The sequence below is a fragment of the Thermococcus litoralis DSM 5473 genome (genome assembly GCF_000246985.2).
In the GTDB taxonomy this organism is placed as follows: Archaea; Methanobacteriota_B; Thermococci; order Thermococcales; family Thermococcaceae; genus Thermococcus_A; species Thermococcus_A litoralis.
This window is the reverse complement of record NC_022084.1, coordinates 339139-1242420: the sequence shown is the minus strand read 5'-3', so window position 1 is coordinate 1242420 and position 903282 is coordinate 339139. Positions and strand designations below refer to the sequence as shown.

At 42.9% G+C, this 903282-nt stretch carries 966 protein-coding genes, 23 tRNA genes, 2 rRNA genes, 23 pseudogenes, 4 CRISPR repeat arrays and 1 riboswitch (2 of these 1019 cut by a window edge); of the genes and pseudogenes, 533 read left to right on the top strand and 481 right to left on the bottom strand.

The annotated features are described in order from the left end of the window. Window positions 1-822, bottom strand: partial view of a B12-binding domain-containing radical SAM protein gene (locus tag OCC_RS06675; protein WP_004066165.1) — the 5' portion only. The gene continues 786 nt to the left of window position 1, outside the view; 822 of the gene's 1608 nt are visible here — the first part of the coding sequence; the start codon lies at window positions 820-822; its stop codon lies beyond the left edge, outside the window. 151 nt (window positions 823-973) lie between these two features. Between OCC_RS06675 and OCC_RS06670 the strand changes: the two genes are divergently transcribed. Genes OCC_RS06670 through OCC_RS06640 form a run of 7 tightly spaced genes read left to right on the top strand, consistent with a single transcriptional unit; the run spans window position 974 to window position 10424 of the window. Continuing rightward, on the top strand, window positions 974-3220 hold the full coding sequence (locus OCC_RS06670; protein ID WP_004066166.1) for a hydrophobe/amphiphile efflux-3 (HAE3) family transporter: 2247 nt from the start codon (window positions 974-976) through the stop codon (window positions 3218-3220). Continuing rightward, a complete protein-coding gene (locus OCC_RS06665) occupies window positions 3217-5922 on the top strand; it encodes a COG1361 S-layer family protein (RefSeq protein WP_004066167.1) in 2706 nt (901 codons plus the stop codon). The genes OCC_RS06670 and OCC_RS06665 overlap by 4 nt, the downstream gene beginning before the upstream one ends. 42 nt (window positions 5923-5964) lie before the next feature. Next, a complete protein-coding gene (locus OCC_RS06660; RefSeq protein WP_004066168.1) occupies window positions 5965-6852 on the top strand; it encodes an LEA type 2 family protein in 888 nt (295 codons plus the stop codon). Between the two features lie 48 nt (window positions 6853-6900). Next, window positions 6901-7413, top strand: coding sequence for a DUF3201 domain-containing protein (locus OCC_RS06655; RefSeq protein WP_004066169.1), 513 nt, complete (start codon window positions 6901-6903; stop codon window positions 7411-7413). Between the two features lie 8 nt (window positions 7414-7421). Further along, window positions 7422-8573: an RsmB/NOP family class I SAM-dependent RNA methyltransferase gene (locus tag OCC_RS06650; RefSeq protein ID WP_004066170.1), complete on the top strand. Its 1152-nt coding sequence runs from the start codon at window positions 7422-7424 to the stop codon at window positions 8571-8573. Beyond that, entirely contained in the window at window positions 8573-9586 is a 1014-nt protein-coding gene (locus tag OCC_RS06645) for a flippase-like domain-containing protein (protein WP_004066171.1), read from the top strand. The genes OCC_RS06650 and OCC_RS06645 overlap by 1 nt, the downstream gene beginning before the upstream one ends. A gap of 4 nt (window positions 9587-9590) precedes the next feature. Then, the gene (locus tag OCC_RS06640; RefSeq protein ID WP_004066172.1) at window positions 9591-10424 is read left to right on the top strand and encodes an NAD(+) kinase; all 834 of its coding nucleotides are present in this window, start codon (window positions 9591-9593) and stop codon (window positions 10422-10424) included. A gap of 1 nt (window position 10425) precedes the next feature. Here the strand turns inward: OCC_RS06640 and OCC_RS06635 are convergent, their stop codons facing one another. The 3 genes and pseudogenes from OCC_RS06635 to OCC_RS06625 all read right to left on the bottom strand — a co-directional run bounded on the left by OCC_RS06635 (window position 10426) and on the right by OCC_RS06625 (window position 18551). Next, complete coding sequence (locus tag OCC_RS06635; RefSeq protein ID WP_004066173.1) at window positions 10426-11400, bottom strand: bifunctional N(6)-L-threonylcarbamoyladenine synthase/serine/threonine protein kinase; 975 nt, start codon at window positions 11398-11400, stop codon at window positions 10426-10428. Between the two features lie 126 nt (window positions 11401-11526). After that, window positions 11527-16190: a CRISPR direct-repeat array (repeat unit 30 nt; unit sequence CTTTCAATTCTTTTAAAGTCTTATTGGAAC). Window positions 16191-16675: 485 nt separating this feature from the next. Then, window positions 16676-17191 (bottom strand): flavin reductase family protein, encoded by a 516-nt coding sequence (locus OCC_RS06630; RefSeq protein ID WP_004067909.1) that lies wholly within the window; start codon window positions 17189-17191, stop codon window positions 16676-16678. Between the two features lie 25 nt (window positions 17192-17216). Then, window positions 17217-18551: pseudogene (locus tag OCC_RS06625) on the bottom strand (acetate--CoA ligase family protein). Between the two features lie 71 nt (window positions 18552-18622). On the opposite strand from OCC_RS06625, the gene coaD reads away from it, so the two are divergent. The 9 genes and pseudogenes from coaD (at window position 18623) to arcS (ending at window position 30267) form a co-directional block, all read left to right on the top strand. Then, a complete protein-coding gene (gene coaD / locus OCC_RS06620; protein WP_004067906.1) occupies window positions 18623-19090 on the top strand; it encodes a phosphopantetheine adenylyltransferase in 468 nt (155 codons plus the stop codon). 4 nt (window positions 19091-19094) lie between these two features. Beyond that, window positions 19095-20354: pseudogene (locus OCC_RS06615) on the top strand (phytoene desaturase family protein). Between the two features lie 154 nt (window positions 20355-20508). Beyond that, window positions 20509-21456, top strand: coding sequence for a carbamate kinase (arcC, locus tag OCC_RS06610; RefSeq protein WP_004067905.1), 948 nt, complete (start codon window positions 20509-20511; stop codon window positions 21454-21456). Window positions 21457-21574: 118 nt separating this feature from the next. Beyond that, a complete protein-coding gene (locus OCC_RS06605) occupies window positions 21575-22417 on the top strand; it encodes an SDH family Clp fold serine proteinase (RefSeq protein WP_004067904.1) in 843 nt (280 codons plus the stop codon). Between the two features lie 342 nt (window positions 22418-22759). Then, window positions 22760-24151: an acetate--CoA ligase family protein gene (locus OCC_RS06600; protein WP_004067903.1), complete on the top strand. Its 1392-nt coding sequence runs from the start codon at window positions 22760-22762 to the stop codon at window positions 24149-24151. A 321-nt stretch (window positions 24152-24472) separates the two neighbouring features. Beyond that, window positions 24473-26323 (top strand): anaerobic ribonucleoside triphosphate reductase, encoded by a 1851-nt coding sequence (locus OCC_RS06595; RefSeq protein ID WP_004067902.1) that lies wholly within the window; start codon window positions 24473-24475, stop codon window positions 26321-26323. Window positions 26324-26345: 22 nt separating this feature from the next. Further along, a complete protein-coding gene (locus OCC_RS06590; protein WP_004067901.1) occupies window positions 26346-27131 on the top strand; it encodes an anaerobic ribonucleoside-triphosphate reductase activating protein in 786 nt (261 codons plus the stop codon). Between the two features lie 514 nt (window positions 27132-27645). Next, the gene (locus OCC_RS06585; RefSeq protein ID WP_004066587.1) at window positions 27646-28548 is read left to right on the top strand and encodes a coiled-coil protein; all 903 of its coding nucleotides are present in this window, start codon (window positions 27646-27648) and stop codon (window positions 28546-28548) included. A gap of 3 nt (window positions 28549-28551) precedes the next feature. Further along, window positions 28552-30267, top strand: a complete 1716-nt coding sequence (arcS, locus tag OCC_RS06580; protein WP_004066590.1) for an archaeosine synthase subunit alpha — start codon at window positions 28552-28554, stop codon at window positions 30265-30267. A gap of 45 nt (window positions 30268-30312) precedes the next feature. Here the strand turns inward: arcS and OCC_RS06575 are convergent, their stop codons facing one another. Genes OCC_RS06575 through OCC_RS06545 form a run of 7 tightly spaced genes read right to left on the bottom strand, consistent with a single transcriptional unit; the run spans window position 30313 to window position 36266 of the window. After that, window positions 30313-32049: a PEGA domain-containing protein gene (locus OCC_RS06575; RefSeq protein WP_004066592.1), complete on the bottom strand. Its 1737-nt coding sequence runs from the start codon at window positions 32047-32049 to the stop codon at window positions 30313-30315. Window positions 32050-32060: 11 nt separating this feature from the next. Further along, window positions 32061-32723 (bottom strand): ABC transporter ATP-binding protein, encoded by a 663-nt coding sequence (locus OCC_RS06570; protein ID WP_048874694.1) that lies wholly within the window; start codon window positions 32721-32723, stop codon window positions 32061-32063. Next, window positions 32723-33154 (bottom strand): hypothetical protein, encoded by a 432-nt coding sequence (locus OCC_RS06565; RefSeq protein WP_004066596.1) that lies wholly within the window; start codon window positions 33152-33154, stop codon window positions 32723-32725. Before OCC_RS06565 ends, OCC_RS06570 begins: the two co-directional genes overlap by 1 nt. Then, window positions 33151-33924, bottom strand: coding sequence for an ABC-2 transporter permease (locus tag OCC_RS06560; protein WP_004066599.1), 774 nt, complete (start codon window positions 33922-33924; stop codon window positions 33151-33153). Before OCC_RS06560 ends, OCC_RS06565 begins: the two co-directional genes overlap by 4 nt. Before the next feature lie 4 nt (window positions 33925-33928). Further along, window positions 33929-34849, bottom strand: a complete 921-nt coding sequence (locus OCC_RS06555) for a hypothetical protein (protein WP_004066601.1) — start codon at window positions 34847-34849, stop codon at window positions 33929-33931. Then, window positions 34846-35883: a hypothetical protein gene (locus tag OCC_RS06550; RefSeq protein WP_004066603.1), complete on the bottom strand. Its 1038-nt coding sequence runs from the start codon at window positions 35881-35883 to the stop codon at window positions 34846-34848. The genes OCC_RS06555 and OCC_RS06550 overlap by 4 nt, the downstream gene beginning before the upstream one ends. An 11-nt stretch (window positions 35884-35894) precedes the next feature. After that, the gene (locus OCC_RS06545; protein ID WP_004066605.1) at window positions 35895-36266 is read right to left on the bottom strand and encodes a hypothetical protein; all 372 of its coding nucleotides are present in this window, start codon (window positions 36264-36266) and stop codon (window positions 35895-35897) included. A 96-nt stretch (window positions 36267-36362) separates the two neighbouring features. Here OCC_RS06545 and OCC_RS06540 point away from each other — a divergent pair, with 96 nt between their 5' ends. Further along, entirely contained in the window at window positions 36363-37460 is a 1098-nt protein-coding gene (locus OCC_RS06540; protein ID WP_148290418.1) for an ABC transporter permease, read from the top strand. 44 nt (window positions 37461-37504) lie between these two features. Beyond that, window positions 37505-37789 (top strand): DUF2103 domain-containing protein, encoded by a 285-nt coding sequence (locus OCC_RS06535; protein ID WP_004066609.1) that lies wholly within the window; start codon window positions 37505-37507, stop codon window positions 37787-37789. Here the strand turns inward: OCC_RS06535 and OCC_RS06530 are convergent. The 3 genes from OCC_RS06530 to OCC_RS06520 form a co-directional block, all read right to left on the bottom strand. Then, a complete protein-coding gene (locus OCC_RS06530; protein ID WP_004066611.1) occupies window positions 37779-38744 on the bottom strand; it encodes a hypothetical protein in 966 nt (321 codons plus the stop codon). The genes OCC_RS06535 and OCC_RS06530 overlap by 11 nt on opposite strands. Before the next feature lie 365 nt (window positions 38745-39109). After that, a complete protein-coding gene (locus OCC_RS06525) occupies window positions 39110-39736 on the bottom strand; it encodes a hypothetical protein (RefSeq protein WP_004066613.1) in 627 nt (208 codons plus the stop codon). 21 nt (window positions 39737-39757) lie between these two features. After that, a tRNA-Pro gene (locus OCC_RS06520) sits at window positions 39758-39835 on the bottom strand. A 94-nt stretch (window positions 39836-39929) separates the two neighbouring features. Here OCC_RS06520 and OCC_RS06515 point away from each other — a divergent pair. From OCC_RS06515 to OCC_RS06500, 4 genes and pseudogenes are all read left to right on the top strand, one after another. Continuing rightward, window positions 39930-40985: a glycosyltransferase gene (locus OCC_RS06515; protein ID WP_004066614.1), complete on the top strand. Its 1056-nt coding sequence runs from the start codon at window positions 39930-39932 to the stop codon at window positions 40983-40985. Then, window positions 40976-41711, top strand: a pseudogene (locus tag OCC_RS06510) (RAD55 family ATPase). Before OCC_RS06515 ends, OCC_RS06510 begins: the two are co-directional and overlap by 10 nt. A 7-nt stretch (window positions 41712-41718) precedes the next feature. Further along, window positions 41719-42141 (top strand): hypothetical protein, encoded by a 423-nt coding sequence (locus tag OCC_RS06505; RefSeq protein WP_004066617.1) that lies wholly within the window; start codon window positions 41719-41721, stop codon window positions 42139-42141. 46 nt (window positions 42142-42187) lie between these two features. Then, window positions 42188-43873 carry a DUF4910 domain-containing protein gene (locus tag OCC_RS06500; RefSeq protein ID WP_004066619.1) on the top strand — a complete coding sequence of 562 codons (1686 nt, stop codon included), beginning with the start codon at window positions 42188-42190 and terminating at the stop codon, window positions 43871-43873. On the opposite strand, the gene OCC_RS06495 is transcribed toward OCC_RS06500, so the two are convergent. Both OCC_RS06495 and OCC_RS06490 read right to left on the bottom strand, forming a co-directional pair. After that, a complete protein-coding gene (locus OCC_RS06495; protein ID WP_004066622.1) occupies window positions 43853-44185 on the bottom strand; it encodes a transcriptional regulator in 333 nt (110 codons plus the stop codon). The genes OCC_RS06500 and OCC_RS06495 overlap by 21 nt on opposite strands. 38 nt (window positions 44186-44223) lie before the next feature. Continuing rightward, entirely contained in the window at window positions 44224-44880 is a 657-nt protein-coding gene (locus OCC_RS06490) for a metallophosphoesterase (protein WP_004066623.1), read from the bottom strand. Window positions 44881-45431: 551 nt separating this feature from the next. Here OCC_RS06490 and OCC_RS06480 point away from each other — a divergent pair. The 4 genes from OCC_RS06480 to OCC_RS06465 all read left to right on the top strand — a co-directional run bounded on the left by OCC_RS06480 (window position 45432) and on the right by OCC_RS06465 (window position 49834). Continuing rightward, complete coding sequence (locus tag OCC_RS06480) at window positions 45432-46226, top strand: nitrilase (protein ID WP_004066625.1); 795 nt, start codon at window positions 45432-45434, stop codon at window positions 46224-46226. A 121-nt stretch (window positions 46227-46347) separates the two neighbouring features. Continuing rightward, complete coding sequence (locus OCC_RS06475) at window positions 46348-46626, top strand: initiation control protein YabA (RefSeq protein ID WP_004066626.1); 279 nt, start codon at window positions 46348-46350, stop codon at window positions 46624-46626. 82 nt (window positions 46627-46708) lie between these two features. Continuing rightward, window positions 46709-49438, top strand: a complete 2730-nt coding sequence (alaS, locus tag OCC_RS06470; RefSeq protein ID WP_048874693.1) for an alanine--tRNA ligase — start codon at window positions 46709-46711, stop codon at window positions 49436-49438. Window positions 49439-49513: 75 nt separating this feature from the next. Beyond that, the gene (locus OCC_RS06465; RefSeq protein WP_004066628.1) at window positions 49514-49834 is read left to right on the top strand and encodes a hypothetical protein; all 321 of its coding nucleotides are present in this window, start codon (window positions 49514-49516) and stop codon (window positions 49832-49834) included. Between the two features lie 12 nt (window positions 49835-49846). On the opposite strand, the gene OCC_RS06460 is transcribed toward OCC_RS06465, so the two are convergent. Continuing rightward, complete coding sequence (locus OCC_RS06460; RefSeq protein ID WP_004066629.1) at window positions 49847-51232, bottom strand: hypothetical protein; 1386 nt, start codon at window positions 51230-51232, stop codon at window positions 49847-49849. A 772-nt stretch (window positions 51233-52004) separates the two neighbouring features. Here OCC_RS06460 and OCC_RS12430 point away from each other — a divergent pair. Then, window positions 52005-52285: pseudogene (locus tag OCC_RS12430) on the top strand (IS6 family transposase); the annotation flags it as partial. A 72-nt stretch (window positions 52286-52357) separates the two neighbouring features. Continuing rightward, window positions 52358-53971 (top strand): DUF4932 domain-containing protein, encoded by a 1614-nt coding sequence (locus OCC_RS06455; RefSeq protein WP_004066630.1) that lies wholly within the window; start codon window positions 52358-52360, stop codon window positions 53969-53971. 208 nt (window positions 53972-54179) lie between these two features. Here OCC_RS06455 and OCC_RS06450 read toward each other — a convergent pair whose 3' ends face one another. Continuing rightward, window positions 54180-54938: a Nif3-like dinuclear metal center hexameric protein gene (locus tag OCC_RS06450; protein WP_004066632.1), complete on the bottom strand. Its 759-nt coding sequence runs from the start codon at window positions 54936-54938 to the stop codon at window positions 54180-54182. A gap of 141 nt (window positions 54939-55079) precedes the next feature. Here OCC_RS06450 and OCC_RS06445 point away from each other — a divergent pair, with 141 nt between their 5' ends. From OCC_RS06445 to OCC_RS06420, 6 genes are all read left to right on the top strand, one after another. Beyond that, window positions 55080-55334: a hypothetical protein gene (locus tag OCC_RS06445; RefSeq protein ID WP_004066634.1), complete on the top strand. Its 255-nt coding sequence runs from the start codon at window positions 55080-55082 to the stop codon at window positions 55332-55334. A gap of 1 nt (window position 55335) precedes the next feature. After that, the gene (locus OCC_RS06440) at window positions 55336-56694 is read left to right on the top strand and encodes a tripartite tricarboxylate transporter permease (protein WP_004066637.1); all 1359 of its coding nucleotides are present in this window, start codon (window positions 55336-55338) and stop codon (window positions 56692-56694) included. Between the two features lie 79 nt (window positions 56695-56773). Further along, window positions 56774-58537 carry a tRNA uridine(34) 5-carboxymethylaminomethyl modification radical SAM/GNAT enzyme Elp3 gene (locus OCC_RS06435; RefSeq protein ID WP_004066639.1) on the top strand — a complete coding sequence of 588 codons (1764 nt, stop codon included), beginning with the start codon at window positions 56774-56776 and terminating at the stop codon, window positions 58535-58537. A gap of 136 nt (window positions 58538-58673) precedes the next feature. Further along, window positions 58674-59393, top strand: coding sequence for a hypothetical protein (locus OCC_RS06430; protein ID WP_004066641.1), 720 nt, complete (start codon window positions 58674-58676; stop codon window positions 59391-59393). 10 nt (window positions 59394-59403) lie between these two features. Then, on the top strand, window positions 59404-59739 hold the full coding sequence (locus tag OCC_RS06425) for a hypothetical protein (protein ID WP_004066643.1): 336 nt from the start codon (window positions 59404-59406) through the stop codon (window positions 59737-59739). Window positions 59740-59760: 21 nt separating this feature from the next. Next, the gene (locus OCC_RS06420) at window positions 59761-60063 is read left to right on the top strand and encodes a hypothetical protein (protein WP_004066645.1); all 303 of its coding nucleotides are present in this window, start codon (window positions 59761-59763) and stop codon (window positions 60061-60063) included. A 91-nt stretch (window positions 60064-60154) separates the two neighbouring features. On the opposite strand, the gene OCC_RS06415 is transcribed toward OCC_RS06420, so the two are convergent. Beyond that, window positions 60155-61822 (bottom strand): M1 family aminopeptidase, encoded by a 1668-nt coding sequence (locus OCC_RS06415; RefSeq protein ID WP_048874626.1) that lies wholly within the window; start codon window positions 61820-61822, stop codon window positions 60155-60157. Window positions 61823-61887: 65 nt separating this feature from the next. On the opposite strand from OCC_RS06415, the gene OCC_RS06410 reads away from it, so the two are divergent. From OCC_RS06410 to OCC_RS06395, 4 genes are all read left to right on the top strand, one after another. After that, window positions 61888-62403, top strand: a complete 516-nt coding sequence (locus tag OCC_RS06410) for a YkgJ family cysteine cluster protein (protein ID WP_004066648.1) — start codon at window positions 61888-61890, stop codon at window positions 62401-62403. Then, window positions 62393-62893: a PUA domain-containing protein gene (locus tag OCC_RS06405; RefSeq protein WP_004066650.1), complete on the top strand. Its 501-nt coding sequence runs from the start codon at window positions 62393-62395 to the stop codon at window positions 62891-62893. The genes OCC_RS06410 and OCC_RS06405 overlap by 11 nt, the downstream gene beginning before the upstream one ends. Window positions 62894-63017: 124 nt before the next feature. Further along, complete coding sequence (locus tag OCC_RS06400) at window positions 63018-63761, top strand: KaiC domain-containing protein (protein WP_004066651.1); 744 nt, start codon at window positions 63018-63020, stop codon at window positions 63759-63761. 13 nt (window positions 63762-63774) lie between these two features. Further along, the gene (locus tag OCC_RS06395) at window positions 63775-64725 is read left to right on the top strand and encodes a transcriptional regulator (protein ID WP_004066654.1); all 951 of its coding nucleotides are present in this window, start codon (window positions 63775-63777) and stop codon (window positions 64723-64725) included. Here OCC_RS06395 and speD read toward each other — a convergent pair whose 3' ends face one another. Next, a complete protein-coding gene (speD, locus tag OCC_RS06390; protein WP_004066656.1) occupies window positions 64726-65142 on the bottom strand; it encodes an adenosylmethionine decarboxylase in 417 nt (138 codons plus the stop codon). Between the two features lie 140 nt (window positions 65143-65282). Here speD and OCC_RS06385 point away from each other — a divergent pair, with 140 nt between their 5' ends. From OCC_RS06385 to OCC_RS06325, 13 genes are all read left to right on the top strand, one after another. Beyond that, entirely contained in the window at window positions 65283-66134 is an 852-nt protein-coding gene (locus tag OCC_RS06385; RefSeq protein WP_004066659.1) for a protein translocase subunit SecF, read from the top strand. Further along, a complete protein-coding gene (locus OCC_RS06380) occupies window positions 66131-67651 on the top strand; it encodes a preprotein translocase subunit SecD (RefSeq protein ID WP_004066661.1) in 1521 nt (506 codons plus the stop codon). Before OCC_RS06385 ends, OCC_RS06380 begins: the two co-directional genes overlap by 4 nt. Window positions 67652-67657: 6 nt before the next feature. Next, window positions 67658-68353 carry a potassium channel family protein gene (locus OCC_RS06375; protein WP_004066662.1) on the top strand — a complete coding sequence of 232 codons (696 nt, stop codon included), beginning with the start codon at window positions 67658-67660 and terminating at the stop codon, window positions 68351-68353. Between the two features lie 168 nt (window positions 68354-68521). Further along, entirely contained in the window at window positions 68522-68833 is a 312-nt protein-coding gene (locus OCC_RS06370; protein WP_004066664.1) for a V-type ATP synthase subunit H, read from the top strand. 3 nt (window positions 68834-68836) lie between these two features. Continuing rightward, a complete protein-coding gene (locus tag OCC_RS06365) occupies window positions 68837-70822 on the top strand; it encodes a V-type ATP synthase subunit I (RefSeq protein WP_004066666.1) in 1986 nt (661 codons plus the stop codon). A gap of 14 nt (window positions 70823-70836) precedes the next feature. Then, the gene (locus tag OCC_RS06360; protein ID WP_004066669.1) at window positions 70837-71322 is read left to right on the top strand and encodes a V-type ATP synthase subunit K; all 486 of its coding nucleotides are present in this window, start codon (window positions 70837-70839) and stop codon (window positions 71320-71322) included. A 34-nt stretch (window positions 71323-71356) separates the two neighbouring features. Next, complete coding sequence (locus OCC_RS06355; RefSeq protein ID WP_004066672.1) at window positions 71357-71968, top strand: V-type ATP synthase subunit E; 612 nt, start codon at window positions 71357-71359, stop codon at window positions 71966-71968. Between the two features lie 5 nt (window positions 71969-71973). Further along, window positions 71974-73083, top strand: a complete 1110-nt coding sequence (locus tag OCC_RS06350) for a V-type ATP synthase subunit C (protein ID WP_004066674.1) — start codon at window positions 71974-71976, stop codon at window positions 73081-73083. After that, entirely contained in the window at window positions 73080-73388 is a 309-nt protein-coding gene (locus tag OCC_RS06345) for a V-type ATP synthase subunit F (RefSeq protein WP_004066677.1), read from the top strand. Before OCC_RS06350 ends, OCC_RS06345 begins: the two co-directional genes overlap by 4 nt. Next, the gene (locus tag OCC_RS06340; RefSeq protein WP_048874625.1) at window positions 73385-76438 is read left to right on the top strand and encodes a V-type ATP synthase subunit A; all 3054 of its coding nucleotides are present in this window, start codon (window positions 73385-73387) and stop codon (window positions 76436-76438) included. The genes OCC_RS06345 and OCC_RS06340 overlap by 4 nt, the downstream gene beginning before the upstream one ends. A gap of 5 nt (window positions 76439-76443) precedes the next feature. Beyond that, window positions 76444-77832, top strand: a complete 1389-nt coding sequence (locus tag OCC_RS06335; protein ID WP_004066681.1) for an ATP synthase subunit B — start codon at window positions 76444-76446, stop codon at window positions 77830-77832. 25 nt (window positions 77833-77857) lie between these two features. Further along, window positions 77858-78502: a V-type ATP synthase subunit D gene (locus tag OCC_RS06330; RefSeq protein WP_004066683.1), complete on the top strand. Its 645-nt coding sequence runs from the start codon at window positions 77858-77860 to the stop codon at window positions 78500-78502. Window positions 78503-78546: 44 nt separating this feature from the next. Further along, complete coding sequence (locus OCC_RS06325) at window positions 78547-79773, top strand: alanyl-tRNA editing protein (RefSeq protein ID WP_004066685.1); 1227 nt, start codon at window positions 78547-78549, stop codon at window positions 79771-79773. Here OCC_RS06325 and OCC_RS06320 read toward each other — a convergent pair. Beyond that, window positions 79770-80921: an inositol-3-phosphate synthase gene (locus tag OCC_RS06320; RefSeq protein WP_004066687.1), complete on the bottom strand. Its 1152-nt coding sequence runs from the start codon at window positions 80919-80921 to the stop codon at window positions 79770-79772. The genes OCC_RS06325 and OCC_RS06320 overlap by 4 nt on opposite strands. A 238-nt stretch (window positions 80922-81159) precedes the next feature. On the opposite strand from OCC_RS06320, the gene OCC_RS06315 reads away from it, so the two are divergent. The 7 genes from OCC_RS06315 to iorA (OCC_RS06285) all read left to right on the top strand — a co-directional run bounded on the left by OCC_RS06315 (window position 81160) and on the right by iorA (OCC_RS06285) (window position 89084). Further along, window positions 81160-82791 carry an ABC transporter substrate-binding protein gene (locus OCC_RS06315; RefSeq protein ID WP_004066689.1) on the top strand — a complete coding sequence of 544 codons (1632 nt, stop codon included), beginning with the start codon at window positions 81160-81162 and terminating at the stop codon, window positions 82789-82791. A gap of 10 nt (window positions 82792-82801) precedes the next feature. Further along, on the top strand, window positions 82802-83743 hold the full coding sequence (locus OCC_RS06310) for a carbohydrate ABC transporter permease (RefSeq protein ID WP_004066691.1): 942 nt from the start codon (window positions 82802-82804) through the stop codon (window positions 83741-83743). Next, a complete protein-coding gene (locus OCC_RS06305) occupies window positions 83740-84609 on the top strand; it encodes a carbohydrate ABC transporter permease (protein WP_004066693.1) in 870 nt (289 codons plus the stop codon). Before OCC_RS06310 ends, OCC_RS06305 begins: the two co-directional genes overlap by 4 nt. A 6-nt stretch (window positions 84610-84615) precedes the next feature. Then, window positions 84616-85698 carry an ABC transporter ATP-binding protein gene (locus tag OCC_RS06300; protein WP_004066696.1) on the top strand — a complete coding sequence of 361 codons (1083 nt, stop codon included), beginning with the start codon at window positions 84616-84618 and terminating at the stop codon, window positions 85696-85698. Between the two features lie 59 nt (window positions 85699-85757). Beyond that, complete coding sequence (locus OCC_RS06295) at window positions 85758-86438, top strand: diphthine--ammonia ligase (RefSeq protein ID WP_004066698.1); 681 nt, start codon at window positions 85758-85760, stop codon at window positions 86436-86438. Window positions 86439-86443: 5 nt separating this feature from the next. Continuing rightward, window positions 86444-87124 carry a DUF4152 family protein gene (locus OCC_RS06290; protein WP_004066700.1) on the top strand — a complete coding sequence of 227 codons (681 nt, stop codon included), beginning with the start codon at window positions 86444-86446 and terminating at the stop codon, window positions 87122-87124. A gap of 76 nt (window positions 87125-87200) precedes the next feature. Beyond that, window positions 87201-89084, top strand: a complete 1884-nt coding sequence (gene iorA, locus OCC_RS06285) for an indolepyruvate ferredoxin oxidoreductase subunit alpha (RefSeq protein ID WP_004066702.1) — start codon at window positions 87201-87203, stop codon at window positions 89082-89084. Between the two features lie 2 nt (window positions 89085-89086). Here iorA (OCC_RS06285) and OCC_RS06280 read toward each other — a convergent pair whose 3' ends face one another. Then, window positions 89087-89344, bottom strand: coding sequence for a hypothetical protein (locus OCC_RS06280; protein WP_004066704.1), 258 nt, complete (start codon window positions 89342-89344; stop codon window positions 89087-89089). Between the two features lie 5 nt (window positions 89345-89349). Continuing rightward, complete coding sequence (locus OCC_RS06275; RefSeq protein WP_004066706.1) at window positions 89350-89607, bottom strand: hypothetical protein; 258 nt, start codon at window positions 89605-89607, stop codon at window positions 89350-89352. Between the two features lie 73 nt (window positions 89608-89680). On the opposite strand from OCC_RS06275, the gene OCC_RS06270 reads away from it, so the two are divergent. Continuing rightward, window positions 89681-89968: a hypothetical protein gene (locus tag OCC_RS06270; RefSeq protein WP_004066708.1), complete on the top strand. Its 288-nt coding sequence runs from the start codon at window positions 89681-89683 to the stop codon at window positions 89966-89968. Then, complete coding sequence (locus OCC_RS06265) at window positions 89958-90710, top strand: YbaK/EbsC family protein (protein WP_004066717.1); 753 nt, start codon at window positions 89958-89960, stop codon at window positions 90708-90710. Before OCC_RS06270 ends, OCC_RS06265 begins: the two co-directional genes overlap by 11 nt. On the opposite strand, the gene OCC_RS06260 is transcribed toward OCC_RS06265, so the two are convergent. The 3 genes from OCC_RS06260 to trmBL1 form a co-directional block, all read right to left on the bottom strand. After that, window positions 90693-91145, bottom strand: a complete 453-nt coding sequence (locus OCC_RS06260) for an HIT family protein (RefSeq protein ID WP_004066719.1) — start codon at window positions 91143-91145, stop codon at window positions 90693-90695. The two genes, OCC_RS06265 and OCC_RS06260, sit on opposite strands and share 18 nt — an antisense overlap. A gap of 102 nt (window positions 91146-91247) precedes the next feature. Continuing rightward, window positions 91248-92615, bottom strand: coding sequence for a glycogen synthase (locus OCC_RS06255; RefSeq protein ID WP_004066720.1), 1368 nt, complete (start codon window positions 92613-92615; stop codon window positions 91248-91250). Between the two features lie 19 nt (window positions 92616-92634). Continuing rightward, complete coding sequence (gene trmBL1 / locus OCC_RS06250; protein ID WP_004066722.1) at window positions 92635-93660, bottom strand: HTH-type sugar sensing transcriptional regulator TrmBL1; 1026 nt, start codon at window positions 93658-93660, stop codon at window positions 92635-92637. Between the two features lie 84 nt (window positions 93661-93744). Here trmBL1 and OCC_RS06245 point away from each other — a divergent pair, with 84 nt between their 5' ends. The 8 genes from OCC_RS06245 (at window position 93745) to glmM (OCC_RS06210) (ending at window position 105766) form a co-directional block, all read left to right on the top strand. Continuing rightward, a complete protein-coding gene (locus tag OCC_RS06245) occupies window positions 93745-95712 on the top strand; it encodes an alpha amylase N-terminal ig-like domain-containing protein (RefSeq protein WP_004066723.1) in 1968 nt (655 codons plus the stop codon). Between the two features lie 126 nt (window positions 95713-95838). Next, the gene (locus OCC_RS06240) at window positions 95839-97149 is read left to right on the top strand and encodes an extracellular solute-binding protein (protein WP_004066725.1); all 1311 of its coding nucleotides are present in this window, start codon (window positions 95839-95841) and stop codon (window positions 97147-97149) included. 47 nt (window positions 97150-97196) lie between these two features. Then, a complete protein-coding gene (locus OCC_RS06235) occupies window positions 97197-98099 on the top strand; it encodes a carbohydrate ABC transporter permease (RefSeq protein ID WP_004066726.1) in 903 nt (300 codons plus the stop codon). Continuing rightward, window positions 98096-99439, top strand: a complete 1344-nt coding sequence (locus OCC_RS06230) for an ABC transporter permease subunit (protein ID WP_004066727.1) — start codon at window positions 98096-98098, stop codon at window positions 99437-99439. Before OCC_RS06235 ends, OCC_RS06230 begins: the two co-directional genes overlap by 4 nt. A gap of 9 nt (window positions 99440-99448) precedes the next feature. After that, window positions 99449-102718: a glucodextranase DOMON-like domain-containing protein gene (locus OCC_RS06225; protein WP_004066728.1), complete on the top strand. Its 3270-nt coding sequence runs from the start codon at window positions 99449-99451 to the stop codon at window positions 102716-102718. 76 nt (window positions 102719-102794) lie between these two features. Then, window positions 102795-103913, top strand: coding sequence for an ABC transporter ATP-binding protein (locus OCC_RS06220; RefSeq protein ID WP_020953704.1), 1119 nt, complete (start codon window positions 102795-102797; stop codon window positions 103911-103913). 35 nt (window positions 103914-103948) lie between these two features. Further along, the gene (locus OCC_RS06215; RefSeq protein WP_048874692.1) at window positions 103949-104365 is read left to right on the top strand and encodes a UPF0146 family protein; all 417 of its coding nucleotides are present in this window, start codon (window positions 103949-103951) and stop codon (window positions 104363-104365) included. 30 nt (window positions 104366-104395) lie between these two features. Next, the gene (gene glmM, locus OCC_RS06210) at window positions 104396-105766 is read left to right on the top strand and encodes a phosphoglucosamine mutase (RefSeq protein WP_004067479.1); all 1371 of its coding nucleotides are present in this window, start codon (window positions 104396-104398) and stop codon (window positions 105764-105766) included. Here glmM (OCC_RS06210) and OCC_RS06205 read toward each other — a convergent pair. Continuing rightward, window positions 105734-106549, bottom strand: a complete 816-nt coding sequence (locus OCC_RS06205; protein ID WP_004067477.1) for an MBL fold metallo-hydrolase — start codon at window positions 106547-106549, stop codon at window positions 105734-105736. The two genes, glmM (OCC_RS06210) and OCC_RS06205, sit on opposite strands and share 33 nt — an antisense overlap. A 317-nt stretch (window positions 106550-106866) precedes the next feature. On the opposite strand from OCC_RS06205, the gene OCC_RS06200 reads away from it, so the two are divergent. The 5 genes and pseudogenes from OCC_RS06200 to OCC_RS06180 all read left to right on the top strand — a co-directional run bounded on the left by OCC_RS06200 (window position 106867) and on the right by OCC_RS06180 (window position 113295). Further along, entirely contained in the window at window positions 106867-108753 is a 1887-nt protein-coding gene (locus OCC_RS06200; RefSeq protein ID WP_004067474.1) for an OPT family oligopeptide transporter, read from the top strand. A gap of 79 nt (window positions 108754-108832) precedes the next feature. Further along, window positions 108833-110096: pseudogene (locus OCC_RS06195) on the top strand (M20 family metallo-hydrolase). Window positions 110097-110180: 84 nt separating this feature from the next. Further along, window positions 110181-111488, top strand: coding sequence for a serpin family protein (locus OCC_RS06190; RefSeq protein WP_004067473.1), 1308 nt, complete (start codon window positions 110181-110183; stop codon window positions 111486-111488). A gap of 34 nt (window positions 111489-111522) precedes the next feature. Beyond that, a complete protein-coding gene (locus OCC_RS06185; RefSeq protein ID WP_171814837.1) occupies window positions 111523-112134 on the top strand; it encodes an IS607 family transposase in 612 nt (203 codons plus the stop codon). Next, window positions 112115-113295: pseudogene (locus tag OCC_RS06180) on the top strand (RNA-guided endonuclease InsQ/TnpB family protein). The gene OCC_RS06185 and the pseudogene OCC_RS06180 overlap by 20 nt, the downstream one beginning before the upstream one ends. A 15-nt stretch (window positions 113296-113310) precedes the next feature. On the opposite strand, the gene OCC_RS12990 reads toward OCC_RS06180, so the two are convergent. Together OCC_RS12990 and OCC_RS06175 are read right to left on the bottom strand one after the other, a co-directional pair. Further along, complete coding sequence (locus tag OCC_RS12990; protein ID WP_274517767.1) at window positions 113311-113529, bottom strand: aldehyde dehydrogenase family protein; 219 nt, start codon at window positions 113527-113529, stop codon at window positions 113311-113313. Next, window positions 113445-114833 (bottom strand): aldehyde dehydrogenase family protein, encoded by a 1389-nt coding sequence (locus OCC_RS06175; protein WP_020953703.1) that lies wholly within the window; start codon window positions 114831-114833, stop codon window positions 113445-113447. Before OCC_RS06175 ends, OCC_RS12990 begins: the two co-directional genes overlap by 85 nt. 153 nt (window positions 114834-114986) lie before the next feature. Here OCC_RS06175 and OCC_RS06170 point away from each other — a divergent pair, with 153 nt between their 5' ends. The 3 genes from OCC_RS06170 (at window position 114987) to OCC_RS06160 (ending at window position 116531) form a co-directional block, all read left to right on the top strand. Continuing rightward, window positions 114987-115511, top strand: coding sequence for a ferritin-like domain-containing protein (locus tag OCC_RS06170; protein ID WP_004068496.1), 525 nt, complete (start codon window positions 114987-114989; stop codon window positions 115509-115511). 28 nt (window positions 115512-115539) lie between these two features. After that, window positions 115540-116172, top strand: a complete 633-nt coding sequence (locus OCC_RS06165; RefSeq protein WP_004068494.1) for a DOMON domain-containing protein — start codon at window positions 115540-115542, stop codon at window positions 116170-116172. A gap of 113 nt (window positions 116173-116285) precedes the next feature. Further along, on the top strand, window positions 116286-116531 hold the full coding sequence (locus OCC_RS06160) for a hypothetical protein (RefSeq protein WP_238565043.1): 246 nt from the start codon (window positions 116286-116288) through the stop codon (window positions 116529-116531). Here OCC_RS06160 and OCC_RS06155 read toward each other — a convergent pair. Further along, window positions 116528-117058 carry a GNAT family N-acetyltransferase gene (locus OCC_RS06155; RefSeq protein WP_004068489.1) on the bottom strand — a complete coding sequence of 177 codons (531 nt, stop codon included), beginning with the start codon at window positions 117056-117058 and terminating at the stop codon, window positions 116528-116530. The two genes, OCC_RS06160 and OCC_RS06155, sit on opposite strands and share 4 nt — an antisense overlap. Before the next feature lie 91 nt (window positions 117059-117149). On the opposite strand from OCC_RS06155, the gene OCC_RS06150 reads away from it, so the two are divergent. After that, a complete protein-coding gene (locus OCC_RS06150) occupies window positions 117150-117614 on the top strand; it encodes a peroxiredoxin (RefSeq protein ID WP_004068487.1) in 465 nt (154 codons plus the stop codon). An 18-nt stretch (window positions 117615-117632) separates the two neighbouring features. Beyond that, window positions 117633-118109 (top strand): ferritin family protein, encoded by a 477-nt coding sequence (locus tag OCC_RS06145; RefSeq protein WP_004068486.1) that lies wholly within the window; start codon window positions 117633-117635, stop codon window positions 118107-118109. A 12-nt stretch (window positions 118110-118121) separates the two neighbouring features. Here OCC_RS06145 and OCC_RS06140 read toward each other — a convergent pair whose 3' ends face one another. Continuing rightward, window positions 118122-118505 (bottom strand): Fur family transcriptional regulator, encoded by a 384-nt coding sequence (locus OCC_RS06140; protein ID WP_023843724.1) that lies wholly within the window; start codon window positions 118503-118505, stop codon window positions 118122-118124. Between the two features lie 103 nt (window positions 118506-118608). On the opposite strand from OCC_RS06140, the pseudogene dps reads away from it, so the two are divergent. The 5 genes and pseudogenes from dps to OCC_RS06115 all read left to right on the top strand — a co-directional run bounded on the left by dps (window position 118609) and on the right by OCC_RS06115 (window position 122206). Further along, a pseudogene (dps, locus tag OCC_RS06135) lies at window positions 118609-119165 on the top strand (DNA protection during starvation protein). Between the two features lie 78 nt (window positions 119166-119243). Then, a complete protein-coding gene (locus tag OCC_RS06130) occupies window positions 119244-120284 on the top strand; it encodes an encapsulin (protein ID WP_004068481.1) in 1041 nt (346 codons plus the stop codon). A 29-nt stretch (window positions 120285-120313) separates the two neighbouring features. Continuing rightward, on the top strand, window positions 120314-120823 hold the full coding sequence (locus OCC_RS06125) for a hypothetical protein (protein WP_004068479.1): 510 nt from the start codon (window positions 120314-120316) through the stop codon (window positions 120821-120823). Window positions 120824-120881: 58 nt separating this feature from the next. Continuing rightward, window positions 120882-121331, top strand: a complete 450-nt coding sequence (locus OCC_RS06120) for a ferritin family protein (protein ID WP_004068477.1) — start codon at window positions 120882-120884, stop codon at window positions 121329-121331. 62 nt (window positions 121332-121393) lie between these two features. Further along, on the top strand, window positions 121394-122206 hold the full coding sequence (locus OCC_RS06115) for a mechanosensitive ion channel family protein (RefSeq protein WP_004068475.1): 813 nt from the start codon (window positions 121394-121396) through the stop codon (window positions 122204-122206). An 80-nt stretch (window positions 122207-122286) separates the two neighbouring features. On the opposite strand, the gene OCC_RS06110 is transcribed toward OCC_RS06115, so the two are convergent. From OCC_RS06110 to OCC_RS05935, 36 genes are all read right to left on the bottom strand, one after another. Next, the gene (locus OCC_RS06110) at window positions 122287-123066 is read right to left on the bottom strand and encodes a glycine betaine ABC transporter substrate-binding protein (RefSeq protein ID WP_004068473.1); all 780 of its coding nucleotides are present in this window, start codon (window positions 123064-123066) and stop codon (window positions 122287-122289) included. Between the two features lies 1 nt (window position 123067). Continuing rightward, on the bottom strand, window positions 123068-123685 hold the full coding sequence (locus OCC_RS06105; protein ID WP_004068471.1) for an ABC transporter permease: 618 nt from the start codon (window positions 123683-123685) through the stop codon (window positions 123068-123070). Beyond that, window positions 123679-124302, bottom strand: coding sequence for an ABC transporter permease (locus OCC_RS06100; RefSeq protein ID WP_020953701.1), 624 nt, complete (start codon window positions 124300-124302; stop codon window positions 123679-123681). The genes OCC_RS06105 and OCC_RS06100 overlap by 7 nt, the downstream gene beginning before the upstream one ends. 9 nt (window positions 124303-124311) lie before the next feature. Further along, entirely contained in the window at window positions 124312-125406 is a 1095-nt protein-coding gene (locus OCC_RS06095; protein ID WP_004068469.1) for an ABC transporter ATP-binding protein, read from the bottom strand. A gap of 25 nt (window positions 125407-125431) precedes the next feature. Further along, window positions 125432-126334 (bottom strand): glycine betaine ABC transporter substrate-binding protein, encoded by a 903-nt coding sequence (locus tag OCC_RS06090; RefSeq protein WP_004068467.1) that lies wholly within the window; start codon window positions 126332-126334, stop codon window positions 125432-125434. Between the two features lie 79 nt (window positions 126335-126413). Continuing rightward, a complete protein-coding gene (locus OCC_RS06085; protein WP_004068465.1) occupies window positions 126414-127223 on the bottom strand; it encodes a ZIP family metal transporter in 810 nt (269 codons plus the stop codon). 57 nt (window positions 127224-127280) lie between these two features. Further along, entirely contained in the window at window positions 127281-128615 is a 1335-nt protein-coding gene (rbcL, locus tag OCC_RS06080; RefSeq protein WP_004068463.1) for a type III ribulose-bisphosphate carboxylase, read from the bottom strand. A gap of 134 nt (window positions 128616-128749) precedes the next feature. Next, a complete protein-coding gene (locus tag OCC_RS06075; protein WP_004068461.1) occupies window positions 128750-129268 on the bottom strand; it encodes a ferritin-like domain-containing protein in 519 nt (172 codons plus the stop codon). Window positions 129269-129361: 93 nt separating this feature from the next. Then, window positions 129362-129985, bottom strand: a complete 624-nt coding sequence (locus OCC_RS06070) for a hypothetical protein (protein ID WP_148290417.1) — start codon at window positions 129983-129985, stop codon at window positions 129362-129364. A 155-nt stretch (window positions 129986-130140) separates the two neighbouring features. Further along, window positions 130141-130515, bottom strand: coding sequence for a superoxide reductase SorA (gene sorA / locus OCC_RS06065; protein ID WP_004068456.1), 375 nt, complete (start codon window positions 130513-130515; stop codon window positions 130141-130143). Between the two features lie 10 nt (window positions 130516-130525). Further along, the gene (gene rd / locus OCC_RS06060; RefSeq protein WP_004068454.1) at window positions 130526-130687 is read right to left on the bottom strand and encodes a rubredoxin; all 162 of its coding nucleotides are present in this window, start codon (window positions 130685-130687) and stop codon (window positions 130526-130528) included. A 78-nt stretch (window positions 130688-130765) separates the two neighbouring features. Beyond that, a complete protein-coding gene (locus OCC_RS06055; RefSeq protein ID WP_004068452.1) occupies window positions 130766-131281 on the bottom strand; it encodes a rubrerythrin family protein in 516 nt (171 codons plus the stop codon). An 87-nt stretch (window positions 131282-131368) separates the two neighbouring features. Then, complete coding sequence (locus OCC_RS06050) at window positions 131369-132457, bottom strand: NAD(P)/FAD-dependent oxidoreductase (RefSeq protein ID WP_004068447.1); 1089 nt, start codon at window positions 132455-132457, stop codon at window positions 131369-131371. Window positions 132458-132467: 10 nt separating this feature from the next. Then, window positions 132468-133007, bottom strand: coding sequence for a ferritin-like domain-containing protein (locus OCC_RS06045; protein WP_004068445.1), 540 nt, complete (start codon window positions 133005-133007; stop codon window positions 132468-132470). A 227-nt stretch (window positions 133008-133234) separates the two neighbouring features. After that, a complete protein-coding gene (locus OCC_RS12985; protein WP_274517766.1) occupies window positions 133235-133369 on the bottom strand; it encodes a hypothetical protein in 135 nt (44 codons plus the stop codon). Between the two features lie 49 nt (window positions 133370-133418). After that, window positions 133419-134048, bottom strand: coding sequence for a DUF1122 family protein (locus OCC_RS06035; protein WP_004068441.1), 630 nt, complete (start codon window positions 134046-134048; stop codon window positions 133419-133421). Between the two features lie 34 nt (window positions 134049-134082). Next, entirely contained in the window at window positions 134083-135309 is a 1227-nt protein-coding gene (locus OCC_RS06030; RefSeq protein ID WP_004068440.1) for an FprA family A-type flavoprotein, read from the bottom strand. Window positions 135310-135357: 48 nt separating this feature from the next. Then, entirely contained in the window at window positions 135358-135804 is a 447-nt protein-coding gene (locus OCC_RS06025; RefSeq protein WP_004068438.1) for a peroxiredoxin, read from the bottom strand. Between the two features lie 28 nt (window positions 135805-135832). Further along, on the bottom strand, window positions 135833-136705 hold the full coding sequence (locus OCC_RS06020) for a thiamine pyrophosphate-dependent enzyme (protein WP_004068436.1): 873 nt from the start codon (window positions 136703-136705) through the stop codon (window positions 135833-135835). After that, complete coding sequence (locus OCC_RS06015) at window positions 136702-138414, bottom strand: 2-oxoacid:acceptor oxidoreductase subunit alpha (RefSeq protein WP_004068434.1); 1713 nt, start codon at window positions 138412-138414, stop codon at window positions 136702-136704. Before OCC_RS06015 ends, OCC_RS06020 begins: the two co-directional genes overlap by 4 nt. Before the next feature lie 138 nt (window positions 138415-138552). After that, the gene (locus OCC_RS06010; protein ID WP_152880447.1) at window positions 138553-139209 is read right to left on the bottom strand and encodes a peroxiredoxin; all 657 of its coding nucleotides are present in this window, start codon (window positions 139207-139209) and stop codon (window positions 138553-138555) included. Between the two features lie 126 nt (window positions 139210-139335). Next, window positions 139336-140088 carry an N-glycosylase/DNA lyase gene (locus OCC_RS06005; protein WP_171814836.1) on the bottom strand — a complete coding sequence of 251 codons (753 nt, stop codon included), beginning with the start codon at window positions 140086-140088 and terminating at the stop codon, window positions 139336-139338. A gap of 463 nt (window positions 140089-140551) precedes the next feature. Beyond that, window positions 140552-141169: an NADH-quinone oxidoreductase subunit NuoI gene (nuoI, locus tag OCC_RS06000; RefSeq protein WP_004068088.1), complete on the bottom strand. Its 618-nt coding sequence runs from the start codon at window positions 141167-141169 to the stop codon at window positions 140552-140554. 5 nt (window positions 141170-141174) lie between these two features. Next, entirely contained in the window at window positions 141175-142350 is a 1176-nt protein-coding gene (locus OCC_RS05995; protein ID WP_004068087.1) for an NADH-quinone oxidoreductase subunit D, read from the bottom strand. Between the two features lie 10 nt (window positions 142351-142360). Then, window positions 142361-142888, bottom strand: a complete 528-nt coding sequence (locus OCC_RS05990) for an NADH-quinone oxidoreductase subunit C (protein ID WP_004068086.1) — start codon at window positions 142886-142888, stop codon at window positions 142361-142363. Next, window positions 142885-143472 (bottom strand): NuoB/complex I 20 kDa subunit family protein, encoded by a 588-nt coding sequence (locus OCC_RS05985; RefSeq protein ID WP_004068085.1) that lies wholly within the window; start codon window positions 143470-143472, stop codon window positions 142885-142887. The genes OCC_RS05990 and OCC_RS05985 overlap by 4 nt, the downstream gene beginning before the upstream one ends. A gap of 10 nt (window positions 143473-143482) precedes the next feature. Then, window positions 143483-144412, bottom strand: a complete 930-nt coding sequence (locus OCC_RS05980) for a respiratory chain complex I subunit 1 family protein (RefSeq protein ID WP_004068084.1) — start codon at window positions 144410-144412, stop codon at window positions 143483-143485. Window positions 144413-144415: 3 nt separating this feature from the next. Then, on the bottom strand, window positions 144416-146269 hold the full coding sequence (locus OCC_RS05975) for a proton-conducting transporter transmembrane domain-containing protein (RefSeq protein ID WP_004068083.1): 1854 nt from the start codon (window positions 146267-146269) through the stop codon (window positions 144416-144418). Further along, a complete protein-coding gene (locus OCC_RS05970) occupies window positions 146266-147750 on the bottom strand; it encodes a proton-conducting transporter transmembrane domain-containing protein (protein WP_004068082.1) in 1485 nt (494 codons plus the stop codon). Before OCC_RS05970 ends, OCC_RS05975 begins: the two co-directional genes overlap by 4 nt. After that, entirely contained in the window at window positions 147747-148088 is a 342-nt protein-coding gene (locus OCC_RS05965; RefSeq protein WP_004068081.1) for an NADH-quinone oxidoreductase subunit K, read from the bottom strand. Before OCC_RS05965 ends, OCC_RS05970 begins: the two co-directional genes overlap by 4 nt. Then, window positions 148085-148798, bottom strand: a complete 714-nt coding sequence (locus OCC_RS05960) for a Na(+)/H(+) antiporter subunit B (RefSeq protein ID WP_004068080.1) — start codon at window positions 148796-148798, stop codon at window positions 148085-148087. Before OCC_RS05960 ends, OCC_RS05965 begins: the two co-directional genes overlap by 4 nt. Continuing rightward, window positions 148792-149067 carry a DUF4040 domain-containing protein gene (locus OCC_RS05955; RefSeq protein ID WP_004068079.1) on the bottom strand — a complete coding sequence of 92 codons (276 nt, stop codon included), beginning with the start codon at window positions 149065-149067 and terminating at the stop codon, window positions 148792-148794. The genes OCC_RS05960 and OCC_RS05955 overlap by 7 nt, the downstream gene beginning before the upstream one ends. Further along, a complete protein-coding gene (gene mnhG, locus OCC_RS05950; RefSeq protein ID WP_004068078.1) occupies window positions 149060-149473 on the bottom strand; it encodes a monovalent cation/H(+) antiporter subunit G in 414 nt (137 codons plus the stop codon). Before mnhG (OCC_RS05950) ends, OCC_RS05955 begins: the two co-directional genes overlap by 8 nt. Next, window positions 149470-149718 (bottom strand): monovalent cation/H+ antiporter complex subunit F, encoded by a 249-nt coding sequence (locus OCC_RS05945; RefSeq protein WP_004068077.1) that lies wholly within the window; start codon window positions 149716-149718, stop codon window positions 149470-149472. Before OCC_RS05945 ends, mnhG (OCC_RS05950) begins: the two co-directional genes overlap by 4 nt. Next, entirely contained in the window at window positions 149715-150221 is a 507-nt protein-coding gene (locus tag OCC_RS05940) for a Na+/H+ antiporter subunit E (RefSeq protein WP_004068076.1), read from the bottom strand. Before OCC_RS05940 ends, OCC_RS05945 begins: the two co-directional genes overlap by 4 nt. 262 nt (window positions 150222-150483) lie before the next feature. Beyond that, window positions 150484-150984 (bottom strand): ACT domain-containing protein, encoded by a 501-nt coding sequence (locus OCC_RS05935; protein WP_004068075.1) that lies wholly within the window; start codon window positions 150982-150984, stop codon window positions 150484-150486. Window positions 150985-151127: 143 nt separating this feature from the next. Between OCC_RS05935 and OCC_RS05930 the strand changes: the two genes are divergently transcribed. The 5 genes and pseudogenes from OCC_RS05930 (at window position 151128) to OCC_RS12980 (ending at window position 153798) form a co-directional block, all read left to right on the top strand. After that, complete coding sequence (locus OCC_RS05930) at window positions 151128-152381, top strand: radical SAM protein (RefSeq protein ID WP_023843723.1); 1254 nt, start codon at window positions 151128-151130, stop codon at window positions 152379-152381. 47 nt (window positions 152382-152428) lie between these two features. Beyond that, a complete protein-coding gene (locus tag OCC_RS05925) occupies window positions 152429-153019 on the top strand; it encodes a hypothetical protein (protein ID WP_004068073.1) in 591 nt (196 codons plus the stop codon). Window positions 153020-153080: 61 nt separating this feature from the next. Beyond that, window positions 153081-153386: a hypothetical protein gene (locus OCC_RS05920; RefSeq protein ID WP_004068072.1), complete on the top strand. Its 306-nt coding sequence runs from the start codon at window positions 153081-153083 to the stop codon at window positions 153384-153386. Between the two features lie 48 nt (window positions 153387-153434). Further along, window positions 153435-153566: pseudogene (locus tag OCC_RS12265) on the top strand (alpha amylase C-terminal domain-containing protein); the annotation flags it as partial. A 109-nt stretch (window positions 153567-153675) separates the two neighbouring features. Next, on the top strand, window positions 153676-153798 hold the full coding sequence (locus OCC_RS12980) for a hypothetical protein (RefSeq protein ID WP_256957766.1): 123 nt from the start codon (window positions 153676-153678) through the stop codon (window positions 153796-153798). A gap of 97 nt (window positions 153799-153895) precedes the next feature. Here OCC_RS12980 and wecB read toward each other — a convergent pair whose 3' ends face one another. Then, window positions 153896-155029: a non-hydrolyzing UDP-N-acetylglucosamine 2-epimerase gene (gene wecB / locus OCC_RS05915; protein WP_004067532.1), complete on the bottom strand. Its 1134-nt coding sequence runs from the start codon at window positions 155027-155029 to the stop codon at window positions 153896-153898. Continuing rightward, entirely contained in the window at window positions 155026-156297 is a 1272-nt protein-coding gene (locus OCC_RS05910) for a UDP-N-acetyl-D-mannosamine dehydrogenase (RefSeq protein WP_148290488.1), read from the bottom strand. Before OCC_RS05910 ends, wecB begins: the two co-directional genes overlap by 4 nt. Before the next feature lie 311 nt (window positions 156298-156608). Here OCC_RS05910 and OCC_RS05905 point away from each other — a divergent pair, with 311 nt between their 5' ends. After that, window positions 156609-157697, top strand: coding sequence for a DUF354 domain-containing protein (locus tag OCC_RS05905; protein WP_004067527.1), 1089 nt, complete (start codon window positions 156609-156611; stop codon window positions 157695-157697). Then, the gene (locus tag OCC_RS05900; protein ID WP_004067526.1) at window positions 157694-159562 is read left to right on the top strand and encodes a hypothetical protein; all 1869 of its coding nucleotides are present in this window, start codon (window positions 157694-157696) and stop codon (window positions 159560-159562) included. The genes OCC_RS05905 and OCC_RS05900 overlap by 4 nt, the downstream gene beginning before the upstream one ends. On the opposite strand, the gene OCC_RS05895 is transcribed toward OCC_RS05900, so the two are convergent. Both OCC_RS05895 and OCC_RS05890 read right to left on the bottom strand, forming a co-directional pair. Next, complete coding sequence (locus OCC_RS05895) at window positions 159543-160100, bottom strand: stage II sporulation protein M (protein ID WP_004067518.1); 558 nt, start codon at window positions 160098-160100, stop codon at window positions 159543-159545. The genes OCC_RS05900 and OCC_RS05895 overlap by 20 nt on opposite strands. Further along, the gene (locus OCC_RS05890; RefSeq protein ID WP_004067516.1) at window positions 160090-160377 is read right to left on the bottom strand and encodes a lipoate protein ligase C-terminal domain-containing protein; all 288 of its coding nucleotides are present in this window, start codon (window positions 160375-160377) and stop codon (window positions 160090-160092) included. The genes OCC_RS05895 and OCC_RS05890 overlap by 11 nt, the downstream gene beginning before the upstream one ends. A gap of 70 nt (window positions 160378-160447) precedes the next feature. On the opposite strand from OCC_RS05890, the gene OCC_RS05885 reads away from it, so the two are divergent. Both OCC_RS05885 and OCC_RS05880 read left to right on the top strand, forming a co-directional pair. Next, complete coding sequence (locus tag OCC_RS05885) at window positions 160448-162382, top strand: arginine--tRNA ligase (RefSeq protein WP_004067514.1); 1935 nt, start codon at window positions 160448-160450, stop codon at window positions 162380-162382. 60 nt (window positions 162383-162442) lie between these two features. Next, window positions 162443-163330 (top strand): dihydrodipicolinate synthase family protein, encoded by an 888-nt coding sequence (locus tag OCC_RS05880; protein ID WP_004067512.1) that lies wholly within the window; start codon window positions 162443-162445, stop codon window positions 163328-163330. Here the strand turns inward: OCC_RS05880 and prf1 are convergent. The 7 genes and pseudogenes from prf1 to OCC_RS05850 all read right to left on the bottom strand — a co-directional run bounded on the left by prf1 (window position 163310) and on the right by OCC_RS05850 (window position 166747). Continuing rightward, window positions 163310-164557 (bottom strand): peptide chain release factor aRF-1, encoded by a 1248-nt coding sequence (gene prf1, locus OCC_RS05875; protein WP_004067510.1) that lies wholly within the window; start codon window positions 164555-164557, stop codon window positions 163310-163312. The genes OCC_RS05880 and prf1 overlap by 21 nt on opposite strands. 43 nt (window positions 164558-164600) lie before the next feature. Next, window positions 164601-164870 carry a hypothetical protein gene (locus OCC_RS05870; protein ID WP_004067508.1) on the bottom strand — a complete coding sequence of 90 codons (270 nt, stop codon included), beginning with the start codon at window positions 164868-164870 and terminating at the stop codon, window positions 164601-164603. Next, window positions 164863-165441: a HEAT repeat domain-containing protein gene (locus tag OCC_RS05865; RefSeq protein WP_004067506.1), complete on the bottom strand. Its 579-nt coding sequence runs from the start codon at window positions 165439-165441 to the stop codon at window positions 164863-164865. The genes OCC_RS05870 and OCC_RS05865 overlap by 8 nt, the downstream gene beginning before the upstream one ends. Before the next feature lie 14 nt (window positions 165442-165455). After that, complete coding sequence (locus OCC_RS13195; RefSeq protein WP_020953698.1) at window positions 165456-165716, bottom strand: transposase; 261 nt, start codon at window positions 165714-165716, stop codon at window positions 165456-165458. After that, a pseudogene (locus tag OCC_RS13190) lies at window positions 165717-165899 on the bottom strand (zinc ribbon domain-containing protein); the annotation flags it as partial. Continuing rightward, window positions 165874-166164, bottom strand: a complete 291-nt coding sequence (locus tag OCC_RS12815) for a hypothetical protein (protein WP_020953697.1) — start codon at window positions 166162-166164, stop codon at window positions 165874-165876. The gene OCC_RS12815 and the pseudogene OCC_RS13190, both read right to left, overlap by 26 nt. Further along, window positions 166139-166747: an IS607 family transposase gene (locus tag OCC_RS05850; RefSeq protein WP_004067504.1), complete on the bottom strand. Its 609-nt coding sequence runs from the start codon at window positions 166745-166747 to the stop codon at window positions 166139-166141. The genes OCC_RS12815 and OCC_RS05850 overlap by 26 nt, the downstream gene beginning before the upstream one ends. Before the next feature lie 199 nt (window positions 166748-166946). Here OCC_RS05850 and OCC_RS05845 point away from each other — a divergent pair, with 199 nt between their 5' ends. Further along, window positions 166947-167237 carry a MazG nucleotide pyrophosphohydrolase domain-containing protein gene (locus OCC_RS05845; protein WP_004067502.1) on the top strand — a complete coding sequence of 97 codons (291 nt, stop codon included), beginning with the start codon at window positions 166947-166949 and terminating at the stop codon, window positions 167235-167237. Window positions 167238-167243: 6 nt separating this feature from the next. Here the strand turns inward: OCC_RS05845 and OCC_RS05840 are convergent, their stop codons facing one another. From OCC_RS05840 to OCC_RS05810, 7 genes are all read right to left on the bottom strand, one after another. Then, a complete protein-coding gene (locus OCC_RS05840; protein WP_004067500.1) occupies window positions 167244-167531 on the bottom strand; it encodes a type II toxin-antitoxin system VapC family toxin in 288 nt (95 codons plus the stop codon). A 99-nt stretch (window positions 167532-167630) separates the two neighbouring features. Beyond that, window positions 167631-167900: an AbrB/MazE/SpoVT family DNA-binding domain-containing protein gene (locus OCC_RS05835; RefSeq protein ID WP_238565086.1), complete on the bottom strand. Its 270-nt coding sequence runs from the start codon at window positions 167898-167900 to the stop codon at window positions 167631-167633. Between the two features lie 252 nt (window positions 167901-168152). Next, window positions 168153-168587: a type II toxin-antitoxin system VapC family toxin gene (locus OCC_RS05830; RefSeq protein WP_004067497.1), complete on the bottom strand. Its 435-nt coding sequence runs from the start codon at window positions 168585-168587 to the stop codon at window positions 168153-168155. Further along, entirely contained in the window at window positions 168572-168823 is a 252-nt protein-coding gene (locus tag OCC_RS05825) for a hypothetical protein (RefSeq protein WP_004067495.1), read from the bottom strand. Before OCC_RS05825 ends, OCC_RS05830 begins: the two co-directional genes overlap by 16 nt. A 166-nt stretch (window positions 168824-168989) precedes the next feature. After that, window positions 168990-169208, bottom strand: a complete 219-nt coding sequence (locus tag OCC_RS05820; RefSeq protein ID WP_004067493.1) for a DUF2283 domain-containing protein — start codon at window positions 169206-169208, stop codon at window positions 168990-168992. 72 nt (window positions 169209-169280) lie between these two features. Next, a complete protein-coding gene (locus OCC_RS05815; protein ID WP_238565085.1) occupies window positions 169281-169847 on the bottom strand; it encodes a nucleotidyltransferase domain-containing protein in 567 nt (188 codons plus the stop codon). Between the two features lie 65 nt (window positions 169848-169912). After that, the gene (locus tag OCC_RS05810) at window positions 169913-170188 is read right to left on the bottom strand and encodes a hypothetical protein (RefSeq protein WP_004067488.1); all 276 of its coding nucleotides are present in this window, start codon (window positions 170186-170188) and stop codon (window positions 169913-169915) included. Between the two features lie 304 nt (window positions 170189-170492). On the opposite strand from OCC_RS05810, the gene OCC_RS05805 reads away from it, so the two are divergent. Both OCC_RS05805 and OCC_RS05800 read left to right on the top strand, forming a co-directional pair. Beyond that, window positions 170493-170720, top strand: a complete 228-nt coding sequence (locus OCC_RS05805) for a hypothetical protein (RefSeq protein WP_004067487.1) — start codon at window positions 170493-170495, stop codon at window positions 170718-170720. Continuing rightward, window positions 170701-171117, top strand: a complete 417-nt coding sequence (locus OCC_RS05800) for a PIN domain-containing protein (RefSeq protein WP_004067485.1) — start codon at window positions 170701-170703, stop codon at window positions 171115-171117. Before OCC_RS05805 ends, OCC_RS05800 begins: the two co-directional genes overlap by 20 nt. Before the next feature lie 87 nt (window positions 171118-171204). Here the strand turns inward: OCC_RS05800 and OCC_RS05795 are convergent, their stop codons facing one another. After that, window positions 171205-172458 (bottom strand): RNA-guided endonuclease InsQ/TnpB family protein, encoded by a 1254-nt coding sequence (locus OCC_RS05795; RefSeq protein ID WP_020953695.1) that lies wholly within the window; start codon window positions 172456-172458, stop codon window positions 171205-171207. Then, a complete protein-coding gene (locus tag OCC_RS05790; RefSeq protein ID WP_020953694.1) occupies window positions 172451-173080 on the bottom strand; it encodes an IS607 family transposase in 630 nt (209 codons plus the stop codon). Before OCC_RS05790 ends, OCC_RS05795 begins: the two co-directional genes overlap by 8 nt. Window positions 173081-173132: 52 nt before the next feature. Here OCC_RS05790 and OCC_RS12975 point away from each other — a divergent pair, with 52 nt between their 5' ends. Continuing rightward, complete coding sequence (locus OCC_RS12975; protein WP_274517772.1) at window positions 173133-173261, top strand: hypothetical protein; 129 nt, start codon at window positions 173133-173135, stop codon at window positions 173259-173261. Between the two features lie 231 nt (window positions 173262-173492). Here the strand turns inward: OCC_RS12975 and OCC_RS13105 are convergent, their stop codons facing one another. Together OCC_RS13105 and OCC_RS05775 are read right to left on the bottom strand one after the other, a co-directional pair. Further along, window positions 173493-173951, bottom strand: coding sequence for a class III signal peptide-containing protein (locus OCC_RS13105; protein ID WP_004069962.1), 459 nt, complete (start codon window positions 173949-173951; stop codon window positions 173493-173495). A gap of 120 nt (window positions 173952-174071) precedes the next feature. Beyond that, a complete protein-coding gene (locus tag OCC_RS05775; RefSeq protein WP_004069963.1) occupies window positions 174072-174557 on the bottom strand; it encodes a class III signal peptide-containing protein in 486 nt (161 codons plus the stop codon). A gap of 79 nt (window positions 174558-174636) precedes the next feature. Here OCC_RS05775 and OCC_RS05770 point away from each other — a divergent pair, with 79 nt between their 5' ends. The 3 genes from OCC_RS05770 (at window position 174637) to OCC_RS05760 (ending at window position 175974) form a co-directional block, all read left to right on the top strand. Beyond that, window positions 174637-175173, top strand: coding sequence for an HTH domain-containing protein (locus tag OCC_RS05770; RefSeq protein ID WP_004069964.1), 537 nt, complete (start codon window positions 174637-174639; stop codon window positions 175171-175173). A gap of 163 nt (window positions 175174-175336) precedes the next feature. After that, complete coding sequence (locus OCC_RS05765; protein ID WP_004069965.1) at window positions 175337-175567, top strand: AbrB/MazE/SpoVT family DNA-binding domain-containing protein; 231 nt, start codon at window positions 175337-175339, stop codon at window positions 175565-175567. Continuing rightward, window positions 175564-175974: a type II toxin-antitoxin system VapC family toxin gene (locus tag OCC_RS05760; protein ID WP_004069966.1), complete on the top strand. Its 411-nt coding sequence runs from the start codon at window positions 175564-175566 to the stop codon at window positions 175972-175974. Before OCC_RS05765 ends, OCC_RS05760 begins: the two co-directional genes overlap by 4 nt. A gap of 149 nt (window positions 175975-176123) precedes the next feature. Here OCC_RS05760 and OCC_RS05755 read toward each other — a convergent pair whose 3' ends face one another. The 15 genes and pseudogenes from OCC_RS05755 to OCC_RS05680 form a co-directional block, all read right to left on the bottom strand. Further along, window positions 176124-177344 carry a site-2 protease family protein gene (locus OCC_RS05755; RefSeq protein ID WP_004069967.1) on the bottom strand — a complete coding sequence of 407 codons (1221 nt, stop codon included), beginning with the start codon at window positions 177342-177344 and terminating at the stop codon, window positions 176124-176126. Window positions 177345-177386: 42 nt separating this feature from the next. After that, window positions 177387-177779 carry a DUF126 domain-containing protein gene (locus tag OCC_RS05750; RefSeq protein WP_004069968.1) on the bottom strand — a complete coding sequence of 131 codons (393 nt, stop codon included), beginning with the start codon at window positions 177777-177779 and terminating at the stop codon, window positions 177387-177389. Window positions 177780-177788: 9 nt separating this feature from the next. Further along, window positions 177789-178949 (bottom strand): aconitase X catalytic domain-containing protein, encoded by a 1161-nt coding sequence (locus OCC_RS05745; protein ID WP_004069969.1) that lies wholly within the window; start codon window positions 178947-178949, stop codon window positions 177789-177791. A gap of 111 nt (window positions 178950-179060) precedes the next feature. After that, window positions 179061-180983, bottom strand: a complete 1923-nt coding sequence (locus OCC_RS05740) for a COG1361 family protein (protein ID WP_004069970.1) — start codon at window positions 180981-180983, stop codon at window positions 179061-179063. Further along, complete coding sequence (gene flaJ, locus OCC_RS05735) at window positions 180980-182689, bottom strand: archaellar assembly protein FlaJ (protein WP_004069971.1); 1710 nt, start codon at window positions 182687-182689, stop codon at window positions 180980-180982. The genes OCC_RS05740 and flaJ overlap by 4 nt, the downstream gene beginning before the upstream one ends. Before the next feature lie 10 nt (window positions 182690-182699). After that, window positions 182700-184334 carry a type II/IV secretion system ATPase subunit gene (locus OCC_RS05730; protein ID WP_004069972.1) on the bottom strand — a complete coding sequence of 545 codons (1635 nt, stop codon included), beginning with the start codon at window positions 184332-184334 and terminating at the stop codon, window positions 182700-182702. A 1-nt stretch (window position 184335) separates the two neighbouring features. Continuing rightward, entirely contained in the window at window positions 184336-185034 is a 699-nt protein-coding gene (locus tag OCC_RS05725) for an ATPase domain-containing protein (protein ID WP_004069973.1), read from the bottom strand. Between the two features lie 30 nt (window positions 185035-185064). Beyond that, on the bottom strand, window positions 185065-185535 hold the full coding sequence (locus OCC_RS05720) for a flagellar protein G (RefSeq protein WP_004069974.1): 471 nt from the start codon (window positions 185533-185535) through the stop codon (window positions 185065-185067). Further along, window positions 185536-186048, bottom strand: a complete 513-nt coding sequence (locus OCC_RS05715; protein WP_004069975.1) for a hypothetical protein — start codon at window positions 186046-186048, stop codon at window positions 185536-185538. Window positions 186049-186066: 18 nt separating this feature from the next. Then, window positions 186067-187141 (bottom strand): annotated as a pseudogene (locus OCC_RS05710) (FlaD/FlaE family flagellar protein). Window positions 187142-187143: 2 nt separating this feature from the next. Beyond that, window positions 187144-187623 (bottom strand): flagella accessory protein C, encoded by a 480-nt coding sequence (locus OCC_RS05705; RefSeq protein ID WP_004069976.1) that lies wholly within the window; start codon window positions 187621-187623, stop codon window positions 187144-187146. An 11-nt stretch (window positions 187624-187634) separates the two neighbouring features. Beyond that, entirely contained in the window at window positions 187635-188393 is a 759-nt protein-coding gene (locus OCC_RS05700) for a flagellin (protein WP_004069977.1), read from the bottom strand. A 66-nt stretch (window positions 188394-188459) separates the two neighbouring features. Continuing rightward, window positions 188460-189407 (bottom strand): flagellin, encoded by a 948-nt coding sequence (locus OCC_RS12970; protein WP_004069978.1) that lies wholly within the window; start codon window positions 189405-189407, stop codon window positions 188460-188462. Window positions 189408-189575: 168 nt separating this feature from the next. Further along, entirely contained in the window at window positions 189576-190535 is a 960-nt protein-coding gene (locus OCC_RS05685; RefSeq protein WP_004069979.1) for a class I SAM-dependent methyltransferase, read from the bottom strand. A 10-nt stretch (window positions 190536-190545) separates the two neighbouring features. Beyond that, window positions 190546-190872 carry a helix-turn-helix domain-containing protein gene (locus OCC_RS05680; RefSeq protein ID WP_004069980.1) on the bottom strand — a complete coding sequence of 109 codons (327 nt, stop codon included), beginning with the start codon at window positions 190870-190872 and terminating at the stop codon, window positions 190546-190548. A gap of 462 nt (window positions 190873-191334) precedes the next feature. Here OCC_RS05680 and OCC_RS05675 point away from each other — a divergent pair, with 462 nt between their 5' ends. After that, on the top strand, window positions 191335-192084 hold the full coding sequence (locus OCC_RS05675; RefSeq protein WP_020953690.1) for a hypothetical protein: 750 nt from the start codon (window positions 191335-191337) through the stop codon (window positions 192082-192084). A 118-nt stretch (window positions 192085-192202) separates the two neighbouring features. Beyond that, window positions 192203-192433 (top strand): hypothetical protein, encoded by a 231-nt coding sequence (locus tag OCC_RS05670; RefSeq protein WP_148290413.1) that lies wholly within the window; start codon window positions 192203-192205, stop codon window positions 192431-192433. Here OCC_RS05670 and OCC_RS05665 read toward each other — a convergent pair whose 3' ends face one another. After that, a complete protein-coding gene (locus OCC_RS05665; RefSeq protein ID WP_004069981.1) occupies window positions 192434-192871 on the bottom strand; it encodes a chemotaxis protein CheW in 438 nt (145 codons plus the stop codon). A 203-nt stretch (window positions 192872-193074) separates the two neighbouring features. Between OCC_RS05665 and OCC_RS05660 the strand changes: the two genes are divergently transcribed. From OCC_RS05660 to OCC_RS12795, 12 genes are read left to right on the top strand one after another with little or no spacing between them, the layout of a single operon-like run. Continuing rightward, window positions 193075-193929 carry a CheR family methyltransferase gene (locus tag OCC_RS05660; RefSeq protein ID WP_004069982.1) on the top strand — a complete coding sequence of 285 codons (855 nt, stop codon included), beginning with the start codon at window positions 193075-193077 and terminating at the stop codon, window positions 193927-193929. Beyond that, window positions 193907-194269, top strand: coding sequence for a response regulator (locus tag OCC_RS05655; RefSeq protein ID WP_004069983.1), 363 nt, complete (start codon window positions 193907-193909; stop codon window positions 194267-194269). Before OCC_RS05660 ends, OCC_RS05655 begins: the two co-directional genes overlap by 23 nt. 13 nt (window positions 194270-194282) lie before the next feature. Then, window positions 194283-195344, top strand: a complete 1062-nt coding sequence (locus tag OCC_RS05650) for a protein-glutamate methylesterase/protein-glutamine glutaminase (protein ID WP_004069984.1) — start codon at window positions 194283-194285, stop codon at window positions 195342-195344. A 4-nt stretch (window positions 195345-195348) separates the two neighbouring features. Then, window positions 195349-197637 carry a chemotaxis protein CheA gene (locus OCC_RS05645; protein ID WP_004069985.1) on the top strand — a complete coding sequence of 763 codons (2289 nt, stop codon included), beginning with the start codon at window positions 195349-195351 and terminating at the stop codon, window positions 197635-197637. Next, window positions 197627-198247 (top strand): chemotaxis protein CheC, encoded by a 621-nt coding sequence (locus OCC_RS05640; RefSeq protein WP_004069986.1) that lies wholly within the window; start codon window positions 197627-197629, stop codon window positions 198245-198247. The genes OCC_RS05645 and OCC_RS05640 overlap by 11 nt, the downstream gene beginning before the upstream one ends. After that, on the top strand, window positions 198247-198861 hold the full coding sequence (locus tag OCC_RS05635; RefSeq protein ID WP_004069987.1) for a chemotaxis protein CheC: 615 nt from the start codon (window positions 198247-198249) through the stop codon (window positions 198859-198861). The genes OCC_RS05640 and OCC_RS05635 overlap by 1 nt, the downstream gene beginning before the upstream one ends. Further along, a complete protein-coding gene (locus tag OCC_RS05630; RefSeq protein WP_004069988.1) occupies window positions 198858-199352 on the top strand; it encodes a chemotaxis protein CheD in 495 nt (164 codons plus the stop codon). The genes OCC_RS05635 and OCC_RS05630 overlap by 4 nt, the downstream gene beginning before the upstream one ends. Before the next feature lie 11 nt (window positions 199353-199363). Beyond that, window positions 199364-199573 carry a hypothetical protein gene (locus tag OCC_RS12800; protein WP_004069989.1) on the top strand — a complete coding sequence of 70 codons (210 nt, stop codon included), beginning with the start codon at window positions 199364-199366 and terminating at the stop codon, window positions 199571-199573. Beyond that, window positions 199536-201611 carry a methyl-accepting chemotaxis protein gene (locus OCC_RS05625; RefSeq protein ID WP_004069990.1) on the top strand — a complete coding sequence of 692 codons (2076 nt, stop codon included), beginning with the start codon at window positions 199536-199538 and terminating at the stop codon, window positions 201609-201611. Before OCC_RS12800 ends, OCC_RS05625 begins: the two co-directional genes overlap by 38 nt. Window positions 201612-201647: 36 nt before the next feature. Beyond that, the gene (locus OCC_RS05620) at window positions 201648-202370 is read left to right on the top strand and encodes a hypothetical protein (RefSeq protein ID WP_004069991.1); all 723 of its coding nucleotides are present in this window, start codon (window positions 201648-201650) and stop codon (window positions 202368-202370) included. Window positions 202371-202380: 10 nt separating this feature from the next. Beyond that, the gene (locus tag OCC_RS05615) at window positions 202381-203055 is read left to right on the top strand and encodes a CheF family chemotaxis protein (protein ID WP_020953688.1); all 675 of its coding nucleotides are present in this window, start codon (window positions 202381-202383) and stop codon (window positions 203053-203055) included. Further along, entirely contained in the window at window positions 203052-203408 is a 357-nt protein-coding gene (locus OCC_RS12795; protein ID WP_020953687.1) for a hypothetical protein, read from the top strand. The genes OCC_RS05615 and OCC_RS12795 overlap by 4 nt, the downstream gene beginning before the upstream one ends. On the opposite strand, the gene OCC_RS05610 is transcribed toward OCC_RS12795, so the two are convergent. After that, window positions 203405-204688, bottom strand: coding sequence for a PQQ-binding-like beta-propeller repeat protein (locus OCC_RS05610; RefSeq protein WP_004069992.1), 1284 nt, complete (start codon window positions 204686-204688; stop codon window positions 203405-203407). The two genes, OCC_RS12795 and OCC_RS05610, sit on opposite strands and share 4 nt — an antisense overlap. A gap of 79 nt (window positions 204689-204767) precedes the next feature. Here OCC_RS05610 and OCC_RS05605 point away from each other — a divergent pair, with 79 nt between their 5' ends. Continuing rightward, window positions 204768-205517 carry a PH0542 domain-containing protein gene (locus OCC_RS05605; protein WP_004069993.1) on the top strand — a complete coding sequence of 250 codons (750 nt, stop codon included), beginning with the start codon at window positions 204768-204770 and terminating at the stop codon, window positions 205515-205517. Window positions 205518-205524: 7 nt separating this feature from the next. On the opposite strand, the gene OCC_RS05600 is transcribed toward OCC_RS05605, so the two are convergent. Further along, the gene (locus OCC_RS05600; RefSeq protein WP_004069994.1) at window positions 205525-206514 is read right to left on the bottom strand and encodes a hypothetical protein; all 990 of its coding nucleotides are present in this window, start codon (window positions 206512-206514) and stop codon (window positions 205525-205527) included. A 213-nt stretch (window positions 206515-206727) separates the two neighbouring features. Here OCC_RS05600 and OCC_RS05595 point away from each other — a divergent pair. Then, window positions 206728-206805: transfer RNA gene (locus tag OCC_RS05595), tRNA-Met, on the top strand. Between the two features lie 23 nt (window positions 206806-206828). On the opposite strand, the gene OCC_RS12790 is transcribed toward OCC_RS05595, so the two are convergent. Both OCC_RS12790 and OCC_RS12785 read right to left on the bottom strand, forming a co-directional pair. Further along, window positions 206829-207206 carry an LAGLIDADG family homing endonuclease gene (locus OCC_RS12790; RefSeq protein WP_020953686.1) on the bottom strand — a complete coding sequence of 126 codons (378 nt, stop codon included), beginning with the start codon at window positions 207204-207206 and terminating at the stop codon, window positions 206829-206831. A gap of 12 nt (window positions 207207-207218) precedes the next feature. Beyond that, window positions 207219-207668, bottom strand: coding sequence for a hypothetical protein (locus OCC_RS12785; protein ID WP_020953685.1), 450 nt, complete (start codon window positions 207666-207668; stop codon window positions 207219-207221). A 117-nt stretch (window positions 207669-207785) separates the two neighbouring features. Between OCC_RS12785 and OCC_RS05585 the strand changes: the two genes are divergently transcribed. Then, window positions 207786-208610, top strand: coding sequence for a carbohydrate kinase family protein (locus tag OCC_RS05585; protein ID WP_004069995.1), 825 nt, complete (start codon window positions 207786-207788; stop codon window positions 208608-208610). On the opposite strand, the gene OCC_RS05580 is transcribed toward OCC_RS05585, so the two are convergent. The 5 genes from OCC_RS05580 to OCC_RS05560 are packed head-to-tail and all read right to left on the bottom strand — an operon-like array spanning window position 208607 to window position 212437. Continuing rightward, entirely contained in the window at window positions 208607-209020 is a 414-nt protein-coding gene (locus tag OCC_RS05580) for a hypothetical protein (RefSeq protein ID WP_004069996.1), read from the bottom strand. The two genes, OCC_RS05585 and OCC_RS05580, sit on opposite strands and share 4 nt — an antisense overlap. Continuing rightward, complete coding sequence (locus OCC_RS05575) at window positions 209017-210252, bottom strand: DUF58 domain-containing protein (protein WP_004069997.1); 1236 nt, start codon at window positions 210250-210252, stop codon at window positions 209017-209019. Before OCC_RS05575 ends, OCC_RS05580 begins: the two co-directional genes overlap by 4 nt. Window positions 210253-210257: 5 nt before the next feature. Continuing rightward, window positions 210258-211211 carry an AAA family ATPase gene (locus OCC_RS05570; protein WP_004069998.1) on the bottom strand — a complete coding sequence of 318 codons (954 nt, stop codon included), beginning with the start codon at window positions 211209-211211 and terminating at the stop codon, window positions 210258-210260. Further along, window positions 211189-211614, bottom strand: a complete 426-nt coding sequence (locus tag OCC_RS05565; RefSeq protein ID WP_004069999.1) for a hypothetical protein — start codon at window positions 211612-211614, stop codon at window positions 211189-211191. The genes OCC_RS05570 and OCC_RS05565 overlap by 23 nt, the downstream gene beginning before the upstream one ends. Continuing rightward, window positions 211598-212437 carry a DUF4129 domain-containing protein gene (locus OCC_RS05560; protein ID WP_004070000.1) on the bottom strand — a complete coding sequence of 280 codons (840 nt, stop codon included), beginning with the start codon at window positions 212435-212437 and terminating at the stop codon, window positions 211598-211600. Before OCC_RS05560 ends, OCC_RS05565 begins: the two co-directional genes overlap by 17 nt. A 74-nt stretch (window positions 212438-212511) precedes the next feature. Here OCC_RS05560 and OCC_RS05555 point away from each other — a divergent pair, with 74 nt between their 5' ends. Further along, window positions 212512-213006 (top strand): DUF2118 domain-containing protein, encoded by a 495-nt coding sequence (locus OCC_RS05555; protein WP_004070001.1) that lies wholly within the window; start codon window positions 212512-212514, stop codon window positions 213004-213006. On the opposite strand, the gene OCC_RS05550 is transcribed toward OCC_RS05555, so the two are convergent. Then, window positions 213007-213294, bottom strand: a complete 288-nt coding sequence (locus OCC_RS05550) for a hypothetical protein (RefSeq protein WP_004070002.1) — start codon at window positions 213292-213294, stop codon at window positions 213007-213009. Window positions 213295-213423: 129 nt separating this feature from the next. Between OCC_RS05550 and OCC_RS05545 the strand changes: the two genes are divergently transcribed. Then, window positions 213424-213906: an FKBP-type peptidyl-prolyl cis-trans isomerase gene (locus OCC_RS05545; RefSeq protein WP_004070003.1), complete on the top strand. Its 483-nt coding sequence runs from the start codon at window positions 213424-213426 to the stop codon at window positions 213904-213906. Here the strand turns inward: OCC_RS05545 and OCC_RS05540 are convergent. Genes OCC_RS05540 through OCC_RS12780 form a run of 6 tightly spaced genes read right to left on the bottom strand, consistent with a single transcriptional unit; the run spans window position 213892 to window position 221476 of the window. Further along, window positions 213892-214812, bottom strand: a complete 921-nt coding sequence (locus OCC_RS05540) for a type II secretion system F family protein (RefSeq protein ID WP_004070004.1) — start codon at window positions 214810-214812, stop codon at window positions 213892-213894. The two genes, OCC_RS05545 and OCC_RS05540, sit on opposite strands and share 15 nt — an antisense overlap. Before the next feature lie 6 nt (window positions 214813-214818). Beyond that, on the bottom strand, window positions 214819-215880 hold the full coding sequence (locus tag OCC_RS05535; RefSeq protein WP_004070005.1) for a type II secretion system F family protein: 1062 nt from the start codon (window positions 215878-215880) through the stop codon (window positions 214819-214821). Window positions 215881-215891: 11 nt separating this feature from the next. Further along, on the bottom strand, window positions 215892-219227 hold the full coding sequence (locus OCC_RS05530; protein ID WP_004070006.1) for an ATPase, T2SS/T4P/T4SS family: 3336 nt from the start codon (window positions 219225-219227) through the stop codon (window positions 215892-215894). Beyond that, the gene (locus OCC_RS05525; protein WP_004070007.1) at window positions 219169-220065 is read right to left on the bottom strand and encodes a hypothetical protein; all 897 of its coding nucleotides are present in this window, start codon (window positions 220063-220065) and stop codon (window positions 219169-219171) included. The genes OCC_RS05530 and OCC_RS05525 overlap by 59 nt, the downstream gene beginning before the upstream one ends. A gap of 6 nt (window positions 220066-220071) precedes the next feature. After that, a complete protein-coding gene (locus tag OCC_RS05520) occupies window positions 220072-221343 on the bottom strand; it encodes a DUF515 domain-containing protein (RefSeq protein WP_004070008.1) in 1272 nt (423 codons plus the stop codon). Beyond that, the gene (locus tag OCC_RS12780; protein ID WP_004070009.1) at window positions 221312-221476 is read right to left on the bottom strand and encodes a hypothetical protein; all 165 of its coding nucleotides are present in this window, start codon (window positions 221474-221476) and stop codon (window positions 221312-221314) included. Before OCC_RS12780 ends, OCC_RS05520 begins: the two co-directional genes overlap by 32 nt. Before the next feature lie 96 nt (window positions 221477-221572). Here OCC_RS12780 and OCC_RS05515 point away from each other — a divergent pair, with 96 nt between their 5' ends. Then, the gene (locus tag OCC_RS05515; RefSeq protein WP_048874688.1) at window positions 221573-221905 is read left to right on the top strand and encodes a TIGR04076 family protein; all 333 of its coding nucleotides are present in this window, start codon (window positions 221573-221575) and stop codon (window positions 221903-221905) included. Then, on the top strand, window positions 221862-222935 hold the full coding sequence (locus tag OCC_RS05510; protein WP_004070011.1) for a GTPase: 1074 nt from the start codon (window positions 221862-221864) through the stop codon (window positions 222933-222935). The genes OCC_RS05515 and OCC_RS05510 overlap by 44 nt, the downstream gene beginning before the upstream one ends. On the opposite strand, the gene OCC_RS05505 is transcribed toward OCC_RS05510, so the two are convergent. The 3 genes from OCC_RS05505 to OCC_RS05495 are packed head-to-tail and all read right to left on the bottom strand — an operon-like array spanning window position 222936 to window position 225421. Continuing rightward, on the bottom strand, window positions 222936-224189 hold the full coding sequence (locus OCC_RS05505; RefSeq protein WP_004070012.1) for an ABC transporter permease: 1254 nt from the start codon (window positions 224187-224189) through the stop codon (window positions 222936-222938). A 1-nt stretch (window position 224190) separates the two neighbouring features. After that, on the bottom strand, window positions 224191-225222 hold the full coding sequence (locus OCC_RS05500) for an ABC transporter permease (protein ID WP_004070013.1): 1032 nt from the start codon (window positions 225220-225222) through the stop codon (window positions 224191-224193). Next, window positions 225206-225421, bottom strand: coding sequence for a hypothetical protein (locus tag OCC_RS05495; protein WP_004070015.1), 216 nt, complete (start codon window positions 225419-225421; stop codon window positions 225206-225208). Before OCC_RS05495 ends, OCC_RS05500 begins: the two co-directional genes overlap by 17 nt. Before the next feature lie 189 nt (window positions 225422-225610). On the opposite strand from OCC_RS05495, the gene trm14 reads away from it, so the two are divergent. From trm14 to OCC_RS05445, 10 genes are all read left to right on the top strand, one after another. Next, window positions 225611-226708: a tRNA (guanine(6)-N2)-methyltransferase gene (gene trm14 / locus OCC_RS05490; protein WP_004070017.1), complete on the top strand. Its 1098-nt coding sequence runs from the start codon at window positions 225611-225613 to the stop codon at window positions 226706-226708. Between the two features lie 93 nt (window positions 226709-226801). Further along, window positions 226802-227983: a phosphate ABC transporter substrate-binding protein PstS gene (gene pstS / locus OCC_RS05485; protein WP_004070019.1), complete on the top strand. Its 1182-nt coding sequence runs from the start codon at window positions 226802-226804 to the stop codon at window positions 227981-227983. A gap of 12 nt (window positions 227984-227995) precedes the next feature. After that, window positions 227996-229477, top strand: coding sequence for an alkaline phosphatase (locus OCC_RS05480; RefSeq protein ID WP_004070020.1), 1482 nt, complete (start codon window positions 227996-227998; stop codon window positions 229475-229477). 30 nt (window positions 229478-229507) lie between these two features. Continuing rightward, complete coding sequence (locus OCC_RS05475) at window positions 229508-230323, top strand: sugar phosphate isomerase/epimerase family protein (RefSeq protein WP_004070023.1); 816 nt, start codon at window positions 229508-229510, stop codon at window positions 230321-230323. Next, window positions 230320-231240 carry a phosphate ABC transporter permease subunit PstC gene (gene pstC, locus OCC_RS05470; protein ID WP_004070025.1) on the top strand — a complete coding sequence of 307 codons (921 nt, stop codon included), beginning with the start codon at window positions 230320-230322 and terminating at the stop codon, window positions 231238-231240. Before OCC_RS05475 ends, pstC begins: the two co-directional genes overlap by 4 nt. Beyond that, the gene (gene pstA, locus OCC_RS05465) at window positions 231227-232057 is read left to right on the top strand and encodes a phosphate ABC transporter permease PstA (RefSeq protein WP_004070027.1); all 831 of its coding nucleotides are present in this window, start codon (window positions 231227-231229) and stop codon (window positions 232055-232057) included. The genes pstC and pstA overlap by 14 nt, the downstream gene beginning before the upstream one ends. After that, window positions 232054-232815, top strand: a complete 762-nt coding sequence (locus tag OCC_RS05460; RefSeq protein WP_004070029.1) for a phosphate ABC transporter ATP-binding protein — start codon at window positions 232054-232056, stop codon at window positions 232813-232815. The genes pstA and OCC_RS05460 overlap by 4 nt, the downstream gene beginning before the upstream one ends. A 4-nt stretch (window positions 232816-232819) precedes the next feature. Further along, window positions 232820-233413 carry a phosphate signaling complex PhoU family protein gene (locus OCC_RS05455; protein ID WP_004070030.1) on the top strand — a complete coding sequence of 198 codons (594 nt, stop codon included), beginning with the start codon at window positions 232820-232822 and terminating at the stop codon, window positions 233411-233413. Between the two features lie 107 nt (window positions 233414-233520). After that, on the top strand, window positions 233521-234402 hold the full coding sequence (locus OCC_RS05450; protein WP_004070037.1) for an ABC transporter ATP-binding protein: 882 nt from the start codon (window positions 233521-233523) through the stop codon (window positions 234400-234402). Then, on the top strand, window positions 234399-235613 hold the full coding sequence (locus tag OCC_RS05445) for an ABC transporter permease (RefSeq protein WP_004070039.1): 1215 nt from the start codon (window positions 234399-234401) through the stop codon (window positions 235611-235613). The genes OCC_RS05450 and OCC_RS05445 overlap by 4 nt, the downstream gene beginning before the upstream one ends. 123 nt (window positions 235614-235736) lie before the next feature. Here the strand turns inward: OCC_RS05445 and OCC_RS05440 are convergent, their stop codons facing one another. The 4 genes from OCC_RS05440 to OCC_RS05425 all read right to left on the bottom strand — a co-directional run bounded on the left by OCC_RS05440 (window position 235737) and on the right by OCC_RS05425 (window position 240365). After that, window positions 235737-236414: a fumarylacetoacetate hydrolase family protein gene (locus tag OCC_RS05440; protein ID WP_004070041.1), complete on the bottom strand. Its 678-nt coding sequence runs from the start codon at window positions 236412-236414 to the stop codon at window positions 235737-235739. Window positions 236415-236498: 84 nt separating this feature from the next. Then, a complete protein-coding gene (locus tag OCC_RS05435) occupies window positions 236499-237650 on the bottom strand; it encodes a tryptophan--tRNA ligase (protein WP_004070043.1) in 1152 nt (383 codons plus the stop codon). A gap of 217 nt (window positions 237651-237867) precedes the next feature. Next, a complete protein-coding gene (locus tag OCC_RS05430) occupies window positions 237868-238935 on the bottom strand; it encodes a hypothetical protein (RefSeq protein WP_004070044.1) in 1068 nt (355 codons plus the stop codon). Between the two features lie 44 nt (window positions 238936-238979). Beyond that, a complete protein-coding gene (locus OCC_RS05425; protein ID WP_020953684.1) occupies window positions 238980-240365 on the bottom strand; it encodes an acetate--CoA ligase family protein in 1386 nt (461 codons plus the stop codon). A 139-nt stretch (window positions 240366-240504) separates the two neighbouring features. On the opposite strand from OCC_RS05425, the gene OCC_RS05420 reads away from it, so the two are divergent. From OCC_RS05420 to OCC_RS05410, 3 genes are read left to right on the top strand one after another with little or no spacing between them, the layout of a single operon-like run. Then, window positions 240505-241086 (top strand): winged helix-turn-helix domain-containing protein, encoded by a 582-nt coding sequence (locus OCC_RS05420; RefSeq protein WP_004070048.1) that lies wholly within the window; start codon window positions 240505-240507, stop codon window positions 241084-241086. 24 nt (window positions 241087-241110) lie between these two features. Then, entirely contained in the window at window positions 241111-241416 is a 306-nt protein-coding gene (locus tag OCC_RS05415) for a DUF211 domain-containing protein (protein ID WP_004070050.1), read from the top strand. Window positions 241417-241429: 13 nt separating this feature from the next. After that, window positions 241430-241990, top strand: a complete 561-nt coding sequence (locus OCC_RS05410) for a winged helix-turn-helix domain-containing protein (protein WP_004070052.1) — start codon at window positions 241430-241432, stop codon at window positions 241988-241990. Here OCC_RS05410 and OCC_RS05405 read toward each other — a convergent pair. Then, a complete protein-coding gene (locus OCC_RS05405; RefSeq protein WP_004070054.1) occupies window positions 241987-243429 on the bottom strand; it encodes a bifunctional ADP-dependent NAD(P)H-hydrate dehydratase/NAD(P)H-hydrate epimerase in 1443 nt (480 codons plus the stop codon). The two genes, OCC_RS05410 and OCC_RS05405, sit on opposite strands and share 4 nt — an antisense overlap. A 277-nt stretch (window positions 243430-243706) precedes the next feature. Between OCC_RS05405 and OCC_RS12695 the strand changes: the two genes are divergently transcribed. From OCC_RS12695 to OCC_RS05370, 8 genes are all read left to right on the top strand, one after another. After that, window positions 243707-244006 carry a type IV toxin-antitoxin system AbiEi family antitoxin domain-containing protein gene (locus tag OCC_RS12695; RefSeq protein WP_004070056.1) on the top strand — a complete coding sequence of 100 codons (300 nt, stop codon included), beginning with the start codon at window positions 243707-243709 and terminating at the stop codon, window positions 244004-244006. A gap of 372 nt (window positions 244007-244378) precedes the next feature. Beyond that, window positions 244379-244849 (top strand): hypothetical protein, encoded by a 471-nt coding sequence (locus OCC_RS05395; RefSeq protein ID WP_143592337.1) that lies wholly within the window; start codon window positions 244379-244381, stop codon window positions 244847-244849. Beyond that, a complete protein-coding gene (locus tag OCC_RS05390) occupies window positions 244828-245049 on the top strand; it encodes a hypothetical protein (protein WP_004070060.1) in 222 nt (73 codons plus the stop codon). The genes OCC_RS05395 and OCC_RS05390 overlap by 22 nt, the downstream gene beginning before the upstream one ends. A 179-nt stretch (window positions 245050-245228) precedes the next feature. Continuing rightward, window positions 245229-245501, top strand: coding sequence for a hypothetical protein (locus OCC_RS05385; RefSeq protein ID WP_004070062.1), 273 nt, complete (start codon window positions 245229-245231; stop codon window positions 245499-245501). Next, a complete protein-coding gene (locus tag OCC_RS05380) occupies window positions 245485-245946 on the top strand; it encodes a DUF3368 domain-containing protein (protein WP_004070064.1) in 462 nt (153 codons plus the stop codon). The genes OCC_RS05385 and OCC_RS05380 overlap by 17 nt, the downstream gene beginning before the upstream one ends. Before the next feature lie 392 nt (window positions 245947-246338). After that, on the top strand, window positions 246339-247742 hold the full coding sequence (locus OCC_RS05375) for a hypothetical protein (RefSeq protein WP_004070066.1): 1404 nt from the start codon (window positions 246339-246341) through the stop codon (window positions 247740-247742). A 273-nt stretch (window positions 247743-248015) separates the two neighbouring features. Beyond that, the gene (locus OCC_RS13150) at window positions 248016-248177 is read left to right on the top strand and encodes a PIN domain-containing protein (protein ID WP_394296089.1); all 162 of its coding nucleotides are present in this window, start codon (window positions 248016-248018) and stop codon (window positions 248175-248177) included. Window positions 248178-248182: 5 nt separating this feature from the next. Next, a complete protein-coding gene (locus OCC_RS05370; protein WP_004070068.1) occupies window positions 248183-249550 on the top strand; it encodes an ArnT family glycosyltransferase in 1368 nt (455 codons plus the stop codon). On the opposite strand, the gene OCC_RS05365 is transcribed toward OCC_RS05370, so the two are convergent. Continuing rightward, window positions 249540-250601: a glycosyltransferase family 4 protein gene (locus tag OCC_RS05365; RefSeq protein ID WP_004070070.1), complete on the bottom strand. Its 1062-nt coding sequence runs from the start codon at window positions 250599-250601 to the stop codon at window positions 249540-249542. The two genes, OCC_RS05370 and OCC_RS05365, sit on opposite strands and share 11 nt — an antisense overlap. Beyond that, window positions 250602-251720, bottom strand: coding sequence for a glycosyltransferase family 2 protein (locus OCC_RS05360; protein ID WP_004070072.1), 1119 nt, complete (start codon window positions 251718-251720; stop codon window positions 250602-250604). Between the two features lie 366 nt (window positions 251721-252086). Here OCC_RS05360 and OCC_RS05355 point away from each other — a divergent pair, with 366 nt between their 5' ends. The 5 genes from OCC_RS05355 to OCC_RS05335 all read left to right on the top strand — a co-directional run bounded on the left by OCC_RS05355 (window position 252087) and on the right by OCC_RS05335 (window position 255773). Next, window positions 252087-252683: a TasA family protein gene (locus OCC_RS05355; protein WP_004070074.1), complete on the top strand. Its 597-nt coding sequence runs from the start codon at window positions 252087-252089 to the stop codon at window positions 252681-252683. A gap of 40 nt (window positions 252684-252723) precedes the next feature. Next, on the top strand, window positions 252724-253572 hold the full coding sequence (locus OCC_RS05350; RefSeq protein ID WP_004070076.1) for an HAD-IIA family hydrolase: 849 nt from the start codon (window positions 252724-252726) through the stop codon (window positions 253570-253572). Window positions 253573-253598: 26 nt separating this feature from the next. Then, window positions 253599-253676: transfer RNA gene (locus OCC_RS05345), tRNA-Glu, on the top strand. A 6-nt stretch (window positions 253677-253682) separates the two neighbouring features. Continuing rightward, a tRNA-Ile gene (locus OCC_RS05340) sits at window positions 253683-253760 on the top strand. Window positions 253761-253802: 42 nt separating this feature from the next. Continuing rightward, window positions 253803-255773, top strand: coding sequence for an IGHMBP2 family helicase (locus OCC_RS05335; RefSeq protein WP_004070078.1), 1971 nt, complete (start codon window positions 253803-253805; stop codon window positions 255771-255773). Here the strand turns inward: OCC_RS05335 and OCC_RS05330 are convergent. The 3 genes from OCC_RS05330 to OCC_RS05320 form a co-directional block, all read right to left on the bottom strand. After that, a complete protein-coding gene (locus OCC_RS05330; protein ID WP_171814835.1) occupies window positions 255770-256315 on the bottom strand; it encodes an MFS transporter in 546 nt (181 codons plus the stop codon). The genes OCC_RS05335 and OCC_RS05330 overlap by 4 nt on opposite strands. Window positions 256316-256785: 470 nt before the next feature. Further along, window positions 256786-257484, bottom strand: coding sequence for an MFS transporter (locus OCC_RS05325; protein WP_004069960.1), 699 nt, complete (start codon window positions 257482-257484; stop codon window positions 256786-256788). Between the two features lie 108 nt (window positions 257485-257592). Further along, window positions 257593-258924 carry a leucine/methionine racemase gene (locus OCC_RS05320; RefSeq protein ID WP_004069959.1) on the bottom strand — a complete coding sequence of 444 codons (1332 nt, stop codon included), beginning with the start codon at window positions 258922-258924 and terminating at the stop codon, window positions 257593-257595. A gap of 137 nt (window positions 258925-259061) precedes the next feature. Here OCC_RS05320 and OCC_RS05315 point away from each other — a divergent pair, with 137 nt between their 5' ends. Then, window positions 259062-259511, top strand: coding sequence for an Lrp/AsnC family transcriptional regulator (locus tag OCC_RS05315; protein WP_004069958.1), 450 nt, complete (start codon window positions 259062-259064; stop codon window positions 259509-259511). On the opposite strand, the gene OCC_RS05310 is transcribed toward OCC_RS05315, so the two are convergent. Continuing rightward, window positions 259508-260776 carry a cation:proton antiporter gene (locus OCC_RS05310; protein WP_004069957.1) on the bottom strand — a complete coding sequence of 423 codons (1269 nt, stop codon included), beginning with the start codon at window positions 260774-260776 and terminating at the stop codon, window positions 259508-259510. The genes OCC_RS05315 and OCC_RS05310 overlap by 4 nt on opposite strands. After that, window positions 260740-261264, bottom strand: a complete 525-nt coding sequence (locus OCC_RS05305) for a CBS domain-containing protein (RefSeq protein WP_004069956.1) — start codon at window positions 261262-261264, stop codon at window positions 260740-260742. The genes OCC_RS05310 and OCC_RS05305 overlap by 37 nt, the downstream gene beginning before the upstream one ends. Window positions 261265-261377: 113 nt before the next feature. Here OCC_RS05305 and OCC_RS05300 point away from each other — a divergent pair, with 113 nt between their 5' ends. From OCC_RS05300 to OCC_RS05265, 8 genes are all read left to right on the top strand, one after another. Then, complete coding sequence (locus OCC_RS05300) at window positions 261378-261890, top strand: hypothetical protein (protein ID WP_004069955.1); 513 nt, start codon at window positions 261378-261380, stop codon at window positions 261888-261890. Then, window positions 261880-262605, top strand: a complete 726-nt coding sequence (locus OCC_RS05295) for a cytochrome c biogenesis CcdA family protein (RefSeq protein ID WP_004069954.1) — start codon at window positions 261880-261882, stop codon at window positions 262603-262605. Before OCC_RS05300 ends, OCC_RS05295 begins: the two co-directional genes overlap by 11 nt. Before the next feature lie 43 nt (window positions 262606-262648). Beyond that, entirely contained in the window at window positions 262649-263119 is a 471-nt protein-coding gene (locus OCC_RS05290) for a hypothetical protein (protein ID WP_004069953.1), read from the top strand. A 111-nt stretch (window positions 263120-263230) separates the two neighbouring features. Further along, complete coding sequence (locus OCC_RS05285; protein ID WP_004069952.1) at window positions 263231-263476, top strand: PQ-loop domain-containing transporter; 246 nt, start codon at window positions 263231-263233, stop codon at window positions 263474-263476. A 251-nt stretch (window positions 263477-263727) separates the two neighbouring features. After that, on the top strand, window positions 263728-264450 hold the full coding sequence (locus tag OCC_RS05280; protein WP_004069951.1) for an SDR family NAD(P)-dependent oxidoreductase: 723 nt from the start codon (window positions 263728-263730) through the stop codon (window positions 264448-264450). Window positions 264451-264481: 31 nt separating this feature from the next. Beyond that, window positions 264482-264943 carry a DUF2284 domain-containing protein gene (locus tag OCC_RS05275; RefSeq protein WP_004069950.1) on the top strand — a complete coding sequence of 154 codons (462 nt, stop codon included), beginning with the start codon at window positions 264482-264484 and terminating at the stop codon, window positions 264941-264943. 10 nt (window positions 264944-264953) lie between these two features. Continuing rightward, window positions 264954-265433, top strand: coding sequence for a hypothetical protein (locus OCC_RS05270; protein ID WP_004069949.1), 480 nt, complete (start codon window positions 264954-264956; stop codon window positions 265431-265433). Further along, complete coding sequence (locus OCC_RS05265; protein ID WP_004069948.1) at window positions 265418-266416, top strand: PIN domain-containing protein; 999 nt, start codon at window positions 265418-265420, stop codon at window positions 266414-266416. The genes OCC_RS05270 and OCC_RS05265 overlap by 16 nt, the downstream gene beginning before the upstream one ends. Here the strand turns inward: OCC_RS05265 and OCC_RS05260 are convergent, their stop codons facing one another. After that, window positions 266417-267013 (bottom strand): hypothetical protein, encoded by a 597-nt coding sequence (locus OCC_RS05260; protein ID WP_020953680.1) that lies wholly within the window; start codon window positions 267011-267013, stop codon window positions 266417-266419. It abuts the gene before it with no gap. 728 nt (window positions 267014-267741) lie between these two features. Between OCC_RS05260 and OCC_RS12585 the strand changes: the two genes are divergently transcribed. The 4 genes from OCC_RS12585 (at window position 267742) to nucS (ending at window position 271613) form a co-directional block, all read left to right on the top strand. Next, the gene (locus OCC_RS12585; RefSeq protein ID WP_020953679.1) at window positions 267742-267918 is read left to right on the top strand and encodes a hypothetical protein; all 177 of its coding nucleotides are present in this window, start codon (window positions 267742-267744) and stop codon (window positions 267916-267918) included. 61 nt (window positions 267919-267979) lie between these two features. Next, window positions 267980-268126 (top strand): hypothetical protein, encoded by a 147-nt coding sequence (locus OCC_RS12240; protein ID WP_004069945.1) that lies wholly within the window; start codon window positions 267980-267982, stop codon window positions 268124-268126. A gap of 172 nt (window positions 268127-268298) precedes the next feature. Beyond that, the gene (gene radA, locus OCC_RS05255; protein WP_004069944.1) at window positions 268299-270815 is read left to right on the top strand and encodes a DNA repair and recombination protein RadA; all 2517 of its coding nucleotides are present in this window, start codon (window positions 268299-268301) and stop codon (window positions 270813-270815) included. Window positions 270816-270860: 45 nt separating this feature from the next. Continuing rightward, window positions 270861-271613, top strand: a complete 753-nt coding sequence (nucS, locus tag OCC_RS05250) for an endonuclease NucS (RefSeq protein WP_004069943.1) — start codon at window positions 270861-270863, stop codon at window positions 271611-271613. Here nucS and OCC_RS05245 read toward each other — a convergent pair. Beyond that, window positions 271610-271990 (bottom strand): DUF473 domain-containing protein, encoded by a 381-nt coding sequence (locus OCC_RS05245; protein ID WP_004069942.1) that lies wholly within the window; start codon window positions 271988-271990, stop codon window positions 271610-271612. The two genes, nucS and OCC_RS05245, sit on opposite strands and share 4 nt — an antisense overlap. Before the next feature lie 9 nt (window positions 271991-271999). Further along, window positions 272000-272722, bottom strand: a complete 723-nt coding sequence (locus OCC_RS05240; protein WP_004069941.1) for a proteasome assembly chaperone family protein — start codon at window positions 272720-272722, stop codon at window positions 272000-272002. 152 nt (window positions 272723-272874) lie between these two features. On the opposite strand from OCC_RS05240, the gene OCC_RS05235 reads away from it, so the two are divergent. Continuing rightward, window positions 272875-273819, top strand: coding sequence for an SPASM domain-containing protein (locus OCC_RS05235; RefSeq protein ID WP_004069940.1), 945 nt, complete (start codon window positions 272875-272877; stop codon window positions 273817-273819). On the opposite strand, the gene OCC_RS05230 is transcribed toward OCC_RS05235, so the two are convergent. Beyond that, window positions 273800-274714, bottom strand: coding sequence for an Lrp/AsnC family transcriptional regulator (locus OCC_RS05230; RefSeq protein WP_148290411.1), 915 nt, complete (start codon window positions 274712-274714; stop codon window positions 273800-273802). The genes OCC_RS05235 and OCC_RS05230 overlap by 20 nt on opposite strands. 106 nt (window positions 274715-274820) lie before the next feature. On the opposite strand from OCC_RS05230, the pseudogene OCC_RS05225 reads away from it, so the two are divergent. The 15 genes and pseudogenes from OCC_RS05225 (at window position 274821) to OCC_RS05145 (ending at window position 288760) form a co-directional block, all read left to right on the top strand. Then, window positions 274821-275595, top strand: a pseudogene (locus OCC_RS05225) (S-methyl-5'-thioadenosine phosphorylase). Between the two features lie 48 nt (window positions 275596-275643). After that, window positions 275644-276918 (top strand): amidohydrolase family protein, encoded by a 1275-nt coding sequence (locus OCC_RS05220; RefSeq protein ID WP_004069937.1) that lies wholly within the window; start codon window positions 275644-275646, stop codon window positions 276916-276918. 41 nt (window positions 276919-276959) lie between these two features. Continuing rightward, window positions 276960-277526: a [protein ADP-ribosylglutamate] hydrolase gene (locus tag OCC_RS05215; RefSeq protein ID WP_004069936.1), complete on the top strand. Its 567-nt coding sequence runs from the start codon at window positions 276960-276962 to the stop codon at window positions 277524-277526. A gap of 164 nt (window positions 277527-277690) precedes the next feature. Then, entirely contained in the window at window positions 277691-278683 is a 993-nt protein-coding gene (locus tag OCC_RS05210) for a DUF4855 domain-containing protein (protein ID WP_004069935.1), read from the top strand. Further along, window positions 278646-279653: a hypothetical protein gene (locus tag OCC_RS05205; protein WP_225807189.1), complete on the top strand. Its 1008-nt coding sequence runs from the start codon at window positions 278646-278648 to the stop codon at window positions 279651-279653. The genes OCC_RS05210 and OCC_RS05205 overlap by 38 nt, the downstream gene beginning before the upstream one ends. Before the next feature lie 13 nt (window positions 279654-279666). Continuing rightward, window positions 279667-280224: a hypothetical protein gene (locus OCC_RS05200; protein ID WP_004069933.1), complete on the top strand. Its 558-nt coding sequence runs from the start codon at window positions 279667-279669 to the stop codon at window positions 280222-280224. A 151-nt stretch (window positions 280225-280375) separates the two neighbouring features. Beyond that, a complete protein-coding gene (locus OCC_RS05195; RefSeq protein WP_148290410.1) occupies window positions 280376-280750 on the top strand; it encodes a hypothetical protein in 375 nt (124 codons plus the stop codon). Then, window positions 280747-281334 carry a hypothetical protein gene (locus OCC_RS05190; protein ID WP_143592328.1) on the top strand — a complete coding sequence of 196 codons (588 nt, stop codon included), beginning with the start codon at window positions 280747-280749 and terminating at the stop codon, window positions 281332-281334. The genes OCC_RS05195 and OCC_RS05190 overlap by 4 nt, the downstream gene beginning before the upstream one ends. A gap of 744 nt (window positions 281335-282078) precedes the next feature. After that, window positions 282079-282315, top strand: coding sequence for a hypothetical protein (locus OCC_RS05175; protein WP_004069928.1), 237 nt, complete (start codon window positions 282079-282081; stop codon window positions 282313-282315). A 244-nt stretch (window positions 282316-282559) separates the two neighbouring features. Next, on the top strand, window positions 282560-282820 hold the full coding sequence (locus tag OCC_RS05170; protein ID WP_004069927.1) for a hypothetical protein: 261 nt from the start codon (window positions 282560-282562) through the stop codon (window positions 282818-282820). Window positions 282821-282986: 166 nt separating this feature from the next. After that, window positions 282987-283889: a hypothetical protein gene (locus tag OCC_RS05165; RefSeq protein WP_004069926.1), complete on the top strand. Its 903-nt coding sequence runs from the start codon at window positions 282987-282989 to the stop codon at window positions 283887-283889. A 5-nt stretch (window positions 283890-283894) separates the two neighbouring features. Next, window positions 283895-284752, top strand: a complete 858-nt coding sequence (locus OCC_RS05160) for a helix-turn-helix transcriptional regulator (protein ID WP_004069925.1) — start codon at window positions 283895-283897, stop codon at window positions 284750-284752. A gap of 84 nt (window positions 284753-284836) precedes the next feature. After that, window positions 284837-285751, top strand: coding sequence for an ABC transporter ATP-binding protein (locus OCC_RS05155; protein ID WP_004069924.1), 915 nt, complete (start codon window positions 284837-284839; stop codon window positions 285749-285751). After that, a complete protein-coding gene (locus OCC_RS05150; RefSeq protein WP_004069923.1) occupies window positions 285752-286777 on the top strand; it encodes an ABC transporter permease subunit in 1026 nt (341 codons plus the stop codon). Window positions 286778-286783: 6 nt separating this feature from the next. Then, entirely contained in the window at window positions 286784-288760 is a 1977-nt protein-coding gene (locus OCC_RS05145; RefSeq protein WP_004069922.1) for a COG1470 family protein, read from the top strand. Between the two features lie 274 nt (window positions 288761-289034). Here the strand turns inward: OCC_RS05145 and OCC_RS05135 are convergent, their stop codons facing one another. After that, complete coding sequence (locus OCC_RS05135) at window positions 289035-290288, bottom strand: RNA-guided endonuclease TnpB family protein (RefSeq protein WP_020953676.1); 1254 nt, start codon at window positions 290286-290288, stop codon at window positions 289035-289037. Beyond that, window positions 290281-290910 (bottom strand): IS607 family transposase, encoded by a 630-nt coding sequence (locus tag OCC_RS05130; RefSeq protein ID WP_020953675.1) that lies wholly within the window; start codon window positions 290908-290910, stop codon window positions 290281-290283. Before OCC_RS05130 ends, OCC_RS05135 begins: the two co-directional genes overlap by 8 nt. Before the next feature lie 137 nt (window positions 290911-291047). Between OCC_RS05130 and OCC_RS05125 the strand changes: the two genes are divergently transcribed. The 3 genes from OCC_RS05125 to OCC_RS12965 are packed head-to-tail and all read left to right on the top strand — an operon-like array spanning window position 291048 to window position 291573. Continuing rightward, window positions 291048-291296, top strand: coding sequence for a hypothetical protein (locus OCC_RS05125; RefSeq protein WP_004068151.1), 249 nt, complete (start codon window positions 291048-291050; stop codon window positions 291294-291296). A gap of 14 nt (window positions 291297-291310) precedes the next feature. Further along, window positions 291311-291451 carry a hypothetical protein gene (locus tag OCC_RS12415; RefSeq protein WP_004068150.1) on the top strand — a complete coding sequence of 47 codons (141 nt, stop codon included), beginning with the start codon at window positions 291311-291313 and terminating at the stop codon, window positions 291449-291451. Beyond that, window positions 291442-291573 (top strand): hypothetical protein, encoded by a 132-nt coding sequence (locus tag OCC_RS12965; RefSeq protein WP_004068149.1) that lies wholly within the window; start codon window positions 291442-291444, stop codon window positions 291571-291573. The genes OCC_RS12415 and OCC_RS12965 overlap by 10 nt, the downstream gene beginning before the upstream one ends. 169 nt (window positions 291574-291742) lie before the next feature. On the opposite strand, the gene OCC_RS05120 is transcribed toward OCC_RS12965, so the two are convergent. Together OCC_RS05120 and OCC_RS05115 are read right to left on the bottom strand one after the other, a co-directional pair. Then, on the bottom strand, window positions 291743-292123 hold the full coding sequence (locus tag OCC_RS05120; protein ID WP_004068148.1) for a DUF2283 domain-containing protein: 381 nt from the start codon (window positions 292121-292123) through the stop codon (window positions 291743-291745). Beyond that, window positions 292107-292385, bottom strand: coding sequence for a DUF4258 domain-containing protein (locus tag OCC_RS05115; protein WP_143592323.1), 279 nt, complete (start codon window positions 292383-292385; stop codon window positions 292107-292109). The genes OCC_RS05120 and OCC_RS05115 overlap by 17 nt, the downstream gene beginning before the upstream one ends. Before the next feature lie 436 nt (window positions 292386-292821). Between OCC_RS05115 and OCC_RS05110 the strand changes: the two genes are divergently transcribed. Both OCC_RS05110 and OCC_RS05105 read left to right on the top strand, forming a co-directional pair. After that, window positions 292822-293094, top strand: coding sequence for a UPF0175 family protein (locus tag OCC_RS05110; RefSeq protein WP_004068146.1), 273 nt, complete (start codon window positions 292822-292824; stop codon window positions 293092-293094). Then, the gene (locus OCC_RS05105; protein ID WP_004068145.1) at window positions 293085-293558 is read left to right on the top strand and encodes a hypothetical protein; all 474 of its coding nucleotides are present in this window, start codon (window positions 293085-293087) and stop codon (window positions 293556-293558) included. The genes OCC_RS05110 and OCC_RS05105 overlap by 10 nt, the downstream gene beginning before the upstream one ends. Before the next feature lie 34 nt (window positions 293559-293592). On the opposite strand, the gene OCC_RS05100 is transcribed toward OCC_RS05105, so the two are convergent. From OCC_RS05100 to OCC_RS05060, 8 genes and pseudogenes are all read right to left on the bottom strand, one after another. Next, the gene (locus tag OCC_RS05100) at window positions 293593-297342 is read right to left on the bottom strand and encodes a hypothetical protein (RefSeq protein WP_004068144.1); all 3750 of its coding nucleotides are present in this window, start codon (window positions 297340-297342) and stop codon (window positions 293593-293595) included. Then, the gene (locus tag OCC_RS05095) at window positions 297308-298363 is read right to left on the bottom strand and encodes a P-loop NTPase family protein (protein ID WP_004068143.1); all 1056 of its coding nucleotides are present in this window, start codon (window positions 298361-298363) and stop codon (window positions 297308-297310) included. The genes OCC_RS05100 and OCC_RS05095 overlap by 35 nt, the downstream gene beginning before the upstream one ends. Beyond that, entirely contained in the window at window positions 298324-298962 is a 639-nt protein-coding gene (locus tag OCC_RS05090; RefSeq protein ID WP_020953672.1) for a glycosyltransferase, read from the bottom strand. The genes OCC_RS05095 and OCC_RS05090 overlap by 40 nt, the downstream gene beginning before the upstream one ends. Window positions 298963-299158: 196 nt before the next feature. Further along, window positions 299159-299497, bottom strand: coding sequence for a glycosyltransferase (locus tag OCC_RS05085; RefSeq protein ID WP_020953671.1), 339 nt, complete (start codon window positions 299495-299497; stop codon window positions 299159-299161). Continuing rightward, window positions 299494-300424 (bottom strand): annotated as a pseudogene (locus OCC_RS05080) (glycosyltransferase family 2 protein). Before OCC_RS05080 ends, OCC_RS05085 begins: the two are co-directional and overlap by 4 nt. Before the next feature lie 16 nt (window positions 300425-300440). Beyond that, complete coding sequence (locus tag OCC_RS05070) at window positions 300441-301520, bottom strand: glycosyltransferase family 4 protein (protein ID WP_004068140.1); 1080 nt, start codon at window positions 301518-301520, stop codon at window positions 300441-300443. Next, entirely contained in the window at window positions 301517-302242 is a 726-nt protein-coding gene (locus OCC_RS05065) for a glycosyltransferase family 2 protein (protein ID WP_004068139.1), read from the bottom strand. The genes OCC_RS05070 and OCC_RS05065 overlap by 4 nt, the downstream gene beginning before the upstream one ends. Then, a complete protein-coding gene (locus tag OCC_RS05060) occupies window positions 302242-303516 on the bottom strand; it encodes an oligosaccharide flippase family protein (RefSeq protein WP_004068138.1) in 1275 nt (424 codons plus the stop codon). Before OCC_RS05060 ends, OCC_RS05065 begins: the two co-directional genes overlap by 1 nt. A 222-nt stretch (window positions 303517-303738) precedes the next feature. Between OCC_RS05060 and OCC_RS05055 the strand changes: the two genes are divergently transcribed. Further along, the gene (locus tag OCC_RS05055; protein WP_020953670.1) at window positions 303739-306036 is read left to right on the top strand and encodes an STT3 domain-containing protein; all 2298 of its coding nucleotides are present in this window, start codon (window positions 303739-303741) and stop codon (window positions 306034-306036) included. Between the two features lie 67 nt (window positions 306037-306103). Here OCC_RS05055 and OCC_RS05050 read toward each other — a convergent pair whose 3' ends face one another. From OCC_RS05050 to OCC_RS05035, 4 genes are all read right to left on the bottom strand, one after another. Beyond that, the gene (locus OCC_RS05050) at window positions 306104-307090 is read right to left on the bottom strand and encodes a DUF1616 domain-containing protein (protein ID WP_004067362.1); all 987 of its coding nucleotides are present in this window, start codon (window positions 307088-307090) and stop codon (window positions 306104-306106) included. A gap of 31 nt (window positions 307091-307121) precedes the next feature. Further along, on the bottom strand, window positions 307122-308465 hold the full coding sequence (locus OCC_RS05045) for an ATP-binding protein (RefSeq protein WP_004067363.1): 1344 nt from the start codon (window positions 308463-308465) through the stop codon (window positions 307122-307124). 354 nt (window positions 308466-308819) lie between these two features. Continuing rightward, on the bottom strand, window positions 308820-310202 hold the full coding sequence (locus tag OCC_RS05040) for an ATP-binding protein (protein WP_004067364.1): 1383 nt from the start codon (window positions 310200-310202) through the stop codon (window positions 308820-308822). Window positions 310203-310527: 325 nt separating this feature from the next. Next, entirely contained in the window at window positions 310528-312021 is a 1494-nt protein-coding gene (locus OCC_RS05035) for an AAA family ATPase (protein ID WP_004067365.1), read from the bottom strand. A gap of 288 nt (window positions 312022-312309) precedes the next feature. On the opposite strand from OCC_RS05035, the gene OCC_RS05030 reads away from it, so the two are divergent. Beyond that, window positions 312310-313719, top strand: a complete 1410-nt coding sequence (locus OCC_RS05030) for an SWIM zinc finger family protein (RefSeq protein ID WP_004067366.1) — start codon at window positions 312310-312312, stop codon at window positions 313717-313719. A gap of 183 nt (window positions 313720-313902) precedes the next feature. Here OCC_RS05030 and OCC_RS05025 read toward each other — a convergent pair whose 3' ends face one another. After that, the gene (locus OCC_RS05025; protein ID WP_004067367.1) at window positions 313903-314145 is read right to left on the bottom strand and encodes a hypothetical protein; all 243 of its coding nucleotides are present in this window, start codon (window positions 314143-314145) and stop codon (window positions 313903-313905) included. Further along, window positions 314136-314888: a hypothetical protein gene (locus OCC_RS05020; RefSeq protein WP_238565084.1), complete on the bottom strand. Its 753-nt coding sequence runs from the start codon at window positions 314886-314888 to the stop codon at window positions 314136-314138. Before OCC_RS05020 ends, OCC_RS05025 begins: the two co-directional genes overlap by 10 nt. Window positions 314889-314965: 77 nt before the next feature. On the opposite strand from OCC_RS05020, the gene OCC_RS05015 reads away from it, so the two are divergent. The 16 genes from OCC_RS05015 (at window position 314966) to OCC_RS04940 (ending at window position 331367) form a co-directional block, all read left to right on the top strand. Further along, window positions 314966-316870, top strand: a complete 1905-nt coding sequence (locus tag OCC_RS05015) for a DUF4129 domain-containing protein (RefSeq protein WP_004067369.1) — start codon at window positions 314966-314968, stop codon at window positions 316868-316870. Beyond that, on the top strand, window positions 316867-317877 hold the full coding sequence (locus tag OCC_RS05010; RefSeq protein ID WP_004067370.1) for a DUF4350 domain-containing protein: 1011 nt from the start codon (window positions 316867-316869) through the stop codon (window positions 317875-317877). The genes OCC_RS05015 and OCC_RS05010 overlap by 4 nt, the downstream gene beginning before the upstream one ends. 1 nt (window position 317878) lies before the next feature. After that, window positions 317879-318808, top strand: coding sequence for an AAA family ATPase (locus tag OCC_RS05005; RefSeq protein ID WP_004067371.1), 930 nt, complete (start codon window positions 317879-317881; stop codon window positions 318806-318808). After that, window positions 318805-320088, top strand: a complete 1284-nt coding sequence (locus OCC_RS05000) for a DUF58 domain-containing protein (protein ID WP_004067372.1) — start codon at window positions 318805-318807, stop codon at window positions 320086-320088. The genes OCC_RS05005 and OCC_RS05000 overlap by 4 nt, the downstream gene beginning before the upstream one ends. After that, window positions 320085-320591, top strand: a complete 507-nt coding sequence (locus OCC_RS04995; RefSeq protein WP_004067373.1) for a hypothetical protein — start codon at window positions 320085-320087, stop codon at window positions 320589-320591. Before OCC_RS05000 ends, OCC_RS04995 begins: the two co-directional genes overlap by 4 nt. Window positions 320592-320664: 73 nt before the next feature. Further along, window positions 320665-322962, top strand: coding sequence for an STT3 domain-containing protein (locus OCC_RS04990; RefSeq protein ID WP_020953668.1), 2298 nt, complete (start codon window positions 320665-320667; stop codon window positions 322960-322962). A 247-nt stretch (window positions 322963-323209) separates the two neighbouring features. Beyond that, on the top strand, window positions 323210-323434 hold the full coding sequence (locus OCC_RS04985; RefSeq protein WP_148290408.1) for a hypothetical protein: 225 nt from the start codon (window positions 323210-323212) through the stop codon (window positions 323432-323434). A 153-nt stretch (window positions 323435-323587) separates the two neighbouring features. After that, entirely contained in the window at window positions 323588-323956 is a 369-nt protein-coding gene (locus OCC_RS04980) for a nucleotidyltransferase family protein (RefSeq protein ID WP_004067301.1), read from the top strand. A gap of 53 nt (window positions 323957-324009) precedes the next feature. Beyond that, window positions 324010-324312, top strand: coding sequence for a hypothetical protein (locus OCC_RS04975; RefSeq protein ID WP_004067302.1), 303 nt, complete (start codon window positions 324010-324012; stop codon window positions 324310-324312). Further along, window positions 324294-324737 (top strand): putative toxin-antitoxin system toxin component, PIN family, encoded by a 444-nt coding sequence (locus tag OCC_RS04970; RefSeq protein WP_004067303.1) that lies wholly within the window; start codon window positions 324294-324296, stop codon window positions 324735-324737. Before OCC_RS04975 ends, OCC_RS04970 begins: the two co-directional genes overlap by 19 nt. Before the next feature lies 1 nt (window position 324738). Next, window positions 324739-325113: a glycosyltransferase family 2 protein gene (locus OCC_RS04965; RefSeq protein WP_004067304.1), complete on the top strand. Its 375-nt coding sequence runs from the start codon at window positions 324739-324741 to the stop codon at window positions 325111-325113. Beyond that, window positions 325113-326039 carry an S-layer glycoprotein N-glycosyltransferase AglJ gene (aglJ, locus tag OCC_RS04960; RefSeq protein WP_004067305.1) on the top strand — a complete coding sequence of 309 codons (927 nt, stop codon included), beginning with the start codon at window positions 325113-325115 and terminating at the stop codon, window positions 326037-326039. The genes OCC_RS04965 and aglJ overlap by 1 nt, the downstream gene beginning before the upstream one ends. Before the next feature lie 6 nt (window positions 326040-326045). After that, window positions 326046-327248, top strand: a complete 1203-nt coding sequence (locus OCC_RS04955) for a glycosyltransferase (protein ID WP_004067306.1) — start codon at window positions 326046-326048, stop codon at window positions 327246-327248. Further along, the gene (locus OCC_RS04950; protein WP_004067307.1) at window positions 327245-328486 is read left to right on the top strand and encodes a polysaccharide pyruvyl transferase family protein; all 1242 of its coding nucleotides are present in this window, start codon (window positions 327245-327247) and stop codon (window positions 328484-328486) included. Before OCC_RS04955 ends, OCC_RS04950 begins: the two co-directional genes overlap by 4 nt. Further along, entirely contained in the window at window positions 328483-329682 is a 1200-nt protein-coding gene (locus OCC_RS04945) for a Coenzyme F420 hydrogenase/dehydrogenase, beta subunit C-terminal domain (protein ID WP_004067308.1), read from the top strand. The genes OCC_RS04950 and OCC_RS04945 overlap by 4 nt, the downstream gene beginning before the upstream one ends. Before the next feature lie 14 nt (window positions 329683-329696). Then, entirely contained in the window at window positions 329697-331367 is a 1671-nt protein-coding gene (locus tag OCC_RS04940) for a hypothetical protein (RefSeq protein ID WP_004067309.1), read from the top strand. Between the two features lie 11 nt (window positions 331368-331378). On the opposite strand, the gene OCC_RS04935 is transcribed toward OCC_RS04940, so the two are convergent. The 5 genes from OCC_RS04935 to OCC_RS04915 all read right to left on the bottom strand — a co-directional run bounded on the left by OCC_RS04935 (window position 331379) and on the right by OCC_RS04915 (window position 334332). Continuing rightward, window positions 331379-332587, bottom strand: a complete 1209-nt coding sequence (locus OCC_RS04935) for a lipopolysaccharide biosynthesis protein (protein ID WP_004067310.1) — start codon at window positions 332585-332587, stop codon at window positions 331379-331381. 58 nt (window positions 332588-332645) lie between these two features. Continuing rightward, on the bottom strand, window positions 332646-332867 hold the full coding sequence (locus tag OCC_RS04930; protein ID WP_004067311.1) for an oligosaccharide flippase family protein: 222 nt from the start codon (window positions 332865-332867) through the stop codon (window positions 332646-332648). 350 nt (window positions 332868-333217) lie between these two features. After that, window positions 333218-333406, bottom strand: a complete 189-nt coding sequence (locus OCC_RS04925) for a DUF5615 family PIN-like protein (RefSeq protein ID WP_004067312.1) — start codon at window positions 333404-333406, stop codon at window positions 333218-333220. Beyond that, the gene (locus tag OCC_RS04920) at window positions 333390-333623 is read right to left on the bottom strand and encodes a DUF433 domain-containing protein (protein WP_238565083.1); all 234 of its coding nucleotides are present in this window, start codon (window positions 333621-333623) and stop codon (window positions 333390-333392) included. The genes OCC_RS04925 and OCC_RS04920 overlap by 17 nt, the downstream gene beginning before the upstream one ends. A 208-nt stretch (window positions 333624-333831) precedes the next feature. Then, window positions 333832-334332: a hypothetical protein gene (locus OCC_RS04915; RefSeq protein WP_004067314.1), complete on the bottom strand. Its 501-nt coding sequence runs from the start codon at window positions 334330-334332 to the stop codon at window positions 333832-333834. Between the two features lie 202 nt (window positions 334333-334534). Here OCC_RS04915 and OCC_RS04910 point away from each other — a divergent pair, with 202 nt between their 5' ends. Further along, window positions 334535-335947 carry an ATP-binding protein gene (locus OCC_RS04910; protein WP_004067315.1) on the top strand — a complete coding sequence of 471 codons (1413 nt, stop codon included), beginning with the start codon at window positions 334535-334537 and terminating at the stop codon, window positions 335945-335947. A 113-nt stretch (window positions 335948-336060) separates the two neighbouring features. Here OCC_RS04910 and OCC_RS04905 read toward each other — a convergent pair whose 3' ends face one another. The 6 genes from OCC_RS04905 to OCC_RS04880 all read right to left on the bottom strand — a co-directional run bounded on the left by OCC_RS04905 (window position 336061) and on the right by OCC_RS04880 (window position 339926). Further along, complete coding sequence (locus OCC_RS04905) at window positions 336061-336945, bottom strand: UDP-N-acetylglucosamine 3-dehydrogenase (RefSeq protein ID WP_004067316.1); 885 nt, start codon at window positions 336943-336945, stop codon at window positions 336061-336063. Between the two features lie 267 nt (window positions 336946-337212). Further along, a complete protein-coding gene (locus OCC_RS04900; protein ID WP_004067317.1) occupies window positions 337213-337614 on the bottom strand; it encodes a nucleotidyltransferase domain-containing protein in 402 nt (133 codons plus the stop codon). Further along, window positions 337595-338008, bottom strand: coding sequence for a HEPN domain-containing protein (locus OCC_RS04895; protein WP_004067318.1), 414 nt, complete (start codon window positions 338006-338008; stop codon window positions 337595-337597). The genes OCC_RS04900 and OCC_RS04895 overlap by 20 nt, the downstream gene beginning before the upstream one ends. 18 nt (window positions 338009-338026) lie before the next feature. Next, window positions 338027-339127, bottom strand: coding sequence for a DegT/DnrJ/EryC1/StrS family aminotransferase (locus OCC_RS04890; RefSeq protein ID WP_004067319.1), 1101 nt, complete (start codon window positions 339125-339127; stop codon window positions 338027-338029). After that, entirely contained in the window at window positions 339124-339309 is a 186-nt protein-coding gene (locus OCC_RS04885; protein ID WP_004067320.1) for a hypothetical protein, read from the bottom strand. The genes OCC_RS04890 and OCC_RS04885 overlap by 4 nt, the downstream gene beginning before the upstream one ends. An 11-nt stretch (window positions 339310-339320) precedes the next feature. Further along, window positions 339321-339926: an acyltransferase gene (locus OCC_RS04880; RefSeq protein WP_004067321.1), complete on the bottom strand. Its 606-nt coding sequence runs from the start codon at window positions 339924-339926 to the stop codon at window positions 339321-339323. 63 nt (window positions 339927-339989) lie between these two features. Between OCC_RS04880 and OCC_RS04875 the strand changes: the two genes are divergently transcribed. The 4 genes from OCC_RS04875 to OCC_RS04860 are packed head-to-tail and all read left to right on the top strand — an operon-like array spanning window position 339990 to window position 344446. Next, entirely contained in the window at window positions 339990-341099 is a 1110-nt protein-coding gene (locus OCC_RS04875) for a glycosyltransferase family 4 protein (protein WP_004067322.1), read from the top strand. Further along, window positions 341096-342070, top strand: a complete 975-nt coding sequence (locus OCC_RS04870; protein WP_004067323.1) for a glycosyltransferase — start codon at window positions 341096-341098, stop codon at window positions 342068-342070. Before OCC_RS04875 ends, OCC_RS04870 begins: the two co-directional genes overlap by 4 nt. Further along, window positions 342048-343289: a glycosyltransferase gene (locus tag OCC_RS04865; RefSeq protein ID WP_004067324.1), complete on the top strand. Its 1242-nt coding sequence runs from the start codon at window positions 342048-342050 to the stop codon at window positions 343287-343289. The genes OCC_RS04870 and OCC_RS04865 overlap by 23 nt, the downstream gene beginning before the upstream one ends. A gap of 8 nt (window positions 343290-343297) precedes the next feature. Beyond that, window positions 343298-344446: a glycosyltransferase family 4 protein gene (locus OCC_RS04860; protein ID WP_004067325.1), complete on the top strand. Its 1149-nt coding sequence runs from the start codon at window positions 343298-343300 to the stop codon at window positions 344444-344446. Here the strand turns inward: OCC_RS04860 and OCC_RS04855 are convergent. From OCC_RS04855 to OCC_RS04820, 8 genes are read right to left on the bottom strand one after another with little or no spacing between them, the layout of a single operon-like run. Then, window positions 344436-345533, bottom strand: coding sequence for a glycosyltransferase (locus tag OCC_RS04855; protein ID WP_004067326.1), 1098 nt, complete (start codon window positions 345531-345533; stop codon window positions 344436-344438). The genes OCC_RS04860 and OCC_RS04855 overlap by 11 nt on opposite strands. Further along, the gene (locus OCC_RS04850; RefSeq protein ID WP_004067327.1) at window positions 345530-346435 is read right to left on the bottom strand and encodes a glycosyltransferase; all 906 of its coding nucleotides are present in this window, start codon (window positions 346433-346435) and stop codon (window positions 345530-345532) included. The genes OCC_RS04855 and OCC_RS04850 overlap by 4 nt, the downstream gene beginning before the upstream one ends. 23 nt (window positions 346436-346458) lie before the next feature. Further along, window positions 346459-347610 carry a glycosyltransferase family 4 protein gene (locus OCC_RS04845; RefSeq protein ID WP_004067328.1) on the bottom strand — a complete coding sequence of 384 codons (1152 nt, stop codon included), beginning with the start codon at window positions 347608-347610 and terminating at the stop codon, window positions 346459-346461. Beyond that, window positions 347611-348621 (bottom strand): UDP-glucuronic acid decarboxylase family protein, encoded by a 1011-nt coding sequence (locus OCC_RS04840; protein ID WP_004067329.1) that lies wholly within the window; start codon window positions 348619-348621, stop codon window positions 347611-347613. Continuing rightward, window positions 348618-349463 carry a UTP--glucose-1-phosphate uridylyltransferase gene (locus OCC_RS04835; protein ID WP_004067330.1) on the bottom strand — a complete coding sequence of 282 codons (846 nt, stop codon included), beginning with the start codon at window positions 349461-349463 and terminating at the stop codon, window positions 348618-348620. Before OCC_RS04835 ends, OCC_RS04840 begins: the two co-directional genes overlap by 4 nt. Then, window positions 349460-350743 (bottom strand): UDP-glucose dehydrogenase family protein, encoded by a 1284-nt coding sequence (locus OCC_RS04830; RefSeq protein WP_004067331.1) that lies wholly within the window; start codon window positions 350741-350743, stop codon window positions 349460-349462. The genes OCC_RS04835 and OCC_RS04830 overlap by 4 nt, the downstream gene beginning before the upstream one ends. A 15-nt stretch (window positions 350744-350758) precedes the next feature. Then, complete coding sequence (locus OCC_RS04825; protein WP_004067332.1) at window positions 350759-352009, bottom strand: flippase; 1251 nt, start codon at window positions 352007-352009, stop codon at window positions 350759-350761. Window positions 352010-352043: 34 nt separating this feature from the next. After that, complete coding sequence (locus OCC_RS04820) at window positions 352044-353039, bottom strand: sugar phosphate nucleotidyltransferase (protein ID WP_004067333.1); 996 nt, start codon at window positions 353037-353039, stop codon at window positions 352044-352046. Between the two features lie 121 nt (window positions 353040-353160). Between OCC_RS04820 and OCC_RS04815 the strand changes: the two genes are divergently transcribed. After that, entirely contained in the window at window positions 353161-354114 is a 954-nt protein-coding gene (locus OCC_RS04815) for an NAD-dependent epimerase/dehydratase family protein (RefSeq protein WP_004067334.1), read from the top strand. Between the two features lie 108 nt (window positions 354115-354222). Here OCC_RS04815 and OCC_RS04810 read toward each other — a convergent pair whose 3' ends face one another. The 3 genes from OCC_RS04810 to OCC_RS13100 all read right to left on the bottom strand — a co-directional run bounded on the left by OCC_RS04810 (window position 354223) and on the right by OCC_RS13100 (window position 355971). Next, window positions 354223-355512 carry an ATP-binding protein gene (locus OCC_RS04810; protein ID WP_004067335.1) on the bottom strand — a complete coding sequence of 430 codons (1290 nt, stop codon included), beginning with the start codon at window positions 355510-355512 and terminating at the stop codon, window positions 354223-354225. A 73-nt stretch (window positions 355513-355585) separates the two neighbouring features. Continuing rightward, window positions 355586-355852 carry a stage II sporulation protein M gene (locus OCC_RS04805; protein ID WP_004067336.1) on the bottom strand — a complete coding sequence of 89 codons (267 nt, stop codon included), beginning with the start codon at window positions 355850-355852 and terminating at the stop codon, window positions 355586-355588. Next, window positions 355849-355971, bottom strand: coding sequence for a hypothetical protein (locus OCC_RS13100; RefSeq protein ID WP_306298116.1), 123 nt, complete (start codon window positions 355969-355971; stop codon window positions 355849-355851). The genes OCC_RS04805 and OCC_RS13100 overlap by 4 nt, the downstream gene beginning before the upstream one ends. Before the next feature lie 449 nt (window positions 355972-356420). On the opposite strand from OCC_RS13100, the gene OCC_RS04795 reads away from it, so the two are divergent. Genes OCC_RS04795 through OCC_RS04765 form a run of 7 tightly spaced genes read left to right on the top strand, consistent with a single transcriptional unit; the run spans window position 356421 to window position 359338 of the window. Beyond that, window positions 356421-356951 carry an inorganic diphosphatase gene (locus tag OCC_RS04795; RefSeq protein WP_004067338.1) on the top strand — a complete coding sequence of 177 codons (531 nt, stop codon included), beginning with the start codon at window positions 356421-356423 and terminating at the stop codon, window positions 356949-356951. Between the two features lie 32 nt (window positions 356952-356983). Then, window positions 356984-357547 (top strand): DNA-directed RNA polymerase, encoded by a 564-nt coding sequence (locus tag OCC_RS04790; protein ID WP_004067339.1) that lies wholly within the window; start codon window positions 356984-356986, stop codon window positions 357545-357547. A 2-nt stretch (window positions 357548-357549) separates the two neighbouring features. Beyond that, a complete protein-coding gene (spt4, locus tag OCC_RS04785; protein ID WP_004067340.1) occupies window positions 357550-357735 on the top strand; it encodes a transcription elongation factor subunit Spt4 in 186 nt (61 codons plus the stop codon). Window position 357736: 1 nt separating this feature from the next. Then, window positions 357737-358279: a GTP-dependent dephospho-CoA kinase gene (locus OCC_RS04780; RefSeq protein WP_004067341.1), complete on the top strand. Its 543-nt coding sequence runs from the start codon at window positions 357737-357739 to the stop codon at window positions 358277-358279. Continuing rightward, window positions 358269-358568, top strand: a complete 300-nt coding sequence (locus tag OCC_RS04775; RefSeq protein ID WP_004067342.1) for a 30S ribosomal protein S24e — start codon at window positions 358269-358271, stop codon at window positions 358566-358568. Before OCC_RS04780 ends, OCC_RS04775 begins: the two co-directional genes overlap by 11 nt. A gap of 5 nt (window positions 358569-358573) precedes the next feature. After that, a complete protein-coding gene (locus OCC_RS04770) occupies window positions 358574-358738 on the top strand; it encodes a 30S ribosomal protein S27ae (RefSeq protein WP_004067343.1) in 165 nt (54 codons plus the stop codon). Window positions 358739-358762: 24 nt separating this feature from the next. Then, window positions 358763-359338, top strand: coding sequence for a HemK2/MTQ2 family protein methyltransferase (locus OCC_RS04765; RefSeq protein WP_004067344.1), 576 nt, complete (start codon window positions 358763-358765; stop codon window positions 359336-359338). Here OCC_RS04765 and OCC_RS12580 read toward each other — a convergent pair. Further along, a complete protein-coding gene (locus OCC_RS12580) occupies window positions 359325-359465 on the bottom strand; it encodes a hypothetical protein (RefSeq protein ID WP_004067345.1) in 141 nt (46 codons plus the stop codon). The two genes, OCC_RS04765 and OCC_RS12580, sit on opposite strands and share 14 nt — an antisense overlap. A 113-nt stretch (window positions 359466-359578) precedes the next feature. Here OCC_RS12580 and twy1 point away from each other — a divergent pair, with 113 nt between their 5' ends. The 12 genes from twy1 (at window position 359579) to OCC_RS04710 (ending at window position 373065) form a co-directional block, all read left to right on the top strand. Further along, window positions 359579-360556, top strand: coding sequence for a 4-demethylwyosine synthase TYW1 (gene twy1 / locus OCC_RS04760; RefSeq protein WP_004067346.1), 978 nt, complete (start codon window positions 359579-359581; stop codon window positions 360554-360556). Window positions 360557-360639: 83 nt separating this feature from the next. Next, window positions 360640-362862 (top strand): prenyltransferase/squalene oxidase repeat-containing protein, encoded by a 2223-nt coding sequence (locus OCC_RS04755; RefSeq protein ID WP_004067347.1) that lies wholly within the window; start codon window positions 360640-360642, stop codon window positions 362860-362862. Window positions 362863-362869: 7 nt separating this feature from the next. Next, window positions 362870-363973 (top strand): tubulin/FtsZ family protein, encoded by a 1104-nt coding sequence (locus tag OCC_RS04750; RefSeq protein WP_004067348.1) that lies wholly within the window; start codon window positions 362870-362872, stop codon window positions 363971-363973. Beyond that, window positions 363957-364574 (top strand): hypothetical protein, encoded by a 618-nt coding sequence (locus OCC_RS04745; protein WP_004067349.1) that lies wholly within the window; start codon window positions 363957-363959, stop codon window positions 364572-364574. Before OCC_RS04750 ends, OCC_RS04745 begins: the two co-directional genes overlap by 17 nt. A gap of 36 nt (window positions 364575-364610) precedes the next feature. Then, window positions 364611-365312, top strand: a complete 702-nt coding sequence (locus tag OCC_RS04740; RefSeq protein ID WP_004067350.1) for a class III signal peptide-containing protein — start codon at window positions 364611-364613, stop codon at window positions 365310-365312. 1 nt (window position 365313) lies between these two features. After that, entirely contained in the window at window positions 365314-365748 is a 435-nt protein-coding gene (locus OCC_RS04735) for a hypothetical protein (RefSeq protein WP_004067351.1), read from the top strand. Then, window positions 365717-366193 (top strand): hypothetical protein, encoded by a 477-nt coding sequence (locus OCC_RS04730; RefSeq protein ID WP_004067352.1) that lies wholly within the window; start codon window positions 365717-365719, stop codon window positions 366191-366193. Before OCC_RS04735 ends, OCC_RS04730 begins: the two co-directional genes overlap by 32 nt. Continuing rightward, window positions 366190-367668 carry a hypothetical protein gene (locus OCC_RS04725; protein ID WP_004067353.1) on the top strand — a complete coding sequence of 493 codons (1479 nt, stop codon included), beginning with the start codon at window positions 366190-366192 and terminating at the stop codon, window positions 367666-367668. The genes OCC_RS04730 and OCC_RS04725 overlap by 4 nt, the downstream gene beginning before the upstream one ends. Continuing rightward, the gene (locus OCC_RS04720) at window positions 367665-369758 is read left to right on the top strand and encodes a hypothetical protein (protein WP_004067354.1); all 2094 of its coding nucleotides are present in this window, start codon (window positions 367665-367667) and stop codon (window positions 369756-369758) included. Before OCC_RS04725 ends, OCC_RS04720 begins: the two co-directional genes overlap by 4 nt. Further along, window positions 369758-372268 (top strand): DUF2341 domain-containing protein, encoded by a 2511-nt coding sequence (locus tag OCC_RS04715; protein WP_004067355.1) that lies wholly within the window; start codon window positions 369758-369760, stop codon window positions 372266-372268. The genes OCC_RS04720 and OCC_RS04715 overlap by 1 nt, the downstream gene beginning before the upstream one ends. A 10-nt stretch (window positions 372269-372278) precedes the next feature. Next, window positions 372279-372533 (top strand): DUF2101 family protein, encoded by a 255-nt coding sequence (locus OCC_RS13095; protein ID WP_020953665.1) that lies wholly within the window; start codon window positions 372279-372281, stop codon window positions 372531-372533. Beyond that, the gene (locus tag OCC_RS04710) at window positions 372502-373065 is read left to right on the top strand and encodes a DUF2101 family protein (RefSeq protein ID WP_020953664.1); all 564 of its coding nucleotides are present in this window, start codon (window positions 372502-372504) and stop codon (window positions 373063-373065) included. Before OCC_RS13095 ends, OCC_RS04710 begins: the two co-directional genes overlap by 32 nt. Here the strand turns inward: OCC_RS04710 and OCC_RS04705 are convergent. From OCC_RS04705 to OCC_RS04660, 11 genes are all read right to left on the bottom strand, one after another. After that, window positions 372990-373277: a hypothetical protein gene (locus tag OCC_RS04705; RefSeq protein ID WP_048874621.1), complete on the bottom strand. Its 288-nt coding sequence runs from the start codon at window positions 373275-373277 to the stop codon at window positions 372990-372992. The genes OCC_RS04710 and OCC_RS04705 overlap by 76 nt on opposite strands. A 335-nt stretch (window positions 373278-373612) precedes the next feature. Then, on the bottom strand, window positions 373613-374179 hold the full coding sequence (locus OCC_RS04700) for a GMP synthase subunit A (RefSeq protein ID WP_004067357.1): 567 nt from the start codon (window positions 374177-374179) through the stop codon (window positions 373613-373615). A gap of 6 nt (window positions 374180-374185) precedes the next feature. Then, window positions 374186-375109, bottom strand: coding sequence for a glutamine-hydrolyzing GMP synthase (gene guaA, locus OCC_RS04695; RefSeq protein ID WP_004067358.1), 924 nt, complete (start codon window positions 375107-375109; stop codon window positions 374186-374188). 74 nt (window positions 375110-375183) lie between these two features. Continuing rightward, window positions 375184-376635, bottom strand: coding sequence for an IMP dehydrogenase (gene guaB, locus OCC_RS04690; protein WP_004067359.1), 1452 nt, complete (start codon window positions 376633-376635; stop codon window positions 375184-375186). Continuing rightward, on the bottom strand, window positions 376622-376816 hold the full coding sequence (locus OCC_RS04685) for a hypothetical protein (protein ID WP_004067360.1): 195 nt from the start codon (window positions 376814-376816) through the stop codon (window positions 376622-376624). The genes guaB and OCC_RS04685 overlap by 14 nt, the downstream gene beginning before the upstream one ends. A 431-nt stretch (window positions 376817-377247) precedes the next feature. Then, a CRISPR array of direct repeats spans window positions 377248-380428; the repeat unit is 30 nt; unit sequence GTTCCAATAAGACTTTAAAAGAATTGAAAG. Window positions 380429-380497: 69 nt separating this feature from the next. Next, on the bottom strand, window positions 380498-380866 hold the full coding sequence (locus tag OCC_RS04680) for a hypothetical protein (protein ID WP_020953663.1): 369 nt from the start codon (window positions 380864-380866) through the stop codon (window positions 380498-380500). A 50-nt stretch (window positions 380867-380916) separates the two neighbouring features. Beyond that, window positions 380917-381294: a hypothetical protein gene (locus tag OCC_RS12230; protein WP_148290407.1), complete on the bottom strand. Its 378-nt coding sequence runs from the start codon at window positions 381292-381294 to the stop codon at window positions 380917-380919. A gap of 51 nt (window positions 381295-381345) precedes the next feature. Continuing rightward, window positions 381346-381988: a CRISPR direct-repeat array (repeat unit 30 nt; unit sequence GTTCCAATAAGACTTTAAAAGAATTGAAAG). 22 nt (window positions 381989-382010) lie between these two features. Beyond that, window positions 382011-383012, bottom strand: a complete 1002-nt coding sequence (locus tag OCC_RS04675; protein ID WP_004066071.1) for a formate--phosphoribosylaminoimidazolecarboxamide ligase — start codon at window positions 383010-383012, stop codon at window positions 382011-382013. Between the two features lie 67 nt (window positions 383013-383079). Then, window positions 383080-383673, bottom strand: a complete 594-nt coding sequence (gene pdxT, locus OCC_RS04670; protein ID WP_004066069.1) for a pyridoxal 5'-phosphate synthase glutaminase subunit PdxT — start codon at window positions 383671-383673, stop codon at window positions 383080-383082. Window positions 383674-383694: 21 nt separating this feature from the next. Continuing rightward, window positions 383695-384702 (bottom strand): pyridoxal 5'-phosphate synthase lyase subunit PdxS, encoded by a 1008-nt coding sequence (pdxS, locus tag OCC_RS04665; protein WP_004066067.1) that lies wholly within the window; start codon window positions 384700-384702, stop codon window positions 383695-383697. Between the two features lie 524 nt (window positions 384703-385226). Beyond that, window positions 385227-385985, bottom strand: a complete 759-nt coding sequence (locus OCC_RS04660) for a sulfide-dependent adenosine diphosphate thiazole synthase (RefSeq protein ID WP_004067592.1) — start codon at window positions 385983-385985, stop codon at window positions 385227-385229. 91 nt (window positions 385986-386076) lie between these two features. On the opposite strand from OCC_RS04660, the gene thiC reads away from it, so the two are divergent. Genes thiC through OCC_RS04640 form a run of 4 tightly spaced genes read left to right on the top strand, consistent with a single transcriptional unit; the run spans window position 386077 to window position 389538 of the window. Continuing rightward, the gene (thiC, locus tag OCC_RS04655; protein WP_004067594.1) at window positions 386077-387366 is read left to right on the top strand and encodes a phosphomethylpyrimidine synthase ThiC; all 1290 of its coding nucleotides are present in this window, start codon (window positions 386077-386079) and stop codon (window positions 387364-387366) included. Next, on the top strand, window positions 387366-388025 hold the full coding sequence (locus OCC_RS04650) for a phosphoribosylaminoimidazolesuccinocarboxamide synthase (protein ID WP_004067595.1): 660 nt from the start codon (window positions 387366-387368) through the stop codon (window positions 388023-388025). The genes thiC and OCC_RS04650 overlap by 1 nt, the downstream gene beginning before the upstream one ends. Continuing rightward, window positions 388022-388954 (top strand): formate--phosphoribosylaminoimidazolecarboxamide ligase, encoded by a 933-nt coding sequence (locus OCC_RS04645; protein WP_004067596.1) that lies wholly within the window; start codon window positions 388022-388024, stop codon window positions 388952-388954. The genes OCC_RS04650 and OCC_RS04645 overlap by 4 nt, the downstream gene beginning before the upstream one ends. Continuing rightward, window positions 388951-389538 (top strand): IMP cyclohydrolase, encoded by a 588-nt coding sequence (locus tag OCC_RS04640; RefSeq protein WP_004067598.1) that lies wholly within the window; start codon window positions 388951-388953, stop codon window positions 389536-389538. Before OCC_RS04645 ends, OCC_RS04640 begins: the two co-directional genes overlap by 4 nt. Window positions 389539-389540: 2 nt before the next feature. Here OCC_RS04640 and ribH read toward each other — a convergent pair whose 3' ends face one another. The 19 genes and pseudogenes from ribH to purD all read right to left on the bottom strand — a co-directional run bounded on the left by ribH (window position 389541) and on the right by purD (window position 407910). Then, window positions 389541-390002 carry a 6,7-dimethyl-8-ribityllumazine synthase gene (gene ribH / locus OCC_RS04635; protein ID WP_004067599.1) on the bottom strand — a complete coding sequence of 154 codons (462 nt, stop codon included), beginning with the start codon at window positions 390000-390002 and terminating at the stop codon, window positions 389541-389543. Beyond that, complete coding sequence (locus OCC_RS04630; RefSeq protein WP_004067601.1) at window positions 389999-391171, bottom strand: bifunctional 3,4-dihydroxy-2-butanone-4-phosphate synthase/GTP cyclohydrolase II; 1173 nt, start codon at window positions 391169-391171, stop codon at window positions 389999-390001. The genes ribH and OCC_RS04630 overlap by 4 nt, the downstream gene beginning before the upstream one ends. Then, a complete protein-coding gene (locus tag OCC_RS04625; protein ID WP_004067603.1) occupies window positions 391152-391721 on the bottom strand; it encodes a riboflavin synthase in 570 nt (189 codons plus the stop codon). The genes OCC_RS04630 and OCC_RS04625 overlap by 20 nt, the downstream gene beginning before the upstream one ends. Further along, window positions 391706-392749 carry a bifunctional diaminohydroxyphosphoribosylaminopyrimidine deaminase/5-amino-6-(5-phosphoribosylamino)uracil reductase RibD gene (gene ribD / locus OCC_RS04620; RefSeq protein ID WP_004067604.1) on the bottom strand — a complete coding sequence of 348 codons (1044 nt, stop codon included), beginning with the start codon at window positions 392747-392749 and terminating at the stop codon, window positions 391706-391708. The genes OCC_RS04625 and ribD overlap by 16 nt, the downstream gene beginning before the upstream one ends. Window positions 392750-392855: 106 nt before the next feature. Beyond that, window positions 392856-393686 (bottom strand): carboxylating nicotinate-nucleotide diphosphorylase, encoded by an 831-nt coding sequence (nadC, locus tag OCC_RS04615; RefSeq protein ID WP_004067606.1) that lies wholly within the window; start codon window positions 393684-393686, stop codon window positions 392856-392858. Between the two features lie 12 nt (window positions 393687-393698). Beyond that, window positions 393699-394601: a quinolinate synthase NadA gene (gene nadA / locus OCC_RS04610; RefSeq protein ID WP_004067607.1), complete on the bottom strand. Its 903-nt coding sequence runs from the start codon at window positions 394599-394601 to the stop codon at window positions 393699-393701. Beyond that, window positions 394598-395995, bottom strand: coding sequence for an L-aspartate oxidase (locus tag OCC_RS04605; protein WP_004067610.1), 1398 nt, complete (start codon window positions 395993-395995; stop codon window positions 394598-394600). Before OCC_RS04605 ends, nadA begins: the two co-directional genes overlap by 4 nt. A 76-nt stretch (window positions 395996-396071) precedes the next feature. After that, on the bottom strand, window positions 396072-398210 hold the full coding sequence (gene purL, locus OCC_RS04600) for a phosphoribosylformylglycinamidine synthase subunit PurL (protein ID WP_004067612.1): 2139 nt from the start codon (window positions 398208-398210) through the stop codon (window positions 396072-396074). Window positions 398211-398323: 113 nt separating this feature from the next. Next, entirely contained in the window at window positions 398324-398902 is a 579-nt protein-coding gene (locus tag OCC_RS04595; RefSeq protein ID WP_004067613.1) for a hypothetical protein, read from the bottom strand. A gap of 14 nt (window positions 398903-398916) precedes the next feature. After that, window positions 398917-400191, bottom strand: coding sequence for a hypothetical protein (locus tag OCC_RS04590; RefSeq protein WP_004067615.1), 1275 nt, complete (start codon window positions 400189-400191; stop codon window positions 398917-398919). Between the two features lie 224 nt (window positions 400192-400415). Further along, window positions 400416-401087: pseudogene (gene purQ, locus OCC_RS04585) on the bottom strand (phosphoribosylformylglycinamidine synthase I). 1 nt (window position 401088) lies between these two features. Then, window positions 401089-401334: a phosphoribosylformylglycinamidine synthase subunit PurS gene (gene purS, locus OCC_RS04580; RefSeq protein WP_004067617.1), complete on the bottom strand. Its 246-nt coding sequence runs from the start codon at window positions 401332-401334 to the stop codon at window positions 401089-401091. 276 nt (window positions 401335-401610) lie between these two features. Further along, a complete protein-coding gene (locus OCC_RS04575; RefSeq protein ID WP_004067619.1) occupies window positions 401611-403284 on the bottom strand; it encodes an ABC transporter ATP-binding protein in 1674 nt (557 codons plus the stop codon). Window positions 403285-403305: 21 nt separating this feature from the next. Then, window positions 403306-404778 carry a radical SAM protein gene (locus OCC_RS04570; RefSeq protein WP_004067621.1) on the bottom strand — a complete coding sequence of 491 codons (1473 nt, stop codon included), beginning with the start codon at window positions 404776-404778 and terminating at the stop codon, window positions 403306-403308. Window positions 404779-404811: 33 nt separating this feature from the next. Then, entirely contained in the window at window positions 404812-404946 is a 135-nt protein-coding gene (locus OCC_RS12955) for a hypothetical protein (protein ID WP_255346974.1), read from the bottom strand. A gap of 24 nt (window positions 404947-404970) precedes the next feature. Continuing rightward, a complete protein-coding gene (locus OCC_RS12950) occupies window positions 404971-405105 on the bottom strand; it encodes a hypothetical protein (RefSeq protein WP_020953659.1) in 135 nt (44 codons plus the stop codon). Between the two features lie 33 nt (window positions 405106-405138). Next, window positions 405139-405261 (bottom strand): hypothetical protein, encoded by a 123-nt coding sequence (locus tag OCC_RS12945; RefSeq protein ID WP_020953658.1) that lies wholly within the window; start codon window positions 405259-405261, stop codon window positions 405139-405141. A 209-nt stretch (window positions 405262-405470) separates the two neighbouring features. Then, entirely contained in the window at window positions 405471-406613 is a 1143-nt protein-coding gene (locus tag OCC_RS04565) for a formate--phosphoribosylaminoimidazolecarboxamide ligase family protein (RefSeq protein WP_004067623.1), read from the bottom strand. Between the two features lies 1 nt (window position 406614). Further along, window positions 406615-407910 (bottom strand): phosphoribosylamine--glycine ligase, encoded by a 1296-nt coding sequence (purD, locus tag OCC_RS04560; protein WP_004067625.1) that lies wholly within the window; start codon window positions 407908-407910, stop codon window positions 406615-406617. A gap of 107 nt (window positions 407911-408017) precedes the next feature. On the opposite strand from purD, the gene purE reads away from it, so the two are divergent. Further along, on the top strand, window positions 408018-408449 hold the full coding sequence (gene purE / locus OCC_RS04555) for a 5-(carboxyamino)imidazole ribonucleotide mutase (protein ID WP_004067628.1): 432 nt from the start codon (window positions 408018-408020) through the stop codon (window positions 408447-408449). A gap of 24 nt (window positions 408450-408473) precedes the next feature. Here the strand turns inward: purE and purT are convergent, their stop codons facing one another. Next, the gene (gene purT, locus OCC_RS04550) at window positions 408474-409763 is read right to left on the bottom strand and encodes a phosphoribosylglycinamide formyltransferase 2 (protein WP_004067629.1); all 1290 of its coding nucleotides are present in this window, start codon (window positions 409761-409763) and stop codon (window positions 408474-408476) included. Window positions 409764-409883: 120 nt separating this feature from the next. Here purT and purM point away from each other — a divergent pair, with 120 nt between their 5' ends. Then, window positions 409884-410888: a phosphoribosylformylglycinamidine cyclo-ligase gene (purM, locus tag OCC_RS04545; RefSeq protein ID WP_004067631.1), complete on the top strand. Its 1005-nt coding sequence runs from the start codon at window positions 409884-409886 to the stop codon at window positions 410886-410888. Between the two features lie 63 nt (window positions 410889-410951). Then, a complete protein-coding gene (locus OCC_RS04540) occupies window positions 410952-412820 on the top strand; it encodes a hypothetical protein (protein ID WP_148290406.1) in 1869 nt (622 codons plus the stop codon). 20 nt (window positions 412821-412840) lie between these two features. On the opposite strand, the gene purC is transcribed toward OCC_RS04540, so the two are convergent. Then, complete coding sequence (purC, locus tag OCC_RS04535) at window positions 412841-413536, bottom strand: phosphoribosylaminoimidazolesuccinocarboxamide synthase (RefSeq protein WP_004067635.1); 696 nt, start codon at window positions 413534-413536, stop codon at window positions 412841-412843. A 160-nt stretch (window positions 413537-413696) separates the two neighbouring features. On the opposite strand from purC, the gene purF reads away from it, so the two are divergent. Further along, the gene (purF, locus tag OCC_RS04530) at window positions 413697-415028 is read left to right on the top strand and encodes an amidophosphoribosyltransferase (protein WP_004067637.1); all 1332 of its coding nucleotides are present in this window, start codon (window positions 413697-413699) and stop codon (window positions 415026-415028) included. On the opposite strand, the gene fdhF is transcribed toward purF, so the two are convergent. After that, complete coding sequence (gene fdhF, locus OCC_RS04525) at window positions 414991-417018, bottom strand: formate dehydrogenase subunit alpha (protein ID WP_048874620.1); 2028 nt, start codon at window positions 417016-417018, stop codon at window positions 414991-414993. The two genes, purF and fdhF, sit on opposite strands and share 38 nt — an antisense overlap. A gap of 123 nt (window positions 417019-417141) precedes the next feature. Between fdhF and OCC_RS04520 the strand changes: the two genes are divergently transcribed. From OCC_RS04520 to OCC_RS04500, 5 genes are all read left to right on the top strand, one after another. After that, a tRNA-OTHER gene (locus OCC_RS04520) sits at window positions 417142-417217 on the top strand. 77 nt (window positions 417218-417294) lie between these two features. Next, window positions 417295-418065: an HD domain-containing protein gene (locus OCC_RS04515; protein WP_004067641.1), complete on the top strand. Its 771-nt coding sequence runs from the start codon at window positions 417295-417297 to the stop codon at window positions 418063-418065. After that, window positions 418065-418733 carry a DUF434 domain-containing protein gene (locus OCC_RS04510; RefSeq protein ID WP_004067644.1) on the top strand — a complete coding sequence of 223 codons (669 nt, stop codon included), beginning with the start codon at window positions 418065-418067 and terminating at the stop codon, window positions 418731-418733. The genes OCC_RS04515 and OCC_RS04510 overlap by 1 nt, the downstream gene beginning before the upstream one ends. Before the next feature lie 80 nt (window positions 418734-418813). Then, entirely contained in the window at window positions 418814-419455 is a 642-nt protein-coding gene (locus OCC_RS04505) for a DUF432 domain-containing protein (protein ID WP_004067645.1), read from the top strand. Window positions 419456-419457: 2 nt separating this feature from the next. Further along, the gene (locus OCC_RS04500; protein WP_004067646.1) at window positions 419458-420552 is read left to right on the top strand and encodes a mechanosensitive ion channel family protein; all 1095 of its coding nucleotides are present in this window, start codon (window positions 419458-419460) and stop codon (window positions 420550-420552) included. Here the strand turns inward: OCC_RS04500 and OCC_RS04495 are convergent. From OCC_RS04495 to dph2, 4 genes are read right to left on the bottom strand one after another with little or no spacing between them, the layout of a single operon-like run. After that, a complete protein-coding gene (locus tag OCC_RS04495) occupies window positions 420549-421877 on the bottom strand; it encodes an RsmB/NOP family class I SAM-dependent RNA methyltransferase (RefSeq protein WP_004067647.1) in 1329 nt (442 codons plus the stop codon). The two genes, OCC_RS04500 and OCC_RS04495, sit on opposite strands and share 4 nt — an antisense overlap. Window position 421878: 1 nt before the next feature. Continuing rightward, entirely contained in the window at window positions 421879-422487 is a 609-nt protein-coding gene (locus tag OCC_RS04490; protein WP_004067648.1) for an METTL5 family protein, read from the bottom strand. A gap of 8 nt (window positions 422488-422495) precedes the next feature. Then, entirely contained in the window at window positions 422496-422870 is a 375-nt protein-coding gene (locus tag OCC_RS04485) for a hypothetical protein (RefSeq protein ID WP_004067649.1), read from the bottom strand. 22 nt (window positions 422871-422892) lie between these two features. Continuing rightward, entirely contained in the window at window positions 422893-423930 is a 1038-nt protein-coding gene (gene dph2, locus OCC_RS04480; protein WP_004067650.1) for a diphthamide biosynthesis enzyme Dph2, read from the bottom strand. Between the two features lie 84 nt (window positions 423931-424014). Between dph2 and OCC_RS04475 the strand changes: the two genes are divergently transcribed. Further along, window positions 424015-425115, top strand: a complete 1101-nt coding sequence (locus OCC_RS04475; protein ID WP_004067651.1) for a DUF3887 domain-containing protein — start codon at window positions 424015-424017, stop codon at window positions 425113-425115. Then, the gene (locus OCC_RS04470; protein ID WP_004067652.1) at window positions 425105-425452 is read left to right on the top strand and encodes a PadR family transcriptional regulator; all 348 of its coding nucleotides are present in this window, start codon (window positions 425105-425107) and stop codon (window positions 425450-425452) included. The genes OCC_RS04475 and OCC_RS04470 overlap by 11 nt, the downstream gene beginning before the upstream one ends. Before the next feature lie 213 nt (window positions 425453-425665). On the opposite strand, the gene hisS is transcribed toward OCC_RS04470, so the two are convergent. Beyond that, window positions 425666-426970: a histidine--tRNA ligase gene (gene hisS / locus OCC_RS04465; protein ID WP_004067657.1), complete on the bottom strand. Its 1305-nt coding sequence runs from the start codon at window positions 426968-426970 to the stop codon at window positions 425666-425668. A 33-nt stretch (window positions 426971-427003) separates the two neighbouring features. Then, on the bottom strand, window positions 427004-427618 hold the full coding sequence (locus OCC_RS04460) for a MarC family protein (RefSeq protein WP_048874619.1): 615 nt from the start codon (window positions 427616-427618) through the stop codon (window positions 427004-427006). Between the two features lie 157 nt (window positions 427619-427775). On the opposite strand from OCC_RS04460, the gene OCC_RS04455 reads away from it, so the two are divergent. Continuing rightward, window positions 427776-427853: transfer RNA gene (locus OCC_RS04455), tRNA-Tyr, on the top strand. Window positions 427854-427861: 8 nt separating this feature from the next. Here OCC_RS04455 and OCC_RS04450 read toward each other — a convergent pair. Further along, complete coding sequence (locus OCC_RS04450) at window positions 427862-428047, bottom strand: hypothetical protein (RefSeq protein ID WP_004067661.1); 186 nt, start codon at window positions 428045-428047, stop codon at window positions 427862-427864. Between the two features lie 89 nt (window positions 428048-428136). Between OCC_RS04450 and OCC_RS04445 the strand changes: the two genes are divergently transcribed. Continuing rightward, window positions 428137-429168: a transglutaminase-like domain-containing protein gene (locus OCC_RS04445; RefSeq protein ID WP_020953656.1), complete on the top strand. Its 1032-nt coding sequence runs from the start codon at window positions 428137-428139 to the stop codon at window positions 429166-429168. 48 nt (window positions 429169-429216) lie between these two features. Further along, window positions 429217-429651, top strand: a complete 435-nt coding sequence (locus OCC_RS04440) for a Tfx family DNA-binding protein (RefSeq protein WP_004067664.1) — start codon at window positions 429217-429219, stop codon at window positions 429649-429651. Here the strand turns inward: OCC_RS04440 and OCC_RS04435 are convergent. The 4 genes from OCC_RS04435 to OCC_RS04420 form a co-directional block, all read right to left on the bottom strand. Beyond that, window positions 429616-430299: a CidB/LrgB family autolysis modulator gene (locus OCC_RS04435; protein WP_004067666.1), complete on the bottom strand. Its 684-nt coding sequence runs from the start codon at window positions 430297-430299 to the stop codon at window positions 429616-429618. The two genes, OCC_RS04440 and OCC_RS04435, sit on opposite strands and share 36 nt — an antisense overlap. Then, window positions 430286-430627, bottom strand: coding sequence for a CidA/LrgA family protein (locus tag OCC_RS04430; protein WP_004067668.1), 342 nt, complete (start codon window positions 430625-430627; stop codon window positions 430286-430288). The genes OCC_RS04435 and OCC_RS04430 overlap by 14 nt, the downstream gene beginning before the upstream one ends. 45 nt (window positions 430628-430672) lie before the next feature. Then, the gene (locus OCC_RS04425) at window positions 430673-431068 is read right to left on the bottom strand and encodes a RidA family protein (protein WP_004067670.1); all 396 of its coding nucleotides are present in this window, start codon (window positions 431066-431068) and stop codon (window positions 430673-430675) included. 130 nt (window positions 431069-431198) lie between these two features. Beyond that, a complete protein-coding gene (locus OCC_RS04420; RefSeq protein ID WP_004067673.1) occupies window positions 431199-431990 on the bottom strand; it encodes a DUF2666 family protein in 792 nt (263 codons plus the stop codon). 184 nt (window positions 431991-432174) lie between these two features. Here OCC_RS04420 and lonB point away from each other — a divergent pair, with 184 nt between their 5' ends. Beyond that, window positions 432175-435429 carry an ATP-dependent protease LonB gene (gene lonB / locus OCC_RS04415; RefSeq protein ID WP_048874680.1) on the top strand — a complete coding sequence of 1085 codons (3255 nt, stop codon included), beginning with the start codon at window positions 432175-432177 and terminating at the stop codon, window positions 435427-435429. Here lonB and OCC_RS04410 read toward each other — a convergent pair. Next, window positions 435426-435722 (bottom strand): hypothetical protein, encoded by a 297-nt coding sequence (locus tag OCC_RS04410; protein ID WP_004067677.1) that lies wholly within the window; start codon window positions 435720-435722, stop codon window positions 435426-435428. The genes lonB and OCC_RS04410 overlap by 4 nt on opposite strands. A gap of 98 nt (window positions 435723-435820) precedes the next feature. On the opposite strand from OCC_RS04410, the gene OCC_RS04405 reads away from it, so the two are divergent. Then, a complete protein-coding gene (locus OCC_RS04405) occupies window positions 435821-436879 on the top strand; it encodes a glycosyltransferase (RefSeq protein WP_004067679.1) in 1059 nt (352 codons plus the stop codon). 56 nt (window positions 436880-436935) lie between these two features. After that, window positions 436936-438672, top strand: coding sequence for a tRNA guanosine(15) transglycosylase TgtA (gene tgtA / locus OCC_RS04400; protein WP_004067682.1), 1737 nt, complete (start codon window positions 436936-436938; stop codon window positions 438670-438672). On the opposite strand, the gene nurA is transcribed toward tgtA, so the two are convergent. Genes nurA through herA form a run of 4 tightly spaced genes read right to left on the bottom strand, consistent with a single transcriptional unit; the run spans window position 438673 to window position 445699 of the window. After that, window positions 438673-439995: a DNA double-strand break repair nuclease NurA gene (gene nurA, locus OCC_RS04395; RefSeq protein WP_004067684.1), complete on the bottom strand. Its 1323-nt coding sequence runs from the start codon at window positions 439993-439995 to the stop codon at window positions 438673-438675. Next, window positions 439996-442650 (bottom strand): DNA double-strand break repair ATPase Rad50, encoded by a 2655-nt coding sequence (gene rad50 / locus OCC_RS04390; RefSeq protein ID WP_004067686.1) that lies wholly within the window; start codon window positions 442648-442650, stop codon window positions 439996-439998. Window positions 442651-442656: 6 nt separating this feature from the next. Beyond that, the gene (mre11, locus tag OCC_RS04385; protein WP_004067688.1) at window positions 442657-443976 is read right to left on the bottom strand and encodes a DNA double-strand break repair protein Mre11; all 1320 of its coding nucleotides are present in this window, start codon (window positions 443974-443976) and stop codon (window positions 442657-442659) included. Then, a complete protein-coding gene (gene herA, locus OCC_RS04380; protein WP_004067690.1) occupies window positions 443966-445699 on the bottom strand; it encodes a DNA double-strand break repair helicase HerA in 1734 nt (577 codons plus the stop codon). Before herA ends, mre11 begins: the two co-directional genes overlap by 11 nt. A 228-nt stretch (window positions 445700-445927) precedes the next feature. On the opposite strand from herA, the gene OCC_RS04375 reads away from it, so the two are divergent. Genes OCC_RS04375 through endA form a run of 3 tightly spaced genes read left to right on the top strand, consistent with a single transcriptional unit; the run spans window position 445928 to window position 448242 of the window. Further along, window positions 445928-447172, top strand: coding sequence for an alpha-amylase family glycosyl hydrolase (locus tag OCC_RS04375; RefSeq protein WP_004067692.1), 1245 nt, complete (start codon window positions 445928-445930; stop codon window positions 447170-447172). A gap of 51 nt (window positions 447173-447223) precedes the next feature. Beyond that, window positions 447224-447733 (top strand): ribosomal protein S18-alanine N-acetyltransferase, encoded by a 510-nt coding sequence (gene rimI, locus OCC_RS04370; protein WP_004067695.1) that lies wholly within the window; start codon window positions 447224-447226, stop codon window positions 447731-447733. After that, window positions 447715-448242 (top strand): tRNA-intron lyase, encoded by a 528-nt coding sequence (endA, locus tag OCC_RS04365; RefSeq protein WP_048874617.1) that lies wholly within the window; start codon window positions 447715-447717, stop codon window positions 448240-448242. Before rimI ends, endA begins: the two co-directional genes overlap by 19 nt. Here the strand turns inward: endA and OCC_RS04360 are convergent. Both OCC_RS04360 and OCC_RS04355 read right to left on the bottom strand, forming a co-directional pair. Continuing rightward, a complete protein-coding gene (locus OCC_RS04360; protein ID WP_004067699.1) occupies window positions 448239-449051 on the bottom strand; it encodes a DUF835 domain-containing protein in 813 nt (270 codons plus the stop codon). The genes endA and OCC_RS04360 overlap by 4 nt on opposite strands. Before the next feature lie 91 nt (window positions 449052-449142). Beyond that, window positions 449143-450330, bottom strand: coding sequence for a glycine C-acetyltransferase (locus OCC_RS04355; RefSeq protein ID WP_004067701.1), 1188 nt, complete (start codon window positions 450328-450330; stop codon window positions 449143-449145). A gap of 175 nt (window positions 450331-450505) precedes the next feature. On the opposite strand from OCC_RS04355, the gene OCC_RS13185 reads away from it, so the two are divergent. After that, entirely contained in the window at window positions 450506-456250 is a 5745-nt protein-coding gene (locus OCC_RS13185; protein WP_004067704.1) for an LAGLIDADG family homing endonuclease, read from the top strand. A 10-nt stretch (window positions 456251-456260) separates the two neighbouring features. Beyond that, window positions 456261-457721 carry a replication factor C large subunit gene (locus OCC_RS04345; protein ID WP_004067706.1) on the top strand — a complete coding sequence of 487 codons (1461 nt, stop codon included), beginning with the start codon at window positions 456261-456263 and terminating at the stop codon, window positions 457719-457721. Here the strand turns inward: OCC_RS04345 and taw22 are convergent, their stop codons facing one another. The 3 genes from taw22 to moaA are packed head-to-tail and all read right to left on the bottom strand — an operon-like array spanning window position 457722 to window position 460537. Next, entirely contained in the window at window positions 457722-458732 is a 1011-nt protein-coding gene (gene taw22 / locus OCC_RS04340) for a tRNA (guanine(37)-N1)/4-demethylwyosine(37)-methyltransferase Taw22 (RefSeq protein WP_004067708.1), read from the bottom strand. It lies immediately after the preceding gene. After that, window positions 458704-459564, bottom strand: coding sequence for a DUF835 domain-containing protein (locus tag OCC_RS04335; RefSeq protein ID WP_004067710.1), 861 nt, complete (start codon window positions 459562-459564; stop codon window positions 458704-458706). The genes taw22 and OCC_RS04335 overlap by 29 nt, the downstream gene beginning before the upstream one ends. A 49-nt stretch (window positions 459565-459613) precedes the next feature. After that, window positions 459614-460537 (bottom strand): GTP 3',8-cyclase MoaA, encoded by a 924-nt coding sequence (gene moaA / locus OCC_RS04330; protein ID WP_004067712.1) that lies wholly within the window; start codon window positions 460535-460537, stop codon window positions 459614-459616. Window positions 460538-460662: 125 nt separating this feature from the next. Here moaA and OCC_RS04325 point away from each other — a divergent pair, with 125 nt between their 5' ends. Continuing rightward, window positions 460663-461421: a hypothetical protein gene (locus OCC_RS04325; protein ID WP_004067714.1), complete on the top strand. Its 759-nt coding sequence runs from the start codon at window positions 460663-460665 to the stop codon at window positions 461419-461421. Next, a complete protein-coding gene (locus OCC_RS04320; RefSeq protein WP_004067716.1) occupies window positions 461387-462802 on the top strand; it encodes an Rne/Rng family ribonuclease in 1416 nt (471 codons plus the stop codon). Before OCC_RS04325 ends, OCC_RS04320 begins: the two co-directional genes overlap by 35 nt. On the opposite strand, the gene radB is transcribed toward OCC_RS04320, so the two are convergent. Together radB and OCC_RS04310 are read right to left on the bottom strand one after the other, a co-directional pair. After that, on the bottom strand, window positions 462762-463463 hold the full coding sequence (gene radB, locus OCC_RS04315) for a DNA repair and recombination protein RadB (protein ID WP_004067717.1): 702 nt from the start codon (window positions 463461-463463) through the stop codon (window positions 462762-462764). The genes OCC_RS04320 and radB overlap by 41 nt on opposite strands. Before the next feature lie 11 nt (window positions 463464-463474). Beyond that, the gene (locus OCC_RS04310) at window positions 463475-464113 is read right to left on the bottom strand and encodes an MBL fold metallo-hydrolase (protein WP_004067718.1); all 639 of its coding nucleotides are present in this window, start codon (window positions 464111-464113) and stop codon (window positions 463475-463477) included. 101 nt (window positions 464114-464214) lie between these two features. Between OCC_RS04310 and OCC_RS04305 the strand changes: the two genes are divergently transcribed. From OCC_RS04305 to OCC_RS04270, 8 genes are all read left to right on the top strand, one after another. Further along, window positions 464215-464568, top strand: a complete 354-nt coding sequence (locus OCC_RS04305) for an ASCH domain-containing protein (RefSeq protein WP_004067719.1) — start codon at window positions 464215-464217, stop codon at window positions 464566-464568. Then, window positions 464565-465263, top strand: coding sequence for a DUF1614 domain-containing protein (locus OCC_RS04300; RefSeq protein ID WP_004067720.1), 699 nt, complete (start codon window positions 464565-464567; stop codon window positions 465261-465263). The genes OCC_RS04305 and OCC_RS04300 overlap by 4 nt, the downstream gene beginning before the upstream one ends. A 44-nt stretch (window positions 465264-465307) precedes the next feature. Further along, on the top strand, window positions 465308-466162 hold the full coding sequence (locus tag OCC_RS04295) for a ribose-phosphate diphosphokinase (protein WP_004067721.1): 855 nt from the start codon (window positions 465308-465310) through the stop codon (window positions 466160-466162). Window positions 466163-466668: 506 nt separating this feature from the next. Beyond that, window positions 466669-468153 (top strand): 16S ribosomal RNA (locus tag OCC_RS04290). A gap of 53 nt (window positions 468154-468206) precedes the next feature. Beyond that, window positions 468207-468283: transfer RNA gene (locus tag OCC_RS04285), tRNA-Ala, on the top strand. A gap of 120 nt (window positions 468284-468403) precedes the next feature. Next, window positions 468404-471433 (top strand): 23S ribosomal RNA (locus tag OCC_RS04280). The 16S and 23S rRNA genes sit together here with 1 tRNA gene alongside, the layout of an rRNA operon. Before the next feature lie 127 nt (window positions 471434-471560). Next, window positions 471561-472037: a magnesium-dependent phosphatase-1 gene (locus OCC_RS04275; protein WP_004067722.1), complete on the top strand. Its 477-nt coding sequence runs from the start codon at window positions 471561-471563 to the stop codon at window positions 472035-472037. A gap of 1 nt (window position 472038) precedes the next feature. Next, window positions 472039-472605 carry a DUF366 family protein gene (locus OCC_RS04270; protein ID WP_004067723.1) on the top strand — a complete coding sequence of 189 codons (567 nt, stop codon included), beginning with the start codon at window positions 472039-472041 and terminating at the stop codon, window positions 472603-472605. On the opposite strand, the gene OCC_RS04265 is transcribed toward OCC_RS04270, so the two are convergent. Beyond that, entirely contained in the window at window positions 472606-473220 is a 615-nt protein-coding gene (locus OCC_RS04265; RefSeq protein WP_004067725.1) for a diacylglycerol/polyprenol kinase family protein, read from the bottom strand. Window positions 473221-473349: 129 nt separating this feature from the next. Between OCC_RS04265 and lysS the strand changes: the two genes are divergently transcribed. Beyond that, a complete protein-coding gene (gene lysS / locus OCC_RS04260; protein WP_004067727.1) occupies window positions 473350-474930 on the top strand; it encodes a lysine--tRNA ligase in 1581 nt (526 codons plus the stop codon). Window positions 474931-474933: 3 nt separating this feature from the next. On the opposite strand, the gene OCC_RS04255 is transcribed toward lysS, so the two are convergent. After that, on the bottom strand, window positions 474934-475617 hold the full coding sequence (locus tag OCC_RS04255) for a class I SAM-dependent methyltransferase (protein WP_004067729.1): 684 nt from the start codon (window positions 475615-475617) through the stop codon (window positions 474934-474936). Between the two features lie 81 nt (window positions 475618-475698). On the opposite strand from OCC_RS04255, the gene OCC_RS04250 reads away from it, so the two are divergent. Both OCC_RS04250 and OCC_RS04245 read left to right on the top strand, forming a co-directional pair. After that, a complete protein-coding gene (locus OCC_RS04250) occupies window positions 475699-476280 on the top strand; it encodes an indolepyruvate oxidoreductase subunit beta (RefSeq protein WP_004067731.1) in 582 nt (193 codons plus the stop codon). Window positions 476281-476353: 73 nt separating this feature from the next. Next, window positions 476354-476809: a metal-dependent transcriptional regulator gene (locus tag OCC_RS04245; RefSeq protein ID WP_004067733.1), complete on the top strand. Its 456-nt coding sequence runs from the start codon at window positions 476354-476356 to the stop codon at window positions 476807-476809. On the opposite strand, the gene OCC_RS04240 is transcribed toward OCC_RS04245, so the two are convergent. Next, window positions 476788-478125, bottom strand: a complete 1338-nt coding sequence (locus OCC_RS04240) for an NCS2 family permease (RefSeq protein ID WP_004067734.1) — start codon at window positions 478123-478125, stop codon at window positions 476788-476790. The two genes, OCC_RS04245 and OCC_RS04240, sit on opposite strands and share 22 nt — an antisense overlap. Before the next feature lie 132 nt (window positions 478126-478257). On the opposite strand from OCC_RS04240, the gene OCC_RS04235 reads away from it, so the two are divergent. Beyond that, a complete protein-coding gene (locus OCC_RS04235; protein WP_004067736.1) occupies window positions 478258-479562 on the top strand; it encodes an NAD(P)-dependent malic enzyme in 1305 nt (434 codons plus the stop codon). Here OCC_RS04235 and dph5 read toward each other — a convergent pair. Next, window positions 479548-480342: a diphthine synthase gene (dph5, locus tag OCC_RS04230; RefSeq protein WP_004067738.1), complete on the bottom strand. Its 795-nt coding sequence runs from the start codon at window positions 480340-480342 to the stop codon at window positions 479548-479550. The two genes, OCC_RS04235 and dph5, sit on opposite strands and share 15 nt — an antisense overlap. 118 nt (window positions 480343-480460) lie before the next feature. Between dph5 and bpsA the strand changes: the two genes are divergently transcribed. From bpsA to OCC_RS04210, 4 genes and pseudogenes are all read left to right on the top strand, one after another. Next, entirely contained in the window at window positions 480461-481513 is a 1053-nt protein-coding gene (gene bpsA / locus OCC_RS04225; RefSeq protein WP_004067740.1) for a N(4)-bis(aminopropyl)spermidine synthase, read from the top strand. Between the two features lie 78 nt (window positions 481514-481591). Beyond that, window positions 481592-481900 (top strand): annotated as a pseudogene (locus OCC_RS04220) (metal-sulfur cluster assembly factor); the annotation flags it as partial. A gap of 74 nt (window positions 481901-481974) precedes the next feature. Further along, entirely contained in the window at window positions 481975-482178 is a 204-nt protein-coding gene (locus tag OCC_RS04215) for a ferredoxin (RefSeq protein ID WP_004067743.1), read from the top strand. Window positions 482179-482336: 158 nt separating this feature from the next. Next, complete coding sequence (locus tag OCC_RS04210; RefSeq protein WP_004067745.1) at window positions 482337-482516, top strand: ferredoxin; 180 nt, start codon at window positions 482337-482339, stop codon at window positions 482514-482516. A 163-nt stretch (window positions 482517-482679) separates the two neighbouring features. Here OCC_RS04210 and OCC_RS04205 read toward each other — a convergent pair whose 3' ends face one another. Both OCC_RS04205 and OCC_RS04200 read right to left on the bottom strand, forming a co-directional pair. Beyond that, the gene (locus OCC_RS04205; protein ID WP_004067753.1) at window positions 482680-483852 is read right to left on the bottom strand and encodes a nicotinate phosphoribosyltransferase; all 1173 of its coding nucleotides are present in this window, start codon (window positions 483850-483852) and stop codon (window positions 482680-482682) included. A gap of 54 nt (window positions 483853-483906) precedes the next feature. After that, entirely contained in the window at window positions 483907-484254 is a 348-nt protein-coding gene (locus OCC_RS04200; protein ID WP_004067755.1) for a 6-pyruvoyl trahydropterin synthase family protein, read from the bottom strand. A 26-nt stretch (window positions 484255-484280) separates the two neighbouring features. Between OCC_RS04200 and OCC_RS04195 the strand changes: the two genes are divergently transcribed. Both OCC_RS04195 and metG read left to right on the top strand, forming a co-directional pair. Beyond that, window positions 484281-484511 carry a hypothetical protein gene (locus OCC_RS04195; RefSeq protein WP_004067759.1) on the top strand — a complete coding sequence of 77 codons (231 nt, stop codon included), beginning with the start codon at window positions 484281-484283 and terminating at the stop codon, window positions 484509-484511. A gap of 163 nt (window positions 484512-484674) precedes the next feature. Further along, window positions 484675-486858: a methionine--tRNA ligase gene (gene metG, locus OCC_RS04190; protein WP_004067761.1), complete on the top strand. Its 2184-nt coding sequence runs from the start codon at window positions 484675-484677 to the stop codon at window positions 486856-486858. Here metG and OCC_RS04185 read toward each other — a convergent pair. The 5 genes from OCC_RS04185 to OCC_RS04165 form a co-directional block, all read right to left on the bottom strand. Continuing rightward, the gene (locus OCC_RS04185) at window positions 486855-487691 is read right to left on the bottom strand and encodes a helix-turn-helix transcriptional regulator (protein ID WP_004067763.1); all 837 of its coding nucleotides are present in this window, start codon (window positions 487689-487691) and stop codon (window positions 486855-486857) included. The two genes, metG and OCC_RS04185, sit on opposite strands and share 4 nt — an antisense overlap. Window positions 487692-487702: 11 nt before the next feature. Beyond that, the gene (locus tag OCC_RS04180; RefSeq protein ID WP_004067766.1) at window positions 487703-488848 is read right to left on the bottom strand and encodes a coiled-coil domain-containing protein; all 1146 of its coding nucleotides are present in this window, start codon (window positions 488846-488848) and stop codon (window positions 487703-487705) included. A 117-nt stretch (window positions 488849-488965) separates the two neighbouring features. Then, entirely contained in the window at window positions 488966-489700 is a 735-nt protein-coding gene (locus OCC_RS04175) for a sulfite exporter TauE/SafE family protein (protein ID WP_004067767.1), read from the bottom strand. Window positions 489701-489762: 62 nt separating this feature from the next. Continuing rightward, on the bottom strand, window positions 489763-490527 hold the full coding sequence (locus tag OCC_RS04170; RefSeq protein ID WP_004067769.1) for a sulfite exporter TauE/SafE family protein: 765 nt from the start codon (window positions 490525-490527) through the stop codon (window positions 489763-489765). Between the two features lie 13 nt (window positions 490528-490540). Then, entirely contained in the window at window positions 490541-491539 is a 999-nt protein-coding gene (locus OCC_RS04165; RefSeq protein WP_004067771.1) for a M42 family metallopeptidase, read from the bottom strand. Window positions 491540-491873: 334 nt separating this feature from the next. Here OCC_RS04165 and OCC_RS04160 point away from each other — a divergent pair, with 334 nt between their 5' ends. The 5 genes and pseudogenes from OCC_RS04160 to OCC_RS13140 all read left to right on the top strand — a co-directional run. Further along, window positions 491874-493034, top strand: coding sequence for a DUF4932 domain-containing protein (locus tag OCC_RS04160; protein WP_171814834.1), 1161 nt, complete (start codon window positions 491874-491876; stop codon window positions 493032-493034). Between the two features lie 35 nt (window positions 493035-493069). Continuing rightward, window positions 493070-493528: a hypothetical protein gene (locus OCC_RS04155; RefSeq protein WP_171814833.1), complete on the top strand. Its 459-nt coding sequence runs from the start codon at window positions 493070-493072 to the stop codon at window positions 493526-493528. Between the two features lie 406 nt (window positions 493529-493934). Continuing rightward, window positions 493935-494501 carry a TATA-box-binding protein gene (locus OCC_RS04145; RefSeq protein ID WP_004068222.1) on the top strand — a complete coding sequence of 189 codons (567 nt, stop codon included), beginning with the start codon at window positions 493935-493937 and terminating at the stop codon, window positions 494499-494501. Between the two features lie 30 nt (window positions 494502-494531). Continuing rightward, window positions 494532-494684: pseudogene (locus OCC_RS13090) on the top strand (histone deacetylase family protein); the annotation flags it as partial. Window positions 494685-494812: 128 nt separating this feature from the next. Then, a pseudogene (locus OCC_RS13140) lies at window positions 494813-495534 on the top strand (histone deacetylase family protein); the annotation flags it as partial. A gap of 9 nt (window positions 495535-495543) precedes the next feature. On the opposite strand, the gene OCC_RS04135 reads toward OCC_RS13140, so the two are convergent. The 6 genes from OCC_RS04135 to OCC_RS04110 all read right to left on the bottom strand — a co-directional run bounded on the left by OCC_RS04135 (window position 495544) and on the right by OCC_RS04110 (window position 502291). Continuing rightward, window positions 495544-496152 carry an indolepyruvate oxidoreductase subunit beta gene (locus OCC_RS04135; RefSeq protein WP_004068221.1) on the bottom strand — a complete coding sequence of 203 codons (609 nt, stop codon included), beginning with the start codon at window positions 496150-496152 and terminating at the stop codon, window positions 495544-495546. Then, complete coding sequence (gene iorA, locus OCC_RS04130; RefSeq protein WP_004068220.1) at window positions 496149-498089, bottom strand: indolepyruvate ferredoxin oxidoreductase subunit alpha; 1941 nt, start codon at window positions 498087-498089, stop codon at window positions 496149-496151. The genes OCC_RS04135 and iorA (OCC_RS04130) overlap by 4 nt, the downstream gene beginning before the upstream one ends. Before the next feature lie 10 nt (window positions 498090-498099). Beyond that, entirely contained in the window at window positions 498100-499467 is a 1368-nt protein-coding gene (gene acs / locus OCC_RS04125) for an acetate--CoA ligase alpha subunit (RefSeq protein WP_004068219.1), read from the bottom strand. Between the two features lie 308 nt (window positions 499468-499775). Next, window positions 499776-500405: a dTMP kinase gene (gene tmk / locus OCC_RS04120; RefSeq protein ID WP_004068218.1), complete on the bottom strand. Its 630-nt coding sequence runs from the start codon at window positions 500403-500405 to the stop codon at window positions 499776-499778. An 82-nt stretch (window positions 500406-500487) separates the two neighbouring features. Next, window positions 500488-501195: a phosphohexomutase domain-containing protein gene (locus OCC_RS04115; RefSeq protein ID WP_004068217.1), complete on the bottom strand. Its 708-nt coding sequence runs from the start codon at window positions 501193-501195 to the stop codon at window positions 500488-500490. A 10-nt stretch (window positions 501196-501205) separates the two neighbouring features. Continuing rightward, on the bottom strand, window positions 501206-502291 hold the full coding sequence (locus OCC_RS04110; RefSeq protein ID WP_004068216.1) for a nucleotidyltransferase family protein: 1086 nt from the start codon (window positions 502289-502291) through the stop codon (window positions 501206-501208). A 107-nt stretch (window positions 502292-502398) separates the two neighbouring features. Between OCC_RS04110 and OCC_RS04105 the strand changes: the two genes are divergently transcribed. The 5 genes from OCC_RS04105 (at window position 502399) to OCC_RS04085 (ending at window position 507375) form a co-directional block, all read left to right on the top strand. After that, window positions 502399-504273 (top strand): phosphoenolpyruvate carboxykinase (GTP), encoded by a 1875-nt coding sequence (locus OCC_RS04105; RefSeq protein ID WP_004068215.1) that lies wholly within the window; start codon window positions 502399-502401, stop codon window positions 504271-504273. Window positions 504274-504410: 137 nt separating this feature from the next. Further along, on the top strand, window positions 504411-505595 hold the full coding sequence (locus OCC_RS04100) for a magnesium transporter (protein ID WP_004068214.1): 1185 nt from the start codon (window positions 504411-504413) through the stop codon (window positions 505593-505595). A 57-nt stretch (window positions 505596-505652) separates the two neighbouring features. Further along, window positions 505653-506270, top strand: coding sequence for a potassium channel family protein (locus OCC_RS04095; protein WP_004068213.1), 618 nt, complete (start codon window positions 505653-505655; stop codon window positions 506268-506270). Further along, entirely contained in the window at window positions 506257-506853 is a 597-nt protein-coding gene (locus tag OCC_RS04090; RefSeq protein WP_004068212.1) for a potassium channel family protein, read from the top strand. Before OCC_RS04095 ends, OCC_RS04090 begins: the two co-directional genes overlap by 14 nt. A gap of 51 nt (window positions 506854-506904) precedes the next feature. Then, a complete protein-coding gene (locus tag OCC_RS04085) occupies window positions 506905-507375 on the top strand; it encodes a hypothetical protein (RefSeq protein ID WP_004068211.1) in 471 nt (156 codons plus the stop codon). Here OCC_RS04085 and OCC_RS04080 read toward each other — a convergent pair. From OCC_RS04080 to OCC_RS04065, 4 genes are all read right to left on the bottom strand, one after another. Continuing rightward, on the bottom strand, window positions 507372-508883 hold the full coding sequence (locus OCC_RS04080) for a metallophosphoesterase family protein (RefSeq protein WP_004068210.1): 1512 nt from the start codon (window positions 508881-508883) through the stop codon (window positions 507372-507374). The genes OCC_RS04085 and OCC_RS04080 overlap by 4 nt on opposite strands. Before the next feature lie 5 nt (window positions 508884-508888). Beyond that, a complete protein-coding gene (locus OCC_RS04075) occupies window positions 508889-509299 on the bottom strand; it encodes a CBS domain-containing protein (protein WP_004068209.1) in 411 nt (136 codons plus the stop codon). Between the two features lie 62 nt (window positions 509300-509361). After that, on the bottom strand, window positions 509362-510261 hold the full coding sequence (locus OCC_RS04070; protein WP_004068208.1) for a 2-phosphoglycerate kinase: 900 nt from the start codon (window positions 510259-510261) through the stop codon (window positions 509362-509364). Next, window positions 510258-511562 carry a 2,3-phosphoglycerate synthetase gene (locus tag OCC_RS04065; RefSeq protein ID WP_020953648.1) on the bottom strand — a complete coding sequence of 435 codons (1305 nt, stop codon included), beginning with the start codon at window positions 511560-511562 and terminating at the stop codon, window positions 510258-510260. Before OCC_RS04065 ends, OCC_RS04070 begins: the two co-directional genes overlap by 4 nt. A gap of 133 nt (window positions 511563-511695) precedes the next feature. On the opposite strand from OCC_RS04065, the gene wtpA reads away from it, so the two are divergent. From wtpA to OCC_RS04030, 8 genes and pseudogenes are all read left to right on the top strand, one after another. After that, a complete protein-coding gene (gene wtpA / locus OCC_RS04060) occupies window positions 511696-512769 on the top strand; it encodes a tungstate ABC transporter substrate-binding protein WtpA (protein ID WP_004068206.1) in 1074 nt (357 codons plus the stop codon). Between the two features lie 31 nt (window positions 512770-512800). Further along, window positions 512801-513544: a tungstate ABC transporter permease WtpB gene (gene wtpB, locus OCC_RS04055; protein WP_004068205.1), complete on the top strand. Its 744-nt coding sequence runs from the start codon at window positions 512801-512803 to the stop codon at window positions 513542-513544. A 41-nt stretch (window positions 513545-513585) separates the two neighbouring features. Beyond that, the gene (locus OCC_RS04050) at window positions 513586-514677 is read left to right on the top strand and encodes an AAA family ATPase (RefSeq protein ID WP_338010723.1); all 1092 of its coding nucleotides are present in this window, start codon (window positions 513586-513588) and stop codon (window positions 514675-514677) included. A gap of 3 nt (window positions 514678-514680) precedes the next feature. After that, window positions 514681-515406 carry a DUF3226 domain-containing protein gene (locus tag OCC_RS04045; protein WP_004068203.1) on the top strand — a complete coding sequence of 242 codons (726 nt, stop codon included), beginning with the start codon at window positions 514681-514683 and terminating at the stop codon, window positions 515404-515406. 7 nt (window positions 515407-515413) lie between these two features. Next, window positions 515414-516448, top strand: a complete 1035-nt coding sequence (wtpC, locus tag OCC_RS04040) for a tungstate ABC transporter ATP-binding protein WtpC (RefSeq protein WP_004068202.1) — start codon at window positions 515414-515416, stop codon at window positions 516446-516448. A gap of 94 nt (window positions 516449-516542) precedes the next feature. Next, a pseudogene (tnpA, locus tag OCC_RS12225) lies at window positions 516543-516953 on the top strand (IS200/IS605 family transposase). Further along, window positions 516953-518161 carry an RNA-guided endonuclease InsQ/TnpB family protein gene (locus OCC_RS04035; RefSeq protein ID WP_004068201.1) on the top strand — a complete coding sequence of 403 codons (1209 nt, stop codon included), beginning with the start codon at window positions 516953-516955 and terminating at the stop codon, window positions 518159-518161. Before tnpA ends, OCC_RS04035 begins: the two are co-directional and overlap by 1 nt. A 111-nt stretch (window positions 518162-518272) precedes the next feature. After that, window positions 518273-519382 carry an aromatic amino acid transport family protein gene (locus tag OCC_RS04030; RefSeq protein ID WP_004068200.1) on the top strand — a complete coding sequence of 370 codons (1110 nt, stop codon included), beginning with the start codon at window positions 518273-518275 and terminating at the stop codon, window positions 519380-519382. Here OCC_RS04030 and OCC_RS04025 read toward each other — a convergent pair. Then, complete coding sequence (locus tag OCC_RS04025; RefSeq protein ID WP_004068199.1) at window positions 519358-519639, bottom strand: hypothetical protein; 282 nt, start codon at window positions 519637-519639, stop codon at window positions 519358-519360. The two genes, OCC_RS04030 and OCC_RS04025, sit on opposite strands and share 25 nt — an antisense overlap. 100 nt (window positions 519640-519739) lie before the next feature. Here OCC_RS04025 and OCC_RS04020 point away from each other — a divergent pair, with 100 nt between their 5' ends. Together OCC_RS04020 and OCC_RS04015 are read left to right on the top strand one after the other, a co-directional pair. After that, window positions 519740-522331 (top strand): ATP-dependent helicase, encoded by a 2592-nt coding sequence (locus tag OCC_RS04020; RefSeq protein WP_004068198.1) that lies wholly within the window; start codon window positions 519740-519742, stop codon window positions 522329-522331. Between the two features lie 31 nt (window positions 522332-522362). Further along, a complete protein-coding gene (locus OCC_RS04015; RefSeq protein WP_004068197.1) occupies window positions 522363-523520 on the top strand; it encodes an outer membrane protein assembly factor BamB family protein in 1158 nt (385 codons plus the stop codon). 3 nt (window positions 523521-523523) lie between these two features. Here the strand turns inward: OCC_RS04015 and OCC_RS04010 are convergent, their stop codons facing one another. Beyond that, entirely contained in the window at window positions 523524-525383 is a 1860-nt protein-coding gene (locus OCC_RS04010; RefSeq protein WP_004068196.1) for a prolyl oligopeptidase family serine peptidase, read from the bottom strand. Window positions 525384-525479: 96 nt separating this feature from the next. On the opposite strand from OCC_RS04010, the gene OCC_RS04005 reads away from it, so the two are divergent. Continuing rightward, window positions 525480-527363, top strand: a complete 1884-nt coding sequence (locus OCC_RS04005; RefSeq protein ID WP_004068195.1) for an ATP-binding cassette domain-containing protein — start codon at window positions 525480-525482, stop codon at window positions 527361-527363. Between the two features lie 52 nt (window positions 527364-527415). Continuing rightward, entirely contained in the window at window positions 527416-528087 is a 672-nt protein-coding gene (locus OCC_RS04000; protein ID WP_004068194.1) for a DUF4097 family beta strand repeat-containing protein, read from the top strand. Here the strand turns inward: OCC_RS04000 and mrtA are convergent. The 3 genes from mrtA to OCC_RS03985 all read right to left on the bottom strand — a co-directional run bounded on the left by mrtA (window position 528074) and on the right by OCC_RS03985 (window position 530598). After that, on the bottom strand, window positions 528074-528667 hold the full coding sequence (gene mrtA, locus OCC_RS03995; RefSeq protein ID WP_004068193.1) for a CPBP family archaeomyxosortase MrtA: 594 nt from the start codon (window positions 528665-528667) through the stop codon (window positions 528074-528076). The two genes, OCC_RS04000 and mrtA, sit on opposite strands and share 14 nt — an antisense overlap. A gap of 9 nt (window positions 528668-528676) precedes the next feature. After that, window positions 528677-529594 carry a hypothetical protein gene (locus OCC_RS03990; RefSeq protein WP_148290402.1) on the bottom strand — a complete coding sequence of 306 codons (918 nt, stop codon included), beginning with the start codon at window positions 529592-529594 and terminating at the stop codon, window positions 528677-528679. 89 nt (window positions 529595-529683) lie between these two features. Beyond that, window positions 529684-530598, bottom strand: coding sequence for a peptidylprolyl isomerase (locus OCC_RS03985; RefSeq protein WP_004068191.1), 915 nt, complete (start codon window positions 530596-530598; stop codon window positions 529684-529686). 122 nt (window positions 530599-530720) lie between these two features. Between OCC_RS03985 and cysS the strand changes: the two genes are divergently transcribed. Then, window positions 530721-532151, top strand: coding sequence for a cysteine--tRNA ligase (gene cysS, locus OCC_RS03980; RefSeq protein WP_171814850.1), 1431 nt, complete (start codon window positions 530721-530723; stop codon window positions 532149-532151). On the opposite strand, the gene OCC_RS03975 is transcribed toward cysS, so the two are convergent. Genes OCC_RS03975 through vapB form a run of 3 tightly spaced genes read right to left on the bottom strand, consistent with a single transcriptional unit; the run spans window position 532152 to window position 533049 of the window. Further along, window positions 532152-532406, bottom strand: coding sequence for a hypothetical protein (locus OCC_RS03975; protein WP_004068189.1), 255 nt, complete (start codon window positions 532404-532406; stop codon window positions 532152-532154). It abuts the gene before it with no gap. Window positions 532407-532448: 42 nt separating this feature from the next. Beyond that, complete coding sequence (locus tag OCC_RS03970) at window positions 532449-532841, bottom strand: type II toxin-antitoxin system VapC family toxin (protein WP_004068188.1); 393 nt, start codon at window positions 532839-532841, stop codon at window positions 532449-532451. Continuing rightward, window positions 532828-533049, bottom strand: a complete 222-nt coding sequence (gene vapB, locus OCC_RS03965; RefSeq protein WP_004068187.1) for a type II toxin-antitoxin system VapB family antitoxin — start codon at window positions 533047-533049, stop codon at window positions 532828-532830. The genes OCC_RS03970 and vapB overlap by 14 nt, the downstream gene beginning before the upstream one ends. A gap of 156 nt (window positions 533050-533205) precedes the next feature. Here vapB and OCC_RS03960 point away from each other — a divergent pair, with 156 nt between their 5' ends. After that, entirely contained in the window at window positions 533206-534549 is a 1344-nt protein-coding gene (locus OCC_RS03960; RefSeq protein ID WP_084684304.1) for a M20/M25/M40 family metallo-hydrolase, read from the top strand. Here the strand turns inward: OCC_RS03960 and OCC_RS03955 are convergent, their stop codons facing one another. Together OCC_RS03955 and OCC_RS03950 are read right to left on the bottom strand one after the other, a co-directional pair. Then, the gene (locus OCC_RS03955; protein ID WP_004068185.1) at window positions 534550-535917 is read right to left on the bottom strand and encodes an ATP-binding protein; all 1368 of its coding nucleotides are present in this window, start codon (window positions 535915-535917) and stop codon (window positions 534550-534552) included. A gap of 24 nt (window positions 535918-535941) precedes the next feature. Then, window positions 535942-536763 carry a class I SAM-dependent methyltransferase gene (locus OCC_RS03950; RefSeq protein WP_004068184.1) on the bottom strand — a complete coding sequence of 274 codons (822 nt, stop codon included), beginning with the start codon at window positions 536761-536763 and terminating at the stop codon, window positions 535942-535944. 320 nt (window positions 536764-537083) lie between these two features. Here OCC_RS03950 and OCC_RS03945 point away from each other — a divergent pair, with 320 nt between their 5' ends. From OCC_RS03945 to OCC_RS03930, 4 genes are all read left to right on the top strand, one after another. Further along, on the top strand, window positions 537084-537302 hold the full coding sequence (locus OCC_RS03945; RefSeq protein ID WP_004068183.1) for a hypothetical protein: 219 nt from the start codon (window positions 537084-537086) through the stop codon (window positions 537300-537302). A 142-nt stretch (window positions 537303-537444) separates the two neighbouring features. Next, window positions 537445-537675, top strand: a complete 231-nt coding sequence (locus tag OCC_RS12400) for a hypothetical protein (protein WP_148290401.1) — start codon at window positions 537445-537447, stop codon at window positions 537673-537675. Between the two features lie 17 nt (window positions 537676-537692). Beyond that, on the top strand, window positions 537693-537884 hold the full coding sequence (locus OCC_RS03935) for a hypothetical protein (protein WP_004068181.1): 192 nt from the start codon (window positions 537693-537695) through the stop codon (window positions 537882-537884). Between the two features lie 203 nt (window positions 537885-538087). Beyond that, window positions 538088-538600: a hypothetical protein gene (locus OCC_RS03930; RefSeq protein ID WP_004068180.1), complete on the top strand. Its 513-nt coding sequence runs from the start codon at window positions 538088-538090 to the stop codon at window positions 538598-538600. A 16-nt stretch (window positions 538601-538616) separates the two neighbouring features. Here OCC_RS03930 and leuS (OCC_RS03925) read toward each other — a convergent pair. Beyond that, window positions 538617-538945: pseudogene (leuS, locus tag OCC_RS03925) on the bottom strand (leucine--tRNA ligase); the annotation flags it as partial. A 46-nt stretch (window positions 538946-538991) separates the two neighbouring features. Here leuS (OCC_RS03925) and OCC_RS03920 point away from each other — a divergent pair. Beyond that, a complete protein-coding gene (locus OCC_RS03920) occupies window positions 538992-539639 on the top strand; it encodes a phosphoribosyltransferase (protein WP_004068177.1) in 648 nt (215 codons plus the stop codon). Window positions 539640-539666: 27 nt separating this feature from the next. After that, window positions 539667-539945: a hypothetical protein gene (locus tag OCC_RS03915; protein ID WP_394296088.1), complete on the top strand. Its 279-nt coding sequence runs from the start codon at window positions 539667-539669 to the stop codon at window positions 539943-539945. Here the strand turns inward: OCC_RS03915 and OCC_RS03910 are convergent. Further along, complete coding sequence (locus OCC_RS03910) at window positions 539936-541714, bottom strand: DUF4932 domain-containing protein (protein ID WP_238565081.1); 1779 nt, start codon at window positions 541712-541714, stop codon at window positions 539936-539938. The two genes, OCC_RS03915 and OCC_RS03910, sit on opposite strands and share 10 nt — an antisense overlap. 83 nt (window positions 541715-541797) lie before the next feature. On the opposite strand from OCC_RS03910, the gene OCC_RS03905 reads away from it, so the two are divergent. Then, on the top strand, window positions 541798-542790 hold the full coding sequence (locus tag OCC_RS03905) for a metal ABC transporter solute-binding protein, Zn/Mn family (protein ID WP_004068174.1): 993 nt from the start codon (window positions 541798-541800) through the stop codon (window positions 542788-542790). Here OCC_RS03905 and OCC_RS03900 read toward each other — a convergent pair. From OCC_RS03900 to OCC_RS03885, 4 genes are read right to left on the bottom strand one after another with little or no spacing between them, the layout of a single operon-like run. Then, entirely contained in the window at window positions 542775-543680 is a 906-nt protein-coding gene (locus OCC_RS03900; protein ID WP_004068173.1) for an ABC transporter permease, read from the bottom strand. The genes OCC_RS03905 and OCC_RS03900 overlap by 16 nt on opposite strands. Continuing rightward, complete coding sequence (locus OCC_RS03895) at window positions 543677-544708, bottom strand: ABC transporter permease (protein WP_004068172.1); 1032 nt, start codon at window positions 544706-544708, stop codon at window positions 543677-543679. The genes OCC_RS03900 and OCC_RS03895 overlap by 4 nt, the downstream gene beginning before the upstream one ends. Continuing rightward, on the bottom strand, window positions 544698-546227 hold the full coding sequence (locus OCC_RS03890; RefSeq protein ID WP_004068171.1) for an ABC transporter ATP-binding protein: 1530 nt from the start codon (window positions 546225-546227) through the stop codon (window positions 544698-544700). The genes OCC_RS03895 and OCC_RS03890 overlap by 11 nt, the downstream gene beginning before the upstream one ends. Before the next feature lie 46 nt (window positions 546228-546273). Continuing rightward, window positions 546274-547539, bottom strand: coding sequence for a BMP family lipoprotein (locus OCC_RS03885; protein ID WP_004068170.1), 1266 nt, complete (start codon window positions 547537-547539; stop codon window positions 546274-546276). 125 nt (window positions 547540-547664) lie between these two features. Between OCC_RS03885 and OCC_RS03880 the strand changes: the two genes are divergently transcribed. From OCC_RS03880 to OCC_RS03870, 3 genes are all read left to right on the top strand, one after another. Further along, on the top strand, window positions 547665-548120 hold the full coding sequence (locus tag OCC_RS03880; RefSeq protein ID WP_004068169.1) for a hypothetical protein: 456 nt from the start codon (window positions 547665-547667) through the stop codon (window positions 548118-548120). A 72-nt stretch (window positions 548121-548192) separates the two neighbouring features. Further along, a complete protein-coding gene (gene glmM, locus OCC_RS03875) occupies window positions 548193-549542 on the top strand; it encodes a phosphoglucosamine mutase (RefSeq protein WP_004068168.1) in 1350 nt (449 codons plus the stop codon). 2 nt (window positions 549543-549544) lie between these two features. Next, window positions 549545-549967, top strand: coding sequence for an EamA family transporter (locus tag OCC_RS03870; protein WP_004068167.1), 423 nt, complete (start codon window positions 549545-549547; stop codon window positions 549965-549967). Here the strand turns inward: OCC_RS03870 and OCC_RS03865 are convergent. The 11 genes from OCC_RS03865 to OCC_RS03815 all read right to left on the bottom strand — a co-directional run bounded on the left by OCC_RS03865 (window position 549929) and on the right by OCC_RS03815 (window position 558600). Beyond that, entirely contained in the window at window positions 549929-550411 is a 483-nt protein-coding gene (locus OCC_RS03865) for a flavodoxin family protein (RefSeq protein WP_004068166.1), read from the bottom strand. The two genes, OCC_RS03870 and OCC_RS03865, sit on opposite strands and share 39 nt — an antisense overlap. Continuing rightward, window positions 550411-550989 (bottom strand): DUF523 domain-containing protein, encoded by a 579-nt coding sequence (locus tag OCC_RS03860; RefSeq protein WP_004068165.1) that lies wholly within the window; start codon window positions 550987-550989, stop codon window positions 550411-550413. Before OCC_RS03860 ends, OCC_RS03865 begins: the two co-directional genes overlap by 1 nt. Window positions 550990-551048: 59 nt before the next feature. After that, window positions 551049-551780, bottom strand: a complete 732-nt coding sequence (locus tag OCC_RS03855) for a hypothetical protein (protein WP_148290400.1) — start codon at window positions 551778-551780, stop codon at window positions 551049-551051. Between the two features lie 59 nt (window positions 551781-551839). Continuing rightward, a complete protein-coding gene (locus OCC_RS03850; RefSeq protein WP_148290399.1) occupies window positions 551840-552040 on the bottom strand; it encodes a LysM peptidoglycan-binding domain-containing protein in 201 nt (66 codons plus the stop codon). 3 nt (window positions 552041-552043) lie between these two features. Further along, window positions 552044-553438, bottom strand: coding sequence for an ATP-binding protein (locus OCC_RS03845; protein ID WP_004068162.1), 1395 nt, complete (start codon window positions 553436-553438; stop codon window positions 552044-552046). A 108-nt stretch (window positions 553439-553546) separates the two neighbouring features. After that, window positions 553547-554122, bottom strand: a complete 576-nt coding sequence (locus tag OCC_RS03840; protein ID WP_004068161.1) for an AAA family ATPase — start codon at window positions 554120-554122, stop codon at window positions 553547-553549. A 12-nt stretch (window positions 554123-554134) separates the two neighbouring features. Then, entirely contained in the window at window positions 554135-554935 is an 801-nt protein-coding gene (locus tag OCC_RS03835; protein ID WP_004068160.1) for a hypothetical protein, read from the bottom strand. Further along, a complete protein-coding gene (locus tag OCC_RS03830; RefSeq protein ID WP_004068159.1) occupies window positions 554935-555210 on the bottom strand; it encodes a hypothetical protein in 276 nt (91 codons plus the stop codon). The genes OCC_RS03835 and OCC_RS03830 overlap by 1 nt, the downstream gene beginning before the upstream one ends. 64 nt (window positions 555211-555274) lie before the next feature. Beyond that, window positions 555275-555847, bottom strand: a complete 573-nt coding sequence (locus OCC_RS03825) for a hypothetical protein (RefSeq protein WP_004068158.1) — start codon at window positions 555845-555847, stop codon at window positions 555275-555277. A 28-nt stretch (window positions 555848-555875) separates the two neighbouring features. Beyond that, window positions 555876-557078, bottom strand: coding sequence for a hypothetical protein (locus OCC_RS03820; RefSeq protein ID WP_004068157.1), 1203 nt, complete (start codon window positions 557076-557078; stop codon window positions 555876-555878). Window positions 557079-557403: 325 nt separating this feature from the next. Continuing rightward, entirely contained in the window at window positions 557404-558600 is a 1197-nt protein-coding gene (locus OCC_RS03815) for a cysteine desulfurase (protein ID WP_004068156.1), read from the bottom strand. A gap of 130 nt (window positions 558601-558730) precedes the next feature. Here OCC_RS03815 and OCC_RS03810 point away from each other — a divergent pair, with 130 nt between their 5' ends. Next, window positions 558731-559318, top strand: coding sequence for a hypothetical protein (locus OCC_RS03810; RefSeq protein ID WP_004068154.1), 588 nt, complete (start codon window positions 558731-558733; stop codon window positions 559316-559318). Here the strand turns inward: OCC_RS03810 and OCC_RS13180 are convergent. The 3 genes from OCC_RS13180 to OCC_RS12165 all read right to left on the bottom strand — a co-directional run bounded on the left by OCC_RS13180 (window position 559298) and on the right by OCC_RS12165 (window position 561953). Further along, window positions 559298-559864 (bottom strand): D-glucuronyl C5-epimerase family protein, encoded by a 567-nt coding sequence (locus OCC_RS13180; RefSeq protein ID WP_449449430.1) that lies wholly within the window; start codon window positions 559862-559864, stop codon window positions 559298-559300. The genes OCC_RS03810 and OCC_RS13180 overlap by 21 nt on opposite strands. 554 nt (window positions 559865-560418) lie before the next feature. Beyond that, window positions 560419-561417, bottom strand: a complete 999-nt coding sequence (locus tag OCC_RS03800; protein ID WP_020953644.1) for a D-glucuronyl C5-epimerase family protein — start codon at window positions 561415-561417, stop codon at window positions 560419-560421. After that, window positions 561414-561953: a hypothetical protein gene (locus tag OCC_RS12165; RefSeq protein ID WP_020953643.1), complete on the bottom strand. Its 540-nt coding sequence runs from the start codon at window positions 561951-561953 to the stop codon at window positions 561414-561416. The genes OCC_RS03800 and OCC_RS12165 overlap by 4 nt, the downstream gene beginning before the upstream one ends. Window positions 561954-562048: 95 nt before the next feature. On the opposite strand from OCC_RS12165, the gene OCC_RS03795 reads away from it, so the two are divergent. From OCC_RS03795 to OCC_RS03785, 3 genes are read left to right on the top strand one after another with little or no spacing between them, the layout of a single operon-like run. Next, window positions 562049-562945 (top strand): thiamine-phosphate synthase family protein, encoded by an 897-nt coding sequence (locus OCC_RS03795; RefSeq protein WP_004069742.1) that lies wholly within the window; start codon window positions 562049-562051, stop codon window positions 562943-562945. Beyond that, complete coding sequence (locus OCC_RS03790; protein WP_004069744.1) at window positions 562942-563241, top strand: VanZ family protein; 300 nt, start codon at window positions 562942-562944, stop codon at window positions 563239-563241. The genes OCC_RS03795 and OCC_RS03790 overlap by 4 nt, the downstream gene beginning before the upstream one ends. Next, complete coding sequence (locus OCC_RS03785; protein ID WP_004069745.1) at window positions 563216-563629, top strand: secondary thiamine-phosphate synthase enzyme YjbQ; 414 nt, start codon at window positions 563216-563218, stop codon at window positions 563627-563629. The genes OCC_RS03790 and OCC_RS03785 overlap by 26 nt, the downstream gene beginning before the upstream one ends. 83 nt (window positions 563630-563712) lie before the next feature. Here the strand turns inward: OCC_RS03785 and OCC_RS03780 are convergent, their stop codons facing one another. Next, entirely contained in the window at window positions 563713-564468 is a 756-nt protein-coding gene (locus tag OCC_RS03780) for an MBL fold metallo-hydrolase (protein ID WP_004069747.1), read from the bottom strand. Beyond that, a complete protein-coding gene (locus tag OCC_RS03775) occupies window positions 564465-565124 on the bottom strand; it encodes a M48 family metallopeptidase (protein WP_004069750.1) in 660 nt (219 codons plus the stop codon). The genes OCC_RS03780 and OCC_RS03775 overlap by 4 nt, the downstream gene beginning before the upstream one ends. An 84-nt stretch (window positions 565125-565208) precedes the next feature. On the opposite strand from OCC_RS03775, the gene OCC_RS03770 reads away from it, so the two are divergent. Continuing rightward, on the top strand, window positions 565209-565892 hold the full coding sequence (locus OCC_RS03770) for an MFS transporter (RefSeq protein WP_004069752.1): 684 nt from the start codon (window positions 565209-565211) through the stop codon (window positions 565890-565892). Between the two features lie 39 nt (window positions 565893-565931). Here OCC_RS03770 and OCC_RS03765 read toward each other — a convergent pair whose 3' ends face one another. The 7 genes from OCC_RS03765 to OCC_RS12575 are packed head-to-tail and all read right to left on the bottom strand — an operon-like array spanning window position 565932 to window position 570128. Then, entirely contained in the window at window positions 565932-566834 is a 903-nt protein-coding gene (locus OCC_RS03765) for an ABC transporter ATP-binding protein (protein ID WP_004069754.1), read from the bottom strand. 11 nt (window positions 566835-566845) lie between these two features. Then, window positions 566846-567649 carry an ABC transporter permease gene (locus OCC_RS03760; RefSeq protein ID WP_004069756.1) on the bottom strand — a complete coding sequence of 268 codons (804 nt, stop codon included), beginning with the start codon at window positions 567647-567649 and terminating at the stop codon, window positions 566846-566848. Continuing rightward, window positions 567649-568095, bottom strand: coding sequence for a hypothetical protein (locus OCC_RS03755; protein ID WP_143592314.1), 447 nt, complete (start codon window positions 568093-568095; stop codon window positions 567649-567651). The genes OCC_RS03760 and OCC_RS03755 overlap by 1 nt, the downstream gene beginning before the upstream one ends. Then, window positions 568076-568507, bottom strand: a complete 432-nt coding sequence (locus OCC_RS03750) for a hypothetical protein (protein ID WP_004069760.1) — start codon at window positions 568505-568507, stop codon at window positions 568076-568078. Before OCC_RS03750 ends, OCC_RS03755 begins: the two co-directional genes overlap by 20 nt. Beyond that, the gene (locus tag OCC_RS03745; RefSeq protein WP_004069763.1) at window positions 568504-569688 is read right to left on the bottom strand and encodes a radical SAM protein; all 1185 of its coding nucleotides are present in this window, start codon (window positions 569686-569688) and stop codon (window positions 568504-568506) included. Before OCC_RS03745 ends, OCC_RS03750 begins: the two co-directional genes overlap by 4 nt. A gap of 12 nt (window positions 569689-569700) precedes the next feature. Next, window positions 569701-569961: a hypothetical protein gene (locus tag OCC_RS03740; RefSeq protein WP_004069765.1), complete on the bottom strand. Its 261-nt coding sequence runs from the start codon at window positions 569959-569961 to the stop codon at window positions 569701-569703. Beyond that, window positions 569958-570128, bottom strand: coding sequence for a hypothetical protein (locus OCC_RS12575; protein ID WP_020953642.1), 171 nt, complete (start codon window positions 570126-570128; stop codon window positions 569958-569960). Before OCC_RS12575 ends, OCC_RS03740 begins: the two co-directional genes overlap by 4 nt. A gap of 266 nt (window positions 570129-570394) precedes the next feature. Between OCC_RS12575 and OCC_RS12220 the strand changes: the two genes are divergently transcribed. Together OCC_RS12220 and OCC_RS03735 are read left to right on the top strand one after the other, a co-directional pair. Next, window positions 570395-570676: an MBL fold metallo-hydrolase gene (locus OCC_RS12220; protein ID WP_082662999.1), complete on the top strand. Its 282-nt coding sequence runs from the start codon at window positions 570395-570397 to the stop codon at window positions 570674-570676. Between the two features lie 92 nt (window positions 570677-570768). Continuing rightward, complete coding sequence (locus tag OCC_RS03735; protein WP_020953640.1) at window positions 570769-571524, top strand: MBL fold metallo-hydrolase; 756 nt, start codon at window positions 570769-570771, stop codon at window positions 571522-571524. Here the strand turns inward: OCC_RS03735 and OCC_RS03730 are convergent. The 7 genes from OCC_RS03730 to OCC_RS03700 all read right to left on the bottom strand — a co-directional run bounded on the left by OCC_RS03730 (window position 571489) and on the right by OCC_RS03700 (window position 577155). Beyond that, window positions 571489-571908: an ester cyclase gene (locus OCC_RS03730; RefSeq protein WP_004069767.1), complete on the bottom strand. Its 420-nt coding sequence runs from the start codon at window positions 571906-571908 to the stop codon at window positions 571489-571491. The two genes, OCC_RS03735 and OCC_RS03730, sit on opposite strands and share 36 nt — an antisense overlap. Window positions 571909-572219: 311 nt before the next feature. Beyond that, complete coding sequence (locus tag OCC_RS03725; RefSeq protein WP_004069769.1) at window positions 572220-572927, bottom strand: acetate--CoA ligase family protein; 708 nt, start codon at window positions 572925-572927, stop codon at window positions 572220-572222. A 35-nt stretch (window positions 572928-572962) separates the two neighbouring features. Then, window positions 572963-574384: an acetate--CoA ligase family protein gene (locus OCC_RS03720; protein ID WP_004069771.1), complete on the bottom strand. Its 1422-nt coding sequence runs from the start codon at window positions 574382-574384 to the stop codon at window positions 572963-572965. Between the two features lie 133 nt (window positions 574385-574517). Beyond that, complete coding sequence (locus OCC_RS03715) at window positions 574518-575285, bottom strand: sugar phosphate isomerase/epimerase family protein (protein ID WP_004069773.1); 768 nt, start codon at window positions 575283-575285, stop codon at window positions 574518-574520. A 42-nt stretch (window positions 575286-575327) separates the two neighbouring features. Continuing rightward, a complete protein-coding gene (locus tag OCC_RS03710) occupies window positions 575328-575996 on the bottom strand; it encodes a TIGR00266 family protein (protein WP_004069775.1) in 669 nt (222 codons plus the stop codon). 45 nt (window positions 575997-576041) lie between these two features. Then, the gene (locus OCC_RS03705) at window positions 576042-576755 is read right to left on the bottom strand and encodes an endonuclease III domain-containing protein (protein WP_004069777.1); all 714 of its coding nucleotides are present in this window, start codon (window positions 576753-576755) and stop codon (window positions 576042-576044) included. Then, window positions 576724-577155, bottom strand: coding sequence for a DUF6849 domain-containing protein (locus OCC_RS03700; protein WP_004069779.1), 432 nt, complete (start codon window positions 577153-577155; stop codon window positions 576724-576726). The genes OCC_RS03705 and OCC_RS03700 overlap by 32 nt, the downstream gene beginning before the upstream one ends. A gap of 94 nt (window positions 577156-577249) precedes the next feature. Here OCC_RS03700 and OCC_RS03695 point away from each other — a divergent pair, with 94 nt between their 5' ends. Genes OCC_RS03695 through OCC_RS03685 form a run of 3 tightly spaced genes read left to right on the top strand, consistent with a single transcriptional unit; the run spans window position 577250 to window position 579475 of the window. Further along, the gene (locus tag OCC_RS03695) at window positions 577250-577720 is read left to right on the top strand and encodes a helix-turn-helix transcriptional regulator (RefSeq protein WP_004069789.1); all 471 of its coding nucleotides are present in this window, start codon (window positions 577250-577252) and stop codon (window positions 577718-577720) included. Continuing rightward, window positions 577717-578700, top strand: a complete 984-nt coding sequence (locus OCC_RS03690) for an ATP-binding cassette domain-containing protein (RefSeq protein WP_004069791.1) — start codon at window positions 577717-577719, stop codon at window positions 578698-578700. Before OCC_RS03695 ends, OCC_RS03690 begins: the two co-directional genes overlap by 4 nt. A 4-nt stretch (window positions 578701-578704) precedes the next feature. Then, window positions 578705-579475, top strand: a complete 771-nt coding sequence (locus OCC_RS03685) for an ABC transporter permease (RefSeq protein WP_004069793.1) — start codon at window positions 578705-578707, stop codon at window positions 579473-579475. Window positions 579476-579477: 2 nt separating this feature from the next. On the opposite strand, the gene OCC_RS03680 is transcribed toward OCC_RS03685, so the two are convergent. Further along, window positions 579478-580713: a phosphoglycerate kinase gene (locus OCC_RS03680; protein WP_004069795.1), complete on the bottom strand. Its 1236-nt coding sequence runs from the start codon at window positions 580711-580713 to the stop codon at window positions 579478-579480. Window positions 580714-580839: 126 nt separating this feature from the next. Here OCC_RS03680 and OCC_RS03675 point away from each other — a divergent pair, with 126 nt between their 5' ends. Beyond that, window positions 580840-582993, top strand: coding sequence for a restriction endonuclease (locus tag OCC_RS03675; protein ID WP_004069796.1), 2154 nt, complete (start codon window positions 580840-580842; stop codon window positions 582991-582993). Here OCC_RS03675 and OCC_RS03670 read toward each other — a convergent pair whose 3' ends face one another. The 7 genes from OCC_RS03670 to OCC_RS03640 form a co-directional block, all read right to left on the bottom strand. Further along, a complete protein-coding gene (locus OCC_RS03670; protein ID WP_004069798.1) occupies window positions 582994-583605 on the bottom strand; it encodes a hypothetical protein in 612 nt (203 codons plus the stop codon). It lies immediately after the preceding gene. An 84-nt stretch (window positions 583606-583689) separates the two neighbouring features. Beyond that, entirely contained in the window at window positions 583690-585654 is a 1965-nt protein-coding gene (locus tag OCC_RS03665) for a metallophosphoesterase (RefSeq protein ID WP_004069800.1), read from the bottom strand. Between the two features lie 52 nt (window positions 585655-585706). Continuing rightward, window positions 585707-586309: a DUF447 domain-containing protein gene (locus OCC_RS03660; protein WP_004069804.1), complete on the bottom strand. Its 603-nt coding sequence runs from the start codon at window positions 586307-586309 to the stop codon at window positions 585707-585709. A 29-nt stretch (window positions 586310-586338) separates the two neighbouring features. Then, window positions 586339-587403 carry an ABC transporter ATP-binding protein gene (locus OCC_RS03655; protein ID WP_004069806.1) on the bottom strand — a complete coding sequence of 355 codons (1065 nt, stop codon included), beginning with the start codon at window positions 587401-587403 and terminating at the stop codon, window positions 586339-586341. A gap of 9 nt (window positions 587404-587412) precedes the next feature. Continuing rightward, window positions 587413-589257 carry an ABC transporter permease gene (locus tag OCC_RS03650; RefSeq protein ID WP_004069808.1) on the bottom strand — a complete coding sequence of 615 codons (1845 nt, stop codon included), beginning with the start codon at window positions 589255-589257 and terminating at the stop codon, window positions 587413-587415. Further along, a complete protein-coding gene (locus tag OCC_RS03645; RefSeq protein WP_004069810.1) occupies window positions 589254-590648 on the bottom strand; it encodes an ABC transporter substrate-binding protein in 1395 nt (464 codons plus the stop codon). The genes OCC_RS03650 and OCC_RS03645 overlap by 4 nt, the downstream gene beginning before the upstream one ends. Before the next feature lie 89 nt (window positions 590649-590737). Further along, window positions 590738-591805: a CGP-CTERM sorting domain-containing protein gene (locus OCC_RS03640; protein ID WP_004069812.1), complete on the bottom strand. Its 1068-nt coding sequence runs from the start codon at window positions 591803-591805 to the stop codon at window positions 590738-590740. 113 nt (window positions 591806-591918) lie between these two features. On the opposite strand from OCC_RS03640, the gene OCC_RS03635 reads away from it, so the two are divergent. Further along, window positions 591919-593046, top strand: a complete 1128-nt coding sequence (locus OCC_RS03635) for a tyrosine--tRNA ligase (protein WP_004069814.1) — start codon at window positions 591919-591921, stop codon at window positions 593044-593046. A 73-nt stretch (window positions 593047-593119) separates the two neighbouring features. Here the strand turns inward: OCC_RS03635 and OCC_RS12215 are convergent, their stop codons facing one another. The 6 genes and pseudogenes from OCC_RS12215 to OCC_RS03610 all read right to left on the bottom strand — a co-directional run bounded on the left by OCC_RS12215 (window position 593120) and on the right by OCC_RS03610 (window position 598376). Continuing rightward, complete coding sequence (locus OCC_RS12215) at window positions 593120-593836, bottom strand: DUF4352 domain-containing protein (RefSeq protein WP_004069816.1); 717 nt, start codon at window positions 593834-593836, stop codon at window positions 593120-593122. A 58-nt stretch (window positions 593837-593894) separates the two neighbouring features. After that, a tRNA-Leu gene (locus tag OCC_RS03630) sits at window positions 593895-593982 on the bottom strand. Window positions 593983-594035: 53 nt separating this feature from the next. Next, window positions 594036-594680 carry an alanyl-tRNA editing protein gene (locus OCC_RS03625; RefSeq protein WP_004069818.1) on the bottom strand — a complete coding sequence of 215 codons (645 nt, stop codon included), beginning with the start codon at window positions 594678-594680 and terminating at the stop codon, window positions 594036-594038. Between the two features lie 48 nt (window positions 594681-594728). After that, a complete protein-coding gene (locus OCC_RS03620) occupies window positions 594729-596162 on the bottom strand; it encodes a hypothetical protein (protein ID WP_004069820.1) in 1434 nt (477 codons plus the stop codon). An 89-nt stretch (window positions 596163-596251) separates the two neighbouring features. Beyond that, window positions 596252-597528 (bottom strand): annotated as a pseudogene (locus OCC_RS03615) (dicarboxylate/amino acid:cation symporter). Between the two features lie 101 nt (window positions 597529-597629). Then, window positions 597630-598376, bottom strand: coding sequence for a biotin--[acetyl-CoA-carboxylase] ligase (locus OCC_RS03610; RefSeq protein ID WP_004069822.1), 747 nt, complete (start codon window positions 598374-598376; stop codon window positions 597630-597632). A 94-nt stretch (window positions 598377-598470) separates the two neighbouring features. Here OCC_RS03610 and fba point away from each other — a divergent pair, with 94 nt between their 5' ends. From fba to OCC_RS03565, 9 genes and pseudogenes are all read left to right on the top strand, one after another. After that, a complete protein-coding gene (gene fba / locus OCC_RS03605) occupies window positions 598471-599319 on the top strand; it encodes a class I fructose-bisphosphate aldolase (protein WP_004069824.1) in 849 nt (282 codons plus the stop codon). Between the two features lie 101 nt (window positions 599320-599420). Further along, on the top strand, window positions 599421-601184 hold the full coding sequence (locus tag OCC_RS03600) for a pyruvate/oxaloacetate carboxyltransferase (RefSeq protein ID WP_020953637.1): 1764 nt from the start codon (window positions 599421-599423) through the stop codon (window positions 601182-601184). 171 nt (window positions 601185-601355) lie between these two features. After that, window positions 601356-603092: a carbon starvation CstA family protein gene (locus OCC_RS03595; RefSeq protein WP_004069827.1), complete on the top strand. Its 1737-nt coding sequence runs from the start codon at window positions 601356-601358 to the stop codon at window positions 603090-603092. Between the two features lie 48 nt (window positions 603093-603140). Beyond that, complete coding sequence (locus OCC_RS03590; RefSeq protein WP_004069829.1) at window positions 603141-603428, top strand: hypothetical protein; 288 nt, start codon at window positions 603141-603143, stop codon at window positions 603426-603428. Next, a complete protein-coding gene (locus OCC_RS03585; protein WP_004069831.1) occupies window positions 603421-603690 on the top strand; it encodes a hypothetical protein in 270 nt (89 codons plus the stop codon). Before OCC_RS03590 ends, OCC_RS03585 begins: the two co-directional genes overlap by 8 nt. Window positions 603691-603700: 10 nt before the next feature. After that, window positions 603701-604693, top strand: a pseudogene (locus OCC_RS03580) (ArsA family ATPase). Then, a complete protein-coding gene (locus tag OCC_RS03575) occupies window positions 604683-604973 on the top strand; it encodes an iron-sulfur cluster assembly protein (RefSeq protein WP_004069832.1) in 291 nt (96 codons plus the stop codon). Before OCC_RS03580 ends, OCC_RS03575 begins: the two are co-directional and overlap by 11 nt. 2 nt (window positions 604974-604975) lie before the next feature. Continuing rightward, window positions 604976-605632, top strand: coding sequence for a hypothetical protein (locus tag OCC_RS03570; protein ID WP_004069833.1), 657 nt, complete (start codon window positions 604976-604978; stop codon window positions 605630-605632). A gap of 38 nt (window positions 605633-605670) precedes the next feature. Further along, window positions 605671-606603: an NOL1/NOP2/sun family putative RNA methylase gene (locus tag OCC_RS03565; protein ID WP_004069835.1), complete on the top strand. Its 933-nt coding sequence runs from the start codon at window positions 605671-605673 to the stop codon at window positions 606601-606603. 2 nt (window positions 606604-606605) lie between these two features. Here OCC_RS03565 and OCC_RS03560 read toward each other — a convergent pair whose 3' ends face one another. After that, window positions 606606-607598, bottom strand: a complete 993-nt coding sequence (locus tag OCC_RS03560) for a hypothetical protein (protein ID WP_004069837.1) — start codon at window positions 607596-607598, stop codon at window positions 606606-606608. Beyond that, window positions 607598-608188, bottom strand: a complete 591-nt coding sequence (locus OCC_RS03555; RefSeq protein WP_004069839.1) for a metallophosphoesterase family protein — start codon at window positions 608186-608188, stop codon at window positions 607598-607600. The genes OCC_RS03560 and OCC_RS03555 overlap by 1 nt, the downstream gene beginning before the upstream one ends. Window positions 608189-608208: 20 nt before the next feature. Between OCC_RS03555 and OCC_RS03550 the strand changes: the two genes are divergently transcribed. The 4 genes from OCC_RS03550 to speB all read left to right on the top strand — a co-directional run bounded on the left by OCC_RS03550 (window position 608209) and on the right by speB (window position 611407). Continuing rightward, complete coding sequence (locus OCC_RS03550; RefSeq protein ID WP_274517773.1) at window positions 608209-609342, top strand: saccharopine dehydrogenase family protein; 1134 nt, start codon at window positions 608209-608211, stop codon at window positions 609340-609342. Beyond that, entirely contained in the window at window positions 609317-609979 is a 663-nt protein-coding gene (locus tag OCC_RS03545) for a 16S rRNA methyltransferase (protein WP_004069842.1), read from the top strand. The genes OCC_RS03550 and OCC_RS03545 overlap by 26 nt, the downstream gene beginning before the upstream one ends. A 70-nt stretch (window positions 609980-610049) precedes the next feature. Continuing rightward, window positions 610050-610466: a translation initiation factor IF-5A gene (locus tag OCC_RS03540; RefSeq protein WP_004069845.1), complete on the top strand. Its 417-nt coding sequence runs from the start codon at window positions 610050-610052 to the stop codon at window positions 610464-610466. An 83-nt stretch (window positions 610467-610549) separates the two neighbouring features. Continuing rightward, complete coding sequence (gene speB / locus OCC_RS03535; RefSeq protein WP_004069847.1) at window positions 610550-611407, top strand: agmatinase; 858 nt, start codon at window positions 610550-610552, stop codon at window positions 611405-611407. A 1-nt stretch (window position 611408) separates the two neighbouring features. Here the strand turns inward: speB and OCC_RS03530 are convergent, their stop codons facing one another. The 7 genes from OCC_RS03530 to OCC_RS03500 form a co-directional block, all read right to left on the bottom strand. Further along, on the bottom strand, window positions 611409-613127 hold the full coding sequence (locus OCC_RS03530; protein ID WP_004069849.1) for a chloride channel protein: 1719 nt from the start codon (window positions 613125-613127) through the stop codon (window positions 611409-611411). A gap of 72 nt (window positions 613128-613199) precedes the next feature. Next, a complete protein-coding gene (gene glmM / locus OCC_RS03525; protein WP_004069850.1) occupies window positions 613200-614573 on the bottom strand; it encodes a phosphoglucosamine mutase in 1374 nt (457 codons plus the stop codon). A 10-nt stretch (window positions 614574-614583) separates the two neighbouring features. Next, window positions 614584-614976 carry a hypothetical protein gene (locus OCC_RS03520; protein ID WP_004069852.1) on the bottom strand — a complete coding sequence of 131 codons (393 nt, stop codon included), beginning with the start codon at window positions 614974-614976 and terminating at the stop codon, window positions 614584-614586. A gap of 2 nt (window positions 614977-614978) precedes the next feature. After that, entirely contained in the window at window positions 614979-616361 is a 1383-nt protein-coding gene (locus OCC_RS03515) for a mannose-1-phosphate guanylyltransferase/mannose-6-phosphate isomerase (RefSeq protein WP_004069854.1), read from the bottom strand. Further along, entirely contained in the window at window positions 616358-617089 is a 732-nt protein-coding gene (gene mpgP / locus OCC_RS03510) for a mannosyl-3-phosphoglycerate phosphatase (protein ID WP_004069857.1), read from the bottom strand. The genes OCC_RS03515 and mpgP overlap by 4 nt, the downstream gene beginning before the upstream one ends. Continuing rightward, window positions 617086-618270, bottom strand: a complete 1185-nt coding sequence (mpgS, locus tag OCC_RS03505; protein ID WP_004069858.1) for a mannosyl-3-phosphoglycerate synthase — start codon at window positions 618268-618270, stop codon at window positions 617086-617088. The genes mpgP and mpgS overlap by 4 nt, the downstream gene beginning before the upstream one ends. 113 nt (window positions 618271-618383) lie before the next feature. Next, window positions 618384-619763, bottom strand: a complete 1380-nt coding sequence (locus OCC_RS03500; RefSeq protein WP_171814849.1) for an ADP-specific glucokinase — start codon at window positions 619761-619763, stop codon at window positions 618384-618386. A gap of 114 nt (window positions 619764-619877) precedes the next feature. On the opposite strand from OCC_RS03500, the gene OCC_RS03495 reads away from it, so the two are divergent. Beyond that, window positions 619878-620741, top strand: a complete 864-nt coding sequence (locus OCC_RS03495; protein WP_004069860.1) for an MBL fold metallo-hydrolase — start codon at window positions 619878-619880, stop codon at window positions 620739-620741. Window positions 620742-620753: 12 nt separating this feature from the next. Here the strand turns inward: OCC_RS03495 and gcvH are convergent, their stop codons facing one another. Continuing rightward, window positions 620754-621158 carry a glycine cleavage system protein GcvH gene (gcvH, locus tag OCC_RS03490; protein WP_004069861.1) on the bottom strand — a complete coding sequence of 135 codons (405 nt, stop codon included), beginning with the start codon at window positions 621156-621158 and terminating at the stop codon, window positions 620754-620756. A 119-nt stretch (window positions 621159-621277) separates the two neighbouring features. On the opposite strand from gcvH, the gene OCC_RS03485 reads away from it, so the two are divergent. From OCC_RS03485 to leuS (OCC_RS03475), 3 genes are all read left to right on the top strand, one after another. Then, window positions 621278-621928, top strand: a complete 651-nt coding sequence (locus OCC_RS03485) for an MFS transporter (protein WP_004069862.1) — start codon at window positions 621278-621280, stop codon at window positions 621926-621928. A gap of 208 nt (window positions 621929-622136) precedes the next feature. Beyond that, complete coding sequence (locus OCC_RS12395; RefSeq protein ID WP_020953634.1) at window positions 622137-622556, top strand: MFS transporter; 420 nt, start codon at window positions 622137-622139, stop codon at window positions 622554-622556. Between the two features lie 202 nt (window positions 622557-622758). Then, window positions 622759-625635, top strand: a complete 2877-nt coding sequence (gene leuS / locus OCC_RS03475) for a leucine--tRNA ligase (protein ID WP_004069869.1) — start codon at window positions 622759-622761, stop codon at window positions 625633-625635. Window positions 625636-625721: 86 nt separating this feature from the next. Here leuS (OCC_RS03475) and OCC_RS03470 read toward each other — a convergent pair whose 3' ends face one another. Genes OCC_RS03470 through OCC_RS03460 form a run of 3 tightly spaced genes read right to left on the bottom strand, consistent with a single transcriptional unit; the run spans window position 625722 to window position 628777 of the window. After that, window positions 625722-626273, bottom strand: a complete 552-nt coding sequence (locus OCC_RS03470) for a DUF998 domain-containing protein (protein WP_004069871.1) — start codon at window positions 626271-626273, stop codon at window positions 625722-625724. A gap of 57 nt (window positions 626274-626330) precedes the next feature. Further along, a complete protein-coding gene (gene cdr, locus OCC_RS03465; protein ID WP_004069874.1) occupies window positions 626331-627656 on the bottom strand; it encodes a CoA-disulfide reductase in 1326 nt (441 codons plus the stop codon). A 53-nt stretch (window positions 627657-627709) separates the two neighbouring features. Further along, complete coding sequence (locus tag OCC_RS03460) at window positions 627710-628777, bottom strand: DUF1464 family protein (RefSeq protein ID WP_004069875.1); 1068 nt, start codon at window positions 628775-628777, stop codon at window positions 627710-627712. A gap of 189 nt (window positions 628778-628966) precedes the next feature. Between OCC_RS03460 and OCC_RS03455 the strand changes: the two genes are divergently transcribed. Both OCC_RS03455 and OCC_RS03450 read left to right on the top strand, forming a co-directional pair. After that, complete coding sequence (locus tag OCC_RS03455) at window positions 628967-629293, top strand: hypothetical protein (RefSeq protein ID WP_004069877.1); 327 nt, start codon at window positions 628967-628969, stop codon at window positions 629291-629293. Between the two features lie 95 nt (window positions 629294-629388). Then, complete coding sequence (locus tag OCC_RS03450; RefSeq protein WP_004069879.1) at window positions 629389-630207, top strand: methyl-accepting chemotaxis protein; 819 nt, start codon at window positions 629389-629391, stop codon at window positions 630205-630207. Between the two features lie 51 nt (window positions 630208-630258). Here OCC_RS03450 and OCC_RS03445 read toward each other — a convergent pair whose 3' ends face one another. Beyond that, window positions 630259-631416 carry a 60S ribosomal export protein NMD3 gene (locus OCC_RS03445; protein WP_004069881.1) on the bottom strand — a complete coding sequence of 386 codons (1158 nt, stop codon included), beginning with the start codon at window positions 631414-631416 and terminating at the stop codon, window positions 630259-630261. Window positions 631417-631517: 101 nt separating this feature from the next. On the opposite strand from OCC_RS03445, the gene OCC_RS03440 reads away from it, so the two are divergent. Next, complete coding sequence (locus OCC_RS03440) at window positions 631518-632183, top strand: hypothetical protein (RefSeq protein ID WP_004069883.1); 666 nt, start codon at window positions 631518-631520, stop codon at window positions 632181-632183. On the opposite strand, the gene OCC_RS03435 is transcribed toward OCC_RS03440, so the two are convergent. The 8 genes from OCC_RS03435 to OCC_RS03400 form a co-directional block, all read right to left on the bottom strand. After that, entirely contained in the window at window positions 632178-632477 is a 300-nt protein-coding gene (locus tag OCC_RS03435; RefSeq protein WP_004069885.1) for a DUF424 domain-containing protein, read from the bottom strand. The two genes, OCC_RS03440 and OCC_RS03435, sit on opposite strands and share 6 nt — an antisense overlap. Before the next feature lie 78 nt (window positions 632478-632555). Further along, window positions 632556-632933: a hypothetical protein gene (locus OCC_RS03430; protein ID WP_004069887.1), complete on the bottom strand. Its 378-nt coding sequence runs from the start codon at window positions 632931-632933 to the stop codon at window positions 632556-632558. A gap of 215 nt (window positions 632934-633148) precedes the next feature. Continuing rightward, window positions 633149-634291 carry a M20 metallopeptidase family protein gene (locus OCC_RS03425; protein ID WP_004069888.1) on the bottom strand — a complete coding sequence of 381 codons (1143 nt, stop codon included), beginning with the start codon at window positions 634289-634291 and terminating at the stop codon, window positions 633149-633151. A gap of 37 nt (window positions 634292-634328) precedes the next feature. Further along, the gene (locus OCC_RS03420) at window positions 634329-634673 is read right to left on the bottom strand and encodes a hypothetical protein (protein ID WP_238565080.1); all 345 of its coding nucleotides are present in this window, start codon (window positions 634671-634673) and stop codon (window positions 634329-634331) included. 98 nt (window positions 634674-634771) lie between these two features. Then, entirely contained in the window at window positions 634772-636244 is a 1473-nt protein-coding gene (locus tag OCC_RS03415; protein WP_004069892.1) for an ArnT family glycosyltransferase, read from the bottom strand. Continuing rightward, window positions 636234-637328 (bottom strand): hypothetical protein, encoded by a 1095-nt coding sequence (locus OCC_RS03410; protein WP_004069900.1) that lies wholly within the window; start codon window positions 637326-637328, stop codon window positions 636234-636236. The genes OCC_RS03415 and OCC_RS03410 overlap by 11 nt, the downstream gene beginning before the upstream one ends. Next, window positions 637318-638310 carry a hypothetical protein gene (locus tag OCC_RS03405; RefSeq protein ID WP_004069901.1) on the bottom strand — a complete coding sequence of 331 codons (993 nt, stop codon included), beginning with the start codon at window positions 638308-638310 and terminating at the stop codon, window positions 637318-637320. Before OCC_RS03405 ends, OCC_RS03410 begins: the two co-directional genes overlap by 11 nt. Further along, window positions 638307-638978, bottom strand: a complete 672-nt coding sequence (locus OCC_RS03400) for a phospholipase D-like domain-containing protein (RefSeq protein WP_042700164.1) — start codon at window positions 638976-638978, stop codon at window positions 638307-638309. Before OCC_RS03400 ends, OCC_RS03405 begins: the two co-directional genes overlap by 4 nt. A gap of 529 nt (window positions 638979-639507) precedes the next feature. Here OCC_RS03400 and ppsA point away from each other — a divergent pair. The 8 genes and pseudogenes from ppsA to OCC_RS03360 all read left to right on the top strand — a co-directional run bounded on the left by ppsA (window position 639508) and on the right by OCC_RS03360 (window position 649335). After that, window positions 639508-641889 (top strand): phosphoenolpyruvate synthase, encoded by a 2382-nt coding sequence (gene ppsA, locus OCC_RS03395; protein ID WP_004069903.1) that lies wholly within the window; start codon window positions 639508-639510, stop codon window positions 641887-641889. Window positions 641890-642071: 182 nt separating this feature from the next. Next, the gene (locus OCC_RS03390) at window positions 642072-643442 is read left to right on the top strand and encodes an MATE family efflux transporter (protein ID WP_004069904.1); all 1371 of its coding nucleotides are present in this window, start codon (window positions 642072-642074) and stop codon (window positions 643440-643442) included. A 34-nt stretch (window positions 643443-643476) separates the two neighbouring features. Further along, window positions 643477-643917 carry an MATE family efflux transporter gene (locus tag OCC_RS03385; RefSeq protein WP_004069905.1) on the top strand — a complete coding sequence of 147 codons (441 nt, stop codon included), beginning with the start codon at window positions 643477-643479 and terminating at the stop codon, window positions 643915-643917. Between the two features lie 378 nt (window positions 643918-644295). After that, window positions 644296-645255 (top strand): annotated as a pseudogene (locus tag OCC_RS03380) (MATE family efflux transporter); the annotation flags it as partial. Window positions 645256-645306: 51 nt separating this feature from the next. Next, window positions 645307-646221: a phosphate signaling complex PhoU family protein gene (locus tag OCC_RS03375; protein WP_004068424.1), complete on the top strand. Its 915-nt coding sequence runs from the start codon at window positions 645307-645309 to the stop codon at window positions 646219-646221. A gap of 69 nt (window positions 646222-646290) precedes the next feature. Next, window positions 646291-647208, top strand: a complete 918-nt coding sequence (locus OCC_RS03370) for an isoaspartyl peptidase/L-asparaginase family protein (protein ID WP_004068422.1) — start codon at window positions 646291-646293, stop codon at window positions 647206-647208. Between the two features lie 10 nt (window positions 647209-647218). Beyond that, window positions 647219-648388, top strand: a complete 1170-nt coding sequence (locus OCC_RS03365) for an MFS transporter (RefSeq protein ID WP_004068416.1) — start codon at window positions 647219-647221, stop codon at window positions 648386-648388. Beyond that, window positions 648385-649335, top strand: coding sequence for a radical SAM protein (locus OCC_RS03360; RefSeq protein ID WP_004068415.1), 951 nt, complete (start codon window positions 648385-648387; stop codon window positions 649333-649335). The genes OCC_RS03365 and OCC_RS03360 overlap by 4 nt, the downstream gene beginning before the upstream one ends. Here OCC_RS03360 and OCC_RS03355 read toward each other — a convergent pair. Both OCC_RS03355 and OCC_RS03350 read right to left on the bottom strand, forming a co-directional pair. Next, window positions 649321-649809, bottom strand: coding sequence for a hypothetical protein (locus OCC_RS03355; RefSeq protein ID WP_004068413.1), 489 nt, complete (start codon window positions 649807-649809; stop codon window positions 649321-649323). The genes OCC_RS03360 and OCC_RS03355 overlap by 15 nt on opposite strands. A 3-nt stretch (window positions 649810-649812) precedes the next feature. Further along, entirely contained in the window at window positions 649813-650736 is a 924-nt protein-coding gene (locus tag OCC_RS03350; protein ID WP_004068401.1) for a serine/threonine-protein kinase RIO2, read from the bottom strand. An 84-nt stretch (window positions 650737-650820) separates the two neighbouring features. On the opposite strand from OCC_RS03350, the gene OCC_RS03345 reads away from it, so the two are divergent. Next, window positions 650821-651951: an MFS transporter gene (locus OCC_RS03345; protein ID WP_048874613.1), complete on the top strand. Its 1131-nt coding sequence runs from the start codon at window positions 650821-650823 to the stop codon at window positions 651949-651951. Window positions 651952-651953: 2 nt separating this feature from the next. On the opposite strand, the gene OCC_RS03340 is transcribed toward OCC_RS03345, so the two are convergent. From OCC_RS03340 to OCC_RS03250, 20 genes are all read right to left on the bottom strand, one after another. After that, a complete protein-coding gene (locus OCC_RS03340; RefSeq protein ID WP_004068397.1) occupies window positions 651954-652457 on the bottom strand; it encodes a 4Fe-4S dicluster domain-containing protein in 504 nt (167 codons plus the stop codon). Next, window positions 652454-653509 (bottom strand): FAD-dependent oxidoreductase, encoded by a 1056-nt coding sequence (locus OCC_RS03335; RefSeq protein WP_004068395.1) that lies wholly within the window; start codon window positions 653507-653509, stop codon window positions 652454-652456. The genes OCC_RS03340 and OCC_RS03335 overlap by 4 nt, the downstream gene beginning before the upstream one ends. Next, window positions 653506-653694 (bottom strand): hypothetical protein, encoded by a 189-nt coding sequence (locus tag OCC_RS03330; RefSeq protein ID WP_004068392.1) that lies wholly within the window; start codon window positions 653692-653694, stop codon window positions 653506-653508. The genes OCC_RS03335 and OCC_RS03330 overlap by 4 nt, the downstream gene beginning before the upstream one ends. Next, window positions 653694-653858, bottom strand: coding sequence for a hypothetical protein (locus tag OCC_RS12570; RefSeq protein ID WP_020953631.1), 165 nt, complete (start codon window positions 653856-653858; stop codon window positions 653694-653696). The genes OCC_RS03330 and OCC_RS12570 overlap by 1 nt, the downstream gene beginning before the upstream one ends. Before the next feature lies 1 nt (window position 653859). Then, window positions 653860-655401 carry a proton-conducting transporter transmembrane domain-containing protein gene (locus tag OCC_RS03325; RefSeq protein WP_004068390.1) on the bottom strand — a complete coding sequence of 514 codons (1542 nt, stop codon included), beginning with the start codon at window positions 655399-655401 and terminating at the stop codon, window positions 653860-653862. A 5-nt stretch (window positions 655402-655406) separates the two neighbouring features. After that, window positions 655407-655892 (bottom strand): Na+/H+ antiporter subunit E, encoded by a 486-nt coding sequence (locus tag OCC_RS03320; RefSeq protein ID WP_004068387.1) that lies wholly within the window; start codon window positions 655890-655892, stop codon window positions 655407-655409. Beyond that, entirely contained in the window at window positions 655889-656266 is a 378-nt protein-coding gene (locus tag OCC_RS03315; RefSeq protein WP_004068385.1) for a Na+/H+ antiporter subunit C, read from the bottom strand. Before OCC_RS03315 ends, OCC_RS03320 begins: the two co-directional genes overlap by 4 nt. After that, complete coding sequence (locus OCC_RS03310) at window positions 656263-656985, bottom strand: MnhB domain-containing protein (protein ID WP_004068384.1); 723 nt, start codon at window positions 656983-656985, stop codon at window positions 656263-656265. The genes OCC_RS03315 and OCC_RS03310 overlap by 4 nt, the downstream gene beginning before the upstream one ends. A gap of 1 nt (window position 656986) precedes the next feature. After that, complete coding sequence (locus OCC_RS03305) at window positions 656987-657229, bottom strand: Na(+)/H(+) antiporter subunit B (protein ID WP_004068381.1); 243 nt, start codon at window positions 657227-657229, stop codon at window positions 656987-656989. Continuing rightward, window positions 657222-657554 (bottom strand): monovalent cation/H(+) antiporter subunit G, encoded by a 333-nt coding sequence (gene mnhG / locus OCC_RS03300; protein WP_004068379.1) that lies wholly within the window; start codon window positions 657552-657554, stop codon window positions 657222-657224. Before mnhG (OCC_RS03300) ends, OCC_RS03305 begins: the two co-directional genes overlap by 8 nt. Further along, window positions 657551-657820: a monovalent cation/H+ antiporter complex subunit F gene (locus OCC_RS03295; RefSeq protein WP_004068377.1), complete on the bottom strand. Its 270-nt coding sequence runs from the start codon at window positions 657818-657820 to the stop codon at window positions 657551-657553. The genes mnhG (OCC_RS03300) and OCC_RS03295 overlap by 4 nt, the downstream gene beginning before the upstream one ends. After that, window positions 657817-658068 carry a hypothetical protein gene (locus OCC_RS03290; RefSeq protein ID WP_004068376.1) on the bottom strand — a complete coding sequence of 84 codons (252 nt, stop codon included), beginning with the start codon at window positions 658066-658068 and terminating at the stop codon, window positions 657817-657819. Before OCC_RS03290 ends, OCC_RS03295 begins: the two co-directional genes overlap by 4 nt. After that, window positions 658019-658789, bottom strand: a complete 771-nt coding sequence (locus tag OCC_RS03285; protein WP_004068375.1) for an NADH-quinone oxidoreductase subunit B family protein — start codon at window positions 658787-658789, stop codon at window positions 658019-658021. Before OCC_RS03285 ends, OCC_RS03290 begins: the two co-directional genes overlap by 50 nt. Then, window positions 658786-659283 (bottom strand): 4Fe-4S dicluster domain-containing protein, encoded by a 498-nt coding sequence (locus tag OCC_RS03280; RefSeq protein WP_004068374.1) that lies wholly within the window; start codon window positions 659281-659283, stop codon window positions 658786-658788. The genes OCC_RS03285 and OCC_RS03280 overlap by 4 nt, the downstream gene beginning before the upstream one ends. Beyond that, window positions 659274-660914 carry a hydrogenase large subunit gene (locus OCC_RS03275; protein ID WP_004068373.1) on the bottom strand — a complete coding sequence of 547 codons (1641 nt, stop codon included), beginning with the start codon at window positions 660912-660914 and terminating at the stop codon, window positions 659274-659276. Before OCC_RS03275 ends, OCC_RS03280 begins: the two co-directional genes overlap by 10 nt. Window positions 660915-660918: 4 nt before the next feature. Beyond that, a complete protein-coding gene (locus OCC_RS03270; RefSeq protein ID WP_004068372.1) occupies window positions 660919-661791 on the bottom strand; it encodes a respiratory chain complex I subunit 1 family protein in 873 nt (290 codons plus the stop codon). Window position 661792: 1 nt separating this feature from the next. Then, complete coding sequence (locus OCC_RS03265) at window positions 661793-663604, bottom strand: proton-conducting transporter transmembrane domain-containing protein (protein ID WP_004068371.1); 1812 nt, start codon at window positions 663602-663604, stop codon at window positions 661793-661795. Continuing rightward, entirely contained in the window at window positions 663605-665029 is a 1425-nt protein-coding gene (locus OCC_RS03260) for a hydrogenase 4 subunit D (RefSeq protein ID WP_004068370.1), read from the bottom strand. After that, the gene (locus tag OCC_RS03255; protein WP_274517771.1) at window positions 665026-665397 is read right to left on the bottom strand and encodes a 4Fe-4S dicluster domain-containing protein; all 372 of its coding nucleotides are present in this window, start codon (window positions 665395-665397) and stop codon (window positions 665026-665028) included. Before OCC_RS03255 ends, OCC_RS03260 begins: the two co-directional genes overlap by 4 nt. 127 nt (window positions 665398-665524) lie before the next feature. Next, window positions 665525-667438, bottom strand: a complete 1914-nt coding sequence (locus tag OCC_RS03250) for a molybdopterin-dependent oxidoreductase (RefSeq protein WP_004068363.1) — start codon at window positions 667436-667438, stop codon at window positions 665525-665527. Window positions 667439-667658: 220 nt separating this feature from the next. Here OCC_RS03250 and hydB point away from each other — a divergent pair, with 220 nt between their 5' ends. The 60 genes from hydB (at window position 667659) to OCC_RS02955 (ending at window position 702300) form a co-directional block, all read left to right on the top strand. Beyond that, on the top strand, window positions 667659-668762 hold the full coding sequence (gene hydB / locus OCC_RS03245; RefSeq protein ID WP_004068361.1) for an NADPH-dependent hydrogenase/sulfhydrogenase 1 subunit beta: 1104 nt from the start codon (window positions 667659-667661) through the stop codon (window positions 668760-668762). Next, complete coding sequence (gene hydG, locus OCC_RS03240) at window positions 668759-669649, top strand: NADPH-dependent hydrogenase/sulfhydrogenase 1 subunit gamma (RefSeq protein ID WP_004068359.1); 891 nt, start codon at window positions 668759-668761, stop codon at window positions 669647-669649. Before hydB ends, hydG begins: the two co-directional genes overlap by 4 nt. A 10-nt stretch (window positions 669650-669659) precedes the next feature. Next, window positions 669660-670451: an NADPH-dependent hydrogenase/sulfhydrogenase 1 subunit delta gene (gene hydD, locus OCC_RS03235; RefSeq protein ID WP_004068357.1), complete on the top strand. Its 792-nt coding sequence runs from the start codon at window positions 669660-669662 to the stop codon at window positions 670449-670451. After that, on the top strand, window positions 670451-671731 hold the full coding sequence (gene hydA / locus OCC_RS03230) for an NADPH-dependent hydrogenase/sulfhydrogenase 1 subunit alpha (RefSeq protein WP_004068355.1): 1281 nt from the start codon (window positions 670451-670453) through the stop codon (window positions 671729-671731). The genes hydD and hydA overlap by 1 nt, the downstream gene beginning before the upstream one ends. A gap of 38 nt (window positions 671732-671769) precedes the next feature. After that, the gene (locus OCC_RS03225; protein ID WP_004068353.1) at window positions 671770-672216 is read left to right on the top strand and encodes a hydrogenase maturation protease; all 447 of its coding nucleotides are present in this window, start codon (window positions 671770-671772) and stop codon (window positions 672214-672216) included. Between the two features lie 123 nt (window positions 672217-672339). Continuing rightward, window positions 672340-673116: a putative RNA uridine N3 methyltransferase gene (locus tag OCC_RS03220; RefSeq protein WP_004068351.1), complete on the top strand. Its 777-nt coding sequence runs from the start codon at window positions 672340-672342 to the stop codon at window positions 673114-673116. Between the two features lies 1 nt (window position 673117). Then, a complete protein-coding gene (locus tag OCC_RS03215) occupies window positions 673118-674203 on the top strand; it encodes a 50S ribosomal protein L3 (protein ID WP_004068349.1) in 1086 nt (361 codons plus the stop codon). A gap of 11 nt (window positions 674204-674214) precedes the next feature. Further along, window positions 674215-674982 carry a 50S ribosomal protein L4 gene (gene rpl4p, locus OCC_RS03210; RefSeq protein ID WP_004068347.1) on the top strand — a complete coding sequence of 256 codons (768 nt, stop codon included), beginning with the start codon at window positions 674215-674217 and terminating at the stop codon, window positions 674980-674982. A 6-nt stretch (window positions 674983-674988) separates the two neighbouring features. Then, window positions 674989-675249, top strand: a complete 261-nt coding sequence (locus OCC_RS03205) for a 50S ribosomal protein L23 (RefSeq protein ID WP_004068345.1) — start codon at window positions 674989-674991, stop codon at window positions 675247-675249. An 11-nt stretch (window positions 675250-675260) separates the two neighbouring features. Further along, window positions 675261-675980, top strand: coding sequence for a 50S ribosomal protein L2 (locus OCC_RS03200; RefSeq protein WP_004068343.1), 720 nt, complete (start codon window positions 675261-675263; stop codon window positions 675978-675980). Between the two features lie 10 nt (window positions 675981-675990). Further along, complete coding sequence (gene rpsS / locus OCC_RS03195) at window positions 675991-676389, top strand: 30S ribosomal protein S19 (RefSeq protein ID WP_004068340.1); 399 nt, start codon at window positions 675991-675993, stop codon at window positions 676387-676389. Window positions 676390-676400: 11 nt separating this feature from the next. Further along, window positions 676401-676865, top strand: coding sequence for a 50S ribosomal protein L22 (gene rplV / locus OCC_RS03190; RefSeq protein ID WP_004068339.1), 465 nt, complete (start codon window positions 676401-676403; stop codon window positions 676863-676865). A 4-nt stretch (window positions 676866-676869) separates the two neighbouring features. After that, window positions 676870-677493: a 30S ribosomal protein S3 gene (locus OCC_RS03185; RefSeq protein WP_004068337.1), complete on the top strand. Its 624-nt coding sequence runs from the start codon at window positions 676870-676872 to the stop codon at window positions 677491-677493. Further along, the gene (gene rpmC, locus OCC_RS03180) at window positions 677490-677690 is read left to right on the top strand and encodes a 50S ribosomal protein L29 (protein WP_004068335.1); all 201 of its coding nucleotides are present in this window, start codon (window positions 677490-677492) and stop codon (window positions 677688-677690) included. Before OCC_RS03185 ends, rpmC begins: the two co-directional genes overlap by 4 nt. Before the next feature lie 36 nt (window positions 677691-677726). Further along, a complete protein-coding gene (gene yciH / locus OCC_RS03175) occupies window positions 677727-677993 on the top strand; it encodes a stress response translation initiation inhibitor YciH (RefSeq protein WP_238565091.1) in 267 nt (88 codons plus the stop codon). Further along, entirely contained in the window at window positions 677879-678247 is a 369-nt protein-coding gene (locus OCC_RS03170) for a ribonuclease P protein component 1 (RefSeq protein ID WP_004068331.1), read from the top strand. Before yciH ends, OCC_RS03170 begins: the two co-directional genes overlap by 115 nt. Window positions 678248-678252: 5 nt before the next feature. After that, window positions 678253-678588: a 30S ribosomal protein S17 gene (locus OCC_RS03165; protein ID WP_004068329.1), complete on the top strand. Its 336-nt coding sequence runs from the start codon at window positions 678253-678255 to the stop codon at window positions 678586-678588. A 5-nt stretch (window positions 678589-678593) separates the two neighbouring features. After that, entirely contained in the window at window positions 678594-679019 is a 426-nt protein-coding gene (locus tag OCC_RS03160) for a 50S ribosomal protein L14 (protein ID WP_004068327.1), read from the top strand. 10 nt (window positions 679020-679029) lie between these two features. Next, window positions 679030-679392, top strand: a complete 363-nt coding sequence (gene rplX / locus OCC_RS03155) for a 50S ribosomal protein L24 (RefSeq protein ID WP_004068324.1) — start codon at window positions 679030-679032, stop codon at window positions 679390-679392. Window positions 679393-679394: 2 nt separating this feature from the next. Continuing rightward, window positions 679395-680141 carry a 30S ribosomal protein S4e gene (locus OCC_RS03150; RefSeq protein WP_004068322.1) on the top strand — a complete coding sequence of 249 codons (747 nt, stop codon included), beginning with the start codon at window positions 679395-679397 and terminating at the stop codon, window positions 680139-680141. Between the two features lie 11 nt (window positions 680142-680152). Continuing rightward, on the top strand, window positions 680153-680704 hold the full coding sequence (locus OCC_RS03145; protein ID WP_004068320.1) for a 50S ribosomal protein L5: 552 nt from the start codon (window positions 680153-680155) through the stop codon (window positions 680702-680704). Between the two features lie 2 nt (window positions 680705-680706). Beyond that, the gene (locus tag OCC_RS03140; protein ID WP_004068318.1) at window positions 680707-680877 is read left to right on the top strand and encodes a 30S ribosomal protein S14; all 171 of its coding nucleotides are present in this window, start codon (window positions 680707-680709) and stop codon (window positions 680875-680877) included. 11 nt (window positions 680878-680888) lie between these two features. Then, on the top strand, window positions 680889-681281 hold the full coding sequence (locus OCC_RS03135) for a 30S ribosomal protein S8 (protein WP_004068317.1): 393 nt from the start codon (window positions 680889-680891) through the stop codon (window positions 681279-681281). 10 nt (window positions 681282-681291) lie between these two features. After that, window positions 681292-681846 (top strand): 50S ribosomal protein L6, encoded by a 555-nt coding sequence (locus OCC_RS03130; RefSeq protein WP_004068314.1) that lies wholly within the window; start codon window positions 681292-681294, stop codon window positions 681844-681846. A gap of 10 nt (window positions 681847-681856) precedes the next feature. Further along, the gene (locus tag OCC_RS03125) at window positions 681857-682237 is read left to right on the top strand and encodes a 50S ribosomal protein L32e (protein ID WP_004068311.1); all 381 of its coding nucleotides are present in this window, start codon (window positions 681857-681859) and stop codon (window positions 682235-682237) included. A 5-nt stretch (window positions 682238-682242) separates the two neighbouring features. Beyond that, window positions 682243-682689, top strand: a complete 447-nt coding sequence (locus OCC_RS03120; RefSeq protein WP_004068309.1) for a 50S ribosomal protein L19e — start codon at window positions 682243-682245, stop codon at window positions 682687-682689. Between the two features lie 5 nt (window positions 682690-682694). Further along, on the top strand, window positions 682695-683300 hold the full coding sequence (locus OCC_RS03115) for a 50S ribosomal protein L18 (protein WP_004068308.1): 606 nt from the start codon (window positions 682695-682697) through the stop codon (window positions 683298-683300). Then, window positions 683297-684004 carry a 30S ribosomal protein S5 gene (gene rpsE / locus OCC_RS03110; protein WP_004068301.1) on the top strand — a complete coding sequence of 236 codons (708 nt, stop codon included), beginning with the start codon at window positions 683297-683299 and terminating at the stop codon, window positions 684002-684004. Before OCC_RS03115 ends, rpsE begins: the two co-directional genes overlap by 4 nt. Before the next feature lie 11 nt (window positions 684005-684015). Further along, entirely contained in the window at window positions 684016-684480 is a 465-nt protein-coding gene (locus tag OCC_RS03105) for a 50S ribosomal protein L30 (protein WP_004068299.1), read from the top strand. A 10-nt stretch (window positions 684481-684490) separates the two neighbouring features. Continuing rightward, entirely contained in the window at window positions 684491-684934 is a 444-nt protein-coding gene (locus OCC_RS03100) for an uL15m family ribosomal protein (RefSeq protein ID WP_004068297.1), read from the top strand. Between the two features lie 39 nt (window positions 684935-684973). Continuing rightward, window positions 684974-686359 (top strand): preprotein translocase subunit SecY, encoded by a 1386-nt coding sequence (gene secY / locus OCC_RS03095; RefSeq protein ID WP_004068295.1) that lies wholly within the window; start codon window positions 684974-684976, stop codon window positions 686357-686359. 93 nt (window positions 686360-686452) lie between these two features. Continuing rightward, a complete protein-coding gene (locus OCC_RS03090; RefSeq protein ID WP_004068293.1) occupies window positions 686453-687043 on the top strand; it encodes an adenylate kinase in 591 nt (196 codons plus the stop codon). After that, entirely contained in the window at window positions 687036-687563 is a 528-nt protein-coding gene (locus OCC_RS03085) for a DUF106 domain-containing protein (RefSeq protein ID WP_004068291.1), read from the top strand. The genes OCC_RS03090 and OCC_RS03085 overlap by 8 nt, the downstream gene beginning before the upstream one ends. A 46-nt stretch (window positions 687564-687609) precedes the next feature. Further along, entirely contained in the window at window positions 687610-687876 is a 267-nt protein-coding gene (locus OCC_RS03080; RefSeq protein WP_004068290.1) for a 50S ribosomal protein L34e, read from the top strand. Between the two features lie 22 nt (window positions 687877-687898). Next, window positions 687899-688456 carry a (d)CMP kinase gene (gene cmk, locus OCC_RS03075; protein ID WP_004068287.1) on the top strand — a complete coding sequence of 186 codons (558 nt, stop codon included), beginning with the start codon at window positions 687899-687901 and terminating at the stop codon, window positions 688454-688456. 20 nt (window positions 688457-688476) lie between these two features. Continuing rightward, on the top strand, window positions 688477-688728 hold the full coding sequence (locus tag OCC_RS03070) for a 50S ribosomal protein L14e (RefSeq protein WP_004068285.1): 252 nt from the start codon (window positions 688477-688479) through the stop codon (window positions 688726-688728). Window positions 688729-688839: 111 nt separating this feature from the next. Then, complete coding sequence (locus tag OCC_RS03065; protein ID WP_004068283.1) at window positions 688840-689151, top strand: DUF427 domain-containing protein; 312 nt, start codon at window positions 688840-688842, stop codon at window positions 689149-689151. Then, window positions 689138-689767 carry an FAD-dependent oxidoreductase gene (locus OCC_RS03060; RefSeq protein ID WP_004068281.1) on the top strand — a complete coding sequence of 210 codons (630 nt, stop codon included), beginning with the start codon at window positions 689138-689140 and terminating at the stop codon, window positions 689765-689767. The genes OCC_RS03065 and OCC_RS03060 overlap by 14 nt, the downstream gene beginning before the upstream one ends. Before the next feature lie 474 nt (window positions 689768-690241). After that, on the top strand, window positions 690242-691249 hold the full coding sequence (locus OCC_RS03055) for an RNA-guided pseudouridylation complex pseudouridine synthase subunit Cbf5 (RefSeq protein ID WP_004068761.1): 1008 nt from the start codon (window positions 690242-690244) through the stop codon (window positions 691247-691249). A 326-nt stretch (window positions 691250-691575) separates the two neighbouring features. Further along, entirely contained in the window at window positions 691576-692163 is a 588-nt protein-coding gene (locus OCC_RS12210; RefSeq protein ID WP_004068759.1) for a class I SAM-dependent methyltransferase, read from the top strand. Next, a tRNA-Ser gene (locus OCC_RS03050) sits at window positions 692149-692235 on the top strand. The genes OCC_RS12210 and OCC_RS03050 overlap by 15 nt, the downstream gene beginning before the upstream one ends. Before the next feature lie 41 nt (window positions 692236-692276). Continuing rightward, complete coding sequence (locus tag OCC_RS03045) at window positions 692277-692723, top strand: 30S ribosomal protein S13 (RefSeq protein ID WP_004068757.1); 447 nt, start codon at window positions 692277-692279, stop codon at window positions 692721-692723. Window positions 692724-692733: 10 nt separating this feature from the next. After that, window positions 692734-693276, top strand: a complete 543-nt coding sequence (locus OCC_RS03040) for a 30S ribosomal protein S4 (protein WP_004068755.1) — start codon at window positions 692734-692736, stop codon at window positions 693274-693276. Next, window positions 693273-693683, top strand: coding sequence for a 30S ribosomal protein S11 (locus tag OCC_RS03035; protein WP_004068754.1), 411 nt, complete (start codon window positions 693273-693275; stop codon window positions 693681-693683). Before OCC_RS03040 ends, OCC_RS03035 begins: the two co-directional genes overlap by 4 nt. 25 nt (window positions 693684-693708) lie before the next feature. Further along, the gene (locus OCC_RS03030; RefSeq protein ID WP_171814832.1) at window positions 693709-694494 is read left to right on the top strand and encodes a DNA-directed RNA polymerase subunit D; all 786 of its coding nucleotides are present in this window, start codon (window positions 693709-693711) and stop codon (window positions 694492-694494) included. Window position 694495: 1 nt separating this feature from the next. Continuing rightward, window positions 694496-694583: transfer RNA gene (locus tag OCC_RS03025), tRNA-Leu, on the top strand. Between the two features lie 48 nt (window positions 694584-694631). After that, window positions 694632-694994 (top strand): 50S ribosomal protein L18e, encoded by a 363-nt coding sequence (locus OCC_RS03020; protein ID WP_004068751.1) that lies wholly within the window; start codon window positions 694632-694634, stop codon window positions 694992-694994. A gap of 6 nt (window positions 694995-695000) precedes the next feature. After that, window positions 695001-695429 (top strand): 50S ribosomal protein L13, encoded by a 429-nt coding sequence (gene rplM / locus OCC_RS03015; RefSeq protein ID WP_004068749.1) that lies wholly within the window; start codon window positions 695001-695003, stop codon window positions 695427-695429. Window positions 695430-695439: 10 nt separating this feature from the next. Continuing rightward, window positions 695440-695847, top strand: coding sequence for a 30S ribosomal protein S9 (locus tag OCC_RS03010; protein WP_004068747.1), 408 nt, complete (start codon window positions 695440-695442; stop codon window positions 695845-695847). 48 nt (window positions 695848-695895) lie between these two features. Beyond that, window positions 695896-696093 carry a DNA-directed RNA polymerase subunit N gene (locus OCC_RS03005; protein ID WP_004068745.1) on the top strand — a complete coding sequence of 66 codons (198 nt, stop codon included), beginning with the start codon at window positions 695896-695898 and terminating at the stop codon, window positions 696091-696093. A gap of 20 nt (window positions 696094-696113) precedes the next feature. Next, window positions 696114-696191, top strand: a tRNA-Pro gene (locus OCC_RS03000). Window positions 696192-696212: 21 nt separating this feature from the next. Beyond that, window positions 696213-696386, top strand: coding sequence for a DNA-directed RNA polymerase subunit K (locus tag OCC_RS02995; RefSeq protein WP_004068743.1), 174 nt, complete (start codon window positions 696213-696215; stop codon window positions 696384-696386). 6 nt (window positions 696387-696392) lie between these two features. Beyond that, window positions 696393-697418, top strand: coding sequence for a hypothetical protein (locus OCC_RS02990; RefSeq protein ID WP_004068741.1), 1026 nt, complete (start codon window positions 696393-696395; stop codon window positions 697416-697418). A 5-nt stretch (window positions 697419-697423) separates the two neighbouring features. Further along, on the top strand, window positions 697424-698029 hold the full coding sequence (gene rpsB, locus OCC_RS02985; RefSeq protein ID WP_004068740.1) for a 30S ribosomal protein S2: 606 nt from the start codon (window positions 697424-697426) through the stop codon (window positions 698027-698029). Between the two features lie 80 nt (window positions 698030-698109). Further along, the gene (locus tag OCC_RS02980; RefSeq protein WP_004068738.1) at window positions 698110-698718 is read left to right on the top strand and encodes a nitroreductase family protein; all 609 of its coding nucleotides are present in this window, start codon (window positions 698110-698112) and stop codon (window positions 698716-698718) included. 15 nt (window positions 698719-698733) lie between these two features. Continuing rightward, window positions 698734-699882 (top strand): tRNA uracil 4-sulfurtransferase ThiI, encoded by a 1149-nt coding sequence (gene thiI / locus OCC_RS02975; RefSeq protein ID WP_004068736.1) that lies wholly within the window; start codon window positions 698734-698736, stop codon window positions 699880-699882. Further along, on the top strand, window positions 699879-700409 hold the full coding sequence (locus OCC_RS02970) for a DUF998 domain-containing protein (protein ID WP_004068735.1): 531 nt from the start codon (window positions 699879-699881) through the stop codon (window positions 700407-700409). The genes thiI and OCC_RS02970 overlap by 4 nt, the downstream gene beginning before the upstream one ends. Beyond that, complete coding sequence (locus OCC_RS02965) at window positions 700406-700999, top strand: adenine nucleotide alpha hydrolase family protein (protein ID WP_004068733.1); 594 nt, start codon at window positions 700406-700408, stop codon at window positions 700997-700999. Before OCC_RS02970 ends, OCC_RS02965 begins: the two co-directional genes overlap by 4 nt. Before the next feature lie 165 nt (window positions 701000-701164). After that, complete coding sequence (locus OCC_RS02960) at window positions 701165-701986, top strand: cysteine synthase family protein (RefSeq protein WP_004068729.1); 822 nt, start codon at window positions 701165-701167, stop codon at window positions 701984-701986. Then, the gene (locus OCC_RS02955) at window positions 701983-702300 is read left to right on the top strand and encodes a hypothetical protein (protein WP_004068727.1); all 318 of its coding nucleotides are present in this window, start codon (window positions 701983-701985) and stop codon (window positions 702298-702300) included. Before OCC_RS02960 ends, OCC_RS02955 begins: the two co-directional genes overlap by 4 nt. Here OCC_RS02955 and OCC_RS02950 read toward each other — a convergent pair. Beyond that, window positions 702284-703222, bottom strand: a complete 939-nt coding sequence (locus OCC_RS02950; protein ID WP_004068726.1) for a carbohydrate kinase family protein — start codon at window positions 703220-703222, stop codon at window positions 702284-702286. The genes OCC_RS02955 and OCC_RS02950 overlap by 17 nt on opposite strands. 233 nt (window positions 703223-703455) lie before the next feature. Here OCC_RS02950 and malE point away from each other — a divergent pair, with 233 nt between their 5' ends. The 11 genes from malE to OCC_RS02895 all read left to right on the top strand — a co-directional run bounded on the left by malE (window position 703456) and on the right by OCC_RS02895 (window position 717080). Further along, window positions 703456-704808, top strand: a complete 1353-nt coding sequence (malE, locus tag OCC_RS02945) for a trehalose/maltose ABC transporter substrate-binding protein MalE (protein WP_004068724.1) — start codon at window positions 703456-703458, stop codon at window positions 704806-704808. Between the two features lie 41 nt (window positions 704809-704849). Next, window positions 704850-705737, top strand: a complete 888-nt coding sequence (gene malF, locus OCC_RS02940; RefSeq protein ID WP_004068722.1) for a trehalose/maltose ABC transporter permease MalF — start codon at window positions 704850-704852, stop codon at window positions 705735-705737. Window position 705738: 1 nt separating this feature from the next. Beyond that, window positions 705739-706575 carry a trehalose/maltose ABC transporter permease MalG gene (gene malG / locus OCC_RS02935; RefSeq protein WP_004068721.1) on the top strand — a complete coding sequence of 279 codons (837 nt, stop codon included), beginning with the start codon at window positions 705739-705741 and terminating at the stop codon, window positions 706573-706575. A 4-nt stretch (window positions 706576-706579) separates the two neighbouring features. Next, window positions 706580-707818: a trehalose synthase gene (treT, locus tag OCC_RS02930; protein ID WP_004068720.1), complete on the top strand. Its 1239-nt coding sequence runs from the start codon at window positions 706580-706582 to the stop codon at window positions 707816-707818. Between the two features lie 32 nt (window positions 707819-707850). Then, on the top strand, window positions 707851-708867 hold the full coding sequence (trmB, locus tag OCC_RS02925) for an HTH-type sugar-sensing transcriptional regulator TrmB (RefSeq protein ID WP_004068718.1): 1017 nt from the start codon (window positions 707851-707853) through the stop codon (window positions 708865-708867). A 5-nt stretch (window positions 708868-708872) separates the two neighbouring features. Continuing rightward, entirely contained in the window at window positions 708873-709991 is a 1119-nt protein-coding gene (locus tag OCC_RS02920; protein ID WP_020953628.1) for an ABC transporter ATP-binding protein, read from the top strand. Window positions 709992-710055: 64 nt separating this feature from the next. Then, window positions 710056-711540 (top strand): L-fucose/L-arabinose isomerase family protein, encoded by a 1485-nt coding sequence (locus OCC_RS02915; RefSeq protein ID WP_004068230.1) that lies wholly within the window; start codon window positions 710056-710058, stop codon window positions 711538-711540. 24 nt (window positions 711541-711564) lie between these two features. Then, entirely contained in the window at window positions 711565-713478 is a 1914-nt protein-coding gene (locus OCC_RS02910; protein WP_004068229.1) for an amylo-alpha-1,6-glucosidase, read from the top strand. Then, complete coding sequence (locus tag OCC_RS02905; protein WP_004068228.1) at window positions 713459-714418, top strand: glycoside hydrolase family 130 protein; 960 nt, start codon at window positions 713459-713461, stop codon at window positions 714416-714418. The genes OCC_RS02910 and OCC_RS02905 overlap by 20 nt, the downstream gene beginning before the upstream one ends. Window positions 714419-714447: 29 nt before the next feature. Next, on the top strand, window positions 714448-716073 hold the full coding sequence (locus tag OCC_RS02900) for an ABC transporter permease (RefSeq protein ID WP_004068227.1): 1626 nt from the start codon (window positions 714448-714450) through the stop codon (window positions 716071-716073). After that, window positions 716067-717080, top strand: coding sequence for an ABC transporter ATP-binding protein (locus OCC_RS02895; RefSeq protein ID WP_004068226.1), 1014 nt, complete (start codon window positions 716067-716069; stop codon window positions 717078-717080). Before OCC_RS02900 ends, OCC_RS02895 begins: the two co-directional genes overlap by 7 nt. On the opposite strand, the gene OCC_RS02890 is transcribed toward OCC_RS02895, so the two are convergent. From OCC_RS02890 to OCC_RS02880, 3 genes are all read right to left on the bottom strand, one after another. Continuing rightward, window positions 717069-718142, bottom strand: coding sequence for a thiamine ABC transporter substrate-binding protein (locus OCC_RS02890; RefSeq protein ID WP_004068225.1), 1074 nt, complete (start codon window positions 718140-718142; stop codon window positions 717069-717071). The two genes, OCC_RS02895 and OCC_RS02890, sit on opposite strands and share 12 nt — an antisense overlap. An 89-nt stretch (window positions 718143-718231) precedes the next feature. Continuing rightward, a complete protein-coding gene (locus tag OCC_RS02885) occupies window positions 718232-718609 on the bottom strand; it encodes a hypothetical protein (RefSeq protein WP_020953627.1) in 378 nt (125 codons plus the stop codon). Between the two features lie 50 nt (window positions 718610-718659). Then, window positions 718660-719037 (bottom strand): hypothetical protein, encoded by a 378-nt coding sequence (locus OCC_RS02880; protein WP_148290393.1) that lies wholly within the window; start codon window positions 719035-719037, stop codon window positions 718660-718662. A 103-nt stretch (window positions 719038-719140) separates the two neighbouring features. Between OCC_RS02880 and OCC_RS02875 the strand changes: the two genes are divergently transcribed. Beyond that, window positions 719141-719218: transfer RNA gene (locus OCC_RS02875), tRNA-Gly, on the top strand. Window positions 719219-719304: 86 nt separating this feature from the next. Here the strand turns inward: OCC_RS02875 and OCC_RS12565 are convergent. From OCC_RS12565 to OCC_RS02775, 21 genes are all read right to left on the bottom strand, one after another. Continuing rightward, on the bottom strand, window positions 719305-719478 hold the full coding sequence (locus OCC_RS12565) for a hypothetical protein (protein ID WP_020953625.1): 174 nt from the start codon (window positions 719476-719478) through the stop codon (window positions 719305-719307). Window positions 719479-719484: 6 nt separating this feature from the next. Then, a complete protein-coding gene (locus OCC_RS12560; protein ID WP_171814831.1) occupies window positions 719485-719661 on the bottom strand; it encodes a hypothetical protein in 177 nt (58 codons plus the stop codon). A 47-nt stretch (window positions 719662-719708) separates the two neighbouring features. Then, entirely contained in the window at window positions 719709-720317 is a 609-nt protein-coding gene (locus OCC_RS02865; RefSeq protein WP_004069369.1) for a tyrosine-type recombinase/integrase, read from the bottom strand. Next, a complete protein-coding gene (locus OCC_RS02860) occupies window positions 720310-720627 on the bottom strand; it encodes a hypothetical protein (RefSeq protein ID WP_004069367.1) in 318 nt (105 codons plus the stop codon). The genes OCC_RS02865 and OCC_RS02860 overlap by 8 nt, the downstream gene beginning before the upstream one ends. Then, window positions 720624-720863, bottom strand: coding sequence for a hypothetical protein (locus OCC_RS02855; protein WP_148290392.1), 240 nt, complete (start codon window positions 720861-720863; stop codon window positions 720624-720626). Before OCC_RS02855 ends, OCC_RS02860 begins: the two co-directional genes overlap by 4 nt. Next, window positions 720847-721158 carry a hypothetical protein gene (locus OCC_RS02850; protein WP_148290391.1) on the bottom strand — a complete coding sequence of 104 codons (312 nt, stop codon included), beginning with the start codon at window positions 721156-721158 and terminating at the stop codon, window positions 720847-720849. The genes OCC_RS02855 and OCC_RS02850 overlap by 17 nt, the downstream gene beginning before the upstream one ends. Continuing rightward, entirely contained in the window at window positions 721142-721462 is a 321-nt protein-coding gene (locus OCC_RS02845; protein ID WP_148290390.1) for a hypothetical protein, read from the bottom strand. The genes OCC_RS02850 and OCC_RS02845 overlap by 17 nt, the downstream gene beginning before the upstream one ends. Further along, window positions 721443-721745: a hypothetical protein gene (locus tag OCC_RS02840; protein WP_148290389.1), complete on the bottom strand. Its 303-nt coding sequence runs from the start codon at window positions 721743-721745 to the stop codon at window positions 721443-721445. The genes OCC_RS02845 and OCC_RS02840 overlap by 20 nt, the downstream gene beginning before the upstream one ends. Further along, entirely contained in the window at window positions 721726-722013 is a 288-nt protein-coding gene (locus OCC_RS02835) for a hypothetical protein (protein WP_004069357.1), read from the bottom strand. Before OCC_RS02835 ends, OCC_RS02840 begins: the two co-directional genes overlap by 20 nt. 24 nt (window positions 722014-722037) lie before the next feature. Beyond that, window positions 722038-722580 carry a hypothetical protein gene (locus OCC_RS02830; protein WP_004069355.1) on the bottom strand — a complete coding sequence of 181 codons (543 nt, stop codon included), beginning with the start codon at window positions 722578-722580 and terminating at the stop codon, window positions 722038-722040. Between the two features lie 81 nt (window positions 722581-722661). Next, complete coding sequence (locus tag OCC_RS02825; RefSeq protein ID WP_004069353.1) at window positions 722662-722985, bottom strand: winged helix-turn-helix domain-containing protein; 324 nt, start codon at window positions 722983-722985, stop codon at window positions 722662-722664. A gap of 262 nt (window positions 722986-723247) precedes the next feature. After that, window positions 723248-723592: a hypothetical protein gene (locus OCC_RS02815; protein WP_004069347.1), complete on the bottom strand. Its 345-nt coding sequence runs from the start codon at window positions 723590-723592 to the stop codon at window positions 723248-723250. Continuing rightward, complete coding sequence (locus tag OCC_RS02810; RefSeq protein WP_004069345.1) at window positions 723589-723780, bottom strand: hypothetical protein; 192 nt, start codon at window positions 723778-723780, stop codon at window positions 723589-723591. The genes OCC_RS02815 and OCC_RS02810 overlap by 4 nt, the downstream gene beginning before the upstream one ends. Continuing rightward, the gene (locus tag OCC_RS02805) at window positions 723777-724163 is read right to left on the bottom strand and encodes a hypothetical protein (RefSeq protein WP_004069344.1); all 387 of its coding nucleotides are present in this window, start codon (window positions 724161-724163) and stop codon (window positions 723777-723779) included. The genes OCC_RS02810 and OCC_RS02805 overlap by 4 nt, the downstream gene beginning before the upstream one ends. Next, window positions 724156-725076 carry a hypothetical protein gene (locus OCC_RS02800; protein WP_004069342.1) on the bottom strand — a complete coding sequence of 307 codons (921 nt, stop codon included), beginning with the start codon at window positions 725074-725076 and terminating at the stop codon, window positions 724156-724158. Before OCC_RS02800 ends, OCC_RS02805 begins: the two co-directional genes overlap by 8 nt. A gap of 9 nt (window positions 725077-725085) precedes the next feature. Next, the gene (locus tag OCC_RS12555; protein ID WP_020953622.1) at window positions 725086-725253 is read right to left on the bottom strand and encodes a hypothetical protein; all 168 of its coding nucleotides are present in this window, start codon (window positions 725251-725253) and stop codon (window positions 725086-725088) included. A 312-nt stretch (window positions 725254-725565) separates the two neighbouring features. After that, entirely contained in the window at window positions 725566-726003 is a 438-nt protein-coding gene (locus OCC_RS02795; RefSeq protein WP_148290388.1) for an AbrB/MazE/SpoVT family DNA-binding domain-containing protein, read from the bottom strand. A gap of 14 nt (window positions 726004-726017) precedes the next feature. Next, the gene (locus tag OCC_RS02790; RefSeq protein WP_004069339.1) at window positions 726018-726305 is read right to left on the bottom strand and encodes a type II toxin-antitoxin system HicA family toxin; all 288 of its coding nucleotides are present in this window, start codon (window positions 726303-726305) and stop codon (window positions 726018-726020) included. Further along, on the bottom strand, window positions 726302-727330 hold the full coding sequence (locus tag OCC_RS12385) for a hypothetical protein (RefSeq protein ID WP_004069337.1): 1029 nt from the start codon (window positions 727328-727330) through the stop codon (window positions 726302-726304). Before OCC_RS12385 ends, OCC_RS02790 begins: the two co-directional genes overlap by 4 nt. 292 nt (window positions 727331-727622) lie before the next feature. Continuing rightward, window positions 727623-727820 (bottom strand): hypothetical protein, encoded by a 198-nt coding sequence (locus OCC_RS02780; RefSeq protein ID WP_004069335.1) that lies wholly within the window; start codon window positions 727818-727820, stop codon window positions 727623-727625. Between the two features lie 77 nt (window positions 727821-727897). After that, a complete protein-coding gene (locus OCC_RS02775; protein WP_148290387.1) occupies window positions 727898-728134 on the bottom strand; it encodes a hypothetical protein in 237 nt (78 codons plus the stop codon). A gap of 53 nt (window positions 728135-728187) precedes the next feature. Here OCC_RS02775 and OCC_RS02770 point away from each other — a divergent pair, with 53 nt between their 5' ends. Continuing rightward, window positions 728188-729072, top strand: a complete 885-nt coding sequence (locus OCC_RS02770) for a hypothetical protein (RefSeq protein WP_238565078.1) — start codon at window positions 728188-728190, stop codon at window positions 729070-729072. Window positions 729073-729083: 11 nt separating this feature from the next. Then, complete coding sequence (locus OCC_RS02765; RefSeq protein WP_004069329.1) at window positions 729084-729689, top strand: hypothetical protein; 606 nt, start codon at window positions 729084-729086, stop codon at window positions 729687-729689. Between the two features lie 181 nt (window positions 729690-729870). Here OCC_RS02765 and OCC_RS02760 read toward each other — a convergent pair whose 3' ends face one another. From OCC_RS02760 to OCC_RS02685, 17 genes are all read right to left on the bottom strand, one after another. Next, window positions 729871-730167: a hypothetical protein gene (locus OCC_RS02760; RefSeq protein ID WP_004069327.1), complete on the bottom strand. Its 297-nt coding sequence runs from the start codon at window positions 730165-730167 to the stop codon at window positions 729871-729873. Further along, window positions 730168-730878, bottom strand: a complete 711-nt coding sequence (locus tag OCC_RS02755; RefSeq protein ID WP_004069325.1) for a hypothetical protein — start codon at window positions 730876-730878, stop codon at window positions 730168-730170. It lies immediately after the preceding gene. Window positions 730879-730888: 10 nt separating this feature from the next. Beyond that, window positions 730889-732199 carry an ATP-binding protein gene (locus OCC_RS02750; protein WP_238565077.1) on the bottom strand — a complete coding sequence of 437 codons (1311 nt, stop codon included), beginning with the start codon at window positions 732197-732199 and terminating at the stop codon, window positions 730889-730891. Window positions 732200-732365: 166 nt separating this feature from the next. After that, complete coding sequence (locus tag OCC_RS02745; protein ID WP_004069321.1) at window positions 732366-733166, bottom strand: hypothetical protein; 801 nt, start codon at window positions 733164-733166, stop codon at window positions 732366-732368. Window positions 733167-733177: 11 nt separating this feature from the next. Continuing rightward, window positions 733178-733402 (bottom strand): hypothetical protein, encoded by a 225-nt coding sequence (locus OCC_RS02740; RefSeq protein ID WP_020953620.1) that lies wholly within the window; start codon window positions 733400-733402, stop codon window positions 733178-733180. Window positions 733403-733407: 5 nt separating this feature from the next. After that, window positions 733408-733890, bottom strand: coding sequence for a hypothetical protein (locus tag OCC_RS02735; RefSeq protein ID WP_004069320.1), 483 nt, complete (start codon window positions 733888-733890; stop codon window positions 733408-733410). An 11-nt stretch (window positions 733891-733901) separates the two neighbouring features. After that, window positions 733902-734702 carry a hypothetical protein gene (locus tag OCC_RS02730; RefSeq protein WP_004069318.1) on the bottom strand — a complete coding sequence of 267 codons (801 nt, stop codon included), beginning with the start codon at window positions 734700-734702 and terminating at the stop codon, window positions 733902-733904. Window positions 734703-734705: 3 nt separating this feature from the next. Then, the gene (locus tag OCC_RS02725; protein WP_004069316.1) at window positions 734706-734948 is read right to left on the bottom strand and encodes a hypothetical protein; all 243 of its coding nucleotides are present in this window, start codon (window positions 734946-734948) and stop codon (window positions 734706-734708) included. Beyond that, a complete protein-coding gene (locus OCC_RS02720; protein WP_004069314.1) occupies window positions 734948-735283 on the bottom strand; it encodes a hypothetical protein in 336 nt (111 codons plus the stop codon). The genes OCC_RS02725 and OCC_RS02720 overlap by 1 nt, the downstream gene beginning before the upstream one ends. 13 nt (window positions 735284-735296) lie before the next feature. Then, window positions 735297-735728 carry a hypothetical protein gene (locus OCC_RS02715; RefSeq protein WP_238565076.1) on the bottom strand — a complete coding sequence of 144 codons (432 nt, stop codon included), beginning with the start codon at window positions 735726-735728 and terminating at the stop codon, window positions 735297-735299. A 119-nt stretch (window positions 735729-735847) separates the two neighbouring features. Continuing rightward, window positions 735848-737938, bottom strand: a complete 2091-nt coding sequence (locus OCC_RS02710; protein WP_004069311.1) for a FliH/SctL family protein — start codon at window positions 737936-737938, stop codon at window positions 735848-735850. A 4-nt stretch (window positions 737939-737942) separates the two neighbouring features. Beyond that, window positions 737943-739826: a peptidase associated/transthyretin-like domain-containing protein gene (locus OCC_RS02705; protein ID WP_004069309.1), complete on the bottom strand. Its 1884-nt coding sequence runs from the start codon at window positions 739824-739826 to the stop codon at window positions 737943-737945. Window positions 739827-739828: 2 nt separating this feature from the next. Beyond that, on the bottom strand, window positions 739829-740182 hold the full coding sequence (locus tag OCC_RS02700) for a hypothetical protein (protein ID WP_238565090.1): 354 nt from the start codon (window positions 740180-740182) through the stop codon (window positions 739829-739831). 40 nt (window positions 740183-740222) lie between these two features. Beyond that, entirely contained in the window at window positions 740223-740393 is a 171-nt protein-coding gene (locus tag OCC_RS12205; RefSeq protein ID WP_004069304.1) for a class III signal peptide-containing protein, read from the bottom strand. A gap of 148 nt (window positions 740394-740541) precedes the next feature. Further along, window positions 740542-740721: a hypothetical protein gene (locus OCC_RS02695; RefSeq protein ID WP_004069302.1), complete on the bottom strand. Its 180-nt coding sequence runs from the start codon at window positions 740719-740721 to the stop codon at window positions 740542-740544. 120 nt (window positions 740722-740841) lie between these two features. Continuing rightward, window positions 740842-741681, bottom strand: coding sequence for an integrase (locus OCC_RS02690; RefSeq protein WP_020953619.1), 840 nt, complete (start codon window positions 741679-741681; stop codon window positions 740842-740844). A gap of 181 nt (window positions 741682-741862) precedes the next feature. Further along, window positions 741863-742645 carry a BtpA/SgcQ family protein gene (locus OCC_RS02685; protein WP_004066306.1) on the bottom strand — a complete coding sequence of 261 codons (783 nt, stop codon included), beginning with the start codon at window positions 742643-742645 and terminating at the stop codon, window positions 741863-741865. 302 nt (window positions 742646-742947) lie between these two features. Here OCC_RS02685 and OCC_RS02680 point away from each other — a divergent pair, with 302 nt between their 5' ends. The 3 genes from OCC_RS02680 to OCC_RS13070 all read left to right on the top strand — a co-directional run bounded on the left by OCC_RS02680 (window position 742948) and on the right by OCC_RS13070 (window position 746715). After that, the gene (locus tag OCC_RS02680; RefSeq protein WP_004066305.1) at window positions 742948-746067 is read left to right on the top strand and encodes a PKD domain-containing protein; all 3120 of its coding nucleotides are present in this window, start codon (window positions 742948-742950) and stop codon (window positions 746065-746067) included. A 120-nt stretch (window positions 746068-746187) separates the two neighbouring features. After that, window positions 746188-746532 carry a PH domain-containing protein gene (locus OCC_RS13075; RefSeq protein WP_338010721.1) on the top strand — a complete coding sequence of 115 codons (345 nt, stop codon included), beginning with the start codon at window positions 746188-746190 and terminating at the stop codon, window positions 746530-746532. Window positions 746533-746574: 42 nt separating this feature from the next. Beyond that, window positions 746575-746715, top strand: coding sequence for an SHOCT domain-containing protein (locus OCC_RS13070; protein ID WP_004066302.1), 141 nt, complete (start codon window positions 746575-746577; stop codon window positions 746713-746715). An 11-nt stretch (window positions 746716-746726) separates the two neighbouring features. On the opposite strand, the gene OCC_RS02670 is transcribed toward OCC_RS13070, so the two are convergent. Then, on the bottom strand, window positions 746727-747179 hold the full coding sequence (locus tag OCC_RS02670) for a GNAT family N-acetyltransferase (protein ID WP_171814830.1): 453 nt from the start codon (window positions 747177-747179) through the stop codon (window positions 746727-746729). Window positions 747180-747249: 70 nt separating this feature from the next. Here OCC_RS02670 and OCC_RS12550 point away from each other — a divergent pair, with 70 nt between their 5' ends. Next, window positions 747250-747423: a hypothetical protein gene (locus OCC_RS12550; RefSeq protein WP_171814829.1), complete on the top strand. Its 174-nt coding sequence runs from the start codon at window positions 747250-747252 to the stop codon at window positions 747421-747423. A gap of 23 nt (window positions 747424-747446) precedes the next feature. Here OCC_RS12550 and OCC_RS02665 read toward each other — a convergent pair whose 3' ends face one another. Further along, the gene (locus OCC_RS02665) at window positions 747447-748034 is read right to left on the bottom strand and encodes an RNA ligase partner protein (RefSeq protein WP_004066298.1); all 588 of its coding nucleotides are present in this window, start codon (window positions 748032-748034) and stop codon (window positions 747447-747449) included. 85 nt (window positions 748035-748119) lie between these two features. On the opposite strand from OCC_RS02665, the gene OCC_RS02660 reads away from it, so the two are divergent. The 3 genes from OCC_RS02660 to OCC_RS02655 all read left to right on the top strand — a co-directional run bounded on the left by OCC_RS02660 (window position 748120) and on the right by OCC_RS02655 (window position 749725). Further along, on the top strand, window positions 748120-749316 hold the full coding sequence (locus OCC_RS02660) for an L-arabinose isomerase family protein (RefSeq protein WP_004066296.1): 1197 nt from the start codon (window positions 748120-748122) through the stop codon (window positions 749314-749316). A gap of 72 nt (window positions 749317-749388) precedes the next feature. Next, window positions 749389-749538, top strand: coding sequence for a hypothetical protein (locus OCC_RS12545; RefSeq protein ID WP_004066293.1), 150 nt, complete (start codon window positions 749389-749391; stop codon window positions 749536-749538). A 4-nt stretch (window positions 749539-749542) separates the two neighbouring features. Continuing rightward, complete coding sequence (locus OCC_RS02655) at window positions 749543-749725, top strand: class III signal peptide-containing protein (protein WP_004066292.1); 183 nt, start codon at window positions 749543-749545, stop codon at window positions 749723-749725. Here OCC_RS02655 and OCC_RS02650 read toward each other — a convergent pair. Genes OCC_RS02650 through OCC_RS02640 form a run of 3 tightly spaced genes read right to left on the bottom strand, consistent with a single transcriptional unit; the run spans window position 749715 to window position 753455 of the window. Continuing rightward, on the bottom strand, window positions 749715-752015 hold the full coding sequence (locus OCC_RS02650; RefSeq protein ID WP_004066291.1) for a TRAP transporter permease: 2301 nt from the start codon (window positions 752013-752015) through the stop codon (window positions 749715-749717). The genes OCC_RS02655 and OCC_RS02650 overlap by 11 nt on opposite strands. 1 nt (window position 752016) lies before the next feature. Further along, window positions 752017-752466 carry a DUF1850 domain-containing protein gene (locus tag OCC_RS02645; RefSeq protein WP_238565075.1) on the bottom strand — a complete coding sequence of 150 codons (450 nt, stop codon included), beginning with the start codon at window positions 752464-752466 and terminating at the stop codon, window positions 752017-752019. Further along, window positions 752463-753455, bottom strand: a complete 993-nt coding sequence (locus OCC_RS02640; RefSeq protein WP_004066289.1) for a TAXI family TRAP transporter solute-binding subunit — start codon at window positions 753453-753455, stop codon at window positions 752463-752465. Before OCC_RS02640 ends, OCC_RS02645 begins: the two co-directional genes overlap by 4 nt. 313 nt (window positions 753456-753768) lie before the next feature. On the opposite strand from OCC_RS02640, the gene OCC_RS02635 reads away from it, so the two are divergent. The 8 genes from OCC_RS02635 to rpl12p all read left to right on the top strand — a co-directional run bounded on the left by OCC_RS02635 (window position 753769) and on the right by rpl12p (window position 759257). Beyond that, window positions 753769-754587 (top strand): D-aminoacyl-tRNA deacylase, encoded by an 819-nt coding sequence (locus tag OCC_RS02635; protein ID WP_004066288.1) that lies wholly within the window; start codon window positions 753769-753771, stop codon window positions 754585-754587. A gap of 133 nt (window positions 754588-754720) precedes the next feature. After that, window positions 754721-755842, top strand: coding sequence for a cell division protein FtsZ (gene ftsZ, locus OCC_RS02630; protein ID WP_004066287.1), 1122 nt, complete (start codon window positions 754721-754723; stop codon window positions 755840-755842). A gap of 125 nt (window positions 755843-755967) precedes the next feature. Continuing rightward, complete coding sequence (locus OCC_RS02625) at window positions 755968-756159, top strand: protein translocase SEC61 complex subunit gamma (protein WP_004066286.1); 192 nt, start codon at window positions 755968-755970, stop codon at window positions 756157-756159. Between the two features lie 17 nt (window positions 756160-756176). Continuing rightward, window positions 756177-756632: a transcription elongation factor Spt5 gene (locus tag OCC_RS02620; protein ID WP_004066285.1), complete on the top strand. Its 456-nt coding sequence runs from the start codon at window positions 756177-756179 to the stop codon at window positions 756630-756632. A gap of 13 nt (window positions 756633-756645) precedes the next feature. Beyond that, window positions 756646-757137: a 50S ribosomal protein L11 gene (locus OCC_RS02615; RefSeq protein WP_004066283.1), complete on the top strand. Its 492-nt coding sequence runs from the start codon at window positions 756646-756648 to the stop codon at window positions 757135-757137. An 82-nt stretch (window positions 757138-757219) separates the two neighbouring features. After that, on the top strand, window positions 757220-757870 hold the full coding sequence (locus tag OCC_RS02610) for a 50S ribosomal protein L1 (RefSeq protein ID WP_004066281.1): 651 nt from the start codon (window positions 757220-757222) through the stop codon (window positions 757868-757870). Window positions 757871-757875: 5 nt separating this feature from the next. Then, window positions 757876-758895, top strand: coding sequence for a 50S ribosomal protein L10 (locus OCC_RS02605; RefSeq protein WP_004066280.1), 1020 nt, complete (start codon window positions 757876-757878; stop codon window positions 758893-758895). A gap of 47 nt (window positions 758896-758942) precedes the next feature. Then, complete coding sequence (rpl12p, locus tag OCC_RS02600) at window positions 758943-759257, top strand: 50S ribosomal protein P1 (protein WP_004066279.1); 315 nt, start codon at window positions 758943-758945, stop codon at window positions 759255-759257. Between the two features lie 66 nt (window positions 759258-759323). Here rpl12p and dcd read toward each other — a convergent pair whose 3' ends face one another. Next, complete coding sequence (gene dcd / locus OCC_RS02595) at window positions 759324-759797, bottom strand: dCTP deaminase (protein WP_004066278.1); 474 nt, start codon at window positions 759795-759797, stop codon at window positions 759324-759326. A 46-nt stretch (window positions 759798-759843) separates the two neighbouring features. On the opposite strand from dcd, the gene OCC_RS02590 reads away from it, so the two are divergent. After that, a tRNA-Arg gene (locus tag OCC_RS02590) sits at window positions 759844-759919 on the top strand. A gap of 429 nt (window positions 759920-760348) precedes the next feature. On the opposite strand, the gene OCC_RS02585 is transcribed toward OCC_RS02590, so the two are convergent. The 4 genes from OCC_RS02585 to OCC_RS02570 form a co-directional block, all read right to left on the bottom strand. Further along, a tRNA-Ile gene (locus OCC_RS02585) sits at window positions 760349-760426 on the bottom strand. 8 nt (window positions 760427-760434) lie between these two features. Continuing rightward, a tRNA-Asn gene (locus OCC_RS02580) sits at window positions 760435-760510 on the bottom strand. Window positions 760511-760582: 72 nt separating this feature from the next. After that, the gene (locus OCC_RS02575) at window positions 760583-760960 is read right to left on the bottom strand and encodes a hypothetical protein (protein WP_020953616.1); all 378 of its coding nucleotides are present in this window, start codon (window positions 760958-760960) and stop codon (window positions 760583-760585) included. Beyond that, window positions 760941-761387, bottom strand: a complete 447-nt coding sequence (locus OCC_RS02570) for a hypothetical protein (RefSeq protein WP_148290385.1) — start codon at window positions 761385-761387, stop codon at window positions 760941-760943. Before OCC_RS02570 ends, OCC_RS02575 begins: the two co-directional genes overlap by 20 nt. 98 nt (window positions 761388-761485) lie before the next feature. On the opposite strand from OCC_RS02570, the gene OCC_RS02565 reads away from it, so the two are divergent. The 10 genes from OCC_RS02565 (at window position 761486) to OCC_RS02520 (ending at window position 771229) form a co-directional block, all read left to right on the top strand. After that, window positions 761486-761562, top strand: a tRNA-Thr gene (locus OCC_RS02565). Window positions 761563-761569: 7 nt separating this feature from the next. Further along, a tRNA-Pro gene (locus tag OCC_RS02560) sits at window positions 761570-761647 on the top strand. A gap of 182 nt (window positions 761648-761829) precedes the next feature. Continuing rightward, window positions 761830-762078: a DNA-directed RNA polymerase subunit H gene (locus tag OCC_RS02555; protein ID WP_004068069.1), complete on the top strand. Its 249-nt coding sequence runs from the start codon at window positions 761830-761832 to the stop codon at window positions 762076-762078. 18 nt (window positions 762079-762096) lie between these two features. Beyond that, window positions 762097-765453 (top strand): DNA-directed RNA polymerase subunit B, encoded by a 3357-nt coding sequence (locus OCC_RS02550; protein ID WP_004068068.1) that lies wholly within the window; start codon window positions 762097-762099, stop codon window positions 765451-765453. A gap of 4 nt (window positions 765454-765457) precedes the next feature. After that, the gene (locus OCC_RS02545; protein ID WP_004068067.1) at window positions 765458-768175 is read left to right on the top strand and encodes a DNA-directed RNA polymerase subunit A'; all 2718 of its coding nucleotides are present in this window, start codon (window positions 765458-765460) and stop codon (window positions 768173-768175) included. A 6-nt stretch (window positions 768176-768181) separates the two neighbouring features. After that, window positions 768182-769366, top strand: coding sequence for a DNA-directed RNA polymerase subunit A'' (rpoA2, locus tag OCC_RS02540; protein WP_004068066.1), 1185 nt, complete (start codon window positions 768182-768184; stop codon window positions 769364-769366). A gap of 13 nt (window positions 769367-769379) precedes the next feature. Next, window positions 769380-769682, top strand: a complete 303-nt coding sequence (locus tag OCC_RS02535) for a 50S ribosomal protein L30e (RefSeq protein WP_004068065.1) — start codon at window positions 769380-769382, stop codon at window positions 769680-769682. A 2-nt stretch (window positions 769683-769684) separates the two neighbouring features. After that, a complete protein-coding gene (locus tag OCC_RS02530; RefSeq protein WP_004068064.1) occupies window positions 769685-770122 on the top strand; it encodes a NusA-like transcription termination signal-binding factor in 438 nt (145 codons plus the stop codon). Between the two features lie 10 nt (window positions 770123-770132). Then, the gene (locus OCC_RS02525; protein ID WP_004068063.1) at window positions 770133-770576 is read left to right on the top strand and encodes a 30S ribosomal protein S12; all 444 of its coding nucleotides are present in this window, start codon (window positions 770133-770135) and stop codon (window positions 770574-770576) included. A 5-nt stretch (window positions 770577-770581) separates the two neighbouring features. Next, window positions 770582-771229, top strand: a complete 648-nt coding sequence (locus OCC_RS02520; protein WP_004068062.1) for a 30S ribosomal protein S7 — start codon at window positions 770582-770584, stop codon at window positions 771227-771229. A gap of 6 nt (window positions 771230-771235) precedes the next feature. Here the strand turns inward: OCC_RS02520 and OCC_RS02515 are convergent, their stop codons facing one another. From OCC_RS02515 to OCC_RS02505, 3 genes are all read right to left on the bottom strand, one after another. Next, the gene (locus OCC_RS02515) at window positions 771236-771787 is read right to left on the bottom strand and encodes a hypothetical protein (protein ID WP_004068061.1); all 552 of its coding nucleotides are present in this window, start codon (window positions 771785-771787) and stop codon (window positions 771236-771238) included. A gap of 224 nt (window positions 771788-772011) precedes the next feature. Beyond that, the gene (locus OCC_RS02510) at window positions 772012-773130 is read right to left on the bottom strand and encodes an alkaline phosphatase family protein (RefSeq protein WP_004068060.1); all 1119 of its coding nucleotides are present in this window, start codon (window positions 773128-773130) and stop codon (window positions 772012-772014) included. 31 nt (window positions 773131-773161) lie between these two features. Continuing rightward, on the bottom strand, window positions 773162-774394 hold the full coding sequence (locus OCC_RS02505; RefSeq protein ID WP_048874666.1) for an Nre family DNA repair protein: 1233 nt from the start codon (window positions 774392-774394) through the stop codon (window positions 773162-773164). A gap of 94 nt (window positions 774395-774488) precedes the next feature. On the opposite strand from OCC_RS02505, the gene OCC_RS02500 reads away from it, so the two are divergent. Then, window positions 774489-774575, top strand: a tRNA-Ser gene (locus tag OCC_RS02500). Window positions 774576-774597: 22 nt separating this feature from the next. Next, window positions 774598-774672, top strand: a tRNA-Cys gene (locus tag OCC_RS02495). Here OCC_RS02495 and OCC_RS02490 read toward each other — a convergent pair. Further along, window positions 774673-775719: a pyridoxal-phosphate dependent enzyme gene (locus tag OCC_RS02490; RefSeq protein ID WP_004068058.1), complete on the bottom strand. Its 1047-nt coding sequence runs from the start codon at window positions 775717-775719 to the stop codon at window positions 774673-774675. It lies immediately after the preceding tRNA gene. 70 nt (window positions 775720-775789) lie between these two features. Here OCC_RS02490 and udp point away from each other — a divergent pair, with 70 nt between their 5' ends. Further along, window positions 775790-776623: a uridine phosphorylase gene (udp, locus tag OCC_RS02485; RefSeq protein WP_004068057.1), complete on the top strand. Its 834-nt coding sequence runs from the start codon at window positions 775790-775792 to the stop codon at window positions 776621-776623. Window positions 776624-776699: 76 nt separating this feature from the next. Here the strand turns inward: udp and OCC_RS02480 are convergent. Beyond that, window positions 776700-776787 (bottom strand) — tRNA-Leu (locus OCC_RS02480). 112 nt (window positions 776788-776899) lie between these two features. Here OCC_RS02480 and OCC_RS02475 point away from each other — a divergent pair. Beyond that, a complete protein-coding gene (locus OCC_RS02475) occupies window positions 776900-777058 on the top strand; it encodes a 50S ribosomal protein L40e (RefSeq protein ID WP_004068056.1) in 159 nt (52 codons plus the stop codon). A gap of 2 nt (window positions 777059-777060) precedes the next feature. On the opposite strand, the gene OCC_RS02470 is transcribed toward OCC_RS02475, so the two are convergent. Further along, window positions 777061-777384, bottom strand: coding sequence for a PadR family transcriptional regulator (locus OCC_RS02470; RefSeq protein WP_004068055.1), 324 nt, complete (start codon window positions 777382-777384; stop codon window positions 777061-777063). A 152-nt stretch (window positions 777385-777536) separates the two neighbouring features. On the opposite strand from OCC_RS02470, the gene OCC_RS02465 reads away from it, so the two are divergent. Next, the gene (locus OCC_RS02465; RefSeq protein WP_004068054.1) at window positions 777537-777836 is read left to right on the top strand and encodes an FUN14 domain-containing protein; all 300 of its coding nucleotides are present in this window, start codon (window positions 777537-777539) and stop codon (window positions 777834-777836) included. 24 nt (window positions 777837-777860) lie between these two features. After that, window positions 777861-779159 carry a lipopolysaccharide biosynthesis protein gene (locus OCC_RS02460; protein ID WP_238565074.1) on the top strand — a complete coding sequence of 433 codons (1299 nt, stop codon included), beginning with the start codon at window positions 777861-777863 and terminating at the stop codon, window positions 779157-779159. Here OCC_RS02460 and OCC_RS02455 read toward each other — a convergent pair. Next, window positions 779156-779911 carry a metallophosphatase family protein gene (locus OCC_RS02455; protein WP_004068052.1) on the bottom strand — a complete coding sequence of 252 codons (756 nt, stop codon included), beginning with the start codon at window positions 779909-779911 and terminating at the stop codon, window positions 779156-779158. The genes OCC_RS02460 and OCC_RS02455 overlap by 4 nt on opposite strands. Before the next feature lie 302 nt (window positions 779912-780213). Next, window positions 780214-780291, bottom strand: a tRNA-Arg gene (locus OCC_RS02450). Between the two features lie 53 nt (window positions 780292-780344). Here OCC_RS02450 and OCC_RS02445 point away from each other — a divergent pair. From OCC_RS02445 to OCC_RS02430, 4 genes and pseudogenes are all read left to right on the top strand, one after another. Next, window positions 780345-781037, top strand: coding sequence for a M24 family metallopeptidase (locus tag OCC_RS02445; RefSeq protein WP_238565073.1), 693 nt, complete (start codon window positions 780345-780347; stop codon window positions 781035-781037). A gap of 85 nt (window positions 781038-781122) precedes the next feature. Beyond that, window positions 781123-781638 carry a helix-turn-helix domain-containing protein gene (locus OCC_RS12200; protein WP_004068050.1) on the top strand — a complete coding sequence of 172 codons (516 nt, stop codon included), beginning with the start codon at window positions 781123-781125 and terminating at the stop codon, window positions 781636-781638. A gap of 22 nt (window positions 781639-781660) precedes the next feature. Continuing rightward, window positions 781661-781843, top strand: coding sequence for a hypothetical protein (locus tag OCC_RS13135; protein WP_004068049.1), 183 nt, complete (start codon window positions 781661-781663; stop codon window positions 781841-781843). Window positions 781844-781892: 49 nt separating this feature from the next. Further along, window positions 781893-782015, top strand: a pseudogene (locus OCC_RS02430) (M24 family metallopeptidase); the annotation flags it as partial. On the opposite strand, the gene OCC_RS02425 reads toward OCC_RS02430, so the two are convergent. Continuing rightward, window positions 782001-783362 (bottom strand): amidohydrolase, encoded by a 1362-nt coding sequence (locus tag OCC_RS02425; protein ID WP_004068047.1) that lies wholly within the window; start codon window positions 783360-783362, stop codon window positions 782001-782003. The pseudogene OCC_RS02430 and the gene OCC_RS02425 sit on opposite strands and share 15 nt — an antisense overlap. A 5-nt stretch (window positions 783363-783367) precedes the next feature. Then, on the bottom strand, window positions 783368-783517 hold the full coding sequence (locus tag OCC_RS12760) for a hypothetical protein (RefSeq protein ID WP_004068046.1): 150 nt from the start codon (window positions 783515-783517) through the stop codon (window positions 783368-783370). Window positions 783518-783631: 114 nt separating this feature from the next. On the opposite strand from OCC_RS12760, the gene OCC_RS02420 reads away from it, so the two are divergent. From OCC_RS02420 to rnhB, 7 genes are all read left to right on the top strand, one after another. Beyond that, a complete protein-coding gene (locus OCC_RS02420; RefSeq protein WP_020953612.1) occupies window positions 783632-784261 on the top strand; it encodes an IS607 family transposase in 630 nt (209 codons plus the stop codon). Then, window positions 784254-785429 (top strand): RNA-guided endonuclease TnpB family protein, encoded by a 1176-nt coding sequence (locus OCC_RS02415; protein WP_020953611.1) that lies wholly within the window; start codon window positions 784254-784256, stop codon window positions 785427-785429. The genes OCC_RS02420 and OCC_RS02415 overlap by 8 nt, the downstream gene beginning before the upstream one ends. Window positions 785430-785630: 201 nt before the next feature. Continuing rightward, window positions 785631-786533, top strand: a complete 903-nt coding sequence (gene ftsY / locus OCC_RS02410) for a signal recognition particle-docking protein FtsY (protein ID WP_004067218.1) — start codon at window positions 785631-785633, stop codon at window positions 786531-786533. Window positions 786534-786535: 2 nt separating this feature from the next. Then, the gene (snatA, locus tag OCC_RS02405; protein ID WP_004067220.1) at window positions 786536-787168 is read left to right on the top strand and encodes a neutral amino acid NAAT transporter SnatA; all 633 of its coding nucleotides are present in this window, start codon (window positions 786536-786538) and stop codon (window positions 787166-787168) included. Between the two features lie 48 nt (window positions 787169-787216). After that, on the top strand, window positions 787217-787999 hold the full coding sequence (locus OCC_RS02400) for a metal ABC transporter ATP-binding protein (RefSeq protein ID WP_004067222.1): 783 nt from the start codon (window positions 787217-787219) through the stop codon (window positions 787997-787999). Beyond that, on the top strand, window positions 787996-788817 hold the full coding sequence (locus tag OCC_RS02395; protein ID WP_004067224.1) for a metal ABC transporter permease: 822 nt from the start codon (window positions 787996-787998) through the stop codon (window positions 788815-788817). Before OCC_RS02400 ends, OCC_RS02395 begins: the two co-directional genes overlap by 4 nt. A gap of 4 nt (window positions 788818-788821) precedes the next feature. After that, the gene (rnhB, locus tag OCC_RS02390) at window positions 788822-789496 is read left to right on the top strand and encodes a ribonuclease HII (protein WP_004067226.1); all 675 of its coding nucleotides are present in this window, start codon (window positions 788822-788824) and stop codon (window positions 789494-789496) included. Here the strand turns inward: rnhB and OCC_RS02385 are convergent. Then, window positions 789468-791015: a phospholipid carrier-dependent glycosyltransferase gene (locus tag OCC_RS02385; RefSeq protein WP_004067228.1), complete on the bottom strand. Its 1548-nt coding sequence runs from the start codon at window positions 791013-791015 to the stop codon at window positions 789468-789470. The genes rnhB and OCC_RS02385 overlap by 29 nt on opposite strands. A gap of 89 nt (window positions 791016-791104) precedes the next feature. Between OCC_RS02385 and OCC_RS02380 the strand changes: the two genes are divergently transcribed. Then, window positions 791105-792250: a methyltransferase domain-containing protein gene (locus OCC_RS02380; RefSeq protein ID WP_004067230.1), complete on the top strand. Its 1146-nt coding sequence runs from the start codon at window positions 791105-791107 to the stop codon at window positions 792248-792250. Here the strand turns inward: OCC_RS02380 and OCC_RS02375 are convergent. Next, on the bottom strand, window positions 792247-792450 hold the full coding sequence (locus OCC_RS02375; RefSeq protein ID WP_004067233.1) for a PCNA-inhibitor: 204 nt from the start codon (window positions 792448-792450) through the stop codon (window positions 792247-792249). The two genes, OCC_RS02380 and OCC_RS02375, sit on opposite strands and share 4 nt — an antisense overlap. A gap of 254 nt (window positions 792451-792704) precedes the next feature. On the opposite strand from OCC_RS02375, the gene glmS reads away from it, so the two are divergent. The 5 genes from glmS to OCC_RS02350 all read left to right on the top strand — a co-directional run bounded on the left by glmS (window position 792705) and on the right by OCC_RS02350 (window position 798347). Further along, window positions 792705-794510, top strand: coding sequence for a glutamine--fructose-6-phosphate transaminase (isomerizing) (gene glmS / locus OCC_RS02370; RefSeq protein WP_004067235.1), 1806 nt, complete (start codon window positions 792705-792707; stop codon window positions 794508-794510). Window positions 794511-794520: 10 nt separating this feature from the next. Continuing rightward, on the top strand, window positions 794521-797379 hold the full coding sequence (locus OCC_RS02365) for a glycosyltransferase family 39 protein (RefSeq protein ID WP_004067236.1): 2859 nt from the start codon (window positions 794521-794523) through the stop codon (window positions 797377-797379). A gap of 109 nt (window positions 797380-797488) precedes the next feature. After that, window positions 797489-797860 carry a 50S ribosomal protein L7Ae gene (gene rpl7ae / locus OCC_RS02360; protein WP_004067237.1) on the top strand — a complete coding sequence of 124 codons (372 nt, stop codon included), beginning with the start codon at window positions 797489-797491 and terminating at the stop codon, window positions 797858-797860. A 68-nt stretch (window positions 797861-797928) separates the two neighbouring features. Then, window positions 797929-798141, top strand: coding sequence for a 30S ribosomal protein S28e (locus tag OCC_RS02355; protein ID WP_004067238.1), 213 nt, complete (start codon window positions 797929-797931; stop codon window positions 798139-798141). A gap of 5 nt (window positions 798142-798146) precedes the next feature. After that, window positions 798147-798347, top strand: coding sequence for a 50S ribosomal protein L24e (locus OCC_RS02350; RefSeq protein WP_004067239.1), 201 nt, complete (start codon window positions 798147-798149; stop codon window positions 798345-798347). Window positions 798348-798399: 52 nt separating this feature from the next. On the opposite strand, the gene dnaG is transcribed toward OCC_RS02350, so the two are convergent. Both dnaG and OCC_RS02340 read right to left on the bottom strand, forming a co-directional pair. Then, window positions 798400-799794 (bottom strand): DNA primase DnaG, encoded by a 1395-nt coding sequence (gene dnaG, locus OCC_RS02345; protein ID WP_004067240.1) that lies wholly within the window; start codon window positions 799792-799794, stop codon window positions 798400-798402. A gap of 23 nt (window positions 799795-799817) precedes the next feature. Next, the gene (locus OCC_RS02340) at window positions 799818-800198 is read right to left on the bottom strand and encodes a toprim domain-containing protein (protein ID WP_004067241.1); all 381 of its coding nucleotides are present in this window, start codon (window positions 800196-800198) and stop codon (window positions 799818-799820) included. A gap of 298 nt (window positions 800199-800496) precedes the next feature. On the opposite strand from OCC_RS02340, the gene trmBL2 reads away from it, so the two are divergent. Then, window positions 800497-801294, top strand: coding sequence for an HTH-type transcriptional regulator TrmBL2 (gene trmBL2 / locus OCC_RS02335; protein ID WP_004067243.1), 798 nt, complete (start codon window positions 800497-800499; stop codon window positions 801292-801294). On the opposite strand, the gene OCC_RS02330 is transcribed toward trmBL2, so the two are convergent. Genes OCC_RS02330 through OCC_RS02320 form a run of 3 tightly spaced genes read right to left on the bottom strand, consistent with a single transcriptional unit; the run spans window position 801291 to window position 802547 of the window. Beyond that, window positions 801291-801500, bottom strand: a complete 210-nt coding sequence (locus OCC_RS02330) for a helix-turn-helix domain-containing protein (protein ID WP_004067247.1) — start codon at window positions 801498-801500, stop codon at window positions 801291-801293. The two genes, trmBL2 and OCC_RS02330, sit on opposite strands and share 4 nt — an antisense overlap. After that, window positions 801497-801817, bottom strand: a complete 321-nt coding sequence (locus OCC_RS02325; protein ID WP_004067249.1) for an Sjogren's syndrome/scleroderma autoantigen 1 family protein — start codon at window positions 801815-801817, stop codon at window positions 801497-801499. The genes OCC_RS02330 and OCC_RS02325 overlap by 4 nt, the downstream gene beginning before the upstream one ends. A 1-nt stretch (window position 801818) precedes the next feature. Further along, window positions 801819-802547 carry an arginase family protein gene (locus tag OCC_RS02320; RefSeq protein WP_004067251.1) on the bottom strand — a complete coding sequence of 243 codons (729 nt, stop codon included), beginning with the start codon at window positions 802545-802547 and terminating at the stop codon, window positions 801819-801821. Window positions 802548-802678: 131 nt separating this feature from the next. Between OCC_RS02320 and hxlAB the strand changes: the two genes are divergently transcribed. The 12 genes from hxlAB to OCC_RS02260 all read left to right on the top strand — a co-directional run bounded on the left by hxlAB (window position 802679) and on the right by OCC_RS02260 (window position 813449). After that, complete coding sequence (gene hxlAB / locus OCC_RS02315; protein WP_004067252.1) at window positions 802679-803899, top strand: bifunctional 3-hexulose-6-phosphate synthase/6-phospho-3-hexuloisomerase; 1221 nt, start codon at window positions 802679-802681, stop codon at window positions 803897-803899. Window positions 803900-803904: 5 nt separating this feature from the next. Next, window positions 803905-804660 carry a hypothetical protein gene (locus OCC_RS02310; RefSeq protein WP_004067254.1) on the top strand — a complete coding sequence of 252 codons (756 nt, stop codon included), beginning with the start codon at window positions 803905-803907 and terminating at the stop codon, window positions 804658-804660. 1 nt (window position 804661) lies between these two features. Further along, window positions 804662-805306 carry a TIGR02253 family HAD-type hydrolase gene (locus OCC_RS02305; protein ID WP_004067255.1) on the top strand — a complete coding sequence of 215 codons (645 nt, stop codon included), beginning with the start codon at window positions 804662-804664 and terminating at the stop codon, window positions 805304-805306. Then, complete coding sequence (locus OCC_RS02300) at window positions 805303-805482, top strand: hypothetical protein (RefSeq protein ID WP_004067257.1); 180 nt, start codon at window positions 805303-805305, stop codon at window positions 805480-805482. Before OCC_RS02305 ends, OCC_RS02300 begins: the two co-directional genes overlap by 4 nt. Window positions 805483-805485: 3 nt before the next feature. After that, complete coding sequence (locus OCC_RS02295) at window positions 805486-806301, top strand: DUF4392 domain-containing protein (RefSeq protein WP_004067259.1); 816 nt, start codon at window positions 805486-805488, stop codon at window positions 806299-806301. Between the two features lie 5 nt (window positions 806302-806306). Continuing rightward, window positions 806307-806921: an HD domain-containing protein gene (locus OCC_RS02290; protein WP_004067261.1), complete on the top strand. Its 615-nt coding sequence runs from the start codon at window positions 806307-806309 to the stop codon at window positions 806919-806921. 126 nt (window positions 806922-807047) lie between these two features. Next, entirely contained in the window at window positions 807048-807557 is a 510-nt protein-coding gene (locus tag OCC_RS02285) for a KH domain-containing protein (RefSeq protein WP_004067263.1), read from the top strand. 24 nt (window positions 807558-807581) lie between these two features. Further along, the gene (aspS, locus tag OCC_RS02280) at window positions 807582-808898 is read left to right on the top strand and encodes an aspartate--tRNA(Asn) ligase (protein ID WP_004067264.1); all 1317 of its coding nucleotides are present in this window, start codon (window positions 807582-807584) and stop codon (window positions 808896-808898) included. Between the two features lie 25 nt (window positions 808899-808923). Then, complete coding sequence (locus OCC_RS02275) at window positions 808924-811047, top strand: COG1361 family protein (RefSeq protein ID WP_148290384.1); 2124 nt, start codon at window positions 808924-808926, stop codon at window positions 811045-811047. Between the two features lie 58 nt (window positions 811048-811105). Continuing rightward, window positions 811106-811462 (top strand): peptidyl-tRNA hydrolase Pth2, encoded by a 357-nt coding sequence (gene pth2 / locus OCC_RS02270; RefSeq protein ID WP_004067269.1) that lies wholly within the window; start codon window positions 811106-811108, stop codon window positions 811460-811462. A gap of 9 nt (window positions 811463-811471) precedes the next feature. Beyond that, window positions 811472-812737: a tRNA pseudouridine(13) synthase TruD gene (truD, locus tag OCC_RS02265; protein WP_004067270.1), complete on the top strand. Its 1266-nt coding sequence runs from the start codon at window positions 811472-811474 to the stop codon at window positions 812735-812737. 10 nt (window positions 812738-812747) lie between these two features. Continuing rightward, the gene (locus tag OCC_RS02260; RefSeq protein WP_004067272.1) at window positions 812748-813449 is read left to right on the top strand and encodes a phosphoglycolate phosphatase; all 702 of its coding nucleotides are present in this window, start codon (window positions 812748-812750) and stop codon (window positions 813447-813449) included. Here OCC_RS02260 and pyrF read toward each other — a convergent pair. Genes pyrF through pyrB form a run of 6 tightly spaced genes read right to left on the bottom strand, consistent with a single transcriptional unit; the run spans window position 813446 to window position 818437 of the window. Further along, a complete protein-coding gene (gene pyrF, locus OCC_RS02255) occupies window positions 813446-814195 on the bottom strand; it encodes an orotidine-5'-phosphate decarboxylase (RefSeq protein ID WP_004067274.1) in 750 nt (249 codons plus the stop codon). The two genes, OCC_RS02260 and pyrF, sit on opposite strands and share 4 nt — an antisense overlap. Next, window positions 814195-815115, bottom strand: coding sequence for a dihydroorotate dehydrogenase (locus OCC_RS02250; protein WP_004067276.1), 921 nt, complete (start codon window positions 815113-815115; stop codon window positions 814195-814197). The genes pyrF and OCC_RS02250 overlap by 1 nt, the downstream gene beginning before the upstream one ends. Continuing rightward, the gene (locus tag OCC_RS02245) at window positions 815100-815807 is read right to left on the bottom strand and encodes an iron-sulfur cluster-binding protein (RefSeq protein ID WP_004067278.1); all 708 of its coding nucleotides are present in this window, start codon (window positions 815805-815807) and stop codon (window positions 815100-815102) included. Before OCC_RS02245 ends, OCC_RS02250 begins: the two co-directional genes overlap by 16 nt. Next, window positions 815800-817059 (bottom strand): dihydroorotase, encoded by a 1260-nt coding sequence (locus OCC_RS02240; RefSeq protein ID WP_004067279.1) that lies wholly within the window; start codon window positions 817057-817059, stop codon window positions 815800-815802. The genes OCC_RS02245 and OCC_RS02240 overlap by 8 nt, the downstream gene beginning before the upstream one ends. An 8-nt stretch (window positions 817060-817067) precedes the next feature. Then, entirely contained in the window at window positions 817068-817520 is a 453-nt protein-coding gene (gene pyrI, locus OCC_RS02235; protein ID WP_004067280.1) for an aspartate carbamoyltransferase regulatory subunit, read from the bottom strand. Next, window positions 817517-818437 (bottom strand): aspartate carbamoyltransferase, encoded by a 921-nt coding sequence (pyrB, locus tag OCC_RS02230; RefSeq protein ID WP_004067281.1) that lies wholly within the window; start codon window positions 818435-818437, stop codon window positions 817517-817519. The genes pyrI and pyrB overlap by 4 nt, the downstream gene beginning before the upstream one ends. A 79-nt stretch (window positions 818438-818516) precedes the next feature. Here pyrB and pyrE point away from each other — a divergent pair, with 79 nt between their 5' ends. Next, a complete protein-coding gene (pyrE, locus tag OCC_RS02225; protein WP_004067282.1) occupies window positions 818517-819089 on the top strand; it encodes an orotate phosphoribosyltransferase in 573 nt (190 codons plus the stop codon). Here the strand turns inward: pyrE and OCC_RS02220 are convergent. Next, entirely contained in the window at window positions 819080-819292 is a 213-nt protein-coding gene (locus tag OCC_RS02220) for a hypothetical protein (protein WP_004067283.1), read from the bottom strand. The genes pyrE and OCC_RS02220 overlap by 10 nt on opposite strands. Window positions 819293-819431: 139 nt before the next feature. On the opposite strand from OCC_RS02220, the gene rlmD reads away from it, so the two are divergent. The 3 genes from rlmD to OCC_RS02205 all read left to right on the top strand — a co-directional run bounded on the left by rlmD (window position 819432) and on the right by OCC_RS02205 (window position 821282). After that, entirely contained in the window at window positions 819432-820691 is a 1260-nt protein-coding gene (rlmD, locus tag OCC_RS02215; protein WP_004067284.1) for a 23S rRNA (uracil(1939)-C(5))-methyltransferase RlmD, read from the top strand. A gap of 53 nt (window positions 820692-820744) precedes the next feature. Further along, window positions 820745-821170, top strand: a complete 426-nt coding sequence (gene lrpA / locus OCC_RS02210) for an HTH-type transcriptional regulator LrpA (RefSeq protein WP_004067285.1) — start codon at window positions 820745-820747, stop codon at window positions 821168-821170. Window positions 821171-821204: 34 nt separating this feature from the next. Then, a tRNA-Gly gene (locus OCC_RS02205) sits at window positions 821205-821282 on the top strand. A gap of 4 nt (window positions 821283-821286) precedes the next feature. On the opposite strand, the gene OCC_RS02200 is transcribed toward OCC_RS02205, so the two are convergent. From OCC_RS02200 to OCC_RS02185, 4 genes and pseudogenes are all read right to left on the bottom strand, one after another. Further along, a complete protein-coding gene (locus OCC_RS02200) occupies window positions 821287-821556 on the bottom strand; it encodes a hypothetical protein (protein WP_004067286.1) in 270 nt (89 codons plus the stop codon). Window positions 821557-821673: 117 nt separating this feature from the next. Next, window positions 821674-822798 carry a cation:proton antiporter gene (locus OCC_RS02195; RefSeq protein WP_004067287.1) on the bottom strand — a complete coding sequence of 375 codons (1125 nt, stop codon included), beginning with the start codon at window positions 822796-822798 and terminating at the stop codon, window positions 821674-821676. A 1-nt stretch (window position 822799) separates the two neighbouring features. After that, a pseudogene (locus tag OCC_RS02190) lies at window positions 822800-823941 on the bottom strand (cation:proton antiporter). Window positions 823942-823959: 18 nt separating this feature from the next. Further along, entirely contained in the window at window positions 823960-824433 is a 474-nt protein-coding gene (locus OCC_RS02185; protein WP_171814847.1) for a CBS domain-containing protein, read from the bottom strand. Window positions 824434-824699: 266 nt separating this feature from the next. Between OCC_RS02185 and OCC_RS02180 the strand changes: the two genes are divergently transcribed. Further along, the gene (locus tag OCC_RS02180; RefSeq protein ID WP_004067289.1) at window positions 824700-826154 is read left to right on the top strand and encodes an NAD(P)/FAD-dependent oxidoreductase; all 1455 of its coding nucleotides are present in this window, start codon (window positions 824700-824702) and stop codon (window positions 826152-826154) included. A gap of 47 nt (window positions 826155-826201) precedes the next feature. After that, complete coding sequence (ttuA, locus tag OCC_RS02175; protein WP_004067290.1) at window positions 826202-827137, top strand: tRNA-5-methyluridine(54) 2-sulfurtransferase; 936 nt, start codon at window positions 826202-826204, stop codon at window positions 827135-827137. Between the two features lie 46 nt (window positions 827138-827183). Here the strand turns inward: ttuA and jtg are convergent, their stop codons facing one another. From jtg to OCC_RS02160, 3 genes are all read right to left on the bottom strand, one after another. Then, window positions 827184-829163 carry a 4-alpha-glucanotransferase gene (jtg, locus tag OCC_RS02170; RefSeq protein WP_004067291.1) on the bottom strand — a complete coding sequence of 660 codons (1980 nt, stop codon included), beginning with the start codon at window positions 829161-829163 and terminating at the stop codon, window positions 827184-827186. A 107-nt stretch (window positions 829164-829270) separates the two neighbouring features. After that, window positions 829271-829891, bottom strand: a complete 621-nt coding sequence (locus OCC_RS02165) for a diacylglycerol/polyprenol kinase family protein (RefSeq protein WP_004067292.1) — start codon at window positions 829889-829891, stop codon at window positions 829271-829273. Next, window positions 829869-830561: an HAD family hydrolase gene (locus tag OCC_RS02160; RefSeq protein WP_004067293.1), complete on the bottom strand. Its 693-nt coding sequence runs from the start codon at window positions 830559-830561 to the stop codon at window positions 829869-829871. The genes OCC_RS02165 and OCC_RS02160 overlap by 23 nt, the downstream gene beginning before the upstream one ends. A 77-nt stretch (window positions 830562-830638) precedes the next feature. On the opposite strand from OCC_RS02160, the gene OCC_RS02155 reads away from it, so the two are divergent. From OCC_RS02155 to mfnA, 3 genes are read left to right on the top strand one after another with little or no spacing between them, the layout of a single operon-like run. Continuing rightward, window positions 830639-830884, top strand: coding sequence for a TIGR00304 family membrane protein (locus tag OCC_RS02155; protein ID WP_004067294.1), 246 nt, complete (start codon window positions 830639-830641; stop codon window positions 830882-830884). A gap of 1 nt (window position 830885) precedes the next feature. Continuing rightward, the gene (locus OCC_RS02150) at window positions 830886-832064 is read left to right on the top strand and encodes a cation:proton antiporter (RefSeq protein WP_004067295.1); all 1179 of its coding nucleotides are present in this window, start codon (window positions 830886-830888) and stop codon (window positions 832062-832064) included. A 44-nt stretch (window positions 832065-832108) separates the two neighbouring features. Continuing rightward, complete coding sequence (mfnA, locus tag OCC_RS02145) at window positions 832109-833266, top strand: tyrosine decarboxylase MfnA (protein ID WP_004067296.1); 1158 nt, start codon at window positions 832109-832111, stop codon at window positions 833264-833266. 39 nt (window positions 833267-833305) lie between these two features. On the opposite strand, the gene OCC_RS12540 is transcribed toward mfnA, so the two are convergent. The 9 genes from OCC_RS12540 to OCC_RS02105 form a co-directional block, all read right to left on the bottom strand. Next, on the bottom strand, window positions 833306-833470 hold the full coding sequence (locus tag OCC_RS12540) for a hypothetical protein (protein ID WP_004067297.1): 165 nt from the start codon (window positions 833468-833470) through the stop codon (window positions 833306-833308). 204 nt (window positions 833471-833674) lie between these two features. Next, window positions 833675-835971: direct repeats of the CRISPR family, unit length 30 nt; unit sequence CTTTCAATTCTTTTAAAGTCTTATTGGAAC. A gap of 474 nt (window positions 835972-836445) precedes the next feature. After that, the gene (locus OCC_RS02140) at window positions 836446-837786 is read right to left on the bottom strand and encodes a bifunctional hydroxymethylpyrimidine kinase/phosphomethylpyrimidine kinase (RefSeq protein ID WP_004066080.1); all 1341 of its coding nucleotides are present in this window, start codon (window positions 837784-837786) and stop codon (window positions 836446-836448) included. Beyond that, entirely contained in the window at window positions 837783-838268 is a 486-nt protein-coding gene (gene thiW / locus OCC_RS02135) for an energy coupling factor transporter S component ThiW (RefSeq protein ID WP_004066082.1), read from the bottom strand. Before thiW ends, OCC_RS02140 begins: the two co-directional genes overlap by 4 nt. After that, window positions 838265-838888 (bottom strand): thiamine phosphate synthase, encoded by a 624-nt coding sequence (gene thiE / locus OCC_RS02130; RefSeq protein ID WP_004066084.1) that lies wholly within the window; start codon window positions 838886-838888, stop codon window positions 838265-838267. Before thiE ends, thiW begins: the two co-directional genes overlap by 4 nt. Continuing rightward, window positions 838878-839678, bottom strand: coding sequence for a hydroxyethylthiazole kinase (gene thiM / locus OCC_RS02125; RefSeq protein WP_004066086.1), 801 nt, complete (start codon window positions 839676-839678; stop codon window positions 838878-838880). Before thiM ends, thiE begins: the two co-directional genes overlap by 11 nt. Before the next feature lie 5 nt (window positions 839679-839683). Further along, window positions 839684-840961, bottom strand: coding sequence for a putative hydroxymethylpyrimidine transporter CytX (gene cytX, locus OCC_RS02120; RefSeq protein WP_004066088.1), 1278 nt, complete (start codon window positions 840959-840961; stop codon window positions 839684-839686). A gap of 115 nt (window positions 840962-841076) precedes the next feature. Further along, entirely contained in the window at window positions 841077-842078 is a 1002-nt protein-coding gene (locus OCC_RS02115; protein ID WP_004066090.1) for a TIGR01177 family methyltransferase, read from the bottom strand. A gap of 24 nt (window positions 842079-842102) precedes the next feature. Further along, window positions 842103-843344: an MFS transporter gene (locus tag OCC_RS02110; protein WP_004066092.1), complete on the bottom strand. Its 1242-nt coding sequence runs from the start codon at window positions 843342-843344 to the stop codon at window positions 842103-842105. 12 nt (window positions 843345-843356) lie between these two features. Continuing rightward, window positions 843357-844097, bottom strand: a complete 741-nt coding sequence (locus tag OCC_RS02105) for an ATPase (protein WP_048874661.1) — start codon at window positions 844095-844097, stop codon at window positions 843357-843359. Between the two features lie 115 nt (window positions 844098-844212). Between OCC_RS02105 and OCC_RS02100 the strand changes: the two genes are divergently transcribed. Beyond that, on the top strand, window positions 844213-844968 hold the full coding sequence (locus OCC_RS02100; protein ID WP_004066096.1) for a molybdopterin-binding protein: 756 nt from the start codon (window positions 844213-844215) through the stop codon (window positions 844966-844968). Here OCC_RS02100 and pyk read toward each other — a convergent pair. Continuing rightward, the gene (gene pyk / locus OCC_RS02095; protein WP_004066098.1) at window positions 844965-846392 is read right to left on the bottom strand and encodes a pyruvate kinase; all 1428 of its coding nucleotides are present in this window, start codon (window positions 846390-846392) and stop codon (window positions 844965-844967) included. The two genes, OCC_RS02100 and pyk, sit on opposite strands and share 4 nt — an antisense overlap. 89 nt (window positions 846393-846481) lie before the next feature. On the opposite strand from pyk, the gene OCC_RS02090 reads away from it, so the two are divergent. Beyond that, complete coding sequence (locus tag OCC_RS02090; protein WP_048874660.1) at window positions 846482-846682, top strand: TIGR04140 family protein; 201 nt, start codon at window positions 846482-846484, stop codon at window positions 846680-846682. Here the strand turns inward: OCC_RS02090 and OCC_RS12535 are convergent. Further along, window positions 846679-846846 (bottom strand): hypothetical protein, encoded by a 168-nt coding sequence (locus OCC_RS12535; RefSeq protein ID WP_004066101.1) that lies wholly within the window; start codon window positions 846844-846846, stop codon window positions 846679-846681. The genes OCC_RS02090 and OCC_RS12535 overlap by 4 nt on opposite strands. 120 nt (window positions 846847-846966) lie before the next feature. Then, complete coding sequence (locus tag OCC_RS02085) at window positions 846967-847995, bottom strand: radical SAM protein (protein WP_004066103.1); 1029 nt, start codon at window positions 847993-847995, stop codon at window positions 846967-846969. Between the two features lie 248 nt (window positions 847996-848243). On the opposite strand from OCC_RS02085, the gene for reads away from it, so the two are divergent. Beyond that, a complete protein-coding gene (gene for, locus OCC_RS02080; protein WP_004066104.1) occupies window positions 848244-850109 on the top strand; it encodes a tungsten-containing formaldehyde ferredoxin oxidoreductase in 1866 nt (621 codons plus the stop codon). A 104-nt stretch (window positions 850110-850213) separates the two neighbouring features. Here the strand turns inward: for and OCC_RS02075 are convergent, their stop codons facing one another. Further along, window positions 850214-850933 carry a hypothetical protein gene (locus OCC_RS02075; RefSeq protein WP_148290383.1) on the bottom strand — a complete coding sequence of 240 codons (720 nt, stop codon included), beginning with the start codon at window positions 850931-850933 and terminating at the stop codon, window positions 850214-850216. 171 nt (window positions 850934-851104) lie between these two features. On the opposite strand from OCC_RS02075, the gene OCC_RS02070 reads away from it, so the two are divergent. Then, window positions 851105-851335, top strand: a complete 231-nt coding sequence (locus OCC_RS02070) for a MoaD/ThiS family protein (RefSeq protein WP_004068273.1) — start codon at window positions 851105-851107, stop codon at window positions 851333-851335. Here OCC_RS02070 and OCC_RS02065 read toward each other — a convergent pair. Genes OCC_RS02065 through OCC_RS02050 form a run of 4 tightly spaced genes read right to left on the bottom strand, consistent with a single transcriptional unit; the run spans window position 851322 to window position 853955 of the window. After that, window positions 851322-851840 carry a FumA C-terminus/TtdB family hydratase beta subunit gene (locus OCC_RS02065; RefSeq protein ID WP_004068271.1) on the bottom strand — a complete coding sequence of 173 codons (519 nt, stop codon included), beginning with the start codon at window positions 851838-851840 and terminating at the stop codon, window positions 851322-851324. The genes OCC_RS02070 and OCC_RS02065 overlap by 14 nt on opposite strands. Further along, window positions 851831-852667, bottom strand: a complete 837-nt coding sequence (locus tag OCC_RS02060) for a fumarate hydratase (RefSeq protein WP_004068269.1) — start codon at window positions 852665-852667, stop codon at window positions 851831-851833. The genes OCC_RS02065 and OCC_RS02060 overlap by 10 nt, the downstream gene beginning before the upstream one ends. 9 nt (window positions 852668-852676) lie before the next feature. Beyond that, the gene (locus tag OCC_RS02055) at window positions 852677-853327 is read right to left on the bottom strand and encodes a glycosyltransferase family 2 protein (protein ID WP_004068267.1); all 651 of its coding nucleotides are present in this window, start codon (window positions 853325-853327) and stop codon (window positions 852677-852679) included. Continuing rightward, window positions 853305-853955 carry a zinc metalloprotease gene (locus OCC_RS02050; protein ID WP_004068265.1) on the bottom strand — a complete coding sequence of 217 codons (651 nt, stop codon included), beginning with the start codon at window positions 853953-853955 and terminating at the stop codon, window positions 853305-853307. Before OCC_RS02050 ends, OCC_RS02055 begins: the two co-directional genes overlap by 23 nt. Before the next feature lie 67 nt (window positions 853956-854022). Then, window positions 854023-854099, top strand: a riboswitch (Fluoride riboswitch). A 23-nt stretch (window positions 854100-854122) separates the two neighbouring features. Between OCC_RS02050 and OCC_RS02045 the strand changes: the two genes are divergently transcribed. The 5 genes from OCC_RS02045 (at window position 854123) to coaBC (ending at window position 857681) form a co-directional block, all read left to right on the top strand. Beyond that, window positions 854123-854968 (top strand): prenyltransferase/squalene oxidase repeat-containing protein, encoded by an 846-nt coding sequence (locus OCC_RS02045; RefSeq protein WP_004068263.1) that lies wholly within the window; start codon window positions 854123-854125, stop codon window positions 854966-854968. 22 nt (window positions 854969-854990) lie between these two features. After that, the gene (gene crcB / locus OCC_RS02040; RefSeq protein ID WP_004068261.1) at window positions 854991-855362 is read left to right on the top strand and encodes a fluoride efflux transporter CrcB; all 372 of its coding nucleotides are present in this window, start codon (window positions 854991-854993) and stop codon (window positions 855360-855362) included. A 4-nt stretch (window positions 855363-855366) separates the two neighbouring features. After that, window positions 855367-855747, top strand: coding sequence for a DUF190 domain-containing protein (locus OCC_RS02035; protein ID WP_004068259.1), 381 nt, complete (start codon window positions 855367-855369; stop codon window positions 855745-855747). Window positions 855748-855842: 95 nt separating this feature from the next. After that, on the top strand, window positions 855843-856415 hold the full coding sequence (locus tag OCC_RS02030; RefSeq protein ID WP_004068258.1) for a DUF835 domain-containing protein: 573 nt from the start codon (window positions 855843-855845) through the stop codon (window positions 856413-856415). A gap of 48 nt (window positions 856416-856463) precedes the next feature. Continuing rightward, window positions 856464-857681: a bifunctional phosphopantothenoylcysteine decarboxylase/phosphopantothenate--cysteine ligase CoaBC gene (gene coaBC / locus OCC_RS02025; RefSeq protein WP_004068256.1), complete on the top strand. Its 1218-nt coding sequence runs from the start codon at window positions 856464-856466 to the stop codon at window positions 857679-857681. 3 nt (window positions 857682-857684) lie between these two features. Here the strand turns inward: coaBC and OCC_RS02020 are convergent, their stop codons facing one another. From OCC_RS02020 to OCC_RS02010, 3 genes are read right to left on the bottom strand one after another with little or no spacing between them, the layout of a single operon-like run. After that, window positions 857685-858365, bottom strand: coding sequence for a hypothetical protein (locus tag OCC_RS02020; protein ID WP_004068254.1), 681 nt, complete (start codon window positions 858363-858365; stop codon window positions 857685-857687). Between the two features lies 1 nt (window position 858366). Further along, a complete protein-coding gene (locus OCC_RS02015; protein WP_004068252.1) occupies window positions 858367-858666 on the bottom strand; it encodes a NitrOD5 domain-containing protein in 300 nt (99 codons plus the stop codon). Beyond that, the gene (locus OCC_RS02010; protein WP_004068250.1) at window positions 858659-860020 is read right to left on the bottom strand and encodes an ATPase domain-containing protein; all 1362 of its coding nucleotides are present in this window, start codon (window positions 860018-860020) and stop codon (window positions 858659-858661) included. The genes OCC_RS02015 and OCC_RS02010 overlap by 8 nt, the downstream gene beginning before the upstream one ends. A 146-nt stretch (window positions 860021-860166) precedes the next feature. Between OCC_RS02010 and OCC_RS02005 the strand changes: the two genes are divergently transcribed. The 3 genes from OCC_RS02005 (at window position 860167) to OCC_RS02000 (ending at window position 862241) form a co-directional block, all read left to right on the top strand. Beyond that, window positions 860167-860970 (top strand): RNA-guided endonuclease InsQ/TnpB family protein, encoded by an 804-nt coding sequence (locus OCC_RS02005; RefSeq protein ID WP_020953606.1) that lies wholly within the window; start codon window positions 860167-860169, stop codon window positions 860968-860970. Continuing rightward, complete coding sequence (locus tag OCC_RS12755; protein ID WP_023843720.1) at window positions 860930-861415, top strand: IS200/IS605 family accessory protein TnpB-related protein; 486 nt, start codon at window positions 860930-860932, stop codon at window positions 861413-861415. Before OCC_RS02005 ends, OCC_RS12755 begins: the two co-directional genes overlap by 41 nt. 148 nt (window positions 861416-861563) lie before the next feature. Next, window positions 861564-862241 carry an aspartate/glutamate racemase family protein gene (locus OCC_RS02000; protein ID WP_004068247.1) on the top strand — a complete coding sequence of 226 codons (678 nt, stop codon included), beginning with the start codon at window positions 861564-861566 and terminating at the stop codon, window positions 862239-862241. Between the two features lies 1 nt (window position 862242). Here OCC_RS02000 and OCC_RS01995 read toward each other — a convergent pair whose 3' ends face one another. Then, entirely contained in the window at window positions 862243-863070 is an 828-nt protein-coding gene (locus tag OCC_RS01995) for a translation initiation factor eIF-2B alpha/beta/delta subunit family protein (protein ID WP_004068246.1), read from the bottom strand. A gap of 122 nt (window positions 863071-863192) precedes the next feature. On the opposite strand from OCC_RS01995, the gene OCC_RS01990 reads away from it, so the two are divergent. Next, a complete protein-coding gene (locus OCC_RS01990; protein WP_004068245.1) occupies window positions 863193-863876 on the top strand; it encodes a TBP-interacting protein in 684 nt (227 codons plus the stop codon). Between the two features lie 52 nt (window positions 863877-863928). Here the strand turns inward: OCC_RS01990 and OCC_RS01985 are convergent, their stop codons facing one another. Next, window positions 863929-865803, bottom strand: coding sequence for a threonine--tRNA ligase (locus OCC_RS01985; RefSeq protein WP_004068244.1), 1875 nt, complete (start codon window positions 865801-865803; stop codon window positions 863929-863931). A 126-nt stretch (window positions 865804-865929) separates the two neighbouring features. On the opposite strand from OCC_RS01985, the gene OCC_RS01980 reads away from it, so the two are divergent. From OCC_RS01980 to OCC_RS01955, 6 genes are all read left to right on the top strand, one after another. Continuing rightward, the gene (locus tag OCC_RS01980; protein ID WP_148290382.1) at window positions 865930-866307 is read left to right on the top strand and encodes a hypothetical protein; all 378 of its coding nucleotides are present in this window, start codon (window positions 865930-865932) and stop codon (window positions 866305-866307) included. Window positions 866308-866357: 50 nt separating this feature from the next. After that, window positions 866358-866735 carry a hypothetical protein gene (locus OCC_RS01975; RefSeq protein WP_020953604.1) on the top strand — a complete coding sequence of 126 codons (378 nt, stop codon included), beginning with the start codon at window positions 866358-866360 and terminating at the stop codon, window positions 866733-866735. A 69-nt stretch (window positions 866736-866804) separates the two neighbouring features. Further along, complete coding sequence (locus tag OCC_RS01970) at window positions 866805-867404, top strand: exosome complex RNA-binding protein Csl4 (protein WP_004066829.1); 600 nt, start codon at window positions 866805-866807, stop codon at window positions 867402-867404. 10 nt (window positions 867405-867414) lie between these two features. Next, on the top strand, window positions 867415-868044 hold the full coding sequence (locus OCC_RS01965; RefSeq protein WP_004066830.1) for a DUF2067 family protein: 630 nt from the start codon (window positions 867415-867417) through the stop codon (window positions 868042-868044). Beyond that, window positions 868034-868321, top strand: a complete 288-nt coding sequence (locus OCC_RS01960; protein ID WP_004066831.1) for a DNA-directed RNA polymerase subunit L — start codon at window positions 868034-868036, stop codon at window positions 868319-868321. Before OCC_RS01965 ends, OCC_RS01960 begins: the two co-directional genes overlap by 11 nt. A gap of 29 nt (window positions 868322-868350) precedes the next feature. Next, window positions 868351-868737 (top strand): ribonuclease III family protein, encoded by a 387-nt coding sequence (locus OCC_RS01955; RefSeq protein WP_004066832.1) that lies wholly within the window; start codon window positions 868351-868353, stop codon window positions 868735-868737. Here OCC_RS01955 and OCC_RS01950 read toward each other — a convergent pair. Continuing rightward, window positions 868734-869540 carry a sugar phosphate isomerase/epimerase family protein gene (locus tag OCC_RS01950; RefSeq protein WP_004066833.1) on the bottom strand — a complete coding sequence of 269 codons (807 nt, stop codon included), beginning with the start codon at window positions 869538-869540 and terminating at the stop codon, window positions 868734-868736. The two genes, OCC_RS01955 and OCC_RS01950, sit on opposite strands and share 4 nt — an antisense overlap. A gap of 87 nt (window positions 869541-869627) precedes the next feature. Here OCC_RS01950 and sppA point away from each other — a divergent pair, with 87 nt between their 5' ends. From sppA to OCC_RS01935, 4 genes are read left to right on the top strand one after another with little or no spacing between them, the layout of a single operon-like run. Beyond that, the gene (gene sppA, locus OCC_RS01945) at window positions 869628-870632 is read left to right on the top strand and encodes a signal peptide peptidase SppA (protein WP_004066834.1); all 1005 of its coding nucleotides are present in this window, start codon (window positions 869628-869630) and stop codon (window positions 870630-870632) included. Window positions 870633-870637: 5 nt separating this feature from the next. Then, window positions 870638-870922, top strand: coding sequence for a PH1570 family protein (locus tag OCC_RS13065; RefSeq protein WP_020953603.1), 285 nt, complete (start codon window positions 870638-870640; stop codon window positions 870920-870922). Between the two features lie 23 nt (window positions 870923-870945). Continuing rightward, a complete protein-coding gene (locus tag OCC_RS13060) occupies window positions 870946-871107 on the top strand; it encodes a PH1570 family protein (protein WP_020953602.1) in 162 nt (53 codons plus the stop codon). 4 nt (window positions 871108-871111) lie between these two features. Next, window positions 871112-872101, top strand: coding sequence for an AI-2E family transporter (locus tag OCC_RS01935; RefSeq protein ID WP_004066836.1), 990 nt, complete (start codon window positions 871112-871114; stop codon window positions 872099-872101). On the opposite strand, the gene OCC_RS01930 is transcribed toward OCC_RS01935, so the two are convergent. Then, a complete protein-coding gene (locus tag OCC_RS01930) occupies window positions 872098-872445 on the bottom strand; it encodes a DUF4870 domain-containing protein (RefSeq protein ID WP_004066837.1) in 348 nt (115 codons plus the stop codon). The genes OCC_RS01935 and OCC_RS01930 overlap by 4 nt on opposite strands. A 216-nt stretch (window positions 872446-872661) precedes the next feature. Between OCC_RS01930 and OCC_RS01925 the strand changes: the two genes are divergently transcribed. The 4 genes from OCC_RS01925 (at window position 872662) to OCC_RS01910 (ending at window position 876525) form a co-directional block, all read left to right on the top strand. Next, window positions 872662-872892, top strand: a complete 231-nt coding sequence (locus OCC_RS01925) for a FeoA family protein (protein WP_004066839.1) — start codon at window positions 872662-872664, stop codon at window positions 872890-872892. Beyond that, window positions 872892-874937: a ferrous iron transport protein B gene (feoB, locus tag OCC_RS01920; protein WP_004066841.1), complete on the top strand. Its 2046-nt coding sequence runs from the start codon at window positions 872892-872894 to the stop codon at window positions 874935-874937. The genes OCC_RS01925 and feoB overlap by 1 nt, the downstream gene beginning before the upstream one ends. A gap of 12 nt (window positions 874938-874949) precedes the next feature. Next, window positions 874950-875156, top strand: coding sequence for a FeoC-like transcriptional regulator (locus OCC_RS01915; protein WP_004066842.1), 207 nt, complete (start codon window positions 874950-874952; stop codon window positions 875154-875156). Between the two features lie 127 nt (window positions 875157-875283). Then, window positions 875284-876525, top strand: coding sequence for a sugar phosphate nucleotidyltransferase (locus OCC_RS01910; protein WP_004066844.1), 1242 nt, complete (start codon window positions 875284-875286; stop codon window positions 876523-876525). A 15-nt stretch (window positions 876526-876540) separates the two neighbouring features. Here OCC_RS01910 and OCC_RS01905 read toward each other — a convergent pair whose 3' ends face one another. After that, window positions 876541-877338, bottom strand: coding sequence for a DNA integrity scanning protein DisA nucleotide-binding domain protein (locus tag OCC_RS01905; protein ID WP_004066846.1), 798 nt, complete (start codon window positions 877336-877338; stop codon window positions 876541-876543). Between the two features lie 131 nt (window positions 877339-877469). Here OCC_RS01905 and OCC_RS01900 point away from each other — a divergent pair, with 131 nt between their 5' ends. From OCC_RS01900 to cyaB, 3 genes are read left to right on the top strand one after another with little or no spacing between them, the layout of a single operon-like run. Continuing rightward, complete coding sequence (locus tag OCC_RS01900) at window positions 877470-878003, top strand: UbiX family flavin prenyltransferase (RefSeq protein WP_004066847.1); 534 nt, start codon at window positions 877470-877472, stop codon at window positions 878001-878003. After that, complete coding sequence (locus OCC_RS01895; protein ID WP_084684297.1) at window positions 877957-878487, top strand: Lrp/AsnC family transcriptional regulator; 531 nt, start codon at window positions 877957-877959, stop codon at window positions 878485-878487. Before OCC_RS01900 ends, OCC_RS01895 begins: the two co-directional genes overlap by 47 nt. A gap of 1 nt (window position 878488) precedes the next feature. Further along, window positions 878489-878998: a class IV adenylate cyclase gene (cyaB, locus tag OCC_RS01890; protein ID WP_004066851.1), complete on the top strand. Its 510-nt coding sequence runs from the start codon at window positions 878489-878491 to the stop codon at window positions 878996-878998. Here cyaB and OCC_RS01885 read toward each other — a convergent pair. Next, window positions 878991-880184, bottom strand: coding sequence for a redox-regulated ATPase YchF (locus tag OCC_RS01885; RefSeq protein WP_004066853.1), 1194 nt, complete (start codon window positions 880182-880184; stop codon window positions 878991-878993). The two genes, cyaB and OCC_RS01885, sit on opposite strands and share 8 nt — an antisense overlap. A gap of 215 nt (window positions 880185-880399) precedes the next feature. On the opposite strand from OCC_RS01885, the gene OCC_RS01880 reads away from it, so the two are divergent. Genes OCC_RS01880 through OCC_RS01865 form a run of 4 tightly spaced genes read left to right on the top strand, consistent with a single transcriptional unit; the run spans window position 880400 to window position 883320 of the window. Continuing rightward, window positions 880400-880630 (top strand): LSm family protein, encoded by a 231-nt coding sequence (locus OCC_RS01880; protein ID WP_004066855.1) that lies wholly within the window; start codon window positions 880400-880402, stop codon window positions 880628-880630. 17 nt (window positions 880631-880647) lie between these two features. Further along, window positions 880648-880836: a 50S ribosomal protein L37e gene (locus OCC_RS01875; protein ID WP_004066857.1), complete on the top strand. Its 189-nt coding sequence runs from the start codon at window positions 880648-880650 to the stop codon at window positions 880834-880836. A 54-nt stretch (window positions 880837-880890) separates the two neighbouring features. After that, a complete protein-coding gene (locus tag OCC_RS01870; RefSeq protein ID WP_020953601.1) occupies window positions 880891-881895 on the top strand; it encodes an ABC transporter substrate-binding protein in 1005 nt (334 codons plus the stop codon). Window positions 881896-881955: 60 nt separating this feature from the next. After that, a complete protein-coding gene (locus OCC_RS01865; RefSeq protein WP_004066861.1) occupies window positions 881956-883320 on the top strand; it encodes an MATE family efflux transporter in 1365 nt (454 codons plus the stop codon). Here OCC_RS01865 and OCC_RS01860 read toward each other — a convergent pair whose 3' ends face one another. From OCC_RS01860 to OCC_RS01850, 3 genes are all read right to left on the bottom strand, one after another. Beyond that, the gene (locus tag OCC_RS01860; RefSeq protein WP_004066863.1) at window positions 883321-884457 is read right to left on the bottom strand and encodes a tRNA (guanine(10)-N(2))-dimethyltransferase; all 1137 of its coding nucleotides are present in this window, start codon (window positions 884455-884457) and stop codon (window positions 883321-883323) included. 31 nt (window positions 884458-884488) lie between these two features. Further along, on the bottom strand, window positions 884489-884752 hold the full coding sequence (locus OCC_RS01855) for a 50S ribosomal protein L35ae (RefSeq protein ID WP_004066865.1): 264 nt from the start codon (window positions 884750-884752) through the stop codon (window positions 884489-884491). Window positions 884753-884815: 63 nt separating this feature from the next. Further along, window positions 884816-884892, bottom strand: a tRNA-Phe gene (locus OCC_RS01850). A gap of 144 nt (window positions 884893-885036) precedes the next feature. Here OCC_RS01850 and OCC_RS01845 point away from each other — a divergent pair. Both OCC_RS01845 and OCC_RS01840 read left to right on the top strand, forming a co-directional pair. Next, a complete protein-coding gene (locus OCC_RS01845) occupies window positions 885037-885546 on the top strand; it encodes an Hsp20/alpha crystallin family protein (protein WP_004066867.1) in 510 nt (169 codons plus the stop codon). Window positions 885547-885624: 78 nt separating this feature from the next. Next, window positions 885625-888057, top strand: coding sequence for a CDC48 family AAA ATPase (locus tag OCC_RS01840; RefSeq protein WP_020953600.1), 2433 nt, complete (start codon window positions 885625-885627; stop codon window positions 888055-888057). 34 nt (window positions 888058-888091) lie between these two features. On the opposite strand, the gene OCC_RS01835 is transcribed toward OCC_RS01840, so the two are convergent. Further along, window positions 888092-888787: a DUF257 family protein gene (locus OCC_RS01835; RefSeq protein WP_004068135.1), complete on the bottom strand. Its 696-nt coding sequence runs from the start codon at window positions 888785-888787 to the stop codon at window positions 888092-888094. Between the two features lie 392 nt (window positions 888788-889179). Further along, on the bottom strand, window positions 889180-889680 hold the full coding sequence (gene pfpI / locus OCC_RS01830; RefSeq protein ID WP_004068134.1) for a deglycase PfpI: 501 nt from the start codon (window positions 889678-889680) through the stop codon (window positions 889180-889182). Window positions 889681-889826: 146 nt separating this feature from the next. Between pfpI and OCC_RS01825 the strand changes: the two genes are divergently transcribed. Both OCC_RS01825 and OCC_RS01820 read left to right on the top strand, forming a co-directional pair. After that, the gene (locus OCC_RS01825) at window positions 889827-890243 is read left to right on the top strand and encodes a YhbY family RNA-binding protein (protein WP_004068133.1); all 417 of its coding nucleotides are present in this window, start codon (window positions 889827-889829) and stop codon (window positions 890241-890243) included. 3 nt (window positions 890244-890246) lie between these two features. Then, the gene (locus tag OCC_RS01820; RefSeq protein ID WP_004068132.1) at window positions 890247-890699 is read left to right on the top strand and encodes a 30S ribosomal protein S19e; all 453 of its coding nucleotides are present in this window, start codon (window positions 890247-890249) and stop codon (window positions 890697-890699) included. A gap of 10 nt (window positions 890700-890709) precedes the next feature. Here OCC_RS01820 and OCC_RS01815 read toward each other — a convergent pair whose 3' ends face one another. Next, entirely contained in the window at window positions 890710-892362 is a 1653-nt protein-coding gene (locus tag OCC_RS01815) for a hypothetical protein (RefSeq protein WP_004068131.1), read from the bottom strand. A 107-nt stretch (window positions 892363-892469) separates the two neighbouring features. On the opposite strand from OCC_RS01815, the gene OCC_RS01810 reads away from it, so the two are divergent. From OCC_RS01810 to OCC_RS01800, 3 genes are read left to right on the top strand one after another with little or no spacing between them, the layout of a single operon-like run. Then, complete coding sequence (locus OCC_RS01810; RefSeq protein WP_004068130.1) at window positions 892470-892808, top strand: DNA-binding protein; 339 nt, start codon at window positions 892470-892472, stop codon at window positions 892806-892808. Next, complete coding sequence (locus tag OCC_RS01805; protein WP_048874612.1) at window positions 892771-893085, top strand: hypothetical protein; 315 nt, start codon at window positions 892771-892773, stop codon at window positions 893083-893085. The genes OCC_RS01810 and OCC_RS01805 overlap by 38 nt, the downstream gene beginning before the upstream one ends. Window positions 893086-893133: 48 nt before the next feature. Then, window positions 893134-894033, top strand: a complete 900-nt coding sequence (locus OCC_RS01800) for a transcription initiation factor IIB (protein ID WP_004068128.1) — start codon at window positions 893134-893136, stop codon at window positions 894031-894033. A 24-nt stretch (window positions 894034-894057) separates the two neighbouring features. On the opposite strand, the gene fen is transcribed toward OCC_RS01800, so the two are convergent. After that, complete coding sequence (gene fen / locus OCC_RS01795) at window positions 894058-895080, bottom strand: flap endonuclease-1 (RefSeq protein WP_004068127.1); 1023 nt, start codon at window positions 895078-895080, stop codon at window positions 894058-894060. Beyond that, window positions 895080-895499, bottom strand: a complete 420-nt coding sequence (locus tag OCC_RS01790) for a phosphate-starvation-inducible PsiE family protein (protein WP_004068126.1) — start codon at window positions 895497-895499, stop codon at window positions 895080-895082. The genes fen and OCC_RS01790 overlap by 1 nt, the downstream gene beginning before the upstream one ends. A gap of 270 nt (window positions 895500-895769) precedes the next feature. On the opposite strand from OCC_RS01790, the gene acs (OCC_RS01785) reads away from it, so the two are divergent. Beyond that, a complete protein-coding gene (acs, locus tag OCC_RS01785; RefSeq protein WP_004068125.1) occupies window positions 895770-897158 on the top strand; it encodes an acetate--CoA ligase alpha subunit in 1389 nt (462 codons plus the stop codon). Window positions 897159-897197: 39 nt separating this feature from the next. On the opposite strand, the gene rgy is transcribed toward acs (OCC_RS01785), so the two are convergent. After that, a complete protein-coding gene (gene rgy, locus OCC_RS01780) occupies window positions 897198-900842 on the bottom strand; it encodes a reverse gyrase (RefSeq protein ID WP_004068124.1) in 3645 nt (1214 codons plus the stop codon). Window positions 900843-900919: 77 nt separating this feature from the next. On the opposite strand from rgy, the gene OCC_RS01775 reads away from it, so the two are divergent. After that, entirely contained in the window at window positions 900920-901291 is a 372-nt protein-coding gene (locus OCC_RS01775; RefSeq protein WP_004068123.1) for a hypothetical protein, read from the top strand. Here OCC_RS01775 and OCC_RS01770 read toward each other — a convergent pair. After that, a complete protein-coding gene (locus OCC_RS01770) occupies window positions 901260-901799 on the bottom strand; it encodes an SWIM zinc finger family protein (RefSeq protein WP_004068122.1) in 540 nt (179 codons plus the stop codon). The two genes, OCC_RS01775 and OCC_RS01770, sit on opposite strands and share 32 nt — an antisense overlap. 117 nt (window positions 901800-901916) lie before the next feature. Here OCC_RS01770 and infB point away from each other — a divergent pair, with 117 nt between their 5' ends. Then, a protein-coding gene (gene infB, locus OCC_RS01765) for a translation initiation factor IF-2 (RefSeq protein ID WP_004068121.1) crosses the window boundary here: on the top strand, window positions 901917-903282 show its 5' portion. The gene runs 428 nt beyond the window's last position; the window shows 1366 of its 1794 coding nt (coding positions 1-1366); it begins with the start codon at window positions 901917-901919; its stop codon lies off the right edge, out of view.

The following is a 903282-nucleotide window of genomic DNA, read 5'->3' as shown; positions in this document are numbered from 1 at the left end:
GACGCGGTAGAGGAACACGTCCTCGCTGTGGAACCAGGCGTGATCGATTCCAGAGTTTACGTTGAGCCTTATCTCCTCTTCTATCCTCTCCAGCGGTATGTGGCGAGCGACCCTCAGGTTCGGCTCGCAGAAGCGGCAGCCCCTTCCACAGCCCCTCATCACCTCGACGAGGCCCTTATACGAGGGCGCCACTATCGTCGGGATCTCCTCCACCCGCGGCCAGCCCTTGATAAAGATAGTCTCGTCGGCGCTCCCGCTCTCGATGTCCTTGAAGAGCTCCCCCGCAACGTGGTCGACTTCTCCGATTACAACGTGGTCTATCCTCAGCCTCTCCCTCTCCTCCTTTCTGAAGTCAACCTGCCAAGCCCCCGGCCCGCCGACGACGATTTTGAAGTCCAGCTTTTTGGTCTCCCTTATGCGGTTTATCTTCTCCACCAGCTCAAGGAACTTGACCTTGGTGTAGTTCGTCCACTTGCCACCGTTCGTGAACATCATGCTGACAGGCCCCAGACCGAGCGGATCCATCTCGTAGAGGGCAACGATCCTTGTATCCTTCCCTATGAACCGCTCCAGCCTGCGCGGGTGGGCGACTACCACTTCGTCCCTCCTGAAGCCGTCCCTGAGAAGGGCCGCCTCAACCTTCCTGAGGCCATAGGGCGCTTGAGCCAGAACGCCGTTCTCATCGGGCAGCTGGGTGTCAAAAAATCTGAAAACCCACTTCGGGAGCTTGTCGTAGGGCGCACAGCCGAGAAAGTCTAGCAGAGGCACGTCGTGGTACGTGCTCGTCAGCGTTTCGTCGGTAGTCAAGACTATTTTGGCCATAATATTCACCCTCATACATATGTAAAAAAATTTGCATATTTAAGCTTATCGGATTGCCTTATAATGGGACTTTTTTTCAGTAAAGTTTTTAAGCAATATCCTCAAAATCTTTCGGAAAATTCCGAAAGTTCAAAAGTCTAGAGGTGAGAGAATGCTCAAGAAGCTTGCGAGGATAATAGTGAAATACAGGGTGGCATTTTCATTGATAGCTCTATTCTTGCTAATTCTCTCTCTATACGGAGTTCAGTTGCTTGAATTCGAAAGCGACCTCACTAAACAGCTTCCCCAAGATTTGCCGGCAGTGAGAGATTATTTGACACTCCAAAATGAATTTCAAAGCGGCGATTCTGCTCTTATAATTGTCAAGGTGGCCTCTATTGAAGAGGGAGGAGTTTACGATATTCGAGACCCTGAGGTGATAAAGTCAATCTACGAACTCGAGGAGCGTTTAAGGGAGCATGAATACGTAACGAACACAATGAGCATTGCTGATATTTTTATTCAAATTCTTGGCAGATTGCCTGAAAACGAAGAAGAGGTTAAATTCGTTTTAAATACCCTGCCTCCAGAAGCCCTGCAGGGGTTAATAAGCTCCGATTACAGAACAACAATGGTGATAGCAACTCTTACGGCAGGCTCTGGTTCTCAAGCGGTGCAGAGAATTTATGAGGACATTGAGAGGGATATAAAGGAGGTACGCTTCCCAAAAAATGTGGAGGTTATTCAAACTGGAACAATTGGAATCACATATAGGATTCTGACAATGCTTCAAGGCGATCTAAATAGAACAATGACAATCGCTCTCATCTTTGTGGCGTTTCTGCTGATCTACTTTTACAAATCCGTTTTTAGGGCAATGCTCCCTCTTATCCCCCTGGTATTTGGTGTAATAATGACGCTTGGTTTTATGGGGCTGCTTGGAATCCCAATAGACATGGTAACTACCGTGGTTGGGGCAATGATAGTTGGAATGGGTATTGACTACGGCGTTCACGTAACCAACCGTTATTTTGAGGAAAGGAAAAAGGGCAGGAGTATTGAAGAGGCTGCAGAAGAAGCTGTGGCAGAGACGGGAAAGGCCTTGTTGGGGGCAGCTCTGACAACCATAGCTGGATTTTCTGCATTGAGTCTTTCCCTTCTGCCTTCTCTCCGCAGATTGAGTTTTGCCTTGATAATGGGACTCAGCTTAGCAGCGATAAATGCTGTTGTGATAACTCCTTCGCTTATAATGCTCTATGAGGATATTATGAAGAAAATCAAAGGAAAACATGAGGTTCCTGAGATAAGGGCACATTCTGGTTTTATTGCTAAGTCCTTTAACACCCTTGGCATGATAATTAAGGGACATCCAAAAACAACTCTGCTTGCTGTTTCCCTAATGACTCTCGTGTTTCTTTATGGTTTAACTCAGGTAACAACGGAGGTTAGACTTGAGAAAATGATTCCCGAAGGCATACCAGAAATTGAGGCTATGAAGGATGTTAGATATGAGTTTGGTGGTCAAGATGAGGTGGATTTTATAGTGAAGGCAGAGGACGTAAGAAACCCAGCGGTAGTCAGAGCTATTTATCGCTTTGAGCAGGAGATACTTGCCGACTCTCATTACAACAACGTCTTTGAGACCAACAGCATAGCGGATGTAGTTGTCAGAAAATACGGCTACATTCCCGAAGACAAGGAAAAAATAAAGGAGGCAATAAAAGAGGGGGGAGCCCCTGTAAATGACGACTACTCAATGACTCTAATACAGCTGAAGGGGAACTTTGGTGGGGCCAATCCAGAGAATTTTAGGGCTATCATGCACTATTTTGAAGAGCAGGCAAAAAGTGCAGACTTTCCTCCGGGAGTTGAGATAAGACCCGCTGGTGATTTGTATTTGAACTACGTTTTAGATGGTCTTACAAGTCAGGAGCTCAGCAAGATATCTACATACGGTAGCGTTCTTGTTGTGCTGGTAGTTGTACTGCTTTTCAGAAGGCCGCTAGTTTCGATTGCAATGGTACTGCCCATGTTCCTTGGTGCCCTTTGGACCGTTGGCTACATGGGGCTCGCGGGCATACCTTTCACTCAAACTTTAGCTGGTGTTATCTCGATGATAGTTGGTCTTGGAGTTGACTACGGAATGCACCTTACCCACAGGTTTTTGGAAGAACTTAGGGAGGGCAATCCGTATCCCATAATCTCCGCCCTTGAAGGAGTTGGTCCAGGAATCTTAGTTGGGGCCTTAACCACGGCTGGAGGATTTTTAGCTTTGCTCAGTGGAGAGCTCACCGCAATACACGACTTTGGAAAAACTCTAGCGGTTGGAATCTTCGCTTCAATGTTTGCCGCTTTCACGGTAACACCTGCTTTGCTCCAGATATTTTATGGAAAAAAGATAAGGGGTGAGGAAAAATGAGAAAACATCTTGGACTTATACTGGGACTGCTGATTGTCATGAGCAGTTTTAATTTTGTTTTAGCTGGAGAAGAGCTTCTCTTTGAGGGTTACCTCAACAAAGGAGATTCAATACTTGTTGGGCCACTTGTAGTTGTCCTCCAGGATGTCAAGAGAGACTATGCAGTGAATGAATCGGAAAGTACGTACAAAGCAATGATACTTATCCTGAAAGACAACAAAGTACTTAACATGGATTATGCGTCAATAAAAGTTCCCAACCCGGAAAAAATACAAGAGCTTCTTACAAACACAACATTCCTCTACGCAATGGCAGAAACTCTCGGCTACGATACAACAAATCCCGTAGAGCTCGCCCAATTCTACCTGTGGCTTGAGAGTGCTTCCCAAGAAGAAATTGTAGATGCAGTGTTTAAAACCGTTGAAGAGCATCCTGAACTCGGTATATCAAAAGAGGATCTTCTTATGAGGATCACTTATCCCAATATAAACCTCATAGGGGAAAACGAGACCATAGAAGTTGAGGTTGATGGGGAAAAGGTATCTATTACAGCCCTTCAGATTTATCCAAATGGTGCGAGAATAAGCATAAGCGGCCCTTCTGAGTGGAAAGCCTCGATGATATCGGCATACCTTACTACATGGGCTGAAACCCCAAAGAAAGTTAGGCCGGGCGATGAAATTACTGTCAAAGTCCACATAAAGAACGAAGGAGCTTTAAAAGCAAAATTCATTACGGTGGTTGTGTCTCCAACACCTGTTTCTTTTGCTCCTTCCGGCGGAGGAACGGGTGAGGTAATAGCCCAAGTTGCATCCCAGAGCGGAGTTGTGCAGAGTGTTCTTTTGCCGGTAGATAGCGCAGTGAAGTACATAGAATATCTAGACGGAAAAGAGGAGAAAGTCGTTGAATTCAAATTCAAGGTAAATGAGAACATTGATCCTGGTATTTATCCCCTCTACATTTCACTTGCATACCACGTGCAGATGGGGGAGAATTTGCAAATGCTGCAAGGCTTTGATTATTTCTCCATAACCGTAATTCGAGAGGGAGAAGCAACTTTTGAGATAGAGAACATTGAAAAACCGGAAATAGTTCACCCGGGAGAGGATTTTGAGGTCACTATTGGTCTTAGAAACCTTGGTTTCGAGCCGGCAAAGGAGGTGCTGGTTGATCTCTCTCCTTCATTAGAATTCCAGAATGGAGCGATATTAATCGATAACACAACAAAACAGCACTTTACCTACGTAATAAATACCAACAAGATCATGAAGTATAAGTTCAGACTGCACGTAAGTGAAGACGCCTCTACTGGAAGCTATCCGATGAGGCTGAAGGTTTCATACTACAGCGGTGATTCAAAAGATCAAAGAGAGCAGACCTTTGACTTTTCAATCCAGGTTGTGAGAAGAAATCAGGCCTTTATTGAGATTGAGAGTGTTGAAATGGATCCAAAGGCAATAGAGCCTGGAGATGAGTTTGTGCTTAAGGTAAAGGTGAAAAACGTAGGCGAAGAGAGAGCAAGGGCCTTTTCCTTCAGAATAGAACCGAGTGAAGTAAATGCGCCTGGAGAAGTTACGAAAGTCGATCTATCCTCCCTTCAGAACCTCCCAATACAGGGAAGCCAGAGCATGAGCGAAAACCTTCAAGTTGCCATAAACCAAATAATGGAACAGCTCGCTAGGGAGAACATAAATGCTTTCCTGCCTATCGGAGAGGATAATATAAAGTACTTGCCTGAGCTAGCTCCGGGAGAAGAGAAGATTCTGGAGTTTCACTTAAAAGCAAATGAAAGGCTCGAAAACAGTATTTATCCCCTAAAGGTTTCACTGGAATATCTTAGCACACCAAATGATGAAAAACTAACGGATGACAGGTTAATTGGCATACCAATTCTCGGCAGGGAGCACTTAATAATTTCAAAGGTCTCAACGTCTCCTAGCAGGGTTTTGGCTGGAACGAACAACGTAGAGATAAACTTTGAAGTGGAAAACATAGGCAGTGGAAGTGCTCGTTATATAATCCTAAAACCAATGCCTGAGGATCCATTTGAGTTAAGTGAGACGAGCGAGCAGATAATAAATATAGGTACCCTAAGACAAGGAGACTCAGCAAAAGCCAGCTTCAAAGTAAACATTAAAGAAGGAGCAAAAGGAGGAACGTACGAGATTCCAGTAAAGATAGAATACAAGGACTCATCAGGTAATGCAAGGGAGGATATGATCAAGATACCAGTAATAGTGAATGAAAAACCGAAAATAACTGTTGAGAAAGTTAGCTTTGACAAAACACCAATGCAGGGTGAAGAAGTACTTGTGTACATAAGGGTCAAGAACATCGGCGGAGAACAGGCTGAAAATGTGATAATAGAAGGCGTTGTAAAAGCTGACCAGCCCTTTACGCTATCAAAGAGATCCGATTACATTGGAACTCTTGATCCAGGTAAAGAAGGAGAAGGCGTTTTGGAGTTAAGCATAGCAAACAATGCCATTCCCAAAGATTATACGATTCAGGTAAGGATCAGGGCAGTTGGTGATAAGGAAAGCGGAGATGACAACGTGTACGTCTTTGAGGAATCAATTACGATTCCCGTTAAAGAAAATACTGAAACAAGAAGAAACCTAAGAACTGCTGGGGTGTTTATTGGAGTTCTAGCTTTGGTAGTAATTTTATGGACATACTGGAGAGGAAAAAAAGGTAGCTAACTCTTTTAAGCTTTCAATTCTTTCAATTTTTAGGTGAGAGCTATGGGCATAGGCAAGATACTTGGAGTGATAGGACTCATCGTGTTTCTTTGGGTAGCTTATTTAGGCTATACGCTAATTACTCTAACCCCCCAAATAAGAGCCGAATGGGGATACGTTGATGAGAACACTATCGAACTTGACGTAACAGTATATTTTGGGAAACCTCTCCCAATTTCGGCAAATATTAAGGAAGCAGATTTGTACTGGGCAGGAATAAAGGTGGGCACGCTGAAAGACCTAAAAATTGGATTCTTAAAGGACAGTGCAAGAGGGGTGCTTGTGCTCAAAAACAGAGAGATCGTTGAAGCCCTAAAGGAGCACATAAGAAATGGGGAGCAGAGTGATATCGAGATAAGGGTGAGTGGCTCAATATTTGGTATCCCAATTATAAGGGGAAGTTTTTCACATCCACTCAAGACTGACTTGTTGGATTATATCGGCAACATAACGATAGAGAGCTCTGGGGATTTAATCAAAACTCCTGCGGTAGAGGGAATGCCTTCTAAATGGGGAAAAATTGATGAAAATGAAATTGAGATTTTAAGCGATGTAAAGCTTTACAACCCAAATTCCTTCCCTCTGCCACTTTTTGGGGTCAAATACTACATAGATGCCAATGGGTACCAAGTAGCACAGGGAGAGCTTCTTGAGAAAGTCATAATCCCAGCAAACGGCAGAGGCACTGCAAAAATAAGAACGGTGGTTGATACAAACATTCTTCCAAAGGTAATTGCAGAGCACATAAAGAGAGGAGAGAGGAGCGAAGTAACCTTAAAGCTCACTCTAACTGTGAAGGTGCTCAACAAAGAAGTAGAGATGCCTCTCCCAGAAATCAAAAAGAGAGTTGAGACAAGCATAATTGAACAGTTGAATCTAGCCCTTAGCTGACCTAAACCTTTAAATTTTCCCTTCTATTTTTCATTGGAGGTGAGAATTATGAAAATGATTGAAATTCACAATCATCTAAACAAAATCTGGGGTGAGATTTTTGAGTTAAACGAGGTGCTGAGAGAAAAGCTTAAGCCCCTTGGCTTTAAAGTCGAACCTGTGGAAGAAGTTTTCAATGCGTATATTTTCCTTGAGGGTGAATGGAGAGAGATGCTCTATCCTCACCCTGCTTTTGAGATAAAGCCTCAGGGGGAGGTAGGAGCAACAATTCAAAGCTTTTACTTCGTGTTTGGGATTCCTAAGGAAAAAATAACCAAAGAATTTGTCGTCGAGTTTCTCAAAAGATTCCCAAAAAGCTATATTTACGGAACGGAGAACTTTTTGGAGGATATCTACAATCACCACTCCCCCAGAAACCCTGATGAAGTTTACATGGATATAAAAAGAGGTCAAGAACAGGTTTTTCAGTTTGAAGTTGAGGCTGAAGATAGCCAAGATATTGAAAACAAGCTCTTCGAATTTATAGAACTGGCAAAGAAGTATAAAGTCCTTGAGATTTAGGTGATCTCATGTACAAGGAAGCTTTTCCAGAAGAGTTACAAAGGTACTATTACAACCTTTTTGGAAGTGAAGCGGAGGAGATAATGAAAAAGCTGAGGGAGCCGGTAGAGAAGTACTACATAAGGGTCAACACACTTAAGATAAGCAGGCAGAAGCTCATGGAAGAGCTTAGAAAAGAAGGGTTAAAACCAAAAAGAAGTCCATACCTTGAAGAGGGCATCTATTTTGAAAGGGAAGGGCCGAATTTTCCCGACGATTATGAACCTAAGTTGCCGAAGGTCGTTGCAAATAAATTTGCAGCGGAGAGTGTTTACCAAGGTGCTCAGCTCTATGCTCCAGGCGTATTAAAGGCCGATAAAGGGATAAAGGAGGGAGATGAAGTTCAGATAAGGGATCCTAAAGGACTTCTCGTGGGCATAGGCATTGCAAGGATGAGCGCCAAGGAAATGGTTGTTGCCACGAGGGGAATAGCCGTTGAAGTAACTCTCCCCAAATTCAAACTCCCAAGTCTGAATGAATTAAAAGCCTATGAAAAAGGCTACTTCTATGCCCAAAGCCTTCCTTCCATGGTTGTTGCCCATATTCTGGAACCACAGGAAGAAGACCTTATAATTGATATGGCAGCTGCTCCTGGTGGAAAAACTTCCCACATAGCACAGCTCCTTGAAAACAGGGGAGAGATAATAGCAATAGACAAATCTAGAAACAGACTCGCCAAAATGGAGAAAGAGCTTAAGAGACTTGGGGTGAAAAACGTTAAGCTCGTTCAAATGGACTCAAGAAATCTGCCGGGTCTTGGGATTAAGGCCGATAAAATCCTCTTGGATGCTCCGTGCACGGCTTTAGGGGTAAGACCAAAGCTCTGGGAGACGAGAACGCCGAAGGACATTGAAGCGACGGTAAGATACCAGAGACATTTCATAAACGCTGCAATAAAAAGCCTTAGAAAAGGGGGGATACTTGTTTATTCTACATGCACCTTAAGCTACGAGGAAAATGAGGGGAATGTGCAGTATATGCTAAAGAAGGGGCTAAAGCTTGAGGAGCAGAAAATTTTTATAGGCTCACCCGGATTGGGGATAAAGGAAGTACAACGCTTTTACCCTCATAAGCACCTCACTCAAGGCTTCTTCATTGCAAAGCTAAGGAAGGTGAGCTGATGAAAAAAAGGAACTCCCTCATGATCTTTGTTGGAATTGGAGTTATAATAGCACTTATATGGTGGGCAGGGGTAGAGGAGACGTTGAAGCTTGTGATGGAGGCTAAGCTTGAATATTTTCTCTTGGCATTGCTTATGCAAATTCTTGCAACCCTTGCATGGGCTTTTAGGTGGAGAATATTTCTAAAAAGAGCCGAAGTGAGGGTTCGGGTGAGGGATATTATAATTGCCACTATGGTTGGGATATTTGCGAACAACCTAACCCCAGGTGCTAGGGCGGGAGGAGAGCCAGCTAGAATGTATGTGATAACCAAAAAGTCCAATAGCGGCTATGGTCAAGTTTTTGCAACTATAATGGCCGATAGGATTTTGGATGTTATTCCAGTCCTCATTTTTACCCTTCTTGCGTTTAAGTACGCTCTCTCATTAAAGGTAAAGCTCCTATTGTCTGTCCTTTCCATATCAACGGTAGTGCTTCTTTTGATAGTGGTTGTAAGCCTCTTGATTTCTTTGAATGAGAGCTTGGCCTTTAAGGTGCTTAATAAGATAGCGGGGCTTATAAAGCGTGTATTTCCAGAAAAGTTTGCAGGAATAGAAGAGACACTCGAAGAAAAGCTCAAAAAATCCATAATGGATTTTAGAAAGACTTTTCTGGAGCTTTCCAAAGACCCGGTTGTGTTGGGTAAGACCTTATTCTATTCTCTAGCCCTCTGGGTGTTCATGCTCCTTAGGACTTACTTTGTCTTTGAAAGCATTGGGTACCATCTTGAGATTCAAAAGATTCTAATGGTTCAAATGGCCGGCATTGCTCTGGGAATGATAAGCATCCTTCCCGGTGGGGTTGGAATAACGGAGGCAGTTAACTCTGCCCTCTATCTTAGCTTGAGAATTGATAAGAGTTTAGCCGTTACCGCGACGGTCTTAGATAGGTTTATATCCTTCTGGCTCCCAACAATTATTGGGGGAGGATTGAGCGTTTATCTTGGTGCAAAGCTAAGCAAGGGTAGAGCGTGAGATCATGAAGTTTGGAATCGCCGCTCGAAGAGACCGTGAGGAGGCTTTAAAGCTTGCATATAGGGTATACGACTTTCTCAAGGTAAGTGGTTACGAGGTTTACGTTGATGAAGAAGCCCATGAGAATTTTCCACATTTTTCTCCTGACGATGTAATCCCCCTTGAGAGAATGGATGTTGACATGATGATAGTCATTGGAGGAGATGGGACTGTTCTGAGAGTTGAGCATAAAACCACTAGAGATATTCCCATTCTGGCAATAAATATGGGTACTTTGGGCTTTTTGGCAGAGGTTGAACCTGCAGAAACTTTTTTCGCTATTTCCAGAGTTCTTGAGGGAGACTATTTCATTGATGAGAGGATGAAAATCAGGACTTTTGTTGAAGGCTTTAACAACATACCCGACGCACTTAACGACGTTGTAGTTTTAACCGGAATTCCGGGTAAGATAACCCATCTCAAATACTACATTGATGGGGAGCTTGCCGAGGAGATAAGGGCTGATGGTCTAATAATATCAACTCCTACAGGCTCAACGGCTTACGCCCTTTCGGCTGGAGGCCCTTTAGTTGACCCCCGCTTGCATGCTATTCTTCTAGTCCCCTTAGCCCCAGTTGCCCTTACTGCAAGACCCCTTGTTGTCCCGGACTCTTCCTCAATTGAGATAGAGGTATTGACGGAAAGGGAAATTATTCTCACCGTTGATGGACAGTTCTATACCCAACTTCCACCCCATTTGAGAATAAGAATTGAGAAATCTCCCAGAAAAACAAAGTTCGTAAGGTTCTCGAAGAGGATCTATCCAAAATACACGCTAAAGATAAAAAAGAAGTTTTAAGCTACCAGGTTACCTCTACTTCGTCGGTTCTAAACTTTTGCTTGACTACTGTTTCTTCAAGGTTAAACTTTATGCCGGCTTTAAACATCCTCAGGCCGGTATAGGCTATCATCGCTCCGTTGTCCCTGCATAGGTCATAAGGCGGCACGAAGAATTTCACACCTCTATCTTCGCACATTATCCTAAGCATTTCCCTCAAGCGGTTGTTGGCAGCTACCCCCCCTACAAGAACTACTTCCTCTTTTCCTGTATGTGCTACAGCTCTTTCGGTAACCTCAACCAAAGCTGCAAAGGCAGTTTCTTGGAAAGAATACGCCAAATCTTCAACCCTATACTTCCCAGTCTTGTATTTTCTAACTGCCTCCGTTAAAATTCCGGAGAAGCTTAGATCCATGCCCTTAACCGCATAGGGGAGCTCGATATATTTTTCCCCTTTCTGAGCGAGCTTTTCTATCTTTGGCCCGCCCGGGAATCCTAAACCGAGCTCTCTGGCAAACGTATCTATGGCGTTGCCTATGCCTATATCGAGGGTTTCTCCAAAAACCCTGTACCTACCACCCTCCAAAGCCAGCACTTGAGTGTTGCCTCCGCTTACGTAAAGACCAACCGGATCTTTTACTCCGAACATCTTTGTAATTTCCACGTGGGCGATGCAGTGATTAACTCCAACAATGGGTTTGTTGTATCTTATAGCTAAAGCCCTTGCGGCAGTTGCCACAACTCTCAAAGCCGGCCCCAATCCAGGCCCTTGGGAGAAAGCAATTACATCCAGATCTTCTATGCTAATTTTGGCCTCTTTAAGGGCTTTTTTCAAAAGGGGTTTTAAGAGCCTCGCGTGGTGTTCAGCGGCTTCCTTTGGGTGTATGCCACCTTTTTCGGTTGTGAGAGTGTCAAATACGTTGGCGAGAACTTTATCTTCCGTCACAATCCCTATGCCGAGTGTATGTGCTGTTCCCTCAATCCCTAACGCTATCATCAAAAGGAGTACTTGATGAGCATTTAAAAGTGTTGTTCATTAAAGAGAGATAAGGATTTATTGGAGCCAAGTAGGTTGTTCAGGCTTATGAGTTGCCTCAAGAAGCTCAAGCTCGAAAAGAAAGAACTTTCAATTCTTTTAAAGTCTTATTGGAACCGATGAGCCTGTCGTCGAGCCCAAGCAAATCCATCAGCTTTCAATTCTTTTAAAGTCTTATTGGAACACATCGAATATACGTTTTCATTAATTGAAGGCTACATACTTTCAATTCTTTTAAAGTCTTATTGGAACATACAGATTTTGCTTCAGAGTTCGAGTTAAGAGCCTTTCAATTCTTTTAAAGTCTTATTGGAACGCGAGGTATTTTAGAGTTCTGAGAAAAATGGTTTCTCTCTTTCAATTCTTTTAAAGTCTTATTGGAACAAGTAGTGTCTCCAGATTCCTCTGGTAAGTATTACCTCTTTCAATTCTTTTAAAGTCTTATTGGAACGTGGGAGCACGTCAAGATTTCAGCAAGGGCTATGGAGAAGTTCTCTTTCAATTCTTTTAAAGTCTTATTGGAACCTACATATGCTAATGCAGCTATAGAGGCTTATAATGCTTTCAATTCTTTTAAAGTCTTATTGGAACTGCAAATGGGACGGCAATTGAGTATGTTGTAAAAAGCTTTCAATTCTTTTAAAGTCTTATTGGAACGGAGACTTGGGACGCAGTGAATAAGACGGCTAAGGTACTTTCAATTCTTTTAAAGTCTTATTGGAACTCGAGGAGAACTCATAGTAGAGATGAAAGATTAACTTACTTTCAATTCTTTTAAAGTCTTATTGGAACCAAGGTCGGAGCACCACCGAAAGTGTGTAAAGCCTGCTTTCAATTCTTTTAAAGTCTTATTGGAACTCTCATCCCCGAGGTACCTCAGCGGGATAACACTAAATATGCTTTCAATTCTTTTAAAGTCTTATTGGAACGACCTCCGCTTCTTTTTCAGAGAAGACAATCTTGAGAATCTTTCAATTCTTTTAAAGTCTTATTGGAACTGTAATAGTCAACTGCCTTGATGCCCAATTTGGCTAACTTTCAATTCTTTTAAAGTCTTATTGGAACTTAAATGATGAAGAAAGGAAGTTTTTGATAAGGCATCTTTCAATTCTTTTAAAGTCTTATTGGAACTAATAAACGGCATTGTTAAGGAAGCAAACATAAAGTTCTTTCAATTCTTTTAAAGTCTTATTGGAACTTGACTATATGAGCAGTGAGGACTTTAGCAAGGCATCAACTTTCAATTCTTTTAAAGTCTTATTGGAACACTAAGGACTTGATGAACGAGAATATGATTTATTCATTCTCTTTCAATTCTTTTAAAGTCTTATTGGAACGATTATGAAGCCGTGGTCTACGACAGGAAGACAATGCGTCTTTCAATTCTTTTAAAGTCTTATTGGAACAGGGCATACCTAAAAGGCTCAGTGCACTTAAAACGGCCTTTCAATTCTTTTAAAGTCTTATTGGAACCTCATCATATGCGTATGTCTCTATAACTGCGAAGTGCTTTCAATTCTTTTAAAGTCTTATTGGAACGGTTATGCAGGGTTCACGGGTGCAGTAGTTACTGCAGCACTAAGCTTTCAATTCTTTTAAAGTCTTATTGGAACTTTGTTCCAGAATTGGAACAAAAATGTTCCTATCACTTTCAATTCTTTTAAAGTCTTATTGGAACTCTTCTAAAGTCTTATTGGAACCTTGGACCTTTGTGAGCTGGCTACTGAGCATAATCTTCTTTCAATTCTTTTAAAGTCTTATTGGAACCACACGCAATAGGCTTGAACAATAAGAAATATCTAAGCTTTCAATTCTTTTAAAGTCTTATTGGAACCCATACTTGGCCTTAGCAGTTATATTATTCCTTATCGGCGGCTTTCAATTCTTTTAAAGTCTTATTGGAACCGTCAAGATAGTCATCATAGAGATATTTCTTCCCGTTCTTTCAATTCTTTTAAAGTCTTATTGGAACAGCATTGTTGCAAACCTTGAGAACATGGACGAGGATACTTTCAATTCTTTTAAAGTCTTATTGGAACCTTACTATATACAATCCGCTCAACAGGGACGTTACGGCTTTCAATTCTTTTAAAGTCTTATTGGAACAAAATGCCCGCGAAGGTGCTTAATGCCTTCGAAGTGCTTTCAATTCTTTTAAAGTCTTATTGGAACTTAAAAATCAATTTCGAGAAAGTCCCGCTTTTATTTTTCTTTCAATTCTTTTAAAGTCTTATTGGAACGTGTTCCAAGACCCATTAGGAGCTAACCCTGTATTCGACTTTCAATTCTTTTAAAGTCTTATTGGAACCGCAATCACTTCCTTGACAGGTTTATCCATGTCTACTCTTTCAATTCTTTTAAAGTCTTATTGGAACACTGTTGGCAAAGATGGAATAGCGCTCAAAAATGCAGCTTTCAATTCTTTTAAAGTCTTATTGGAACTCTAAAAAGCTTGAAAAAACTCTCGCAAAAAACTTTTTGCCTTTCAATTCTTTTAAAGTCTTATTGGAACGGGTGTTTACCTACCGAACTACAACATAAGCGTAGTTACTTTCAATTCTTTTAAAGTCTTATTGGAACTGGAGAGCCGGGTTGGTGGATTGATGGGGGTGGTGTGAACTTTCAATTCTTTTAAAGTCTTATTGGAACGAACAAAGGGCTGGTGGACCTGAATGGTGGTAAGGTTCTTTCAATTCTTTTAAAGTCTTATTGGAACCGAGCCCTAGCACGATTAAGTCTATATCTACCATCCTGCTTTCAATTCTTTTAAAGTCTTATTGGAACCAGCTGGGCAATATTTCAGTGACTTTCATGGACAGCACCTTTCAATTCTTTTAAAGTCTTATTGGAACGGTACTCAGACGAATATCCTGAAAAACGGAGATACACCTTTCAATTCTTTTAAAGTCTTATTGGAACGACTTGAACCAGTTCCAGGTGTGGATTTACGACACGGGCTTTCAATTCTTTTAAAGTCTTATTGGAACGTCGGTTCTCCTGTGCAGGACATCTAACTCCCACCAGGCTTTCAATTCTTTTAAAGTCTTATTGGAACAGCATCCTTGTTTCTTTAGGAATCGCCACTCTCCCTTCTTTCAATTCTTTTAAAGTCTTATTGGAACTTCTTATTATCATTCTCTCCCTTCTCTTACTCATGGTGGCTTTCAATTCTTTTAAAGTCTTATTGGAACTTGGCTACTGCTATGACGCTCTCCATTGTCCTCACTTTCAATTCTTTTAAAGTCTTATTGGAACGTCGTGTAGTAGTAGAAGCCCTTCTCGCGCTGTAGAGTCTTTCAATTCTTTTAAAGTCTTATTGGAACTGTTTCGGGGAAACTTTCAGTTCGTCGAGTTCGGTCTTAACTTTCAATTCTTTTAAAGTCTTATTGGAACATGACCGTATTCATCGAAAAACTGTTTTACTGCAAAGCTTTCAATTCTTTTAAAGTCTTATTGGAACACGCCACCATGATAAAAATAAAACATAAATCATATTTACTTTCAATTCTTTTAAAGTCTTATTGGAACTAATCCAAGTGCTGGAGATGTTGTTTATCTTGAATACCTTTCAATTCTTTTAAAGTCTTATTGGAACTAATGTGCTAAGGGAGTTATTAGAAGACAGCTCAGAGCCTTTCAATTCTTTTAAAGTCTTATTGGAACTGCATTAGATCGGGGACGAGTAACGAAGAGAGTAGAGCCTTTCAATTCTTTTAAAGTCTTATTGGAACGTGTCAAGAGTGCTGTTTGCTAGTGCGTCCTTGACTACCTTTCAATTCTTTTAAAGTCTTATTGGAACTGGACTATGAGAGAGTGTTAAGGATTGATCTTGATGATACTTTCAATTCTTTTAAAGTCTTATTGGAACGGCAGAAAACGGAGAAAGGAGATACAAAAGAGGAATACTTTCAATTCTTTTAAAGTCTTATTGGAACCAAACACGCAAGTAACCTTTACCGTTACCCTCACAAATAACTTTCAATTCTTTTAAAGTCTTATTGGAACATATGTAAGGTCATGTAAGGAATGTAAGAACCATTGAGCTTTCAATTCTTTTAAAGTCTTATTGGAACACTTACAATAGACTTTGGCATCCAGCCAGACCCTGATCTTTCAATTCTTTTAAAGTCTTATTGGAACCCGTACTTACGTGAACGGGCAGTTGGTCGATACTCACACTTTCAATTCTTTTAAAGTCTTATTGGAACGGATTTCAATGTAGTAAAAGTTGTTGTCTCTTTTGGTAACTTTCAATTCTTTTAAAGTCTTATTGGAACTTACATAGTCAACATCAAAGAACCTCCACTCTCCTTCATCACTTTCAATTCTTTTAAAGTCTTATTGGAACCCGATAGGGTGAAAGGTGAAAGGGTGAAAAGTGATTCCTTTCAATTCTTTTAAAGTCTTATTGGAACCTTAAAATTGCCAAAAGAAGAACAAGAGAGGATTTTCTTTCAATTCTTTTAAAGTCTTATTGGAACTTTCTCTGGGGATTGGACTTGTAGCAGTTGCAGTAATCTTTCAATTCTTTTAAAGTCTTATTGGAACCCCTAACCCTACCTTAAATCTCTCCTGCTGCTCTCGTCTTTCAATTCTTTTAAAGTCTTATTGGAACGTCGGCCGTGTGCTCGGTAATGGTCTCGCTTTAATAAACTTTCAATTCTTTTAAAGTCTTATTGGAACATCAAAATCATCGAAGAACTCAAAGACTGCGTCGCCGTCTTTCAATTCTTTTAAAGTCTTATTGGAACAGGGGCGATTTTTCCTCTAAACTCCTCAAAGAGTAATTAGAAGGCCCGAATCTTATAAACTTTTCTTCAAAGGGTCAATAAAACTCCCCTCAGAAAGCTCGAATTCGAGCCCTTGAGAGAAACCTTGAAACTCAACCACACTTGAAACTCCTCCTTTTTGTCAATGCTCAAGAATGTTCATGAGACTTCCAGAGGCGAAATAGGAGCTTAAATCAAAAATAAGCTCACAAAAACGCCTTAAACTAAAAATGGTTAAATTTCCATGAGGAGAGGATACCAAAGAAGTCCTAAAAAGTCTTTGTTTAGAATTTCGAAAAAATTTCGTTATAAACTTTTAAAATTTTTGTAACCTTTTGTTTAATAGTAACCTTCAGTTACTAAAGACTTCCAGAGCATTCTTAGAGCCTTGAACTCAAAATTAATCCTTCAGAGGGCAGAAAATCCAAAAAGAGAAAATTTAAACATGATAACGTGCTATTTTGCAATTATTCTGACTTGTAAATCTTCTTCTCGAAGGTAACGAAGTCAGTCCATGCTGCATGTGCGAGGAAGTTTGCGCTCATAACATCTGGCTTTCCGTTCTTGAATGCTTCCTCTTTGTAGGTATAACCAACAACTTCGCCAACGAACCATGTGTGGTCTCCATAATCCCTGGCATCAACCACTTTGCATTCTATGTTTGCTAATGCCTCTTTTATGCTCGGCGTAGCTATTTTTGTGGAGTCGACGAGGGTTATGTTCATCTCCTTAAGCTTTGAGGGTCCTCTCTTTGTTCCCGCAATCCAGACGTCTCTGAGCATTTCCAAGCCCGGAACGCTGATAACAAACTCCTTGTATTTTGAGATCAGCCGGTGAGTGTATCTTTTTGGAGAAACTGCCACTCCCACCAGAGGCGGCTTGTGAGAAAGGACTGTTACCCAGTCAGCTGCCATAACGTTTGTTTCCTCTCCCTGTCCTGAGACTATCAGGTATGTTCTCATTGGATAAATCAAGTGATGCATCGTTCTCACCCCTATGTGTCTTTTTCTACTTCGTTTTAAAAGCCTTTCTCAAACTAAGCCAGTAGAGGGCTTTGGCTGCTCTCTCCGGTGTCGGGAAGTTTTTGATACCGCAGGTATTTAAAAGCTTCACACCCTCTTTTACAAGTTCTCCGGCCATAAAATTGACCACAACTGGCTTGTCGCACTTGGCATCTATGACTGCCTTTGCTATCTCTTCACTCGGTATGAATATCGGCGGAACGCAAATAACTAGCAGTGCATCAATGTTTTTATCCCTGGAAACAACTTCTATAGCTCTTTTGTACCTCTCGTAGTCTGCATCTGCTATCAGGTCAATTGGATTTTTTGTTGAGCACTGTGGAGGCAGGAATTTTTTGAGCTCCTCTACGGTTTTTTCTTCAAGCTTTGCAATCTCTAGTCCCAGCTTTTCGGCTTTGTCGGTAGCTAAAACTCCAGGGCCACCGGAATTTGTTATTATGGCTATTCTCTCCCCTCAGCTCTCGTACATCTCAAAGATTTTTGCCGCATCAAAGAGCTCCTCCATCTCTTCAACTTCTATTGCCCCAAACTGCATAAAAACACCTTTGTAAATTTCATAACTTCCTGCTAAGCTTCCGGTATGGCTTTGGGCTGCTTTGCTGCCGCTTTTACTTTTTCCGGCCTTGAGAATTATCACGGGCTTTTTGGAAGTGGCGTATTTTAAAGCTTCAACAAACTTCTTCCCATCTTTTACCCCTTCAATGTAGAGGGCTATCACTTTGGTGTTCTCATCGTCGGCAAAGTACCTCAAGAAGTCGCTTTCCGTTAAATCGGCCGCATTGCCGTAAGAAACGAAGGCGGAAAATCCTATGCCTTCCTCATTCCCCATAGCCAAGGCTGCACCGCCGAAGGCTCCGCTTTGGGAGATTAAGGCTAAGCCCCCCTTCTTGACCCTGACTTCAAACGAGCCAAAGAACTCTGCATGAACTCCAAAAATTCCGGCACAGTTGGGCCCAATGATTCTTACTCCCTTCTCTCGAGCCTTTTCAACGAGTTCTCTCTCAAGCTCAACGTTGCCTATCTCACTAAATCCAGCACTTATAACCACTGCTCCCTTAACCTTTTCCTCAATTTCCTCAATTAGAGAAGGGACGAGCTTTGCGGGAATCGCTATTATAGCAACGTCAACACCTTTTTCAAGCTTTTCTGCAATTCTAAGTTTTCTCCCAGCTACTTCGACTTCTCCTCCTTTGGGATTCACTGGAATAATCTCGCCCTTAAAGCCCCCTTCAACTATATTCTTCAGTATCTCGTAAGCTATTGCACCCTTCTTGAAGGAGCCAAATACCGCTACCGATGAAGGATAAAAGAAAAAGTCCATTGGATCACCTCCAAAACTTTTTCAAATAGCAATACAAAAATTTATTGGTTCATTGATAAAGAGGGATAACGATGAGGAAGTACAGAAAGGTTGTGGTTGGTGGAACCTTTGATAGGCTTCATTTAGGTCACAAAGCCTTGCTTAGAAAGGCTTTTGAGGTGGGCAAGTACGTCTACATTGGTCTGACTTCCGATGAAATGATAAAAACTAAACCCTACGCTGAGAGAATCCTTCCGTATGAAATTAGGCTGAGGGATTTGCTAAAGTTTTTTGAGATAAACGGGTACAAAAACTATCGAATAATAAAAATACACACTGCAATAGGCTTTGCAGACAGAATAAAGAGTTTAGATGCAATAGTTGTTAGTGAGGAAACATATAAAGGTGCCCTCTTGGTGAACAGAGCGAGAAAGGAAAAAGGTCTAAAACCTCTTGACATTGTTACCATAAAGCTAATTAAAAGCAAGCTTGGGGATAAAATAAGCTCTTCCTTAATAAGGGCTGGCCTGATAGATCCTTTCGGGAACCCAAAGAGGTGATAAAATGAGAGTGGTCACAATTGGGGCCGGGCTTGGAGGACTTTTGACAAGCGCTTTTTTAGCCAAGGCAGGTCATGAAGTAACAATTCTGGAAAAAGCTCCTTTTGTTGGGGGTAGGTTCACAAACTTAAACTACAAGGGCTTTCAATTGTCCACTGGTGCCCTTCACATGGTTCCTCATGGAGAAAATGGTCCCTTAGCCCGTCTATTAAAGCTTTTGAATGCCAACGTGGAAATAGTAAACTCAAACCCAAGGGGCAAGTTCTTTCTGGAGGGAAACATTTACCACTACAGAGAGGGATGGAAGTATCTTTCCCTCAAAGAGAAGGCCAAAGCGATGAAGCTCCTTGCAGAGATAAAAGCCAATAGACTTCCAAGTGGCGAAGATGCAAAAATGAGCTCGTGGGAGTAGCTTCAGGAGAAGATTGGAGATAACGAGTTCGTTTATCTTTTCATAAAGAGCTTTCTTGGCTGGGCGGTCAGCTTGTCTCCAGAAGAAGTTCCGGCAATAGAGCTGGCTAAGGAAATAAAGGCAACTTTGAAGTGGGGAGGTCCGGGGCTAATAAAGGGCGGATGCAAAGCCGTAACAGAAGAGCTTGCGAGAATTGTAAGAGAGAATGGAGGAAATATAATAACCAGAAAGAGAGCTGTTGAAATCGATGAAAACAAGGTAATAACGGCAGACGGTGAAGAATACCCCTACGATGTGCTCATCTCAAATATCGGAATAAAGGAAACAGTGGAGCTTTTTGGACGGGACAAATTTGACAGGGAGTACTTGAAAAAAGTTGATGCCCTAAAGCCTGCTGAAGGAATTAAAATTAACATAGCCTTAAAGGGAGAGCCTAGAATAGGCAACACCGTTGTCTTTACCCTAGATACTCAAAGGATAAACGGCTACAACGAGCCTTCCGCATTAACGCCGGAGCTTGCAAGAGAAGGTTACAACCTCATCATGACGCACCAGGCTTTAAGGAGCAAAGATGTAAAGAAAGAGCAAAAACTTGGCCTTGAGGATCTTTATTATCTCTTCCCGGAGCTTGACAAAGAGGGAGAGGTTCTAATGGTTCAAACTTACCTAGACGGAAATCCCGTTAACAGAGTAGCCTCTGGAACCCATCTTGACTTCCCACTCGAAAACGTCTACATAGCTGGGGATGCAAACAAGGGAGAGGGAGGCATAGAGGTAGAAGGAATAGCCCTCGGCGTTATGAAAACCCTTGAAAGCCTCGGCATTGGAAGGTTTAGCGAGTGGTACCTCTAATCAAAACAGCAAAGATAGCTCTTGGAAATCTTTAAATTTGCAAGCTCTTTCACTTATTTTTCGAAGTTTTTTCTAAAAGAACTATTTTATGACTAAGAAACCCTTTTAATTCGCTGAGGTCTAAGTTTATACACCAGTTGCTGGAGGGAGTAACATGAGGAAGAGGGTTGTTATAGCTTTGGGCGGGAATGCTATTCTGCAGAGAGGACAAAAGGGGACTTATGAAGAGCAAATGGAGAATGTGAAAAAAACTGCAAAGCAAATCGTTGATATAATCCTTGACAACGATTATGAGGTTGTAATAACCCACGGCAATGGTCCTCAAGTTGGAGCTATTCTCCTCCAACAGGATGCTGGAGAGCATATGTATGGCATCCCCGCTCAGCCTATGGACGTTTGCGGTGCAATGAGTCAGGGGCAGATTGGTTACATGATACAGCAGGCGGTAATTAACGAGCTTAGGAAGCGGGGCATAAACAAGCCGGTGGCAACGATAGTTACCCAAACGATTGTTGACAAGAACGACCCGGCATTTCAGAATCCCTCAAAGCCTGTGGGACCATTTTATGACGAAGAGACTGCCAAAAAGCTTGCCAGAGAGAAGGGCTGGGTTGTCATAGAGGACTCTGGGAGAGGATGGAGGAGAGTCGTTCCTTCACCGGATCCGATTGGGCATGTTGAAGCTCCAATAATCCAAGACCTCGTTGAGAAGGGCTTCATAGTAATAGCCTCTGGTGGGGGAGGAATTCCTGTTATTGAGGAAAACGGGGAATTTAAGGGCGTTGAGGCGGTTATTGACAAAGATTTGGCTGGAGAGAAACTTGCCGAAGAGGTTAATGCTGACATCTTTATGATACTCACCGATGTCAACGGCGCTGCCATTAACTACGGCAAGCCGAACGAGCAGTGGCTTGGAAAAGTTACTGTTGATGAGCTCAGGAAATATTATGAGGAAGGGCACTTCAAGAAGGGCAGCATGGGGCCAAAGGTTCTTGCCGCCATAAGGTTCATCGAATGGGGTGGAGAGAGAGCGGTAATTGCCGCTTTAGACAAGGCCGTTGAAGCCTTAGAAGGAAAAACTGGCACTCAAGTTGTTAAGTGACTTTTCTTCTATTCTTTCACAATACATTTGCAATTTATGGGATCTCAATTTTATTTACCAAAAGTTTTAAAAATATTAAGTTACAATAATTCTGTAGGAATATTCAGGGGGTGAACTCATGGATCCGCTGAGTGGATTCATAGGCTCATTGATATGGTGGATACTGTTCTTCTACCTACTCATGGGGCCTCAGATTCAATATCGCCAATTGCAGATTGCTAGGGCAAAATTGCTGGAAAGATTGGCAAGAAAGAGAAACTCCACAGTAATAACAATGATCCACAGGCAGGAGAGCATAGGTTTCTTTGGGATTCCCGTGTACAAGTTTATAAGCATTGAGGACAGCGAAGAGATATTAAGAGCTATAAGGATGGCTCCAAAGGATAAGCCAATTGACCTGATCATTCACACGCCGGGAGGATTGGTTTTGGCGGCAACGCAAATAGCAAAGGCTTTGAAGGATCATCCCGCAGAAACAAGGGTGATAGTGCCGCACTACGCAATGAGTGGTGGGACCTTAATAGCATTAGCTGCTGACAAGATCATAATGGATCCTCATGCGGTTTTGGGACCGGTTGATCCTCAGCTCGGCCAGTATCCGGCTCCGAGCATAATAAGGGCAGTTGAACAAAAAGGTGCAGAGAAAGTTGATGACCAAACCCTCATACTTGCTGATGTGGCAAAGAAGGCAATAAATCAAGTTCAGGAGTTCGTGTACAATCTCTTGAAGGACAAATACGGTGAAGAGAAAGCCAGAGAACTGGCTCAAATACTAACCGAGGGAAGATGGACTCACGACTACCCAATAACTGTTGAGCACGCAAAGGAACTCGGTCTTCACGTTGAAACAGACGTTCCGGAGGAAGTCTATGCCTTAATGGAGCTCTACAAACAACCTGTAAAGCAAAGGGGAACTGTAGAATTCATGCCTTATCCGGTAAAGCAACAAGGGAAGGACTAGCTAAGCAAATTTTTTTGTTATTTACATCCTTTTTGAAAAGTTAAACAATGGTTCCCAGTTCTGGTGAATAATTTCGCATCTCAACTGAAGTGGTAAAAATCACTAAAAAGGTTTCTTTAAGCTCAAACAAGAACAGAAAGGCTTAAAACAGGTTCTTCAAACTTTTCAAGAGAGGAGAAATCACCAAAGTTGTGACACTCTACTGAGAGAGACCCATCTGTTTTCGCTTCAACTACTTTGAAGGGTACTTTAATTCTTATGGCGTTGATAAGATCGAAAGGACATAATCTTTATAAATGTAAAACTGATAGTGTTGGATAAAATATCCAAGAGGTGATAAAGTTGAAAACAAAAATCGATCTTGATGAACTGTTTTATCCAAAGAGTGTGGCAATTATTGGCGCCTCAAACACCCTTGGGAAAGTCGGAAATGCTATAATGCACTCTATGACGCTTCGTTTTAAGGGTAAGATTTATCCAGTTAATGTTAAAGAAACCGAAGTCATGGGGCTCAAAGCGTATAAGAGCATAAAGGAAATTCCAGATGAAGTCGATGTGGCTGTAATAGCCGTTCCAGCAAAGTTCGTTCCTGATGTAATTGACGAGTGTGGAGAAAAAGGGGTTAAAGGGGTTGTTGTTATCTCAGCTGGATTTAAGGAGGCAGGAAGGGCAGATCTTGAGGAAGAGCTAGTAAAGAGGGCTAGAAAATGGGGGATACGTGTTGTTGGTCCTAATTGTCTTGGCGTTACTAACTTAGAGAATGGGTTTGATTGTAATTTTAATCCTCCAGAAAGACAGGCAAGGCCAAAATTTGGCCCAATAGCGTTCATGAGCCAAAGTGGTGCTTTTGGGGCGGCCATACTTGACTGGGCTGCAAGGCATGAAGTCGGAATGAGCAAGTTCATAAGCCTGGGAAACATGGCAGATTTAGACGAGAGTGATTTCATGCTGTATTTAAAGGATGATCCAAAAACCAAGGTAATAACGGCCTATATAGAGGGAGTAAAAGATGGAAGAAAGTTCTTCAATGCGGCTAAAGAGACTACAAAAGTTAAGCCCGTAATTATTCTTAAGGCCGGAAGGACTGAGGCTGGAGCCAAGGCTGCTGCTTCTCACACGGGCTCTCTCGCGGGAAGTTACAAAATATATCAAGCAGCTTTCGAGCAAACTGGTGTTCTTGCAGCTAAAAGCATGAGACAGCTCTTTAACTATGCGAAAGCCTTAGCGATGCAAAGTCCAGCTAAGGGAGATAGAGTTGCAATAGTGACCAATGGTGGTGGGGCTGGGGTTATGATGAGCGATGGCCTTCTAGAGGCAGGTCTAAAGTTGGCAGAATTCACAGAGGAAACTAAAGAAAAGTTCAGAAAGGCCATCGAAGAGGGATTATTGCCTGAACACATGAGCTACAAGAATCCAGTTGATGTAATTGGGGATGCACCCTCAAGTAGATATGAGACTGCGATTAGGTATGTTCTAGAGGATCCAAATGTTGACATAGTGGTTGTGATAGCGCTCTTCCAGAGTCCAGCTTTGGACGAGAGAATAGTGGAAGTTATGGAGAGAGTTAAGGAGTACGGAAAGCCAATAGTCTTTGTGGCCCCAGGTGGTGAGTATCCAGAAAGAATGGCAAGAAAAATAGAGCAAAAGGGGATTCCAGTGTTTGAAACAGTTGAGGATGGAGTTGATGCAGTCTACGCATTAATAAAATACGGAAGACATATCTACGGGTTCTGATCCTCTTTTCCTTTGTAGACTGACCTCCTCCCTGTCCTGAAGGGCGAAGCTTTCGAAAGAAAAAACGTAAAGTTTAATATAGTTCAAGAATATCGGATCGAATGATTTTGACAAAGTGTCAATAATGGATGTTTTTATTGATGTATTCAACTAACCACAACAGACTTGGTCTTGATGATATGCTTTTTCAGTCTAAATCTCCCTGTCACTTTATACTATCATCTTTTGGATCGTTGTCACTTATCTGGGATAGTAAGGGAAAATTATTTTAACTCCTTCCCTATATCACTAGTTGGATAAAATATCCAAATGGTGAAAGGCATGATCGAAGAGTTAAAAGCAGAGCAGGACGTTATTGAGAAGTATGCAAAATGGAGCACTCTCGATGTTTTGGAGAATGCAAACAGATATCCAGGTCCTACAGGCTTCTTTGCCTATGTAATGGAAAATGCCTTGAGAGATTACCTCACTCTGATTCCGAGAGAATATCTGCTAAGCCACCGCAGAGGTGATATTTACATCCATAAGCTACCATATAGCTTGTACATCCCATACTGTACGGGGCATAGCATTGCAAGGCTTCTTGAATGGGGATTAAAAACTCCCACAATAGGCTCTCGACCTGCTAGACATTTTGACACCTTTGTGGATCATGTGGCTAATTACCTTATAACCATGCAGCACTACTTTTCAGGAGCTCAGGCACTTTCGAGCGTGGAATGGTATGCTGGACCTTTCATAAGGAAAGATACACTGAGTGAGAGGCAAATAGAGCAGCAGATACAACGACTTGTTTTCAATTTGAACTATCCTTCAAGGGTGGGCATGCAGACACCCTTCACAAACTTTACTATAACGCTAGATGCTCCGAAAAAAATGCTGGATGGAGATTATGCCCTATACGGAGGTAAGAAAGTTGCTCCCCTCGGGCAATACGAAGAGGAAGCGAGAAAATTTGTGATCGCACTGGCAAACGTTTTGAATAAAGGTGACGAGAAAGGGCAACCCTTCACATTTCCAATTCCAACACTCATGACAACGGCAAAGATGATATGGAACGATCCAGAGGTATTTGAGGCAATATTCACGACGGCTGCCAAAAGGGGAAGCTTTTACTGGCTCAACACAAATGTCGTTGACCCCGATGCGAGCTACGCCATGTGCTGCAGATTAACGATTGATAAAAATGAACTTTCCCTCGCCTTTAGGATAGGGGAAAAAAGTATGGAGGAGGCAACAATTGAGAAGCTTGAGAGGCAGCGTTTTGGTGGCCTATGGGCAATGCCAGATGTTACAGGGTCAATAAATGTTACTACCGTCAACCTCCCTAGGATAGCCTTGAAATCCAGAGACGATGATACATTTTGGGAGGAATATGAAAAAATGCTCGAACTCATTAAAAACACGACAGAGTGGTTCCGCGATCGCTACATCAAGCTGATAACTAACTATAGACATATGTATCAGATGATTAGGATGTATCTTGAAGAGTTCCCTCTAAGCCATTTTAATACTGTAGGAATCTTGGGCTTGCCAGAAGCGGCTGCCATTTATCTCAATAACTCCTCCCTGTGGTTTGAAGGGACAAGAAGAGAGTGGAAAGAAGCGGCTGAACTAATGAGAGAAATGGTAGAATTCGCAACTCTCAAAGCCCATGAATGGATGGAGGAAACGGGAATACCATGGAATGTGGAGGAAGTCCCTGGAGAGAGTGCAGCAGCAAAGCTTGCGATAAAAGATTTACATGAGTTTCCAGAGCTTGGAGAATATCTAAGTGACAGGGAGAATCCGATCTACTCAACAAGCATAGCCCCCTATTATGGAGCCCTCGAGCTGGTGGATAGGATAAACGTGGAGAGCAGGGTTCAAAAGACCTTCACAGGAGGAGTGATGATGCACATATTCCTTGGAGAGGAGCCGGATCCCGAAGCCCTTGCAAAGCTCACCAAGAGGCTCATGAAGACGGAGCTTGTCTATTGGAGCTATACTCCAGCAATAACTGTCTGCAACGCCTGCGATTATTCAATGACCGGCCTCCACACCCAGTGCCCGCGCTGTGGGAGCGAGGACGTCGAGATATGGAGTAGAATAATCGGATATTATCGCCCCTTGAAAAACTGGAATCCCTTTAGAAAGAGAGAGTTTTGGACGAGAAAGCACTATTCTTACTGATCCTTTATTTTGGGGTGATAGTATGCTTGTAGCTGGATGGAAGACCATTAGCATGATAGATGTTCACGGGAAGGTAACGTTCACTCTCTGGCTCTGTGGGTGCAATTTAAAGTGTCCCTTTTGTCACAATTGGAAAATCGCGGAGAGGAAGGGGTGTGTGAGCTTAAATGAAGTAGAATTCCTTCAAGATTTAGAGGAGAGCAGACTTCTGATTGACTATTTGCATATAACAGGAGGAGAACCCCTTCTTCAATGGAAGGAGCTAATGTTTCTGTTAAAAAAGGTCAAAGAACTTGGAATACGCGTCAGCCTTAATACAAATGGAACCCTTGTTGAGCCCCTAAAAAAGCTAATACGGCAAGAGCTACTTGATCACATAGCAGTCGACTTAAAACTTCCTCCCCGTGTCCTTTACGGACTTCCCGAAGGAGCCAGCGAAAAACTTTGGGTGCTTTTTCTTAAAAGTCTCGACCTGATATCAGAGCACCAAATTCCGCTGGAGCTAAGAATTCCTGTACCTAGGGGATTTGCAATGGATGAAGTCTTAAAGTATCTTGATGATGCCCTTTTTCATCTTAAAGATCATCAGGATTTTTACGTGATTTTGAATCCTCTACTAGGGCCTCCCTTAGTTTCTCCGAGAAATAGAGAGTGGTGCCTTGTGCATTGTTGGCCTCGGGACGAAATTGAAGTTATAAGCAAACATTTGGAAGACATGGGAGTACATCCAGTGCTCAATTCAAATTTCGAATTTCGATATTGGGTTCAAAATAATAATTCCAAAGAAAGTGGGGAAAGAAAAGGGTGAAATTTCAACTGACCTCCTTCTCGCCTTTAGCGAGAGGTTATGTCAAACCCTCGCCAATGACGGGAAGGTTTACGGGCCCATCACTTACTCCCGTTGCCGGTTTCGGTTCGGCCCGAGGGTACGGTCTTGCCCCCGTTACCCCTACCGCAAAGCGGTTCGGGGTTATGGTTTGGAAGGCTAAATCCTTCGTTTTTAACTGCTCAAGGTGGTTTTTGAAGGACGCTTAACAGCGTCCACTCCCCTTCAAGCTGAAGGGGACACTTAAACCCCTCATCTCATCGGGTTATTAAATTTGGCCTTTCTGAAGCCTTTTTATGCTGAAAAGTTTAAAAGGGTTTCGGTTAAACAGGTCGAATCATAGAATACTGCATCCCCACCCTAAAAGGCGAGGCTTTCGAAAGAAAAAAAGTAATAGCCAAAAAGTTTTTATTTGGTTTTTACATCCCTTTAGTTAGGCTTAAATCAGGGTGAGATCATGATCAACTATTCTAAAATGGAGGAAGGGGAAGAGACCATGCAAGTGAAAGTAGACCCAGAGGAAATTAAGAGGATAAAAGCCGAAATAGAGGCTTTAGAAAGAGAGAAAAAAGAGATACAGGAGAGATTGGAGCAGCTCCAAAAGGAGCTGAATATTTGGATACAAAAAAGAGATGAGAAGAATAAAGAAGTAAGGCAGTTAAGGGAGAAGGCAAGAGAATATAAAATAAAAAGGGATGAAATCAACCAGCAGATTAAAGAGCTCAAAAAGAACAGAGAAGAAATAAACGCCAAGCTTGATCTTCTTTATCAGGAAGCCATGGAGTACAGGGCAAAGAGGGATGAATACAGACAGCTGAGAAGATTAAAGATGCCAAAGGAAAAGATAGAGGAGAGAATTGAAAAGCTTGAATGGGAACTGCAGACCAATCCGAACATAACCCCCGAAAGAGAAAAACAAATAGTTGATCAAATACAGGTTTTGGCTACAGAGCTTGAGATTCTCCAGCAAGCTGAGAGATTCCATAAGAAACTCCAAGAAACGAGGAAGAAGATTGAAAGTTTGAAGAAAGCAAGAAGGGCAATAGGGATGGAGATACAGAAGCTCGCAAATCAGAGTCAGCAGTTCCATGAACAGATGCTAAAAGCTTACCAGCAGGCAGATGAGATTAAAAAAGAAGCCGATGAGTATCACCAGAAGGTAGTTGAGCTCAGGGAAAAGATTAGGGAAGTTAGGAGGGATCTCAGAGAGGTAGAGAAGAAGATATTCGAGTTTGATCAGAAGCACAAGGAGCTTATAGCGTATAAGATGGTTGCAAGAATGAGGGCGAAGAAAGATGCTACATTCGAAAAGGCAGTTGAAGCTCTTGAAAAGTTCAAGCGCGGTGAAAAGCTTACTTTGGATGAGCTCTTGCTGCTCCAGAGATACAATCTGGTGTGAAGCATGGAAATTATAAAACACGAGGGTCCAGGGAGGCTTGGGTTAGTCAAAATTAAGGAAAAGACCTTTAAGACGCCCGCTTTGTCTGGAGTAGATTTTACCCTTTCGCCGTTCAATTCTTACTTCTACCCCAAAGATTTTAGGGGATATGATTTCAACCTTGCCCCTTCAATCCCCCTCAGCTTTTATACCCCAAGGGAGATAGTAGAAAAAGCCTTGAGCAGGCTGTATGACGTCGATTACTCAAGATTCAACGCCCTTTATGTCCCGGTCGTGAGGAACATCGAATACATCGACGAGTTTTTAGAAAATATCCTTTCTCAGCACTCATTTGATGCCCTTTACATAGGAAACGCGAAAATCTTTGTAAAGGACTACCGGAGGTTTGTTCAAGCCATTAGGCTTATCCGGGAAAAAGATCCAAATTTACTCCTCATTACTGACCTTGAGCCTTTCTTCTATCCCTTGGCTGTTTATCTCGGTATTGACGCCTTTGATACCCGTTCCTTGAAGCTCTACGATTTCCACAAGAAGGGCTTTACCCAATTTTCTCCGTTACTATGGGATGAGAAAGAGAATTCTCTTGAATTTGCTAAGGAGGTTATAAAACTTGTTAAAAAGGCTCTTGAGGAAGGGAAGCTTCGCTATCTGGTTGAGAACTTTTTCTACACTCAAGCTCACGCTGGAATATTGAGGATAGCTGATAAAGAAAATTGGGACTATCTTGAAAAATACACTCCAATACAAAGAGACACTGTTTACTTCATAAGCGATGCCTCCCAGAACAGGCCGGAAGTATTGAGGTGGAGGCAAAGGGTAGTTGAGAGATTTAATCCCCCTGAAAACGCTGAAGTGCTCTTCCTTTTCCCATGCTCAGCTAAAAAGCCCTATTCCCACTCGCGCTCTCACACCCTTTACAGAAAAGCCCTCAAGGAAGCCTTTGGAAGTGGAATATACAGAATACATGAGCTTATTTTAACTTCTCCTTTTGGAGTCGTGCCGAGAGAGTGGGAGTGGCTGGCCAAATACGACATTGTAGTTACCGGCCACTGGAGTGAAGAAGAGGTAAACTCTGCGGCTGAGCTTTTAGCTAATGCTCTGGAGAAGTACCCCAAGAGGATCCCGATAATAGCTCATTTGGATGAAGCTTATGTAGATGTTGCTAAAAGAGCCGGCGAGATTAGTGGGAGAGAGATAATCTTTACTCCAGTTAAAAACGGCACAACAAGTAAGGAAAGTTTGGAGGGCTTAAAGAAGACGATAAAAGAACTTGGCTTGGATTTAACTGCTGGAAAAGAAGATAGGACTTACCGCTTCTACGAGAACATTAGGAAGGTGTTTGACTTCTACTTTGGCTTGGGTGCTGGAGAGGCGGTTCTCCCCGAGGATGCGAGAATCATAGGTTCCAAAATGCTCCGCATTCTCATAGGCAATAATCAGACAGGAACTTACCAAGACGGCGTGATAAGCGTGACGCCATTCGGCATGCAGCGCATCTACGATGCAACGAAGAGCTATTACGTGAAGATTGACTTCGATCTCAGGGGAGACGTTTTTGCCGTGGGAGTTAATGAAGCAGATTACAAAATACGCCCGGATGACATTGTTGGCGTTGTAAGGGATGAAAAAGTAGTTGGCGTTGGAAAGGCTATTCTAAGTGGGGAGGAAATGGTGAAGGCAAAGAGGGGCATTGCGGTGAAGGTGAGGAAGAAAGTCTGACTATTTACTTTTCCGGGGGATAAAATTAGGAGCCTTGGCAATCTTTCACCTCCTGATGCCAATTGCTATTAATAGTGCTAGTATCCCCACTATGAACAAAAGCTTCCCATAGCTTGAGGTTTCTAGATTTGTGGGTTGGGTTTTTGTTATATCTTTTTGAGTAGTAGTTAAATTGGTATTCTGTTTTCCTTTAAAGTTATTGAATGTGTCTTGCTCTGGGTGTAACTTAATGTTTATCGATACAATATCACCTTTATTTAGGTGAAGAACGACTGTCTCACTTTTATATTCATCAAGGTTAAGCTTTAATATGTGCTTTCCGGGATTAAGGGTTATGTTGCATGGAGTGGTGCATGCTTTAGTTCCATCTGCAGTTACAACTGCCCCAGGAGGTGTTGTCTTTATTATAACTCTTGGCTTGGGGGTTAGATTGAAAGTTAAGTTGATCTCTTCCCCTGGATTTAAAATGACTCTTCTACTCTCGTCAATAAACCCTTCCTTTCCAATTGTGATATTGTAATCGCCTGCAGGGACTGTTAGATTGCATGGAGTGGTGCATTTTCTATCCCCCACCAATACTACCGCGCCACTTGGAGAGCTTTCTATAGAAAGCTCAGCGGGAATGGGGTTAAGCTCTAAATATATCTTAGTAGTTTTGTTGGAAAACACTGTTGCGTTTTTTACGGCATTTCCATAACCTTCCATGAAAGCCGAGATAACATAAAATCCCGGAGGTAGTGCAATATTTAAAGGAGAAGTCCACTTTCCCAAAACTCTCCCCTGAAAATCTTTCACCATTATGTTTGCGTTCTCTGGTTGAGTGAGCACTTCTAATATACCGTTTTCTTTTTTAATGGTCACGGCTTCCTTAAGAAGTTCGAGATCAATGTTAAGGATTAATGTTTCATTAGGTTTCAAATCCAGCCATCCTTCAAAGAAAGGATAACCATTGCGACCTATGGAAATCTTGTAGGCATGAAGTTCGGGGATATATGGGATTGTAAGGTTGGAATCTTTCCAGAACGCTCTAACGTTCATTTGAGGTTCTATTATCACTGGAACCCTCAGCTTCATCGGTGTAAACCATTCACCAAAGCGGTGGAAATCGAAGATGTAAACCGTAGCATTTTGGGGCGTTGAGTTTATGATCAGCAACGCTGTTGGGGCGATGTATGTTGCGCTGTTCCATTCTCCGCCTCCAGTCATTGTGACTCCTCCATTACTGTTGTAGAAAATTCTCTCAATCACTATGCACCCCACTATGTTCTTATACTGCAGTCTTACCGGTGTGTTGTTGAGAACGAGCTGATAGTAGGGATCTTTTGAGTCAAACTGATAAATTACCATTGGTGGATCCTTTGGTCCTGCCATTGTTATCCCTCCACAGCCCTCCCAAGTTGGAGTAGCCATTGGGGGTTCGTATTCTTCCTCCTTTGTTGGCACCGTTATGTTAAAGCCGTATTTTATTGTTGCATTTGTGAAAGCCTTTCCAACGGCTTTTTCTATCTTTCTAAAGTCCACCGAGAGCGTTAGAATTTCCTCTTCGCTAATAGAGAGACTGTAAAGAATCGTATATGAGCCTTTGGAAATTCTTATTACCTTCTTTCCCTCTGACATGCTTAAAATAATTGGAGCGCGAAAAGTGTTATTTATACCTTCAATGCTGACCTCGGCCCCTACCGGAACTGAATCAATTTTAAGTATTGCATCGTTCCCAGATAATCCAAGGGGAACACGTGTAAAGAACATGACTAGAATCACAACAGCTTTCAACCATCTCACACTATCACCTCCTAAATTTCTCCAATTTTTGGCAGAATATCCTCAGGTTCGCCATCAAAAACCACTTTTCCTGCAGCAATTACAACGATCCTGTTGGCTACGTCTATGAGAGGTCGCCATATGTGTGAAACTACAACCATGTTTGTCTCATCTTCAACAACTCCCTTCAGAATCTCCGTTATCTCCTTAATTCCTTTGAGGTCGAGGTTTGCCAACGGCTCATCAAGTAAGACAAGGTCCGGACTGCCAAGAAAAGCTTGAGAAAGGCTTAGTCTTTTAAGCATTCCTGCAGAGTATTCTCCAATTTTCCTGTTTAAGAAAGGCTCTACTGAAAACAGCTTGGCAACACTTATTATCTCGCTCTTCTCAATCCCCTTGAACTCTGCAATATATGAAATCCATTCCAAGCCCGTGCGGTGCCTCGGTAAAGCGGGAGGATCAAAAGAAACACCAATCCGTTTCTTGACTTTTTCATTGCTCCACGGTTCTTCTCCAAACACTTCAATTCTTCCCTCTGTAGGTTTATAAATGCCGGCACATAAGTTGAGGAACGTTGATTTTCCACCTCCGTTTGGACCAAGTATAAGAGTGAAGCCTTCCCCTATCTCAAGATTTATGGAATTCAAAGCAGTGAGCTTTCCAAATCTTTTAGTTAAATTTTCAGCTTTTATCATCATTTCCTACCCTCCTGAAACATTAAAAAAGCTAGCAAAAATGCAGAAACCCCTCCCATGCTGTATTCAATGTTCAAAATCTCTTTTGATGGATAGCTTGTCATGCCTTTAAGAGCGCAGACGACAGGGAGTTCGGAATCCACAAGAACGTAGTAAGGTCCAGAATGTGAAAGCAGTATCTCTTCGTTAATTGGCTTCCCAGTCCGTTTTGAGAATATCGTCTTATTTGTTTCCGGGTCAAAGATTGAAACCATATATTCGCCATCCGTGGGATTCGTGTTTAGGAGAATAACTCTTGCAGACGGAACAACGAACCCCCTTCCCGTTAGTATGACCTGTGAATATGGCTTCTGAAGAATTCTCTCTTGGGCAGCAAGTGAAAAGACTGTGATGATAAGAACCGAAATCAGGATAGCCTTTAACAGTCTCACACTACATCCCTCCATTCACTTATTAAGAGTGTCATCCCCAGCAACGTCAAAGGTATTAGAATGCACGAAACGAAGGCTTTATCCACCAGCATGAGAATCTTTTGAGTCACACCATCAAAAGCAGTTTGCGAAGTTAGAAATGCCGAATTGAGCACCGCTGGAGGCAGATAAGCTATATCAAGTATTTTTGGGAGATACAGCAGAGTTACACCTCCCAGGAGCGATGCAAACAGGTTGGGCGAGAGCTCCGCTATCAGGCTTGAGAGAGATATTACGTATAAGCAAGCTAGCAACCAAAATATGAAGTAACTAATGAAAAATCCCTCCCCAAACAATGCTCCTTTAAGCAGATCCGGAGCGTCCCCATAGGTATAGACTAACGTCAAGAAGAAAGGAATAATCACGGACAAAAATAATAAAACAAAAGACGCAATGAACTTAGCCAGCACCACCTTGTAGTTCCTTATGGGAAGGCTGTAGATACTCATAGCCAACCGGCTGTCCTTATCGTAGCGAAGAGTAAGTGAAGAAAGTAGAGCTCCTGTGATTACCAAAATCATGTAGGTATCCTCTGCCAGTCGTGGGAAGCTTAATCCAAGTGCTCTCATAGATTCAAGGAGTATCCATGAAGTCGTGGGTGGATCAACCGAAAAGTTTGTTCCACCTTCGAGGAGGTGTATTCGAAAGGTTACCCCCATAAGTACGGAACCAAACATGAACACAAGCAGGTTTAGATGATCATTTAGCTCCCACTTTAATTGAACCCTCATTTCATCACCTCCGGATTTTTACGAGCACAATAAGGATTGTCAATATTCCTATCACCCCAATAAGTATCCTCCTCCAGTTCTTCTCGTCCTCGACCCACACGTACTCTTCAAAGGGTATGGGAATGTTTGTTTTGTAAAGGTTCATCCCCCTACCGCAGTAAGCATGGTTCTTCTCGACCACCTCACGACGTTTCAGCTGCACAAGGAAACGGTGCATTGCAAGCTGATCATAAAAGTGGGTATATCTAAGGCCCATCTTTTTCATTTCGTAGGTAGTGGGAGGGAAATTACAGAGAAGCAGACCCGTCGAATTATCATATGTGCTCTTCCCTACACCATCCATCATGTTGTAGAATGTTCCTTCAACATCAAAGCCAAGGATTCTCGAAACTTCTGAAGTTGCGTTATACCCCCTAAGTTCCAGTTCAACACCGCTTTTCACTTTGCCAGCATAGACTATTGGAGCAAGGAATGAAGGAGTAACATTTTCAACTCTCATACTGGTTCCAAAAATTGTCTCGTTCAATTGGAAAGGATGTTTTGGATCAATAAAAAAGACGGGCTTTCCAACAGGAGTTCCATTTTCTATGTACATTAAGTTTTTCAGATCAAGGGTTAAAACTTCGAAGAATGCCATCTTCTCAAAGTGTTTTCCTCCGGGTTTTATCTCAACATCAAGAAGCTTGAGAGTTACGTTTATGTAGGCGATGCTCCCAGATATCCGGGTTATATTGAAGGTCAAAGTAACGTTTCCATAGGCTTCCAGAAGAGTATCATTTTCCGTTAGTATTATTGCAGTGGGAAATGGTCTATCCTTATAAGGGAATGCTACATAAATTACGTAAGTCCCCTCCTTAAACCATGGAGGAAGGGCGTAAACAGGAGAGAGGAGCATCATGAGCAGGATTATGCATGTTTTTTTCATTCTCTCTCACCTGTTAGTCTTTTTACAAGTATTATGACTAACAGTAAAAGCCCAATAATGAAGAAGTACTTCATGTTGCTTTCTGGAGCTTCAACCCTTTTGGGCTCCCAGAACTCGATGTTAGTACCATAAAGGTTAAACCCCTGAAGCCACCATTTAACCTTATCTTCCCCACTCTTATGAAGCTTACGAAGGTTCTTTGTAGCAGTGTAATCTAAAAAACTGGACTCAATAATCCCAAGGGCAAGAAACTCCGAGGGCTGGGAACTAGGCATGAGCCCGATCATTAAACCAGAATCAAAATCATAGATCGCCTCGAAAGAGCATGAGCTGAATAAGCTTCCATTCCCTACAGCCCAGATAAGAGGCTCTTTATTTGACATCACCGTTATGTATGGGGGAGTAAAATTCCTCGCATAGGTTAAAAGCGTCTGATTTATATGCATAGTGTAAGAAACATTTCTGACGATCAAATCTCCACCAATATAGACTCCATAATTCTTTAGAAGGCTCATTTTCACGATCAAATCCCGTTTCTTTGGTGGGTTTTGTGGATCAATGAAGAAGGAAGGTCTCCCTATTATATTCCCTTTCTCATCCCGATATGTTAAATCCGTCAGATTAAGAGTTAAAAGCGTAGAAATATTCAAAGCATCTAGCGGACGCCAGAAGTTCACGCTGATGTTGTAAAGTTCAAGAGTCACGTTAATCAGTGCACTCTCGCCGGTAACATTAACAACTCTAAAAATCAGAAAAACATCACCATAAACAAAAAGACCAATGAGTTTATCTTCCCGCACCTTGCTAGCCTCTGGAGCGTCCTTCCACCTTTCATTAACCTGTAAAAGCTTTTTATAAATGTCGGGCCTGAGTAAAGCCGGATGAAGGGTGAACATGTGAAAATCTTTCGGACCTCTATCCTCAGGCATCAGGAGAGCATATTTCACGTAAACCCCTTCCTTAAACCATGAAGGAAGAGCTAATACAGATGAAGAAAAAAGAAGTAAAAGGGGAAAGACAAAAAGCTTTTTCATACATCTACCTCCTAACGGTAGAGGTTTGGTATGTATGCCGTTGCATACCCTTCGTCGCCATTTGTTCTTCTGTAATGGATTTGTGTCACGGCATATTCAGGATATGCACGTCTAATCACATCTTTACTGGGATCAACATTTACTCCCTTCCAGTAGGCAGTATGTTTCACTGTATCAGTGAGAACCCTTTGAAATTGCCCATCACAGATCTCAACCTGTCCGCGAACTCCTGCCCAGACCCACTCATTATCACTCCACTGGCGAACATCAGTGTCGTAGTCCCATGGGTACCAACAACTCAGTGGAGTTATTCCATTTGCAGCCGCTACTAAGCTCAAAAAGAAGCTGTTGAGGAGGAGCACTCCTACGAGCAACCCTCTCATCCCATCACCTCCAAGAGATGCGTTTATTACTTATGCTTATTGTTATATAAAATTTTTGCCAACAAATTTTTAAATTTAAAACTCAAATATACAAATATGAGATCAAGCCCAATAGTTAATATAGCAATAAAGGACATCCAAATAAACATGAAAACAAAGAGATTTATAGGAATACTTTTGATCTTCGTTGGATTTGCGGTTTTAGCTATTCACGATGTCTCCACTGGAAGCTATGCTTTTGATGATCCCCGGCTTATGCGGCTTGCATGGAAGCTCAGAAACATGGTTTCTCCCTTTACAAGGATTTTCCTACCCTTTCACCAAGTTCTTGTAAAAGTAGTGCCTTTTCTAGGCATTCTTCTTGGAGCTGACTTGATAAACCAAGAAATCCAAAAGGGGAGTATCGGAGTAACTTTAAGCCATCCTCTTTATAGAGATCAGTTTTACATCGGTAAGTTTTTAGGAGCATTGGCAACAGTATTTATCGGTCTTTTGATATTCTACATAACAGGCATTGGCTTAGCTTTAATTAAAGGCATTCCTGTAACGCTCTTTGATTTAAAAGTTTTGAGTGTGCTTTTTCCCATAACCTTCCTTTATACCCTCATTTATCTGAGCACTGGCATATTTATTTCCATTTTAATTAAGAATCCGAAGAACGCGGTTACTCTCGGTTTAATACTTGTGATGCTTGTTGAGATTGTGTATTCCCTCTTTGCGTTTAAAGTCGCCAGCAGCATTGCCTTTAAAGAGTTGCAGGAAGAACTGGGACCTTATGGACTAACCCTCGAGCGCACGGGTGGTTTAACTTCACTCGAAGAGAGAATAAAAATCAGCGGTACACTTAATGAAAAAATAGATATGTATGATATAATCACACGGTATCGTGAAAACTCAAACTACATATACAGAAAGCTCACACTCTTTGTGCCAGGAGAATGGTATAAAAGAATCATCTCAAAAATAGCCGTTAGAAGAGTGTGCGTTGGGAATTGTAGCATCATTCCTGAGAGTTCAGGCATGAGAATTAATGCCAACAGAGACATTGTTTTATCAGATTACACAATGGGATGGGAAGGTTCTCTTTGGGAGGCTCTAAGTTTTGTGTGGCAGTATCTGATTCTTATGTTGAGTTCCTTCTTGTGCATGTTTATAGTAGGCTACGTCAAGTTTATAAATGCTGATTTAAGATAAAATAACGGATTTTAAACTTGATAATGGGTGGAGAGGACTTAAAGATGCCCAAGCATATTAAAAAAGGTGTCAAGCTTGAACATCATCTCCTTAAGGGTATTCTGCCGGCTCTTGAAGAGATTGCGGGGATAAAAGGAGTCAAGAAAGTAATTCCGGGGAGAATATACGCCAGCGACTCAAGAGGCTTCGAGATAAAGGTTACAAGAGAAACTCACGCAGGATTAAAGCTCGTCGCGAAGAGCGATGGCTCTGTGCAGGAGGTCTTTTTGGTGGTTGATAAAGCCGATAGGGAGAGGGTGAAAATGGAGATAGAAAAAATCATGGGATAACGGGAATTTCAAAATCAAAGGGAATCTCAACTATTCTTACTGTATTTTTAATGGTGCTTGTGTTGTAATAGAGGGAATAGCTTGCCCAAGGAGCCAGCTCAATCGTTGCCGTAAGAAGATAGTGGTCGAACCCAACACTGATATTGTATGTGGTTACACGTTGTATGTGAGGTATGACAAGCTGCTCCCCTTGGAGAGTCACCGCGGAGACGTTATATACGTCCTCAGGAACTACCGGAAGGGCCACCACAAATGGAGTCACCATGCTAATGAGGGATACGTTAAATAGATACCCCTTAAGCGGATCGACGTCTGATGAGGCCCTCAGTGTTGATATTGGAGTTACAAAAGACGCATTTTTAAGTCCAATACCCTCCTGATAGTAGGGTCCCACAAGTGTGTAGAAAAGACCCTCTCTTCGCCCTCTGTTCCAGCATGCAGTTATCGTGCCGTTTAAGAGAAATTCCCCGGTATATCCTCCCTTATCAACGCCACTAAGCGGGTATGGCTTATCTGTCCAATAAAACGGGGCCCATCCACCTCCACAGCCCCAGCCGACTGAAGGAAACCCCGGGGAGAATCTCGACTCCACCTTTGGGTATTCTATGTTCTCGTTGTAGGTTATCTCCGTTCCAAGGATTGTAGCGTTGCCGATTACGGGTTTTCCGGAAGGGGGATTTAACATTAGAACTTTCCATTTTCCGGGCTTCACCGTTATCTCAGCTCTGATCTTAACTTTTTTCCCCGAAAGGATCGTGTAGTTTCCTGCCGGGAGTATGATGATAAAAGGCGCTTTCAGAGTGCCTTTTCCCCCAATAGAAACCTTAGAAACGTTGCCAATCACTTGGAGAATTCCGTAACCCTCCGTTGGTGTACCGGCCGATATAGCTACTGAGGGGAATAAAAACGAAAGGAGTATCATCCCGAGCAGAGTGAGTCCCAACAACCTCTTCATGATTATCCCTCCAAGTTGGAGTGCTGAATCGCACTCATCTACAGTAACTATACTTCATGTCTATATATAAAGCTTTACTATTTTATTGAGTACAAAAATGAACACATTCAAGACTAAGTTTAAGGTTCCAATTTTGTTGAGAATTGGGATTGGTAGATAGTGCTAAAGAGGCCGGGGATATTAAGAGGCCCTCCTCGCAGGCAGTCGACGTTTTTAGAGCGCCAGTCTGCATCCTTTATGGTTCAGAAGGAGCTCTTCTTGGAAGAGGTTATTGGCGGGAAGTAATTCACGGTAATTAAGAGAGTCTCAGAACTTCAAAGAGGGCAAATATCAAAAGGAGTTATGATTACCAAGGCTGGGGTACCTCAAATTTCTCTTTTCCCCTCGAAGAACTCAATAAGCTCCTCGTCGCTTATGTCTTCTTCATATCCGAGCTCCTTTTTCTGGAGCTCTATTAAGCCTGGGGTAAGCAAAAGCTTTCCTTCCAGCTTTGGCACCGCGTAGTGGAGTGTTATCTCGCTGAACTCATCAAGCTTTATAGTGGGATGCTCTTCATATTCTATTTCCTCCAGTCTTCTTCCTTCCGCTATGAGTTTTGCAACTATCGCCGAACCGTCTATAGAGAACTGAACTTCCCCAATATTTCTTGCCTTGGCCCCTTCGATCTTTGAGGTTATGAACTTCTTCGTCTTTCCTGTGAACTCAAAGTCCCCAAGAATTCCCCCTACAACTATAATCGTGTCTTCCTCTATGTCCTCCGGTTTGAGCTCCTCTTCAGCAAAGGGGTCAAGGATTATCATTTTTGAGCGATCAAACGGAAACTCGGTGACGCTTTGTGAAATAACTCCGCCGAGTTTGGCGAGCTCTTCTCTCTCCTCCGGCAAAACGTTTGTGAAGATGAGCTTATCCCCCCACCACTCGCTTGCGTGTTTATACTCAAGCAGAACCCACTCTCCAAGCTTTTCAAGATGCTCTATTATTAAATACGCCATTTTTCTCACCCAGAAACTTGATGGTGGGGCCGCCGGGATTTGAACCCGGGTCTCCGGCTCCCGAAGCCGGAAGGATAGACCAAGCTACCCCACGGCCCCTCAGCGCTAACTTTCAAGCATCTGGTTATAAATCTTTCCCAACTCTCCCAGCAAAAGATATAAATTCTGGCCTGCATAATTGGAGAGGATGCCAATGATATCAATAATAGTCCCTACATACAATGAGCGGGAAAACTTGGAGGAGCTGTTTGAACGGATAGCGAAGGCTTTAGAGAGAAAAGAGTTTGAAATAATAGTTGTGGACGATGATTCTCCTGACAGAACTTGGGAGAAGGCAGAAGAGCTTGCAAAAGAATATCCCATGAAGGTTATAAGAAGAACAAACGAGAGGGGGCTTTCCTCTGCTGTTATTCGGGGTTTCGAAGAGGCGAGGGGAGAAATCTTTGTGGTTATGGATGCTGACTTGCAGCATCCCCCAGAAGTTATCCCTGAGTTGATTAAAGCTATTGAGAATGGTGCCGATATAGCTATAGCGAGCAGATATGTGAGAGGAGGAAAAGTTGAAAATTGGTACTGGTGGAGAAAACTCATCTCAAGAGGCGCTATAATGATAGGCAGAGTTGCTCTGCCAAAGATAAGGGGGATTAGAGATCCTGTGAGCGGGTTTTTTGCCCTTAAAAGGAAGGTTGTTGAGGGAGTTGAACTCAATCCAGTGGGCTTCAAAATCCTTCTTGAGATACTTATAAAGGGCAGATATTCAAAAGTTGTGGAGATTCCCTTTACATTCGGGTTAAGAAGTTCGGGAGAAAGTAAGCTGAGCAACAAGCAAATACTGAACTATCTACGCCATCTTTACAGGCTCATGAAGTGGGAGGGGGAGATAGACAGGCTTGTTAAATTCTCTATAGTTGGTTTAAGCGGCATTGTTGTAAATGAAGGCTCTCTTCTTGGCTTTGTGGAATTTTTAGGGTGGGACAAGAGGATAGCGGTAATCCCAGCGACTGAGCTTTCCATACTGAATAATTTTATATGGAATGACCTCTGGACGTTTAAGGATATAAAGAAAAAGCCGATTCACCTACGCTTACTGAACTTTCATCTTGCCGCACTTACAGGAGCTTTAGTTCAGTGGAGCATCTATCTAATTCTTTTGTATCTGGGTGTTAACTATCTAATAGCGAACCTATTTGGTATAGGATTTTCGTTTGTAGTCCGATTTCTTTTTAACCGAAACATTACATGGGGATAAAGGGGATGGTAAAAATGGAGAAGGAATTGGATTTAGCTTACAAGAGAATTCCAACTGGAATAAAAGGTTTAGATGAACTTTTAGGAGGAGGCCTCCTTCCAGGGAGGGTCTATGTGGTAACAGGACCACCAGGAAGTGGAAAGACAACATTGGGCATCCAGTTTCTAATTGAAGGAGCGAAAAATAATGAGAAGGGGGGTGTACATATCTATTGTTGATGACGCGAGGACAATTGTTCAGGATATGCTTCATTTTAGGTTTAATTTGATGTATTATATAAAAAGCAAAAAAATTGTGATATATGATTTAAGCAATTTCCTCTCAGAGGGAAACAAAAAACCCACGTGGGGAGAAGTTCTAGATGAAATAAAGAGAATAATTCTTCATGAAAATGCAAAAAGAGTTGTCATAGACTCGTTTACTCCACTTGAATTTTTAGTAAAGGATCCAGAGAACAAAAGAAGGGAGATTACAAGATTAATCAAGCTTCTTTCTACAATGAAAGTAACCGCAATTACAATAACTGAAATGCTTGAGTCCAATAGGTATACCGATGACTACTACGTTGCCAGCGGTGTTATAGTTATGCATCACTTTATGCGACAGTACCAAATGATAAGGGCAATTCAAATACTTAAAATGAGAGGACTAGCACATGACACAAACATGAAGAAGATGAAGATTACAGAAGATGGCCTTGTAGTATATGACGAAGCTCCCTGGTGATGCTTTTATGTCCGATAAGATGGATAAAAAAAGAAATCTCATAAAAGAGGCCTATAGATTCGGATATTTTGTTGGGTATAAAGGGCATACAGAATGGGTGTCGTGGATTTCTAAGAAAAAATCTAAAATCTACAGCCTTGCAGAAGAGTTAGGAATACTTGAAGAAGTAAAAACAGCTTATGAAGAGGGACTAGAAGACGGAAAGGCGAAAAGAATGAAGGACATAGCCTCAGGGTTATCAGCATCAAGTTCGAGAGATCTGCATGAGCCTAGAGAAGAAAATTACGTGCTTGAAAACGAGCTTGAAGATGAATTCTCTGAGTTTTTAAGTACTCCTGAAATTATCGAACCACCTGAGATACTGAGTATCATGAAATCTATGGAAGTGCCAGAAATTATTTCTACACCAAAGATGTTCCGCAAGAGATAGGAATCTTTATAGTCTTTTCTGGATGAATTTTTATTTGGTGTTATCGATGAAGGAGCTCTTGAAAGAAGCCGAAGTTTTTAACCCGGAGAATGTTTTAGGATATATCTCCGAGATAAGCAAGTTTCATAGAATCCAAGGGTCCAAGGAGCTGGTTGAAGCTGCCAGATACATAAACGAGGAATTAAGGATAAATGGCATAAAAGCAGAACTGCTTGAGGATTCTTATGACGGGGAGAAATGGCACTTAACCCTTTCCTCTCCAATAGCATGGGATCTAATTTACGGGGAAGTGGGGATAATTGGAAAGAAAATAACGACTTCCAAGACCCCCCTTGTCGTAATGGCGCACTCGCCACCTGGAGAAGCCGAGGGGGAAGTTATAGCAATAGAAAGGGAAGAAGACTGGGAAAATGTGAAGGGCAAGATAGTTATTGTGAGTGAGAAATGGCATGAAAACTACAGAAAAGCGAATGAAAAAGGAGCCCTTGCGTTTATAGCTTACAGAAAGGGAACGGGCAATGCCTTCCCTTACATTGGACTATTTTTGGCTAAAAGGGACTTAGAATGGGCAAAAATCCCAGCAGTTGCTCTAAGCGAAGAGCTTGCAAATGCCGTTCTCCAGAAATTGAAGAAGGGTGAAAAGGTAACGGCAAAAATCAAGGTTGACACTTTAATCTCTGAGAGTCAAGTTCTTCCAATTGTTTACGCAAATGTGGGAAAGCCTCCGTATGTTCTGTTCACGGCTCACATATGCCACCCAAAACCGGGCGCAAACGACAATGCAAGCGGAGCAGCAACGCTGATTGAGCTGGCTAAAACACTTAATACTCTTTACGATGATTCATTCCGGCTTGGCTTTGCTTTTCTCTGGATTCCAGAGCATCATGGGACGCAGGCTTTTATAGAGAAATACGCAAAGCTCGATGACTACTACGTGGCGATAAACCTTGACATGGTTGGGGGAAGTGAAGACAGAGCTAACTCAACGATAATGATAATTAGAACGCCATTATCAAGATTTTCGATTGTTTCCGGAATTCTGGAGTATTTTATTGGTCTCGTGAATTCCGAAGGAGAGAGCTTTGGGGGAAGTTCTCTGCCAAAAATGAAGGCTAGAAGCTATCCTTACGAGCTTGGAAGCGATCATGATGTATTCAACTTCTTTGGAATTCCAAGCGTGATGCCCATAACCTGGCCTGACAGGTTTTATCACTCAAGCGAGGACAGTGTTGAGAAGATAAGCAAAGAAAGCCTTGAAATAATAGGTGGAGCGGTATTGGCAACTGCATTAGCCCTTGCAAAAGGAAAGAAAGAGGAGCTTGAGAGATTTGCTAGAGGCTTTACAATGAAGTACCTTGGAGAGCTCAGCATTGAAAGGGATCTCGAAGTGGCGGAAAAGTTGGTTATGCTCGGGCTGTCGAGGGATTCTAAGTTCCTAGGGCTAAACATGGGACACGAGTTTACCTTTGAACCTTGGCTAAAGTGGAAGAAAAAAGGCATTATTTATCCAAGATCGATAAAGCAGATTGACGAGAAGAAGGGGGAGGAGCTGGGAAAAATATTGGAAGATAGGAAAATGGGTGTTTTGCTCCATGAGCTATTAATGCTCGGAGAGATAATGCCAAAAGAAGAGGCATTCAAAGCTCTGGAAGAGGAGTACGGGAAGTTCGAGAAAGAAAAGCTTGAGAAAGCGGTTGGGATATTAAGGTCTTTAGATATTATCGTTTTTTAGTTCTTTCTCAATTTCATTTATCTTTTTGACAACATTTTCCTTAAGTTTTGCCAGAAGCTCAGAAGGTGAGACTGCAGAATAAACATAGCCAAGCCAGCCTCTTTGAATGAGCTCCCTCTTGAGAACTCCCCTTTTGTACAGGTTGAGGACGTGTTCCCTAACACTTCTCTCGCTTATTCCAAGCTCCTCTTTTATTTCAGTTATCCTCATAGGGGCTTTCTTTTCCAAGAGCAGGCGGTATATTCTAAGTTCGTTTTTCTTGAATCCCAATGTTCTCAAGAGGCTCTCAAGCTTATCGTACACGTCCCCCATCTTTCTCTCACACCTATGAATATTTAGCTTCATACATTTTAAGCCTTACGGTTTAGCTCAACTTTGCCAATATAGGTTCCGTCTCCAAGAAAAGCCTCTCCTGATGAAGAATTTTTCAAAAATGGGATCATTTTTATCCCCTCTCTCACGTCGAACCCTTCTATGTAGGGGTTTATCGTGGGCAAAATTAGAAAATCTTCAACTTTAAAGAAGCATTTTACTTTTCTAATGTTCCTTCCAATCCTCAAGCTGATTGCAGGGTGGATGTGTCCTAGAAAAGCTTTCTTAAACTCAACTTCTGGGAGGTTCTGGTGTCCATGGAGGAAAAGCGTATCATCGAGGAGAAAATGACTGACGACATTTACATTTTTGAATTCCTTTGTGACTTCTTCTATCTTTCCGTCGTGGTTTCCTTTTGTTATGACAATGCTGTATTCCACAATCTCAGAAAAGAATTCCATAAGGAGCTTTTTGACAAATCTACTCATTCCGAGGGGCTCTTTTATGTCACCTAGGATAATCACCAGATCCGGATCTTTCTCTTTTATAAACTCTGCAAGGCTTTTTTCGAATTTTGTTCTTACCCTTAATCCCCTCGAAAGTTCAAAAGCTATATGTGGATCCGCAAGAACAAGGGTTCTTCCGGAAGATGTTTGCAGTTCAAGAGAAAGCTCCTCGTAAGGGAAGTTTTCCATGATAATCACGTAAAAGAGATATAAAGATTGAAGAAAAATCAGATTATTCCTCTCTCCTTCTTTCTCTGCCTCTTTAGTCTCCTAATCCTCTTTTTAATCCACTTCCACCTCATTCTTCCCTTCTTTTTCCATTTCCTTGGTCTCCTCTTCATGATCATCACCCCCGATAATCGTTCCAGACTAAGCTCACTTTGCTTGGTTTTTAAGCTTTTCCATCAAAAGGGATTAGAAAATAGCAAAGACAAAAAGAACAAAATAAAGGAGATTAAAGGAAAATCTGGTCAAGCAGAGCTTTGTCTCTTGTCGAAGTCTTATAAATAGTTATCACACCCCTATATCGCGTTAGTGGATAATAAAAAGCCTCTTGGTGAGATTGTGATATTTAAATAGGTAATTTCTGGCTCTAGAGTAATCCTAGCAATTTTGGGCTTTTTAAAACTCTCAAAAATTGTGTAATTTTAATTTTCTCTTTCTATAGCTCTTGGCTTGGACAAAAATGTGCTCGATAAGTTATTAACCGTCAAAACCCTAAACATTAAGGAGGGATTGAAATGAAAGTTGGATTTGTTCAGATGGAGCCAAAGCTTTTGGATCTTAATACCAACCTCAGCAAAGCTGAGAAATTAATTGGAGAGGCTGCAAGACAAGGTGCAAAGCTCATTGTTCTTCCAGAGCTTTTTGACGCGGGCTACAATTTTGAGACGAAAGAAGAAGTGGAGGGGATAGCCCAGCAGATTCCAGATGGGGAGACCACTCAATTTCTTGTTGAGCAGGCAAGGGAGCATGAAGCGTTCATAGTGGCTGGAACCGCTGAGAAAGATGAGAGGGGGAAACTTTACAACTCCGCTGTCATTGTAGGCCCAATAGGATGGGGCTACATTGGAAAATACCGCAAGGTTCACCTTTTCTATAGGGAGAAGCTTTTCTTTGAGCCTGGAAACCTCGGCTTTCACGTCTTCAACATAGGTATTGCAAAAGTGGGAATTATGATATGCTTTGACTGGTTCTTCCCGGAGTCGATGAGAACGCTTGCCCTTAAAGGGGCTGATATCGTTGCACATCCGGCCAATCTGGTTCTTCCCTATGCTCCAAGGGCAATGCCAATAAGGAGCCTCGAAAACAGGGTATTCAGCATAACAGCAAACAGAATCGGAGAAGAGAGGGGGCTAAGGTTCATAGGCATGAGCCAGATAAACTCACCAAAGGCTGAAATCCTGCTCAGGGCAAGTGAAGATAAGGAGGAAGTGGGAGTTGTTGAGATAAACATCGAAGAGGCGAGGAACAAAAAGCTTAACGAGTTCAATGACATCTTCAAGGATAGGAGACCGGAATACTATGCTGTTTGAGTTCCTATATTTCTGATTCTCAGCGACAAAAGGTTAAAATAAATTGGGTCTATAAAGTAAAAACGGAATGATGAGTCTGGAGCCCCCTGATTGGTGAGGAAGTTTCGCGGGGCTGACCGCAATGGTAAAAAGAATATTATGCAAAGACCTCTATGAAGAAATAGAACGGCTTGAACGCTCTGTTGTGGAGCTTGAGGAGCAGATAATTGAGTTAAAGACCCAGCTCAACATGAAAACTGAAGAAGCGACGAGCCTCTATATCGAGAACCAAAGTCTGAGACACAAAATAGAAATGCTAGAAAAAAGTCATAAACAGCTCATTGAGATGCTTAAAAAGATGAAAATTCCTTTTGTTGTCGTAAATGAGGATGAGTTTGAAGACGTGGAAGTCGACAAATAATTCTAAAACATTTGTGAACGCTTCTTCAGACAAAGACTTTTTAATATGAAAAGCAACTTTTAGGTTAGACTTAAGGATGGTGATGATCATGGACATGAGTACAAGGATGTTTAAGGAAGAAGGGTGGATAAGAAAAACCTGTAAGGTCTGTGGAAAACCTTTTTGGACGCTTGACCCAGATAGAGAAACCTGTGGGGATCCACCATGTGATGAGTACGAATTCATAGGAAACCCGGGCATCCCAAAGAAGTACACTCTCGACGAGATGCGTGAGAAGTTCCTGAGCTTTTTTGAGAGAAAGGGACACGGAAGAGTAAAACGCTACCCCGTTTTACCCAGATGGAGAGACGATGTGCTCCTCGTTGGAGCGAGCATAATGGACTTCCAACCGTGGGTTATAAGCGGTGAAGCTGATCCTCCCGCAAATCCACTCACGATAAGCCAGCCATCAATAAGGTTTACCGACATAGACAACGTTGGAATAACTGGCAGGCACTTCACGATATTTGAAATGATGGCACACCATGCTTTCAACTATCCGGGTAAACCGATTTACTGGATGGATGAGACCGTTGAATATGCCTACGAGTTTTTCACCAAGGATTTGGGGATGAAAGGAGAAGATATAACTTTTAAGGAGAACCCGTGGGCTGGTGGAGGAAACGCTGGTCCGGCTTTTGAGGTTCTCTACCGCGGTTTAGAAGTTGCCACTTTAGTGTTCATGCAGTATAAGTTAGCCCCTCCAGACGCTGATCCATCTCAGGTTGTTGAGATTAAGGGAGATAAGTATGTCCCGATGGATACGAGGGTCGTTGATACTGGTTATGGGCTTGAAAGGCTTGTCTGGATGAGCCAAGGGACTCCAACGGCATATGATGCAGTCTTAGACTATGTCATTGAGCCCCTCAAAAAGATGGCTGGAATTGAAAAAATAGACGACAGAATTCTCATGGAGAACTCAAAATTAGCGGGAATGTTTGATATTGAAGATATGGGTGATTTGAGAGTATTGAGGGAGACAGTTGCAAAGAGGGTTGGAATTGATCCAGATGAACTTACGAGACTCGTTAGACCGTATGAACTGATATACGCAATAGCCGACCATACAAAAGCTCTCACCTTTATGCTTTCCGATGGTGTTGTTCCCTCTAACGTTAAAGCTGGTTACCTTGCTAGATTGCTCATAAGGAAGAGCATAAGACACCTTAGAGAGCTCGGTTTGGAAATCCCCCTCAGCGAAATAGTTGCAATGCACATAAAGGCTTTACACAAGACTTTCCCAGAGTTCAAGGAAATGGAAGATGTTGTTCTTGATATGGTCAACGTTGAAGAAAAGAAATACGCAGAGACCCTAAAGAGGGGAAGCGGATTAGTGAAGAGAGAAATCGAAAAGCTTAAAAAACAAGGCATTAACGAACTCCCCCTTGAGAAGCTTATTCTCTTCTATGAGAGCCACGGCTTGACCCCTGAAATCGTCAAGGAGATTGCGGAGAAAGAAGGCATGAAAGTCAAGGTTCCGGACAACTTCTACAGCTTAGTTGCCAAAGAGGCTGAAAAGACTGTCAAGAAAGAAGAGGAGAAGAGAATAGTGGACTTTGAGCTCGTTCAAGACTTGCCAGATACGAGAACCCTCTACTACGAGGATCCGTTTATGAAGGAGTTTGATGCAAAGGTGCTTAGGGTAATAGAGGACTGGGTGGTTTTGGATCAGACCGCATTTTATCCCGAAGGTGGAGGTCAGCCGTGTGATTTGGGCGAGCTCAGCGGAATTAAAGTGCTCGATGTCCAGAAAGTTGGCAAAGTAATCCTCCACAAGGTGGAGAATCCTGAAGCTTTCAAAGAAGGAGACACCGTTCACGGAAAAATTGACTGGCAGAGGAGAATACAGCACATGAGACACCACACCGGTACTCACGTTCTCATGGGAGCCCTTGTTAGGGTTCTTGGAAAACACGTTTGGCAGGCTGGCTCCCAATTAAGCACCGATTGGGCTAGATTGGATATAGCTCACTACAAGCGCATCAGCGAAGAGGAGCTTAAAGAAATAGAGCTTTTAGCAAATAAAGTGGTCATGGAAAGCAGACCTGTTAAATGGGAATGGTTGCCAAGAACCGAGGCGGAGCAAAAGTACGGCTTTAGGCTTTATCAGGGGGGAGTAGTGCCGGGCAGGATAATCAGAATTTTGAACATTAAAGATTGGGATGTGCAAGCTTGTGGAGGTACACACTTACCAAATACTGGCTTGATAGGCCCAATAAAAATCCTTCGCACGGAGAGAATACAGGATGGAGTTGAGAGGATAATCTTCACATGTGGCGAGGCAACTATCAAGGAATGGCAGAAGGAAAGGGAGATATTAAGCAGAACGAGTGAGGTATTTAGAGTTCCTCCAGAGAAACTGCCAGAGACTGCAGAGAGGTTCTTTGAGGAATGGAAGCAAGCAAGGAAAGAAGTGGAGAAGCTCAACAAAGAACTTGCGAAGCTTTTAGTCTATGAGCTCGAGAGCAAAGTTGAGAAAATAGGAGAGATTGAGTTCATTGGAGCTATAGTGGAGGGAGAGATAGATCACTTAAGAGAAGCAGCTCTGAAGCTTAAGAAACCAAAGAGAGTTGTTGCTTTGATAAGTGAGGACAGCAAAGCCGTTGTGGTCAGCGTTGGTGATGAAATACCACACAAAGCCGGTGATCTGATAAAGATAATCACGAAGGTTGCAGGCGGAGGCGGTGGAGGTAAGAAAGACCTTGCCCAAGGAAAGATAAAGAACGTCCTGAAGGCCAAGGAAGCTCTAGAGGAGCTCAAAAAGGCTCTCTAATTTTTTCAAATTTTTGGAGGGTTTAAGATTAAAATAAAAGCACTCACTGAGGAATTAAGTAAAACTGTGGAGGAAATGGGTTTTAAAGCCCTTAAGGAGTTCTCCACGAAGGATAATGCAAGAATAGACTTGGCTATTTTGAGAGGAAATGAGAAAATTCTGGCAATTGAGTTCGAGAACTCCTACAAATGGATAAAGCAAAGAATCCTTTACAATGGAATAAAGGCCCACCGTGCTGGCTTTAAACACCTCTGGGTGGTTTATCCCTTTAGGAACGAGCCTTTGAGAAAAAGCTGGGTTGAGGAATATCTCAGGGAGCTTGGAGTAGAAGTGGAGGTTATCCCTCCGGAAAACATTGGAGAAAAGTTTAGGAAATTTTTGAATTCGATGATTTAGGTTTAGAGATTTTTATCTAGCCACAACCTTAATTTCTTCAATCTCTACTTTGTCATTTCTGTTTAAATCTTGCCATCTGAGTAGCATAAGCTTTTTGGGTTTTCTTTCTTTGTAGTAGAGCAAGCAAGCTTTGGTTCCATATCTATGCGTTCCTACTATGAATACTCTTCCATTTTCGGGCTGAATCAGACAGTAATCTTCCTTCCGCCAGATGCTTTTGTAAACGGTTCCATTGAATTTCATTGTGTCCCTTGCGAATGTTGTGTTAACGAACTTTGCCGCAGCTTTTCCAAGAACAATTTGGACATCAGGCATTTCATCAGAAAACACTTCCCCTGCAATATTCTCATCAACCTCAGTAATAGTCACAAATGGTTCAAAGGTGAAGAAATAAATTGACTCAAAATCAGTTATTATGGCGTTTAAGTTAGAGATTGCAGCATGTTTAATGTTGGTTGTGGTTGTATAGCTCCCTAAAATCCCATCTTTTGAAATAAAGTATACCTTGTTAGGAGTTATTGCAAGGGCCAGAGAATTAGAAGTTGCCAGCTTTGTAACGTTTTCATATAACTCAAAAGTCCACAGGAGAGTTCCATTAGTGTCGTATAGCATGGCTTCATTGTCTATGGTGACAAGTAGTCTATCTCCTAGGAACCCCAGTTCAGCATATAACGGTGAGGAATATGTTGCATAGAGGCACTCATGCTTATGGGCTTCACTAAATTCGAGATCTTTACTCCACAGCTTCTTCGTATTTTCCAGCATGAGTAACGTTCCATTATTCAGTAAAACTCCAATAAAGTTTTTGTATACATCAAAACTTCGTGGGAAAATGCATATAGGAAAGTCGATCATCCATTCTCGCTTTTCTTTAAATTTGTAAATATTGCTGAAACTCCGAACATAAATTGACTCATTCTTCACCTTTATTTCTTCTACAGCCATGGCATATCTCAATTTCCATGCTATCCCATGCTTGTCGAGGACATAAAAGGTGGAATTTCCCATGGGTTCAAAATCAAGAACCACTACGTGTTTTTCTCCTTTTGCGATAATCCATGGGGGAAAGTTCTTAATCTTTATAGCGTACGATGCTGAGGATTTATTCACTAAGTTTATCCAAGTGACATGAATAGTCTTATTTGCATTTTCGAGTATTACTAGATTTCCATCTACAAGTCCAGCCCACAGAGGAGTTGGCCTTTCCAAGATTGGATCTCCAGTCATATCAAATAAACGTAGAGTATCCGAAATTACTAAAATGTAATCTCTAGAAACGTCAATGCTTTCTACTTGGGTGTTTAGGCTCCATAGGGGGTTTACTGGAGTATATGCTATAGCTAACTGAGAGAATAGGAAGATAAAAGATACAAAGGCAAATTTAGAAACACTTCTCATACTTCTTCACCTCGTCCGGTTATTAACTCTACCCCGAGATTATTAAGCATTATCATCAATGGATAAGTACGTGGAAGTCCCTTCATCAGGATCCCGCCTGTAGAGCAATCCGTAAATTTGTACATTTTAATTTATCCAAAGAAACACTCTCTAGTCCTATAATCAGCCGATTTTTAGAATTTTGATAACTCACTCAGGCAACTTCAAGCTCTTTAATTCTGAAAAGTTTTCTTGCCTCTTTTTCTCATTTTGCTAACTGTTCAGAGCTGTATTCTCCTTCTAGGAATGCTATGTTTATTTTTTTCCTTTGTATTTTTCATCTCTCTAGACAAAGATTAATCCTTTTTCCTCGTCGATGAACATTCCTCCGCAAGAAGGCAAATTCTTGGAGAATTTTCCGGGAAGCTCACCAACTCCCACCAAATTCGTTAAATCCTTGCAACCTGCTAACTTTTTTAGGCTCTTGGCAGTACCACCAGACCTAGGTTCGCTTTCTCAATCCTCTGCCCATTCTTAAAAATCCAATTAACTCACAAGCTGGCAAACCTTATCATTGCTACCCTTGACAATATTTGCATTTCCAAAAGAACCCAAAACTAACAAACCAAGCAACAAAAGGCTTAACAACTTCCATCTCATATCAATTCCTCCTCTAAGTTTTTCATATCGGTTATTTTAGCTTTTCTGATTTACAATTAGGATAAGTTGTGGGGTGTCAGGTTTCTCTGACACTGCTTTAGAAAAAGAAGGGGGAACATGAAGGGCTGAAACCATTATTTATTGGTTAATTTCAGCCTTAAAACCTTCTCGGCGAAACAAAATCCCACCAGAAAAGAAAACCAGACCAATAAACCTATATCTGCAAGGTTTTAAAAGCTACCAACCAAAAACCCGAAACTTCATCGCAGTTGACGAGACGATTTGGCAGTGTGGATTACGACTGTTAGAAACTGGTGGACTACTAGAGATTTTATTTGGTTGTTTTAAAGTATTGTTGGGACAACTGTCTCTCTGGTTGATGGGGCGAGCTGGCGCAGCTCAGCGTTTAAGAGTCGGGTGAGTTTATCATAAACTTTTTAAGGTTTAAAAACTAGTAAAATTAGCTTAGTATAATCGGTGGTATCTATGAAGAAACGTTCCATAGTTTTATTACTTCTAATTCTAATAGTCATTGGGAGTGGTTGCATATTACCTGCATCTCAACCCTCCAATGCCACCAATGAGAGTCTGAATCTCGTCAAAAGACAGCTCTCCGACAACGTCTACGTTTCAGTGGACCCGAGGGTGGAGCTTGTGGAGATAATATACCGCATCTCCGGCTCGGAGTGGTATAAAGAGAGAGTGGCACCGGAGAAGGCGGGTGTATCGCCCGAAAACTATGAGTATCTAAAGGATATAGACGAGTACTTTGGAAAGTACAAGGGGTTGAGAGCGGTTGAAATGGCAGGGAAACTTTCCGAAAGAGGCTTGACCTACGATGCACTCCCAAAGTTCGCCGTTCATCTCAATCCAGACACCTTTGAGCTCGAGGGGAACTGGAGTGACATGCTTAAGGATCGACCGTGGCTGGATGAAGAAGAGCTGAACGAATTCGCGGAGGCTGTGAGAGAGTTTGCCGAGGAGACCGACTTCTGGAAGTTCTACAATGAAAACGTTGAGTTTTACAACGCCACAATCAACGAGTTCGTAAGGGAAAACCTTGACCTCGCCAAAATCCCCAAGTTCGAGGAGGAGTTCTTTGGCGAGAAGGCGACATCCTGGAATATAATCCTTCAGATGGGGCTTGCGCATCACAGCTTTGGGGGCTGGCTTGAGGGGAAAGAAGAAAAGGAGATCTACAGCTTTCTCGGGATATGCCGCTTTGAGGAAAACCTCCCGGAGTTTTGTGGTGCGTCCGTTCACGAGTTCGCCCACAGCTTCGTGAATCCTGCGGTTGATAGAAACTACGAGCTCTTTGAGCCCTACGAGTCCCTATACGCCCCGGTCAAAGAGAAGATGTCGAAAATGGCATATGGGAACTTCAAGACAATGCTATACGAGACACTCGTCAGGGCGTTCGAGGCTTACTACCTAAGGGAGACCATAGGGGAAGTGGCCGCGAGGGAGAGTCTCCTCGCCGATAAAGTTAGGGGCTTCTATTTCATTGAAGATGTCTACAACGCGTACGTGAACGAGTACGTCCCCAACAGAGACAGGTATAGAACCTTCGACGACTTCATGCCGAGGCTCGCCGAGATCATAGGTGAGGTATACAAAAGGACCAACGGTGGGAAAAACGTTGAACTGCCTGAATGGCCGACCGTAAATGATTTTGCAGAGAGGCTCTCCGAAAAAGGCTGCCTTGTGGTTTACCATGGGGGTAACACTACGCGTCACTTGGCGGAAAGGATTGGCGAGAGGTTTAGGTTGAGAATGGAGGAAGAAGCTGATATTAACGATAACGACCTCAAAAATAACATTATTCTCGTTCTTCTCCCGGACAGCGAGCTCCTAAAGAGGCTTGAGAACCACATGGTGATAAGGGTAAATGGAACTTCCGTTTACAGCAATGTGACAGGAAAAACATACACAGGGAGTATCAGAGCATTTGAAGTTATCAAAAACCCCTGGGATGAGAGCAAATTGATGCTCGTTATAGTCGGCACTGAAGACAGTGCTCTAAGAGGCATTCACGCCTACAATAACCTGCACTACAGCATAAGGGACGCTAGAACGGATAAGCTCCTCGAGGGAGGGTAAGTCCTTTCTGTTCTTTCTTCTTTTAAAAAGTCCCAGAAAGTCACAATAGAGCCCTGTAGAAGAATCCTGTGAAAGGGGAGTAATCGAAAATTATCATTCCGTTTTTGTGCTCTCTGTAACTAGCTGTTATCATCTAGTTAGTTCTCCAAAGGATTTTGCTGGCTTTTATATTGGTTTTTTATAAGGAGAAAAGAGTATATATCACTTCTCACAGTCCAGTAGGATTGTCAATGAAGGCAGTCTTAACTCCAAATTTTTCCCTCAATACTAGCATTAATGCTTTAACGCCGAGGGTTTCTGTGGCATAATGTCCTGCCGCTATAACGGTTAACCGTCCTTCCTTAGCTGTGTGGTAGTCGTCGTGTAAAAACTCTCCCGTTATGAAGAGATCAACACCTTTTTCTATTGCCTCTGGGATTGCAAATCCTCCCCTGCCGCTGACTACTGCAACGCTTTTTATTTCCTCTACTCCAAATTCATAGGCTTTTACATACTCAGTCTTCAGCTTCTCTACAAGTATTTGAGCCACCAGGGGTAAAGGTTTTGGTTCCTCAAATTCCGAAATGTATCCAATGCTTATTCCGTTGTACTCTCCGAAGGGCTCCTTTGGCTCCAAATCTAAGAGCTTCAAAAGCTGTGCATTGTTTCCTACCTCGGGATGAACGTCGAGGGGTAAATGAGCGGCGTAGAGGTTCATCTCATTTTCGAGAAGATACTTAAGCCTTTTTTGTACAAGCCCTCTGACGTACTCTATTCCCCCCCATATTAAGCCATGATGTACTATTAGCATATCCGCTCCTAGAGCTCTGGCTTTAACAAAGGTGTCCATACAGGCATCAACTGCAAAGGCAATCTTTTCTACCTCTTCTTTTCCCTCAACTTGTAGTCCGTTTCGGGATTTATCGGGAAAAGAGTTTATGCTTAAATACTCATCAAGGAACGCGACAATTTTATCCCTACTCGCCATTTTCTTCACCACCTAATAATTACCTTTAAGTATGTTTAAACCTTTCCTATAATACTCGACAATTACATAAAAGATTATCAACTATAGCCGAAATCCTTAAATACACAAAAAATACAAAACCTGCAATCGGGTGAAACAACTATGGGTAAAACAAGTCAAAATTTATATGAAATTTTTGGAGAAGTGATAGCAGAACATGACTTCCTGAAGGCATTTTTAATCACGAGCGGATTGGCTTTTTTGATGTATTTCAGTGCCCCCAAGATAGTCAGCATGCTAGGAAGAGAGGACTTGCTAAATGCATTGAGAGTGACTCTAAGTGCTCTTGGAGCATTTTTTGGATTTATAGTGTCTACCTCAATAATTGAGCCAAAAAGAATCGTGGAGGGGGAGTAAAATGGATATCGCCAGCCTTTTAATCCAAGTTACCTTCCTAACGGCTTTTTCGGTTTTGTTGTATATAATAATTGGAATGATACCCGGAACTGACGAAACTGCCACAATTGCTCCAATAACTTTAGCTTTCCTAGCGGCTGGATTTGATCCTCTGCTTGTTCTTGCTTGGTTCATGGGTACAATAGTCGCATTTAAAGCTGCAGATGCAGTTCCTACGGCACTTGCTGCAATTCCCGGTGGCGTTATGGCTGTACCTCAGGTTCCAGATGCATTAGTGGCCAGGAAATATGGTTATTCGGAGATTATCTTAAGAAAGGGGATAACTGCTAGTGTCATTGGTACGGTAGTTGCCATAGCAATAACGTTGCCTTTGTCTTTCTACTTGACGCCTCTTGGAGAATTACTTAAAAACCCTGCTGGGCCCTTAGGCTGGCCCGGTTGGGTTTATTTGATTGTTGCAGGGATACTTTTACTAGCAGTGATGTCAAAGGCAAAGGTACTTGCATTGTTGGCTATATTCCCATTTGCAATGCTTGTTCAGGGCCTTAGGGGGCTATATGGGCAGTCAGCCTTTATAAGCATCTTTCTAGCAATTACAATTGGCCCAATACTCTACGAGCTCTTAACATTAATTTCACCGAATAACCATCATTTAAAGCGACAAGACTATGCCCGGATTAAGCTAGTAAAAACTGGAAAAATATCATTAAACCCCTTGCATCATCTTACCAAGGTAGAAGTTATGCTTTCCTCCGTCTTGGCAGGGTTAAGTGGAATTTTAGCGACCTTCATGAGCCCTGTAGGATTAACAGTTCTCTTTGGGGATCTTGTAAAGGAAAGCCAAAAAGATGAACTTAAGGGCTCTCTTATGGCTTATGCAGTCAGAGATGCCATAAAGAATGCTACTTATATTGGGGGAACTCTTATACCCCTCATTGCATTGGGAGTTCCTACGGGACCAATGTCAGCAGGACCAGCACATCCATTCTTTGCTGAACTTGCAGCTTTTGGTGGATTGACTCCAAGAGACGTCCTTCTTCAAAGATATTCAACATCAACAATAATCCTCGTTACTGTTTATGCAACTTTATTTGCTGCAGTACTTGCGTATTTGATACTCATAAAGTATTCAAAGCAATTAACCAGATTTGTCTTTAAAAAAGTACCTGCAGAAGCATTGTATGCTACATTCTTAGCAATAGTCCTTGTATTGGCATACAATGATGCTGGAATCGCAGGAATCTTTGGCTCAATATTGGTAGGCCTTATTTCTGCAACATTCGTTAGGAACGGAGTTTCAATTGGTATACTATTCATGGTGCTTGTTGCGGCTCCTTATCTTGTAGGTTTGCTGTTTTGATTTTTGGTTTACTTTTTCTTTTTTAATGTGCAATGTTAACACTTTTAAATGTCAGCTCACTTCTATGAACGTGATGAGAATGGAGGAAAAATATAGAAAAGCCTGCGAGGAAATTGCAAAGGCCGTAATTTCGGGCGAGATTAAGGATAGGAGAGAGCTCAATAGGTTTAAGGTTAAAATCGCTGCTAAATATCATCTCTCAAAGATTCCCACTAATTCAGACGTGCTTAGGGTAATGAGCAGGGAAGATAGGGAGAGGTTCAAGGACTTCCTCAAGAAGAAGCCTACCAGGACAATCAGCGGGGTTGCCGTTGTTGCAATGATGACGAAGCCATTTCCGTGCCCGCACGGCAGGTGTATCTACTGTCCCGGAGGCCCAAGTGAGGGCTCTCCTCAAAGCTACACTGGAAAGGAGCCATCAGCTTTAAGGGCTCTTCAGAATGCTTATCATCCCTATCTCATAATGATGAACCGCTTGAAGCAGCTCTATGATATCGGCCACGATATAGATAAAGTCGAGGTCATTATACAGGGTGGAACTTTCCCTGCTGTTGATTTAGATTACCAAGAGTGGTTCATAAAAGAGGCATTCAAAGCTATGAACGATTTCCCTTATTTCAAGGACATTGAGAACCTTGAAGAGAAAATTAGAAAGGCAGTTCTTTTTGGAGAGATTGACGAAGACCCACTCTTCAAAAAGGCCTGGGAGAAAACTCACAGAAAACCGTACTATTATCTCGAGGAAGAGCAGAGAAAGAACGAGAAGGCGAAGGTCAGAATGGTGGGATTAACTATTGAAACAAGGCCAGATTGGGCTATGGAAAGACAAATCGATAGAATGCTTAAGCTCGGCACAACGAGAGTAGAGCTTGGAGTTCAGACGGTCTTCAACTTCATCTATGAGAGGGTAAAGAGGGGGCACACCGTTGAGGATACGGTAAGGGCCACACAGCTCCTCAAAGATGCCGGTCTTAAGATAAACTACCACATGATGCCGGGCTTGCCGGGGAGCAACTTTGAGAGGGACTTAAAGGCCTTCCAAATAATCTTTGAAGATGAGCGCTTCAGGCCTGATATGCTCAAAATTTACCCCACTCTGGTCACAAAGGACACGCTCCTCTACAGATGGTATAAGGAAGGGAAATACAGGCCCTACACGACTGAAGAAGCCGTTGAGCTGCTTGTTGAGGTGTACAAACTCCTTCCAAAATGGGTTAGAGTTATGAGGATTCAGAGAGACATCCCGGTTCAGCTTGTTGAAGCTGGAGTAAAGCACTCCAATTTGGGACAGCTGGTGTTCAATGAGCTTATAAAGAGAGGTATAAGGCCGAGAGAGATTCGTTTTAGGGAAGTTGGGCATCAGATGCAGAAGTTTGGGGTTCAGCCTGAAGTTGAGCACATCAAATTGCTAAGGGAGGATTATAAAGCAAGCGAGGGACATGAGGTATTCCTGAGCTTTGAAGATGTGAAGAACGACATTCTAATCGGCTTCATCAGGCTTAGAATCCCAAGTGAAAAAGCCCACAGGAAGGAAATAAACTGCTGTCCATCTGCTATAGTCAGGGAGCTCCACGTTTATGGACCTTTGGTTCCAATAGGTGGAAAGCCGAAGTACGAGTGGCAGCATAGGGGTTACGGAAGGGAGCTTTTAGCTGAGGCGGAGAGAATAGCGAGGGAAGAATTCGATGCAAAGAAGATGCTCATCATAAGTGGCGTTGGCGTTAGGGAATACTACAGAAAGTTTGGCTATAGAAAGGATGGCCCATATGTGAGCAAGAGGCTTGACAAGGGCTATGCAAACTTTGTGAAAAGCAAAGAGTTTGATGCGCATTTGAACACCTGAACTAAACGTTGCGTATTTTTACTTTGTTTTGTTGTTTGTTGTTTTTTCTTTTGTCTTTTCGTTTTTTCTAATGGTAAATTTTATATAGTTTGAGTGCTTACTATTTGTGAAAATTTCCTCATGCTTGGGGGGGCGAATGAGGAAGAAGTTAAGCTTGCTTGTGGGTTTGTTGCTGGTTGGAGCGTACGCAGCTTACGCAGTAAGCCAACCCAAGCTCCCAGAAGTTAAAGGTTGCGTGAATCCATTTAGAGAAGTCAAGCCTGTGGAAAAAGCTCCGGAGAACTGGTCTTCAGTGCGTGTTTTTACCAAAATCCTCGTTAGCAAGGACCTTAGGAGTTTGGCAAAGCCTTGGGAAGTTGACTATAAGAATGTCAAGATAGTAAAGCACGTTGTAGACTATAACGGCGAGAGGATTGAAATGCTTGCCATGGGAATTCCATTGAAAGACAAGAAGCACATAGTATTTTACTATGAATTCTCAAAACCAGTACAAGGAGTTAAAACGAGGGCGTATCTGTTGGAGTTCTCTGTTTCAAATACTGAAAAACGCTTAACAACAAAAGCAATAACCACGAACGGCGAAGTGACACCACTAAGCAGTTGCAAGCACGAATGCACAAGTGACGCAGACTGTGGCTACTTCGCAGACTGTGTCTCGTACTGTTGTGACTATAACTGGGGATGTATGGTAGGTTGTTGTGGCGACTGTACATTTCCATGCGGAGCATGTGCTAGAAGAAATGTATGGGCATGTGGAGAATGTCTTTATTGTGTTATAGTTTCATGTCCTTTGTGTGCTACTGGATGCTGTGACGAAGAGGGGACTTACTGTGACTACTTAGCACCGGGACCATGAGGTGTGCAAAATGAGAGAGTTGAGTAACAAGAGGTTTTATTTGATTCTTGCATTATCTTTAATTTTTACGTGGTTGGCGGTATTGGACAATACACCGCCTCTTGTAGCCTTTGGGACAATAGCGTCCCCTATGGTGATAGGATATTTCCTTATAACCTGGAGGGAATTTCCTGGCATTATTCTAGCGAGTGTAGTATGGGGTATTATGATGCTGTTGGCGAACTTCCTTGCAGGCTCGTTATCCGAGCAAGTTGTTAGAACTGTCATCCTAAAGATGTCGAACGCTATTGTCGGGGTATTGGCATTTATAACTTTTGAAAAATTAGTGAGGAAACGTGTACAATAATCGGGCCATGAGGTGGGCAAAATGAAAACAGACAACTCCTTATTCCTTGTTTCCATTTTTGGAGTTCTTTTGGGGGGAGTGGCATTATTAAGTGGATATGCTAAGTATCCCCTCGTAATATTATACTTTATGCTCGTTTTGGTGTTATTGCCTGCGATTTTAAAGAAAAACCTGCCTATAAGCACGGCTGGAATTCTTTTGAGCATTCTCTTGGTATATTTTGCAGTTGAAAGCATCAAAGGCCTCAGCGCATCGACGTTACTTCTAGTGGCATTTGAACTTGGTCTAATTGGTATGTACATTGAAATAATCTGGAGAAGATAAATGCATACTACTTGGGAATCCCATGCATTTGAGAAGCCCGGATAGCAAAATTTTGTTTGTGCTCTTCCATTAATTTTGGCAGAAAAAGCTTTCAGTTCACAACTATTTTAACTCCATCTATTTCCCTTTCTTCTCTCTCGATTCTCTCAAATGTGAGCTTTTCCCAGTTAATCCTATAGGAGGAGCCGTTAACATTGGGTACCCAGTCATCTGGATCGAGAATCACCATTGTAGGTCTTCCCTTGGTCTCGATCTCTAAAACAGATGACCCATTCACGAAGATTCTCTTCGTTATGTTCTCCACTGACGTAACAATCCTCACTTCAAGGGGCATTACAAAGCCGTTCTCTTCGCTTATGTTGAGCTTTAAAATGTAGTTTGAATCCTTTTGAAGGAGTTTTAAGCTTGAAACCGTGAAGTTCGGGTAGTCCGCCCTATAAAACCACTCCCTAAAGAACCAGTCTAAATCTTGCTCGGTTAGGTTTTCATAGATTTCCTTAATCAGATTTAACGTTTTCTCAGTTTCCCTGCAGTCTTTAACGTGGCAAATCTCAAGGAGCTCTCTAAGCCCTTGGAAAAAGGTTTCGTTTCCAACAACAAACTGTAGAGAGCGGAAAATAAAGCCACCCCTTTGATATAGGTTGGTTTGGTGCTTTCTTGTGACAGCGTTAATATCAACTATCGGTGTTCTATCCCTCGAGCTGAGGCATATTCCTTCCCAGTAGTCTGCTTTTTCAAGCGTCGGTTTGTAGAGAGATGACGTGTATGTTGCGAGGGACTCATCCAAAAGTCCAAGCTCCGCATATATTCCAAACCAGTTGTGGGCAACTTCATGGGGAATAAGGTTTTCAAATTGAGTCCCTGCTGCCCCTCCATAGAGCCCGAATCCTTCAATTTCATTTCTATGTCCTTTGATTCTGATGTAAACGAACTCATCGTACGGATATGGGATCAGATAGGAGGAATACACTTTCAGAATTTTTGCAAGCTCGTCAACAACCCACTCTCCCTCATCTGTTAGTGCTATGACCCTTACACTTCTGCCATCTATTTTAATTGATCTCTCATGGGTGTTCCACTTTCCCAAAAGAATGTAAAATCTCCCGCCATCTGTGTGGAAAGTATCTCCCTCCGGAAGAAGCGGCTTGTATTTATCACTTGGAAGCTTTAAAAGACCTGCGATGGTGTAGTTAGAGGGATGGGAAGAAACTTTAATCGCTAAATTTCCCTTCACCTTCGAAAGCACCATATAAGCCTCGGGTGGGAGATAGAAAGAGTTCTTGGTTGATTTAATGTGCCAATCTATTATATCCCTCATGTTAACGTCAAAAAGAGGCTGATATTTTGAGGTATAGGAAATTTTAATCCGCTGGGTATTTTCAATAGGCTCTATATCCAGTAGCAAAAGACCGTATCTGCCGTCATAAAGGGCTGTTATATTAGCCTTTGCGCCGCGAATTTCAATTTCCTCGACCTCGAATTTTAAGATAGATGAGTTCTCAAAGAGAAGGGGTATTGTAGTCGGAGAGCTTAGGGAAAGCTCGATCTCTTGGACTCCTTCAATTGTAGCATTCCAGCCGTCAAAAGCTATCTCAAGGGTTATGGTTTCATTCCCGATGGTATTTTCATACTCCTCAAAAAGACGTTTAACATTCGGGACTTCTGAGAACTGGAATCCCTTGAGTTTTACCTGAGAAGGGCTTATACACATGACCATGAGAACTGCCAAGATTATCACTATGATAGAATGCGCTTTCATACATTTGTTTTCTATTCCGAGAGATTTAAAAGTTTCGGGAAGAGCTTTTTATGAGGGATTAAAAAGTGAGATTCAAGCCAAAACCATTGAAAAGCGATGTGAAGTTTGAGTGCAAATTCTGCTTAGACTGTTGTAGGGGGAGGTTCATTTACCTAACTTTGCATGACATAAAGAACATAATGAGAAGGGGGCATGATCCACAGGATTTTATCCTTTTAACTGCAGAAGAAGGGAAAATACGCTTTGTTTTGGCCTATAGGGAATGGGATCTTGGGTGTGTTTTCCACGATCCAGAGACTGGGAAATGTAAAATCCACGACTACAACCCCTTAATTTGTCAGATCTATCCGTTTATGGTGTCCTACAAGCCGCTTGGCATTGAAGGTGAGGAGCCCTTTGAATATAATGGAGAAAAGCTGTGGCTCTACTATGATGAGAGCTGTCCAGGGATTGGCGAAGGGAAAGAGGTTATAACAAGGGAGGAAGTAGCAGAACTCGGTGTGAGGTTTCATAAAGAATTTGAAAAAACTGATCTGGAGGGCTTAAACAGTCTTTTGAATGGTGAAAACAATGGAACTTAGATACAGAAGGGCTTCCTCTTGGGAGTTTGATTTAATAATGAAGGAAGCTGAAAAGTTTGGGGAGTTAAAGCACGAGTTCTTTGGAATAGTTGAGGGAAAGTTTAGGGATGTGTATGCGGTAAACGAGGAAGTTTGGAGAGAAATAGAAAACCTAAAGGTAAAGCCCTACGCATTTGGGACCTTTGTAGGTACAATAAAAGTTGACAAAAACCTTGTTGAGAAATTCTATCCAAACATTGAGTTCTTTTATTTTGTGGATATTAAGAAGAACTATGCGGTTCTAAAGCCAAAAACTGCATTTCTTTTTACAACCGGCAAAGACGTGCCGAAAAAAGGGGTCAAAGAGTATAACTGGCAGGGGAGCAAAAAGCTTGTTATCCTAAATGAAGAGGGTTTAATCCTCGGACTCGGCATTATAAACCCAAAGAGCGAAAAGAAGTTCATTAAAAACATTACGGACATTGGGGAATTCATAAGGCGGCACAAGTAGCGTTTTTGTAGTTTTTAACCGTAAACTTTAAATATCCTTGATATATAATACCAATTGGTAACTAAAATCACTATTCTCTCTAACTCGCTTAAATCAGATAAAGATCAGTTATGGGGGTGAGAGAGTGATCAAGAGGGTAAAAACTGGTATTCCGGGGATGGATGAGATACTTCATGGGGGAATTCCAGAGAGAAACGTAGTTTTGCTCAGCGGAGGCCCGGGAACAGGAAAGACAATATTCAGTCAGCAGTTCTTATGGAATGGTCTACAAATGGGTGAACCCGGAATCTATGTAGCTCTTGAAGAGCATCCAGTTCAAGTTAGGCAAAATATGGCTCAGTTTGGATGGGATGTCAAGCCATATGAAGAGCAAGGAATGTTTGCCATGGTGGATGCCTTCACAGCCGGAATCGGGAAGTCTAAAGAGTATGAGAAGTATATAGTCCATGATTTAACCGATATTAGGGAGTTCATAGATGTATTGAGGCAAGCTATAAAAGACATCAATGCCAAAAGGGTTGTTGTCGATTCTGTTACGACGCTCTATATAAACAAGCCCGCTATGGCTAGAAGCATAATCCTTCAGCTCAAGAGGGTCTTAGCTGGTACTGGATGTACAAGTATATTTGTGAGCCAGATCAGCGTTGGAGAAAGGGGATTTGGAGGGCCTGGAGTAGAGCACGGTGTTGACGGTATCATAAGACTTGATCTTGACGAGATCGATGGCGAGCTTAAACGCTCCCTCATAGTGTGGAAGATGCGTGGTACAAGTCATTCAATGAGAAGGCATCCATTTGAGATAACCGACAAGGGAATAACAGTCTATGCGAACAAAGTTCTGAAGAGAGGCGGAATTGTAGAAATTTGAGGAGGTGAGGGGAATGACAGTTGAGATTCCACTGAACCCTGTTGGGAGGCAGGAGATTCACCAATTAGAAAGCATTCTCCTCTTTGCGACTCTCTTTAGGCCGGAGGTTATTGAGCTAATCAAGGACCCGGCAGAAAGGTTAACATGGGTTGACAGTTTAGCGGTTGCAGCGGGAGCAATTGCGAGAGAAAAAGCAGGAATGACAACAAGCGAGATTGCGAGGGAACTTGGTAGAACTGAGCAGACAATAAGAAAACACCTCAAGGGAGAAAGCAAAGCGGGGCAACTTGTTAGAGAAACCTACGAGCTGATAAAGCAAGGAAAGCTCGATGAGCTAATCAAAACTATTGAAATGATTGAAAAGGGTGGCTTAAAGGAAGTTATTGCTAAGGAAGAATATGAAAAGCTTATGCAGGAGTATGAAAAGCTCAAGATTGAATACGAAAAGGTCAGAGAAGAACTTGAAAAGATGAAGCAAACTGTAGACCTTGAAAGCTTGGAAAAGGCAAGAGAGGAGATAGAGAGACTCAAGAAAGAACTCGAAACAACGAAAGCGGAACTCGAAAAAGTCAGGAAGGAAAAGAAAGAGCTTGAAAAAGAGCTCGCAGAGGCTAAAGTAAAAATTATGGAGCTACAAAGCAAGAAGAGTGAGGAGGCAAAAATTAAAGAGCTTGAAGAAAAGCTCAAGGCAAAAGAAGAGGAAATCAAAAGGCTGGAAGGATTGGTCGATGAGATAACACGTGAAAAGATGGAGCTTGAAAAGAAAGTTGAGGAGTTTGAGGGGCTTGCCGATGAGTGGAGAAAAGAAAAAGAAGAGCTTGAGAGAAAAGTCAATGAGCTTTTAAAAGAGAACAATGAGCTCAAACAGAGAATTGAGGAGCTCGAGACGTACAAGATCAGGTTTGAGAGCCTCAGAGATAAGATAGAGAAAATAAAGATAGAGCTCGAAAAACTCCTGGAGTGATTATTTTTCGTTTCTTCTGTCTAATTTTTCTTCCCATGTTAGGACCATGTGGGTGAATGTGCCCTCTTCCTCTTTGATACCTCTTTTGACTTCTGAGACGTGAGCGTACTGAGCTTTGAATTTCTCAAGGATGTAATCAACGGCCTTCTCTGGGTCTGCCTTCTCGCCACATGTGTAAACATCTAATGCCGCATATCCTTCCTCTGGCCATGTATGAACGGAAATATGGCTCTCGGCAACAATAACAACTCCACTAACTCCAGTCGGTGAGAACCTAAAAAAGTAGCTCGCCTTAACTTCCATGTTTCCTACTTTTGCTGCCTCTAAGAAAATCTCTCTTATCTTGTTTGGATCTTTTAGAACCTCTGGATCGCATCCTGAGGCTTCAACCACGTAGTGATATCCAATGGTGTCCATGAGCATCACCTACTTCAGTTATTCACCTTAGGTTTTAAAACTTGTTCTTTATAGGTGGCTATTGAATAGATTTTTAAATGCTACGGTGGAGTATCTAAAAAGACAATACAGTACATTAAAAATCCATAGAGGTGAACACAATGCTCGAAAATACCCTCAAAAAACTCGCAACTGCAGATCCTAAAAAAATGATAACTTACCCATTAATCGTTTTTCTCGTAGCACTTTTAATATTGGTGATACATTTTCCAACCCTTGGAACAGATCTTAAGGGAGGAGTGGTTATAACTATTCATGGAGGAAATGCAGACGCAAAAGATGTTGAAAGCCTATTAAAAGCGGAAAATTTTGAAGTAACAGTTAGAGAAATTAAGAGCATTACTGGGGACACAAGAGTGGAAGTAAGGGCATCCACCGATGTTAACGTACAAAGAATAATCGAACTCATAAAGTCAAAATATCCCGATGCAACAATTTCACAAACCCAATTTGGGCCCAGCTTATCAAGAACGGCTCAAGAACAAAGTTTGAAAGCAATTTCTCTAGCATTTCTAGGGATGGCTGTTGTTGTGTTTTTGTTCTTTAGGGTTCCAGTCCCCTCGTTGACTGTGATATTCTCGGCCCTTTCAGACATGGTAATAGCACTCGCCTTGATGAGCATCTTTGGTTTGGAGCTAACTCAAGCCACAATCGCTGCTCTATTAATGCTTATAGGTTATTCCGTTGACAGCAACATACTCCTCACCACCAAGCTTTTGAGAAGAAAGGAAGATACAGTTGAGGAGGCTTATTTTTCAGCTGTCTCTACGGGCTTTACTATGAGCACGACCACCTTGGGAGCTTTAGCTTCATTATGGGCAATTTCCCAAGCAGAAGTCATAGATATGATAGCCGCTGTACTGATTTTTGGATTGCTGGCTGATTTCATGAACACATGGATACTCAATGCTGGAGTGCTAAGATGGTACATACAAAGGGGTGAGAAAAAATGAATCTAAAGAAGCTCCTCTTGAACGGTAGGGTTCTCTTACTCATCCTCGTTATTGTGGGCTCGATCTTAACAATAATTGCTCAGGGGATTACCTATGGTTTGGACATAAGTGGAGGTGTTGAAATAACTGTACAGCTTGAAAAACCTGTTGACCAGTCAACTATGGAAGAGGTCAGGATTTCCCTTGAGAATAGATTGAACACTCTTGGAGTTAAAGATATCACGTTAGAGCCATGGGGAGATCAAATAATAAAAATAAGAGTTGCTAATGTCACGGAAGAGGAGGCAAACAGCATTATAGACACCATAAACCGTCAGGGTGTTTTCTACGCTGAATTCAATGGTGTCATATTTGCAACTGGCGCTGACATAAAGAGGGTTGATCAGGTAAGCTACGAGCCTAGAGAGGGAGCTTGGATTGTTCCGTTTTCAATATCTAAAGAAGCCGCGGAAAAGTTTGCACAGTTAGCACTGGGAAAAGTGAGCTATCCCGTAGACATCTTTCTCGACCCGCCGGTAAATTCAACTTTGATAGTTTCACAAGAGATATACACACTAATGAACTCAAATGAATTTCAGTTTGTGCCTGATGCCAAACCTTTACCACAAAGGCTTAAAGAGGCATTCAACATTGATGTAGTCCCTTACACAAATCAAAGCGTTGAGGAAATAGCCAAGCTTGCCCAAGGGAAAGAAAAGGTTATCCTCGTGGGCGTTAATGGAGAGCTAGAATCGACCTTGAAGAACTTGGGAATAAAAGTTGAAAAGAGAGAACCAAGGGCTGGAGAGGCTGCAGATGAATTTATTAGGAGAATATTAGGTCTTTATGGGCCATATAGACTTCAAGAAGGACTCACCACTGGAGAACCCCACACCGAATTGGCAATTTCAATTGGAGGATCCAAAGAGGACATTGCAGCAATGGGACAGGCTCAGGTCGTTTCAGTGGTGTTAAGGAGTGGATCACTTCCAGTAAAAGTTTTTGTAGAAGGAGTTAACTACATCCCTCCCACCTTGGGAGAGCAGTTTAGAAAACAAGTAGTACAAGCTGGAATAGTGGCTTTGCTGGTAGTTGGATTAATAGTCTATCTCCACTACAGAAAAGCAAGAATAGCTATTCCAGTAGTACTTACAAGTTTAAGTGAAGTTATTGCAATTTTGGGAGTTGCTGCACTGATAAGATGGAATCTCGATTTGCCAAGTATAGCTGGTATAATAGCGGCTATAGGTACTGGAGTTGATCAGCAAATAGTCATAACAGACGAGCTTTTGGGCGGAAGAAAGAAAGAAAAAATCACAAAGAGAAGTGGAATACTTAAGAGAATGGGAAGGGCGTTCTTCGTTATCTGGGCATCAGCAACCACCACAATAGTTGCAATGAGCTTTCTCTTCAAGTTCTTCGTGGGAGGTTTAAGGGGCTTTGCCTTCACCACAATACTTGGAGTGCTCATTGGAATATTGATAACAAGGCCAGCATATGCTGAAATAGCAAAAGTGCTCCTCAGTGAAGAGAGGTGAGAGTAGATGTTTATTGTGATAATGGGGGCCGGAAGGGTTGGATACCTTGTAGCTAAAATGCTGGAAAATGAGGGGCATGATGTTACAATAATTGACATAGACAAGGAGAGAGCCAAAGAGCTCTCCTTCCTTATTAATGGTCTTGTGATTGAGGGAGATGCTACGGACCATAAGACCTTAGAAGAGGCTAATGTGAAGCAGGCAGATGCTTTTGCAGCATTAACTGGGAGAGATGACGCAAACATATTAGCGTGCATTCTCGCAAAGCACCTAAATCCTGAGGTAAAGACAGTTCTCAGGATAAGTAAACCGAAAAATAAGGAAGTCTTTGAAAGAGTTGAAGACCTAAAAAAATACTTTGATGTGGTTATAAGCCCGGAAGAAATAGCAGCTAACTACATCTTCAGGAGTTTGACAACTCCAGGGTTTGATAGGGTTTTGTTCCCTAGAGAAGGAGCAGAAATCGTTAAGTTCCGTTTGGATGATGAGAGTGAAATTTCAGAAAAATCAGTAAAAGACCTCAACTTGCCAAGGGACTCCCTTATAGTGGCAATATATGATGAAAAGGGGAACTTAACAATCCCCTCAGGGGATACGAAACTTCCCAAAAAGGGCGAAGTGGTTGTTTTTGCCAAAAATTCAGTTCTAAACGAAATCAAAAAAATCTTTGAACAGAAGAAAAGCAGTGGAGAACAGACTTGAATTATATCCAAATTAATCCTTGAATCTCTTTTATTGTTTTATCATTTATGCAAAAATTTTCATCTTTTCTGTCCTCCTTTGTGCACTTTTGAGCATAAATTATTTAAAGCGTTTACTTAACACTCCTTTGTACTGGTTACTTTCATTAAATTCATCGGAGGGCTTCTCATGGAGACAATCATTAAAGAAATTGTGGATGCCGAGAAAAAAGCCGAAGAAAGAATTGAAAAGGCAAAAGAAGAGGCAAAGGTAATAATAAACCGTGCAAAAGAAGATGCTAAAAAAATTGAAGAGGAAATTCTAAAAGAAGCCCAAGAAAAGGCGAACTCCCTTATAGAAGCAAAAAGATCAGAAGGAGAGCAGGAAGCAAAAAAGATTTCTGAAGAGGGTGAAAAAGAACTTGAGGATATAAGGATTAAGGCCACACAAAACTTTGAACAAGCGATTGAAGAGGCAATAAAGCTCATTAGAGGTAGATGAGAGATGTTCAAACCGGAAGAGATGGCCAAAATAGAGGTGTTGAGCCTAAACAGATATAAGGATTCTATCTTGACTTATCTCCACGAGCAGGGAGTTCTAGAGATTCGAGAAATTGATGTTGATCTTGCCCAGAAAGACGCCCCGAATGAGTTCTATAGAAAGGCTGCATCTTACAGCATTAGCCTTTCTCGTCTTATAGATTTCTTGAAATCCTACAAAGAACAGGAAACAGGTGGGGTTAAGGGATTCATTTTTCCGGAATTAAAACCAAAGAAAAAATACAAGTACAGGGGAATTGAGGCGTTAATAAAAGAAATCGAAAGCTTTCTTGAAAATGCTGAGCCAGAAATAAAAAGCGTTGAGGGCAAGATAACTTCTTTGAATACTGAAATAGAAAGATTAAAAACTGAAATAGAAATCTTGGAGCTACTTTCAGCATTGGACATTGAAGTGGAATACCTCAAACCTACAAAAAGTGTGGAAATAGTTGTGGGTTTTGTTGAAAAAGACAAGTTTTTGCCCCTGATTGAAGAACTAAAAAAAGCCCTCAACGATAGATTAGCATACGTTTCGAGGGATTTGAAGGGAAAGGTTCTTGTTGCCATTGCCCTGTTGAAAAAGGACTACGACAAGGCTAATCCCATTCTTGCGAAATATTCCTTTGAAAGAATTGAAGTCCCTGACGTGAAAGGAAAGCCAAGAGATGCTATAAAAACTCTTCAAAAAGAAATAGCAAGGCTCAACAAGGAACTAGAAGTAGCAGAAAAAGAGGCAAGAGTTCTCGCCGAAAAATATCATGATGAGCTGGTCTTCTATCAAGAACTCATGGAGAATGAAAGGGAAAAAGCGAACATGCTGAGCAATTTGGTGAGAACGAACATGACTTTTGCCCTTACTGGGTGGTTACCGAGAAAAGAGGTTCCCAAAATCCTAGAGGGGCTTAACAAGATATCCCGCGGCAAAATCTATGTAAATGTAAGATCACCAACACCGGAGGAACTCGATGAAATACCTGTAAAGCTAAAGAATCCCAAATTCATTGAACCTTTTGAAATGCTGACTGAAATGTTTGGTGTTCCAAAATACAACGAACTGGATCCCACTCCCATATTGGCGTTCACGTATTCGTTTTTCTTTGGTTTCATGTTGACGGACTTTATGTATGGGCTGATAATAGCAGTAGTTGCTGCATTGCTTACAATGGGACACAAAAAGCTCAACGACGGTGTTTATAAGTTCTCAAACATTCTCTTGTGGAGTTCATTTTTCACAATTGTAATGGGAATCCTCTTTGGCAGCTACTTTGGAGATGCTTTTCAGAGGGCAGGGATCAATGTGCCGGCACTTTTAGACCCAATGAGAGGAGCTTTAGTTGTCTTGGGACTAGCATTGGCAATTGGACTGCTTCATCTCTTTATTGGCTATACACTGGGGTTCATAGTTAAGATAAAGAACAAAGAAACGGCCAATGCAGTATTAGAACAACTTCCATGGATGCTCATAATTTTGGGAGTAATCTTTCTTGCACTTTCAATTGCAGGATTCACGAGTATTGTACTGGGAGAGGCCTTTTTACTGCCAGGCATTGTCCTCTTTGTAATCGCTGAGATCAGAAGTGACTTGCCGGTACTAATGAGGCTATTGATGACAATCTCAGACTTCTTCGGCTTCATCGGCAACTGGCTTAGCTACGCTAGGTTAATGGCATTAGCATTGGCAACGGCAGGAATAGCGATGGTAGTAAACATAATCGTGGCAATGATCTGGGGTATTAAAATAGGCCCAGTGCCTCTGGGCATAGCAGTTGGTTTGGTAGTATTTATCGGAGGACATATCTTTTCAACGGCAATAAACGCTCTCGGAGCATTTGTTCACGCTTTACGTTTGCATTATGTTGAATTTTTTGGAACGTTTTACTCAGGTGAAGGTAAGAGGTTTGAGCCCTTTAAAGCTAAAAGAGAAGTATCCGAGCTTGAATTAGAGATTTAGGAGGTGTAAGGAAAATGGAGCCAATAGTTTACGTTGCATTGGGTGCCGCACTTGCGGCAGGTATAGCTGGAGCAGCCTCTTCATTTGGTGTTGGAATTGCTGGAGCTGCGGCAGCAGGAGCAGTTGCAGAGGATGAAAAGAACTTTAGAAATGCACTGTTATTACAAGGTCTCCCAATGACTCAGAGTATTTATGGGTTGATAACCCTGTTCCTAATTGCTCTCGTGTCAGGTATACTTGGAGGAGGATTTAAGTTCGCCGAAACTACCACAGAAAACCTCATTAAAGCAGCCATTCTTTTGGGAGCAGGTTTAACCGTTGGACTAACCGGTCTCTCAGCAATTCCCCAGGGTATAATAGCTTCAGCTGGAATTGGAGCAGTTTCAAAGAACCCCAAGACATTTACCCAAGCGATTATATTTGCCGCTATGGCCGAGACAATGGCAATCTTTGGTCTCGTTGGGGCTTTGATCCTCATAATTACGGGAGTTGGCTTCTGAGCCTTCTCCCTATTATTACCAGGAGGAATCCTCAATGGAAGGAGCAAAGCTAATTATCGAAGAGATCAACAGGGAGGCAGAGTTGAAAATAAAGTACATTCTAGAAGAGGCAAAAAAAAAAGCAGAAGAACTTAGAAAGGAGGCTGAAAAAAGAGCAAAAGCAAAAGCTGAGTGGATAATTAGAAAAGCTCAAACACAGGCAGAGCTTGAAAAGCAGAGAATAATCGCCAGTGCCAAGCTTGAAGTTAGAAGGAAGAAGCTTGCACTTCAAGAGGAGTTGATTAATGAGGTTTTGGAGGCATTAAAGGAGAGGCTAACCTCAATATCCGAAGAAGAATACCTTGAAGTCCTCAAAGAGTTAATTATTCAGGGAATCGAAGAACTGGGAGAAGAGAAGGTGATAGTAGCTTCAAATAAAGAGACCCTCGCTCTATTGGAAAAACACTTGGACGACATTAAGAAGGAGGCAAAAGAGAGGCTCGGAAAGGACATTGAAATAGGCATAGGAACACCGATAGAGACCATAGGGGGAGTAGTAATATACAACTCCGACGGAAGCATAAGAATAGATAACACGTTTGAAGCAAGGATGGAGAGATTCCAAAGTGATCTCCGCTCTAGAATAGCAAAAACCCTGTTTGGGTGAGGAAAGTGGAAGTAAGCACCATAACAGCAATTCTTGACACCAGTCTGGCGGTCATATTTACATGGGTAGCCTACAAAACAGGACAAATTTTGTGGAAGTACACTCCATATTCATACCCAAACGCCAGAATCAGAGCAATGGAGGCGAGGCTTTTCACAGAGCAGAAGTTCAACGAGTTAGCGGAATCAAAAACTCTAAACAACTTTATCATGAACCTTGAGGACAGCGATTACAAACCATACTTAACCTCTCTTCCGGTTTTGAACTCCGAAAGCATAGACAGGGCTCTTGACAGGGCTCTTGCTGATACATATGAGCTCTTCTATAGGATTCTCCCTAAGAGAAGCAGAGAGTTCTTTAAGCTTCTGCTTGAAGAATGGGACGTTAGGAACATAACTTCTTCTGTTAAAGCAAAGCTAAGGGGAGAAGTAGCTAGGGATTACATAAGCGAAATTGGCACAATGGTTGAAAAAGTGAAGGCCATTGCCGACGCAAAGAGCCTCGAAGAAATACTCGTTATACTGGAAGGCACAGAGTATGAGGAACCCTATCAAAAGCTTCTATTGAAGGAGATAACACCAGAGGAGTTTGAAACAGAACTTTACAAAAACCACTATCTGAAGCTCTCCAAATATGCAGCCACAAGAAAAGATGAGGAAAAGAAAATTTTGCAGGAGTTTGTGAAGCTAAAAATCGACAAGATAAACCTAAGCACGATACTTAGGGGAAAAGCTCATGGGCTAGGGGCAGATAAGCTTAGAGATTCTCTGATACCCGGTGGTAAGGTCAAGAGAAAGACTCTCGAAGCTCTTGCAAACATGGAAGATGTCGAGATGGTTCTGGCAGAGTTAGACTCCACAGAGTACTCGGGGATAATAAGGGAGCACAGAGAAGAGATACTGGAGGATATTTCGGCATTTGAAAAGGCATTTGATAGGTACATACTTCAAAGAATGGCGGAGCTGACGAGGTTCTATCCTCTAAGCATTGCAGTGCCATTGAACTACATCCTCCAAAAAGAAAGCGAAATACGGAAGCTCAAAGCCGTAACAAAGCTAATAGAGGACGGGGCAAAGCCAGAAATCATAAAGAGAGTAGTAGGTGAGCTGCCATGAAAATAGTGGTTCTTGGAGATAAGGATACCACACTTGGCTTTAGGCTTGCAGGAGTTCACGAGGCGTATTCGTTTGAAGAAACTATTCAGGAGTTAGAAAGAGCAAAAAACAAGTTAAAAGAGCTCGTAGAAAGGGAAGATATTGGTGTAATTCTGATAACTGAACGGCTAGCTCAAAAAATCGAAATTCCTGATGTGACGTTCCCGATAATCCTTCAAATTCCTGATAAGTATGGGTCACTCTATGGTGAGGAACAATTGAGGGAAATCGTTAGAAAAGCCATAGGTGTAGAGATAAAGAGGTGAAAAGCATGGGAAGGATAATTAGAGTTACCGGACCACTGGTCGTAGCTGATGAAATGAGAGGCTCGAGAATGTATGAGGTCGTTAGAGTTGGAGAACTTGGGCTTATTGGAGAGATAATTAGACTGGAAGGAGACAAGGCTGTTATTCAGGTTTATGAGGAAACTGCAGGTGTTAAGCCCGGCGAACCCGTTGTCGGAACTGGAGCCTCTTTGAGCGTTGAGCTTGGCCCCGGGCTGCTAACTTCAATCTATGATGGAATACAGAGACCTCTCGAAATCTTGAGAGAGAAAAGCGGAGACTTTATTGGAAGAGGAATTACAGCTCCAGCATTGCCGAGGGACAAAAAGTGGCACTTCACATCAAAGGTAAAGGTAGGCGATAAAGTCGTCAGCGGAGACATAATTGGTGTTGTCCCCGAAACGAGCATTATAGAGCACAAAATAATGGTTCCACCCGGGATTGAAGGCGAGATATTAGAGATTGCTGAAGAGGGAGATTACACGATAGAAGAAGTCATTGCAAAGGTTAAAACCCCAGACGGGGAGATAAAGGAGCTTAAGATGTACCAAAGATGGCCCGTTAGAGTTAAAAGACCATACAAAGAGAAGCTCCCTCCAGAGGTTCCGCTAATTACTGGTCAGAGAACCATTGATACTTTCTTCCCTCAGGCAAAAGGAGGAACCGCTGCAATTCCGGGACCATTTGGTAGCGGTAAATGTGTGGATGGGAATACTTTAGTGCTTACTGAGGAGTTTGGCTTAGTCAAAATAAAGGAACTCTATGAAAAGCTCGACGGAAAAGGAAGAAAAACTGTTGAAGGAAATGAAGAATGGACTGAACTCGAAACGCCAGTAACTGTCTATGGCTACAGAAACGGCAGGATAGTGGGGATTAAAGCTACCCACATCTACAAGGGAATCTCCTCTGGAATGATTGAGATCAGAACGAGAACAGGAAGGAAGATAAAGGTTACTCCAATTCACAAGCTGTTTACGGGCAGAGTAACGAAAGATGGCCTTGCCCTTGAGGAAGTAATGGCCATGCATATAAAGCCTGGAGACAGAATAGCTGTCGTGAAGAAAATAGACGGCGGTGAGTACGTTAAACTCACAACATCTCCAGACTTCAGAAAGAGCAGAAAGATTAAAGTTCCGGAGGTTCTTGATGAGGATCTAGCAGAGTTCCTTGGATATCTGATTGCAGATGGCACCTTAAAGCCAAGAACTGTTGCAATTTACAACAATGACGAGTCTCTGCTTAAGAGAGCAAACTTCCTTTCCACAAAGCTCTTTGGAATTAATGGTAAGATAGTTCAGGAAAGGACGGTCAAAGCATTGCTAATCCACAGCAAGCCTTTAGTTGACTTTTTCAGAAAGCTGGGAATCCCAGAAAGTAAGAAGGCTAGAAACTGGAAAGTTCCTAGAGAACTTCTACTTTCACCGCCTAGCGTAGTTAAAGCGTTCATAAACGCATACATTGTCTGTGACGGTTACTATCACGAAAGAAAAGGCGAAATTGAAATAACAACAGCATCCGAAGAAGGAGCTTACGGACTGAGCTATCTGCTCGCAAAGCTTGGAATCTATGCAACGTTCAGGAAAAAGCAGATAAAAGGTAAGGAGTACTACAGAATTGCCATAAGCGGAAAGACTAACCTCGAAAAGTTGGGAATTAAAAGGGAAACAAGAGGGTACACGAACATTGACATAGTTCCAGTTGAGGTTGAAAGTATATACAATGCATTAGGGAGACCGTATAGTGAACTAAAGGGAGAGGGAATTGAGATTCACAACTACTTAAACGGGGAAAACATGACGTACGAGACTTTCAGGAAGTTTGCCAAGCTTGTAGGTCTTGAAGAGGTAGCCGAGAATCACCTCAAGCACATTCTTTTTGATGAAGTAGTTGAAGTTAAATACATTCCCGAGCCTCAAGAAGTGTATGACATAACAACTGAAACCCACAATTTCGTTGGAGGTAATATGCCAACATTGCTTCACAATACAGTAACACAGCACCAATTAGCCAAGTGGAGTGATGCTGAAGTTGTAGTATACATTGGTTGTGGCGAGAGAGGAAACGAGATGACGGATGTTCTTGAAGAGTTCCCCAAGCTGAAAGACCCGAGAACAGGCAAACCATTGATGGAGAGAACCGTTCTCATAGCAAACACCTCAAACATGCCCGTTGCTGCTAGAGAAGCCTCTATTTATACGGGAATTACAATAGCAGAGTATTTCAGAGATATGGGTTATAACGTAGCTTTAATGGCAGATTCAACTTCAAGATGGGCCGAAGCTTTGAGAGAAATCTCAGGAAGACTTGAGGAAATGCCCGGTGAAGAAGGTTATCCAGCTTACCTAGCTTCAAAGATAGCCGAATTCTATGAAAGAGCCGGAAGGGTTAGAACGTTAGGAAGTGACGGTAGAATTGGAAGTGTAAGCGTTATTGGAGCTGTTTCTCCGCCAGGTGGTGATTTGAGCGATCCTGTCGTACAGAACACTCTAAGAGTCGTTAAGGTCTTCTGGGCTTTGGACGCTGATCTGGCGAGGAGGAGGCATTTCCCGGCAATTAACTGGCTTACGAGCTATTCTCTCTATGTGGACTCTATAAAAGACTGGTGGCACAAAAACGTTGACCCAGAATGGAAGGCGATGAGAGATGAAGCAATGGCACTCCTGCAGAAGGAATCTGAGCTTGAGGAGATAGTTAGAATAGTGGGCCCAGATGCATTACCAGAGAGAGAAAGAGCTATCCTTCTCGTAGCAAGGATGATCAGAGAGGATTACCTCCAGCAAGACGCCTTCCACGAGGTTGACACGTACTGTCCTCCAAAGAAGCAGATAACAATGATGAAAGTTATACTCAACTTCTACCACTATACAATGAGGGCAATAGATATGGGAGTTCCGGTAGAGGAAATTGCAAAGCTTCCTGTTAGAGAGGAGATAGGAAGAATGAAGTACAATCCAAACGTTGAGGAAATAGCTTCACTAATGAAGAAAACAGAAGAGCAGTTTGAGGAGCTCTTTAAGAAATACGGGGAGTGATAAAGATGCCCGGAATGGAATACTCCACAATAAGCAAGATTTACGGTCCTTTGATGATAGTTCAAGGCGTTAAAGGGGTAGCCTACGGGGAAGTTGTGGAAATAGAAGTCGAAGGTGGAGAGAAAAGAAAGGGGCAGGTGCTAGAGGCGAGAGAAGACCTAGCTATCGTCCAGGTTTTTGAGGGGACAAGAGACCTCGACGTCAAAACGACGAGAGTTAGATTCACCGGAGAAACGCTCAAAGTTCCGGTGTCAATGGACATGCTTGGAAGGGTATTCAACGGTATTGGTGAACCAATAGACGGTGGACCTGAAATAATACCTGAAGACAGGAGAGACGTTCATGGGGCTCCTTTGAACCCTGTGGCAAGAGCATATCCAAGAGACTTCATTCAAACCGGTATCTCAGCAATAGATGGGATGAATACCCTTGTTAGGGGTCAAAAGCTTCCAATATTCAGCGGTAGTGGTTTACCTCACAATATGCTCGCCGCTCAGATTGCGAGACAAGCAAAGGTCTTGGGTGAAGAGGAGCAGTTCGCTGTTGTATTTGCCGCAATGGGTATCACATATGAAGAGGCAAACTTCTTCAAGAAGAGCTTTGAAGAGACCGGAGCAATTGAAAGGGCAGTGTTATTCCTTAACCTTGCAGACGATCCAGCAATTGAGCGTATCATCACCCCGAGAATGGCCCTTACCGTTGCTGAATATCTAGCTTTTGACTATGACATGCAGGTTCTGGTTATCTTAACGGATATGACCAACTATGCAGAGGCTTTGCGTGAAATTTCAGCAGCAAGAGAAGAAGTTCCAGGAAGAAGAGGTTATCCAGGTTACATGTACACTGACCTTGCAACTATCTATGAGAGAGCTGGTAGAGTCAGGGGAAGGAAGGGAAGCATAACCCAGATGCCAATACTCACAATGCCCGACGATGACATTACCCACCCAATTCCGGATCTTACAGGATATATCACCGAGGGGCAGATAGTTTTGAGCAGAGACCTTCATAGAAAAGGTATTTACCCACCAATTGACGTGCTCCCAAGCCTTAGCAGATTAATGAAGGACGGTATAGGAAAAGGAAGAACAAGAGAAGATCACTCCCAGCTAAGCCAGCAGCTCTATGCGGCTTATGCGGAAGGTAGGAGTCTTAGAGACCTTGTGGCGGTTGTAGGTGAAGAAGCCCTAAGTGAGACTGATAGAAAGTACCTTGAATTCGCAGACAGATTCGAGAGAGAGTTTGTCGCCCAGGGATACGATGAAGACAGGGGAATCTTTGAGACCCTAGACCTCGGATGGGATCTCCTATCAATACTGCCGGAGTCAGAGCTCAAGAGAGTAGAGAGGAAGTACATAGAGAAGTACCATCCAAAATACAGACACTCCTCTTGACTTCTTTTATTTTGAGGTGAGCTAAATGACGAAAATACTGAAAGTCAAGCCAACCAGAATGGAGCTTTTGAGACTAAAGAGAAGGATAAAGCTGGCTGAAAAGGGGCACAAAATTCTCAAGGAAAAGCAAGATGCCCTTATTATGGAGTTCTTCACAATATACGATGAGGCTCTGGCACTGAGAAGGGAACTCAATCAGAAAATAGCGGAAGCATTTGAACAGCTTAGATTAGCTGAGATAGACACGGGAATTGTCAGGCTTAGCGAGATAGCCCTTAGTGTAAGGCCAAATAAAGAGATAGATATTAAAAGAAGAAACATCATGGGAGTACCGGTGCCTTTAATTGAGGCAGAGGGGTTTAAGAGAGACCCCAGTGAGAGAGGCTATGCTTTTGTTTCAAGTTCTTCCAAGGTGGATATTGCATCGGAAAAATTTGAAGAAGTTCTTGAGCTGGCTATAAGGCTAGCAGAAGTGGAGGAAACACTAAAGAGGCTTGCTAAAGAGATTGAAAAAACAAAAAGAAGGGTTAATGCCCTAGAATATATCATCATTCCAAGAATGAAAGAAACTGTGAAGTACATAAGTCAGCATCTGGATGAGATGGAGAGGGAAAACTTCTTCAGATTGAAGAGAGTTAAGGCTCTTCTCGAAGCTAAAGCTCAGGCTTAGTTAGCTTTTTATCTTTTTATTGAGATTCTCTTCTGGTGAGACATATGACGTTCAAGTTGTTCTATATCGACCCCTACCTAAGAGAGGCTTCTGCAAAGGTTGAGGATGTTGAAGTTAGAGGGAATAGAATTAGGGTATTGCTTGATAAGACAATATTTTATCCTGAAGGCGGCGGACAGCCCAGCGACAGAGGGGTAATAAAGGGGGATAGCTTTAGAATTGAAGTTGAAAAAGTTGAGGGAAAAGATGAAATCTGGCATGAAGGAAAGCTCAAAGGGAGGATTCCAAAGGAAGGGGAGGAAGTTGAGCTTGAGCTTGACTGGGAATGGAGATACGAAAACATGAGGCAACACACTGGCCAGCACATACTTTCTGCAATCTTGAAAAGGATGTACAACAGCGATACCACTGGATTTCAGATATTCCCGGAATACAACAAGATTGAGATCAATTTTGATGAGGAATTAACTTGGGAACACATTCTCGCTGCAGAGCTTGAAGCCAATGAAGTCGTTTGGACCAACATTCCCGTAGAGGTTGAAGAATATGAGGAGCTTCCCGAAGAGGTAAGTTCCGCTCTTAGAAAATCCCTACCTAAGGATATATCAGGAAAAATCCGAGTGGTGAAAATAGGAGACGTTGATCTAATTCCCTGTGGAGGAACTCACGTAAAAAATACCGGAGAAGTTGGCTTCATAAAAGTCCTCAATTTCTACAGAAAAACCAAGAACATCTGGCGCATAGAGTTTGCCTGTGGATATAGGGCTCTCATATACTTAAACAAGCTCTTGGAAGATTACTGGGAAAGCCTAGATAAGATGCCCAACAAGAATAGGCCCCTGATTGAAAGAGTTGAAGAACTAAAACAAGAGCTCAAAAACATCGAAAAAGAAAAAGTTGAACTGAGGAGAGAGCTTTGGGAATGGAAAGGCAAGGCACTGCTTTCCAATGCCGATGAGAGTGACGGAATAAAAGTAGTCTCCTACATTGAGTCAATGGACATGAAAGACGCACAGGCATTTATTGTGTATCTTGTAGATAAGAACCCTAACACAGTAGTTTTGGCAGTTGGAAAAAATTACGTGATCTTTGCAAAGAACAAAAACACGAAAGGTATCCGCATGAATGAACTCCTCAGAGAAGTTCTCAAAGAAGTCGGCGGCGGTGGCGGTGGAAGTGAGATTCTAGCAAAGGGAGGGGGCTTTAAGAAAACTCCCGAGGAAGTTCTTGAAGTTGCAAGGAGGATATTAAAAGAAAAGCTGAAGAGCTAGAGCCACTTTGGCTTTAGCCCTGCCCACATTCTCATCTTTTCGTGGGCTATTATCCTTGGAATGTTGCCTTTTTCTCTTGGCCCCGGGTTCTTCATGTAGAAGGCGTTAACTTCATAGACGGTTCCAAATTCCTTCCTTTCTACTGCCATTTTACCCAATCTTACTAAATCAACGAGCAACCCTGCCAAGGCTGGACTATCGTTGATTCTTCCGGTTATCACAAGCTCATCAACTGCTCCGTTGAAGCTGACGTATTCGATGTGCATGGCAATGAACTTTTTGTCTCCTAATGGCTCGAGGAATCCGGTTGGTTTGATGTAATGGGGGGCCTCATAACCGAGGAGGTCTTTAACTACACTTGATTTTGTGAATTCTTTGCTTTTATTTCTCTCCTTGTCTGTCAGAGCCAGAAAATCAGTGTTACCACCGATGTTGAATTGGGCTATGTCTCTAACGTATCTATTTCTCTGAGCTAAGTGAGCTAAGATATCAGCTGTTAGCGGTGTTGCTCCTGTGGCTCCATCATCACCAAAAATAACTAAGTTACTCTCTTTGGCAAGCTCCACAAAAGCAGGGTCGTTTGCTATGAGTGTGGGAATAGCGTTTACGAAAGCCGCCCCTCCTCTTTCCTTTGCGTACAGAGCGGCAGCATAAGCGTAAACCTGGGTTGCGGTTAATCTTTCTCTCTCGTCGTTTTCAATGGCTTTTATAAGTTCTTCCTTGTTTCCGAACGGAACAAAGGCTTCTGTAGTACAAACGTTGACAATTACATCAACATCAAGCTTTTTCCATTCTTCAACAAGTTTTTCAACAGCTTCCTTAAGGCTCATTTCATCCTCAAGGCCCTCAGCCTCTATGGGGAGGTTTCTTAAGCTTCTGAGATGAATTCCCTTTCTTACGATTATGTTCTTGAGGGCTTCTGGGATTTTGTCGTCCCAGTAGTTCTTCACAACCTCATATAGAGACTTGCCAATTTTGTTTTTGTCAACATCATAGCTTCCAACGATTTCTATGTCTTCGACTTTTATTGGGAGCTCGTTCTGAAGTGGAATTCCATAGTAGCCAAGCTCTCCTGTTTTTATCCTTTCAACTCCAAGGGCAAAAATGCTCCCTACGTATCCTTGGCCTAATATTACAACACGAACCATGCTCTCACCTCCAGTATTGTTATTTTACATGCATTAAATATTTTTTGGTTTATAATCTTTTATGAGCATATATAACACTTTCGGTGATGCACATTCTAAAACCCGACTAAAGTTACATAAAGTTTATAAAATTTGACTCCCAAAATATCACCGGTAGCTTTGCTACCATATCTTCAATTATAATAAGCTTATGCCACTTTTGGCATCTTGAATCCCAGAGCTTTTCGAGGTGGTGGCCGTGAAGGGAAAAGTGGGGATATTGCTGGCAATGGTGGTGCTTTTTGGAGTGATCGCCAGTGGATGCATTGGTTCACAGGAGACCTCAGAGACCAAAACGACAAGCGTTGAGCTAACTGGAGACTTTGTGAAGGATGTTGTGGCAATAGGGAAGGCACTTGAAAGCAACGGAGTAAGTGAAGTAAAATTCTCTGCGTGGGGATCTGGAGACCCCAACAGCGTGATGAGAGTTTATGGAATTGTAGAAGCTGCGAGAAGAATAAACAAAGTTTGGGAAGAAAATGGGGTTAACGTGAGGATAACAATAACGGATACGCACTATGTTGCCTCTTTCCAAGATGCCTATCAAGAATATCTCAGCAAACAGCCCCTAGGACAAGCTGGGGATTTCTTTGTGAACTCTTACGCATTCTTACCGACCCTTGCAGACGAGGGCTACATTCTTGATATAACCGAATATGCAAACGCATACAAAAATGTGATAGAGGACTTCTATCCCTCACTTATTGAGGCATCAAAATTCAACGGGAAGCTTTACGGCTTGCCACAAGACACGGAAGCTAGGCCCCTATACATAAGAAAAGATGTTGCGGCAAAAATCGGCTTTAACTTGGAGGGAATTGAAGAAAACGTTAAGAGCGGAGAATTCACATGGAGCGATGTTTACTACTGGGCTAAAAAAGCAAAGGAAAGCGGAGTAGAGTGGGGATTGATACACAGAAAAGGATCCGCACATCCAGACCTAATTCAATTCATCTTTGCCTTTGGTGGCAAGCTGTACAATGAAGACTCTGGAAAGCTTGTGGTTGATGTTCCAGCAGTTTACAAGTGGCTTTACGTAGAGTGGAAGTTTGCCCAAGATGGATTGCTTCCCAAAGACATAATGAGCTGGGACTGGGCAAAGCAGATTCATCCTGCAATAGTTGAAGGAAGAACTCTCTTCGACATAGGCGGTACATGGTATTGGACGGAATGGCAGACCAAGGAATACTACGGAAAAGAAGGCACTCCAAGACCGCTGAAACCAGAGGAAGTTCAAGCTTGGTTTGCCTATACTTTGTTCCCAGCAGGAGAGAAGGGTCTAAAGCCTGTAACTCTAAGCCAGCCGTTTGTTTGGATGATAAACTCCAAAGCCGGCCAGCAAAATCCAAAGTACGATGAGCTCAAAGATCTTTACCACAAGTTAGCATTCTTGATGATAATAAAGGCAAGTGATCCCGACATAAACGCAATCCACAGTGTGATAAGTGCCCATCTACCAGTTAGGAAAGAAGCTGCAAAGTTGATCAGTGATGAGAAGTGGCTCAATGATCTCAAGAACCTCAACCTTGATCTCGATCCTCAAGTCAAGGATAATATAAAGGACATAGTTGCCACCACAGTGCACCCAATAAACGCCAAGTTCCTCGCCGATGTGAGCTATATGCTCGAGTACACAAAACTAGCCCCAGCACATCCAAAGTCTCCAGCATTGGCCGATATCTTCAAAGAGGCCGTGGATAAGGTATTGAGAGGAGAAATGACACCAGAAGAAGGTGTTAACTACATTATCCAAAAAATCAATGCAGATCCAGAATTAGCCCAAAACGTGGAAGTAGTGGGAGAAATTCCAAAGGACTGGAAATTCCCATGAGGTGGGAACTATGAAAGGAGAAAAGCTTCGAAACCTTTCCTTTTTTCTTTCTCCCATGATTATAATGGTTGGGTTATTCTATCTGATCCCCTTAATATTCACGATCTACATAAGCTTTACCAAGATGAGAAACTGGAATATTGAGAGGTACTTGACCGAGGTTGTGGGGTTTTACAATTATCAGAGGCTCTTCCATATGTTCCAACATGATCCGTTAATGAGGACTGTGCTCCTAACTACTATCGTTTTTGTTGGGATAACCCTTATTATAAATGTCTTTGGAGGTCTTCTTTTGGCTTTAGGAACATTTTTCATAAATGAAAGCTCAGCTTCAGCCATTAGACTTCTATGGTTGTTGCCCAGAATGTCTCCCATAGCCGTTTACAGCTTGGTGTGGTACTACTTCTTTCATGGGAGTAATATTGGTACTTTAAATTCCATCCTTATGAAGCTTGGTGTGCTTTCTCAACCCGTTCCGTGGGGCCAAATCGTTCCGTGGGGAGCTTGGAGCATAATCATCTTTGTTAATGGTCTTGTGGGGGTTAGCTTTGGTATGATAGTATTCACCTCTGCTTTAAATCAGATACCAAAGGAACTCGTTATAGCGGCAAGGGTTGATGGAGCGTCGGCATGGCAGATCTCTAGAAAGATCTTGGTTCCAATGATGAAGTGGCACTTTTTGTATGTATTAACTTGGCAGTTCTTGAGCTTGTTAACAACATATCCCCATTTGTTCCTTCTTGTTCAGTGGGATCTGGTGAGCAGGGACTACGGCACAACACTTGCTCTCTATGTTTATAATACCGCATTTGGAAGAGGAGAGCAGGATCAAGGTTTGGCAGCTGCAGCGGCGGTGCTGCTTTCCATAATTGGCATTCTCGGAGGATTCGTTACCTTAAAAGTGCTCCAGTTTGAGAAAATGATTCACGAGCCCAGGGGTGATATAGAATGAGAGATGTTGAAACAAGGCCAAAGAGGGGCGAGTGGATAATAGTCCTTACAATACTCTTTGCAAGTCTCCCGCTCATACTGGGATTTGCACTTCTGATTATTTCAAGCTTTAGCAAGGATATGGTCACCAATTTAAGCCTTAGCTCTTTTAGACCAACAATTGAAAACTGGATAAATGTTTTTCAGGGAAGATTGGCAATAACTGGAGGAATAAGGCAGAATATCTTAAAAATAACCCTGAATACCCTTGTAGTTGCCCTTGGAGTTTCTGGGATAGTGACCCTAATCAGCACGCTTGCCGGGTACTCCCTTTCTAGAATGAAATTCAGGGGAAGAAAATTAATGATGCTTCTCCTCCTCATGCTCCATGCTTTCCCCGGAGTTGCTTTGATTGTGGGCGTTTATTTGCTGTACCGCCTAACGTTTCCCCAAGAGCCTTCCTTTGTGAGACTATACTCCTTCTTTTATGTAGTTCTTGCTAGGGCAGCGCTTGAGATACCGATGTCCGTTTGGCTTATGAAGGGATTCTTTGATACAATTCCATGGGAGTTCGAATGGTCGGGAATAATAGATGGTGCTTCAAGGATAAGGGTGTGGCGACAGATAATGTTGCCCTTAATAAAACCTGGAATACTTGCAGTTGCATTGTTTGGGTTTTTAGCAGGCTGGCAGGATTTAATCTACGTTAGAACCTTTCTGATTGATCAGACACTTGCAACATTTATAGAGGCGAATATTGAAGCTGAGTACTCGCATATGCCGTTGATAGCTGCTGCTGGGACTTTGTATCTCTTACCTACCATCATGTTTTTCCTAACGGCCCAGCAGTTGCTTCTCCAAGGTTATTCAGGAGGGATAAAGGGGTGAGGAGAGATGGTTAAGATAACCCTGGATAGAATAACCAAAAAGTTCGGCAACTTCACGGCACTTGACAACATAACCTTGGAAATAGAAGACAAAGAATTTATGGCTCTGCTTGGCCCCTCTGGAAGTGGCAAGTCAACCTTGCTTTATACAATAGCGGGAATATACAAGCCTACAACTGGAAGGATATACTTTGACGGAAGAGATGTTACCGAAGTTCCACCAAAGGACAGAAATGTCGGCTTGGTTTTCCAGAACTGGGCGCTCTATCCACATATGAAGGTTTTCAAAAATATTGCATTCCCCCTTGAGCTCAAAAAAGCTCCTAGAGAAGAGATAGAGAAGAAAGTTAAGGAAGTTGCGAAAATGCTTCACATAGATCATCTCCTAGACAGATACCCCTGGCAGCTCAGTGGTGGTCAGCAGCAGAGGGTTGCCATAGCTAGGGCACTTGTTAAAGAGCCCGATGTTCTGTTACTTGATGAGCCTTTGAGTAATTTGGATGCTCTCTTAAGGTTAGAAGTTAGAGCAGAACTTAAGAGGTTGCAGAAGGAATTGGGAATTACTGCCGTTTATGTTACCCATGATCAAGCAGAGGCTCTTGCAATGGCCGATAGAATAGCGATTATAAGAGAAGGAAAAATCTTGCAGGTTGGAGAACCGGATGAGGTGTATTATAAACCGATGTATAAGTTTGTGGCAGGATTTTTAGGAAGTCCCCCTATGAACTTTGTTGAAGCGGAAGTGGAGGGAGAGATGCTTAGGATATACCAGAGTAGGATCCCCGTGCCCAGGCAGTATAGAGAGATTATCAAGAAACTTGATATAACAGAAGTGCTTTTTGGCTTTAGGCCCCATGATGCTGAGATCGTGAGGGGCGAAAGAGAAGGCATTAGAGGAGAGGTTTACTCTTTTGAGCCATTGGGAAGGGAGCAGATAGTAACGGTAGCAGTTGATAGTGACGTTTTTGTTAAAGTTTTTGCTCCAGAAGGAGAGCACTTTAGATTTGGGGAGAAGGTTACAATAGTGCCAAATGAGGACAGGATAATTCTCTTTGACAAAAAAACAGAAAAAGCTCTGGAATATCTTTGATTTCCAAAATTTTTTAAAAGCTCTGTTTAACTATTTTCAAAACATAAAGAGGGTCAAAAATGAGGGTTGCAGTACTTTTTTCTGGAGGAAAGGACTCTACATATGCCCTTTACTGGGCATTGAAGGAAGGTTTTGAAGTTAGGTATCTAGTCACAATGCATTCCGAGAGCGAAGAGAGCTACATGTACCATGTTCCAAATGTTCATCTCACAGAACTCCAAGCAAGAGCTATTGAAATTCCCATCGTCAAGGGTTTTACAAAGGGTGAGAAGGAGAGAGAAGTTGAAGATTTGAAGAGGGTTCTTGAGGGGTTAAAAATAGATGGAATTGTTGCCGGGGCATTAGCGAGCCAATATCAAAAGGAAAGGGTCGAACGAATCGCTGAGGAGCTTGGAATAAAGCTTTTTGTACCCTTCTGGAAAGCTGATCCCGAAGAATACATGAGAACTTTAATTCTGGAGGGCTTTGACATAGTTATAGTAGGGGTTTCAGCCTACGGTTTGGATGAGAAGTGGCTGGGAAGAAAAATAGACAAAAAAGCCCTTGAAGAGCTAAAGGTGCTTAACGAGAAATATAAAGTCCATATTGCCGGTGAGGGAGGAGAATTTGAAACTTTTGTTAGAGATGCACCATTTTTTAAGGCAAAAATAGTTTTTGATGAAACTGAAAAAATATGGGATGCTTATACGGGCTCAGGGGTGTTGATAGTCAAGAAGGCTCACTTAGAACCGAAAGGGTGAAAGAGATGAGAATAGTCTCTGCAGATACTGGAGGGGCAGTATTGGATGAAAACTACAATCCAATTGGTCTAATAGCAACTGCAGCTGTTTTGGTGGAGAAACCATACAGAACAGCAACACTGAGCATTGTAAAGTACTCTAACCCCTTTGACTATGACTTGAGTGGAAGGAAAGCGCTGAGGGATGAGGCTTTTCTGGCATTAAAGCTTGCAAGAAAAGTAAAGCCGGATGTTATTCATTTAGACTCCAGCCTTGGGGGAATAGAGGTCAGAAAACTCGACGATCCAACTATAGATGCATTGAGGATTTCTGACAGAGGAAAAGCTATATGGCATGAGCTGAGCAAAGATTTACAGCCGTTAGCAAAGAGATTTTGGGAAGAAACTGGAGTTGAGATCTTAGCTATAGGGAAAGAAAGTGTTGCTGTCAGAATAGCAGAGCTTTATGCCGGGATTTATTCCGTGAAGTGGGGGATTGAGTATGCAATGAGGGAAGGCTTTGTGAGGATTGGGCTTCCAAGATACATGAGTGTCGAGATAAACAGAACTAGAATATTGGGGAAGAGCCTTGATCCCAGAGAGGGAGGCCTCTACGGAGAGATACCCATAGAAAATGGAGATTTCGAATGGCAAGTTTATCCGAACCCTATAGCGAGAACATTTATGGTTTTTGAGGTTAAAATCTAAAGATTTTCGATTTTCTCAGTTTTTCTTCGAACTATAAGTTTTATAGGCTTAAAACGAAGAGATTGTGGTGGTGAGCATGGAAATTGCTAAATCAAGCTCCTCAATTGTTCCGAGATCACCAAATAGGAAACTCCTTATGGGAAACGAAGCAATCGCATATGGAGCACTTGAAAGCGGCATCTCTTTTGCAACCGGCTATCCCGGAACGCCGTCTACTGAAGTTATTGAAACAATAGCGAGATTAAACCCTGAGATCTTCGCTGAATGGGCACCAAATGAGAAAGTAGCACTTGAAGAAGCTGCGGGAGTTGCTTATACGGGTCTTAGAGCACTTGTAACGATGAAGTGTGTGGGACTTAACGTTGCTGCGGACCCTCTAATGAGTCTCGCCTATTCTGGTGTGGAAGGTGGGCTTGTTATTTTAGTTGCAGATGACCCTGGGCCGCATACCTCTCAAACGGAGCAGGATGATAGATATTATGGAAAACTTGCCTTACTACCCGTTTTGGAGCCTGCAGATGTTCAAGAGGCTCATGATTTGATAAAGTATGCATATGAATTGAGTGAGAAGTACAAAGTGCCAGTTATTTTTAGAACGACCACTAGAGTGAACCACACAACCGCTGATGTAGAGGTAGGAAAGTTCATTAAGCTCAACAGAGAACCGAAGTTTAAGAAGGACATTCAGAGATACGTAAGAGCTTCTATGAAGGGCAATCTTGAGAGACATAAATGGCTGAACAAAACACTAAAGGAAATTGAAGCTGAATTTGAGGACTTGAGATTTAACTGGATCGAAGGGGAGGGTGAAATTGGGATTATAGCTGAGGGAGCGCCCTATAATTACGTGAAGGAAGTTGTTTCAAAGCTTGGAGAGAAATTTAAGGTTCTCAAGATATCAACTCCCCATCCCCTGCCGAGAAAACTTATTGTTGAGTTCTTGAAAGGGGTCAAAAAAGCAATAGTTGTGGAAGATGGTGCGCCATTTTTGGAGGAGGAAGTAAAGATAGTAGCCTACGAAGAGGGGATAAGAGTTCCTATATACGGCAAACGTACTGGTCACCTGCCTTTAGAGGGTGAACTAACCCCCAGATTAGTTAGGAATGCTCTCTTGAAACTTCTCGGTAAGGAAGGAGAAGAATACATAAAGCCTATAGAAGTTGAGGAAGCTGAAAACTTGGCTCCATCAAGGCCCCCTACAATGTGCCCCGGTTGTCCACATAGAGGATCCTATAGGGCGTTACTTGATGCTCTTAGGGAATTAAAGTTCAAAAAAGATGAACTTCCAATCCACGGGGATATAGGATGTTATGCCTTATCTTTACTCCCGCCATTGGAGGCCATATGGACAGAATACGTTATGGGTGCTAGCATAAGTCTTGCAAATGGTCAGAGCATAGCTATGGGTAAGAAAATAATAGCCACCATAGGGGACTCTACGTTTTTCCACAATGGACTGCAGCCTTTAGTGGATGCGGTTTATAAAAACTTAGATGTTTTGGTAATGATACTCGATAACAGAACAACTGCAATGACCGGGCATCAACCGCATCCGGGAACGGGAGGAAGCGAGACGGGAAGGAAATTCAACGAGATTGACATTGAGGGTCTTGTGAAAGCGTTGGGTGTAAAGCACGTAAAGACAGTTGACCCATACGACTTAAAAGCCACCAAAGAGGCCATAAAAGAGGCAATGCAAGTTAAAGGGCCGGCAGTGATAATAGCAAGGAGAGAATGTATCATTCCAGTGCTGAGGAGAGGGGAAATTGGTGAGATTCCAATAGTCTTAGAGGATAAATGCACAGGATGTAAAGCGTGTGCTTTATTAACTGGTTGTCCAGCACTCGTGTTTGATGGTGAAACAGGAAAGATGAAAATTGACCCCCTTATCTGCACTGGCTGTGGGCTTTGCGAGCAGCTCTGTCCCTTCGATGCAATAGTTTATCCAAGCAAGAGGTGATTTTACCTTCTTTTATACCATTTATCATCATAGAAGTATTTTCCATGAGCTTTTGCATATGCCTCAGAGGATTTTCTCCACACTATAAAGCCGTAAGCTGCTGCCACTATGATGAACATAAGCCCAACTTCGAGTCCATACGTTTTTATTAATCTTGCAATTCCAAGGGCAGGTATTGCAAAAAGGCCGATAATAACTACTGCCATTATTCCAAGAAGGATTTTGTATCCGTATCTTTCCATAAAGAGGTCAAAATCCATTTATCTCACCTCTTCCACCGGTACCAATATCTGCCAAAAACTCCACCTACAGTTGGCCGGGTCTTATATACGATTCCTCCAATGGATATTCCTAGGAATATTATGAATAGCAGTATCTGGGCAGCCTCGGAGAATCTTCCTTTTAATAAATCCGGTAATGCTGGCACGATTAACACTGCTCCAGCTACTATGAAAGCAACTCCAAACATTATTCCGAGAAGTATCTTGTATCCATATTTTTCCATGAATAATTCGAAGTCCATGGGGTTTCCCCATTTTAATCTTAAACACTCAACTTTAAATAATTTGGCTTGATTATTATCAGCGGTGTGAAATATGAAGATAAAAGAACTGTTGGAGTTAGTCGATGAGGCGATAGCAAATGTAAAGATAGCTATAGTCAGCAACAAGCAGAGGATTTTTGAAAGCCCCCACACTTCTTGGGAGTTCACCAAGCGATCTCTTGAGCTGGAGGATGAGCTGGATAGATTAAACAAAATAAAGGATTACCTATCATCATTTGAACCGGAGGAAGATGCTGAGAAGAAGTTTTCAAAGGAAGAACTGGAAGAGTTATTAGAATACTTGACACTTTTAAGGGAGATGAGGACGCATGAATTTTAAAGAAATTGAGGAAAAAGCTGTGAGATTTAGGGATGAACGCCTCTGGAAAAAGTACCATACTCCGAAAAATCTTGCAATTTCTCTAGTAGTTGAAGTTGGAGAGCTTTTGGAGCACTTCCAATGGGAAACCGATAAAGAGATAATTGAAAAGGTCAGAGACCCTTCGAAAAAAGAGAAAATCGCTGATGAGATTGCCGACATAATAATATACCTCGCTCTTCTCGCACATGAGCTTAATATTGACCTGGACAAAGCAGTTGAAAGAAAACTAAAAAAGAACGAAGAGAAATACCCTGCAAAAGTAATAAGGGTAGAAGAGATTGTTAAAGAGCTTGGGGGAGAGATTATAGAGCCAAAAGGGGAAGTAAAAACCGTGGAACAGGTTGTCAAGCTCTTGGGTGTAGGTCCAGAGAACATCATCAAGTCTCTCGTTTTCATTGTAAATGAAAGCAAACCCATTTTGGTCATAGTAGATGGAAAATCAAAGGCAAGCCTAGAGAAGCTAAAAAAGATTTTTGGAAACGTCAGAATGGCAAGTCCAAAGGAAGTAGAAAAGATAACTGGCTATAAAATCGGTGAAGTTCCTCCAGTGGGAGTCCCTATAAAGACTGTGGTGGATAGGAGAGTTATTGAGAAGGAATTTGTAATCGGCGGAGGAGGGAGGATAGACAGGTTAAGCAAGTTGAATCCAAAGAAAATCGTGGAATTTCAAAAGGCTGAAGTTTTAGATGTGAGTGAATAACCTCTTTAGGATTTCTTTTTCTTCGAACGTGAGTCTGTTTTTGACCCATTTTTCTTTTAGGCTTAAATTTTCATCTTCAATGTCCAAAACTGCCTTTCTTATTCCCCCTCGTGGGAAATTAGTGTCTCCTTTATACCTCGGTATCACATGGACATGAATGTGAGCCACCGTTTGACCAGCCGCTTCTCCAAGGTTTATCCCAACGTTAAAGCCGTCCGGCTTTAGAGCTTCACTTAGCTTCTCAATTGCCAGCTCTACCCCTTTCATTATAGCCTGCTTTTCTTCTTCTTTAAGTTTCCGCCAGTCTTCAATATGTCTTTTTGGAACTATAAGGAGATGTCCCCTATTTGCAGGAAAAGAGTCTATAAGAATCCTTATATTCTCGTTTTCATAGAGCAAAACTTCTTCAGATGGGTTGCAGAATGGACAGTCCATATTTTCACCTCAACGTTATAAGGGAAAAAGAATTAAAAATTTGTGGCAGATGATGAGCTTGGCCGCTTCCGAGAGATGAGGACAAATCTCGGTGCTGATGCCCTACTTCAGGAACTCGATTGCTTTGTCTATATCATTCTTATATGCCCTTATGTACCTTCTGCAGGCATTTTCCCATGTGAAGACATTGGTTCTTTTCTTTCCATTCTGGCGCATTTTTTCGATTATCTGGGGGCTCTCTTCTCTGAGCTTAGCCATCTTGAGAATTGCCTGAGCAAGGGCACTTGGATCTCTTGGAGGAACAAGTAATCCGGTGGCATTTTCTTCGTCTTTATCCAAGCTTATTATAGTGTCCTTTATTCCACCAACAGCTGATCCAATGGGAATTGCTCCTAGACACATGGCCTCCATCTGAACTAAGCCAAAGGGCTCAAAGTAGGAAGGCACTATAACAAAATCAACACTGCCGTAGAGCTCCCTTGTGAACTCTCTTTTCAGCATTTGAGTAAGTACCTTAACGTTTTCTGGATACTTTGCTCCTAATGCATGAGCCCAGCTTTCAAGCTCGGGATCTCCTTTCCCAATGATTAGGAAGCGCATTTTCGAAAACTCAGAAGGATAACTTTGAGCAATAAGTTCAATAGCTCTTAAAAGTGTGTCAACACCCTTTTGTCCTCTGTCGAATCTCCCAATGAACATGAAGGCAATTCCATCGCTCAGTCCTAAGCCCTCAAGGATCTTCCTTCTCCTCTCTTCTCTCGGCAACTCTTTGTTTTCCAGTAATTCCTCGTTCCAGAAGTCGCATGCTATACCGTTGTAAACATAGGTGGCCTTTCCTTCAAAGTTTTTGTAAAAGTCCCACTCCTCCCAGAGATAGCTTTTGCTTACGGTCGTCACTACATCGGCTATATAAGCACCCACGTACTCTGGGTCTATATCGGGGTAAGGGGCTAATTCGCCGAGATGGGCCTCGTGGAAGTAATGGGCCGGAACCTTGGATTTGTTGAGCCTGTGAATTGTAAAGACTGCTGGAATCTGGAAGTACTTTTTAATTAAAGCTCCGGCAAAGACTGTATGCCAGTCATGGAAATGTAATACATCTGGTTTTCCTTCATTCTCTATCAAATAGTTCAGCAAACCAACACTTGCCTTTCCAAACTGCACGGCTTTGCCAAGCATTCCCTCCCATCCGGGTCCGTAGACGTCTTTGTTGTCAAGCAGATTGTTGCTTAGAGCAAATACTCTAACGTCGTTTTGAACCCTTTCGTATACGGTTACCCTTTCTTTGCCACCATAGATATTGATATCAAACTCGAGGAGTTTTTTTCCATCGATATGGCCGTGAGAAGGCGTAAAGACCCAGACTTCGTTGTTGAGCTTTGCTAAAGTCTCTGCAATACTTGTGATAGCTTCCGCAAGCCCCCCAACTTTTACTGGCAAGTACTCAAATCCAAACATTAGTATTTTCACATTGATTCCCCCGTTCCTTTTATTCTAACAAAATGAACTTTTCTCCTTCAACGTCTTCAAAGTAGCTTCCTAGTCCTCCAACTTTCCACTCTTTTCCTTTTTCATCTCTGATAGTTATATTGGCCGTGAGGGATGTGTACTCATATTCAACAACCTGCCCTTTTATCGTTGCTTCCTCTCTTGTATCAACAAAATGTCCTATGACTTCTATCTTTTTTGGTAGCCCTGCTTGTTTGAGAATCGTTATGAGTGTTCTTATATTAGCGATTTCAAAGGGCTTCTTGAGTTTTTCATATTCAACAGGCTTTATGACTTCACTGTTGTCAAAGTACATCGTGTAGAACCAGTGCATATAGTTCTGGATTAACTTTGGAGATTTGCCCCAGAAGGAATAGAATTTTTCTCTTCTCCTATCCTTTGGGAGGGCTCCAAAAAAGAGCGCGTAGTCTACATCTCCTATAATCCAGGTTGCCATTAGCCACGGAGCCCCCCCACTTTTAGCTAAAATCACGTTCTCCTTGTTAAGCCACTCAGGAATTTCTTCAAAGTTGCTTACAATTACAAATATGACATCTTTTCTCTTTTTAATCTCATCTTTGAGCAATCGTAAAAACTCAAAAGGGGTGTTTATCAATACTTCCCTTCTTGCGCTTCTTATTATGTACTCCGCCCTCTCCAAAGTGTTTTCGAACCCATGGATTGTCCATATCTCTGGTATGTCCTCTCCATGTACGGATTTATAGAGTTCAAGGAGGGCATTTTTTACGGCTTCTATATCGCTTAGAAGCTCTTCTTTAAGTCTCTCAAAAACTATTTCTGGATTCACAGGTTTGTACATCCTCGGGGTTCCGTGCATGATGTCCACAAATCCCTTTCTGTGAAGAGAGCTCAACACGTCGTATATCCTCGTGTGAGGGATTCCGCTTTCCTTTGTAAGGTCTGTAGCTTTGCTGATTCCAAGTTTTAGAAGAGTTATATATGCCAAGCTTTCGTATTTTGTTAAACCGAGCTTTTGAAGCATTTTAATTATCTCCTCTTCTCTCATTTTTTCTCCTCCTAAAGATTTTTAATATTCACTTTCGACAATTTAAACATCAAAGGTGATACATAATCATTAGAGGTGTTTAATGTGTATAAAATTTTCGGATTTAAAGACGATGACTACCTTGGAAAGGTTGGAATCACAGAGTTCTCCATACCCAAACGCGGATCCTATGCCTACCTTTTAGGAAATTTCAATGCATTTAATGAAGGAAGCTTTAGAATGAAAGAAAAGGGAGATAGATGGTATATAAAGGTAGAGCTTCCTGAGGGAATTTGGTATTATGCATTTTCGATCGATGGAAATTTAACATTAGATTTTGAAAATAATGAAAAAGCTGTGTATAGAAGGCTTTCATATAAATTTGAAAAAACTGTTAATGTTGCTAAAATCTTCTCGGGAGAGAAATTTTACCATTATCCCTCTTTGGTCTATGCTTATTCTTTGGGAGACTCAACATACATTCGCTTTAGAGCCATGAAGGGAGTGGCTAAAAGAGTGTTTTTAATTTCAGACCAAAAATATGAAATGAGAAAAAAAGCACAAGATGAACTCTTTGAGTATTTTGAAGCAGTTCTACCCAGAAAAGAAGGACTTGAGTATTATTTTGAGATTCATGAAGCAGATGAAATTATTGATTATGGAGACTTTAATGTAGATTTTAACGAGCAGAAGGAAAGGTTTAAGCCACCTGCATGGATCTTTGAGAGAGTCTTTTATCAAATAATGCCCGATCGCTTTGCTAATGGGAATCCAGAGAATGACCCGCATAATTGTATAGAATTTAAAACTATCACTCACCACGGCGGTGATCTTGAGGGCATTATAGAGAAACTTGACTACATTGAGGAACTCGGTGTTAATGCACTTTACCTAACCCCGATCTTCGAGTCAATGACATATCACGGGTATGATATAGTGGACTACTATCATGTTGCTCGGAAATTCGGGGGAGATGAAGCTTTTGAAAAATTAGTGCAAAAGCTGAAGAAGCGGGATATAAAGCTTATCTTAGATGGGGTTTTTCATCATACCAGCTTTTTTCATCCCTACTTTCAAGATGTAGTGAAAAATGGGAAAAACAGTAAGTACAAAGATTTTTATCGTATAATCAGTTTTCCAGTTGTTCCAGAGGAGTTTTTCGAGATTTTAAACTCGAAGCTCCCCTGGGATGAAAAATATAGGCGGCTTAAATCCCTTAAATGGAACTACGAGAGCTTTTATTCTGTATGGCTAATGCCTCGTTTAAACCATGACAGCAAAGGAGTAAGAGAATTCATTGGGAATATAATGGAGTACTGGATTAAGAAAGGCGCCGATGGCTGGAGGTTGGATGTTGCTCATGGAGTTCCACCTGAAGTATGGGAAGAAATTAGAGAAAAGTTGCCCAGTAATGTGTATCTAGTTGGAGAAGTGATGGACGATGCTAGGTTGTGGATATTCAACAAGTTCCATGGAACTATGAACTATCCATTGTATGAGGCAATTTTGAGATTTTTTGTGACAAGGGAAATAAACGCAGAGCAATTCTTGAACTGGCTTGAACTTTTGAGCTTCTACTACGGCCCTGCTGAGTACGTGATGTATAATTTCTTAGATAACCATGATGTAGATAGAATGCTTAGCCTGCTTGGAGACAAGAGAAAATATCTCTGCGCCTTGGTTTTTCTTTTTACATACAAGGGAGTTCCGTCTATTTATTACGGTGACGAAATTGGGATGAGAAATATAGAGGCTCCTTTTATGGAGCGTTCAAGGGCACCTATGGAATGGAATAAGAAGAGATGGGATTTTGAGATTTTAAATATCGTTAAAGAGTTGATAAAGCTGAGAAAGGGCAGTAAGGCACTACAGGTTGGGACATTTGAACCTGTAGAATTTCGGGAAGGGATGTTGCTTTATGAGAGAATACATGGAGAAGAAAGGCTTTTAATTGGAATAAACTATTCAGAAAACCCTGTTTCTCTTAGAAAATCGCCCGATGAAATATTACTGGGAGACTTAGAGAACTCTGTTCTAAAACCATTTTCATTTTTTGTTGGTCGTCTCTCTTGAGAATTCCAAATTTTTTCATTGGTGTCTCATTCAGAACACCTGTCATTGTATGGGCATCAAAGCGTAAGGTATATATATCACTGAGGATGATACTAAATTTGAAATATTCAACTGAGGTGAATATGCATGAAGAAGGCACTGTTTGCTTTATTGCTAATCGGAGTGCTGGCAATTGGAGTAGTTGCAAGTGGGTGTATTGGTGGTGGGGAAACTACTTCAAGCCCCACACAAACAACAACCACAAGCTCCCCAACCCAAACAACCACAAGCTCTCCTACTCAGACAACAACCACAACAACAGAAGAGAAGAAAGTAACAATCGTTATATGGCATGCAATTGGTCCGAATGAGCTCAAGGCCTTTGAAGATTTGATTGCCGAGTTTGAGATTGAGTATCCAAACATCGATATTCAACTTGAACAAAAGGCTGATTTGGAGACTTCCCTTAAGGCTGCAATTCCCGCTGGACAAGGGCCCGACCTTTTCATGTGGGCTCATGATTGGATTGGAAAGTTTGCTGAGGCAGGTCTTCTTGAGCCGATTGACGATTACATAACCCCCGAAATTCTAAACAAGTTCAGCCCAATGGCTCAAAATGCTATTGAGTACGGTGGGCATTATTATGCGATGCCTTATGCTGCTGAGACTGTAGCTTTAATTTACAACAAGGACATGGTTCCAAACCCACCAAAGACCTTTGACGAAATGAAGGCAATTATGGAAAAGTACTACAATGAAGCTGAAGGTACTTACGGTCTCGCAACTCCAATAGACCCGTACTTTATCTCAGGATGGGTTCACGCCTTCGATGGCTACTACTTTGACGACAAGACAAAGACTCCTGGCCTTGATAAGCCTGAAACACTTCAAGGCTTCAAGTTCTTCTTTGAGCAAATATTCCCATATGTTGCCAAGACTCAAGACTACAACGCTCAGGTTAGCCTCTTCCACGATGGAAAGGCTCCAATGATGATCAATGGTCCATGGAGCATTCCAGACGTTAGAAAAGCTGGAATCAACTTTGGCATAGTTCCACTTCCGGCTATCGATGATCAGCACAGACCTCACCCATACGGTGGAGTTAGGCTTATTTACGTTGCAAAGCTTAGCGACCCCAGCAAGAAAGATGCCATATGGACATTCCTCAAGTGGTTCACAACAAACCCAGACGTTATAAAGACCCTCTCCCTCCAAAACGGTTACATCCCAGTGCTTACCGAAGTCCTTAACGACCCAGAGATCCAAAATGATCCTGTACTTTACGGCTTTGGTCAAGCAGTCCAATACGCAATTCCAATGCCAAAGAGCCCAGAGATGGGTGCCGTTTGGGGTCCAGTTTCCACTGCAATCACGGACATAATCGCTGGGAAGAAAACAATCGAGCAAGCACTTCAAGACGCACAGAAAGAAATACTTGATGCCATTAGCGGCAGCTGATTTTTCTTTTTCTTTCTACACTTTCTAATTCTTGGAGGTGTGAGTAAATGGACAAAAAAACAATTGCCGCTCTCGCCTTAATATTGCCCGGCATGATAGCGTTCTTGTTTTTTAACATCTATCCAATCTTGTACTCCATTTATATTGCGTTCACAAATGCCAAACTAGGTAATTTCCCAATACAGGCTCCTACTGCCGAACCTTTAAGGTTTGTCGGGTTGGAAAACTTTAGGTGGGCGTTAAGTGATCCAAAGTTCAGATCTGCTTTTGTATGGACTTGGGTTTTTGTGGCAACTAGCGTGACTTTGAAAGTCGTTGTTGGAATTCTTTTGAGTGTTCTGTATAATAACAAATACGTAAAGGGCAAGTTTTTCTATAGAGCCCTTTTGATAATTCCATGGGCGCTGCCCTTGCTTTTTTCCGTGATGGTATGGCGCTTTATGTTTGATCCCGTTGTTGGTCCGATTAATATAATGTTAAGAAACTTAGGAATAACAAACCCACCAGACTGGATGACGAGTGTAACTTGGGGCTTTGTTGCTTTAAACATAATTGAAGTGTGGCTTGCATATCCGTTTATGATGACGGTAATAACTTCAGCCCTCCAGAGTGTTCCAGATACGCTCATTGAGGCAGCTATTATTGATGGAGCAAACTACTGGCAGAGATTGACGAAGGTGGTTATCCCAATTGTCAGCAAGCCTATTGCTTTTGCCACAATTCTAACTTCCGCGGCAAGCTTTCAGTACTTCCTTGTCCCCTTCATTTACAACGCAGGTCTTTTTGAAGACAGATTTCTGCTCCTTTATGGATATAGAAAAGCTTTCGGCAGTTCAGTTCCTCACTACGGAAGAGCGGCAGCCATTTTGCTCATAGCAACAATAGTCCTCGCAGTTTACATGTTCGTCAACATGAGGATAACGAGACTGCAGGAGGGGGTTAAGGGATGAAACTTAAAATTGAACTACCCAAACGGAAAGATGAGCTATTAAAGTCATTTGTGCTTACTCTATTGGCACTTTTTGTTTTGGCAATTCTGCTCTTCCCCGTGTACTACATGGCAATGCTTTCCGTTAAGCCTTCGGGAACTCTTGCTACTACCGAAATTGATCTAATTCCGGATAAAGTGACTTTCTCCAATTACCGAGATTTAATCTTTGGTCATACTGAGGGACTGATAAAAACAACAAACTTTGAAATAAATGCCAAAAAAGGGACTATAAAAGATTCCTTAAACAGATACGAGATAGAACTTCATGAGGCTAGGATTGTAGGAAGTTATTCGAGTAGGTTCACCTTGATAGATACAGAAATACTCGAAAGAAAAGGTGGAGAGGAGAGACAAGAACCTGATGGGACTCAAATTATTGTCAGAGGTGAATCTATAAAACTAAATGCCAATCAGATTGAAAGTACCGGCGGTGTTAAAAACCTTAAAGTATCTGCACAAAAGGTAATAATAACTCTCAGTTCTCCCAATGAGGTGCCTTTGGATCTTTCAAAATTCACCAAAATTGATGAAAACACCTATGAAGCCCAGAACGTGGAAATGGAGATAAAAGACGGGGGAATAGTAAGGGCTGAGGAGGCAACATTCACTGCAACCAATTTTGCATTTATTCGCTTAGCAAAAGTAGGTGGAGAAGTCCCAGATTATATGAAGAGAAGTCTACTGATAGCCAGTCTCACCGTTATCTTGACGCTCTTATTTGTGATACCCTCTGCATATGCATTTTCAAGACTTAAGTTCTTTGGGAGAGAGCACGTCCTATACTTTTACTTGATGTTCACTCAGGTCGCAGGAGGACTAGGGATAGCAGGATTGGTTGCATTGTACGGTATGTTAGTGAAGCTCCACTTGACCAATAACATCTTTGTTTTGCCAGTAATCTATGCGGCTGGTGCAGTACCTTTCAACACGTGGCTTTTGAAGTCTTATCTGGACTCAATCCCTCCAGATTTCGATGAAGCAGCGTTGGTAGATGGTGCGGGATACCTGCAGATTATAAGGCACGTGCTTATTCCAATGGCTCTTCCCGGACTGGCAACAGTGGCAATATTCGCATTCATTGGAGGTTGGACAGAGCTTATACTCGCTAACTTGCTCCTTAACCAAGAGAACTATCCTCTAACCGTATGGCTATACACAATGCTAGCGAATTTGAGGTCTATCTCATGGAACCAATTTGCCGCGGCCGCATTGGTATTCGCATTACCCGTGTTCATAATGTTCCTCTTGGCTCAAAACTATGTAAGAAGTGGGCTTACTCTTGGAGGATTAAAGGAGTAAGGTGATAACATGAAGAAAGGCTTGGCAATGTTTCTCATATTTTTAGTTGCCTTGAGCATTGCTGAAGTAGGGGTGAAGGCAGAGGAGCCAAAGCCATTGAACGTTATTATTGTGTGGCATCAGCACCAACCGTACTACTACGACCCAATCCAGGACATCTATACTAGACCTTGGGTTAGGCTGCATGCAGCCAATAATTACTGGAAGATGGCAAACTATCTCAGCAAATACCCAGATGTTCATGTTGCTATAGATTTGTCGGGTTCTTTAATTGCCCAGCTTGCCGATTACATGAACGGCAAAAAAGATACATACCAGATAGTCACGGAGAAAATAGCAAATGGGGAACCACTAACACTTGAAGACAAATGGTTCATGCTCCAAGCTCCGGGGGGCTTTTTTGATCATACTATACCTTGGAATGGAGAGCCTGTTGCAGATGAAAACGGCAACCCTTACAGGGAACAATGGGATAGATATGCAGAACTCAAGGACAAAAGAAATAATGCGTTTAAAAAGTATGCAAACTTACCTTTAAATGAGCAGAAGGTGAAAATAACGGCTGAATTCACGGAGCAGGATTACATTGACTTAGCTGTCTTGTTCAACTTGGCTTGGATTGACTATAACTACATAATCAACACTCCAGAGCTTAAGGCACTTTACGACAAAGTTGATGTAGGTGGGTACACCAAGGAAGATGTGGCAACTGTCCTAAAACACCAGATGTGGCTTCTCAATCACACGTTTGAAGAACATGAGAAGATAAACTACCTCCTTGGAAACGGAAATGTTGAAGTTACTGTAGTGCCATATGCTCATCCAATTGGTCCACTGCTCAACGACTTTGGCTGGTACGAGGATTTTGATGCTCATGTAAAGAAAGCCCACGAGCTCTATAAGAAGTATCTAGGAGATAACAGAGTTGAACCCCAAGGAGGATGGGCTGCAGAAAGCGCATTAAATGACAAGACCCTTGAGATATTAACTAACAATGGATGGAAATGGGTAATGACTGATCAGATGGTTCTTGACATCCTTGGAATTCCCAACACAGTTGAAAATTATTACAAACCTTGGGTAGCTGAATTTAACGGCAAGAAAATCTATCTCTTCCCAAGAAACCATGACTTAAGTGACAGAGTTGGGTTTAGGTATTCAGGCATGAACCAATACCAAGCTGTTGAGGACTTTGTCAATGAGCTTCTCAAGGTACAAAAAGAGAACTACGATGGAAGCCTTGTTTATGTTGTAACCCTAGACGGAGAGAACCCATGGGAACACTACCCGTTTGATGGCAAGATATTCCTTGAGGAGCTGTACAAGAAGCTTACTGAACTTCAAAAGCAGGGCTTAATAAGGACGGTAACCCCGAGTGAATACATCCAGATGTATGGAGACAAGGCAAACAAACTCACTCCAAAGCTCATGAAGAGGCTTGATTTCACAACAGAAGAGAGAGTTAATGCCCTATTAAAAGCTCAAAGCCTCGGCGAGCTTTACGACATGGCTGGTGTTGAAGAGAATATGCAATGGCCAGAATCCAGTTGGGTTGATGGAACACTTTCGACATGGATTGGTGAGCCCCAAGAGAACTTGGGATGGTACTGGCTCTACTTGGGAAGAAAAGCATTATTTGAAAATAAGAACAAGGTTGTAGACTGGAACACCGCATATGAATATCTCTTAAGAGCAGAAGCAAGTGACTGGTTCTGGTGGTATGGAAGCGACCAAGACAGCGGGCAGGACTATACATTTGATCGCTATCTTAAGACGTACCTCTATGAGATGTATAAGTTCGCTGGGCTGGAAATTCCGAGCTATCTCTTCGGAAACTATTTCCCCAACGGAGAGCCATATGCAATAAGAGAGCTCACAGGATTACCAGAAGGAGAGAAAAAGAGCTGGTCAAGCTTATCACCCATTGCTGAGGGAGTAGAGCTCTACTTTGATGAGCAGGGATTACATTTTGTTGTTAAAACTACAAAAGAGTTCGAAATAAGCATCTTTGAGCCCGGAAAGGTCATGGGTAACACATTTACTCTTCTCCAGACCAAACCAAGTGAACTAAGATACGATATCTTCCCATTCAGCAAAGATAGTGTTGGTCTTATGATAACCAAACATATAATTGTGAAAGAAGGCAAAGCAGAGGTTTACAAGGCAACAGACTATGAAAACAGCGAGAAAGTTGGAGAAGTGGATGTAAAAGAAACCGACGGAGGAGTTGAGGTTATCGTCCCGTTTGACTACCTGGACAGCCCCTCTGACTTCTACTTTGCTGTCTCTACGGTCAATGATCAAGGAGAGCTTGAAATAATAACGAACCCGATAGAAGTAAAACTTCCAAAGCAGGTTGAGGGGATTGTAGTTGCAGAGATCAAGGACATTGAATGGGATGATCATGGTCCTGGAACTTATACCTATGCCACCAACAAGGTTTTCGTTCCTGGACACCTAGACTTACTTAAGGTGAGAATACTCGAAAAGCCAAGTTCATACGTCTTTGAGTACTACTTCAAGGATCTTGGGGATAACTCATGGAATGGGCCAAATGGGTTCAGTTTGCAGATAATTGAGGCATACTTTGACTTCAAAGAGGGAGGAAATACATCAGCAATCAAAATGTTCCCTGATGGGCCTGGAAGCAACGTAGACCTTGATCCAGAACATCCATGGGATGTAGCCCTTAGAATAGCAGGTTGGGACTATGGAAACATCATTGTTCTCCCAGATGGAACAAGCTATCAAGGTGAAATGAAAATCTCAGCGGATCCTGTTAAGAATGCAATTGTAGTAGAGGTTCCAAAGAAGTATCTTGAGATTAGCAAAGACTATGGGCTATATGGAGCGATATTAGTGGGCTCCCAAGATGGTTATGAGCCTGATAAGTGGAGACCTGTTGCAGTTGATGCTGAGGAGTGGAAGGGTGGCGGAGCTGACGTTAATGCAGTTATTGCTGGAGTTGCACCAAGGGTCTATGATCTTTTAGTCCCAGAGGACTTTAAGCCAACACAAGAGGAGCAACTAAGCAGTTATGACGCAGAGAACGGAAAGAGAGCAATAGTAAAGATGATACCTCTGTTCGGAGTTGAAGAAAAGCCAAGTGAAACCGAGACCCCCACTGAGACTGAAAGTCCAACACCAAGCGAGACTTCTTCAACTGTATCTCCAAGTTCAACAAGCTCTCCAAGCCCAACAGAAACTGGAGGAATCTGCGGACCAGCAGCACTCGTAGGACTAGCACTAATCCCACTACTCCTAAGAAGGAGGTGGTGAGCTTTCCTTTTTTCTCTTTATAATCTCTTTAATCATTTAAAAGATAATAAAAATTGAAAGCATGGAGGTGATTTTTATGGCTGGTGTTAGGCTTGTNGATGTTTGGAAGGTGTTTGGGGAGGTTACTGCTGTTAGGGAGNTGAGTTTGGAGGTTAAGGATGGGGAGTTTATGATTCTTTTGGGCCCGAGTGGTTGTGGGAAAACAACAACGCTCAGGATGATTGCTGGGCTGGAGGAGCCGAGTAGGGGGCAGATTTATATTGGAGACAAACTCGTCGCAGACCCGGAGAAGGGAATTTTTGTGCCACCGAAGGACAGGGATATTGCGATGGTCTTCCAAAGCTACGCCCTTTACCCGCATATGACTGTTTATGATAATATTGCTTTTCCGTTGAAGCTCAGGAAGGTTCCGAGGCAGGAGATTGACCAGCGTGTTAGGGAGGTTGCTGAGCTCCTCGGTTTGACGGAGCTTTTGAATAGGAAGCCGAGGGAATTAAGCGGTGGGCAGAGGCAGCGTGTTGCGTTGGGTAGGGCGATTGTTAGGAAGCCGCAGGTGTTTTTGATGGATGAGCCTTTGAGTAATTTGGATGCTAAGTTGAGGGTTAGGATGCGTGCTGAACTGAAGAAGTTGCAGAGGCAGCTTGGTGTGACGACGATTTACGTAACCCACGATCAGGTTGAGGCTATGACGATGGGTGATAGGATTGCTGTGATGAATCGGGGTGTTTTGCAACAAGTGGGTTCGCCGGATGAGGTTTATGATAAGCCTGCGAATACTTTTGTGGCTGGTTTTATTGGAAGCCCGCCGATGAATTTTCTTGATGCTATTGTTACTGAGGATGGGTTTGTGGATTTTGGGGAGTTTAGGTTGAAGCTTCTTCCGGATCAGTTTGAGGTTTTGGGGGAGTTGGGTTATGTTGGTAGGGAGGTAATCTTTGGTATTCGTCCGGAGGATTTGTATGATGCGATGTTTGCTCAGGTGAGGGTTCCTGGGGAGAATTTGGTTAGGGCTGTGGTTGAGATTGTGGAGAATTTGGGTAGTGAGAGGATTGTGCATTTGCGTGTTGGTGGTGTGACTTTTGTCGGCTCCTTTAGGTCGGAGTCTAGGGTTAGGGAGGGTGTGGAGGTTGATGTTGTGTTTGATATGAAGAAGATTCACATCTTCGACAAAACCACAGGAAAAGCAATATTTTGAAAAACTTTTTAACTTCTCTTTTTCTTGTATTTTTCATGAGTTTTGAGAAACTTGCCATGTTTCTAGTTGAAAGACACCCAAAGGGAAAATTCGTTGAAATAGGAGTAGGGTTCAATTTTAAAGTAGCTCTAAAGTTAAAAGACCTTGGGAAAGAGGTTTTAGTTGTAGATTGGAATCCAGAGGCAGTTAAAAAGGCTAAAGAACTTGGCTTGGAAGCTTATGTTGATGATGTCTTTTCACCAAATTTGGAAATATACAGAGGTGCTGGTGCTATATATTCCGTTCGTCCAACTCCGGAGATTGTTAAACCAATTCTAAAACTGGCTCAATTACTCAAAATTCCTGTGTATATCTTACCATTTTCTCTAGATTTCATGCCTAGAATTTTGAAGCTTGAGAATTATAAGGGATTGCCCATTTACACTTGGAGACCCTATGAAAAAGATATATAAGCTAACTCCTAAGATTTGTGTGGTGATACAATGAGACTGTTTGGGACTGCGGGAATTAGGGGGCCTATTAATTCAAAAGTTACTCCAGAGCTCGCTTTAAATGTTGGGAAGGCTCTTGGTACTTATATTGATCATGGCACGGTTGTTGTAGGAAGAAATGCAAGAACTTCAAGTGTAATGCTCGAAAGTGCAGTTGTAAGTGGCTTGCTGAGTAGTGGTGTGGATGTTGTTAGGATTGGGCTTGTTCCAACTCCAATGCTTGCATGGGCTACAAATAAGCTCGGAAATGCTGGTGTGATGATAACGGCCTCTCACAATCCACCCAGTGATAATGGCATCAAGGTGTTCAATGAGAGAGGAATAGAATTCTTTTTGGAGCAAGAGGAGGAACTGGAAAAAATAATCTTCTCCAAAAGCTACAAAGTTGCTCCGTGGGATAAAATTGGAAATGTAAAAGACTTAGACCTAAGAGAGCAGTATATTAATGAAATATTGGATTATGTAAATCACGAGACCAAGTTGAAAATTCTCTTGGATATGGGAAATGGTGCGGGTAGTTTAATAACTCCCTATTTATTGAGAGAGATGGGAGCAAAGGTTGTGACGTTAAATTCTCACCCGGACGGATACTTTCCGGGTAGAAAATCTGAGCCTAGGTATGAAAATATAGCATATTTAAGCAACCTTGTAAGGGAACTGGGATTTGATCTTGCGATTGCTCAAGATGGAGATGCTGATAGAATTGCAGTATTTGATGAAAAAGGCAATTATGTGGAGGAAGACACTTTGATAGCGCTTTTTGCGAGGCTTTATGTCAGAGAACATAAAGGAGGAAACGTTGTAGTTTCAATAAATACCTCCTTCAGAATCGATAAGGTTGTCGAAGAAGAAGGTGGAAAAGTATACAGAGTCCCACTGGGGCAGCTTCATGATGGAATAAAGAAATACAATGCGATCTTTGCCTCAGAACCATGGAAGTTCATCCATCCAAAGTTTGGACTGTGGATTGACAGCTTTGTCACAATTGGGCTGTTGGTAAAAATAATAGACCAAGAAGGGAAACCGCTTTCGGAGATAGTTAAGGACATTCCAAAACACTACATGGTTAAAAAGAACGTGAAGTGCCCAGAGGAGATAAAATATCAAGTTGTTGAGAAGGCAAAAGAGCAATTGCAAGAGTACTTGAAAGACCAAATTGAGGAAGTCATAACAATTTCGGGTATAAGGTTAAACCTCAAGGATGGTTCTTGGGTATTGGTAAGACCAAGTGGAACTGAACCAAAAATAAGGGTCGTTGTGGAAGGAATCACAGAAAAAAGAAGAGAAGAGCTGTTCACTTTGGCATACAACTTGGTTACTAGACTAGTCTCAGAGTTCTCTAGCAGGTCTAAGAGTTCTTAATTTTATATCTGTTTTTTCCATTTTGACCTTGAATCCCTCTTTTGCGACCAAAGTCTTTACTCCTGTCACGTTTTCTATGAACTTGGCCTCTTTATATGGGTTTGCAAAATGCATTTTCATACCTATATGACTCATTATGAGCATCTCTGGTTTTTGTTTCATGTCCTTCAGCATGTAGATTACATCTTCAGTGCAGAGATGATAGGGAATTTTCATATTTGTTGGCCTTGTTACTGAGGCTATCAATAGCCTAACACCATCATATATTTTTTTCAGCTCTTCAAAATACTCCGTGTCTGGAATGTACCCTATTTTCCCAAGACGTGTTTTTAATATAAATCCTATTGCAGTGGGGTCTGAATGTACAGTGGGGGTTATTGTCATTTCATCTTCTCCAAGCTGGATTCTCTCCCCTGGATTAGGGATATGAACTTCTTCTAGTGAATCTAGATGATATTTAGATACTGCGGGAGTGTGATTCTCGTCTCCGTAAACTACGCTCTTTGAGGCTATAAGTGTGCCCCGTTTTTTTGTAACCCCTACTGTCATTCCTTCCACCATAATTTCGGCATCGTTACAGTGGTCTGTATGTCGATGAGAAACAAAAAGTACGTCTATCTTTCTTGGATCTACCTTGTACCTCCATGCTCTAACTAAAGCTCCGGGTCCCGGATCTACGTATATCCTTTTACTCGAATTTATAAAGAACCCGCCGGTAGGTCGAAACTGTGTTATTGTGATGAATCTTCCGCCACCACTTCCCAAAAAGACTATCTCTACCAATTTCCCTCCCTCCGCTTTTTGCAGACGTTTATGTATTTTAGCGGGAGACTATATAAGACATTTGGCTGTCCGAATGTAGTTGTAGAACCGACAGTGTTGGTCTTGAAAGTTTATGAGTGGAATTTTATGTATATTTTATTCACATTAATGTATCTTAATGTCATGATTTGTATCGATTAATACATTACTGTTTTATGTAATTACTTAATGAACAACCAAAAGTGTTTTATACCTTATTGTCAAATTGTGGGTGAAAGCTCTCTCAGATGTTCAACCAAATGTCAATGTGTCAAAATGAATAACTGGAGGTGTTGAATTTGGAGTTTAAGCCATATGTCCCATCGGAAAAGTCTTTGCCTGAATATACTGTTAAAGCATTTATTTTGGGTATTGTTCTCTCAATAATAATGGGTGCTGCAAACGCATACCTTGGTATGTATGCCGGTATGACAGTTAGTGCCAGCATTCCGGCTGCGGTCATATCCATGGCTATATTGATGGCATTTAAAGACAAAAACATTCTCGAAAACAATATGGTTCAAACAGCGGCATCTGCAGGTGAGTCATTAGCGGCAGGTGTTATATTCACATTCCCGGCTTTGGTTGTTTTAGGTACTTACACAGAGTTTCCATACTGGCTTGTAACTATCATAGCGGCATTGGGTGGTTCACTGGGTGCCCTTTTCACAATAGTGATAAGAAGGGCTTTCATTGTTGAAGAGAGGCTTCCATACCCAGAGGGTACAGCATGTGCTGAGGTTCTTATTGCTGGTGATAAAGGTGGTTCTCACGCAAAACCTATATTTGTGGGTGGCATCTTTGGTGGTCTCTACAAGCTCTTGGGGAGCTCAGGTCTTTGGGCGGGCACAGTTGAGACAGCCAAGATGGTTGGTTCAAGGGTACTTTACTTAGGGAGTGACCTTTCAGCGGCTCTACTTAGCGTTGGTTACATTGTTGGTCTTAACATAGCCTTTCTCGTGTTCCTCGGTGGTGCAATCGCATGGTTTATAGCAATACCAATCTACGTTGCCAAAACAGGCAATCCAGATGGACTTAGCGCTCTAGACCTTGCGTGGGTTACCTGGAGTACAAAAATAAGGTACATGGGAGTTGGAGCAATGGTTGTCGGTGGTCTCTGGAGCCTTGTAAAGCTTAGAGGCCCAATTTCAAGAGGTATAAAAGCTGGACTTGAGGCTACCAAGAGGAAGCAAAGTGGTGAAATAATCCTAAGAACTGAAGAGGACATGCCAATGACCACAGTATTGATGCTCATTGCAGCCTTTGTTGTTCCATTGTTCCTATTATATGCTCATATAATTAACTCCATTGGTATAGCGGCAGTTATGGCAGTAATAATGCTTATTGTGGGCTTCTTTGGAAGTTCAATTGCTGGTTACTTGGCCGGTGTTGTTGGTTCATCAAACAATCCAGTGTCGGGTATTACAATCATGAGCTTGCTTTTCACAGCATTGGTTCTTAAAGGCCTTGGACTTAGTGGTGTAGATGGTATGACCGCTACAATACTAGTGGCAGCAGTGATCTGTACAGCAGCAGCCATCGCTGGAGACACAATGCAAGATTTGGCAACGGGACACATTGTTGGAGCCACTCCAAAGAGGCAGCAGGTCTTTGAGGTAATAGGAACTTTTGCAGCGGCGTTAGTAATGGCTCCCGTGTTGAACCTACTCATAAAAGCCTACGGTATCGCTGGAACTCCAACGGCTAAGGAGAATGCATTGGCTGCCCCACAGGCATTTCTCATGGCAAAAGTTACAGAGGGCGTATTTACTGGAACACTGGAATGGAACATGGTCTTTATCGGTGCAGGAATTGCCATAGCCCTAATAATCCTTGACGAAATTTTGGCCATGAGGAATTCCAAGTTCAGAACACCGGTAATGCCTGTGGCAGTAGGTATCTACCTCCCGTTGAGCTTGGGCGTTCCTATCTTCATTGGAGGTCTCCTTAGATGGTTTGTAGGAAAGGCAAGAGGGGCAAAGGCTGAGGAGAAGCCAACAGATGCTGGGGTACTCGGAGCGGCTGGACTGATAGCTGGAGAGGCTTTGATGGGCATAGTCTTTGCTGGCCTGATAGTTGCAAACAAAGCACCATCAATAGGCTTCAGCAGTAACTTCCTTGGAGTAGCTTTCCTTGCACTTATAGCAGTATGGCTCTACCTCACAGGAAAGAAAGAAGTTGAATGACTTTCTTTCTTCTTTAACTTATTGTTTTTGAACCAAAATTACTTTAAGGAGAGACTAAAAATCAAAAATGGTGATGCAAATGGATGTGGAGGTTATTCTTAAGGAGATTGAATCTCTAAGAGAAAATATGGTTGATACTTTGGTTGAGCTTATTAGGATTCCGGCGGTTAGTCCTGATAGTGGTGGTGAGGGGGAGTATGATAAGGCTCAAAAACTCTTGGAGATAATCAAGGACTGGCCTTTTGACAAGATTGAACGCTATGATGCCCCCGACCCAAGGGCCAAAAATGGGGTAAGGCCAAACATTCTGGCATACTATTATGGTGAGCAAGGTGAGAAAAGTCCAAGGCTCTGGATTTTGACTCATTTAGACGTTGTTCCCCCAGGGGATTTGAGCAAGTGGACTGTGACGAAGCCTTTCGAGCCAATCGTAAAGGATGGTAAGGTTTACGGCAGGGGTAGTGAGGATAATGGTCAAAGCTTGGTTGCCTCGCTTTATGCTGTTAGAGCCTTGATGAATCTTGGGATAAGGCCTAAGAGGACTGTAATCCTAGCCTTTGTGAGTGACGAGGAAACTGGAAGTAAGTATGGTTTAGGATGGTTAATGAAAGACCACCCAGAACTATTTAGGAAAAACGACCTAGTACTAGTTCCAGATGGTGGGAATGAAGAAGGAACATTTATAGAGATTGCAGAGAAGAGCATTCTTTGGATGAAAATCAAGGTTAAAGGAAAGCAAGTCCACGCGAGCATGCCGGGATTGGGGGTTGAATGCCCACAGAGTTGCTATTGATTATGCAAAAGCCCTTGATGACCTTCTCCATGAGAAGTACAATGCAAGGGATGAACTCTTTGATCCTCCAGAAAGCACTTTCGAACCAACTATGGGAGGAAATCCAAGCGATGCTCCCAACATAGCTCCGGGTGAGCATGAAGTTGTCTTCGATTGCAGAGTGTTGCCACAATATAACTTGGATGACATCCTAAACGATGCCCAAGAGCTTGCTGGGAAAGTTAGAGAGAAATACAAGAAGGAGATTAATGGTGAAGTTCTGCCGAAGATTGAGATAGAAGTGTTGCAGAGGCTAGATGCCCCAGCTCCGACTCCAAAGGATAGCGAGATTGTTAAGCTCTTGCAAAAGGCCATAAAGGAGTTTAGAGGGAAGGAGCCCAAAATTGGAGGCATCGGAGGAGGAACTTTTGCAGCATACTTCAGAAGGCTTGGAATTCCGGCGGTGGTTTGGGCCACGCTGGATGAGATGGCCCACCAGCCAAATGAATATGCAAAAATAGACAACATGGTGGAAGACGCAAAGATCATGGCGACTCTGGCACTTCTCTGATGTTCTTTTCCTTTAACTTTAACCGCGGTTGAAACTATCGAGACGTATTTATACTCCCAACCCCATAGTAATTTTGGTGATTGCATGAGGCGTACAGTCCTGCTTGTTATAGTTCTTCTCGTTTTCATTGGGGGATGTCTAGGTGATGTTAGAAGTCCCCAGCCCACGAACACTCCAGCGGTATCACATTCAACGGAGCCACACTTCACCCCACCGATGACGAAATACGACGTTCTGAAGGAAGGGCAGGAAGACCCGATAGTGGAGGCGGTCAACTCCTTCGCCTTCGACCTCTATAAAGACCTGGCAAAAGACGAAGGCAACCTTTTTTTCTCGCCCTTCAGCATCGAGACGGCATTGGCAATAGCCTATGAAGGAGCGAGCGGCAAGACTGCAGAGGAGATGGAGAGAGTCCTCTATCTTCCGGAGAATAACGATACAAGGTGGGTTGGCTTCAGGTATCTCATACTTTCCCTGAAAAGTCCCGAAGGCTCATCCTTCATCCTCAGGAGCGCCAACACCCTCTGGGTTCAGAGGGACTACCCAATAAGTGAAAAGTACTTATGGGTTGTAAGGGAGTTCTACCTTGGGGAGGCTAGAGAGATCGACTTCCAGAGCGACCCGCAGGGAGCTGCAAAGGAGATAAACGCATGGGTGAAGAACCAGACGAGCGGCAGGATTAGGGACATCGTATCAGGTTTAAGCCCCATGACGAGGCTCGTGATAACGAACGCGATTTACTTCAAGGCAAACTGGTCGAGTAGGTTCGAGGCGAGCGACACGAGAAACGAAACCTTCCACGCGCCCAACGCGACCGTTATCATTCCAATGATGCACCAGACTGGAAGATTTCCCTACTTCGAAAACGACGACCTTCAGGCCCTCGAACTTCCCTACGAGGGCGAAAGACTGAGCATGTTGATAATTCTGCCTAGGAAGGGGAAGTTTGAAAAGGTGGAAGGCAACCTGAGCGTTCAATTCATAGAGAACATACTGGAAAACATGCATGAGGAAAAGGTGAAAGTTGCACTGCCGAAGTTCAGGTTCGAGGCTTCGTATAAGCTCAGGGACGTTCTCATGGACATGGGAATGAAGAGCGCCTTTACCAGAGCGGACTTTGAGGGAATCTCCAATGATGGAAACCTAGCGATAAGCGAAGTCATCCACAAGAGCTTCATAAGCGTCGCTGAGAACGGAACGGAGGCGGCCGCGGCAACCGCCGTTACACTAACGTTGGCGGCTCCACCGGGGGTTGAGAAACCCAAAGTCTTCAAGGCTGATCACCCGTTTATCTTCCTTATTTACGACAGGGAAAGTGATACAATACTCTTTATGGGGCGCTTGATGAACCCAAAGGGCTGTTCTGCAAATAGCAACAAACGAAACATTTAGATACTTTCCACACAAAATCATAATTAGGGTAGTGATGATGAGGCTTTACAGAACTGGTGAAGTTACTAAAAAGCTTGGTGTTTCAACGATGACAGTACGGCGTTGGATTAAAGCAGGGAAAATAAAAGCCTATCAAGTTGGAAAAGAATTCAGAATACCAGAAAATGAAGTTCTGAGACTCCTCGAAGGCAAAGTCCCCGACAAGGTCGCTATCTACGCCAGAGTCTCCAGCAGAGATCAAAAAGAAGACCTTGAGAGACAGGTTGAATACCTCAAAAACTACTGCTCCTCAAAAGGATACCAAGTGGCCAAAATCCTCACCGACATCTCATCAGGCCTAAACGAAAACAGAAAAGGACTAAAACAGCTCTTCAAACTCGTCGAGAGTGGAGAAGTAACCAAAGTTGTGATAACCTACAAGGACAGGCTCACCCGCTTTGGCTTCAAATACCTCGAACAATACTTCAACTCTCACGGCGTTGAAATTGAAGTAATCTTTGACGATGAGGAAAAAACGCCGGAGAAAGAGCTTGTAGAGGATTTATTAGATATTGTTACTTCCTTTGCTGGAAAGCTTTATGGGGCTCGTTCTCACAAGAAAAAACGCCTCTTCGAGGCGGTAAAGAATGCCCTCAGAGACGATTAAGCTCACGGCAAAATTCAAGCTCAAAACCCCTCCAGAGGAGTTAAACGACCTCTTCTCCGCTTATCGGGAGATTGTGAACTACCTCATCGGTTATGCTTTTGAGAATAACGTTACTAGCTTTTACAGGCTTAAAAAGGAAACGTACAAAAGCCTGCGCAAGGAGTATCCAGAGTTACAAGCCACTACCACTACACGGCCACCCAAATGGCTACTGCAATTTACAAGAGTTATCGGAAGAGGAAAAAGAAGGGTAAAACTAAGGGGAAGCCCGTTTTTAAGAAGGACGCCATAATGCTCGACGACCATCTCTTTAAACTCAACCTTGAAAAAAGAATAGTAAAACTCTCCACTCCAAAAGGAAGGATTGAGCTGGAGTTTTATCCTGCAAAGTATCACGAGAAGTTTAAGGACTGGAAAGTTGGGCAAGCGTGGTTGGTGAGGACGCCAAAAGGAGTTTTCATCAACGTAGTCTTTTCCAGAGAGGTTGAAGTGAGAGAGCCTGAGGCCTTCATCGGCGTGGACTTGAACGAGAACAACGTTACGCTGAGCCTTCCAAATGGAGAATTCGTCCAGATAATCACCCACGAGAGGGAGATAAGGACGAGTTATTTTGTAAAGCGGAGAAAAATCCAGAAAAAGCTTAGGACTGGAAAGAGGAGAAAAGAGCTTCTCGAAAAGTATGGGAGAAGGGAGAGGAACAGGTTGAACGATTTGTATCACAAATTGGCTAACAAAATTGTTGAATTAGCTGAAAAATACGGTGGTGTTGCCTTGGAGGACTTAACTGAAATCAGGTATTCGATTAGGTATTCGGCTGAGATGAATGGTTGTCTTCACCGCTGGAGCTTCAGAAAGCTCCAGTCAATCATCGAATACAAGGCTAAGCTAAAAGGGATAAAAGTTGTTTTCGTTAATCCCGCTTTCACTTCTTCCCTGTGCCCGGTATGTGGGGGGAAACTAAACCTGAATGGGCGCAGGGTTTTGAAGTGTTCGAATTGTGGTTTTGAGGCCGATAGGGATGTTATTGGGAGTTGGAATATTTCACTTAGAGCCTTGAAGATGTGGGGAGTTTCCGTTCCCCCCGAAAGCCCCACGATGAAGGTGAGAGTGGGGAAGGTCAGCCGTGCTGATGTTTACGAACTTTACACAAATCACGGCTGACCAGAACGGAGAAAATCAAAGGTACTCCCAGACACCGTAGCCTTTGAAGTTGTGCACTATCGTTTTTGTCGTCGTAAGCTGCTCGACAGAGTAGCCTATGCCTTCTCTTCCCACGCCGCTGTCTTTCATGCCGCCAAATGGGTAGTAGCCTATGCCGTGCCTCGGGTACTCGTTGATGAAGACGCTCCCGACTTCAAGCTTCCTCGCGACCTTCCTTGCCCTCCTCTCACACACTCACTGAAAACAGAGGCATCCAGTCCAAAGCGGGAGGAATTCGCTATATCAACTGCTTCGTCTTCATCCTTGACTTTGATAACCAGAGTTAGCGGACCAAAAACATCCTCTTGAAAAGCTCTAAGCTCTTTAACCTTTTCCTTGTCCACTTCAAGGAGTATTGGCCATACATAGTTGCCCTCTCTTTTGAATTCGGTCAAAGGCTTCGCTCCCTTCTCTATGGCATCTTTGTAGACCTCCTCAATATAATCCGCAGAATGTTTGTCAATAAGAGGTCCCATCACAGCGTTTTCATCCTCCAGCGGGTTTTTGGGTTCTATCTCTTTCAGCTTTTCAAGAATCTTCGTCTTCAGCTCCTCATAGATTTCCTCCTGTGCTAGTATGAGCCTTATTGCATCGCACCTCTGGCCAGAATAGCTCACCATACCCTTAATGATTTTTTCACTCGCAAGCTCAAGGTCTGCATCATCCAAAACTATGGCAGGATCCTTGCCCCCAAGCTCAAGATGGTAAGCTTTTATTCCACCGGTTCTTATTATGTGCTCCCCAACCTCTGTACTGCCAGTGAAGGTTATAGCCCTTATACGCTTGTCCTTTACCACATCATCCATAAATCTTCCGGGTATTGTTAAGAGGGCAAAGCTCTCCTTAGGAAAGCCCGCAAGTTCTAAGACCCTAATAAATAGAAGTGCCGCGAGAGGATCTGCAGATGCAGGTTTTAACAGCACTGCATTTCCACTGAAAAGGGCAGGTATTACTTTTGTTGCGGAAATAAACAGCGGATAATTGAAGGGGCTTATTGCCAAGATAACTCCATATGGTTCTCTCTTTACTATTCCCTCACTTTCGAGGGTCTCTTCACTCCAGTCTCCGGGGATGTAATCACCAAGCATTCTCCTTGACTCAAAAGTAGTTTTTTCGAGCCTTTCAATGGTGGCTTTTGTTTCCCCAGTTGCATTGCTTTTCGGCTTGCCAGCATCAAGAATCAAAACTCTCACAAAGTCTTCAAATGCTTCCCTCATCAACTGTGCCGCCTTCAAAAAGCTTTCTATTCTCTTTTCCCCAGGATAATTTCTTATTTCCTCCCTTCCTTTTTCATAAACTGTGGAAAGAATTTCCTCGGTTTGTTCTTTGCTAAGTCTTGAAACCCTTGCTATAGTTCTGCCATCTATGGGGCTTTTAACCTCAGAAAAACTTTCTCCAAAAACCCACTCTCCAGCGACGTAGGTTTTAAATTCAGGGACACCATCTTCGCCAATCCTGTATATCTCATCAAAAATTTTGTTACGGACAAGTTTGTCCATTTGTAATCACCAATATATACTATTGCACACACCTATAAAAGGTTTTATCTAACCAAACTGAAATTTTATCTCCCAAAAACTTTCCAAGGGACGAATCACCAAAGTTCCGAAAACGTTAATAACTTTAACGAGAATATATAACCGGTGGTTTCTATGAAGATAACGGATAAGGAAGTTTTTGAAATTGCCGTAAATGCCGAAATAAAAGCAAAAGAGGCATACGAAAAGATGGCTTCGCTTGTAAAGAGCGATATTATTAGAGATGAACTCCTGTTTCTGGCTAAGGAGGAAGACAAGCACAGACAGATAGTAGAGAAAATGGCCGAGAAGTTTAAGGAGAGCGAAGAAGAACCAAAACAGATCGAAATTGAAATAATGGGAGAGTTCAAAGTTATTGCAGAAAAAATGAGTGAAGCCATTAAAAAACCAGATATCAACCTTGACGAAGTTTACGAGATAGCCATGGAAGCTGAGCTTGTGAGTGAAAAGCTTTACAACGAACTTGCAAAGTATGCAGCAAATGAAAAAACCAAAGTTCTGCTCAACATGCTTGCCGATATGGAGAGACAACACTTTAACATCCTTAAGAAGCACTATGACTACATGATGCAGTACCCCGATGTTTATAAAGAGGAGCTCTACGACCAGCTCATGAAGGACATAAACTTCAACTTCTGACTCTTTTTAATTTATTAGGTGACACTGCATGAAGGATTTGAAAAAACTTGGTTTTTTTGTTTTGTTCCTTGTTGGAGTAGTGTTTCTAAGCGGTTGCACCGGGGGCGGGGGCTATGGGACTCCTTCCACAACCCAAACGACTCAAAGTGAAACCCTCACCCAGCTCGGAGAATGGAAGGCCGACGGAGTAATAGGGGAGAACGAGTACGCCCATGAGCTCTCACTCGTCGGAGGAAAACTCACCGTTTACTGGAGAAACGACGACACTTACCTTTACATGGCCCTTAAGGGGCAGACTAGTGGTTGGGTGTCAATAGGATTTGAACCCACTGACAAGATGAAGGATGCAGACATGGTTTTTGGATGGGTTCAAGACGGCAACACCGTTGTGATCGATGCTTATTCCACCGGAACCTACGGCCCACATCCACCCGATGAGAAGCTTGGCGGAAGTAGTGATATCCTTGAGTATGCCGGAAAAGAGGAGAACGGGGTTACGATAATAGAATTCAAAAGGAAGCTCAATACCGGAGATCAGTACGATAAAGCCTTTACTCCCGGACAGAAAATAAGCTTCATCTTTGCTCTAGCCGATGCGGATGACTTCACGACCAAGCACAACATAGCGAGGGGTTATGGGGAGCTACAGCTCGACGGGTGATTAAGATGGAGCCGTTCCAGATACACGCAGTGGTGCAGACTACTGCACTCCTTTTCTTTCTCTTGGGAATTTACTACGCCAGGAGGCACAAACGAAGGTGGCATCATTTCTTTGTGTACTCTGCTGTGGGATTGCTGACAATTGGCGTCGCCTACATGCTCTACACCATCGGCGGCGTGCCCTCAATCCATGGAAAATTTGGGCTTTTTGTATACTTATACGTCCTCTTTGCGGCAACGAGCGGGAGGCTGTTCTGGGGGAGGAAGATAAAGAGAAATACACACAAGCTAATAGCGCTCTCTGCAGTTTTGCTCTTGGCCATCCAGATAATGCTCGCGCTTTATCTCTACGTCCTCTAACCCTCTTTTTTTAGCACAACGAACTCTTTGTAATCCATGAGCTTTTTGAAGCCCTTTTTAAGGTAGTATGAGTAAGCCTCAAGATGCGGAAAGGTTATCACATATGCTTCTTTTCCGAGCTCCCTAAGCCTTTCAACTGCAAATTGCAAAAGCTTTGAGCCATAGCCTTTTCCTTTGTAGGCTGGGTCAACCATAAAGAACTCTATGAGACCTGTTTTTTCGTTTTTAATCTCCTCCGGCACCCACCATGCTTCTTTGCCCTCAAGATTGTACACTAGAGCAACGGTACCTATTAGTCTCCCATCCTCGTTGCGAAGAACATAGAGCTCATCAAACTCATCCCTAAGCCTGAACTCAAGAAAAGGTTCATAGACTCTTTTAAATCCTTCAAAATCATCAGGAGATGGTTTATTTTCTACCCACTCCAATGCAGGGTAAGCTCCATTTGTTCCTTGGTAGACTCTGAAGACAAATCTTAGGAGTTCATCCTTGAGGAAGAGCGGATTTTCAATTTTTACAATCTTCATGGCATATCCCGGAAATTTTACTCTGCCCTCCTTAAAAAGCCTTGCGAGAAAAGTTTATGAATTAGGGTGTCCTAATAATTTTGGTGATCGCATGAGCTACCTTGATATTAAAGTTAGGGATGAAGAAGGGAAAGAAGCTCCCTTGAGGGAGTTTGTGAAAGGAAAGTGGACCGTGCTGTATTTTTATCCCAAGGACAACACTCCTGGCTGTACAACGGAGGCAAAAGAGTTCACCGAGCTTATTGAAGAATTCGAAAGGCTTGGAGTTCAAGTTATAGGCGTTTCCAGGGATTCCCCAGAGAGTCACAGGAAATTCAAAGAGAAGCATGGATTAAAGGTAAAGCTTCTCAGTGACCCAAGTGGCGAGCTCCACAAAGCTCTTGGAGCCTGGGGAAAGAAGAAACTTTACGGTAAGGAATACGAAGGGGTAATAAGGAGCACCTTCATCCTTAGCCCAGAGGGAGAAATAGCCTGGAAGAAGATAAAAGTTAGAGCCAAAGGACACGCAAAAGAAGTGCTTGAAGAGATCAAAAAGTTAATATCTCCAGAAAACTAAATTTAAATCGGTGATAGGATGAAGGAAATCAACGCACTTGCACTCGCTTTGGAAGTTGAAAAGGCAGAGCTCAGGTTTTACATTGAGATGGCCAAGAGAGCAAAGGATGAAAGGGCAAAAAAGATGTTCCTCTTTTTGGCTGGGGAGGAGGCTGAACACTGGGATGTTTTTGAGAAGAAGTTTGTAGAAAAGCTCCTTCAAAAACCAGAAATGCCCCAGGTTGACGAGGAACTTTTGGAAAAGCTTACACCGAAGTATGAGGGAGAGCTTAGCGAGGTTAAAGCCGTAGAGTTGGGGATGGAGCAGGAAAAGCTTACGTGGGAGTTTTATGAAAAAGCGGCGGAAGAAGCCGAGGATGAAAACGTTAAGAAAATCTTTAACGAATTGGCAAAAGTTGAGAAGGCACACTATGAGCTTTTGAAGGCACAATACGACTCGGTCATGAAGACGGGCATATGGATGGATTATCAGGACTTTAGCCTTGAGGTTGATTGAAGAGGAAGAGATTCATCTGCCCTTAATTAGAACGTTAACAAGCTTTACTTCTTTTCTTAGCTTTTCCTTAATCAGTTCGATAATCTCCGGATCGGTAAGATCAACTATTTCACCATTTTCAATCAAATTCACATGAGGTTCCGTGTTGATCTCAATCCTAGTCTCCCCTTCAACAGAAAAAACCTCTATGAGGCCAAGTTCTTTTAAAGCCATGACATTAGAGTACAAGGTAGAGAAGCTCATTGTGGGGAACTCTTCTTTGATCTTCTTGAAAACTTCGCTGAGGGAAGGGTGAGAAGGGCCTAGTTCATGTATTACCTCAAGTAACTTAAGTCTCTGGGGGGTAAGCTTGTATCTCTTTTCCCTTAGCACTCCAACCGCTTTTTCTTTCCACATGTTTTTGAGTATGCACTGCACTTTATAAGCTTTCCTAATTAGAAATTATTTCTAAATAGAAAAGCTTATTAAGAAAAAATACATACTAAAATTGGTGAAACCCATGTCGGAACACAATAGGAGATTAATTGAAAGGGCAGGAATAGATGTAGAGAAATTGCTAGAACTTCTCGTTAAAGCGGCTGCAGCAGAGTTCACAACATATTACTACTACACCATACTTAGAAACCATGCAACAGGTCTAGAAGAGAAGCCATTAAGGAGATAATTGAAGATGCAAGGCTTGAAGATAGAAACCATTTTGAAGCCCTTGTACCGAGAATTTATGAACTTGGAGGAGATCTGCCAAGAGACATTAGAGAATTTGCCGATCTAGCCTCTTGTAGAGATGCCTATCTGCCAGAAGAGCCTACCATCGAAAACCTTCTAAAGGTTCTTCTTGAAGCTGAAAGGTGTGCCGTTGGGGTTTATACGGAGATATGCAACTACACACTCGGAAAGGATCCAAGAACCTATGACCTCGCACTTGCTATTCTGCATGAGGAAATAGAACATGAAGCATGGTTTGAAGAGCTCTTAACTGGAAAGCCGAGCGGCCACTTCAGAAGAGGAAAACCCGGGGAAAGCCCCTACGTCTCAAAGTTTTTGAGAACGAAGTGAGTTTTGAATTAACATCCTTTTTATTTTCTTTGGAAAACCTTATTAACGTGAAAGTCGAACATTAAAATGGTGATTTGAGTGCTGGCAATAAACCCAACTCTGATAAATAGGGATAAGCCCTATTCTAAGGAAGAGCTTATGGAAGCCCTAAGGCTGGCAACCATAGCCGAGCTCGATGCCGTAAACTTGTATGAACAGATGGCAAGATTTACGGAGGATGAAAGGTTCAAAAAGGTATTCTTGGACGTTGCAAGGGAGGAAAAGGCACACGTGGGAGAGTTCATGGCTCTTCTGCTGAGCTTAGACCCAGAGCAGAGCAGTGAACTTAAGGATGGATTTGAGGAGGTTGAGGAATTAACAGGTATTAAAACCGAACTCAACTCTCCGGAGGAGAATAAAATGGAAGAAAGTGGATATCTCAAGGTTTTAAGGGAAGCCCTTCTAGATGCAATTGAAAAGGGAAGAACGTTAACTAATTCACTTCCAAAAACAAAAATAACTGGCCAATCATTTAGAGTGGATATCATAAGCTTCGAGGATGGCGTGAAAGTAGTTAAACAGGAGTACAGGCCAATCCCAATGCTCACAAAGAAGTTCTACGTTGGACTGAGAGAGCTTAACGATGGAACTTACGATCCAGCTATAGCGGTGAAAGCTGGAGAACTGCTTGTCAAAGACGAGGAAAGCCTGATAATAAATGAGATACTTTCAACTGAAGGGATAAAAAGATTAAAGCTCGGCCCATGGGAAAACACAGAAGAGGCATTAGATGAACTCATGAATGCTCTCCAAGAAGCATCAAAAGCCTCTGCAGGGCCTTTCGGGGTAATAATCCATCCAAAGAGATATGCCAAGCTCTTGAGAGTTCACGAGAAGGGTGGAAGAATGCTCATAGAGGTTTTGAAAGGGGTATTCAAAGGTGGTATCCTAGTTACCCCAAGCATTGACGAAAACAAAGTAATCGTGTTCGCAAACACCCCTGCAGTTCTTGACATTATCATCGGACAGGATGCAGATCTAAAAGAGCTCGGACCGGAAGGGGAAGAAGTAGCGTTTTTAGCAAGTGAAGCCCTAGCAGTAAGGATAAAGAGCCCAGAGGCAATTGTAGTCCTCGAATGACCCCCTTCTTATTTTTTGGAGGAAACTTAATGGAAAAGAACGCCCAAAAAGGTATTAAAGAGCTAAAGAACAACTTTAAGAGACTCCTAGAAGAATTACCAACAGAGGAACTTTTATCACTCTATTCTGATTTTATTCTTCAAGAAAAATTGTTAAAAGAGCTCCCTAAAGCAGAAATGGAAATAGAGAGAGTTTTGGGAAAGTTTTGGAGCGACAGTGTTGTGGAGAACGTTGAGGTGTACAATCTCGGCGGAATGTGTTATAAAGAAAAGGTTCCAGCAGTCAGAATGGGAAGAGAGGAGCTTGCAGAGAGGAAAGCCCTTTTTTATGCGGAACCCTTTCCAGAGAACCTTCCCAAAGAAAAGAAAGCTACCGTTAAAGAGATAGTGTTCAGATTGATTGAGGTCAACAACGCGGAACTTGAAGTTTTTGAAAAATTAAAACCAAAATCTCCCTTAGAGGACGTGGTTTTCAAACTAATTAGGGAAAGTTTACTTCAGCATTCAAGACTTTTAAAGGAGTTACTGGCTCTTCTCTGACGCTATAATGGGAAAGGTATATAACTTTCAAATACCATGTTATGAACTGGTGATTCCTATGGTCGAACCTCTTGTTAAAAAGGCTGCCGAAGTTGAGGATAAGGCGGCCAAGAGTTATACCGAAGGACTGGCAAAGATTAGGGGACAGGGGTTGAAGTACACCGATACAGAGGCGGTTGTGACAAGAATAGCCGTCGATACAATTATACACAAACACTTAATGAAAGCAATCCTTGAGGCTCAGAAGGAGCTTGAAAAAGTTGGAAAGGGATATGAACACGTGAAAGAACCAGAGGAGATAGAGCTCTCCGGAGAACAGGCTCTTCTTGTGAAAAGGTTTGCCGAGATGCACCTTGAGATAGAGAAAGACATGATAGAAACATACAAAAAGATGGCAGAAAAGATGACCCATCCGCTCTTCAAAGGGCTCGCTGAGGCCCTTGTTAAAAATGAAGAAGACCACCACAGACTTTTGAAGAAGCTCATTGAAAAATATGGGGAAGTTTGATTTTCTCTTTTCTTTATCCTATTAATAAAAACTCCTTTAAGAATTTTTGGAGATGAAACAAAGTGGTAGCACTTGAAAAACAGCTTCCGTACCTTGGCGTAACATCAATTCAGATTCTAACCGCGATTTTGGTTTTAGTTGTAGGATGGATTGTCACAAAGGTTACTGTAAAGAGTTTCAAAATGGCACTTAAGAAGACGAAGCTCCCGGAGCTAATCATTGAATTCCTTGCAAAATTTCTAAGTGCTCTTTTGTATGTTGCGGTAATCCTCCTAGCAGTAAGAGCTCTAGGAATAGAAACGGGATCCATTGTGTTAGGATTATCGGCTGTGATAGGCCTCATTTTGGGCTTCGGCATGCAGGACACGCTAACAAACCTGGCAGCTGGAGTCTGGATTGCAGCCCTCAGGCCGATTGACATGGGTGAGGTCGTTGAGGTAGCTGGGAAGACCGGCAAAGTCAACGCCGTCGGCATAATGAGCACCGAGCTCTTAACTCCCGACAACGTGCTCATAACGATCCCCAACAAGCTCGTCTGGGGCAACGTGATAACCAACTACACCAGGATGCCCACGAGGAGAGTCGACGTCAACGTCGGCGTCGCCTACGGAACGGACCTCGACAAGGCCATTAAGATCGCCATGAACCTCATGCAGAACCACCCGAAGGTTCTCAAGGATCCGGCTCCGACGGTGGTTATAACGGAGCTCGCAGACTCGTCGATAAACCTCCAGCTCAGGGCGTGGGCTAAGACCGAGGACTACTGGGCGGTCAAGGGAGACCTCACCAAGGACATCTACAAGGCCTACATGAAAGAAGGAATAGAGATACCGTTCCCGCAGATGGATGTGCATATCAAGGAGATGCCAAAGTGAGGTCTGTTTTTCTTCTTTTGTTTTCTGGCTGAGAATTATGGAAGTATCTATTACCAAATAATGAAAAATTTTTAACGGGGTTAAATACCCAGACTGGCCAGAAATTCCTCCGCTATCTCTTCCTCCCTCTTCCCCTCGAAGTCGAGCATGTGGTTGAGCCTCCTCATCGTTTCGGTGCTTATCTTCCCTTCCAGCGCCTTCAACACCTTAGCTGCTCCCTCGGGAAGCTCTCCGGCTATCACTATCGCCTCGTAGGGAGGGAGGGCCTTTTTATCGTCCTCAAGGAGGGCAAGCTTAAAGGCGTCAACCCTCGCATCTGTTGTGAAGGCAGTTATAACGTCCACCTCGCCCTTCGATATGGCCTCGTACATCTCCGGCGGCATGAGGGGCTTTATCTCTCTGAACTCAAGGCCGTAAACTTCTCTAAGCCTCGGCAGGCCGTCGGGCCTCTCGATGTAGGGAGCGGGGCAGGCGAAGGTGAGGCTTTTCGATATCCCCGCGAGGTCGCTTATCGTTCTCAGCCCTTCCCTCTTCACCGCGAGAGCAAAGTCGTTCCTGAAGCCGAGCCTCGCGACAACCTCTATGCCCTTCCCTTTGAACCCCTCCCTGACGGCCTCGAAGACCCTCTCCTCGTCCCACGTCTCCATGGGCGGGAGCTTGAGAAGGGCGTTGTAGGCGGTTCCCGTGTACTCGACGTAAAGGTTTATCTCTCCCCTTTCAAGCGCCTCAAGGTTTGCCTCCAGCCTCGGCTCGCTCACCCTCACCTCGTACTCAAACCCTTCCCTTTCCAGGAGCTTTCCGATTATATGGGCGAGGATTCTCTGCTCGTTAAAGGGCTTTGCACCAACAACAACCTTCACATCAAACACCTCCTATACCCTCTGGAGTAACCCTCTTTTCGAGGTAGGAAAAGCTAACGTCAATAAACACCGCCATCAGTATGGCTGGAATGGAACCGGCAAGGATTTTGTCCGTGTTAAAGCTTGCTAAGCCTTCAAAGACCAGACTTCCCAGCCCCCCGGAGCCGATTATGGCGGTGAGTATGGCTATGGAGTTTGCTAAAACAGCGGCGAACTTTATGCCCGCGAACATTGCAGGATAGGCGTGCGGAAGGCGGACGTGCCTTATAATCTCCCACTCCGTGAGCCCTATCCCCCGGGCCGCCTCAACCATAGCTTCATCCACTTCACTAAGCCCCACGTAGGTGTTCTTGACTATCGGGAGAAGCGCCCGGAGGAATATCGCAAAGACCGCCGGGGTGAAGCCTATCCCAAGGAGGGGAACCACTATGGCAACAACGGCAAAGCTCGGTATTGCCTGAACGAGATTGGCGAAGCCCATTATAAATGAAGCTAACCTCCTGCTCTTGAGCGATAATATTGCCAGGGGTATTCCAATGGCTATGCTGAGGAACAGGGATGCGTAAGTCAAAACGAGGTGCTCCCCAAAGGCCCCAAGAACTCTCTCAACGCCTACCATAGCGACCCCTCAGATAGCGTTCTATTAATGCAGCAACTCCATCGAGTATTAATGCCAGAAGCCCAACCCACAGACCGGTGACGACGATTATGTCCCTGTCGTAGAGGTGTATGCCCGTCTGTATCGGCGCCCCAAGGCCGCCGGCCGCTATAAGGCCGCCGAGTGTAACGACGCCCATGGTAAAAAACAACCGCTATCCTTATTCCCGCGGCTATTAGGGGTAAGGCCAGGGGGAAGCGCACCTTCAGGAGTACCTCCCGCTCGCTGAGGCCTATCGCTTCGGCCACCTCGATGTAGCTCCTCTCAACGCTCGTCAGCCCGGTGTAGGTGTTCCTCGCTATGGGAAGGATGGAGTAGATGACCGAAGCCGCTATCGTTGGCTTCTCCCCGAGGCCGAGGACGGGAAGGAGGAGAACGAGGAGTGCGAGCGTTGGCACAGTCTCTAGGATGTTTAAGACGTTGAACGCTATTGGAGCCAACTTTGGCCGCCTGTAGAAGTAAAGGCCGAGGAGAACACCGATAACGATCGATAAGGCCAGGGCTATCCCGAACATGCGGAGGTGCTCAAGCGTCCTTTGGGTGAGGTTCTGGCTCTCCCATACCCATCTAATGTCCATTAAAGACCCTCACAAGAGCTTTAAAAGAACTTCATTAGCAAGTAAAATGCCAACGGGCTTTTCCCTCTCAACTACAACTCCAAGAAAGGCATTCCTGCGTTTCATCTCAGCCAAGGCGGAAGCGAGTGAATCATCGGGAGAAAATACAAGGGGCTCTATGAGAGCTTCCTCTAAATCCTGCGACTTTAATAGAGATTTTAAATCCGTAACACCTTTAAGTGCTCCTTTTTCCACTATAACTGCAAATTCAAGGTTTTTATCTTTCATCCACTGGAGCAACTCGTCCTTTCTCTGCACCTCCACTGTGTATTTCTCAACATCCACCATGAGGTCTTTCACCTTCAGGGTGTCGAGATGCTTGAACTTCTTGTCCGCATTAACTAACTTAGCAACGAAATCATCCGCTGGATTAAGCACTAGCTCATCAGGATACCCCACCTGAACGAGCTTTCCGTCTCTCATTATCGCTATTCTATCGCCGAGCTTGAAGGCCTCCTCTATGTCGTGGGTTACGAAAACAATAGTCCTTCCAAGAACTTCTTTTATTCTCAAAAACTCTTCCTGAAGTTGCTTCCTCAAAATAGGGTCTAAAGCCCCAAAGGGCTCGTCCATAAGGAGGAGGGGAGGGTTTAAAGCCAAGGCCCTTGCGAGGCCAACCCTCTGCTGTTGACCACCACTTAGCTGGTGAGGATAACGAGTGGCGAAGTCTTCAGGAAGGGCCACGAGGTGCAAGAGCTCTTTAACCCTCTTATCAATCTCTTCCTCACTCCAGCCCTCCAGTTTCAAAAGAAGTCCTATGTTATCTCTCACAGTCATATGAGGGAAGAGTCCTATCTGCTGGATAACGTAACCAATGCTCCGCCTCAGCTTGACAACGTCAAACTCCCTCACGTTGCGCCCGTTGATGAAGACCTCACCCTCATCTGGCTCAATAAGGCGGTTTATCGTCCTTAAAAGGGTTGTCTTTCCGGAGCCGCTCGGCCCTATGAGTATTAAAAGTTCACCGCCTATGATCTCAAGATTGACATGATCAACAGCCGTGAAATCCCCGTATCTTTTTGTAACATCTCTGAGCTCGACGTTCTCGATTCTGTTGAAGAGCATCCCCATCACCAAAATAAGAAGGGAGTCAGCCCTTGATGAGGCCTTTCTCGATTAAAAACTCTCTCGCTATTTCCCTCGCATCCTTCTTCTCCACGTCGTACTGGTAGTTAAGTTCTCTCATCGTGTCAGTGTCAATGAGCCCCTCGAGCTTCTTGAGGACTTCCACTACTTCCGGATATTTGTCGGCGAACTCCTTCTTGACCAAAATGACGGCATCGTAGGGCGGTAGAGCTCCTTTATCGTCCTCGAGGATTTTGAGGCCGAATAGGTCGACTCTCGCATCGGTCGTGTAGGCGGAGATGGCATCAACCTGTCCGTTCTTTATTGCCTCGTACATAAGCGTTGGCTCCATCTGCTTTACTTCCCCAAAGGTGAAGCCGTAGACCTCCTTAATCCTCGGAAGACCATCGGGCCTCGTTGCGAACTCCGGGTCCGTTCCAAGGGTCATCTCCGGAGCGTAGGGTGCTAAATCGCTGAGCTTCTGGAGGTTGTGCTCCTCGGCAAATTCTTTCTTAACGGCTATTGCATAATCGTCCCTAAAACCGAGCTTTACGAGCGTTAGAACGCCGTCGCGCTTTAACATCTCTTCCTTGCTTTTCTCGTAGACGTAATCGGGATCCCACTTCTCCGGGGGATCGAGCTTGAGGATGTTGTTGTAGGCAGTTCCCGTATATTCTACATAGACGTGAATCTGGCCCCGTTTTAACGCCTCGTAGTTGACGAGGGTTCCGCCGAGGCCCTCTTTAACCTCTGCCTTGAAGCCGTTCTCCTCAAGGAGAAGAGCTATCATGTGGGCTAAGATGTACTGCTCGTTAAAGGGCTTAGAACCTATCACTATAGTGGGAACTTCTTCCTTCTGGCCAATGCAACCGCTTAAAAAAGCGACTACAATCAAACCAGCTAAAGCCAATGCACCAATTCTGTTCATCTTTACACACCTGTATTTAATTGTTCGGTCTTTCTAATAAAGTTTTCGAAAAATTAAAAACAAAAGTGCCAACTTCGAACTACCCAAGCATCGAATCAAGGAAGAGCATTATATAAAAACCTAGGAAAAAGCCAGCAGTTACTAAAAGTTCATTCTTCTCGTGTTTGTAAATCTCTGGAACCATTTCCTTTACCGTTACGTAGAGCATTGCTCCCCCTGCTAAACCAAGACCGTAAGGGAGCAAGCTATGAAATATTGTGAAGAAAAACGCCCCCACAAGAACCATGATCCATTCTGCAACTCCGCTTAAAGCTCCCATCAGAATGGGCTGGAACCTTTTCTTTTGAAGGGTCGCAAGGGGTAATGAAACAACAGTCCCCTCGGGGAAATCCTGTATTCCTATGGCTATTGCCGTCACAACCCCTGTTTTTAGGTCAAAGACAATAGATGTTCCAACTGCTAAGCCTTCGGGCAGGTTGTGTATTATGACTGCCAAAACTATCAGCCAAACAACCCTCAACTTGTTCTTGAGCTCTTCAGGGCCTTCGTAGCCTTTAACCAAATGCTCATGAGGTACAAAGCGGTCGATAGCGTATATAAGAACTATTCCAAGCAAAATTCCCACTCCGGCAGGTACAAAGCTACCAGTGGCTTCAATCCCCGGAAGTATTAAACTCGTAAAGCTCGCAACAATCATTACCCCAGCGGCAAAAGATAAGCTGAAGTCCATACCCCAATCAGGCATCTTATGGGAGATTATCGCAAGCAACGAGCCAAGAGTCGTCATTAAGGCCACAAAAAGACCTGCATAAAAAGCAACCATCATCAAATTCCCATTGGAAACTGCAAGAAGGTACGTGCTCAATGATGTTACGAAATTTTCTAACATAATTAGGTCACCCTAACTAAAAGTTAAGCGAAGAAAATATATAAAAGTTGCGGAGGATCAAATCGGAGTCACATGCCCCCACTTTTCTAAAGCCCTTGCGAGCTCTTTATGGGTCTTTGCATATTCTTCTAGAGATATTCCCTGCATTATGGCATCTATTGCCTGTCTTACCGCCTTAGCTCCAGCAACAGGTCCATCTGGATGGCCAAGGGTTCCTCCGCCGAGCTGGAGGACAATGTCGGTTCCTAAAGCCTCTATGACCGCTGGCAGGTTGCCCGGATGTAATCCACCGGAGCTCGTTGGAAATGCCGGCTTTATGTGGTAGAACTTCTGCTCAAGGTGGAATACGTCGTTTTCATCGGGCTTGTAATGGTTCTCCCTTAAGATTCTAGCGTTTTGAATAACGTCCCACTTGCCACCTTCGAGCTTTCCAGCACCAGCAGTTCCCACGTGAAGCTGGTCAATGCCTATGAGCCTGTAGAGCTTGGCAAGGACGAACATTGAAATTCCGTGGTAGGGATTTCTTGTGAAGGTAGCGTGCATTGCCCTGTGTCCGTGTATGGCCAAGCCGTAGTCCTCAGCCAAGTCCCTTATATACTCCAACGCTCCCCATCCAGTTATGACGACGTCAACCATCGCATGTTTAAGTCCAAGGTCTGCAAGGAGTTCAAGCCTAGTTTCCATTTCCCTTATGTCCGCAGTTATGTTGGCGAACCATGTCTTCTTCTCTCCGGTTTCGCTCTCGACTTTTTCAATTATTCTCGCCATTATCTCTGCTCTCTCCTCGAAGCGGTTATACCACGGACTTGTAAGATTTTCATCGTCTTTCATGTAGTCCGCTCCTGCAGTGAGAAGATCGTAGGCAAGCTTCTCAAACTCTTCTGGAGAATAGCCGACCTTTGGCTTTGGAACTACACCGTAAATTGGTCTGTCTTTGATTTCGAGCATCTTCCTTACTCCCTCTATACCAAAGGCAGGCCCATTGAACTCCCTGATAATCTTCTCGGGCAAGTAGAGGTCTTCAAGGCGGAGACCTTTCACTCTCTTCATTCCAAAGACGTTCCCAGCAATGCTCGCAAGAAGTCCCGGTAAATTGGCTTCTTCAAAAGCGTGGAACGGATAGGCAATCTTAACTATCCAGCTTCCATCCCCCATGTCGTGGAAGTCATAAGCTTTTGCAGATAAATCTGCCCACCTTTCTTCCTCATACCATGGATAGAGGGTAGTCCATGTTCCCGTTGAGCTTTCAGCAGCGACTCCCCCCGCGGCTTGCTCAATTGTATACCCTTCAGCCGGAGTTATCCTAAAAACGGCTATGATGTCTCTCTTCTTGCTGGACTCATAGCCTTTGTCCACATAGTAGTCATATATCTTGTCAAACTTTTCGGGCATTTTTCACACCTCCTTATTAGTTAGGTTTTCCTAACTATTAAGCCTTTCGTTGGGTGGCATAGAAATAGAAAAGCGGAGGTTATTAAGCTTTCGATAACGGCAAAAAAGAGAAAATGCCTATCAGAGCACGGGTCTCAAGGTCCAACATGCATCATCTGGCTGTACATCTCCCAGTCGAGGAGGAGCTCGTATTCTGTCTTTAGGATAAAGTAATGTGTATTTTCCATTGAGGCCAGATACCTAAGAAGACCTTTCTTTGCATTGTCATCCGTCATCTCTTCGAGCTTAGAATAGAATTCTTTGGCAATCCTCTCCGCTTCCATAGCCCATCTAATGAGTTCCAGCATATCCTGAACGTTTTTAATTTTCTCTGCAACGGGCTTTAACTCTGGCCCCACATGTTCCTTGGGGAACGCTATCTCCTCTCCGGGGAACGACTGGGCGTAAAGCTTCCTTAAAAATTCCTCGTGCTTTTCCTCCTCCCCAGCGAGAAACTCTAGCTTCTTCCTTAGAGTCTCTATCTCAACATTTGCTGCCATGCTTTTGTAAAACTCCCTTGCCCCTATTTCCGCCTTTATAGCCATTCCCAAGAGCTCCTTCAGAGAGAACTCATTCACCTTTTCAAGGGGAATCCCCATGTCAATCTCCACCATTTCTTTCACCTCATTTCAAAAACAAGACATTTATTAATAGGGCTTTTCCATACTAAAATCTTTCCATCAAATAAAGGTTTTAATGACAACCTCCTAACTCGAATATAAAAGTCTCATGGTAGAATTGCCAAGCCTTTCAGCTGCCACGTAATGGAGCCTCACTAAGGTGTAAATCCACAGGCTCATGGAAAAGAAATACACTGCTGAGGCAATTTCTACAGCAAAGATGTTGAGCCAGATGAACACTACAAAAGCCCAAGACGATATTCCTGCAAGCTTCTTATACTCTTCAGGGGTTCTAACATAGCCTGATATGGCATTGATAAGAAGAAGAACTGCTACTGAAGAGGCTAGCTCAACGGTATAAAAGCTCTCCCTTACAAAGATGGCACTCCCAGCTACAATACTAACTTGCAAGAGCATTGTCCAAGTAGCCCTAACAAGTCCACTTTCCGAGAGGGAATAGGCTATTAAAACAGGCCCCAAAAGTATTGCAATGGTTACAATGCCCCTATGAACTTCAAACATTGTCGCGATAAAGCCGAGTGAAGTTAGTATTCCTCCAAAGAGGATGTACCAAGAAAGCCTTCTATGCCCCAAAAAGAAGTTCTCAATCTTTCTTGAAAGGTTCCAGGTAAGGAAAATTCCCGCAAGGGTCAGCACTCCACAGAGGCCCATAAGAGTTTGATAAACACTTACCATGCTCCCATCGTCCAAGTTTTTACCCAGATAAATTGGGAAGAAAAAACTAAATAAACCTTCCGGTAAACTTTTGTAGATTTTAGAAAACACGCTAAGTTTGTTCCCAAGAAAAGCTCCATACTCTTAAACATCTGGAGAGTCCAAAACAAACAGAAAAAAGTAGAAAAGGGTCACTCAAGCTGAACCTCGTTCTCCCAGAGGCCGTGGATGTTGCAGTAACTCAAAGCATAGAGCTTGCCCTTCTTCTTGGTCTTGAGTACAAAGTAAGCTATGGGCTCTGTGTATACATCACTCGTGTTTGGGCCGTTTACAGACTCTCCATGGGCTGTAAACTCAGCCCTTCCAACATGGTAAACAAAGTTCTCGCCCTCTGGTAAGAAGTAAAGCTCTATGTATCTGATGTGGTGCTCGGTGGTGTTTGGATGAGGTATCTCTTTACCAACTTGCACCTTAACTTTAACAAGCTCTCCTTCCCTTTCGTACTCTATAACGGGGACGTGCTTTTCTCCTTTCCAGTCCCCACTCCTTATGGTTTCACCGATCATCTCGGTCACCTCATTCTATCTTTTCAAACATGTCTTTTGGAGCTCCACAGAGCGGGCATACCCAATCGTCTGGCAAATCTTCAAACTTTGTTCCTGGGGCAACTCCACTATCAGGATCCCCAGCTTCCTCATCGTATATGTATCCACAAACTATGCACTTCCACTTCGCCATGTTTCCACCACCCTAATATTGTTAGACTAACCTTATAAAGTTTGCGCCCCGAACTAAATGGGGCAAAAAACGAAAGAGCTACTCAAACACCACGAACTTTTCTCTTGGAGCACCACAAACCGGGCAGTACTCCGGAGCCTCATCAATTGCTGTGTAGCCGCAAACTGGGCAGATGTAGACCTTCTTTATCTCTATGTCTTTCTTCTGCTCCGCAAGTTCTTTTGCTTTCCTATAAAGCTCTGCATGGATTTTTTCGGCTTCCAAGGCATAGTGAGTGCTTCTAACGGCTTCTTTCTCTCCTTGAAGCTCTGCCGTTGCTTTATAAACGGGGTACATTTCTTCAACTTCAAAGGTCTCGCCATCAATAGCAACTTGAAGGTTATTTGGAGTGTCTTTAACGTTGCCCAAAGCTTGGTAGTGGTTTCTTGCATGAACAAGTTCAGCAAAGGCTATAGCTCTAAAAAGCTTCGCTATGTTTGGAAATCCTTCCTTCTCAGCCACATCCGCAAAAATCATGTACCTCATATGGGCCATGCTTTCCCCAGCGTATGCTTCCTCAAGAAACTTCTTGGTCATTTTTCTTTCAACCACCATACCCATCACCTCAAAACGGCATTATTAATTTCGATAGAGAAATATAAAAGGTTTTCTCTCCGAAATTTATAAGATAGGGAAAGAACATCACAGTTCATCTATGCTAACTCCAGCTTTTATCTTTTTCTCCAGCATCATTGCCTTCCTTATGTCCTCCATAACAACAGCTCCGACTATCTTGCCTCCTTCAAGGAAAACTTTTGTCTTCTTATCCAGCCACTTTCCCCCTCCCCTTGTTTTTCCAATCAGGGCTATTGGGAAATTTCCAAATTTGAAAATTGTGGAACGGAATTCAAAGTCATACCTGTCTTCTCTACCTCTTAAAAGGTTAGCAAGGACTCTCGCATGCCCCATGGCAGCCTTTGCAGTGCCGCAGATTATTCCATTGTACTCGGCGCAATCTCCGATAGCATACACATCCTTTGCCGAGGTTCGGAAATGATCATCAATCAATATTCCCCTCCCGGCGTGAATACCGCTTTTAACGGCTATTTCCTTGTTGGGGACAATCCCAAAGGCACATATCTTGACTTTTCCATTTACGTAACCCTTATCCGTAAGAACTCCCTCTTTATCTGCCTTCAGCGCATTTGCATTGAGATAAAACTCCACCCCATCGCATTCGAGCTTCTCCATTATTACTTTCGTGAGCTCTTCATCAAGGCCAAGGAGATTACTCCCTCTGTGAACTAACTTAACTTTGTAGCCTGCTTTTGCCAGGTTCCCAGCGAGCTCAAGACCTATAAATCCACCGCCAAGTATCAGAACCTCTTCATATTTTTCTATTTGCTCTTTAATTCTCTCGGCATCCTGGAGTGTTCTAAGGGTGTGTACAAACTCCTTGCCCTCAAGAGCTGGCTCTCTTGGCCTGGCACCGGTGGCTATAACTAAGACATCGTAGGGTATCTCGCCCTCACTTGTTATCAGCCTTTTTCGAGCCCTGTCTATTAACTCCGCTCTTGCCCCTAGATTCAGATCTATTCCTTTCTTTTCGTACCATTCAAGGGAATACGGAAAGAGCTTTTCCTTATCAATGAACCCTGCTATGTAGTGACTCAGCATAGGTTTACTGTAATGCGGAACCTTCTCCTGCTCAACTATAGTTATTTCCTCTCCAGAAAGCTGATTGGCTAATTCCACTCCCCCGGGTCCATTTCCAACTATGACAATCCTCATATGCCTCCCTTCAGAGAACTCTTGGCTTGTAGTAGATTTCCACCTGATTGAATATCACATGAGCGGGGATATCGGCATAATCCGGCTTTCCTCTCATGAGCCCCTCTAGATATTCCTTGTGGGCTTCGATTGCTTTGTAATGAGCTCTCTCCTGCGTTGCCAAGAACTCAAAAAGAGCCTCATGCTCAGGCAGTCTTTTGGCCAGAAGTTTATAGACTCTCTCTGCTACCCTTTCGTTCATTAGTGCAGTCCTCATAGCCTCAACCATCCCACCCAAGGTTACGGCATTGACAGTACTCTCAAGGAAGGGAATTCCCTGAGGCACTGGATAGCTTTCATCTCCGAAGAGTTTTTTGTATAAGTTTAGCAAGAGTAATCTATGTGCCTCTTCCGCCTTTGCGAGGTCTTTAAAGAAGTTCTCTATAAGCTCACCCTTTCCCTCCGCAAGTTTGAGGTAAAAGGCTTTGGCATCTTCTTCAGAGGCTATTGCATAGCCTAAAATTTCCTTTTCAGAAAGGGCTTCCAGTCTTTTAACAATATCTTCTTCCATGAATACACCTCCTACGTTAAAGATTTTCTCATGGGTATATTTAATGTTTACTAACTGCTTCTTGAGTTGCCAAGTATTCAAAGACGTCCCTATGTTCAGGGGCTTTTTTGGAGAGATAATTATAAATCCTGTATGTGTTTTCTTCGTTCTCAAGAACGATCCTAAGGGCATCAACTAAGTTTTCACAGGTTTCGGTGTATAAGAAAGAATGAACCCACGATACGCCTTCAACTAACTGCAATAATCCCCGGAAGGGCTTGTTCAAGTTCTCTCTCAGAAGCAATCGCATAGCTTAGTATTTCTTTTTCAGAAAAAGCTTCCAGTTTCTCAATAATATTGCTTCTTTTTTCCACAAAAATCACCTGAATATAATTGCACCTAATGTTATTTAACACTTCCTGAAAGAAATCTTCATATGAGTTCGTTTAGCGAATTTAAAAGCATTTGTCCTCTTTTTAGTGCCCCCAAAAGATGTCTGTCCGTTATCTCACCTCTTTCAAGGAACTCTTCGAGTTCTTTCCTTATGTTCAAAAGATGAACTCGTCTTTGCTCTTCGTTTAAGGGTTTTTCGGCCTGGAGTTTTTCTCCCCCTTCTTTAAAGCCCTCCGGGAAGTACCAGTCCTTGAACCATGTAAAGCCCAAGTTAAAAAGCTTAAAGCCGAGCCTTGTTGTTGGAGCCGGAGCTCCAAAATAGAGAGCCCTTTTGGTTTCAAGGTCTTCAACATAGCTGACAAAGATATGCTCTCCCGGTTTTAAATGACTCGCAAAAAGCTCCAGCAAGGTATCTTCTACAGGAGAATTGAAGTACAACAACCCAACGTTTGGAGTCGGATTTATGGAGGAAACCTCAACCCAAGAGCTGTAGTACCTCCTACCAAAATAAACCCTTGCGTAAAGGAGGTGGTCTCTTAAAGAACCCTTCTCAATGAAAATCTCAAGAAGAGCCTCGTTTGGGAATCTGCCGGGGTATTTTTCCGCATATATCTCAAATTCTCCAACTTTAATTCCACTCAGCAGTTTTTCAACGGCGTTTTCAATCATAAGGGCACCTCTAAAAATAAATTAGAGATAAGGCTTACCTTCTGAGCCTTTTTACGAGTTCTCTAACCCCTTCCCTGATTCTTACCTCGTCTTCTGGCGTAGTTCTGCCCTTTACTTCTATTGTGTCCACGTGGTCGAACTTTGACCTCTTGATTAGTGTCTCTATCTCTCTCCCAGCTACCCCTGCCCATCCGAATGTTCCTAGTATAAGAACAGGCTTTTCATAGTTGGCTTTATCGAGCATCTCATAGAGAAGATACCTTATCCTCGGGTGTATGCCCGCTTCATATGTTGAAGCCCCAATGACAAGGGCTTCACTGTCTGGAACTTCTCCAAGAATGTCGCTTACCGCTGGAGCCTCTTTGTCGGTATATCTGTAAACTACTGGAGTGAAGCCGAGCCTTTCTAGCTCGTTAACTGCCACTCTAACGCTCTCCTCAACGAAGCCGTACATCGAATCGTAAATCACCAAAACTTTACCTTTCTTTGGAACTCCAGCACCGACTTTTTCATAGTGTTCAAAGATTTTCTGTGGGTTCTTACGCCATATCAATCCATGCCCCGGAAGGATCATCCTAACATCGTCCACTATGCCGAGCTCTTTTATCTTCTCAATGTTCTCCACGATGTACTTGTGGTAGTGGCCGATAACAGTAACTATATACTTGGTAACGTGGGGGAGGTACCTCTCAACGACTTCATCGTCACTGTCATCTATGGCTTCGGGAATTGAGTATCCTCCTCCTGCATCACAGCTAAAGATTATTTTGTCCTCAACAACATAGGTTATCATGGTATCAGGCCAGTGAAGCCATGGAACTGTTATGAACTTTAAAGTCCTGCTGCCTATCTTCAGCTCTTCTCCGTCTTCAATTGCATGAACGTTCTCTTTAATATCATAAAACGCCTCTAAAAGTCTTTTTGCAAATACAGTGCCTATGATCTTCGCCTTGTACCCGTTTAATTCGAGAAGTCTTGGCAAAGCCCCGCTGTGATCCGGCTCCATGTGGTGGACAACTATGTGGGTTATCTCCTTGGGATCAACTATACTTGAGAGTGCTTCAAGAAATTCATTGGTATAGTCTTTTTTCCAGGCATCAAAAAGAACAACTGCACTATCTGTCTTCATGAGGTAAGCATTATAGGTTATTCCTTCCGGAATGTCCCACGTTGCCTCGAAGTATTTTATTTTGTCATCGTCAATCCTCAAAAGGTAGAGCTCGGGTTCATCAAGAAGTTTCTCTATCCAAACCTTTGGCATTTTTTCACCACCCCAATTTAGTTTAAAAATAGAAATATAAAAAGCTTTTCACCCTTCCAGAAACTCGAATATCTCCTCCAAGTTGGGAAGCTCCCTTATTGGGTAAACTTTGTAGAAGGCTATCTTCCCTTCTTCATCAACCAAAACGTTTGCCCTTTCTGAAATGCCATCCTTTTCTCTAAAAAGTCCATATAGCTTTGCAACCTTGCCATGAGGCCAAAAGTCGCTCAGAATCCTGAGTTTCTTAAGCCCCATATGTTCAGCCCAGGCCTTTTTACTCGGTACGGGATCAACGCTTATACCAACCGGGAGAACGTTTAGGGTTTCAAATTTTTCGTAGTTTTCTTCCAAAGCTTTCATCTGCTTTTCGCAAATACCTGTCCATGCCAGTGGGTGGAAGGATAGGAGAACTTTCTTCCCTCTAAAATCCGAAAGCTTAAATTCCTCCCCATTTTGGTCTTTCAACACAAAATCCGGTGCTTTTTCTCCAATCACCTTACTCACCCCAAAAATTTATAAAAAATCAAAACGTTCTCTTAGCCTCCAAAATTTTTCCAATTTCTTCAAGCTTAGACTTCCTCCGCCACAGCGGCGTTTTGTCCCTCTTATAAGCTGGAACCTGCTCTTCAAAGGTTGGCTTTTCGTGGATGTAGAACACTCCCAGCGGGAGGGGATCGCTCTCTATAGCTCTCTTAAATGCCTCCTCCCTATCGTACGGGTTGTGGTCTTTCATCCAGTAAGTGTGCTCGCGATACCATTCGTAGGTGTTCACCTTGTTGAAGCTCACACATGGATGGAAAATGTCTACTATGGCTAATCCTTTATGCTGGATTGCCTTTTTGATTATCTCCACGCTCTCTTTGAAGTATCCCATGAAAGTCCTTGCTACAAAAGATGCATCCAGAGCTATTGCCAAGGCTATTGGGTTGAAAGGCTCTTCAAAGACTCCCCAAGGTTGAGTAGGAGTTTTCATCCCCAGCATTGTTGTGGGGGAAGCTTGGCCTTTAGTCAAACCATAAATCTGGTTGTCGTGGACTAAAACCGTTATGTCTGGGTTTCTTCTTATGGCATGGAGAAGGTGGTTGCCTCCCTCAGCGTACATGTCTCCGTCTCCACCCTCCGCTATTACCGTCAAAGAGGGATTTGCGGCTTTAACAGCTGTGGCTATTGGAATAGAACGACCGTGAAGGGTATGATAGCCGTTAACGTTTATGTAGTGGGGCATTTTTGCCGCTTGGCCAATTCCGCTTATTATGACAACATCCTGCGGCCTTAGGTTGAGCTCGGCAAAAGCAGATCTCAAGATGTTCCTAATACCGAAGTTCCCACACCCGGGACACCAGGCTATGTCCTTGCTTCCGGGTCTTTCGGGTTCAAAAATAAGCGGAGAGATCATTCTAACACCCCCTTAAGAGCATCAAGAATCTCTTCAACGGAGAAGGGCCTCCCATCATACTTCAAAATCTTGTGATGGATCTCTAGCCCAAACTCTTTCTTTAAAAGCTCCGCAAACTGTGCTGTAACGTTTTGCTCGATGTCTATTATCACTTTGCCTTCCAAGAGACCTTCAACCTTCTCGGGCAGAGGATACACCCACTTAAAGTGCAGAAACGCTACGTCTTCCCTGTTGAGAACTTCGAGGGCTTCTCTTATCACATGGTAGGTTGAACCCCATGCGACAATGACGTATTTTGCGTCCTCTCTCCCCACAAGTTCCGGCATCATGGCATTTTTCCTTATTGTTTCAAGCTTCTTTATTGCCCTTTTCTCCTGCATCAGCCTCGAAAGTTCCTCGTCTTCGGTTATGTCTCCCCACTCGTCGTGTTCGTTTCCGTTAGCCACCACAACGCCCTTTCCGTATCCGGGAATGCTCCTTGGAGAGATGCCATCTTCGGTGAGCTTGTATCTCTTGTAGTCCTCATCACTCTCCACAATGTACTTTTCCACCTTAATTTTGCTTAGATCAAGCTCTGGGAGGTTGTAATAGGTATCGACAAAGTATTGATCCGTTAGGATTATCACAGGCACTTGGTATTTGTCCGCTAAATTGAAAGCCTCTGCCGTAAGGTAAAAAGCCTCCTCAATGCTCCCTGGTGCGAGAACTATTCTTGGAAATTCACCATGGCCAGAATAAAGAACAAGGTTCAAGTCGCCTTGCATTGTTCTTGTGGGCAATCCCGTTGCCGGACCGGGTCTTTGGGCGAGATGGATTACCACTGGATTTTCTGCCATTCCAGCTAAGCTTAGGGCTTCGCTCATCAAGGCAAAGCCGCCTCCCGAGGTTGTTACCATTCCCCTTGCACCGGCGAACCATGCTCCCAGAGCCATGTTTATTGCAGCTATCTCATCCTCTACCTGCTCCACGATTATTTCAAAGTCCTCGGCATGCTGGGCAGAGAAAACCGCAACACCTGTGGAGGGGCTCATGGGATAAAAGCTCAAGAAGTTCATTCCCCCAGCGACTGCACCCAAGGCTACAGCCTCGGTGCCGCTTAAAAGAATCTCTTTCTTAACGTTTTCGTCTCTTTTAACCTCAATTCCAATTGTTCCCTCCTCACACAGCTTTACTCCAAGCTCGTAACCTTTCCTAGCGGCTTCAATGTTTTTTAACACAACCTCTTCTCCTTTGCTGCCAAATCTTTTTCTCAGATATTCCTCGAGAGCCTCAAAGTCTCCGTGGAAGAGTCCAACCACAACTCCCGCTGCTATTGTGTTTAAATACAGAGGACTGCCAACTTCTTTTGCCATTTCATTGAGGGGCACTTCAACAAAGTTTACTCTGCTGAGGTATTCCTCCTCAACGTTTTCCTTTTCGCCCAAAACCACTGTGTTCTCTGTGAGCCTCTTTTCCACCCAAGGAAGAACTCCACGCTTGAACGGGATTAAGATATCGATCCTCCTTACAAATGCTCTTACCTTTTTTGATGATACTCTGATTTCGGTGGTGTTTATTCCACCTCTAACTCTTGACATGTACTCTTTGTTTGCATAGACGTTATAACCAGAAAGCTTCAAAACTCTTGTAAGGATCTCTTCAACTGTCTGAATTCCCTGACCTGCTGCACCACCCAAAACAATAGAAACATCTTCCTTAAACTCGACCATATGCCATCACTTCCAATAAAGTTCGACTTTCGTCATAATAAGGTTTGCGGATTAGGTTTATATAATTTTCTTCCAAAGCCCTAACAATGAAGAAAGCAAACAAGCTCTGAGAAAAAAGACAAAGTTAAAGAAAAGAGATCATTCAAGCTTTTTGTAACAGAACCACCAGTCGTAGCACTCTATCTCGCCCTTGGCTTTGGCCTCTTCGCGTTCTTTAACTTGGTCAACTGTGCTAGCTGGTGGAACAATGACTTTGTCACCTATAAGCTCATTGTTGGGCCACTTGTGGGGCAAAGCAACTCCCTTTTCTGTGCTTATCTTTAGAGCCTTGACGAGCCTTAAAATCTCGTCCCAATCTCTACCAACTTCGGCTGGGTAATAGACTATTGCCCTGATAACGCCTTTGTCATCAACTACAAAGACCGCCCTGGCTGTTATTGTTGCACCACTCGGTATCATGCCGAGTCTATCAGCCAAGTCTCCCCTGTCGTCAGCGATAACTGGGAAGGTTATTTCCTCACCGAGGTTCTCCTTAATCCATTCCATCCATTTGATGTGGCTGAATACTTGGTCAACGCTGAGTCCTATGGGCTCAACACCAAGTTCTCTGAACTTATCAATTCTCTTTTGTAGAGCGTAGAACTCCGTAGTACAGACGGGAGTGAAATCTGCTGGGTGGCTGAAAAGCAAGAACCACTTGCCCTTTTCTGCAAAGTAGTCTGGGAGCTTTATTACCCCGTGGGTTGTTTTTACCTCAACCTCTGGAAACTTTTCACCGATAGCTACCATCTCCATCACCTCATTTTGTTTTCATATGGAACTTTTGAAGTTCGAATATATAAAACTTTCGGTTTTCCTAACAAAACTCAGAAACCCTAATTAGTTCAGCGACGTTCCCATCTTTAAGTTCGAAAGAATAACTCAAAGAGACACAAGTTGTAAAACTAGCTCGGATTTTTCACAGTGCTTTTTCAGTCTCCCAATGACCCTTCTATCTCCTCCAAGTACGGGCCAGAGGATAGAATCTATGTGGAGGGGCGGCACACCAACTTCCCTCGAAATTTTTCTCCAGAATTTTACTGGCTCCTCGGATGTAAATCTTTTTGTGTAGTTTTCGATTCTGAAGTCTTTTGGGATGTCGATTTCCATTGGATAGGGAATGAACTCTTTGAAAGCTATCCTTGATGCATAGCCGAACATTTTTACAGCAAAAACAATGGTTTTTGCATCTTCCTTTGAATTCATGACCCTTGCCAAATGATCCCGAAATCTCAGCATATTGTGATAGTAATCCCTTAAATCCTCCATCGTTAGGGAGCTTAAAAAAGGCTCCAGCTTTTTAAGACGATTTAACTTCGGCTGGATTAATCTCCTGTTGGTTTTTGAGTTTGGCAAAAACTCGGAGTAAGCCGCTACGATGCCTTTTGGAGGGTTTTTTGAGAAGTATCTCGAGAACTCCCACCACCACTTTTCTCCTTTAGCAGAAAGCTGATAGCTAACTATTGAATTGGCTATCACAAGCTTGAGAAAGAGCTCATCATCATTAAGGTTTTTGTAAAGGTTCTCCAAAGCTGAAAACTGCAGGTCAACCTTCTCCTCGATGGTTCTAGCGCATTCAATACCGAGTTCTTTAAGAATGCTCTTGAGGGCTTCAACTTTCAATTTTCCCACCAAAAAGAAAAAGGAGTAGAGCCTTATAGAATTTGCGAAAAAATAAAGAGGTTACTTTTTTCTTTTGAAGGCCTCGCCTTTCAGGGCGGGGATGCAGTATTCGGAAATTCAGCCCTTTAAACCAAAACCCTTTTAAACTTCATAGTGTAGTAAGGCCTCGAAGAGGCCAAATTTAATAACCCGATGAGATGAGGGGGTTTCGCGTTACCACTCCGACTTGGAGTGGTTAGGACGCCGACAGGCGTCCTTCAAAAACTGCCCTTTGAGGCAGTCAAAAACCAAAGGTTTAGCCTCTGAAACCATAACCCCGAGTCCCCTTTGGGGTAGGGGTAACGGGGGCGAGACCGTCCCCTCGGGCTGAACCGAAACCGGCAACGGGAGTAGGGAATGAGTCGCCCGTAAACCTTCCCGCTATTGGCGAGGGGTTAGCTCGTTGGAACCCTCACCTTTCAAGGCGGGAAGGAGGTCAGTCGGCTTTCTTTTCTTCTTTAGCTTCTTTCTTCTCCACAACTTGAGGCTTTGCCGGTGGTTTGATGCCATAGCCGAGAATCCTGAACTCTACAACCTCACCATCTCTCAAGATGTATCTAACTTTACCCTCCTCGAGGTGCTCTATCTTAGCTAGGGGGTGCCTGTAGTCTTTGAACTTCCTTACCTTCTCCTCTGGAAGTGGAACCCAGTCAAAGAGCTCGAGCTCTTCCTCTTTCCACTCGGTTGTGAGGATGTAGTTTTCCACATAGCCTAGGGCATTTGTTGGACACACATCAACACAGAACTGGCAGAAAGTACAGCGTCCGTAGTCTACTTTAGGATGGGGTCTCTTTTCCCCCTCTATCCAAGTCATCTCTATTGCCCTCGCAGGACATATCTGGCCGCACATATTACAGCCTATGCACGTTTTCCAGTTAAGCGTGTGGAACCCCCTATACTTCTCGGCTATTTGCGTTTGTTCATAGGGGATCTTAATGGTGACGGGCTTTTTGAAGAGGTACTTAAGCCCAAGCCATGGCTTGAGGAATGAAGGTTTCTTCTTGACTTTCTCCTCCGGGGCAACTTTAAATTCAATCTGCTTTGCGCTCTCCATTTTTATCACCTATCTATATCGGGTGGGCAGTTATCAAGGCTCACCAAAATCACGGGCACGTCTGCCAACCTTGCTCCCACTAAAAGTTGCTCTATCACTCTGATTCCGTGGGCTATACTTGGGCCTCTTATCTGAACCCTGTAAGGCTTGTTTCCTCCATCGCTTACGACATAAGCTCCAAAGTCCCCTTTACTTGATTCCACGTGAGCGTAAGCGTCTCCAGCTGGAACTTTAAACCTTGGAAGAGCCTTGAAGCCAGCATGCTCTACCTTATAGGGACCACTTGGCGGCCCCATTTCAAGGAGCTGTTCGAGGATGTAGAGATCCTGTTCAAGTTCAAACCTTCTTACGAGAGCTCTTGCCAACGAGTCTCCCTCTCTAAGCACTGGCACCTCGAAATCAAGCTCTGGGTAAAGGAGATATGGGTCGAACTTTCTAACATCAGCTCTAACTCCCGTCGCTCTGAGGTTTGGCCCGGTTACGCCTTCTTCTAAGGCAAATTTCTTGTCCATAACCCCAATTCCTTCAAGCCTCTTGAATGTGATGTAGTTTTCGAATAGGACGTTGTCAAAGTCTTTAAGCTTGTCTTTTAGATACTCCACAGTGTCCTTCAGCTGCCTTAACCACTTGTCTCCGGGTATGTCCCTTCTAACTCCTCCAGGGATTGTATAGATGTGGTAAACCCTCGCTCCAGTAAGCTGCTCGAAGAGCGCCATGAACCTCTCTCTATAAGCGGCAGCCCACTGTCCAGCGGTATAAACACCTAGCTTAAACGCCATTCCCATAGTCCAGAACAGGTAAGCACTAACCCTCGCCATCTCGAGGACTGTTGTCCTAATCCACTGAGCTCTCTCTGGAACCTCCCATCCCATGAGCTCATCAACGGCCATTGAGTAGATTGCCTCCGGCACATCCGGCTCAGGAACACATATTCTAAGGAGGAGGGCTATGTTGGTATACCAAGGCCTATATTCGGCAAGCTTTTCAAAACCTCTATGGAGGAATCCTGGGTTAGCTATGGCTTTGACTACCCTATGACCATCCATTTTAAGGATTAGGCTGTAGTTCTCGGTGGCCATGTGTTGCGGCCCAAAGAACAACTCGTAAGTGTCCTTCTCAAGGGGTAAAAGCTCCATTCCGTTTTCTCTCGCTTCTCTAATTAACTCTTGTTGTGAAACCATCTTTCTCACCTCAGATCACATAGTTCTCCTTATCCTCTTCAAACCTATCGAGCAGTTTGTACTTCCTCTTGACATAGCTAAGCATGTCAAAGTCCTTTCTGTGAGAAACCCCAGCTTCTCTGTCCTCATCTTCGAGAATCCATGGCATTTCAAGCTTATCGTTACCTTCAAAGGTTACCTTGTAGAATTCATGAGCGTCTCTCTCGTAGGTTTCAGCTACAGGATAAATGTCCCTAACACTTGGAACCTTTGCTTTATCAACGTCCCTTGGAATCCTCGTCTTTACAAAGGCATGAACTGCATATGTGTAGCTCCACATCTGGTAAACGAGTTCTATCTCTCCATCTTTTGGCCAATCAACCGCCGTTATCTGCATCATTGACTCAAAGTTGTTTTCCTTGAGGAGAGTAAGAAAGTCCCTTATCCTGTCAGCTGGAATCTTGAACTCTATTCTTCTCTGCCTTCTAACCTTTCCCTCTGCGTACGGTGCTTTTTGAAGTATGGTATCTACGATTACCTGCTCTTTTTCAAGGTTCATTGCTCTCCTCCCCCGATTTCTCTCTTCTTGTTCATAAGCCAGGGTATCCATCTTCTCGCGGTTCTCTCTCTCCAGCCCTCGCCAAAGAGCTCGTCTTGGTTCTTCTTGTAGTACTCGTAGTTTTCCTTATAGCGCTTCCATCCATCGGCTTTGCCCGTCTCGATCAATTCCATCATCTTTTCTATTCCGTCCATCACAGCCTCTGGCCTCGGCATACAACCGGCTATTGCCACATCCACCGGGATGTACTTATCAAGGTGCTTTATTGCGTTGTAAGCGTCCCAATAAATGCCGCCGTTAAGGGGACATGAACCGTGGGCGAGTACGTACTTAGGATCGGGCTGCATCTCGTAGGTTATGATTATCCTCTTGAGGGTCTTTGGAGTTACATAACCGGTGATGAGGAAAAGATCGGCCATTCTCGGCGCTGGGTTGGGCATCATACCGAAACGCTCTAGGTCATATCTAGAGGTCATTAATGGGGGCATCTCTATACCCCCACATCCTGTACAAAATGCAACAATCCACATGCTTCTTTTTCTCGCAAAGTTGATGAGCGGTTCATACAACCTCCAATCTACCATCTCTACCACCTCACAAGCTTGCTAAGATAGCTCCAAGAGCCGCTATAATTGTGGGCCACTTCCAGTAGAACTTTGCAGCCTGGTCTATGGTGAACCTCGGGAATATTGCGCCCATGAAGGTCGCCACTAATAGCACTGCTACCTGTTTAATAAGGACTATTACCAAGCTTGCTATTGTGTTGAGTATTGAGCTTGAGAAGGCTGTAACGACGGCTCCTCCAAGGAATATGTTTGCAAAGAATAATGTCTCTGCAAATAATGCTATGGCGTGCTGTATCTGCAGTATTCCCATGTGCTTGCCGCCGAACTCCACCATTGGTCCAAGGGAAATCTCACCTGGGGCAATCATTATGTCGAATGGCTCTTTTCCAAACATTGCCTGTAAAACGATGTCGTAAGCTATCGCTGCCAGCAACAGCGGAAGGTGGATTATGCTCCACCCCATTGTTTGCTGGGCCATGACTATTTCGTAGGTGCTGAAAGTTCCGTAAAATTCAGCCAAGGCTACTATGGCAAATCCAAGCGGTACTTGAATTGCTAAAAGGGTAAGCAGTGCTCTCTGGGCACCAATACCTGCATAGGGGTTTCCTGAGCTCATTGCTGCAAACATTATTCCCAGCATTGGGATTTCGAGGAGGAAGGTGATGAGGATTAGATCACCATAGGCTCTAAGGACTCCAATGCTGCCAAGTGGAATGAACATCAAAGCCAATATTGTCGCTCCTAAAGCGTAGATTACGCCGAAGTCATAGATCAAACCGTGGGTTATATTGCTCTTCTTGGAGAGGAGCTTTATTGTATCAAGGATGGGCTGATAAATCGGGGGCCCAACTCTCCTGTGAATTCTTGCCGTAACTATTCTGATTATTCCCATGAACATGAACCCTACAAAGGTCGCATAAATTAAAATTAGGAAAGCCTTCAAAGCGGTTTCAATCATTCTTCACACCCCCCACAGTGCAAGGATTAGCAAGATTATTGCCAGATACCACGCGTAGCTTTGGGCGCTTCCATTGTAAATATAGCTCCTCAAAACCTCGGCCAAGTCCTCAACCCATGCCCCTATGTCCCGATAAAGTTTATCGAAGCTTATTCTGAGCCAGAAGGCAAGGGCCTCTTTTAGTGGAAGGAAGAAGTTCCTCCTTATGGTTAGGTTGTACTCCATCGTAACGGGGTTAGCAGATTGGTAGGTATCTGTGACCGGAACCTTCCTGACCTTTGCCCCAAGGAAGTAGATTATTCCAGCGATTATGATACCTACTATAAGGTAGATGAGTATTGCCAATGCGTTGTATCTTCCAAAGCCTAAATCAAGTACAAAGAGGTTTCCGCCGATAACTTCCTTTCCAAATATTTTGTTGAGTTCTCTGGCAACTAATCCCGGAGCTATACCTAAGACAACGTTGAACAATGCCAATATCGCCATCGCTATCGCCATTGGTAGCGGGGCGTCCTTGGTGTCGTCAAGATCGGTTGGTCTTTGCCCGAACCACACCGCGTATGTGAACCTGATGAGGTAAACGAAACCTATTGCGCTTCCAAAGAAGACCATGCCACCAAGTATTGGGAGATTTTGGCTTATAACTGCTTCAAAGAGCACCCACTTGCTCGCGAACCCAACAAGTGGGGGTATTCCGGCTAAGCTTAAAATCGCCACGAATGCCATTGCAAAGGTGAAGGGCATCTTCTCAGCCAATCCTCCCATGTCCGCAAAGGTCGTCTTGCCTGTGCGGTAGACAATTGTAGCAACTATGAGGAAGAACAATCCCTTAAAGAGTGCGTGGCTTAGAGCGTGGAAGAGGGCAGCCTGCATACTTAAAGCCGTGCCCACTCCTATACCCACTAGTATGTAGCCGATTTGGCTTATACTTGAATAAGCGAAGAGCTTTCTTATGTCCTCTTGAAGAGCTGCTAAAAGACCACCGACAATTATTGTTAAACCACCAAGGAAGGCTATTATATAACCGAACTTTGTAGTGCTTCTAAACCCTCCAAGCTCAATCGCTAGGCGAGTCCCCATAAGAATGTAGAGCATTACAAGGCCGTAAACTCCAGCCTTGCTTAGAACTCCGCTGAACATCGCTGTATAGCTCTGGTTGGTCTCGGAGTAAGCATCGGGTGCCCACACGTGGAGTGGGAACATTCCCGCTTTAACTCCAAACGCAATTAGGAAGAGGAGATATATAAGGGCACTCTCACCTTTGCTGAAAACCGTATCTGCTCCAAAAGCCGCCGCATAAGCTTCTTTGTACATCGCCTGCTGTATCTGGGCAAAGTCAAACGTGCCGAGCTTTGCGTAAATCATTCCCAGTGCAATAAGCATCGCATACGCTCCAAAGACGCTCAGCAGGAAGTACTTAAGTGATGCAGCTCTGTTGTAGTGGAGAACCATCATAAAGCTCGCAAAGGTCATTATCTCCCAGAAGATGAAGAAAGTCATAAGGTCGTTTGCGAGGAACACTCCAAGTACTCCGCTGAGGCTCATTAACGCAAATAACCATTCATAGCTGTCTCTACCCGTAGATACTAGGGCAAGGATTGCCGAAAATCCTACCAAGGCACCTATTCCTAGGAAGAACCAGTTCAGTGTGTTTAGAGCAAAGGTCAGCTTAAAGACGCCCAAGTTGAGGACAAAGCTAAGGCCTTCGCCTGTCTTCTGGTATAGCAGAGCGGTGTATCCGAGTGAAACCCCAGCTCCTAAAACACCAAGGATCTCTCTAATGCCTTTCATGTCAATGAGCCACGCCAGAGCACCGGCTATTAGGGGAGCAAATATAACTAAGGCAAGTTCGTTCATGGGTTCACCCCCATTAGAGGAACGTTCTTAACATATTGGGCAACGTTGAAGATATCATTTCCAGCTTTCTGCATAACATTCCAGAATGGCTCTGGATAGATTCCAATGACTATTATCAACGCCACCAGCAAGAGCATCACCAATGCTAGCACGCTGTTTTCCTTCACTTTCTCGCCCTCTCCCTTGAACCATATTGTGTGTATCAGCCTTATGTAATAGGTAGCCTCCACCAAGCTTGCACCCAAGATCAATGCGACCACCCAAGTGTACTGGGCATTTAACGCGGCAAGGATAAGTTGCATTTTGCTCCAGAAGATGTTGAAGAGTGGTACCCCAATGATGCTTATCGCGCCAATTGTTATTGCAAACGCAGTCACTGGCATTCTCTTTCCTAAACCTTCAAATTTGTCCATCTCTGCCCCTCCAAGCTCCACTGCAACATAGCCAACTGCCAAGAACATAAGGGCTTTAACTATTGCGTGATTAAACATATGAAATACGCTTGCGCTTACACCGTTTGCTGTTCCTAAGGCTAAGCCCACGGCAATCAGACCAACTTGGGCTATACTGGAATAGGCAAACATCCTCTTGACATTGCTCTGTCTTAACGCACTCATCTCGCCTATAATAACAGTGAGGGTTCCCAAGATTATCAGCAATCTTAGGATTGAGCTCCATCCTTCTGCGGCACTGAGAATATACAGAATCCTTCCAATTGCATAGAGAGAGGCTTTAACGACAAAGGCGGAAAACATTGCCGTCACTGGGTGTGGGGCTTCTTGATACGCATCAGGCGCCCAGGCGTTAAGTGGGAACTGCTCTGCCTCAACTGCCAATCCAAAGATAAGCAACGCCAGTCCAGCTTTGGCAGCAGTGGGGTTAATTAAATGTGCCAATTGTGCAATGTGAGCCATGTTAAGTGTTCCGAGGCTTCCGTAAATCAAGGCGATGCCGACGAGGAAAAAGCTTGAGCCAACTCCTCCGAGGACAACGTACTTTAGAGCAGCTTCACTCGCTTCTCCGGTTTTATTGTAAGCGGTTAATGCATAAGCACTTATTGCGGTGATCTCCATGAAGACGAAGAGGTTGAAGATATCTCCAGTGGAAATCATACCGGTTGCACCGAGCATGAGAAGCAAGAACAACATTGCGTATTTGTCCTTTGGTTCAATGCTAACGGCTTTAATGCTAAAGATTGCCATCAGAAAGCTGGCAACTGCAATAACTAAGACGAAGAGTGCTGCAAAGTGTCCTATATAAAGATTGATTCCAATAGGAGGCCTAAATCCTCCTGCTAAGACTATTATTGGTTTTCCTGTTGTGTAAACTTCCTTGAACACTAAAGCGGCAATTCCACTTTGTATTAACGTCACCAAAGCCAAGAATGGCATTACTGCATTTTTACTTATTCTCTTGAGTATTGGAATGAAGAATGCACTAAACAACGGTAACGCGATGAGGAGTGAAGCGTACTGACTCATCCCCTCAACCTCCTTATCTCTTCTACGTTAAGGGTCTTGTACTTCTCGTAGAGGTTTATAACAACACTCAAGGCCATTGCAGTCGTTGCAACACCAATAACTATTGCCGTAAGAACCAAAGCCTGGGGGATTGGATCTACAGCTTTGTCTGGGGTTATTCCCTCGCTAAGTATGGGTGCACTTCTCCCGCTAACATATCCAACACTTATGAGCAGTAAGTTAACCCCAGTTTCCATTATGCTAAGCCCAACAAGCATCTTAAGGACGTTTCTCTTTGCCAATACTGCGTAAAATCCAATAAGGATTAATGCGATTGAAGCAAAGTAGTACGGGTTCATTGCCCTCCCTCCTCGGGCTCTTTAACCATGTTGTCAACGATTCCAGTAAGTTCAGTACCGACCTTTATCCCAATTAGGGTATAGATTATTGGTATGAACCCCGCACTGAAAAGCCTTCCAATGTTCTCCTTTCCGATTCCCCATGTTTGCCATATCCAGTCAAAGAGGAAGTAGCCCCCTATTGCTAAGCCTATAAGACCAACCGTAACATAGCCAACACCGGCGAGACCTTCGAGGGGCTCAAAGATTTTGTGATCTATTTCGTAGACCGTGAATGCCAAGTAGAGGAACAGGAACGCTGTTGCGATTGTTGCCCCACCGGGAAATCCTCCACCCGGAGTCAGGTGTCCATGAATGAAGATGTAGGCTCCAAAGAGCATTATGAACGGTAAAAGGAGCCTTGCACCGGTTGTTAAAACAACGCTTCCCTCTGTTTTTGCCGTTCTCTTCCTCTTCTTTCTCCATAGAAGGGCGGCAACACCTGTGGAAGCTATGAACAGCACGGTAACTTCTCCTAGAGTATCAAAACCTCTGTAGTTAACGACCACAGCGGTTACAGCGTTTACTGCTCCAGTATCTTCCTTAACATGCTCGAGGTAGTATTTGCCTACGAGCATTCTATCTTCTCCGAAGGGAACTTGATCGAGGGCCTTTGCCATCCAGAAACCTATTATCAAGATGAAAACTATGGCAAGGATACGCTTCACCATCTCACCCACCATCCCGTGCCTTCTTCCTCACTCTCGTATCTCTCGGTTCTCTTTATTGCGAAGATAAAAACTGCAGCACTCAAAGCGGCTCCTATAGCTGCCTCAACCATAGCTACATCCGGTGCTTGAAGGAAGAAGAAGGCTATTGAGGCGAATAAGCTTACTGCAGCCATTCCAACTACCGCTGCCAAAAGGTCTCTCCATTCAACTGCGAAGATTGCGGAGATTACCATAAGAGCGGCTATAAAAATAGCAACCCAGTCACTCATTCGTCTCAACCTCCTGTGAAGGTTCTTCTAACTTCTCCTTTATTTCTTCTACTCGCTCCAAGGAGCTTTCTGCCTCTTTGTACCTGTCCACAATACTGCCCTCCCACAAAGGCACTCCACTCTTGTAAGCAGCTCTGATTAATGCATGTGCCGCTATTGGATTCGTGAGGAGCAGAAATACGGCAATTATCAAAGTCTTTGGAATCCAAGAGTAACTTCCCACTTCTCCAATGGCCCATATCCCAGTTCCGATTATAACGCCAAGGGATCCCAATGTAGCGCTCTTGGTTGCAGTTTGCATTCTGTTGTAAACATCGGGCATTCTAATGAGACCTAATGAGGAGAGCACGTAGAAGAATGTTCCGAAGAGCACAAGGGCTTGGCCAATTATTGAGGCAACGCTCATAGACCTCCCTCCATGTATCTGGCGAAGGCTATAACTCCAACGAAAGCAAGAACTGCATAAACTAACGCCACGTCAAGGAATATTGCTCTCCTGTAGTAGAGGGCAAACAGCACCATCAGCCCGGTGGTTAAAGTGGTCATTATGTCCACCGCAACTATTCTGTCGGCTGTCGTTGGTCCTCTGAAAAATCTGTACATGCTTAAAACAACAGCAAGGGCAATTAGGATTAGATAGACCTCTATCATTCGAAGATCACCTTCAGGAATTTTTCAAAAGGTTTTGTTATGTTCTCAGAAGCTCCCTCTACACTTTTGTCTTTAACATCAATCCAGTGGATGAAGTAGCGATCGCCTTTAACATCTAGAGTAATTGTACCTGGAGTCAAGGTTATTGAATTGGCAAGGGCCAGCTTTCCAACGTTGTTGGTGAGTGTTGTTTTACATTCAACAATTCCTGGGTTTATTGGTCTTTTTGGGTGCAAAACACGGTATGCAACGTCTAGATTTGCCATTATCATTGCCCAAAGGAAATAGGGTATGTACGCTATGAAATACAGCACCCTTTTTGGATTAAGGTTTCCTAAGCCTCTCTCTGTAAAAACTTCGTAGGTCAGCGCTCCAACCACTAATGAAAATATCGCTCCAATGGTGAGTTCTTGAGGATCAAGGCTGCTGGTTAAAAACAACCAAATAATAAACAATATCAAAACAGTATAGATGTATCGGCTTATCCTGCTTGCTTCTCCCATTTAACAACCCTCCACAAGCCAAGGTTGAAATTTTTTACACCTAACGTTTCTAACCTTTATTGGGGATTGATATTTATAAACCTTATCAAAACACCAAAAGGTTAAAAACCAATGGTTAAACAAATAAAAAACTTGCTTTCCTAAATTTAACAAAAAGAAAAATTATACACCCAAATTGTACAAAAATTAAAAGCAAATACTGACAAATCGTATCAAGATTATGCCCTAATGTGTACATCAAGATAAGAAGTTAAAAGAGAGCTCAGTAAATGGAAATGCGCTTAACACCCTCAAGCTTCGATAGTTCATTTATCAGTTCCCCAGGAATAGGCTTCTCAGTGATTATGGTTAAAGTTGCCTCTGGGTAAAGCTCCGGATCTTCTGCAACAACCTGTACAATGTTTATTCCCCTCTCTGCAATCTTTGACGCTATCTTTGCCAGTATCCCTATGGCCCTTGGCTCGGGCTCTATCTCTATGACCCCATAGCCGACATGCCTTCCGACGAACTTCATGTGAACTGTGGGCTCGAGGTTCGTGTACACCCCTCTAAGCTCTGGGATTTTTAGTATCATAGCAACAGTTTCTTTGACAACCCTCCTGTCTACGTCAAGGGCTTTGGCTATTTTTGTGTATGGAACTTCTATGTTGCCGCATTTGATCTTCATGTCATCTGACACCTTCAAACCGTACTTTAAGAGGAGTTTCGCTATTTGTTTTCTGACTGGATACTCATCAAAGTAGTGTTCAAGTTTGCCCCACATTTTCCCCACCCTTGTTCATAATAGTTCATCATTAGACCATTTGCTACAAAAGTATTAAAATGTTTCCATGCAGAACTGTGTCCAGTTATATTTTATAAATTTTGCTAAAATTTTAAAAGATCCCACCATTAAGGGGAAACGTGATGAGAATAGAGCTTCCAAATTCGTATTTCGAGGAAGTTGACAATAGCATAAGATTAATCTGGAGAAACACCCTCCATGCTGATTTTGAAAAAGCCCTCCTTGAAAAGGCCATTAGAAGAAAATTTAAAGTTAAGCCCGAGATTCACGTTGAGGACGGATACCTTGTAGTGAATACGGAAAACGAAGATATTGAAAAATTTATTGCCTTCTTCATTCAGAGCCACCTCGGAGAATTTTTAAAGAGCAGATACACGAGAAGAAAGGTGGTATACATCCACGAAGGGATGGAAGTGCCCCTTTTGGGATATAATGGATTTGGTTTGATAGATAGGGGAACGAATCTAATTCAAATCAGAGGCTCAACTGGGTGTAATGTCTCATGCATCTTCTGCTCTGTTGATGAGGGGCCATATTCCAGAACTCGGCTTCTCGATTACGTTGTTGATATCGACTATCTGCTGAAATGGTTCGATGAGGTTGCCAGGTTTAAGGGCAAAGGTCTGGAAGCCCATTTAGATGGGCAGGGAGAGCCTCTGCTATATCCGTTCATTGTAGAGCTCGTCCAGGGGCTTAGGGAAAACCCAAACGTTAGTGTAATTTCGATGCAGAGCAATGGAATACTGCTGAATGATAAGCTAGTTGAAGAGTTGGCAGAGGCGGGACTTGACAGGGTAAACCTCTCAATTCACTCCCTCGATCCCGAAAAGGCAAAAATGTTAATGGGAATGAAAGACTACGATCTCAATCATGTTTTGGAGATGGCCGAGGCACTTGTAAATGCCGGGATTGACGTTCTTTTGGCTCCGGTAATAATTTTTGGAATAAACGACAATGAAGCAGAGACATTTATAGAGTTTGCAAGAAAAATTGGTGCTGGAAAAAGATGGCCTGCTTTGGGCTTCCAGAACTACGTTCCCTATAAGTTTGGAAGACATCCCACAGTGAAGTTTCTATCGTTTAAAGAATTTTACACATGGCTGAGAAACCTTGAAGAAAAAACCGGGATGAGACCGCTTGTCTTAAGGCCCGAACACTTTGGGATGCACAGGAGAAGGTTTATTCCCCTACAGTTCCACATCGGAGAAGTTGTCAAAGTAAAAGTCATCCTCCCGGGAAGAATCAAGGGAGAAATGCTCGGAACTGCAAGGAACAGGTTAATAGAGATAATAAACACGAACGCAAAAGTTGGTGAGGAAATTAAGGTCAAGATAGTGAGAACAAGGCACGGAATCTACGTTGGGACTCCTGTTTAGAAAAATTTATTAATTTCCAGCCCTAAACAGATCTTTGGGAGAGTTAGATGAAGCGTTCATATATTGCCGCACTTATTGGAATAATAATCGTAGCTTTTATTTTTGGGAATTTTGCATTTATCAAGTCAAAAACAGAAAGTGGAGCCTCAGTAGGAGCGGGGAGATCCTGTGGAAACGTAACCATCAACGAAGGCTTTTGCATCTACCCAAATTCCAATTTTGGAAAGATTGTAGCGGAGGAACTAAAAGCCAGAGGGGAAAAAGTTGTAATGCTTGACTCCCCTACAAAGTGCAACGGGCAATTTTTAGCGGTGTGGGTTGAAGAAGTAAACATCACATACACCCCGTTCTTCTCAAAAGGAAGTGCAAAAGTGCGCTTCATCTATTCCAGCACCGGCGATCCAAGTCACTATCTAAGGTACGAAAACGCCACGGACAAGGAACGGGAGTTTATTACCTTCATAATAAACAATTCTGAAGTCGAGGCTTCGGGAGAAATAACAGTAAACGACAACTCCAGGGGATTGATGAGCTTCATGGGATACCAGAGGTATCTGCTAAAGCAAGCAGCAGCCACTATAGTCAACAGGGTGCAAAAAATTGCTCTCGACAATATAGAATGCCCAAACTCATCTTAATTCTCCACTTAACGAACACTTTAATATATCTCCAGAATAATCACTACCGGTGGTACACAATATGAAGAGATGGGTTTCTGGGGTAGCGATGGTAATTCTCATAATAATAGCTTCTGGATGCCTTCAACAAAGCACTCCTCAAACTACTGAACAAACTCTAACCCTTCTAGAAGGCAACTACAATACGATTTATCTCAATGAAAAAGCCAAAGACACTTGCCCCCCGGGAAAAGTCCCTGTAACTTTCACTTATAATCCACAGGGGGAGAATGTCACCTCTGTTAGCTTACGCGGAACTTTCAATGACTGGGGAGAGTGGCCAATGAAAAAAGAGGAGGGAGTATGGACTTTTACTTTTTTCTTTTGAAAGTCTCGCCCTTTAGGGCGGGGAGGAGGTCAGACCGCAAAAGAAGGAGTACTGGCGTTCTTTAGAGGGCACGATGATGAGGTTCTTGTAATTGCCAACAACGCTCCAAAAGATACAGATATCTCTCTTCCTCCGGGCAAATGGAAACAGGTGTGGCCAAATGGGCTGTTTCGTAAATAGTTAAAATCGTAAAGTTTGTTGAGGTTTGCAGGGCGAAATTTTTAAATATTTTTATGGAGAGTTTTGTAGTGATGGGCAGTCCTCGATATGTGGGGTTTGTCAAGCCCGAATGGGGACTGTAGCTCTGAAGATGTGGGGAGTTTCCGTTTCCCCCGAACGCCCCACGATGAAGACGGGAGTGGGGAAGGTCAGCCGTAGTGACGTTTACAAACTTTACGCAAATTACGGCTGACCAGAACGGATAAAACATACGAGGGAGAGTTAACTGTCCCCGGGTTAAAAGTTTTGGTGCTTGTGAGGAGCTGAATTCTCTTTTTATTTTTAAATTTTTAAATAAACCTCGAACTCTTCACCCTAAGCTCTCCCTTTTCGTAAAGACCGATAAGTATTTCAGCAATTCTTTCCCCAGCCTTTCCATCTCCAAAAGGATTCTTGGCATTTGCCATCCTGCTGTAAAACTCTTCATCGTTTAAGAGCTTATCGACATAATAAAGAACCCTGTCCTTCTCAAGACCGACTAAAACGTTTCCTCCTGCTTTTATTGTCTCCGGCCTTTCTGTATTATAGCGTAGGGTTAGGCATGGGACATTGAGAATTATGCTCTCCTCCTGAATCCCACCCGAGTCTGTTAAAACAAACCTAGCATTTTTCTGCAGTTTTAAAAAGTCAAGGTATCCCAGAGGTTTTGTTAGAATGACGTGTTCCTTTGCTTCCAGTTCTTCCCACAATCCAAGGGCTTTTAACCTTTTTTCAGTTCTCGGGTGGACAGGATATACCACAACTATTGGAAGAGAACCAATTATTTCCACGAGTTTTTTAAGGTTCTCCTCGCTGTCGGTGTTCTCAGCTCTATGAGCCGTTAAAACGGCATATTCCTTTGGTTTTAATCCAAGAGTTTCCAAAATTCTGCTTTTCCTTTCGGCTATCTCCGAATTCTGGAGGACCGCATCGACTATTGTATTTCCAACAACATAAACCCCTTCAACGATGCCCTCTTTCTCAAGATTTTTCTTTGCCTCCTCAGTCGGGGCAAAAAGAACTTCACTCGCGTGGTCAGCTAGAATTCTGTTTATCTCCTCTGGCATTGTCCGGTCAAAACTCCTTAAGCCTGCTTCAACGTGTGCAACGGGAATTTTAAGCTTAACACTCGCCAAAGCTCCAGCTAAGACTGTGTTTGTGTCTCCTTGAACCAAGGTAACATCGGGCTTCTCTTTCATAAGAACTTCTTCTATCTTTATCATTGCCATTCCAGTTTGATAAGCCTGAGTCCCGGAGCCAACTTCGAGATGATAGTCGATTTTATGTAGCTCGAGCTCTTCTAAGAAAATCTTGCTCATCTCGTAATCGTAGTGCTGTCCCGTGTGGACTATTAGCGGCTCAATGCCTCTCCTTTCGAATGCTCTTATCACAGGAGCAAGTTTTATTATCTCCGGCCTTGTACCAAAGACAAACGCCGGTTTCAACACTCGCCCCTCCCGATCCCTTTGAATATAAATCCTTTCGGAGGCTCTTTTACCACATGTCTTCCGTCTATGAGTATTTTGTTTCTCATAAGGCCTCCAAGGGCTTGCCAGTCTAAACTCTTAAACTCTGAATGGTCTGTTGCTATGACAGCTGCATCTGCTCCCTTTAAAGCCTCCTCAAGACTCCCATGAGTTCCCTCAACGTAGGGATCATAGGTTCTCACTTCCGCAACCATTTCCTTTATCTCCTCAATGAACTTAAGAGATGGAGAATTTCTGGTGTCGTCTGAATTGCCCTTATAAGACAGCCCCAGTACCACCACTACAGCCTCTTCCGGTGGAAGATTAATCAACTTTAGGGAATTCATAAGAAGATCCTTTGCAAAGAGAGGCATGTCTTCATTGATTTCTCTTGCTTTCTTTATCAGTCCAAAGTCTTCTTTTGCAGAACTGAGGAGCAGATATGGGTCTTTCGGCAAACAGTGTCCTCCAACGCCGATTCCCGGGACATGGATTTTAACTCTCGGGTGAGTGTTGGCGAGCTCTATTGCCTCAAAAACATTGACGCCATAGTGGTGAGCAAGGAAAGCGAATTCGTTAGCCAGAGCTATGTTCACATCCCTAAAAGTGTTCTCCATTAGCTTTACCATCTCACTTGTGGTAGAGCTTGTTTTAAAAATTTGACCCTTTACAAATGCCCTATACAAAAGCTCAGCAAGTTCAGAGCTTTTTTCATTTATCCCCCCAATTATTCTGGAGTTGTAAACGAGCTCCTTAAATATTCTGCCGGGCATGACCCTCTCAGGAGCATGAGCCATATAGAAGTCCTCTCCAGCTTTGAAGCCCGTCAGATCCTCTATAAGCTTCGCCATCTTTAGAGTCGTCATAGGGGGAACGGTGCTCTCTATAATCACAAGAGAACCCTTCTTCATAGATTCAGCAGTTGTTCTGACAGCGCTTTCAAGATAGCTCAAGTCAGGAGTTTTGTCCTCCTTCAAAGGGGTTTGAACGCATATTATGTAGACATCCTTGCCCGCTATCTCCTTTTTATCTGAAGTAGCTCTCAAATTTCCATTTTCAATTGCCCTCTTTAGCATCTCTTCTATTTCCGGCTCGATTATGTGGGAATTCCCGGAGTTTACCTTTTTCACTACTTCTTCCCTTATTTCATATCCTATCACATTGAATCCAGCATTGGCAAACATAATTGCCGTAGGAAGACCGATATAGCCCAAACCTATGACAGCGATTTCTGCACTTCTGTCCATTATCTTCTCTCTCACGGGTTCTCACCAAGAAGAAAGATTGAGCACCAAAATTTAAGGTTTTTCCACGAAACAATTTCAAGTGGTAATCTCAAAGATTTCCCAGCAAGCTCAAGAAAATTTTCATAAACTACTCCTATCGTATTATCTTTACATGATTACTCCAATGTAAAACCTCCTCTCATGAACAGAAATCGTAATAAACGATTAACAAAATAAAGAGTTTTTAAGTAACTTGAAAAATAAAGGCAGAAAAACCGTTTTACGGAAACCCTTTTAATGGACAAAGCTGTCCATAATAATGGGTGAAATCCGTGAAGATATGGGTAGATATTGTCAATGCACCTCATGCTCACTTCTTCAAGGGTATAATCAGGGAACTTGAAAAAAGAGGACACGAAGTTTTGGTTACCACAAGGGAATTTGACGGTCTAACTGGAATCTTGGACATGTTGGGAATAGACTATTACGTTGTAGGAAAGCATGGCGGATCAACCCTTGAGGGAAAGCTTATAGCAAGTGTTGAGAGACAATACAAGCTTGCTAAGCTGGTAATTGAAGAAAAACCAGATTTGGCACTCTATAAAAATTCTCCCGAAGCTCCAAGAGTAGCTTTTGGATTGGGAATCCCAACAATTGGATTTGCCGACAACGATACTGCCATAGCGGTCAACAAGCTCATGCTGCCCTTCACAAGGAGATTAATATACCCCAAAGCCATAGACGCTTACGAGCTCATAAAATGCGGGGCAGATGTAAATTCCCTCAAGCCAATAAACGGCATACCGGAGTTGGCCCATGTATATGGCTTTATCCCCAGCAAAAGGCCTCTAAAAGAATTGGGCCTATCTCCACACAGCTACATTGTAATGAGAACCGAGCCTATAAAGGCTAACTACTTTAACGGCGACGCTGAGAAGAGTGTTCTTGAAAATATAATCCCTCTGCTCCCAGATATCCCCATAGTTTTATTCCCAAGAACAGAAAGTCAAAAGAAGCGCTTTGAACACTTTGAAAACGTCATAATTCCAGGGCACGTTACGGACAGCTTGTCCCTCCTCTACTATGCAAAGCTAATGATCGGTGCAGGGGGAACGATGAACAGGGAAGCTTTAGCTTTAGGAACCCCAACCATTTCAACTTACCCGGGCAAGCTTTTGGCCATCACAAGGTGGCTTATAAGCCTCGGCATTAAGTTCCACTCCACCGATCCGATAGAAGTTTCTGAGAAGGCCTGGGAACTCATGAGGAAGAATGGAGCCTTTAGAAAGCATATAAGAGAAATAATTGCCTCCATGGAGAACCCTATAGACGCTTTCCTAAGGGAAATCGAAATCTATGAAGAGTACGGTACCTTCCCTGCTCCGGAAATTTCCACAGAGGAGCTGGTGGACAGAGGATGAAAGGCAAAGGTATTGCGGTTATTTTTCTCTTACTCTTCTACGCTTTTCCAGCCACAGCTTTTGAATACTACATCCATGGAACTGGGAAGATAATTGACGATCCCCAACAAGCTGTTTCTCCGAAAATCCAAGAGATTCCCGTAACCTACGTTGTAGGCCCTGATTCAGAGGGGTACCTTTACGGAGTCGAGTACAAAAAGCTGAGGCACGAGAGGAGGAAAATCCTAAAAAGCAGGGATGGAATAGTGTGGGAGCTTATATATGAGCATAGGACAGAGATCAAATCTCTCTATCTCTGGAAAGGAATTCTCTTCTTTTCAGACGCTAATGGAAGTGTATTCATGAAGAATGGAGAGGAATTCGAAGAGGTCTTAAGATTAGACAAAGGCAAGTACGCAATATGGTGGTCGTGGGCAGGAAATGAGGAGTTTTTGCTTATAGGAGAATATGGCACTAAATCCAACAGCGCAAAGGTTTACAGAAGTTTCGATGGTAGGCATTTTGAGGTTTTCTTTGACATAAAAGATCACTACAATGTGAAAGACGATGGATGCCACATTCATCTTGTAAGCATAGACCCCTACGATGGCACTGTCTACATAGGTGTTGGGGACAATCCACCTTATAGGGGCTTGTATATATACAAAAACGGAAGGTGGATGTTTAGAAACACCAATAACCACATACTAAACACCATAATGAACAGCGGGCCTTTGGCAGCAACTTATGATGAAAAAAGAGTCCTTTTTTACAGCGATAATTTTCCCCAGATAGTCGAGTACAATAAAGAAAAAGATGAGCTTAAGCCTCTCGCAGCCTGGTTTGGAGAGTATTATAAGGGTGAAATGAAGTTCTACGATGCCTTAAAGGATCCAAAAACTGGAGTCCACTATGCTGTAAGTGTGGACTACAAGAAAAGGGGGCTTCACTACCTCTGGATCTCTCTCGACGGTGTAACGTGGAGAAAAATTGGTAATGGGGCAATAAACGGCACTCACGTTTTGTATCCCCTCCATATAGCCGGGGAATACCTCTATATGAACAACCTGCGGATGAAACTCTTTACGCGTGAGGAAGCCCTGAAGTTGATATATAAAGAGACCAAACCGCCAATATCGCTAACACTCCTTGAGGATTGCCCCATAGTAATTTACCTAAAGAACGAGAAGCCGCTTGAAGTTATAGTAAAGGGGAAAAAGTTCAGAAATTATCTCTCCCCCAACTTAGCTTGGACTCCAGTAAACGGAACTTTGGAAAAACAAGAAGAATTTTTAATATTCACCACATTAAGCCCCTCTGCAGTCCTTAAACTCAAACTTCCCCTAGAAAAAGGGTGGTATACCTTAGGTCTATGCATGAAAAGCTCCCGTTCGTGGAACGAGATCGCCCCAGTTCGTGTAGCAGTCCGAACAAAAGAAAGAATCTATGGGGGTCTAGCCCAAGTAAGCACTGAATGGAGACCTTTTTACTACGTATTCAACATGCCGGAAGATGGTACAGCGGAGATTGCAATAGAGTTTAACGGTAGCGCAGTTTACCAGATTGGGTGCCTCTTCCTATCACACGATTTGAGCACATCAAAGCCAAACGGTGAATTCCTAAAAGGAGAGAGCTACTCAAAGAACGTGACGCTGAGGATAGATGGAAAGATTTATCCCATAGGCGACCTTAGGCCAGGAGAAAAAAGAACCATCCGTGTAGAAAAGCTTCAAACTCTGGAGCTCCTCTCCGGAGGAGCTGTTGATTTGCTGATAACAGAAAGTTCCAAGGAGGAGAAAGAAAACCTGAACAGTATCCCTCTACCCATCCTAGCTACTGTTGCATTTCTTGCTTTTGCATATCTACTTAAACGCCTGAAGCAATAGCCGGAGTGATGTAAGCCTCAACAAAAGCCGCCGCTAGAAGCATTATAATCGCTAATGCAAGCATTCTCATAGCCCTCTTAAATCCCCTTAAAAACCTCTCTCCAACGGTTCCTTCTCCGTTGATTATCTCAAGATACCACTCCACTCCCCCCATCCCGGCAACTGCAAAAGCCGGAATCTCTATCATCCCATGGGGAATAATAGCTAAAAGAATCTTCGCTAAACTTTCTCCCTGCGCATTGAAGTACTGAATAACTATCCCCACTATAAAGCCGTTAAAGAACAATATTCCTGCAGGAACTACACCAAAAAGGACTCCACCAAGGGCGCATATTACCGCGACCCTTGAGTTATTGAGAAATATAAAGCTGAAAAGGCTGAACTTGTCAGTATTTTCTCCTATAGCCCCACCAAAAAACTGCCTGAGGTTTGAGAATAGGTTCTCCGCAGAGTTTGGACTTAAGAAGGAAAACACCATGCCAAAGAGAACCCCAGCCAGGAAAATTCCAAGAAATGCATAAAAGATTTTAGTCCTCATTTTCACCACGCAGAGCGTTTTTGAGGGCAATTTTAAAGTCTTCAACGTTTATGTAAGGCATCTCAATGTCCAGCCTCACTGCAAAGAAGTCCTCTATCTCCTTCTCAAGTTCCTCAAGCTTTTTTCCTTTTAAAGTACTCTCAAGTTCGCCGATAACTTCTTCAGGATAGATAAAGAAGTCGCCAGTGATCTTTACATCCTTTGCAATGCCCCTCTCTTCTTCAATCTCAAACCTTATAAGGCCCTTTTTGGCTTTGTGTTCGCCTATCCTCCTCATGCCCACCACAGACAAATTTAAAGCGGGTAGTTTTTAAAGGTTTATGAAAAATGAGAAGCAGGTGGTAAGTGTGGCTTACGATGATGTCAAGAGAGAGGTTAAGGAGATAGTAGAAGAAGTCATCTCCGAAATGCTTGAAAAAGAGGGAAAAAGCTGGGAAGGAGAGGTTTTATTTGATGAAACGCCCAGTATGGAGCTTGGTGATTTTGCCACTACCGTTGCCTTTCAGCTTGCAAAAGTGTTTAGAAAAGCCCCAAGAGTTATAGCCCAAGAAATTGCCTCAAACTTAGAAGGAAAGCTCCCCGAGTACATTTCAAGGGTAGAGGTCGCTGGAGCCGGATATATAAACTTCTTCTTAGATTACGAGAAATTTGGAAAACTTGTGGTAGAAGAGATTCTCAAAAAAGGAGGTCAATTTGGAGAAAGCAATCTGGGAAATGGAAAAAAGGTTATAGTGGAGCACACCTCCGTAAATCCAACCAAACCCCTCCACATGGGACATGCAAGAAACTCAATTCTTGGAGATACAATGGCAAGAATAATGAGGAAACTTGGCTACAAAGTGGAGGTTCAGAACTACATAGACGATCTGGGGGTTCAGTTTGCACAGGTTCTCTGGGGCTACCTAAACCTGAAGGAAGAGTTTGAGAGGATCATTAAAGAACTCAAAGAGAAAGGACTTTCTAAGGACGATATAATCGACCACGCCCTGGGTCTGCTCTACGTTGAGGTTCACAAGAGAATGGAAGAAGACCCAGAGGTGGAGAGACAGATAAGGGAGCTCATGAAGAAGCTGGAGGAAGGAGACAACGAGATAGCCGAAGAAGGCAGAAAGCTGGCGGAAAAGGTAGTTAAAGCGCAGATGGAAACCACCTACAGGATGAACATATTTTACGACCTGCTCAGCTGGGAAAGCGACATAGTGAGGAGTGGAATATTCGAAGAGGCTTACGCAATGATAGAAAAGAACGAACACTTTGAATGGGCAAAAGAAGGCAAATACAAGGGAGCGTTCATCATGAAGCTTGGAGACCTCTTTCCGGATATGGAAAATCCAGACATGGTGCTTATAAGGAGCGACGGAACAGCGACTTACACGGGAAAGGACATAGCTTATCACTTGTGGAAGTTTGGTAAAATTAAAGGGGACATGCGCTACAAGCTCTGGGATAAAAAGGAGAACCATGAAACGTGGACGACGGCAAAAGATGGGGAAGAAATGCCGGGAAGGTTTGCCAATGCTGATATAGTGATAAACGTCGTCGGCTCAGAGCAGAGGTATGAGCAGAAAGCAGTTGCCTATGCCCTCAAGCTCCTCGGCTATGAGGATGCCTACAATAACTTCTATCACCTAGCTTATGAGCATGTTGTGAGACCTGAAGGAAAGTTCAGCGGAAGAAAGGGGACTTGGATAGGCTTCACCGTAGATGAGGTGCTTGATGAGGCCGTAAAAAGGGCTAAAGAGCTCGTAGAAGAAAAGAACCCGGGATTGAGCGAGGAGGAAAAGGAGAAAATAGCGGAGATAGTGGGAATAGGGGCAGTAAGGTACAACATGATAAAATACTCACCGGAAAAGATAATAACGTTCAGATGGGACGATGTCCTGAACTTTGAGGGCGAAAGCGCCCCATACATTCAGTATGCCCATGCGAGATGCTGTTCCATAATTAAGAAGGCAAAAGAAGAAGGAATAAGGGTTGAAAGCGAGAAGCTCTTAAGCAAAGCAGACTTCTCAGACATCGACCTAAAAGAAAAAGAGCTAATAAAGATTCTTTCCAAATTCCCGGAGGTTATAAAGATAGCAGGAAAGGACGTGAAGCCCAACATAATAGCAAGCTACGCAAACGAACTAGCAATGGTCTTCAACAGATTCTACATGGCGTTGCCAGTTCTGAAGGCTGAAGAAGGGACGAGGGAGATGAGGTTGCTCTTGGTTATGGCTACAAAACAGGTTCTAAAGAACGCCCTTGAACTTATGGGAATCGAGGCTCCGGAAGTCATGTGAGCCTTTTTCTTTTTTCCACAAACCTAAAATATTCCGATGTCTATTTATCTCGGTGGTTCTATGAGAGGAGTAATAGTCCCCCTTGTAACACCTTTCAACGAAGACTATTCAATAGACTTTCAGGCACTGGAGGAGCACATAAACTATCTTCAAAGAGTTGGAGTCAATGGAATTTTTATCAACGCAACAACCGGCGAATTCACGAGCCTCAATTTTGAGGAAAGAAAGCTTCTTGCAGAGAAGGGCAGAGAGATTGTTACCTCAACTTTCTATCTGGTAGGAACAGCCTCAACAAACACCTTTGAAGTGGTTGAGCTGACTAAGCATGCCCAAGATATCGGAGCGGATTATGTGGTTATAGCGCCCCCCTATTACTGTCCTCTCAGTGATGAGGCACTCTTTAACCACTACTCCATAATAGCAGAGAAAACAGATATCCCAATAATCCTCTACAACATCCCGGGCTGTGCAAATCCTCTAAGCGTTCCACTCATCAAAAAGCTCGCCACTGAGTACTCAAACATAGCCGGCATAAAGGAAACCATAGACAGCATAAACCACGTCAGAGATGTCATATTTGAGGTCAAAGGAGAAAGAAAGGATTTTAAGGTTTTCACAGGCTTAGACCAGCATTTCCTCAACACGCTTCTTCTTGGAGGCGACGGAGGGATAATGGCATGCGCAAACTTTGCCCCGGAGCTCCATCTTGCCCTATACAAAGCCTTTGAAGATAGGGACTTTGAAAAAGCTATGGGATATGCCAGAAAGCTTGCCAAAATTTCAAAGGTTTACGACCTCGCATCTTCCTTCGGCTCTGCAATAAAGATAGCAATGGGCATAAGGGGCTTCTCCATAAAGCCCATCCTAAGACCCCCATACACGATGGACGGAGAAGAGGTTAAAGGGAAGATAAAAGACCTTCTATCTTCACTGAATCTTGTACCTTAAAATTGCCCCGAGTCCACCAAATGCCCTGTAGAACTGCTGTCCATCTTCGGTATCTAGGGAGATCACTTCGACTTCAGCCCCGATCTCCTCTGCCATTTTTATTAACTCCTCCGCAACATCCCACTTCTCAAAGCTTATATTTTGGCTTCCACATTTGGGGCATGTTTTAAGGTTCTTCTTGTAAATCTCGTATTCACTCTCGGTCATAGTCTTGAGCTCTTCCCAGCCGCAGTGGTTGCACTTCGCCTTAACGCGAACTCTATCGTAACCCTCGCTTATCAAAAGAGTATCAACCGCTCCAAGCTCTAGAGCTTTTCTTACTTCCTTTTCTCCATACGTTATCAAGCCCGTGTCCTTGACCAGGTGTCTGAAGAACTCCTGCACGAGCTTTCTCTCTCTAATTGCCTCGTGCTCCTTCAGTATGTCGCTCGCCTTTTCAACGAGCTCCCTCAACCCATACTCGCCGTGATAGCTTATATCCACTACCCCTATAATCTTCTTCTTGAGCTCGTGGTGGAGGTAGTCGCCTTCAACGAATTCCTCTTTTGTAGGTCCGGGACCGCCAACAATAATACCCTTAAGCTCACCTTTTTCAAGGAGGGGCAGAAAAACCTTCGTTGCATGCTCTCCAATCCTCTTCATGAACTCATGAGTCTCTTGCTCTCTAATTCTCTCATATCTCCTTGCAGACTGACCACCAGCCCTTGTCTTTCCGGGAACGTTGGAGGTAAGCTCCTCAATGACCTCTATCTTCTTCCCTCTCAGAAGGCCTATCGTTGCTTCGTTCTTCTCTACCGTTATTAAGCCATAGGCATCTTTAACTCGAAGCATCTCCTCAAGGGGCTCCGTAACAAAGGTTTGGTCACATCGATAGAGCCTCACGTTTAGCGGTTCCGGTGGGATTATGGCGAAAAGCTGGATATCCGTAACTCCTTCCTGTTCGCTGACGTTTCCCACAAATAATGCCAAGCCCGTCTCTGGAGTTTGCTTGTAAAGCTTAAGGTGCTGCATTGCCCTTTCGAGTGCTCCCAAAACGTTCTTTCGGGTTGTTTTTGATTTGATGTTTTGTGCCGTGCCGTACTCTTCCCTAAGCTGCTGCATGACCTTGTTTATGTCATAGCCCGCAGGGATGTAGAGTGAGACAAGCTCAGTCCCTCGACCTCGAATCTTCTTAAGCTCCTCTACCTTCTTTTTAAGCTCGTACATTTCAGCAGATTTGTGAGACATGAACATCACCTCTAACAACTTATTTTCTCTCTCCCAACCACCTTTAAAAATTCGACTTTATAAAGGTTTGGAAAAGGCTAAAGGAAGGACAGAAAAGCCAAAAGAAAAACCCCAAAATTCCACCCACGGCTATTATAAGGAAGTTTATAAGGTTGAGCTCTATGTGGCTAACTCCGAGATAGTTTAGAATTCCCACCAGGATTAGCCCTATTATAGCGTTTATTGCCATCCACCTAAGCACAGCAAAGGTCAGCTTGATCACTATAAACGCGGCAATTATTAAGAGTATTATGAATACTAGGACATTAATCATCCACCTCACCTCCCAGCTCTTTTATAACTTTCTCGGCTATCTCTCCAAGAGGCACCCATTTAATGCCTTCCAGAGGCAAAATTACGGTGTCGCTGATGTTTCTAAACTCTTCTATTACCGGAAGGGCTTCTTTCACCTTAAGCCTTCCGAGCATTAGAATCGCAAAGGCTTTTCTGTTTTTATCTCCTGTCTGGAGGATCTCAAGCAATAGAGAAGTCATTTCATTCTTGAACTTTTCCCCAACCCATGGGAAGTATCTCAGCATAGTCTCAAAGCTCTGCATGGCGTTTTCTTTAACATAAGGATCGGGATCGTTTATGAGTGAGAGCACAATTAGGGGGAGTCCCTCTTCGACATAAGGCATCATAAGCTCTTTATGCCTGATGATCAGCTCTCCAATGAGGAGAAGCGCATCTCCCCTTATCCCCGGATTTTCCTCGTTGAGAAGCTCTACTATGGCATCTACATATTTAGGGTCTTTCGCTGCAGAGTGGAGAATCTTCTCAAGCTCTCCCTCCGAGAGCATCTTTATGATCTTATTCTTTTTTGAGCCGAAGGAGAATAATCCCATAAGTCATCACTAAGTTATTTTATACTTTCAACCTTAAATGGGTTTTGGGGTTCTCCCTGTGGGGAAGTTAGTGTAATTTTGTGGAATTTTATCCCAATTCTTTGTTTTTCTATTGCAATAATCCCGTAGGGATTGGTCTTCATTGGCCCTTCATTGGGCTTTCCAGCCCTCGAAACCTCCAACCCTTTCGGGGTAACCCCCGAGCCCCACATCCGAAGGTTCAAGACAGCAATAAAATCCCTATCCTCGACCAAACCGCAGTTAGAGCACTTCATTAACCGCCCCTCTTGGGGTATTAGCTGACCCCCGCATGCGGGGCAAGTGCGGGAAGAATTTCTCGGATTAACATAAACAACAGGAACACCAAACCATTTGGTCTTGTACTCGATTAGCCTTTGCAGTTCACGAGCATTCCACTTTGAGATTTTCCTATTAAAATCTTTTGAACCGTTTAACACTTTCTCCTTTATATTTCACAAGACCAAGCATTTGGTTTATTGCGGAGTCAACGTAGTGGGTAGCATAATTCCAGTTCTCTAAAAGCGTGTCTCGGAGTTGTTTCCTTTCAACCTTCGTGAATTTTTTGGCATTGAGAATTTCTTGGAGTGTAGTCTTTGCCATGTTGTGATACTCTTCAATAAAGTTTAGAATAACATCGTTGGCCCGGAGAGGAATTGAGTACGCCCTGACGATGGTTTCATTCTTGGAAGAGCTGTTTTGCATTCTCCACAACCTCTTCATACTTGCGGGAGCGCATTCCGTACAGCTTGCCAGCAAAGTGCGAGATTATTGCTATCAGGTCTTCAATGAGTTCTTCTCTTGGCTCTTTTTGAAGTTCTCCATTGATTACTATTATCTCTGTTCCAAAGGCTTGGAAGAGCGTTTTTAAAGTTTCAAAACCGAATCGTGTTAACCTGTCGGAGTATGTAATGATGACTTTCGAGACTTCCTTGTTTGTCACCATTTTGAGGAGCTTCTGGTAGTCTTTCCTCTTTTCGTTTAACCCTGAGCCAATATCCTTGAGGATTTCAATGTCCCAACCTTTCTCTTTTGCGAATTCTTTTATCGTTTGGACTTGTCTGTTCAAATCATCTTTTTGAGTTCTGCTTGAGACTCTTGCATATCCAATTGTTTTCCTTTCCTCTTGAATCCCAAGTATTCTCTTGATTTCGCTTTCTGGAATTCTTCTTCGACCCCCAACTGTTCTGACAACCCTGATTTTCCCTTGTTTGTCCCAATTCTGAAGTGTTTTTACAGTGACTCCAAGGATTTTTGAGGCTTCTTTTAGAGTATAGTGCCTCTCCATGCTATCCCTCGATATAGAATACGCACACATCCTTTATATGTTTTTCTATTTTTTTCCATGAAATTACACAAAAAGAAAAACAATCAAAAACGGCTAACCTTTAAAAGGCTCCCGAGAATTTAAAGTCGGGCAATGAGGAGAGCGAATTGCGCTGAGTGGTGATGACAACTCAACCCGAGCCGTTAATAGGGGTGAGACCATGCACATAAGGGAGTTCCAAGAGCTTATTAGGGAACTTTACTTTCACAGGGATGAGAAGAGGGGCTTGGAGAAGACGTTCCTCTGGTTTACTGAGGAAGTAGGCGAGTTAGCGGAGGCGTTGAGGAAAGGGGATAGAAAAGCTATGGAAGAGGAGTTTGCTGACGTTTTAGCTTGGCTTGTGAGCTTAGCCAACATAGCTGGAATCGACGTGGAGGAGGCGGCGAAGAAGAAGTATCCTGGGGTTTGCCCCTACTGCGGGAAGAATCCTTGTGAGTGCGAGAAGGAGTGAGAGCCTTTATTTTTCCAAGAGTTCTTCTATGGCTTTCTTGATATTCCACACTTCGATTAAGCCCTTTTCCGCAATCTTTTCAAAGTGCTTGTCGTTGGTTATTATAATTGCACCGGTCTTAAGACAAGTGGCAGCGTGAACGGCATCAGCTACTTGATTTGATGGAAAATAATCTAAGCATTTTAGCATTTCTTCCCTTGATGGGTTTACGATTTTAACCCTTTTCCTCAAGAATTCAAAGAAATTCAAAGCATCGAAAGCCTCAGCATATTTTCTGTACTCTGCAAGCAACACATCGTTCCCCACAAGCTCGTAATCTGAAGTAAGCAAGTGAAGTAGCAACTCGGTTGTTTTTGTCCAGCCCTTCTTTATCTCTACAAAAAAACGTTTGTATCAATCAGAAATCTTGTATTTTTTTCTGGCAATTCTGTTCCCCTCATCCTCTACTTCCTTTTCCAATTTTTCAAGGTCTACTTTTTCTGCCTTCTTTACGAGTTCTTGAAGCATGCTCTTTACATCAAAACGCTTCAGAATTATCGTCTCATAGTCCAGTTCTGTTATCAAAAACTCCTCCCCCTTTTTTATCCTAAGTTTTTTCCTGATTTCCTTTGGAAGCAGTATTCTACCTTTCTCATCAACTTTCGTTATTCCCACTTTTCCCACCAAAATAAGTTTGAACATCAATATTTAAAGGTTTCCGTTAAAAAGTTCATATATTTAAACCAAGCATTATCACATTTTGCCCCAAAGCTATGAATAGCGAAAAACCATCAAAAAGAGTGGGAGGAAAGGTGGGAGCCAAGATTGAAGTGTCCCAACACCTAAAAAACCTCAAAAACTGCAAAAGAGCTAAAGGTGGAGCTTTGTGACGAACTTTATGGTTAATTCCACTCCTTCTAAACAATCTCAAAAAAATCAACGATCCGGTAGCCTCTTGAACCCATAAACCTCAAAGTCTTTATCAAAAGTAAAGGCCTCCCTGATTTTCAGCCTCTCCATTATAGCAAAGCTCAAGCAATCTACGACATCCATGCCGTTCTGATCCTCATACTTCTCAAATATCTCCCAAGCCTTTTCCCAATCTTCTTCCCTTTCTTTCTCAATTATCACAACCCTACTCTTTGCGTAGCTTTTATAAAGCTGAATCGCAGTCTTCTTGTTAACCCTCTTTGAAACTCCATTAAGGAACTCCACCAGCACGGGTCTGCCAACAACGAACTTTATGCCGCCCCTAATAGATTTTTCAAAAAATTCTCTTGCTTTTTTGTGATTTTTGTCGGTTCTGCTGGCTAGCGCTATCATTGCACTCGTGTCCATGTAAATCAGCTCTGGCTTCACTCGCTTTGCCATTCCACAGTCCCCCAGTCTTCCCTCTCGCTTGCATCTTCTTCAAGCTCCAAAACTCCTATGGTGTTCCAAATCGGGTCTTTCTGGATTAGCTTTTCAACCTCTTTTTTGTGCTCTTTTGCATATTTCTCCAAAGCTTCTCTTGCTATTTCCTTTAGACTTTTGTCCCTAAGGATGGCGAGCATCTTGAGAACCTCATGGGTCTCGTCATCAACCTCGGTTTGAACATGAATGCCCATGTTATCACCCAATCGTAAGTATTGCATCTAATATTGATAAATTTTTCCATTAGATGAATTGAGGTCAATATATTATAAAACATTAAACCGCTTGAAAAAAGCCAATACTCCTTAGCTCTTCAGAAGAAGTTGGGGAGTTTAAAGAGAGCAAGTTTAGAAGAAATCTTTAGGTTTTTGCCTTTTGAGTTTTTGTGTACTTCTCTATCTCCCTCAAAGCGTTTATTATGACTTTCTCGCCAGCATTCCATATCTCTATTCCCATTATTCTGCCGTTTTCATCATACTCTATCCAGACGTCCTCATCCACCTCATCAGTGTCAAAAACTTCTCCCTCTTTTATCAATATATACAGGATATCCGCCTTTGGGTCATACCGAACCTTCATAACTCAATCCACCTCTTGCTCTCCAATCTCCTCTTAACTATCTTTTCAAGGTTCTTACTAACATCTCACGGGCTAAAGGCCCTTAACTCCAAACATTAAATAGCTCTCAAACTTTACTCCCCAAAAGTCCAAGAACTCCTTAAACCTGTATGCCTCCTCTATCGGAACCAACACCACCCAAGGGCCTAGGTACCTACCGCTTAGCTCCTTTATAATGCCTCCCTTTCCGTCTCTCCCTTTTAATGCAAATTGAAACTTAGTCTTCTCATTACCCTCTAACCTAGACACATCCAGGACAAAGAGGGCGTAGCTTTCACCATTTAGTAGCTCATGGATAGGCTTCCCCTTTGTGAGGGAAAACCCTTCTATGATAATTCCAGGGGAGGCTAGGTAATTTGGATCAAACAGATCCTCCAGGTTAAGGGCCTTAACGTCTAGCTTATCATGAGGAAAGCCCAAGTCCAAAAGCCTTTGTTTGAACTCAAAGGCTAAATCAAAACGGTCATCTTCCCTTGCCTTCCTCAGGATTAGCATAAAGTCATAATCGTTAGGCTCCCCTTTCCCCTTTACTGAAGACCCATAGAGGACTATATCAAAGACTTTCTTATGAGTTTTTTTGAACTTCTTGGCCGTTTCCATGAGCCTATTCAATTCTGTCGGTAAGTTTGAGGACTGCATCCCTCAATCCCTCCACTTCTCTTTTTCTAACTGTAGTTTGATATGTGTCCCTGTAAAAGGAAAAAGAACTTATCCACTACCCTATATAGATCAGGGTAGTGCTCCCTCAAAATCCTAAATCTGTGAGTGTGGTTATCTGGTTCCTCGTTCAAGTCCCTCTTAATTATATAATCGCAAATACCTACCAAAGCTTTAAAGTATAGGATAAGAGAGGCGTTATATTTTCTCTGCTTATAAGCTATTTCCCCCATTTCTATGTATTCCTTAATATTGGCCCTTAGGCGTTCTAAATCTATTGGCATGATATTAACCCTCCGTAATTTTAATTACAAAAAAAGCATATAAAAGCTTTTCTGTAAGAATTATTACAAAAGGTGAGGAACCTTTGAATTCCACTCCCCGCTTAGTCTATCTCTATGTGTTAGTTGTGTCTTTAGAAAAGGCACATAAAATCAATTTTTTCATGGGAAGACTCCTCTGGAGGGAGTTATACACTCCTCTTTTCCTGCTAATCTGACATCTTCCCCGCCCTGGAGGGCGAGGCTTTTAAGAGAAAAAGTAAGGGTTAAAAAGTTTAGAGGATAACCCTTATACAGCGGTGAGATTATGAAAGAGATTGTGATAAAAGTCCCCAATAATGTGGACGAAACTTTAATTCGGCTTATAAGGAGAACGGTTAGAAAGGAAATTCTCATAGATTCAATGCTCAAAAAAATTGAGAAAGAACTTGAGAGTTCTGAATTAACAGAGAAAGACATAGAGAGAATTACCGAAGAGATCAAAAAAGAAAGAGCAAAATACTGGAGGGAAAAACTTGGACTCACTCGTAGTTGATACAAACGTCCTTTTCTCCTTCTTCAAGGCTGATTCCACTACAAGAAAACTTATAAGAAAGCTGAGGGGAATTTTGGACTTATATACTCCTGAATATGCATATGATGAACTTCAAAAGTACAAGAGCGAAATAATCAAAAAGTCCAAGATTTCTCCTGAAAGATTTGAAGAGATTTTGGGTATACTGTCCCACATAGTCATCCCAATCCCAGAAAGTGAATATGCAGACAAAATTCAAGAAGCCGTTGAGATTACTCCAGATCTCGGGGATATAGATTTTGTCGCTTTAGCCTTGAAGCTTAACTGCCCAATATGGAGCAACGACAAGAAGCTCAAAAACCTCAAAAACGTGCAGGTTTTAGATACAAAAGAAGTTGTGGATCTCCTCCAAGACTAATCGCCCAAAACGTAAACTATCGCTTTGCAAGAGTCCAAGTCGTTCTCGTAGATGCACCTGTTGTAGGGGTCTGTCCGTCGTGAGCTTTTATGAGTAAGTGTGAGTAAACCTCCACCCGTTCAAATCAACCCTCACGACGGACTTGGGCCTCATCGCGTTCAGCCCCCCTCCGGGTTCATCGGAGAGCAAATCATCACGCTCAGCCCCGCTCAGGGCGACCCCAAGTCCCCGCACGAAAACGTTGAACGCACCAACAAACTGCCTATCAGCCTCAAAACCACAGTTATGACAAACCACCAGCCCGTTTCGGGACTCTAACTTACTCCCACACACCGGGCAGGTGGATGAGGTGTAAGCAGGATTAACAAACTCAATTGGAACACGATAAGAAAGCTTTCCAACGATTTTCTTCCAAGTGGCACGGGAGAGCTTTCTATTGAACTTCCTCGAACCATTCTGGAGCATCTTGAACTTGTCCAAATCCTCGAAGACAAAAACCGCATCGGGAAACTCCCTCGAAAGCTGGACTGCGAGCTTGTTCAGGTAGTCCTCAATCCTGTTTCTCCTTCTAGTCCAGTATTTTTTAAGGAGAACTCCAATCCTCTTCGGGGCTTTCCGCTGAACGCTTTTTAGCATATCAATAATTCTGTCGTAAGTCTCGGAAATTCTATGCAGTTCGCTCAAGTCCACCCTAGTCCAGCCCTTTTCAGGGTGATAAACGTCGAGGCTCGTAAGGTTGCTGTCAATACCGATTTTGATTCTTCCAGAGAACTCGACTTCCTTTGAGAAGGTTAGCAGAACGTCGCTCTCCCTGATTATCAGCTCGCCAACATTCCAGTTCTTGACCTTTTCATAGAACCACTCCCTTGAGAAGTCCAGCTCAAGGTATTTCTCACGTGGTCTAACGGTTATTCTTATCTTCGAGCCTTCGACCTTCATTAGTGTTGTTTTAACCCTCACGAACTTCCTCTTAACGACTGGCTTTGCTCTTTTTCTCTTTCCTTTGAGGTAGTTCTGTCTCCAGCTTTTGAGGACTGAATAGGCAGTCTTTATTGCAGAATCAACGTAGTGCTTGGCGAAAGGCCACTCTCGGAGGAGTTCGTTCCTCAGTTTTCGCTTGAACTCATTAGACTGCGGAAAATAGGGGATTAAGCGAGTTGTCCCGTAGTAGCGATAATTTTTTCTTCCGAGAGAATATCTATGCTTGACTCTCTTTTCTTTCCAAGTCGTGTTTTCCCATATTTCGTCAATTGCCCTCTGGAGCAGTTTTTGGTATTCTTTGAGGAACAAATCAATGTTCCAGTTGTGGGGCATTCTGTACGTGAGGACTATTTTAGTCATTCTCGACCTCCTCGATTAGTTTTTTCACGCCTTCCTTGAGCTTTTTGTATTTGTGGGAGCGCATTCCGTAGAGCTTTCCGGCAAAGTGCGAGATTATGGTTATTAAGTCTTCAATGAGTTCTTCTCGTGGAGAGTTTTCTTTGTCGTTGATAATGATTATCTCTGCACCGTTCTCCTTGAAGAAGAATTCGAGAGTTTTGAAACCGAAACGAGTGAGTCTGTCTGGATAAGTGGTGATGACTTTTGAGACTTTCCCGTTTGTCACAAGTTCGAGAAGCTTACGGTAGTTCTTCCTGTCCTCGTTCAACCCTGGGCCGATGTCCGTGAGTATTTGGACTTGCCAGCCTCGTTCTTTTGCGTATTGCTCTATTGCTTTGACTTGTCTTTCTAAGTCGTCTTTTTGAGCCTGGCTTGAGACCCTTGCGTAGCCGAGTATTAGACCTTTCTCTTCGTTTATGCCGAGGAGTCTTTTTATTTCGCTTTCTGGTATTCTTCTTCTCCCGCCGGGTGTTCTAACGGTTCTGATTTTCCCTTCTCTATCCCATTTTTGGATTGTCTTGGGGTGGACGCCGAGTATCTCACTCGCCTTCTTCACCGTGTAAAGCTTCTCTTTCACTACCATACACCCACATTTATTCACAAAAAGTTTTAAGGCTTTCGCTTAGGAAGAACTGTTGAGTGAGGCGTTCTCAAGGGTGTCCGAGTATGTAAAGGTTGAGTCGTCTATGGCTTTTGTCTCACCGTTGAAATCACACTGCCCGTTCGAGCAGGAGATGGTCTGGGTTTTGAGAGATTCCCATTGACCTCGGGCTTTTAGATGGTTGATAAGTGTCTGAGCGTTGCTCTGATAGGGTAAACCCTTTGTTTGTTCGCTTACTTCTGTTGCCTTTGATGAAACTAGTAGAATAGGCTGCAGCAACAATTGTTGAGTATTCAAGAGGAGCTTGGGCTTTTTTCATTTGGGTCACCAAAGATAATTTTAATTAATTCGGACCACAAAAACATCAAAAAGAAAAGATAAATTCAAAAAACTATTATTGTGGCGCTCCCAACTTAATATCATCTCCAACATCAACAATTATTTCACATGCTGTAGCGTCGTTTTCTACCATACATTTATCGTATAAATCTTTTAAGGTGGGCTTAGGCGTACTGCTGATTAGTGTCAAATAGGGAGCAGCATTGTAATCTTTATCTGCTTCTGCATAAGCCACAGTACCACTCGTATCCTTCACTAAAAGATAATTCTTGTTGGAGTCGTACTCTACCTCATACTGATCATCCCATACATTTTGTGAAACGAGCTTGCTCTTTATAAGTTCCACTTGACTCTGCAATGAAGCTATATCGCTCTGTGAGCTGGCCTGTTGTGTAGATCCACTAATGTACCTAACCACTACAAATATTATTATCAAGGCTGCTGCGATCATGAAGAGATACTCCAGCGCACCCTGGCCCTTCTTCCTTCTAAACAACTTCTTCAAGTTTATCATTTCCCAAACACCTCCGAAAGGGTATCTTCAAATACAAATTACATCAAAGACATATAAATACCTTTCCCCGCAATTATGCCGATCACTTCCTCAAAATTGCAGGTCTTGATGCAATCCAAACTATTGAGGAATCCACAACGACTCGTCGAGGGTGATTATTACCTTACAAGCGTTTTCATCGTTTGCTAGGCAGAGGTCATACAGCTCTTTCAGGGTTTTCAGCTTATACCTATCGTCCCCATAGAGGGCTTTGACATCATCCTTGTATCTTGCATTTCTGTAGTCGAGGTAGTAGATAACCTTGTCAGTTATATCACACTTCCCATTTGAGCCTTTGTCCTTTACGCTTATGCCGTATTCGGAGCCAACTTTGTCCTTGGAATAACCCTCCGAGAGGATGTAAAAGCAGTATTCATCGTTCCAGAGGTCTTTTGCACTTAGCCTGGACTTTGCAATCTCCGCCTGGCTCTGTAAAGAGGCAATACCACTCTTCTGGGCAACTTGACCCCCGGAACTGCTGATATAGCTCACCGCAACGAATATTATTATCAATGCCGCAGCAACCATAAAGAGGTACTCCAGTGAACCTTGACCCTTTCGGCTCATGCTCCGATCATCCTTGAGAAAAAAATAAATATTTTTCTCCCCAATTCTGCCTATGAGATAATCAAAAATGGGGATAGCGATGCTGGTCTTCATAGAGTGCGAGTCATCGAGCGTTGAAGGCTGTTTAAAGGAGCTTAGAGAAAAAGCCGAGGTCTTAGAGAAAATCCCGGGAAGAATAGATAAGGCAAAGATAGAGCTCTCCTTCGGTGCCTTCATGAGTGTTAGAATAAGCCTAAGCATAGAGCCGGACAAAAACCATGAGAAGATGATAGTAGCCGAGTACTCCTCAGGCAAGGACGTCCTCGAAAGGCTGCAAGAGAAGATGAGGGAAAAGCTAAAGAATGCCCAAATAGTTGACTTCACCTTTGGAACCTACACGATGCCCATAACCCGAAGAAAATATGCTGTTGCAATAGCGGTTGTGAACATACCCATGGAAAGGGAGAGCTTTGAGAACCTGAGCATTGAAGAAAGGAGGGCAATCCTTAGGAAAGCCCTCGAGCTTTTTGACTGGAATCCAAAGGTTTTGAACATCTCCGAGATAGCGAGGCTCTTCAACGTCTCGAGGGATTCAATCTACAACGACATAGAGCAGATTTTGAAGGAAAAAGACTAGAGCTTTTAACAGCTTTTTCAAAACCCAAGTGTTTCTTTTGAAATCATCATCCCTGTAGGATGACCTCCTCCCCACCCTAAAGGGACAGACTTGAGTTAAAGAAAAAGCCAAATGGGAAAAGTATTAATAGTCCAATAGATGTAATACCATATAGGTGATCCCAATGCCAACTGTAACAAAGAAATACCAAGTAACGATTCCCAAGGAAGTGAGGGAGAGGCTTGGGATTAAGGCTGGAGACGAGGTAGTGTTCATCAAGACAAAAGAGGGCTATGTGATAAAACGTCTTGAGGATTTCGTTAAAGAGATGGCTGAACTATCAAGGGACATCGAGGAAAGCATAGAAGAGATGAGAGAAGGGCTGGGCAAAATGTTCACGGAGGATCACAAATGAAGGTAGTCCTTGATACAAACGTTTTCCACAACTGGAAGTTCCTGCTCTGGTTAAAGGACTCTCCGCACTCTCCGGTAATAAGCTCCGTAAGCTATGCCGAGTACCTCTACCACCAGTCCAAAAAGATGGGAAGCATTGAGGAAGGCAGAAGTGCAGTTGATGCACTCTTGCACAGCATAGGGATTGAAGTTATGGCGTTTTACAAAGAATGTGCCGTAGAGACTGTAAAAGCCGTCTGGGGAAGATGGGACTTTAGAAAAAACGCGAGAGACTACATGATAGGTTCACTGGCGCTAAAGCTCAACGCTCCGGTAATAACTTACAACAAAAAGGATTTTGCATGGTACGAAAAAGTTTACACACCGGAGGAATTCATGGAGTTAGCTGAAGCCAGCAAACGATCCTAGCATCCAAATATGAAAGTTCTTGGCGTTGATTTCTCCAAGAATTAGCAAAATCTTCATAACCTTTTGCTAAAAATTGGACGAACTACTCTCCCCCCTAAACAGAGGAACTTTCAAAAGAGAAAAAAATGAAGATGAAACCCCAGCTCTTTTTACTGAACAACGCTTATGGGCACTGGCGTTGCCGAGAGGATGAATATTGCAAGCACTATCAAAGCCAGAACTATTCTTTTAGGCGAAATTGGGCTGACCTCATCCAAAGCACCCGGGTTTCCAATTCTCCCCATAAGGAGAATTATGAAGCCCCAGATGAGCCACCCTGCCCAGAGGACGCTCAGTCCAATCATCGCCAGGCCTAGACCAAAGGTCAAAATCGAGTGGAGCTTTTCTCCAAGGAAAGCCCTCGCTATATGTCCGCCGTCAAGCTGGGCAGCGGGGATTAGGTTTAGGAAGGTCACGAGAATTCCTACCCAGCCAGCTATCGCCACCGGGTGGAGGTAAATCACGTAGTCCTCGGGAATCCTAAAGATGTATCTCTCAAGGAAGAGCATTATTAGACTTTGACCAAAGGCTATTCCGCCCTCCATTTGGGCCGCAGAGATAGGTAGAGTTGGAGAAAGCCTTAACCCTATAAGCAGCACTGGAATCGCCACAATGAACCCGGCTATAGGCCCGCTTGAGCCTAGGTCTATGGCAGCGTTTCTGGTGGGTATTGGGGATTTAACCCTTATAACAGCTCCCAGTGTGCCGAGAATGTTCGGGAAGGGGATGAAGTAAGGAAAAGTTGACTTTACGCCATGAAAGGTGGCCGCTATCTTGTGCCCCATCTCGTGGGTGCCGAGGATAGCAAGGACGCTTATTGAAAATGCAAGGGCATTGAGGTAGATGTTCCTTATCCCCGGAAGGTTGTACTGGTCAAGAAAGGCTATATAAGAGCTTGAAAGCCAGTAGCCCGCAAAGAGGGTGCTCAAAACTGTTGCTATAAACAACCCTATCCCAATGAGGGGGTTTTCCTCTTTAATCGGCTGTGCCGGAAAGACGAAGAGGACTACCTTTCCTTCCCTCTTTTTCAATGCAGCCCAGTAGCCAAGCTTCTCAAGCTCCTTAAGAACCCTCTCGAAGTTGGTCTCCCTTATCTCCAGAACCTCAAATGCCATGACGTCTCCTTTAGTCTGCATCTCGCCAAGGGAATAAAACTCGCTGAGCTTTTCCATGAGGGGCTCATTAATGAGCTCTTCAACAGGCTCAATCTCAAAGCCAACAAGAACCATATCGGAGCCGCACTCTGGGCATGAGTTTTCCAATAAAGCCGTATTGGACTCCCTAATTTCTCTATGGCCACATTTAACGCACTCGTAAATACCCCTCGCCATTTTCTCCACCACTTAAAAAGAATAGGGAAGAAAGCTTAAAAACTATTCCTCTATGGTTACCTCTCCTTTGTCTGCATCCACCTCAACGATCTGGCCGTTCTTGATCTTGCTTATGTCAATTTTATCCACCATGGGGATTTCTGCAATAATAGCTCCCGTTGCTACAATCGTCTCTGCCTCCTCAACTATTATTGCTTTAGGCGCAACACCGTTTTTCTTCAGCTGGTAAATGACGTAAGAGCCAACAGTCGAGCCTTTGCCCCTCGGGAATACAAGGATTTTGTCCTTTATGCTCTCCCCCTTAATATCGCTTTCAATGTCCTTCACTATGCCCGTTTTTGGGTCGACACCTCCTAAAAATGAGAGAGGTTTTTTGGAGACAAGGGCAACTCCCCTTGCTTTTCCCTTAGTGATTTTTCTCCCCTTAAGCTTCATAATCTCACCTCACGGGGCATCAAGAAGTAACTTCTCCGTATTCTCAAGCCTCACCTTTAGCCCTGCTGAGGAGAAGTAAAAGCTCGCCTTTCCGCTGTTTGTAGCTATTCCCCCATACCACTTCTCGACCGGAGAGACTATCAAACAGCTGTCGGCTATTATCTTTCCATTGTATCGCTCTATAACTTCGCTATAGCCCAGAGCATCTGCGAGAGCCTTCACAGCTCTGCTTGCGGTTATTAAAAGCGGAACTTTTAGAGGCTTCTCCCTCATCTTCAAAATCTCAGCAACCTCTTTTACTTCCTGAATCGAAGCATGGGGACAGCCTATTACTATTGCGTCTATCTCTCCCCACTCTGCGTTGAACTTCTCCTTAACCTCTTCAAGTTCCTTCCCATCAACCTCAATCCTCTCAAGTTTATCCGCTATGGCATGTTTGTATTCGGGAGTTTCGCCTTCAACATGGTAGAGGGCTATCGAACCAGTTGCAGCCATCGAAGCCCCTAATTCTTTGAGGTAGTCAGTTTTTTCAGACTTGAGGTTTTTGAAGTAGGGTATGTCGTTCTTTAGAGCTTTGCCGAGGTAGTAGCCCAAAAAGCTGTAGTCTGCAAAGTCCTTGAGCTTTGCGTTTACCTCAACAATAACCGTTGCCTTTCTGTTTTCCTCAAGATGAAGGCCATAATTTGGAGTTTTACCAACGATTGCAGCTGCAAGGCTTGAGGGCCCGCCTTCTCTGTTTGTTCTCGCTCCTATTATGGAGTTTGCAAAGATAACCGCGGAGCTCTCGCTCCATGCTATATGGTCACCAAACTTCGGAAGGTTTGCACCGTAGTATGGGGTACAGGTGGAGGTGATCTCTATTCCCATAGCTTTATAGAGCTCAAGGATCTCTCTCTGCTTCTCCATAAAGAGCTCGTCCCCAATACCAGCTGGATTGAGAGTAGTGTAAACGCTAACCTTCGCCCCGGAATCTACGAAATCTTTCAAAAACTCTATTCCAGCATCTCCAATGTTTTTATAGGAAACCCCCGCCACTTGGGCACTTTTTATTGGAATTAACCTATCCGCATTATATATCTCTCCCAAGGCCACAAGAATCTCCATAGCCTTTTGTAATGCATAGCCGTATTCTCCGGCAAGTATTAGTTCTTCCTCCTTTGTGAGGTACATCTTACCACCAATATAAAATTGGGATAGAGTTTAAAGGATTTTTCAATAGAGCGATGATGACTTCAAAGCTAATCTCTCCACTTTCTTATCCTAGCTAAAGAGTGAAAGATGTTATTCTCTTTGGGATTGTATCCATGCTAGTAGTATGATAAATGCAGAACCAAGCAAAAATCCGGCACTCAAAAATATGAGCTTTGCCTTAAGTGGAGTGTATGGCACTTCCACAGTATTGTTTACAATTCTTTCAACTACTTTTTCCACTGGCACGCTCTTATTTACATAAACGATCTGAGGTGTACATTCTCTGTTTTGCTCTTGGAATTCTTCTTGAGATTTGTCCTGGGTAAATGTAATCCCCTCTTCATCTTTCCCTACTATCCTCCCATTAGAAATAACATATGCTTGCAAAGTAAGATTTGTTGAGTCTAAAGGAAATACTCTAATCTTAAATTCTGCCGTTTTATTTGGGATAAGAGATACCAAGCGCTCTATGTTAGAACCATTTAGTGTAAAAGAATCTGCATTAATAATTGCAAATTTGGAAACTGGAATCCTAAGAAGTACAGGTGTTTTCGTATTTCCCCTATTCTGAATACGTATTGAGACATCGAAGGGGGCAAGTGTTAAATTGGCCGGCGCGGAGATGTCAACATCATACTTTACCGTAGCTTCTTCAACAGCTGCTGTCACTGAACTGTGTGAAATCTCAATAGTTCCATTTTCATTGCAACCAAACCCAGTAGAGGTTTCTGCTATTACTCTAATACTGCCAAGAGTTATTTTCCCGTACTTTTTGACTCTAATCAAAAACTCAGCTTCATATGAGGAACCAGCTTCGATTTTTGGGACATATATCACGTTGTCTCCTATTGACTCTACCCAGGAGGAGGGAGCATAGAAAATTCGTACATTCTTTAAATCAACATGATCCTTATTCTTCAAGACAATCTTTAAAGGAACCTCATCAAATTGAACTATCTTGGAAGGAATCACAGGAGATATTTCCACTTCAGGGATAAGTTCCTCCATAGTAAGAATAGAGGGATCTGTTACGAATATTATCAATTTAGCTGTCTTTGATTCAGAGGTATAGTTAACATCCAACACTCCCACATCTATCCCCTGATAGGTCAGTGCCTTTGAATGGTTTCCAGCGGATAAAAAGCTTCCACTTAAGGCTTTTCCGCAAAGATTCTTTATACTCACATAAGCTTGCGAATGGAAAATGTACTCTGGGACTACTAAATATGGCCCTATCCTTGTATTTTCATTTTCTTTTAATGTTTTTTCAAAGTGAGGGAGTAGATAAACATTAACATAGGCTCCTTTAAGATAAACCTCCATTTCCACGTATTTCTCTCCAATTAAATCTTTTGGTGAAATAACAAAAATTCCTATTTCAACGGTATCTCCTACAGGGACCTCATATTCATCTTTGTCTATCACAAACTTTACCACATTCTTATATTTGCCAGAAATGTTCTCTATTAATGCCTCTTTAAATGTTATCGAATGAGAATGGAAGGTAAATGTTTCGTCCTTTTCAAGATATCCAGAGAAGATTTTTGGATAAGGTGTTAACTTTACTTGAAGATTATCGTATTTAATGTCAGTTGACGTATACTCTTTGCTTTCGTTGTTTATCCTTAACTTTATTTTGGCAGTATTGTTACCGACAGATAGCAAAGATAGCGAGTAGTTTCCAAATAGTATGGTTTCACCCTCAAGCAGATAAGGGTATTCAAGAGAGATATAAGCATAACCTTGTTTTCCAACTATTGTCCGATGAATTTTGAAAACGAGATCATCCACAGAGAGATTCTGACCAATTTTTAAAAGTTGAAGATGAGAGCCATTAGGAGTAAAATATTCGACATAAGTTGAACCATCAACAAGAGATATGTCCTCAATCTTGAGGGTGTAGTTGGGAATCTCTATCTTAACTGGGGTTTCAATCCATCCAACTATAGATGATGCCGCAACAAATTGGAAAAAGAGCATGAAAACAAACACGGGTATTATCTTCCCTTTCATTTCAATCCCTCCAGCAGTATTAACAGCATTTGGCCCCCTCCAAGACCCATCATTCTTTCCATTAATGTCTGGCCTATGAACATACCAACGGCAAATATCCAAAGCAAGATAACAAAATAATACAGAGAAACTCCTAAATGTCCTCCATCTGCAAGCTTTATTGTAACAGCAGACACTAAAGAATGAACAACCATGAGGAGAAGCATTATTCCAGTTAAAAATACAAGTCCACTTGGTTGGATGACATGAATTATATCTCCAAGATACTCAACAGAGATTTCCATTCTCCCAAAGAGTTCGCTTATTGAAACGGCAACTTGAAAAGAGGAGGCAATTGAAAAAGCAAATGCTCCAGTAATGCCATAGATAATCCCAATAAAGCTTGCTATACTTTGCTGTCTTTTTCTCCTGAGTCTTACAAGTCTTTCGAAATTTCTTGAAATAACTTTACCAACATAGTCTGGCTCAGCACCAAGTTTTATACTTTCCCTAAACATTTCTGAAAATATACCAACCAACCAGCTTCCAGTTTCTGCTATAAAGAAGTCCCATCCTCTCTCATTGCTGACCCTCACGGCAAGTCTTCTATAAAGAGCTCTTATATCCCGAGTTAAGGTACCAAAATCATGAGCACTTAGATACTTTAATACAAAAATGAGAGAGCTTCCACTTGCTGCAAGAGAGGAACTCAAACTCCTAATAAACGCAGGGAAGTTTTCATCCTTTCTGAAAATACCCTCTTCTTCATTCCTAATCACCCTTCCAGCATAAGCCAGGGGTGTCAGAATCAAAGAGACTACAAATGGATATGGGATATCAAACCTAGGCCTAAGAACAAGTATATAAACACCAAAAACTACAACAACCCCCCCAATTGAGATCATTAAAGCTCGTTTTATTCTTCTATCTCTTTCAGTCGGGATTTTTCTTTCAGCCCATATTGGATCCTCGGGCATTCTATATTTAATCACAAACATAACCCCAATTTCCGCACTTAATATTATCATGAGAAGGTAAATAGCAAGCCGCCCTACATCTTGGCCTGTTATTAATGGCCCAATAATTATAAACGCTGCAATAAAAACAACTGAGATAATTATTGATTCATAAATCTCCTTAAACACATCAAGATCATACAACGCTCCTTCATAAAATGTTTGATAATCATCCATCACCGTTTGTTGTTCTTGGAATAGATAATCCTTGAGCTCCACACCACTATCGAGGGAGTATGCTAATCTATCCAAAAAATCGGCAAATACCTTGCTTGGTGTTCTCCTAGCTAAAAATCTAAATGCTTCAGGTAAGCTTCTGTGAAGCTTGTTCACTATTATGTACACCTTCTTAAGCTCACTAGCAATTGCACCAAGTTTAGGATCATTTGCCAAAACTTGTATGAGCTCCCCTCTTGACATTTCGCTCGTAGACAACACAGCGAAGTAAGTAATAAAATATGGAATTTTAGAGTTAATTGAAATTTTCTTCGTATCTGCTGTGGTGTAGGGATATAGAACAGCGTACATCAAAATTATCAGTGGAATAAGGTTTAGAATTATTCTCAGCCCCAGGGGAAGCGCTATAAATCTCGGAACAATAGACGCTATTATAAAGAGAACAATGGAAAGTAGCAATGTGGGTAGAAGTACTTTCTTTAAGTATTTTTTCATTGAAAGATCTGCTTTTACAAAAATGCTTATGTCACTCATAGCACCACCTCTAGATTCTAAAGCTCAGTCCCTCAATGCCCCTCTCATAAAAAGCTTTGATTTCTCTGTAAACGTCCCAATAGTAAGTAATGCCCAGCTCGACCATTCTTTGAAGAATCCTTGCTCTTAGGAACAACTCGTTGTATATCTCTTTAGGGTCTTCATATCCTGCTATTTCGGCTATTTTTCTTTCTAGAATGTATGAATTGTTGAACCCCCTGAAATGATGAACGTCTGAAACCGGATCCCATTCAAAAACGTTTCTTGTTGCTACTCCGCCAAGTTCTTCATAATACCCTTCAATCTCCACAACCGTTAGAACTCTTCTAAGGAATTTACCTCTTACATATACTGCCTGCTGGAAGAGAGCTATGTTTAAGTTGTCTATAAAAGTTACTGGAACGTTGATAGGACTCCCAGTAAATCTCTGAATCATCTTTTTAACATCTCCAGCATGAAAAGTACTCATAACTGGGTGACCAGTCTGCATAGCCTGAAAAGCTATAGCACCTTCTGCACCTCTGATCTCACCAACTATAATGTAATTGGGTCTTGATCTTAGAGCAGCCTTAAGAAGATCAAAAAGTGTAACTCTGCTCTCCTCTGGACCTCTCTCCCTAGTAACAAGTCTTTGCCATGTAGGGTGAGGAGCCACAACTTCAGGGGTATCTTCAGCAGTATAAATTTTGGAGTTTGGTTTTATGAAGGGGATAATTGCATTAAGGGTTGTTGTTTTACCACTAGCCGTTTCTCCACATATAAAAACACTCATACCATATTCTAAGGCAAGCCATAGATATGCTGCTATTTCTGCACTTAACGTCTTCCAAGCTATTAGCTGGGTAATGCTTAGTGGGGTTGCCGAGAATTTTCTTATTGTTGCACTGGGACCTTTGAGACTTATATCTGGACTATATATTATGTTAATTCTTGAACCATCTGGAAGAGTGCCATCTACAATTGGATGTCTATCGCTAACAGGTCTTCCTATACGCTCACTGAGGTTTTTCAAATAGTCTGCAAGCTTTATATTATCTCCAAAGGAAATATTGGTTGGAAGTGCCTCAAAAATCTTGTGAACAAGAGAAACATAATTGGCCCCAATTATGTGAATGTCTTCAATATAGGGGTCTCTCGCAAGAGCTTCAAGAGGTCCAATACCTATTATGTCCCTCTTTATTAAATACCTAAACTTTTCCATTTCCTCACGTGTTAAAATTAGAGGTGAACTGCGTTTTAAAGGACTCTTAGAGGATTTAAGTAAAGAAAAAACCGCTTCTTCAAAAATATTGTCTAAAAACACTTCAAATTCTTCTTCATCTTCCGGAATGTCCTTAAATGGTGCCAATTCCAGAATTTTGTTCTTTATTACCTCATATTTTTCTTCTTCCTCTCTTGTTTCAATCTTAGGTTCAATAACAATATATTTTTTATCGGTTTGGGCATCCCCATATATATGAATGAAAATTGGATCCCCAACTGGATAAATTATATTGGGCTGGGGAAGTTCCTTCATATCTCTGCTTAATTGGGGGTGAAATTCAGGCATTTTTCCATACTTTTTTCTAAACTGTTCAACATATTTTCTCAAATGGGGGTTTCTTCTCATTGCGTCTTCTAGTGTATCATTCAATTTTTGAGCCATTTCACACCACCGCTGCTATTTCTACTACCAATCCCACCTTGGGTTCTACTCTGAATGGTATTATCTTCTGAAAAACACCTTTAGCATTGTTGTACTTCACAATAATCGCAGAATTTTTCAAATCACCACCAAATACCTTTACTTGTAACCTAACTAGCATTGTAGCGGCTTCTTCCAACAAAAACAATGATTCCCTATCTATTTCTTCGGTATTTGATGTAAGGATTATTACCTTATCTAAACTCGCAAGCTTCTTTATATACATAAGAAAGTTTCTAACAGCATCTAAATCCTGCTCTCTTGAGAGTAGAGCAGAAAAAGAGTCGATTATTATTATATCCGTCTCCCAGAGTCTTGGTTCACCTAGTAATCTGCTTAAAAACTTTTTCTTTTCACTAACTCCTGTTAATAATGGGTATAACGACACAAAGACAAGCTTCTTTCTGATCAAAAATGGTACAACATCATATCCTAAGGAAAACATCTGTCGAATATACTCCACTGTTGTGTATTGACTAGACACATAAGAAACACGATATCCATTCATTAAGAATCCATATAACAATCTTTGGGCAAAAATAGACTTCCCAGTACCTCTATCTCCCTCTAGCAACATAATTGTACCTGCTGGTATCCCACCTCCAATACGTCTGTGTAGCTCATCTCCTTTAAGCTCCATTCTAAAGACTTCCTCGACCAAATGAACCACCTTCTATTATCACTTATTTGACTAGGGGAGTCGAAATACAAAGCTTCTCACCTTTCCATTTTCCAACACTATCACAAGTTTGTGGGCTCCACTAGAGAGAGTCGTGGTAACTACAATTTTCCCAACCTCATACGGATCTAAAGAGGAAATGGGAGCGTTATTGACATCTACAAGAGTAAGGTTCGATGGAGGTATCATATTTCCATCAATAAATACTTGTAATGCATCGCTGCTAAAGGTTATACTTTCTTTTCCAACGTTTTTTATGTAAAATATATAATTATATGGGCCCGTACCGGCTACTGGAATGTTCTCTGGATCATTTATTATAACAGCGTCTGATTTTAAGTTATATGACAAGCTCTCCCCCCTTATTTTGATACCCCCAGCGATATCATTTGTAACATGTGCTAATGCACCTGCAACACTTCCGGCAACAATAATAGCCACTATAAACATAATCAGCTCTGACGCTGGTCCACCTGCGGCCATTTAGGTCACCTCGCTTGGACATACCCATGAAGTGGTGTCTATAAGCACAGCACTTCCATTGTAGTGCCACTTTACACCTAATCCACATCCATTTCCAACAAATATCCACAGGGTATGTTGGGAGGTAGTTAGAGGAATGAAAGTTATGTTTAGAGAGGTGCTCTCACTTGGAAGCAAATATTCAGAGGAGGATAGGAATCCTATGTTATCATCAGCAACATTAAAGAGAGTTACATAGTTTCCATCGTATATTCCACTCCAATAATCTACATTCACTGTATTCCCATTATTTTCAATTGTTAAGGTCAGGTTGTAATGATCAGAACCTATTGCGTAGGAGTGAGAGGCTAAATTAAGCTTAGTGCTCAACCTCGATATTTTTAAATCATACCAATATCTCTCAGCGTCTTTAACTTGGACATAGCTGTTCTCCCAAGCTAGATATAGATTGGATACTATCAATAAAATTGAAGTAAAGAGAATTGCTGTACTTGCTGAAACGCTGAATCCCATTGGCGACACCCTATCTCATTAGACCCCGTAGAACTCATCCAGCGTTTTCTCTAAGATTTTAACTTCTCTTTCAAGTTTATCAAGTACATCCCTCGTTATTCTTAATCCCCTAAGTCTCTCGATGAAGAGCAATGATATTAAGTGATCCTGAACCGTAAGCTTCTCAGAAGGCTTCCATTCTGGGTCTCTGTGATGAGGTCTGGTTCCCTTTGCATATCTCAACAAGGCATTCAGAACTCTTTCGCTTATCCACCCGATGTCGTAGTAAAACTCAAGAACACTTTCCAAGTTCTGAATACCGACCCTATCTATAAGGAATCCAAGCCACTTAAGAGCTATCATCGTTGAGACAATGTCCTCGGGAAGCGTTTCTAACCTCGCTTTTTTAGGTTCTTCGGCAAATAATAAGCTTGCTATGTCCTCTGGAACTTCAAACTTCTTTTCTGACATCTCAACTTCACCCCCCTCAGCAACATCCGCAGGAGTTTCAAAAGTTTCCATCTTTTCAACTTCCTCCTGGGGAAGTTCTTCAATTTCAACAATATTCTCATGAGCAGGAAATTCCTCATTAATTTCCCCAATAGGTACCTCTTCTTCAGAAACCTTCTCTTTGGGTTTTTTCCACAGCCTGTTCAATTTTCTCTTGTAGTTCCTCAATTTTTTCTGGGATTTCCTCAAGTACTTCAATAATTTTTTTGTCTTCTTCTGGACTTTCTAGTTCTTCATCTAGGCTTTCAAGCTTTTCTTTGATATTCTCTACTTTCTCTTCTAATACCTCCGCTCTTTTTTCGTGGATATTAAATTTGGCTTCCTCCAAGCTCTCTACCAATCTCGAAAGTTGAGCACTTAATTCACCCAGCCTGTTGCCCAGTTCATCAACCCTTTTACTTATCTGCTCATACTTAGCGGATTGACTTCCATAAGTATCAAGTACCCTCTGAATTATTTTTTCCAGCTGATCGTAGGTAAGCTGGTCTCTTTTAGCCATTAGCTTTTCCCTGAGATCATTGATAACTACTGAAGGTACTTTTCCTCTTAGCTCTGAAAGCTTGGCATTTATGTCTGCCTCTGTTATGTACCTCCCGTCCTCCATGCCTACACCTCCGAGAGAACATCATATATTATTGAATCAATATCAACACCATAGCCTGCTAATACTCTTATGTCATTTTTTATTTGGGCAAGTTCCATCTTGAGGCTCTCGATCTCTTGCTTCACTTCATGTAGTTCTTGTGAAAGGGGGTTTTCTTGCATCAGTTGCTCTTTGAAAGGGTTGATTTCCTGGGAAATAACTTCATACAGCATCATAATGTCCTTTATGGTCTTTTCTAGTCTTTCAATATCTTCCCTCACTTCCTGAAACTGCTTTTTCAGTGTGTCAATACTTATTTTTATTCTTGGAACTTCGTTTTCAACTTCGCTGAGCCTTTCCATTACTTGATTTATCATCTCCTCTTCTTCTCTTCTCTCCATTCTCTCCTCAAGCTCATCTATTAGCTCCTCCGTTTCGCTTTCACTCACTGAAGGTTGCTTTTTCTTTTTGCTAAAAAGAGATGAAAGAAATTCAAGTGCCATTTTAACCACCGTTATTGTAGTTCAACGATTTTTGTTGTGTATGTTGCAGGAGTTACGAATTCAATATCACCATCGTCTCCCGTTTCTGGAATTACCTTTCCGATTACTTTAGTACTCGGAGGAATTCCAAAACCGTCTAATGGATCCTCGTCGTTATCAAATGGAATCGTCCATAGAGCTATTACTGTTATATCTCCCCAGCTGAGTGTTGGATGTTCTTTGACTAAACTTCCATCGGAATCTTGGACTACTATTATGCCAAAGGCGGGAATTTTCTCGTCTTTTGTCAAGTATGCCAAGTTCTCCCAGAGGGAAGTAACATTATTGGTAGTGTTGTAGCTATTTATTGATGATAACTTGTTCTCTACCTCCCCGCCAAACACGTCCATAATTGGCCCTTTGTAAAAGAACGTTCCATTGTTCAAGGCAGAGGCATTTGGATAAGTGTAAACAACCATGCGGTCATTGTTTGTGAGCATTACTTTGACGTTGCTGAGATCAATACCCCCTGAGCCGGCATTTGGAGAGACGTAAATTACCATTCTTGTTATATTCTTACCACTCGGTACTGTGCCGTTTACATATCCGTACACGTGGAGTACTTTTATACCACTTGAGACTTCTTGAGTTGTTTCCCTTCCAGCCGCTTGCGCTCTCTGCTGAAGGTAACCACTTGTACTTATAAGCACTCCTGCAGCAACTGCAGCTACCAATACCATGGCAATGAAGACTATCAGCGTTCCAATGCCGACGGCACCTTGCCTTTTCACTTTTTCACCTCCTTAAAAGCATAAATAAAAAACTCAAAAAATTTATGAATGAAACCATAAAAAGCTTCACTGCAAGTCTACCACGTTATCGGTGTATGTGCTTGGTGTTGTGAAGTCAATTACAGCAGGAGCGCCGAATTCGGGAATAACTTCACCTGTAATCTTTGTTCTTACTGGAATACCATTGAACAGCGCCTCAACGTCAACGCCTAAGATAGCTATGTCTCCTTGATTGATGGTTGGGGTGTCTCTTTGGAGTGATTCATCATAGTCCTGTATTCCAATTACACCAAATCTAGTAGCATCAAGTGCTTTCCAAACGAACTCTGGCCATGAAACTGCTGCTTCTTGGGTTAGGGTACTATTTACTATCTGAAGTGAGGTATCACTTGTGTAGTCAATGCCTCCATCAAAGATGCCTGGGATTGGTCCCTTTGTGAATTGTGGTTTGTTGAAGTATATCCAGGTAATGTTTCCACTTGTTGCATCTTGGCCAAATTGGAGTATGCCATCTGCCTGTAATTTGCTCATGTTGACGTAGTATGAATCAAGACTTGAGAGGGATGCAGCATTAAGAATGTACTCTGTTAATCCAAGTGCACTTGCAAACTGGGTTGCATTGGCATATACGTAGCCTCCAGAGGTGAAGTTTGCAATGTTTAGTCCGGTAATGTTAGCACCTCCGTATTTGAGGAGAGCCTCAACACTTCCATTTGAGAGCACAATCTTCGTGTTAAGCAAGTCTATTCCTGAGCTTCCTGCGTTTGGTGAGACATAAATTGCAAGTTTTGTGATTTTATTTCCGTTGGTTGGAACATAACCAACGACGCTGGTAACTTTAACACCGCTTGCTACTTCTTGTGTTGTCTGTCTGCCTGTGCTGGAGGCTTTTTGTTGGAGGAACCCGCTGGTGTTAATGAGCACTGCTGCAGCAACTGCAGCCACCAGCACCATGGCAATAAACACTATCAAGGTGCCAATACCAACAGCACCTCTTCTTGTTCTAACTTTCATTACCAAGGCACCTCCTTGGAAGTTCTTCAATTGTAATCTAAAAAAGTTGAATTATAAATGGTTTTTTTGTTTTTAGTTGTGTATTTGAATATGTAGGTATAGGTGTAGGAAAGGTTAATCACGACCAAAAAGTGACAAAATTTTTGAAAGAATAAAACGTAAAAACAGCTAAAGTTTCCGTATAACCATAACACCCTTACCTGGAGACTCCACACTAACGTCAAAACCTTCTTCTTCTAGTATGGTAGATATTTCAGCCCTAGTTGGATATCCAACAAAATCCTTATTCAAGCCTTCAAAAAATTCCAATGCAGGGAGATTTTCGAAACTATCTCTGAACGGTTCAATTATAATAATCTTACCGCCTTCTTTTAAAGATTCAACTGCCCTTTTTATAACTCTTCTTCTGTCATTAATGTACTCCAAGACAAAGCTAAGTACAGCTACATCGTATCTATGGGAAGGTTTTATCAAGCGTGCATCAATTTCTTTTAAAGATACCCAATCGTAGCCCTTTTCTTCTACTCTCGACTTGGCTATTTCTAAAAGAGCTGAAGAATAGTCCACACCAAGGTAATACCCATTAGGTCCTATCTGCCCGGCAAACTCTATAGGAGAAACTGAGCCGCATCCAATATCGATTATCTCTGTGTTTGAAGAGATTTTACCGAGATCAATTATTATTTTTCGATATAGGGATGCAAAGTTCGATTTCATCCTCATGTCCCAAAAATCAGCGTCTTTGTCAAAATCCATAGACACATAAGGATGGTCTGCAGTTATAAAAGCATAATCTACCATTTCGTATATTTTTTCTAAAAATTTTATCCAATCAGGGATTATCTGTTTGTAATTCTCTCTAAAAATCTTTACCTCGTAAAAAAATCGATTTAATCTGGGTCCTTCTGAAGTTTCATGAACAACTCCAAGTTCATTTAATGTTTTGAGAAATTTCTCTAGAAGACTTTTGTTTTGAATCTCTATCTCTTCAAGAGCCTTTCTCGTATCTTTCTCCGAAAGAGCCTTAAAGACGTTGTATTTCATGCCAACCTGCATAGTATAAAGGAGGGCAGTATCTATCATAACTTGCAGATTTGTATCCAGTGTCTCAATCAGAGATACGTTCATTATGTCCACCTCACATAAATTTTCGGTAATAAGTGTAGTAAGATTTAAGATATTCTACTACTTTCTTTCCATATTCCGTGAGCCTATAGTATTTAAAGCCATTATTAGAAATTTCTTCAACAAGTCCTAGATACACGAGAGAACTTTCACCATTGTATCTATTGCCAAGCCCCACAAGGGCTCCTCGAACGTTTGATGGATCAGAACCGACCACCCTTGCTATCTCCGAAAGATAAGTAGCAGAAGGGTAGAGCTGATATAGATAGAGCAATATTCGACGCCGAAGCTCACTTCTATGAAGGGAGCGCAATATGTGTGGGTTTATATGAAGAGCCATGTATCTACCCCCTTGATGTGGATTTCACGAGACGTACTTATGTACATCTTTGCCAATGTCATAACTTTTAAGTAACACCTTGAGACACACGATTTAATGCTGAGTGGTGATTCAAACACTGAGGTCATTCCAGCAATATTATTAGATCAATGCAATATATTTAAACTTTTCGGAAATCATTGCATATTATTCAACAAAATCCCAAAATATCTAAAGTATCATATAATCTCCGCAATCAAAATATTGGAAAAACACTATGTATCTAATGGTAGAATTTAACGAAATAATAGCCGCAGAGGGATATTATCACGTGTGCCATAGAGGTTTGTAAAGGTATTCTCAAAAATTTGTTTAAAGTTCAATAAAATTTTCATTGTGCAAATTCACACAGATAATTTACAATAAACCTTTTAAAAAATAAGCTAAAAATAATGGTTAGTTTAGTCATTGGAGGATACAACAATGATTGAGTATCTTTCCATAGTTGCGATAATATTTGTTTTAGCCTTGGCATATTATGTTAAAGATAATGTAAACAAGGTAATTTCACATTTTTTTGATGTCAAAAGAAGTGTGCAATCTTCAATGGAGGAAGTCGAACACATAAAAGAAGAACTAACCTCCCAAATTGCCTTACTACAGCATGATGTTGAACATTTAAAAGAAAATAAAGTTGAAGAGCTTGATGAATATGAATCATGGAAGATCAAAAATCTAGAACAAAAGATTTCAAAATTGGAAAAAATATTAAAAGAACAAGCAACTTACGGAAATAACAGAGAAAAAGAGCTCAAGTTTATTAAAAATGAAATTAGTTACTTAAAAAGTGAAATACATAAAACTCAAGAATTTCTTCAAAAGGAACTTGATAAACTGAAAGATGAGGTCAAAAATAGTCTAATAAGAGAGGTAGAAGGGGAAATTGAACTATTGGAAGAGATGATTGAACAGAGAAAAGAACAAGAGCTTCAAGAATTCATGGAGATACTCTCATTCTCTGTTAATTTAAAGCCAGAAAAGATCCAAAAAGGATTGCTTGAGTTAAAAAAAGGACTTCTCTCCCTTAGAGACATAGCTAAGATATATGTCCTTACTGAGAAAGGCCAAGAGGAGTTTTACAAGTTAAGGAACAACATAATAGAGCTCCTCAAGAATCTCAGAAAGCTTGCTATTGTTTCTCACCCAGAAGAAAAAAATCTACAGCCAGTTTAGAGATATTATCTTAGAACTCAAACGCCTTGATCTGCCAATGAAAGTAGAAAAAAACGGGCAAATAAAAGAACTTAATCCCGAAAAAAGTTTTATAGAAATACACCACAGGATATATTCAATGATAGGCAAAGTTGACAAAATAGCCGAAACATTGGACACCCCTATTCCAGTAACCCCCATAGAAAAAGAATTTTATGAAAAGTTAAAGATACAATTCGAAGAGTTGAAACAGCTAGAAATGCAACTGGAGAACCTTATGTCCAGGCTTGGTCAAAAAATGGAACTTGAAGACCCAACGATTAAATCAAAAAAGGAATTAGAAGCTCTTCTAAAGGAGCTGGAGTTGTAGTTACCATTCTTCCCCAAAAAGCTTATCCAGATCTATCATTATTAACAGCCTTTCGCCATTATTTATTTTCGCTATCCCTTTTATAAAACGCGTATCCATTCTTGAGACTAGTGTTTTTGGCGGATGTTCAATTTGGTCATCCGTGAGGGTAACTACGTCTGAAACTGCATCAACGATTATTCCCACTATCTCATCCTTTACCTCGGCTAAAATTATCTTTTTGTCATCTAAGGGCTCATCATCGTAATAACCAAGTTTCTTTTTCAGATTTATTACTGTGGTTATCTGTCCTCTAAGGTTCATGACCCCTTCAGTATACTCGGGAGCATTTGGAACTCTTGTAATTGGCATCATTTCTTTTATTTCCCTAACTTTCGAAATATCCAGACAGAATTCTTCGTTCCCAACTCGGAAGGCAACTACCTGAATCTCTCCCATGGCTCTCCCCCACTTTGGATCTGTTAGGTATTTGTTTGGCAATAATATTGTTAGTGTTAGTTATAACTTTTTTCAGAACCTGCACTATCACATACATAAATATATACACATAAAGGATTTTTAGAGTATTTTACAAAAGATTATATAACCACTCAAAGGTTCCAAAGATGTATTAAAAAATTTCCAACAGTGGGGGCAAAAACATGATCTTAAGAGACCGCGGATATGAACTCATAAAAGCTGAACTATTTAAACATTTAGGAGTTAGTGGAGATGCCTACAAAGATACATACTTAAAAAGGAGAATCCAGGCCAGAATGAGAAAACTCGGAATTTCAAACACCATGGAGTACTACCAGTTACTCAGAAAGAATCGTCAGGAGTTAAATAACCTAATTTTAACAGTTGCAATAAACGTAACCGAATTTTTTAGAGATCCACCAGTTTGGAGAACATTCCAAAAAAAGATAATTCCAGAGTTAATCCGATATAAACGAGAAGCAAACAGCCGCTCTATAAAGATTTGGAGCGCTGCATGTTCAACCGGACAGGAACCATATTCTATAGCTATCAGCCTCTATGAAACCTTGGGAGACGACCTCAAGGGTTTTAAAATCTCAATACTTGGGACTGACATAGACCGTGAAGCTCTGCAGATAGCGATCAAAGGTGTTTACCCAGTTGAGGTGGTGGAGAAAAATATTCCAAAACACGTTATAAACAAGTACTTCCTAAAGAGCGATGAGTTCTATCGTGTTCTGCCGAAACTTAGGAAATTGGTTAAGTTCCAGCATTTTAATCTCTTCAGCAGAGCGTACCCTAAGGGCTTTGATGTCATATTCTTGAGGAACGTTCTCATTTATATGGAAAAGGAAGCTCAAGAGAAGGTTTTCAGACAGATGTACGAAGCCCTTGAAAATCATGGGTATCTAATACTTGGAAAAACAGAAACTATCCTCGGAAATGCCTCTCACCTTTTTAAGCTGTATGATCTGCCTTCAAGAATTTACAAGAAAAATTTGGAGGTGGGCTATTATGGCCAAGGTATTGATAGTTGATGATGCGGCTTTTATGAGAATGCTGGTAAAAAAGATACTCGTTCAAGCTGGACACCAGGTAGTTGGAGAAGCAGGAAATGGAAAAGAAGCGGTTGAGAAATACAAAGAACTAAAGCCGGATTTAGTTACTATGGACATTGTCATGCCAGAGATGGATGGAATCAGTGCGGTGAAAGAGATCATGAAAATAGATCCTAACGCAAAGATAATTATGATTACTGCTGTAGGTCAAGAAGCAAAGGTCATGGAAGCTCTAAAAAGCGGGGCAAAGGGTTACATTGTAAAGCCTTTCCAAGCCCCCAAGGTCATAGAGGAAGTAAACAGAGTACTATCCTCCTGATGGGGGTTTGTAAGTGAGCAGAAAAATCAGAGTGCTAGTAGTAGATGACTCACCCTTTATCAGGAGAGTACTAAAGGACATAATAAACTCAGACCCAGAACTCGAAGTATGCTGTGAAGCCCGCAATGGTATCGAAGCTATAGAAGCCGTTAAAACACTAAAACCCGACGTTATAACTCTAGACATCGAGATGCCGCAGTTGAATGGTCTAGATGCTTTAAAGTTCATAATGAGCAAATACCCCACTCCTGTAATAATGATAAGCTCCTTAACACAAGAAGGAGCAGATGCCACTATTAAAGCTCTCGAATATGGAGCAGTTGATTTTATTCCCAAACCTTCCTCTCGTTTTTCCACTGGGATAAACGAACTCAGGTCTGAGATAATAGCTAAGATAAAGGAAGCTGCCAAGATACCTCCAAGATTCCTAAAATTCAGGAGAATTAGATTACTAGAATCTCAAAAGAGAATAAGAGAAAAGAAAGATGCAGCGAGAAGTATCATTGCGATAGCCGCTTCTACAGGCGGCCCCCAATCTCTTTTGAGGGTCATACCAAAGCTCCCAGCAGAGATAAAATCTGGCATATTAATAGTCCAGCATATGCCCCCAGGTTTTACTAAGTCATTCGCTCAGAGGCTGGATAGAGTCTCGAAAATTGATGTAAAGGAAGCAGAGGATGGTGATCTGGTAGAGGAAGGAAAAGCTTACGTAGCGCCTGGAGGTTTTCACATGGAAATCACAATAAGAGCAGGAAAACCTCGAATTGCCTTAAACAAAGGACCCAAAGTTCATGGGGTCAGACCAGCTGCAGATCCAATGATGATAAGTGTTGCAAGACTCTTTGGTAGAAAAACTATTGGAGTTGTTATGACCGGAATGGGAAGAGATGGTGCTCAAGGATTAGCAGAGATAAAGAGAAGAGGGGGAATAACAATAGCCCAAGACAAAGAAACTTCCATAATCTTCGGAATGCCAAAAGCCGCTATAGAATTAGGAGTTGTGGACTACGTTGTTCCACTGGATAAAATAGCTGAAACCATCATAAGAGCTGAAAAGAAGATACTTGCGGGGTGATTTTATGGAAGATCTCTCCCAATACCTTGATGAATTTTTGGCCGACGCAAGAGACAGAATCGACAGCATAAGCAATGCAGTTATCTCTTTGGAGGAGATAGTAAAAAAGGGAGGAGATGAACGAGAGAAAAAAGAGCTTATAGATCAGATATTCAGAGATGCACATACGTTGAAAGGAACGGCAGCTACAATGGGATTTATGAGACTTAGTGAAACTGCCCACAAAATGGAAAATCTCCTCGATGCGGTAAGAAACGGTGAAATTGACATAACTCCAGAAATCGTTGATCTTGTTATAGATTTTCTTGATGCAATTGAAAAAATGATCTACGATATCGAAGCTGGTTCTGGGGATGAGAATGTTGATGTTTCCCCTCTGTTTGAGAAAGCTGACAAATTGCTAAAGGGCAATCTGGAGGGAACGACCGAAGAGAAATCGCACCAAGATATCAGTGAAAAAGAAACAGCAGTTATTCATGAACAAGCACCACATGTAAGAGGAGATAAATATCACATTAAAGTACTCTTTCAAGATGACGCTCAATTAAAAAATGTAAGAGCCTTTTTAATTCTTACTGATCTAGAAGAAATTGGCGAGATTTTTGGCACTATTCCGGAAAGAGAGATAATCGAAGAAGGAAACTTCACAGGGGACTCTCTCGAATTCATAGTCATGACATCTCTATCCCCAGAAGAGATAAAAGAGAAAATAACGAGACACCCTGAAGTTAGAGAAGTGATTGTAGAAAACGTCAAAGAGAACACCCAAGAGGAAAATCCCGAAAAAAAGGCAAACGAATACACAATAAAAATTACAATGGAGAAAGAAGCCCCACTAAAGGGAGTAAGGAGTTTTCTTATAGTGCAAGATTTAAAAAAGATAGGCAACCTAAAAAAAGTCTTTCCAGAACCCAACAAACTGGAAAAGGAGGAACTTATTGATGGAAAATATTTTGGAGTCCTGCTGTACACAAATGAGAAAAAAGACAATATAACACAACTAATATTAAAACACCCAGACGTTGAAAAAGTGGAAATCTTTGAGGGAAATAAACTCAATGAAATTCACTCTGCAGATAAAAGAGAGGCAAAGAATCTAAAATCACAAGTTGATGCAGGAAGAAGAGTAAAAATCTCTAAGATGATAAGAGTTGACGTTTTTCACTTAGACAAGCTAATGAACCTCGTAGGAGAACTCGTCATTAATAAGGGCAGGCTTGAACAAATTGCCGAGAGGTTGGGAGATAGAGAGCTTCTAGAAACTCTATCTACAACTTCCCACCTTATGACAGAACTCCAAGATGAAATAATGGAAATGCGCCTCACACCAGTTGCAGAGGTTTTCAACAAATTCCCGAGAATGGTGAGAAAGCTTGCAAAGGAGCTCGGTAAAGAAGTGGAATTCAAAATGGAAGGTAGCGATATAGAAGTTGATAGGACTATTCTAGACAAGCTGGGAGATGTTTTGGTACATCTTCTCAGAAATGCTATAGATCATGGGATTGAACCCCCCGAAGAGAGAGTAGCAAAAGGAAAACCAAGAGTTGGTAAAGTGGAACTCATAGCAAGAAGAGAAAAAAGCCATATTTTAATCATAGTTAAAGATGATGGTAAGGGAATAGACCCCGAAAAAGTCAAAAAGAAAGCTATTGAAAAAGGCCTTATTTCACCTGAACAGGCCGCAGAGATGCGTCCTGAGGAAGCAATAAACCTTATCTTCCTGCCAGGGTTCAGTACAGCTGAAAAAGTTACCGATGTTTCTGGAAGAGGAGTTGGAATGGATGTCGTTCAAGATGTTATAAAAACCCTCAATGGGAGCATAAGTGTAAAGAGTGAAGTTGGAAAAGGAACAACTTTCATACTAAAGCTACCAATAAGTATGGCTATAATACAGGCTCTACTTGTAAAAATAAGCAATGAGACTTATGCAATACCTATAAACAACATCTTGGAAACCATTGATATAAAGCAAAACCAGTTGAAGACCATAGGAGGAAAAAAGGTAATAGTTCTCAGAGAGGAAATAATTCCGGTATTCATGCTCCACGAACTCTTTGGAGTTGATTATATTGAGAAAGACAAATTCCCAGCAATAGTTGTAGACCTAGGAGCCCAAAAGGTGGCTATAGGAGTTGATGAGCTTCTCAACAAGAAAGACATCGTCATAAAATCCCTCGGAAAAATGTTATCAAACATCAAAGGATTTGCTGGAGCCACGATTCTTGGGGATGGCAGGGTAGTGTTAATAATAGATATAAACAGCCTCTTTGGAGGGATTTCAGGTGGATTATGAAGAATATCTAAAGAATTTAGGGGAATTAGAAAAAAGCGCTCTTTTGGAGACCTTCAATATCGGAGCCTCCCATGCAGCAGATGCCCTCAGCCAGATAATTAACAAACCTGTTACCATAAAAGTCCCAAATATGAAAGTAAGCACAATAAAATACCTCCCGACAGAGGTTGGGGAAGATATTAAGGCTATTGTGTACGTAGGGCTTGGAGGAGATTTCAACGGTCATGCATTTTTTGTAACAGATATTCAAGATGCCATGAAAGTTTATGACATAATGTTAGGTCAAGAAATAGGAAGTACAAAAGACATGGACGAAATGGTACAATCTGCAATAATGGAAATTGGGAACATACTAATTTCAGCATTTGCTAATGCCCTCTCACAGTTCTTGGGGATAGTAATCGAGCAGACTCCTCCACAGCTTGCCATAGATTTCATTCCAGCAGTGCTTAATCTTGCAATAGTAGATGTTGCCCAATATTGTGACTATGTGATCTTAATTGGAACTAACATCTCAGTAAATGAGATAGAATTTCATGAGAATTTCTTCATAATGCCCCACGTTGAAGATATGAAAAAAATCATAAACAAACTGATGGAGGGATTGTAATGAGGTTTTCAGAATGGGAAAAGGATATTTTTAGAGAAGCTTCAAATATTGCAATCTCTCATGGGATAACGTCCCTTTCTCAAATGCTCGGTGAACCCATAGAAATGGAAGTGCCGGAGGTATACATGATAAAAAGGGCAGAATTCCTTAAAACCCTTGCAGAAAATGGAATATCCAAAAGCTTTGTCGTCATGTTTAACATTACAGAAGGATTAAACGGTCTTGCAATTCTCCAGTTTCCTCAAAAAAGCGCAACAGCCTTGGCAGCAGTACTCATGGGGATGGATCCATCCCAAATAGAAGAACTCGACGAAATGGGTAAATCGGCAATCATGGAAGTTGGCAATATACTAATTTCAGTATATACCGACATTCTTTCGACGTTAATAGGAGAATCCGTCTCATTAACCCCTCCCATTCCAGCATCAACTCTTTATGATGTAGAAAAAGAACTGGCTTCTGGAGATCTAAAGGATATAGAAAACGTCGTCATGTTCAAAAACAAGTTCAAAAAAACGGAGTTGGGCATAGAAAGCTACTTTTACTTGGTACCAACTCAAGCTTCACTTGAGAAGATAATCTCACGCCTAGAAAAAGAGGTCAAAGAGGGATGACCTTGGAGGAAATAAAAGTGGGAATTGGAGACTATGCTGTAAGCAAAGCGAAGGGGGTGATAACCACATATGGATTAGGATCGTGTGTAGGAATAACACTCTACGATCCAGTTACCAAAGCTGGAGGAATGCTACATGCCCTCCTTCCAGAGGCAAAGTACTATGGAAACAGAGGAAATCCGGCAAAATACGTAGACACAGGATTAGAGTTGCTCCTCAAAGATTTAGCAAAGCTGGGTGCAATCAAAAGAAGGCTAGAGGCAAAGATATTTGGAGGCGCCCATATTTTTGAAAACGTCACAAGTGAAAATCTCATGATAGGTAAAAGGAACATTGAAACTGCAAAAAGAGAACTAAAAAGGCATAAAATCAAGATTGTTGCCGAGGACACAGGGGGAAAGGGGGGAAGAACGATTTCCCTGAATCTTGAAACCGGAAAGGTAAAAATGAGAAAAGTTTCAAACGGAAAAATATTTGAGACAACGCTGTAGGGGTGAAAGCTATGCAGTTTAAGAAAAAACTCGTGATGGTTAATTTAATTGGGATAGTTATTTTGTTGGGGATATTCGGGGGAATGATGCTCTATGCTCAAAAGCAAATGGGACATAACATAACAACAGAACTTCATAACCCCACAATAGAACAGGCGGGGGACTTAACTACAAGGATTGCTTATGGAGTTGCCCGACATTACGAGGGGGTTTTTCAATGAAATTGAGTCCTTAGGAAAAGTTGCTTCTAGTATTGTAATTCAAACAAACAAAGAATACACAAAAAGTGATCCCCAGTATAAATCGGTGCTTTTAGAGCGCTTTAAATGGATTGTAAATGCCGACAAAAGAATTGCATACGTTTACTTTGGGGACACTGAGGGCAATATGTACATGTATCCAGATGATGAACTCCCAGAAGGGTACGACCCAAGGGTTAGGCCATGGTATCAGGCCGCTGCAACCACTGGAAAAGGAGTGTGGACAGATCCATATGCCGATGCTGCAACAGGAAAATGGGTAATAACCTATGCCACTCCCATATATGAAAACGGTAGGCTTATAGGAGTTATTGGTATCGATGTTTTTATAGATACCCTTGTTCAGGACACGTTAAATATAAATGTTGGCAAAAGTGGATACATTGCTGTGGCTAATGAAGAGGGTCTTGTTCTTGTTCATCCAAACAAGGAGTATATAATGAAGCTTGACTTTACAAAAGATCCCGACTTGAGGCCTCTTGGAGAAGCGATTCAGAGTGGTAGAGACATGGGTTACACAACATATCAATGGAAGGAGGTTATAAACGGAAGAGAAACTGGCAATATCGTTGAAAAAATAGCAGGTTTTGCGAGAATTAAAAACACAGGATGGGTAGTTTTTGCAGTAGTAAATCAAGATGATATAGCAGGCCCGATTTATTTGGCAATGGACAAAGTCCAGGACGCTCTAAGGGAAGTAATCCTCCTAACAATCGGAATATCAGTTTTGAGTGGATTGGCTATTGTTCTTCTTACATACAAGATTACATCATCGACCCTTAAGCCTCTTGAGATTCTCAAATCTGCTGCAGATTCTCTTGCAGAAGGAAAGCTTAGTGAAGTAAAATCCAAACTAAGCAAGATAAGGTACTTAGAAAACGATGAAATTGGGGCATTATTAAGAGCATTTGAGGCGGTTTCTCAAGATGTAGTAGGAACTCTGCAGGAAATAACCAAAAAGCTAGAACGCTTAGCACAAGGAGATTTGAGCAATGGATTAAGCTTAGAGGCAAGAGGAGAGCTCATGCAGGTCGTGAATTCAGTTAAAAAGATGAATGAGGATATGAAGAAACTCATAGGCGGTGTGCTAGAAATTACCGATGCACTTGAAAAGAAAGCTAATGTCCTCACCCAAGTTGCTAGTGATGTCACCGAGGCGATTAATCAGGTAAATGAGGCAGTCCAACAGGTAAGTCATGAAGCACAAAGACAACAAGAAAGCATCAACGAGATAACCGAAGGAGTGAGATTAGTTTCTGAGGTAAACCAAGAAGCCGTTGAAACTATGGAAGAGTTTGAAAAGGCTATAGGTGAAGTCGTTAGTATAGCAGAAGAAGGAAAAGCAAAAGGAGAAACCTCTGCTGAGCAGATAGAGAGTATAGAACACACGATGAGAGCTATTGAAAGCGCTGTAAGCAAAGTGAACGAGATGAGCAAGCGTATTGAGGAAATCACAAACGTTATTACAAGTATTGCCGAACAAACTAATTTGTTGGCTTTGAATGCGGCTATTGAAGCAGCCAGAGCTGGAGATGCTGGGAGAGGTTTTGCAGTTGTCGCTCAAGAAATTAGGAACCTTGCGGAAGAGAGCAAAAAGGCTGCCGATGACATAAAAGAGATAATTAATACCATGACAGAAGAAGTAAACGACGCTGTTGAAGCTACAAAGAGTGGGGTAGCGGTCGTAGAAGAATCCTCCGGAAAGCTAAAGGAAACTGCCCAGTATCTAACAACTATAGCTGAACTTATACAAGATACGGGATCAAGATTAACACAAGTCAAGGAGCAAGTTTTCAGAACACAGGAAGAGCTTGATAGAGCTTTGAAAGAGCTTGAAAACTTGGCCGCAAGTGCCGAAGAGACCACCGCCAGTGCTGAGGAAGTTAGCTCCGCTGTTGAGGAGCAAACCGCCGCAATAGAAGAGCTAAAACATGCGGCAGAAGATTTAATGGATGTTGTTCATAACCTCAGAGCCAGAGTCTCCAGATTCAGACTTTAAAAATTCCTTTAAATTTATTTTTAGGAGGTGCTTCGAATGGACTTACTAACGGCAGGCATTATATTGGTGGGGATGATAGCTGGTATTATTATAGCAGCGGCATTAGTCTCTAAAATTATGAGTGCCCAATACGAACAACTCTATGAAATGCTCAAAGTTTCTTCAACCCAAGAAACTACCACCCCTTATAAAAAGTCCCTCTCAACATCCAAAAACGACAAAGAAAAAAAACAACAAGTTGATGAAAAGGAACTATTGAAAAAGCTTAGGGAAGTTATAGATGCCAAAGTAAGTAATGTAATGGAGGAAGCCAAACAGAAAAAAGAAAGACTTCTCATGCTACTTGACGTTGCAAAGGGATACACATTAGGATACGTAACAGCGGAAGAATATAACATGTTCTTAATCAAGGTTCTAAATGAGCTGGAAGACTTCAAAAGACTGTGGCTTGCAAAATTTCCATCTTCAAAAGATAAGGAACAATTAGAATTGCTAATAAAATATGTTGCCGCCACCAAACTCCCTATAACAATAAAAACAAAGGATAAAAATACGCTCGAACTTTCACCTGAGGAAGCTTTAATAAGAATAACCAGCAGTATTAATAGCGCAGTTGAAATCCTAGACAGACTTATGGAAAGTAGAAACGAGAATCCTGCGGTTACCCCTCTTGAAGTAAAACTAACCAACGAGGTGGAAAAACTTCAAAAAAAATTAAAAGGACTTGAAAAACAGCTTGAAGAATTAAGAATGCTCTGAGGGAAAAAACATGCCAATAGGGACAACAAGAGTGAAGGTTGCAATCCAGTCCTCTTGGAAAGGAAAGGGTAGTATAAACTGGAGAGATGCAATTGCAGTAATTGAACATGATAGACTAATAATAAAATATGTCAAGATGGGGGAAGTTGTAGGAGAAGATGCATTTTCATTTTCCGCACTTACTGATATTGGAGTACGGATAGCTGATGGAATAAAGCTTGATCCAGAACAGGAACACTTTGGGCTTAAGTTTTACCTAGAAACTAGAGGAGAAGTTACTGTAATATTAACAATAGGAAAAAATCTCCTGATATACGACGAAAAAAAATTCAAGGATTTCATTCACAAGCTCTTTGAAGTTTTGATAAATGGCAGTCCAGTAAAAATAGAACTAGCTAGGATTCGGGGCGGAGCTCTTAACATGGAGGCAAAATGGATCGACGGAGCTCTAAAGATTTTGTCTTACAAATCACCAAAAACTGGAAAGCGAGAGATAAATATTGTAATCACAACCCAAGAAACTCCACCTATCCCGATTTTCTCAGATATGGAAGATCTAGAAATTGAAGAGGTAGAAATGGACGGTAAACTCGTTAATGCCTGGAAAATTAAACATTTCTACGAAGGAGAGAGCGTTGTCTCGTATTTATATATTCCAGAAAAAAGATCAAGCTTTATATTTTGAGATATCTGCTCAGATACGGGGGAGGAAACATTCTAGAGCTACTTTTAAAAGCAGCAGAAGAATTTCCCACCATTAAAATGGAGTTCCAAGAAGAGATTGAAAGAGAACTAAAAGAGCTTGAAGAGCTGGATGATATGGAAAAACAACTTTTAATGGCACTTTATTCGGGTGTTGATCCATTAGAGGCTCATGAGTTTTTAGGAATAGATGAAAGAGAACTTGAGGAAATATATGACAGATTAATAGATAAGGGAATTCTTAAAATAATCAGGATCAGAAAAGTGGTTGATTTAACAAAGAATGGGAAAAAAATTGTAAACAAGCTCGTAAAATATGGTATGGGAATGCTCTAACCTCTTTTTCTATCTAATAATAACCCTGCGAGGAGGAATATCAAAAGAGATCCCACACCGCAAATTGAATTATTCTTGGGGATTAACTTTTCTGGGTCAAATGCATAGATTTCTCCACTACCTGTTCCAATCCCCACAATTTTTCCGATACTGATACTTCTGACATATCCAGTATCAAAACTTTCTAGTATTTTTCCATCATTGGCTGAGACTACATACAGCCTACCCTCGCTATACACAACTGTTTGGTTTTTTTCCTGTTTATAAGAGAATTCTCCAGTGCCCACGAGCAGATAATCATTGTATCTCTTAACTACCTTAACACGGTTGGGAAAAGAAACTTCCCACTTTATTTGTCTACTAGCTAAGTCTAGGGCAGCCAGTTTACCTTCTTGTCCTTTTATCCCTCCAATGTATGCTATGTTGTCAAAGACTTCTATATCCTCGATGTAAAAGAGATCTTTCTGCCACTTTATTTCACCATTTTTGTCGACAAGATAAACCTTCCCGATAACATTATCAAATCCGGTTCCAACTATCGCACTGCCTTTCCATATCTCCATGTCTCTTACCCACCAAGTAGTATTAATTTTCCAAAGCAACCTGCCATCTTTTGATATCCCGTATATGTACCCAAAATAATGCTTCATGGTATATCCTGAGGGTGCACCGGCGCCGGCGTAGATGATATCTCCTACTCTTACACGTCCAATAGTACCATTTAATTCTACAAACCATTCCTCATTGAACTTGTTATTTTTAATCCTCCACTTGTAGACTCGTCCCCATGTTTCATTGGCTTTTCCTTCACCGATCCACCAGCCATCTCCAATATAAATAAATTCACCGTCAGAATCAAAGTCAAAAAAGCTTCCAAAAGTTATATTATGCGTGATGATGGATCCATTTTCCGATAACAACCAAACTTTGCCCAGTGTACCGAACCAGTTGCTTGGCCCCCTACTTATGTCAGTTCCCACTAAGATGCTCCCGTTTATTTTTTCAATCTTTCTAACAAAACCAACCTCTTGCGTCCATAGTCTCGTACCGTTTAATGAAAACGCTGAGATGTTTCCTTTATACCATAGCACACCATGTACACTATCCACGTAACCACAACCCGCATATAATGTGCTACCATCTACATAAACACTTTCAACAGTTTTTTGTACCATTACATGTTCACAAACTTGTTTTTTCCATAAAACAGGCGAGTCTTGAGCATAAGCCGCCTCAAAAATTAAAAGTCCGAAAATTATTAAGATGAGCATGCGTTTCATCTTTGCACCCCCTTATAGCTTTACTGCTCATGAAGTTAGAGTTATATATAAGTTTCACGAAATTGGTATTGGTGGTCAAATGGAAGATGAGGAGATAAACATAAGAGAACTTTTAGCAAATGGGGAAGATTTGGATAAAATCCTTATTTTAGCCGAAAGTAACGAAAAATATCTTAATGAACTAATTGGAAGTTTAGATGACGATTTATGGATAGTCGCCAAAAATGCCCTCTCTGTTATATCTGAGTTACTTGAAAAAAGAGAAGACCTTTACAGCCCCCTTATAACAAAACTAATGGGGATGATAAGAAAAAGCGAAGCTACCCTCCTAACTCAAGAGATAGCTAAAACCTTTGGAAAAATCGCTAAAAATAATCCACACCTACTAAGAAAAGTGATACCTCTCCTTTTCGCAAACTACAACATAGGAAACTGGAAAATTAAAATTAATATGGCATATGTAATAGAAGAAATAGCGAGGAATAACCCTTCTCTGCTCATGACAATTATGTCCGATATTAAGGAAATGCTACTCTCGAGCGACCCCAATGATAAGTTAGTAGCGCTTAATTTCATAGTGGCTTTGGGAGAGCATAACTTTGGGTATGTAAGTCCATATCTCCCTAAACTTCTTATGATGGCCCAGGAAAAAAACGAAGTCGTAAAAGCAAGTGCCTTAGAGGCCTTAATTTCTCTAGCAGAAAAGAATGTCAAGTTTAGAAAGATTGTTTTAGCAAAATTAGAAGAACTCGATGACCCCAGCCCACTAGTTCAAAGAATTATCCAAAATGGCATGTCCAAACTCATAATGAAAGAACAAGAAGAATAAATCATGCTTAAAACTCTGAATTTGGGCTCTCTTTTCCTAAAAGCTTCTTCAAACTGCTCTCTAAACGCCTATTTTCTTCTCTTAACTGTTCATTTTCCTTTTTCAACTCCTCTATTTGGGCCAATAACCTCTTAGTTTCATCTAGCAATGGTTTAATTTTAGTTTTTGGAACATATTCTTTCAGCTCTTCAAGAGCAATGTCCACATCATCTATTCCCGTGATTTTTATTAGACTCTCTTTCATTCTTCTGAACTCCTCTGCTAACTTTCTGTACTTCTCAAGCTTTTTGTCTAGGTCATTAACAATTTCCAGTTGCTTTTGAAGTGTCGTAAGTCGCTGAGTTAATTCAGCAATTTGAAGATCCTTTTCTTTGAGTTCTTCCCTCAAGGTGTAGTTTTCTAGTATAATCTTCTCATATTTACCTTGAATCTCCTTAAGTGTTTCTGCTAAGTCAACGCTGACTCCAAATATTCCTCTTTTTAAATCCTCTTCGATTAGCTTTAACCTCTCTTGTACTATTTGATTTATCTCTTCATTTATTTTATGTCCATATGTTTTTTCCAATTTAGTTATCAGCTCTGAAGGATAGGCTTCCAATTTTTCTTCTAGTTCTGTTAATCGAGGAATCATTTTTTCAATGCTGCCCAAGAAAAGTGTTCGTTTTTCAAGCTCTTCCAGCTTTTCTTTTATCTCCTTTATATCCCTTTCCACCTGCTTAAGTTTTTCCGCATTTTCTGATCTAATGGATTCCAATCTAGAATTGATACTCTCCACTTTTTCAGAAAGATACTCAATTTGACTTCTTGTTTCTCTATATACCTCAGTGGCGACATAGAGCGAGACAAGAGAATACTCTCCAAGGCTCTCAGCTTCAACTACTGAAGCCTTTATGTTATCCCAACCACTTAGACTTTTTAGTTCATTAACTATAGTAGAGTGCCGTTTCTTTATGTATTCCCATGATATACCTCTAGCGTTCTTTTTTTTCCTGAACATGATTCCTCGGAAAAAATAGGACTTTAAATTTAAATATTTTTTGGAACTTTTCTTCTAAGCTATCGACTCTATCATCATCTCCTACCAACACTCAAATATTTAAGAAAACTTCTCTCATATAGTTCCATAAGGAAATAATCAGGCAAATGCAACCTTACAAAGAAACCGCAAATTTTATAAATCGGCTTCTTATTAATAAGTAACGGGTCAAGCAGCGGGGTGGGGCAGCTAGGAGTGCCCGCCGGGCTCATAACCCGGAGGTCCGAGGTTCAAATCCTCGCCCCGCTACCATGCTCATTTTTGTGCATTGATGTTCATAAATGTTCATTAAACTTTATTGATAACCATTCTCTAAGCTTATTTTGTTTCCTTGGTATTGTAAATCCAACTTCCTTGGCAAAACGTCTCACACTTTCTACGCGATATACCCTAAGCTCATAAAGGTCACTTTTGTAGGAGTATTGTTTGCCTCTGATCACAACAGGGCTTCCAGCTTTCTTTGAAACCCTTATTTTTGAGTGTATATCCAATAAAGCTAAGAGACTTTTAGAGAACTCTAATAGCTCTAAATCGTAGTTGTGCAACGAAACATAAGAAACTTTCTTAGTAGTTGGGTCTAAATAGACATAACCCTCACTGTCAAACAAACCCCGAAGGAACTCTCTGGGATATTCCTTTGCAACTTCAAACAAAGCATCTTTTGGCTATTTTAAAAACATGTAGAGAGATTTAGTAGTACTTTCAACATACCATCTACCAACTCTTGTAGAGTCGTTTTCATAACCAACTCGAGGATTAGCCCCTATCTCTTTAAGTGCCTTAGCAAATGCCTCGGTAAATTCCCTATCTACAACTTTCAGCCGAATTCTGTACTTGTATTTTTGGCCAATGCCTATTGTGACATCTCCAAAATAAGCTCCCAAGATATAAGACAAAGCTGGAGAAGGACTTAAATCAAGAAGCTTGATTTTATTGAAAGGCTCATGCTTTTCCTTGCACCATCTTAAAACCGTAGCCTTAGAAATTTTTACGCCTTTTTCCATATATACTCTTTCCACTATTTCAGAATAACTAAGTCCATAATTCCTCAACCCCCTGACGTAATTCACAAGCACCTCAAGTTCCTTTTGTCCAAGGTCTTTTACCCTAAGCATAACACCAACTAGACTTCTCTGTTTTTAAGTTTTTGTGTAATTTTCATACAACTTATTTTTGTTAAAAACTCGGGCAACTTTAATAAACCCTCCCAATTAGGTCAAAGAGGGCTTGCCATGGATCTGATAGTTCTCGGGCATGTCGCGATTGACCACATAATCTTTCCAGACAAGAGGGAGATAGTCCTCCCAGGAGGGGCAGCTGCCGCTGTTGCAACTTCCGCCGCTCTAAGTGGAGCCAAAGTGGGATTGGTTACAAAGGTTGGGAAGGACTTCCCCACGGAGTGGCTGAAAAACCTTGAAAGAACCCTAGACATTAAGGGAGTTCACGTTCTCGAAGGAAAGACAATGCACATATACATGATCTACCACGAAGACGGGAGCGTCGATGCGCCGGTGGAGATGGGAGTGGCAGAGAAGATGGGCGAAACAGAGATTCCGGAAGATTACCTAAATGCGAAAATATTTCATATCTCTCCAATACCACCAGAAGAGCAGCTAAAGGCTATAGAAAGACTAAAAGGTAAGAGGGTTACCCTAGATTTCAACCCGACATACATGGAAGAATACAAGACAAAAAGAGATCTCATGAAGGAGATAGTGTCAAAAGTGGAGGTAGTTTTTCCAAACGAAAGAGAGGCAAAAACGATAACCGGAGAAGAGGACATCAAAAAAGCCGCCGAAAAGCTTCACAAGTGGGGAGCTAAAATCGTCGTGGTAACCATGGGAGAAAAGGGGGTTCTGCTTTATAACGGGAAAGATTTCAAAAAGTTCAATGCTCTTCCAGTAGATGAAATCGTGGATCCAACCGGAGCTGGGGATGCTTTTGCTGGCGGCTTTCTAGCTTATTATGCAAGAGAAAAGAACCTCGAGGAGTGCATAAAGCAAGGATTGATGAGGGCAAGAGAGGTGCTTAAGAAAAAAGGAAGCTGGAGCATCTAATCACTCGTGACTATCCTTGAGAATACATAGAGGGCAATTAGAATAAGAACGGCAACTGCAGTGACCTCGAACTTGGGCATGACCAAAGAGAGCCCCATTATGAGGGCATATGTGGGAAGGGCCAATAGAGAAGCTACGGTCAAGATTAAATAATGCTCTCTGGGAGCTTTTTCCCTATCTAAGTAAGCGGACTCAATAAAGATTAAGGCTAAAGCCACTATTAGAACTCCCAGAGCACCTCCTATCTTGTAATACACCAGAAAGCCTATAACGGCCATCAAAAATAATGTGCCAAAGAAATACGAGAGGAACGCCAGGGGAGCAAGTGCTAAGACCGGGAGGAGCTGTTTGTAGCTAAGCAGGATGAAAAACAAGATTACAAGCGGTATCGGTGAGAACTTTATCCTCATAGCTTGATCACCTCTGCAATGGCACTTCTAAGAGGCTTTTTGGTATCCCAGTCTATTATCAGGGCATAGGCGGAAAGCTTCCTCAAGTATGCTTTTCTTTTGAGGTCTAGCATCTTAACCGCCAGTTCTTCCTCTTTGCTTCTTGGCTCTATGGCCGAATATGGATCTGGAGAGATCACTATTATCTTGTATCCATAGTGATAAATCATCTCAAGGGCTTTTCTGCTCTCTTCGCTAACAAGGGGTGAGATGTAGATTATTTGGGCATTTGCAGGAAAGCGCGTCCTTATAAGATGTTCAACCTGATAGGCAATTAGATTGTTTTTATCCGGCCTAGCAGTGCTTAGAATGTCCACACATCTGAAGAAATGCCTTTTTCCATAATCTACCCTAGCCCATAGGGGGACGCTCTCCGAAAGCAAAAGACCAAAGCTCGTGCCGTTTTTAAGACAGTCAAGCATAAGAGAAGCGGCAGCCCTCACAGAGTAGTCTATAACCCTACCCCCCAAATAGCCAGCGTCCACTATTATCACAACATCAACTTTTCTCTCGCTCTCATACTCGTTGCTCATTATTTTGCCCATTTTTGCCGTTGCCTTCCAGTTTATTATCTTGAAAGGATCTCCAGGCTGATATTCCCTTATAGCATGAAACTCTACTCCTTCACCTATTCTCGGAGATGGCAAGGGGCCAACGGTTATTTTCGTGCCCTTTGTGGAGTAAGGAGTGATGACATCTTCTATGAGCGGAACACCAATAAGCTCATCATACAGCTCAACCACCTTGCCCCTTTTGAAAAATCCAAATGGATCTTGGTAGCTCAAGTATATCCAGTTAAACTCATGAACTCCTCTGCGTACCCTAATCTTGTAGGAAAGCTCTCTCACTTCATCTTTTTTTAGGGAAAGCAAAAACTCGTTCTTACCTTCAATAACCTCAAGCTCCTCTGGTGTGCTATCCACAAGCTTTAAGCTTGGAATTCTTTCGTTGGACTTTACGGTAAGTCTTACTTCCACGGCTTCTCCTTCAAGAATTCTGTCGTGAGGCAGGATTCTCTTAATCTCCACATCAAGCCTTGGTTTAAAAAATGCAACCGCTATGAAAAACAGCCAAAGTATCGGAAGGAGGAGATATACCATATCCCAGCGAAGGGTAAAGAAAGCTATGAGTACCCCTATCCATAGGGCAAGAAGAAGCTGAAGGGCTTTTCCAGTCGGGTAGAACTCCCTCATAGCTATCACTCAAACTTTGGAACGGGTATTTTTTCAAGCATTCTCTCCATCACAATCTCTTGGCTTACCCGAGTATACCAAAGCTCCCTCTTCAGTATGAGCCTATGACTTAGTGCAGGCACAGCAACTTTCTTCACGTCATCTGGGATAACGTAGTCCCTGCCTTCCAAAGCAGCGTATGCCCTCGAAAGCTTTAGCAATGCCAAGCTCCCTCTTGGAGACGCTCCAACTTCAATTTCCTTTTTGTTTTCTCTAGTTGCCCTCACTATCTCGGTTATGTATTCAAGAACGGCATCGCTCACATAAACATCCTCAACTGCCCTCTGCATCTCTACAACTTCTTCAGCGGAGGTTACTTGGTTTATATCCACTTCTTCTTTCTTTCTCTCGATCCTCCTCTTGAGAATCTCAAGCTCCTCCCCCTTGGTCGGGTAACCCACCCTGAGCCTGACGAGGAATCTATCGAGCTGTGCCTCCGGCAGGGGATATGTTCCCTCTTGCTCAATCGGGTTTTGGGTGGCTATTACCACAAAGGGCTTCTCAAGCTGGTAGGTTTTCCCCTCTATAGTTACCTGCCTTTCCTGCATAGCCTCAAGCAAAGCTGATTGAGTCTTTGGGGGTGCTCTGTTGACCTCATCGGCAAGAAGTATGTTTGTAAACACCGGCCCTTTTTTGAACTCGAATTCAAGGGTTTTCTGGTTGAAAACGCTAACTCCCAGTATGTCGGAGGGGAGTAGATCGGGTGTAAATTGAACCCTTTTGAACTTAACTCCTAGTGCTGAGGCAAAGCTCTTTGCCATTAATGTCTTTGCCAATCCTGGGAGGTCTTCAATGAGAATGTGCCCATCGGCTAGTATTGTTGCAAGCATAAGCTTTAGAACTTCTCTTTTTCCAACTATTGCCTTCCCAACTTCATTTAAAATCTCATTTCCTTTTTCATAAACTTCCTCTACTCTCATTAACATCCGCCTCCACAATTTCAAGAACTTTTTCGAGATCTTCAAGGAACTTGTTCCCAGAGCCAGTTATTTTAAGCTCCCTAACCTTTGTTTTTGCTTTTTCTCTGTCCTCTTCAATTATTTCATATATCTCCAAGAGGGAATCAAGAACTATTTGCTTGGCAACACTGCCCTTTTTTGCCATTTTTATAACATCTGCAAGCCTTTCAAAGTCCTCTTTTCTTCTTTTCTGTTCTCTCCTTCTTGGAATATAAGGAAGCTCAGCCTCTTCGAGCATAAAAGCCAAAAGCATTGTTCCCGCTACTAAAACAGCTATCCACCTAACCAAATACGAACCTGCAAAGATTGCGACTAAGAAGAAGGGAGCAGTTAGGATCAGGGCAAGATTAAGCCTCAACTTCATTTACATCCCCCTTGATTTTCATGTAAAGCTCATAAGCCTCCCTCGCATCTTCCATAGTGACTTTCTCCGGTGCGTATTTTGCTTTTTCAAAAAGCCTCGCAAGCTTTACATATGCGTCGTGCTTATATTTTACTTTCTCTGCGTGCTCCCAATGAGTCCAGCTTTCTCTGTAGGGGATGCCCAAAAGTCTAAGCCAGATTACTGCATTCTTGTAAAGCTTCACCACTATTTCGTTTGGGTCTCCCAGGAAGTCTATACCTTCTTCCTCTAATTTTTTATCAAATTGTTCAACGATCTCTTTAAGTTTTCTCCTTTCTCTAGCCGCTCTCAAATCAAGATAAAACCTCACCGCAACATAGCTGAGGGTTATTACAAGAACTCCAAAGAGAACATATAGGTAAACGCTACCTTCTGAAGACCCTCCAAAGGGATTTTGGAAATACCTCTCGTAGAAGCTAACGTGATAACTCTGATTAACGTAGTAAATCCCCTCACTTCGGTTTGCTGTCATGTTTGGGAGGGGAGTTTTGTAAACCTTGTAGAGAATGGGGAGAGCAAGTATAATGGAGCCTATTATTATAGCGAGGAAGATACCCCAGTTTACACCGTATTCCGGGCCTTTTTTCGCAAAAGGATCCCCAACAGTTAGGAAAATCTGGATTAGTATTATGCCCCCAAGAACTATTAAAATGGCAAAGAAAAGCCCTATTAGGTAATAGTCTTGGTTGCCCTTCTTAATTTCACCTATTTTAGCTTCAGAACTTACTATTGCGCCCATCAGCAGGATTATCAGCAGGTATAGGGCCATCAACCTACGTCTCATAACCTACCATCACATAGAATTATGTAAAGATAGGTTTAAAAAGTTTTACAGCTTGGAAAAAGTTGGGTGAGAGTATGGAAAAACTCCCGCAATTGTTCGTTGAGGCAGAGTTTGAAGAATGCTTTGAAGGAGACGAGGCAAAAGTTGATTGCATAATAATCCAAGACAACATAGAGATTAGACTACAAAAGGGACAAAAGCTTCCGGAGTTTATAGACGTTAAAAAAGCGAAATTTTTGCGAAAAGAAATCTACGATAGGTTTCACTTTTATGTGGACAAATACGAGCATAAAATGCTCTGTGATGCGAGAATAGTTCTCCCCGATAGAAGAACCGAGATAAGACTGTATGAAGGAGACGAACTCATGTTGCTCCCGGTGGAAGGGTTTGTTTCCACGATAATAGCTGGGGTAGGAAACAGGGTAAGAAAAAGCGATGCTTTTGCAGCAGTAACAACTAAAAAAGGAGAGGTACACTACCTAAAGCCTCCAAAAAATGGGGTGGTGGTTTACATAGACGAGTTCACTAATAGGCCCCACTACATCTACTACATTCTCCCAGAGGAGTAGTTAAAGACCTTCGATTATTGCCCTTACGTTTTCTTTGATTCTCATTTTTAGCGTATCCAGTTTATCCATCCCTTGGATAGTTCTGGTGTTGTTCGCACTGGTTATTATTAACGACCATCTGTGTAGATCATGTTTCATAGGCTCGTCTTGAAACATCACAAGAAACCTTGACCCCTTTGCTTCAACCTCAAGTATTTCAACGCTCCTATTACCGAGTTTTGTTGAGTATATTTCTTTTGCTTCCAACCCACCAAATTCTCTTTTAAGCATCTCTGCAAACTCCCCCATACAAAATCACCCATTAACTTTTTGGTCAAAGTGGTATATATACTTTTCACAAAATTGTATAATGCTGACCAAAAATGTTATAAAGCTCGTGGAAGAGTTAAGCTTGAAGAAATTTAGTTGGTGAAAAGAATGAAAGTTGAAAAAGGAGATTTTGTGGTTTTTAACTACGTTGGAAGGTTTGAAAACGGAGAAATATTTGATACAACTTATGAGGATATCGCCAAGGAAGCAGGCATTTATGTGGAAGACAGAACATACGGGCCCCTTGGAGCTAACGTTGGTGTTGGTGAACTTATCCCCGGAATGGATGAAGCCCTTATAGGAATGGAAATTGGAGAGAAAAAGACTATAGTGGTTCCCCCCGAGAAAGGATACGGGATGCCAAGAGATGACTTGATAATTGAAGTCCCAATAGAGGAGTTTGAAAAAGCCGGCATAGAACCAGTAGAGGGAGCGTACATAATGACCGATAGTGGGATAGCAAGGATAACTGCAATTACTGAAGAAAACGTCACTTTGGACTTTAACCACCCACTGGCAGGCAAGACACTAACATTTGAAGTGGAAATAGTTGATATAGAAAAGGCAAAGCCAGAATCAGATGAATCCTGATATCTGAACCCTGGTAGCCACAAGGAATATCACAACTCCGAGTATAGCCAACATTGCGCTGTACTTGAAGCCTGCAGAGAACTTTCCTTCTCTTATTATTCCAATTCCTAACCCCGAAACTATAGCTTGTATTGCCACAAACGCAAGAGAAACGTTTTTTATCGCTTCTAACGGCAAATTAAGTCCCACTTCAGGAGTGTTCATGCCACCCATAATCTGGGATACAACCCCTAGGATGAATGGCCCTATGAAGCCGCTTGCAATTATAAAGAACATTGCTTGCATTCCGGTTGAGGCTTTCCTCTCCTTTTTTATTCTCAGTATTTCACGGACGTCGTTGGCAACCGCCACAAGTACATCAGCCATTGGGGCTCCTCTCTCATAAGCCTCTATGATAATCATTGTGGAGCGATAAATTACCGAAGATCTCTTGTTTCTTACTGCAAAAGCCCTCAGGGCTTCTATTGTTGCTCTACCCTTCTTTATCTCCTGTACTGTTCTTTTGAATTCCTCTGTTAATGCTCCAAACCTTGCAGTTGATGCTTCTTCCAAAGCTTCAGAGAAAGAAACTCCAGCTCTCAAAGAGCTCGCAAGATAGAAGAAAGCATCGGGCAAGTTTTTCTCCATGTCTTCTATCTTCTTGGTCAGCAAATAATAGGGATAAACCCATGCAATCCCTAAAAACAAACCGAGGAACACCGGGAGAGCATAGATCTTAACAGGGGACAGTATGAAAGCTATTATCCCGACCAACCCTGCCAGCAATAAAGATACCAACAAAAATTCAAGCGCTAAAAATGATATTCCCGCTGAGTACAGGAAGAGCTCGTACCTTCTGACCCACCTTGTGGGGAGTAGTTTTTCAAGAGCCTTTGCAAGAGGTCGGAGGAATTTAATTTCAGCCAAATTTAATCACCTCGGTTCACTACGTTTTATCATAAACACGACGAGGGTTGAAATAGCTGGGAACCCAAAGAGCAGGATAACAGCTAACCCTTGGACGGGCATTACTAACGCCCTGGTCATTAATGAAGCAGCCAGTATCGCCACAACAAATAGCGTTGGCATTATTATGGTTATGAACATATAGACAAAGGCAACACCGTTCACCTTTTGGATGTACTCCACAAGCTTCATTCTGTATTCAAAGGAAAAGTCTTCGGCAAGTTTGTAGAGGATATCCGCCAAGTTTCCACCGAATTTTGTGGCCCTAAGGATCTGCTTTACAACTCTACTAACGTTTTCGGATGCCATTCTCTCCTCAAACCTCATTAATGCATCTTCAAAGGATGTTCCTCCGTGCATGTCTCTTATCATGAGGTCAAATTCCTCGGATATGGGTCCATAATCCGCATTGGCAACCGATACCATTGCCTCAGCTATACCAACTCCAGCACTTAAGAGCGATGCCATGTGTCTCAAAACATATGGAAGGGCTTTTTCTACCTCTACAACCCTTCTCCGCCAGACTATCCTTGGGTAGTTCCTCATATACAGGAAACCACCAATAAAGCCAAGTATCCCAAGCATCAGGGAGATGTCAGCTGGCATGAGGAGGAGAACGCCCATTAAAAAAGCAAAAATTGCAGTGAAAATGGAAACACCCAGCATCAATGCAACGAACTGCTCTTTACTCATTTTAATGTTAGCCCTCACGAGATCATAGTCGAGTCCCTTTAGAGACTTTGTAAATGATTCAACCGGACCTCTAAAGTGCCTAAGCATAAATTCTGAGAATCTATGGGTGAAAGATTCCTCTAGCTCTCTTTTTCTCCATTCGACAATCTCTTCAAGTTCTTTTTCGTATTTTTCTTCTCTCTCCTGAGAGACTTCCTCTTGAAGTTTTTTCAGGAGTTGAAGTCTCTCTTGGAGCGTTAGGGTTTTAGGAATTCTTGAAATAGGGCGTTCGCTAACCTCTATGGTTTTTTCACCCAGCCTTTCAATGAATTTAAGTATTTTCTCTTTTATCCCCAAATCTTCTCACCCTAGATGACTGTTCTAACTTTCTCAGTTAGCTCAATTGAGGCATCCCTCTCTATTCTTCTCAGCAACTCTTCATGATCAATGTAGAATTCTCTAATGTAGTGCCCGACCTCTTCTATGCTTCTTATTCCCTTCTCTACCATCCACTGGAGGACAACTTCTCTCTTTATCCTTTCCTCTAGGAGCTCATCCATTGTTAAACCTGTATGCTCAGCAAGCTGGTTCAGAACTCTACTCGGAACTCCCGTGTGATAAAGCTCGTCCTTTGCTGGATTGTACTTATAGATAGTGTTCAGCTGAACGCTTTCTCCCTCTATTCCGGAAACCTCAGCTATCTCGGTAATCCTTCTTATTGTTCCTTTCTTCCTGTTGTTGAACCTTACCTGCATTATGATAACATCCAAAGCAGGAATCATGATTCTTGGAACGTTCATAGGTGGACTCTCAAGCCTTACGATTGTTTCTCTGGCAGAGTTAGAGTGGATTGTACCCATACAATTGGAAACCAGTATTCCATTGGCTACATAATTGTGGTCGTCCTCTACCGTGAGATCATAGAGGTATTCAATACCTAGCTCTCTCGGGTCAACTTCTTCAACACTTACAACCTCATCCCAATAGACATCTCCTTCGGCTAGCAGTTGGAGTCTCTTCCCCATTACCCAAGCTTCTTTATCACCGATGTCTTTGGCCACCTGCTGAAGAGCAAGGGCTATTCCCTTAAGTGCAGAACGCCTTATTTCTCTAACTCTTCCTTTTTCTATATGTCTGATAAGGCCCTCAGAAACTTTTTCCCCTGCGTAATAAGAAGCTAACTTTGAAAGCTCTGCAATTGTCAGTCCTAACCTCCGGCGGATGGGAGTTATCATTTCACTCGATATCGGAACTCTGTATGTTTTTCTTCCACGGTATGCCTTCTTGGTGTTTAAGATTTCCATAAGTTTGGCCCTTTTTCTTGAATGGCATAGAGGGATAAATTTTGCGAATTTAGTAAGATCCTCAACTCCACTTATGATTACCCTAAATATTTCGCCCTCTTTGAAGCCCCTGTTCTTTACACGGGAGACTGTGCTTATTATCCCCAGCCTTTGGAGAGCATACCAGATTTTTCTTGCTGCATTTTCGCTCTTAGTAGCCAAAATTATGGAGGGTCCGTTTTTATCCACATATCCATCGGCATCAAAGAGCCCAGCTATAAAGTACCTCATGAGCTCATCGTTTGAGAGAACAACATCCGGAACATCCCATATCCCAGATTTTTTACCCTTAGGTATTCCGAATATCCTAGAAAGCATTTCAGCGAAAATCTTCGAACCAACAGTTACAACTGTGCTTTTTCCATCATTCTTCATGCGGGGTACGTAGTTAGGTACAAACTTCGAAACCGCAGTTACAAACGCCTCCATGTAATCTTCATCGTCAAATGTAGCTGAAATGTAATATCCCCCCGATGATATATATCCATCGCCAAGAATAACTCCAGCGATATATGAGAGCTTTTCATTAACCTCCCTAACCAACTTCACATGGTGTGAATTTACCGATGACAGATATTGGACCTTCTCAGGAGGAAGACCTTCATTAGGAATTTTTACCATTCCCTTTCCATTGGGGACGAGATAGTAATCACTTATTTTTACATAAATGCTGGGGTCCACAATTGCCCTGCGCTGAGGCGGCTTAGGAGGGTTCATCATTACAGCAACCCTATCTCCAACTTTAAGCTTCTCCGCCTCTTTCCTAACGACATCCCCCTTGGAGAATACAAAGAATGGATGAGTCTTGGTAAGTATTACCTCATTGCCCGTTCTTGTCTTTATGCGCATCAGCCTTTCTCCCTCTCTGACTTTCCTTCTCCAAACTCTTGAAACAATATGCTTACCCGCTTTTAGGTCTGGGCCGACGCTAACGACCTCAAAGCGATCTTTTTCATCGAGTACTATGTACTCAAGGTCTTTATATGTCTCAATTCTATCAGAATACTTCTTGAAGAGTTCCTCAACCAAATCTCCTATAAGCACGAATTTCCCATTAGAGAGCTGAATAACCGAGAAGTCGTAAAGCGCTCCATTATGCCCTGTATTCATTGCCGTGAACATCGTTCTTGCCTCAGGACCTCTGACCTCACCGACGATAATTCTATCTGGACGCATTCTTAGGGTGTTCTTAACGAGATCATCCATGGTTATTTCTCCCTTTCCTTCTATGTTTGGAGGCCTTGTTTCAAGCCTTACCCAGTGCTCAATTGGCAATTGAAGTTCTGCAGTATCTTCAATACTTATAACACGCTCACTTGGAGGAATGAACATTGCCAATGCGTTAAGAGTGGTAGTTTTACCCGAACCAGTACCTCCGGCAACAAGGACGTTTGCGGGCTTAACTCCAAGACCGTCAACAAAAACCCAAAGCAGAGATGCTATTTCTAAATTAAAGGTGCCATACTTCAAGAGATCAATTATCGTAAGGGGATCTTTTTTGAATTTTCTTATGGTTAACGTAGGCCCATCTAAGCTAACTGGCCTAATAGTTGCGTTTACTCTACTTCCGTCAGGCAAACGAGCATCTAAGAGCGGGGTTTGCTGATCAATTCTTCTCCCAACCTGCCTTGCTATACGTTCAATAATGTTTAATATCTCCCTCTCATCATCAAAAACGATATTGGTTTTGCACATGTAAAACTTTCTGTGCCACACGTATACTGGTCTTCTTGTTCCTATAACCATAACTTCTTCCAAGTTATCGTCCCTAACGAGGGGATCAAGTTTTCCATAACCTATCATGTTCTGGACAACCATATTTACAAGAATTTCCATCCTTGCCTCAGAAATAGCAGGGGCAAGTTCGCGCATTATGTTTTTTACAACCCTCCCAAATATTCTCCTCCTTTCCTCCGGATCGGGAATGCTCTCGGGGTCTATTTGTATCTCTGCAATTGCCCTATCCCTAACGATTTTCACGAGTTTTTCTTCCTCTTCACTCAATTTTGGAAGGCGTATTTCATAAATTGGGATCGGTTCTCCCTTAACTCTAAGGATCCTCACATTTCCATATACATCAAGAACCTTCACTTCCTCTCCATAATATGTAGGGATGGGAACTCTTGGTGAGCCTCTTGTGGACTTCAATATCTCCTCTAAGCTACTCCCTCCCCTGCTCTCAGCAGATAAGGATCTTGAAGGAGTTTTAATTTCTGGCACAGTTGGAGATAGTTCTTCCTTGGCATTGGGTTTTTCTTCTCTTTGTTCTTCTTTTATTATATCTTCTAAAGGAGCTGCTTCTTCACTTAAGATCTCTTCTATCCATGATAAGCCTGAACGTTTTTTCTTTTTCTCCTCCAAATTCACTCACCCTCATGAGATTTTCCCATTTGACGTTATATGTGATTTCAAGCTTATTACCTAAAAACACTATCCAAACCGGATAATCAAATTTTAGCTCAGGTTTTTTAGATATCTCCTCCAACTTGGGTTCTTCTTTGCTTTCCGAAAGTAAACCAGTTCCAGAGGAAACAACTATCCTAGAAGAAAGCTCTGAGAGAGTATCCGAGCTGCCTTCAGATGTTCTGTTCAAGTACTCAGGCATGTAGTCCCTAACGTATTGGGCATATTGAGAGAGAATCTTATCAACGTATTCACTGTATTTCATTGTGTACTCTGGAGTGAAGTCACTCATTTCAGCCCCTTCAAAGAGTACTGGCAGTCCTATGGCAATGTACTTTGAATTTTCGGGTGATGGATTTTCTATCGTTACTTCAACCCTTCCTGTGTACTTGAGCACCTTCACATAACCATCCGAAACAAAGAACGTATCAACCGCATAGTACTTCTGAGGATAGAGGATTAACTGAGGATAAATAGGGCTGTAAAATATGTTTGGACCTTCCACTCCACTTATTGTGCCTGTGGACAAAGGTTCGTTAATCTTTACATTCACCTTAAGTGTCTCATACGGGGCAATCCAAAATCCCAGATTGTTCACAATTTCACTCTCGTTGCCTTCCCTAAGCAAAGTGTAATTATAATCGGGATTTATTGAAACAAATTTGTAAAACGGGCCCGCATTCACCAAGGTAACGTTCAAATCAATCGTGGAGGATGCGCTAACGCTTTCTTGTGCATTAGCTAAACCCGAAACTAGCAAAACAAGGAAAAAGAGCGGAAGCATCTTCCTTAGCATTCCAAATCACCCAGCAATCTTTGTTATGTACAGAGCATCTCTATACCTCAGTATATCCTCAACGAATTCTGCTGGGACTTCAACTATTACCAACACCTCGGCATTAGGCTCTGTAGCCAATAGTCCTGTGCTCTGCTCAAGGTCAACCACCTTCCACTTGTACCTCGCAAGCTGTGCCTTAACTTCATCTGCCGCAGCTATCTTGTTGGCCGCAATGGCCTTTAATATCTCGTTTAGTGCAACATTATACGAGTAGGAGGCACTTATCGTCTGTGAACTTGATTGGGTTGTGGAGTGGCTTTCGTCCTTATTCTGCTGGTAAGAAATTGACTGGTCTCCAGGAGCATATTCTTCGGAGTATTGGTCTGAGTATGAAGTTTCTGAAGAGGTTGCTATGTTTTTAGTCTCTTGCTGTGACTCTGACACTGCAATTACACCAGCATCCGTTAGAAAGAAGACCATGTTCACATACCCCTCATCCGCTATCTTTTGAACGGATGTTGAATTTATTTGGGCGAAAATCTTTATTTTGTCACCTGATGAGAGGAAGGCACCATTAACATTCTCTCTTGGCAAAACTAAAGCGACTTGCACCATTTCAGCTTTCTCTATTGCGTATTGGAGAAGTTCCGTGAAGTCCGTAACTTTGCTGAGCATGTACTTTGCTTCTGCTTTTGTGTATATGCTCTTTTCCGTTCCTTTTTTAAGGATTACCTTTTGGGTGGGAGTGGTGTCTATGAGGTAGTAGTAATATTTTCTCCAGAGCTCAAGCAGATACGGATTGGGGTCAATTAAAGATACTTCATCTTTTGTTTTTGCAGAATTAACTTTCTCCTTTAATTGGTTTAGAGTTTGAATAGCTTCGCTCTTTATATCTTCTGGGAGGGGCTGAGAAAGGAGAAGTTCAAAAGATTGCTCTATTTGTGATAACTTTGTGCTCTTTGCCTGTTGAAGCTCCTTCTCAAGACGCTCTTGCTCTAATTGAGCTTTTCTCTGCTCTGCTATTGCCTTAACGTTTATCTTCTCGAGTTCCTCTATACTCTGTGCTTGGTTAATTTGCTCTATTAATTGCACCTTCATGGTATCATTTTCAAGTTCCCCAGTGAAATACTTGTTGACCTCTTTAATCTTTGCAAGTTTGGCCTCTTGAAGCTGTTTTGTGGCACGATTTTGATAGGTTGTGTACACTCCTATAACAACAGCAATGAGAACGACAGCTATAATAGATGCACCTATAATTATCCTTTTACGTCTCTCCCTTTCCCTGAGCCTTCCCAATTTCGAAGGCTTTCTGGGGGGGGGAAGCTCTCGGGATGGGAGCAGTAGGGGCTTTTTTCTCTTCTTTCTCCTCAACAGAAACTCTGCCCAATTCTCTCAAACGCCTTATTTTTTCTTCAATATCTTCCGCCACGGTCAGCACCACCGGATAATATTTAACTCCTCGTAAACTAAGAGTCCTAGTAAATATTTTAGGCTTCATCCCTTATTTACCTTTTGGTGGTGGATGGTGGAAAGGCTAATAATAAAAGCTGTAGAGATTAAAGGAAAGTGTCCGGTATTCAAGGTTGGGGATAAGGTAGTTATAGAAGGACCAAAAGTCAACTTAAAAGAGACCGATGCGATCTGCACCCATGCATTTGCGTCTTTCCTTCCCTACATAGTGGCACTGCGAAAAGGAATTAAGGCTTCAGAGATAGGACTTGGGAAAGGGGAAAAAGCCTATGTGCAGTGCCTTGACCCCGGACCCCCGTACACGGATGGAGGAACGGTAATCTTTGAGATAACGGTGGTAAGAGATGAAGCAGAAGAAAGCATGGAGAGTAGTGAGAGAAGCGATTAAAGAGGGAGACATTATAGTAGAGGTAGTTGATGCTCGCGACCCCATTGGAACGAGAAACCTAAAAGTAGAACGCCTTGTCCAAGAAGAAGGAAAAAGGCTTCTCATAGTGATGAATAAAGCCGATTTAGTCCCAAAGGAGTGGGCTGAAGAGTACAAGAGGAAACATAAGGACATCCCAATGGTGTTCATCAGTGCAAGGGAGAGAAAGGGAACCGGAATGCTGAGGAAGGAAATAAAGAAGCTCGCAAAGGAACTCTTCCAAGAAGGCAAAGAGAAAGTGAAGGTTGTCTTAGTGGGTTACCCTAACGTTGGGAAGAGCACAATAATAAACGTGCTGAAAGGTAAGCATGCTGTTGGAACGGCACCAATACCGGGATATACAAAAGGAAAGCAACTTATTAAGCTTTCAAAAAAGATATGGTTAGTTGATTCCCCGGGAGTTGTTCCGATAGATGATTTTGACGAGCTCGTTATTAGAGGGGGCTTTCCGGCGGATAAGATTGAAGATCCCGTCAAACCGGCATTAAAGCTTATAAAAAGAATTTTAGAAACCAGAAAAGAAGCAATTACCGAAAAGTATGGGGTAGAGGAGTTCGAGAATGAAGAGCAGATTCTTGAAGCTATCGGCAGAAAGAAAGGTCTTCTAGGGAAGGGAGGCAAAGTCAACCTGGAAGAGGCCGCCCGCTATTTCCTAAGAGAATGGCAAACAGGGAGATTTACCCTTTTTGAGAAAGAGGGAAAGAAAAAAGAACCTTTCATCTGGAATTTCGAAGAAATTCTCGACGAAATCGAGAAGGAACACCTTTTAGACCCCAGAAGAATACTCTGGAAATATGGAGAAAAGCTAACCCTTGATAACAAGAAGAGGGTCGGATTTAGAGAAATTGAGGGATTTACAGTGGGAATAGCAACAGGATTTAAAAAGTGCGACTCTGCAATAAAATTTCTTGAAGAAATAACCAAGAAGAAGGTCATCGCAAGCGAGTGCTTCGGGGGAAAATGGAAGGGCGTAATAGCAGTGATGGAGTAGCTAACCAGAGTCAGAGGAAATCAGAACCATAGCAGCACTCAGAAAAGCCATAACGATACCTGGAGGAACTATCCACCACCAATACCCTCCATATATTGCTCCCTGCTCCATAGCCTCTATCATAAGGGAACCCCAATTTGTACCCGGGATCAGACCAAAGAACCCAAAAACTGAAACCAACGCCACCATTCTACCCAGAAGTATCGTAGAGTATCTGAGGGAGAACTCTTTTACCGGAGGGAGGATGTGTCTCCTCAGAACCCATAATGAGCCTGCACCCATGCTCACCGCGGCTTTAACATACTCGTTCACCTTCTCCTTTATCACAATCATTCTAATAGTCTTGGCAAATTTCCCAAGCGTGAGAATGGCAACTAAAAACATGAATATGAAGGGGTTTATATTGACCTGCAATCCATAGCTTTGGGTGGAGAAGAGCCATACAAGTACTACAAGGATTGGAAGCATTGGCAAAGCTACCAAAACCTCCAGTAAGAATGTTGCAAACTCGCCCAATGCCCCGCTGATGTAGCCCGACAAAAGACCTATAAGAACACCCAGAACTACTATTATCACTGTCGTGAAGAACGCGAGATAGAGAGTGTTGTTCATTCCCTTGACAAAGCCAACCCATATGTCTCTGCCATAAGAATCGGTTCCCAAAATACCATAGCAGGTTCCAAGAATTTCAACTGAAGGGGTTGCGTTTCCGATTAATCTAATCTCAAAGATGTACTCCCCATTGAGAGTTTCCATGCTTTCATCCTTAGAGAACAGGATTTGAGTTGCGGAGAAGAGAATATTTCTCTCACCCCTAAGATCGAGAACATTAGAAAGCGTTGAAACCACACTAGCACGCATATCACTGTTGAGACTGAGATTGGTATAAATCACGGAGTCATAATAGAGGGGAACCAATCTTCCATCAGGTCTTAAAACGCTTATTTCAACCTTTTCTCCATATGGAAGACCGTAAAACCTAACGTCACTTGGCTTGTCGTGGTAGGTATGATTATATGAAAACCTATAAACCCACAAACCATTCTCTTCGGTGATTGATGGCTTTAGTAAGACCGTTGGGGTTTTGTCACTAAATAGAGAAAACCAAGAAGGATAAGCCCTCCGCGGGTTGTCCTTCCAGTAGCTTATATTTTCCCAGTTGGCGGTATCCTCTTCACTTACACTGATGTTTGAAATAACCACAAATACCAACAATACAAGGAGTATCGCTATCCCAACTTTCCGCCGCCTCATTTTAGCTCACCCTTGGATCCAACATTCCCTTAACGAGCTCCAGGAGAAACGAAAAGACGAAGGATATAATGAATATCGAAAGGGTGACAACGAAAAACAGACGGTAGTCAAAGCTAACAACCACACCAAATGCTGGAACAACTGTCCTGACAAAACTCGCCTTAAAGATTATCCCAAGGCCCCCGAGGTTGAATAGGACGTCCACGACGATGTAATCCGTGAACATCTCAACGAACTTCTGAACGGTGAACGAGCTAAGGACTATGGAGACGTTCTTAAGAACGTGCCTCCAGTATATCACCCACTCAGAGATACCCTTGGCCCTCGCAGTTAGGACGTAGGGCTTCCCAAGCTCGTCCCTTACGTTGTGAGCAACAACAACCACGAACTCCCAGATGTACACAAAAACTAGCGTGGCAACGGGAAGGACAAGGTGCCAGAGAACGTCGAGCACGCCCTCAAAGCCACCCTTCGGAGGGATGCTCTTCAGGCCTGAGATTGGAAACGCGTCAAGTTTGACGGCAAAGACCGCTATCAACACTGCCCCAATCCACCAAGAGGGTATGCCGTTGAAAAAGCGTGCCAATCCCTCAGCAATATAAAGAAACCTACTGTTTGCAAGCTTAAAGCCGAGAAACAGGCTTAAGATAATAATCAGAAACATGGTTATCCCCATAACAGCAAGAGTCACCTTTATGAAGTCAGAAAAATCATACTTTGTGTTATTGCGATAATAATCAATGCTCTTCTTGAGAAGGTCTATACCCGTCACAAAAATGCTATTAGCCCGAACTCCTTTTGCCTTCGTGAGAATTTTATAGTAGTACTCCTCAACAGTAATGCCTTCTCTCGTGGCATTTTGCTCCAGCTCTTGGTACAGGGCGGGATTATTCCTCCGAATTCCAATGAGAGCATCGTGAACGTAATTCCAAGCCAGCTTGTTTGATGTTGCTCCAGCTACCAGGATTATTACAAGGAACACACAAAGGTAAATCGCCGCCAGACGAGTTAGAGTTTTAACGGGAAACCTCATTACCTATTCCCCCATAGAAGAAGTCGAAAATATCGTTACATGCATCGAGAAAGCTATCTGAACCAGTAGACACATATTTAATGTACATTAGCACCACTTTTTGAAAAATTAACCAAACAATTGGGACCTCTTTGACAAGAACAGGAAGGTTTCCATCCCATACATTGTCAAGATATAATGAACTGGCAGGACTATCCATGTAAGCCCACCTCTCAAAAATTTATAACTATTCAAGGCTTTATAATAATTACGCTTGATAGAATTAACATTGGAACAAATGAAGCTCACAAATATCAACAAACTCTTGAACATATGTAACAAAATGTATGTTAAGGCTATAAAAATCGACAGAGAAAGCTTAAAAGAAGAAAATAAGATATAAATCACCATGAAGTTCCTACTCACAACATCCCAGGGAATAGAGGACATAGCGGGAAGGGAAGTCGCCTCACTCATGGAGAGGCTTGGAGTTCCGTTTCGAGTGGAAGAGAAGCCCTTAGGCGTTGAGGGGAGACTGCTCCTCGAGGCTGACAAAGCATACTACACGGACGAGAAGGGCAGAAAGAGGGAGTTGAGCATAGCAACATACCTCAACGAGAGCTCAAGGCTCCTCCACAGGGTTATTCTGGAGATAGCGAGCGAAAGGTTCGAGGGCATCGGTGAGGAAGAACCTGAAACTGCCCTCAAGCGGATAAAGGAGTTCGTCTCCTCCCTTCCTATCGAAAGGTTCGTGAAGGTAAGCGAGAGCTTTGCGGTCAGGCCCTTCAGGAAGGGTGAGCATAAGATAACGAGCGTTGAAATAGCGAGAACGGTTGGCGAGGCCATCTTTGAGCGGCTCTCACGCTTTGGAAGCCCAAGGGTGAACCTAGACCACCCGGCGGTGATATTCAGGGCTGAACTTGTTGGCGAGGTGTTCTTCCTCGGGATTGACACCACCGGGGATTCCTCTCTCCACAAAAGGCCCTGGAGGGTTTACAACCACCCGGCGCACCTAAAGGCTAGCATAGCCAACGCGCTCATAGAGCTGGTTGAACCAGATGGAAGATCCTTTATAGACCCGTTCTGCGGGAGCGGTACGATACTGATCGAGCTTGCCCTCAGGGGTTATGAAGGAAGAATAATAGGCCTCGAAAAGTACCGGAAGCACATAAGGGGCGCGGAAATGAACGCCTTAGCGGCCGGAGTTCTTGACAGGATCGAGTTCATCCATGGCGACGCCACAAAGCTCTCCCAGTACGTTGAGAGTGTTGACTTCGCAGTCAGCAACCTCCCCTACGGCCTGAAGATAGGGCGGAAGAGCATGATACCAAGGCTTTACATGGCCTTCTTCGGCGAGCTCTCCAAGGTCCTCGAAAAGCGCGGGGTCTTCATAACGACGGAGAAGAAGGCGATAGAGAAGGCCATAACCGAGAACGGCTTCAAAATCAAACATCACAGGCTCATTGGACACGGCGGGCTGATGGTTCACACATATGTTGTGGAATAGAGAATAAGTGTCTATATAGATTCACCATCTGAATATATTTTATTGCGGCAATCTTTATATTTCTTAACCCTCCTCTAATCATCGGTGAACCCAATGAAGAAAGCCATCTCGGTGTTTATCGTCCTGCTGCTGGGGCTTTCCCTGGCGGCAAGCGGCTGTATATCCGAAGAAAAAGGCGCCGGTACGAGCTCAAGCCCGTCCAGCACGGTTCAGACTTCAAGCCAGGGCACCTCAAGCTCCACCCAGAGCACTTCTCAGGCCAAAGTTATAACCCTCCGCACCACCGGTGCGACGTTCCCCCAGTACCAGATACAGAAGTGGATTGAAGTCTACATGAAGAACCACCCCAACGTCAAGATCGAGTACGAAGGTGGAGGAAGCGGACACGGGCAGGAGGCGTTCCTCAAGGGCCTCACCCACATAGGTAGAACCGACCCGCCGGTTAAGGAGTCAACCTGGAAGAAGTTCCTCGCAACTGGCGACCAGCCCCTCCAGTTCCCCGAAATCGTAGGTGCGGTTGTTGTTGCATTCAACGTGCCGGGCGTCGACGAGCTCAAGCTCGATGGGGAAACCCTCGCTAAGATATTCATGGGCGAGATAGAGTACTGGGACGACGATGCCATTAAGGCCCTCAATCCCAGCGCGAACCTCCCGCACGAAAAGATAATAGTCGTTCACAGGAGCGACGCGAGCGGAACTACTGCAATCTTCACCACATACCTGAGCCTCGTCAGCAAGGAGTGGGCCGACAAAGTTGGAGCGGGGAAGACGGTTGACTGGCCCGTTGACAAGGTTGGCAGGGGAATCGGTGGAAAGGGCAACCCTGGAGTCGTCCAGGCTCTAAAGAGCACCAAGTATAGCATAGCATATACCGAGCTCTCCTTTGCCATAGAGGAGAACCTCAAGGTCGTGGCACTCAAAAACAAAGCCGGAAACTTCGTTAAGCCCACTGACGATGCGATAAAAGCAGCCGTTGCCGGTGTTAAAGCCTTCATACCAAGTCCGACCGAGGGCTACAAGGAGGACCTCAAACAGCTCCTCAACGCCCCTGGAGAGAACTCCTACCCGATAGTTGCCTTCACCCACCTTCTCGTCTGGCAGAACAAGGGTGGAAAGCACTACAGCAAGGAAGAGGTCCAGGCCATCAAGGACTTCCTCAAGTGGGTCCTGACAGAGGGACAGAAGCCGGAGAACCTCGCTCCCGGCTACGTCGGTCTTCCTAAGGAAGTCGCCCAGATAGGCCTCCAGGCTGTTGACATGATAGAGACCGGATGAGGGGGTGAAAAGATGAAAAAGCCCCTCGCTAGCAGTTTGCTTTTGAGTCTTTTAATTTTTAATCTTGTTTCATTACAGCCCTGCCTAGCTTACAGCCATCAGAGTGCCGTCAAAAACGTAATAATACTGATTGGAGACGGCATGGGTGTTGCACACGTTGAGATTACAAAGCTCGTATACGGCCACTTGAACATGGAGGACTTTCCAGTTACGGGACTAGAACTCACGGACTCTTTGAGCGGGGAAGTCACAGACTCCGCCGCGGCGGGAACCGCGATAGCCACCGGAGTCAAAACGTACAACGGCATGATTTCGGTTACCAACGTTACCGGGAGGATAACAAACGTAACAACTCTGCTCGAAGTAGCACAGACACTTGGTAAATCCACTGGGCTAGTGACCACTACTAGGATCACCCACGCAACCCCCGCGGTGTTTGCCTCCCATGTTCCCGACAGGGACATGGAAGATGAAATAGCGAGGCAACTAATATTACATAGGGTTAACGTCCTCCTTGGTGGCGGGAAAAAGGAATTCGACGAAGATACGCTAAAAATGGCAGAAGACTATGGATACAATATAGTTTTCACTAAGGAAGAGCTCGAAAAAGCCGAGGGAGATTTCATTCTGGGGCTTTTTGCAGACAGTCACATTCCCTACGTACTGGACAGAAAGCCCGGGGACGTTGGGCTCCTAGACATGACCAAAAAGGCGATTTCGGTATTGGAGAGGAATCCAAATGGATTCTTCCTTATGGTCGAAGGTGGAAGGATCGACCATGCTGCCCATGAAAACGATATTGGATCGGTTGTTGCAGAAACCAAGGAGTTCGACGATGTCGTTGGGTATATCCTAGAGTATGCAAGGAAGAGGGGAGATACCCTGGTAATAGTGCTGGCCGACCATGAGACTGGAGGGCTTGCAATAGGCTTAACGTATGGAAATGCAGTCAACGAGAAGGTCATCAAAGGAATAAAAGCCAGCACGTCAAGAATAGCCAGCGAAATTAAAGTAACTGGCGACATAAGGGGAATCTTCAAAAAATACGCCGACTTCGAGCCGACAATTGAAGAGATCGCTTATATCAAGAAGGCTCTGAACTCAACTGACAGGTATGCACTCCAGAATGCGGTGGTCGAAATTATTAACAGACGCGTTGGCGTGGGCTTCGTCTCACACAAACACACTGGAGCCCCAGTTCCCCTTTTGGCATATGGGCCCGGATCGGAAAATTTCGGGGGCTTTTTGCACCATGTAGACACTGCAAAGCTGATGCTCTTCGGAAGGGAAAACACGCCAATCACGATCTCCGGAGTGAGCGGCATTAAAGGAGACATAACAGGCGACTCCGAGGTGGATAGGAGAGACGCGTACATAACTCTAATGATGCTCTTGGGAGAGAATGTGGACAATGAGGCAGAAAAAAGAGTTGACATGGACCGCAACGGCATGATAGACCTGAAGGATGTGCTTCTGATTCTCCAGGAATCCTAACCCTTTAACATTTTAGGCTTGGTGAGAACGATGAAGCTCGGCGTCAACTCCTGCATCGTCAAGGAAATCAGCGGGAAGGGGTTTTCATTAGATAACCTTCAAGTGGACTTCATCGAGCTTGGCTTTGACGATTCTGGTATCATTAAGAACGAAGAGATAAACTGGGAAGCACTCAAAAACCTTGAGGGCCTTGGGGTTGAGTTCACACTCCACGCTCCGACTGCAGATGGAAAGAACCTCCCGATAGACCTCGGAGTCTATGGGAAAGAGCCGGTAAAGAGGATGGAGAAGGTAATCAGAATCGCCAGCCATCTCGGCGCAGAGGTCATCGTCCTTCACGGTGGGGATATCAGAAAGAGCTACACGAAGGCCTACGTAAACACTCTGAGACACCTAAGGGGGCTTAAGCCAATAGCGGAAGACCACGGAGTAAAGCTCGTCGTTGAGAACCTCTTTGAGGGGAGAATCGGAGCGCTTCCTCACGAGCTTCTCACATTCATTAGTGAGGGCTTTGAGCTGTGCTTTGACATCGGACACGCTTTCCTGACATCCATGAGTTCCGGGCTTAGGATTGACGAGTTTAACGTGCTCTTCCCATACACGAGCCACCTTCACATCCACGATAACAACGGCTCCAGAGACGAACACAGGCCGCTCGGCGAGGGCATGATAGGTTTTTCTTACGTCGGCAGAGTGGTGGAACTTACAAAAGCCGAAAGGGCCGTCATGGAGATAAGGAGGTACAGCGGGAAGGATTCAGTCCTCTCAAACGTGAGTTTCTTCCGCAACATGCCGGACGAAAATTTCTCCCGAATAGAAAAGGCGGAAGGGGGTAGTGAGGCTTGAGGAAGGTTGAATCTTTCAAGGTAGCCACTTATCCCGCCGTTATCATCGTCTTCCTGCTGTTCGCGGGGATGCTCTTCGTTTACTTTACCAACGCCCTTCCAGCGCTCCACAGGTACGGCCTCGACCTCTACCTGGAGAACGTCTGGAGAGCGGCTGAAGAGCCGAGCGAAGAGGTCTATGGAATAGCGGCAGCTATATGGGGAAGCATCTACACTTCAATTATAGCGATTCTCATAGCCCTGCCACTATCGGTGGCCTACTCGGTGTTCGTCGTTGACTACGCACCGAAGAGGCTGAAGAACGCCTTCATAATCCTCTCCGACATAATGGCTGGCCTTCCGACGATAATCTATGGAATATGGGGAGCGTTCTTCCTCGTCCCGTTCCTGAGGGATTGGATTATGAAGCCCCTTTACGATCACCTCTCCTTCATTCCGCTCTTTTCCTATCCGCCGGTTGGTGGCTACAGCTACCTCTCGGCGGGAGTTCTCCTGGCGATAATGGTTACTCCCTTTGCATCAGCCATAATAAGAGAGGCCTACAACATGGTGCCCTTCACATATAAAGAGGCAATCTACTCCCTCGGGGCAACGAGGTACGAAGCAACTAAGGTTCTCCTCGGCTACATAAAGCCGGCGATAGTTTCGGGAACGATCCTTGCCTTCGGAAGGGCCGTAGGTGAGACGGTCGCCGTTTCCCTCGTGATAGGGAACACGTTCAACCTGACAACGGCCCTCTTCGCACCGGGATACACAGTCTCTTCGCTAATAGCCAACCAGTTCGGCAACGCCTTCATCTACGAGTACATGACCTCGACTCTCTTCGCGGCCGGATTAATACTCTTCGTAATCGGATTGGCCGTGAACGTGGTCGGCCTCAAGATGCTCAAGAGGTGGGAGAGAGATGTTAACATCTAACCGAAAGACCAAAGAGAAGGTCTTTTTCATAGGGATCGGTGCGCTCACCATCCTAATCTTCATACCGCTGTTCCATATCATAGCCACAGTCCTGATCAAGGGATTTCCGGTGATAGCCGAGAGGGGGACGAAGTTCCTCACGGGGACGCTCAGCGAGGGAGGAATCGGCCCGGCGATAGCTGGAACCTTCATCCTTACGTTCCTCTCTGCTCTCCTCGGTCTTCCTGTTGCTTTCCTCGTCGGAGTTTACGCCTATGAATATCCTAAGAGCACACTCGGGCAGTGGACTAAAACACTGCTCCAGATAATGATAGAGTTCCCGACGATACTGGTCGGGGTCTTCGTGATGCAGGTTGTGGCTGTGCCGATGGGAACCTACTCCGCCCTGGCTGGGGCCTTAGCGCTGGCGATAATTCTAACCCCCTACGTGGCCGTTTACACCCACGAGGCCCTCAGGGAGATACCGTCAACGTACAGGGAGGCTGGCTTTTCCCTCGGGCTCACGAGGGCGAAAGTCGTCTTCAGAATCCTCGCGCCGATGGCGAAGCGCGGCATTTTGACCGGCGTCCTCATAGGAATGGCCAAAGTCGCTGGAGAAACCGCGCCGCTCCTCTTCACGGCAGGAGGACTTTACGAGAGCTATCCATCCTCTATAACCAAGCCCGTCGGTGCCGTTCCACTCCTCATCTACCAGCTCGTCCAGAGCCCGAATCCAGTGGACCATGCAACCGCCTGGGGAGCCTCTCTGGTTCTCCTGGCGATTTTCCTCGGGATATTCATCCCGATACGCCTTAGCCTTAAGGAGGTGAGACTGTGAACTTCGCGATGGAGACTGTTAACCTAAACGTTTACTACGGCCAGAACCACGTGATAAAGGGCGTTGACCTCAAAATCCCGAACAGGGGGGTCTTTGCACTCATGGGGCCGAGTGGCTGTGGAAAGAGCACGATGCTGAGGACTTTCAACAGGCTGATAGAGCTGAACGAAGATGCAAGGGTTGAGGGTGAGGTAAGGCTCTTCGGAGAGAACATCTATTCGGAGGACGTTGACCCGATAGAGGTCAGGAAGAGGGTTGGAATGGTGTTCCAGTACCCGAACCCGTTCCCCCACTTGACCATATACGACAACGTGGCGATAGGCCTCAAGCTAAACGGACTGGTTAAGTCCAAGGAAGAGCTCGACGAAAGGGTTGAGTGGGCCTTGAAGAAGGCCGCGCTCTGGGATGAGGTAAAGGACAGGCTGAACGACTATCCAGGGAACCTCTCTGGGGGACAGAGGCAGAGGCTCGTTATAGCGAGGGCTCTGGCTATGAAACCAGAGGTTCTCCTCATGGACGAGCCGACGGCCAACATTGACCCTGTTGGAACTGCCAAAATAGAAGAGCTCCTCCTTGAGCTGAAGGAGGACTACACGATAGTGCTCGTCACCCATTCGCCTGCCCAGGCGGCGAGAGTTGCCGACCACGTTGCCTTCCTCTACCTCGGTAAGCTGATAGAGGTTGGGCCAGCAAGGAAGGTCTTCGAGAACCCGGAGCATGAATTAACCGAGAAATACGTTACGGGGGCGCTGGGGTGATACCATGAGGAAACTACTCGATATTGGTGAGGAACAGCTCAAAAAGCTGATAAACGAAATGGGAAGCGATGCCCTCAACTCCCTGGAGAACGCCAGGAAAAGCCTCGAAGGAGAGTTCAACTCAACGGAGGAGATATCGAGCAAGCTCCACCTTCTCAGGAACGAGGTTCTCGATATAGCAACAGAGCTCCTCGTGAGGTACTCGCCAGTTGCCAGCGATCTGCGCTTTATCCAGAGCTCGATAGATGTATCCTACGACCTCTACAGGATTTCACGCTACGCCATGGAGATAGAGAGGACTGCGAAGATAGTGGGGGCCGAAGAGAGCGAGCTCCTCAGGGAAGGCTTTGAGCTGACTGTTGAGGCCGTTAAAACTGCCATAGAGGCCTTTGAGAACCTCGATGAAGTCTCGGCCGGAAAGCTCCTTGAGATAGACAACAGGATAGACGACCTCTACATTCAATCCTTGGAGAACCTGAAAAGCTCGGCCTCTTCTCCGGTTGAGGCCCTCATAATGCGCCACCTGGAAAGGATAAGCGACCACGCAAAGGAAATCGGGGCGAGGGTCGTTTACGTGAAGGAAGGGAAGAGGGTGTGAATGCATTTTACTTCTTTTTAAATCCCTCAAAGAGTTCATCACTCTGAACTTCAGAGAAACCGCAGGCCTTTTATGGAGTTTCACAAATTTATGTAAGGTGCAGTACGATGATGGCGCTCAGGATAAAGGGTCTTAGGAAACGCTACGGCGACTTCGAGGCCCTGAAGGGGGTTGACCTCGAAGTCCGCGAAGGGGAGATATTCGCCCTTCTCGGCCCAAACGGGGCCGGAAAGACCACCCTCATAAGAATTCTGGCGGAAGGGCTCGCCTACGACTCCGGTGAGATAAAGGTGTTTGGTAAGGAGCTTTCAAGGGAAACGAGGAGGCTCATAGGCTACGTCCCCCAGGAGAGCATAGCCTACGATCTGCTTACGGTGAGGGAGAACCTCGAGTTCTACGCCGACCTATACAACGCCTCCCGCGAGAGGATAGGGGAGCTCATCGAGCTTTTCTCACTACCCGAGAAAAAGAAGGCGAAGGAACTGAGCGGAGGCTTTAAGAGGCGTTTGAATCTTGCAATAGCTCTCCTGTACGAACCAAAAATCCTAATTCTCGACGAGCCAACCACCGGACTGGACGTGCCTTCGAGGCGGGAGTTCTGGGAGATTATACGAAACTTCCGGAACGAGGGAAAGACCGTTCTCCTCGCGACCCACTACATGGAGGAGGCGGAGGAGCTCGCAGACAGAGTCGCGGTGATGAACGAGGGGAAGGTCATCGCAACCGGAACGCCCGGGGAGCTGAAGCATCTCATTGGCGAGGAGAGCATAATAACGATCAGGGGGCTTTTGAAGGGGCTAGGAGGCATAGGCTATCCCTTCGTTGAGAGGGGGAACGAGATAAGGGTTCGCGTGAGAAACCCGCGGGAGGCCCTGCCAGAAATAGTTGAAATCCTTGTGAAAGCCGGGAGCAGCGTGAAGGAGATAAAGATTGAGGAGCCGACGCTCGAGGATGTCTTCGTGAAGCTGACCGGGAGGGGGCTGGAATGAACCCACGGGCCATTAAGGGCATCTTAATCAAGGATTTAAAGGAGGTAAGGCGCGAGAAGATGGTGGTTTTCTGGGTATTCGTCTTTCCCCTGATGTGGGTCACCCTCATGGGCGGCCTCTGGGGAAGCCCGGGCTCTCCGGTAACGGTTGATGTAGGCATCGTTAACCCCGGAGGGAACTTTTCGACCCTCATAACCGGTGTTATGGAGAACGTAACCATCAACGGAACGCACCTCTTCGACGTTAGGGAGTTCCCGGACGTTTCCTCGGGCCTTGAAGCGTTAAAACGGGGCAGCGTAAACGCTCTCATCCTCTTTCCAAAAGATTTCGACGCCAACATAAGCTCTGGACTGCAAGGGAAGGTAGTGGTCTATTTCGACAGAACCGACCCCCAGGACTACCAGATAGTGAGCTCCATAATAAGGAGCTTCTTCTCCGGGGTCGGGAGGGAGTTCAGGGAGCGGAAGATGGAGATGATGATGGCCTACATCCCGGGGGAGTACTTTGAGACGTACAACCTCTCGGAGGAGCGGATTAGGGAGTACTTCCTCGCGAGTGCCGAGCCTATAGCGCTCGAAGAGAGGAGCGTCCGTGGAGAGAAGGGAGAAGGGATAAGGTTTTACGTGACGGGTTTCATAGGGATACAGTTCCTCTTCGCCACGATGCTTTCGATAGGGAGCTCCGTGCTCGAGGAGATAAACAAGGGTACCCTCCGGAGGATAGCGGCCTCGCCAACGACGCCCTGGGACTTCCTGATCGGAAAGAGCCTCTCAACCCTAATCACCATAACCGTGAGCATACTCGTGGGAATAGCCTACGCGAGGCTGGTTTTCGGCTCAACGCTCTTCCCGAGCCCCTTCGGCTGGCTTATCATCTTCACGGCGGCGGTCTTCTCGATGAGCCTTGGTTTGGCAATAGCGATGCTCACCCGGAGCGAGAGGTCAACTACCGCTATTGTGAACCTCGTCTCCATGCCCCTTCTGTTCTTAGCTGGCATAGTCATTCCCGCGAGCATAATGCCCGAGTGGGCGAGACCCATAGCCCACTACTTCCCCCTCGGAAGGGCCCTGAAGGTGCTGAGGCTCTCCGACATCTACGAAAGGTCACCGGGGGAGCTGATGGGGGACTTCACCTACGTGCTCATCTGGAGCGTCGTTATGGCGGTACTCGCGGTGGCCAGCTACGCGTGGGCAATAAAGAGGATGGAGTGAGGTTTGACATTTTTATTTTTTGATCAAATATCCGCCCAGTTAATGCATGAAGTTAGAGCTCATTCCTATGTAATCGAGTGACTCTCCCAGACTTTCTGCAAAAGAGTAAACAAGAAAGAGTAGTCAGCACAGTATCGAGCGCTCAGCAAGCACCTCTTCCCTCAAAGTCCCAATTCCTTCTATCCATGCCTCAACAACATCGCCATGTCTCAGAGGTCCAACGCCTTCAGGGGTTCCAGTTGCAATTATGTCGCCTTTCTCAAGGGTCATTATACTCGAAACGTACTCTATTATCTCGTCTATCTTGAATATCATCTTGCTCGTCCTTGAGAGCTGCCTTATTTCGCCGTTAACCTTGAGGCCAATTTCAAGGTCGTCAACGTTTATTTCCCTCTTATCAACTATTCTTGGCCCTATGGGAGCAAAGGTATCAAATCCCTTTGCAACGGTCCATGGAAGACCTTTTTTCTTTGCTTCCCACTGGAGATCTCGGGCGGTTATATCCATTAAGATGGTATAGCCAAGAACGTAGTCCATGGCTTTCGCCTTTGGAATGTTCTTACCTCTCTTTCCAATTATCACAGCAAGCTCTACTTCGTGATCAACGTGATTACTCTTTCTCGGCAAGATTATCGTTTGACCGGGCCCTATAAGTGCGGAAGGAGGTTTTAAGAAGATTACCGGTTCTTCGGGAACTTCGTGCCCAAGTTCCCTTGCATGTTCAGCGTAATTTCTTCCAAGACAGATTATTTTGCTCGGCTTAACCTCGTAAAAGCCATCTCTAAAGGGTAAACGAATCATGTGATCACCAAGTAAAATTACAATTTTGGAGCTTATAAACTCTGAGGATATAGGACGCTAACCAAAAATTTGAAGAATTGGGAGCTATCCCCTCAAAGGCTCCGGAATGGCTTTGTCCCACTGCTCCCTTGCCAATTCTCCAGTATATTTGAACTTCTCAACAAGCTTTTTAGCCTCTTCCCTCTTCTTCTGGTGCTCTCTCAAGAAGTTTTGAACCTTTTCTATGAGATAGCGCTTGCATTGGCCGCATAAGAGTTCTCCATTCTTGCATGCGTGATATCTCTCAATCAAAGCTTTGTCATCAGGTTCAAAGAATATTTCGAGCCATTTGAACACGACACACTTATCCGGCTCTCCCCCAAGCTCCCTCTGCTCCTTTGCTGTAGCTCTTCCTCCTGTGAGTGCGTATTTCCATATTTTTCTACCAGCTTCTTCAGGATCATCTGTTAGGTAAATAGCAGTTTCTGGCTTTGAGGCGCTCATTTTACCTCCAAGACCCATCAAACCTGGAACGAACTTTGAGTGCAAGGCGGCTGCTTTGTAATATCCCAAACTCTCGGCAAAATCCCTCTGTATTCTCCAGTAGGGATCTTGGTCTATAGCTGCAGGGATAAGGGAACGTTTTTTCTCAAAGAAAGTAGGCGCAGCTTGGATTGCCGGGTAGAATATCATTCCGATTTTGCTCTGGTCGTTAAACCCAAAAACGGCTTTTGCCATTGAATAGGTGACTTTCTTTGCTATTGGAATCGCCATCTCGTAGATTTTGGTGAACTCACTATCCTGAAAGATGAACGTCTTATCCGGATCAAAGCCGACCGCTATGATATCGAGGATGTTTTCATATGCCCACCTTTTGGTGTCGTCGAAGGTTAAATTTGGCTTGAAGAGGAACTTTTCATCATCCGTTATTTGAATGTACAGGTTAACTCCAAAATTCTCCTGGAGCCATTTTGTCGCAAAGAACGGAATTATGTGGCCAATGTGCATTGGCCCGCTGGGACCTCTTCCGGTGTAAAGGAAAAAGCCTCTGCCCTCTTCGTAGTCTTTAAGAACCAAGTCATAGTCCCTATGGGAGAAGAAAAACTTTCTCTTAAAGTACATCGGGAGCTCACTTTTGGTAAGTTCTTTGGTCTTTTCAAGCAGCTCTTCGGTAAGTGGCGTCGTTCCGAATTCCTTGATAAGCTTGTCGTAGTCTACTACACCCTTCACTTCCCATGGAGTTACCTCAAATTCCATCCAGAACACCTCCAAAGATTAAACTAGTCAAAAAAGGACTGAAGTTACTGTCACCAAAGCCAAAAGCAATCACCGTGCATGGTTTAAAAGTGGAAAATAAAAATATAAAGTTTTCCATGCGGTTCACGATACCGTCAGGACAAGACCCATTTTTTGTGCTGAATTTGGTGAGCATTTCTTGATGCTGCTAAGTCTTCAGGAGATGGTGTCACAATATTTAGTAAATCTTCCGATGTTCCCTCTTCCCAAGTAGAAAAAGATTTTTAGAAAGTTTTAGTAGGTCACTTGAGTTTCTTTTTTTCGCCTCTTCAAGGAGCTCAAAGGCCAAAAATTTCAGAAGCCTCCCTAGTTTGTAAGGGGTTGTATCCTTAAAAAACTCCCTTAGAAACTTTTCATCAATCCCGTCAATTAGCAAAATTGAATATGCAATGCTTAATTTGAGTGCCGGATTAAAGATTCTAAAGGCGTATTTCTTTGCTTTCTCAATGTCGTTTCTCTTTAAATAAAATTTTACAAGCTCAGCTGCTAAATAGTCTGCACATTCTAGTCTCTCTAAAATCTCCTCTGCTTTTTTGATATCTCCATGATCAATGTAAGTTATGCCAATTTCCTCTAAAAGGTAAGAAGCACAAGCATCTTCAACTCCTCTAGCAAGTTTTTCTGCCTCATGAAGTTGGCCAGTAAGAATTAGCCTCTCAATGTAATTGGAAATGTGCTTTAAATCTTGATCTTCTTTTTTCCTTAATTTAGCTTTCTTGCGTTTTTTAAAATTCTCAAAGACAAAAATTTGTAATTTTGTCTCCCCCTTTATTCTATGGATCTCGGTACCAATAAAAAACCTTCCGTCTTTATACCTAATATTCCCAGGGAGAGGCATTAAATATTGAAGCTCCTCCTCCCCAAGATTAAATTCGCTTAATTTAACTTCTTTTGCACTACTCTCCATTATTGCTTTCGCAAGTGCGTTGCTTATTCCTCTAAACGCTTTTTTTCTAAAGTAATCGTTATTTATCAACTTTGCAGCTTCTACTGCCTCTTTAAACTTCCTTACCTTTGCAAGTTCGTATGAAAGAAACAACAGAGTCTCACTTTTTAATGTCTCTATTTCTATTTTCTTTGCAATTTTTATGGCTCTTTTAGGATCCTTGATAACAAGGTTCTCAGCAACCCATTTGAATGCGTATCCCCTCCAGTAGGGGTCAGATATCTGCTCTGCAAGAGCATGGGCTTCTTCTATTTGCCTATGAGCCAGTAACTTTCTGATTTGTAGGAGTACCTCCTTCATAAAACTCTCCTCAAGAATATATAAGGTTAAAAACGTTAAAAAGTTTACATAATCTCCCAGAGATACTGCCCATATTTAACCAAGGCATATACTGCGTCAACACCATCCTCAACGGTTTCAAAAACCGGCACTCCCGTTTTTTCTATTCTTCTTGCCATCTTCTCAGGGAACTCACCACCGGGGGCAATAAAGACTATTGGCTTTCCATACTTCTGCATTTCACCAACTTTTTCCACGATGCCTTCATCCAAAGCCGGGCTCTGGAAGAGTGCTATTACAACGAGAACATCAACGTTCTCATCCTCCAAAGCATAGCGCATGGCAATTTCATACCTGCTAGAGGGGGCATCCCCAATTATGTCAATGGGATTCTTGTAGCTCATATGCTCCGGGAGTTTCCCTTCCTCTATTGCCCTGGCGAATTTTTCTTTGGTCTCTTCGCTAAGCTCGGCCATTTTTAATCCTGCCTCAAGAACTCCATCGCTCATCATTACCCCAGCTCCGCCACCGTTTGTAACTATTGCAATCCTATCCCCTTTTGCAGGCTTCTGCATTGCCAGTGCCTTTGCGTAGTTAAACAGTTGCCTCATGCTCCTCGCTTCTAAAACGCCAGTCTGCTCGAAAGCGGCTTTATAAATGGCATAGCTTCCCGCCAAGCTCCCGGTATGGGATGCCGCGGCTTTGGCTCCGGCTTCCGTTCTTCCGCTCTTAAGAATCACAACGGGCTTCTTTTTTGTTGCATCCCTAGCAGCTTTTAGGAACTTCCGGCCATCTTTAACCCCCTCAAGATACGCCGTGATGACCTTAGTGGCATCATCATCCTTCAAATACTCCATGAAGTCGCTCTCATCAAGGTCGGCCATATTTCCTAGGCTTATGAACTTGCTCATTCCCACCTCATGCCTCGCAGCCCAGTCGAGAATAGCGGCTCCAAAGGCACCACTCTGGCTCATGAACGCTATTCCACCAAATCCTGGTCTAGCCTGCCGTTCCGGAGGATTAAAAGTACAATCAAAGCCGTTTTCAATGTTTGTAATTCCTAGACAGTTTGGCCCAACCACTCTTATGCCCCATTTTCTTGCCACTTCAACGAGCTTCTCCTCAAGTTCTACATTTCCGGCTTCTTTAAAGCCTGCAGAAATAACAACGGCTCCTTTTACTCCTTTTTGACCACATTCCTCAAGCACTTGAGGCACAAACCTTCCAGGAATCGCTATAACAGCCACATCAACTTCTTCGGGTATCTCCAAAACGCTCTTATACGCTTTAAGCCCCATGACTTCGGTTTCTTTAACNTTNACTGGATAAATCTTACCCTTAAAACCAAAGTTTATGAGGTTTTTCATTATAGCGTTCCCAATTTTTCCCTCTTTGTTCGATGCTCCAATGACAGCGACACTTTTTGGATAGAACAGGAAGTCCAAATTCATGCCATCCCCTCCGCAATAATGATCATGCTTGTTGTTCGATGTGGGGATTTTACATTTATAAGATTTTCCAGGTTTAGGGAAAAAGGTTATATGGTGGAACGCTTAAATTTTTGTTAGAGCGTTAAAATTGGTGGGAGCGATGAAAAAGAAGGTTAAACTGATCACGGACCCAGAGGTAATAAAGCTAATGCTGGAAGATACGAGGAGGCAGATATTGAGATTGCTCAGAAACAGGGAGATGACGATTTCACAGCTTAGCGAAATTCTCGGGAAAACACCACAGACAATCTACCACCACATCGAAAAGCTAAAGGAAGCCGGTCTAGTGGAGGTAAAAAGAACCGAAATGAAAGGAAACTTGGTGGAAAAATACTACGGGAGAACTGCGGATGTATTTTACATAAATCTCTATCTCGGAGACGAGGAGCTTAGATATCTGGCCAGATCAAGGTTAAAGACAAAGCTCGATGTCTTCAAAGCCCTTGGGTATGAGTTTGATGAGGAAGAACTGTTAAACATAATGGACAGACTCTTGGAGAAGGAGCATTCGTACACAGCGAAAATTTCTGCAGAAATAGAGGAAAAGGAAGAAGCTCTCAAGGAATTTTCAAATGAGGACATAATCCATGCCATTGATTGGCTTACCATGGCAGAGCTTGGAAGGGATGAGGAGGCAGTGGAGCTCTTGAGAAAGCTTGGAGAAATACTTAAAAAGGAGTAAATTCAAATGGAAACGGGATAGAAAATGGCAAAAGGGATTAGACTTCTCGTGTTGGATGTGCTTAAACCTCACCAGCCTATGGTTACTGAGCTGGCTTTGGGATTGAGTGAGCTGAATGGAGTGGATGGTGTTAACATTACCCTCGTGGAGATAGATAAAGAAACGGAAAACGTAAAGATAACCATCGTCGGAGATAATTTAGATTATGAAGAGATTGTAAGAACTATAGAAGAGTTTGGCGGGGTCGTGCACAGCATTGATATGGTTGCTGCGGGGAAGAAAATTATTGAGGAAAGCGAGACCCCTCAAGATAGGCTAGAAGAATTTTGAGAGTAGAGGATTTATGAAAGAGGTACTGATTGTTACTGATCCCGAGAAAATTAAGCTATTAGGAGATAGAACAAGGCTTGAGATAGTTAACCTTCTCAGAGAACGCCCAATGTCTGTTTCCGAACTTAGTGTTACATTAAAAAAGAGTCCCTCAACGATATATCGACACATAAACCTCCTTGAGAAAGCTGGATTTGTGGAAGAAGTTGGGAGAGATGGAAACGAAACCCTCTATCGAAGGAGTGCACGGGTATTTTTGATTGCACCTTATCAAGAAGGAGACATAACAACACCAATAATGAAGGCCATCCATCGCCGGGAGGCAGAAATGCTCTATAATCTATTCAAAAATGCCGGATTTGATATTGAAGATAAAAAGACTTTCATAAAAATTGTCGAGAGATTTCTGAGAACACTGGATATGTTTTCAAGCAAATTTGCTAAGCGTATCGAGGGCTTTGACTTAAACCCAATAGAGTTCATCCATCTCATGAACCTTCTAGTATTGATAAATTCCCCCGAGCTTCAAGAGGAAGCAAAAGAATTAAGAAAACTCCTAAAACTGGAGGATTAGAATTCAAGAACCCGCTTGATAACAAATGGAACTTTTTTAGCCACGTCCAAAGCGGTGAAGTTCTCTCCCATTTCATCTTTTACCATATTCCCAGCTATGCCGTTGAGAAAAGCACCAACACTTGCCGCTCTTAAAGGCTCGTTGCCCAGTGCGAGCAAAGCCCCAACTATTCCAGCGAGCACATCTCCAGTTCCTCCAGTCGTCATGCCTCTGTTTCCAGTTTTATTGTACTTCCAGATTTTGCCATCGCTTGTTATATCGTAAACCCCTTTGAGCAAGATAGTGCCACCCACTGCATTGGCTTTTTCCATTACAAGCTTTGCTTTCTCTTCAAGGCTCCCTTCGGGCTTTTCTCCAAACAGTATCCTGAATTCACCAGCGTGAGGTGTCAAGACGAATTTTTTACCCTTAAGGACGTCCAAATCCTCGGCGACAGCCTTTAGAGCGTCTGCATCTATGACCACAGGCTTCTCGCACCAGCGGAGGAACTCAAGGATGAACTCCTTCGTCTCCGGCTTAGTTCCAATTCCGGGGCCGATAACAACGGCATCAACGCCCTCAGCAAGAGTCAAAATATCCTCAACGTCTTCCTTCCTGAAGTTTTTGCCATCAAAGGGGCGCAGGATTAGGTTGGGGTCGTTTATTCTTCTGGCGGAGTATTCAGGCATCGCTAGATAGACCAGATCAACGAGGTAGGAAGCGGCTTTTGCCGCAAGATACGGCGCACCGAAGTAGTCCTCGCTTCCGCCGATCACGAGGAGCTTCCCGTTCTGCCCCTTGTGCTCGCCCTTCTTCTTCAAGGCAAACTTTGCATCTCCCGGGCCCACTAAATGGTAAAGCTCCTTTGGGTAGCCTATCTTTGCTATGACGCGCTCAAAGCCTTCGTATTCCTCCTTGTCCCACTGGAAGGTGACGGCAAAATCACACTTAACGCGAACGTTACTCGGATAGCCACTTGGTAAATCAACGCTCACTATCTTCGCCTTTCCTGCATACTCGTTTATTTTCTCGATTGCTGAGCGTATCGGCTCCCTCGGTTCTCCTTTCGTCCCCGCTCCAAGGAGGGCATCCACTATAACATCAAAGCCAGAAAGGTCGAGGGACTTGATGTAAGAAGAGTCTTTGAGAACTTTGATCTTCACAAAGTCGAGCTTTTTGAGAATCTCCCAGTTGTGCTTTGCCTCATCGCTTCTAATTTTTGTTTCATCGCCAATCATGAAGAGGGTAACGTCGTTGTCGAAGCTGAGGTGTCTCGCTGTTACGAACCCATCACCGCCGTTGTTGCCCGTTCCAGAAAAGACTGCTATTTTTAAGCCCTTACCAAACTTCTCTTCTATAATCTTTGCAACGCCAGCACCAGCATTCTCCATGAGCTGAAATGGAGATACACCAAGCCACTTGGCATTTATGTCCCAGATGTAAACGTCCTCAATGCGCATGAGCACCACCACTAAAAATTTGGAAGAGGTATCATAAAAGACTATCTTTCCGAAAGAAGGAAAGAATGAAAAATCTCAAGAAACAAATAACAAAATCATCAGCCCAGCTCCTGACCTCCTTCTCGCCGTGAAGAGCGAAGCTTTCGAAAGAAAAAGGTAAGTCCTAACTACAATTTCCCAAAATGGTGGAAAGTCGCGATGAAGGAAGAAATAGAAGAGGTATGTGAAAGGTTTAAAGCAGATGTTGACAAGACAATAAACTTCATGCGGATATCTCGTGAGGATTTTAAGAGGTCTCTACTATGTCAAAACTCTCGAAGAGTTCAAGCTCAAAAGGAGCATTGATACACTCAGGTTAATTTCTCTCGGCATGGATAAGGTGGGAATAGACTGGTATTTTGGTTTGTACACTGCCTTGAGGCTTAATGGAGTTACTCATGAATATTTCCCAACAATTTTCGTTTTGAGTGATGTTATCTACAGACCAAGGCCAATAAACATTAATGGAGAAAATGTCAAATTCATTAAGCTCAAAAAGAGCCTTTTTGGATTTGGGGTAATTGAAAAAAGGGAATAAAATTTTCTGACCTTGAGAAAACGATACTCGATATAATCTACATCTCCAGGTACAGGTCTGTTCCAGAGGAGAGAATTATTTCAGTGGTTGATGAATATAGGACTAAGATTAAAAAAAGAAAAATTGCGGAATATTTAAAGTTCTACCCAAAGAGTGTTAGAGAGGTTGCTAAAAATGCCAGAGTTGTCTGAGTTTGTCGAATTTGTGGTGGAGAAGTCCAATATTAGGAACTCTTCACTTGTAAAAAGGGACATTTTGATCCATAGAATCCGGAAGGACATCTCTTCTTCTCTTAGGGATAGCTATTTGTTCAAAGTGTCTGGTTAAATGCTACTTAGGCTATTACCGTTTTAGTGCTGACCTCGACTTTACATGGAGAGATCAAAGCACATGGAAAAATCTTGGAAAAAAAGGTTGAGAAAAGAATTACTTAAGGAGACTGAGAAATTTGGCTCTGTTCTTGAATTAACTGCAAAAGGACTTGGTGTGGATTTCAAAAACAATGTTAAAAACAAGAATTACATTGAATTTGGTGCTGGAAGCAGGATAGTAACATTTAAATTATGGGATTGGAATCAGCTCATAAAAGTTCAAGTTAATTTCGTTGAAAAGCTCTTTTTTGGGCCTAAACTTGTCATGGCAAGAACACTTATTGACAATGCTGAAATTACAGATGAGGAAATAGCTTATTTCAAAGACTTTCTAAAGTTCTATACTCCAGTAAAAGTTCTAGCTTACAGCAAAGAAGAGATTCTCCGTGAAAAAGTTAGGCAATTCTTACAAGATGCACACAGAAACTTCCTGACTTTTATGATGTTTTTATGCTTAAAAAGGAGGGATTAAGAGCAGAGATGTTTAAGGGCGAAATCATTAAGAAAACAAAAGAAGTGATGCGGTATAAAAAGTACAGGGAGAATCTTAACAGAAACGTAAAATATTTAAGCATTGAAGAAACCTTCGAAAATCCTTTTGAAAGAGAGATGCTCATTGTTAAACCACCATCAGAATTCTATCAGTTTCTTAATAGGTTTCAGAGTTGCTAAAAGATATAGGGGAATGTATTTTACGACTGGAGGAGAGAAAAGGACGATAAGTAAGCCAAGAAATTGGAAAGAAAAGCTAAAGAGTTCCTAGCCGTCTTAAAGCGTTAGCCCACTGGGGTTTAGTTTGATAGAGAGAAATGTTTTTATTTCCTCCAATCCATTTAATCTCAGTGATTACTATGCAGGAGATAGAGAAGGTTGTCTGGGGGTTCCCTCTGTTCAAAACTTATGAGGAAAAAGAGAGGTTTTTCAAGGTGTTGGGGTTATTAGTCTCTCATCAAATAACGTTTGAAAAAGCTGCCGAGCTTCTCAAGCTCGACAGGGAAAAGCTCGCATTTCTTTTAGACCTTCTCGAAATTGACTATTCATTCTTGGATGAAGAAGAAGCTAATCTAGAAAAAGAAGCCGTCAAAAAGCTCCTGGAGGAGCTAAAAAGTGAGAATAGTCTTTAACACATCCCCACTAATCTTCTTAGAAAAGCTAAAATACCTCGACAAAATTTTTGATGTCTTTAGTGAGGTTATAATCCCAAAGGCAGTCTATGATGAAATTAGAGCAAAAAATGACGAATCCTCGAAGAAGATTGCTGAACTGATTAGCATGGGAAAAATTAAAGTTCTCCAAGTAACTGCAGAAGGGATTGTAGGTCTGCATAAAGGAGAAACCGAAGCAATAATTTTGGCAAAGAGGAATAACTGCTGGGTTGCTTTGGATGATTTAAAAGCTCGAAAAGTTGCGAGAAGCGAAGGAGTTAAGGTAATCGGAACATTGGGCATTCTAAAGCTTTTAAAAGAATTAAACTTAGCCAAATTTGAGCCTGAAGACCTTTTTAAAGAGCTAACTCAAGTAGGTTTTAGAATTAAAAAAGAGCTGTTCTTTGAAATTTTCAAAGATTGACTATCTCCAGCATGTTTGCACTTTATCCGTTATTATTCTTGAATGCTAAGCAACCTTTGTCTTGAGCATCTTCTACATCTTCTACGACTGGAGGAGAGAGAAGGGCGATAGGTGAGTTAAGCATTTGGAGAAGAAATTTAGAAAAATTAGAGAGGAGCTAGGAATATTAATTAAATCATTTTAACCAAAACGGTTATATTTCAGTTAACTCAAATTAACTAGTGATAATAAACCAAATCTCAGCCTTTAGAGTGGGTAGGAGATAGATTTCCAGATAAAAATATTGCAGTCGAGTCGGTTATGGAAACAAAGGAATGAAGAGGTTAAGAAAAGGTTCCCAAGGAGTGGTTTATGCTGATAATCTGAGCTCTCTACGGAAGGGGTGATTCACAATGAAAAAGCTAATCGCTCTAATGTTCATCGCTATGCTTTTCACTTTTGCTTTAGCTCAAGAGAAGTGGCAGGGTAACGGGGTTAATATAGAGCACAACGGCACTACTCTAAAAGCAACATCCACGAGGGAGGGCTTTAACACCCTAATCTCCCCACAATTTCCAATAAATACAACCCTAAAATACTCCTTCTCGATAAAGGGCGAAAACACAAACGGCGTTTTAGCGGAGATTGCTTATTTTAATGAAAATAGAACTTTCATATTTGCTAAGAACGTTACGTTCATAGGAAAGGGCTCATTTGGATTGAAAAATGTAGAAATAACGGCCACTCCATTCAAAGAAGCCAAATTCTCTTCCCTGGTGATTGTAATAAACGGCATTGGGACGGTTTATCTTGATAACTTCACCGTTAGTGAAGTCAAGCCAATAGAAAAACCAAAGACAGAGAGCACGACCCAAACTAAAACAGAACCCCCAGTTACTCAAGAAATCAAAAAAGAAACCATAACAAATGAAAACCTCCAAAAGCTTCTAATTGACGATGAAGATATCAAAGTCGAAATCTTCCTGAACAAAACCTACCACCCTAGAGACACAATAAGAGCAGACTTCTACATAACCAATAAACGAGGAGTAGTTAATGAAATAGATATAAAGCTTGAGGTTTACTACTTTGGAATTAAGGTTTTCTCCTATGAACATCCATCCTGGCGTGAATACAGCGAGGGAAAGACAATTCATATCTTTCAGGAGTCTAAGCTTCCAATAATAACTCCTCCTGGAAAATACACTCTAAAGTTTTACATAACACCAGTAGGCAGGGAAACAAAAGAGGTAGAGACGACAATAACCGTAAAGCCAAACCTTGAATGGGCTTTATTTATTCTATTCTTAGCACTTTCTCTCATTGGAGTTGCTTTCTTGATCAAAAAACACTGGAAATTACTAGCTAAAACCTACAAAGGGTTTTCAATTGGACAGAGGTTTGTGTTCTTTGCAGTAGTGGGACTAATAATAGCAGCAGTTATCTTAGCGCTCGGAGCTGAAAACTATGCCAACGATGTAGCAATTGTAGTCTATTACCTCCTCCTCATCGGCATCCTAAATGAGTGGATTGAGTATCTAGAGCCCAAGTGGGATAGAAAAGAAGTGAGGGAAGTTATTAGCATTTACTTACTCGCATTGTTGATGTACCTGTCAAAGGACACTTTTACAGTTTATCCAGCGATAGCGATTTTTGCCCTTGGAACAGTTGTTGGGATATTAAGACTGAAACCAAAGACAATGAAGCTTTCTCGGAAGTTGAACCCACAAAGAAAAGGAGGTATTGAAGAAATCGAGATAGTGGGGGAAACAGAGGAAGGGTTCATAATCCATGAAACAAAGAGCGAGAACAAATGAGAAGGGAATTACCAAGATTGTATACGAAGAGAAAGTTTTAAATAGTCCCATAAATCTCCGGGAGAAGATCAAAGCAAAGCTTTTTAATCCTTCTGAGTTTAGATGGATACAGAGATTTAAAGGTTGATTTTGAGAGAGCTAAGGGAGCTGAGAGAAGAATGGAAAAGGGACATTTAATCGATACAAACATTCTGATCTATTACTTGGCTGACGCAATCCCAGAGAGGAATCAATAAAATAAAGGAAATCCTTAAAAAATTGCAAACTTAACCAATAGACCTAAGGTATAAATATAAAATTAAGCTCCCGGATACAGTAATCACTGCAACAGCACTTTATCATGACTTAATCCTTGTAGCAAGAAATGAAAAAGACTTTAAGAAAGTTAAAGAATTGAAAAGGGTGATAGCACACCACCAAGAAAACTGGGGGTAAACTCCATGGAGAACAAGAATAAACTAATCCTGCTTTGGTTCATTATAATTTTTGTTCCATTATTCACTTTAAGACTCTTTCAAGACGAGATGCTGTACCTAAACATATCAAGAAAAGCCCTTCACCTTGAATTCCTGCCTAGATCCTCACTCGTTTTCATCCTAACGTCCCCATTGATGGCATTTGGTAGCGTTGATCTTAGAGTATTTCTACCAAGAGCGGCAACCGCCTTTGTAACTCTAATGGACATAATCCTAATCTATAGCATAGCCAAAAGGTATTACGGAGAAAAAACCGGATTCTTAAGCTCTCTAATGTTCCTTTTTTCGTTTGTTGCCCTGAGGTACGGTGCAAGATATACTCTAGAACCATGGGGAACGCTCTTCGTACTCGTGACAATCTATTATTTCGGGGAGAAACCTCTTACAGCCGCTCTTTCAATTGGCTTGGCATTTTGTGCAAGAGAAACATGGCTTACAACATATCCCTTCTTTTTGATATATGCATGGAGAAAAAACAGAAAGGAATTCCCAAAAATCTTGGGGGTTTCAGCGCTGCCAATAGCTTTGAATTTGCTGTTTATGGCATCGATTAGCTTGTATGGGAGCCCTCTAAGCTACAATGCACGAGATGCCTTAAAGTGGGGGATCAACAACGTTGTGCTAAGGTTGGCGAGGGGATGGCTTGAATTTGTATTTGCTTATTTACTAATAGTTATTGGGTTTTTGTATGGGGTAAAGAAGGACAAATTCCACAGAGATATTTTGTTGTTGGTGCTGCCTTCCATAATAACCCTGAATGGGGTTAATGGTTTCATCCTTAACGGTCCGTTTGAGCGCTACACTTTTGGGCCTCTGGCCTTAATGAGCATCTTCTCTGGTTATGGGATAATCCAGCTTTACAACAATTTAAAATCCAAAACTAAACTTTTGAACATTTTGGCAGTAGAGAAATGGGTCACTTTATTTTTGATTGCCCAATTTATCTTTTTCAATATCGCTGTTCTAGAGCTCAGCGACATAGGGGCAAAGGGGATCCAGGACTACGGCTACTGGTACGATAGAGAAGTTTTCGAGATTTTAGAAGAAAAAGCTGATCTGGAGGAATTTTTCGTGGGAACCCCTCATCCGGCTCTCCTTGGTTTTGAGAATTGGAAGTGGGCAGATAGGAATATACAAAAGGCCGTAGAGCTCGACCCGGACTGGTTGATAACATTCGAAAGCTGGGTGAATTTTAGAGAAAATCCCCAAGAAATCGAGGAGTTAGAAATCTATTCTGCAGGCCCCTATTTGCTAATTCACGCCAAAGAAGAAGGTGCCATAAAGAAGTACGTCGTTTCAAGTGATTTAAAGCTCTGGAAATTCAGGAAATGAAGCGCTTAATTGTTTTTCTCCCAATTATTGCCATTTTTCTCCTTATTTTTTCATTCCTTAGCAAAAATAGAATTTTTTCAGCTAGGTCTCTCTCATCCAATCCCGTGAGAAGCCCACCCTTTCCGTCTTCAACGATTACTGGGAATTCTCCAACTTTACTAACCACAACCGGGGTTCCTAACGCCAGAGCCTCCAGGACAACAATTCCAAAGGCCTCACTTTTAGACGACGGTAGAACCAAGAGTTTAGCTGATTTGTAACGACGTATCAGTTCTTCTTTGCTTACATATCCGAGAAATTCAACGTTTTCTTCCAAGTTTAGCTCCTTGACCAACCTTTTGTACCATTCAATTAAATCTCCACTACCAACTACAACAAGTTTAACGTCATAAAGTTCTTTTTTAACAAAGACCAACGCTCTTAACACCAATTCCAGATTCTTCCACCTGTGAAACTTACCAAGTTGCCCAACAAAGAGAATGGTATTCCCTTCACCTTTAAAGTTGGGCTTGGCGAGAATAAAATCTTCGTCAATTTTTGGGTATTTCACTTTCGAATAAAACCCCTTTTCCCATAAAGTCCTCTGGACATAGCGGGAAACTGATACTACCTCAGCATTTCTAAGCGTTATTTTTTCAACCGTTCTTTCATACAATCCAGCCCAGAAATCGACCCAAGAACCTTTCTTTAGATCTCCGGTATGATAAACAATTATTAAAGGCTTTTTCAATAGCTTTGCAACTAAAGAAGCCACATCTGCAAAAAACGGCACTGGGGTATGGGCAATTATAACGTCAAAATTCTGTCTCTTCACCATCCTCAAAAGCTCAAAGGGCAGGAAAACTCTAATTGGAGTGTTTGAAAGAATAAAGTTCGGTTTTTTTCTTAAAACTTTAATCCCGCCAATTTTTTCGAACATTTCCTTTAGTTTTGTTGCACAAATAACAACCACTTCATTCTCTTCACCAAGCTCTTTTGCCATTTCGTAGGCATACCTTTCCAGTCCGCCCCCTTCTGGATAAAAATAAGGAGCAACCATTAGAATCTTCATTTAGAGTTCCTCCTTCAGCATTAGAGAACTAACAAAAAACGAGAAAAATATCAGCTGGATACTTAGGGCTATCAGCGTTAGCACTATTACGGCAGATTTTATTTCAAACAACTCACCATATCCAGTAGCCCTCCACTTCAAGAATATCCTAATCCCCAATATCAAACCCACAACAAACAATATTCCTCCAATCACGAGACCCTCTTCCAAAATTGAGTACCTCATGAAAAACTTCGTGATTTTATCAGGCTTATCTAATCCTTCCTTAGCGGCATAAACTTTTCCCGAAATTCCAAAGTTTATCACCTGGAATCCCACTATAATCAAAAGGCTTCCTAGAATCATAGTATGTATTCTCAGCGGGTTGGTATTGTAAGCGTAGGCCAAAAGAACAATACCAAAGACAATCAAAAACACTCCCGGAAGCAAGAAAAGATAAGACGGCGAATACAGAAGCATCAGCCTTAAATGTCTCCACCCATCCCTAAACGAACTGAGTTTAGACTCTCCAATCCTTGGATGATAGGTTATAGGAACTTCTCGAATCCTCAAGCCAGCTTTTGCCGCTTCTATAACCATTTCGCTTGCAAATTCCATCCCACGACACTTTAGAGGAAGCTTTTGCAACGCGTCTTTTGTTATTGCCCTGAAGCCACAGTGAGCATCAGAAACTCCCACCTTGAAAAATATATTGAGAACCTTCGTTAGGAGCGGATTACCAATGTATCTATGAAGCCATGGCATTGCACCGGGTTTAATAACTCCCTTAAGCCTGGTCCCAATGACGAAATCTGCCTCACCTTTTAGTAGAGGTTCCAACAACTTTGGAATCTCGCGAGGGTCATAACTCCCATCCGGATCAAGCATCACAATGTAATTCCCTCTTGCCACTTTGAATCCCTCAAGATAGGCATCTCCATAACCTTTTCTCTTCTGGCGAATTACCTTTGCACCTAATTCAGCCGCAATTTTTGGGGTTTCATCAGTGCTTTTATCCACCACAATTATCTCATAAGGAAGGTTTAATCTCTCTAGGGTTTCCCGTATCTGCGGGATAGTTATTTTCACAGCATCTTCCTCATTCATTGTGGGTAAAATTACAGAGACCTCAACCGCCATTTACGACCCTCTCATAAAAGTTTTCAGTTAACTTTGTTATGTTGTCCCCAGTCATAGTCCTTAGCATTTTTTGATGTAGTTCTTTTTAAGTTTTCTATAATCTAAGTAGTTCTTTTGGAATATTACTTTTTTCTTTTGAAAGCCTCGCCCTTCAGGGCGGGGAGGAGGCCAGAGTAATCATAGGCACCCCTGAAGCGTTTATTAAAGATATTCTCACCAGCACATGCTTTAACGATTAGAGATTTAATCTTTCGAACTTAAAAATAAATGAATAAATTATTAATTATCTAGTAGTACAACTCAATAGAAATCTTTTTAATTAATAAATTACAAATATAAATTGTAAACACTCTCCCGGTGAAGCCTATGAAAAGAGAATTGGGATTTATACTCATAGGGCTTTTACTAGGCGCATTAGGCTTCAAGATAGGGATGGCAATATTCAGCGACGTGAGCACCTCAGAAAACAACGAAATTTCCACGGGAGAGTTTGACATCAGAATAAGCAAGACCGGAAACACTTTCTACAACGACTTAAAGCTGTTTGAGTTTGACGACTTAAAACCTGGAGATAAAGTAAAGGTGGAGTTCTACATAAAAAACAGCGGAGATTTTAATATCTCTAAGATACTGATAATTCCCCACATCCAAGACTTGGAAAATGGAGATCTCACCGATGCAGAGGCATTGGTAGACTCAACCTCTAAAGGAGGAGAGCTCAGCAAGAACCTTATACTGGAATGGATAGTCATAACGGTAGAAAACCAAACCTACACTTCAAGCGATTATTCTGGAAAGACCCTCTTCGAGTTAAACAACCAATCAATATCAATCCTCACCTTCCCTCTTGCGCCGTCAGAAGTAGCCAAGGTTTCGATGTTCTTCCTCGTGAACCCCAATGCAGGCAATGAGATCCAAAAAGACCTATGCTTAGTTTCCCTTCAAATTTACGCAGAGCAGTGAATTTTTAAACTCTCTTTTCCTTTCTTTCTTGGTGCTAGTTATGATCGGAATCATTTTTGACATGGACGGGGTAATCTACAGGGGAAAAGAACCCATTGAAGGAGCAAATGAGGTTATCAAGTTTTTAAAAGCGAATAAAATCCCATTCATTTTTCTCACCAATAACTCCACAAGAAATGCAAGAATGTACAAAGAAAAGCTCCAAAAGATGGGAATTGACGTTGAGGAAGAGCAAATAATAACCTCCGGTTATGCAACGGCTAAGTATTTGAGCAGAAACTTTGAGAGGGGCAACGTTTTTGTAATCGGTGGAGAAGGACTTCTGGAAGAGATAAAATCAATAGGCTGGCCCGTAATAAGCGTTGAAAACGCAAAGGAACGGTGGAGGGAAATAAAATACGTTGTAGTTGGTCTTGATCCAAAGCTGACCTACGAAAAGCTCAAATACGGCTGTTTGGCCATAAGAAATGGTGCGCTCTTTATAGGGACTAACCCCGACACAACTTACCCAAGCGAAGAGGGCATTTTGCCCGGGGCTGGTTCGATAATTGCCGCTCTAAAAGCTGCAACAGAGAGGGAACCCTTAATAATTGGCAAGCCCAACAAGCCAGTTTTTGAAGTTGTAAAAGAGAAGCTGAACGCCGATGAAATCTGGATTGTAGGGGATAGGTTGGACACAGATATAGAGTTTGCTAAGAGAATAAACGCCAAAGGGATAATGGTGCTCACAGGGGTTAATACACTCGAGGACATCGAAAAGAGCAAAGTAAAACCCGACATTGTTATGCCAAGCATTAAGGAGCTCATAAAATATCTGGAGGTCTACTTGGAAGAATGCCAAAGAGTAAATGAGCACTCTCATGCGAGCGGAGCATCGAAAGATTTATAAATTAATTTTTGGTTATCAACATCGACGCCCCGGTGGTGTAGCCCGGTCAATCATGCGGGACTCTCGATCCCGCGACCCGGGTTCAAATCCCGGCCGGGGCACCAAACAATGGGCCCGTGGCTCAGCCTGGTCAGAGCGCCCGCCTGATAAGCGGGAGGTCCGGGGTTCGAAGCCCCGCGGGCCCACCAAAACGCTCTTCTACAAGAGTTTTACACGTCCAGTGATGGATCATGCACGTCAAAAGCTACATTGCAAAACTAATCGAGCTTGTCGAGCTTGAGCGAGAGGCTGAGATAGAGGCAATGCGCGAAGAGATGCGCAGGCTTAGGGGTTACGAGAGAGAAAAGCTTGGTAGAGCTATTTTAAACCTCAATGGAAAGATAATCGGTGAGGAATTCGGCTTTAAGCTCGTCAAGTATGGAAGAAAGGAGCCATTTAAAACAGAGATAAGCGTTGGAGATTTAGTCCTCATAAGCCGAGGAAATCCTCTAATGAGTGACCTTGTTGGAACCGTTGTTGAAAAGGGGAGCAGGTTTATTGTTATCGCCTTGGAATCAGTTCCCTCCTGGGCTTTGAGAAACGTTAGAATAGACCTCTACGCAAACGATGTAACCTTTAGAAGACAGATAGAGAACCTAAAACGCCTCAGCGAAAATGGCATTAAAGCTTTGAAGCTCATCCTAAAACAAGAAAAACCCATGAAGAGCATCCCCCAAGAATTTGAACCTTTCGATAAAAACCTCAACCCCACACAGAGAAAAGCTATAAATCTCGCCCTTGGTAGTGAGGACTTCTTCTTAATCCATGGCCCCTTTGGAACTGGAAAGACGAGAACTCTTGCAGAGCTCATCCTCCAAGAAGTCAAGAGAGGAAGCAAAGTTCTCGCAACAGCTGAGAGCAACGTCGCAGTTGACAACCTCGTGGAGAGACTCTGGGGAAAGGTTAAGCTCGTTCGATTAGGCCACCCTTCGAGAGTCTCAAAGCACCTGAAGGAATCAACCCTTGCATTTCAGGTTGAGAGCCACGAGCGATACAGAAGGGTCAGAGAGCTTAGAAATAAAGCAGAGAGACTGGCCATGATGAGAGATCAACACAAGAAACCTACACCAAGCCTTAGAAGAGGGTTAACCAACAAGCAGATCCTAAAGCTGGCCGAGAAGGGCAGAGGGGCAAGGGGAGTCCCCGCAAAGGATGTTAAGGAGATGGCTCAATGGATAGTGCTAAACGAAGAGGTGCAGAAGCTCTACAAGTTTGCCGGAAAGATAGAGGAGGAGATAATCAGAGAAATAATCGACAAGACGGATGTGATCTTGAGCACAAACTCCTCTGCAGCTCTTGAGTTCATAAGGGATGTGGAGTTCGATGTTGCGATAATAGATGAAGCATCCCAAGCAACAATTCCGAGTGTTTTAATTCCAATCGCAAAGGCAAAACGCTTCGTCCTTGCGGGAGATCATAAGCAGCTACCCCCAACAATTCTAAGCGAAGAGGCAAAGGAGCTCAGCGAGACGCTTTTTGAAAAGCTCATTGATCTTTACCCAGAGAAAGCGAAGATGCTCGAAATACAGTACAGGATGAACGAGAAGCTCATGGAGTTTCCGAGCAGGGAGTTCTACAATGGCAAAATAAAAGCGGATGAAAGCGTGAAGAACATAACTCTGGCTGACCTGAAAGTTAGAGAACCGTTTTTCGGAGAGCCCTGGGACTCAATTCTGAAAAGAGAAGAGCCGCTCGTTTTTGTCGATACAGCGGAGAGAAGAGACAAGTGGGAGAGGCAGAGGAAAGGCTCAACCTCAAGAGAAAATCCGCTTGAGGCACTCTTGGTTAAAGAGATAGTGGAGAAGCTTTTTAGAATGGGAGTTAAAGAAGAGTGGATAGGGATCATTACACCCTACGACGACCAGGTGGATTTGATACGCTCCTTAGTAGGAGAAGAAATCGAAGTTCACACGGTTGATGGGTACCAAGGAAGGGAGAAAGAAGTGATAGTATTGTCTTTTGTCAGGTCAAACAAGGAAGATGAACTGGGATTTTTAACTGATCTGAGAAGGCTTAACGTTGCTCTAACAAGGGCAAAGAGAAAGCTGATTGCAATTGGCGACAGCGAAACCCTAAGTACCCATCCAACATACAAACGCTTTTTGGAGTTCGTGAAAAGGCATGGGAGATACATAAAGCTCGGGAATGCAGAGATACATTAATTTTTCCTCCTTATTTGTGGAAGAACTGAGAATGGGGACACAAACGAAAGACCTATTATGCTGAAAAGCGGAACCACCGCCAAAAGGCTCATTGAAGATGCCAAGGCAAAGTTTAAGGTAAAATCCATTTGTGATGCCACAAAACCTCCAGCCAAGCTTCCCAAAACAAATCCGCTGGAGTTTATCAAGTTTGCAGTTGCCAAAACGCTCCCCTGTTCTTTTGGAGAACTCATCCTCCCTATGAGGGAAGTTGATGAAACGCTTATGTAAGACCAAGAGCAGCCCCAGAGAACGTAGCTTCCAGCGGCTGAGATGAGCAAAGCATAAGGAACGTTAAAGGGAAGCAGCAATAAGAGAACCCCAATGCTTCTAAAGAGGTATCCTTGCATTAATGCTAAGGCTGGATTCTTGGATTTAAGCTTTAGCCCAACCCTCTGATAGAGCATCGCCGAAGTTGAGGAGTTTAAGAGCGCCAATCCGAAGACCTCTTGACCCGTAAGTCCGCTCTTTATTAAAAATACCGGAAGTTGAGTGGCATACATACCCAATGACACCCAGAAAAAGAGGGAAGAGAGATAGAAGCCACTGAACTTTGAGGAAACCCTCAACTTTGTGGCTGACCTCCTCCCCGCCGTGAACGGTGAGGGTTCCAACGAGCTAACCCCTCGCCAATAGCGGGAAGGTTTACGGGCGACTCATTCCCTACTCCCGTTGCCGGTTTCGGTTCAGCCCGAGGGCACGGTCTTGTGCCCGTTACCCCTACCGCAAAGCGGTTCGGGGTTATGGTTTAGAGGCCAAACCTTAGTTTTCTGTCCACCCACTTGGGCAGTTCTCAAGAGGACGCCTGTCGGCGTCCAAACCACTCCAAGCGGAGTGGTAACGTGAAACCCCTGCTTTGGGCTTGTTTTCAGTGGCCTCTTCGAGGCCTTATTATATTGCAAAGTATTTAAGGGTTTCTATTTGAGTGGTTAAATTTCCGAATACTGCATCCCCGCCCTAAAGGACGAGGCTTTCAGAAGAGTAAGTGAATGATAAAGTTCGGAAGATAACGACCCTTCTGAATAACCTGGGTCACAAGGGGCTTTATGTTAGCCCTATGGAGATAAACCGGAGCTTCTCTGATCGTTTTCAAAGCTATAACAAACCCCGGAACGTTTACTACAGCAAAGAGAAGGAAGAGTTGCTTAAAACTTAAAAATCTAATGAGCGTGAAGCCTACTAAAAGCCCCACAACCCACGCCCAGCCACCGATTTTGTTGAACTTCCCTACAGCCTCGTCCCATCTTGTCTTTCTCACGTTTCTAAAGAGGAGAACAACTGGTATCGAAACAGTGGAAGCTAAGAAAAATGAATAGACCGCGTTGATTAAAAGAAGATCCCAAAAACTCCCTGCAAACGCCAACAGGCTCAGAAAGATTGAAGTACTTAAAAGACCCATTAAAATAAAGGCTTTTCTTTTAAGCATTTTATCGCTCAATCTGCCCCAGAATATCGTCCCTATAGTGGAGGCAAAGGTCGAGAGTGCGTTCAATAGTCCTATCTCTCCTGCCCCAGCGCCGAGATGCATAGCATAGAGGGGAACGACTTGAGAAGAGCCACCTGTGGCTATCTTAAAGGGCACGAAGGCATAAAACCACCTAGGCATTTGGGTGTTCTGGGCTATTAGGGATGCCTTTCTTGCCTGCATGCTTGTGGCTACTTTTTTCTTCATCTTCCTCACCTTGCTACTCTCCCGCCGAAAGAAAAGCATTTTATAAATTTTTGGGAAGCAAAAAGTGCTCCAATGTCCAAAAAAGAGCAGTAAATAGAAAAAGAAAAGCTACCAGCCGTGAACAAACTTCAAAGCTTCATCCCCAACTCTGCCCTCTTCAACGTCGGCTATTGCTCTTTCAAGCTTATCAAGGCCCTCATCGAGGGTCTCTTTCTCAATCGTTAGTGGAGGTTGTATCCTCAGGACGTTCCCTTGTAGGAAAGCAACGATTAATCCAAGCTCATAAGCCCTCCAGACGACCTTCTTGGCTTCATCATATGCCCTCTCTTTAGTCTCCCTGTCCTTAACTAAATCAACTCCTATCATAAGGCCTTTTCCTCTCACATCGCCAATTAGCTCATACTCCTCTTTCATCTTTCCAAGTCGTTTCATAGCATAGCTTCCAAGCTTTTCCGCCCTCTTCAAGAGATCTTTTTCTTCGATCTCCTCAATGACGGCAAGAGCCGCCCTGCTCGCTACGGGATTTCCGATTAAGGTAAAGGCGTGCCCTAGAGGGGGAAGAGAATCCATGATCTCAGCCCTTCCAACTACGGCACTTATTGGCAAGCCACCACCAAGGGGCTTCGCTACGGTTATTATGTCCGGCTTAACTCCAAAATGTTCTATGGCAAACCATTTCCCAGTTCTCCCAAGACCGCTCTGAACTTCATCTACAGCTAAAAGAATCCCATGCTCATCGAGGATTCTTTTGACCCTCTTGAAGTAATCCTCGGGAGGTACGACCATTCCGGCATCGCCTTGAATCGGTTCGGCAAACAAAGCGGCAACACCATCTGCATAAACTTCTCCCTCAAACTTCGCCTTGATATACTCGACGCACTCCATTTTACACGAGTTTCTTTCTTTTCCAAAGGGACATCTGTAGCAATCCGGATAAGGAATGTAGTGAACGTCGCTAAGCTCTCCCACCAACGCTCTCACGTGAAAGTCCAAGCCAGTTATGCTTGATGCACCGTAAGTTGAGCCATAATAACTCTTAAGATAGCTTAAAAGGGTTCTCCTTTTGGTATAAGCCCGGGCAAACTTTATTGCTCCGTCGTTTGCATCACTTCCGCTTAAACCAAAGGCTATTTTTGGCTCTTCAATTGGGGAAATTTCAGCAAGCTTTTCCGCGAGTAGAAGGGGCTCAAGTGTAAAGCCGTAGATAAAAGTGAAGTGAATAAGCCTCTCAGCCTGTTCTTTTATTGCCTTGACAACCTTCTCGTTGTTGTGACCAACGTTTTGAACGGCTGCATCGCTTAAAAAGTCTATGTACTCCCTCTCCTCAATGTCCCACACCTTTGCGTTTTTAGCTTTGACCGCAACTATTGGGGCATAGGTTACACGGGAAGCCTTCGGAAAGATTCGTGAATATCGCTCTATAATTTCCTCCTTTCTCAATTCTCCCACCGAATTAAATATGCGTTTGAAATTAATAGCATTTTCGGTCAAATTTTGCGTAATCTGACAAAAATACCACAAAACATTTAAAATTCAACAGTATAATATTTAAATAAAATGCTAATTAGGTGAACAAAATGAAATTGGATGAAACAGATAAAAACATCCTAAGGTTGCTTCAAGAAGACGGGAGGATGAGCTATTCCGAGATAGCCCGGAGAATAGGAATACCCGAATCAACCGTAAGGCTTAGGGTAAAAAAGCTTATTGAAGAAGGAGTAATAAGAAAGTTCGCCGCCTTAATAAACCCCTTCAAAGCGGGCTACAACATAGTGGCGTTTATAGCCGTTGACATCGAGCCCAACAAAATCAAAAAAGCCGTTGAAGAGCTTTCCAAACTTCCGGAAGTTGATGTTTTGGGAATAGCCACCGGAGCACACGACGTATTAATGCAGGTAACCGTGAAAGACCTCCAAGAACTTGAGAGCTTTCTAATAGAAAAGCTGGGAAAAATCGAAGGAATAAAGAGCACGGAAACCTCAATCTTAACAAGCGTTAAAAAATGGGGATATGCACGGGTATTTTAGCGATTCCTCCTTGGTCTCTTCAATATTGATATTCTTCTCCTTGTCTCCTGCACTGCCTCTACTCTCTTCTCGGCTTTTCCTTGCTTCATAGCCTCAACTTCCTCTTTAAACGCCCACTTGAGTAACGGTGGGGTTATTAGAACAGAAACAGTTATGAAAATCAGCGTAGCTGCAATGAACTTTGGGGCATCGCTTTCTGGGATTGCGCCTCCGTGAATTGCTACCATAAGGTCAACAAGCGCCACTTCAGTCCTTGGGATTGAAGCAATACCCATCTGGAGGGACTTTTTAGCGCTCCACCTCATAATCATAGCCCCTATTCCCCTGCCGAGAACTTTTCCAATAACTGCAATTGTGGTTAAAACCCCTGCAAGGGAAAGAGCTTCAAAGCTGGTAAAAACCCTTAAATCAAGCATCGCCCCGGTGTACACGAAGAACACAGGGACCAAAAACCCATAGGCTATTGCCCTCACGTCTTCCATTATCCTTTTGCCCTCTGGAAGTTTTGATAAAACTAGGCCAGCCATAAAAGCCCCTTCTATAGCAGCATCGAACCAGTGCTCCGCCAAAGCAGAGAAGAGAAACATCAAAGCGAGCACCATGCCAAGGACTCCTTTCTCCACATGCAGCCATTCTGAAAAGCGAATGTATTTTTCTATCGTATACCACGCAACTAAACCCGTGATAATGAAGAAGACAGCCATCTTGCTTATTAATCCTAAAATGCTTCCAGTACCAACTGCGAAGATGATCAAAGCTATTCCAAGGAAGTCATCCATAACGCTCGCACTCAAAGAAGCCGCTCCGACATCACTCCTCAAAACCCCGAGATCCATCATTACCCTAACAGTTATTCCTATGCTGGTTGCCGTTAGTAGAACTCCCCCAGCAAATGCTTCCCTAGAAGGATATCCCATTAGCTTGAGTCCAAAGTACCCAAGAACCAGAGGGACAAAAACTCCCGTGAGGGTAGAAACAGTTGCAACAGCACCGGTCTTTTTGAGCATCTCAACATCCGTATCAAGACCGCCCAAGAAGAGGAGAAAAATTATGCCCAAGCGAGCAAGAAATTCAAAGGTTTCATCTGAATGAAGGGTAAGGTATTCGGGCTTTATCAGACCAAAATATATCAGATTCCCCAATATCATGCCCATCAGTATCTCGCCCAAAACTCCGGGAAGCTCAAAGCGCTCCATTAAATGATCTCCAATCTTTCCAAAGATAAGGGCTACTCCGAGGGTGAAGAGGATCCACTCTGGAGCCATTGCACACCACCTACCTTCATCAGTCTTAGGAACTCGTCAATGAGCAACCTCAGGCTTATTTCTCCCTTCAGAGTATTGTTTTCATCGACAATCGCCAAGATTTGCACTTTGTACCTTCTCATCCTTGTAAGGGCATCTAGAACTGTGGCATCTTCGTCTATTGTCATTACATTGCGCTCCATGACATCAGCCGCTTTTTCCGCCCCTCCTAGAATGGATTTAAAAACTGCACTTATGTTGCCCAGCCTTGCCTTTGTGTTCTCCGGCGGAAGGAGAATAGACAGGACATCAAGATACCGTATAACCCCCTCAAGCTTCATTTCATCCCTGTTGTTTACAACCCACACGTGGTGTCTTGTCCTGAGCAGCTTAAGCACATCAACGATAGGAGAATCAGCAGTAACAATTGGCATCGAGGGTATCGACGGCATTATATCCTTCAACTTCATCGAATAAAAAGTTTGAAGGGCTTTCTCGACGTCACCCATATTTTCACCACCATTCATCTATTTTGGAAGTTCTTAAAAAGATGCGTGCCAAAAAATTTACATCTCTAAACATTTATAACCCACAAAGCATATCCCCGAATTAGGTGAGTTTCATGAAAAAAGTTCTAACGGGGTTGCTGCTTGTACTGGTAGTGCTTACCAGCATGTGTATATCTGACAATCCCTCATCTTCATCGTCCCCCAGCACAGCAACAGAAACGTTCACACTAGATAAAGCAAAGTTCCACTTTTACATGTACGGACTGGCAACATGCCCCCACTGTAAGAAAATGAAAGAAGATATTCCAGAGTTTTTCGGGGAAGAGGCTTTAACATACTACGAGTTGCAGGGAAACGAACATAACGGAAAGATGTTTGAACAGCTCTATGAAATCCTTGGAGTAACTGGCGTTCCGGTAATAGGAGTATTCTACGAAGGAAAGCTCTATGCAATAGTGAACGGAGAATTTCCAGTGGACTACGCCGACGACCTTGTCGAAGAAGCCAAAAAAGCTGAGGGAGTCCTTTTTATAACTGACAAGACGTATCTAATCCCGGAAAACCAGACCGAAATCATTAATAAGCTTGAATATATTTTCACCAATGGTGAGCCGAGTGAGGTCTGAAATCAAGGCCCTCATGTTGATAATTTTGTCTTCAATTGGATTAACAGCGGGGATATTGGCAATTCTCGGGTTGAAGAACTTAATCTACCCTCTACTCGCACTGGCAGGTGCTGATTCAATAAACCCCTGTACGTTCGTCATTTACACCATGCTTCTCATAGCCCTATCCCTCAAAGAAAACATCTCCAAAAGAAGAATCTATGCCGTTGGACTGGCCTTTGTTGCTGCAGTTTACATCTCATACTACCTCCTCGGGATTGGTCTGGTGATACTTACGAAGACAATCCCGGTATGGGTCGCAGGAGTGGTTTCAATAGCATTCGGCGCTTACACATTTGTAACCGGCTATATGGAAAAAAGCAGGATAGCAAAGAAGAAAGAAGTTAGAAAAAGCATATTCAGCAGGGAAGCAACCCTCTTTGGAGCTTTCTCTCTCGGCATCATAATATCCTTTACACTCCTCCCGTGTTCCTCGGGAACTTATCTGGCATATGCAATCCTTATATCCAAAGTAGGGAGAAGCCTAACCCTGATCCTCCTGGCACTTTACAACATCATCTTTGTCCTCCCGCTGCTCATAATACTCTTCACGGTCGGAAGCATAACGGAGAGCAAATCAATCTCACAGAGAATAGTCCAAAAGTCCAGAGAGCTTTCAATGATTGCAGGAACATTGCTGATACTCCTTGGAATATACGTTATTCTTGGGATGTAGGAAAGCTTAAATTTTCCAAATGCAAAACTTATTTGGTGTTTGCATGCAGGAATGGTACCAGTCACGGGCCCTTTACGAAACCGTCTCAAAACTCATAAAGAGAGGTGACTTTGAGAACGCACTTCAAATTGCAGAGTCGATTCCCGACAAGGGGATAAGGGCAAAGTCAATGTCAATGCTAACGGTAGAGATGGCAAAGCAGGGAAGAGACTACCATGATGCTCTCAACCAAACAATAGAAGCTATCTTTGAAATTGAAAACGATGAGAGTATCACTAAAGCCCTCATGAGCCTGGCTTTCGAGTTTCTTGGGCTTGGTAAACCAGACGAAGCTTTAAAAATAGCCGGACTTATAAGAGATATCTCCAACAGGTCAAAAATACAGGCTGAGGTGGCATTAGCCCTCGCAAGAGAGGGAAAGATTCAGGAGGCGTTTAAGATTATTAACGATATTCTCGATGAAGACGTTAAAACATGGGCAACCTCAAAACTCGCCTCCGAATTAAAGTATTGACATTCTTTTGATTATTTTGCGCTTTTCTTTTTTAGGAATACACCTGTAATAGTCCACAATCTTTTTTAAACAGTGTTAATAGTCCTCGGTGCAAGAGAGGGAGGTGATAAAATGAAGGAACTCGTGGGACTCATAGGCATGCTTCTTCTCGTGAGTTCTTGGGTGCCCCAAACATGGGAAACAATCAAAAACAAGAGATGTCCACTAAACTTGGAGTTTGTTCTGGTTTACGTTACTGCCTCAACACTGCTCGCAATCTATTCGTATCTAATAGGGGACTGGGTATTCCTAACCCTAAACTCCCTGGCAGCCCTCCAGAGTGGTGTCAATCTCTACGTTAAGCTGAGATACAAATGATTACCTTCTCTCATTCCAACAAGCCCCCAAATCGAATTACGTGCCCTTTTCAGGGCCTTTTCTAAATCCTCCTTGCCTGCTCCAGGTTTTAGGTTGAGGGTTAATCTTTCCAAAATCGTTCTTTCCTTGAATGACTTTGAATGGTTTTCATGTTTCAATATTATGATTAAGAACGTAAAAGCATTTCGGCATTGTTCCTTTACTTGATAAAGCTTTTATGGCACTTTCCCAAATCTATTTTGGTGATCGACATGGAGTTGAAAGGAAAAGTGGCTTTAGTGACCGGGGCCTCTCGGGGAATAGGAAGGGCAATTGCAGTTGCTCTGGCAAAGAAGGGATGTAATGTAATCATAAACTATGCAAAGGATGAAGAAAACGCAAAGAAAACCGAAGAAATGTGCAGAGCTTATGGTGTAGAAACCCTCGTAGTCAGGGCAGATGTAAGCAACAGGGAAGAAGTCAGAGAGATGGTAGAAAAAGCTATCCAGAAGTTTGGAAGAATTGACATCCTAATCAACAATGCCGGAATCCTTGGAAAGACAATAAACCCAATAGAGATAAGCGATGAAGAGTGGGACAAGGTTTTGGGGGTCAACTTAAAGGGAGCCTTCATAGTTACGCAAGAAGTCCTCAAATACATGAAGAAAGGCAAAATAGTCAACATAGCCTCAATAGCCGGTAAAGACGGGGGAACTGTAGGAACCCACTATGCAGCATCAAAAGGAGGGTTGATAGCACTCACTTTTAATCTCGCGAGGCATTTGGCACCGAACATTTTAGTAAATGCCGTTGCCCCAGGACCTGTCGCAACTGATATGATAAATGAAGAGATGAGAGAAAGGCTAAGAAAGCTTTCATTAACCGGGGAGATAGCCAAGCCAGAAGATATAGCTCATGCGGTTATTTTTCTGCTAGAAAATGACCACATAACTGGGGAAGTCGTTGATGTTAACGGAGGCCGCCTGATGGATTAAATTTTTATTGAGATTTTTCAATTTTTCCTTTATGAGGGTAATCTGGGAGAAAGAGATAGCAGCAGAGGAAATTATTGTTTCACCAAGACCAGTGTGGAAGTGCAGAAGTTGCCCAGTCTATGGAAAAAGCCCTTCCTGCCCACCTTATGCTCCTCCATGGAAGGAAACGAAGGAACTGGTAAAACATTATAAGCAGGCACTTTTGATAAAGTTTGAGGTCAATTTCGAGAATTTTGAAGAAGAAAAGAGAAAGGTGTTGGATTATATTCTGAAGAGAGAAGAAGAGCTGTTCAAAAGTGGGAACTTCTATGCAACAGCACTATTTCCGGGAAACTGCAACCTCTGTGAAGAGTGTGAATTCGAAAGAAGTGGAGAGTGCAAAATGCCAAGTAAGGTAAGGCCCTCAATAGATGCCGTGGGGATAGAGCTCTCAAAAATAGTCAAGCTCGACTTCTCCGAAAGTGTTTTGTATGGGCTCATTCTTATAGATTAAAGTGGAGCCTATGAAGGCATACATCACAATGCTCGGAAGGTCAACGTGGGCCATGATAAACTCCTATTATGCCGTGGTTATGCAGGGCTATAGGCCAGACAAGATTTACATCTTTCTGGAAGATATCTATTCTGAAAAACTCCCCAAAGCCGTTGAAGCCCTGAAGATAATTTCCAGTGAATACGGCTTTTCTCCGGAGATAGAATGGGTGGTAATAGAGGAAGACAACTTTCTCGAGGCGGATGAGAAGATAGGAGAACTCCTCAAAAAGCTGAAAGAAGAAGGGTATGAGGTTTCTGTTGACATAACCTCTGGAAGGAAAGCCTTAGTGGCTGGGGCTGCTATCCATGCACTTCCACTGGAAGTGGAACACCTCTTCTACCTCTCACTCAGAGACTTGGAATACGCAAATAGACCTTACATGATGATCCCTCTGCATATCCAAAAACTAAAGGACTTTATGGAGGGCAGAAGATGGAAAAGATTATAGAGAAGCCAGAGCTCCAGATACTCATCAACTTAATCCAGATGAGAGGCAGAATAAGAGTGAGCAGCCCCCTCTACAACATTCCGCTTTTAGAGGCGTTTCCCTACAGAGAAAGGTACAAAATAAGAGTGTTAGCCAAAGAAGACGAATTTCATAAAGTACTTCGAGGAAAAGAAAGGTATCTATATGATCTTTCCACATACAGAGACTTTTATGAGTGCTTCCTTTCCAGTGGAATCGTAAACTACGCAAACATTGATGAGTTCCAAGAAAAGCTTAACGCATATAAGAGCCTCACGAAAAGAATAATCTTTGCCCCGGATACCAACCTATTGTACCATGCGTTTTTATCCAAGCTCAAGGGAGCGGAGGGAATCCAGATAGCAATAGTGGATTTAGTAAAGAAGGAAATAGAAAACTCAATGAACTTCAAGTACAAACCAGCACAACTAAAAGAGCTGAGGAAAATTCTCCACAATTCGCATTTGCTCCAAGAATTTAGCAACAGGAGGATGAAGAAATCGAGGAAAGCTGCGTACATAGCCCTAAAAGAATACGAAAAGATAAAAGACAAAATAATAGAGGTAAAAAGCATTGATGAAAAGGCAAACACAAACGACGAACTGATAATAAAGACCTTGAAGGAATTCGATAAAAACACCCCAGCACTCGTAGTTCTCTTAACGGCAGATATCGCAATGACTGACATAGCAAAACTTGAAGGAGTTGAATATTTTCTCTTTGAATATCCCCACGAAGAGCTAAGCGAACACTACGCAACCGGCTATCAGCTGAGGACCCTAATCTTCAATTTGGCGGCAGTTTTTGGTGTTATAGAAATGAACAACGTGCTTTTGTTTGGCGAATTTAGGGGAAAAACTGGGCTAAACGAATTGAAGTTAATCTTCAAGAAGGACATACATCAAGAGTTTCATTTCCACTGGAACTTGTGCAGAAGGCTGATGGAATTGAAAATTGAAGGGTAGTTAAAAGTAACCAATATCCTCTTTCGGGCTTTTAGTCTCAATTATCTTTTCCAAGAATTCCTCGGCATCTTTTGGATCCATCCCGACCTTAACTACCAAGAAGTTCAGAATTTCTTCTTTTTTGGCACCCTTTTCAAGTCTTTCCAGCACCATCATTGCAACTCTCTCAAAAACTGCCCTAGCGAACTCTTCTTCAAGTCCCAAGGCAGCTATTACTTGATTCAAACCTATCAAGAGACTTGTAAGAGCATCGTTAAATTCCCCTTTTCCAAGAGTTTTCCTGTCCAAGTCAACCCTCAAGGTTATCTCCTCATTTATCCCAGTTATGCAGAACTTTATCAGATTTAGCCTATCGTTCAGCAACAAGAGGGTATGGTAAACTTTCAAGCGCTCCGGCAGTTCTAAGGCGAATGTTTCTAATCCGAGAGGAACTATGAGGTGAACGAACTCATCAGTTATTACTATGTTGAGAACAAAGGGAATTTTTGGGTATTCTGCCAAATAAATCCCTTCTGCTTTTTTTGTCACTTTCCAAGGAAGGTCCACTATATCCCTCGCATTGTCATGTCCTTCTTCCAACCATTTGAGTACTTCCACAGGAACCACCATATGAAGTTGAACTTTGAAGTATTTAAACTCACTCTTCCAATGGAAGCAATGCCCATGAAGAATACAAAAGCCACATGGGAATTTTACAATTAACAAGCACTGAGCAACCCATTTCTTGTTTCCTATGGAGGATATAATGAACATAGATGTACTCCAAAATAAGAACAGTGATGGTCTTAGATGTGCATTGAATTCAACGAAAATGTTTACCAAAAAGTTAATTGTTAAACAGAGACTTAACCCCCCAGAGTTTCATTTCCTGTGGAAGCGGCGCAAAACACCAACCTTTTTGTTATTAAAGTTGGTGTAAACACTCCCACTATTTCTGTGTTTTTGGATATATATACCTATCTATGAACATTGTTCAAATATGACACGAATAAATGGTAAAGATAATAACTATCCTTCGTTTATCATTTAAGCATCGTGAACAAATCAATATTTGTAAACGTTAAATGCCTTTTTAAATGCTTTTTACATTTTCTTCATTCGCAAAATCCGTCCATTTCTCAAAACAAGGTTCCAGTGGAAATGAAACTCTGGGGGTTTGTTAGATGATTTTATGAACGCTTAGATAAGTATGGAAAAAGAGCTTTATTTCCACTGGAACTTTTAATCATTGACGTGTCAAATCAATCATCATTATCCAAAATTGTGGTGTTTTATTTCCACTGGAAAGTGAAGCTTTTTAAGGTTAGACCTTAACTTCTAATGCAATGATACCCGTTCCGTTAGTTAGAAGGCTTTTGAAGATAAGGATAAAGCTAAAAAGGAGCAAAATATTCGCTCTTGTATTAGCTGTGGTTTTGCTTGCGATAATCTTGCATTGCTTTACTTTTTTTCTTTTGAAAGCCTCGTCCTTCACGGCGGGGAGGAGGTCAGGTCATAGATGAGATAACAACAGCCCTCGGGAGATACGATATAACTTCTCTAAGACTCCCCGAGATGGATAGAATGGCTTTTGGAGAGGCATTCAAAATCCTATACTCCAAGGGTTTGTTCCTTCTTGGTTATGCAAAAGAAGAAATTCACCTCATGCCACCTCTTGATGAGCCGATTCCAGAAGGTGCAAAGCTGTTGGTTATCAAGTCTGCAAAGTAGAGTTTCATTTCCACTGGAAATCTCAAACTTAATGCCTTTATTTTTGCATTCTGGCTTTACTAATCAATGGTTTTTTAATTTTCAGCCTTTAAGTCCTTTTTTCGGGCATGGGAAAAATATATAAGCACTTTGAATCCACTACTATGTAGAATCATGCTTATGGGTGGTAACTATGGCGAGAAAAAAGAAAGTTGAGGATGAAATTAAAGAGCTTGAAGAGTTTGAAGAGCTTGACGATCTTGAAGAATTGTCAATTGAAGCAAATAAAGAAGCAACCAAAAAGAAGGAAATAAGAAGCTTGGAAGATCTCCCCGGAGTTGGACCTGCAACTGCTGAAAAGCTTAGGGAGGCAGGTTATGATAGTTTGGAAGCAATAGCTGTTGCATCTCCCTTGGAACTAAAGGAGCTTGCTGGAATAAGTGAAGGGGCTGCTCTAAAGATCATTCAAGCCGCGAGAGAAGCTGCCAATATCGGGACCTTTATGCGTGCCGACGAATATTTAAAAAAGAGAGCTGTTGTGGGCAAGATTACTACCGGAAGCAAGTCCTTGGATAAGCTTCTCGGCGGTGGAATTGAAACACAGGCTATTTCCGAGGTATTTGGAGAATTTGGAAGTGGAAAATGCTTTGCAAAGGACACTCCAATCTATTACGAAAATGACACAGTAGTGCATTTTGAGAGCATAGAGGAAATGTATACAAAGTATGCACTCAAAAATGGCGAAGTTCCATTTGACAATGGCTTCGCTGTTCCAGTGGATACTGTGGCCGTTTACGCCTTTGATCTTGACAGCGGAGAAGTAAAAAGGACAAAGGCAAGTTACATTTACCGGGAGAAGGTCTCAAACCTTGTGGAACTTAAGCTTTCAACTGGGATCAACATTAAAGTAACACTTCCTCACCCTGTGTTGGTATTTAGGGATGGGTTCCAGTGGATAAAGGCTGGAGAAATCAAAAGGGGAGATGTGCTTGTAGGGGTTAGGAAAGTACCAGCAAATTCTTTGACTATTGATGAGGATGATGCATACTTTTTGGGTCTATTTGTGGCTGAAGGTACAGCAAACCCCGTTTCGATAACAACAGGCTCTGAAGTTATCAAGGACTTTATCGTCGAGTACCTAAAAAGCAAAGACGGTTACACTCCAACGGTAGAAACGAGAAGGGGGCTTTATAGGATTCTTATAAGAAAGAGCACGGTAGATAGGGTACTTGGGAACTTAGCGAAGAGTGACGCAAGCACAAAAGAAGTTCCGGATGTAATTCTCAATGGAGATGAAACAACATTGATGGCATTTTTAGCCGGATATGTGGATGGTGACGGATACATATCTAGCAGTATTGTAGAGTTATCAACAAAAAGCAAAAAACTTGCAGATGGCTTAGTTTTCCTGTTAAAGCGTTTGGGAATAACCCCCACGGTTTCAGAGAAACTCATTGAAGGGAAGACGTACTACAGGCTTTATATAACTGGTGAAGACAGAAGCCTGCTTGAGGATGTGATTAAAAAGTCAAAAATTAAAGTTGGTGGATTTAATTCGGGAGGGATTGGGAGGTATCCACCACAGCTTGCACGGTACCTAGGAAAACTTTATTCACACTTCAAGTTGCCTAAACGAGAAGGTGAGACGGCATATCACCTGCTAACACGTTCAAAGGAAGTTTGGTTTACTGAAAAGACGTTAGAGAAAATAGAAGAGTACTTTAAAAAAGCCCTTGCAGAGCTTGAGCGTGCTGAAAAAGAACTTTGCAATACTGATAAACCAAAGCTACCATTTTCATGGACAGTCCTCAAAAAATATGGTTTTACAGAAGGTCAAATTAAAAATTACCGCTACCGGGGGATTCCTAAAGATACAGAATTAAGAGCTAAAGTTATATCCGCGCTAAAATCTGAAATTCAATACCTAAGAGAAATAGCAAGGCATGCACTTGAGGTGATATCCTTAGCTAGGAAGCTCTCATTCTACGAAGTTGAGAGCGTTAGCTTGGTGGAATACAATGACTACGTCTACGATCTTGTGGTTCCAGAGGTTCACAACTTTGTTGCACCAAACGGGCTGATACTCCATAATACCCAATTAGCCCATACATTGGCTGTTCTCGTCCAAAAGCCCCCAGAAGAGGGCGGCTTGAATGGGAGTGTGATTTGGATTGATACCGAGAATACATTTAGGCCAGAGAGGATAAAACAAATAGCAGAAAACAGGGGTATGGATCCAGAGGAAGTATTAAAGAACATTTACGTTGCTAGGGCATTTAACTCCAACCATCAAATGCTCCTTGTAGAAAAAGCGGAGGAAATCATCAAACAAAAGGCTGCAAGCGACAGACCGGTTAAACTTCTTGTCGTGGATTCTCTCACAGGACACTTTAGATCCGAATACGTGGGGAGGGGGACATTAGCAGAGAGGCAACAAAAGCTCGCTAAGCACTTAGCTGACCTCCATCGTTTGGCCAACCTTTACGATATAGCAGTATTCGTTACCAACCAAGTTCAAGCGAGACCTGATGCATTCTTTGGCGATCCAACAAGACCAATAGGTGGTCATATCTTGGCACACTCCGCCACTGTTAGGGTTTATTTAAGGAAAGGAAAGGCCGGAAAGAGGGTTGCAAGACTTATAGACTCTCCACATCTACCTGAAGGAGAAGCGGCGTTTAGGATCACTGAAAAAGGAATTGAGGATTAGCCCTTTAACTTTTTAAACTCTTTTTTAAATTTCCTTTGAGGATCCATGAAAGTAGAGGCAAAGCTGAACCCAACTTACGAAGAGATCGTGGATATTTTCAACCGGGCCCTTTCAAAAGAGGCTATAGTAAATATTTTTGCCCATTGTAGGGTTTTTTACGATGGAAGGGCCAAGAGTGAACTCGGCCCGGGTGATAGGGTTATATTAATAAAGCCTGATGGCTCCTTTTTAATTCACCAAAAGGAAAAGCGAGAGCCTGTCAATTGGCAACCCCCTGGGAGCTCTGTCGGGCTTGAAGTAAAAGAAGACAAGATATTCCTAAGGAGCATCCGGCGAAAGCCTCGGGAAATTCTTGAAGTGGAGCTCCTTAACGTTTACCTTATATCCTATTTTCAGGCGGAAGACTATGAGGAGTTAGCATTAACGGGTAGTGAAGCTGAAATGGCGGATCTAATCTTTGAGAACCCTTCGCTTATTGAAGACGGCTTTAAACCGTTATTTAAAGAGAAGCCCATAAAGCATGGAATCGTGGACGTTCTTGGAGTGGACAAAGAGGGAAACATTGTTATCCTTGAGCTCAAGCGCAGGAGGGCTGATTTACATGCTGTCAGCCAGTTAAAGAGATATGTCGAGGCTATGAGGGAAGAGCATGAAAAAGTGCGCGGCATTTTGGTTGCTCCCTCTCTAACTTCCGGTGCCAAAAAACTTTTGGAAAAAGAAGGGTTGGAGTTTAGAAAGCTGACCCCTCCAAAAAGAGGAAAATCCAAAAGGGGAAGGCAAAAAACTCTTTTTGACTAGCCCATTGCCATTTCCTGTGGAAGCATTTCTCTAACTTTTACTTTCATTGCGTTGTCTTCGCTTGAGACCTCAATTACCTTCCCCAGTCCCACAAGCCTTAGCTGTATTCTGCATACGGTAATTTCCCGCTCATCACTCTCTTCCCAGGGTATTCTCTGTTCCATCTCTTCTATCTTTAACACTTCTGCTATTATCCCCTCTGTTCCGCGAGTTATGTCTTGGGGGGTTTCATAGGTTAAGAATACCCTTTCTCCTGGCTTTAATTTTCGAGTGACAATAACGTTTCTTGCACTCCTCACCTCTACTGTTCTATAAGGGTTTCTTAAAAGTTGATCAAGGGTTCTCCGGGCTATCCCACCAAGTACAAGGAGTTCCATACTCTCACCTCACAGATAAACGCTTTCGTATTCTTTTTCAGCCCTTCTTCTAGCGGACTCCATTTGTTCGTGCATTTTTCTTAGCTGCTCCTCTATCATCTGCGCTTCCTTGAGTAAAGGCTCTGTTGAAATCTCTATTGGGGCGAGGTTTTTGAGTATCTCAATTACATTTGCTGCTGCCCTTGGATCAGGTCTATCGCCGAAGGTCTCTCCCAAAAGGGCATACGCTTTGAGTCTTTCTTTACTCGCTTCCCACAACAGCTTTCCGCTCATCCCCATTATGGAGCCGTATTTCAGTATCTTGACCCCCAATTTTTCCAAATCCTTGTTCTCCTCTTCACTCCCACCTACGCCCCAGACTTCCATTTGTTCTTTGAAAAAGCCAATCCCCATGCCGCCAAGTGAAATTACCTTCTCAGCATTGTTTTCTTTTAGGTAGCCAACGATTTCTTTTGCTATCTCGTTTACTAAGGTTGGAGGAATGTATATATCTGCAACGGCTATGATAATATTGTCCTTCCCATAGAATCTTAACGGCGGATTTGGTTTGCCTTCCAGAATTAGAGACATTGGTGGTAAAAACGGGCTCTCCACGTAGCCTATCATTTCCATGTTGAGTTCTTTTGCTATAAAATTAGCGGCTATATGTCCCACGAGCCCAATCCCGGGATATCCTTCAATAAAAATGGGCCTTTCAATTTTTGGAAGTATCAACTCAACTGGCTTTTGCATTCTCTCACCTCCATACCAATTTAGTAATTAAAAGTTATTAAATCTTTTGTCGCTGTTAGTGTACAGATTTGTGTTACTCTGCTTAGTGGTTAATAAAATATGAATAGAAAAAGTATATCAACCATAAACACAATCCCTTTACGGTGGTTGGGATGGATAGTAGCGATCATTGGAAGTTTAGTGTCAATAGATTAAAGATTGCAACTGTGGCAAAGCCGCCGTGGAGCTATAAATCCCATAATGGAAAACTGGAAAGGATTATTCTAAGCCTAGGCAGTGGAAAAGGAAAATTCTCGGAGATTTGTGGTATTCCCCGTTCTCTCGGCTGCATAGGGAACAACAGGTTCATCTTGAGAGACGAGAAAATAGGGATAGAAGAAATTGAAAGGGTGGTTAAAGAGTTTACAAGACTGGGCGGTCGGGAGATATACTTGGTGAACTATGACGAAGTTGAAGAGTTAATTGAAATTTCAAGGCATATCTCGGCAAGCTTTCCTGGAGATGTTTTTACCACGATTAGAATTGAAGACATCGATGCCCTTGATCCGGTGGAAGGCTTAAAGGTGATAGTGGAGATGGAATATTCGGAAGATGCTCTCTCGGAACTGGAACATCTAAAATGGGCTCATGGAGCACTGATAATGGCAAGGTATACGGAATACACTGAGCTTCTTCAGCAAAAAGTTGAGTTTCCTGGAGAAGTTTATGTGGATATCCTTTTTCCGGGCTCACTAAAAAACGTTGAGTTTAACCTGTTTGAGGTTAAGAAGCTCTTGCCTTCCTCTCCAAACAAGTACCACAGTTGCTTGGCTGGTACGATCGCTATAGCTGCAGATGGTTACATAACTCCCTGCCCCTTGCTGAGGAATTTCGTGGTTGGCAACATAAGAAAGGATAAACTCTGGTACCTGCCTAGAAGAAAAGTTCTAAATCAGTTTTGGACACTCACCAAAGATAATATAACTCTCTGTCGCTCGTGTCCATTTAAATACACGTGCCACGACTGCAGGGCGCTTGAATATCAAGCATCTGGAGATATCCATGGTATAGAATACTGTGAATTTTTGGGGATTAAAGTTAATCAAAATCCAGAATAGAGTGGTACCCTTTTCCGTCCTTTTTCACTGCTTTGGAAAACGAAAATCCCCTTATCCCGAAATCAAACATGTCAAAATAGTATATGCCAAACCTATCAACGTACTTACTGAATTCAAGAATTTTTTGGTATATGTCCTCTTCACTTGAGAAGTACCATTCTATGAGATAGCCCGCGGGCTTTATTACCCCGATCATTATCTCATGCTCTTTGAACTTATCTAAAAATTCTTTGCTGAGAGATCTTGCTATTCCACAGAACCCTCTGTTGTAGGCTTCTTCGTTGACCACGGTCATAAAGCCCCTTAGTATTCCTAACTCCTTGAGCCTGTTTATCATGTACCTTATTGTTGGTCTCTTTTTTCCTAGGGCTTCTTCTATTTCCTTCATCGGTGTTCTTGCATCTCTTTTTAAGATATCGAGCAAGAGGGCGTAGTCATAGCTAAACTCCCACTTCCCAAACTCCACTTTCCTTGGAGGATAAGCATGTGCCTCGTAGTATTCATAATTTGGGGAATACCTTGACAGCAGTTCGTCTATTTTGTCCCTCTGCTCTAGAGGAATGTACATTACTGTGGAAACCCCATTTATAAAACCAAAAAACGGAACTGCAACGGGAATGAAAGGGTTGCGGTACATTTTGGCGATTGTGGGTTTTATGTTCTCTCTTGGAACCGATAGAAATGCCACGTAGCTCATGAGGCCGAGTTTGGCTATGCTTATGGAGGCAGATACAGTGACGCTTTTGGATGGTCCGTAATATTTGTCAAAGAGCTTTTTGAGCTTTGCATAGATGATGTTTTCTTTTTTAGCTATGTTGTTAATGCTTTCGAGCGGGTATTTGTCCAGCAGGTTTATTAGAAACTCCAACTCTTCCCTGCTGATCAAATTGTACACCTTGCGTTAACTTTGCAATCAGAAAATATAACTTTTTCTCCTTTTGACACCCAAGCCACACTAAACTTAAATATTTTCAGCTTGAAAACTTTCACTGGTGATGCCAATGTCGAAGATAGGAATTATTGGCGGTTCCGGAGTTTATGGGGTATTTGAGCCAAGAGAAGCAATAAAGGTGCACACTCCCTATGGCAGACCATCAGCCCCAGTGGAAATAGGGGAGATTGAAGGAGTTGAGGTTGCTTTCATCCCAAGGCACGGGAAGAACCACGAGTTCCCTCCACACGAAGTTCCCTATAGGGCAAACATATGGGCACTTAAGGAGCTTGGCGTCGAGAGAATCATAGGAATTACTGCGGTTGGTTCTCTTAGAGAAGAGTACAAGCCGGGGGATATAGTTATCACGGATCAATTCATCGATTTCACAAAAAAAGAGGGACTACACCTTCTACAACGGCCCAAGGGTTGCTCATGTTTCAATGGCAGATCCCTTCTGTCCGGAGATGAGGAAAATCTTCTACGAAACTGCCAGAGAATTAAACATCCCGGTGCACGAAAAAGGGACTTATGTATGTATTGAGGGACCAAGGTTCTCCACAAGGGCAGAATCGATGATGTTCAGAAACTATGCCCACATAATTGGAATGACCCTTGTGCCGGAGGTAAATCTTGCTAGGGAGCTCGGAATGTGCTACGTCAACATTGCGGCAATTACCGACTACGACGTCTGGGCAGAGAAGCCAGTTGACGCTCAAGAAGTGCTCAAGGTCATGCACGAAAACAATGAGAAGATAAGGAAGCTCTTAAAAGTCGGTGTTCCAAGGATCCCCCAAGAAAGGAAGTGCGGCTGTGCTGATGTCCTCAAGACGATGTTCGTTTGAATCCAACAATTTTATTAATTCTCTCTTCTACATTTTGCAGGTGATTCCATGAGCATCCTCATAAAGAATGGCTACGTAATATACGGCGAGAACCTTGATGTTATCAGGGCTGATGTTTACATTGAAGGGAACAGAATTTCCAAAGTTGGGAAAAACCTCAATATCGGGGCGGATTATGTAATTGACGCTAGGGGAAAAGTCATTTCTCCGGGATTTATAAACGCTCACACACACTCCCCAATGGTTCTCCTGAGGGGTCTTGCTGATGACCTGCCCCTTATGGAATGGCTTCAGAGCTACGTCTGGCCAATGGAAAGAAAGCTCAAGCCGGAACATATTTACTGGGGTGCCCTCCTCGGGATTATTGAGATGATAAAGAGTGGAACAACAGCTTTTGTTGACATGTATTTCCACATGGAAGGGGTTGCAAAGGCCTCTGAGGAGGCTGGAATAAGAGCTTATCTGAGCTACGGCATGGTGGATCTTGGAGATGAAGAAAAGAGGAATGCTGAGATCAAAGAAACTCTCAAACTCTTGGAGTTTATCGAGAAGTTAGATTCTTCAAGGATAGAGTTCTTCTTTGGGCCCCACGCTCCTTACACCTGCTCTCCAGAGCTTTTGAAATGGGTCAGAGAAAAAGCCGATGAAAGTAAAAAGAGAATAACGATACACATAAACGAAACAAAAGATGAGGTAAAACAGATAAAGGAAAAATACGGTAAAACTCCAGTAGAGTTTTTGGACGAGTTGGGTTTCTTGAAAAGCGATGTCACAGCGGCCCATGGGGTGTGGCTGACCGATAGGGAGATTGAAATTCTCGCTAAGAAGGGAGTTACGATAGTTCACAATCCTGCAAGCAACATGAAGCTTGGCAGTGGGGTAATGCCCTTGGAGAAGCTCCTTAGAGCCGGAGTTAACATAGCACTGGGCACGGATGGAGCTGCAAGCAACAACAACTTGGACATGATAGAGGAGATGAAACTAGTTTCTCTCCTCCACAAGGTTCACAATTTAAACCCAACCCTTGCCGATGCAAGAACAGTTTTTAAGATGGCTACCCAAAACGGAGCGAAAGCCCTCAATTTGGACGCTGGAGCCATAAAGGAAGGGGCTCTTGCAGATATTGTCGTTATTGATTTTAATAAGCCTCACCTAAGGCCGATAACCAACATAATTTCCCATATAGTGTATTCCGCCAATGGGAACGATGTTGAGACAACTATAATAGATGGGGAAATAGTCATGCTCGACGGAGAAGTTTTGACCATTGATGAAGAAAAAGCTTTGGATAAGGTTCAGAAGATAGTCGATGAGCTTCGCTAACCTTTTATCTTTTTGGTGCATATTTTTATGCGGTGGGCATTATGGAGCTGAATTTTGGGTCTCTCACATTTAAAGTTGCCCAAGGAGATATAACCCGCTTTCCGGCTGAGGCAATTGTCAATGCTGCGAACAAATATCTCGAACACGGTGGTGGGGTTGCCTACGCAATAGCAAAAGTGGCTGCTGGGGATGTTAGAGAATACATAAGGATAAGCAAAGAAGCCATGAAAGAGCAGATTGGAAGAAACTGGATCGAGCATGGGGAAGTTGTTGTAACACCTGCAATGAAAATGGAGCAGTATGGCATAAAGTACGTCATCCACACCGTTGGGCCTTACTGTGGTGGTAAATGGGATGAGGATAAGAAGGAAAAGCTCAAGAAGGCTATTCTCGGGGCGCTGAGGAAGGCGGAAGAGTTGGGGGTCAAGAGCATAGCCTTCCCGGCTATAAGTGCTGGCATCTATGGCTGTCCCTTTGAAGAGGTTGTGAAGACTTTTGTCGAGATGGTAAAGGAGTTTTCGGAAGAAGCGAAAAGCGTTAAGGAAGTTTATCTGGTGCTGTACTCTAAGAAGGATTACGAGAGGGCTTTGAAGACTTTGACGGTTTAATGTCTCTTGCTGATAAATCTAATTCTGCCGAACTAACTACTTGACTTCTTTTCCAACTTGTTTTGATTATTTGTTTGATTTAATTTGTTGAATACTTTAAACAAACTTATAGTAATAGAAAAATTTTTATAACAAGTAGCATTATCTATCAGTGGTGATACCACATGGCAAACTTTGGATTATGGTGGGTCAAGTGGAATGGAGGTGAATACGAGTCAAGAATGATAAAAGGAAGAGATGAAAATTGGCAGGGTATCCCTGCAACCATTGATAACTTTAAAGAGTTGGGGTTCAATTATGCAGTAGTTCTTGACGGTGAAGGGAAGGGCACTCCACAACAAGGATATTCATATAATGATGGATATTATGATGGAAACAAGTTTGGAAGCTGGTTAAACAGACATTTCGAGGGTGCTATTGACTATTTTGCTTCTATCCCCATATTGAATAATACAAATATCTCCAGCAAGGGTGTTAGAGGAGTGTCCTACTGGAAAGGATGGATTGATGGAGTTTTAGATTCGACTGGAGGAAATTTAAAGGGATTTTACTGGAGCCTAGAGGATGCATGGCAAGTGAGCGATGGGACAGTGTATGAGGAAGACATTGAAGAAATATCAGCTTATGTGAGAAACTTAAACAAGAAGCTTATATGGATACCCTCAGCGTGTACATTGGTACTCGAGAAAACCAATATTTTCAGTCTTGCAGGCCTCTTCGACTATGTCTTTGTACAACCTAACTACTACCAACGAGGAGCTATTGCAAGGGGAGCTAATGATTACATCCCATATACTTATGAAGTTTTTAAAGAGTGGCTAACAAAACTTGAGAATCTAAAGAATGAGAACGATGCATTCAACATCTATATAGAAATGGAGGCCGATCAAAGTTTGCTCTTTTACTATATTGATCATACACACCTAGAAGAAAACTTTAGGATTTCCCTTCTTGAATACTGCGCCCCAACATTTAGTCCAGAATGTTTAAGCCAGTACACAACTGAAGCTAAAACCATAGCATACCACTACACTAAAGCACAGAAGGATGTCTTGGGAGGTTTATATCCGAACAGAGCATATTATCTCAGCATTGACCTGAATGTTATTAGTGAAATGAATGGATTTACTAGAAGATTGGGGGATAATTATGTATAACCATTTCAGAATCTCGTTTTTAGTCTTGCTGCTTGTTCTACCCTTAGTTTCCGGTGAGACCTGTGAACCTTACGAAACATATTCGATAACCTCAATCCTGCCAGGCAATGGGTATGCATTTATTATTGTGCACCATTCTGAATGGATATGCGAGAGGGTTGCGGGGGAGGAGACACTTAGGCGTAACATGCCCTATGGGGAATACGACCTCTACTATCTTTTCAATGGAAGCAACCTGCTCTTTTTGGGAAGAAGCAATCTCCTACTAGGCGAGCCTTCAATAATGGCTGAGATTAATGGGACTTTTTATATTCTGCAGCGCAGGGAGGAAATTATTCCCTACAAAAATATTACATTGATTATCAACGGTGAAGCCCGGAACTTTACGATTACCGCCCAGAAGACCGAGACGAGGGTTTACCGCTTTGAGGGATGTGCTGACTTGGCGTGGAACTGCACGAGAGTGGAGCTTCAGAACGGCACGGTGGTGTCCAACTGCACGGAAAGCCCCGTTTTGGACTACTTCTTCGCGGAGAATAGGAGGAGTCTGGAGGGTATCAGAGGAGAAATTCATGACGGCTTCGTAACTTTTCCGAACTCAAACTACAAAATTCCCGTTTTCGAGTTTGAAAGGCATTTCTCAGACTTTTTTGAGGGCAAGGAGCTTTCCAAAGCCCTCTCTGCCCTATATGCACTGCCCGTTGATGGAGGGATTCTCATCTACTATCCTGGCGAGATTAGGGCTGAGAAAGGCAGTTTCCTTTCGGAGTTGCCACTTGTATTCTTCTATGATGGAGAGAATCTAAGACATCTTGACATGAGCACGGATATGCAAGAACTTCCGGAGTGTAATCCCAGCCAAGCTCAAACAGAAAAAAATAAGAAGGAGATATGTGGTATCGGCACTTTGCTTCTCTTAATGATCATGCCGTTGGTTCTAAAAAAGTTGCACCAAGTAAAGGACAACTAAAGGGGTAGTGAGAATGAAAGCATTTCTCTCAATTTTTTTAATTTCTTTGGTGGTTTTTTCGTCTCTATGCATAAACCGGGCTTCGACAGGCCATTCCTCTCATCCGGAACCGGCTCAGGAAGTCACGGCGTTTCTCACTGAGGCTAAGAAAAACATTAAAGAATGCAACACAACTTTAAAGAAGCCTTTAGCCCCTTGGAGCGAGCCAGAGTATTTGAACATGACCGTCCTAAATGGAACAACCCTCAAGCTGGGCGGCAAGATATACAGATACACTGTTCTGGGCATCTGGAACGTTAGTTTTTCTGGAGAGGCGAACAGTGGGGAGTACAAAATTATCTGGGAGCAACTAAAGAACCTCACAACAACCGGGGGACATGAAATTGACTTCAAAATTTACAAAGGGAGTGCAATGATAAGTTCTTTCACCTACTGGTATGTCCCATTCCAGCTGGATTCGTTCTGTGTCGTGGTTAGTTCCAAATCCATAAAACTCCCAAACGGAGATACGTTAACCTTTATCTTCATGCATGTCGAAAAAGGAGATTTGTGGCTTGCTTTACTTGGGTGACGCTTAAAAAATCCTGCAGTGTTTGCTGAGTATCGAGTAGATTTTGAATTTTAACCTGACGACCTGATTAGCTGGAGCTAAAATCCCTTTATTTTCTATCTTGGATTTTTCAATTCACACTACTGAAAATAGAAAACTATATATACGACTAATGCCTAATGGTGATATCCTTGAAGCGGGTGGACTCTTGGCTGGAGTGTTGGTTTTGATTTTTGTTTTTTCAGAGCTTGTTAGCGCTCGACCTCAGGCCGACGTGGACAGCTGGACGGCCATTGGTCTTTTTGTCAAGGGTCAGATTGATATAGCACATACCAAGGGGACTATCAACGATCCGCATTTTGTGGAGGAACTCACCGACCTCGTTTTGAAGAAGTTTGACAGGCAACTTGATGCCGAGATTGCTCGGTATGCCAAGAATCTCACACCTGAGCAGAAAGAGAGCCTCAAGCGTCTCCTCGTCAGTGATTACGTCTCCATCTCTATCAGAAGAGTTTTTATCCTAAGAACGCGAAGACCTTTGTGGTGAAGCCAATTAAGGTTGCCACAGTCAATTTCGATGGCAAAATCTATGACTATTACTACGCTCCAATGAGCTCCTCGATTCCCTATCCAATCCACTGGTGGGTGCAGGTGCGTGTGGATATAGATGGGGGTAAAGGACGTGATTCGCTAGGACAGTGTTATGATGTGGATGGACATAATGGGATATCCGAAATAGTTGTCATGTATACCTCTACAAAAGTGACCTATGAGATCCACTTTTATGATGAAGATCATCCTGATCCAGCAATTGATGCATCTTATGACTGGACACGGTGTCATATTTTATATCATGGGAGAGATGATACTTATGGGTGTGAGGACATAGAGAGCATTACTGTTGAGGGAGGCACTATAAAGTTTGCCGGCACATGGAGCAATATATGTGCTAACGGAGTATGTGTGGAACAAACTTATGCAATGCAAATGTGGCCGCAACACGAAACTGGAGAACGTCCCTACAGTAGCTCTGTAGAGATTTATGTCAGCAACGTATGGGATCACCTGATGGACACTGTAGATTCAAACCCGGACATGGATAAAAACTGGGGGTACACTTCGTGGACCTAAGGCAGACCGCTTTGCCGTTTCTTCTATTTTCCATGGTTTTTGTTGCCTTCATTGCATCAGTTGGAATCTTGCCAGATGCATCCTGCATTCTCATAGCCACCCGATTTTTTAATCTCCCGTGCGTTCTGATAGTTTTCGCGTTGTGGGGCTTGACCATATTGGCGTTCATTGAATTTCTTAACCACAACTGGCGCAAATTCTACATTGTCTCCTGCATGTTTTTTGGAATTGCACTCGTTCTTTCATGGGGTTGGGTGCTTTGGAGCCGTGTGATTGTGATGGTGAGTTTTTTGGCCGCTATTTTTGGAATTTGGGATACACATTGGAGAACCAAAGATAAGAGGTGAGGTAGCTATGCTATACGATTCAAACCCCTCTGTGGGGGAATGTATGGAGGTATTTCCCATGGGGCTGAGAACCCCTTAAAGATTCTTTTATCTTTACTTCTCCTTTTTCATGTTGTGGTTATCTGGATGATTTTTCCTCTCCTTATGTATCTTTCCCTCCGGCAGACAATGTTATTCTTGGTTTCTGCGGTGCTCCCCTTTTACAGCGTCTATGAACTTTTTTTGGAACTTTTTTTGAATGAGAATAGGGGAATCCCTGCATCTCTGCTATGTTTTATTCTCCTTCTCCTGTTGGATATCAATATCGGTTTCAAGGCTCTTTACTCTCTGCCTTTGATAGGGATTGGAGGGAGTATAATCCTCTGGTTTTTGGGAAAGGACTCTGGAGGTGTACCCTATGAGTCGGGATAAAACCTGGTTCTCCTTCTTACTAATGTTCAGGCTCGTCTTTCGATTCATCTCAGCTATGGATATTCTTGGAATAGTGCTCTTTTACAACGCTCCCCTTCTCATGAAGCTACCCCTGCCGAGGTTCACCATTCCCGGCTACATCCTCCTCATGGGTGCTCTGGAAGTTTATCTCATAATGATACTGCGGAAGGGAGTCTTTCCTCTGACCTCCTCCCCGCCCTGAAGGGCGAGGCTTTCAAAAGAAAAAAGTAAAACTTCTCTTTGCTTATTTCATTGTAGCACTCCTTTTTGAGTTGCCTTATGCCGCTTTAAGCGGAACTTCATTGGGATTAACACTCTTCGTTCTTCCTTGGTATTTGAGTGCACTGGTTGGGTTTATACTGGTTTTAAAAATGAAAACTTGAAACGGGAAGTTTCAATCGAGTTCCTAAAAAATCCTTGTGCTGATTATATTATCGGTGAAGGTGGTGGTAGATAAAAAGATACGAGAGGAAGTGTTGCCAATAAAAGGATACCTGCTTCAAGAACAGAAGCTCATAGGTTTATATGTGAAAGGAACTCTGTTAAAAATTGAACAACAAAAAATCCCTCAATGGTTGAACAAAGAGATTCTGAAGGGTAAATTTAGGGGCGTAGTAAAGTTGGAGGTTCTTAACAATCGTGCAGTATTTTACCTTGTTGATTTGTCTTCTAATCAAAGATGGACCATCTTGGAAACGGAATCATGACAATTTGAGAGTTTTGGTTCCTTCAAAATGTCTATAAGTTCATTTTTTATTTGAGTCGCCACATTTTGTGATTTTTAGGGGATTGTATAAAAAATGGAACGCCATGAAACGGTAATTTGTATAGAGTTCTTTTTAAAGTTAAATAACTAAGTACCTGGGGGTAACTATGCGGAGGAGAATAATGCTCATTTTTGGGTTAATGCTCCTTGTTCTTGTTGGGGTTAGTTTAATATTTGATGACTTTGGACATCACGAAACATCCGAAACTTCAATTGAACATATGTCAAAAGTTTTGATTGATCAGCTTGAAACTTTGAATACCCTCGTGTCTCAAAACGGCCCGCTTTTAAGCCCTGAAGAAATAAGAGATTATCAAGTAGCTGAACATTTTCACGAGGAAGCCTTAAAAATGTATGAGCTTGGGGATTACAACAACTCGATTAGGTATTCTCTTAAAGCGATGGAGTACTATAAAAAAATTCTGGAAAAAAGAACTTTTCAAGAACAAGAAGAGCCCCTGCATGTTGATGTGGTGAGGCTCAGGGATATTATAAACAGAGATACGTTGTATTTTTTGTCTGTTAAAAATGTAATTCAAATTGGAAAGGAAAGTGGAATTGATGTGAGTAAACTGGAAGCCCTGTATAATGAGACAGTAAAAGCCTACACAATAGTTCTTGAGGATATTGAATTTGAACGTTGGGAAAAACTCTCTGAAGACTGGCAGTATGCTGTGGAAAAAAGAATACAACTCGATAATGAGTTAAGAAAGACTTTAGACGAGCTATTAAAAGCCAGAGCAGAGGACTTTGTCCCTTTGGTTCTTGAAAGATACTCACAACTTCTGGAAATTGGAAACAAAACAATTCAGGAAGCCAAAAGACGGGGACTAGATACTTCTCGGGCGGAATATCTATTCAACCTGGCAAATACGTCATATTTAAAAATTAAAGAGCTTGCAGCAGAGAAAAGATGGGAAGAAGCAGTTGAAGCTATTAAGAGAAATCAGGCATTGTTCTTTGAAATGAGAAGAGAAATAATAACACTGCTAAAATCTATGGAGGGATGAACTCTATGAAAGGTAGGGGGATTCTTATTGCCTTTATTTTTCTTCTGTTGTCTTCACCTTTTGTAGTCGCTCAGTCTCAAATTTCAGAATTAACCTTTGTAGTGTATAGGGATGGGTATGTAGGGGTTTCGTTAAGCGTTTCTACAAACGATACTTATGTTTTTATTCCTCTCTTTGGTGAGCACTGGGAGAATTTGGCAGTTATAGGGGATAACGATGTTTTAACTTATGAAACGATGGACGGAGGGATTTTAGTTTCCACTTTCAACTCCTCCCTCGTTTATATCTCATATTACACTTCTGATTTGACTTATAAATCGGGGCCAGTGTGGACATTTAACGTGAGTACAAATGTGCCTTTTAAGGTAGTTCTGCCTGAAGATGCCGTTATTGTGGAACTAAGCGAAATCCCTCTAAATATTGAGGAAAACACCCTCCTTATGTCTGAAGGCAACCACACCATCTCTTACATCCTGACCAACGTATACAAAAACTCCAATTCCCAAGAATCCTCATCTTACATTTTATACATTGTTTTGTTAGCTGCATTAGTTGCTTCGGTTGTTCTTGTCCTTATGTTTCGAGAAAGACGGCGTAAAAGAGGATCTTATATGGAAACGATTGACATCTCCCAATATGTGGAGAAATACAATCTTAAACGTGAAGAAGAGGAAGTGATTCGCTATCTTATTGAGAATGGAGGAGTTGCAAAGCAATCAGAGATAAGAAAGGCTCTTAAACTTCCAAAAACTACTATGTGGAGGTTATCAAATAGGCTTGAGAGACAAGGCTTGGTAAAAATTTTCAAAAACGAAAGAGGAGAAAATGTCCTCCAGCTTCTTCTAATGGAAAATACTAAATGAAACCTTCTGAAACGTCCCGTTTCATCCCGTTTCATTCGGGTTCCTTAAGTATCTTTGTTTTTTGCTCTTATACGGTGATGGCTAATGTATGTGATAGAAACCGACAAACTGACAAAGATATATGGGGAACTTGTAGCCGTTGACCATATAGACCTCAAGGTCAGGGAGGGTAGGATATATGGATTTTTAGGTCCGAATGGTGCAGGAAAAACAACGACAATATCGATGCTGGTTGGATTAGTTGCTCCCACAAGTGGAAAAGCTTTTATCAAGGGCATAGATGTTCAGGAAAACCCTATAGAAGTAAAGAGAATTATTGGATATCTGCCGGCAGAGAATGGACTCTATCCTCATATGACTGCACTGGAAAATCTGCTGTTCTTTGCAAAGTTCTACAAAATTCCGAAGAACGAAGCAGAAAAAAGGGCAAATGAACTCCTAGACCTTGTAGGACTTAAAGAAGCCAAAAACAAAAGAGTGGGGGAATATTCAACAGGTATGAAACAAAGGGCAGCTTTGGCTCAAGCTCTCATAAACGATCCAGAAATCCTTTTTCTGGATGAACCCACTAGCGGTCTAGACCCGAGGGGAGCACATGAGATGAGAGAACTCATAAAAGAACTTAAAAAAGAAGGAAGAACAATATTCTTTTCCTCCCACATTTTGCCTGAAGTTGATGAGCTCAGTGATGACATAGGGATAATAGTGAGCGGAAAGCTCGTAGCACAGGGGAGTAAGGAAGAACTAAAGCAAATGATTCTGAAGGACAACATTAGGATTCTTGTTGAGACAGAAGAACCTTTGCCAGATCTTGGGAATTTTGGGATTGTAAAGCCGTTAAGGGAGAATAAAGCCATAATATACACAAAAGATGACTGCAGAAAGGAACTTCTCCACTTCTTGCTTTCTTTGGGACTTCATGTGGTTGATATCCATCTGATCGAGCCAACACTCGAAGAAATATTCATGAAAGTTGCATATGGAGAGGAGGTGATTTGAATGCTTACCGTGATTGCTGAAAAAGAGTTTAAGGACAATGTAACAAGCAAGAGGTTTCTGATACTTTTTGGCACTCTTCTGCTTTTGAGCCTAATTTCGCTGTGGGTTGGATACAATTCGTATCAAGAGAGGCTCGAAAGCTATGTTCAAGGACTAGCACAGTTTGAGGCAGGAATATTCATTATCTTTAGGCAGTTTCAGACAAACATCATCCTAATAGGGGCAATCCTTGGAATAGCACTTGGGTTTGATGCAATAACCAAGGAGAAAGAGCAGGGGACGTTAAAAGTTCTACTGAGTCATCCAGTTTACAAGGACCAAGTCATACTCGGGAAGTTTTTGGGAGGAGCGCTAACCTTAGGAGTGGCTGTTGTTGTAATAACCTTGACCTCCCTTGGCATGCTCTGGGGACTGGGCGCAAATATAAGCGGTGAGGATCTACTCAGAGTGCTACTCTTCATGGCGTTTTCTTACATCTACCTGCTGCTTTTCCTTGGAATCGGAATTGCATTTTCAGCATTTTCGAAAACCAGCGCTAATTCACTAATGTACTCTTTAGTGCTGTTCCTGGTGTTCATGATAATAATTCCATCAGTTTCCTCTCTAATTGCAGAGCAGATGGCGGGAGACGCTCCAAGTGCGCCACAAGTCTCGAGGGAAGATAATCCTCAAGCATGGCAAATTTATGCTCAGGAACTCTCAGAATGGCAACAAAAGCGCTTTGGCATTGAGAGGACTATAAACAGTATTTCACCGTATCATAACTTCCAGGAAATTGGAAACTACATTCTCAATCCCTATGCAAGTAGTGAAGGAGGCGTTTTTGAAAGAATAAGGCAAATTGCAAGAAATCCTGAACTGGCAAAACAGCTTGTACAACAGGGCGGCGCTCAGCTGGAAATAGAGAGATACAGCATTGGTGAAAGCTTGTCTTTTGCTAAGAACAACATAGTCCTCCTCGTGATACCCTTAATCCTGAGCTTTGTAGCAGGTTATCTTGGCTTTATGAGAACAGATGTGAGGTGATGAAGAATGAAGGACAAAGCAAAAGGACAAAAGCTTGGATTGAAACTCTACTCTCTCTTTTTAATCTTCATGCTTTCAAGTACAGCAGTTGCGTCTCAAACACTCGACGTGTACCTTCATATAGGTGGTAGTGTTACCGTAGACGGAATTCCAGTAGAAGTCGAAGATATCTCTACCAACGGAAAAGTTGTATTCCTAAACATAAACGGGACTACATATGGTCTGGAATTTGGAGAGAGTGTCAATTATTCCCACATAACGGTTTATGCTGGAAGCATAGATTTGACGGAAAAAGAGGTGCACTTAATCTTTGAGAATGTGAGCGGCTTAGAAAGCAGCGACAGCGACATAGAAATCAGTGCTCAATATCCAAGCAAAATCGTAAACCCCGGAGAGGAAACAAAGTTCACAATAACCATAACAAACAATGGAGGAGATGGAGAGTTTTCTTTGGGGTACACTTCATCTGGAGATTTAGAGGCATACTATATGGCTGAAGGAGCAAAGATAACGAGAGTTTACCTGGAACACGGTCAAAGTGCAACATTGACTTTTGTAGTAAAGGCGCCAGAAGAGGAAGGAACATTTGAAGTTTATCCTATAATTGGAGACACCTCTATTAAATTGGAATTAACTGTCACAAAAGAGGACTCATATGAGGTTTATCCCCAATACCTAGCACAAGAAGTTGAAGCCGGGGAAAGTGCTACCTTTCCACTTACGATAAAAAGCAACACAGATTTGCAGATAAGCCTTAAAGTGCAGACTCCACAAGACTGGGAGGCATATTTCACGAGTGACGGCAAAAGGGTAAGTGAACTCTACATTCCTGCAGGGACTTCAATGCAGGTAGCATTAGTTGTGGAAGTGCCTTCATCTACTCCAATCGGAGAATATCCCGTAAAAGCAAAAATCGGAGAAAAAGAAATTACATTCACGGTGGGGGTGTATGAGACCCACGCAGGCGAAGAGGGTAAGGTGCTTTTAACACTAGTAGACTCTTCAGATGGTAGCTACGTTTCGGGAGCTCTTGTTGAAGCTTTAGATTCTACAGGAGAAGTTGTTTCAAAAGCTTATAGCACTCCAAATGGAGAAGTTCAATTGAGTCTTCCAGAGGGGGTTTATACACTAAGGATAAGCAAGGGAGGGTATGAGACAAAAGAAATAGAAGATGTGGAAGTGGAAGCAGGAAAATCCAACGATCTGGGAATAGAGCAGTTAGAAAGGCTTACGCACTATTTTGAAGTTGAAGTGCCGGAATCGTCAAAAAGCGCAACGTTGGGGGAGGATATAGTATATGAGATCCGTATGGAGAACTTGGGCACTGAAGATGATTCATTCAGGCTGATTGTTGATGGACTTCCGGACACTTGGGCATATCGGATAGTAGAGAGTCCGGATTCAAAGACGGGTGTAAGTCAAGTCACAATTTCATCAGGAAGTGAGAAAACAATTTACTTGATAATAATCCCTCCAAACAATGCAGAACTCGGCGAATATAACTTTACCCTCAACATAAAATCCGTGGGAAGTGGAGAGCAGAAAAGTATCCCACTTGAGACTAGCCTCGTTGGAAGCTATGACATGAGCATTACCATGACTAAATACAGCTATGATGCAAAGCTTGGAGAAACTATAACTATCTCGGCTTATGTTTACAACACTGGAACTAGTCCACTAACTAATGTTGTACTCGATGTGAGCGTTCCTGAGGGGTGGATTTATACTGTGGAGCCAGAAAAAGTCACTTCTATCGATGCAGAGGGATATCAAGAATTTAAAATATCCATTACAGTGCCTCAGAACATAGATGCTGGGGATTATAAAATTACCTTGACTGCTACAAGTGATCAGCTGACAGATGAAGAAGAACTTAGAATTACTGTGAAGTCAAGCAGTACATCTACATACATGGGCTTGGGAGTGACAGTACTTGCATTAGTTCTTCTTGGAGTTATTCTAAAGAAGTATGGTAGAAAATGAGGCATTGCCATCTCCTTTTAATTTTGAGAACCTTATCAAAGAACGGTGAGCCCTTTGAAGAAAAACTCTCCATAAGTGCAATTTTCTTGCCTTTTTGATGGTATTTACAATAGCGGTTGGGTACAAGTGGATTCCGCTTTTTGTTTTTTCTTTGATCCTTGTTATCTCTGGATATGGGATTGTAAGCCCTAAGGTGATCTCAATCTTTACTTTTGGCTTAGTCTTAAATGCCCCCAACGCTTCATTCGTATCGGGGTCTGTCCGTCGTGAGCTTTTATGAGTGAGCGTGAGTAAACCTCCGCCCATTCAAATCAACTCTCACGACGGACTTGGGCCTCATCACGCTCAGCTCCCCTCCGGGTTCATCGGAGAGCAAATCATCACGCTCAGCCCCGCTCAGGGCGACCCCAAGTCCCCGCATGAAAACGTTGAAAGCACCAACAAACTGCCTATCAGCCCCAAAACCACAATTAAAACACTCCACCAGCCCGTTTCGGGACTCCAACTTACTCCCACACACCGGGCAGGTGGATGAAGTATAAGCAGGATTAACAAACTCAATCGGAACACGGTAAGAAAGCTTTCCAACGATTTTCTTCCAAGTGGCACGGGAAAGCTTCCTGTTGAACTTCCTCGAACCATTCTGGAGCATTTTGAACTTGTCCAAATCCTCGAAGACGAAAACAGCATCGGGAAACTCCCTCGAAAGCTGGACTGCAAGCTTGTTCAGGTAATCCTCAATCCTGTTTCTCCTCCTAGTCCAGTATTTTTTAAGGAGAACTCCAATCCTCTTTGGAGCTTTCCGCTGAACGCTTTTTAGCATATCAATAATTCTGTCGTAAGTCTCGGCAATCCTGTGTAGCTCGCTCAAGTCTACTCTAATCCAGCCCTTTTCAGGGTGAAAGATGTCGAGGCTCGTAAGGTTGCTGTCAATGCTGATTTTGATTCTTCCAGAGAACTCGACTTCCTTTGAGAAGGTTAGTAGGACATCGTCCTCCCTGATTATCAGCTCACCAACATTCCAGTCCTTAACCCTCTCATAGAACCACTCCTTCGAGAAGTCCAGCTCAAGGTATTCTTCCCTCGGCTTGATGGTTACCCTTATCTTCGAGCCTTTAACCTTCATTAGTGTTGTTTTAACTCGGATAAACTTTCTCTTAACGACTGGCTTTGCTCTTCTTCGCTTCCCCTTGAGGTAGTTCTTCCTCCAGCTTTTGAGGATTGAATAAGCGGTCTTTATTGCAGAATCAACGTAGTGCTTGGCGAAAGGCCACTCTCGGAGGAGTTCGTCCCTCAGTTCTCGCTTGAACTCATTAGACTGCGGAAAATAAGGGATTAGGCGGGTTGTCGTGTAGTAGCGATAATTTTTTCTTCCGAGAGAATATCTATGCTTAACTCTCTTCTCTCTCCAAGTTGTATTTTCCCATATTTCATCAATTGCCCTCTGGAGTAGTTTCTGGTATTCCTTGAGGAAGGGATTAACGTTCCAGTCGTGTTGCATTCTGTATGTTAGAACGACTTTAGTCATTCTCGACCTCCTCGATTAGTTTTTTCACGCTTTCCTTGAGCTTTTTGTATTTGTGGGAGCGCATTCCGTAGAGTTTCCCAGCGAAGTGCGAGATTATTGTTATCAAATCTTCAATGAGTTCTTCTCGTGGAGATTTTTCTTTCTCGTTGATTACTATTATCTCTGCACCGTTCTCCTTGAAGAAGAATTCGAGAGTTTTGAAACCGAAACGAGTGAGCCTGTCTGGATAAGTGATGATGACTTTTGAGACTTCTCCATTTGTCACGAGTTCGAGGAGTTTGCAGTAGTTCTTCCTGTTCTCGTTCAATCCTGAGCCAATGTCTTTGAGTATTTGGACTTGCCAGCCTCGTTCTTTTGCGTATTGGTCTATTGCTTTGACTTGTCTTTCTAAGTCGTCTTTTTGTGTGTGGCTTGATACCCTTGCGTAGCCGAGTATTAGGCCTTTCTCTTCGTTTATGCCGAGGAGTCTTTTTATTTCGCTTTCTGGTATTCTCCTCCTTCCGCCGGGTGTTCTAATGGTTTTGATTTTCCCTTCTCTGTCCCATTTTTGGATTGTCTTTGGGTGGACGCCGAGTATTTCACTCGCCTTCTTCACCGTGTAAAGCTTCTCTTTCACTACCATACACTCACAATTATTCACAAAAAGTTTTAAGGCTTTCGTTTAGAGAGAACAGTTAAGCAAGGCAACAATAACAGAAATTGGGAATTTTTTAGGGTAAGTTTTTTGTTCTTTGTATTCAATATTCCTTGGTGATCTGAATGTCCTCGGAGGTTACAAGAGAGCTGATTTTCGGTGTTATGCTGGTTATTGTTATTGGGTTTGCCATAATTGGGTATGGGATATTGCAGCTTCTTCTCCACTCGGTAGCAACTCATGCAGTGCCGCCAGCAGAAAAATTCAGGAATCTTCTGGCTATTTACCTCGTTTCAGTTTTGTTTATTATAATAATGGAGCTACTGAGTTCTTCTCAACCTAATGAGGAAAAATTTCAAAAGAAGACCCAATAATTTACCTTTTTCTTTTGGAAGCCTTCGCCATTCACGGCAGGGAGGAGATCAGCAGAGAAGAGTTAATTAAAGAATTCCATAAAAGGGGAATCCCCATTAGGAAGCTGAGCAAGGAAGACGCCATGGCAGAGGTGGAGGCACTGGAGTGTTTGTGATTGATAATACAGTGGTATCAAACTTTGCTAAGGTTGGAAAGCTCGAATTATTAAAAGATGTTCTAGGAGATTCTATAATAACGAAGGAAGTTCTGGAAGAATTCAACCTTGACTTGCAGTGACAAAAAATAGAAAGATGATTTAGATGCAAGAAATACTGCGTATCTTTCAGGAGTTAAAGTTTTTGACACAATTTGTAAACTTGAGTTAGCTCTTTAAAAACGGTCTTCAGGATCAAATTTGACTAAGTTTTAAAAGCTTTCGTTTTGGATGTAAAAATTGAAGACAAGTCTAGACACTAATTGAAGCGATGGTTGCAGGAAGGCCGACGTTTGCCATTTCCAATATTCTTGAGCGCTTCCGTTCCTTCTTTCTTTGCACTACAACTATTGAAACCATCATTTCAACCCTATCCTCGCTAATCTTAATCTCCGCGTAGAGTCTCTTGATGTTTCTGAGCAAATGTTTGTCTAACCCAAACTTTTTGGAAGCTTCGAGTATCTCAAAGCCAATGACGTCTAACTTGTCTTTACCTGAAAGCCGACCGAAATCCAGAATAACATCGTCTCCAAGCATAACAGAATGTTCATACTCACCCTCCGGTATCCTTACAAAGAGTGAATCAACTACGGGATCATAATCCACAGGCTTAAACTCAACTTTCTCTTTCATATTCTCTCACCTTCGTTCTCCTCCTAGCGGGTTGCGGAAATACCGTCACCACAATTAATCTTAATTTACTCTTAATATGCTTTGCATCCACTATTATCACTAAATCCTTATCTCCAGTATAGGTATAATACAGCTTAAACCTCTCTTTGGGCTCTTGCTGAAGCACGCCTCTAAGGCTCTTAGGATCATAAAGCAAACTCTTTACCAAATCCTTTGAAATTTTCCTACGCTGAAGACGATACTCGCAATGAGGAGTAAACACCACCTCTGAAATACTTTTGGATCTTAATAGAGCCACGAACTTAGTGAAATCCATGTTCCTTCAAAATATTATATCCAAACCAGGCATTTAAATATTACGCTCACTTGTCGAGATATCTTAGCTTTTCTAGGAAGATTAATGGGGATGTGTTAAAGACTATCCTCACTTCTTAGCTCCTCCAGGAGCCTTTTCGAGAAGGTCTCAAACTTTCAGATAATAAGCGGCAATAGTTGAATTATCTGGGAGAGCAGACCATTCATAAAGCAAATAGAAAGTACAAGGAAATAAGATCAGATAACGGGCACCCTCCCTACTGGGAGTGCACCCTCATTATAACATTTAAGCCTCATGTATAAAAATATTCCGCTGAAGGGCAAGGCTTTCAAAAGAAAAAAGTTAATATACTTAGAACTCATTAAATTCAAACGGTGAGAGAATGGAAGAGCTTTGGATGATAAGCGAGTTCGAAAAGATTGCTGCACTTAATCCAGATCGGATAATAAAGCTCCTAAAAAAAGATAAGGAGTTATTTTGGGAAATCATAGTTAGTGCTTACCTCGACAGAAAGATCAGCCTGGGAAAAGCAGCAGAACTTTTTGGGGTTACCAGAGAAGAGTTAATTAAAGAATTCCATAAAAGGGGAATCCCCATTAGGAAGCTGAGCAAGGAAGACGCCATGGCAGAGGTGGAGGCACTGGAGTGTTTGTGATTGATAATACAGTGGTATCAAACTTTGCTAAGGTTGGAAAGCTCGAATTATTAAAAGATGTTCTAGGAGATTCTATAATAACGAAGGAAGTTCTGGAAGAATTCAACCTCGGACTCAAAAGAGGGATTTTGCCAAAGGTTGAACTTCCTTTTAAAGTCGTAGAACTCGAAAATGAGGAAATTAGACTTTACGAAAAACTTCGGGTGAGCTTAGGGAAAGGAGAAGCCTCCTGCATCGCAGTGGCAAAAAATAGAAAGGGAATATTTCTTAGTGATGATTCAGATGCCAGAAAGGCTGCGTATCTTTTAGGAGTTAAAGTTTCTGGCACAATTAGTGTTCTAGCATTGAGCGTCAAAACTGGCATTCTAACACTGGAAGAGGCGGATAGAATTCTAAGAGAGATGGTTAAAAATGGCTTTTACGCCCCAATAGAGAGTTTAGGAGAAGTCCTGAAAGGGCGATAGTTTCAGCCTAATATCAGATCGGAATTTATACTGATTACATAAATAACTTCCTTAAGTTCTTGAAGCGGATTCTTTGCTTTAATTTATCCAGGAATTTCTTAGCTTTTCTTTCCAATCTCTTGGCCCATTTGTCTCCTTTTTCTCTCCTCCAGTCGTAGAAGATGTAGAATACGCTGAGGATGAAGGTTGTTAAGGATATTATTAATCCCCTTTCGAACCAGTCCTGCGGGGTGTATCTCAAGACTATTTCAAGGTTTCCGGTCTGGTTGATCCAGAAGCCGTTGATGACCCCATATACGGGAACTGGGGAGACTTTTTCCACGAGTTTGCCGTTCTTGTAAACTCTTGCTTCCCACAGCGGATCATAGGATTCGGCGAAAGTTAAGAAGAAGGGCTTTGTTGCGTTGACTTTGACCTTCCAGAGGGTTGGGTTAATCTTTGTGTAGTTTTGGACTGTGGCGGGAGTTTCATTTGTTTGGAAGAGCTCTTCGAGTGTTTCGTTTTTATCCGTTGAGTAGAGCCAGACCACGTCCAAGAGGGCGTCCTTTGATGTAGGTGTTATTTCTAATTTGTATTCTCCATTTCTCAAGTAGAACAGTGGGGTATATTCAAATGTTGAATTGTTTACAGTTAAAACATACTTATAGTCTCCTATGGATATATTAAATGTACCGTTGCCCTTTAATGCAAGTCTGTAGGTACTGTTCTTCACTATCTCCACGTTTTGCCATGCTTTTCCCTTCTGGTTGAATTTTATGGCCTCTCCGTTACTTGCGTTGAAGTCTTTTATAATCTCGACGTTTTCCCTGTATAAATCGGATTCTGCTTCGAATAGATATATTATAGTCTTGTTCTGCAATAGTTCTATAGCCTCTTTTCTTGCTTTATTGTACTCGTTTTCAGGTATCAACGCAAATAGATTAACCGCGTTAAATCCTCTAACGTTCTCAAGGACTATCTTGTGTTCTCCTTTTTCAAGATTGAATGTTCCCAGATCTTCCCAAACGAATTTGTTAAGCTGGTCTTTGGTTCTGATGTATATTGGAGTTCCATCTAAATAAACCCTTATTGCGCCGCCCTTCTGGTTCTTAAAGTAGCGGATAATTAAGTGATAATTCTGGCTTTCTTTTATATCTATCCTTCCAATAAGTTTGGTTCTTGGGAGAGATCCAGTAATATTATATATCCAAATGTCATCAAATAGTGCATAACCACATCTATCTGTGGTTGTATTGTAAACCCATCCTGCATTCAAGACTAATTTAATCTTAGTAATGTTCTCTGGTACTTGCAATATTCTTATATGGCTCTTCCAAGGAGTAAATCCATCTGTTCCGGGTGGCGCAAATTCGAGATATTCCCATTTGTGTGTTATATTGGAATAACCTGCTATAGCGACATGAACTCTTTGTAGATTATACACTTTTGTTGCTGTATGTACTAATAGCACTTCCCCAGGAGTAACATTTATCTCTGGACTTGAAACATATGACCATCTCTTTTTGTTGGTGCATGTGCTTATGTTGAGGCTATAATTTCCACTAATGGCATCTGTGGAGAGAGACAAGGTATATACTCCGGTTTTTCTCTGGGCATATTCTTTAGGACTCTCAAAATCCATCCTTAGTACTTCATATCTCTCTTTAAACTGCGACATGTTAAATGAGTTGGGTATAAAGTATGTGGTGTCTGAATAAGCAATTTTCTCAACCCCATATGCTATTTTCTTCCATCCTTGGCTACTGAAGCTCAGAGGGGATATAAAAGTACTATTAGCAACACAAGTAAAGATGTTTATTGGTTTAGATTCACGTAATAGAATTATATTTGACATTGATAAAAGTTTTAGTGGGTGCTGATATGTGTGGGGGAAACATACAAAATTTACAGATTGGGGAGGAATATTGAAGAGACTATGTTCTGACAGTAAAGATACCCTGCCTACATTGATTCTGTTAGTTACGTTGTTTGTGGGAATTTTAAAGAGAGTGAAATCCTTAGTGTTCAACACAGGGACTATCAATTTGGAACGATTTAACTGTAACAAAAAGGATGTCATCTTCTTAGCTGCTGTTGCATAGTCGGTGTTTAAATATCTGGAACTAAAGTCTTTTTGGAGAAGAATATACTTAAATCCAAACTTTATAAGCATATTTATAAATGCAACGCTGTTATTGGAGATAATATATGAATATAGGTAATCAAGGAAAATTTTATCTTGTTCTGATGAAGCATATCTAATTGTGGTATATACGGGCTTGGAACTTACAAAGGCATATGCAATAGATTTTGCATTTGGATGATTTATGCGTCCAGAGATGTTATATGAATACTCTCTGTATAATGAAAATGGCATAATTAACAAACTTCCTTCCAAGGTTAAGTTTCCCAATTTGTCATATTCTGTCCCCCGAAGTGTAATTCGATCTTGAGGAGGTATTATATCACCATTAAAGAAAGGATATCCAATTGCATAAATACAAATCATGAAAAGCATGAATAGAGAAAGAACTCTCTTTGAAGTGAGAGCAACACGTGAGAGTAATTCACTGAAAGAAAATACAAGTAGTATCCCAAACAATATCACGTATAGACTAATGAAACGATCGTAGGGGTGTCTAAAGAATGCCGGATTCAGCTTAAGGAGCGACTTTCCAATATACTGCATGGGGGGGGCCATTCCCTTCATCACAATAACCAGCAGAGTCCAGATGGATATTATTGCCAAATATGCACTTATTTTTCTTTTTTCTGCCATTTTAAACGTCAGCAACGGCAACATAATAATTATTACAAACAATAAAATCAAAACAGAGGGAATGCCATGGAGATATGATTCAACCCACACGTATGGATACCCATCTTCGTAAGTACTATAAAGGAGATGATTGCCCATCAGTCTAAAAATATTTATAACAGTTGTAAACTTTGAGGAATACTTTAACATGTCCTCCGGAGTTGCGGATGAAAGAGAAATAGCATATTGGTACGTATGAGTCAGGGAAAAATAGAGAGGTAGAAGTATCCACATTATTTGAAACGTGAACATCGCAATAAACGTGACTAAATGTCTGAACGTTTTAAATGGATGTTCTTGAGAGAGAACATTGTAAACAATACCCAAGATGGCCCACAGTGAGTAAAGCAATAAGAACCCAACCACTGAAAATCCCGAGGCAAGAGGGGTGAAGAATAACAAAGCTGATATAAGTATATATTTCATATGCTTTGTCTCGAGGTATCTAATAAATATATATCCCAAAAGTGGAGCACCAAACCAAAACCTCGACCAACTCATGTATCTCCAGAAGACCACACTAATTGTGTGAGGGTTTATGACATAAAATATAGACACCATCGCAGGAACTAAATATCTCTTTACTGTTATATCTTTACGGTTATATAATTCATAAATCTTCTTGAAGAACATGTAAGAAAAACTAAAACTCATGAATACGGTCAGGTAATAGATTATCATCTGAGAATATACGAGAGATCTCCAGCTATCAAAACCTATGAATTCTAATGTTCTTAATAGGCCAATTTGAAATGCATAAAAAGGTATTAAATTGAATTCTGCCATTGAGTATCCAAGGGAGTTCTGGTCCTTCCAAATATAAGTCACATCTGTGAGGCGCTTGGTTGGATTCAAGTAAAATGATGAATCAATCTGATGGATATAAAATAGTCCACCAAACCATTGCTCTATTGATAATGATAGTAACAAAAAGAGAATTATTAAAACCAAATCAGGATACTGAACCTTTAATTCCCTTTTTACCATTCCCATAGACCTCCTCTAATATTGAAACAAGCTTACTACGAGTTTCAGTATCTATCTTGGGCAATCTTATATGAATCATCTGGGTACCTTCAAGTGCGTTCTGAAGAATGCTATACATCCTAACTGCAGGATTAATTCTAAAAATGTTAGTTGCTATTCCGTAAAACTTGTTTACATGCCCCCATGTCTCTTCAGCTATTGTTTCGTTTACTAGGGCAGTGATTATATTATCAGACTCGGAGTTACAAACTTTCAAAGTATCTGACTTCTCAAGGTAACCTACGGTTGTCACTTTGCCACGTGTTCCCTTGGGGATATCAAACAATTCTTGGATATCATACTCGCCGATCCACCCAGTAGAGTAAAGAGGAATCTCGTAGGACACACTAAGGAAGTTCCTGAAAATATTAATACCTTTGTTAATAGTTTTAGTTAATATATCCCGAAGGATATTATCTTTTAAAGTAATATTCTTGAGATACTGGTTGTGATATGTGTAAACGTTAATTTTTCTGAAAATTGGGTATGCAGTCCCATTTTGGTCAACTACAACGATATCATCTCCCATGAACGCTAATGTCGGGTTCTTCATAAGGAGAGATAGTATAGTGGTTGTCTTTCCTACCCCCCCACTTCCTGCTAGGATCATTACAGACTTGGATGTAAGATCTTGGACTCCACCTCCATGTATTCGTGAAAAACCCTGCTCTAATAATGCTAAGAACATCAGTTTTTCAATTATAAATTTCGAGCTATATCCCCTATTGTGTATATAAATTGAAGATCCTTCTCTCACTATTTCTAATTTATATGGTCCTTCTGTGTATGAATATCTGTTCTTAGAAGAATATTTTTGAATATCCTTATCTGAGGGTATAAACTCAAGATAATATCTCGTCCCAATTTCTTCTGTGATTGCTTGATACACTTTCTGTAGTTCCTCGATATCACCTACTGTGGTCTTATAACTTGCTGGAAGCACTATCTTGAATATCCCGACCTTATATTCTTTGGTTTCCATTTTACTTTCCCTCCAAGGCTTGTTTTATATACCTTAAATGTCCTTTTTGCAACTGTTTCCCATTTCCACTCTTTGGCTTTTATCCTACATCTATGCCCACTTTTCAAGTATTTTTTCTGATTTGTGAGAATGTCAATTAATAATTTTCTAAAAGTACTAACATCGTTGATTACAAAAATACATTCCATACTTTTTTTGAAAAATGACAATTGTAACAGCTTATTGATGAGTACTGGTTTTCCCCGTGTTATTGCTTCTTTTACAACTATCGGATCGGCTTCTTGCTTCGATAAGAGAATGACTGCAATAGAATTGTCAATAAGTTTATATTTATGCTCCCCTAATACTTCACCAATATATTTAATTCTACCATCTACATTTAGCTGTCTAGAAATGGCATGTAACCGATTAAAGTATACCTTATCTTGGATGGGCCCAGCAATTATAAGATTAACTTCCTTGAGCTTAGAAACATATTTAATTATCTCCTCAATGTTCTTCACAGGGGATATCCTGCCAATGAATAAAATATATGGATGATATTTGCCAATATTATCATCCAGATTAAATCTTGGCAATTTATATGCATCATCTTCCACACCATTGGGGATTACCAAGATTTTTGTTTTTGATATTTTTGGGATTACTCTTTTTTTTCTTGTTCATTAAGTACAATTATATAGTCTGCTGCAAAATTTAATAGGAAACGCCCTAGAGTTAAATGATATGCTTTCTTAATAATCCGTTTAAATAGGGAAAATTCCTCCCACCATGGATTAAATCCACCGTGTAACGTCACAATAATTGCGGGGGTTTTTTATTTAGTATTTTCCTTTGTATTATAACTTTTAGAAATATTAACATGTGTGGAAATATATTGAAATTGTGTAAATGAACAATATCAAATTTTTCAATATCGCTGAATTTCCAGAACCTAGAATGCCTATATACTTTGACACCACTATTAAATACTTCAAACGTTGGGAGTATATTTCTCTCAGTTAGGTTGTCTCTTGAAGTGTGTATTTCTACATCTATTCCCAGTTTGTGAAGATATATAGCGAGATTAGCGCAATGGTTTTCTATTCCACCTTTAACTGGTAGAAAGTATTTTGTTATTAATGCAACTTTCATGTAATATCACCCTTCATTATTCCATCAATTATACCCTTTAGATATCTTCTCAATATGGTTATTCTTTTACTGATGGGTTCGTTTAGACCCAGTAGAATAATACCTAAATAATATATCGTTATAATAGGATTAAACACAATGAGAAATATTAGGAATTGGTGTAATCCGGAGTATTTCCTATGGAATAATATTCTATTGCGGCCCGTATAATAAGCTCTCATCTCATTATGCACATGGAAATATCTCCCTTTCTCCTTTATTTCCTTTCTAAAGGGAATATCGTGCCAAACCTTGGCCTTTGGAACAGTATAGATCTGATATCCAGCAAGCCAAGCCCGCTTACAAAAATCGGCTTCGTCATAATGTATTGGGAAATTTCTACTATCAAAGTATCCAATTTTGTTTATCACGTCTCTTCTCACCATGAAAGAGTTTGGAAAATCCTCTGAAGGAAATGGTTTAAGAAACTGCCCGTTATCTATTTCATCTCTTCCAATAAATTTGGTAATTGAAGTGTAGTAATTACGTTTTATGCCAGCGCACCATATTCTTTGAGGGTCCTTGTAATAGTACATAATGGGTCCCGCTATCCCAACGTCAGGATTATTTTCCAAAAAATTAACAAGTTCTGTTATGCACTTTTTATCAACAACGTTATCATCGTCAATTACAAAAACATAATCACCATTTGAATTCTTAATGCCTATGTTCCTACTTTCAGCAAGAAATTTTTCCTCTTTATTAAAAATAAACCTAACTTTGGGGGAACTCTTTCATCAAATCACTGTAATCTTCACCATCAGCATCAACTACAACAATAATTTCCATTTTATCTTTTGGATAGTCACTTTCAAGTAGGGAATTTAGCAATCTCCTCAACTTATCCTTTCGTTTGTAAGTAGGAATAATCACTGAAACCAATGGCATCTCTTTATTCTCCATTTCACTCACCGGTAATGGATTTTAATATTCTCTCAAACCTCTCCGCGCTCTCATCCCAATTAAACCTTTTAGCCCATTCCAAAGCGTTTTCACTTAATCTTTTCCTAAGGGCTTCATCTTCATACAATTCCCCAAGTGCTTTGCTCATAGCCTTGGGATTTGGTTCACACAGCAAACCGTTGTAGTTGTGCTTTATTGAATCCCTCAGCCCAGGAACGTTATAACCGATGGCTGGAGTTCCTAGGGCATTGGCTTCAATTACAACCCTCCCCCAGCCTTCTCTTATTCCGGGAACCAACAATACGTGGGCCTTTTTCATGAGTTCAATTTTTTCTTTCTCGGGCACAAAACCTTTAAATTCAATATTCTTGTCCTTATACCGTTTTTTAAGCTTTTCCATAAGTTCGCCTCTGCCAACAATCCACATTTTTCCCTTATTGAGCATTTTAAAGGCTATCACGGCGTCCTCGGGCTTTTTGGTTGGGGTTAACCTGCCAACAAATATGGCTGTAAATTCGTCTTCCTTTTCAGGGACATTATCAAGAATAATCTTATCCAACCCGTTGTAGACTATCTCAACATATTTAAACCCTAATTTCTCCAAATCCTCCTTTGTAGATTCAGAGACGGTTATCGTTTTTATATTCAGGTAATGCTTTAACCAATAGGGCTCCAAAATGTGCTTCCCAATAAAATTAATTGGAAATAGGGTTTTATAATCCCAAAACTCAACTGCCAGTTGGTGTATTAACGCGATTATTGGCTTATCAACGTATTTTGGGGTTAAGAATGGTCGAGTATTTATTTCGTCAATTACTATATCAAAATCGTTTTTATTCTCCTTGTAAAATCTCTTCGCATGTGAATAGACAGTGTTAAAGACGCCAACTATTTTCCCTCCCCTGATTACTTCAATTCCGTCAATTTCCTCTTTCTTTTTAGCCCCATCAAAGTGTGAAGTAAAGAGCGTAATTTCATGCCCTTTCTTAACTAACCTTTTCGCTATCTCATGAGTATAAACCTCCGCTCCCCCAGCCTCTGGATGCTTTATGTCTTTCCAGTTGAGCCATAGCACTCTCATTTTTTATCACCATTGTAGTAATGCAAGATGTTTTTTCTGTAAACTATTGCTGCAGTGTCCAAAAACATCCTCGCTATTGCTCTATAGTTTATGGACGAGTTAAAACTCTTATGTTCAATTTTAATTGGCAGTTCATAAATCTTGTACCCATACATGTTTATCACGGTCAAAAGTTCCACATCAAAGGCGTACTTTTTGACCAAAATCTTGGAAAACGCTTTCTCTAAAACCTCCCTCCTAAACACTTTAAGCCCAACTTGGGTATCACTAACATCTAACTTGAGCAAAATTTTAACAAGTGTTCTGTACCAGATACTGAATAGTCTTCTTTTCTCGGAATACATAACCCTCGCTCCTGGAAGGTATTTTGAGCCTATGACAACATCGTATCCATTCTGAAGAGCTTTTAGGAACCTCTTTATTTGAGAAGGGGGAATATCCAAATCTGCATCGAAGAATACGATTATCTCACCGTTGCTCTTCTCAAAGCCTTTTTTCAAAGCATACCCTTTTCCTCTGTTCCTAGAGTAGCTCACAACTCTAACATTCCTAAATGACTCGCTGAGTTCTTTTGCAACTTCGAGAGTATTGTCCTTGGATCCATCGTTGATTATGATTATTTCATGATCTAATCCTTTCAACTCTTTCATGGTCTCTATAACTGCCTCTCTAAGGTTTTCCCCCTCATTGTAAGCGGGCATCAGTACTGATATCTTGGGCATTATCTATGCCTCCAAATATATATAAACAGCACGATTGTCCCTAAAATACTCACGCCAGTTAACATGGTTATTATTGTAGGAATATTCTTACTTCCAAGAGATAACAGAGCTATCTCAGTTGCGAGTAGTCCTAATAGGTAAAGAAAAATATCTGTCTTGCCTATTGACAGGGAATAATTAACCATTACGCTCGCCAGCGAGAAGAACATCATCGCCAGCCCGTATCTCCACAAATAAGGTGCAACACTGAGGTATTTTGCCCCATAAATGATTTTGATAATGAACTCCGGAAACAGGGCATAGACTAAAACTATCCCACCTGAAATCAAGAGCGTCAAGCCTAATCCCTTCAGCAGTACGTGAAAGTGCCCTTCGCCCTTTTCATGCTTTTCCGCTGCTTTAGGGAATATGACCATACCGATTGCCCCTGGAGCGAAGAGGACAATCTTTCCCAACACGGAGATGGCGGAATACTGTCCTGCCTCTAGGGGGGATAGATAGTGCTTGACCAAAATAACGTCAATGTTCCACATTGTTGTGTAGGCAAGAACTGCAAGGAATGCAAGACTGCTGTACGAAAGGATCTCCCGAATTTCAAGATTTCCCTTTTCCTTGTATTTAAACAAGTCCCTCAGAAATACTAATGTCAAGAGAAATGCTCCAATATGTGCCAGAAAGACTCCAAAGAGACCTCCGAAAACTCCGTAGCCCAGTGCAACCAGGGAAAATCCAAAGAGCACCTTAAAGAACGCCCAGGAAGAAGTGCTTAGTCCTAATGCTAAGAAGCGTTGCATTCCCCTCAAAGCCCCTTGATATATGGGGAGAACCATTGAGAGGGGAAGTGATGCAAACAAAACCAACAAAAGGCTGTTGTCCTCAATCTGCAAGAACTTAGAAAACAGCGGAGAAATCAAAGCTATTAATCCAAACAGCATAATTCCAAAAAGCCCTAGAACTTTCGTCCCCTTAATTAGGATTGATTTTATCTTTCCGTATTCCCCTCTTGTTCCGTAAACTGCTGTAAATTTAGTTATGGAGGTGTTTATAGTTGTTGAAAACACAGAAAATATATAGAATAAAGACAATAGGCTGAAAAGTTCTCCGTATTCTTGAGGAGAGAGCAATCTTCCCATTAGAAGCTGGTAGAGGTAGTTAAAGAAATTAGATAGTGTAACTGCAATCATCATGATAAACGCGTCTCTATAGAATTCATGCCTTAGAATGTTCAATCCCTTATTGCTCATCACTTCAATCCCCTTTCTATATTCTGCCATTATTTCTACCTAATTCTGATAAGCATTGCTTTAAACATTTTTGGTTAAACTTTACTACAATCTGTTATTTTGGTTAATGCGCGGAGACCCTTGCGTTCATCTTCGTATTTACAATATGTAACAAAAAATTCGTTATAATTTGATAGCAGTATCATTTTGAACCAAAGTTTTATGATAACTAAAGTTAAAAAGGATTTATCACAAAATACGTAGGGGGTTCCAATGCTCAATAGCCTGTTCAAACCAAAGAGGGCGCTACCTCTAGTGATTGGTGTGGCGTTGATCTTGAGGCTGATTCCCTTAAGGTTTAAATACCTCCTCGGTTATGACCCTTATTTTCATCTTGCTTACATCGAGGAAGCGTTAAAAGCCGGAGAATGGTTCAACTTCTTCCCATTTGCCAACGGCCCCTGGGGATTCCAAATAAAGACGTTCCATCCCCTTGGCTTATGGATAACGCCGGCTTATGTTTATAAAATTCTGAAGATTTTTGGTGTTTCCCTCTACAACGCCTTCAGAATAACGCCCGTAATCTTTGGAGTTTTGACGATAGCGTTTTTCTATTGGGCGTTACTTAAGTTCTACGATGAGAAGAGGGCTTTCTTTGCGTCTCTTTTCTTGGCTGTTAGTTACGGGCACATTTTTAGGTCGATGGCAAATTACTATAGAGGGGATAACTACATGCTCTTCTGGTACACCGTGGCTTTGGTGGGTATTGCATATGCTTTTCATACGAGTGAGAGGCTTGGGAACAAAAGACTCGCTTTTTATCTTGTCCCGGCTCTTGCAAGTGGCTTTACGGCTATCTTCTGGCAGGCTTATTATCCGATTTTTGTATTTTTGCTTTTAAACGGGGTTTTTCTCTCCGTTGGTGTGTTTATCCTTGACAAAAAGCAGGAAATTCTGGACTCAGCCCTTTTGATAATTTCAACGGCGTTTGGAGCATTCATTGCGAACTTTCTGGGCTCAAAATTTGGCTATGGTATGCTCGGCTACGATAAGCCTCTTGGAAACAGCATTGCTGAAAGGCTTGGGGTGGAGTTTGGACTCATAAAGGATAGTTATCTGCTGTTCCATATCTATTACCTGACACCTGTAGCCTTGGCGTTGGTGCTTTTATTCTTCTTGCTCTCGCGGTTCATAAAAGACAGAAGAATGCGGATCGCTATAGTGGGAGTTTTAGGGTTCTCTGCTATGGTTTTTGTTCTTGTTAAATTCTCAGGGTTGAGAGAATTTTTTGGAGTTTTTGAAATGTTTGAGGGTGTTCCCATAATGGAAACACGTCCTACAGCCTTTAGCGACATATGGAGAGCTTTTTCAATAAGCTTTTTCTTAATTCCCTTATTTTTCCTTCGCTTTTTTACCCAGAAGCTCAATACAAAAGACTTCTTTTTCTTAGGGCTAATAATCCCCGGTTTATACTTGCTGTTGATATGGGCAAGGTTTGTTTTTATTGGATCATTGGCAGTGGCCTTTATGGTTGGAATTGGGCTGGTAGAGGCTTATGAATTTATAGTACCCAAAATAACCACTAAAACAGCTGGAATTGTTTTGATAATTTTAATATTGCTCCCTGCAGTAAGCGGAGCTTTTGCACTAGACAATGTGTTGAACACAAAGCCTCTTATGAACGAACAGTGGGAGAAAGCTTTGAGGTGGCTTGGTGAGAACTCAAACGAAAACGATGTGATTTTGGCATGGTGGGATTACGGGACGTGGATTACGTACTATGCTAGAAGGTCACCAGTTGCAGAGCTAGCACCCCATGCGGATGTTGCGTTATACTATTTGGGTAAGCTCGATGAGAACTGGGCGATGAGTTTGGGCGTTGATTATGTTGTCGTTTCTTACTATGATTTCCTCAAGTTTGGCGCTGTAGTTGATACTGCGAAAATGAATACTAATTACAATATACGCGAAACCTATGGCCTAGTTGTTCTTCCTATGACCTCTTCCATTGGAACGCTGGTGTTTGAGAGGGGAGGATATAGGGTTATAGCAAAGCCCGGCGAAGAGTGGAATGTCCTAATAAACGCTGATGGAAGGGCAATTACTCCGAGGGGAATTTATGTCGAGTACAAGGGGGAAATCATTAGGCCGAACTTAACATCCTCGAACTCCAACGCTTACCTCTACATCAACCTCAACTACAAGTATGCTGTGCTTATGAATGAGGAAGCTTTTAACACAACCCTTGTGAAGCTCTTCATATGGCCAGAGGAGCCCTATGAGCTTGTCTACTCTGATGGAGGGGTTATAAAGATATTAAAGCTCAAGCATCCCAACGTTGAGGTTGAAAGGGCTAACGGCAGAGTAATCTTCCATTTTGAAAACGCCACGGGGACAGGGCTCGGCATATGGGGTTTCCTTGATAATGGTACAAAGGTTTTTGAGAAGTGGTACCCTGTTAAGGGCTTGGAGGAGTTCGAGCTGCCGAGTGAGGTTAATGGTACTGTTATAAGGTATGCCTACGCTGTGGGTAAGAAGATAGTTGACAGGGGAGTGTTCAGAAGGGAGTAGAGAGATTAGGAAAATCTAGAACAAGTCTATTCAGCGAAATATCCCATATGGTGTGTTTTTTAAACTTTCAAATCTCTCTAACTTCGATGTTGAGCTTTAGAGCCTGTATTTTGCCTTCTATGGCATCTAGAATTCTCTGCGTGGCGTTTGTTTGAGCATAATCGCCGTTTATCGGGCTCGGTAGTGGGGGTCTTTCGTCTTTGAAGAGCAAGAACCAGAGCTGCCACTTTCCGGGTTTATTAATGGTGAAGGTGTAATTGGTCTCCCATTGGGGAGTCCAGTTGCCCTCTATGTCAACGGGCTTGTGGGGCAGAGTGACGTTGAAATAATCCACGAGGTACATGTTATGAATAACGGTTTCGTTCGTCGTGAAGTTGTAGGTCAAGTTAACAAGCCAGACTTCAACGTGGTATGTTACATTCCTGTACTCATGGTTTGCTATTCCTAGAATTACGGTGGCGTTTTCCCCTACGAAGAGCTCCGTTGGGTAATCGGCGGCTTTTCCTTCTGGGCCGAGGATGTAGAACTCGGTGAACTTTTCGCCCGGCTTCGGGTGGGTTATAACGTAGCCAAGGGTTGCTACGGAGGAGATGATCGCTATTATTAAAATTACCGTTAGGGCTTTATCGAGTTTGCTTGCCTTCTCCCATTCGAGCTCTTCTTTGAGTTTCTCAATGCTTATTCTTGGAATCCACGGCTCGATAGCATTAGCCCTTCTGTATATTGCGATGAAAGCGAAGATTACGTTGAAAACTGTTAAGCTCACAAGAATTGGAATTAACCTTATTCCCCAGGGGGTGTAGTTTAGGCCCAAACCGATTAACGGCACGATGGCAATGCTTAGTCCAAAGCTTAAAGCCAGCCTCTCGAGGTTGTCGAGTTCCTTCTTTTCGGGGAAGAGAGCTGTTATGAAAACGTAGCCCGGAAAGAAGAGCACGAAGGCTAAGCCAAGGGCTTTCCTAAGCAAACTATCTGGGTAGAAGGCTATGAGGAAGTCAAGAAGTAGTGAGAGTGCAATTATCGTTATGAGGTCCCAGTAATCTCTAAGATTCATTTGACCACCGGAGGGATAAAGAAGGGAAGGCTTAAAATTCTTTTGCAAACTCTAAATCCAGAAGAAACTTCCAGAGTGGAATTAGTTTTACCTTTTTGTTTCCGTGAGCTTCTTCTCCCTCTTCATTTGCAGTTATGATAAGGCCTTTGCCAAGATTAAAGACATCCATTGCCTCCAATATGGCTTCTACTTCTCTTTCGTAGCTTTCTCTTAAATCCCAAGTTACTTGGATTGCTTTTGTTACTTTTAACCCTTCTTTGATAATGAAATCAACTTCTCTCTTGCCCTTGTAGTAGAACAGGTTGTTTTCTCCATATTTTTTAATGAGATGTACGGCAACTGCATTCTCGGCTAACCTGCCTAGATTTTTGGAGAAACTTAATGCTACGGAGGTCGCTAATCCTGTATCTACGACATAAATTTTCTTTGGGTACTTCTTTACATCTTTTATCTTTGGAGAAAAAGGTGGGATTGTGAAGAGCAGATAACTTTCTCTGAGGGCTTCTATTACCTCCGCAACAAAATTTGGAGAGACTTTCCTCTTTAGGATTCCGGCCAGTTCATTTCTTAGACTGCTTATGCTCTTAAGAGAGGAGAACGAGTTTATGGCCAATTCTGCAACCAGTTTGACTGAATTTACTTCCCTAAATCCATGCCGGAATACAACGTCTCTCATTACGATGCCGTCAAAAAGCTCCTTGAGTATTTCTCTTTTTAAGAATTCATCCTCTTCCAGAACTACTCTTGGAAATCCCCCGAATTGGAGGTACTCTATTAGGAGTCTCTCTATTTTAGCTCTGTTTTTTATAATGTCTAGCTGGTTCTCAACCACAATCCCTTTGAATTTCAAGAACTCTCGGAAACTGAGCGGGAAAACTTCGAGAGTTAGCGAACGTCCGGTTAATGCAGTTGATACCTCACTTTTTAAAAGGGAAGACGTTGATCCAGTTACAATTATTTGGACGTTTTCTTTTTCCATTGCTCTCCGAACCCATTTTTCCCAGTCCTCAATGTTTTGGATTTCATCAAGGACTATCAACGCAAATTTATCTCTGTTGACAAACGTTCTGTACGCTTGATAGATCTCATCCAAGAGCTCTAAACTTAGGTAAGGATGAAACCTTGGATCTTCTAGGTTTACGTAGAGGGTTTGTTCGGGGCCAAGTCCAGAGTCTATGGCTTTTTTCAAAAACTGCTTTGTTAGAAAGGTCTTTCCTGATCTTCTAACTCCAATAATCGATATTGAGAAGTCCTTAGCTTTGGCAAGTTTGCTAAGCCGTTTTAAGTAGTAATCCCTTTCTATCCCAACCTCTTGGGGCCTGCCCCAAAAGTTATCTACACTGATCAGCTCAATAATTTCTTCTCTTTTCAACATCTTATATCCCACGAAATATAAATTTTTAATGTTTTTATATTTTATGGAATATAGCTTTGCGCCCTTGCTTACGATACCAAAAACCATATTTAGAATTTATTGTTCTAGGATAAATGGTGATCTTGATAGTGAAACTGACCTCCTCCCGGCCCTGAAGGACGAGGCTTGTTTTAAAGAGAAAAATCATTCCAAAAGGAGTGGCGTGAAAGTGAGGGAGTGAAGTTATACTTGTTGAGCTCGAAGATAGGATGGAAATCTTCCACGGAAGAAGCTAGACTTCTCCAAGTTCTTTGATATAATTGGGGTTGAGATTAAAGAGGAGAACCTCGATGTGATGATTCTCAATGACTAAACTCAATTGGTCATTAATCTTTCCAGATCTTTTAAATCCCAGCATGTGGCATCAGGGGCTCTCTTTTTAAGGCTCTTTGCAATTATTAGGAATTCTTTCTCACCCTTCCATTTTGTTAATTCCGCTTTTTCCATTAAATCTTCCAAAACTTTTTTTCCATTAACGTCATCTCTCCATTTAACCTCAATAAACAAAGCTTTGTTGCCTTTTGTTGCAACGAGGTCAATTTCGTAGCTTCCTTTTCTGCTCTTACCCCATTGTGGCCCAATTTCGTCGAATTCCAGAACTCCCCTCTGGTTCAGTTCAACGAGAATATCCCTCACAACCCTTTCGAATATCCTGCCAAAGTAGTTGGGGAAGCCATTTTCAATTTTCCTTATTAGGGCATCATAGTTCTCTGTTTCAACTAGATTCTGGTTCTTTCGTATGAAGGTAAACCAGAAGTTTAGGAAGTAATCGTTGATTATATAACGGGATTTTTTACTTTTTTTCTCCAGCAGGGGTTTTTCTCTTGAAATCAAATTGAAATATTCTTCCAGGGCTTTCAGGTACTTCGTTATGGTAGTGGGTTTCTGGGAGATTGCGTTTGCTATCTCAACGAGGGTGTTTCTACTGTTCGCAATGGCTTCCAAGATAGAGAAATATATCTTGTGGGCTCTCCCAAACTCTTCTATGAGCAAAGCCTCACCCTCGCTCTGCAGAATAGAGGAAAATCTTAGCATCTCTTTCAGAAAGCTGAAGAAAGTCTTTTCGTTAAATAGTTCAAGATACTCATAATACTTGGGCACGCCACCAAAAACTCCATAAAACTTTATTTTTTCCTCAAAGTCCTTTATACCAAGGCCATCAAGCATTTGAAAAACAACGTTTGGTTTCAACGGCTTGAGGTCTATATAAAGGTCGCTCCTACCATACAGGGGGGATTTTCTAAGGAGGAACACCTTTTTCATCATCCCTATGTAAGACCCAGAAAGCACAATGAAAAAGCGTTTCTCTTCTTTGTATTTATCCCAGAACTTTTGAAGGTCGTGAATTATGGAGGGGTTTATTTTGAGAAAGTTCTGAAACTCATCAAAAAATATTGGTATCTTATCTTGGGTTTTGAACAAGAAGCTCAAAAAATCCTCAAAGTTCTCAAATTTTGGGGAATAGCCAAGTTTTTCGCTTATCTCCTCCTGAAAGTCCTCAAGTAAGAGTGATTCCTCCTTCACCGATACAAAAAAGTCTAAGTGAGGAATATTTTTCCTTGAGAAAAATTCTCTAACGAGTCTTGTTTTTCCAATTCTACGCCTACCGGTAATTATAACTAGGGAAGACCTCCTTTTTGTGAGGTTAAAGCTTTTTTCCAGGGCTTCGAGCTCCTTCTCCCTGTCGTAGAATTTCATTTATTATCCGCCTATAGGATTATCCTGTTTCTGGATATTTATATTTTTCGGTTGAACTCTATACCTATAGGAAAGATTATCATGTCTTTAGCTTTTTTAGAAATAGAGTGCTACCTAGTTTCTAGCCTTTTTGGCCCGTTCTTTAAAAGTCTTTTGTTGATATGGGGCGTGTTTAGTTTCACCTCCTGTTATTTAAACAGTATTTGACTTTCTTCCTTTTGAAAGCCTCGTCCTTTAGGGCGGGGAAGAGGTCATCGTTCCAGCGGAAATGATTTCAGTACCCGTTATCTTCCGCCTATTTGGTCTGTTGTTTTCACTGACTTCTTCAGAACGCGCTACACTCCAGATCCACGGGTATTAGCATTTTAACACCTTCTTTCTTACACAGTTCTTTTGCTTTTTCAGTAAAGCCTGACTTCGAGAAGAAGAACATCACTGCAGATCCAAACTCTTCTTTTGCTTTCTTCACGAACTCTTCCACGTCCCTGTAAGTTGCCGGTTTATTCCTCCACTTGACCTCAAGCACATAAATCTTATCACTAAAGGCAACACCATCAAACTCAACATCACCCCTCCGATAAGGCTTGAAATCAATGCCGAACACCTCTCTCATCTTCTCCCTGACCACGGATTCTCTTGCAAGTCCAAGCTCCCTCTTCACCCTGAGGTACTTTTCCTCTAACTCCTTAATCAGCTCTTCCAAATACTTCTCCCGCCTGAGCTCCAGCTCGGTGATGCCAAGATAGGTCTTTGCAAGCCAGAAACGCATGAGCTTGTCGGCAAAGTAATACTTTTCATTCTGCCTTACAATCAAATCCGTCCTCAAAAGGAATTTCAAATAGTTTGACACCTCGCCACTGGGCTTGCCCAAACGTCTGGCAATCTCCGAAAGCCTCAACCCCTCTTCCTGAGCCAGGATAAGAAGAATCTGCTTGTGGATTGGTCCTTTGTAGGCCCTTGAGAGGGACTCATTGAAAACATATTCAAGGTGCATATAGATGTCCCCTTTCTCTGTCAATAGTTCAGTGAGAAAGGCATAGTGAACATCTTTCCGTCTAATCTTTTCAAAGCCCTCTTCAATTAAACGCCTGCACACAGCTAGAACATAAAAGGGATGACCCTGGGTGAGTTTATAAATCAGTTCAAGTGCTGATCGGGAAGCTTCAATTCCTGCCCTTTCTAGGGTTGTTTTTGCAAGCTCTATTGCATCCTCTCTTGGCAAACCCTTCAGGTAAATTCGCCTGAATTGACCAAAGAAGGGATTCTTTGGAGCTAAAATTTCTTCCATCATTCTAACGGCAGAGCCAGAAATGAAGTATGCAATGTTCTTCTGCTTTTCCGTGACAGCACGCATTACCTCCAAGAATCCCTTGAAATTGAGAACTTCCTGGAATTCATCGAGAATAAAAACGGCCTTTTGTCCTGTTTTCTCTAGAATTGACTCCTGAATTTCAAAGAGAGTTTCGAGGCACCCATCCTTGATTGCTCTAACTTCCCTATCAACTTCAAGCTTTGCAGACAGGATTAGCAGGTCATCCCAGGTTAAGAGCTCACTCCTTCCAATCTCCAATCCCAGTGTATTAGCAATTTCATATAGAAGCTCCCTCGTGTATGCAAAGATAAATGAGTCTAGGCTTCCAATCCGCTGTAAGTTTAAGTATGGAACAACTCCCTTGGCTTTCTCTCTGAATTTAAGAAGAAGTTCAGTCTTTCCAATTCTCCTCGGCCCGATAATAGCAACATTAACCTTCTCCCCACTCTTTAGTGACCCATAGGCAGAGTGCAACACCTTCAGTTCCGCCCTTCTATCAACAAACATGATATCACCCTTACAGATTTATGCATAAAACTGTAATGCATTGGAATTTAATACCTTTTTGGTTATCCTGGCTCGCCTCGCTCATAGGATTCATCTTTCCAATTCATGATACCTTTATGAGCCCTTTATGATACCTTTGATTCCTTTAAAACCTGCGCTCCTCCCCTCAATGGCGAGGGGTTAAACCGTTGGAATCCTTAGCTAAGCGGGGGAGGAGGTCAGTATAAACACACCCTAAGAACCTAAAATTTTTATACCTCTTCGCCTCCCAGTTTTTGGGCATTAAGGATGAGCTTGAGGGAAGTAAGAAGAATTTTTGGGAGCAGGGTATTTGAGAGAGGAGAAAGGTACTACATGGAAGGGAGGGTTTTAAGCGCTGTAAAAATTGGGGACGTACTTTACGCACAGGTTAGGGGAAGCAAGACGTACAGCGTTGAGTTTGACCTCAGGAATATGAACTCCTTTTGCACATGCCCCTATGGGAGAAACTGCAAACATGGTGTGGCGGCATTTCTTGCATACTCCAATGGGGAATTTTTCGATGGTGATGCTTTCCTCGAATCCCTGAAAGAGAAGAGCAAAGAGGAAATCTTGGAAATTTTAAGGGAAATCCTGAAAAGCAATCCGGAAATTCTGCCTGAAATAAAAAGAGAAGTAGACCTCTTCTCTTATTTTGAAGGATATCTCTCCTATGAAGATGCGGTTGAGGTGGGCAGGATAATTAAGAGCGGAATTTCAAAGGACGACGCTTGGGAGCTGCTTGAGTATATATGCAGGCACTACTATGATTTCGGTGGGTTTTACGACGACTATAGGGATTTTTACTATGGAGATATTGTACTGAAACCCTTGTTTGAGGTCATAGAGAAAAACATCAGTAAAGAAGACTTTAAAAGGTTTTTAGAACTCCTTAAGCTTTTAGACGTGCCAGATGATGTCTATAGATACGCCTATGAAGTTCTGCTGAGGAACGCTGAGCTCTTCAAAGAGGATATCTTAAATGCCGAGAACATGAGCGTTGAGCTAAGAGCACCGTTGCTCGCAAAGATTGGAGAGAAAGAAAAGGCCGAGGCGCTTATACTAAACTCCAGCTTAAGTCCGCGGGAGAAAGTAATGCTTCTCCTAGAGGTGAATCCAGAACTTGCGGAGGAACTCGGCTTGAAATTCTCAGAGTATCATTTGCTTATAGAGTACTTTGGCAAAAGGAGTGAATATGAGAAGGTTATAGATCTCTACACGGCGAGCGATGGTGTAGGGTATCTCACAAGCTATGTTTGTGAGGCCATAGAGGCAACGGGCAGATTTGATGTCTTTGAAGAAATATTAAAGAAAGAAAATGCAAACATAGCGTTTTTATGTGCGCTTGAACTGGGTCTTAAGGATAGAATTATCGAGTTATTTCCAGATGCCGTCGAAAAGTACATAGCGGGAACCCTCTCCAGGCAGGCAATTTTGGATGCACTCTCGCTCATTGGGGATGATTTAAAGTCCATAATCCCGGACATTGAAAAGATTGTGGAATTTGAGGTTGCCAAGAAGAACAGAAATGCCTACAAATTTGCAGCAGAGCTCCTAAAGCTTATTAAAAAGGTGGATGCTAAAGAGTACGAACGCTTGGTGGAAAAGCTCAAGAAAAGGCATCCAAGAATAAGAGCACTATGGGAGATATTGGAGGGGACTACTCGCTGTAGTTCTTGAAAGTCTCGCCTTAATCTGGAGATCTCACCACCTGACCTCCTCCCCGCCCTGAAGGGCGAGGCTTGAAAAAAGTTCTCAACCAGTAAAATTCTGGCGTTTCAACACCAAGGAAATCTTACAAGCCCAAGCGTGTTTTCTGTTGGGGGATTATTTGCAAAGCCTTCGCCACTTGAGATGTGCCCCTTAACCGCTCAGAACCTCATAAACTTTCTTCATAACTATGATTGCGAATATCACAAGGAGGAGTTCAACTAGGGGCTTTAGGCTTTCTTTCTGCTCTTTGCTTAGAAATAAGCTTCCCACTTCGATGGTTATCAAAAGCCCGATGAGGGCTAAAGTTAGGAATACATCGACGCTCTTTGTTGCCAGTGCAGATATTAGAACCCACGATGATAAAAATAGGAGCATGTAGTCCTCTACATCCATTCCCTAACGCCTCCAAGCTTTTTGGCTTTTATCTCAACGCCGTGTTGTGTTGTGGCAAAGCTCTCGCTTTCTATAACCTCATTTGTTCCCTTAGCAAGAGCGAGAAGGATTGAGGAGCAAACAGGACAGGCAACTTGGTTGCAGCCCTCTATACTTGCCCTGCATATCTCCGTGTTTGTGGGCTTTACCACTATCCTGAAGCCTTCTTTGTTTTCATCTATGTGTACCCCTTTGGCAAGGTCAAGGGCTCTTAAGACTGAGGACGAGACGCTCTCAACTGTTGCGTAGCCTTCACCGTCAAGTGAGCCTTCAAAATGTTCCTCGAACTTTTTGACGAGCTCAGCTCCTGTGGGTCTTATCACGAGACCCATCTGCCTCTCGTTGGCAACGTTGGTGAGGAAAACCGTATCCTCATCCATCCTTCCCAGATCGAGGTCAAAGTCCTTGTGGAGAGGGATGAATGTTCCTCCCTCTGGCATGTTCTCGTAGGGAGGAATGTAGAGGGCATTTCCCTCAAGGCCTAGGTCATCAACCATTTTCTTGATCATGTTCACGTAGGGGAGAATAAGGTTGTCAAGTGCTTCTCTCTTAACGTATTCCTTTGATTTGAAGGTGAAAACTACAAAGCTCAAGAATAAACCAGCAAAGCCGAGGTTAATCTGACTCTGGTTGGAGTTTATCGCACCATAGATCAGGAGGAAGGCACCTATGACTGCTAGAGAAGCTCCTGCCACTCTCTCCATTCTCATCTCTTTATCCCTTGCCAATTTAAAACCATTAACTTTAAAATGTTTATCATTGCCTTCTGAATTTGAGGAAAATGAAGAGGACATTAGCTTTAATCACCCTTGCACTTTTAACCTTCAGCACCTTTGGATTAGCCTCGGAAAGGCACTTTGAATATGATACGGCCTATGAAAACGATAAGGGAATTTACATCTATTTTAGAGTTCTTTTGCTTTACTCCGAGATGACCCTTGACAAGGTGATTGACGAGGATAACGAGAGCACCTATTATGCAGAAAGCGTTGCCACAAAGCTGAAGGTCACGCAGGAGGAGATAGAGTTCTACAAATCTTTTGGGATTAAAGCCAAAGTAGATGACTATCTGCCGCCTTTCTTGGAGTTCGGCGAGGGGCTTGAAGATATTGTGGAGGGACAGAGACTTTTCTTGGACAATATTGAGATCGTAAAGGAGTTGGGGGATTATTATGCATACCTTAACGCAACTCAAGGGCTGGAGATGATGGGCGAGGGCATTTCAAAGGCCGAAAACGCGCTTGATGTTATAGACACCTTTGAATTCCGAGATGAAGATGGCAACATCTTAACTCTGGATACTTCTTCCATCAGAAGTAAGTTAGAGAAGATCAAAAGGATGTATTTGGGGTATGAGAGGGGTTTAAACACCTATAAAGTGCTTTCTCCAGAAGAGGCCAAAAATGTAGCCATCACTAATGAGACTGTAATTATCATCCCAACGTCATTGGTTTTGTATGCCTCAAACCTCAATCCATTCGTTTATGAAAATGTAACCTTCTATGGCTATGCATCTGACTTTGAGAATGTTAACATTCATGTTGAGAACAAAACAATCGTGCTGGGAGTTAAAAACAACCGTTTTTCCTACGTTTATTCATTCGAGAGGCCTGGCACTTATGAGGTCTTTGCAACGGGAGTTAAAAACGGAAGCGCTGAGATCTCGAACGTTATAACCATCAACGTGCTGAAGATCCCCACGAGGATTGTTCTCTCCTCAGAGGGAAGTGCATACATCAACGAGAGCTTAAGGGTGAACGGTTTTCTGCTCGACTATTATGGAAACGCTTTAAACGGGGAGAAGGTTTTTGGTGAGTTTAACGGCGAGGAGTTCACCCTCTTGACTTCAGGCAACGGGAGCTTTTCCTTCAACGTTACGAGCGGTGAGAGCGGAAGAAAGCTGGTAAACGTTACATACCTGGGCAATGAAATTTACGCTGGCAGTTGGGCATCTTTAAGCGTGGTCTTCCTCAAGTATCCGGTGAGGATTAGCATAAAAGCGGACAAGGGCGAGGTCAAGGAGGGGGAGGAGGTTAAGATAATCGGGGAGATAGAGGGCGTTGAGAGGGAGATTCCAATAGCGGTATACGTAGATGATAAACCTTACAAATCTCTCTATGCGGCAAAGAATTTTGAAATAACACTCAGCTTCAACGAAACGGGTAAACATGAAATTTACGCTTACTTCCCGGGAGATGAGTATTACGATGAGGCAAAGTCGAATGTGGTTTCTATTAGCGTTGTCAGTTTCTCGTTGATTGAATACATCATTTTTGCTCTGGTTTTGGCTCTCTTAGGGGGCATCGCTTACCTCTCAAGGAAGCTCTATTTGAGAAGCAGAAAGGGAATGAGTGATGAGGAGTTCGTGGCGCTGATAAAAGCTCTTAGAGAGCTGGAGAAGGAAGAGGAAGAAGAGATGGAGAGAAAGTTCAAGTCCTTAAGGGAAATGTACAGGGAAATCTACCAGAGGCTCATAAAGCAGTACGGTTTAAAGCCCAGCACAACTCCGAGGGAGCTCGCTAGGAAGTTAAGAAAGGAGAGCTTTGCCCCGTATCTGGAGAAGCTGACAAGCCTCTACGAGAAGCACTTCTACGGTAAAAAACCATTGGGGAGGCGTGGCGTCCTTGAGTATTTGAAAAGCGTGGCTGGCTTTATAGTTTCATTTATCGTGAGGGAGGAGCTATGAGGAGAGCAGCGTATGCAATAATGTTGGCCTTTGGCATTTTCCTCCTTGTGATGCCAATAAGCGTGCCTGTATTCCATACTAGTGCCGATTTTAGTGTTTTCAACACCAACTGGAACGGGGCCTCTAAGTTTGGTAAACTTCTCTACGAGGAATCAAGGGTAGTGCCCGTGATAACATCTTACAACTCCTTTGATCTAAGCGAGAGGAAAGGGGTTCTCCTAATCCTCGGGCCTGATATGAGATATTCTCCTCTTGAGGTAGGGGAGGTTAAGAATTTCCTGAACAATGGCGGTACTTTGGTTTTGATAGACGACTTTGGTACTGGGAACGACATCTTGGAGGGGCTGAACTTATCTGCAAGGTTCTTGGGGATAACTCCTATAGATGTCTTCTACTCGAAGAACTACAACTTCCCCGAAGTTGTCAGGATTCTTGATCCCCAGCTGGGCATTGGAGTAGACAAGCTCATCTTAAACGTTCCGTCAGCGATAATAGGGGCAAACGGCTCAATATACACGAGCAAAGTGACTGTGGTAGGCAACAATCAGAGAGAATTGCCTGTAATGAGTGAAGTGAAGTATGGCAAAGGCAAGATAATTCTCTTTGCAGACCCGAGCGTCTTCATCAACGACATGTTCGATGAGAATGAGCCCTTCATAAGGAACTTCGTGAGGTATTTGAACGCTGATACTGTTTACATAGACGAGGCCCACCATTCAAACTTCAACCCATACGCAGTGGGAACCCTGGTCATACGGAGGAGTCTAGACCGGGTTAAGGCGTTTTATGTGGTATTGGCGGTTGCGGTAACAGCGATCTTGGTTGAGAGTGGCCTCGCGCTGAAAGGTGTTGGGAAGATCCTTGAACTGATACTGGGGAAAATCTTTAAGGAAGAAGAAAAAAGTCTGGATGAGGTTATAGAGAAGCTCAAGAAAGAGGGTTATGATGAAAGTATCCTTAGAAAGATGATAAAGGAAATAGAAACTGGTAAAAAACTAGGTGGTTAAAATGAACGGTAAAGAGTTCCTTGATACTCTCAAAAAAGAGGTTCATAAAGCCGTTGTTGGAAAGGACGATGTTGTAGAGCTTTTGGCGGTTGCCCTTTTGAGCGAGGGACACGTGATACTCGAGGGCATTCCTGGGGTTGCAAAGACGACGATAGCGAAGAGCTTTGCAAAGGCTATTGGACTTGAGTTCTCCAGAATCCAGCTTACCCCGGATTTACTGCCAGCCGATATAATTGGAACGGTCTACTACGACCAGAGGACTGGGCAGTTCAAGATAAAGAAGGGGCCCATCTTTGCCAACGTTGTTCTGGCTGATGAGATAAACAGGGCGCAGCCAAAGACCCAATCAGCTCTGCTCGAGGCAATGCAAGAGGGACAAGTCACAATAGAAGGGAACACCCTTCCACTCCCAAAGCCGTTTCTTGTCATAGCAACTAAAAACCCCCTTGAGTTTGAAGGGGTTTACACTTTGCCGGAAGCTCAATTGGATAGGTTTATGCTCCACATAGGTGTTGGCTATCCGGATAAGAATGAGGAGCTGGAAATGCTCTTGAGAAAGGATAGGGGAGAGTTTGGGGAGGTTAAACAGGTCTTTACGCCGAGCCAGATAATGGCTCTCATTGCCAAGGTTAAGAGTGTTAGGACAAGTAAGGAAGTGCTCCACTACCTCTACGAGATCGTAGCGAGGACAAGGAGAGATGAGAGGCTTTTGGTTGGGGCTTCGCCGAGGGCTGCGGAGCACCTGCTTTATGCGGCGAAAGCGAAGGCATTCTTGAGTGGAAGGGACTACGTCATTCCAGATGATGTGAAGGAAATGGCCGTCCATGTCTTGTCCCACAGGCTTCTTGTTAGAGCGGAATACGAGCTTGAGGGAGTGAAGAGCGAGGATATTGTGAGGGAGATTCTTGATGAGGTAGAGGTGCCGGTATGAAAAGGGAAGACCTGCTCTGGACTCTAGCGGGAGTTAGCTTTGCCCATGGGTATCTCTCTTCAAGCGTTTTTAGTGCCCTATTTGGACTTGGGTTGTCTCTCTATTTATTAAAGAGCAGAGCGGATTTTAAGCCCGAGCTAAGGGTAGAAGTTGAGTTTCCGGAGCAGAGTGAGGAGATGAAGAAGGTTAAAGCTGTACTCAGGATTGAGAATCTCGGAAGTGATGTTAAAATAAGGGTGAAGGATAAACAGCTTTCTGGAGTGAGAGTTTTTGGGGACGCGGCAGTTGTTAAGTCTGGTGAAGAGAAATTCATAGAGCTTCTCCTTGTTCCCGAGAGGAAAGGAGAATACGAGATCCCGATAAAATTGGAGGTTACCGACCTCAAGGAGCTCTACTTCGAAGAGGTTGATGTTGGGAATTATAGGCTTGAGGTAGTTCCTTCTGTTGAGTCCATAAGGGAGGCCGCTAAGGAGGACTACAACGTAAAGCTGGGTGAGGTTTACAAAAGGACAGTCTTCTTCGGGATGGAGAGAATGGAGCTTGAGGGCCTGAGGGAGTATCTGCCCGGCGATGACCTAAGGAGGATAGACTGGAAGGCGAGCTCAAGGCTTGGGGAATTGATCGTGAGGGAGTTCATGAAGGAGCACGAGGCTGATGTTTACATTGTTCTCGATTCCACAAGGGAGATGAGGAAGGGGATAAAGAGGGCGAAGATAGATTATGCTTCGACTTTGGCTTTGCATATGGCAACTTTTCTTTTGAAGAAAAACTACAGGGTGGGATTGATAGTTTATGAGGATAAGGACGTTAAGGTAGTTAAACCCGCGAGAGGAAGGGAGCATTTGAACAAGATTAGATCTGCCGTGAGGTTTAAGGAGGAGAAGGGGCTGATGAGCCTCAAGGGCGAGGTCAGCCTGAAGTTCAGCGAGAGGGCTAGGAAGTTCATGAGGAAGGTGTTTCCCAGAAAAAGAGCAAGCATCAGTGAGGCGTTGTTGAGTATAAAGGAACCATCGTACATTATCCTTATTACTGATCTAATGAGCTACACGTCCCTTCTTTACAGGTTGATAGTTATGCTGAGGAAGAAGCACAAGCTGATAATACTCTCGCCAAACCCGATACTCTTCTATGGAGAAGAGCTCAACGAGGAAACCTTAAAGCTGCTCTATGAGAAGTATATCGAGAGGGAGAAAACGGTTAAGAAGTTTAACTCCCTAGTTCCCACTATTGATCTGGGGCCGAGCGACTATTTGAGGGAGATAGTGAGGGAGCTGAGATGATCTGGGGAATAGTTGCTGTAATCGGTGGGTTGATTTTGGGGAGTAAAGCTGTTGTTCTGATACCCTTGGTGTATTTATTGACTAGGAAGAGTAAGGATTTGGGGCTTCTGGCTTACTTCTTCTACGGGATAGTTTTGGTTAACGAAGTCTCTTTTAGTGATGTGATTTCTTTTGGGTCTTTGAAGGGGTTTTTGTTGGGGGTTGTTCCTTCGTTGGGAGTTTTGAGGGAGATTTTGGTTGGGTTTGAGTTTGGAAAGATTCCCAAGTTTAGGTCTTTTAGTGATTTGGTAAGATTTGTGGGTAATAAATCGTACTTCTACAAGACAATGATATTTTTGGTCGTAGTTTTTGCTTTGATTGCGGTTATAAAGATGAGATACAGTTATCTGTACACGGCGGAAAACCAAGTGACAATCTTAGCCGCTCTTACGTTGCTCTTTGTGCTTTTCAACATGAAAGAAGTTAAGAAAACTGTGATGTTTGAGTTGGAGGAGAAACTTTAGAAATAATGGAGAATAAAGCATATATTTGCCGAGTGGTTTAATACATTTAGAGATGCTTTAGGCAGGTGTGGGTATGGACTTTGAGAGGGTTTTCAAGCCCAAGATTGCACTTCCTTTGATAACGGTTGTAGCTTTGATCTTTAGGCTGATACCTTTAAGATTTAAATACATGCTCGGCTATGATCCGTATTTTCATCTTGCTTACATAGAGGAAGCGTTGAAAGCTGGTGAGTGGTTCAACTTTTTTACTATTGCCGGTGGGCCTTGGGGCTATCAGGTGAGGACTTTCCATCCCCTTGGCCTATGGATGACGCCCGCTTACGTTTACAAAGTGCTAAAGACCTTTGGAGTCTCTCTATATAACGCTTTTAGGATAACGCCCGTAATCTTTGGGGTTCTGACGATAGTGTTTTTCTATTTGGCTTTGCTGAAGCTCTACGATGAGAGAAGGGCTTTCTTTGCATCTCTTTTCCTTGCGGTGAGCTTTGGGCACATTTTTAGGTCAATGGCAAACTATTATAGGGGAGACAACTACATGCTCTTCTGGTATTCGGTGGCTTTGTTTGGAATTGCATACGCTTTCTACATGAGGGAAAAGCTTAGATATAAAAGGTTTGCTTTTTACCTTATCCTGGCTTTTGCAAGCGGTTTTGCAGCCATCTTCTGGCAGGCTTATTACCCAATTTTTGTCTTTCTCCTAGCTAACGCAGTCTTCTTGGCTGTTGGGGCCTTTCTTTTAGATGAAAAAGAGAAGTTTTTTGATTCTCTGGCATTAGCTGCTTCAACCGTTGTGGGAGCTTTTATAGCGAACTCCTTGGGAGGAAAGTATGGCTATGGTATGCTGGGTTATGATCAGCTTGGTAAGAAAGTTGCTGAGAAGCTTGCCCTTGAGTTCGGCACAATAAAGGATGCCTACCTTATTATTCATATTAAATATTTAGTCCCGCTGGCGCTCGCTTTCATAATACTGCTCTTCATTCTCAGCAGATACATTAAAGATATTAAAGTGAGAGTGGGAGTTTTGGTGGGATTGGCAATCTTAGGTGTGTTTGTGCTGTTCTATAGATTCGAGGCTCTAAAGGAACTGTCTACTGGGTTTGGGATTTTTAAGGAGGCTCCGATAGCGGAGACTCGACCTTCTACTTTCGATGACCTATGGAACGCCTTCGCCTTGAGCATCTTCCTTATCCCTCTCTTCTTCCTTAGGTTTAGGCTGAGAGAAGTGAAGGTTCAGGACTTTATGTTCCTCGGGCTTGTTTTGCCAAGCATCTATATGATCAAAACCTGGACGAGGTTTCTCTTTATAGGTTCGATGGCGATTGCGCTGATGGCTGGAGTTGGATTATGGGAGCTCTATAGCGTTTTGTCCCGCTTGGATAGGAAGAAGTCTCTTGCACTGACACTGGGGCTTCTTGTAATTATTCCTGGAGTTAATACAGCTTTTGGGCTTGATAGTGTTACAAAAGAAAAGCCCTTTATGAACGAACAGTGGGAGAAAGCTTTGAGGTGGCTTGGTGAGAACTCAAACGAAAACGATGTGATTTTGGCATGGTGGGATTACGGCCACTGGGTTACTTATTACGCTAGAAGGTCTCCAATAGCTCAGGGAAGCCCGAACACAGGAGTCGCTTTGTACTACTTAGGCAAGCTCGATGAAAACTGGGTGATGAGCTTAGGAGTTGATTATGTTATCGTTTCCTATTACGATTTCCTCAAGTTTGGCGCTATAGTTGATACTGCAAAGAGACATCCAAAATACAACGTGAGTGAAAGCTATGGACTCGTTCTCCTTCCCATGACCTCTTCCATTGGAGCGCTAGTGTTTGAGAGGGGAGGATACAGGGTTATAGCAAAGCCCGGCGAAGAGTGGAATGTTGTAATAAATGCCAATGGGCAAGCGTTGACTCCAAGGGAAGTTTACGTTGAATACAAGGGGGAAATCATTAGGCCGAACTTAACATCCTCGAACTCCAACGCTTACCTCTACATCAACCTCAACTACAAGTATGCTGTGCTTATGAACGAAGAAACCCTCAACACAACCCTTGCAAGGCTTTTTATAAGGCCTGAAGAGCCTTATGAGCTGGTTTACTCTGATGGAGGGGTTATAAAGATACTTAAGCTCAGACATCCCAACGTTGAGGTTGAAAAAACTAACAGCAGAGTAATGTTCCACTTCGAGAACGCCACGGGGACAGGGCTCGGCATATGGGGGTTCCTTGATAATGGGACAAAAGTGTTTGAGAAGTGGTATGGTGTTAAGGGCTTGGAAGAGTTCGAGCTACCGAGTGAGGTTAACGGTACCGTGATAAGATATGCTTACGCTGTGGGTAAGAAAATAGTTGACAGGGGAGTGTTTAGGAAAGGGTGAGAACGTTTGGTGCAAAGTGTTACAAGTTATGTTAAGATTCATGAAGTTTAGGGTCTTATGACACAACAAAACTTTTTGATATCCTCTCAAAATCTTCCATTAATTTAATGAAAAACTTTTAAAAATCTGTTATAGTAAAATACTACACTGAGTGATCTGCTTGGAATTAAACTCGGTCCTGTCATGAGGAGACTAACTAATATTAAGGGACAAGGCTTTTATTTTTGAAAGGATAACATAGCCACTGATGGTGAGAAAAGTGGGAAAAGTGGTAATCAAAATCAACGTTCCGGATGGGATGGAGGAATTCGTAAGGCGAGAGGTAGAAAATTTTGTCAAGACCTTAATCGAAAAAGAAGACTTAGAGGAGCTGATTAAAGGCTTTAGATCGCTAAAAGGAATATTAAAAACCAAAAAATCAGCAAAAGAACTGAAGGTTGATCTGTATGAAGAGCTTCCAAGCCTTTACTGATTCAAGTGTCTTAATTGAACATCTAAAGGAGAATCCAGATGCAAGAGATCTCTTACGGCAGGAGGAGAGGTCAGTTTGAAGATGCATACAAAAAAGAAGGGATAGTGCTAATCGACAATGTTGAGAGGCTAAAGAAGGATTTAGGTGAATAGCATGAAAACACTTGAAGAGATTGAGAAAATTTTGAGGGAGCATAAGGAGGAATTGAGGAGAAAGTTTAAAGTTAAGGAGATTGGGATTTTTGGCTCTTACGTTAGGGGAGAGCAGAGCGAAGTGAGTGACGTTGACATTTTGGTGGACTTTTATGAGCCCCTTGGCTGGGAGATTGTAGACTTGAAAGATTATCTCGAAAGCCTCCTTGGAGTAAAAGCTGATCTTGTGACAAAGAATGGTGTTATGAGAAAACCCGAGCTCTGGAAATACATAAAAGGAACTTATCCATGTCTAAACGGGATTACCGGCTTTTCCTTGAAGACATGCTTGAAGCCATTGAGAGGATTGAGGAATACACTAAAGGGGTGAATTGAAAAATTTTAAAGTATTAAAGTCCACAAAACACAGAGGGGGTGGGATTATTGATAAAGACCAAAACCATATCAGTTGAAGTTCCCGAGACATTTGAGAAGGAAGTTGAAAAGCTTGTGGAGATGGGGATATTTAAAGACACTTCCGAATTCATTAAATTTTCTCTCATTAAAGCACTCTTAGACATCTGGGACAAGCTCAGGGCTGAGAGTTCCGAGGAAGAATTTTTAGAGGAGATTAAGGATTTGAGAGAAAGACTGGGAAAAGAGGGAAAGCTGAAATCCGAGGAAGAAGTGCTTGAAGAAATCAAGGAGAGCAGGGAGGCATTTAAAAAATGGAGAGGGCTGTTGTAGACACTTCAGTTCTTATTTCAGCGGCGATTTCAAAGAAATCCTCACCTTTTAAAATTGTAGAGCTCATGCTTTTAGATAAGATTGTGAATTATGCCTCCAAAGAAACTTTGGAAGAGTTCAGAAGAACACTTGTTGAAAAAGTCGTTGAGGGATATTTCACTCTGAGCTTTGCAGTTAAGTTCTTTGAGATGATCAAAAAACACTCATCAATTGTTGATACAAAAGAAAATTTTAATCTCTGTAGAGATTATGAGGACAACAAATTTTTAGATGTCGCGTATGAAGCAAAAGTGGATTATCTGATAACCCTCGATAGAGACCTGCTTGATTTGAGAGATGATGATAAAAGAGAATTCAAAATAAGAGAGCATTGCTTTAAAATATTGAGACCGGAAGAATTTTTGGAAGAGCTGAAAGGTGAATAGCATGAAAACCCTCATAATAATTCCCGCTTATAACGAAGAGCTGACGATTGGGTCAGTCGTTGCTCTCGCTAAAAAGTATGGAGATGTTCTTGTTGTTGATGACGGCTCTAAAGATAGAACTTCTGAGATCGCTCAAAAGGCAGGTGCAATTGTCATTAGGCATGAGGTTAACAAAGGGAAGGGAGCGGCGTTAAAGACGGGCTTTGGTTATGCCTTAGCCAATGGTTATGATGTTATTGTAACTATTGATGCCGATGGTCAGCACAATCCCGACGAGATTCCCCTCTTATTGAAGCCGATTTTGGAGGGTGAGGCAGATTTAGTTATTGGGTCGAGGTATTTGAATATACCGTTGATTATTGCGGAGGGAGCATAGTGGGATATCAAAAGGACATTAAACCGGAAGATGTGACCATACTGATACCAACAAAGAACGAAGAGGAAGGCATAGGATGGGTAATTGACGAGTTCAAGAAGCTAGGCTACAATAACATCCTTGTTATAGATGGGCACAGCACCGATAGGACGCGAGAGATTGCAGAGGAAAAGGGCGCAAGGGTCGTCCTTCAGACCGGAAAAGGCAAAGGTCAGGCTGTTGCTGAGGCACTCAAAATGATAGACAGCGAAGTTGTTGTTATGATAGACGGTGATGGAACCTACGACCCCAAGGACATTGAAAAGCTCCTTGAGCCAATAAGGAGGGGCATTGCTGATCATGTCATTGGAAACAGGCTGATGAATTTTGAGAAAGGAGCTTTTACAAAGCTTAATTTGATCGGAAACAAAATATTCAACGCCCTTTTCAGGTTTCTGTACGGTGTTCCCGTTTATGATATGCTTACTGGTTACAGGGCTCTCACAAAGGCCCTCTACAAAAGTGTTGAGCTTGAGAAGCACGGCTTTGAGGTCGAGACCGAGCTTACGGTTGAGACAGTAGCCAAGGGCTTCAGAATTGCAGAGGTTCCGATAAATTACTACAAGAGGAAAGGGAACGCAAACCTCCACCCAATAAAAGACGGATGGAGGATTGGAAAGGCGATAATCGAGATGCTTGTGAGATACAACCCTGCGAAGTACCTCTACTTCCTTGGTGGCATTTTCTTGTTGCTGGGTTTGATCACAGGGATTTATGTGGTTTACGAGTGGCTTCATCGTGTTCCTCACGATTTGCTTGCGATCGTAGTTGCCATCCTCGTGCTCGGAGGCGTGCAGTTCATAGCCGTTGGGTTCGTGATGAGCTACATGTTTAAGAGTATGGCTGAGTTGAAGAGGATGATACGGGAAATGAGAGATCGGGGATGAATAAAGATGTCCTGTTCAGAAACTGAAAAATTATCTACGATACTTATTATATCTCCCCATACAAAGGTTAGATTAAACGAAAATCCCACTGAGGGCGTTGAAAGCAGAGTGTCGTCAATTGCTGGGATCCTTGCTGGTAAGGATAGAGAGGTTATAGTATTGGAACCCTCCGATTTAAAAAAAGAAGATGACCAAGGAAATATCATTAGAGAATATTTTTATGCGTTTGACTTCATAAAAATAAAAAATATGCGTTTGGGCTCATATTTTCTCTCACTAAATCCGTTTTACCAATCTAAGCTTTTTAAGATTCTGAAGAAGTATTCTCCATCAATCATTTTAGTAAGCCAGCCGTGGGGGCTCTTTTCTACATGGCTGATCGCCAAAAAGATATTTGGGCTTAAATCTTTCATCATCCAAGACTCTCACAATGTGGAGAAAGAGTATGCAAAAATAATAAGCAAAGATAAGTCTATTCCAGCATTCATTAAGCTGTTTTACATTGTAACAATTGGATGGATTGAAAAGCTTGCCTTGAGATATGCTGACTGCACACTGGCCATAAGTTGGGAGAATAAGAGAAAGTTTGTCGAGGAGTATAGAGTGTATCCGGAGAAAATACGAGTCTTGCCCCCACTTATTAATTACAGTAGCTATCCAAAAAGAAGAAAAGGAGCTTTAAAAAGGGATAAATCTCAAATTCTGGCAGTATTCCATGGAATCTACAGAACAGTACAAAATAGGGAAGCAATTGATATAATAGTGAGAGAGCTTGTTCCCAAATTGAAGCAATACAAAAATTTCAAGTTTATCATCTTTGGAAAGGGCGTTCCAAAAATTGAGAGAGACAATCTTTATTCCTTGGGCTTTGTGGAGAATGTTTACAGCACTTTACAAGAATGTGATATAGCTGTTGTCCCTCTCATTAGCGGAGAAGGTGTTAAGCTTAAGATGTTGGATTATATGGTTGTGGGTTTACCGATAGTAACGACTAAGAAGGGTGCTGAGGGGTTAGAGTTAGTGAATGGTAAGCATGCGATAATAGTTGATGATGTAGATGAAGAGTTTATAAGGGCTGTTGAGAATTTGATAAAGAATCCCAAGGCGAGGAAAAAACTTGGATACCACGCTAATAAACTAGTAAAAATGCATTATAACAATGAGAAAGTAAAAATAGGAAACCCGCTAAAAGGAGGGGAAGTTTTATGAGGGCTCTGATCCGGATTTGGAATGTGTTTAATTATGGGGAGGAGATGATGTTAACTACACTAGTATCCTCTTTTTCAAAGAAGATAGGTAGTATCTCGGTAATTCATTCTCCAAATGTTAGCTTTGAGGACGCAGAGGGGCGAATAAATGCATTGTTTGAGAACAAACTGAATCTCAAAGTGCATAGCCCCAAAATAATATTACAAAAAAGCCTACTTTCGTATCTTATCTATTATTTTATTTACTATCTGCTATATCTACCACGAATCTTGCTAAGAAATACTTACAATATAATTATATACCTCGGGGGAGATGTTTTTTCTGAATATTATTTTAATCCAGGTTTGTTTATGGAATTGGCATATTTAAAGTTGATATCCAGAAGAAAAAAGGTTTTCTTGATTGGTCAAACAATTGGACCGTTTACGGGATGGAAACGTAAATTTGCAAGATTCTTTTTAAGAGAGCCATTCATATCAGTTAGGGATGATTGGTCCTATTCTTATGCTGTTGACACCCTAGGTTTAGCCCCTGACACAGTATTTAGGGGTTCAGATTTAGCATTTTTGGACTTACCTCGACAACACTCACAAGATTATAGTAGTGTACTTGGTAAATATGGATTAAGGGATAGAAGATATATTGTACTGGTACCATCTGGTTTATGGATGAAATACGCAGAAGATTTTGATAAGTACTATGAAGCTTGGATTCATGTGATAAGAGCGCTTCATGATAGATACCCTCAATACGATATCGTTTTATTAGCTCATGTTCACAATCCTTCTTATGTAAGTGATGCATATGTCATTCGTCATATTGCGAGTTCAACCCCAGACGTTCCTATGGTTTTGATTCATGATGTAATCTCCCCCTTGGAAGCGAGAATTATTTTGGGCCGCAGTTTCCTAACTATAACTGGAAGGATGCACGCGGCAATATCCACTCTCCAACTGGGAGGGATCGCCGTGGCTATCTCGTACTCTATAAAGTATGATGCTATTTTGGGAGAACGGATAGGTATCCCTCAATTAATTATCAAGTCAACCCCTGATTTGTGGGAGAGTGGAAAAATAGTGGATGAGATTTTAAACAAGATAGAATATTGCAGAAGCAACTATATGTCCATTAAAAAAACTATAAGATTAAATGTGTTAAAAGAAAAAAGGAGAGCATTGTCTCAGGTTCATTGGATTGAAAGGAGGATAATAAAATCTCTGGAGGGAGATGTCAAATGAGTACTCTTCTCCCAAGACAGAAAGCCCCCCCAGCAATTGACGTGATAGGGACAGATAAGTGTACTGGATGTTTTGGGTGTTATAATGCGTGTCCGTATAATGCAATTGAGATGAAAATTAGCAGAGAAGGATTTTACATTCCCATTATTAACGAAAACTGTACATATTGTGGGGTTTGTCAAGAATTCTGCCCTGTTATCTCTCCTTCCCTCATTCCAGATAGGCTTCGTGAACCAATTATTTACGCTGGATGGTCCAATGATAGAGAAGTGAGAATCAAAAGTTCTTCTGGTGGAATCTTTTATGAACTTGCTCGGTATGTAATTGAAGAGGGGGGGAGTGTCTTTGGAGTTGCATGGGATGGAGCAAACCGGGTTAAGCATATAAAAGTTACCCGTTTGGAAGATCTGCCTTTGATAATGGGCTCGAAGTACCTTCCCAGCAACGTGGGCAAATCCTATAAAGAGGTTCTTAAAGAGGTCAGAAGTGGTTCACTGGTTCTATTTTCGGGCACTCCCTGCCAAGTATCGGCACTGAGGAAGTTCACTCGTCGTAAATATTCGAATCTGATTACTGTTGAAGTTGTATGCCATGGAGTTCCATCGTATGTAGTGTTTGACAAATACTTGGAGTGGCTGTCCAAAAAGGAGGGAAAGAAACTTTCTCGTATCAACTTTCGGCACAAAGCAGAGTCGTGGGACGAGTTTAATATTCAAATAACATTTGAAGATGGTAGCTCTAAAAATGTTCATCACTGGGGAGATCCATTCTTTGCAGGTTACCTCAGGAATCTTTATCTCCAGAAGGCATGCTACAATTGCAAATTTAACCGGTTACCCAGGAATGCGGATTTAACTCTTGGAGACTTCTGGGGAATTCCGAAGAAATTATACAATAAAGAGGGCACCTCGGTCATTCTGGTGAATACCTCTATAGGGGATATTATTCTGAACAATCTTAAAAAACTGGGAAGGATAACATTACATCCTATCACATCTGTTAGTACAGCCACCAAGAAAAATCCAAGATTATTGGGCTCTAGTTTGGAGGTCCCTCCACTTAGAAAAGAAATTATTGAGCTAACTAGCAGAGAGGGATTTGGCTCCATAGTTAGGTATACAAGACCCTTGGGTTCTTTTAAGTTAAGGGCTCGGCACTATTTACTACTGTTGCGGAGATTGCTAAAGGGATATTAAGGGGTGTTACTCCGATGAAGCATAAAAAGCTGATTAGAAGTTTGATAAGCATTGAATGTTTAATTTTAGCGCTTTTATTGATTGCAATCATTCAAAAACCTTCTCCCTATTGTGTTCTTTGCTACTTACTAATGGCTTTAATGCCTGTGTTCTTGTATATTGCTCCTTCGGACGCTAATATAATGGTACTTATCTATCTGTTCTCAGCAGGGATGCTCCTAAGCTATAGTCTTGTTGGAATACTTAATGGTAGTGGGGATATCTACAATGCTTGGTATTACTCTAAGCTCACTCTTATTAACGGCCATTGGGACCCCAATAGGACTACATTTAGCTACAATTTTGTTCTTCCTATTGTTATCTTAATGCCAATATTGTCTATGTTGTCCGGTATGAACTTGATCTATTTATTAAAGATAATACCCAACCTGATATTTTCACTTGTTCCGGTCATACTTTTTAAAATCTACAGGATGTATCTGGATAGAGATATTGCATTTTGGTCAGTGCTATATATTATCTCTTTTCCGGCAATGTGGTATATGATGCCCAACGTCCCCCGTTCTGAGTTTGCTAAGTTTTTACTTATAATAACCCTGTATTTAATACTTATTAAGCGGAATTTCCAATCCCTTAGATTTGTGTTAATTTATCCCCTTCTGGCTTTTTCGATAGTCACCTCCCATTACACTACTGCGGCTATTTATGTTGCTCTGGCTATTTCTGCTATTTTGTTAGTACATCTTGGGTGTTCGCATGGGACGGCAATAAAGAACAATAAACACTTTGGGTATTTTACGTACCTGATGATAATGTTATGGGTATTCTGGTATGGAATATTGTTCCTTTCATATCCTTTTATTGGAGGAATTCAGGTACTGTATCGTACCTTTTTGATCTTAAATGGGTTATTCGACCTTTCGGGGGTTAGCTATGCAATATCCTCGGGAAGCTCTGACCCTTCGTGGGTTATTACTATGATAGTTTATGGAGCCACACTACTAATTGCCTTTGTTGGTTTTTTCTTTTTGTCGTTCAATCATCTAAAAAAAGAAAGTGGGTTCTTGCCTTGTTATTTGGTAGTAGCATTTATTGCGTATATACTGCCTATTATTGGATATGCGGGTGGGATAGGGTTGCTTAGATTAAGTTTTACAACTATGTTTGTGTGGGCTCCAATATTTGGAATTGGACTCTCTAAAAGTTTGTCAAAGATCACAACGAATCGTCGGTTTAAAAGATTGTTATTGGTTTCGTTTTTCTTCGTTTTAATCTTGGTTAACACTCATTCACTCCAATATCTGTTTCTTGGAAGTTCTAACAATCCTGCTATTACATGGAATGTTTCTCAGCAGAAAACTTGGACAACATTGGATGAATATCAAGGAGCTCTGTTTGTTCGGCAGAATATTGATTCCGTCGCTGTTGAACGGGGATCTGCCGCAGGTTATGGGTTGATCTTTGCTATGAAACATCGTATTAAACCAATACCCCGTCCGTTGGAAGGCGAGTATATCTATGTTGACACCCAGTGTACCGTGTATAACAAGTATGTAGTAGGTATTTGGGATACCTCAGGATTGAGATTTGTTTCTATATCATTTACGGATAGTGATGTGTATCCCATTTATGCGGTTATATCTAACAGGATATATTCCAGTAAAATGTGGATTTTGATGAGGTAGCAGTAACAAGCTCAAATAAGTAGAAAGAGAATGGCGCAAAACATCCCAAGAACTTGAGCAATAATAAGTCCAATTCCTACGCCCTCAATCCCGAGCTTCGGCACGAGCAGATAGCTCAATCCCAAAAACAGCACCGCCTTTAGAACGTTTATTCCAACTACCTCCCTCACTCTCTTCCCTATGTTGAGCACGCTTATTGAAAAATTCACCGGGACAACGAAGAATCCCCCAAGAACCATCAGCCTCAGGAGCTTGAGGCCGTTGACGTACTCCTCCCCGAAGAATCTCAAGATTAATCCTCCGAAGAGCCAGACAAAGACCGTTGCGGCGGTGAGGTACAGGTAGCTAAACGCCACCGCTTTTTTCAAAGTTCTTCTCATATCCTTAAGCCCGTAGCTTCCCTCGACGAAGAAGGACGTGTTTATCGCATTGGGCACAAATAGTATCAGATTCCCGACCGCGAAGGCTATGTAAAAGTATGCCGTCTCCTCCTTGCCGAGCATGGTCAGGATCAGCGTTGGCATTAAATAGTTCGGTGCGCTGTTTGCAAGGCTCGCTACGTAGTTGCCGAGGGAGAACTTGAGGGAAGATTTCAGGTACTCAACATCCGGTTTGAACCTTATGCCGTCGACGGCAATGATGCCATAGAGAACTCCCAGAGCTAGCCCCAGCCCGAAGGCGCTTACTATCCCCAGGGCACCGAGAGACACGAGAGCAAAGAGAAACAAAAACCTCAAGGAAAAGAGAATGCTCTGGACGAAGCTGTGTTCGGCCTTTCTCTTCACTATCGCGTACGTTGAGAGCACGTTATACGCGGTTCCGGTCATGGAGAAAAGCACGAACAGCAACAGGAACTTGAATGAAAAAAGCTTCCCTAATGAATCGGATTTCCCCATTACCAGAACGTACGCCGTTGAGGCCACCACGGAGGCGGCGAGCGCCAGGATGAGGGAGCTCCCCACGGCTCGCTCCCTGTACTCGGGATAGAAGCGGATTAATGAAAAGTTCAGGCCGAGCAGAGACACTGTGAAGACGAGGTTTATCGCCGACACCAAAGCAGAGGCGACCCCAACATCTTCAGGGGAATAGAGCCTAGCCGCAACGTTCCAAAAGATGAAGCCCGCAACGGCTGTTATCATTGAGGACGCTGAGATGTAGATTGAGTTCCTGTAGAGCGGACTTTTGAGGTTTTTGAGCTCCTGCCGTATGAATTTCATCATTCCCTTTTACACCCCTTGAATTTCACTATAAAGTGATGTTTTAAAACTTCACTCAATGTTAAAATCTTGGTGGCACATTTTGGAAGCCCAACGTGGCGATAACGAGTGCGATGCTTAGAACAGTCAAAGCTAAGTTAAACACCCCATACTCCCCAATAGAAAAGTACCTTGCTATTACAGCCCTGCTTAAGAACCCAAAAAACATTGAAATAACAGTCCCGGCGAAGACGATTCCCGTTCCCCTGGCGATCTTTTGGAGTGCTTGACTTGCCTCGCTCATGGGCTTCACCTTCGACTATGATGGCATTATGAGGGCTTTGAGGGCTTTAATTTGTAATAAGTGCCCCTTCCAGTTGCTCCAATTTTTCCAAATATCTCTCTTTAACCAGTTCTTTTTAAATCCTTTGTAGCAGTAGCCTCTGATACCCCAAACAACTTTTGATATTCTTTATTCCCTATCCTTCCCTTCTCCTTCACATAGAGCACGGCTTTAATATGTGTCAAAGAATAATAACTTTGTCCTTCTTCATTATTATAAGCTTTCCAAGGTTCTCCTCGATTATTTTAATGTTATTCATGAACACTTCTGTGACCTCCCAAGGCAGGGATAGGTATCAACCAGCACAACGGTCAATTTTCTTGAAGGCTGGCGAAGTCTTTATCTAAAGTAACTAGAACACGCCCTTCTCTTCTTGCTATCCTTAAGACTTCCCTATCAGATAAGCCCCTCCGTATTTCCTGGACTCTTTTGACATCGTACTTTTCTTGTAGCATCTTATATAACGATAACGGGATGTTCTCGTCAAGGAGATATCGCATCAATGATCTCCACCTTTGCAAGTTTTGATGCAAATTTAATAGCTTCAAGGACATCTTCCCTAGTTAGTTCAGGATACTCCTTGAGGATATCCTCGATGGTAAGTCCCGCCCCTAGGAGCTCTAAGATAAGGTACACAGGCATCCTCGTACCTTTGATTACAGGCTTGCCCCCCAAAACTCCGATTCTGCTCTCTACTCTCTTCATAATTCCACCCATCTACACATACATGCTGTGACTATTTAAACATTGCACTTCTTTTACTGTTACTTTTTTCTTTTGAAAGCCTCGCCCTTTAGGGCGGGGAGGAGGTCAGTTGTTCTGCTTTCATTGCAGCACCTCACACAACCCGAGGGAAAAGGTGGTTAAATCTTTCGGTCAGTGAAAAATTTACAGCTAAATATAGTTAAAACAGAGACCGTAGAACCTACCACCCGGCTTCCTCAAGCGCACAGTCGCTCATCTCGTAGCCCTTCTCGACAAGTACTTTTCGAATTTCTTTGACGAGCTTTAGAAACTCCCTCTTCTTATCTGGATCGTACGCGACTGAGCGGATTATATCGTAAACAACCGCGGACACTGAGCCAAGGTCAGGGGCGTCGTCACGGAAGAGGAGCATGCCTACGACGTTTCCTCCCCGCTCCATGTAGCAGCCGAGTTCGTCGATGAGCTCAAGGAAATATATGACTAAATAGTTCCCTACCTCCGAGTATGTTTTGGCACTTATGACTCCTTCCCTGACTACTTTGCCAAAAGCTTTGTAGATGTCCTCATCGAGCGGCACGTAGAGAATTCTGGTTTTTCTTTTTTCGGCTTTTGTGCTGGAGCTTTCGTTCTTTTTCGGGCTTTCTTTTTGGGTGGTAGTTGCTGAGTCAGTCCTTTGGGATGTTGTGTTTGCCCGGGAAGACAGATTTTTGTGGTACTTCATTGCAACCACCGCTGGGCAGGACAAATGTGGGTGGTTAAACCTTTCGGAGGGATCAAAAATGTACACTCGCGTGTAAACCTAGAGGTTGACACGAGCCACAGACCTAGAGACTTATACACTCACTCTTCTCCCCAAGTCCTGGGGCTTTCAAAAAGGCAAAATTTTTATATTCAGTTAGTGAATTATTCAGTAGGTGAATATAATGCGCTTCATCAACAGGGAGCATGAGATTGCGATGCTTCAAAAGGCTAGAGAGCTTTCAAAGAAAAAGCTCTACACCATTGTGATTTATGGAATGAGACGGGTTGGAAAAACGAGACTTCTCCTCGAATTTTTAGAGGAAAATGATCTATACCTTTTTGTTAACAGAACAAAAACCTCGGAATCCCTCCTGAGGGAGTACGAGGAAATCTTAAGAAAGAAAGGGATAATAACAAGGTATGAACACATCTCAACGTGGGATGAGTTCTTTGAAGTTCTCTTCGAGAGGTTCAACGGCGTAGTTGCGTTTGACGAGTTTCAAGAATTCCAAAAAGTCGATCCATCAGTGATTCCAACTCTTCAAAGGCTGATAGACATGAACGAAAATAGAGGAGGCATTATGTTTATTTTCACTGGTTCCACCATAGGACTCATTGAGAAGCTTTTTAAAGACTCCAAAGAGTCGCTTTATGGGAGAATAAAGCGGAAAATCCATTTGAAAGAACTTGGAATCAAAGGCGCATACGAAATGGCGAAAGAGCTCAAACTAGAGAGTCTTGATGATTTCATAAGTCTTTACTCTATCTTTGGAGGCTTCCCGAAATACTATGTTACAATCGAAGATGAGGGCCTTGAAGGAAGAAGCGCAGGAGAGATAGTTAAAAATCTCTTTTTCACACCATCCGCTCCTTTAGAGGATGAAATACCAAAAATACTTTCTCTGGAGTTCGGTAGACGATCGGGGGTTTATTATGATATTCTTGAGGCCGTGGCAAATGGGGCCACATCAATAAGCAAAATAGCGGGTTATATGAACAGAGAAGAGACATCACTGACAAGACAGCTGAAAGAGCTGATTGAGTATTTTAAGCTTCTCTCATATGACCGGGCAGTTCTGGGAAAGGAAAGAGTGCTCTATATAAATCATCCCCTGATTAATTTCTGGTTCCGCTTTATTCATCCAAGGCTGAGCGAATACGAAGCAATGCGCGAAGACCTTGGAGAAGAAGTAATCTCCATGCTACCCGAGTATGTCGGAAGAAGGTTTGACTTTATATGCAGAGAGCTGTTGTGGATACTAAACCGTGAAAACAAGCTCCCATTTAAATTCACGGAGGTAGGGCGACACTGGGGTTATTATAGAGAGGAAGGAAAGCGCAAGGTTTATGAAATAGACATAGTCGCTCTCAGCAGAGATAGAAAAAAAGCCATTTTTGGAGAATGTAAATGGAAGAAAAAAGCGATCAATGGAGAAAAACTCGTTGAAGAGCTGAAAAAGAAGGTTAAGCTCACGGGGTGGAAAGGAGAGGCATATTATCTTATATCAGCCAAAAAGATCAAAAATGCTCCTGAAGATGCAGTAATATTGGATGAAAAAGCAATTCTCAAAGTTTTAAACTCTCCTTCTCCTTAACTTCTTTCTCATACAGGTGAAGAAAGAGAAATACAAACTTAAAAGTTCTGAACTGCCTCAAACATCTAGGGCCTTTGCGCTTCTTGCACTTTCCAAGGCCTTTATCGCAACTTTTAGCGCATGGAGGCCATCTTCCCCAGAGACCAAGGGCCTCTTCCCGTCTCAACGCACTCAACGAAGTGCTCGAGTTCGTTCCTTAAGGGCTCCTTAACGTTTACCTTTGCCTCTTTGACCCATTCGTGGTTGTATATGACTAGCTTTTGAGTGATGTAGTCTAGCTTGGCTATTCCCTCAGTCCCCACCACGCTTAAGGTTCTAACCTTGTGGGGGGTTAGCCAGTTGGTCTCAACAATCCCCGTAGCATCTCCAAAGTTCAGCATTATTATGGCGTAATCCTCAAGTTCGAGCGGGTTCTTGGCACTTCCGGCTCTCGCATAGACGCTCTTAACTTTATCTCCCAGTAAAAAGCTCATAACGTCAATGTCGTGCACAGCTAAATCCACTATAACTCCAACGTCCTTGATTTGCGGGGGCAAGGGCCCAACACGCTTTGCGGTGAGAGTTACTATTTTGCCGATCAATCCCCCATCTAAGACCTCCTTGAGCTTCAAAACCCCAGGGTTAAACCTCTCCACGTGGCCGACCATTAAAACAACACCCTTGTTTTTAGCAGCTTTGATTATCTCTTCGGCACTCTCAATGCTCTCCGCAATGGGCTTCTCAACTAAAACGTGAACTCCATTCTCAATGAACTCTAAGGCGACTTGCCTGTGGAGAGAAGTCGGGACGGCAATGCTGACAGCATCGACCTTCTTTATAAGCTTCCTGTAATCTGCAAAAGCCCTCGTCTTGAACTTTTCCGCGACCTCTTTGGCTCTTTCAAAGTTGGCATCTGCCACTCCGACTAACTCGACTTTGCCTTCTTTTGCCAGTTCTGAGTAAATCCTCACATGATGAAAGCCCATGTTGCCAACTCCAACAACTCCAATGTGAAGCATGTACATCACCCTTTATGAGCGGCTACTAGTTGATTTTCTTTAAAAGTATAAAAAGCTACTCTACAAAGCTGAACAAGGTAGATGTTGCAAGCTTTGGAATTGCTAATGCTTAAAATGGTTTATTGAATGTAGTCAATACATCGCTGATTCTTTGGCATTTTAACTGAAGATGAATATCGCGAGACCAAGAAAAAACTTAAAGAGTTGGAAGGAGAGTTTGAGAAATGGGATTAGCCCCCGACACAAATGTGGATTTCTTTTCATCTATTATGGGCTAATCATCATCCAGTACTTTCCCTTCTTCAGGCCTTTCTTTTTAAGCTCTTCAAACTTCTTCTTTGCGATTCTATAAAATCCATCATCGTGGAGAACTTTTCCATAAGAAACTGCGTCAAGTGCTGTTGGGGAGAGGTTTTCCAAGGCTCTCAAGAACTCTTCTCTTGTATAAGCTATTATGTCCACTGGTAGAAAATCCTTGTTTAGAGCATACAGCTCTTTTGTCCTCTTTAGGGGATTTTTCTCTAGCCTGTTGGAGATAACGACAATGTCAAAATCACTCGCCCTATTATAATCTCCCCTCGCGTAGGACCCAAAGAGGATCACAGTGGCTTCTCCGTTCAAGTGCTCAACAATCCTGTTTACAAATTCTTTAAGTTGCTTGAAGTTCATCTGCAACTCCCTCGATAAATCTGATTATCTTTTCCGCATATTCAATAAGTTCTTCGGCGATATCTTCCGAATAATATTCAAATGGAGAACCTTCTGGATACGCATCAGGATACCTCGGTGCTATGTAGTTCCTGTCCAGCTCCATTGCAAAATACAAAATCTCTTTGGGAACTTTTATGTTGTTTTCAGACAGCTCTCTTAGGAGCCTTGTTATTGAGTGGCCAATGGGGGCAAAGCCTAATCCTCTTAAAATCGCTTTTGCCGCTAATTCTGCTGCCTGTTGAGCTTTAAAACTTGCCCACTCATAATAACCTTCTTTCAAATCAGAGTATGCAGAGGCAAGGGTTCTTTTGGCTTCTGCAATCCAGCGTTCATACTCTTTCTTCTTGAACATAAATGACCTCCCGTTAATCTATTGTTCGGATATCTCCTTAAGGGTTTTGATTATGTACTCTATGTCCTCATTATTCACAGCTGGATGCACTGGAAGGCTTAGTACTCTCTTTGAAGCTTCTATGGCGTTGGGGCAGATGTCCTTTGGATAGCCAAGCCTTTGATAGAGGGGCTGATGATGAACTGGAATTGGATAGTGGATGGCTGTTCCAATGCCCTTCTCCCTCAGCTTTGCCATGAGCTCATCCCTGCTCAGCGGGAACTCATCCTCAACTCTAATCACATATTGGTGGAAGACGTGTTTAACTCTACTATCAACGTAGGGTGGAGTTAAGCTGTCTATCTTGCTTATCCCCTCGCTTAAAAGCTTGGCGTTTTTTCTCCTCTTTTCGTTCCACTCATCGAGCTTTTTGAGCTGAACTCTTCCAATTGCAGCTGCAATATTGGTCATTCTCAGGTTGTAGCCGAGCTCAACGTGGAGGTATTTTTCTGCCTGCCCGTGGTTTCTAATCAAATCTGCCCTTTTGGCTAGTTCATCATCGTTAGTTACTACCATTCCACCCTCACCGGTGGTCATATTCTTAGTTGGATAGAAGCTGAAAGCAGCGATGTCTCCAAAGGTTCCCACCTTTTGACCCTTGAATTCCGCTCCATGAGCCTGTGCGCAGTCCTCAATGAGGTAAAGCCTATGATCCTCAGCTATTTCTTTGAAGGCCTCCATATCCGCAGGCTGGCCGTAGAGGTGGACGACTATTATCGCTTTTGTTTTGTTGGTAATCTTCTCAAGAACCTCGTTTGGGTCGAGGTTGAATGTTTTTGGATCAATGTCCGCAAAGACGGGCTTTGCTCCCTGGAAGAGAACCGCATTTGCAGAGGCTATAAAAGTGAAAGGTGTTGTTATTACTTCATCACTAGAGCCTATTTTGAGGGCTTTGAGAGCGACATCCAAGGCGGCAGTACCGTTGACAACTGCTATCCCATACTTAGCCCCTAAGTACTCGGCAAATTCTTTCTCAAAGGCTCCAACTTCTTTTCCATGGGCAAGCATTCCACTCTTCAAAACCTCGATGACCGCTTTAATCTCCTCATCTCCGATTAAGGGCTTGGCGATTGGTATCATAGTTGTTCCTCCTTAATAGCTTTGGATATCATAAGAGTCCTTTTCATTTCAGCGACTTTAAGCCTTTTGTAATATTCCTCATACTTTTCCAAGGGAGTCTCCTCTATGCGTTTCTTGAAATTATCTCCAAGCATTTTTAGTAACTCTTTGCTTGAGATTTCCGGACTTTTGTTTCCTCTCATATTTTGCACTCTCACAAATCTTTTTCCCTTAGGTATCTTTCGTAATCCTCTCTTCTGATTTTAACTTCTTTCCCGCAGTGAGAGCACTTAAAGATGACACCCTCTTCATCCTCGCCAATTTTCTCCCTCAAGGGTCTCCCGCAGTAGCAGACAAACCCTCTTAGCCTTGCCGGGTTTCCAAAAACTAGCCCAAAGGGCGGCACGTCTTTTGTAACAACGGCTCCAGCTCCAATCATCGCATATTCCCCAATTGTAACTCCGCAAACAATCGTTGCATGGGCTCCTATGCTTGCTCCTTTCTTAACTAATGTTGGCACGACCTCCCAATCTTCGTTGAATGCCCTTGGGTAGAGATCATTCGTAAACGTCATGTGTGGGCCGAGGAAAACGTCATCCTCAACTTTAACTCCCCTGTAAACGCTTACTCCGTTTTGGATTTTCACATTGTTGCCGATCTCAACACCAACATCAATGTAGACGTCTTTTCCAATGTTGCAGTTCCTACCTATTTTCGCTCCTTTCCTTACGTGAGCGAAGTGCCATATTCTTGTTCCTTCTCCAATCTCTGCTCCTTCCTCAACAACAGCGGTTGGATGAACGAAATACTTTTGAGCCATTTGAGACACCAAATTTTAATAAAGCCGAAGAGTTATAAATTTTCGGTAGTCATGGGGGAAACCTTGAAAATCGCGTTTGTCTACGATGTAATCTATCCATGGGTCAAAGGGGGAGTCGAGAAGAGAATCTACGAAATAGCTAAGCGTTTGGTTAAAAGGCATGAAGTTCATGTATATGGATACAAACACTGGAATGGGGAGGATATACTTAAGGGGGAGGGCATAATTTACCATGGAACTATCAAACCCAAACAGGTTTATTCTTCTGGAAGACGGGCAATAATACCTCCTCTCCTGCACTCGGTAAAGCTGTTACCCCTCTTAAGCAAAGAGCGTTTTGATGTTGTTGACTGCCAGGCGGCTCCGTATTTCCCCTGCTATGCTTCTAGGGTTAGTAATTCAAACTTAGTAATCACGTGGCACGAGTTCTGGGGAAGTTATTGGCTAAAATATCTTGGAAAGGCAGGTTTTTTCGGAAAAATCATTGAAAGAGGATTATTTGTTTTAACTGACAATCACATAGCAGTATCTCTAAAAACAAAAAAAGATCTCCACAAAGCAGGTCTCAGAAAGAATATTTACGTGGTTCCCAATGGGATAGACTTTGAAAAGATTCAAGAGATAAAGCCTTCCAGCTATACCTCAGACATAATCTTCGTTGGAAGGCTAGTTAAGGAGAAAAATGTTCCTTTACTCCTAAAAGCCCTCACCGTAATAAAACAGGAAATCCCGGATATTAAAGCTGTTGTAGTGGGAGATGGCCCCGAAAGGGAATATCTAGAAAAACTATCTTTTAAACTTAATCTTCAGAATAACGTAAAATTCTTTGGGTTTTTAAGCAGATATGAAGATGTTATAGCATTGATAAAGGCATCCAAAGTGTTTGCGTTTCCGTCTCTTCGAGAAGGATTTGGGATTGTTGTTGTTGAGGCCAATGCAAGTGGCTTACCCGTAGTTACTGTTGATTACGAGATGAACGCCTCTAAGGAGCTCATACTAGAAGGGAAAAACGGATTTATTGCAAGAGCTGATGAAAAGGACTTTGCAGAAAAGATTTTAATTGCGTTAGAAAAAAGAGAGAGAATGAAAAAACCAGCCATGACAATGGCGAGCAAATACGACTGGAGTGAAATTGTAAAAAAGCTGGAAGGGTATTACAGGTGGGTAGGATGAGGTATGTTATTCTGGCAAGGAATTTAGACTCGAAGGCAGGAGGAATCGGTGTTTATGGAAGAAATTTAATCAAGAAGTTGGAAGCCAAGGGAATAGATGTTATAATATCTCCCAAGGAAAAGTTATCATACTTTAAATGGCTTCTTTTTGATGTTCCAATCTTCCTATTAAAAACAGATGCAGACGTCTACCACGCAATTGGAATTATAGAGGGTATACTTTTACCGTTCATAAAGCCAAGGTCAAAAAAATACCTTACAGTTCACGATTTAATCCCCCTAAAATACAGAGGGAGGGGATTCAGAAAAATTTTGGAGCGGTTCTTAGTTGGATTAGGATTGTTTTCAGCTAGGTTCTACGACAAAATCTTTGCTGTCTCTCATTTAACAAAACTCGACATGATTAGATTTGGAGGCATTGATGAGAATAAGATTAAGGTAGTCTACCAGCCCATTGATGATAGATTCTTAAAAACTTCCATTAGCGGGAAAAGATGCAAAACTTTTAATATTGGATACATTTCAAGAATGGAGGAATACAAGAGGCATGAACTTTTGATCAAGCTGTTTATGGAGTACAAAAATCCAAATGCTCGACTTTACTTGGCTGGAACTGGGCATCTCTTTAAAAAAATACAAAAATTAGTAGAGAAAGACAAGAGAATAGTTCTCCTGGGATTCGTGCCAGACGATAAGATAGTTGAGTTTTACGACATGCTTGATGTGTATATCCATCCCTCGAAGTATGAAGGATGGGGTTTGCCCATAGTTGAAGCAATTGCTAGGAAAAAGCCTGTAATAATTCTTGAAGATGCTGAAATACCAAAAGAGATCAAGCACTTATGTCTAAGTATTGATGAGCCAAATTTTAATATAGATCCACTTATTGCCAACCCAAAATACCTAAAAAAGGTAGGAGTGATCAAGAACAGGGCCTGGGGGCATATATATGAAAATTCTATTTGTCACTGAGTATTACCCCCCAATACATATGGGTGGGGCCGAAATTAGCCTAAAAATTTTAGTAAACAAGCTAGCTCAGTTAGGGCACGAAGTAACTGTTATTACTCCCAACTATACTAAGTACAAAACCGAAACTGAGATTTCTAAAAATTTGAGAGTAATAAGATTTAAATCCTGGCGGTACTTTTTATTTAAGAAACAGTTGCGCAAGATCTCTTCTGAAATTTATTTGCGAAAAAAAAGTTCATACTACTTCCAATTAAACGGATATATCAAGTTCTCCTCTTTTGAAATTATGAATGTCGTAAAAGAACTCCTCCAGACGGAAGACTTTGACGTTATCCATGCAAATAACTTAGAATCAATTTTAGCCCTTTCAAAAATCCAAGATGCTGACATAAAAGTTGCACATTTGAGGGATTTTGCACTACTCTGTTGGAATCGAGGATTAGATAATAACGGAAAACTATGCGAAGGATGCAGTTTAACAAACATACAGCAGTGTATGGGAGCAAACTACATACTTGGTTCAACTCTAGTGCACGAAATAAACAAAAGAAAAAACGTGCTAGGGAAATTTGATAAGATGCTTGCAATTAGCAATTTTGTAAAAATGGAGTTCGTGAAAAGGCTAAATGTCCCTACCAAAAAAATCTCTGTGCTTTACAATCCAATAAGTCCAGAAATAGTTCCCAATATTTCAAAAGAGGAGGCTCGACAATATTTAAACCTTCCAGAAGATAAGACAATTGTTTTATTCGTTGGAACCCTTACAGAGCTCAAAGGAGCCCATTTAATACCAAAGATAGCAAAAGAGGTACCTGGGCATTTGTTTGTTGTTGTAGGGGATGGACCCCTAAGAAAGATGTTTACTAAATCTCCCTTAAAAAACGTCCTCTATGTGGGGTACCAACCAATGGAGATACTAAGACACTACTACAAAGCCTCTGACATTCTTCTCGTGCCCTCTCTGTGGTACGAGCCCTTTGGGAGGGTTATCATAGAGGGAGCGGTCAATGGTTGTTACGTTGTTGGAAGTGATAAAGGTGCCATTCCTGAGCTTATTCACTGGATAGGATACGGAACATCTGTACCCCCTCAAAGCAAGTATTTCGCAGAAGCAATAAAGAATGCTCCCCAGACCGCTAAGCATGAGAAATTAAAAACAAAAATAATTGATTATTCCAACAAATACGGAGAGAAGTTTATAAAGGCAATCACGGAATAAAGAATTGTATGGACGAAAACAACCTCCTAGTTATCACAAACATATTCCCAAATGAAGATGGTTCCTACTATCAAGGAGTATTTGTAAAAGAACAGATAAAATTTCTGAAGGATTATTTTGATAATGTGTATGTTATAAGTCCCTGGCCCTATGGATATAAAATGTTTCTTAAAAATTATTCCTACGAGAACGTTTACGTATATTATCCTAGGTTTATTCACTTTCCCATAGGGTACTTTAGAAGAAGACTTGGGGAGAATTATTACAAGGCTATTCTAAAGGTAATAAAAAGAGAGAATCTGAAATTTAAGATTGTTCATGCTCATTTCACATGGCCGAGTGGATATTCTAGTGTAAAGATTTCAAAAAAATTTAAAGTACCGATTATTATAACAGTTCATGAGAATCAAGAATGGTTCCTACGGGAGTATAAGTCTAATAATAGAAAGATATACTGGAGTTGGAGAAACGCAGATGCTTTGATTAGAGTGAACAAAAAGGATGCTATATTGTTAAAACAATTTAATCAAAACGTTTATTCAATTCCTAATGGATTTAGTTCTGATAGACTTGTTACATTTCCGAAAGAAAAAGCTCGAAAAGAATTAGGAATTCCTACAGATTTAAAAATTATTTTTAGTCTGGGAAACCTTATCGAACGAAAAGGATTTCAATATTTAATTGAAGCAATGAAGATCATAATTAAACAAAGAAATGACATTCTATGTTTTATAGGTGGTGATGGTCCATTAAAGAAAAAACTTCAAAAACAAATACGAAAACTTAATTTACAAGAACATGTAAAACTTCTTGGACCAATTCCAGATGATAAATTAGCATTATGGATGAATGCGGCTGATCTGTTTGTTCTACCAAGCTTAAGTGAGGGCAATCCCACTGTTATGTTTGAGGCCTTGGGTGTTGGATTACCTTTTGTTGGTACCAAGGTCGGTGGAGTCCCAGAGATAATAACTTCCGAAGATTACGGATTACTATGTGAGCCAGCAAATCCACAAGATTTAGCAGAAAAAATTTTAACAGCCCTAAACAAAGAATGGAATAGAGAAAAAATAAGAAAATATGCTGAGCAGTTTGATTGGAAGAACATAGCAAAGCAAATTTTTAAAGTGTATGAGGATATTTTATCTAAGTATTGAGGAACTCTACTAGCTTATCTTTCAAATATTCCCAACTATAATAAGTCCTAACAAATTTTCTTCCAGAAACGGCTTTCTTTCGTAGAGTTTTTGCATCGAGAGTTAGGAGCGCGTTTGGAAGCTCTGAATTATCATCAATGAGAACAGCAAATTTCCCATTTCTCGTCTCATAGCTGAATGACCCATAGTTTACGGTAATTACAGGTTTGCCCATTGCAATGAATTCTTTCAATTTGAACGAGCTCCTAACAGTATCTGTAAATTTTTTACCTACTGGAACTACGCAGATATCCATAGCACTAATATAAAAAGGAATCTCTGAGTGCTCAACATACCCAGTAAATATGAACTTATTAGATACCCCTTTTTCTTCTGCATATCTCTTTAATGTTTCAAAGCCCTCTCCAAACCCAATAATTAGAAATCTGAAGTATTCAAGCATGTTCGATGTTTTTAACTGTTCAGCACAGTCAACTAACTCTTTTCCAACAAAGGTGTTTTTTCTCCTGCTTATTCTACCAACAAATCCAACGACTATTTCATCATCCCGAATTCCTAACTTTTTTCTCATCTTTTCTCTTTCTTCGTCATACTTTTGCTCAGAAATTTGCATATCTACACCGTTTGGAACATAGATCACATTACCCCTATTTTTCCCTAGATGAAGAGCTATCTTCTTGAGCTCTGGGCTTACAACGACGACTTTATCTGCAAGTTTTATGGCTAAATATTCCCAGAATGAAATTTCCCAGGATCTGGGTTTATTCTTTCTAAAATCCACAAATGCATCATCCCAGTCCACTACTAATGGGGTTTTCTTTAATAATTTTGCAATAATCCCTGGGATTGAACTTGCTATTAAGGGAGCAGAGACATAAAGAATATCAACCTCAAATCTTGGATCTAATACAGTCATTATGTTCCTGAGGATTATAGAGATTTTCTTAACAATTGAGCCTTCCCATTCAATTGGAATAATTTGACGTGTTCTGATATTTTTGTCTTTTATATCGCCCAGTAATTTCTTTAGTCGGATAGAAGTTGCATACTTCTCGGGCAACCCGTATACAACTCCAATACTTCTCATTTCTCTTCCTCCATTTTAAGAATCTTCCTTGCCTTTATTTGCCCATATCTGTTTGCAATTACTGCAATTAAAAACAAAGCAAGCATTAATAGTTTCCCATCTTTTAATATCATGAGGGGGATGTTGTAGTTAGGCGCCGCTCTAATATTTTTCAGTTCGTCTTTGTTAAAAAATGACTGCCACTTTTTTCTAAAATAGTAATTTCCTATTCCCCTATTAACTTGCTGCTTCCAAAATCCTTTAAGAGTGTAGTCTTGGATGTGAATAGCCTTTAGTGGAATAAATGCAAATTTGTAACCTTTTAGAGCTATTCTGAGTTTTAAATCGGCATCTTCCCCAGCAGCTACTGGAAATGTTTCATCAAATCCACCCACCTCCTCAAGAACTTCCCTTTTATATGCAACGTTACAAGTTGCTCCTCCAAAAGTTTCAAAACTTCCAATATAAATGGTTCTTGGCATATTGTAAGCAAGCCTGGACATATAAGCCTCATACCTTGCGAAGATATTCTTTTTGAGAATTTCTTCAGGGGCTTCTACATAACCACTTACCGCCACAACTTCAGGATATTTGCTAAAAACATTCAAGAACTCTCTAATCCAATTATTAGGAACAATTACATCATCATCAACAAAGAATATTATTTCTCCTCGGGCATTTTTAATCCCAAGGTTTCTAGCCGCAGCAGGTCCTTTATTTTGTTGCCTTAATATTCTTAGGTTTTGGATTTCTTTTCTTTTCTCTTGAAGAAACTCGTAAGTTCCGTCTGTTGAACCGTCATCTACTACAATTATCTCATATCTTTCCTTGGGGTAATTTTGATTTACAAGAGCCTTTAAACATTGCTGTAACTTTTTCTTGCGGTTATAAGTTGGAACTGCAATTGAAACATACGTCTTCATCTAAACCCCCCGTAATAGATTATTTAGAGCAGGCCAAACCTTTTAAGTTCATTATATAAATTCTCCCCATAATTGTACCAAGTATACTCTTCCACATGTTTTCTGGCGTTTTTTCCCATTCTCTTGACCTCAGACGGGTTATCATAGAAATATTGAATTCTGTCTTTTAGGCTTTTGACATCTCTAATCGGTATCACAAATCCATCCTTTTCATCTCGTACTATTGAACCACTATTATATGTAACTACGCTTGGCAACCCAGAAGCCATAGCTTCGTAAGTCACTAATGCAGATCCTTCCTCGATAGATGGGAATACAAACACATCAGACTCTCTAAGTATGGGGACAATATCCTTAACCCTACCAGTAAATATAATACTTTTGAGTTTGCTGTACTTCGCAATAATCATTTTAACATCTGGAGAAATCGCTCCAACTACATATAGTTGAGCATCTTTTAAATTAAGCTCACTCCAAGCTTTTAAAAGATAAGGAACACCTTTTCTTATGCTAACAGTGCCAACGAATACTGCTCTAAAAATCTCATTGTTATAATTATCTTTAGGTTGAAACTTTTCTAAATCCACACCAAAAGGTATCTTAATAAGCTTCTCTTCTGGGATCCCGTTCTTTATGAAAGTCTCTTGAACAAAATCCGAAGGGATTTTTATAAAATCCGCCTCTTTGATTTCTTTTAGGGCTTTCAGATAAATTTTTTGGCTTCTAATCTTAAAGGGAATGTTCCATTTTCGATACTCCTCCTCCAATATCTTTAGCTGATAGAGAGGATAGGAAGAAGCACACTCCACAATTGTCTTAATCCCTAACTTTTTAGCTCTTTTAATTTGATTTAGACTCATATTCATCCATCCGTAAAACACTTCAGCCCCATCTACATAGCGGGATGCAATACTGTCAAACAAATTATTCATAACCTCATACTGAGGCAATACTGGAAATATTCTTGCTCTTGTAAAACCAAGAGGCATGTCTAGATACTTTAAGTATTTTAGTCTTTTGATTTTCGAGCTTGGAACCTTATTCTGCTTATAATCATAAGCTATTGCATACCTTAAGGCTCCATTTCGATACAATCCTTCCACTTCATAGTATGCGGTATCCCCTATCCCTCCTCCGAAAAGAACCGTTCCTATTGTATAAATAACTTCAGACAACTAAATTTCCCCCTTATACCACTCTATTGTCTTTTTGAGCCCTTCTTCGAGTTCGACCTTTGGTTTCCAGTTTAGCAGTTTTTGTGCTTTGCTAATATCTGGGCATCTTCTTGGGGGATCATCCGGTGGCAGTGGGTGGAATTCTATCGGCGAATCAGAATTAGTAAGCTTCTTTATAATATGAGCAAGCTCAAGAATACTAACCTCCCTAGGATTCCCTAAATTCACAACTTCCCCATTACCATTCTCCAAAACGGCAAACTTCAACACTCCCGTTATAAGATCAGTAACATAGCAGAAGCTTCTCGTCTGGCTTCCATCTCCAAAAACCGTAATTGGCTCCCTATTTAAGGCTTGGCTTATAAACCTTGGGACTACCCTACCATAAACTCCATCAGCCCTCATTCTCGGCCCATAAGTGTTGAATATTCTAACTATTCTAACGTCAACTCCATATTGTCTATGATACGCCATAGTGATGGTTTCTCCGAGCCTCTTCGACTCATCGTAGCAACTCCTAATGCCAATTGGGTTCACGTAACCCCAGTATGTTTCAGGAGTTGGAACAACATCAGGCTGACCATAAATTTCGCTCGTTGAGGCAAAGATAAAGCGGGCATCGTTTTTCCTAGCTAACTCGAGCATGTTCCTGGTCCCAAGGGTGTTTGCGTCTATTATCTCTAGGGGATAGTGCTCAAACTCAAAGGGTGATGCCCTTGAGGCGAAGTGAAAAATATAATCTAACTTTTCCTTAATCTCCAAGGGTTTCGAAACATCGTGCTCTATAAATACGAAATTCTCCTCACTAGCTAGATGAGAGATGTTTTCCCAACGACCACTTGCAAAGTTATCAACACAATAAACTCTTGCCCCAAGCTCAATTAAAACATCGCAAAGCCAAGAACCCAAAAACCCAGCACCACCAGTAACTAGGGCAATCTTACCCTTAAAATCAGCCCTATCTAATGCTCTTACAATGTCTCTTACATCTGACCTTATCAAGTCCATCATATTCTTTCCCCCAATAAAGATTTCATAAGTTCTCTTAGCTTTTCCCCGATTTCTTCATCCTCTAATCCCAACTCGATATTTGCCCGTAGCCAGTCAAAAATGTTGCCAATGTCATAACGCCTGCCCTCAAACATATACCCATAAATGTCAATTCCATCTTCAATCATGAGCTCGAGCGCATCTGTCAACTGAATTTCTCCTTTTCTATCTGGCTTAACTATCTCAAGATACTCAAAAATTTGGGGAGTTAAGATATACCGCCCCAATATGGCGAGGTTCGAGGGAGCACTTTTTGCATCCGGCTTTTCCACGAGATGCTTTATCTTGAATATTTCCCCATCCTCTGCCCTACTCACGATTCCATAGAGCGAAACATTCTCCCAGGGCACTTCTTCAACGGCTATTAAAGGCGCATTGATGTTTTCATAGGCTTTTATGAGTTCAGCTGTGCATGAGGGAACTGTAATGGTATCCCCCAGAAGGAGAGCGAAGGGTTCATCGCTAACAAATGCTTCCGCATATTTGATAGCATCTCCTAATCCCCTTTGTACTCTCTGTCTAGCATAATAAATATTTATATCATCAAGAATTTCATCCAATTTGTCAAGATGTGGATTTTTCACGTCATGGCCATATCTATCGAAGTGATCTTCGATTGCTCTTTTGTGTTTTCCCGTTATTATCAAAACTTCTCGTATCCCAGCCTCATAAGCCTCTTCAACAACATATTGAATAGTTGGCTTTCTTACTACTGGAAGCATTTCTTTTGGTTGTGCTTTAGTCAGTGGTAACATTCTTGTCCCAAGACCTGCGGCTGGAATGACTGCTTTCCTTACCCTCACCAGCATACCCCCTCATAAATTCTTGCAGTTTTCTCGGCAGCCCAAATTCTCCTTCCATCAATAACAATTTTTCCAGAATAATCTAGCTTTTCGAACTCGTCCCACTCTGTAACTATCAAAATAACACCAGACTTTTCAAGAACTTCTTCAGCTGAACCAGCGTACTCTATCTTCTCTCCCACATCCGGATAAAAGCGCTTGAAATTCTCCATGGCCTTTGGATCATAGGCTATAACGTGTGCTCCTTCTTCCAAGAGTTTCTTAATTATAATGTAAGCCCTAGTTTCTCTTACATCATCAGTGTTTGGCTTGAATGCTAAGCCGAGCACTCCGACAGTTTTTCCTTTTAACTCTGGAACGTGCTTCTTCAAGAGCTCAATCATCTTTAGGGGTTGTCTTTCATTAACTTCCATGACAGCCTTGAGAATTATTGGATCCTCTCCCAGTTCTTCCGCCTTCCTAATTAAGGCTCTGACGTCTTTTGGAAAGCATGAGCCACCCCAGCCAATCCCAGTCCTGAAGAAGTAGGGGCTTATCCTATGATCCAGGCCAACTCCTTCAAAAACTTTCCAAGAATCTATTCCAAGTTTTTTACAAATGTTTCCTATTTCGTTGGCAAAGCTGATTTTTGTTGCTAGGAAAGCGTTTGAGGCGTATTTGATCATTTCAGCAGTCTTAATGTCAACAATAAGTTTTGGCGCGTCAATTGGCTCGTAAAGCTTCTCCAAAACTTCTTTGGTTTTCTCATCCTTAACTCCAATGACTATCCTATCAGGGTTCAGGAAGTCTCTTAATGCTACTCCTTCTCTTAAAAACTCTGGGTTCATTGCAAGGCCGAAGTCTTCAAAGGCTTTTTTTCCTGAGTACTTTTCGATGTTTGGTTTTACGACTTTTTCGGTGGTTTCTGGGAGGACAGTGCTTTTAACTATAACAACATGGTAATCCTCCTTCTCTTTCAAAGCTTTACCAATTTCTTTTGAAGCTTCTTTAATATAAGTTAAGTCAATTGATCCGTCTTCTCTTGATGGAGTACCTACACAGATAAACGTGGCATCAGAGTTTAGGATTGCTTCTCTGTAGTTTTTGGTTGCATAGTATTTGTCCTTGAATTTTTTCATTAATTCTTCGAGGCCCTCCTCGTAAATTGGAGGCTTGGCATTGTTGATCATTTGGATTTTTCTTTCATCCACGTCAACGAAAACGACTTTATTCCCAATCTTGACAAAGCCCATTCCAGTAACAAGACCAACATAACCAGAACCAATAACGGAAACCCTCATTTTGAATCACCCCATTTATTTGAACGTTGTTTGTTTAAAAGTATTTTTTACAGACAGAGCTGAGAGAATAAGTGCGAGTCCTTGTGTGCATAATGTTGCTATCGCTGCGCCTTCTGCTCCATAATTCAAAATAAGGATATAATTGAGCAGAACGTTTAATAAAGCCGTTACCCCTGTTATTTTGGTAAAAATCAACTCTTTTCCAGTTGCATTTAAAAAACTCCCAAAAAGAGAATTCAAAAACATAAAAGGTATAGCAAAAGAGAGAATTCTAAGCACTGGAACACTCGCTAGGAAATCCTCACCAAACACAATAATGATACCCAAGCGAGCAAAGACAAAATACCCTGATAAGCCAAAAACACCCACCACCGTCAGCATTTGAAGGCTCCTCTTAAAGAGAGCACTCAGCGTTTTCATATCTTGCTCCCACAGCCTCGCTATTGAGGGCATCGTTGTTGAGACAACAATACTTGGGACAAATAGGGAAACTTCAATCAAGGTATATGCCGCTCTATAGATTCCGGTCTCGTAATCCCCCCTCATTAAGCTCAGCATCACCATGTCCGTACGGTAATAGATAAGCGTGAAAAGCCCAATTAGCCAGAAAGGGTACGATTTTTTCAAGATAGAGAGCCATATCTGGGGATTAAACCAAATGTTGATGTTTTTGACATATCTAACTCCCCATTTCATCCTTAAGAGCTCTCTAATTATGTAGCCAATGAGAAGTGCAAGTATAAAAGGTGAGAGAGATCTGTACAAGTAAAGAACGGCCCCTCCAACAAAAAACGCCCAAAGCCTCTCGACTGTTCTTGCTATGGCCTCATACTTTGTCACTTCATGAGCATACATAAGGTTTACAAACACATAGGAGACCCAAGTAAGCACAGCCTCAGCCCCGACCAGTAGTATAAGGGCTTTAATCCACCTTGGTTTTGGGAGGAAGAGAGTTAAAACAACTATAACAACAAAATTAACCAACGCAAGCACAATCTTAAGCCCCAACACATCTGGAAGAAGCTTATCAGCCTTGCTTCTATCCCTCGCAACCTCCCGCATAAGATAGTAGCTGACTCCCAAGTCCGAAAAAATCCCCAAAAGTCCCACATAGTAAAATATGAACGAGTACTGACCAAGCCCTTCTGGGCCGAGAGTTCTGCTCAAAATAACTATCACACCATAAGCTAGGAGCTTCGAAATAACTTCAGCACTAAAGAGCCAGCCCGCGTTTTTAAGCAACTTCAATTTTAAACTCTCAGTCATGACAACTTCTCAATAGAAGAGAGAAATTAAAAACCTAATCCCCTCTCTGTATTTTTGCATGTCCACCAACCAAACTTTTCTTGAGCTCGAGGTTTCTTATCTCGCACTTCTCATCGATTATGGAACGCCATATCGTGGAGCTCCTTATAATAGTGTTGTCAAAGACTATCGAGTCGCTCACATCTGAGTTCTCTATGATGCAGTTCTCGCCTATGTAAGTGTAGGGCCCAACTATCGACCTGCCCAAAATCTTTGCACCCCTCTTTATGACCACCGGAGGAATGATCTTTGAATAGGGGCTTATTTGAATCTCCTCAATCTGGCTCTCCTTCAAAAGCGTCTTCATTGCCTCAAGATAGCTGTCCGCGGAGCCTATGTCATACCAGTAGTCATCGAACTTGTAAGCGTAGACCTCAACCCCTTTCCTAAGCAGCCACTCTATGAAATAACCCGGAGAATCTCTGTTGCCATCTTTAAGGTATTCATCAACCATCCCAATGATCTCCTTCGGGAGTGCATAGACACCAGTGCTTATCAGGGTCGACTTTGGTTGCAGAGGTTTCTCTTGGAAATCAACCACCCTATCTCCTTCAAGAACAACAACTCCGTACCTTTTTGCAAGCTCGAAGTCACCAACGTCGTAAACGGCTATGAGCGGCTTTCCATTATAGCGCTTCAAAAACTCATCTAGGGAGAAGGAGAAGAGGTTATCACCGGCAACTATTAGGTAATCATCGAGGCCGAGTTTAGAGATAGCGTATCTAATTGCCCCAATGGTCCCCAGCTTTTCCTCTTCACTAAGTGTTTCCTCGACGATGAGCTCGACGTTGTTTTCTTCCGCCCACTTCTTGAAGTGCCTCTCAAAGAACTTGTTTGTTGACACGTAAACCTCTAAACCAAGTTCCTTGGTTTTCTCAAGAATGTAATCAATGATATACCTATTCCCAACAGGTAAGAGAGGTTTGGGCTTCCCCTTTGTTATCGGCCACAACCTTGTTGCATACCCGCCGGCCATGATTAGAACCTTCATATTTTCTCCCCCCGTAGACTTTCGGGTTATGATGCTCTCTTGCACACTATTACACAGTAAAATACTAAAAACTTTTCCTAAAGCTTAAGAACTCTCCAGTAGGAATTAGTGTGGTGATAGAATGAAAGTTCTCGTAACTGGTGGTGCTGGGTTCATAGGCTCTCATCTGGTTGATAAGCTCATGGAAGAGGGGCATGAGGTTAGAGTCCTCGACGACTTAAGCGCTGGGGATTTGAAGAACATCGAGCAGTGGCTTGGTCATGAAAGGTTTGAGTTCATCAAGGGCGACATGCGAGACGTAGAGGTCGTAAGAGAAGCCGTGAAAGGAGTTGAGACAGTCTTCCACCTTGCTGCAAACCCTGAGGTGAGGATAGGAGCCCAAAGTCCAGAGCTCCTCTATGAGACCAATGTCTTAATCACATACAACCTCCTCGAGGCGATGAGAAATGAAAATGTTAGACTTCTCGCTTTTACCTCATCGTCAACGGTTTACGGGGAGGCCAAAAAGATTCCAACGCCAGAGGATTATGGCCCGATGGAACCGATAAGCGTTTACGGTGGGGCTAAGCTAGCTGCTGAAGCCCTGATTTCTGGCTATGCTCACACTTTTGACATGAAGGCTATAGTTTTTAGGCTTGCCAACATAATTGGAAAGCGCTCAAACCACGGGGTCATCTATGACTTCATAAACAAGCTCAAGAAGAACCCGAAGGGGCTGGAAATCCTTGGAGATGGGACGCAGAGGAAGAGCTACCTCCACGTGAGCGACACCGTCGAGGCGATGCTGCACCTCTTCAATGAATTCCTCAAGGAAGATAAAACTTACGACGTCTACAACGTTGGAAGTGAGGACTGGATTACCGTGAAGGAAATAGCGGAGATTGTGAGCAGGGAGATGGGATTAAACCCAGAGTTCTACTTTACTGGTGGCGTCGATGGTGGGAGAGGATGGAAGGGCGATGTTAAGGTAATGCTCCTGAGCATTGAGAAAGCAAAAGCTAGGGGCTGGAAGCCAAAGATGAACAGCAGAGAGGCCGTTGAAAAGACTGTAAGGGAGCTTTTGGGAAAGGAATAATCCTTTAGTCTCTCCACAATAAAAATATCGCGGTTAAAGTCAGGAGAATAATCACGAACAATATGGTAAAAATTGACTAACCTCTGACTTCCTCAGAAGAAAAAATGTCTAGAGTGATAAGAGCCACTTCCACAGGGGCACAACCCTGATTTCCTTACCCTTTTCTCTAATTAGTTCCTCTTGATCCCATGTTATGAGGAGCAGATTCCCACATTTGAGCTCTTTTGAAGCTTCGATTAGAGCTGAGATTTCTCTTTCATAGTTACTGTGATTAAGCTCGTGAGTAACCTGAATTATTTGTTTGACTGTCCCGTTCTCTCGTACAACAAAATCTGCTTCCTTTCCATTCTTTGTTCTATAGTAGAATATGTTTCTATTCGGCTCCAAGCCTGATTTTAAAAGTTCGGTAAAGACTAAGTTTTCCAACAATCTTCCCTTATCTTCAACACCCAGGATCGTTAAAAGTCCATTGTCCACTAAATAGGGCTTAAATCCATACAGCTCCTGAAGTTTGTATGACTTTATCAGAGGTCTGAGAGGATAGAACACAAGCGAATCTTCCAAGTATTCCAGATAGTTTGCAACCGTTGTCTTTCCCACGTTAATGCCAATGCCCTTCAAGTTTTTATATGCTTTGGAAATTGAAAGATGGGTGGAAAATGCGAGCATCCTGAAGAGGAGCTTCAATGCCCTGATATTAGCAATTCCCCATCTTTCAATGATATCTTTGTAAATCGTTAGGTCGATTATCTCTCGGAGGATTTCCCTTCTGAGGGAAAAATCTAACACGACCTCGGGATAGCCTCCCCAAAGGAGATACTCCCTGAGCAGCTTTTTGATTTTTGCCTCTTCATACGTGGAGTAAAAGGGAGCAGGTCTTATATTCCGTGATTTCAATACTTCTTTGAATGAAAAGGGATAAATTTTTAGAGATATACTTCTCCCCCTCAGTTCGGTTGCAATTTCCTTAGATAAAAGTCTGGAGGAAGAACCCGAGACTACTACCTGCTGATTTTTATCAAGTAGGAATCTCACAAACTTTTCCCAGTTGTCTACTGTTTGAACTTCATCCAAGAAAAAATAGTTGCGCTTCTTTGCGTTTTCAGGAAATAGAGAGTAGTAAACGTCCAAAAGATTCAGCAGATCTTCAAGTGTGGTGCCTATTGTCCTTGGATCCTCCAAATTGATATAGAGCGTCTCGTCTTTTCTGATCCCCTGTTTTAAAAGTTCTTTGATTATCTGAAACATGAAGTAAGTTTTACCGGCTCTCCTGGGCCCAATAATGACTAATGCTCTCTGAATTTTAGGCAGGGTGTAGTTTACATCCCTTTCAATAAGCTCGACATCCCATTCCAAATAATCCCTTATAATTTTGCCCCAAGTCTCCTTTGATATCATGTACTAGATATAGTACTAGTGATTTATAAAGATTTGTACCGTAAATGGTCCAACCTTAAAGTAGTGAGTGCTATCAAGCCATGTGTACAGCTAATTTTAACGTTATTTCTGCCTCAATTACTGCCGCAATGAAAATTAATGCTATTGAAATCCCAACGAGCTTGAAAAACTCTTTGGTGTCTTCTTCAGTTATTATTTCCTCCTTTTTGCCTAAGGCAAACCTCAACAGCTCGTAAGGGATTTTAAAGCCCGCAGCTCCGGCAATGATCAACGCTGGAATCTCAAAGATGCCGTAGGGGAGAATTAGAAGGAGGAAAGTTGTAACATCGTTTAGAATCAAGCTTCATAAAAGATAGTTCCCAAATTCATGCCATTAATGACTAAATTCAAAAAACTCATCCCTCCTAAAGTAAGAGTTCCTCCAAAAGACAGTAGCAGAATAGTCTGGAGATTGGTCATGAAAATAAAACTAAATGATATATTGTCAAATTCCCTTAAAAATGGATGTGTACTCCAACAATTTGCCAAAACAAAATCGTTAGACTGATAACAATCCCTGAAATAATGCTTAATGCAAATTCCTTCGGAGTTATTTTGTGCCTCCCTAAAGTAAGTATAAAAGTTCATTGTTCCCACCGTATGTCCTTATGGCACCAAAGCCGCTCCAACATATGGGCAAAGACGTGCAAGTCCTCTTGCTCCCACTTTAAGTGCTACATGATATATTCCTCCTTGACAAACATCACACCAACAAGACTGTCAAAATACCAGAACCAGAAACCATCATACAACTCTTCTACCCAACCTAAGCGACAACTTTAAAAACCAACTTTAAAAGCTAAAAGCAGAAGCCAACTTTTGGGTTAGGTTTATAACTAAATCTTCTGAAAACCAAAGAGGTGATTGAGATGAATCCATTCCACGATTTAGAGCCTGGACCGGAAGTACCGGAAGTTGTTTACGCCTTAATAGAGATTCCAAAGGGGAGCAGAAACAAGTATGAGCTTGACAAAAAGACCGGCCTTATAAAGCTCGATAGAGTTCTTTACAGCCCATTCCACTACCCGGTCGACTATGGAATCATCCCACAAACATGGTACGATGATGACGACCCGTTTGACATCATGGTCATAATGAGGGAGCCAACATATCCGGGAGTTCTTATTGAGGCAAGACCAATAGGCCTCTTCAAGATGATAGACAGCGGCGACAAGGACTACAAGGTATTGGCAGTTCCAGTGGAAGATCCCTACTTTAATGACTGGAAGGACATAAGCGACGTTCCGAAGGCTTTCCTTGACGAGATTGCGCACTTCTTCCAGAGATACAAAGAGCTCCAAGGTAAGGAAATCATTGTTGAGGGCTGGGAAAACGCAGAGAAGGCAAAGCAAGAAATACTTAGGGCAATAGAACTTTACAAGGAGAAATTCAAGAAGTGATTCTCCTCTTTTAAAATTTTGGAGGTAAGAAAATGTACAAGCTCATTCAGGTCAAAGACGTTGTGAGAATCCCTCCGAAAATGTTCACAATGGATCCAAAAGAAGCCGCTAAGATAGTTCTGCGAGAGGCTTATGAGGGGATTTATGATAAAGATGAGGGTGTTATTTTGGCAATTCTTGACGTTCACGAAATTAGCGAGGGAGTAATAATCCATGGAGATGGTGCTACGTATCATGAGGCCGTCTTTGACGTCCTTGTGTGGAAGCCCGAGATGCACGAGGTTGTTGAGGGAGAGGTTATTGATGTTGTTCCCTACGGTGCTTTCATAAGGATCGGCCCTATGGATGGTTTGGTTCACATATCCCAGCTTATGGATGATTACGTTGTCTTTGACGAGAAGAATGCTCAATTCGTTGGAAAGGAGAAGGGCTACATCCTGAAGCTTGGCGATGCTGTAAGGGCTAGGATAATAGCCGTCAGCGAGAAGAGCAAGATAATCAGAGAGAACAAGATAGGCCTTACCATGAGACAGCCCGGATTAGGAAAGTTCGATTGGATACAAAAAGAGAAGAGAAAAGCCCAAAGTGGTGAGTGAGAATGACCGAAAAGGCCTGCAGGCACTGTCACTACATAACTAACGAAGATCGATGTCCCGTTTGCGGAAGTAGGGATTTGAGTGATGAATGGTTTGACCTCGTCATAATCCTTGATCCCGAAAATTCCAAAATAGCTCAAAGGCTCGGAGTGAAGGTTCCAGGGAAATACGCCATAAGGGTCAGGTAGAATGTCCCGGGAATTTTACTTTAAACTCACAGAAGATCTCAGGAAGGAGCTTAAAAACCCTATAGGTAGGTTAATCAAGGGAGAAATGCCGCAGCCTTACTTAATCTCCCGGAGAGAACTTGAGAATGCACCTTATTTAGTTACAGTTGGAGATGTGGTTACTGAAAATGTCCTCAGGCTCGGTATAAAGCCCTCTATCGCTATCTACGATCACAAAACTAAGAGAAGAGAATATGAACCCGACATTGAGCTTGGAGCGGTTGTGCTAACTACAAAAAATCCGCCTGGAACAATAACGAAAGCTTTATTAAATGCTATCAAAAAGTCCTTTGAACTTGCCAAAAGGGGAAGAAGGGTCTACATAAAGGTAAACGGTGAGGAGGATTTAGCCGCCATTCCGGCCGTCCTCTATGCCCCTGAGGGGACGTTGGTGGTTTACGGGCAGCCGGATGAGGGGATAGTACTTATAAAGGTCACACCCGAATGTAAGCGCAGATGCGCTCAACTGCTTAGAAAAATGGAGGTGGTTTACGATGGAGATTAGGGTTATCGAGACTAAAGAAAACAAGCTCCTCGGAAGAAAGGAAATATACTTCGAGATCATCCACGAAGGTGAGCCAACTCCTTCAAGGAAAGATGTTAAAGGAAAGCTCGTTGCAATGCTCGACCTAAACCCAGAAACAACGGTTATTCAGTACATAAGAAGCTACTTCGGAAGTAGAGTCAGCAAGGGCTATGCTAAGGCTTATGAAAGCAAGGAGAGGATGCTTTACATAGAGCCCGAGTACATCCTGAGGAGAGATGGGATAATACAAGAAGGAGAAGGGGAGTGATGTAAATGGCCAAGAAGCCCTCCCAAAAATGGAAGCTTTACGAAGTCAAGGATGGAAAAGTTACAAGAAAGAACAGGTTCTGCCCAAGATGCGGTCCCGGTGTTTTCATGGCAAACCACAAGGACAGATGGACCTGCGGTAGATGCGGATACACAGAGTGGAAGAAGTGATCTCTTTTCTTTTTCGGTGTTTTTATGATTTATCGCGGTCTCAAAATTAAGCTCCATCCTCAGGTTTATGAGCCCGCTGAGGACACTTTTTTGCTAGCTGAGAATCTGAAGGTTAAAGAAGGGGACGTTGCCCTTGATGTAGGCACTGGAACCGGGATAATAGCCCTTTTAATGGCCAAAAAAGCCAAGTTCGTTCTTGGAGTGGATATCAATCCAATTGCAGTTGAACTTGCAAAGGAAAACGCAAGGCTAAACGGTATAACCAATGTCGAGTTCCGGCAGAGCGACCTTTTTGAAAACGTTGAAGGGGAGTTTGACATAATAACATTCAACGCCCCATATCTCCCGGGCGAGCCGGAAGAACCTATAGATCTTGCCTTGGTTGGAGGAGAGAGCGGGAGAGAAGTCCTTGACAGGTTTCTTGAGGAGTTTCCTAATTATCTCAAAGAAAATGGAGTCGTTCAGATAGTTCAGTCTTCAATAACCGGCATAGAGGAGACCCTAAAAAAGCTTGAATCCAAGGGCTTCATTGCAGAAATAACGGCTAAGGAGAGATATTTCTTTGAGGATATTGTGGTTATCACGGCTAGGCGAGCCTGATTCTCGGGAGCTCTTGGATAAACCTGACTTTAGGCTTTGATTCTATCTCGCTCTCTTCCTCAAAGAATCCCTTTTCAAAAACCCTCTCCCGTGTTTTGATTGTAATCCTTGGTTTTAGTTCGTGCATGGGAATTGAGTGGACACAATAGTATTTAAGTCTTTCGCCGAAATATTTTTCGACAGTGAAATATGTTGCAAAAATTTTTAAACTCTCTCTTGAAGCACAGTTAGGTGAGGCTAATGGATGTAAAACCAAACATGCCTGAAGAGATTGCAAATCTTTTTAAAAAGCAACATTACGCTCTCATAGGTCATCACAGTTCGGTTAAGCTCTGTCATTGGTTAAAGGAGAGTATAAAACATGATCGCTTTTGCTACAAGCAGAAGTTTTATGGAATTCAATCCCACCGCTGTCTGCAGATGACTCCGGTAACGGCATGGTGCACGCACAACTGCATCTTCTGCTGGCGCCCAATGGAAGGCTTTCTGGGAGTTGAGCTTCCACAGCCTTGGGATGAGCCAAGTTACATAGTTGAGAAGAGCATTGAAGCTCAAAGAAAACTTTTAAGCGGCTACTGGGGAATAAAAGACCAAATAAACGTCAAAAAGCTTGAAGAGGCCATGGAGCCCAAACATGCAGCAATAAGCCTATCCGGTGAGCCCATGCTTTACCCAATGATAGGAGACCTCGTCGAGGAGTTTCACAGAAGAGGGTTCACTACCTTCATAGTTACCAACGGCACGGAGCCAGAGGTTTTGGAGAAGATGATAAAGGAGAATAAACTCCCTACACAGCTCTACGTCTCTTTAACGGCTCCAGATGAAGAAACCTACCAGAGGGTAAACGTGCCAATGATTCCAGATGGATGGGAGAGGATAAACAGAACGCTTGAGCTTATGCGCGATCTTCCAATAAGGACGGTCATAAGGCTTACCCTTGTTAAGGGCGAAAACATGCACAATCCAGAGGGCTATGCAAAGCTCATAATGAAAGCTAAGCCAATGTTCCTCGAAGCTAAGGCTTACATGTTCGTGGGCTTCTCAAGGAACAGGTTAACGATCAACAACATGCCAAGCCATGGGGACATAAAGGCATTTGCCGAGGAACTTGTGAAATACCTCCCCGGATACCACATAGAAGATGAGTACCCCCCAAGCAGGGTTGTTTTGATAATGAGGGATGACATCAGCAAAAAGGATCGCTTTATAAAACACTAGCTCTTCTTCCGCAACCTTTATTTGTTTTGAGTGAGTAATACTTAATTAGGTAATTGGTAAAAGCTGGTTTAGAGGTGCCGAGAATGAAGAGAGTTGTTCCTGTCTTGCTTGTTGTGATGATGATACTTCCTTATGCCGGGGCAGTGCCTATTTTAGACTCATCAGTTAGATTCCTTCTTCAAGGGGAAGAATATGCAGAGACTACAGAAGAAATGAGCTTGTCTTTACTTGCTTTGACTATGAGCTATGGAATGGCCAGTAATTTGTCCATTGACAATATCACTTCCATAGCATATTCTTTGCTTTACAGACAAAATGAAGACGGAGGATGGGGATATTATGAAGGGAGCACAAGCAATGTTGTGGATACGTCCTATGCTATTATAGCGTTAAAATCGGCAATTTCATTGTACGAAAGAGGGACTTCCCCATATAGGGACATCTCTAATGCTGTTACCTCTGGAATAAGATTCTTGCTGAATTCTTACAGTGTGAATGGATGGGGATACGTTCCAAACACACTACCTGAGTTTTATCCAACAGTTATGGCTATCTGGGCACTTGGTGAGAATGGATACTCCGCAGAAAATGAGAACATAAAAAATGCAGTTGAATTCTTAGAAAATGTCGAAAAGACTGAACTGAGAGAGGGAAAAGCTCTGGCTTTAAGAATCCTGGCATATAAAAGTGTCGGTTATAAAATAGACTCCTCATTAATAGAAAAAGCATGGGAGCTCGTCAACTCCAAGGATATCACTATAGAAGAAAAAGCTCTACTTACATATGCTCTGCTGAACTATGAAGGGTTGAGTTTTAAAACTGCGGTTCTTCTTGCCGAACTTGAGAATCTAAAGGATGAAGATAGTTTTGTTTATTGGGCAAATAAACCTGAGGGATTAGTCGAAAGAGACGTTATAACAACTTCAGCTCTGGCAACATTAGATATTGGATATGCAGAACTGGGTCTGCCTCCAGCATTAGCGAGTTTTTCTAGAGAGTTATGCTCCGTTATACTTTCATCTCAAAATCCAGATGGAGGATGGAGTTATCTTGAGGGATACCCCTCAAACGAGATTGCAACGTATTATGTTCTTTCAAACATTGAGTACTGTTTCTCTCGTGAAGGAGTAGACAAAGCTCTGGAATGGGCGAGAGAAAAATTATCAGTAAACAAAAAAGAAGTTCTAAGGAAAAGAGAGCTTTCTCCAAGGTACGTGTATAATATTTTGCTCTTGGCTAGGTTCAATATGCTTGACGGAAACGAGAAAAAGGAAAATATAGAGATTATAAAAAGCCTAAAGCTTAAGGATGGGTTATGGGGAAATGTTCTAGGCCCACAGCCCAAAGATACGGCATTGGCAGTAAAGGCTCTCTTAGCTCTAGGCGTGCCTCCTAGTGACCAAGACATTCAAGAAGCCAAAAGATGGTTGCTTTCAATCTCGGAAGGCGGGTGGGGGACTTATGTCCAAACAGAATACTACCCGTACATGATTACTCCAGAAGTAGAAACCACTCTTGAAGTTCTTGAAGCATTACTCCCCATTTCCAGCAAAGATGAGTTGCAACGTAACATAGAGTGGTTAATAGACCAAAGGGGAACTGATGGAAGGTGGGCTAATGTAAAGGAATTACATATCTATAATGTCTTGATATACGAAGGGGAACCTAGAACAGATTTAACTGCTAGGGCAATTGCTCTTCTGAGTTCTCTTGGCTACAACTATCGTGATGAGTTCATCAGTTGGGTCATGGATCACAGAAATGAAATAACAAGCAGAGGAAACTTGGTTGAAATTCCACTTATATTGAATGTTCTCTACACCCCAACGTATGGGATAGACATCTGGTGGGTTAACAGAGTTTTGGAAAAAGAAGACTTTAAAGTTGTTTACACCTCCGGAAAGTACTACACCGCTAGCTTTGTCCGGAACGCACTAGAAAAACACCTTAATAGAACACTTCCACTGTCAGAGTTTGAGGGATTTAAGAACTCAAACTATGTAATTATAGGAGGTTTAGATGATTTTAACATAAGTGAATATAATCCAGCAGTCTCAATGGAAGTAGAGAATTCCAAACTAATTGTAAACGGGCATTATTATCCTCTTAAAGATTCAGGGGTAATCGTTGCTGGAAAACATGAACAAAATTACATGCTCTTTGTTCTTTACAATGGAAGCTCTAGAGTGGTTAGGGAGATATTTGATTTAGGTATGTTCAAGTATTTCAAAGGGCCTGCTGTTGTTGCATGGTACCGGTACGATACTCCTTGGACTCCAGAATTAATGGGAGAATTCGTGAGGTGAAATTACTGTGAGGGCTTTAATCATTGGAGTTGGTCAGTGCGGAACGAAGATAGCTGACCTATTCGCTTTAGTTGATTTTGAGGCACTAGCCATAAACACTTCCAAGAGCGATCTAGAGTATTTAAAGCACATTCCAGAGGAGAGGAGAATACTCGTTGGGGAAAGCTTAACTGGTGGAAAAGGGGTAAACGCCAATCCAGTACTGGGAAGGGAGGCTATTAAGAGGGATCTGCCATTGGTAATGAAAAAAATAAGCTCCATGGTCGGCTACAGCGACGTTGATATCTTCTTTCTAACATTTGGCTTCGGAGGAGGGACTGGAGCAGGTGGGGCTCCAGTCTTGGCAGAGGCACTAAAGGAAGAATACCCTGATTCTCTTGTAGTTGCCATAGGTGCTCTGCCCCTGAAGGAAGAGGGCATAAGGCCCACAATAAACGCGGCAATAACCATAGACAAGCTCTCTAAGGTAGTTGACTCGATAATAGCGATAGACAACAACAAGCTGAAGGAAAGTGCAGAGGATATATCCAAAGCTTATGAAAAGATAAACTACACGATAGTTGAGAGAATAGCCTCCCTTTTGGCTTTAATAGATGTTCCAGGTGAGCAGACGCTTGACGCAAGTGACTTAAAGTTCGTTCTCAACGCCTTTGGAAGCTTTGCCACAGTGGGCTATGCGAAAGCTGAGGCTAATAAAGTTAAAAACCTCTCTCGCCTAATCTTAAAGTCCTTTGAAAATGAAGGGCTCTACCTTGAGGCTAACATAGAGTCAGCCCTTTATGGATTGGTTGCCATCCATGGCCCACCAGAGCTCCTAAAGGCAAAGGACATCTTTGAAGCCCTTGAATATCTAACAAGAAAAATAAAGGGCAAGCAGATTTTCCGCGGCTTTTATCCAGATCCAAGGGAGAAGGAGATAGAAGTTGTGACACTTTTGAGCGGTATATACGAGAGCAAGAGCATAGAGGATATAGTGGTTACTGCCAAAAAATACGCCCATGCATTTATGAAGGCAAAGGAAGAAGCCGAAACAAAGAAAAAAGAACTTTTAACTGGATTGCCGGACTTTGACGACATCTATCCAGGTGAGGTTGATGAAAGACTCGGTTGAAGTAGCTTTAGAGCTCAATGAGAAGGAGGTTTATGCGCATATAGCCAAGGAAAGTGCGGAGGACATGATAAGAATAATCTCCTCAATAGACGCTGAGAGGGCAAAGAACAGGGGAGAAGTGATATACTATGAAGACGATTGGGACGATTTAATAAGGCAGAGGATCGCAAAGGGAAAAAGGCACACGGCATTTGACTTTTACAATCCTTCTCTTCTCACGATATGGGAGAACAAAGTTAAAGATATGAAAAGGGTTAAGAACACTTTCAAGCTCGGCTTAGCTTTAATTGGCGCTTTCATAGCTTTGGGAATTAGTCTTACGATAATCTACTCTGAGCCATGGCTTCTTATACCATTAAGCGCCCTTCCAATTGTAGTATTCTTAATTGACTACAAGAGGCACGCCCTAGATATAAGCTACTACCAGCTCACCCAGCTTTTCATCGATGAGTTAAGGGAGCTCTTGAAGAAGCATGAGCTGAATGCGGAGCAGTATAAATTTAAGATCTTCAATCACGACTACTTTGGAGTCTCAATTAAAAAGCTCGGAGGGAATGTTTTTGGAGTTGTAAAGGGGGAGAACAAAGAAAGTGTTAAATAACTTGACGGTGTTTATTATTAGTAAGTGGTGAGAAATATGAAAAAAGGCCAAATCTCGCTTGAGTTTCTCTTTATCTTCGTGCTGTTTATGGTACTTCTAACCTTCTCAATTAGGAATATAACTTTCTCAAGCGAACAGTCTTCGGATATGTTGAGAATTCAGGTTAGTGAAGAGGCAAAGCTGTTCGCGAACACCATTTCCAATGCAATTTCCCAAGTTTACGCCCAAGGGCCGGGAGCAAAAGCAACGGAGTACTTCACGTTCAAATATCTGAGGGATAAGTACTTTCTCCAGAAGGCCTTTGGGATGGATGAAGATCCCTATCTTGTGGTTGGATACCAGAATGGGACGTATGTTATAATACTGGAGCTGAACAACACCCTGAACTTTACTAAGTACGATACCTCCACAAGTGTGCTTTCTGGAATTGTAAGTAAGCAAGACGAGAGTGAAACAACTAAGAAAAACTTTTTCTTTGCTCAATCTTTGTATCACAAGGATTTGAGCAATCTCACGGTGTATGGAGACGCTTTAGTTAGCATTCAATACAACGGAACCCTCTATTCGCCAAGTATCTTAACCCTGAATCTAACTCCCTACAATGGTGTATTGCTTTTCCCTGATGTAACCCCAACGACTCTGAAGATAGTTGTGGAGTGGAATCCCGATAAGAACGAAACCTGGGTGTTTAACTCCACAAGTGGAGAGCTCAAGATAAACATTAAGCCCGGTGGTTAGCATGAGGGCTCAGATAAGCTTGGACTTGCTTTTTGCGTTTGTGCTGGTAACCTTAACAGTGTTAAATCTCATTTATCTCTCAAACAGTGAGATAGCCCATGCTGAGAGCTTTGATGTAATGGCAAAGGTTAGGGTATTCTCAGCTGAGATAGTTGATCATACCGCAAAACTCTATGCTGTGGGTGAAGGCTACAGCCTTAAGGAGGAGCCCCCGCAAATAGAGGGTGCAGAGTTTAATATAACCTTCAATGGAGCAGAAAACAAAATAATAGTAAACGTAACGGTAAGCGGAAAGAGCTACTGGGTTGTTAAGAACTCAACAGTTCCCATAGCTAACGCATCGATAGTTGTTGAGAGCAACGATACATTTTGGATAAAAACCGTGAAAGTAGGTGATATGCTCTATGCGAACATCACGAGCTCAGACAGCAATTGAGATGGTGTTTATCCTCTCGATCATTTTCATCGGATTGATCCTTATTATCCCATCCTACACAGACAACAGTACGAACATGGCGATAGTTAGTGCTGTTAGGAGTTCAACATCCAAGGCTATTACCTACCTAAACACGGGCGTAATGAGCGACGAGGAGCCCTACACTCTGCTAAACTCGGTGATGGAGGAGATTCATAATGCTGAGGGGAATCCTCACCTGGCAATCAAAACCCTAGAATCCGAAGAAAGTGAAAGAGATGCCAATATAACCATAACCATAAGCACCCCATTTTCCTCCGTGGCAAGCATCGCTAACTTAAATGAAACGATAAAGGACTTTATTGAGAAAGATTTACTTCAGAGCTTTAGGTTTACAAACTCCTCGGGAACCCTAAAGTATGGCGGAAAGGTCGTGAGGATAAAGGTGAGGGTGGAGAGAGGATGAGAAAAGGTCAGTTGCTTTCGATAGATGCCCTGCTTTCATTGGTTATCGTTGTAATGGTCGTTGGGGTAGTGATGAACACGAACGATATGATTAGGGCTGAGATAACCAACCTTTTGGACTGGTATGATAGGGCAAACATAGCCAATAACATGCTCGATGTTTTGACCAAAAATCCCGGATATCCAGAGGATTGGGAGGAGAATGTGAGCGGTGTTAAAATGATTGGATTAAGGCATGGAAATTACTCTTACGCCTTGGATTATGAAAAGATACTTGCTCTTAATAGGTCAAAGGGGAACTTAACGGAGATATTTGACCAGTTGGCGAGAGGAAAAGATTTTATGTTTGAATTTTACGTTTCAAAGTTTAACGTGAGTGTTAAAGGGAGGTTCCCGAGGGTTTATCTATATAACAAGACTTTTAAGGGATTAGGGCCTGGAGCAGAAACTGTAAATTTTGTAATATCCACTGATGATAACCCCGGCATGGATCCAGACCCCTTTTCGGTCAGTTATATATACCTTCGACATAGTGGGAATATCTTCATCAATGAAGAAATTTGTGATTTAATTAGTGGCAACAGGATAGACCTCCATCAAGGTGATTACCTAAAGTTTGTAGTTGCAGAACCTGTTTATGTATTGGCTAGAAGGGCTGAACAAGAGAAATATTTAATCCCCAGTAACTCGATTATTGAAATTTATATAGATATAGAGGTAAGCAAGGGGTTTCAAATGAATTTTGGAAGAGGGAACTGTGAAGAAGGGGACATAAGATTCAGCATAACTGGCCATGGCTCACTAATAATAACAGTTTCCTCATATGATAACACCTTCCCCAACCTTACCTCCACCTACAACCGCTCCAGAGACTTTTATGACTTGAGTGAACCTCTCTACACTATTGCATTCATAAACAAGACCTTTGTAGAGGATGAAGCGACGATAAAAGCATCTATGCAAAGATCACCTTGGATTGAGCCTGTTGAGAGGACTTTTGTATTTTTAAGACCAGTATACAATCTTTCTGCTGGACCTTCAGACGAAGAGCCTCTCGTTTACGGGTTTATGAAGTACAAGGTCATGGATGGGGAAGTGGTCAGGATCAAAGTTAACTCATCAAGTTATGGAAACCTAACTTTAATAAGCCAGCTTGGCACCGAGATAAGAGGATTCTTCGTTTATGGGAATCAAAGCGATTTAAATGCAACGCTTGTATGGTACGAATATGAAAACGAAACCAGAACCCAGAAGTTGAAGTCATACAAGGGCTTCAACGGGACAATAACAGTTCCCTTTAAGGAGCTCTTTGGATCGACGGATACTCAGAACAAGATACTCCTTTTATGGCTTTACTCCTTAGAAGGCTGGTCAAGGGATGAGGTTGAGATCGAGTTTATTCCGGAGATAAGGTACATGCTTGAGCCCAAGTTTGACGATGCTATAATAAAACTTCTCGTGTGGGATGACAGATGAGGAGGAGAGGGTTTGTATTCACGCTTGATGCTCTGCTGTCGTTGATTTTGGTTGTGGTGTTTGTTAGTGGCATGGTTGCTATTATAGATAATACAAATGTTTACACGACTTCATTAAGAGAGGGGAGCAAGTACAAAGCTGAAGATGTTCTCACAACCCTAAGAAATGTTCCTCTTAAGGAGCTTGTTCCTCCAGAAATTTTGGAAAACTGGAGCAATAGTGGTGTTCTCGATGAGCCTCTTGTGACCCCAGACATGAGTCCCCTTGATATAATCGCCACTTACTGGGCAACTAGGGATCTTTTCCCCGAGAAAAACCTCACCCATAAGGCGGAGCTGATTCTGGGATACCTTTTGAACAAGACTCTTGAGGGCTACTACTATGAACTGCTTATAAACAACTACACGAGCTCTTATCTTAGAAAGGTCGGCGGGGATTACTCAAAGGCTTTTGAGGTTTCTCCCGCAACGCTCACCTTGAGCGGATACAAGTACAACCAGACGCCGAGGGGATACATGGCGAGAGCGTATTTGACGAGAGCAACTGTTGAGAGAGAGGAGCTTTATGGGTGGTTTAGAGTCCTTGCGGGTGCTGATGATGGATACAACGTGCTCAATATAACTAGAGTTATATCTCTTCCTATGGATGCAACTCCAATTAGTGCTGATGGAAAGTTTGTCTCAAGGCGGGAGGAACGCATCGATGTCTATATAAATAACAGTTGGATCAGTAGGAGCTATGGCCAAGTTAACCTAAACAACCTAGAGGATTATCTCGGAAAAGGGGACAATATTATATCCCTAGTATTTTCTAGAGGATCTGATGAAATAGGTTCCGCGAGTGGCACTACGCTGTACATTAAATATAACAGCAGCAGTTTCAGTGTGGAAGATCCGGGGATGGTAAAGGTGTATGATGTTACCTCGGATAGAACAGGAATAATGTATTTATTTGAAACTTTTGTGCCTGGAAATATAACATCAATAAACATGAAATTTGAAATCTACAACATAGGGAAAGTTCGTCTCTACTATGGGTTTGGAGGAGATTTAACGCTTCTTTATGAAAAAGATGGAAACACAAATGGAAATGCTACAATAGAGTTTACAGACAGCGAAATAAAGAGTGCATTGAGCAACATTGGTGTAACTTATGAGAACCTCAGCAAGATGGTTTTTGATTTCGTCGTTGGATTTGATGCCTATTATGATGATGGAAACTGGTACTACGAAGGTGACGATTACAATGATGGAGCAAATAGGGAGCGGAGGATTTATGGTTATCCAGACTCTTACGTCAAAATTGACTATATTCCAAAAATCTTAACAACCCAGTACAGCATTCCCTTATCAGTTTACTTCCCCTACGGCGATCCAAGGGTCACATACGATGGGAGTGGGCTTCAGGTAAGGTATTCCTTGCCAGAAAATACTACCGCATGGTACGCTGATTTCTGGGTGGGGTATAGATTTGTAGGCTATTCAACTTATCAGGAGCTCTGGGAAAACGACCAAATGTTCTATCGGGGACCTTTAGGGAGATATGCCATTAGAGTAGCGTATACAAGGCTCTACGACTGGATGATGGTTCCAGGGCAGGAGAACACTTTTGAAATCAGAATGACTGGTGGAAGCTCCTATGTTAGAGATGGAGAAACAAGGGGTATCATAAAATACTTCATCCAGGGATATGCTGGGTATGGAGACGTATTTCCCTACTTGCTCCAGGGTTATTCGACATACAGAGGATACAATCTAACTTACTACTACAACGGTTCCTCCAGAATTGTGGAAAAGAATATACTTGTTGGGGATCCTCCATATAGGTCTATATCAATTGACGACCTCAACCCTGATACAGAGAGAGGTTATGCTGTTGATGATGCAATCTTGAGACTCTTCGATAAACTCAACTATAGGGAGGACTCAAATCCCGGAGAATGGAGAGAAACGCCCTTCGATGGCTCTCAGAGTAATCCGATAGACGTTGATCTTTCAGAAGAGGTTAAAATTTCTTTCGTTGATATGGGGGAAATTCCGGGACTTTTTGAGCCTGTACAGATTACCCTGAGAGTATGGAGGGAGGACTGATGAAGAGGAGAGGTTTTATTTTAAATTCTGCCGTTTTAGTCCTTCTCATTCCTATGCTACTTCTTTTAGCGACTTACGAAGATGTTTCTTCTCAGATATTCCAGGCACAGAGCGAAAGAGTTCTTGTGGAAAGGAGCTTTAGAGGAATTGCATACTTTGACTCTGATTTTCAAAAGGCACTTGAAATTTCCGGAAAAAGAGCATTAATAGCCGCTATAGACTATGTTACAGTCACTGGGGAATTTATAAAACAGAAAATGGCTAACGAAACCTTGAAAGATTTAATTCTCTTTGGAACCAGTGAGGAGCTTTCTGGCTATGAGAATTTGGAGACGATTATGCAAAACCAGACCATTGCAAGATGGCTCGCTTTAACAAGGGACTATCTCCTTGAGCAGGGATTTTTGATAGAGCAGAGCGACGAGGAGATATTGAACAACATAAACCTCACCGTCGGTGTTCTTGATTCCTTCACCATTTTCGTGAAGGCAAGAATTCCCAACATAACGGTGAGGGATTTTAACGGCAAGATAGTTTACAGCGGCTCCATCCCAAAGAGCGGCAACTACACTTATGCGTTTATAGACATTAGAAACCTCGAGGATCCACTATTCCCTCCAATGACGGGAGGAAGATATTCGAGATCTATTAGGGCTTGCCTTTACCCATATCCCGAGCTGATAGGAAAGCCAATAAAGGTACTCGAAGGAAATGGTAGCAGTGATAAGCAATATTTACTTGGGAACTTCTCGAGAAACGTTAATAAAACTTACATTTACTTTGGTGACTTTTATCCTGGTGATGGCGCCCTCGCTTACGTGCTTTTAAATGGCTCTCTTGAAGAAACGGATCGCCCAATAATTGTGAATACTAGCATAGGTGGAATCTCGATCTCTCCGGTGAATGTATTCAATGAGAGCGATGCGGGGGTTTTAGTCTTCAAAAACCTTAGTGCTGGGAGTGAAAAGGGAGGATGGTGTGCTTTGAGCTACAACTACAGAGTTAACATCACCATAAATAACCCCAGCTCAACAACTCTAACGAACTTTCAAGTTCCAATAACTCTGGAGCTTTCTTCCAATAAAATTTCCTTGCCTCAAACTCCAAATATCATGGTTTACGATGAAGACTGCAATCCAATTAATTTCTGGGTTGAGGAATGGCAGTTCAGTTCTCAAGGAGCTTGGGACAATGTTGATGCGTTAATATGGGTTAACGTGACTCTTCCTGCAAAGGGTGAAAAAACAATAAGCATATACTTTGATAGCAATGCAGTTGAGAATTGGGGAAATGCAAGCAAAGTATTCGACTTCTACGATGACTTTGAGTCATGGGAAGGTTGGCAAGATTATGGAAATGGTGTCGTAGAGCAATCAAGTGAACAGGCTTATGAAGGAGATTATAGCCTTAAAAAGGATCAAAACAATGATCCCAACGGTGGGGAAAAGCTCATTGGTAAAACCATTGGAAGGGGATACATATTAGAAGGATACATTTACAGACCAAGCAACTGGGGGGGAGGAAATCAGGACAGGCTTGGATTGGAGGAAAAGGAGGGTTCAGAATACAAAGGCTACACTATGGGAGTTGTCCACAACATTAACAATCCAAACAACGAGCAGATAAAGATAGACAGAAGGGATCCAAGCGATCCAAGCGTTCAAAGGATTGGATATACGTATATTCGTGTTCCCGAAGATGAATGGTACTTCTTCAGGATGATACTCGATGATCTTCAACTTACCTTCCAGATCTACACGCAAGGAAGCGCCGGTTGGGCACTTAGGTACTTCACTACTTCAACGCCATATGCCCAAGTTTTGGCTAGTGACTCTACTTACAACTCCTTTGATCGCGTAGTCATACATGGCGGTTATGAGTACTACGTTGATTCTCTGAGAATTCGCAAATACGCCGATCAAATGCCAAGTGCCAGTGTTTCGGACACAATAGAAACCAAACCTGCAGAATCTGTCGGTATAAAACCCTCCTCTGCAAAAGCCTACGATCTTCAGCCCTTCCTCAGCTGCCTCTTGGAGCAGATGTACTTTGGGGTATACAACGGATGGTCTATATTTGAGAGACTTGAAGGGAGCTATAAGAACCACGAAAACTACGAAGAGCTGGCAAATAAAACCCAAGATGAGCTTGGAATAAGTTATGAAAATAAACATTATCCAATTGGTTTGGTGAGCTTCTTGATTCCACACGATTCCTTTGACAGCAAGCTCTCTACGCTCTTTACTTCAGGCCTAACGGCTAGACCGTTAAAAGAAGGTCAGAGCAGTGCTGACTACTATTTCCTTCAATATTACTTTGGTAATGGGAATGAGACGAATGGCTACAGAATGTGGGGGGTTTCATATGGAACATTTGACACTCCCTACTTCATTTTCAGTCCACCTGGTGATTTATCTTTCATTCCCTTCTTCCTTGACAATCAGACAGCACTTTCAATATTAGGCAAAGAGGCGGCATGTGACCTGCTTGTGAACTACCCATGTAGTTGAGGTGAAAATCATGAGCCTTGATGAAATCCTCTACAAATTGGGTGAAGCAGCCGAATCCTTCGCCGTGAAATCAGCAAAGTGGACAAAAAGAATCCTAGATGAGATAATCAAACCCACTCCATCAAAAACTCCACCCAAGTTCAAACTCCTCAGGAAGCTAATAAAGAGGGAACTCACAGCCCATGAGCTCTTAAGCTTGAGCATTCAGCTTTCCTTTATCGTATTATCTCATATTGTCCTTCCTCCTAGTCCTCTTTGGAAGTGAGCTTTACCTTGCTCTGCTTTTTGCCCTTTATTTCGCTTATCTGAGATACATCATCTTAAAAAATCGAGAATTCTTTATTGAGGTCGAGCCTTACAGGTTCTTTTATTACGGACTAACGGTAATCGGCTTTTTGTCCTTTCTTGGATATCTCTTGGTGAGAAAGCTCGCAAAGAACGTCTACTATTTTTATGCCTACCTGGTGATTATCTTTATAGCTGTGCTGGGGTTTAGATACCTCTATAAATCAAAGTTCACCAGAGACTGGACTTATGGGGTTGTGGAAGAAGTCAAAGGCGAACTTGTAAGGATAGATGTCCACGATGACATAAGGGCCAACGTTAAGCCCGGTAAGTACTGGGTCGAAAGCGCGGAAGATGTTGAAGTGGGCGATATAGTGAAAGTCCTCGTGGAGGAGAGGATATTCAGGAGCTCTATCCCAAAAAGGATCCTAGAGGTTCATAAAGCAAAGCCCCCATCATCGGAAACATCAACGGAGCCAAAGGCCGAGAGTGAGAGCAGTAGCAGTAAATAAATCGTTGTGTAAGGTTCTTTTTTGTAAGTTTTCGCGGACCCCTTTCCATCTTTAATCACAAGGGGCTCTACTTTCTCTTCTGGGGGGAATATGATTATTTCCCCCTCTCTGACATCAAAATCCCACCCAAGCCCTTTGCAAACTATCTCAATAAACTCTGCGGCTTTTTTAGGCTTTCTAATGTGTATGTGGTAGTAAATAGTATACCCCATGTTTCTCACCCTTTACATTTTAAAATAGTAAGAAAACAAAATTTAAAAAAGTTTTGTTTTTATGATTGAGAGTTTACTTCAGACAAAAAACAAAGGACGATTATTCTTCAAACTCCCTAATATCTTTGATATAAAAAGCAGTTTCGAGTACTTTTATCCTCCATGTTGCCTGTGTCTGCATAAATCATTTCAACTCCTCCAGTGCTTGGTTTAGTATATTCTTCTTGAGTTTTCAATTGTTTTGTTTGGGAGGTTTCCTCCCTCATCTTTTTTGGAATTTATAGCCTGCCCCTAGGATCTATTTTTGAGAACATCTATTTCCACCGTAATAAAAATCAAAGCTCCCTACAGAGCCTGGCAAAGTTTCTGTAAATCTCGCTTCCCATCTCTGTGTGTGCAACCTCCGGATGGAACTGAACCCCATAAATTGGAAGTTCTTTGTGCTTCATTGCTTCAACAGGGCAGAACTCGCTCTTAGCTAGGAGTTCAAACTCTTTTGGGAGTTCTTTAACCTCATCCATGTGGCTCTCCCAGACTTTAAGCCTCTTTGGGAGCCCCTTGAAGATATCGTTTTCCTTGATTATCTCGACCTCAACAAGGCTGTATTCTGCTTTTTCTCCCCTACCAACTTTGCCGCCAAAGTGCTTTGCTATGAGCTGATGTCCCAAACATATCCCAAGTATAGGCACGTTGAAGTCTTCGTAGTTCTCTAAGATAGCTTCACAATTTCCAGTTCTTTCCAAATCCGGCCCACCTGAGAAGATGATTCCTTTGGGGTTCATCGCCTTTATCTCTTCAAGCGGTGTTGTGTTTGGGATTATTTTCGCCTCAACGCCGAGGTAGCGTAGGGTTCTCCAAATCCTGTGCACGTACTGCCCGTGGTTGTCCATTATGACGATCATTTCGCATCACTCAAACTCAATTGTAGCTGGAGGTTTGTTAGTTATGTCATAGAGAACCCTTCCTACTTGTGGAATTTCGCTCGTTATCCTGAAAGCTATCCTCTGGAGCACCTCAAAGGGAACGTCCATTGCATTTGCTGTCATGCCGTCTAGGCTCTCGACAACTCTGACGGCTATTGTTTCTTTGTATGCCCTTATATCTCCCTGCACACCAACTGTCTTAACTCCTAAAAGCACGGCAAAAGCCTGCCATGGCTTTAGACCAGCTTTTTCAATCTCTTCCTCCACTATTGCATTAGCTTCCCTTACTATGGCTATTTTCTCCGGTGTCACTTCCCCAATAACCCTTACTGCCAATCCTGGGCCCGGAAATGGCATGCGCTTGTATATCTTCTCCGGCAAACCGAGTTCCCTTGCAACTTCTCTCACCTCGTCTTTGTAGAGGTCCCTTAGGGGCTCTATGAGCTTTAGGTTCAATCTCTCTGGCAAGCCGCCAACATTGTGGTGGCTCTTTATCTTCCCTTGGCTTTCGATCCAGTCTGGAGCTATAGTGCCCTGAATTAAGAAATCGGCGTTGATTTCTCTCGCCACTTCCTCAAAGACATCTATGAACGTTTTTCCTATGATTTTTCTCTTTTTCTCTGGATCAGTTACACCTTTAAGTGCCTCAAAAAACCTCTCTTGGGCATCTACATAGATTAGGTTTAGACCAAACTCATCTCTGAAAGTTTTTATAACGAACTCGGGCTCTCCTTTCCTCAAAAACCCGGTATTCACGAAGACCGCATAGAGCCTATCACCAATGGCTTTGTGAGCTAATATTGCCGCTGTTGAGCTATCCACTCCACCGCTTAGTGCTATTATTGCCTTTCCATCTCCAACGGTCTCTCTAATTTCGTTAACTTTCTCTTCAATAAATTTCTCCCACATGAGCGTCACCTTCGACATAAAATTGTAAATATGCGTTTAAAAATTTTGCTATTTTGAACATAAAAATGTAAAAATCACCTTTCGAGAGGATAATTTGGCGCCTCGTTTGTTATTGCTACATCATGGGGATGGCTTTCTCTAACTCCTGCCTGGGTTATTATCACGAACTGCCCCTTTTCCTTAAGTTCTTCAATGTTTCTTGCTCCAACGTATCCCATTCCAGCCTTTAACCCACCCACAAGCTGGTAAAGCACTTCACTTACTCTACCTTTGTAGGGGACAACCCCCTCAATCCCCTCTGGGACGAATTTCCTCGTTTTCATGTGTCCTTTCTGGTAGTACCTCTCCGCTCCTCCTTTCATCATTGCCCCCAAGCTTCCCATTCCTCTATATTGCTTGTATTTCCTTCCGTTTATTGTGACTTCCCTTCCGGGAGCCTCTTTAGTTCCCGCTAGAAGGTTCCCCAGCATAACCGCATCTGCTCCTGCCGCTATAGCCTTGACGATGTCCCCGGAATACCTTATACCACCGTCTGCTATTACTCTAATACCGTATTCCTCAGCCCTATCTGCCACCATGGAGATTGCCGTTATCTGCGGAACTCCAACTCCCGCTACAATTCTTGTCGTGCAGATGCTTCCCGGTCCAATTCCCACTTTAACTGCGTCTGCAAAAGTTAAGTCGTCAACAGCCTTTGGGTTTGCTATGTTTCCAACTATCATCTCTGCGTCGATTTTGCTTCTCATTTCTTTCATTGCCTTTATTGCTTTGAGGTTGTGTGCATGAGCGGTATCGACAACAATAATATCTGCTTCCGCCTTATCTAGGGCAAGTGCCCTCTTTATGTCAAAAGGAGACACTGCAGCGGCAACTATTAACCTGCCGTCTTTGTCCCTAACTGCGTTTTTGTGCTTTTTCCTAGCTAAGAGGTCGCCAACGGTTATAATTCCAACCAGTTTGCCCTCTTCATTTACTATTGGTACCCTATCTATATTGTTCTCTATCATTAGGCCCATTATCTCCTCTATGCTGGCAGTTTCTCTTGCCGTTATGACTTCCTTCGTCATCACATCTCTGACCCTTTGTCCTTCTCTGGTCGTTATGTCGGTTTTTGTTACTATCCCGACTATTTCTCCATTTTCGATAACTGGTAATCCGTCTATGCCTTCTCTTTCCATTAAAAAGAGTGCATAGTCTATGCTTTCCTCTGGAGAAATCGTGATAACCTCTTCTATGGTTTCTTCCCTTTTCACTCTTTTTACCATTTCCACCTGCTCTTCTATGCTCATGTTCCGATGGATAACTCCCAGCCCACCTTCCCTTGCCATGGCTATTGCCATTTCCCATTCCGTAACTGTGTCCATTGCGGCACTAAGAATCGGAATGTTGAGCTTTATCTTTGAAGTTATTTGGGTAGAAACGTCGACATCCTTTGGCTCGACTTCAGTTGCCTGCGGAATTAAAAGCACATCATCAAAGGTGTATCCCTTTATTGCATTAACAAGCTTTTGTTCAAATTTTCCCATTCTTTTTCTCCTCCTCACCCTTTTTATGGTGAGAAGCCATGGGTCTTTTAAAGTTTACTGTGCCAAAATTTATGCTCGAAACCCCATGAATGATCAAATTTTTGTTAAAAATTGAGGTTAAGGGGTGAAGCGAGGTGTTCTCGGCTCTCGTTGTGGGTCTTGATTTTCCAATTTTTCCCATTCTAGTGGTCTTATTTTCAAATCAAACCCCTTGCAGCAGTCTGGAAGTCTTTAGTAACTGGAAGTTACTATCAAACAGGAGGTTATGATATTTTGAGGTTTTTGTAACGAAATTTTTTCGGAATTTTGAGCGGAGGCTTATTAGAAATCCTTTGATATCCTCTCCTCGTGGAAATTTAACCTTTTTGGATTTAAGGATGTTTTAAGGCTTTATTTTTGATTTTACCTTTTGTTTTGTCTCTGGAAGTCTCGTGAACATTTTTGTGCATGAAAGAAAAGTAGTAAATTCGGGCAAGTGAGTGCTTTGAAGTCTTTTCTAGTGGCTTGGATTCGAGCCTTCTTATGGCTGTTTTATTGACCCTTTGTGGAAAGGCTTATAAATTTCAAGCTCTCTAATTACTTTATAGGGAGTTTAGAGGAAAATTCGTCCCTGTTCCAATAAGACTTTAAAAGAATTGAAAGAAATAAAATGAAAAACTGATTTTAAATCATCGAAGAGTTCCAATAAGACTTTAAAAGAATTGAAAGACGCTTTAGGGGAAAATCAACAAAGTGGGCGCCTTCGGCGCCCGTTCCAATAAGACTTTAAAAGAATTGAAAGCAAATAAATCTAGTGCGACCTAAGTAGAGCTTCCCAATGTTCCAATAAGACTTTAAAAGAATTGAAAGAACAAACAGCAAGCACTACATCAACAAAGTCTTCAACGTTCCAATAAGACTTTAAAAGAATTGAAAGCTGCTTCATGAAATGTTAGTATGAACCCAAGTGTTATGTTCCAATAAGACTTTAAAAGAATTGAAAGTAATATCGTCGACGGCCTAGCTAAAGCCATAAACACCGGTTCCAATAAGACTTTAAAAGAATTGAAAGTCGCTAGAAAATGGTACGGCTTATTTTGTAGTATTCGCTTCGTTAGTTCCAATAAGACTTTAAAAGAATTGAAAGCTATTAAGGCCTTCGAAAAGGTGTTAAACCGTGCAGAAAGTTCCAATAAGACTTTAAAAGAATTGAAAGCGGTCTAAAGGGACGCGTTCACCGTCTAAGTCCGGTTCCAATAAGACTTTAAAAGAATTGAAAGTTTATCACCATCTCCTTTAATTAAATAATTGGGGGTAGTGTTCCAATAAGACTTTAAAAGAATTGAAAGCGCCCCGGATGACCCTAACCGTCTCTATATACCGGCTTTCAAGTTCCAATAAGACTTTAAAAGAATTGAAAGCTATTGTAACCCTATCCGCGCCGTAGACTTTAATAAATGGTTCCAATAAGACTTTAAAAGAATTGAAAGTAGAATTTTCGAACACGAATTAAAAGCCCAAGGAATCGTGTTCCAATAAGACTTTAAAAGAATTGAAAGTATTCTTTTCTTTCTTCGGCTATTTCTCTAGGTGGTAAGTTCCAATAAGACTTTAAAAGAATTGAAAGCCAGAACGGCCGATAAGCCCGAAAACCTTCAAGGTTTGTTCCAATAAGACTTTAAAAGAATTGAAAGTTCGCTAGCTTTTCGCTCATTCGTACCCGCCCCCGTATGTTCCAATAAGACTTTAAAAGAATTGAAAGTCTTTTCTAGTGCTTTAGCCCATGCGTTAAGCTCGGACGTTCCAATAAGACTTTAAAAGAATTGAAAGGCTATACTTTAAGCTAAGGGACATAATGAACCCCGAAACGTTCCAATAAGACTTTAAAAGAATTGAAAGATAAAACCCGGTTATTTGAGAATAACCAGCTGGTAGTGAGTTCCAATAAGACTTTAAAAGAATTGAAAGTTTATATAAATATCGTAGTTATTTCCGTTTTTCTTGAAGTTCCAATAAGACTTTAAAAGAATTGAAAGTTTCTAAAACCCCCCCAGACAAAACGCTTAATTTAGAGGTTCCAATAAGACTTTAAAAGAATTGAAAGTTCATTTACCTTTTGGTGGTCGCGGATTTTTAGGAATTCCGTTCCAATAAGACTTTAAAAGAATTGAAAGACAGTTTCCGTTTTTGGTTTAGCCGTATGGGCTATTTCGTTCCAATAAGACTTTAAAAGAATTGAAAGATCAGTAGAACCATCAAGAGTTTACGTAGTGGTTAGCGGTTCCAATAAGACTTTAAAAGAATTGAAAGTTGCATAGCGCACTTTCAACTTCTTGATCACTTCGAGGTTCCAATAAGACTTTAAAAGAATTGAAAGTACAACGAGACCATCACCTTGAACGTGAGCGCAACTAAGTTCCAATAAGACTTTAAAAGAATTGAAAGTCGGTTATATTAAAAGCTGTGCTAAAGTGTCTTTCGTAGTTCCAATAAGACTTTAAAAGAATTGAAAGGAGCTTGAACTCATCGATAATTGTTGCTGAACTCTGGGTTCCAATAAGACTTTAAAAGAATTGAAAGGATTTTATAGGAATACGCCCGTATTTGACGATAAAGGGTTCCAATAAGACTTTAAAAGAATTGAAAGGAAGCAATAGCTCCAACTTGGTATCCCTCATATTCGACTATGTTCCAATAAGACTTTAAAAGAATTGAAAGTAAACTCGGCGAACACCCTATCCGTATCTCCCCTAAGTTCCAATAAGACTTTAAAAGAATTGAAAGTAAATACAAGCAGTACAGAAACAAACAGCATTAATGTACGTTCCAATAAGACTTTAAAAGAATTGAAAGCAAGTAGATTTCGTACTGGTAACTGTCCCTTAGCGGGAGTTCCAATAAGACTTTAAAAGAATTGAAAGAAAGTTTTTGATTTTGTTGAAACTCAGGATGGCTGGAAGGTTCCAATAAGACTTTAAAAGAATTGAAAGAATATCAAAGTTTGTCCCTGCTATGTTTAACCTCCCAGTTCCAATAAGACTTTAAAAGAATTGAAAGGGGCTGGGACTACACTTATTGTTGCAGAAAAACTCGGAGTTCCAATAAGACTTTAAAAGAATTGAAAGGTAGTCGAAAGTGTACGATATCGGGACGAAACCACCTGTTCCAATAAGACTTTAAAAGAATTGAAAGAATATTGCCCGTCTGCACGTGCGAATGTCGCTTTCAGCGTGTTCCAATAAGACTTTAAAAGAATTGAAAGAAAATTGAATAGGTAAATAATTGTTTAAGACTTTTGAGTTCCAATAAGACTTTAAAAGAATTGAAAGCTCTTTGACTCCGTTACTCCGGGTGGTACATTAATGCTGTTCCAATAAGACTTTAAAAGAATTGAAAGATCTGGGAGTTTGTCACTGACAAGATAAGCCCAGAACAAGTTCCAATAAGACTTTAAAAGAATTGAAAGTCAATTTCATGCTCAAAAGATGATATAACAATTGAAGCGTTCCAATAAGACTTTAAAAGAATTGAAAGTTGTTTGTATTTTACAACTCCAGACTTTACCCATGCTGTTCCAATAAGACTTTAAAAGAATTGAAAGACCATTATATCTACTGTTCCCGTGTCCCTAAACTTTGTCGTTCCAATAAGACTTTAAAAGAATTGAAAGATGAAGGGTAAGACACTACATCTTAATAACGCTTTCGCGTTCCAATAAGACTTTAAAAGAATTGAAAGTTATCCAAGGGAACGGGAGCGCAAACATAAGGATGTATTACGGCAAGTTCCAATAAGACTTTAAAAGAATTGAAAGATTATTATGGTGGGCAAATTGTCAAAACTCTTGAAATTGTTCCAAGGGCGTGTTTAGTTTCACCCCCTGTTATTTAAACAGTATTTGACTCTGAGGAGGATTTTCAGACCATAACACATTACCCCAAGCAAAATTCGGGTTACAGTAGTCTTTTTCAGAAAACAGGGGGATTCTACTGCCAAACCAAGTTGTAAACGCACCCCAGAACCCCTCATGAGGATTCCTATACCTGTACTCTTCTTCAGAAAACACTCTATCTCTCTTCTTACTACCAAAACCACCTGGAGGGTTCTTAGTTTTCTTAACAATCGGCCGATAACCCTTTTCCACCACAGTGTTCAGAACTTTCTTTGAATCATAAGCCCCATCAGCATAAAAATTCCCAGAACCCTCCGGCAGGAGTTCAATCAGCTCGTTCTCAGAAGTCGTGATCTTCACAGCAACCGGATACAGTAAACCCGGCAGGATTCTCGTTATTGCCTGAACTTCTATCCTGTCCTTTTTTTATTTGTGATAATGGTTGAGTCTGCTTGAGTGCTGGCGTAGGGTAATTTCTGGAGTTTTTTCAGGAGGTGGTTTGTCAGTTCTTCGAGGTTCAGCTTTTTCTCCCAGTTGTGGAGGGTTGAGTAGTGAATGTTTGCTCCGAAGAATTTTCTGCCGTAGTGCTGGGCGTCTCTGAGGGGTAGGTTGTAGTATTGTTTAAAGAGGAGTATTGCCAGTATTGTTTTTACTGGAAATTTTTTGGATTTTGGTAGGTTCTTCAGCTTTCCTTCTGATTCGAAGTCTGCTAAAACGTCGAGGATTATGAATGCCACGCTTTCAGGGTCTTTGAGTCTGTGATCCCATCTGGGGATCACGACAACCACCTGAAAGAATTCAGCAAAAACCCTAATAAAGGTTACTATAAACACGCCCATTGTTCCAATAAGACTTTAAAAGAATTGAAAGAGGGAGTTCTTGAAGAGAGTAAGCGAGGCTCCCGGTTCCAATAAGACTTTAAAAGAATTGAAAGCCGACTATGGCTGTAGAATAGTCACCTTCCTTAGCTGGTTCCAATAAGACTTTAAAAGAATTGAAAGAGTGTTCCGGCGACTTGGTCAGCGAGTTGTTCTGGGCGTTCCAATAAGACTTTAAAAGAATTGAAAGCTCAGCAACATGTAGAGTACTCCAACGCCTATTAGAACGTTCCAATAAGACTTTAAAAGAATTGAAAGAGCACAGACTGGCATTATGTTCTTAAGGCGTCAGGATGTTCCAATAAGACTTTAAAAGAATTGAAAGGGAGTTGGAACAATAGCCGGTGCGGTTATCGGTGGAGTAAGTTCCAATAAGACTTTAAAAGAATTGAAAGCTTAAGAACCGCAAAACGACCATTTACCTCTTGGACAGTCGCCGGGTTCCAATAAGACTTTAAAAGAATTGAAAGTCTTGAACTTCAAAAGCAAACTTCTTAACATCGTCTAGTTCCAATAAGACTTTAAAAGAATTGAAAGGGAGGATCACGGTATAAGGATACCTGGAAACCTTCCAGTTCCAATAAGACTTTAAAAGAATTGAAAGAGCCTTAGTTGGAGTAGCAAAGCTAAGTTAAGATCTCGTCAAGTCTATCTTCTTCAATTGCCTGCCTTATCTCTCTGGCAATTCTCCTTCCAGTGCTCATTGGCTCGTTGTATCTGAGCCATGTGTAAGGGGAGCCGTTTATGAAGGGATTCGTCCCGGCAACGATTCTCGCTGAGATTTCAAACACCACGAATTCCATGTCCTCTGTGATGACTCCCTCAAGGCAGAAAGGCCCCCAAAGTCCTCCCATAAGTTTTTCCGCAGCTTTTACTGCTCTTTCTCCAGCCTCGATTATATCCATGAGCAGGCTTTCTCTGAGCACTATTGGTATGTTTCCCACAACTGTGTAGCTCGTCTCCACCCCAATTTCAAACTGTTGCTCTGCACTTATCCTTCCTATTGCATCTGCATTGCTTTCGTATCTCTTATCTATGCTCATAAGCTCAAGCTCTTTGTTGAGCTTCGAGTAGAAGAAGTGTGGGTAAACGGGAACACCTATGACGTATTCCTGTATCTGGATATGCTTTAGGTCTTCTTTGTCCTTAATCCCAAGCTTTGAAGCTTTTTTCCAGAACTCTTCTGGTGTTTGGGCTAAGAAATACCCTCTGCCACCTTTCGCTCCGTGGGGCTTTACTATCACGGGTCTATCTATATCATCAGGGTCTTCAATGACCTCGGGAGCCCTTATTTTTGCTTCCAAGAGCCATTTTCTCTCAAGATCCCTATCGCTTTCCCACCGAAGAACTCCCTTGTTTCCATAGTATAGCGCTCTCATGCTCTCAACTCTCTCGATGCCGAGATAAGCAACAAAAGAACCGGTTGGAATGACTATTGCGTTCCTCTCGATAAGTTCCTTCTCGGGATAATCCTTGGCGATAAATTCATCGGCAACGGGAAAGTATTTTGTATACAGTGGTTTTACCCTCGCCTTTCCAAAAGCTATTGTTTTGAACCCCTCTTGCTTTGCTCCGTGAAGTATTTGAAGTGCAGAGTGAGAGGCGTATGTTCCAATCCTAAACTCCATTTCATCACCAAGAAAGTGTAAAAATTTGGGATTTTTAAGGTTTATTTTGGCATAAAAATGTTAAAAATCAGAAGGCTTTTCTAAGGAAGTATTTGTGGAGCCTTGTATCGTCGGTTAGCTCCGGATGGAATTCAAGCCCGATGATGTTCTCTTGCTCAACACCAACTATCCTGTCCCCAAGCCATGCTATGGGCTTCACCCTATCGCTTAAAAGCTCTACAATCCTTGGAGCGCGGATGAAAACTCCCACAAAGGGTTCCTCGCTGAAAGTCAGCTTTAGTGGTGCTTCAAAGCTGTCAACCTGTCTGCCGTAGGCGTTTCTATTGACCTTGACATCAAGGAGCTCTAAGAACCTCTGCTCGGGGGTTGCCCCGATAACCTCTTTGGATAGGATTATCAAGCCAGCACAGGTGCCCATTATTGGAGTTCCTCCCTCTCCGAGTTTTTTGATCCCTTCGAAGAGTCCGTTTTTAAGCATAAGCCTTGAGATGGTTGTGCTCTCTCCACCGGGGATGATTATAGCATCTATCCCTTTCAACTGCTCCGGCTTTTTGAGCCAGAAAACTTTTCCACTAATCCCCATTTGCCCTATAGCCCTTTTTGTTGCCTCTATGTGTTCACTTACAGCCCCTTGGACTCCCACTACTCCCACTTTGAGCATCCTCTCTCCTCCAAGGGAATGTCAGACTCCTCTTTCTTCTAAGCGAACGTCGAGCTTGGAAATCTCAAGACCCTTCATTGGCTCACCTATCTCCCTGCTAATTTCCGCAATAACGTCTGGCTCGTCCCAGTGATTGACGGCTTCAACTATTGCCCTTGCCATCTTTTCTGGATTTGAGCTCTTGAATATGCCGCTTCCAACGAATACTCCGTCCATTCCCATCTGCATCATCAAAGCGGCATCTGCTGGTGTAGCAACGCCTCCAGCGGCAAAGTTAACCACCGGAAGTCTTCCGAGTTTTTTGACCTCAAGGAGAATCTTGTAGATTCCCTCAACTATCTCCTGGTAGGTGTATTCCTCGTAGACGGGTTCGTTTTCTAAGACTCTCGGTTCAAGATTGCTTATCTCCCTTATCTCCAAGGCAAGCCTTAGATACGGTTCTGCGAACTTCTTTGCAACTGCGTAAATTCCTTCGTCTGTCATCCTTTGGAGCAGTCTTATGTTTTCATTTACAAGTCTAACGTGCCTTACCGCTTCAATGATGTTCCCTGTTCCCGCTTCTCCCTTCGTTCTTATCATAGCCGCTCCCTCCCAGATTCTTCTTACGGCTTCTCCAAGGTTTCTTGCACCACATACGAAAGGTACTTTGAACTTTCTCTTATCAACGTGGAAGTAGGGATCTGCTGGGGTCAAAACTTCACTCTCGTCAATCATATCAACACCTAAAGCTTCAAGGGCGAGAGCTTCGGCATAGTGTCCTATTCTTATCTTTGCCATAACTGGGATTGTAACGGCATCCATGATTTCCTGAATCTTCTCAACTGGTGCCATCCTTGCGACTCCACCGGCTTTTCTAATATCGGCTGGAACTTTGTGAAGAGCCATAACTGCAACAGCTCCAGCTTCTTCGGCTATTCTAGCCTGCTCTGCATTTGTAACATCCATTATAACGCCGCCTTTTACCATCTTTGCAAATCCCCTCTTCAGCCTTTCAGTTCCCTTTTGCTCAATAATTTCGAATTTCCCCATCTTCCTCACCTAAAGTTGAGTTTTTCAATTATATTCAAGCTAAAACTTGATATAAGCTTTGCGATTAAAAGTGGGAATAATGCAGGGGATAAATAAGAGAAGTGAAACTGACCTCCTCCCCGCCGTGAACGGCGAGATTTAGCTTTAACCCCTCGTCAAGTGCGGGAAGGTTTACGGGCGACTCATAACCTACTCGGCGTTACCACCTTTCGGTTCAGCCCGAGGGGACGGTCTTGCCCCAGTTACCCCTACCGCAAAGCGGATTGGGGTTATGGTTTGGATGTCAAACTTCAGTCTTTGACTGCTTGATAGGGCAGTTTTTGAAGACGCCTCACAGCGTCAACCACTCCAAGGCGGAGTGGTAACGTAAAACCTTGTCTCATCGGGTTTTTTGAGTGGCCTCTCCGAGGCCTTATTAAAAAGCCAAGACATTTAAGGGTTTCGTCCTTCCAAGGGCTGGTTTTCCAATTACTGCATCCCCGCCCTAAAGGACGAGGCTTTCAAAAGAAAAAAGTAATGAGAACTTACTCCTTAAGCTTTTTGAGGATCTCTCTGGCAGCTTTTCTTCCACTTAGGAACATTCCCCCGAATATTGGCCCCATTCTCGGAGCTCCACTTACTGCGTTGGCTGCCATTCCGGTGACGTATAGCCCGGGGTATATCTCTCTGGTGTTTTCTACAGTCAGCTTCTCTCCCATTTCGGCCCACATTGCACCTTCGCCTGGTATTTTCTCTATCAGTCCTCTTTTTAGGAGGTGTTGTGTTACCTGTGCTCCATGCCCAGTGGAGTCGATAACGTACTTTGCCTCTATTGTTAATGGATCAACATGGAGACTCGTCATTTTCACTGGCGTCCAGTTGATAACCACTCCGCAGACCCATCCTTCCTTTACCACAAGGTCTTCCACTTCTACCATGTTGAATATCTTAACACCCGCTTTAACGGTCCTGCTTGCCAAAGTTGTGGCCACTTCTACTGCGTCTGCGACATAAAGGCCTTCTCTGAATGGTTTGTAATTTATTCCAAGCTCATCTAGGATTTCTCTTGCCTCTTCCTGCACTACTATCTTATTGAATCCCATCCCTCCGCCCCAGATGCCACCGCCAATTGAGAGCTTCTTTTCAAAAATCGCCACCTTTGCTCCTCCTTTGGCGAGATAATATCCAGCTACCATTCCTGAAGGTCCAGCCCCCACTATGGCAACATCAAGGGTTAGGCTGTCCAAGAGCTCCTTCATGTAACTTTCCACTATGGCCCTGGTTATCTCAACGTCTTTGAGCATTTTCCCCTCACCCGTAAATCTTTTAAAACTCCAGTAAAAACTGAGTTTTGGAATTTAAAAACTTTATTATAACCAAGTTATGGTGATCAACATGAGCCAAATGGAGGAGGCAAGGAAGGGTGTAATTACTGAGGAGATGAAGTTTGTGGCTGAAAAGGAAGGTATTGACCCAGAAAAGCTTAGAAGGAGTGTTGCAAAAGGTTATACTGTAATTTTCCGCAATGTGCGTCACGATTGGGTAAAGCCCGTTGCCGTAGGCATGGGCGTGAGAGTAAAGGTAAACGCCAACATCGGGACCTCTAGAGATATAGTGGACGTTGAGGCGGAAATAGAAAAGGCCAAGATAGCAGTGAAGTATGGTGCTGACACAATAATGGACCTCTCCACCGGTGGAGACCTCGATGCCATAAGGAAGAGAATTATGAGGGCCGTTGACGTTCCTGTTGGAACAGTTCCAATTTACCAAGCGGCTGAAGAGATGCTCGCAAAAGGGAAGGCAATTATAGAGATGAGCGAGGATGATATGTGGAATGCAGTAGAGAAGCACTTTAAAGACGGAGTCGACTACGTCACCATACATGTGGGCGTAACCAAAGAAGTTGTTGAAAAAATGAAGCGCACGAAGAGAATAGTCGGCATGGTCTCTCGCGGTGGAACGTTTTTGGCAGCGTGGATACTCCACTGGGGAGAGGAAAATCCGTTCTACAGGAACTACGACTACCTTCTGGAACTTGCCAAAGAATACGATGTTGTTCTCAGCTTAGGGGATGGCCTAAGACCCGGTGGTTTACCAGATGCTGGAGATGAGCTTCAAATAGCCGAACTCTATACCATAGGAAAGCTTGTGAAGAGGGCAAGGGATTTTGGAGTTCAAACTATGGTTGAAGGGCCAGGCCATGTTCCGATAGACCAGATTCCAATGCACATAAAGATTGCAAAAGTCGCGACTGATAACGCTCCCTTCTACGTCCTTGGTCCAATTGTCACGGACATCTTTCCGGGCTATGACCACATCGCTGGAGCGATTGGGGGGGCAATTGCCGCTATGCACGGAGCAGACTTTCTCTGCTATGTAACTCCAGCGGAACACTTGGGATTACCGGATAAGGAACATGTTCGCCTTGGGGTAATAGCCACTAAGCTTGCTGCCCATGCTGTGAACCTAACCCGCTTTAGCGAAGATTACATGAAAGATCACCTCATGAGCCTTGCAAGAGGCTTCCTAGACTGGACAAGGCAGTTTGAACTAGCTGTTGACAAGGAGCGCTTTTTGGAAATTAGGAACAAACGGCCGACCTCAACCGAAGCCTGTAGTATGTGCGGGGATTTATGTGCGATAAAGCTCATAAACAGCATGCTTAGGGGAAAGGGTGAGGCTTAATGCGTTTAATTTACAGAGGAAAGACCAAGGATGTCTACGAGGACGGTGACTTCCTAATTTTTTACTTCAAGGACAGCCTCTTAGGTTTCAATGGAGAAGAAGACACGGGCGGGAACGAGGTAGTTGGAGAAAGAGAAGGCAAGGGAAGTGCTGTTTTAAAACAAGCGGAATTTTTCTTCAAACTGTTGGAAAAGAACGGCATAAAGACCCACTTCGTCGAGCGAATCGATAAAAGGAGAGCAAAGTTCCTAAAGACAGAAAGAATCCCCCTTGAGGTCATCTATCGCTTCAAAGCCTATGGCAGTTTCTTGAGGCGCTACGGAGAGATTGTCAAACCTCTTCAGGAGCTTGACATTGTTGAGTTCACACTGAAAAGTGATGCCCTTGGCGACCCTTTAATCTGCGAGGAGGCAATTGAAAAGCTTGGTATAGCCTCGAGGAAAGAGATTGAGGAAATGAAGAAAACGACAAGAAAAGTTGCCCAAATTTTGGGGGAATTCTTCAGAAACAAGGGGCTGGAGATATTGGACTTCAAACTTGAGTTTGGGAGGAGGAAAGGAGGGCTCTTAGTAATTGATGAAATAAGTGGCGATACGATGAGGGTAAAGAAAGATGGGAGGGTTTTGAAGCAGGAAGAACTTCTGGGGGTGATTGGATGATCGTCTCGACGATAGCCTCTCATTCTTCGCTTCAAATAGTCCAGGGTGCAAAGAAAGAAGGCTTCAAAACTCGCCTATATGTTTCCCCAAAGAGGAAGAACTTCTATTCCTCGCTCCCGATAATTGATGAGCTCATTGTAACGCCGGATATGAAAGCAATACTTGACGACGATGGGATAATAGTTCCACACGGGTCTTTTGTTGCTTATCTTGGCATTGAGGCAATTGAAAAAAGCAAAGGGAAGTTCTTCGGGAACAAGAGGTTCTTAAAGTGGGAGACAAAGTTCAATTTGGTAGATAAGGCACTAAAGAAAGCAAAAATACCGCAGGTCGAAGCAGTTGATTTGAGCGAGGTTAGGGAAGATGATCTCTACTTCGTCAGGATTGAGGGCCCCAAAGGAGGAAGTGATCATTTTATTGCCTATGGAAGAGAGCTTGAAAAAAGGCTTAGCGAAGTTAAAGAGCCATACAGAATTGAGCGCTTTATTGATGGTGTCTTTGTTTATGTCCATTTCTTCTGCTCCCCAATCTTGGAGAGGCTTGAGCTCTTTGGCGTTGATGAGCGGTTGGTAATAGCGGATGCAAACAAGAGGAGACCCTTCGAACCTCTGCCCTACACGATACTGGGCAACAAAAGCATAGCCTTGAGAGAATCCCTTCTCCCGGAGCTCTACGACTACGGTCTGGCGTTTGTTGAATCCATGAAAGACCTTGAGCCTCCAGGGGTTATAGGGCCATTTGCCTTGCACTTTGCTTACGATGGCGAGTTTAGGTGCATAGGCTTTGCCTCACGCATAGACGGTGGAAGCAACGCCAAACACTGGTACTCCTCGCTTTACTGGGGTGAAGAAGTCATGATGGGCCAGAGAATTGCCAAAGAACTTTGCTTGGCATTGGATGAAGGCCGCTTAGAGGAGGTGATAACTTGAGGTACGTTGGGAGGATGTTGGGGGTTGGGCTGAAGGATGGTAAGCCCTTTGCCTTTTATCGCCTTAACTCTCGCTCATTTCCGGATAGGAAAGCTGTGATAAAAGGAGATGAGGTATACATAGTGAACTTAACTGAGACGGAAAACCCCTACGTGAGCTATCCGGTGGTAAAAATTCTTCCAGACTATGCAGTTGTTAGCAATGGCTCTCACACAACCTTTATAGCCCAAGCACTCGAGTGGGAGAGCCCAAAAAAGGCTCTGATTCATGTGTTAGATGCTATGGATTATGAGCGTGATGAATATAATACGCCAAGGATTGCTGCGATAATCCAAAGGGACAAAGATTGGGCATTTTTGGGTTTCGCGGGAAAAGATGAGTTCTGGGTCAAAAGGGTTACGCTCGAAGAAGGTAGGACATTTTTCATAGCAACCTACAACGTTTATGGTATTGAAACGCTGAGCTTAGACTTTAAAGATGAAAAGGATCTTGCAGAGAAAGTGCTTAGACTAGAGTTTGCCCACCCGGTTCTGGCAATTGGAGTCGTTGATGGTGGAGATAAATTCAGAATTGGAGTGAAGTAGCTTTAGGAAATCTTTTTTATCTCTTTATTCAAATTTGCCATTTCCAAAGTGGTCAGAGCATATTCAAAGCCCTTGTTTAACTTTATTCCTGCCCTGTCAAGTCCTTGGATTTCATCGTCTACTGTTATAACGCCAAATATCACGGGCATTTCGTAGGTTAAGTTTATATGGGCTACTCCTTTTGCAACTTCATTGGCAACGAGCTCAAAATGATATGTTTCCCCTCTGACAACGGCTCCTAGGGTTAAAATGGCATCATAGCGTCCTTTCTTAGCTAGTTCTTTTGCGACAAATGGGATCTCAAATGCTCCCGGAACTTTGAAGATATCTATATTCTCAACACCATGTCGTTTAAAACAGTCTAATGCCCCCTCTAGAAGCTCTCTGGTGAGCAAATCGTTAAATCTGCTAACTATTATTCCAATTTTTAACCCTTCACCCGTATAGTGTCCCTCATAAATCATTCTTTCCCCTCCAAAAGAGGCTTTAAATTGTGTCCAAGCTTGAGCATCTTAGCTTCTAAATAAGGTTTGTTAATCTCGTTAACTTCTCCAAAAATCGGAATAACCTCAACAACCTCTATCCCGAACTCTTCCAAAGCTCTAACCTTCCTTGGATTGTTCGTCAAAAGCTTAACTTTTGAGATTCCTAAGGATTTGAGCATCTGGTAAGCGACGCTAAAGTCTCTCTCATCTTCCCGAAAGCCGAGCTTTTTGTTTGCTTCAACAGTGTCAAGACCTTTGTCTTGGAGTTCATAGGCTTTGATTTTGTTTTTTAGGCCTATACCTCTCCCTTCTTGCCGCAAATAGAACAGAATTCCCCCTTCATTGGCTATCATCTTTAGCGCATTGGCTAATTGACTTCCACAGTCGCACTTAAAGGAAGCTAAGGTATCACCCGTTAAGCACTCAGAGTGGAGCCTAACAAGAGGTGCTTCTCCCAAAGGCTCCTTAACTATTGCTATGTGATCCTTAAAGTCCAGCTCGTTATCAAACGCTATTATCTCAAAATTACCGTGATGAGAGGGGAGTCTAGCTCGCGCATGAATCTTGACGAAGCTCTTTCTTTTGACGACCTCTTTCCAGACTTCTCTAATTGTTACTATTGGGAGGTTATGCTTCTCTGCAAAGCTCCTTATGAACTCAAAGTTGTGGGAATTTCCTTCTTCATCTAGGAGCTCAATTATTAGCGCGTATCTTTTAAACCCGAGCATTTCCAAGAGCTCAAGTGAAGCCTCTGTGTGTCCCTTCCTTTTATTTATGCCTACCGCTCCTAAAAGGTGCAAATGGCCGGGATAGCGAAAGTGCTCTATGCTTAGCCCCTCGGCAATTTTCTTTGCTGTTAAAGCCCTCTCTTCCGCGCTAATTCCTGTAAAAGTCTCCTTATAATCAACAGTTATTAAAAAATTCGTCTCGTTGTCTTTTGAGGGAAGCTTAAAGAAGCCTCTCCTTAAAGCTTCCTCTTCATCTATAGCCAGACAGAGCATCCCTCTAGCTTGGAGCATGAAGTTTAATGTTTGGGGAGTTATTATTTCAGCGGGATAAACCAAATCTGCCTCAACTTCTCTATCTTCGTCAATTAGAACTATTGGTTTACCCTCAAGAATGCTTTTCCTAAGCTTTTCCAAGTCCATATTTATCACCCAAAATATCTCTCAAATATCTTGCAACAACGTCTATCTCGTAATTCACTTCATCCCCAATTCTGAGGAACTTCAAGTTGGTGTTTTCCCATGTGTAGGGGATTACCTGAACCCAGAAGTGGCTCTTCTCAACTTTGGCAATCGTTAAGCTTATCCCATTCAGGGCTATGCTTCCCTTCTCCACTATGCCGAACCTCTCCTTGGGCATTTCAAAGGCCAGCCAGTAAGTATTCCCCCTCCTTAGAACTCTCCTCAGCTTTAGGGTTCCATCGACATGTCCAGTAACCAAATGTCCATCAATTCTATCTCCAAACTTTAGGGCTCTTTCAAGGTTAACGAGCTTTGCTTTCGCAAGATTAGTTTTCTTTAGAGTTTCCTCACCAACGTCAAATATTATTCGATCTCTAATTTCACTCACCGTTAGGCATGCTCCATTAACGGCAACACTGTCGCCTAGGTTCACATCTAAGACCTTCTCCACGTAGAGCTTTCCCCTTGAGTAGCGTGCCTTTGCAACTTTTTCTATTATCCCTGAGAACATGGCATTGCCTCCACGTAAAAGCTGTCTCCAAAGCTTTCAAACTTAAGAAACTCAAGCTTAAAGGCGTCATTAACGTCGTTAACTTTTAGACACTCAAATGGAGAAATTCCTTTTCCAAAGAGCTTGTTCCCATAAAATAAATGTAGCTTATCTGCAAAGGGCAAGAACTGGCATGCTATTTTTCCTCCCTCAATTAAAATGCTGTCTATTCCCTTTTCGCCAAGAATCTTTAGTATTTTTTCGGGATTCGTTTCTCTAATAACTTCTGCATTTCTCCACTCTTTTTCACTCTCAGTGAAGACTATAACTTTTCCCTTCTTAAAAACCCTAAAATTCCCATTGGCAGTTAGCCCATGCCTATCGAGAATTACTTTCACCTTTTCACTGCACCCTTCTATTCTGCAAGTCAGCCTTGGATCGTCCTTGAGGATTGTATTAGCTCCAACCATTATCCCCATGTACTTTCTTCTAAGCTCTTGCACTTTCCTCCTTGCTTTTTCACCGGTAATCCACTTTGAGGAAAAGCTTCTTGTTGCTATGAAGCCATCTAAGGTCAAGGCAAGCTTTATTGCTACAAAAGGTATTTTCGTGGTTATGTACTTAAGAAACACTTCATTTAGCTTTCTTGCATCCTCTTCAAGGACACCAACTTTAACATCAATGCCTGCTTTTTCGAGCTTTTCAATGCCTTTTCCATTCACCATTGGATTGGGATCTTTCATTGCTACTACAACTCTCGAGATGCCCTCTTCTATTATTCTATCTGCACAAGGTGGCTGCTTTCCCCAGTGAGAGCAGGGCTCCAAAGTAACGTACATTGTTGCTCCTTCAGGGGAATACCCCTTGCTTTTTGCGTCTTCTATGGCGTTAATCTCTGCGTGCTTCCCTCCAAAATATTGGTGGTAACCTTTGCCAATTATCTTGCCGTCTTTGACTATAACTGCACCGACCATTGGGTTCGGGTTTACTTGTCCTTCACCCTTCTTGGCGAACTTTAGTGCCAGTCGCATAAAATGCTCGTCTGTCATAGGGCATCATTGCTTTAATGGTTGTTCCAAATTTAAAAAATTTTGTTCCAAAAATGGAACACGTTTAAAATAAAATACGGGGCAAACTTTAGTCATTTAACCTCTTTTAATCTTTCACAATCTCCAGACTCACGTCAAAGTTCTTCACACTATGCGTTAAAGCTCCAAGGCTTATGATATCGACATCGAGCTTCGCATAGCTTTCAATGTTCTCCTCGCTTATGCCACCGCTCACTTCTATTTTTACTTTTTCTCTCAATTCTTCGCGCTTTAAAGCCTTGAGAATCTCTTCGATTTGCTCCGGTGTCATGTTGTCAAGCATTATAACGTCTGCACCTGCTCTAGCGGCTTTTAAAGCATCTTCAAGGCTTTCCACTTCAACCTCAACAACCTTGTAAACACTGAACGCTCTTGCCTTTTTAATGGCCTCCTCCAAAGACACCAAAGCAAGATGGTTGTCCTTTATAAGAATTGCATCACTTAAAGAAAATCTATGAGGCTCACCACCACCTAGAATTATTGCTTTTTTATCTAAATCTCTTAGAAGACTTTTTCTAGTACCTGCTACTCTGATCTTTGGATTAATACCTTTGATCTTCTCAACGAGCTTTCTTGTTTGGGTTGCTACACCACTCATTCTTCCTATAATGTTCAATGCTGTTCTCTCAACGAGTAATATCTTCCTTGCGTTGCCCTCAAGTTCCATTAAAATCTGCCCTTTCTCAACCTTTTGCCCATCTTGAGCTCTCTGCTTAGCCTTAACCCCAAAATATTCGAACAACATCTTTGCCTCTTCAAGACCTGCTACAACACCGCTCTGCTTTGCTATGATAACTGCCTTAGTGTTCAAAGTCTTTGGAATAATGGCATCACTTGTTATGTCTCCAAAAGGGGAATCCTCTTCTAAAAAACGGAGGAGATATGAAAGGGAAATCATGAAATCACCTTCCTAATCACTGAGTTCAAGCATTCTTTCAATTGCCCTTCTTGCTCTCTCCGCTATTTCTTCAGGAACGGTGATTTCATATTTTTCATCTCTCAGGGATTCATAAATGTGTTCGAGTGTCACCGCTTTCATTCCGATGCAGAAGGTGTCTTCCCTTGCAGGATAAAACCTCTTGCCGGGATAGACCTTTTGCAGCCTATAGCACATCTCTTTCTCAGTAAACACGACCCATTCATCATGCTGGCATGCGTTTTTAACCATCCCACCCGTTGAGACTATTAAATCTGCCCTTCTCTGAACTTTTGGTATGCATTCAGGGTGAACCATTAGCTTTGCATTAGGATAGAGCTTTTTGACTCTCTCAACATCCTCAGGTGTGAATTTTTTATGGACGTAGCAGTGCCCTCCTTCCGGAATTGGTATGATATTTTTTCCAGTGCGCTCTGCAACGTAGTAGGCAAGGTTGTTATCTGGACCAAAGATTATTGTGTCAGCATCAAGTTTTGCAATGATCTTAGCAGCATTGGCCGATGTCACTATTACATCAGCATATGCCTTAGTTTCAGCGGTCGTGTTAACATAGAGGACTACCGGGGCGTCTGGATACTTTTTCTTAGCTTCAAGGATGTGTTCCACTTTTAGCATATTGGCCATTGCGCATGTTGCCCTTCTTGTTGGGAGAAGCACTTTTTTGGTGGGGTTTAAAATTTTAGCAGTTTCGGCCATAAAATCAACGCCGGCAAAAACTATAATATCTGCATCAACATTCACTGCCTTTCTTGCCAGTTCAAGACTATCTCCAAGGAAATCAGCTATATCTTGAATTTCTGGGAGCTGATAGTTGTGGGCCAAAATTATGGCATTCTTCTCTTCTTTAAGTCTCATGATCTCTTCCACTAAGTTCATAACATACACCTCCCGTTAAAGATGCTGTGTCGTTCAAATTCTTTTCTCATAAAGGGATAATCCTCCCTGTAGTGAACACCGCGGCTTTCTCTTCTTGCCAAAGCACACTCTAAAATACCTTTTGCCAAAAGCTTAATCCTTTCATCGATCTCTACTTTTTTCAGTTCTTTCAATCCTTCTATGAGGTTGTTCTCGCTCCTCACAATTCCAGCATATTTCCAGAGAATTTCTTTAACGCTTTCAATGTCCCCAGGCTCTTGAGTTGTGTCCCTAACTTCCACGTTTTCCCCTTTAGGCTTGTCTCTTACAATTGTCCTAGCAACTTCAAGTCCGCTAACTATGCACTCCAGGAGAGAGTTGCTCGCCAATCTATTTGCTCCATGGAAGCCGTTGTTTGCTGCCTCCCCAATTGCGTAGAGGTTTTTGATGTTGGTTCTGTAATAAAGATCCACCTTTAGGCCGCCTATGGAGTAGTGAGCAATTGGAGTTACTGGGATTAAGTCTCTTTCTGGGTTTATGCCCTCTCCCACTAAGAAACTGTAAATCTGGGGGAACTTTTCTTTAAAGTTTTCAATTCCCGTGGCATCTAAATAGACCCTTCTACCGCTTTTTATCTGTTTGTAAATTGCCCTTGCAACCACATCTCTTGGTTCAAGCTCACTGACAAAGCGTTCACCATTTTCATTGACAAGCTTTGCCCCAGCTCCCCTCACGGCCTCACTTACGAGCTTTACTCCATTCCGTCCGATAAAACCTGTTGGGTGAAACTGGACAAACTCCAGATCACTTGCTAAAACCCCTTTCATTATGGCATCTCCAGTGAGAGTGCCTAAGTTAAGAGGGGAACCAGCAGTGTATTTAAAGAGAGCTGTGTATCCTCCCGTTGCTAGAACAGTCGCATCAAAGTTCAGGAATTCTCCATTTAGAAATACCCCGTAGCATTTTCCATTTTTTATGCCTATTGAAGAGGCAATTCCATCTATGAAGTGAACACCGAGTTCTTTTGCTCTTAAGTAAAGAATCTTTGTTATGTGCTTTCCTGTTTCATTTTTGATTGTGAAGACCCTTGGAAAACTGTGTCCTCCTTCGATCTCATTTCCTTCAAAGGTCAAGCTCAAAGAGAGTAGAAAATCATAAGCCTCACTGGATTTTGAGATAACCGCCCAAACAACCTCTTCGTCGCTCAGGTATCTTCCCACTCGAATTGTATCTAGGACGTGTGATCTTATTGAGTCTCCTTCAAGAATAGGGAGAGCTACTCCTGCCTGAGCCAGGTAGGAATTTGTTTTATCTATCCCTTTTCCGATGAGAGTGACTTCGAAGCCCTTTTTTGCCAATCCTATTGCTGCAGTAAGGCCCGCTATCCCATCCCCTATAATTCCTATTTTTGTCATATGTCTACCCGAACAAATGTTCGGTAGTCAGGTTTTAAAGTTTTTGTGTAAAATATTAAAAACCCAAAGAAAGTTTCTATTCCCCAAGAAGCTTTGGAAGTGAGTTGTAAAGCTCTCTGACTTTCTCTAAATCAATAGAGATGTGTTCCTCTCCGCATCTGAAGACAAGCTTCTCCCCTCTAACCCTTCCAATTACTGCAAATTCATCGAAGAGGGCTTCGACCTTTTCGAGGTCTTTTTCTTCAAAGCTTATTATAAATCTACCATGGCTCTCCGAGAACATAACCTCCACTGGATTGAGTTTTTCTTCGACTGGAACCTTACTTATGTCCACCTCAAATCCAATGTTGCCGCTTAGTGCCATTTCCGCAAGTGCTACAGCTATTCCTCCCTTGCTAACGTCGTGAACAGCCTTTAGCAATCTAAGCTCTATTGCTTTTAAAATTCCCCCAGCATTTCTTTTTTCTCTCTCTAGCTTAACTCTTGGCGCAAACCCACCTTCAATGTTTAAAACCCGGTAGAGCTCGCTCCCTCCAAGCTCTTTCTTCGTAACCCCAACAATGGCTATAAGGTCTCCCTCATCTTTGAAATCCATTGTTGTAATGTTTTCGAGCCTTACTTTTCCCAATCCGGCAACCACGGGGGTCGGTTTTATAGGCTTATTGCCCACCTCATTGTAAAAACTCACATTCCCGCTTACATATGCTAATCCAAAGGCCTTTGCCGCATCGGCCAATCCTTTAATGGTCTCTATGAAGCTCCAATAAACCTCAGGTCTTTCAGGAGAGGCAAAGTTCAGGTTGTCAACCAAGGCCAAAGGTCTTGCCCCTACACTAGCTAAGTTCCTAACGACTTCGGCAACAGCACCCATAGCTCCGTGATATGGGTTCAGGTAGCTGTGAGACGGGTTTCCATCGCTAACAAAAGCCAAGCCGTATTCGTCGTTTATTTTTAGCACCGCTGCGTCCTTTCCGGGCTTTAGAACCGCCCTTCCTTGAACCTCATGATCATACTGCTGCCATATCCACTCCTTGCTTACTATGTTGGGGCTTGAGAGCACTTTAAGGAAAGCCTCTTCGAGCCCTATTTCAGGCGTCTCAACATCTCTCTCAATGTTGTAGGGCTTTGCTTCCCACTCTATTGTTGGCACTTCCGTGAGGAGATCTATGGGCAGGTCGGCGACCTTTTCACCATTCCAGTAGACGATATACCTAGGCTCTTTTATAATCTCACCGACAGTAGTCCACTCAAGCTCATACTTCTCAAAAATCTTTGTTATCTCTTCCAGATCTTCCCTCTTAATAGCGAAGAGCATTCTTTCCTGGCTCTCGGAAATCATAACTTCCATTGGGGTCATATTTGGCTCTCTTTGGGGCACTCTGTCTGCGTAGATTATCGCTCCAAGCCCTTTCTTTCCGGCCATCTCCGAGGAGGCGCAAGTTAAGCCCCCACCACCGAGGTCTTTAAGGGCCTTGACTTTTCCGGTTGCAAGGGCCTCAAGTGTTGCTTCAATCAAAAGCTTCTCTGTAAACGGATCGGGAATTTGCACTGCAGAGCGATCTTCCTCTTCTGCGTTCTCACTCAGCTCTTCGCTTGCAAATGTTACGCCATGGATCCCATCCCTTCCTGTTTTGTTACCAACCAAAACAAGCAAAAGGCCGCTCTCCTCAACATAGCTGTGCACCAGCTCTTCGGGTCTCATTAAACCAATACAGGCAACGTTGACTAGTGTGTAGCTGTCAAGACTTTCATCGAACTCTGTCTCGCCACCAACAGTAGGAACGCCTATTCTATTGCCATAATCGGCTATTCCCTTAACCACGTACTCAAAAAGGTACTTGTTGCGCTCCTTCTCTAAGGGGCCAAAGCGTATGGGATCGAGCAGAGCTATAGGTCTTGCTCCCATACAGAGTATATCCCTAACAATCCCTCCAACGCCTGTGGCTGCTCCACCATAGGGCTCAACAGCGCTTGGATGGTTGTGACTTTCTATTCCGACAACTACCGCCGTGTTCTCATCAAATTTTACAACGCCTGCGTCTTCCCCAGGGCCTAAAATAACGTGCTCGTTCCTCGTGGGTAAAAGTTTGAGCCACTTTCTGCTTGATTTGTATGATGCATGCTCGCTCCACATTACCTCAAGCATGGATTTTTCAACTTCGTTCGGCTCTCTACCGAGCCTTTCACGGATGATCTCTTCTTCGTGAGGAAACATCCTGACACCTCCTTTATTACCAGAAAAATGTAAAAATTTGGAGTTTTTAAGGTTTATTTATACATAAAAATGTTAAAAACTCTCTGCGAGAAGTTTCAGAAAAAGAAAAACACTCACCTTGTAGTATTGTTAAACGCTACTAGGTAGGCTCGGCACTTTTCTTGTATTTTTCCATTCTCCTGCAGGATTAAGGTGATATTGTTAATTTTGAGTGTATTGTTCGCAAATTTGTTAACGTCTATCAGTGCTCTTCTCATAATTTTGAGCTGTCTCTCAGTTATGTTGTCCTCGATTATTATTGTAGCAAACCCCTCTAACATTTTCGCGCAATCCAGTGTAGTGGTATTGATGTAGGGTTCGATTTCCTCACCAGGCCTAAGGATAGAAGTGACAGCTCTACTGTAGTAGGAGTGCAACATTTCCATGTGAAATGAGGCTTTCATGAGATATCCTATCAGTGTAGCTTTTGAACACTTGCTAGCGTTGAGACATGCAAGAGCTCGCTCTGAGTTCTTTCGGAGCTCGGTTGTGTGGAGCTCAATATCCATAACAATGTCTCCCTTCTCCACTTTTTCCACAGCTTTATTTACTTCTTCAGATACTCTAATTGTGCATTTATGTTCCATTACTCCATAAAAGACCCCAAACAAAAGTAAAAGAGCAAGAATGGGAAGGAAATCTTTGAGATTCATTGAGACTCACCCCTTTAGTTAGTGTGGATAACCCTTAAACTGCATTGAGTCTCTACATCAGCTACATGACTGGGATTTGAAGACGAACCATAGTATATCGGTATGTTGTATAGTGCATAAAACTTTTTTGTAATGTCATATGAAGGGCCCTTATTGTATCGGATGACAATACCCTCTATTTGCAAGAACTGTCCAGGAACACCAATATTCAAATTATTGTATGCTACGGCTAGGGTATTCTTCTCTTCTCCACCTTCAATAATTATTGGAGGAAAAGTTGGGCCTTGTGTTGCTTTAGTGGGTATTGGCGGAAGATTAAGTGCCCATGTTATTAAATCAGCCGCCCATTTAATGGCCCAACTAACTTCATTATATCCAAAGTTAACGATACTACCCGACACCCTGATTATTAAATCTTGTATTTCATTGGGGCTATCCTTGTAAGGTACCGTTACCTTTATATCTATTGGCCGAGAAGAAGATCCCCGAATTTCAAATGCAGTATCCCCACTAACTTCTCGATAACTTGTACCGTAGGATACAATCCTTCCCTCATCTAAATTTTTAACAATTACCTTGTATTCGTCTGTACTTTTTAGAATTGTTGGACCACAGAACTTAGCCTGTACTTTAATATAGTACGTTGTGGGTGAGTTTGTTGGCCATGAAGATGTTATATACACTGCTTTAGTGCTATAAGAGCATCTTTGCTGAACCCCTCCCATTAAGATAATCTCTCTGCTGGAGGCGATTTCACGAATGTTTATCTTGGGAGGTACAATTTTAAATGACCAGCTTATATCATCTATTCTCTCTTTTGGTAATTTCATTTTTAGGAGTTTTTCTACTAATTGCTTATCCTCAAAAGACAATGCTATAAGATCCTTCTTGCCAATTTCCTGCAGAAATATCCACACCGTCCCGTTCTTGTATATATTGCCCTGTAGTCCTATAATACTATTTTTTGTGTCCTTTGAGTCAAATAGAATAACATAACCGTCAAAGTACTCAGACTCAACAATCCTGATGTTTTTACTTATTCTTTTAAGCTTCCAGTCATAGAACAAAAAGCCACTCAACTTATTGCCCTGTATCCTCAAAATGGCGAATGTATTTCTAGCGTCTCTTAAGTCATCGCTCATAATTGGATTTGGATCGTAAATTCCTAAAACAAACTTAGTCACTGAGATTTTTGATATAACGCTTGGTTTTGCGTATGCTGAATTGCTGAACACTCCTCCAAACATTAATAAACTTAAAAGTAAAACAAATATTGCCCTATACCTCATGTTTCATCCTCCTTTTTCTTTTCACTAGAGTATCTTAGTAATACTTCATAGATACTTTAGCATACTACTTCATATAGTTTTTTAATATTTAAATTTTTCTACCTTGTTGTGGTATTGTTCAATTTTCCAAAAAAGTAAGGCATTAAAAGGCTCTTTTTAACAAATTTGCAGTTTAATAAAGTAAAACTTCGAAAAGTAATTAAGAAAATGAATAAAATCAAAAACTATCTTTTGGCATATTCCACCATGCTCTTGAAGATCCTCAACCCGTCCTCGCTTCCCAGCCATTTATCACTCGCCCTCTCTGGATGAGGCATCATGCCGAGAACGTTGCCCTTTTCATTGCTTATTCCCGCTATGTTCAAGAGAGAGCCGTTGGGGTTTGCATCTTCCGTTATCTCTCCTTTCTCGTCGCTGTACTGGAAGGTTATCCTTACGCTATCTAAGCTCTCGGAGTAGTAATTCCCTTCAGCATGTGCTATTGGCATTCTAATGACCTCTCCCTCTTTGTAGAGTTGGGTAAAAGCTGTTTAGGTGTCGCTAACTTTAAGGTAAACCCACTTGCATAGGAAGCTTGGAATCTTATTTGGTCTCAATGCTCCCGGCAGAAGAGCTGACTCCGTTAAGATTTGAAAGCCGTTGCAAATGCCTAAAACGGGTTTGCCTTCGTTGGCAAGAACCTTAATTTCCTCCATTACCTCTGCCCTTGCACTTATTGCGCCAGCTCTCAAATAATCGGCATAGCTGAATCCACCGGGCAAAACAACGCCATCAAAGTCTTTGAGGCTTTGCTTATACCAGACTCTCTCCGCTTTTCCACCAGCTTTTTTAATTGCTTCAACGGTCTCAAAATCGCAGTTTGTCCCTGGGAATACTATGACAGCGAACTTTGGCATTTCACTCACCTAAAGGCTCGATTTGATATTCATAAGTGTGGATAACTGGGTTTGCAAGCAGGCGTTTGCACATCTCCTCGACATCTTTCTCTGGAGCTTCGCTTTCAAAAATGAGCTCGAAATATTTTGGAACCTTCAGCTCTTCAACTTTATAGCCTAAGTTTTTGAGGGCCTTTCCAATGACTCTCCCCTCGGGATCGTTAAGCCCTTCTTTTAAGCGGATTACAACCTTAGCTTTCCACTTCATGAGCATCACCTTATCAAAAAAATGTAAAAATTTAGGGTTTTTAAGGTTTATTTATGCATAAAAATGTTAATTAAAACTTTTTTCACCACTCTCATAAAAAGTGATTGTAGTAAAGCCATGAAATCGCAACAATAGATCAATCTTCACTAAGATATCAATCCCGTATCTAGGACATAATATGTCATTGCCAAGAATATGACTTAAACTGTTGTGTTAAATGCCTAGACTCCCATAATTTTAAAAACTAGCCCAAAGACATGCTTTGATTTATATCCCCTAAGATACTCTTGAGTTCTCAACGAGCGTTCTATACAGGGAGCATCTTTCGTAGAGTTCCTCATGTTTGCCAGAGTCAAGGATCTTCCCCTTATTTAAAACAAATATTTTATCGGCATTTTTTAGAGCGGTTAAACGATGCGATATTATAATTAAAGTCGAGTCCTTTAAAAACTCTCGAATCTTTTCGAGGACTTGAGCTTCATTTTGAACATCAAGACTGTTTGTGGCCTCATCAAGTATCAAAACCTCCGGTTTTCTTAAAAGTGCCCTAGCTAATGCTATTTTTTGTTTTTGTCCTTCAGAAAGAGCTTTACCAGTTATATAATCATCAAGTTCGGCAAAATCTATTCCTACAATCTTGAGAACATGAATAACTTCGTCCTCCCGATACATGTCGTCAAGCATCAAATTCTCCTTTAAAGTTCCATCAAAAATCCAGTCTTTAGATGGTAGGTAATATATCCTCTTTCTTAAAGACCTAAGACTATAAACCCGGTAATCTTTCCCATTTATTAAAATGTGGCCAGTCTCTGGCTCACGTAACCTGATTAAAGTTAATGCCAGGGTTGTTTTTCCAGAACCTATGGGTCCAACGATTCCAATTGTTTCGTTCTTTTTGAGTTCTAGAGTCACATTACTTAAAATGCCAACACTTACATTTTTACATTCAATGCTTTTGACCGATTTTAACTCATGCCCCTTATCAAGGTCTTCTTTTTCAATGTTTACTATCTCCTTATAGCGCTCTACGTAAGGGATAAGTGCATTGAGATATGTGAATGAATTAGCCAGATTAGTAAGAGGTTCATAGAATTGCGGTAAATAGTTCGTGAAAGCTACGATTGCTCCCACTGAGGCGAGTCCTTTTGTTGCCAGCCAACCACCAACAAGCAACATTATCAGTCGAGCTATACTGCTTGTGTAATAGTACGATTTCTGGAAGAATATCCTTACCCGCAGGAATCTTGTCATATTCTTTAACCACTCTGAAAGACTCATGGAGAATCTCTCTTCAAAATATTCGTACTTATCCAAACGTTTAATAAAGAAAAGATTATCAATGCTTGTTTTGGTAACAGCAACTACTTTTGACAATGATTCTCTTTCTCGTTTTGAATACTCAATGGATTTTCCTGATGCTTTCTTATAGATAGCATAGTTTATTGGGATTATTAAGACAGCTACAAGAAGCATTGTTGGAGATAATGAATATAGGGTAAACGTTGCTACTGCAATATTAATCAACTGAACACTTAATCCAGGGATTAAACCTGCTAATCCCAGACTGAGCTCTGGTAAGTCCGAAACGAATCTCGCTATTACATCTCCACTGCTTATTTTTCCTAGTTTTGCCCTATGAATAGAGAAAACCAAATCTTGAGAAAATATTTTTAAAGCTTTGATTCCCAATCTCTGGAGCATGAACTCCCCATAAAAACTTCCTAAGTAGCTTAAAAATGTGAGAACCAGCAGAGCTAATCCAATTTTTGAGATTGTTGAAAATTCCTGTAATGATACAAGAGAATCTATAAAATTCTTCATGAGCATTGCTTGGGCGTATCCGAAAATAGAAAGAATAAGGAAAAGAATTATTGTTATGACTATGTCTCCTTTTAGATTTTTTGAGACTTTTATAGATTCCTCAAGGACATCTCTTATATTTACTGACATATATTAAGCACCTTTTATTGTTCATTGAACTCTTGGTTGTTTGTATAATGTCTCAAAGAAGTATTCCAAGTTACTATAAACCTTTTGTAAGGTGTTTTCTTTGTAACTTTTGTAAACATTAAACAATACTGAATCCCAATATGCTTCTAGCATGCTTTTTGAAAACTTACTTAGTCTCAGCTTCTCGGTTTTCGTGAGCACATTTGTTAATCCACCAAATAGCTCTGAGGGACATATATCTTGAAGCCCTGCATGCCAAAAGTCATGATAATCTAGTAAAGTCGAAAATTTTTTATTAAACTCAACTGCCTTTTTAAGTTTATTTAATAGCTCAGTTTTACTGGAATTAACTGTACCTAACAAGTAATCAACTATCATGTGACATGTAAGTAACTTCCCATCAGGAAGTACTGTCACAAAATGTGAAAATGGACATGGATATAGTTTGGTTGCTCTTCTTGCTATATAACTCAATGTAATTGCCAGATTGTGGTCGTAATATTGGGGAGTTGTGCTCTTTAATTTTTCAAAAACATCACTAATATACTCCATCATTAAGTATCCCAACATGCCATGAAATGGTCGTTCCCCTGTGTTAAACTGTTCATGGTAATCACATATTTTTACAATGAGGAATGGCGATAAGGTACTCAAATAATTAGCAATTTCTTTTGGACCATATCCAAATTGTTCAGCTTCTATTGGGTACGTAACTTGAAGTTCGAATGTTAATTTTCTCTCCTTTAGCATCTCTATGCCTCTCAGAGTATCCTCAAACGAGCCTTTTCCATTAGGGTAATTTCTATTTAGATCATGAATTAGTTTAGGACCATCTATACTTACAGTAATATTGAAAATATCCTTATACTGCTCCACAAACTCTATAAAGTCTTTATTAATTTTTGTACCATTTGTTATCATTGCAAAAACTACCGGATAGTTTTGTGCTTCAGCATATTTGACTAGTCCCTTAATTATTTCAAAGTTTAATAAAGCCTCTCCTCCCCCAAAGAAATGAACTTGATTTATTCCAAGTTCTATACCAATATCAAGAGCCTTTTTAGCAGTTTCTAAGTCCATAACTTGCTTATCCGACAGTGTCTTTGTAAAATATGATCCCGAAGCAGTATAACAATACCTACATCGTAGGTTACATCTCAAATCCGACAGGAGCATTAGAATTAGTGGAGTATCAAAAGTATGTATCTCTGTGGGATTTAGAGCACTTAGTTCCTCCTCAAGTTCTCTAAGTAACTTCAATATCTCAACTTCTGGTCTATTGGTAATTTCTGATATTTTATTAATTGGATATTCAAGTTCATAAAGTTTGAATATTAAAGCATCTTCATAATTTATTTCTGAAATCGTTTGAGACCAAGGATGATACAAGATAAATGTGTCTTTATCTCTATTATCGAGAATGATATCTGCCAACTTAAATGAGGGAACATGATAAGAAAATTGAAGAGAAGAAAATAAGTTAAGTGTTTCCATCACATCACCCCTCCATCTTTTTGTTTAAATGAATCAGGATAATAGTGGATTTCTAATGGTTGGATTTGGTCCTCCACCTCCACATCTGATAGCTTCCCCAGAGCATGCCGTTATTCCAATAAATTTATTTGCCCTAATATAGGTTGTGTTTAATACTTTCAGAATCATCAAACACACCTCCTTATTAGGAATTTATGGCAATGTTATATTTTTGATAGTTGGATTTGGTCCTGTACCTCCGCATATGAGAGCTTCTCCAGAACATGCTGTTATTCCGATAAACTTATTTGCTCTAATATAGGTTGTGTTTAATATTTTTAGAACCATTCTATCCTACCCCCTGTACACATCTGTACAGCTTCAGTATGGCTTCAATAGTACTACTGAACCATCTCCTCCACACCAAATTGCCCTACCAGAACATGCTGTTATCCCAATAAATTTAGAGGCCCTTTCATAGGTGGTCTCTACTACTTTCAACATTTCACACCACCTCCTTTTTATTTTGCCTCATCGTTACATCGGCATATTATTCTAAAGACATATTTATACTTAAAACTTTCGTAAACTTGTGGTTTATAATTTAAAGTTGATAAATTTCTAAAAAAAAAGTAACTAGCAAAAAGATTCTTTCTCCAAATTCGAAGTCTGTAAATAAGTAAACTCTTGAAAAGTAATCAAGAAATTGTAAATCATGTAACCACATTCTCAAGCTCATCCAGCTCAATGGCACGCTTTATCTCAAGAGCAATTCTCCTTCCGGTGCTCATCTCCTTTCTCCAGAGAGCGTTTCCATATGGATGGCCCATCGCCATGTGGATGTTTGTTCCACCACCGGTTCTTGGGGCGACATCGTAGATGTAGAAGTTGAGGTCTTTATCAACAGCCGTTTGAAGTGTGAAAGGCCCAATAACACCGGGTGGATAGTATTTCTTTGCGCCTTCCACATAGCGCTCGGCCATGTCGAAGACCTTCTCAAGGAGGCTCTCCCTTAGTGTTGAGGATGCATGGCCACAAACGGTGTATTCTGGTTCAAATTGATGCTCGGGTAAGGTCATCTGCTGAGGGGCAGGTAATCTAACATGTCCGTCCAAACTTGTCTCAAAGCGCCAGTCTATTCCAAGGAGCTCAATTTCCTCATCAATTGGGGAGTAGAAGAAGTCAAAGTTGAAGACTGGGCCAATGATGTAACGCTCAATCCTTGCTTTGGTTAGATCTTCCTCGGTAATTACGCCAAGCTTCATGAGCTTCTCGGCTTTTTCTCTAAATTCTTTGTAGCTTGCGGCAGTGAAAAATCCCCTTTCAAGTCTCTTCTTTGCATGAGGGAGTTTTACTATCACGAGACCAACATCGTCAATCTCCTCTGGTTTGACGGGCTCAGGATAGGGTAAGCCAGCTTTCTCTAAGAGCCAGTAGTAGCTCTTCTCTTCACTTCTCTCTTCGCTCCTTAATAAGTTTCTGCTTCCAAAGAGAGGTACCAGGAACTCATTCTCCACCCTATCAATTCCTGTATAAACCACAAATGAACGGTTGGGGACAAAGATAACATTCCTCTTTCTCAGTTCCTCTTGGATATCGATAATTTTACCGAACTTTTCCAACACAATTACCTCATCAATAAAGCCTTTTGTGAGGCCATCTTTTGTTGTTTTTTGCTTAAAATACTCAGCATATGTCCTGTGCCTTCCCCTTTGAGAGACTATAACCGTTTTAAACCCTTCTGCTTTGGCGCCATCTGCTATATCCAATGCGGAGTGACTTCCGATTGCCCCGATAATTATTCCCTCTTTATCATAGTTTTTTAAAACCTCCAGAATCTGCTCTCTTTCTATCATTTCATTCACCTCTAATTGTTTTCATAATCTCGATTCTTTTTGCAATACTTTCCTTAGTTCCTACATCTCTGCGGTAGAAGATATCTCCATTAACGTGCTTTATCCCATGAGAAGCTATCTTTTCAGCTTCCTCTAAAGAATCAGCTACTCCCACAATGGCCAGAGCCCTTGAGCCGAGCATTGTGAAGTTCTCATCAATTGATGCATAGTAAACTTTAGCCCCTTCTTCTCTGATTTTATCTTCGTTGATTTGAAGTTTAACTCCTTTTATTGGATTAGTGGGGTATCCTTTGGGGGCAACATACTTCACAACTGTTGCTTTTTGCTCGAATTCAGCTTTCTTTAAGTTACCATCGATGATTCCCTCCCCGATCTCCACAAGGGAAGTTTTCAAAATTGGTAGAACATTCATGGCCTCTGGATCACCAAAGCGGGCATTGAACTCTATTATCTTCGGCTCATCGTTTGCAAGCATGAACTGGCCGTAGAGAATGCCTTTGTATGGTGTTCCATTTTTTCTCATAGCATCGATTGTGGCTTTAAGCGTTTCAAGGGCTTTCTCGTAGTCATCCTTTGGGATAAAGGGTAGAAGATGGTTTTCGCAGGAATAAGAACCCATGCCGCCAGTTATTGGGCCTACATCGCCTTCATAAGCATGGGGGTAATCCTGGGCCAGAGGCATTGGAATAACTTTCTTTCCATCAGTAAAAACCTGGAATGTGAATTCAACACCATCTGTGCGCTCCTCTATGAGAACCTTTCCGTCTTTTTCTATGAGAGCCTTTGCATACCCTTTTGCCTCTTCGTTGTCCTTCAATTGGTATCCGACAACTTTGACTCCTTTGCCGCCGGTGAGTCCAAGGGGTTTAACAACAACTGGCTTTCCAAACTCATCAATCCATGCTTTCATCTCTTCAATGTCATCAAAAACCCTGAAGAGTTTTCTTCCGGGGATTTTGTATTTCTCCATCAGTTGCCTCGCAAAGGCCTTATTCGTTTCGAGTTGAGCAGCTTCTTTTGTAGGGCCTACGGTTGGGGTGCCGTTTTCCTCAAGGACGTTCACGATTCCCTTCTCCAAAGGGGCTTCCGGACCGATGAACGCTAAATCCACGCCCCATTTCAGGGCAAAATCGAGGACTTTTTGAACATCGGTCTCTTTTGCAAGCCCATAATCCTTTGCTAATCTCATAATCCCCGGATTCTTATGTTTTGCAACAACATAAAGCTCTGCATCCTTTGAAAGAGCTTCGGCGATTGCACTTTCCCTTCCACCGGCACCAACGAGTAGAACACGCATGAGCTTCACCATAAATTTGTTAAAATTTGGTATTTTTAAGCTTTGTTTTAACATAAAAATGGCAAAATTTATAAAGGGAAAAAGTCAGAGAACAATGTGGTGATAGCATGAAGGTGCTCGTTGTAATGGGTAGCAAAAGTGATTCACACATAGCGGAAAAAGTCACTAAGGTGTTTGATGAGTTTGGAGTTAGTTACGATGTTGAAGTGGCTTCAGCTCACAGGAACCCTAAAAAAGTTGAGGAGCTTGCGAGGAAGGACTACGATGTTTTCATTGCCATAGCGGGATTAAGCGCTGCTTTACCCGGCGTTATAGCTTCTCACACAACCAAACCCGTTATTGGAGTCCCCGTTTCGGCAAAGCTTGGCGGATTGGATGCTCTCCTGAGCATTGCCCAGATGCCTCCGGGCGTGCCGGTTGCTGCGGTTGGAATTGATAACGGAAAGAACGCGGCATTGCTAGCGATAGAAATCCTAGCATTGAAAGATGAAAGCTTGAGGAGAAAGCTTGAAGAGTACAGGGAGAAAATGAAGGCCTAATATTCTCATTAAAAATTAAAGGGCCTAAAGCAGATGTTTTCTTTTTTCATAATCCTGACTCTGCCATTCACCGCTTCTTGTTCTCAGCTCAATCATGTGAGCGACTGCTTCTGCTTTTCTCTTCGCAACCTCTACATCCTTGTCCCATGCTAGTGCCACACCAAGACGTCTCCCCTTGTATGCTTCAGGCTTCCCGAAGAGTCTTATTGTTGTATTTGGTACGTTTAGGCCTTTGAAGATATTCCTAAACTTTGGGGCATAACCTTCTTGATTTGAAAGGATTACGTGAGTTGCTGCAGGAGTTAAAATCGGGAACTTCCTGATGCCGTTTTCCTCAACAGCTGGAATCGGGAGGCCCAACACAGCTCTAACGTGGAGTCCAAATTCAGAAAAACCAGTTGGATGGGAAGCCATGGTTACCATTCCAGTGTCGTGGGGTCTTGGAGAAACTTCGTTGGCCCATACTTTGTCTCCTTTAACAAACATCTCGACACCAAATATTCCAAGACCTCCGAGAACATCAGTTATGCGTTTAGCTATTCTATACACCTCACACTCGGCCTTTTCACTTATCTCTGCAGGCTGCCAGCTTGAGTGGTAATCTCCTTCAATTTGGTAATGGCCAACAGGCTTTGGGAAGGTCGTTACAATTTTTCCGTTCTCATCGAAGTGCCTAACCGCTAATTCGGTAATCTCAACATCAAAGTCTATATGCTCCTCAACGATTATCTTATCAGCACTTCCCCTTGCCTTTTTCTTTGCCACTTCCCACGCTTTAGGAACATCTTCGGGCCCTTTAACGAAGTAAGAACCTTTTCCACTGGAGCTCATTATGGCCTTAGTGTGACAGGGGTAACCTATCTTTTCACATGCATCATAGAGCTCATCCAGGGTTGTTGCATATGCGTAACGAGATGTTGGGACCTTTGCTTCTTTTGCAAGGGTCTCACGAGTTCTTTCTCTATGCATGGCTATCCAGGTAGCTTTAGCATTTGGTACTACAAAATAACCTTCCTTTTCAATCTCAAAGAGTGCATCAAGGTTTATTGCCTCTATTTCCGGCACTATTGCGTCAGGTTTTTCCCTCTCCACAATGCTCCAGAGGAAGTCCTTATCTTTCATATTGCCTACGTAGCTTTTGTGAGCAACCTGCATGGCGGGGGCATTTGGATATCGATCGACTGCGATAACCTCGATTCCTAATCTCTGGGCCTCTATGGTTATCTCTTTTCCAAGTTCGCCACTCCCAAGAAGGAGAATTTTAACAGCAGAATCAGTTAGGGGGGTTCCAATTTCATCTCTAATGCTTATCATGGGTATCACCTAAATTTATTGACGTTTGTATGTTAAAACTTTGGGAATATTTAAGAGTTTTTGAACATAAAAATGATAAAACTTTTAAATCCTTCTCTCAAACATCTTCCGGTGATAATCATGTTGACTTATGCGCAAGCTGGTGTTGATGATGAAAAGACTCAACAGGCTCTAAAAGGAATAATTTCTCTTGCAAAAGCAACTTTTGAGTTTAGGAAGGGAAAAATGGGTGAACCTAAGGCTGATATAGGTCATTATGCTGCGTTGATGGACTTTGGAGACTTTTACCTTGCGATGACAACGGATGGAGTTGGAACTAAAACCTTAGTTGCAGAGGCAGTTGGAAAATATGATACCATTGGAATCGACATGATAGCGATGAACGTGAATGATTTGATATGTGTTGGGGCGGAGCCAGTGGCTTTGGTGGACTATCTTGCAGTTAATGAACCAAATAGAGAAATTTTTCAGGAGATAGCAAAAGGCCTTTATGAGGGAGCAAAACAGTCGGGGATAGCTATAGTTGGTGGCGAAACCGCAGTCTTGCCGGAGCTTGTGAACGGCTTTGACCTTGCCGGTACGGCTATCGGTGTTGCCGAGAAAAATAAAGTGATAAACGGAAAGGAAATAAAGCCGGGGGATGCGGTGATAGGTATCTCAAGCTCAGGAATTCATTCTAATGGGCTGACCCTTGCAAGAAAACTCCTAATACCTAAGTACGGACTTGAATATGAATTTGAAGGCAAAAAGATTTGGGAACATTTACTTGAACCCACGAGGATATATGTTAAACCAATTTTGGAGCTTTTGAGGGAAGTGGAAGTTCATGGATTAGCTCACATCACCGGTGGAGGGTTATTAAACCTCAAGCGCCTCACGAATCATGGTTTTTCTCTTGAAATGCCACCAATCAGCGGGATTTTCAAACTGATCTATGAAAATGGTGTTCCGCTGGAGGAGATGTTTAGGGTATTTAACATGGGCGTAGGCATGGTGGTAGTTGTTTCCCAAGAAGAGAAGGATGCAGCATTGAATGTTTTGAACAAGCACTTTGAGAGCTTTGAGCTTGGTGTTGTAACAGAAGAGCCCGGAATAAGGGTGGAGAACTACAGAGTGGGGCTTTAATTAGGGTTAGAAATTTTGATTTCAATGATAATCTTTTTATTCACAGAAGACATACTAAGCATAATGAGCGATAACAAATGGAGATATAGAGCAACTGTTTCATTCGTGGTCATAATACTCCTGATAGTTGCAATTCTCATTAAAATGATACCTATTGACAATGAATTTGTGAAATCTGGAACATTAAAATATTTAGGAAGCGCCATAATCCAAGCCTTTGCTGCATTGATTGCAATCCCATTTGCATTTTATGCTTCGTATCTTCACAATAAATATGGGCATGCAGGACTTCAATTTGCGGTGGGTAGAGTTAGGAAATACGTATTTCCCTTATTTGCATCCCTCTCTATACTCTCGGTTTTGCTTATTATGTATCCATATTATCAGGATATAGCAAATTTTGAAGTTAGATATAATTACATCCTCCTTCGGATATTACTATTTGCGGAATTTTTTGTGTCGGCATTGTTATTAGCTATAATTTACCGTCATTTAATAGAAGTCATGAGTGTCACCCCCTCAAAACTTGCCCAAGAGATAATAAACAAGAACAAGAAAGAGAACAAAGGTAATTCTCCCCGTATTGAGGAAGTAGTTAACAAATTCAAGGCAATATCCAACTTGCTGATCATGTCTCTAAAAGACACAACATTACAGCACGAATCGGAGGAAGTGCTTAAACAATTATTAAAGCTTACAGAAGAATACAATCCTCAGGAAAATTTGGAACCTTCTGAAGAAATTAACTCCCTTATCCAGATATTTGAAATGACAGATCTTATAATAGGAACATTAGAAGATACTGGACCAGTACTTCCTCAAGATTCAATTGAAACTCTCGTTAAAAGCTTAAGCAAAATCTACATTGGGTTATTTAAAAGACATCAGGAAGAGCTGTCTGATATAAACTTGGATAACTTTACGGTGGAAAGAATTTTCAGGTTACACAGGATATTTTACGGCATAATCACGAGGTTAAGCATGATATATTCTAAAAACTTTTACAAGGTATATTACGGGATTCTTAGGAATATACTTAGGCAAGAGAAAGTGCCAACAGAGCTCACTTCATTGCTAGTAGAGGAAACTCTAAAATATCTTGAGCATTCTACATATCTCGATCAAAAAGAATCTTTCCTCCAAGCTCCCAGAACATCGGCTGCAGTTTCAGGTATAGATTTCATTTTTGAGCTTTTGGACGAGCTAAAAGAAGAAGAGTTGTCCCAGCTATTGAGGAGTTCAATGAAAGATTTTACAGAAATTATACGGATGATTAAGCGGTTATTGCTTCCACCTGTGACTACGTCTTCAACACTATTCCTCCCTGGTTTTGAGACAAAAGCGCCAATTCACATCGATGACAAGAATGCCATATTTAATGTGCTTTATGCTTGGACAAAATGTATTTTGTCTTTAAGTGAAAAAATTGTTGGGTTCGACCAAGACAAGCAAGATTGGCGTCATGATTCCGCGGTTGAGTCTTTTGAGGAACTTTCTGATCATGCTCAAGAAGTAGAAACCTCCTTTGCAGAACCAATTACAAAAATGCAAAGACAACTGGAAGAAAATTTAAAAGCAATCACGGAAGCACTAAAACCCACCATTGAAGCACAAAGGCAATTACAAGAAAATCTGAAACCTCTCATAGAGGCAGGGTATTCCTCAAAATTCTTTAGATCACTCCTAAAACCGCCAGAAAATGTCGATTATACAGAGGATATAGAGGGTCTAGTAAGGTTTCTCATTGAAGAGGTTGTTGAATTGTATGAAACATTCGAATGCAGTCTTCAATTTGATTTTGAATCTAATATAGTAACCCTATGGGTCAAAAAATTTGGAATGGGAAAAACTATCGGTCTTGATCCTGAAAAAATCGATGAGATATACGATCATTTGCAAGATACCAGACTACAAAGCTTCATAAAAAAATAGTTAGGAAGTAGTAGGAAAGCTCAGAAAGTGCCAGTTATGCGTCTGTAAATCTTCTCATACGCCGATATTAAATCTCCCTTGTTAAAACGGAACACATCTTTGTCTAAACTTTCTTTTGTCTTTGCATCCCAGAAGCGGCAGGTATCTGGACTTATCTCGTCTGCAAGGATTATCTCGCCTTTCTCGTTTTTACCAAATTCGAGCTTAAAATCTACCAATAAAATTCCTCTTTCTTTGAAATATTCTTGTAAAATCTCGTTAACTTTGAGTGCTATCTTTTCCATCTCTTTAATCTCTTTTTCATCTATACCGAGAATTTTTGCATGATAATAGTTTATCATTGGATCTCCAAGGTCATCGTTTTTGTAGTAAAGTTCTATTATAGGCTCTGGAAGTTCAGAGCCCTCTTCTAGGGGGATTCTCTTTTTCAAACTCCCAGCAACTACATTCCTAACAACAACTTCGACGGGAAACATTTGAAGTTTTTCTACGATAAGCCTGTTGTCGCCAGCAACACCTATGAAATGAGTTTTTATGCCCTTCTCTTCCAAGATCTTGAAAAGGAGAGCACTTATTTGAGCGTTAAGCCATCCTTTGCCCTTGAATTGTGCCTTTTTTTCTCCATTAAAAGCTGTAGCATCGTCCTTGAACTCCATTATTATTTTTCCATCATCCATAGGCATCATTTTCTTCGCTTTCCCTTCATAAACTTCCATTTGCATCACCATATTTATGTAAAATTTTAGAATATTTAAGTTTTATTTTGTCATTTTTATGTTAATATATGGGCAAAGTTTTTAAGTTAAGAGTGGTAAGTTACATTGGAATATTTGCGATTAATTAACATTTAAAAGTCAAGGATTCACGGGGAAGGCTATGAGAGAAAAATGCGGAATCTTTGCAACCAAGGCAGAGAACGCTTCTAGAAAAGCGTATTATGCTCTCATGGCTCTTCAGCATAGGGGGCAAGAGAGTGCGGGAATAAGCGTATGGAAACATAAAATAAGAACCCTATCTGGTAGAGGATTGGTTTCAGAGGTTTTTCGGGGCAGTGAGCTTGCAAGGCTTAGGTCAAACATGGCCATAGCTCATGTTCGCTACTCAACATCAGGTTCTCTTAATGAGACTCAACCCTTACAAACTTTTTGTTGTGGAAAAGAAATCGCTGTGGCACACAATGGGACTCTCACGAATTTCATACCCTTGAAGGGGGAATATGAAAAGAGGGGAGTAAAGTTCAGGCATTCTGTTGATTCGGAGCTTTTAGGAATATCTTTTCTCTGGCACCTGAAGGAAACTGGTGACGAATTCGAAGCCATGAAAGCGGTTTTTAATGAGGTTAAAGGGGCTTATTCTGTGGCTTTTCTTTTTAATGGCAAAATATTGGTTGCTAGAGACCCCCTCGGCTTTAGACCCCTCAGCTATGGCATAGGGGATGGTCACTATTTTGCTTCCGAAGATTCTGCGTTGAGGCTTTTTGTAGATGAAATTAGGGATATAAAGCCTGGGGAGGTGTTTTTGATTTCTGAAGATGTTGAGAGTAAAGTTTTAGTTAATGAGAGCCATTATCATTGTGTTTTTGAGTACATCTACTTTGCGAGGCCAGATAGTGTTCTTGATGGAGTGAGTGTTTATAAAGCAAGGGTTAAGATGGGGCAGGAACTTGCACGTGAGAGTCCTGCAAGTGCTGACGTTGTCATTCCAGTGCCAGATTCGGGAAGAGCAGCTGCATTAGGCTTTTCCCAGGTGAGCGGGATTCCATATGCTGAAGGCTTGATAAAAAACCGTTATATTGGGAGGACCTTTATAATGCCTGGCCAATTCTACAGGGAGTTAAAAGTAAAGCTCAAACTTTCTCCTGTTAGGGATATTATTGATGGAAAGCGTGTTGTTATTGTAGATGATTCCATAGTGAGGGGCACTACAATGAAAAGGATAGTAGCGATGTTACGGAATGCCGGTGCAAGAGAAGTGCATGTAAGAATAGCCTCTCCCCCTATAAAACATCCTTGCTATATGGGAATAGACATTCCGACCAGACATGAGTTGATAGCAGCTTTTGGGGGCATAGAGAAGGTTAGAAAAGTAATTGGAGCGGATAGTTTGTCTTATCTTACTGTTGAGGGTCTAAAAAAAGCTGTAGGAAAAAGAGATCTCTGCCTAGCATGCCTTACGGGTAATTATCCTGAGTGGGCCTTTCGGTTTTAAGTTTTCTTATTCTTGCAGCTGAAAATTTAAGTTCCGGTGTTCCTGCTTTGTTAAGAGCACTGTTGGTGAGTTTATTTGCTTTAAAGTGAAAGGGAATTGCTATAACTCCTTCCCTAATTTTTCCAATTTCGGCCTTTATTCTAATTTTCCCACGTCTTGTTGCAATTTCTATTAAATCACCTGCCTTTATTCTCAGTCTTCTTGCGTCATTCTCGCTTATCACGGCTTTTGGTTCTCCCATAAGTTTGACCAGGGAAGGACTTCTCAGTGCCATCTCCCCAGTGTTGTAGTTATTTATGAGCCTAATTGTTGTTAGAGCAAAGGGATAATCGTTGTTGGTATTCTCCCATGGAAAAATCCGTTCCACAGCAACGAATCGGGCTTTCCCATTGGGCATTGCGAATTCCCATGTGTGAAGTCTTTTCTTTGGGAGGAATATTCCATCGCTCTCTTTAAGTTCTTTTATATCTCTTTCCTCAAGTTCAGGAAACAAACGAAAATATTCTTCTGTTATTTCCTCTACAGAGGAATAGTTGAACCCAGGCAAGTCCAAAGCTTTTCCAAGCATTGTGAATATCTCCCAATCTGGTTTGGAATCTCCCAAGGGTTCCATGACTTTTTCACTCCATTGAATTCTACGTTCACTGTTCATATACGAGCCTTCCTTTTCACAGAAACTCGAGGCAGGGAGGAGATAATGAGCATAACGGGCTGTTTGTGTCATGAACAAATCCTGCACAACTAATAAGTCTAGCTTTTTAAGGGCCTTCCTAACCCGAGCGAAGTTGGCTTCACTAACGGCTGGGTTCTCTCCAACAATGTAAAGAGCCATTAAATCTCCCCGTTCAATTGCATCCCAGAGTTCCGTAAGGTATAACCCTCTTTCTGTTGGAAGGTCGTTGACGCCCCAAAGAGAAGCAACCCTTTTTCTGAACTTTTCATCATCGAGTGGAATATAACCGGGCAAGAACTCGCTAAGAGCCCCCATATATGCCGCTCCTTGAACGTTGTTCTGCCCTCGCATTGGATATAATCCCCCTCTCTCACCTATGTAGCCTAAGAGGAGGGCAAGGTCTACTATTGCTAGAACGTTTTCGACCCCAGAGACATGTTGTGTTACCCCCATCCCCCACATAATTGCTCCACTGCCTGCTAGGGCAAATTCTCTTGCAACTTCTCGTATAAGGGAGGCAGCAATTCCAGTAACTCTTTCTGCGTATTCGGGGGTGTATTTCATAGTGGCCATTCTAATTTCTGAAAATCCTGTTGTTCTTTTTTTGATGAAATCTTCGTTGTAAAGCTCTTCTTTAATTATAACGTGCATAATGGAATTGGCAAGGACTACATCGGTTCCAGGCTTTATTATAAGTTTGTAATCCGCAAAACGCATTGTGAGGGTCTCACGAACATCGATGACAAGTATCTTTGTACCTCTCTCTTTTGCCTTTCTTATGTAGTCTACAACGACTGGATGTGTCTCTGCAGGATTGTAACCCCAGATAATTATGACCCCAAATTTTTCCAAGTCTTCATATGGGTTTGTTTGGGCTCCTGTTCCGAGTGTCATTTTAAGTGCATGAACACTGGCTTCATGGCAAAGCCTGGCACAGTTGTCTATGTTATTGGTTCCAAAGAGCCTCGCTATCTTTTGTAGAAGATAGTTTTCTTCGTTGCTAGTCTTTGAGGAAGCTATAAAAGCAACAGCATCGGGGCCATAAAACTCTCTTATCTCAAGGAGTTTATGAGAGATTTCATCGATCGCTTGCCCCCAAGTTATAGGCTTTAAGGTATTTTTTTCTCGTTTCAGAGGCTTTTTGATCCTATCCTTTGAGAGGGCGAATTCCATAGCGTAGAGACCTTTGGGGCATATTCTTCCTTTATTTGGTTCTCCCTTGTAGGGCCTAACTGTTAGTGTCTGAGGATCGATGATGAGCTTGCATCCAAAACCGCAGTAAGGACATACGACTTTCACTTTATCACCTATGTACACTTAAATGGCAAAAATAAAAACATTTCTATAAAAAATTTACATATAAATGGCAATAAAATGGTTCTGAAAAGTTATTAAGTGGGTAAGATTTATAAATACCCTGCTTAATTTAACATCGGGCGCAGCCCCGTGGTGTAGCGGCCAAGCATGCGGGACTNTGGATCCCGCGACCGGGGTTCGAATCCCCGCGGGGCTACCAAATCCAGGGCTCCAGAGCAAACCTTTTTTAAAAACCTTTAAATTCAACAAGTCCCTTCTATATCGGGAGGTGAAAAAATGTATACTGAAGAGCAACTTTTGAGTGAAATAAAAGAGCTTTTGGAAAATGATGAACTTTACGCCCTCTACGAGGACACTTACCAGAAGTATAAGTACTATTTCGACACAACGAACTACATAGTTCTTAACGTTTATCAGTTCAACGACCACGGTGCGATACACGTTCTCCTGACCACAAGGCGGGCCCTTGAAGTTCTGAAAATCCTTAAAAAATTTGGAATTGAAACAACAGCTGAAAAGCTGGGAAAGCCCTTTGATTGGAGCAAATTTATTGTTTCTTTTGGAGCTCTTTTCCATGATATCGGGAATATGATTCACAGGGACAACCACTACCAGTTCAGCGTTCTTCTTGCCGGGCCCATAATAGATGAGCTTGCCAAAAAGTTTGAGAAAAAAGATTGGCTGCTTTTGAAGGCGTTGACCTTAAACGCTATTTACACTCACGATGAGGCTGTTTCATGCACTACTATTGAAGGAAGTTGCGTAACGATAGCTGATGGCTGTGATATGGAAGAAGGGAGAAGCAGACTTGCATATAAAAAAGATAAGGTTGACATCCATGCCGTTTCGGCCCTAGCCATTGACAAAGTTGAAATAAAAGAAGGCGACGAAGACACCCCTATCCTTGTGGAGGTGTGGATGAAGCACCTTGCCGGAATTTTTCAGGTTGACGAGATACTCACAAAGAAAGTTAAGAGCTCCCTCTTGAGCGGGAAAGTTAAAATTAGGATACACGCAGGAGAAGAGACCTTGGAAAAGGTGGTTTGATGTCTTCTCTCCTTTTAGCTTATGAGGATTTGAAATACCTCCTGAACAGGGGTTACAGAAAGAAGTATGCCCTTGAGTTTGTTGCCAACCACTACCGGCTTTCCCAAAAAGAGAGACACTTTTTATTCAGATGCGTCTTTTCGGATAGGGAAATTGAAGAAAGAAAAGCCAAGCTTCTCCAGCCGGGACACTTGAAGGGAAAAATCCTTGGGATTGATGGCTTCAACGTGTTGATAACCCTTGAGTCCCTTCTTGAGGGAAAAGCCATTTTATGCGAGGATGGACTTTTGAGGGATCTCAAACTTCAGGGAGGGTATAAAATAAGCTCAAGAACTTTGCAAACGTTGAGTCTTCTAATGGATTTCCTAAAAACTTTGGACTTAAAGGAAGTTTGGTTTTTGTATGATGCACCTGTGAGTAAAAGCGGTAAGGTTGCCGAGCTCACCAGAGAGCTTTTAAATAAATATGGTGTCTCTGGAAAAGTCAAGTTATCTAAGGTTCCAGACTATGATTTGAAAGCTTTCGAGGTTGTGGCCAGTTCAGATATAGGTATAGTCGAAAAAGTTCCCTTTGTAGTGGATTTACCCCAAATGATAGCCGAAAAGAGAGGATTGAAGTACTCATACTTCGTTGAGATTTTAAAAAATCCGAAACTATTAGGGTTTTAGCTTTTGAACATTGGAAAGTAAAACCCTTGAGGAAATTCGAATAAAGCAAAGTTTATATCTTCTCTTCCCTATTTTCTCATATGTTTGGAGAGCACGAGCTGAAGACCCAGTTCATAAGGATTGCTGACAAAAAGATTCACCTTCTTGAAGAGAAAGGAGGCATAATCAGGTACAGGCGGGAGAATGTAGAAAAGCTCATCAAAAACAGCGGAGAGAAGCTTAAGGTTCTCCCTTCTCCAGCCCTAGGTTATGGTGTGAGACTTCTTATGGTGAAGTTCAAGGAGCCCCTTGTGATACCTCCGAGAGATTCTATAACAGGATTTGTTGAGGCTCCCGTGGAAATAGATGTCAAAGTTGGCGATTTAACCATAGATCACTTCATAGTTGGAAAAGAGAAGTACGCCCTCTACGGCACGTTGGAGGCGGGTGTAATCTGCCGCTATCACGTCAGTTCCTTTTACACGGAGGAGCCGGAGTCAATAGGGATGGCAAAGCTCATAGTTTCCAACCCATCACCCGAGTGGAAATCCCTTGAGAGGGTCGTGATCCCAATAAGAGGGACTTCCATGTACTACGAGAGCACAAAGGCCTACTATCCCCTCCTAGTCGTTACAATCAAAAACCACAATCCCGAAGTAAACAACACAGGAAAACCGCCCAAAGAAGGTTTGAGCGCCGTTGGAGAAGGCTTATCATTGCCAAACTTCCTTATGAGGTGGTGAGAATGAACATAACAAATTCAACTTCCTTCTGGGAGCATGGAGCTCTTGGGCAGAAACTCTTCCTCACCCTAACTCTAGGTGCGGTTGTAAAAGCAGCTCTAATTCTTGTAACAGGCCTTATACTAGCAAAGGCCCTCAAAAGGTACCTCCTGAACCTCTCAAGGAGCACCAAATACGTGTGGATAATCAACGAGGACACAGCATCAACGCTTCACAATTTAATAGTGGTTATAGCTCTCGTTTACACTTTTGATGCTCTTGGGGTACTATCCCTTGAGATTGCAGGGACCAGCATAAGCAATCTTCTCACTGCGTTTCTGGTCTTTTACTTCTCTTACCTCCTTGCCAAGAAGTCAAAGGATTACATGATAATCCGTTCTTCAAAGCAGAAGCTCCCGGAGGTTCAGGTCAAGGCGAAGCTCTTCTATTATATTATAATCACCCTTGCTTTCTTCCTCGCCCTCAATATTGCTGGTTTCACTGGTAGGCTGACCACTCTCCTAGCAGCGGCTGGGATAACGGGTATCGTTCTCGGTTTTGCCTCTCAAACCGTTGTGGCCAACTTCATCTCTGGCATATTCATGTACTTTGACAAGCCCCTCAAGATAGGTGATCCCGTTGAGGTTGCGGGCTATTCGGGCGTTGTCCACGACATAAGGATACTCTCCACCAGAATAAGAACGTGGGATGGTCTCCTCGTGAGGATTCCAAACGAGAAGCTCTTCAACAGCGAGATAAAGAACCTCCAGAAGTATCCAGCGAGGAGAGTTGACATAGTGGTTGGCATAGCCTACAAGGAAGATGCTCAGAAAGCGATAGACGTCATAAAGAAGACCCTTGACGAGATGCCCTATGTTTTGGCGGAGCCAGAACCGATGATCTTCGTTGACAACCTTGGAGACAACAGCGTCAATATAGCGGTAAGGGCATGGGCACCGAGCGAGAAATGGTTCGACGTTAGGATAGAGATAGTCCAGAAAGTTAAAAAGGCCCTCGACGAAGCCGGAATAGAGATACCGTTCCCGCAGAGGGTAAACTGGTTCGCAGAGGAACTGAGGGTGAAGATAGAGGAGAACTCAAAAGGAGAGAGCTCTTAACTCCTTTTCTTTTCTATCAGTGCGTAGAAGAAACCAATGGTCTTGTGCCTATGGGGCCAGGCCCTCATCGTTCCCTCCAAAAACCCTGGGTCATAGGGGCCGTTTAGAGGAATTAATTTAGCATCCGAGTGTCTCTCAAGGAACCACTTAATCACTTCCTCGTTTTCCTCTGGTAGCATGGAGCAGGTGGAGTAAAGGAGCCTTCCCCCAGGTTTTAAAAGCTTCCAAGCACTCTCTATGAGCTCCTTCTGAAGGGTTACCACCTTGGGGATGTTCTTCTCCCGGAGGCGCCACCTGAGCTCGGGGTTTTTCGCTATTGTCCCATCGCTGGTGCACGGGGCATCAAGCATTACTTTATCGGCAATTTCCTCGCCGAGCAGCTCGGGAGCTTTTCTCCCGTCGGCTTTGATAACCTCTGCAATCTCAACCCCCGTCCTCCTCAGGACTTCCTTCATGCGCTTTATTCTAGTTTTATCAACATCGAAAGCATAGATTTTACCTTTGTTTTCCATCAGCTCTGCCATGTGGCTCGTCTTTCCTCCAGGAGCTGCCGCTAAATCAACGACGGTCTCTCCTGGCTTTGGAGAAAGAATGAGGGAGGCAACAGCGGAAGCTTCCTCCTGCGCTATGGCATAACCCTTATTGAAGAGCCATTCGGGATTGAAGGGGTCGAGGATTCTGATTACGGTCTCGACTCTATTGCTCCTCTCGAAGCGGACGCCTTTCTTCCTTAGGTGGTTTTCTACATCTCCAACGCTCGTTTTGATGAGGTTCGCCCTTATGCTCGTCGGAAGAGTTTCGTTTAGCGCCTTTAGGAGTTCTTCAGCTTCCTCTCCAAGCAACGCTTTCATCCTCGCTATGAACCACTCCGGGAAGAGATACTCCCACTTGAGTCTTTTTTCCTCCGTGTCGAGCTTTGGTATATAGTTGATGACCTTTGGGAAAAGTTCGTAGTAGTAATAGCCCACGTATGGGTGAGTTCTTTTCGAGAGGAACTTAGCCAAGCCTTTGAGATGCTGGATGGTTTTCTCATTTGGGTTTCTGAAAACTGCAATCTCAATGGCTACCCTTAAAGTGGCCCTTAGCCAGGGATCAAGGATGAGAGGAGAAACACCTACGAGTTCTTCAATGATCTCGTCTATCAAGCCGAGGCGCCTCTGGATAGAGTAGAAAATACCGGTGAGCTTTGAGTTTTCCCAGCCTTCTATTTTGTACTTTGCAAAGGCCTTTCTTTTTGCCTGTTGGCTGGGCTTTACTTCTTCTCCGAGCTTAAGAGCCTCTACCAAGGCATAGAGCTGTCTGTCACTTAGCTTTAGCTTTCCCATGTTAATCCCTCTCAAACCTATATATATCTACCAAAATCCTCTCAAGCCTTTTTCGATGAAAGAAAAACTGGGCTGGAATTTCAAAAGTGAGGGTTAAGCGGTGGGTAATTTTGAAGCCGTTGTCTTTAACAAAAGCTTCAATAAATCTCCTAACCTCTTCTTTGGCAAGATGAATGGAGTAAACCACATCACTGATTTCAAAGGCCTTTAGGAGAAAAGGTCTGTCCGCTTTTGGATTTTGGCTACCGAAAGGAGGGTTCATTATCACGGTATCAACTTTAACGTTGAAGTCTTCTACCGATGCTTCAACAAACTCTATGTTATTGATATTTAGTGCTCTCGCATTCTCCACTGCTATCTTCAGGGCTTTTTTATCTTTTTCAACTGCATAAACCTTTTTTGCTCCCATCAAGCTTGCTCCAATGCTTAGTACTCCAGTTCCGGCTCCTAAATCTGCAATAACCTTCCCTTCAATCTCGCCAAGGGAGTGGGCTAACCACAAAAGCTCCGCAGCAACGTTGCCGGGAGTTCTATACTGTTCAAGCTCGGGTTTGGGCTCTTCAAAACCTCTCAAATTTGACAGGATAATTGCAAGGTGCTTTTTCTTCATTCTACCACCTATGAGCTTGCAATATAGTGAAAGAGTTCCTCCCACGTCATGTTGAACTCGAGGCCTTTTATCCCAAAAATCGTCCCAGCTGTGGTTAATATAAACATTACCACAACTACCCCTAGAAGGAACCCAAACTCTGCCGCGAACGTTACAAGGAGTGCTTCCTTCAAGTTTAGCCTCAGCAACTTTAAAACTGTAAAAAGCACTAAAACCCCGAGAAAAAGATCTATTCCCAGGGAAACTCCAACTCCCACAATGGATATTGCCAAGATCGAATAGCTTTTCAGCTCTTTGTATGTAAAAACCTCTAATGCCGTTTTCAGGAAGAGGTAGTAAAGAACTACAAAGATGGTATAGATGATGATATCCACAAGTTGCATGAGAGAAAATTGGGAATGGGACTTATAAAGACTTTGGAAGCTTGAGGTTTACACCCATAGGTTCATCCCGCTCTCTTTTGCCTCCTATGATTTCATCGAACTCGTAATCTTCTCTCAGTCCGAGCAGAATCTCAAGCTCTCTCGGCGTAAGCACGGGCTTTCTCCAATTTTCGACATCGTCTATAGGCACTCTAGGACATGCCACAACTACGTAGGCGTCAAAGTCAAATCCTTCCAAAGCTTGGTAGTTTATGTGGTTCATAACTATCAGCTGGGCCTTTTTTCCATGCTCTTTTAGAAGTTTTACAACTCTTCTGGCTTCCCCAAGTCTCAGTTGACCTTTCTTGGTGCTTGTTATTACTCCAAACTTCTCTGCATCATAGGCTTTAGCTATCTGCGCCCAGCGTTTTCTTATCCACCTCTCTGCCTCTTTATCCATCCATATCGCATCGCCGCTGTATGGGTTTATTGCTAGAGTTGGTTTTTTTGTGGCTAAAGCAACACCAATGGGGTGAAAGTAGCCAGCCCCAATAAAAAGAATGCCATCAGCCTCCACTTTTGCCGCGGAGAAGTTACATCCCAAAACCTGACCGGGGAAGGAGACCCTTCCATCCCCTCTGCCGATTCTTACCTCAAATCCCTCATTTTCAAGGAATTCCTTTGCTTTGTTTAAGTCCTTTATGTGCTGAACTGTTGTAACCAAGGCTATTCTTTTTCCGAGCTTTCTTATCTCGGACATGTTTTTGGACAATGCCTTGATTACATCTACTTTTGCAAAAGCGGGAATGAATATTGTTGGGACTTCGAGATTAAGCACCATGTATGAATGCCCGAGATGAATTAGTGCATCACATCCGAGCATCTTTGCCTCTCTATCGGCTGGATCACAGGCCCCATAATTTATATCTCCACTTATTAAGCTCTCTATTCCATTTTCTTCAAGAAACTCTGCTAAAAACTGTGCCTCTCTCTTGAGGCCTTCTGGAGTTTGGATTAAAACTCTCTTTGTGTCCAATTCTCTCAGCTTTTCCAAAACTTCTCGCTCGTGAAGTTCGTACATGTGGTCACCATTCCATTCAAAAACGAAATTCTTTTAAAGATTTAGCTCTAACAATACCTCGAACTTCGAGGTATGGTGATGAAAATGAAAAAAATAATGGTACTCTTGGTATTCCTGATTGTTGGCACTTCTCTTATCTCAGCCGAGAGACCTTATGATAAAGCCGCAGAGGCAACTTTTGAAGCATTAAGAAGTGGTGACTACTCTATTTTGCAGCCTTACCTCGATGATGCAATGAAAGTCGCTTTTAATGAGGAAAAGTTTATGGCATTTAGAGATGACATGATCTCAAAATACGGGGAGCTTAGGAGCTACAGCTTTGTTAAAGAAGGCAAAACTTCGGGCTTTATTCTCGGCTACTATAACTTTGAATTTGAGAAGGCAAATGTTACTCTGAGGCTGGTCTTTAGGGAGGTAAATGGCGAATACCTGCTTTCCGGCATATGGATTGATGCGGTAAACTCAAGAGAAGCCGGTATTCCTTTGGGGGTTGCATTATTCTTCCCAGTTCTGGGAGGCTTTTTGGCTTTATCTACATTCTATCTATTGGGGTTTAGGAGGATAGGTGTTGCTGAGATAATTTTAGGCATCATACTGGTTGGAATAACCCTTGCCATTCAACCTCTGATACAGAATGCTCCATTTTTGGCAGTGGGCATAAGGTCGAACTCAGAAGTAGTTGCTAAAGGGACTGTCTTTGTGGTTTTTGCCTCAATATGGCTTGGATTTGTTGCTGGATTTTTCCAGGAGAGTTTGAAATATGGGCTTTCGAAGGGGAAGTATCTTAATGAAGCCCTTTTCATCGGCATTGGCTTCGGACTTGGTGAGGCAATATTAGTTCCCGCTTTACAGGCTATCCAGCTCGCTACAGTAGGGGGAGTTACCCCGAAGCTTACAACAGCTCTTGCTTCCATGCTTGAACGCTACTTGGCTACCCTTTTCCATGCCGGGACAACTGTGGTTTTGGCTTACGCATACAAGAACGGCTTTGGGAAGAAGGCCCTACTGAGTTTGAGCATTGCTCACGGCATAATAGACACCTTTGCTGCATATTATCAATTCCGCCCCTCCACAGTAGTTTTGGTTATAACTTATGGGCTCCTCTTAGCAGTTTCGCTTTTCCTGCTCCGCTATGGTTTGCCAAAAGTGAAGGAGGAGAGGGAGGAAGATAGGATTGTTTGGTGATCCAAAGAAAAAAGCATTAGAAAAATTCAGGAAGGAAATCAGAACTGGAATATATGCTTATTTGGTGCTTTCTCTCTTAAAAAAAGAGAAAACCCACGGTTATGCCTTGAGAAAAGCCCTTGAAGACCTAAGCGATGGAAAGTTTGTGCCGGGCGAGAGCACTCTTTACGGGATTCTCAAAACCCTTGAGAAGTATAAGCTTATACGAGGGGAATGGATGGAAGTCGGAGGAAGGGCAAGAAAGTATTACGAGATAACTCAAACGGGAAAAGAGGTTCTTGAAGAGCTGAGAAAAGAGATCGAACTGATGAAAGAAGTACTCGAAAAAGATTTTTGAATTTATTTCATAAAATCTCTTTTAAACCCCTTTTAGAAACTTTTGTTGGTGAGTCGAAATGCTGAGGAAACTCTTTAATCAATGGAAAGCAAAATGTCCCTTTGTTAGAGCAATAGAAAAATGGCGCCTTGAGAGGAAGAAAAACAAATTTGAAGTAAGGAAAAGGGTCAGCTAGTCGATCCTTTCATCACCCTTCAGCGACGGGTTTGCTCATCACAACATCTTTTTCACTTCTTCTACGGTATTCTCTATAGGGACTGTTCTCTGCTCTCCGCTTTCCATGTCCCTTATTGTAACTTTTCCTTCGGCTAGATCTCTCTTTCCGAGGATTATCACAACTTTTGCCCCTATGCTGTTGGCGTAGTCAAGTGCCTTACTGAGCTTTCTTCCCTGGATATCGTACTCTGCCCTTATCTTTGCCCTTCTCAGCATCTGGGTTACTTCTATAGCCTTTTTCTTTATCTCAATTTCCTTTCCTATGTACGCAACAAAGACATCGCTTCCGACTTTAAACTCTGGTAAAAGTCCTTTGCTCTCCAAGATTGGTATTAACCTCTCTATTCCGATTGCAAAACCCGTTGCTGGGGTTGGCTTTCCTCCAAAAACCTCAATTAAGTTGTCGTACCTTCCCCCACCACCTATCGATCCTATACCAAGATCATTGGGGGCTATTGCCTCAAAGACTATGCTGGTGTAGTAGTCAAACCCCCTGGCTATCCCAAAGTCTATCAACGCATAATCCTCAACACCATAGGCTTTCAGCAGTTCAAAGAGCTCTTCAATCTTCTTCAGTTCTTCTACTGCGATCTCACTTTCAAAAAGTTCATATGCCTTTGGTAAAACATCATCGGGCTTGCCCTTCAGTTCTATCAGGGTGAAGACCTTTTCTATATCCGTTTCACTGAGCCCAAACTCTTTTAGGCTCTTTATGAAGTCCTCTCTGCTCATCTTGTCCTTTTTATCTATCAGCCTCATAAGCCCAATATCATCTTTCACGCCAAGCATCTTTGCAAATTCATCCAAAAGGACTCTATCCCCTATGTTAACCGTGAATTCCCTCAAGCCAGTGTTGAGATAGCTCTCTATGAGAAGAGCAATAACCTCGGCATCCGCCTCTATGTTCGGAGATCCAATGAGCTCGACCCCAGCTTGCCAGAACTCCCTCAACCTTCCGCTCTGCGGTTCCTCATAACGGAACATGTTTGCTATGTAGTACCATCTTATCGGTTTTGGCGCAGTTTGGAAAGAATTAACGAAGAGCCTCGCAACGCTTGAAGTTAAATCCGGCCTGAGGGAAATATTCCTACCACCTTTGTCTTCAAAGGCGTATAACTGCTCAACAACTTCTTCTCCACTCCTTAATTCAAAGAGCTTTGTGTACTCGAAAGTTGGCGTGAGTATCTCTTTAAACCCATAAGCTTCAAAAACTTCCCTTATTCTCTCAAATACGTACCTTCTTTTTGCCATATCCTCTGGAAGCAAGTCTCTCGTCCCTTTAACGCGCTGGATTCTATTCATATCTCTCACCTACCAATTGAAACAAAGAGGAAGTTAAAAAGTTGTTGATGCCATGAGCTTTAGAAATATTCCTCCGATACCTTCCACCATCATTTGAGCTCCAATGGCCATTGTAAAGAGACCAATTATCCTGATAAACACACCGAGCGTTGTTTTGCTTATATTTTCGACCGCGTATAGGGTGACTAGCATTATGAGAGCTGTGGTTAATATGGCTATTACAATAGCCAAAGCAGAAACTTCTATGCCGTACTCTGCTGTTAGCGTTATTGCAGTTGTGATTGCCGCTGGACCTGCTATTAACGGCGTAGCAACCGGAACTGCCGCTAGGGCAAGGATGTTCTTTTCTTTCTTGAGGGTTACCATTCCACCGCCTTCTAATGCCTCAAGACCTATTTTGAAAAGCACAAAGCCTCCTGCAACTCTTAAAGCATTTAGATCAATGTGGAATATATCCTGGAGTATTATCTTCCCTGCCAAGGCGAATAGAATTAGGAGAAGGAATCCTATCAGGTTGGCTCTCACTATGAGCTGTTTTATGTCCTCTATGTGGAAATCTTCCCTAAGTAGGCTAACCAGAAGTATTTTATCGCTCGGGTCTATCATGATTATCATAAGCAATGCGGAGCTGAGAACTTCAGCCATCATACGCCTCGAAAGGTTTTAAGAGATGCTGTTTATAAAGTTATGCAATGATGAAACTGGCACTGGATGATTGGTGATTAGCACTCGGTTGTCTGAGCATCACAGAAAGATTTATAAACCACTTCAAGATGAGTAGTGATTGAGGGCTGGGCTGTAGGGTCCCGCGGTAGCCTAGCCTGGGAGTGGCGGCGGACTGTAGATCCGCAGGTCCCCGGTTCAAATCCGGGCCGCGGGACCACCAAAATTTTATGCACGTTTTTGCTTGATCTTCTGAAGTTCGATTCTCAAAAGCTCCACGTCCTGCAGAATTTCTTTTAAGTTCTGTTCAATATAGTTTATGCGTTCCTCAAGAATATCCAAGGCTTCTAACCTTTCTTCGATAAATTCTATTCTCTTCTGGAGCTCAGCGATTTTATTTTCCAACTCTCCCATTGACTTCCCCTTCAATAACTTCTTTTTCTCTCCTATTCAATTTTTCTCCAAGCGGAAGGTGTATAAGGAGGAGGGTGTCATTTATCATCATGGGCTCAAAGATAATTGCGATAGTTCTAGTTTTCCTCTCCATGATTAGCGGGTGTATTTCTTACCCCCGGGTATCCCCTACCGCCAATAATACTCCTACCGAGGCATGTGAGGATGCTGATTATTACTTCTTGGACTCTGCCATAGAATGCACAATAACCCCAGAAGAAATAGAAGCCCTTCTTCCAATCGCAGATGAACTAAAGGAGGGAGACATAAGAGAGGATGTGTGGAAAATCCTCGAGTGGGAGGAGAGTAAGATAGAATACGATTTTGAGAAAGCAGCCCTCCCACCTGCAAAGATAACCACTTATCCAACAGGGAAGGTGGAGATAAGCCGAGGATCAAAGATCCAAAGTCCTTCAGAAACTGTGAATCTTGGAAGGGGAATATGTACGGATTATACAGTTTTAACGCTTGCCCTGTTATTTGCAATGAACTACACTGAAGCTTACGCCCTTGAAATAAATTTCGAAAACAGCGAAACAGGCCATGCAGCCGCTTTAGTAAAGATTAATGGAAAGTTCTTCGTTCTAGATCAGAAACCTCCTGTCATGGACTTGGGGAGTTACTACCTTCACTGGAAGAAGGTTGAAGGAAAGACGATCTCAAATGCCACTCTTTATCGGGTTCTATGGGGCGATAGAGCACAGGTTGAGAAAATTGGGGTTCTCTATCCATCGGACTTCCTAGGAGAGGACTACACTTTCACGAACTTTGATGCCAACAGGCTGGCATTTGGGATCATGGAGAGAATAGAAAGTGAGTTTCCAGATCTAAAAAAAGACGAAAACCTTAAATCTGGAAAACCTATCGGATATTCCTCTGGAAAAAGGTGGCTAATGACTTTTCCAAATTTTGCCATGTATTACACTCCGGAGTTCCACGAGCAGTTTGTGGACTATATTTACTCTAACTTAAAAGATACCCCTGAAATTCTGGCGGATTTGGGGGATTACAGCTATTTCTGGGTCGATGTGAAGGCTGAAGGAGAGGACCTTAAGGTAGAGCTTGTTTTGGCAAGGAAGTGATCAAAAATCTTTTAACCTTTGAAATCAAGTTAAACTATGGTGTTTAAAATGAAGACCTTCCTTACAGAACAGCAGATCAGAATACTGCGTTTGAGAGCTAAAGGGTTAAAACAAAGCGAAATAGCCGAAATTTTGGGCACGAGCAGAGCAAACATAAGCATTCTCGAAAAACGTGCATTGGAAAAAATTGAAAAAGCCAAAAATACTCTTCTGCTTTGGGAACAGATAAACTCCAAAGTTGCTATTGAGGTCAAAAAAGGAGAGGACATATTTAGGGTTCCGGACAAGCTTTTTGAGAAAGCCGACGAGGTCGGGATAAGAGTCCCATACACAACCGCGGAAATCATAGCCTTCCTTGTTGAAAATGCTCCGATAGAGGATAGAATAGCAAAAAAGGACTTTGTTCTATTTTTAGATACTCAAGATAGGCTCAAAGTGAGTGAGCATTTACTGGAGGAGCTTGAGGAGATAGGGAAGGATTAAGGAAGTGAGGACGCCGTTTAGTGCCATTGCAAGTCCGCTGACTGCTCCTGAAAGTTCATCGTCCAGTATTATTCTTGCAGTTCCGAGTCCATGGGAAGTAACTCCCATAGCAAGCCCCCTAGCTACTCTATCCTTTATTTTGAAAGCGTTTAGCATCTCGATTCCAATGGCGTTCCCAAATATTCCTGTTAGTATGACAAGAACTGCTGTTAATGCTGGTATGCCTCCTATTTTCTCGCTAACTCCAATAGCTATTGCCGTTGTAATGCTCTTGGGAGCGATGCTTAGAAGGACGCTCTCACTTCCTCCTAAAAGTTTTGCAACATAAAATGCGCTTAGGATTGCTAGTGTACCACCGAATACTATTCCTGCAAATATCTGCTTTGAGTACTCCTTTATTATTTCTCTCTGCTTATAGAGAGGGATTGCCAAGCTCACCACCGCTGGGCCTAGAAAGAAGCTTAAAATCTTGGCGCTCTCCATATAGGTTTCGTAGCTAATCCCAGTCAGGTGTAAAATCGATGCTATTGCAATTATGGAAAGCATAACGGGATTTAAATAAAAGGCTCTTTTCTTTTCATAAAGCTTTGAAAAGAGGTAAAAAACTGCAATCGTTAAAAAATTCCAAGGGCGTTCATCTCTCCCCACCTCTTAAAAGTTCAACGAACTTGGCTGTTAAAATCAATGTTAGGGCAAAGCTTACGATCAAAGCTCCAAAAATTGGAACTGCTTGACTTTTTATAAGTCCCCAGTAGGAGATAACTCCAACTCCCGGCGGGATGAACATCACACTCATATTTCTTATGAAGAACTCTGCCTCTTTTTCAACGTCTTCCAGCTTTATAACGTTAAATAAGAATGCAAAAGTCAGCAGAATCATTCCGATAACGTTCCCAGGGATTGGGAGATTAAATACTTCGCTCAGGAGTTCTCCAATAAAGAGAAAACCGAATATTATGGTAAGCCCCTTGTACATAGGCATCAAAAAAACTAGGACATGGAAAGATAAAAAGCTAACGAATCACTCAAAGATGGCTATTGCTTCTATCTCTACCTTGACTCCCTTTGGCAGTTTTCCTACTTCTACTACTGCCCTGGCTGGCTTTGAATGCCCAAAGTATTCTTCGTACACCTTGTTGAACTCTTCGAAGTCTTTTATGTCCTCTAAGTATACGTTGACCTTTACCACATCATCTACCGTTGCTCCCGCAGCTTCTAGGATTGCTATTAAGTTCTCTATTGCCTGTCTCGCCTGCTCCTTTATGTCGCCTTTAACAAGTTCTCCCGTTTCTGGATCTATAGGGATCTGTCCTGAGATGAAGAGTATCTTGTCGGGGTTTTCGACTAGAATTGCCTGGCTGTAGGGCCCTATTGGTTTTGGGGCATTTTCAGTGTAAATTACACTCCTCTTCACCATTCCCATCACCTCCAAATTTTATTATACAATTGTTATTAAAAACTTTTCGGAAAAAGAAGAGAGAATCAGCGAAGCGAAGAGTCCTCATCGTTTCCCTCGGGTGTCCTCGGCCTCATCATCCCCTATTTTTTCAACTCTTTTCGAGGTACTTTTCAAGGGACTTTGAGGGGATGTCAATTGAAAGCCCCATCTTCTGCAGGGCAGTTCTTAGGGCATAGATTTTTGCATGTTCTGCGAATTCTTTTGGTGCATAATGCTCTATCGGGATGTGGAGGAGCTTATCTACGAGTGTTTTTATCTCCCTCTCGCTTTTAGCCTTTTTGATGTCTCCAAACCATTGTTCTATTCCTTTCAAATCTATCTCGGCATACACGGGAATCTTTGCGACAGTTGTTTCATTTATGCTTGCCAAGATCCTTGCAACATCTGCCATTGGAGTTTTATCGTCTATTATAAGCCTTTTCACGACTATCCAGCTTCCATGTTTGGCTGTGAAGTTTACATGTTCATCGTGATATATGAGCGTGGTTCTCAGGTCTGTTATGGGGTCTTCTGGATAACTAACGGAGAACTTCTTTGAGAGTGCTTCCCTTGTTAGCAACGCTTTTGCAACATCCAGAAGGAGTTTTTTGAGCTTTTTGTCCTCTTCGAATATCATCGGATTAAGTTTTCTTGATGTCCCTGGAGATTTTAAGGTTTTTAAGGCTTCCCAGAGTTCTTTCTTTCCTATTTCCTCCGCTAGGCTCATTATTCCGGCAACGTTCATGACCTCTGTTAGATATTTGGGAATCTTCAGAGTGACAGTGTTTGAGACACTTGCAAGGAAGTGGGCTATCTCGTGTTTTTCCATTGCTAGCAACTTATCCCCGACCTTCCAGTTCTTGTGGTTTGCCGTGAAAGCTATGTGATCTTCAATTTTCATTTTCATCACCCCTTATCTTTTTGGATTCCTATTATTTTAGCTTTTCTAAACTTGTCGATCTTCTTTAAAAAAAGTTTATAAGCTCACTCAAGCAACCGTAGTTTGAGAGAGGTGAGGTATTTTGAGCGAGGAGATTAATAACATTGGAAAAGAGCGCTCATACGGTGAAGAACTTGAATTAGGGATGGATTTTCAAACTACTGAGGAAATTAAAGTTCCTGAAAAGTTGATAGATCAAGTCATCGGTCAAGATCATGCTGTTGAAGTGATAAAAACTGCAGCAAAGCAAAAAAGACACGTACTGTTGATAGGTGAGCCAGGTACAGGTAAATCCATGTTAGGCCAGGCCATGGCGGAACTTCTTCCAACTGAAAATCTTGAGGATATTCTAGTCTTTCCAAACCCAGAAGACGAAAATATGCCCAAAATAAAGACCGTACCAGCATGCCAGGGCAGACAAATAGTAGAGCGTTATAGACAAAAGGCAAAGGAGCAAGAAAACATAAAGTCATACCTGTTGCTTTTTGTGCTTTTTGTAGTCATGCTTGCAGTTCTTATGGACCGCTCAGCCCAAACTTTGCTCTTTGGAGTCTTCGTGCTCATTGTCTCACTGATGGCTATATCAAACATGAGGCTTAGGAACCAAGCTTTGGTGCCGAAGCTCCTAGTTGATAACTGTGGAAGAAGAAAAGCCCCATTTGTTGACGCAACCGGAGCTCATGCTGGAGCTCTGCTTGGAGACGTTAGACATGACCCGTTCCAATGTTTTAGCGGCGAAGAAAGCATTGTAATTGAAAAAGGCAAAGAGAAAAGAGTGTTCAAACTTAGGGAGTTCGTTGATAGTGCCCTCAAAGAGCCCTCTGGAGAAGGAATGGATGGAAAGATTAGGGTGGTTTATAAGGATCTCCAGGGAGAGGACGTAAAAATACTCACAAAGGATGGATTTGTAAAGCTCCTCTATGTCAATAGAAGGGAAGGAAAGCAAAAGCTTAGAAAAATAGTAAACCTTGAAAAGGATTACTGGCTTGCATTAACATCTGAACACAAAGTGTACACGGCAAGAGGTCTTAAAGAAGCTGGGGAGATAACCAAGGATGACGAAATAATAAGGATACCCATTACAGTCCTCGACAAGTTTGATGTAGCTCGTACCTACAATGAGGAAGAAAAACTCAAAGCCTACCTCCGCTGGAAGGAGTATCACGAAAAAACTGGCAATGGTTACAAGAAAGCTGCAAAGGAGCTTGGTATCAAGGAGAGTACACTTCGCTGGTGGACTCAGGGGGCAAAGCCAAACTCACTCAAAATGATAGAGGAGCTTGAAAAGCTCAACTTACTTCCATTAAACAGTGAAGACAGCAGACTCGAAAAGATAGCAAGGATTTTGGGTGCTCTCTTTAGCGATGGAAGCATTGATAAAAACCTCAATACTCTGAGCTTTGTTTCAAGCGAAAAGGAAGCCATTGAGCTTTTTGTGAAAACACTTGGCGAGCTCTTTGGAGATTTCGATTACGAGATTAAAGAGAACCGCGAGAGCAGAGGGAGGAGCATTCTTTTTAGGACATGGGACAGGAAAATTATAAGGTTCTTTGTTGCACTTGGTGCACCAGCTGGCAATAAGACCAAAGTCAAGTTTGAGCTTCCGTGGTGGATCAAGCTTAAGCCCTCAATCTTCCTCGCCTTCATGGATGGTTTCTATAGCGGCGATGGTAGTGTACCGAGGTTTGCTCGTTACAAAGACGGCATAAAATTCAATGGAAGTCTTGAAATAGCCCAGCTTACCGATGAGCTTGAAAAGAAGCTCCCATTCTTTGAGGAAATAGCGTGGTACCTAAGCTTCTTTGGGATTAAAGCGAAAGTCAGAGTGGATGAAGCTAGAGGTAAATACAAGGTGAGGCTTATATTGTCCCAGTCCGTAGACAATGTACTCAATTTCCTTGAGTTCATTCCGATAAGCTTCTCCCCGGCAAAGAAAGAAAAGTTCCTTAGAGAAGTCGAGAAATACCTAGCAGAGGTTCCAGAATCAAGCCTTGCCGAAAGGTTTGGAGAGCTTAAGGAGCGTTTTGAAAAGATTAAGAGGGGACAGAGAAGGCACTTTATCGAAAGCTGGGAAGAAGTAGAGGTTACTTACAACGTAACTACAGAGACAGGAAATCTACTCGCCAATGGTCTATTTGTTAAGAACTCTGGTGGTCTCGGCACTCCAGCTCACGAAAGAGTTGAGCCTGGGATGATTCACAGGGCACATAAAGGTGTGCTCTTCATAGACGAGATAGCTACTCTTAGTTTGAAAATGCAGCAGAGCTTGCTAACTGCCATGCAGGAGAAGAAGTTCCCGATAACGGGACAGAGCGAGCTTTCGAGTGGTGCCATGGTGAGAACAGAGCCAGTGCCATGTGATTTCATTCTGGTTGCTGCAGGAAACCTAGATACAGTTGATAAGATGCATCCTGCTTTGCGTTCTAGAATAAGAGGGTATGGTTATGAAGTTTATATGAGGACCACAATGCCCGATACACTTGAAAACAGAAGAAAGCTCGTACGTTTTGTTGCCCAAGAGGTCGTGAAGGACGGCAAGATTCCTCATTTTACCAAGGATGCCGTTGAAGAGATAGTTAGAGAAGCCCAAAAGAGAGCAGGCAGAAAGGGTCATCTTACCTTGAGACTTAGAGACCTTGGAGGTATAATAAGGGCCGCTGGTGATATAGCTGTTAGAGAAGGTGCTAAGTACGTTACTAGAGAACACGTACTAAAGGCATTACAGCTCGCCAAGCCCCTTGAAAAGCAGTTGGCGGATTGGTACATAGAGAGAAAGAAGGAATATCAAGTTATCAAGAGCGAGGGAGGGGAAATAGGAAGGGTGAATGGCCTTGCAGTGATAGGAGAGCAGAGCGGTATTGTGTTGCCCATTGAAGCTGTAGTCGCTCCAGCGGCAAGCAAAGAGGAAGGTAAGATAATTGTAACGGGTAAGCTTGGAGAGATAGCGAAGGAAGCAGTCCAAAACGTTTCAGCCATAATAAAGCGTTACAAGGGAGAGGACATTAGCAGATACGACATCCACGTTCAGTTCCTCCAAACCTATGAGGGTGTTGAAGGTGACAGCGCAAGCATAAGCGTTGCAACGGCAGTTATTTCAGCCCTTGAAGAAGTTCCCGTAAAGCAGAGCGTTGCCATGACCGGTTCGCTAAGTGTTAGGGGAGAAGTTTTGCCCGTTGGTGGGGTTACGCCAAAAATAGAGGCGGCAATTGAAGCGGGAATAAAGCAGGTTATAATTCCAAAGGCAAACGAGAAGGATGTCTTCTTAAGCCCGGACAAAGCTGAAAAGATCGAAATAATCCCTGTTGAGACAATTGATGAAGTGCTCCAGATAGCCCTTGAGGACTCAGAAAAGAAAGATGACCTGATAAGAAGAATTAAGGGGGCATTGCCCCTCGCTTAATCTTCAAGAAGCTCTGACAACCCTGCACATTCTATTATCTTTTTTGCTATTTCCTTCCCCATCTCGATGTCTGTGAGTTCTTTTACTATTACTTTTCCACTGGGATATATGCTCGTTTCGTAGCCGTCTATTACTGCTATCGCCATCATTTTGGGGATAACGCTTTTCACTTGATATCCCTTTCCTTTCAGACACTCTGCAGTCTTTTTTAAATCAACGGTAACCTCTTTATCCCACGAATAGGGCTGAACTATTACCCCTTTCATGGTTGTGCACGGTTTTGAGATGATCATCTTATCACCGGTTTCTATTTTTGGGGAGATGCTTTTATGGCTTTCTACCCAACTTTGGGCATTGAAAAAGTTAAAAGTCAGAATGTGGAGTTTAGATCATGCTGCTTGAGATACTCCTAGCTATAGTCCTTCTCTGGGATGGATATTTTTTCATCAATTATCTCCTTAGTCTCCTGAAGCCATACAAAACTCGAAGATGGGCTCCTTTTGTGAGCATCTTGATTCCTGCCTATAATGAGGGAGAGACCATTGGTGAGTCTATAAAATCAGCTCTCTCCCAAGATTATCCGGATTTTGAGGTTATTGTGATTGATGATGGTAGCGAGGATGATACGTTTGAGAAGGCTACCTCCCTGAAAGACCCGAGGGTGAGGGTTTTTAAGAAGACCCATGAGGGGAAAGCAAGAGCTCTTAACTTCGGACTCTCGAAAGCAAAGGGGGAGATAATAGTTACCACCGATGCGGACTCTATTTTATCCCCAAACGCTTTGAAATCTCTAGTGGAGAGGTTTTACTCTCCAGAGGTTGTCGGAGTAGGTGGTCAAGTGAGGGTTTTGGGAGAGTCTTTTTTGGAGAAGGCTCAGGACGTTGAACACCTTAGAATTGCCATGTTTAGACGGGCTAAGGAACTTGGAGACCTAAGTGTTGCCCCCGGTCCCCTCTCAGCCTTCAGAAGAGAAGCTTTAAAGCAGATTGGGGGATTTATAGAGAGTGAGGTTGAGGACTACGCGACAACAAAAGAGCTCAAGAAACTTGGGAAGATCCTCTATGCCCCAAGGGCAAGGGTCTACACGAGAATGCCAAAGACACTTCCAGAACTTTGGAGGCAGAGAAAGAGGTGGTTTTTGGGCGATTTGAAGCATTTAGGAGGAGGATTAGAAAAGGAGATCTTCTTCCTTCTTTTGGGTGACTTTGTTGCCCTTCTTGATATACTAGTTCCGGTTTTACTGCTCTTAACGGGAAACTTTGATTTGCTCTTGCTGTTCTTGAGTTATGAGGTGCTTACCCTTCTTATCCCTACGGTTGTTGAGGGAGGTTCTCTTCTAAATGCTCTTCTCTTTCCAGTATTTCTGTGGTTCTGGGCTCTCTTTTATCTTTTCCTCCACATCTATGGATATCTCCGGATGTTGTTTGGGAATTTAAATGGGAAAATTTGAGCTGAAGTCTCCTTAGGTTTTTAAACCTAAATCTTGAAGTTTCTGCGGTGAGGAAAATGAACTTCAAATTTGAGATAAAAGCGCGAGATGCTGCGGGAAGAATAGGAAAAATTGAAGTTAACGGGAAAAAGCTCGAAACTCCAGCTATCATGCCCGTAGTTAACCCTAAGCAGCTCATAGTGACCCCTAAAGAGCTCAAAGAAATGGGCTTTGACATTATAATCACAAACTCCTACATAATCTACAAAGACGAAGAACTTAGAGAGAAGGCACTTGAAAAAGGCATTCATGGACTTTTGGATTACGATGGCATAGTGGAAGTCGATTCCGGAAGCTTTCAGCTTATGAGATATGGTGGAGTAGAGGTTACCAACAGAGAGATTATAGAGTTCCAGCACAAGATAGGCGTTGACATAGGGACGTTTCTTGACGTCCCAACAATTCCAGATGCCCCAAGGGAGAAAGCTGAAGAGGACCTTAAGATAACACTCGAAAGGGCAAAAGAGGCTGAGAGCATAAAGAGCATACCCATGAATGCCACCGTTCAGGGCTCAACGTATCTCGACTTGAGAACCTATGCCGCTAGAAAATTAAGCGAAATGGACTTTGAGATTCATCCGATTGGTGCCGTGGTACCTTTAATGGAGGGCTACCGCTATAGGGACTTGGTTGATGTTGTAATAGCGTCAAAAATTGGGCTAAGACCGGATAGACCTGTTCACCTCTTCGGCGCTGGGCATCCAATGGTATTTGCTCTGGCAGTTGCGATGGGAGTTGACCTCTTTGATTCGGCAAGCTACGCCCTTTACGCTAAAGACGACCGGTACATGACGCCTGAAGGAACCAAGAGGCTTGAAGAGCTTGAGTATTTCCCATGCTCATGCCCTGTCTGTTCTCGCTATACACCGCAAGAGCTGCGCGAGATGTCAAAGGAAGAGAGAACGAGGCTTTTAGCCCTTCACAACCTGTGGGTTATTAGAGAGGAGCTAAACAGAGTGAAGCAGGCAATAAAAGAGGGAACCCTCTGGCAGCTAGTTGATGATCGCTCAAGGTCTCACCCAAAAATGTTTGCGGCTTACAAAAGACTGCTTGAATACAAGGACTACCTCGAGGAGAACGAGCCGATAACAAAAGCCTCTGCCTTTTTCAAGGTTAGTGAAGAGATTATGAGAACTCCCGTAGTTTTGAGAGCAAAGCAAAGAGCTGAAAGGATAAAAGGGAAGTTCCCGGAGACAATCAGCCATCCCATTTTTGGCGAAATTCCCAAATACCTGAGCTTAACTTTCCCGTTTGCCCAGAGCGAGGGGGAAGAGGACTTCACAATAGAGAAGCCCTCAAAGGAGGAAGCGAAGCTTTACGTTCAGGCTGTTGCTGAGTATCAATTTGGCGAAGGAGCGAGTGAAGCTTTTAAAGATATTTTTGTCGAGCTCTCAAGAAAGACCGGAATGCCAAGACAGATAAAAGCTAGGGGCAAGCACATAGCAACTTTTAGAGCGGAAGACGGTCTTTTGACCCTTGGAATTGAAGGAGCAAGAAGACTGCACAAGGTTCTCCCCTATCCGCGGATGAGAGTTGTTGTTAATGAAGACGCGGAGCCCTTTGCAAGAAGAGGAAAGAACGTCTTTGCGAAGTTTGTGATTGATGCAGATGAGTCTATACGGCCATACGACGAAGTTCTTGTGGTGAATAAGAACGATGAGCTTTTGGCAACCGGACAAAGCCTGTTAAACGGCAAAGAACTTAAGATATTCCAGCAGGGGCTTGCGGTAAAAGTTAGAAGGGGAGTTGGGTAATCATTCGAGAGGAGACCTTCCATATTTTATGAAAACCCTCAGCTCTTTGTCTTTCTTTTTCAAATAGTTCATTAGGGCTTCAAGCTCAGCTCTGAAGGCTTTCTGTTCAATTTTTACCCCTTCATGGGCTCTCTGGAGCGGTCTTATATAGCCGTTGCTCTCGTGCCACAGTAATTTTGCTATCAGCTCATCGTTGATTGATGTGTTGGATTGGAGCAGATAGATGATGCCCCCTTTCATGGTTCTTATATATGCTGAGGGAACTCCCGTTTCTATGAACCTTTGGACAGTGGGGAAGTATTTCCTCAAAATCCTCGGCAGACGGTGGGCTATTTTCTTTTTTTCTTCAGCCCTTTCCGGGTCGTATATTACACAGTAACCGGGAAGTTCTTCGCCATGCGTTTTGACAAGATATGCATCGATAAACGGCACATCAAGGAGATCTATGCCCAGCTTTGACGTGATTTTCCTGTTGTAGAAGCTCTTTGCGATGTAGATTAGCTCCCTTTGGAGGAGCTTCTCTAGTGAGTAGAGATACTCCAGGTAGCCTAGGACAACATGAATGGTGTTTCTTGCCTCTTCAAGGGTTAATGTCTTCCGTTCTGTATATTCATCCAGCTCTTCGGCAATTTTTATTATCTCACTTCTGGGAATCTCGGCTTTTAGCGCATCCCTCAACCTCTTTAGGGCACCGTCGTAGTTTACAACTTCTCCTCCTTCCATGGCTTTGTAAAATTCTGAGTATTCATCTATAACCTCGTCCGCGAGTATAACTCCACTGTAGAGCCCCCTTTCCTCAGCAAGGCGCTTTTCTAAGTCGAGATAGTGCTCATCGAGCCTCTCCATGAAGTCCTTTATGAGCTCTTCTGGTTTGCCTTTCTCTAACGTATCAAGAAGGGTTGTTATGCCCTTAACGCTCTCGGGATAAACGGGAGGTCTTGTTAATGAACCTGTGAGCGTTCCGTCCATCAAAATCATATGTTCTTCATTCCCAACCAACGCTCCGAGCTTGTTTTCTAGGGTCTCCATTTGGAGTCTTATTATCTGGTCGGAGATTCCATGGTTGTATGTCATGGCATTTGTATAGACCAGGCGAGCGCTCTTACCGTTTCCAAAGGCAAAAGATGCAACTGTATATATTATTGTCCCACTCAGCCTTGCCTTTCCCTGGCTTCCATCAACAGCATAAACTTTACTCTCCTTTTTTTCGGGAAGAGGTCTCCAATCCACCTTGCCCTCTAGAGCCCCTTCAGCTTCTTTGAGTTCTCCTTTGAGCATCTGGAGGATTTTATCCGCTTGATATTTGGAAATGAGGCGGTACATTCATCCCACCTCTACTTCTTCTACTCTCGAAACGCCGTTTTCAAGCCTGACTCTCACCACTCTATCTGCGGCATCCTTGAGCTCCTCGTCGTGCGAAACTATTATTACCTGCGGGATTTTTCTCAGATAGCGCTCCATGATGTCCACGAGTCTTCTTCTCCTCTCCTCGTCGAGATAAGGTGTCGGCTCGTCCATTATGAGGAGGGGAATCTCTCCCGCAAGGTAGAGGGATAAGGCTAATCTAAACGCCAGACCGAGGGCTATTCTCTCACCGCCGCTCAAGAATGAGAGCTCCCTCTCCTTTCCATCGTATATAACCCCAAGAACAACCTTGTTTTCCTTTGCCTTCACACTTATTCCGGAGTATTTCTCCTCAGTGAGCTCTTCGAATATTTCACTTGCATATTCACCAACTTTTGCAAGGGCATCCTCCTTGAGGAGGTTCTTAAACCTTCTAACCTTTTCTCTGAGTTCTTGAACTCTTTCCTTAGCTTTCCTCAGCTCTTCCAGTTCTTTTTTCTTGCTCTTGACGTTATCCCTTTCTTTCTGTAGGTTCTCTAGGTTTTTGCTCAACTCTTCTTTTCTTTTTTCGAGGTTTTCAAGCTCGGTTTCTGCCTTCGTTAGGGCTTCTCTAGCCTGGATGTATTCTTTTCTAAGCCTTTCGTGCTCTTCTTTGTTGTACTTTTTCTCGAGTTCTGTAATTCTCTCCTTTAACATAGATAGCTGCTCTTCGAGCCTTTTCCTTTGCTTTTCCAAATCTTTTAGCTCTTCTTCCTCTTTGCCGAGGCGTTTTTCCTCTTTCTCAAGCTCATCTTTGACCTTTAAAAGGCCTAGGTATTCTTCATAGAGGGGTCTCAACTTTTCGAGCTCTGCCCCGAGGTCTTCTTCGTTTTCAAAGCCGAGTTCTTTGAGTTTCTTATCGTATTTCTGAAGCTCCTTTTTAGCGTTTTCTATTTTCTCTCTTATGTTTCTCTTCGTTTTTTCTAGCACTGGCTTCTTTTTGAGTTCTTCTAAGATGCTCTTAAGTTTGCCCTCAAGCTGGTTCTTCTCTTTCGAGAGCTTTTCGTATTCTTTGGCATCTTTTTCTAGTTCTCTTAGGTTAAACTGCGCTAGTTTTTCCTCATTTTCTTTTATTTGTTTCAATATCTCTTCGGTTGCTATTACAGTGCTTTCCTTTTTCAAAGTCTTTTCAATTCCCAGGAGCTCTGCCCTAAGTTCCTTCTCCTCTTTTTCTAGCTCTTTCATCCTTTCCATGTATTTTTTAATCTCTATTTTGTAGCTTTTAATGAGTTCTTCTCTGTGTTCGTCTGTAAGCTCGGCACCGCAAACGGGACACCTTCCTTTAGCCTTCATGAGCTCTGATATTGCCTTGTCTTTCTCTCCGGAGAGGCTCCTGAGCTTTCCTTTTTCTTCTCCAATTTTCTCAAGTCTCTCGCGGATTTCCTCTCTTCTCCTTTTTGCCTCTTCTATTTCGTCTTTGAGGGCTTTAATTTTCTCTTCGCTGAGAGATAATCTCTTCCTTAAATCCTCCACTGTTTTCTTGATTCTCATGGCATCTTCATACTGCTCTGCATGTTGCTTTAGAGTTTCAAGCCTTTCTGCTATTTCTTCTATTTTTTCTTCTAGCTCTTTTAGCTCTTCTTCCTTCTGCACTAGCTCTTTGACTCTTTCTTCTATTTGGGAAAGCTTTCCTTCGTAGCCTTTAAGCTCTTTTTCGATCCTTGATTTTATTTCACTGTATTCCCGCTGGAACTTTTCGAGTTCCATGTATCTCTCAGCTTGAGGCTTGATTTTTTCAAGCTTTTCAAATTTCTTTTTCAGTTCATTTATCTTCTCTTTCCTTTCATTTGTTGACTTGATTAAGGAGCTTATCCTTGTCTTTACTCCTTCGAGATCCTTTTCAATTTCATTCTTTTCTTCTTTCGCTTTGTTAAGCTGTTCCAACAGCTCGTCAAGTTCAGAAAGCCTCTTTTCTATTCTTTCAGCTTCCGCCCTCAGCTTTGGAATCTTTGGTGTAAGCTCGTTTATTTGCTTTATAGCTTCGCTTAGGCTTTTTCGAGTTTCTTCTATCATCTCGTCTATGTTCTTCATTGCTGTGAGGTATTCTTCAATTGCGCTGATTTTCGAGTCTATGGTTTTTCTAACTTCAAGAAGGTTGTTATAGGCGTTTTCATATTTATCCAGACCTAAAACCTTTCTAACGACCTTTTCTCTGCTTTCATCGCTCTCCAAGATCGCGTCAATTTCTCCCTGTCTTATGTATATCGCGTTCACAAATACATCGTAGGGAATCATTTTTTCCATCCATCTCCTCACGGACTGCTGGCTTGCTTCAGTTGCATAGTGCCATCCCTGACCTTCTTGATACTTAACAAAAGCTATGCCCTTGGTTATGTTCCTGTGGAGCTGGTATTTCACATTGTCTTTCTCAAAAAATATCGTTATCTCAGTGCTTTTCCCATTTACCCTGAGGATATCCTCCTTTTTAAGATCCTTGGGCTTCATGGGCCAATAAAGGCCTACAAGTATCGCATCGAGAAGGGAGCTTTTTCCGGAGCCGTTTTGCCCTATTATAAGATTTATCCCGGGTGCAAACGTTACCTTTGTGAACTCGTGTGAGCGGAAATCCCTCACAATTATCTTTTCAATCATCATTTTCTCTCACCCTTTCAGCCAAGATAATAAATCCGATTTCTTCTTTGGTGGCTCTTTTATCTTCTTGATTTTCTTCTCGGCTTCTAAATTGGGTTTTTCTTCTTTTATCTCCTCTTTGACTTCTTCTTTTCTCTCTTCCTTTTTGGGTGTAGCTTCTTTCTCTGGAGCGGAACCTTTTAGGAGGAGCTCTATGACCTCTTCAAAATCTTCAAAATCTTTCTCGCCAACAAGTTCGAGTATCTTGAGTTCCAGAGGGGTGAAGAACCCTTTTAGGTTTGTCTCTTTCCCTTTCCCTATGGAAGGCCTTTTGAACTTCGTTCTTATGTGGAGGTATTCAACTTTGAAGATTTCGTGGAGAAAAGACACGTCAAAAGGTCTCTCCCACTCAATGTCCACCCTCAAAAAAGCCTCTTTCGGGATTTTTGTGCTCAGCTTTTTAAGCTCCGTTTTTACAACACTCTCGTCAGCTTTAATCTTAACATCGTAGAAGGGTCTAACGTCAAGCTTCACAAACCTTGGTTTAAAATCTTCAACTATCAAAAAGCCCTTGTCCTCTCCAGTTTGAGGAATAAAAGCGTTCCCGTTCCACCTGTATCTCATTTCGTAGTCCCCGAAGTCCCACCTCTCTAATGAACCGGGATAAGCAACCACACCCAGGCCTTTGTTGGTTTGCCACCTTTTGTGTATGTGCCCCATTGCGTAGTAAAGAAAGCCCTCCGGCAGGTCTTCGAGGGTTATCTCGAAGTAATCTCTCTGCGTTTCCAGTTTTAGACTGTCCATCATCTCCTTTATCCCCTGGTGGAGCATAAGCACAGCGTCTCCACTTGGCTTAAAGTACTCACTTAGCTTGTTTCTCTCAAACCACGCAGCACTCATGAACTTCATGCCGTAGATCTCAAGGCTTTTGTTCCCTTTTTCGAAGACCCCTTTGACGATTAGCTTTCCATTGACTTTTTCTGTGGTTTGATACGTGTTTTCTTTTTTCTCCTCGCTGAAACCGAGGACATACATTAATCCTAGGGATTCTAGAAGATTGTAGGCGGAAATCCTCTTTTGGGTTCTGTCGTGGTTTCCCTCAATTGCAAAAACCGGAATTCCTTCTTCTTTTGGGATTGAAAGGATGTCTATGGCTTCTTTTATTGTTTGGGGGCTTGGGTTGCTGCGGTGGAAGAGGTCTCCCGCAATAAGTATAAAATCCACTTTTTCCTCGACTGCCTTTTTTATTGCAGTCTCAAAGGTTACTCTAAACTCCTCGGCTCTGTAGGGCAGTCTGTACTGCTCAAACCCAAGATGCACATCTGCAATATGAGCAAACTTAAAGGTCATATTCTATCCCCTCATCCTCATAAGCCTGCTGAATTTCTTCCTCTCTCTTCTCTTCTTCTGCTCTTTTACGCCACCTTGATACAATCCCTATGTCCTCTCCTCCATAATCACCGCCCCTTTCTTTGAAGTTGTAAATCTTAACCAGCGCTGGAAGGGCTATTGCTTGGCCAACTATAACTGCCTCTCCTTTTCCAAGAGATGCTATATCGGCTAGTAAATCATTGCTCAACTGTTCACTTGCCTTTAGAACGTAGTCCTGGTCTTTCGGATTTACGATCTTTAAGATTATCTTGGTGTTTGTCTGGCTTAAGACGTCTTCATTAAGTTTGTTTGGTCTTTGGGACACTATTCCAAGCCCAACTCCAAACTTTCTTCCTTCCCTAGCAATTCTGCTCAAAACCCTCACGGCATCATTGTGTTCCCCTTGCGGGGCAAATATATGTGCCTCCTCCACTACCATGAGTATTGGCTCGGCAAGTGCTTTACTTTTCCTTTCGATGCTCTTCATAAGTTTCTTGAGCTCTTCGATTTCTTCTTCAAGTTTTGATGTTTTCGCCGCTCTGCTTTCTCTTAGATCTTCTTCTATGCGTTCAAGAGTCTTTCTGGCTTTTTCATAGTCTACCCTTGCCTCAAATATTCCCTGGAGCAGTTTTCCGACAACGACTTTCATTTGACCCTCATCTAAGGGTCCGAGGTCGATAACATTCGCCTTTCCCGGTTCAATTTGAGATATTAAGTCCTCACTAGTTAATAAGCCTCCATAATTCCTCAAAAATCTCCTAAGTCTTAAAACAACTCCCCTTAGTGTCTCCACTCTATCCGATTTGAGTTCCTCCGTGAAATAGTCCTTCTTCCCTTCATCCCAGTACTTCGCTTCTTTATTTCTGATCCAGTCGTTTATTGTCTCCATGAGCTTTTCAATGAGCTCTCTTCCGCCCAAATTTGGGTTTTCGTATTTGATCGTTTCCCAAGCTTTAGCTAGAAACTCTCTCTGTATGGTGGCATTTTTTGCGACCTCTATTAGGTCTGCCAGCTCCTCGCTATCCATTTCCTCAGGTCTTATTTTGGCCTCTATTATTTTGACATACTTTTTCCCTGTGTTGGGGAGCTTTAGCTTTACGTAGTCTCCATGGGGGTCTAGGACGACCACCGTTCCCCTGAGCTTTTCGACGATTTGGCTTATCATTACTGCAACGGTGTTTGACTTGCCTGCTCCGGTAACTGCCAAAACGGCAAAATGTCTCGATACAAGTTCGTCAGCGTTTAAATAAATTGGCACGCTCTCTCTTAGAAGAAGTGTCCCAACCTCTATGTACCCCTCTCCGGGGTTGTATATTGCCTTGAGAACCTCATCGCTTAACCTGTAAACAGTCCTTCCATTAGGAATTGGGACTCTATTTGGTAGAACTTCAACATTCTCGCCGTTAAAGCTGAGCTTGCCTAGAACCCTTACACTTGCGATTACTTCCTCGTTGTCCTCAATGCTCTCTCCGTATTGCTCTAAATCAAGCTGAAGGGACTGATACGTGCTTTTTCCACTTATGAGAAGCCAATTTATGTTTTGAAGTCTTCTGATTGTACCAATAACCCATTCCCCGTTTCTGTTCTGGGCAACGACAAACTCCCCAAACTGTAAATTCACATCGGGGTGAGCGGAAAAATCATACCCTATGACACTTGCCTCACCTTTGACTATCCCGACGGCATCTTCCGCTATCCTCATCATATCACCTTCATTTAATCAATTAACTCCGAGCTGGTTATAAACTTAATCCTAACCTTTAGTAATGGTAAGAAAAGACATGGATGGTAGATCAGATAGGAATCCGGTCATCATCTTGCCCTCAGGATCGGAAGCGCTCATCACTTCTCTTTAACATCCTACTACCTTTCTTTTAAAACTTTCCAAAAACTATTTTAATACCGAGTGTAATCACTCTCGGTGATATAAATGCGGGCTAGCGAGTTGAGAAAGCTCGTTATATACGAAGTCTTCCCAAGAAACCACACTGAAGAGGGAACTCTAAAGGCCTTAGCTGAAGATTTGGAGAGGATAAAATCCCTCGGCGTGGACTTTGTTTGGCTGATGCCTATATATCCAATAGGAGAAGAAGGCAAAAAGGGTTCTCTTGGCTCTCCTTATGCCATAAAAGACTATAGATCAATAAATCCCGAGCTGGGAACGTTTGAAGACTTTAAAAAACTCGTGGAAAAAGCTCATAGGCTTGGGCTTAAGGTTATGATAGACATTGTATACAATCATACCTCGCGAGATTCAAAGCTTTTGGAAGAGCATCCCGAATGGTTCTATACAGTTGATGGCAAGCCTTCAAGAAAGGTTCCGGACTGGAGCGATGTTTACGACCTTGACTACTCCAACAGAGAGCTCTGGGAATATCAAATAGAGACCTTGAAGTTCTGGGCTAAATACGTGGATGGGTTTAGATGCGATGTTGCTCCTCTTGTGCCCTTGGAATTCTGGGAGAAAGCCAAAAAAGAAGTTGCCAAGATTAATCCCAACATTCTCTGGATGGCTGAGACTGTATATCCTTCTTTTGTCAAGTGGCTGCGGGAGAGGGGATTTAGAGTCCACTCGGATGTTGAGATGCACCGGGTATTTGAGATTACTTACGACTACGATGGAAGAGAGATGCTGGAGAGGTATCTGCGGGGAGAAAGAAGTCTATTAAGCTATACTGACTACCTCTACGTTCAGGATACTTTGTATCCAGCGGATTACGTTAAGCTTAGATTTCTGGAAAATCATGATTTACCAAGGGCGGCTGGGATATTTAGGGATGAACTTCGCCTGAAGAATTGGACGGCCTTCATGTTCATGCTAAAGGGGGCTATGCTAATATATGCAGGGCAGGAATATGCTATCGAAAACCAGCCAAGCCTCTTTGAAAAGGATCCTATTCCCTGGGAAAAGGGAAATGAGGAGTTTTCATCTTTTGTCAAGAAACTAATCAAGATTAAAAAGTCAATCGATTGCAACGATCAAAGGGTGTACTTGGCGAAGGAAGGAATTGCTGTTGTGGAGTGCAAAAATGCAGTTGGAATTTTCAACCTAGAGGGAAAAATTGGAGAGATAGAGATTGAAGTTAGAGGAATAGACCTTCTGACAGGTAAAAAGGTTGAAAGCAAAGATGGGAAGATAGAGGTCCCCTTTGAGCCGGTAATAATCCATCTTTGATTTTTCTTTTTAAATCAATAAGATTAAAAACTATCGGGAGAATATTTCAATATGAGTCTCTCTTCAAGAGATGTCCCTTTCCCAAGAAAGATTCCCCTGAGCCTTGTCACTATCAGGCCTGCTACCCTCTTTGACCTAAGTGAGGTTATGCGCATTGAGAGACAGTCCTTTAGGGAGCAATATCCGAGAGGGCTGTTTTTGATGTTCCTTGAGGCAAATCCAGAGACCTTTCTAGTTGCAGAATACAACGGGAAGGTAGTTGGCTATGTAATGGGATATCTAAGACCAGACATGGAAGGTCACATAATGAGTATAGCCGTTGATCCTCTTTATAGAGGTAATGGGATAGGCAAGGCTCTTATGGAGGTTGTTATAGACAGGTTAATAAAACGAGGGGCTAGGTACATAGGACTTGAGGTCAGAGTCAGCAATGAGAGGGCGATAAAGCTCTACGAAAAGCTAGGCTTTAAGAAGATGAAAATCATAAAAGGCTACTACTCCGATGGCGAGGATGCCTACTACATGGTTCTCACACCAGACGCATGGGGGGACAGGAGTTGAGTGAGTTCAAATTTTACCTAAGCGGAGATAGGGTTTTCAGCACGATGGAGAGTGCTATAAACAAGCTCTACAACAAGCGGCACTATGGGGAAGTTGTAAATGGCAAGCTTTTCCTTTCTCTCATTGAAGCCGCTTATCTGTTGGACAAAGGATGGATTAAAGTTTTTGACGGTGAAAAAGAGCTCAGAGTTCAAGAGCTTTTCGAAATTGGAAGGAAAAAAGATGAGCAGTTTGATTTAAAGTTTTTGGTTTACAGGGATCTTAGGAATAGGGGCTACACTGTGAAGACAGCTCTCAAATACGGTTCTCACTTTAGGGTGTACCGCAAAGGAATGGAGGAGCATGCGGACTGGCTGATCTGGGTTGTAAGTGAGAACCAGAAGATGTATCCAAACGACTTAACCGCTAGGGTTAGGGTTGCCCATGGGGTTAGAAAAAAGATGGTTCTGGCGGTGGTCGATGAGGACAATGACGTGGTTTATTACCACATAGGCAGAATAAAATTCTAGTCTGCCTTTATCTCTCTAAACTCCCTCCTTAAGAGGTTTGCGTGTCTTTTTTCAACAGCGCTCTCATCTAAGGGAACCAAGATTATCGTGTTGTTGAGTAGGGCGTAATCGTTCAATGCTGCTAGGAACTTAAAGACCGGCTCAAACCCATTTTCTACCATGAGATATTCGATTCCATCTAGTAAAATTATCTTTGGAGTATCTCCCGACTTCATGAAGTCTACTAATGTCTGCAGAAGGAACTCAAGCCTTAGCGGGTGTATATTTCCTTCCCCATCTATTTTTGTGAGCCATAACATTGGGGTTTGCTCAAGTTTTAGCTTTTCTTTAAGCACATGCCTTGGTGTTCTGGAAACAATAAGCCCTGCTCTTCCTTTCAACAGATCTAGCAATAATGAGTTGCAATCCCCCGTTTTGCATAGATACACCCCAGGGGCAAATCTTTCCTCTTTCCCCTCTATTTCTATCACTGGAGAGAGCTTGTATCTTGATACGAGGCTCTTTAATAGGGTCACCCATCCGAGAAGAAGGAAGAGAAGTGCAAACGTTGTTAAACCATTTCCAGCTGTGTTTAAGAGCATTTTCTCTGAAGGGTTCAGAAAGAGAATTCCAACGTCATATAGATCGATAAACGTGAAGACAAACTTTGATAGGGCTGCTATGGCGAACCCCACTATCATGAAGTCATAGAATCTTCTAAGTGCAGGATACCTAGCTATGAACCTCCTCCTATACTTTATTCCGACTATTGTCAAGCCTATCAGCAATAGCAAGGCGGTTAGTGAGAGGGTTGCAGTTATAAGGCTCATCCCCTCTCACCTCCAGGAATGAGTAGGCATATAGATTTAAATACCTTTCGTTAGAAAAGTTCAAAAATAAAACGAAAATAAAAAAGGAAAATCACTTCAAGAATCCGGTCTTCTTTCCGAGGTCTTCAAAGGCATCTATTACGTACTGCAGGTCTTCCTTGCTGTGGGCTGCTGAGGGCTCAAGCCTTATTCTTGCTGTGCCTAATGGGACTGTCGGATAAACTATTGCCTGGGCGAAGATGTTGTATTCATCGTAGAGTCTTCTTGAGAACTCTTGGGCTAGCTTTTCGTCATATAGCATTACCGGTGTAATTGGGTGCTTGGTGTTTCCTAAGTCATAGCCAATGTCTCTAAGTCCCTTTTGGAGGAAGTGGGTGTTGTCCCAAAGCTTTTTAACGAGCTCATCGCTATGTTGGAGAATCTCAACCGCGGCAATAGCGGCAGCAACGTCGGGCGGATTCAAGGCGGATGAGAACAGGAATGGTCTTCCCCTCTGCTTTAAATATTCTATCGCCTCTTCTGGCCCTGCAACATAGCCACCAATGACACCAAATGCCTTGCTTAGGGTTCCCATTTCAAAGTCCACTCTGTCGTGGAGCTTAAAGTGGTCAACAATACCCCTTCCATGTTCACCTAAAACACCCTCACCGTGGGCGTCGTCAACGTATACCATAGCATCGTACTGTTCCGCCAATTCGGCTATTTCTGGAAGTGGGGCGAGGTCACCGTCCATGCTGAATACACCATCAGTGACAATAAGCTTCTTTTTCTTGTCTTTCACTTCTTCAAGCTTCTTTTTGAGGTCTTCCATGTCAAGGTGTTTGTAGATAACTTTCTCAGCTCCGCTTAACCTCATACCATCGATAATGCTTGCGTGGTTTAGTTCTTCACTAACAAAAACTCCATCCTCGCCTTTCTTTATGAGGGCACTTATTGCCCCAAGGTTTGCATTGTAGCCGCTTTGGAAGAGAATAGCAGCTTCTCTCTTCTTGAACTTTGCAAGTTTTTCCTCAAGCTCCACGTGGAGCTCCATTGTTCCGGCTATTGTTCTAACAGCTCCTGCTCCAACGCCATAGTCAAGAATAGCTCTTATAGCCGCTTCCTTAATTTTTGGATGTGCTGCCAAACCGAGATAGTTGTTGGAACACATGTTTAGAACTTTCTTTCCGTCAACAATCACCCAAGGGCCTTGGGCGCTCTGGAGAACTCTAATTCTTACATAAAGTCCTTTTTCTTTAAGTTCATTAAGCTCCTCGGTAATCCAGTCAAGCTTTGCCATTGGCACCACCAAGTAGAATATTGGTATTTCTCACCTATAAAAGTTTTTCATTTCAATAAACAACGGACTAACACCAGTCTCCTTTTGATGAAGTTTGGAAATTCTTTGGGGTTCCAAAGAGTTTAAATATTCTCGTGATTATAAAGTGTTTAGGTCACGATAACAGGTGGTTGCAATGGCTGAAGAAGTAAAAGAGGTTAAGGAAGTTAAAATTCTTGAAAAACCGTGGGTTGAGAAGTATAGGCCTGAGAGGCTTGACGACATTGTAGGGCAAGATCACATAGTGAAGAGGCTCAAGCACTATGTTAAAACCGGCTCGATGCCGCATCTTCTCTTTGCAGGTCCACCCGGTGTTGGAAAGTGCCTCACAGGGGATGTTAAGGTCATAGCCAACGGCAGGCTCTGTGAGCTGGGAGAGCTCGTTGAAAAAGTTTCCAATGGCAGGTTTGGCCCAACACCTGTTAAAGGCCTCAAAGTCCTTGGAATAGACGAGGACGGAAAGCTGAGGGAGTTCGAGGTTCAGTACGTCTACAAGGATAGGGCCGAGAGGCTGATAAGGATAAGGACTCGCCTCGGCAGGGAGCTTAAGGTTACTCCCTACCACCCGCTCCTCGTGAACAGGAAGAACGGAGAAATCAAATGGGTGAAGGCAGAGGAGCTTAAACCCGGCGACAAACTCGCAGTTCCGCGTTTCCTTCCGGCCATAGCTGAGGAAGACCCGCTGGCTGAGTGGCTTGGATACTTCATTGGAGACGGCCACGCCGACTCAAGGAGCAATGTAATCACTTTCACAAACGCTGATCCCTCTTTAAGACGGCGCTTTATGGAGCTGACGGAGAGGCTCTTTCCAGATGCGAAGATTAAAGAGAGAATCCACAAAAACAGGGCACCGGACGTTTACGTGAACTCCAGGAAGGCCTGGGAGCTTGTAAGTGCTCTTGGCTTTGCTGGAAGAAAAGCTGACAAGGTGTACATACCCGAGAAAGGCTGGGAGGGGATTCGCTCCTTCCTCAGGGCGTACTTTGACTGTGATGCTGGAGTTGATAAGAACGCAATAGTACTGGCGACCGCCAGCAGGGAGATGGCGGAGCAGGTTACCTATGGCTTAGCTGGTTTTGGGATAATCTCGAAGATACGGGAGAAAAAAGTCAGGGGTAAACTATATTACCACGTCACAATCTCAGGTTCAGAGAACGTGGAGAGGTTTCTGAGCGAGATCGGCTTCTCCCACAGAGAGAAACTTGAAAAAGCTAAGAAGCTCGTCAAGAAGTTCAACCCGAACCTCGACAGCTTGAAGGTCAACTATGAACTTATCTCTTACGTTAGAGACAGGCTTAAACTGAACTTCTCCGACGATAAGAGAAGCTGGAGCCACAGAAAGGCGAGAGAGATCTCGTGGGAGCTGATGAAAGAAATCTACTACCGCCTCGATGAGCTTGAGAGGCTGAAAGAGTCCCTCTCAAGGAGCATCCTCATAGACTGGAACGAGGTGGCGGAGCGGAGAAAAGAGATAGCGGAAAAGACTGGGATTAGGGTTGACAGACTCCTCGAGTACATTAAGGGCAAGAGGAAGCCGAGCCTGAGGAACTATCTAAAGATAGCGAAGGCCCTTGGGATCGACCTTGAACCTACGATTGATGCCATGAGGGTCTTTGCAAGGAAGTACTCAAGCTATGCCGAAATCGGAAGGAAACTCGGCACCTGGAACTCCAGCGTGAGAATAATTCTTGAGAGCAACACGGAAAAGATCGAGAAACTTGAGGAAATAAGGAAAATCGAGCTCGAGCTAATAGGGGAAATCCTCTCCGACGAGAAGCTTAAGGAAGGGGTAGCATACCTGATATTCCTCTCCCAGAACGAGCTCTACTGGGATGAGATAACCGAAGTGAAGGAGCTTAAGGGCGACTTCGTCATCTACGACCTCCACGTTCCGGGATACCACAACTTCATCGCAGGAAACATGCCGACGGTTGTGCACAACACAACTGCTGCGCTGGCTTTAGCCAGGGAACTCTTCGGTGAAGGCTGGAGGCACAACTTCTTGGAGCTTAACGCCTCCGTTTCAAAGGACACGCCGATACTAGTGAGATTGAACGGAAAGGTTATGAGGACTACCTTTGCAGAGCTGGATAAGATTTACTTTGATGAGAACGATGGAGAGGTTGCGTATAAGGATGCCATGAACCTTGAGGTTCTTACAGTGGATGAGAACTATAAAGTCAGGTGGGCGAGGGTGAGTAAGATAATCCGCCACCGTGTTCCTGTGATTCTAAAGATTCACCTCGAGGGAGGGGGAACGCTTGAGCTCACTGGAAACCACTCGGTAATGGTTCTGACGGAGAATGGACTTGAGAGCGTGAAGGCAAGCGAGCTTAAGGAAGGCTCTTACCTGTTGAGCTTTGTATCCAGTGTTCCCGGCTTCCTCGACGTCCTTAACATGGAAGACTACACCGTAAAGCCGAGCGCAAGGGTCAGAACCTTTGGAGAGATCCCTCTCAACGATGAGCTCGCTTACATGATGGGCCTCTACGCGGCCGAGGGGGCTGTAAGCTTCAAGGGAGTGACTTCGGGGCAGGTCATTTACACCCTTGGTAGCCACGAGGGAGAGCTCATAGAGAGAGTCAGGGAGTTTGCAGAAGGACTCGGGGTCAGCGTCTATGAGAACTACACCACATCAGGCTTCGACCGTTCAAGGAGGAGTGCCTACCAGATAAGACTCCTCAGCACCCAGCTAGCGAGGTTCTTCGAGGATAACTTCTACGACGGCCATGGAAGAAGGTCTGAAAACAAGAGGGTTCCGGGCTTTATCTTCGAGGCCTCGCTGGAAGAGAGAATAGCGTTTCTTAAAGGATTGGCAGACGTGGACGGCAGTGGTGAATGGGAAAGTGTCGTTAGGGTATCTTCGGTCTCAAAGGACATGCTGATAGACACCGTCTGGCTGGCGAGAATTTCGGGAATAGAGGCGAGCCTCTTCGAGAGAGAAGCCAGGCTCATCTGGAAAGGTGGAATGAAGTGGGCTAAGGCTGAGCTTCTCCCGGCTGAACCGATAATCAAGATGCTCCTTAGGATAGAGGACGCCGTTGAGGGCAACTGGCGCTACAATTTCAGACACCAGCTCTACGAAGGTAAGAAGCGTGTTGGGAAGGGAATTCTCAGAGATGTTCTTGACATGGTCAACGTTGAAAAGCTGGACGATGAAGGCAGGGAGATTTATGAAACGCTCAGAAAGCTCGCCTACACGGATCTTCATGCCCTCGCGATAAGGAAGATAGAGCTCATTGAGTACAACGACTTCGTCTACGACGTCAGTGTACCGGGCAACGAGACCTTCTTCGCGGGCGAGATACCGGTTCTCCTGCACAACTCTGATGAAAGAGGTATAAACGTTATCCGTGAGAAGGTAAAGGAGTTTGCAAGGACAAAGCCGATAGGCGGTGCGAGCTTTAAGATAATCTTCCTTGATGAGGCCGACGCTTTAACTCAAGATGCCCAACAAGCCTTGAGGAGAACTATGGAGATGTTTTCTAGCAACGTTCGTTTCATTCTCAGCTGTGTCACAGGTGACACGAGGATATACACTCCAGACGAGAGGGAAGTAAAAATTAAGGACTTTCTCAAGTTTTACGAAAGGGGCCTAGTGAGAGAGGTGTCCAATAGAAATGGAAGGGACACAGTGATAGCGGCGGTTGCTTTCAACTCTAAGATAATCGGTCACCCGGTCTTCAGGTTGACTCTCGAAAGCGGAAGAGTAATAGAGGCAACGGGCGACCATATGTTTTTAACTCCTGCAGGCTGGGTTCAGACATATGACCTTAAGGAGGGGAGTGAAGTTCTCGTGAAACCTACTCTGGAAGGTACTCCCTACGAGGTCAATCCAGAGCCGATTGTTGACCTCAGGGATTTCTATGAGTTCGCCAACAAGCTAGAGCTTGAGAGGGGAAGAAAGCCCCTTGGAGAGGCCAGGAATTTCCGCGAGCTGACAACCAAGGATAAAGAGAAAATCCTTGCGAGAGCGCTTGAACTGAAGGCGGAGATGGAGAAGGGCTTAACGGAAAGAGAAGCTGAAATCCTCCAGGAGATTTCAACCGAGTGGACATCTCGGGAGGAGATCCAAAAAAAGGTCGGGCTCTCGAGAGCGAGGCTGAATCAGCTCCTTAAGAATTTGGAGGAGAAGGGCTATGTTGAAAGGAGAATGGAAGGTAAGAGGCAGTTCGTAAGAAAGCTCCGCGATGGAGTTCCTCTGAGGAATACTGCCGATGTCAAGAGGATCCTTGAGAAAGAGTTAGGGATAAAGATAAGCTACACAGCCGTGAAGAGGCTCCTTGCCGGCGAACTCGATGGTCCGGCTTATAACTTACTTCGTGAGCTCAAGAAGAGATGGCTGGTAAGATATGACGACGAAAGAGCCGGAATTCTCGCGAGGGTTCTCGGCTTCCTACTTGGCGATGGACATCTCGCCAAGGGAGGTACAAGGGTCTGGTTCAACTCCTCAAGGGAAGAGCTTGAGGCACTGGCGGAGGATCTCAGAAGGCTCGGCCTGAAGCCTTCGGAGATAATAGAGCGCGAGTCTTCGTCGGAGATAGGCGGGAGAAAGGTAAAAGGCAAGATACACATGCTCTACGTTGACAACAGGGCCCTCCACGCCCTCATGCGCTTCTGGGGCGTTGAGGCAGGAAACAAGACGAAGAAAGGTTACCGCGTTCCGGAGTGGATAAGGAAGGGCAACCTTTTCGTCAAGAGGGAGTTCCTTAGAGGTCTCTTCGCTGCCGATGGAACCAAGCCATACTCCGAAAAGTACAACTTCAATGGAATAAAGCTTGAAATGCGCACGAGCAGTGAGAGCCTCGAAGAGACGACCGAGTTCTTCAACGACCTTGCCGAGCTCCTTAGAGAGTTTGAGGTGGACTCAAAGGTGATAGTAAGTCCGATTGGGGATGGGTTCATTGTGAGACTTGTTGTTACTCCTAACGAATCCAACTACCTGAAGTTTTTAACGAGAGTCGGCTACGCTTACGTTAAAGACAAATATGCCAGGCTGGTTGGAGAGTACTTGAGGATGAAGCTGACCTACAAGGAGATAATCCTTCCGCAGATTGCGGAAAAGGCTGTGGAGCTTGCCGCAAAAACCAATCCGACACAGGCTGCCAAGTTGCTTGGAGTTAAGAGGGACTTTGTCGTCAATAGGCTAAATGGAGTTCCAATCGGTTTAACGAGGGATTTCATGACTTTCGAGGACTTCAGGAGGGAACGCGTTACCGGAGACTATGTTGTAGAAAAGGTCATTAAAAAGGAAGAACTTGGCTACCTGGACGTCTATGATGTCACCTGTGCCTCTGACCACAGCTTCATATCAAACGGCCTTGTAAGCCACAACTGCAACTATTCATCCAAAATCATAGAACCCATTCAATCAAGATGTGCGATTTTCCGCTTTAGACCGTTAAAAGATGAAGATATTGCAAAGAGGCTAAAATACATAGCTGAAAACGAAGGGCTCGAGCTAACCGAGGAGGGTCTTCAAGCGATACTCTACGTGGCTGAAGGTGACTTAAGGAGGGCAATAAACGTTCTCCAGGCTGCAGCTGCCCTAGATGTCAAAATAACTGATGAAAACGTATTTTTGGTTGCAAGCAGGGCCAGACCAGAAGACGTTAGGGAAATGATGCTTTTAGCTTTAGAGGGCAATTTCCTTAAAGCTAGGGACAAGCTTAGGGAGATACTCCTAAAGCAAGGTTTAAGCGGAGAAGACGTTTTGATTCAGATGCACAAAGAGGTGTTCAATCTTCCAATAAGTGAGCCGAAGAAGGTTGCCTTGGCTGATAAAATAGGAGAGTACAACTTCAGGCTTGTTGAGGGAGCAAATGAAATGATTCAGCTTGAAGCTCTCTTGGCTCAGTTCACACTGCTTGGCAAGGATTAGGTGAGCCCAAATGCTGCCATGGGTTGAAAAGTATAGGCCAAGAAGGCTCGTGGAGATAGTAAATCAAGAGAAAGCGTTGGAGAAGGTTAAAGCATGGATTGAAAGCTGGTTTCATGGAACTCCCAAGAAAAAAGCTCTCCTCCTTGCCGGTCCCCCTGGTAGCGGGAAAACTACGACAGTTTATGCCCTGGCTAACGAGTATAAGTTTGAGGTAATTGAGCTCAACGCAAGTGATGACAGAACTTTTGGTAAAATAGAGCGCTACCTCAATGCGGCATATACAATGGATGTTTTTGGAAGGAGGAGAAAACTTATCTTTCTTGATGAGGCGGATAACATAGAGCCTTCAGGGGCAAGAGAGATAGCGAAGCTCATAGACAAGGCGAGGAATCCCATAATAATGTCCGCCAACAGATACTGGGAGGTACCATTGGAGATAAGAAACAAAGCAGAAATAGTGGAGTACAAGCGTTTAAGCCAGAGGGATATTTTAAAGGCTCTCTTTAGGATTGTAAAAGCGGAGGGTATTTTCGTTCCTAAAGAAGTCCTGCAGGAAATTGCAAAAAGGGCTAGGGGAGACTTGAGGGCAGCAATAAATGACCTCCAGAATATCGTAAGCGGCGGCGTTGAAGATGCCGAGCTTGTTCTGGCATATAGGGATGTTGAGAAGTCGATTTTTGAAGCTCTAGGCATGATATTTGCCACAGATAATGCGAAAAGGGCAAAAATGGCCCTCATGAACCTTGACAACACCCCAGACGAAGTTCTTCTCTGGATTGAAGAAAACATTCCCTATGTGTATTACAAGCCAGAGGACATTGCGAGGGCATATGAAGCCATAAGCAGAGCCGATATATACCTTGGAAGGGCAACAAGAACGGGGAACTACGGTTTGTGGAAGTATGCAGTAGACATGATGACTGCTGGAGTCGCTGTTTCAGGGGTAAAGAAAAAAGGCTTCTTGCGCTTCTACCCACCAAAAACTCTCAAAATGCTCAGGGATACTAAGGAGGAGCGGTCTATTAGGGACTCTATAGTGAAGAAGATAATGAAGGAAATGCACATGAGCAAACTTGAAGCAATTGAGACGATGCAGATATTCAAAGCCATGTTTATTAACAACCCAGACGTTGCGGCTCATATAGCAGTTTTTCTTGACTTAGGGGATAAGGAGATTGAGTTCCTTACTGAGGATAAAGAAAAGGCGGCAAAGATCAAAGGGAAGATGCTGGCCATTCATAGAAAGTTGAAGGAAACGAAAACGGAGCTTGAAGTGAGAATTGAAACAATTGAAGCTGAGGCTATCGATGAAGAAGAAATCAGTAAAGAAGAGCCAGAGGAAGAAGAGGTTGAAGAGGCTGAAGAAGTTGAAGAAGAAATAAGGGAAGAAAAAGAAGCTGAAGAAAAGCCCGAGGAAAAGAAAGAGAAGAAAGGCAAACAGGCAACTCTCTTTGATTTCCTGAAGAAGTGATCAAAGAAGTTCGATATCGGCACAGACCTTAAAGACATGGGGTTTGTAGTCGGAGACTTTCTTTATCTTTACCTTACATTCCTTTCTGAGCTCTCTGCACTGGGAGATAATTCTTTCTTTAAAGTCCTCTATTTTGCTTTCGTGAACAAAATCATAGTAATGAACCCACTTTTCGGCTTTTTCGAGTGCCAAGCGGAGAGCATCAACACCTTTTGGGGTTGGGCTTATAACCCTATCAAAAGTCCCAAGCTTTGGAACAACGTCAAATACATTCCCTTTGATAATCTCTATGCTACCCTTGAGTTTATCCCTGTTTAACTGAATGTTTTCAATGCCGAGCTTTACGGCATCTTCATTTAACTCTACGGCTGTTATTTTAGCGTTTTTGTATCTTGCAATCACGAGGGCATAGGGTAGAATTCCAGCAAACATCAGGAGAACTCTCTCCCCATCTCTTACAAGTTGAGCCAACCTGTACCTCTCTCCCTTCATTCTGGGGTTGAAGAAGGCTCTGCTTAGGTCAACTTTAATTTTTACACCGTTCTCTTTGTGCACTGTTGTGAGTCTCTTTTCTCCCCATATTATTGAGTAGTCCCTTATCCTGAAGGCACCTCTGTGGAATCCTTTCTTCGCTATCACCTTTAGAAACGGATGCACCTTAAGCAATGCCTCAACTATCTCCTTTTCCCTGTGCTCTATTTCCGGTGGGATTTGAATTACAGCTATGTCCCCTATGACATCGTAACGCCTGAGAAAGTTTAGCTCCTCTTTCGTAAACTTGTCCTTTAAGATGCTCTCAAGGTTTTTGTAAATCTGTCTCTCTGGTCTGAAAGGAAGCTCAATATCCACAACCTCAAATCCAAGATTTTTGGCTTTCTCTGGATCCGTTATGGGTAGAAGAACATTTTCTTCCTCTCTTCTTGGTCTTCTCTTTCCATCATAAATCCCCACTCGCTTAAGAATCCTCTTTGCCTCTTCCGCATTACTTTTCTTTACCCTCACCGCTGGCATGATCCTCTCCCTCTAGCAGTGCCGCGAACAATTTTTGGGAAATCTCCTTAATGAGCTCTTCTTCTCTCTTTTCCTGAAACTCTTTCAAGAGTGTTGTCTCTTGAGTTTTGTCTAGGACGTTTGGAGGCAAATATAAGATTAGCATTGACTCGTTGGAGATTACGTAATCCTTTAACGAGAACAAAAACTTTGCAACTGAAGAAAAGTCGTTGTAGAGGATTAGATACTCAACCCCCTCGAAATATACCACTGCTTTTCCGCCTTTTTCTCTCAAGAATCTTAAAATAGCATCTTGAATAACGTGGAGCTTTGTAGGATCTCCTGCGCCTTCTTTCTCTAATCTGCTTAGCCATATAAACTTATCTGGCTCCAGCTGGTATTTTTTTATCCATAACTCCTTTTGAGTCCTGCTCACAACAAGGAGTCCGTTTGAATGTCTCGACAAAAATGTCAGAGCATGAGGGCTTGCCGGCTTTTTAAACACATATGCCCCAGTTATTGGTGAAAGTGATGTTTTTTCTGGGTATTTTTTTGGTTTTACTTCCTGGGGACTTAGAGCATTGAGATAGTAGAGAACGGACGAAACCAAAATTATGTAAGAGAGGGTGTAGAAAATTGCCATTACAAACCATAACTGGATTTCAGTTAGAGAATCGATCACAACCCCAAGTGAGCCCGCGGTGAAAAGGGAGGTGGAAATTAAAAAGTTTCTAGCTAAGTTTTTCCCCGGCTCCTCGATGTTTTTGTAGTAATAGAACGCTCTTATGCTGAGGGCTATTCCTATTGCTGCAAGAATTAAACCCGCTAGTACTCCAAAGAGATTCATGTACATTGCTTCACCCTCTAGGTTAGTGTAATCTAAGGCATTATTTAAATACTTTTCATTTCCAATATGGCTCCCGCATGAGAATAGCCTTTTTAAAAATTTCAATAAGCTCCTCGTCGGAGGCGTTGTTCCTTATTGGAGTTAGGATATCTACGAGATCATCCCTTCTCAAGAGGCAGGTCTTTAAATGGCCCGTTGAAGTGAGCCTTATCCTAGTGCAGTTTGCACAGAATATTGTGTTGTGCATTGACCTAACGACTTCAACCTCGGCGATACCGTAGTCTGTGGGAATAAAGTATTTCTTTCTCCTGTGCATTCGTCTTTCCTTTACATCCACTACGATCTCCTCAAATTTCTCTTCCAGAGGTTTTAGCGAATAAAAGTACTTTTTGAAAAACCATGAGTCCTCCATCTCCCTTGGGACTTCGATTTCAATTAGCTGAAGAATGGCGTTTTTCTGGGCAGCGTAGTTTATCATATCCCATATCTCCCCGTCGTTGAGACCTTTCATGACAACCATGTTAAGCTTAACTGGATAGAAGAGCTTGACGGCTTTCTCGATTCCTTCAAGAACCTGAGGAAGCACGTCAAATCCTGTAATAGATTTATATTTTTTTCTGTCAAGGGTATCGAGACTTATGTTTACTCTATCGAGTCCAGCTTCTTTTAATGATCCCCCTAGTAGCTTCATTGTTGTTCCGTTGGTGGTCATAGATAGGTCTTCAACGTAAGGCCGTATCCTCCTCACTATCTCAACGATATCTTTTCTAATAGTCGGTTCCCCTCCGGTTAGCTTGACCTTTTTTATGCCAAGCTGGGACGCTATTCTGACTATTCTTTCTATTTCTTCTGGTTTCATCTCTTGGAAGCTGAGGGTTTGCCCCTCTCTATGGCAGTAGAAGCAGTTTAAGTTGCACTCATTTGTGAGAGAAATTCTCAGATTTGTCACCGGTCTTCCAAAGCGATCCACTAAAACCATGCGCTCCCCTCTATTACTTAAAACATCATTGCTTTAAAAAAAGATTTTGGGTAAACAATTATGTTAACCACAAAAGCTGCGAAAAGTAAAAGAACAATGAGGGAGTATTAATGTAGGGGATGAAGGTGGACACAAATAAAATTCGTGAACTTGTTAAAGAGGCTGAGGTTCTCCACAAAGAGTTCCAAAAGGGCTTTCTTCGTGTATACTCCCTTTCATCATCATGGGAGTTTGAAGAGTTAAAAGACCTGCTGTCCGAGCTTTATGGCATCATTGAGAGAAAATTTGATATAGCGTCTCAAATAGGGAAGGCATCTTCTCTTCTTGGGGGAGACTTTGAGCGGCTTGCAAAAGAGCTTCAAAAAAACGAACATCAAATGAAATTTCGATTAGAGGAACTCCTTCTTTTAGTTGAGAATCCGAAAATGAGCTTCACTGAAAAAGCCAAAATAAATGCATCCCTCCAGAGGTTGTTGCAGTATTATAGGGTATATGATTACTCAATCACCCAAACAATTCAAAAGCTAACTGGGGAACTTGAGGGGCTTATATTTATAAGTGAGGAGAGGAAACTACCACCGGCCAATATTGTTGACAAAATAAAAAAGATAGAAAATTTGGATGAGAAACTTGAGCTCTTAATCTCATTCATCTACTACCTCTACACCAACCCCTCATGGGTTCATAAAGTTGAAGAAGCCTTGAGAGACTGGCATTCAAAAGGATTACTGTGGGTTGAGGTGAGAAACGTAGAAAAGAACAGCGGAGTTGAGAGAGAACATGCTGCTAAAATCCTTGAAGGCTTAACGCTCATTGGTGTTGTGGAAAAACGGGAAAGAGGTGGTGAATATGTCTACAAACTCAGAGGTTTCGGTGAGGATTAGAGGGATATACAGCACGGCTTTGACAAAATTGCTCCTCGACGAGGGCTTTAAGATAAGCCAGCCGAGCCAGAAGATCGCTGAAAGACTGGGCATTGAAAAGGTCTACGATGAGTTCGATGTGGATATTCAAGACAAAAAAGACTCCCATGGTGTGGTGCTGGTTGGAGAAAAAGTTGAAGAAGTTAAGAAGGTTTTTGAAGAGAAGTTTTTAGACGTTTTCTTTAGAAAAATGCCCTACCAGCTTTATGGCATATATAAAGGGATCGTTATCAAAAAGGACGAAAGATACGTGTATGTGGACATAGGGAATGCAATTGGAACTTTGCTAATAGAAGAGTTTCCAGATGCTGTTGAAGGGGACGAGGTGCTTGTTCAGGTCAAGAAAAACAACCTCCTTCCTCATTTGAGTGTCTTACTCACTATACCCGGTGACTATGCAGTGCTTATTCCAAAACCCGTTGGAACCCAGAGACATGTGAAAATATCGAGGAAGATTAGGGATCAATCAGAGAGAGAAAGGCTTAGAATACTTGGATTGAGTGTCGATCTTGGAGAATGGGGGGTTTTGTGGAGAACGGCAGCTGCGTATAAAGATTGGAATCTCCTACGGGATGAGCTAATAAAGCTTTCAAAGATCGCTGAAAAGCTGAAAGAGGCTGAAAAATACTCTGCTCCTGCCCAAATAGTTGAGGGTAGAGACATCTACGAGGTTGAATTTGGCGGTGCGGCAAAGGCAAAGCTTGACGACATAAGAAATACGGTAGTTCCTACGATAGAGGGCCATCACAAGTTTAAGGCATACGATCCCGAGTTTGGGTTTGCAGTTGAAATTGGAGAGGGAATTCTAAGCAAGATTCCCTCTCAGAGAAAAAAGGTTAGTGAGGGCTTTTTGGAGGCATTGATTAACAATAAGGGGCCAAAGCAGGGATGGCTTTTCAGGTTTGAGCACGTTAAGCCAGACGGTCAAGTAATCAAGATAGGCCCAGGGGAAGTGGTTGAGGTTTCTCTAAATCCCCTGAAGCTGAAGGTAAGAAGGAATCTAAAACCCGGTAGATTCTATGATGGCTTGGACTTACCAATAGAAGCTGGGGATTATGCAATAACTGAGATTGAAGAAGGAAAATGGTGGTTTAAGCATAGCTATTATGATAGAGATGGCAACCTAAAGGGAGAATACTACAACATCTGCACCCCGGTTGAGATATACCCGGACAAAGCAAGGTACGTTGACTTAGAAGTTGATATCGTGAAGTGGCCTGACGGGAAGAAGGAGATTGTAGACAAAGAAGAACTCAAGAGGCACTACGAAGATGGGGTTATAAGTGAGAAGCTGTACAAGGCTATAGTAAGATTGACTCAGGAGCTTTTTGAAAAGATTTAGTTTTTTCCACATCTTCTATTCCTTTATCCGTTATTTTAAAGTAAACAATGCCTCCCTCTGGTTTGAACCTATGTCTCTCTAAAACTGCAATTCTGAAGCCATCCCTTAGCTTTTCTAATCTGAGGATGTCCTTACACTTATATCCCAAGGTATGCTCTGCTATCGGCTTTAAGAGATTGTGCTTTGAGTCGAAGTAGACCTGATTTACAACAATAACCCCCAGATTGTATTTTCTTGCAAGCCAAAGCAGAGTCTGAAGTTGCTTTCCGAGGTCAGCGGTAACTGCACTTTTGTTTTCCTCTATTCTATAGTGGTTGGTTATTGAATCCACAACAATCAGTGAGAATTTTTCATTTACGATCTTTTTAAGGCCTGAGATAGTTTTTTTCTGCTCTTTGAAATCAAACGGTTCAAAAACGAGAAACTTCTGGAGGATTTTTTCTTTGTCAAGTCCTCTGGTTTCAGCCATTGTGGCCAATCTCTCGGGGGAGAATCCCCCCTCGGTATCTATATAAGCCACTTTTCCATCATTTAAAAGGCCCACCTGCATTGCTAGAGTGGTCTTTCCGGTAGCAAATGCACCGTATATTTGAGTTAATACCCCCCTACCTATTCCTCCACCTAGTAATTCATCTAAGCTCTTACTGCCGGTGGTTAGCATTATCCACACCGCTATACTTCAAAGGGCTTTCCAACTTCTGGAACTTTTACCAGAACCCATATCCTCCTCTCTCTGAGCTCTTTAATTAGCTCTTCCACGTTTCCTTCACTGTAGACGCCATAGTGCATTGGTATTACTATTTTTGGTCGGATCACTTCAATTATGTTTGCTGCTTCCCTCGGGTTCGCAGTTGACCTTCCGCTTATTGGGACGAAGAGGACATCTATTTTGCCCCGGAAATTTTTGAAAATCGGGCTGTAATATGTATCTCCAGGATGAAAGAGTGTCTTCTGCTCATTGGATATAATGTACCCTACCGGATACTGGCTTGAGGGGTGCTCCATAAATATCGCCTTTACTTTAACCCCGTTTTCAAGTTCTATTTCCTGTCCTCCTTCTATCTCCATGACTTTGGTTATTCCATCGCTTATTGCCATTAGATACACGGGTTTAGGCCCTATTACAGTTGCATCTCTAAGTCTCGCCAGAAGGGGTGTTTTGCCGTAGTGGTCTATGTGTTCATGGGTAACCAGTATGTAATCGATGCCATCTATGGCATCGTCATTGACATATTCGTAGGGGTCTATCAGAATTTTCACGCCATTTATTTCAATCCAAAAACACGCATGACCATACCAGATAATCTTCATAGGCGTAGCCTCCGAGAATAATAGATTGAAACTCCACTTAAATCTTTCCCATCAAACGTTGGTTTTATAAAGGAATTATCATTATTTCGATTTGAAGGCATATGAGAGGATTAATAGTCAAAGAGCCATTTGCTTCTTGGATTGTGGAAGGAAAGAAGATATGGGAGATTAGGAAGAGCTCTACCAAGATTAGGGGAGAAGTCTACATCATAAACAAGGGCTTTGCAATAGGAAAAGCTGAACTTGTGGACGTTCTGGGACCTTTCACACCTGAGGAATTAAAAGCGCATAAAGAAAAGCATTTAGCAGAATATGAGTTCTTGAAGGAATACTCAAATGGCAAGAAGCTCTATGCGTGGGTTTTCAAAAACCCAGTAAAATTTGACAAGCCTTTGGAGGTTATAATGCCCAAAGGTGCTCAAATATGGGTTAATATCAGGGGGTTCAAGGAGTGAGAAGATACTTTTTTCTACCTCTGACCTTGCCTTTCTTAATTCTCCTGATTTTCTTGTTACCTATTCTTTTCATACTCTTTGCAGGTACAATAACACTGGCATTTCAAAAGTTGGGACTTCCTCTTCCTGTTGCCTTTACGCTGTTTTGGGCTTCATTAATAGGAAGCTTCATCAACATCCCGGTTAAGGAGATCAGAAGTTACGGACCGATTGTAAGGGTTGCCAAAGTGTCGTTTTTTGGCATCACGTACCCCGTTCCTTACATTGACTGGGGTGAGCAAAAAACAGTAGTCAGTGTTAATGTTGGGGGTGCTCTTGTTCCCCTGAGTGTGGTTCTCTACGAGGTATTGAGGCTTATAGTCCTTGAACAAAATGATCTTTTGATTAGAGTAGGGGTTGCTGTTCTTATCTCGACGATAATTAGCAAAGCCTTTTCAAGACCTGTGAAAGGATTGGGCATAGCGATTCCTACTTTTGTTCCTCCATTAGTCGCTGCCCTCCTTGCCCTCACCATAGGGGCTCCAAACAGACCGTTGGTGGCATATACAAGCGGTACAATGGGTGTCCTCATAGGGGCTGATCTGTTAAACTGGGACAAGCTCAAAGATCTCGGAGCTCCAATGGTTAGCATAGGCGGTGCTGGTACCTTCGATGGTATTTTTCTTGCTGGGGTTATTGCGGTTTTGCTGGTATGAAAAAGGTATTAAACGCTAAACCTATTTTCTCTGGGGTGATTGTGATGAAAGTAGTGCTGGGAAGTGGGGCTTATCACATGGCCGAAGAGGTTAAGATGAAGGCAAGCAAATACAGCAAGGAAGTTTTGGATGTGGAGATAAAGAGGTTCCCCGATGGGGAAAAGTACGTAAGGATTCTTGGAGAGGGAAAGGAAGCTGTTGTTGTTCAATCTACCTTTAACCCCCAAGATGAGCACCTTATTGAGCTACTCCTCCTAGGAGATGCACTTAAAGAGAAAGGATTTGAGCATCTTAAGGCAGTGGTGCCATATTTGGCTTATTCGAGGCAGGATAGAGTTACCAAGGAAGGAGAGCCGATAAGCGTTAGAGCAGTTATGAAGGCTCTTGGCATCTATTATGATGAGCTTTATGTCTTTGACATTCATAATCCAAAAACTCTGGAATACTTCCCGGGGAGGGCAGTTAACTTAAGCCCTGCCAGAGCCATAGCCGAGTACTTCAGGGAAAAGCTTGGTGAAGGGTTAGTTTTAGCTCCCGATAAAGGTGCATTAGCGAGGGCAAAAGCTGTTGCGGAGCTTCTCAATTTAGAGTTCAGCTACTTCGAGAAGAAGCGCATCTCTCCAACTGAAGTTCAGATGACCCCGGTGGAAGTTGATGTGAGTGGGAAAAACGTGCTCATAGTGGATGACATCATAAGTACTGGAGGCACTATGGTAAAGGCCGCTAACATACTACGGGAGATGGGCGCTGGAAAAATATTTGTTGTTGCAACCCATGGGGTCTTCGCTGAAGGAGCTATCGAGAGAGTTAGCAAAGCAGTTGATGAACTTGCAGTGACAAATACTATCCCCACCCCGGTTTCAAAAATAAGCCTTGTGGAAGATATTTTGAGGCTTTAATGTTTTTAATGCCTCCCTTTTTATTTCGGTTGGGGGTTTCTCTTGAGTCATGGTATAATGCTTGGTTTTTGGTGAAGTCCAGATATGGGTTTCAACTAAGAATCAACTAAGAAATAGTTTGTTGTTTTTATCGTCTATTTTTTATCATTTAAATGTTTAAAATCCGTGATAATGAAACTCGATTTTAACAGCTTCTTTGCTAAAAATATGGGCTCTCAAGGCTTTGCAAAAATTTTTCATTGGGGGGGTTTCGCCCTATAGGGTGGAGCGCCCGAACAGGGCGCGACAAAACCCGGGCGCCAAGACGGCGGCGTCGGGGGGACAGGGTGCAAAGCACCCACAATGAACCCCGCCCTCCAGCCCGGGTCACAAAAGGTGCGCTCCCGAGGAAACCCGAAAGGGGACCCCTCGGGGGTAAGGCAGGCCCAACACCCCGACCAAACCCCGGATGGGTTTTATGGTACTTCCCCTTGAGGGAAGTCCCACCGGCCGTACTCCTAATAGCAATTCCGGTTGATCCTGCCGGAGGCCACTGCTATCGGGGTCCGACTAAGCCATGCGAGTCAAGGGGGTGTCCCTCTGGGACACCACCGGCGGACGGCTCAGTAACACGTCGGTAACCTACCCTCGGGAGGGGGATAACCCCGGGAAACTGGGGCTAATCCCCCATAGGCCTGAGGTACTGGAAGGTCCTCAGGCCGAAAGGGGCTCTGCCCGCCCGAGGATGGGCCGGCGGCCGATTAGGTAGTTGGTGGGGTAACGGCCCACCAAGCCGAAGATCGGTACGGGCTGTGAGAGCAGGAGCCCGGAGATGGACACTGAGACACGGGTCCAGGCCCTACGGGGCGCAGCAGGCGCGAAACCTCCGCAATGCGGGAAACCGCGACGGGGGGACCCCGAGTGCCGTGGCATCGCCACGGCTTTTCCGGAGTGTAAAAAGCTCCGGGAATAAGGGCTGGGCAAGGCCGGTGGCAGCCGCCGCGGTAATACCGGCGGCCCGAGTGGTGGCCGCTATTATTGGGCCTAAAGCGTCCGTAGCCGGGCCCGTAAGTCCCTGGCGAAATCCCACGGCTCAACCGTGGGGCTTGCTGGGGATACTGCGGGCCTTGGGACCGGGAGAGGCGGGGGGTACCCCTGGGGTAGGGGTGAAATCCTATAATCCCAGGGGGACCGCCAGTGGCGAAGGCGCCCCGCTGGAACGGGTCCGACGGTGAGGGACGAAGGCCAGGGGAGCAAACCGGATTAGATACCCGGGTAGTCCTGGCTGTAAAGGATGCGGGCTAGGTGTCGGGTGAGCTTCGGGCTCGCCCGGTGCCGTAGGGAAGCCGTTAAGCCCGCCGCCTGGGGAGTACGGCCGCAAGGCTGAAACTTAAAGGAATTGGCGGGGGAGCACTACAAGGGGTGGAGCGTGCGGTTTAATTGGATTCAACGCCGGGAACCTCACCGGGGGCGACGGCAGGATGAAGGCCAGGCTGAAGGTCTTGCCGGACACGCCGAGAGGAGGTGCATGGCCGCCGTCAGCTCGTACCGTGAGGCGTCCACTTAAGTGTGGTAACGAGCGAGACCCGCGCCCCCAGTTGCCAGCCCTTCCCGCTGGGAAGGGGGCACTCTGGGGGGACTGCCGGCGATAAGCCGGAGGAAGGAGCGGGCGACGGTAGGTCAGTATGCCCCGAAACCCCCGGGCTACACGCGCGCTACAATGGGCGGGACAATGGGATCCGACCCCGAAAGGGGAAGGGAATCCCCTAAACCCGCCCCCAGTTCGGATCGCGGGCTGCAACTCGCCCGCGTGAAGCTGGAATCCCTAGTACCCGCGTGTCATCATCGCGCGGCGAATACGTCCCTGCTCCTTGCACACACCGCCCGTCACTCCACCCGAGCGGGGTCTGGATGAGGCTCCGTCCTCTGGGCGGGGTCGAGTCCAGGCTCCGTGAGGGGGGAGAAGTCGTAACAAGGTAGCCGTAGGGGAACCTACGGCTCGATCACCTCCTATCGCCGGAAACCCATCCGGGGGGCTTAAGGGGTGTTGGGCCTGCCATTTCGTGGGCCGGTAGCTCAGCCTGGGAGAGCGCCGGCTTTGCAAGCCGGAGGCCCCGGGTTCAAATCCCGGCCGGTCCACCACGAACAGGTGCACATCCCGAGCAACGCTCGGGGTGGAAGGGTCCTAGGCCCCGAACAGGGGTCACGATGAGGACCGTGCATAGGTGGATTTGGCCCAAAAAATGTCCAGCCCCCAAGTAGGGGGTAAGAAACCTAAGCCGCCTGGTGGATGGCTCGGCTCGGGGCGCCGACGAAGGGCGTGGCAAGCTGCGATAAGCCCCGGTGAGGCGCAGGCAGCCGTCGAGCCGGGGATTCCCGAATGGGACTTCCCGCGGCTTTGCCGCACTCCCACCAGGGAGGGGGAACGCGGGGAATTGAAACATCTTAGTACCCGCAGGAAAAGAAAGCAAAAGCGATGCCGTGAGTAGGGGCGACCGAAAACGGCACAGGGCAAACTGAACCCTGAGTGGAAACACTCAGGGGATGTGGTGTTGTAGGGCCCTGCGCTGGAGCCTCTCGGGTGAAGCCGAAGTCCGCTGGAACGCGGCGCCGAAGAGGGTGATAGCCCCGTAGGCGTAAGCCCGAAGGCTCCTGCAGGGTTCCTGAGTACCGTCGGTCGGATATCCGGCGGGAAGCTGGGAGGCATCGGCTCCCAACCCTAAATACGTCCCGAGACCGATAGCGAACTAGTACCGTGAGGGAAAGCTGAAAAGCACCCCGGGAGGGGGGTGAAAAGAGCCTGAAACCAGGCGGCGATAGTTGGGTGCGGCCCGAAAGGAATGAGTCTTCCCGAAGGAAATCCCGGCGACGGGAGAGTACGAGGGAAGAGGACCGGGGTTGCACCGTCCGTCTTGAAACACGGGGCAGGGAGTTCACGGCCGTGGCGAGGTTAAGGGGAGAAATCCCCGGAGCCGTAGGGAAACCGACAGGTCCGCAGGCGCTTCGCCGAGGGACGGGGTGTGAAAGCGCCCGGAGTCACGGCCGTGAGACCCGAAACCGGTCGATCTAGCCCGGGGCAGGGTGAAGTCCCTCAACAGAGGGATGGAGGCCCGCTAGGGGTGCTGACGTGCAATTCGCTCCCGTGACCCCGGGCTAGGGGTGAAAGGCCAATCGAGGCCGGAGATAGCTGGTTCCCGCCGAATTATCCCGTAGGATAGCCTCCCCGGAGGTAGGTAGTGGGGTAGAGCACTGATTGGGTGTGCAGGGGGCGAAAGCCTCCGGCACCCTGTCAAACTCCGAACCCACTACCGCCGTAGATGGGGGGAGTAGGGTGGCGGTGTAAGCCGTCCACCGAGAGGGGAACAACCCAGACCGGGGTTAAGGCCCCAAAGTGCCGGCTAAGTATTACTCCAAAGGGTGTCCCTGGCCTTAGACAGCGGGGAGGTAGGCTTAGAAGCAGCCATCCTTTAAAGAGTGCGTAACAGCTCACCCGTCGAGGTCAGGGGCCCCGAAAATGGACGGGGTTCAAGCCGGCCGCCGAGACCCCGGCGCACGGACCGATTGGTCCGTGATCGGGTAGGCGGGCGTCCCGGTGGGGTAGAAGCTGGGCCGTAAGGTCCAGTGGACCCGTCGGGATTGCGGATCCTGCCGGGAGTAGCAGCATAGCCGGGTGAGAATCCCGGCCGCCGTAGGGGCCAGGGTTCCACGGCAATGTTCGTCAGCCGTGGGTTAGTCGGTCCTAAGCCAGCCCGTAACTCGGTGCTGGCGAAAGGGAAACGGGTTTATATTCCCGTACCGCGGTGGTAGGTGCGGCAACGCAAGCCCAGAGGGTGACGCCTCGGGGTAGGCGGACCGGCCCACAAGGCCGGCTAAGCGTATAAGCCCGGGGAGTGCCGTAATGGCGAGAACCGGGTGAAAGCGCGAATGGCCTCCCGTAAGGGGGGTTCCGCCGATCCCTGGGGCCCGTGAAAAGCCCTCTGGGAACGATCCACCGCGACCGTACCGAGAACCGACACTGGTGCCCCTGGGTGAGAAGCCTAAGGCGTGTCGGGGGAAACCCAGCCGAGGGAACTCGGCAAATTGGCCCCGTAACTTCGGGAGAAGGGGTGCCTGCGGTTGCGTAAACCGCAGGTCGCAGTGACTAGGGGGGCCCGACTGTTTAATAAAAACACAGGTCCCAGCTAGCCCGAAAGGGTTTGTACTGGGGCCGACGCCTGCCCAGTGCCGGTACGTGAAGCCCGGGTCCAACCGGGTGAAGCGCCGGTAAACGGCGGGGGTAACTATAACCCTCTTAAGGTAGCGAAATTCCTTGTCGGTTAAATGCCGACCTGCATGAATGGCGTAACGAGGTCCCCACTGTCCCCGGCTGGGGCCCGGCGAAACCACTGCCTGGCGCATATGCCAGGGACCCCCGGTGGGAAGCGAAGACCCCATGGAGCTTTACTGCAGCCTGCCGTTGCCATACGGCGGAGGGTGCGCAGCGTAGGCGGGAGGCGTCGAAGCCCGGTCTCCGGGCCGGGTGGAGCCGTCCATGAGACACCGCCCACCCTTTGCCGTATGGCTAACCCGCGGAAGCGGGGACAGCGGTAGGTGGGCAGTTTGGCTGGGGCGGCACACCCCCGAAAAGGTATCGGGGGTGCCCTAAGGTCGGCTCAGGCGGGTCAGGAATCCGCCGTAGAGTGCAAGGGCAAAAGCCGGCCTGACTGGACCCGTAACAGAGGCGGGTCCAGCCGCGAAAGCGTGGCCTAGCGAACCCCTGTGCCTCCCCGGTGGGGGCCAGGGATGACAGAAAAGCTACCCTGGGGATAACAGAGTCGTCTCGGGCGAGAGCCCATATCGACCCCGAGGCTTGCTACCTCGCTGTCGGCTCTTCCCATCCTGGCCCTGCAGCAGGGGCCAAGGGTGGGGGTGTTCACCCATTAAAGGGGAACGTGAGCTGGGTTTAGACCGTCGTGAGACAGGTCGGATGCTATCTACCGGGGGTGCTGGCCGCCTGAGGGGAAGGCGCCCTTAGTACGAGAGGAACAGGGTGCCGCGGCCTCTGGTCTACCGGTTGTCCTACAGGGCATAGCCGGGCAGCTACGCCGTATCCGATAAGGCCTGAAGGCATCTAAGGCCGAAGCGGTCCCCGAAAATAGGCGGCCACTCCCTGGCGCAAGGGGTCGGGTGACCGGCCCGTTGCCAGGGACGAGGGCACCCGTAGAAGACGGGTTTGATGGAGCGGGGATGTAAGCGGGAAGGGAAACCGACCCGTTTAGTCTGCCGCTCCCAATAGCCCGAGGTTCTTACCCCCGAAAGGGGGCTGGGCATTTGATAGGCCAAATCCACCTATGCACGGTCCTTGCGATAATCCTTCTCTGTTTTCTGAAATATCGCTAAATTCAAAAACTGTGTTCTCGAGTCCTTTCTGGTGATAAAATTGAAATTGTTAGTGCTTGATTTAGATGGTACTCTATGGGATCATGAGGATGCTTCACAGCTCGTTCCACCTTATAAGTTCCAAGGGGATATGCTAATTGATGCCTATAAGAAGGAGCTCCATCTGTTTCCAGGCGTTAGGGATTTCCTTGAATGGGCCAGCGAACGCTTTATCCTTACGATAGCCAGCTGGAACTTGGAAGAGAGAGTTAGACCAATTCTTGAAGGCTTTGGTCTCTGGGATTACTTCATGTTTCCAAAAATTGAAGGGCATCCCAACAAAGCTGATATGATAAAGCGAACCGTGGAAGAACTAACCTCAATAGGTTACAGTCTTGAAGAAATAATCTACGTGGACGATAGAGCTATACATATCGATGATATTAGGACTATCTTTCCCGATATTAAGTTCATCCAGATGTGGGTCGATGCAAAGTCATTTGAAGAATTAAGAGAACTTCTTGAGCGAGGTGATTGAAGTGGAACTCCTCGTGATTAAAGACAGACGTATAGACTATGATGGCTCGGCTATAAGAAGTCACTGGGCTTACAGAAACTTTGGGATTTTGGGGAATTCTCTTGTGGTCTTTAGGGGAAAATGTGATGTAAAAGTTGAGGAAATGATTGATATTGAAGACCTCAGGCAGAAGAAGGAAATTAAAAGCGATGACATGGTTCACTATATAATAGAAATCTTTGATTTTCCCAATGTCCTCCTGGCTTCTGCTCTTCAAAAGCTCTTCATAGCAAAGCTTTGCGAGCTGCTGGGGGAATATGGCATAAAAACCTCCCGGAAAGGGGATGACATCTACGTTGATGGCAGGAAGCTTAGCATTTCAATAGCTACTGTTTCACCGGTTAGCATAAAGATACACATCGGGATAAACGTTGAGGCAAAAGGAATTCCAGAGGGCGTTAATGCAATCGGGCTTGAAGAGCTTGGAATTCTTGATATTCAGGAGTTTATGGAAAAGAGCGGAAAGGCCCTGGTTGAAGAGTTCGTTAAAGTGAAAAAAGACAGCCTCAAAGTAAGATGGGCCGAATAGTTAAACTAGCGGATAGAGAAAAGTGGCCACGAGGGGGACGGCTAGGTTATCGTCTAGAAACCTTTGATACTCTGCCAGTGTTAGTATTCCGCTCCATACTATTTTTATTGCGTATGAGCTTTCCGGGAGAACTGCAAACGCTATTAAAAGAGCTGTTATGAAGTATCCCAAGCTGCCGCTCCAGTGTTTTTTGAGTTTCACATTGTGCCCGTTTCTTTTGAAATAATAAAATCTCAGAATACCGGTAATACCATCACTTATAGCCATAACAAGCAACACCGCTGTTGCGTACTCTCTTGGAAGAAAAGCAACCACAAAAGAAGCGGACAAGGCAAAGAACACCTCTCCGTAGTTCTTATCCAGCTGATACCAAGAAAGCTTTTCCTTCTTTAGATGAAATATTAACTGAACCACTGCAAAGGCAAAAGCTGCAGGGGCAAAGACCTCTTTTGGAATTTTTTCAAAATAGTAGAGTACTGCCGCAGGCGTAATGCTGAAGTGGATTATCTTTCTATTGATCCAAGCATATTCCCCTCCAAGCTTTTTTGTGAGTCTTATCGCGAGGATAATAATGCTTGCTGCAATGCCTGCATAGAGCAACCATTCAGGAAACATTGATTTCACCAAAGAAAATTAAATGGTGAGGAAACTAATATACTTTTTGCCAAATTTCTTTTGTAATTTTTGAATTCCACTGGCCAAAGCTTAAAAAGTGTCTCTCATACTTACCCGCAGGTGAGGAGAATGGTGCATTGGGCAGACTATATGGCTGAAAAGATCATCAAAGAGAGAGGAGACAAAGAGGAGTATGTGGTAGAAAGCGGAATAACTCCCAGTGGTTACGTTCACATAGGGAACTTTAGAGAGCTTTTTACGGCTTACATCGTGGGGCATGCACTGAGGGACAAAGGGAAGAAGGTCAGGCACATTCACATGTGGGATGATTACGATCGCTTTAGAAAGGTACCAAAAAATGTCCCCAAGGAGTGGAGCGAATACCTAACCATGCCTGTGAGCGAAGTTCCAGACCCGTGGGGATGTCATGACAGCTATGCGGATCATTTTATGAGCATCTTTGAAGAAGAAGTTGAAAAGCTTGGGATTGAGGTTGATTTTCTAAGGGCAAGCAGGCTCTACAAGAGCGGGGAATACGCAAACGAAATTAGACTTGCTTTGGAAAAAAGAAGTGAAATAATGGAAATCTTAAACAAGTTTAGGGATATGGCGAAGCAGCCCCACCTACCGGAGGACTGGCAGCCGATACAGATTTACTGTCCAAAGTGCAGAAAAGAAGCGGAGTTTGTTAAATGGGATGGTGAGTGGAAGGTCGCCTATAGGTGTTCTCACTGTGGCGCCGAGGGCGAGACCGACATAAGGGAGGGCAACGTCAAGCTCCGCTGGCGTGTTGATTGGCCAATGAGATGGGCGCATTTCAAAGTAGATTTTGAACCTGCTGGAAAAGACCACCTCGCAGCGGGAAGTTCATACGATACCGGAAAGGAGATAGTTGAGAAAATCTTTGGCTGGAATGCACCAATGACACTTATGTACGAGTTCGTTGGCATAAAGGGCCAAAAGGGCAAAATGAGCGGTAGCAAGGGCAACGTTATATTACTAAGCGATCTTTATGAAGTTCTTGAGCCTGGTGTCATAAGGTTCATCTACGCAAGACACAGGCCAAACAAGGAAATCAAGATCGACTTAGGCTTGGGCTTGCTTAATCTTTACGATGAATTTGATAGGGTTGAGAGACTGTACTTTGGATTGGAGGAAGCTAAAAACCTTGAAGAAGCTGAAGAGCTTAAGAGAACGTATGAACTTTCAATGCCTTCCCTCTCGAGCCGCTTGATTGCTCAGGCTCCCTTTAGATTCCTCGTCGTCCTTGTCCAAATGCCTCACCTAACTGAAGAGAAGATAATTGAAATACTAAAAGAACAGGGTCACGTTCCGGCACAGCTTGACGAGGAAGACCTGAACAGAATTCGGCTCAGAATACAGCTTGCCAAGAACTGGGTTGAAAAATATGCTCCCAATGAAGTTAAATTTGAGATTCAGGAAAAAATTCCACAAATTGAGATAAGCAAAGAAATAAGAGAAGCCCTTATGGAAGTTGCGGAGTGGCTTGAGGGAAGAGAAAAATTCACAGTCGATGAGCTCAATTCAGTTATATTCAACGCCGCCAAGAAGAGAAACATCCCAAGCAAGAAGTACTTCAAGGTTCTCTACAACCTCTTCATAGGAAAAGATAGAGGGCCGAGGCTTGCTCCCTTCTTGGCATCGCTCGATAGGGAATTCGTGATAAAAAGGCTTAGGCTCGAAGGCTGATTTCTATTTTTTATATACATTCAGGTAGGATATATCGTCAAGTTTAACGCTCTCTAGGGGAGTGAAATAGAGTTTTGCGAGCAACTCTACGGCAGTTTTTCCCCATATTGCAAATCTAACCCTAAAAGAATCTCTCTCGCTCTTGTACTCTATCACAGCAGTTTTTTCTCCTTTGTCAATAATTACCCTGTTTATCCAGTACTCCTCTCCAACTATGGTTCCCATTTGGACTCTTGAAAGGAGTTCCCTCATGTCCACAAAATTTATCAGAAACAGCCCATCTTTTTTGAGAACTCTTTTAACCTCTTTAAAGACTTCACTAAGTTCTTTAGGTGAAAAGTGGACAGTTGTATTTCCGAGAAAGAGAACGTAATCAAACGTTTCACCTTCAAAGGGCAACTTTCTTGCGTCCCCAACAATAAACTTCACCTTGGAATTTTTTTCCTTTGCATATTCTATGGCTTTTTTGATCATTTCTTCATCTATATCAACGCCAACAACTTCAAATCCATGGTCTTCAAGAAGAAAGGAGAACCCTCCGACACCGCATGCTAAGTCCAAAACTTTTCCTTTTTTCTTCATAACTCTGAGCAGATAGGGTTCGAGCTCTTCTATTCTCCGTTGATATTCCTTCGAGTTTATATCAGTGTAAGCCTTAAATGCGCGGTAATACTCCTTAAAGCTCATGTTGGGAAATTAGACGTGTTGGCAAATAAACCTTCCGCCAGATTTTTAACCTTTTCATCTTAATTTTCTTGGTGGTGAACTGTGGAGTTCAATCTGATAATAGCGGGGGTTGGGGGACAGGGCGGACTTACACTCTCAAGGATCATCGGAAATGCCGCAATGAAAGAGGGATACAATGTTAGAATAGGAGAAACCCTTGGAATGAGTCAGCGCTACGGTAGTGTGCTTAGTTATCTCCGATTTGGAGAGGAAGTTTATTCTCCTCTTATCGAGGAGGGAGAAGCAGATTTGATGCTAGCTCTTGAGCCGGCTGAAGCTCTAAGGAACGCAAGATTCCTAAGCGACAAAAGCCATGCTATAGTAAACGCTTATCCGATTCACACAGCAACGACTTTAGTCGGAAAAGAGAGGTATCCGAGCCTTGAGGAAATACGTGGTGCCCTTTCAAGAATATGCACCGTTGAGATGAGGAACTTTCAGAAAGAGGCAGACAAGATAAACCCCCGTACTCTGGGAGTGCTTATGCTTGGATTTGCCTATGGTAAAGGTTTGATCCCATTGAATAAGGAGAGCCTCTTGAGTGGAATTCAAGAAACATTAAAGCCAAAGCTTTGGGAAATTAACATTAAGGCTTTTGAAAGGGGAATGGAACTTGCTAAATGATCCCTCTTTATCATTTTTGGTGTAACCAAAAAGCACTTAAATTATTTAGGTTAAACTAATTCAGGTGAGGTTTGTGGAAATAACAAAGAGAGAGGAGGAGTACCTCGAAACTATGTACATACTTCAAAAGAACAAAGGGGTAATCAGAGTAAAGGATATTTCAAAAAAACTGGGTGTTAGACCGCCAAGTGTGGTGGATGCTTTAAAAAAGTTAAATGAAAAAGGCCTGATAGACTACGAAAAATATGATAGGATTCTTTTAACTGAGAAGGGGCTTGAAGTAGCTAAAGAAACTTACCAAAAACACGTTCTCTTGATGAGATTTTTCACTGAGATACTTGGAATTCCTCCTGAAATAGCGGAGGAAGATGCGTGCCAGTTTGAACATTACGTCCATGAGATTACGGCTGAGAGAATGAAGGAGTTTGCCCAGTATATCCAAGAACACTGTCCCTACGTCCTCAAGCAGTTTCTTAAAGAACACATGGAAAAAGAAGAGGCGAAGACTCAAAAGAGTCCTCCCAAATAGGCAAAGTAGCCTATGAAGATTAATGCCAATACGTACATCAGTGGGTGTATCTCTTTTCCTCTTCCGCTGAACAGCTTTATTATGGTGTAGCTTATAAAGCCCATTCCTATTCCGTCTGCTATTGAATATGTGTAGGGAATTGTGATGAGCACTAGAAATGCAGGAATAGCTTCGCTCGCGTCATCGAAGTCAACTCCCCTTATTGCACTTAACATGTAGTAACCAACTATAACCAAAGCCGGTGCGGTAGCAAAAGCCGGAATTGCTTGCGCAATGGGGGCTATGAACAATCCTATGGCAAGGAAGAGTAGACCTGTCACTAGGGCTGTCATCCCTGTTCTTCCACCCTCTTCAATTCCAGCGGCGCTCTCTATATACGTTGTTACGGTTGAAGTTCCAAGGAGTGCTCCAAGTGTTGTGCCTATTGCATCCGTCAAGAGGACTTTCTCGGCATCCGGCACTTTCCCTTCTTTTGTCAAGAAACCTGCCTTGGCACTTAACCCCGTTACTGTTCCAAGGGTGTCAAAGAAGTCGACCATGAAGAAGGCAAACACTACACCAATTGCCCCTACGTTGAGGAGGCCTTGAAGGTCAAGTTTTAGGAAGGTGTAGCTTATGTCTGGAGTTGAGAAGAAATGTTCTGGCCAGGGTGCAGCTCCGCTTATCCATCCCAAAATGCTTGTGGTAAGGATTGAAATTAATAGAGCACCCTTCACTCGGAGACTTATGAGGATTGCAGCTAGGAAAAGTCCGAATAGGAACAAAAGACCTGCCTTTGTTCCAAGTGCCGAGGCATTAAACCCGGTGAACTTAAGCACTCCGTTTTCGCCGACAACAGCGGTTAGAAGACCAACGTCATTGAGGCCTATCAATGTCAAGAAAAGTCCTATTCCTGCTCCAACGGCATATTTCTGGCTTAGTGGAATTGCATGTATTATTGCGCTCCTAACTTTGGTAATACTAAGTATTATGAAGATTATTCCCTCAACAAAAACTGCTGCAAGTGCCACTCTCCAATCGTAACCCATTCCAAGCACGACACTGTAGGCAAAGTAGGCATTCAGTCCCATTCCCGGAGCTAAAGCAAAGGGCTTTTTGGCATAGATGCCCATTATTATTGTGGAAATTCCTGCTGCAAGTGCCGTTACTGCTACAAGTGAGTTAAAGGCTTCTTTTCCCATTGCATCGCTTAATATTGCAGGGTTTACGAAGAGGATATATGCCATTGTCATGAAAGTCGTTATCCCCGCTAATATTTCGGTTCTCATATCCGTTCTGTACTTCTCAAACTCGAAATATTCCTCAAAAGTCTTCATCTCTCTCACCCCTAATTGATACGAAAGTGATAAAACAACCAGTATATTTAAACATTTTGAACACAAAAATGTCAAACAAGAGCATGGAAAGAGTTTAATTGAAAGAGGTCTCACAAGATAGGGGATGAATTCATGAAGATTAGCGAAGAACAAAGAAAAAAGCTTGGGAAGGATGCTCTCAATTACCATCGAAACAACTTTCCCGGAAATGGAAAAATAGAGGTTATTCCAAAGGTTAAGGTTGAGGACTTCTATGACCTAAGCCTGGCATACACCCCGGGTGTTGCTGAGCCCTGTAAGGCTATAGCAAATGGAGAAAGCTATGAAGACTACACCTCCATACCAAACACCGTGGCTGTGGTAACGGATGGCTCCGCGATACTTGGGTTGGGGAACATTGGAGTTTTAGCTGGAATGCCTGTGATGGAAGGCAAATGCGTTCTCTTCAAAGCCCTAGCTGGTGTGGATGCGTTCCCTATACTGGTAGACAGTAATGACGTAGATGAGATTGTGAATACAATTAAGCTGATTTCGAAGGGCTTTGGAGGCGTAAACTTAGAGGACATCTCCGCTCCGAGGTGCTTTGAAATCGAAGAGAGGCTCAAGAAAGAGCTCGACATCCCGGTTTTTCATGATGATCAACACGGCACGGCTGTTGTAACCCTCGCTGGTTTAATGAATGCACTCAAGCTTGTTGGGAAGGGCTTTAGTGATATAAAAGTCGCCATAAGTGGCGCTGGTGCTGCAGGAATCGCTATAGCAAAGCTTCTGCATTATGTAGGGGTTAGGGAAATAGTGATGGTTGACAGAAAAGGGATAATCCACGAGGGAAGGGATGATTTAAATCCTTACAAAAGGGAAGTTGCAAAGTTCAACATCCACAACATTGAGGGAGACCTTTCAAAGGCGCTTGAGGGGGCTGATGTATTCATAGGTGTAAGCGCTGGAAATATCATCAGCGAAGAGATGGTTAGAAAGATGTCAGATGGTGCAATAGTTTTTGCAATGGCGAATCCGATCCCGGAGATTATGCCTGAAAAGGCCAAAAAAGCCGGGGCAAGAATAGTCGCAACAGGGAGGAGTGATTATCAAAATCAAATCAACAACGTCTTGGGCTTCCCGGGAATTTTTAGAGGAGCTTTGGATGTTAGAGCGAGGGAAATTACTTTGAACATGAACATAGCCGCAGCTGAGGCTATAGCGAGCTGTGTGAGTGAGGAAGAACTGTCAGAAGACCACATAATCCCCACTCCACTGCATCCTGAAGTGTATCCAAAAGAAGCAAGGGCAGTTGCGGAACAGGCCATAAAAGACGGAGTTGCAAGGAGAAAAGTTAGTGGGGAATGGGTGGAGGAGCATACGAGGAAGCTGAGGGAATTTTACCAGCGTTACATTGCTCCAATAAACAGAGAGAGAAAAAAGCTAAACTTCCTTTAATACCTGCTCAGGAGCATCGGCAAAGGCTACCAAGTATTCTGCCTCGACTATGTGCAGCCTTCCGGGGACTATTAAAACGTGAGGCTGCTTTCCAAAGTCTTCTTTTATCATGTCTTTTACATAACCAGCTTTGAGCGTTGGATTTAGGGAACCTGCTCTTGCAAGGACAACCACAAATGTGTCTTCGGTAAAAACTCCATCTTTTTTCTTCTCCTCCACTTGAAGGAGAATCTCCATAGCCTCGTTGGCGGTCATGTACTTCCCTTCTGCTGCTTTAATGTCAAGGAAGAGAAGCGTATGAAGACCACGTTCTTTGTTTTCTTTGATCGTGTCATAGTGGCTGGTTGGGAACCAGTTCTTTTCCGGGTAGGCAACGGTGGCGCTCTTCCCAAATTTGTAGATTTGAAGTCCGGTTATGGCAACGGCAGAGTAGATAGATGGAGCATGGATAACGTAGCTCTCTACTCCCATCTGCTTTGCCCTTATCCTTAAGTCCGCATGAGTTGTTGCTACCATCGGGTCTCCAGCCGTGAGAAAGGCAACATCTTTGGTTTTCGCCTCGCTGAGGACTATCCTCTCAAAGTTCAGCTCAACGTCTTCTCTGTTTAGTAGTCTTATTGGTCTTCCTATCTGTTCTTCTATCTTTTTTATGTCTGTTCCAGCTAATAGAGAGGTGTAAAATTCTGCAAACACCAAATCGCACTTTCTCGCTATTTCCAGGCCCTTAAGGGTAATGTCCTTTTCATCGTAAAGTCCCAGTCCTATGAAATATATCGGCATTTTTCTCACCTCTTTTTCTTAATGAAAGTAGGGCTAAAAATTTATTCCAAAAACTTTAAAATAGCTTTTCGTGAACTTCTTTCGACGGTTTTGATGAAAGTTAATGGAGGGAGCGGAGATGAAAGCGATTGTTGAGAGAGTTAGAGAGAAAACATCAATACCCGTTTATGAGAGAACCATTGAAAACGTGTTGAGTGCAATTCTTGCGAGCAGCGATCCATGGAGGGTAGTAGACCTTAGCGAAGAACCACTTCCTCTCGTGGTTGCAGTGGTTGAAGCGCTTCACGATTTAGGCTATGTGGAGTTCAAAGATGGGATAATCCTTACCCAGAAGGGGAAGGAACTTGTGGAGAAGTATGGAATCGGAAGGAGAGAAGACTACACCTGCAGCCACTGCCAAGGAAAAACAGTTGAACTTGATGCTTTTAGAGACCTCCTTGAGGAGTTTAAGGAGATAGTGAAAAACAGGCCCGAGCCAAAGCATGAGTTTGATCAGGCATATGTAACTCCCGAGACAACAGTTGCAAGGGTAGCCTTGATGCATACGAGGGGAGATCTTGAAAATAAAGAGGTCTTTGTCCTTGGAGATGACGATTTAACGAGCATTGCTCTAATGCTTTCGGGCCTTCCAAAGAGAATTGCGGTTCTTGATATTGATGAAAGACTCACAAAGTTTATTGAAAAAACTGCGGAGGAAATCGGCTACAGTAACGTGGAGATATTCACCTTCGACCTCAGAAAGCCTTTACCCGATTATGCCTTAAGGAAGTTCGATACTTTCATCACCGATCCTCCCGAGACAGTCGACGCTGTTAGGGCTTTTGTTGGAAGGGGAATTGCAACACTAAAGGGTCCAGGATGTGCAGGTTACTTTGGGATTACAAGAAGGGAAAGTTCAATTGACAAGTGGCACCAGATAGAGAAGCTCCTCATAACGGAGTTCAACGTAGTTATAACGGATATAATAAGGAACTTTAATGAGTACGTCAACTGGGGATACGTTGAGGAAACGAGAGCGTGGAAACTCTTACCAATAAAGATCATGCCTACGTACAACTGGTACAAGAGCTATATGTTTAGAATTCAAACCATCGAGGGATCCAGAGGTTATGAAGAGGAAATCACAGTTGGTCAAGAACTATATGACGACGAGGAAAGCTCAACAACTTGATTCTTTTTCCACATTTTTGTTCCATAAGGTTTAAATTTGTTGTTTAGAAACTTTTTTCAGGTGAGGAAAATGAGTGAAAACGCTAAGATCACAAAGGAAATGATTCTTGAAAAGCTCAAAGAAGTGATTGACCCTGAAATTGGAATAGATGTTGTTAATCTGGGACTTATATATGAGCTCAAGATAAACCCTGACAACACCGTTTATGTCAAAATGACCATGACAACTCCAGGGTGTCCTCTTACTATGTGGCTTCTTCAGGCTGTAGAGCAAAAAATTCTCGAAATTCCTGGAGTTAAGGATGCGGAAATAGAGCTCACATTTGATCCGCCTTGGACTCCGGACAGAATAAGTGAAGAGGTCAAGAAAAGGTTGGGGATGATCTGAGTAATTTTCTAACTAATCTAATAGTTCGAAACCTTTATATCATAACCTTTGTTATATTGACATGGTGGTATCAGATGGCCCAGTGGAAAGTTAAGGTTGATCAAGATGTTTGTATCGGAGATGCTATCTGTGCAAGTCTCTGCCCAGACGTTTTTGAGATGAACGATGAGGGAAAGAGCCAACCAAAAGTTGAGATTATTGGAGAAGATCTCATTGATTGTGCCAGAGAGGCTGCCGAAGCTTGTCCTGTAAGCTGTATATACATTGAAGAGATTTGATGCTTCTGTTAATTCTCTATTTTTCTTGTTCTTCCTTTTCTTCTTTGATCCCAAGCATTGACCTCTTTCTTTAGAATGTGTAGTATAACCTTTAGTTTGAAAAAGATTTTTAAACTTAGCTTTCCCTCTATTTTTGAAGCTCTTTGGAGGTGTCGGAAATGAAGGTTAGTGTTGATAAGGACGCATGCATTGGATGTGGAGTTTGCGCAAGCATCTGCCCAGATGTCTTTGAGATGGATGACGATGGAAAAGCTAAGGCACTTGTTGCTGAAACCGATCTCGAATGTGCAAAAGAGGCAGCAGAGAGCTGCCCAACAGGAGCAATTACAGTCGAATGAACTTCTTTCCCTTTTTATTGGCTTCTCCTTCTTTAAAATTTGAGTTTTTGGGTGTTAATGGTTTTTGAGAACTTTGACGGTCAGAGCCCCCACCAAGCATCACAGCTAAGCTCAGGGATTAAGCGGGCTCTTCATCATCCCGGGGATAAAAACGAGAAAAAGGCTATTCAAGTGTTAACCCAAACTTCTTTGCCTGCTCAAGGACGTATTCTCTGATCTCCCTCGCCTTTGGCAGTTCTGCCACTATTTCCCCGTTCTTAATGAGCGGCTTTAGAAGGGGTTCAACTTTCGCTCCACAGACTGGGCACTTTTCAAGCTTTTTCTCTGCTGGAACTCTATGGTAGTGACCGTTCTCACATCTATAGATTTGCTTTCTCCCGCTCAGCTTTCCTCTTTTAGTTATGGGCTTCCCTTCGACCTCAACGATATCGAGCGAGAAGTCTATTGGTTTTGCACTTGCTATGCTTCCCCCGACTCCAAAGGCATCAGCTATGTCAGCAAGCTCTTTAATACTTTCCTCATCCAGCCCTCCGCTTAAAAATATCTTAACGTGCTCGTAACCTCTTAAATCCAGCTCCCACCTTACCTCCTCCACTATGCGTTTGAAGTTCCCCCTTCTTGAACTTGGTGTATCGAGTCTCACTGCAGCTAGCTTTTCTCCCAAAGCTTCAGCTGCCATTAAAGCCTCTAGCTTTTCATCGCAAAGGGTATCAACGAGAGCTACTCTTGGAACCTCCTCTGGCATGACCTCATCGAAGTATTTCCATGCCTTTACTTGGTCACCAACCGTTAGGACTAATGCATGAGGCATTGTTCCTACAGGCTTTTCTCCGATCATCTCCGCTCCTAAAACCCCACTAACTCCATCGCAACCACCTATGAAGGCACTTCTATCGATCATCGGTGCTATTGCAGGGTGCATGTGTCTTATACCGAAGGAATAAACTGGTTTAAACTTTGCAGCCATTTTGACCCTAAGGGCTGCTGTTGCTATTCCACTTGCTTGGCTCAGCATCCCGAGCAGTGCGGTTTCAAAGATGCCGAATTCCTCATAGTAGCCTTCAATCTGCATTACAGGCTCGTATGGATGAAATATTGTCCCTTCCGGCATTGAATAAACGTTTACCGGATGTCCTTCCAAGAGCTTTGCCACTTCCTCCACTCCAGCTAGGACTCCCCATTTCCAGCCTTTTGGAAGAGAGGTTGTTGATATATCAGCAAAAACTTTTTTGTGAATGCCTTTTTCTTCCAGTATCTTCTTAGTTCTGATAAAGTAAACATCTGTGGTTTTTCCTGCTTTTATCTCATCTTCATGTGCTATGTAGAAATCTTTCATTTTCTTCACCTCTAATACCTCTATTCCCATAAATTTTAGCTTTTTGGTAGGGCTTTAAAACTCAAACTCAACTCCATTTTCGTATCCTTCCCACAGAACGACTTTATGCAACTTAATATCTTCGGGCAGGCTTTTTCTAACTCTTTCAGCAATCCAGAGGGCGATGTTCTCAGTTGTGGGGTTTTCGAAAAGCTTGTTTAGATTTTTATGCCTTAAAGGTGCAATGGCATTGTCTAAAATCCTTCTAAGCTCCAGAAAGTCCATTATGTAGCCTTCTTTTATTTCTCCTTCAATGAAAATTTCGCCTCTGAAAGTGTGCCCGTGAATCTCTTCAAGTTCTCCATTTATCTTTACCGCATGGGCGGCATCAAAGGCGAACTTTTCTCTAATCCTCGCTTTCATTTTTCCCACCGAAAGAGTTTTGGGTTTTGATAGTTAAAACACTTTGGTGCGGGATTGAGGTTCCAGCACAGAGGGTTGTGGCTGGAGGGTTGATAATTTATGTTGATAAGGAGAGCTTTTTCAATCTCTTAGAGCTTAAAGAGAATCCTATGGTGGTGACTGGCGAGCTCTCTTCATCCGGCTTTGGTTTGAAACAGATTAAAGTCACAATCATGCCTTTTGAGGGGGGCTTTGATCGTTTACAGAGGGGAAGTTGAGTTGCCTGAAAAGTGTATAGTCATTAAAGCCTCGGAGATCAACATGGGCAAGTGATTATGCAATAGCAGATATATTTTCACATCTAGAAAATAACTCACCGTAATATTTAAAATTGGCGAGAACTTATAAAGGGCAGCAAGTTAGTTCTTGGAGGTGGTAGAGATGAGATTCACCGTAACCTCTGCATTGCCTTACGCCAATGGTCCTATACATGCAGGGCATCTAGCTGGGGCGTATCTTCCAGCAGACATATTCGTGCGTTATTTGAGGCTAAAGGGAGAAGACGTTATTTTCATATGTGGAACAGACGAACATGGCACCCCGATAACTTTCAGAGCCTTAAAGGAAGGCAAGAGTCCAAGGGAGATAGTAGATTATTACCACGAGCACATCAAAACTACATTTGAAAGGGCAAAGATAAGCTTTGACTATTTTGGGAGAACTGAACTTCCCGTCCACTACAGGATAAGTCAGGAGTTCTTCTTGAAAGCCCTTGAGAATGGACACCTTGTTAAAAAAGTTGAAAAGCAGGCTTATTGTGAGCACGACAAGATGTTCCTACCGGATAGATACGTTATTGGCATCTGCCCCTACTGTGGCGCAGAGGATCAGAGAGGTGACCAATGTGAGGTTTGCGGTCATCCCCTTACCCCAGAGAAGCTCATAAACCCAAGGTGCAACATATGTGGAAATCCAATCACATTTAAGGATTCTGCCCATTACTACATAAAAATGCAGAATTTCCAAGAGAAGCTTAAAGAGTGGGTTTTAAGCCAGAAACACTGGAAGCCAAACGTCAGAAATACGGTCCTGGGATGGATCAACGAGGGTCTGGAAGAGAGGGCAATAACGAGGGACCTTAACTGGGGAATTCCGGTACCTCTTGAAGATGAAGACGTCAAAGGGAAAGTCCTTTACGTTTGGTTTGAGGCACCGATAGGCTACGTCTCAATAACCGTTGAGTACTTTAAGAGGCTTGGAAAAGAAGAGGAGTGGAAGAAGTACTGGCTTAGTGGATACGACGGCGAGACAAGAGTAGTTCACTTTATCGGAAAGGACAACGTTCCCTTCCATGCAATATTCTGGCCAGCGTTCTTAATGGCCTATGGCAAGTATAAAGATGAAAAAGGTGAGTTTGACTGGCTTCTGCCTTACGACATTCCCGCAAACGAGTACCTAAACTTAGAAGGCAGGAAGTTCTCAACCAGCAGAAACTGGGCTATATGGGTGCATGAGTTTCTCGATGCATTTCCTGCAGACTACTTGAGGTATTACCTAACCGCCATAATGCCAGAAACGAGGGATAGTGATTTCGGCTTTGATGATTTCAAGAAGAAAATTAACGAAGAGCTTGTAAATAATCTTGGAAACTTCGTGCACAGGGCACTCACTTTTGTTAACAGGTATTTTGATGGAAAGGTTCCAGAACTCGGGGAACTTGATGACCTTGACAAGAAAGCATTTGAGGAGATAGAGAAAGCTTTTGCAGAGGTTGGTGAGTTAATATCAAAGTACCAGTTCAAAGAGGCTCTTAAAAGGGTAATGACGCTTGCAATATTTGGCAACCAGTACTTTGACTATCAGAAACCGTGGAAGACGGCTAAAACCGATAGAATTAGGACTGGAACAACCGTAAATGTGTCTCTCCAAATAGTTAAGGCATTGGGTATACTCCTTGAACCCTTCCTTCCGGACGCAAGTGAAAAGATATGGCACCTCTTAAACCTCGAAGAAGTTAAGAAATGGAAGTTTGAGCCCCTTGAAGCCGGACACAAGGTCAGAAAAGCTGAGATCCTATTTAGAAAGGTCAGCGATGAAGATATAATAGCATACATAGTTAAGTACATAGGCAGAGGCAATCCAGAAAGTGCTAGAATTTTGCTTGATAAGTACTACAAGATGGAGGATGTTGTTAAGGTAGCAAAAGAAAGACTTGGGGATGAAGCTGAGGTAGTCTTGAGGAAGATTTATGGAGAGAAAGTAATGGGGTCAAAAGAAAAGCAGAAGGAGGAGAGGAAGATGGGTTATGTGAAGTTTGATGAATTTGCCAAGCTCGATATAAGAATTGGGAAGATAATCAGCGTTGAGGACCATCCAAATGCTGACAAGCTCTATGTTGTCAAGGTCGATCTGGGAGATGAGGTTAGGCAGCTTGTGGCAGGTTTGAAGGCATACTACAAAAAGGAGGAGCTCCTCAACAAGTACGTGGCAGTTATTACGAACTTGGAGCCAAAGAAGCTTAGGGGAATTGAGAGCCAAGGAATGCTCTTGGCAGCGGATGACGGAAAAACCGTTGCCCTATTAACACCAGAAAAAGATGTAAAATTAGGGGCAAAGGTTCGTTAAGGTTTCAATTCTACCCAATTTTCTTTCCTCCCTTTGATTATTCTAACAAGTCCCTGTCTTTCGAGGCGCTTGAACATTCTCCACGCTGTGGTTTTGGGTATTCCCAAAGCAGTTCTAACCTCCGCTTGGCTTGCCCTGCCTCCCTTTTCTAGTATGTAGAGCAAAGCCCTCTTTTCATCTTCATTTAAGTTAAAACTTTCAAGTTTTTTCAAAAATTCGTCCCTGTTTATGTGGAGCTTTTCCTTTGGAGCCTCTTTTCTTTTTCCTATTGTCAAAAAGCCGGAAATGGCTGTTATCAAGACCGCCAAAAATGCCAAAACTGGAAAATAAAAGTCCTTCCTGCCCTCTTCGGCTGCAAATTCAAGAGTGTAGGAGATACTCTGGTTTCCAGGAGGCATTGTAACCACATTGGAGGCTATTTTAAGGGGGAGCTCGGATAAATCAACCACAACGGCATTTTCAGGAAGAATGACGTCAAAGGGATATTCCATTGAGACGTTAATAGTCCACACTAATCCTTCTTTATACGTCAGATCGGGAGTGTAGTAGGACACATCCACGACTTGAGCATTTTCCACATAAATGATGAGCGATTCATTATAGACTTCAAAATTAAGGGGATTGCCGTTTTCATCAACAACCTCCACACCTTCATAGTTTTTCCCTAAAAGCGGTAGGCTGATTTGAGAGGTGTATTCATCTGGAATCAGCTGGTAATGGATCTTAACGTAACCATCGGTGTAGATCGTCAGCTCCACCTGTGAAACTGTAAACTGGGCACTGACAACGGGCAGGAGAATGAGGATGCTTATTAGAGCAAAGGCACGTTTCACTTCTGCACCCCCTAAGAGTTGGCCCTTATGAATTCCTCCACCTCTGCGAGAAGCCTTTCAGCTCTCTGAATATGGACGATGGCGTTGCTGATATCGTTGCGTTTTAATGAAACAATTGCCGCAGAAAGCTCATTGACGGCTCCTTTGAGCTGCACCTCAGCTCTTGCTGTATTTATTCCCTTCTTCTTTAGAATTGCAATTGCGGTTGTATCCTTTTTTATCCTCTCTCTCAGCTCTTCTAGGGTTTCTTTTATGTTCATGCTCTCTCTTCTAACTCTTTCTATCGTCCTAAAGAACTTCTGTATTTGGTGGGAATTCTCTCTGATTACCCCTAATGCCTCAATCCATTTTCCTTCTTTTGCTAAGCTCTCGACCTTTATGTAGATGTTTTTTATCCTCTCTATGCTCTGCTCGGCCTCTTCCACATTCATTCCCCTTGTTTTTGCGTTTTCTACCATTACCTCAGCAGCTGCAATACCCTGCTTGGTCTTTACCAAGAAAGAATTAACGATCCTTTCAGCATTCCTCGAAGCGAGTTCTCTGAGCACTTTTTCTAGTTCTCTATTGAGTTCAGCCCTTTTCATTCTAGCAATTTCCATGTTTCTTTTCGCATCTTCTATCTTTTTTGCTTTTAAGGCTTCAAGGACAGTTCTATAAGCATCTTTGGTCTCCTTGTAGGCTTTTATCAGCCCCTCCGTGTTAACTCCTTCCTTTTCAGCCACTTTTATGACCTTCTCTACGTAGGAGAAAGATGCAATAATCCTCTCGGCTTCCTCATTCATCTGCTCTCTCAACATTTCTGTACTTTCCGTTTCTTTTAATCCCCTGAGAATTTCTTTATAATATTTCATAGCCAATAAGGCATCCCGGATCGCATTTTGATACTCTCCATTCTGATATTCTAGAGAAGCTTTTTCTCTGAGGTCTTCGGCTTTTTTGTAGTTCTCTAAAGTATTCTGGGGCAGCTTATCCTTTATGGGTCTTATCCTTGATTCTACAAATTCGCTGAGTTTGGTCAGCTGAGCTATTAGCTCTCCTGCCATACTCTCGTTGCTCTGCTCCTCTAGATATTGGCCGTTGCTTTGGTTTTGGGCAATGCTAATAGGGATTAGTCCGCCTATTAAAACAAGGATGATCCCGAGAGCACTAAACTTCATCACTCTCACCATCGTTAATATGATCTTGACATACTTTAGGAACCCGGTGAAACGAAGGTTTCAAGCTGTTCCAAAGCTCTTTTTTAATTATGGGGAAGAAGTTAATAAATTTAAGGGCTAAATTAACATTTTAACTCCAATCAAAATGAGTATAAGAGCAAACCAGCGTTTTAGTTTCTCTGGATGCAAAGTGTGGGCACTTCTCGCCCCTAGGTATGCTCCTATTACCAGCCCTGGAGCTAAAAGAAGTGCCGTTTCAATGTTCACATTTCCTGCCTTAAGATGTCCATAAGTTCCAGCGAGAGCTGTGAAAAATAGTGCCACACTAGATGTCCCGATAGAGTACCTTACGGGTATATCAACAAGAACATGAAAAAGGGGGACGTTTAAAATCCCTCCGCTTATTCCAAGCAGACCGGATACAAAACCTGAAAGTACACCCACTATGGGAACATTCTTGTAGTTTATTTTGAGGCTTTCCCCATGATGGGGTTTTGAGGGAGTTGTGGCCATCTTATATGCCAGGTAGAACAACAGCATTGAGAACATTCCTCTTAGGAGGGATTCGTGTAAAAATGTTGTCACATGGGCCCCAATTAGTGCGGCTGGCATTGAAAATGCCTCTTTAATTACCACCACTTTAAAAAGAACTTTTCTCTTTTTAATGTGGGTATAAGCGGAAGCAAGAGAACTAATTGCTATGCAGGCAAGACTTGTCCCAATTGCAGTATGAATAGGTAATCCTATAAAAGTAAGCGTTGGAACTATAAGAAACCCACCACCGACTCCAAAAAGTCCAGCTATTGTCCCTATTGCAAACCCAATGATGAAATCGACGAGATACTCGATCATGAAAAAAGTTCGCAAAATCACTTTAAATCTCTTTTTCTCCTAAAAAAGTTAATAACAAAAACTCAAGGAACTGGGTAGCCAAGTCCTTTGAGGATCATTCTGAGGGCTAAGAATGCCATCACAACAGCGAAAGCTTTTGTTAGGTTGCTTGCCTTGGTTCTTTTCGCTATCTTTGCCCCTAACTGAGCCCCAACTATCAACCCCGGTACAAGTAGTATTAGCCACTCAACTTCAACGTTCCCGAGCATATAGTGTTTAAAAGCCCCACTTGTAGCAGTAAATACTATGGCAAAGCTTGAAGTTGCCACGGCATAGTGTATCGGCAGTCCCATGTAGGTTAGGAAAGGAACGTTTATCGCTCCGCCGCCTATACCAAGCAACCCGCTTGCTATTCCTGCTATGAATCCTCCGATAGGCACTATTTTATAATCCAGCTTTATCTGGCTCAAATCTACTTCATGTGGCTCTTTGCTCTTTTTGCGGTAAAGCCTTATTGCCACAAGGAATAGGACTACACCAAAAATGACCTTTAACTGGCTTGCACTTATATAACTCGTCATCCATGCCCCTATGTACGCTCCTATCACTGCAGTGCTTGCCAAGAGGAGACCTGCTTTGTAGTGTATTCTCCTCTGTCTGTGGTAGGCTATGGCAGAGCTTAGGGAAGTGAAAACAACGGCAGCACTTGAGGTTCCAACTGCGTGATGAATTTCAACTCCCAAGAGGTTTAGAGTTGGTACGATCAAAAACCCTCCCCCTAAGCCGAAGAGAGCTGCCAATATACCTATGAAAACTCCAACACCAAAATACCCAACATATTTAAGCAAAGAATCACCTCCGTTATTCAAGTTCAAACACTAGTGCTTCTATTAGCTTTATCAGGGCTTTGAGGTCATCTAAGTGGAGCATTTCCGTTTCGCTGTGGAGGTATTTTATGGGAACACTTAGAGCCAAAGTCTGGCTTTTGGCTTCAAAAACCGATGCATCAGTTCCTCCCCCGGTAACTCCGATCTGTATTGGAATGTTGTTCTTTTTTGCTATTTCAAGGGCTCTCCGTGCCAGAGATGGGGTGTAGATTGCTGAATTGTCAACAGCCCTTATTACAGCACCTTTTCCGAGCCTCACGTCTCCAGTAAGGAAAGAGCAGCATGCAAACGAATCTACAGCTATGGCGTACTTTGGTGAATATTTGTTTGCCAAAAACTTGGCCCCCTTAAGCCCTATCTCTTCTTGAACCGTAAAGGCAAAGATGTATTTTCCATCCAGATCATGATCAACAAGGTCTTTTATGGCCTCAATCAAAGCAACAACACCAAACCTGTCGTCTAAGGAACGTGTAGCGATGTATTTGTTGTTTAAGATGCTGAAGTGCTTTTTAAATACTGCAAAGTCCAAAACCTTTACTCCCATTTCTTCGGCTTCTTCCTTTGATTCCGCTCCAATGTCTATTTCGAGACTGTGCCAAGGAATGGTGTCGAACTTCCTTTCAAGGTTGAGGTGAACTGGCGTTACACCTATAACTCCGTCCAGCTCCCCCTTCTCGGTTATTACTCTTACATGCCTTCCCAAAAGAAGCCTATCATCTATTCCTCCAATTTTTCTGAACTTTAGCTTTCCATCATTGGTTATTCCTGTTATCAGGAGTCCAATTTCGTCCATGTGTGCCATGAAAATGGCCTTTTCTTCCCCTTCTCCAAGCTCTACAATAAGGTTTCCAATTGTATCAACCTTGTAGTCAGCGTAATCCTTTATCCATTCGATAACCTTCTCCCTTATCCTGCCCTCATATCCCGAAATGCCGGGAAGTTGAGTTATCTCTTTAAGCTCTTCCACAATCATTTCCTTCACCGAAAAATAAATGGAGGTAAACTACTTAAAGTTTTTTAATAGCGTTAAGATTTGCGTTTTAATGATTAAAGAGTCCTGATAATATCTGTGTGTAAAATACAAAAGTACAAAAAATGATTATGGCAGTTTCCGGTACTCATGCAAGAGCAGCAACGTCCTTTTGTTTAACTGTGGTTGTTAAATGAGGAATTGGTAAAAAACATAGGCATCTTCTCTTATTTGACCTTCCTTTTTCACAATTCTGTTAATTCCTCGTATTGTCGTTCAGAGTTAATGTTGAAAATTATTAAAAACAAATATGACAAATCAAATATGGGGACACACAGTGAAGTTGTCTAAGGCGGGATTGATAATGATTATTCTGATTGTAGTTGGAACATTTCCTGAAGGATACTCACAAACTGAGAATAAAGCTAGTATTATAGTTGAGATCAACCCAAATCTTGAATTGTTTGCAGCAGTTTACATTCTGGCCTTCAATGGGAGTGATTCGTTTATAATAGCACCCGAAGATTATGTTAACGATGTCTTGACGTACTTTGCCCCTTACAAAGAGCATGAGGCGGTCGAATACATTAGGAAAATTCTCGATAAGTCTTACCCGTATTACCACCGTGATAGTGTGATAATGGATTTAAGCACTAGACTAGTGGCTTTAGATTACCTGCCAAATGAGACTAATCTTGGCGATTTAAAGCCCCTGGCAGAGTTTGCCAAAGAGAGCAACTTCATGGAGTTTTACAAAGCTCACGAAAAAGAGTACTACAGCTATGTCCTTAACATCACACAATACTTAAAAATCCTTCCGAAAATGCACGAAAAGTTCTTTGGGTACACATATCACGAATATCGGGTTGAACTATCATACTCTCTCCGGATACATCCACACTCAAAATTTCAAGAGGAAAAAATTTACAGCATTGGATATGTGTATTCAAGAGGATATAATAAGGATGTAATATTTCGGGAGCTTATTACGATCTTTCACGAGTTTACTCATCCTTTCGTCAATGCCTTTTTGGGAAAAACTTATGGACTTTTTGAGGATAAGAACTACTACTTACATGAACTGAAAAACCGATTGCCCACGCTTACAGCTCATGATCCAGAGCATTTTGGATCATTTGAGAGATACCTTAACGAGCTTTTAACTGAAAGCATTGCCGAGTACATTGCTCTAAAGAGTGGAATTCCACAGGATCTTGTTACATTCAGAACACTCCAAATGGCTACTGTACTATACCCTATTCAAGATTTTCTTGGAGAATACGAAATCTTTGAAAAGATTAGGAAGGAAAATGAGACCCTATTTGAGCATGCTCCTACTATGGCTGAGCACATGGGCAAGTGGGCAACTCCCGAAAACATCAGTAAATACTTTAAAATGAAAACGCCTATTACAGTTGTTGAAGCAGAGGAGAGAATATATTATGTTGGAAGGGTTATTATTGTTTATGGTACCAGAATCCGGATAAGAGTGGAGTAGAGTATGACAAAGAAACTGCATACATGTTGAAAGAGATGTATGAGAAAGGATTTAGAGCTTATTACGGAGCTTCTCCTTCCATACTTGTCAAACCCGATGTGAATCTAACGAGTGAAGATTTTAAAGAGAATTTGATTTTGATAGGGGGTCCAGTGGCGAACAAAATCACAAGAGAGCTAAACACCAAGCTTCCGATAATCTTTATTTATAACAAAAGTTGGGAAGTAAAAAGAAACCCTACCGCTGTTCATGAGTTCCATGCTTTCTTAGTCTCGAGTGACAGTATAATGGAACTTTCTTTAAACGGCACAACACGTGCTATTGGAGTTTCACAAGTTGTCAGAAATCCCTGGAATGAAGATAACTTTATAATAGTCATAGAGGGAGTTGACAGGTATGGAACAAGAAGAATGCTCGAAGAGTTCAGTGGCTTGAGAAGTTACACCATTATAGGTGAGAGCTATCGAGAGATGGGATTTTATATGACGGGGTGATGTTCGATGTGTCTTTCTAATTTTGTGACTATCGTTAAGTTAAACACTGATGAGTGTTTACTTTTAAAACCTAACTCTCGACTTCTAATAGTTGACAGAGAAGTTGTTAAAGCAATTAAAGATTTAAACAATGCTCCAAAAGAAGTGGTAGAAGTTCTTACAAAAGAAGGATTTCTTACAAACTTAAAGCCGGAAGAAGAAGTTGCATTATTTTACAGTTTTTTAGAACAAAACGNANCNCAAATAAAAGGTAAATATAGCATTGCAATAACATACAACTGCAACTATTCTGTGGCTAGTAATGTTACTAAATGATCCCTACCAGTATCTGCAATTTTCACTAAACTTTAAAAACCTTTAAGGGATTATTTATAAAGGGTTTTTAAACCCAGTGGAGGTGTAAGCCTTGGTTGATATGAGCAATGTTGAACTTAGGATAGAGAACATAGTAGCCTCTGTGGATCTTTTTGCTTCTCTTGATCTTGAAAAAGTGATAGAAATCTGTCCTCACTCAAAGTATAACCCGGAGGAGTTTCCGGGGATAATCTGCCGCTTCGATGAGCCAAAAGTTGCCCTCCTTGTGTTTAGCTCGGGTAAACTCGTGGTAACTGGGGCAAAGAGCGTTGAAGACATTCAGGCAGCGGTTTCAAAGCTTGTTGAAATGCTCTCAAAGATCGGGACTAAGTTCACCAGAGCGCCGGAGATAGATATCCAAAATATGGTGTTTAGCGGCGATCTTAAGATGGAGTTTAATCTCGATGCTGTCGCTCTTGTGTTGCCAAATTGTGAGTATGAACCTGAGCAGTTCCCCGGTGTTATCTATCGTGTTAAGGATCCAAAGGCTGTTATCCTCCTCTTTAGCTCCGGAAAAATCGTGTGCAGTGGGGCAAAGAGTGAACACGATGCCTGGGAAGCTGTTAAAAAGCTCCTTCACGAGCTTGAAAAATACGGCCTCATTGAAGAGGAGGCTTAATCTCCTTTTTAACTTTTCTAGGGGATTTCCGTGGAGATTCTCTATTCCGAGGTCTTTAAAGAGCATAAACCTCTAAGATATCACCCTGAAAATCCAGAAAGGCTTGAGCTTGCTATAGAAGGGCTTAGGGAATCTGATTTGTGGAGGAACGTAAGGGAGCCTCCAGAGGCAGAGGTGGAGGAGCTTTTAAGAGTTCACTCGGAGGAATACGTTGAAAGGATAATAGAGCTCTCAAAAAGGGCTTCTCCTTTGTTGACCCCGACACCTATGTATCTCCAGCCACTTGGGAAGCTGCTCTTAAGGCTTTTGGGACAGCTGTTGAAACAGCTAGGCTTGCTCTCAAAAGGAAAGACATTTATCTTGCTCTTGTTAGGCCACCAGGTCATCACGCCGGTAGGAGGGGCAGAGCATTCAACGCACCAACTCTCGGCTTCTGTATCTTTAACAACTCCGCTGGAGCCGCCCTTGAGATTAAAGATGCTCTTGGAGATGCAGTTGTAATAGACTTTGATGTCCATCATGGCAACGGCACCCAGGAGATTTTCTGGGAAGATAAAAACGTCATGCACATAGATATCCACGAAGAGGGTATTTATCCGGGGAGCGGAGGGATTTACGATATCGGGGAAACGGCGCAGAGGGGAGCAAAGTAAACGTCCCAATGCCGCATTATTCCAAAGATGACGACTACATCTTTGCGTGGAGAGAAATAGTGATTCCCGTTCTGGAAAACATTGAGCCAAAAGTTGTGGTGGTTTCAGCGGGCTTCGATGCCTTTAGAAACGATGGTCTTGCGACGATGGAGTTAACTGAGAGGTTTTATCACTTTGCCGGAGCCTCCCTTTCAAAGTTTAGCTTGGCTGTTGTTTTAGAAGGAGGATACAGCGTGGGATTAAGAAAGGGTCTTCCGGCATTTGTTAGTGGGTATCTTTCTAGAGAAGCTCCCATAGGGGAAGTCCGTCCAAGCCATGAATCCGTAAAGGTTGTTGAGGCTGCGAAGAAAATATACGGCAAGTGGTGGGAAATTAAGTAGAAAGAGGGCTTAGAGCCCTAAAATCTCTTTTGCAGCCTTTATTCCAAGGTCAAAGGCTTTCATGTTCATTTCCACGGCTTTTGGAGGAACGCTTATTTTTATGACCTCTCTAACGTGTTCTGCATCGAGTGGGAACTCTGGAATTTGTGTTAAAGCTCCAATTAGAACTGTGTTGGTTGTAACAACGTGCCCTGCTTTTTCCGCAAGCTCTTCAGCATTAAAGCCAATCCATTTTGCCTTGAAGTCCTCTTCGAAGACTTTCCTTATCTCGTCCAAGCTCGGGTACTTTGCCATTCCCATCGAAACCTGCACTGGAACTATTGGCTTTGTGTTAACAACTACCATTCCACCCTCTTTGAGGTAGTTAATGTATCTTAAGGCCTCGACAGGCTCGAAGGAAAGCATAACATCTGCTTTTCCCTCTGGCACCATTGAGCCGTAAACGTCTTCGCCAAAGCGCACATAGCTTATAACTGACCCAAACCTCTGGCTCATTCCGTGGACTTCACCTAATCTTACCTTGTATCCCGCTCTTAAGGCAGCCCAGCCAAGAATGTTTGCGGCCGTTAAAACTCCCTGACCTCCTACTCCAGTGATAACTATGTTATACTCCCTCATTCTGCTCCCTCCTTTACAGGCTCAAAAGCTCCGAATGGACATACTTGGGCACAACCTCCACATCCCCAGCACATTGTTGGCTCAACTCTTGCCTGTCTCTTCTCCTCGTCCCAGTAAATCGCTGGACAGCCGTAGGCGTTGATACATACCCTACATCCTGTACACTTCTCCTCATTGACTTGGTAGATTGGCCACTTTTCGCCTCTTCTTCTCATTTGTCCCACTTTGTAGAGAGCACAGACTTGTCTTGATACCACAACGCTAACTCCTTCAACCTCTAAGGCTTTCTTTATGGTTTCATAGGTTGTCTTTATGTCATATGGGTCAACCACTGCTACAAAGTCGGCTCCCATGGCTTTTGCAACATCCTCAATGGGTATCCTCTTGCCCATACCATGCGGGGTCTGTCCGGTGCTTGGATTTGGCTGATCACCGGTCATTGCAGTGACGAGGTTATCCAAAACCACTATCAGCACGTTTGAGCGGTTGTAGATTGCGTTTGCCAAAGCCGGTAATCCAGTGTGGTAGAACGTTGAATCACCAATTGTGGCAACTATTACCTGCTTCTCTGGATTTCTCTGTTCTTCACTTAGGCTTCCGTTTTGGGCTATGCTCAATCCATGGGCAATTCCAATTGAAGCACCCATTGCAACCGTTGTATCAACCGTTTGGAGAGGCGGAAGCAATCCTAGGGTATAACATCCTATATCGCTCGGGTAGATTGCCCTAGCCCTTGTGGCTTTCTTTATTGCGTAGAAGCTGTTTCTGTGCGGGCAGGCTGGGCATAATGATGGGGGTCTTGGGGGTAAGAGTGGCTTAACCTTTTCGTACTTTGCGTCAAGCTCTTCAAAGTTTATTGGCGTGTCAACTCCAAGGAACTTTGCTATAGCAGTTACTGCCCTCCTTGTTGTCATCTCGTAAACTCTGGGCACGAGATCTTTGCCGTGGATTGGGATAGTAAGCCCTTTGTCGTAAGCCCACGTTTTTACCTGCTCCTCAACAACCGGCTCGAGCTCCTCTACGATAAGAACCTTCTCAAGTCCCTCAAAGAACTTCTCTAACAAACCATAGGGAACAGGGAACGGTGTTCCAAGTTTGAGAATCTTGACATCGTCAACGCCAAGCCAGGCGAGAGCTTCTTTCACATAGGCGTAGCTCAAACCCGGAGCGATTATACCGACCTTGGCGTTCTCGTCGCCTTCTATCCAATTGAATGGACAGTTGTTGAGTTCCTCTCTTATTTTCTCAATCTTCTCAAGGATTATTGGGTGGAATTTTCTTGCGTTAGCTGGGACGTCGACAAACCTGTTTGGATCTTTTTTAAACTTTCCAAACTTTCTCTTTCCTTGCTTTATTTCCTCTGGCAGTTCTCCTAGTACTACATCTCCTCTCGCGTGGGAAGTCCTCGTCGTTGTCCTTAAAATCACAAAGTGCTTAAACTTCTCACTAAGCTCAAAGGCATACTTTGTCATCTCCTTTGCCTCATGGGGATCGCTTGGCTCAAGGACTGGAACATTTGCAAACTTTGCATAAATCCTAGTATCTTGTTCATTCTGTGAAGACCACATGCTTGGGTCGTCTGCCACCATTATGACGAATCCACCCTCTACTCCCATTCCAACAGCACTCATGAAAGTATCGGCAGCAACGTTCAAACCAACGTGCTTCATTGCGGTCATTGCTCTAAGGCCACTCCAAGCTGCGGCTAAAGCGGTCTCAAAAGCTACCTTTTCGTTTGTGGAATACTCCATGTAGACTCCAGCTTTTTTGCTTACAACAGCCATTGTATCGGTGAGCTCAGAGCTTGGAGTTCCAGGATAAGCGGCATAAACCGCTATGTTTGCCTCAAGTGCTCCCCTAGCTATTGCCTGGTTTCCTAAAAGCAAAACCCTTTCTCCGGGTTTGTCCCATAAAACAATATCACTAACTTTAGCCATCCACACCACCTCATTCTTTAACAACACCCTTTGACTTGGCAAACTCCGCCAGAGCGTAAGCAGCTACCCCAACGTCTTCGGGTCGTTCATAAGTTGGAATCTCTTCCTTTTCAAGAAGTTCCTTGGCTTTCTCGCTAACGTATCCAGCCATGAACAATGCCAAAACCGGTTTTCCATTGGTAACCTCTTTTACCGCCCTTATGACTCCCTCCGCATGCTCTGTTGGAGTCATCCCCGCAAAAGTTGGCACAACACAAATAGCGATGAGCATATCAACGTTTTCATCCTCTAAAAGGAGCTTTGCTGTCTTGTAGTACTCTTCTCCCCTGGCTGAGGCTATCATGTCAACTGGGTTTTTAACTGCCGCCATTGGGGGCAAGAATGAGCGGAGCTTTTGCATTGTCTCCTCTTCCAAGTTAGCTAACTTTAATCCTCTCTTGTCTATTTCATCTGCCGTTAAAACCCCTGGACCACCTGCGTTGGTCATTATTGCGACTCTCTTTCCTTTTGGCAGTGGTTGGGTGAAAGCCCTTGCCATGCTCAACATTTCGTCTATAGTGTTTGCAACTAAAATTCCGCTTTGCTTGAATGCAGCTTCATAAATAGCGTAACTTCCGGCCAAAGAACCCGTATGGGATGAGGCAGCCCTTGCACCACTTTCGCTCTTTCCGGCTTTTAGGGCTATTATTGGCTTCTTCTTGCTGACTCTTTTCGCAACTTCCATGAATCTCCTTCCGTCTTTTATACCCTCTATATAAAGGGCGATGGCTTTGCTGTTTTCATCCTCAGCCAAATACTCCATAAGGTCTGCAAAGTCCACGTCACTCATATTCCCGACGCTTATGAACTTGGAAAAGCCGATGTCCTCTTTGATAGTCTTGTAAACTATTCCAGCTCCTAAGGCTCCGCTTTGGGATATGAAAGCAACGCTGCCTTTCTTGGCATTCATGATAAACGTTGCATTGAGATTGCTGTGAGTGTCCATTACTCCTACACAGTTAGGCCCTATGATTCTCATTCCATATTTATGGGCTATTTCAACGAGTTCTCTCTCTTCTTTCTTTCCCTCTTCACCCATTTCGCCGAATCCTGCTGTTATTATTATGACGCCTTTTACGCCTTTTTCTCCGCAATCGATGAGTGATTGTTTGACAAATCTTTTGGGTACGACTATGACAGCCAGGTCGACCTCATCTGGAATGTCCTTGACGTTCTTGTATGCTTTAACTCCTTGAACGACTTCGTCTTTTATATTTACTGGATAAACCTTCCCTTTGTACTCTTTAAGGTTTTTGAAGACCTCATAACCGAGTTTCAGAGGGTCATTAGATGCTCCCAGCACCGCAACGCTCCTTGGGGTGAAGAAATAATCAAGCATTTTTACAATCACCGAGTTTCATATCGGTAAAAGTCTATATAAGCTTTCCGAGAAAGCGCAGTTAGGCAATCTTGACCATAAAAAAGCACGAATTAGTCTTTGATGAGCATAAAGCGACACGGATGCATCATCACTCCGAGTAATATGCCTTCACAAGGCAAAGCCTCGGCTAACCCTCTTGTCATCACTCATCAGAGTGGCTAACGCTCGTCATCGGCTAACACTTTTTAAAGAATAGGGAGTTAAAAGGTTTGGGATGATGTGCGTTTACCGGTCTGATAGATGATGAGATCGGCACTGTCTGACCTCTACTCTCTTTTTTCAAGGAGTTCATGCTCAACCAGAGCCACTATATCGTTGTGAATATCCTCAACAGGGGCTAGGGCGTTTATAATCCTTATCTCCTCAAACTTCTCGGCAAGCTTTAGGTAGTTTTCCCTCACCTTTTTCTGGAGCTCCACGATCTTATCAAACTCTGACCTGATGCTCCTACCGTTTATGCGTTTTATGCTCTCCTTAACTGGCAAGTCGAGAAGGATTACGAGGTCAGCCCTTGGAGCAAAGGCATTCAAGTTGATAAGCCACTCCAAGTCAAGCCCCCTTGCCCACTGGTAAGCTAGGGAGGAGTAGAAATACCTATCCGATATAACCACTTTTCCGGCTTTTAGAGAAGGCTCTATGAGTTTTTTAACGTGCTCGGCTCTATCTGCGGCAAAAAGTAGTGCCTCCGCTTCTTTGCTTATCCGCGCACCATCGATTATTCCCTCTTTTCCTCCCGTCAGTACGAGTCTCCTTATTAGCTTTCCAAAAGCAGTGTCTGTAGGTTCTTTGGTGAGAACGACTTCGTATCCCTTATTTTCAAACCACTTCGCAAGCATTTTAGCTTGAGTTGATTTTCCTGCTCCGTCAATTCCTTCTAAGACGATGAACATGCCCATAAATACACCTCCAGAGTTGCAACTTACCTGATCCTTTCTTTTTAATGCTTTTTGTCTTTTGTATTTCTTCTTAGAGTTGAATTCAGAGGGTCTTCTTCATATAATCTAAGAGCTTCCACATGCTACCAAACTCTTTTTCTTCTTCTCCTTTGTGGAATTCTACATATCCATTTGGCTTAAAGCGAAGTCCAAAGGTGTAATCTCCTTTTTTGAGCTTTTGAAGGTAAACCTCCTTAGGTTTTGGAGGCAAATAGCTGGTCATCATATCGTTGAGAAGCTCCACTTCAAACCCAAAGTGTTCATTTAATCTGGGGAAGAAGAGTACTGCTGGAGTATTCATGCAATCCACTAATGCGCTTCCCTCTATCTTGAAGTTATAGTGCCTGAAAATATCCTGCAGAAAGTCGTCTAGGGCGTTGGGATAATAAACAGTAGCTCCTATATCGTTGGGATGTGCCTCTATAAACTTCTTACTCTCCAGTATGGCCTTTATTTCATCGGGGTCAAAGCCACTAATCTCCACCCTTACCCCATTGTGATAGTAAACATATACTAGGGGTAGGCCCCTCTTATGGGCAAAATCTTTGAGTGCTATTAGCGGAATAAGTCTAACATCCATAGTTGCTGCCCCGGTGCTTACGATTCCCACTACGAGTGCCCTCTTTCCATACCTTGAAATTGCCCTTCCGTCTCGTCCTACCACTATAGTTCCCTGTCCTACGGTTCCTATTGCTCTACCAAGCAGAGCGAGCTCTTCTGGGTTGAATTCCTCGGATCTATAAATCTCCATCATAATCACCTCAATCAGGAAGTATTATACTTTCTTTTCCAATTCTTGACTCAGTCCAGATTTTTACATTTGCACCAATTTTTGTGAAGTCCTCAATCACGGAGTTATCTCCGATAACGCTACCACTTTCAATAATTACACCCTTTCCGATGTAAACGTTCTCTCCAATTATTGCTTCGTAGATCTCTGCTCCTTCCTCGATAGTCACATTGGAGAATATTACCGACCGTTCTATTTTAACGTTTCTGCCTATTTTAACGTTATCTCCCAGTACGGCAAATCCCCTTATGCTTGGGTTTCTGATTTGACATCTCCTTCCGCTGTAAAGAGAGCCTCCATATTCTAGGTTCCCTTTTAAGGATTCCGTTCTTAATTGTGGGAGTCTCAGTCTCCCCAAGAACACGTCCTCAGTTGCTTGAAGGTAGCTTGATGGCCTCCCCACGTCGTTCCAGTATTCTTTAAACGGAAAACCATAAAGGGGTAAATTCTCTTCGAGCATTTTGGGAAACAGATTGAGTGAGAAATCAAAGTTTTCCCCTTTGGGTACTAGATCGAATGCCTCTGGTTCGAAGACGTAGATGCCTGCATTTACAAGGTTGCTAAATGCCTCTTCCGGCTTTGGTTTTTCCTTGAACCTTATTATTCTGTTCTCTGAATCTACAATCGCTATCCCATACTGGGTTGGATCTTCAACCTGCGAGAGGGCTATTGTTGCGAGGGCTTTCTTTTTTTTGTGGTACTCATAGAGAGCTCTAATGTTTAAATTAGTGAGAACATCACTTGAAGCGACTATAAACGTGTCCTCTATTTTGTCCACAACCTTTTTTGTTGCTCCTGCGGTTCCAAGCTTTATGTTTTCTCCATTTGAATAGTGAATCTCAACCCCAAAATCACTTCCGTCTCCAAAATACTCCATGATTCTCTCTTTTAGGTATCCAACGAGTACGAATATCTCTTCCACTCCAGCGTTTACTAGGGCGTTGACTATGTACTCCATCATGGGTTTGTTGAAAAATGGAATCATTGGTTTGGGGCGGTAGACGGTTAGAGGAAGCAATCTTGTGCCTTTTCCGCCCGCTAGAATAACTGCTTGCATGTAACTGCCACCATAAAGTTTAGGGATTTCCCAGTTAATATAATTTATGGTGGTTTTATTGGAAATCTTTTTAATTTGTCATAATGACAATTTTTACGGTGATGTAAATGGAGCCTTTGGAATATCTTCAAAATAGACTTGATCCAGAACAGTTTGAGAAAATTAAGGTAATTGACAATCCTGAACTTCATGAATTTTTGGCAAAGTACATTGATCTTTTGAATCCTGCAAAAGTTTTTGTTTGCACAGACTCGAAGGAAGATGAGGACTATGTAAGGAGAAAGGCAATTGAATACGGGGAGGAGAAGCCCCTCGCGATGGAAGGGCATACCGTCCACTACGATGGCTATTACGATCAAGCTAGAGATAAAGCTAGGACTAAAATCTTGGTTCCTAAGGGGGTGGAGATTCCGTTCATAAATACTATGGACAGGGAAGAAGGGCTTAAGGAGATTCATGAAATCATGAGAGATATTGCAAAAGGTAAGGAGCTGTTTGTATGTTTCTTTGTGCTCGGCCCTAAGAACTCAATCTTCACGATTCCCGCTGTTCAGCTCACCGATTCCGCATATGTTGCTCACAGTGAGTTTATCCTTTACAGAAAAGGTTACGAGGAGTTTAAACGCCTTGGAAGAGATGCAAAGTTTTTGAAGTTTGTCCATTCTGCGGGGGAACTTGACGAAAGAAAGACCAGCAAGAACATAGATAAGAGAAGGATTTACATTGACCTTGAAGGAGAGACTGTCTATTCAGCAAACACACAGTACGGTGGCAATACAATAGGGCTCAAAAAGCTCGCCTTCAGGCTTACGATTAGAAGAGCTGTCCAAGAAGGTTGGCTGAGCGAGCATATGTTTCTTATGCGCGTGAACGGACCTAATGGGAGAAAAACTTATTTCACGGGAGCTTATCCATCTATGTGCGGCAAAACCTCAACAGCAATGCTTCCATGGGAGAACATAGTGGGCGATGACCTCACGTTCATAGTTGACATGAAAGGTGAAGCCAGAGGGGCTAACGTCGAGAAGGGTGTTTTTGGAATAATCCAGGGAGTCAACCAGGAGGATGATCCAATAATATGGCAGGTTCTTCACTCACCGAATGAGATAATCTTCTCGAACGTTCTCGTTAAAGATGGAAAGCCCTACTGGAATGACATGGGCATTCCGATTCCAGACGAAGGCGAGAACCACAGCGGGAAGTGGTGGAGAGGAAAGAAAGATGCCGAGGGTAACGAGATACCACCGAGCCACAAAAATGCTCGCTTCACAGTCAGCCTTGAGGCATTTCCAAACGTTGATTTAGAGGCCCTTGAAGCTCCTTGTGGCGTTAGAATCGGTGGCATGATATTTGGTGGCAGAGATGCAGATACCTGGCCCCCGGTGAGGGAAGCGTTTGACTGGGCACATGGAGTCATTACTATGGGAGCGGCGTTGGAAAGTGAAACAACCGCAGCCACCCTTGGAAAGGAGGGAGTGAGGGCATTCAATCCAATGGCTATTTTGGATTTCCTGAGTGTTCATATTGGGGACTATCTTAGGAACTATCTTGAATTCGAGAAAAAGCTAAGGATAAAGCCGAAAATATTTGCCGTTAACTACTTCCTTAGAGATAAAGACGGCAGATGGCTGAATCATAAGCTCGACAAGGCAGTGTGGCTCAAATGGATGGAGCTTAGGGTTCATGGGGATGTTGATGCGATAGAAACTCCCGTTGGATACATTCCAAAATACGAAGACCTGAAGAGACTCTTTAAGGAAGTCCTCAACAAGGATTACAGCAGAGAAGACTATGAAAAGCAGTTTACCATCAGAGTTCCCGAGTTCCTTGCCAAGATAGAAAGGATTGAAAAGATTTACAAGGATGTTGGCAACATCCCAGAAGAGCTCTTTAAGATTTTAGAGGAAGAAAGACAAAGACTCCTAAAGGCGAAAGAGGAGTATGGAGACTATATATCCCCATTCCAGCTAGAAAAGAGCTAACATATAAGAAAATCCGTCTTTTACTTCTTTTTTCTTCGGTTAGGGTCACCAAAACCTTTTTATATAACTTTTCGGAGAGTTACTCGGTAAGGTAAAAGACAGTGGCAAGGAGGGAGCAGAAATGAGGGGGGAGGAATATGAAAAGCCTCCAAGTAGTTCTTGGAAGGGAGCTTTCAGAGAAATTCAGAGAAGCATTGATAGCAGTTCCAGCGCTAATAGTTTGTCTTCTTATGGACTTCTTTGCCGGAGCGTTCTTGGGTAGATTTTTTGAAAAGATTATGCTGAGTTACCCGGTCATATTCGTGATTCTCCCGGGACTTATGGGGTTGAGAGGCAACATTTTTGGGGCAATGGCTTCTCGCTTTACTACAATGCTCCATCTAGGTGAGATGGAGCCAAAGCTGAGAGATAAAAATGTTTTGAAAAACATTTTCTTGAGCATTCTCCTATCTCTCCTCCCTGTTATTGTGCTCTGGATTGTGGGAGTTCTTAAAGTGGGAAACGCCATATCCGGAATGATTGTGCTTTTAATAGTGCTAACTTCGACTATTTTCGTAAGCTTGATAATGGGTTATGCAACAGCACTTGCCACCGTATTGCCCTTCAAGAAGGGCATTGATCCAGACACCGTGGCGGCACCTTTGGTAACTTCCGCTGGAGATCTCGTCACAATGCCTTTTCTGGTCTTCTTTATTCTCCTTTATGAAGATATTCCCCATGTCTTCGGTAGCTTAGTAGTTTTGGCGTTTTTGCTTTTGCTAGCTATGTTCATCAAAACAAAATTTGAAAGCGAAGAGAAGCGCATGATTAGAGAAATTCTAGGAATTATTGGGGCTTTAGCATTGTTGTCAAGCATTTCGGGAGGACTGCTCGAATCTTACAGCGAAATTATTTATGCTTCTGTTGTGTTCAGCGTCATGTACCCTGCAATACTTGGCACTGCTGGAAACTATGGATCAATTATTGGAGCAAAAACCTCAACGAAGCTTCATCTTGGGGAAATCGAGGGCTTTCTTAACCGGGATTCCATACTAGATATTTTTGTGTACTTTGTGACGAGTTTTTTCATAGCAGTCCTAATGAACTTAGTGGCAATAGGTGTGGTAAAACTAAGCTTGGGAAAGAGCATTGGACTTGTTTTCCCGTTTATCTTTCTTTATCCTTTCTTGGTCTTGTTTAACATGTTCATTGGATACTTCCTCGCAATAGTCTTTGATAGACTTGGGTTAGATCCTGATAATGCCACCGTTCCAACGATAACAACTTTAGCAGATATATTTTCCACACTCTTCACTGTGGGGGTTGCTCATCTGATTGTTTAGTCTAAGAAAACCTTAAAAGAAAATGAGATATGAGATAAAAACGGGGAGGACAAAGGGATGGAAGAGTTTGAGGAGTTTGAGTATCAGCCTAAGAGCGTTAAAGAAATTTTCATTGAGATGAAAAACATCGTCGAGCTCATGGTTGATCTTGCTTACACAGCAATCCTCTTCGGGGATAAAGAGATAGCCGAGGAAGTGCTCGATCTCGAGGAGAGAATGGATCTCCTTAACTACCACCTTATGACACACGCTGTTTTGGCAGCAAGAAATCCAAAGGAGGCGGAGCAGATAACTTCTGTTCTGCAGATGGCAAATTCAATAGAGGACATCTCAAACGCCGCTGGAGACCTTGCAAAGATGGTTCTTGAAGGAGTTGAACTTCATCCAGTTATTACAGAGGCAATTATGGAAAGCGAGGAAGTAATAGCAAAGGTTCCAGTCTCTGCAGATTCTGTCATCGTAGGAAAAACACTTGGGGAGCTTGATCTTGCCACAAACACTGGGGTTTGGATAATAGCGGTGAAAAGGGGTAAAAGGTGGATTTTTGCCCCGGATAAGGACTTCAAGATAAAGCCGGGAGATATTTTGATAGGAAGGGGAACTCACACCTCTGTTGAACACCTTAAAGAGATTGCGAGAGGAATTATCAGGGTGGTTGGTGATGAAAGAGCTTGAAGAGATAAAAGATTGTCTCATAGAAATGAAAAACCTTTCTTCTCTTATGGTTGACCTTGCCTTCTCCTCAGTCATGTACGATAGTGAGGACATAGCCGATGAGGTTTATATCCTGGAAGAAAAAATGGATGAGCTCACATTAAAAGTCAAAAAACTTGCTTTGAGGGCTGCCAAGTATGAAGAAAATCCCGAAAAGCTCCTAAGTATAATTGAGATGGCTACAATAAACGAGCAGATAAGCGATTCCGCCTATGAGATAGCAGACCTTGTTCTCAGGGATGTTGAGCCTCACCCCATAATAAGGAAAATAATGCACGATGTTGATGAAGAAATAGGGCGCATAAAGGTTAACAAGGGGTCAATACTAATAGGACAACCCCTCAAACAGCTTAAGCTTCCAACCAAAGTGGGTGTAAGGTTAATAGCGATAAAGAGGGGAGGAAGATATATTTACAACCCCTCCAAGGACGAGAAAATTGAAGAGGGGGACATATTGATAGCCGTAGGCTCTGGAATTGATCGCCTGAGAGAACTCTCCAACGAAAAAGGAGAGGAAGGAGAATTCATAGAAGAGGAGGAATGATTATAAACCCTTTAGGTTACTTATTTTTGAAAAGAAAATGGAGGATTTGGAATGAAAGTGGAAGGATTTGTCGCAAGTTTAAAAAACGCTGAAACAATTGAGGAGCTCTTTGATATCCTTGAGAAGAAAGGTGCACCGATTATAGAGTTTGATGGGCAGAAAACTCTCGTAGTTGTTGAGGGGGACTTTGAGGGAAAACCATTTTGGACGGAGATAAACGGCAAAAAAGCTAACTTTGCCCTTGGAGATGCGATGTTGAACTCTGCAAGCTTTCCCTTTAAATGTAAAAAGCCCTATACGGGTGGAAACGCTATCTTTGTGAACTTCGAAAATATAGAAAGCGAGGAATTTCTGGTTGCATACAGGTCAGAGGATACTTTAAGGGCATTTCATGTGAAGGGCACAGAAGTTGAGAAAATAGATGAGAAGAGATACGAGGAACTTATTGCTAAGATGCCCGAGTTCAAAGTTAAGGGCTTCTCTGAAGAGCAGATGGACATGATGGGCGCCTTCTTCGGCTAAGCCCATGGCACTTTTGTTTTTATTTTCCATATTCCTAGGAGTTTTCTTGATCCCCAGGTTGCCTGTATTTCAAATGCTGCTATCATATCTTCATAGATGTCTATTAAGTTGAAGGAGTTTCCAAAGGGATTTCTGTGGAGCTCCCAGCTTATTGACCCTGCGTTTATTATTGGTGTTTCTTCGACTTTTATTCCCAATGTGTTGCCACCGTGACCCGTTAAAACTAAATTTGCTTTTTCATCTGTTAATATCTTCAAAACATTGCCCCCATCTTCTAAAAATCCTATCTCTCTGCTTTTAGGTATTGGAATTATGTTGTGGTGCATTATTACAGCTCTGAACTTTTCTTCATGTTCCTGTAGATGTTTTCTCAAAATTTTCTGGCCTATTCTCCCAACCACTCCTATAGGAGTCTCATATTGGGCTGAAATTATTGGAATGAATGCAAAATTCTCCATTTCCAGAATTTTTGGCTCCCCAAAATACTCTTTGAAGAGGTCGTAGCCGAGATAGGTAATGTCGTTGTGACCGGGCACTATAATCTTCTCTGGCTTGATCTTTTCCCAGAATTCGTAAGCTTTTGCATAGTACCTCTCGGTTCCGACATCCACCATGTCTCCGCAGTGTATGACTAAATCTGGTTTGTACTTCTCGTTGATAGCCTTAATTGCGTTTTTCAAAACTCTCTCTCTGAAATAAACCCTATCTGAAACATTGCTCTCGCTCATCTGGACGATTCTTAGCAATCTTCTCTTCTTTGGAACAAAAATCCTTTGCTTTTTGATTTTAAACTCTCTTCTTGTGATATCTCCTGTTACCCGCTTTATACTTACCGAGATTTTTCCATCTTCTTTGATTTTGATTATGTTGTAGCTGTTTACGTCACCTTTTCTGGTCTTTCTGCATGAGGTACAGCCGGCATTTGCCACAACAAGCCCCTCAACTTTGTAGATATTGGGCACGTGCTTGTGCCCGCAGATGTAAAGGTTAACATCGTGCTTTAAAAGTAAGTCCAACACGTCGCCGGCATTGAATAAAACGTTCCTTTCCCTCCCCGTGTCCGGTAGAGGGACTAGATGGTGGTGGGAAGCAACTATCTTGAATTTTTTGTGGGAATACTCCTCAAGCCTTTCTTTGAGCCAGTGGAATTTGTAGCCCCCTATTCTCCCATCACTTAAGTCAGGGATCGTAGAATCTACCCATATTATAACGAGGTCGTCTTTTTCGTAAACCCCATTTAGTGGCCCTATGTACTTCTCAAAGAGTTCATAACCGACGTTTCTTGCATCGTGATTTCCAGGAACGACTATTAAAGGCTTCTGAATCTTTTTTAGTTCATAACTTGCCCTCTCGTATTCTTCCCTCAATCCCTCGTTTGTCACATCTCCCGTGTGAATAACCATGTCATAGTCTAGTGTGTTGACTTCGTTGGCTATTAGATCGAAGGCATATCCTTTGTAGGCTTCTCCGCTGGTTATGTGGGTGTCACTTATGTGGGCTATTTTCATATCCCTCACTCCGCTGCTATTGAAGTTTCGAGCTTTCTCCTACTTGCCTCGAGCAAATCACTCAGTGTAAAAATCCCGACGACTTTTCCTTCTTCCCTCACCAATATGTGCTTTATCCTCTTTGCAGCCATAATCTTCAGCACTTCCTTTAGCGGTGTGTTCGTGTCTACGGTAATGAGGTCTTTTGTCATTATCTCCTTTACGGGAGTTGTATAGGGCAAGCCTGGGACGATTACCCTCCTAATAATATCACTTTTTGTAAAGAAACCCACAACGTTGTCTTTTTCATCAATAACCACCAGAGAGCCGATGTCAAAATCAACCATCACTTTGCACGCCTCTTGGACAGTGTCTTCTGGCCTTACCCCTATAAGCTTCTTCGTCATATAAACTTTGATAGGAGCGTTTTCATCCATTGGGATCACCATAAAAGCTCTCAAAAATTAATTGGTCTCAAAAAGATAAAAGAGTTTTGTCCTTAAATTGAAAGCTCAATACCCCTCTCCTTAAGCCGCTTTGGTATTTCCTCCATGAGATTGTTCATTATGGAATTTATAGACTGCTCAAGTTCGATGTTCTCTATAATCGGAATCCCGTATTCTTTCGCTTTTTCAATTAAATACTCTTGGATGTGCATTATGTTATCGATATTCTTCACGTAGTATTCCGCTGGCCTGAGGCTGTAACGGGCTCTTTCGTAAAACCTTGCTTCAAGTGCTTCACTGTTTTTTACAGTTATCAGATACATAAAACTCCTGTCGTTTAGGCTCACATAGCCTGGAACTAGGTGAATTCCCTCTATTATCGTGTTGAAACCCTCCTTGTATGAACGCTCTACAACTGCGTTAATTCCTACGGTTACATACCGAACTTGACTCTCAAATCCGTATATTAAAGGATCCACGTCTTTTGGCAAGTTTCTGAGCTCTCTCCATGCCAAAAACGAGGAAGTGTGGATTGCTGGTAGGAGCTCTTTGCTTATTATTTTCCTCATTACCTCTCTAACGGTGTCAGTTCCTATTACAGTCCTTATCCCAAGTCTAAAGGCTAACTCCGTTGCCAGCGTAGACTTTCCAACTCCAGTTGCTCCTCCGAGGAGGATTATCATCGGATACTTCAGCCTTCTAAGTTCATGCCAGAAAAGATACTTCCTAGCGGCATCTTTCAGCCCATGATCCAAGAGCTTCTTATAGGCCATCTTTCGAATTTCGTCCTTGGTGATTACCTTTACCTTTTTTCTCTCAAGTTCCTTTACTATCTCTGCCGCTATTGAATAGGCTATCCCAACGTCAACGCCGGTAGAAGTTATTGATCTAGTTAAGATTCCTCGTGAAAAGGGTATTTTGGTTTTCTTCTCGGGGTCAACGACGATTATCATTTGTCCTCACCTTTGAGCTCCCTTCCGATTTTCAAAACAGCTTCCTTCAAGTCCTTTCCGTCTATATTCACCGGTTCATTGTCTAGGTATATTATTTCCTTTCCATGCTTGAGAGCTTCCCTTGTAACCACGTCTACAGCAGCTGCTTTTAGTTCTACTACAACCGTATCGTAGTTAACAAAGCGTTTCAAGTCCTCTCTGAGTTTTTCTCTGTTTGCTAAGTTTGGGCTTTTTCCAACTATCTCGACCTCATAATGATCTTCCAAGTACTTCGCGGCTTTTTTAAGTCCTTCTGGAGGTGCAGTCATAACAAGGAGGGCTTTTTTGCCCCTTACATCTCCCAAGGGTCTTGGCCTAAAGGCCGTTAAATGAACTTCAGCCTTTGGGTTTATTTCCCTTAAAACTCTTTGGAGCTCTTCAAGCTTCTCTTTGCTTACCATATCGGCAAGTGTGACCACGATTAAGTCCGCGAGTCCCACTCTGAAGGGCCCGAAATAGCTCCTTATGAACTCAATTCTCTGAGTTGCACCGACGACGGTTATGTATTTATCTGCCTTAACCGCGGGGAAAGTTGCGCCGCTTCCCTCGAGTATCACTATATCTCCTTCAAGCTTCTCCGCGAGTTTTATTCCTTTGTCAACGATATCAAAAAAGCTAAAGCCTGCCATTCCGCCTCCGCATCTTCTGCATCCGATAGTTAAAACTCTAGCCGTTAAAGCGTCTTCAAAATGATCGGATGCAGCGTGCTTACCTGACTCCGCAATTTTTACCAGAAACTCGGGAGTTATCTCTATCTTATCTCCCTCAATTATCTCCGGCTCTTCTGGTCCTCCCCTGCCCATTGTTACTATTATGGGCTTTGCAATTTGTTTTAGAGTCCTTGCAACAAAACCACTTACCGCTGTTTTTCCAACTCTTTTGCCGGTCCCTAGTATTGTAATACTCGGTTTGTTGATTTTGGTGATCTTTTTGGGAGAGAATTCAAAATCAGCACCCTTGTATTTTACACCGTTCTTTAAGAGCACTGCTGCTATTCTAAATCTGTCCTCATAGTTCAGAACAGGCTCGTCGCTCAGGTCAACGACTTCCTCAATTTTGTTCTCCCTAATAGCCCTCTCGATTTCAAGAAGGTAGTCTTTACCGTAGTACAGCTTGACCCCTATTTTTTTCTCCAAGGACTTCATATCACCTATTTTTTCCGTGCCTCCCAAAAACACTGCACAGCATACATCTCCGAGCCCTTTTATAGCCCACGCAGTTACATCTGGATAGTGCTCCCCATCAATAAGCACCATTCTCATTCTCCCACCTTTAGAAGTTTAGTTAGTTTAGGTATAAAATCCTTCTGGAGTTAAGCAAACTAGCTTAACTTCAACACGTCTATTTACTCAAAATGTTTAAATACTCAAAGTTGAGTATTCTTCTGGTGGTGTGATGAAACGGGCATCATTGATTCTCATAGGAATTTTCCTTCTTGCAATAATTGCCAGCGGCTGCATTGGGGGGAATGAAGTTAAGGACACTGGAACGAAGGAAAGTATTGCCCCTTCATCAGAACAAACGGAACTTAAAAAATCAACTTTGAAGATTTTCCATGCTGGCTCTCTGAGCGAGCCCTTAAAAGACGTCAGCGAAGCTTTCAGGGAATACGCTAAGACCCTTGGTTATGATGTGGAAATTCAAGCAGAGGCTAGCGGAAGTGTTATGGCCGTTAGAAAAGTCACAGATTTGGGGAAAAAAGCCGATATCGTTGCCCTTGCAGATTACACCCTAATCCCTCAGTTGCTGGTGCCCAACTATACGGACTTTTACGTCCTTTTTGCGACCAATGAGATAGTCATAGCATTCACCGATAAGAGTAAATACGCCGATGAAATCAACTCTAACAACTGGTATGAGATTCTGGCGAGAGAGGATGTTTCCTTTGGATTCAGTGACCCCAATCAAGACCCTTGTGGTTATAGAAGTGTTATGGTAATGAAGCTTGCCGATATCTATTATGGAAAGCCGATTTTTGAAACTTTAGTAGAAAGAAACACCAACATCTATGCCGAAGGAAACCACATAGTTGCCCCAAAGGAGATTCAAATCAAGACTGACAAGGTTGTTATAAGACCAAAGGAAACGGATTTAACTGGCTTAGTGGAGAGCGGTAGTTTGGATTATTATTTCATTTACAAAAGTGTCGCAATGCAGCACGGCTTAAAGTTCGTTGAGTTGCCCAAAGAGATCAACCTGAAGGACTTTACTCTAGCAGACTATTATGGGCAGGTTTCAATAACTCTAGGCTCAACAGGAAAAACAATCAAAGCAAAACCAATTGTCTATGGAGTAACTGTCCTAAAAGATGCCCCCAATAAGGAGCTCGCTCTAGAGTACCTGAAGTTCTTACTGAGTGAAAGAGGCAAGGAAATTTTTGAGAAGAACTATCAGGATTTCATATGGCCACCTGTTGGATTTGGAAACATTCCAGAGGAGATCAAAAATGAAGTGGAGGTAGAGGGCTAAACTTTTTATCTTTTTCTTCAGAGGTGAGGATATGAGGGATTACGTAACATGGTTCTTCGCTCTGCTCGGCACGTTCCTTGTTCTGTACATCCTCCTTCCGTTAGCCGTTATCATAGGGAAGCAGCTTTTGGACTGGGAAATGATTATAAATGTTCTCCACGATGATATTGTCTTAGAGGCTCTTAGGAATTCCCTCCTAACGTCCACGGCTACAATGCTTATTTCTCTCCTTTTTGGAGTCCCCCTTGGCTATATACTCGCAAGGAAGGATTTTGTGGGGAAGAGTTTTGTTCAGGCCGTTGTTGACGTCCCAATAGTTATCCCACACTCCGTTGTTGGCATAATGCTTCTTGTGACATTTTCAAACAAAATTTTGGATAGCTATCTCGGAATAATAATGGCAATGCTTTTTGTCTCTGCACCTTTCACAATCAATGCCGCCAGAGACGGGTTTTTGGCGGTAGATGAGAAGCTTGAGCATGTGGCAAGAACCTTAGGGGCGGGTAGGCTTAAGGCATTCTTGACGATTTCGCTTCCCATTGCGATGCCCTCTATCTTGAGCGGTGCCATCATGACGTGGGCAAGGGCGATAAGCGAAGTGGGTGCGATTCTAATCGTTGCATATTACCCAAAAACTGCACAGGTTCTGGTCATGGAGTACTTTAACAACTATGGTTTGAGGGCTTCAAGGCCGATTTCCGTTATCCTTGTACTGCTGAGCTTGAGCATCTTCGTTGTTCTAAGGTGGATTGTAGGGAGGTCGAGAAATGCTTGAGGACAAAGCTTTAATTTGGTTAATACCAATACTGAAAGGGGATGCTCATGATAACATCTTTTAGGATTGAGAATTTTAGGGGCATAAAGAAGTTGGAACTAAATAATCTTGGCCAAATTAACGTAATTGCGGGCAAAAACAATGCGGGTAAATCAAGCATAATTGAAGCGTTTTCTATTGGTATTGCAGGTGTGAATAGTGAAAACGATCCATTGCAAGAAGTGCTAACAAAGGTATTGACTTGGAGAGGGTGGTTTGGAAAAAATTCAGTAACTTCCCTGTTTTATCAAGATTATCTTGCTACTAAGATCAAATTCGTTGAGAATAACACTCCATTCTCGGTAGAAATCAGAAAACAGGGTAATATCGTTGACATCTTGGGGGGTGAACTTAAGATTGATGATGATACAATAAGACGCATTGGCCTCGGAAAGTTTATTATACTTCCCGGAATCGTGAAAGCTGGCCCTTTAAAAAAGACATACTCTGTGCTAGTTAATGTAGGTTTTCCCAAGGAAGGTGACTTACTTACAGTGTTCTCAACTAGTGATGATATGTATCTTGTTGAAATGCCTGTACGATTCTTAACACCTTTCGACATAATTTCTCCCGGGTTCATTGAAAGGGCTCATTCTTGGGCATTTAAGGAGAAAGGAACCGAAAGAGCTTTTTCAATAATCAAAAAAGGTTATCCAGAGTTTCAAAATCTAAGTCCATTACCTGAGAACATTACTCCTGTTATGTACGTAGACATTAAGTGGACAAAAAAGGCTATACCTTATTATGTGATGGGAGATGGATTTAAAGCATTGACAGCCATGGCACTTGTAGTTTCCTCTCTGAAAAATGGTTATCTTCTCATAGACTCCGCCGAAGCCTTCCATCATCCAAAGTCTCTAAGAGTTATGTCTAAGACTCTTGTCAGGGGAGCAAAAGAAAACAATGTCCAAGTATTTCTAACGACCCACAGTCTTGAGCTTATTGACATGCTAATCAAATATGGTCTAGAAAGCAAAGTAGAGGGAAGGGTCATTTATATGAAGCGTGAGAACGGAAACGTAAAAGCCTCAATAGAGACCTTTGAAGAATCGCAAGAACTAAGAGAAACTCTTGGACTAGACCTGAGGGGATGAAAAATGGAAGTGAGACTCTTGCTCTTAGAGGGCAGAACAGATGTTAGCTTCTTTCTTCCCTTAATAAAGGAGTTTTATAGGTTTAGGGAGAGCAATGCAGGGTGTGAGATTCTGCCGTTTTCGAAGGACAAGGAGCTATCAAGACCTATCTGTTTAATTAAGTACAAAACTTTGTTGGTGATACTGCATGCTAATGGGAAAGATAACCTTAAAAAGGCTCTTAAGGCAGTTTTCAGAGCAGTTGAGAGATTTGAGGATAGGCCTACTATTATTGGAGTGGCTAGAGACGTTGATACAGAGGAAAACATTCTAAACTGGGCTAAAAGCACCTTGCAGGCAGGAGGCTTTGAACCTGAAGTAAAAAATGGTTACCTCCTAGTAAATGGGATAACGATTGTTCCATTCGGAATTGGAGATGTTACTTTTGATGCAAAAGACATCGAACCAAAAAAAGAACTTGAGCTCTTAATGACTCTTCTTGCTAAGAAGGAGAGTAATCTTTCAAGGCTAGAAAACTCAATAAGTCAGCTCAGCAAAGACTTGGAAAGAAAGCTTACTCCAAAAGACGTCATGCATCTCTTGGCAATTGCCAGGAACTACAAAGGAGACTCCATGTCGGGACTATACAGAAACTTCATTGAGAAATTAATCAGAGAAAACCGTGGGCTTATTGAGGAGTTTTTGGATGAGTCGGGGTTGAGGACATTTTTAGAGACTATTGCCCGGTGATAACGTCATGCTTGAAGTTCAAAATATTTCCAAGGACTACAAGGAATTTCACCTCAGAGACATAACATTTTCAGTTGAGAGGGGAGAGTACTTCATAATTTTGGGCCCTAGTGGTGCTGGAAAGACCCTTCTCCTCGAACTCATCGCTGGCATCTTTACACCAGATTCTGGAAAAATCTTTATGGATGAGAAGGAGATAACTTTTCTTCCACCGGAGAAGAGGGATCTAGCTTATATTCCTCAAAACTACGCCCTCTTTCCTCATATGAAAGTTTACGACAACATAGCCTACGGATTGAAGCTCAGAAAAATTCCAAAAAATGAAATCAATAAGAGGATTAGGGAGATTGCAGAGATTCTTGAAATCTCACATCTTTTGCACAGAAAACCAAAAACGCTGAGCGGCGGTGAAGCTCAAAGGGTTGCCATTGCGAGGGCTTTAGTACTGGAGCCAAGGCTTATACTTCTTGATGAGCCTTTTGCAAATCTGGACGTTCAAACTAGGGCTAAGCTCATTCAAGAGATGAAACGCTGGAGAAGGGAGCTTAGCTTCACGGCTTTACACGTAACGCATTCTTTTGAAGAGGCTGTCAGTTTAGGGGATAGAGTTGGTGTAATGCTGAACGGAAAATTGATCCAAACCGGAGAAGTTAGGGAAGTCTTTTCCAAGCCTAAAAATGAAGAAGTCGCGAGATTTCTTGGGTTTGAAAACATAATAGAGGGGATTGCGGAAGGGAGGATATTAAGGGCAAACGGAATTTCAATAGAGCTACCGGGGGAGTTTAAAGGGAAGCTGAGAGTTGGAATAAGGCCGGAGGACATCGTTATATCCAATGAGTCCATAAAAACCTCTGCAAGAAACGAGTTCAAAGCCAAGGTGTTAGCGGTTGAAGATCTGGGCTCGCTGGTGAGGGTAACCCTTGATATTGGTGGAATTGAGCTTAGAGCTTTTATAACCCGCTCTTCTCTTGTAGAGATGGGGATTCAAGAGGGAAAAGAGGTTTACCTAAGCTTTAAAGCAACGGCGATCCATGTCTTTTAACACATTCGGGCGGGAAGTCCCCTTCCGATAGGGAGGGAATGAAAGCCCGAAACACTTAAAATACTTTCATAGTTACACAAAATTTGGGATAACTATGAAATACAAACTCGACAAGGGAGCACACTCAGTCTATTAACTCTACTACCACCTCATTTTAGTCGTAAAATACCGCAGAAAAGTTTTCACCAACGACAGGATAATAGACTTTCTTAAACAGAAAATCCACGAAATATCGGAGACCCACGAGGTAGAAGTTCTCGCTATCGAGACAGACCAAGACCACATTCACATCCTCTTCAAGGCAAAACCCACCCTCAACATACCAAAATACATCAACGGCCTAAAGACAATCACATCAAGGGAAATACGCAGGAACTTCCCCGAAGTGAAGGAAAAACTCTGGAGAAACGCCTTCTGGTCGCCCTCATACTTCCTCGCAACCTCTGGGCAAGTGACCCTCGACGTTCTCAAAGCCTACGTTGAGAGTCAGGGTGAGGAAAGTTGATGCGTTCCTACCGCTTCAGAATCTATCCCTCAAAAGCACAGCAGGAAAGGATGCTCCAACATATGGAACTCTGTCGCTGGCTCTATAACGAGTTATTGAGGGCAATACGGGAAAACCCTTCACTCAGGAGAACCGACACCCAAAGGCTAATCGTCGAGCTGAAGAAGGAAAAGCCAGAACTCAAGGAAGTCTACTCTAAAGTTCTCCAAATGGTGAACCACCAACTCTGGAACAACCTGACCGTCCTGAAGGTTCTAAAAAAGAACGGGCATAAGATAGGAAAGCTAAGATACAAAACCTCGCCGAATAGCTGGAAGACTCTGAACTACAATCAAAGCGGGTTCAAGCTCGATGAAGGGAGGAAGAGACTGCACCTTTCCAAAATTGGAGAAGTTCCCATAAAGCTCCACAGGAAAATTAAGGGCAGGATTAAAGGAGTAATCATAAAACGGACGAAGAGTGGAAAATGGTATGCTATCTTTCAGGTTGAGGAAGAACCAGAACCGCTACCTAAAACGGGTAGAGCAGTCGGGATTGATTTGGGGGTGGCTAATTTCGTCGTTGATAGCGACGGCAACGCTTTTGAAAACCCTCTGTTCCTTGAGAAATCCCTCGAAAGGATTAAGAAGATACAGAGAAGGCTCTCAAGGAAGCAAAAAGGTTCGAAGAACTGGGAGAAGGAGAGGATAAAATTAGCTAAAGCTTATGAAAAGCTAACGAACCAGCGAAATGATTTTCTCCATAAGCTCGCCCTCTACTACGTCAGGAATTACGACATTATTGTCGTGGAGAGCCTAAAACCGAAGAATATGGTTGAGAACGGTCATAGAAGTCTCAACCGTCGTTTGCTCGATTCCTCTCTTGGTGCTTTCATTAGGATACTCTCCGACAAGGCTGAGAGAGCTGGTCGGAGGGTTGTTTTTGTTGAGCCAGCCTACACTTCGAGGACTTGCTCCCGTTGTGGGTTCGTTGTGGAGGAATTGCCTCTTTCGGAGAGGGTTTTTCGCTGTCCGAAGTGTGGGCTGGTGATGGATAGAGATTTGAACGCTTCCTTCAACATATTGAGAAGGGGTTTGGATGAAGGGTTGGGACGACCCGGATTGCCTGTGGAGGGAAGACCTCTACCCCGTGTCGTGCCTTTTGAGGCAGTCATCACGGGGCAAGTCTTCCTTATGAAGCAGGAAGCCCCGCCCGAAAGGCCGGGGTAGTTCACTGTGTACAAGTATACCTGGGTGCATTCATTTGTCTTTTGGAGTCCTTCTCTTTACATATAGCAAGCCTTTTATATCCATGAAATTCCTTTCATAATCGGTGGGAGCATGAGGAGGCTGAGATTAGCTGAGGCAAGTGCAATACTTATAGGTACTCAAATTGGTGCGGGTGTTTTGGGCTTACCGTATGCACTGAGGGAAGCAGGAGTTCTTGGGATTTTTATTGTAATTTTAGCTGGGCTGATGACACTCCTTACTGCCCTGTTCGTCCTTGAAGTCTCATCCAAAAATCCCGGAAAAAGCCTTTCAAAACTCTCTGAGGAGCATTTGGGAAAGATAGGTGGAGTTTCAATGTTTCTCAGCATCTCTGCTTTGGCTTATGGGGCTCTCATAGCATACATTGCAGGGAGTGCTGATATTTTATCTTCCTTAACCGGGGTTAAGCCTGAGTTCGCTGCTTTAGCCTTCTGGATTTTAATGAGCCTGATAGTCTTTATGGGGCTTAAAGTCTCTGGGGAGGCGGAATTGGCTCTTACGGGGCTTCTTCTTTTAGTCCTTGCAGTCTCGATAGGTCTTGTTTTGGGAAGGATTGACGTAAATAATTTGTCCACTTTCAACACCTCTGCAGCTTTAAACGGATTGGGAGTTGTGATTTTTGCTTACGTCAGCCACATGGTAATCCCTGAACTCCTCAAAGGACTCGAAGACATAAAAACAACCACAAAAGCGGTCTTTATAGGCTACCTTGTTCCAATGGTGTTTTATGCTTTCTTTGTCCTTTCATTTGTGGGAGCCTTTGGTTCAGATGCGCCCGAGCTTGCAACAAGCGCACTTGAAAGGTTATACGGAAATCTGGGAAGGATTCTAGGTCTTGTTCTGCCCCTTGCAGCAATATGTACAAGTTACATAGGTGTTGCGCTCTCAGAGATGGATAACATGAAAGATGTTTTAGGAATAGGTAGGCTTTATGCATGGCTGCTAACAGTACTTCCGCCTTTGCTAATATACTTTGCCGGTCTCAAGAGCTTTGTAAATGCTCTATGGCTGGCTGGAACTTTTGGCGGAATACTCTATGCAGGCATACTACCAACGGCGATGTATCTAAAGGCAAAGAGAAAGCAAGAGAGCTTTCATCTTAATCTACCACATTCGATCGCTTACCTCTCTGGACTGATTTTCCTTGTACTTTTCCTCTATTCAATTGTCTCCTTGGGATAAATTTTGTATTTTACCACGTACCTTCCTTTTTCAAAGTCCTCCTCCATTTCAACAATCTCAACCGGCTCCACTTTTAGTCCGAATTCCATAGCTTCCCATGTAATGTCCTCAAAATAGTCAAATAATCCGCAGGTCTTGCAGAAGGAGCCTTTAAATTCAATTATTGCCTCATCCTCTTTTACTTTTATTATCTCAGCCTGAGCCTCGCTTCCATGAAGTCTGTTAAACTCTTTAACGGCCTTCTTAAGCTTCTCCATGCTTTTCCCTACCGAAATTTGGTTTTGGGTCTTTAAATGATTTTGTTCGAAAATCGTATCAAAATTTTTAAAGTCCGGCTATGTAGGATGATTGAGAGCTATGATAAGGTTTGCAAACAGGGAATACAGCGATGAGGAAATCTATGCCATACTCGATAAGCCCATTGCAGAGTGGTTTAGGCGTAAGTTCGGTACTTTTACCCCTCCCCAGAGATACGCCGTTGTAGAAATCCACAAGGGAGAAAACGTCCTAATATCCTCTCCAACGGGTAGTGGAAAAACCTTATCGGCTTTTTTAGCTGCTATAAACGAGCTTGTTCTTCTTGGAAAAGAGGGTAAGCTGGAAGATCAGATTTACGTTCTCTACGTTTCTCCGCTGAGGGCCTTGAACAACGATATAAGAAGGAACCTTGAGGAGCCGTTAAGTGAGATAAGAGAAGTTTACAAAGAGCTCGGGTATGAATTGCCGGAGATAAGGGTGGCTGTTAGAACTAGCGATACCTCAAGCTATGAAAAGCAGAAGATGGTAAAAAAGCCGCCCCATATTTTGATAACCACTCCTGAAAGCCTGGCAATAGCCCTAAATGCTCCTAAATTTAGCCAAAGGCTGAAAACAGTTAAATACGTGATCATTGATGAAGTCCACGCTTTGGCTGAAAACAAAAGGGGCACTCATTTGACCTTAAGCCTTGAGAGGCTTCAAAATCTTGCTGGGGATTTTGTGAGAATTGGCCTAAGTGCGACGATACATCCCTTGGAGGAGGTTGCCAAGTTTGTCTTTGGCTACAACGATGATGGAAGTCCAAGGTCTGGTTCAATAGTTGATGTTAGCTTTGCAAAGCAGACTGAAATTACGGTTGAGAGCGTAGTTGAGGATCTCATCTACGCCCCAGCTAGTGAACTCAGCGAGGCATTGTATAAACGGTTGGATGAGCTTATAGAGCAGCATCGGACGACTTTAATATTTACAAACACACGAAGCGGTGCTGAAAGAGTAGCTTATCACCTCAAGAAGAAGTTTCCAAAATATGCTGAGCTAATTGAAGCACATCACTCAAGCCTTTCTAGGGATGTTAGGCTTGAAGTTGAGGAGAAACTGAAGAGAGGGGAGCTCAAGGCGGTAGTTTCAAGCACCTCTCTGGAGCTTGGCATCGATATCGGAAGCATTGATCTTGTTGTTTTAATAGGCTCCCCCAAGAGCGTCAACAGAGCACTTCAAAGAATTGGAAGGGCTGGGCACAGGTTGCATGAGGTCAGCAAAGGCGTGATCCTTGTTTTGGATAGAGATGATTTAGTGGAATGTACGGTTTTAGCCCATAACGCGAGAAATAGAAGGCTGGATAGAATTAAAATCCCCCATAATCCGCTGGATGTTCTTGTGCAGCACCTCCTCGGCATGGCTCTTGAAAGGGTATGGGATATAAACGAAGCGTACTCCCTTGTGAAGAGGGCTTATCCTTATCATGATCTGAGTTTTGAAGACTTCATGAGCGTTTTGCGCTATCTCGCTGGGGAATACGCAGGTTTAGAGGAAAAGAAGGTTTATGCAAAAATCTGGCTCGATAAGGAAGAAGGCAAGTTCGGTAAGAGAGGGAAAATGACGAGGGCAATCTACTACATGAACACCGGCACTATTCCGGATGAGGCAAAAATTGAAGTTTACACTCTCGATAAGCGCTTCATAGGAACGGTTGAGGAAGAATTTGCCGAGAGGTTAATGCCTGGGGATATCTTCGTTTTAGCCGGCAGGACGTATGAGTTTAAAAAATCTAGGGGCAACAGAATATATGTTGTGCCAAAGGAAGGGGCGAAGCCCACAATCCCGGCGTGGTTTTCTGAGATGCTGCCGCTGAGCTTTGATTTGGCTATAGACGTTCAGCGGTTTAGAAGAGAAGTTAAGGGTATCTTAAACAACAGAAGGGATAAAAGTTTCCTCATGAAAAAGTATCAAATCGATGAAAAAGCTGCAAAGGCAATTTTAGGATATTTCAGGGAGCAGGAGAAGTATTCCACAATTCCAGATGACAAAATTCTTTTAGTTGAGGAGGTCTTTGACGAGAGAAGGGCTAAGTATTTCTTCCATACTTTGATAGGGCGCAGAGCAAACGAAGCCCTCAGCAGGGCTTTTGCATACCTTATCAGCAAGAAGAAGAGAACAAACGTGAGAATAGCAATAAGCGATAACGGCTTTATGCTTATCCTCCCTAAGGAGAAGCCCCTAAGCGAAGAGGAAATTAAGGAGCTGTTTCAGGTTGAGGACTTAAGAGAGACTTTAAAGAGAGCATTAGACAACACGGAGCTCTTAAAGAGACGCTTTAGGCATGTGGCAAACAGGGGGTTGCTCATCCTCAGGAGGTACATGGGGAGAAAGAAGAGCTTAAGCAGGCAACAGCTGAATGCACAAACCCTTTTGAGGCTCTTGAAGAAGAACTATCCTGATTTTCCGCTTTTAAAGGAAGTTTACAGGGAAATAATGGAGGACAAGATGGACATAGAAAACGCGGAGCTCTTTTTGAGCTGGGTGAAAGAGGGGAAGATAAAGGTCGTTATAGAGCACAACGAGCTTCCGAGTCCATTTGCCTTCAACCTTGATGTAATCGGAGCGAGCGACGTTGTCCTCATGGAGGATAGAAGGGAGCTAATTAAGCAGCTGCACAGCAAGATTATGAAGCTGATAGAGGAAAAGGCTTAAATACTATCTTGTGAAGTAATTACTGATTGAAATGAACAGAAAGATATCGAGTCTATTGCTCATCTTGTTTGTTCTTCTACTACTTTGGTCGCTGGACTATTTTGAGGAAGTTTCCAACAAAGACCCTCTCTTGAACAGAATATCTCAGATTGAGTTTAGCATCGAGCATGAAGTAGTGGGGATAGGATTTCAAAATGACGCACTCGTTGTTAAGACCGTATATTATGGAATTTCGAAGAACCCCGAAAACGGGAGCCTGCTTTTTATAAAGGATGGAAAAATCGTTAAAAACATAACTCTTCTGCCTTTTGATCATTATGGAGCATTTGACGTATCAGGAAACGTTATAGTTCTCGGAACCTATGGGATTAGATGGCTTAGTGAATCTACCTTCACTTTTTCACCTTCGTATCTTGTGGCTTATTCTTCTGAAGGTTCTGAGCTATGGAGGAAGGAGTTTAACACAACATCGGTAAGCGCGGCTGGTGATTTGATCGTAGCGAGAGGCTATTTGAAGAATGGCAGCGTGGTTAAGGTTTTTGACATAAAGGGCGAAGAGCTCTGGAGCTTGAACTTCGGTGAGAAAGTAGCAACAAACGGAAAAATCGTTGCGGTTGGAGAGAAAGGCAAAATCTATCTCTACTCAAGAGAAGGAAACCTTATACGGGTCATTGAGCCCTGGAAAGGACATATAAGCTCTATCAAACTTACAAAAGACGGAAAGATTATCGTGGCTTTCTACTCAAGGGATGGTTCATACTTGGAGGTTTATGACGAAGACGGTAACCTTCTCTGGGGAAGAAATTTTCCCTTTATACAAGACTTTACAGTGTCCCAAAACTATATCTTGGTTCATAGTAATGCATTGCATATTCTCGACTTCTCTGGAAGAACTCTCTGGAGTAATGAGCATTATTATCCGAGCTTGGTGTTGGGAAGAATCGCAATTTCTAAAGACGAAAAGTACATAGCTTATGGAGTTTCTGGGGTAAATCTGGTCTTAAATCCTCTCTTTGACTGTGATAAAGACGGAATCATAGACGAAAGCGACCCTCTTCCTATAAACAATGATCTCTTCTACAGAATTCTTCTGACTGTCATTGTGGGTACTTCCGCGTTCTGGGTAAAAAACTGTAAAAGGAAAGGGAAAAATCTAGAAAAAGATATGAAGAAATTAAAAGCGCCTTAAATTCTAAACCCTAATCTCCAAGGTCTTAGCCACGAAAGCGAGCAGGTCTGTCAGTTCTTTAATCCTCGTCTCTGGTGAAGCCCCCATGTGTCCGCTTTTTGTTTCTACCCTCAGATAAACGGGAGCTCCGAGGTCTTTGAGCTTCTTTGCGAACTTAAGTGCATGTGCAGGGTGAACTCTGTCATCGTACAAGCCGGTATAGATTAGTGTTGGGGGATACTTTTGGGGCTTTACGTTGTGATATGGGGAATACTTGAGGAGAAACTCCCTGTCCTTTGGGTCATCTGGGTTGCCATATTCTGGAATCCAGACGCTTCCGATGTAAAGTTTATGGAACCTCAGCATGTCTATAACCGGATACCCTATTAAAGCCGCATCCATGACCTCTGGCCTTTGGACTAAAACAGCTGAAACCAAAAGACCGCCGTTGCTTCTTCCCCAGGCGGCAGTTTTATAGCCCTCTTTTTTGAACTTCTCGAGAACTGCGATAAAGTCGTCAAAGACGTTCTGCTTGTTCTCCCTCATTCCGGCTCTATGCCATTCTTCGCCGTATTCGCTTCCTCCCCTGAGGTTTGCCATTACAAAGGTTCCACCGCGCTTTATGAAAGGTATTGCATGTGGGAAGAACCTGGGCTTTAGGGCAATGTTAAAGCCGCCGTAACCAAAGACCCATGCCTTCTTTTCGTCTTTTTCTCCTTTTACAGTGAAGTAATGTACCCTAGTTCCATCCTTTGACGTTGCAAAGTCTTCGCCAACCTTAAAGCTACCTTCAACTTTCACTTCATCAATTAGCTCAAGCCTTTCCTTGAAGAGATAGAGGCGATAGGGGGTTGTGAAGCTCTCATACCTCAGTATCGCCTTTTCTTCATTAGTATCGAGGGGTTGAACCTGTCCGGGCATGTCAAATTTAATCTCCTCAAGAAGTTCCCCATTGAGGGTGAAGACCTTCAGCAGTGATGAAGCATGCACGAGATAGCCGGCAAGGATTTTATCGCCAGCTATTATAGCCCACTCCAGCGGGAACTCGTCTTCTGGGATGACTTCTCTTACGTTTCCATTTTCAATGGCAATGACCTTGCCGAGTCCTTTTCCTTCCCTTGTGTAAATGTAAAGTTTTCCATCCACGTAATCAATTGGATATGCTGGAACTTCGCTTGAATACACCTTTTCCCATTTTTCCGGCTCTTCAAGGGGGCCAAAATAAATCTCACTCTTGTTCCATCCTAGTGAGAGCGTTATTAACGCATAATTACCGTAGTTGCTCTTGCGGATGCTCATAAAGTATCCTGAGCCCAATCCTTCTCCAAAGACCATTCTCTCTTCTCCGCCCTTTTTGAGGAAGATTCTCTCCGCAGGAGCATCAACTCCGTCAGGTGTTTTCCCCTTTCTATAGAAGCGTGCAAAATAGTAGCCGTCATCAAGGAAAACGATGTTCCAGAGTGATGGTTTTATCTCTTCAATTACCTCGCCTTTCTCTAGGTCAACTATCCTTGTAATGCCTTCATCAGCCCCGCCTATTGAGAAGCTGTACGCTAACCTTTTCCTCTCTCTGTCTACGGTGAAATTTTGCAGAAGAATTTCATCCTTAAGTTCCTCTTCAAGGTGCTTTGAATCGACTATGACTTCGCTTGTTTCGAGAATCTTTATTATCTGCCTTCCCTTTTCGTTTACCCTTACAAAAGTCCCTCTCTCTGTTACGTGGGCTTCAACAATGTTGGGGAGGTAATAGTGTTCTCTAACCTCTTCGATCAATTTATCGGACAAATCGCTCAAGAACTCTCTAAGACGGGTGTTTTCTTCATTAACAAATTTTAAAACCCTCTCGTCACTTAGGTTTTCCATCCAGATATAAGGATCTCCCATGGTCATCACCGTTCAGATATATACCTTAGCGTTATTAAACCTATTGCCCCGCTCAACACTTAAATATCACTTCGCCCAAATCTCTTGGGTGGTTGGATGATAATTAGGGGAAAGGTCGTGGGGAGCGAAGTTCCTCGCTTCAAGCACAGATGGTTTGGGGTTCTTGAGGTAGATGCCGGGGAGAAGTACAAGCTTTACATGAGCGGTATCGCTCAATGGTTTGTAACGGGGGATGAAGTGGAGATACACATCAAGAACAAACCCAAAAAAGGTAATGTGCTCGACTTTGACGATTATGAGCTCTACAAGTTTTACGAAGGGGACAAAATAAAGGTCTGGCCGTTGTGGGAAAAGGAGTATGAGGCGAAGCGCTTTTCTCCCCTGACTGGAGAGCTTTTGTACACCTATAAGATAAGGGCAAGGGAAGCAACTTATGAAAGCGACTTTGAGGCAATAGCGGAGCTTGAGCAGTATCACTACGCATCACAAAAGGAGAAGGTTGCCCTTTGGAGGTGTGAGAACAACCACATCTTCGAGGCAAACACGAAGCAACCGTGCCCAGTCTGTGGAAGTGAAGACGTTCACATTCTTGAGATTAAGGGTTCCACTCCAGCATCGAGGTTTTTGCTCCTTGAACTTGAAAACAGGGAGGAATACGAGCCGAGGATTTTGGCTTATGTAAGAGTTGACCCGCCTATTCCGCTAATGCACCGTCGTTTACCCAATGGAGAAATAGAAAAGAATATAAGAGAAAAGGTTTTTCCAGAGGAGTGGTTTAACCCATCCTTCTGGCCAGAGAAAATCATGAAAGAGCTTTATGAAGAGCTCAAGAAAAAGCACACAAAAAAGATTGCACGCCATTTGCTATGGGAGAAGGCTAAGTGGCAGGCTTTAAGAGAAAGCAACACGGCTGGAGCTAGAATAGCGAGGGTTGTTGTGCATCCGGACTATAGAAGCGACGGGCTTGGACAGTTAAGCGTTAAAGCTGCCCTCGAGTGGATAAATGAGAGAAGAGTCCCGGAGATGAGGAAAAGAAAACATATAGTGGAAACCATAGCCCAGATGGCCCGCTTCAATCCGTTCTTTGAGAAAGTTGGGTTTAAGTTTCTCTGGGAAACAGCAAGCGGAAGACCCGTACTTTTCTACCCACTAACAGAAGAAGCCAAAGAATACATCGAAAGATTCCTCAGAGAAGACCCATATGCTCCCAAGGATGGTAGGTTATGGAAGCCGAGCTATGGAAAGGTTGAACCTCTAAAGGAGCCGATAGTGTTTAAGAATGTCAGTAAGGTGTTTGAGAGCGAACTGGACATAAAGGGTCTCCCGGAGGAGATAAGGTTCCTTCTGGAAGCCTTTGGAGTTAGACATAGGGTAATACAGAGGCCTGTTTTGAGGAACCTAAACTTTGAAATTAAGCCTGGCGAAATAGTTTCGGTGGTTGGGGCAAGTGGAGCTGGAAAGACGACTCTCATTAGGCTTCTCCTTGGTGCAGCACTTGGCTATTGGGAAGAGAAATACAGACCTACGAGTGGAGAGATTAAGGTGCCGGATAACGTCAAGGTCTCAGCCCTGTTGCCCGGGGAACAGGAACCCCTCTTTGGCGATGAAAGCATTTTGGAGCACGTTTACAGAAAAATAGGGGATTTAAATGCTGCCGTTGAAGTTCTAAACCGTTCTGGATTGAGTGATGCCGTTCTTTATAGGGCAAAGTTCAGTGAGCTCTCCACTGGCCAAAAGGAGAGGGCAAAGATAGCGTCTTTACTTGCGGAGAAGCCGAATCTTCTACTAATGGACGAATTTGCGGCACATCTTGACACTCTCACCGCTATGAGGGTCGCCAAAAAGGTAAGTGAAATTCTAAGGGAAGCTGGCATAACAGCTTTGATAATAACCCACAGGCCGGAAGTAGTCAAAGCCCTCGATCCGGACAAAGTTCTTTTTGTGGGCTATGGAACTGCAAAGCTAACTGATCAATTTTGACCACATTTTTCTTTTCCTTTGACCACACCATATTTAATTAGAGGTGGGAAATATGATAGAAGTTGTTGTGAGAGAATACAAGGTAGGAGAAGGAACAAAGCTGAAGATTGGAAACGTAAACGGCACCATAAAGATCGAAGGTTATGAGGGCGAAACTATAAAACTGAAAGCCGAGAAAAAGTGGGGGCTTTTGGGTGCAGAGCCAAAGATAAAGGTCAAAAAAGAGGGAAATACTCTTACGATTAAAGTTGAACAGAAAAAGAACTTTGGCATTAACATTGGAGGAAGTGCTGTTAACTTCGATATCCGCGTGCCAAAAGGCGTTGAAATAGAAAAAGCTGGAAACGTTAACGGCACAATATCCATAAAGAACGTTAAAAAAGTCGGGAAAGTTAGCACTGTGAATGGGAACATTTCCATAAAAAACACTTCTGCTGAAAAAATATCTGCTGTGAATGGTTCAATAACAGCCCTGCTGTCTCGCATAAACAACAATGTCAAGATTTCTACAGTTAACGGAAGAATTGAAGCCTACATTCCAAAAGATGCCGATGCAGTAATCAAAGCTACCACTGTTAACGGAAAAATAGACTCAGAGATCCCAGGGGAGCTTTCGAAGCCCCCGGTTCATGGTCCAAAATCTTTCAGTGCTGTTCTTGGAAGCGGTAAATACGAGGTTGTGCTATCTACCGTAAACGGCAACATCTCCCTCAGGCTCCTATAGTGCAGAGGATGTCAAAAACAACCGCACCAATCCAGTGAAGAAGGAAGCTCGGCAGAAAGCTTTCGCTCTTTAAATCCATTTTTGCAAAGACTATTCCTGCTATGAAGGAATATGGGATTTCCAAGAGTGGTTTGCCTATGTGAACGAGAGTGTATGGGATGTTTTGGGCAATTATGGCAGCTAATTCGTTCTTTCTTGCAAGGGAGAAGAGAAGAATCCCCCTGTAAAATGCCTCGTGGGCAAACATGATAACGCCAATCAAAAGCTCCTTAAGGAGGAAATCCTCCCAAGAAGAGTAGGCAAATATCGGGTAATATGCCTTGAAGCTTTCTAGCTGGGAGGCATAAACACTTATAGGAAGAGAGAGGAGAAAGAGGGCAAGAGCCCAGATATAGCCGTCTCTTTTTCCTATTTTAAAGCCAAGCTCTTTAGGTTTGAAGCCAAGCAGATAAGTAACGGTGAGAGGTATGAGTACGTAGAAGAGGACATCGTAAAATGCCCACTCATAAACGTTTCTCCCGAGGTTATGACTGAAAAGAATAAGAAAAACTGAAATTGAATATAGGACTATGAGTCTCAATTTGCACACCTATACGTATATAGTTACGGTGGGATTAGAAGCTTCCCTCTCTACTTGAATTCCACTGCCTGTAAATTTAATTACAATATCCAGGGGTCTAGTGTGAGGAGCTCTTCTGTTAATTCTCACGCTGACTTCATCCTGAAATGTGTTCTTGTTTAGCCTTTTGAGATTGTCATATAAAAGTGTAATGAAGTTTCTGTAGTCATGCATTTCTTCTAAGAACTCTTTCTGTTCTGGATTTAACTTAGGATACACATATCTTATAAAAAAAGATTCAAAATCCAACCTACTTTCCAGGGAGTATACAAATAATAACTTATAGAACTCTTTGTTTTTGCTGCGAAATGTAGACTCAATGTATGGTAGAGCTCTTCCAAACATTCTAATCAATACCCCGTACTCTGCAGCTCCAGGTTCTATAATAAATTCCCCACCTTTTATTTCTATTTTAATGAACTTATTGTTTTCGTATTCGATGTATATGCTTTCATAACATATCATGACTCTTAAAGGTGTTTTTCGTGCTAGCTTTAGGATTTCCTGCAGTTTTTTTGTGGTATCCTCTATGCTTCGGGAATTTCCAATGTACATGATGTGAACGTCGTTGAAAGTATAACTCCCTGCTGTGTCTGAGTCTAAATCAAATACTATTGTTCTTTTCCAAGGTGGCATGTTGTATTTGTTGAGGGTTTTTAACTCTAGAATTGATATTGGGACTTCTTTTTTTACAGTCCCGAAGTATTTTCTAAATATCAGAACGGGATGATAACCTTTCGAAGGATTAAATGGAGATATGGGCACTTTAATTATGTCTTTGAAGATTTTGATAGCCGATCTTATCTTTTCCTCATACTCTTGGGGGAAATGGTATCTAAGGTCTTTAACAAGCATGTCTTCCCTTACCATAGGCCTCCCTAATACCATTCTAATAAAGTAATTAAAAGTTTGCTGTTGCTGTTTAAGCGAGCCAAAATAGCATAAGTAACTTAAACAAAGAAGAAAAAGAATGGACGTTATTCTCTATCTTGAGATGCTTTGCTTTCTTCTTCGCTTTCTTCTGGTTTTTTCTCTTGTTCTTCGATCTTTTCTTCTTTTGTTGTCTCTTCTTTTACTGTTCCCGTTGTCTCCTCGGCTTCCTCTTTTGTTTCCTCAGCTTTTTCTTCTGTTTCTGCTTTCACTTCCTCTTTGGCTTCTTCTTCGAGTTCCTCCTCTACCTTGGCCTCTGGTGGCTTCAAAAGCTCTTCGACGCTTGGCTTGAACTCAATCTTCTCATACCCAAGGAACTTGAGGTCGCTCTCAAGAAGGATTTCGCCTAAAACGAGAGTCCTTGGGTCTATTGTCTGTTCTCCAAAGTCTATTTTAACATCGTTTTCGCCCACTTCGATCTGCACTTTTTCAAAGTCTATCCTTGGAATTCTGAGCTCGATTAAGGCTTTTACTTTCTCTATTGGATCGTCTATCTTTTCAAGTATCTCAACTTCATAAACAACGGTTTTTCCAGCGTATGGATGATTGAAGTCAACTCTAACCCTACCGCTGGATACGCTCATTACTCTGCCCTTGAGCTTCTTTCCACTCTCCGTTTCGATTTCCACATCAAGTCCCGGGAAGGGGTAGATTCCCTGTCGTCTGAACTGACCGATTGTGAATGTCTTTATGAGCTTTGGGTCTCTCTTTCCAAATGCCTTCTCTGGCGGGAGCTCAATGGTGTACTTCTTTCCAACCTCCAAACCCTCAAGGGCTTCATCAAGGCCTTTTATAACGTGCCCAGCACCAACCGCTATCGGAACTGGCCCGTAAATTCCCTTCTCGCTGTAGATTCCAGCTTCCTTTGCAACATCCTCATAAGTCGTGTCAAATATCTCTCCTGTTTCTTTTATCTTTCCGGTGTAGTGGAGCCTTATTACGTCTTTCTTTGCAACTTTCATAATCATGACCTCCCTCTTTCCTTTTTTCAAAAACTGGTTTAGATTATGGGAGGGGGTTTTTAAGCTTTGCACTTGCCGGAAGCGATAATCTAATAAAAACTTCGGAGAACTCTCTCTAGGTGATTGGGGTGAAGGTTTATAACACGATGTCCAAGCAAAAGGAGGAGTTTAAGCCTTTGAGGGATGGCGAGGTTAGAATGTACGTGTGTGGACCGACTGTTTACGATTACACCCATCTCGGCCATGCAAGGACTTATATTGCCTTTGATGTTATTAGAAGATACCTGGAGCATAAGGGGTACACGGTTTTAATGGTGATGAATTTCACCGACATAGATGACAAGATTATCAGAAGGGCAAATGAAACCGGTGAAGATCCAAAAGAGCTGGCTGAAAAGTTCTTGAAGTATTTCCTTGAGGATATGAAGGCTTTGAAGGTAAAGCCTGCCGACATTTACCCAAGGGTAACGGAGCACATTCAGGATATAATAGACTTCGTGAAGAAGCTTGAGGAAAAAGGCTATGCATACGAAGGAAGCGATGGCGTTTATTTTGAAGTTAGAAAGTACCAAGAATACGGAAAATTGAGCAAGATAAACCCCGAGGATCTTAGAAAAGGAGTCAGAGTAGAGCCTGGAGAAGGGAAGAAGAATCCAGAGGACTTTGCCCTGTGGAAGAAGGCAAAACCTGGGGAGCCCAAATGGGAAAGCCCCTGGGGTAAGGGGAGGCCTGGATGGCACATAGAGTGTTCCACCATGAGCACCAAATACCTCGGCGAGAGCTTTGACATTCACGGAGGAGGAAATGATTTAATTTTCCCACACCACGAAAACGAGATAGCTCAAACAGAGGCATGCACCGGCAAAGAATGGGTGCGCTACTGGCTTCACACGGGCTTTGTAATGGTCAAAGGAGAGAAAATGAGCAAAAGCCTTGGAAACTTCGTTACCATCAGGGAGCTCCTTCAAAGATACTCGGCAGAGGTCATCAGGTTCTTTGTCCTTCAAAAGCACTATCGCTCCCCGTTAGATTACACGGAAGAGGGAATTCAGCACGCCAAGAACAACCTTGAGAGGCTTTACAACACCCTTGAGAATATTAGGATAGCCCTTGAAAAGGCAGAAACACCGTTCAAATGGGACAAAGAGGAGTTCGAGCTTTATGAAGTGGTAAGGGATGCGAGGAAGAAGTTCTATGAAGCGATGGACGATGACTTCAACACGGCTGAGGCTATGAAGCCAATATTTGAGGTGGCAAATGCCGTAAACAGGTATCTGGAGAAGGTTGAGAAGCCAAAGGAAAGCGTTCTTAGAAAAGCCCTCGAGTTCTTCAAGATGGTAAGCGAAGTCTTTGGAATATTTGAGGACTACTTCAAAGAGGCCAAAGAGACAAAGGAGGAAGAACTAATAGAGCTCTTAATTGAAGTGAGAAGCGCACTTAGAAAACAGAAAAACTTTGAGCTGGCAGACAAAATAAGGAGCGAGCTCAGAGAGCTTGGTATTCAACTCGAAGACACACCCCAAGGAACAATATGGAAAAGGATAAACGTTTGATTATTCCTTTTTCTTCTTAAATTCTGCCAAGAGTTCCTTTGCCGCCTTTACCATTTCTTCTAGGCTTGCTCTGTCGTGGGTTATGCCTATAGTTATCTTTGCGTTTGTCGTTGCGTAGGAGAAATACAGCGTGTTGCCCTTGCTCTCGGCAAAAAACTGCTCCACAGTTGTTTCCTCTTCCACTCCCTCATCTCCCTCTTCAGCCGCTATGACCTCGTTTGGTATCTCCTCAAAGAGCATTGGTTTTGGCTTCATTTTTTCACCTCCTCATGGATTTGAGGTTCTTGCAAAATAAATTTATTGGATGAGCTTTACTCTCACGTATTTTTTTGCTGCCTCAAACTGTTTAACGTCAGAGGTGTAGAGATCAGCTTTTAGTTCTTCCGCAAGGGCTATGTAGAGGGCATCGTAAACGGTAATTTTTTCCTTCAGCGCTATCTCCAAAGCACGCTCAAAGTAATTCTTGGCTTCGAAGAGCAACAGGCTTTTGGCGAGATACTTCAGTGCTTCAGTTCTGTCTTTTGCGTCTTCTTCATCTAGCCGTTTTTGGATAACAGCCTTCCAAATAGCGTTTAGTGCCTCAACAAGAGCGTAATCCAGCGTTGCAGTTTTTTCCGTTAGTGGAACACTATCCCAGTTCTCTTCTTGAAGGATCACTTTAGCGAGAGCAGAGGCATCAATTACTATCACGATCCTCCCTCACAGATCTCGCTGAAAAACCTTTCTCAACGTTCTTTCTCCCCTTAAGGATTTCGAGGGCTTTTTGGAGGTTTTTCTTCCTTTCTTCCTCTTCTATGCGCTGGATTATGAACCTCCTTATTTCTTCACTCCAGTTTATATTTATTCCCTTCATCTTTGCTTTTATCTCATCTGGAACCCTAACTGTAATGACAGCCATGCAATACCACCTGAAATACATTATGCAATACGAAGTATATAAAATTTGCGTTTATCTCGTGAGAGCTTCGCCCTTTTAGAGAGATGACTTGGAGAATCGTAAACTTTTCTCTTTAACACCAGTGAACGAGGGTGAAAACTCTTAAATATCATTTCGATGAAGATTTTAATGGTGTCATCTATGGACGTTGTGGAGCTCCTTTCCGAACTGGTGAAATTCGACACAACAAACGACCCGGCAAAAGGTATAAAACCCTCAAAGGACTGCCCGAAGTTTATAATGGATACGCTGTCTTCTTGGGGCATTGAAGCTGAGCTGATAGAAAGGGACGGTTATTATGCAGTCTATGGTGAAATAGGAAGTGGGAAACCAAAGCTCCTCTTCATGGCTCACTTTGATGTAGTCCCCGTAAACAGGGAAGAGTGGGAGACTGAACCGTTTGAGCTGACCATTAAAGGTAGCAGAGCATACGGAAGGGGAAGTGCCGATGACAAGGGAAACGTAGCTTCGGTAATGTTAGCATTGAAAGAGCTCTCAAAAATGAAGCTTGAGGGAAAGATTCTGTTCGCATTTACCGGTGATGAAGAAATTGGTGGAAAAATGGCAATGCACATTGCTGAAAAGCTGAAGAGCGAAAATAACCTTCCGGAATACATGATCAACGCAGATGGCATTGGCATGAAACCCATAATACGCAGGAGAAAGGGGTTTGGAGTCACCATAGGCGTGCCTTCTGAAAGAATCAAGCTCATAGGAGTCCTAAAAGAGAGGAAGTTTAAGGTAAACACCCCAATTCTCGAAACGAGGCATGCGGCATATTTCCTTCCTGGAGTTGATACTCATCCGATGATAGCACTGTCGCACTTTTTGAGGAATTCAAACGCTTTGGCGGTCTCTCTTGAAGGGAAGTTCCTCAAGGGAAACGTCGTCCCGAGTGAGGTAACGCTCAAGTATCTTGAGCCCGGAGAGGGAGAGGAAGTTGAAGCAGATATGGGCTTAACGAAGCTTTTAAAGGCGATAGTGCCTTTGGTGAGAGCTCCAATAAAGCCTGAGAAGTACAGCGATTATGGAGTATCGATAACGCCCAACCTCTATTCCTTTAAGGATGGCAAGCATGTTCTGAGGCTAGACATAAGGGCAATGAGCTATTCCCATAAAGACATCGAGAGCACTATAAAAGAGGTTGTTGCTTTTAACATCCCAGAGGCAGAGGTTATCGTAAGCAGCAACGAGAAAGCCGGTTACCTCTTTACCCATCCGGAGGAGGAGATAGTGAGGGCAATGCTTGAAACGCTTGAAAAATTTGGCGAGAAAGCCGAACCCGTTGAAGGGCCTGGAGCGGCGGACTCAAGGTTCTTCACACCTTATGGAGTTAAGGCAATAGACTTTGGACCGAGAGGAGGCGATATTCACGGGCCGAATGAGTACGTTGAGATAGACTCGCTCCGCAGGATGCCGGAGCTCTACGCTGAGCTGGCGAGGAGGATGGTGAGAGAGTAGTCAGCTCTCTTTCTCTCTAACTTCGTTGAAATCCTCGAGGTCAAAGACGAGGTAGCCTTCCTCTCTAAGGTTCTCTTTTCCTTCTATCCTCTTCCCAATCAGTCCGAAGTAGCTCCCCGGTATTCCTGTGAGCCCTGCTTTTCTTTTAAGGTCTTTCAGAATTCCCCTCGCTTCCCTTTCGCTCAAGTTCTTCCACTTGGTCTCGAAAAAGCCCGCTTCTCCTGTGATGCTGTTGAGGGCAACCAAGTCAATCTCCTCCCCCTTGTGCCACCATCTTCCAAGCTTCGTGAACCTGAAGGGCAGCTTTCCGAGACGGTTCGTCCTAATCAGGAACTGTCCGGCAACGCTCTCGAAGACCTCGCCGAGGTAGCGGTTGAAGTCGCTCTGAAAGTCCTCGAAGCTTATTGCTCCAATCTCTATGTCATCGCGGTAGGGGTAGACAAAGCGGAGCCAGAAGCGGTAGTAAAAGTCTTTCACCCTGTAAACGCCGCGCCCGCGCTTTCTCTGGTTTATCGGATACTCCTTCTTCACGAGGTCGAGGGTCTGGAGGACTTTGAGGTACTTTGGGAGGTTCGTCACGGCGACCCTCGTCTCATTAGCTATCTCCTTGAGCTTCGTCTTTCCGTCGTTTATGGCCTTCAGGATGTTGAGGTACGTAATCGGTTCCCTCAGCTCGTCTTTCAGCAACCTCTCGGCGTCTTCATAGAGGACGCTCACTTTATTGTAGAAGTTGTTCTCGATATTTTTCTCCACTGGAAGGGAGTCATCGAAGTACTGGAAGTAAGCTGGAATTCCGTCTATATTTCCATAGACCTTAACGAGCTCCTCCCAGCTGTAGCGGGGGAAAGCCTCCCTCAGGTGGAAGAATTCAAGGGGGCGGAGCTTTATCTGACCAGTCCTCCTGCCGTAGAGCGGGTTCTTGTAACTCATGAGGCTCTCCATCGTCGATATCGAGGAGCCGAGCAGAATGAGGAAAACCTTTGAGTCCTTCAGCACTTCATCCCAGATGTACTGGAATGTCGAGGGAATCCCTTTATCTTCCTCAACCCAGTAGGGGAACTCGTCTATTACGAAGGCTATCTTTCCGAATTCTTTTACTCTCTCAAAGAACTCTTCAAGGTTCTCAGCCTCGATGAAGACGTTGAACTTCCTGTTGAAGGCCCTTACGAGCCTATCCAGCTCAAGCTCCATTGGCTCTTTTTTAGCTAAGAAGTAGAAGGCCTTCTTCCCATCTATGAACTGCTTCACGAGCTCGGTCTTTCCCACCCTTCTCCTGCCGTAGATAAGGACGAGGTGGGCTTTATCCTGGGCGTAAAGCTCCTCAAGTGCATGGAGTTCCTCCTCCCGGTCGATGAATTTTAATATCATAGTATTTAATATCGCGTTATTAATTTAAGGTTTTCGGTGGGCATCGCTTTCGGCAACCAGCCATCCTACTGGAGGGTGCTCGGCTCCGTTCTTCCACTTTTCATAGGCTTTATCCCATCGCTTCAGGAGTTCAGAGCGCTTTTTCTCGTCTTTTATCTGCCCCAAGTACTCCCGCGGTATGTATGCGAGGTAGTGCGGCAGGTTGGGCTCAAAGGTTCCACTATCAACGATCCTTCCTCCGGCGCGCTCCACAAACTCCTCCAGCTTTTCCAGCGGGAAGTAGTGCAGGTCATCCTTCTCACCGAACAAAGCCTCGAAAATTTCCTGCCTCAGGTTGTACAGCTCAAGGTGTGCCCTCTGGCGTTCGTTGTTTGCTATTGGGAGGCTCTCGGCTATGAAAATCCTCTCGGAAATTCGGAGCATCTCAGATATGACCTTTACGATGGTTTCCTCGTTTTTCAGACTTCTGATGCCGTGAACGAGAACGGCCAGGTCAAACGCTTTAAAGGGAAAGGGCAGTTCTTTTGCGTCGAGTTTTATGGGGAGTATCCTGTGCTTCAGCCCCGCGGCAGACGTTATTTCTTCGAAGAAGCGCCAGCGGGCTTTATCCACGGCAACTACTCTGCCGGTCTCACCAACGAGGTAAGCGAGCGGAACTGTTGTTATTGCATGGGCGCCACAGCCGATTTCGAGGACGTTCATGCCCTCTTCCAGGGACGCGAACCTGAGTACGCGGAAGCGTTCGAGCATTTCAAGGCTAAGCCAGTCGGGAGGCAAAGACGGCTCGTTCCGGGGTGGGATTTTGGAAAGAATCTCTTCTTTGAACTTTTCTTCGTTGGCAGGCATGGAGAACACCAGAGAAAACTAAAGTACCTATACTTAAAGCGTTCTTGGAGAAAAAGTTTTATAAGGCAGTGTTGAATTAATGGCGGAGGCAAAACTTTGGGATTTTCTCAAAAAGATAAGTCTCTACGGCTCACTTACATCCCCATGCAACACTTTTACTCATGGCTTATCTTCCCAGAGAAGTCGAAATTTGGGGTATTAATAAAATTACCATTGACATAGCCATGTTAAAAACTTTGAATGGTAAAACTTATAAAAGTGTCTACCGTAAAATGTAGTGCAAACAACTGTAAGGAGGCTTGTCCCTGAAGTGGAAACCCTTGTTTGTAGTCCTGCTTGGACTGCTGATGGTTGGAGTAACGGCTGGAAGCGCAAGTGCTACTGCGCCCAGCACTAAAACAATGGGAATGGGTCCAGTATTTCTGAATCTCCATGACCTGAATCCACAGGAAAAAACCTTCGTTCTATCTATTGCTCAGAAAGATCTCAAAAAGTTCGGGGTACAAAAAGCTTCTATCAAGTCAGTATCAGGGGGTTAAAAGCAATGGAAAATATGTGTTTTTCATCGAGACAACAAAAGGAACTATCGTTGGAACATACAAAGACGGCTTGTTGGACATGGCGCTACTCGTTAATAGCACATCTGATCAGATCACTGTGGAAACTTTAGAAAATGGACGAGTGCATTATGAGTACTACAACACCACAGCCATCAATAACCTTAAGCAGATAACTGACAACGTTGTTATGTACCAACTTACTAACTATGGCCCCGAGACTGTGCTTGAGGAACCCAATGAAATTAAGGGATTCACTCCACAGTGGCACTGGGAACACCACTGGTGGGGCTGGAAACTCACGTTGAACAAGCATGAAACTCAGAAGCTCTTGGACTTCATGGGGTTGGGATAGCAGGAGGAGGAACAAAGGTGGGAAGGGCAGCACTTATCTCATCTTTGGAAAGACTTGGGATCACTATCGCGAAAAGCACCCTAGAAGGAATAGCCGAAGTGCTCATATTGGCTGGTGCATACATTAAAGTAGTTGATGATATGGGAGGCAACAAGGGCATTTACATAGAACAAATACTAGGGGGTCCAACTATAATCTGGCACAATTAGTTGGGGGTACCACACAATGAATCGTTCGATGGTGATAGATTTTTTAATCTTTTTTTACATATTGATAGTGTTCGTTCTTAAACATACAAAGTACAAAGACCACCAATTGCCTTTAGACACTCTATGGGAGATAGGGGTAGTAGCATTCATCTTAGTGTGGTTGCTCGGTAGATGAGACTAGAAAGTACCTTAGGGTGATGCAATTGGCATCATTAGCACGTTGGTTAAGGCGAAACCATAGGGAGCTCCTTGCCCTTTATTTCATATACTGCATACTCTTCAATCTACTCATACCTTCAACCTCGCTGGTAGCACCGGCAGTAGATTCGACACCCGGACAGGAATTTGGCAAACATGTTGAACTAGGAGGGAAAACCTATCGCGCCCTCTTTTCGTGCTGGAACTCAACAAGAGATGCAGTCGGATACCGCTACCTTTCCTGCCGGTTCAGTGTCCTTGAGAAACTGCCTGTCAGCAGGGGGATAAAGGTGGGGTTTTCGTCTTCTGACCCAGACATCCGGTTCGAGAGTGCAGGCGGGGACTTGATCTTGAAAATATTACCTGATTCAAGGGGAGAATTGGAAATAAAGCTTGATATCACCATTTTAGATGTTTGGTGGATAGGAGTAGCGATCCCCCACCATGAGAGAGTTGACATGGCCCTTAACTGTCGGGAGGAGGGGTGTGAGCTGACATCGCTGGAGCGGAGGGAATAAAGTAAAGGGAAACCCCTCACTCCACAAACACCGCAGGCTTCAGCGGCATAGCTTGCCTCTTCTTTCCGCCCTTGTCCTCCTCGGGGTTGATGGCTATCTCGATGTCGAGCTCTTTCTCCATGAAGTTCTTCGCCTCCTCTAAGGCTTTCTCCTCGTTGATCCTCTTTATTTCGAAGGCCCTCTTCTTTATGAGGCGCTGTATGAGCTTGCTCACTCTTTTGCCGTGCCTCTTCATCTCCGGGTCTTCCATTAGCTCCTTGCTACTTTGAAGTCTTTTATCTGGGTGACAACTTCGACGACCTTCCACTTCCATTTGGAGATAGTGTAGATGTATGTCTTCTTCGGGAAAAGCTTAAATATTCCTTGTTTATTAACGTCATTAAGGGAAATCATGAAGAAGTTTCCAGCATACTTGGCTTCTTGGGACGACATAGAGAAGTGGGCTAAAGAAGGAGCAATTAAAGTTCTTGAAGAAGGCTGGATGCCGGATGTTGTTGTGGGCCTTGCAAGAGGCGGCTGGGTTGCGGCAAGGCTTTACTGCGACTATTTGGGAGTTAAAGATCTCGTGAGCGTTAAAGTGGAGCATTGGGGAGTTACGGCAACTCCAGACGGAAAAGCCAAACTCAAGTACGGCACGCAATACAATTTTGGGGGCAAGAAAGTCCTGATAGTTGATGACATAGCGGATACTGGAGAAAGCTTAACCTTGGCAAAGAACTACGTCGAGAGCAAAAATCCAGCTGAAATAAAAGTTGCAACTCTTTTGACGATAAAAACCTCAAAGTTTAGGCCAGATTACTTTGGAGAGGAGATTGATTGGGCATGGATAGTCTTTCCGTGGAACTTTGTTGAGGATATGATAAACCTCGTAAACAACCTGTTTGAGGAGAAGGATGCCCTTACTTCGGATGAAATAATTGAGCTGTTTAAAGAGCTCCATGGTATGGAGGTTCCGAAGGAGAAGCTTGAGGAGGCTTTAAAATTTGCCCAGATGAGAAAAATATTTAAATGGGATGGGCAATCTTGGCGCAAAGCTTAAGGTTGTGATATCTTGGATAAGGAGGATATGATAAAATCAATAAGGGAGCACAGCAACTACTCTAGAGAAATTTACGATATGCACGAGGACGTTATAAACGAGGCCCTAGAACATTATGACGAGCTGAAAGAAGAATATTTAAATGACCATTCGCGTGCTAGAATCGTTAGAATCGTGATAAACGAGGATAATAATTTGCCGTTGGCTATAGAGTTCCATCGGAAGGATGATTCATTTAAAGGCTTCAGCATAGCAATAGGCAAGCCCTATATAAAGAATGGAAAGAGCAACGGGCATCAGGAGTAAAACCCATCTTCAATGACTCTTCCGTCGTATACTTGATAGCTTACTAGGTAGTATGTTGGATTTTTGTATTTTCTTGTTCCATATCTATCTGCCCCGGCGATCCATATTATGTAGTTGTCTTCCCGATATGGGTTTCTTATTGCCATTATTACGGATGTAAAGGGTGAGCTGTAAGTTTTTTCGGCGAATTCAATCTCTTTTATGTATGGATCCGTTATTAAGAACGTTCTGACGTTTTCGAATTCGGCATTTTTCTCCAAAATCCATGTTCCGTTTGAGAGCACAAACCTTAAGGGGAAGTCTTCATCCAGCTGATCAACAACTTTATTACTCAAAGGACCGCCTATGAGGATCATATCCTTCTCTAAATCTTCCTTAGTTATCTCCATATCGCTCTTTATTTCGACTTTTACCTCCCCCATCCACTGAGAGTAGAACCTCTGGAGATAATATTTAACGATTTCGGCTGTTTCTCTATCGTAATCCACACCATTTTTGTCAGGATTCTGTGTGCCGTAAACTATGATTATTTCTCCCTCCTTCACTCCATCGTCCAGTGCTCTCAATGGAGTTACCGGTACTTTTTCTTCATAAAGGGCTTTTGCTTCGCTTTCAGGCACCATATGGGCTAACTCCGTTAACATATTAAAGATGTACTCCTCCAAGGGCCTGTTATTCTCAACGGCAATCTTGGCATATTTTTTGTATAGCTCCACAACATCCTCGATCCAAAATTCTCCCCATGCTTTCTCCATCTGAAGGGAAAGCTCGGCATAGTCTTTGTTTATTCCGCTTAGGGCAAAGTACGCCCAGGCATCTGCAAAGCTTTCGTATATCATGGCTGTATCGCTCCAAAAGTGTATGTCATAGGTTGCCAAGTAGGGCATGTCCTCCTCTATGGTGTCTTCAAGGTATTTGAGGGGCTTTACTTTGTACCCGTAATACTCGTTGAGCTTGGCTGTAGTTAGGTCGTGTCCAAGCTCGTGATAGATAAACTCCAGAATCCACAATCTGTCAAATTCTGAATTGTTCACATAAACGCTGTTCAGCGGAAGTCCAAATATAGTATCCCTTGCTCTAAGAAAGCCCCAGTATGTTTTGGGAGGGTTTCTTCTGACCAATGGAAGCATTCCTCCGGAGCCATAGATTACAGTCTCATTCACTTTTTCTCTGAAGTTGTGTCCATGAATACAGACCAGATATGGAAAATGAAACTCGAAGCGAACGTTGGTCAAGTTCATATATGATTCCATGAACTCATCTGGTGGGAGTAGAGTTATGGCAGAAGCATAAACTTCTAGGTCTTCATTGTAGTAATTCTCATGGCTCCTAAAGAATTCCATGAAGTTTGTATCTTGGGAAAACTCCCTCAGGGCGTCCACTATTTCGTCAAGCTCTTGATCCTGCCATCCCATATAGATTCTCTTCATCTCCGGTGGCTCTGAGAACTGCAGAAGGTACGCGTCAATGATGAATAGCCTATAGTCCCTCTCCGGAACAGTTTTTGCATCCTTGAAATATTTCCTAAGTATCTCTACCGCCCTGTGGTTTCTGTATTTCCAAAACCATTGTTTTACATCGTTGATGTACCCCTCTCTATTGAGGACGAACTCATCGTGACCAAATGCAAGGTAGTAAACAATGGATAGGAGCTCTTCATTTGGGTTTATCTTTATTAGAACACTATTTCGCTGAAACTGGTACGCACTAACGTTTGGAGCCAGGAGAAAAATAATTAGGAGTGCCAAGAGCCTGCGCTTCATAGGCATCATACTAATTTTTCATTAGACATATTTAAACTCTCTGCAAAACTTTAAAATACCATGCTCCAACTCTATTAGGGTGACCTAAAATGAAGAGAATGGTGTTACTGTTTGTACTTATCCTTCTTCTAGCTCCATTAACTACCGCTCAGGAGAAGCCTTTAGTGGTCACGAGCATAGCCCCAATAGCGGAGATACTTAGGGAGGCATTTGGAGATACCGTTCAGGTGGAATATCTGGTTCCCCTTGGCGTTGATCCTCATCAATACCAGCTTACACCGGAGCAGATTAAAGAGATTCAAAGGGCAGATGTTATAGTTACAATTGGTCACTTGCCAGCTGAAGAAAAAATAGAGGAGCTCAAGCGAGAAGGCATCTTGAAAGGTAAGGTTCTTGGGATAGAGGATTATCAGAGATACGGCTTTCGCTATCTTCCTGAAAGGTGGTACAACAACAAGTACAATCCCCACGGTATTTGGCTTGACCCCTACAATGTCCTTGCCATAGCTGAAGCCGTAAAGGATGCTTTAGCTAACTCCCCTGCATACACTTCCCTAGATTCTCGGTTTTCAGAGTTTGAGGCAAAACTCGAAGGGATTGTCTTGGCATATCAAAAATTAGGCTTGGAAGGGAAGAAGGCATTGATAGAGCTCCCCTCTCAACAGTACACTTTGGAGTGGATGGGAATTATAGGGGTTGACTCTATAAAACCTGAAGAAGAAGTCCCAGCTAAGAGTGTGGATGAGCTCCTTACTGTTGCAAAAACAGTTGATGTAATAGTTTACTCGGAGGAATCCCCAGAACCTTTGAAAAGTGCTGCCCTTGAGCTTTCAAAAAGAACAGGAGTCCCAGCGGTCAAAGTTTCGGTTATGTGGAGCGGGAGAAATTATACCGAAGTTTTAGCCCAAAATTCTGCCAATATAGCATCCGCATTTAGAAGCTGTGCTCCGGAGCAAGGGCAGACATTCCAGCAAACAAACCTCAACACAACGTATATCCTTCTTGCCCTCGTGGTAGGGATTACCCTCGGAACAGCTCTCGGTGTAATAATAAAAAGTAAGAGAGCTCACTCTCTCTTGTAGGGCTTTCCATCGGCCTTTGGAGGTCTTACTTTTCCTATTATTCCTGCCACAATGATCAATGTCACTAGGTATGGAAGTGTAGCAACAAACTGCCATGGGATGATTCTCTGAACCTCTGGATTTGTTCTTACCCACACTGAGAGGTTGTCGAAGAATCCAAAGATGAATCCTCCAAGGAGAGCCCTTAATGGGTTCCATCCGCTAAAGACCATATTTGCCAGGGCGATAAATCCTCTACCTGCTGAAAGCTGCTTTGTGACCGTTCCAAGCCAGTCTACACTCATGAATGCCCCGCCAAGTCCTGCAAGCGTTGCTCCATACACTGTGGCTAGAAATCTATAGCGCTCAACATTTATACCTAGTGCATCCGCTGCTTCCGGATTTTCACCTACCGCTCTTATTCTAAGTCCTAATGGAGTTCTGAAGAGAACCCAGTGGGTCAGGATTGCTATGGCAATTGTCACAAGAACCATTGGGCTTAAACTTCCGTAGGGGGTGTTTATTATCGGTGTAACCCTGAAGTTCGTCGGAACTTGATGCTGACCTGCCGTTCCCCAGTATGCTGGAATTCCAAAGGCTACAACACCTAATGCAAGAAGGTTAACTCCTATACCCGGAATCACATGATCTCCCTTTAGATAAACGGTAATAAATCCGTGGAGCATCCCTAAAAGCATCCCTATAAAAGCCCCACCAAGAAGGCCGATCCATGGACTTCCGGTTATTTCTGCGAATATTGCTCCAAAGAAGGCACTCATAAGGAGTATTCCCTCATATCCTATGTTTACAACACCGGCTCTCTCGCTCACTACAGCCCCCACGCTTGTAAGCACCAGTGGAACCATTGCCGTTAGTGCTCCTATAAGTGTTGAAATGACTGCCTCAATCATCTTCTCACCACCCTCTTTAGAAGGTCTAAAAGTCCTGGGACTGCAACGGCAACAACTATCACACCCTGAACCATTCTCACCATCTCTAACGGGACTCCTGCTTCAATCTGCATAGCCGTGGCTCCAGCTTTAAGCATTCCAAAGAATATGCCGCTGAATATTATTCCAAGCGGGTGATTTCTTCCTACTAGGGAAACACCTATTCCATCAAATCCGTAGCCGTAGATGTTCGCCATTCCTTGGCTTATTGCATAGCTTGGAGGTCTTCCCATGACTTCCGTTGCACCAGCAAGGCCGCTCATGATGCCTCCAAGTAGGAAAGACCATATAACTGCTTTCTTTGGGTTTATCCCACCATAACGAGCTGCTCTCTCATTGTATCCGCTTACTCTAAGTTCATACCCCAACTCAGTGTGCCAGAGGATGTAGTATGTGATGAGGGCTGCTATTACCGAAATCGCAAAGGCCCATGAAAGCTCACTTCCTTTCATTATTATCGGAAACCTTGCACTAGCCGGTACTGCTATTGTCTTATTCGGATCCTCTGGATTTGGTATTTTTTGCAGGACTATGTAGAGGGCTATGAAGTAGGCCATCCAGTTGAGCATGATTGTAGATACAACTTCATTTACTCCTCTTAGAACCTTTAGGAAGGCAGGAATTGCCATCCATGCGATTCCCGCTATTATTCCACCAAGAAGGCCCATTAAAATGTTTCCCCAGAGGTTTGTTAGCAGGATTGCCGCTATAGCTCCAAAATATACTGTACCTTCTCCGCCAATGTTAAAAAGTCCTGTTCTCGCTCCTATTCCAAAGGTCAAAGCGGTTAATATTATGGGGGTTGCTGCACTTAGTGTCATGGCCCATCCGTACTTTGAGCCCACGGCTCCGTCAAAAAGTGCCACGTAAGCCTTAACTGGGCTGTAGCCTGAGAACGCTAGTATAATTCCTCCAACTACAATTCCAATCACTATCGCTATCAGGCTCTCTACAAGTGGCTTTGCAAATCCTTTGATGTCAACCCTCATGCTTGATACCTCCCATCATTAGTCCTATTTGCTCTTCGGTAACCTCTTCAGGCTTTACTATGCCTACAAATTCGCCCTCATAGATTATTGCCATTCTATCACTGAGTTGCAGTACTTCGTCGAGATCAGCAGAAACCAAAAGAACAGCCTTGTTTTCGTTTCTAAGCTTTATCAGGTAGTTTCTTATATATTCGGTTGATGCAACGTCTACACCTCTCGTTGGTTGAGATGCAATTATAAATTCGGGCTCTTTGCTAACTTCCCTTGCAACTATGAGCTTTTGCTGATTTCCTCCGCTCAGGCTCTTTACGGGAGCATCTATACTTGGGACAACAACTTCAAAATCCTTCACGAGCTTTGCCGCATGTTCTTTAACCTTGTCCCACCTTATAAGTCCCAACGGCCCTCTAAAAGTCTCTCTCCAGTGGAGCCCGAGAATTGAATTTTCGGCTACACTCATTTCTGTGACTAGTCCCATATGGATTCTGTCCTCTGGAATATGTGCCACTCCGAGATCATAGAGCTCCCTTGGTGGTCTACCAGTTATATCTTTGCCGTTGAGGATTACCTTGCCCTTTTCTATTCTCCTTAACCCGCTTATCGCTTCTATAAGCTCGGTTTGCCCGTTACCCTCTACACCAGCTATTCCGAATATTTCCCCTGCCCTCACTTCAAATGTCAGTCCTTTTACTGCATCTTCGCCTCTGTCCCCCTTTACCCATAGGTTCTTTACTTCAAGAACGGGTTTCCCAGCTTCTTTTGGTGGTTTCTCTATCCTGAGAGCAACTTCTCTCCCAACCATCATTTTGGCGAGTTCTTTTGGGGATGTCTCGCTTGTGTTGACGGTTCCTATTACCTCTCCCTTTCTCAGAACGGTTACCCTGTCGGTTATCTCCATGACTTCTCTTAGCTTGTGGCTTATGAATATTATCGTTGTACCCTGTGCTTTTAGCTTTCTAAGAACATCAAAGAGCTCCTTGACCTCTATTGGTGTTAACACTGCAGTTGGCTCATCCAAAATAAGAACATCAACATCTCTATATAGGGTTTTTAATATCTCGATTCTCTGCTGAACGCCCACCGGAAGGTTTTCAACGGGTACATCGAGGGGAACTTGAAAGTTCAGCTCATCCATAAGTTTTTGCAACTTCTCCTTTGCTTTCTCAACATCTATCCTTGAGAAAAGCCCGTGACCTTCCATTCCAAGTATAATATTATGAAGACCATCAAAAACATCAACGAGAGTAAAATGCTGATGAACCATACCAATTCCATTCGCAAGAGCATCTGCGGGGCTCTTAAATCTCACTTCTTTACCATTAACAAAGATTTTACCCTCTGTTGGATGGAGCATTCCAGAGAGTATTTTCATTAAAGTTGTTTTTCCAGCTCCATTCTCACCCAACAAACCGTGAATCTCACCTTTTTTTACGGAAAAATCAACACCTTTCAGGGCCTTTGTTCCGTCTGGATATATCTTGACGATCCCTTTCATCTCGATAATTGGAACTTCTTCCATAAATGCACCCCCAAGAAGCTGTGAAATTTAAAATAGAAAGGAGAAATCAGCTGCTTTCCCACTGCTTTGCTAACTCCTCCATTTCTTGCCATGTTTGGGCGTTTCTTAAGGCTTCTATTTGGTCTTTTGTGGTTGCCATTGGAACCTTTATCTCTCCGCTCTTGATCTTCTCTTCAAGTTCTTTTACTGCATTCCAGATCCAGTCTGGAACTTGCTTTCTTGTCTCCTCGAGCTTGGCAAATAGCTCATCTTCGCTGGTAAAGCCGAGCTCCTTGAGCTTCTGCTTCTTGGTTTCCTCTGACAGTGAGTTAAACATCTCTTTGACATCATCGATAGTGCTTACCCCAACACCACCTTCTTTTAGTCCAAGCTCCATTACTCCTCCTTGCCAGTTGCCCTTGACGGCCATCTCTACAGCCTTGTATACACCTACATCAACTCTCTTCATCATTGAAGCAATTATAACTCCCGGTTTAATCCAATCTTGAGCTGAATCGACACCTACTGCAAACGGTGGCCCCATGTCTTTTCCTTGGCTCTGGAGGTACTCATAGACGGCATCGAAGACACCCTGTCCAGTTGCACCTGCAATCTGGTAGATGACCCATGCTCCCTGCCCGAGCTGGGCTTGAGCAGCTGTTTTACCCTTTGCAGGGTCGTTAAATTCGCCAGTGTAAGTAGAGAGAACTTCGATGTTCACGTCTTTTCCAGTCTTTTGCTTGTAGTAATCCTCTGCCCAGGCCACACCAAACCTGTATCCACTTTCGAACTTGTAAAGCACTGGGATTTCAATACCAAGAACAGCTCCTACTCTGTCTTTGCCGTCGTTAGCTGCAATTAAACCGGCTAAAGCTCCAATTAAAGCAGAGCCCTCGTTTTCTTTAAAGAGAATGCTCATGACATTTGGCTTGTCTGGAACAAACCCATCAACTATGGCGAACTTTTGGTTGGGGAACTCATCTGCTACTTGCTTTATTGCATCGGTCATCATAAATCCAACTGCGATAATGATGTCGTATTCTCCCTTTCGGGCTAAGCTTCTGAGGTTTGGTAAGTAATCAGACTCACTGTTGCTTTGTACTTCCTTAAGTTCAAGATTGAAGTCCTTTGCAGCCCTTGAAGCACCTAGGTATGCCATATCGTTGAAGCTAAGATCACCTCTTCCACCGACATCATAAACCACTGCAATTTTTCCCGCGTATTGGGGGGTGCTTGTTTGTGTTTCTGTCCCTCCTCCGCCAATACAACCACTTACAGCAACGCTAAATAGTAAAATTCCTACTAAAAACACTGCTAATCCTTTATTCTTCATTAGATCGACCTCCATGGGATTTATCGTATGAGAGTGAGAACAATAAGAATATATACTTTATGGTCATTTTTGGGCAACTGCCTCAGGTTTTTAAAGGGTTTAATTCTACTGAGTGGGGGAGGGATATGCTTAAAGAGATAGCGAGCCTTGAAAGGGGCGTGGTTTTACTTACGGGGGATGCCAAGAAGCTCGCAAAGATATTTCTCAACTTATGGCTTTCTAAAGGTAAAGTTTTCCTTGCGGAATACCTTCCTTTTGAGGTGGATTACCCAGAGAAAGTCTTTATAGGGGGCATTGAAGAAGGATTTGAATTTGATGGCTATGTGCTCTATTCACTTCTCTCCAGACCAAAATCAGAGAGAGCCAAGTATTATTCGTTCATAGCAGAACATAGGGATAAACTTATCCTTATATACGAGCCCAAGTACTTCAGAGACTCCCTTTTTAGATATGCCCTCAAGGATTTAGTGGATTATCTGGTCGCTTACAAGCGTGAGACTATGGGAATGGATAGAGTTGACGTTTATAAGCTTGAAGAGGGTAGAGTCGTTAAAAAGAAAACCTATGTGAGGAGATTTTGAGAGAGATGAAGTAAAAAATCTTTTAACTTAGCCTCGTACTTCTTAGTGTTTAGCGTTCATAGGGTGATTCTCATGGGGAAGTACTTTGGGACGAGTGGTATAAGGGAAGTCGTTAATGAGAAATTAACCCCGGATCTCGCTCTGAAGGTCGGAAAGGCATTAGGGACTTTCCTTGGCGAGGGGAGAGTAGTTGTCGGGATGGACACTAGAACTAGCGGCGAGATGCTTAAAAACGCCCTAATCTCGGGTCTTTTGGGCACTGGAGTGGATGTTATTGACATCGGCCTTTCTCCCACTCCATTAACGGGCTTTGCAATAAGGCTCTATGAGGCAGATGCGGGAGTAACCATCACCGCTTCCCACAATCCCCCCCAGTACAACGGCATAAAGGTGTGGCAGCCGAATGGAATGGCCTATACAAGCGAGATGGAGAGTGAGCTGGAGAGAATTCTTGAAGAGGAGAAGTTCCAGCAGGCATCTTGGGATAGAATAGGGAAGCTAACAAAGGCTGATCCAAAAAAGGAGTACATAAAAAAAGCCCTCGAAATGGTAGAACTTTCAAAAAGCTATAAGGTTGTTGTTGACTGTGGAAACGGCGCCGGGAGCATAGTTTCGCCTTATCTTCAGAGGGAGCTTGGAAATAAGGTTGTCTCACTCAACTCCCACCCGTCTGGATTTTTTGTGAGGGAACTTGAGCCAAATGCTAAAAGCCTTTCAGCCCTTTCGAAGGCTGTCAAGTCCTTTGGGGCTGATGTCGGCATAGCACACGATGGAGATGCAGATAGGATTGGCGTCGTTGACGATCAAGGGAACTTTGTTGAGTATGAGGTCATGCTTTCCCTCATAAGCGGCTACATGCTTAGAAAGTTTGGAAAGGGAAAGATTATCACCACAGTTGATGCCGGTTTTGCCTTGGATGATTACGTTAAACCTTTGGGCGGAGAGGTTGTTAGGGTAAGGGTTGGAGATGTTGCAGTTGCGGAAGGAATAACAAGGGAAAAAGCAATCTTTGGCGGAGAGCCCTCTGGAACCTGGATAATTCCACAGTGGAATCTCACTCCCGATGGAATATTTGCTGGGGCTTTGGTTCTGGAGATGATTGACAAGCTCGGCCCAATAAGCGAGCTAGCTAAAGAAGTGCCAAGATATGTAACTTTGAGGGCTAAGATTCCCTGCCCTAACGAGAAGAAGGCAAAGGCAATGGAGCTCATAGCCAAGGAAGCTCTGGAGAACTTTGACTACAAAAGACTGATCGACATCGATGGGGTAAGGATTGAAAACGACGAGTGGTGGATCCTTTTCAGGCCTAGTGGAACCGAGCCGATAATGCGCATAACCCTTGAGGCACACACAGAGGAGAAAGCAAGAGAGCTAATGAACAAAGCGAAAGAACTTGTGGAAAGGGCTATAAGGGAGGCTTAGACTTGGAAATTCCCATTTACATATTTTATGCTCTCCTATCCGCTATATTTGCCGCTTTGGTTGCGATATTTGGAAAAATTGGTCTTGAGGGGATAGATTCAACTCTGGCCACTACGATTAGAGCGTTTATCATGTTTGTGTTCCTGCTTCTGGTCTCAGCCTTTCAAGGAAAGCTGAAAGGAGGAATAACTTCAAGGCAATTTGCCTTTATAGTATTGTCTGGCGTTGCTGGGGCGCTTTCTTGGCTTTTCTACTTTTTGGCACTAAAAACGGGGACTGTTAAAGCTGTTGTGGCTATAGACAGGACTAGTGTGGTCTTTGCAATAGCGTTTGCATGGCTTTTGCTTGGAGAAGAGGTAACTTTGAGGGCTTTTATTGGGGCTTTATTAATAGTTATCGGTGCTATCTTGGTCTCGCTGAAGTGAGGCTAACCTTTTTGCAAACCTTCTTGCTCTTTCCAAATCCTTTTCATTTGGATGCCCCTTACTAATTCCCCCAATCTTCTCCAGCCATCCGTTGGTGTCCCAGCCCCTGCAGGAGAACTCTCCAACTATTTCAAATCCTTTCCTCCTTAAAGCCCTTCTTAGCTTTCGGTGGTTGATAAATGGGATATTTATCCCTGCTGTCGAGAAAATAAACGCTTTCTTTCCTTTCACTTCTGGAAGGTTATCTATAAGCTTAAAGAGCGCCCTATGGTGTTTCCAGTAGTAGATGCCGGAGCCAAAGCCTATGAGATCATATTTCAGGAGCTCTTCAGGTTTTACTTCCCATGGCTTGACGAGCTTCGCATTAAGAACTTCTGCTATTGCTTTGGCTATCTTCTCCGTGTTTTTGTGGTGGATAGAGACGTAAACAACTATAGCGCTCATCACAACCCCTCCACGGCTTCCTTCAGCTTTTCAATACTTTTCTCAATGCTGTCCTTGTCAAATTCTAGATAAACGGCATCCGGGAATCTTCTCTTTAGGACTTCAAATAGTACACCTTCTCCTGGAACTACCTCAAAGCTTTGCTCTTTTATCAGCTCTTTTGATCTATTTATTCTCTCCTCCTTTGGCAGATAAAAGAACTCTTGGATAGCTTTGTAAGGAAATGTCTCTGGGTTGCTGGAGGTTGTGTGAAATACTCCACACGTTGGCGAGCCCTTAACTCCAAGAAAGATTATTTTTTCGGGCTTTTCTTCCGTTAAAACTCTCCCAATGAAGTCCGCAATGTTTTCGGCTTTCTCTCCCATTCCAAGCTTTTCAAAAACTTCCTTGCTCATCGGAGGCCTTGGCCAGCCTATGAGCTCATATTCTGGGCAGGGATAGGTTAAGATTTTCATCTCCCCTTTGTGCTCTGCAAGAAAGCTTAGGAGCTTTTCACTTGTCTTGTACTCTTTTTCCTTTGCTCCTCGATAAACGTAGAAGGGGCTGAGGAGGCATGGTGCCATAATGAGGAGCTTCATACTATCACCTAAGGGCTATTGAGAGTTCACCTTTATATCTCTGTTGGAAAAGATGCCTTTCATTGGAGCTTTTTGAGCTCCTCAACCTTCTCGAATTCGCCCCGCTTTATCAGCTCCACCGCATAGGCGTAGAGGCCGAGCTTGAGGAGGTTCTCCGGCGTGGGTTTTTCCCTTGAGAGCTCCTTGATTGCTGAGGAGAGCTTCTGGAGGGCTTTTTCTTTAGCTTTCTCGGAGTAGTCGGCGAACTCTAAAGCTTGAAGGATGGAAAGGACTTCAAGGAGAGTCTCTGAGGGGAGTTCAAGGGTTTCTCCAGCAAGGGCTTTCTTTTTTCCTCTGGTCTTTGCTTTCTTCCCCCTTATTTCGCTGTAAACCTGCCGTAGCTCTTGGATGTCCTGCTCTGTTAGGATTCCCACCTCTACTAGGGCACGGTCTACGTCCGCTCTTTTGAAAGCGCTATATGTCTCTGCAGGCATATTAAAGGCACTCTTGTGAACCTTTTCAGTCACCTTTTTTACGGTGCGCACTGCCTTTATTAAGCGCTTTCTTTCCTCCTCGCTCAATGGCCTGCCTCTCACGTCCTCTATATGCGATGCTATGCGATTTGCTATAACCTCGTCGTCGGTGTTGAGTATCTGATCGAAGGTCGCGTGTGGGTCGTCTACGAGGTATGCTATTTCCTTAGCAACACGCATTCCCACTCCTGGGCTGTGCTTTTTTGCCATCTCTGCCGCAAGGGGCATCATGAGTTCCGTGAAGAGAATGATTGCAGCAGCATGTGGGTTATCTGCCATTCTGTGTGGGTGATACAGGTCAAAAGTATGTGGCGTGTATTTACCTTCCCTCGTTTTCTTTATTTTTTTGCATCTATTCCCGTTAACTTGGATACGATCTCGTGTGTATCGTAACTAGATAACTCTATGCTTAATGCGTTAATTTTATGTAAATCCTTCTCTGTAAGCCCGTACTGCTTCGCTATCTTCTCCAGATCTTCGCCCTTCTTCTTCCCGAATATGAACATCCCGACGAGCGGCAAGAGCGACAAGACCACCACCCTCTAAAGTTGGGCCTTTGAGGAAATAAGCCTTTCGAAGTCCCTCAAATCCCAAACCTGCCAGCCCTCTTCTCTGAGCTCTCCCTTTCCCTCCACCCTCTTTGCCACAAGTCCGTAATACTTCTCCCACTCTTCCAGTCCAACGAGCTCCGCCTTTCTCTCAAGGTCTTTCAGAATTCCCCTCGCCTCCTTCTCTTTGAGCTCCTTCCACTTCACCTCAACGAAGAGGGCTTTTTTCTCCCGCTCGTTCAGGGCAACGAGGTCTATCTCTTCCCCTTTGTGCCACCACCTTCCAATCTTGGTGAACTTAAACGGAAGCTCTCCGTGCTTGTTCAACCTTAGCAAAAACTCCTTGGCAACTCCTTCAAACACTCCTCCCGTGTAGTGGTCTATGTCGGCCATGACGGCATCAACGAGGAGCTCCCCGTTACCGCTCTCGATCATGTCGGCGTTGGGGTAAACGTAGCGGAACCAGAAGGCGAAGTAGTTGTCGGCTATGTAGTACCGCCCCTTCCTGCTCTTCCTGCTCGCCGTTACGGGCAGTTCTCTCCTCACGAGGTCGAGGTCTATGAGCACGCTGAGGTACTTCCCGACCGTGGCCCTCTCAAGGCCGGTATCGTTGGTTATCTCGCCAAGCGTCGTCTTTCCCCTCGCTATCGCCTCCATTATGGCGAAGTAGTTCCTCGGCTCGTCAAGCTCCTCGCGGAGGACGAAGAGGGCATCGCCGTAGAGGAAGGAATCAACGCGGAAGTAACCCTTAAGGTTCTCCTCAATGCTTTTTTCATCGCTGAACTCAAGGAGATAAGCCGGCGTGCCTCCCAAAATTCCGTAGACCCTCACGAAGTCCTCGAGCGGGTATTTTGGGAGGAACTCTCTTGCATTGAAGAAGTCGAGGGGTTTGAGCTTGAGCTGGGCGGTTCTTCTGCCGTAGAGGGGGCTCTTGTAGCCCAAGAGCCTCTCCATCATGGAGACGCTTGAGCCGGAGATTATGAGGAAGATTTTCCCTTTTGAGAGCCTCATCTCCCAGTACTCCTGGAGGATTGAGGGCAGGGCTTTGTTGCCCTTCACGAGGTAGGGGAACTCGTCTATGGCTACGATGAGGGGCTTTTCGGCCTTAGTTGAGATATACTCGAAGAACGCATCCCAGCTCCTCAGGGGGTTCTTTTTGAGGAACGAATCGTTGAAATATTCAGCGAGGCGGAGAGAGAAGCGCTCAAGGTTTTCCGCTTCGCTCGTCTCCCTCGCGAGCAGGTAAACGCCGCCGTGTCTCCGGAGGAACTCAAGGATGAGAGTAGTCTTTCCCACCCTTCTCCTGCCGTAGATCACGATGAACTGGGTCTTACCGCTCCTCAGCCTCTCCTCAAGGAGGGCCAGCTCCTCCTCCCTGTCTATGAACATTTGTTTACTCACCAGTAATTTACTTGCGAGTAAACTATTTAAGGGTTTCGATGTTTAAACTCAGATCAAAAAACGATCCTTCCTTTGTTGCCACTCTCTTCAGCAAGTTCATGTGCGAGTGAGCTTCCTTATTATGTCCTCGACCTTTGCCTTCAGCTCTTCCAAAGTTCCTTCATTTACAATCAAAAAGTCAGCCAAATCTTTAAGCTTGCTCGTGTGATAAAGCTCCTCCTCAGCTTCATCAGCCTTTAAGAAATCCTCAAAGCTTTTTATCACCTTATCTTTACCTGCGTTTCTCTTCTTTAAGCGTTCATACCTTATCTCTGGCCTCGCTTCAACATAGATTATAAACCCGCCTCGCTTTTTTATCGCCTCTATTTCTCCTCTTGAGCGAACCCCGTCAATGACAACGTTTTCGCAGTTTCTTTTCTTGTCCAATGCGAGTCTTATCAGGATATCTTCCCCGTAGGTTTCCTTTAGGTATCTACCGTATTCAATGAGTTTATCTCTTGTTGGTTCGCTCTTTTCTGGAACTTCTGGGAGCCATGAGTACTCGCTTAGGTTGTGGGTTAAAAGATCAATTAACGGATCACTGCATGAAACCCTGCAAAAACCTCTCTCCTCGAAAAACTTTGCAATTGTTGTTTTTCCAGCTGCGATTTTACCAACAACTCCTATTATCATCTAACCACCAGGTTACTTTTTCCATGCCCACCATATTAAGTTTGCCCCATCTGTGGACTCCATTAATCCTTCAGCAACCATATCCACTACAAAGTCTATCATGGCATCCTTGTCAATCCTGACAGGCTTTTCAAAGCCGAAAAAGTACTTGGCCTCAAAGAACCCAATGTGGAGAAACCTTAGGGGATTTAGCAGTGCCACATCCTCAATAAACTTCAAATCGAATGGAAAATCTGCAATGACGAGATTGATTCCCCTTTCTTTGGCGATATCTTTCAGCTTTTCCTCATCTGGGTAAAACAACTCTCTAAGGGAGCCGTCTATTGGTTCATAGCTTATTTTTGGAAATGTGTACTTGATGCCGATTTTCTCAGTTTTTAACCCTAATTTTTCAGCAAAGCCTATCATGGCCTTTGCATTAAAGCTGAGAAAAACAAGGGCTTTCTCGTCTGCTTTTATCTCGGGCCACTTTCGGGGAGGAAATTTGAACTCTGCTTGGATGATTGGTTCCAAAAATTCCAAAAAAGTTCCTTTAATTCTTTCCAAATTTTTTTCGAGCTTTTTTTGCTTTATAAGCAGGTCAAGCTTTGAATATACTGTAACTTGCTTCACACCGAGTTCTTCTCTAAGCTTTCCGATTACAAAGCTGTTCCCGATTATTGCACTTTTATCACTTCTATCTCTGCCTATTATAAACAGCTTATCTCTTTCCTTGTCATATCTGATTTCATCTATTACAAATGGCACTAGGGGAAAACCGTTTTCTTTTCTTATTCTGTTGACCTTCTCACTTATCTCTTCTATTGTAAACATTAGCTCACCTTGTACGCCTTGATGCACTCGTAGATTTCCTGGGCAATTTTTAAAGCTTCCTCTTTGTTGTTTGTTTCCTTGACTATAATTTTTCCGCTCGGGAATATGCTTATGTCATATGTCTTTCTAACAAGAGCTAAGAACTTGGTTACCCGCTTTATCTGGTAGCCTTTCTCCGCTAAGCATTCGCAGACCTCTTCGAGGTCTAAATCAAACTTTTCTTTAGGGGTTACGTTTATTGCCTTCATGCTTGTACATGGCTTTGCAACCAGCATAGAATCACCAACCAGAATTTATGAACCATACTTCATAAAATTTATTGAAAGAAAAGGTCGAACATCATCTCTTCCAGAGGGCAAACCCCAAAATTGAAATCAGCAAAAGCACCCCCAGTGAAAGGATAATTTTTGTTGGGGCACTCTTTTCTTTTGCGAGATTCGGGGTGTCTGTTCCCTCTTCAAGGGTGAAACTTACCTCAATTTCTCCCGCTAGAAGTGTTATTTTATTGCCCTCAACTTCGAGGGGGACATCACTCATGTCCACCAAACTTGCCCCTTCTGGTAATATAACGCTCACTGGATTGTCTGATCTCAATGAGATTGTCCAAACAAGGCCCTCTTGCTTAATCAAATCTGGAGTAGTATAGGTTATCTTCACTATCTGGGCATCTTGAGCGTTTACGGTAATCTCATTTCCGTTTAGGTAATATTCAAGAGGATTATCGTTTTCGTCGGTAACAAAGACGTCTTCGTAATGATCCCCAATCAAAGATAATGTAACCTGCGTTGCATAGTCATCAACGGGCACTTCAATTTCTACAGTTGCGTATCCGTCTCCATAGGGGGTTATGTTTACGTTCCCTGCACTTACAAGGGGAATAAAAATCAATAAGGCAAGTAAATCCTTTTTCATACTTTCCACCTCCATAAAAAATTAGAAATCAGAGGTGCCTTAAGATGAACTCATCCACTCTATGGAACATGTCCAGGGCGATTGCAAAGTGCATCTTTGCTTCTGCTGGCTTTTTGTGTTTTAGGAGCTCGATTCCAAGTCTTACCTCTTGTATCGAAGTTTTAAGCTGCAGTTCTGCCTTTCTTGTATCTACTCCTCTCCTCTTGAGCTCTCTCAAGGCCTTTGCATCCTTCTGAATTCTGCCGTTAATCTCTCTGAGAAATGTTCTCATGTTTCTCATCTTTTCTTGGGCTTCTCTCTCGTGGAACTTTCTCTGGATAAATGCCATTGCCTTGTGAAATTCTTTTATGGTCTCTGCGTTATCTCTTATGACTTGAAGGGCTTCGTCGTATTTTCCTTCATCCGCTAGAGCTTTAACCTTATCGTAGACTTCTCTAAACGCTTCAAGCCTTTCTTGAAGTTCACTTGCATCGTAGCCCTTTTCTTCTGCCTCCTCAATTACCTTCTCTGCCACTTCTATTCCCCTTGCACCTTTCTCCAAGAACTCATTTACTATCTTGTCAGCGTTTGCTTCTACAAGTTCCTTTCTTATTCTCTTTAGTTCCTCATCTAGCGCCGCTTTTTTCTCCCTCGCAACTTCGAAGTCTTCTTTAGCTTTCTCGAAATCTTTGGCTTTTATGTCCTCCAACACAGTCTTGTAAGCCTCCTTAGTTTCTTGTAAAAGCATTGTTGCGTTTTCTACATCAATCCCCTGTTTTTGAGCGATCTCTATAGTTCTCTCAGCCATTCTAAAGTAGCCTTCCATTCTCTTTATTTCCTCTGGCAACCTTTCTTTGAGCTCCTCTTTTCCTCTTTCAAAGCTCTTCAGAACTTCTCTGTAGTGATGCATTGCCGTTAAGCCATTGATTATGGTGTTGTAATAGTCGCCGCTTTCATAAGCAGCGAGGGCATCTTCCTTATACTCTTCGGCCAGTTGGTAGTGTCTCATAACGCTTGAGTTATCTGGCAAGTTTGTATTGTTAATTAGTCTTGTTGTTATATTGCTTAATCTTTCAAGGACTGCAACAGTATGCTCGGCTATCCTCTCCTCCTGCGTTATGTTTTGTATTTCTGGTGGCAAAGGCTCTGTTTCATTTTCTATGGTGGTGTTTTCATCTGCCAGGCTCAATCCCGCTGGTATTATGCTCCCAACCAACAGGGCTATTAACACCCAAACTTTCAACCATCTCATGTTCATCACCATTCTTAACTAGGCTCTTTACCTATTTTAGGAACCCGGTGAAAAGAACGTTTCGGAACGTTTCATTTTTTGTATGAGCTTTTATAAACAGCCTTCTACACATACAATCCATTAAAAATCATGAAAAATCTGCATGTGAACGATGAGAGACGATATTTTTGGGTAAATGGAGCTTAGATCCTTTTTAGGGCTTAATAAAAGCTCTAGCATTCTTTAAACGGTGGGTCTTGAACTTTGCTGTCTTGGAGGTGTGCACTTGAAGCGGAAGTTCTCCTATCCCTAAGCAAACTCCTCCAAAAGTTTAAAAAAGAAAAAATTACCTTAAACTTTTCACAAGCTCCTCCATAACCCCAAGGAACGTTTCAACTTCTTCAATGCTGTTGTACACATGGAAAGAAGCCCTAACAGTTCCATTTATGCCAAGCTTTTTCATTACCGGCAATGCACAGTGATGACCGCTCCTTACCATAATGTTGTGCTCATCCAGAACGGCGGCAACGTCGTGGGGATGAAGCGGAGGGACGTTAAAACTCACAACTCCAGCATGCTTTTTGAGGTCTCTTGGTCCGTACCATGGAACTTCAAGCTCTGTTAAGCCTTCAGTTGTTCTTTTCACAAGCTTGTGTTCTTGCTTTTCGATTTTGTCTATGCCTATTTTTTCAATGTACTTTATTCCAGCAGCAAGACCTATTGCCCCTCCAATATTTGGCGTACCGGCTTCATAGCGCTCTGGTGGTTCGGTGAGCTTGTAATCATAAAGATCAACGTCTTCAATTGTTCCCCCACCTATTAACGGGGGCTCGAACACATCGAAGAATTCCTCCCTTATGTAAAGCACTCCTATTCCAGTTGGGCCCATTGGTCCTTTGTGTCCCGAAAATGCCAAGAAGTCTGCGTGAAGTTTGTTAACGTTAACCTCCATGTGCCCGACGCTTTGGGCTGCATCGACAACAAATATTGCTCCTTCCTCTTTCGCCATCTTTCCGATTTCTTCTACCTCGTGGATGACTCCAAGGGCATTGGAGACATGCTGTATGGCTACAAGCTTTGCTCCCTTGATTTTCTTCTCCGCATCCGCTAAATCCAAGTTTCCTTCGTTGTCTCCTTCGATTATCTCCAGTTTCAGTCCAAGTTTTTTGGCTAATCTCTGCCAAGGGAGCAAGTCGGAGTGATGTTCGTAGGGAGTTGTCACTATCTTGTCTCCTTTCTTAAAAATCCCCTCCAAACCAAGAGCCGTTAAATTCAAGCTTTCACTCGTGTTCTTTGTGAAGGCAATCTCCTCAAATTTAGCTCCAATGAACTTTGCTGTGATTTCCCTTGCCTTCTCATATTCATGGGTCGCCTTTTGAGAGAGCCTGTGCACTCCACGGTGGACGTTTGCCCTATATTTCAAATAATACTCGTCCATGGCCTCAACAACTGGTTTGGGGGTTAGAGAAGTTGCGGTGTTGTCAAAATATATGACCTCCTGCGTTAAAGGGATATCTTTCCGAACATCTTCGGGTATTCTCATGCCAACCACCGTAGAATTTATTTTCATGGAACATATAAATGCTTTGCTTCTCATTTTTGTCCGTTCAAATATTCCAATTATGGAACAAAATTTTATAAAGATTGGAACAAAAGCACGGATGGTGGTTTAAATGAAGGCTAGGGAGATAGGATTAATCGGACTGCTGCTGAGCTTATCGTTGGTATTGCAGATTTCCCCGCTTAAGGTTCCGACTCAATGGGGAATGACAATTGATCTTGTAGCCGTCCCGATAGTGGTTATCTACATTTTGTTGGGCTTTTGGGGCAGTGTAACGGCCTTAGTATTATTGTTTTTGGGTTTGAGTTTAGTATCGTCTGCCTCTTGGTTGGGAGCCAGTATGAAGTTCTTTGCAACCTTGAGTGTGGTAATAGGCCTTGAAATTGCTAAAAGGATCACAAGGTTTGACTTCAAGAACTACAAGAGGGAGAGAGACCTTGTAATATTTGTGCTTGTGGCGTATCTGATAGGAATTGCAATAAGGATCCCCGCAATGGTTGCAATGAACTACTACTATGCCCTACCGCTGTGGCTGGGCATTCCAAGAGAACAAGTAATACCAACTATTGAAGAGTGGTTCCATATTCCATTCTGGCTAGTGATAGGCATTCCAAATGCCATTCAAAGTGCTGTGGATGTTGTAATCGGTATTCTCGTCGCTCTGCCGGTTATTAGGTCGCTACCGCACATCCTTGAGTGATCTCTTCCATTTTTCTGCATATTCTTTAAAGATCTCATTTTCCGTTTTTTCATAGAGCCATTCCAAGAGCTGGATATGGAGTTCGTGGTATTTTCTCATTGCTTTTCCATGAATGTTCGAGTATAAACTCCATCCTTCCTTATCAAAGTGTGGAAGAGCCTTTGCAACAGAGACTGTCCCGTTGTCAAACAGCTCCTTTGCATAAGGGTCTTTTATGACTTCCCAGTAGTAGTAGAGGCCTTGGAGTGCTATAATGTGCCCGTTTAAAACCAGTTCATTTGAATTGTATCCATACTCTAGAATCCAAAGTCCATATGGAGAATTCACTACAAATCCTCCTCCTTTGTAGGGGATCTTAAAGGAATTGAGGAGGAGTTTTGCTGTTTTTAGGTATGTTTTGTTNTTTGTTNTTTGGTATGCTTTAGCGTATAATCCTGCTCCTAAGCCTTGGGCATAACCAGAAACCCATGGAACGGAAGAATTCTCAAAATGAAAATAATTCAAAAACAAAGCATACTCAATTTTATCTTTCTTTCTGAGAACCATAACCCCTTCCAGCTCATCCAAGATTTTTAGGGCTTCTTCTATGTTCTCATTCTTAAAGTACAGATCAGCCCAGTGAAGGGCACTTACCGGATACAGAACAAGCCCCCTGAAATTGTAATGCACAAAGGGAAGGGAGGTGTTAAGTCTCCCTTCAGCAAAGAAAACATTTCCATAGGGGCTTTCGTTTCCAAAGGTTATTGGGTAAAAGCTTCTTAGTGGAGATATGTATCTGGAATAATACTCATTGTTGGCCTTTAGGGTCAAGTGCAGCATCTTAACCTCCCCTATGCTCAGGTTTCCTTCCCTTTTCAAGACCTCTGCAAAGGTTCTTGTTGAGTAACCTGCTTCTACACTTGAAAACAAGAAAAGGACATTTGTGGTGCTTAAGAATTTGAGGAAGTTATCTAAAACAACCTTTTGGTTCTCGTTTAAGATATTCTCCAATGTATCGGCTCTTTCTATTATGATCCTCTTTGAAAATTCAAAGCTTCCAAGATATGAACCCGTTAAAAGGAGGAAGAGCAGTAGCAGAGAGTAGAATTTCTTTACCGGACTCATCCGAGATCCTCCGGTTTTAATCCTCTGTAAATTAGGTAATTGTTCCATTTTCTGGCATAATTCAGAAAGTACTCATCGCCGGTAACATCGTATAGCCATTTTAAGAGCCTTATGTGGAGTCTATGGTAGAACTCGCTCGCGTCCCCGTGAATGTTTGAGTATCTACTCCACGAGTTGGTGTCAAAGATTGGGAGTGCTCTCTTTGTGCTCTCTACTCCAGCTTTGAAGAGTTTCCATGCTTTTTCATCTTTCGTGATTTCCCAGTAGTAGTAGAGGCCTTGCAAAGCTATTATGTGGCCGTTTAAGACCAGCTCATTTGAATTGTAGTTGTATTCGAGATACCATGGCCCGTATTTTGTATCTGCAACAAATCCGTTCATTTCTAAAGGCAGGTCAAATGAATTTAATAGCAGGTTTGCTGTTTTTAGGTATGTTTTGTTGTTTGTTATTTGGTATGCTTTAGCGTATAATCCTGCTCCTAAGCCCTGAGCGTAGCCAGAAACCCAGGGAACAGAAGAATTCTCAAAATGAAAATAATTCAAAAACAAAGCGTAATCTTCGCCGTTGTAATTTCCGTAATAGAGGAGCCCCTGAAGCTCGTCCAGGAGTCTTAAAGCTTTTTCATTATCCCCCCTTTGGAAGTACAGGTCAACCCAGTGAAGGGCACTCACCGCATAGAGATTTATCCCCCTCCCCCGGTAGTATATGAAGGGCAAGGAGGTGTTTAGTTCTCCCTTTATCCTTATAGGAGAGTAATAGGGAGTGCTGTCCGAGAATATCACAGTAAAAAAGTCCTTTTGTGGTGAAGTAAAGCGAGAGTAGTACTCGTTATTGGCTTTCAGAGTTAAGTTAAAGACCTTTAGGTCAATGGGTGTGAGGGCTTTCCATTTTGCAAGCTCCCCAAAAGCTCGTATTACATAGGAGGAATCCCTATAGGATATGAGATATGTGATGTTGCCTGTTTTGGAATACTTTTGCAGGAAAAAGCTGCTCAATTTTTGTTTCTCTCGATTTCTCTCAGAATATCTTCTGGAATTTTTCCATAGAGGCCTCTTATTTCTTCGAGCAGGGCTTTTTCTGGAGAAAGAAAAACATCTTTTGGAATGCTCTCACCGATAACTCCCGATTTATCCCTATCTGCTCTTATCCTAATGCTCTCATCTTGATAGTAGAGCTCCAAGGTAACAAGTACTTCTTCTCCATAGGGGAGCTTAAGTGTAATCAGGTTTTTAGCATGCCCTTTTTTTCCATACCAGTTTTTTACTCTTGCTTCCGCAATGAATGCAACGTTGACTTCTCCGTTATCTCCTCTTGCATATCCAACAAAAACGGGCTTATTGAATTCACTTATCGTTTTATCCCCCACTTTTATCTCCACTTCTGAAAAGTCAAAAACTGCGCTTTTTTCTTCTATCTGCACGTATACTTTGACATTAGAGTTTATGGGGGATGAGTAGAGCCCATCTTCAACGGTAATGCATCCGAGAGAAAAAATTATCAGGAAAATGGGTATTATTTTAATTAGTTTCATATTTCCTCACAGTGGTTAAAAAGAGGGTTAGAGATATAAGCTTTTCTGGAAAAGGTTTATAACCTGGTTTTAAAAAAGAACAACTGGTGAAGAGCATGAAAACCCCTTGTGAATTCTGGGCTGAGGAAGTTATGCCCAACCTCAGGGCAAATGTTGCTCGGATTTTATACTCCAAAGGCTTAACTCAGGCGAAAATAGCGGAACACCTGGGAATTACCCAAGCGATGGTTAGCAAATACCTAACTGGCAAGTATAGAAGGCTGAATGGTGAACTTGGTAAGGAAGTTGAAAAGGTCGCTCAAGAGGTTGTGGGGCTTATTCTGTATGGGGCAAAAAAAGAAGATTTGGTGAGGTTTTTGAACAGGAAGTTCTTTGAAATGTTCAGGAGCGGAATTCTTTGCAGGGGCTATTTGGATTACATTGGTAGCAGTGATGAGTCTCTATGCCGAGAAATATTCACTGAAGAGCCTTCAAGAACTCAGATTTTAGAAGAACTTTCCTTGGCCTTAAGTGAGTTGCTTCGTGATGAGAAGTTTTTGGAGCTAATTCCTGAAGTCAGAAGCAACTTTGCCTATTCCCTTCCAAAACCAAAAGAAAAGAACGATGTTGCTGCCATTCCGGGGAGGATAACAGTAGTGAAGGGAAAAGCCTACGCTTTGCCTCCAGAATTTGGGGTGAGCGAACACATGGCAGAGGTGTTGATTGGGCTTTCTGAAATTTTTCCCGAAGTTAGAAGTGTTTTGAACATAAGGTACGACAAGAAAATATCGGGTGCCCTTAAAAAGGCAGGTTTTAAAGTTGGAACTGTAGAAAAAAGCGAGAGAAGCGAGGAAGAAACCGTCAAACTAATCACCGTGGAGTTTAAGAAAAAAGGGATTCTTGATGCTGTGATAGATAAGGGGGGATTCGGAATAGAACCTTGTGTTTATATCTTTGGCAAAAGCCCAATAGAGGTCGTTGAAAAAGTTAAAAAACTGGAGCGTTTCCTATGAGGCCTTTGAAGTATCTCTACCTCATCTTTCTAATTTATGCTAATCTCTCTCCTAAGGTGCCCTCAGCTGGAATAGCGGGAGGGGACAAAATAGCGCATTTCTTGGAGTTTTTCGTTCTCGGTCTGATTAGTGGGAGTAAGTTTTACATGGTTTTTCCGGTTATTCTTGAATTTATGCAGGTCTTTATCCCGGGAAGGAGCTTTTCCTTTATGGACATGGCCGCAAACCTAATAGGGTTTGGTGCCGGTTATTTGCTCTGGAGGTGGTGGGATGAAGGTAGTGACCGAAGAGCTTAGGTTTTCCACTAAAGGGGAAATAGATTTGGTGGATATAACCTCTGAAGTGGAGGAGATAGTAGAACGGAGCGAAATAAAAAACGGTCAAGTTCTTGTGTTTGTTCCCGGGGCAACTGGAGCCGTTGTAACAATAGAACACGAGAGAGGTCTCCTTGAGGACTTTAAAAGAATCCTAAAGGAGATTGTGCCCAGAGGTGCTGGTTACAGGCACGATTTGATAGACAACAATGCCCACTCCCACCTAAGGGCTACCATTTTGGGACCCTCACTTGTACTCCCAGTTGTTGAAGGAAAAGTTGTCAGGGGTATATGGCAGCAGATATTTTTTGTAGAGCTCGATGTAAGGCCAAGAAGAAGGAGAGTGATTGTTCAGGTGATGGGAGAGTGAAAACTCGCTTGGGTTTCTCATTTTTATGATTCTGTTCCAATGATTTTTCCTTGGAGAAGGGCTTTTGAGGAGCTCTTTCTCGTTTAAATCCCCAAGTGCATAAAGTCCCTTCCAACTATTCCTGCCTCTCCGACCTTTTCTTCCAGCTCCTCATGGGTGTAGTTTGAATGGCTTATATGCACAAATAGCGTTTTTACTGCATTGACTTTTTGTGCGAGCTTAACGGCATCATCCACCCCGAGATGGGTTCTGGGAATTGAATGCTTGTGGGTCATCTCTGCGACGAGAAGATCAGCTCCTTGAATTTCTTCCAATGTTTTCTCATCTCCCAAAATTTCTGGCCCCGTGTCTCCAGTTATGGCGATCCTTTTCTCCCCTATCTCTAGGATGAATCCACCGGCAACTTCTCCGGGCTGGTGAACAACTGGAAAGTGATTTACCTTGAAGTTTCCAAAATCATACCATTTGTTGAACTCTAAGGGGATGTATCTCCACTCTCTCTGCCCTAAAAAAGTTTCCTGCAGGAGCTTCGCAATGCTAAGGGTTTTCTCATGGGAGTAAAAGATAACCTCTTTAAAAACCTGTAGCTCGGGAAGCCCGGCAATGTGGTCAAAGTGGGGATGAGTTATAAAAACCCTCTCGATTTTTTCATTTAGGTGCTTTAGATGGTAATAAAGGTCTGGAGAGGGATCTATGAGAGCTCTTATCTTTGGAATGTACATAGAAAACCTCGTTCTTCTGTATTGTGGAAACTTCCTCGCCCTTGTGCAGTTCTCACAGTTGCATAATGCCTTAGGAGTCCCGCTGTAAGAGCCGGAGCCTAAAAGGATGACCTTCATTCTCTTCCCCCCAGTATCTCTCTCCAGATGGGGTTGTTGTGGATAATTACCCACCAATCCTTAAGTTCTTTCCTCTTTTTCCTCCAGTCTGGATGGGATTCCTCAACCAACGTCCAAAACTTTTTGGAGTGGTTCATCTCAACTAAGTGGGCTACTTCATGTGTTACGAGATAGTCAATGAGCTCCGGAGGTAAAGCCAGCATTGCTAAATTGAAGCTTAGGTTCCCCTTTGGGGAGCAGCTTCCCCATCTCGTTCTCTGTTTTCGGATGAAAATTCTTTTTGGCTTGACACCTAAACTCGCAGCACGTTCTTCAACAAGGGGCACCAATAATGTTCTAAGCTCGTTTTTTAGAGTTTTCTCAAGCTTTCTTTTGTCTGAAACTTCTAAAACTTTGTTATCGGTGAAAATCTTTCCATCCCTAAATGGGTAGAACTTTCCCAGATAAGGAAACCCTCGAATGTTTTTTGCCCTCTCAATTTTCTCAAGCTTTGAGAGTATCCAATCCTCCTTTTCTTTTAGGAACCTTTCAACTCTTCTCGTTGGAGAGACGATGTAGAGTTTTCCCTCTGGACTTACGTAGATTCTCACATATCTTACCCTTCTCACGCTGACTTCGTACTGGATCTTCTTCCCATTAAGGTCTATTTCCGGCATATTATCTCTTTGAAGCTTGAAGCTTAAGTATTTATCTAATGAGAACGATTTAATATCTTGGAGTCAAACTTCTGTGGGGTAAACATGAAGAAGATACTTTACGCAATCCTAATAGCAGGATTTTTTGCAATACTCGGCTCTACCATGAGTAAATCTCCAACCTTGCCACTCTATGCTCAAAGTTTGGGGTTAAGCAGGGGAGAGATTGGAATTGTTGCGGCGGCATCAACTATAACGGGTATTTTTATGAACTTTGTCTCAGGGCTTTTGAGCGATATCTATGGGCGAAAAAAGCTTCTTAAAATAAGCGGCTTTGTATTCTTCTCTGCGCCCCTTCTTTACTTCTTTGCTAACAATGCTATAGCGTTAGCTTTGGTAAGGGCCTACTATGGGATAGCAACTGCTATATTTGTTCCTGTTTCCCTTGCTTTAATCAGTGACTTATATTCTGAAAAGAAAGGTACTTTTATGGGGATTTTAAGTTCTGCAACTCTCGTGGGGAGAGCCATTGCTCCGTTATTGGCAGGGAGCTTAATATATTTCGCAGGATTTTGGATTGTTTTTATTTTGTGTTCTTTCTTTGGATTTATTACCTTTGCAATAACTTTTACGTTACCTGAAGCAGAAGGAGAATTAGAGAAGTTTGAGTTTTCATTTAGTTCCACCCTCTTTCTTCTTGGTCTGTTGGATGCAGCTGTTTATATGGCTTATCAAAGTATTGAAACATTTTTACCTCTTTTCTACTTTCTTGAAGACAAAGCTTGTTAGGGTTTATTAAGTGGCTGTTTGCTAGCTATTCCAATCCTGCTATTTTTCTAGGATTCCGGTGAATATTTTCTCTATAGGAGTCTCTTTTGGTTTCACTTCATATACATTAATCCCTTGGGTGAGCAATATCTTCATGATCGCTGGAACTTCATCATTATACCTTGAAACCATCACAGAAATTCCCGTGTTTTCCACGTTAACGTTATACCCAAACTTCTCTAAGAGTTCTTTTGCCCTTATTTTTTTATCAACTTTAAACACCACTTCAATGCTACTAACTTTACTTAGTAAATTCTCCAATCTTTCCTCCAAAACGAGCTTTCCCTCCTTCATTATTGCAACCCTGCATTTTACCCCCTCAAAATTCTGGAGCTCGCTTAGAATGTGGGTCGAAAACAGAATGATTTTGCCTTCTTTCAGCATCTCAAAAATTTTGTCTCTTAAGCTTAAAGCTGTTGGAATGTCCAAATTGCTAAACGGTTCATCCAAAACTAGAATGTCTGGATTGTGAAGCAATGCTCTCGCTAAAGCGAGCCTCTTTCTAAAGCCTCTACTTAGATATCCGGCTTTTGTATTTTTGTATTTTTCAAGTCTAAATTCTTTTAGAAGTTCATTAATCCGTTCTTCTTCAACATCATAGATCTTGGCGAAAAATCGCAGATTCTTGTAGACCGTTAGATCTGGATAAACTCTCTCTCCCTCCGGCAGATACCCCATCTTTCTTTTAGCGTTTTCGGGTTCCACCCAAAGATCAATTCCATCAACTACGACCCTACCACTGGAAAGCGGCAAAATACCGGTGATTGCTCTAAATGTTGTGGTTTTACCTGCACCATTGGCTCCCAATAATACATAAATTTCCTTTTTTATTGCGATAAAGCTTAGATTTTCTATAACATCGCCGTTACCATAACCTGCACTGATATTTTCGACCTCAAGCATGAAATCACCCCTTAATTTGTAATGAATGCCAAGCGATTGATGACACGCTTGCCCAACATTGCTATTATTAGTGAAGCTACCAAAGAACAAATCCCCAGGAGCAGATATATCTGGAATGTTCTGTTTAACCCTAATTTTGCCGATGCAAAGGATATTATAATTGGCGTCAAAACTAAAGGCAAGCTCATTAGGTTTATAAGCTCTGAGCTCTTTATTTTTACACTCACTACTAGTCCTGTGCTAATAGAGAACATCATCATTGAAAAAGGAACGAACACTGTGATGATAATGAAGTATAGTGTGGGATGCCATATACTTCCTAGTGCTTTTAGATGTAGATACTGGATGAGGAAGAAAAGAGATGCAAAAGCAAAGCCCCATGAGAGCAAACTGAAGAACACTGTCGATAACAATTTCCCCAGGAGTATCTCGGATTCTGAAAGAGGAGATGAAAAAAGGATTTCCATAGTTTTATTTAATTTCTCATTGAAAAAAGAGGAGACAATTGAAGCATAAGAACTCAAGGCAGATACTAATATTACAACTACCGATAATTGGGATATCAGGGCGGCAAATGTTATTGCATCTTCGCCCATTTTTGCTACTTCATTTTCAGAAAGTCCAAACACTAAAGGGCTCTCAGATATTTGCTCCATGGCAAGCTGTTTTGAATAGGATGTTAAGTACCTTGGTCCACTCACAATCAACAACATTCCAATAACAAGTATAATTACAGCATTTGCTAATAGTCCAGCCAACTGTTTGTTTGCAAAGTACTGCCAGACCTCTTTCATGAGTACTGGCTTAATTCCCATTATTTTCTCACCTCTATGACTTTTTCTTTTATGCTTTCGTCCAGTATAGCATCTATAACCTCATGAATATTATCAAAAGCTAGGTAGTATCTTTTCCCGTCTGTGGCCTCTATGAGCAAGCCAGAATCTGAACTGGCATAGGAAACTACCTCTCCATATTTACCTTTGTATTTGCCAATTCTATACCGGCCAAATTCTAGCCCCCCAAGTCTCCAGACAAGCACATCTCGGTAATCTTTAACTTGGAAATCTCTAACTCTAATTGGAACTGTTCTCCTTTTTGTTTTTATTACAAGAATTACTTGGTTGTTCTCATGTCGAATAATAACTGCATGGGGCACATATGCATCAAAAAAGCCATATTTTATGAGTGCAAGGACTAGCCCAACTATTCCTAATGTAATAAATAAGGACAACAAAATAGAATTATCCACCATTATTCTCACGCTCTTTGTTGTTGTTTTGCATGATGTCCCTCAGTATATCTACGAAGTGGATATCGGTATTCTGCTTCTGGAGATATATAAATTCGTTGGTAAATAACCATAATATGGCGTTTTTTAAGTCATTTTTTATTATCCTCCTTGGGGTTTCTGGATAGATAAGACACAGATGCGTGACAAGGTCTGAAAATTTTACACTCCCTTTTTTCTGGAGTATTTTTATGATCTCCCCCATGGTTGGATTCATCACGGTGATTTTCCATGTAATTGGATTAAATCCCACAACTCTCCCATCTCTCTCGAATCTAAATTTTAAATTTTTGAGTAAGCTGATCATATATTTATCAGAGCTTACTTCAGTTAGCAAACCGTTAATATGCTTATCAATATTGGTTATCAAGCTATTAGTTATCATGTTGATAACACCTCCCTAATATTTCTTGCTAGAATGGACAAATCTTCTTCATTTAATTGTAATATATCCAAGTAATCTGAACCTATCCTTGTCATAAAGAGAGATTTCAACTTGAGGATATCTCTCTCAGTTTTTAGATAGGAGGATATTGATAAAAGCACAGGGTTATCTCTCCATGCATATTCCAAACCTTCTTTCCATAGTTTTTCTATTCCATCTGAAACATGACCGTAAGCCAAACTCAAATATGGAGTGGGAAGAATATAACCTTCTGCACTTATTGAAAGGGAAATCAGTGAGACATATGGACCTATTATGATATGCTCTGTTGGATCGCCAAATTCAATTCTAGTGGAATACTCAAAACTATGTTCGAATATCCACGTTATTAATTTCCTGTATTGATCATCAGTCGGCATTAGTTTCACATGTTCGAAGGTTTCAGGAACAAAATACATTGTGCGAACAGATAAAACCTCAAGTTTGTCACATAACTCAACAGTTTCTGGAAAGTTATCTATATTTAGTTTTGTTGAACAGAAACTTACAATTGTTGGAATATTGTATTCGATCAGATTCTTTATTGCGTTGATAGCTCTGTTGTATGAACCTTTAGGTCTTAGTTTTTCCATAATCTCAGGTCTGGAGCCATCTAAAGATACTTGGACAGCGGCAATACCACTTTCAGCAAGTTTTGAAGCAAAGTTGTCGGATATTAATGAGCCATTAGTTACCATGTTAACATCGATCCCCCTTTCGTTAGCATATTGTATAATATCAAACAAATCCCTACGAAGTGTTGGCTCACCTCCACATAAACATAAGACCAGAACATTTAATTTCGCCAGTTCGTCTATGACATTAAATATCTCCTCTCTGCTGAGTTCTCTGCGAATTACATCTGGAGAACAACCAATGTAACAATAGGGACAATTGTAGTTACATCGATATGTAACATCGATTGCTGCAGAAACAGGGCCCTTTAGATTTTCCGGCCAGATGCGATACTTACGATAAAGACTTCTAAGCTCGCTAAATATCTCTGGGATCTCTTTTAATTCCCCAGCCCTGTAAGGTACATTTGTACCAGTTGACATTTGAATAAATCTGCTGAGAATATTCGAAAAAGAATAATAAAACGTTTGAAGTTCATTTGATAGACTGCCAACACCCAGTCTCATTATCTTCACCTTTTATGTCAAGTTTTTACTCAAGGTGCTATGCTGTATCTTTGGATCTCTAATTAGGGAAGCATTGCCATGTAAAAGCCACTTTGCTATCCATGCTGCTACTCCCCAAACAACTGCGACATACATTGCAGCAATAACCCATACTGCCGCAGCCGCCATAACCGTACCGCCAACATTTAATACATACGCATGGCTTATTGCTATTTCTTTGGTAATTCCTGAAGTAATACCAACATCACCCCCAACAGGAGGCAAATAGCTCATGCACTTTCACCTCCTGAGGTTTTGTCTTTTAACGGTAAGGACCAAATAACTACGAAAAGGACTGGCATAATCTGAGTGAATATTGGTCCTGGGCCACCGACTTCAACTACAACACTTCCAAGCCCGTGTCCAAGATCCTCTCCGATGGGAGGGATATACTCTCCCATTAATACTCCCTCCAGTTTAACATTATGCATAATTTGATATGTTGCTATAAATATTTATTCTTTTCGTAAACTCTAAGTTACCAACTTCAAGTTTCTAAATTTCTTAAAAAAAAAGTAAGTCCTTAAAAAGCTCCTTCTTCTAGATTACAAATGAGTAACTATATAAAACTTTGAATAGTAAATAAAAATTTAATTCTTTATAAGCATCTCATCCAAAGATAGTGATGGAAGCTAAGATTTAAATCTTGGAGGATTAACTTCATAACATGGTACTCTCCTTTAAGCCTGTGTGGTTTGATTCCTTGGGATCCAAGAGTTCATGTGTCTTCGTTAAAACACCTGACATCTCGATCTTAATAGATCCGGGTGTCGCTATTATGCATCCAAGTTTTCCAGCCACTGAAGAAGAGAAAATCGAATGGCTTATTGAGGGGGAGAAGGCAATAAAAAAGGCCAGTGAAAAGGCCGATATTATTGTAATTTCTCACTATCACTACGATCACTACTTTCCAAGCGATTTAGATATGTATGGGGAAAAACACTCTTAGTTAAGAACCCAAATGAGTATATAAACGATTCCCAGAGAGAACGAGCCGAGTATTTTTATTCCAATTTCTACAGGTATTATGGAGAATTAAAGTTGGAGGATATCTGGAAAGAACCAGAATCGCGAGAATATCCAAATCCAATGGAAGAGCTACCAATAGCATTCTCCAAGGATTTCGGAGATTACAACAAGCGAAGGAAACAACTCCTTGAAAAAGGCCTTAAGTGGTTCAGAAATAGGGTCAATAAATGGAATCGAAACCCAAAAATTCCTGAGATGAGTTTCAAGAATCTTCGAGTTGTGTTTGCTGATGGGAGAGAATTTCAGTTTGGAGACACAAAAGTCAAATTTACGAAACCTCTCTTTCATGGAATAGAGTTTTCAAGAGTGGGTTGGGTGATTTCAACTGTTATTGAACATGAAGAAGAAAAGTTAATCCATTCAAGTGATTTAAATGGCCCTATAATAGAAGACTATGCGGAGTGGATAATTAGAGAAAATCCAGATATCTTAGTCTTAGACGGCCCTATGACATATATGCTTGGTTACCTCCTCAATAAAATCAATTTAAGAAGAGCAATTGAAAATGCGGTTAGAATTGTGAAAGAGACAGATGCAGAGACTATTATCTACGATCACCACCTCCCGCGAGAGCGTCATTTTAGGGAGCATACGAGAGAGGTGTGGGAAGTTGGAGAAAAGCTCAACAAAAGTGTTTTAACGGCCGCCGAGTTCTTGGGAAAGAAGCCAAAAGTTCTGGAAGTCACTCTTAAAAATAAAAAAAGGAGATCAGTTCAGAGAATGCAAATGATGTCATCTTTTTGGTGGAAAAACACCAAGCTGTCGTAAAATAGCAATCTCGTTGCTTACCCACCACATTTCTGCAACTTTATCTCCTTCGAAGCGGTATACAGTCATACCTTCAAAGCGGACCTTTTTTCCAGTAGGTGGAATTCCCATAAACTCGCCCTTTTGGGTTCCAGTTACTGTCCACCGTACCGCAATTTTATCTTCCTCAGCTATCATGTCTTCGATAGTTGCGTGAAAATCTGGAAGCGTCTTGTGAACTTCAACTACCCATTTTTTAAATGAGGCAAAGTCTGAAACCTCAGGAATATTAGGATGGTGATTTTTGAAATTTGGTGTGTAAAACTTGTCTATTACTTCCACATTTCCCCTGTTCCAGATTTCGTCGATTATCGTTTGGAGGATTCTTTTTCTTTCTGTGCTCATTTATTTTCACCCCCTCTTACGCTGTGTATCTGAGTTATTTGAGAACCAGCCTTTTGATAGCCTTTTGGTAAGGTACCAGGCACTCAAAAAACTCAACTTATTACTATGAATAGGACTTAAGTAATATATACTTTTGTATTATGTGGGAATGTAGTAATTATGACGTTTACAAAGAATTAGAGCATTTTGACAAATTCAAACAAAACTTTAAACAAAGTTTCATGTAAACTCGCGCCTTACAAAAACAGAACTTCAAATATCGAATTATGGAAGAAAAATAAAATAAGGGTTGGATTATTTTTCTGCAGAGACTACTTCAAAATTATTCTTGCGTCTACTATAACTGCTCCTTCTCCCTCGGGATAAATGAAGACCGGGTTCAAGTCCATCTCTTTGATGTAATCCTTGAGGTCATCAACGAGCTGTGAGACTTTTAGCATCATATCAACAATAGCTTTCATGTCTGCCGGAGGTTCTCCCCTTGCCCCAGCTAGGATTGGGTATCCTTTGATGCTCTTTATCATCGCCCAAGCATCTTTTTCTTCAATTGGGATTATTCTGAAGGTTACGTCTTTGAGGATCTCCACAAAGATTCCACCGAGACCAAACATTATTGCGTGGCCAAATTGCGGATCCTCTGTGACACCGATAATGATCTCCCTTCCCGGTTTGAGCATTGGGGCTATTAATACACCCAAAATTTCCGCATCTGGCCGGTATTTCCTTGCATTTTCGTGAATTTCTTTCCATTTCTGTTTGAGTTCCTCATCGTTTTTTATGTTAAGCATAACGACTTTTGCATCGCTTTTGTGGAGAATCTGTGGAGACATGAGTTTCATAACGACTGGGTACCCTATTTCGTTTGCGTATTTTATGGCTTCATCGAGGGTTTTCGCAAGCTTTTCCTCTGGAAGTGGCAAGCCATAAGCTTTTAAAACCTGCTTTGCTTCGTATTCAACCAAAGCCTTCCTACCTTGGGCCAAAATCTCTTCAATCACTTTCAAAGCTTCATCTTTCATAATTACCCCCCCATAATAAGGAAATAAGGAGTGGATCACTCCTCCTTTAACTTTTCAAGATATTTGGAGTATTTTACTAAGCCAGCTAATGCTCTAACCCCTCTTTCTGGTGTTGGATAGACGGGAACTCCTTTTTCTTCGAGTATCTTTGCATAATACTCTGTCTTTTTACCGCCCATGGCAACCGCAACTATTGGTTTTTCACTCTTCTTTGCGTAGTCCGCTAAGATTTCTATTATTTCCTCCTCATCTAAGAGCGGCACTTGGAAGAGAACGATTACCACTATTGCATCAACGTTTGGATCGTTTACAAAAGCTTCAATTGCGTATTTGTACCTTTGGGCATCTGTATCTCCAACGACATCAGTCGGATTTCCTGCAACTGCGTGTGGTGGGAAGTGCTCCTTTAGATATTTGATTGTATCTTCGCTAAGTTCGGCCATTTTAAGACCAAATTTGGCAACGGCATCACTTGCCATAACTCCCGCTCCACCACCGTCTGTAATTATTCCAACTCTGTCTCCTTTTGGAAGCTTGCACTTTGCAAATGCCTTTGCTACGTCAAACATGTGCTCAAAGTCTTCTGCCCTTAAAATCCCCGTCTGCTTGAACACTGCATCATAAATCACATCAGCCCCCGCTAGGCTTCCGGTGTGGGAAGATGCAGCCTTTGCACCATACTCTGTCCTCCCACTCTTAAGGGCTATAACAGGCTTTACCTTTGTTATTCTCTTCGCAGCTTCAATGAATTTTCTACCATCTTTTACTCCTTCTATGTAGAAGGTGACGACCCTTATGGAGTCATCGTAAATGAAATAATCCATTAGATCAGCATCGTCTACGTCTATTTTGTTACCATAGCTTACCATCTTTCCGATTCCTATTCCAGCTAAAGCTGCCCAGTCAAGCATTGCTGCGGCAAAAGCACCACTTTGAGAAACGAAAGCTATTGAACCACTCTTAGGTCTATCCATTTTTTCCTCAGGCAGGAAAACCGTGTCAACGCCTGTATCGGGTACGTAAACTCCAACACAGTTGGGTCCTATGACCCTTATTCCGTTTTCCCTTGCTATTTGAAGTATTTCCTCTTCCATTTTCTTTCCTTCTTCGCCGAGCTCTCCAAAACCACCGGTAATAATTACTACTGCCTTTATTCCCTTTTCTGCAATTTCTCTCATTGTGTTTGGCACAAAGGGAGCTGGAATTGATATTACTGCTAAATCAGTGTCATCTGGGAGTTCTTTGACGCTCTTGTATACTTTATACCCCTCGATTTCATCAAGCTTGGGGTTTACGGGGTAAATGTTGCCCTTAAAAATGCCCTGCTCTTTGTTCCTTTTGAAGTTCTCAAAAATAACGTTTCCAACTTTTCCTTTTTTGTTTGTGGCTCCTATGATTGCGACAGCCTTGGGCTCGAAGAAGGGTTTGAGTTCCTCGACAATTTTTGGGCTTTCCATGGTATCACCTCTAAAATTTTATGAATAAAGTTCCACTTGAACTTTATCTTCTTGTGTATAAAAGTTTTATGTAGGTAAAATAAGCTCCCTGATGAATCAATAAAGGCATTATTGCCCAAAAATTGAAAGAATATCAAATATTGCTGTGAAGTTCACTCAAAAATTTGAGACTTTTAATAGCATCGTCGAAGGTTTTTATCTCTAAAGACATGGGAACTTTGGGTAGTTTTTTCATTACCTCCCTCCAAGGGACCGTGCCTTCTCCTAGAGCCAAATGAGAGTCTTTTGTGCCGTCATTGTCGCTTAAGTGTATGTACACTATTCTGTCTCTTAAGAGTTCAATAAATTCGTCAAAGTTTCCAGTTGTTGTGTTTAAGTGTCCCACATCAAATGTCACGCCTATGTTGGTTCCATCAACGAGTTCTGCTATCCTTTCTGGAGTTTGACCATCAAGTATCCAGAAGGAGGGCATATTCTCTAAAGCAACCTTCACACCTATCTTTTCTCCCACTCTGTCTATTTCTTCTAGAGAGCGTTTTTGGACTTTTTCGTAAGCTTTGGGAAACTTTCCACTTAGTGGGGACTTATGTGCTGGATGAATTACCACAAGCAAGGATTCCATTCTATGTGCTACCTCCAGAGTCTCAAAGATAATGTTGAGAGAGGCTCTCCTTATCTTTTCGTTTAACGATCCTATGTTTATATCGCTGAATGGAGCGTGGATAACGCTTTTTAAACCGTTGTTTTCTAAAAACTCCTTGTGCGTCTTATAGTTGTACCTGTTAAGCTCGTGATACCCTTCATTGACGATCTCAACAAAATCAACGTTGAGATTCTTAATTTTATGGAGGGCGAGACTTAAGCTTTTATCAAATAGACACTGAGTTGACACTCCTATCACTTTTTCTCACCGGAGAGGTATAAAGAAGAGGGTATAAAAATATCATCCTTGAGACTTTGGCAGGAAGGGAATAAGCCAGCTTAAAAAGCTATCTATGCTTCTTGTTTGTATGTATAATGTCCCAGTACCATAGAACTCCGCTACAAGTCCTTCGCCACCAAAGATAGTGCTCTTTATTCCTCCAACTCTTCTTACCTTAAAGTCGAGACCCTCCGTAAAGGCCACTAAATGGCCGGTGTCTATTATGAAGCGCTCATCTCTAAGCTCCTTTTTATATATTGCTCCAAAGCTTGAAAGGAATACCGTTCCTTCTCCAGTTAGTTTAAGCAGAAAAAGCCCTTCTCTTGAGAAAAAGGTCTTTGCACCGCCGAATTTAGTGTCTATCTCTATATTCTCAGAACTAGCTAAAAATGCTCCACTCTGGGCATATAGGGTTCCTCTCAACTCCAATGCCTCTATGTCTCCCATATACGGCGGGGCTAGGCCGATATTCCCTTTACCCCCTCTGGCTCTAAAGGTGTTTATGAATATGCTTTCTCCTCCAAGCATTGACCTTTTTAGGGCTTTAAAAACTCCGCCTGTCTTTGTTTCTATTTCTACATTTGGGCTCATATGAACCATTGCTCCGGGTTCTGCCTTAATGGCTTCCCCATCCTCCAATTCTACCTCAACCAAGCTAAAACTTGGTCTTTGAATAATCTCGTATCTCATTTATAACACCAAAAGAAATTTGGTGATTTAGGTATATAAGCCCTTTTATCTTATTTCTCTCTTGTCTATTTGACCTTTTGCGTAGGGGCAGAGATCCTGCAGGGGACACTCGGTGCATTTGGGGTTTATAGGCTTGCATATTCGTTTTCCGTGGTCAACCATTGCATGGTTCACATATATCCATAGATCCTTGGGTATTAATTGTTTGAGGTATTCCTCGACTTTCTCCGGTGAAACCTTCGGAGGAGCTAAGCCGAGCCTTTTGCTGATTCTGTTTACGTGGGTATCCACTGGAATCGTCTGCTTTCCAAACCCGTATGCTAAAACTATGTTTGCACATTTTCTCCCTATACCCGGGAGCTTCATTAGTTCTTCAATTTTATCTGGAACTTTACCACCATATTCTTCGAGAATTATTTGAGAAGCCCTTACTATCCATTCGCCTTTCGTTTTCCAGAGGCCAACACCGTTCTTCCTCAGAAACTCTTGCATCTCTTCAATGGGTGTGTTCGCTATTGTCTCGATGTTCTTGTACTTTTTAAACAACTCCCTCCACACTTTGTAAGTCACTTCATCCCTCATCCTTTGGGAGATTATGCAGTGAATCAGCGTTTTGTAAGGATTCCCAATGAGGATTTTTTCTCTAGGATAGGTCTCTATGAGTTTTTTGACTATCTCTTGGGCACGTTTTTTCTTTTCCTCCCAGCTCTCATTAAATGTAAATCCATCAGACTTGGATGATTGTAAGTTTGTTTTCATTATGAATCACCAATACGGTATTTTTTGTAACCCTAACTTCTTTAAGTTTCTCGAATTTCTGGTTAAAAATCTTGTGCCCTCTTTGGTTTAAAATTAAAACCTCATCGTCAAAGACAACTGCAATAATGCTTTCTCCGAGAAGTAAATCTTTAATTTCCTTTTCAAATTCAAGTGTTGTGGAAAATATCTCTTCTTTGCTTAGCTCTATTGCCGTTAAGTCAGTGACCTTAATGACCTCTGGCTCTGCATATATGACCTTGAACTTGAGAGGCTTTCCCAGCAGATCTATTTCCAGAACATCACCTTCTCTGACTTCTTTTCCCTTGAGCTTTGTTTTTATGACTTCAATGAAATCGGGAGTTAGAGGTGCCTCGAACAGGGGTTTTAATATGAGCCTCATTATCCCACCTATTAACTGTACTTCATGGAGTAATTAAGGGTTTTTAGGGACAAAGTTTATAAAAGATATATCTTTTGATATATCGGTGAAAGAAATGGAGCGACCGAGGTTTAAGGGACATCTTAAACTCCTCGTTTTGAAGCTCCTGGAAGAAGGCCCGCTTCATGGATACGGCATAATGGCGGAGCTGGAAAAGAGGTACGGCATGCCCCACCCGAGTCCTGGGGCGATTTATCCCATCCTAGCCTCCCTGAAGAGGGCCGGCCTTATAGAGGTCGCCGGCGAGGGAAAGAGGGAGAAGAAGCTCTACCGCATAACCGAGAAGGGGAAGGAATACCTAAAGGAGCACGAGTATGAGGTGAATGAAGCCATTGAGACCGCAGAGCGCTTTAAGGAATTCGCGAGGCTCGGCGGCAGAGAGCTGGCGGAAGTTCTCAAGGAGGCCTTCAACTCGATCAGCGAGATGAGCGAGGAGCAGAAGAGGGCCCTCGCGAAGGAATTTGCAGAGTTCACGAAGAGGGTTAGATTGATTCTGTTGGGCGAGATAAAGGAGGGAACGGAATGAGTGAAGCAATAGTTGTTGAAAACCTCGTCAAGAAGTACGGGGACTTTGAGGCCGTTAAAGGGGTCTCCTTTAAGGTTAAGCGGGGAGAGATATTCGCCTTCCTCGGGCCGAACGGGGCAGGGAAAACAACTACGGTTCATGTTTTAACTACTCTCCTAAAATTGACCTCGGGAAAGGCCATTGTAGCTGGACACGACGTTGTTGAAGAGCCTATGGAGGTCAGGAAAAGGATAGGCATAGTCTTCCAGGATTCAAGCCTCGACAGGGATCTCACCGCCTGGGAGAACATGTACATCCACGGGAGGATTTACGGGCTGAAGGGGAACGAGTTGAGGGAGAAGATAGAGCGCCTCCTCAAGTTCGTCGAGCTCTGGGAGTTCAAGGACAAACCAGTCAAGACCTTCAGCGGAGGGATGCAGCGGAGGCTTGAGATAGCGCGCTCCCTCCTCCACGAGCCGGAGGTTCTCTTCCTCGATGAGCCGACGATAGGCCTCGACCCGCAGACGAGGGCTCACATCTGGGACTACATTCGTGCCATGAAGGAGGAGCACAACATGACGATTTTCCTCACAACGCACTACATGGACGAGGCGGAGATGTTAGCGGACAGGATAGCCATCATAGATCACGGTAAGATAATCGCCGAAGGAACTGCCGAGGAGCTCAAAAAGCTCGTCGGAAACGACGTGATCTATCTTAAACTCGAAGCTCCCGAGGAGCTCAAGTGCCTCGAAGGTGGCTTCATCAGGGGATGCAAGGTTCTTCCCGACGGCAGGGTGGCGCTTGAGGTGGAAAACGCTGCCGAAGCGCTCCCGGGGCTCTTCGAGCTCGCAAATGAGAGAGGAATAAGAATCCTCGAGGTTACCTACCACAGGCCCACGCTCAACGACGTCTTCCTCCACCTGACGGGCAGGGAGATAAGGGATGAAAGCCCTGAAAACCCGATGGCGGCCTTCGTGAGAATGAGGATGAGGAGGTGAGATGATGGAGGCGCTAACCACGATGGCCTACAGGCAGCTCAAGAGGTTCACCAGGGCGAGGTCGAGGGTATTCGGGATGGTAATCAACCCACTAATCTGGCTCGTCTTTTTCGGCCTCGGGTGGAGCAAGGTCTTCGACAACCCCATGGCGAAGATGATCTTCGGGGGAGTTGACTACCTCACATTCCTCGCGCCGGGTATCTTCGCCATGACGGTCTTCAACATGAGCTTCATGGGTGGAATGAGCGTCATCTGGGACAAGCAGTTCGGCTTTCTCAAGGAGGTCCTTGTTGCCCCCGCATCGAGGAGGGGGAGCATCCTGGGGCGGATAATCGGCGACTCGCTCGTGACGCTGGCTCAGGGAGCGATAATACTCGTCCTCACCTACCCGCTCGCGGAGAGCCTCAAGCTGAGCGGCTTCCTTCCTGTCCTTGGAATCGGCTTCCTGCTCTCGATAGCTTTCCAGGGCTTTGGCGTCAGCCTGGCTTTGAAGATGGAGAGCATGGAGGGCTTCCAGATGGTATTGGGCATCATCATGCTCCCGCTGACCTTCCTGAGCGGCGCGATGTACCCAATAGACGCAATGCCCTCATGGATGAGAGCCTTAGCTTACATCAACCCCTTAACCTACGCAGTTGATGGAGCAAGACATTTCCTTGTTGGAGAAAACGTAACAAAATTTGCCCTAACAACTGACGTTGGAGTACTAGCGTTGCTGGCTCTTTTCCTTGTGGGAGTAGCCATGATTGAATTTGAAAAAGCTACAATAGGTTGATTTTAGCTTTTTCCTATATCTTTAAATTTTTCATAGCTTATTTTAAGTGCCTCAACAAGAGGAAGTTTTTCTCCAGCAAAAAAGGCTAACATTGCTCCACCGCCCGTGCTTATATGGGAGATTCCCTTTATGTTGTACTTGTATATGCTTGCTATTGAATGTCCCCCACCAACAACTGAGAATGCCTCACTCTCTCCTATAGCCTTAAAGACCTCCACAGTGCCCTTTGCAAACTCTTCTATCTCAAAGACCCCCATAGGACCGTTTGCAACTATTATAGCAGCCTCCTGAAGTATTTCTCGATACTTTTCTATTGTCCTACTTCCTATGTCCATAATCGGTCTCTCGTCAAAAATCCATTTTTTATCGCTCAACAGATCTACTTCGACTCTCTCACCTTTGTATTCAACTGCAAAGTCTACTGGAGTTCTTACGTAAGGATAAAACTCATTCAATATCTTTTCCGCCCAATCTATGAGTTTTATTAATCCTCTTTTCTCAAGAAAGCTTATGTTCGCATCCCCAAGATCAAACCCCTTTGCCAGAGTGAAGATTTGGCTGACCAAACCGCCTGTTAAAATCAAGTCGGCTTTTCCGTTCCTCAAAACATTCTCTGCAACTCTAAGTGAGTCCTCAACTTTTGCCCCACCTAATACATAGATTTTGGGTTTTTCCTCGCTTTCATATGCCTTATTCAATGCTTTTAGTTCTCTCTCCATTAAAAATCCGGGTATCATTGGTTTTAACCTTGCAAAACCAACTAAAGAGGGCTGTGATCGATGAGCTGCGGCGAATGCGTCTGTAACTACGTAATCTATCAGGGGGTTAAGCTTCCTAACGAAATACGTATTCTCACACTTTTCTAAGGGAGCTTGTTTGGTTTCCTCTGCCGCAAATCTGAGGTTCTCCAACATAAGTATTTCACCGGGTTTTAAAGAGGCTATCGCTTCCCTTGCACATTTTCCAAAGACATCTTCCACATATTTTACTTCGATACCGAGTAGGGAGCTTAGTATTTCGGCATGCTGTTCTGTGGTTAGGTAGTCTTCTTCATAGGGCTTGCTCTGATGAGTTCCAACAACAACCTTTGCATTGTGTTCGAGTAGGTACCTTACGGTGGGTAAAACAGCCCTAAATCGGGCATCGCTGATTATCTTTCCATTTTTGACGGGTGAATTTAAATCCGCCCTAAAAAAGACTGTTTTCCCGTGATAGTTAAACTCTATCAGCTTAAACATTTTCTCACCTGAGAGAATGTGAATGAGAAATGGTTAAAAGATTATTTTAAACACCAATGGTGATAGGCGTATTATGCAAAACGAATTTATATGAAAATCCCTATTTTATTATGTGAGCGTGATACTATGGAATGGACGTTGGAAATATTGAACTCTGCCTCTGATGAGGATATAATTCGTATCGTTCAACGACTCATTGAATCCTTGGGGTTTAAAGAAGCCGAGAGAGTAAGAGCTGAAGAGTGGAAAATCGACTTCATAGCCCTCCGTGAGGATCCAATATCTGGACTTGAGAAGTATGCAATAAAGGTAAAAACAAAAGGGTTAGCATCTTCTAAGGAAGTTGAAGAATTTGCAGAGGCCATCATAAAAGCTAAAGCAGATAGAGGGATTTTTCTTTCTGTTAGTGGATTCACAAAGGATGCAAAAGTGCTCTTGGGGAGAGAATACAAGGGGAAAATAATTCCCTGGGATGGAGAGAGGTTTGTTAAGGAATTAAATGACAGGGAAATTCCAGTACCCCATGAGTTAGTTGAAAGGCTCAAAAGGGAAAGGATGGAGAAAGAAGAAGAGGCCAAAAGAAGGGGCATGTTGAAGGTTATACGTTTGGATGCACCATTGTTATACTCGTTTTCACCCAATAAAATTCTTGAAATGGTCGTATCGCTCATGGAATCTCGGTATAAAACAAAACGAGAGGACATTTTCCTAGAAGAGCTGGTAGTTGAGCTTTCTACCGGCTATATAATCCTGTGGTCTGCTAAAAAAGACACAGAGGAGGTAAAAGACAAAGCAGTAATTTTGTCAAAGGAAGAAGTAATCCCTTTTGTAAGCAGAGACGTTGAATTGGAAAGAAAAGTATCAAGAGCCCTCTTGGAAAGCGAGTCTGCAATAAAAGCTAGTGAAGTTGAAATAACATCCCCCATTTCTCAAAATGAGGCGGTGATAGCTCTCAAATTAAAACTTGCAGATGAACTTGAGATTCCCCAAACGAATATCTATCTAAGTTCTAGAAGGAAGGTTTATGTCCCGAATAGAGCTCTATTGACACTCAAAGTGGGCATAAATTCTGCCAAGGCTGAAGTCGATCTTAAAACGAATGACATTAAAATAGACATAACCCCTCTTCCAAAGGAAAAGCTCATCGAAATAGCCAGAGAAGAGTGCAAAAAATCTCTCGGAGAGAACCCAGAAGAAATTTCTGTAGAGGAAAAAGATTCCGTAGCTATTATAAGTGGACAAACTAAACGGTTTGTTTTTGGGATTGCTCTGCATCTTTACAGTGGTAGGATCATGAAAAGAAAGTCAAAAATGAAACGTGAGGCAATATTCTCTGAAATCGCCAAACTGTATCCTGACGGAGAAGTGATATTCTTTGATGAAAAAGAAAATAGGGCAATAGTAGACGTGATGACTCCAAAGGAAGTCGTGGTTCTTGAATTCAACTTAGAGAACGGTGAACATAAAGTAGTTGCAAACCTCCTTCATCCTTATCAGATTGCAAATTCTGCTAAGAACCTTATTGAAAAGAATTTTGACATAAAGGGGCTTGAGCTTGTTGACTTCAAATTCTACGATGCAACCCATTTAGAGCTACTCCTTGAGAGTGTTGACGGGAAGATTAAGGTAAATGCCGATGGAAAAACGGGAGACATAATAGATTATTTCGTTGAGATAAGTCCTCAGAAAGCCAGAGAGATAATCCTCCAAAAATATAAGGGATGGGAAATAAAGAAGCTGGAGAAGGAGAATGAAGTTTACAAGGCTGAGCTTGAGAATGACAAATCTATTCTAAGAATATCCCTTAGCAAAGATGGAAAAATTTTGAACGAATTAGATAGACAGCTGAAAATTGAGGTGGTAAGGGAGATAGCGGAGAAATTCTTGGAAGAGAAAGGAATACCTGCAACCATAAAGGAGATAAAACTTAATGAGAACTGGAAAGTTAAATTTGTCGGAGAAGAAAGAGTGGGAGAGCTTCTGATAGGTAGAAGTTCTGGGGAAATACTAAAGAGCGACGTTTTCCTGACTGAGATAGTGATTGAGGAGAGCTACAAGAGGTATATACTGGAAAAGTTCAATGAAAAGAACCTCAATACGGAAAGGATAGTCGTTTACAAGGAAAAAGGATATGCAGTGATAAAACTAGTAGGCGATAAGTCGATTTACTATGCAAAAATAGATCTGAGAAGTGGCAAGATTTTGGAGGAAGACACGTTGCCCAAGAAAGGTTTGATGGCAAAGATAAAGAAAATCCAATTAGAGGCAAAATATAAGTAATTAGGTCATCAAGAGGCTTTCGATTAATTTTATTGCCTCTACTATTTTTGTTTCTGGTACTTCTTCCTCTGGCAGTTCAAGGTTTATTACGAGTCTCTCTTCTTGTGCTTCCTCATCTAACCCGTAAACCTCGAGCTCCTCTACGTCTACGTCTTCAAAGAAGTTCTCAATCTCTGGCCCTATTACCTTCTTGTCATTTCCATAAACTTCCACTCTAATAAGGTCATCTTTGGAGGAAGCAACAACTGCTATTTCGTAATCACCAATCTTTTTTGTGAACTTGATAAGGTTTCCATAACCTAAAACCTCTTCAGTAAACCCAAGCTTTTTCATGACTCCCCTTATTCTCTCAATCTTTGCCTTCATCCTGTTTAGTATCTTATCTCTCAATTTATAACTCTCTTCGAGGGCTTTCTTTATGCCCTCACCAGCTTTTTCTACCTCACCTTCCCATATTCCGACTATCTTTATCCCAGAAGAAGTTGGTTTAAGCTCAATTTTTAGGTTCTCTATGTCAAAATCTTTTAAGTCTTCAATCTTAAGCTCGCTAAGGCTGAGTATCTCAAATTCGATTCTAACTAAATTGCCAAAAGCTTTCCCCTTAAATTTCAAAGGGCATCACCTAGAATGGGGAAGGCAAGTGGGTTTAAAAACTCTTCTATATGGGATCAATGAAAAGAATAAAAAAGAGAGCAATCATTTCCTTCTTCTAAGTAGGGCAAGCGGAATGAGAGAGAATGCTAAAAGTGCTGCAGGCCCACACGTTGATTTGCTCTCTGTTGGAGATGTTGTTTTGCTTGTAGTTTGTGCCCCTCCGATCGTCTTTTCGAATGTTGCTCTATTTCCATAGAAGTCCACAGCTACTGCTCTTATGGTGTATTCATCTGCATCAACTCCTGGAATTTCTGCCATAAAGTAGTCTGCTTGTCCCCCGCTTGACTGCACTGCTGGATATTTTGTGACTTTTCCGTTGGCTTCTATTTCCACGTAGATGTCCCTAATTCCAAGGTTGTCTTTGGCACTTATGTAAACCTTAAATGGCTTTCCTTTCATTGGTTTTGAAGGAGTTAAGTATGGAATGCTTATTTCAGGTTTTTCTGTGTCCTTGCCTTTGCTTATTACGAGCTGGGATACTCCTTCTGGAACGACTATTTCAAACAGTTCGTAGGTCTTATCTCCAATCTTTCTTTCTCCAAGAAGCTTGTAAGTGACATTTGTAACACTTGCATCAACTTGTGCTCCTTCTGGGACTTCTATCGCAAACTTTCCGCTCTCTTCTCCGAGTAAGTTTATGAACTTGACGGCACTTCCAAAGTCTGTTGCCCACCTAAATGTTATGAACTCCTGCGGGACTGGCAGTGAGATGAAGTCATTGAAAAGTGTTCCGAACATCTCTTCAATCTCTGGTAGTCTAACGTTGCCGTTTTCATCTATTTCGACTATTTTTGAGCCATACCATGTTGGGCTCCTGTCGGGTCTTGGGGGGTTTGTTTCTTTGTCTGGTGCTCCTGTTGATGTTGATGTTACAAACCAGTGCTCATTGCCATTCTTATCTACATAGATGTGGAGCTTGTCGTGGTGAATGTGTCCGCTCATAACAAGCTTTATGTTGTACTTCTCGACATCTTGGAGGAATCTCCTTGCTATGTCTTCAGTTGTTTTTTCTGGCCCACCGATCCAGTAGTAGCTCACATACTGAGTTAGGTTTGCCCAATCTTTGTCGTCAAATGCTGTGAACCCTTCAATTCTTCCTCCAATCCATCCCTGAGGAGCGGAGTACCAGTATGGGTGATGGACAATCACTATTGGGATCTTGTCTGGGTGTTCCTCAAGGACTTTCTCCATCCATTCGAGCTGGTTCATGTAAGGATGGGCTTCATCTCCGTGGGAGTCTAGGGCTATAATGAGGAACTTTCCTATGGTGAGGTAATAGTCTGTTGGACCTATTAGCTTGGGATAATAATTTGGTGGATCATCGTGGTTTCCTTTGACTATTATCGTTGGCCTTCCAGCTGCGGCTGCCCTAGAAATTATGTCAAAGAGCATTTTGTATCCTTTGCTATCTCCCGCGGTATCAACAACGTCTCCCGTGTTTATTATAACATCAACTCTGTTGTCCATGCTCCAATATGTATAAACACTGTCTGTGGCAACGTAGCTGTGGAGTGGAACGATCAGACCTCCATCACAAAGTTCTTGTATTTTCTTGATATCCCTCTGGAAGTATTCTCCGCATACGTAACCGAACTTAGTCCCACTGGTAACGTGGGTATCGCTTATGTGTGCTATTCTAAGCACCTTCGGATATTCTTTGAGAACCCATACACCATTGGGTATAACTACTTCTCCTTTGTTTGACTTAACTTGAAGGAAGTAAACATCTGGAACGACATTTTCGGGTATTTTGGCTTTTATTATATTTCCTTTTTCTAAAATTTCAACCTTATATGGGCCGTTCATAACTGAGACAATTGTAAGCTCTGTAATATCAACGCCTTCTTGAGGCTGTATTTCTATTGTCTCTCCCGGAAGTGCTATAGCAGGAGCTCCAGGCATTGGCATCTTTAGGACATCCCCCGGGAGTGCTTCTGCACTTGCTGGGTTTACATTAATCAAGGACAAAGTCAGAAACGCCAGCAAAAATGCAAGTGTTCGCCTCATGGTATCACCAAAATAGTAGAGAACTCAAACATTAAAAAAGTTGTCACTCTTCTCAAGGGTTCCATCTTAACGCTGCAACTGCAAACCCCATAATCTTCTCTGCGAGTTCACTCTCTCCTCCAAGCTTTTTGTAAAGCCTATAGCCTTCCCAAATCTTGGAATAGAGCTTTTGAGCTTCCTTTACGTTTAATGATCTAGTTGCCACATACAATCTTGTGAGGTGTATGCCCATCTCCAGCAAGTAGAAGTCAGCCCGGCTGAGAGGAGGGAAGAATAATGGGTGTATATCTTCATATGTTGGAACCAGTGAACACTCTAAAACACGTGCTTTTCCCAATTCGTCCTCTATTTCCCTTTCAACGAATTCTATTCTCCCTTCTATACTGGGAAGGCCCTTTATCTTCTTGATAGGGATCGATTTCGCATTTTCAAATTCTACTTCAACTGGTAGGTTAAGAGCGGCTTTTACCAATAGCTCGACGTCCCACGTTATGTGGAGGACTCCATAAGGATGCTCTTTTATATCATTGGCGCTCTTACCCTCAAAAAGCCTGAAATTCAATCTGTTGCCCTTTCTAGTAATTCCTACTGGGGTTATATTTGACTTTGTTGTAAGGAGGACTTCATAGACCTTTCCCTCTTTTAAAATTTCCATTGCTCAACCTCCAAAGGAAAAAAAGAGAATTAGAGATTTTGTTTGGGAAGCACAAGGACATCGTTTCTGTCTATGTAGAAGGTCACTTCCCCTTGGGGTCTTAGATGGGCAACGTCTTTATCGTTTATTGTTCTGGCGATTATCCTCTTTTCTCCAAACAGTCCAACGACTTCAATGAAAAATCCGTAGTACTCTATAAGATCAACTTTGCCCGTTATTGCCACGGCATTTTCAATAGGATGTAGGCTGATGCGCTCTGGTCTTATCACTATGACAACTTTATCGTTTTTGTCTTTGTATGTAAGCCCATCAAGTCTGAAGTTTTCAAATTCAACCGTTACTTTATCTCCCTCTCTTTCCACAACTTCAGCTGGAATTACATTGGTCTTCCCCATAAACGATGCGACAAACTCAGTTTTTGGCTCTTCGTAGATTTCTTTTGGTGTGCCCACTTGTTCTATCTGTCCTATGTTCATCACGGCTATCCTATCGCTTATCGCCATTGCCTCTTCCTGGTCGTGAGTGACATAGAGAACTGTGATTCCAAGCTCCCTTTGTATTCTTCTTATTTCCGATCTCATTTCCAGCCTAAGTTTTGCATCTAGGTTTGAGAGGGGCTCGTCAAGCAGAAGTAGCTTTGGCTCTACTACTAGGGCTCTTGCTATCGCAACTCTCTGCTGCTGACCACCACTGAGCTGTGTGGGGTATCTATCTTCATATCCTTGGAGTTTAACTAATTCAAGGGCCCACTTTACTCTTTTTTCGATTTCTTGTTTGGGGAGCTTTCTTATTTTGAGTCCGTAAGCAATGTTGTCGTAAACTGTCATGTGGGGCCATAATGCGTAGTTTTGGAAAACCAGGACGGCTCCCCTTTCACTTGAGCTTTTGTAAGTTACCTCTTCATCGTCGAAGTACAGATGTCCTTCGTCGGGGAAATCTAAGCCGGCGATTATCCTCAATGTGGTCGATTTTCCACACCCACTAGGCCCGAGTAATGTGAACAGTTCTCCGTGTTTTATGTGAAGATCGATACCTTTCAGGGCAACGGTTTCACCGAAAGTTTTCACTATGCCCTCAAGCTTGACTTCAACCATATTCTCACCTCATGTTAATCCAATGAATGAGTACCTTTGCTTTGTGATAACATTAACCACCACAATCGCGGTTATCTGAACCACTATAAGCAAGACTCCCAATGCTGCTGCTATGTTTATGCTACCCGCTGCAGACATCAAGACTTCTTTCATGAATGCTGTTATCGGAGCTTGTGCCATGTTTATTGAACCGAGGGTTATTCCAACGCTTGTTTCGCTCATTGAATAGACAAAGCTCAGCATTGCCCCACCAAAGACGTTCAAAGATATTAGCGGCATTAAAATTCCTGTTATCGTTTTCCATCTTGAAGCGCCGAGGTTTATGGATGATTCCTCTAGGGATACATGAACTTGCTGCAGGCCCGCATAAACAGATCTTGCTGCAAATGGGAGCCTTCTTATGGAGTAAGCAAGTATCAGCACCAACGCCGGATTAAATCCATAAAGTGATGTTGGATTTAGCGGTGAATTCTCTGGAGTTACCGCTGAGAAGAAATAGAAGTATCCCATTGCAACTACAATTCCCGGTACTGCAATCGGGAGTATCACTATACTCTCCAGTATAGGACTTAGAACACCTTTGAATCTGCTTGTGGCATAGGAAGAGGTTATTGAAAGGAGCACTATGAGGATTACAGCAGCTCCGGAATATGTAAGGCTGTTTACGATGAACCTTCTGACGTCAGGGTTCAATATCATCTCCTTGATATAGTCAATTGTAAAGCCTTGTGGAAGGACTGTTGTAGTCCATCTCTCAGAAAAGGCAAGCATTATCACACCCAATTGCGGAAAGATAGTGATTAACAATGCTGGGAGGAGGACCAAGTATATTAAGAGAGCTTGCCATGGTTTTGGATCGCTTATTCTCGGCTTCCACCTTCCACCTTTACTTAGCATCGCATATTGTCTCAAGCTTACGTACTTTCTTATGCCGAGGAAAGCAATTATTGCTAGGGTAAGCATTATTATTGAAAGAGCCGCTATTTCGGGGCTTCTTTCTCCGAGGCCATAGATGAACTTGCTGAATATCTGGTATGACATAAGTTTCTTGGCCAATGGGTCTCCGTGGAAGACGATTGGTGCTGCTAAGTCTTCAAGGCTGAATATAAAGACTAGGGTTGCCCCTGCAGCAATTCCAGGGAGAGCGAGGGGGAATGTTACCGTTCTGAAGAGGTGAAATCCCCTGCTTCCAAGGTTTTCTGCCTGCTCCTCAAGGGTTGGATCTATGTTGATAAAGCTCGCATAGGCATTCAAGTAAACGATTGGGTAATAAGCCATAGATTGGGCTAAAACTACACCGGCTAAACCATCTATTTTAATTCTAAACGGAAGGATGTGGAGGACTTCGTGGAAGATGTAGTTTATGAGCCCAAATTCGCTAAACATCTGCTTTATGACATAAGCATTCACAAAAGGAGTTACCAACAATGGGATAAAGAGGGCAATCCTAAAGAAGTTCTTCCCTTTGAAGTTGTATCTCGCCATTACAAAGGCAAAGACGGTTCCCAAAATTGCCGTAAAGAGCGTTACTAATGCGGCAACAACAAGAGAGTTTAGCACAACTCCAAAATCCAAACCCCTGATTAAATATAAGCTCTCACCAGTTGAGGTTGTTAACTTTTGAGCGAACTCTCCTTGTGGAGGGAGTTGGATATAGTAAGAATCCATCAATATGCTCTTAAACCAGTGGAGGGAGATATTTCCATCATATGTAAAGGCAATGAGCAGCATAGACAAAACGGGAACTATCAAGAACACTATCAGATACAAGAGGGGAAAAATGTAAGAGAAAGCGACAAGGGGCTCAAACAACGGAGTCCCAAACAGTCTTTCACTCCATTTGCTAACCTTCATCCTTGCACCTCCGCGAGGACACTTTGGTATTTTTCTCTTGCAGCGTCTCTCCATTCTTGCATTAGGGTGTCTCTAAATGAAGAATCCTTTGCAAGCCTGTCGTTGATCTTCTTTGCATATTCTTCTGTTAAGGTTACAGTTTCTCCAGTATCTGGATCTTTGAACTTTACAGGCTCAAGGAGCTTAGCTTTCAGCTCTTTGTACTTGTCCTCACTTATCTTCCCTTCCTTGTAGGCTTTTACTAATGAAACCCATGCTCTGTGGAGTTCTTGGTTTGCATCGACTAATGTAGCTTTGAAGTAGAGTTGCATTGAGTTCACCGTTGCTAGGGCTTCGTTGTCATCGAATTCTATTCCCTGTGTCTTTAAGGCACTCTCATAGGCCTTCTTTAGGTCGGGTCTCTTTTGTCCTTCAGGAGTATCAAAGACACTTGGATTGACTGGCAGTCTGTTTATCTCCTCATCAAGCCATATCTTCTGTCCCTCTGTTAGAACCCAATAGATAAATGCCTGTGCAGCTTCTTTGTTTTGGGAGTTTACAAGAAGGGCTATAGGATCACCGTTTATAATACTCTGTCCCTTTGGAATGATGTATTCACAAGCTGGATTCAGCTTCATTGCGGTGTATCCATAAAAGTCAATTGTGTTTCCAACGGCTATGTCTCCGGCAATTACGGCTTCTCTAACGGCGTCACTGGCATCATAGATCTTTGAATTTGCAGCAATTAGTGTGAGAATCTTCCATCCCTCGTCCCATCCAAAAGCCTGAAGAATTATCTGGTAAATCCTTGTGTTTGAAGTACTTCTTGTAGGATCGGCAATTCCCACTTGGGGTGGATCCATTGCAAAGGTCTCGCTTGCTATTTCTTCCCATCTCTGGGGAACAGGAAGGTTCCATCTCTTAAGAACGTCATGATTCACGGTAAATCCAAATGAAGATAAAGCAGCTGCAATCCAGTATATTTCCCCCTCATTTCCTTTTCTTACCATGGGCATTCCAGCAATTGTTTCTTGAATCTGGGTGCCAATAAGCCCCAGAACTTTTTGATCATCTATAGGAGCAAGGTAATTGTTCTTGAAAAGATCGTCAAAGAGTGTTGGGCCTCCTCCCCATCCAATATCGGCTCCTTTTTCTATGTAAGTTGGCCATAATGACTCAGGAGCCTTTATGAACTTTATATCCTTAATATTGTATTGTTTTGCTATGTCGCTTTGGAGGAACATCTTCTTTGCCATCACTTGTATTGTCACGTCATGTCTCGTTAAAACGACAAGGGTTATTCCTTTTCCTTCTGTCTGTGTTCCTGTTTTGGTTTCTCCTCCGATACATCCTGCGGCAACTACACTGAACAACACGATGAACAAAACCGAAAGGCTCGCAAATTTTTTCATCAATGCTCACCCCTTTTGAAGTTCAGGTGCCTATTTTTAAATTTTGTCATAAAAATGTTAAAAGTTTAAAAGAAGGGAAAGATACAAGACTACTTCTTTCTTCTAAAGACCAGTGGGATTAGGATTAGGCCTACTAAAGCTGCTGGGCCGCAAACTCCTCCTCCACCGCCACCGGTTTGGGTTTCTGTTTTTGCTGCTTGTTCTAATGACCAGTGGATAATGTTTGTGACGAACGCTGGGCCATCTAAGTCAACACCGTGGTACTTTGCCTCCCATGTTGGGGTGTAGTCACCGTATGGGCTTTCACCGCTTACTATGAGAACGCTTTGCTTTCCATTGTCGAATTTAATTATCTCAACTGCCAAGAGTGGGAATACTCCAGTTTCTCCAGCTGTATAGGCATTTGCCGGTGGGTCGTTGTTCTCCACAATAGTACCGTCTTGTGAAGTCTTTACAATCCTATAAACGTTCTCTGGAATGTTTCCATCAACGAGTTTTTGCCAGTTTCCATTATCATCAACCCATGCAACTACTGCCGGGCCGTGGTAGAGGACTTTTCCTCCATGTTGGAAGTTTTGTGTGAGCTTTTCTTTGTCTGGGGTGTTGTCATCTGGCTGCACGAGACCAACAACTCTATAAGATGCTCCGGCGTTGCTTGTTGGGTCTTCAACAGAACAGAGATCAATTCTTAAGTGTCCAACACCGAGTTGTTCAAGAACGGAGTTTGCGATGTCTTGGGCTTGGGGACCGCTACCATAGTCACTATCGGCGGCAACCCAAAGAACTTTTCCACCTTGCTTAAACCACTCTGCAATGGCTTGAATTTCATCTGGTTGGAATGGGCTTGTTGGTTGGCCGAGGATAAGCATGTCAACGTTTGCAAGGGCATCGGCGGTTATCTTTTCTCCCAGGTGCTTAATGCCTAGAGTATCTGCGGCCATTGGATCGCCGAAGTAGCCCCATTCGACATCAGTAATAGTTTTTACAATTCCGTGGGCGAGAGTTTTGTTGGTTCCGTATTCAAGGACGTCCTCTGCGAGGTACTTCTCGTTTTCTCCGTGGGCTAAATCTACCGCAACTGTTGCTGCACTAGCAAAAGCCATACCAAAAAGACCAAACAACACAAAAACTGAGATTAGTATTGAAAGCTTCCTCATGGCGTTCACCAAAGTATTTTATAAAACTTGAAAGTTATAAGATTTTTGAGTGTATGGATAGTTTAAAGAAATGCTTAAAAGAGTCATTTCGTAGGTGAAGGTAGGTGGTGTAAATGGATATTGAAGAGAAAATAAGCTTGATAACGAAAAAACCTACTGAGGAAGTGCTGACACTTGAGAATCTTAGACATTTGCTGGAAATTGGAATGCCCTTGCAACATTACATTGGATTTGAAATAAGCGGTTACATTCATCTTGGCACTGGATTAATGGCTGGTGCAAAAATAGCCGACTTCCAAAAAGCGGGGATAAAAACGAGGATATTCCTTGCGGACTGGCACAGCTGGATTAACGATAAGCTCGGTGGGGATCTTGAGGTTATACAGAAAGTTGCCCTAACTTATTTTAAGGAGGGCATGAAGCAAAGCATTAAAGTCATGGGCGGGGATCCAGATAAAGTAGAATTCGTTCTGGCTAGTGAGATTCTAGAGAAAGGCGATTACTGGAGGACTGTTATTGATATTTCAAAAAACGTCACCCTGGCAAGAATGATGCGATCTATAACGATTATGGGAAGACAGATGGGAGAAGCAATTGATTTTGCGAAGCTCATCTATCCAGCCATGCAGGTTGCAGATATCTTTTACCAAGGAGTCAATATAGCACATGCTGGAATGGATCAAAGAAAAGCCCACGTCATTGCTATTGAGGTTGCTCCAAAGTTGAGATACCATCCCCTCGTTTGGGAAGGGGAAAAGGTAAAACCCGTTGCTGTTCACCACCACCTCCTCTTAGGTCTCCAAGAGCCTCCAAAATGGCCAATTGAAAGCGAAGAGGAATTCAAAGAGATCAAGGCAGCAATGAAAATGAGCAAGAGCAAGCCCTATTCAGCTGTCTTCATCCATGACAGTCCAGAAGAGATAAAGCAAAAGCTTAGAAAGGCTTTCTGTCCAGCAAAGGAAGTTAACTACAACCCAGTACTTGACTGGGCTGAACATATAATCTTTAGGGAAGAGCCAACGGAGTTCACAATTCACAGGCCAGCAAAGTTTGGCGGAGATGTGACGTATACAACATTCGAGGAACTCAAGAAGGACTTTGCCGAGGGCAAGGTACATCCCCTCGATTTGAAGAATGCAGTAGCTGAATACTTAATAAAGCTCCTCAAACCTGTTAGGGAGTACTTTGAGAAGCATCCAGAACCGCTGGAGCTCATGAAAGAAGTGCAGATAACGAGATGAGTCTTTTCTTTCCTTAGTCTTTGAATTATCATTTTCTTGTTCTCAAAACAAATAAAAACGAAACTTTTAGAATTCACTCCTCTGGTATTTCTATATAAGCCAAGGGGTCGCCCCATATGTCCGTATACGCTATCAACACTTTTTTATCTTTTGGAGCTGTAAATGCTAACCACCCCTCCACTTTTCCTCCAGGAAGTAAATAGACTTGATCTAACTCTGGAGTTTCGTAGGGCATCATTATGCTTTCATATCCGTATAATGCACCATCAATCATTACTCTGAAACGAAGGGGACTTATAGATAATTTTTTATTCCCGCTGAGATATCTAATTTTGACCTTCACTAGAATGTATTCATATCCTTGTGGGGGTTCTTCGTTGTACGTGCTGGCATCTCTTATCATGGAATTGGCTATTTCTCCTCTAATATAGTCCATTATTGTCACTTCAATAGTTTTGTTGTCTAGTTTAATGAGTACAGGCTCCCCTACTTTTGCAGGATTGCTGGGTAAGGTAAGGGTAGGTGTTGGAGTATATGTAACTGTTATTGTTTCGGTTACTGTTATTGTAGTAGTTTGGACTAGTGTTTCGCTTTTAGTTTCAGTTTTAGTCTCACTTTTTGTCGTTGTCGTGGTTACAGTAGCTGTTTCTGTGTTTGTTACTGTCTCTGTTTTGATTAATGTTTTAGTTTTCTCTGTTGTTGTATGTGAGTCATTTATGCACCCGCTTGTATAGAGCATTATTAACAGTATAAGCAGGCTCAAAAAGATTATACTTTTTTTCTTTTTCATCGTGTTCATCTCCACAATAAAATACTCTTTTATTATAACAAGGGCTTTAAAGAATTTTTGGTGCGGGGGCGGGGATTTGAACCCCGGAACCCCTACGGGACGGGACCCTNAATCCCGCGCCTTTGACCAGGCTCGGCAACCCCCGCGCGTTAGTAGATGAATTCTGCAGAACTTTTAAATCTTTCTAATTGATATGGTTTTAATCCTCGAGCCATATCTCTATTCTCTGAACTCCTTTTCCTATACTTGAGCGTTTAAGCTTCTTTATGTGGCCGATTTCTCTAATATCTTTCACATGCGTTCCTCCACAAGGCAGGATTTCAAAGTCCCTGATTTGGGTTAACCTTTTCTCTCCTTCCCACCAGATTTTGACTTCGCCTCCTTCATCAACGTAGCGGTTAAAGAGCTCGATTATCTTTTCTTTGTATTGATTAAGGTTTTCGGGGTATCTTAAATCGTATCTGCCCTTCTCTGGACTCATGCCGCTTCCATGTAGCTGCCAGTTTCCTTTTCCAAGAACTTCATTAAATACATGGTCTAAGAGGTGCAGCGCTGTGTGTATCCTCATGAGCTTATAGCGCCTTTCCCAATCGAGTTTTAATTCTACCTCATCCCCAATGCTGAAGGCACTCGCATCTTCAACGACATGCCAGATATTTCCATCTTCATCTTTGTAGACATCTAGAACTCTAACTCCGTTTATAGTGCCCATATCGTGGGGTTGCCCCCCTCCAGTGGGATAAAATATGGTCTGGTCTAAAAGCAAGGCATTCTCCTTTATCTCGACTATCTTTGCCTTGGCTTCCTTCAAGTATGTATCCTCATAATAAAGTTTTCTCGTCATTTATACCACCTAGTCAAAGAATATCAAAGAGAAATTAAAAACCTAATGCTACCTCTTCTTTAACATGAAGAGGGCAATGCCTATTAAAACTGCCGCTCCTGCTATTCCTGCTATCTGAGGGGTTGTTAAGTTAATTTTGTTTTCTTCTGATGGCAGCCTATATCTGATGTAAGCTCTTGTAACGTTCCCTAAAAGGGACTGCATGTCCTCAAAGGGGGCACCGTATCTGACGAATACATTTGCTGTTATCAAAATTTTGTTCCCTTCTATTTTTGTTAAGAGAGTGTATCTGTTCCCCTTGACTTCCTTGCTTATATTCTCTGGAACTTCAACAATTTCCGCCTCTGGTGGAAGAATAAATTCAATCATTAGGCTCTGGTTTATCTCGTTTTGGGCTCTGTAGCCCAGCTGTGAGGGATTCAGAAGTGTTGGATCAAAGGAATATTCGTAGGTTCCGTTTACCAGCTTAGTGAAGTTCTTCAAGACATAGTTGGCTTCTATTGTCAAGGGGCCTTCTTTGTCCAAGCCCAATATGCTTGCATTTGCATCCTCCACGGTTATTCCTTGAGCTGCCATTCCTTGGAGGTAGTTTTGGAGGATCATGTTGGTAACATTCTCGGCTCCTATAAGGTTTATTTGAAGCTTCATGAGTTCTATTTGCTCCTTTGGCTCAAGGTATGTTTCCCTTACAAGGAGGTTAGTAGTTCCATCCTTTGAAATCTCTGCTTTTATGTACTGCTCGGTTTTTACAGGTTGATATGTTTCCTCCCCTTTGTAAGGGGATGTGTAATGAATATAAAATGCATTGTAGTCCCCAAAGAGCGCCCTGAATCCGTCTGGAGATAGGTTTTCTTCCAAGTAAATATCGGAGCTTACGATGATTTTGTTTCCTTCAACTTTTGACCTTACATAGAATTTGCTCTGTCCGAATTCTTTTGTGTATGGTTGAGGGTATTCAACCAGCTCTGCTCCTTCAGGAAGCTCTATAATAAATAAGTTATGGAGTTCTATTTTTTGAGGCAGTCCAGTGTCTGGAACTGGCATTGTTCCATATCCTCTAGTTGGATCCACTACTATTTCCCAGTAGTCGTCATATGAATAGTACTTAGCAAACTTTTCTGCATACGCTGTAAAAACTACCGTGAAGTTATCTTCCTTAATGCTGACCAGTTTGAACGTTTGGTTTTTAGTCCTTATTCCTGCATTTGCTAAACTGGCAATGTAGTTGTCCAGCTGCTCTTTTTCGAACTTTGCTATTGCTTCTTCTTCACTCATGTTTGTTTGGTTCAGTATACTTGCGATCTCTTCTTGTATCTTGTCCTTAGGCCCTAGGATAGAAGTCATCACAGTTATTTGAGCATCTCCGTTTTGAAGCACCTTAACTTTGAGCGTAAATTCTTCTTTATAGTAATTCACAGCCTCTGCTTGGACAAAAGAAAGGCCTAGAAGGAGAATTATTAAAAAACTTCCTAACTTTTTCATTTTTATCCCCCAATTTCTTTTTCTAAAAACCAAATGGTGGTAGGGTATTTAACTCTATCCCTCACAAATTGAAAAAGAAGAAGAGGAAATCACCACTTACTCTCGTCAAGTTCTCCCTCAGTTTTTGCGACTATTGTTGTTCCTGCTAGGTCACCGGTAACGTTAACCATTGTTCTGCCCATGTCGAGGATAGCATCAATTCCGAGTATCATTGCGTAAGCCAAGGCAACGGGAGTTCCTGGCTCTAGGTGTAGTCCGACGCTCTCCAAGACCATTGCGAGCATTATTGCTCCAGCTCCAGGCACACCAGCGGTTCCAATTGAAGCCAGAACTGCCGTGATTACTATCACTAACTGCTGGCTAAATGGTAAGGGCTGTCCAATTGCGTAAGCAATGAACATCGCACAAACACCTTGGTATAGAGCAGTTCCGTCCATGTTAATCGTAGCACCTAGTGGGAGGGTAAATGAATAAATGCTCCTCGGCACGCCCATGTTCTCATCTGCAACACGCATTGTTACCGGTAAGGTACCGCTTGAGCTTCTTGTGACGAATGCTGTTACCATAGCGTCCTTAGCCTTGCTGAGGAACTTGACTAAGTCTAAGCCAAATATCTTAAGGAGAAGCCCGTAGACAACCACTATCTGAATTGTCAAGCCTAGTATACTGCTACTGTAACTTTTGCCAAAGGTCCAACGACTTTTACTCCTTGGGTTGCCATGATGTAGGCTATTAAGGCGAATACACCTATTGGGGCGTACTGCATGACCCCTCTAACGATCTTGTACATCGCTTCCGCTAATCCATCAAATGCATTGTAGAGTGTTGTTGCTGAATTTTTGATCCTCTCATTTTCGCTGTTCATGAGATAGCTAAGGGCTATCCCCAAGACAATGGCGAAGAATATCGTTGGTAGGACTGCACCACTTGCAAGGGATGCAAACGGATTAGTGGGCACGATGTTTAGGAGGGTCTGCACAAGAGAGGGTGCCTGTGCCTGTATTGCCTTTCCTTCTCCTGCTCCGAGTTGTAGTCCAAGGCCAGGCTTGAAGAGGTTGGCCATTATGAGTCCTATGAACACTGCAAAGGCTGATGTCACCAAGTAGTAGACCACTATCTTTACACCCACTCTTCCAAGTCTTGCTGGACTTATGCTTGCGGCACCGACGACCAGTGAGGCTAGAATTATTGGCATCACTAACATCTTTAAGAGCCTAACAAAGAGATCTCCGAGAGGTTTTATTGCAGTTGCTGCTCCTGGGTGTCCGATGGCTCCTACTAACAACCCGTACACTGCACCTAAAATCAGTCCGATAAATATCTTCCTCAAAATTGGGTATTCAAGATAGCTTTTTAAGAGCCCCATTGGCTCACCTCCGAACATTGGTGTTATGTTGGTAGCCTATAGCGGGGGAATTTTGTGCTTTGTAGTATATAACTTTTTCCAAAAAATAAAAAATATGAAGGTTATTCGAACCTTAGTGAGACATCCCCATAGAGAATTTTTTCTTTTCTTCCATCTTCGAGCTCCAAGATTAACGCGCCAAGATCATCAATGTCTAAAGCTTTCCCCCTAATCTCGCCCTCTTCTCTTATTACCTTGACACCTCTGTTTAGGAGAGCTTTTTCCCTCCACTTTTGCAGTATTTTCTCGTCATTCCCGCGTAGAAACTCTTTGTACCAGTACTCCAACCGCTCTGTAATTGTTCTGAATATCTCTTCTATTGGAATTTGCACTCCTAGAACATTGCTTATTGATGTTGAGGTGCTTAAGAGTTCTTCCGGAATTGGGTTATTGACGTTTAGCCCAACGCCTAGTACTATGTAGTAAACCTCCTTCTCTGAGAAGCTCCCCTCTGCTAAGATACCGCATATCTTTTTTTCATTTACAAGGACATCATTGGGCCATTTTATTCTAGCATCTATTCCAAATCTTTCTAGGGTTTCAACAACGGCTATTGCTCCAAGAAAAACTATTTTAACTATATGATCAGGGGTAGTTTTTGGTTTTAATATTACACTCATCCACAGCCCGCCCCTGGGAGATGCCCACATCCTAAACTTCCTACCATAGCCACTTTTTTGAGTATCAGCCACTATTATGGTTCCTTCCTCTTCATCAAGGGCTATTCTCTTAGCATATTCGTTGGTTGAATCTATTTCCTGAAAGTATATCACTTTCTTTCCAATGTCCTTGGTGTTAAGGCCGAGCATTTGTTTCACCATAATATATTTTGACATGTGGGATTATTTAGTTAACGATAGGTTTAAATTTCCTCTTCCCTATGTATCACCAGAGGTGAATAGTATGGAAGCATACAACAACATTGGGATTAGGAGGAGACTTAGGAGGTTTTTTAGAAGGGATGGGAGGGCTTTGATTTTTGCAATGGATCATGGATTTGAACATGGGCCAACTGATTTTGAAGAAAACTGGGAACACATCAATCCAAAAATCATAATTCGAAAAGTTATCAGAGCTGGGATAGATGGAGTAATGATGCTCCCAGGAATAGCGAGAATATCTGGAGAAGAGCTTGTTGGTAAGGATGTTGGTTTAATGATAAAGCTTACCAGCAAAACAGAGCTCAGACCAAAGGAAGAGTGGCTTATGCAAGATCAGCTCGGGTTTGTTGAAGATGCGATTAAACTTGGTGCAGACGCTGTGGCAGCCACAGTTTACTGGGGAAGTCCATATGAGGGAGCAATGATGAGACAGTTTGCAGAAATAGCAAGCTACGCTCACGATTTAGGTTACCCCGTTGTGCAGTTTGCCTATCCTAGGGGGCCATACATTAATGAAAAATACGGCAAGAAAGAGGACTATAGAGTTGTTATGTATGGGGCAAGGGCTGCTGCAGAGATGGGAGCGGATATGATTAAAACTTACTGGACTGGGTCAAGGGAAACATTTGCCAAAGTTGTTGACGCCGCTTCAGGCGTTCCGGTTCTCTTAAGTGGGGGAGCAAAGACGGATAATCCCCTAGATTTCTTAAAGCTCGTCTGGGAAGTTATTGAAGCCGGAGGAAGCGGAGCAGTTGTTGGAAGAAATATATTCCAGAGAGAAAATCCGGAGCCGATGATTAGAGCACTTTTGAGGGTAACCCACAGAAATGAAGATCCAGAAGAGGCCGCAAAGGCTGAGGGTCTTTTGTGACATTTTATTTTTCTCTGCTGGAGCTCTTCAATCCTCGAGTAGTTGAGCCAGCTAACTTTTTAAACTGTTTTCTTGAAATGTTTAGTTAAGGGTGAGTGGTAATGGTTGAGATAATCGACACTACCTTTAGGGATGCCCATCAGTCACTTATTGCTACAAGATTATCAACAAGGGACATGCTTCCAATAGCTGAAAAAATGGACAAAGTCGGCTTTTACTCTATGGAAGTATGGGGCGGGGCAACTTTTGATGCAGCTCTAAGGTTCCTAAGAGAAGACCCTTGGAAGAGATTAAAGCTTTTAAGGGAGCACATAAAGAGAACAAAACTTCAAATGCTGCTTAGAGGACAAAACGTTGTTGGCTACAAGCACTACCCAGATGATGTAGTGGAAAAATTCGTTGAACTTGCTTACAAAAATGGAATTGACATCTTTAGGGTCTTTGATGCCTTAAATGACGTTAGGAATATGAAAACCGCAATCAAAAAGGCCAAGGAAGTGGGGGCGGAGGTTCAAGGGGCAATAAGCTACACTATCGGGAGGATATTCACTTTAGAGTATTACCTCCAGAAAGTTGATGAGCTGATTGAACTTGATGTCGATTACATCACAATCAAGGATATGGCTGCTCTTCTGGATCCGCAAACCGCTTATGAGCTCGTAAAGGAGATCAAAGAGCGCTATGGGATAAAGGTCAATGTTCACACTCACGCAACAAGCGGTCTGGCTTCGGCAACCTACTTAAAAGCGGTTGAGGCTGGAGCAGATTTCATAGACACGGCAATTTATCCTTTAGCGAATGGCACAGCTCAACCTGCAATTCAGAGCATCTATTACTCTTTAAAAAGCGAAGACAAGCCTAAAGTTGATATGAAGCTGATTTTTGAAATCTCCAAGTATCTGCGGAGAATTCTTGAAGAAAAATATGAGCACCTAATGAACAAGAGGGCTCTCCATGGAGATCCAAACGTTCTAATTCACCAAATTCCCGGCGGTATGTATTCAAACCTTATCTCCCAGCTCAGAGAAATGAAAGCTCTCGATAAGCTTGATGAAGTTCTAGAGGAAGTGCCGAGAGTTAGGGAGGAGCTAGGTTATCCGCCTTTAGTAACGCCAACTTCTCAGATAGTTGGCACTCAGGCAGTGTTCAACGTTCTGTTTGGAAGGTATAAGATGATAACCGAGGAAACAAAGAACTACGTAAAAGGTCTCTACGGCAGACCCCCTGCTCCAATAAAAGAGGAAATTAAGAAGCTTATCCTTGGAGATGAAGAACCGATAACTGTTAGACCTGCCGATTTGCTTGAACCGATGCTTGAGAAAGCGAGAAAAGAACTTGAGGAAAAGGGTTATCTCGAGAAGGAAGAAGATGTGGTGACTTACTGCCTCTTCCCACAGGTAGCTTTGGAGTTCTTTGAACTTAGAAAGCAAGGGAAGCTCAAGCCAGTAGAAGAGAAGCCCAAGGGTAAAGTGATAAAGGTCTATGTTGGCGGAAGAGAATATGAAGTTGGAGTTGAAGGGGTAAAGCTTGAGGGGCTGTTTATTTCGACTTATGCCCCTTCTGAAGCTCCCGCTCTTGCTCAGGCTCCTTCAGCTCCAGCTCCAGCAGCAGCTTCTGCTCCGGTTCCTTCGGCTTCGGCTCCGGCGGTTGGTGAGAATGTGGTTTCTGCGCCTATGCCAGGTAAGGTTCTTAGGGTTTTGGTTAGGGAGGGTGATCAGGTTAGGGTTGGTCAGGGGTTGCTNATTTTNGAGGCTATGAAGATGGAGAATGAGATTCCCTCACCAAAGGATGGAGTNGTCAAGAGAATNCTNGTCAAGGAAGGAGACACCGTCGACACAGGACAACCACTAATAGAACTCACTTAAATTACTCCCCATTTTTTAGTTTTTACTTTAAACAGTGGGGAATTTGAGTGTTTTTGCTAATTTTTGGTACACTTATCAAAATTTGTTCATAAACGTGCCCAGATTTCCGAAAGGCATATATATTACATGACTACAAAGTCATAAGTGGACTTTCATTGGGGGTGGCTTTAAATGAACTCGGCGGTCATTATACTGGCAGCCGCAATTGTATATGTGGCCATGTATTTTACTTATGGAAAGAGCCTACAAAGCAAAGTTGTCAAAGCAGACCCAAACAGGCCAACACCAGCACACAAGCTCTATGACGGTGTCGACTACGTCCCAGCACACCCAGTAGTTCTTTATGGGCACCACTTCGCAAGTATTGCTGGAGCAGGGCCTATAACAGGTCCAGCGTTGGCAATGGCATGGGGATGGATACCATCGTTGCTTTGGGTATGGTTTGGAAACGTCTTCATTGGAGCAGTGCACGATTACTTGGCTTTGATGGCTTCAGTGAGATACGATGGCAAGTCAATACAGTGGATTGCTGGAAAGATAATGAGCAAAAGAACTGGAGTTGCATTTGAGGTTTACATATGGTTCACATTGCTATTAGTGGTTGCAGCGTTTGTAGCTGTTACGGCAAGACTGCTGGTCTTAACTCCAGAAGCTGCAACGGCAACACTGTTGTTCCTCCTAGTGGCGATCATTCTAGGATGGATGATGTACAAGATGAACGTAAACTTCTATGTTGCGACGGTTATAGGCTTAATACTCCTTGTTGTTGCAGTATGGATTGGCTTTAAGAACCCATTACTTCTCGTCCCAGGACAGACAGACGCAACAAGTGCTGCTTACACTCAAGCATACCACTACTGGAACATTATATTGATGATTTACATCATTGTGGCATCTTCACTGCCGGTATGGGTGCTCCTCCAGCCCAGAGACTACTTAAACGCTTATATACTCTGGTTCGGACTCCTAATTGGAGGTATAGCATTCATAGCCCTTGCAAAGCCATTTGAAGCCCCAGGATTTTCAATGTTCTCAGCGAACGTTGTTGGTGGACAGCCATCACCGTTCTGGCCTACGGTTCCATTGGTCATTGCATGTGGTGCTTTGAGCGGTTTCCACTCCATAGTTGGTTCTGGAACCTCATCAAAGCAGCTTGACAAGGAAATTCATGGATTGCTCGTTGGCTACGGTGGAATGTTCACTGAGGGATTCCTTTCAACAATAGTCATTACGGCTATAGCTGTTTACGGTGTTAAGCTCACCGGACTAAGCGCAAATGCAGTAGAATGGGGAACCCAATACATCACCAAAGGCGGACTTGGGACTTTCATCGGAGGCTACGCTCAGGGACTTGCCGACTTCTATGGAATGGATGTTACCTTAGGAAAGACCTTTGCAACTCTTTGGGTTTCAGCGTTCACATTGACCTCTCTCGACACCGCTACAAGGCTTGGAAGGTTTGCATGGCAAGAAGTCTTTGGAATGGTAACCGATACAAGCCAAGGAATATGGAAGACCATCACAAACAAGTGGGTCGCCTCGATAGTAATCGCGGTACTTGGAACTTGGATGGCATGGGGTGCTAGTTACCAAGTTCTCTGGCCAGCATTTGCCGGTATGAACCAGCTGTTGGCTTCAATTGCAATGTTGACAGCGGCCTTATGGGCGTACAAGATACAAAAAGCGGGAGCATGGAGTTATGCTGTCTTAATCCCAGCACTCTTCCTATGGATAACAGTTACGGCAGGTCTTATATGGTACATAATAGTAGTTCCACTCAAAGGAAGCACCTTAATAGCTGTGAAGGGTTCACTTCTAGTAGGTCTAGTGCTTAACTTCCTCCTAGCGTATGACTTCTACCTTGCCTGGAAGAGACCAGCCGAAGAATACGAGGCGGCTCCAGCGTGAAAGTTTTTTCCTTTTTTAACATTATTTTAATTTTGTTGAGGTGATTTGATGAAAACTTTCTTAAAAAGAGCCCTTTACTGGATCTCTATGCCTATTCGGGTTTTATGGGAATTTAACAAGGGATTCAGGCTTTATTATCTTAGAGGGCTCCAGTGGGAGGAAGAAGAACTTGAGAATATTTTTGCCCTTCTCATTCTGGGGAGCTATATTGGGCTTCCAAACCCTCCTGTGGACCTTAGCTATAAGATTCTTCCTCACATGATCAGGGAGATGTATGTTATGCAGGAGAAATCCCTTAATCCATTAACAATGAAAACGGGGTGGTTAAATGTTTGAAAATCTAAAGGCATTTTTTAGGGGATTTTTTAGTGCATTTAAGGCACGCTCTACGGAATATCTTGAGTTTGAGGAAAGGGAGCTTGAAAATGTGTTTGCACTTGTGCTCATGGGATCGTTTGTAGGCATCCCTTCCCCGCCGACGACACTTGTCATGAGGTTAATGCCCCATATGGTGAGAGAAATCTACGTAATGCAGAGAAGAGCGGGAGAAATGGATGATATATTTGGTGAAATCGCTGCGATGTTTGAAATAACGTGAGGTGATAACGATGAGAGACTATTTGGTTCCAAAAGAAGGATTCAGGGTATTATTCTTCATTGGAAAGGGAGGAGTTGGAAAAACAACGAGCTCAGCTGCAGTATCGCTTGCCCTCGCAAAAAAAAGGATACAAAACTCTGATAGTCTCAATAGACCCGGCCCACAACTTGGGGGATGTGTTTGAGGTAAAGCTAAACGACAAGCCGAAGGAAATAGCTGAGAACCTTTATGCAATGGAACTCGACATGGAAAAGCTCATTAAAGCCTATTTAAAACATCTTGAGGAGAATTTAAAGCATATGTATAGGTATCTTACCGTCATAAACCTTGAGAAGTATTTTGAGGTGCTCAGCTTTTCTCCGGGTATAGAAGAATACGCTACCCTTGAGGCTATCAGAGAGATACTGCAAAAAGGAGACGAATGGGATGTCATAGTGTTTGATACACCTCCAACTGGATTAACTTTAAGGGTACTGGCCCTTCCTGAAATTGCTCTCATCTGGACAGAGAAGCTCATAGAGATAAGAAAAAAGATTTTAGAAAAGAGGAGGGCAATTGAGAACATACAGGGAGAGAGGAAGTTCGTGATTGAAGGTGAAGAATATAGGCTTCCAAGTAGGGAGGAAGAAGATCCCGTGATGAAGGAGCTTAAGCAATATAAAGCTGAGATAAGTTTTGTTCGAAATGTTGTTACAAATCCAAAAAAGACCAGTGTTATAGCGGTGATGAATCCCGAAATGCTACCGTTGTATGAGACGGAGAGGGCTTACGAGGCTTTAAGAAAGTTCAAAATTCCCTTTAATCTAATAGTTGTCAACAAAGTCATTGAGCTTGAGGAGGAAGTTCCAAGGATAAGGGTGAAGATGGAGGCTCAAAGAAAAGTGCTTGGAGAGATAGGGAAAAGTTTAGGGGAATAGATATCGTTACAGTGCCCATGTTTGAAGAAGAGCCGAGAGGGTTAAACTGGCTTGAGAAAGTTGGAGGGTTAATAGTTGGAGATTGATGAAATTTATGAGGAGCTCAGGAAGGTGAAGGAACCTATAAGCGGGGAGGATATAGTTAGTCTGGGAATTGTGAGTCTGATAAGGAAAGAAGACAACAAAATAATAATCTTCCTTGGATTAGCGAGAAGAACGCCTAGGCATCCGTTTGAGATGGCGGTTAATTGGGCAGTTCATGCAAGGATAGTTAAGGATATAGTAAAGGTTTTAGAGGGAAAAGTAAACTTTGAGATAATCGATGACATGACGTTTCAAAGGTATTACCCAATAGAGGAGGTTTAATCATGAAGGTTACACCGGAATTGTTGCTTTTGATAATGGCATTGGGTGCCATCGCCACTTTGCAGTTTTACAAGGGAAGGAAGCTCAATTTGACTATAATGGACTACTACCTAAGAACTATAGAGAGAGTTGTAAAGCCCAAGGACAAGGACTACGTGTGGATAGGTGGATACGTTGGATTCAGGGCGTTTTATAAAGTAAATGAAGGCAATATTGACAAGTTTGAATACACATTAACCCTTTTACCAAGGCAGAGCATTTTATATTTCCCTATCTCAAAGCTGATAAACAGACATGACAAGATATACTTTGTGGTAAAGCCCTATGCAGCAATCAGGCGTGAGGCTCATCTAATACAAAAAGGCTATTATCGCTTTAAGCCGAAGATTGAGGATGAAGAACTTTTGCAGAGGGAAATAGTAGAGGTAAATGGAAAGCAGTATGAAGCTCTTTTTGAAAAGAGACGAGACGTTGAAATGCTGAAGGAATTTCTCCAAGGATTTTCAAAAGTCGAAAACGTTAAGCACATTTCACTGACTCCAAAGACAAATGTACTCTATGTTTTCATGAAGCCGGAGATAGAGACAATAGAGCAGGATGTAAGGCACATAGTGCGGTTTGTTAACGAAAGCATAAAAGAAAACCCCTTTGAGCGGTAGGGAAAAATCTAATAAATCCCTCTTCTAAATTTTTCTCTATGATAGAGAGACTTTTCAGCCTTGGATATTCAAAGGAGTTTGCGGAGAGATATTTTGAATTATGGGGTGAGAGGGCTTTAAAAATAGCTGAAGCCATGGAAAAACCCTTGCCGAGGTGTTTTAGAGTCAACACCCTTCGTATTGAGATTCCGAGACTTACCAAAATGCTGAACAAGAAGGGTTTTCAATTTAAGCGTGTTCCCTGGGCAAAAGAAGGCTTCTGCCTAACAAGGGAGCCTTTTTCCATAACGTCTACTCCGGAATATCTTGGCGGTCTGCTGTACATCCAAGAGGCGTCTTCTATGTATCCTCCAATAGCCTTAGACCCAAAACCGGGAGAAGTTGTTGCGGATATGGCAGCTGCTCCGGGTGGTAAAACCTCCTACCTCGCCCAGCTCATGAAAAATGAAGGAATTATATATGCATTCGATGTTGGAGAGGAGAGGCTCAAGGAAACAAGGCTAAATCTCTCTCGGCTTGGAGTTACAAACACGATTCTCTTCCACAAAAGCTCCCTTTATATGGGAGAATTGGGAATTAAGTTTGATAAAATTCTCCTTGATGCTCCCTGCACGGGTTCAGGAACAATTCACAAAAATCCAGAGAGAAAGGCGAACAGAACGCTAGAAGATGTAAAATTCTGTCAGAATCTCCAAATGCAAATGGTAAGAGTTGCTTTGGAGAATCTCAAGGAAGGGGGCATTTTGGTTTATTCCACCTGTTCTTTAGAGCCGGAAGAGAATGAATTTGTTATTCAGTGGGCTCTGGACAACTTTGACATTGAGCTTCTCCCTCTTAGACATGGCGAACCTGCCTTAACGGCACCCTTTGGGATAGAGCTTAGTGAGGAGCTCAGCAAGGCGAGAAGGTTCTATCCAGATAGGCATAACACAAGTGGATTTTTCGTTGCAAAAATAAGGAAGAAACGCTAAAATCATTCATTGGGTTTTTTCCCTTCTAAGAGTCTATCTTCAATCTCGTGCAGTCTTTTCTTTGTATCATCGCTTAACAGGCTTTCGAGCTCTTCTCTTGCTGCCTTTGCGAGTTCAAATTTAGATGCATACTCCTTGGACACTTCTACCCATGGAATTTTCTTTTCCTCGACAAATACATCTATATCTGCAAATCTCTGATAGTCTCTGTACTCTAATCCTTTGAGAAGGAACTTTATTCTAAGGGGGTCTTCCCACGTTATTAGCTTTATTTTGTAAACCTTAATCCTCATGAACGGTCTTGGGTAATCCCAGTCCCACCCTTCACTTACGACATAGCCGAGATCGAGATCTTCAAGAACTAGAAGTACCCTTTCTATGTTCTCTTCGTATCTCTTTTCGGTGTCATAGATTCTTATAGTGATCTCTTTCCAACCCTCCGGGAGCAGTTTAAAGAGTATAATTGGCAAGTCAGTTCTTAAGGTTCTGTAGACTTCTATGAAATTTTTTCTGATCAAAAACGCTTCTTTTATATCTCTTATGCTCAAAGGCTCGCTTAATTTCTTGTCCGTCACCAAGAGAAGGGTGTCTCTCTCTTCGCCCTCGTTAATACCCCTGGCGAAGCTTGTTTCTATCCCTCCATACCTTTTGGGAATTATCTCGGAAGTTTTTTCAGCTTCTTTTGGCACTCTCAGAAGAATTATCTGGGGCCCAAGGTTTGCTCTGTCAAAAGGGGCTTTTGCATTTAGAAGTTCCTTTAAAACGCTGTCACTCCGCATTTTGACCAAAAAAGCTCCCCTTTTTAGATTTAATACTGTCTTCCATTCTTCTGCAGGGGTTACAAAGATTATTGTATCAAGTTCTCCACTTTGATTCCATGCCTCGTCAACTGAGAGTTCTTCTACTCCAAAAAGATTTTTTAGGAAACTTTCGCCACCTTCAACATCTGATGTCCTCAAAAAGAGCATTGAAGGACCAAAACGCATTAATCTCATCACAATCCCCTCATTAACTTATATCCCCGTTCAAAATTTGTCCCATCGGGATATTTGACCCTAACAACTTTCTTACTCCCCAAAAGGATGAAGTTCACATTTAAAAGGCCATTCAATCCATGCTTGATATTCCTGAAGTTATGTCCGTAGAGAATGAAATCAACATCTTTGGGAGGATTTAGCTGACTGGGATCATGTGCTAAGGCAAGCTTTACTTCATCTACCTTAACGACCTCCCCGGGCTTTACTATTCGGGCTTTTCTGACGAGTTTTTTGAGTACTTCCTCACTATCCTCATTTCCCGGAACAATGTATACCTCAGCTCCGGAATTCTCAAGTATATCTAATAGCTCTTTTACCCTTTCTGCATACCTTTCCTTTAATTCGGGCTTTCTTTCAAGTTTTATGTTGTCCACAAGGTCTCCGGTATGAATAATATACTCCGGTCTGCTTTTTTCTATTAGGTTTAGGATGAAAGGATATATATTGTCCGGAGTGTCGCTTATATGCATTATCTTGGCCTCTTTACTCTCCAGTAATTCTTTTGGAAGCCCTCTTCTTCTTAAAAAGCTGGGTAAGTTTAACCTCATCACAATAATTCCAGAACAACATTTTATATACCTTTGGTTCTACTTCTAAGGAGGTGGAGTGTATGAGAATCTTAGTACTTGGGGCTGGCAATGTTGGAAGGGCTATAGCTTATGATCTTAGTAAGGATTTTGAAGTGTGGGCAGGAGATAGAGACTTAAATCGATTGGAAGATGTGAAGAATTATGCGAACCCGATAAAAGTAGATGCCTCTGATTTTAGTTCTTTAGTAGAGAAAATGAAGGGCTTTGATCTTGTTGTGGGAGCCCTTCCCGGAAGGTTTGGATTTAGAACTCTAAAAGCGGCTATAGAAGCTGGAGTGGATATTGTGGATGTTTCTTTTATGCCAGAAAATCCGTTAGCGCTTAGGGAAGAGGCTGTAAAAGCAAATATAACGGCTATCGTTGATGCGGGTTTTGCCCCAGGGCTTAGCAATATCTTCTTAGGAAGAATTTATCAAGAAATGAGCCCTCTTGAAGAGGGAATAATTCGAGTAGGTGGGCTTCCGAAGATCCCAAAGCCACCCCTTTACTACAAAATCACCTGGTCACCTTATGATCTAATCGAAGAATACACAAGGAAGGCAAGGATTGTGAAGGATGGCGAAGTTAGAGAAGTGGATCCGCTGGAAAAAATTTGGAAAGTAAGGCTCAAAGACTTCGAATTTGAAGAATTTGTAAGTGATGGACTGAGAACCCTTATTGAAACAATAAACGCAAATCACCTCGAGGAGAGAACCCTTAGGTGGCCGGGGCATCTGGAGAAAATGAAAGTTCTGAAAGAACTGGGATTTTTTGAGGAAGAAAACGTTGAATTTACGCTTAAGGTCATTGCTCCACTAATGAATTACGAGAGCGAGGACTTTTCGATAATGGAAGTTTATGGCAGGGGCTTTAAGAATGAAAAAGAGAGGGAAATCAGGTACTTCTTATATGATGAAGCAAAGGATGGTTTTACTTCTATGGCAAGGGTGACGGGATTCACGGCCGCTATAGTTTCTAGGATCGTTATGAATGGAGAGTGCGCATATGGAGTAATTCCTCCAGAGATTTTAGGGATGAGGGCTGACACGTATTCAAAAATAATGAAGGAGATAAGGGAGAAAGACATCCATGTGGAGGTAGTGGAAGATGCTCCATTTAGTAATAGCCGATAGTGAACTTGAGCTTGTGCCGGAGAAGATAAGAGACCACCCTTCGGTTGTCAACTATGCAAGGAAGAGGGGAAAGAAGCCAGATGAAGTGCTTCTTGATTCCACCTATCATCATTCAGCCCTTAAACTGCTGGAGGATGGAGAGAGGAGGGGAAGGCCAGATATAATCCACCTGTGCCTTATAAACGCCCTTGAGAGCATATTAAACAAAGAAGGAAAGCTTAGGGTTTATGTGCACACAAGAAATGACGAAGTTATTTATATTAAACCCGAGACCAGGCTTCCTCGAAACTACAATCGCTTTGTGGGGCTGATGGAAAGCTTATTCAAAAACAAAGCCGTTCCCAGAGATCTTGAACTTCTGAAAATGAGGAAGGGAACGCTTTCAGAACTCCTTGAGGAGATAGGCCCAGATGGGATTTTCATAATGCACGAGAATGGGAATTTATTAACTCCAAAGGAATTCGGAGAAAAATTGGTTAATTACGCTTCGCCAGCTGTTATCGTTGGCGGATTCCCCCATGGGGACTTTTTGAGTGAAGTAAAGGGAGAAAGGATTAGCATTTACAAGGAGCCTTTAATGGCATGGAGTGTTGTCAATGAGGTTTTGATAAACTATGAGGGAAGTTTACTTTGGTAGAATCTTCTTCAAAAATTTTTTAAATGCTTAAAATAAACCACATCAAGAACGTTTGCGGGAGGTAAGGAAAATGGGAGACAAAACCAGAGTTCAGGTTAGTAAGCTCAAACCCGGAAGATACATCCTTATTGATGACGAGCCGTGCAGAATAGTCAACATTACGGTTTCATCCCCAGGAAAGCACGGTTCAGCAAAGGCAAGAATTGAGGCCGTTGGAATATTTGACGGCAAGGTTAGGAGCATTGTGAAGCCAACAAGCGCTGAAGTTGATGTCCCAATTATCGACAAGAGAACGGGTCAGATAATAGCCCTCACACCAGACACAGTCCAGCTCATGGACATGGAGACATACGAAATCTTTGATGTCCCGATAGCAACGGGCGTTGATGATGAAATCAAGGATAAGATCAGAGAGGGTATTAACGTCGAATACTGGGAGACCCTTGGCAGAATAAAGATAATGAAGCTCAAAGGAGAAAGCGAGTGATTCTTTTCTTAAATTTTTATGAGATTCCTGGGGCTTGCAAAACTTTTTAACCCCTATTCTAAACCCTCTCCGGGTGAAGGATGATGGAACTCCTCTATACCTATGAGACGCTAAAGCTTGAATTCCCGATGAGCAATATTGAAGAAGCTAACTTTGTAATCCTCGGCATTCCATTTGACGGAACAACTTCCTACAAACCTGGAACAAGGTTCGGGCCTACGCTGATAAGACAAGCCACGCTCAATTTGGAGAGCTATATTTTAGATTACGATATTGACCTTACAGAGGTAAAGATAGCTGACGTTGGCGATTTAGCCATCGTCGCGGGTAATCCGCTTGAAACAATAAAAAGAGGCATTGAGACAATAGAAGAAATCAAGAAAATAAACCCTAAGGCAGTTCCTATAGTCTTGGGCGGTGAACACTCAATGACTTTTGCCCCAGTGAAGGCATTAAAGCCGAAAAGCTACGTGGTATTCGATGCCCACCTTGATTTAAGAGAGAGCTATGAAGATAACCCCTGGAATCACGCATGTGTTGCCAGAAGGATTTCAGAATTGCGGGTCAAGGTTGCCGAGTTTGGAATAAGAAGTGGCACAAAAGAAGAGGTAGAATATGCCAAAAAAGCTGGCATAACTTGGGTTCACGCAAGGGAGTACACTCTTGAAAAGTTCATAGAGGTTGTAAAAGACCTTCCAGAGCCGGTGTATGTATCTGTGGACATAGATGTCTTTGATCTTTCAATGGTTCCTTCAACTGGGACTCCAGAAGCCGGTGGATTAAGGTTTTGGGAGGTTGTAGAGGCGCTGGAATGGTTGGTGAAGAACAAAGAGGTCATTGGTTTTGATATAATGGAAGTGGCGGGAATGGAGCTTGGAGATATTACAGCCTTAACTGCCGCAAAACTCCTCTTTTACATGATTGGAATGCTTTCAAAATGATTCACTCTTCTATGTACATTTCTCTTAATGCCCTATAATATGCCTTGTAGATGTCCCTCTTTGTTACAACACCGATAAGCCTTCTGTTTTTTGGACTTTCAACAATGGGAAGAAGGTTTTGGTCGTATTTCATTAGTTTTTCAAAGGCATCCTGAGCTGTTTCATTTAAATATCCAACACCGCATTCCTTGCGCAAAAACCTCTCTATTGGTAACGTTTTTATTCTTTGGGAGAGGTTTAGGAAGTCTTTTATTCCCACTATTCCCAATACGTTCATTTTTTCATCAACAACCGGGAAGCAGTCGTGGCCGGTCTTTGCAACGAGCTCCTCCACATCCCTTAGGGTATTCCATTTGTAAACAAAGATGGGCTTTACAGTCATTATCTCTCTAACGGGGATAGTCTCTAAAACAACAGGGCGACCTGTTTTTATGCGAATTCCCCTCCGCTCAAGCTTTAGGGTATATACCGAAGAGCCTTTGAGAATAAACCTAGCTGTTAAAAAGCTCGTTGTTGCGGAGGTTATAACTCCTGGAAGAAGAGCGTATCCTCTAGTGAGCTCTGCCACCATGAGTATCTGGTTTATTGGTGCTTGAGTTAGTCCGCTGAAGAACGCTGCCATGCCTGCTAGGGCATAAACGGCTGGATTGATACCAATGGTGGGGAAAAGAAGTTTTAAAATTGTTCCATATGCAGCTCCAAGTAGAGCACCAATATAAAGGCTGGGAGCGAAAATGCCGCCGCTGTGCCCGGAGGATATCATCACGGATGTTGCCACCATCTTTCCAATTCCTAAAAGGATAAGGACTGCAAGGGGGAGCAATCCAGCAATGGCAAGTTCCATCCCTTCATAGCCGACCCCAAGTATTCCGTATTGGGGGAAGAACATTCCGATAAAGCCAACACTTAGCCCTCCGATGAAAAGCTTTGTCCACAGTGGAGTTTTAATACCTTCAAATCTATCGGTGAGCCAAAACAGAAACTTTGCCCAATATGCAGCTAAAATCCCAAACAGTAAACCCATAAGGAACAGAAAGAAAAGTTCAATGTGTTCATGGGCAATCTGAAGGGGAATATTGACTTCAAAAGCTTCCCCCAGGAACAGCAACGTCACGGTATTGCCGACCACGGCAGATAGGAATATCGGGACGAGGTTTATTGAAAATATCCCCATGTAAACGACTTCAAGGGCGAACATCGCTCCGGCAAATGGAGTATTAAAAGTCCCCGCTATCCCTGCAGCTAAACCGCATGTGGTTAGGAGCTTTTTCATTTCCGAGGAGAGTTTAAAAGTCTGCGCTAAGGCTGAGGCTAATGAAGCTCCGATAAAGCCTATCGGGCCTTCTCTACCAACACTTCCTCCGCTTCCGATGGTAATTGAAGTTACCAATGCCTTCAAGATTGCCAGTATTCCCTTTATTTCTCCTCTTTTGAATATAACCGCCTCTATAACCTCGGGTATGCCGTTTCCCTTTAATTCGGGATAATTTTTGATTATTGGTGCGACTATGAGGCTCCCTATTGCTGGAAGCAAAATATATCCGAAGTTGTAACCGTGGTAATAGAAGGAGATTTGGGGGAGTAAAATCTCAAAAAACAGCAATCTCGTGAGAAATATTAGCTTTCTGAAAACAACCGCCCCCAATCCACCGACTACCCCCGTGAGTATAGAGAGGAAAAGAATAGTTGCCCACTTCTTTACATACTCTTCTCTTCTCATTGATTTAGGAATAATCTCTAGGGGTATTTAAAGATTGAAGAAACCAAAGGTGGGCATATTAAAGTTTAAAAGTTAAGCCTTTAAGGCTTCCTCCAGCAGCTTTAGTCCTACGTTGAGGTATTCTCTTGCCTTTTCTTCACTTCTTGCCTCTGCAAAGATTCTTATTATTGGCTCTGTTCCGCTTGCCCTTACGAGCACCCATCCATCTTCGAAAAGAACCTTTGTTCCATCGGTAGTGTCAATTTTTAGCCCTTCTTTCTCTGCAATCTCCGCAACCTTTGCCACTATTGCTTTTCTATCCCCCTCAACGTGTCTTTTGGTTTTTACTTGGTAGAACTTTGGAAGCTCGTCTATAAGCTCACTGAACTTTTTACCGCTTTTTGCAAAGATTTCAACTATCTTTGCAGCGGTCATAGCTCCATCTCTGCCCAAAACGTGATCTGGGAATATTACTCCCCCGTTTTCCTCTCCTCCCACTAAACCGTTGTGTTCAAGCAGTGCCCTCGAAACTATTAGATCTCCAACTTTTGTCTTCAGAACTTTTCCTCCGTAGATTTTGGCGAGCTCGTCTATTATGTGGGAGGTTGCCACGGTTGTTACGACCAAACCTCCCTTGTTTTCTTCGAGCATTGCTTTCACAACTAAGGCGAAGGTTTTGTCTCCTTGTATGAAGTTTCCGTTCTCGTCTATGAAGACTGATCGGTCTGCATCGCCATCTTGGGCTATTCCAAAGTCCGCTCCAAGTGCTTTCACGATCTTCATGAATCCTTGGAGATTCTCTTCATTGGGTTCTGGGTTTCTTGCGGGGAAGTGTCCGTCGGGATGGGCGTTTACGCTAACAACTTTACAGCCGAGCTCTCTCAAGAGATAAGGGAGCACTAAGGATCCTGCGCCATTCGAAGTATCCACCACGACAAAGGGTCTTCTCTTTCTTATTGCCTCCACATCCACCCTCGCCTTTATTGCGTCTATGTAAGGCCTTATTATGTCCCTCTCAACCAGCTGACCTATCTCGTCCCACTTAGCTCTGTAAAAGTCTTCTTTGAAGAATAACTCCTCTACAATTGCTTCTCTTTCTTTTTTGAGGCCTAGACCATTTGGCTCAAGGAGTTTTATCCCATTATATTCAGGTGGATTGTGGCTTGCAGTTATTACAGCCCCTCCATCGACTTTGAAGTACTTGCATGCGAACTGAATCGCTGGAGTTGGTGCTATGCCCACATCTATGACGTTGACTCCAACGCTTAGAAGACCGCTTATCAGGGCATTTTTGAGCATCTCTCCGCTAACTCTTGTGTCCCTTCCTACGACAACCCAGAGCTCCTTGCCAGGCTGTTCCCTTTTTAAGAGCGTTCCAAATGCCATTCCCATTTTGAGTGCAAATTCTGGGGTTATCTTTTCATTTGCGATTCCTCTAACTCCAAACGTCCCAAATATCTTGCCCATCACCATCACCTCACGCAAGTGCTTTTATAAGCTCAAGGATGATTGCTATGAAGGAATAGAATGCATAGGTAAAGACTGCAACCTGAATTAGTGCAATTCCTCCCTTTAGTGTCTTTATGTTTTCAGGTAGGAGGGGTATAGGGATTCCAATTAACACCGTACCAAAGAGGAGTATTATAACCCTATACAATGCGTCGAAGTCTATCGGAAGCTTCATCTCTGGGTAGGTTATCTCTACATTAACTCCTTGAATGGGGACGGTGATCTTAGCATTCCCAAGTCCCTTTAGAGTAAAGTAGCTTATCACAAGTACAAAGAGTATAGTTCCGAGTAGGCTAATTGAAAGGGAGGAGAGCGTTTCGCTGAGTCTTTCCCATCTGTCTTTGCAGCTTTCTTTCCCCATTTTCAGTCTCTCCCGAAGTCATCCTGGAACCTTTCAATGTCATCTTCCCCTAGATATTCCCCGATCTGGGTCTCTATGACCTCAAGGATCACTTTTCCCGGATTTTCGAGCCTGTGGACAACCCCTGCGGGAATGAATGTGCTCTCTCCCGGCCTTAGCAGTAGCTCCTTCTCTCCGATTTTTACCTTTGCACTCCCCCTCACAACAACCCAATGCTCTGAACGATGATAATGTCTTTGGAGGGATAGTCTTTTGCCAGGTAAGACCGTTAAGCGCTTTATTTTATACCTCTCTCCCTCTTCAAGAACTGTATAGGCTCCCCAGGGTCTGTATGCAGTCCTGTGTACTAAGGCTCTCTCATCTCCTTTTTCTACTAGCTTTTTGTAGACCTCTTTGACCTTTTGGGTTTCGCCCTTCTTAGCTACGAGCAGGGCATCTCCGGTGTCTATTATCACTAGGTCTTCTACTCCCACTGTTGCAGTTAGCCTCTCCGTTATTATTAGGTTGTCCTTTGAATCTACGTTTATATAGTCTCCCTTAAATCCACTTATTCTGATGGCATTTCCGTTTTCATCTTTTTCAAAGGCCTCGTATATTGCATCAAAGCTTCCCAAGTCATTCCAGTAAGTGTTTAGTGGCACCACAGCTGCTTTGTCAGTCTTTTCCATAATGCCGTAGTCTACGGAAATTTCCGGAACCTTTTCATATGCTTCTTCTATGCTTTTCGCCTCTTCAAAGGCGTTGTAGACCTCTGGGGCGAGAGTTTTTACTTCTTCAATGAACAGTGAGCTATCGAAAAGGAACATACCGCTGTTCCAGTAGTAGCCCTCCTCAACATAGCGCTTTGCGGTCTCGTAATCCGGCTTTTCTTTGAACTCCTCAACTTTGTATCCCCCTTCAAGTTTCTCTCCTGGTTTTATGTAGCCATAGCCGGTGTGAGGCTTTGTTGGCTTAATGCCGAATGTTATGAAATAGTTATCTGCAAGTTTTTCGGCATTTTCAAACGCCTTTATGTAGTCTTCATTAACTTTTATCAGGTGATCTGATGGTAGAACAGCAACTTTTGACTTCCCATAGTTCTCTTCTACAACCCTCATTCCCCAGAAAATTGCGGGCAGAGTATTTTTTCCAACAGGTTCAAGAAGAATATTCTCCTCTGGAACTTCTATACCGAGCTCCTTCAAGTCGTCTAGAACCCTAAACTTGTATTCCTTGTTTGTGACGATGAATATCTCTTTGGGTTTCGAGAATTTTAACGCTCTTTCAACGGTCTTTTGGAAGAGGGATGCACTGTCGAAAATTCTTATAAACTGCTTTGGCATTAACTCTCTACTCAATGGCCATAATCTAGTCCCTTTTCCTCCAGCAAGGATAAGTGTTTTCATCCTATCACCTCCATAAGTTCTTTTATTGTCTTTATGTTCTTAGCTCTTTTGTGTGAAAGATTTATAGCAAATGGGTGATCAACAACCTCAAGCATCGGAATATCGTTTTCTCCATCCCCCACGGCGTAGCTTTCTACTTTTCCAATCTTTGAGTATAAACCTATAAGCATTTTTGCGGCTTTCCCCTTATCAGTGTCTCCGGTAACAGTGTAAAATCTGCTGCCTCTGGTGATCTTAAGCCCTCTCTGCTCTATCTCTTTTTGGAATCCCTCTTTTGCCCATTTGAAAATTGTCTCTGAATATTCTCTCTTCACAGCGAGTTCTGCAAGTTCCTTTGGGAGACCAGTAAATTCGATAATCTCTTCAATTGTTGAATTCCCATAGTATTTTAGCCCAAAGCGGCTGCTTATTTCATCTAAAGCTTTTTTTATGATATCATACTTTGTGCCGAGTTCGATGACATAGTAACCCTCATTTTCCCGGCTGTATGGGAATTCAAAACTGAAATACCCTTTTGGAATGTAAATTGCACTCCCATTCTCAACTATGAAGGGATCCGAGACTTTGAGTGCTTTTCTGTAATACTCCTGCTCTGCCTTTGTCTTTGAAGAGTTAAAGACTATTTTGAACCCTTTTTCCTTCAGGAAACTCACTATCTCTGCTGCTGGTTCTGGAGAGTAGTCCTCTCCAATAAGAGTTTTATCCAGATCCAGGAAGATTACCTTCATAAATCGAACCTCAAGAGAGTTTCTTGGTTTGATTCGAGGGTTTTCATCCACTTTTTGATGTCTATGTCCTTTATTGGTCTCATGACCCTTGGTTTTGGCGGTTCTTCATCCTCTTTTATTATTCCATGCATTCTGAGGTCCTCTAAAATCTGCCTCTTCAACCGCTCTGATGCAAGTTTTGAGTGGTATATTGTGGTTAAAGACAGCAGCACCATCTCCTTTACATGTTCCTGCCCCTTATCCTCGTGGAAGTGGGGGTTTAACGTTTCTATCTGGAATATTTCTATTCCTTGGTCAAAAACATCTTGGAACTCTTCCACATTTTCCCAACTACCAAAGCGCTCAAGAAGATACACTATCTCATAGGGCTCTATTGAATAGCCCGTTGAAAACGGTAAAATTTCTGCAAGCTTCATTGTCATTGCGTGTTCTCCTGCATTGCCGGTTACCATTATCGTGGTTTCAAATGCAGTCTTCTCACTTATCAGCTGATTCAGATAGCGATTAGTTATTTCACTCACCCTTCCCCACTTCTTGAAATAAAGCGTTCCTCTGCTAACTTTGGGCTTGTGCCTCCAGTGGAGTCTTACCATTGCGTATTCACTCTCACTCATCAAGAATCCAGCGGCATAGTCCTTGACATATTCATTAACCGCTCCGGGTATATAGTTATCTGCATCAACGAATCCTACGTATTTGGCTCCTATTGCCTTAGCGAGCATTATCCCTATGAGCATGCCCTCTCCTTTTCCACTTCTCACAAGTCCTTTTTCGTCTAAGATGTCCTCGTACCCTGTCTCTCTAAACGCCTCTGCTAGCCCGGGGTCTCTCTGGTGGATCATAATAACTTTCGAGTGTGTCAAATTGCAGAAGTGTTTTACTAAATCTACCTCCTGCTTGAATCTGTTGGGCCCCTTTCTTTTGCTGTTAGAGACTATTATGATTGGCGATTTGTGGGGTATTGCCTTGAGGACTCCATCAACTAAGTGTAGCTTTTCGTTTTTCATTGGCACGATTATTGCCATTTCTCCGATGGTTTTGTAGATATCCTCTCTCGGGAGATTTTGAACAGTGAACATAGGGACATCTTCAGTTTCCGTATCCATCTTGATGACTTTTTGTAGTTCGTAAATCTTCACAGCTCCAAAGATTTCTTTATAAACCGGAGCTTCTAAAAGCATATTATCACCTCCTAAGTGATTAGAGCAAGCAGAATAATGAAAACACCCTGCCAGATACTTTTTATTTTTTCCTACTATATAAATTTTACCCTAGGTTAAAAAAATAAAGAAGGTTACCTTTTCCTCATGCCAAATTCACTGACAAAAGCAGAGCTTGAAATGGTATCTCCAATTCCAACGGTGCTCTTGGGAGATGCTACAATCTTTGTTGGCACAAAAGCAAGTTGTCTGTCCACCATATCAATAAGGCCGTTCTCAAATTCTGTGAACTCCTTTTCAAGTTCTTCTTCAAGCACTATTGCCCTTTCATTTGTTGGTACACTTAGGGCATCTCTAATCTGCTCTATTCTTTCAAGGTTTCCTTTCATGGCTTTGGCAGCTGCAGCGAGGGATGCAAAGAGCAGAGCATCTCTTACCTCTTCTCCTCTGTATTGAGTTAGGGCGAGGTAGTAGCCGTAGGTGTGGAAGTGAATTCTCTCAATTCCTGTCTCGTCCATTAAAACATTCATCGCATCTATGACTGAGAAGATATGTCCCTCCAGAACTTCTTTTGCCAGCTCCTCGTCTCCTATTATCTCCATTATTGAGGCAAGTTCTACTTCATTAAGGCCGACGCTTGTGAACTTCGGTAAAAGCTCTACAAGTGCCTCCCTAACCCTTCTGTTTGCAGTATATGCAAATTCAAAATGGCTCTTCACGTTGTAGCGGTTGAGGATATTCAAATGACTTTCGACTCTATCAAGAACATCTCTGTATGTTGTTCCGTCGGGATAGTATTCCTTTAAAACCTGCAGCCCGCTTATTATCGCTAGCTCAACATTTCTGGTAATTTCCTCAAAGCCTTCTCTGAATTCCCTTCTCATGTAGACCCTCGCGTTGTAGTCATCGGCATTGGCTATGAATCTATTCTCTCTTGGTGCTTGAACATCAAAAACCTGAAAACCTCTGGGAAATTCATATATGTAGTGGATTAACTCTTCTTCCTCTGCAATGGCATCTTTAGGGTGAACTAGCTTCAACTTATTTCCTTCAAAGACGGGGACATAAATAGGACCATCTACAAACAACTCCGCCTGAAGCTTTGGATTCTGAGGAACATGAACAATCGTTGGAATTCTATACACTCCCCCAAGAAGGTTCGCCATTATCCCTGCCTGCCCTCCTATTCTCAGCTCATCCCATCCCCATTCCCTTAAGTATCTCCTCACTTCCTCACTCTCTACAAACCACTCCATAGCCTTGCCAAGTTTTATGCTCCTCAATATTCCACCAAGAAGCTCTTCAATGGAGGAGATCTTTTCAGGTGGATTTTCAATAATTTCAAAAACCTTCTCTTTCCCTATTTCGGTTACTCTCTTTTCTAGATCGTCCTTGTCTAAGTATTTTATGGCATCAATGTTGGTGTTATATGCCAGAAGAACACCCTTAACGTTTGGGATAGCGTTTAGGGCATTCTCAAAGGCGTTTACATACAGCCTTTTCCACAATCTTATCCTATCTTTAAGGCTTTCCTTCATAGCTTATCACCTCCAGTGTTGGTATGCATTCAAAATTAATAAACATTAGCCAAGATAAACTTCAAAAACTTCCGGCATAAACTATGGATGATGATAATCAAAGGTATTGGGTTGGATTCTTCATCAAAAATTGCCTTTCAAAGTCATGCTCACACCGATCATTTTGTTAGTGGAGAGTTTATAGTATCCACAAAACCCACGAAGTTCCTCAGCCATCTCAAAAAAGGTGGACTCTACAAGACCTACCGATTTGGAGAGAGCTTTTACATAGGTGATTATAAAGCAAAGCTCTATCCAGCAGGTCACATGCTGGGCTCTGCTCAAATATACATCAAATTTGATGAGTTTTCACTCCTTTACACAGGGGATGTAAAGTGGTTTAAGCTTAGAACGGCCGAAAAAAGCAAATTCAGAAAGGCAGATATCTTGGTTATTGAAGCCACCTACGGCCTTCCAATGTACAACTTTCCGACTCCAAGAGAAGCTGAAAAGAAGCTCATAGCCTTTGTGGAGGGAGCATTAGACAGAAAAAAGGTTCCAACGCTCTATGCAAATCAAATGGGAAAGGCTCAGGAACTGCTTAAAATTCTGGACGTTCATGGCTATTCTGCGAGAGTTCCAAGTGATATAAGAAAAGTTGCCAAGATCTACGAAAAATTTGGAATTAAGTTTAACAACATTTCAAATGATGGGGAGGTTGTTATTAGGGGCTTTAGGAGTCAAAAGCCTATTAACGGCATCCATCCTTCTGAGCTGTTTGTTTCTGGGTTTGGGAATCTAAAGCTCAGCAACCATGCAGACTTCTGGGAGCTTATAAGAATAATTGAAAGGGCTAAGCCTGAAAAAATTTACACACGATACGGCTATAATAGGGAATTTGCAAGGATTTTGAGAGGATTAGGATATGAAGCAAGGCCTGTAGAAGATGTTTTGCTTTCAGGAGAATTAATTTGAAAGAAGAAGAAATCAGAGTGATTTCAAGTATTCAGCATAAGCGTTAGCATCCATAAGCTCTTTCAATTCCTCTTCAAGATTGCTTGGCTTTATCTTAGCAATCCAAGCTCCATATGGGTCTTCGTTGATTTTTTCTGGAGCGTCTTCAAGTTCTTCGTTAACTTCAATTACCTCACCACTAACTGGTGCGTAGACTTCGCTTACGGCTTTTACGCTTTCCACTTCGCAGAGTACATCTCCTTTTGCCACCTCTTTTCCAACCTCTGGAAGTTCTACATAAGCGAGGTCACCAAGCTCCTTTTGCGCATAGTCGGTTATTCCCACTAAAACCGTGCCATCCTCAAGCACTTGAATCCATTCGTGGTCTTTGGTGTAGTATAGTCCCTCTTTAATCTTGTATTCTCCAACCTCAATCATAGCAATCACCATAGCCTTTTATGGCTAAAAAACATTTAAAGCTTTTCCTAATTGTGATCACTTTTGAGCAAAATGTATTATTGAATTGACCACATAAATTAGCTTTTGAGGGAGAGTAAATGAGAGACAATCGAAATTTTTGGCTCTTTGCCATGGGACGTTTCGTATCTCTCGTGGGAAGTGGAGTACAAGATGTGGCTTTGCCCTTGTTCATTCTAGATTTAACAGGCTCTGGCACGATAATGGGAACTTTTATGATAATTTCAATGCTTCCTCGATTACTCCTATACCCAATAGCTGGCGTTTTGGGAGATAAAATCAACAGAAAGTGGATAATGGTCTGGATGGACTTTGGAAGGGGAGTAGTTATTCTACTTCTAGCTCTTTTGGCTTCAAAAAATTTGATAACAATACCTATCCTTTTTGGGACGCAGTTCGTTGTGTCGATCATGAACGCTTTGTTCGGGCCGGCAACCAGTGCTATGCTGCCGGATATAGTAGAAAAAGAGGAGTTAATGAGAGCAAATTCAATTTTGATGAGCTTCAACAGCACAGCTTATATAGTGGGCCCAGCCCTTGGTGGGATAATTTATGGGATGGGAGGAATAATGATAGCGTTTCTTATCAATGGTGTGTCGTTTATAGCTTCAGGTGTTAGTGAGCTTTTTATAAGATATGAACAAAAAGTAGAGAAGATAAAAAACATTGGCGAAGTTTTTGAGGGTTTAAGAGATGGCTTAAACTACATAAGAGTCCGAAGGGGATATTAATTTTGATGGGCTTTGCTTTGGTGATTAACTTTTTTGCGGCTCCAATATTTGCGGTTCTTTACCCTTATGTGATGAGGATAGTTATTAAATTCACTGCAGAGCAGTACGGTCTTTTAGAGACTTCGTTTATGGGGGTATACTTCTCGGAAACATTTTAATCGGTGCACTGTTTGCAAAGAAAAAGGCTGAGAACCTTTTAGTTAAAGGTTTGATAGTTGAAACAATTCTACTGTTGATTTTTGCCGTTTTAATGTTTCCACAAAGCATTGTATTCTTTTTGGGACCCAGCTGGAGAATGTTTGGTGCAATTGCTTTGGTATCGGTTTTAATGGGGATTTCAAATGCCTTCGTGAACACTCCACTAAACGTGGAATTCCAGCAGCTTGTTCCAACGGAATATAGGGCGAGGGTGTTTTCGGTTTTGGAAGTTATGAGTCAGGGAATAATTCCCATAAGCTATGGTCTCGTTGGCATACTCCTCGATAAGACTCCCGCCCATTTAATTGCTCTTAGTTTAGCAATACTCGTACTTTTCTTAGTTTTGCTATTTGTGACAAAATACTCAAAAGCTGTTTTCATAGAATTTGAAAGTAGGAAGAAGGAAGCTGAAATGGAAGTAATGCTTTAACTCTTCATCATATCCAAAAGATTTAAATATCCCAATGCCAAGATAAAGGGCGATGCTTATGAGGGGGGATCGAGTTCTCCACAAGTTGGTATTCCTCTTATGCTGATCAACTTAGCTATCCCCCTAGACGTAAATCCAAGTATTTTTCCTCGGTGCAAACTCTTTTAAAAGACGTTTTTAACAACATCAGGGAGGTTAGGATATGGTAGATTTCAAGGCTATTGAAGAAAAATGGCAGCAGAAGTGGCTGGAAGAGAAGGTATTCGAACCTCAGATAGATGAAAAGAAGCCAAAGTTCTACATAACGGTTGCATTTCCTTACTTGTCAGGCCACCTGCACGTGGGACATGCAAGGACCTACACTATACCGGACGTTATTGCAAGGTTCAAGAGAATGCAGGGATACAATGTCTTGTTCCCAATGGCGTGGCATATAACCGGCTCTCCAATAGTCGGGATAGCGGAAAGAATAAAGCATAGAGACCCCCAGACAATCTACGTTTATAGGGATGTCTACAAAGTTCCGGAGGATATTCTATGGACATTTGAAGACCCAGTGAATATAGTTAAGTATTTCATGAAGGCGGCAAAGGAGACTTTTATTAGAGCCGGTTTTAGTGTTGACTGGAGCAGGGAATTTCACACGACATCGCTCTTTCCGCCGTTCAGTAAGTTTATCGAGTGGCAGTTCTTGAGATTAAAAGAAAAAGGGCTGATCGTTAAGGGAACCCACTACGTCAGATGGGATCCAGTTGTTGGAACCCCCTTGGGAGATCACGACCTTATTGAGGGAGAAGATGTACAGATACTGGATTACATTCTGATAAAGTTCGTTCTTGAAGAAAACAGCGAAGTTTATTATCTACCTGCGGCAACCCTAAGACCAGAAACCGTTTACGGAGTAACCAACATGTGGTTAAATCCCGAGGCAACTTACGTGAAAGCCAGAGTTAAGAGCGGAGACAAGGAAGAGAAATGGATAATAAGCAAGGAAGCCGCTTACAAGTTGAGCTTCCAAGATAAGGATATTGAAGTTCTGGAAGAGTTCAAGGGAGAGAAGTTAATTGGAAAGTGGGTCAAGAACCCGGTAACTGGAGATGAGGTAATTATTTTGCCCGCTGAGTTCGTTGATCCAGATAATGCTACCGGAGTAGTCATGAGCGTTCCTGCACATGCACCCTTCGATCATGCAGCCTTAGAGGACATAAAGAAGAACACAGAAATTCTGTTGAAGTATGATATTGATCCAAGGATCGTTGAAAACATAAGCTACATCTCCCTGATTGAGTTGGAGGGCTATGGTGAATTTCCGGCTGTTGAAGAGAGTGAAAAGCTTGGAGTAAAGAGCCAAAAAGATGTGGAAAAACTTGAACAGGCCACAAAAAACATCTACAAAGCTGAATACCACAAGGGTGTCTTCAAGATTGAGCCCTACAAAGGAAAACCCGTTAATGAGGTAAAGGAGCTAGTAGCTAAGGATATGTTCGAAAAAGGAATAGCTGACAGGATGTATGAATTCTCGGACAAAAACGTCATCTCAAGGTTTGGAAACAGGGCGGTTATAAAAATAATCCACGACCAATGGTTTATCGACTACGGAAACCCAGAATGGAAGGCAAAAGCAAGAGAGGCTTTGGCGCAAATGAAAATCCTGCCGGAGTCAAGAAGGGCACAGTTTGAAGCCATAATAGAGTGGCTCGACAAGAAAGCCTGCGCGAGAAAAGTTGGCCTTGGAACTCCTTTGCCGTGGGATCCGGAGTGGGTGATCGAAAGTCTGAGCGACTCAACAATCTACATGGCTTACTACACCATAAGCAGAGCCGTAAATAAGTATGGCATTAAAGGAGAACAGCTAATCCCAGAAGTTTTTGACTACATATTCCTTGAGAACTTCAGTGAGGAGAAAGAAAAGCAGCTAAGCGAAAAAACAGGCATTCCAAAGGAAGTTATAAGAGAAATGAAGGAAGAATTTGAATACTGGTACCCGCTGGACTGGAGATGCTCGGCTAAGGACTTAATTCCAAACCACTTAACGTTCTTTATCTTCAATCACGTTGCCATATTCAGAAAAGAGCACTGGCCGAAAGGAATAGCGGTCAACGGCTTTGGAACCCTTGAAGGGCAGAAAATGAGCAAGAGCAAGGGGAACGTGCTCAACTTCATCGATGCCATTGAAGAGAACGGTGCAGATGTGGTTAGACTTTACATAATGAGCTTAGCAGAACACGACAGCGACTTTGACTGGAAGAGGAGTGAAGTGGGCAAATTAAGAAAGCAAATAGAGAGATTCTATGAGCTGATAACTGAATTTGCCAAATATGAGGACAAAGACGTTGAGCTAATGGACATTGACAAGTGGCTCTTGCACAGAGTTAACAAAGCCATAAAAGGCGCCACTGAGGCTCTGGAGGAATTTAGAACAAGAACGGCTGTTCAATGGGCTTTCTACAGCATACTGAACGACTTAAGATGGTACATGAGGAGAACAGAAGGAAGGAATGATGAAGCGAAGAGGGCTACTTTGAGGAGACTTGCTGATATCTGGGTTCGCTTGATGGCTCCGTTTACACCACACATAGCTGAGGAACTCTGGACAAAGCTTGGTGGAGAGGGCTTTGTAAGCCTTGCCAAGTGGCCAGAGCCGGTTGAAGAATGGTGGAACAAAACAATAGAACTTGAGGAGGACTACATCAAGGCACTAATCGATGATATAAAGGAAATTATCACCGTTGCAAAGCTCGAAAATGCAAAGAGAGCCTACATCTACACAGCTGAAGAGTGGAAGTGGAGAGTAGCAGAAATAGTTGCGGAGAAGAAGGACTTCAAGGCAGCGATGAGTGAAGTAATGAAAGACCCAGAGATGAGAAAGCGTGGCAAGGAAGTTTCAAAGCTGATTCAAAAGCTTGTCAAGGAGAGAGCTTTTGAACTCAAGCGCATCGATGAGGAGAAAGCCTTAAGACAGGCAAAGGCCTTCATAGAACGCGAAACGGGGCTAGAAATCATCATAAACCCAGAGGAGGACAAGGGCGGAAAGAAGAAGCAGGCAATGCCTATGAAGCCTGCAATATTTGTGGAGTGAGTTCTAGCTTTTCTACCTCTTTTTCTCTTAAGAATATCCTAAAAAAGGAGAAAAGCGGCATTAAAGACCAAGCTCAAAATTCGAAATTATGAGTTTGCTTGAAGCCTTTTTATCGTATCGATGTAAAACGGAGCTGTTGCAAATACAGAGACGAGCTCTGGGATTGCTACTCCCTCTGGAATATTGTATGCAAAATGAATGAGCCACGCTAGTATCGCAACTGTTAGAGCAGGAATAGGCAGATAGCTTCTAAAGTAGATTCCGTAGGCAACTAGGAATACTGCAAGGGAGAGAAAGAACGCCACCGAGACTTTGAAGTGCAGTCCCCTGTAGATTTCATCAAAGACAGCTACCAAGATTAGAGTAAACCCAACTAAGAACCCCACGACAGAAAAAGCTTTGCTGGTTTTGTATATGCACAGTGCTGAAACGTATATGATAAGAGCCCCTCCGAGACTCAAGCCAAAGTTAAATATCGGTGCAACGGAGCTTCTTGTGGCATGTCCAAGATCGCTTAGGGCGTTGTTTGTGATACTGAACCAATCTGAGAGAAGTATTGCTATTGCAATTGATATTAAGGGTATCGCTATTGAGAGATACGCCAGGTATAAACAGGGGGCTTTGCTTATTGCTTTCATGGTTTTGACTTGGCACTTAACCTAGATAAGGTTTTTTGGAGAAATTTAAAAAGGGGATCAGAACTTCAAGACCCTTGCTAGAACTACCAGTGGGTCCCAAACCGGGGCAAACGGTGGTGCATAGGCTAAATCGGCAAAGAAGAGGTCTTTTGTTGTAAATCCTGCTTGTAAAGCTACTGCAAAAGCATCCACTCTTGGAAGTATCTCTGCTCCAACTGCTTGCAATCCTAAGAGCTTTCCGTTCTCTTTGTCTGCCACAGCTTTGAGCCATATCTTCTTTCCGCCTGGATAATAATGGGGTTTTGTCCTTGCCTCTATGAATGCCGTCTTAACATCATATCCTTCTTTTAGTGCTTCTCCTTCTGTTAACCCGGTTTTCCCAATTTCAAGATCCATGAATTTGGTTATGGCCGTTCCAAGAACTCCTGGAAAGGTTACCTCAACACCTGCTATGTTGCTTCCCGCTACGTAGCCCATCTTGTTACCCGGTGGAGCCAATGGCACCCATACCCTTCTGCCAGTGATCAAATGCTTTGTCTCGGCAACATCTCCAGCAGCATAGACATTCTCAACGCTTGTTTGCATTCTCTCGTTTGTCCATATTGCTCCAGTTTCTCCTATCCTAACCCCTAGTTGTCGTGCAAGCTCTGTGTTTGGCTTGATTCCAGTGGCTATGATGACTAGATCGGCTTTATACTCCCCTGCATCAGTGACTACCTTTTCTACCTTCTCTTCTCCTTCAATCCTAAGGGTTACTTCTTCCAGACGGAGGTTTAGGTGTTCCCTGAGTTTTGCCTCTACTATATCGGTGATTTCCTTGTCAAAGGTTTTTCTTAAGACCCTCTCGCTTCTGCCGATTAGTGTTACATTCTTTCCCTGAACCACAAACGCTTCGGCCATCTCAAGTGCTATATAGCCAGTTCCAATCACCACAACGTTCCTTACATCATTTTTCTTCATATACTCTTTTATTGCAACCGCATCTGGAGGCAGGTCTGCTGTAAAAACTCCCTTCAAACCTACACCCTCTATTGGCGGTACTTGGGGAGAGGCACCGTTTGCAAAGACCAGGTAGTCCCACTCGTAGGTTTTCTCTTCACCCTTCTCCCTTACTCTCACACTTCCCTGCTCAACTTCTATCACTTCTGCATTCAAGTGCAGGTCAATTCCTCTCTTTTTGATGAAAAACTCGGGTGGATAGTGCATAAGTTTCTCCTTTGGAGAAATTCCTTCAACAACATAAGGCACTCCACAGGGGGCATGACTGACCCATTCAGTCGCTTCAAACACCTTTACATCCCATTCAGGTTTCAGCCTCTTTACTCTTGATGCAGTGCTCATTCCAGCAGCTCCGCCACCTATGATAACAACTGTCTTTTTCATCCTCATCACCGAAGAAGGGTTGTAAACCTAAGGTTAAAAAAGTTAATGAAGAATCAAATGTTCAAAGGAAGTTTCACATAGTCGAGGACGCTTCCGTAACTCTTCTTTATCTCAACGTGTTCAACAAGCTCTTTGAATTCTCCTCCAGCAAGTCCGTCTCCGATTATTGCACTTCCCTGGGCGGCCTCTTTCGCTTTCCCCTCAAGGCCCCTCTGCTTAACCACTGGAAGGCCAAAGCGCTCCTCAAAGAGGTCTTTAACATCTTTTCTAAGCTCATCTATGCGCATAAGTCTGCCGGAAAGAAGTATTTCCTTGGCATCTCTCACAACGGTGAGTTCACTCGCCACTGCCTTTAAAAATCCGTCTTTCATCGCTTCCCAGGCTTTTGCAAAGGGTTCCTCGTCAAGCCTCTTAGCAAACTCTTCGGGTGGGAGTATCTTTTCTGCGGCAATTATGCTTGCTCCTCCCCAGAAGAGGTGCCACTTCTTGATTTCGCCCATAAGGTAGGCAACTTCTCCATCGAGAGCGCCGCTGTTCACGTATGCCGGGCCAGGAAATATCGTACCCCCAATCCCGTCCACTATCTTTCCACCCTTCACTGCTCCCGCGTAATTGTAGCCGAAGCCAACTTCAAGAAGCACGAATGAAACGTCGGAATACTCAAGGCCGAGCCTCTTGGGTTGGTCGTAGATTCCGAGAACGGTTATCGCCATCTTATCTGCTGTTCCCATGTCTATTTTGTTGTACTTCCTCCATTCTGGCACAGTTGGAAGGTGTATAACGCCGGGAATAAACCACACGTTCATGTTCTTTTCAGCCATCTCGCTTACCATCTTTTGCAATCCAATGAGAACTGGTATTTCTTTCATCTCCTCTTCCCAAACAAGGGTCATCTCGAAGCGGTCCCTGTCGGTGAGCTCGCTTATGTGCTTAAGCGGAACTCCGTATCCTGAGGGACCGATTATTAAGTCTGCACTGAATTCTTCTAGTGTCCTAACGATTTTGCTTGGCTCTTCTGCAACTACTTCACTTGGAAAGCTGAGATCGAGTTTTATCTTTCCGTCTTCAAGGCCGATAATGTCAAAGCTCTTCGTGCCTGGATCGACGCCTATAATCCTCATTTTATCACCGTTTTGCTTATGTACTCTTTGCTTCTTTAAGTTTACTGAACACAATAACGTGTTTTGTGTAGGTATTTGTGTATGTATGAAAAATTCTTTTTAAATATTGAGATTTTTAGACATAATTAAACAAAAATCCAAAATAATGTGTTGAAATTCAAATTTTTAGAGGCTTTGGGGGTAATCAAAATGGTATCGTTAGCGGAAGTATATGAAAAGATCAAGGACGATGTAGAGCGAATAATTGATACAACCCATTATCACCTTAAGGTTCCGGAAAACATAAGAAATGCTCATGCCACAGCAATGAAAAACTACATCAGAGACTTATGCTACGGCAAAATTGACAAAGATTTCTTAATAAAATCGGGAAAGGCATATTTAGAGGAATATAATTTTGGTTTTGATCATTTTATGGAAGTTTATTACAAACCTGTTGTTTACAAAATTTTGCCTCTGATCATCAAGGCATCTAATGGGATCCTTATGTTCTTCTTGAATTTATTCAAAGATTAATTGAAGGAAATGGATACCTAGAGCAGGGGTGGGTTCAAGCACTTACTGAAGAACTTGATACTACTGGTAAAAATATAAATGAAGTTAATACCTCTATGAACGAAGTTTCTCAAGCACTCTCACAGATTTCTGAAGCTACACAGAGCATATCATTAGGTACTCAAGAAATTGCAAAAATGACGGAGGACTCTATTTCTGCGTTATCTACCACTCTTCAGGAATTGGAGAATATAATCAGAAAAGGAGAAAAAATAAGTAGTGGATTAAAAGAAACATCAAGAAAGAGTGAAGAAGAAAGCTCCTCATTGGAACACTTGAAAGGAGAATTAGAACAGCTTAGAGGACATTTAAATGATATGCTCAGGACAAATGTTGATGTTGCTAAAAATGTTCAAGTAATTTCGGATATAGCAAAACAAACTAATTTATTGGCTTTGAATGCAGCTATTGAAGCAGCTAGAGCCGGAGAAGCTGGAAGAGGGTTTAGAATAGTTGCAGATGAGGTAAGAAAACTTGCAGAGGACAGTAGACAGGTTGCTGAAAGAATTAGAGCTATTGCTGAAGCATCGGAAACCACAACAAAACTTACGGTGAAGATAATAGAAGACAACATTGAGAAAATTTTGAAGGCTATCGAGAATGTCTCCAACATTACCAACGAATTAAGCAAGCATTCGGAAGAGATAGAAATGTTTCTAGGAAGCCTTGTAGAAATTTCTCATTTGTTGAATGATTTCAGGAAATCCGTGGAGAAAGTTGCTGACAACGTTAATGCCACCATGAGTGCAATGGAAGAGGAGACCTCTGCAGTTGAAGAGATAACAGCTTCTGCAGAAGAAATCGCAGCAAATTTAGAGGAATTAGACAAGAAAATTAAAAGGGTTATATCAATACTCCAAAATAAATCTCGTTAGATTACTTTTTTCTTTTGAAAGCCTCGCCCTTCAGGGCGGGGAGGAGGTCAGTCACTTTTTCCCTTCAATATAATATTTCCCTTTAACCCTAACGAGCCTGTAAATTTCTCCTTCCTTTACTTCAATTTCTGGTTTTTCGAGCTCAAAGGTCTCATAGCTGTTCATATCCATAAACTGGACTTCTCTCGGAGTTGAACTTGTTGCCATAGCTTCCAGTCTCTCGTGCTCTACTGTGTCTATTTCATCTCGTTTTGCACTTTTCCAGTCTTTGTGTTCATTTTCGTGAGTGGAGAGGTTCTTTAAGAACAGCCCTTTTCCGTTCACATCTTCAACCCTGTATATGTTGCCTTTTTTGTCCCCCACTATGTCTCCTTTTCTAAACTTTGGGATTCTAACGCTAACACTTGTCCTATAAACTTCCTTGCTCGTCATTCTGTCCTGCCCAATCAGCTGATAAGCCTCACTTATACTCCCGCCATATTTATCCCTTATCGCTTGGGCAAGCTTTCTTGCAGCACTTGTTGATCCCATGTAGAAGTCTATTCCTTCTTCTTTTTCAACAGTATCTTGGATGAAGCCCATTCTGTCGCGCTTCATTATTTCGTCAACTTTTTCCTCAACTAGTTTTGAGATTTCATCTTTCTCTTCTTTTGTTAAGACTCTATCTTCAGCTCTAACCTGCAAAATTGCCTCAAAATAACCTCCTAGGAATTTTTGGCACCTTGGACATACTGTTTGCCTTACATAGACTGTTACCATCTTCTTCTCATGGTGAAGCTCCTTTTGCATTTCGTGAATTCTCGCTTTAACTTCCACTTCATAGTTGATTATTGCCGGAAAGTACTCTATGTGCCACTCAATTGGCTCAAAGCTCACATATGCAGTTCCTACGGGCACTTCTTCAATTTCCTCCAACTCCTCTTTCGGAACAATTTTTACCTCTTTAACTCTCTCATCAAGGAGGAGGTTTTCAATGAGAGCATTATCGGCAACTTCAAAGATAAGCTCTTCAAGGTTGTAAGTTTTTGGATCTACCCATGTCCCCCTAACCTTATAGCTCCCACAGTTTTGACAGAGCTCGGTATTTATTTCATCTTCTATGAGAAGCACGGGGTTTTCCTTTCTAAAGCATACCTGACAGAGGCCGTCTATCAACGGCCCCCCTTCGTTCTCGCTAATCCCACATCTGTAACAAAATCTCTCGCTCATTTCTCTCACCACTAGTAGCTGAGATTTCACGATTAAAAACTTAACCTCTATAAGAATAAAATTTTTTAGGAAGTTAACATAAAAATACAAAGGGATATGTTATGAACAAGCGAATTCCCCTTGTCTTGATTCTACTCCTTGTTTCTTCAACCCTAGCTTATCTCTGGATTAATTCTCAGAACTCGCAAGTATCTTCTTGGGAAGAAAAGAAGTATTATATTGGAGAAATGCCTCCAAGGAAAAGGATCGTTCTTTTGGAGTTGCCCCATTTTAATTATGAGAAGATAAAAATGTACACAATAGAAACACTAAAACCAAACCAGAGTGTCTCATGTTCAGAAGGGGAGTTTATAGAATTCCAGTCTGAAAATGAAACAGATAAAGACTTTGCTTGTCTTAGTAGGGTCTCGGGAGAGATTGTAGAGCTCCCCATCGAGGAACTTTGGAATCTCTCAGAGAACGCCACTGTGTATTACTCTCCTTTGGTGATTGTGAGAACTCCCCCACCAATTGAAATTAATGGAACAGAATACGTTATTGGGGTCAATGCGTTGTATTATTGTGACCCAGCCAAAAAAGAGACAAGGATTCGGAAAATGGCCTTTTACTATCCAGCATCTGATAAAATTCTGCAGTTTGTAATTCCGGTTAATTCATCCCTTATTGAAGAGTTCAAGGGAAGAACAGTGCTCTATGTTTTGGATGTTGTAGATATTGAAGACATTATCCTTGTTGCCAAGTACTCTCCATGGTGTATCTCTTCATAACAGCTTTGCCATTTGGGCATGAGGGACTCCTTGGATGTAAAGGACTCTCTTTTCATCTACATAGCCCAGCTCAATGGCTTTTTTTACGCACCTCTCTCCGGTGAGATTTGCTATTGTGGCCTCTTCCAGCAGGGACTCAAGCTCTTCAACTTCTCTGAGTTCACCTTTGTAGAATCTCTCTTTTACCTCTAATTTGAGCTCGCCTTCTCTGAAGGTTTTACCCAACAGCTCTTCATCACATGCGGCAACAAGAACTTCTCCTTGAACACGATAGACCTTGACATAGATTTTCATGTTATCACAGAATAAGGAGAGAAGAGAGGGTTTAAAAAGTTAATTCAAGGAACACTAAATGACAAAAATTGAAAAATCTCAAGAAGATTCAAACTCTGCAGTAGCTTTTTCAAGGATTTCTATTGCCTCCATCAAGTACAAATAGGCTCTCCTCATATGAACAAAGGTCTGGATGTGTCCCTTAAGTGGATGCCCAAATTTCCATGCGAGCTCATATTCCTTTTCGGCCATCTCTTTGTATTCGAGAACCATTTCTAGTGTCTCTTCACTTACTCCAAGCTCTATGCTTTTGTTGTAGAGTTCGTCAAATTTCTCTATTCCCTCATTGTATCTTAGGTAATAAAAGTACTGAAGAGATCCTATTCGGGAGTTGCTATTTTCTCCAGTAGCTGTTGTCAATGGAGCTACCATAGATGCCAAAAACAAAACTATAACTGCGGCAATGTATTTTTTCATTTTTTATCACCCCGATTATGTTGTTCGTCATTAGTATTTAGGTGTTGTTGAATATAAGCATTTCGGCATTGCTGTATAAAGATGACCTCAAGATGTTTTAGTTGTCCTCCGCTGATGCAAATCTGTCAATGAAGCACCAATAACAAGAAGTCAAAACTTACGTCATAAATTTCAGTAGGGATTGGATATTATACAAAAAATGGAAAATAATCCAATCAAATTCTTTCAAAAACTAATCCAACTTCCAATGCAGTTCCCAAGTGTAACACGTCTTCGTCAACATTAAATCTTGGATGGTGGTGAGGATAGATTATTCCCTTTTCCTCATTTTTAATGCCCAGAGCTATAAATGCTCCCGGTACCTTTTGGAGGTAGAATGCAAAGTCTTCAGCCCCCATGGTCTTTGGAACTTCTTCTACTTTCAGTCCGAGATTTTGGGCAACCTTTCTAGCAAGAGATACCATTTCTGGGTCGTTTATCGTTGGAGGGCCAACTTCTTCTATTTTAAGCCCATACGAAGCATTGTTAGCTAATGTTGTGCCCTTTAAAATCTCTTCAATTCTTTTTTCAATAAGGCTTTTTGTTTCTGACGTGAAGAATCTGTAGGTGCCGCTCATATAAACTCTCTCTGGAATCACGTTAAAGGCCTCTCCGGCTTTTATTGAGCCTACGCTCACAACCCCACTCTCTAGAGGATTAAGGTTTCTGCTTATGATTGTTTGGAAAGCTAAGATCACTTGAGCCGCAATTGGAATTGGATCGATGGTTTCGTGAGGTGAAGCCCCATGACCCCCTTTGCCTTCTATCTCTACCTCAAACCTCCCAACTCCTGCCATGAAAGGCCCTTCTCTAATTCCAACAACACCGCTCGGCAGTTCCATCCATACGTGGATGCCAAAGATGGCATTAACTCCTTCAAGAGCTCCTCCTTCTATCATCTTCAATGCTCCATTTCCTCCCTCCTCTGCTGGCTGAAAGAGTAATCTCACTTTGTTAGGGAGCTCGTTTTCATGCTCAGCTATTATTTTCGCTGCTCCGAGGAGCATTGCAGTGTGAGCGTCATGTCCACAAGCGTGCATTTTTCCCGGAATTCTGGACTTGTAAGGGACATCGTTCTCCTCCTGGACTGGTAAAGCGTCCATATCAGCCCTTAAAGCCACAGTTTTTTCTCCTTTGCCAATATCCGCTATTATTCCAGTTCCCACGCGCTTGATTCTGTATCCCCACTCTCTCAAGTGTTCCTCAACAATTTTTGAGGTTCTTTCTTCCTCGTAGCCGAGCTCGGGATGCATGTGAAAATCCCTACGCCAGGCAATTATCTGATCTTTAATTTTGAGGGCTTCTTCGAGAGGATTCATTGGAGTTCACCGATGTGACTAAGTTCAAATTTGTATTTTAGCCTTTCGATGCGTACTTTGAATAAACCCCGCCAAAAAGCAACAACACGGAAAGAATAAAGGCATCCACTCCGCTCTCAAGGGCATATATTAACGTCGCCAAAACAACACTTGCGGTTTTTTTGTTAGTTTCTGATAATCTAAGCAAACTTCCAAATAGATACGCCTCAACTACCCCAAGGATTCCAAAATCCGCTATTGGCTGGCCGAAGAGGAAGTAGGTGTACCTACCGTTAAGGGTAAACATAAATGCAACTCTCCACCTTGGGTCGCTGTGGAGTAACAATTTGCCGTGGAAAAAGCCAAATGGGAGAGAGACTGAAACTATGTTATGGAAAATCAAGAATGTAAATCCCATTCTGACCAAAAGGGCTTCAAGATTTCCACTTAAGAAGACAACAAATAAGAAAACTGGTAGTCCGATTAAGGCTTGTCTGAACGTCAATTTGTTTTCGTAATCTCTTGGTAATTTGACTGAGTGGCTTCAGGAGGTGATGCCACAGTTATCTTGACAAAAATCTTTATTTTTCCATCATTGAATTCATTGACGAGTTTGTATTTGTGGGATTCCTCTATATCTTTTATTATACTGTTTCTACACTGCCACACTATCAAGTCAAACCTCCCATTCTTAACGCTAGTTTTTATGTAATCTGTCAAGAGCAAGGGATAAACTCTGGAGTTAGGGAAGTAATAACCAGCCAGAGTGTAAAGTCTAGGGCTTACTCCAATAAACCTCGGATTGAAGTTCTCACTAGCATATTGAAAAGCCTTCCCCTCTTCAAGGTATTGAATGTCCCAAGTTTGCTTATATTGAAGCAAATGATGGATAGATGATACAAGACCAATTCCAATAATTAGAACTAAAAACACCATTTTGAATCGGTTTAAAAATGAAACGTGCTTGAAAAATAACTCACTCACCGAGAAAACACCTTGTGCACAAAGGATTCCCACTAGAGGCATTAGAAAAGTCAGAAATCTTGGCTCTTTGTGCGTGACGGTTAATATCCCAAAGATGCCAACAATTCCCCAGCTGATTGTCAACCACCCAATATCGTCTTTTTTAAGACTTCCAAATCCTAAGAGGGTTAATATTATGATTGGAACTCCTAAGATTTCCAAAACTTCACTAAGGTACCTGAATGTTGAAACTGGTGTATCTTTTGTAACAACCGCCATTGCAACTGAGAATGGTTTAAGAGCACCATCATAACGAGTGTGAGCTAAATACAGCCAAGGTGCTAGAGTTAAGGCAAAGAGTGCAAATCCTATGTAAGTTTCTCTCTTCCTGAGCCAGTTCCAGTGGGAGATTAAGTATAGATATGCTACAAAAACTCCAATTATGGAAAGTCCCGTATAACGTGTTAAAACTGCCAAACCTGCTGATACGAAGGATGCATAAATTGTTTTATTGTTTCTGTCCCTATATCCCTTGTATAATAAAAAAACTGCTAAAGTGTAGAAAAAGGAAAACTCGCTGTGGACTAGGGCCCTATTTGACATTGTGAAGCTTAAGGGGTTTAGAATGTAGAAGATACTTGCAGCAACACCTTTCTTCTGATCCTTGAAAAGCCCTACTGTGAAGAGGTATACTAACGTGGCGGTTAGTGCGTAGAAAATTGCAGAAATTACTCTCGCTATTCTCAGGTGATGATCATAGCTAAAAAGGCGATAAAAAATTGAGAGGGTGTAGGGGTATAGAGGAGGGCGGTACATCATATATGCTCCTTGATATGTAAAGCTCGAGACATCCTTTGCGAGGTTTCTTGCAATGATCATGTAGAGAGCCTCATCGTAGGTTATACTCAACTTAGGAGGCTGAAAAAGTAAGCTTAGACTCAAAGCCACTAGAAATATGCAAACTAAAACCAAATTGCTCCCAACAACCCTCTTCACTTTATTAACATGCATTTTCTATCCCTCCAATAGTGGCAATGTCTTTACTAAGAAATAAGGCAAAGTAGGCTGAAACCATTAAAATCCCAAAGTTTAAAGCGTCAAAACCATTCTCAATTGCCAAGATTAAAAAAGTCAAACTGAGGGCTTTAAACGCGGGCAACCTCTCAGAGTCTCTCAATGCTACTCCCATGAGGAAAGCTTCAAAAAGCCCAAAAATACCCAAATCATAAGCCGGCTGCCCAAAAATTGTATAAGTGTAATTGTTTGCCTTGCCAAAAAGGGCCGCGACGTATTCTCTCGCATTCGGGTTGAGGAGAAGTCCGAACTTCCCAACAGGCATGCCTAATGAGAAGAGCTTTTCGTAAACCATGTACGAGAAACCAGCCCTATAAACCAAACTTTGAGCAAAGCCGAGCTTCCAAATGGAGTACACACTCTTCGTTGCGTAGAAGCGCGCTAAGAACGCCAAACCCACCAAAGGGACGCCAATTATTAAAAGCCGTTTGAGCTCCTTTTTCTCAGCCCTAAACAAGTAGGCTAAAAAAATTATGAGCGCATTGCTCCTAAAAGTTGAAACTACTGCAAAAGCTTCCCCCACGAGGAAAACAATGAGGCTCGGCTTATATGCAAGGAGGAAAGAAGCAAAAAGGGCAGATGCCAAGTATAGGTCTTTTAAATCACTGTACCTCGTTTGGGGGTTTAGAATGGGGATTACGCCTTTACACATCGCCAAGAGGGGAAGGATCACCACCAAAGCTATTCCGGCGTAGTAAGCGTGTTTATAGTACCCATCCACGCTTCTTCTTAGAATAAGCATCCCGCCAAAGAGAACGGTCAAAACAGCCACAACCCCCAAAATTCCCGCCGCTGAACTGACTAAAATGCTAAGTATGAGGTAAACATAAGCCCGCTCAAATGGAAGGTTAAACCTCTTTTCACTGTTATACCCCAAGAATAGCGTCAAAGAAAACGTCAAGGCATAGAGGAGGGCACTTAAGTTAAGCTCGCCGAGATAACTCTTAAACGCGAACTTTCCGAGTAGTGCAAGCGAGAGGTAGGTGGCTAAAAAGAGTGCAAAGATTCTATCACTCTTCAACTTTCATCACCCTTACGGCGTATTTACCCCTTATCAAGGCGTAGAAGCCTACGAAGAAGAACAAATAAACTGGTAAATCCAAAATTCCCGTCTCAACACCTACGATGCCGTAGGCGAGAGTAGTGTAGTAAATCACTTTCAAAAGAAGACTCTTAGCCTTGCTTATCATGCCGTAATACACTCCGAGCAAAAAGCCTTCAATGATTGAGAAAACTCCAAAATCCAAGTACATACCCCCCAAAAGTGTTGGTGTTATTGAAACACCCGTCGTCATGTGCAAAAAGCGTGCCACTAGGACCCTTGGTGAATAACCACCCAGGAGGTATGATCTAATTCCCGTCCACTGGAGATAACCGTGATAAAAACCGTGCCAAGGAGTCCTATCGATTATGACATCTAAAACAGAAGTCGTCGCTTGAACCCTAACGAGTTGCGTGCCTAATGCTTCTCCCCTCGCGAGAGCAATCCCTACAAGCCCAGCCAAAATTAGGAGCGAGAAGCCTGCTAAGTGCTTTAATTCGATGTCTTTCCCATCAAAATAAGCGACTGCAAACGCTAAAAAGCTCACTAAAACAGGAGTTCTATACCCATATAATGCTACGAGAAATGGGTAAACGAGCGAATATTTCTTCCCTTTTGAAAAAAGATATACGCTTGAGGGAACACCTAAAAAGTATGTTAAAGCTGTTAGGTGGGGATTTAATAGGTGCCTAGCTGACGAATCCAAGAGGGGTACCTTCTTAATCATAAATATCTGGAGCGCGATCAAAAGCAGCGATATTAAAAAAGCCCAAACTAAGTGTTCTTCCTTTATGACTTTGAACTCTTTCTCTTTCCAAGGCGTCTCTTCGCCTTTAAAAATCCCGTACGAAAAAGCCATCGCGAAAAGGGTGCCTACTAGGAGCGTCTTGTATGAAGCGGTGCCTAAAGCTATAAACGTCATGAAGAGGATGGGAATTACAAGAGGGAGCTTCAGCCTCATAGGGTCTTCACCCCTAGCACCCTGAGGGGCAAATTGCGCTCCTCTGAGTTCACGTAGAGCGTCCCGTACATGTAAACTTCCTTATCTCCAATGTACTTCTCCAGCATCTCAATTGGCACCATTCCTGCCGTCAAAATCACGCCATCTTGGAGGGACTGCTTTACATCAATGGAACCATAAGTGAGGTAATCCACGTTGTATTTGAGCTTTCCTATCTCTATGGGGTCAGTAAGGCCCTTTACGAATATTATCCCCGAAAAGCGCTCGGAGTAGGCGTCCACCTTGAGTTGCTCAATGACTTCACTGCACTTGCCGCTCCTGGGAGGGAGCTCATAAACGTAAACACTTCCCTTTGCTTTAATCTCAATATGCTTTGCCCTTATATCCTCCTTTGTGGCGGATGGTCCCCCTATAGCAAGCGTCTTTCCATCCTTGATGATGTAAATTGTTGAGCCGCTAACCGAAAAAAGCTCGCCCTCTAAAGTTTTTCCATCCACAGTTTCCACAAAAACAGTAACGTTAAATCCTTGTGTGAGTAAAGTAAAGCCTCTATTCGCGGCTTCGTAGATTTCTCCGCCTCGATAGTGGTCGGTGTAGTAATTAACCACAAAGCCAAGGAAAGCAATTACAACTATTAGCGCAAAGACGTTTTTATTCTCCATGCTCATCACCAAGGGCTTTTTGGACTTGAAATCTATAAAAAACTTGTGCTAACTAGCCAGGAGATCAAGCATTCAACCACATTAGGCATATTGACGGGCAAGTTAGGGGTAAATTTTAACAGGCTTATCCCTCGAAATCTTGTGAGAGTTCCCACAAACAACTTCAAGACCTTTCCCCAAGTTTCCTTTGAAGTAAACAACAATATCACCAATCTCAATGAACAAACCAACCAAATACTAATCCACAAAACCACAATTTTAAGGGAAGAATTAACCCTTTAATCGTTGATTCGGTTATCTGGTAGAGGGAACCACGGCCTCTCCAAGCTACATTGGATATTTTTAGGGCTTTAAAATATGCGTATGGGATTGAGAACGCTGTTGAAACTCTCAATGAGATTCTAGCGTCGCAGAACTTTTAATTTTTTAACCGTATGGTGTTTATTTTATGGACTTAAAAGCCATCTTTGGACAGTTAATTTTAAATAGGCTCTCTCTATATCACCCACGGTTATTCTAAAAAGGAGGGATCGAGATGGAATATAGATTCATAAAGTGGTTTGAAGAATTGAGAAAAGAAGACGTCCCACTTGTGGGTGGAAAAGGTGCAAACCTTGGAGAAATGACAAACGCTGGAATTCCAGTCCCACCAGGGTTCTGTGTTACAGCTGAAGCGTACAAATACTTTGTTGAAAACGTTAGGGTTGAAGACGGAAGAACTCTCCAAGAGTGGATTATGGACATTATAAGCAAAACCAATGTTGATGACAGCAAGCAGCTCCAGGAGAACACCGCTAAGATTAGGGAAAAGATAATCTCACTTGAAATGCCTGAGGAGATTGCCAAGGAGATTGAGCAAGCCTATAAGGAGCTCAGCCAAAGGTTTGGCAAAGATGAGGTTTATGTAGCTGTTAGGAGCTCTGCTACAGCAGAAGATCTCCCAGAGGCTTCATTCGCCGGACAGCAGGAGACTTTCTTGGATGTTCTTGGTGCAGATGACGTTAAGGATAAGGTAAAGAGATGCTGGGCTTCACTTTGGACCGCAAGAGCTACATTCTACAGGGCAAAGCAAGGATTTGACCACTCAAAGGTTTACTTGAGCGCTGTTGTTCAAAAGATGGTTAACAGCGAGACAAGCGGTGTTATGTTTACCGCAAACCCCGTCACAAACGATAGAAATGAGATAATGATCAACGCAAGCTGGGGACTTGGTGAGGCTGTTGTTAGCGGTGCCGTAACTCCAGATGAGTACATTGTCGAAAAGGGCACCTGGAAGATTAAGGAGAAGTTCATTGCCAAGAAAGAGATAATGATTGTTAGAAACCCAGAGACCGGTAAGGGAACCGTCAAGGTTCCAGTTGCTGAGTATCTTGGCCCAGAATACGTTGAAAAGCAAGTCCTCACCGATGAGCAGATAATTGAAGTTGCAAAGATGGGTGCCAAGATTGAGGAGCACTACGGATGGCCACAAGACATTGAGTGGGCTTACGATAAGGACGACGGCAAGCTCTACATCGTCCAGAGCAGGCCTATTACCACACTCAAAGAGGCCGAGAGTGCCGCTACCGAAGCCGCTGAGACTGAAGAAGCCGAGGTCATTCTCAAGGGTCTTGGTGCCTCACCAGGTATCGGTGCTGGTAGAGTGGTTGTTATATTTGATGCTAGCGAGATCGACAAAGTTAAGGAAGGAGACGTCCTTGTAACAACAATGACAAACCCAGACATGGTTCCTGCAATGAAGAGAGCCTCTGCTATTGTCACTGACGAAGGTGGAAGAACCAGCCACGCTGCTATCGTTTCAAGAGAACTTGGTATCCCAGCTGTTGTTGGTACCAAAGAGGCTACCAAGAAGCTTAAGACCGGCGACTACGTCACAGTTGATGGTACTAGAGGTGTCGTCTATAAGGGCATAGTCAAGAGCCTCGTTGAGAAGAAGGAAGAAGCAGCTGCTGGAGCCGCTGGTGGTCAAGTAGTAGTTGCAGGCGCTCCACTTATCACTGCAACCAAGGTCAAGGTCAACGTTTCAATGCCAGAGGTAGCCGAGAGGGCCGCAGCAACTGGAGCAGATGGTGTTGGTTTGCTTAGAGCAGAGCACATGATCCTCAGCATTGGTCAGCACCCAGTTAAGTTCATCAAAGAAGGAAAGGAAGAGGAACTTGTCGAAAAGCTTGCCGAAGGTATTAGAACTGTCGCAGCTGCCTTCTATCCAAGGCCAGTGTGGTACAGAACACTTGACGCTCCAACCAACGAGTTCAAGGAAATGCCAGGTGGAGAAGACGAGCCAGATGAGAGAAACCCAATGCTTGGATGGAGGGGAATTAGGAGAAGCCTTGATCAGCCAGAACTACTCAAGGCCGAGTTTAAGGCTATTAAGAAGGTCGTCGAGGAAGGTTACAACAACATTGGCGTCATGCTTCCACTTGTGGGCCACCCAGAGCAGATCAGGAAGGCTAAGAAAATTGCTCTCGAAGTCGGTCTCGTTCCACACAAGGACGTTGAATGGGGTGTTATGATAGAGGTTCCAGCAGCAGCTCTCATCATAGAAGAGCTCATTAAGGAGGGCATCGACTTTATAAGCTTCGGTACAAACGACCTTACCCAGTACACCCTTGCTATAGATAGAGACAACGACAGAATAGCTTACCTCTACGATGAGACCCACCCAGCAGTGCTCAAACTCATCAAGCATGTCATTAAGGTCTGTAAGAAGCACGGAGTTGAGACCAGCATCTGTGGACAAGCTGGAAGTGATCCAAAGATGGCTAAGATACTCGTAAGGCTTGGCATTGACAGCATCTCAGCCAACCCAGATGCAGTAGAGCTCATCAGAAAGGTTGTTGCTCAAGAAGAGCAGAAGATTATCTTCGAGGCAGCCAGAAAGAAGCTCTTTGGAGAAGAGGACGAGCTCGAGTTCTGAGCTCTTTACTCTATTTTCTTCTTAAATTAGTCTTTCATTTCTGAAAGCCCTATTCTGTGGATAATTTATCCATAATAAGCTTTTTATAGTAACGTTTCGATTTTCATTTAAGCACAAAGCGATCACTTTTGAACAGAATTAAGATATGCAATGACCAATGATATCTCACTAAGGTGACCTACATGGACGGAGAGAAGATTCAAGCAATGAGGCAGGAGATAGTGGAGGGCAACATAGAGAAAACCATGCTTAAGTTAGCCTACCCTTTAATAATCAACAACATGGTTCAAGTTCTTTATAACCTCACAGATACTTTCTGGCTTGGAAGATTAGGTACGGAAGAACTCTCCGCCCCAGGGACGGCTTGGCCTCTCGTGTGGTTTTTTATGAGCATTGGAATGGGCTTTGCGACTGCGGGTTTTGCCTTTGTGAGCCAATATATTGGGGCTAGGGATTACGAGAAGGCTAATAGAGCTGCTGGGGCATTATATTCCTTGATGATGTTCTTTGCTATATTTGTGGCCATTTTTGGACTTTTGATCGCACCTTTCGCCCTTAAGTTCATGAAGGTCACGCCTGAGGTTTATCCTTTTGCTTTGAACTATATTAGAGTGATTTTCATAGGTATACCCTTCTCCTTTACTTTGTTTGCATTTAATTTCCTTCTCAGGGCAGTTGGGGATACAAAAACTCCTGTGAAAATCAACATGTTCACTGTTTTCCTTAACATTATTTTAGACCCCCTCTTGATTTTTGGTTGGTTGGGGTTTCCGAGGCTTGGAGTTATAGGGGCTGCAGTGGCAACAATGTTTTCAAATAGTGTTGGTTCTTTGATTGGAGGATATCTACTGTTTAAGGGAAGAGTGGGGATTCATCTTACTTTGGAGAATCTCAAGCCAGAGTGGGATTTCTATGCCAGGATTTTCAGAGTGGGACTGCCCTCAAGTGTGGGCTTTTCTACGGATGCCTTTGGCTTTGTTGTACTTACGAGGATAATCTACATCTATGGAACCGTCGCCTTCGCCACCTATACCATAGGAAACCGTCTTACAAATTTTATGTTCGCTATAGCTAACGGAATAAGCCAAGCAATGGGAACCATGGTGGGCCAGAACGTTGGTGCCGAGAAATATGAGAGGGCAAAGAAAATAGCAGAGAGAGCCATGCTGACCAATTTAATTGTCTTAACTGTTGGAACTGCTATAGTGGTAGCGTTCAGAGCCCAAATATTTGGATTTTTCGTGAAGGATGAAAGGGTTTTAGCGGAAAGTGCTAAGTTTGTTAGGTATTTTGCATTTTCCTTGCCGTTTTTTGGCATTTTTTCCGCTGTAAGCAACGTATTTCAGAGCTCTGGACATACCAAAAAGAGCATGATACTTGGTATGGTAAGGTTGTGGTTACTTAGAATCCCCCTTGCATACAGCCTCGGAAAGTTTATGGCAGATACAACTGGAGTATGGCTTGGAATGGGTTTAAGTAACTTTCTGGCGGCATTAATTGGCTTTGCTTGGTTCCTTAAGGGGAGCTGGATGAAGAGGATAATAGACCATTAATCTTATATATTAACGCTTCGACAGGTATTTTACCATGACTAGAATAGAAGAGATGAGAACGGAAATTCTGGAAGGAAATATCGAGAAAACTCTCTTCAAGTTATCTTGGCCTTTAATCCTTAATAACCTTGTTCATGTACTCTACAATATAACCGATACTTTCTGGCTTGGAAAAATTGGAAGAGAAGCTCTTTCTGCTCTAGGTGTTTCTTGGCCGTTAATTGGAACTCTCATGAACCTCGGCCAAGGATTTGCCGTTGCTGGCTTCGCTTTTGTTGGTCAATACATAGGGGCAAAGTTGTATGATAGAGCTAATAGAGCTGCTGGGGCATTATATTCTCTGGTTCTATTTTTTGCATCCTTAACAGCGCTTATAGGGTTTTTTATAACCCCTAAAGCCCTGGAATTTATGAAAGTTACTCAAAATGTTTATCCCTATGCCCTTACTCTCTCTTCTGAAAGCCTTGCCCTTTAGAACGGGGATGCAGTAATTGGAAATTCAGCCTCTCAAACAGAAACCCTTAAATATTCTGTCTTTAATAAGGCCTCGAAGAGGCCAAATTTGATAACCCGATGAGATGAGGGGTTTCACGTTACCACTCCGTTTGGAGTGGTTTAGACACCGACAGGCGTCCTTGAAGAACTGCCCTTTAGAGCTGTCAAAGATTGAAGGTTTAGCCTCTGAAACCATAACCCCGAACCGCTTTGCGGTAGGGGTAACGGGCACAAGACCGTGCCCTCGGGCCGAACCGAAACCGGCGACGGGAGTAGGAGATGAGTGCCCGTAAACCTTCCCGTCCTTAGCGAGGGATTAGGCTGAACCCTCACAGTTCATGGCGGGGAGGAGGTCAGATATGTTAGAATAGTTTTCTTGGGACTTCCTTTTTCTTTTATGGGCTTTGCGTTTAGTGCCCTGATGAGAGCCACTGGAGATACAAGAACTCCAGTAAAAATCAACATGTTTACGGTATTCCTGAATGTAATTCTTGATCCTATTTTGATATTTGGTCTTTTTGGGCTTCCTAGACTTGGTGTTGCCGGAGCTGCTGTGGCAACTGTTTTCTCAAATACCCTCGGTTCGATAATCGGAGCATACCTTCTCTTTAGTGGAAAAGCTCCCATCCATCTAAAGCCAAGGGAGCTTAAGCCAGATTTTGAATTCTACAAGCGCATTTTCAAGGTAGGGTTGCCCTCTGGAATAGGACAATCTGCGAACAGTTTTGGCTTTGTTATGCTTACTAGAATAATATTTGGGTTTGGGGATGTTACTTACGCTGCTTATACTATAACGACACGCTTAGTGAACTTTCTTACCAGCATTTCCAGGGGGATAAGCATGGCGATGGGAACCATGATCGCCCAGAACGTTGGTGCTGAGAAATATGAGAGGGCAAAGAAAATAGCAGAGAGAGCCATGATCATCAACATCCTAATAGCTACAAGTGCCGTTGTGATTATAGGGATTCTAAGAGTTCCAATATTTAGGGTTTTTCTCAATGATGAGGAAGTAATAAAGGAAAGTGCCGTCGTTTGGAAGTATTTCCTTACCTCTGTTCCCTTCTTCAACGGCATTTTTGTTGTGGTAAACAATGTGTTTAGGGCATCTGGGCATACTAAGAAAAGCATGACGTTAGGAATTCTACGGCTTTGGGGGTTGAGGATTCCGCTTAGCTATATTTTAGGTTATATCCTGTTGGGATCTTCCATAGGTGTTTTTCTGGGCATGGGTCTTAGTAACGTTATCGCTGGAATATTTGCTTTTGTTTGGTTCCTTAAGGGGAGCCGGATGAAGAGAATAATAGATGAGGGTTGAGGCGCCAAAATATTTATATGATGAGAATTCTATATAGATTGGGTGTTTGGTATGGAGTTCAGGAAGATACAGTTTACTGGACGGAGCTCATACATAATCTCGCTTCCAAAAAAGTGGGTTAAGGAAAATAACTTGAAGCAGGGGGATGTCGTCCCGATAGTGATCAATCCCGATGGATCTTTGTTAATACTTCCCAAGGAACCAAAAGAAGTTAGCGAGAGCAAGGAGCTTGTAATTTCTAAGGATATTTCACCAGACATGGCGGTTAGGCTTCTGATTTCTGCATACATACAAGGGTATGACGTTATTGATGTAAAATTTACAGAGGACATGCCCCTGTATAAGGTAAAGATACGGGGGACAATCCAGAACCTTCCGGGATTGGAAATAATCTTGGAGGAACCCCTTAGGATCACGAGCAAAAGCCTATTGGCGGATGAGGAGGTAAACCTGAGGGAAATAATAGAGAGACTGACTTCTATCTTAATTTCGATGATAGAGGACTTAATGCTTATAAGTGAATTCGAAAAGAAAGAAGTTCTCAGAGATATCAACGGGCTGGAAAACGAACTGGATCGCTTTTATTTCCTAACGCTGAGAGCGGTAAACAAAATACTCTCAGGGGGCAGCATAGTAAAGGATGGAGGACTAATAAAGAGGAATTTTGACCTTTTAGGGGTTCTCTTTATAGTACGCAATATTGAAAGAATAGGCGATCACATGGTTAGAATAGCTGAAAACTTCGATCCGGATTTGGATATTGCGTACTTAAAGGGGATACTCCAAAAAGTCATGGCTCAGATAGCCCAAAAAGATCTAAAAAAGATCGATGAGATAATGCTTGAGCTAAAGGCCCATATAAAGTCAATAGACTACAGAAAATCCGTTGCTATGGACAGCTATCGGAGGATACTGGAATACCTTGAGAACATAGGAGAGACAATAATAAACATGAGCCTGAGTTAATGAAACTTCTCTCTTTTCGTTTCCATAATGCTTTTAACCTTTCGAAGACATTACGTAATGGTGATTCTGATGGTTGCGATTATTGTTCATGGTGGTGCCGGCACAATAAAAAACGAGGACAGGATTCCCAAAGTCCTTGAAGGAGTTAGGGAGGCTGTTTTAGCAGGTTGGAAAGAATTAAAACGGGGTTCTGCTCTGGATGCCGTTGAAGAAGCTATCAAAGTATTAGAGGACAACCCATTATTCAACGCTGGGACGGGTAGTGTTTTAACCTTGGATGGGAAAGTGGAGATGGATGCCGCTATTATGCGTTCCAATCTTGAAGCTGGTGCAGTCGCGAGCATATGGGGAGTTAAAAATCCTATAAGCGTGGCAAGAAAGGTTATGGAAAAAACTGATCACGTTCTCCTTGCTGGAGAAGGAGCGGTTAAGTTTGCCCGTTTGATGGGATTTGAAGAGTATAATCCCATAACCGAGGAGAGAATTGAACAGTGGAAGAAGCTCAGACAAAAGCTCCTAGAAGAGGGAAACATCCCACATTGGAGAAAGATCAGTGAACTGATACGGGAATACCCCGAAGTTTTAAGGAGTACTGTTGGGGCGGTTGCCTTTGATGGGCAAGAGATAATAGCCGGCACTTCTACAGGGGGAGTTTTCTTGAAAATGTTTGGAAGAGTTGGTGATACCCCGATAATAGGAGCCGGGACTTATGCTAATGAATTTGCTGGAGCTTCATGCACTGGACTTGGGGAAGTCGCCATAAAGCTTTCTCTTGCAAAAACCGCTACAGACTTTGTTAGGTTCGGATTGAACGCACAAAAAGCTAGTGAAGCTGCAATAGAACTTGCAACGAAGTATTTTGGGAAAGACAACATGGGAATAATCATGGTTGATAGAGAGGGGAACATAGGCTTTGCTAAAAATACCAAGCACATGAGTGTTGCATATATGAAAGACGACATGGAAAGTCCAGGAGTGGAGATTTAGGGGGTAAAGAATGAAAAGAAAAGACTTATGGCTTCTTCATTTTTCGACACTTTTCTTCTTCTTGGGATATATCCTAGTGGCACCTCTAATTTCTCCCCTTGCCATAACGTTTGGTGCTAGTCCATTCTTAGTTGGCTTCGTAGCTTCAGTGTCTTCAATATTCGCCTTTGTACTAAAGCCCGTGGGAGGTATCTTGGGAGACAAGGGGAAAAGTTTCGAGGTAATGATGATAGGGACGATTCTTGGTGCTGTTGCAGGGGGATTCTATCTCCTCTCATTCTTCATGCGAAGTTTGACTATTTTTGCCATAGGGAGAGCGGTTCATGGTGCTGCATCGGCGTTTTTCTTTCCCTCCTCTCTCTCAACAGCCATAAACCTAGCCCCTAAAGGAAGAGTCGGGGAGACTTTGGGGTGGAGAGAAACTATGTTCTCTCTGAGCCAGCTCATTGGTCCAGCTGTAGGAGGACTAGTTGCAGATTACTTCGGATTTCATTCAGCTTTTGTTCTTGCAATCTTGTTTTCTTTAGTGGGCTTCCTATTTGTCTCAAATGCATATAGGGAAGTTAGGGCCAAGATACCGGTCAAAGAAAGCGAAGAAAAGAAGGGTTCTTACAGGGATTTGGTTAACCTCTCTTTCGTTGGTGCTTCGATTTCGCTGTTCTTTATGGTCTTCGCCTATAGTGGTATGTACACGTTTCTTCCAGCATACTATAAGATCCTTGGATTGGGCACGAGTATCTTTGGAATATACGCGAGTATCATGGGTGGTTTTAGCCTTCTCACAAGGGTTTTTGGTGGGAGGGAAGCGGATAAAAGGGGGCCAATTCCAGTAGCTTCTTCTGGATTGCTCCTAATAACATCTGCTTATGTTGCCTTGTTCCTCTACCTCTTGCCTCCCGAAGCATATCTAAGCGCTGTTATTCTGGGAATGGGATTCGGGTTAGCCGTTCCCTCTCTTCAAATGCTGGCTTTAGCTAATCTTCCAAAGAATATAAGGGGAATAGGTTCGAGTGTCTATACAATGTTTTTTGATTTGGGCTACCTTTCTGGACCTTTGGCCCTTGGTTATCTGGCGGAAATTGAGGGGTATGAGGGGATATTCCTTTTCCTCCCTATGCTAACATTTTTATCTCTGTCTAACCTCATATTGCTCAAGATGCTGGGGAGGAAAAGACCATGAAAATAAGGGCTTCATACGGAACTGCAGTTGTCTTGGGACTTAAGAAGGGAAAAATGTTTGCAAAGCCCACAACGGCGTATTTTATGACCTATTATGAGGGGAGATGCCTGAACAATTGTGCCTTTTGTGTTCAGGCTAGAGAGAGCAGGGCAGATGTAGAAAAGCTTTCGAGAATAACTTGGCCTGCATTTGAGTTGGATGAAGTTGTGGAAAAATTAAAAAGTTCAAAATTTGCGAGAATATGTCTGCAAACTATAGATTATCCGAATTTAAGGGAAGACGTCTTAAAGATTCTAAAAGCTTTTTACCCATTGGGTCTTCCAGTTTCTCTCTCGATAACTCCTGTTGACAAAAAGTCTCTTAGAGATTTTCAAAAGCTTGGAGTGGACTATATTGGTGTAGGGATAGATGCGGCAAGTGAGAGGGTGTATAACAAGGTGAAAGATTCCATGTACTCCTGGGAGGATATGTGGCGGTTTGTTGAGGAGGTTATTGATGTTTTTGGCAAGGGGAAGGCATTTGTCCATCTAATCTTTGGATTGGGCGAGAGCGAAGAGGAGTTTTTACAAGCAGTTCAAAGAGTGTATGATTCAAAGGCTAAGGTTTCAATTTTTGCATTTACCCCAATTAAAGGGACTATACTAGAAAACAAGGCCCCTCCAGACCCAAATAGGTACAGGTTGATGCAAATTGGGGTTTATTTAATTGAAAACAAGATCGCAAGGGTCGAAGAGTTTAAGTTTGAGAGTGGAATGCTAGTAGATTTCGGTCTTTCCAAAGAGGAGCTCCTGAAGGTTCTCGACGAGAGTGCATTCATGACTCACGGCTGCCCCGGATGTAATCGACCCTATTACAACGAGAAGCCTAGTAAAGAGCCCTATAACTTTCCGGTAAGGCCTGAAAAGAGACAGTTTGAAAGATTATTGAATAGGCTATTCAATGAGTGATTCTATAATCCCCTTGAGTCTTTCTGAGCCTATATCTTTGGCCAAAAGCTGTGCTTTTTTAGCATTTCCTTTTGTAAGTGCATCTAATGCCAGTACAAAGGTGTGAAGGTTTCTGTTAGTGGATGTTTGAGGGAGCAAAATCTCCAGTCTACCCTTGAGCAGATCGAATTTATTATTCTTCTTGATTATTGCGAGAACGTTTTTTAGTCTCTCAACTCCGAGTGAAAACATCTCTTCATCTGAAGCATTCAGAAGTGCTCTAATTGAGCATTTTACAGCACCGCTGTAGTTGCCCTCTTCAATAAAAGCCTCGACCAATCCAAAACAGGCTTCAAAATAAATCCACGGATAAGAGCCCTTTGAGAGGTGCATGACCTCGTCGAATTTCTTTTTTGCAACTTCAATCTTTCGTTCGTTTAATGCCCTTTGGGCCTCCTTCAAGAGAGTTGCAATGACTTCTTCTTTCTTTTTCATTGTTTACGCCTCTTTTAAGCTCTTTTTAAAGGCATCCTCAAATTCCTTCCAGACTTCATTCCAATCTTTTTCTACCCGCCATTTTCGTTTAAACGAGTTTAGGAGCACCCTTAAATCCCTTTCCAGATAATACTTGGCATCGGGGAAAGCCGTTGTTAAGTATTGGGGCCAGTCTATTATTAGTATATCCCCATCCTTTTTAAGAACTATGTTGTAAAGGCTCATATCAGAATGAATTATCCCAAACTCGACTATCTTTTTGTACTCTTCCAGAACTTTGTCTAATATTTCTGATGCCTCATCTTTTGTCAAATCGGTGTCTGCAAGCTCTACAAGCTCAATCCCTTCTATAAATTCCATAACAATCGCATGCCTGTTCCATGCAAGGGGTTTTGGAACTTTGGCTATTGGGCTCAAGAGTTGAAGAGCCTCATACTCTCTTTGGGCAACGAGTCTTGAAATGTAGAGCCATGATATATGCCTTTTATCGATAAAATCAGGCCTATAGAGCTTTATCCTTGTGAAGCTTGTTCTTCCTATCCGATTAAATTTAACAGCTACTTTCTCTTCATTTGGAGTTATCCCGACATAAACATCTGCCTCTTTCCCTACCCCAATTTGTGTTTGGCTTATTGCCTTAATTATCCCCTTTTGAGCAAATGCCCTTATTGCCAAGGCATCGTATCCATGTATTGTGAGCTGGTAGCCTATGTAGCCTATATCACTTCTTCTCCTCACGAGTCCCCAATTGTCGAGTTTCCCTAGGCGATAGGAGGCAGTTTCAATATCCACTCGGGAAAATTTTGCTATTACCTCGAGGGGCACCCACTCATAATGGCGCATATTAAGCTCTACCCCTCTGAGTACCCTAAAATCGAGATCCTTAAGATTTGGATATACTTCGAGTGCAAGAAGTTTACTTACCATGGCTCTCACTCAGCCCTACATCATCTCCTTTTTATATTTAACTCTTCGATAATTTTTTAAACGTTCAGCCTCTCACCTCAAAATATGCAGAGAAAACTTCTCTTACTGCTCTCTCTTGGGTGGATATTCAACTATGCCCACCGAATGGCTATCCCTCCCCTTATCCCACTAATCAAAGAAGAGTTAGCTATAACAAACGCTCAGGCTGGGCTTCTAATGACATCCCTTCTTCTTCCCTACGCCTTGATTCAAGTTCCAGCTGGTTATTTTGGGGACAAACTCGGAAGAAAAAAGCTTGTAGTTATCAGCATTGTTGGTTATTCGTTAGCAAGCTCCTTGATTATTTTCGCCCGGCAATACTGGCATCTTATTGCCATTAGAGCCCTCTATGGGGTTTTTGCTGGTCTCTACTACGCTCCAGCAACTGCCCTTATAAGCGAGATTTACAGGGAGAAAAAAGGTTCCGCATTGGGTGTTTTTATGGTTGGGCCTCCAATAGGAAGCGCCATTGCTCCAGCAATTGTTATTCCAATAGCATTAGCCTTAGAGTGGAGGTATTCGTTTTTAGTTCTCTCGCTTATGAGCTTAACAGTTGGACTAGCCCTTATGCTGATAATCAAGGGAGAAGTAAAGCAAGTTGAACGGCCAAAGTTTACGGTGCCTAAGGAGGTGTTCAGCTTAAGTGTTATGAACTTCATAGTACTAGCAGCCTTTTTTGGAATGCTGACTTTTCTTCCAGATTTCTTTGTAAACAAAGGCAGAAGTGTAGAAGAAGCTTCCTTTTACTTCTCTCTCCTCTCGATAGTGGGGATTTTTGGCTCTATTGCTGGAGGAGGTGTGTATGATAGGATTAGAGAAACTAGTCTCTTCTCTGTTCTCGCTCTAAATGCTTTCTTGTCTTTTCTGTTGGTGAAAACGGCATATCCTCTGCTGGTTTTGTTATTGGGATTGTTTTTCTACTCCGTTGGTCCGATAGTTACCGCTTATACAAGTGAACATGCAAGTGAGGAAAACCTTGGCACAGTAATGGGTTTTGTGAACATGATGGGGTTTTTGGGAGCAACCGCTGGCCCGTATTTTATAGGCCTTTTGATCGATACTGCAGGTTATGAAATAGCGTTTTATTTAATTTCGGGGATGTATTTAGGGGGTTTGCTAACCCTGCTATTTGGGAGAACTGCTCCAGTTTTTAAAGTGAAAAATGGAGGAAAATAGGATTAAAGCATCTTCCCGACGCTTTCGAATGCTTCTGTTGAAATCCTTTCCCTTGCTATCTTCTCCGCAGTCCTCCTTCTAACCCTATCTTCGACTTCCTCCGGCTTTCCAAAGAATATTGCTTCAGCAGGGCACATCTCCTTGCATGCTGGCTCCATGCCGAGCTCACGTCTGTCCGCACACATGTCGCATTTTGTGATCGCTTTAACCTTGACATCAAAGCTCGGCACTCCAAACGGACATACTGCGAGACACATAAAGCATCCAATACACTTGTGGGGATCTATTATCACTGCACCATCATGGTCTCTGAATATCGCCCCTGCAGGGCAGATCTCTATACAAGGAGCTTTCTCACAGTGGCGGCAGTTTATGGGGATTGGAAGACCGCTCATGGTGTAGTAAATCCTTATGTTGGGCTTCCCATGGTGGAGGAACTCGCAAACGCTCTGGCAGGTCTCGCACCCAATGCAGAGACTGTAGTCAACATGGAGCATTCTTCTCATTCTTTCACCCCCATAAGCCAGTGGTGCATGCTTTCTGCAGCTAAGAGGCCATCTAAAACAGCCCTTCCAACTTTTGAGGGTCCAGTGACAACGTCTCCTGCAGCGAACACTCCCTCTATGCTAGTCATGTGTCTTGCATCAACTATTATCCTCCCCTTGTTATCTACAGCTATGTTTGCTCCCTTTGGAGGTGTTGGGCTTTGCCCCACTGCAAATATCACGTAGTCAACATCAATCTGGAAGTTTGACCCTTCAACTGGCACCGGTTTTCTCCTCCCGCTCTCGTCAGGCTCGCTGAGCCTGCACTTTTGAAGTTCAATCGCTTTAACTTTGCCACTCTCTCCAATAATGCGAACTGGTACTGTCAGCTCAAGCCACTTGACACCCCGCTTTTTTAGGAGGTTTATCTCATAGGCCCCTGCAGGCGCTTCTCTTATTGTCCTTCTGTAGCTCATGTAAACCTTCTCAGCACCAAGAAGGAGGCTCTCCATCGCCGCGTCAACTGCGGTATGACCTGCTCCGATAACCATTACTCTTTTCCCTTCCACTGGGGGCACATTGTCCCAGCTCAGATGACCGAGTTTGGCGCTCTTTATTTTGAAGAGGTATCCCAAAGCAGGGAAAACTCCTGCAAGCTCAGCACCCTCGATATGTGGGATTACTGAATTCCAGGTTCCGGTTGAGATTAGAATTGCGTCGTATTTTTCAACGAGCTCGTCAAATTTCACTACGTTAGTAACGAAGTCATCTCCCTCCTCGGTCTCTTCTCCAAAGCTCACTTTGGTGTTCGGGTAAAATTTGACTTCGAACACGTTTTCGAGTTCTTTATATCCTTCCCTGACGCGGTAGATTGGAATTCTAAACTCGGGAATGCCAAAGAGCATCAGCCCTCCAGGCTCTGGGAGTTTATCGTAAACATGAACTTCGTGGCCGTGGCAGACCAAGTAGCCCGTGGCACTGAGTCCAGCGGGCCCTGCGCCGATTATACAAATTTTTCTGCCAGTTGGGTGGGGCTTTTCTCTACATAGGAACGCAAATCTCATTCCATTCATTCTATCACCTCCTTAATCAGCATTTTGTCAAGGTTTTTGAGCGTTGGAAGGACTCCTTTCATCTCTAATAACTTCGGAAGATGGTGTGAGAGGAAGTCCTCGGGGTCATACAAAACACGAAAGTCGTCCATATCCCCAAACACTTCAGGATGGAGGGTGTCGATTGAGTCCGAAAGCCACAGCATTACATCGTAACCCTTCTCAGCAAGGGGTTCGAAAATGCTTTCAGCTGCATCGGCCAGCAGTTCGACCTTGTCCCCTCTCTGAGTATTACCAGCAGGGTATCCCTTACTTGGGCAACCGCAAGTAGATTGTCTCCGTAGTGCCTTTTCAGGAGTTCAAGGGGCATCTCACTTCCCTCCTAGGACATTTATGGCCGCCTGTATGTATCCATCAACGTCAAGGGCTTGCACTGTAGCAGGATCAATTACTTTTTCGATTATCAGCGGCGAGAGGATTCCAATCGCAAGGCACAGCACGGCGAGCAACAGTAGCACTGCCACCATGCTCTTGGGTTCTTTCACCTCGGTGTTGTTCTCTGTCTTCTTGATCCAGAGCCAGTAGAGCATCTTCATGTAGCTCACGAGGGCAAAGACGCTTGAGAGCACAAGGACAACTACCAGGGCCACGCTCTTCTCCAGGTAGGCATAGTAGAGCACGAGCTTGCTGAAGAACACGTTGGTCGGTGGAAGGCCGACGAGGGATATCGTCGCTATGGCGAGGCTTACCGTGGTTAGAGGCATCCTCTTGCCGAGTCCAGCGAGATCTTGGAGTTTTCTGCTCCCAGCTTCGTGAATGAAAATGCCAACGGCAAGGAAGAGGAGCGCCTTACCCAGTGAGTGATTGAGCATGTGAAAGATCATCGCCTTGGTTCCGATTTCGGTCCTCAGACCGACCGCCATTGCGAGATACCCCATGTGGAGGATTGTTGAGTAGGCGACGATCCTCTTGACGTCGTCGTGTGCAGTCATTGCTAAGGAAGCCAGCAGTGCCGATACCGCCCCAAGTCCTATCATTATCGTCGAAACAACGTTCACAGCGTTTTCGAATTCTGAAATTCCCGTGAACAGCCATGTGAACCTTGCCAGGCCGTAAATTCCTGCATTAACTACAAGGCCACTCAGGACTGCCGATATTGGGGATGGTGCCGAGGAGTGTGCCCCCGGAAGCCAGAAGTGGTTGGGCACGATTGCCGATTTTATAGTAAATGCCCACGTTATGAGTGCCATTGCGAGGGCGAACGTCATCAGGAAGTTGCCAGCAACCTCAGACACCGGAAACGGGTAGCCTCTTGCCTTCGCTGCAAGATCTGCAAAGTTCACCGTGCCGAAGCCGTAGTAGAGCAGGCCAAGCGCCAAGAAATAAAAGGTCGTTCCGATGGAGCTTATGATGGCGTACCTAACACCGGAGTATGCTGGGTAGCCTTCCTCCGTGTAGAACATCACAAGCCCATAAGCAGCGACTGCTGTGACCTCGAGCATTACGAAGAGGTTGAACGCGTCTCCGGTGAGGAATATTCCTAGGAGCCCAGCCTCAAGCCCGAGGTAGAGTGTGTAGTACCACTCGACGCCAGTCTCGCGCTCAAGGTACCTGATCGAGTAGAACGTTATGATGAACATAAGGAATGACGTTGTGAGTGCGAACAGTGCCCCAAACTTGTCTACCTCATATATTATGCCTATCGGGGCATTCCACCCACCGAAGGTGTAGATCAGCGGCTTTTCTGAGGAGTACGCTGTCCTGAAGACGTCAAGGCTCAACACGAACGTTAACCCCGTTACTATAATAGCATAGGCATTGACGAACTTCCTGTTGCCCTTAAGTACTTGGGATAATACAGGGAGCGCAAACGCAAACGCCATTGGAATCGTGGGGAGTATCAGTGTGTTCATCTGGATCACCTCTCAAAAATCCTCTTTGCGTGTTTTTCGAAATCCTCAAGGATTTCTTTCCTGGCCTCATCCGGGTCTCTCGTCTTCACGTTTATCCAGTTGACGTAGGCGTATTTCTCGTCCATGTACACCGTCACGGTTCCTGGCGTGTTCGTTATTGAGTTGGCGACCAGAAACCTAGCGTATTCGTCCTTCACTGTAATGGGGACCTTAATAATACCTGGGTTTGTATCTCCGGTGATCACCCGCTTTATGACATCCAAGTGAGCCTTGAGCTCGATTATAGTGATATACTTGATGAAGTAAACTATCATGGCCACCCATCTTGCCGGGTTGAGAGCTTTCTTGGGGTTTTTCACCAGGTATTTGCCGAAGAGTAGGCCTGCGACTAGGGCTGTTACTGCCCCTGTTGCAATGTCGTATGGTGTGGCCGAGCCCGTTATTACGATGTAAAGCACGAACGCAAGCAACGTCACCGGCAGGAACCTCATTCTTCCCACCTCGAAAGCTTTCTAACGTCCACAGTGCCGTACTTCCTCTGGATGTGGATTGCACCATAGGCCATAAGTACGGTTATTGCGAGCCCAATGACTATTGCTGTAATGGTGAGGGCCTGTGGAAGCGGATCTACTGCCCCCTTAACGAGCTCCTCAACGCCCTTCTGCGAGTAGTCCGTGAGTACTGGTGGAAGGGGTCTTTTGACGTCACGGTACCCAAGAAGTATGACCGCCACGTTGATGATGTCGGAGAATATGCCCAGACAGATTATCTTCTTCACTAGGTTTGGTCTCACCGCTACACCGTACAGAGAGATTATGATAATCGCGACTATGCTGCTCACTATCAACGCGAAGGCAAACATCATGCTTCGTTCCCCCCTTCTGGGTTTGAAAGGAGCAAGAATATTATTGTGAACCCTGCTCCGACTGCTAAGAACTCCGCCATGTTGAAGAGGAACAGGCTTCCGCTGATAAGCATTCCGTAAAGCTCTCTCGGATACACCGGTAGGTTTTGCATGAAGTATCCACCCACAAGGAGGGGGAAAAACGCGACGATGGCTATTGTGAGGAGGCCTATTGTTCTTATGACAAGGGCCCTCTCCTTGGTGAGCCCTGCCTTTTCAAGGGCCTTCTTAGAGAACGCAACTATCACCAGAAGGGGCACCACAGCGAGCATTGAACCGCCTTGGAAGCCTCCTCCAGGCGTTATGTGACCGTGGAACATGGTCGTGGCGGCCGCTATGAACGTGATTAAGCCCACTATCTTCACTCCGGTTCTTGTGATGCTAGTCAGGCCGTGGGGATGGAAGCTCACGCTGGGCATGTTCCTGAAGATTGATACTGCACCGATTATTGCCATGAACAGCACGGCGGTCTCAAAGTATGTGTCAAGCCCTCTGTAATCCCAGAGGATCGCGGTCACAACTTCAGGTGAACCGGCAGAGTATTCCCCGAAGTAGCTGTTTCTAAGGTAAAACTCACCAAGTGGGTTTAGCTCCGTCTTGGGGGCCAGATGTGGGGAGATGTAATATGCCCCAGCCATGACCGCGAGCAGGATGATGGAGAGTGTTATGAACTTCCTCACTTCAGACCACCTCATGTCTTGTCGTTTTACTTACCACGAACACCATAAGGCCTGTGGAGAGCCCCACAGATATCGCAACGTACGCAAGGATTACGTCGGGAGCCATCAGAACGTACAGCGTCAGCAGTATGAGTCCCCCGAAGACGCCAGAATAAGCGATGGCCTTCAGCAGGTCTGTCTCTGTGACTATGAGGTAGCTGAGGGCCACTGCGCACAAGAGGAAAATTGCCGCCAGCTCAAACATCTTTCTCCCCCCTGAACTCATCAAGCTCCATCTCCACTATCTTGGCTTTGCTCGCGGCGTATGCAAGTGCATGGCTTCCCACGGGGGTCGTGACCAGGACAAGGAGCGCCGCAAGTACCGAGATTCCGACAACGGGCCACAGGCCCTGCTCCGCTGCTATAAACGCAACTCCGAGGAGCGGGTAGAACTTTCCTCCGACGGTGCCCACGGTCGCGGCGTGCAGTCTAAGGTAGAACGTGTTAAACCTGTGCATTCCTATCGCACCGAGGAGGTCACAGACTGCTCCTATAGCGAGGAGTATAAGCCCGATGACTGTGAGTATCAAGTTCCCACCTCCCCTCTCGTGAGGTACTTGGCTGCGAACACGTCTAGGATAAACGCCCAGAGCACCAAGAACAGAGCTCCGACTGCCAAAAACGAGTTCTTGTAGTAGATCGACAGAAGCAACGCTATCAGCGCGACATCGAGGGACACACAGTCCGCGGCGAGGATTGAGTCTACCACGGTTGGTCCCCTGAGCAGTCTGATGAAATAGAGCACACCTGAGAGCCCGTAAACCGCAAACAGCACGTAAATTGCCGTCTCAATCATCTAAAGACCCTCCTCACGGCTATGAGACCCTTTTCTATCTCGGGAAGCAGTCTGGCTATCGTCTCCTTATCCTCCTCCGGGTAGGCATCTATATCTGTCACACCCTTTTCGACCAGCTTTGCACTCCTCTCGCTAACCTCTCCGACGATTTCCTCGGTTGAAAAGTTGGACTCGAAGTGATCGAGCACCCGTGCGACGTCATTTTTGAACTCTAAGTACTCTCCTTTTCTGACTAAGTATGTCTTCATACACCCTCACCACCTCTAGGTAGTAATCATAGAGCTTATCTAGCCCATACTTGAGCCGACTGTCCTTCTCTTTGAGTTTCTCTTCTTCGACAAGCCTTTTGAGAGCCTCCGGCGTCTCTGCAACGTCCACGAGACGCATGAACCTCTCAAGGAGCCTGTAGCCGTCAAAGTAGCCGAGCTCCTTTCTGATCCTGGCTTTGAGGATTACCTCAACCCATGCCTTGAACTGGGTACGCGGGAGGGTGAACTCTTCCTCTGTGTAGTGGCGCGGGGAGAGCTTCCTCTCGGCAACCCCGAGCAGGAGTGCAAGCCCGTAGAGTATCTCCTCCGGCCTTGGCGGGCACCCCGGAATATACACGTCCACAGGTAGGAACTCAGAAGTTCCTCCTGCCCTCGGGTACTCCAGTCCGAGCCTTTCGGACTCCCGCCTCACGGCGTAACTGTTGTAGAAGATTCCGCCGCTACAGGCACAGGTGCCTATGGCGATGACTATCCTCGGCTTGGGGGGCATTGCCTCGTAGGCCCTCTTAGCGGAGTAGTATGACTGCCTCGTTAGAGGTCCGGTGACCAGTAAGGCGTGAGCGTGTCTAGGAGTTGAGACGAGCTTGACACCAAGCCTTTCGACGTCGTAGTAGGGGGTGAGGACGTCGAGTATCTCTATGTCGCACCCGTTGCACGCCCCGGTGTTGAGGTGAAAGACCCAAACGGATCTGAGCTTCATTCTCTCATCTCCTCCTCGAACTTTGTGGCGTTAACAACTGTTAGGAGCCTTTTACATTTCCTGCAGAGCGGGAGCTTCTCTCTCACCCTGTCGAACTCAACGATGCCTGGGGGTATCATTGAGAGGACTTTCTGGAGCTGTCTCTCGGTGTAGTCGGTGTACTTTCCACAGCCCCTGCACTTTGCGAGCCTCAGCTCTATTACCTCCACGTGAGAGCTTCTGTCGTCGCTCGCCGCTTCGAACTCCTGCGTTAGTCTTATAGCCCCGGTTGGACAGACCTCCTCACACCTCGCGCACCTTATGCACCTGCCGATGTCGAGTACTATCTTTCTCGTCCCCTTCTCGTAGTCGTCTATCTTGATCAGCGCGTCAGGGGGACATGCGTTCACACATGCGCCGCATCCCACGCACAGGCGGGGGTCTATCTCCGGGATTCCCCTGTACTCAGGCGGAGCCTGCTCCGGCTCGAAGGGATAGTACTTTGTCACGGGCATGTCCCTATCCCTCCGCCCAGTGAGATTACCTTTGTCTTTCCTGACTTCACGTCAACGACCTGAACCCTCTCGGTACATGAGTAGCAGGGGTCTATCGAGGCTACTATCAGCGGAGCATCGGCTATTGTGTAGCCCCTCAGCATGTCCGGAACCGCCTGGAGGTTGTTGTACGTCGGCGCCTTCACCCTCCACCTATAGATTCTGTTAACCTCTCCGGTCATTACGTAGTGGGTATTCTCGCCTCTTGGGGCTTCAACGGCTGATATACCCTCCCTCCAGCTTGGGATTTCATTGAACTCCCCCATCACGGGCCCGCCCGGAATAGCATCGATGGCCTGCTCCAACAGGGAGATGCTCTCCCTCACTTCGTCAATCCTCACGAGTGCCCTCGCCAGGACGTCTCCCTCCTTGTAGACTGGGACGTCAAAGCTCAACTCATCGTACGCCGCGTACGAGAGGCTCTTTCTTGTGTCGTAATCAATTCCAGAAGCCCTCGCCAGTGGACCAGCGGTATCCCACTCCCTTGCTTTTTCCTTCGGGAGCACACCGATGCCCTCGCATCTCCTTACGAAGCTCTTAGTTGATATGAGCATGTCAACGAACTCGTCGAAGTCTTTCTTCAGGTTCTTAAGCGTCTCAAGAATCAGGGACTTCCTGTAGTCCAGGAGATCCCTTCTAACTCCTCCAACGAGAACAAGACCGTACGTCTTCCTGTTGCCGGTGAGCCTCTCAGCGAGCTCCATGACCTTCTCTCTAATCTCCCACGAGCGCATAAATGCTGTATCAAAGCCGGTCAAATGAGCCGCAATGCCCAGCCAGAGGAGATGGGAGTGCAGTCTCTCGATCTCGAGGAGTATCGTTCTGATGTATCTCGCCCTGTCCGGTACTTCAATTCTACCCGCTTCTTCGACTGCTTGGGCGTACGCTACGGAGTGAGCGAATCCGCATATACCGCATATCCTCTCCGCGATGAATACTATCTGGTTGTAGTTCAGTCTTCCCCTTGCGAGCTTTTCTATGCCTCTATGGGAGTAGAAGCCGCGATAGTCCACGTCAACGATTTCCTCACCCTTCACAAAGAGCCTGAAGTGCGCCGGCTCGTCCAGTGCAACGTGGTACGGCCCCATCGGGTGCACCGTAGAATCTTTGGGCGGCTCCCTGTAGGAATAGCCCCTCGTTCCAGCTGGGGAATGGTAGTACTGAAAGTCTTCCCTCAGCGGGTAAACTCCCTCTGGCCAGTCGTCAGGAAGTATCAGCCTTCTTGGGTCTGGAAGCCCCTCCGCCTTAAGGCCCAGCAGGTCTTGGACTTCCCTCTCGAACCATATTGCTCCCTTGTGGAAAGCCCCCACGCTGGGGAAGTAAGGCTCGTCTTCGGGGACGTAGAGCCTTATCCCGATGACTTCGTTATCCTTCCAGTCAAGGAACCAGTAGGTCACACTGAATGCCTCTTCGGTGTTCCTCTCGTCCATTCCGACCATTGTGAAGAGTCTTGTGTTCGGCCTGCTGAGGATGTAGTTGATTATGTTGGGAAAGTCCTCTCTCCTTACCATTAGCGTGTAAAGCACTTTGTTCTTTGCAATGACCTTTTTCTCAAGCGTCATACCAAATTTTTCTTCAAACTCTCTTATCATAGTCTCACCATCCCAGACATGCGATTATCATGATTATTACACCGATAATGATGCCCTTGACTCCCTGCTTCGTTGCCTGATCGAGCCTGTGGCGGGCGTTCAGGGACTCGTAGGTCACCATCAGTAGGTAAGTGAGCAGGAATACCAGTAGCTGGAGGGCAAATGCGATGGCGCCTTCTGCCACAGGAAGGGCCACGAAAGACGCAAACAACCATATCATCGCGAACCTCTTTATCTGAAGTGCCCACTTGAACAGACCGAGAAGCCTGCCGCTGTACTCTGTGAGGGGACCTTCTAGGATTTCCGTCTCAGCTTCGGCAATGTCATAGGGTATGAACCCCGACTCCACGTAGGTAACGTAGAGGAGCAGCAAGTATGCTCCGATGATTGAGGGGCTTGGTGAGATTGAGCGGGCAATCTCGGTTATGCTCAGCGAGCCAGTCTTGAGGGCGAATGTACCTATTGTAATCGCAAAGAGAGGCTTGAATACCAGCGAGAGTGTTAACTCTCTGTTAGCTCCGGCGTGAGAGTACGAGTTGTCCACGCTCAGAGCTCCAAATACCAGAGCCGCGGAAAACAGGGTAAAGACGTATATGAACGCTATCAGGTCCCCTCCGAAGTTTATTATCGCGTCCGATCCGTAGGGCAACATGAGAGCCATGCAGAGCGCGCTCGCAAGTGCGACGTAGGGGGCTAGCCTAAATGTAAGCGAGGACGTGGGGAGTATTGAGTCCATTGAGAGGAGCGTGATTATATCATACCATGTCTGAAGGATTGGGGGCCCTACCCGGTTCTGTATCATCGCCTTCACTTTTCTCGCAACGCCATCCAGCAGTGGAGGTAAAAATGGGGCGATTATTGTCCCGATGAGCTCCATATCAGATCACCCCCGCTAGTACGGCCATCGTTAGGATTATCGTAAACAGCACCAGGAACGTCATCGCGAGCAGAGCGTTCAGGTTCTTGGACAGCTCCCTCATCACGTAGGAAGTCCCTGCCACCAGTCGGATTACCGGCATGAACACCATCTCGTCAAGGTACTCCATGTCCTTGGAGGAGTACCACCCTTCGAAGGCTGAGAGCTTCTTCTCAATCTTCCTGCCGATTATACCAAGCTTCTCACTCCCCCTTGAGACCGGGGCGAACATGTGCTCGGGCCTCTGCTCGAACTTCTCAGCTGGCTCGCCCGTAGTCCAGGGAGTATCTAGATTCTTCTTTGTAGGCAGTGCTATTGCCATTGCGAGTATGATAGAGAGCAGCACTCCCGCAAAGAGCAGTGCATTAAACGTCACTCCCCCGAGCGAAATAAGCCACGGGTTTCCGATGTCGACATCTACTAGCCCTGCTATCACGCCGGGGAATATTCCCGCGGCCACACACAGGAAAGCCAGGATGGCCTCCCCTGCGAGCATGAGCGGAGCCGCCTCGTGGGTCTCCACGTTGGGTTCTCCACTGAAGATACGGTATATCTTGATGTATGCCGTTAGAGTTAGTGCGCTCGCAAACAGGCTTACAATGCCTCCTCCTACCAGCAGGGGATCCTTTGACAGGAACGTCGCCTGGTATATCAGCCACTTGCTTATGAAGCCGTTTAACGGCGGAACCGCGGACACCGAGAGTATTCCCACGATCATCATTGCAGCGGTGAATGGCATTTTCTTTCCAAGACCCCTCAACCCAAGGTCTTTTCTACCAGTGGCGTGGAGCACGTTGCCAGAAAGCATAAAGAGTAGGTTCTTAAAGACAAGATGGTTGAAGGTGTGAAGCAATACGGCAAGGAACGCGATTTTCTTAAGGGTCTCGTCTAACATTATGTAGGCCCCGAGCGCCAGGAACAGATAGCCCATGTTGTCCACACTCGAATATGCCATGATCCTCTTTATGTCCTTCTGAACAAGAGCCATTATCGCTCCAATCACTATTGTGAGGACTGCAAGCACAACCATCGCTCTAGCGATCACCACACTTCCCGGAAACAGCTCGATGATCCTTATCATGCCATAGATTGCCATCTTCAGCATCGTACCACTAAGTAGTGCGGACACGTTGCTTGGAGCGACGGGATGTGCCTCCGGGAGCCAGAAGTGTATTGGGAATATACCCGCCTTCGACATGAAACCGATGAGGAAAGCCCAGATTACCCAGGTCGGCACGTAGGCCCCCTGTAAAGTGGAGAAGCTTAGGGTTCCGAAATTGCTGTAAATGGCACCTATAGCCAGCAGGAGCGGTGCCGTGTTGAAGGCATGCATTGCGACAAGGTAGATGAGGCCAGCCTTCTTGGTCTCCGGGCTGTCGTAGTATGTGACTATCAGAATGTAAGAGGCTATTGTCATGAGCTCCCAGAATATTATGAACCCTAAGAAGTCCCTACTGATCACTATGAGCGCCATTGAGAGTACAAAAGCCGGATAAGCGGCTAGGTTGAGGTGCCTCGGCTCCATGTACTCAGTGGTGTAAATAGAGACCGCAAAACCCGAAATTCCCACGAGTATGCAGAAGAACCTTGATATGGTATCAGTCATGAAAGTGAACTCAAGCCCGAAAATGGAGTAAGTAACATTGATGCCGTTGAAGGCCTCAACTATTAGAGCCAATGAGGCTAAGGCTGACAGCAACCCCACTGCTTTTACCTGTTCTCGCCTGGCAAGTCCTATTATGATTGCGATGGTGAAGATGACCGCGAACAGCATTCACATCACCCCCAAGGCGAAGTACCCGATGTATGCCGAGATTAGGGAGAGGAGTATCAGCCCTGCCAGTGCGCCCTTTATGATGCCGTCAACTTGCTTCCCTTCTCCCTCGCTGAACACCATCATGTTGATGCTTCTGAGACCGACCGCTAGGAGTACGACTGAATCCACCAGAATCAGGCTCAGCAGCAGTGTCCCGAGTGGGGAGCTGTACATCGGGCCGGCGTTGAGAAAGAGATAGAGCTTGCTGAAGAAAATGCCGAACGGTGGCAGTCCAGCGAGCCCGAAAAGCCCTATGGCCCAGCTGTATGCAAGTATCGGGGTTTCCTTGAGACCTTTTATCTTCGTCATGTCCAGGGTGCCATAATAGTATGTGAAGGCCCCTGCTGTGAGGAACGCAAGGCCCTTTAAGTAAGCGTGGTTCATGAGCTGGAACAGCGCGATTTTACTCCCGAAGGGGTGGCCGAGGACTGCAGTTGCAACTCCGACATACATGATAGCACACTCTGCTATCGTTGAGTATGCGAGCAACCTCTTGGCATCGGTCTGCTTAGGATACGCGAGGATTGCTATCACTAATGTCAGTGACAGAATTACTGCCATCGGATAGAATACCTCTCTGGGTGGGCTCATAAACTGGACGACCCTTATTAGTAGGTAAACACCCATCTCGACCATAGCCGCCCCGTGAAGAAACGCTGACGCTGGTGTTGGGGCCACCATAGCATCAGGAATCCACGAGTAGAACGGGAACTGGGCGCTCTTTGTAAAGGCCGCAATCATAAGGCATATGAACAGAATCAGCTTCTCATTCTGAGGTAGGTTGCCGAGAAACTCCAGGCTGAGGTCACCGTACTTGAACCCGAAGGCTACAGCAGTGTAGAAACCCACAACTGCACCGAAGTTCGGTATCAGAAGGGCCTTGAGGGCTGATCTTTCAGATTTTCTGCTTCCGTAGAACCCGACGACACCCCAGCACGCCAGGCTCATCAGCTCGAAGAATATCAGCATCTGCAGTATCGTCGATGAGTATATGAACGTGAGCGTTGAGCTGAGGAATATCATCATCCATCCGTAGAACCTCCCCTTCTGATTCATGTGAGGATGTCCGATATTTTTATCGTCCATATACCTGACTGCGTATGTTAGGAATATTGCACCCGCAGATGAAACCACAAGGGCCGCGAACACGCTTGTCGGGTCAATTATGAAGCCGTATACTTCTCCAAACTTTTCTGACACCAGCAGTTCAACATGAATCGTCGAGGGGAAAGAATAGAACAGGACTCCAGCGGCTATCTGGAGGATCGTCGAGGCCCAGAGAAGAGGCAACATTACGGCATCTGCCTTCCTGTCATCGAGGACGAAACATACTGCACCTGCATACGCGATGATTATTGAAAGCGTGATGAGCTCAAATATCATACAGCTCCCCCCAGTATCTTTTCAACCTTCTTGGCGAGCTCCTCAATCTTGGCAAGGTTCTGTTTGACCTTTATCTGGAGTATCTCCTCCTCACTGGCTAGAATCAGAGCATCAGTTGGGCATGTCGTAACACACGCCGGAAGCTTGTCCTCGTCCCTGCGGTGACTGCAGAGGTCGCACTTTACCATAATCTTCAGCTCGGGGACAAACTCTGGTGTACCAAAGGGACATGCAACAGAACAGAACATACAGCCTATGCACTGTTGGTACTTAATGCGTACTGCACCATCTTCATCCCTGTAGAGTGCCCTAGCAGGGCAGACCAGCATACAGGGGGCATTTTCACAGTGTCTGCAGTTAAAAGACATCATTAGCAGTTCGGATGTCTCGATGAGCGTAATGTTGGCCTTCCCGTGATGCTCCCTAGCGCAGGCAATCTCGCATGACCGGCACCCTATGCAGTTCCTAAAGTCGATAAAGACTCTCTTCTCCATATCACTCCACCCTCTCAAGTTTGCATGAACATGCTTTCAGTTGAGGTAAACCAGTTTTCTCATCAATCTTCAGACCCATTATTCGGTTGACCCCCTCGTGCCAAGGGGCCTTGATAGTACCAGGAATTACTGTCTTGGAGACTTTCACGGTTCCAATGTACTTCCCGTTCTCAGAGACGAGCTTTACCCTATCGCCATCTTTTATTCCCCATTTCTGCGCATCTTCCTCACTTACCAGAATGAGCAAGTCTTGCCACCTGATGTTCAGTGGAGGGCTTCTTTTGGTCATTGTTCCTGTTTGGAACTGGCCCACATATCTTACAGTAATCATGACTGGGGGCTCCAAGAGAGGCATTTTATTTGAGACGTATACTTTCGTGGGTTGAGAATCTGGTACAATATTCCACATAACCCCTTCGGGTGTCCTCATTAAAGTGCGGGGGTTAGCGTTTGCATATTGCGGAACGAGAGTGCTTATCTCCCGGAGAATCTCCTCGGGAAAGTAGAAGTCAAATCCCCTCAGTCCTAGCGCATTTCCCAGCTCGCATAAAATCGCCCAGTCCGGCTTGGCATCCCCGGGGGGCCACTTTACCCTGGAACTCCACTGGATTCTCCTCTCGGCGTTCGTTGTAGAACCATTGCTCTCAAGAAACGCCGCCGCAGGGAGAACGATATCGGCAAGTTCTGTCGTCTGTGTTGGGAATATATCTTGAACAATGACAAACTCTGCACGTCTTAGGGCCTTTTCAGCCTCTGGAAAGCTCAATGCGATGTTTGCCCCCATAACGTAAAACGCAGAAACGTTACGCTTTTGTGCTTCTTTAATTGATTTCGGAATGTCTAGCCCAACTTCGGTTGGAAGCTCCTCATTCTTCCATGCTTCCCTGAAGATATACACATTGTCGTATGTTCTGTACCCCGGCAAGAAGTTGGGCACCACCCCCATGTCCATGACTCCTTGGGAGTTGTTTTGACCAGCAAGCGGCAGGACTTTGAAGTCAACAATTGAAGCGAGCGTTATGATACTTCTAATAACATCGTAACCATTAGAGTGCATGGCAATGCCAGAACCCCATAAAATAATGCCCCTCCTTGCAAGACCAATTTCTCTCGCAATTTCCTCGATATCTCTCACAGGCACCCCGGTTATTCTTTCAGCGTATTCTGGCGTGTTTTTGCTTATTATCTCAAGATCGGATGCTTTGAAATGGGCACTCTTTATGTTTCTTCTTTTCAGCAGCAAGTTGATAAGGGCATTTATCAGTACGATATCAGTTCCAGGAAACGGACGGACGTGAATACTAGCAAATTTTGTAGTTTTGGTCTTTCTAGGGTCTATAACAATGATTTTAGCACTCCTGTTCTTAGCCTTTAAAACCCTGCGAAAAATAAGTGGGGCGGTCTCTGCAAGGTTTGCCCCCCAAAGGATTATCACGTTGCTTTCTTCAATATCATCGTATGTCGCCCAGTTTCTTTCGAAGTTTGCATCCAGTATGGCCCTTACAGATACGCCGTGGCAGAGGTGGCTGGTATTGTCAACGTTGTTCGTTCCGATGTTCCTCGCAAGTTTCTGGAAAAGATATGCGGACTCGTTGCTGACCTTTCCACCTGCGATGAACATAAGCCTGTTGGGGTCGTCTTTCATGTAGCCCCGGATAAAAGAGGCAATTTCATTTATTGCCTCTTTCCAGCTTATTTTTACGAATTTTCCTCTCTCAATGGCTTTCAAGGGAGTTTTTAGCCTCTCTTTGCTGAGTAAGTATTCAAACATGGCATTCCCTTTTGGACAGAGTTTTCCACGATCGTTTGGAACATTTATATCAGTGACGTACTCTATTATGAACGGGTGAGATAGCTCTTTCTTCACATATGCCCTGCATCCAGCCCCGCAATATGGGCAGGTAATGATTTGCATGTTTTTCCCTCCAGCATGTATACATGTACAATTATGTCCACGTGATCATAAGTGTTCCCAGATCTAGTTATATGTAAAGTTTTTAAGAATTCTCTAAACCTTTGGTTGGAAAACTAAGGGTTTAGAAAGCTTTTTTATGGGATTTTAAGTATTATAATTGATGTTTAATGTACAAAATAACTCGCTATTGTTCATAGCTTAGAAAAAAGAGGTGATGGAGTTGAGGTATGTTAAGTTGCCGAAGGAGAATACTTACGAGTTCCTAGAGCGCCTGAAGGAGTGGGGGACACTTTATGCCCCAGTAAAAATCTCGGAGAAGTTCTACGACTTCAGAGAAGTTGAAGACATGAGTCAAATAGAATTCAAATATAACAGGACAATAATGCCTCCGAAGAAGTTCTTCTTCCTTCCGAGGGAAAAAATGTTTGAATTCAGCATTTCGAAGGCAGAATACAAGGAGGTTATTGAAAACGTTGAACCCTTTGTAGTTTTTGGGGTTCACGCGTGTGACATCTTTGGGCTTAAGATAATGGACACAATATACTTGGATGAGCTCCCCGACAAGTACTACAAAGTTAGAAGGGAAAAGGGCATAATAATAGGAATTAGCTGTGTTCCAGATGAGTACTGCTTCTGTAATTTGAGGGAGACAGATTTTGCAGACGATGGGTTCGACCTATTCCTCCATGAGCTTCCCGACGGATGGCTCGTGAGGGTTGGCACTCCAACCGGGCACAGGATAGTGGACAAAAACATAAAGCTCTTTGAGGAGGTAACATCTCAGGATGTGTGCAACTTTAGAGATTTTGAAAATAAAAAGCAGCAGATGTTCAGGTACCACGAAGACTGGGCAGACTTGAGGTATCTGCTTGAGCTCGAAACAGAGCACCCGATGTGGGACGAACAGTCCGACATATGTCTCGCCTGTGGCAACTGCAACACTACCTGCCCGACTTGCAGATGCTTTGACGTCCGAGATATCCCAAATATCGATGGCGTTACTGGTGTAAGAGTTAGGAGATGGGATTCTTGTCAGCTGGTAAGACATGGAATGGTGGCAGGTGGACACAACTTTAGGCCAACAAAGAAATCCAGGTTTATGAACAGGTATATGTGCAAAAATTCATATGTTGAAAAACTTGGTCTAAGCTACTGCGTCGGCTGTGGAAGGTGCACCTATTTCTGTCCTGCAGAGATAAGCTTTGTAAGGAATTTGAGAACCATTTTGGGTCTTGAAGAAAGCTCATGTCCACCGAGAATCTCAGAGGAGATTCCAAAGAGAGGATTTGCATATGGTCCTTCTGTTGGAGGTGGTGAACAATGACCGTACCAAGACCTGTTCCTCGGACTAATACTTTTGCAGATGACAATCCCTACGCCTTGGAAAGGGTTAGAGTTCTTAGAGTATATCAGCTTACCGAGTTGGAAAAGCTGTTCTTATTTAGGTTTGAAGACCCAACTATTGCAGAGAACTGGACATTTAAGCCGGGCCAGTTTGTTCAGCTTACAATACCGGGAATAGGGGAAGTACCTATTAGCGTGTGTTCTTCTCCTATGAGACAGGGTTTCTTTGAACTTTGTATAAGAAAAGCAGGTAGAGTAACAACTGTAGTTCACAAGCTTAAGCCGGGAGACACGGTTTTAGTTAGAGGCCCCTATGGAAACGGCTTCCCTGTCGATGAGTGGGAAGGGATGGATTTACTCCTTATAGCAGCAGGTCTTGGGACTGCTCCCCTCAGGAGCGTCTTCCTTTATGCGATGGACAACAGGTGGAAATACGGTAACATAACATTCATAAACACTGCCCGCTATGGGAAGGACTTGCTCTTTTACAAAGAACTTGAGGCAATGAAAGATATAGCTGAGGCTGAGAACGTTAAGATAATTCAAAGTGTCACCAGAGATCCTGATTGGCCCGGATTGAAGGGTAGACCGCAGAACTTCATAGTCGAAGCAAATACAAATCCCAAGAACACAGCAGTGGCAATTTGCGGTCCTCCAAGGATGTACAAAGATGTTTTTGAGTCTCTCATAAACTACGGATACAGGCCAGAGAACATCTACGTGACGCTTGAGAGAATGATGAAATGTGGAATCGGTAAGTGTGGCCACTGCAACGTAGGAACAAGCACATCATGGAAATACGTCTGTAAAGATGGCCCTGTCTTCACGTACTTCGACATAGTATCAACACCAGGAATGCTCGACTGAGGTGGTGAAGATGGAGAACGAAAAAGTTCGCATCGGGTTTTACGCATTAACTTCATGCTATGGCTGTCAGCTTCAATTCGCAATGATGGATGAGATACTCCATCTCTTGGACAAGGCGGAGATAGAATGCTGGTTCATGGTGGAGAGGGACAGTGATGAGGATAGGGAAGTCGATATAGCCTTCATAGAGGGAAGTGTCTCTACTCAAGAGGAAGTAGAGCTTGTAAAGAAGATTAGGGAAAAGGCTAAGATAGTCGTTGCAGTTGGAGCTTGTGCAACACAAGGTGGAGTGCAGAGCTGGGGTAAGGATAAAGAGCTTAGTGAGCTTTGGAAGACTGTTTACGGAGATGCTCATGTTAAATTTGAGCCCAAGATGGCAGAGCCTGTTGAAAAATACATCAAGGTTGACTACAAGCTTTACGGTTGCCCACCAGAGAAGAAGGACTTTCTCTATGCATTGGGCACATTCTTAGTGGGCTCATGGCCTGAGGACATTGATTATCCAGTATGTGTTGAGTGCAGGCTTAGAGGAAACCCCTGTATTCTTATAGAAAAGGGAGAGCCGTGCTTAGGGCCAGTGACAGTTGCTGGGTGTGATGCAAGGTGTCCCGGCTTTAACGTTGCTTGCATTGGGTGCAGAGGAGCTGTAGGCTATGACGTTGCATGGTTTGACTCTCTAGCCTTAGAGTTCAAGAAGAAAGGTCTTACAAAAGAGGAGATTCTTGAGAGAATGAAGATCTTCAACGCCCACAATCCGAAGCTTGAAGAGATGGTTAACAAGATATTTGAGGAGGGAGAATGATGTATATCCCGATTACGGTTGATCATATAGCCCGTGTTGAGGGTAAGGGAGGAATAGAGATAGTTACAAGTGATGAGGGGGTTAAAGAAGTCAAGCTTAACATAATAGAGGGGCCGAGGTTCTTTGAGGCTATTACAATTGGCAAGAAGCTTGAAGAGGCATTGGCGATCTATCCGAGGGTTTGTTCTTTCTGTTCAGCATCTCATAAGCTCACGGCTTTAGAGGCTGCAGAAAAGGCCATAGGTTTTACTCCAAGACCTGAGATTCAAGACTTGAGAGAACTGCTCTACATGGGGGATACCATAGAAAGCCATGCCCTGCACCTTTACCTACTAGTTCTCCCAGATTATCTCGGCTACTCCAATCCACTGGCAATGGTTGACAAGTATAAGAAAGAAATCGAATATGCAATGGCACTAAAGAACGTTGGTTCAAAGATAATGGATTATCTCGGCTCAAGAGCAATTCATCAAGAAAACGTCGTGCTTGGAGGTTTTGGAAAGCTTCCAACAAAAGCCCAGTTTGAAGAGCTCAGGAGAGAACTGAAAGAGGCCCTACCTTTAGCCGAGTATACAGTGGAGCTCTTCTCAAAGCTTGAGCAGTACGAAGAGGTAACCGATGATGAGATGGTTCACATGGCAGTGAAGCCGAGAAATGATGTTTATGGTATATACGGAGACTACATCAAAGTAAGTGACGGGTTTGAGTTTCCGGTTGAAGATTATAAAAAACACATAGTTGAAAAAGTAGTTGAGCACAGCTTTGCAAAGCACTCATTCTACAAAGGGAAGCCCTTTATGGTGGGTGCAATCTCGAGAATAGTTAACAACGCTGACCTTCTATATGGCAAGGCAAAGGAGCTCTATACTCAATACAAAGACCTACTAAGATACAACAACTGTTTTGCAAACAATTTCGCCCAAGCAATTGAGCTGGTATACTTCATAGAGAAATCAATAGACATAATTGACGATACCCTTGCAAAGTGGCCGGTAAAAGAGAGGGACGAGGTAGAACTAAAAGACGGCTTTGGAGTGAGTATAACCGAGGCTCCAAGAGGTTTACTCGTCTACGCTCTTGAAGTCAAGGATGGAAGAGTTAACTATGCGGATATCATAACACCAACCGCAATGAACCTTGCAATTATGGAACGCCATGTTAGAATGATGGCTGAGAATCACTGGCAAGATGACCCAGAGAGGCTCAAGCTTCTTGCAGAGATGACGGTTAGGGCATATGATCCATGTATCTCGTGTTCTGTTCACGTGGTTAGGCTTTAGTTTTTTTAACTTCCCTTCTAATTTTTGTTGGTGAGAATATGAGCACGTTGATCCTTGCCCTTGGAAACGAGCTTATGAAAGATGATGGTGTAGGGTTGAAGGTTGGTAGAATTCTGGCAGAGAAGGGCTACAACGTTCTTGAGATAGGAACCGATATATTCAAGCTTCAACGCTATTATAATGGCGAAGAAAGAATAATAATCATCGATGCTATACTCACTGACAAATATAAACCCGGAGAAATTGTCCATCTAAAGGGAGAAGAAGTTTTTGAAAAGCTTAAGGCTGAAATAAGGAGTGCACATTTTATGGGGGCTATCGATGGACTCAAGCTTTTGATGGCCCTTGATGAACGGCTAGCTAAAGCAGAGATTCATTTCGTTGGGGTTGTGGCTAAAGAGATTGAATTGGGGACTGAACTCAGTGAAGAGGTTAAAAGCAATATTCATAATATTATAAATGCCATAGAGAATATTGCGAAATAATCTTTGCAAAAATTTTTCACACTTTTGAAGGTTCAGAAGGGTGGAATGGTTCGAAAGCCTTTTAAATACTTTCTTTTTACCCCACTACAGCTTTAGGGTATAGAAATGTAAAGGCTGACTGAAATGGCATGGCATATCTTCATTCCAGATTCACTCCTCGAAGAGACCTCTGACCCAAAGATAAGAACTTATAAAGTTGGACAGATCGGCAGGGCGGCAGCGATCTTCGGTGTTGAGCACGTATGGATTTACAAAGCAGGGGGAAAAGACGGGAAATTCATCAAGCTAATCCTTGAATACATGGAAACACCGCAGTATCTGCGAAAGAGCTTAATACCACTTACAAAGGAGCTCAGGTACGTGGGTGTTTTGCCACCTCTGAGAACTCCCCACCATAAGCTCAAAGGAAGACCCAAGCTCGGTGAAATCAGGGAGGGCATTGTAATCAGAAAGGGCAAGAGGCTTTACGCGGATATTGGCCTTGATGAGCTTGCCCTCGTTGAGGGAAGTGGAGAAGGAAGAATGACATTCAAAATCGTGTCTCTGAAGCCGCTCAAGGTAGTGCCCTCAAAACCCGAGGAGTATTGGGGATATCGAGTGCATCTCACCAGAAAGTCTTTGGCAAAAACACTTAAAAAGGCAAAACTCAACCTTGCAATCGCGACCTCACGAAAGGGTGAGGATGTGAGAAAAGTGAACCTTCCCCCATTGGAAGGGGAAGTGGGATTCGTGTTTGGATCTCCCCGGAAGGGAATAATGGAGATCCTGAGAGACTTCAATGAGGATTATCCCTTTGATCTAATCCTCAATACGATTCCAAATCAAAAGACAAAAACCGTTAGAACGGAGGAAGCCGTGTTGGCGACATTGGCGATATTTAATTTCATAAGGAGGGATTGAAATGGGAAAAATTAGCAGACCAAGAAGAGGTTCATTGGCATATTCCCCAAGAAAAAGAGCCAAGAGCATAGTCCCAAGAATTAGAAAGTGGCCACAGGAGCAAGAGGTTAGAATGCTCGGATTTGCAGGATACAAAGCTGGAATGACCCATGTGCTTATGATAGACGATGCTCCAGGGCTTACGAAGGGTAAGGAGATCTTCGTGCCAGTAACGATAGTTGAAGCTCCGCCCTTAATCGTCTATGGAGTTAGAGCTTACAAGCAGGGTTACCTTGGACTTGAAACTGCAACTGAGGTCATAGTTCCGGATTTCAAGCTCGAGAATTACCCATCAAAGAAGGCAAAGAACGTAACATTCTACAAGCTTCTTGAGAGAAGGATTAAGACTCTTCCAAAGAACTACAACGAAGAGACCTTCCAGCAAAAACTTGGAGAGCTTGAGGACCTTGTTAAGTCCGGAGAAATAGTTGAAGTTAGGGCTCTTGTGGCAACTCAGCCATGGCTCGCGAGGATAAAGAAGAAGCCTGAGGTTATGGAGTACGCTGTTGGTGGAACAAGCGTTGAAGAGAAGTTTGCCTATATCAAAGAGAGGCTTGGAAAAGAACTCAGAGCAAGTGAAGTTCTCAAAGAGGGAGAGCTTCTTGACATAGTAGCCGTCACAAAGGGCAAGGGTACCCAGGGCCCAGTTAAGAGATGGGGCATCAAGATACAGTTCCACAAGGCTCAAAGAGCCGGAAAGGCAAGACACGTTGGTAACCTTGGTCCATGGCACCCAGCTAGGGTTATGTGGACGGTTCCACAAGCTGGACAGATGGGCTTCCACCACAGAACTGAATTCAACAAGAGGCTCTTGAGAATAGGGGAAAACGGAAAGCTAAAGCTCGATGGAGAGGAAATCGAGATCACTCCAAAGGGAGGATTCCCCCACTATGGAATAGTGAGAAACGACTTCCTTATGATAGCTGGAACCATACCTGGAGCAATTAAAAGAATAATCAGGGTAAGACCGGCAATAAGGCCTCCAGCAAAGAAGCCACCTGTTGAGGCTCCACAAATAACATACGTTAGTAGGGAATCAAAGCAATGAGGTGAGGGTTTATGAAAGTTAAGGTATTTTCACTCGATGGCGAGCCAATTGAAGAAATTGAACTTCCAAAAGTATTCCAAACACCTTTCAGACCAGATCTCATTAGGAGAGCTGTCATCGCTTCATGGACCCACCGCATACAACCACAAGGGAGAGATCCCCTTGCGGGTAAGAGGAGGGTTACTGAGAACATCGGAAAAGGTCACGGTATGGCAAGGGTTGAGAGGATAAAGACCTCCCCAAGATTTGCAGCGTTTGTTCCGTTTGCCAGAGGTGGTAGAAGAACTCACCCACCAAAAGTAGAGAAGATAATATGGGAAGACATCAACAAGAAGGAAAGAAGACTTGCCTTGATGAGTGCCATAGCTGCCACTGCAAACTACGATTTAGTTAAAGCGAGAGGCCACATAATTGATAACCTGCCTCAAGTTCCCCTTGTGGTGGAAGATGAGCTCGAAAAGGTCTACAAGACAGCAAAAACTAGGGAGATCTTCAAGAAGCTCGGTGTCTGGGAAGATATTGAGAGGGCAAAGAAAAACACCAAAGTGAGGGCTGGAAAGGGCAAGATGAGAGGCAGAAGATACAAAAAGGCAAAAGGTCCACTCATTGTGGTTGCCAAAAATGAGGGAATAATCCAGGGAGCAAGAAACCACCCAGGTGTTGACGTAGTTTTAGTGGACAATTTGGGTGTAGAGCTGTTAGCCCCAGGTGCACATCCCGGAAGGCTCACAATATGGACGAAGGGAGCAATAGAGAGATTAAGGGAGATTTATGGGTGATGAGTGATGGATCCATATAAGGTTATTATACGACCTGTAGTCACAGAAAAGGCAATCTCCATGGTTGAGAGAGAAAACAAGCTCACCTTTATAGTCGATAGAAGGGCTACAAAGCAAGATGTAAAGAGGGCTGTCGAGGAAATATACAACGTCAAAGTTGAGAAAGTCAACACACTCATAACAATGAAAGGTGAAAAGAAGGCTTACGTGAAATTGAAGCCTGAGTATAGCGCAAGTGAGGTTGCTGCTAGAATAGGATTGTTCTGAGGTGAGTGAGAATGGGTAAGAGTTTGATTCAACAGAGGAGAGGAAAAGGAACAACAACCTTCAGAGCACCGTCTCACAGATATAGGGGTGCTGTTAAGTACATCCCCTTGAATTTCACCCAAGAAAAGACCCTCGCTGGTAGGGTAGTTGAGATACTCCACGACCCCGGAAGAACAGCACCGGTTGCCAAGGTTAAGTTTGAGAACGGTCTTGAGAGACTCATCCTTGCCCCAGAGGGACTTTTGGTGGATCAAGAGGTTTACATCGGACCTGAAGCTCCGATAGCAATTGGAAACACACTTCCACTTGCAAAGATTCCAGAGGGTACATACGTTTACAACATTGAAGGTTCTCCGGGCGATGGTGGAAAGTACGTGAGAGCCGGGGGAAGTTATGCTCTAGTTGTTTCAAAAGAGAAGAACAGAGTAATTGTTCAGTTGCCAAGTGGTGAGCTTAAGGCATTCAATCCAATGTGCAGGGCCACAATTGGTGTAGTTGCTGGTGGAGGTAGACTTGAAAAGCCAATAGTCAAGGCAGGTAAGGCATACTACATAATGAAGGCAAGAAACAGGTTCTGGCCTAAGCCAAGAGGTGTAAAGATGAACGCAGTCAATCACCCACACGGTGGTAAAGAGCACCACATCGGTAAGCCAAGTACAGTCTCAAGGAGAGCTCCACCTGGAAGAAAAGTCGGTCATATAGCTGCGAGAAGAACCGGAAGGAGAAAGTGAGGTGGTATAAATGGCAAGGAAAGAATTTAAATATCGCGGTTATACTCTTGAAGAACTAATGAACATGTCTCTTGAAGATTTGGCTAGACTTTTCCCCTCAAGACAGAGGAGAAGCCTTAAGAGAGGGTTAACACCCGAACAGAAAAAGCTTCTCAGAAAGATCAGGTTGGCAAAGAGGGGCAAATACAAGAAGCCAATAAGAACTCACAGCAGGGACATGGTTATCCTTCCAGAGATGGTAGGAATCACAATTTACGTCCACAATGGTAAGGAGTTTGTCCCAGTGGAGATTAGGGAAGAGATGATTGGACATTACCTTGGAGAATTTGCTCTAACAAGAAAGAGAGTCCAACACGGTTCACCTGGTGTTGGTGCTACAAGATCATCAATGTTCGTTGCAATCAAGTGAGGTGGTAGGTAATGGCAAAGTTTTCCTACTCTTTCCAAAATTTTGACCCAGAGAGAATGGCAAAAGCAAGCGGGAGAGATTTGAGAATATCTCCGAAACTCTCAATAGAAGTCTGCAGAGAAATCAAAGGAATGATGCTCAACGATGCCATAAAGCTCCTTGATGATGTAATAGCCAAGAGAAGACCTATCCCCCTCAGAAGGTTCAACGACTCCCAAGGCCACAAGAAGGGGAAGGGCTTTGGGCCTGGTAGATATCCGGTGAAAGTCGCTAAGGAAATCAAGAAGATCCTCCTCAATGTTAGAAACAACGCAGAGCAGAAAGGTCTTGATCCAGATAGGTTAAAGATCATCCACGCTGCAGCTCACAGGGGACCAGTGCTTAGGGGATACATACCAAGGGCTTTTGGAAGAGCCACACCATTCAACGAGCAGACAACACACATCGAGATAGTTGTTGAGGAGATTAGGAGGTGAGCTCATGGCAATCGAGAGATATTTCATAAAGGAAAGCATTAAGGAAATGCTCATCGATGAATATCTTGAGAAAGAGCTTAGAAGAGCTGGTTATGGAGGACTTGACATCAAGAAGACTCCCCTTGGGACAAAGGTTGTTATATTTGCCGAGAGACCAGGTTTCGTTATAGGAAGAGGCGGAAGAAAAATAAGGGAGCTTACAAGGATACTGGAGAGACAATTTGGTTTGGAAAACCCCCAGATAGAGGTTGAGGAAATCAAGAACCCCTACTTTAACGCTAAGGTTCAAGCGACAAGGCTTGCCCAGGCATTGGAAAGGGGAGTCCACTTTAGAAGAGCTGCATACGCTGCAATAAGGGCAATTATGAACAATGGCGCAAGAGGTGTTGAGATCAGAATAAGCGGCAAGCTTACAGGAGAAAGAGCTAAAAGTGTGAGATTCTATCAGGGATATATTGCAAAAGTTGGAAATCCTGCTGAAACTTTGGTTTCAAGGGGCTATGCACAGGCATTGCTAAAGCTTGGTGTCCTTGGAGTGAAAGTTTCAATTATGCCACCAGATGCAAGACTTCCGGATGAAATCGAGATCATAGAAAAACCAGTTGAAGAAGAGGTGAGCGAACAATGAAGCCGAGTGAGATTAGAGAGATGAGCGTGGAAGAAATAGATGCCAAGATCAGAGAGTTAAGACTTGAGCTCGCAAAGGAAAGGGGAATGCTTACAATGGGAACATCTTTGGAAAACCCGATGGTTATTAGGAACCTTAGGAGGGATATTGCCCGCCTTTTAACGATAAAGAAGGAAAAGTTGAGGAGCAAAGGGTGATGGTTAGTGCCTAGGATTGTGAACCCCCTGGATGAGATGTTATTTAAAGAGGTGTTAAAGGAACAGCAAAGGATTAGGGTCTACATTGAAAAGGCCCGTTATGGAAAGCTCAAGACCATAATAGAGGGAATTGATGAGAAGGAGTTTAACCTTGAAGAGATTGCAAAAAAGCTTAAGGCGAAACTGGCATGCGGAGGAACAGCCAAAAACGGGAGAATAGAGCTTCAAGGAGATCACAGAGAAAAGGTGAAGCGCTTATTGGCAGAACTTGGATTTTCAGAGGAATTGATAGAGGTCGAGTGACCAGAAAAACAATAACAATGCACGAGCTCATAGGCCTGAAGGTCAAAGTCATTAACAGCTCTCATCCGGGGTTGATAGGTATTGAGGGATACGTGATTGACGAGACGAGAAACACCCTCACAATCCTTGGAGAAAAGGTGTGGATAGTTCCCAAGAATGTTGCCGAATTTGAGTTTGAAATTGACGATAAAAAAATACGAATAAAGGGAGAAGAACTGATTGGAAGGCCTGAGATGAGATTGAAAAAGAGGTGAAAAAGATGAGAGACATCGGATTGAGGATACAACCTCCCGCAGAGAAGTGTGATGATCCAAAGTGCCCATGGCATGGACGCATTAAGGTACATGGTAGAGTGTTTGAGGGAGTTGTCATTAGTGACAAGCCAAGGCACACAGTTACCGTTGAAAGACAGCACTATCACTACTTGAAGAAATACGAACGTTACGAGCTTAGAAGAAGCAGAATACACGCCCACAATCCACCATGCATCAACGCAAAGCCGGGGGACAAAGTTATCATAGCTGAAACTAGACCCCTCAGCAAGACAAAGAGCTTTGTAGTGATTGCGGTTACTCAAAAAGCTGAGGAGAGGTGAAGAGAATGGCAAAGAAAGGTGCTGGTGCTACAAGAGGTATCTCTCCAGTTAGGCCCACAAGGGCGTTGCCAATTGGTGCCTACCTTAAAGTGGCAGACAACTCAGGTGCAAAAGTAATCCAGATAATCGGGGTAGTAGGCTACAAAGGTGTTAGAAGGAGACTTGCCTCAGCAGGCGTTGGCGACATGGTAGTTGCAACGGTAAAGAAGGGAAGGCCTGATATGAGGCACCAAGTTGTTAGGGCAGTTATCGTAAGGCAGAGAAAAGAGTACAAGAGGCTTGATGGGATGAGAGTAAAATTTGAAGACAATGCAGCCGTTATTACAACACCCGAAGGTGTTCCAAGGGGAACTGAGGTTAGAGGACCTGTTGCGAGAGAAGCCGCTGAGAAGTGGGTTAGAGTAGGAAGTATTGCGAGTATAGTATTGTGAGGTGAGAGAAATGAGATTAAAGAGCAAACAACCGAGAAAGCAAAGGAAGTTTTTGTACAATGCTCCCCTTCATCTCAGACACAAGATAGTCAGTGCCACCCTTTCAAAAGAGCTTAGACAGAAGTACGGCATTAGAGCTCTTCCAATTAGGACTGGAGACAAAGTAAAAATAATGAGAGGGGACTTTAAAGGGCATGAAGGAAAAGTTGTGGAAGTTGATCTTAAGAGGTACAGGATTCATGTCGAGGGAGCAACCCTTAAGAAGGTTAACGGTACCGAGGTGTTCTACCCGATACACCCATCAAATGTTATGATTGTTGAACTGAACCTTGAAGATGAGAGAAGAAAGAAGATAATTGAGAGGAGGGCTTGAAGATGGCGAGGAAAGGTGCTAAGAGACACTTAAAGAGGCTTGCTGCTCCAACTCAGTGGTACATTGAGAGAAAGACATACAAGTGGGCTGTAAGACCTTCCCCCGGTCCGCACAACATGAAAACATCAATTCCCCTCATCTACATAATTAGGGATTACCTTGGATACGCAAAGACCGGTAGAGAAGCAAGAAAAATCCTCAACGAAGGGAAAGTGCTTGTAGACGGCAGGGTTAGAAAGGACTACAAATTCCCAGTTGGCATCATGGACGTTGTCTCAATACCAGAAACCGGAGAACACTACAGAGTTTTTCCAAACAGAATTGGAAAGCTTATTCTCCATCCAATAAGCGAAGAAGAGGCAAAGATAAAACCATTGAGGATAAACAACAAGAGAATGGTAAAGGGAGGAAACTTGCAGCTCAACTTCCACGATGGAACAAACCACTTAATCAAGCTCAGTTCACTCACAGATGAAACCAAGGATCAGTTCAAGACCTCAGACACCGTCTTAATGAAAGTTCCAGAGAGGGAGATAGTTGAAGTGCTTTCATTTGAGATCGGGGCTTACGTGTTCGTTGTTCAGGGTAAGAACGTTGCAAGAGTAGGAAAAATCGTTGAGGTCAGGCACTTCCCAGGTGGATGGCCAGACGTGGTTACAATTGAAGACAAGGAAGGAGAGCTCTTTGATACATTGAAAGATTACGCATTTGTTTTGGGTAAAGAGGAACCAAAGATCTCATTACCGTGAGGTGAAAAAGAATGATAGCTAACAGAGAGGCAATCTTAGCGGATTGGGAAGCTCACCCTATGAGAAGGCCTAGAATAGCCAAAGTCACCATAAACATTGGTGTTGGTGAGAGTGGTGAGAGACTTACAAAGGCTGAGACAATGTTAGAATCACTTGTTGGTCAGAAGCCAATAAGGAGGAAGGCAAAGAAAACAAACAGGGACTTTGGAATTAGAAGAGGCGAGCCGATAGCAGTTAAGGTGACCCTAAGGGGTCAAAAAGCCTACGACATGCTCAAAAGGCTATTGGCTGCCGTTGACAACAGACTTAAAGAATCCAGTTTTGATGAACACGGAAACGTCTGCTTTGGTATTGATGAGCACATCAACATTCCGGGAGTAGAATACGACCCAGAAATTGGTATATTTGGTATGGACGTCTGTGTAACACTTGAAAGACCGGGATACAGAATTGCAAGAAGGAAAAGAAGAAGGCACCACATCCCCACAAGACACAAGCTTACAAAGGAAGAGGGTATGGTTTTCATGCAGGAAGAGTTTGGAGTCCAGATTGTGGAGGGATGATTATGGCGAAGGCTGATTATAACAAGAGAAAGCCGAGGAAGTTTGGTAAGGGCGCGAGAAGATGCATCCGCTGTGGACAATTTGGACCGATAGTTAGAATACACGGACTAATGCTCTGCAGGCACTGCTTTAGAGAGGTAGCTCCAAAATTAGGATTTAAGAAATACGACTGAGGTGAGATGAGATGACTCTGTTAGATCCTTTGGCAAATGCTTTATCTCACATTACAAACAGCGAGAGAGTTGGAAAGAAGGAGGTTTACATAAAGCCAGCCTCAAAGCTTATTGGAGAGGTACTTAGAGTTATGCAAGAGAACGGGTACATAGGTGAGTTTGAATTTATCGATGATGGAAGGGCAGGCATATACAGAGTTCAACTCCTAGGAAAGATAAACAAGGCAGGAGCAATAAAGCCAAGGTTTTCAGTGAAAGCTAAAGAGTACGAAAAGTGGGAAAAGAGATTCCTTCCAGCATTCGAGTTTGGTATTCTAATAGTTTCCACATCCCAAGGTGTTATGACACACAAGGAAGCCCTTGAGAAGGGCATTGGTGGAAGGTTAATAGCCTACGTCTACTGAGGTGAGAGAAATGCCAATTGATGCATGGGTGAGGGAAGAAGTTGAAATTCCAGAAGGAGTCACCGTCGAGATAAACGGTAGCCTTGTCAAGGTAAAGGGTCCAAAGGGAGAGGTTGAGAGAGAACTCAGCTATCCAGGGGTTAAGATATTCACTGAAGACGGCAAAGTTGTTGTGTACAAGGACTTCCCAAGGAGAAAGGATATAGCTATTGCAAGAACATTCAAGGCCCACATAGCAAACATGATCAAGGGCGTCACGGAAGGATTCACATACAAGCTTAAGGTCGTTTACAGCCACTTCCCAATAACAGTCAAGGTGCAAGGCGACAAAGTTTACATAGAAAACTTCCTTGGTGAAAAGGCACCAAGAGTTGCCGAAATACTCCCCGGAGTTACAGTAAAGGTTATGGGTGGCGAGATAATAGTAGAGGGAATCGACAAAGAGAAAGTCGGACAGACTGCGGCAAACATCGAGCAAGCGACAAGGATTACTGGTAGGGATAGGAGAGTCTTCCAAGATGGTATTTATATCGTTGAAAAAGCTGGTAAACCTATAAAGTTCTGAGGTGAGACTGATGGAAAAAGCGAGACTCTTAAGGATAAGGGCCAAACTCAAAAGGAAGAAGCCCAAGTTTCTTAGGCAAGAATGGTGGAGGTTTCCAAAATTTAAGAATGATCCCAAGTGGAGGAGACCCAAAGGAACAGACAGCAAGATGAGGTTAAAGCTTAAAGGAAAGGCAAGATCACCCAGCATTGGATGGAGCTCACCGAGGGCAGTTAGGGGACTTCACCCAAGCGGATACGAGGAAGTACTGGTGCACAATGTCAAGGAGCTTGAGATGATAGACCCAACCAGACAGGCCGCTAGAATAGCTAGAACAGTCGGAAAGAAGAAGAGACTCATGATAATTGAGAGAGCCAAGGAATTGGGTATTAAGGTGCTCAACGCGAGGTGAAGGTCATGCTCAAAATGCAGAGAAGGATTGCTGCTGAACTTTTGAAATGTGGCGAGAATAGGGTTTGGATAGACCCTGAAAGAATTGATGATGTTAAGTCCGCTATCACAAGAGAGGATATTAGAAGGTTAATCAATGAAGGCGTCATAAAGAAGAAGCCAATTAAGGGACAGAGCAGGTACAGGGCAAAGCTTAGGCAAGAAGCGAGAAAGAAGGGAAGGCACAGGGGACACGGAAGCAGAAAGGGTAAGAAGACCGCAAGGATGGGCAAGAAAGAGAGATGGATGATGACGATTAGAGCCCTTAGAAAGGAACTTAGAAAGCTCAAGGCAGAGAAGAAGATTGATGAACACACCTACCGCAACCTTTACATAAGGGCCAAGGGCGGACAGTTCAAGAGCAAACACCAGCTTTATCTGTTCATGGAGGAGAAAGGGATATTGAAGAGGTGATATAAATGGCACACGGACCAAGATATAGGGTTCCATTCAGAAGAAGAAGGGAAGGTAAGACTAACTATCACAAGAGGCTTGCACTCCTTAAATCAGGCAAGCCCAGATTAGTTGTGAGAAAAACCCTCAACCACCACATAGCTCAGATAGTGTTATATGATCCAAAGGGCGACAAAACAGTTGTTTCAGCTCACACAAGAGAGCTCATGAGGGACTTTGGATGGAAGGGACATGGTGGAAATACTCCAAGCGCTTACCTCCTCGGGTTGCTCATAGGCTACAAGGCACTTGAGAAGGGAATTGAAGAGGCGATCCTTGACATAGGACTTCACCCGCCTACCAGAGGATCAAGCATCTTTGCGGTCCTCAAGGGAGCAGTTGATGCGGGATTGGAGGTTCCACACAGCGAGGAAATCTATCCGGAAGAGTACAGAATTAAAGGGGAACACATCGCTCAGTATGCAAAGATGCTTAAGGAAGAGGATGAAGAGAAGTACAGGAGACAGTTTGGAGGGTATCTCGTTAAGGGACTTGAACCTGAAAAGCTTCCCGAGCACTTTGAAGAGGTTAAGGCGAGAATCATTGAGAAATTTGAGAAGGTGAGAGCATGAGCCAGGAGTGGAAAGAATACGCTCAAAGGGTTTTAGAAGAGTGGCAACCCAAGACAAAGCTCGGTATGCTCGTTAAAGAAGGTCAGATTACTGACATTCACGAGATCTTTAGAAAGGGTTACCAGATAAAAGAGCCCGAGATAGTTGATGTACTCCTTCCTGAGGTTAATGCAAGGGAGAACCAAGAGGTTCTTGACATAGCTCTAACAGTAAGAATGACTGACAGTGGTAGAAGAGTTAGGTTTAGGGTACTGGCAGCGGTAGGAAACAGAGACGGTTACGTGGGACTTGGAATCGGCCACGGAAAGGAAGTTGGAATAGCCATAAGGAAGGCAATAAACTACGCTAAGATGAACATAATTGAAATCAAGAGGGGCTGTGGTTCCTGGGAGTGCAGGTGTAGGAGACCACACTCAATACCATTCGCCGTTGAGGGCAAAAGCGGTAGTGTAAAGGTCAAGCTCATGCCAGGGCCGAGAGGACTTGGTCTCGTTATCGGTGATGTCGGTAAGAAGATACTAAGCCTGGCGGGAGTTAAGGACGTGTGGTCACAAACCTTGGGTGAGACAAGAACCACAGTTAACTTCGCAAAGGCAGTGTTTGAAGCACTATACAACACCAACAGTGTCGCTGTGAAGCCTGAGATGATCGAGCGCTATGGTATCGTGGTTGGTAGAGAAATGCCACAGAACTTTGAGCTGTGAGGTGAGCGGGGATGGCAAAACTTGCTTTGATTAGGATAAGGGGCAGAGTGAATGTTAAGAGACCCGTAAAAGACACCCTTGCAATGTTGAGACTCCACAAGGTAAACCACCTTGTGATCGTTGACGACACCCCAACTTACAAGGGAATGATACAAAAGGTAAAAGATTACATCACTTGGGGAGAAATAAACGCTGAAACCCTAGCAAAGCTCATAGAGAAGAGAGGAAGATTGCCTGGGAACAAGAGAGTTACGGAGGAGTACGTTCAAGAAAAGCTCGGGATGAGCATCAAAGAATTTGCTGAAAAAGTGATCAACGGAGAAATGAAGCTCAATGATCTGCCGGGGCTAAAGCCAGTATTTAGACTTCACCCAGCAAGAGGCGGCATTAGGAGCAAGAAGAGAACCTTCAAAGAGGGTGGAGCTTTAGGCTATAGGGGAGAGGCTATTAACGAGCTTATAGAGAGAATGCTGTGAGGTGCGCGAGATGATTAGGAGAAAGAAAAAGGTGAGAAAGCTTCGCGGTTCCCACACTCATGGATGGGGATGCAAAAAGAAGCACCGCGGTGGAGGACACAAGGGCGGTAGAGGTATGGCAGGAACTGGAAAGAGGAAGAAGACAAAATGGACATGGGTCATCAAGTATGCCCCTGATCACCTAGGCAAAAGGGGTTTCAAGAGGCCTGTGGAAGTTCAAAGAGAGATAACTGCAGTAAACCTCAAATTCATTGACGAGCACCTTGACGAGCTCATGCAGCTTGGTATTGCCTACGAGGAAGAAGGAAGAATTATTGTCGATACCACTCAGTTTGCCGATAAGGTGCTTGGAACCGGGAAACTCACAAAACCACTTGTAATTAAAGCCAGAGCGTTCTCCCCCAAGGCTGAGGAGAAAATAATCCAAGCTGGGGGAGAAGCTCTGCTTGCTTGATTTTTTTCTTTTTGAATAATTGTCTCTGAGGTGTAATCCATGGGAGCAAGGGAAATAATCTACAAAATAGAGCATGCATTTCCAGAAATCGAAAGGCCAAAACGACACGTACCTTTAAAGGAAAAATTCGCCTGGACAGGCGTTGCATTGCTGTTGTACTTTATTCTGGCACAGATACCTCTTTTTGGAATTCCTGAGACGGTACAAGATTACTTCCAAGCCTTGAGAGTAGTCCTAGCAGGTAGAAATGGTAGTGTGTTAACACTGGGTATTGGTCCCATAGTTACCGCTGGAATTATAATGCAGCTTTTAGTCGGTTCAGAAATAATAAAGCTAGACCTTTCGAACCCCGAAGACAGAAGATTCTATCAGGCTCTGCAGAAGGTATTTGCAGTGTTCATGTGCTTCTTTGAGGCGGCTGTTTACGTATTTGCGGGAGCGTTTGGAAATCCCACATTGACAATCAAGGTACTCCTCATGCTTCAGCTCGCCTTTGGTGGAATAATGGTAATGATTATGGATGAGCTTGTGAGCAAGTGGGGAATTGGTAGTGGTATAAGTCTCTTTATTGCTGCGGGAGTCTCACAGACAATTGTTACTAGAGCCCTTAACCCATTAACAACAAATCAAGCTATAGACCCCTTAACAGGTGGTCCCGCTATAATAGGTGCTATTCCGGCCTTTATCCAGCACATAATTAAAGGTGATGTTACTGGAGCGCTGTACAGAAGGGGTCTTCCAGACATGGTAAGTGTTTTCGCAACAATAGTTATCTTCTTGATAGTTGTTTACTTGGAAAGCATGAGAGTGGAGATCCCTCTCAGCTATGGAAGGGTAACTGTAAGAGGAAGATATCCAATAAGGTTCATGTATGTTAGCAACATTCCGATCATACTCACATTTGCCCTTTACGCGAACATCCAGCTCTGGGCTAGGCTTTTACAAAGACTCGGCCATCCAATTCTTGGAACTTTTGACGAAACTGGAGCGGCAGTCTCTGGGTTTGTAAGGTACGTCCTACCACCTAGTGATATATTCAGCGTTACAGCCGATCCGCTAAGGGCTTTGGTTTATGCCATACTCACCATAATGTTCTCCCTACTCTTTGGATTCCTATGGGTTGAGCTCACCGGACTTGACGCAAAGAGCATTGCAAGACAACTGCAGAGGGCGGGATTGCAGATACCCGGCTTTAGAAGGGACCCAAGAATCTTGGAAAGGGTCTTGCAGAGATATATACCTTACGTTACATTCTGGGGAGCATTCACCTTGGCTGTTGTTGCGGTATTGGCAGACTTCCTTGGAGCACTAGGAACTGGAACTGGAATACTGCTTACAGTAGGTATCTTATACAGATTTTATGAAGAAATAGCAAGAGAGCAAGCCACCGAGATGTTTCCAGCACTGCGCAGGTTCTTCAGTTAGTTTCTTTTTTTGTCATTCATTTTCTAAAAAACCTTATAAACCAATTTTTCTTTGTACTCTCTGGAGTGCGAGTTTTGATCAAGGTGATAGAATATGCCATTTGTGGTGGTCATTACGGGAATTCCGGGGGTAGGAAAGAGCACAATCACAAGACTAGCCTTGAAAAGGACTCGAGCAAAATTTAGGGTAGTTAACTTTGGGGATATAATGTTCGAGGAAGCGGTCAAAGCTAAGTTGGTTACCCACAGAGACGAGATGAGGAGACTGAGCTTGAAGGTGCAGAGGGAATTGCAGCTTAAAGCCGCTCAGAGAATCCTTGAGATATCTAGAGAAGAACCCGTACTGCTCGATACTCATGCTACAATAAAAACGCCCTTGGGGTATATGCTCGGCTTTCCTAAGGAGGTAATTGAGGTTATAAACCCGAGATTTGTTGTTATAATAGAGGCAACGCCTAGTGAAATACTCGGAAGAAGATTAAGAGACCTGAAAAGGGACAGGGATGTTGAAACTGAGGAACAAATTCAGAGACATCAGGATTTAAATAGGGCTGCCGCAATAAGTTATGCAATGCATTCCAATGCACTTATAAAGATAATTGAAAATCATGAGGATAAAGGTCTGGAAGAGGCCGTTAATGAATTGGTAAAAATACTTGATCTGGCGGTGGAGGAAGATGCTTGAAGGAATATACCTGGCACTTGACAAAGTATTTGGTCCTTTAGTTACCAATGCTCACCCAATGTGGGTAGTAACAATTTCGGGAATTATACTTGGTGCCTTTTTCACATTAGTCAATCACATGCTGATAGACCAAGAAAAAATGAAAAAACTACAAAAAATGAGCAGGGAATTTCAGAAGGAGTGGAAAGAGGCTCAAAAAGCAAAAGATGAGAAGAAATTAAGAAAGCTTCAACAAAAGCAGCTGGAACTTTTAAAGCTTCAAAATGAAGTTATGAAAGACTCAATGTTTAAACCAATGCTCTTTACAATGCCGATATTCTTCATATTCTTTGGGTGGATGAGAAGGTGGTATGTTGAAACGGCAATCGTGAAGTCACCGTTCAACTTTTTCCTCTTTGACTGGTTCCACAGATTTTACCACTCTTCCCTCCAAGCCAACGAGCTGGGCTATATTGGATGGTACATCTTAACATCAATGATTGTCGGACAGGTTTTAAGAAAGCTCTTGGACTCATATTAGTTAAATTTAAAAATGCTGCACAAAAAAGCTAAGCGGGGTGAGAAATATGAAACCAATGTACAGGTCAAGATCATGGAGAAGAAAGTACGTTAGAACTCCGGGTGGAAGGACTGTAATACACTTTGAAAAGAAGAAGCCAAAAATAGCACACTGTGCAATGTGCGGAAGACCACTAAACGGAATCCCAAGGGGAAGATCAAGTGAGTTAAGAAAGCTCCCCAAGACCAAAAAGAGACCCGAGAGGCCTATGCCACACCTCTGCCCAAGCTGCATGCGCAGAGTCATGAAGGCTCAGGTAAGGGCTGCACTCTAACCTTGGACAAAAGGGATGCACCATGCCTAAGGGATGTCTAGTGATCACAGTGAGCGGATTGGCAGGAAGTGGTACCACAACTCTCTGCAGGAATCTAGCTAAACACTACGGCTTTAAGCACGTTTATGCCGGTTTAATATTCCGACAAATGGCAAAAGAAATGGGGATGTCTTTACAAGAATTCCAGAAATATGCTGAAATGCACCCAGAAATAGACAGGGAAGTTGATAGAAGACAAGTAGAAGCGGCAAAAGAATGCAACGTAGTTATTGAGGGTCGTTTGGCTGGATGGATGGTAAAAAATGCCGATTTAAAGATATGGCTTGATGCACCGATTCAAGTAAGGGCTCAGCGTGTAGCAAAGAGAGAGGGCATAAGTGTTGAGGAGGCATTCATGCAGATTGCCGAAAGGGAAATGCAAAATAGGAAAAGGTATTTAAACCTATACGGGATTGACATTAACGATCTCTCAGTTTATGATTTGGTTATTAACACTGCCAATTGGGGTCCCGATGGGGTCTTCGCCATTGTGAAGGCCGCCATCGACCACCTGTACCCCGATGGCGACACGGGGAAATAAAAAAGATGGAGGTGGGATGAATGCCAGCAATTGATGTTGGAAGGCTAGCCGTTGTTATTGCCGGAAGAAGGGCTGGACAAAAGGTAGTTGTTGTTGACATAATCGACAAGAACTTCGTCCTCGTTACCGGCGCTGGATTGAACAAGGTGAAGAGAAGAAGGATGAACATCAAGCACCTTGAGCCTCTTCCAGAGAAGGTTAACATTGAGAGAGGCGCCGACGACGAGGCTGTTAAGGCCGCCCTTGAGCAAGCTGGAATCAGCTTGGAGTGATTTTAACCTCTTCTCTTTTCCAAATTGTTAAAATTCCTTGCCTAGTTTTTTCATTTTGTTAGGAAAACTCGTTTAATACTATTCTGACATACTATACATTGAGGTGTTTGTATGGTAAAAGCTGTTTGGAATGGAAAGGTTATTGCTGAGGCCAAAAAAGATGAAGTTATTCTTCTTGAGGGAAACGTTTACTTTCCTCCAGAAGCCGTTCACAAAGAGTTTCTCCGAGAAAGTGATACTCACACAACCTGCCCTTGGAAAGGAGAAGCCAGCTATTATCACGTTGTTGTGGATGGAGAGATAAATGAGGATGCTGCTTGGTACTATCCTGAACCCAAAGAAGCGGCTAAGGTGATTAAGGGGTACATTGCCTTCTGGAGAGGAGTTGAGATAATATGGGATGATGAAAATGAGAAAATTTGATGTTGTGGTTATTGGAACTGGCGTTGCCGGTTCTTCCGCCGTTTATAAATTTGCACAAGCAGGATTAAAAGTTGCAATTGTTGATGAGAGACCCTTTGGAGGCACATGTGCCTTGAGGGGATGCGATCCAAAGAAAATCCTTATTGGGGGAGCTGAGCTTGTTGACTGGGCTAAGAGAATGAAAGAAAAAGGCATTGAAGGGGAAATTAGAATAAACTGGAAAAAATTAATGGCCTTCAAAAGGGAATGGACTGAAGGATTTCCAGAGAGAATGGAAAGAAGTCTCAAAAAAGCAGGCATTGAGACCATTCATGGTAGAGCACACTTCATAGATAAGGATAAGATAGAAGTGGATGGGGAGGTAATCTCGGCACACAAGTTCCTTGTTGCAACTGGGGCAAAACCAAGAAGGCTCAACATCCCCGGAGAGGAGCACGTAATCACGAGCGACGAATTTCTTGAGCTTGATGATCTTCCCGACAAGATAGTCTTCATAGGTGGAGGTTATATATCCTTTGAGTTTGCTCATCTGGCAGCACGTGCGGGGAGTGAAGTGACGATACTTCACCGAAGTGGAAGACCTTTAAAGAATTTTGAACCTTACTTTCTCTTTTGAAGACCTCGCCTTTCAGGGCGGGGATGCAGTATTCGGAAATTCAGCCTCTCAAATAGAAACCCTTTTAAACTCCTACAAAGTAATGAGGCCTCGAAGAGGCCAAATTTAATAACCCGATGAGATGAGGGGTTTCGCGTTACCACTCCGCTTGGAGTGGTTAGGACGCTGTTAAGCGTCCTTGAAGGACTGCCCTTCGAGGCAGTAAAAACTGAAGGTTTGGCCTCTGAAACCATAACCCCGAGTCCCCTTGGGGGTAGGGGTAACGGGGGCGAGACCGTCCCCTCGGGCTGAACCGAAAGGCGGTAACGGGAGTAGGTGATGGGCCCGTAAACCTTCCTGCTATTGGCGAGGGGTTAGCTCGTTGGAACCCTCGCCTTTCAAGGCGGGAAGGAGGTCAGGATATCCTCTATATGCTTTAAGGCTGAACTGTAAAGGTTTATAACCCCCTTTCTCAATTTTTTGTAGGTGAGCAGAATGGGTAGAAAGAAAAAGCGAGAACTCATGCTTCCTGCTGATATTAAGAGGGAAATAGTTATTAAGGACGAAAAAGCTGAAACCAACCCAAAATGGGGTTTCCCTCCGGATAAAAGGCCTATTGAAATGCATATGCAGTTTGGAGTTATAAATCTCGACAAACCTCCGGGTCCCACAAGCCATGAGGTAGTTGCGTGGGTTAAGAAGCTTTTAAACCTTCAAAAAGCCGGTCATGGAGGGACATTAGATCCAAAGGTCACTGGAGTTTTGCCCGTAGCTCTGGAAAGGGCCACAAGGGTTGTTCAGGCACTTTTACCGGCAGGTAAGGAGTATGTAGCATTGATGCACCTTCACGGGGATGTTCCAGAGGACAAAATAAGGGCCGTTATGAAGGAATTTGAGGGAGAAATCATCCAAAGACCCCCTCTAAGAAGTGCCGTTAAGAGAAGACTCAGGACAAGAAAAGTTTACTACATAGAGATAATTGAGATAGAGGGCAAAGATGTTTTGTTTAGGGTTGGAGTTGAGGCTGGTACTTATATAAGGTCTCTCATCCATCACATTGGCTTGGCTTTAGGAGTTGGCGCCCACATGGCAGAGCTGAGGAGAACAAGGAGCGGACCGTTTAAAGAAGATGAGACCCTTGTAACTCTGCACGACCTTATAGATGCTTATTACTTCTGGAAAGAGGACGGTATTGAAGAGTACTTCAGAAAGGCAATTCAGCCGATGGAGAAAGCAGTTGAACATTTACCCAAAGTGTGGATAAGGGACTCTGCAGTTGCAGCTGTAACCCATGGTGCCGATTTAGCTGTCCCTGGAATAGTGAAGCTCCACAAAGGCATAAAACCTGGAGATCTCGTGGCGATAATGACCCTCAAAGACGAGCTTGTGGCTTTGGGCAAGGCAAAGATGAACACACAGGAGATGCTCACAAAGACCAAAGGAATAGCAGTAGATGTGGAAAAGGTCTTCATGCCAAGGGACTGGTATCCAAAGATGTGGTAGAAACTTTGCCTGCGCAAAGTTTCATCAAAGTTGGTACGTGTTCTTTCTCTTGGCGATTATTTTGTTGCCTTCCCTTAAAATTTCCTCTTTCACAAGGGGTTTCTTTATAAGCGCCCAATGGCACAGGAGATAGTAAACCCATTAAAGACTGGCAACTTCTGACTTGGAAAGCCCTAAAAACTAACCCAGTAACAGCACGTACAAACTCTCTTCAGCTCCTTTTCAACAGTAATTGCTTTTTGGTCAAGATTTGTGCAAGCAAAGGTTGCTGTGCAGGCAAAGGGGGAGAGGTTCAACTTTATAAACCCCTCTTCCAATCTTCGAGCATGAGCCACTACTACTCCCAAGAGCCAAATGTTCCGTTAAAGACCAAGATGATTGAAGTATTTATTAGAGGGGAGCGTTTTAAATTTATAACAGCCAGCGGTGTCTTTTCCTTTGGCAAACTTGATAGAGGAACAGAACTCCTTGTAAATAACATGATACTTGAGAAAAACTGGCGGGTTCTTGATTTGGGATGCGGTTACGGGGTGATTGGAATCGTTGCTTCCCGCTTTGTTGATTACGTTGTGATGACCGACATAAACAAAAGAGCTGTGAGCATAGCAAAGAAAAACTTAAAAATCAACAACGTTAAGAATGCCGAGGTAAGATGGGGCCATCTTTATGAGCCTGTAAAGGGAGAAAGGTTCCACAGCATAATAACGAATCCTCCGGTGCATGCTGGGAAGGATGTGTTGAGGGAAATAGTTATAAATGCACCCCATCATCTCTACGATGGAGGATTACTTCAAATTGTCATTCGCACTAATCAAGGCGCAAAGTATATTAAGGGACTCATGGAGGAGAACTTCAAGGAAGTAAAAGAAATTGCGAAGGGATCGGGCTTTAGGGTGTATGCCGGGATCGCCTAGCCTGGGATGGCGCGGGCCTTGAGAGCCCGTGGGCGTTTGCCCGCCGGGGTTCAAATCCCCGTCCCGGCGCCAAAATCCTCGTTGAAGGATTAACTTGTGGAGGTGTGCTTATAATGGCTGACTTTAGACATATCGTGCGTGTAGCAAATGTTGATATAGATGGGCACAAACAACTTAGATGGGCCCTCACCGGAATTAGGGGTATAGGAATAAACTTTGCAACAATGGTCTGCAGAGTTGCAGGGTTAGATCCAAAAATGAAGGCAGGTTACCTTACCGATGAGCAAGTAAAGGCCATTGAGGCTGTGCTTGAAGATCCAGTAAAACACGGCATTCCCGCATGGGCAGTAAACAGACCAAAGGACTACGAGACTGGAAGAGACTTACACCTTACTGGAGCAAAGCTCGTTATGGCATGGCGTGAGGACGTTAACAGGCTCAGGAGAATCAGGGCTTATAGAGGTATTAGGCATGAACTTGGTCTTCCATTGAGAGGACAGAGGACTAGATCAAACTTCAGAAGAGGAACTACAGTTGGTGTTAGCAGAAGGAAGAAGTGAGGTGGTATAGATGGGAGATCCAAAAAGGCAAAGGAAGAGATATGAAACTCCCTCTCATCCTTGGATTAAGGAGAGACTCGACAGAGAGAGAGTGTTGGTGCAGAAGTATGCTCTCAAAAACAAGAAGGAGCTTTGGAAGCACGAGACACAACTTAAGAACTTTAGAAGAAGGGCAAGAAGATTGTTGGCTGCTAGAGGCAAGCAGGCAGAAATTGAAAGAGCTCAGCTCCTCCAGAGATTGGCTAGACTAGGACTGCTTCAAGAGGGGGCTCACCTTGATGATGTCCTTTCACTTACAATAGAGGACATTCTTGAGAGAAGACTACAAACGATGGTATTTAAGAAGGGATTGGCAAGAACAATAAAGCAGGCCAGGCAGCTAATCGTCCATGGACACATTGAAGTAAACGGCCAAATAATAAGATCCCCAAGTTACCTGGTGCTCAAGGAAGAGGAAGATGGCATAACATACGCGAAGACTTCACCTTTTGCAAACTCTCAGCACCCTGAGAGAATGGTTATCGAAGAGGCCCAAAAGGGTGAGGCACAATGAGTGAGGAAGTTAACATCAAAAAGAAGGAAAAATGGGGAGTTGCCCACATATATGCCTCTTACAACAATACAATCATCCACATAACCGACTTAACCGGAGCTGAGACAATATCAAGATGGAGCGGTGGAATGGTGGTTAAGGCAGATAGAGACGAGTCATCTCCCTATGCTGCAATGATTGCCGCTAAGAGAGCCGCCGAAGAAGCCCTCGAAAAGGGCATTGTGGGAGTTCACATAAAAGTTAGAGCACCAGGTGGAAGCAAAAGCAAGAACCCAGGACCTGGAGCACAGGCAGCCATTAGAGCTCTCGCAAGAGCAGGGCTCAGAATAGGCAGAGTTGAAGATGTTACACCAATACCGCACGATGGTACAAGACCAAAAGGTGGCAGAAGGGGAAGGAGAGTTTGACTTCCCTTTATAACCTCTTTTTTCGGTGAGAAAAATGCAAATAAAAATTCTTGAAAAAAGGGACAATGCAATCCGCTTCATTTTAGAGGGGGTTGACATTGCATTTGCAAATGCACTGAGAAGAACGATAATAGGGGAAGTTCCAACTTTTGCTGTTGATGAAGTGGAATTCTACGAGAACGATTCTGCCCTTTTTGATGAGATTATTGCTCACAGACTGGCACTAATTCCTTTAACAACACCATCGGACAGATTTGAGCTAGATGCCTTGGAGTTAGATGACTACACCGTTACATTGGGTCTGGAAGCGGAAGGTCCCGCCATAATTTATTCGGGGGATTTAAAGAGCGATGATCCAGATGTAAAACCCGTAACTCCCGATATTCCAATAGTCAAACTAGCGGAAGGCCAGAGGCTTGTTTTTAACGCATATGCGAAGCTTGGTAGAGGAAAAGACCATGCGAAATGGCAGCCCGGCTTTGCATACTACAAATATCTCACAAAAATGCATGTAAGCAAAGAGGTCCCCAACTGGGAGAAAATTAAAGAGCTCGCAGCTAGAAAGAAGCTCCCCATCGAAGAAAACGAGAACGAGCTTATCATAACCACTCTAACGAGCTTCTATTTGCCGAGAGAATTTGATCCGTATTTAGGAGATAAAATTAAGGAAGAAGTAGTGCCAAATACGTTCGTCTTTACGGTAGAAAGCAATGGAGAACTGCCCGTTGAGGAAATAGTAGCTTTAGCGCTCAAAATTTTAATGAGAAAGAGCGATAAATTTATAAACGAGCTTCATAAATTAGCCGAATAGCGCGGGGGTTGCCGAGCCTGGCCAAAGGCGCGGGATTTAGGGTCCCGTCCCGTAGGGGTTCCGGGGTTCAAATCCCCGCCCCCGCACCATAATGATCACCCCGTCCCTCGGTGCGAGAAATAAAAGGAGGAATGCTTATGAAGAGGACTGGTCCAACTGATATTAACCTGAGAAGGCTCATTCGCTATCTGAGAAAGAAGTCCAACGAGGAGAACGTTAAAATATGGAAAGATATAGCCTGGCGCTTAGAAAGGCCGAGAAGGCAGAGGGCTGAAGTAAACATTGGCAGGATAAACAGATATACCAAGGAAGGAGATATGGTAATAGTCCCAGGAAGTGTTCTTGGAGCTGGAAACTTGGATCATAAGGTCATAGTTGCTGCATGGAAGTTCAGTGAAAAGGCAAAAGAAAAGATTATTCAAGCAGGTGGGGAGGCAATAACAATCGAAGAGCTTGTAGAGAGAAATCCAAAGGGTAGTGGAGTAATCATAATGGAGTGATGGGCCATGAGGATTATTAATGCTGATGGTTTAATACTCGGAAGGCTCGCTTCAAAAGTTGCCAAAATGCTCCTTGAAGGAGAAGAAGTGGTTATCGTTAACGCTGAAAAGGCAATCATCACCGGAAACAGGGAGTTCATCTTTGAGAAGTACAAGCAGAGAACAGAACTAAGAACAAGAACAAACCCAAGAAAAGGACCCTTCTATCCAAAAAGAAGCGACGAAATAGTTAGAAGAACCATTAGGGGCATGCTTCCATGGAAAACTGACAGAGGAAGGAAAGCCTTTAAGAGACTAAAGGTCTACGCTGGAATTCCAAAAGAGTTTGAAGACAAAGAGTTGGAGACAATTGCTGAAGCTCATATGTCAAGACTTAAAACCCCCAAATATGTAACTGTTGGAGAGGTTGCCAAATTCCTTGGTGGAAAGTTCTGAGGTGATGATAATGAGGATAATCCAAACTGCAGGAAAGAGAAAAACTGCTATCGCGAGAGCTACCATAAGAGAAGGTAAAGGGAGAGTTAGGATCAACAGCAAGCCCGTTGAGATTATTGAGCCAGAAATAGCCCGTTTCACAATAATGGAGCCACTTGTTTTGGCTGGAGAGGAGATAGTTAGCAAAGTAGACATTGACGTCAAAGTCGAAGGCGGAGGTTTCATGGGGCAGGCCGAGGCTGCGAGGGTTGCAATAGCAAGGGCATTGGTAGAATGGACCGGCGACATGAACCTCAAAGAAAAGTTTATGAAGTATGACAGGACTATGCTTGTTGGCGACTCAAGAAGAACAGAACCACACAAGCCAAATCGCTCTACAAAGGGTCCAAGGGCAAAGAGACAAAAGAGTTACCGTTGATTTCCTTCAAACTTTCCTTAAAATTTAAAAACCAAAAAGGTGATTCGCTTGATAGTTCCCGTGAGATGTTTCACCTGCGGAAAGGTGATTGGGGATAAGTATTACATCTTTAAAGAGCGTGTTGAAAAAGGGGAAGACCCCGAAAAAGTACTCGATGAGCTTGGACTTGAGAGATACTGCTGCAGGAGAATGCTCCTCAGCCACGTTGAATTGATAGATGAGATAATGCACTACAGAGTATATTGAAAAAACCACATTTCTTTGGAGGGGCCGTGGGGTAGCTTGGTCTATCCTNCCGGCTTNGGGNGCCGGAGACCCGGGTTCAAATCCCGGCGGCCCCACCAAAATTTGCATGGGTGAGTAAGATGTTTAGATACACAAGATTTGAGAAGGCTCGTATAATAGGAGCAAGGGCACTGCAGATAGCCATGGGGGCTCCTGTGTTAATTGACGTACCAGAAGGAGCCACACCGTTAGAAGCTGCGATAATGGAGTTTGAGAAGGGTATAATCCCAATAACAGTCATAAGGCCGAGTTGATGTGGGATGACAATAATCGAGAACATAGTCGGCAGAATTTCAATCCTCAAGGGTGGAAAGTATTCAATTGAAGTTGACGTTATAACAAGCTCTGGATTTGGTAGATTTGCTGCCCCCATAGATGAGAATCCCTCTCTCTACATAGTAGAAGCCCATAGAGCGGTTAGTGAAGTCGATGAGATAATTGGACCGGAGCTTATTGGATTTGACTCCCAAGAGCAAGAGCTCATAGACAGTTATCTTTGGGAAATAGATGGGACTGAGAATCTAAGCCACATAGGGGCGAACACTGCTTTGGCTGTTTCAGTTGCTGTGGCAAAAGCAGCTTCAAACGCCAAAAATATTCCTCTTTACAGCTACATAGGGGGAACGTTCACTACAGAGCTTCCAGTCCCAATATTGAGATTTGCGGAGGATGAAACCTTTGAGTACCTTGTCTTGGTTAAGGATCTAATGGAAATCTCGGATGTAGTAGATGCAATGGCAAAAATAAAGGAGCATGTAAAGAGCATTAACCTTCAAGAGCTCTCAAGAGCTTCAGAGATAGCCGGAGACGAACTTGGTCTTGAGGTCTCTCTTGGAATAGTACAAAAGAAGGAAATGGATATCGAAGAAGTCCTCCAGAAAGTTGAGGATCACAACATCTCCTATATCAAGCCCTTAGGCGAAGAAGAGCTCTTCCTTGAACTTATAGCAGGAACACATGGAGTGTTTGTTGACGGGGAGTACCTCTTCAGAACAAAAGACATCTTGGATAGAAGGTATTACAACGCACTTTCAATTAAGCCGATTAACTTAGGCACTCTCACAGACCTTTATAATCTGGTTAATGATGTTAAATCCGAAAGAATAACTCCAATTTTGGCAGAGGCGAAGTATGAATCGGCTGATGATGCTTTAGCCCATTTAGCAGTGGGACTTAAGTGTCCCGCTATAATGCTCCATGAGAATTCCGTTGTTAAAATAAACGAACTTATTAGGATAGCGGAAGATTTGGGTGAAAGAGGAAGAATAATAACGTTTGAGGGGTGAAGAAAATGGAAGAGTATTTGGTTCCACTCGACCAATATTTGGCCGCGGGTGTTCACATTGGAACACAACAAAAAACAAAGGATATGAAGCGCTTCATATACAGGGTTAGGCAAGATGGTCTATACGTGCTCGATGTCAGGAAAACAGACGAGAGACTCAGGGCTGCAGGAAAGTTCTTGGCAAAGTTTGATCCAGATAAGATATTAGCGGTAAGTGTAAGGCTCTACGGCCAAAAGCCAGTCAAGAAGTTTGGAGAAGTTACTGGAGCAAGGGCAATACCCGGAAGATTTTTACCCGGAACAATGACAAACCCACAGGTTAAGAACTTTTTTGAGCCCGATGTTTTGATAGTAACAGACCCAAGAGCAGACCATCAAGCAATGAAAGAAGCAATAGAGATTGGAATCCCAATAGTGGCTCTTGTCGATACAGAGAACCTTTTGAGCAATGTGGACTTGGCAATTCCAACGAACAACAAAGGAAGAAAGGCTTTGGCTCTAATTTACTGGATACTTGCAAGAGAAGTCCTCTTTAACAGAGGGGACATCAACAGCAGAGAAGACTTCAAAGTCCCTGTGGAAGAGTTTGAGATGAAAATAATCAGAGGATGAAGTCTATTCTCTCAGATTTCTTCTCTTTTCTCCTTAAAGTATATTAACCCGAATAAACATAAGGGTTTTTGGTGAGCTAGATGGAGCTAGATGAGGTAATATTTAACAGGATGTCCGTGAGATATTACGAAGAGAGAAGCGTAGAAGAAGAAAAGCTAGAAGACCTAATAAAATCTGCAATAAGGGCTCCTACTGCAAGTGGTCTTGAAAACTGGTTGTTTGTAGTTTATAAAGACGAAAACATCAGAAAGCGAATTCATGAGATAATGTACGAAGCTCATGCGGAGTATTACCGTGCATACGGCTTACCTGAAGAAAAAATAGAAAAACTAAAGGCAAAGATATTTGAAAAAGGAATGTACAAAGCTCCGGTTTATGTAGGAGTTTTTGTTGATAAAGAAACGCGCTTCTTAAAAGGAAAAGAATACGAGGAAATTGAATTCCTTTGGAGTGTTGAAAGTGCTGCAATGGCGATAGAGAACCTTATGCTCAAGGCAGTGGAACTTGGCTTGGGAACGTGTTACATAGGAGTTACTAGCTTGGAGAAATACCAGAGGGAGCTTAGAGAAATAGCGGAACTTGGCGAGAATTGGTACCTTGTAGGGTTAGTCCCCGTAGGGTATCCTGCTGAAAAAATAACTCCCAGGCCAAGGAGAAAATCCCTAGAAAAAATCCTTAAAATAATTTAAATCCGGTGAATGAAGATGCTAAATGCCATAATAGTCAGATACGGTGAGATAGGTACAAAATCCCCAAAAACGAGAAGATGGTTTGAGAACATTTTAATCAACAATATAAAAGAAGCTTTAGTGAGTGAGGGTATAAAGTACAAGAACGTCTTTGCAAAGCACGGCAGAATCATAGTAAAGACAAACAAGGCTGAAGAGGGTGTGGAGGTTCTTAAAAGGGTTTTTGGTATAGTCTCACTTTCACCTTCTGCCGAGATAGATGCAGAGCTTGAGAAGATATATAAAACTTCTCTAAAACTTTTTAGGAGGAAGCTGAGGGCACTTGGAGTGGAAGAGCCGAAGTTCAGAGTAACCGCAAGGAGGATAACCAAGGAGTTTCCCCTTAAAAGCCAAGAGCTGGCTGCTAAAGTTGGTGAGTACATACTGAAAAACGAAGATTGCAAAGTAGATTTAAAGAACTATGATATCGAGGTTGGCATCGAGCTAATGGAAGGAAAAGCCTATGTTTATGTTGATAAAGTCCAAGGGTTTGGTGGTCTTCCAGTAGGAACCCAAGGGAAGGTTGTGGCTCTTTTAAGTGGGGGTATAGATTCGCCGGTTGCTGCTTTTCTGATGATGAAGCGAGGATGTGAAGTGATCCCTGTCCACATTTACATGGGAGAGAAGACCCTTGAGAAGGTCAGGAAAATCTGGAACCAGCTCAAGAAATATCACTATGGGGGCAAAAGTGACCTAATAGTTATTAAACCACAGGAAAGGGAGAAAGTTATTCAAACGCTAAAGCAGCTTAAAAAAGAAAACTATACATGTGTTTTCTGCAAGTACATGATGGTCAAAAAAGCTGACAAGATTGCAAGGGAATTTGGGGCAAAAGGAATCGTTATAGGAGACTCCCTAGGCCAGGTGGCATCCCAAACACTGGAGAACATGTACATAGTAAGCCAAGCAAGCGATCTGCCAATCTACAGGCCATTGGTAGGGCTGGATAAAGAGGAAATTGTGGAGATTGCTAAAAGCATTGGAACCTTTGAACTCTCTATACTTCCGGAAGATGAGATACCATTTATCCCAAAGCATCCAGTGATAAGGGGTTCTTGGGGGGAGTTCAAAAAGCTGTACAAAGCAGTCTTCGGTGAAGAACCGAGAAAAAGGGGATGTCAATGAAAAGGTGGGTAAGAATTTTGGGGCTTTTCTTTCCGTTTCTTACTTTTGGTGGAATCTTTATTGCAATTTACTTAAATCCTTGGTTTTCTTTAACTGAAAATGCCCTCAGCGATATGGGGTCTATTAAAAACCCTATAGGGCATGTTTTTAATTCTCTCCTCGTTCTTCTCGGCTTGCTAGGCCTTGTATTTGGGGTTGAGATGCTAAAGGAGAAGAGAGTTACCGTGCTTTTTCCTCTCGGAATGATTTCCTTGCTGCTTGTGGGAATTTTTCCCGAAGAGTATAAGCCCCATTCGTTTTTTGCACTGTCCTTTTACATTTTGCTCTTTGCGGACATCTTTATCTGTGGTTTAAAGAGAGTGAGAAAAAAGAAATCTGCTCTAATATGGCTTCTTGGTAGTCCGATAGTTTTTATGGTGATGGTTTACCTCACTAGGGTATTTGAGGGACTCGCTATTCCGGAGCTTGTAGGGGCACTCTTCATAAACGCCTGGATAGTCCACCTAACCCTGGAGGTGGAACAATGAAGGCTGTTGCACTCTTAAGCTCGGGAATAGATTCACCTGTGGCCATATACCTAATGCTCAGAAAAGGCTTTACGATCTATCCGATTCACTTCAAGCAGAGTGAGATCAATTATCAAAAGGTTAGAAGAATCTGGCAGAGGCTTAAGGAACTTTTTCCAGAGAGCTTGGAGGAGCTAATCGTCGTTGATGTTTTTGAATACCAGAAACCTGTCTTTGATAAATTGGTGGAGCTGAAAAAAGGAAAGTGGATATGTGTTTTTTGTAAATTCACCATGTTCATGAAGGCCACTGAAATAGCAAAAGAAAAAGGGGCAATGGCAATAATCACAGGAGATTCCCTCGGCCAGGTTGCTTCTCAAACACTGGATAATCTTCTGATAATAAGCCTTGCAACAGATTTGCCGATATTCAGGCCCCTTATAGGGCTGGACAAAATAGAGATAGAAAGAATCGCAAAGGAAATAGGGACGTTTGAGATAAGCATAGAGCCTGAGGAAGGCTGTAATTTTGTACCGAAGCACCCGGTAATAAGGGGAACCCTTGGTGAGTTTAAGAAGATTTACCGGGAAGTGCTTGGCAAGGAATGTTAAATATACATTTTTGTGTAAGATTGCCGCAAACGAAACATTTATAATGCGCGATTGGGATGCTACCATGGTGATCAAAAGTGAACGTGTTTAACAGTGCAGTTGAACTCTTTGAAAAGTTTAAACCTACCCCCCTGCTTAAGCTTTCCCTTTCTGATGAGAGGGGGGATGTATTTTGCCAAACTGGAATTCTTTAACCCATTCAGCAGAAGCATAAAAGATAGGGCTGTTTTTAATCTTATTATGAAGGCTATGGAGCGGGGAGACATTAACGGCACGAGGAGGCTTTTTGAGGCAACCTCAGGAAATGTTGGCATAGCTATGGCAGCCATGTCAAACCTCTTTGGCATTGAATTCAGGGCTTATCTTCCAAAACCTACTCCCAACACAACCCAGACTCTGCTGAGAGTTCTTGGTGCCGAGGTAGTAAAAACCGAATTTGAAACTATTGATCCAAAGATGATAGAGTTCATCAAAAAAGAAGCAGAAAAGGCAAATGCAGTAAATCTAAACCAGTTTGAGAATGATGACAACTTTGAAGCCCACTACAAATACACTGCAAGGGAGATTGATGAGCAGCTTAAAAGCATAGGACAGAAACCAGATGTAATCGTTGCTGGAATCGGGACTTCAGGACATATAGCAGGGATAGCAAAATACTTCAAGGAGCGCTATGATACGAAGATTGTTGGAGTTGTTCCAGCTGAGGGTGAGAAGATTCCTGGGATAAAGAGACTTGAAACAAAGCCGAAGTGGTTTTTTAAAGTGGAAATTGATAAAGTGATGGAGATAACCCAGAGGGAAGCAATTGAAGGCTCTATACAAGTGGCCAGAAGAGATGGTCTTTTAATAGGGCTAAGTTCAGGTGCAGTGGTCAAGGCCTTTGAGAGAATTCGCGACAAATATCCGGGAACGGCAGTCTTAATTTTTCCGGACGATGGGTTTAAATATGTTGAGGCATTTGAGAGATACTTGAGTGAGGGCCGATGAAAGTTGCTGTGTACCTGCTGTTTCTCCAATCATTTTTCCTTTTGTATTACTCAGCCAGCGCTTTTGGAAGCGAAAGGTATATGTTGCTTATTTTTGGCCTTCTGAACTTTCTCCTTGCCTGGGGAATAGTTAAGGATGAAAGAAGAGCTATAAAGATAACAATCGCATACAAGGGTGTGGATTTTTTCTTTGCACTCTTAATGCTGATGGGAGGAGCGATTTTTCAATCATTAAACGCCGCAATAGATTTGGCAATACTTCATGATTTGATCGGGCTTTTTGGTAAAAAAGAAGAGCCTACGGAAGAAAGCTGAATTTCCTATGCTTCAAAACCTCTTCTAAACTCGGCACGCTCCAGGCTCCGCGTTTTGTAGTTGAGAGCGCAGCCACCAGGTTTGCAAAGCTTCCCAACTCTTTTAGCTCTTCTTTGGAGAACTCCAGTATGTCAAGCTTGCCCATGTAGAAAAGAGATGCTAATAGGGCTGCCATGAAGGCATCTCCGGCTCCAGTGGTATCTACAGGCTCAACTTTAAACGAAGGCACATCAACCCTTATGTCTTTGTGGATAATTGTACTTCCTTCAGCTCCTCTTGTTATCGCAACAAGAGCAAAGTTGAAGTCCTCAAGGGCTATTCCATTTTTGTTGAGGTACTCCAGCTCTCCATCTCCAATTTTTACTATATCTGCGAGCTTAAGGGCTTCTTCTATGTCTTTGAGCATTTCTTTCTCTCTTCCTCTCCACAAATCGAGTCTGATATTAACATCATAGCTGATGGGAACTTTTCCTTTGACCGCTCTAAGAACCTCGAACACTGTTGACCTGCTTGGTTCTCTCGCAAAGAGGACACTTCCAAAATGTAAAAGCTCAGCATCTCTCATAAAATCCCATTGTATCTCTTCCTTCCTTAGGTTAAAGTAAGCCACACCATCGTACAGTATAAACTCGGGCTTTGCTCCTATAAGCTGGACAAAGACTATTCCTGTATGTTTGTTAGTGTCCTTTATTATGTATTTTGTTTCAACTCTCTCTTTTTTGAGTTCTTCTATAAGAAATTCACCAAAAGGGTCGTCACCGACTTTGCTTATCAGTGCACTTTTTGCCCCAAGCCTTCTCAGACCAACTACAACATTCGCTGGAGCGCCCCCAGGATGCTTTTCAAATTCTCTAACGTCTTTTAGTTTTCCCTCTTCTTTTGCGATAAAGTCTATTAGAATTTCTCCTATTGCGTATATCATTCCAATCCCCCAAGGAGTATTGTTTAGGAGACTTAAAGTTTTACTTTAGGGATGTTTGTACTTAAAGTAAATAAATAGCATGCTTATAGTTGAGCTATAGGTTCCATATAAAAACAGCAACTAGCATTTCGTTTAGGATGTGCATAGCATCATAATTGTCGAAAATTCTAAGCTCTTTCATCCGCAAAATATATATACTTTTAGTATATACAAAGGAATCGAGGTGCCCCTATATGAATGTCAAGAAGGTACTGCTTGGTTTGTTTTTAGTTGGAGTTTTGGGGATTGCAGTAGTGGCAAGTGGGTGCATTGGTGGCCAACAGACATCAACAGTGACTTCGACTCCTACCGAAACTAGTTTGCAAGGAAAGATAGTATTTGCTGTAGGAGGAGCTCCAAATGAAATAGAATACTGGAAAGGTGTTATAGCTGAATTTGAGAAGAAATATCCTGGGGTCACTGTTGAGCTAAAAAGGCAAGCTACTGACACTGAACAAAGGAGACTTGACTTAGTAAATGCTTTAAGAGGAAAGTCTTCTGATCCAGACGTATTTTTGATGGATGTTGCTTGGCTTGGTCAATTTATAGCCTCTGGGTGGCTTGAACCTCTTGATGACTATGTACAGAAGGACAACTATGACCTGAGTGTATTTTTCCAGAGTGTAATTAACTTGGCAGACAAGCAGGGTGGGAAGCTATATGCTCTTCCAGTATATATTGATGCAGGGTTGTTGTATTATAGGAAAGACCTACTAGAAAAGTATGGCTATAGCAAACCCCCAGAAACTTGGCAAGAACTTGTTGAAATGGCTCAAAAAATACAAAGTGGTGAGAGAGAGACTAACCCGAATTTCTGGGGATTTGTATGGCAGGGAAAGCAGTATGAAAGTTTGGTTTGTGATTTTGTAGAATACGTATACAGCAATGGAGGATCCCTAGGTGAATTCAAAGACGGAAAGTGGGTGCCAACTCTAAATAAACCTGAAAATGTTGAGGCACTTCAGTTTATGGTGGATCTAATTCACAAATATAAGATTTCTCCACCAAACACATATACTGAAATGACAGAAGAGCCAGTTAGATTAATGTTCCAACAGGGCAATGCTGCATTCGAGAGAAATTGGCCATACGCGTGGGGACTACACAATGCTGATGATTCACCTGTTAAAGGGAAGGTTGGAGTAGCACCACTTCCGCACTTTCCAGGTCATAAGAGTGCAGCTACACTTGGAGGATGGCACATTGGGATAAGCAAGTACTCAGATAACAAAGCATTAGCTTGGGAATTTGTCAAATTTGTGGAAAGCTACAGTGTGCAAAAAGGCTTCGCAATGAATCTCGGATGGAATCCTGGAAGAGTAGATGTTTACGATGATCCTGCTGTTGTTAGTAAATCCCCTCACCTAAAGGAACTTAGAGCAGTTTTTGAGAACGCAGTGCCAAGGCCGATAGTTCCTTATTATCCGCAGTTGAGTGAGATAATTCAAAAGTATGTTAATTCAGCACTAGCTGGCAAAATATCCCCACAAGAAGCATTGGACAAGGCTCAAAAAGAGGCAGAGGAATTAGTTAAACAATACAGCTGATTTTTGTTTTTTACTTCTTAACACAAATGGAGGGGAAGATAATGGATAATAACCTCACTTCCAAACTCAAGTATAGGGAAGCAAAACTTGGTTATTTAATGATACTCCCTCTTCTGACAGTAGTTTTAGTGTTCATAATCTTACCTGTTATGGGAACCTTTTGGATTAGCCTTCATAGGGATGTGACCTTTATTCCTGAAAAACCGTTTGTTGGACTGAGAAATTATTTACGCGTGTTATCTGCTCGAGAATTCTGGTATTCTACTTTTGTTACAGTATCTTTCTCGTTTGTTAGTGTTTCTCTAGAAACAATATTGGGATTAAGTTTTGCGCTAATATTGAATGAAAGACTCAAAGGGAGAGGGGTATTAAGAGCTATAGTTTTGATTCCCTGGGCAGTTCCAACAATCATCTCCGCGAGAACTTGGGAACTCATGTATAATTATAGCTATGGTCTTTTTAATTGGATATTGTCTATTCTTGGAGTAAGTCCAGTAAATTGGCTTGGGACTCCAATAAGTGCTTTTTTTGCTATCGTAATTGCTGATGTTTGGAAAACAACACCTTTTATGACTCTTTTACTGTTGGCAGGTTTGCAAGCCATTCCACAAGACTTGTATGAAGCAGCCTTGATAGATGGTGCGAGCATGTTCGAGAGGTTTAAGAGTATTACTTTGCCTTTATTAAAACCGGTTTTGATTGTAGCACTTATATTGAGAACTATTGATGCATTGAGGGTGTTTGATATAATCTATGTACTTACTGGTGGAGGCCCAGGAGGTGCTACCACGTCAATTTCTCTCTTAGCTTTCAACTATTACAATCTTGGAGACTACGGAATTGGCTCTGCAATCTCGATTTTAACCTTTGTTCTAGTATTGTCGTTTACAATAGTGTACTTAAAAGTAGGAAGATTCAGGAGGGATTGAAATGAGAGAGGAAGTTCTAAAAAGAATATTACTAATTATCGGGGCCATATTAATGGCAATAATCTGTCTGTTTCCGTTTATATGGATGATTGTTGTTTCCTTTGCAGAGGATCCAACGTTCTTAGGATCTCCGCTTGTAGAGTATAAATCTACTCTTGAGAATTATGTGAGGGTTTTAAGTGATCCTACCTTGCATTTCCCAGCTTATTTAAAGAACAGTATAATTATAGCCAGCCTTGTAACTCTTACAACTGTCAGTATTTCTTCTCTTGCTGCATATGCAGTTTCAAGAATAGAGTTCAAAGGGAGATTACTGATCCCAATATTTGTGCTGGGACTCTCTATGTTTCCTCAGATAAGTCTAGTTGGTTATTTATTCAAGTTTATAGAAAAGTTAGGATGGGTGAACACCTATCAAGCCCTATATTTCCCTTATGTTGCCTGGACGCTTCCTCTTTCATTGTGGATTCTTCTAAGCTACTTTTCTCAACTTCCAAAAGATTTGGATGAAGCTGCAATGATTGATGGAGCATCCCGAATAAAGACTCTAACTACGATAATACTTCCTTTATCTGCTCCTGCTTTGTTTTCAACAGCATTATTAGTGTTCATTGCAGCATTTAATGAATTTATGTTTGCTTTGTTATTTACCACCGATCACAGGGCAAGAACAGTCCCTGTAGGTATAGCACTTTTCCAAGGAGTTCATGGTGAAATTCCATGGGGAAGCGTGATGGCAGCGTCGGTAATCTCTACGATCCCGCTTGTAATAATGGCATTGCTTTTCCAGAAATACATTGTTAGTGGTTTAACTGCTGGGGCACTAAAAGGAGAGTGATAGAATGTATGAGGTAACGAAGTTTGGTGGAGAAGGTAAAAGGCTTGAGGACTACAGGGAAATAATAGGAGATGAAGCTCTGGAAGCTATTAAAGCTAAGGCAGAAAATCTGAAAGATAAGAGTTTTGTTCACGTAAACTCCACATCTTTTGGTGGAGGAGTTGCTGAAATTCTGCACAACCTCGTCCCTCTGATGAGGGATGTCGGAATAGACGCAAGATGGTTTGTAATTGAGGGGACAAATGAATTTTTCAATGTTACAAAGAGTTTTCACAATGCTCTCCAGGGAAACAAGGAGCTTAGGTTAACTGAGGAAATGAAAAAGCTTTATTTAGAGATAAACAAAAAGAACGCAGAAGACATTGACCTGACCCAATTTGACTACGTCTTGATACACGATCCTCAACCGGCACCGCTTATAGAGTTTTATGAGAAAAGGCAGCCTTGGATTTGGAGATGCCATATAGATCTAAGTGATCCAAACTTGGAGTTTTGGAAGTTTCTGAGGCAGTTTGTCGAGAAATATGACAGATATATCTTCCACATGGAAGAATACGTTCAAGAGGATCTAAACCAAGAGAAAGTCGTTATAATGCCTCCCTCTATTGATCCTCTCAGTGAAAAGAACATGGAGCTAAGTGAAAGTGAAATCTTAAAAACCTTAGAAAGGTTTGATGTAGATCCAGAGAGACCGATAATCACGCAGGTAGCTCGTTTTGACCCATGGAAAGGAGTCTTCGATGTAATTGACGTTTACAGAAAAGTCAAGGAGAAGATACCAGAAGTTCAGCTCCTGCTAGTTGGTGTAATGGCGCATGATGACCCAGAAGGCTGGATATACTTTGAGAAAACCTTAAGAAAAATCGGAGAAGATTACGACATCAAAGTGCTTACAAACCTTACTGGAGTTCACGCAAGAGAGGTAAATGCCTTCCAGAGGGCAAGCGATGTGATTCTCCAGATGTCCATTAGGGAAGGATTCGGGTTGACCGTTACCGAAGCAATGTGGAAAGAAAAGCCAGTGGTAGGCAGAGCTGTGGGAGGAATAAAACTCCAGATAGTGGATGGAAAAACAGGTTTCCTGGTGAAGGATGTTAACGATGCCATTGAGAAAACGCTTTATCTCCTCGAGCACAAAGATGTAGCACAGGAAATGGGCAAAAACGCCAAAGAAAGGATTAAAGAGAATTTCATAATAACAAAGCATCTTGAGAGGTATCTTGATTTACTAAATTCTTTTTAAACCTCCTTCCAATATATTTTTAGGTGACAGTAATGGAGATTCCCCCAGAAATTTCACATGCTTTGAGTGAGATTGGATTTACAAAGTATGAAATCCTCACTTACTGGACTCTCTTGGTTTATGGGCCCAGTACTGCGAAGGAAATATCCACAAAAAGCGGGATTCCATACAACAGGGTCTATGATACAATATCCTCCTTAAAACTTAGAGGATTTGTGACTGAAATTGAAGGGACACCAAAGGTATACGCTGCCTACTCACCAAGAATAGCATTTTTCAGGTTCAAAAAAGAACTCGAAGACATAATGAAAAAGCTCGAAATTGAGCTTAATAATGTAAAAAAGGAAGAACAGAGACCTGCAATATGGAGGAGCAGGAGTTTTGACGAAGCCATTGAGATGTTCAGAGAGTCACTCTATTCAGCTAAAAATGAGGTTATAGTAGTTACTCCAAGCGAATTCTTTGAAACAATAAGAGAAGATTTGATCAAAACTCTCGAGAGAGGTGTAACGGTGTCCCTCTATATCGACAAAATCCCGGATCTATCAGAGTTCAAAGGGAAAGGGAATTTCTTTGTTAGGCAGTTCTACAAGCTGAACCACTTAATAGGCATGACTGATGGAAAAGAGGTAGTCACAATTCAGAATGCCACTTTTGACTCTATTGGACCTCCTTCATTTAAGTCCACTTATCCTGAGATAATATTCTCCCAATACAGTCTCATAATAGAAATTTTCAAGGAATCCACACTCGAAAAAGAGATTATCGGCAATCCAAAAGATATTAGATTCTTCGCTATGTTTCATGCAGTAGACTTTGTTAAAAATCACTTAAAAAACAGAAACATCTATGCTGAGATAACTGGAAAAAACTTGGAGTCAGGCAGATTAGAAACCCTTACCGGAAGGGTTGTAGGATACACACTCTCTCTCAGGGAAGCCGTTAACAATATCCATCTCGAAACTGAAAACGGGGTTGTAAAGGTTGGAGGCATGTTTGCGGTTATTGAAGATTATGAAAGTACTGAAATAAAATTCATTATGGGGTGATTTTTATGGCTGGTGTTAGGCTTGTAGATGTTTGGAAGGTGTTTGGGGAGGTTACTGCTGTTAGGGAGTTGAGTTTGGAGGTTAAGGATGGGGAGTTTATGATTCTTTTGGGCCCGAGTGGTTGTGGGAANACAACAACGCTCAGGATGATTGCTGGGCTGGAGGAGCCGAGTAGGGGGCAGATTTACATTGGTGATAGGCTGGTTGCTGACCCGGAGAAGGGAATTTTCGTCCCGCCGAAGGATAGGGATATTGCGATGGTTTTTCAGAGTTATGCGTTGTACCCGCATATGACTGTTTATGATAATATTGCTTTTCCGTTGAAGCTCAGGAAGGTTCCGAGGCAGGAGATTGACCAGCGTGTTAGGGAGGTTGCTGAGCTCCTCGGTTTGACGGAGCTTTTGAATAGGAAGCCGAGGGAATTAAGCGGTGGGCAGAGGCAGCGTGTTGCGTTGGGTAGGGCGATTGTTAGGAAGCCGCAGGTGTTTTTGATGGATGAGCCTTTGAGTAATTTGGATGCTAAGTTGAGGGTTAGGATGCGTGCTGAACTGAAGAAGTTGCAGAGGCAGCTTGGTGTGACGACGATTTACGTAACCCACGATCAGGTTGAGGCTATGACGATGGGTGATAGGATTGCTGTGATGAATCGGGGTGTTTTGCAACAAGTGGGTTCGCCGGATGAGGTTTATGATAAGCCTGCGAATACTTTTGTGGCTGGTTTTATTGGAAGCCCGCCGATGAATTTTCTTGATGCTATTGTTACTGAGGATGGGTTTGTGGATTTTGGGGAGTTTAGGTTGAAGCTTCTTCCGGATCAGTTTGAGGTTTTGGGGGAGTTGGGTTATGTTGGTAGGGAGGTAATCTTTGGTATTCGTCCGGAGGATTTGTATGATGCGATGTTTGCTCAGGTGAGGGTTCCTGGGGAGAATTTGGTTAGGGCTGTGGTTGAGATTGTGGAGAATTTGGGTAGTGAGAGGATTGTGCATTTGCGTGTTGGTGGTGTGACTTTTGTCGGCTCCTTTAGGTCGGAGTCTAGGGTTAGGGAGGGTGTGGAGGTTGATGTTGTGTTTGATATGAAGAAGATTCACATCTTCGACAAAACCACAGGAAAAGCAATATTCTAGGCCTCTTCTCCTCCCTTAAATTTTAAAAACAATTCATGCATAACAAATGCCAAGGTGGTGTTGTGTGCTAGCCGTTATAACTTTCACAGATCCAAGGAAAACTGCCCTTTCAGTAGAGAGGGAAAAAGCCCTGTTGGAAAAACATAAAAACCTTATAAAGGAACTGAAGTCCTCTAACCTCGAAGTTTTTGACGTTAATGAGGCTCTTGGGAAATATGAAGCCCTCGAAAGGGGAGAAAACTTTGGAGTTGATGATAAAGAGGAAGTCCTTAAAGCTTCCAGATTGATAGGCTCCAGAGATATAAGTGGAATTATCTTGGGCCTGTGGCACTGGACGGAGAGCAATCTTGTAACGTTGCTGGCAAAGGAAACCAACAAACCTCTGCTTCTCTATGCCGACGATGATCCAGCTTGGGCTGGGAGTACATGTATAACCTCTGTTGGAGCTTCCCTATGGGAAAGCTCCGTAAACTATCATGCCCTACACCATGTAAGGCTTAAGGGAGATGTAGAGAAAGTAAAAGCATGGGCAAGGGCTGCAGAGGCTGTATCGAAGCTATCCAAAAAATCCTTACTTCTCTGGGGAGCTCCTTATACACTTGGAATGGAGCATTTAATGGACGACCTTCCAAGATTAAAAAGGTTTATAGGGGACTTCTTGATCCTCGATCAGTACACAATAATCAAGAGAGCAGATTCAATGATTAGTGATGAAAAAGAGCGTATTCGTGTTGAGGAGTTCTTTGACTGGCTGAATGAGAAGGCAAAGGTTAATTATGACAATAAAATGCTAACTCCGGAGGTTTTAAGGAGACAGATAGCCATATACCTCGCCGCAAAGGATATCTGGAAGGAATATGAACAAGAAACGGTAGCTGTTTCGATTAAATGCCAGCCGGAGCTTAGTGAGATATATGGAGTGACCGCATGTCTAATCCCAGCTCTCTTCCCGTTTAATGCCGATGCAAAAGGAGAAAAACCTGTTGTGCCAGCTACATGTGAAGGAGACGTGAAAGGGACTATAAGCTCTGCTTTACTCTTTTATTTGAGTGGAAAACCCCCGCTTTTTGGTGACATAAAGTACGTTGACGATGAGCTTGTACTGATAGCAAACTGCGGTGCCTCATCCCTTTACTATGCAAAGCTCAGCGAAAACCCCGAAGAAAACCTCAAGGAAACAACCATACAAGGCCAATGCCAAGGAAAAAGCGGAGGAGCATTAACATATAGAACTCCACCAACTAAGCTCACCGTTGCAAGGCTTATAAGAAAAGGAGGAGAGTACTACCTCCTATACTTCCTTGCAGAGGGGGTTGAGATCACTGAAGAAATCGAATCCAAGCTAAAATGGGGCAAACAATGGCCTCATACAGCAATAAGGAATCCCCTCGACAAGGAGAAGTTCCTAAATATAATGGGGGCAAATCATCTCTCAGCAGTTCCTGGAGATTTCACGGAGGAAATTGAGTTCGTAGCAAGAATGTGGGGTATCAAAGCGGTAAATCTGAGAAAGAAGGAAGAAGTTGAGAATTTTTTGACTTCTCTTTAATCTCAATTCTTTGGAGGTTGAGGGATGTCAGTTATTCTCTCTTATAACGGGGCTTTTGCCGTTACGAGACAAAATGGAGATATGAAAGATGGCTATGATGGTTTTTATATCTTTGACACTCGCTTTCTAAAGGGAGTGAAGCTCAAGTTAGATAAGAACAGCGTGCTCATAGGAAGCTCTCAGGATGGCCCGAGAAAGGCATATTCTCATTTTTCCATAGAAGATGAAGTAGTTCTGTTGAGAAAGCGAGAAATAAAGGACAACTGGGCATATAGAGAAGAACTTCAGTTCTACAATACCTCAAAGAGGAAGGTGCACCTTAGAGTGGAGTACTCCTTTAAAGTTCCAATAGAAGATATTTTTGAAGTTAGAAAATTCGGAGGACAAAAAATTAGACGCAGGATCAAGAGCTCTCTTGGAGACGAAAATGAGTATTCCTATACTGGAAAAGATAAAATCAAAAGAAATCTGAAGATCAAAACAAACATGAGAACTGAAAAAGGACTGGCATTTGCAGAGATTACTCTAGAACCCCTTGAGAAAGAGACTCTCTACCTTGAATTCATTCCCAAGATTTCGAAGGAAGGACTTGAAATATTTTTGACAGAAAAGCCTCTTTTGCTTCCAAATGTTGTCTCAACGAACTTAACATGGCTTGATAGAGTTTTTGAGCGGGCTATTGAGGATCTAACTGCCTTGACAGCGTACACCAACTATGGAATGGTTCCATTTGCTGGTATTCCGTATTATGCATGTCCTTTTGGAAGAGACAGCATTATCACATCGTGGTTTCTGCTTCCATATTATCCCCAGTATGCCGAAGGCACTTTAAAATTCTTTGCCAAGATTCAGGGAAAGAAGTTTAATCCACTTAATGAAGAAGAGCCCGGCAAGATTCCCCACGAGTTTAGGTTTGGTGAGTTGTCTCATTCGAGAAAAATGCCTTTTGCTCCTTATTACGGAACCGTAGATGCAACCCCTCTCTACGTTATTTTAGCCGCTGAATACCTTCGGTGGACTGGTGATAGGGAGCTAATAGAAAGGCTCAAACCAAATCTGACTGCTGCGGTGGAATGGATTTTGAGGAGACTTGATGAAGGTGGGGGATACATAAGGTATAAGGGAGGACTCTTGGCTAATCAAGGATGGAAGGACTCGAAGGAAGGCATTCCAACTGAGGAGGGCACCCCTACTAAACCACCTGTTGCCTTGGTAGAAGTGCAGGGATATGCCTATAAGGCACTTATGGATGCAGCTTCACTTGGTCTGACTTCACTGGATCCAAAAATGCTCAAAAAGGAAGCAGAAGAACTAAAGAAGAGATTTAACAAGGATTTCTGGTGCGATGGCTTCTATGCTCTTGCTCTAGATGGAGACAACGTTCCATCTAAGGTGGTCTCTTCCAACATGGGGCATCTCTTATTTACCGGAATAGCTGAGCATCAAGAAAAAATAGCTGAAAGGTTATTTGAGGAGGACATGTTCTCTGGATGGGGAATTAGAACACTCAGCTCAAAGGAAAAGGCCTATAACCCATTTAGCTATCACAATGGTAGCATATGGCCTCACGACAATGCAGTAATTGCCATTGGACTTGCATCAATTGGAGAAAAGGAAAAGGCAAGAATGCTTGCAGAGGCGATATTCAAAACTGCAAAGTTCCTTCCCAATTCTCAGCTTCCAGAACTCTTCAGTGGTCTTGAGAGTGAATATCCACTATTATGCCCTAGGGCAAATGCCCCACAGGCGTGGAGTGCTGCGAGTGTATTTGCACTTCTCACAGCTCTGTTAGGTCTTAAAGCTGAAAAAGAACTAACTGTTTCCCCCTTATTGCCCAAAAACTTTAAGGTTTCAGCGTTGGTTAGGTTTAGAAGGAAGGCATACTTGATTGAATCTCAAGAGAAGGAGGTTGTTAGATTTGAAGAGCGAGATATTTGAAAAGATTATCAAAATAGAAGGGAACAAAATTGACATAAAGCCTCCAAAAAAGATTCCTCAGCCTATTTTGTCTCCCTCTAGAGAAGGTTTTGATTCAAGAAACACTTACAATCCTGCGGTTATTAAAGAGAAGGACAGGATAGTAATGCTTTACAGAGCAGAATCCAAAGAAGATAAGCTGACGGGCAGGATTGGGCTTGCAATAAGTTACGATGGCATTAACTTTTTTAGACATCCAGAACCAATAATTGAACCCGAATACAAGTGGGAAAGTGTTGGTGTTGAAGATCCAAGGATAGTGAAGGTTGGTAAGACGTACTATATGACTTACACCGGTTACGATGGTAAAACAGCGAGGTTGTGTCTGGCGACCTCAAAGAATATGCTAACATGGAAGAAACACGGGCCAATTTTTGAAGGTTTTGAGTACAAAAAGAACAACATCAAAGGTTGGACAAAAAGCGGCGCAATCTTGCCAAAAAAGCTTGAAAAAGGCAATTTTAAGGGAAACTACTTGATGTATTTTGGCGATTCAAATATCTGGATGGCAGTTTCAAAGGACTTGGTCAACTGGGAGTACATGAAAGAGCCTGTGCTATCTCCAAGAGAAGGATACTTCGATAACGTTCTGGTTGAACCTGGCCCACCTTTGTTTGAGACTAGCTATGGAATAGCTTTGATTTACAATAGCGCTGGCAGATATGGAGATAAGTTAAAGTACAAAGTGGGAGTTGTAATTTTCGATAAAGAATACCCAGATAAGGTTGTTGCAAGGACTGAAACCCCACTAATGGTTCCGGAGTATGAATGGGAGCTTTATGGCCACGTTAATAATGTCGTCTTTGTTGAAGGCATGGTGGAACACGAGAACAAGATTTTGCTGTATTACGGTGGAGCTGATAGGCATATTGGTTTAGCCTACTGGACAACAGACTTATAAAACCATATAACTCATTAAATCCGATGAGAATGAAGTGGAGAAACTTCATAGTTTTCCTACCTCTTGTTTTCCTCTTCATGTTCTTTTATTTCCCTCTAATGAGCATATTAAAGGAGGGTTTGTGGGATAACGGGATTACGCTGAAGTATATTCTCCAGGTAATCTCAAACAGCTATCACAGAAGGGTTGTATTTTTCACTTTTTGGCAGGCACTTGCCTCTACACTCTTAACACTGTTGTTGGGGTTACCTGGGGCGTATATCTTTGCAAAATATGACTTCCCAGGCAAGGGAATTTTAAAAGCCCTTCTAACGGTTCCCTTTGTAATGCCTAGCATCATGGTTGCCTTGGGCTTTATACTCCTATTTGGGCGATCTGGAGTAATTGCACAGCTGATTGGAAGGGATCCAGGAATTCTCTACTCATGGAAGGCAATAATTTTGGCTCACGCATTCTACAATTTTCCCGTGGTCGTGAGGATGGTTTCCTCGCTTTGGCAACGTATAAACCCCCACTACGAAGAAGCTGCTCTAAGTTTGGGGGCAAGAGGATTTACCCTCTTTAGAAAAGTCACATTGCCGATGCTCATGCCGGCGATATTTGCTTCTTCAATGCTGACCTTTGTCTTCTGCTTTTTGAGCTTTTCAATTCCTCTGATCCTCGGAGGGTATCAGTATGCGACCATAGAAGTTGATATCTTCACGGCGATAATGACCCTTTTAGACTTCAAAACGGGAGCAGTTTTGGCCATAATCCAAATTTCGCTGAGTTTTGTTTTTATGTACCTCTACCTAAAAAGCCTTGATCTTTACGCAAAAGCGGAGGAGCAGAGAGTATTTAGAAAGCCAGTGTCCCTGACCCTGAGAGAACTTTTGAGCATAAAAGGGGCATTAATAGCTGTCTATTCCAGCGTAGTGTTCCTTTTTATTTTATCTCCCCTAATAGCTGTTGTTTACCACTCGTTTACTTATGGGGGCAGGTTTACACTTGAGTGGTACAGAAGGGTTTTCTCTCCGGAGTACAACCCTATATTCGGCGCAAACAGCATAACGGCAATTAGAAATTCCCTTTTCTTTGGGTTCTCTACGGTGATCTTTTCGGTACTTTTGGCCTTGAGCATTGCTTACATAATGTACAGATGGGAATTTGGGGGCAAAAACATCTTTGATGCTCTTGTGATGCTGCCTTTGGCTTCTTCTGCAATAACCCTTGGCTTAGGATACATAAGGGCTTTCCACAAACCTCCTCTGAACCTTTTAGGCACCTGGTATCTGATAGTCTTTGCACACACGATTATTGCCTACCCCTTTGTTCTAAGAGCAATCTCCACGGTGCTGAAGAAGATAAAGCCCAGCCTAAAGGAAGCCGCCATGAGCTTGGGAGCCAACGAACTCAAAGCATTCTTGAAAGTTGAGCTTCCCCTCGCTTTTGGGGGCATAGTAGTGGGAGCGATATTTGCTTTTGCGATGAGCATAGCCGAGCTTGGAGCTACCTACATGATATATAAGCCCGAGTACACGACGATAACAATTGCAATATACCGCTTTTTAGGCTCGCGGCAGTTCGGCCCGGCATCGGCAATGTCCGTTATTTTAATGCTGGTCAGCACAATAACCTTTATTCTAATTGAGAGAACGGGTGAGGAGGTATGGTGAGGTTAAGACTTGAGGACATAGAGTTTAAGCAGGCGGGTTTCAGGCTTGATATTCCTTCCCTAGAGGCAAAACCGGGAGAGTTTTTAACCTTGCTCGGCCCGAGTGGCTGTGGAAAGACAACAACACTTAGAATAATAGCTGGTTTTGAGAAGCCGGACAAAGGGAAGATATACTTTAATGATACCGTTATGAACGATGTTCCTCCATATGAAAGGAACATAGGCATTGTCTTTCAGGATTATGCTCTCTTTCCGCATATGACGGTTTATGACAACATCTCCTTCGGTTTAAAGCTCAGAAAGCTCTCTAAGGAAGAGATTAAAAGACGAGTCTCATGGGCTCTTGAGCTTGTGGGTTTGAAGGGATTTGAAGACCGTTACCCCGAGCAGCTGAGCGGCGGTCAGCAGCAGAGAGTTGCACTGGCAAGGGCTTTGGTGATAGAACCCCAGCTTTTGCTTTTAGATGAACCCCTTTCCAATCTCGATGCAAAAATAAGAGAAAGGCTTAGGGGAGAAATAAAAAGAATCCAAAAAGAGCTTGGAATAACTACAATCTACGTAACGCATGATCAGGAGGAATCTATGGCAATAAGTGATAGGATAGCCGTTATGAGCGTTGGAAAGATAGAGCAGATTGGGAATCCATTGGATCTCTACTACAACCCAAAAAATGAGTTTGTAGCCAGGTTTTTAGGTCTTTCTAACATTTTAGAGGTTAACGCAGAAGAGGGAAAAGCATATGTTGGGAACCTTTGCTTTGAAGTTAAAACGGAAGGGAGAGTAAAGATATTCTTCAGGCCGGAGAGCGTTTATATCGAAGAGGGAGACATGGGAGAAATAGTGGACTACGAACTGCTCCCGGGTAGAATACGGCTCAAGATTGATGTGGAGGGCAAGATTATAATCGCAGAAAGATTCTTGGATGAGATCCCCTTTTCAATTGAAAAGATACCAAAAAAAGTTGGAATAAAAGTAAAAAGCTTTTCAATACTTAGCTCATCCCCTTGAAGATATTATCTCTTCTGGGCTCTTTCCTTCTACCATTAGAGCCGTCCATTCCTTAATCCAGCGTTCGAAGTTCTCCTTTACGTATTCTGGGTCGAGGGTTACAGGTTTTATCTCTTCTGGTTGAAGGGCATATTTAAACACTTCTGGCAGTTCAACGTTTGGGTTTACGGGATACATCCACTGGTTGGTGGGAATAGCACTTTGGAAGTCTTCTGTGAGCATGAACTCTATGAACTTCTTTGCCAGCTCTTTGTTCTTTGCACCTTTTACTATTCCTGCTCCCTCTATCTGCATGTAGTTGCCCTCTTCGAAGGCTATAGCTTTAACGTAGGTTATGTTGTCGTAATAGACTGTTGCAGCTGGTGATGTAGCGTAGCTAAGCACCAGAGGGAATTCACCGTTCATAAAAGCTGTCCAAGCTTCTGTCCATCCTTTAACTATGTGGACGTCATTTTCCTTAAGCTTCTCCCAGTAGTAGAGATATCCATCATCTCCATATACTGCTATTGTCCACAATAAAAATGCAGCTCCTGGAGAAGACGTCCTAGGATCTTCAATAACGAGCTTTCCTTTCCACTCCGGTTTTGTGAGGTCTTCAAGACTCTTTGGGGGATTTTGCACCATATCCTCCCTGTAGTTTATTGCAATATATCCGTAATCATAGGGGGTTAGGTGAAACGTTGGGTCAAAGATGAGATTTTCTGGGACGAGGTTTATGTTCTCTGGTTTGTAAGGTTCTAGTATTCCAGCTTCGATTGCCTTTGCTAAAAGACTGTTGTCTATTCCTATAACTAGATCGGCTCTTGGGTTATCTTTTTCCAGGATTAACCTGTTTAAAACCTCTCCAGCATCTCCAATGAGCTGGAGTTCAACTTTAACTCCGTATTTCTCTTCAAATTTTGGAATTACTTCACTTGCTAGGTATTCAAAGCTGTCGTAGGAATAGATAACAAGCTTTTGCTCTTCTTTTACCGTGCTCTCTGTTGATGTTTGACTCTGCGTAATGCATCCAAGGGTTGTTGCTATCAAGAGAAGCCCCAAAATAACCGCGAACCTCTTCATGCTCATCACCTAAAACCCATTTCTATTCTTCCAAAACTGTGTTCTAGGGAGGGTTTAAAAAATCTTCCCTCATCGGGGCGTGTTTAGTTTCACCCCCTGTTATTTAAACAGTATTTGACTCTGAGGAGGATTTTCAGACCATAACACATTACCCCAAGCAAAATTCGGGTTACAGTAGTCTTTTTCAGAAAACAGGGGATTCTACTGCCAAACCACGTTGTAAACGCACCCCAGAACCCCTCATGAGGATTCCTATGCCCGTACTCTTTTTCAGAAAACACACTGTCTCTCTTCTTACTGCCAAAACCACCTGGAGGGTTCTTAGTTTTCTTAACAATCGGCCGATAACCCTTTTCCACCACAGTGTTCAGAACTTTCTTTGAATCATAAGCCCCATCAGCATAAAAATTCCCAGAACCCTCCGGCAGGAGTTCAATCAGCTCGTTCTCAGAAGTCGTGATCTTCACAGCAACCGGATACAGTAAACCCGGCAGGATTCTCGTTATTGCCTGAACTTCTATCCTGTCCTTTTTTTATTTGTGATAATGGTTGAGTCTGCTTGAGTGCTGGCGTAGGGTAATTTCTGGAGTTTTTTCAGGAGGTGGTTTGTCAGTTCTTCGAGGTTCAGTTTTTTCTCCCAGTTGTGGAGGGTTGAGTAGTGAATGTTTGCTCCGAAGAATTTTCTGCCGTAGTGCTGGGCGTCTCTGAGGGGTAGGTTGTAGTATTGTTTAAAGAGGAGTATTGCCAGTATTGTTTTTACTGGAAATTTTTTGGATTTTGGCAGGTTCTTCAGTTTTCCTTCTGATTCGAAGTCTGCTAAAATGTCAAGGATTGTGAATGCCACGCTTTCAGGGTCTTTGAGTTTGTGATCCCATCTGGGGATCGTGACAACCACCTGAAAGAATTCAGCAAAAACCCTAATAAAGGTTACTATAAACACGCCCCCCTCATCGCAAACTTTATAAATCCAAATCCACTCATGTTAAAACAGCTGGCATGCGGTGGTAGTCTAGCCTGGTCTAGGACACCGGCCTTCCAAGCCGGTGACCCGGGTTCAAATCCCGGCCACCGCACCATTCTAACTTTACAATGATTTCTGGAATTTCTTCTCCCAAGAACACCCATCTCGCAACGCTGTTGAAGAATTCTGATTTATTAATGTTCATCCTCTCCATGGCACCGACCACCTCCTCATCAATGCTGATATGTAAGCGTGTCTTTCGCCTTTTTTGATGCTTTTCTCCTCTGTGAGAGCCTCTCCTATCAGTGGCCACTTTGGGCTTTTGCTCCACAACTTTTCACCAAACTCATATACATTATTATGATATATATGCATGTTGAGTCACCTCGGCCAATCGAGGAGGGCATGGCGGAGGGCTATTGCAGAAATATGGAATTTGTCAAGATCATCGTCCTCAACGTATTCCTCGATAGCTGCTTCTAGATTCTCACCGAAATCCTTGAAAGCCTCTGCTATTGTGTTACCACACCCAACGACGTAGCCTGCGGGATCTTCCACACACCAAACACCATCTTCCTGGTAGATCTTGAGCTTGAGCATGAGGATCACCTTGATAGGTTCTTCAGAACTTCTTCAGCTTGAACTTGCTGAGTGTAATAAACAATATATTCGAGGGATTTATGGCCAGTAATCTTAGCAATAATCTGAGGAGAAACACCTTTCTTAGAAAGATAGGAGATAAACGCATACCTCAGTGCATGAGTGTTGAAGCCATATGTTCTTTTACAGTAAGTGCTTACTTTCCACTTGTTTGCTTCTTTAATAACATATGATGCCCTCATAAGCTCGGCCTTGCTAATTTCTTCAGGAAGAACCATCTGGCGCTCGTATTTATCCTTCCTTTTTTCTACAATGATTGTGGCTTGACGTTTGAAGGGTTTAGTCTCGATGATTTTGTTTAGGAAGTTGATTGACTCAGTGAGCCTGGATCCATTGCGGAGCTGAGTCAATAATATTATGTCATATGCTTTGGTGGTATCTCTAGTGGCTTCCCTCATGTGGTTAAGGATCAACTTGTATGTTTTCTCGTAGTCCAGGCCTTTATCCCACCCAAACATTTGGACATTTCTTAACTTTCGTGGCTTTTTCTCATGATTGTTAGAATTTCGCCCTTGTTTTGCCTTAACTTTCGTATGAAAGTTAACGCTAAGCATCCTGTCTCACCTCGTACTTGTAAATGCTCTTTCCCGGAGGTACGATAAGAGGATCATAGTTCTTCAACTTCGAGTACGGTGCTGGAAGCTCTGAAATTGCGAGCTCAAGCCAACCGCGCTCGTATGAGTATGTGATATCAACAACATAGATTTTGCTCCCGAACTGCATCCACGCAACTATGTACGTCTCACGGGTCTCGTAGCTGTAAGTGAAAGTAGCATCAAGGGCTCTCTTCTTGATGAAGCTCGGAAGGCGCCGCTTTTTCCAGTTCTTGATAACTGCATTTTTGAAGCTCTCAAACTCACTCATCGCCCATCACTCTCCAACACTATACGCCCGTATTTCCTCAAAAAACCATAGACGAACATTATAACGTGTTCCGGAAAGCCTTTCGCCCTAAGCTCTTTTTCCATATTCTCCCAATAGTCATCATAATAAACACTGAACTGCTTCCCTTCCTCTTCAAGCTCAAAAAGTATTAAAGTCCCCAAATCGCCATTTTCAGAGACCCAAAGCCTTATTGTGAGATCACTCACCGCTCCCACGCTCCTTTAACAGTAATTTATTGAGATATTCATACTCTGTTAAATTAATCGAGATGAAACCAGATTTCTTCTTGAATTGTTTTGTATCCTTGTTGAACTCTTCAACTTCGTGAACTGTAATGCTGACATCTCCATCTCCCCAACAATCAAAACTAAATTCTGCTGAAACAAAGTATAATTTTCCTTCTTTTGTCTGTAAAACAGCCTCTGCATACCTTATTAGTCCTGTTTCTTTTCCTCTCCACCTTTTACCCCATAAGACCTTACAACCTTCAAACCTATTCATCGCCCTCACACTCCAACCTCTTCTTGATGTGCTCAAGAAAGTACGTGAGAAACTCCTTGTTCAGAGAATACATACGTACGATGAGGTCACCGCCCGCTTCCCACGCTTCTATCTGTATTTCCTCTTTGAAGAACTGGTCTTCTGTTATGTAAGTTCCTATTGCGATAAGCATCTGCTCGTCTTCTATGTATTTGTATAAGACAAAGTGCTCGTCAAGGAGCTTTTTTAGCTCATCGAGCGTAGCACCCTCAGCCTCGATTGCACTGATATAAAAACCGTTGAACTCACTCACTTCAAGATTCACCGCTCCCACGCTCCTCCCTAACTTCAAACCCAAATCCATATGCTCTTCCGACTCTAAGCACTTTTATCGCCCCAATGCCTTCTTCTAATGTCAATTCAAGTGTTGTTGTCGGGATGATACGATTACTAATGAACTCCCTATCTACCTCCCCAATATGCACAGTCCATTTTCCTGTTCTCTTGTTTACTCGCATTGCTACGGCAGGCTTCGTGAAAAAGAAATATGAATCTGCAAGTCCAAGCTTTTTGAGCACTTTATCAACTGTTATAACCTCACCCTCGACCATCGCCATCACGCTCCTTCCATAGCATTTCAGCCCACTTCCAGTCTCCGAGCTCCACAAACACAGCATTATTATCCACGTAAATGATGTATTCTCTTCCTTCCATATCACAACCGGGCGTTATTCCAGTCTTTCTGAATTCTTCATAATCCTCGAGGTCGAAGGGAGTATTGAATGCTTCGCAATCGTGCCTGTTTGGACAAACGCGACAAGTGAAAAGCCTGTTCTCAGTAAAACCAATCACTCCTCTTTCGATAATAAGCTTAGTCATCGCCATCACGCTCCTCCCAAGTCCACTCTTTCATACTCTCCCCCCTCCAAACAATAATAATTTGAGAATACTACCAAGTTCGTCTTTTCTTGCGCGGATGAGCTCATCCTTTCTGAGAACCGCATAATTGTCATAACTTTGCCCCTTTCCCCTCCACTCGAGCTGAGGATTCACATGCTTAACATTGAAAATGTAAAACTCTTCATTGCCAACGTTCACAATGTAATAAACATCCAACCCTGTCACCTTTGCAAACCATTGAAGATTCTCAAACTGTTTTCCATTTACCAGCAACTCTGAGCCCCTGACTGTATTCCTTGCCTTGTACTTTATTTCAAAAGCACCAAGAATCCTTCTCCCTACAACACGCCCTCGTTTATCATGCAAATACTGCATAACAAGAGAATCGATATCCATTACATGCAATGAAACGCTTAAGCCTTTCCTAGCTTCTTGCAAAGCTCTTGAGAAGATTACTCTATTCTCAGCATCATGCATCAAGCGCTTGAAATAAGTGAAAGCATCCTCAAAAGTGAGCTGATCCTGATAAACAAACGCAGTCCGAGAGGCCATCAAACCACCCTCCCCTTGAAAGATTCTTCTACGAATTCACGAATCTCATCCCTCAAAACGTCCGGATGCTCCCTCAAGAACTCATGCATCCAGCTCATCCTCCTCCCAATCCTCACTCTGCTCCCCTTCCTCTTCTTTAACACCTTCAAGCAAAAGGCCCGCAATGGCTTTAATAGTCAGCAAGTAATCCTGTGCAGTCCTCCTGCTCATGCCAAAATGCTCTGCAACAGCATCCGCTGAAACAGGATAATACCACGTAAAATCATCAAGAAACTCCTTAAGGTCAAAGTTATCTTTGCCTCTCATACGCTCCTGCTTACAGAATTCAAGCACTTCAACAAGCTTTCTCAAGGACTGCACTCGAATCTTATCCTTTTCATCTCTCCAGCTATAGCTGCTCCACATTACGCCATCCCTCCAGGAGCAGCCGTTAAGTCATATCGTGACACTGCAGGACCTTCGAGGACATGATATGACTCGCAGATCTGGAAGTCATGCTGTGACCAAAAATAGCTGCTGTTCAAAGTCATATTATGTCCATTCCTGGCATTGTCACAATGTGACTCAAGGATCCTGTAGTCATAACCTGACACTCCAGGTCCTGCGTAGTCAGCATATGACCAGAATAAGCTGCTTAGTTTGGTCATGGTATGACTTCCATGGACCCTCATGCTCTCACCTCGAAAAGTCTTCCATTCACGAAAATGTAATCAGCAAGCTTTGCATAACGCTCAAAAGGCTTCTCCCACACAGCCTCGATGACTACCAAATCCTTCCCTGCTTGTCTTGCATCCTCCACAGCCTTCTCGATCAAATCCCAAATTTTCCCTTTCTCACCAGGGCCGGGTGTTGTGAGCACAGGAACTCTATCAGTCTTAAGAGCAGTTTCCGACAAGCCATTTGCCCTCTTTATGAAGATCGTTGGGATTGGCATAAAGTCAGTTGGCTTGTTCAAAGCCTTCAATGCACTGTAAACATCAACATGGGCTCCAAAAACTAAAAGAACCTTCATGCTCCAACCCTCCTGATGTACTTGTGCCCATCCCTGAAAACAAGACCCTTCTTGCAGAGATCCCTGAGGATAGCCTTTGCGTCTTCAACAGTAATCTGCAAATCCCTCGCCAAATCCCATGCGTCCTTCCAATCGTCCAAATACTCTAAGACTCGAATTGCTGTAATCCCTGAGTGCACAGACCTCATGCCTTCAACCTCCCGATCACCTCATCAATTTCCGCAATCGACCACGTCAAGTCGATCTCGATATCGACCTCCTTCCTAAGCACAGCCTTGTCCTTCACCTGCTCCAAACGCTCCTTAGTCTGCTCCAAAAGCCCTGCAAGATGCCTCAACTGAAGAACCAACTCTTTGATTTCCTCAATCCCATCGCCGTATCCCTGCCAATATGCCGCACCCCTTGCGTTGCCAATCTTCTCAAAATCATGCCTTAGAACCACAGCATTGTGCACCTTCATGCTGAGCTCCTCTGCAATCCTGCCAAGACTTGCCTCCTTCGCCAGCTCCTGCTCTTCCTCCTTCTTCTTTTCCTCCAAAACCCAACTCAAAAACTCCTCCAACTCATTCATCCACTAACACCTCCTTTTTCTTTTTAGGGGTGAGGGATTCGAGTAAAGGCAAAAACACGGCTTTAAATTGCGGATCTGAGTAAATCACATCAAAAACCGTAACAAACCCATAATCCTTAATCAAATTCTTGAGTCCCCTCTTGCTGAAGCTCTCAAGCATTTTCTCCGCTCTTTCCTCTCCCCTTCTATCCGATTTCATAAGCTCATACGACTTCAAGAAAGCCCTCAACTTTGTTGCAACCTCTGCAGCCGGATCCCTTACCTTCGGAGCCTCAACCTCAGCCTTCTTTTCAGCAAGGAAAGCCTTTTCATGCCCCTTCTTCACGACAGCATAATCAACCGGATGCTTGACTCCAGGAACTTTAACAAGAACAAACCCCTTGAACTCCTCAGCAACATCCCTCGGCTCGATAACCTCAGGCCACTCATTATTCTCATCCTTCTGCGCATCAAAAGCAGCAAAAAGAATGTCCTTAATCTTATCCACATCCCTGAATCCTGCACTAGCGCAAATTTCTTTCCAACTCTTGCCCTCCTCGATCTTCTCAGCAATTGCCCTGAACTTGATAGCATCACGAACAACACTCTTAGAACCAAGTTTGAGGGCTTTGTTCTCAAGCTTGAGTTTTTCATTCTCGGCGAGGAGCTTTTCAATGGTTTTGTCCTTCTCAGCATTTTCTTTCTCAAGCTGAGAAATGTATTCTTCAAGGTGCTTGATTTTTGCCTGGAGTTCTAGGACGTTAAGATTTGCTTGGTTAAGAACCATATGAAGAAATTCCGCACGGGATAGCTTCAACTTAGCACGTGTTTGCTCAATATATTCAAAATCATCTTCTACTATATACGCAGTCCATTGAAGTAAACGCCCATTCCATTTCTTAGGTCTTCCTGGACCTCTCATGGAGATTCTCATAAAAACACCTCAGATTTTCTCTTTTGCCTTAAACACATACCACATCCTGATAATCAAATCCGGCCAAGAAAGCCCGGCCTTTTCTTTGAATTCGCTCATCTCCATGTAGAGGTCGTAAGGAATCCATGCCTCAAACCTCTTCACAGGGCCATCATACTTGCGTGGTCTTCCTGGCATCATCCTCACCACGATAATATTTATCGTACGATAAAATTTATCGTAATTGATGTATAAAAGAGTTTTGGTAATTGAACAATGTTCAGAAAAATACCCGTGGACCAGAAGCAAAAAATGAACAAGCATTCAATTCTCAGAAATTTTGAATCAAAAATTCCGAGTATTTACCTGCCAAAGTAGTAATCTGAATTAATTTATCTATATATTAATTACCTCTCCCAAAAAGCAGTTAGCTTGTGTCTGCAAAGACATATTTGCAGTATTCTTCTTTCTTCTTTTTCAGCAAATAATATTTATAGATAAATATTAAACCTAAATAAAAACATATGAGTAATATGATATATACGGTTCACGAGGAAGAGGTTGATTAGGCTCAATAAATGCCCACTTGCCAATGCTTTGAGACTTCGTGAGAAGTAGCTTGCCTTTCGGACTAAGTAATTCATCAAACCTGTGAAGGCCCACCAAAAGAACTTCTACAAGCTCCTTCGGTTGTAGAGTCATTTCTCGCTGTAAATCCTTGGGCAGAAACAACGTACCGTTTACGCCTATTCTGGAGATCAAATAAGCTTGTTTTAGTACATAGATTTTTTGATTTGCATGATCAACCTCGATTTTTCTGACTATTACTTCCACATAATCATTCTGGTTGAGCCCTAATAGTTCTCTCGTAGGAGATGGTATTGTAATCCTCCCCTCTACGTTTAGTTTTGCATGAAACTTCGCTAGCGGCTCGATTGTCTCTGTCATGCTGTTTCCTCCTTTCATTCTAGTACTCCTTTACTTATCAGATAGTGGATATAATCGTTTTTGCCCATTGGGCAATCTACAAAGTCCTTGAATTTGTTTTTATCATTGTCGAAGTGAAGTTGTTTCATGATTCTTCTAATTAGTTCTTCTCCGAGCTCTTGTTTACTTCGGCCTCTGCTAAAAACAACAGATACTCTGGTCTTTTTGCCATTCCGGTAGAGAGTGTATTTGGTGTGTCGTTTCCCTTCTTTTTTGGTAAACCCTTTTTTCTCGAGAGCTTTTTTAATGTCCCTGGCTTTCATGGAGTCACCTCCACGTGTTCCAAAAGAGCCTTTTTCAGTTTCTTGGCGTCTTCAGTGAGGTTTTCATCTTTTTCAAAGACGTATGTTTCGATTAATGCTTGGAAAACTTCTTCTGCATCTTTTATTGCTTCCTCAAAAGTTTTCCCACATCCATAAAGTTCAAGCGCAGGGTTTTCGACACACCATATGTCGGTGTTGTGATCATATTCAATTCTAAGTGGGATGGGAGCCTTAATCTTATATCCTCCAAATGTGCCCGTAATCTCATACTTAAAGGGCTTGATCTCCAACGTTCTCTCCATCCTCTTAATCTTTCCTTTTTGTTTGATGATTCCAATGATTTCTACTGGTTTCCAGAAATGTTTGTAGGCATCAATTTCTATTTCGGGGTTTTCTTTGGGGTCATAATAGCAAATTATCTTTTCACCAGTCGTTGTTATTATCTCAAAGTGTCTCTTTTTCCCATGGGCCTTTAACTCCACGATTGCTCCTTGGATCTTGTCGGATATTTCTTTTATGTACTCCTCAATAAGTTTTTGGACAACTTGCTTTTTCTCGGGAGGTATGTAAACGTAGTCTTCTTCCCGTGGCTTTGAAAACTTTCTTGCGATACCAACTTCTAAGTCTTTTTCTGACCAGAGGATTTCGAGTCTTTTTAGATGTGATAAGATTGTTTCGGGGGATTTCAGTTCTTGTTCTAAATACTGCTTAATTTTTTGATAGTCATCAACATAGTTAAGAAGGTTTGTTATGAAATCAAGGGCCGAATTTATGGGTTCAGTATAATGATAAGAGTAGGACTTGGCAGGTTCCAATACAATTGTTATTGAACCTGGTTCAACGTCGGTTAAATATAGCTTTAAGTGTTCTTGTGGCTTTCTTATATTTTTTGCCTTTCCATATTCGATTAGAAGGCGTTGGAAGTTGGATAAGAAATCTCCTAAGCGGAGCACTTCTATTTTATGTGCCTTTACAGCTTTTCCCCTGAACTTTACCCAAATTTTGGTTCCTTGTTCTGTGTCCATTTTGGAGCCTCCTTTAGGAGGTCTGCGAATGCATTTAGTTAGTATATGGGATATACTATACAGTGTATAGTATATAGTGTATATATCTTTTGCGAAAAATTCACATGGCGGGAAAATTCTCAATAATGATCAAATCTTAGAAGGTTTAAATTTATTAAATAAATTTAATTCCTCGATAAAAAGGGAGATAAGAGGAGCTATTTTTGCTTTTTCTAGATGGTAAAAGCTTTAATTTTGCGAATTTAATTTTATAAAATTAAATTCATTGGTATTATTTAGGCATGACGTAAACTTACCAAGATTCTTCAAAGACTTTTATTAATATGGCAAGTGCAACCCCAAGCAATATTATGCCCACTATAAACAGCCCAAGGTTGGACATGAAAGGACTGAAGGGATTGGGGACTTTATAAGCCATGATTATCAGCAATACTCCAAATGCAAAGAGGAAAGCTAAGGTTATAATTGATTCTATTTGTTCATTATTCATTGTCTTCCACCTCCTGTTATCACAACTTGGTTCTCCAAAATAATAAAAATCCAAAAACATAATTAAAATTTGCTGAGTTAATCAACAATCATCCCTAAGACTTTCTCTTCGTCGATTGGCACTTCTTCCACGTCATCGATTTCGATGTAGCCTTTCATTAGGTTCTCTTTCTTGATGTATTCCTTGACTAATAATTCGGCTCGTCCTTCGTCTTTTGCCATTACGATGAATGTGGCGTTGGCTTCAAAGTCTTCGAGGACGTCGACATCACTTTCCAGGTATACGTGGACCTTGAAGACCTTCATGATGATCACCGAGAAGAAAGGCACGACAAAACTTTAATATTTTTTCAAGTAAAAGATGTTAATTGAAATTAAGGAATATGGAGGGAAGGAGATTGGAGGGTTCAAGGGATAGTGGGGATATTCCTCCTTATAAGGATTTGGGTGTGCCAAAAGCTTCAGACAGGGTTCCCAAAATTTACCCTGAGGGCGTCAGGTTTTCCAAGAGATGGGTGTTCTTCAAGACTGCATGGGTTGGCATTATACTGATAATCCTCGCATCCATTGTGTTCATATTTGCGGCTACTCTCACTCCCGAGTATTATTGGGCTCCTGTAACACATTGGTCCGATTCTTGGACAATCAAACCTGCTCAAGAATGGTATCATTCATGGACTGTTAATGATCCAAAAAATCACGTTCTTGAGATCAATGTCTCTGTATCAGGTGGTAATAACGATCTTAGGATATACATAGACACTCCAAAAGGCAGGGTCGATTATGGGAAGCTTACATCCCCAATTCATCTCAAACTTAATCTTACAAAGTATGGAACGGGCAAGTACACAATACACTATGATAATAGTTTTAGCTTGATAACGTCAAAAGTTGTGAGTGTTGTTGAAACTATGTATGTCTTCAAGGAAGATACTAGTGATAAGGACGCCTTATATTTTGTGGCAATATTCCTTATTTTAGTGCCTGGAGTGATTTTGATTGGAGCAGGGGCTAGGAAAGTGGCAACTTTGGTTGTTGATGACGATGTGATCGAGGCAAAGTTGGTGGCTAGTGGTAAGCTTGAATTGAAGGTAAATAATTACAAGTTGGATGAGCGTATAGATCATGCGGTTAAGTTTAGAGCAGGAAAAAATGAAAGTAGGGTCGTGGAGATTAAGCCTGTTAGGACTGGTTGGAACAATGTTGGTTGGATGTTTAGTGTGGATGATCAAGAAGTCGGCCGGTTGCCGTGAGGTGATGTAAAATGGAGGTAGGGAAAGTTGGTTGGACTTTAATCGCACTTACGGTGTTATACGCAGTGACTGTATTAGTAATTCAAGATGAAACCTCTATAATGAAGCTCAATAGTGTTCTCCAAGTTCTAATTGTTGCATTTATTGCTTTACAAACACTAGCAACTGCAAGAAATGTTGATGAAAGTATAAAAAGTCGCTTGAATATAGATGAACTAAAATATGCATTAATTGGTTATCTTGAAGAGGAAGTGCTCCCAAAGATGCAGATGAATGCACGGCGAGATTCTAATTTTGAAAAAATACAACCTGTCAAGAACTTCCTGAAACAAGATTACACAAGAGCACGATCTCAGTATGTGGATCCAGTTACTAGAAGTACGATAGGTTATAAGCTTTCGGTTACTGACCTTGGATATATCTTAAGAATGGCTCGGAAGGTAGATATGTTTCTCAAAAATAAAAAGATTGATTTAGAATCCTATAATAAACTCATTGAAAGTAAGAGACCATCAGATGAAGTTAAGAAGGAAAATGAAAGGATTTTAGAGAAGATTAGGGAAGTCTTGGAGATGGATGATACAAAGATGGAGGAGGAACTCTTAAAACTCCACTAATCCTTTCTTTTATATTTGTAATGTTTGAAAAAATAATGGGTAAAAAGCGACTCAAGGCAAATTAGGGGATTATGATGGGAGATCGAGTGCCAACTGTAATAATTGAGGAATATGATCTTCCTGGAGAGAAAGAGGAAAAGGAAATTGAAAGATATATTGAGATTGAGTTTTTATAGTGTCCTTATTCTTTTTTCTCGTTTTTTGTGAGCAGTTCTGTCGCAATGTTGTTAATCAGCATCAGTTGAGTGAGGTCTTCAAGGGTTTCTTCGATCAGGATTCTGTCCTCGCTTTTTGGAACGCTGAAGTAGAGTCTCTTTAATCTGCGCACGATCGATGTTATGAGCATTTTGTTGAGCTCTTTTTTTGGGAGCTTTCCCGGCCTACTATCTCCAGTATTTTTCTTTGCTCTACCTTCATCTGTTGTTTCAGATATGCCTTTAAGGAAGTCCTCATCCACAACTTCATAGGCGCTCATCATTTAAATCCCCCTAAACCTCTTGAAGGGATCACTGAAGTCTACTTCAACACCGCCAAATCTCTCTTCTTTCTTTCCTTCAACTTGGTCTTGGGCTTTGGTGCTCATGTAAGTCTTTATTCTTGGGTTCATTTTCATGGCGTCTTCAACAACCTCTGGAACTCTATGCCTTAATATTGAGATTAAATCCCAAAGCATATCGTTTTCTTCCTTCAAAGCTAAATACAACTTAGCATCGACGATGTTTTCTGTGAGAGGAACAGCTTCATATTCCTGGTATTCGTTGATAATGAATGCGTGTGAGAGGATTGTAATGCTTTCATCTCCAAATTTCACTATTTGCTTTGGAGCTCTAATTATCGCTAGAGGGGGATGTTTCCCAAAGACTCTTAGCAGAGACTGGATTATGCTGTCGAGCCATGTTGGTGGCCTTACTTGGTAGAGGATTATGTAGTCATCAAGATCTACTCGCAGTCCTTGGGGATAACCTATTATTTTGCTTTCTTTTCCATTAAACCAGATTAAAAGCCTCTGTTTGGGTTCAAATACTTGAGCATATTTGTAGTTGAGCTCTTTCAATTTTCTTGCTCTTTCGATGACCCGATCTTCAACGAATGGAATCATATCCTCATCTTCCAGAGTTTTAGGCAGGTATTTAGCTGTTTCTTCCGCTTCTTTCTTCTTTTTTCTCCTAAATTTATCCAAAATTCCCATATTAACTACCTCACAAGCTTTGTGGTGGGCGGAAGTAAATCCGCTCCGTGTACATTTTATCAAAAGAAAACCAACCACGACCCTTTAATTGGGGTTTAAGATTCTTGTAATCTTTAAATGTCTTAGCTCTAGGCTCTTTTATCCTTTTGAAGTCTTTGATGACCTTACTCAAAAGTAGTTCATCATCTGCACTCGCTATCCTCCCGACTATTCCAATATGAGCGGCTCCATAGACTAAGAATGCTGGTAAACCGTACATGTATTGAGTGCCTGCAATGATGTTTACCCAATTGCTTCTGCCTTCTCTGTGTAGTTTCTCAACGGCTAATTTGCCATCATAGTATTGGAGTATGTTTTGAATTTCATCAAAAATGACAAAAACTGGAGTATTCCTGAAGCGAACATATTTCTTGACAACAAAGTTCACAAGATGTTTAACTATCCATGCCTCTTCCTCAGGATATAATTCACTATTTGCTGAGAAATCAATGACGTTAATAACATCTGTTGAGAGCTCTGAGGTGAAATCTTTATGTTTGGTGAAAATAACATCTTGTTTGAGAAGGTTTGCCACTTCCAAGATTGAGAGATATGTGGTACTTGGACCATTTGAGTTTGGCCTGTATTTTGTTTGCCACTCCTCCGCAAACTGTTCCAAGAGTTTTGGATCCCTTCTCTTTTCCAGATCCCATGCTTGCTTGATAATTCTTCCATAGAGTGTGTTTCTGTTTATTTGGGCCAGTTTTTCAATGAATGAGAAATCAACATCTTTGTATCTTATTTTCCCATCTACAACCTTGCAGTTATTGTCTTTTTCTATTGCTTCAATGTCTCTAACTGGTCTGAACACTATTCTTTTAACAGGAAATCTTTTTGGTTTCAACCCGTGCCAGCTCAGAATGCTGTGGCGATCACGTTCTGAGACCGATATTATTGAGAATGGATAGTTGGGCCATCCAAAGGCAAAATCGCCCATTTTTCCATATTTAATCCCATCGTTAGCTACCATTGAAAGATATTGGATTATTTCATAGAAGTTCTCTTTTACAAATTCTTTTCCTTTGATTTTTGCTAATGCTTTTATGAAATCGTTTAGATCTTTTACCTTGTTCTTATCGTATTTTTGCTCAATTACTATTACCAATGCTCCAGGTACTTTTTCATAAATCTCCTCTGCAAGGGCCCTCTCGACTGTTGTTTTTCCTGAACCACTAGGTCCAAGGAAAGTAATATGATTTGCCTCTGTTTCCTTAAGGTCGATGTATCGTTTCTCTCTTTCTGTGTTTTTACCTATATAGATTTCTACTCCCAAATAACCCACCTCTCTACTTGCTTTTTGTGATATGGGACATATGCACGGAATTATATTGTTTTATGAAATTCAGCCTTATCCTCCCTTATTTTCTAAATTCAGGAATTGTCCTAGTGTGCGAGTCATGCAACGTAATTTTAAAACAAAATTATCCCTTTTTTCGCACAATACGTTTTTAGAGGCCTCCATACTCCCAACTCCTTTTTCCACGATACAATAAGAATCCGATCAGGCCGACAATTCCTCCTGCGGCGATTAAAGTCTTGATGATCACAGAACCGATCAGTTTTTCCTTCTTCGCTTTCTCAATATAACTCTGCTCGCTCTTTTGGGATGCTTCTTGAAGAAGCGTTTGAATCATCTTTCTGTATTCTTCGTTCTGCTGTTCGAGAAAGTCGGCTTTGGCTTGCAGAGCGTTGTACTTGTTCGTGATGTTTGCGAGCTGTGCTTTGAGTTCTCTGTTCTCTTTTGTCAGGTTCACGATCTGCACGTTTAAGGCTGCTGCATTTGGGAGATCTTTGAGCTTGTTTTGAAGCTCGGAAACCTGCTGCTTGAGCTTCTCGTTCTCCTTTTGGAGGCTTTTGACCTGCTTCGTGAGGCTCACATTCTCGGCTTTGAGCCTCTTGTTCTCTTCCTTCAGCGCCTGGATATCCCCATTCGTGTTCACGCTGAACGGTTCAGCGCTTTCCACCGTCACAACGCCGTAGTTTCCGAATACGGTAAAGCTGATATTCAGGTTCTCGACTTGCATCTTTTGCCCGTCAAAAAGCAGTTTGCCCTCACCCTCGACTACGAGCGCGAGTGCGCCTGTCCGGATGTCTTTGTCGACTGTGAGAATGATGTCATTAACTTGGACTTTCTCGCCAACGTGGATGCTGCTCGTCCAGATGTAAAATGATGCTGCCGAAGCCGGCCCGAAGCCTACTATCATATATATTATAATAGGAAGTATGAGCTTCATACCTCTGAAGTTCATTCTTCATCACCTCACCGCGTCTCATTATCCGGGCCCGGCTCATAGGGGGGAGTCGCGTCTGTTTCGTTTATTGGTGAGGTTGTGTCGTTGAAAGTTGCATTTTCAAGGCTGCCCGTACTGTTAGTTTCGCTCGTGCTTGAGTTGTCTTCTGGAAGGAAAACCACCCCATCTTTTCCTACGCATCCGAGCGTGGAGGTGATTAGTATCAAAACAAGGATAACTCCGAGTTTTTTCATGCGCATCACCCCAAAAGGCCCTTCACCGAGACGGCTCCAGTCTTCCGGTTCACCCAAATGAAGCCCGCGAAGAGCTTTGAGCCGCCCGTGTCGAGCTTCAGCTCGAAAACCCAATACCTCTGCCCGTTCTTTTCTTTCTCTGTGAGCGTTTTTTTGTCAGGATAGATCTTGTAGTCGTATTCTTTCAGCTTCTCGTTGTAGCTTGCGAGGTAGTTCCTCGCTATCTCGTACGCTTGCTCCGCGGTGATCGAATAGTCCTCGACATAAGCTCCCTGAACTATTGTGAGGTGTCCGTCAGCCCACCGTATTGTGCCGTTTGTGAAAATGAACCCCTCAGTTGGATAACCAAGCTCGTAAAGGCGCTCTTTTATCTCATCATGCTCGGCAAACGTCGAATAACTAAAATAAGCCAAAAAAATTAAGCTAACCACCGCGAAGAGTCTCAGAACGACTTTTGAAAAAGATGGGGAAGAGCGGTGGGCGTACATTTCAGCCCACCTCAGCTCGAACTCTGCTCAGTCACAACAACCGGCCAGGTCGTGGTCGCGTTGGCCTGGATGATGTACGGGCTTGTCTCGTTGTAGAGCTCAATAATATTGCCGCTCAGGTCTTCAACCTTGAAGTAGAACGCGTAATAGTGGCCCTCCGTGATGTTGCTGATGGTGAGTGGCAGGGTAGTCGCGTTGACTGCTGTGAATGTTGTGGTGTTGCTGACGGTGTTGCTGGTGCCAAGGTCGGCGTAATAGACGTAATAGGTTGCTATGGCGTCGTTGTCAGTCGCGTTGAAGTCAATGCTGAAGGTTCCAGCAGTGCTGTTGTAATCGATAGTAACTGAATTCAGAGTTGGAGCAGTCGTGTCGGTGACGGTAATGCTCTTCACATCGCTTTCAAGAGTCTTTCCAGCGTCGTAAACCACCTTAACCTTGTAATAAACCACGTCGCCGAACTTGCTCGGAATCTCGGCCTTGTAAGTGCCGTTCTCGACTGTGGCGTTCAGGGCAATGTAGGTCGCGTTGTTCGGGTCGGCAACGTTCAGAGCATAGAGGACTTCAACGTTGCTGATGTTGAAGTGCTCCTCGTTCGTCAGGCTGAATGAAATCGTCACGTGCCCGGTCGCCTGGTCAACGGTTGCCAGGAGGTCGCTGATGGTGAGCTGATAGGTTGTCTTCTCAGTCGTGTTGTTCAGGCTGTCAGTCAAGTCAATTAGCCCGCCGCCATCGTTGTTGTAAGCCCACCAGCTGATGGCGGCGAAGAGCAACACCAATCCGATTGTTACGATCTGCCTTTCCTTTTTCTTCATTTCTCAAACACCTCCTAAACTGCCCATGAGGGCGCTTATTTTGTCGGGGAGAGTCTTTAGGAAGTCGACAAACACATCAAACAACGAAAACTCTTGCAGGAGCGCGATGAACCCGAGCAGGTAGAATACCAGCGACGCTTTGCCCCTGACGAGGGCACCGATCAGGAAGAGCAGTATTGCTAGCCCGAGGTACGGGTGAGCTGTTGCAGTGTTCCTGAACCCGTCGAGGATGCTGTTCACATCCATCAGCGCCCACCTCCCCTCAAGGCGAGTGCACCGAGGATCGCGGCAACGCTGAAGCTCACGACGCCCTTGACGAGCTCGTAGGCGGTCGCTTCGGGGTCGTTGGTCATTGCGAGGAGTGCAATGCTGCCGATGATGAGGAATGATGCTGCGTCCCAAAGGCCCCACCTGTCTAGGTCGCTGATTCTGTACACTGCAAGACCAACCAAGGTGCTCGGAATGAACAAGGCCCAAAAGCCGCTTAATCCAAAGAGCTGACCTACTGTCGTCATTGAGTCGCTGAAGTGGAAAATGCAAAGGAGGTAAGCGATGAGAGCTGCTGCAATCCTGCCGAGCATTGTTTTTCCCTCCTCAGAGCGCAGGAATAAGTGTCCTCACGAGCATGCTAAGGCCGGTTGAGAAGTTCCAGCCTGGCAGGAGGGCAAGATACTGGCCCTTCGTTGCTATCGTGGCTGCAATCCAAGCCCACAAGAGGAGCTCGTCATCTCCCGTCTCTGGAGCGAAGATGTATAGGCTGATTAGTCCAGCGACGACTATGTTGGCTGGCCCGTAGGTGCCGAGGTTCATCGTGATTGTTCCAGTCAATGCCCACAGGATAACTGCCATTCCAAGTGCCGCAAAGAGCAGGCTAATCAGTATTCCACTCCCACGGCTTTTGTTCGCTCCAAACTGCTTGTATAGACTGTTGTAGAAGTCGTTTTTGTCGACAATCTTGTCGAAGATCTCTATCAGCACCACAAAAGCCAGTGGTATGCTTGCTAGTGCCGTGTTGATCTGTCCCATTGTTACGCTCTTTTCGGCCCCATACCAGAGAACGAGGCCGAGGAAGCCGGAGGCCAGGGCCGTCTTCAAGGCCCACTGGCCCCACTTCAGGCTTTTTTCGCTAACCACCTTTCACCACCTCAAAGCAGTTTTCTCAAAACAATCAAACCGATAATCACCACAAGCCAGAACCAGAGCGGTATTCCGAGGAGTTTCTTTGAGAGGAACGCTTTTGCGGCAGATAGACTGAAGTGTGGCTCGTACTCCTTTGCAAGGTCGGAGTACTCCTGTCCCTTTTGAGCGTCAATCTTCGCCTGCTCTTCATCGCCATTCAAAGCCTTCCTCGCCGCGTTACGGTAGTAATCTCCAGCCTGCTCGTGTTTCTTCGCCGCGTTCAGCATATTCAAGAACTGTTGGTAATCATCGGCCTGCCCTGCCTTCTTCAGATCTTCGATTGCAGTGTTATACTCATCTATTGCTGCCTGCGCCCACTTCTCGGCCTGCTCATTCCCCATACCTTTGGCTTTCTGAAGGAGATCCTCGGCATCTTGGATCTTCTGCTGGAGTCCTTGTATTAGGCTCTGGATGGTTCCCTCAACCGCAGTCCTATCGTTGTTCTTGAAAGAAGCAATTAACTTCTGAACCTCTGTGTCGGCGACGGCGACTATGACGTTCTGCTGTACTGAAATCTGAGGCTCAGCAACGAGCCAAACAGGTATTTTAGTTCCATCATCTCTAACAACGTTCACGTAAGCCAGCCCGAGTGCATGATACGTCAGAACTCCTGGAGCGTCTGTGTAATGGGCAGTCAAAGGCATTTCTTTTGTAGTTGTGAGGTCGCCAAGTTGCCCGGTCACCTGGTCTGCAGGTTCAATTCCACCACCATTGAGCACTCTGAGGATTACGAAGCGGAAGTCGTCGGTGATCGTTGGATTAGCAGGATTGAAGTAGTCAGGGTTCGGTGCGATTATGAACTTGTAGTTGGCGGTAGCATTGAGAACGTGAACCGGAGACGCTGCAGTCACCACCACGAAGTTGCTTAGAGCACCAGCATAGCGGCTCTGATAGATCACCCATTTGGAAGCGGCATCTGTCTGAAGGAACTTAATTGGAAGAGTGCCGTACATTCCATCGGAAATCGTCGCAACGTCCGCTGAACCAGTAACATGCTTCCAAGCTGACGTTGATTCAGCATCGAGGGAAATGTCAATGTACTTGTCAAAAACATAGCATTCGCCGTTGTACCACTTCCCGTTCACGGCTTGGCAGTCGCTTTCAGTAGTCGCGTTAGGATAGCCTTTCCAGGCCTCCCTCTTTGCAGTGACGTGCACATGAATCTCAAACTCACTTGTACTGGTGTTCCAGATTTTATCGTAAAGATCTCTGCTGATTTGTCCCGTGTCCACAGCGTTCTTTATCTGATATAAGAGAGGATCGGGCCCTTTGAGGACAGTAGTATATACTGCGCTCTGACCGGGATTGAGCACGGCTTCTCCAAGATTATAACTCCATGTCCTTGTCCAGTACTTGTTTCCGTCTTTGTCAATAACATAAATTGTGATATCAAGCAGGTGAACGACGTTGAAGGGTATCGGTGATTCGGAGGCAGTCAACCTCACCTGTGCTGGAAATGCTGAAAATCCATAGATGCTCGACGGGCCCCATATCTCTGCCGAAAGGTCGCCGCCGTAACTGCTTGATCCGTACTGAATAAAATCAGAGCGGAGCTTCGCGGTAAGCTCAGCAACGGCCTTATAACCTGCCTGGTTTGCGTCATCGGTAAGCTTGCTCGCGTCAGGATTATCATCATCGTTCTCAGCATTGCTCTCAGTTGCATTTTTTGAGCTTGTCATTGTTGCTGTGTCAGAAGAGCCAAACCATTTGTCAGCCTTATGGCCGAGGTAGTCAATACCTATCAAACTCGCTCCAGCAATGATTGCGTAACCTCCAACTACAGCGCCCACACCTGTCGCAGTGGCCACAACACCCACGCCTATTAGCGCCGCTCCAACAATTGCTGTGGCATGATCATCGACCTTTTCCTTTATACTGTTGAAGAGGCCTTCTCCTGGCCAGGCGGCGACAGGCTCAGCGTAGATGCTGACTAAGAGCATGAGCATTATGGCCGTGCTTGCTAGGGCTTTTCCAATCTTGTTCCTCTTCCGTGGCTTCTTCTCCAGTCTTTCCTCCTCGCCTTTCTGCTTCTCAAAATGAGAAAAGAAGAGCCTCATTACCTCACCTCCTCCTGGCAAGTCCAACTAAAGCGAGAAGCCCAAGCCCGCCAACACCGAGCCAGAGCCAGGTGTTCCCACTTGAGCTGCCGCCGAAGAGTGTGAATCCTCCGCTGTCAGAGATGCTGACTGCAACCTTGTCGGAGAATACGGTAGTGTTGCCCTGGAGAACCTGAACTTGTAGCTCGTAGGCGTCATAGGTCAGCTCCTCGGGCACGGCGAAGGATATTGAGACATCTTTTTCAGTGAGAGGGCCGACGCTGATGCTCTGGTTGATCTCAGAAGGCAGGAAGCCGCCCGAGACCTTGATAGTGTAGTACTGAACATCGCTCGATGGGTTCTTGAAGTGGAGGACAATCGTGCCCTCTCCGCCCTTCTGCACAGTCAAAGTCTTCGTGGTGAGCGTGATGGCAGGATTCACGATAACGTCATAGGTCGCGACCTGGCCGTTCCATTGCAGCTCTAAGGTGTATGAACCCTCGGAGGGCACATTGACGCTGAAGGAGTACGCCTCGTAGGGGCTGAAGGCGTGTGAATCGCTCCAGACCTCGTTTCCGCTTGAGTCTTTCAGAACCGCAGTGATGAGGTAGCTCTGGCCGGAGCTTTCGGAAATCCTCAGAGTGTTCGTGCCGACCTGCCACTCACTCGGCACCTGAACCGAAAACGGGAGCGGCTCGACGGTGTATGTGACGCTCTTTGTGGTCGTGTAGGTCTTTGACATGATGGCGTCGTGGCTCTCAACGCTCAGAGTGAACCCGTGCTGGCCGACCGCGCCCGCCTTGAACTTGATGCTGACCTGGACAGGCGAAGAGATGTCGCCGAGGTAGTATTTACCCGATTCTGGAGAAATAGCTTGGCCAGCTTTTTTAACTTCAAGGAGATTGTTTAATCCTGAAATGCTCAAATAAGTGTTATAAGTTGCGTCTGTGGTGATTGGGCTTATTGTGAAGGTTAGCTCGTAGATAGTGTTCTCATAAACTTGGATGTCGCTTGGGAAGTTTAAGAACTTAAACGCTGTGTCGGATGGATACATTTCAATGCTAACGCTCATATCACTTTGAACATCTATCGTTTTTGTAACACTCCAATAACCGCTTTTTTCAAAAGTTAAGTTGTGTGTTCCTCTGCTAAGTGTTAAGCTCTCACCGTCACTTATAGTGCCTAAAGTTGTGTTACCTTCTTTAACCGTTACGCCCGTTAGTCCTTGACCCGTTAATGCATCTTTTAAGTTAAACAACACATTATAGTCATTTACAGCAATTTTAACATAATCCACCTCTATATGCCACGCCGCACCCGAAGTATACGTTAATATTGAGTTACTCACCGAATAAGCGGGGTTTAAATCTTTGTTATTTCCACCAATACCCCACCCTATTGCGCTTAATTTTGTCGTTAATGATGTCTGCGCTTGGTCGAATAGTGTAAATGATCCATTCTCTTCTACGTATATTGACGCAATATAAGCACCTACATTATTATCCCACTCCAACCTGAACAATACCTTTGACCCCTCAGCGGGTGCTGTAAGCGTTGCAAGTGTTGAGTAAGATTTAAGATCTGAAGTCCTGTTCTGTATTTCTATTGTATTACTACTACCTGCCCAAGTGCGTATACCGTATTTGTAACCGTCCTCACCCACAATATAGATATATTGCCAGCCTTCCGATGGAACATCAAATTGCACTAAATAGAACTCTATTAGCTCAGCTCGTATTGGTGAGGGAAAGGATATTTGATCATAATAAAGATATGCATCTACGCTTGTTCTTGAAAATGAAAAACTTCCATCAAAATGTTCTAAATAAATATTCTCCGCCTTTACTGTATTACTGAACACCGTTAAAAGCACCAACAAACCCAAAACTAAGCTTAACGCCTTTCTCATCCTCATCCCTCCACGCCGTAGTCAATGAAAATCCCACCCACGAGGGCCATCAGCAAGGCAGTTTTTTCACTCAAAGCCATCAAACTGTCAAGAAAAGCATCAAAGTTCCCTGCACTTTGGTAAAGCGCAATGATCCAAGTTGCCAGGAGGATGTCGTATATAAGCACCCTCCAGCCAGCTGTCAAGGGTTTAATATAAATAACGTTCTTGTTGCCCTTGTTAGTCAAAGCCCAATGCAATGTGGGCCCTGCTAAAGCACCGAAAAACGCTGCTTCTTTAGTTATTGAATCCCAAGCCACATAACTGAAAAAGCCTAATATCAGCACAAAAATCAAAATTTGAACCCAACTTTTCATTTTCAAGCCGAAGCACCTCCCTCAGCCTGTTTTAACAACCTCAAAATCCGGCATTCTCAAGCTCTTGAGTGATGTTCTCAAGCGTTGAATTGCCCAAATCAGTCGCTGTCGAGCTTGTTCTTGTTAAATAACGTACTGCAAGAAAGATTATGATGAGCGCTGCTGCAATCATAAACAAGTATTCCAAAGCGCCTTGAGCCCTTCTTTTCATTACCCAAACCTCCCAAACTTTTCAGCTGATTCAAAGAACAGCTTATTTTACCCGAAAGACAACTTATTTTACTTGAAATTTGGAAAGAAGGATTTATAAGCAAATAAGAACAAATTAAGCTTAAAGTATAAGCAAAAATTAAAAATAATCACTCCTCAAGGATTTCTTCAGGCTTAACATTTCCAAGCTCCATCCTGTAGAGTTTCAGAACCGCCTCTCTAAACACTTGATTAACACTTGTTCCCTTTACCTTCGCAAGGGCTTTCGCCCGTTTCTCAATTTCAGAATCGATGTATACTCCTCTTACGAACTTCACAGATTGAGCCATTCTTAAGCCACCTCCTAAAACTTGTAATTGAGAGCTTGACCAAGCCCCAAACTCCATAATAAAACATCCCGAACAAAACAAAAACCTCAAGAGAGCCTAAAATAATGCCCAAAGTCGTTATCAAGGCCCTCCCTCCAGCACCTTCTTTAAATCCTCAACAACTTTCGAGTAAGCCTCATCCGCAAGATTTTCCAATTCAGCATAATAGGCATCAAGAACCTTTTGCGGAACCCTGCCTTGAATATAGTTAATGACTGATGGAGGAACATTCCGCTTGATTAGGAACGTTGCGAACCACTTACGAATGCTCTTCGCCGTAACTCTGCCATACCTCAAATACTTCTTAGCCATGTCATAGCTGTAATCTGACTTGAAGAGCTCCTCAGCAAGCTCTTTAGGCATGTACGCATAGTAAGCAAGCTTAGTTCCTTCATGAGTAAAAAGCTCATACTTCGCTATGTTTCCGAGAACTGTCAGCTTTTTCCCATCAAACTCATTGAGAACCTTAATCACATGAGTCAACCTTAACCCGCTGAAAACCAAGAGCTTGAAAAGAATCAACTCCTCTCTTCTTCCGTGTTTCTTGAAATAGCCATATGCTTCCCTCAGTTCCTCATCAGTTATGAACGTTCTTGAAGCTCCCGCTTTCTTTATCTTGATGATTGCCTTAAACTTCTCATAAAGCTCAAAGCTGATTACGTCATGCAGATATAGATACCTAACGAAATTCCTGAGCGCTTTCGCAAGGTTACTCTTGTAGTTTTCAGCATTTAATGCCTTTCTGAGATCCTCAAATGAGCTAATCTTATAGCGACCAAAGAAACGATTGAGCACGCTTAAGTAGTCTTTCGCTGTTGAGTTGCTCACTTGACCAGAGAGCCATTCTGAGAAAGGCTTTTGATGAAGATTCCACAGTTCATTGAGATTTAACGCTCTTCCAAGCCGGTGACCCGGGTTCAAATCCCGGCCACCGCACCAAACTTTTGTATGCTTTTCTCAAAAATTTCCACTATCCAAAATCTTCTGCTATTTCCCAATGACTTGCTAACCAACTTTGCAAAAGTGGGACTCTATGAGCTTTTAAAAGAGAAATTGGGGAGAATATAAAAGGATGCTCCCAATAATTCGGCAGATATTTAATCTATGTGCCTTTTCGGAGTTTTTCTGCCAGCTCCACCAGCTTTCTCGCCCTTTCTAGGTCGATGTTCTTCTTTGTGTCTCCGTTTTCTTTGATCCATGTCCCGACAATAAACCCATCTGCATAGCTCCACAGCTTTGGTAAATTCTTATAAGTTGTCCCAGAGCCAACCAAAACAGGAACACTTGAAAGTTCTTTGGCAAGTTTTAGCTTCTCCACTTCTACTTCCTTGCCCGTTCTTTTTCCGCTGATTATCACGGCATCTGCCAATCCTCTTTCAACAGTATCCCTCAAAGCCTCCTCAAAATCTCCGAAATGGTAAGCATGCTTAACGTGAACGTCTGCAAAAATCTTGATCTCTGAAGGGAGGAGTTTTCTGAGTCTTGCGAGTTTATGAGCTTCTCCCTCGATTATTCCCTGGTCGGTATATGCAACTCCGCTTAGGACATTCACTCTAATAAAATCCGCCTTTGTGGCATATGCTATAGAATAAGCCGCTATGGCATCATTTCTTAGGACATTTATGCCAAGTGGGAGGGAGATTTCATCTCTTATTGCTTTTGCGATGACGCTCATAGAGGCAACAGTTATAGGCTCAACAGTTTTCGGAAAAGGTACATCGTTAAAGTTCTCAATCATTACTGCATCAAATCCCGCTCTTTCTAATTTTTTTGCTTCTCTTAGTGCATGGTTAATGACTTCGTCAAGATCATTTTGGTAGAGATATGATCCGGGCAAAGGCTTGAGATGAACCATCCCGATGAGTGGTTTTTCTTTAAAGTTCATAGGATCACCAGAGGAAAAATGGTGACACGAATAATAAGTTTTTCTAACTTGCCATAGATTTAAATGTGGTTTAATTGTTCTTGTGATACTTTTGGTATTACTTTTATGATGTTAACTAAAAACAACAAAGTGACCATAATTGAAATGTGTTGTTTGGATAAATATCAAAATAATGTTAGAATATTGCTGAATAATGACAACAAAATATTGAAAAAAGATAAATACGATGAAAGATATTTCAACTTTAGACTTATCGTGGTTTGCGATTCTGCAAACCCTGGTAAGTCTAGGAGTGTGAAAACATGCGTTTCCACAAAGGGGGCACTCTTGTTTTGTTGGCTTTAGTTTTATTTTCTACCTGGTTACTCACCCCAACTGTTCCCAAAGTCTATGCAGGAGACGCAGACCTCATAAGTGGACTCGGCGGGAGGGTCATAAAGGACGAGGAGATCATCATTGGAGATAGGGGAGACAAGATATTGAGCTATGAAAACGAAACAGGAAATCTTCTCTACAGTTTTAAAAAGGATTACGAGATGTGGGATGAGATAGCGGCTGGAGACGTTAACGGAGACGGGAAGGACGAGATAATACATGCGGACAGAAGCTCGGACAAGATCTATATATTCGACCGCAATGGGAACGAACTTGCCAGGCGTGGGGGAGAAGTTGAAGCCGGTGATGATATTGCATGCGGAGACGTTAACGGAGACGGGAAGGAGGAGATAGTGTTCGCAGACAGGGACGACTGGATAAAGATATATGACCAGCATTTCAACGAGCTCAGCAAATTTAGAATAGACTTCTCCGATGAAGACAACATAGCGGTGGGGGACATAGACGGCGATGGAGTGGCGGAGATATTCTGGGCGGATCACGACAAAAACATGATCACCATCTACGATATGTATGGAAATTCACTTGGAGGATTCTCCACAAAGGAGGACTATAGCTTTGACTTCAGCAATAGGGATGAAATGGCAGTTGGGGACGTAAACCTCGACGGCATGGGCGAACTCGTGATCGCGAGCAGAGACTCCGACAACTACGGACAGAGAGCGGGCATATACGTATTCAAGTTCGAAAAGGAAGGAGGACAGTACAAACAGAGGGAAATCTCCTACTTCCGCATTGGTTTCTCCAAGGGCGACAGATTGGCCGTTGGAGACGTCAACAGGGACGGCGTTGATGAGATAGTGTGGGCCTCCCAATCCGGCAGGATAAAAGTGTACGATATGGGGGGCAGTTTACTCAACGGTCCGGACGGATTCAAGGCCCACTTCGAGCATGGTGCCGGCCTGGCAGTGGGAGATGTGGATGGAAACTCCATCACGGTGGGAGAACCAATCCACAGCACGATGAGCGTAACAAACAAGGTAATAGCCGTCATCAACTCGCCGCCCGTGGATTTTGACGTAATAAACAAAACAGGCATCTTCTACGCCACGTACATGACAAAGAATACACAGACTATGGAGGTGTCTGTGAAGGCCGTCACCGACATGGCACTGTCCGTTGGTCTTTCGGGAAAAATAAGCTCCGGGGTGGCAAGTGCTGAGTTCAACCTGGGAGTCAAGGTCTCTCAGAAGTTTGAGGCCACCAGAGGAAAGGGTCACATTATAAGTGACACGCACACAATAACCGCAGACATGGCGGATGCCATTTTAACAGTCAGCACAGACTACGATATTTACGAGTTCCCGATCATAAGCCCGCCTGAGCTCGCAGTGATAGATGGTGAACACCAGTACATACTCGTCACGGTTCCAAAGGGAAAGCCCCACATTCATTTGAGTAACTACAACTCGAGCGTTCACACCATAGGGGACATAAATTCGTATCCAACCAGGGCAGAGGAGCTGCCCAACTATGAACTCTCTAACGAGCTCTTCAAATACACAATTGAGGTAGGAAAGGTAACCGGTGGCAAAAAGTTCTCTATGAGTGACTTCAACTGGCGCGAGACGAAGAATACCTTTAGCCTCTCGGTTTCTGCTGGGTTTAAGCAATCTACTAATGCCTTATTTGGCTCCTATACACTTAGTGTCCAGGGGAATTACGGAAGGAGCAAGATAACCACCCACAAAGTCTCGATAAGCAACGAGACTGAATTGCAGATAGAGTACAAGGGAAGGATCACCGACAAAAACAAATGGTATAATGCAACCGCTGTTGCATACCTCGACAGTGAGGATGGACACTTAGTCCTCGACTTCTACGTGCCAAGCAAGGGGAATTATTACGCAATAAGAGAACTAAGTCCCCTTGGATTTCAGTACGCCGTGCTTCAGAATTCCATCACATCGGGACTGCCGCCCAGCAGTCTCTTCAACTTAAACCCAAGCATTGCGTTATTGGTCTCAGCACTCTCCTCCATTGGATGTAGCGTCCAGGTAGAACCTGAGGAAGGCAAAGTGCCATTCGATGCCCTCGTCCAGACTTCCGCTTCGGGAGGCGGGGGTGTTAAACAGTGGCGCCTTGATTTTGGTGACGGCACGGTACTCGAGAACACCGGGGAGATGCAAAGCAACTATACCCACAGGTATTCTGAGCCCGGGGATTATGTGGTCAGTCTCTATGTAGAAGGCGTATGGGGAGCCAATAATACATGCACCCAAAGCGTAACTGTTCTCCCGAACAAAGAACCAACGGCCATGTTTACCAACTCCCCAGAACTTCCAAAAGCCGGAGAAGATGTGAGCTTTAGCGACTCTTCAAGTGACGAAGATGGAAGCATTGTGAGCTGGAGCTGGGACTTTGGAGATGGCTCGACTTCAACGGAAAGAAATCCCAAGCACACTTACTCCGATCCGGGCACATATACGGTAATACTCACAATCGAAGATGACGGGGGTATGAAAGCAAGCTACTCCAAGCAGATAACGGTTTCTCCGGCGAACGTCCTTCCCACAGCCGACTTCACGTTCCTCCCCAAGGAACCGAAGGCCGGGGAGGAAATAAACTTTGTTGACAAATCCTATGATAGTGATGGAAGTATTGTAAGCTGGAGCTGGGATTTTGGTGATGGCTCGACATCGGAGGATGCAGAACCAGTTCATGTTTTCACAGAAGCCGGCAACTACACGGTAACGCTGACTGTAAGAGACGATAAAGGCGGAGAGGATGTGAAGAGGTTCACAATTACGGTGAAAGAGGCTCAAGCTCCCACACCCACGGAAACGACGACAACCTCTACTCCGAGTGAGACCACGACTTCGAGCTCTCCTTCTCCAGCCTCATCTACTTCTGAGACCACATCAAGCTCACCATCTCCATCTACAACTTCTTCCTCAACTACCCAAGAAACTTCAAGCACTCCATCAACACAAACCCAAACGTCAAGTGCAGCCGGGGGAACATGTGGTGTAGGATTACTTGCAATATTATCTCTTGTTCCCCTGCTTTTGAGGAGAAGAAGGTAACTGCCTTTTTATTTTATTTTTGAAATGAACGAAGTTATATAGTTTCTAAGCGAAAAGTGAAGGAGGTGAGCTGCATGGAAGAAAAGCTTCCAAAGGGAATCTTGGAAAATCTTTCTCCCGATGAGAAAAGTCTTGTATACTATAAAAAAGAAGTTCAGCCTGGAGGCCAAACCAAAATGGCTTGTTATCACAGACAGGAGAATAATGTATATCGATGAGAAAATCTTGGGGAGATATGAACTAACGGCCATCCCATATGAAAAGTTAGAGCAAGTGTACGTTAAAGTGGGCAAGCTGTATTCCGAGTTTCTGATTAAAAAGGAAGATGGTAATGAGATTAGATTGCAGAGGATGGATAAGGAAGAAGCGAGAAAAGCTATAGAATCGATAAGGGATGCATTAAACGAAATTGCAGTTGAACCAGTCTCAATCGAAAGGAAAAAGCATTTGATGAGCGAAGAGTAGACTATTCACAAGCCAAAGGAAGTTGTGAGTAGAGGCATACGGATGGAAAGGGGAATTAGAATCCCTAAATCTCAAGAAGATCCTCTAGAAAAACTTAAAAGGCTTAAAGAGCTTTACGATATGGGAGTTCTTTCCCAAGAGGAATATGAAGAGAAATGTAAAAAGCTTCTTGATCAGATTTGAGCTTTTCTTTTTCAATCCAAATCCATTTCTAATAGGATTCCAACCTCTTCGAAGCCCATGCTTTTGTAGAATTCCCTCGCCTTGAGGTTGCTAATCTCCGTGCTCACTTCAATCTCGGTGTGTCTCAGCTCTTTGCAAAGTTCCATAGCGGCTCTTATCAATTTTCTCCCTATTCCTTGGTTCCTAAGTTCTTTAGATGCAACGAGTTCATCAATTAGTGCAGAAGGTGCAGAGTGGAGAATTGTTCTACGGATGTTTAAATGGAGAGCTCCTACCACCTTTCCGTTCAACTCTGCAACTAGCAAATATGCATTTGGAGTCGTTAGAAGTTTTTTGCAGTTCTCAAATACAGCATTTTCATCTATACCTTCTTGGCTTTCTAGAGTTTCAATGAGTTCTATTATGAGGCTTTTGATTTCATTCAAATCTGACTCTTGGGCTTTTCTAATAATGAGATCGCTCATTTTTTCACCTGGAGAGTTTTTTGCAATCCTTATAAAAACCTTCATATATCTAAAGACCTAATCTAAACTCATGAACGAAAAACAAAAGAAGATTCTGGTCTTTATCATGCTCCTCATTCTAACCGGCCCGTTTGCATTCTTATGGCTTGCTTTAATGAGTCATAAGGAAGAACCTAAGGTAGAGATTGATGAGATCCAAGAGGAAAAAGATGAATTTGAGTGGAAGAGCATCTGGGAGGAGTGAGTATTTAGGGTTCTCTGGATTATTCACCCTATCTTTTCTACGAGTTCATCCAGAACCTCCTTAAACCTTGCCGCATCTATCCACTTAATCCCCATCTTTTGAGCCCATGTTAAGATTCCAATATCTGCAGAAACAATTGTTGCATCGAGTTCTTTAGCCAGAAGAATAAGCTCAAAATCTTCTTTACTATCCACAATTCCCTCTCGTAGAGCCCTTCTGTAGTTTCTCCTAAGTCTCTGGATTATTGCGTCCACATTTTGCGTGTCTATTACACTCTCTCTCACAGCCTTTTCAGCAACCCTGAGGCCTTTGTCTATCCTCCTTCTAATATCGTCAATGAGTTCATAAACGACAAAAGCAGGTATTTTAATGTCATGTACGTTGGGAGGCTTTTTGATTATATAAAGCTCAATATCGGGAGAAACTTCTTCGAGTTCAACAAAATGAGTTACCTCCTTATAGATACCCGGAGGCATGTAGAATTCAACCCTACCAAAAAGCCTCTCTGCGTACTCTAAAAATTTTTTCATGGCATCAGTGGGATTTTCCCCAAACTTATTTCTAATATCTGGATTAACAAAGATGCTCGTGTCAAGCACAAAGCGGATCATTTTCACCACAATTTATTATTGTTCATTGACTTTAAAACGGTAACCTTAAATTTAAGTACTCTCAACCTTTATTGGAGGTTGTAAAATGAAAGTGGGAGTAGCCTTTGGAATTAGCGAACTGGCAAATCCAAAAGCCTTTGAAAAGAAAGCTTCCGAATTTCTAATGAATCTTGCAAATGAGTTTGAAATTGAGGGAGGAGCGTTTGTATCCTCAAAGTCAGAAACAAAGGAGGTCGACTTCAAGGACGTTGATGTTATAGTTTTGTATCCCCTAACTGGAGGTACTGAAAATGCTCTCAAGGAGTTTGCATACTATAGAAAACCAGTAATCCTCTTTGGAGATTCATTTAATAACTCAATTGCTGCGGCAATAGAGCTTAGGGAGTATTTTAGGGACAGGTTAATCCCAGCAACATTAGTGAAAAGCTTTGATGAGCTTAAAGCCGCTATTCTTGGTTATGATGACATGAAAGAGATGTTGAGTAAGTTCCTAAACCTTAGGTTAGGATTGATTGGAAGAACCTCCGTATGGCTCATAAACGAAAAGTTTGAGCTTCCTTACGTGCATATAAGCCTGAAGAAGTTCTACGAGTACTACGAATCGACAACGGAAGCTGAAGGATGGAAAGCCATTGAAGAAATAATCGCAAAAGCCAAGGAAATCAAGGAACCTCAGAGAGAAGACCTCGTGAAAGCAGGTAGGATGTATGTAGCCCTCAGAAAGATAATTGACGACTATAACTTGGATGGATTTGCAATAGGATGCTTTGAGATGCTGAACAAGCTTAAAGCTACCCCATGTTTAGCTCTGGCAATGTTTAACGCTGAAGGAATTCCTGCTGCATGTGAGGGAGAACTAAACTCATTGTTGGGGATGGTGTTAATAAGGAAATTCTTTGATAAGCCTGCGTTTATGGGCAATATAGCAGACTATGGAGAAAATCATATAATATTGGCTCACTGCACAGCACCCTTGATAAGCGATTACATTCTTAGGTCTCACTTTGAGAGCGGAAAGGGGGTTGGAGTAGCAGTAAGCCTTCCCAGAGGAAAAGCATCTCTCCTGAAAATTAGAGGTAGAAAAGTTGTAGTGGCAGGTGTTGAAGTTGTGGAACAGGAAAAGAGCGAGCACAGGTGCAGAACTCAAATGAAACTCAAAATCATGGAAGCAAAAGATTTCATCGATGGAACCCTTGGGAATCATCATCTCCTTGCGTATGTAGACAGTGAAGAGCTTGCTGATTTGCTAAGTGAGCTCGGCTTTGAAGTCATGCTTTATTAACCTTCCCTTCTTTCTTTAGCTTTAGCTAAAGATTTATTAGTTCTTTATACATATTTTAAAAGCGGTGGTCATATGGAACTCAGTGAAAAAGAGAAGAAGGTGCTCGTGTATATTTTGGATAAGATAATTGAGTTTGTGATAATAACCTCTGCAGTCGCAGTTGGCTTTATAATAGCCTCAGGCTTTGTTGCTAAGCAGATAGCCCAAGCTCTCGGAGGATGAAAGGATGAAGAGGAAGGCCCAGGCAGCTATAGAGTACCTAATGATGATAGCCATTGTCATGATTATAATCTTTGTCGTAGTTCAACTCATTAGAAGAACCGTCTTAAATGCTGCCCAAAACATTCAAAACCTCACCCAATCAATAATTGAAGAACTGCAAAAAACAAAAGAAGAAGTCAGCCCATGAGCTTTTTCCCAAAAAGCCTAAGCCCTACGACAGTTATTACCCCAATTGCAACCGGAACTATATGAAGACTTGCTGCGGCAAATCCTATTGCTCCAATAACTACTCTTATCCCCTTTCTGAGGTTTTTCTGGAACCAGCCGGTAAGTGCTATCGCCAAGAGATACATGACTAAAAGTGTAGCTCCGAAATCGTAAAGTACTTGAAGGGCCGTTGTTGCTGTCCACTTCTCCACAGTTATTAAGAACATTTCTGGATGGTTGAAATAAATGTATGGGCCAATGTATCCGGCTAAGGCATATTTCACTGCATTTATTGCTGTCTTCCAGAAATCTCCTCCCGCTAAAGCTGAACCTGCATAAGATGCCAAAGCCACTGGTGGAGTAACATCGGCAAGTATTCCAAAGTAGAATACAAAGAAATGTGCCGCTAGCAAGGCTATTGGAGTTGTAAATCCAGGGACGGGAGAGCTATAGGGCTGTAATCCTAAGACTGCATTATATATTGCTGGAGCAGCTACAAGAGATGTTATTATATAGTTTGCCGTTGTTGGCACTCCCATTCCCAAGATTAGGCTGAATATCATAGTTAATACAAGTAAAAGCCAAAGATTTCCTGCCGTTAAGTCGATTAATCTGTACCCCAAGCTTGTTACAAGTCCCGTCATTGTAAGTACCCCTTGGATAAGTCCAGCACTTGCTGCTGCCAGCATTACACTTGTGCTTGTTTTTCCGGCATCGATCATGGATTCGTAGGTGGCTGAGTACATTTTCTTGCCATCCTCGCTTTTTGAGATATATCCAACTATTAACGAGAAAACTATCCCCATTACGCCACTCATCAGCAGTATTTGCTCTTTTCTCATTCCCAGGTACTTGGTTAGAGCTATAAACAGAATGAAGAGCAAGCTTATGTACAGCTTTTCGTTAAATTCCAGCAGTTTGGTTGAAAAAGACAATACTATTAAGGATAATGCAAGCAAAATAAGGACTATTGTCACCGGCAATGCTATTTCTCTGCCGGTAAACATAAGGATCGTGGTTATTATTACTGAAGCTACGTAAATTCCCTCATGCCCTTTGATGTTGTCCTTTGATATCCAGGCAACCCAGATTGCTATGCCCAGGGAAGAAATTGCGGAGATGTGTGGGGGAATTCCCCAAACTAACGCCACTGTAATAACGGCTATTGGGAGTAGTATGTAGAGCTTTCTAATGAAATAGTTAAGAGGTGCGAATTTCTCCCTCGGCATTCCTTTTAGTCCAAGTCTCTTTGTCTCTAGGTCTATGAACAGATAAACGCCCGAATAATAGACCAAAGCGGGGAGCACGGCTGCTATGATTAACTTGTTATAGGGAATTCCAAGAAATTCAGCCATAATAAACGCGGCTGCACCCATTATAGGGGGCATTAACTGTCCACCAGTGGAGGCAACAGGCTCGACGGCTCCGGCAACTTCGGGGGGATAGCCGGCTTTTTTCATTAGGGGGATAGTGAAAGTTCCCGTAGTTAAAACGTTGGCAACACTTGATCCGCTTACGGTTCCCATCAATCCACTTGAGACAACTGCAGATTTTGCTGGTCCTCCTGGACGGGAGCCAAAAAGAGATATCATGAACTCCGTTATGTAATCGCTTATCCCAATTTTTAGCAAAAATGCTCCAAAAAACACAAAAGCAAAGACATAAATTGTCATAACAAAGAATGGGATTCCGAAGATTCCCTCATCAAAATACAGCTGCTGGGTAAATCTGATCCAGTTAAACCCTATATTGTTTATTCCATAAAGCAAAAACACAACTACAACAAGCGGAAGAACCCACCCAAGCACTCTTCTTGTTGCCTCCAGCACCAATATTATTGCCATCACGCCAAAAACAACATCGGTCATGTATACCTCTGCGTATGTGGCGTACCTTTGATACACAAAGAACAAATACATTGAAGAGACAACCCCAAGTGCTGCTAGGATATAGTCATACCATGGAACTTTTTTGAGATATTGCTCCTTCTTCTTTACTGGATAGAGAAGGTATGTTATCAAAAGGATCATTGCTAGGACGAAGGCTTCTCCCTGCTTTGTCTGGAAGGTTATTTTTAATGGAGAAATGCTTATCCCTATTTTTGAGAAGAGATCATAGAGGGTATAGTTGAAGTTAAATATGAAGAGGATCTCGTAGATACCTATTAAGATTGCGGCTATTTTTATCACGTTCTCAAGTTTTGGAGGGAGGGTTCTTGTTTTTTCTAGCACTATCTCCTCTGCTTTTTCAAATTTTTCTTCGATTTCCATATCAGCACCTCCTCATTATTACAAGTATAAGTGGACATTTCTTCACATTAAAATTCACAAGGGTTTCTTTGGTTGGAGACAATATAACTTCTTCGTTCACGCTAATTTTTGCATGATTCAAGGGAATAAACCAAAAGCTGAGACTCTTCCCAAGGAGAATATTGACTTTTTTGACATAGTATCCATCTTCTGAGTATTGGATGTCCTCTGGAAGACCCGCTCCGAAGTCCTTCCACCACATTCCAGTGACGTATAAGCCTGTTTTGTTGGCTTTGAGCTCTTCTATGATTTCACTTCTCTGAACACTGTGGATGTAGGCGATCTTTATGTCCTTCTCACCAAGAAGGCTCACATACGAGTGAGTCCCATCGCTTATTATAAGAACATTTGCGGGAAAAAGAAGTATTATAAGAAAAGGAAGCAAAAAAAGAAACCTCTTCAAAAGATTCACCCTTTAAGCTCTTCTGGAACACTTAGGCCTTTCTCTTCATAGTACTTTATTGCTCCGGGGTGAAGTGGTATGCTCATACCGTCAAGAGCTGTTTCTAGGCTTATAAGTTGGGCTTTCTGGTGAACTGCCCTAAGTTGGTCGACGTTTTCGAACAATATCTTAGTCATCTTGTAAACTGTGTCTTCTGAAAGATCAGCACTCACGGCAAGCATTGCTTTAACGGCTAGGGTTGGAGTGTCCTCTTCAACACCATTGTAGGTTCCCTTTGGAACGACCTGTCTAACGTAGAATATGTACCCCTGTTGTTTGAGCTTGTTAAGAATGTCATCTGGAATTGGAAGGACTCTAACCGGTGTCTGGACGGCTATTTGGTTAACTGACGGGGTTGGAATTCCGGAGACTATAACGGCCGCATCAACTTGGCCGAGCTTAAGGCTTTGTGAAGCCTCGCTGAACTTTTGGTTCACCTTTTCAATGCTGTCCCATACACCAGCTGCTCTAAGTACTTGTTCTGCAGCAACAGCAGTTCCGCTTCCTGGGGCACCTATGGCCACCTTCTTTCCAGCCAAGTCTTGAAGTGTTTTAATATCACTGTCTGCCCTAACAATAAATTGGACTGTTTCTGGATAAAGGGCGGCAACTCCTCTAATGTTCTTTATTGCTTGCCCTTCGAACATGTAGAGACCGTTGTAGGCATAGTAAGCTACGTCGTTCTGGAGAATTGCCGCTTGGGCGGTTCCATCTTCAATTGCCTTTGCGTTTGCCACGCTTGCACCGCTTGTAACGGCCTTAGCGGGGACACCGTTTTTAGTTAAGATCTCTGCATACTTGGAACCAAGGGGGAAGTAAACTCCTCCAGTTCCACCGGTATAGATGGTTATTTCTTGGGCTTGGGTTGTTGTCTGAGTTTGTGTTCCTTGTTGTGTACAGCCCGAAACAATCAAACCAAGGGCCAGAACCAATATCAAACCAATTGCTTTCCACTTCATTTTTCACATCTCCTTTTTTGTACATCCAAATAATTTCATATACATTACAGTATTTGTTTTGTATTTATGTCTCGTTATATACTTTACGGTCGTAAACTTTTACTTATCCGTAAATCATTAGTTTTTGATTATTTTGGGCTATGATTGAAAATTTTCTGGAAATATGTTTATTTAAATCAAGGCAACACATTTGAGAGAGATTATCTTTGAAAGAATCTACATCTTTTTCTATGTCATATGTAGAGCTGAATGATTTTGATGCTAGAACGTTAAGGTTTTTATGCCAAAACTCAATGCCTCATAGGGGATAAGGATGAAGGTTATAATGACAACCAGTGTTGATTTAGCGTCCATGAACATTAAGCATAAGTTGATTGAACATTTTGGATTCAAAGAGACAGAGCAGGAATTCGATAAGAATCGGGTTTATCGTTGGGGAGATGCTCTCCTCCTGACAACAAATAGGGAAATGATATACTATGATAATCTAGACAGAGCGATAACAAAGCAGCTTAACGTAACCCCGGAGATAATAATCTTCGCATCTAGGCATTCAAGTCAGCAAAAGCTCCCAGCTTTAACGACCCATGTAACTGGAAACTGGGGAAAGGCTATGTACGGAGGAAAAGATGAAAGCTTAGCTATTGCAGAACCCAGGGCAATGAAGCTTGCACTTCTAAAGTTGCATGAATTAAATACTCTGGGTTGGACTGTATGCTACGAGGCAACACATCACGGTCCGAGTGAGCTTGAAGTGCCTTCTCTTTTTATAGAGATTGGCTCCAGCGAAGAGGAATGGAAAAACGAGGAAGCGGGAGAGATAGTTGCAGAGACGATTTTATACGTGTTGGAAAATTATCAAAAAAGCAAATTCAAAACTGCAATTGGGATTGGTGGGGGCCATTACGCTCCCAAACAAACAAAAAAAGCATTGACTTCGGATATTGCTTTTTCCCATATAGCCGCAAAGTACGCACATCCCTTATCGAGGGAAATGCTTGTTAAAGCCATAGAAAGAACATCAGGGAACGTTGATGCAATTTACGTTGATTGGAAGGGCAGTAAAGGGGAAACCAAGCAAATTGCAAGGAATTTAGCTGAAGAGCTAGGCTTGGAATTTATCAAAGACTAACAAAAGAAGCGAAATGCTTAAAGCTTTAAAAGTACACATTTAAATATCGGCTGAACTAATTTGGCTAAGGTTTATATATGTAGAGAATGTGAAAAAACATTTAGAACTGTTATCGATATGGGAGGGTGAAAAGATGTTGAAACTAATTGAAAACGCGATAGAAAGAACCTCCGCCGAGACAAATGCTTCAGTTGAAGTACAAGCCCCATCTTCTGACATTGATGAGGAGCTTAAGAAAATACTAGAACAAGTGCAGGCAAAGATATATGTCATCGGTGTCGGTGGTGCGGGCTGTAACACCGTTAATAGAATGATGGAAGTTGGAATTCAAGGTGCCAAAATAATTGCTGTTAACACTGATGCTCAGGATCTTTTAAAGATAAAAGCTCACAAAAAGATACTTATTGGTAAAGAGCTTACAAGGGGGCTTGGTGCTGGAAACAATCCAAAAGTTGGCGAAGAGGCTGCAAAAGAAAGCGAGAGAGATATTAGAGATGCTCTTGAAGGAGCCGACATGGTCTTCATAACATGCGGTCTTGGAGGGGGAACTGGAACTGGTGCCGCTCCAATAGTTGCGGAGCTAGCAAAGAAAATGGGGGCGCTAACGGTTTCTGTAGTAACGCTTCCGTTTACTGTTGAAGGAATAAGAAGAATTAAAAACGCTGAATATGGCCTTGAGAGGCTTAGAAAGAACAGCGACACTGTTATAGTCATTCCGAACGACAAGCTTATGGAAGTTGCGCCCAATTTGCCAATTCATATGGCATTCAAAGTTGCTGATGAAATTCTTGTTCAGGCTGTTAAGGGCATTACAGAACTAATTACAAAGCCAGGTCTAATTAACCTTGACTTTGCGGATGTGAAGGCGGTCATGAAAGACGGCGGCGTTGCAATGATTGGCATTGGTGAGAGCGATAGTGAAAAGAGGGCTTTGGAAGCAGCAACACAGGCATTAAACAGCCCATTGCTCGACGTCGACATAAGCGGTGCTAAAGGGGCTTTAATAAGCATTGCGGGAAGTGATGTTAAACTTGAGGAGGCACAACAGATAATTGAACTCGTGACAAGCAAGCTTGATCCAGAGGCTCAGGTGATATGGGGAATACAGCTTGATCCAGAACTCGAAAAGGCTATCAGAGTAATGGTCGTTGTGACTGGAGTCAGCTCTCCATATGCAGTAGTTGAAGAATCTGAGATCTCATATTCCCCAGAGGAAGAAAAGAAAGTTATTAAGCTCGACTTAACCGAGCTTTAAATTTTGTTTTAATTCCTCTAGCTTTTTGTTCTCCCTTAACTTTATAAATAAACTGAGAGGATATAAGCATAACTTTTAAATAGTCGGGGAATAGTCAAGTCTGAGAGTCGTGAGGGGTGTTAAAAATGGCAGAGAGCTACACAGAAAAGTTTAAAAACTTCATATCTGAGTCGAAGAGAGTTTTCCTCGTGACCAAAAAGCCAAGTTGGAAGGAGTATAAGCTTGCTGCTAAGATAACGGGCGTTGGGATTATTTTAATAGGCCTTATCGGCATGCTTATTCACATTATTGGTGCATTGATAGAAGGTGGGGCATAACTCCCTTGGTGATAGAGATGGAGTCGAAGATATTTGCAGTAAGGGTAACAGTTGGACAGGAAGAGAACACTGCCAAGCTCATTTACAGTAAGGCAAAGACCTACAACCTGCCTATTAGGGCAATTTTAGCTCCTTCCAAGGTTAGAGGATACATCTTTGTTGAAGCTGCAGAGAAAGCAGCGGTGGATGAGGCAATCAGGGGCATCAGGCATGCAAAAGGGACCCTACCTGGTGAGATAGCCTTTAGCGAGATAGAGCACTTCCTTGAAGAGAAACCCGCAGTTAGCGGATTTGAACCTGGAGATATTGTCGAGCTTATTGCCGGTCCGTTTAAGGGAGAAAAGGCTAAGGTTGTCAGAGTTGATGAAGCAAAAGATGAGATTGTTGTTGAGCTCATCGGAGCTATAGTACCAATCCCCGTTACAGTTAGAGGGGAATACGTTAGGCTTATAAGCAAACGCTCAGAGGAGTAGAGGGGTGAAGAGAATGGCAAAAAAGCAAATTGTTGAAGTGTTGGTTGAAGGTGGTAAAGCTACTCCCGGTCCTCCATTGGGTCCAGCAATTGGTCCACTAGGATTGAACGTTAAGCAAGTAGTTGATAGGATAAACGAAGCGACAAAGGATTTTGCGGGAATGCAGGTTCCAGTTAAGATCATTGTAGACCCAGTGACGAGACAATTTGAGATTGAGGTTGGTACTCCTCCAGTAAGCCAGCTTATAAAGAAGGAGCTTGGCCTTGAGAAAGGCTCAAGCGAGCCAACAAGAAACATTGTGGGAGATTTAACAATGGAACAGGTTATCAAGATAGCAAAGGCAAAGAAGCAGCAAATGCTTGCAGCTGATCTAAAAGCTGCTGCCAAAGAAGTCATAGGAACGGCACTGAGCATGGGAGTTACCGTGGAAGGTAAAGATCCAAGAGAAGTGCAGAAGGAAATAGACGAAGGAGTTTATGATGAAGTATTTGCAAAGGCAGAGTGAGGGAAAAGTTTAAAAATCTCTCCTTTTACGAACTTTTGATTTTTCCTTCCGGCTTAAATAAAAAAAGAAGGAGGTCAGAAAAATGGCCTTTGACAGGCAAAAAATCGTGGAAGCGGTGAAGGAGGCTAAAGCCCGGGCTAAGCCGCGTAACTTCACACAGACCGTCGAAGTGGCAGTAAACCTCAAGGATATTGACCTTAAAAAACCTGAAAACAGGTTTAAGCTTGAGGTTGTTCTGCCACACGGTCGCGGGAAGGAGCCAAAAATCGCGGTCATCGCTGATGGTGCCGTTGCCGAGGCGGCTAAAAAGCTCGGGCTTGATGTGATTAGTGGTGAGGAATTGGAGGAATTGGGGAGCAACCCAAGGGCTGCGAGAAAGATAGCTAAGAAGTATGACTTTTTCATAGCAGCTGCTCCGCTAATGCCAAAGATTGGTAGATACCTTGGTAGGTACTTAGGTCCAAGAAACAAGATGCCCGTGGTAGTTCCACCCACAGTAACCGATCTTACACCATTTGTTGAAAGGCTTAAAAAGACTGTAAGGATACAGCTCAAGAACAATCCAGTAGTACATGCTCCAGTTGGCACAGAGGACATGGACGATGAAAAGCTTGCAGAGAACATTGAAACAGTGCTTAATGCAATAATAGGAAAGCTCGAAAGAGGAGAGAACCAAGTTAAGTCAGCATACGTCAAAACAACAATGGGCCCAGCTGTAAAAATAGAGGGGTGATATAAATGGCTCATGTTGCTGAGTGGAAGAAAAAGGAAGTTGAAGAACTTGCCAAGCTTATCAAGAGCTACCCAGTGGTTGCCCTTGTAGACGTGGCAGATGTTCCAGCTTATCCCTTATCAAAGATGAGAGAAAGCCTTAGGGGCAAAGCCGTGCTTAGGGTCTCAAGAAACACCTTAATCGAGCTTGCAATTAAAAAAGCTGCTCAGGAGCTCAATAGTCCAGACCTTGAAAAGCTTGTTGATCACATCCAGGGTGGAGCAGGTATCCTTGTTACAGAAATGAACCCATTTAAGCTTTACAAATTCTTAGAAGAGAGTAAAAAGCCAGCTCCAGCTAAGCCTGGAGTTCTAGCTCCAAGAGACATTGTAGTTCCTGCAGGACCAACACCTCTCTCGCCAGGACCTCTCGTAGGTGAGATGCAGGCTTTAGGAATTCCCGCAAGAATTGAGAAAGGTAAAGTTTCGATTCAAAAAGACACCGTAGTTCTTAAAGCTGGCGAGATTATAACTCCTCAGCTTGCTAACATTCTCAACCAGTTGGGAATTGAACCTCTTGAAGTGGGACTTAAGTTGCTCGCCGCTTACGAAGATGGCATTGTTTACACACCGGAAGTCCTTGCAATTGATGAGGAGCAATACATCAGCATGATTCAACAGGCTTATATGCACGCGTTCAACTTGTCCGTAAACGTAGCATATCCAACAAAGCAAACAATCGAGGCAATCATCCAAAAGGCATTCCTTGGTGCAAAGAACGTTGCTGTGGAAGCGGGATACATTACCAAAGAGACTGCTGGAGACATACTTGGCAAGGCATTCAGAGTTGCATTGCTCATAGCCCAGGAGCTACCAGAGGAGTTGCTTGATGAGAAGACCAAAGAACTTTTAAACCAACAAGCACAAGTTATAGCGGCTCAACCTCAGCCAGCTGAAAAGGCTGAGGAGAAAGTTGAGGAAGAGGAGGAAGAAGAGGAGAAGGAAGAAGAGGAAGCTCTCGCTGGATTGGGAGCTTTGTTTGGTTGATGCGCATCAAATAACAAAAAATAAAGATAACTCGGAGGTGTAAGGAGATGGAGTATGTATATGCTGCTTTATTGTTACACGCCGCTGGTAAGGAAATAACCGAAGAGAACATAAAGGCCGTACTCCAAGCTGCTGGAGTAGAGGTTGATGAGGCAAGAGTAAAGGCTCTCGTTGCAGCCCTTGAGGGAGTCAACATCGATGAGGTTATAGAAAAGGCTGCAATGCCAGTTGCAGTTGCAGCTGCTCCAGCTGCAGCCCCAGCTGCTGAGGCTCCTGCAGAGGAAGCTCCAGCAGAAGAGGAAGAGGAAGAAGAGGAGAAGGAAGAAGAGGCTCTCGCTGGACTTGGAGCTCTCTTCGGCTGAACTCCCTTCATTTCTTTATATTTGTTTTATAACCGGCTTTTGTTGTGGAAGATAAAAGAAAAGAAGCTATTTTTTGGACTTTCTCTTGGATAAAACTAAATGCTGGCTTCCTTGATAGCTACCCCTATAGGGGTTGCTTGATGGCTCTTCAAGTCTTATGAATGCTATCTGCACAAACCTTTCTCCGTAGTGGAGGACTACTTCTTCTTCGGAACTGTTGAACAATGCTAACGTAAGGTTCCCATCCCACCCAGGGTCAACCCATGCAAAACTCCCCAAGAGGCCTTCTCTTGCAAAAGTGCTCCTTAATCTCATGTCTCCCATAACATCATCTGGAAGCTTTACTCTTTCTAGAGTCAGTATCAAGGCGTGCCCTTTGGGGGGTATGACCACTTTTCCTTCTTTTTCAACGTCGATAAAGTTTCCATTGACCATGGCCTCTTTTCCGACCCTTAAATCATAGCCCGCTGGTTGGAGAGATTTTTCGTTAAATGGTTCTATTAATATTTCCTTTCTAATTTTATGGTCTGGCAGTATCATTTTATCACCGCAACTTTTATGTATGCATGCATTATAACTCTTTTGAGGGCCCGTGGCCTAGGGGATTGGGCGTCGGCCTTCGGAGCCGAAGGTCCCGGGTTCAAATCCCGGCGGGCCCGCCAAATAATGTTTCTAATTGTTCCTTGAGTGAGAATAACTGCATATACTCCTGAAAACTTGATAATACAAGGAAATCATTCATGAAACTTTCGTTTCACCGAGTTCCTAAAATTATTGACTTCTAACATATTTTTGGTGATCTTTCATGGCATCAGAGTTAAAATCTCTTCCTGCTGAGGAATTTAGTAGGGTTGGGTACTACGAAGTGATAGATATTGACGGTTATTTATTCAAGAACCATCGTTTGATAGGAATCTATGTCGAGAATACCTTTGTCCCAATAGAACCAAATATCCTCCCCGAGTGGGTTCATAAAAAGCTGTTAATCAAGCGAAAGTGCATACTAAAGATGGAACTTAGAGGAAATATCCTTCGTGGATTTCTGCTGGATTTGGAGTCCAAAGAAGAATGGCTTATTATTGAGAGAGAAGTGGTGGGCCCGGGGGGCTTTGAACCCCCGACCACGCGGTTATGAGCCGCGCGCTCTGACCAGGCTGAGCTACGGGCCCACGAAGACTGGCGCCGCCGGCCCGACTTGAACGGGCGACCACCGGATTAACAGTCCGGCGCTCTACCGACTAAGCTACGGCGGCACAAACCCAATCATAGGGAGTATGAGTGAATTTATAAAGCTTACGGTGGTTCTAGGCGGGGCGTGTTTAGTTTCACCTCCTGTTATTTAAACAGTACTTGACTCTGAGGAGGATTTTCAGACCATAACACATTACCCCAAGCAAAATTCGGGTTACAGTAGTCTTTTTCAGAAAACAGGGGATCCTACTGCCAAACCAAGTTGTAAACGCACCCCAGAACCCCTCATGAGGATTCCTATGCCCGTACTCTTCTTCAGAAAACACTCTATCTCTCTTCTTACTACCAAAACCACCTGGAGGGTTCTTAGTCTTCTTAACAATCGGCCGATAACCCTTTTCCACCACAGTGTTCAGAACTTTCTTTGAATCATAAGCCCCATCAGCATAAAAATTCCCAGAACCCTCCGGCAGGAGTTCAATCAGCTCGTTCTCAGAAGTTGTGATCTTCACAGCAACCGGATACAGTAAACCCGGCAGGATTCTCGTTATTGCCTGAACTTCTATTCTGTCCTTTTTTATTTGTGATAATGGTTGAGTCTGCTTGAGTGCTGGCGTAGGGTAATTTCTGGAGTTTTTTCAGGAGGTGGTTTGTCAGTTCTTCGAGGTTCAGCTTTTTCTCCCAGTTGTGGAGGGTTGAGTAGTGAATGTTTGCTCCGAAGAATTTTCTGCCGTAGTGCTGGGCGTCTCTGAGGGGTAGGTTGTAGTATTGTTTAAAGAGGAGTATTGCCAGTATTGTTTTTACTGGAAATTTTTTGGATTTTGGCAGGTTCTTCAGCTTTCCTTCTGATTCAAAGTCTGCTAAAACGTCGAGGATTATGAATGCCACGCTTTCAGGGTCTTTGAGTCTGTGATCCCATCTGGGGATCACGACAACCACCTGAAAGAATTCAGCAAAAACCCTAATAAAGGTTACTATAAACACGCCCGTTCTAGGCGAAAAGTTTATATACTAACTTAAGCCTTTCTTCATTCGGTGCCCCGGTAGCCTAGCCTGGTGGGGCGGCGGACTTGTAATCCGCAGGCCGCGGGTTCAAATCCCGCCCGGGGCTCCATTGCAATGGGGCCGTGGGGTAGCTTGGTCTATCCTGCGGGCTTTGGGAGCCCGTGACCCGAGTTCAAATCTCGGCGGCCCCACCATAATAATGATCACGTAAGTACATCGATGGAATGTTAAGGCGTTCAGAAGAGTTCTTAAACTTTACGCAAACAATATAAACCCTCTTTCAGACTAAACTCACGAAAAGCTTATATACTCCAATTGAAAGCTGGAGGTAGTGAGAGGGTGTACCTTCTAAAAATTTTAAAGGGGGCAATTCTCTGTGACGGCGAAAAAAACCTTTACAATATTTGATCACGTGTTAGTTCCTGAGCATAGAATCCTCAGCGAAGAAGAAAAAGAAGAGCTGCTTAAGAAGTACAGGATTAAGCTTTCTCAGCTACCCCAAATCAAAGCAAGCGATCCAGCGGTTCAGGCTCTTGGAGCTAAGCCTGGGGATGTTATAGAAATAAAGAGGAAAAGCCCTACTGCGGGGGTTTATTACTATTATAGGATTGTTGTGGAAGACTGAAGTTTTTGAGGTGAGAAAATGAGAGGTCCTACTGTTGTTGAGGTTACTCCGGACGATCTTTGGGAAGTTATGAAAAGCTACTGGGACGAAAAGGGACTTGTAAGACAGCATCTCGATTCTTACAACGCTTTCATTGATCATGGAATGCAAGAAGTAGTTAACGAATTCGGTGGAGTCAAGCCAGACATCCCAGACTTCGAGGTCAAATTCGGAAGGATAAGGCTTGGTGAGCCAGAGTTTCAAGAAGCCCACGGGCAGAGGAAGCCACTCTACCCAATGGATGCAAGAATTAGGAACCTTACTTACTCGGCACCGATTTTCTTGGAAATGATACCCGTTGTCAAGGGGATTGAGCAAGAGCCTGTTGAGGTCAGAATTGGAGAACTGCCGGTAATGCTTAAGTCAAAAATATGCAGACTTTATGGATTAAGTGATGAAGAGTTAATTGCCCATGGAGAAGATCCCAAGGATCCAGGAGGATATTTCATAATCAATGGTTCTGAAAGGGTTATCGTCTCTATCGAGGATTTAGCACCGAACAGAACACTTGTAGAGATTGATGAAAGACAGAACAGATATATAGCGAAGTGTTTCTCCTACAGACACGGATATAGAGCTTTGATAACAGTGGAAAGAAGAAAAGATGGTTTGCTTTACGTTTCTATTCCAAACGTACCTGGTGTCATAAAGTTCGTTTACGTCATGAGGGCCCTTGGACTTGAGAGTGATAAAGAGATCGTAGATGCTGTGAGCAACAACCCTGAGATCCAACAAGTCCTCTTTGACAATTTAGAGGATGCAAGTGATATACAGACTCAAGAAGAAGCGTTGGATTACATAGGAAAGAAAGCTATGCCAGGACAGCCAAAGGAGTATAGGTTGAGAAGAGCTCAATCGATAATTGACAACAACCTTCTCCCTCATATGGGTGTTTCTCCAGAAGACAGAATAAGAAAAGCCTATTACCTTGGAATGATGGCTCTTAAGGTTATCGAACTTTCCCTTGGGCTTAGAGGGGAAGATGACAAAGACCACTATGCAAACAAGAGGCTCAAACTTGCTGGAGATCTCTTAAGAGATCTCTTTAGAGTTGCCTTTGGTCAGCTTGTTAAGGATATGCAGTATCAGCTCACCAAAACCTACCAGAGAAAGGGTGAGAAATACACCTTCCAAGATATTCAGAGGTTTGTGAGAAATTCCGTGAGACCGGATGTACTAACGGAGAGAATTGAACACGCTTTGGCAACTGGAGCTTGGCCTGGAGGAAGAACCGGTGTCAGTCAGCTCTTGGATAGAACTAACTTTATGTCGACTCTTTCTCATTTGAGAAGGGTTACTTCTCCATTAAGCAGAGAGCAGCCCCACTTTGAAGCGAGAGACCTTCACGGTACCCACTGGGGAAGAATCTGTCCAACGGAAACCCCTGAAGGTCCCAACTGTGGTCTGGTTAAGAATCTTGCATTAATGTCTCAAATAACAACCGCGATCCCAGAGGAGGAAGTTTTGGAGTATCTGGAAAGCCTTGGCATAGTGCACATTGAGGAGAAGAGACCGGAGCCAGAGGACTGGAGGATATATCTAAATGGGGTTCTCATTGGGACGTACAAAGATGGTATTTCTTTGGTAAACAAGATAAAAAGCGACAGAAGGGCTGGAAGAATTAGCGATGTGATAAACGTTGCTTATTATGAAGACGTTAGGGAAGTATACATTAACAGCGATGATGGTAGAGTCAGGAGACCTCTCATCATTGTTGAAGACGGCATTCCAAAGCTTACAAGAGAGCATGTTGAAGCAATAAAGAAAGGAACTCTCAAATGGAGCGATCTTGTGAGGATGGGGGTTATTGAGTATCTTGATGCTGAGGAAGAGGAAAATGCCTACGTGGCAACTTGGCCATGGGAAGTTACTAAAGAACACACCCACCTTGAGATAATGCCAGCTGCAATACTTGGATTGCCAGCATCGCTCGTTCCCTATCCAGAGCACAACGCCGCTCCAAGAAACACCTATGGGGCAGGTATGGCCAAGCAGAGCCTTGGTTTGGGCTGGGCAAACTTTAGAATAAGGGTGGACACAAGGGGTCACTTAATGCACTATCCGCAAATTCCTCTCGTCAATTCGAGGATTATGGAGGCAGTAGGTTTTGAGCAGAGACCAGCAGGTCAAAACTTTGTAGTTGCAGTTCTCAGTTATGGTGGATATAACATGGAAGACGCAGTTATCATGAACAAAGCCTCCATTGAGAGGGGATTAGCAAGATCAACGTTCTTTAGAACTTATGAGGCTGAAGAAAAGAAATACATGGGTGGGCAGACCGATAAGTTCGAAATTCCAGATCCAACTGTTAGAGGATTCCTTGGTGAAAAATACTATAGACACCTTGACGAAGATGGTATAATATTCCCAGAATCAAAGGTGGAAGGGAAGGACGTTCTGGTTGCGAGAACTTCTCCACCGAGGTTCCTTGAAGAGCAGGCTGGCTTAGGTGCTGGCATACTCCAGGGAAGGAGAGAAACTAGCATAACTATGAGACCTGGGGAGAAAGGAATAGTCGATAAGGTCATATTAACCGAAACAGGAGATGGAACAAAACTTGTTAAAGTAACGGTTAGAGACCTCAGAATTCCAGAATTTGGTGACAAATTTGCTTCAAGGCACGGACAGAAGGGTGTTATCGGGCTTATAGTGCCTCAAGAGGACATGCCATGGACAGAGAGCGGAATAGTTCCAGATTTAATAGTTAACCCACACGGTATCCCAAGCCGTATGACTGTCGGACAGCTTATCGAGGCAATAGGCGGAAAAGTTGCTTCACTAAAAGGAAGAAGAATAGACGGAACAGCTTTCATTGGAGAGCCGGAAGAGAAGCTTAGAAAAGAACTTGAGGAGCTTGGCTTTAGGCACAATGGAAGAGAAGTCATGTACGATGGAATCACCGGAAGAAAGCTTGAGGCGGATATATTTGTTGGTGTTATATACTACCAGAGACTCCACCACATGGTAGCAGATAAGCTGCACGCACGTTCAAGAGGTCCGGTGCAGGTTCTCACCAAGCAGCCAACAGAGGGTAGAGCAAGAGAGGGTGGTCTCAGATTCGGTGAAATGGAGCGTGACGTTCTCATTGGACACGGTGCATCGATGCTCCTAGTGGAGAGATTACTGGAGGAGAGCGATAAAACAGAGGTCTGGGTATGTGAGAGCTGTGGACATTTGGCAGTCGAGGACAAGCGTAGGGATAAGGTTTACTGTCCAGTCTGTGGAGAAGAGGAGAAGATAAGCAAGGTAGAGATAAGCTATGCCTTCAAGTTGTTGTTGGATGAGATAAAGGCAATGGTTATTAGACCATCATTAAAACTCAAGGAGAGGGTGTAGAGCTATGCACTCAATGAAAAAGGTTATCGGAAGCATTGAATTTGGTATATTGTCTCCTCAAGAGATTAGGAAGATGAGCGCTGCTGAGATAACTGTGCCAGATACATACTCAGAGGACGGTTATCCAATTGACGGTGGACTAATGGATAGAAGGCTTGGTGTTATAGACCCAAACCTCAGATGTGAGACCTGTGGAGCAAATTACAAAGAATGTCCTGGACATTTTGGACATATAGAACTCGCGAGGCCCGTCATTCACGTAGGGTTTGCAAAGACGATATACAGAATCCTTGAAAGTACTTGTAGGGAATGCGGAAGAATTAGGCTAACCGATGAAGAAATAGAGGAATATATGACAAAGTTCAGTGTAAATGAAGCTAGGAAGAGCGAGATAGATGCCCTGGTGACTGAGATATACAAGAAGGCAAGGGAAAGAATGGTCTGCCCACACTGTGGTGCTCCCCAATACCAGATAAAGTTCGAAAGACCCACAATATACTGGGAGATAAGAAGAGACGAGGAAGGAAATGAGTATAAGCATAGAATGATGCCAAGTGAAATTAGAGACAGACTGGAAAAGATTCCGGATAAGGATTTACCTCTTCTTGGTCTTGATCCCGAGAAATCAAGACCGGAATGGATGGTTTTGACAGTTTTGCCAGTTCCCCCGGTTACGGTAAGGCCCTCAATTACGCTTGAAAGCGGTATAAGGGCTGAAGACGACTTAACTCACAAGCTTGTTGACATAATAAGAATTAACGCTCGTTTGAAACAAAACATAGAAGCTGGAGCTCCGCAGCTCATTATCGAAGACCTATGGGATCTCCTTCAATATCACGTGACCACATACTTTGACAATGAAACTTCCGGAATTCCACCTGCAAAGCACAAGAGCGGAAGACCACTCAAGACGCTCGCTCAAAGACTTAAGGGTAAAGAGGGAAGATTCAGGAAGAACCTTAGCGGTAAGCGTGTTAACTTCTCTGCAAGAACTGTTATCAGCCCAGACCCAATGATAAGTATAAACGAAGTTGGTGTTCCGCTGGTCGTTGCGATGGAGCTCACAGTCCCAGAAAAGGTAACCGAGTTCAACATTGAAAAGCTTAGAAAGATGATCCTCAATGGTCCGGAGAAGTATCCGGGAGCCAACTATGTAATAGACCCACAGGGAAGAAGAATCCGCCTTATGGAAAGCAATAGGGGAACAATAGCCAACATGCTTGATATTGGATGGACAGTTGAGAGACACCTTCTCGATGGAGACATAGTTCTCTTCAACAGACAGCCATCCCTTCACAGAATGAGCATTATGGCCCACAGGGTTAGGGTTATGCCCTACAAGACATTTAGGCTTAACTTGGCAGTCTGTCCTCCATATAACGCTGATTTCGATGGAGACGAGATGAACCTCCACGTCCCACAAACTGAAGAGGCACAGGCTGAGGCTAAGATCCTTATGGAAGTACAAAATCACATTCTCTCCCCAAGATACGGAGGGCCAATAATAGGTGGAATTCAAGATCACATATCCGGTGGCTATCTGCTGACTAGGGAAGGAGCGTATTTCACAAAATACGAAGTTGAGCAGATGTTGATGTTTGCAGGTGTTGATGTGAAGGAGCTTCCAAAACCAGATAAGGTAGAAAACGGCGTTGAGTACTGGAGTGGAAAGACTATATTCTCCCTCTTATTGCCGGATGACCTAACAATCTGGTACCGCAACAAGCTTTGTGATGATCCATCTCAATGTGAGCCCATTGAAAAGCTCATTGAAGAGAAGCTGGTGCCCAGTGAAGAAGAGATTAGAGAGGTTGCCACAGATGGCTTTGTCTACATCCGCAACGGAAAACTGTTGAGCGGTGCAATAGACAAAAAGGCCTACGGTAGGGAGGATGGAAAGATCCTCGACATCATAGTTAGAGAGTACGGTGTCGAGAGGGCTAGGCAGTTCTTGGATCAGGTTACAAAGCTTGCGATATGGGTCATCACTCACAAAGGGTTCACAACCGGAATAGATGACGAAGACCTTCCCGATGAGGCGAAGGCAAGAATTAGAGAGATAATAATGGAGGCAGAGGACAAGGTTCAAAGGCTAATAGAGGCATACAAGAACGGTGAACTTGAACCATTGCCCGGTAAAACCCTCGAAGAGACCCTTGAGAGCAAGATAATGGCCGTACTTTCTGAAGCGAGAGATAACGCAGGTAAGGTGGCCGAAAAGTATCTGGGTATGAACAACCATACAGTTATAATGGCCAAAACTGGAGCAAGAGGTAAAATTCTTAACATCACTCAGATGGCCGCTATGCTTGGACAGCAGTCGATTAGAGGTAAGAGACTTTATAGAGGCTACAGAAACAGGGTGTTAAGCCACTTCAAGCCTGGAGATCTTGGAGCGAGGGCAAAGGGCTTCATTGTGAACTCCTACAAGAGTGGATTGACTCCACAAGAGTACTTCTTCCACGCAATGGGTGGTAGGGAAGGTCTCGTTGATACAGCTGTTAGAACAGCCCAGAGCGGTTACATGCAACGTAGATTGATCAACGCACTCCAAGACCTCAAGGTAGACTACGATGGAACGGTAAGGGATCCAACTGGAATTATAGTGCAGTTCCGCTACGGTGAAGATGGAGTAGATCCAATGAAGAGCTGGGGCGGAAAAACAGTAGACGTTGATAGAGTGATAATGAGGACTTTAATAAAGCTCAGGGAAAAGGGGTGAGATGTTATGGTATCAAGCTCAACTATTAAAAAGCTTGTAGAGAGTAAAGCCTCCAATCTGCCGGAGAGACTTAAAGAAGAGCTCTTGGAGAAGCTCCTCACTTATAACGAGAAGTACAAGCTGAAGAAGGCAGAAATTGAGGCAATAATTGATGAAGTTGTGGGCGAATACGAAAAAGCTCTAATAGAGCCTGGAGAGGCTGTAGGAACTGTTACCGCCCAGTCGATTGGAGAGCCCTCCACACAGATGACACTTAACACATTCCACTATGCAGGTGTTGCTGAGATTAACGTTACCCTTGGTCTTCCAAGAATCATTGAAATTGTTGATGCAAGAAAGAACCCATCAACTCCAATTATGACAGTTTATCTCGACGAGGAGCATAGATACGACTCAGAAAAGGCTCGTGAGGTTGCGAGGAGAATTGAGGGAACAACTCTCGAAAGCCTTGCCAGAAGCATGACGCTTGATATACTCAACATGGAATTCGTGGTTGATGTTGACCCAGAACGCCTTGAGAAAAGCGGTTTAACAATGGAGAAGATTCAAGCAAAGCTCGAACGCTCATTCAAGTCGGCGGAAATAGAGGTTGATGGAAACACATTGATAATCAGAATGAAAAAGGTTAAGGGTGTTTCAACATTAAGAAGACTCGCCGATAAAGTTAAAAAGCATCGTCTAAAAGGACTGTCAGGCGTGGGAAAAACAATTATCAGAAAAGAGGGAGACGAGTACGTCATCTACACAGAGGGATCAAACTTCAAACAGGTGCTCAAGGTTCCGGGCGTTGATCCAACAAGAACAAGGACGAACAATATCCATGAAATAGCTGAAGTACTTGGCATTGAGGCGGCAAGAAATGCTATTATTGAAGAAATAACAAGAACGATGCAGGAGCAGGGTCTTGAAGTAGATGTCAGGCATATCATGCTCGTCGCTGATATGATGACCCTTGATGGTATTGTGAGACCTATTGGAAGGCACGGTGTGGTTGGTACAAAAGCAAGTGTGCTCGCTAGAGCTGCATTCGAGATTACCGTTCAACACTTACTCCAAGCTGCCGAAAGGGGAGAGGTTGATCCCCTCAACGGTGTGGTCGAAAACGTATTAATCGGTCAGCCCGTTCCAGTTGGAACGGGAATCGTTAGGCTGGCAATGAAGTTACCGATTAAAAAATCCATAGAAGAGTAGGGAGGTGTAGGTAATGGATTTAGCATTTGAGCTTAGAAAAGCCCTTGAAACAGGAAAAGTTATCATTGGTTCAAACGAAACAGTTAGGCTTGCCAAGGTCGGGGGTGCAAAGCTCATTATCATAGCCAAAAACGCACCAAAAGAGCTTAAGGATGACATCAACTATTATGCAAAGCTCAGCAATATTCCGGTTTATGAGTTCGAGGGGACAAGCGTTGAGTTAGGCACAATGCTCGGTAAGCCCTTTGTAATCGCATCACTGGCAATAGTAGAGCCTGGAGAGAGCAAAATACTTGCACTGGCCGGAGGTAAGTGAGCATGCCACTCAAGCTAAACACTGACCAGATAAAGTATATAGCACTCTTTGAGAGCTTTACAGGAGCAACAGTGCTCGATTGCTTAATCGACTCACCAAGGAATCGCCTAATATTCGTCATCAAGAAGGGAGAAATGGGTCTGGCATTAGGCAAAAGAGGCAGCAACGTTAAAAGGATACAAGGGATGTTAGGAAAGGACATTGAGCTCATAGAACATTCAGAAAATCCGGAAGAATTCCTCAAGAACATTTATAAAACAATGGGCGTAAGGATTAAAAAAGTTCACATAACTGAAAAGAAAGATGGAAAAAAAGTTGCCCTCCTTGATGTGAATCAAAGGGATAAGCCTAGGGCAATAGGTAAAGGGGGGCAAAATATAAACCTCGTCAAAGAATTAATGGAGAGGCATCACGGGATTGAGGAAGTTGTGGTAATTTGAGGTGATGATCATGGCTGGAAAGAAGGCTCCTTACGGTGAATTTGCTGGAAGAAAGCTCAAGCTTAAGAGAAAGAAGTTTAGGTGGAGTGACATAACCTACAAGAGAAGGGTACTTAGGCTCAAGGAGAAGAGCGATCCACTTGAAGGTGCACCACAGGCGAGAGGAATCGTTCTTGAAAAGATTGCAGTTGAAGCTAAGCAGCCAAACTCAGGTATGAGAAAAGCGGTTAGGGTTCAGCTCATCAAGAACGGTAAGGTAGTTACCGCTTTCACCCCCGGTGACGGTGCTATCAAGCACATTGACGAACACGATGAGGTCATCATAGAGGGAATTGGCGGTCCAAAAGGTGGATCTATGGGTGACATTCCAGGAATTAGATACAAGGTTGTCATCGTTAACAGAACTTCCCTTAAAGAGATAGTTAAGGGTAGAAAAGAAAAGCCAAGAAGGTGATGCTCATGGCCAAACCACTAGAAGAGAGATTTTTTATCCCAAAGGATCTCAAGGTTTTCGGGAGATGGAGTGTTGAGGAAGTAGTCGTTGAAGACCCATCCCTCAGACCTTACATTAATCTTGAACCAAGAATTCTTCCCCACAGCCACGGAAGGCATGCTAAGAAGCAGTTCGGTAAGGCAAATGTACATATTGTTGAGAGGCTAATAAACAAGGTAATGAGAAGCGGTGCTTCAAGCTACAAGATCGGTGGACACTTCATGAGAAGAGAGCACCGCTCATTGATGAGCAAGAAGATGAAGGCTTATGAGGTCGTAAAAGAGGCTTTCAAGATCATTGAACAGAGAACAAAGCAGAACCCAATCCAGGTTCTCGTTAAGGCAATCGAAAACTCCGCCCCGAGGGAGGACACCACAAACATCATGTTCGGTGGAGTTAGATACCACCTCGCAGTTGATATCTCTCCAATGAGAAGGCTTGATGTTGCCTTGAGAAACATCGCCCTCGGTGCATCAGCAAAGTGCTACCGCAACAAGATCAGCTATGCCGAGGCATTGGCTGAAGAGATTATTGCAGCAGCAAACAAGGATACAAAGAGCTTCGCATACAGCAAGAAGGAAGAAATCGAGAGGATTGCACAGTCCTCAAGGTGAGCTCTTTTATTTCTTTTTCAATTGTGTGTTAAGCACGGTCTCTCCTTTGTATCTTTTAATTCCTTCAGAGAGCTCAAATTCAGCTTTTACAGTAATTGAAATTGCATCAGCTCTTTTTAAGGGGATCACAACAAAATCTAATCTGGTACTCCCCACTCCTTGAAAGCCAAGATCAGGGATTTCTAATACGACAGAATTTAGATCTTCTTTACTTCTCTGCAATTTTATAGGATTCCAAGGGTAGCCGTCTGGAGTCTTTAAATAAACTTCTGCACTGACATTTGGAGTTATTACGAGTCTTAAGCTTTTGGTCTTTCCACCTTCCCTATGCCATACATGAATACGAAAAGAGAATACATCCTCTGCGTAATAGCCTTGTTCCATAAGAGAAAAAGTTGCAACTCTCTTGCCTTTTGAATTATAAAAGTTGGAATGAACTTCATCAGTCTCTGCTATCTTTTCACCTCTAAGATTCTCGACTGAAAAGGCTTTAACACCTAATGTGCAAATTGCGAACAATAATATTAGAAGTGCCAGCAGTTTAAGTATTCTTTTCATACCTATTCCCTGAGAGTATTATGTTTTTGAGTTATTTATGCTTTTCTCTATAAAGTTTAAAAGAAAAGTCAGTGGGATAGAGCTTTTCCAAGCCACTTAGCAAGCGCGACTATTGTTAAAATGGGCGGCAATCCAGGAGCTTTTGGTAAGACAAACCTCCACGTATATACGCTTTTGGGTTTATACTAGAAGGAGCTTGGTTTTAATCTACAAGGTTCGTGCTATCATAGTAAACTCTTTCCCGCCATATTTCCAAGTTTTTCAACACCGAAGAATTTCAGGATAGTAGGTGCAATATCGTAAAGGCTGGCATTTTCAGTGTCCACATCCTCAAAACCCCAGAGGACAAGAGGTACCTTCATCACTGGCTCATTCATCGAGCCGTGCATACCTTTTACCCAGTAGCTTGACCCCTTTATTCCATCACAGAATCTGTGAGAGCAGAACCAGTAGCCTTCCTTGGCTGAGACTATAATTTCTCCGCTGTTTGGAATATTTAGGTGCGGCAAGTCTTCTCTAAAAAAGACGTACTTTACACCAGGAGCCCTCCTTAATAGTGAATAAGCCTCCTCTGCTTCTTTTGGGTCTTTTAGATAAATGTGCACTCCCCCTCCAGATGAGACCCTTAGTGTTTCAATGCCGTGTTTTTTGAGATAAGCCTTGAGGTTTACCCACGTGTGGACTTTTTCCTGTCCATGGTCTGCAAAGATTATAAATGCGTATTCATCCCTGAGCCTCTCCCACAAAACGTTTAATGCTGTATCCACAGTTTCAACAGCTTTCATGGCTTCATCGCTCAGGGGCCCATAATCGTGTTGCATACCATCAATCGAGCAGAAGTGAACTAGAAGCAAATCCGGTTTGCACTCTTCATATAGATACAGAGCCGAATTCAAGACCCAGCGATCTTTTCTCCAGTCTCTTCCGTGTTCTCTATAGAGGTTATCGTCGCTGAAAAACGGGGGAAATATTCTAACATGGGTACCGCTGAAGGGAGGCATTGTATAGCCGCTAACGGAAGCACTCCTTATTCCTTTTTCCCTTAGGATGTCAACTACCGTTCTTGCCTTTATAACTTTGTGCGGATTAAAAGCAACTTCGTAGTCGTAGAAGTTTACCTTTCTGTCGGCTATTCTATCATAATAGCCGTTTTCCACGACTCCATGAATTCTCGGAGGAACTCCAGTAACTACACTCGTGTGAACCAAATCCGTGAGTGTAGGAAATATTGAATCCACAACTTCAAAGAATCCTTCATCCACTAGCTCACTTAAGAACGGCATGTGTTTTAAATTGTAAACTCCATTGCCGTCGATGCTTATGAGTATGAGTTTTTTTCTCATAGAATGAGCTACGGAAGGTTGGTTAAAAAGTTTAGGGCGATGAGCTGAGATAGTAATCAAGTGTCCTCTGTTTTCTCATCCTCAGAATCCAGCTTTTTTCTAGGTATTTCTCAAGCTTCAGCTCAAGGAATTTTCTGAGTTCATTGAAGGCTTCCTGAAGTGTGTTAAATCTCCCTATTGGGTTCTCCATGGCTTTCTTTACTCCCACCCTTATCTGCCACACACCTACGGGAGCATAGTACTTTGGGGTTACTTCTCTGAACACTATTATTCTTGCCTGCCTTCTTCTTTTCCTAAGGCTTTCAAGAACACTCAAACGGGCGGCATAATACGCTCCTGTGGTCTCTTCAGCGTACCCCTTAATTCCGCGAAAGTCCTCATAGTCATGGATTACTTCGGGTTCGTCGCTTCCAAACAAAGAGCCTTTGAGCCAGACCTCCAAAAGTTCAAAGGCGTAAGTTTCGGGCATCAAAAGCACAGCATATCTGTTCCCCAAGAATTCGTAAAAGTAGAGCTCAAATTCGTTTATGGGCTCATAATGCAGGATTTCTTTCCTTAGTTTTTTACCTATAGTATCCTGCACAGCTGTGATGCTCCACCTTGTCGGAACGAGCTTTCTGTTAATGCCCAAAAGCCCTGCAGAGAGGAGTCTTATTATGTAGTACTCATCAAAGCCCCAGTTGTAGAGTCGCATTATTGCCTGTTCGGCTTTTAGTTCATCACTAACTACGTAATCCGTTTTCCTCGGTATTTTTGGGTTTTCCGTGAGCTCAAAGTCTAGGAGCTCTGCCTTTGGTCCTATTGGGGGAGCAAATTCACTTGGAAGAACCTTTAGAACTGGTCTCTTCTTAAGAAGAATCTCGCTGTCCACGGGCTTTACTGACATTGCCAGCTCTTGAACTTCTTCAAGAATTCTTTCGCTTTTTCTCACGTTAACGTCTGCTTTCATCTCCCCCATGACGAGAAGAGAGCGATAGTAGAGGATATCCCTTATTGTTTTGTTCTCCCATTTTAGAGGACTGTCGAGATGGGAAGTGTTTCCCTCTATTGGAGGAACTAGAGGCCCGATACGGACTTTGGGATAGCCGTATTCGCCAACAAATATGCTTGGGGGGGATGAGCCAAAAATCTCTCTGCGGTTTATCTTATGTTCTACACTCTTGACTACCCTAAAGCGTTCGAGAATTGGACACGTAGGCCTTCCACACAGGAGTTTCCTCCCTTTGCATAAAGCACACAGCTTTGAGTTAAAGAGCTCCATCAGTTTTAAATAGAGAGCAGAGGTATTTATATCTATCCTCGGCGTTGCCTTTTGCGAAAGATTTAAATACCCTCCCAAACTCCTTAATGTTGGACGTGCCGCGGTAGCCTAGCCTGGTAGGGCGCCGGCCTGCTAAGCCGGTGGGCGTGGTCCCTCCGGGGTTCAAATCCCCGCCGCGGCGCCAAAATATCTTCTTCGGGTAAAATGCCGGGATAGCCTAGAGGTGAGGCGGCGGACTGCAGATCCGCTTTACGGGGGTTCGAATCCCCCTCCCGGCTCCATTAAACGCTTTTCAGCCCAGAACCGGTAAGGGGAATGAGCACTTTTGTGCCTTTTTCAAAATAACCCTCTTCTAATAGGAACTTAAATGCAGCATAGGCTGTTGCTGACGTTGGTTCGACTAAAAGGCCCATAGAAATAAGCTCTTTTATAGCCTCTGCTATCTCTTCATCTCCCACAGAAACACATGCTCCATTGCTCTCTTTTAGGGCTTTGAGCATCTGTTCCCTTCTGGGGGGTTCTGGAATAGCTATCCCTTCTGCAAGTCTGCTTTTTTCTTTACTTCTCTTGCATAGGCTTTCATATCCTCTTCCTTGGACGGCGATCATTCTTGGAATTCTTGCTCCTTCAAGTGCCTCCAAATCTTTAAATCCCTTATAGAGACCCAAAAATAGAGTCCCACTTCCGGTGGGTACTAACGCGTAGTCCACATTTCCTATCTGCTCATAAACCTCATAAGCTGTTGTTTTTGTACCTTCGATGAAATAGGGGTTGTACCAGTGCGATATGTAAATTCCCTCCCGAAAGCTTCTTGCCCTTTCATGCACTTCCATTCGTGATCCCTCAACCTCATGAACCTCTGCCTCTAATAGTTTTAGAAGTCTCTTTTTTCCTTCACTTGTGTGTTTTGGAATGAAGATATGGGCATGTATCCCTTCACTTTTTGCGAAGAGCGCCAAGCTTAACGCTGCATTTCCTGAAGAGTCAAGTGTTACCTCTCTTATACCTTCTTCCTTCAGCTTTGCGAGGGTTACGTAAGTGCCCCTGTCCTTGAAGGAGCCGCTGGGCATTAGGTATTCAAGCTTGAAGAAAACGTTGACCCCTTCGATTTTTCTCCCAAGTATTGGAGTTATTGGGAGCGTCAACTTTGGCAAAAACTCCTCTTTTAGAGGTAAGAAACTGAGGTACCTCCTTACGTCTAGGAATTCTTCTCTCAGCAACCCCTTAAAACTACCTTCTCTTTCCCCGATGTATTCAAGAACCCCTCCACATTCGCACATAATTTTAAATCCTTCGTAAGTCCTTCCGCATCTTAGACACTTTAGCATCTTCTCACCTTTTGCAGTAGGGATTTCATTTATATATCCCTTTTCCAAAATTCATGTAGGGGTGAGGGAAATGAAAAAGTTTATGCCCGCTGATAGGCCTCAAACGGAAGAGGGGTACCAATACCACATAGCCTGTAAGCCCGGTGATGTTGCTCGCTACGTTCTCCTCCCAGGTGATCCTGAGAGGGTGCCCAAGATAAGCTCTCTGTGGGATGAAGCAAAGGAAATAGCATTCCACAGGGAGTACAGAACCCACACGGGTAAGTATAAAGGTGTTCCCATAAGCGTAACCTCAACGGGAATAGGAGGGCCTTCAACGGCAATAGCAATAGAGGAATTAGCAGCAATAGGTGCTGACACTTTCATTAGGGTAGGCTCGACGGGAGCAATCCAGCCCGGGATAGAGATTGGTGATTTGATAATAGCGAAAGCAGCTGTTAGACTTGAAGGGACGTCGAAGCAGTATGTTAGAGTTGAATACCCAGCAAGCGCTGATATTGAGGTTACCTTAGCCTTAATCGAAGCTGCGGAAACATTGGGAGTTAGGTACCACGTTGGAATTACAGCCTCTACTGACAGCTTTTATGTGGGCCAAGCAAGGCCTGGATTGAACGGCTACTTCCCGAGCTTTGCAAAGCACCTCATAGATGACCTGAGACAAGCCAAAGTCACGAACTTTGAGATGGAAGCGGCTACACTCTACACCCTTGCAAACATTTATGGTCTTAGGGCAGGCTGTGTTTGTGCGGTTTTTGCGAACAGAATAACCAATGAGTTTGGAAAAGCCGGTGAAAAAGAAGCAGCATTGGTTGCTAGTGAAGCTGTCAAAATCTTACACGAATGGGACGAAGAGAAAGAGAAGAAGGGTAAAAAATACTGGTTTCCAAGTTTGAGGAAGCTTTGATTTCTTATTTAATTTTTGTTGGAAGAATCTATTTTTCAAGACAAGTTTCTCAGAAGGGAGTATGATTTTACAAAAGTGGTGCGGGGGACGGGATTCGAACCCGCGTAGCCCTACGGCACCGGATCTTAAGTCCGGCCCCTTTGGCCAGGCTCGGGCACCCCCGCTCATAAGTGAAAGAGCAAAGTTCGAATAAAAAGCTTTCGGTAATTCAAAAAAGGTAAAGCTTAAAAAGAAATGCTTGTAAGTGAACACAGTCAAGATCATGGAGGGATTAAAATGGCGAGGTTTCCTGAAGCTGAGGCAAGAATATTTAGGAAGTACATATGTATGAGATGCGGTGCTACTAACCCATGGAAAGCAGAGAAGTGCAGGAAGTGCGGATACAAGGGACTAAGGCCAAAAGCTAAAGAACCAAGAGGAGGAGCAGGACGTTAGAGCTACTTAAGCTTGTTTAATGTTTCTTCTATAAATTTTATTCCATCTTCAAGGAGTTTCTCTCCTTTTTCTGTAAGCTTGTAGTATTTCCTTGAGGGTTTTCCGGTTTCGCTTTCGTGCCATTCTGAAGTGACGTAGCCTTCGTGTTCGAGCTTGTAAAGCACTACATAACTGCTCACGGTGGCGGGTTCAAATCCAAATCTCTCCCTTATCTCATTTTTGAGCTCATATGCGTACATAGGCCTTTCTTTTAGCAGTCTCAGTATGTAGATCCACATAACTTCTTTTGTCATCTTCTCTTTGAGTCTTTCCATAGGTGTTGCCATATGTATCACCCTCAATGACACATATTATTTGCTCTTAAAACATTTATGCTTATATAAGATAGTTTTTATACAATTTAAACATTTTGCCACTGTAAAATCCAAAAGCAAAAGGGTTTTAATTGCAGAAACCTAAAGACAAATGGTGAGTCACTATGAACTTCGACTTTGGCGGAATAATGGGTGATATGGGTATAGGGGCTGCTGTTGGGTTTATCACAGGTTATGCGCTTAAAAAGTTCATAAAAATAGTACTCACTTTGATAGGTGCATACATTTTAAGCCTTTTCTGGCTCCAGCAAAAAGGAGTTATAACAATAAACACCGATGCCCTCTTTAACTTTGCGGAAAGTGCAACTACATCAACCTTAAGCTTGGCTGATAAAGTAGTGGGGATTTTACCCGGAACAGGGGCATTTGTTGCGGGCTTTTATTTGGGCTTCCGCAAAGGTTAAATTCTGCTTTATTTATTTTCTCTTATGAGTTATGAGAGAAAAGTTATGCTTCGGCATTCAATAGCGAGTATAGTTGCCCTTGCTCTCTTTGGCCTCAGCAGGCTTATTTACAGCATAGTTATCTCAAGAAGATTCGGTGTCGAAGTTTTGGGAAAAGTAAATTCACTTATATCACAGGCATTTTTACTGGCAGTTCCCCTAAGCTTTTTTGCAGTTGCTCTGGGGAAGTATGCCTCCGAGTTTCTAGGGAGGGGAGAAATGGAAAAAATAAAGTCCATAGCAACTTTGGGATTTTCTTTCCCTTTAGCTGGCTTGGTTTTAGTTCCTTTTAACTTTTATCTGGCCATCCTGGCAGTCTTGAGGGCTCTCCAGCTGACGTTTCGCAGCTTTATCTATGGCCTTCACAAAGGTGAGGTTTACGCTTATACAATGATTGGAGCGTTTGTGCTATTTATTGGAGGATTTTTGTCGGAAAATTACTACCTCCCCTACATTGGCCTTCTTTCTGGCGTGGCCATTTTTGGATTTTTGTACCTTTTTAGGGAGAGGCTGTTTGGAAAACCCTCCTTGGAGACCCTTAAACCTCTTTTGAGGTATTCCAGCTTTGCATTTCTTGGGACAGTTTCGGGGGTTTTTCTTATTCAAGCCCCATACTTCCTAACCGAGAAGCTTGCTTCTCCCGAAGCTGCAGGCATTGTTTCGGCTTCTCTTTCGGCGGCATTTTTGTTGACTTACCTGCCTCAGGTGCTTCAATCTGCGATAATGCCCTTATACTCTTACAAATATGGGAAAAATGAGATGGAATACGTGAAGAGACTTGCTGAAGACTCCACGAAGCTGCTGTCCTTTATAGTGGCTTTGGCGGTTTTTATCCTTATGCTTGTCGGAAGAGAAATTTTATCGCTACTCTTTGGGTTTAATCTGGGTAGAGAGTTCTACCTAACTCTCATGGCGGTAGAAACGTATATAGCGTACAACCCCCAGCATAGTGGCGCTGAACTCGACAAAATATGTAAAAGAAGGGACCATAATTTCACTCCTGGGCGCTGTGGTTTCTCTCGCTGCTTGGATATTCTCGATAAGCCCTTTTGGAGAATATGGGGCTGTTTTCGGGCTCTTTCTGGGATATCTAACGATACTAACTGGCACATTAGTTGTGGCAAACAAGAAGCTGGGAGTTTCGCTCACTTCTTATACTCAATTTGCTGTAGCTCTTTTACTGCAGTTCACTGTATTTCTCTCAAAAACTCTCCTGTTATTAGCTTTTGTGGCATACGTTGGAATATTCAGAAAAGAAATAAAAAGGGTGTTCGAGCTGTTTAAACCTTTCCGTGATAGAGGATTTTAATGAGCTCCTCTGGTAATCCTTCTGCTCTTATTTTGTCCTCTATGATCTTCTTGTCATATTCAACTTCTACGAATTTTGTGTGCAGGTTATCAGCGTTTATGATGGCAAAAGTTGCTTTGTGCTCTTTTCCCGGTGGGAATCCAATGCTGCCGGGACATACTACCCTTCCGTACCTTGTCATGGCATTGACCGGGAGTTTTGGTGATGCTACTAATAGAAGTTCGTAGTCCTTTACCGGTCTCATGACGGCTTCATAGTATGAGGTAGGCTGCTCTGGAAGAACCTTGCCCTCGAAGGGGTTTAATGGGCTTCCGTAGACCCCGAAAATGTCGTTCTTGCCTATTTTATCAACTAGGTATATAGGCAAATCTCTTATGAACTCCCTTCCTTCATGGCCAAGCTTTTCCCAGGTGTATTTTAATGCCTTCTTTACATACGGCTCGATTGCAAGTTCATCGATATAATCCGGCCCTTCGGCATGGGGATCACTCATGGCTATTATCTGGTCAAATTCTCCCCTGATTATCTTTACATTGTTGGTCTTTATCAGGTCATCAAGAGCATCAAGAACTTCCTTTGGATAGGGGAACAATCCAATTATGTTTCCGAGGATGTAATATTTTTCAATCTCGTAGCCTTCTTCTTTGAGTTCCTCAATTTTTCCGAGGGCTTTCATGAGGGCTGGGAAGTTTCCGTTGATGTTCGCCAGTACTGCCACGTATGCCATTCCTACCACCCCCCCAATTTTTCTAACTTTATTTTACTAAAAAGGAGTATTTAAGCTTTTCGAAATTCGGAAGGATCAAAGAACCAGGAGCTTTCTTTTCTTTTTCTTCTTTTGGTTGGTTCCTGCATTGCTGAGCAGATAGAGCATCAACGCGTCCTCTATCATCTCTACCACCTCCAGAATACTACTTTGTTTCGGAGTGGGGAAATGCGGCGTATGAGAAACGCTCTGTATTTTAATTACTAGGCGTTATTTAAAAATTTTTGGTCGTTTTTATTATTGTGGAATATGAGAATAAGATGTGGCGCCCCGGCGGGGATTTGAACCCCGGACCTCGAGGTCCGCAGCCTCGCGCCCTATCCAGACTAGGCCACCGGGGCAACCCAAGAAAACTTTGGGAGAGGCCTTATAAATTTTGCCCGCGAGTTTCTTCATGGTGGTATATGTGGACAGGATGAAGAAATTCTTGGAGTTTCTTCGGGAAGATGATTATGATGGTGCATTAATAACTCCCAGTAGCAACCTCTATTACCTGACTGGAATGGCTCCTCAAGCAACTGAAGAAAGGCTTTTTCTCCTTGTAGTCAATAAAGAAGGAGAAAGCGTTCTAATAGCGCCCAAGCTCTACGAAAACGAGGTTGAATGGGAAAATTCAGTATTCTGGAGCGATGAAGAGAACCCCTATGAAATCCTTGAAAGGGTGTTAGCTTCTCTGAATTTGAAGGGCGGTAAGATCCTGGTGGAAGATACAATGAGGGCGAGCTTTCTAATCCACATTGAGCGACTTTTGGAGGACTGCACTCTCTATCCGCTGAGTGGTATTACAAGAGAACTAAGAATGCGCAAAGACGAAAAGGAACTAAGCCTGATGAAGAAAGCCGCTGAAATTGCAGATAAAGTTTTCTACGAAATAATAAGCAGGGAATTGATCGGGAAGGGTGAAAAGCAGGTTGCACTGGAAATTGAGTTTCTCATTAGAGAACTGGCAGACGGTGTCTCTTTCTCTCCTATAGTGGCATCTGGCGAAAACGCTGCAAATCCTCACCATACGCCAGGTAACAGAAAAATAAGACCCGGAGACTTCGTGATACTTGACTTTCTCTTTAACTCAAGCCTGTCCCTTTAGGGCGGGGTAAAGAGTTCTAAAACTTAGCTCTAAATCAGGAAAGCAAAAACTATTTTAAAGCCTAAAAATCATACCATATCTTAAGATGAAGCGGACAATAACAGTAAAACTACAACCCTCGAAAGAGCAAGAGAAAGCACTCTTCGAATTGGCCCAAGCTACCGCTATCGTATGGAATAAAATAAACTATGAAAGGCTAAAGCAATTTAGAGCTTTCGGAAAAATAGACTTCGCTGGAACAGAAAAAGAAGCCTATCACAATTTCAAAGACTGGATAGGTGGCTCAACAGTCCAGCAGATTTCCAGAAAGAACTCTGAAAGCTGGAGGAGTTTCTTCACCCTTTCGAAGAAGAAAAAGTCTGGCGAATTACCCAGTTGGTTAAAACCAAAACCACCAGCGTTCATAAGGGAAAGGAATGGCAAAAAGCTCTTCGTAATCCTCCTAAGGAACGACCAGTATAAGATTGATGGAAACGTTTTGGAGCTTAGAAGACTTGGGAAGTTTGGAAAGCTTAGAATCCAGTTCAAGGGGAGAATCTACCTCAAAGGCAAGCAAGGAAGATTGGAAATAACCTATGATGAGACTCGGAAGATTGTTTAAGTGCCATAGGGAGGGCGTTGTAATGAATGCTGACCTCGTTGGAGCGTTTAATATTTTAAAGAAGGTTGCCAAAACGATAACCCCGAGCCTCTCGGGTTTGTCGGGAGGTAGGGGTAATTGGGGTGTGGCCACCCCAGAGGGGTTGAAAGCCCGCTTTAGTTGGGGCTTTAATGAAGCCCCTCAAACCTCTCTGCCTTTAGGGTAGGGGTTTCTTTGACGGAAACCCCGTCCTTTAGGGCGGGGAGGAGGTCATGTTTACCATTGAGCCGGGCATTTACATCCCCGATATCGGAGGCGTGAGAATAGAAGACGATGTGGTTGTGAAGAAAAAAGGAAAGAGGCTTACAAACGCCGAAAGGGAGTTAATAATACTTTGAACCTCCTACGTAGACCCCGAGAACCTTTATGTTCTCCAACCCTTTCTCTTCAACTTCAAACGGATCTCTGTCTACTACAATGAAGTCTCCGAATTTGCCCTCTTCGAGGCTTCCAAGCTCATTTTCGGCATGCATTATGTAAGCTGAGCCATATGTGTAGCTGTGGAGGCTTCCCTCTAGGGATAGGCGCTCATCTTTTGTATAGTGATAGGCTTCAACATTCTCAAATTTTCCTCTGGTGACTGCAGCGTAGATTGTTTCCCATGGATTTACGGGCTCTATTGGTGCATCAGTTCCAAAGCCTATCACGATTTGCTCAAGCATGCTCTTGAAGGGGTAAATCCACTTTGCCCTCTCTTTTCCGACCCTTTTCACTGCCCACCAGTCGCTTATTACGAACCTCGGCTGAACCGAGGCAACAACCCCAAGCTCTTTCATCCTCTTTATTTGATCTTCCCTCAAAATTGATGCGTGTTCTATACGGTTTCTCTCTCCTCTGAACTTTTCATAAACGTCTAAGACCATATCAGTGGTTTTATCGCCTATTGCATGGACTGCCATCTGGAGATTCAGCTGGTGGGCTTCTCTCACTATCTCTTCAAGCTCTTCCTTGCTTATGTTAGGGTGTCCAGTTGTTGAAGCGTCTGCATAGGGCTTAGAAAGCCATGCCGTTCTAGCTCCGAGGCTCCCATCTGCAAGAACTTTTATTCCCATGATCTTTACCTTATTACTTCCAACCTTTTTAGTAAGCCCCAAGCCCTTTAACTCCTTGAGAAGGGAGGGGTTCAGATACACAAAAACTCTAATGGGAAGCCTTCCTTCGCTGTCTAACTCTACGAGAGCCCTGAGGCTTTTCTCATTTACACTCACAAAGCCAACAGCCGTGACGCCTTGAGAAAGAACGAACTTGGCCCCTTCTTCGATAAAGTGTTTGTAGTCGTCGAGGGTTAAAGTTTTGTTGATAACCTCTCTCACCTTTTCTAGGGCGTTTTCTCTTATTATCCCGGTTTCAGGGTCTGCGTCTTCATCCTTTTCCAAACCTACAATTTCTATAGCTTTTGTGTTCAGTACAGCCGCATGGAAGCAGGTTCTATACAAAAGCACCGGTTTGTCATTAACAACTTCATCTAAATCTTCTCTCGTAGGATATCTTCCGAGTTCTTCCTGATCCCATCCAAAGCCAAGAATCCAGCTTGTGCTTGTTTTTTCTGCGTATCCTTTGAGCTTCGTCTTTAGTTCCTCTATGCTTTTTGTTCCCTTTAAATTAAGCATTTTCAAAGACTGCCCAAGGGAGTTTAGATGCATGTGTGAATCAATAAAGCCCGGCAGAACAGTTTTTCCGCCCAAATCTACTACTTCTCCTCCAAGCTCTTTGGCAATTTTTGGGCTTTCTCGCTCTCTCCTGCGTAAATAATCTTTTCGTTGGCTACCACAATCGCTTCTACAATTTTTATTGGCTTAAAAGAGACGTATATTTTTCCGTTTACAAAAGCCCTGATCAATTTACCTCCCCTCTCTTAGTTTGTCGATACTCTTTTATATTTCCTTTGGTTGTCTTGCTTAACAGTTCTTTTTAATCGAAAGCTTTAAATATTTTCGTGAATAAATGTGAGTGTATGGTAGTGAAAGAGAAGCTCTACACGGTGAAGCAAGCGAGTGAAATACTCGGCGTCCACCCAAAGACAATCCAAAAATGGGACAGAGAAGGGAAAATCAAAACCATTAGAACACCCGGCGGAAGGAGGAGAATACCAGAAAGCGAAATAAAAAGACTTCTCGGAATAACCGAGGAGAAAGGCTTAATCATTGGCTACGCAAGGGTATCAAGCCACACACAAAAAGACGACTTAGAAAGACAAGTCAAAGCAATAGACCAATACGCAAAAGAACGAGGCTGGCAAGTCCAAATACTCAAAGACATTGGCTCAGGATTGAACGAGAACAGGAAGAACTACTGCAAACTCCTCGAACTCGTGACAAATGGAGAAGTCTCAAAAGTCATCATCACTTATCCAGACAGGCTCACTCGTTTCGGTTTCAAAACTCTCGAATTCTTCTTCAAGGAGAACGGTGCAGAGATAATAGTAATCAACGAGAAAGAAAAATCTCCACGAGAAGAACTCATTGAAGATTTGATAACAATAATCTCGCACTTCGCTGGGAAACTCTACGGAATGCGCTCCCACAAATACAAAAAGCTCAAGGAAAGCGTGAAAAAACTAATCGAGGAGGTCGAGAATGACTAAAGTCGTTCTAACATACAGAATGCAACACGACTGGAACGTTAATCCCTTCCTCAAGGAATACCAGAAACTACTCCAGAGGGCAATTGATGAAATATGGGAAAATACAACTTGGAGAGAGAAGAGAGTTAAGCATAGATATTCTCTCGGAAGAAAAAATTATCGCTACTACACGACAACCCGCCTAATCCCTTATTTTCCGCAGTCTAATGAGTTCAAGCGAGAACTGAGGGACGAACTCCTCCGAGAGTGGCCTTTCGCCAAGCACTACGTTGATTCTGCAATAAAGACCGCTTATTCAATCCTCAAAAGCTGGAGGAAGAACTACCTCAAGGGGAAGCGAAGAAGAGCAAAGCCAGTCGTTAAGAGAAAGTTTATCCGAGTTAAAACAACACTAATGAAGGTTAAAGGCTCGAAGATAAGGGTAACCATCAAGCCGAGGGAAGAATACCTTGAGCTGGACTTCTCGAAGGAGTGGTTCTATGAGAGGGTTAAGGACTGGAATGTTGGTGAGCTGATAATCAGGGAGGACGATGTCCTACTAACCTTCTCAAAGGAAGTCGAGTTCTCTGGAAGAATCAAAATCAGCATTGACAGCAACCTTACGAGCCTCGACATCTTTCACCCTGAAAAGGGCTGGATTAGAGTAGACTTGAGCGAGCTACACAGGATTGCCGAGACTTACGACAGAATTATTGATATGCTAAAAAGCGTTCAGCGGAAAGCTCCAAAGAGGATTGGAGTTCTCCTTAAAAAATACTGGACTAGGAGGAGAAACAGGATTGAGGATTACCTGAACAAGCTTGCAGTCCAGCTTTCGAGGGAGTTTCCCGATGCTGTTTTCGTCTTCGAGGATTTGGACAAGTTCAAAATGCTCCAGAATGGTTCGAGGAAGTTCAACAGGAAGCTTTCCCGTGCCACTTGGAAGAAAATCGTTGGAAAGCTTTCTTACCGTGTTCCGATTGAGTTTGTTAATCCTGCTTATACTTCATCCACCTGCCCGGTGTGTGGGAGTAAGTTGGAGTCCCGAAACGGGCTGGTGGAGTGTTTTAATTGTGGTTTTGGGGCTGATAGGCAGTTTGTTGGTGCTTTCAACGTTTTCATGCGGGGACTTGGGGTCGCCCTGAGCGGGGCTGAGCGTGATGAAGCCCAAGTCCGTCGTGAGGGTTGATTTGAATGGGCGGAGGTTTACTCACGCTCACTCATAAAAGCTCACGACGGACAGACCCCTATCAAAAAGTCCTTAAGTGGCAAAGCGTAATGCTCAATAGCCGATGAAGAACGGTTTCGGAGCTGAAGGGTGATGTAACCAGCTATCGCTGAGGCTCATATTTATAAATTCGTTTAGTGATCATAACCCCGGTGAGGGCAAATGTTTGGGAAACTCAAGGAAAAATTAAGCTCATTTGTTGATAAGGTTGCTCAGACTGAAATAAGTGAAAAAGACGTTGAGAATGCACTCTGGGATCTTGAGTTGGAGCTTTTAGAGGCGGATGTGGCTTTAGAAGTTGTAGATGAGCTTAAGGAAAAAATAAAACAGAAGCTTGTTGGACAAAAGGTTAAAATAGGCACAAACAAGAGGGAGATTGTAGAAAAAGCTGTTAAAGAGGCTGTTCTTGAAGTTTTAACACATGAAAGACATATAGACCTCTTAGAGATGATCAAATCAAAAAAAGAAAAGCCGTTCGTGATAGTTTTTGTTGGCTTTAACGGAAGTGGAAAAACCACTACAATAGCTAAGCTTGCCAACTGGCTTAAGAAAAATGGCTTAAGCGTTGTTATAGCCGCTAGCGATACCTTTAGGGCAGGAGCAATAGAGCAGGTAGAGGAACATGCGAAGAGAGTGGGGGTTAAGCTCATTAAACACGGTTACAAATCTGATCCAGCTGCTGTGGCTTACGATGCCATAGAGCATGCAAAAGCGAGAGGAATCGACGTGGTTTTAGTTGATACAGCCGGAAGAAACGAGCTTAACAGAAATCTCATGGATGAAATGAAAAAAATAGTCAGGGTTACAAAGCCGGATCTGGTTATATTTGTAGGGGATGCACTTGCCGGAAATGCAATAATAGAGCAGGCGAGGCAGTTTAATGAGGCGGTTAGGATTGACGGAGTTATTCTAACAAAGCTTGACGCAGATGCAAGGGGAGGTGCCGCATTAAGCATAGCCCATGCCATTGGCGCGCCAATACTTTTTGTTGGAGTTGGTCAAGGATATGACGATTTAATGCCCTTTGATGAAAAATGGATGCTGGAGAAAATTTTTGGTGAGTGAAAATGTTCTTGTTTTTTAAGACATTTTTTTATGTATTTGGAACGCTTTTTGCAGTGATGAATCCAATTGGAGCTGTCCCGGTGTTTCTTTCTATTGCCCAGCACTGCAGATCTTATGAAGGAAGGATCACTCTGGCAAAGAGAACATCAGTGGCCGTTTTTATGACCTTGATAACCTTTGCACTCTTAGGGGAGTGGATATTCAAATTTTTTGGCTCCACAATAGATGCATTCGCAATCGCAGGAGGAATTTTGCTCTTCAGAATGGCATTGGAAATGCTAAGTGGTAGTCTCTCTACTATAAAAATAACCCATGAAGAGGAGGAAGAGGCTCTAAGTTTAAGCGAGATTGCCGTAATCCCCTTGGCAATTCCTTTAATCTCTGGTCCGGGTTCAATAACAACTGTAATGATACACATGGCAAAAAGCACCGACTATTTGGGAAAAATAGCCGTGATTCTTGCGATTTTTGTGGCAAGTTTTTCAGTTTACTTGGTGCTCATGTCCGCAGAAAAAGTGCAGCAGAGGTTTGGTAGGGTTGGCATAAGGCTTATTACGAGAATGATGGGGCTTATACTGGCTTCAATGGCCGTTCAGCTTGTAATCAACGGAATTAAAGGGGCTTTTGGACTTTAATAGTAACATTTTTAAATTTTTTAGGGAACCCTAATTGTGGGTGAGAAATTGATACTAGCTGAAAACCTAACGATTTACTACGACAACTATAAAGCAGTTGAAGATATCACTTTTAAGCTGGATAGTGGAGAGACTCTTCTTTTGCTGGGTCCAAATGGTGCGGGAAAAACAAGTCTTCTTAGAACGATTGCAGGGCTTCATAAATCCTATGAAGGCAAGCTTCTTGTTTTTGGAAAGCCCCCTGTTGAAGTGAAGGATTTAATCTCATATGTTCCCCAGAGTCATTCTTTAAACGAACGTGTGCCTTTGAAGGCTATTGAAGTAGTTGCAATGGGGGCCCTTTACAAAAAGGGTCTCATTCACTTCAATATTCCAAAATCAATCCTAAAAGAAGCTGAAGAAGCTTTGGACTTTGTGGGGCTTGGGGAGATAAAAAACAAAAGGTTTGCAGAGCTTAGCGGCGGACAAAAGCAGAGGGTTCTATTGGCCAGGGCACTCGTTTCAAAACCCCAGCTTCTCCTTTTGGACGAGCCGTTGTCTGCCCTAGACCCCAGTGCCAGAGTTGAGGTAGTTTCCGTCCTTGCAAAAATAAAGCGTGAGATGGGGTTAACGATGATAATAACAACTCATGATCCTAATCCATTAACGGAAATAGGGGACAAGATAATGCTTATCAATAAAAGACTTATAGCCTTTGGAGCTCCAGAAGAAGTTCTTAGGGATGAAATTATAACCAAAGTCTACGGACCTCTATCCAAAGCGGTTAGAGTGGGGAAGAGAATGTACTGCTTTATAGGAGACGTTCACCTTCACGGGAGGGGAGAAGTTTGATCCCCGAGTACTTGCTCAGGGCTCTCTTAGGTGGGGTAATGGTCAGCGTTTTACTGGGTATGCTGAGTCCCCTGATAAACATGAAGGGCTTAGCTTTTCTTACCCATGCTACTTTCCACTCCTTGCTCTTTGGAGCTGTTTTGGGAATGATACTCGGGCTGATATTTTCAAACTTTTCTCTGGTTCTGTGGGTGGCTCTAATAATCACGATTTTTGTTGTTATCCTAATAGCTCTTCTCGAAAATAGAGGATTCAGCAGTGACACCGCAATAGGGGTAATAGCGAGCTTTATAGCTGGCTCTACTGTACTGGCTTTTGGAGTTCTGTATAAGGTTATGGCGAGCAAGCCATATTTTGCCCTCTCCCAAAGCATAGTATCCTATTTAACGGGGGAGCTTTTCCTGATAACGCTCAACGACTTGATTTTTTTGGTCTTAGGAGGTGCCTTGATATTCTTTGTGATGCTTGCATTTTACCGTGATTTCCTATACGTTAGCTTCGATGCTGAGGGACTTGAGACCTATTCAGGTAATGCGAGGTTTTATCTCACTTTGCTCTACGTTCTCGTGGGCGCTACTGGTGCGTTAATAGTTAGAACCGTTGGATTGATAACCCTCCAGGTTGTGGCGGTTTTGCCAGGTACAATAGCCATGATGCTCAGCAATGACTTGAGAAAGATTCTTGGAATAAGCTTAGGTTTAACTCTCTTAGTGCAGGTACTCTCAATAGTGCTGGCTTACTTAACAGACATCCCTCCAAGCGGAATAGCTACGATAATGCTGGGGCTTGTCTATGGGTTCTTAGTCTTGAGGAGGTAGGGATATGAAGCTGGGAGGAATAGATGAAGCCGGCAGGGGACCAGTTATAGGCCCTCTTGTAATTGCAGCGGTTGTTGTCGATGAATCCCGTATGCAGGAGCTTGAAGCTTTGGGAGTCAAAGATTCAAAAAAGCTAACACCAAAAAGAAGAGAAGAGCTATTTGAGGAGATTGTGCAAATAGTTGATGACCACGTTATCATTCAGCTTTCCCCAGAGGAGATAGACGGCAGAGATGGTACAATGAACGAGCTTGAAATTGAAAACTTTGCCAAAGCGTTGAACTCCCTTAAAGTTAAGCCGGATGTGCTCTACATAGATGCGGCCGATGTCAAGGAAAAGCGCTTTGGCGACATTATAGGTGAAAGACTTTCCTTCTCTCCAAAGATAATCGCCGAACATAAGGCAGATTCAAAGTACATTCCAGTGGCTGCTGCATCAATACTAGCTAAAGTTACCCGTGACAGGGCAATAGAGAAGCTCAAGGAGCTTTATGGGGAGATAGGCTCAGGATATCCAAGTGATCCAATTACAAGGAGGTTTCTGGAGGAGTATTACAAGGCTCATGGGGAATTCCCCCCAATAGTGAGGAAAAGCTGGAAGACCCTTAGAAAGATAGAAGAAAAACTAAAAGCTAAAAAGACTCAGCCCACTATCTTGGACTTCTTAAAAAAGCCTTAATCCTTTCGAAGGTTTCCTTTATCCATGTTGAGATGCCTCTCATCCATTCCCAGTACATTCTGATAGACCTTTCGAAGTACTCCCACTTTATTATGTCGTATGCCATTACTCCAAGTGCCACCGCTCCCGGAGGAACTAACGGAGTGGCATAAAAGCTGAACTGGGTTTTTCCACCTAAAATCCACTGGAGAGCATAAAAAGCTATTGTGCTCCAGAATATCCCAAAAGGCACCAAAAGCTTTCTTCTTCTTGTTGCAGCATAGGGGATTGTGAATATAAACACAACCATGGAGAGCATCAAAATTGGGTCTGTTGCCGCGAAGATATCTGGGTTGTAGTGAAAGGGAAATGGCTTAAGGCTTAGGAACCACTCCCAGAAAGGTGAATTCGCCGGATGATCTCCTTTGTAACTGAGATGCCATCCAAAGCTTCCAATGAACTCAGAAAGCCATGGGAAGAATCCTATTGCCTTTATTATCGTGATCTGTGGTAGTAAAAATCCGAGGGCAGGTAAAATAAGTGCCGAGAGCAGAATCTCCCTAATCCTAATTTTATCCCTTAAGCTTTTTATGAGCAAAACTGGATAAGGAAAGGCACCGTTTAGTTTTGTGGCTGCAGCGAGACCTATGGAAAGACCGCTTGAATTGTATTTCTCAGAGATCAGGAAGTACATGAAAACCGCAGTGAAGAACGCCACGTGTATATCAAGCATTGCAGCAAGGGACGTTGCGTAAAGAAGGGGATCAAAGGCAGAAAATATCAACGCTATGAAAGCTGCAAGATAACTCTTTGAGATTTTATATGCAGCTAAGAAGACGAGAATGTTTATTATAGCGTGTTCTATCAGCCCTGGCAAACGCCAGAAGATAGGCTTGTCCTCTATCAGCATTCCAAGCATTATTATATCCTTCCCCAAAAATGGATGCTCCGTGTTCAGATAGTTTTGGATGTTCTCCTTATCAGGATAGCGGAAGCCTTTTACGACTTCAACCCCTTCTATGCTTTTGACTTCTTCTATGAAGGCTTTGAGGTTTTCGCGGGGGATTTCATAGTAAACGCCGTCAAAATTAGAATATGGTTTGTAATAAGTGTAGTTGTATTTTCTCGCTATTGTTTCGATTTTAAACTTGATCTCATCAAAATCAGGAGATGGGGTTTTGTTTAAGGGTATAAATTCTACTCTTATTCCCAACTTTGAGAGAATTGCTGGCGTTTGAAGGTTTACGTTTCTCGTATAAGGTCTCGTGAATTCAAATCCAAAAGCAGAGACTTTTACATGCCCCTTAATAATTTCTCCGCTTGCAATTATATTCACCCCTTCTGAATTTGTTGTATCGTTTACGTAATGAAGTTCAGCTCCAAGCTTGTGGAGGACGTTCCTAGCTGCTGGGATATACCATACCTCATCTCCAATGTAGTCATAGAGTTCTGAACTGGAAGCTTTCTCATATGAGTACCAGAAGGTTCCAACTATTATTGCAGCTACTGCTACAAAATAAAGCTTCTTTCTAAGGTTCATGCTCTCCCCCACTAAGTTTCACTTGATATCTTTAAATTATTTCCCATAAACCTTTAAAAATTGAATAAAAATGGAAAACAGGTGAGAGAATGGAAGAAATGGAAGCGCTTATTGAGCAAACTGTTGAGATGATAAAGCGAGGTCTAGACGAGAGAAAAATACGGGCGAGACTTCCTAAAGAAAAAGCTGACGAGATAATCGAGATAGCGAGGGCAAGGATAAGGGCAAAGGATAAGTTCTCAAGAACTGATCTGTGGATGGACTTGGAAGGCCTTAGGTACGCCACTCACGAGGTTGTGGCTGAATATAGGGCAAAGAGAGTCAAACCAAAAAGCATAGCAGATGTGAGCTGTGGAGTTGGAATCCAGCTGATATTCTTCGCAAAATATGCAGAAAAAGCCTATGCTATAGACATCGATGAGAAAAAGCTCTTCTACGCAATGAAAAATGCCGAGAAATATGGGGTTAAAGATAAGATAACCTTCATTCATGGGGACAGCCTAAGTAAGGAAGTTGTTGATCAGATAGATGCTGATGTAGTATTCTCCGATCCCGCAAGACCTCCGGAGATGCCTGAAAGGAGACTTGAGGATCTCCTCCCGAGTCCTCTTGAAGTTTATGAGGCTTATAAGCACAAGACCGATGCTTTTATCTTTGATCTCCCACCTCAGATAAGGAGAGAAAAAGTCCCGTGGAGAGGTGAATTTGAGTACATTGATTTATATGGAGCACTCAACAGGCTGACTTTCTATTTTGAGCCCTTAGCTAAGGCAGAGCGCTCTGCAGTTATGCTTCCTAAGGGAGTTAGACTTGAAAGCAACCCCAATCTTGAAAACATCATCGAGTGGAGTGGAGAAGTTAAAGATTATTTGTATGAAATTCCGCGGAGCATTGACTATGCTGACCTAATAAACGAGCTCTTTCACGCAGTAGGAGGCAACCTATGGATGCTCATTCGGGAAAAACGCAGAGCAGTTGCAACGAGTGATGAAGAAGTTAACAGCGAATACTTCAAGAGACGCTACATCGTAAGAAGTGTTCTCGACTTCCATCCAGTGAGGATAAACGACTTTTTAAAGAGGGAAGGATATGGCAGGGTTACCCTAAAGATTTCAATTCCTGACAAAGAATACTGGCAGTTCAGGAGAAGAGTTGAACAAGGTCTGAAAGGAGAGAAGAGGGCTTACCTATTCAAATTCAAAGACAAAGCAATAATAGCTGAGCCCCTCGATTAATCTTCCTGAATTTCGACTATTTTTGCCCTTTGTATCCTTTTTGAGCCGATGCGAAGGGCTTTAAAATAGTTTATGTGCTCATCGGGTAAAAAATTATCCAGTTTAGTTGATTTAAGTCTCTTTTTCTTGGAGGTTTTGGCTTTATTTTCGCTCCTTATTTTAATGGAACCGTTTATGAATTCATCCAGCTTCTTCTCCATTAACCCACCCAAGATACTAAGGTTGTTTGGAATATATAGGTTTTTTGGAAATCTCTCTTGTGCTATTCCACTTCTTCTGATATTTAGTCATAACTGCAGGGCTTAAAAACCAAAAGAAAGTGTTTTGAACAATATCTCAAAAGAAACACCGAAACGGAGTAAAGAACACAACGGTTGCGGTAACAGTTTTATGGAAATCCTTTTAATTAGTTTGAACCATTACGATTTACAGTACAAAGAGCGGAGGCAGCACAATGTGCGGTATAATCGGGTATATTGGAGACAGGGAAGCTGCTGAAATTTTAGTGGAAGGGCTTAAAAGACTGGAATACAGGGGATACGACTCAGCTGGAATTGTAACTGAACAGGGAGAGCTTTTTATAAAAAAAGGGGCTGGGAAAATAGATGAGCTTAAAGAAAAGCTTAGACTTCACGAAATGCCTGGCAACAGGGGAATTGGGCACACGAGATGGGCAACACATGGAATTCCTAACGATATCAACGCCCATCCCCATACCGATTGTACTGGAAAAATAGCGGTTGTTCACAATGGAATAATTGAAAACTACCTTGAACTTAGAAGCGAGCTTGAGAAAAAAGGCCACACGTTCAAGAGCGACACTGATACAGAAGTGATAGCGCATCTAATTGAAGAAGCTTTAAAGGACTCATCTACCTTTGAAGATGCCCTCCGCAAGGCGTTGTTGAAACTCAGGGGTTCGTTTGCCCTTGGCATAATGTATGCTGAGGACAAAGAGCATCTATACTTTGTCAGAAATGAAAGTCCGCTCGTCCTTGGGATTGGAAACGGGGAGATGTTTGCTGCCTCCGATATTCCTGCATTTTTACCTTACACGAATAAAGTTGTGTTCCTGGATGATGGAGAGTATGCAGTGGTTAGCAAAGATGCATTTACAGTGAAAGACCTTGGGACAGGAAAAGAAAAGAAAAAAGAAATCCATGAAATTAATTGGACCCTTGAAATGGCTGAAAAACAAGGCTACCCACACTTCATGCTTAAGGAAATTCATGAACAGCCAAAGGCTGTGAAGGAAGCAATTTACGGCAACTTGGAAACAATAGATCAAGTTGCTAAGGAGATAGCCAAATACGAGAAGATATTTGTTGTGGCTATGGGGACCTCTTATCATGCAGGAATTGCCGCCAAATACCTCTTTCAAAGACTGGCAAACAAACCTGTCCTTGTTGAGGAGGCAAGCGAGTTTAGGTATGAGTTTGAGAACATAGTTGACGAAAATTCCCTTGTAATCGCCATTACTCAAAGTGGAGAAACTGCAGACACTCTGGCGGCAATAAGATTGGCTAAAAAGAAGGGTGCAAAAGTTCTAAGCATTGTTAACGTTGTTGGGAGCATGGCTACTAGGCTGAGCGACCTTGTAATATACACCCATGCAGGTCCGGAAATAGGAGTAGCGGCAACAAAGACGTACACAACCCAGCTTACCGTTTTGACAATGCTTGCAATAGCACTAGCCAAGATACTCAACACAGTGGATGAGGATTATCTTAAGAAACTCGAAGCTGAGCTTTTGGAACTTCCGAGGTACATTGAGGCTGTGCTTGGATATGAGAACAAGATAAAATCCCTTGCTGATGAGCTGGTAGACAGAAGAGATTTCTTCTACATAGGACGGGGGATAAGCGTTGCAACAGCTCTTGAGGGTGCTCTAAAGCTTAAGGAAATCAGCTATATCCATGCGGAGGGTCTTTCTGCTGGAGAACTTAAGCACGGCCCCCTAGCTCTGATCGAAGAAGGTGTTCCGGTTGTTGCCATTGCCCCAAGCGGAAAGACATTTGATAAGATGGTCTCCAATATACAGGAAGTCAACGCAAGAAAAGGGCTTGTAATCAGCTTGGGAGACAATGAAGAGCTGGAAAAAGTTAGCGAAGTCTTTTTGAAGATGCCAAAAATAGATGAGCTTTTAAGTCCTGTTGTGTATATAGTACCACTTCAATTGCTTGCTTATCACCTGGCTGTGTTGAGGGGTAACGATCCCGATAAGCCGAGAAATCTGGCAAAATCTGTAACCGTAGAGTGAGGTGATATAAATGGTTGAAACAAAAGTTAAGGAAAAACCAAAAACTAAGAGTGAGAAGCCTTCCTCTCTAGATTTTTCAAAAATCAGGCTTTACCTTTTCCCTATCGTGGTTGTTATCGTTGCTTTTATTGGTTATAAGATTAGAGCAGCAACTGGGCAAACAAAGTACTTCATAGACCCGGATACCTTTTATCATTTTGAGATATACAAGCTCGCGATAAAGGAGTGGATTCCCAAGTATTACTCTCTGGCTAACGCACCATTTGGTTCTCTCATTGGGGAACCCCTTGGTTTGTACATAATTCCAGCTTTACTCTACAAGCTCCTCTCTGCATTTGGGTTTGAAGTGATAAAGGTCTTCAAGATGTGGCCTCCGCTTGTTGGATTTTTCAGCATAATTGGAGTTTACCTCCTAGGGAGAAAACTCCATTCAGAATGGGCAGGACTTTGGGGGGCTTTGGTTATGATGTTTTCAGTTGCCCACTGGACAAGAACCTTCTCGGGAAACGCCAGAGGAGATGGACCGTTTTTGATGTTCTTCATCTACGCAGTTCTGTTCATGTTCTACTATCTTGAAGCCAAAGAGGTCAAGAGAAAATCACTTTTTGGTGCTCTATTTGTGCTCTTTGGAGTTTTGATGCTCTCAGTATGGAACGGCTCCCCATTTGGTCTTATGGTTCTCTTGGGCTTTGCAAGCCTGTACGTGATTGTATCATTTGTTTTCGGGAAAGTTGAAGACGTCAAGAAGTTTGCCATAGAATTTTATCCAGCTTATGTTGGAATATTGCTCATTGGCTATGCATTGACTCCGAGTGGGATTGTGAAGGTTGGAGGACACATAAAGTTCGCCTTTGAAGTTTTCCTTGGACTGGCACTACTTACGACGATAATGCTCTACGGTGGCAGATATCTAAATTATTCCGACAAAACACATAGGTTTGGAGTTGTTGCAGCGATAGTACTCCTAGGCTTTGCTGGAGCTTATCTTTACGTTGGGCCTAAGCTTTTCTCCCTTATGAGTGGAGCATACCAATCAACTCAAGTTTATGAAACTGTCCAAGAGCTTGCAAAGACGGAATGGGAGGATATACAGAGGTATTACTCGGTCAAGGGAACCGATGGGATAATTTTTCTCCTCTCACTTGTCGGAATTGCAATAGTTGCGTTTAGATTTTTGAAAGCCTTAAGCCAAAACAAAGTCGATGCAAAGAATTTGTTCCTCTTGGTGTTTTACGGACTTTCAGTATATCTCATGTGGACAGCGGTGAGGTTTTTATTCCTTGCCTCGGGCGCAGTTTTGCTAACCTTTGGAATTCTCGTGGGGGAGCTCTTTAAAATAGTGGAAAACATGCAGGAAAAAGTTTCAACAAAAGCCCTCTATGCTTTCTTGTTGGTCCTCCTCTTTATTCCGATTCCAATAGTGGGAGCAAACACAACTTACAACTCGGCAAAGGTTAGCGGTGAAGCTGTAAGCCCGAGCTGGGAAGAAACCCTTAAGTGGCTTAGAGAGAACACAAACGAATACGATACGGCAACTTCTTGGTGGGACTACGGTTATTGGATTGAAAGCTCTCTCCTTGGAAACAGGAGGGCAAGTGCGGACGGTGGTCACGCGAGGGACAGGGACTATATAATTGCCCGCTTTTTGGCAAACGATGGCAGCAAAAGTGAAGTTGATTTTGAGAGCTGGCAGCTTAACTATTTTATTGCTTGGATTCAAGATTGGGCCAAATTTAACGCCATAAGCTATCTTGGAGGGGCAATAACAAGAGACGAAAGAGATCATCGTGGTATGATACTTCCATTTACTCAAAAAATAGGTGATAATGCTTTTTACAGTCCATATGGCATTCAGCTTCAGATAGTGGAACAAGAGGAACAGAAAAAGGTGATAATCTTAGCTGGCAACCAACAAGGGGAGCCAGTGCAGACAATAATCATGCAAACTGGGGAGATCATAAACGGAAAGGGAGACTTTCCATATGTGGCTTATGTCTTCCCCAACTATGCAGTGGCAGTTTACTACAAAGTTGCAGCAAGCAACTTCCTAAAGCTTGCGTTTGGTATACCTGTCAGCTCCGAAGCAGATTTTGCACAAAAGTTGCTCTCAAACTTTAGGCTTGTGAAGAATACTGGAGATCTGGCAACTTATGAATTCGTTCCATTTGGAGTGTATAGGATTGAAGTTTACAAGAATGATACATGGACGCCAGTGTCAAAGCTTATTCCTGGGGAATACAAGGCTAAGCTCTACATATCGGCATTTGGAAGAGACGTTAAAGATGCCACCATAAAGCTCAGGGCTTACAATGGAGATAAGCTCATAAGTGAGCAGATTATAGCGCAAAACGTTAACATCGATCATTTAAACGAGACGCCGATAGAAGTTAGTCTCAAAGTCCCAAACGCTACAAAGTATCAGCTTGTCCTTGTTCAGAAAGGCCCCGTTGGAGCTCTTACAGAAGCTCCAAAATTAAATGGCAGGATTGTCAGCCCAATAAGAGTTTTAAACGATGGCCAAAGTGGAGAACTTGAGTTAAGGGCTGGGTTCAGAAAAGACTACTCCAACTTAGAGCTTTACCTTAGGGCTACAGTTATATATCTTATCAGAACCGAGGGAGAGAACAGAGACGATCCAAAAGCCGCATTTGAGCCTCACATGGATATAATCCATTATGAAAAAATTGCCAGTGGCTTAAGCACATCAAACAGGGAACTTTACTTCAAAGGTCAAGCAAGTTTTCCAGAAGTTATCCAGCCTTATATAGAGAAGCTCAAGAATGAATATGGGGATAAGGTTGAAATAAGGGGAATAAGAGTCGAACCGGTGTTTATAACAGACAAAGAATACATAATATACGAGGGGTGATTTTTGCTACTTTTCTCATTTTTGCTATTTTGGAAGGAAAGATTTAAAAAGCAAGCATCCTTCCCTAACTTGATGACTCGATGAACGATGAAGTTTGGAGGGATGTGAAATGGCAAAGCCAAGTTACGTGAAGTTTGAGGTTCCAAAGGAGCTTGCTGAGAAAGCCCTTGAGGCTGTTGAGATTGCAAGAGATACTGGAAGAATTAGAAAGGGTACAAATGAGACAACAAAAGCCGTTGAGAGGGGCCAGGCAAAGCTTGTAATAATTGCTGAAGATGTTGACCCGGAGGAGATCGTTGCTCACTTGCCACCCCTCTGTGAGGAGAAGGAGATTCCCTATATCTATGTTCCAAGCAAAAAAGAACTTGGTGCTGCCGCTGGTATTGAAGTTCCAGCTGCAAGTGTTGCTATAATCGAGCCGGGTAAGGCTCGTGAACTCGTTGAGGAAATTGCTATGAAAGTAAGGGAGCTCGCCAAGTGAGCTCCCTTTTCCTCACTCTCATAACTAGGCGAGCTTTCATGATTATAATTGAATTAGAGGTGTGAGAGATGTCAGATGAGGGATACCCTGCAGAGGTTATCGAAATTGTAGGAAGGACTGGAGTTACCGGTGAGGTTACTCAAGTAAAGGTTCGCGTTCTTGAAGGAATGGACAAGGGTAGGGTAATTAGAAGAAACGTTAAGGGGCCAGTCAGAATTGGTGACATAGTTATCCTCAGAGAGACAGAAAGAGAAGCAAGAGAGATCAAAGCAAGAAGGTGATGTAAATGGCAAGATGGAATGTCTGCTCATATTGCGGAAAAGAGTTCGAGCCAGGAACAGGAAAGATGTACGTCAGAAACGATGGGAGAGTCTATTTCTTCTGCTCAAGAAAATGCGAAAGATACTTCTTTATGGGTAGGAACCCAAGAAAGCTCAAATGGACAAAGGCTTTTGAAGAAGCAAGGCTCCAGAGAGCCAAAAAATGACTCTTTTTATTTTTTAACCTTCGTCAGAAGTTTTAAAAAAGAAAAGAAACTTTCACTCTGCAAAGGTTATTATTTTAAGATCAATGGGCCTTCTAACCACATTGCTTTTTCTTGCCCCGATTAGGTACTTGATTCCCTCCTCACTCACTATGTCTATTAGCCTCTGAGTTATGATTCCGTTAAATATTATTGTGTGTACATTTTCTTTGTCGTTTAGAGAGGTAAGTAGATCTCTCACTGGTATCTCTGCGATTACGTTCTTGTTTTCATCTAGGAGAATTGCTGTGGAGTCCTTTTTCACTTTTTCAATCCACTCTTTAAATTCATCAAGCTCAGGGGCCTTAGGCGGCTGTATTGGCTTTACAAACTTTTCTTCTCTTGCTGGAGGTCTTGCTTCAACTTTTGTTTCTCTTATGGTTTCTTTTTGAGGTTCAACGGCTTTTTCTATCTTTGGCTCTACATGTTGGGGCTGGCTAGCTTTTTGCTGTTCTCTCTCCTTAACAAGTTCGTAGAAACTCTTTCCTTTAGCAAAGAGCTCGTTTATAACCTGTTCTGCTGGAACTTTACTCCTTAGGGACTTAATTATTTCTTTCTTTGTCAGCTCCTCGACCTCTTTTCCTTCTGGAGCTCTGGCAACATAATCAATGTCTGCAACTTGAAGGAGTTCCTTAAGTATGAGCTCTCCTCCCCTATCTCCATCGGTAAATGCGGTTACGATTCTCTCTTTGCTGAGTTTTATTATCGTCTCCGGCACTGAAGTTCCTTCAACGGCTATGGCGTTTTTGATTCCATGTTTTAGAAGGTTAAGCACATCCGCCCTTCCTTCAACAACGATTATCGAATCTGAAAACGGCACGTGTGGGCCAGCCGGAAGTTTCTCTGGACCATATTCAATAAGCTCCTTAGCCCTAACTTCCTTTTTAACTTCTTCAGTAATCTCTTGTGTTTCTGGAATTTCTTCCTCCATAAGGGTCTCAAGTATCTCTTTAGCTCTTTCTATGATGTATTTTCTCTTCGTTGCCCTGACGTCCTCGATTCTTATTACCCTAATTCTGGCCTCGGAAGGTCCTATCCTGTCTATTGTTTCTAGGGCAGCTGCTAGTATTGCCGTTTCTACCCTATCCAAGCTAGAGGGTATTGTTATTGTTCCATAACTTTTTCCAGCTCTTGTGTGAACGTCAACCTTGATCCTTCCTATCCTTCCAGTTTTTTGAAGCTCCCTTAAGTCCAGATCATCTCCAAGTAAACCTTCAGTCTGCCCAAAAATAGCACCTACGACATCAGGCCTTTCAACAATTCCGTTTGCTTCAAATTCTGCGTGGATTACATATTTTGTTGTTCCAAAATCATCCTTTGCAGCCATGCTATCACCTTCTATTCCTTTCTTTTTTAACATTCTTTGCTTTTCAAGCAAAATCTGCTGGATTGTAGTCTTTTTTCTCTTCAATCCATACCCCTCCCTTCCGGGGGTCAGAAACGGAGATCCCTAACACGGGTGTAAAGGGAGTACAAGTCTTCAATGCCCTTAATGTCTTTTTTTGCTATTTTCTTGAGTTCCCTTCGTGTTTCTGTATCTACTTTGCACTTATACCCTTCCAAATATCGGGTTAGTTTTTTTGCGAGCTCTTCACCCTTTCTGTCGAAATCTGTCAATATCATGACATCATGATAGTGAGAGGCTATTAGAGCAATCTCCGCCAGTGGTAAGCGGGAAAGCCTAATTATCTCCGTTTCGACCCCCAATTTTCGTAATGCCACCTCGTCTCGCATTCCCTCTACGAGGATAACACCTTCAAACTCTCGCAATTTGTCTATAAGTTGTTCGAATCTTTTATAATTTTCGGCGTACATATCGCCGTCATGATGATGAGAGCTCGATAGTATTATAAAGTTTTGGGAAGTGAGGACTCTATAAAGTGTTCACTTTGTTTAAATTCGTTATCCTATGACAAGAGTATGTGTAAATGTATGTTACATGTTTTGTTATGTATTTTTAACCATTTTAATAGTAACAGATTTGCATATTTATACAGTCGATATAACATTACAATTAGAAAAGGGACAACTAAACTCGATAGGAAAAAATTTATATAGGTCTTTGGCTATTTTACAAGATGAATATTATTTACGAAAAAACAGGTGATTAAAAATGGTGAAAGAAAGAATGGTAGAACTTTTGCAAGAACACTTTGAGCTGAATTTATATGAGGCTAGAGCATACGTTGCACTAGTTGGCTTCGGAGTTCTTACACCTGCAGAGCTTGCAAGCGTTTCCGAAGTGCCAGCCCCAAGAACTTACGACGTTTTGAGGAGTTTGGAGAAGAAGGGATTTGCATTAAGCCAGCCCGGAAAGGCCAACAAGTACAGACCAGTGCACCCCAAAAACGTTCTTGAAAAGTTTATTGAAGACTGGCAGGTCAGAGTAAAAGATGAACTTGAAGCTAAGAAGAAGAAGGCCAAGGAGGAACTGTTAGAACTCATGACACCGTTAATAGAAACAGAGGTTCCTAAATACGGAGTAGAAAGAGTCTGGGTGGTCAGAGGTATTAGGAATTCGACCCTCAAGACTCAAGAAATGTTTGAAGAAGTTGAAAAGGAAATACTGCTGGCAGACAATGGTTACATTGCAGCGAACCTCGATGAGGAAATAGCAAAAGCCGTCGATAGAGGAGTTAATGCAAGAATAATAGTATCCAAACACGTGCTTCCAAGAATCGAGACATCAAAGATAATGGACTACTACAAAGAAGGAAAGCTTGAGCTTAAAGTACTTGACAAAATAGAGCTCCCCATGTTAATTTGTGACGAGGAAGTGTTCTTTGCTTTAGAGGACTTGGCTGCTAGATATTTCAACTACGAGACCCAAGTGTGGATAAAGGACTTTAGAGTAGTCGAGCTCTTTAAAGGAAAGTTCAACGAATATTGGGAAAAAGCAGAGAAAGCTTAAATGTATTTAAATTCTTCCTCTTCCTTGCTTTTTTCTTTCAACTTCCAAAAGACTTTTCCGTCTCTTTCGATGCTTTCTATCTTCCCCTGCTCCAGAAGTCTAAGCAAGAATCTTCTGGTCTCAGCTAAGCTCAAACCACTTTCTTTTGCAATTTCTTCTGTTGTCATTTCCCTTGTTAAGGTATTCAAAATCCTCAGGTGTTTCATTTTATCTCCTCCATTTTCTTGTATTTTTCCAGCAGTTCCACTATCATTCCCATAACCTCCAGGTGCTTTTTTAACTCCTCTATATCATCGGGGAGTTGGTTTGCCAATAGTCTTAGTTTTCCTATAAGGCTCTCTTCAATACTCTTTAGTTCGACTCTTTCCTCCCTTTTTCTATGCTCACAAATCGGACAAAAAACCTTTCCGTTCAGTTCAAAGAGAGGAGAACCGCATCTTGGACAGTGCTTGTCAAGCATCTTTGCTCCGGACAAGAGAAGGGGGGTTATTATCTCTCTAATCTCCTTATCACTTAGCGCCATTTTACTCACCCATAAGCGCTGTATAGACTTCAATTAAAGCTTTCTTTCCGAGTTTTGACCTTTTTATCCTATCTGAGATTTCCGCTATGTCGCATGCTATTATTTTGAAGTTTTTCTTGATTTCCTCTATGAGTTCTAACAGCTCCCCTAGGGTAAGCTCTCCGTGCTGAAATCTAGCAATTTTATATTCGGGCTTTAAAACGTCCATATCAACCGTTAGATATACCTCCTCCCCAAGATATTTCCGCATATCGGCAATTATCTCCTCTGTTGGAGAGATTTTTAGGCTTTTGTATGCTTTCCATTTTCCCCTTATTTTTCTGGTTCTTGGAAGTGCAGGAAAGATTTTAACTCTTCTCGTCCATAAACTCGTCCCCTCAGTGGTGGGTATCATTAATACAGACCCAATCACCGCCGCTCTGTTCACCACTTTTTCTTCCAGAGCATAAGCGAGCCACGAACCATGATCAAGGTAGTCATGCATTAAGTCAGTATGAGCGTCGATACTTATTATAGAGGGGGGCTTTATCCTTTTGATTACTCCATAGGTTGCCAAATGCTCCCCAATAATGTAGCATTTATCCAGGGGTACTCTGTCTGCGAGGAGCTCTACATTATTCGATTCAACAATCATAAACTCCTCTATTAGTTTGTTCTTTTTTAGCAAGTCTATAGTGTACATAACCCCCTCTTTATTGGGCTTCTCTCCGAAAGGGATAAATGTAACCATTTCTTTCCCCGGAGCTATTTCCGACTCATCCCTTTTAAATTTATAGCTGATTAGCCTTTGATTGCAGGGGAGTTAAAGTTAAAAGCACCCAATTTGATGTTAATTTGAAGATCATTGGGAGGTAAGTCAAGATGATCCTGCAGGTAGCGCTTGATCTGACTGATATCGAACAGGCAATTTCTATAGCAGAGAAAGCTGCTCGTGGTGGAGCTCATTGGCTTGAAGTAGGGACCCCTTTAATAAAGAAGGAAGGCATGAGGGCTGTAGAGCTGATGAAAAGAAGATTCCCGGATAGAAAAATTGTGGCAGATTTAAAAACAATGGATACTGGGGCTCTTGAAGTTGAAATGGCAGCAAGACACGGTGCCGATGTGGTCTCAATACTTGGAGTTGCAGATGACAAGACGATAAAAGATGCCGTGATGGTTGCAAGAAAATATGGGGTAAAGGTAATGGTTGATTTAATCGGGGTTAAAGATAAGGTAAAAAGAGCTAAAGAGCTTGAAAAAATGGGTGTGCACTACATTTTAGTTCACACTGGGATAGATGAGCAAGCTCAAGGGAAAAACCCTCTGGAAGATTTAGAAAAAGTTGTAAAGGCTGTAAAAGTCCCAGTTGCTGTGGCAGGCGGCTTAAATCTAGAGACAATTCCAAAGGTTATTGAGGCAGGAGCCACTATTATTATCGTTGGTGGGGCAATAACAAAGGCAAAGGATCCCGAAGAAGTCATTCGGAAAATACTTGATCTATTCTGGGGAGAGTACATGGTTACCATAAGAAAAGCGATCAGGGATATTACCGAACACATAAACATGGTTGCTGATTCCTTAAAGCTCGAACAAGTTAGGGGAATGATAGATGCCATGATAGGTGCCAATAAAATCTTCATCTACGGTGCCGGAAGGAGCGGTTTGGTTGGGAAGGCATTTGCAATGCGCTTGATGCACCTTGACTTTAATGTCTACGTGGTTGGTGAAACAATTACTCCTGCTTTTGAGGAGGGTGATTTGTTAATCGCCATCAGCGGAAGTGGTGAAACAAGAACTATAGTGGATGCAGCTGAAATCGCAAAGAAGCAAGGGGGAAAAGTCGTTGCAATAACCTCCTATAAAGACTCAACCCTTGGAAAGCTCGCCGATGTTGTAGTGGAAATCCCAGGTAGGACAAAAACGGACATTCCAACAGATTACATTGCAAGGCAAATGCTCACCGAATACAAGTGGATCGCCCCGATGGGAACGCTGTTTGAAGACTCAACGATGCTGTTTTTGGACGGTATCATAGCACTACTAATGGCGACATTCCAAAAAACCGAAAAAGACATGAAGAGAAAACATGCAACCTTAGAGTGATACACATGGCTTCTTTTCCCCATATTTTTGTTGGGATTGGGAATAATGGAGGCAAAGTTGTTCAAAACATCGATATAGAAGGGACTCCAAAGATCGTGATAAATCCGACATATTATCTACTTGGAAAAGCGTCTTTTCGTCAAAATCTTAAGAATTTGTTCTGGAATGTCCCGGACGATGCAATTTTATGGTTTATACTTGAGAATAAACCAATAAATATCGAAATAATGCAGGTCATTCTTGAATATGTACCACGAAAACCCCCTAAGTTGGCTTATGTCCTTACTCCTCAGAAGGAGCTTGTTAATGAAGAAAAGCCCCAATGGGCAGAGGAGTTTGATACAGTATTTTATGACTCATTGTGGGAATTCCTAGATGAATACACATCCTCTTCGCTTGGATCCGCATTTCAAATGGCAGCAAAAAATATTGGATTGATGTTCACTAGGCTCTACTACTACCTGGAAAATCAAATGCTTGTGAATGTTGACTACGCCGATTTCTTTAATATGATAAAGGGGAACAACGTAGGCATACTCCGTCTTTTAAGGAAGGTTGATTTCGACTGGCATTGGGGAATATGGGATAGAGGCTTGGTAAACATTTTAGTGGGTGAGAAAGTCCCTCTGAGTTATGCTCACAAAATACTCAGCACATTTCAAGGTCTCTTAAAAGAAAAAGACATAATATGGGGGATAAAAATGGAGGAGGGTTTAGAGGAGCAAGTGGAAATCCTCTCACTTCTAGTTAAGAGGTGGTAAAATGGATGCAATATTCTTTGACATAGATGAAACCCTTTTAAGTGAAAGACCACTTGTGATGCTATTTCTCCCCCAAGTTTATGAAAGGCTCTCAAAGAAGTTAGGGATTTCTAGAGGGGATGCTAGGTTAAAATTCCTCAGAGAGCTCTCTGAGAAACGGGATACGTATGAATGGCATGACTGGAACTTCTTTTTCGAAAGTTTTGGCTTGAATTTTAAATACGAGGAGCTCTTGAAGGCATATCCCCACAAGATCCGCGTTTTTCCTGATGTAAAGCCGACTCTGGAATGGCTAAGAGAGGAAGGATATAAGCTCGGTGTAATAACAAGTGGTCCAGAATATCAGAAGCTAAAACTAAGGATAGCAAAGCTTGATAAGTACTTTGATGTAATTGTGACAAGGGAAGATGTAAAAACTGTAAAGCCTGACCCTAAAATATTTTTATATGCCTGCGAAAAATTAAATGTAGAGCCTAAAAATGCCATGATGATTGGAGATAATCTGCATCAAGATGTCTACGGAGCAAAAAATGTTGGAATGCTTGCAATATGGATCAATAGGGAAGGGTTGGAGGATTATAACTTTGCAGACTTTGAAATTAGGAGCCTTCATCAACTGAGAAAAATCTTGGGGGGTTTAGGATGAAGGAGATATTCAATAAAGAGGGAATTTTTGTAAAATATAAAGAAAAGATTGTAGAACTTGAGAATGGTGATAAGCTAACCCATAGGCAGGAATCTCCAACGGAACTTTGGTGGCTCCTCAAAGAGGCAATAAAAGGCAAAAAAGTCAAAATCATAGCGTATGAAATCGAGGAATGAAAGATGATAGGGCATCTAATAAACACCGACATCTATGGGAGGAATGTCTTAAAGCTTTATCTTGAATATCGCAGAGATAACTTTGATTTTTTGAGAAAAGCTACTTCCTTATTTTTAGAAAATCTCGATAGAGTTTTGGTTGTTTCATGTTTCCCAATTCCACCAATGCAGATAGCTGAAACGGATGGTCCACCAGGAGCTTTAGCAATTTACAGAACTGTTGAAAAGTTAGGGGGAAAAGCCGAGATATTGACATGTAAAAAGATTCAAGAAGCTCTTAGAGATTTTAAAGTTAATTTTGCAAAGAATCCTACCATTGAGGATTATTCTCTTTTGATAAGTGTTGAAACCCCGGGAAGAGCCAAGGATGGAAAGTACTACTCAATGAGTGCTTTGGAAATAGATGTGCCTCCTTTTGATGAGCTATTCTTAAAAGCTAAAGAGCTTGGCATTCCCACAATTGGAATCGGTGACGGAGGAAATGAAATAGGGATGGGGAATATAAGGGATTTAGTCTGCAAGCATATAAAATTTGGAGAGAAGATAGGTAGCGTTATTGAAGTTGATTCTTTAGTTCTTTCTGCAGTGTCCAACTGGGGGGCTTATGGGTTAATCGCTCAGGCATCTATTGAGCTTGGGAAAAACATGATAGCTGGTTGGGATAATGAGGAAGAAAAGATTTTGAAGGCTTTGGTTTCTTCGGGGATTATAGATGGAGTTACCAAGAAACCCGAGCTCAGTGTTGACGGCATCCCTCTTGAAGTCCACAAAAGCTTTTTAATTCTGCTTAATTCAATTGTTGAGAATAAAATCGGGTGAAAGACATGAAGCTTGAGGAATACATAAAAGACAAAGGGAGTATAGAACTAATCAAAAAGGCCGAAGGATTAGCTAGGAACTTCTTTGAGCGAGAGGGAACACATGGATTTTCCCACGTGAAAAGGGTCTTCAACCTCTGCTTGCATATTGGTGAAGCAGAGGGGGCAGATCTGGAAGTTTTGGCTTTAGCTGCTCTGCTTCACGATGTTGCCAGACCTCTAGAAGACAAAGGAATTGTTGAAGACCACGCTAAGGAAAGCGCAAAGATTGCTCGCAGGTTTTTAACCTCCCTTAAATACCCGAAAGTTGATGAAGTTGTTCACGCAATTGAGGCACATAGGTTCTCAAGGCCTCCAGAGCCTAAAACGCTTGAAGCAAAAATCCTCAGTGATGCGGATAAGCTTGACGCAATAGGGGCCATAGGGGTTGCGAGGGTTTTCATGTATTCAGGAGAGCACGGAAGGGATATAGAAACTTCCATAAAGCACTTTGAAGAGAAAATACTAAAGCTTAAGGATTTAATGTATACAAAAACCGCAAAGAAATTAGCTGAAGAGAGGCACAAATTTGTGGAAGAGTTTATTGAAAGGCTTCTTAAGGAGATCGAAGGGGAGCTTTAGGGGCTAATATTCGGCTTGGGTTTTCTTAATTTTGACTCTTTTGTTAATGGGATAAGGTTTTTAAATAACATCTGCAAAAGAGTGTTAGCTTATGTTCATTTTTGCAAATGACTGGGAGGTGAGCTGATGAAAGCGCCAATCTGTGAGGTGTGTTTAAAAACGGAGGACATTTTGTGCCCGGCAGATGAAAAGAAACTCCAAGAGGGTCTGATTTCTGAACTTGATGTTAAGATTTCAAGGATGCTCTACAAACTCTTGGGCGACGCTGACGTTGAGTTTAAAAAAGCTGTTGAGGCCGGGGATTTGGTAGTAATAATGGTCGGAGAAGGAAACGTTCCTCTTGTCATAGGGAAAGGCGGTAAAAATATCAAGCTTCTCATGAGGGAACTCGGAAAGAGAGTTAGAGTAATTGAAGGCAGGGAAATTAAAGGCACCGATGACCTCAAGAAACTTGCCACAGACCTTTTATATCCTGCGGGAGTCTTTGGAGTTAACGTCGTCTATGCTCCACAGGGGCAGTATTACAAAGTGCTTGTGATAAGAAGGGACAAGCAAAAGCTTCCCGAAAGGCAGGAGATTTTGGAGAATATCCTTTCAAAGATAGCTGGTACCGATGTTAAGATATCCTTCATCTGATTTCTAATTTTTGGAGGTTTAAGCATGTACCGAACCCATTATTCGAGCCAAATAACCGAGGAATTACACGGGAAGAAAGTGAAAGTTGCGGGATGGGTTTATGAGGTCAAGGATCTCGGTGGAATAAAGTTTCTTTGGTTGAGGGACAGAGAGGGCATAGTTCAAGTTACAGCTCCAAAAAAGAAGGTTAATGAGGACATTTTTACTCTTATTCCAAAGCTTAACAGTGAGGATGTAGTGGCTGTTGAAGGTGTTGTCAACTTTACCCCTAAAGCCAAACTTGGGTTTGAAGTTATTCCAGAGAAGATTGAAATCCTAGCAAAAGCTGAGTCTCCCCTTCCTTTAGACCCTACGGGCAAGGTTAAGGCCGAGCTTGATACAAGGCTCGACAACAGATTTATTGATCTAAGAAAGCCTGAAGTCATGGCAATATTCAAAATACGCTCAAGTGTTTTTAGGGCAGTAAGGGACTTCTTCTATCAAGAAGGGTTCATTGAGATTCACACCCCTAAAATAATAGCCACAGCCACAGAAGGTGGCACGGAGCTCTTTCCCATGAAGTATTTTGAAAGAGATGCATTTTTAGCCCAATCTCCACAGCTTTATAAGCAGATTATGATGGCTTCTGGATTGGACAGAGTGTTTGAGATAGCCCCTATCTTCAGAGCAGAGGAACATAACACAACCAGGCACTTAAATGAAGCTTGGAGCATTGATGCTGAAATGGCCTTCATAGAGAGTGAAAAGGAAGTTATGCAGCTCCTTGAGAGACTCGTTGCCTATGCGATTAATTACGTTAGAGAGCACAACGAAAAGGAGCTCAAGATTCTAAACTTTGAGCTTGAAGAACCAAAGCTTCCCTTTAGAAGGATTACCTATACGCAAGCTCTTGAAATACTTAAAGACCTTGGAAAAGAGATCCCCTGGGGAGAGGACATTGATACAGAGGGAGAGAAGCTGCTAGGGCAATATATCAAAGAGACCTATGATGAAGACCTCTACTTTATCTACCAATACCCGAGTGAAGCAAAGCCCTTCTACATAATGAAGTATGATGATAAGCCCGAAATCTCAAGAGCATTTGACCTGGAGTATCGGGGTGTGGAGATAACCTCTGGAGGTCAGAGAGAACACCGCTATGAAAAATTAAAGGCTCAAATTGCCGAGAAAGGCTTGAATGTGGAAAGCTTTGAGTTCTATCTTAAAGCATTCCGCTACGGTATGCCGCCTCATGGAGGATTTGGTCTCGGGGCAGAGAGGTTGCTCAAGCAGATGCTTAACTTGAGCAATATCCGAGAAGTTATACTATTCCCAAGGGACAGAAGAAGGTTAGAACCATAAGAGCTTTATATCATTTTATCTTTTTATGATTTTAGGAAACAATTTGCTGGAGGAGGAAATGATGAGAAAGTTAACTTTGATATTAATTGCGATATTAATCGGGTCAGTACTTCAGGTTCCTCTGTCTTTAGCTGTAGAAGTGCCGCAATCTTCGATCGATCTAGAGTTGGATGGAAAAGAAGTTGTTTTAGAGTGGGGAAAGTATGAGATAAAAATAAAATATGAAGATGAGTTCTTAGAGTATAAAATAAGTGGTATTAAAGCAATAAAAACAGTGCCATCTGGCACAAAAGTTTGTGTAGTTTATGAGGATCCAGATGATAAAAAGGTTTACACTGACAGACTTAAACATGGAGATGATTGTAAAGGTTCAGATGTCATGTTTTGGATCCAGGCGTATTATTCCACATATACAAAAAAGATGTATGTAACTCTAGGGAGTCCATTAACTGAAAAGCAAGAGGTTTCTATGGAAGAAAAAGATAGTGAAACTCTTCAGCATTCAGTGAAAATTCGAGTTGATGAGATAGATGAGGATGATAAGAAAGTGACCGTAGAGGTTACTATGCCCGATGGACAGAAGGTTAAAAAGACTTTGGAAGATGACGATTATGAGGAATTTGATGTCAAAATAGGCGATTATAAATACAAAGATTTTATGAGACTATTAGTTACAGATGTAGGCTCCAAAGACGTTGATTTTGAAGTGCTTTTCCCATCTTATCCTGTACTTACCCTTAAAGTTGAGTCTGTTGAGGCAGAAACAAGTTCTTCGGAGACGACTCAAGAAGCTACAGAACTTGTCTATAATGATATATTGTATGAAGGGGAAATTCTTACGATAAACAGCAACGGTACAGCAATGTATAAACTGAAGCTCAATTCTGTAGGCTATTATTCAAGCTTCTCCTTATTTGATAAGAACAACAAACCAGTAAAAGCATTCAAAGTAAAAGAGGGAGCAAGTTATCAAGTCTCTGAGGTGCCTCTAAGAGTAGAAATTCCTCCAAATACTGTTGATTTGGAATACAAACGAATACAACTAAGAATATATGCACCCCAAGGATTTGAGATTCCATCCCTTATTAGAGAAGCAGAGATAAAAATAGGACTAAGTGTTAATACGAATAAGGTGCTCTTAGATGGGGATGAGATAATAGTTTTCATTAACGTTGAAAATCAGGGGAGAGGCAAGGCATTTGATGTTAAGGTTGTTGCCCCGATTCCCAGTGGATTTGAACTTAAAAGTAACGTTGGAAGTTGGAATCTTAAAACCCTCTACTCCTTTACTGAAATGCCAGTGTTAGTATATGCATTAAATCCGACACAAATAGGTACCTATAAACTTGAACCAGCAGTTGTAACTTATTACAATGAAGCCGGAGAAAAGAAGGTCGTAAAATCAAATACAATAAATCAGATCATCGTTTATGGCTTGCCAAAACTCTCTTTGAGTGGAGAAGCCTTCAACGGAACGTGGAGCACCTATGTCCACACACAAGAAAAGACTGTCAAGCTTAAGTTTACAGTCTCTGCCGAAGGTAAAGACGCAAAATACGAATTCATAAAAAATGCTACGATTAAATTACTTCTCCCGGATAGCCTCGATGGGGAGACAGAGCTCTTTGTTGGAGACCTTAAAGCCGGGGAAACCAAAACTTTAGAAAGTGAGTATGCAATCTTAAAGCCAGATAATGCCATAATAAGTGCAATGCTAGTTTACCAAGACCCACTTGGCAAGTGGCATGAAGAGAACTTTGGAAATCTTGTGGTAGTTAATTCCCTCCCACCGGCAGTGGAGATTAAGGAAGTCAAAGTTTACCCATCTCCCGAAGAGCTTCCACAATACGTAAACTCAACGTTAGCAAAGTTGGACAACAAAGCAAGGGAAGTGCTTGCGGAGAAGCTCAATAACATAACTATCTCTTATCTGCCACCATCAGAAAAAGGCATCAACTGGTGGCCAATCTTAGCTATCTTGTTCCTTATAGCTTCAGCGGTCTTGGCGTACAACTACATGGACCTGAAATCAAAATATGAGAAAGCCCTTAAAGAGCTTGGGAGGAGGGAGAGGAGACCCGGAGGGCTTCCAAAGAAAGAGGAGACATTAAAAGTCGAAGAAAAGGCTGTTGAAGAGACACAAACTTGAACCTCTTTTTTCTTAAACCTTTATATATCCTTTTTGTTTGTTATTTTTGGGATGAGAGATGTTCAAGTATAAGCAAGTTATGGTAGTTAGGTCAGATTTGAAGCTCAGCAAAGGCAAATTAGCAGTTCAAGTGGCTCATGGAGCAGTTACAGCGGCTTTTAAAGCTTACAAAGAAAAGCCAGAATGGTTTAAAGCCTGGTTCAACGAGGGGCAGAAGAAAGTTGTCGTAAAAGCGGAGAACGAAAGAGAGCTTTTTGAGCTAAAGGCTCAAGCAGAGAATCTAGGGATTCCAACGGCATTAATAAGGGACGCAGGCTTAACGGAAGTTCCGCCGGGAACGATAACGTGTTTGGCAATTGGTCCAGCACCAGAGGAGATAGTTGATAAGGTTACTGGAAACCTAAAACTTGTGTGAGTGATGAAAATGGACTATAAAGAATTTTTTAGTCATTTCAAATATTTAAGCTCGTCTCCTGGAATAGGGGGGAAGATTAAAACCTACCCAGAGGATTTCATAGTGAAGGAAAAAATTCCAAAGAGCATTTTTAAAGGGAATAAGTGCTTGATATACCTCCTCAAAAAACGGAACTGGGAAACAATGGCTGCTATAAAGGAAATAGCCAAGAGAGTTGGTATAGATTACAAGCAGATTGGGTTTGCCGGTACTAAGGATAGGCATGCGGTAACTTATCAGTACATCAGCATCTGCACTGAAAACTCGGAAGAAATAAAAAAGCGTCTTGACTCTTTAGAGATTTCGGACATTTCATTGGAGTTTGCGGGATATGGAAAAAGGCTAAAACTTGGCATGCTTCTCGGGAATTATTTCCAGATAACTGTGAGAGACGTTAATCCTGATACCGCTCTAGAACGTACTAAGGAGATTTTGGCAGAGTTAAAAGTCAAAGGGGGCTTTCCAAATTATTTTGGCTACCAGCGCTTTGGTGAGAAAAGGGTTATCAATCATGAGGTGGGAAAGCTTCTGTTGAAGGGAAATTTTGAAGAAGCAGCGTTTAAGTTTTTGGGAGAATATACAGGTGATATGATGGGCGATGAAGCAAGAAGGAACTTCTTGAAAAGTGGCGATGTTGAAAAGGCATTGGAGGAGTTTCCCAACTTTTTAAGGTATGAAAGGGCTATGCTTTATAAATATAAGGAAACAAAAAGCTGGAAAAAAGCCTTTGCAGTTCTCCCAAGGCCAATAGTGAGAATATTCATTCACTCTTATCAGTCTTATCTCTTTAACAAAGTGCTCTCGAGGAGAATTGAGGAAGGATTACCTCTTAATGAAGCACTACCTGGAGATATTGTTTGTCAGGTAAAAAGGGGACTCCCTATAAGGAGCAAAACGTTCAAAGTTACTGAAAGAACCCTTCGCTTTGTAAATGAAAAGATCAAAAAAGGAGAGGCAATGGTTACGGGCCCTATTTTTGGATTCGCCTCGCGGCTTGCCGATGGAGAAATGGGCAGGATTGAGAGAGAAGTGCTGGAAGAGGAAGGTATAATGCTTGAGGAATTTAAAATGAAGCATCTAAAAATTTTGGCAGAGCCTGGCGGGAGAAGAGAGCTGTTAATAAAGCCTAAGAAGTTTAGATACAGGGCATTTGAAGAGGGGCTTATTTTCCGATTTTTCTTGCCTAAGAGTGTCTATGCCACAAGTGTTTTAAGGGAGATCATGAAAGATCACTAAGGTGGGAAAAATGAAAATTAGAGCGATATCCGTAGACATTGATGGCACAATAACGTATCCCGATAGAAGACTCCATGAAAAAGCCCTTGAAGCAGTTAGAAAAGCCGAAAGCCTTGGACTACCTGTGATGCTTGTTACAGGAAACAGCGCATGCTTTGCTTATGCAGCGAGCATTTTAATAGGGACAAGCGGCCCGTTTATTGCCGAGGACGGGGGCGTTATAGGGGATAAGCGCAACAACAGGATTTTTCTTGGAGATATGGGAGATTCCATGATCTTATGGAGCGAGCTCAAAAAACGCTACCATCAAGCGGAAATGAGCAACACAATGAAATTTGGGGAGAGAAGAGCAGGACTTGTGATAAAAAGAACGGTTCCAGTTGAGGCGGTTAGAGAGATCATAAGGGAGCTCGGCCTGAATCTTGTGGCAGTAGACAGCGGATATGCAATACACGTGAAACAGCCCCATGTGAATAAAGGAGAGGGGATAAGAAAAGCATGCGAGCTCTTGGGCATAAGGCCAGAGGAAGTTGCTCACATTGGAGACGGCGAAAACGATCTTGATGCCTTTAGAGTAGTTGGCTACAGAGTTGCAGTGGCTCAAGCTCCAGAAAGTGTTAAAAAGGAAGCAGATTACGTAACAAGTAAGCCATATGGTGAAGGCACTGCTGAGGGAATTTTGCACATCTTAAAGAAGTTTGGATACATTTAATCAAAATACTGCCTTGCTAGCAACTCTCTGAACTCCTCTGCTTTCTTTCTCACGTTCTCTGCAAATATGATGGCTCTTGAAACATTAACCACAATGTCTTTCCCTTTTAATTCTCTGAGAACTTCTGGGTTTCCCCCTTGTGCTCCAATGCCGGGAATTAACCATGAAAGGCCTCCACTCGCATTAGAAATTTTGCCTATATACTCTTTCCTTGTTGCACCTACCACTATGCCAATCCTTTCTGGATAGCTTTTTTCAAGTTCCTTTGCAAGCTCGAGGACTTTGTGATATACATGAAGCTCAACATCTCCGATCGATTCGTTGCTAGTTAGGAGCAGAACAAACGCATGCCCTTTCTCCAAAAACGGTATTATGGCATCTCTCCCCATGTACGGATTAACGGTTACCGAGTCAACACCAAGTTTATCAAAATATGCCTTGGCATAGGCTCTTGCAGTGTTTCCGATATCTCCCCTCTTGGCGTCGAGTATTATTGGCAAATCTGTCTCATTTTTTATGAGTTCTATTGTTTCTTCAAGTGCTTTATACCCTCTCCAACCGGATTTTTCATAGAATGCAATGTTTATCTTGTAGCCACACACCAAATCCGCCGTTTCTTTTACGATGTGCTCGTTGAACTCCATCACACTTTTGAACCCTTTGATTTTTTCAGGATCGCTGTCAAGACCAACTACTAAAATTGACGTGTTCTTGTCTCTCGCCTTTCTATATTTCTTAATAAACATCAGAACCCACCTCTATGGGCTATTCCAATTATGTCCTCAAATTTCTCGATCCCTTTTTGCCTTAGAAAGCTCTCAATACCATGCAAAATTTCAAGCGGTGTTTGAGGATCTACCATAATGGCTGTTCCTATTCCGATAAGAGATGCTCCGGCCATTGCATATTCCAAAGCGTCCTGCCAGTTCATAACTCCCCCGATGCCTATAATAGGGACTTCTAAAGCTTCCGCCACTCTAAAGACTCTCGCAAGAGTAATCGGCTTTATTGCGGGACCGCTTAAGCCACCAGTTTTGAGTTTAAGGACGGGCAGTCCAGTTTCTATGTTTATCCTCATAGCTTCTATTGTGTTCCCAATGCTCAGGGCATCGGCACCTGCATTTACTGCCTTCTTTGCTACCTTCACTATATCCGTAACATCGGGGGCTAGCTTGGCTATTATTGGCCTATCCGTCGATTCTCTTACGGCCTTTATTGCTTCTTGAGTAAGTTCCTCGTCTTTAGCCCAGATTCTCTTTCCTTCTACGTTAGGGCACGAGAGATCGAGCTCAATCACCTTTATCTCTTTAATTTTGTCCATTTCTTCCCCCAAAATTTTCCATTCCTCTGTGGTGAATCCCGCAATGCTTCCAATTTTGATCGTTTTAAGATCTTTAAGTCTTGGAGCAATGGTTCTCACAAATTCTTTGATGCCCGGATTTTGGAGTCCTATGGAATTTATTATTCCTCCATGAGTGTCAACAAGTCTTGGAGGGGCATTTCCCTCTCTTGGATTCAGTGTAATGGTTTTCAGGGTTATTGCGCCTATCCTTGAGATGTCTAGATATTGCTGGAGCTCAAAACCAAATCCCGCTGGTCCAGAAGCAAGCACAAGGGGATTTTTAAATGTTAGTCCCAGTATTTCGACGCTTAAATCCACTCCCATTGTATCTCCTCCTTTCTAAAGAGTGGCCCGTCCTTGCATACCATCTTAATGCCTTCTTTTGTCTTTACGGCACAGCTTTTGCATGTTCCTATTCCACATCCCATTACACTTTCAAGGGAAACGTATGAACCATGAGGAAGGTTTTTTAGCATTGGGATTGGACCACATGCCAAAATTCCTAGTTCCTCTGAATAGACCTCCCTAAATATGTCCACGACAGTTTTCCCGCTTTCTTCTTCTATTACAAGGATCGACTGCTCCTCCTCCTCGAAGAGCTCTCTTATGTATTTTTCTCTAAATCCATAGAGTTTTTTATAAACAAGCTCGGGATAAAGCTCTGAAAAGAAATTTAAAGGTGCTATCCCGCTTCCTCCCCCGATTAAAATATACTTCCTCCCTTTGTTGATCTTTTCAATGTACGGTGTTCCATAGGGCCCTCTTATGTAGAACACCTCCCCTACAGGACTGGAGAATATCTTTCCTGTCAATCTTCCAACACGTTTTATAAATAGGGTGAGGTTTTTGTTTTTGTAGGAATAAATGGAGAACGGCTTTGCAAGAATCGGCTCATCAAGAGCTTTTAGCATTATAAACTGTCCTGCATCCGGGCTTTCTAATTTTTTATGGAGTTTAAATTTAAAGAATCCGTAATCTTTTGCTATTTTCTTTTCTATAAGTTCTGCTTCAATCAAAGGTGATCCCCCGGTATACAATCCTGCCCCCTTTAATGGTCATTTCAACTACCCCTGGAAGTTTTCTCCCGAGGAATGGAGTGTTCTTACCTTTTGAAAATAAACTTTTCTCTGTGACTTTCCACTCTTTATCTGGATCTAAGATGACCAAATCTGCTCTGTATCCTTCTCTTACGTCTCCTCTTAGAGGAAGATTGAAGAGATTTGCTGGGTTGTAGGTAACCTTTTCTAAAAGGATTTCAAAATTGATCTCGTGTTTTTCTGCTATTAACAACAAAGATGAGAGCAGGGTTTCAATACCACTTATTCCGAAGGGTGCTTTTTCAATGTCTATGTTCTTTTCCTCAAGAGAATACGGAGCATGGTCAGTGACTATTATGTCTATTGTGCCATCAAGGAGTCCTTTTATAAGTTCCTCTTGATCCTCTTCTCTTGGTAGAGGTGGATTAACCTTTTTAAACGAAGAACGATCTTTCAGGTCTTCATCCTTAAAAAGGAGGTGATGATGAGTAACTTCAGCAGATACTGGTGCTCCTTTTTTCTTTCCTTCTCTAACTATATCCACGGAGGATTTTGTTGAGAGGTGCTGTATATGAATATGAGCTCTAGTATATCTTGCCACTTCCACGTCCCTTGCAACGGCTATTGATTCAGCTATGTCGGGGATTCCGCTTATGCCATAACGCCTTGAGAACTTCCCTTCTCTCATGGTACCTCCTGATAATTCCTTTATCTCTGCGTGGTCTAAGATTGGCTTGTTTACTTTTTTTGCGTATTTTGTAGCTTCTAAAAATACTCTGAAGCTTTGAGGAGTTGACCCATCATCACTGAAGCCTACAACGTGTTCTGCTAATTTCTCAAAATCCGTGATTTCTTTTCCATTCCTGCCTTTTGTAATTGCCCCGATTGGGAGAACGTCAACGAGCCCTATTTCTCTTGCTTTCTCTTTTACGTATCCTATTACCTTGATATTGTCCATGGCGGGATTAGTATTTGGCATAAGGGCGACAGTTGTAATGCCTCCATGAACAGCCGCTCTTGACCCACTTTCTATCGTTTCTCTGTGTTCATACCCGGGCTCTCGAAAATGAGCATGCATATCTATTAATCCAGGGATAACAAGTTTGTCCTCTGCATCGATGTCTATCTCTCCCGGCTTTTCTCGCTGAACGCTCTTGATTACTCCATTCCTGATTATTATGTGTCCCCTTCCTTTGAAACTCTTTGAGATTATCTCTCCTTTGATTATCATTTTGACCCTCACAACAGATGTTTTAGCACGATGTCTTCTTCCATTGTCCTTTCACAGTAGTGACACTTTAACTTAAGTGGCTTCTTCGAGAGTACCTTAAACTTTGGGGTTACTTCTTCGTAGTGTGTTATACAATTGGGATTTGCACACTCTATGATTCCGATTATCTCATCCGGTATTTCGACCTTTCTCTTTTCCATGACTTCCCAGTTCTCTATTATGTTCACTGTGGCACTTGGAGCTATGAGGGCTATTTTGTTGACTTCTTCTTCGTTCAGTATTTTTCCTTCAACTTTTATGATGTCTTTTCTTCCAAGTTTTCCGCTTCTTACGTTCATAGCTATGAGTATCGTATTGTCTCCGGATAAATTTAAGATTTCAAGAACTTTCAACCCTCTGCCGGCAGGTATGTGATCTATTACAGTCCCTTTGTTAATTGCTGAGACTTTCAGCTCCTTCATTTTATCACCCCCAGTAAAATGCCGAGAAGAGCCATCCTGACTGGAATCCCGCTCCACACTTGTCTGAAGTATGCGGAGTACTTCGTATTATCCACTTCATACGCTATCTCATCAACCCTTGGCAAAGGATGCATAACCTTTAGCGTATCTTTGGCCTTCTCAAGAACCTTTAAATCCACCTTATATGACCCCTTGATTTTGTTGTACTCTGCAGGATCTGGGAACCTCTCTTTTTGGATTCTTGTTACATAAAGCACGTCCACTTTTGGGATTACAGCTTCCAGGTCACTGGTTTCTACGATTTCGACTTTGTTTGATATCTCTTCAACTATGTGCCTTGGCATCTCTAAACCTTTGGGAGCCACAAAATAAAGCCTGACGTTGTAATAAGAGAGAGCTTTTGCTAAGCTATGCACGGTTCTTCCATACTTAAGATCTCCAAGAAGGGCAATGTCAAGGCCATCTATTTTTCCAAATTCCTTTTTAATTGTATAAAGGTCAAGTAAGGTCTGGGTGGGATGTTGATTTGCCCCATCCCCTGCGTTTATTACTGGAACCCTTGCAACCTCGGCAGCTAATCTTGCAGCTCCCTCTCGCGGATGCCTTATAACTATTACATCTGCATAATTTTCTACGGTTCTTATCGTATCCATTAGACTCTCTCCTTTTTTGACACTTGTGCTTGATGCTTCGGCAAACCCTATAACCGCTCCACCGAGTCTGTGCATTGCACTTTCAAAGCTCAATCTTGTTCTTGTCGATGGTTCGAAGAAAAGAGTCGCCAGAACTTTTCCTTTTGCGTATTTGAGTGTCCCTTCTTTTTTAAGTTCTTCTTCGAGTCTTTCTGCAACCCTCAAAACATAGTCTATATCTTCTTTTCTAAAATCGTTTATACTAATAACGTCTTGGAACCTCATTAAAGCCCGACCGAATTAACTCTGCAAAGATTTATAAATTTTTTGTTAACATATTCGAGTAAAAAAAGAGGTGATTTACATGGAGATGTCAATGAAAAAAGACCAGCTTATCGAAATGATCTTCAAAGAAAAAGCAATCGAGTTCGGTCATTTTATCCTGAGCTCCGGAAAAGAAAGTGACTATTACATAAACATCAAAAAACTGATAACCAATCCAAAAGCCCTAAGGCTTATTGCCTTCCTTATAAAGGCCAAGACAGAGGAGCTAGGCCTTGGGTACGACAAAATAGCTGGGCCAGAGTTGGGGGCGGTTCCTATAGCTGTCTCTTTGGCCTTGGAAACAGAAAAGCCCATTTTAATAGTGCGTAAAAAGAAAAAAAGCTATGGGACCGGAAGGCAGATTGAAGGAGTAATAACACCTGGAGATAGGGTTCTTTTGGTTGAGGATGTTACAACGACAGGAAATAGCGTTTTAAGGGCTGCAAAAGTCTTAGAGGGAGAAGGTGCAAAGGTAGTTGCTATTATGGTAGTCGTAGATAGAGAAGAAGGCGCGAAAGAATTACTCTCGAGAGAAGGCTACACTTTAATTCCTCTTGTGACCGTTGGAGAACTATTTGAATACAAAGAAAAGCAGAGAAAGGATCAAAAGTAATCTTCAATAGTCTTTGCCTTTACCATTATTGTAGCTTTTTCCTCCCCGAAAGATATTTCAACAAGCCCTTCGGATTCTAAATGCCTTAAAGCATTCAAAAGGTGGGGCATGGGGGTTTCGAGCTCTTCACTCAACTTCTGAAGAGAAGTAGCTTTTTTCTTGGTCGCTAAGAGTTTATATATGATTTCCCTTCTAGCAACCATCACGAAAACACCATTAATACTACTCCTCTATCACTAATAAGGTTTTTCATGTAGTAAGTTGGCATTGTGACAATATAATGCCAAAGCTTTTCTAAACTTGAGCGGCATCTTTTTATATGCCTCCCAAAAACATTGAAACATGAGAGCAAGTGTAGAAAGACTAAGTGAGGAAGGATTCGGAGAAGCAAATGTCGGGAAAAAGACCATATTGGTTCCGTTTACTTCTCCAGGTGACGTTGTTGAAATCAAGAGATGGCACAGAGAGAAGAAAAGGCTCGTTGCTCATGATTATGAGATAGTGGAATTTTCTCCTAACAGGGTAGAGCCAGCTTGCCGGTATTTTGGACGATGTGGGGGATGCTTGCTTCAGCATATCCCTTACAAGGAGCAGATAAAGTTTAAAGAGGAAAAGCTTGCCCATCTTCTCAATGTTGAAGTAGAAGTACTCCCATCCCCAAAAATCTACGGGCATAGAAACAGAATTGACGTTGCAACAACAACGAGTGGGATAGGATTTAGGAGAAGGGGAACTTGGTGGGATGTTGTTGAGATTGAAGAGTGTAAAGTGTTCGGAGAAAATAGCAAAAAAGCATTGAGTGCATTGAGGGAATTTATAGAGGATTTTAGAATCCAACTTTGGGATTTAAAAAAGAGTGAGGGTTTTTTGAGATACATTGTGCTTAGAGAGGGGAAATTTACAGGAGAATTAATGGCAAATTTAGTAACCTCTACCGGAAAACTTCCCGAGGAAGTCAGCCACTATTTTGATTTCGTTGACTCTCTTTATTGGAGTATCAACGAGACTAAAAGCGATGTGTCCTATGGCGAGCCGAGAAAGTCTTGGGGAATGGAATTCATCAGAGAAAAGCTTGACAACGTGATTTACCTAATCCATCCCAACTCATTTTTCCAAACGAACTCATATCAAGCAGTTAACCTCCTAAAAAAGGTTGCAGAATTTGTAGAAGGTGAAAAAGTTCTCGACCTATATTCTGGTGTGGGGACCTTTGGAATATACCTTGCCAAGAGAGGGTTCAAAGTAGAGGGCGTTGAGATAAACCCCTTCGCAGTTGGTATGGCAAAGAAAAATGCTGAAATAAACAATGTTGAGGCTGAATTTAGAGTTGGTGCAGATAAAGATGTTGAAAACCTTGGCATTTACGACACCGTTATAGTAGATCCTCCGAGGGCAGGTTTGCATCCAAAGCTCATAAGAAAGATTTTGAAGGATTCACCAGAGAATCTGGTCTACGTCTCCTGCAACCCAAAAACTTTTGCTGAGAACGTAGAAAAGCTTAAAGAGAGGTATTCTCTGGAGAGCATAATTGGACTCGACATGTTTCCCCATACTCCACATGTTGAGCTCATAGCAAAACTAAGTTTGAAGGGAGAACTTTAGAGTTCAAAAAGTTAATATATATGTTTCGACAAAATAACAATGAGGTGAGATGTATGTTAGACGAAAAAGATAGGGTTATAATTGAGATGCTGACAAAGGATGCGAGGACACCTTTCACGGAAATAGCCAAGGTGTTGGGTATAAGTGAGACAGCTGTAAGAAAGCGGGTTAGGGCTCTTGAAGAGAAGGGTATAATCCAGCAGTATACAATCAAAGTAAACCCCCAAAAGCTTGGATATAATTTGATAAGCCTGACTGGAGTTGACACAAAGCCAGAAAAGCTGTTTGAGGTTGCCAGCAAATTGAAAGAATTCGAGTTTGTTAAGGAGCTTTATCTTTCAAGTGGCGATCACATGATAATGGCGGAAATATGGGCAAAAGACGGGGAGGATCTCGCGGATATAATGTCAAACAAAATCGGAAAAATTGACGGTGTTACAAAGGTTTGTCCTGCTATAATTCTAGAGCGCTTAAAGTAAAGCTTTTAAACCCTTTTCTCATTATTTCTCTTGAGCGGTGGTAGTCTAGCCTGGTCTAGGACACCGGCCTCCCAAGCCGGTGACCCGGGTTCAAATCCCGGCCACCGCACCAATTCTCATTCAATTATCTTGATTGAGTCTATTTTTTCGTCTCCGAACACATAGAAGCGTAGCTCAAGGATTTCCCCATCAGGTTTATGTAGCTCCCATACCTCATAAAGCCTATCTTCTGTTTCCTTTCGCTTTAGAAAACTCCCGCCATCTCTGTAGAATTTGTTAAGGTTCTCGTAAATGAACTTGTTTATTCTCTCCTTGTCTCCTATAAGCACTACCAAATCTACTAGCTTTCCTTTTGATATCTCCTCTTTAACGAGCACATATACCATAAAATCCACCTAATAACTTTTTGGTCCTTACTCTATTGTGTAGTTTCTTCAAATATAAATAATTTTCTTTCGAATTTTTAAGGAAATTGGTTTATTGGTTTTCACAAATCTAATTGATCATCGCTTATACGCCCATTTTAGCAAAGGAGGTGTTGGTATAGTTGTTACAAATACCATGAAGATTGCTATAGTCAGTGCCTCTGAACCAATAACTCCACTTGAAAGTGCTATGGTTAGCATGGCAAGCTCCACCCCAAGCCTTGGAATCATTCCGATACCTATTCGCAAAGAGGTTTTGATGTCAAAGCCCGCTAAATATGCTCCAAGGCCACATCCAATTATTTTACTTACTACCGCGATAGCAGTATAGAGAATTGCAAAGATGCTTGCGTGAAATACATAGGTCAGTTCGATTCTCATGCCGACCTCAACAAAAAAGATGGGTATGAACAAAGAATAACCCAAAATACTTACATGGTCTTCAACCTGTTTTTTGTAGCTTGTCTGCCCTATAGTGAGACCTACCATATACGCCCCTAAGATGGACGCCAGATTTAGGTGTTCGGCCATATAGGCAAAGAGTATCAAAAACACAATTGCAAATGCAGTCGTTGATTCGGGCAAATCTATACGTGAAATTCTCTTAAAAGCCTTTTCCGCAAATATGGGGCCGAGGTAAAGGAATATCGCCAGAAAACCGCTTACTTCTACAATAATCTCCATAATAGTTCTGTAGTCTATACTGCCTTCACGCAAAAGTGAAATGACCATTGTGAGAATGAGAATCCCAAGGACATCATCAACAACCGCGGCTGCCAGAATAGTTGTGCCTTCTCTTGTTCTGAGCCTTCTAAGTTCCATTAGAACCCTTACGGTTATGCTGACGCTTGTTGGAGTTATCAATGCACCGTAGAGCAAAGCTTCTTGAAATCCAGCAAATGGGTATGCTATTAGGAATCCCAATATAAACGCAAAGAGCACCCCAATTCCAGCAACGAGGATACTCGGTCTTCCAACCCTTCTAAACTCCTGCAGATCGCTTTCTATTCCCGCGAGGAATAGAAGTAACAGAACTCCAAGGTTTGAAAACTCCCTGACTATCTCAGTACTCTCTGCAAAAATTCCTATAATCAAGCCTCCAAGAATCTGGCCGAGAACAATGGGCTGGCCTAGTCTTTCAAATACCCACCCAAGGAGCTTTGCTGTAGCCAGCATCAATGCCAGCATGAGGAGCGTTTCCATACTAGTCCCTCGAGAACACCCACTTCAAGAGTGGGGGAGTTACAAACGTTGTCAGGATTACCATTGTAACGGGAATTGAGAATATCCCTTTGTCAAAAATACCCTCGGTAAGGGCAACGTTCGCCATAATCAGCGCAACTTCCATTCTGGGAATCATCCCAACACCAACCCTGAGGGCTTCTTTAGGTTTAAATCTAGCTATTAATGCACCAACTCCGCATCCCGCAATCTTTCCTATTATTGCTATTATTGAATACAGAATTGCAAACATCCCTGTATGGAGGAGAATCTCTACGTCAGTCTTTATTCCAATCCCCACAAGAAAAACAGGAACGAAGAGGGAATAAGAGATAGTTATCATTCTGTCAGTTATTCTCTTTGCTTCGTCTGTTTGTGCTATTAATACTCCCGCTAAATACGCCCCGGTTATCCCTGCTATCTTAAACTGCTCGGCTATGTATGCAAAAATGAGGGTTACCGCGAGGGCAAATGCTGTTAAGGTTTCCGGCAAATCGATCCTTTCTGAAAGTAGCAAAAGTTCCTTAACAACTGGTCTTCCAACAAGCCAGCTCACTATAAAGAACACTGCTATTTCACCAATTAAAATTCCCAAGTCTTCTATGTAGACATGTCCCTTTCTGTGCATGGCAATCAGGGCTGTGAGTACTATAATTCCAAGGACATCATCAACGACAGCACCAGCTAAAATAGCGGTTCCTTCCTTCGTGCGGAGCTTTTTCATCTCCATCAATATACTAGCAGTTAACCCAACGCTTGTGGCTGTTAAAACACTTCCCAGAAACAGAGCTTCGGTTCTCCCATATCCAAACCATTTTGATATGTAATAGCCCATCATGAAAGGAACTACAACTCCACCACTGGCAATAAGAAAAGCGGGCACTCCAACGCTCTTGAATTCTTCAACATCCGTTTCGAGACCGGCAAGAAAGAGTAACAAAATCACTCCCATCTCACTTATTAAATGAACTCCTTCGGAATAACTTACTATGTTGAGAATGGAGGGACCAATAAGTATTCCCCAATAAGCTGACCGAGAGCCCCGGGCATTTTTATTTTTGTTGCTAGATATCCAAACACTTTGGCAACTATTAGGATAACTGCAAGTTCGAGGAACACGTCCATGCTATCATCTCCCGCTGATTAAAGCGCGACAATCCTAATAAGCCGTACTATGTCTTTAACTTCCAGTAAGCCATGAACCTTTTTGTTATCATCTATTACGGGCAGATGGTGCTTCCCGGTCTCCGTCATGAGTTTAATAGCATGCCCGAGGTTGTCATCTACATGAATGGTTATGGGCTTCCTCACCATTATGTCCTCTACTCTGGAAGCGCGGGTTAAAGTGTATTTTTTCAGTAAGCCTAAGCCAACGACTGAATATCTTCTCGGTGTTGTAAAAAAGTGCAGAAGGTCTTTCATCGTTATGAACCCGAGGAGCCTCCCATCTTCGCCCACAACTACGGCAGAAGTCTCTTCGCTTGTGAACCTGCCGATTAGAACTGTTAGAGGATCCTCAGGGCGGACTGTCAAAAATTCCCTGTCCATAACAAGCTTGACCGGGACTTTAGAGATGTACCTGATGTTGTGGCTTAGCTCTTCTTTTCTTTGAAGCATTATATGTCGTTTTTTGCCAATGATTATCGATATCTTTTTATTTTTCACGTTTTGAGGTTTGCTTGGGAAAGGGTCGTTCACATTTACCCCCTATAATTTTTGTTTGATTTCCACTTAAAATTTTCTCCTAGCTGTAAAGCAGAATCTCTCCACGTGGTTGCTATGTACATATACAAAGCAAAAATCCAGAGGGAAAAAGCTCTTCTTAACCTTGTATCAGGCAAAAGTTTATAAAGTGGTTATACCCAAATATCGGTAAGGGAAATATGAATTTTGATGAAAGGTTTGATGTTGTTATAATAGGTGCAGGTCCAGCAGGCCTTTTTGCGGCTTACGAGCTTGCAGAAAAAAGCGATTTGAAAATTGCAATTTTTGATGAAGGTGGAGACATAGATCAGAGAACATGCCCAATGGACGAACTCGGCTACTGCATTGAGTGCAAGCCCTGTCATATAATGAGCGGTGTCGGAGGAGCTGGCGGCCTTAGCGATGGGACAATAAATCTAAGACCTGATATTGGAGGAAACTTGACTGACCTTACAAAAGATGAAAACTATTCTTGGCAGCTTGTATGGGAAGTTGACCAGATTTTCTTGAGGCACGGAGCTCCTAAGGGCGTTTATAAGGGCAACGAAGACGAAATCAGGAAATGGGAAAGAAGAGCCGCTCAAGCTGGGGTAAAGTTCATACCAATAATTCAGCGCCATATCGGCTCGGATCATACAAAAGAAGTCATAAAAAGCATTAAAGACCACTTAGAAGCCAAAGGAGTGAAATTTGTCTTATGGACAAAGGTTGAGAAGTTTAGGAAGGGAGAAATCACAGCGAAGAAGGGAAGGGATAAATTCACGGTAAAGTCCAAATACATAATAGTCGCCCCCGGCAGAGGGGGGGCGGAGTGGTTCCACGACGTTGCTCAAAAGATTGGGCTAAATGCCAGACACGGCCCAATAGACGTGGGTGTTAGGGTTGAAGTTCCAGCCATAATAATGGAGCCCATAACGAGGATAAACCACGACCCGAAGTTCCACATATACACAGACACTTACGATGATTTTGTGAGGACTTTCTGCACCAATCCAAACGGCTTTGTTGTCGAAGAAAAATATGACGGCTACGTTGGCGTAAACGGCCACTCCATGAGAGACAAAAAGAGCAACAATACAAACTTTGCGTTTCTCACAAGAATAGAGCTAACCGAGCCGGTTGAGGATACAACAGCATACGGCAAGAGCATAGCACAGCTCGCAACCACCATCGGGGGAGGACGGCCAATACTTCAGAGACTTGGGGATTTGAAGAGGGGAAGAAGGAGCACATGGAGCAGAATCAGGAAGAGCGACGTTGAACCAACATTAAAGCACGTTACTCCGGGAGATATAGCGATGGCATTGCCCCACAGAGTTGTGACGAACATAATTGAGGGACTTGAAAAGCTTGATAAGGTAATCCCCGGTGTTGCAAGCGACCACACCTTGCTCTACGCTCCAGAGATAAAGTACTATGCAATGCAGGTTGAGGTTAATGAGCTCCTTGAAACCAGCATAGAGAACATATTCGCAGCAGGGGATGGGGCTGGGTTGAGCAGGGATATAGTTAATGCGGCAGCCACGGGCATTTTGGCAGCGAGGGGAATATTGATCAAGGAGGGCTTATACACGGAGAAGGACTTTAAAAAACCGGGCAACTGGAAAAAAGTTGTTGAGAGTTTGGAGGCATGAATGCAAAGGTTTAAATTTGTTCTTCTTTTTCTCATTCTGGTGAGATCATGAGGTGCAGAGTTTGTGGAGAGAAAGCGTTTATAAAACTCCATTATCCAAAAATGTATCTTTGCGCTGATCACTTTGTGGAGTATTTTGAGAGGAAAGTCAAGAGGACAATCGAGAAATACAAACTCCTCAAGCCGGATGAAAAAGTTCTTGTGGTTATTAGCGGGGGAAAGGATTCTGCAGTAACGGCTTACGTTCTAAAGAAGCTCGGTTACAATGTGGAATGTCTACATATAAACCTTGGCATAGGGGAGTATTCAGAAAAAAGTGAGCAATATGCTAGGGAACAGTGCAGGATTATAGGTGCCCCTCTTCACGTGGTTAACGTTAGGGAGCTTCTTGGAAAAGGAATCGGCGAGGTGAGAACGAGAAGACCCACCTGTTCCTACTGTGGCCTTACGAAGAGGTATCTCTTCAACAAGTTTGCCTATGACAACGGCTTTGACGTCATTGCAACGGGCCATAACCTGGATGATGAGGCGAGCTTTATATTCTCCAACCTCATGAACTGGAATACTGAATACCTTGCGAAGCAGGGGCCGGTTTTACCGGGAGAGGGGAAGTTTGTAAGAAAGGTCAAGCCCCTCTACGAGCTCACCGAGAGGGAAGTTGTGGCATATGCCCTCGCAGTGGGGTTGGAGTATATAGTTGATGAATGCCCCCATGCGAGAGGAGCTACGACAATAGAGTACAAGGAAATTTTGAACGAAATGGAAGAAAAAAGACCCGGGACTAAGATAAACTTTGTCAAGGGCTACCTGAGGAAAAGACACTTATTTGAGGCCGAGCTTAGGGAGATAGAGCTCAAGGAATGTAAGCTCTGTGGAATGCCTGCGCAGGGAGAAAAATGCTCCTTCTGTAAATTCTGGGGTCTGGAAGAGCCCGTCACCCTTAAAATAGCCAATACCGATGATGAAGAACCTTTCGGGCCCTGATGGATGATGGAGGCCTCCCTATCTGAGGTATAATAGAAAAGAAAGGTCAAAGCTCCCTGAACCTTACCGTGAACTCTAACTCCTTTTCGATTGGGAAAAGCATTGTATAGCTTACTCCCTGCTGTATGAAGTCCCATCCGGCCTCACTCTGGCTGAGCGTTTTTATCGGGAACTTCCAAACCTTTGCAGCCTTGTCGAGCTCTATCCTGACTTTTCCAATGCCGTATGGGTCATTCACTTCAAACTCTTTTGCTTCAAACTCTTCTGGCTTTTCCATAACGCTGTGTACTGCTAGGTTAATCTCTACTCCGAAGAGAGCTTTGTAGGGTTTTTCAAGCAAGACTCTGTACTTTGCAATGAAGCCGTCTTCCGTTAGTTCTATTTTCTTCTCTACTCTTGCAGGGATTTTTTCCTCTGCATAAACGCCTCCTTCACGCCACAGCTTTACTCCGTTTTCTATCATCTCATACTCGTAGGGCTGATTTACAAAGTCACCGAGCTCGTGGTACTTTACAAGGCGATAGTTGTCGAGAGTTTCTTCTGGTTTGATGAAGTGGTCTTGCAAGATAGCCCTCAGCTGCCAGTCATAGGCAAGTTCCCTCCTTATCTCTTCTGGAATTTGTTTTCCAAGCTCGTGTATGCTTGCAATCCCTTCTTCGCTTTCTTTCTCTGGCTTGGTGGCTTCTGGAACTTCATGGTAGTGTTCCCATCTTCTCGGAAGCACGTCGTTGTAGTTCACGGCCTTTCTCTTGGAGCTTAGTTCAAAAATGCTGCCCCCGTAATGGGGCTTTATCGTGGCAATAAAGCCATCGTTTTCAACCATAATCTCCGCTCTTCCATCAAAATCAACATCAAGGATTTTGTTTTCTGGCTTTAGGTATCTTTGGGCTTTTATTATGTTCTCCCACACAGTTCTTCTCAAGTGAGGCAGATAAATTCCTCCAAAGACGCCGTGCCAATATGCGTCATTGCACTGTGCTTTGAGAATGTATTTTCTAGCTTCGGGGTTATCTCTCACGGCTTTGCTTACCATGAGCATTCTTTTGTGCATAAAGTTGCTCTCTGGATATTTGAAGAAGAAGTTCTTCCATATACCTCCCCTGACAAAGACGCGGTACTTTTCAAACTTCCCCTCTTCCTTTAGCTGTTCTACAAACTCTACGAAGAGCTTTGCCTGCTTTGCTGGTAGAGACCATTCGCTCATCTCAAAGTATGATGCTATTGGGAGGTACACAAGTCCTCTTGGAGTGAACTTACTTAAATACTCGCTGTAAGTCATGAGGTTGATCTTTTCGTTGCTTGTAATTGCATCAAAAAACTCTCTAAGCCATCCTTTTTCATAGACCCATTCATAAGTGCCCGGCCATACTCCGAACTTTTCGCCGTCGTCATGGAACACAGCTACCTTTGAGGGGTCATCACTTGTAAGGCTTTCTAAGTACTCGATGGTTTTCTTAACCGGACGGAAGGGTATCAAATAGCGCAATTTTTCATCTATTGGGAACACTGTTATGACTTCTCCACCGTCTTCCGTATAGTACGGCCAGAAGAGTTCTTCTTTGCTCAATCCAGCACTCATGAAGTGATAATCATCAACGACTACGTACTCGATTCCAGCCTCTCTAAGCGACTTTACCAGTTCCGGCTGCCATACCCTCTCTGTGAGCCACACACCTTTTGCATCATAGCCGAGCTTTCTTGCGTAATCCTTTAGCATTTCTATCTGAACCAATCTGTCTTCTTTTGGAATGGCCGCTAACACTGGTTCATAAAATCCCGCCACAACGATCTCAAGTTGTCCCCTTTTTATGAGGGATCTAAGAAGATCGAGATAATCTGGTTTGTTTTCTTCGATCCATTCCAAAAGCGGTCCGCTGAAGTGAACGTTTACTTTCATCTCTGGGAATTCCTCTAAAATCTCCATAAAAGGCCTGTAAGAGCGGTTATACGCTTCCTCAAACACCCAGCCGAAGTTGCCCAATGGCTGATGATTGTGGATGCCAAATATGAAGTTTATTCTTTCCATTCCTGCACCTCCATAAATTGTTATCACTAAGAGTGATAGTGGGAAAGATATATAAATATTTATGCTCCCGCTCCCGTATTACTCCTGGTGAATAGATTTGCCCATTCTCAAAAGACGACCTTTCTGAACAAGTATATTGCAAACGCTACGGCAAGTTGGTTTGAAAAGTTGTCATCTGGGGGCAACTCATAAAATTCTGCCAGCATTCCCGCTAAAGCCCCTACAAAAGCATGGGGAAGGTCTATTAAAAGAAAGAGTATCAAGAAAGCGCTTAAAAAGTAGGCCAAGCTTCCCTCTACGCTTTTTCCGTTTTTAAACCTGTGTTTTCCCAAGGGTTTGCCCACTATCGCTGCAATAGCATCTCCAAGTGTTGCCACCGTTATGGCACCTATGGCTATATCCCTTGGGAAAAAGCAGACTATTATTAATGCTGCAGCTGTGAAGTATATGTGCGCCCCGATCGAGTGCCTCTCGTGTTCCCTTGAAATTGCGTCCAGTTCTCGCTCTACGAGAGCTATTACTTCATCTCTGACATAAATCCCGAGTTTTCTCTTTACCTTGTCTCTTAGCTCTTCAACTATCCTAAAGGGTTCTAGGATTAGGAAGATTATCAATGCAAATGCGACAAATCCTATTGCTGCTTTTTGTCCAAATATCAAATAGATCAACGGGACAATAAGCCCAGTGAGATGTAATGCTTTTCTCTTAAGTTCGCTTTTTATGCTCATTCTTTATCACCTCTAGTGCCTCTCTGAGATCCTTAACTACATAATCGGCATGTTTTGGCAAGAGGGACTTGAAGTAGCCTCGTCTTACGAGAATCGTCGTTGCGCCTATCTCTTTCCCTCCCCTCATGTCTGTATCGTCTCTGTCTCCCACTACATAGATCTCATTTTCCCTAGGGAACCTTCTCTTTGCAAGTATAAAATTATATGGTTCAAGCTTGCTGTGTCCGGTTTCTCCACTTATTATGAGGTGATCAAAGTATTGCTTCAAGTTGAGGTACTCCAGCTTCTTTCTCTGCCACTCAGAGGAAGAATCCGTTACTAAAACAACCTTCGCGTTCATCTCTTTTAAACCCTTTAAGAACTCAATGGCATCTGGGTAAAGCTTTAAATTCGAGAAAAATGTTCTATCAACAAGTTCAAACATTTCCCTAAGGTCATCTTCCGAGATTTTTTGATAGATCCTTTCCATAAAGTTCTCAACGAGTTCATCTAAATCGAGGAGATGCAGTTCTCTTGACTGCTCCAGCTCTTTGTATCTCTGGGTAAGGATGTAGAGGAGCGCCTTAAACTTTCTTTTCCTAATTAAATGGGGTAAGAGCCTTAGAACACTCCATCTTGCGGCTTCCCATGTGTTGCAGAGGGTATCATCAAGATCAACAATCACAAGCATAAGCTAACTTCCCTCCCCCTTTAATAACTTTAGCGTTAAAGCTTAAAAACTCTAAGCGTAGTTTTCCATGAGGGGCCATGAAGGGAGAGCTACTTGTACTGGCAGGAATGGGATTAATATTCATAGGTTTCATGCTGATATTCATAGGGACTTTAATGGCGGCATCGTCTGGGGAAGCTGATGTTGAGGGCGGGGGAGTGATAATGATTGGCCCCATCCCGATAGTCTTTGGTACGAGCAGAGGGGCCACCTTGGCAATGATACTCGCAATCTTTCTAATGCTCTTGTGGATAATAGGAGCTTTGCTGAGCAGGAGGGTATGAAGTGGAGTACATCCTCGACCTTTCCATTCTTCTGGTCTTTGCAAAGACGTTGGAGTGGCTTTTCGAAAAGAAAGAAATCCACCCTATAATTGCCCACATACTTACTGGAATGATACTTGGACCGTTTCTTCTCAACGTTATCTCTCCTTCCGAGCCATTAAAAGTTCTATCCGAGTTTGGCCTTTTAATGATGATGCTTTATATGGGTCTCACGAGCAACTTTTCATCAATTGCCTCCAACAAAGCAAAAGCAATTTCGGTAGCTGGTTTAGGTGTTGCATTTTCATTCCTTTTTGGCTTTTCAACGGTTTACTTCTTTGGAAAGGGCTTAGCCGCTGCTATCTTTGTGGGAGTGACTTTGGGGAATACCGCAATTGAGGTAACAAGCGGAGTATTGCTGAAATCGAGGGTTAGGAAGGAAATCTCATCGATATTGATGGGAGCCGCCTTTGCCGATGACATAATGGCCGTTTATCTAATTGGTATAATAACGGCGATGACAAAAGGCGAGCTTGCACTCTTTCCCCTTGTTATCTTGACGATTAAAATAGCCATATTCATAACAGTGGTTCTCTTGCTTTCAGAATACATTTTCAAGCGTTCTGTGAGGTTTTACAGCATATTGAGGAACCTCAACATATTCTTTACCTTCACGATAATTCTTACATTCCTCTTGGCAATAGTGGCGGAAAGAGTTGGCTTGCATCAGATAATCGGCGCTTATCTTGCAGGTTTAACAATAAGCAGGCTCAGGGAGAGGAGAGATCCGCTTGTACTAAGCAAGATAAAGCTTAACGAACTCATTGGAGACCTGCAGGTGGTTCTTACAGAGTTCTTCATACCCCTATTCTTCATTTATGTGGGGTTAATGTTTAATCCATCCCTCAGTGAGCTCAGCATTGCTTTGATAGTCCTTCTTTACCTGGCTGCGGTTTTAGGAAAGCTTCTTGGCTGTGGATTGGGAATGAAGGCGTTTGGATTCGATTGGAAATCAGCGACGCTGGTTGGCATTGGTATGGGTGGAAGAGGTAGCTTGGAGCTTGCCATATTAAAGTTCGGGATTGAAGAAGGGTTAATAGACCAGAGCCTCTTTGCCACTGTTGTCATAGTCTCGATGCTAACAGCCATAACCACACCCCAGTTCTTCAGGCTTTATTTATCCCACATAAGAGGCGAGTAACAAAAGCTTAAATGCTATGCCGATAAGTCTAGACTGGTGGGAGCATGATTCCAAAGGAAGGAATGAACGAAGAGGAAGTACTTGCTGAACTTGAGGAGAGGTTCAAAATCGACTTGACTTTTAATTCAGGTAAGATTTTAGGGTCAATGTGCACTTACCCTCATCCGCTTGCTCAAAAGATAATTCAAAAATACATAGACAGAAACTTAGGCGATCCTGGACTGCACAAAGGGAGCAAAAAGATTGAGGAAGAAGCCGTTCAGATGCTTGGAGAACTTTTGCACCTGAAGAAAGCCTATGGCAACATAGTAAGCGGTGGTACCGAGGCGAATATCTTGGCTGTTAGGGCTTTTCGCAATATATCTGATGTTGAGAATCCCGAATTAATTCTCCCAAAAAGTGCCCACTTCTCTTTTCTAAAGGCGAGTGATCTGCTGAGAGTAAAACTAGTTTGGGCTGAGCTTAATGAGGACTATTCTGTTAATGTTAAAGATGTTGAGAGCAAGATAACCGACAGCACTATTGGGATAGTTGGAATTGCCGGTACAACCGGGTTAGGTGTTGTGGATGACATTCCCTCTCTTTCAGATATTGCCGTAGATTACGGGATTCCCCTTCACGTTGATGCAGCCTTTGGTGGGTTTGTGATACCTTTCGCAAAAGCTCTAGGTTATGAGTTGCCAGATTTTGACTTCAAGCTCAAAGGCGTACAGAGCGTTACCATAGACCCACATAAAATGGGCATGGCTCCAATTCCAGCCGGTGGGATAGTTTTTAGGAAGAAAAAGTACATGGACGCTATAAACGTTCTAGCGCCATACTTAGCTGGCGGACAAATATTTCAAGCTACAATAACTGGCACTAGGCCTGGAGCTAATGCAATAGCCGTTTGGGCTCTCCTAAAGCATCTGGGCTTTGAAGGATACAAGAGAGTCGTTAAGGAAGCTATGGAAAATGCATACTGGTTTGCAGAGCAGATAAAGGCTCTAGATGGGGTGTACCTAATAAGGGAGCCAATGCTGAACATAGTTTCCTTCGGCTCCAAGAAGCTTAAGAAACTTGAGGGGGAACTTAAAGCTAGAGGCTGGGGAATAAGTGCCCATAGAGGGTACATAAGAATCGTTATGATGCCCCACGTAAAGAGAGAGCACCTTGAGGAGTTTCTAAAGGATCTGAGGGAAATTCTAAGAAAGGTTCTTTAGTTTTATGTCTTTGTTATTTTTCAAAAATTAAAAAAAGTCTCAAATCCAGCACTGGTGCTCGGGTTTAGTTGTACTATAAAACCTCACAAATTCTCCATGTTCTTTTATCTCATAAAACCCTTCTGGCAAGTCTTGAAGTAGCTCCTCTAAATTTTCACCCGTCCTAATAATTTCGCCAGTAGACAAGTTCATAAGCTCGTACATTTTGACTACCTCAACTGTGAATATTCATCGACAGAATATAAATTTTACGGAATATTTTTCGTCTATATTGAGTATTGCCAAGAAATTTTTCCCAATTCATGTGACAAACGTTCAACTGCATGGCAGAAGATTGGAACAAAAGAGCTTTTTGAAGTTTTATTGGAACATTATTACAGCAGTCCAGGAACCCCCGAAAGTTCCACTCTTTCAATTCTTTTAAAGTCTTATTGGAACCCCGTAATAGAGGGGAGTTACGTTAAGGGCATCGAAACTTTCAATTCTTTTAAAGTCTTATTGGAACATTTGGGCAAAAAGGTAGCGGATGTTAGGGGAAAGGGCTATTTCAATTCTTTTAAAGTCTTATTGGAACATTAAAAAGAACATTCAACACGTGGTTAAGTTTACTGATTTCAATTCTTTTAAAGTCTTATTGGAACTCTTTCTGCTCTTCAATTACATAGCTTTCATAAGTTCTAATTTCAATTCTTTTAAAGTCTTATTGGAACGCAATTTAGGAAAGGAATAAAACAAGCAATTGAGGTTATTTCAATTCTTTTAAAGTCTTATTGGAACGGGTGGTAATATCCCAATTATCTTCAGGGAATTAACAAAAAAAATTTCAATTCTTTTAAAGTCTTATTGGAACGAGAAGGTAAACGAAGCTATCGCATTAGCAAAAGGACTTATTTCAATTCTTTTAAAGTCTTATTGGAACTTATTATCAAAAAATACGATGAGAACCTTAATGAAATTATTTCAATTCTTTTAAAGTCTTATTGGAACCAAAACCCTTCGAGAGCGTGACATTCAAAGGAGGGGTAATGGGATTTCAATTCTTTTAAAGTCTTATTGGAACGTAAAGAGGTTAGGCATCAAGTGGTGGTTAAAGTGAAATTTCAATTCTTTTAAAGTCTTATTGGAACAATGAAACTAAGTTTCATTATGGTGATGAGTTTCATGAATTTCAATTCTTTTAAAGTCTTATTGGAACTGGAACAGTTCGTAGCGTCTAAAACCTCACAAAGCGGGATAGTATTTCAATTCTTTTAAAGTCTTATTGGAACTTTTCCTCATTTACTCGCATGAAGATTGAATACATCGCAAAAACACATTTCAATTCTTTTAAAGTCTTATTGGAACTTGCAGAATGGCTCTCTGATCAAGTGACCGAAGTAGTGATTTCAATTCTTTTAAAGTCTTATTGGAACACGAACCTCGCGACGGGCGTGTCCATTGAGAAGTCGCTATTTCAATTCTTTTAAAGTCTTATTGGAACCGTTCATTTTTTAGTTAAAAAGTGTACACTATTCTAAATTTCAATTCTTTTAAAGTCTTATTGGAACTGGATTTTTAAGTTTTCATTGATTCCCGGCACCCATATTTCAATTCTTTTAAAGTCTTATTGGAACGAAAAGCCGTATTAAATGGGTTTAAATGGGTTAAATAAATTTCAATTCTTTTAAAGTCTTATTGGAACGAAGCATGGACGACACAAAGGGAAATAATACGGGTGCAATATTTCAATTCTTTTAAAGTCTTATTGGAACAAAAGGGGCTAAACATTCACGTGAACCCCGTTATTTTATTTCAATTCTTTTAAAGTCTTATTGGAACTTTTCTAGCATGCTTAAAAGTTCTAGGTCAATGTATTTTAATTTCAATTCTTTTAAAGTCTTATTGGAACCACCGGTTCGGGGCGGCAAATACAGGGGGGTTTATCAATTTCAATTCTTTTAAAGTCTTATTGGAACTTCCGGCAAAACCTAACGCTTATTAAGTCACTGCCATAAAATAATTTCAATTCTTTTAAAGTCTTATTGGAACAGTGATAGAGCTAATAGAAGAATACGCCCGAAAATTCGATTTCAATTCTTTTAAAGTCTTATTGGAACTTGTAAAATGTACTTGACGAAGTAGTAGAATTTATTATTTCAATTCTTTTAAAGTCTTATTGGAACTTACTACGCCCACGTGGGCTTAAAAATCAATTTCGAGAAAATTTCAATTCTTTTAAAGTCTTATTGGAACCTAACATAAGGGGGAATTCCCGGTCAACTGTATGGAAAATTTCAATTCTTTTAAAGTCTTATTGGAACTATTTAACGACCCCGCCGCGGGGACTATGTTATCACGTGATTTCAATTCTTTTAAAGTCTTATTGGAACAGGGGTACGTTCGTGGTGTATGGTGTTGGTTCGTTGAATTTCAATTCTTTTAAAGTCTTATTGGAACCTTCTTCTTTGTCTTTTACGACTAAAACTTCGAATTCATTTCAATTCTTTTAAAGTCTTATTGGAACGTTTTTAGGTGTTCTATGGTGTCTATCTGGCTAATGAATTTCAATTCTTTTAAAGTCTTATTGGAACTTTTAGACGGGTTAACGGTAGGGGAATCTTTAATATATTTCAATTCTTTTAAAGTCTTATTGGAACTTATACTTGAAACAAAATCACTGACCTCTTTTCTTTCTAATTTCAATTCTTTTAAAGTCTTATTGGAACAGGGGCGAATTTTCCTTTAAATCCCCTACAAAACTATTAGAGAGCTTGAAATTTATAAGCCTTTCCACAAAGGGTCAATAAAACAGCCATAAGAAGGCTCGAATCCAAGCCACTAGAAAAGACTTCAAAGCACTCACTCACCTGAACCTACTACTTTTCTTTCATGCACAAAAATGTTCACAAGACTTCCAGAGACAAAACAAAAGCCTAAACCAAAAATAAGCTAATAAAAACACTTTGAACTAAAAATGGTCGAATTTTCATGAGGAGAAAATATCAAAGGATTCCTGAGGAGCTTCCGCTCAAAATTCCGAAAAAATTTCGTTACAAAAACCTCAAAATTTTATAACTCTCTGTCTGATAGTAACTTTCAGTTACTAAAGGCTTCCAGAGCAACCTTAGAGCCTTAACATCAAAACTGGCCCACCAGAAGAAAGAAAACCCAAAAAAGGAAAAGCTAAACGTGATACGGGACTATTCGATAAGCATTTTGAGTTTTCTCAATACAACCTGCGGGGTTTCTCCAAATATTAGGATCATTGCCTCTTTGCCCCAGTTTCCGAGATGATAAATTATGTCGGGTTTGCCGTTTATTCTTTCAATAGCAGTTCTTATTCCCCAGGGAATGGTGCCTCCTTCTTGGGCTTTTATTTCCTCTGGCTCTTCCCTTCTATCGTAGAAAGATACTCTAAGTCCCAAGTTAGAAGCTTTTTTAATCAGTTCTTCGCTGTATTTTAGGTTTAGCACACTTCTGGTTTCGGGGAAGAAGTTCATATATGTTAAAATAGCCCTTGCCAGATGATCGGAGGCTCCAAATTCCACTCCTCCTACCGGCTTTACAGCACTTCCAAACTTTACTATCCTTCCTTTGACTCCGGCAACATCATCTTTGCTCCTTGCATACAGCCTGGGCAGTGCGTAGACAAAGTTCATGCCCACCTCTGGAACATATTGAGGAAGATTTTCAATCGCTACAAGTTCCTTAATGGCATTTCTTAGGGACTCATAAACTCTCCATTTTTCAGCTGGAATCTCTATCCAGGCATTCTGATTAACGGGACAGTGCCCATAACCTATTTTTGCTCCATAATAAATCCCCATTGTGATGAATTCCTTCGCTATTCTAACTGCCTCTTCAAGCTCCTTTCCTTTGGCTAAATTTGCCGCTATTGCTGCAGAGAAAGAACATCCGGTACCATGGGTGCAACCATCAACAAACGGTGCTCTGTATTCCTTGAACTCGCCGTTAAAATAAAACACATCCACAGCTTCACTTAATCCTAGATGTCCCCCCTTAACTATTGCACTCTCCGCCCCTAGCTCTTCCACTATGATTTTTGCGGCTTTTCTTGCATCTTCAAGGTTTTCAATCCTTATTCCGCTCAGCTTTTCAGCTTCTGGCTTGTTGGGAGTTACAACCTTTGCAAGGGGAATTATCTTCTCAATCAAAGCGTCCATTGCGTCTTCCCTTAACAAGGGCGCTCCACTTTTGGCTATCATTACCGGATCCACCACGAGGGGAAAGCTGTATTTTTTCACCGTTTTTGCAACGGCTTTAATAATCTCAGCGTTGCTCAGCATTCCGGTCTTTGCGGCATCAACTCCAATATCATCGGCAACTGCCTCTATTTGCTTTGCAACAACTTCTGGATCAACATCGTGGATTGCCCTTACTTCTTGAGTGTTTTGAGCTGTTACTGAGGTAATTGCAACCAAACCGTGAACACCAAAAGCGGAGTAGGTTTTCAAATCTGCCTCTATTCCGGCTCCCCCTCCACTATCACTGCCGGCAATTGTTAAAGCTTTTCTAATCATTCTATCACCTCCATCTTTCTTAGGGCTTTGAGGGTTAGAAAACCAAGAGTCGTTCCAACAAGGGTGCTGGGAGCAAAGGCTATCCAAAACCACACAACACCTTTATGGACGTTTATAAGGGGTCCAAAGAGAAGGGAGCTTAGGGTCCCTCCTATAAAAACAGTTGCAAAGGGCTCGCTAAATGCTGCCCAGTCCTTTTTTCCTATCTTATACACCAAACCAACCATAAAAGCTCCTGGAATTCCACCGGGAATTGAGAATATCGTGCCCACTCCTAGAGACATTCTCAGTATCCCTATGAAAAGTGCCGTTAAAGAGGCCCACCAGGGGCCTAACAGGACTCCCGTTATTACGTTTATAAAGTGCTGGAAAGGAGCGACTTTTGTTGGACCAACTGGAAAAGAAATCGTGCCTAGAATTACTCCCAATGCAGTGAAAATACCTACATAAGCGAGCTTTTGTGTCTTTGTTTCAGCCTTCATCCGATAACCTCCTCTATAATCTTTCTCATTCTTTCAGTGGCTTCTCTTACGTTTTCTGCCCCCATTATTGCAGATATCACAGCAATCCCATCTACTCCGGCTTTGAGAACTTCCCGGACGTTTTCGTGTTTTATGCCCCCTATTGCCACCACGGGAATTTTTACCGATTCCACTATTCTACTAAGCCCTTCTATGCCAATAATCTTGACATCCTTCTTTGTAGGAGTAGGAAAGACAGAACCTGCCCCCAAATAGTCTGCCCCCTCCTTTTCCGCTTGCAGGGCTTCTTCCAAACTGTAGACGGAGGCACCTATGATTAGATTGGGTGCTATCTCTTTGGCAATTGAGATGGGCATGTCTTCAGAACCCAGTTGAACTCCATCTGCGTTTGTTGCTAAAGCCACATCTAACCTATCATCCACAAAGTAGAGAGCATCATATTCCTCTGTGAGCTTCCTTATTTCCTTACCGATCTCTATCATTTCTCTTGTTGGGGCATTTTTTATCCTCAGTTGAATGGAGGTTGCGCCACCCTCTAATGCCTCTTTGACGCTTTCTACCTCTGGTCTTAGCCTCCTATCAGTGATGACATAAAGCTTCAGCTTTTTTCTAAGGTTCAATTTCCCTCACCTTAGCTCTCTCCTTTATGAGCGCTCCATCAATCCTGTAGAGCCAGTCGTAGAGCTTCATGTGAAAGCTTCCCGGATACGGGGATTCTTCAAAGGCTTTCTCTGCAGCAATTTCAAAGGTTGTTAGTCCTGCTATAGATGCTTTCAAAGGTTCTTCAACCGCTAAAAACGCCCCTATTATTGCAGTAGCCATACATCCAGTTCCCGTCACCCTTCCGAGCATGGGAGTTCCGTTTTCTATAGCGTAAGTTCTCTTGCCATTGCTTACGTAATCCACAGCCCCAGTGACTGCTGTCACTGTGTTGAATTCTTCAGCCGCTTTCTCCGCTAAGTCCTTTGCAGCTTCTTTATCATAAACTGCTGAATCTACACCCCTAGTTTTGCCGTGTTCACCTAAAAGAGCTGCTATCTCTCCAAAGTTGCCCCTGACTACGCTTATATCTCCTACCTCCAACAGTTTTAGAGAGGTCTTTGTTCTCAGCTTTGTTGCCCCGGCACCAACGGGATCAAGGATTACAGGCTTTTTGAGCTCCTTGGCTATCTCAACGGCTTTAAACATTGAGTATATCTTATGCTCATCGAGGGTTCCAATGTTTATAACCAGCGCATCTGCTAGGGCTATCATCTCTTCAAGTTCCTCTATTGCATGGGCCATTACTGGAGATGCTCCTATAGCTAGGAGGGCGTTTGCAGTGGTGTTCATAACGACGTAGTTGGTTATATTGTGCACTAAAGGCTTCTTTTCTCTAAGCTTTTCCAAATCTTTACCAATCCATTCCATTTCTTTCACCTCCCAAGCAAATAATACAAAGCACTTACAAGGAGGAATGTTGGAATACTAGAGCCAAGTCTGAAGCCGAGTTCACTTAAAACCGGAATGTGAAGTCCAAAGAGGCCTTCTAAAGCCAAACCCATGTAGAACGCAAATCCTATCGCCCAGATTATTATCGCCTTTAAGTTGTATCCAGCAAATGGACCGTTTTCATCAAGCAGTTCCTCTGGGACATAGGTTTTCCTTACAAGGAAGTAGTCAGTTACCATTATTGCCGCTAAAGACACAAATGCCCCACCTATAAGTAGTAGAAAACTTTCATACTGTTCCATTGGGAAAACAAGGGCTAATAGAGTTCCAAGGAAACCAACTAGAAGTACCTGTTTCTTTGCATCTGCTTTTGGTGAGATGTTCTTGTAGGTTATTGCCGCTGAATAGACGTCGAGGAATGTTGTAGTGACCGTAGAGAAGATGACTATCAGCATAGCTGGAATTCCAACGCCGTAAGCTGCTATGATTCCGATTGGATCTCCTTCACCAATTGCCATGTTGGTTAGGGCTCCAACAAAGTAGAACAGGCTCGAGGATATGAAGTAACCTAAATATGTTCCCCAGAAGGCTGAGCTTTTATCCTTGGCAAACCTTGAGTAATCCGCTATTAACGGTGCCCATGAAAGGGGCATCGCTATTACCAGATCTAGGGCAAGCATAATGCCTATTTCTCCAGTTCCGGGTTTGGAAAGGAGCTCCTCTAGAGAAAATCTCTTGAGTGTAACGTATGTGAGCCACAGGCTTAATGCAAGTAAAAGCAAGGCCGCTATCTTTTCAAGCTTTTCCCAGTTCTTTGGCCCTATATACGTCCATCCAGTAACGAGGATGCCTAAGAGGATTACCCAGAGGGCATAGCTTTCAAAACCGAAGACTTTTGACACTGCGTTCATTGCATTTGCCCCAACTATGAGCATTATTGCCGTCCACCCTATAAGCTGGAGGTAGTTTAAGACCGATGGTAAAATCGAACCTTTAATCCCTAAGGGGGCTCTTGAGAGCACCATAGTTGGCAGTCCTGTTTCCTCACCTTCGAGAGCTATTAGGGCCATTACTGTATTTCCAAGAATGTGTCCGACGATTGTTACCAGTATAGCCATGCCAAGTGAAAGTGCTGGAGTTAGCAATGCTCCTGCCCAGAATTCTGCAATACTTATTCCTGCTCCGAACCATATTGCAAAGATCGTCAAGGGGGTAAATGTCCTTTTACTCTTCTCTACAGGCCTTATATCGTACCCTTCCATGTTTCCACCTCTAGCTTTTAATCCTCCAACCTTTTATAACCTTTTTGTTGAAATTTAAAATCAAGTTGTAAAAGAAGAAAAAGAAGAACACGTGGCGGATTTCAAGAAAGATGCTTCAGGTGCGCATAACGTAAAAATATCTATCCAAAGAAGAGTGAACTCTCTGGTAGTATTTTTCCAAAACTTCAAACCCAATTTTCTCAGCTACTATCTCTGCATTAAACTGAGCAGGAAACGCTATGCTTAAGTAGCCGTCAAGGACATCATATATGCTTGATAAGGCTTTTTTATACAGTTCCTCTCTTTTTCTCCCACCGAGAGTGGCAGAGCTCCCATAGGGTGGATCTGTCGCAACGGCCTCAAAAGTTTTATCAGGAAAGAGCTCTCTAAGTTTCGTAGCGTCTCCTTGCTTTAAAACGTAGTTTTTGACTCCATAATGTTCCAGATTCCTTTTAGCGCCTTCAACCATGTCTCTCCTCAGATCAACTCCATAGACTTTTAGACCCATAAGACCCGCTTCGATAAGGATTCCACCAGTGCCCATAAAAGGATCAAGAACTTCTTTTTTTGCCCTTGCCAGATTAACCATTGCCCTCGCTACTCTTGGAGGCAAAGCTATAGGTTTGTAAAACGGCCTTTGATCAGCTTTTCGTTCATTAAACGGCTTTGCTTTAAAAAATCTCTCTCTAATCCCAACCCAAAGCTTTTTTCCACAGTAAACTCTGATTAATGTTTCGGGAGAGCTTAGATTCACTTTGAACCCTCTTTTTGATATTATTGCCCCCAATTTCTTCTCAACGTTCTCTACTAAATGGGAACAGTTTACCATTGTCTCTCTATCTACTTTAAAAGTTCCCCTGATGTAGTTTTTCCATTTGACATTTTCTGCTTTTGAATACAGCTCCTCCAAGCTTTTAGCAGAGAACAAAAGCTCGCCGTATTCATGTGCTAAGCCAAGTCTGTTGAGGAGGGGAAACGCCTTTTTATCTCCTTTAAGGGCAAGAAAAAGGTAATCTCTTTCTATGATCCTAAACTCTGGACTAGCCATTTCTAGCAACGCCCTAACTTCACCTTGAGCCATCTCTGGAAGATTCCCAAGTATCTCGACGTAGAGCATGTAGACACCTTCTTTTAAGGGCTTTTAAGATTTTGGAATGAGAATTAGAATGAGTGCCAGGGTGAGTGGTATCAACGAAGAGAGGAAGTTAATTTTAAAGCTTATTCCACTTAGATAGCCTCCTATTAAAGGCCCAACAACCCATCCAATGCTCATCATCGTATTTAGCATTCCCATAGCCTGTGCCCTTATCTTATCTTCTGTGTTTAATGCCACATAAGAAGATGAGGCACTAATAAAGGCCGACCATTTTATTCCTGAAAGGATGGAGAGAACTATCATTGAATAAATGGTTGCGATTATGCCATATCCGTAGAACACTATCATGTAGCCCACTAGTGATAAAATGAAGATCTTTTTCGCGCCCTTTTTATCAATGGCTTTCCCTATGAATGGGGCACCTAATGCTGCTGCCAGAGAATCAACACCAAAGAGAATTCCAACCCATTGACTCCCAAATCTTTCTTCAAAGTATACAGAGAGCACGGAGTAAACTTGGCCAGATGCTACCATTGCAAACAAAACAGACAAGTAAAAGATGCCCAGTTTGCCCTTTAAAAGATTCTTAAAAGCGTTGCCCTCGAAAATAACCCTCTCGCTCTCTCTGCTTTCTTGCGGAATTATTAATCGCTTGGAACGTGAAGGTTGATGGGGAGTTTCTTCTATGAGCATCACAATTCCGGCTGAAACAATTGATATTACAGCTGATATTACAAAAGCGCTTTTGATGCCAAGGAGTTTAACTATCCCACTCCCTAGAAAGTTGCCCAGCATGTACCCTATATTTTCAATGAAGTTAAAGAAACCAAAGGTCGAACCCACCTTTTCCAGAACCGAAAGCTCGGAAATAAAGGCCGTATGAGCGGGGAAAAGTGAAGAGCCTAAAACTCCCTGAAGAATTCTTATCCCGAGGAGCATGGATGGAGTTGTGGCAAATATTACAAAAAGGTACGCAACACCTGAAGAGAATATTCCAAACGCTATGAACGGCTTTCTCCTCCCGGTTCTATCAGAAAGATACCCAAAAGGATACTGGGCTATGCTAGAGGTTAAATTGAAAGCAACGCTCAAAAGCCCGACAAGAAAAAGCGACCCTCCTAGAATTTTCATGTACACCCCGAGGTATGGGAAGGCTATTCCCCAGCTTATATTTGCCAAAAACATTGAAATTGCAAGAAGAAGGAGGTTTCTTTTTCTCTTTTTTCTTATGGAGATTTTTGCAGTGCGCTCTCTAATGATTTGAAGCAGAGAACGTTCCCGCTTCATGTTCTTACCTCCTCAATTTTTGAGGATGTCTCTGATGAGGGCATTTGCTATCTCCTTGTCTATCGCTCCTGCCCTGAGCTCCCTCAATACCCTCTGAATACCAAAGCGTTTTAAAATCGGCGCACTTTTGGTGGCGTTCTTCCACAGAGGACACCCAAAGCCCAATGCGTATTTTCTGCCAAGTATGCTTATTGCTTCCCTTTTATCGAGGGCTAAAAAGGCTGGAAGGTTCAGCTTTATTAGGTCTCCCTCTTTATAAATTGAAATACTTCCAAAGCTGAGCAGGTCTCCGGAGGCTACTATTTTTATTCCATTTTTTCTCGCATAGTTCTTAACCGCTTCCATTATCATTGAATGGCATTTTCCACAGATTGGAGCCCTTTTCTGTATTTGAGAGCTTATGACTTCGGCATAGTTTGGAACTTCAACAAAAACTGCCCCATACTCCTGGGCTCTTAGGAGTATTACATCCCTCATTTGAGGGAGTCTTACCATTACCGGAACTACATCGAATCCTGCCCACCTAAGGATTAAAAGCGATGCCGTACTGTCACTACCCATTGAAAAAGCCAAAGCAATTTTTTCTTTGATTTTATCTCTATTAAATTCCCTTCCGTAAAGTCTGTAATAAACGAGGGCTTTTAATCTCTCGTAAGCTTCTTCACTAATCTCTCCCCTAACCCGCTCGAGGGCCTCAAGGCTTTGGTGTAAACGATAGAACTTAACAAAGTCGTCTTTTACCGCTTTTATCATCGTGAATGGGTTTAGATATATGCTTTTAAAGGATTTCTGTCTCCTTGCTTGTTCCATCTCCAACTGGAGCGAAAGATTAAATTTTAGATAGCACAATTGAGTTACGGTGGTGAAGATGTTTGCTGAGATAATCACCATAGGAGATGAACTGCTGACCGGCAACACCATCGACAGCAACTCCGCGTTTATAGCTCAAAAGCTCACGGAAAGGGGATATTGGGTAAAGAGAATAACAACCGTTGGGGATGATGTTGAGGACATAAAAAGCGTGATCAGAGAGGCTCTCTCCCGAAAGCCAGAAGTCCTGATAATAGCTGGAGGGTTAGGTCCAACACACGACGATGTTACGATGATTGCAGTTGCCAAAGCTCTTGGCGTTGAATTGGAATTAAGGGAGGATGCCCTCAGGAGAATTGAGGAATTTTACTTGGATCTCTATAAGAAGGGCTTTATAGATGATCCAGAAATTAATGAGGCACGTAAAAAGATGGCGTACCTCCCAAAGGGAGCCGAGATGCTCAACAACCCCGTTGGGGCCGCTCCGGGCGCTTTTTTGAGCTATGAGAACACAAAAATATTTGTCCTCCCCGGACTGCCAAGAGAAATGAAGGCAATGCTTGAAAACGAAGTGCTTCCCAGACTTGGAAGGAGAGTGTTCATTCAAAAAAAGCTTCTAGCAGAGATAACGGACGAATCAAAGCTTGCTCCAATATTAAATGAAACGTTGAGCAAGTTCAGGGTAAAGATACACTCATCTCCAAAGGGCTTTGGAAAATACATTGGGATAATTCTCTTTGGAGAATCAGAGGAGGAAATTGAAAGAGCAAAGAAATTCATGGAGGAAAAGGGAATAAGGTTTGAGGAGGTTTAAGGGATCTGGAAGATGCGCATTGTATTTGTCCCCACGGTCTTTCCTATTGGTCTTCCCTCTGTTAAAAGCACTGTATCGTCTTCTTTGACTATTCCCAATCCCTTTACCAGCATTATTATATCCTTTTCGTTAAAGTTCTCATCCATGCAGAATGGATAAACGCCATAGGAAAAGGCTAAGTTGTTGCAGACCCTCTCACTGCTTGAAAAAGCTAAGATCCATTGCTTTGGTTTGAAGCGGGATATTAACCTTGGAGTTAGCCCAGTCCTTGTGGGGGTTAGGATGTATTTTATGTCTATGGCGCAGAGAGCATCTATAACACTACGTGTTATCGCTTCTTTTATAGTGCTTCTTTTTGGTAACGAGTCAATCCAAGCGCGCAATCTGGAATAACCTAAGGATTCCCTATATTCCTCCGTTGTCTTAGCTATCTTTGCCATCATTTCCACCGATTCAACGGGGTACTTTCCTATGGCGGTCTCTTCGGAGAGCATCACTGCATCAGTTCCGTCGAGTATCGCATTCGCGACATCTGTTACCTCTGCTCTTTTTGGTATCCGTTCGGTGGTCATTGAGACGAGCATTTGAGTGGCAGTTATTACCGGCTTTGCTGCTAAATTGGTCTTTTTTATAAGCTGTTTCTGCATTATAGGGAGCTTTTCAATCGGCATTTCAACGCCAAGATCTCCCCTCGCTATCATTATTCCATCAGCAGCGTTTAGAATTTCATCGAAGTTCCTCACTGCGTCAGGCCTCTCTATTTTCGCAATCACGAAGAGATCTGCACTTTTCTTTTCAAGAAAGCTCTTTACTTTGAGCACATCATACACCGAACCTACAAAAGATAGACCTATGGCATCTACCCCATGTTCAATTGCGAACTCTATTATCTCAAAGTCCCTTGGAGTTATCGCCTCTATCGGGAGATTCGCTTTTGGAATGTTTATCCCCTTATGGGAGAACAGTATCCCTCCGTTAACTACAACACATTCGACCTCATTTTCCCTGACTTCCTCAACCCTCAGCATTATGTAGCCATCGCTCAGGTATATGGTATCACCTTTTGAAACCAGCTTTGGTAAGTCTTTAAACTCAACTGGAATAGTTGTTTCGTCGCCTTCAATATCTCTCGTCGTGAGCACAACTTTATCTCCCTTCCTTAGAGTCACTGAGTCCCCCTTTATCTTTCCCACTCGCATTTTTAATCCCGGCAAATCGCCTAAAATTGCGACTCTCCTTTCCAATTTCTCGGCGACATCTCTCACTGTCTCAATGGTCTTTGCATGCTCTTCAAGAGTTCCATGGGAGAAGTTTATCCTCGCAACACTCATTCCGGCTTTTATCATCTTTTTTATGGTCTCTTTTTGCTTAGAAGCCGGCCCTATCGTGGCAATTATCTTTGTCTTATGAGAGGGAAGCTCCATTTCTCTCACCATTTTCTTTTTCCATCTGGAATTAATTAAGTTTTTTGGAATTCGAAAGATATTTTAAAGCCATCCTCTTAACTTTCTTCATGAGAAGAAAACTGATAACCGCAATTCCCCCCGAGGAGATTCTTAAAATCAAGGAGGGTTCCAAGGCGAGGGTTGATATAAAAATCCGAGAAGCTGATGCCTATTTTGGAATGCCCAGATGGGAGATAATCATTGATGGGAGCAACGAGGAAATCGAGAAGTTCATGAACGTCTTGATGAAGTCTAGGGCGGGAGGCTAGTAAAGCTCTCCAATTTTTTCGTTTTCCTCAAGTTCTTTCTCCTTTTTCTCCAGGTATTTGGAGTACCAAGCGGTATAGATGCGAAAGATTAGATAAACCGCTACCAAGCTTAGTATTGCTCCTACAAGCTGTCTATCTGTAACTTCTCTCAGCGGAATGGGCATCTATCTTCCCCCTTTTCGTTCCAAATATTCTTCTAAGAGTGTTTTCAAGCCGAAGAGAATGAAAAACAGCAGAAAAAGAATTAAAACCCATTTTGCGGAAACTCCAGATGTAACCTGCATTTATCCCACCAGCGCGTTCTTTAATCTGAATTCTTTTACAAGTTCAGCCGCTTTAAGCATCTCATCGTTTGTGAGCCTTCTATCAATTTCGGGATATTCATGGGCCCTGTACTCTGGACGGTATTGGAACATTACATTGACCCTAACGTCCCTGCCGAGATTTTCGCTTATCCACTCTAAAATTGGCCTTGTGCAGCACTCTAAATGACCCGGCATTACAAGATGCCTTATTAAAAACTCGGCTTTGTAGTGGTTTTTAGCTAGTAAAAAGTTCCTTGTAACTGTTTCCCAGTATCTGGGAGCTTTTGAGTATTTAAGTGCATCTTCATCGTTACCCCATTTGAAGTCCCCAAGGTAGACATCGACAATCCCATCCAAAAGTTTCATGCTTTTTTCGCTCATGTACATGTTGGAGTTCCACACTACCGGAATCGGAACTTTGACATACTTTAGAGTCTCAAGGATAAAAGGAAGATTTGGAGTTGGCTCGCCACCAACGAAGTTAACGTTCTTTGCCCCCTCAGCATATGCCACCGCTATCTTAACGGCCATCTCCTTGGGGGAATACCTCAAGCCTACGCGGTATTGGCTTATATCCCAGTTCTGACAGAAGGCGCACCTAAAGTTGCACCCGGAAAAAAAGACTGTATAAGACGGCACAAGCTCCGGCTCCTCCCCTATGTGGAGAAAATCACTCGCCACTAAACTTTCTTTCACTCTGCAGTAGCCGATCTCTTCAAATCTATTTGCGTGGCATTTAAACTCGCACAGCTCACAGCTTTCAAGCATTTTATATGCTATTAGGGCTTTTAAATCGAGGAGACTCTTTTTGGGATTCTCTTTTAAATCGTTCTCTCTCAACTTTTCCATGCCTTCTTCGTGTGTTTCCCACAGACTCTCAAGGTCCTCATCTTCTCCGAAATTAACCTCTACCTGCTTTGAATAGAAGAAATTTGGCTTTTCTTCTCCGCTTAAGATTGAAAAGTAATGCGGTAATGCATCTTTTGCCCTTTTAATTTCAAACCACATGGTCATCAGTTGTGTTTTGATCATTGAGATTATTTAAATTCTTTTGTGGTTTTATGGAGTAATCGAATTCATACGAACCAAATCAGCCATCTGTTGCAAATTTTTCGAAACCTTTTGATAAATAAGAAAACTTATTTGAAATGTTTTTTGTAAACAACTTTGTTTTCACAATTTGCTAAAAGTAAACTATTTTATGAACCCAAAACCTTTATTAAAATTCAAGCATTAATGAACTCTGGTGGTCTTCTATGAAAGGCTGGTGGGGAAAAATCCTAAGGGTTGATTTAACTAACAACAAAGTCTGGGTGCAGGAATATTCTCCGGAAGTTGCAAAGAATTTTATTGGTGGTAGAGGTCTAGCAGCCTGGATTCTTTGGAACGAAGCAAAGAACGTAGATCCTCTTGGCCCAAAGAACAAGCTTGTATTTGCCACCGGTCCTTTCAACGGTCTTCCAACCCCAAGCGGCGGAAAGATGGTTATAGCTGCTAAGAGCCCCCTAACAGGCGGTTATGGTGATGGGAACCTTGGAACAATGGCTACTGTGCATTTAAGAAAAGCCGGTTATGATGCGCTCGTTGTTGAAGGTAAGGCCAAAAAGCCGGTTTACATCTACATAGAGGATGATAACGTTAGCATTTTGAGTGCTGAGGGCCTCTGGGGCAAAACCACCTTTGAAACTGAAAGGGAACTCAAAGAGATACACGGCAAAAACGTCGGAATTCTAAGCATAGGTCCCGGTGGAGAGAACCTCGTTAAGTATGCCGTTGTTATCTCCCAGGAAGGAAGGGCTGCCGGAAGACCCGGTATGGGTGCAGTAATGGGAAGCAAAAAGCTCAAGGCGGTAGTTATCAAGGGTACCAAGGAAATTCCCGTTGCGGACAAGGAGAAGCTTAAAGAACTTTCACAAGAAGCCTACGATGCAATTCTCAACTCACCTGGCTATCCGTTCTGGCACAGACAGGGAACGATGGCCGCTGTGGAATGGACAAATGAGAACTCCGCCTTGCCGACGAGGAACTTCAGCGACGGCTCTTTTGAGTTCGCCCGCTCAATAGACGGCTACACAATGGAAGGTATGAAGGTTAAGCAGAGGGGCTGTCCATACTGTAACATGCCCTGTGGAAACGTGGTTCTTGATGCTGAAGGTCAGGAGAGTGAGCTGGACTATGAAAACGTCGCCCTATTGGGTTCAAACCTTGGCATAGGAAAGCTTAACGAGGTCTCAGTTCTCAACAGAATTGCCGACGAGATGGGCCTTGATACAATCTCGCTGGGAGTCGCGATATCCTACGTGATGGAAGCTAAGGAGAAGGGCATAATAAAAGATGACGATGCTCCAGAATTTGGTGACTTCAAGAAGGCCAAGCAGCTTGCATTGGACATAGCCTACAGAAGGGGTGAACTTGGAAACCTTGCAGCCGAGGGTGTCAAAGTGATGAGCGAAAAGCTCGGTGCCAAGGACTTTGCAATGCACGTAAAAGGTCTTGAGGTCAGCGGTTACAACTGTTACATCTATCCGGCAATGGCCTTGGCATATGGAACTAGTTCAATCGGTGCTCACCACAAGGAAGCGTGGGTCATTGCATGGGAAATTGGTACCGCACCAATTGAAGGCGAAAAGGCCCAGAAAGTTGAGTACAAGATAACCTACGACCCAGAAAAGGCCGCAAAGGTTATCGAGCTCCAGAGACTTAGAGGTGGCCTCTTTGAGATGCTCACTGCCTGTAGATTGCCATGGGTTGAAGTTGGCCTAAGCTTGGACTACTATCCAAAGCTTCTTGAAGCAATAACCGGCGTCAAGTACACCTGGGACGACCTCTACAAGGCAGCCGATAGGGTTTATGCTCTCATGAGGGCATACTGGGTTAGGGAATTCAACGGCAACTGGAGCAGAGAAATGGACTATCCACCAGAGAGATGGTTCAAAGAAGGCCTTAAGAGCGGCCCATACAAAGGCCAGCACTTGGAGAAGGACAAGTATGACGCTCTACTCAGCGAATACTACAAGCTCAGGGGCTGGGACGAGAGGGGTATTCCAAAGAAGGAGACACTTAAGGAGCTCAACCTTGAGTTCGTCATCCCAGAGCTTGAGAAGGTTACGAAGCTCGAGTGAGCTTTTTTCTTTATCTTTTTTGTCTCTTGGGCTTCTTGACTTCTCTTATTTTGAAAAGAGATTTTCAAAAGAAAATGAAAAAAGTTCAAGTAAGACAATCATACTCATGATGACTTGTTCCCTAATATCAGTTCTTTGTGGATTTTGGATCCGTAGGGAGTTTCTATGTTGATAGTTATCTTAGATATTTGGCTGTTAGTTATAAGCTCGACCTTAGAACCCTTATAAACTCCCTTGAATTCATAAGTTCCAGAGAATACTCTCCTCTGCTTTAGCTGCCACTTGGACTCATTTAATAGGATTTTCAACCTTTCTATCCGGAATGAAGAGTATATTTCCCGTTGTATTAGTTCTTCCCTTGTTATTCCTGTTATTTTTTCCCATTCTTTGTCTTTTATGTCATACATTGTACCATTAACGTTTACGTACCCTGAGACATTACCTCCGAAAAATTCAAAATAAATTGAGTATCCATACTTATAAGTCCCATTTACATAGTACCTTACGGAGCCATTGAAGGTATACTTCCCTTTAGACTTTTTGAGGTATATTAGATGGTAAGCAGTTATACGCTCAATGCCTGTGGAGGCGTTTTGAACTGCATATAGGGTCGCATTTTCTACATAGATGTAATCCTCCGTGGGGATCTGTTCCAGTTTTGATTGTATTTTTTGAATATCCGGTGCTTCATAAGAGTAACCTAAGAGTGCAACTACCAAAATGGACAATAGACCCGCCACCCAAATAACGCTCTTTCTCATTTTCATCACCAATTTAGGGATACAAAAAAATAAAATTCCTACCAGCACAATTATCTTTCTCATTCGCCCCCCCAAGCATGAGGAAATTTTCATAAGTAATAAGCCCTCAAACTATATATAATTTACCATTGGAAAAAACGAAAAGACAAAAGTAAAAACAACAAACAATAAAACAAAGTAAAAAGGACAACAAAATTTATCAGCTGACAGAGAATAGTATCTGTGGTGATGCATATGGTGAAAATCAGGCTTATGGGAGCTTTTGCTCATCTTGCCAAAGCTAGAGAGCTTGAGATAAAGCTCGACAGGCCCAAGACCGTGGATGAGATACTTAGGGAGCTAATCCCAAGGTATGACGAATTCCATGACAAGATAATCCTCATCAACGGCAAGCCTGCAAAAGGAGATGCAGTAGTTGAGGAAGGGGATGAAATAAAGGTCATGCCAGTTCTCAGCGGGGGTTAGAGTATAAGGAGTTCCCAAAAGCGTCTATTCCCACTATGAGCGGAAAGTCCTCAACCTCTAGAACCCAAACCGCCTCAGGAATTCCAAGCTCCTCAAGCCAGTAAACGTCCAAAACTCTTTTTACGCTCTTTGCAGCCAGAGAGCCAGCACCACCAGTAAATGCAAAGTAAACTGCCCTATGTTCTTTAAAGGGTTCTGGATTCATCCCGCCTTTCCCTATGATGCCTTTGATTCCCATGCTTAGGATTTTTTCGAGGTGTCTGTTCATTCTCGCGCTTGTTGTTGGGCCCGCGGAGACTATCCTATATCTTCCGCTCTCTTTCTGTACTATGGGGCCGCAGTGATAGATAACAGCTCCTCTTAAATCAAAGGGGGCTTTTTCTAGTAGTTTTCTATGAGCGAGATCCCTTGCCGTGTATATCACTCCCGAGAGGTAAACCAAGTCTCCGGCTTTGAGCTTTAGCACTTCTCTTTCTGTTAGCGGTGTCCTCAGCTTTACTGCCATACTCTCACCTCTCCGTTTGCGCTTATCTCTAAGAAAGCCTTCCTATGCGCCCAGCACTGGAAAACAATTCCAACAGGGAACGAAGCCGGATGCCTATAAGTGATCTCAACCTTGACGTCTAGAGCAGTTGTTTTTCCTCCCATCCCCATGGGGCCTATTCCTATGGAGTTTATTTCTTCAAGCAGCTCCCCCTCGAATTTTGCTATCCTTTTGTCTTTGTGCCTCTCTCCTACGGGTCTTAACAGGGCTTTTTTGGCAAGCTTTAATGCAAAGTCTGCACTCCCCCCAATGCCGATTCCTATTATTACTGGAGGGCAGGGCTTCCCGCCGCATTCTTTGACTCTATCAACAACAGCCCTCTTTACACCTTCAAAGCTCTCCGCAGGAGTTAGCATTGCTAAAGCAGAACAGTTTTCGCTTCCGCCTCCTTTTGGCAGAATAGCTATCCTTATTTTATCCCCTTTTGCAAGCTCCCAATGAATAATCGGGAGGTTTCCAACGTTTTTGTTCGTGAGAACATCAAGGGTATTTGGTCTTAGAGGAATTTCCTTCGTTGCTTTTTCCAGAGCTGAAGTTATGACCTCTTCTATTTCTCTTAAGTACGGACTTTTGATTCCAGCCTCTACGAAGAAAGTCACCGTTCCGGTGTCTTGACATACCGGAATTCGTTCTCGCTTTCCGATTTCAACGGCTTTTAAAATGTTTTCAAGGTTGAACTTTGCAACTGGGTTGTCCTCCTTTTCGTAGGCCTCTCGCAAGGATTTAACAACGTCGTCGGGAATTTTTGTGACAGCAAGCTTTATCGCTTCAAATATTGCTCTCTCCATATACTCACCTCAGTACTTGATAAGGGAGTGGATGAACCTCAAAACGTCTTCAAACCTGAAATGGCCCGTCTCAACCCCATAGATTCTCTCCACCGGGACTTCCTTAACCCTCGCTCCCATTTTCACGGCTTTTATTAAAACTTCAGTCTCAACTTCATATCTTTTGCTCTCTATTTCCGGTAGGAATTCCCTCTTGATGGCTCTAAATCCGCTTTGAGTGTCCCTAACATCAATACCCAGCTTGAGCTTTATTAAGCCAGTGCTCAGAAAGTTGCTTATCTTTCTTATAAGCGGTCTTTTTCCTTGTGCCTTTATCAGCCGAGAGCCTATAACAAAGTCTGCCTCCCCCCTCAAAATTGGATAGAGGAGCTTCTCAATTTCCTCTGGATTGTGCTGGCCATCTGCGTCCATAAAAACCACAATGTCTCCGCTTACATTCTTGATCCCTTCTCTCATTGCCGCCCCTTTTCCTTGATTTTCCTCGAGTCGGATTACCTTTGCTCCATAACTTTTTGCGACCTCTGAAGTGTTGTCTCTGCTCCCATCATCCACAACAATAACCTCATCAACGAACTCCGGGATTTTTGAGAGAACCTTTCCAATTCTTTTTGCCTCGTTGTAAGCTGGAATAACAACGCTAATCCGTTTCCCCTCTAACATTTCTTTTCAGCTCCAAAAAGCACTTTTCACAGAAATCGTCCCTTCTTAAGTCCCATTCGGCAATGACCTTTGGGGGGTTCATAACGCAGTCCTCTTGACAGTGATTTAATCCAAAAGCGTGCCCTATTTCGTGTAAAATCCCCTTGAAAAGTCTATCCTCAAAAAGTTTCTTGTTTTCAGATTCAAAAGGTTTTATTGAAAGGACCATAACCTTTAGTTCGTGGAAATTCTGCTGAATCCCCAAAAATTTCTCATAAAAATCCAGGTAGGGATTTCTCGAAACTATGGGGAAGTTCACTATTCCGAATATCTTGTTCATGGTAACCTCTTCTTCGGAACTATTGTTCTTTTCCGCCCTTGCCTTCTTCTTCTCAAAAAGCTCTTCTCGGGCATGTATAAGTTTCGCATGCAAAAGTTCGGTAATTCCCTCCAGAGGGTACCCTTTAACACTCCCACCGTCCGTGTAGATATTAACGAGATAACCAGGGCCCAATTCAAGTTCTCCGAGATAAACAAGTCTTATTGGAAGGTTTTTTGATTTAAAATAGTTGTTAACTCTCCTGTAAGCTCCGGCGATTGCTTTTTCGTTGAATGTGTTGCCAACGTGGACGAATCCAACAAGCTCCATCTCTCACCACTCGCTTGCTTATTATTTTATCTTTCCAAAAGAAAAGCTTATAAAATTACCTAAGAATTTGCCTTTGGGCGATGGCGTCCGCCCGGGGCTTCGAGCCCGAACCGCCCGCTAAGGGCTGATGACGCCTGTTCTCCGCTAAAACTTTAGGAGGCGGTAGAATGGGCTCGAAGCTAGGAAACTATGTAGATCTTAGATCAGTTTTAAAGTATATTGAGGATAGAAGGCACGAAGACGGTGGCTATTGCTTTGTTTCCCTGCTAAATGAGACAAACATAAATGACACCTACTACGCGGTTAAAATCTACGATTTGCTGGACATTGAAATTCCAGAGAAAGAAAAAACCGTAGAGTTCCTCTATAATTCACTAAAACCCCAACAGGCTGTTGTCGCAATAGCTATGGCAATTGAAGGGCTCGCAATTCTAGGGGCAAAAGACCTCGCAAAAGAAGGACTTTCACTGGTCTTTGAGAAATATAAACCCATCGAAGGCAAATTTGCCGTTGGTCTCGGTGGAAGCGAGGAATTCGGAACCGCAACACCACTTGAAGCAACCTACTGGGTACTTAGAGCTTTTAAAGCAATAGATTACAAAGTTTCCTCTGAGGAGAGAAGAAAGATAAAGGGCTTCATCGAAAGCTTTAGAAAAGGAGAAGGGTATGGAGTAACGCAGGCAACAACAACCATGACTTATCAAGCGATCTTTTCACTCAACGCACTGGGATATCCAGTTCCAAAGACGAGACACTTCCACAGGTGCGAAGTTTACGGTGGCTTTACTGAGGTGCCTTACTCTCTTCCGCCTTACTTGGAGCCGACATTCTATGCGGTTAGGGGCTTGAGGCTTATTAACGAAAAGCCTCGGTACATAGAACCTCACATAAGGTTCATAAGAGCCCTTCAAAATCCCAATGGGGGCTTCAGAAGGAGTCTTGAAATGGGGATTTCAAACTTCCAAAATACTTATAGGGCTTTGAAGGCACTTGATGATCTTCTGAGCTTTTGAATACTGCTTGGGAGGTATAGGAATGAACACTAAAATCCTCTTGGCAGTTGGCGTTGGGGGGATGCTGGGAGCAATAATACGCTATGGCATTGCAGGCTTACTCCCGGTTTACAAGGATTTTCCCGTAGGAACTCTACTAGTGAACAGCATAGCCAGCTTTCTGCTTGGTTATTTATATGGACTAATCTTCTTCGGTTATGAAGTTTCTCCCAACTGGAGGGCTTTCTTTGGAACTGGATTCTGTGGTGGCTTGAGCACGTTCTCGACTTTTTCATACGAGACTTTCAGCCTTTTAAGGGAGAGGGAGCATTTTCTTGCCCTCCTAAACATCTCGGCAAATGTTATAATAACCATAAGCTTAGTGTTTTTGGGATTCCTTCTTGCAAGGAGGTGAAAGGATGGTAGAAATTGAGCACTGGAATACCCTGAGAATGAAAATTTACATAGGGGAAAGCGATACCTGGCATGGAAGACCACTCTATAAGGCAATAGTAGAAAAACTGAGGGAAATGGGACTTGCTGGGGCAACTGTTTATAGGGGTATCTACGGTTTTGGAAAAAAGAGTAAGGTTCACTCAAGTGATGTTTTGAGACTCTCCACGGATCTGCCGATAATAATTGAGACCGTGGACAGGGGGCACATGATAGAGAGGGCTATAAACGAGATAAAGCCAATGATAAAGGACGGCATGATAACAGTTGAGCCGGTTATAGTTGTGTGGGTGGGGACAAGAGAAGAAATAAAGAAGTTCGAAGAAGATGCTGTGAGGGAGGAGTAGGTTTGTGCATCGTTTTAATTCTTGTTACTAATCCAGTTCATTAAAAATTTATTAACAACAATTTTATAAAGCTCTTTACCGTAGCTAAAGCTGCCATGACGAACATTAATTTTGCAATGTTATTTGTTGCAAACGATCTCATCGGGGAAGGAACTTACACTGCTCTTTTCTATATTCCGTTTGCTTTTGGCATACTGAAGAACTTTCTTGAGATTTTCGTTTCTAGGGATAAGCAAAAGGTGAGTGATAAGCAGCTTCCTTCTGGTGCATATATTTATCCTTCACTTGACGTTGATTACCTTCTCACTGAGGTTCTTAGGGATAGGAAGCCGGTAGCAGTTGTTAGAAATCCTCACCTTTTCGAGAAGTATGAGCTCCCCTTTGTGTGGTTGAGCAAAGTGAGAAAAGAGAATGCAGTCAGCCCAACTCACCTTGAAAAGATTCTTCACTGGGCGGTGACTAGGGTTACAAGTGAAGATGCTTTGATTATTGATGGAATTGAATACCTTATCCTGGAGAACGGGTTTGAGCCTGTTTTTAGATTCCTCGTTAATTTGAAAGATCAAATTCTCCTTAAAAACTCGGTTCTTATCCTTGTAGTTGATGAAAGAGCCATAGAAGAAAAGCATGCTTTTCTCCTGCAGAGGGAGTTTAAAAAGATTCTCTAAAACAGCAACCTTAAATATTCTCCCTTCCAAACTTTCTCGGTGGGTAAAATGCTTCATCATGTAAAGCTTATATATGCAACAAAGAGCCGGAAACTTGTTGGAAAGAAGATAGTACTCGCCATACCGGGAAGCATAGCGGCTGTGGAGTGTGTCAAGCTTGCGAGAGAGCTCATAAGACACGGTGCCGAGGTTCATGCGGTTATGAGTGAAAATGCTCAGAAGATAATTCATCCTTATGCCATGGAGTTTGCCACAGGCAACAAGGTTATCACGGAGATCACGGGTTTTGTTGAGCATGTTGAGCTTGCTGGAGAGCACGAGAACAAGGCAGATTTAGTTTTGGTATGTCCCGCAACAGCCAACACTATTTCAAAAATAGCCTGCGGAATTGACGATACCCCCGTCACTACAGTAGTAACAACTGCCTTTGCCCATACACCAATAATGATTGCTCCAGCAATGCACTCGACAATGTACGATCATCCGATAGTTAAGGAGAACATAGAGAAGCTCAAAAAGCTTGGAGTCGAGTTTATCGGGCCGAGATTTGAAGAGGGAAAAGCCAAGGTAGCAAGCATCGATGAGATTGTTTACCGTGTGATTAAAAAGCTCCACAAGAAGGATCTGGTTGGGAAAAGAGTTCTGGTAACTGCTGGGGCAACTAGAGAATACATCGACCCGATAAGGTTTATTACAAACCGGAGCAGTGGAAAGATGGGGGTAGCTATTGCTGAAGAGGCTGATTTTAGAGGTGCTGAAGTGACGCTCATAAAAACCAAGGGAAGTGTGCCGAGCTTTGTGGAGAACCAGATTGAAGTTGAAACCGTTGAAGAGATGCTTGAAGCCATAGAGAAGGAGCTTTCAAACAAAAAATACGATGTTGTGATTTTGGCAGCAGCTGTTAGCGACTTCACCCCTAAGGAGAAGGCGAGGAAGAAGATAAAGAGCGGTCAGTCCTTAGTTCTCGAGCTCGCCCCAACGCCGAAGATAATTGACAGAGTCAAGGAAATCCAGCCCGATGTCTTTTTGGTGGGCTTCAAAGCGGAGTACGGTGTTAGTGAAGAAGAGCTAATCGAGCAGGCGAGAAAGCAAATAGAAAAGGCGAAGAGCGACGTGGTGATAGCCAACAGGGGAGAAGTTGCATTTGAAAGTGAAGTGAACGAAGTCTACTGGGTAACCAAGGAAGGTTATGAGAAGTTCCCACTAATGAGTAAAAAGGAGCTGGCGGAAAAGATATGGGACAAGATTGTGGAAATTTTAAAGTAAAAATCAAACCTCCGTGGTGGCAGGCAAGAAAACAATCCTGTTGGGAGTGATTGTGTAATACCATGACCTTAGGTTGTACTCGACGAAGGCACTTCTAATTACTGTGAGCTTTCTTTTAATTTCGTTTTCTTTAACCTCTATTCCAAACTTGAAGAGGTTGAGGGAGAAACTGTTTACTATTTCCACGATGTTTTCTGGGAATATTTTAACATTGAAGGTTATAAGGACATTGTTGTTTTTACCCTTCGAGAGAACCCTAATGAGTGCTGGAATGATTACGACAAGCTCATCGGGGTATTTGACTCCGTAGAGATCGAGACCCAAAACAAGGAATAAGGTATTACTTTTTGTGCCCAAATTTGACCTAGTCCTACCAATGATAATCTCAGCATCTTTTGTTTTGACAAGAAGATTTGGATTTAGTTCCTCTTCAAGAAATGGATTCACAGATATTAAGTATGCATCTTTAAAGACCTCGTTAGCATCTTTGTACACCGACTTCAGGTACTTTAAGATGGAAGCATATGCGTCTTGAAAGGAGATTATTACAAGCTCCTCGTACTCCCCTCTCAGCCTCTTTATTAAGTGGTAAAGCACGCTCTCGATATCGCTACCTATCTCATAGTTCAGGAGCGTTGGAGTTACCCTTTTTGATGCTTTTGCTATCAGTTCTAGAGGATCCATTCTATTCACCGTAAATCTTGCGTATCTGTTCCACTAATTCCTCCAAGGAGTTGATTTCTCCTTCCTCTCCAACACGCCCTTTGAGTTTGTTTATGATTACCATCTCCAGTAACCTAGCGCTGTACTCACCAAAAAGTTTTGAAACAGCATCTTTGAATTCCTTTGGATTCTCGTATGCCACCTCAAGGCCTTTATTCAAAGTCGCTCTAAGGTGGGCCTCTAAAACCGACTCCAGCCCCGGAGCTACCTCTCTAAGGGCTGCAGAAATTGCTTTAGCCAAAATTTCTTCACCTTTATTCATAAATTTCCACCCCCTTATCGGTGATTTCATATCTGTGTATTTTTCTTGAATGATTCGATCCTCTCGCTTTTACAATTGCCATTTTCCGCTCTATGTTCCCGTTTTTTACTTGGTACTTGAGCCCTATTATAACATCAACCATGGTGCTCGCTCCTGTAAATGGCACAACCTCAAAGCTGGTCTCTTCATTTAACGTGAAGTAAGTGGTCACTCTGTTTGCTTTTGTCAGTAAATTAAGATACCTGATCATTTTTGCAAGTTCTTTCTCTTCCATATGCTGCCTCAATGCGGTTAAGCTGTCTATCACCAATATTTCAGGTTTAACTTCTTCTATTATCTCCCTAATTTTTAGGAAGGTATATACAGGGGTTTTGCTTTCTGGGATCCAAGTAAAGATTTTGAGATTACTATTTAGGGCTTCCTCTATCGGCATGCCGTAGTTTTTAGCTGCTCTTATTATCTGGTCTACTGGTTCTTCAAAGGCAAGGTATACTGCCTTTCTTCCCTGTAATGCATTGGCTATGGTGAAGTGCAGAGAGAACGTGGTTTTTCCAGTTCCTGTCATGCCAACTAGTAAAACGTTTGCCCCCTTGTATATTCCTCCATCGAGCATTTCATCGAGTTTTTCTATCCCAGTTGTAATCTTCTCCACCGTGTACTCCATCTCTTCTCTCTTGAGCTCGGGAACTGCTAAGAATTCAATTCCATTCTGGGTTATCACGTACTCATACTGTGGTCTTTCAACGCTTCTCCTTCTCATTTTTGGGATTTTCATTATCCTTCTTGTGACCTCTCCAAAGGACTCATAGCGGAGTATAACAACCCCATCAACGACGAATTCCTCAACGCCATATCCTATTTTTTCAGCTCCCATTGGCTTTTCAGCAATTAGGAGGGCAGTTGAGTTGTAGGCTTTTATAAATCTCCCAAGCATTGCGTGGAGGAACACTCTTGTTTTTTCGGCTCCCAAAACTTGAGCGAAGACGCTTATGGAGTCGATAACAATCCTTTTTGGTTGAAACTTCACTATTTCATTCATTAAAAGTTCTATTTCTTTTTCTATTGTCTCCTCGCTTACCGTGACAAGGTCTACAAATTTAAACAGTCCCTCTTTTTCGAGTTCTTCGAAATCCATCTCGAGCTGTCTCATTGATTCATAGAATTCGCTTTTGGTTTCTGCAAGTGAGATATAAATTCCTTTCTCTCCAAATTTCTTGGCACCGTTGTATATGAAAGTTGCTGAGAATATAGTCTTCCCTGCTCCTGGCTCTCCGGCAACTAAGATTAAAGAGCCATCCGGAAAGCCGTCTTTGAGGATATGCTCATCAAAATATTCAATTCCCGTTCTGCTCATTTCTACCCCCAATGAACTTTATCTATTCGGGCGGGGAGAGCCCTTCCGATAGGGAGGGGATGAAAGCCCGCAACCCTTAAAACTTCACCTATTAGAAAAATAATAGGTGGTCGCCCACGTATCTCACCCAGAAAAACCACCTTCGAGTGGACAAGAAAACCTACAAACTCCTCAGGACGCTGACACACTTATCCAAAGACCTCTACAACCTCACCCTCTACACGGTTAAACAACACTACGAGCTTAATGGGACCTTTCTACCCTACGCCAAAGCCTACCACTTGGTTAAAGATAGCGAACCCTACAAACTCCTGCCAAGCCAAGTTGCACAACAAACAATGAAAATCGTGGAGAGAAACTTCCGCTCATTCTTTCACGTGCTCAAAGAGAGAAAGAAGGGCAACTACAACAGACCCGTTAGGCCACCGAAATACCTTCCGAAAAACGGGCACTTCGTTCTAATCTTCCCATACCAGTCCTTCAGGGTAAAAGAGGACAGGATTATCCTCACCCTTGGAAAGAACTTTGCCGAGAAGTATGGTGTTAAACACCTTGAAATCCCGCTCCCAAAGAACGTTAAAGGCCACAGGATTAAGGAAATCCGCATTCTTCCAAGATACAACGCCCTCTGGTTCGAGGTCGAATACGTTTATGAAGTTCAGCCCGAGGAGAAGGATTTAGACCGTTCAAAATACCTTGCCATTGATTTGGGTCTGGACAACTTCGCCACGTGTGTTTCCACCACTGGGACGGCCTTCATAATCGAAGGCCGGGGTTTGAAGAGCTTCAACCAGTGGTGGAACAAGGAGAAGGCGAAGCTCCAAAGCCAGTATGACAAGCAGGGGATTAAATTCGGGCGAAAGATGGCGTGGCTTCTCAAGAAGCGGGAAGAACGTGGTGAACGACTTTATGAACAAGGCGGTAAGCTACATTGTGAACTACTGCCTTGAGAACGGTATTGGGAACGTCGTCATCGGGGAGCTGAAGGGAGTAAAGCAGAACACCGACCTCGGAAGGAGGAACAACCAGAACTTCCATTATATTCCTTACGGCCTCTTCAAGCAAAAGCTCAAGGCAAAGTGCGAGCGGTATGGTATCAACTACATCGAGGTTGATGAAGCCTACACGAGTAAGGTTGATGCCCTCGCCCTCGAACCGATTGAAAAGAGGGAGAAGTATCTTGGAAAGAGGGTGAGGCGTGGACTGTTCCAGTCTTCCACTGGTGTTTTGATAAACGCTGATGTGAACGGTGCTTTGAACATTTTGAGAAAGGTAGCCGGCGATTCTCCTATCAGGGGGATAGCCGGTAGTGGCCGTGTGAACCGGCCTGTGAGGGTTAGGCTACCTTGGGGTGGCTTAACTCCTCACGAAGCCCCGTCCTTGCGGACGGGGTAGTTCACCGCCTGTGGATTACCGAAGATAAAAGCCCCGAAAGGTTGAAAGTGAAAAAGATAGGGGACGGCAAGCCTCAGGAGTAGATAGTAGAATTCTTTTTCACAAAAATTTTCATAAGCTTCTGCTCTATTTTTTGCTTGGTGGTGCTATGAAGAAGATTGGAATAATAGGTGGCACAAGTCCGGAATCTACCCTCTACTACTACAGAAAATACATTGAGATTTCAAGGGAAAAGTTTGAGCCTTATTTCTTTCCGGAGCTGATAATCTACTCCATAAACTTCAAGGACTTCAAAGACAACCCCAATGGATGGGAAGGCAGAAAGAGAATTCTGATAAATGCCGCAAAGGCTCTTGAAAAGGCAGGTGCAGAAGTTATTGGAATCTCTGCAAACACTCCACACATTGTTTTTCCGGAAGTTAAGAACGAGATAAACGCTGAAATGGTAAGCATAATCGATGCAGTCGCTGAAGAGGCAAAGAGGAGAAACCTCAAGCGGCTCCTTCTCTTGGGAACAAAAACCACGATGACAATGCCCTTTTACAAAAACGCTTTGGAAGAGAAGGGATTTGAGGTAATCGTTCCGGGAGAAGAGGAAATCGAAGAAATCAACAGGATAATCTTTGAGGAGCTGATGTTTGAAAACTTCAGAAGCAAAGGATGGCTCATTGAACTCATTGAGAGGTACGCAAAAGGCAAAAACATTGAAGGCGTTATATTCGGCTGCACTGAGCTTCCCCTTGCAATAAAGCCGGGGGATGTGAGCGTTGAAGTTTTGGATAGTGCTGAAATTCACATGAGGGCTTTGATAAACGCTGCCCTCTGACTTAAATTTCTTTTGGCGGTACGAGAATGCCGAGCTCTGTGATTATTCCCCTTATGTACTTCCAAGGTGTTGCATCGAAAAGGTAGTTTCGTATTATTGTGTGGTTTCTCTTGAACTTCCTCTCGGTAATCTTAACATCTTCAGCTTTTGCCTCTGGATGTATTTTAAAGCTTTCCGCCGCTACGTAGAAGGGAACTCCATTGTCATGGCAGGCAAGTGCAAGGGGGTAAGTTCCTGCTTTGTTAAAAACGTAGCCATCCTTGGTTATGTTGTCAGCTCCAACCAAGGCTAAAGTTGCTTTCTTTGCAAAAAGTCCTAGCTGAGCGTCTGTTATAACCTCAAAAGGTATCTCAAGTTCTTCAAGCTTTTTGGAAAGGAATAATCCTTCATAATCTGGTTCGCTTTCGGTTAGGATTACCTTGAAGCTCTTCCCCTTCTCCTTGGCTTTCTTTAATATCTCAAAGACTGTGGAAGAATAAGAGTGAGTGATTATTACTTCATTCTGATCTATCAGCTCACTTCCAATGTTCCCGATTTCTCGCTTTGCCTCTTCACTCAGCTTTATGAACTCCTCTGCCTTCGCCTTGACGAACTCTGGATCTGCGGTTATTGGCATGAACCTCACCAGATTGTACAGGGATGCCATGGTGGGGTTCACGTTGAGGATTTCAACTCCAAGTTCCTTGAGCTTTTCAACCAACTCTTCCCCTTCAAACCTTTCCGCGAGCAGTATGTAAGCCTTAGCTCCCATTTTTGCCAGATATGACGCTCCATGGATTTTTTCTTCACTCATTTCTTTTAGGAGCTCTTCTATTTCTTCGGGAAGCATTGTACCACTCCACTTTCCTTTTTTCTTTAAGCTTTAAAAGATTTTTTCGCCTTTGCAACCCTTTTTAAATTTTTCCGAGAAGACTTATTAATCCTAAGGTTGAGGTTCTAACGGTGGTGTGAATGAAATACAGCGAGCTAAGTGACAGGGTAAAGGGAGTTTACTCGAGAATAAGGATGCTTGATGATTACCATTGGGACATTTATGAAGACAAAATAGTGGGCTACCACAGAAAGAGCAGGCTCCCGGTTAGGATAAAACTCGCGGAAAGTAAAGAAGAAGCTGAGAAATTAAGTGAAGAGAAAGAGGAGTATGGGATAGACATTGCAGTTCTTCCCGATAATGGAACTTTTTACATAAAGAACGGCACTTTCATACTTTCGGATAGATTTTTAAAAGCTACGTTAATGGATATCCACGACCATATCGTCTGGAGAGGATTTAAAGTCGTCGAAAGGGATGGAAAGCTCGTTCAAGAAGATTTTTACGAATATTTGGGCGGACTTTTAGTTAGGCATTTGAAGAACAACATGATGAACGGTCAGGATTACGTTTTCTGGCAGTTCTACAAGTGTGAAAAATGTGGAAAATACGTCGATATAGAGAGCGTCCCCGAACATCTAGCTAAACATGGGATTAGTGTTGCAGAAAAAGACAGCGAAGAGTACGAGATATTTGAGCTGAACTTCCTTGAAGGAAAAGTATTCAACAAATTTGGAGAGGAAGTTCCCCAAAAGCAGTTTGCTCCAGAATCACAGGCTTTCCTGAAGGAAATGCTTGGTGAACCAAAAGCTCAAGAAGAGTGAATCTTTTCTTTTCTCTTCTTAACTCCTCAAAAATAAATTAATAAAAGAAGAATCATCCTCTGAACCTCGGCCTCATGCTTACAAGCAGAGGCAATGGCCTTGGTTTGTAGGGGAACCCTTCTGTTTTCTGCTTTATCTCTTTTATTAAGTCTTCAATGTGCATCTCATACTGTCCGCCTTCTCTTTTTCTGACGGTTATTACTCCCATTCTCTTTTCGTTTTCACCGACGACAACTATGTAGGGTATCCATTCTTTCTCTGCTTCCCTTATCTTTTTGTTAAGTCTTTCATTTCTATCGTCGACATCGGCTCTTATCTTTGCCCCTTCGAGCTTTCCAGCAACGTAGAGGGCATAATCGAGGTACTTATCGCTAACGGGGATAACCCTAACCTGAATTGGACTTAGCCAGAGCGGATACATGGGCTTTTTGCCCTGCTTCATGAGCTTTGCTTGCTTTTCAAGTATAGCGTACATGACTCTCTCTATTGCCCCACTCGGCGAGCAGTGGAGGATTAGTGGGTACTTTTCTTCCCCGTTCTCGTCGTAGTATGTTATTCCAAATCTTTGGGCGTTTTCCACATCTATCTGCACCGTGCTTAGGGCAGCAGCCTTGTCGAGGTTATCGACAAAGTTGAACTCGAACTTGAGGATGAAGTAGAAGAACCTCTGCTTCCACATCTCGATTAAGACAGGCTTTCCGATTATCCTTGCGAGCTCTACTATGAAGTTCTTGTTTTCATTCCAGAAGTCTTCTGTGAATCTTATTGCCACTTCATAATCCTCCGGAGTTAATCCAACTCCCTTGAGGACTTCCATACTGAGCTTATACTGCTTCTTGAACTCTTCCATTGCTTGCTGTAGGTCTTTGGCTACCGTGTGCATATCGGGCATTGTAAATGCCCTAAGCCTTCTCAAGCCAGAGAGCTCACCGCGTTTTTCCCTTCTAAATGAATATCTCGTGAGTTCGTACATTCTAAGCGGCAGGTGGCGATAGCTGATTGTGGCGTCCTTCTTTATGAGGAACTGACCAAAACAGGCTGCAAACCTGAGGAAGAACTTTTTATCACCGCTTTTTACTATGTACTGCCTTGCTGGAAATCTGTTGAGATACTTCTCAAGGGCTGGGTGCTCGAAGTCATACATAATTGGCGTTTCAACTTCCATTGCTCCATATTCGATAACCTTTTCCGTTACATAGTTCTCAAGAAGGGACTTTATGAGCCTCCCCTTTGGATAGTAGCGGAGGTTTCCAGGGTCGCTGCCTTCCTCATAGTCCACAAGCTCCTGTTCGAGCATTATCTTCACATGAGGAGGCTCTTCCGTTGCAACTCTGCTCTTGCTTATCTCATAGTTTGCAAACTTTCTGAGGTTTTCATAGCCAGAGAAGTCAAACTTGTCCACCTCGATGAGCTCTCCCTCTGGTGTGAGGATGTACCAGTAGCTGACGAGCTCCTCTTCTTTCTTGAGGGCCTCTGGCACCTCTTCCTCTTTCTTTGCTTCACCCGGTATAATTGTCCTTGAAAGCTCCGCGAGAGGGTGACCCTTACAGCTGAGCTTGAATGCCTTGTAATAGCCAAAAGGTGCTCTCTTAACGTTGTAACCCTTCTCTTTAAGCTTTTCTTCGATCTCCTTGAGTATCTTCAATGCAATGTCTGGAGAACCGAGCTCACTGCTTAGATGGGCGAAGGGATAAACGAAAATGTTCTTTGTTTTCACCTGAGAAGCAACGTCCTCTATCTCTTTAACAGCCTTCTCAACAACTTCCTCCGGATTTTGTTCATCTACCTTCTCCACGCTTATAAAGGCGGCAAGAACCTCTTCAAGCCTGCCTTTTTTCTGTTCTTCGCTTATCTCCTCGGGTTTTTTCAGGGCTTTATCCTTTACCTCATACTCGAGGTAGTCACTGTGTATCAGGAGCATTCTCATTTATATCACCACCTCATTCTACTTGGCAAAACTACATAAAAGTTGCCATCAACCTTTTTATAGCCTTTCCTCATCCAGGGCGTGTTTATAGTAACCTTTATTAGGGTTTTTGCTGAATTCTTTCAGGTGGTTGTCGTGATCCCCAGATGGGATCACAGACTCAAAGACCCTGAAAGCGTGGCATTCGCAATTCTTGACGTTTTAGCAGACTTCGAATCAGAAGGAAAGCTGAAGAACCTACCAAAATCCAAAAAATTCCCAGTAAAAACAATACTGGCAATACTCCTCTTTAAACAATACTACAACCTACCCCTCAGAGACGCCCAGCACTACGGCAGAAAATTCTTCGGAGCAAACATTCACTACTCAACCCTCCACAACTGGGAGAAAAAGCTGAACCTCGAAGAACTGACAAACCACCTCCTGAAAAAACTCCAGAAATTACCCTACGCCAGCACTCAAGCAGACTCAACCATTATCACAAATAAAAAAAGGACAGAATAGAAGTTCAGGCAATAACGAGAATCCTGCCGGGTTTACTGTATCCGGTTGCTGTGAAGATCACAACTTCTGAGAACGAGCTGATTGAACTCCTGCCGGAGGGTTCTGGGAATTTTTATGCTGATGGGGCTTATGATTCAAAGAAAGTTCTGAACACTGTGGTGGAAAAGGGTTATCGGCCGATTGTTAAGAAGACTAAGAACCCTCCAGGTGGTTTTGGTAGTAAGAAGAGAGACAGAGTGTTTTCTGAAGAAGAGTACGGGCATAGGAATCCTCATGAGGGGTTCTGGGGTGCGTTTACAACTTGGTTTGGCAGTAGAATCCCCTGTTTTCTGAAAAAGACTACTGTAACCCGAATCCTGCTTGGGGTAATGTGTTATGGTCTGAAAATCCTCCTCAGAGTCAAATACTGTTTAAATAACAGGGGGTGAAACTAAACACGCCCTCCTCATCCATAAACTTAAAAGTTCAGAATAGCTAAGTTTAGTGGTGGTGAGTGGATGGATAAAAAAGAAAAGAAAAGGGTAAAAGATGGAGATATAGTTCTTCCAGGGGATTATCTTGGGGTTATCGAGGAGTTTCTTCCTGGTGAGGGCATAATAGAGGAGAATGGAGAGCTGTATGCGGCAAGAGCTGGAAGAGTAAGGATAAACCCCGAAAAGATTGAAATATCCGTGGAACCATTAACCGATACCCCACCCCTCCCACAGGTGGGGGATGTTGTAATAGCGAGAGTTATAGAAGTAAAACCACAAGCCGCCATAGTTCAGCTGCTTAGAATTGAGGGTAGAAAGGGGTACAGAGAGATAGCAACGTCAAAACTTGCTGGAATACATATCTCTCAAGTTAGGGATGGATACGTGGAGTCAATGAGCAACGAGTTCAAAATTGGGGACATTGTTAGGGCGAGGGTATTAACGAATGAGAAGAGCCCTATACAGCTCACCACAAAGGGTTCTGATTTGGGAGTAGTTTATGCCCTCTGTTCTTCATGCAGGACTCCTTTAGTGAGGAGGGGAAACGTGCTCATATGTCCAAAATGCGGGAGAACAGAGACAAGAAAGCTTTCGACATACTATAGAAAGCTGAAGCTGGAGTAAGGTGTAGAAAATGAAAGCCAAGAAGGTTATGGTTATTCACGTTAAAGATGACATTGAAAAGGAGGAACTCATGAAAGAGCTGCAGAAACTCGAACTTCCCGCCTTTATTTACGTTCATGGCAAATTAAACTCCCTTAAAATAAACATCCAAGGAACCAAGGACGAGATAAGAGAAGCCATGCAGAAGGTCAGGGACATTCATCAGAGGGTACGCTCTCGCCTGTATCCAGACAGGAGGGGATTTTACCAATACAATATTGATGATATCTTCAGAGAAGCTGGAACTAGTGTTTCGGTTCCTATTCTTTTAAAGACCCTTGAGCTTCTTGGGGAGAAGGCTGAGCTTAGGGACAATAGACTTATAAGCTCCCTTCCGTGGAATGAGATTGTAGAACTAACTAAAAAACTCGGGGAAGCATTAAGCGAGGTAGCTTTACAGACCACAAGGCAAATAAGGGAAGTTGTGCTGCCCATAGCTGTAGCTTTTGAACTTGAGCCAGAGGAGGTTTTGGATATAGCCCTTGAACTGGGGGTTGCGGAGTATAAGGAGGATAAATTTAAATATGAACTCATCAAGAATAAGGAGCAAGCCCTGGAGATAATGTTGAAAAAACTAACAGGTGAGGAAAATGAAGATTGAAGTCATAAAGCGTGAAGAAAACCTGCTTGAATTTTATCTTGTGGGGGAAGATCACACATTTGCAAACTTACTCAATGAAGTGCTTCATGAAAACAAACACGTCACATTTGCCGCATACACCATAGAGCACCCAGTTCTCATGGCAAGAAAGCCGAGGTTCAAAGTTGCCACCGATGGAAAAATAACCCCCGAAAAGGCTTTAGAAGAAGCTGCCCAGAAGATCTTTGATAGGGCAAAAGAGGTCCTTGAGGCTTGGGAGAAGGCAATAAAGGAGTAACCTCCTTTTTAATTTTGAGAGGGTGAAGAATGGAGTATTCTATGGACTTTAACGATAAGAATCTCTCAAAGTTTGGGGATTCGCTTGTTAATTTTATCTTTTCTCTCGCCTTAAGTGAGTACCTCGGCTATCCCAGTGCTGGGAGAGTGCCCAATGCATCACTGAGCATTGCCCTTGAGAAGGCTAAGCTCTTAAGCTATGTACCACCAAGAACAGATAAACATGGAAGAGGCGATATTGCCGAGGCAATTTTAGCCTACGCTTGGCTTGAGAGGAAAATAACCATAGAAGAAGCTGTGTCAATTCTCAAGCGGAATTTTACTCCAGATGTTCTCCATCCTTCTAGAAAGAAAGAAGTGATTGGCAATGCTTTTGGAGAGCTTTTAAAGATAATAAAAGAGAAACTGGAGCTTTAAATGCTGGTGAGGATTTCTATCAATCCCCTCTTTGAGGGAAGCTTTGCGAAAGTGTCGGGATCTTTGACTTTGAGCAATAACGGCACATCACCGAAAAGCTTTAGCACTTTTCCGAAGGGGATTTTTCCTTCTCCAGGCATCAGGTGAAGGTCTCCAACGCCATATGCCAGGGCATCCTCTGGCTCTACCTGTGGGAAGAGCTTTCCGAAGTTATCGTGAATCATAAGGATTATCGTCTTATCTGTACCGAGCTTTACATCCTCTAAAAATCTGCTTTCGTCTCCTTGGGCACTTAGAAAAGCGTGCCCTAAATCAAGGGCAAAACCCACGTTTTCTTTATTAACGCTTTCAACAACGTAAAGTGTGTCTTTAACGCTGTAGGTGTTTTCGAGGGCAATTTTAATTCCAAAGTTCTTCGCCATCTCCGCCAGCTCTTGAAGGGCTTCTATCTCTAGGTCAAGCCTTCCAGTGCGGCCGCTTTGCATGACTACTATCTTTGAGCCGAGCTTTATTGCTACATCCATTATTGCTTTGGCTACTTTGAAATGTCTGGTGTAGTATACGCTGTCCCTCAAATTCACTGAGGTGGGCATTCTAATTGTGTAGTTTATTCCAACTCCCCTTAGGGCATTTTCTATTGAGCGCAAGTTCTTTTCTATTACCTGTCCGTTTTTTATTAAGCCAAGTGTATGGGGAAATATCTGGACAAAATCATAATCTTTAATCTTCAGCTCTGCTAAAACTGAGGGCAGACCCTTCCCTTTGTTCACAAAATGGGGATAAACACTTACTCCTATCTCCATGTCTTACACCTTTTTCTGCTTTTGCTAGAGATTATGGAAACACCAAATTTAAAAGTTTCCAAAGCCATTTCACTTTAGGTGATTCTGATGGAGAGAGAAATATGGAAGTATCTCAGCTTCATCCTCACGCTCCTTCTAGCGTTAGCAACGGTTGCGGGAGTTCTTCTTTATACTCAAAACACTGAACTGCAGAGGGCTCTTCAAGAGAGGAATTTTACGGTGGTTTACAACGAAACCGTAAAGGAGGTAGAGAGCAACGCCACGTTAGCCCTTCAAGCAAAAATAGAGGAGCTTCAGAGGGAGATTGAATATCTCAAAAGCCAGGTGAGAGGAAATGTGAGCGAAGAAGCCAATGTAACCGTGGCAATACTGCCCGTAGTGGGCCCAATTGATGAGACCACCGCTCTGGATGTAATTTCTAAAATCAGAGAGATAAGGAAAAATGACACCATAAATGGAGTTGTTCTGTGGATTGAAAGTCCCGGAGGCTATGTAGGGCCGGTTATAACCATTTACAAAGAGCTGAAAAAACTATCGTATGAAAAGCCGACAGTTGCTTATACCGGAGGTATGGCTGCTTCAGGAGGTTATTTCCTCGCATGTGCCGCTGATAAGATAATAGCCGATCCCCTTGCTGAGGTTGGAAGCATTGGCGTTCTTTACGTCCACTATAACCTGGAGCAAAACTATGCTCAAAACGGTATCAAGGTGAATGTGTTCAAGACGGGTAAATACAAAGACATGGGTGCGGAGTGGAGAGACCTCACGGATGAGGAAAGAGAGATGATAAAGAGGACAATAGATACATACTTTGAGTATTTCCTCCAAGTTGTTAGCGAGGGAAGAAAGCTCGACATGAACACGACGAAGAAATACGGTAACGGAAGGGTGTGGTTTGCGAGCGATGTTAAGGGCACTCTGATTGACGACACCGGTGACATAGACTATGCAATAAAAATCCTTGAAGGCATTATCGGCGTAAAGAGTGCAAATGTTGTGCTTTATGATGCCCAAAAGACAGAATTTGGCATTTATGAGAGCTCTTCACTCTACATGCCTCCCAATTACATCGCCTCCTATATACGGAGGTGATGCGGATGCAGTGTGAAGAGCACCTCGAGGTGTTTGAGAACGGCTTTGAAGACGGAAAATTTAACCTGAGAATTGAATACTATGGGGGAGATGCGAGAAAAGTTTTGCTGTCTATTATCTATGAGCTTTACCAGCCTATATATGGCAGCGAATACGTGTATCCCTTTGAATGTGCCAAGGAGTTTTGGGGAATCTTTATGGATTACAGTGAAGTTGTTCCAGAAGAGCTTAGATTGAGCAAGCCCAAGTTCATTAGCCAGGCTTTGATTGATGGGGGGAGAGTCTACTAAAGGAGATAGAGGCTCCAGAGGATGTGAAAGGCCTTATTGAGGTCAAGAGTGCAGAGATATACAAGCTAAAGGATGGGCTTTTGATCGTTGGGAAAAATTTCTTGCTTGATGAAGCTAGAAAAACCCTGTTTGTATTTAACAAACCACAGGCTAAAGATTTGATCCTCAAATACCTTAGGAGATGATTGTATGAAGACTGAGCACATCGTCTGGATTGCCGTCTCTCTTATAATTCTCTTCATTGTATGGAAAACCGTGGAACCTCTTATCACCCCGATAATCTTTGCCTTAACGGTTGCATACATTCTTCATCCCCTCCATGAAAGGCTTGCAAAGAATCTTGATACAAAAAAGTCTGCCATATTGCTATCGGCTTTGATGACCTTGCTGTTGATTGGGTTTATATTTGGCATAGTGCTATGGTTTAGGGATGTGACCAGATCGTTAGTAATCTACATAAACGAGGCACTCAATTGGTTTTTGTCCTTAAACCTTCCCCCAGATATAGGGCAATCGGCTGCGATTTTGATTGAAAGGGTTTCGGAGAAGATGAGCGAATACCTTCTCAACTACACCTTATCCATACCCAAGTTACTTCTTCAAGCTGTTGTGTTCATAGCAGTCTTTTATGGAATACTCGTCCACTCCAGGGCTTTGTCTGAAGAGCTTTACGCATTACTGCCCGAGGAGAGGAGAGATTTGGGTGTGGAGCTAATAGAAAAGGGAAAAGAGACATTAAATGCTATTTTGAGGACTTGGCTTATGCTGAGCATCTTTAAAGGCTTTCTGCTAACCTTGGGCTTTTATGTCTTTGGAGTGACGAACCTTAGTGGGGCAATCGCAGCTGGAATACTCTGTATTATCCTTGAGCTCCTACCCGTTATCGGAGGCTGGATAGTGTGGATAGCTGGGGCAATATACCTATCTACCCAAGGAAATATCTTTGCGGGGATTATGCTCTCAGTATATGGTGTAATTTTGATCTCTCCTGGTCCAGACATCACAATTAGGCCAAAACTTGTTGCGGAAGGTGCAAAAATAAATCCTGCCCTTGCGCTGGTGGGGATATTTGGAGGAATAATGGGCTTTGGGATAAAGGGGCTGATAATTGGACCAGTGGCTCTGGGCTTGCTTTCAACACTGCTAGAAGAGTGGAAAGAACAAAAACGAGAAGGCTAAATATTAAAGCTCTTTATTTGCTTTTCTGCTATTTCTCCCACTATTGGGAACTTGTAGTATTCGCCTTGGTAGGCTTTTACCATGCCGAGTATCCACAGTATAAGCCCAATCAATGTTACCAGTGAGCCCAGTATCCAGCCAAAAAACGGAATGGCTCCAAATATTATGTCAATTACTGTTATCGCAAGGAACGTAATTGTTGATTGCATTGCATGAAATCTCACAAAATCGCTCTCCTTTTCAAGCAGGAGAAAGAGTATCCCCGTCAGCCATCCAAGAAGATATGCAAGAGCCCCTTCCACATTTTCATCAAGCCCAAGTGATGTTTTCTTTTCTTCTTCCATTTCATGTCCTCCTTTGAAATTATTCCAGTAATATTTTGTATTTTTGTCCTTAAATACTTTGCCTTTTTGTATGTAACAATAGCACCATGGAGAGAGCATACTAGAACCATTTCTCTTTGATGTTCAAACTTTTTTGGAGTTTTAGACCCACCAAATCTTTTTAAGGTAGTCTATATATCTCATAAACGGAATTAGGTTTGCCTAATGGTGATGCTCATGTATGTGCGGTTAACTCAGATGCGCGAGGGAGAGAAAGGTATTGTGGTTGACATCCAAGGGGGGCATAGGGCTAGGCAGAGGCTCTTGGGGATGGGAATAGCCCCCGGGACAAAGATTTTTGTGGTCAAATCAGGCAACCCGGGGCCTTATATAATCGCTATTGGGAATACTCGGATAGCTCTGGGAAAAGGTGTGGCAGAGAAGATCATAGTTAGGAGGGAGCTTTGATGAGCTCTTGTTGCAGTGCTGAAAAAGTTCCCGAGGAAAAGAAAAATGGTCTAAAAGTCGTTGCATTAGCGGGCAATCCAAATGTAGGGAAAACCACGATCTTCAATGCCCTAACTGGCCTTAGACAGCACGTGGGGAACTGGCCTGGAGTAACGGTTGAAAAGAAAGAAGGGATAATGAAATACCGCGAAAAGGAGTTTTTGGTAGTAGATCTCCCGGGGACGTATTCTCTTACCGCAGATTCTATAGACGAACTCATTGCGAGAAATTTTATTCTCAGTGGGAATGCGGATGTTATTGTGGATATAGTCGATGCCTCTTGTCTTATGAGGAACCTCTTTTTGACGATGGAGATATTCGAGATGGGAGTCAAAAACGTTGTCATTGCCTTAAATAAGATCGACATCGCAAGAAAAAGGGGAGTTCGCTTTGATGTTAAGAAAATGGAAAAGGTTCTGGGGGTTCCGGTAGTTCCAACAAATGCCAAAGAGGGTGAGGGGCTGGAAGAATTGAAAAGAACAATAGCTAGCATGGCGGAGGGGAGAATAACTGCAAGTCCCATAATCCCCGTATACGAGGAACCGATAGAAAGGGAGATAGAGCACATCTCCAACCTTTTGAGAGAGACTCCATTGGAGGAGATGTACAACATCAGATGGCTGGCAATAAAGCTCCTCGCCAGAGATCAAGAGGTAATAAAGCTCGTTTTGAACTATCTCGGCCCGGAAAAAATGGATGAAATACTTAAGCATATAAGCGAGCTGGAGGTTTACTATAAGCGCTCCCTTGACATCGTAATAGCAAATCAAAAGTACGAGTTTATAGATCGGCTTATGCATCAATTCGTCACTCACTTTGGAGAAGTCAAAGAAACTTTCAGCGACCAGATAGATAGAATTCTCACTCATCCAGTTTACGGACTCTTGGGGCTTTTGGGAGTATTCTACGTTCTGTTCAAGTTTGTGTTCACAATAGGCACTCCCATGCAGGAGTTCCTGGACAATGCTTTTGCATCATTCGGTGAATTTGTTGCGCCATTTATAGGTAATGAAACCGCGAGGGGTCTTATTGTTGATGGGATCATAGGCGGTGTTGGCTCAGTGTTAAGCTTTTTCCCATTGGTTTTCTTGCTGTTTATTGCAATGTCAATTCTTGAAGACAGTGGGTATATGGCTAGAGCGGCTGTCGTCATGGAAAGGATAATGAGAAAGTTTGGTCTTCCAGGAAAGAGCTTTATCCCGATGGTTTTGGCATTTGGATGCAACGTTCCAGCTATAATGGCAACAAGAACGTTAGAAGATGAAAGGGACAGAATATTAACCATGCTGATAAATCCACTCGTGCCCTGCAGTGCAAGAATGGTCGTTATAACTTTCCTAGCCGGGGCATTCTTTAGCGACTATAAAGCCCTTGTGGCAGTGGGCATATATGCAATTTCCCTCTTTCTCGCTTTACTTTCGGCTCTAATCCTTGGAAAATTTGTTGTTAAAGGAGAGGAGAGCCCGTTCGTAATAGAACTTCCCGAGTATTCTCTTCCATCATGGAAAGTCGCGGTAGTGCATTCATGGGAGAGAAGCAAGGAATTTTTAAGGAAAGCTGGTACAGTAATTCTACTTGGCTCTGTGGCGATATGGTATCTAAGCACTTATCCTGAACCCATAGGTAGCGGCTTGAGTTATGCAGAAAAGCTTGGAAAAGTTTTTGAGCCTTTTACACTGCTCATGGGTCTTGACTGGAAAGCTGCGGTAAGTTTGATCTTTGGGATAATAGCCAAGGAGAACGTTATTGCAACATATGGCATAATATACGGCATAGGAGAAAGCGAAGAGGCTCTCATATCGCTGATGCAGAGTGCTATGACTCCACTACAGGCATTTGTCTTAGCCTTGGTAACCACTTTGTATATTCCTTGTATAGCCACAATAGGGGCAATAAGAGCCGAAGGAGGGAATAAGTGGGCTTTGGTAGCCTCTCTCTACAACCTTTTGCTTGCGAGCTTAGTTGGCATACTCGTTTACAACATTGGTCTCTTGCTTGGGTTTTGATGGGTGAAGTAGATGGGGAAACTTGATGATGTGCTGGAATTGATAAAGAGTGGAGTGAGAACATCCAAGGAAATAGCTGAGAGGTTAGATCTTACGGTTGATGAGGTTGAAGGAATTATAAAAATCCTAGAAAGCCTGGGCTACGTGGAAAAAGTCGAGATGGGCTCTTCGTGCCAGAATTGTCCTCTAAAGAAAATTTGTCCGGGCAGTTGTGTTTAAAGGCAGCCTCTATGAGCTCAAGAAGGATGACAAGAAGAATACATAGGCTGAAAATCTGTTCATTGAGGGAATATTTAATCCACGTAAAATATTTAAGGCGATAGCCTAATGTATTATTGGTGATACTATGAAAGCGGTTATTCTTGCTGGTGGTTTTGGAACAAGATTAAGGCCACTCTCTTCAACTAGACCAAAGCCCATGATCCCGGTTCTTGGCAAGCCAAATCTCCAGTACATACTCGAAAACTTGGAGAAGATAAAGGAGATCGACGAGGTTATCCTTTCAGTACACTACATGAGAGGGGAGATTAGGGAATTTATAGAGGACAAGATGAGCGATTATCCAAAGGATATTAGGTTTGTCAATGATCCAATGCCCTTAGAAACAGGAGGAGCCCTTAAGAACATTGAAGAGTTTGTAGGTGAGGAGTTCTTAGTTATTTACGGAGACGTCTTTACTAACTTCAACTTTGAGGAGCTTATAAAAGCACACAGAGAAAACGAGGGGCTTGTAACGGTAGCACTTACAAAGGTCTATGATCCAGAGAAATACGGTGTCGTCGTTACAGACGAAGAAGGAAAGATAATTGATTTTGAAGAAAAGCCTCTAAAGCCTAAGAGCAACATAGTAGATGCGGGAATTTACATGGTCAACAAAGAAGTTTTGAAGGAAATACCCAAAGGAAAAGAAATATACTTTGAGAGAGAAATCCTTCCAAGACTTGTAAGTCAGGGACAAGTTTATGGATACATGATGCCAAGAGAAAACTATTGGGTCGACTTGGGAACTCCAGAAGATTTCTTCTATGCTCACCAAGTTGCGCTAGATGAGATAGCTAAAAACAATGGCTATTATACAGTAAAAGAAGGAGCTGAAGTGCCAGAGGATGTTGAGATACAAGGGCCGGTATACATTGACAGAGGTGTCAAGATAGGACATGGAGTCAAAATCAAAGCCTACACTTACATAGGGCCAAACACTATTATTGAGGACAAGGCATACCTCAAGAGGTCAATACTCCTGGGACACGATATAATAAGGGAGAGAAGTGAGCTGAAGGACTCAATTCTTGGAGAAGGTGTCGTAGTTGGCAGAAACGTTATCCTAAAAGAGAACGCAGTAATTGGAGACTACGCAAGAATTCATGACAATCTCGTAATATACGGTGCCAAAGTACTCCCATGGAAGAAAGTTGAGGAGTACGAGGCGTATCTAAAGATAAAGCTTGACCCGACTAAGGTAAGGCCAGAACTTACCCCGGAAAGATGCCCTCTGGGACTGCCGGAGTGTATATACTCAAAGTTCAAGGCAATAGCAGCAGAAAAGCCGCCATGTGATGAGTGTATAGAAAACCAATGGCTCTTCTGATCCTTTATTTTTTATTTAATGCAGTCTTGGGTTGTACTCGAAGATTATCTTTCCATCTTTGAAGACCCTCACTATCCCACTCTCTGAGACCGTTATCGCTATTGCTTTGGTAACTTTTGAAATTCCTGCTGCTGCCAAGTGCCTGCTCCCTAATCCAGAAGGAATGTTCACACTTACCTTCTTAAAATCAATATCCAAATACCTTCCTGCGCATAATACTCTACCCGACTTGCTTATAACAAAAGCTCCATCTAAAAAGGCAAATTCCTTTATGATCTCTTTACTCCCCTTATCAAAGATGTTTATTTTGTATCCCTTAAAGGGATTTGGCACCATCTGATGGGAATGTTTGATAACGTTTTTTGTATCTCCTATTACGAATATCGTCCCTATTGGCTTTCCTTCCCTGCCCTCAAGGCTAAGCTCTATGGCAAGCTCAAGAACTTCCTGGAAAATGTGTTCAATTTGGGAGAAAAACTCATCTTCGACCTCTACTGCTTTTTTAGCTTTTCTAATGCCCAACGTGGATGGGGTCACGTATATGAACGTTTCCCCCTCTTTGATTATCCCCTCGGCTATCATAAAGCTCGAAGCTAAATTTACGAGATTTTTGGTTCCCATTGAGAGGGGAAGGGGAAGGGTTTTAAGGTTATGTTGTCTGCTTGTTTCTCTCCCCACTAGAAGGATTGGTATGTCCACTTTGGGGGGCTTTTTTAGTTCTATGCCAATTACAACTAAGGCTTTAATGTCCAAGAGCCTTGTGAGCTCTAGGGCTTTTTTGAGAAGAACCTCTGCGTAGTCATTTCCCTTCATCTTCACACCTGAGTGTAAATATGAGCAACTTAACCTTATAAACATTGTTTCGAAAAACAATGCATCCCTTGCGAACTTCACAAAGTATTTTAAGTACCTAAACATAAAAGTACGCGAAATGGTGAAGAGCTATGAGAATCGTGGTTGCCATTACTGGGGCGAGTGGAGTTATTTATGGGATTCGATTAGTTGAGGTTCTAAAAGAGTTGGGGCATGAGGTCGTTAGCGTTGCCTCGGAGACGGCTTTGAAGGTTATAGAGTATGAACTAGGCATTGAATTTAAGCCTGATTTCAGGGAGAATGATCTCTTTGCACCAATAGCCTCTGGTTCTTATGGGTTTGATGCCCTTGTTGTGGCTCCGTGTTCAATGAAAACACTGAGTGCTATAGCTAATGGGTATGCTGATAACCTTATTACGAGGGCTGCAGACGTTGCTCTAAAAGAACGAAGGAAGGTAGTATTGCTGATAAGGGAGACCCCTTTAAACTTGGTGCATATCCAAAACATGTTAAAGGTTACCCAAGCAGGAGCTATTGTTATGCCAGCATCTCCAGGTTATTACCATAAGCCTAAAAATTTAGACGACATCGTTAATTTTATAATTGGAAAAATTTTAGATGTTCTCAGCATATCCCATAATTTGTACAGGCGGTGGGGGGAGTAAGGTGATATATTTAGATGATCTGGATAGAGCGATTTTGAAGGTGCTCAAGGAAGATGCCCGGGTAACAATTTCAGAAATTAGCGAGAGGTTGGGTAAGCCAGAGTCCACCATACACTTTAGAATAAAGAAGCTCATTGAGAGGGGAGTTATAGAAAAATACACGATAGTCCTGGGTGAAGCCGCAAGGCCTAAGGAGGTTGCCTTCATAGTCTTAGGGATAGAAAAACCAGTTATAGAGGAGTTCCTAGGCAGATACCTCGAGTATGTATCAAAAAACCTGGCAAACCTCCCCAATGTTCTCTTGGTGGCAAAAACTGAGGATGAGCGGATAGTGGCTCTCGTTGGGGCGGAAACAAAAAAGGAGTTAAATGAGTTCATTGAGGAAAATATAAAAAGCATACCAAGCGTACGGGAGATTGTAGTTTATCCAATAGAAGAGTTCAAGAAGGGAGAGGAAATTAAGGGATTGCTTCTAGGGATCTAGTATGGAAGTTGAAGTGAAATTCAAAGTCCTCTTCGATGAAATAAAGGAGAAGATAGAGAGACTAGGAGCTGAACTGGTTAGAGAGGAAGTTCAGGAGGATCTCTACTTTGATATTCCTCTCCCCAACCTTCTTCGCATTAGGCGTATTGTAAATACAGGTGAAGTAATCTTGGGATACAAGGAGATCAAAGACAAGAGAAATGAGGAGTTTGATGAAATAGAGGTAGAAGTGAAGGATTTTGACAAAATTAGGGATATTTTAAAGCGTTTAGGATTTAAAGAGGATATATGGGTTAAGAAACACCGACATGTGTACAGGCTTGGCAACGTTACTTTTGAGCTAAACCGGGTTGAGGGACTTGGGGATTTTCTGGATATAGAGGTCATAAGCGATAACGTGGAAGATGCTAAAAGGGAGATATGGAAAGTTGCGAGGAGACTTGGACTAAAGGAGGAAGATGTTGAGCCAAGGCTTTACCAGGAGCTTATAAAAGAAAAAGGATCTACCTAGCGATGGCAACTATCTTTATGATGTCGTTGAACTGAAGCTCGTAGTCTTCTCCCACTCTTCTGTGGGTTTTAGCATTGATGGCATAAAGGAAGGTCCTTCCCAAATCGGTGTGCACTTTAAACGCAAGGTCTCTCGGCGTTGAGCCCTTCTTCATTAAGAACACATGCGGCAGAACGTTTCCAAATTGATCTGTTAGCTTGTGCTCATCCTCCACGGGATAAACTGGAATTAGCTGAAGGAGCTCAAAAACTGCTCTGTTTATCACCTCTTGAACTCCTGTTGAGCCAAATCTGTTGAGCACCTTCTCCCTAATTAGCTCCAACCCGTGCTTTTGCTTTTCGTTCAAAGGCTTTAAGATCTTGAAATCTCCCGATCCTGGGATGTAGTCAATGTAGCCTGCTTTAGCGGCTTTTCTGAGTGTTAGCTCGGCAGCGGCCGATGTCGGCATTACGATGTATCCCCTTTTCTCACCTTCTCCTATTAATCGCTTTATCTGCTCATCATCGGCAGCGTCGGCTTTGTTTGCGGCTATGATTATGGGCTTGTTTATCTTCCTGAGCTCTCGCACAAAGTTAAACAACTCCTCATCGCTCCATTTTGTTGGATCATCGCTTAAATTTACCCTGTGCATGGCATCGAGTACGTTATCTTCGCTAACCCCAATTCCAGTAAGCTGCTCAGCTATTGCCTTAGAAAGCTTTAAACCCTGCATTTTTATTCTCTTGGCAAACTTCTCCCAGTTTTTTCTTAGAATTCCATATATCCAGTAGTCTATTTCTTTCTCCAAAAATTCTATATCCTCGACGGGATCGTGGTAATCAGTTGGTTGTCCCTCGGCATCGGTTTTTCCAGTTGCATCAACCACATGTATTAGAGCGGATGCCATCCTTAAGTCGTCTAAGAACTTGTTCCCCAAACCCCTTCCTTCATGAGCTCCGGGCACTAATCCAGCAACGTCTATCATCTTTATTGGAATTAGGGCAATTCCGTCTTTGTACTGGTAGTTCTGTGGATTTGGAGTGCAGTTGAGCTCTTTGCATGGATGCTCCGCGGTTGCGTAGCTAACTCCTATGTTGGCTTCTATTGTTGTGAAAGGATAATTCGCTATTTGCACATCCACAAGCGTAGCAGCGGCGAAAAATGTAGACTTCCCCACGTTTGGTTTTCCTACAACCCCAATTTCCATGCTATCACCTCAGCGTATTGTGAATTCTCCCTTTTCAACTCCTAAGACCTGCTCCATGACCGTTCTTGATACATCAATTAGCTTCATTTTTTCACCCTCACTCTCTTTTGCTTCTCCCCTTAATTAGACTTATGCTCAAGAAGGGAAAGAGTTATAAAGCAAGCTTCCCGTTATCACTGTGAACTCTATCTTTGATTATTTAGGAGGGAAGAAAAATGGCGGAAAGACCACTCGATGTTATACACAAGTCACTTGATAAGGAAGTTTTGGTGATCCTCAAGAGAGGAGCCGAGTTTAGAGGAAGACTCATCGGTTATGATATCCACCTGAACGTTGTTTTGGCTGATGCCCAGCTTATTGAAGATGGTGAGCCAAAGAAGAATTATGGCAAGATCGTTATTAGAGGGGACAATGTGTTGGCTATCTCCCCGGTTGAGATAGAATGAGCGAGAGGTGAGGCTTCGTGGGAAGTGGAACAGCTCCTCATGGAAAAAGAAACAGAACTCCCACTCACATAAAGTGCAGAAGATGCGGGAGAAAAGCCTTCAACGTTAGAAAAGGCTACTGTGCAGCTTGCGGTTTTGGAAGAAGCAGGCGACTAAGGAAATACAGCTGGAGTCACAAGTGGAAGAAGGCAAAGAACGTCCTCTGATTTTCTTTCTTTTTGGAGATAAATTATAAAAGCACTGCATTCTTATCCTTTCTCATGAGTGCTAAAGATGATATTTTGGAGTATCTTAGGGAAAAATCTCATGAAGGGGCACTTCAAAGTGAACTCTACGAACTCGGTTACTCCAGATCCACAATAGCCGAGGCGATTGAAAGCCTGGAATCTGAAAAAATGATTGTAAGAAGAGAGATAGGAAAAAAAGCCTATAGGATATGGCTTGTTGAAGAAGCACCATTTCCTATTAAGGGGCTTCTCAGACTTGGGGTGTTAAAGGCCGCTGAGTATCCTCATGCCCTTTTGACAGCCAGAGATCTTGAAAAAAAGCACGATGTTAGGGTAATCGTTTACAGCAGCGCCTTGGAGCTTACAAATGCTTTAGCATTGGGCAAAGTTGATCTGGCATGTTCACCATTAGTGACCCAAGTACTTTTTGGACTTTTGACCAAGAGCTTGAAAATCGCTGCGGGCTGTGGTTTCGGGGGAAGTGGCCTTGTTGTTAGGAAAGAACTCAAAGAGGGGATAACCATAGGCTCGTCCGAGCTCTCCACGATGGAAACGATGCTGAAGCTCTTTCTGGAAAAGCACGATCTCATTGGCAAGGTGAACGTGGTCTATTTCAAGAAGCCGGAGGAGATTATGAAATCATTTCTGGAAGGGGAGATCGACGGTCTGAGCATATGGGAGCCCTATCTGAGCAAGCTGGAGAAGAAAGGGTTTAAGGTGTATAGGTACACGGAAAAGTTTGGGTTATTCCCCTGCTGTACTTTGGGGGTAAACCGAGAGTTTCTAAAAACTAACGGGGAGATCTTCAAAGAATTTATGGAGTTGTACAGGGAGAACACCGAAAGGTTAGAGGAAAGGAAGAAAGAAGCTTTGGAGATAATGGTTAGCCTCTTTGGATTTAGCAAAGAAGAAGCAAAAGCGGGGTTAAAAGGATTTGTTTTTGATTACAGATTGAGCGAAGAGCAGATAGAATCAACCTTGGAGCGTTTTGGTCTTAAGGTCTTCAACCTTGATTCCATTCTAGCAAAAGATTTTTAACCCCCTATGCTTCTTTTTATTCTGTCTCTAATCGTTAAGACAACAATCTAAGTGAGCACCATGGACGGCGAACTAAGAAAAAAGCTATGGTCACTGGCATGGCCTGCTATCCTCGCTAATATAGGCCAAACTCTGGTAAACCTAGTGGATATGATAATGGTAGGACAGCTCGGCTCTTTGGCTATAGCAAGCGTTGGCCTTGGAGGGCAGTTTTCTTGGTTTATGATGCCACTCATGTTTGCAATCTCTACTGGAACTCTTGCACTGGTTGCCAGATTTGTGGGGGCTAAGGACATTGAAACCGCTGAGAAGGTGCTTGAGCAGAGCATATATCTGGCATTTATAATGAGCATTCCGGTGATGCTGTTCGGTCTTTTCTTTGGAGATGATGCGTTGAGAATAATGGGTGCGAGTGAAGAGGTTGTGAGACTTGGGTACTCGTACATACGTGTATTCTTCCTGTTTTATCCTGTGAATTTTATGGCATTTGCAGCTTTTAGTGCCCTTAGAGGTGCTGGAGATACAAAAACCCCAATGAAGCTGAGCCTCCTGACCAACGGGGCAAACGTTTTCTTAAACTACGGTTTAATATTCGGGCATTTTGGTCTTCCAAGACTTGAGGTCGTTGGAGCGGCGTTAGCTTCAGGCTTGTCAATTCTCATTGCCTTTATAGTGGGATTGGTTCTCTTTCTAAAGGGTTCTCTCGTTTTAAAGTTTAGACCATCGTTTAAACCTGAATTCGAAACCATAAAGAGAATCTTAAGAATAGGAATCCCTGCAACCATTGAGAGGGTTATATTCAGCTTTTACAACTTCCTCTACATTAGCATCGTCACGCGTTTTGGTACCATAGCACTAGCAGCCCACCAAGTTGGACTTAGGGTGGAGAGCATTGCTTATATGCCGGCTTTTGGGTTTAACGTTGCTGCATCGGCTTTGGTTGGCCAGAGCCTTGGAGAGGGAAATCCAGAAAAGGCTGAAAAAGTGGTCTATGAGGCATTAAAAATGGTCTCTGTGTTTATGGGGGTCATGGCGATAATTTTGGTGGTCTTTCCCAAATACCTTGTCATGCCGTTTGTCACAAAGAGCGACCCGAACTATGCTGAAGTTCTTAGGCTCGCAAGCATTTATCTCATAATCGTGGGGATAAGTGAGATTCCCCTTGGATGGATTTTTGTCCTCAGTGGTGCCCTCAGAGGTGCTGGAGACACGAAGAGCCCGATGTACGTAACGGCAATAAGCAAGCTCTTGTTTAGAATAATACCTTCCTACATTCTCGGCTTTGGAATCTCCTTCTGGATAATCCACATTAGGGGAATGGGGGTTATTGCGGCATGGCTTGCAATGACGCTGGAGACATTCACAACGGCGCTCTTCTTCTGGTGGATATTTAAGGGGGGAAAATGGAAGTACATAAAGGTTTAGCTACTGAAGGGCTTTTAATGCCTCCAGAACCTCTTCAAAAGGAGCGTCGGTTTTTATTGCCGTGGGAGAAAAGTGCGTTCTACTAACCCTATATCCCTTTTCTTGGAGCATAGCCGCTATATCTGAAAGCTTTCTCACCTCAAGGGAGTTTCTCCTTGCCAGAGCGTGGATATCGTAGAAAAAGGGCACGTCGAGCTCTTCAACAACAACGTTCAAAAATTTGGAGACTTTCTTTTTCTCAGCCAGTTCGCCTTTATCCTCGGCGTTCATCTTTTCCACGATTTCCTGGTTCTTAAGGGGGCCAAGCCACAGCGGTCCGAAGGCATCCGGTTTACTTGGCAAGAAAGCCCTCTCAACTTCAAACTCTCCCGCCTTTGTATCGAAGTAGAGATATCCAAGGTTTTTGAGGGCCTTATCTCCTTCCTTTGCACCATCTTTTAGCCTTAAGAACGCTCTGAAGTAGTGGTCTTTATAGTAGGCAAAGAGAACCTCAACACCAAGATCGTATTTTGCCGCATACCTGACAACAGTTCCAATTAGAATCCTCAAACCGCTTTCGTGGCATAATTCTCCCCTTACTGGCTTTGCATTATACTTTCGCAGACATGCCTTTGGATGAGCTCCGCAAAGGGGAGCTGTGTCTGTTGCCGTCAGTGCAAGGACTCCTTTTCTCTTTAAACTCCTAAGGGAAGAATCTAGGAACTCCACTGGAGAGCCAAAAGGATCGAGGTCAAGGAAGTCAAAGTACCTGAACTTTTCGGCCATTAAAAGGTTTGCATCTTTGTTTGTGGCTATTAACGTTTTTTTGTCCTTTAAAGTTGCGGATCTCTCATTAATCTTTAGTTCTCCTTCAAAATTGAGCTTTAAATTCTCAATTATCAGCTTAAACGCCTCGGGATTTATATCGTTGAGCCAGATTTCATCCGCTTCGGTTTCCAAGGCGTATCTTATTCCCCTAATACCTGTGGCGGATAAAGCGTCTAAAACTCTCTCTGCTTTTACAACCTTTAGGAGGAGAACGCTCAAGTCTCTGTTTAATGCCATTACCGGATTGTAAAATACGGGAGCGTCGTAAATACGCTCTGCTTTAGGCACAAGAATCTCAGCTTTCCCTTCTTTGAGTTTGATTAGCTCCATTAAGTTGCCTCCAAAAAAGAGGAAAGAGGGTTCACTTTATTTCAACATAGTCTCCTAGAGCTTGGCCGGGCAAAGGCCTCTCGAACCTTACCTTTACTTCCCCTCTTGTGCCGTGGGTTCTTGTAATCTTGCCAACAAGGAGCTTTCCGCTTGGGCTCTTCCATATTACCTTCTTCCCTATTAGCCCTGATGCCTGCTCTCTGCTGTCAATTCCGATAGGTTTGATAATCATGTGGTTGTTGTGCTGGTTCTCTTTACTTCTCATGTAGCTCAATACGATGCCCTTCATTATCATCACCGAAACTCACTATGGAATGAGACTTTTAAATTTTTATGTTTCCGCAGAACAGGAAAAACGTGGTGGGGCGAGGGGGATTTGAACCCCCGACACCCGGATCTTCAGTCCGGCGCTCTCCCAGGCTGAGCTACCGCCCCGCACTCAAACTATAGAAGGTTAAACCCGCTTTATAAATCTTGCGGTGAGGTTAATCTTACCCTTTTATACTAAAATCGAAAAGTTTATAAAGGGTTATTATTTTAATAACTATTGGTAACCAAAAGCGGTGGGAGGTGAGGGAAATGGCAAGGAGATGGTGGAGAAGAGACATATGGGACCCGTTTGACATAATGAGAGAGATTCAGGAAGAGATCGATGAGATATTCAATGAATTCTTCAGGGGTCCCAGACTCTGGAGCTACAGAAGATTCGGCGAGCCAAGGGAAGAATTTGAAATGAGAAGCGAGGGCGTATGGAGAGAGCCATTCGTTGACATCTTTGACACCGGTGAAGAGTTCGTTATTACCGCTGAGCTTCCAGGAGTCAGAAAAGAGGACATCAAAGTAAGGGTAACCAGTGATACAATCTACATCGAAGCCCAGGTCAAAAGAGAACAAGAACTTGAAAGAGAAGGTGCAGTAAGGATAGAGAGATACTACAGCGGCTACAGAAGGGTTATCAGATTGCCAGAGGAAGTCATCCCAGAGAAGGCAAAGGCCAAGTACAACAATGGTGTCCTTGAGATAAGGGTTCCCAAGAAGCACCCGACAAAGAAGGAAGAAAAAGAAGGATTTGAGGTTAAGATTGAGTGATCCCTTTCGTTATTTTTTGAATTTTTGCTTAAATAAGTGATATCACGATCATCTGCTAAAAATATGGAGGTGGTGTAAATGGCAGAAAAGAGAGAAATCAAGCTTAAAGTTGCTTCCGCTTACCAGAGGGATGTTGGTAGGGGGATTGTTAGGATTGATAGGAGTGCAATGAGAAAAATTGGCGTTCAACCTGGTGACATAGTGGAGATTATCGGTACCAAAAACACAGCTGCAGTGGTTTGGCCCGCATATCCAGAGGACGAGGGGCTTGACATAATTAGAATGGACGGTACAATAAGAAAGAACGCCGGCGTTGGTCTTGGAGATGAGGTGACCATAAGAAAGGCAGAGGTCAAAGAAGCACAGAGAGTTGTTTTAGCTCCTACAGAGCCCATTAGATTTGGTCAAGACTTTGTCGACTGGCTTCACTCAAGGCTAGTTGGTAGACCAGTGGTTAGGGGAGACTACATTAGAATAGGCGTTCTTGGACAAGAGCTTACTTTTGTTGTTACGGCAACTACACCTTCTGGAGTAGTACAAATAACGGAGTTTACCGAGTTTACGATCTCAGAGAAGCCCGTAAAGGAGGTTGCAAAGACACCAGCCCTAGGAGTTACCTACGAAGACATTGGTGGTCTCAAAGATGTTATACAGAAAATCAGAGAGATGATTGAGCTTCCACTCAAGCACCCAGAAGTCTTTGAAAAGCTCGGCATTGAGCCGCCTAAGGGTGTTTTGCTTTATGGTCCTCCTGGTACTGGTAAGACTTTGCTAGCTAAGGCTGTGGCTAATGAGGCTAATGCTCACTTCATAGCAATTAACGGTCCAGAAATCATGAGCAAGTACTACGGAGAAAGCGAAGAAAGACTCAGAGAAGTCTTCAAGGAGGCAGAGGAAAACGCTCCGAGCATAATCTTCATTGACGAGATTGATGCAATAGCACCAAAGAGAGAAGAAGTTACAGGTGAAGTCGAGAAGAGAGTTGTCGCTCAGTTGCTTACCCTAATGGACGGCTTAAAGAGCAGGGGCAAGGTAATAGTCATTGGTGCAACTAACAGGCCGGATGCAGTGGATCCAGCTCTTAGAAGGCCTGGTAGGTTTGATAGGGAGATTGAAGTTGGTGTTCCAGACAAGCAGGGAAGAAAGGAAATACTCCAAATCCACACAAGGGGAATGCCAATTGAACCTGACTTCAGGAAAGGAGACGTTAAGAGAATCCTTGAGGAGCTTAAGCAGGACGATAGGTTCAGAGAATCTGCCGAGATGGCTCTTAAGAAGATAGACAAAACTCCCGACAAGGACGAGGACATTAAGAGATTACTCAGCGAGATTGACGAGAGGCTCTATGAAGAAGTTAGGCATCGTTTGATTGACCTTCTCCTTGAGGAGCTTGCTGAGAAGACTCATGGCTTCGTTGGTGCTGACTTGGCAGCATTAGCGAGAGAAGCCGCAATGGCTGCGTTAAGAAGACTCATCGAGGAGGGCAAGATAGACTTCGAGGCAGAGAGCATTCCAAAGGAGGTACTTGAAGAGCTCAAGGTAACCAGGAGGGACTTTTACGAAGCTCTAAAGATGGTTGAGCCTTCAGCTCTAAGAGAAGTACTCTTAGAGGTTCCCAACGTTAGGTGGGAAGACATTGGAGGCCTTGAAGATGTCAAGCAACAGCTCAGAGAAGCTGTGGAGTGGCCCCTCAAGTATCCTGAGGCGTTTATGGCCATGGGAATCACTCCACCGAAGGGAATCCTCCTATATGGTCCCCCAGGAACTGGTAAGACCCTGCTAGCTAAGGCAGTGGCAACAGAGAGCGAAGCTAACTTCATAGGCATTAGAGGGCCAGAAGTTCTTAGCAAGTGGGTTGGAGAGAGCGAGAAGAACATAAGGGAGATCTTTAGGAAGGCAAGACAAGCTGCTCCTACGGTGGTGTTCATTGACGAAATTGACGCTATAGCCCCAAGAAGGGGTACAGACGTCAATAGAGTTACAGATAGGCTTATTAACCAGCTGCTCACGGAGATGGACGGGATTGAGGAGAACAGTGGTGTTGTGGTTATTGCTGCCACAAACAGGCCTGACATTCTTGATCCGGCTTTACTTAGACCGGGAAGGTTCGATAGGCTCATCCTTGTTCCAGCACCGGATGAGAAGGCAAGGCTTGAGATCTTCAAAGTCCACACAAGGAACGTTCCACTGGCAGAGGACGTTAGCTTGGAGGAGCTAGCAAAGAGAACCGAAGGATACACAGGTGCTGACATTGAAGCAGTTGTGAGAGAGGCGGCATTAAATGCCATGAGAAGGGCAATAGCAGAGGGCATTATCAAGCCCGGCACAAGGGCAAGCGAGATTAGGCAGAAAGTCAAAGTTACAATGAAAGACTTTGAGGAAGCACTCAAGAAGGTCGGCCCAAGTGTTAGCAAGGAGACGATAGAGTACTACAAGAAAATAGAGGAAATGTTCAGCAAAGGCAGAGCTGAATTAACTAGAGGGGAGAACAGAGACAGGGGAGTTCTCTGATCTCCTTTGATATTTTGATTTTCTGATTTTTAATTCACGTTCTCAGTTCATCCTGCAGTTTTTGGGCATTCACTTTGATTTCTTGCCCGTACTCGTCAAAATCAACGGATTTTTCTACCCTAAGGATTAGCTGCCCTTCTTTTAGTTCTAGCTTTAAAACCCGAGGGAATATCTCCTCAAGCTTTAAAACTGTCTTTGGGTTAAGTACGGATGAATTTAGGAACACAATTCCCTTGCTAGCTTTGTCTCCCATCATACTAGCAAATCCTGCAAGCATTAAGGCATTAAGCTCCCAGATGTTATCTTCGTAGAGTTGCAACAGTGAATCTATCCCCACTATTAGCTTGACATATCTGCCGAGCTTTTCTTCGACTCTGCGAAGGGCATCCCGATAGTGTCGTATCCACACCGGAGCATCTTGAGAAATTTCAACTCTCTCGACTAGACTTGTAATCTTCCCAACGTGGCGCACTCCTCCTAGTTTAATCACCGGAATATCATCCAGTATGTTCGTATCAATCCCGGCACTTGCTAAATGCATTCTAAGGAGGTAGTACTTATCAAGCACGTCTATAACTACAAACGGAACATCGCTTTTCTTCAGTTGGTTGATTATAACGTAAAAAAGTAGATGTGTGGGATCACTGGAACTGTGCTCCACTATTACATATTCTCCCCATTTTAGGCTTTTCAAGTAATTCCATACAGAGGTCTCAAAATCTTCTTTCATATTCAACCACCATACTAACTATTGGGTTCTTCATATTTTAGGGAAGCTGTGAAACCTCTAAGCTTCATGGAGTTCCATAACTTCCCACTAATGTATCTAATCTATTTACTTGTTTCTAATTAATGAAAAACTCCTATTTAAGCTTTTTTCATGAAATCATTCTGTTTGGTTTCTGTTTGTTCAAAAGTCTCCAATTTCTCAAATTTGCTTCTTATCTAGGAGCCAATATTGTTTTTGAGAGTTTATCAACGTTTATAGAAAGCTCTGCAAGGTGTTCATCGAAAATTCGAACTTAAAATCTATCTTTATTAATCCAGATTCTTTTTTCAAAACATGCCAAACGGAATTGTTACTTGTAAGCTTAAACCTAAAAATAAAAGTGAAGGAAAAATTCACTTCAAAAGCTTTACAAATTCTCTCATCCAGGCGTATAAATCCCCGGGATGTCTTGAACTTACCCAGTTCCCATCAACGACAACTTCCTTGTCAATGTACTCTGCACCCGCGTTTATGAGGTCGTCTTTTATTGTGACAACACATGTTCCTTTTCTTCCCTTTAAAACTCCGGCAGAGATTAGTATCTGCGGGCCGTGGCATATTGTCGCTACTGGCTTTCCAGCCTCAAACATCTTTTTAGCTATCTCAACGGCCTTTGGGTTTATCCTAACTATCTCTGGAGCTCTTCCGCCGGGCAATACGAGTGCATCAAACTCATCTGGATCTACTTCGTCAAACAGCAGGTCAACCTTTACAGAGTAGCCATGCTTTCCGGTTATGGTGTCCTTCTTGTTGCTTGCCACGTATACCTCATGTCCTTCCTCTTTTATGCGATGGAGGGGGTATATTAACTCCAAATCCTCAAATCCATCCGCACTTAAAAACAGCACTTTCATTGCAATCACCAATATAACGTTAAGACCAAAACTTAATAAGGGTTTTTGATCAAAGGTGTGCAATACCTTAAGCAAGGTTTAAAAAGGGCCTCTCCTAAAAAACTTCGCGTCCGTGAGTAAGGGCGAGATTACTTGAGGTGAGAGAGATGGAAAAGCGCTTACCTGGAAAGGTGAGAAGGGCTATAAGGGCTAAATATTACGATATTGAACCTAAAGCGTGGGTTGGTAAGAGAGGGTTAGATGATAGCGTCATTGACGAGATCAATACTCAGCTTAAGAAAGACGGGATATTAAAAGTTGAAATAAAAAAAGGTGCTTTAATATCAACCCAGATGGACAGAAAAGCGATAGCAGAAAAAGTTGCGGAGCTTACAGATAGTGAACTTATTGACGTGAGGGGCAAAAGGTTTATATTGTTCCGTCCCAGAGAGGGATGGGAAAAGTATTTAAAGAAGCTCAAGCTTAAGGAACTCTCGAAAGAGAGACGGGAGGAAAAACCCGTTAAGAAAGTCAAGCTCGACATTGCTCAATTTAGGAAAAAGTTCAAGAAAGGGAGGGAGTGAAGAATGGCAACAGTTTATGACGTTCCCGGTGATTTACTCGTTGAGAGGGTAGCTCAAAAATTGAAAGAGATTCCCGAAATAAAGCCACCTGAGTGGGCACCCTTCGTTAAAACCGGCAGGCATAAGGAGAGACTCCCAGAGCAAGACGATTGGTGGTATTATAGAGTGGCTTCAGTCTTCAGAAAGATATACATTGACGGGCCAGTTGGTATTGAAAGGCTAAGGACTTGGTACGGTGGAAGGAAGAACAGAGGACACGCTCCAGAGCACTTCTACAAGGGAAGCGGAAGCATAATTAGGAAAGCCCTTCAGCAGCTTGAAGCGGCAGGGTTTGTCACAAAGGTACCTGGAGAGGGAAGGGTAGTTACACCAAAGGGAAGGAGCTTCCTTGACAAAGCAGCTACAGAGCTCAAGAAGGAGCTCGAAGAGGTAATCCCAGAGCTTAAGAAGTACTGAATGTAAACTCTCATTTCCTTTTCTCCAAAAATATTAATAGCGTTATGAAAACTGCAATTGTGACAACTCCTGCAAAGGGAGTAACCTTTTTTATCCATTCATCTTCTTTTTCTTTTGGACATTCCCAGTTCAATTTGCGAGATTGTTCAAGTATTTTGTTTACATCTATTGGCTCCGTCCATGGCGGTAGAACATACGCTTCATGATACGTCATAAATAAAAAGGTATCATTTCCAACCACAACGTGGCTGGTTCTTTTTGCTACGGTGAAGTTTACTGGGATTTTTCCATTCTCTGTTATAAGAAAAGCTGTTTTATTTGAGATACTAACTATAAGTACTCCTGTCATATTGTTCCATTTGCCCATAAACACTCTTGGTGGGATTAGGTTTTTGCCCAGTTTTCTTTCGTCAGTTGTATTGAGTATTAAGAAGCCTTTTTCGGTGACCTCGTAAGCAAGATATCCCTTTTTTGATCTTCTACTTTCATTTTGTCGTACTTCCCAGGGAAGTGCTATTACAGGGTGTCCATTCTTTTGATAAAGTTCCAACGAAACATATCCTTCCTGCCAGGGATAATAAGTGTCTCCAGACTGTCTTATTGTTGGAATTTCCACCGTATAATTTTTCCATCTTAGTGTTCCATTGCCCAAAACAACATAATCTCCCAGATAACTGGCGAGGGGCAAATAATCGATATCAAGAGGTGTAGCACAAGTTTTATTGACCCTATAAGCCAAGGGAAGGCCATAGAGAAGGTAAGTAACAATCCACTCCCCTCTACTCTCGTCCCAGAAACCCATAATCGGGTATAATGGCTCAACACTTCTGGCGAGCCTTTTTATCTCGTCTGTAACATCTTTCCTTCTTTTGTTCTCTACGAGGATATAGCGAGTCGGAACATACAGAGAATAAAATGTAGGAAGATGATACATTAAACCACGATTGATCTCAATTTTAAACGTTCCATAAGGTGCCGTATATGGATGGATTTTTGGAGTTTTATTAGTCATGATGAAATCAGTTCCATTGTATAGATAGTAAAGAGTTGTGTTTGGAAATATCATGTCCACTTTTGCCCACAGCATTCCTTTTTTATCTAACCCAAGATTAACCCAAGCATAGGGCGTATTGCCAGCGTTATCTGGAGCTATTGCTTCTCTGGCATCCCAAGCGAGATCCCATTTTTTCTCAACTTTAAGTGTTTGTGGATCCAGCTGAAACACAACATCACTTGCATAATGAGGACCACCACCGCTCTCAGCGACAAAGAAGATACTGCCATTGTAAACTATTATATCTTTTGGGCCCCAAGAGTACCACTCCACAACAGGGCTCATTTTAATTGGAACACTACCATTGTAAATTCCCATATAGATAGAGTCGTGATAGTTGGAGTACACTAGAACCAGATTTCCAAGGGTGACAACTTCAACATTTGAGATAAATTCTCGAAGGTCAGAGGGATCAGTTATCCCAGTTTTTAAGTGCCATGTTAAGTCGATAAAATCACTGCCGTTGTAAGCGAAGATACCTTCATTTGCAATTACAACTTGAGAACAACTTTCACACCATGCCGTTGAAGAGGCATTTATTGGGGGCAACAATACCGTGAAAAATAGAAGTGCCATGATGCACTGGCTTACTATCATCTTGTTTTTCATTTCTACCTCCAGTGTATAGTATACACTAGTTCTTTAAACTTTTTGCAATCTCTGCAATAACTTTTTAACTGCCATATCATAAATTCACTCGGCGGGGTGAGAGAAAAATGGCTGAGGACATAGAGGAGATTAGAAAGAAAAAACTTTTGGAGCTTCAGAAGAGACTTGCAGAGCAGCAGAAAGAGGAAGAAGAAAGGGTAAGGCAGGAGATGGAATTAGAAGCTCAGCTAAATGCCATAATGAAGCAAATTCTCACACCTGAGGCGAGGGAAAGGCTCGCGAGGGTTAAGCTTGTGAGGCCTGAGCTTGCGAGACAAGTAGAGTTAATTCTCGTTCAGTTATACCAAGCCGGCCAGATAACCGAGAGAATCACGGATGAAAAACTTAAAAAGATTTTAGCTCAAATAGATGCCAGAACGAGAAGAGAATTTAGGATTAAATGGTGACAAAAACGTGAAAATTAAAGACGTCATCAGGATACTAAATGAAAAGGGCGAGGTTAGTTTGGATATCTGGAAGCCATTATCGGCAAGAAAGAGTAGTGATGGGACTCTTGACATTCTTTACCGCAACCTTGTTGTTGGAAGTGAGAAAGATCCAGTTTTCCTTTGGGTGTATGTCAACGTCCTTGAAGACGATGTCAGAGTGCTTGAGAAGATCACCTTTAAAAAAGAGCATGTAAACTGGATAACAAATTCAATATCAAAGTTTGGAAAAACTTAAGATTTATATATGGGGATTGACAAGTTTACTGACCGTGGGGGTGTAATTGTGACTAAGCATAGGGTTTGCCCAGTTTGCGGTTCCGATAAGTTTGTTTATGACCCCGAAAGGGGAGAAGTAATCTGTGCAAATTGCGGTTTTGTAATTCAGGAAAACATGATTGATATGGGTCCCGAGTGGAGGGCATTTGATGCTTCTCAGAGGGAGAAGCGTTCTAGGACTGGCGCGCCTGAGAGCATTCTGCTGCACGATAAGGGTCTTTCGACGGATATTGGTTATGACAGGAATGTTAAGGGCTTGATGAGGGAGAAAATTTATCGTCTCAGGAAGTGGCAGAGCAGGCTGAGAGTTAGCGATGCCGCCGAGAGAAACCTTGCTTTTGCCTTGAGTGAGCTTGACAGGCTTGGTGCGAGGTTAAACCTTCCAAAGCACGTTGAGGAGGAAGCGGCGAGGCTTTACAGAGAGGCTGTTAGAAAGGGGCTTATCAGGGGAAAGTCGATTGAGAGCGTTATTGCGGCTTGTGTTTACGCCGCCTGCAGGCTCTTGAAGATTCCAAGGACTCTTGATGAGATTGCCGATATTGCCAAGGTTGACAAGAAAGAAATTGGCAGGAGCTTCAGGTTCATTGCGAGGAATTTGAACTTGACTCCCAAGAAGCTCTTCGTGAAGCCGACGGATTATGTGAACAAGTTTGCCGATGAGCTTGGCCTGAGCGAGAGGACGAGGAGAAGGGCAATAGAGCTCCTTGAGAAAGCTTACGGGATGGGCTTGACGAGTGGTAAAAGCCCTGCTGGCCTTGTTGCTGCAGCCTTGTACATTGCCGGTCTTCTAGAGGGTGAGAAGAGGACTCAGAGGGAAGTTGCCGAAGTTGCAAGAGTAACAGAAGTCACAGTAAGAAACAGATACAAAGAAATGGTAGAAAAACTAGGGCTAAAGCTCCCGCTTTGAGTATATTTTCTGGAAATCCGCTTTTCACTTTTTAAACCAGCTGTCCAGCGTAAACTGTCTTCCTGCCTTAACCGCTTTTTTAAGCCTTTCTAAGCCGTTTTTAACTCTTTCTTCACTGAAATCGTGCTCATCACAGAGAAACTTCAGTATTCCTTCTTCATCGGGCATTTTCCATTCGAGCTTGTATTCGTCTGTTGTCGGCGGGTTTAGGAAGAACTCCTTTATTGCATAGAGATCAACATCGCTCATTTTTTGGTACTTTGCCAGAGGATCTTTGGAGTATTTGACTATTTCAAGGGCCTTTTTTGGTCCAATCCCTTTTATGCCTCCAGGATTGTAGTCCGTTCCCACGAGAATTGCAAGCTCTACCAACTTCTCCCTCGTTATCTTAAGCTCCTTTAACACCTCTTCAAGAACTATGAGCTCCGGTTTAACTTCTACGTAAATATCCTTCCCAGGAAGCTTTCTCTTTCCAGTTATGGTGAGGTTTCTCACTAGCCTTGGTGTTCCGAAGAGGAGCGAGTCGTAGTCCTGGCTCGCCGAGGCCCAAACGTGCCCTTTAGATGCCATATAAGCTGCCTGCGCTTCACCTTCGCTAGGAGCCTGCACCCATGGGATGCCCATAAGCTCCAAAAGCTTCTTAGCATCCTCGATAAGCATCTCATTTACTTTGCTCGCCCGCTGTGCATATTTCTTCGCCTCTTCTAAGTCTCCCCTTGCTAGGGCTTCCTCCCATTTTTCCTGCGCTTCCTCCCTAGCCTCAGCTCTTTTTTCAAGCTCTTTTTTCTTGAACTCTGGAGGCTTCCCATCGAATACATACGCAGGCTTTATTCCCGCTTCCATTAGGTTTATAGTCCTGTAAAAAAGCCCTGAAAGATGGGACGTTATTCTTCCCTTGGAATCCATTAAAGGAGTCCCATCTCGTTGTCTTATTGTTGAGAGAAACTGGTAAATAGCGTTAAATGCATCTATCGCAACTTTTCTCCCATTTAAATTTTCAAGCTCAAGCTCTTTTCTTGGTAAAAGCTCACCAATCTGGACTCCCATTACTCACCACCTATCCTAATGTATAGGTGACCAAGTATAAAAAGCAATCCACCAACAGCAAAGAGCTTTAAGGCATCGAGCTCCTTAAAATCCGAGGCAACGATGAGCTTTTGGACAAGTGCAACAATTCCAACCTCAAGAATATGAGATATGCTCACACGGTGCTGCCTTAAATAGATTATCAAGATTCTGTAGGTTTCTATTAGGATAATCGTCACCAGTATGTTCGCAATCAGAAGTTTTGGGTCGTTGGTTTTGTAAGTTAGCTTAAAGTTGAGGTAGATGGAGTATAGGGTGAGGTAGAGTATGAAAAACAGGAACACCATAACAACTGTATCAAAGGAAATCTCTAAGGCTTTCCTGAAAAGTTTGTGAATTTGGGTATATTGGGCTGTTTTTTCATCCTCCATCCTCGTCATCTTTATCAGCCTACCGGTGTGTTCATCACCCTCTCAGGGAGGGGAAGGGTCATCACCATTTTCTATTTTCTCTTCATGGCTTTAAAGCATTGCTCCTTTAGCATCTTTGGGTAGATACGACAACTGCAGGATGCATGATCATTCTTCAATTATCGTTCAAAACCATTGGTTCCTTTAACAAACGCCGATATCCAAGTCGTCAAATGAATAAGAGAAAAGTTATAACTCCTCTTTCGCATTAACCTTTGTAAAGTTCATGAGGTGAAGGAAATGAGCATAGAAGCACTTTTCAAACCAAAGAGCGTTGCCGTTATAGGCGCTTCTGGTAAGCCTGGGAAGATAGGATACGCTATCATGAAGAACCTTGTCGATTACGGCTACGAGGGCAAAATCTACGCAGTTAACGTTAAGGGTGGGGAGATAGAGATCAGCGGAAAAAAGTTCCCAGTATACAAGAGCATCCTCGATGTCCCGGATGAAGTAGACATGGCAGTTATAGTTGTTCCAGCTAAGTTTGTCCCACAGGTTGTAGAGGAATGTGGAAAGAAGGGAGTAAAAGTACTTCCGATTATCAGCTCGGGTTTTGGAGAACTTGGCGAGGAAGGAAAGAAAGTTGAGCAGCAATTAGTTGAGACAGCCCACAAGTACGGAATGAGGATACTCGGTCCAAACATCTTCGGTGTTGTTTACACCCCAGCCAAGCTTAATGCAACCTTTGGTCCGACAGATGTAATGCCCGGAAAGCTTGCACTTGTCTCTCAAAGCGGTGCCCTCGGAATAGCCCTTATGGGATGGACAATACTTGAGAAGGTCGGTCTTTCGGCTGTTGTTAGCATTGGAAACAAGAGCGATCTTGACGATGCAGACATGCTCGAATACTTTGAGACCGACGAAAACACGGGGGCAATCTTAATCTACATGGAAGGTGTGAAGGACGGAAGAAGATTCATGGAAGTTGCGAAGAGGGTTTCAATGAAGAAGCCGATCATAGTTATCAAAGCTGGAAGGAGCGAGAGGGGAGCCAAGGCTGCTGCATCTCATACGGGTTCACTTGCTGGTGCAGATAGCATTTATACAGCCGCATTCAAGCAGAGCGGTGTTTTAAGAGCATTAACAATTGGCGAGGCTTTCGACTGGGCAAGAACCCTTTCAAACCTCCCAGAGCCCGAGGGAGATAACGTTGTAATCCTCACAAACGGTGGTGGAATAGGCGTTATGGCCACTGACGCTGCTGAGGAAGAAGGATTGAAGCTCTATGACAACCTTGAGGAGCTTAAGATCTTTGCAAACCACATGCCACCCTTTGGAAGCTATAAGAATCCAGTGGACTTAACGGGTATGGCCGGAGCTGAGGCTTACGAAGGTGCAGTTAGAGACGCATTAGCCCATCCAGAGATGCACGCCATAGCAGTCCTCTACTGCCAGACAGCTGTTCTTGATCCAAGAGACCTCGCAAAGATAGTCATCAAGGAATATGAGGCAAGCGGAAGGAAGAAGCCAATAGTGGTTGCCATAGTTGGTGGCGTTGAGGCTAAAGAAGCAATTGACATGCTCAACGAGAACGGCATCCCAGCGTATCCAGAGCCCGAAAGGGCTATTAGGTCACTTGCGGCTTTATACAGATGGCACAACTGGAAAATGAAGCATAAGAAAGAGTGATTTCCTTCTCTTCTTTTTCATTAATAGAAAAAAGAGAGATTAGGCAATGTACTTTCTTATCTCCTCGTACATATCGTTCAGCACTTCTTGGTAATCTATCTTGTTTTCCTCCACAAGATCCATGAGCTCTTCCAGCTGCCTGGTTCTTTCCTCACTCACAAGCTCCTTGTATTTTGTGATTAGGTAGTGGTAAACCTTCGTGCCTAGTTCCGTTGGCACTAACTTCTTCCTTCCCTTCGTTTCGATAACGTAGTGCCTGTCCAAGAGAGTTTTGACTATCTTTGCATACGTAGAAGGCCTACCGATTTTGCGCTCCTTCATTAGGGCAATTATGTCTCCTTGAGTAAACAGGGGTACTTTTGGAGCCCTCCATTTCTTGATGTCCTTAACCTTAATCCTTTGTCCTTTTTCAAGTTTGGGAAGCTGTCTTAGTGGAGGATTCCTAAGTCTTGTCCATCCATCGAAGAGTATCTCCACGTAACCCTCTATTTCCGCTTTTGCTACCTTTGCATCAATAACTGCCTTTTCATAAAGTATTTTTGCCGCTTTCATTTGAGAGGTCATAAAGCGCTTGAATATCATATCGTAGAGTCTGAAGTGGTCTCTTGTTAGACCCCTTGCAAGGGTTATTATTCCATCCCTCAGCAGCTGCATGAGTCTTCCAGTGTCTATGGGTCTTGTAGGTCTTATACACTCGTGTGCTCCCTCTTCACCCCACTTCCTCGGAGCAAAGTAATCCTCACCGACCTCTTCGGTGATGTATTCCTTGGCAACTTCAATACCAACGTTGCTCACATGGGTGGAATCTGTTCTTATGTAAGTTACCAGACCGAGTTCGAAGAGGTCTTGGGCAAGTCTCATAGTGTAGTCGGTTGAAAATCCTAGGAATCTTGAGGCATCCTGGAGCATTGTATCGGTGGTATACGGTGGGAGGGGATTTAGGTCTCTCTCTTCCAGCTGGACTTCTTCCACGATAACTTCTTGAACTTCTTCCTTAACTCCCTCCAGTGTCACTTCCAAGTCGTTTTCGAGTGTCAGCCTCATGAAATCGGTTTCACTTTCCACGAATTCTCTGTATCTCTCTATGACCCAGCCTAGAACGGGGGTTTGAACTCTTCCAGCTGAAAGGTAAGTGTTCTCAAAAACCTCCCAGAGCTTCTGGCTGAGCTCAAATCCTATCCACCTGTCCTCTATTCTCCTCACAAGCTGGGCATTTACCCTTGCCTCGTTTACGTCTCTTGCCTCTTTAAGGGCCTTTAGAATAGCGGGCCTCGTAACCTCATGGAACTCTATCCTCTTTATGGTTGGAGTATACGGAGAGAGGACGTTTCTTATGTCCCATGCAATCTTTTCACCCTCAACATCGGGATCCGTTCCAATCAGTATTTCGTCAACTTCCTGAGCGATTTCCCTCATTGCAATCACATTTTCGAGGGCATCCCTCACGTCTCTTGAACCACATCTAGGACATACCCCTTTCTTTTCCCAGTCCACAAATTGATGTCCGCACTCTCTACAGCGCTTTAAGGTATCGTAAACCGGGATAAAGTAGAGCTTTCCGTCGTTTTCCTTTATCAAAACTCCATGGTAACCTTCGTTTGTAACGAGATCGAACATATGTCCTCCGCTTGCCAATATGGTGAGCATTAGTTCTCCTATGCTTACTTCATACGCTACCAAATCACCAATACGCCTCTTGCTTGGCTGTCCAAAGAAACTCGCAATAGTTCTGGCTTTGTTTGGTGATTCTACTATCATAAGGGCAGATTTTACAAGGTCTTTTGTCTTTTCTGCTATTTTACCCTCCATGATGAGCCTGACTTTCTCCCTATCAGCGTCAATCTCTTTCAGTAACTCTTCCAAATTGAGCTCATTGAAGGGCTTCATATCAAACTCCGCAAAGCGCCAGCGCATCTGCCTCTTCAAGCCATTGAAAACCTTCTCATTGTCCACTATCACAACGCTGAGTCCCCTTGTAATACCTCCAGCAAAAAGTCTCGAAGTTCTTCCTGTGGCCTGTATATACGTCCTCACGTCAGGGATCTCTATGTACCATTTTCCTTCCTCTTTTTTGAGGCTAACAAAAGGATCTTCTTCTATTCTTTTTAGGACTTCGGGCTTCTTTAATACGCTTCTAAGGAACTCAACGGCTTCCTTAAAAACTTCAAGAACGTGATTCGAGAACCCCTCTAGGGGTAGCCCTTCTGCCAGTGCTTCTTCTATTTTTAAGATTTCAAACTGCGGGATATTCCTTATGAGCCTCCTTAGCCTAGCGTACAGCTTTTCGGCGTTTCTCCTATCCTCATTTTCGAGGAATTCCATGACCTCACTCATCAGTCCTAAAACCCTATATATGGTGGGCTGTTCGAGGTCTATGCTGAACCGGAACTTTGGAACTCCAGTAAATATGGCATATCTTATTAGATGGGGCAAGTCTAATCCCCTAACAATAGAGCCATAATATGTAGCAACCCCTATTAGGTAGTCAACCTCTCCCTTCTCGAATCTTTCAAGCCCCTTTTTGTTCCTTGCCGAAACTAACTCCACCTTAAATCCTAAATCCTGCAGGTAATTCGTTAGTTTCTCTGCATACACTATTCCTTGGTCAATTGGGACGAATATGAGTCCTCCCGAGCCTAAAGCTTTTAACAGCTCTTTGACGTGCTCCTCTATTGGCTTTTCGGGGAAGATATAGCTGTCCACGACGTTTCTCAACGCAGATCTGCCGCTTCCCACCTCGAAATCCAAAAGCTCACGGTAAAGCTTTATTCTATCTCCTCTACCACTTCCAGTGGCGGAAGCTACGATTAGAACTCCAATTTTGTTTTCTCGCTTAAACTTTCTAATCTCCCTCTCAACTGCATTTATCTGCTTGTTCAGCTCTTTTAGCTTTTCATTTTTGTCCTTACTGTTGCCGTTGAGGTATTTTGCCATCTGCTTTTTGAGTTTTATAATCTCCCAAGCCTTCTGAATAATCTCTTCGGTAAAACCGAGGAGAATAAGGGAGCGGTCTATGTTCTTTGAGGCTTTGAGGAATGCATCAACATCATCCACAAATATAAAATCGAACCTCTTATCCTTCAAGAGATCAAAATTCCTTGCTAAATACTGTGCGGAGGTTATAAGGATGTCAAAATCTCCATTCTGAATTTTTTGGAGCATTTCTTCCTTCTCTTTTTTCTTCATGTTTCCGTGGTAGTAAGCTAAGTTAACGCTTACCCCGGCTTTTTCTGCAAATGTCTGGACTCTCTTGATTGTTTGAATCACCAGAGGTGTTGTCGGCAAAATTATATATGATTTTTTACCCTTTTTTGCATAGTAAATCGACATAAAAGCCCCAAAAACGCTTTTTCCCATTCCAGTAGGGGCGATTATAGAGAAACTTTTTCCCCTCACTAAACGCTTAACCCAAGTTTTTTGGGCGCTCCAAAACGTGAAGCCGGTAGCTTTCTTGAAAAGTTCTTCAGCCTCATTCAGCTTTTTCTCAAGAGAATATAGCTCTTCCCAGTGTTTTAAAGTTCCTCTGAGCTTTAGGGCATCCCTAATTCCTTTTATCAGATCAAAATACACTTCGGCTTTTATTTCCTCATCCAAGCAGACCTCACAAGGATGCTTCTTGTATAAACGTAAATCACCTATCCTGTCCTCACAGTTAGGACACATGCCCCTGTATATGGCCTTCATATTACCACCTTCCAATGCTCTTTTAGGGGATGCAAACTTTATAAGGCTTTTTTTGAAGGCCTTTTTCGGTGGAGCACATGATAGTGGAAAAACTCAAACTCACTGCAGAGCTCAATGAACAAGAGTACAAAAAGGTAGGGGAGATAGTGGAAAAGCTGAGGAAGAAGTTCCCAAACGTTATGGTGAGGGAGTATAAAACACAGAAAAAATTAACTTTTCTTGATGTAGAGCTTGCCGAGAGACTTAATTTTGACATAATTCTTGGGAAGAGAAAGGGCTATTTCGTCTCAGTTGAGATGGAGGGCACTAAGGCAAAATATGCCCTTCAAATAATGAAAGCCCTTTTAGATGAAGCTGGGATTAACTATAGCCTTACCCTCGATGGGAATGAGGTATATGATTCTTTAAGGAGAAAGCTCAAAGAGAGCACCCTTCTAGAGTTTCTTTGACTTCCCTTTCCAGCTCTCCGGTTAAATTGTAATCTGGGAAAAGCCTCTCGAATTCTTTAAAAATTTCCAATATTCGGAAACCTCTTTCTTTAGACGGGACAAGAGTGAAGAGTTTCAAAGCCTCCCTCAAGAGTCTGGCCACTTCACTACCGCTTTCATCGTTGTTTATCTGGTAGTGAAGCTCCTTTAAAATAATCTCCAGTCCTAATTCCGGATTCTCATGGAACAGATATCTCTTTAAAGCCACCTCTGGAAAAAACTCTGAGACTGGCTCGTGGCTTTCTATGTAGAATCCCTCTTCAAAGGCTATTATTGTGGCAGCGGCATGCTTGCAGTCTTTTCCCTGTGGACAGGTGCACCTGCTGGAGTTCCTTTCCAGGTCAACTTCCACATAATAAGGATAAGTGCCCAAAACCTTGGAAAACAGCTTTTCTTTGTATTTTAGAACCCATAAAACCTTTCCTTTCTTGTAGTAGTTCTTACCCTTTTGCATTGTCTTCTTCTCCATGATAACCACTAAATGTGGTAAGCATGGGGATTTTTAAGGTTAATCCCTAACCTTTAAAAAGCGGGCGTTTTAGTTAATCCCGTAACGCTCATCAAAAGTTTTGTGGAGTGTGAGAGTATGAAAAAAATTAGACAGCCAATTATAGCGGTTCTTGGACACGTAGATCATGGGAAGACCACGATGCTTGATAGAATACGTAATACCCGCGTAGCTGAGAAAGAAGCGGGTGGAATTACTCAGCACATTGGTGCGACTGAGGTTCCTATTGAAGTGGTTAAACAACTCGCTGGACCCCTTTTAAGTTTGTGGAAAGGCGAAATTAAACTTCCGGGATTGCTCTTTATAGACACTCCCGGCCACGAGGCTTTTACGAGCTTGAGAGCAAGAGGAGGCAGTTTAGCCGATTTGGCAATCCTTGTAGTTGATATAAACGAGGGCTTCCAGCCCCAGACCATTGAGAGCATAGAGATTTTGAGAAAATACAGAACTCCCTTTGTTGTCGCAGCAAATAAAATTGACCGTATTAAAGGATGGAAAATCGTTGAAAACGAGCCTTTCTTGGTAAACATTAAAAAACAGGATCAAAGGGCAGTTCAGGAGCTTGAGACAAAGCTTTGGGAACTAATAGGAAAATTCTATGAGCTTGGCTTCCAGGCCAATAGGTTCGATCGTGTTCAGGACTTCAGAAGGGAACTCGCCATAATTCCCGTTTCAGCCAAATATGGAATAGGCCTTCCAGAATTGCTTGTTCTTATAGCGGGTTTGGCTCAGAAGTATCTCGAAGAGAAGCTGAAGATAGAGGTTGAAGGTCCCGCGAGAGGAACTATTTTGGAAGTTAGGGAGGAAGTAGGCTTTGGGACAACAATAGACGTGATAATTTATGATGGAACACTCAGAAAAGACGATATAATAGTTGTGGGTGGCAAGGATAAGGCAATAGTCACAAAAATAAGGGCTCTCCTTAAACCGAAGCCTCTCGACGAGATAAGAGATCCAAGATATCGCTTTGATCAGGTTGAGGAAGTTTCTGCAGCAGCTGGAATTAAGATAGCCGCCCCAAACTTAGAGGAAGCTCTCGCAGGTTCTCCTGTTATAGCGGCAAGAACTGAAGAGGAAATAGAGAGAGCAAAGAGAGAAATCCTTGAGCAGATAAAGAGCGTAATTATAAGCACGGACAAAGTTGGCGTTATTGTAAAAGCCGACACAATAGGAAGTCTCGAAGCGCTAAGCAAAGAACTGCAGGAAAAGAATATTCCAATAAGAAAGGCAGACGTTGGAAACATAAGCAAAACGGATGTTATGGAGGCACTTAGCGTAAAGGAGGAGGAACCTCTTTACGGTGTTGTCATAGGTTTTAATGTGAAGGTCAATGAAGACGCAGAGGAAGTTGCAAAGGCCAAGAAGATCCCGATATTTGTCGGCAACGTTATTTATAAAATCATAGAAGACTACGAAGCATGGGTGAAGGCTGAGGAAGAAAAGA

Bases quoted from the DNA above. Each gene is read 5' to 3' on its own strand.
- OCC_RS05045 (WP_004067363.1), bottom strand. From the start codon at position 308,465: ATGTTGAAAAGAGAAGAAATTATTGAGCTGATCAGTGTAGATAACTTT.
- OCC_RS02000 (WP_004068247.1), top strand. From the start codon at position 861,564: ATGAAGAAGATTGGAATAATAGGTGGCACAAGTCCGGAATCTACCCTC.
- OCC_RS02780 (WP_004069335.1), bottom strand. From the start codon at position 727,820: ATGAATAATGAACAAATAGAATCAATTATAACCTTAGCTTTCCTCTTT.
- OCC_RS03070 (WP_004068285.1), top strand. From the start codon at position 688,477: ATGCCAGCAATTGATGTTGGAAGGCTAGCCGTTGTTATTGCCGGAAGA.
- rgy (WP_004068124.1), bottom strand. From the start codon at position 900,842: ATGAAGGCCATATACAGGGGCATGTGTCCTAACTGTGAGGACAGGATA.
- OCC_RS05555 (WP_004070001.1), top strand. From the start codon at position 212,512: ATGGAAAAACTCCCGCAATTGTTCGTTGAGGCAGAGTTTGAAGAATGC.
- OCC_RS03825 (WP_004068158.1), bottom strand. From the start codon at position 555,847: ATGAAAAAGGATTTACTTGCCTTATTGATTTTTATTCCCCTTGTAAGT.
- OCC_RS05845 (WP_004067502.1), top strand. From the start codon at position 166,947: ATGCACATAAGGGAGTTCCAAGAGCTTATTAGGGAACTTTACTTTCAC.
- OCC_RS01985 (WP_004068244.1), bottom strand. From the start codon at position 865,803: ATGAGAATGCTCCTGATACACAGTGACTACCTCGAGTATGAGGTAAAG.
- OCC_RS12550 (WP_171814829.1), top strand. From the start codon at position 747,250: ATGAACGAAAAACAAAAGAAGATTCTGGTCTTTATCATGCTCCTCATT.
- OCC_RS06445 (WP_004066634.1), top strand. From the start codon at position 55,080: ATGGGTAAAACAAGTCAAAATTTATATGAAATTTTTGGAGAAGTGATA.
- OCC_RS03435 (WP_004069885.1), bottom strand. From the start codon at position 632,477: ATGAAAATCTATGTCAAGGTCTATCGTGTTCAAGGAGAAGTTCTTGTT.
- OCC_RS06310 (WP_004066691.1), top strand. From the start codon at position 82,802: ATGAAAGGAGAAAAGCTTCGAAACCTTTCCTTTTTTCTTTCTCCCATG.
- OCC_RS03730 (WP_004069767.1), bottom strand. From the start codon at position 571,908: ATGAGCACAGAAAGAAAAAGAATCCTCCAAACGATAATCGACGAAATC.
- OCC_RS04720 (WP_004067354.1), top strand. From the start codon at position 367,665: ATGAGGAGGAGAGGGTTTGTATTCACGCTTGATGCTCTGCTGTCGTTG.
- OCC_RS03090 (WP_004068293.1), top strand. From the start codon at position 686,453: ATGCCATTTGTGGTGGTCATTACGGGAATTCCGGGGGTAGGAAAGAGC.
- OCC_RS06380 (WP_004066661.1), top strand. From the start codon at position 66,131: ATGAATCTAAAGAAGCTCCTCTTGAACGGTAGGGTTCTCTTACTCATC.
- OCC_RS04000 (WP_004068194.1), top strand. From the start codon at position 527,416: ATGATAGAAGTTGTTGTGAGAGAATACAAGGTAGGAGAAGGAACAAAG.
- OCC_RS03215 (WP_004068349.1), top strand. From the start codon at position 673,118: ATGGGAAAAATTAGCAGACCAAGAAGAGGTTCATTGGCATATTCCCCA.
- OCC_RS04475 (WP_004067651.1), top strand. From the start codon at position 424,015: ATGAAAAAAATAATGGTACTCTTGGTATTCCTGATTGTTGGCACTTCT.
- OCC_RS06185 (WP_171814837.1), top strand. From the start codon at position 111,523: ATGATGAGGCTTTACAGAACTGGTGAAGTTACTAAAAAGCTTGGTGTT.
- OCC_RS06460 (WP_004066629.1), bottom strand. From the start codon at position 51,232: ATGAGAAGTGTTTCTAAATTTGCCTTTGTATCTTTTATCTTCCTATTC.
- OCC_RS04510 (WP_004067644.1), top strand. From the start codon at position 418,065: ATGTCTTCTCTCCTTTTAGCTTATGAGGATTTGAAATACCTCCTGAAC.
- sorA (WP_004068456.1), bottom strand. From the start codon at position 130,515: ATGATCGGTGAAACCATAAGGAGTGGGGACTGGAAAGGAGAAAAGCAC.
- OCC_RS03065 (WP_004068283.1), top strand. From the start codon at position 688,840: ATGGTAAAAGCTGTTTGGAATGGAAAGGTTATTGCTGAGGCCAAAAAA.
- OCC_RS02995 (WP_004068743.1), top strand. From the start codon at position 696,213: ATGTTTAGATACACAAGATTTGAGAAGGCTCGTATAATAGGAGCAAGG.
- OCC_RS02735 (WP_004069320.1), bottom strand. From the start codon at position 733,890: ATGTACGCCCACCGCTCTTCCCCATCTTTTTCAAAAGTCGTTCTGAGA.
- OCC_RS04235 (WP_004067736.1), top strand. From the start codon at position 478,258: ATGAAGATTAGCGAAGAACAAAGAAAAAAGCTTGGGAAGGATGCTCTC.
- OCC_RS05365 (WP_004070070.1), bottom strand. From the start codon at position 250,601: ATGAAGATTCTAATGGTTGCTCCTTATTTTTATCCAGAAGGGGGCGGA.
- OCC_RS06385 (WP_004066659.1), top strand. From the start codon at position 65,283: ATGCTCGAAAATACCCTCAAAAAACTCGCAACTGCAGATCCTAAAAAA.
- OCC_RS12200 (WP_004068050.1), top strand. From the start codon at position 781,123: ATGAAGCGGACAATAACAGTAAAACTACAACCCTCGAAAGAGCAAGAG.
- purS (WP_004067617.1), bottom strand. From the start codon at position 401,334: ATGAAGTGGAAAGCTAAGGTTGTAATCCGCTTAAAAGAAGGGCTTAAC.
- OCC_RS06475 (WP_004066626.1), top strand. From the start codon at position 46,348: ATGGTAAAAAGAATATTATGCAAAGACCTCTATGAAGAAATAGAACGG.
- OCC_RS06290 (WP_004066700.1), top strand. From the start codon at position 86,444: ATGAGAATAGTCTCTGCAGATACTGGAGGGGCAGTATTGGATGAAAAC.
- OCC_RS04825 (WP_004067332.1), bottom strand. From the start codon at position 352,009: ATGACTGAGAGTTTAAAATTGAAGTTGCTTAAAAACGCGGGCTGGCTC.
- OCC_RS03425 (WP_004069888.1), bottom strand. From the start codon at position 634,291: ATGAATCCTCTCGAAGAAGCCCTCAAAATTAAAGATCAGATAATTGCC.
- OCC_RS03885 (WP_004068170.1), bottom strand. From the start codon at position 547,539: ATGAAGAATAAAGGATTAGCAGTGTTTTTAGTAGGAATTTTACTATTT.
- OCC_RS04685 (WP_004067360.1), bottom strand. From the start codon at position 376,816: ATGGGAAAAATTGGAAAATCAAGACCCACAACGAGAGCCGAGAACACC.
- OCC_RS01925 (WP_004066839.1), top strand. From the start codon at position 872,662: ATGTATGTGCGGTTAACTCAGATGCGCGAGGGAGAGAAAGGTATTGTG.
- OCC_RS05270 (WP_004069949.1), top strand. From the start codon at position 264,954: ATGAAGGCATACATCACAATGCTCGGAAGGTCAACGTGGGCCATGATA.
- OCC_RS03200 (WP_004068343.1), top strand. From the start codon at position 675,261: ATGGGTAAGAGTTTGATTCAACAGAGGAGAGGAAAAGGAACAACAACC.
- OCC_RS05095 (WP_004068143.1), bottom strand. From the start codon at position 298,363: ATGGAAACCAAAGAATATAAGGTCGGGATATTCAAGATAGTGCTTCCA.
- OCC_RS04740 (WP_004067350.1), top strand. From the start codon at position 364,611: ATGAAAAAAGGCCAAATCTCGCTTGAGTTTCTCTTTATCTTCGTGCTG.
- OCC_RS05575 (WP_004069997.1), bottom strand. From the start codon at position 210,252: ATGAGGGAGTTCTACCCGACTGGAAAAGCCCTTCAGCTTCTTCTTGCC.
- OCC_RS06420 (WP_004066645.1), top strand. From the start codon at position 59,761: ATGAAAACAGACAACTCCTTATTCCTTGTTTCCATTTTTGGAGTTCTT.
- OCC_RS03170 (WP_004068331.1), top strand. From the start codon at position 677,879: ATGCGGAGGAACAGCCAAAAACGGGAGAATAGAGCTTCAAGGAGATCA.
- OCC_RS13070 (WP_004066302.1), top strand. From the start codon at position 746,575: ATGGAAAGGGGAATTAGAATCCCTAAATCTCAAGAAGATCCTCTAGAA.
- sppA (WP_004066834.1), top strand. From the start codon at position 869,628: ATGGAGAGAGAAATATGGAAGTATCTCAGCTTCATCCTCACGCTCCTT.
- radB (WP_004067717.1), bottom strand. From the start codon at position 463,463: ATGCTAACCACCGGCAGTAAGAGCTTAGATGAATTACTAGGTGGAGGA.
- OCC_RS06175 (WP_020953703.1), bottom strand. From the start codon at position 114,833: ATGGACAAACTTGTCCGTAACAAAATTTTTGATGAGATATACAGGATT.
- OCC_RS01965 (WP_004066830.1), top strand. From the start codon at position 867,415: ATGAAAGCCAAGAAGGTTATGGTTATTCACGTTAAAGATGACATTGAA.
- OCC_RS04775 (WP_004067342.1), top strand. From the start codon at position 358,269: ATGGAGATTAGGGTTATCGAGACTAAAGAAAACAAGCTCCTCGGAAGA.
- OCC_RS05280 (WP_004069951.1), top strand. From the start codon at position 263,728: ATGGAGTTGAAAGGAAAAGTGGCTTTAGTGACCGGGGCCTCTCGGGGA.
- OCC_RS05210 (WP_004069935.1), top strand. From the start codon at position 277,691: ATGGCAAACTTTGGATTATGGTGGGTCAAGTGGAATGGAGGTGAATAC.
- spt4 (WP_004067340.1), top strand. From the start codon at position 357,550: ATGACCGAAAAGGCCTGCAGGCACTGTCACTACATAACTAACGAAGAT.
- OCC_RS06515 (WP_004066614.1), top strand. From the start codon at position 39,930: ATGATATCAATAATAGTCCCTACATACAATGAGCGGGAAAACTTGGAG.
- OCC_RS04010 (WP_004068196.1), bottom strand. From the start codon at position 525,383: ATGGGAGATCCTTATATCTGGATGGAAAACCTAAGTGACGAGAGGGTT.
- OCC_RS12240 (WP_004069945.1), top strand. From the start codon at position 267,980: ATGGCTTTTGGAGAGGCATTCAAAATCCTATACTCCAAGGGTTTGTTC.
- OCC_RS04815 (WP_004067334.1), top strand. From the start codon at position 353,161: ATGAAAGTTCTCGTAACTGGTGGTGCTGGGTTCATAGGCTCTCATCTG.
- OCC_RS06595 (WP_004067902.1), top strand. From the start codon at position 24,473: ATGATCGAAGAGTTAAAAGCAGAGCAGGACGTTATTGAGAAGTATGCA.
- OCC_RS02760 (WP_004069327.1), bottom strand. From the start codon at position 730,167: ATGATGAGCGCCTATGAAGTTGTGGATGAGGACTTCCTTAAAGGCATA.
- OCC_RS02260 (WP_004067272.1), top strand. From the start codon at position 812,748: ATGAAAATTAGAGCGATATCCGTAGACATTGATGGCACAATAACGTAT.
- glmS (WP_004067235.1), top strand. From the start codon at position 792,705: ATGTGCGGTATAATCGGGTATATTGGAGACAGGGAAGCTGCTGAAATT.
- aspS (WP_004067264.1), top strand. From the start codon at position 807,582: ATGTACCGAACCCATTATTCGAGCCAAATAACCGAGGAATTACACGGG.
- OCC_RS04780 (WP_004067341.1), top strand. From the start codon at position 357,737: ATGTCCCGGGAATTTTACTTTAAACTCACAGAAGATCTCAGGAAGGAG.
- OCC_RS03785 (WP_004069745.1), top strand. From the start codon at position 563,216: ATGAAGGTAGTGACCGAAGAGCTTAGGTTTTCCACTAAAGGGGAAATA.
- OCC_RS03010 (WP_004068747.1), top strand. From the start codon at position 695,440: ATGAGGATAATCCAAACTGCAGGAAAGAGAAAAACTGCTATCGCGAGA.
- OCC_RS01810 (WP_004068130.1), top strand. From the start codon at position 892,470: ATGGCTGAGGACATAGAGGAGATTAGAAAGAAAAAACTTTTGGAGCTT.
- for (WP_004066104.1), top strand. From the start codon at position 848,244: ATGAAAGGCTGGTGGGGAAAAATCCTAAGGGTTGATTTAACTAACAAC.
- OCC_RS01835 (WP_004068135.1), bottom strand. From the start codon at position 888,787: ATGAAAGAAGATTTTGAGACCTCTGTATGGAATTACTTGAAAAGCCTA.
- OCC_RS06375 (WP_004066662.1), top strand. From the start codon at position 67,658: ATGTTTATTGTGATAATGGGGGCCGGAAGGGTTGGATACCTTGTAGCT.
- OCC_RS01815 (WP_004068131.1), bottom strand. From the start codon at position 892,362: ATGAAAAACAAGATGATAGTAAGCCAGTGCATCATGGCACTTCTATTT.
- nadA (WP_004067607.1), bottom strand. From the start codon at position 394,601: ATGAACTTAGTGGAAGAGATCATGAGACTTAAAGAAGAGAAGAATGCC.
- moaA (WP_004067712.1), bottom strand. From the start codon at position 460,537: ATGGTTTTAGTGGATCGCTTTGGAAGACCGGTGACAAATCTGAGAATT.
- OCC_RS03270 (WP_004068372.1), bottom strand. From the start codon at position 661,791: ATGGAGCTCATCGGGACAATAATCGCCCCATTTTTACCTCCACTGCTG.
- OCC_RS02305 (WP_004067255.1), top strand. From the start codon at position 804,662: ATGGATGCAATATTCTTTGACATAGATGAAACCCTTTTAAGTGAAAGA.
- OCC_RS05220 (WP_004069937.1), top strand. From the start codon at position 275,644: ATGAGCATCCTCATAAAGAATGGCTACGTAATATACGGCGAGAACCTT.
- OCC_RS05945 (WP_004068077.1), bottom strand. From the start codon at position 149,718: ATGATAGAGGTCTATCTAATCCTAATTGCCCTTGCTGTTGTTTTAAGC.
- OCC_RS03895 (WP_004068172.1), bottom strand. From the start codon at position 544,708: ATGAGGGTTGACATCAAAGGATTTGCAAAGCCACTTGTAGAGAGCCTG.
- OCC_RS05430 (WP_004070044.1), bottom strand. From the start codon at position 238,935: ATGAAGGAGGTACTCCTACAAATCAGAAAGTTACTGGCTCATAGGCAA.
- OCC_RS04440 (WP_004067664.1), top strand. From the start codon at position 429,217: ATGAAGACCTTCCTTACAGAACAGCAGATCAGAATACTGCGTTTGAGA.
- OCC_RS04820 (WP_004067333.1), bottom strand. From the start codon at position 353,039: ATGAAGGTTCTAATCATGGCCGGCGGGTATGCAACAAGGTTGTGGCCG.
- OCC_RS02275 (WP_148290384.1), top strand. From the start codon at position 808,924: ATGATTTTAGGAAACAATTTGCTGGAGGAGGAAATGATGAGAAAGTTA.
- OCC_RS05660 (WP_004069982.1), top strand. From the start codon at position 193,075: ATGATCTTAAGAGACCGCGGATATGAACTCATAAAAGCTGAACTATTT.
- OCC_RS03415 (WP_004069892.1), bottom strand. From the start codon at position 636,244: ATGCATGTTAATAAAGTGAAGAGGGTTGTTGGGAGCAATTTGGTTTTA.
- rpsE (WP_004068301.1), top strand. From the start codon at position 683,297: ATGAGCCAGGAGTGGAAAGAATACGCTCAAAGGGTTTTAGAAGAGTGG.
- OCC_RS02680 (WP_004066305.1), top strand. From the start codon at position 742,948: ATGCGTTTCCACAAAGGGGGCACTCTTGTTTTGTTGGCTTTAGTTTTA.
- OCC_RS03515 (WP_004069854.1), bottom strand. From the start codon at position 616,361: ATGAAAACACTTATCCTTGCTGGAGGAAAAGGGACTAGATTATGGCCA.
- OCC_RS06415 (WP_048874626.1), bottom strand. From the start codon at position 61,822: ATGAAAGCGCATTCTATCATAGTGATAATCTTGGCAGTTCTCATGGTC.
- OCC_RS05450 (WP_004070037.1), top strand. From the start codon at position 233,521: ATGATGGCGCTCAGGATAAAGGGTCTTAGGAAACGCTACGGCGACTTC.
- OCC_RS06535 (WP_004066609.1), top strand. From the start codon at position 37,505: ATGCCCAAGCATATTAAAAAAGGTGTCAAGCTTGAACATCATCTCCTT.
- rpmC (WP_004068335.1), top strand. From the start codon at position 677,490: ATGAAGCCGAGTGAGATTAGAGAGATGAGCGTGGAAGAAATAGATGCC.
- OCC_RS12980 (WP_256957766.1), top strand. From the start codon at position 153,676: ATGGGGACTGTAGCTCTGAAGATGTGGGGAGTTTCCGTTTCCCCCGAA.
- OCC_RS02310 (WP_004067254.1), top strand. From the start codon at position 803,905: ATGGCTTCTTTTCCCCATATTTTTGTTGGGATTGGGAATAATGGAGGC.
- OCC_RS05730 (WP_004069972.1), bottom strand. From the start codon at position 184,334: ATGGCTCAAAAATTGAATGATACACTAGAAGACGCAATGAGAAGAAAC.
- OCC_RS05900 (WP_004067526.1), top strand. From the start codon at position 157,694: ATGAAAGGCAAAGGTATTGCGGTTATTTTTCTCTTACTCTTCTACGCT.
- OCC_RS03485 (WP_004069862.1), top strand. From the start codon at position 621,278: ATGAGAGACAATCGAAATTTTTGGCTCTTTGCCATGGGACGTTTCGTA.
- OCC_RS02740 (WP_020953620.1), bottom strand. From the start codon at position 733,402: ATGAAAAAACTCGGAGTTATCCTTGTTTTGATACTAATCACCTCCACG.
- OCC_RS03770 (WP_004069752.1), top strand. From the start codon at position 565,209: ATGAAGAAGATACTTTACGCAATCCTAATAGCAGGATTTTTTGCAATA.
- endA (WP_048874617.1), top strand. From the start codon at position 447,715: ATGGGGGGACAGGAGTTGAGTGAGTTCAAATTTTACCTAAGCGGAGAT.
- OCC_RS06450 (WP_004066632.1), bottom strand. From the start codon at position 54,938: ATGGCGAGTAGGGATAAAATTGTCGCGTTCCTTGATGAGTATTTAAGC.
- mre11 (WP_004067688.1), bottom strand. From the start codon at position 443,976: ATGACCTTTAAGTTTGCTCATATTGCAGATGTGCATCTTGGGTTTGAG.
- OCC_RS05205 (WP_225807189.1), top strand. From the start codon at position 278,646: ATGGATTTACTAGAAGATTGGGGGATAATTATGTATAACCATTTCAGA.
- OCC_RS01865 (WP_004066861.1), top strand. From the start codon at position 881,956: ATGGACGGCGAACTAAGAAAAAAGCTATGGTCACTGGCATGGCCTGCT.
- dcd (WP_004066278.1), bottom strand. From the start codon at position 759,797: ATGATACTGCCAGACCATAAAATTAGAAAGGAAATATTAATAGAACCA.
- OCC_RS05060 (WP_004068138.1), bottom strand. From the start codon at position 303,516: ATGGCAGAATATAGAAAGGGGATTGAAGTGATGAGCAATAAGGGATTG.
- OCC_RS03365 (WP_004068416.1), top strand. From the start codon at position 647,219: ATGAAAAGAAAAGACTTATGGCTTCTTCATTTTTCGACACTTTTCTTC.
- OCC_RS06430 (WP_004066641.1), top strand. From the start codon at position 58,674: ATGAGGAAGAAGTTAAGCTTGCTTGTGGGTTTGTTGCTGGTTGGAGCG.
- OCC_RS02620 (WP_004066285.1), top strand. From the start codon at position 756,177: ATGGAGTCGAAGATATTTGCAGTAAGGGTAACAGTTGGACAGGAAGAG.
- glmM (WP_004069850.1), bottom strand. From the start codon at position 614,573: ATGGGCAAGATATTTGGGACGTTTGGAGTTAGAGGAATCGCAAATGAA.
- purM (WP_004067631.1), top strand. From the start codon at position 409,884: ATGTTGACTTATGCGCAAGCTGGTGTTGATGATGAAAAGACTCAACAG.
- OCC_RS05310 (WP_004069957.1), bottom strand. From the start codon at position 260,776: ATGGCTCCAGAGTGGATCCTCTTCACCCTCGGAGTAGCCCTTATCTTT.
- OCC_RS06585 (WP_004066587.1), top strand. From the start codon at position 27,646: ATGCAAGTGAAAGTAGACCCAGAGGAAATTAAGAGGATAAAAGCCGAA.
- OCC_RS03120 (WP_004068309.1), top strand. From the start codon at position 682,243: ATGCTCAAAATGCAGAGAAGGATTGCTGCTGAACTTTTGAAATGTGGC.
- OCC_RS02380 (WP_004067230.1), top strand. From the start codon at position 791,105: ATGGAAGAAATGGAAGCGCTTATTGAGCAAACTGTTGAGATGATAAAG.
- OCC_RS12585 (WP_020953679.1), top strand. From the start codon at position 267,742: ATGATACCCGTTCCGTTAGTTAGAAGGCTTTTGAAGATAAGGATAAAG.
- coaBC (WP_004068256.1), top strand. From the start codon at position 856,464: ATGCTTCATCATGTAAAGCTTATATATGCAACAAAGAGCCGGAAACTT.
- guaB (WP_004067359.1), bottom strand. From the start codon at position 376,635: ATGGGAAAATTTGAACAAAAGCTTGTTAATGCAATAAAGGGATACACC.
- udp (WP_004068057.1), top strand. From the start codon at position 775,790: ATGAAAAAGTTTATGCCCGCTGATAGGCCTCAAACGGAAGAGGGGTAC.
- OCC_RS03590 (WP_004069829.1), top strand. From the start codon at position 603,141: ATGAAAACTTTCTTAAAAAGAGCCCTTTACTGGATCTCTATGCCTATT.
- OCC_RS04700 (WP_004067357.1), bottom strand. From the start codon at position 374,179: ATGATCGTCATAATGGACAACCACGGGCAGTACGTGCACAGGATTTGG.
- OCC_RS05715 (WP_004069975.1), bottom strand. From the start codon at position 186,048: ATGGGATTCAGCGTTTCAGCAAGTACAGCAATTCTCTTTACTTCAATT.
- OCC_RS02530 (WP_004068064.1), top strand. From the start codon at position 769,685: ATGCCACTCAAGCTAAACACTGACCAGATAAAGTATATAGCACTCTTT.
- OCC_RS05070 (WP_004068140.1), bottom strand. From the start codon at position 301,520: ATGAGAGTGCTATGGCTCAACTGGAAAGACATAAAGCATCCAGAGGCT.
- OCC_RS04840 (WP_004067329.1), bottom strand. From the start codon at position 348,621: ATGATGGACTTGATAAGGTCAGATGTAAGAGACATTGTAAGAGCATTA.
- OCC_RS12955 (WP_255346974.1), bottom strand. From the start codon at position 404,946: ATGATTCTGAAAGTATTAAACACAACCTATATTAGGGCAAATAAATTT.
- OCC_RS05670 (WP_148290413.1), top strand. From the start codon at position 192,203: ATGATAGGCAAAGTTGACAAAATAGCCGAAACATTGGACACCCCTATT.
- OCC_RS12210 (WP_004068759.1), top strand. From the start codon at position 691,576: ATGAGCCACTACTACTCCCAAGAGCCAAATGTTCCGTTAAAGACCAAG.
- OCC_RS01960 (WP_004066831.1), top strand. From the start codon at position 868,034: ATGAAGATTGAAGTCATAAAGCGTGAAGAAAACCTGCTTGAATTTTAT.
- OCC_RS04955 (WP_004067306.1), top strand. From the start codon at position 326,046: ATGTCCTGTTCAGAAACTGAAAAATTATCTACGATACTTATTATATCT.
- OCC_RS02830 (WP_004069355.1), bottom strand. From the start codon at position 722,580: ATGGCCTCTCGGACTGCGTTTGTTTATCAGGATCAGCTCACTTTTGAG.
- OCC_RS02955 (WP_004068727.1), top strand. From the start codon at position 701,983: ATGAAAGTTGCTGTGTACCTGCTGTTTCTCCAATCATTTTTCCTTTTG.
- OCC_RS06045 (WP_004068445.1), bottom strand. From the start codon at position 133,007: ATGGAAGAAGATATTGTTAAAAGACTGGAAGCCCTTTCTGAAAAGGAA.
- pdxS (WP_004066067.1), bottom strand. From the start codon at position 384,702: ATGGGGAAATTCGAAATTATTGAGCAAAAGGGAACTGAAAGGCTGAAG.
- OCC_RS06235 (WP_004066726.1), top strand. From the start codon at position 97,197: ATGGACAAAAAAACAATTGCCGCTCTCGCCTTAATATTGCCCGGCATG.
- OCC_RS05810 (WP_004067488.1), bottom strand. From the start codon at position 170,188: ATGCCAATAGATTTAGAACGCCTAAGGGCCAATATTAAGGAATACATA.
- OCC_RS04310 (WP_004067718.1), bottom strand. From the start codon at position 464,113: ATGAAGATTATCTGGTATGGTCATGCGTGTTTTTGGATTGAAATAAAT.
- OCC_RS05940 (WP_004068076.1), bottom strand. From the start codon at position 150,221: ATGGGAGAAGCAAGCAGGATAAGCCGATACATCTATACTGTTTTGATA.
- OCC_RS03325 (WP_004068390.1), bottom strand. From the start codon at position 655,401: ATGAACACACTGATACTCCCCACGATTCCAATGGCGTTTGCGTTTGCG.
- cytX (WP_004066088.1), bottom strand. From the start codon at position 840,961: ATGGAAGGGTACGATATAAGGCCTGTAGAGAAGAGTAAAAGGACATTT.
- alaS (WP_048874693.1), top strand. From the start codon at position 46,709: ATGATCATGGACATGAGTACAAGGATGTTTAAGGAAGAAGGGTGGATA.
- OCC_RS03790 (WP_004069744.1), top strand. From the start codon at position 562,942: ATGAGGCCTTTGAAGTATCTCTACCTCATCTTTCTAATTTATGCTAAT.
- OCC_RS06325 (WP_004066685.1), top strand. From the start codon at position 78,547: ATGACGTTCAAGTTGTTCTATATCGACCCCTACCTAAGAGAGGCTTCT.
- rimI (WP_004067695.1), top strand. From the start codon at position 447,224: ATGAGTCTCTCTTCAAGAGATGTCCCTTTCCCAAGAAAGATTCCCCTG.
- OCC_RS05010 (WP_004067370.1), top strand. From the start codon at position 316,867: ATGAGGAGAGCAGCGTATGCAATAATGTTGGCCTTTGGCATTTTCCTC.
- OCC_RS04650 (WP_004067595.1), top strand. From the start codon at position 387,366: ATGCGTTTAATTTACAGAGGAAAGACCAAGGATGTCTACGAGGACGGT.
- OCC_RS06230 (WP_004066727.1), top strand. From the start codon at position 98,096: ATGAAACTTAAAATTGAACTACCCAAACGGAAAGATGAGCTATTAAAG.
- OCC_RS06435 (WP_004066639.1), top strand. From the start codon at position 56,774: ATGGAGGAAAAATATAGAAAAGCCTGCGAGGAAATTGCAAAGGCCGTA.
- OCC_RS02060 (WP_004068269.1), bottom strand. From the start codon at position 852,667: ATGGAGAGAGCAATATTTGAAGCGATAAAGCTTGCTGTCACAAAAATT.
- OCC_RS05165 (WP_004069926.1), top strand. From the start codon at position 282,987: ATGCGGAGGAGAATAATGCTCATTTTTGGGTTAATGCTCCTTGTTCTT.
- OCC_RS06140 (WP_023843724.1), bottom strand. From the start codon at position 118,505: ATGTGGAAAGAAAAAGCGGTTGGAGTGCTAAGGGAAAAGAGATACAAG.
- OCC_RS04755 (WP_004067347.1), top strand. From the start codon at position 360,640: ATGAAGAGAGTTGTTCCTGTCTTGCTTGTTGTGATGATGATACTTCCT.
- OCC_RS02295 (WP_004067259.1), top strand. From the start codon at position 805,486: ATGATAGGGCATCTAATAAACACCGACATCTATGGGAGGAATGTCTTA.
- OCC_RS03625 (WP_004069818.1), bottom strand. From the start codon at position 594,680: ATGACGAGAAAACTTTATTATGAGGATACATACTTGAAGGAAGCCAAG.
- OCC_RS02980 (WP_004068738.1), top strand. From the start codon at position 698,110: ATGGAGCTAGATGAGGTAATATTTAACAGGATGTCCGTGAGATATTAC.
- OCC_RS05620 (WP_004069991.1), top strand. From the start codon at position 201,648: ATGGACTTACTAACGGCAGGCATTATATTGGTGGGGATGATAGCTGGT.
- OCC_RS03085 (WP_004068291.1), top strand. From the start codon at position 687,036: ATGCTTGAAGGAATATACCTGGCACTTGACAAAGTATTTGGTCCTTTA.
- OCC_RS05825 (WP_004067495.1), bottom strand. From the start codon at position 168,823: ATGGGCATTCATGTTCAAACCGAGGTTGATGACGAGACCCATGAGGTT.
- thiC (WP_004067594.1), top strand. From the start codon at position 386,077: ATGAGCCAAATGGAGGAGGCAAGGAAGGGTGTAATTACTGAGGAGATG.
- OCC_RS05200 (WP_004069933.1), top strand. From the start codon at position 279,667: ATGAAAGCATTTCTCTCAATTTTTTTAATTTCTTTGGTGGTTTTTTCG.
- OCC_RS03680 (WP_004069795.1), bottom strand. From the start codon at position 580,713: ATGTTTAAGCTGATAGAGTTTAACTATCACGGGAAAACAGTCTTTTTT.
- OCC_RS04305 (WP_004067719.1), top strand. From the start codon at position 464,215: ATGAGAGGATTAATAGTCAAAGAGCCATTTGCTTCTTGGATTGTGGAA.
- OCC_RS05415 (WP_004070050.1), top strand. From the start codon at position 241,111: ATGGCAAAAGGGATTAGACTTCTCGTGTTGGATGTGCTTAAACCTCAC.
- OCC_RS05000 (WP_004067372.1), top strand. From the start codon at position 318,805: ATGAAAAGGGAAGACCTGCTCTGGACTCTAGCGGGAGTTAGCTTTGCC.
- OCC_RS03035 (WP_004068754.1), top strand. From the start codon at position 693,273: ATGAGTGAGGAAGTTAACATCAAAAAGAAGGAAAAATGGGGAGTTGCC.
- OCC_RS05770 (WP_004069964.1), top strand. From the start codon at position 174,637: ATGCTGGTCTTCATAGAGTGCGAGTCATCGAGCGTTGAAGGCTGTTTA.
- OCC_RS02510 (WP_004068060.1), bottom strand. From the start codon at position 773,130: ATGAGAAAAAAACTCATACTCATAAGCATCGACGGCAATGGAGTTTAC.
- OCC_RS13095 (WP_020953665.1), top strand. From the start codon at position 372,279: ATGAGCCTTGATGAAATCCTCTACAAATTGGGTGAAGCAGCCGAATCC.
- OCC_RS05110 (WP_004068146.1), top strand. From the start codon at position 292,822: ATGGAAGAGCTTTGGATGATAAGCGAGTTCGAAAAGATTGCTGCACTT.
- OCC_RS01930 (WP_004066837.1), bottom strand. From the start codon at position 872,445: ATGGAAGAAGAAAAGAAAACATCACTTGGGCTTGATGAAAATGTGGAA.
- OCC_RS03660 (WP_004069804.1), bottom strand. From the start codon at position 586,309: ATGGAAATTTTAAAAGAGGGAAAGGTCTATGAAGTCCTCCTTACAACA.
- OCC_RS03820 (WP_004068157.1), bottom strand. From the start codon at position 557,078: ATGAGATGGTTGAAAGTTTGGGTGTTAATAGCCCTGTTGGTTGGGAGC.
- cmk (WP_004068287.1), top strand. From the start codon at position 687,899: ATGCCTAAGGGATGTCTAGTGATCACAGTGAGCGGATTGGCAGGAAGT.
- OCC_RS05455 (WP_004070030.1), top strand. From the start codon at position 232,820: ATGAGGAAACTACTCGATATTGGTGAGGAACAGCTCAAAAAGCTGATA.
- OCC_RS06655 (WP_004066169.1), top strand. From the start codon at position 6,901: ATGAAAATGATTGAAATTCACAATCATCTAAACAAAATCTGGGGTGAG.
- OCC_RS02895 (WP_004068226.1), top strand. From the start codon at position 716,067: ATGGTGAGGTTAAGACTTGAGGACATAGAGTTTAAGCAGGCGGGTTTC.
- OCC_RS03555 (WP_004069839.1), bottom strand. From the start codon at position 608,188: ATGAGGTTAAACTTACCCAGCTTTTTAAGAAGAAGAGGGCTTCCAAAA.
- OCC_RS04850 (WP_004067327.1), bottom strand. From the start codon at position 346,435: ATGAAGACGTATGTTTCAATTGCAGTTCCAACTTATAACCGCAAGAAA.
- OCC_RS04915 (WP_004067314.1), bottom strand. From the start codon at position 334,332: ATGAAGTACCACAAAAATCTGTCTTCCCGGGCAAACACAACATCCCAA.
- OCC_RS05795 (WP_020953695.1), bottom strand. From the start codon at position 172,458: ATGACTAAAATAGTCCTCACGTACAGAATGCCCCACAACTGGAACATT.
- leuS (WP_004069869.1), top strand. From the start codon at position 622,759: ATGGTAGATTTCAAGGCTATTGAAGAAAAATGGCAGCAGAAGTGGCTG.
- OCC_RS03655 (WP_004069806.1), bottom strand. From the start codon at position 587,403: ATGGTTGAAGTCAAGCTTGAGGGCATAGTGAAAACTTTCGGTGAAACC.
- OCC_RS02685 (WP_004066306.1), bottom strand. From the start codon at position 742,645: ATGAACTTTAAAGAAAAACCACTCATCGGGATGGTTCATCTCAAGCCT.
- OCC_RS03445 (WP_004069881.1), bottom strand. From the start codon at position 631,416: ATGAGCGAGAGATTTTGTTACAGATGTGGGATTAGCGAGAACGAAGGG.
- OCC_RS06030 (WP_004068440.1), bottom strand. From the start codon at position 135,309: ATGCCAAAGGTTTGGATAGAGAAACTTCTTGATGAACCCGAGCTCTAC.
- OCC_RS02020 (WP_004068254.1), bottom strand. From the start codon at position 858,365: ATGGATCCTCTAGAACTGATAGCAAAAGCATCAAAAAGGGTAACTCCA.
- OCC_RS02515 (WP_004068061.1), bottom strand. From the start codon at position 771,787: ATGAAAAGAATACTTAAACTGCTGGCACTTCTAATATTATTGTTCGCA.
- OCC_RS03280 (WP_004068374.1), bottom strand. From the start codon at position 659,283: ATGCCCGTGACAAAGTACTATCCCTTCGAGCCGGAGCAGGCTCCGCCT.
- OCC_RS13195 (WP_020953698.1), bottom strand. From the start codon at position 165,716: ATGAAGTGCTCTAACTGCGGTTTGGTCGAGGATAGGGATTTTATTGCT.
- OCC_RS05350 (WP_004070076.1), top strand. From the start codon at position 252,724: ATGATCGGAATCATTTTTGACATGGACGGGGTAATCTACAGGGGAAAA.
- OCC_RS03140 (WP_004068318.1), top strand. From the start codon at position 680,707: ATGGCGAAGGCTGATTATAACAAGAGAAAGCCGAGGAAGTTTGGTAAG.
- OCC_RS01870 (WP_020953601.1), top strand. From the start codon at position 880,891: ATGAGTGCTAAAGATGATATTTTGGAGTATCTTAGGGAAAAATCTCAT.
- OCC_RS02705 (WP_004069309.1), bottom strand. From the start codon at position 739,826: ATGAGAAAGGCGTTAAGCTTAGTTTTGGGTTTGTTGGTGCTTTTAACG.
- OCC_RS03405 (WP_004069901.1), bottom strand. From the start codon at position 638,310: ATGAGGCTGAAGCTCCCTCTTGTAATTCCCATCCTCTTCATGACGTTT.
- OCC_RS04715 (WP_004067355.1), top strand. From the start codon at position 369,758: ATGAAGAGGAGAGGTTTTATTTTAAATTCTGCCGTTTTAGTCCTTCTC.
- OCC_RS05215 (WP_004069936.1), top strand. From the start codon at position 276,960: ATGGAGCTGAATTTTGGGTCTCTCACATTTAAAGTTGCCCAAGGAGAT.
- OCC_RS05125 (WP_004068151.1), top strand. From the start codon at position 291,048: ATGTCCTCGGAGGTTACAAGAGAGCTGATTTTCGGTGTTATGCTGGTT.
- OCC_RS02075 (WP_148290383.1), bottom strand. From the start codon at position 850,933: ATGAGAAAGATAATTGTGCTGGTAGGAATTTTATTTTTTTGTATCCCT.
- rpl12p (WP_004066279.1), top strand. From the start codon at position 758,943: ATGGAGTATGTATATGCTGCTTTATTGTTACACGCCGCTGGTAAGGAA.
- prf1 (WP_004067510.1), bottom strand. From the start codon at position 164,557: ATGTCTCACAAATCTGCTGAAATGTACGAGCTTAAAAAGAAGGTAGAG.
- OCC_RS02660 (WP_004066296.1), top strand. From the start codon at position 748,120: ATGAAAGTGGGAGTAGCCTTTGGAATTAGCGAACTGGCAAATCCAAAA.
- OCC_RS02355 (WP_004067238.1), top strand. From the start codon at position 797,929: ATGTCAGATGAGGGATACCCTGCAGAGGTTATCGAAATTGTAGGAAGG.
- OCC_RS01915 (WP_004066842.1), top strand. From the start codon at position 874,950: ATGGGGAAACTTGATGATGTGCTGGAATTGATAAAGAGTGGAGTGAGA.
- OCC_RS02105 (WP_048874661.1), bottom strand. From the start codon at position 844,097: ATGATAAAAGCGGTAAAAGACGACTTTGTTAAGTTCTATCGTTTACAC.
- OCC_RS04375 (WP_004067692.1), top strand. From the start codon at position 445,928: ATGCGGGCTAGCGAGTTGAGAAAGCTCGTTATATACGAAGTCTTCCCA.
- OCC_RS02835 (WP_004069357.1), bottom strand. From the start codon at position 722,013: ATGGCGATGACTAAGCTTATTATCGAAAGAGGAGTGATTGGTTTTACT.
- OCC_RS03320 (WP_004068387.1), bottom strand. From the start codon at position 655,892: ATGAGGTTCCTGCCGGTGACGTTGCTTGCGTTCGTGCTTTACATCGTA.
- OCC_RS02350 (WP_004067239.1), top strand. From the start codon at position 798,147: ATGGCAAGATGGAATGTCTGCTCATATTGCGGAAAAGAGTTCGAGCCA.
- OCC_RS06280 (WP_004066704.1), bottom strand. From the start codon at position 89,344: ATGGATTTTGACCTCTTTATGGAAAGATACGGATACAAAATCCTTCTT.
- OCC_RS03130 (WP_004068314.1), top strand. From the start codon at position 681,292: ATGCCAATTGATGCATGGGTGAGGGAAGAAGTTGAAATTCCAGAAGGA.
- OCC_RS06075 (WP_004068461.1), bottom strand. From the start codon at position 129,268: ATGGTGGAGATTGACATGGGGATTCCCCTTGAAAAGGTGAATGAGTTC.
- OCC_RS01995 (WP_004068246.1), bottom strand. From the start codon at position 863,070: ATGCTTCCCGAAGAAATAGAAGAGCTCCTAAAAGAAATGAGTGAAGAA.
- OCC_RS03815 (WP_004068156.1), bottom strand. From the start codon at position 558,600: ATGAGAATACCCGAAGATGTTCGGAAAGATATCCCTTTAACGCAGGAG.
- OCC_RS03740 (WP_004069765.1), bottom strand. From the start codon at position 569,961: ATGAGCTATTTGCCTCCTGTTGGGGGTGATGTTGGTATTACTTCAGGA.
- pyrI (WP_004067280.1), bottom strand. From the start codon at position 817,520: ATGAAGGAGCTGAAAGTCTCAGCAATTAACAAAGGGACTGTAATAGAT.
- OCC_RS04900 (WP_004067317.1), bottom strand. From the start codon at position 337,614: ATGAACTTCAAGCAACTTAAAGAATTTGTAAACAGGATTGTTGAGCAC.
- OCC_RS03545 (WP_004069842.1), top strand. From the start codon at position 609,317: ATGCTCCATTTAGTAATAGCCGATAGTGAACTTGAGCTTGTGCCGGAG.
- OCC_RS05360 (WP_004070072.1), bottom strand. From the start codon at position 251,720: ATGGCGGTTGAGGTCTCTGTAATTTTACCCACAATGAATGAGGAAGAT.
- OCC_RS06635 (WP_004066173.1), bottom strand. From the start codon at position 11,400: ATGATAGCGTTAGGGATTGAGGGAACAGCACATACACTCGGCATAGGG.
- OCC_RS05155 (WP_004069924.1), top strand. From the start codon at position 284,837: ATGTATGTGATAGAAACCGACAAACTGACAAAGATATATGGGGAACTT.
- OCC_RS03640 (WP_004069812.1), bottom strand. From the start codon at position 591,805: ATGAGGAAGCTTTCAATACTAATCTCAGTTTTTGTGTTGTTTGGTCTT.
- OCC_RS02090 (WP_048874660.1), top strand. From the start codon at position 846,482: ATGAGAAGAAAACTGATAACCGCAATTCCCCCCGAGGAGATTCTTAAA.
- OCC_RS03990 (WP_148290402.1), bottom strand. From the start codon at position 529,594: ATGGTATTAGGGAGGCCTATGGTAAGGGAAGACATGCTTGTTAAAGAC.
- OCC_RS05085 (WP_020953671.1), bottom strand. From the start codon at position 299,497: ATGAAAGTTGCATTAATAACAAAATACTTTCTACCAGTTAAAGGTGGA.
- OCC_RS03865 (WP_004068166.1), bottom strand. From the start codon at position 550,411: ATGAGCGCTATAGTTGTTTACGTCTCTATCCACCACAAAAACACGGAG.
- OCC_RS05565 (WP_004069999.1), bottom strand. From the start codon at position 211,614: ATGAAGTTGAGGCTTAATCTTGCCCTGATCCTAACTGCTCCCTTCTTC.
- OCC_RS02155 (WP_004067294.1), top strand. From the start codon at position 830,639: ATGAAGGGAGAGCTACTTGTACTGGCAGGAATGGGATTAATATTCATA.
- lonB (WP_048874680.1), top strand. From the start codon at position 432,175: ATGGATTTTCAAACTACTGAGGAAATTAAAGTTCCTGAAAAGTTGATA.
- OCC_RS06165 (WP_004068494.1), top strand. From the start codon at position 115,540: ATGAAGGATTTGAAAAAACTTGGTTTTTTTGTTTTGTTCCTTGTTGGA.
- OCC_RS04460 (WP_048874619.1), bottom strand. From the start codon at position 427,618: ATGATGGCTGAAGTTCTCAGCTCCGCATTGCTTATGATAATCATGATA.
- OCC_RS12785 (WP_020953685.1), bottom strand. From the start codon at position 207,668: ATGCTTAGGGTAAAAGACCTTGGACAAAAGGAACTTGAGGTGCTTGTG.
- vapB (WP_004068187.1), bottom strand. From the start codon at position 533,049: ATGGCTGTCATTACAGTTAGGGTTCCAGATGAGATAAAAGCAAAGATG.
- OCC_RS04025 (WP_004068199.1), bottom strand. From the start codon at position 519,639: ATGGAGAAGCTTAAGAAGGCCGTTAAAGAGTTTAACAGACTTCATGGA.
- OCC_RS04065 (WP_020953648.1), bottom strand. From the start codon at position 511,562: ATGAGAATGGTGCTTATTGATGGGGAGCACTATCCAGATGTAACTGCG.
- OCC_RS02050 (WP_004068265.1), bottom strand. From the start codon at position 853,955: ATGGAGCTTGTTGGATTCGTCCACGTTGGCAACACATTCAACGAAAAA.
- OCC_RS06295 (WP_004066698.1), top strand. From the start codon at position 85,758: ATGAGGGTTGCAGTACTTTTTTCTGGAGGAAAGGACTCTACATATGCC.
- OCC_RS03185 (WP_004068337.1), top strand. From the start codon at position 676,870: ATGGCAATCGAGAGATATTTCATAAAGGAAAGCATTAAGGAAATGCTC.
- pyrE (WP_004067282.1), top strand. From the start codon at position 818,517: ATGGAGATGTCAATGAAAAAAGACCAGCTTATCGAAATGATCTTCAAA.
- OCC_RS03450 (WP_004069879.1), top strand. From the start codon at position 629,389: ATGAACGAAGTTTCTCAAGCACTCTCACAGATTTCTGAAGCTACACAG.
- OCC_RS03745 (WP_004069763.1), bottom strand. From the start codon at position 569,688: ATGAGACTGGGTGTTGGCAGTCTATCAAATGAACTTCAAACGTTTTAT.
- OCC_RS05150 (WP_004069923.1), top strand. From the start codon at position 285,752: ATGCTTACCGTGATTGCTGAAAAAGAGTTTAAGGACAATGTAACAAGC.
- OCC_RS06455 (WP_004066630.1), top strand. From the start codon at position 52,358: ATGAAGAAACGTTCCATAGTTTTATTACTTCTAATTCTAATAGTCATT.
- OCC_RS02865 (WP_004069369.1), bottom strand. From the start codon at position 720,317: ATGCTTAGCGTTAACTTTCATACGAAAGTTAAGGCAAAACAAGGGCGA.
- metG (WP_004067761.1), top strand. From the start codon at position 484,675: ATGAGATTCACCGTAACCTCTGCATTGCCTTACGCCAATGGTCCTATA.
- tgtA (WP_004067682.1), top strand. From the start codon at position 436,936: ATGAACTTCAAATTTGAGATAAAAGCGCGAGATGCTGCGGGAAGAATA.
- OCC_RS03360 (WP_004068415.1), top strand. From the start codon at position 648,385: ATGAAAATAAGGGCTTCATACGGAACTGCAGTTGTCTTGGGACTTAAG.
- OCC_RS03345 (WP_048874613.1), top strand. From the start codon at position 650,821: ATGCAGAGAAAACTTCTCTTACTGCTCTCTCTTGGGTGGATATTCAAC.
- OCC_RS03020 (WP_004068751.1), top strand. From the start codon at position 694,632: ATGAAGAGGACTGGTCCAACTGATATTAACCTGAGAAGGCTCATTCGC.
- OCC_RS02795 (WP_148290388.1), bottom strand. From the start codon at position 726,003: ATGACAGAGACAATCGAGCCGCTAGCGAAGTTTCATGCAAAACTAAAC.
- OCC_RS04565 (WP_004067623.1), bottom strand. From the start codon at position 406,613: ATGATAGAAAGAGAGCAGATTCTGGAGGTTTTAAAAAACTATGATAAA.
- OCC_RS05630 (WP_004069988.1), top strand. From the start codon at position 198,858: ATGACCTTGGAGGAAATAAAAGTGGGAATTGGAGACTATGCTGTAAGC.
- trmBL2 (WP_004067243.1), top strand. From the start codon at position 800,497: ATGGTGAAAGAAAGAATGGTAGAACTTTTGCAAGAACACTTTGAGCTG.
- OCC_RS03305 (WP_004068381.1), bottom strand. From the start codon at position 657,229: ATGTTTGAGCTGGCGGCAATTTTCCTCTTGTGCGCAGTGGCCCTCAGC.
- OCC_RS05020 (WP_238565084.1), bottom strand. From the start codon at position 314,888: ATGGAGAGAGTGGCAGGAGCTTCTCTAGCAGTCATAGGTGCCTTCCTC.
- OCC_RS03100 (WP_004068297.1), top strand. From the start codon at position 684,491: ATGATTAGGAGAAAGAAAAAGGTGAGAAAGCTTCGCGGTTCCCACACT.
- OCC_RS01905 (WP_004066846.1), bottom strand. From the start codon at position 877,338: ATGAAGGGAAATGACTACGCAGAGGTTCTTCTCAAAAAAGCCCTAGAG.
- OCC_RS03765 (WP_004069754.1), bottom strand. From the start codon at position 566,834: ATGCTTGAGGTCGAAAATATCAGTGCAGGTTATGGTAACGGCGATGTT.
- OCC_RS05130 (WP_020953675.1), bottom strand. From the start codon at position 290,910: ATGGTAGTGAAAGAGAAGCTTTACACGGTGAAGAAGGCGAGTGAAATA.
- OCC_RS06155 (WP_004068489.1), bottom strand. From the start codon at position 117,058: ATGAAGATTGTAAAAATTGAAAATCCGCTCTTCCTCAAGGATGAACTC.
- OCC_RS04240 (WP_004067734.1), bottom strand. From the start codon at position 478,125: ATGAAGACTTTTGAGGAATATTTCGAGTTTGAGAAGTACAGAACGGAT.
- OCC_RS02545 (WP_004068067.1), top strand. From the start codon at position 765,458: ATGCACTCAATGAAAAAGGTTATCGGAAGCATTGAATTTGGTATATTG.
- acs (WP_004068219.1), bottom strand. From the start codon at position 499,467: ATGCTTGATTATTTCTTCACCCCAAGGAGCGTTGCGGTGCTGGGAGCA.
- OCC_RS04930 (WP_004067311.1), bottom strand. From the start codon at position 332,867: ATGAGCGAGGCAAGTCAAGCACTCCAAAAGATCGCCAGGGGAACGGGA.
- OCC_RS05440 (WP_004070041.1), bottom strand. From the start codon at position 236,414: ATGATTCGTTTACCCTTTAGAGATGGCTTTTACGAGGTTAAGCCGAGC.
- OCC_RS06015 (WP_004068434.1), bottom strand. From the start codon at position 138,414: ATGGTCGAGTTTAAGGAAGATGTTTCTATTGTTTTGGGTGGTGCAGCA.
- OCC_RS03430 (WP_004069887.1), bottom strand. From the start codon at position 632,933: ATGAAAAAATACATTGCCGCAGTTATAGTTTTGTTTTTGGCATCTATG.
- OCC_RS12755 (WP_023843720.1), top strand. From the start codon at position 860,930: ATGAACAAGGCGGTAAGCTACATTGTGAACTACTGCCTTGAGAACGGT.
- OCC_RS04745 (WP_004067349.1), top strand. From the start codon at position 363,957: ATGAAAGACTCGGTTGAAGTAGCTTTAGAGCTCAATGAGAAGGAGGTT.
- OCC_RS03570 (WP_004069833.1), top strand. From the start codon at position 604,976: ATGAAGGTTACACCGGAATTGTTGCTTTTGATAATGGCATTGGGTGCC.
- OCC_RS04035 (WP_004068201.1), top strand. From the start codon at position 516,953: ATGCGTTCCTACCGCTTCAGAATCTATCCCTCAAAAGCACAGCAGGAA.
- OCC_RS04950 (WP_004067307.1), top strand. From the start codon at position 327,245: ATGAGGGCTCTGATCCGGATTTGGAATGTGTTTAATTATGGGGAGGAG.
- OCC_RS04335 (WP_004067710.1), bottom strand. From the start codon at position 459,564: ATGTACATGAATCTCTTTGGAGTACTAGCGGGTTTAATTCTTGCAGCA.
- OCC_RS12815 (WP_020953697.1), bottom strand. From the start codon at position 166,164: ATGCAAAACAGCTCTTCCAAGAATGAAACCATCGTCAGGGCGTACTCA.
- OCC_RS02455 (WP_004068052.1), bottom strand. From the start codon at position 779,911: ATGGCATACGTGGCAGTACTGGCGAACATCAACGGAAACTTCCCAGCC.
- OCC_RS05605 (WP_004069993.1), top strand. From the start codon at position 204,768: ATGGAAGATGAGGAGATAAACATAAGAGAACTTTTAGCAAATGGGGAA.
- speB (WP_004069847.1), top strand. From the start codon at position 610,550: ATGGAACTCCTCTATACCTATGAGACGCTAAAGCTTGAATTCCCGATG.
- OCC_RS03470 (WP_004069871.1), bottom strand. From the start codon at position 626,273: ATGAAAGCAATAAGCAAAGCCCCCTGTTTATACCTGGCGTATCTCTCA.
- OCC_RS01790 (WP_004068126.1), bottom strand. From the start codon at position 895,499: ATGACGAGGATGGAGGATGAAAAAACAGCCCAATATACCCAAATTCAC.
- OCC_RS03330 (WP_004068392.1), bottom strand. From the start codon at position 653,694: ATGCTGTGGCTTTCGGACTCAATCGACACCCTCCATCCTGAAGTGTTT.
- OCC_RS02325 (WP_004067249.1), bottom strand. From the start codon at position 801,817: ATGGCGCTAAGTGATAAGGAGATTAGAGAGATAATAACCCCCCTTCTC.
- OCC_RS06365 (WP_004066666.1), top strand. From the start codon at position 68,837: ATGTTCAAACCGGAAGAGATGGCCAAAATAGAGGTGTTGAGCCTAAAC.
- OCC_RS04320 (WP_004067716.1), top strand. From the start codon at position 461,387: ATGTCTACAAACTCAGAGGTTTCGGTGAGGATTAGAGGGATATACAGC.
- wtpC (WP_004068202.1), top strand. From the start codon at position 515,414: ATGCTTGAAGTTCAAAATATTTCCAAGGACTACAAGGAATTTCACCTC.
- cyaB (WP_004066851.1), top strand. From the start codon at position 878,489: ATGGAAGTTGAAGTGAAATTCAAAGTCCTCTTCGATGAAATAAAGGAG.
- OCC_RS05600 (WP_004069994.1), bottom strand. From the start codon at position 206,514: ATGTTCAGGAAAAAAAAGAACGCTAGAGGTATATCATGGGAATACATA.
- OCC_RS01935 (WP_004066836.1), top strand. From the start codon at position 871,112: ATGAAGACTGAGCACATCGTCTGGATTGCCGTCTCTCTTATAATTCTC.
- OCC_RS03220 (WP_004068351.1), top strand. From the start codon at position 672,340: ATGGCATGGCATATCTTCATTCCAGATTCACTCCTCGAAGAGACCTCT.
- OCC_RS02550 (WP_004068068.1), top strand. From the start codon at position 762,097: ATGAGAGGTCCTACTGTTGTTGAGGTTACTCCGGACGATCTTTGGGAA.
- OCC_RS05235 (WP_004069940.1), top strand. From the start codon at position 272,875: ATGGATAGTAGCGATCATTGGAAGTTTAGTGTCAATAGATTAAAGATT.
- OCC_RS05160 (WP_004069925.1), top strand. From the start codon at position 283,895: ATGAAAGGTAGGGGGATTCTTATTGCCTTTATTTTTCTTCTGTTGTCT.
- OCC_RS01880 (WP_004066855.1), top strand. From the start codon at position 880,400: ATGGCGGAAAGACCACTCGATGTTATACACAAGTCACTTGATAAGGAA.
- OCC_RS04090 (WP_004068212.1), top strand. From the start codon at position 506,257: ATGAAAGAGCTTGAAGAGATAAAAGATTGTCTCATAGAAATGAAAAAC.
- OCC_RS01885 (WP_004066853.1), bottom strand. From the start codon at position 880,184: ATGGAAATTGGGGTTGTAGGAAAACCAAACGTGGGGAAGTCTACATTT.
- OCC_RS05910 (WP_148290488.1), bottom strand. From the start codon at position 156,297: ATGGACAGAAGTGCAGAAATCGCTGTCATAGGTTTGGGCTATATCGGT.
- OCC_RS06305 (WP_004066693.1), top strand. From the start codon at position 83,740: ATGAGAGATGTTGAAACAAGGCCAAAGAGGGGCGAGTGGATAATAGTC.
- OCC_RS06170 (WP_004068496.1), top strand. From the start codon at position 114,987: ATGAAGATAACGGATAAGGAAGTTTTTGAAATTGCCGTAAATGCCGAA.
- OCC_RS04725 (WP_004067353.1), top strand. From the start codon at position 366,190: ATGAGAAAAGGTCAGTTGCTTTCGATAGATGCCCTGCTTTCATTGGTT.
- OCC_RS02285 (WP_004067263.1), top strand. From the start codon at position 807,048: ATGAAAGCGCCAATCTGTGAGGTGTGTTTAAAAACGGAGGACATTTTG.
- OCC_RS06100 (WP_020953701.1), bottom strand. From the start codon at position 124,302: ATGGACATTAGATGGGTATGGGAGAGCCAGAACCTCACCCAAAGGACG.
- OCC_RS02615 (WP_004066283.1), top strand. From the start codon at position 756,646: ATGGCAAAAAAGCAAATTGTTGAAGTGTTGGTTGAAGGTGGTAAAGCT.
- radA (WP_004069944.1), top strand. From the start codon at position 268,299: ATGGCGAGAAAAAAGAAAGTTGAGGATGAAATTAAAGAGCTTGAAGAG.
- OCC_RS05550 (WP_004070002.1), bottom strand. From the start codon at position 213,294: ATGGGGGAGTTTGCAGAGATGCTTAAAAGAGAATTTGGTGGGTTGGAA.
- OCC_RS05960 (WP_004068080.1), bottom strand. From the start codon at position 148,798: ATGGTGAAGCGTATCCTTGCCATAGTTTTCATCTTGATAATAGGTTTC.
- OCC_RS06265 (WP_004066717.1), top strand. From the start codon at position 89,958: ATGAATTTTAAAGAAATTGAGGAAAAAGCTGTGAGATTTAGGGATGAA.
- OCC_RS04935 (WP_004067310.1), bottom strand. From the start codon at position 332,587: ATGATGAAATTCATACGGCAGGAGCTCAAAAACCTCAAAAGTCCGCTC.
- OCC_RS02965 (WP_004068733.1), top strand. From the start codon at position 700,406: ATGAAGGCTGTTGCACTCTTAAGCTCGGGAATAGATTCACCTGTGGCC.
- OCC_RS13065 (WP_020953603.1), top strand. From the start codon at position 870,638: ATGCAGTGTGAAGAGCACCTCGAGGTGTTTGAGAACGGCTTTGAAGAC.
- treT (WP_004068720.1), top strand. From the start codon at position 706,580: ATGTATGAGGTAACGAAGTTTGGTGGAGAAGGTAAAAGGCTTGAGGAC.
- OCC_RS02745 (WP_004069321.1), bottom strand. From the start codon at position 733,166: ATGAACTTCAGAGGTATGAAGCTCATACTTCCTATTATAATATATATG.
- OCC_RS12580 (WP_004067345.1), bottom strand. From the start codon at position 359,465: ATGCACGAACTAAAACCAAGGATTACAATCAAAACACGGGAGAGGGTT.
- OCC_RS03955 (WP_004068185.1), bottom strand. From the start codon at position 535,917: ATGATATTAAAATTCATCGACCGGGAGGAGGAACTCCATGCACTTGAG.
- OCC_RS04890 (WP_004067319.1), bottom strand. From the start codon at position 339,127: ATGATACCAATCGCCAAGCCCTTAATCGGAGATGAGGAGATTAAAGCG.
- OCC_RS03260 (WP_004068370.1), bottom strand. From the start codon at position 665,029: ATGATATTTGAGCTCATCACGCTTTCAATAATCATCGCGTATGCAGGT.
- wtpA (WP_004068206.1), top strand. From the start codon at position 511,696: ATGAAACGGGCATCATTGATTCTCATAGGAATTTTCCTTCTTGCAATA.
- OCC_RS05975 (WP_004068083.1), bottom strand. From the start codon at position 146,269: ATGAACGAACTTGCCTTAGTTATATTTGCTCCCCTAATAGCCGGTGCT.
- OCC_RS05355 (WP_004070074.1), top strand. From the start codon at position 252,087: ATGAAAAGAGAATTGGGATTTATACTCATAGGGCTTTTACTAGGCGCA.
- OCC_RS12950 (WP_020953659.1), bottom strand. From the start codon at position 405,105: ATGGTTCTAAAAATATTAAACACAACCTATATTAGAGCAAATAAGTTT.
- rbcL (WP_004068463.1), bottom strand. From the start codon at position 128,615: ATGCCCGAAAAGTTTGACAAGATATATGACTACTATGTGGACAAAGGC.
- OCC_RS03115 (WP_004068308.1), top strand. From the start codon at position 682,695: ATGGCACACGGACCAAGATATAGGGTTCCATTCAGAAGAAGAAGGGAA.
- OCC_RS02320 (WP_004067251.1), bottom strand. From the start codon at position 802,547: ATGGTTACATTTATCCCTTTCGGAGAGAAGCCCAATAAAGAGGGGGTT.
- OCC_RS13135 (WP_004068049.1), top strand. From the start codon at position 781,661: ATGAATGCTGACCTCGTTGGAGCGTTTAATATTTTAAAGAAGGTTGCC.
- fen (WP_004068127.1), bottom strand. From the start codon at position 895,080: ATGGGAGTCCAGATTGGTGAGCTTTTACCAAGAAAAGAGCTTGAGCTT.
- OCC_RS04030 (WP_004068200.1), top strand. From the start codon at position 518,273: ATGAGGAGGCTGAGATTAGCTGAGGCAAGTGCAATACTTATAGGTACT.
- OCC_RS12215 (WP_004069816.1), bottom strand. From the start codon at position 593,836: ATGAAAAAGAAAAAAAGTATAATCTTTTTGAGCCTGCTTATACTGTTA.
- nurA (WP_004067684.1), bottom strand. From the start codon at position 439,995: ATGTACCGCCTCATTTCCAAATATCAAGCGGATAAAATCCTCCAGATG.
- OCC_RS02030 (WP_004068258.1), top strand. From the start codon at position 855,843: ATGACGAACATTAATTTTGCAATGTTATTTGTTGCAAACGATCTCATC.
- OCC_RS05055 (WP_020953670.1), top strand. From the start codon at position 303,739: ATGCTCAATAGCCTGTTCAAACCAAAGAGGGCGCTACCTCTAGTGATT.
- OCC_RS03975 (WP_004068189.1), bottom strand. From the start codon at position 532,406: ATGAAGCCAAAACCAATGCTCTTTGAGGAGATACCAAACGAGGTCATA.
- OCC_RS05560 (WP_004070000.1), bottom strand. From the start codon at position 212,437: ATGAGACGTAGGTTGATGGCCCTATACCTGCTGATAATCCTGCTGATG.
- arcC (WP_004067905.1), top strand. From the start codon at position 20,509: ATGAGGAAGAGGGTTGTTATAGCTTTGGGCGGGAATGCTATTCTGCAG.
- OCC_RS01825 (WP_004068133.1), top strand. From the start codon at position 889,827: ATGGAAAAGCGCTTACCTGGAAAGGTGAGAAGGGCTATAAGGGCTAAA.
- OCC_RS06020 (WP_004068436.1), bottom strand. From the start codon at position 136,705: ATGATCTCTCCGCTTATTTTTGAACCCGAAAGACCCGGAAGCAAGGAC.
- OCC_RS01855 (WP_004066865.1), bottom strand. From the start codon at position 884,752: ATGATAATGAAGGGCATCGTATTGAGCTACATGAGAAGTAAAGAGAAC.
- rnhB (WP_004067226.1), top strand. From the start codon at position 788,822: ATGAAGCTGGGAGGAATAGATGAAGCCGGCAGGGGACCAGTTATAGGC.
- taw22 (WP_004067708.1), bottom strand. From the start codon at position 458,732: ATGCCAGCGGTGAGGGTAAAGAAAAGTAATGCGGAAGAGGCAAAGAGG.
- OCC_RS04770 (WP_004067343.1), top strand. From the start codon at position 358,574: ATGGCCAAGAAGCCCTCCCAAAAATGGAAGCTTTACGAAGTCAAGGAT.
- OCC_RS04180 (WP_004067766.1), bottom strand. From the start codon at position 488,848: ATGAAGTTTAGTGCTCTCGGGATCATCCTTGTTTTAATAGGCGGACTA.
- OCC_RS05635 (WP_004069987.1), top strand. From the start codon at position 198,247: ATGAGGTTTTCAGAATGGGAAAAGGATATTTTTAGAGAAGCTTCAAAT.
- ttuA (WP_004067290.1), top strand. From the start codon at position 826,202: ATGAGGTGCAGAGTTTGTGGAGAGAAAGCGTTTATAAAACTCCATTAT.
- OCC_RS02655 (WP_004066292.1), top strand. From the start codon at position 749,543: ATGAAGAGGAAGGCCCAGGCAGCTATAGAGTACCTAATGATGATAGCC.
- OCC_RS02110 (WP_004066092.1), bottom strand. From the start codon at position 843,344: ATGAAGCGGGAACGTTCTCTGCTTCAAATCATTAGAGAGCGCACTGCA.
- OCC_RS04910 (WP_004067315.1), top strand. From the start codon at position 334,535: ATGCGCTTCATCAACAGGGAGCATGAGATTGCGATGCTTCAAAAGGCT.
- OCC_RS06525 (WP_004066613.1), bottom strand. From the start codon at position 39,736: ATGGCGTATTTAATAATAGAGCATCTTGAAAAGCTTGGAGAGTGGGTT.
- OCC_RS03250 (WP_004068363.1), bottom strand. From the start codon at position 667,438: ATGCAAATCATTACCTGCCCATATTGCGGGGCTGGATGCAGGGCATAT.
- OCC_RS03910 (WP_238565081.1), bottom strand. From the start codon at position 541,714: ATGCCTATGAAGCGCAGGCTCTTGGCACTCCTAATTATTTTTCTCCTG.
- gcvH (WP_004069861.1), bottom strand. From the start codon at position 621,158: ATGATTGAGGTTGGAGAATACAAGATTAAAGAGGGACTATACTACACC.
- OCC_RS02290 (WP_004067261.1), top strand. From the start codon at position 806,307: ATGAAGCTTGAGGAATACATAAAAGACAAAGGGAGTATAGAACTAATC.
- OCC_RS03585 (WP_004069831.1), top strand. From the start codon at position 603,421: ATGTTTGAAAATCTAAAGGCATTTTTTAGGGGATTTTTTAGTGCATTT.
- OCC_RS06490 (WP_004066623.1), bottom strand. From the start codon at position 44,880: ATGGAAAACTTCCCTTACGAGGAGCTTTCTCTTGAACTGCAAACATCT.
- OCC_RS05025 (WP_004067367.1), bottom strand. From the start codon at position 314,145: ATGGATGTAGAGGACTACATGCTCCTATTTTTATCATCGTGGGTTCTA.
- lysS (WP_004067727.1), top strand. From the start codon at position 473,350: ATGGTGCATTGGGCAGACTATATGGCTGAAAAGATCATCAAAGAGAGA.
- OCC_RS05570 (WP_004069998.1), bottom strand. From the start codon at position 211,211: ATGAGAGTAGAGGAAGTTTATGAAAAAGGAAATGAGATTTTAAATGAA.
- ribD (WP_004067604.1), bottom strand. From the start codon at position 392,749: ATGACAGACGAGCATTTTATGCGACTGGCACTAAAGTTCGCCAAGAAG.
- OCC_RS06370 (WP_004066664.1), top strand. From the start codon at position 68,522: ATGGAGACAATCATTAAAGAAATTGTGGATGCCGAGAAAAAAGCCGAA.
- OCC_RS12540 (WP_004067297.1), bottom strand. From the start codon at position 833,470: ATGTACGAGCTTATGAACTTGTCTACTGGCGAAATTATTAGGACGGGT.
- rplV (WP_004068339.1), top strand. From the start codon at position 676,401: ATGGCAAAGTTTTCCTACTCTTTCCAAAATTTTGACCCAGAGAGAATG.
- OCC_RS05935 (WP_004068075.1), bottom strand. From the start codon at position 150,984: ATGTGGGGCAAACTTGAACACTACTTTGATGAGTATCCAGTCAGAAAA.
- OCC_RS05665 (WP_004069981.1), bottom strand. From the start codon at position 192,871: ATGGGAGAGATTCAGGTAGTTGCCTTCCGAGTTGGGAACGAAGAATTC.
- OCC_RS05500 (WP_004070013.1), bottom strand. From the start codon at position 225,222: ATGAGGTTTCCCGTTAAAACTCTAACTCGTCTGGCGGCGATTTACCTT.
- OCC_RS05955 (WP_004068079.1), bottom strand. From the start codon at position 149,067: ATGAGTGACTGGGTTGCTATTTTTATAGCCGCTCTTATGGTAATCTCC.
- OCC_RS05775 (WP_004069963.1), bottom strand. From the start codon at position 174,557: ATGAGCCGAAAGGGTCAAGGTTCACTGGAGTACCTCTTTATGGTTGCT.
- OCC_RS05675 (WP_020953690.1), top strand. From the start codon at position 191,335: ATGATTGAGTATCTTTCCATAGTTGCGATAATATTTGTTTTAGCCTTG.
- OCC_RS04105 (WP_004068215.1), top strand. From the start codon at position 502,399: ATGGAGCCTTTGGAATATCTTCAAAATAGACTTGATCCAGAACAGTTT.
- malG (WP_004068721.1), top strand. From the start codon at position 705,739: ATGAGAGAGGAAGTTCTAAAAAGAATATTACTAATTATCGGGGCCATA.
- OCC_RS03750 (WP_004069760.1), bottom strand. From the start codon at position 568,507: ATGATAACTAATAGCTTGATAACCAATATTGATAAGCATATTAACGGT.
- herA (WP_004067690.1), bottom strand. From the start codon at position 445,699: ATGAGGATAGCGGAAGATGCCGTCGGGATAGTCAAAGGTGAGGCAAGT.
- OCC_RS05175 (WP_004069928.1), top strand. From the start codon at position 282,079: ATGAGTCGGGATAAAACCTGGTTCTCCTTCTTACTAATGTTCAGGCTC.
- hisS (WP_004067657.1), bottom strand. From the start codon at position 426,970: ATGAATAGAATCCAGCGCGTTAAAGGGACGAGAGACTTGCTTCCAGAG.
- OCC_RS03135 (WP_004068317.1), top strand. From the start codon at position 680,889: ATGACTCTGTTAGATCCTTTGGCAAATGCTTTATCTCACATTACAAAC.
- OCC_RS04155 (WP_171814833.1), top strand. From the start codon at position 493,070: ATGTATGAGAAAGGATTTAGAGCTTATTACGGAGCTTCTCCTTCCATA.
- OCC_RS04075 (WP_004068209.1), bottom strand. From the start codon at position 509,299: ATGGATGAAAACGCTCCTATCAAAGTTTATATGACGAAGAAGCTTATA.
- OCC_RS01845 (WP_004066867.1), top strand. From the start codon at position 885,037: ATGGCAAGGAGATGGTGGAGAAGAGACATATGGGACCCGTTTGACATA.
- glmM (WP_004067479.1), top strand. From the start codon at position 104,396: ATGAGACTGTTTGGGACTGCGGGAATTAGGGGGCCTATTAATTCAAAA.
- OCC_RS03880 (WP_004068169.1), top strand. From the start codon at position 547,665: ATGCTTAAAGAGATAGCGAGCCTTGAAAGGGGCGTGGTTTTACTTACG.
- OCC_RS04810 (WP_004067335.1), bottom strand. From the start codon at position 355,512: ATGATATCAAAGGAGACTTGGGGCAAAATTATAAGGGATTATTTGGAA.
- hxlAB (WP_004067252.1), top strand. From the start codon at position 802,679: ATGATCCTGCAGGTAGCGCTTGATCTGACTGATATCGAACAGGCAATT.
- OCC_RS06270 (WP_004066708.1), top strand. From the start codon at position 89,681: ATGAAGATAAAAGAACTGTTGGAGTTAGTCGATGAGGCGATAGCAAAT.
- OCC_RS06095 (WP_004068469.1), bottom strand. From the start codon at position 125,406: ATGCTCTTCAACAGAATCGAGAACGTCGAGCTCAGAGATGTTACAAAA.
- OCC_RS06215 (WP_048874692.1), top strand. From the start codon at position 103,949: ATGAGTTTTGAGAAACTTGCCATGTTTCTAGTTGAAAGACACCCAAAG.
- OCC_RS02240 (WP_004067279.1), bottom strand. From the start codon at position 817,059: ATGATAATCAAAGGAGAGATAATCTCAAAGAGTTTCAAAGGAAGGGGA.
- OCC_RS02990 (WP_004068741.1), top strand. From the start codon at position 696,393: ATGACAATAATCGAGAACATAGTCGGCAGAATTTCAATCCTCAAGGGT.
- OCC_RS04675 (WP_004066071.1), bottom strand. From the start codon at position 383,012: ATGGAGTTTAGGATTGGAACATACGCCTCTCACTCTGCACTTCAAATA.
- jtg (WP_004067291.1), bottom strand. From the start codon at position 829,163: ATGGAAAGAATAAACTTCATATTTGGCATCCACAATCATCAGCCATTG.
- OCC_RS04505 (WP_004067645.1), top strand. From the start codon at position 418,814: ATGTTTGGAGAGCACGAGCTGAAGACCCAGTTCATAAGGATTGCTGAC.
- OCC_RS02160 (WP_004067293.1), bottom strand. From the start codon at position 830,561: ATGCTTGTGATTGTTGATCTTGATGATACCCTCTGCAACACATGGGAA.
- OCC_RS04425 (WP_004067670.1), bottom strand. From the start codon at position 431,068: ATGGTGAAGAGGAGTGTAATTTACACTGAAAATGCCCCAAAACCAATA.
- OCC_RS06440 (WP_004066637.1), top strand. From the start codon at position 55,336: ATGGATATCGCCAGCCTTTTAATCCAAGTTACCTTCCTAACGGCTTTT.
- OCC_RS03700 (WP_004069779.1), bottom strand. From the start codon at position 577,155: ATGAGGCTCATATTAAAACCCCTGTTCGAGGCACCTCTAACTCCCGAT.
- OCC_RS02860 (WP_004069367.1), bottom strand. From the start codon at position 720,627: ATGAGTGAGTTTGAGAGCTTCAAAAATGCAGTTATCAAGAACTGGAAA.
- OCC_RS04880 (WP_004067321.1), bottom strand. From the start codon at position 339,926: ATGGCTCAAAAGTATTTCGTTCATCCAACCGCTGTTGTTGAGGAAGGA.
- OCC_RS03900 (WP_004068173.1), bottom strand. From the start codon at position 543,680: ATGATTGAGGCAGTCATTTCAACACTTATAGGAGCACTAACGGCAATG.
- OCC_RS05720 (WP_004069974.1), bottom strand. From the start codon at position 185,535: ATGGCCGCAGGTGGACCAGCGTCAGAGCTGATTATGTTTATAGTGGCT.
- OCC_RS05790 (WP_020953694.1), bottom strand. From the start codon at position 173,080: ATGGTAGTGAAAGAGAAGCTTTACACGGTGAAGAAGGCGAGTGAGATA.
- thiW (WP_004066082.1), bottom strand. From the start codon at position 838,268: ATGAAGGCTGAAACAAAGACACAAAAGCTCGCTTATGTAGGTATTTTC.
- OCC_RS04920 (WP_238565083.1), bottom strand. From the start codon at position 333,623: ATGGGTGGAATTATGAAGAGAGTAGAGAGCAGAATCGGAGTTTTGGGG.
- OCC_RS02790 (WP_004069339.1), bottom strand. From the start codon at position 726,305: ATGAAAGCCAGGGACATTAAAAAAGCTCTCGAGAAAAAAGGGTTTACC.
- OCC_RS12535 (WP_004066101.1), bottom strand. From the start codon at position 846,846: ATGCCCATTCCGCTGAGAGAAGTTACAGATAGACAGCTTGTAGGAGCA.
- OCC_RS04605 (WP_004067610.1), bottom strand. From the start codon at position 395,995: ATGACAAAAATAGGAATTATAGGGGATGGGATAGCGGGCCTTACTGCA.
- OCC_RS04450 (WP_004067661.1), bottom strand. From the start codon at position 428,047: ATGGGAGAGTTGGAAAATAAAATCGCTGAGCTCCAGAAGAGAATAGAA.
- OCC_RS06395 (WP_004066654.1), top strand. From the start codon at position 63,775: ATGACAGTTGAGATTCCACTGAACCCTGTTGGGAGGCAGGAGATTCAC.
- OCC_RS05065 (WP_004068139.1), bottom strand. From the start codon at position 302,242: ATGCCCAAGATATCAGTACTGATGCCCGCTTACAATGAGGGGGAAAAC.
- OCC_RS06545 (WP_004066605.1), bottom strand. From the start codon at position 36,266: ATGAGAGGGTTGCTCGTAGGAGTGCTCCTCCTCAACAGCTTCTTTTTG.
- OCC_RS02100 (WP_004066096.1), top strand. From the start codon at position 844,213: ATGTTTGCTGAGATAATCACCATAGGAGATGAACTGCTGACCGGCAAC.
- OCC_RS05625 (WP_004069990.1), top strand. From the start codon at position 199,536: ATGGAGTTGCCCGACATTACGAGGGGGTTTTTCAATGAAATTGAGTCC.
- OCC_RS02670 (WP_171814830.1), bottom strand. From the start codon at position 747,179: ATGAGCGATCTCATTATTAGAAAAGCCCAAGAGTCAGATTTGAATGAA.
- OCC_RS03915 (WP_394296088.1), top strand. From the start codon at position 539,667: ATGATAAAATCAATAAGGGAGCACAGCAACTACTCTAGAGAAATTTAC.
- OCC_RS05645 (WP_004069985.1), top strand. From the start codon at position 195,349: ATGGAAGATCTCTCCCAATACCTTGATGAATTTTTGGCCGACGCAAGA.
- OCC_RS05805 (WP_004067487.1), top strand. From the start codon at position 170,493: ATGAAAGAGATTGTGATAAAAGTCCCCAATAATGTGGACGAAACTTTA.
- OCC_RS05305 (WP_004069956.1), bottom strand. From the start codon at position 261,264: ATGGGTGACGTCGAGAAAGCCCTTCAAACTTTTTATTCGATGAAGTTG.
- OCC_RS12165 (WP_020953643.1), bottom strand. From the start codon at position 561,953: ATGAAACTAATTAAAATAATACCCATTTTCCTGATAATTTTTTCTCTC.
- OCC_RS02420 (WP_020953612.1), top strand. From the start codon at position 783,632: ATGGTAGTGAAAGAGAAGCTCTACACGGTGAAGCAAGCGAGTGAAATA.
- OCC_RS05375 (WP_004070066.1), top strand. From the start codon at position 246,339: ATGAAAAAGCTAATCGCTCTAATGTTCATCGCTATGCTTTTCACTTTT.
- OCC_RS04905 (WP_004067316.1), bottom strand. From the start codon at position 336,945: ATGCTTCACATTGGAGTTGTTGGAGTTGGCAACATGGGCTTTCATCAT.
- hydD (WP_004068357.1), top strand. From the start codon at position 669,660: ATGGAGAACGAAAAAGTTCGCATCGGGTTTTACGCATTAACTTCATGC.
- OCC_RS03860 (WP_004068165.1), bottom strand. From the start codon at position 550,989: ATGAAGCTCCTCATTATGGCACCATGCCTCCTCAGCCCCTTCTACGTT.
- OCC_RS12800 (WP_004069989.1), top strand. From the start codon at position 199,364: ATGCAGTTTAAGAAAAAACTCGTGATGGTTAATTTAATTGGGATAGTT.
- purL (WP_004067612.1), bottom strand. From the start codon at position 398,210: ATGTTTCCTCACGAAGAAGAGATCATCCGTGAAAGGCTCGGTAGAGAG.
- OCC_RS01770 (WP_004068122.1), bottom strand. From the start codon at position 901,799: ATGGAGAAGAAGACAATGCAAAAGGGTAAGAACTACTACAAGAAAGGA.
- OCC_RS06145 (WP_004068486.1), top strand. From the start codon at position 117,633: ATGAAGGAAATCAACGCACTTGCACTCGCTTTGGAAGTTGAAAAGGCA.
- OCC_RS01775 (WP_004068123.1), top strand. From the start codon at position 900,920: ATGATAGTGGAAAAACTCAAACTCACTGCAGAGCTCAATGAACAAGAG.
- OCC_RS05265 (WP_004069948.1), top strand. From the start codon at position 265,418: ATGGAAAAGATTATAGAGAAGCCAGAGCTCCAGATACTCATCAACTTA.
- OCC_RS03055 (WP_004068761.1), top strand. From the start codon at position 690,242: ATGGGTAGAAAGAAAAAGCGAGAACTCATGCTTCCTGCTGATATTAAG.
- OCC_RS05890 (WP_004067516.1), bottom strand. From the start codon at position 160,377: ATGAGGAGGATAGGCGAACACAAAGCCAAAAAGGGCCTTATAAGGTTT.
- OCC_RS03165 (WP_004068329.1), top strand. From the start codon at position 678,253: ATGAGAGACATCGGATTGAGGATACAACCTCCCGCAGAGAAGTGTGAT.
- OCC_RS03620 (WP_004069820.1), bottom strand. From the start codon at position 596,162: ATGAAAAAGTTAGGAAGTTTTTTAATAATTCTCCTTCTAGGCCTTTCT.
- OCC_RS12565 (WP_020953625.1), bottom strand. From the start codon at position 719,478: ATGCATATATATCATAATAATGTATATGAGTTTGGTGAAAAGTTGTGG.
- OCC_RS12385 (WP_004069337.1), bottom strand. From the start codon at position 727,330: ATGGACACAGAACAAGGAACCAAAATTTGGGTAAAGTTCAGGGGAAAA.
- OCC_RS06530 (WP_004066611.1), bottom strand. From the start codon at position 38,744: ATGAAGAGGTTGTTGGGACTCACTCTGCTCGGGATGATACTCCTTTCG.
- OCC_RS03350 (WP_004068401.1), bottom strand. From the start codon at position 650,736: ATGGTAAGTAAACTTCTTGCACTCGAAGTATATCCAAATCTTAAGGAT.
- twy1 (WP_004067346.1), top strand. From the start codon at position 359,579: ATGGATGTAAAACCAAACATGCCTGAAGAGATTGCAAATCTTTTTAAA.
- OCC_RS13105 (WP_004069962.1), bottom strand. From the start codon at position 173,951: ATGATAAACTTGAAGAAGTTGTTTAGAAGGAAGAAGGGCCAGGGTGCG.
- purD (WP_004067625.1), bottom strand. From the start codon at position 407,910: ATGCGTGTTCTACTCGTTGGTGCCGGTGGAAGGGAAAGTGCAATCGCC.
- OCC_RS06480 (WP_004066625.1), top strand. From the start codon at position 45,432: ATGAAAGTTGGATTTGTTCAGATGGAGCCAAAGCTTTTGGATCTTAAT.
- OCC_RS12555 (WP_020953622.1), bottom strand. From the start codon at position 725,253: ATGCCAGGAAGACCACGCAAGTATGATGGCCCTGTGAAGAGGTTTGAG.
- OCC_RS03635 (WP_004069814.1), top strand. From the start codon at position 591,919: ATGGATATTGAAGAGAAAATAAGCTTGATAACGAAAAAACCTACTGAG.
- OCC_RS03705 (WP_004069777.1), bottom strand. From the start codon at position 576,755: ATGAAAACAAACTTACAATCATCCAAGTCTGATGGATTTACATTTAAT.
- OCC_RS04430 (WP_004067668.1), bottom strand. From the start codon at position 430,627: ATGTACAAGGGGCTTACCATAATATTCGGTTTTCTCTTTATTGGAGAA.
- OCC_RS05385 (WP_004070062.1), top strand. From the start codon at position 245,229: ATGCAGGAGATAGAGAAGGTTGTCTGGGGGTTCCCTCTGTTCAAAACT.
- OCC_RS03275 (WP_004068373.1), bottom strand. From the start codon at position 660,914: ATGATAAGAGAGTTTGAAGAAAAATTTGGTATGACGCTTGAGAAAAAG.
- OCC_RS03370 (WP_004068422.1), top strand. From the start codon at position 646,291: ATGGTTGCGATTATTGTTCATGGTGGTGCCGGCACAATAAAAAACGAG.
- OCC_RS04110 (WP_004068216.1), bottom strand. From the start codon at position 502,291: ATGCAAGCAGTTATTCTAGCGGGCGGAAAAGGCACAAGATTGCTTCCT.
- OCC_RS04410 (WP_004067677.1), bottom strand. From the start codon at position 435,722: ATGATCATCTCAAAACCGTGCACAACCATGAAAGGGGTAATAGTTCAG.
- OCC_RS06320 (WP_004066687.1), bottom strand. From the start codon at position 80,921: ATGGTTCGTGTTGTAATATTAGGCCAAGGATACGTAGGGAGCATTTTT.
- OCC_RS03645 (WP_004069810.1), bottom strand. From the start codon at position 590,648: ATGAAAAAATTTGCGAGCCTTTCGGTTTTGTTCATCGTGTTGTTCAGT.
- OCC_RS03060 (WP_004068281.1), top strand. From the start codon at position 689,138: ATGAGAAAATTTGATGTTGTGGTTATTGGAACTGGCGTTGCCGGTTCT.
- OCC_RS06550 (WP_004066603.1), bottom strand. From the start codon at position 35,883: ATGAAAAAGCTTTTTGTCTTTCCCCTTTTACTTCTTTTTTCTTCATCT.
- OCC_RS05510 (WP_004070011.1), top strand. From the start codon at position 221,862: ATGAAGCAGAAGAAAGCATGGAGAGTAGTGAGAGAAGCGATTAAAGAG.
- OCC_RS05870 (WP_004067508.1), bottom strand. From the start codon at position 164,870: ATGATTAATGTCCTAGTATTCATAATACTCTTAATAATTGCCGCGTTT.
- OCC_RS03255 (WP_274517771.1), bottom strand. From the start codon at position 665,397: ATGTCTTTTAACTGCAGACACTGTGAAAATGCCCCCTGTATGCTGGTC.
- OCC_RS06225 (WP_004066728.1), top strand. From the start codon at position 99,449: ATGAAGAAAGGCTTGGCAATGTTTCTCATATTTTTAGTTGCCTTGAGC.
- OCC_RS04205 (WP_004067753.1), bottom strand. From the start codon at position 483,852: ATGAAAGATTTCTACATAGCACATGAAGATGAGATAAAAGCAGGAAAA.
- OCC_RS02195 (WP_004067287.1), bottom strand. From the start codon at position 822,798: ATGGAAACGCTCCTCATGCTGGCATTGATGCTGGCTACAGCAAAGCTC.
- OCC_RS05050 (WP_004067362.1), bottom strand. From the start codon at position 307,090: ATGAATCTTAGAGATTACTGGGACCTCATAACGATAATTGCACTCTCA.
- OCC_RS04860 (WP_004067325.1), top strand. From the start codon at position 343,298: ATGGACGAAAACAACCTCCTAGTTATCACAAACATATTCCCAAATGAA.
- OCC_RS06240 (WP_004066725.1), top strand. From the start codon at position 95,839: ATGAAGAAGGCACTGTTTGCTTTATTGCTAATCGGAGTGCTGGCAATT.
- OCC_RS04095 (WP_004068213.1), top strand. From the start codon at position 505,653: ATGGAAGAGTTTGAGGAGTTTGAGTATCAGCCTAAGAGCGTTAAAGAA.
- OCC_RS05585 (WP_004069995.1), top strand. From the start codon at position 207,786: ATGGATCTGATAGTTCTCGGGCATGTCGCGATTGACCACATAATCTTT.
- OCC_RS05395 (WP_143592337.1), top strand. From the start codon at position 244,379: ATGGAGAGATCAAAGCACATGGAAAAATCTTGGAAAAAAAGGTTGAGA.
- OCC_RS02840 (WP_148290389.1), bottom strand. From the start codon at position 721,745: ATGGCGATGGTCGAGGGTGAGGTTATAACAGTTGATAAAGTGCTCAAA.
- OCC_RS05930 (WP_023843723.1), top strand. From the start codon at position 151,128: ATGAGAATAGAGCTTCCAAATTCGTATTTCGAGGAAGTTGACAATAGC.
- OCC_RS03985 (WP_004068191.1), bottom strand. From the start codon at position 530,598: ATGAAAGTTGCAAAGAAAGACGTAATAAGGCTCCACTACACCGGAAAG.
- nuoI (WP_004068088.1), bottom strand. From the start codon at position 141,169: ATGGAGAGCGCAAAGCAGATTGAATTTAAAGTTGCCCCGGAGGAGAAA.
- OCC_RS03960 (WP_084684304.1), top strand. From the start codon at position 533,206: ATGAAGATTTTAATGGTGTCATCTATGGACGTTGTGGAGCTCCTTTCC.
- purF (WP_004067637.1), top strand. From the start codon at position 413,697: ATGAGAGAAAAATGCGGAATCTTTGCAACCAAGGCAGAGAACGCTTCT.
- OCC_RS05195 (WP_148290410.1), top strand. From the start codon at position 280,376: ATGCCTAATGGTGATATCCTTGAAGCGGGTGGACTCTTGGCTGGAGTG.
- OCC_RS03855 (WP_148290400.1), bottom strand. From the start codon at position 551,780: ATGGCAGATAACCCACATGCTGCTGCAATCATTCTCTTCACGGAACTC.
- OCC_RS03285 (WP_004068375.1), bottom strand. From the start codon at position 658,789: ATGAAGCTCAGATCCGTTTGGGTCTTTCACCTCAACACCGGGGCGTGC.
- OCC_RS02950 (WP_004068726.1), bottom strand. From the start codon at position 703,222: ATGATATACGCAATAGGAGAAATTCTAATAGACTTTATCGCAAAAGAA.
- OCC_RS06555 (WP_004066601.1), bottom strand. From the start codon at position 34,849: ATGAAAAAAACATGCATAATCCTGCTCATGATGCTCCTCTCTCCTGTT.
- OCC_RS02815 (WP_004069347.1), bottom strand. From the start codon at position 723,592: ATGAAGGTTCTTTTAGTTTTTGGAGCCCATGTTGATGTTTACAGTGCA.
- OCC_RS04630 (WP_004067601.1), bottom strand. From the start codon at position 391,171: ATGGACTTGGAAAAGCTTAGGAAAAGCATTCTTGAGGGTAAACCAATA.
- OCC_RS04865 (WP_004067324.1), top strand. From the start codon at position 342,048: ATGAAAATTCTATTTGTCACTGAGTATTACCCCCCAATACATATGGGT.
- OCC_RS05755 (WP_004069967.1), bottom strand. From the start codon at position 177,344: ATGGCGAGGGGTATTTACGAGTGCGTTAAATGTGGCCATAGAGAAATT.
- OCC_RS02535 (WP_004068065.1), top strand. From the start codon at position 769,380: ATGGATTTAGCATTTGAGCTTAGAAAAGCCCTTGAAACAGGAAAAGTT.
- OCC_RS04200 (WP_004067755.1), bottom strand. From the start codon at position 484,254: ATGAAAGCGAGGATTAGAGAAAAGTTCGCCTTTGATGCCGCCCATGCG.
- OCC_RS04020 (WP_004068198.1), top strand. From the start codon at position 519,740: ATGATAAGGTTTGCAAACAGGGAATACAGCGATGAGGAAATCTATGCC.
- OCC_RS05525 (WP_004070007.1), bottom strand. From the start codon at position 220,065: ATGCTAAGGAAGATGCTTCCGCTCTTTTTCCTTGTTTTGCTAGTTTCG.
- OCC_RS06500 (WP_004066619.1), top strand. From the start codon at position 42,188: ATGAAGGAGCTCTTGAAAGAAGCCGAAGTTTTTAACCCGGAGAATGTT.
- purE (WP_004067628.1), top strand. From the start codon at position 408,018: ATGAAGGTGCTCGTTGTAATGGGTAGCAAAAGTGATTCACACATAGCG.
- OCC_RS04420 (WP_004067673.1), bottom strand. From the start codon at position 431,990: ATGAAAATTGAAGATCACATAGCTTTCACGGCAAACCACAAGAACTGG.
- OCC_RS05920 (WP_004068072.1), top strand. From the start codon at position 153,081: ATGAAGAGATGGGTTTCTGGGGTAGCGATGGTAATTCTCATAATAATA.
- OCC_RS02650 (WP_004066291.1), bottom strand. From the start codon at position 752,015: ATGGAAATCGAAGAAAAATTTGAAAAAGCAGAGGAGATAGTGCTAGAA.
- acs (WP_004068125.1), top strand. From the start codon at position 895,770: ATGAGCATAGAAGCACTTTTCAAACCAAAGAGCGTTGCCGTTATAGGC.
- rad50 (WP_004067686.1), bottom strand. From the start codon at position 442,650: ATGATGATTGAAAAGATAATTGTGAGGGATTTCCGCTCACACGAGTTC.
- OCC_RS04215 (WP_004067743.1), top strand. From the start codon at position 481,975: ATGGCCCAGTGGAAAGTTAAGGTTGATCAAGATGTTTGTATCGGAGAT.
- OCC_RS06495 (WP_004066622.1), bottom strand. From the start codon at position 44,185: ATGGGGGACGTGTACGATAAGCTTGAGAGCCTCTTGAGAACATTGGGA.
- OCC_RS03340 (WP_004068397.1), bottom strand. From the start codon at position 652,457: ATGAGAAGAATGCTCCATGTTGACTACAGTCTCTGCATTGGGTGCGAG.
- OCC_RS02415 (WP_020953611.1), top strand. From the start codon at position 784,254: ATGACTAAAGTCGTTCTAACATACAGAATGCAACACGACTGGAACGTT.
- OCC_RS03400 (WP_042700164.1), bottom strand. From the start codon at position 638,978: ATGAGCATGGAGAATAAAAACGTCTTTGCGCTAATAGTTGTAATTGCT.
- OCC_RS03760 (WP_004069756.1), bottom strand. From the start codon at position 567,649: ATGGGAATTAAGCCAGTACTCATGAAAGAGGTCTGGCAGTACTTTGCA.
- OCC_RS02385 (WP_004067228.1), bottom strand. From the start codon at position 791,015: ATGAACCTTAGAAAGAAGCTTTATTTTGTAGCAGTAGCTGCAATAATA.
- OCC_RS03830 (WP_004068159.1), bottom strand. From the start codon at position 555,210: ATGCTGGTTGCAAAGCCATGTACAAGCATGAAGGCAATAAACGTAACC.
- secY (WP_004068295.1), top strand. From the start codon at position 684,974: ATGGGAGCAAGGGAAATAATCTACAAAATAGAGCATGCATTTCCAGAA.
- truD (WP_004067270.1), top strand. From the start codon at position 811,472: ATGGACTATAAAGAATTTTTTAGTCATTTCAAATATTTAAGCTCGTCT.
- OCC_RS02725 (WP_004069316.1), bottom strand. From the start codon at position 734,948: ATGGATGTGAACAGCATCCTCGACGGGTTCAGGAACACTGCAACAGCT.
- OCC_RS06105 (WP_004068471.1), bottom strand. From the start codon at position 123,685: ATGGTAGGCGTTGAGAGAGTTCTTGGGGCCTTTGGGGAGCACCTCGTT.
- OCC_RS04265 (WP_004067725.1), bottom strand. From the start codon at position 473,220: ATGTTTCCTGAATGGTTGCTCTATGCAGGCATTGCAGCAAGCATTATT.
- OCC_RS06425 (WP_004066643.1), top strand. From the start codon at position 59,404: ATGAGAGAGTTGAGTAACAAGAGGTTTTATTTGATTCTTGCATTATCT.
- OCC_RS02470 (WP_004068055.1), bottom strand. From the start codon at position 777,384: ATGGCAACACCTATGGAAAGACTCAAAGAGAAGATGACAAAAGAAGTT.
- OCC_RS05145 (WP_004069922.1), top strand. From the start codon at position 286,784: ATGAAGGACAAAGCAAAAGGACAAAAGCTTGGATTGAAACTCTACTCT.
- OCC_RS03045 (WP_004068757.1), top strand. From the start codon at position 692,277: ATGGCTGACTTTAGACATATCGTGCGTGTAGCAAATGTTGATATAGAT.
- OCC_RS05035 (WP_004067365.1), bottom strand. From the start codon at position 312,021: ATGTTTGTTGATAGAAGGGCGGAACTGAAGGTGTTGCACTCTGCCTAT.
- OCC_RS04895 (WP_004067318.1), bottom strand. From the start codon at position 338,008: ATGTTCAAGAAGAAAGAGTATGAACGCTGGATTGCAGAAGCCAAAAGA.
- OCC_RS04570 (WP_004067621.1), bottom strand. From the start codon at position 404,778: ATGGAAACACTTAACTTATTTTCTTCTCTTCAATTTTCTTATCATGTT.
- OCC_RS06590 (WP_004067901.1), top strand. From the start codon at position 26,346: ATGCTTGTAGCTGGATGGAAGACCATTAGCATGATAGATGTTCACGGG.
- OCC_RS05925 (WP_004068073.1), top strand. From the start codon at position 152,429: ATGAAGCGTTCATATATTGCCGCACTTATTGGAATAATAATCGTAGCT.
- tmk (WP_004068218.1), bottom strand. From the start codon at position 500,405: ATGGGCATGTTCATCGTCTTAGAAGGAATTGACGGAGCAGGAAAATCA.
- OCC_RS03335 (WP_004068395.1), bottom strand. From the start codon at position 653,509: ATGAATGGAATGAGATTTGCGTTCCTATGTAGAGAAAAGCCCCACCCA.
- OCC_RS02730 (WP_004069318.1), bottom strand. From the start codon at position 734,702: ATGAAGAAAAAGGAAAGGCAGATCGTAACAATCGGATTGGTGTTGCTC.
- OCC_RS05750 (WP_004069968.1), bottom strand. From the start codon at position 177,779: ATGAAGCTTAAGGGGAGAAAAATCACTAAGGGAAAAGCAAGGGGAGTT.
- OCC_RS05820 (WP_004067493.1), bottom strand. From the start codon at position 169,208: ATGAAGGTTCGGTATGACCCAAAGGCGGATATCCTGTATATATTGATA.
- OCC_RS05865 (WP_004067506.1), bottom strand. From the start codon at position 165,441: ATGGGATTATTCTCCTTCGGCTCAAAAAAGAATAAGATCATAAAGATG.
- OCC_RS06335 (WP_004066681.1), top strand. From the start codon at position 76,444: ATGCCCGGAATGGAATACTCCACAATAAGCAAGATTTACGGTCCTTTG.
- OCC_RS06260 (WP_004066719.1), bottom strand. From the start codon at position 91,145: ATGGACTGTCCATTCTGCAACCCATCTGAAGAAGTTTTGCTCTATGAA.
- OCC_RS04945 (WP_004067308.1), top strand. From the start codon at position 328,483: ATGAGTACTCTTCTCCCAAGACAGAAAGCCCCCCCAGCAATTGACGTG.
- OCC_RS02810 (WP_004069345.1), bottom strand. From the start codon at position 723,780: ATGAGGTCTGTGCACTCAGGGATTACAGCAATTCGAGTCTTAGAGTAT.
- OCC_RS02755 (WP_004069325.1), bottom strand. From the start codon at position 730,878: ATGGGAATTTTGGATAAATTTAGGAGAAAAAAGAAGAAAGAAGCGGAA.
- OCC_RS05290 (WP_004069953.1), top strand. From the start codon at position 262,649: ATGCAGGAATGGTACCAGTCACGGGCCCTTTACGAAACCGTCTCAAAA.
- ppsA (WP_004069903.1), top strand. From the start codon at position 639,508: ATGGAATATAGATTCATAAAGTGGTTTGAAGAATTGAGAAAAGAAGAC.
- OCC_RS04345 (WP_004067706.1), top strand. From the start codon at position 456,261: ATGCTGCCATGGGTTGAAAAGTATAGGCCAAGAAGGCTCGTGGAGATA.
- OCC_RS04080 (WP_004068210.1), bottom strand. From the start codon at position 508,883: ATGAAAATAGCCCACATAAGTGACACCCACATAACCAGCGGAGAAGCC.
- mpgP (WP_004069857.1), bottom strand. From the start codon at position 617,089: ATGAAGGTAATCTTCCTGGATCTGGATAAAACTCTTATTGGAGAGGAC.
- rpl4p (WP_004068347.1), top strand. From the start codon at position 674,215: ATGAAAGTTAAGGTATTTTCACTCGATGGCGAGCCAATTGAAGAAATT.
- OCC_RS03265 (WP_004068371.1), bottom strand. From the start codon at position 663,604: ATGCTGTTCGCGGTCATCTTCACCATCGCAATCATAATAGGACTTGCC.
- OCC_RS05965 (WP_004068081.1), bottom strand. From the start codon at position 148,088: ATGAACCCGTACTACTTTGCTTCAATCGCATTAATCCTTATTGGATTT.
- pyk (WP_004066098.1), bottom strand. From the start codon at position 846,392: ATGGAGCTTCCCTCTCATAAGACAAAGATAATTGCCACGATAGGGCCG.
- OCC_RS04500 (WP_004067646.1), top strand. From the start codon at position 419,458: ATGAACATAACAAATTCAACTTCCTTCTGGGAGCATGGAGCTCTTGGG.
- OCC_RS02910 (WP_004068229.1), top strand. From the start codon at position 711,565: ATGTCAGTTATTCTCTCTTATAACGGGGCTTTTGCCGTTACGAGACAA.
- lrpA (WP_004067285.1), top strand. From the start codon at position 820,745: ATGTTAGACGAAAAAGATAGGGTTATAATTGAGATGCTGACAAAGGAT.
- OCC_RS03390 (WP_004069904.1), top strand. From the start codon at position 642,072: ATGGACGGAGAGAAGATTCAAGCAATGAGGCAGGAGATAGTGGAGGGC.
- iorA (WP_004068220.1), bottom strand. From the start codon at position 498,089: ATGGCTAAAGTTAGTGATATTGTTTTATGGGACAAACCCGGAGAAAGG.
- OCC_RS05830 (WP_004067497.1), bottom strand. From the start codon at position 168,587: ATGGCAAAGCGAGTGAAGCCAGAGCTGATTTACATGGACACGAGTGCA.
- OCC_RS02720 (WP_004069314.1), bottom strand. From the start codon at position 735,283: ATGCTCGGCAGGATTGCAGCAGCTCTCATCGCTTACCTCCTTTGCATT.
- OCC_RS03080 (WP_004068290.1), top strand. From the start codon at position 687,610: ATGAAACCAATGTACAGGTCAAGATCATGGAGAAGAAAGTACGTTAGA.
- coaD (WP_004067906.1), top strand. From the start codon at position 18,623: ATGAGGAAGTACAGAAAGGTTGTGGTTGGTGGAACCTTTGATAGGCTT.
- OCC_RS13185 (WP_004067704.1), top strand. From the start codon at position 450,506: ATGGCTGAAGAAGTAAAAGAGGTTAAGGAAGTTAAAATTCTTGAAAAA.
- wtpB (WP_004068205.1), top strand. From the start codon at position 512,801: ATGAGGGATTACGTAACATGGTTCTTCGCTCTGCTCGGCACGTTCCTT.
- OCC_RS05445 (WP_004070039.1), top strand. From the start codon at position 234,399: ATGAACCCACGGGCCATTAAGGGCATCTTAATCAAGGATTTAAAGGAG.
- OCC_RS03290 (WP_004068376.1), bottom strand. From the start codon at position 658,068: ATGAAGACATACTTAGTCAGAAAAGGAGAGTACTTAGAGTTCAAAAAT.
- trm14 (WP_004070017.1), top strand. From the start codon at position 225,611: ATGAAGTTCCTACTCACAACATCCCAGGGAATAGAGGACATAGCGGGA.
- OCC_RS05545 (WP_004070003.1), top strand. From the start codon at position 213,424: ATGAAAGTTGAAAAAGGAGATTTTGTGGTTTTTAACTACGTTGGAAGG.
- OCC_RS04445 (WP_020953656.1), top strand. From the start codon at position 428,137: ATGGGCTCAAAGATAATTGCGATAGTTCTAGTTTTCCTCTCCATGATT.
- rpsB (WP_004068740.1), top strand. From the start codon at position 697,424: ATGGAAGAGTATTTGGTTCCACTCGACCAATATTTGGCCGCGGGTGTT.
- OCC_RS04765 (WP_004067344.1), top strand. From the start codon at position 358,763: ATGATTTATCGCGGTCTCAAAATTAAGCTCCATCCTCAGGTTTATGAG.
- OCC_RS12545 (WP_004066293.1), top strand. From the start codon at position 749,389: ATGGAACTCAGTGAAAAAGAGAAGAAGGTGCTCGTGTATATTTTGGAT.
- OCC_RS04045 (WP_004068203.1), top strand. From the start codon at position 514,681: ATGGAAGTGAGACTCTTGCTCTTAGAGGGCAGAACAGATGTTAGCTTC.
- OCC_RS04515 (WP_004067641.1), top strand. From the start codon at position 417,295: ATGTATACTGAAGAGCAACTTTTGAGTGAAATAAAAGAGCTTTTGGAA.
- flaJ (WP_004069971.1), bottom strand. From the start codon at position 182,689: ATGAGTGACATAAGCATTTTTGTAAAAGCAGATCTTTCAATGAAAAAA.
- OCC_RS03890 (WP_004068171.1), bottom strand. From the start codon at position 546,227: ATGGAAGAAGTTCCAATTATCGAGATGAAAGGGATCGTCAAGATATAT.
- OCC_RS02700 (WP_238565090.1), bottom strand. From the start codon at position 740,182: ATGAAAAGTTGGGTTCAAATTTTGATTTTTGTGCTGATATTAGGCTTT.
- OCC_RS03710 (WP_004069775.1), bottom strand. From the start codon at position 575,996: ATGAGATACGAGATTATTCAAAGACCAAGTTTTAGCTTGGTTGAGGTA.
- purT (WP_004067629.1), bottom strand. From the start codon at position 409,763: ATGATAAGCATTAGAGATGAAATTGGAACCCCCCTAACTGATTCTGCT.
- OCC_RS03810 (WP_004068154.1), top strand. From the start codon at position 558,731: ATGAAGGCTAGGGAGATAGGATTAATCGGACTGCTGCTGAGCTTATCG.
- OCC_RS06360 (WP_004066669.1), top strand. From the start codon at position 70,837: ATGGAGCCAATAGTTTACGTTGCATTGGGTGCCGCACTTGCGGCAGGT.
- OCC_RS05240 (WP_004069941.1), bottom strand. From the start codon at position 272,722: ATGCAAAAGCCAGTTGAGTTGATACTTCCAAAAATTGAAAGGCCCATT.
- OCC_RS05760 (WP_004069966.1), top strand. From the start codon at position 175,564: ATGAAGGTAGTCCTTGATACAAACGTTTTCCACAACTGGAAGTTCCTG.
- OCC_RS06640 (WP_004066172.1), top strand. From the start codon at position 9,591: ATGAAGTTTGGAATCGCCGCTCGAAGAGACCGTGAGGAGGCTTTAAAG.
- OCC_RS02900 (WP_004068227.1), top strand. From the start codon at position 714,448: ATGAAGTGGAGAAACTTCATAGTTTTCCTACCTCTTGTTTTCCTCTTC.
- OCC_RS05325 (WP_004069960.1), bottom strand. From the start codon at position 257,484: ATGAAGAAAAAAGTAGCCACAAGCATGCAGGCAAGAAAGGCATCCCTA.
- OCC_RS03460 (WP_004069875.1), bottom strand. From the start codon at position 628,777: ATGAGGATTATAGGCGTCGATCCAGGCACGAAGAGCTTTGACATTATC.
- OCC_RS05580 (WP_004069996.1), bottom strand. From the start codon at position 209,020: ATGAGGATAAAGTTCTCACCGATACCGCTTGTAATCTTGTTTTTCATC.
- OCC_RS04990 (WP_020953668.1), top strand. From the start codon at position 320,665: ATGGACTTTGAGAGGGTTTTCAAGCCCAAGATTGCACTTCCTTTGATA.
- OCC_RS04705 (WP_048874621.1), bottom strand. From the start codon at position 373,277: ATGGGGTATACTATTTACTACCACATACACATTAGAAAGCCTAAAAAA.
- OCC_RS05880 (WP_004067512.1), top strand. From the start codon at position 162,443: ATGAGAGGAGTAATAGTCCCCCTTGTAACACCTTTCAACGAAGACTAT.
- OCC_RS03375 (WP_004068424.1), top strand. From the start codon at position 645,307: ATGGAGTTCAGGAAGATACAGTTTACTGGACGGAGCTCATACATAATC.
- OCC_RS06345 (WP_004066677.1), top strand. From the start codon at position 73,080: ATGAAAATAGTGGTTCTTGGAGATAAGGATACCACACTTGGCTTTAGG.
- OCC_RS05850 (WP_004067504.1), bottom strand. From the start codon at position 166,747: ATGGAGAGGCACTATACTCTAAAAGAAGCCTCAAAAATCCTTGGAGTC.
- pfpI (WP_004068134.1), bottom strand. From the start codon at position 889,680: ATGAAAGTGCTGTTTTTAAGTGCGGATGGATTTGAGGATTTGGAGTTA.
- OCC_RS02695 (WP_004069302.1), bottom strand. From the start codon at position 740,721: ATGGCTCAATCTGTGAAGTTCGTAAGAGGAGTATACATCGATTCTGAA.
- OCC_RS01860 (WP_004066863.1), bottom strand. From the start codon at position 884,457: ATGGAGCTAATCAAACTCAAAGAAGGGAAAGCTGAGATTCTTGTGCCT.
- OCC_RS06505 (WP_004066617.1), top strand. From the start codon at position 41,719: ATGTCCGATAAGATGGATAAAAAAAGAAATCTCATAAAAGAGGCCTAT.
- OCC_RS03905 (WP_004068174.1), top strand. From the start codon at position 541,798: ATGAAGAGAATGGTGTTACTGTTTGTACTTATCCTTCTTCTAGCTCCA.
- OCC_RS02010 (WP_004068250.1), bottom strand. From the start codon at position 860,020: ATGAGCAGAACGGGAATTGAATATTTTGATGAGCATATCCTCAAAGAC.
- OCC_RS02185 (WP_171814847.1), bottom strand. From the start codon at position 824,433: ATGCTTCAAAGAAAAGAAGAGCTAAGCCACAACATCAGGTACATCTCT.
- pstS (WP_004070019.1), top strand. From the start codon at position 226,802: ATGAAGAAAGCCATCTCGGTGTTTATCGTCCTGCTGCTGGGGCTTTCC.
- OCC_RS05120 (WP_004068148.1), bottom strand. From the start codon at position 292,123: ATGAAAGAGAAAGTTGAGTTTAAGCCTGTGGATTATGATCCCGTAGTT.
- rplM (WP_004068749.1), top strand. From the start codon at position 695,001: ATGAGGATTATTAATGCTGATGGTTTAATACTCGGAAGGCTCGCTTCA.
- OCC_RS04590 (WP_004067615.1), bottom strand. From the start codon at position 400,191: ATGAGGTATAGGGCAATATTTGTTTTACTTTTAAGTTTATTAATGTTT.
- OCC_RS01840 (WP_020953600.1), top strand. From the start codon at position 885,625: ATGGCAGAAAAGAGAGAAATCAAGCTTAAAGTTGCTTCCGCTTACCAG.
- nadC (WP_004067606.1), bottom strand. From the start codon at position 393,686: ATGATTTCCCTTTCATATCTCCTCCGTTTTTTAGAAGAGGATTCCCCT.
- OCC_RS04795 (WP_004067338.1), top strand. From the start codon at position 356,421: ATGAATCCATTCCACGATTTAGAGCCTGGACCGGAAGTACCGGAAGTT.
- OCC_RS05040 (WP_004067364.1), bottom strand. From the start codon at position 310,202: ATGAAATTCTACGACAGGGAGAAGGAGCTCGAAGCCCTGGAAAAAAGC.
- OCC_RS03795 (WP_004069742.1), top strand. From the start codon at position 562,049: ATGAAAACCCCTTGTGAATTCTGGGCTGAGGAAGTTATGCCCAACCTC.
- OCC_RS05995 (WP_004068087.1), bottom strand. From the start codon at position 142,350: ATGGTTTCACAACAAGAGTTAATTAGAGAAGCGAGAGAAAACGGAATG.
- OCC_RS06570 (WP_048874694.1), bottom strand. From the start codon at position 32,723: ATGATAAAAGCTGAAAATTTAACTAAAAGATTTGGAAAGCTCACTGCT.
- OCC_RS02085 (WP_004066103.1), bottom strand. From the start codon at position 847,995: ATGTGGTTTGAAATTAAAAGGGCAAAAGATGCATTACCGCATTACTTT.
- OCC_RS03530 (WP_004069849.1), bottom strand. From the start codon at position 613,127: ATGAGAAGAGAAGAGTATGTAAAGAAGTGGGCAACTATTCTTTTCCTC.
- OCC_RS03720 (WP_004069771.1), bottom strand. From the start codon at position 574,384: ATGGAAAGCCCAAAAATTGTCGAGGAACTCAAACCCTTCTTCGAGCCC.
- OCC_RS03495 (WP_004069860.1), top strand. From the start codon at position 619,878: ATGATAATCAAAGGTATTGGGTTGGATTCTTCATCAAAAATTGCCTTT.
- snatA (WP_004067220.1), top strand. From the start codon at position 786,536: ATGTTCTTGTTTTTTAAGACATTTTTTTATGTATTTGGAACGCTTTTT.
- OCC_RS03565 (WP_004069835.1), top strand. From the start codon at position 605,671: ATGATAGAGAGACTTTTCAGCCTTGGATATTCAAAGGAGTTTGCGGAG.
- OCC_RS02045 (WP_004068263.1), top strand. From the start codon at position 854,123: ATGGGCTCGAAGCTAGGAAACTATGTAGATCTTAGATCAGTTTTAAAG.
- OCC_RS02890 (WP_004068225.1), bottom strand. From the start codon at position 718,142: ATGAAGAGGTTCGCGGTTATTTTGGGGCTTCTCTTGATAGCAACAACC.
- OCC_RS03385 (WP_004069905.1), top strand. From the start codon at position 643,477: ATGACTAGAATAGAAGAGATGAGAACGGAAATTCTGGAAGGAAATATC.
- OCC_RS02765 (WP_004069329.1), top strand. From the start codon at position 729,084: ATGGAGGTAGGGAAAGTTGGTTGGACTTTAATCGCACTTACGGTGTTA.
- OCC_RS05005 (WP_004067371.1), top strand. From the start codon at position 317,879: ATGAACGGTAAAGAGTTCCTTGATACTCTCAAAAAAGAGGTTCATAAA.
- OCC_RS04885 (WP_004067320.1), bottom strand. From the start codon at position 339,309: ATGAGAGGAAACAAAAGTCCGGAAATCTCAAGCAAAGAGTTACTAAAA.
- OCC_RS06330 (WP_004066683.1), top strand. From the start codon at position 77,858: ATGACGAAAATACTGAAAGTCAAGCCAACCAGAATGGAGCTTTTGAGA.
- OCC_RS02605 (WP_004066280.1), top strand. From the start codon at position 757,876: ATGGCTCATGTTGCTGAGTGGAAGAAAAAGGAAGTTGAAGAACTTGCC.
- OCC_RS05815 (WP_238565085.1), bottom strand. From the start codon at position 169,847: ATGGAAACGGCCAAGAAGTTCAAAAAAACTCATAAGAAAGTCTTTGAT.
- OCC_RS12205 (WP_004069304.1), bottom strand. From the start codon at position 740,393: ATGAAAAGAAGGGCTCAAGGCGCTTTGGAATACTTGTTTATGATTGCA.
- OCC_RS03950 (WP_004068184.1), bottom strand. From the start codon at position 536,763: ATGCCTGCCAACGAAGAAAAGTTCAAAGAAGAGATTCTTTCCAAAATC.
- OCC_RS03440 (WP_004069883.1), top strand. From the start codon at position 631,518: ATGAACAAGCGAATTCCCCTTGTCTTGATTCTACTCCTTGTTTCTTCA.
- OCC_RS06010 (WP_152880447.1), bottom strand. From the start codon at position 139,209: ATGGAGATGGTAGCTATCGGTGAAAAGTTTCCAGAGGTTGAGGTAAAA.
- OCC_RS06355 (WP_004066672.1), top strand. From the start codon at position 71,357: ATGGAAGGAGCAAAGCTAATTATCGAAGAGATCAACAGGGAGGCAGAG.
- OCC_RS04595 (WP_004067613.1), bottom strand. From the start codon at position 398,902: ATGAATCTCAAAGATTTCCTTCCCATTCTTGCTCTTTTACTTTTGTTT.
- OCC_RS02525 (WP_004068063.1), top strand. From the start codon at position 770,133: ATGGCTGGAAAGAAGGCTCCTTACGGTGAATTTGCTGGAAGAAAGCTC.
- OCC_RS02715 (WP_238565076.1), bottom strand. From the start codon at position 735,728: ATGGGACAGATCAACACGGCACTAGCAAGCATACCACTGGCTTTTGTG.
- OCC_RS04100 (WP_004068214.1), top strand. From the start codon at position 504,411: ATGAAAAGCCTCCAAGTAGTTCTTGGAAGGGAGCTTTCAGAGAAATTC.
- OCC_RS05435 (WP_004070043.1), bottom strand. From the start codon at position 237,650: ATGGAATTTGAGGTAACTCCATGGGAAGTGAAGGGTGTAGTAGACTAC.
- OCC_RS13100 (WP_306298116.1), bottom strand. From the start codon at position 355,971: ATGACCAATCTCCAGACTATTCTGCTACTGTCTTTTGGAGGAACTCTT.
- OCC_RS04485 (WP_004067649.1), bottom strand. From the start codon at position 422,870: ATGCAACTTGTGGATATCATCATCTATACCATCTTTGTAGTTCTTTAC.
- OCC_RS04050 (WP_338010723.1), top strand. From the start codon at position 513,586: ATGCTCATGATAACATCTTTTAGGATTGAGAATTTTAGGGGCATAAAG.
- nucS (WP_004069943.1), top strand. From the start codon at position 270,861: ATGAAAGTAGAGGCAAAGCTGAACCCAACTTACGAAGAGATCGTGGAT.
- OCC_RS05135 (WP_020953676.1), bottom strand. From the start codon at position 290,288: ATGACTAAAGTCGTTCTAACATACAGAATGCAACACGACTGGAACGTT.
- OCC_RS04925 (WP_004067312.1), bottom strand. From the start codon at position 333,406: ATGCGATATCTCCTTGACGAGAACATCCCGTTATCGTTATATAAGATG.
- pth2 (WP_004067269.1), top strand. From the start codon at position 811,106: ATGTTCAAGTATAAGCAAGTTATGGTAGTTAGGTCAGATTTGAAGCTC.
- OCC_RS02960 (WP_004068729.1), top strand. From the start codon at position 701,165: ATGTATTTTGCCAAACTGGAATTCTTTAACCCATTCAGCAGAAGCATA.
- pyrF (WP_004067274.1), bottom strand. From the start codon at position 814,195: ATGTTTATTAAGAAATATAGAAAGGCGAGAGACAAGAACACGTCAATT.
- OCC_RS02710 (WP_004069311.1), bottom strand. From the start codon at position 737,938: ATGAGGCTCTTCTTTTCTCATTTTGAGAAGCAGAAAGGCGAGGAGGAA.
- OCC_RS04175 (WP_004067767.1), bottom strand. From the start codon at position 489,700: ATGATCGAGTATCTCGTCGATTTCATCATTGGGTTTGCAATAGGGACA.
- OCC_RS04940 (WP_004067309.1), top strand. From the start codon at position 329,697: ATGAAGCATAAAAAGCTGATTAGAAGTTTGATAAGCATTGAATGTTTA.
- OCC_RS05680 (WP_004069980.1), bottom strand. From the start codon at position 190,872: ATGGCTCTTCATATAAACCCACACATATTGCGCTCCCTTCATAGAAGT.
- guaA (WP_004067358.1), bottom strand. From the start codon at position 375,109: ATGTGGGAGAAATTTATTGAAGAGAAAGTTAACGAAATTAGAGAGACC.
- OCC_RS04540 (WP_148290406.1), top strand. From the start codon at position 410,952: ATGAGCGATAACAAATGGAGATATAGAGCAACTGTTTCATTCGTGGTC.
- OCC_RS04995 (WP_004067373.1), top strand. From the start codon at position 320,085: ATGATCTGGGGAATAGTTGCTGTAATCGGTGGGTTGATTTTGGGGAGT.
- OCC_RS12970 (WP_004069978.1), bottom strand. From the start codon at position 189,407: ATGAAAGTTAGAACAAGAAGAGGTGCTGTTGGTATTGGCACCTTGATA.
- OCC_RS03595 (WP_004069827.1), top strand. From the start codon at position 601,356: ATGAACTCGGCGGTCATTATACTGGCAGCCGCAATTGTATATGTGGCC.
- OCC_RS02140 (WP_004066080.1), bottom strand. From the start codon at position 837,786: ATGATTAGAAAAGCTTTAACAATTGCCGGCAGTGATAGTGGAGGGGGA.
- OCC_RS02800 (WP_004069342.1), bottom strand. From the start codon at position 725,076: ATGAGAATCTCCATGAGAGGTCCAGGAAGACCTAAGAAATGGAATGGG.
- OCC_RS05705 (WP_004069976.1), bottom strand. From the start codon at position 187,623: ATGGCACTTGAATTTCTTTCATCTCTTTTTAGCAAAAAGAAAAAGCAA.
- OCC_RS04135 (WP_004068221.1), bottom strand. From the start codon at position 496,152: ATGAGGGAGTATAACATAGTTATCACTGGAGTAGGAGGTCAGGGAGTT.
- OCC_RS03205 (WP_004068345.1), top strand. From the start codon at position 674,989: ATGGATCCATATAAGGTTATTATACGACCTGTAGTCACAGAAAAGGCA.
- OCC_RS03845 (WP_004068162.1), bottom strand. From the start codon at position 553,438: ATGTTCATAGACAGGGAGGAGGAGCTGGCCCTCCTTGAGGAGAGGCTG.
- OCC_RS02465 (WP_004068054.1), top strand. From the start codon at position 777,537: ATGAACTTCGACTTTGGCGGAATAATGGGTGATATGGGTATAGGGGCT.
- OCC_RS02015 (WP_004068252.1), bottom strand. From the start codon at position 858,666: ATGAATAAAGGTGAAGAAATTTTGGCTAAAGCAATTTCTGCAGCCCTT.
- OCC_RS05390 (WP_004070060.1), top strand. From the start codon at position 244,828: ATGCTTAAAAAGGAGGGATTAAGAGCAGAGATGTTTAAGGGCGAAATC.
- OCC_RS03160 (WP_004068327.1), top strand. From the start codon at position 678,594: ATGGCAAAGAAAGGTGCTGGTGCTACAAGAGGTATCTCTCCAGTTAGG.
- OCC_RS04645 (WP_004067596.1), top strand. From the start codon at position 388,022: ATGATCGTCTCGACGATAGCCTCTCATTCTTCGCTTCAAATAGTCCAG.
- OCC_RS05275 (WP_004069950.1), top strand. From the start codon at position 264,482: ATGAGGGTAATCTGGGAGAAAGAGATAGCAGCAGAGGAAATTATTGTT.
- OCC_RS05015 (WP_004067369.1), top strand. From the start codon at position 314,966: ATGAAGAGGACATTAGCTTTAATCACCCTTGCACTTTTAACCTTCAGC.
- OCC_RS03725 (WP_004069769.1), bottom strand. From the start codon at position 572,927: ATGAAAGATGAAGCTTTGAAAGTGATTGAAGAGATTTTGGCCCAAGGT.
- OCC_RS13075 (WP_338010721.1), top strand. From the start codon at position 746,188: ATGAGAAAAGTCTTGTATACTATAAAAAAGAAGTTCAGCCTGGAGGCC.
- mnhG (WP_004068078.1), bottom strand. From the start codon at position 149,473: ATGAGCGTTGCCTCAATAATTGGCCAAGCCCTTGTGCTCTTCGGAACA.
- ftsZ (WP_004066287.1), top strand. From the start codon at position 754,721: ATGTTGAAACTAATTGAAAACGCGATAGAAAGAACCTCCGCCGAGACA.
- OCC_RS06150 (WP_004068487.1), top strand. From the start codon at position 117,150: ATGAGCTACCTTGATATTAAAGTTAGGGATGAAGAAGGGAAAGAAGCT.
- speD (WP_004066656.1), bottom strand. From the start codon at position 65,142: ATGGACACCATTGGATATCACTACGTGGTTGAAGCCTCAGGATGCGAT.
- OCC_RS04660 (WP_004067592.1), bottom strand. From the start codon at position 385,985: ATGCTCAAAGACGTTGAGATAACCAGGGCCATAGTGGAAAGTTACATG.
- OCC_RS05030 (WP_004067366.1), top strand. From the start codon at position 312,310: ATGAGCTTGAGGGAAGTAAGAAGAATTTTTGGGAGCAGGGTATTTGAG.
- OCC_RS02825 (WP_004069353.1), bottom strand. From the start codon at position 722,985: ATGTGGAGCAGCTATAGCTGGAGAGATGAAAAGGATAAGATTCGAGTG.
- OCC_RS03295 (WP_004068377.1), bottom strand. From the start codon at position 657,820: ATGATTGAGACGGCAATTTACGTGCTGTTTGCGGTTTACGGGCTCTCA.
- OCC_RS05300 (WP_004069955.1), top strand. From the start codon at position 261,378: ATGAAAAAAGTTCTAACGGGGTTGCTGCTTGTACTGGTAGTGCTTACC.
- purC (WP_004067635.1), bottom strand. From the start codon at position 413,536: ATGGAAGTTTATGAAGGGAAAGCGAAGAAAATGATGCCTATGGATGAT.
- OCC_RS05685 (WP_004069979.1), bottom strand. From the start codon at position 190,535: ATGAACGTATCTCTGATTGAGACACTGGATACAAATCTGCAAGTTATG.
- arcS (WP_004066590.1), top strand. From the start codon at position 28,552: ATGGAAATTATAAAACACGAGGGTCCAGGGAGGCTTGGGTTAGTCAAA.
- ftsY (WP_004067218.1), top strand. From the start codon at position 785,631: ATGTTTGGGAAACTCAAGGAAAAATTAAGCTCATTTGTTGATAAGGTT.
- OCC_RS05370 (WP_004070068.1), top strand. From the start codon at position 248,183: ATGGAGAACAAGAATAAACTAATCCTGCTTTGGTTCATTATAATTTTT.
- OCC_RS01900 (WP_004066847.1), top strand. From the start codon at position 877,470: ATGAGAATCGTGGTTGCCATTACTGGGGCGAGTGGAGTTATTTATGGG.
- rd (WP_004068454.1), bottom strand. From the start codon at position 130,687: ATGGCGAAGTGGAAGTGCATAGTTTGTGGATACATATACGATGAGGAA.
- OCC_RS06665 (WP_004066167.1), top strand. From the start codon at position 3,217: ATGAGAAAACATCTTGGACTTATACTGGGACTGCTGATTGTCATGAGC.
- pyrB (WP_004067281.1), bottom strand. From the start codon at position 818,437: ATGAGGTTCCAAGACGTTATTAGTATAAACGATTTTAGAAAAGAAGAT.
- OCC_RS02490 (WP_004068058.1), bottom strand. From the start codon at position 775,719: ATGCTAAAGTGTCTAAGATGCGGAAGGACTTACGAAGGATTTAAAATT.
- OCC_RS03455 (WP_004069877.1), top strand. From the start codon at position 628,967: ATGGTATCGTTAGCGGAAGTATATGAAAAGATCAAGGACGATGTAGAG.
- OCC_RS02665 (WP_004066298.1), bottom strand. From the start codon at position 748,034: ATGATCCGCTTTGTGCTTGACACGAGCATCTTTGTTAATCCAGATATT.
- OCC_RS05615 (WP_020953688.1), top strand. From the start codon at position 202,381: ATGCCAATAGGGACAACAAGAGTGAAGGTTGCAATCCAGTCCTCTTGG.
- dph2 (WP_004067650.1), bottom strand. From the start codon at position 423,930: ATGTACGAACTTCACGAGCGAGAAGTTTTGGAAAAGCTGAGAGAATTG.
- trmBL1 (WP_004066722.1), bottom strand. From the start codon at position 93,660: ATGAGAGAAGAGGAGATAATTAAAATGCTTCAAAAGCTCGGTTTAACA.
- OCC_RS02035 (WP_004068259.1), top strand. From the start codon at position 855,367: ATGGTAGAAATTGAGCACTGGAATACCCTGAGAATGAAAATTTACATA.
- OCC_RS12220 (WP_082662999.1), top strand. From the start codon at position 570,395: ATGGTACTCTCCTTTAAGCCTGTGTGGTTTGATTCCTTGGGATCCAAG.
- OCC_RS04360 (WP_004067699.1), bottom strand. From the start codon at position 449,051: ATGAGCCTTATAACTGCAACCCTCTCACTAACCGCCTTGCTATTGCTG.
- OCC_RS02180 (WP_004067289.1), top strand. From the start codon at position 824,700: ATGAATTTTGATGAAAGGTTTGATGTTGTTATAATAGGTGCAGGTCCA.
- OCC_RS05495 (WP_004070015.1), bottom strand. From the start codon at position 225,421: ATGGATAGTCCTGCCAGTTCATTATATCTTGACAATGTATGGGATGGA.
- OCC_RS06605 (WP_004067904.1), top strand. From the start codon at position 21,575: ATGGATCCGCTGAGTGGATTCATAGGCTCATTGATATGGTGGATACTG.
- pstA (WP_004070027.1), top strand. From the start codon at position 231,227: ATGTTAACATCTAACCGAAAGACCAAAGAGAAGGTCTTTTTCATAGGG.
- OCC_RS06275 (WP_004066706.1), bottom strand. From the start codon at position 89,607: ATGGACTTCGAATTATTCATGGAAAAATATGGATACAAGATACTTCTC.
- OCC_RS04970 (WP_004067303.1), top strand. From the start codon at position 324,294: ATGGAGAGGGCTGTTGTAGACACTTCAGTTCTTATTTCAGCGGCGATT.
- OCC_RS02340 (WP_004067241.1), bottom strand. From the start codon at position 800,198: ATGTACGCCGAAAATTATAAAAGATTCGAACAACTTATAGACAAATTG.
- OCC_RS06035 (WP_004068441.1), bottom strand. From the start codon at position 134,048: ATGATTGAAAACGCCGTTGAAAAACTGCTGAGTGGAATTAAAGTTGGA.
- OCC_RS03315 (WP_004068385.1), bottom strand. From the start codon at position 656,266: ATGATGTTTGCCTTCGCGTTGATAGTGAGCAGCATAGTCGCGATTATC.
- OCC_RS02300 (WP_004067257.1), top strand. From the start codon at position 805,303: ATGAAGGAGATATTCAATAAAGAGGGAATTTTTGTAAAATATAAAGAA.
- OCC_RS03920 (WP_004068177.1), top strand. From the start codon at position 538,992: ATGAAGAAGTTTCCAGCATACTTGGCTTCTTGGGACGACATAGAGAAG.
- OCC_RS02055 (WP_004068267.1), bottom strand. From the start codon at position 853,327: ATGTTAGAGGGGAAACGGATTAGCGTTGTTATTCCAGCTTACAACGAG.
- OCC_RS12945 (WP_020953658.1), bottom strand. From the start codon at position 405,261: ATGTTGAAAGTAGTAGAGACCACCTATGAAAGGGCCTCTAAATTTATT.
- OCC_RS03780 (WP_004069747.1), bottom strand. From the start codon at position 564,468: ATGAAGGTCATCCTTTTAGGCTCCGGCTCTTACAGCGGGACTCCTAAG.
- crcB (WP_004068261.1), top strand. From the start codon at position 854,991: ATGAACACTAAAATCCTCTTGGCAGTTGGCGTTGGGGGGATGCTGGGA.
- pdxT (WP_004066069.1), bottom strand. From the start codon at position 383,673: ATGCTCAAAGTGGGAGTAGTGGGAGTCCAAGGGGCTGTAAGTGAACAC.
- OCC_RS04210 (WP_004067745.1), top strand. From the start codon at position 482,337: ATGAAGGTTAGTGTTGATAAGGACGCATGCATTGGATGTGGAGTTTGC.
- rpl7ae (WP_004067237.1), top strand. From the start codon at position 797,489: ATGGCAAAGCCAAGTTACGTGAAGTTTGAGGTTCCAAAGGAGCTTGCT.
- hydA (WP_004068355.1), top strand. From the start codon at position 670,451: ATGTATATCCCGATTACGGTTGATCATATAGCCCGTGTTGAGGGTAAG.
- OCC_RS06660 (WP_004066168.1), top strand. From the start codon at position 5,965: ATGGGCATAGGCAAGATACTTGGAGTGATAGGACTCATCGTGTTTCTT.
- fba (WP_004069824.1), top strand. From the start codon at position 598,471: ATGGAAGCATACAACAACATTGGGATTAGGAGGAGACTTAGGAGGTTT.
- OCC_RS05315 (WP_004069958.1), top strand. From the start codon at position 259,062: ATGAAATTGGATGAAACAGATAAAAACATCCTAAGGTTGCTTCAAGAA.
- OCC_RS02070 (WP_004068273.1), top strand. From the start codon at position 851,105: ATGGTGAAAATCAGGCTTATGGGAGCTTTTGCTCATCTTGCCAAAGCT.
- OCC_RS02115 (WP_004066090.1), bottom strand. From the start codon at position 842,078: ATGCTCTACGTCGAGATACTTGGGAATCTTCCAGAGATGGCTCAAGGT.
- OCC_RS05285 (WP_004069952.1), top strand. From the start codon at position 263,231: ATGAAGGAACTCGTGGGACTCATAGGCATGCTTCTTCTCGTGAGTTCT.
- rpoA2 (WP_004068066.1), top strand. From the start codon at position 768,182: ATGGTATCAAGCTCAACTATTAAAAAGCTTGTAGAGAGTAAAGCCTCC.
- OCC_RS02250 (WP_004067276.1), bottom strand. From the start codon at position 815,115: ATGGGAGTGGATTTAAGCGTCGAAATACTGGGACTAACATTTAAAAAT.
- OCC_RS01950 (WP_004066833.1), bottom strand. From the start codon at position 869,540: ATGGAGATAGGAGTAAGTGTTTATCCCCATTTTGTGAACAAAGGGAAG.
- mpgS (WP_004069858.1), bottom strand. From the start codon at position 618,270: ATGCTTTTAGAAGCTCCGGTTTATAAAGAAATCTTTGGAGCTGTGAAG.
- OCC_RS05990 (WP_004068086.1), bottom strand. From the start codon at position 142,888: ATGAACCTTGAAAAAGAGCAGGTAATCGTAGATACCATACTTCAAAAA.
- OCC_RS06300 (WP_004066696.1), top strand. From the start codon at position 84,616: ATGGTTAAGATAACCCTGGATAGAATAACCAAAAAGTTCGGCAACTTC.
- cdr (WP_004069874.1), bottom strand. From the start codon at position 627,656: ATGAAAAAGACAGTTGTTATCATAGGTGGCGGAGCTGCTGGAATGAGC.
- OCC_RS04730 (WP_004067352.1), top strand. From the start codon at position 365,717: ATGCGAACATCACGAGCTCAGACAGCAATTGAGATGGTGTTTATCCTC.
- OCC_RS01910 (WP_004066844.1), top strand. From the start codon at position 875,284: ATGAAAGCGGTTATTCTTGCTGGTGGTTTTGGAACAAGATTAAGGCCA.
- OCC_RS02375 (WP_004067233.1), bottom strand. From the start codon at position 792,450: ATGGAGAAGAAGCTGGATGAATTCATAAACGGTTCCATTAAAATAAGG.
- OCC_RS03150 (WP_004068322.1), top strand. From the start codon at position 679,395: ATGGCGAGGAAAGGTGCTAAGAGACACTTAAAGAGGCTTGCTGCTCCA.
- OCC_RS05335 (WP_004070078.1), top strand. From the start codon at position 253,803: ATGCACGTCAAAAGCTACATTGCAAAACTAATCGAGCTTGTCGAGCTT.
- OCC_RS06085 (WP_004068465.1), bottom strand. From the start codon at position 127,223: ATGTTAGAAAATTTCGTAACATCATTGAGCACGTACCTTCTTGCAGTT.
- OCC_RS01805 (WP_048874612.1), top strand. From the start codon at position 892,771: ATGCCAGAACGAGAAGAGAATTTAGGATTAAATGGTGACAAAAACGTG.
- OCC_RS05745 (WP_004069969.1), bottom strand. From the start codon at position 178,949: ATGTACCTCACAAAGGAGGAAGAACTAATACTTGCCGGAGAATACGGC.
- OCC_RS04830 (WP_004067331.1), bottom strand. From the start codon at position 350,743: ATGAGGGTTTCCGTTATTGGTTCTGGTTATGTTGGTCTTGTTACTGGA.
- OCC_RS04965 (WP_004067304.1), top strand. From the start codon at position 324,739: ATGAAAACCCTCATAATAATTCCCGCTTATAACGAAGAGCTGACGATT.
- OCC_RS06630 (WP_004067909.1), bottom strand. From the start codon at position 17,191: ATGCATCACTTGATTTATCCAATGAGAACATACCTGATAGTCTCAGGA.
- feoB (WP_004066841.1), top strand. From the start codon at position 872,892: ATGAGCTCTTGTTGCAGTGCTGAAAAAGTTCCCGAGGAAAAGAAAAAT.
- OCC_RS02165 (WP_004067292.1), bottom strand. From the start codon at position 829,891: ATGAGCATAAAAAGCGAACTTAAGAGAAAAGCATTACATCTCACTGGG.
- OCC_RS03775 (WP_004069750.1), bottom strand. From the start codon at position 565,124: ATGCCGGAAATAGACCTTAATGGGAAGAAGATCCAGTACGAAGTCAGC.
- OCC_RS02475 (WP_004068056.1), top strand. From the start codon at position 776,900: ATGGCGAGGTTTCCTGAAGCTGAGGCAAGAATATTTAGGAAGTACATA.
- OCC_RS06540 (WP_148290418.1), top strand. From the start codon at position 36,363: ATGAGATCAAGCCCAATAGTTAATATAGCAATAAAGGACATCCAAATA.
- OCC_RS02220 (WP_004067283.1), bottom strand. From the start codon at position 819,292: ATGGTTGCTAGAAGGGAAATCATATATAAACTCTTAGCGACCAAGAAA.
- OCC_RS05740 (WP_004069970.1), bottom strand. From the start codon at position 180,983: ATGAAAGGGAAGATAATACCCGTGTTTGTTTTCATGCTCTTTTTCCAA.
- rlmD (WP_004067284.1), top strand. From the start codon at position 819,432: ATGAGAGCAAGTGTAGAAAGACTAAGTGAGGAAGGATTCGGAGAAGCA.
- OCC_RS02460 (WP_238565074.1), top strand. From the start codon at position 777,861: ATGAGTTATGAGAGAAAAGTTATGCTTCGGCATTCAATAGCGAGTATA.
- OCC_RS03540 (WP_004069845.1), top strand. From the start codon at position 610,050: ATGGGAGACAAAACCAGAGTTCAGGTTAGTAAGCTCAAACCCGGAAGA.
- OCC_RS04625 (WP_004067603.1), bottom strand. From the start codon at position 391,721: ATGTTCTCAGGGATAATAGAAAAAGTTGCAAAGGCACGCTACTCAAGG.
- OCC_RS03125 (WP_004068311.1), top strand. From the start codon at position 681,857: ATGGAAAAAGCGAGACTCTTAAGGATAAGGGCCAAACTCAAAAGGAAG.
- OCC_RS06560 (WP_004066599.1), bottom strand. From the start codon at position 33,924: ATGAGGGTTCAATTAAAGTGGGAGCTAAATGATCATCTAAACCTGCTT.
- OCC_RS01895 (WP_084684297.1), top strand. From the start codon at position 877,957: ATGTTCTCAGCATATCCCATAATTTGTACAGGCGGTGGGGGGAGTAAG.
- OCC_RS06050 (WP_004068447.1), bottom strand. From the start codon at position 132,457: ATGAGGATTGTCATAGTTGGAAATGGACCCGGGGGAGTGGAATTAGCC.
- OCC_RS03105 (WP_004068299.1), top strand. From the start codon at position 684,016: ATGGCAAAACTTGCTTTGATTAGGATAAGGGGCAGAGTGAATGTTAAG.
- OCC_RS05980 (WP_004068084.1), bottom strand. From the start codon at position 144,412: ATGATTGAAACCGCTTTGAAGGCTTTCCTAATTTTAATTTATGCGACC.
- thiI (WP_004068736.1), top strand. From the start codon at position 698,734: ATGCTAAATGCCATAATAGTCAGATACGGTGAGATAGGTACAAAATCC.
- OCC_RS06090 (WP_004068467.1), bottom strand. From the start codon at position 126,334: ATGAACAGAATTGGTGCATTGGCTTTAGCTGGTTTGATTGTAGTCGCT.
- OCC_RS04575 (WP_004067619.1), bottom strand. From the start codon at position 403,284: ATGTCAGTAAATATAAGAGATGTCCTTGAGGAATCTATAAAAGTCTCA.
- OCC_RS03560 (WP_004069837.1), bottom strand. From the start codon at position 607,598: ATGAGATTAATGCGTTTTGGTCCTTCAATGCTCTTTTTGAGGACATCA.
- OCC_RS04985 (WP_148290408.1), top strand. From the start codon at position 323,210: ATGGTGAGAAAAGTGGGAAAAGTGGTAATCAAAATCAACGTTCCGGAT.
- malF (WP_004068722.1), top strand. From the start codon at position 704,850: ATGGATAATAACCTCACTTCCAAACTCAAGTATAGGGAAGCAAAACTT.
- OCC_RS02640 (WP_004066289.1), bottom strand. From the start codon at position 753,455: ATGAAGTGGAAAGCAATTGGTTTGATATTGGTTCTGGCCCTTGGTTTG.
- OCC_RS04085 (WP_004068211.1), top strand. From the start codon at position 506,905: ATGAAAGTGGAAGGATTTGTCGCAAGTTTAAAAAACGCTGAAACAATT.
- OCC_RS02330 (WP_004067247.1), bottom strand. From the start codon at position 801,500: ATGAAACACCTGAGGATTTTGAATACCTTAACAAGGGAAATGACAACA.
- OCC_RS04115 (WP_004068217.1), bottom strand. From the start codon at position 501,195: ATGGAGATTTATAGATCCGAGGAATTCAACCCAGAAGAGCTCGCTCTG.
- OCC_RS03225 (WP_004068353.1), top strand. From the start codon at position 671,770: ATGAGCACGTTGATCCTTGCCCTTGGAAACGAGCTTATGAAAGATGAT.
- OCC_RS03695 (WP_004069789.1), top strand. From the start codon at position 577,250: ATGGAGCGACCGAGGTTTAAGGGACATCTTAAACTCCTCGTTTTGAAG.
- thiM (WP_004066086.1), bottom strand. From the start codon at position 839,678: ATGGAATGGATTGGTAAAGATTTGGAAAAGCTTAGAGAAAAGAAGCCT.
- OCC_RS12570 (WP_020953631.1), bottom strand. From the start codon at position 653,858: ATGCCCCTTGAACTCCTGAAAAGGCACTACGGAGACAATCTACTTGCG.
- OCC_RS01955 (WP_004066832.1), top strand. From the start codon at position 868,351: ATGGAGTATTCTATGGACTTTAACGATAAGAATCTCTCAAAGTTTGGG.
- OCC_RS01970 (WP_004066829.1), top strand. From the start codon at position 866,805: ATGGATAAAAAAGAAAAGAAAAGGGTAAAAGATGGAGATATAGTTCTT.
- OCC_RS05480 (WP_004070020.1), top strand. From the start codon at position 227,996: ATGAAAAAGCCCCTCGCTAGCAGTTTGCTTTTGAGTCTTTTAATTTTT.
- OCC_RS06125 (WP_004068479.1), top strand. From the start codon at position 120,314: ATGGAAAAGAACGCCCAAAAAGGTATTAAAGAGCTAAAGAACAACTTT.
- OCC_RS03040 (WP_004068755.1), top strand. From the start codon at position 692,734: ATGGGAGATCCAAAAAGGCAAAGGAAGAGATATGAAACTCCCTCTCAT.
- OCC_RS02610 (WP_004066281.1), top strand. From the start codon at position 757,220: ATGGCCTTTGACAGGCAAAAAATCGTGGAAGCGGTGAAGGAGGCTAAA.
- OCC_RS02635 (WP_004066288.1), top strand. From the start codon at position 753,769: ATGAAGGTTATAATGACAACCAGTGTTGATTTAGCGTCCATGAACATT.
- OCC_RS06650 (WP_004066170.1), top strand. From the start codon at position 7,422: ATGTACAAGGAAGCTTTTCCAGAAGAGTTACAAAGGTACTATTACAAC.
- glmM (WP_004068168.1), top strand. From the start codon at position 548,193: ATGGGGAAGTACTTTGGGACGAGTGGTATAAGGGAAGTCGTTAATGAG.
- OCC_RS03665 (WP_004069800.1), bottom strand. From the start codon at position 585,654: ATGAGGCGAACACTTGCATTTTTGCTGGCGTTTCTGACTTTGTCCTTG.
- OCC_RS01820 (WP_004068132.1), top strand. From the start codon at position 890,247: ATGGCAACAGTTTATGACGTTCCCGGTGATTTACTCGTTGAGAGGGTA.
- OCC_RS03650 (WP_004069808.1), bottom strand. From the start codon at position 589,257: ATGAAGGTTAGCAAATGGAGTGAAAGACTGTTTGGGACTCCGTTGTTT.
- OCC_RS04005 (WP_004068195.1), top strand. From the start codon at position 525,480: ATGATAATTAGGGGAAAGGTCGTGGGGAGCGAAGTTCCTCGCTTCAAG.
- OCC_RS04295 (WP_004067721.1), top strand. From the start codon at position 465,308: ATGAAAGTAGTGCTGGGAAGTGGGGCTTATCACATGGCCGAAGAGGTT.
- OCC_RS02365 (WP_004067236.1), top strand. From the start codon at position 794,521: ATGGTTGAAACAAAAGTTAAGGAAAAACCAAAAACTAAGAGTGAGAAG.
- OCC_RS05985 (WP_004068085.1), bottom strand. From the start codon at position 143,472: ATGGTAGATTGGAGGTTGTATGAACCGCTCATCAACTTTGCGAGAAAA.
- dph5 (WP_004067738.1), bottom strand. From the start codon at position 480,342: ATGCCGATATATTTCATAGGACTGGGACTTTACGATGAAAAGGACATT.
- mfnA (WP_004067296.1), top strand. From the start codon at position 832,109: ATGATTCCAAAGGAAGGAATGAACGAAGAGGAAGTACTTGCTGAACTT.
- OCC_RS05245 (WP_004069942.1), bottom strand. From the start codon at position 271,990: ATGGAACTCCTTGTACTTGGTGGGATAGCCCGGAGAACCCTTGATCAA.
- OCC_RS12575 (WP_020953642.1), bottom strand. From the start codon at position 570,128: ATGGGAGAGTATATCCCTCCCATCGGAGAGGATCTTGGACACGGGCTT.
- OCC_RS05895 (WP_004067518.1), bottom strand. From the start codon at position 160,100: ATGAGGACTAAAATCTTTTATGCATTTCTTGGAATTTTCCTGGCTGGG.
- OCC_RS04490 (WP_004067648.1), bottom strand. From the start codon at position 422,487: ATGAAGAAAAAGCACCTTGCAATTATCCTGTCAAATTTGAGAGGTTTT.
- bpsA (WP_004067740.1), top strand. From the start codon at position 480,461: ATGAAAGCGATTGTTGAGAGAGTTAGAGAGAAAACATCAATACCCGTT.
- OCC_RS05420 (WP_004070048.1), top strand. From the start codon at position 240,505: ATGAAAAAGAAGGTTAAACTGATCACGGACCCAGAGGTAATAAAGCTA.
- OCC_RS05970 (WP_004068082.1), bottom strand. From the start codon at position 147,750: ATGAGTCAGTACGCTTCACTCCTCATCGCGTTACCGTTGTTTAGTGCA.
- OCC_RS05100 (WP_004068144.1), bottom strand. From the start codon at position 297,342: ATGGTAAAAAGGGAATTAAAGGTTCAGTATCCTGATTTGGTTTTAATA.
- OCC_RS03520 (WP_004069852.1), bottom strand. From the start codon at position 614,976: ATGGGGAAAGAAAGCTGCAAAGACAGATGGGAAAGACTCAGCGAAACG.
- yciH (WP_238565091.1), top strand. From the start codon at position 677,727: ATGTTATTTAAAGAGGTGTTAAAGGAACAGCAAAGGATTAGGGTCTAC.
- OCC_RS05475 (WP_004070023.1), top strand. From the start codon at position 229,508: ATGAAGCTCGGCGTCAACTCCTGCATCGTCAAGGAAATCAGCGGGAAG.
- OCC_RS05505 (WP_004070012.1), bottom strand. From the start codon at position 224,189: ATGAGGCGGCGGAAAGTTGGGATAGCGATACTCCTTGTATTGTTGGTA.
- OCC_RS04790 (WP_004067339.1), top strand. From the start codon at position 356,984: ATGTACAAGCTCATTCAGGTCAAAGACGTTGTGAGAATCCCTCCGAAA.
- hydG (WP_004068359.1), top strand. From the start codon at position 668,759: ATGACCGTACCAAGACCTGTTCCTCGGACTAATACTTTTGCAGATGAC.
- OCC_RS02445 (WP_238565073.1), top strand. From the start codon at position 780,345: ATGGTGGTATATGTGGACAGGATGAAGAAATTCTTGGAGTTTCTTCGG.
- rplX (WP_004068324.1), top strand. From the start codon at position 679,030: ATGAGATTAAAGAGCAAACAACCGAGAAAGCAAAGGAAGTTTTTGTAC.
- OCC_RS04855 (WP_004067326.1), bottom strand. From the start codon at position 345,533: ATGAGAAGTATTGGAGTTGTATACGGGTTGCCCGAGAAGTATGCAACT.
- OCC_RS06120 (WP_004068477.1), top strand. From the start codon at position 120,882: ATGGTCGAACCTCTTGTTAAAAAGGCTGCCGAAGTTGAGGATAAGGCG.
- OCC_RS02520 (WP_004068062.1), top strand. From the start codon at position 770,582: ATGGCCAAACCACTAGAAGAGAGATTTTTTATCCCAAAGGATCTCAAG.
- OCC_RS05765 (WP_004069965.1), top strand. From the start codon at position 175,337: ATGCCAACTGTAACAAAGAAATACCAAGTAACGATTCCCAAGGAAGTG.
- OCC_RS06190 (WP_004067473.1), top strand. From the start codon at position 110,181: ATGAGGCGTACAGTCCTGCTTGTTATAGTTCTTCTCGTTTTCATTGGG.
- OCC_RS01990 (WP_004068245.1), top strand. From the start codon at position 863,193: ATGAAATACAGCGAGCTAAGTGACAGGGTAAAGGGAGTTTACTCGAGA.
- OCC_RS06405 (WP_004066650.1), top strand. From the start codon at position 62,393: ATGGAACTTAGATACAGAAGGGCTTCCTCTTGGGAGTTTGATTTAATA.
- OCC_RS04980 (WP_004067301.1), top strand. From the start codon at position 323,588: ATGAAAACACTTGAAGAGATTGAGAAAATTTTGAGGGAGCATAAGGAG.
- OCC_RS03355 (WP_004068413.1), bottom strand. From the start codon at position 649,809: ATGAAAAAGAAAGAAGAAGTCATTGCAACTCTCTTGAAGGAGGCCCAA.
- OCC_RS06645 (WP_004066171.1), top strand. From the start codon at position 8,573: ATGAAAAAAAGGAACTCCCTCATGATCTTTGTTGGAATTGGAGTTATA.
- OCC_RS05610 (WP_004069992.1), bottom strand. From the start codon at position 204,688: ATGAAACGCATGCTCATCTTAATAATTTTCGGACTTTTAATTTTTGAG.
- OCC_RS06055 (WP_004068452.1), bottom strand. From the start codon at position 131,281: ATGGTGGTTGAAAGAAAAATGACCAAGAAGTTTCTTGAGGAAGCATAC.
- OCC_RS03835 (WP_004068160.1), bottom strand. From the start codon at position 554,935: ATGTTTACAATAGAAGAGATAAGTGAGAAGGTCAACAGAATAAGAAAA.
- OCC_RS02970 (WP_004068735.1), top strand. From the start codon at position 699,879: ATGAAAAGGTGGGTAAGAATTTTGGGGCTTTTCTTTCCGTTTCTTACT.
- OCC_RS03685 (WP_004069793.1), top strand. From the start codon at position 578,705: ATGGAGGCGCTAACCACGATGGCCTACAGGCAGCTCAAGAGGTTCACC.
- OCC_RS03145 (WP_004068320.1), top strand. From the start codon at position 680,153: ATGATAGCTAACAGAGAGGCAATCTTAGCGGATTGGGAAGCTCACCCT.
- OCC_RS04495 (WP_004067647.1), bottom strand. From the start codon at position 421,877: ATGGGAAAGCTAAAGCTAAGTGACAGACAGCTCTATGCCTTGGTAGAG.
- iorA (WP_004066702.1), top strand. From the start codon at position 87,201: ATGGAAATTGCTAAATCAAGCTCCTCAATTGTTCCGAGATCACCAAAT.
- malE (WP_004068724.1), top strand. From the start codon at position 703,456: ATGAATGTCAAGAAGGTACTGCTTGGTTTGTTTTTAGTTGGAGTTTTG.
- OCC_RS06670 (WP_004066166.1), top strand. From the start codon at position 974: ATGCTCAAGAAGCTTGCGAGGATAATAGTGAAATACAGGGTGGCATTT.
- OCC_RS06465 (WP_004066628.1), top strand. From the start codon at position 49,514: ATGGGTTTTAAAGCCCTTAAGGAGTTCTCCACGAAGGATAATGCAAGA.
- OCC_RS04870 (WP_004067323.1), top strand. From the start codon at position 341,096: ATGAGGTATGTTATTCTGGCAAGGAATTTAGACTCGAAGGCAGGAGGA.
- ribH (WP_004067599.1), bottom strand. From the start codon at position 390,002: ATGATTTATGAGGGACACTATACGGGTGAAGGGTTAAAAATTGGAATA.
- OCC_RS05405 (WP_004070054.1), bottom strand. From the start codon at position 243,429: ATGCGCATTGAGGACGTTTACATCTGGGACATAAATGCCAAGTGGCTT.
- OCC_RS04405 (WP_004067679.1), top strand. From the start codon at position 435,821: ATGCTGCTTGAGATACTCCTAGCTATAGTCCTTCTCTGGGATGGATAT.
- trmB (WP_004068718.1), top strand. From the start codon at position 707,851: ATGGAGATTCCCCCAGAAATTTCACATGCTTTGAGTGAGATTGGATTT.
- OCC_RS02200 (WP_004067286.1), bottom strand. From the start codon at position 821,556: ATGGTATATGTGCTCGTTAAAGAGGAGATATCAAAAGGAAAGCTAGTA.
- OCC_RS03840 (WP_004068161.1), bottom strand. From the start codon at position 554,122: ATGATAATAGGAGTTGTTGGTAAAATCGCAGCTGGAAAAACAACAATT.
- rpsS (WP_004068340.1), top strand. From the start codon at position 675,991: ATGGCAAGGAAAGAATTTAAATATCGCGGTTATACTCTTGAAGAACTA.
- OCC_RS04070 (WP_004068208.1), bottom strand. From the start codon at position 510,261: ATGATAATCGTCGTTGACCCCGAGAAGAAAACCAAAATACCCTTTTCA.
- OCC_RS04735 (WP_004067351.1), top strand. From the start codon at position 365,314: ATGAGGGCTCAGATAAGCTTGGACTTGCTTTTTGCGTTTGTGCTGGTA.
- OCC_RS05330 (WP_171814835.1), bottom strand. From the start codon at position 256,315: ATGTATGCCACTCAACTTCCGGTATTTTTAATAAAGAGCGGACTTACG.
- OCC_RS05410 (WP_004070052.1), top strand. From the start codon at position 241,430: ATGAAAGAGGTACTGATTGTTACTGATCCCGAGAAAATTAAGCTATTA.
- OCC_RS02805 (WP_004069344.1), bottom strand. From the start codon at position 724,163: ATGAATGAGTTGGAGGAGTTTTTGAGTTGGGTTTTGGAGGAAAAGAAG.
- OCC_RS04355 (WP_004067701.1), bottom strand. From the start codon at position 450,330: ATGGCAAAGCTTGACTGGATTACCGAGGAGCTTAATGAACTTAAAGAA.
- OCC_RS03690 (WP_004069791.1), top strand. From the start codon at position 577,717: ATGAGTGAAGCAATAGTTGTTGAAAACCTCGTCAAGAAGTACGGGGAC.
- OCC_RS03675 (WP_004069796.1), top strand. From the start codon at position 580,840: ATGGAATGGACGTTGGAAATATTGAACTCTGCCTCTGATGAGGATATA.
- OCC_RS04165 (WP_004067771.1), bottom strand. From the start codon at position 491,539: ATGATTGTGGAAGAGCTTAAAGAGATAACTCAACTTCCCGGCATTTCG.
- OCC_RS04255 (WP_004067729.1), bottom strand. From the start codon at position 475,617: ATGAGCTTTAAGGAGTATTACCGCGCATTTAAGGCTTACACTGATATA.
- OCC_RS05655 (WP_004069983.1), top strand. From the start codon at position 193,907: ATGGCCAAGGTATTGATAGTTGATGATGCGGCTTTTATGAGAATGCTG.
- OCC_RS02625 (WP_004066286.1), top strand. From the start codon at position 755,968: ATGGCAGAGAGCTACACAGAAAAGTTTAAAAACTTCATATCTGAGTCG.
- OCC_RS03610 (WP_004069822.1), bottom strand. From the start codon at position 598,376: ATGCTCGGCCTTAACACCAAGGACATTGGAAAGAAAGTGATATACTTT.
- OCC_RS04015 (WP_004068197.1), top strand. From the start codon at position 522,363: ATGAACAGAAAGATATCGAGTCTATTGCTCATCTTGTTTGTTCTTCTA.
- OCC_RS02065 (WP_004068271.1), bottom strand. From the start codon at position 851,840: ATGGCAGTAAAGCTGAGGACACCGCTAACAGAAAGAGAAGTGCTAAAG.